Origin of the sequence: Paraburkholderia caffeinilytica (genome assembly GCF_051027425.1) — a bacterium.
Taxonomy (GTDB): domain Bacteria; phylum Pseudomonadota; class Gammaproteobacteria; order Burkholderiales; family Burkholderiaceae; genus Paraburkholderia; species Paraburkholderia caffeinilytica_A.
Window position 1 is genome coordinate 3209762 of the sequence record NZ_CP186552.1, and the last position, 914087, is coordinate 4123848.

Genomic DNA, 914087 nt, shown 5'->3' on the forward strand with positions numbered 1-914087 from the left:
TTATCAGTAGCGATGTTACGTTTCCTCTAAAAATTAAAAAAACGAGCCGGGCTGCCAAGTGGCTCAGTTGAACGACTGCACGTCCTGGCGCAGACGCTCAATGAAGGCGTCGAGGGGCATCACGCCCAGATCGACACCACCACGGGCACGCACGGCTACCGTTTGGGCTTCACGCTCTTTGTCGCCGACCACGAGTAGGTACGGCACCTTTTCTAGCGTGTGCTCCCGTATTTTATAGCTAATCTTCTCGTTGCGCAAATCGGCCTCTACTCTAACCCCTTGTTTTTGCAACGATTGGGCTAGCGACTGTGCATATTCGGCCTGATTTTCCGCAATATTCATCACCACAACCTGCATGGGGGCGAGCCACGACGGCATTGCACCAGCATGGTGCTCGATCAAAATACCGAGAAAGCGCTCCATTGATCCGACGATTGCCCGGTGCAGCATGATCGGGCGGCGACGGCCATTGTCTTCGGCGACGTATTCGGCACCCAGGCGCTCCGGCAGCACCATATCGAGCTGCAAGGTGCCGCACTGCCACGAGCGGCCGAGGGCGTCCTTGATGTGGTATTCGACCTTCGGGCCGTAGAACGCACCCTCGCCCTGTAATTCTTCCCACGTCACGCCGCAGGCCGTCAGCGCGTCGCGCAGACCCTGCTCGGCACGATCCCACGTCTCGTCGGTGCCGGCACGTGAATCCGGGCGCAGCGACAGCTTGATCTCGACATTATCGAAGCCGAAATCCTTGTAGACGCTCATCGCGAGCGTATTGAACGCGATCGATTCGCTGATGAACTGGTCTTCGGTACAGAAAATGTGCGCGTCGTCCTGCACGAAGCCGCGCACGCGCATCAGCCCATGCAGCGCGCCCGACGATTCGTTGCGGTGGCACGAGCCGAACTCCGCGTAACGCAGCGGCAGATCGCGATACGAGCGCAGCCCATGGTTGAACACCTGCACGTGACCGGGGCAGTTCATCGGCTTGATCGCGTAGTCGCGCTTCTCCGATTCCGTCGTGAACATGTTTTCACGATAGTTCTGCCAGTGGCCCGACGCTTCCCAGAGCGAGCGGTCCATGATCATCGGCGTCTTGATCTCGAGGTAGCCGGCGTCGTTCACGCGGCGGCGCATGTACTGCTCGACCTGCTGCCACAACGTCCAGCCACGTGGATGCCAGAACACCATGCCCGGCGACTCGTCCTGCATATGGAACAGGTCGAGTTGCTTGCCGAGCTTGCGGTGGTCGCGCTTTTCCGCTTCCTCGAGCATGTGCAGATAGGCTTCCTGGTCTTCCTTCTTCGTCCAGGCCGTACCGTAGATGCGCTGCAACTGCTCGTTCTTCGAATCGCCGCGCCAATAAGCGCCTGCAAGCTTCATCAGCTTGAAGACCTTCAGCTTGCCGGTGGACGGCACGTGCGGGCCGCGGCACAGATCCGTGAAGCTGCCATGCGAGTAAAGCTTGATCTCGTCGGTCGCCGGAATCGATTCAATGATCTCGGCCTTGTACTTTTCACCGATGCTCTTGAAGTAGTCCACGGCCTCGTCGCGCGACACCACGCGACGCGAAACCGGCTCGTCTTTCTTCGCGAGCTCCTGCATGCGCTTTTCGATCTTCTCGAGGTCTTCGGGCGTGAAAGGACGGCTGTACGCGAAGTCGTAGTAGAAGCCGTTGTCGATCACCGGACCGATCGTGACCTGCGCTTCCGGGAACAGATCCTTTACCGCGTACGCAAGCAAATGCGCCGTGGAGTGACGAATGATGTCGAGACCGTCGGCGTCTTTCTCGGTGACGATGGCAAGCGCCACGTCGTGATCGATCAGCGTGGACGTATCGACGAGTTCACCGTCGATCTTGCCGCCGAGCGCAGCTTTCGCGAGGCCGGGGCCGATCGAGGCGGCCACTTCGGCGACGGTCACCGGATGCTCGTACTGTCGAACAGAACCGTCAGGCAGACGTATCGAAACCATTGCGTTCTCCGTGGTGCCGACCGGCGGCGGCACATACAACCTGGTCAAAAAACCAAAAAAAATGCGGCCCCGCTTTCGAGGGGCCGCATTCACATTTCCTGCTAACTACAGTGGCGAAAGTGGTCCTCGACTAGCGTCGCTCCGAAGTAGTTTCGGTCAACGTTCGCGGTGCCATAACCGTATTTGCCTTTTGCGCCGAAGCGCTTACTGCAGTTTGTGAAACCCCGGCAAAACCGGAATTTCTCTTTCGTTGGTAGGCTCGATTGGACTCGAACCAACGACCCCCACCATGTCAAGGTGGTGCTCTAACCAGCTGAGCTACGAGCCTGAAGAAACGAGATTATATGGAGCCCCACACCGCTTGGCAAGTACTTTTATGCACCGACTTTAAATTCTGACTTCAAATTTCTACTCACACGCGCGGACGCATCTAACCGGCACCTGCCCGGGCACCCGCCATTCCGCCCAAGCTTCAATTCTTGCGTGAGGCGCGCATCACGCCCGTTACTTCACCGAGCAGGGTACACGCGCGCTGAATTTGCGCGGCGCTCGATACCTCGACAGTGAATTGCATGAATGCGGCGTTACGACGCGATTGCGTTTTCACACCGATCACATTCATTTTCTCGCGCGCGAAAACTTCGGAGATATCGCGCAGCAGGCCTTGCCGATCGGTTGCCTCAATGCTGAGGTCGACAGGATAGACCGATTGCCCGCGGCCGCTCATGACATCAGCCGACCATGCGGTTTGCAATACACGCTCCGGCGCACGATCGGCCATGCGCAGGAAGGTTGGGCAATCGCTGCGGTGGATCGACATGCCTTTGCCGCGCGTGACAAATCCGCTGATGTCGTCGGGCGGCGCGGGCCGGCAGCAGCGCGCGAGTTGCGTGAGCAAGGCGTCGACGCCAACCACCAGCACACCCGTGGAAGCCCCGCGTGCGACGCTCGCGCCGCTACTGCGCTTCTCGAACTGTTCCGGCGCTTCGACTACGGGTTCGGGCGGCGGTGCATCGTGCAGCGCCTGCTCGACGAGCCGCAGACTGAATTCTTCCTTGCCGACCACCGAGAACAGGTCGTCGGTGGCCTTGAAGCCGAGCTTGGTGGCGAGCTGATCGAGATTGACCGACGTCTTGCCCTCGCGCTGCAGCGTCTTTTCGACCATCGCACGGCCGCTCGCGATGTGCTCCTGCACTTCGACCGCGTTGAACCACGCGCGCACTTTCTGCCGCGCCCGATGGCTCTGCAGATACCCGAGTTGCGGGTTGAGCCAGTCACGCGACGGACCGCCCTCCTTCACCGCGACGATCTCGACCGTCTGACCGTTCTGCAACTGCGTGTTGAGCGGCACCATCGCGCCGTCGACACGCGCGCCACGGCAGCGATGCCCCAGCTCGCTATGCAGGTGATACGCGAAGTCCACCGGCGTCGCACCGTGCGGCAACGGAATCACGCGCGCTTGCGGTGTGAGCACGTAGATGTGGTCGTCGTCGAGCGTAGCCTGGCGCAGTTGCTCCCACGGCTGCGCCGCGCGCTTCTCACCGTGCTCGCCTTCCGAGACTTCATCTTTCCACGCGAGCAGTTGCCGCAACCACGCGATCTTCTCGTCGTACTTCTCATTGGCGCTGAACTGGCCGCCGTAACCGCGCGTACCCGCTTCCTTGTAACGCCAGTGCGCCGCCACGCCATACTCTGCGAACTGATGCATTTCCTGCGTGCGGATCTGCACTTCGAACGCGCGGCCGTCGTCGCCGATCACGACCGTGTGCAACGATTTATAGCCGTTCGGCTTCGGCCGCGAGATGTAGTCGTCGAACTCTTTCGGCACCGGCTGCCACAAGTTGTGCACGATACCGAGCACGGTGTAGCAATCCTTGATGTCCGGCACGATCACGCGAAACGCGCGCACATCGTACAGTTCGGTGAAATCCAGCTCCTTGCCGCGCATCTTGCGCCAGATGCTGTAGATATGTTTGGGCCGGCCGCTGACTTCAGCCTGCACATTCGCCGCAGCCAGTTCCCGCTGCAGGCGTTCGATGGCCAGCGCAACATAACTCTCGCGCTCCACGCGTTTCTCGTCGAGCAGCTTGGCGATGCGCTTATACGTGACCGGCTCTTCGAAGCGGAGCGCGAGATCTTCGAGCTCCCATTTCAGTTGCCAGATGCCCAGACGGTTGGCGAGCGGCGCGTAAATATCGAGCGTCTCGCGCGCGACATCAGGCGACGGCGTGATCTTCGCCGCCGCGTAATAGCGCAGCGATTGCAAGCGTGATGCGAGCCGTATCAGCACGACGCGAATATCTTGCGCGAACGCGAGCAGCATCTTGCGCAGCGCCTCGACCTGCGCGCGGCGTGCGGCCTGTGCATCTCGCCCCGCTTCAGGCATGGCATTCTGCGCAGCGCGCAAGCTCACTGTGCCGAGACGCAGCAACTTGCGCACGTCGCCCACCAGTTGCGCGACTTCTTCACCGAAGTTGTCGGCGATCACGCGCTCCGGGTCCTGCAGATGCGGCGTCAGTGCAAACAGGGCCGCCGCCAGCACAGCCGGCGGATCGACGTTCAGCGTGCGCATGATCGACGCCGTACCCGCCGCATGATCCGCCAGCAACTCACCCGATGAGAGCCGCACGTCGCCCGCATGTTCGCGCACGAACACCATCGCTTCGTCGAAGGAAGGGATGGGGGTCGGCGTGCTCGTAACGATTTCGGTAGTCATGGTGCGGCGGCCCACCGGGCCAGACGGATCAACGGAATTTCAACAACAACTGCGAGGCCTGACTCAATCGCGCTGCGCGGCGACCACGACGACTTCGACGAGGCACTTCGGGTTCGCAAGCTTCGCTTCCACGGTAGCGCGCGGCGGCGTATTGCCTTGTGCGACCCACTCGTCCCACACCGCGTTCATGCCGGCGAAGTGCACCATGTCCGAGATGTAGATCTGCACGGACAGCAACTGCGACTTGTCACTATTCACTTCACCCAGCAAACGGTCGATATGGCCGAGCACTTCGCGCGTCTGACCCGTAATGTCCTGATCGTCGTCTTCGGCAATCTGACCCGCGAGGTACACGGTGCCGTTGTGCACGGCGATTTCCGAGAGGCGCTTGCCGACGTGATGACGAATGACTGCCATGAAGAATCCTGAGGTTGGTTAAAAGTTGATCGAAGATGCGTTCCGCATTGCGCCCATTCGCTCAAGGCTTAAGAGCGCCGCGCGGAACTTCACATTATGACGCCTCGGCGACCTGCCCGATAAAGAACTGCCGCGCAAGGTCGATCTGATCGGCCGACAGAAACGCCGGCGCATGTCCGACACCCGCGATCTCCGCGCTCGACACAGCACGCCCGGTCTCGACCATCTTCGCGACGGTCTCACGCGAGAGCAGATCCGATTGCTCGCCGCGCACCACCAGCACAGGTCCCTGAAACACAGCCAGCGAATGCCACAGCGCGGCCTCGCCGAGTTTGACCGACTCTTCAGTCGTGGCGGCAAACGGCTGTGCGATGCGCGGATCGTACCGGAGCAACCACGCGCCGTCCTGCTCGTGCAAAAGCGGCGTATTGATCTCGCGCCACTCCTCTGGCGTGAGCGGACCGAAGCTTTGTGCAAGCAACGCGGCGTAATCGATGCCCTGCTGCAGCGTTTCGAAGCGCACAGGCTTACCGAGATAATCGCCGATGCGCTGCACGGCCGCCGGCTCCAGATGCGGACCGACGTCGTTCAACAGCATTTTTCGGATCGGCGTGTCGGGCAAACCGGCAAGTGCGAGCCCGATCAGACCGCCCATCGAGGTACCGAACCAGTCGACCGTTTCGACGTTCAGCCGCGCGATCAGCGTGACCATATCCGCGACGTACTGCGGCACTGCATAGAAGTTGGGGTTCGCGAGCCACGATGACAAGCCCCGCCCCGCCACGTCCGGACACACCACGCGATACGTGCCGGCAAATTCCGCCGCGAGGCGGTCGAAATCGCGCCCCGAGCGCGTCAAGCCGTGCACGCACAGCAGCACACGCGGGTTTGCCGGGTCGCCCCACTCGGTGTAGGCGATCCGATGCAAGCCCCCGGCGCTCGCGCACTGCACATAACGTTGGCGCGGCACGGGCCGCCCGGCGATGGAAGCGGACGTTTCGGTCATCTGGGTTCCTTGCAAAAGCGTCATGGGCTCGGCGCAGACCAAGCGGCGGGGAATGAACGTCGAATCTTCAAACGATTGTAAACCGCTTTGCCGCGCGGCAAGGATCGGCCAGACGGCCTAGGACTGACGAAGCTGGATGCCCAGGGTAAAAGCCGCAGCGCCGGCGCCCCGATGCGGGCAGTGCAAAACGGCACGAAAAGACGGCGCCAAAACAAAACGGGCGAGACTCGCGCCTCGCCCGTTTTACAACCTCACGTCAATTAGCTTCCTAAGCCACCCACGACCCACAAGGCAGCTTGCCTCGCCGCCGCGTGCCGGGTCATACAGACCCAGAGCACCAGACGGCTCACAACACCCTTCAGCTCACCGCGCTCACGTCCAGCGGCGCGCCGGTCTTCGCCTTGATTTCCTCGACGCTGACGCCCGGCGCCAGCTCGGTCACCTTCAGACCGTCTTCCGTGACTTCGATCACGCCGAGGTCGGTGATGATCTGATCGACCACGCCCACGCCGGTCAGCGGCAGCGTGCATTCTTCGAGAATCTTGTGCTGGTCGCCCTTTGCAACGTGTTCCATCAGCACGACCACGCGCTTGACGCCCGCGACCAGATCCATCGCGCCGCCCATGCCCTTGATCATCTTGCCCGGAATCATCCAGTTGGCCAGATCGCCCTTCTTGCTGATCTGCATCGCGCCGAGAATCGCCAGGTTGATGTGACCGCCGCGAATCATCGCGAACGAATCCGCCGACGAGAAAATCGACGAACCCGGCAGCGTGGTCACCGTCTGCTTGCCGGCATTGATCAGGTCGGCGTCCACTTCTTCTTCGGTCGGCGACGGGCCGATGCCGAGCAGGCCGTTTTCCGACTGCAGCCAGACCTCGACGCCCGGCGGCACGTGGTTCGCCACCAGCGTCGGCAGGCCGATGCCGAGATTCACGTAGAAACCGTCCTGCAATTCCTTCGCCGCGCGTGCGGCCATTTCGTCACGATTCCATGCCATGATCAGTCTCCTTTCGCGCGGACGATGCGTTGTTCAATGCGTTTTTCCGGATTCGCATTGAGCACAATGCGCTGCACGAAAATGCCCGGCGTGTGGATCGCATCCGGATCGAGTTCGCCCACTTCAACGATTTCCTCGACTTCCGCGACCGTGATCTTGCCGGCCATCGCGCACATCGGGTTGAAGTTGCGCGCGGTGCGGCGATAGATCAGGTTGCCCGATTTGTCGGCTTTCCATGCCTTGACCAACGCGACGTCGGCCGTCAGCGAATGTTCGAGCACGTAGTGGTTTTCGCCGAACTGGCGGGTTTCCTTGCCCTCGGCAATCAGCGTGCCGTAGCCAGTGTTCGTGAAGAAGGCCGGAATGCCCGAGCCGCCGGCGCGCAGCTTCTCGGCGAGTGTGCCTTGCGGCGTGAATTCGAGCTCGAGTTCGCCGGCCAGATACTGGCGTTCGAACTCCTTGTTTTCGCCCACGTACGACGAAATCATCTTCTTGACCTGGCGCGTTTCGAGCAACAGACCGAGGCCGAAACCGTCGACGCCCGCATTGTTGCTGATGCACGTGATGCCTTGCACCTTCGAATCGCGCAGCGCCGCGATCAGCGCCTCGGGAATGCCGCACAGCCCGAATCCGCCGACGGCAAACGTCTGCCCGTCCTTGACGATGTCTTTCAGCGCCTCGGCGGCGCCTGGATAGACCTTGTTCATCAGTATGTCCCTTCCTTTATGGAAATCCGAAACCGGTACGCCGGATTTTGTGCGACTTCGATATGACGCTTAGCGGGCAAACGCCCGACACGTCATTCTAGTCATCCGCGGCGGGCTTTGCGCTCAGCTTGCCCTGGCTGGCGTCAGTGCCTGCCCCGAACGTTTCGCCGCGTTGTCATGTGCCCGAAAGAGTACGCTGGGCGCCCCATGCGGCACAATACGCAAAAATACATAAGTACTTGCCGCCGACCCATGCCCGCACTGGATTACCAAACCGCGTTTCAACTCGCCCCGATCGGACTCGTACTGTCGCGTGAACGGATCATCGAAGACTGCAACGACGAGTTGGCGTCGATATTCGGCTGCACGCGCGAAGCGCTGCTCGGCCAGTCGTTCCAGGTGCTGTATCCGTCGACGGACGAATTCGAGCGGATCGGCGCGCGGATTCCGCCGATCATGACCGCGCAAGGCAGCTACGCCGACGACCGGATCATGAAGCGGGCCAACGGAGAATTGTTCTGGTGCCACGTCACAGGCCGCGCGCAGCAACGCGCCGACCCGCATGCCGCCGGTGTGTGGACGTTCGAGGATTTGAGCGCGACACGACGCGTGGCGGTCGAATTGACGCCGCGCGAGCGGGAAATCGCCGCGCAACTGGTGACGGGCAAAACCAGCAAGCAGATTGGACGGGCGCTGGATATCAGCCCACGCACGGTCGACGTCTACCGCGCGCGGCTGATGCGCAAATACGATACGGGGAACGCGACCGAGCTTTTGCAGCGTTTGCTCGGGCACTGAGAGACCGCTGAGAGAGCACTGAGGCGCTGAGCGTTGAAAACCGGGCGGCAATCGCTTGCCCTTTGCAGCGTTTGGGCAGTGCACGTTAAGCTCGCGCCGCCGGTTCGGCGCGAAAGCCGCTGCTACACCGCCTTGACCGGCGCCGCACGCTCGATGGTCGCGCGCAACATATCCGGAACCGGTACCGACTTGCCCGCGGCGTAGTCGATCCACACGCAGCGCGCGGCGCCACGCGCATAGACGGTGTCCGGCTCGTCGGTGCGCACGAGTTCGAAGGCGGTGTCAAAGCTGCTGCGGCCAGGCGTGGCCACGGACATCCGGCCGATCACATCGCCGGGATAGTGCAACTGCTTGAGAAACTCCATCGACGCGTTGACGATCACCGGCCCCTGTCCGTCGGCGTTGCTGCCGGCCAACCCCAGTTGCTCGAACCAGGAAATCCGCACCTGCTCCATGTAACGGAAATAAACCGTGTTGTTCACATGGCCGAATGCGTCCATGTCGCCCCAGCGGATCGGCATCGACATCTCAAAAACTGCGTGAAAATCGCTCATCGTACTTCTTTAACGGGTTGAAACGAGGGTGAAGCCGACGCGCGGGCCGGCGCAAACATGACGTACGAGGCGCGGCGCCCTAAAACCGCGTTCAGGCGAGCCCGAACCCGTCGTCGGCGGCGATCACCGAGCCATTGATGAACTGCGACTCGTCGGCCGCCAGCAGCAGCAACAGCCCGTCCAGATCCTCCGGCTTGCCAACCCGATGGCGCGGCAGCAGCGAAACCAGCTTTTGCCCCTGCTCGGTCGACCAGTGATGATGGTTGATCTCAGTATCGATATAGCCCGGGCAGATGGCATTCACGTTGATGCCGTGCTTGCCCCACTCCAGCGCCATGGCTTTCGTCATATGGACGACAGCGGCCTTGCTCATCGAGTACAGACCGATCTGCGGCAGCACCCGCAAGCCCGCCATCGACGCGATATTGATGATCCGGTACGACGGCTTCTGCGCGCTATTGCCACGCATGATCATGCGCTTGGCGACTTCCTGGGCAACGAAGAAAGCGCCACGCGTGTTAGTGTCGAACACGTATTCGAAGTCGGCCGGCGTGACTTCCGAGAGCTTCTGCGTGGTCGATACGCCTGAATTGTTCACCAGAATGTCGATCGTGCCCGCCTCGGTTTCCGCGTGAGCGACGGCCGACTTGATGCTCTGGTAATCCGTGACATCGAGCGAAACGACATGGGCCGCGCCGCCAGAGGCTTCAATCTCGGCGCGCAATTCCTTCAGCCGCTCGGTACGGCGGCTCGCCAGCACAACCTTGGCGCCAGCCTGCGACAATACTTGAGCAAAGCGCTTTCCCAACCCGCTCGAGGCGCCGGTGATCAGCGCGACCTTGCCTTCCAGATTGATCGAACGGCCCATTGTCGTTCCCTTGTTCGGTTGTTGTTACAGACGCGGTTGACAGGTGCGGCAGGACCGCCACTGCGGGTCATACCGTATCATAGAAATAGAACGATCGTGCTAATCTATGCTCATCTGGTTGCAGTGGCGGAGACCATCGCCCACAATACGATCCCGAAAAAAGCATTCTAACGGTAAGAGGAGCATCAATGACCCCCGCAAGTCTCATTGAGCAGTACGGCCCGCGCGAGTCGATGGAATACGACGTCGTGATCGTCGGCGGCGGCCCGGCTGGCCTGTCCGCAGCGATCCGCCTGAAGCAGCTCGCGGCTGAAAAAGGCGTCGAGATTGGCGTGTGCGTACTCGAAAAAGGCTCGGAGATCGGGGCTCATATCCTGTCGGGCGCGGTGATGGATCCGCGCGCGATCACCGAACTGATCCCGGACTGGAAAGAAAAAGGCGCGCCGCTGACGGTGGACGTGACCGAAGACAAGTTCCTGTTCCTGACCGAAACCGGTTCGAGGAGCGTGCCGACCTGGGCGCTGCCGGACAACTTCAAGAATCACGGCAACTACGTGATCAGCCTCGCGAACGTCACGCGCTGGCTGGGTCAGCAGGCCGAGGCGCTGGGCGTCGAGATTTTCCCGGGCTTTCCGGCCGCGGAAATCCTCTATAACGACGACGGGTCGGTCAAAGGCGTGGCCACCGGCAACCTGGGCATCGGCAAGGACGGCGAGCCAACCGAGAATTTCCAGCTCGGCATGGAATTGCACGCGAAGTACACGCTCTTCTGCGAAGGCGCGCGCGGACACCTCGGCCGCCAGTTGAACGACAAATTCAAGCTGCGCGAAGGCGTCGATCCGCAGGTCTACGGTATCGGCATCAAGGAATTGTGGGAAATCGATCCGTCGAAGCACAAGCCGGGGCTGGTGATGCATACGGCCGGCTGGCCGCTGGAGAACGACACGTACGGCGGCTCGTTCCTCTATCACATGGACAACAACCAGGTGGTGGTGGGCTTCGTGGTCGGCCTCGGCTACACCAACCCGTACCTGTCGCCGTTCGAGGAATTCCAGCGCTACAAGACGCATCCGGCGATCCGCGCGATTCTGGAAGGCGGCAAGCGCGTGTCGTACGGCGCGCGGGCGATCACCGCGGGCGGTCTGCTGTCGCTGCCGAAGCTGGTGTTCCCGGGCGGTGCACTGGTGGGCGACGATGCCGGTTTCCTGAACGCATCGCGAATCAAGGGTTCGCATGCGGCGATCAAGACCGGCATGCTGGCGGCTGACGCCGCATTTGAAGCCGTACAGGCCGGCCGCACCAGCGACGAACTGACGGCCTATCCGGAGTCGTTCAAGACCTCGTGGCTGCACACCGAGTTGCATCGTGCGCGCAACTTCAAGCAGTGGATGAGCAAGGGCCTGTACCTCGGCACCTTGATGGTGGGTCTTGAGCAGAAGGTGCTCGGCGGCAACGTGCCCTGGACGCTGCATCACCAGCACTCGGACCACGAGATGCTCAAGCCCGCATCGCAATGCAAGCAGATCGTGTATCCGAAGCCGGACGGCAAGCTGACGTTCGACCGCCTCTCTTCGGTATTCATCTCGAACACCAACCATGAAGAAAATCAGCCGGCGCACCTGACGCTGAAAGACCCCTCAGTGCCGGTGAACGTGAACTGGCAGACGTATGCCGGGCCGGAATCGCGCTATTGCCCGGCAGCGGTGTACGAGTTCGTGAAGAACGACGACGGTAGCGAGCGTCTGGTGATCAATGCGCAGAACTGCGTGCATTGCAAAACCTGCGATATCAAGGACCCGACCCAGAACATCGTGTGGGTCACGCCTGAGGGCGGTGGCGGGCCTAACTATCCGAATATGTGATTCGGTGTCTGATTGCCGTGCGCGGAGCTTGTATGTCTGCCCGCGCGCGGCACGCAATCAAATCGTTCCGTGCAGGTGTAAGAGACAACAAGGCATCGGGTGCAACCGTATTGCCAACAGCACCGCACAGCGAAACCTCAACTGCCCCGCATCATTTCAATCCGCTCCCGCACTTGAGCCAGCACAGGCGCCCACGTGCCGATCTCAGGCTGTCGATAGAGCTCAATAGAATCGTACCAGGCCGTGGTGCCCGATTCATCGCCCCAAAACCACGCCGACACATGGTCGATCATTAAACACGTCCGCACGCCGAGCGCCCCGGCCAGATGCGCCGGCCCGCTATCGATCGTGACGACCAGATCCAGATTCGCCAGCAACGCAGCGACGTCGTCGAATCCGGACTGAAAATGGTGGGTCAGATCGACAACGTCGAGCCCCCTCGCCCGCCACTGCGCGACCGTCTCGCCGCGCCCCGGCGACAACGCAAACCAGGTCACGCCCGGCACGCTCAATAGCGTCTCGAACTGCTCGACAGGTACCGAGCGCCGCATGTCGCGGATATGTTCCGGGTTGCCGTTCCACACCAAGCCGACTTTTCGATTACCGGGCTGGCCGGCCGTGTGCGCATCGACCCGCTCGCGCCATGTCTGCGCCAGCGCGGGCTCGGCGCTCAGATACGGCGCGCCCCACCCTGTTGCGTCGAAAACGCCGAGCCGCAACGGCAAGCTCATCAAGCCGCAATGAAAATCAGGCCGCGTCTCAAGGCTGGTTTCGAGCGGCAGGTCGGCAGGCAGCAGCCGTTCGAACAGATGCCGCAACGGCCCGTCGTGACCGAAAATCACACGGCCGCCCTCGCGTCGCGCCCGCTCGGCCAGCACCGGCAGAAAGCGCACTGCCCACAGGCAGTCGCCGTTGCCTTGCTCGCCGTACACAACCAGCGTTTTGCCTTGCAGCGATTCACCCTGCCAATGCGCGCTGATCGCCGCGAGTGCATGTTGCGCGTTATTCAATTCGTCGCCGAACGCGATGCGGGACTCGTAGTGCGCCCAGCCGTCAGCGAAACGCCCTGTACGGATTTCGAGTTCCGACAGATCGAACAATGCATGCATGTTATCCGGCGACAGGTCCAGCACTTGCCTGAGCAAGGCTTCCGCTTCGACAAACCGCGCCTGCTCCTTGACGCACAACGCAAGCTTGTGAAGCGCTACCGGATTGCCGGGCACGACGCGCACCGCTTCGCGTAGTAGCCGCTCGGCCGTGTCGAAGTCGTTGCGCTGTTGCACAGCGGCGGCGCGCCAGATCAGCGCATTGGCGTCTTCGCTGTTTCGTTCGAGGAGCAGCGCCGTGGCGGAGTCGACCAGCGCCCAGTCGCGCACGATGAACCCCGTCTGCGCAATCGTGTGAAGCAGTGTGGGTTCGCAAGAGGGATCGAGCTGCCAGGCGCGCACCAGCGCTGCAAGCGCTTCGCGCCGGCGGGCTTTGTCACGGCCGGCGTGTTGCAGCAGCGCTTGCCCGAACGCAAGGCAGTCTGCCGCGCCGGCCTGCGGCGCGGCAGCACGTGCACGCAGGTCCGCGAGATGCCTGTCTGCCGGTTCGGTGTTCGTATCGGTCATTGAGACGACGCGGTGCGCAGTGCGAAGACGCTCAGAGCGTACCTTTTACGGCGCGCTCGCGGCAATCTTCGGCGTGTTCACGGCGACGTCGCCACACTGCGCACGGTGGCGCAGCGCGTGGTCGACCAGCACCAGCGCGAGCATGGATTCGGCGATCGGCGTGGCACGAATGCCGACGCACGGGTCATGCCGCCCGAACGTTTCGACGATAGCCGGTTGCCCCGACTTGTCGATCGAGCGGCGCGGCGTGCGGATGCTCGAGGTCGGCTTGATCGCGATGGACACCGTGATGTCCTGCCCGGTCGAAATGCCGCCGAGCACGCCGCCAGCGTGATTGCCGACGAAGCCTTCCGGCGTCAATTCGTCGCCGTGCACCGAACCGCGTTGCGCGACGCTGGCGAAGCCCGCGCCGATCTCGACGCCCTTCACCGCATTGATGCCCATCATGGCATGCGCGATGTCCGCATCGAGACGGTCGAACAGCGGCTCGCCGAGCCCGACCGGCACGCCGGAAGCCACGACGTTGATACGTGCGCCGATCGAGTCGCCGTCTTTGCGCAGTGCGTCCATGTACTCTTCGAGCTGCGGCACGATGTCTGCATTGGGCACAAAGAACGGGTTCTCACGCACATGCGCCCAGTCGACGAACGGCACGTCGATCTCGCCGAGCGCCGCCATATAGCCGCGGATCTCGGTACCGAACTTTTCGCGCAACCATTTCTTCGCCACGGCGCCGGCCGCGACCGTAGGTGCAGTCAGACGAGCCGACGAACGGCCGCCACCGCGATAGTCGCGAATGCCGTATTTCTGCCAGTAGGTGTAGTCGGCGTGGCCCGGGCGGAAAGTGTCCGCGATGTTGCCGTAGTCTTTGCTGCGCTGGTCCGTATTGCGAATCAGGAGCGCAATCGGCGCGCCGGTGGTCTGGCCTTCGAATACGCCCGACAGGATTTCGACCTTGTCTTCTTCCTGACGCTGCGTAACGTGGCGCGACGTGCCTGGCTTGCGGCGGTCGAGTTCGAGCTGGATATCGGCTTCGCCAAGCGCCATGCCCGGCGGGCAACCGTCGATCACGCAGCCGATAGCGGGACCATGCGATTCGCCGAAGGTCGTGACAGTGAAAAGCGTACCGAGCGTGTTGCCGGACATGGGCGTCGTCCAAAGAAATGCGGGGAAGGCACTATTATGCCAGCCCTCAAGGCGCCAGGGCCGCGGTGCGCAACGGTCTATGCCTTTCGGACAAGTCTCCGAGGGGCGTAGGCGCCAGTGGGAATGCAGAAAGCCCCTCCGCAGCGGGACCCCACCGCGAACTCCATAACGCCGCGGCGCGCGCCACGAATCCGATCCGCAGGCCGTTATCCGGCCACATTACTTCCGCGCGCCCCGCAACTCCGTGACGATCTGCTGCAGCACCTCCGGCGTCGCCTCTGCCGGATCGATCGGTTCGCCCACCGCCAGCGTCAGCCGGCTCATCACGCCCTTCTGGATCGGCCGCGGCCAGCGCGTGTCGCTGGCGCGAGAAAACACGCTGCCCCACAGCCCGCGCAGCGCCATCGGTATCACCGGGGCCGGCATACGGCGAACGATCTCGGTCACGCCGTGGCGGAAAGGATTCATTTCGCCGGTCTTCGTCAGCTTGCCTTCCGGGAAGATGCAGACCAGTTCGCCCTCGGCAAGCGCCTCTGCGCAGCGCTCGTAGGCACGCGTCAGCAACTCCGGATCCTGATGCGCGGGTGCGATCGGAATCGCCTTCGCCTGCCGGAACACCCAGCCGGCGAACGGCGTCTTGAATATCTGATGATCCATCACGAAACGGATCGGCCGCGGACTCTCGGCCATGATGACAATCGCATCGACGAAGCTCACGTGGTTGCACACCAGCACGGCCGCGCCCTCTTCCGGAATCCGTTCGGCATGCACGAGACGAATCCGGTAGAACGTGTGCACCAGCACCCAGGCGATAAAACGCAGCAAAAACTCAGGCACGAGCGAGTAAATGTACGTCGCGACGACAATGTTCAGCAGCGCGGTCACGAGGAAAATCGCCGGAATGCTGAAACCCGCCGCGGTCAGTCCCATCGCCATCAACGCCGAGACGATCATGAACAGCGAATTCAGAATATTGTTCGCGGCAATGATGCGTGCGCGGTGAGTCGGCTGGCTGCGGCTCTGGATCAGCGCATAGAGCGGCACGCTATAAAAGCCGCCGAACATCGCCAGCAGAAACAGATCGGCCAGCACGCGCCAATGTGCCGGCCGCACGAGGAATTCGCCGACGCTCAGCAGATGCCCCGCTGCCGGCAACGCATGGCTGGCGAAGAACAGATCGATCGCGAACACGCTCATGCCGATCGAGCCAAGCGGCACGAGGCCGATTTCGATGCGCCGCTTCGAGAGCTTTTCGCACAGCAGCGAGCCCAAACCGATACCGATCGAGAACGTACCGAGCAGCACGGTCACGACGTCCGGATCGGCGGACAGCACATTTTTCGCGAAGCTGAAAAACGACGACAGAAAGGTCGCACCGACAAACCACAACCAGGAAATCCCCAGCAGGCTCAGAAACACCGTGCGGTTTTCGCGCGCGAGCTTCAGGTTGCGCCACGTCTCGCTGATCGGATTCCAGTTGATGCGCAAATCGGGCTGCGGCGCCGCCGTGGCCGGCACGAAGCTCGACACGAGCCGCCCCACCAGCGCAATCGCGACACAGGCGCACGCCAGCACCACGGCGCCATGCTCGACGAAACCCGCGCCCACGCCGCCGACGATCGTGCCGATCAGAATCGCGACGAAGGTGCCCATCTCGACCATCCCGTTACCGCCGACGAGTTCCGATTTCGACAGATGCTGCGGCAGGTACGAGTACTTGACCGGTCCGAACACGGTCGAATGGACACCCATCAGAAACGTGCACAGATACAGCAACGGCGCGCTATGCAGCCAGAAACCCGCGCCGCCGATCAGCATCACGACGATTTCGAAGCTCTTGACGAAACGCGTGAGCATCGCCTTGTCGTACTTGTCCGCGATCTGGCCCGAGGTGGCCGACAGCAGCACGAACGGCAGAATGAAAATCGCCGAAATCAGGAACGCGGCCGTTTTGGGATCGACGCCGGAAAAACGCGCCGCCTGATACGTCACCAGCGACGTGAAGCCAATCTTGAAAACGTTATCGTTCATCGCGCCGAGGAACTGGGTCCAGAAAAACGGCGCAAAGCGGCGCTGCCCTAGCAGGCGGAACTGGGACTCGTGTCCCTCGTGAGCACGGGCGGCACGGCGGGCGGCAGGTAACGGACGATCGCTCATGGAGTTCGAAGACGGCCTGAAAGCGCAACAAACGCGCGCAACAAAAGGGAATGGACCGGGCACAAAAAAAGCGCACGCTTTCGCGCGCGCCTTGACCGCATCTTCATACTCACGGCAACGGCGCTCACACCGCGGTGAGCCAACGCGCGTGGGTTACGCCGGTGAGTTAGCGCGGCGCCGGTTGCTGTTCCTGCTGCTCTTCCGGCCAGTCGCGAATGTAGGCCTTGAGCATACGGTTTTCGAAGCCCTGCTCCTCGACCACCGCCTTTGCGACGTCGTAAAACGAGATCACGCCCATCAGCGTGCGGCTTTCCAGCACCGGCAAATAGCGCACATGATGCTCGAGCATCATGCGACGAACCTCGTTGACGTCCGTTTCGGGCGTGCAGGTGAGCGGATGGTCGTCCATCAGCTTGCGGATCGTGGAGGTGCCGAGGCTGCCGCCGTGCTTGCTCAAGGTCAGAATAATTTCGCGAAACGTCAGCATGCCGACGAGGTCGCCGTATTCCATCACGACTAACGAGCCGATATCGTGCTCGGCCATGGTATTGACCGCGTCGTGCAGCGTGGTATCCGGCGTGACCGTAAAAAGGGTGTTGCCTTTGACTTTAAGAATGTCGCTGACTCGCATGTTCTGTCTCCGTGATACCCGCTAAGCTGATATTGCCTGAATGACTTTCGATCCTAGCGGAAAGGTTCGTAAAAGGAAAGCGGCCCGCCCACCAAGGCGCAGCGGGTGTTTGCAAGATCGGCCCGGCGCCGGTCAAACCGCCTCCACCGGGAAAACCGCGCTTGAAGCGAACCATGCCGGTGATAGGATGGCCGCCACTTTCACCTTTCGCGAGGCCGTCCGTGGCTTCGCCGCCCAGGATGTCCGCCAACCGTTTCGACACGCTTGCGCTGCACGCCGGCGCAGCCCCCGACCCGACCACCGGCGCGCGCGCCACGCCTATTTACCAGACTACCTCTTTTTCGTTCCGCGACTCGGACCACGCCGCGGCGCTCTTCAACATGGAACGCGCCGGCCATGTCTATTCGCGCATCTCGAATCCGACCGTAGCCGTGTTCGAGGAGCGCGTGGCCGCGCTGGAAAACGGCGCGGGCGCGATCGGCACAGCCAGCGGCCAGGCCGCGCTGCATCTGGCGATTGCCACGCTGATGGGCGCCGGCTCCCATATCGTCGCCTCCAGCGCGCTGTACGGCGGCTCGCATAACCTGCTGCACTACACGTTGCGGCGTTTCGGCATCGAGACGACCTTCGTCAAACCGGGCGACCTCGACGGGTGGCGCGCCGCGCTGCGCCCGAACACGCGCCTGCTGTTCGGCGAGACGCTCGGCAATCCGGGCCTCGACGTGCTCGATATCGCCGCGGTGGCACAGCTCGCACACGAGCACCGCGTGCCGCTGCTGGTCGATTCGACCTTCACCACGCCCTACCTGCTCAAGCCGTTCGAGCACGGCGCCGACTTCGTCTATCACTCGGCGACCAAATTCCTCGGCGGCCACGGCACCACGATCGGCGGCGTACTCGTGGACGGCGGCACGTTCGACTTCAACGCGTCCGGCCGCTTCCCCGAATTTACCGAACCGTACGAGGGCTTTCACGGCATGGTGTTCGCCGAGGAAAGCACAGTCGCACCGTTCCTCCTGCGCGCGCGCCGCGAGGGCTTGCGTGACTTCGGCGCGTGCCTGCATCCGCAAGCCGCGTGGCAACTTCTGCAGGGCATCGAGACGCTGCCGCTGCGCATGGAACGGCACGTCGCGAATACGCGCAAGGTGGTCGAATTCCTGAGCGCACACCCTGCCGTCGAAGCCGTCGCCTACCCGGAACTGCCGTCGCATCCAGATCATGCGCTGGCGAAGCGTCTGCTGCCGCGCGGCGCGGGCGCGGTGTTCAGCTTCAATCTGCGCGGCGACCGCGCCGCCGGGCGCAGTTTTATCGAAGCGCTTTCGCTGTTCTCACATCTCGCGAACGTCGGCGACGCACGCTCGCTGGTCATTCATCCTGCATCGACGACGCATTTCCGCATGGACTCTGCCGCGCTCGCCGCAGCCGGCATCGCGGAGGGCACGATCCGTTTGTCTATTGGCCTTGAAGACCCCGACGATCTGATCGACGACCTCAAACGCGCGCTGAAAGCCGCGCAGAAAGCGAGCGGGACAAGTGCGTCTGGAAGTGGGTCACCGGGCACTTCGGGCACTTCGGGCACTTCGGGCACTTCGGGCACTTCAAAAAATAGCGCTTCGGGCTCATCCGCAGCTTCGGCGCAAGGTACTTCCTCCAGCGCATCCGCCCCTTCTGCCGAACGCAACCCATCCGACCCATCCGCTGACGCGGCCAATCCCCGCCCGGAGTCCGCATGATTCTCACCGTTCAAGGCAAGCCCGCCTACGCGTACACCGGCGGCAAACCCTTCGACCCCAGCTTGCCAACCGCGGTGTTCATCCACGGCGCCGAGCATGACCATAGCGTGTGGGCATTGCAAACGCGTTACTTCGCGCATCACGGCTTCGGCGTGCTCGCGGTCGATCTGCCCGGACACTGCCGCAGCGGCGGCCCCGCGCTCACGACCGTCGCCGCCATGGCCGACTGGCTGGCCGCCCTGCTCGACGCCGCCGGCGTACAGCGCGCCTTCGTGGCCGGTCACAGCATGGGCTCGCTGATTGCACTCGATTTCGCCGGGCGCTATCCGGAGCGCGTCACGCACCTCGCATTGCTCGCCACCGCCGTGCCGATGGCCGTCTCCGACGCCTTGCTCGACGCCGCCCTGCACCGCGAGCCCGATGCAATCGACATGGTCAATCAATGGTCGCATTCGACGCTCGCCGCCAAGCCGTCGTGCCCCGGCCCTGGCTCCTGGCTGCACGGCATGAACCAGCGGCTGATGGAGCGCGTCTCGGCGAGCGGCGAGCCGCACCTGTTCCACACCGACTTCACCGCCTGCAATAGCTACGCGGACGGCCTGACGCGCGCAGCCGAGGTGCGTTGCCCGACGCGGTTGATCGTGGGCCGGCGCGATGCGATGACGCCGCCACGCGCAGCCAAAGCGCTCGCCGCCGCGCTCTCCCAAGCCGGCGTACCGGTCGACACGGACACGCTCGAAGCCGGCCACGCCCTGATGACCGAGCAGCCAGACGCCACGCTCGACGCGCTGTTCAGCTTCGCTTCGAAAGCCGCAAGTGCCGTTCCACAAGGCGTTCGATAGCCGCTGCGAATCCTCACGATAACCGCGCCGACGCAGGCGCGCCATCGTCCGAATGGCCAGGTTGCACGCATGGCCCGATAGCCGCACAATGGGTCAAGCCTGTCCTGTTTCGAGCGCGTTCCGGGCATGTCGGCGCGCGGCGAAGCAACCTGGGAGCGACGGGCACAGCGTCGAGCAGCGTCGACATTCGGAGGCCATGATGGCTCAAACCGCGCACACCGATCACTTCGCGAGTTTCGCGGAGTTCTACCCGTATTACCTGAGCGAGCATCGCAACACGGTATCGCGACGGCTGCATTTCGTGGGGTCGCTCGGCGTAATCGGCTGCCTCGCCATGGCGCTCGCCACCGGTGACTGGCTATGGCTGCCGGCTGCCGTAATCTGCGGATACGGCTTTGCCTGGGTCGGGCATTTCTTCTTCGAGAAGAACCGGCCGGCTACCTTCCGGCATCCGCTCTATAGCCTGATGGGCGACTGGGTGATGTTCAAGGACATCTGCGTCGGGAAGATTTCGCTGTAGCTTTTGCTGCCGCTTCAGGCGGCCTACTCAGGCAGCCTGCTCATGCAGTCTGATGAGGCATGGAAGAAGTGCCCAACTCGCTTTCCTGTGCGCGCGCCGCCCGCGCGGCAGCACGCGCCGCCAGCAGCACAGCGAGCGTCACCTTCAGCTTGTCGTTTTCCAGCGCCGCCAGAAGGGTCTGGCCATCCACCCGCGTGGAGTTCAATTCAAGCTGATATTCGAGCTCCGCGCGATCGATCACAAACAGATCGAACAGGCGCTCGACCGTAATCTGCGCCGGATTCGCCAACAGCAGGAAATACGGACGCGTGCCGTCCTCCTGCAAGCGCGCGATCCACTCGATCTCCTCGAGCTTCTGCAGCAGGTTGATGGTGGTGTCCATCTCGCGGCGAAGCATTCGCGAAAGCTCCGGTACCGTGTAGCCGCGCTTGCCGGCATCGCGCGCTTCCGAGAGCCGCGCGAGGAGTTCAAGCGAATCGAACAGATCGCTGCCTTCGAAAGTCGGCCGGTGAAACTGGCCAATGCGGATCGCCGGCAAAGCCGACGCGATCATCGCGCCGGCCAGCGCAATGAACCAGCACAGGTACATCCACAGCAGGAATAGCGGCACAGCGGCAAACGCACCGTACACGGCGGTGTAGGTGGGAATGCGGCGCACGTAATAGCCAAAGCCGCGCTTGGCGAGTTCGAAGGCAATCGCGGCAGTAATCCCGCCGATCACCGCGTCGCGCCACTCCACCCGGCAGTTCGGCAGAAATACGTAAAGCATCGTGAACGCGAGTGCCGTCAAGGGCAGCGCGGCGCCGGTCAGCGCCCAGTCGACTACCGAAGGAATATGCTGGACGGCCGTGACCGCCACGGAGCGCGTGAACAGATAGGAAGAAATCGACAGGCTCACGCCGATCAGAATCGGGCCGAGCGTGATGATCGCCCAGTAGACCAGAATGCGCTGCGCGATCGGCCGCGCCTTGCGCACCCGCCAGATCACGTTGAAAGCGGATTCCACGGTCATCATCGTCATCACGGCGGTGACGAACAGAAAAATCATGCCGATGGTCGTGAGGCCTTTGGCCTTCGACGCGAACTGATTCAGATAATCGAAAATCTGACTGTTGAGCTGCGCGGGCATCAGATGGTCGGCAAGGAAAATCTGCAGCGACATCTGGAACGAGCTGAAAATCGGGAACGCCGTGAACAGCGCGAACGCGACCGTGGCGAGCGGCACGAGCGCGAGCATGGTGGTGAACGTGAGGCTGCCGGCCACCTGCGGAATACGGTCTTCGCTACTGCGCTTCGCGGCAAACTGCGCGAGACGTTTGAGCTTGTCGAGATCGAAACGCACCCTGGACAACAAACCCACCTTCTTACCCCCTGCTATATCAAACAGTGTTTCAGGACCGTGCGCGAGGCCTGGCCGAATGGCTAGGGACGGCCTGTACAGCGGACCCAGCCCCTATAATACCCGTTCACCGATGAGGCCTATGAAAGACATTCTCGTGCTCTATTACAGCCGTCATGGCGCCACGCGCGAGCTTGCGCTGGCGATCGCCCACGGCGTCGACAGCGTCCCCGGCATGCAGGCGCGTGTGCGCACCGTGCCGGCGGTTTCCACCGTCTGCGAAGCGACCCAGCCGGATATTCCCGCTGAAGGGCCGCCCTACGTCGAACTGCGCGACCTCGAAGAATGCGCCGGTCTCGCGCTCGGTTCGCCCACCCGCTTCGGCAACATGGCGGCGTCGTTGAAATATTTTCTCGACGGCACCACGCCGCAGTGGCTTTCCGGCGCGCTGTCCGGCAAACCGGCCTGTGTGTTCACCTCCACCGGCAGTTTGCACGGCGGCCAGGAGTCCACGCTGCTATCCATGATGCTGCCGCTTCTGCATCACGGCATGCTGATCGTCGGCATTCCGTACACCGAGAGCGCGCTCTCCACCACGCAAACCGGCGGCACACCCTATGGTGCATCGCATTTCGCGCGCGCGGGCACGGCCGAACAGGGCATCTCCGCCGACGAAAAGACGCTGGCGATCGCCCTCGGGGCACGCGTTGCCCGCACGGCGGCGTCCATGAGCGAACGGCCGTGAGCGAGCCGAATGCCCCACAGACGGCGAACGATGCGAATGTCCCGTTGCCCGTGAGCAATCGCAACGCGCAACATGCCGGCTCGTTCCCGGCGGATTCCGCAACGAACGCCCCCATACGTGCAACCGTCGTGCCCGTGCAGCAAAAACGCGCCGCCGCTTTCGGCGCCACGGCCGCCCTGCTCGCGTTGATCGTCTTGTCCGTCGCGTGGGAATGGTGGCTCGCGCCGCTGCGCCCAGGCGGCTCGGCGCTGGTGCTCAAAGCCGTGCCGCTGCTGCTCGCGCTGCCCGGCGTGTGGCGCCGCCGGCTTTACACGCTGCAATGGGCATCGATGCTGATCCTGCTGTATTTTGCCGAGGGCATCGTTCGCGGCTGGAGCGACCACGGCCTGAGCGCCCGGCTCGGCTGGCTCGAAACCGCTCTTGCCGTGGTTTTCTTCGTCTGCACGCTCGCGTATGTCGCGCCGTTCAAGCGCGCCGCAAAACGAGCAGCCAAGCAGGCAGCGAACCAGGCAGCACAAGAGAACGCCCAGCAGAACGCCGGGCAGACCGAAGGAAGCACACGATGAGAACAACGCTGTTCAAGTCGTTTCCCGCGTAAACCTGTCCGCCGACCATCCTGACCGACCCAACATGACCCAAGCCGCTTTCCTCTCCGCTTGCCGCGACGCCATCGGCGCCACCCAGGTACTGACCGACCCGCACGACACCGCCCCCTACCTCACCGACTGGCGCCGGCGCTACACCGGCGCGGCCTGTGCGGTGCTCTGCCCGGCCACGCCTGAGGAAGTCGCCGCGCTCGTCAAACTCGCCGTCGAGCATCGCATCGCGCTGGTGCCGCAAGGCGGCAACACCGGTCTGGCCGGCGGCGCCACGCCGGACGCCAGCGGTGCGCAGGCGGTCATCAGTCTGCGGCGCCTGAACCGGGTACGCGACATCGATCCGCACAACAACACGATCACGGTCGAAGCCGGTGTCATTCTCGCCGAAGTACAGAAGCACGCCGAGGAAGCCGGCCGCCTGTTCCCCTTGAGCCTCGCCGCCGAAGGCAGTTGCACGATCGGCGGCAATCTCGCCACCAACGCGGGCGGCACCGGCGTACTGCGCTACGGCAACACGCGCGAGCTGTGCCTGGGCCTCGAAGTGGTCACCCCGCAAGGCGAACTGTGGGACGGCCTGCGCGGACTGCGCAAGGACAACACCGGCTACGATCTGCGCGATCTGTTCATCGGCGCGGAAGGCACGCTCGGCATCATCACCGCCGCTGTGCTCAAGCTGCATCCGCAACCGGCCGCCCGCGTCACGGCGCTCGCCGCGCTCGCGTCGCCGCATGCGGCGCTCGATTTCCTGTCGCTCACGCAACGCGTCGCCGGGCCGCTTCTGACCGGCTTCGAATTGATGTCGGATTTCTGTCTGCGGCTGGTGGGGCGGCATTTCGAGCAGATGCGCTATCCGTTCGCCGAATCGCACGCGCAAGTCGTGCTATTGGAACTGTCGGACAGCGAGAATGAGCAGCATGCGCGCGAATTGTTCGAGCGCCTGATGGAAACCGCGCTCGAAGAAGGTCTGGTCGAAGACGCGGTGGTCGCGGAGAACCTGACACAGTCGCGGGCATTCTGGAATCTGCGCGAACACATCCCGCTCGCGCAGGCGGAGGAAGGCCTGAATATCAAACACGATATCGCGGTGCCGATCTCGCGCATCGGCCATTTCATCGAGGAAACCGATGCGGCCATCGCGCAAGCCGTGCCGGGCGTACGCATGGTCACGTTCGGCCATCTCGGCGACGGCAATCTGCACTACAACGTGCAGGCGCCCGAGGGCGTCGACGCGAAAGCATTCCTGGATAGCTGGCAAAGCCCGATCAACCAGATCGTCTACGACAGCGTGCACCGGCATCGCGGCAGCATCAGCGCGGAACACGGCCTCGGCCAGTTGAAGATCGACGAGGCCATGCATTACAAGCAGGACGTGGAGGTGCAGTTGATGCGCGCCGTGAAACGCGCGCTTGACCCGCTGAACCTGATGAATCCGGGCAAGGTGCTACGCTAAGGTTTATAGAAAGCCTTCGCCATCGGGTGCGAGGTCCATTGCAGGAGTCGTTGCCGTGAAGATTCGAGTGCTGTCCGATCTGCATCTGGAGAACGACGAGCCCGAGCTGATCCCGCATGCGCACGCGGATCTGATTGTGCTGGCCGGCGACATCCACAATCACGCGGCCGGCCCACGCTGGGCCGCGCAAACTTTCGACGGCGCCGTGCCGGTGGTCTATGTGCCCGGCAATCACGAGTACTACGACGGTGAATTCGGCGCGCTCGAAACCGCGCTCTACGACGCAGCCGCGCAAGTCGACAACGTACATGTGCTGAACAATGCCACGCTGGTCGACCCGCAAGGCCGCTGGCGCGTACTCGGCACCACCTTGTGGACCGACTTCGCGTTATACGGCGCGGATACAGACACGCTCGCCGGGTCCATCGACGCATCGCGCCGGGTGATGCTCGACTTTCGCGGCCTGATCCAGATGAACTGGCCGCACGGCACGCAGGACTCGCCGCGCGACTTCACTCCCGACGATTCCCTCGCGCTGCACCGGCGGGCGCGCGCCTGGCTCGAAAGCGAGCTGGCAAAACCGTTCGACGGCAAGACGATTGTCGTCACGCATCACGCGCCGCATCGGCTGAGTCTGGCTGAGCGCTACGCGGAAGACCGCGTGTCGGCCGGTTTCGTCAATCATTTGCCGGAACTGGTGCGCTCGCCCGTCGCACTGTGGATTCACGGCCATACGCATACGCCGTTCGACTACACCGTGAACGGCACGCGCGTGGTCTGCAATCCACGCGGCTATCTCGACCGGCGCACCCGTCAGCTGGAAAATCCGCAATTCACGTGGGATAAGGTCGTAGAGATATAGCGGCGGCTTGGGGCCGATCTGGGTAGCGCGGCCAGGTGCCACGCACTACGCTGTTGCTGTCGGCGGGTTCGGGTGTCTTACTGGCGTGTGGGCATATCGGCTTGTCGGCATATCGGCTTGTCGGCTTGTCGGCTTGTCGGCTTGTCGGCTTGTCGGCTTGTCGGCTTGTCGGCTTGTCGGCTTGTCGGCTTGTCGGCTTGTCGGCTTGTCGGCTTGTCGGCTTGTCGGCTTGTCGGCTTGTCGGCTTGTCGGCTTGTCGGCTTGTCGGCTTGTCGGCTTGTCGGCTTGTCGGCTTGTCGGCTTGTCGGCTTGTCGGCTTGTCGGCTTGTCGGCTTGTCGGCTTGTCGGCTTGTCGGCTTGTCGGCTTGTCGGCTTGTCGGCTTGTCGGCTTGTCGGCTTGTCGGCTTGTCGGCTTGTCGGCTTGTCGGCTTGTCGGCTTGTCGGCTTGTCGGCGTTTCGGCGTTTCGGCGTTTCGGCGTTTCGGCGTTTCGGCGTTTCGGCGTTTCGGCGTTTCGGCGTTTCGGCGTTTCGGCGTTTCGGCGTTTCGGCGTTTCGGCGTTTCGGCGTTTCGGCGTTTCGGCGTTTCGGCGTTTCGGCGTTTCGGCGTTTCGGCGTTTCGGCGTTTCGGCGTTTCGGCGTTTCGGCGTTTCGGCGTTTCGGCGTTTCGGCGTTTCGGCGTTTCGGCGTTTCGGCGTTTCGGCGTTTCGGCGTTTCGGCGTTTCGGCGTTTCGGCGTTTCGGCGTTTCGGCGTTTCGGCGTTTCGGCGTTTCGGCGTTTCGGCGTTTCGGCGTTTCGGCGTTTCGGCGTTTCGGCGTTTCGGCGTTTCGGCGTTTCGGCGTTTCGGCACATCAGCATCACGCCAGATCGCCCCGGACAACTCGAATCGATAAAACCCGCCATCCCGGTCATCTCCGGAGGTCGCTCATGTGTGGTCGAATCAGCCAGTACCGCGATCCGCATCTGTACGCGCAGCAGCTTGGCCTCGCCGATCCGCTCATGCTATTCGACGCCGCCGACCGCCGCCCCGGCTATAACCTCGCGCCGGGCACTCATCCGCTCGCGATCTACCCGGACCAGACGCTGCACGCGATCCACTGGGGTTATTGCCCGGATTGGGCACGCGAGCAACATCTGCCGCAGACGATCAATGCACGAGCCGAAACCGCGCCACATACACGCTACTTCAAAGACCTATGGAAAACCGGACGGGTATTGGTGCCGGCGGACGGCTGGTTCGAATGGCGCATGGAAGCCGCGCCCGGAACATCAGGAACCTCAGGAACATCAAGCGGGGATAGCGCGGAAGAAACCGACACAACAGTCCGCCAGCCTTACTTCGTGCATCTGAAAAGCGGCGTGCCGATGTACCTCGCGGCCCTGTCGAGCGTACGCGGCACGGAACCGCAAACGGCAGGAATGGGATTGGTGATCGTAACGGCGATCGCCGACGCGGGCCTGATCGACGTACATGGCCGGCGTCCGCTGGTATTCGCGCCGGAGGCGGCGCGCCGCTGGCTGGATCCGGCCCTGCAGTCCGACGAACTCGAACAGCTCGCTCGTAGCGCCTGCCTGCCCGCCGCGCGGTTTCGCTGGCACCGGGTGAGCCCGGAGGTAGACCGCACGCTCACCGACGAGCCGGGTCTGATCGAAGCGCTGCACTGAAGCTGAAAGTGCCAAGCAGCGCGGATCGAAACGGATCGGAAACCTGACTACACGTGCGCGGTAAGACGCGGCAATGCGAAAGGCACCCCGAAAAACGCAACAGCAAGCTCAATTGCCACGCGCCCGGCAACCCGGCGCGCCGGCGTGGCTCAGCGATCGCGCCGTTGTTCCTGCAAATCAGGACGCTCGACCTTGACCGGCACCAGTTGCGGCTGCTGCTCGCGCAGACGGCGCAGCAGATCGCGCGATGCGGCGATTCCGATCAGTCCCAACATGACGGCCACGCCGATCATCAGATGCGTATCCATGAATTCCTCGTCCTTCGGTTGTTGCGATTATTGCGATTTGCCGAACGGCGGCTAATTGAACGTGAGCGTTTGCGGCAGAATGCGGCAGCGCATGAACCACACGTTAGCAAATCGACCGCGACGCAGAAGTAAGGAAATGTTGCGACGCGGCACTTATGTAACAGGCTGTCACGCCGCACCGGCCTGGAACCGTCAACAATGGTCAACCGCCCACGTGACGCTGCTTCAGCCGCGCGCGAACTGGCGCAGCTCTTCCTGATCGGCGGCCAGCGTGCCGGGCAACTCGTCACGCAGGAATTCGACCCAGGTACGGATTTTCGCGTCCAGATACTGCCGGGACGGATACAACGCATACAGATTCATTTCCTGCGACGTGTATTCTGGTAATAACCACACGAGTTCGCCGCTACGCAAACCGCTGATCGCCGAGTAGATCGGAATCAGTCCGATGCCCATGCCCTTGCAGGCCGCGACCGCCATGGCTTCGGCAACATTCACCTGGAAGGTGGCCGGACCGAGGGCAATCGTTTCCTCGCCGTTTGGGCCGTCGAACGTCCATTTGTCGGTTGGAAACACCGGCGTGACCATTTGCAGGCATGTGTGGCGCGTGAGGTCAGAAGGTGTTTGAGGCACGCCGTGCCGCTCCAGATAAGCCGGCGACGCACACGCGATGCTGAACGCACTGCCCAGCCGCTGCGACACCAGCCCCGAATCCGGCAACCCGGTTGCCAGTGTCAGCGAGACGTCGAAACCTTCGTCGAGCAGGTCAGGCATGCGCTGCGCAAGCGTCAGTTCGATATGCACGTCCGGATAGCGCTCCTGATAGCGCCCCACCGCCGGCACAACATAGTGCTGGCCGAAGCTCGTCATCGCATGGACCTTGAGCTTGCCGGACGGCCGCGCATGGGCGTCGCCCGCCTCCGCTTCCGCCTGATCCACGTACGCGAGGATCTGTTCGCAGCGTTGCAGATAACGCTCACCCGCCTCGGTCAGCGCGATCCGGCGCGTGGTGCGGTTCAACAGACGCGTGCGCAGGTGCGCTTCCAGGTCGGAAACCGCGCGCGACGCGTACGCCGTGGTCGTGTTCAGGTGCTGCGCGGCACCCGTAAAGCTGCCCGCTTCGACGACCCGGACAAATACGCGCATGTTTTGAAGCGTATCCATACTTTTCCCTGTTGATCCGCAGCGATTGTTACACAATTCGCAAAGGCGATTGTCTCATATTCCGTAAAAATGCCTTGCATCTTTACCGGTTATTCCCCAATCAATCAAAAAATATAATGGCGCACATGCTTCTATAGCCAATTTTGGAGGAAATCGTGCAGTCTCCGGTACAGAAAGGGGTCGCCGCAACAGCGGTTCTTACGATCCTATTAACAATCGCCGGCTGTGCCAGTACCGGAGGCATCGCGCCGCAGGACCGCGGAATCGAGCCCTCCTCGCTCGACGCAGGCAACGCCATCCGGGCCGCCAATGCGGACGCCCAATGGCCGGCCGCCGACTGGTGGCGCGCCTATAACGATCCGCAGCTCAATGAGTGGATCGAAGCCGCGCAGGCGGGCAATCCGAATCTCGCCGTCGCCCAGGCGCGCGTGCGCGAAGCCGTGTCGATGGCGGGCGTCGCCCATTCGGCGCTGTCGCCGCAAGTGAACGGCAGCCTGTCGATCCAGCGTCAGAAATGGGCCGACAACCTTTATTACGGCCCCGGCTCGCTCGCGGGCCAGCAGTCGTGGAACAACACCGGCACGCTGGGCCTCTCGTACAACCTCGATCTCTGGGGCAAGGACAAGAACGCTGCCGAGCGCGCGCTCGACGCCGCCCATGCCAGCGCAGCGGACTTCCGCGCCGCCCAGCTCGAACTGGAAGGCAACGTGGTGCGCACGTACATCGAGATGTCGATGAACTACGCGCTGCTCGATATCGCCAAATCCACGCTGCAGCAACAGCAGCAGATTGTCGACCTGGCGAACCGGCGCCTGAAAGGCGGCATCGGCACCCAGCTCGAAGTGAGCCAGGCCGAAACGCCAATGCCGGAATACGAGCGCCAGATTGATGAGATCGAGGAAAAGATCGCACTCGGCCGCAATCAACTGGCCGCACTGGCCGGCAAAGGTCCGGGTGCGGGCGACGCAATCCAGCGTCCGACACTGTCGCTCGACAACGCACCCACCGGTCTGCCGAGCGCACTGCCCGCGGATCTGATCGGCCATCGGCCGGACGTGGTCGCGGCACGCTGGACGGTCGCCGCGCAAGCGCGCGGCATCGACGTCGCCAAGGCCAGCTTCTATCCGGACATCAACCTGCTGGCGTCGATCGGCGGCTATGCGGCAATGGGCCCGCTGTTCCAGTTCCTGAAGGACCCGTCGCATAGCTGGAGCGCGGGTCCGGCGCTGTCGCTGCCGATCCTCGACGGCGGGCGTCTGCGCTCGCAACTCGGCGCGGCGTCGGCCGGGTACGACGAGGCGGTCGATCGCTATAACCAGTCGATCGTCGGCGCACTGAAGGACATCTCCGATCAGGTGATCCGCATCCGTTCGCTCACAACCCAGGCAGCAGACGCCGATCGTTCGGTCGCAGCGGCTCGCAAGAACTATGAATTGTCACGCGAAGGCTATCGGCGCGGTTTGACCGACTATCTGAACGTGCTGGTCGCGCAAAGCCAGTTGCTGCGCGCGCAGGAAGGCGTCGCGAAGATTCAGGCCGAACGGTTGGGCGCGCATGCCTCGCTGGTCACGGCTTTGGGTGGTGGACTCGACGAACCGGCCAACGGACCGCAGGCGAACGAGACGCTGCCGGCGCATGGCAAGGGTAAAGGCAACGCCGCAGCGGCTGGTTCGAACGCCGCGACAAGCTCGAACCACGCTTCCGCCAGCGTCAGCACGGCTGAGTGAGGAAGCGAACCATGTCAGCTTCCCCATCCCCCGCCTCGCGCCCGTCATCGCTCACCGCGCTCTACTCAGCCGCCGCCGACTGGGCGCGCACCGACGGCCTCACGTGGGTCTATCTGTTCAAAGCGCTCGCCGCCTGCTTTCTGGCGCTCGGCATCGCGATGAAACTCGACCTGCCGCAGCCGCGCACCGCGATGACCACCGTGTTCATCGTGATGCAGCCGCAAAGCGGGATGGTGTTCGCCAAGAGCTTCTACCGGATCTGCGGCACGCTGGTCGGCCTCGTCGTGATGCTGGCGTTGATCGGCCTGTTCGCGCAGCAGCCGGAACTGTTCATCGTCACGACCGCGATCTGGGTCGGCATCTGCACCGCGGGCGCCGCGCGCAATCGCAACTTCAGGTCGTACGGTTTCGTGCTGGCCGGCTATACCGCCGCGCTGATCGGCATCCCCGCTTCGCAGCATCCGGATGGCGCCTTTCTGAGCGCGCTCACGCGGGTGGCTGAAGTGGTAGTCGGGATCGTCTGCGCGGGCGCGGTCAGTGGCCTCGTGTTTCCGCAGTTCGCCGGTTTGCAGATGCGCAGCACCGTGCGCGCGCGTTTCTCGGCGTTCGTCGAGTATGTGTCGGCCTCGCTGGCCGGCCGCAACGACCGCGCGCAGATCGAAGCGACCAATGCGGGTTTTGTTGCCGATATCGTCGGTTTCGAGGCCGCGCGCAGCGTCGCCGTGTTCGAAGGTCCCGATTCGCGGATGCGCGGCGGCCGTCTGGCGCGTCTGAACAGCGAATTCATGACCGCCTCGACGCGCTTTCACGCGCTGCATCAGTTGATGAACCGGCTGCGCGACGCGAACACGAACGGCGCGACCGTCGCTGTCGAAGCGCTGGAACCGTACTTCAAGGAAATCGCCCCGTTGCTCGCGAAATCCGGCGAACCGGTATTGAGCGCCACGGACGCCGCCCACGCCGCGTCGCAACTAAACGAATACAAAGCGGAGCTGCCCAGGCGGGTGCGCGAAACACGCGCTTCGCTGGAAACGCAGCCGGACGCACCGCTGCTCGACTTCGACACCGGTGCCGAACTGCTGTATCGCTTCATCGACGATCTGCATGCGTACGCGGCCACTTATGCGTCGCTGGCCGTCGACACGCACGAACGCGAGCGCTGGATCGAGCGCTACGAACCGAAGACGAACGCCATCGCCGCGAGCGTGGCCGGCTTGCGCGCGACCATTGTCATGATCGTGCTCGGCGCTTTCTGGATCGCGACCGCATGGCCGAGCGGCTCGACCTTGACGCTGGACGCAGCGGCGGTCTGCGCGCTGGCGTCCTCGTCGCCGAATCCGAAACGCACGGCCTTCCAGATGGCGGGCGGCACGCTGGTCGCCTCGGTGATGGGCATGATCGCGGTGTACGGCGTGTATCCGCACATCGACGGTTTTCCGCTGCTGTGCGCCGCGCTCACGCCGTTCCTGCTGCTCGGCGTGTTCATGACGACGCGCCCGGCACTGGCGGGCTACGGCGTCGGCTACTGCATCTTCTTCTGTTTCCTGGCCGGTCCGGACAACCTGATTCATTACGACCCGAGCGGCACCATCAACGACGCGATCGCGCTGGTGCTGTCGATGCTGGTGTGCGCGGTTGCCTTTGCCGTGCTGCTGCCGCCTTCGACACCGTGGCTGCGCAACCGCCTGCTGGTGGACCTGCGCCGTCAGGTAGTGCTGGCGAGCCGCGCGGGCATGCGCCGGGTGCGTTCGCGTTTCGAGAGCGGCGCACGCGATCTGATGTCCCAGATCAACGCACTCGCGCAGAACGAACCCGAACTCAAACGCGACACCTTGCGCTGGCTCTTCTCGGTGCTCGAAGTGGGCAACGCGATGATCGACCTGCGTCGCGAAGTGGCGGCCCTGCCCCGCGACGCACGCTACGCGCAGACGATGCCGTGGCGCGTCTCATTGCGTGCGATGCGCGACGCGGTGAGCACGCTATTCGAACGTCCGCGCGCGGACCGCTTCGACCGCGCGCTTGCCGCCACCACCGATGCCATTGCCGCCGTTCAACAGGTACTGGCCACTTTCACGCCACCGCGTGAAGAGCGGCACCAGTTGCAACGCATTCTGAGTCAACTGCATTTCATTCGTACCGCGCTGCTCGATCCGCAATCGCCGCTTGAACCGTTGATGAGCGGACGGGCCGACGCGTCAGAAGGAGTTCCTCATGCCACGTGATATCGCCGTTTTCGACGCTTACGTGCCGGCCATCGTGCTGCTGTTTATCGCGGGCGCCGCGCTTACCTGGGTGCTGGACCGCGTGATTGCCTATACGGGCCTGTATCGCGTGGTGTGGCATCCGTCCTTGTTCCGGGCCAGCTTGCTCGTGTGTGTGTGCGGCGTGCTGGGTCTCGCCGTTTATCGTTGATCAGAGTCGAAACATGACCATCCGAAATATTGTTGGCTTCGTCGCGACAGCCATTATCTTTATCGTCGCGATTTTGATTGGGCGCGTGTTGTGGGTTCATTACATGGATGAACCTTGGACACGCGATGGGCGCGTGCGCGCTGAGATCGTCAATGTGGCGCCTGATGTTTCCGGCGCGGTTGTGGATTTGCCTGTTAAGGACAATCAACTGGTGAAGAAGGGTGATCTGTTGATGCAGATCGATCCTTCGCATTATCAGATTGCTGTTGAGCAGGCGCAGGCTGCTGTTGCTGCGCGTAAGGCTGAACTGCAGATGAAGCGGGATGATGCGCAGCGGCGGGCGGATATGGATGCTTTAGTCGTGTCTAAAGAGAGTCGTGAGAATGCGACTCACACTGCGTCTGCTGCCGAGGCTTCGTATCAACAGGCTTTGGCCGCGCTTGATGCTGCGAAGTTGAATCTTGAACGCACTCGCGTGGTGTCGCCGGTTGATGGGTATGTCACTAATCTGAATGTGTTTCGTGGGGATTATGCGACTGCTGGGGCTGCCAAGCTGGCGATTGTCGATAGTCACTCTTTCTGGGTTTATGGGTATTTTGAGGAGACCAAGCTGCCTCGTGTTCGTATCGGGGATAAGGCTGAAGTTCGGTTGATGAGTGGGGGTACCCTGCGGGGGCATGTCGAGAGTATCTCTCGTGGGATCTATGATCGGGATAATCCCGAGAGCCGTGAATTGCTTGCTGATGTGAATCCGACTTTTAACTGGGTGAGGTTGGCGCAGCGCGTGCCTGTGAGGGTTGGGATTGATTTTGTTCCTGATGGGGTGGTGCTTGCTGCTGGGATTACTTGTACTGTTGTTGTTAGGCCGGGTTGAGGGGGGTTTTGCGGTGTTTGTTTTTTTTGTTTGTTGGTTGGTTGATTGCCTGGGGCGTTGGAGTTTTCTTGGTCCGGATTCTTTGGCCTTTCCTTGAATTCTTCGTGGTCTATTAGCGTTCGCCCCTGTGCGGGGCAGGCACTTACTTTCTTTGCCGCCGCAAAGAAAGTAAGCAAAGAAAGCGGCTCACACCGCTAACTCTTAAGCGGGTCCCCCGCACAGTCGCAGTAGTGGTGCATCTGGAATCCGTGCTCTCGCACATTCCGCGTGAGTGACAAAGGTGTCATCAGCTCCCACTCCGCACCGCGTGCGTCGCGGATGGGACTGCAACGGAAACCAAGGGTTTCAGTTGTGGGTAGTAGGGGTTTCTGCTTCTTCTGCTTCTTCTGCTTCTTCTGCTTCTTCTGCTTCTTCTGCTTCTTCTGCTTCTTCTGCTTCTTCTGCTTCTTCTGCTTCTTCTCCTGCTGCTCCTGGTTCGGCTTCGGCTTCGGCTTCGGCTTCGGCTTCTGTTTCCGTTTCCGTTTCCGCTCCGCCCCGGCGACGCTGGGCGCGCCGAGGTGGTGCTTCGTTCCGACCTAATTTCCGTGGCTTTGGGTGCGGTGGTCTGCCTTTTTTATAGCCTGAATTTTCCGACCATCTGCTTCAGGCCGCGGGCCTGGTCGTCTAGTGAGCGGGCGGCCGCCGTTGCCTGCTCTACCAGTGCGGCGTTCTGCTGTGTGCCGGAATCCATCTGCGTCACCGCAAGGTTGATCTCTTCAATCCCCGCGCTTTGCTCGGATGATGCCGCCGATATCTCGCCCATGATGTCGGTCACACGCTTCACAGCCTTCACCACTTCGTCCATGGTCTGGCCGGCATTTTGTGCCAGGGTCGATCCGTTACTTACGCGCTCCACCGACGTGCTGATCAAGCCCTTGATCTCCTTGGCCGCGGCTGCGCTGCGCTGGGCGAGATTGCGGACTTCGGCGGCGACCACCGAAAAGCCGCGGCCTTCTTCGCCGGCTCGGGCGGCTTCCACCGCGGCGTTCAAGGCCAGAATGTTGGTCTGGAATGCAATCCCCTCGATCACGCCGATGATGTCGCCAATGCTCCGCGCACTATCGTTGATCTCGTTCATCGTCGCCACCACGCGGCTTACTACGTCGCCGCCCTTCTCCGCAATCTCCGAGGCGTTGTTGGCTAGCGTGCTCGCCTGCTTGGCGTTGTCGGCGTTCTGACGAACCGTGGAGGTCAGTTGCTCCATGCTGCTCGCGGTTCGCTCGAGCGCCATCGCCTGTTGTTCGGTGCGCTGTGACAAGTCCAGATTGCCCATCGAAATTTCGCCCGACGCCGTCGCAATCGCGTCCGCACTGGATGCAATGTCGGAGACCGTCGTCGCGAGGCCGCTTTGCATGTCGTGCAGCGCGTACAGCATGCTCGACTTGTCCTTGCGGCCCAACGCGATCTGATTCGACAGGTCGCCCGCCGCGATCCGGCTCGCAATTTCCTTCGCGTACGCCGGTTCGCCGCCAAGCTGGCCGGCAAGGCGGCGGACCACCCACTCGCCAATGCCGAACGCCAATGCAATCAGCCCGACTGTCATCACCGCGATCATCACGAACGACGAATGGAAAATGAAACCCGATGCCTTGATGGTCGCCTTCGCGGCTGTGCCGCGCTGCGCAACGAGTTCGTCGACGAGTTTTTCGAGCTTGCCGGTCTCGACCAGCAACGAGACATCCTGCGTGCCGACCTGCCAGTTCATCTGCGAAAGATCGAGCGGCTGCGCTTTCACCAGCTTCACGAAGTCGCGCAAATGGCCGCTCCACACCGTGACGGCTGCGGCAAATTTCTTCTGCTGGTCGACCGCCTTCGCGTCGGATGTGTCGACGTACTGTTGCAGCGTGCCGAGTTCCGTACCGAGACCGTTCAGACCCTTGTCGATGTCGGCGCCGAGATCGTCGCGCTCCTTGGCGGTGGTCGCGGTCAGCAGCATTTTTTGCGCGCGGCTCGCGCGCAGCATGTGGCCGCGCGCCTCTTCGGCAGCGCGGCTGGCCACGTGGCCCTGGTCGTAGATCGATTGCGAGGAGGCGTTCAGGCGGCTGATCTGGGTCAGCGAAAATACGCCGATCAGGAGCGTGCCAATCAGCAGCACGGCAAACGCAAGCCGCAGCATCGCCTTCACCGACAAGCCCTTGAGCCGCACGGCACGCGAGCGGCTGCCCTGTCCACGCGATGGCGACGGCTTGCCCGCCGCTTCCCCTTCCGGTACGAACCCCGCGCCCGTCTGGCCACCCAGCGATACTGCTTTCATATTTCTCGTCCCCGCGTAATCGAACTGCCGGAAAGGTCGGTTCCGGCATTGATGCTTATCTCTCCGGGTCTACGGCATAAACGTCCGCGATCTTTAACGCCGCTCACGTGATGCCAACTGCTGCGCCCGGTCCTCGACGCGTCGCTTTGTAAGCTCCACGCCCGCGACCGTTTTATACATGGCCAAAAATCCCCGAACCGCATTTATCAGACGACTTGCCAGCCACGCGTGGTAATGGCAGCACACCCGTTGCAAGCACCGCAACGGTGCGCCGAACTCCCCATTTCAACGCACCGATGACGCTCAGCCGAACCATAAATGTCCGATAAGTGTCCGATTCGCGACAAAACTTGTCCTTACAATTCATCGAAGCCACATTAAACTGCGACAAATAGCTGACACCGCCGGATGCCGCGTCGAAATGCCGCAGCAGTCGAACAGGCAAGCGAAGCCGAAGAACGACGACGCCGCGCCGGCAGCCTGAAATCGTTACCTTTCACTCTCTTCTCTCTCATCTAGCGTATGGAAACGAGCCTCGATAAAAGCGCCCTCGCCGGCGCCTCAGCCGGAACCGCGGGTTCTGCCAATCCGGCCACCCCGGCTTCCTCGGCCGCCTCGCAGCCGGCCGCGAAAGTCCAGCGTACGGTTTACTCCGTGCTCGGCGCGATCAGCTTTTCGCATCTGCTCAACGACATGATCCAGTCGTTGATTCTGGCCATTTACCCGATGCTGAAAGACAACTTTTCATTGTCGTTCGGGCAGATCGGCCTGATTACACTGACCTACCAGATCACCGCGTCGCTGCTGCAACCGCTGGTCGGCAGCTATACCGACAAGCATCCGAAGCCGTATTCGCTGCCCGTCGGCATGGGCTTCACGCTCACCGGCCTGCTGCTGATGTCGGTCGCGCCGAACTTCGGCGTACTGCTGGTCGCGGCGGCGCTGGTCGGCTGCGGCTCGTCGGTGTTCCATCCGGAATCGTCGCGGGTCGCGCGCATGGCCTCGGGCGGGCGTCATGGGCTCGCGCAGTCGCTGTTTCAGGTGGGCGGCAATGCGGGTTCGTCGCTCGGACCGTTGCTCGCCGCGTTGATCGTGATTCCGCACGGCCAGCGCAGCATCGCGTGGTTCTCGGTGGCGGCGCTGGTCGCGATGGTCGTGCTGACGCAGATCGGCCGTTGGTACAAGCAGCACCCCGCCGTGAAGAAGGCCCGCACCCAGGCCGGTCACGCGACGCTGTCGCGCAACCAGGTCATGTTCGCGATGGGCGTCCTGATGCTGCTGGTGTTCTCGAAATACTTCTACCTTGCGAGCATCAACAGCTATTTCACGTTCTATCTGATCGACAAGTTCCATCTGCCGGTGCAGGCCGCGCAGATCCACCTGTTCGTGTTCCTCGCGGCGGTCGCGGCGGGTACGGTGATCGGTGGTCCGATCGGCGACAGGATCGGCCGCAAGTATGTGATCTGGGTGTCGATCCTCGGCGTCGCGCCGTTCACGTTGCTGCTGCCGTATGCCAACCTGTTCTGGACCGGCGTGCTGACGGTGATCATCGGTATCGTGCTGGCTTCGGCGTTCTCGGCGATCCTCGTCTATGCGCAGGAGTTGATCCCCGGCAAGGTGGGGATGGTCGCGGGGCTGTTCTTCGGCTTCGCGTTCGGAATGGGCGGGATCGGCGCGGCCGTGCTCGGGCAGTTGGCCGACGCCACCAGCATCACGTACGTCTATAAGGTGTGTTCGTTCCTGCCGCTGATCGGCGTGCTCACGGTGTTTCTGCCGAATGTCGAAAGCAAGCGCGCGAAAGCGTGATGGGCTGGTCTGGAAGTGGATGAAGAAAAAGGCGCTGCGGCGCCTTTTTCTTTGGCCGTATGGGTTTGCTGCCGGGTGGGCTTCGTGGGTTGCACAGGGCGGCTATCGCCGCAGCTTCGGCTGAGCCAGTTCGGCGTCGCGCCACGTTGGGTGCGTTGGGTGCGTTGGGTGCGTTGGGTGCGTTGGGTGCGTTGGGTGCGTTGGGTGCGTTGGGCACGTTGGGTGCGTTGGGCACGTTGAGCGCGTTGGGCTCGTTGGGCTCGTTGGGCTCGTTGGGCTCGTTGGGCTCGTTGGGCTCGTTGGGCTCGTTGGGCTCGTTGGGCTCGTTGGGCTCGTTGGGCGCGGCTGTCACGCTGGTCACGCTGGTCACTGCGGGCACCGCGACCGCAGCGGCCACAGCGGCCACAGCGGCGCTCATGGTGAACCCGCGTTGTCCACACAGCCACGCGTGCACTATGCTTGTGCGAACGTACGCCCTGCTCTCGCGCCGCGCCCAACAGCCCGTACGATTCGCCATCCGTTCACTCACGCTGCAGAAGGATCGCCGCCGATGACCACCTATCGCGACTTCCACCGCCGCTCGATCGAGCAACCCGAGGAATTCTGGCGTGACGAGGCGCAGCGGATTCATTGGCAAACGCCGTTCGACACGGTGCTCGACCGCTCGAATCCCCCCTTCGCGCGCTGGTTCGTCGGCGGTCGCACGAACCTGTGCCATAACGCGGTGGATCGCCATATGGCCGAGCGCCCGCAGCAAAACGCTCTGGTCTACGTGTCGACGGAAACCGGTATCGAGCGACACTACACGTACGCGGAGCTCTACGCGGAAATCAACCGCATGGCCGCGGTGATGCGCTCGCTGGGCGTCAAGCGCGGCGACGTGGTGCTGATCTATATGCCGATGATCCCCGAAGCGCTGTTCGCCATGCTCGCGTGCGCGCGGCTCGGCGCGATCCACTCGGTGGTGTTCGGCGGCTTCGCGGCCCTCAACCTGGCGGCCCGCATCGACGATGCGAAACCGGTGCTGATTGTCACCGCCGACGCCGGCGCGCGCGGCGGCAAAGTGATCGACTACACGCCGCTGGTGGACGAAGCGCTCGCGCGCGCGACCCACAAAACGCCGCACGTGTTGCTGATCGACCGCCAGCTCGCACCCGAGCGCCTGAGCGCGAGCTACCTCGTCGCCTACGAGCCGTTGCGCGAACAGTTTTTCGATGCGCACGTGCCCTGCGAATGGCTCGAATCGAACGAGCCTTCGTATGTGCTGTACACGTCGGGCACGACCGGCAAACCGAAGGGCGTGCAGCGCGACGTCGGCGGCTATGCGGTGGCGCTGGCGGCATCGATGGAACACATCTTTCAGGGCAAAGCCGGCGACACGATGTTCACCGCGTCGGACGTGGGCTGGGTGGTCGGCCACAGCTACATCGTCTATGCGCCGCTGATCGCGGGGCTCACTACCGTGATGTATGAAGGCACGCCGATCCGTCCGGACGGCGGCATCTGGTGGCGCCTCGTCGAACAGCACAGGATCAATCTGATGTTCACCGCGCCGACCGCGTTGCGCGTGCTGAAAAAACAGGACCCGGCCCTGTTGAAAAAATCCGATCTGTCGAGCCTGCGCACCCTGTTCCTTGCCGGCGAGCCGCTCGACGAACCGACCGCCGCGTGGATCACCGACGCGCTCGGCAAGCCTGTGATCGACAACTACTGGCAGACCGAAACCGGTTGGCCGATGCTGGCGATTCCGCGCGGCATCGAAGCCCTGCCCAGCAAGCTCGGTTCGCCTGGCGTGCCGTCGGCCGGCTTCAACCTGACCTTGCGTAACGAACTGACCGGCGAGCCCTGCCCGCCCGGTGAAAAAGGCGTGCTCACGTTGGGATATCCGTTGCCGCCGGGCTGCATGTCGACGGTATGGGGCGATGACAGGCGCTTTGTCAGCACGTACTGGTCGAGCATTCCGAACCAGCAGGCCTACTCGACCTTCGACTGGGGTATTCAGGACGAAGATGGCTACGTGACGATCCTCGGCCGCACCGACGACGTGATTAACGTCGCCGGCCATCGACTCGGCACGCGCGAGATAGAGGAAGCCTTGTCGAGCCACACGGCGGTCGCGGAAGTCGCGGTGGTCGGCGTGGCGGATGCGCTGAAGGGTCAGGCGGCCATGGCCTTCGTCGTGCTGCGCGACGCGCAGGCCTTTGCGGACGACAAATCGCGAGCCAAGCTGGAAGCCGATCTCGCCGCGACCGTCGACCGCCAGCTCGGCGCGATTGCGCGGCCGGCACGAGTAATCGTCGTATCGATGCTGCCGAAGACGCGCTCGGGCAAGCTGCTGCGCCGCGCGATTGCGGCGCTGGCCGAGGGACGCGAGCCGGGCGATCTGCCGACGATCGAAGATCCGGCGGCGTTGCAGCAGGTGCGCGAGGCGCTGGACGGTTCGGGGAAAGGCTAGCTGGCGATATACGTGCAAAGGGCACTCGTGTTGCACGCATCGTCGCACTGCTGGGTCGTGCCTGATGTTGCGATCGCGACATTTCGCCGGCGCGCCGCCCCCGCGCCAAGTCAACCGCAGACACCAGGCGCGCAATCAGCGCTTCGTGAGGCGGTTGTTCAGGCCGGTGATTATGTGCCGCCGAAGCTCCCCGCCACCCTGCCCGCCACTGCCCAGTTGCGCGGCCGATTCACAGTTCAGCGCAATTCAAGCCGCGCTACGCCCCTCTAAAAACCGCTTCAGAATCGCGTTCGAATACGTTCCGGCAATTTCCGTGAGAAACGACACGAACGACTGCGGCGCGTGATCGTCGGCGGTGTCGGAGATGGTACGCACCACCGCGCACGGCACGCCATACTCGTAACAGACCTGCGCGATCGCAGCGCCTTCCATCTCGACCGCGAGCGCATCCGGCAGTGCATCGCGCAAGGCCTTGACGCCCGTCGCACTCGCAACGAACTGATCGCCGCTGATAATCAAACCGCGATGCACGCGCGGCTCGCGCGTGCCGAAGCGCGCTGCCGCAGCAACACCCTCTTCCGCGACAAAACGCTCGCACGCGGCGGCGAGTTGCCCGGCAAGCGCCGCATCGGCCGAGAAACGCGACACGCCGAGCAGCGGCACCTCGAAGCGCGGAAACAACGGCGACGCATCGAGATCGTGCTGCATCAGCGCGTTGGCGACGACGATATCGCCGACCCGCACTTCAGTCCCCACGCCGCCCGCAACGCCGGTAAACACGACCGCTTCGACATCGAACGCGTGGATCAACGCGCTGACGGTGGCCGCCGCCGCGACCTTGCCGACGCGCGCCAGCGTCACGACACAAGGCGCGCCGTGCACGGTGCCAAGATGATAGTCACGCTGGCCGTGGGTGATGGTGCGCACACCGGATTCGGCACGCATCGCTGCGATCAGATCGCCGAGTTCCTGCGGCAGGGCCGCCAGAATGCCGAGCGGACGATGTGAGACTGCCGCGCCGCTGCGGTCTGGATCCATGCCAGCCCTGCTGGCAGCCACCGCGCCTGAACCTGCTGCGCCGACGGCAGCCGAACCTGACGCTGTCGCGCCCGCGCCGTCCGCCCCTGCCTCTACTCCTACTCCTTGCATCCCGCCCGTGCTCATTCGACCGCCTGCAATTTGGCGACCGCAAGCGCCAACCACTTCTCGCCGTGCCGCTTGAATTTGACCTGGGCTTTAGCATCCGTGCCGCCGCCTTCCAGCGCCGTGATCGTGCCTTCCCCGAATTTGGTGTGGAACACCTGCTGGCCGACGCGAAAACCCGTTTCAGCCGCGCGCTGTTCGTTCGCAAAGGCCGGCAACGGCGCCTGCGTCGACGACGCAGGGCCCGTGTAACCCGGCCGCGCGAACCAGTCGCGACCATAACCGGCGTTATCCGAACGCCCGCCCCACCGGGCACCCGCCTCGACCTTCGGCGTGAGCCACTTGAGCGTTTCCTGCGGCAGTTCGTCGAAGAAGCGCGAGCGGATGTTGTAGCGTGTCTGGCCGTGCAGCATCCGGCTCTGCGCAAACGACAGATACAAACGCTCCTTGGCCCGCGTGATCGCCACGTACATCAGCCGGCGCTCCTCTTCCAGACCGTCCGATTCCATCGCGCTGTTTTCATGCGGGAACAGCCCTTCTTCGAGCCCGGTGATGAACACCGCCGTGAACTCGAGACCCTTGGCCGCGTGCACCGTCATCAACTGCACGGCTTCCTGACCGGCTTGCGCCTGGTTGTCGCCCGCTTCCAGCGATGCATGCGACAGGAAACCGGCGAGCGGCGTCATCGTGTCCGGGTTTTGCGCCGGATCGGCGATGCCGGGTGCGTCCAGCACGACGGTATTCGGGTCATCCGTGGCGACAGCCAGTTCGGGCGCTGTGGTCGCGCCCGGGCGCAGCGGAATCGAGCGTGCCGGCGTATCCATGCCGTAGCCTTCTTCGCTGACGAAAGCAGCGGCCGCGTTGACCAGTTCCTGCAAGTTCTCCAGCCGGTCCTGACCTTCGCGTTCGTTCTGATAGAACTCCGTGAGACCGCTCGTGCGGACCACGTATTCGACCGTTTCCGGCAGGCTCATCTGCTGCGTTTCCGCGCGCATTTTGCCGATCAGGTTCGCAAAACTCGCGAGGCTCGACCCCGCCTTACCCGCGACATACGGAATCGCCGCGGCCATCGAACAGTTGTACAGCCGCGCCGCGTCGGCAAGTTGCTCGATCGAGCGCGCGCCGATGCCGCGCGTGGGAAAATTGACGACGCGGGCGAACGCGGTGTCGTCGTTCGGATTGTCGATCAGGCGCAGATAGGCGAGCGCGTGCTTGACTTCCTGACGCTCGAAAAAGCGCAGGCCGCCGTACACCCGATACGCGATGCCCGCATTGACCAGCGTGTGTTCGATCGTGCGCGACTGCGCGTTGCTGCGATACAGGATCGCGACTTCGCTGCGCGACGTGCCGGTACTGATCAGCGCCTTGATTTCCTCGACGATCCAGCCGGCTTCCTGCGTATCGGTGGCGGACTCGTAGACGCGCACCGGTTCGCCGTGCCCCGCGTCGGTCCGCAGATTCTTGCCCAGACGCCGCGAGTTATTGGCGATCAGTTGATTGGCCGCGTCGAGAATATGGCCGTGCGAGCGGTAGTTCTGCTCCAGCTTGATCATGTGCCGGACGTTGAACTCGTGTTCGAAGTCGCGCATGTTGCCGACGTTCGCGCCGCGGAAGGCGTAGATCGACTGATCGTCGTCGCCGACCGCGAAGATCGAGTTGGTCTGCCCGGCCAGCATCTTCAACCAGGCATATTGCAGCTTGTTGGTGTCCTGAAACTCGTCGACGAGAATGTGCCTGAAGCGTGCCTGATAGTGGGCGCGCAGCGGCGGATTGTGCGCGAGCAGTTCGAAGCAGCGCAGCAGCAGTTCCGGAAAATCGACGACGCCTTCGCGCTGGCACTGCTGGTCGTAGGCCTCGTAGAGCTCGACGAATTTGCGGTTGAAATTATCCGTGGCGTCGACGTCTTTCGGGCGCAGGCCTTGTTCTTTGGAGTTGTTGATGAAGTACTGGAGATTTTTCGCCGGGTACTTTTCATCGTCGATGTTGAGGCCCTTCATCAGACGCTTGATCGCGGAGAGCTGGTCCGCGGTATCGAGGATCTGGAAAGTGGCGGGCAGACCGGCGTCGCGATGATGCGCGCGGAGCATGCGGTTGCACAGGCCGTGGAAGGTGCCGATCCACATGCCACGCGTGTCGATCGGCAGGAGAGCCGAAAGACGCGACATCATTTCGCGGGCGGCTTTATTGGTGAAGGTCACCGCCAGGATGGTGGCGGGCGACGCCAGACCGTGCTGGATGAGCCACGCGATGCGCGTAATGAGGACGCGGGTTTTGCCGCTGCCCGCGCCGGCGAGGATGAGCGCGGGCTCGTTGGGGAGCGTGACGGCGGCGTGTTGTTCGGGGTTTAGATTGGCTAGCAGATCGGGCATTTTTCGGGAGGACGGCGAGGGCGTTCGACATTATATGCCCCTCCGGGGTTAGGGTTTTGGGGTTGTTTTTTTGCCTGCGCGGCGCTTTTTTCTGTACGCCTGCGGCGGGGGGCTTTTCTTGTGTTGTTTGCCTGCTCGGCGTTTATTGTCGGGTCGCCTGCGGTGTTGGCTTTTCCTTGATCTGGGTTTTTTGGGTTTTGGTTTTTGGCCTTCTCGGCGGTTTTTTCTTTATGCCTGTGGCGGGGAGCTTTTCTTGTGTTGTTTGTCTGCGCGACGCTTATTGTCTGGTCGCCTGTGGCGGTGGTCTTTCCTTGTCTGGTTGCCTACGGCGTTGGCTTTTCGTTGATCTGGATTCTTTGCGCTTTGGTTTTTGGTTCTTGGCCTTTCCTTGAATTGATATTGGTTTATTAGCGTCGCCCCTGTGCGGGGCAGGCACCTACTTTTCTTTGCCTGCTGCAAAGAAAAGTAGGCAAAAGAAAGCAGCTCACACCGCTAACTCTTAAGCGTGTCCCCCGCACAGTCACGGTAGTGGTGCATCTGGAATCCGTGCCCTCGCACACTCCGCGTTCGTGACAAGGCCGTCATGCTTCCGGCGGCGCTGCGCGCGCCGTGGCGGTCGTTCATCGAACCAGCCAGCGTTTTTACGCCCAGTGGTAATTCACGAAGTACCCTCTATCCAGAGCTCGCGGCACCTCAAAAGCAGTTTGCCGCGCCCGATGCCTGCGGCGCTTTACAAAACCACCACCGAAGCTCGTTGCCCGTGGTACATCACCGGGGTACCTCACCGCGGTACTTCATGCAGCCTGCTGTTTTTAGCGTCCAGGCTTTAGCGTCCAGGCGCGCTTCGCATGCTGCTGGCCATACCCGGCGTCGGTGGCCTTCCCAAAGCACCCAGGCGTCCTTGACGCTAATCGCCTGAGCGCCGGCGGCGGTTGCGGCCGAGGCAAAACCGATGGCCCCCACCACGCTCAACCGAAGTCCCGGGTTCCCGATGGACCCTTCCGGCGAGCACGTAGTGCGAGGCGGGAAGCATGACGGCCTTGTCACGAACGTTGAATGCGCGAGGGCACGGATTCCAGATGGACCACTACCGTGGCTGCGCGGGGGACCCGCTTATAAGCTGGCGGGGTGAGCTGCTTTCTTTTGCCTACTTTTCTTTGCAGCAGGCAAAGAAAAGTAGGTGCCTGCCCCGCACAGGGGCGACGCTAATAAACCAATAACAAAACAAGGAAAGGCCAAAGACCAGAGACCAGAGACCAAAAACCAAACAAGCCAGATCAAGGAAAGGCCAAAAAACCCAGATCCACCACAGGTGGCGAACACTAACAAACCAGTAAGAATTCAAAGAAAGACCACCGCCGCAGGCAAACAACAATAAGCCTCACGCAGACAACCAGATCAAGCAAAACCCACCCCCAAAGCCCCCCGCGCGCAGCGCCGCTTATAATCGAACATTCTTTGCATCCACCAGCAGACGGACAGAAATGAGCGAGACCCCGAGCGACCCAACCTCCACGCTTGCCAAAAGCTTCGAGCCCCATACCATCGAAGCCCATTGGGGCCCCGAATGGGAAAAGCGCGCCTACGCGGCGCCCTCCTTCGACGAGAACAGGAAAGACTTCTCGATCCAGTTGCCGCCGCCGAACGTCACGGGCACCCTGCACATGGGCCATGCCTTCAACCAGACGATCATGGACGGCCTCGCCCGCTATCACCGTATGCTCGGTGAAAACACCCTCTGGGTGCCGGGCACGGACCACGCGGGCATCGCCACGCAAATCGTCGTCGAACGGCAACTGGACGCCCAAGGCGTTTCGCGCCACGACCTCGGTCGCGAAAAATTCACCAAACGCGTCTGGGAATGGAAGCAGGAATCCGGCTCGACCATCACGAATCAGGTGCGCCGTCTGGGCGCGTCGATCGACTGGTCGCGCGAATATTTCACGATGGACGACAAAATGTCGACCGCCGTGCGCGACGTGTTCGTACGCCTGTATGAACAGGGTCTGATCTACCGCGGCAAACGCCTCGTGAACTGGGATCCGGTGCTGCTCACCGCCGTCTCCGATCTCGAAGTGGTCAGCGAAGAAGAAAACGGCCACCTCTGGCACATCCAGTATCCGCTCACGGACGGCTCGGGCCATCTGACGGTCGCCACCACGCGCCCGGAAACCATGCTCGGCGACACCGCCGTGATGGTCCATCCGGAAGACGAGCGCTATGCAAACCTGATCGGCAAAACGGTCACGCTGCCGCTCTCCGGCCGCGAAGTGCCGATCATCGCCGACGATTACGTCGACCGCGAATTCGGCACCGGCGTGGTCAAGGTCACGCCCGCGCACGATTTCAACGACTATCAGGTCGGCCTGCGCCACAAGCTGCCGATGATCGAGATCCTCACGCTCGACGCGAAGATCAACGACAACGCGCCGGAAAAATACCGCGGCCTCGACCGTTTCGAAGCCCGCAAGCACGTCGTGGCCGACCTCGAAGCGCTCGGCGCGCTCGAATCGGTCAAGCCGCACAAGCTGATGGTGCCGCGCGGCGACCGCACGGGCGTCGTGATCGAGCCGATGCTGACGGACCAATGGTTCGTCGCCATGAGCAAGCCGGCGCCGGAAGGCACCTTCAATCCGGGCAAATCGATCGCGGAAACGGCGTTGGACGTGGTCCGCAGCGGCGAAATCAAATTCGTGCCGGAAAACTGGTCCACCACGTATTACCAGTGGCTCGAGAACATCCAGGACTGGTGTATCTCGCGCCAACTCTGGTGGGGCCATCAGATCCCGGCGTGGTACGGCGAAAACGGCGAGATCTTCGTCGCTAAAACCGAAGAAGGCGCGCGCGAAAAGGCCGCAGAAGCCGGTTACACGGGCCCGCTCAAGCGCGATGAAGACGTGCTCGACACGTGGTTCTCGTCGGCGCTGGTGCCGTTCTCGTCGCTCGGCTGGCCTGCCGAGACGCCGGAGCTGAAGCACTTCATGCCCTCGTCGGTGCTGGTCACCGGTTTCGACATCATCTTCTTCTGGGTTGCGCGCATGGTCATGATGACCACGCACTTCACCGGCAAGGTGCCGTTCGACACCGTCTATGTGCACGGTCTCGTGCGCGACGCCGAAGGCCAGAAGATGTCGAAGAGCAAGGGCAATACGCTCGACCCGATCGATATCGTCGACGGCATCGAACTCGATGCGCTGGTGGCCAAGCGCACCACCGGCCTGATGAATCCGAAGCAGGCTGCGTCGATCGAAAAGAAAACCCGCAAGGAATTCCCGGACGGCATTCCGGCCTTCGGCACGGATGCGCTGCGCTTCACGATGGCGTCGATGGCCACGCTCGGCCGCAACGTCAACTTCGACCTGGCGCGCTGCGAAGGCTATCGCAACTTCTGCAACAAGCTGTGGAATGCCACCCGTTTCGTGCTGATGAACTGCGAAGGCCACGATTGCGGGTTCGGCAAGCCGGAGCAATGCGGCGAATGCGGCCCGGACGGCCACCTGAATTTCTCGGCGGCCGACCGCTGGATCGTCTCGCTCCTGCAGCGCGTGGAAGCGGAAGTCGCCAAGGGTTTCGCCGACTATCGTTTTGACAATGTGGCCAACGCCCTATACAAGTTCGTGTGGGACGAATACTGTGACTGGTATCTCGAACTCGCCAAGGTTCAGATCCAGACGGGTCAGCCGAACCAGCAGCGCGCAACGCGCCGCACGCTGCTGCGCGTGCTCGAGACGGTGTTGCGCCTCGCGCATCCGGTGATTCCGTTCATTACCGAAGCGCTGTGGCAAAAAGTAGCGCCATTGGCTGGACGTTACCCCGAAGGCAAAGCCGAGGGCGAAGCGTCCATCATGGTGCAGCCGTACCCGCTTGCGGAGCCGTCGAAGATCGACGAAGACGCGGAGCAATGGGCGGCCGACCTGAAAGCAGTGATCGATGCGTGCCGGAATCTGCGCGGCGAAATGAATCTGTCGCCGGCGGTGAAGGTGCCGTTGCTCGCTACCGGCAACGCGGAGCGCCTCGCCACGTTCGCTCCGTACGCTCAGGCATTGGCCCGTTTGTCGGAAGTGCAGATCATTGCCGACGAGGCAACCCTGGATGCGCAAGCGGATGGCGCGCCAATTGCTATCGTAGGGAATGACAAGCTCGTGCTGAAGGTGGAAATCGACGTTGCTGTGGAACGCGAGCGTCTGTCGAAGGAGATTGCGCGGCTTGCCAATGAAGTCATCAAATGCAATGCCAAATTGCAAAATGAAAGCTTTGTTGCAAAGGCGCCGCCGGCAGTCGTTGAGCAGGAGCAGAAAAGGCTGGCAGAATTCGAAACCACGATTGGCAAGCTGAACGCCCAGTTGGCTCGTTTGCCGGCCTGATCGATGTTCCGTGCCTACCCCGTCGTGGGCGGGCACGGATCAAAAGCTAAACCAGAGGATTCAGGGTAATCACATGCTAAAAGTTACAAAAGCGGTATTTCCGGTAGCAGGTCTTGGCACCCGGTTCCTCCCTGCCACGAAGGCCAGCCCGAAGGAAATGTTGCCGATCGTCGACAAGCCGTTGATTCAATACGCGGTGGAAGAGGCAATGGCGGCCGGCATCACCGAAATGATCTTCGTCACGGGCCGCAGCAAGCGCGCGATCGAGGACCATTTCGATAAGTCATACGAAATCGAGGCGGAACTCGAGGCGCGCGGCAAGGACAAGCTGCTGGAACTGGTGCGCAGCATCAAACCGAGCCATGTCGACTGCTTCTACGTGCGTCAACCGGAAGCGCTCGGTTTGGGCCACGCGGTGATGTGCGCGGAAAAACTGGTGGGCGACAACCCGTTCGCCGTCATCCTCGCAGACGACTTGCTGTACGGCACGCCGCCCGTCATGACGCAGATGATCGAAGTGTTCGACCACTATCACAGCTCGGTGATCGGCGTCGAAGAGATCCCGGCTCAGGAAACCAAGTCGTACGGTATTGTCGACGGCAAGGAGTGGGAAGACTCGATCATCAAGATGTCGGGCATCGTCGAAAAGCCGGAGCCGAGCGTGGCGCCGTCGAATCTCGGCGTGGTGGGCCGCTATGTGCTGAAGCCGCGGATCTTCGAACATCTGCGCGCGCTGAAGCCGGGCGCAGGCGGTGAGTTGCAGCTGACGGACGCAATTCAATCGTTGCTGGCCGATGAACAGGTGCTGGCGTACAAGTACCACGGCACGCGTTTCGACTGCGGCAGCAAGCTCGGTTACCTGAAGGCGACGGTTGAGTTCGCGCTGCGTCACCCGGAAGTGGCAGCCGATTTCGAAGAATATTTGCGTACCCGTTCGCCGGTGCTGGAAGGCTGAGCAACGGGACAGCCGCGCAGAAACCATTTGCGCTGTTAGCCTCTCGCAATAAGCATCAGAGTCAGATGTAAAAAAGGCGCTGTGCCCCGCAATCGCGGGCACAGCGCCTTTTGTTCTGGAACGCCCGAAGTGAGCTCGGGGGACCGCCGAGGCGGCGTACAAGCTCAGTGCGCGGTGTTCGTTCCGTGCGAGAGCTTCAGCGCACGTATTTCAGCGGCGCTTCATCAAAAACGTGAAAACCTTGTCGTGCGCCGAGCTTTCGACGATTTCGTTGCCGGTTTGCTTGGCGAATGCGGCGAAATCGCGCTGGGAGCCTGGATCGGTGGCGAGCACCTTGAGAATCTGGCCGCTTTCCATGTCGGCGAGCGCCTTCTTGGCGCGCAAAATGGGGAGCGGGCACATCAGGCCGCGCGCATCGACTTCCTTGTGAACCTGAATTTGCATCGACGATGACCTTCGGGATGGGGCGTCGTACGCGACGCCGGGGAGAAGTCAAATTCTACAGCAGGCGGGCGTTGGCCGCCGGGCCGGGGGCGGTTTTGGGGTTTTCTTCGTTTTTGGTTTTTTTCATTTTGGTTTTTTCTTGATCTGGATTCTTTGGGTTTTGGGTTTTGGCCTTCTCGGCGGTTTTTTCTTTATGCCTGTGGGTGGGGGCTTTTCTTGTGTTGTTTGTCTGCGCGACGCTTATTGTCTGGTCGCCTGTGGCGGTGGTCTTTCCTTGTCTGGTTGCCTACGGCGTTGGCCTTTCCTTGTCTGGTTGCCTACGGCGTTGGCCTTTCCTTGATCTGGATTCTTTACGCTTTGGTTTTTTGGTTCTTGGCCTTTCCTTGAATTCTTATTGGTTTATTAGCGTCGCCCCTGTGCGGGGCAGGCACCTACTTTTCTTTGCCTGCTGCAAAGAAAAGTAGGCAAAAGAAAGCAGCTCACACCGCTAATTCTTAAGCGGGTCCCCCGCGCAGTCACGGTAGTGGTCCATCTGGAATCCGTGCCCTCGCGCATTCGACGTTCGTGACAAGGCCGTCATACTTCCGGCGGCGCTGCGCGCGCCGTGGCGGCAGTTCCTCGAACCAGCCAGCGTTTTTGCGCCCAGTGGTAATTCACGAAGTGCCCCCTATCCGGAACCCGCGGCACCTCAAATTGCCGTTTGCCGCGCCCGATGCCTGCGGCACTTTACAAAACCACCACAGGAGCTCGTTGCCCGTGGTACCTCACCGTGGTACCTCACCGTGGTACCTCACCGCGGTACTTCACCGCGGTACTTCAAAATGCAGCTTGCTGTTTTTAGCGTCCAGGCGCGCTTCGCACGCTGCTGGCTATGCTCGACGTCGGTGGCCTTCCCAAAGCACCCAGGCGTCCTTGGCGCTAATCGCCTGAGCGCCAGCGGCGTTTGCGGCCGAGGCAAAACCAATGGCTCTCACCACGTTCAAACGAAGTCCCGGGTTCCCGATGGACCCTTCCGGCGAGCACGTAGTGCGAGGCGGGAAGCATGATGGCCTTGTCACCAGGGCTGAATGTGCGAGGGCACAGATTCCAGATGGACCACTACCGTGACTGTGCGGGGGACCCGCTTAAGAATTAGCGGTGTGAGCTGCTTTCTTTTGCCTACTTTTCTTTGCAGCAGGCAAAGAAAAGTAGGTGCCTGCCCCGCACAGGGGCGACGCTAATAAACCAATAAGAAAACAAGGAAAGGCCAAGAACCAAAAACCAAAGCCCAAAGAATCCAGATCAAGGAAAGGCCAACGCCGTAGGCAACCAGACAAGGAAAGACCAACACCGTAGGCGCACAACAATAAGCGTCGCGCAGACAAACAACACAAAAAAAGCCCCCCGCCACAGGCATAAAGAAAAAACCACCGCACAGGCAAACAACAAAAAGAAAAGCCACTGCCGCAGGCAACTAACATCCTCTGACTACAAAACAACAGCCTCCCCGCTCTGAAGCGACTCCCGCAGCGCCATGCCAATCCGCGTGGCTTCAAGCGCATCAGCCAACGTGGCCCCAGCCTGCGCGCCAGAGCCAGAGCCGACACCCGCCCCTACCCCACCCTGCACCGCCGCAACAAACGCCCGCGCTTCATACAAAAACGCCTCCTCAAACCGATCAAAAAAAGTCGGCGTACATTCATTGCGAATGCCATCCGCGTCATAAATCTCGACACGATTCGCACGAGGATTGTGCCCAATGGCAAGCGCACCCGCCGTGCCAATCACCTCGCTATGCGTGTCATTACCATGCGCCTGCGTGCGCGACGCATAGAACATCGCGAGCTTGCCGTCCTCGAATTCACAGATCGCCACACCGTTATCGACGTCGCCGAACTCCCGCAAACCCTCATGCAATGCAACCGCGCCCGCGGCAAAGACACGTTTAGCGCGCGGCTTACCGAGCAGCCACCGCGCGACGTCGATATCGTGCACGGTGCAATCCAGAAAAATGCCACCCGATGTTTCAGAGAAACGCACGAAGAAACCATCAACGTCATTCTTGTCAGTGGTTTGCGAGCGCACAAGGAAAGGCCTGCCGATCTTGCCTGCCTCGATCTTGTCAAACGCATCCTTGTAGCTCGGATCGAAACGCCTCATGAACCCGATGGTCGCCTGCAAATGCGGATAGCGCGCGGCCTCAGCCAATACGCGCTCACACTCTGCCAGATCCAGCGACAGCGGCTTCTCGCAGAACACGTGCTTACCGGCACGCAACGCGTCGATAATCTGCTGCGCGTGCAACGACGACGGCGTGACGAGCCACACCGCGTCCACGTCGCGATCGGCGAGCAGGTCTGCATAATCGGCGTAGAGACGCGGTTCGGGCAACGCCTCGCGCGCCCACGCCCGCTCCTCTTCCAGCGGACTGCAAGCGGCCACGAGCGATGCCCCCGGCACGCGATACGCCAGATTTTCCGCGTGCCGCTTGCCCAACCGCCCCAACCCGACCACACCCAAACGAAGCCGCCCAGTCGTCGCCTGCATCACAATGCCTCCCCGAGTTTCACGGCACGACCCTCGCGCCACGAGCGTGTCGCGGCGTCAGCGAGTTCGAGCGCTTTCAACCCATCTGCGACAGTGGTTCGCACCGGTTTGCCGTGCGTGACCGCATCGAAGAAATGCGCGATTTCCAATGCGTACGCCGCGCGATACCGTTCGAGGAAAAACGCCTCGGGCACGTCGCTCGACACTTCGGTTTTCGAATACGCAGTGACTTCGGTGGGCCGCACATTGCCCGCCTGCAGCATGCCGGTGCTGCCGAGCACTTCGAAACGCTGATCGTAACCATAGGCTGCACGCCGCGCGGTATTGATCTGGCACAGGCGGCCCTGTTTCGTGCGAATCGTCACCGCAGTCGAATCGATATCGCCGGCCTCGGCAATCGCCGGATCGGACAGGCAGCTGCCGGTGGCATGCAGCGTGTCGGCTTCGTCGTCGAGAATCCAGCGGAAGATGTCGAAGTCGTGAATCAGCATGTCTTTGAAAATACCGCCCGAGTGCTTGATGTACTCGACCGGCGGCGCGCCCGGATCGCGGCTTGTCACCACCAGCATTTCCGGCGTGCCGATTTCGCCCGCATCGATGCGCGCCTTCAACGCGGAAAAGGTCGGGTCGAAGCGGCGCTGAAAGCCGATCATGCAAACCACGCCCGCGCGCTCCACCGCTTCGGCACAGGCACGCGCACGTTCCAACGTCAGATCGACGGGCTTCTCGCAAAACACATGCTTCTTCTGCGCGGCCGATTTCATGATCAGATCCGCGTGCGTGTCCGTGCTCGAACAGATCACCGTCGCACCGATCGACGCATCACCCATCGCGCCATCGATATCCGCAACCTGCGCGCCGTGTTCTGCCGCGAGCGCCGCAGCCGCCTCGCGATTCACATCGACCACGTACTTGAGCCGCACGCCCGGTTGCCGTGCGAGATTCGCCGCGTGAATCTTGCCGATGCGTCCCGCGCCGAATACCGCTACGTCGATCGTCTTTACCGCCTCAGTCATCGTATCCTCCAGTCTCTTTGGATTCTTCTACGTTCAATTCGAGCTTGTACGCGAGCGCGATGAACAACGCCTGGCACAAACAGATCGTGCTGGTCAGCGAGCGGAACGCAAACGCGCTGCCCTCTTTCACATACAGTTGGGTGGTGGCGTAACGCGACAGCGGGGATAGTTGGCTATCCGTAATAACCAGCGTCTTCGCCTGATGGTGATGCGCCACGCGCAGGCAATACTGCGTTTCCTTGCCATACGGCGCGAAGCTGATCGCGATCACCACGTCGCTCTTCTTCACGCTGCGAATCTGTTCGCGGTACATGCCGCCGAAACCGGACACCAGATGCACACGCTTCGGCGTGTGCTGCAACGCGTAGACGATATAGCTCGCCACCGGAAACGAACGCCGCACGCCGATCACGTAGATGTTGTCGGCCTGCTGCAGCATCTTCACGGCGGCGTCGAACTGCTTGTCGTCGAGGCCGGCTTCGAGTTCTTCGAGACCGCCGCGCGAGGCCGCGATGAACTCGCGCGCCACGGAGCCGCCGGACAACGCGCCGGGCTTCTCGTCGATCAGCTTGCGAATCCGCTGCTGATAACTCGGCGAGGACGTGCCCTGCCCCGTATACGCCTGACGAAACACCGCCTGCAGATCGGAAAAGCCGGAAAAACCGAAACGCTGCGCAAAGCGCACCACGGCGGACGGATGCACGCCGCAACTCGCGGCGATATCGCTGGTGCGATCCACCATCACGCTCGAGCGATGCTGCTCGATATACGTCGCGACATTCTTCAATTGCCGCGGCAGCGCCTCGTAGTTTTCCGCGATGCGCTGCATCAATTCTTCGACGCTCGGCAATTCTTCTGTGCTCTCTTCCGCCATGGCTCTCTCTTCGTTGCTTTATTGCAGTGCAGAAGGCACTTCCAACGCCCGCTGCACAGCGTCCTGACGCTGCCGATTATAGGCAGGCACCTCGTCAAATGGAACGTATTTTCTATTTTTATTTGTCATGAAATTTTCATTGCAACGCTTCCGAAGATGGCCTAATCTTGGTCGTGAGCGATGGTGCATCGGCTGACGTCTGCCGCAACGCACGCAATCGGAAAGCCGCCCGCCAGACGCTCCCTTCAATAACGACAGACCGAGAAAGGTGGAGACAATGAGACTTTGCAAGGGCAAGGCTACGCTCAGAATTCTGGTGGCGGCATTGACGTTGGCGACGGGATTCGGTGCGGCGTCGGCCGCCCGCGCGGCTGACGCTCACTTCGTGCTGATCAGCCACGCGCCGGATTCGGATTCGTGGTGGAACACCATCAAGAACGCCATCAAACAGGCCGACGAAGATTTCAACGTCGAGACAGACTACCGTAACCCGCCGAACGGCGACATCGCCGATATGGCACGTCTGGTCGAACAGGCGGCCGCGCGCAACTACGACGGCGTGATCGTCTCGATCGCCGACTTCGACGTACTCAAGAGTTCGATCGCCAAGGTCACCGAGAAACACATCCCGCTCGTCACGATCAATTCCGGCACTGAGGAGCAAAGCGCGCAGCTCGGCGCGATCATGCACGTCGGCCAGCCTGAATATGCCGCCGGCAAGGCGGCGGGCCAAAAGGCGAAGGCAGCGGGCGTCAAGTCGTTCCTGTGCGTCAATCATTACGCGACCAACCCGGCTTCGTTCGAACGCTGCCGCGGCTTTGCCGAGGCAATCGGGGTCGACTTCAAGTCCTCCACGCTCGACGCCGGCCAGGACCCGACCGGTGTGCAATCGAAAGTGAGCGCGTATCTGCGCAATCACCCGAACACCCAGGCGGTGCTCACCCTCGGTCCGCTGTCGGCAGCGCCGACGATCAAGGCGCTGCAGCAGATGGGCCTCGCCGGCAAGATATGGTTCGCGACGTTCGACTTCGACAATGACATTGCGAAGGGCATCCAGGACGGCACGATCCAGTTCGCGATCGACCAGCAACCCTACCTGCAGGGCTATATCCCGGTCGCCGTACTGGCCATCGTGAAGAAGGAACACACCACAGATCCGGCGAAGATCCGCCAGATCCTGCAGGCCAATCCGAAGTTCCAGCAACGTCTCACCGCTTACGGCCTGCAGCCCGCCTATGGGCCGCGCAATATCGGTTCCGGTCCGGGCTTCATCACCAAGGCCAATATCGACAAGGTGGTCAAGTACGCCGGGCAGTATCGCTAACGCATTTCGCTGGAAGTACGGACACGGGAGAACCGTTCCGGCAGGTATGAAGTCAGTGGACGCGGCCGGCCGCAACCGGCCAGGCCGCCCCACGCCTGCGTTCACCACGTTTTACGTGCACTACGCGCCGTGTGGTCCGATGGCAGTCCTTTGATGACTGCGATCGCCGGGCGCATCAAGGAGAGCTTCAATGGGCGTAGCCAACCCCTTCCACCCTCATCCCCGCAAGCAGCCCCCTTCGAACACCGCGACGACGTCAACGCCCGGTGGTGCGCCCGCGGCGGCCGATGAACGCGTGCGCCAGGAATCGTGGTTCCGGCATCTGCTGAACCGTCCGGAATTCGCCGCCCTCGCCGGCACCGTGATGGTGTTCCTCGTGTTTGGGATTGCGGCCGGCAACTCCGGCATGTTCAACCTCGACGGCGTGATGAACTGGTCGCAAGTGGCCGCGTATCTCGGCCTGATCGCGGTCGGTGCGTGCCTGTTGATGATCGCCGGTGAATTCGATCTGTCGATCGGTTCGATGATCGGCTTCTCGGGCATGATGGTCGCGCTGCCCACCATGTACTTCCACTGGCCGATTGCGTTGTCGATCGTGTTCGCGTTCGCCGGATCGATGCTGCTCGGCGCACTCAACGGCTATCTGGTGATGCGCACACGGTTGCCGTCATTCATCGTGACGCTGGCGTTTCTGTTCATTCTGCGTGGGCTCACGCTGGCCCTGTCGGTCATGTTCGCCGACCGCACGATCATCTCCGGCGTGGGCGACGTCGCCGCGCATGACTGGTTCGCCCATACCTTGTTCCAAGGGGTCGCGTTCAAGGGCCTGTTCATCTGGCTCGGTCAGATTGGCGTCGTGAAGATGCTCGATAACGGCAACCCGCTCGTGCCGGGCATTCCGAAAGTCCTGCTCTGGTGGTTCGCGCTTGCCGCGGTCTGCGCGTTCACCCTTGCCAAGACCCGCTTCGGCAACTGGATTTTCGCGGTCGGCGGCGACGCCAACGCGGCGAAGAACGTCGGCGTGCCGGTGCGGCGCGTGAAGATCTCGCTGTTCGTCCTCACCGCGTTCTGCGCCTGCCTGTTCGCCGTGCTGCAAGTGTGCGACATCGGCTCGGCCGCGGCCGACCGCGGATTGCAGGCGGAATTCGAAGCCATCATCGCGGCGGTGATCGGCGGCACGCTGTTGACTGGCGGCTACGGCTCGGTGATCGGCGCCTGCTTCGGCGCACTGATCTTCGGCGTCGTGCAGATCGGCATCACCTACACCAATGTCGACTCCGACTGGTTCCGCGTGTTCCTCGGCGTGATGCTGCTGATCGCCGTGCTGTTCAATCACTACGTGCGCCGCCGCGTCGCGCAGTCGTAACGAGGAGACGACCATGTCCGATACAAATACCGTCAAAACCCCGGCTGAGCCGCAGGACGACGTGATCCTCGCGCTCGAAGACGTCAGCAAGTTTTTCGGCCAGGTCATCGCGCTGAGCGGCGTGACCTTGCGCCTGAAGCGCGGCGAAGTGCATTGCCTGCTCGGCGACAACGGCGCCGGCAAATCGACGCTGATCAAGACGTTGGCCGGTGTGCATCAACCCTCGTCCGGCCAGTATCTGGTCGACGGCAAGCCCGTGGTGTTCGAGTCGCCGAAAGACGCGCTCGATCTCGGCATCGCCACCGTTTATCAGGATCTGGCGCTGGTGCCCTTGCTCTCGGTCGCGCGCAATTTCTTCATGGGCCGCGAGCCGCAAAAGAAACTGTTCGGCTTTCTGAACGTGATGGACCTCGAAACCAGCGCCACCACCGCACGCGACAAACTCGCGGAAATGGGCATCAACGTGCGCGATCCGCATCAACCGATCGGCACGATGTCAGGCGGCGAGAAGCAATGCCTCGCGATTGCGCGGGCGATTCATTTCGGCGCGCGCGTGCTGATCCTCGACGAGCCGACCGCCGCGCTCGGCGTCAAGCAAAGCTTCAACGTGCTGAAGCTGATTCACACGGCGCGCGCGAAAGGCATCTCGGTGATCTTCATCACGCACAACGTGCATCACGCGTATCCGATCGGCGATTCGTTCACGCTGCTCAATCGCGGCAAATCGCTCGGCACGTTTACGAAGGACACCATCAGCAAGGACGAAGTACTCGACATGATGGCCGGCGGCGCCGAAATGCAGAAGATGATCGGCGAACTCGACGGCGCGACGATCTGATTCATTCGCGCGGGGTTCCGGCACGTGCCGTGCCGGTCGCCGCGTTCAGTTATTCAGGGATATTCATGAATCATTCCAGCACATCCAGCGCGGTCGCGAACGGCAACGGGCCCGCGTCCGCTTCAGCGGTGAGCGCCAGCCGTTTTTCACCGGAGCGCAGCCGCGACATCGTCTGCCTTGGCCGGCTTGCCGTCGATCTGTACGCGCAGCAGGTCGGCGCGCGACTCGAAGACGTGTCGAGCTTCGCGAAGTATCTCGGCGGTTCGTCGGCGAATATCGCGTTCGGTTGCGCCCGGCTTGGGCTTGCATCGGCAATGCTCGCGCGCGTCGGCAACGATCATATGGGCCGCTTTCTCACCGAGACCCTGACGAAGGAAGGTTGCGACGTCAGTCACGTACGCATCGATCAGGAACGTCTGACCGCCCTCGTTCTGCTTGGGTTGAAAGACCGCGATACGTTTCCGCTGATCTTCTATCGTGAGAACTGCGCGGATATGGCGGTGGACGAAGCGGATTTCGACGAGGCGTACATCGCATCGTCGAAAGCGCTGCTGATTACCGGCACGCACTTTTCGACCGAACAGGTGAACCGTACGAGCCGCCGCGCGCTCGATTACGCGCGTCGCAATAACGTGCGCACCGTGCTCGATATCGACTATCGCCCGGTGTTGTGGGGTCTCACGGGCAAGGCGGATGGCGAGACTCGCTTCGTTGCGAGCGAAGGCGTGACCGCGCATTTGCAGCGCATTCTGCCTCTGTTCGATCTGGTGATCGGCACCGAGGAAGAGTTTCGTATCGCCGGCGGCAAGACCGAACTCGTCGATGCACTCGCGATGGTGCGCGCCGTGACGCCGGCCACGCTGGTTCTGAAGCGCGGGCCGATGGGCTGTCAGATCATCGACGGCAAAGTGCCCGCAACGCTCGACGATGTGCCGATTCACGGCGGAGTCGAAGTGGAAGTGCTCAACGTGCTCGGCGCGGGCGATGCCTTCGCCTCGGGCTTTCTCTCCGGATGGCTGCGCGATCAACCGCTCGAAGCGTGCGCGCGCGCGGCGAATGCCAGCGGCGCGCTGGTCGTCTCGCGCCACGGCTGTGCGCCCGCGATGCCGACACCGACCGAACTCGACTACTTCCTGCGCGAAGCCAAGGCGGATCCGCAACGTATGCGCCGCCCCGACCGCGACGCGACGCTCGCGCGGCTGCATCGCGTCTCCCCTGCCCGCAAACAATGGGACGAAGTACTCGGCTTCGCCTTCGACCATCGCAACCAGTTCTTCGAACTCGCCCAGCAGACCGGCGCCGACGAAGCGCGCATCGCTCAACTGAAGGGTTTGTTCGTCGAAGCTGTCGCGCAGACGGAAACCGCCTTGGGGCTGCAAGGCCGCATCGGCATATTGAGCGACGACCGCTACGGTCAGGACGCCTTGAACGCCGCCACCGGCCGCGGCTGGTGGATCGGCCGGCCGGTTGAATTACCCGGGTCCGTCCCGCTCGTGTTCGACCACGGCCGCTCGATCGGCACCACGCTGATCGCATGGCCACAGGAACATATCGCCAAGTGCCTGGTGCAATTCCATCCCGACGAACCGGTCGAACAACGCCTCGAACAGGAAGCACAGTTGCGCGCGCTTTACGATGCGACGCAAGCGAGCGGCCACGAGTTGCTGCTTGAAGTGATTCCGCCGAAGCACGCGCATCTGCCGCAAGCGCCGGACACCGTCTATCGCGCGTTGAAGCGGCTGTACAACATCGGCATCTATCCGGAATGGTGGAAGCTCGAGCCGATGGACGCCGCTCAATGGCAAGCCGTCGACGCGCTGATTGCCGAGCGCGATCCGTATTGCAGGGGTGTGGTGCTGCTCGGGTTGTCGGCGGGTGTCGATCAATTGAACGAGGGATTTCGCGCGGCGGCGCAATCGGCGACATGCCGTGGCTTTACCGTGGGCCGCACGATCTTTCACGAACCGAGCCATGCATGGCTCGCCGGTGAGATCGACGACACCGAACTGATCGCACGGGTGCGCCGTACGTTCGAAACGTTGATCGCGTCGTGGCGTGCCACACGCGGCGCAACGAGCGCGCAGTCCGCCACGGCGCGTCATGCACATCAGGAGCAGGCGGCATGAACCAGCGCGTACTGCATCAATATGCGGCGTCCGCCAACGACGCCACCCAGGCACACGCGCCCTCCGGTGGCACCGTGCGCCTGACGACCGCCCAGGCGCTGGTTCGCTACCTCGCCGCACAGCGCGTGACGACCGAAGACGGCACCGGCACCGAGCCGCTTTTTGGCGGCGTGTTCGCAATCTTCGGGCACGGCAATGTGGCCGGAATGGGCGAAGCCTTGTATCAGCATCGTGAAACGTTGCCCACACTGCGCGCCCATAACGAACAGGCCATGGCGCACAGCGCGATCGCCTTTGCGAAGGCGCATTTCCGCCGCCGCATGATGGCCGTCACGACGTCGATCGGACCCGGTGCGACCAACCTGGTCACCGCGGCCGCGCTCGCGCATGTGAATCGCTTGCCGGTGCTGCTGTTACCCGGCGACGTGTTCGTCTCGCGCGCACCCGATCCGGTACTGCAGCAGGTTGAAGATTTCCATGACGGCGGCGTCTCCGCCAACGATGCGTTCAAGCCGGTGTCGCGCTATTTCGACCGCATCGTGCATCCGGCGCAGTTGCTCAATGCGTTGCCGCGCGCCTTGCGCGTGCTCACCGATGCCGCGTTGTGCGGCCCCGTCACGCTCGCATTGCCTCAGGACGTGCAAGCGCAAGCCTGGGATTACCCAGTCGACTTCTTTACGCCGCGCGTCGTCACGATTCATTCTCCGGCGCCGCGCGCCGAGGATATCGCCGCGGCGGTTGCCCATCTGCGCCGCGCAAAGCGTCCGTTGATTGTCGCGGGCGGCGGCGTGCTCTATGGGCGTGCAACCGATGCGTTGCACCGCTTCGCCACCACGCACGGTATTCCGGTTGCGGAAACGCAGGCAGGCAAAGGATCGATCGCATGGAACGATCCGCTGAACGCCGGCGCGTTGGGTGTAACCGGCTCGCCTGCCGCGAATGCGCTCGCACACGATGCAGACTGCGTGCTGGCAATCGGCACACGCTTGCAGGACTTCACCACCGGCTCGAACACGCTGTTCACGCAGGCCGACGTTATCGGCATCAACGCGAATCCCTTCGACGGTCTCAAGCATCGCGCGCTGGTGGTCGAAGCCGACGCGCGTCTTGCCCTGGATGCGCTCGCCGAACCGCTGCAAGGCTGGCACGCGGACCGCGCATGGACCACGCTCACGCACAAGCTTGCGGCGAGTTGGCGCGATAGCGTGAGCACGCTCACCCATGCGCCGCAACGCGACACGGTGCTGCCGTATGAAGGCGACGTGATCGGCGCCGTGCAGCGCTCGAGCGCGCGTTCCGCGACGGACGACATCGTCGTTTGCGCAGCGGGAACCTTGCCGGCCGAATTGCACAAGCTCTGGCGCGCGGGAAAACCCGGCGCGTATCACGTCGAATACGGCTACTCGTGCATGGGTTACGAAATCGCCGGCGGCCTCGGCGTCAAGCTCGCGCGGCCCGCGCGTGAAGTGATCGTGATGCTCGGCGACGGCAGCTATCTGATGATGAACAGCGAGATCGCGACATCGGTCATGATCGGCGCGAAGCTGATCGTGGTGGTGCTCGACAATCGCGGTTACGGCTGCATCAACCGCTTGCAGCAGGCTTGCGGCGGCGCACCGTTCAACAATCTGCTTGAAGACTGCGTGCAGGGTCCGCTCGGCGCACCCAAAATCGATTTCGCCGCTCATGCACGCTCGCTTGGCGCGCTGGCCGAGCATGTCGCGAACGTCGCTGAACTCGAGGACGCGCTGCATCGTGCGCGCGCGGCCGATCGCACTTACGTGATCAGTATCGACACCGACCCCGCCCGCACCACCGACGACGGTGGCTGGTGGTGGGAAGTCGCTGTGCCCGAAGTGTCGGCGCGCGACACCGTGCGTGCCGCTCGCGCGCAGTACGACGCACAACTCGCTGCACGCGCGGCACCCACCGACCCCAGCGATCGCTCCGGCCACATCGACAACGAATGAGGACGCCCGCATGACTGCTTTCGACGTACGTATCGGCATCAACCCCTTATCGTGGATGAACGACGACTTGCCTTCGCTGGGCGGCGAAACGCCGCTTGAAGTTGCGCTAACCGAAGGACGCCAGATCGGCTACCAGGGGTTCGAGCTCGGCAACAAATTTCCGCGCGAACCGCAGGCATTGAAAACGCTGCTCGCCCAATACGACCTGGCCTTGGTATCCGGCTGGTACTCCGGCCGACTCGCGCGGCGCAGCGTGGAAGAGGAAATCGCCTCGGTCGGCCCGCATCTCGAACTGCTCGCGCAGAACGGCGCGACTGCGATGGTCTATGGCGAAGTCGCCGATTCGATTCAGGGCGCGCCGCAACCGCTGTACCAACGCCCGCGTTTTTTCAGCGAGGCGCAGTGGGCCGCGTACGCGGCGCGTGTCGATGAATTCGCGCGCTATACGCTAAGCCGCGGCGTGCGGCTGGCGTACCATCATCACATGGGCGCGTATGTCGAAACGCCGGCTGATGTCGATCAACTCATGTCACGCACGAGCGACGCCGTCGGCCTGCTATTCGACGCCGGGCACATCACGTTTGCCGGTGGCGATCCACTCGCGGTGCTGGACAAACATATCGATCGCGTATGTCACGTCCACTGCAAGGACGTTCGACCCGCGGTCATGAAATTGGCGCGCAATCGCAACTGGAGTTTCCTCGACGCCGTGATCGCCGGTGCCTTCACGGTCCCGGGCGATGGCGCGGTAAACTTCCCGGCGATCATCGATCGATTAAAGCGGCATGACTATCGCGGTTGGCTGGTGGTTGAAGCGGAACAGGACCCGGTGGTGGCGCCATCATATGAGTATGCGCAGAAAGGATTCCGGACGTTGCGAGCGCTGGTCGATGCGCCACTCGACGCCGGTGGCGGAACTGAGCAGGAGGCAGCATGAGTCTGTTGGTGAAGGCGCAGCGCGAGGGCCAGACAATCGCGCGGGTGACGCCTGAGTCGGCGTGCTGGCGGTATGTGGGATTTGCTGCGTACCGGCTAAGCGCGAGCGAAGTCGTCCATGTGTTCGAGCCGGCTCGCGAGGTGTGTATCGTCGTACTCACGGGCGCGGTGGATATTGAAACTGCCGATGCAAAATGGAGTTCGCTGGGTTCGCGCGATAGCGTGTTCGAGGATTCCGCGCCCTATGCGGTGTATTTGCCGCCGGGCGTTCGCGTGACGGTTCGCGCGTGCCGCGATGCGGAGATTGGCGTGGCGAGTGCGCCTGCCAAGGGTGCCTATCCGGCGAGGCTGATCGAGCCTTCCACGATGAAGCGCTCCACGCGTGGCAAAGGTCTGAATACGCGATACGTATGCGATATTCTTCCGCAGACTGAGCTTGCGGAGTCTTTGCTGGTGGTTGAGGTTCGCACGCCTGGCGGGCATGCTTCGAGCTATCCGCCGCATAAGCACGATACCGATAATGTGCCACATGAGAGTTCGCTCGAAGAGACTTACTATCATCGGCTCGATCCGCCGCAAGGGTTTGCTTTTCAGCGCGTGTATACCGATATGCGCGATATCGATGAGTCGATGGCGGTTGAGAATCACGACGTCGTGATGGTGCCGCGTGGGTATCATCCTGTTGTTGTTCCCTATGGGTATGATTCTTATTATTTGAATGTGATGGCGGGAGGGCAGCGCCTTTGGCATTTTCGCAATGATCCTGCGCATGAGTGGATTATTGATAAGGATAGTTGAGGTTTTTTTTCCTGCGGAGCGGGGGGTGGGTGGTTGGTTGCCTGCGGCAGTGGCTTTTTCTTTTTGTTGTTTGCCTGTGCGGCGCTTATTGTCTGGTCGCCTGCGGCGGTGGCCTTTCCTTGTCTGGTTGCCTACGGCGTTGGCCTTTCCTTGCATTCTTATTGGTTTATTAGCGTCGCCCCTGTGCGGGGCAGGCACCTACTTTTCTTTGCCTGCTGCAAAGAAAAGTAGGCAAAAGAAAGCAGCTCACCCCGCTAACTCTTAAGCGGGTCCCCCGCACAGTCACGGTAGTGGTCCATCTGGAATCCGTGCCCGCGCACATTCAACGTTCGTGACAAGGCCGTCATGCTTCCCGCCTCGCACTACGTGCTCGCCGGAAGGGTCCATCGGGAACCCGGGACTTCGGTTGAGCGTGGTGAGGGCCATCGGTTTTGCCTCGGCCGCAAACGTCGCTGGCGCTCAGGCGATTAGCGCCAAGGACGCCTGGGTGCTTTGGGAAGACCACCGACGTCGAGCATGGCCAGCAGCATGCGAAGCGCGCCCGGACGCTAAAGCCTGGACGCTAAAAACAGCAGGCTGCATTTTGAAGTACCGCGGTGAAGTACCCCGGTGAGGTACCACGGGCAACGAGCTTCGGTGGTGGTTTTGTAAAGCGCCGCAGGCATCGGGCGCGGCAAACTGCTTTTGAGGTGCCGCGAGCTCTGGATAGAGGGCACTTCGTGAATTACCACTGGGCGTAAAAACGCTGGCTGGTTCGATGAACGACCGCCACGGCGCGCGCAGCGCCGCCGGAAGTATGACGGCCTTGTCACGAACGTCGAATGTGCGAGGGCACGGATTCCAGATGCACCACTACTGTGGCTGTGCGGGGGACCCGCTTATAAGCTGGCGGGGTAAGCTGCTTTCTTTTGCCTACTTTTCTTTGCAGCAGGCAAAGAAAAGTAGGTGCCTGCCCCGCACAGGGGCGACGCTAATAAACCAATAACAATTCAAGGAAAGGCCAAGAACCAAAAACCAAAGCCCAAAGAATCCAGATCAACGAAAAGCCAACGCCGTAGGCAACCAGACAAGGAAAGGCCACCGCCACAGGCAACCAGACAACAAACACCGAACAGGCAAACAACAAAAGAAAAAACCACTGCCACAGGCATACAAAAAAAAGCGCCGCACAGGCAAAACCCACCCGCTATTTCCTAGCGGCCAAATCAACCTCTAATCCCCCATCCTCCCCCATCCTCACAGTCCCTCGCGCAACATCCCTCCGATACCCATAAAGGTCAAACCTCATCACCCCAGGATTAGAACTATCCTTAATAAAAGTCCTGGCATTCGTGACCAACGAATTAAACATCTTCACATCCCCAGACTCGATCCAGACAAAACTCTTCCCAGCGCCGGCAGGCGGCCTCGCAGCAGCAACAGAACTATCGCGTTTGAACTTCAACACCAAGCCTTCATCAGTCACCGTGGCGCTCGCCAGCCGCCCCTGCAAAACCGGCGGCGGAAACACCGTGTATTGATCGAACACCAACTCGTTACCCTTCAATGCAACGCCCTTGCGCGTAAAAGGTGTCAACGACGCCAACGGAACATCCAGCGCCCGCAACAACCCCGCCTGCGGCACGCCCAGCACCTTCACCGAAGTCGGTTCATACACAAGGTGCCGCTCGTCCCGGGCCACGATCGTGCCGTTCATCGTCGTGGGCAACCATACGCCAGGAAAGTGATTCCATAACTTGATCCCGCCCGTCACCTCCAACTTTCCATCCACCGGCTTCAACTGCAAATCGTTCAATGAACGCGGCTCGTAGTCGAGCAGATAATCGTTGAACAACGCCGCCATCGCAGGCCACGGCTCCACCACCTCGCCGCCGATGATGCGAATGTCGTACTGGTCCGGATCGTCGAGATCGACAGGTTGACCCGGTGTCTTCGGCACCATCTGCGCATCCAGCGAACGCACATGAAAACCAATTCGACCCGATACGTAGAAGTCGACATTCTCGACGTGAATCAACGGTGCGGGCCCCGACGAGTGCCGCTCGTCGCTGATTGCGGAGCCCGGCGTCGCCATGCGACGAGCGGAAAACGCCGCGCGCGTGCCGACCGGAATCGCGCGTGCAACCGATGCGGTCCGCAAAGTCGGCGGCACGTGCTGCCACACAAGACGCGCCTGCGCGAGCGACGCCTGCTGCGCGCGAATGAAGCTGTCGTTAAAGCGTGCGCTCGCGCTGCCCATCTGCATCGGCGTGTCTTTCGCAGCGCTGGCTAGCGTCGGATATGACGGTAAGTGCACGTCGAGCGCACCGGCTTCGTCGAAGGTGAAATAGCCGGCCGCCATCTGGTCGCGGTAGTGATAAAGATCGAGCACGAACGGTGCGTTCGTATCGAGCGGGGTTAGCGCCATGTCGATGTTCATCGGCATCGAACGCATGAATTTCACGTCGCCGCCCTGCACCAGCATGCCGCGCGGCGGCATCGTCGCGGGCCAGTCGATTTTCGGCACCGTGTGATCGTCGAGCGTGAAGCGCACACCTGCCGCACTGGTGTCGATCTGCGTGATGGTCATGTGCAACGCGGGCGGCGGCGTCAGTTTGGCCACCTGCATCACGACGTCGTCGCCGTCGAGACGCGCAATCGGCGTGTCCACCTTCAACAGGTCGGCCATCTTTACGTGCGCGGCCTGCATCAACTTGTCCGCGCCGACGCCGGCCACTTCGACGTGATCGGAATGGAACACGAGATCGTCGGCGTTGCGCATCGACAGCGAACCGGTCAGCACGATCGGCACCCACGTGTCGCGATGCATCTCGCCCGTAATACGCAAGGTGCCGCCGTCTTGCGGCACGACACGCATATTGCGCAACGGCGAGCCCTGGTACTGGAACAGATAGCGATTGAAAATCGCGGTGAGTTTGGCGCTGTCGAGCGTGACGTCGCCGCGGTGAACGTTGATCGTCACGCTGGTCGGATCGTCGAACACGATCGGCTGACCGGCGCGCGCCGGGGTCAGCGTGGCCGCCATGTCGTGAATCATGAAGCCGATGTCGCCGGTCACACGAAAGTCGACGTCGCGCGCGAACATCAACGACCCGTCGATGCCGGAATCGCGCAGCGTCAACGGACGGCTGCGTTTCTCGGTCATCCCGCTCGCAGACGGTACACGTCCGGCGACGCGCTGCTCGGCAGCAAGCTGTTTGGCCTTGGCGAGCTCGAGCGCGGGACGCGATTCGGAGGCGGGCTGCGCGGCGTTCGCAACGGCAGCGCCGGTGGACGCGGTAACGACGCTGTTCGCGGCGTTGGCGTTGGCGTTGGCGTTGAGTCCCGCATCCGTTTGAGATTTTGCCGTCAACGGGCTGTCGTTGTTGCTCACCGTGTTCGCTACCGCGCTCGTTTGCGTCGGCGGTGAGGATGCGGCATCGGCGGTCGTGGAACTTGCGTCGGCGCACGCGGACATCAGCAGCGCCGCCGTCACCAGAGCGGCACCGGCGCCGGCGCGTGTGCGCCACGTTTCGCCGAGTTGCGCTCGCACGGTCCGGCGCGACAACATCCTTTGAAGCGGTCGCTGCGTGGGTTCCGCCTGCACGCGATCGGCCGATTTTTCGCGCAATGCGCCTGTCTGTTTCATGATGTCTCCTCCTGAAGCCGCGGCGCATCTTTCGTACGTCCGGCACGGCATGGTCTGTCGCACATACGTCGGCTTTAAACACCGTGCCGCCGTTGCGCGCCTTTGACCTGATTGTCTGTATTTGTCGGCGCGCTGCCGACAAGATTTCTGGAGGACGCTCACCAAACGATCAAGCGTTTGAATCGCTACTGCAAGTTACGGGAAAGCCCCACGCACCGGGCTTAAGCGGTCTATGCACAAACGGAATTCAAACAGCATCCTGAACGTGATTTCGACGCGGAGCGAGGGATGCGTACATCACGCAGTACCTGCCGCACCCCGGCTAACCCACACCGAGCCATTCCTGCACCACGTCCGGGCGCTTCGAAAACGACGCCAGCGCGCCGTCGAAGACAATTTCGCCATGGCCCATCACCGCGACCCTGCTGGCAATGTCTCGCGCAATCACGAGCCGCTGTTCGATCAGCAGCATCGCCACGCCACGATCACGCAGCATCTCCAGACATTGCGTGACGTGCCGCATCACCTGGCTGGCCAGGCCCTCGCCGGGTTCATCGATAACCAGCAGGTCGGGGTCGCCGAGCAACGCACGGGCAAGCGTCAGCATCTGCTGCTCGCCGCCCGATAACGCGCCGGCGCGTGTGCGCTTTCTTTCGCGCAGGATGGGGAACAGTTCGTAGGCGTCGTCGAAGGCAAAGCGCGGTGTGCGCTCGCGAGCGCGCGGCGCCACACCGAGTTGAAGGTTCTCGTGGACGCTCAGGGTCGGAAAGACATCGCGATGTTCAGGCACGTAACCGAGCCCCAGGCGAGCGATCTCGAACGGGCGAAGGCTGTCGATTGCACGACCGGCAAAACGCAACTCACCCTCGCGGCGCACGAGGCCCATGATCGCGCGTGCCAGCGTCGAGCGTCCTGAGCCGTTGCGTCCGACCAGCGCGACAACTTCACCTGCTTCGATCTGCAACGTGACGCCGTGCAGCGCCTGGCTTGCGCCGTACCAGGCGTTCAGTTGTCGAATGTCGAGCAAGGCCGTCATGGTCATGTGCCGAAGCTGTCGCCAAGATAAGCGGCGCGCACTGCCGCATCCGCACGAATCGCCGCCGGCGTGCCGGTCGCGATGATGCGGCCTTGCACCAGCACTGAGATACGGTCGGCGATCGCGAACACGGCGTCCATGTCGTGCTCGACCATCAGCAACGTGCGGCCCGCGGTGGCCACGCGAATCAGTTCGATAGCGCGCGCGGCTTCGGCGCGGTTCATGCCGGCTGTGGGCTCATCGAGCAGCAAGGTGTGCGCGCCGCCCGCGAGCGCGAGGCCGAGATCGAGCGCACGCTGTTCGGCATAGCTCAGTGCGCCGGCCTGGCTATGCCGGCGCGCATTCAGCCCGACCGCTTCGAGCACCTGCTCGGCGCGCGCATCGACCGTGCGTGAACCGCTGAAACGCTGCCACCAACGCGTACGGTCGCGCTCGCCCAGCATGGCCGCACAGCGCAGGTTGTCGAACACGCTGAGGCGAGCAAACACACTGGTGGTCTGGAAGCTGCGCGCAAGGCCACGGCGTGTAATCGCGGCTGGCGCCAGACGCGTAATCTCCGCGCCGAACAGGTCGATGCGCCCGGCGTTCGGCCGCGCGCCGCCGGCGATCAGATTGAAGAGCGTCGACTTGCCGGCGCCGTTCGGCCCGATCAATGCATGACGCTCGCCTGGCTCGACGGCAAGATCGACGCCGCGCAGAATCTGCGTGGCGCCAAAGCGTTTTTCGATACCGTAGACCGCGAGGGCCGGGATCATCGCGCGTCTCCGGTGACCGGTTGCATGGCGCTTGTCCGCATGGCAAGACGTGCTTGCGCGCGAACCGCGTAGTGTGCTGCGAGTGCCCCAGGCGCCGCCAGCAAAAACACTGCAACGCCAAGCCAAAGATGCGGCGAGGTGGCCCCCAACGGTACGCCGACAAGGTTGAACGCGGCGCCATCGTCCGCGCCGAATTGCACGGCGTAAGCCCACTGCACTGCGAGCACGACGGCCAGCGTCCACAGCACCGCCGAGGCCGCGCCCCACAGATAAGCCTTGCCGCACACGCGCCAGCCGTAGGCGGCAATGCGTGCCGTGTGCCGCTGCACGAAACCCGCCAGTCCGTCCGGCGAGGCCACCACAACCACGATGAAGAACAGCCCGAGATAGAACAGCCACGCCCGCGTAACGCTCGCCACCGCGACGCTGAAAAACGTCAGGACAATCGCACCCGCGACCGGTCCGAAAAACGTCGCCGTGCCGCCGATCACCGTCGCAATCAACACGGCGCCCGAGCGCATCATGCCGACGCTTTCCGTCGATACCAGTTCGACATTGATCAGCCCCAGCGTGCCGGCAATGCCCGCAAAAAACGCCGACATCACCACCACGCCATAGCGGATACGGCGCGGGTAGCAGCCGATCGCCGCGGCGCGCGCCGGGTTGTCGCGCACGGCGTTGGCGAGCCGCATGAAGGGTGTGCGCGACAACACGAACATCGCCACGCTCGCCAGCAGGCACCACAGCGCGATCAGCACATAGGCTTCGCGCGCCGGACCGAAGCTCCAGCTTCCGAATACCGGCCCGCTCGCGCGGTCGATCGGCACGCCGGCCTCACCGCCGAACCAGTCGGGCAGTGTCCACGCGGCCGCCGCGACAAGTTCGCCGATGCCGAGCGTGATCATCGCGAAAGCCGTCCCCGCGCGCCGCGTCGACACGAAACCGAACAGCGCCCCGCACAGCGCGCCGCCGATGCCGCCAATCAACGGCAGCAGCACCAATGGCACACCGATACGGTTGAACACTTGCGCCGCGATGAGCGCGCCGAGCCCGGAATAAGCCGCATGACCGAAGGACAGCAAGCCTGTTTCGCCGAGCAGCAGGTTGTACGAGAGCGCGAACACAATCATCGTCGCGGTCTGCGCGAGATAAGCGAGCAGCCAGCTTTGCGGCCAGATAAAGGGCGGTACGGCGAGAAACAGAACGAGCGCGAGCCATGGCGCGAATCTGCGCAACATCGAGCGCGGCTTGACTGCCGGCACGGCAAACTTTTCGGGCAGCTCACGCATGATCGTCACGCCGGCCGAACAGTCCGCGCGGACGCAGCGCCAGCATCGCGACGAGCAGCAGATAGGGAATCAGCGGCGCGAGTTGCGCCAGCGTCAGCGCGTCCCACTCGGCCGGCAGCGCGCCGCCGAATACCGATGTGATATCGCCCAAGGACACGTCGCTCGCCACCGCGAAGGTCTGCACGCAGCCGACAATCAACGACGCCGCCAGCGCCCCGCTCAACGAACCCAGGCCGCCGATCACGACCACCACGAACACGATCGAGCCGAGCGACTCAGCCATTGCCGGTTCGATCACGAAGAGCGGCGCGCCGATCACGCCGGCCAACGCGGCGAGCGCCGTGCCCGCCGCGAACACGCCAGTGAATACGCGCGGCACGTTGTGGCCGAGCGCCTCGACCGCGCTCGCATGCGTCAGCGCGGCGCGTACGATCAAGCCCGCCTTCGACACGCGCAGCACGGCGTAGAGCACCGCCAGCATCGCCAACGACACGGCCATCATGAAAGCCCGATAGCGGGCAAAGGCGGCGCCGTAGATCGTGAACAGCGGGCCGTCGAGTACGGCGGGAACCGTCGCGCTGAGCGGATTCAAGCCCCAGCCGAGCTTGACCAGTTCGCCAAGCAGATACGCCGCGCCGAAGGTCAGCAGTAACTCCGGGAGATGGCCGTGCACACGCACACGGCGCAGCAGCCAGCGCTCCAACGCTGCGCCAATCAGGCCGACGGCAAGTGGCGCGATCACCAGCGCACTCCAGAAACCCGCATGCGCGGCCACCGAAAAACCGACGTACGCGCCGAGCATGTAGAAGCTCGCATGCGCGAAATTCAGCACGCCGAGCATGCTGAAAATCAGCGTCAAACCTGCCGACAGCATGAACAGCAGCAGGCCATAACTGACACCGTTAAGCAGATTGATGACGAACGACTGCACGCGCCTAATCCGCCTGCACAGCGACGGTGAGCGGTTCGAGCGCCGCGCGCAAATCGGCGGGCAGCGTCACCGGACGACGCGTGACGCGATCCACATACACGTGCACAAAATGACCCTGGGCGGCGGGTTGATCTTCACCTTCCCTGAAGAGACCGACTTCATAACGCACGCTCGAGGTCCCGAGCCGCACCACCCGCAAGCCCGCATCGACCCGATCGGGAAACACCAGCGGTGCGAAGTAATTGCAATGCGTCTCGACCACGAGGCCAATCGTCGCGCCGTGCTCGAAGTCGAGCACACCCGCGCGGATCAGGTACTCGTTCACCACGGTGTCGAAGTAGCTGTAATAGACAACGTTGTTGACGTGGCCGTAGACGTCGTTATCCATCCAGCGTGTGGTGATCGGCAGAAAATGCGGGTAGGCGCTGCGCGTGACGGGTGCGGGCTTGTTCATCGCTTACTGCCCCGGCTTTTCGACGAACTCGAACGGCAAGCCGCGCCGCCGCATCCATTCGCCAAGCGCCTGGCCGGTGCCCGCACGCCAAGGACGCAATTTGGCCGGTTCGATCAGCCGGTATTCGAGCAACTCCGGCGACAGCGCGACCGTTCCATACGCCTTCACGTGATACGCGATGATCAGTTCGTTTTTGCGGATGAATTCGTACACGCCGATCAACTCGACCGTCTCGGTGTGCAGCGAGGTTTCTTCCAGCACTTCGCGGGCAATGCCCTCTTCCGGGGTCTCACCGTTTTCCAGAAAACCGGTGATCAGCGCGAACATGCCTTCCGGCCATGCGGCGTTGCGCGCGAGCAGTATCTTGCCCTCGTACTCGACGATCGCGGCGACCACCGGCAGCGGATTGTTCCAATGGACATAGCCGCATTCCGTATCGGGACAGGTCTGGCGGATCCTGCCGCCTTCGTGTTCGGCATCCGCGCGCTCGACCAAAGGCGTGGCGCAGCGCGGGCAAAATTGGTATTCGGTCATGGCGAGTGGGTCGTCTCTTCTGTTCTGTGTGCAGCTTTGTTCAGCGTTGAATGTCGTGCTGCGGCTGGCGCGGGTTCAGGCCATGCACAAGTCGCGTACTTCCGCGGCGAAACGCTCGACGGTTTCCGGTTGCGTGTCCCAGGCGCACATCAGCCGGCAACCGCCCGCGCCGATGAACTCGTAGAACTTCCAGCCGCGCGCACGCATGGCCTTGGCGGCCTGCGCGGGCAATTGCGCGAAGACCGCGTTCGATTCTCTCGGAAACATGATGCTCACGCCCGGAATTTCCTGCAACCGCGTTTGCAGCAATTCCGCCATCGCGTTCGCATGACACGCGTTGCGCAGCCAGACGTCGTTATCCAGCAGGCCTAGCCACGGTGCGGAGATGAAGCGCATTTTCGAGGCGAGCTGGCCGGCCTGCTTCAGACGGTAAGCGAAATCGTCGGCAAGCGCGCGATCGAAGAACACCACGGCCTCGCCGACCGGCAAGCCGTTCTTGGTGCCGCCAAAGCACAGCACGTCGACGCCCGCACGCCACGTGATCTCGGACGGATGCACGTCGAGCGCCGCGACCGCGTTTGCAAAGCGCGCCCCGTCCATGTGCACTTTCAGATGACGCCGCTTGGCGATCGCCGCGATCGCGCGCACTTCCTCGACCGTGTAGACGGTGCCGACTTCTGTCGATTGGGTCAGCGTGACGACCTTCGGCTTCGGGTAGTGAATATCGGCGCGGCGCGTGACAATCGCTTCGATCGCATCCGGCGTGAGCTTGCCGCCGACGCCCGGCGCCGTCAGCAGCTTCGAGCCGCCGGAAAAGAATTCAGGTCCGCCGCATTCATCCGTTTCGATGTGCGCGAGTTCGTGGCAGATCACCGAGTGGTACGACTGGCACAGCGACGCCAGCGCCAGCGAATTGGCGGCTGTACCGTTGAACACGAAAAACACTTCGCAATCGGTCTGGAACAGATCCCGCAGGCGGTCGCAGACCTGATTGGTCCAGGAGTCGTCGCCGTAAGCGGGTTCGTGGCCGCTGCTGTTGGCGGTAATCAGCGCCTCGAGGGCTTCGGGACAGATGCCGGCGTAGTTGTCGGACGCGAAATGTTGCATGGATGGCGGCGCGCCCGGCGACAGGCGCGCTGAGATGACGGGAAAGCGGTCATTTTAGTGTGCCGGGGAGTTATTTGTTTTTCGGTTCGTTATGGGAGGTTTGCGTGGGCCGACGAGGCTTGCCGTTCGGCTAGGCGCGAAGATCGCCAAGGCTGCGGCTTTCCCGACGCATTGGCGGAGAGGCGCTCCAGATAGGACTCAGCCTGGGTCGAATGGAAAGCCATCCAGCGGCTTTCCCGATGCAGCGCCGGAGAGGCGCTGCGGATAGGACTCAGTCTGCGTCAAATGAAAAGCCGTCAACTGCAGCCGCAATCGGGCATGCGGCCGCGACCTCGCGGCATGTGTGCCACGATGATCAATCCAGCCGCGCCTAGCAGCAGCGCCCCAGCCGCCAGCCACAACGCCGGCGAAAAGGACCCGGTGTGTTCTGCGATCGGCGCCGCCACCAGCGGGCCGACGATCTGGCCGACGCCGTACGCTGCGGTCGCATAGCCCATCAAGCCAGCCGCCTTTTCGCCGCGCAGAAGCCGGGCTTCGCGCATCGCGAACAGGGTAATCGCGGTAAATGGCAGACCGATCAGGATGCTGCCGAGCGAAAAGCCGCCCGCCGTCGGCCAGACGATACCGAGCGCGATACCGGCAGCTTGCAGCACGTAGCAACCGGCGAGCAGCGTGCGGTTGTCCCAATGCACCGGCAGGCGGGCCGCGAGCAACGCTCCGACGATCAAGGCCGCGCCGAACATCGGCCAGAACAGATCGGGCCAGGACGAACCCGGCAGCGCGTGACGCGCGATCACCGGCAGGAACGTCGCGGTGATGATGTAGCCGAAGCCGGGCACGCCGTAGAGCAGGATCAGCCAGAAGGCGTCGGCCCGGTGCGAGGGGCGGGTTTGGCTGGTGGTGGGAGTTTGGCTGGCGACGGGAGTTGGACTTGCGGCGGAATGGCCGGCGGAGGAGCGTTGGTTCGCGTGAGCGGCGGTAGTTGATCCACCCGCCGCGTGCGCCGCACCTCCCGAGGCGGGATCGGTCACGGTCCCGAATACAGACCAAACCATGATCGAAAGTACCGCCGCAATGAGCCCGAAGCCGATCCAACCCGCCGTCGCGCCATAGCCACCCGCAGCACTGACCAGCAAACCCGTCCCGACAATGCCCATACCCGGGCCCGTATAGATCACCCCGCTCCACCCGTGCGCGCCGAGTTCGGCAAGCCGCCGCAAGCCCCACTGCGAGGCGAACACGAAGGTCCATGCGCTAACCGCCCCGGCGACAAAGCGCACGACGGCCCACACCCAGAACTGGCTCGTTACACCCATCGCAAGCGTCAGCAGGACTGTTGCAACCAGCCCCGCGCGCACCATGCGCGCCGGTTCGACCCGCAGCGCAGCGCAGGTGACCGCACCGACGAAATAGCCCGCGTAGTTGAACGACGCAAGCCAGCCGCCGTGCTGGATATCGATCTGAGGCTGACCGAAGGTGCTGCCGTGAAGCATCAGCGGCAACAGCGGCGTGAATGCAAAACGTCCGATACCCAGCACCACGGCCAGGGTGGCCATGCAGGCAAGCGCCGCCTGGCGGGCGGCGTGACGTTCGGTTGGGGTTTCGTGCGTGCTGGAGGCGAGATCGTTCATGAGCAAACCGGAAATGGAATCGCGCCGGCGGTCACCGGCTTCTTCAACCCATATTAGCTTGACCTTTTGATCACGAAAAATGAATAATTAGAATACCAACCATCGCCAGGAGAGATTTATGGATCTGGCCGCCTTGACCATTTTTCGGGCTGTCGTGCGGGAAAACGGTGTGACGCGTGCCGCCGCCAAGCTTAATCGCGTGCAATCGAACGTCACGACCCGCATCAAGCAACTCGAGGAGCAACTCGGCACCGACCTGTTCATCCGCGACGGCCGGCGCCTCGTTTTGACGCCGGCCGGCGAGACGCTGCTGCCCTACGCGGAGCGTCTGCTCGCACTCGCCGACGAGGCGCGTCACGCGGTGCGCGAGGATCGTCCGAGTGGGCGCCTGCGTTTAGGCACGATGGAAAGCGTCGCGGCGACGCGTCTGCCAGGATTGCTCGCGAGCTATCACCAGCGGTGGCCGGATGTCGCACTGGAACTCGAAACCGGCACGACCGGCAAGCTGATCGAGCGGGTCCGCGAATTCGAAGTGGATGCGGCGCTGGTGGCAACGCCGCAGGATCCTGCCGCGCTCGGCGAATTGTTCGAAACGGTGCCGGTTTTTCGCGAAGAACTGGTGATGTTGTCGCCGCGAGGCCATCGGCCGATTCACGAAGTGCGGGATATTGCTTTATCGACGCTGATCGCGTTCGAGCGTGGCTGTGCCTACCGGGCGTACATCGAGAAGTGGTATCTGGAGCATGGCGTGAGGCCGGCTCGCGTTCTGGAACTCGGCTCGTATCATGCGATCGTGGCTTGTGTCGCCGCCGGCGCGGGGGTCGCCGTCGCACCGCGATCCGTGCTCGATCTGCAAACCGATACGCGCAATATCGCCGTTCATGAGCTTCCCGATATTGGCGTAATCGAGACGCTTCTCGTCTGGCGACGCGGGCATTTTTCTTCCGCGCTCAATGCGCTGCGGCAGACGCTTGTGTCGAGGGAAGATGCGGTGGAACTACCTGCCGCTGTGGCGGTGGGCGCTGCTTGAGGCTTGGGGTTTGGGGCGCCAGGTTAGTGCACAGCCGGCACGAGACGGCCAAAAAACAACTTGGGCCATACGGGGCGCCAAAACCACCAGCGCCCCGTATGGCCCAATCAAACCCAAATCAGAGCTGGGCTTCGACCCAACCCTTCACGCCCGCCAACGCTGCCGGCAGATTCGCCGGTTCGGTACCGCCGGCTTGCGCCATGTCCGGCCGCCCACCACCCTTGCCGCCGACTTGCTGGGCAACGAAGTTGACCAGTTCACCGGCCTTGACCTTCTTGCTGGCGTCCGCCGTCACACCGGCGATCAGGCTCACCTTGCCACCCTCGACCGAGGCCAGCACGATCGCCGCGCTCTTCAGCTTGTCCTTCAGCTTGTCGACCGTCTCGCGCAACGTTTTCACGTCAGCGCCCTCGAGCGTTGCAGCCAGCACGTGCACGCCGGCCACTTCGATTGCCTGACCGGCAAGCTCGTCGCCCTGACTCGAAGCCATCTTCGACTTCAGTGCGCTCAGTTCCTTCTCCAGCGACTTGACCTGATCCTGCACCTGCACGATCCGCTGCGTCAGTTCCGACGGCTGCGCCTTCAACACGGCCGCTGCCGCATTGATCCGCGCATCGAGATCCTGCACGAAGCGCACGGCGTTATCACCCGTGATCGCTTCCACGCGGCGGATGCCGGCAGCCACGCCGCCTTCCATCACGATCTTGAAGAGGCCGATGTCGCCCGTGCGATGCACGTGCGTGCCGCCGCACAACTCGCGCGAGAAACCGAGGTCGAGCACGCGCACTTCGTCGCCGTACTTTTCGCCGAACAGCGCCATCGCGCCGCCCTTCACCGCTTCGTCGAACGGCATGACGCGTACGATGCCCGGCGCGTTCGCCAGCACTTCCGCGTTGACGATCGCTTCGACCTGACGGATCTGCTCGTCAGTCATCGGCGCGTTGTGCGCGAAATCGAAACGGGTCTTGTCCGCATCGACCAGCGAACCCTTCTGCTGCACGTGCGAGCCGAGCACTTCGCGCAACGCCTTGTGCATCAGGTGGGTGGCCGAGTGATTGCGCTCGGTGCGGGCACGGCGCACCGCGTCGATTTCCGCCTTCACGACGTCGCCGACCTTCAGCGTGCCCTGCTCCAGCGCGCCGTGATGGCCGACCACGTCCGCCTGTACTTTCAGCGTGTCGGTCACCGCGAAGCGCACGCTCGCGTTCGCCAGCACGCCCTGGTCGCCGACCTGACCGCCCGACTCCGCATAGAACGGCGTGTGATCGAGCACGACGACAGCCTGCTGCCCCTGATTCACTTCCTTCACCGACGCGCCGTCGACATACAGCGCGATCACTTTCGCGTCGTCGAAGATGATTTCTTCGTAGCCGTGGAACGTGGTCTTCGCGCCCGAGTATTCAAGGCCTTGCGCCATCTTGAACTTGCCCGCCGCACGCGCCTGTTCGCGCTGACGCGCCATGGCTTCGTCGAACGCGGCTTCGTCTACCGTTACTTCGCGCTCGCGGCAGACGTCCGCCGTCAGATCGAGCGGGAAACCGTAGGTATCGTGCAGCTTGAACGCGAGTTCGCCGTCGAGCGTCTTGCCGCCCTTCGCTTCCAGATCGGCCAGCGCGCTTTCGAGAATCGACATGCCGTGCTCGATGGTCTCGAAGAAGCGCTCTTCTTCCTGACGCAGCACGTCGGTCACACGTTGTTCCGCGTCCTTCAGTTCCGGATAGGCGCCGCCCATTTGCGCGACGAGGTCCGGCACCATGCGGTGGAAGAACGAACCCTTCTTGCCCAGCTTGTAACCGTGGCGGATCGCGCGGCGCACGATACGGCGCAGCACATAGCCGCGACCTTCATTGCCCGGAATCACACCGTCGACGATCAGGAACGAGCAGGCGCGAATGTGATCGGCGATCACCTTCAGCGAGTTGTTCGTCAGATCGGTCACACCGGTTTCGCGGCCCGCAGCCTTGATGAGCGCCTGGAACAGGTCGATCTCATAGTTGCTGTGCACGTGCTGCAAAACCGCGGCGATACGCTCGAGACCCATACCCGTGTCCACGCACTGCTTGGGCAGCGGCGTCATGTTGCCTTGCGCGTCGCGGCTGAACTGCATGAACACGAGATTCCAGATCTCGATGTAGCGGTCGCCGTCTTCCTCAGGGGACCCCGGCGGGCCGCCCCAGATCTCCGGGCCGTGGTCGTAGAAAATTTCCGAGCACGGGCCGCACGGACCCACGTCGGCCATCTGCCAGAAGTTGTCCGACGCGTAGCGTGCGCCCTTGTTGTCGCCGATGCGGATAATCCGCTCGACCGGCACGCCCACTTCCTTCGCCCAGATGTCGTGCGCTTCGTCGTCTTCCTGATAGACGGTGACCCAGAGCTTGTCTTTAGGCAGCTGGTACACGCCCGTCAGCAACTCCCACGCGTAGTGGATCGCGTCGCGCTTGAAGTAGTCGCCGAACGAGAAATTGCCCAGCATTTCGAAGAACGTGTGGTGACGCGCGGTGTAGCCGACGTTTTCCAGATCGTTGTGCTTGCCGCCGGCGCGCACGCTGCGCTGCGCGGTCGTGGCGCGCGCATACGGACGCGATTCCGCGCCGAGGAACACATCTTTGAACTGCACCATTCCCGAATTGGTAAAGAGCAGTGTCGGGTCGTTGCCGGGTACAAGGCTCGACGAGCGAACGATCGTATGGCCCTTCGATTCGAAGAACTTGAGGAATTTCTCGCGGATTTCGGCGGCTTTCATAGCGTGCGGGGGACGGGTTTGCCAGTTCCCTGGCTGTTACCGGCGGCATCATGGAGATGCGCCAACTGTTTGTTTCTTAAACGACTGATTATACGGGATCGGCGACCCTGCGCGGTGGCGGCCCTGCCCCGCCCTGGTCCCAGTAGCCATTCGGCCAGGTTTGGCCGGGTTTGGCCTCGTTTGACCCGGTGGCGCGCGACACGGCAAGACGCGCCACACGTCCTATGCCGTTCGGCTGACTGCGCGGGCGCGCGGGAATCGCTTAAGATTGCCCACATTCGCGGCGACATGCGCGCCGCGTCACCACCCACAAATCTTGTATGGGACCGGGGTAACACGCCGCCGCGCGAACGCTGGCCGACCGCTTTGCATGGGGCTCAAGTAAGCGCTAAAGCGCTAACTCGGGCCGACCGCTTTGCATGGGACCGGAGTAAGCGCTAAAGCGCTAACTCCGGTCGACAAAGGAGACATTGAAGAATATGGGCGCTCTCAGTCATATCCGCGTGCTGGATCTCACACGCGTGCTCGCTGGACCCTGGTGCGCGCAGACGCTCGCCGATTTCGGCGCCGACGTCATCAAGATCGAACGGCCTGAAGTGGGCGACGACACGCGCCACTGGGGGCCGCCGTACCTGAAAACGCCGGAAGGCGCCGACACACGCGAGGCCGCCTATTACCTTGCCGCGAATCGGAACAAGCGCTCGGTCACCGTCGATATCGCTTCGCCCGAAGGTCAGCGGATCATCCGCGAACTGGCGGCGCAAAGCGACGTGGTGCTGGAGAACTACAAGGTCGGGCAGTTGAAGAAGTACGGCCTCGACTATGCGTCGCTCAAGGAAGTGAAGCCCGATCTGATCTACTGCTCGGTGACCGGCTTCGGGCAAACCGGGCCGTATGCGCAGCGCGCCGGCTACGACTTCATCGTGCAAGGCATCGGCGGCTTCATGAGCATTACCGGCGAGCGTGACGGCCAGCCGGGCGGCGGTCCGCAAAAGGCCGGCGTGGCGATTGCCGACCTGATGACCGGCATGTATTCGACCATCGCCGTGCTCACGGCGCTCACGCACCGCGACCGAACGGGCGAAGGTCAATACATCGACATGGCGCTGCTCGATGTGCAGGTGGCCATGCTGGCCAACATGAATTCGAATTATCTGGCGAGCGGCCAGCCGCCCGTGCGTTGGGGCAATGCGCATCCGAACATCGTGCCCTATCAGACCTTCCAGACCAGCGACGGCTGGATCATCGTCGCCGTCGGCAACGACGGGCAGTTCCGCAAGTTCGTCGAGGCAGGCGGCCGCTCCGAACTCGCCAACGACGAGCGATTCGCCACCAATCCGGCGCGTGTGCGCCATCGCGATATTCTCGTGCCGATCCTTGCCGACATGGTGCGTCTGCAGGGCAAGCAGCAATGGATTGCCGCCCTGGAAGCGGCCGGTGTGCCGTGCGGGCCGATCAACGACCTGGGCGAAGTGTTCGAGAACGAGCAGGTGGTGGCGCGCGGCATGCGGGTCGATCTGCCGCATCCGTCGGGCGGCATCGTCAAACTGGTGCGCAATCCGATCAATATGACCGGCACGCCGCCTGAGGCGCTGTCCCATCCGCCGACGCTCGGCGAGCACACCGACAGCATCCTGCGCGATGTGCTGGGTTATGACGAGGCCAGGATTGCGGCGTTGCGGGACCAATCGGTGATTTGAGGCCGGCTGCATTGCGGCCGGGTGATTTGAGGCCGGCTAAGCTGGCGGCGTGGTGGCGGTTTTCAGCGAAGCTGGCGACGGTGCCAGCTCACTCGCCGCCCGGCTGTGCCGGCGAACCGGCCGCCCTCGCCTCGAGGATCCGCCGGCAAATCGGCCCCTACAATCGGCCCCTGCATCGAAAACGAGACATAGCGCGGTGTCGGCGCCGAACACCGGCCGAATCAGCGCCGATGAAGCCATCACCGCCGCTCGCCTAACGACGCCAGCCAGCGCCGTCCCTCCGCCCAATCGCCGAGGCCGCTGTCGGCATTGATATGGCCGCGCGGCCCGATATCGATCCAGCGGCTGCCCCACGCGCCCGCACACGTCTGCGAAAACGGCACGCCGCCGTATGGATCGTCGCTACTCGACACGACGATGCTCGCGAACGGCAGGCGTGCCAGTGGCACCGGCGCAAAGCCGCTGGCGTCCCGCGGAAAATGCGCCTCGGCGGGATCGGGTACGGCCACCAGTAATGCACCGGCCACTTTGGCCAACTGCCCGGCGCTCGCGTACTGCGACGCCCAGAAGGCGGTCGTCAGGCAGCCAAGGCTGTGCGCGGCGAATATCACGGGCGAGTCGGCTGCGGCCACGGCGGCGTCGAGCGTACGGCACCACGCGTCGCGCGTCACATGATCCCAGTCCGGCATCTGCACGCGTGTGAAGGCGGGATCGAGCGCTTCCCAGCGCGTCTGCCAGTGCCCCGCGCCGGAATTCTGGTATCCCGGCAGCACGAGTACGTTTAGTTTTTGTTCGTTCATTGCCTTCCCCGTCGCAGTTCGTTTTTCAGATACGTTTTCGCGATATGTTTCCACGGTTCGCGTCCGCAATTGTCGCTTCGATTCGCTTCCGCAGTGCGCTTCTGCAGTGCGCTTCTTCAATGCGCTTCTTCAATGCGCTTCTTCAATGCGCTTCTGCGGTCCGCTTCCGCAGCCCGCCTCCGCAATCATTCACTTCGCCCGGCCGAAGCCGCGCTTGCTTCACTGCATCACGCGCCCCACACCCACGCCGCGCGGATCGGCAGCCGGCTCGGGCGTCGTGCCTTCGACGCGGATCATCTGCACGTCGCCATTGAACGACTGCCCTTCCAGCGTGTAACCCCTGGCTTTCAGCTGATCGGCCAGCTCGCCCGTGACCGGATGATACGGCTCAAAATAAATCGTCTTCGGCGGCAGCAACTGATGGTGGAATCGCATCGCGGCCAACGCGTCGGTGGGCGTCATGTTGAAATCGTACAGGTCGGTCATCACCTGGAAAATCGACGTCAGGATACGCGAGCCGCCGGGCGTGCCGATCACGAGCGACACCTTGTTGTCCTTCAACAGGATGGTCGGCGTCATCGACGAAAGCGGCCGGCGTCCCGGCGCGACCGTGTTCAGGTCATCGGTCGCTGCACCCGGCGCGCCAACGGCTACCGGCTTGGTGACGAAATCGTCCATGGCATCGTTGAGCATGAAGCCACCGCCGTCCACCACCACACCGGAACCGAACGAGCCGTTCAGCGTGTAGGTATTCGACACGGCATTGCCCCACTTGTCGACCACCGAAAAATGCGTGGTCTGCGCTTTTTCCGGCGGCGCGTCGCCAAGGCCGCCTTTGACAGGCACGGCGCCCGGCACTTCGTCGGGTTTCACTTCGTCGGCGCGTTGCGCGAGGTAGGCGTCGTCGGTCAGTTTGTCGGCCGGCACCTTGTACGAATCGGGGTCGCCGATATATTGCTGGCGATCGGCGAACACGCGGTCCTCGATCTGCGCGATCAGATGGATATACGGCACGGAATTCAGCTCGATACCGTCGAACGCCTGCTTCAGATCGGCTTTCATCTTCAGCATCTGGATCAGCCCGATACCGCCCGAGCTCGGCGGCGGCGCGGTCACGATCTGGTAGCCGTTCCAATCGGCGGTGAGCGGCTGGCGCCACACGGCCTTGTATTGAATCAGGTCCTGCTTCGTGACCAGACCGTGGCCATACATTTGCTGAGCAATCAGATCCGCGGTGCGGCCTTCGTAGAACTCACGGCCGCCATCGCTGGCAATGCGCGAGAGGGTTTGCGCGAGTTCAGGCTGACGGTACATCGCGCCGGCCTTCAAGGTCGAGAAGTAGGCATTGAAATTGGTCTTGCCGGCGAAATTCTTCGCCGCCGCGTCGCGGCGCTGCTGCAACCATGGCTCGACCTGGAAGCCGTCCGTGGCATATCGGATGGCGGGCGCCAGCACCTGTTTCCACTTCAGCTTGCCGAAGCGCTGCTGCGCTTCCCACATGCCTTCGACCGTGCCCGGCACACCCACCGCGCGATGACCGACGAGGCTCATACCCGGCACGAGGTTGCCTTTATCGTCGAGGTACATGTCGCGGGTCGCCTGTTGCGGCGCGCGCTCGCGGTAGTCGAGAAAATACGGCTTGCCGTCCATGAACACCGTCATGAACCCTCCGCCGCCGATGTTCCCCGCATCCGGACAGGTCACGGCCAGCGTGAAGGCGATCGCCACCGCGGCGTCCACCGCGTTGCCGCCGGCGGCGAAGATCTGCTGTGCGGTGTCGGCGCTGTAGCGATCCGGCACGGCCACCGCCGACGCGTCCAGCACGGCCTTTGGCGGCGGCGTTTTCGCGAGCGCGGAGGCCGGCGCGATGAAACTGCCGGCGAGCGCGCCGAACATGGCCGCGGCCATCACGATCCGGGTGAGAGACAAGGAGGCGAAAGAGGCAAAAGACGCGCGAGGCGCGTCATGCGAGGGGATGGACATCCGAGAAACTCCGGGAACTAAGGACGTCATGTTGCATGAACGGAAAGCGTCGATGCAAGACGATGCGATGGGCGAGACGGCCTGCTGGGCCCACTGGGCCAGTTGCGCTGCAGGCGGGTTGCACGGCCGGGCGCGAGCGGCGCAATCCGGCAGATTGAGCACGGCACGGGTGGGTAGCGTGGCCGGTTCGTCCGCGCCACACGGGCGCAAAGCGGCGCCAGGAAAACAAAGGGCACATTGCTGCCAGTACGCAAAGGTGGAGAGTGCGCCGCCCGCATCCTAAGTCGCCGGCGTACCCACCAACAAACCGTTTTACCTCCTGTTACAGCACCTTAAACGCAGCTTGCAGGAGTCCTTCCCGGCCCCAAAAAGCAGCCGAAACCGCTCAAACGTTGGCTGCGCGCCGCACTCGCCTGCCGCGAGCGGACTCGTCAGGTAGAATTGACACATAAGTGGGCGCATTGCGCGCCCCGACCGACTTTCACCTTCTCGCATGAATACCGAACGCAACGACGCGCCAGCGGCATCCAATTTCATCCGCAATACCATTGACGAAGACAACCGCACCGGCAAGTGGGGCCAGCGCGTCGAAACGCGCTTTCCGCCTGAGCCGAATGGCTACCTGCACATTGGTCACGCCAAGAGCATCTGTCTGAATTTCGGCGTGGCGCGCAGCTACGGCGGCGTGTGCCATCTGCGCTTCGACGATACGAATCCGGAAAAGGAAAGCGTCGAGTACGTCGACTCGATCGTCGACTCCGTGCGTTGGCTCGGTTTCGAATGGGAAAAAGGCGGCAAGGAGCAGCTCTACTTCGCGAGCGACTACTACGACAAGCTGTACGAGTTCGCCGAACTGCTGATCGAGCGCGGCAAAGCATATGTGGACAGCCAGTCGGCTGAAGAAATGCGCGCGAACCGCGGCTCGGCCTCCGAGGTCGGCACGCCGTCGCGCTTCCGCGACCGCTCGGTGCAGGAGAACCTCGACCTGTTCCGCCGCATGAAAGCCGGCGAGTTCAAGGAAGGCGAGCATGTGCTGCGCGCGAAGATCGACATGTCGTCGCCGAACTTCAACATGCGCGACCCGGTCATTTACCGCATCCGCTTTGCGCACCATTACCGCACCGGCGACACATGGTGCGTGTACCCGATGTACGACTACACGCACTGCATCTCGGACGCGTTGGAAAACATCACGCATTCGCTGTGCACGCTCGAGTTCGAAGACCACCGTCCGCTGTACGACTGGATTCTGAACGAGCTGGCCGAGGCCGGAATCTTCACGCGCCCGCTGCCGCAACAAATCGAGTTTTCGCGCCTGAACCTGACCTATGCGATCACCAGCAAGCGCAAACTGCTGCAACTGGTGACCGAAGGCCACGTCGATGGTTGGGACGATCCGCGTATGCCGACCATTGTCGGTGTGCGCCGCCGCGGCTTCACGCCGGAATCGATCCAGCTGTTCTGCGAGCGTATTGGCGTCACCAAGGTCGATTCGTGGATCGACATGAGCGTGTTCGAAGGCGCGCTGCGCGACGATCTGGACGAAAAGGCGCCGCGCACCGCGGCCGTGCTCGATCCGGTCAAGCTGATCATCGACAACTTCCCTGAAGGCGTGACCGAGCCGTGCAGCGCGCCGGTTCACCCGCATCATCCGGAACAGGGCGTGCGCGAGTTTCCGATCTCGCGCGAACTGTGGATCGAACGCGACGACTTCACCGAGACACCGCCGAAAGGCTACTTCCGCCTGTTCCCGGGCAACAAGGTGCGCCTGCGCTACGGCTATGTGATCGAATGCACCGGCGCGGACAAGGACGAGAACGGCAACATCGTCGCGGTCCACTGCAACTACTTCCCGGACAGCAAATCGGGCACGGAAGGCGCGAACACCTATAAGGTCAAGGGCAACATTCACTGGGTCAGCGCGGCAGGCGCGGTGCCGGCTGAAGTGCGCATCTACGACCGTCTGTTCAAGGAACCGCAACCGGACGCCGGTGGCCGCGACTTCCTCGAAGCGCTGAATCCGGATTCGAAGCGCGTGGTCAACGCCTACCTGGAACCGGGCGCGCGCGACGCGTTGCCGGAACAGCGCTATCAGTTCGAGCGCCATGGCTATTTTGTCGCCGACCGCGTCGATTCGAAACCGGGTAAGCCCGTGTTCAATCGCATCGTCAGTTTGCGCGACAGTTGGGGCAAGCCGGCGTAAACTGGAGCGACTACAGCGCGAAGCGCATCTGAAGTTGAATACGGCGTGCATTTCGTGAGCGGGATGCACGCCGTTTTTATTGCATCATGTTCCATCGACAAGTGACGGCGCGGCATACATGCACGCGCCAGTTCAGGAGACCCGATGAAAGTTGCAGCCCGCCGCGGGGCCAGTGCATGGGGCTCGGCACGAGGTGCGCGCCACACGTGTACTGTTCGTGCTCCGTACATCACCCACGCCCTGCGCGTCGCACAAAGCGTGCGTAACGCACTCATGGCGCTGGTCGCATTCGGCGCGGCAGTGTTCGCCTGCCCCGCCCATGCGGAAGAGCTCACCGGCACGCTGAAGAAAATCCACGACGACGGCGTGGTCGTACTTGGTGTGCGTGAAGCGTCGATTCCCTTTTCATACTTCGACGGCACACACACGGTCGGCTATTCGCAGACCATCGCGCTGCAGATCGTCGACGAAATCAAGAAAACGCTCGGTCTGCCGCAACTGAAAATACACGAAATCACCGTGACCTCGTCGAATCGCACGCCCATGCTGCTGAACAATCAGATCGATCTGGAATGCGGCTCGACCACCCATACGGTGGAACGCGAAAACGTGGCCGCCTTCTCGGACAGCTTCTTTCAGTACGCAGTGCGCATGCTTGCCCGCAAGAACAGCGGCATCACGGATTTTCCGGACCTGGCCGGCAAGACGGTCGTGACAACCGCGGGTACCTCCGACGAACGCCTGCTGCGCCGCCTTAACACAGAAAAACATCTGAACATGCGTATCACGAGCGCACGCGACCATCCGGAAGCATTCGCCGCGCTCAAGGAAGACCGGGCAGTGGCCTTCGTGATGGACGAGCCGATCGTGTACGGTTTCAGGTCGACCGACCCGCATCCTGAAGACTTCGTGGTGACCGGCACGCCGCTCGGCTACGAGGTTTACGCCTGCATGTTTCGCAAGGGCGACGAGCCGTTCCGCATGCTCGTGAACAGCGTGATCGCACGCGGCCAGACTGCCGGCGACGCGGAACGTCTGTACAACCAGTGGTTCACGCAGCCGATTCCGCCGCACGGCATTAATCTGAATTTTCCGCTGTCGGAACAGAACCGCACGCTATTCGCGCATCCGAACGATCACGCACTCGACTGAATGCGTGATGTCGCCGCGCGGATGCCCATGCTTTTGCCGCGGGCGCTTAACAGCAAAAAACAAAAAGCCGCAAGTCCGCCACTATAACGTTCGATGCAGTTCCGCGAGCGAAAGCGTGGTCTGAAAGAGCCGGGTGAGACTGCGGCTCGCGTATCGCTCCACTTCGTCCGGCGCGGCCCAGCGGTAGGCGTCCATTTCGGGAATCAGCGTGCCGTCGGAGCGGCGCGGAAAGAGCGACGTGCAGGTGCACCCCGTCAGGTCGAGTTCGTCGGCCGTTGCACGTGCCGCGAACAGATGCAGATCTTTGTCGCGCCGGTAGACGAATAGTCCGAGATCCTTCAAACGCTCGGGTTCGATCACGATGCCGGTCTCCTCGACCATCTCGCGCAACGCCGTGACGTGAGGCGCCTCGCCCTCTTCGCCGTGCCCTTTTGGAACGTCCCAGTGAGAGGTTTCGGTGGCGTGCGCGAGCAATACCCGACCGTCCGGGTCGAGCAGTACGACACCGCACGAGACGACCCGCGCGCTCATCGCCACATCGCGCCGCAAGGGCGCACGGCTTCAGGCCGCACCGACCGCAAGCCGGTGCCCGTCGTCATACTGGCCCGCATGCTCAGTGCTTTTTCTGCAGTTGCCAGTTGCCGCTGCCCTGTTTGCAGAACTGCGGACGCAGGTTCATCGACTGCCCTTTCGCATTCAGCACGACACCGACGTCGCGGCAGGTGCGCTCGCCGTCCTTCGCGGTACTGGCGACGGTGATCGTTGCGTCGATCTTGACGCTGTTGCCGGTGCCTTCGTTGACCCAGCTCGCGCTTTCGCCGTCCTGCTTGTCATTCAAGGCGGTGACGACGGCATTCCTGATCGAATCGACATCGCGCTGCTTCATGTAGCTGATCGGCGTGTCGCTCAGAAAACCGAGGTTGGCCGCTTGCGCGCCGACGGCGCCGCCAAGCAGCAGACCACTGACGGTCAGATGAAACAGGGCACGGGTTCGCATCGACATGAAGGGTTCTCCTCGAAGAGTAGTTCGGCGGTCTCGAGTGCGCTCGCAGCGGCTCGTGATCTGGACCCCAAAAGCATAGCATGTCGCCCCCAAAGTGACCGCCTCGATACGGTCCCGCAGCGGCTCGCAGCATCGTGCAGCGTTCGCATCTCGCCTCGCGGGAACGAATTGCCACGACGGCTGCGCGTCATTTTAAGACGCGTCTCATATCGACTGATGAAACGTCTTCTTAATATAGGTCTATTGCGCTGCGGCGCTGAACAAGTTTTCAACGTCTCCTTATGGACATCTCGTTTGCCCTCGAAACCTTTGCCGTCACGCTCGCGCTGTTTTGCGTCGCGCTCGTGCCGTTCGCCGTCAGTTGCGATCCCGGTTTCGCGCGGCGCATCGTGCAAATGGATAGCCTCCCGCGCGCACGCTGGCCGAATCTGCTGACACGCGCCGGCTTTGGGTGTCTCCTGATGTCGTTTGCACTGCTGCTGGCCGGCTGCTATTGCATCCTTGCCGGCGCAGGCATCTGACTACGTTCGTAGCACCACCTGCCGCCTAAGCCGACCGTCGCAACCGTGGTCCGGTGATCAATTCGCGGCCACGGTCTTTGCCGCGCTTTTCCCCGCTTCATCTCCCGCTTTATACCCATCCGTGAGCGTATTCAAAAACGCCACCACGTCCTTGATTTCGGCCTCGTCGAGCGCCGGCTTGTCGCCCGGTTTGCGATCGAACGGCGGCTCGGTATTCAGATTGACCCAGTAACGCTGCGGCAGATCGTCGAACTTCTGCACTTTGCCCTTCGAGACCGGATAGAACTTTTCCGGATTCGTGTCGCGCTGCGCATAAAAACGCACCGCCTGATCCAGCGAATGGTAAATGCCGTTGTGGAAAAAACTTTTCTTCAACGCGACATTGCGCAGCGTCGGCGTGCGGAAGATGCCGCAAAACTCGGCGCGGCCCTTCAGGTCGGTACGCTCCGGTCCGCATGCGCCAAGGTCGTAGAAATGCGGATCGCGATTCACCGCCAGCGCGCGGTTACGCGGCACGCCGATCGCAATCAGACCGAAGTCGCTGAACTGCGGCGGCGCGCCGTCCATGGTGCGCTGGCTGATGTGGCAGCTCGCGCAATTGCCCTTCTTTTCGTCGTTAAAGAGTTGCAGACCGTGGAGTTCGGCCTTGGTCAGTTGTGCTTTGCCCGCCAGATACGCGTCGTACTTGCTGGTGTACGGGTAGAAAAGCTCGGGCGTCTGCTCGAAAGTTTCCAGCGCTTGCAGCACGGCTTTGAAGGTGGCGTCGTCGTTATCGAAAATATGCTCGCCGAATGCCACACGGAAAGCGTCGGCATACGGCGCGGCCTTCACCGCCGCCGTGACCTTCGCCGGCGAGCTGCCCATTTCGAACGACGACAGCAACGGAATACGCGCCTGGTCCGAACCGCGGTCGACGCGGCCGTCCCACGTCAAGCCGCCGGTCGGCCCGGCATCCACGCTTTCATCGCCTTCGTCGTCCGACTCGTGATAGTGCTCGGCGAATGCCGGCACCGATTGCAAATATTTGAGCGTCGGCGCGGCGCGCATGCCGGTACGGTGCATGTCGTTGCCGCCCAGTTGGACCGACAGCGCATTCGCCGGCGCAAAGCCGTGATCGGGACTATGGCACGACGCGCACGCCAGCTTGCCCGAGCCGGACAGCGACGCGTCGAAAAACAACTGCTTGCCCAGCGCCGTCATCTGCCGCACGGATTCGTAGACTTGCGCGCGGGTCTGGCCGGCTTCATGGGCGGCCGCTTTAACGGTCGACTCCGCCATGGGTCCTGACGCAGACGACGCATTCGCTTGAGACTCGGCTCCCGCGTTGCCGCTGGCGCTCATATCCTTCCTGGCATTCACTTGCGCCTGGCCGTTTGCCTCTGCCTTGCCGCCCGCTGCCGGCGAGCCTGCATCGCACGCCGAGAGGCCGATGGTCATCGCCGCGAGTGCCAGCACCGCGCTAATACCTGCCGGCCCCGCGCGCCGCCACGCCGGCAGCCGAACCGCCATTTTCAGAATCCCCGTGAGACCAGGCCGCATATGAATGATGTGAGTTTGCGATATTGAAGTCCGCGAGCGTATTTCATCGACATGTCGATTAAATGACATACAGCCGACAGAAATATCCAAACCAAGGCAATTTGTAATTAATTACATCTTTCTGTCAAATTCATTCCCCAAACTTTCGCTTGCGGCCATCCGTGTAATCAAGGCACGCGGCCCGTCCCCAACGCGAGAGAGAGAACACATACCAAATGAACAAAAAACTGATCTGCGCGACGCCTATCGCGATCGCAGCAGCGTTGAGTCTGTATGCGTGCGGCGGCGACAATGTCACTGCACCACCGGACATCACGTCAATCAAGACGGTCGTGGTGATCTATGCGGAGAATCGCAGCTTCGACAATCTCTACGGCAATTTCCCGGGCGCTAACGGTCTGCAGAACGTGACGGCGGCAAGCGCCACGCAGGTCGACCGCGATGGCACCGCGCTCGCGACGTTGCCGCAAGTGTGGAACGGCCTGACGCAAACCGGTGTGACGCCGGTGGTCACGCAGGCGATGACGGCGAACCTGCCGAACAGCCCGTTCGCCATCGACGACCCGAAGGGTTTCAACACGCCGATCACGGCCACGACGCGCGATCTGTATCACCGCTTCTATGAAAACCAGATGCAGATCAATGGCGGCAAGAACGACAAGTTCGCCGCATGGGCGGATTCGGGCGGCCTCGTCATGGGCCACTACACGCTCGACGCCGACAAGCTGCCCTTGTGGAAGATCGCCCAGCAATACACGCTGGCCGACAACTTCTTCATGGGCGCATTCGGCGGCTCGTTCCTGAATCACCAGTGGCTGGTTTGCGCGTGCACGCCGACTTATCCGAACGCGGACAAGAGCCCGGCAGCGGGCTCGATCTCATCGGTTGAAAGCGACGGCGTCACGCTGAAGCTTGCGACCAACTCGCCGGCGTCGGCGCTGAGCGGGCCGCCGAAATTCGTGCTCTCGGGCAACCTCACGCCTGACTTCTACGCGATCAACACGATGCAGCCGCCGTATCAGCCGAGCGGCAACAAGGCGGCTTCGGGCGGCGACGCGAATCTCGCCGATCCGACCCAGGCCACCACGCTGCCGGCGCAAACGCAGCAGCACATCGGCGATCTGCTGAACAACGCGAAGGTGTCGTGGGCGTGGTACGGCGGCGCGTGGGGCGCGGCGGTGTCGGCGGCGCAAAATGGCACGTCGAACGTGATCTACGGCGCGAATCTGACGGCGCCGAACTTCCAGCCGCATCACCAGCCGCTCAACTACTTCGCCGATCTCGCACCGGGCTCCGCGAACCGGTCGCAGCATCTGCTCGACGGCGGTCTGGCAGGCTCCGAGTTCATCAAGGCAATCGATGCCGGCACGTTGCCGCAAGTATCGTTCTACAAGCCGCAGGGCAACCTGAACGAGCACGCGGGTTACACCGACGTCGCCTCAGGCGATCAGCACATTGCCGACGTGATCTCGCATCTGCAAAAAAGCCCGCAGTGGAACAACATGCTGGTGGTCGTGACGTACGACGAAAACGGCGGCTTCTGGGATCACGTGGCGCCGCCGAAGGCCGACCGCTGGGGTCCGGGCACGCGGATTCCGGCGTTGATCATCTCGCCGTACGCGAAGAAGGGTTTCGTCGATCACACGCAGTACGACACGACGTCGATTCTGCGTTTCATCACGCACCGCTTCTCGCTGCCGACGCTGCCGGGCATCGCCGCGCGTGATGCCGCGCTGGTCAGCAACGGCAGCAAGCCGATGGGCGACCTGACGGCCGCGTTGAATATCAGGCAGTAAGCGGCAGGGAATGCGTTCAGCGATGAGCGGACGTTAACCAACGCTCAGCAAGTGACGCGCGAGGTTAACCAGACCGCGGACTAACCGGACCACGGTCTGCGGTCTGCGGTCTGCGGTCTGCGGTCTGCGGTCTGCGGTCTGCGGTCTGCGGTCTGCGGTCTGCGGTCTGCGGTCCGGGAATATCAGTAAGCAACAGTCCGCCGGATGATGCGGACTTTAACGGGGCAGCTTCGGCTGCCCTTTTTTGTGTTCGCTCCATGCGCCCACCGGCGACGCACGGAACCCGCGAATGACGCGAGCAGCGACACACGTCGTTTTCACGACCGGCGTATGCTTCGACGCAGGGCGCAATCATTCCCGCCGATGGCGGCTCGAAACCCTTAGCGACGTGTTGCAGGCTTGCCCACTCATCCAGGAGTTCGACAGCATGACTGAAAAAACCATCAAGGTTCCCGGCCCCGATCATCCGATCACGGTCGAGCCGGACACGGCCCGTGTGGTGGTCACGGTAGCCGGCCGCGTGATCGCGGATACACGTAATGCGCTGGTGCTGCGCGAGGCATCGTATCCGCCGGTGTATTACATTCCGCGCAATGACGTCGAGATGACGCTGCTGGAGCGCACCGATCATGCGACCTACTGTCCGTACAAGGGCGATTGCGCGTACTACAGCATTCCGATCGGCGGCGAGCGTACCGTGAATGCGGTCTGGACTTACGAGTCGCCGTATGCGGCAGTGAAAGAGATCGCGCAGCATCTGGCCTTCTATCCGAACCGGGTCGATTCCATCGACGTACAACCAGCGGAATAAACGGCCAGACGCGCGGCCAGACGCGAGACGCGCATCGCAGCGTTGATGCTTCGATGCGCGACGCCAGGCATTTGAAGTACGGCAGGAGGGACTCGAACCCCCCACCCTCGGCTTAGAAGGCCGATGCTCTATCCAGCTGAGCTACTGCCGTATTGACGTGAGGCGATGCTACACGAACGTGTACAACGTGCATCGCCCGCAATGAGAACCCGTATCGGGCATTGGAACCTGTGCAATATCACGGCCACAGGGTTCGTGGGATACCGAAATTCTAACTGACCGGGCCGGAGCTGGGAAATCCGATCCACTGAGCTGATCTACCGCGCCGATCCACCACGCGACAAACCGATCGGTCATCAAACCGTCCCGCCACAAACAAAACGGGCCCGACAGCTTGAGTCGGGCCCGGATTATAACCGATCACTTCTTGCCCGCCAGTCGCCCGTCAGCATCTGGCGGGCAGTAGCGGGCCTGTCGAATGCAATCAGACCGGCTGCGGATGCAACATGAACCAGCCGAGGAACACGATGCCCGCGATCACGCAGTACACGCCGAACGAAGCCAGCCGTCCGCGGCCTTCGAAATAGCGCATCAGAAAACGCACGCTGAGATAGGCGGCGATTGCGGTCAGCACGCCGCCGAGCAATGCGTCGGCGAGTTGGCCCGGCGCATGGAACAGCTTCGGCAATTCGAGCACGCCCGCCGCGAAGATGATCGGCGTACCGAGCAGGAACGAAAACTCCGCGGCCTTCTCCGTCGTGAGGCCGGCCGCATTGCCGGCGATCATCGTCAGACCGCTGCGCGAAAAGCCCGGAATCAATGCGCCGATCTGCGCGAGGCCGACGAAAAATGCCTGACGGAAGGTCAGCTTCTCCGGCGGCTGATGCGCACGCGCGCGCTGCAGACGATCGCCGAACCACAGCAGCACGCCGTTCACGATCAACGCGATCGCGACAATGCGCAGATCATGAAAAATTCGCTCGAGCCGTTTCTCAAGGATCAGCCCGACCAGACCCGCCGGGATCGTCCCGATAATGAGCGCCCACATCATGTGCGCATCGTCATTGCGGCGGCCGCCGAACGAAGCGAAGAAGCCGCGCACCAGCGCACACCAGCGCTTACGGAAGTACCACAGCAGAGCGAACGCCGTACCGAGGTGCAATGCGACGAGGAACGGCAGCAACTGCGGCGCATGTTTGTCGATATGCATGCCGAACAATGCGGGCACGAGCAGCGTATGGCCAAGGCTGCTAACCGGGAACAATTCGGTGACGCCTTGCAGCACGCTCAGGAAAATCAGAAACGACAGGTTCACGCGGCGGTCCTTGTAAGGAAAATGTCGGGGAACAGCGCGCCGCGATAGAAAACACACGACGCGTCAAAAGCGCACCGATTATGCCTGGCTGCAATGACAGCGCCAAGCGTTTGGACCGCATTCGGGGAAATATTGACGCGCTGCGTCACAACTGGAAACCGTTGTTACGCCGCAGAAAAAGAAACAGAGCGCCGGAGGCTGCCCTGTCATCCTGATCGAGGAATTCGATGCGCTGAAAGCGCGAGGCTCATGCGAGGTCCGCGTCGACGGCCCGGCAGAGAATGAAGCAGATGACGGGATTAACGCTCGAGCTTGTAGAAAAAGTAGACGGTGCTGACCGCGAACATGCCGAACAGCGCCACACCCATTGCCATTGCGAGATCCATAGAGCCTCCTGAGCCGATCTCGCCCGGTCGTTGAAGTAACCGGGCAGTGCGTGGATTATCGTTAAGGATCGGCCTTCTCCGACACCCGCAATTTCCCCAGAAGGGTTTCCCCGTAGCACAAAGCAGCGCAAAATCGTTCTCTCGCGAGTTGCCGTGCGGTGCGTTCAAGCGTTCTCAACCCGCGTGCGAGCTACGTTCGACTCGCGCGTGGCTCGCATCTGGATCACACGCTCACGCTCGAACTCACATTCAAACTTTTACCAACCAGCCCATCGACCATGCCCCTCTCCCCGCAACAGGACATTCTCGAAATCGCCCAGGACGCCTCCGTGCTCCGTTTCGCGCCGCAAGCCGGTGGCCGTCTTCTGTCGTGGATCATCGACGGCGAAGAGGTGATTCATTGGCCCGAAAACGCCGACTGGAGCCAGCCCGCCAGGATTCGCGGCGGCAACCCGCTGCTGTTTCCGTTTCTCGGCCGGCATCGCGTCGACGGCAAAATCGGCTACTGGCGTGACGCACAGGGCACGGTGCGCGAATTGCCGATGCACGGTTTTGCGCGCGACCTGCCCTTCGATGCTCACGCCGACGTGGACGGCGCCGGTCTGCGCATGACCCTCACGGACAGCGACGCAACGCGCGCCGGCTATCCGTTCGGCTTCCGTTTCGAAGCGGTGTATCGCCTCGTCGATACGCATACGCTGGAAGTCACGCTGCGCACCGCCAATACGGGCGACACACGGCTGCCTTACTACGCCGGCCATCACTTCTATTTCACGCTGCCGCACACGCAGCGCGCTGAAACCTCGCTGGAACTGCCGCGCACCGAACGGTGCTATCAGCAGGACGATGGCTCGATCAGCGCGGCCGAGCCAGGCGCTGCGCGCTACACGCTCGACGAGGCGCGCATTCACGATCGCTTCCATCGTCTCGTCGGTGCGCCGGACCAACCCGTGCGCCTCGTCGCGCCCGGTCTTAACCGGCTCATCACGATCGATCTGCAACGGCCGGACTCGGTACCCTGGTACGCGGTAACAACATGGACCGAGGCCGCGAACTCGGACTTCTACTGCGTCGAGCCATGGCTGGGTCTGCCGGACGCGATTCATAACGGCATGGGACTGCGCTGGCTCGAACCGGGACAAACCGAGACGGCGACACTGCGTATCGGTGTCAGCAAGCTGCGCTAATTGCAGGTTTTCCCCTCATCTCGACGTGGTGGGCGTGGTGGGTTAAGCGGCGTTTCGCCGCGTTCCCGCCGCGCGCGTCCCCCTCTGCGTCCGTTTTTCGGATGCTGCAGCGCAAAACCGTTAGAATCGGACGCTTTGCATCTACCTGCCGCGTGATCGGGATCGGCGCGCGGCAGCGCTTTGCGAGGTCCAATGCTGACAACAAGAATGATGAAACGGTTCGCCTGCGCGTCTTTACTGGCGGTGCTCGCCGCCTGCGGGTCCGCTCCGGTGGGGCCTGGCTTTTACCGTGTCGAACGGGGCGATACGCTGTCGAAGATCGCGCGCAGCAACCGGGCGTCGCTGCAAAACATCGTACGCTGGAACAATCTGGCCAACCCTGACAGCATCGAGGTCGGGCAGGTACTGCGCGTCACGCCGCCGGGTAATGGCACGGCGGGTGGCGCCTCAGGTGGTGCCGGTGGTGCCGGTGGTGCAATACGCAGCAGCGGCGCAGGAAGCGCGAGCGCTTCGGCCGCGCCACGTTCGGCTCCGGCCGATAGCGCGCCGGCGTCCGCGCCGGCTTCGACAATCTCGCTGGTGTGGCCGGCAGACGGCACGGTGATCCGGCGCTTCGACGGCTCGAACTCAAAGGGTATCGATATTTCGGCAGCGGCGGGCACGCCGGTGATCGCCGCGGCGCCCGGCACAGTGGTCTACGCGGGCAACGGCTTGCGCGGTTACGGCAACCTGTTGATCATCAAGCACAATGCCGATTACCTGACTGCCTACGCGCACAACCGCGCGCTGCTCGTGAAAGAAGGCCAGTCGGTCGCCCGCGGCGAAAAAATCGCCGAAATGGGCGACACCGACACCGATCGCGTGATGCTGCACTTCGAACTGCGCTATCAGGGCCGCTCAATCGACCCGTCACGCGCGCTGCCGCCGCGCTAGCCGGTCTTGTCGACCGCGAGTCAGGGCGCGGCTTCTGCGTTCACTTTCTGCGGTCAGGCACGCGCCCTGCATGCGCAGTCGAGGGAACCGGGCGTGCTATAAAACGCTCAATCTTATGCATGACGTGGCCTCACGCCACGTCTTCCCCCGTTATCTGTAAGGAATCTGCAATGAAGAGCGCAATTGCGTCCGTCGCGACAGCCGCGGCGATCGGCTTAGGCCTGCTTACGCTCGGCAGCCTCAGCGGCTGTTCGAGCACCACCACGATGACCTATCTGCCGAGCGGCGACACCGGCTTTGCGATCAATTGCAGCGGCAGTGACGCCAGCTCCAGTTGGGCCGAGTGCTACAAGCGCGCCGGCGAAGTCTGCGGCAACTATGGCTACGACGTCGTTTCGAAAGACGTCGACAACGGCGCCACCGCGGGTGGCTCGGTCGGTGGAATTTTTGGTGCGAATGTCAAGAACCGGTCGATGGTGATTCGCTGCAAGCAGTAAAGGCAACACAGCCGGCAACACAGCCGCGCAGGGCGCAGCGCCACTCGAACTAACGGCGGCGCCAGCGTCCGGAGCGCGGATCGACACGCGCGGCGAAGGCGAACAGCACGCCGAGCGCAATCGGCCAGAGGCCGAGAAAGATGATCAACCAGGTCATGACCGGCGGTAAGAAAAAGTAACTTTTCATGATCCACGCCACGTGTGAAACCGCCATGACTCGGAATTGAACCGGCAATAACCGGGCAGAAAAAAAGCCCGGCACGAGGCCGGGCTAACGGGGGTTCGGCGCATATCGGCAAAGGACCGGTTCACCATGCGCCAGAACTGAATCTAACAACCCGCTTTTACAAGTGCAATCTATTAATTTCGCAGATAATGTGATGCGGCGCACGGAATCCGCATTACGTGAAGGAAAATACCAGCAATATATGGAGTAAATGCCCTTATCTGCTCCGCACGCAACACCACGGGAACGACAGGTCCAGAATCCGGTGAGTCGCCCACAAGCCCTTATGAATCAAATGCCTACCGCCCGCCACTGAAAAAGACTGACGAAAGCTTTGTGGCCAATTTCTGTCAACCGCGCCCAGCATAAGGCAGGCGCTTTACGCATTGCGAACCTTTGGTGCGCCAACGCACCATACCGAGGTATTATCGGATAATGCGCGGCGCGAATAGACAATTGCATTTCTTCACAACAAATTCGCGAATAGCGAATATATTAAAAATCTTCAGATCAACCGACAAATTGCGAAGTATAAAATCGACTGTCTTTTAATTAATCAATAAGTCGGATGATAAGCCGGTGCATCTATTCGTTCAAGCTGGCCGAATAGTTAAAATCGGCCAGCTAAAAGCCGCGGTCACATGACTCGCAACCCCAGCTCGGTCACGAGCACCGCCGCCTGCTGATGCGAAATCGTCGCGCCTTTGAAAAGCGCCGCGTCGACAAGCCGCACGCCGCTCAGATCAGCCTCGCGCAAGTCTGCGCCGTCGAAGCGCGCGCCCTTCAGATTGGCGTCCCTCAGGCTGCCGCCATCGAAAATCGCCTCACGGAAATCGACCCCGGCCAGATCGGCGTCGGAGAAATCGAGTTGCTGGAGCGTGGCTTTGCGAAACGACAGGCCGCGCAAATGCGCGCCCACCAGCAAGGTTTCGACGAAGCTCAAACCGAGCGACGTGCATGCTTCAAAATTGGCGCCGGTCAGCTTGCAGCTATGAAACGACGCCGAGGCAAGCTTGGCGCGCCGCCAGCTGGTGTTGTTCAGATCGCTCGACTGAAACGCCGCGTCGACCAGATCAGCCGACGCAAAATCCGCCTGGCGGCCGCGACAACGCACCCAGCGGGTATGCGACAGCGCTGCGCCGAAAAACGACGTCTCGACGATCGTGCAACGATGAAATTCGGCGCCGCGCAGATCGAGTCGCGACAGATCGGCGCCTTCGAAATCGCAGTCGGTGAAATGGAGCGGCTCTTTATAGCCCGCCTTGTTTGCCACTCCAGCCGCCCCATTCGCCGCGAGGAGGCGCTCCACATCAGCGCGTGTGAGCGTGGCTTCGGTTACCACGTGAGCTTGCGCGCCCGTAGCCGGCGCCGTTGAATCCAGTGACATGAAGGTTCAGAATGAATTTCGAAAGACCCTAAGCGTACCGGAACGCGCCCCGCCCTGGCGGTCCGCGCCAATGGTTTATAGTAACGGCCCCCGTTAGACCCCGCTTACGATGACTTCCAACAACGCCACTCACAGCCCGCTGTACGCCAAGCTGCTCGCCGAAACCGCCAAAATCGGCTGGGGCGAACTCGAACGCTTTTTCGCCCGCGGTATTTTGCTGCGCGTCGCGCGCGACATCGATCTGGTGAGCGTCGCCGAAGCCATCGCCAATGACGACACCGCGCAGGTCACGCAATGGCTGTCTTCGGGCCTCGTCGAACGCGTGCAGGCGGAAACCGCCGCCGATTTCGCCGAGCGCGATCCGGATCTGTGGGCGGTGGTCGTCTCGCCATGGGTGTGCGTGCAGGAACGCAATTGAGCGGCAGCGCGGACGCGCCAAAGGAAATCCCCCACCCCGAAGGAAATCCTCTTGAGGGCCTGGAGGACAGCGCGGCCGCGACGGCTCCCGCCGTTCCTGTGCATTGGCACCGCCGGGTGCTCACGCTGGCGTTTCCGATCGTCCTCGCCAATCTCACGCAGCCGATTCTCGGCGCGGTCGACACCGCCGTCGCCGGCCATCTGAACGGCGCTTCCTATCTCGGCGGCGTGGCGCTCGGCGGCCTGTTCTTCAGTTTCGTGTTCTGGGGCTTCGGCTTCCTGCGCATGGGCACCACGGGCCTCGTCGCGCAAGCACACGGCGGGGAGGATCACGCGGAACTGCGCAACAACGTGGTACGCGCGCTGTTGCTCGCCGCGGCGATCGGCGCAGCCGTGCTTCTGCTGCAAGTGCCGCTGATCGGCTACGCGTTGCACGTGATCGGCGGCAGCGACGCGGTGCAGCGCAACGCGCAACTCTACTGTCACGCGCGCATCTGGGCCGCGCCGCTCGCGCTCGGCAACTACGTGGTGCTCGGCTGGCTGCTCGGTACGCAGAAGGTGCGGCTTGCGCTGCTCTCGCAGGTGTTCATCAACAGCGTGAACATCGCGGCGGTGCTGCTGTATGTGTATGTATTCGATTGGGGCGTGGCCGGCATCGGCGCAGCCACGGCCACGGCCGACGCGCTCGGCTTCGTGCTCGGCGTCGCGTTGTTGTGGCATGGCATGCCGCGTGGTTTGCCTGCGCTGAACCGTGCCGCCCTCTTCGACGCAGCCGCGCTCAAACGTCTGGTGATACTGAATCGCGATATCTTCGTACGCACGCTTTGTCTGCTGTCGTCGTTCGGCTGGTTCGCGCATCTCGGCGCAAGGCAAGGTGACGCCACGCTTGCCGCCAACGCGCTGCTGCTCAATTTTCAGACCTTCATGGCCTACGGACTCGATGGCTTCGCGCACGCTGCCGAAGCGCTGGTAGGCGCGGCGATCGGCGCGCGCGACCGGCACGCTTTCGCGCAGGCCATCAAGGTGACGTCGCTGTGGTCCGCGCTCGGCGCGCTGGGCTTCTCGCTGGTGTACTGGGGTGCGGGCTCATGGATCATCGAAGGTCTGACCAATCAGCCCGCGGTGCGCGCCACGGCCGAGGCCTACTTGCCGTGGGCCGCGCTCCTGCCGGTGGTTTCCGTGTGGGGATTTCTGCTCGACGGCGTGTTTATCGGCGCCACTCGCACACATGAGTTGATGACGTCGATGGTGGTGTCGCTGGCGGTATTCGTCGCGGCGTCGTGGGCCTTGCTGGCGCTGTACGGCAATCACGGTTTGTGGGCCGCGATGCTGATCTTCATGGCCGCTCGCGGTGTCACGCTCGCGCGCTTTTTGCCGGGCATTGTGCGCGGCATGGCAGGCGCGGCCGCCTAGCCTTTCTTTGTTTCGACACGCGGTATGCAGGGGCCGTGTGTTTTGTCTGATAGACGTGCGCGGGTTGCTCCGCCATACACGGACCGGACCCGGACCGCACACGAACCGCGCACGAACCGCGTATGGACAACACGCTATGTGCCCAGCTCCGCAAAGCAGCACACAGTTACGGCTTGAAACAAGCGCACACATATTACGCGTGCACCTCGCCCTAGAATGACTGCAGCCCGCGTTTTCCGCGCAAACAGTCTGCGCGGGTCAGAAGCACCTGCGTGCCCGCGCCGGTGCTTCGCTTTCATTTCCAGCAGGCATTCAAAGCGTGGGCGCGATCACCGGCGGCCGGTCGTCGGTAGGTACGCCGTGGTAGTCGGCGGGATCTTTCGGCGGTGGGCCGCCATGATGCCCGGAGGGATCGTTGGCACAGCCGGTGAGTCCGGCGGACAGCATCAACGCAATCAACAAAACGCGGTTCATAGATTCTCGAGACAGAATGACAATAACGGCAATGAAGCGCCGAGAGTCTACCTGCAATTCGTATTCGACGACGTCACGCCGGGCAGTCCCCCTCCTCCCATTTTGTTACGCGTGACCTACTATAAAGGCATGGCTGCGTGTCATAGGAGGACTGCCATGGACGCTGAATCGATCGCAGGTCTGATCGGACTTGCCATAGGTCTACTCGTGCTGCTCGCCCTGTCGATTTTCGAATCGAGAACCTATAAGCGGGAACACGACGGCGAAGGCATGCTGCATCACTGGTTCACGCATCAACACATGCCGCACCTGAACATGCCGCACTGGATGCGCCGCCGGCATTGAGGAGATAAACCGGCGCGTCACCCTGCATGAAGGCGGCGCGCCTGAACATTGACGGTGCGAATCTCGCGCCTGCCGCAAGCGCGTACGGGTGCGCGGTGCGCCGCTTTACCTTGCCCGCTGCCGATGTCCGAGACCTTTTTTCATTCCGGCGCAATTCGTGATTGACTCTGGCACCCAATGCCACGTAGAATCTCGGATTCGTCGGAGCGTAGCGCAGCCTGGTAGCGCATCTGATTTGGGATCAGAGGGTCGAAGGTTCGAATCCTTTCGCTCCGACCACGAAAAAGCAATACGAAACCCGCGTCGCCCTCGGCTTCGCGGGTTTTTGCTTTTTGGGGCCAGTCGCTCGTGGGCTCGTGCGAATTGGCACAGGCTCGGACTTATGTCCCGATGAATTTCATACAGATCACATGCCGGCTCGATGACAATGCGCGAGCATCCCATACGCAATACGCGCAATAAGCGCAATACGCCTCGCCTCAACCTATACATCAGCCTGCATGCCAACATGCGCCGGCATACGCCAGAACTTATACGTGCCGCCCGCGCCACTGTCTTGCGCCCTAACGAGCCCGCATGCGACAGTGATTGAAAACCCGGCGCTGCTGTCTACGCCGCAACCAGAGTCAAGGAGACATGCATGAATCTGATCCTCTGGCGTCACGCCGAAGCCGAAGATTTCGCCGCCAGCGATCTGGCCCGCGCGCTCACCACGCGAGGCCGCAAACAGGCGCAAACCGTCGCCAAGTGGCTGCGCATCCGCTTGCCCGACGACGCAGTGATCCTCGCGAGTCCCGCCGTGCGCACCATTCAAACCGCTGAAACATTGAGCGACCAATATCGCGTGGTGCGCGAACTCGCGCCCAACGCCAGCGCGGACGACGTGCTCAAGGCCGCCGGCTGGTCCGCAGGCATCGCACAGACCGTTGTGATCGTCGGCCATCAACCGACGCTGGGCCACGTTGCGGCGCGTCTGCTCGGCAACAGCGAGGCAAGTTGGCCGCTCAAGAAAGCCGGCCTATGGTGGATCGAAAGCCGCGAACGCCACGGCGACGACCAGGCGGTGCTGCGCGCGGCAATGAGTCCCGATCTGATCTGAACCGCTTGCGCAGCCTGGCGAACAAAGCGGCCGCAGGGTTCGCAAGTCGCAACGGTCGCGCAGAAACAACACATGGGCCGCCCGGCCCACGACATTACAAGCCGCGCGCACGCAGCTTACGGGCCGTCATCCAATCGTCATGGCATTGCCATGCGAGCGTCACCAGGCGTTACTACATTGGCGAAAAAAGAAATCTCCCTTTTTTCGACCAGGACGCCACATGCGAGAACTGCCGACGCCCACCCTGCCCCTGGCTTCGATCTTCGAAACGCGTCGCCTGCCGCGCGCTGAAGAGACCGTCACTGCCCAGCATCGCCTGCAAGTCACGTGGGCACGTACCGACGAGGAACTGCGCGAGGCCCAGCGTCTGCGCTACCGTGTATTCGCCGACGAAATGGGCGCACGTCTGACGGGGCCGGCCGGCCTCGACGTCGATGCATTCGATTCATACTGCGATCACGTGCTGGTGCGCGATCTCGACACGCTGAAGGTGGTCGGTACCTATCGCGCGCTGCCGCCGCACCAGGCCGCCCGTATCGGACGCCTGTATGCCGAAAGCGAATTCGACGTGTCGCGTCTCACGCATCTGCGCGCGAAGATGGTCGAAGTGGGCCGTTCGTGCGTGCACCCGGACTATCGCAGCGGCTCGGTGATCATGTCGCTGTGGGCAGGTCTCGCCGCGTACATGAAGCACAACGGCTACGAGACGATGCTGGGCTGCGCGAGCGTCGCGATGGTCGACGGCGGCCACTACGCAGCGAATCTTTACTGCGCGCTGCGCGACAATGCGCTGACGACGCCGGAATATCGCGCGTTCCCGCACACACCGCTGCCGGTCGAAGAATTGCAGACCGGCGCCGACGTCGCACCGCCGCCGCTGGTCAAGGGCTACCTGCGCCTCGGCGCGAAAATTTGCGGCGCACCGGCTTGGGATCCTGACTTCAACACGGCGGACTTTCTGACGCTGTTGCGCCTGTCGGATATCAACGCGCGTTACGCACGGCACTTCCTCGGCGACGCGTCGCCGCGCTAAGCGGATCGATGCGGCGCGACGCGCAAATCAGCCGGCCAATTCAACCGGCAACTGATGCGCATAAAAAAAGCCCGGCAATGCGCCGGGCTTTTTCATTTACGACGCCGGCATGGCGCTCAATCGTCGGTATAGACCACGCGATAAGGGATGCCAACCTTCTCCCACTCCGCAGCCTCCTGGATCAAGCTGTAATCGGTCAACGGATTGTTCGTCACCCACTCGTTCGGCAAACGCACTTCATAACCGCCGTTGACCTGCGCGACCGCGATACCCGGCAGGCCGACATCCGCACGCCGGCGGCACAGCAGCGCCGCGAGCCGCAGGCAGAACAGCAGCGGCCATTCCACTTCGCGCGTTTGCGACAGCTTGCCGAGCTTCCCCGCGTGGCCGAGCACCAGCGCGGCGAGCCGCGCCTGGTCGGTGCGCGAAAAACCCGGCATGTCGGCGTTGCTGGCGATATAGGCCGAATGCTTGTGATAAGCGCTGTGCGAAATCGACAGCCCGATCTCATGCAAGGCCGCAGCCCAGCCGAGGAACATGCGGTTCTCGACGCGGCGCTCCTCATCCGGCTCGTCAAACTGGTCGTAAAAACGCACCGCGAGTTCGCCGATACGCCCCGCCTGCGCGCGATCCACGCCATAGCGGCGCATGAAGCCTTCCACCGTCACCGTGCGCATGTCCTCGTGCTGCGAACGGCCCAGCAAGTCGTACAGCACGCCGAGGCGCAGCGCGCCGTCTGTTGTATCGACGTAATCGACACCGAGTTCGTCGAACACCGCAATCATGATCGACAGCCCACCGGCCAGCACCGGAATGCGATCGGCCTTCAACGCCACCAGCTTCAGACGATTGACGTTCTCCGCCTTGATCAGCGCGCGCTTGAGACGCTCCAGCCCGCCGCGCGAGATGCCGTGCGTCACGCCCGGATCGTTGAAGCCGTTTGCCTCGACCAGTTCGGCGAGTGCCCGCGCCGTGCCGGACGAGCCGATGGCCTGCTCCCAACCGGTCTTCTTGTATTCGGCGGAAATGATCTGAATTTCACGGCCGGCGGCGAGTTCAGCCTGCCGCATCGTGTATTCATCGACATTGCCCGCGGGGAAGAAGGCACGGCTATGACTCACACAGCCGATGTACAGACTCTCCATCTTGATCGGCGTGTAATGCGAACCGATGATGAACTCCGTCGAGCCACCGCCGATATCCACCACGAGGCGCTTGCCCGCGCTCGCGGGCACCGAGTGAGCTGCTCCGGCATAAATCAGGCGCGCTTCTTCACGCCCGGCAATCACTTCGATCGGGAAGCCAAGCGCGGCTTGCGCCTCCCCAAGGAACTCGCTCGCGTTCTTGGCAATACGCAGCGTATTGGTGGCAACGGCGCGAACGTGGTCGGGATGAAAGTCGCGCAGCCGTTCGCCGAAGCGCTTGAGCGCATCCCAGCCGCGCACTTGCGAGGCGCGGTCCAGCATCTTGTCGCGCGACAGGCCGGCGGCAAGGCGCACCGACTCGCGCAATGCGTCGACCTGGTAAATCTGGCTGCCCGCGTCGGTTTCCTCGACCCGGCCGACGATCAGCCGGAAGCTGTTCGAGCCGAGGTCGACGGCAGCGAGGAGTTGTGGCGTATTGACCATCGGGTAAGCGGACTCCATGCGCGCGTGCGCGGCGGCGTTGGATGCGGAAGGTGCCGGATGCCCACCGGATGCCTTGGCTGCCTTATGACCGGCCGCGCTGTTCAAAGACGCCATTCTAAGCGTACCGGGCCTCACGATGTCGCCTTACAGTGATGGGGTTGCCCTATGGTCCCATACGCACTGCGTCATAATTACGACACGCAACGATTCCGGGCGTAGAATTTATAACATCGCAATTGTCATAACAACGTCATCATACTGTGAGAATTTCCGAGCGTCTTTTCGTCTCCCTTCCTGAAATTCCATTCTCGCTGCCGATGTCCATCCGCTACCCCTTATTGAATCGCGAGCTGGGCATTCTGGGTTTCAACGAGCGTGTGTTGGCACAAGCAGCCGACCCAGCCGTCCCTTTGCTCGAACGCCTGCGTTTCATCTGCATTACCAGTAGCAATCTCGACGAATTCTTCGAAGTCCGCATGGCCGGACTGCAGGAGCAGATGCGCGACAACCCGGGCGCGCTGTCCCCGGACGGCATGTCGCTGCAGCACGTGTACGACCTCGTGGTCGAGCGCGCGCAGAGGCTCGTGCATCGCCAGTACACCATGCTGCACGATACGGTGTTCACCGCGCTCGAAGCAGAAGGCATCTATTTTCACGGCACTGAAGCGTGGAACGAAGCGCAGACCGAATGGGCGCGCAGCTACTTCTTCGACGAGCTGCTGCCCGTGCTTACGCCGATCGGTCTCGATCCGGCTCACCCGTTTCCGCGGGTGCTCAACAAGAGCCTGAACTTCGTCGTCGAACTGGAAGGCAAAGATGCGTTCGGCCGTCAGGCGATGATGGGCATCGTGCAGGCGCCCCGTGCCTTGCCCCGGCTCGTGCGCATGCCGCAGGAGCTGTCGGGCTATCCGCATGGTTTCGTGTTGCTGAGCTCGTTGTTGCAGCGCTTTGTCGGCGAGCTGTTCCCGAACCTGGTGGTGCGCACCTGCAATCAGTTTCGCATCACGCGCAATAGCGAACTGTTCGTCGACGAAGACGAAATCACCAATCTGCGTGTCGCGTTGCAGGGCGAATTGCCGGCACGGCATCTGGGCAATGCGGTGCGGCTCGAAGTGTCGGCGGAAACACCCACGCATGTCGTGCGCCGCCTGCTCGACGAAAGCGGCCTGACCACCAAGGACTGCTATTTCGCCGACGGCCCGGTCAATCTGGTGCGCCTGATGCAATTGCCGGAGATGGTGGACCGGCCCGATCTGAAATTCGTGCCGCATATTCCGGCGATTCCGCCGCAGATCGCCAACAGCGCCAGCATGTTCGACGTGATCGATCAGGGCGATGTGTTGCTGCATCACCCTTATGAGAGCTTTCAACCCGTGCTGGAGCTGCTGCTGCAGGCGGCCAAAGACCCGAACGTGATGGCCATCAAGCAGACCATCTATCGCACCGGCACCGACTCCCCGCTGATGGACGCGTTGATGCAGGCGGCGCGCAACGGCAAGGAAGTGACGGTGGTGGTCGAACTGCTCGCGCGCTTCGACGAAGAAACCAACATTAACTGGGCGTCGCAGCTTGAAGCGGTGGGCGCGCACGTCGTGTACGGCGTGGTGGGCCACAAGTGCCACGCGAAGATGATGTTGATCGTGCGGCGCGTGTCGTCGGGCGGCAAGACCACGCTCAAGCGTTACGTGCACCTGGGCACCGGCAACTATCACCCGCGCACCGCGCGTCTTTACACCGACTTCGCCCTGATGACGGCGGATCAGAAGATCTGCGAAGACGTGCACCACGTGTTCCAGCAACTGACCGGCATTGGCGGTGAACTGTCGCTGCACGAGTTGTGGCAGTCGCCGTTCACGCTGCATCCGAAACTGGTTGAATCGATTCGTGCGGAAGCCGAGCATGCCCGGGCCGGCAAGAAGGCGCGTATCGTCGCCAAGATGAACGCACTGCTCGAACCGACCGTGATTGCCGAGTTGTACGAGGCGTCGCAGGCCGGCGTGAAGATCGATCTGATCGTGCGTGGCGTATGTTCGTTGCAGCCCGGTGTGCCGGGTTTGTCGGAGAACATCACGGTACGTTCGATTGTTGGGCGCTTCCTCGAGCATCATCGCATCTTCTACTTCTACGACGGCGGCAAGGAACAGGTCTATCTGTCGAGCGCCGACTGGATGGACCGTAACTTCTTCCGGCGTGTGGAAGTGGCGTTTCCGATCAACAACCGTCGCCTGAAGCGGCGCGTGATTGCTGAAGGTCTGTCGGCGTTTCTCGGCGACAACCAGTCCGCGTGGCTGATGCAAAGCGACGGTCACTATCGGCGCCGGCGGCCCGGAAAATCCTCGCGCAATGCACAGTTGAATCTGCTGGGGAAATTCTGTTCCTGAGTTCCTGATTGTGTTTGCGCGCCGCTGAAGCAAGCGGCGCCGCGCATAAAAAAACCCGCCTTTCTTACAGGCGGGTTTTTTATTCAGACCACGATTCCTAGACCGGCGCCGGTTGCCGACGCGCCGTGCGATACACCGGGAAGCGCACGGTGAACGTGCTGCCGCGCCCCTCTTCGCTCTTCACCTCGAGCTGTGCATCATGCCGTTGCAGCACATGTTTGACGATGGCGAGACCGAGGCCCGTGCCGCCCGTATCGCGCGAACGGCTGCGGTCGACGCGATAGAAGCGCTCGGTCAGGCGTGGAATGTCCGCCGCCGGAATCCCCAGGCCGCTATCCGTGACCGAGAAAACCGCACTGCCGCCGCTGGCCTGCCAGCTCACCGCGATCGTGCCGCCGTCCGGCGTGTAGCGGATCGCATTGGTCACGAGGTTGCCGAGTGCGCTGAGCAGTTCCGTTTCCACGCCGGTGACAGTAAGCCCTTCGTCAGCGTCGAACACGATCTTGTGATGATCGCTCGACAGGCTTTGCGCGTCGTCCCTCAGATGCCGGAGCACCGCGCGCATGTCGATCATCTGATCGCTTGGCGGCTTGTTGTCGCCCTCGAGCTTTGCGAGCACCAGCAAGTCGTTGACGATATGGCGCATCCGCGAGGCCTGCTGCTCCATCAGTTCGAGGTAGCGCGCACGCTCGGCTTCGCCTAGCGGCAGTTCCCGCATCGTCTCCAGGAAACCGGAGAGCACGGTGAGCGGCGTTTTCAGTTCATGCGACACGTTGGCGACGAAGTCGCGCCGCATCGCGTCGGTGCGCTCCAGCTCGGTGATGTCTTGCGACAGCACCAGCTTGCGATTTTCGCCGTACGGAAACACCTGCACCGACAGCACGTTCTGGCGCTTGTCGCCCATGCCGCGCATGATCAGCATCTCTTCGTAGCGATGCGAATTCAGATAGCGCACAAAATCCGGCTGACGCACCAGATGCGTGATGTGCTGGCGCAGATCGCGTTTCGCATCGAGCCCGAAATGGAGTTCGGAGATCGCGTTGCACCACTCGATCTGATCGTGATCGTCGAGCATCGCCACGCCGTTCGGCGAGGCCTGAATGGCCTGAATGAAACGCGAATGCTGCTGCTCGACCTGGCGCACCTGCGCATGCCAGCGCTTTGCAAGCTTATGCAGACGGTAGTAGATTTCGCCCCAGATGCCGGGGGCGCTCGGCACTTCGCCGTAGACCGGCGCGTCGAGCAGGCGCCACAAACGCTGCTTGTGAAAGGTGCTGAAGAAGCTCTGTGCGAGCAGCATGACGATCGCGAGGGCCAGCCCTGCCTTGACGTTCAGGAGTGCGCCGACCACCACGCACAGAACAGCCAGCAGCACGACCGACACGATGGAGCGCGCCCAGATGATGTTCATGTTCTAGCGAATCTAGCGATCGAAGAGGAAAGTGCTACCGCAAAGTCACGCGCTCTTCGCGAGACGGTAGCCGCTGCCGCGTACCGTCTCAATCATAGCATCGCATCCTGCCGGCTTGAGCGCCGCGCGCAGACGCTTGATGTGCACGTCCACCGTGCGTTCTTCGACGAACACGTGGTCGCCCCACACCTGATCGAGCAGTTGCGTGCGGCTGTGTACGCGCTCCGGGTGCGTCATGAAGAAGTGCAGCAGACGGAATTCGGTCGGACCGAGATCGAGCTTGATCTCGCTGCCTTCGGCATGAGCCGCGACGCGGTGCGTTGCCGGGTCGAGTTTCAGACCGTTGATCGCCACCAGGTCTTCCGTCAACTGCGGCGCGCGGCGGCGCAACACCGCCTTGATACGCGCCATCAGTTCTTTCGGCGAGAACGGTTTGGTGACGTAGTCGTCGGCACCGATTTCGAGGCCGAGCACCTTGTCCTGTTCGTCGCCGCGCGCGGTCAGCATGATGATCGGGATGTGCTTGGTGCGCTCGTTGTTGCGCAGATCACGGGCGAACGCGATGCCTGATTTGCCCGGCAACATCCAGTCGAGCAGCACGAGGTCGGGCAGTACGTCGCTGATCAGGTTCTGCGCCTGCTCCGCGTTGTACGCACGAATCGGGCAGTGTCCGGCGTGTTGAAGATTCACCGAAATCAGTTCGGAAATGGCGGGCTCATCTTCAATGACGAGAATGCTGCTGGGCATCGGCACCTCTGGTCCTTATATCTGGATTAACTGAGTGCTTCGCGTTCGAGCGCGTCGCGCGACTTGTGCCGCACGTCGGTGCCCTTGACGATATAGATGATGAATTCAGCGATGTTCTTCGCGTGGTCGCCGATCCGCTCGATCGCCTTGGCGATGAACAGAAAATCGAGGCCCACCGAAATCGAACGCGGATCTTCGGTCATGTACGAAATCAGCTTGCGCACGAAAGCACGGAATTCCTCGTCGATCGCCTTGTCGTCGCGCATGATCTGCGCGGCGGCGACCGTGTCCAGACGTGCAAAGGCGTCCAGCGCGCGGCGCAGGATCGACACCGCCATTTCGCCCGACAACTTGATCTCGGCGATATTGATGCTGCGCGAGGCCCCGTCTTCCATCAGACGCTTGGTGCGCTTGGCGATTTTTTCGGCTTCGTCGCCGGCGCGCTCGAGATTCGTGATGGTCTTCGAAATCGCGATCAGGAGACGCAAGTCGCGCGCGGCCGGTTGACGGCGCGCGATGATGTTGCTGCACTCTTCGTCGATCTCGACTTCCATCGTGTTCAGGCGCTCTTCGGCCGCGATCACCTGTTCGCATACATCGAGGTCGAAGTTGTTGAGCGCGATCATCGCATTGACGATCTGCGACTCGACCAGACCGCCCATTTCGAGAACCTTCGAAGAAACGAGGTTCAGATCGGCGTCGAACTGACTGGACAGATGTTTATCGGACATGTCGTACTCCGTTGTTTTGCGCGGCGGCTTAGCCGAAACGGCCAGTGATGTAATCCTCGGTTTCCTTGCGGACCGGCTTGATGAAGATCTTTTCGGTGTCGCCGAACTCGATCAATTCACCGAGGTACATATAAGCAGTGTAGTCCGAACAGCGCGCGGCCTGTTGCATGTTGTGCGTGACGATCACTACCGTGTAATCGCTCTTCAATTCAGCGATCAGTTCTTCGATGCGGCCCGTGGAAATCGGGTCGAGCGCGGAACACGGCTCGTCGAGCAACAGCACTTCGGGACGGATCGCGATACCACGTGCGATACACAGACGCTGCTGCTGGCCGCCGGACAAACCGTAGCCGCTCTGGCCCAATTTGTCCTTCACTTCATTCCACAGCGCGGCTTTAGTCAGCGCCCATTCCACGCGGTCGTCCATTTCCGAGCGCTGCAGCGTCTCGAACATCTTCACGCCGAACGCGATGTTGTCGTAGATCGACATCGGAAACGGCGTCGGCTTCTGGAACACCATGCCGATCCGTGCGCGCAGCAGCGAAATATCGCGCTTGGAGGTCAGCAGGTTTTCGCCGTCCATCAGGATCTCGCCTTCGGCGCGTTGCTCCGGATAGAGCGCGTACATCTTGTTGAGCGTGCGCAACAAGGTGGACTTGCCGCAGCCCGACGGGCCGATGAACGCGGTCACCTTGCCTTCGGGAATCTGCAGATTGATGTTCTTCAGCGCGTGATACTTGCCGTAGAAGAAGTTCAGGTCGTTGACCTCGATCTTCGGACGCGACGGCGCTTGCGCTGCCTGGCCGCTCTGGGCGGGATCGAAACCGGCGGGCGCCGTCGGACGCGAGGTCGGATTGAGTTGAGTTTCTGCCATATTCATCGGATTACACTCCGCCCTTACTTATTCGAAAAGATCGTGCGCGCGAGGATGTTCAATCCCAGAACCGCGAGCGTGATCAGGAAGACGCCAGCCCACGCGAGCGATTGCCACTGCGCAAACGGGCTCATCGCGAACTTGTAGATCGTGACCGGCAGGTTCGCAACCGGCTGGTCCATGTTCAGCGAGAAGAACTGGTTCGACAACGCCGTGAACAGGAGCGGCGCGGTTTCACCCGCAATCCGCGCGACGCCGAGCAGGACGCCGGTGATAATGCCCGCGATCGACGCCTTCAGCGTAATCGAGATCACCATCTTCCACTTCGGCGTACCGAGCGCGAACGCGGCTTCACGCAGCGCATTCGGCACCAGCTTCAGCATGTTCTCAGTGGTGCGGATCACGATCGGAATCTGCAGCAGCGCAAGCGCGAACACGCCAGCCCAACCGCTGAAGTGCCCCATCTTCGCGACAACCAGCGCGTAGACGAACAGACCCACCACGATCGACGGCGCCGACAACAGGATGTCGTTGATGAAACGCGTGATGCTGGCAAGCCAGCCCTTCTGACCGTATTCGGCGAGATAGACACCCGCCAGAATGCCGATCGGCGTGCCGACGAACGTTGCGAGCGCAACCAGCATCAAGCTGCCGACAATCGCGTTGGCGAGACCACCGCCGTCGGTGTTCGGCGGCGGCGTGGATTGCGTGAACAATTCGACCGACAAGCCACCGATACCGAGGCGCAGCGTCGTATAAAGAATCCACACCAGCCACAGCAGGCCGAACGCCATGGCCCCGAGCGACAACGTCAGCGCAAGTGCATTTTTCGCGCGGCGGCGGCCTTGCAGACGCACGCGCATGGCTTCGAGCGCATCGGCGTCGTTCGAACCCGGCATATTCAAGGTGGGCTGGCTCATTTCGCGCCCTCCCCTTTTTCGAGGCGCAGCAGCATGATTTTCGAAATCGCCAGCACGATGAAAGTAATCACAAACAGGATCAAGCCGAGTTCCATCAGCGCCGACGTATGCAGGCCCGGATCCGCTTCCGCGAATTCGTTGGCGAGCGCAGACGTAATACTGTTGCCCGGCGAAAACAGCGAGACGTTATCGAGCAGATTGGTGTTGCCGATCACGAACGTGACCGCCATCGTCTCGCCGAGCGCGCGGCCGAGGCCGAGCATCACGCCGCCGATCACGCCGCTCCGGGTGAAGGGCAGCACGATCTTCCACATCACTTCCCACGTGGTGCAGCCAATGCCATACGCCGATTCCTTCAGCAGGACCGGCGTGACTTCGAACACGTCGCGCATCACCGAGGCGATGTACGGAATGATCATGATCGCGAGAATGACGCCTGCGCACAGGATGCCGATACCGATCGGCGCCCCCTGGAACAGCGCGCCGACGAACGGAATACCGCCCAGAACCGCGCCGAGGGGCTTTTCGAACCACGTCGCGAAAATCGGTGCGAACACCAGCAAACCCCACATGCCGTAGACGATCGACGGGATCGCGGCAAGCAGTTCGATGGCGATGCCGAGCGGACGGCGCAGCCATGCGGGCGCGAGTTCGGTCAGGAAGAGCGCGATGCCGAAACTGACGGGCACCGCGATGATGAGTGCAATGAGCGAGGTCGCGATCGTGCCGTAAATGGGCACCAGTGCGCCGAATTGCTTGCTGGGTGGATCCCAGTCGGCGGTCCACAGAAACGCGAGACCGAACTGTTTGATCGACGGCAAGGAAGCGACGATCAGTGAAACGATAATGCCGCCGAGCAACAGCAACGTGACGATGGCGGCGATGCGGGCGAGGCCGCCGAAAATGACGTCGCCGGCGCGGCTGGGCGCTTTCTGCTGCGACGCGCTGCCGGGCGGTGTCGACCTCGACGCGCCAGACGCTAATTGGATATCGGACATGAGAGCCTGATGGACCTGTTTCCAGTTGCCGTATGACACTTGTCATGCAGCGAATAATTCTGGCGTAGCGCCGGGGTAATGCCATTGGCCGTCCTCGAATGAGGACGGCCAATGTATTGCTGGATGCCTTACTGCAACGCTTAGTCAGCGATCGGCTTGCCTGCAGCGTCCTTCACTTGCGCCTTCCACTTCGTACGGATTTCAGCCGTAACCGAATCCGGCAACGAGATGTAGTCCAGATCGTTTGCGGCCTGGGTGCCGTTCTTGAACGCCCAGTCGAAGAACTTCAGCGTTTCCGTGCCTTGCGCCGGCTTGTCCTGTGCCGTGTGCAGCAGCACGAAGGTTGCGCCGACGATCGGCCATGCGTCCTTGCCCGGCTCGTTCGTCAGGATCTGGTAGAACGACTTCGACCAGTCAGCACCAGCAGCCGCTGCCTTGAACGTTTCCGTCTTCGGCTCGACCACAGCGCCCGTCGAGTTCTTCATGGAGACGTACGTCATGTGGTTCTGCTTCGCGTACGCCCATTCCACGTAACCGATCGCGCCCGGCAGACGTTGCACGAAAGCAGCGACGCCGTCGTTACCCTTGCCGCCCGTACCCGTCGGCCAGTTGACCGTTGCGCCTTCACCGACCTTCGACTTCCAGTCTGCGTTGACCTTCGACAGATAGTTCGTCCAGATGAAGCTCGTGCCCGAACCGTCAGCGCGGCGAACCACGGCGATGTCGGTGTCCGGCAGCTTGACCTTCGAGTTCAGTGCAGCGATCGCCGGATCGTTCCACTTCTTGATCTTGCCCAGATAGATGTCGCCGAGCACTTCGCCCGACAGCGTCACTTCACCGGCCTTCACACCCGGCACGTTGACAACCGGAACCACGCCGCCGACAACCGTCGGGAACTGGAACAGACCGGCCTTCGCGAGTTCGTCGTCCTTCAGCGGAGCGTCCGAACCGGCGAAATCGACAGTCTTCGCTTCGATCTGCTTGATACCGCCCGACGAACCGATACCTTGATAGTTAACCTTGCCGCCGCCCGACTTCTGGTAGGCGTCAGCCCACTTCGTGTAGATCGGTGCTGCGAAGGTGCTGCCCGCGCCGGTGATGTCTGCGGCTTGCGCTGCGATCGCGAAAAGCGCGCCAGCGACGCCAGCGAACACGGTTTGCATCAATTTCATGAGACCTCCAAGGGTGTGAGCGGTGTGAGCGAATAACACGAACACCGCGAAGCTTAGGGTCTCTTTGTGACAGTAACGTGACTAACCGTGAAACGGGTGTGACAGTATGATTACTAAGGTGAAAGGCGCTTACACGTTCAAATTGCCGGTTTAGCGGAGATTGCGGGCATCGCTCTACAGATTAGGCGAAAAAGATGGGGCGCGAACGTTTGCGTGTGTGGAGAGGGGGGCGGCGGGATGTTTTGACGGCTGGCTGGGAGTTTTGCCGGTTGGTGGGTTGGCCTGGTGGGGTGGCCTGGTGGGGTGGCCGAGCGGGAATAGGTGACTGATCCCTCATTTGCGGCCGGTGGCGGGACAATCCCCGCCGCCGGCCGTTGTCTCCGGGCCTGTGGCAAGACGCGTTGCTTGCCGCCCGCCGCTGTCTGTCGTTCGTATTAGCGGCGGGACGGCGTTTTGACACTGTCGTTTCCAGCCCTCCCGGCCAGATGCGTGGTTTAGGCCGTAGCTTGCTTCACCGCGTTGGCAATCGCGTCGGAATGACGAACCGCGTCGTCGACATTTTCCGCCTCGACCATCACGCGCAGCACGGGCTCGGTGCCCGACGCGCGAATGAGCACACGGCCGCGGCCGTTCAGCGCTTCCTCGGCCTTGCTGATGGCGCTGCGGATCGCGTCGCTGCCCTTCCAGTCGGCGCCGGGCTGCATCCGCACGTTGATCAGTTTCTGCGGGAACAACGTCACGCCGTGGAGCAGCTCGGCAAGCGTTTTGTCGCTGCGCTTCATCGCGGCCAGCACCAGCAGGGCCGACACGATGCCGTCACCGGTCGAATGGCGGTCAAGGGAGAGAATATGGCCGGAGCCTTCTGCACCTAGTTGCCAGCCGTGTTCGCGCAACTGCTCGAGCACGTAGCGATCGCCCACCGCCGCGCGGACAAACTTCACGCCGGCTCGCTGCAGTGCGACTTCGACTGCCATGTTGGTCATCAGGGTGCCGACCGCGCCTTCCACTTTGCCGTCGGTCGCCATCCGGTCCTTGACCAGCACGTACAGCAGCTCGTCGCCGTTATACAGGCGACCTGCCGCGTCCACGACCTGCAGCCGGTCGGCGTCGCCGTCGAGCGCGATACCGAGATCCGCGTGGTTCGCGCGCACCGCGCGCACCAGCGCGTCCGGCGCGGTCGCGCCCACACCGTCATTGATGTTGAAACCGTTCGGCGCGACGCCGATAGGGATCACGTCGGCGCCAAGCTCGTGGAATACATGCGGCGCGACGTCGTACGCGGCACCGTGTGCACAGTCGACCACCAGCTTCAGGCCGCGCAAATCGAACGCTGCCGGGAAGGTGCTCTTGCAAAACTCGATGTAGCGGCCGGCTGCGTCATCGAGGCGCCGCGCCTTGCCGAGTTGCTCGGAGGCCGCGCAGGCGAGCGGCAAGTCGAGTTGTTCTTCGATCTGCAATTCCACTTCATCGGGCAGCTTGTTGCCGTCGGCGGAGAAGAATTTGATGCCGTTGTCGTAGTACGGGTTGTGGGACGCGCTGATCACCACGCCCGCGGCCAGCCGCAGTGCGCGCGTCAAATAGGCGATGCCAGGGGTCGGCATCGGGCCGGCCAGCATGACGTCGACACCTGCCGCCGAAAAACCCGCTTCGAGCGCGGCTTCGAGCATATAGCCCGACACTCGTGTGTCCTTGCCGATCAGTACGGTGGGCCGTGCGCCCGTTCTCGCCCAGCGGTCCGCGCCCGCGAGCACCTTGCCGGCGGCGTAGCCGAGCCGCAATACAAATTCCGGCGTAATCGGACCTTCGCCGACTTTGCCCCGAATCCCGTCCGTTCCGAAATAACGACGTGCCATGTTTTATGTGCCTCCTTGGCTTGCGGGTTCAGCCGCGCGCGCGGCTATGCTTCGCCGCGTCGCGCATGGCCGCCCATACTTTCAATGCATCCACTGTTTGCGCGACGTCGTGCACGCGCAGAATCGCCGCGCCGCGTTCGGCGGCGCACACCGCTGCGGCGATGCTGCCCGCGACGCGCTCCGGCGCCGGGCGTCCGACTACCGCGCCGACCATCGACTTGCGCGACATGCCGGCGAGAATGGGGTACGGCGGATCGGCCTGCGGCGCCGTGTCCGGCAGATGCGCGAGTAACGCGTAATTATGTTCGACCACTGCCTTGCCAAAGCCAAAGCCCGGATCCACGCTAATGCGCGCACGGGCGATGCCCGCCTGCCGCAGGGTGGCCACCCTTTCTTCGAGAAACTGCCGGATCTCGCTCACCACGTCGCCATAGGCGGGCTCACCGAGCTGCATGGTCTGCGGCTCGCCGAGCATGTGCATCACGCACAGACCGCACTCGCTGTCGCGAACGGCCTCGACCGCACCAGGCATCCGGAAGCCCCAGATATCGTTGATCAGGTCGGCACCCGCGGCCAGTGCATGACGCATCACTTCCGGCTTGTACGTATCGACCGAGAGCGGCACATTCGCGCCGCGCAGTTGCTCGACCAGCGGGATCACCCGCTCCAGTTCTTCGTCGAGCGGCACGGGCGGCGCACCCGGGCGGGTCGATTCGCCGCCGATGTCGATAATATCCGCGCCGTCGAGCAGCATGCGCTCGGCCTGGCGCAGCGCATCGCCGCGCATTGCGTATTGGCCGCCGTCGGAAAACGAATCGGGCGTGACGTTCAGGATGCCCATGATCAACGGGCGTTCAAAGGTCAGCTTGAAGCGGCCGCATTGCAGCGGTTCGGGGATGGGGAAAAAAGGGAATTCGACTTTCGACACGTAGCGGTCAATCACGTAAAACGGATAAATGCAAAACGGGCCGGTGTGAAACACACCGGCCCGCACTTTCTACTGGTCGCCTATCAGGCCGGCGCGGTCGCGCTGCCTGGCTTGACCTCAGTGCCCGGGCTGCCGCCCGAGGAGGCGTCGCTTGCCGAAGGCGGCGAGCTCTTCGGCGAACGCGGCGGACGGCCTGCCATGATGTCGTTGATCTGATCGGCGTCGATCGTTTCCCACTCCATCAGTGCGGCGGTCATTGCTTCGACCTTGTCGCGGTTTTCGTCCAGCAGGCGCTTGGCGAGGGTGTACTGCTCGTCCAGCACGCGGCGGATTTCCGCGTCGACCTTCTGCTGCGTCGCTTCCGAAATGGTGCGCGTGAAACCGCGGCCAAACGGCGTTGCGTCGTTTTCGTCGTCGACGTAGACCATCGGTCCGAGTGCGTCCGTCATACCGAAGCGGGCCACCATGGCGCGGGCCGTAGCCGTTGCCTTGTTGAAGTCGTCCGATGCGCCCGTGCTGATCAGGTTCAGGAACAGCTCTTCCGCGACACGGCCACCGAACAGGATCGCGAGGCGATCCAGCAGGTAGTCCTTCGAATACGTTTCGTTGTCATGCTCCGGCAACTGCCACGTGACGCCCAGCGCACGGCCGCGCGGGATGATCGTGACCTTGTGCACCGGATCGGCCTTCGGCAACAGCTTGGCGATGACCGCGTGACCCGACTCGTGATACGCCGTAGCACGCTTCGATTCTTCGCGAATCACGGCCGACTTGCGCTCCGGACCCATGAAAATCTTGTCTTTCGCGTCTTCGAAGTCCGTCATTTCGACGATGCGCTTGCCGCGGCGAGCCGCGAACAAGGCTGCCTCGTTGACCAGGTTCGCCAGATCGGCGCCCGAGAAGCCCGGCGTGCCGCGTGCGATCACCGCTGCGTCGACGTCGTTCGAAATCGGCACCTTGCGCAGATGAACCTTCATGATGTGCTCGCGGCCGCGGATGTCCGGCAGACCGACATACACCTGACGGTCGAAACGGCCCGGACGCAGCAGCGCCTTGTCCAGCACGTCCGAACGGTTCGTTGCAGCGATCACGATCACGCCCGAGTTCGCCTCGAAACCGTCCATCTCGACCAGCATCTGATTCAAGGTCTGTTCGCGTTCGTCGTTACCGCCGCCCATGCCGGCGCCACGATGACGGCCGACCGCGTCGATTTCGTCGATGAACACGATACACGGTGCATGCTTCTTGGCCTGCTCGAACATATCGCGCACACGCGCCGCGCCGACACCCACAAACATTTCCACGAAGTCCGAACCCGAGATGCTGAAGAACGGCACCTTCGCCTCACCGGCGATAGCGCGCGCCAGCAACGTCTTACCGGTTCCCGGCGGGCCGACCAGCAGCACGCCGCGCGGAATGCGTCCGCCCAGCTTCTGGAATTTCTGCGGATCGCGCAGGAAGTCGACCAGTTCGGAGACTTCTTCCTTGGCTTCGTCGCAACCGGCGACGTCGGTGAAATTGATTGCGTTGTTATTTTCGTCGATCAGACGTGCACGGGATTTACCGAACGAGAACGCACCGCCTTTCCCGCCTCCCTGCATCTGTCGCATCATGTAGAACCAGAAGCCGATGATCAGGATCGTCGGTCCGAGGTAGTACAGCGCGGACACCAGCGCATTCGGTTCGTCATCAGCCTTGCCGCTCACCTGAACGCCATACTTCATCAGATCGCCGACCATCCAGATGTCGCCCGGCGACACGATCTGGTACTTCTGGCCGTCTGCTGGAGTGACCGTGAGGTTCCGCCCCTGGACAATGACGTTCTTGACTTTGCCGTTCTTCGCGTCGTCCATGAACTGCGAATAGGAAACGCCTTCCTGGACACGGGGCTTGTCGAACTGCTTGAACACCGTAAACAGCACCAGTGCGATAACCAGCCACACTGCTGCCTTCGAAAACATATTGTTGTTCAAAGCACCACTCCTTCACTTAGACGGGCGCCTACATTTGCCTTGCGGCACCACGAAAGCATTCTAATCCAGTCCGCAGACCCCTGCCATAACGTTTCACTACCACATAAATAGCGTGGCAGGCCGTCAGCGCGCCGATTTCCGGCGCCTTGGGCACATTAACGGCAGATGCGGAACCGTCCCGCAGCGAACCTACGCGGGCCGCTTGAGATGCTTACCCAAAATAAACGTTTCTGACGATTTGTCCCGCGAGGCTTTCGGCTTGCGGGCCGCCACCACCTTGAACTGGCGCTTAAACTTTTCGACAATCTGGCTATAACCGCTGCCATGAAAACATTTGACTAAAAGGGCGCCATCCGGCTTCAGGTGGTTTTGCGAAAATTCCATCGCGATATCGCACAAATGCTCGATTCGCGCGGCATCCGCCACCGCCACTCCCGACAGGTTGGGCGCCATATCCGAAATTACAAGGTCCACCTGGCGTTCCCCGACTAATTCTTCGAGTTGTTCGAGAACCGAGTCTTCGCGGAAGTCGCCCTGGATGAAGTGAACGTCGGCGATCGGCTCCATGGGCAGCATGTCCAGCGCGATGATCGTACCGTCAATCCCGCCCTCGCGCTCGGCGTCGCGCTGCGAACCCCTGGCGAGCTTGTTACGGGCGTACTGGCTCCAGCTGCCCGGCGTGGAGCCGAGGTCGACGATCACCTGGCCCGGCCGGATCAGCTTGTCCTGCTCGTCGATTTCCTTCAGCTTATAGGCCGCACGGGCACGGTAACCCTCCCGCTGCGCCATTTTTACGTACGGGTCGTTGATGTGATCGTGCAGCCACGCGGTATTGAACTTGTTTTTTGCCATTAAAGGTAGAACTCTTGCTGCGTGATGTCGCGCTTTAGGGGATAATACGCGGTTAATTCGCGCGGCCACCGCCAAAACTGGCAGTCATCCGCGATTCTGTTGTTCTGACGCGCCGCCCTGCGCCATGGCCCGGATCTGTCCGGACTGCAGGTGCCGCCATTTTAGTCGAGTCTCCCACTTTCCATGCCAGCCCTTAAAGTCTCTTCCGACCAACGCGCCGAGTTGCGCTCCCAGGCACATGCGCTCAAACCGGTCGTGCTCGTCGGCGCCGAAGGCTTGACCGACGCTGTGCTGTCGGAAATCAAGGTCCACCTTGGCGCGCATCAACTGATCAAAATCCGCGTATTCGGCGACGAACGCGAAGAACGCATCGCCATTTACGAACAGATCTGCGACAAGCTGAACGCCGCGCCAATCCAGCATATCGGCAAGCTGCTCGTGATCTGGAAGCCGGAAGCAGCGCAACCGGCCGTGAAGGCCAAGCGCGGCGCCCTGCCGAGCGCCCGCGAAGCGGCTGTCGAAGCCAAACCGGGTAAAGGCCGCGCCCCGCGCGTGGTCACGGTGGTGAAGCCCAGCGAAATCCCGATGCGTAAGCCGAAGGCAAAAGCAGTCGTGGTGCGCGGCAATGAACGCGTCACGCAAGGCGGCAATATCAAGCGCGCCAAGAAGCGCCAGACCAGCGCGAAGCGCGCGCACCAGTCGTCGAAGTAAGCGAATGATGAAGGGTGCGGGCGGTGTCCGCACCTTGGCGTGAACTGCTCAGGCCGCCTGGGTCACGCCGCTCGGGTAACGCCACTTGCGCCACTTTGCAGGCAAACCCGCTTTAAGCACGCCGGAGCGGCACCACTTAACCTGCCGCCTTCCCCGCAGCGTTGCGAGCGGCCTGCCCCGCTGCCTCCACGCCGACGCTCGCCGGCAGCTTCCACACCAGCGCCACGCCCAGCAGGCTTTCGATCAGGTAAAACAGGCTCGACACGCCGTGCAGAATGCCGAAACGCGTCGCATAAGCCGAATGCCCGACATCACTGCCCGCTTCCAGCGCGGCAATGCGCATCGCATTCATGAACGGCTGCAGCGCAAAGTAACCCACCAGCACGCACACCAGCATGCCGACGATCAACCAGCGCAAACGACGATAAGCGTCGCTGCCCCGGCGAACCAGTACGTTTGCCAGACCCAGCAGCAAAATACCGCACACCGCGCCCAGCACGCCTTCAATACGAAACAGCTGCGCCGCCACCGCGCCCGCCGTCATCCGGTCGAGCGACGTGAACAACACCGGCGCGACGGCATAGCCGATAGTCAACAGACTACCGACCCACGCCACCGTCAGCAGACGGAACAGTCGATGCGGCATCAAGGACACCGGCGCCGCCTTCAAATGTAGCTAACTGCGATGATTTCGTACTCGCGCACGCCGCCCGGCGCCTGCACCGATGCAACGTCGCCTTCCGACTTGCCGATCAATGCGCGCGCGATCGGCGAGCTGATCGAGATCAGACCGTGGTCGATGTCCGCTTCGTCGTCGCCGACGATCTGGTATTTGACCTTCGCACCCGAATCGAGGTCCTCCAGTTCCAGCGTTGCACCGAACACCACGCGGCCGTCCGCCTCCACCTTGGACGGGTCGATCACCTGCGCGCCGGCCAGCTTCGATTCGATTTCGGCAATACGGCCTTCGACAAAGCCCTGCTTTTCCTTCGCCGCGTCATATTCCGCGTTTTCAGACAGATCGCCCTGGGCACGCGCTTCCGCGATCGAATTGATCACCGAGGGACGCTCAACCGATTTCAGGCGCTGCAATTCATCGCGCAACATTTCCGCGCCGCGCTTAGTCAATGGAACAGTGCTCATAAACAACTCTATGCAAAAAACAGCCGTAAAAAAAATCACCGCGGTTAAGTGCATTCCGGGGGTGCCAGAGCGCCGGACAAAGCCCGGGACCCAAGCACCTGCGGAACGCCGCTTAACCGCGGCACTTACATCTTGGACAGGTATTCGAAGCCTTAGTTTAGGCGAGCGTGAAGACCTTGTAAATCATAGACTTCCAGGTCCTTCAAATAGCGCAAACCTTCAACCGCGGCCCGCGCACCGGACATTGTGGTGTAGTACGTGACCTTGTTCGCCTGCGCGCTCATGCGGATCGAACGCGAGTCGGCGATCGCCGCACGGGTTTCGTCGACGGTCGTGAAGACCAGCGCGATTTCACCGTTCTTGATCATGTCGACGATGTGCGGACGGCCGTCCTTCACCTTGTTGACGACCTTGACCGGCACACCGGCCGCTTCGATCGCGGCCGCCGTGCCCTTGGTCGCGACGATCGGATAGCCGAGTTCGTGCAGCATGCGCGCGACTTCGACGGCCTTCGGCTTGTCGGCGTCCATCACGGTCAGCAGCACCGTACCCGACTCCGGCAGACGCGAACCTGCCGCGAGCTGCGACTTGAACAGCGCTTCGCCGAACGTCTGACCCACGCCCATCACTTCACCGGTCGAACGCATTTCCGGTCCGAGCACCGGATCGACTGCCGGGAACTTGACGAACGGGAACACGGCTTCCTTCACGCTGAAATACGGCGGATCGATTTCCTTCGTCACGCCCTGTTGCGCGAGCTTCTGGCCGACCATCGCGCGTGCGGCGATCTTGGCGAGCGGCAGGCTGGTCGCCTTCGAGACGTACGGCACAGTACGCGATGCACGCGGATTCACTTCGAGCACGTAGATCACGTCCTCTTTCGAACCGTCCGCCTGCGGCACCTGCTGGATCGCGAACTGCACGTTCATCAGGCCGATCACGTTCAGCGCCTTCGCCATTGCGCCGGTCTGGCGCTTCAACTCAGCAATGGTTTCCTTCGACAGCGAGTACGGCGGCAGCGAGCAAGCCGAGTCGCCCGAGTGGACGCCCGCCTGTTCGATGTGCTCCATCACGCCGCCGATGAACACGGCTTCGCCATCCGAAATGCAATCCACGTCGCATTCGATCGCGTCGTTCAGGAAGCGGTCGAGCAGCACCGGCGAATCGTTCGACACCTTCACGGCCTCGCGCATGTAGCGCTCGAGGTCACGCGGCTCGTGGACGATTTCCATCGCGCGGCCACCCAGCACGTACGACGGACGCACCACCAGCGGATAGCCGATTTCTTCGGCGAGCTTGAGCGCTTCGTCTTCAGCACGCGCGGTGCGGTTCGGCGGCTGACGCAGGCCGAGATCCTGCAGCAGCTTCTGGAAACGCTCGCGGTCTTCCGCGGCGTCGATCATGTCCGGCGACGTGCCGACGATCGGCACACCGTTCGCCTCGAGATCGAGCGCGAGCTTCAGCGGCGTTTGACCGCCGTACTGAACGATCACGCCAACCGGCTTTTCCTTGTCGACGATTTCGAGCACGTCTTCGAGCGTCAGCGATTCGAAGTACAGACGATCGGAGGTGTCGTAGTCGGTCGAAACGGTTTCAGGGTTGCAGTTGACCATGATCGTTTCGTAGCCGTCTTCGCGCATGGCGAGCGCGGCGTGCACGCAGCAGTAGTCGAACTCGATACCCTGGCCGATCCGGTTCGGGCCGCCGCCCAGCACCATGATCTTCTTGTTGTTCGTGGGGTTCGCTTCGCACTCTTCCTCATAGGTCGAGTACATGTAGGCGGTTTTCGTGGCGAACTCGGCCGCGCACGTATCGACGCGCTTGTAGACCGGGCGCACGTTCAACTCGATACGGCGTTGACGCACTTCAGCCGGCTTCGCGCCGAGCAGTTTGGCAAGGCGACGGTCCGAGAAGCCGCTTTGCTTCAGATACTTGAGTTCCTCCTTCGACAGGCTTGCCAGCGTGCGGCCGGCCAGCGCCTTTTCCTTCAGGATGATCTGTTCGATCTGCGCGAGGAACCACGGGTCGATCGAGGTCTCTTCGAAGATCTCTTCGGCCGTCATGCCGATGCGGAACGCGTCGCCGACATACCAGATGCGATCCGGGCCGGCTTCGCCGATCTCGCGGATGATCTCGTCGCGGTTGTCGGTCTTTTCGTCCAGACCGTCCACGCCCACTTCGAGGCCGCGCAGCGCCTTCTGGAACGATTCCTGGAAGGTGCGGCCGATGGCCATCACTTCGCCGACCGACTTCATCTGCGTGGTCAGGCGCGAATCGGCCTCGCGGAATTTTTCGAACGCGAAACGCGGAATCTTGGTGACGACGTAGTCGATCGTCGGTTCGAACGAAGCCGGCGTCTGGCCGCCGGTGATTTCGTTCTTCAACTCGTCCAGCGTGTAGCCGACGGCCAGCTTCGCCGCGACCTTCGCGATCGGGAAGCCGGTCGCCTTCGAGGCCAGTGCCGACGAACGCGACACGCGCGGATTCATTTCGATCACGATCATCCGGCCGTCTTTCGGATTGATCGAGAACTGCACGTTCGAACCGCCCGTGTCCACACCGATCTCGCGGAGCACGGCGAGCGATGCGTTACGCAGGATCTGGTATTCCTTGTCCGTGAGCGTTTGCGCCGGCGCGACGGTGATCGAGTCGCCGGTGTGGATGCCCATCGGGTCCAGGTTTTCGATCGAGCAAACGATGATGCAGTTGTCCTTCTTATCGCGGACCACTTCCATCTCGTACTCTTTCCAGCCGAGCAGCGATTCTTCAATCAGCAGTTCGCGCGTGGGCGACAGGTCGAGACCGCGCTTGCAGATCTCCTCGAATTCGTCGCGGTTGTACGCGATGCCGCCGCCCGAACCGCCCAGCGTGAACGACGGACGGATCACCACCGGGTAGCCGCCGCTGCCGGTTTGCGACGCGATGTCCGCTTGCACTGCCAGCGCTTCTTCCATGGAATGCGCGGTGCCCGACTTGGCCGAACCGAGGCCGATCTTGGTCATCGCGTCTTTGAACTTCTGACGGTCTTCCGCCTTGTCGATCGCTTCCGGCGAAGCGCCGATCAGCTCGACCTTGTACTTGTCCAGCACGCCGTGCGCATGCAGATCCAGCGCGCAGTTCAGCGCGGTCTGGCCGCCCATTGTCGGCAGGATCGCGTCCGGGCGCTCCTTGGCAATGATGCGCTCTACCACTTCCCACGTGATCGGCTCGATGTAGGTCACGTCGGCCGTGTTCGGGTCGGTCATGATCGTCGCCGGATTGCTGTTGACGAGAATGACCTTGTAGCCTTCCTCACGCAGCGCCTTGCATGCCTGCGCGCCCGAGTAGTCGAACTCGCACGCCTGGCCGATGATGATCGGACCCGCGCCGATGATGAGGATGCTTTTAATGTCTGTCCGCTTGGGCATAACGCTCTCGCTAATGTATTCCTGAATTCTTTCCGTCGGCGCGCGTCGTTTCACCGCTGCGCGCGCTCTGTTGTGTGCGGCTCGCCTTGCTTCGCGCCGAGGGCGCCAATCGCGTTGCGAGCCGCGCGCCGCCGGGGCGCTTCACATGCTTCTGCTTATGCCGCTGCGACCGCTGCAGACTTGCCCGCCTTCTTCGTGTCCATCAACGCCGTGAAGCGATCGAACAGATAGGCGATGTCGTGCGGACCGGGCGATGCTTCCGGGTGACCCTGGAAGCAGAACGCCGGCTTGTCGGTCAGCGCGAAGCCTTGCAACGTGCCGTCGAACAGCGAGATGTGCGTGACCTTGGCATTGGCCGGCAGCGTGTCGGCGTCGACCGCGAAGCCGTGGTTCTGCGACGTGATGACCACGCGGCCATCGCCAAGATCCTTCACCGGATGGTTCGCGCCGTGGTGGCCCGTCTTCATCTTCATGGTTTTCGCGCCGACGGCGAGGCCCATGATCTGGTGGCCGAGGCAGATGCCGAAGGTCGGAATGCCGCGCTCGATCAGCTCTTTGGTGGCGCGAATCGCGTAATCGCACGGCTCCGGGTCGCCCGGGCCGTTCGACAGGAAGATGCCGTCCGGGTTGAGCGCGAGCGCGTCAGCCGCGGAAGCTTCTGCCGGCAGCACCGTGACGTGGCAGCCGCGCTCGGCCAGCATGCGCAGGATGTTGTACTTCACGCCGTAATCGAACGCGACCACGCGGTACTTCGGCGCGTTCTGCGTGCCGTAGCCGGAACCCAGACGCCATTCGGTCTGGCTCCATTCGTAGGTTTCCTTCGTCGACACGACTTTCGCGAGATCCATGCCCGACAAACCCGGGAACGAACGCGCGAGTTCGATTGCCTTCGCTTCGTCATCCGAACCGGCGAGAATCGCGCCGTTCTGCGCACCCTTGTCGCGCAGCACGCGCGTCAGCATACGGGTGTCGAGACCGGCGATGGCGACCACGCCTTCGTCCGTGAGGTATTGCGGGAGCGTGCGCTCCATGCGGAAGTTCGACGCGAGAACCGGCAGATCACGGATGATCAGGCCGGCGGCATGGACTTTCGTAGCTTCGACGTCTTCGGCATTCACGCCGACGTTACCAATGTGCGGATACGTGAGGGTCACGATCTGGCGCGCGTAGCTCGGGTCAGTCAGGATTTCCTGATAGCCGGTGATAGCGGTGTTGAACACGACTTCGCCGATCGTATGCCCGGGGGCGCCGATCGAGTAACCACGAAAGACCGTGCCGTCGGCGAGTGCGAGCAAAGCGGGAGAAAATGACGGCAACACGGGAGACTCCTTGGGGAACACCCTGTTGCCGACCTGTCTATCCGACTGCGAGCCGCAGCGAAACGCATCGACAGGATGCGCGCGCAGACTCGCTCGCGTACTGCTCGTGACGTCGCAAGGGGCGCGATGGGTCCATTGTGTGGACAGATCGGCTGGGTGCGGGGCGTCAAAAGCGCGCGGCGGATGAACGGTATGGGAGAGGTAGGCGCTAGGGTGCGGGTTGATAAGCTCAAACCTTGGAATTATAGCGCGAAACTACCCTTCCCTCCAAATCCGAGATGGCGAGCCGGCGTAGGCCGGTACGGCCCGAAATGGGTTAAAGCCTTGCTGCGCTTGAGCTGGAAGCCGCCAGACAAAATTTACATGGGTCGGAATCGGGATAAGACCGGCAAATATGACACCACCCTTCGAACCAGCCGCAAGAGCCTTAAACCTGCTGTTCCGCTGGCACGTACGCCGGCTGAAGCCGTGCGCGGCCGGGCAATACGTACCAGATCGCGCTCAACACCTGCAGCGTCACCAGAATGCCCCAGGCAGTCAGATGCGCGGCCGCCGGATAATGACCGTCATGGGCCGGCCAGTGCGACAGCACCGCCCCGACGCCGATCTGGAAGCCGAAAATCAGCAGAAAGATGATCAGCGTTAGTGTGGTATTCACCCGGCCGATCATCTGCGCCGGAAAGTGCCGCGCCATGACCGCGTAGCTGAGAATGCCGGTCCCGCCGAAAACCCCGTATGCCGCCCACAGCAGACTCGCGGGCAGCGGCGCATTGAACATGATCAGCAGTTGGGTCAGCAGGTAGAGCGCCATGCCAATGCCGCAAAACGCATATAACGAAATTCCGCGCCGCTCCAGTCCGCGCGCGGCTGCGCCAAAACCGACGCAACCGGCCATCATCGCAAAACCGAGAATCGATACCAGCGACGCGGCCTCACGCGGCGCGAAACCCTGCACGTCGCGCAACCAGGCGCCGACCCACAGCGACTGCATCGCGTAGAACACGCCTTGCGTGACGATGGAAAACGACCCGATCTTCCAGAACGCCGCGCTTCTCAAGATATGGAGGGTGCCTTTGAACTGAGCGCCGATGCTGGCCTGGTGGCGAGTTTCCTTCGTGTCAGGTGCAAGCGTCCATTGCGCCAGCGCCACCACCACCGTCAGCAGGCCAAGACCGATGCAGACCGTACGCCAACTGGCGACACCCAGCACCCACGTGAGCGGCGAGCCGACCATCACACCGCCGAAGCCGCCGATCGCCATCACCAGCCCGTTCATCAACGGCAGACGCCCCGGCTCGAAATGCTGCGCCAACGCCTTGAAGGCCGCGCCAAGACATACCGAGACGCCGACGCCGATCAGCAGGCGTCCAAACATCATCATGCCGACGCTGTGCGCCTCGCCGAACACCCCTATTCCGAGGGCAGCAAACAGCATGGTGACCGCCGTCACGCGGCGCGCGCCGTAGTGGTCGAGCAGCACGCCGGCCGGAATCTGCGCACCCGCGAAACCGAGGAAATACAGACTGGTCAGCAAGCCAAGATCCGTGGCCGACAAGCCGAGATCGTGCGTGATGAAGGGAGCAAAACCGAGATTGACGCCGCGAAACACGTACGAAACGAAGTAACCGGCGGAAAACAGAAGAAAAACGCGCAGCTGGGTCGACGACATAAACTTTGGAATAAGCGGCGAACAAGGCCTGAGCACGAACGATAAATGAATTGCGCGAACTTCGCCTGAATTGCTCTGCACAATGAAAAACGCCGTCACCCTAAGGTGACGGCGTCGGAATAACACGGTGCGTGATCGGAGCGCAATCCACGCGCTGCCCCCGCAACGCATGTGGTCACTACCGTGGAAGCCGCTTTTGGTCTACTTACCCTTCTTCGCGTTGGCCACGGTCTTCTGGCGGCTATCTGCCGCGGCCTTCGACGCCTTGCTGGACGTGGAAGCCGACACTTTCGCCACTTTGCCCTTGCTGGCGCCGGACGCTGTCGGCTTACTGGCTTTGCTCACCGGCTCAGACACCTTCACCACGGCGGCGCGGCCACGACCCTTCTTCTTATCGTAGCGCGAATCGCTCCTCGTGTCTGCGACGCGGGTACCGATCTTCTCGACACCGCCGCCTTGCACGTCGGTCGCGATGCGCTCCGGTCCGGGTTCGCTCGGCATTGCCTTGCCGACCGGCACGTGCAGCACGATCACCTGGCCACGTGAAACCTGATCGCGACGCGTGCGATTCCACGCCTTCAATTGACCGATCGAAACACCGTAACGCACTGCGATGGCGGCCATCGATTGATTGCGACGCACGCGGATCAGCATCTTGCGGGTGTCGGGAACGTCCGGCTCCATGGCGAGCACGGCGCTTTCCGCGACGTCGGCACTGATGTCTTCGTCGTCGTCCGAACCACGCGGCACCACGATCGTGGAACCCGGTTTCAAACGCATGCCGGCCGGGATCTTGTTCACTTCCATCAGCGTGTCGGCGTCGACACCGATCTTTTGCGCGATCGCCGCCGGCGCCGAACGCTCCGTGACCGTGTACGTGGTCCAGGACGACAGCGAGCCGGAATAGGTCTTCAGATTACGTTCGAAGGCGCTGGCGTTATCGAACGGCAGCAGGATTTGCGGCTGCGTGGCGCCGAGAATCACCGGCTTCCTGAACGACGGATTCAGCGAGCGGAATTCGTCCGGCGACAGATTGGCAAGTTTCGCCGCCATGTCCACATCGATGTCGTGCGAGGTCGTAACCGTGACGAAATACGGGTGATTCGGAATAGACGGCAGCGTGAGCCCGTACATCTGCGGATTCATCACGATGTTCTTCACCGCCTGCAGCTTGGGCACGTAGTTGCGCGTCTCGTTCGGCATGCGCAGGCTGAGGTAGTCGGTGGGCAGCCCCGCCGCTTCGTTGCGCGCGATCGCGCGCTGCACGTTGCCCTCGCCCCAGTTGTAGGCAGCGAGCGCCAGTTGCCAGTCGCCGAACATGTCATGCAGACGCGACAGGTAGTCGAGCGCGGCGCTGGTCGAGGCCAGCACGTCGCGGCGCTCGTCCTGCCACATGTTCTGCTTGAGGTTGTAGGTGCGGCCCGTACCCGGCATGAACTGCCACATGCCGGCAGCCTTCGCCACCGACAACGCCTGCGGGCTGTACGCGGATTCGATGAACGGCAGCAACGCGAGCTCGGTCGGCATATGGCGCGCTTCGAGCTCTTCGACGATGTGGTACAGGTATTTCTGCGAGCGCTCGGTCATGCGCTGCACGTAGTCCGGGCGCTGCGCATACCAGTTGACCTGCATGTCGACCAGGTCGGTTTGCAGATCCGGCATTTGAAAACCACGGCGAATACGGCCCCACAAATCGGCGTCTGCGCTCGTCAGTTGACTGACCGAACCCTGGTCGACGTTGATCGTCTCTTTGGCGGTGGCTGTCTTGCGAAGGGCGTCGGCTACGGCTTGCTGGCTGGCGGGGTTTGTTGCGGTGGTCGGGCTATTCGTCGCCGGTCCCTGACTCGCGCAAGCGGCGAGTGTCAGGACCAACAACGCACTAAAGATAAATCGCATGAACGTCTCGGCTTCCATAAGGGCTGGAATTTGCAGCCGATAGTACGAAACGGCAACGTTTACGTCAATCGGAAAATTACTAAAAATATCAAGGAAATCTTGGGCTTGGCGAATTTTTGCGAGTCTTCGCGTGAGGAATACCCTGATGCCGATCAGGTCAACGGAAGCGGTTTTTCCATTCGCGCATCAGCGTAAATGCCGTCAGGCGATCGGACACTTTTTCGTGCAACTGCTCTTGCAGGGTGGTGCGAATCGCCGGACTGTCCGCGCGTAAAAACGGGTTCACGGCGCGCTCATGGGCGATGGTAGTGGGCAACGTCGGCACATGGCGCGCGCGCAATTCGCTCGCCGTGTCGCGCCAGGCTTGCAGTTCGGCGTTACCCGGCTCGCAGGCGAGCGCGAAGCGGATGTTCGACAAGGTGTACTCGTGGGCGCAGTGAACCTCGGTCGCGCCGGGGAGCGCGGCCAGCGAATCCAGCGACGCCAGCATCTGCGTGGGCGTGCCTTCGAACAGGCGGCCGCAGCCACACGCGAACAGCGTATCGCCACAAAACACGTGCGGCGTACCGCGCGGGTCGGCCGCCTGAAAATAGGCAATGTGGCCGCTCGTGTGACCGGGCACGTCGAGCACGCTGAATTCGAGTGCGGGGGCCGCAATCGTCACGTGATCGCCGTTTTTGAGACGGTGCGTGAGATGCTGGATCGCCTCACCGGCGGGGCCGTACACTGGAACGGCCTGGCCGTTCAGCAGATCGGCCACCCCACCGACATGGTCTTGATGATGGTGCGTGAGTAAAATAGCGCTCAGCCGCCAACCCCGCTTCGCCAGATAGGCGCGCACGGGAGCGGCCTCACCCGGATCGACGACCACCGCGTGATGCCCGTCGGAAACGACCCAGATGTAATTGTCTTCAAACGCCGGGACCGGTACGTACTCGAGCGCATTCATAGGCGACGCATTCTCTGATATGACTGACCGAGCGATTATAGACTGGCCTGCCTGGACCGATTCGCCACCCGGCCGCTACGTGCTCGAGTGGGAACAGACCCAGCTCGACCGCGTGGTGTCGGACGTGTTCGGTTACCATGCGCTGCAACTCGGCCTGCCGCAGCTCGACGCCTTGCGTGAAAACCGCATGCCGTGCCGCGGACTCGTGCTCGACGCAGCGAGCGGTGCGAGTGCGCCCTACACTTTCCCGCGCGGCCCCGGGCGTGCCGGGAATGGCTCGGGTAACGGCATGGGCAACAGCGCAGCCCAGGGCCGGCCCGCGGGTTTGCCGGCGCCGGCCGGACGCAGCGCGGTCTGGTGCGACCTGCTCGACTTGCCGTTCGAAGCACAGAGCGTCGACCTGATCGTCATGCCGCACACGCTGGAATTCACGAGCGACCCGCACCGGCTGCTGCGCGAAGCCGAGCGCGTGCTGATGCCCGAAGGCCAACTGATCATTCTCGGCTTCAATTCGCTGTCGCTGTGGGGCGCGCGCCAATCGGTCGGCAAGATGACCGGCCGGCCGTTCGTGCCGGCGGCAGTCGACCTGATCGCCTTCACGCGCTTAAAAGACTGGATCAAATTGCTGGGTTTCGACCTTGAACGCGGGCGCTTCGGCTGCTATCGTCCGCCGCTCGGCAGCGAACAATGGCTGTCCCGCTATGGTTTTATGGAAGCCGCCGGCGACCGCTGGTGGCCGATTTTCGGCGCCACCTACATGATCAAGGCGATCAAGCGCGTGCGCGGCATGCGCCTCGTCGGTCCGCTGAAAGTGAAGAAACCTGTCCTCGCCGCGGGCCTCGCGCCCGCCGCCACTCCGAACACACGCAACCATACTCAATGACTTCCGACATCATCGATATTTACACCGACGGCGCCTGCAAGGGCAACCCTGGCCCTGGCGGCTGGGGCGCGCTGCTGCGCTTCGGCGACCAGGAAAAAGAACTGTTCGGCGGCGAGCCCAACACCACCAACAACCGCATGGAACTGATGGGCGTGATTGCCGCGCTCGAGGCGCTCAAGCGCCCTTGCAAGGCCGTCGTGCACACCGACTCGCAGTACGTGCAGAAAGGCATCAGCGAGTGGATTCACGGCTGGAAGAAAAAAGGCTGGATCACCGCCGCGAAGCAACCGGTGAAGAACGCCGATCTCTGGAAGCGGCTCGATGCGCTCGTCGCGCAGCACGAAATCGAATGGCGCTGGGTACGTGGTCACAATGGCCACCCGGAAAACGAACGCGCGGATCAACTGGCCAATCGCGGCGTCGCGTCACTCGCAGAAATGTGACCCGCGGCACGCTGCCCATGCCGGCGTCCAGGCGTCCGGCTTTTTTCGCTGATTTTTTTAGAGCAGGCTAATCCGACATGCGTCAACTCATCCTCGATACCGAAACCACCGGCCTGAATGCACGAACCGGCGACCGGATCCTTGAACTCGGTTGCGTCGAAATGGTGAACCGCCGGCTCACGGGCAACAACCTGCACTTCTACATCAACCCGGAACGCGAGAGCGATCCGGGCGCACTGGCGGTTCACGGGCTGACCACCGAGTTCCTGAGCGACAAGCCGAAGTTCGCCGAGATCGCCGATCAGATTCGCGACTTCATTCAGGACGCGGACCTGATCATTCACAACGCGCCGTTCGACATCGGCTTTCTCGATGCCGAATTTGCGCTGCTCGGCTTGCCGCCGGTGAAAACCTACTGCGGCGAGATCATCGACACACTCGCGCGCGCCAAGCAGATGTTCCCGGGCAAGCGCAATTCACTCGATGCGTTGTGCGACCGTTTCGGTATCAGCAACGCGCACCGCACCCTGCACGGCGCGCTGCTCGACTCCGAATTGCTCGCCGAGGTTTATCTGGCGATGACGCGCGGCCAGGAAAGCCTCGTCATCGACATGCTCGGCGATTCGCACGGTGGCGGCGATGCGCACGCGCCGCGCATCGCGATCGATTCGCTGAATCTGGTCGTGGTCGCCGCGAGCGATGACGAAGTCGCAGAACATCAGGCCGTGCTCGACGGTCTAGACAAAGCGGTCAAAGGCACGAGCGTGTGGCGTCTCGAACCCGCACCGGCTGCGGATGAGCAAACCGCTTAAAAAGTACTTTACGGGCGTAAAAAACCCTGACATAATTCGGCTCTCTTCGGGTGGTTAGCTCAGCGGTAGAGCACTGCCTTCACACGGCAGGGGTCACAGGTTCAATCCCTGTACCACCCACCAGAATTCACTGGGTTCCGAAGAACCGCAAAAGAAAGCCCTCGAACTTGAGTCGAGGGCTTTTTTGTTTTTGCATGCATGCGCGTTCCGCGCTGCGCGACGGCGGATTAATCACGTACGTGCCCATTGATGCGCACCTGCGCCTGCGCCGAGTCGAAGTCAACACCGAACTTCCGTACGATTGCAGTCGCCAAATACTGCTGATATAGTCAGTTCTCGGGCACTCGCCCGCCCACTTTCACCACCTCATTCGACTACAGGGAGGCGTCACATGTTCGCAGTGCATATCGTCGTCCCTGGGATGGTTTCTCGACCGTTCTCGCGACTGTAAGTTCGTCGCGTCGTCGCTCACGCGGCTCAGCCTGAACAGGCCGTCCGCGCAAATTCCAGACAGTCCGTAGTTTCGTTGCCGGCATCGTTGTCGATATATTTCGGCTCGCTTGACTGTCTCTTCCTTTCGCTTTCTGACTGGAACCTCGGTGCGTTCGCGCGCCACCGGGTCGTGGCAAATGACTAGAAAAAAACTCGACTTTCGTGGACAAGCCTTCAGGGATGTCCTCGGGTTCACCTTCCGTCACTGGGCCAAGCAGCCTTGGCGCATCGTCGCCATTGCCGCGCTGGCACTGCTCTCGGCGTTGGCAGACATCTTCACGCCGATGTTCGCAGGACGGCTCGTCGACGCGATCGCATCCGGCTCGGCCGGCGACGCTGTCGCGTGGCACGCGGCGCTTAGCGCCTTCTGCGTGCTGGGCGCGCTTGGACTCGGCGCGACGCTGCTTCTCCAGGGCGTGTTCTTCAACCTCATCAGACTGACGCTCAAGATGATGAGCGACATCGCGGCGAATGCGTTTCATCGCGTGCAGCGCTTTTCGACGGACTGGCATGCCAACAGCTTCGCCGGATCCACGGTGCGCAAGATCACGCGCGGCATGTGGGCGCTCGATCTGCTCAACGACACGCTGCTGGTCGCGCTGTTGCCGTCGCTGACCATGCTGGTCGGCGCAACGGTGCTGCTCGGCTGGCACTGGCCGATGATGGGCGCGGTCGTCGGTATTGGCTCGGTGCTGTATATCGCGGTGACCGTGGCCATGTCGCTCGGCGTCGTGGCGCCCGCCGCACGCCTCGCTAACGCATGGGACACGCGCATGGGCGGCGCCCTCGCCGACGCCGTCAGTTGCAATGGCGTGGTGAAAGCGTTCGGCGCCGAAGAGCGCGAAGAAGTCCTGCTCGAGCGCGTGATCGGCAAGTGGCGCCATCGCACGCGCCGCACGTGGACGCGCGGCACGATCAACGGCGGCTTGCAGGGCGGCATGCTGGTGGCAATCCAGGCCTCCATTCTCAGCGTCGCGTTGCTGTTGTGGGTGCGCGGCGAAGCGAGCGTCGGCGACATCACGTTCGCGCTGACGATGTTCTTCATGCTGCAAGGCTATCTGCGCGATGTGGGCATGCACATCCGCAATCTGCAGCGTTCGGTCAACGACATGGAGGAACTGGTATCGCTGGAGAAGCAGCCGTTAGGTATCGAGGACCGCCCCGGCGCGGGCCCGATCGCGATCGGCAAAGGCGAGATTCGCTTCGAGCACGTGACCTTCCACTACGGTACGAAGGCTACGCCGCTCTACGACAACTTCTCCGTGCGCATCGCGCCGGGAGAACGCGTTGGGCTGGTCGGGCACTCGGGTTCCGGGAAGACGACCTTCATCAAGCTGATCCAGCGGCTGTACGACATTTCGGAAGGCCGGATCACGATCGACGGTCAGGACATTGCCCGGGTTCGGCAGGCTTCGTTGCGCAGTCAGATCGCGATCGTTCAGCAGGAGCCGGTGCTGTTTCACCGCTCGCTGGCGGAGAACATCGCCTATGCACGGCCCGGCGCGAGCCGCGCCGAGATCGAACGCGCCGCGCGGCTCGCCAGTGCGCACGACTTCATCGCGACGTTGCCGCAAGGTTACGACACGCTGGTGGGCGAACGCGGCGTCAAGCTCTCGGGTGGCGAGCGTCAGCGGGTCGCTATCGCGCGGGCGTTTCTCGCGGACGCACCGATCCTGATTCTGGACGAAGCGACCTCGAGCCTCGACAGCGAAAGCGAAGTGCTGATCCAGCATGCCATGGAGCGGCTGATGGTCGGCCGCACGACACTGGTGGTGGCGCATCGTCTTTCCACCGTGCGGTCGCTGGACAGACTGCTGGTGCTGGACAAGGGCAAGGTCATCGAGGAAGGGAGTCACGAGTCGTTGATCAGACTCGAGAACGGCCTGTACAGGCGGCTGTTCGAACGTCAGGCGCTGGAGTTGATCAAAGGTTTGAGCGATTCGGAGGTCATGCGCAAGACCGACGGCACGAAGGCGAATCGGCTCGACGATTCAAGCCTGGTAGTAGAGCAGTAAATTGCTGCAAGCGTGCGGAGCGTCATGCAGAAGCCACCGGTAAGAGGCAACTTCTGCGGGCGTTACGCACGCCCTCTTTCGCTCACCCGCGACGCGTTCTTCGCGTAACCCAATTGACGGTATTGCATGGGTTCGGCGCATCGCGATCCCATACGACGAACCGGCCTGCACTTCAGCACGTGGCTACACCACGCCCGCAGGCAACCCGATACCGCGCGCCATGCCGGTAGCCGCGAACACCATCAGCACCAGCAGAACAGTCTGGATCACGCTGAGATGCGCATATAAACGCGCTTTTCGCAAATCAGGCGGAGCGCCTTTTCTGATAGAGGCGCGCCAACGCATCAGCGCGAGCATTGACGGGACTTCGAGGATAAGTATCAGGATGAGCAGCGTCATCTTGACGTGAAAGAGCGGCTCATGCAGATAGTAGTCGGCGCCCTTTTCGAAACCGCCGAAGGCGCGCATCAGACCGGTGACGATCAGCACCAACGCGGAAAGACCCCATCTCGTATCGGCTCGGAATACGGATCGCAACGCTGCGGGCACGCTGGCTCGCCGCAGCGACCAGGTACGCCGGAGAATCGACGCGAGGGCGAAGCCATAAGCGAGCAGATGAAGGGCGGCAAGCAACCAGCGAACCAGCATAGCGACTCCTGCAAACGACGCAATACGATCGATGTATGTCCCACGAGCCCACTGGAAACGCGGGGCGGCACTTGTTCTTATTATTACCGACTACTGCTCACTTCGACGCCGGCATCAGCCGCGGCGGTATCCAGCTGAATGCAACGCGGCAGATTCAGACTTGCTGCAACGATGTGTCGAGCGCACGTGCGGCAACCCGATCGCCCTCGGTAGTCAGTGCGGTGCGGAACACGGTTTGCCGATTGTGGCCTGCCGCAGCCGGCGAATCCCACAGCAATTCGATTTTCGGACGCCGACCGAAACCACTGCGAGCCAACGCCGGAGCACTGGCCGAGCCCAGCGGCGCAGATCCGCCCGCTTCGCCGGCAACACCGAAGGCCACCGCGGGGGCAGGCGTCGGCCGCGCGTTCCCGTCTTGACCCGTCGCCCATCGCACGGACAACTCGCGGGCGTCGTACTGACCCACCTTGCGACGCTCGGCCCAGACGACCACCGTGCGCGTGGCCGGATCGAGCGCGACCGCATAGCGGCCGATCGCAAAGCGTCGCGCGGCGATATTGGTTCGCCACAGTGCACGCGGCCGGCAAATCCACATGACCGCCGCGTACAACGCCGGCGCCGCCAGCAGCCAGCCGTTGGTGGCCGCCACCGCCTGCGCGGCACGGCGCCAACCGGCGCTCGCGGCAAACGCGCCGACCGACCAGACCGCAAACAGGAATCCGAGGAAAGCAAACAGACGCAGCGCCTGCCGCAGCCATTGCGGCAGCGGATGCAACGGACGCTCGGCCACGGCGCGCGCACCCGGCAGGAAGATCAGCAGGAACAGGAACACGAGGTTGATGCACGCCCACGGCGAGGACACCATCGCCGACAGCGACGCGCCCAGGTCCATCTGCGCCATCGAAAAAAGCCAGCGAGCGAGGAGCACGAGACCGATGGCCCGCAGCGCGAAAATCGTTCCGGCGCCGGGCGCCGCGTTCGCACGCGTCTCTTTCGTTCTCGCCAAGGCATCCTCCTGTCGTCGGCGGCGCCGCAGCCAAATTTGCGGCACGGCCATTATAGGGATATTACGGAGACTGGCTCATTCTTGCCGGTCCCAAAACCGTACTTTCTGCCGCTCGCGCACCAAAACGCGGCGCTCATGCAACAACGCCCCGTGGGCAAGATGCACGCGGGGCGTTGCTGGGGCGCAGCCGGACCCTCTGAGCGCTGGGGGCGCCGCGCCTTGCTGGAGGAGTCAAAAACGCTCCAGCAAGGTGGCCTGGCTGTGTTTACTTACCGCACATTAGCCGGCGTTGACTTCGCGCAGCACCGTGCGATGCTTCTGGCGCAGCAGCTCTTCGTAGGTGGCGACGTAGTTTTTCGCCATCACCTTCGACGAGAAGCGCGCTTCGAACGCCGCACGCACCTTGGCGCGCGGCAGCGTGTGCAGACGCTTCACAGCGGCAACCGCGCTGATTTCGTCTTCGACGACAAAACCCGACACGCCGTTTTCGATCACTTCCGGCACCGAACCGCGATTGAACGCGACGACCGGCGTACCGCACGCCATGGCTTCGATCATCACCAGGCCGAACGGCTCCGGCCAGTCGATCGGGAACACCAGCGCATGCGCGTTGCCGAGAAACTCACGCTTTTCGGCTTCGCCGATTTCACCGATGTATTCGACGTGCGGGAGCGCCATCAGCGGCTTGATCACTTCTTCGTAATAGGCACGGTCGGCCTTGTCGATCTTGGCGGCGACCTTGAGCTTCATGCCTGCCTGGCCGGCGATGCGGATCGCGCGGTCGAGACCCTTCTCCGGCGAGACGCGGCCGAGGAACGCGAGATAGCCCGGCTCGACGTCCTTGATCGGCGTGAGCACGTCTTCCGGCAGACCGTGATAAACGGTTTGCAGCCAGTTCGCCTGTTGCAGCGGGATGCGCTGGTTGTCCGAAATCGACACCACCGGCACGTCGCTGAACGTATTGAAGATCGGTTGCAGTTCCGGCAGATCGAGACGGCCGTGCAACGTGGTCAGGAACGGCACCGGCTGGCGCGCGAACAGCGAGAACGGGTAGTAATCGATGTGGAAATGCAGCACGTCGAATTCGTCCGCGCGGCGGCGCACTTCTTCGAGCAGCAGCATGTGCGGCGCCATCACGTCGCGAATGGTCGGATCGAGGCGCAGCGCCTGCGGCCAGAAAGCTTCGAGCTTTGCCGAGGTTTGCGAATCGCCGCTTGCGAAAAGCGTGACGTCATGGCCCTGCTCAACCAGCGCTTCGGTCAGGTAGGACACCACGCGTTCCGTCCCGCCGTAAAGCTTGGGAGGAACCGCCTCGTGCAAGGGAGCGATTTGAGCGATTCGCATAATGAAGAACTCCTCGTAAAAAATCAGGCAAAAAAACTGCGTTTGGTAAAAGCGACTCGCTTGCTCGCCAGGGCAGTCTGGCCGGATATGCCGGCGCGGGCCTGATTCTTTCGAGAAATCCTGCGATGGATCGCTTGGGTAGTGAGCCCAGTTCAGCTGTTCGCTGTCTGCGCATGTGCCGGTAAACGCACACACGGCACCTACGTTGACAAACTGTCAGAAATTTCGGTGGGCCAACAGAGCATGCATTATCGATGCCGGGCCTCTCGCTGCACCACAACATTTCAAAGTCTTTACGTTGTTACAAAGGGGAAACACTTTACAAACCCTTGTTTTATAAGACAGTTCTACAGTAGCAACTGACTTGCAACGCTGACCCGAAGGCGGCGGCTGTAAGCTCTTGCGTCAACTTTGCCGGCAGACGTTGAAAAATTGCCGCACCGCGCTTGAATGCAATTTGTAATTATATCCTGAAATATTCCGCAGCCTGCATGAACCACCGCGCCATCGGCGGGTCGAGCAACAGTAGGTCGCGGTCGTCTATCGCGAAATCAGTCGCGTCATTGCCCGGATACACAGGGCGCAATCGCTTTTGCATGTTTACAATGCGAAGCATCGGCTTCGCGGCGAACGCTTTTGCTCTGGCCCATGCCTTGCGTGCACAACCTGAATACACCAACCTCACGATCAATTGGAACACTTAACCATCGCCCAGCGTAACGCCGAGAACGCAAAGCTTGCGAGCTATGCGCACAGGCCGCTTGCGTTTCTTTTCCGCTTTATCCGCCGCCATCCGCTCGCGCATGCGATCGTCCTGTGCAGCGTGTTCGCGGCCGTGGGCTGTGCGCTCGCTTCGCAATACGCGATCAAGCATCTGATCGACGTGCTCGGCGAAGGCCGGCATCACCCCGGTCCGCTGTGGGGCGCGTTCGCCATCCTGGTCGGCCTGATCGCCGCCGACAACCTGCTGTGGCGGGTCGGCGGCTGGGTTGCCGCGCATACGTTCGTCGCCGTCACCGGCGACTTGCGGCGCGACCTGTTCCAGTATCTGAGCGGCCATTCGCCGACTTACTACTCGGAGAAACAGCCGGGCATGCTGGCGAGCCGCATCACGGCAACCTCGAACGCGGTCTACACAGCGGAAAACACCACCGCCTGGAACGTGCTGCCGCCGTGTATCGCGGTGCTCGGCGCCATTGTCATGATCATCGCCGTGAATCCGCTGATGGCGGGCGGCCTGATGCTGTGCTCGGCCATTCTGTCGGTCGTCCTTTACAAGCTCGCCGGGCGTGGCTCGGCGCGGCATCACCATTTCGCCACGAAAGCCGCCTCGGTGGACGGCGAGCTGGTCGACGTGATCAGCAACATGGGCCTCGTGCGCGCCTTCGGCATGACTTTTCGCGAGCAGCAGCGTTTCGGCGCGACCGTCAAAGCGGAAATGGAAGCGCGTCAGCAAAGCCTGCTGTATCTGGAAAAGCTGCGCCTGCTGCACGCGGTGATTACCGCGCTGCTGTCGGCGGGCTTGCTGGGCTGGGCGCTGTGGCTGTGGGATCAAGGCAAGGCGACCTCCGGCGATATCGTGCTGGTCAGCTCGCTCGGCTTCACGATTCTGCACGGCACGCGCGATCTGGCCGTGGCGCTGGTCGACGTCACGCAGCACGTCGCGCGGCTCGCGGAGGCCGTTCGCACCCTGCTCGAGCCGCACGGCATGCCGGACCGCGACGGCGCCACCGAGCTTGTTCCGCAAGGCGGCCGGGTCGATTTTGAAGCGGTGACGTTTGCCTACCCGCGCCGCCGGCCGATTCTCGACCACTTCGACCTGCATATCCAGCCGGGCCAGCGGGTCGGCCTGATCGGCAAGTCGGGCGCGGGCAAATCCACAGTGCTGGCGCTGCTGCAGCGTTTCTACGAGACGCAGGGCGGCGCGATCAAGATCGACGGCCAGGACATCGCCACGATCACCCAGGACAGCCTGCGCCATAGCATTGCGCTGGTGCCCCAGGATATCTCGCTGTTCCATCGCACGGTGTACGAGAACATCGCTTACGGCCGCCCTGAGGCGACTCGTGAAGAAGTGCTCACCGCCGCGCGTGAAGCCCGCTGCGCCGACTTCATCGAAGCCATGCCGGAAGGCTACGACACCATCGTCGGCGATCGCGGGGTGAAGCTCTCCGGCGGACAGCGCCAGCGCATCGCGATTGCGCGCGCGATCCTGAAGGACGCGCCGATCCTGCTGCTCGACGAAGCCACCTCGGCGCTCGACAGCGCCTCGGAAGAAGCGATCCAGAAGGCGCTCGACCGGCTGATGGTGGGCCGCACGGTGATCGCGATCGCGCACCGGTTGTCGACGCTGAACAACTTCGACCGGATCATCGTGATGAGCGCCGGCAAGGTCATCGACGACGGCACGCCGGAAGAATTGCGCCAGCGGCCGGGCCTGTATCGCGATTTGCTCTCGAAGCAATACGGCAAGGGCACCACGCTGCATGTCGGCGGTAAGAAAGTCGACGAACAGCACGTCATCTAGGCAACGCGCCGCCCTCTGCTACTTCAGCAACACACTCAGTAATAAAAAGAAAAGCCGCTTTTGAGCGGCTTTTCTTTTTTCCTGTGCAGTCGCGTGTCGTCGTAATCGGCCTAAACCCGGGCCTGAGCCTGAATAACCGCCTACCCGGCCAGGGTTTCGCGCGCGGCTTTCTTGCTCGACCCGGCACGCACCTTCACCGTTCGGGGGCTCCTGGCCTCAGCGGCGCTCTGCAGATCGCGCATGAAGTTATCGCGCCACACCGACACATTGTTCTCGCGCAACTGCACCATCATGTCGCGATAACGCGCCTGACGCTCCGCCAGCGGCATCTCCAGCGCATTGGCCAGCGCCTCGGCCATGCCGTCGATGTCGACCGGATTCACGATCAACGCGCCGTCCAGTTCCTGCGCGGCGCCGGCAAAGCGTGACAACACGAGCACGCCGGGGTTGTCCGGATCCTGCGCCGACACATACTCCTTGGCGACGAGGTTCATGCCGTCGCGCAACGGCGTGACGTAGCCGACATGCGCCGTACGAAACAGCGCGGCGAGCACCGAGCGCTCGTACTGCTTGTGGATATAGAGAATCGGCGTCCAGTCCAGCTCGGCGAAGCGGCCGTTGATACGCCCCGACTCTCCTTCGAGCTGCAAACGGATGTCCTGATAGGCGTGCATGTCGGCACGCGTCGGCGGCGCGATTTGCAGGAACGACACCTTGTTGCGTTGCGCGGTGAAATGTTCCAGCAAGCGCTCGAACGCACGAAAACGCTCGACCAGCCCCTTCGAATAATCGAGGCGGTCCACGCTCATGATCAGCTTGCGCGAATGCAGCGCCGTCTTCATGGTGCGCACCGGCTTGCCGCGCTCGCCCGCTTTCGCCAGCTCGGCGATTTCGTCCGGATAGACGCCGATCGGATAAGCCGCCGCGCGCAAGGTGCGGCCGAAAGCATGGACGGTCAACGGGCCGCTGACCGACGCGTCGACCGTGCCGTTCGCCTCGTTGACGACGTAGTCGCAGAACGCCCGCAAATCCGGCGCGGTCTGAAAACCGAGCAGATCGAACGAGCACAGTGCCTCAACCAGTTCGCGATGAGGCGGCACGGCCAGCAACACCTGCGAAGCCGGAAACGGAATATGCAGAAAGAAGCCAATGCGATTTTTCACGCCGGCCGCCCGTAGCGCCTGAGCGAACGGAATCAGGTGATAGTCGTGGACCCAGATCACGTCGTCTTCGCGCAATAGCGGCACGAGTTGCTGCGCGAGCCACGCATTGACGCGGCAATAGCCTTCGAAGTCGTGCCGGTCGTACTGCAGCAGATCGGCGCGATAGTGGAACGCGGGCCACAGCGTGGCGTTCGAGAAACCGCGGTAATACTGGTCGTAGTCGCGGCGCATCAGCGCGATGGTCGCGAAGGTCACCGGCCCGCGCTCTTCGACCTTGATCTGCGGTTGGCCCGAGCTGAGCACGTCGCCGCTCCAGCCGAACCACATGCCGCCGGTTTCCTTCAGCGCGTCGTACACGCCGACCGCGAGGCCGCCCGCCGCCGGGCCGCCTTCCGAAATAGGTGCGACCCGGTTCGATACGATGATCAGTCGGCTCATGAAGCGCGGTTCCCGATGCAGTAAGTCATGTACGTTGAACGATACGGCTCGGCCATCACGCTCCGCGCGCCGCCGCGACAATCGATTCCAGCCAGTCGAGCAGCGCCGTTACCGAGTCGACGCGCGTATGCGCCATCGTATCGCCCGCGCCCACCTTGATCGACAGGCCGCCACGCTCGTTGACGACGGCAAAGCCTTTCTCGTCGGTCAGATCGTCGCCCGCAAACACCGGCTTGCGGCCGACGAACGGCGGCTCGTCCAGGAACGCGCGCATCGCGCGGCCCTTGTCGACATCCTTCGGCTTGATTTCGTAGACCATCTTGCCCGGCTGCAACACATACGAGCCGGGATAATCGGCCACCAGCCGCTCGGTCGCTTCGCGCGCCACCGGCTCGCGGTCGGGCGCGTTGCGGTAATGCAGCGCCAGCGCCGCGCCCTTGATTTCGAGCAGCATGCCGGGATGTTCGTTGACAACCTGCGCGAGCACCTGCTCCATGCGCAGCAGGCGCTCGTCGTGAAAACCGATACGCTGCGTGTCGCCATTCGCATCGCGCCGCTCGGCTCCATGCAGACCGGCGATCGGCAGATCGGGCATGCCGAGAAAACCGTCGATGCTGTCGATGCCGCGGCCCGACACGATCGCGACCGCACCGTTCGTGAGTATGCGCAACTCGCTCAGCAACTCGCTCACGCGCGGATGCACCAGCACGCCGTCCGGCGTGGGCGCGAGTTCGACGAGCGTACCGTCGAAGTCGAAGAAAAATGCCGTCTCACCTGGAGACAGAACAGCCGGAAGTGCTTGCATCGGTTAATTTCGCCTTTCAGCCTTCTGCGGCCGGAAAAGTGTGCGCATCTTACCGCGCATCCGTCAATTTTTCGAGAAAGTAAGCCAGGACACAAGCCTGGCCGGGCGGCCCGGCCGATGCCACTCGCGATTGCGTTCAAAAAGAGAACAATCCGGCTTCAGCCAGCTTTCAGTCGCCTGCGTCAAATTGACTCGCAAACCGTGCGCCCGCGGGCGCTGCACGACGTCATCGAACATTTTGCGATACAGTCGCAGCCACGCAGACCATTGCAGCGGCGTCCCTATTTGAACACTATGACGGGCTGCGCGCTTTGCACGAACCACGCCTCGTCCATTCAGCGCAGCCACACGCGCCGCTATTCAATCGAGTCATTGAACCCTGCTTTGTTCCCCATCCTCTCGTCCCGCCACCCGCCGCCGAACCTCGTAACGCCACGCCGCGCGTGGCCCGGACGCCTGTTCGCGCTGACCGTCGTGGCGGGCGCGCTCGGGGCCCTAACCGGCTGCACGCATCGCGCCGAGCCGTTTCAACTGACCGACGTGACCGGCCACTTGCCGGATCTCGAATTCACACTGACCGGCGACGACGGCCGCGCCGTAAGCGGCGATTCGTTTAAAGGCCGCACCTCGCTCGTCTACTTTGGCTACACGCATTGTCCGGACGTCTGCCCTGAAACGATGGGCCGCCTGATGCAGGTAATCGGCAAACTCGGCCCGGATGCGCAAAAAGTGCGCATTCTGTTCATCACGGTCGACCCCGCACGCGACACGCCCAAAGCCTTGCACGACTACGTCGGCGCCTTCGACTCGCAACACGCCGAAGGCCTGACCGGCACCGACTGGCAGATCGAGTCGCTCGCCAAACGTTATCGGGTTGCCTATCAGATGGAAAAGCGCGACCCCAACGGCAACTACGAAGTCACCCATAGCTCGGCCGTCTACGTGTTCGACCAGCAAGGCCATGCGCGCCTGCTCGCCACCGACCACGACACCCCCGATGCGATCGCACAAGACCTGCGCCGTATCGTTGACGACCGTTCCTGACCTTTCCTGAGTTCATCCATGTCGATCAAGATCAAAACTCTCGCTGCACTGAGCTGCACCCTCGCCCTCTCGCTCGGTTTTGCCTCGGCCGCGAACGCCGCCGGCGCTCAGGCGATTAGCGTCAAGGACGCGTGGGTACGCTGGTTGCCGAACAACCTGCCCGCCGCCGGCTACGTGACGCTGGTGAACGCGAGCGACAAACCGGTCGACCTCGTGGATATTTCCAGCAACGATTACGGCGACGCCATGCTGCATCAAACCGTGTCGAACGGCTCCACGCAAAAGATGGTGATGGTCGACAAACTGACGGTGCCGGCGCACGGCCAGGTGGCGATTGCGCCAGGCGGCTATCACGTGATGCTCGAAGACGCGAAGCACAAGATCGCGCCGGGCGATACCGTGCATCTCACGTTGAAGTTCTCCGACGGGGAAACGCTCGATACGCCGTTCGCCGTCAAGTCGCCCGCCCAGACCAAGTAACGTCCTGCGATGAACCTGCTCTACTGGCTCGACCCCTGGGAGTTTTCGCCGACCGTCGTGATCGCCTTGCTCGTGCCGGCGATCCTTTTCGTGCGCGGCGCGCACAAGGCGAAGGTGTCGATTCTCCGGCGCATTTCCTTCTGGTTCGGGCTGGTCGCGTTGTATGTCGCGCTGCATACGCGGCTCGATTATTTCTTCGAGCATGAGTTTTTCATGCATCGCTTGCAGCATCTGGTGCTGCATCACCTCGGGCCGTTCTTTATCGCGCTTTCCTATCCGGGTGCCGCGTTGCGCGCGGGCATTCCCTTTAGCTGGCGGCAGCGCTTCGTGCGGCCTGCGCTGGAAACCCCGGTGATACGCAAGCTGCTCGACGTGGTGATGCATCCGGTGGTTGCCGTCACGCTGTTCGTCGGACTGATCTACTTCTGGTTGATGTCGCCGATCCATTTCGTGGCGATGCTTGACTGGCGGCTTTATCGCGTGATGAACTGGAGCATGGTGATCGACGGCCTGCTCTTCTGGTGGCTCGTGCTCGATCCGCGGCCCGCGCCGCCGGCGCGTTTGTCGCCCGGCAAGCGCGTGCTGGTGGTGATCGCCGCGATTCCGCCGCAGATCATGCTCGGCGCGTTTATCTTCTTTACGCCGCATGAGCTGTATCCGATCTACTCGATCTGTGGCCGCGCCTTCACATGGCTGAGCCCGATGCGCGATCAGCAGATCGGCGGCTTGCTGCTGTGGATTCCGGGCTCGATGATGAGCGTGATCGGCGCGCTAGTGGCGTTGCGTCACTGGATGCGGCTGTCGGCACGCGGACGTCTGCGCAACGAGCGGCGCGCAAAAACGACGCCAGGCTTGGCGCATACCGCGTCAGCGCCTGCGAGCGGCCACCGCTGAAAATTTCGAATCGATTGAAGATCGAAGATTGAAGTTGCGGCGTTTGAAGCCGGTCGGCGCGCACGCGCCGAGCCCGGTTGCCACGTGGCTTAAGCCGAACGCATCCACACGTGCGGGATGCCGTCCTCTTCGTGAATCTCCGACACCGGCGTAAAGCCGAACGCGCCGTAGAAGCCTTGCAGATGCGCCTGCGCATGCAAACGAATCGGCGTGCCGGGCCACTGCGTGCGGATATGCGTAAGCGAGCGCTCGAGCATCGCGTTGCCGAGGCCGATGCCGCGGAATTCCGCCGTTGTCAGTACGCGGCCGATGCGGATATCGGTGTCGTCAGCGTCGGGTAGCAGCACGCGCAGATAACCTGCGAGCGGCGCACGCTTGTTGCTGGAGACGTCGCCGGAACCAAAGGCGAACAGGTGCCAGGCATCTGAATCCAGTCCGTCGATATCGCCATACACACAGTTCTGCTCGACGACGAACACCGCGCTGCGCGCGGCCAGCATCGCATAGACTTCGGCGGTCGTGAGGTCGTCGAACGCTTTCCAGCGCCATTCGAGTTGCGCCAGTCGCGTGGTTGCGGTTTGCTGCGATTCAGTCATGGAAAGTCTTCACAAGAGGCGCGCCTTAATGGGCGGCGGCAATGCGGAATTATGCCGCGCGTGGCGGCCTTAGGCTATGCCGGGCCAAATACCGGCTCGACCGGCTGTGCGAGACATTCGATCAGGTTGCCGGGCCCGCACAAATGCAGCGCGCCCACCACTACCAGCGTCCGTTCCGGTCGCCCGAGCAATTCCGTCACGCGCGCTGCCCACGCACGATTGCGGGCGTCGAGAACGGCGTGGCGGATGCCGGGCAGGTTGAACATCGGCGACTCGACGGCGATCTGGTGCACGGCCGGCAGATCGCCATTCAGCCAGGCAGCGTGCATCCGCTCCAGCGTACGCTGCGGCTCGTCGAGATCGGACATCAGCATGGCGAGCGCGGTGCTAACCGCGTCGAGCGGAATCGATTCGAGCAACGCCGCCACGTCCTGCGCGGTCTCGAGATACTGGTACGGTTTGGCTTGCGTCAACGCCGAACGCAGCATGCGCGGCTCGACACCTTCGACGACCTGCTGAAACAGCGTCGGCGCGACGATCAGCGCGGCCCACGGACGCAGATCGACGAGTGGCGCCAACGGGCCCTCCGCGGGCCACACCGCCTGCAGCCGGTTCCAGACATCGGCGGAAAGCAAGGTTTGCAACGGGTTGGCGCCGCCCAGCGGGTGGGTCTTCAGAAACGGCAGGATTGTCGGCGGATCAGATTCGAAGACCAGCGATTCGGCCCAGTCGTACGCGTCGGCGATCCACGGCGGCGTTCTACGGCTCGTCGCGGGAAACAGATGCATCGAGCCAAGCAGACGAACGTTGGTGCCGGTGAGTTGTAGGTACATGCAGCCTCGTGTGGACAGGCAATTGCGCAAAGAGGCAATCGGGCAAATTCAATCGACGGCGCGCAGCGCGGCAGACCGTCTCGTGGCGCCACGCCAGGCGGTCCGCACCGTGAACGCGACAAACAGCAGAAAGACGATCTGCGAAAGATACAGGTCGAGGCGGATCGGATGATGCAGCGCGAACCACGAATTGTGCCCTACGTCTGTCGCGATGACGGCGACGCAGAGAATCAGTCCTACGCCGGGCGCAACGAGCAGCAACAGCGCGGTCAACGGATCGATGAAGAGCAGTGACGTCCAGTAGATTCGCGTCAGCGGCGCCGCACCGCCGTAGTCCCACGAGAGCCCGTGAACGAGAGCCACTTGCAGATGTGTCCAGGTGGCGCCACAAAGGCATAGCGCGTAAATCAGGCGCAAGTAGAAGGAGCGGCGTTCCAGGTTCGGGATGCGCATGCCTGATCAGTTTCGCAATAAACAAGGATTAGAAAAAAGCCCCGGTGTTCGGGGCTTTTTTTCGCGCAGCAAAGCTGACAGTTTAATCGAGCGCAGTCCAATTACTCCGTGCTTCTTTTGAACGACTCCAGCTCGCCCGTATAACGCTCGTTTCGCACACCATTACTGCCGTAATATTCCTCCACTGACTTCACCCAGCGGCCAATCTCAGGCACATACCAGAACGCTTTATAAGTGCGACCGGTCAACTGGACGGGGCCTATTTTCTGTACGTGAGTGCTCATGGCAGTATCGCCCTGCTGCGTCTGCACAGCTTGAGTGACGGTCTGGGTCGGCTCGATCTGCGCAACCCATTGGCCTTCCGCCTCGACTTTAATTGCCTGGAATTTTCCCGCCGGGACCTCGACGGCTTCAATGCCCACCACCCGATACTGGCTGCTCCACTTCTGCGAAGCGAAGGCCTTGTTCGGATGCAGTTCCGTATAGTCCAGATTCCAGGTTTTCCCCGGCGATAGCGGGAAAAGGAACGGCCGATTGACGACCACTTCCGTGCCATTTACGTTCCGTTCGCGGCTCCAGTCGGCGCCCACAACCACCTCGTTCGGCGCCTGGGTCGATCCCGACTGCTTCGATGTGTAGTAAATGTGGGAAGGCGTTACGCGCAAGACCGTCACTTCGTCGTGCGACTGACGCCACGTTGAAGGCGCTTTCTCAAAGGTATTGACGTAGGTCCACGAATCTCCGCCTTTAATAGCGGGCGGCGGTGCCGATTGCGCGATCGCCAGCAGTGGCAACCCAACAGTAAACAGCACAGCAGCAGTTATGATTTTTTTCATTGGTCGAATGTTGTATTAACAGCGGGTTTGCCCTGCCCCGTGCTTTCGCACCCTGGAAAAATCGAAAACCATGTATCGTATATCTAACGATGTTTCCGAATATGCGAAGCAACGTGAGATACTTTACATGATCGGCATCGAACTGCCAGCGATCAATGCTTCATTCGGGGCTTTTAAAAAATCATTAGAATAAAATTGAAAGATAAAAAATCAAAAATGAAAGTATATAAAAGACGATTAGTAAATAAACAAACCATTCTGGCCACGGGCGCGGCGCTTCTTTTATCCGCATGCGGGGAAGGCTCGTCGGGTAGTTCGGGATCGACAGCAAACAGTTCGAGTCTGAGCGACGCGCAAAAGAGCTACGAAAGTTTCGCACTCGCGTCAAACGGCGGCATGCATTATCTGAGCGGCAGCCTGTCGATTAACGCATCGTCGACCGGCGCGCTGTCGGTCAGCCCGAACAGCGTCTTCTATACCGACGACTCGAGCATCGCGCAAAGCGCCGCGGCCGGGACACAGCCGCTGACTGTAACGTACACGTCTGTGTCGTCCACGCTGAAGGTTCCGGCATTCACGGTATCGCGCTTGCTCGTCAATGGCGCGGTCTATAGCACCGCGTTTCCGCCGCAAGTTCGGATCAGCTACTCGGGAGCGAATGTCCAGGAAGACTATCTGGCCTCGGACGGTAAAACAGTGGTCCGCACGTTACTTGGCACCAGTTACAGCGTCGTGCCGTTATCGGGTCTGATTTCTGCCTCACCCGCCGAGCTCTTTGCAAATAATGCCATTGGCCTTCTCACGAACACGCTCAACGGGCAATCGCTGTACAACCTGCAGGCCAGTTGGCAAACGGGCGCAGCCTACGTCAAGGTCGTGCGGCACACAGTCGGCGACGAAGCATTCACATACGACTGCGCCGCACCCGCCACAACGGGGACCAATCCGACACCTTGCTCCGCCACGATTTCGACGCTTGAAAATTTCTTTCCATACGCAAGCACGACAGACGGCAAGACCTATCAGCTCAGCGATGGCCAGATCGTAACGTTGGCCGGCATGCGTGCATGGGTGGCCAACGCGGCACTCGGCGGGGTGACGACCGATTACCGGGTCTACTACCAGAACAACGGCGGAATCTACGCAGGCTATGTGATCAAGGACGGTACGACGTTGCAGCTAGCGCCGCTTGGCGGCGGAACGCCGCAAGACAACTACTACTTTCTGAACAGCGCGGCACTTCAATCGATCAAGTCAGCGATTGCTTTTTGAGTCGAGGGCGGTGGCGGTGGCGATGGCGGGAGCGGGAGCGGGTAGGCGCGATCGTCTGCCCGCCGCGTCAGATGCCTGGATGACTCCGAAGGCCTACGCGCTGGAATGCGTCACGTCGGGCTGAAACCCGCCCAGTCGATATCAGCGATCATGCCGCCGAAAAAAGAAAAGCCCCGACAAGTCGGGGCTTTTCTTTACATCAACTACTGGAGGCGCGAGCCGGAGTCGAACCGGCCTAAACGGCTTTGCAGGCCGCTGCATAACCGCTTTGCTATCGCGCCGCAAGCGGACTGGAACCTAGCTGCAGATTCTCAGATTTGTCTGGTGGGCTACCGTAAGGACCGGCCCACCAAACAAAAAGGGAAGCGTTGCTTCCCCTTATGTATGGAGCGGGAGACGAGGCTCGAACTCGCGACCTCAACCTTGGCAAGGTTGCGCTCTACCAACTGAGCTACTCCCGCATTGCCCTACTTCACAACGCCTTGCACTTTTACTTCGCCAAACAACGCGTTGCTTCAAAATTTGGAGCGGGAGACGAGGCTCGAACTCGCGACCTCAACCTTGGCAAGGTTGCGCTCTACCAACTGAGCTACTCCCGCATTGTGCTGCTTTTGCCCTGCTAACTGCTGCCTTGTTACTGCAACTACACTCTTACTGCCACCGGCGCTTCAAACTGCGTGCATCGGAGAAACGAGATTATGGAGAAACGACTGAAACGTGTCAACCCCTTTTGCGAATGTCTTTAACTGAAAAGATTTCACTCATGCGTCGCAGACGTTCAGACACGCTTCGATCGCCCGGCGTTGCGCTTCAATCGTTTTCCAATCAGGCAACGCCGCCCCGCTCGCGGATCTGTGGCCACGCGAGTTTCATGTAATAGAGCATCGACCAGATCGTGAGGAACGCAGCCAGATAGATCAGCCACAGGCCCCAGACACGCGTATCGACATAAACGCCGCCGCCGAACGGCAACGGCCCGTAGAACAGCAGCATCGGAATCGCGACCATCTGGCACACGGTCTTGAACTTGCCGAGCGAATTCACCGCGACGCTCTTCGATGCGCCGATCTGCGCCATCCATTCGCGCAGCGCCGAGATTGCAATCTCGCGGCCGACGATCACCAGCGCAATCGCCGAATCGATTCGCGCGAGCTGCACGAGCACCAGCAACGCTGCGGTCACCATCAGCTTGTCGGCGACCGGATCGAGAAACGCGCCGAACGCCGAGGTCTGATCCCATTTTCGGGCCAGAAAGCCGTCGAACCAGTCGGTGAGCGCGGCCAGAATGAAAATCGTCGCGGCCGCCAGATTGCGGTGCGCCGGGCTCATCATCATGTCGGGCAAATAAAACACGCCGACGACGAGCGGAATCAGGACGATCCGCAGCCAGGTCAGGAAAATCGGGAAATTAAACGGCATGGGCAGGCGCAGCGTCTGGCAAGGGAGATGCAATTGTGCCGTGTCACAGGGCCTGCCACAAGCAAAGCGGCGCGCGGGGGTCTGACACGGGTACCGCGATCAATGCAACTGCCGGTAGATCTGCTCGGCAAGTGCCTGCGAAATCCCTTCGACACTTGCCAGATCCTCGACGCTTGCCGCGACCACCCCACGCAGCCCGCCGAAGCGCGCCAATAACCGCTGACGCCGCTTCGCGCCCACCCCTTCGAGTTCTTCGAGCCGCGAGGTCTGACGCGTCTTGCCGCGCTTCGCGCGCATGCCGGTGATGGCGAAACGGTGCGCCTCATCGCGGATCTGCGCGACCAGCATCAGCGCCGCGCTTTCCTTGCCGAGTTCGAGCGCCGCGCGGCCGTCGGCGAAAATCAAGGTTTCGAGGCCGACCTTGCGTCCCTCGCCCTTCGCGACGCCGACCAGCATGCCGGTATCGAGACCCAGTTCGGTGAACACCTGGCGCGCGATTTCAACCTGGCCCTTGCCGCCGTCGATCAACACGATGGTCGGCAGAATGCCGCCGGCCGCCGCCGGTTCCGCGGAATCCGGCGCGAGCGAGGAGTCCGCGACCGCGTCGGTTTGCAATTCCGCGGCTTCGTCCGCGGCGTTCGCAGCCGCTTGCGCGACCATCTTCTCGTAGCGCCGCGTGAGCACCTGGCGCATGGCCGCGTAGTCGTCGCCCGGGGTGATGCCGGTGATGTTGTACCGACGATATTCGGACGACTGCATCTTGTGATGGTGATACACGACGCACGACGCCTGCGTCGCCTCGCCCATCGTATGACTGATGTCGAAGCACTCGATACGCAGATGCGCGAGGTCGTCGCACTCCATGCCGAGCGTGTCGGTGAGCGCGCGTGTGCGGGCCTGCTGCGAGCCCTGTTCCGAGAGCAGACGCGCGAGTGCGAGCCGCGCGTTCTGCTCGGCCATCGCGAGCCATGCGCGCCGTTGACCTTGCGGCTGGCGCAGCACGGTCACCTTGTGGCCGGCCTGCTCGATCAGCACATCGACCAGCTCGCGTGTGGACGGCGCGTGGCTGACCACGAGCACCGGCGGGACGCGATTGCCGATGTAGTGCTGCGCGATAAACGCTTCCAGTACTTCGGATTCAATGCCGCCGACGGTTGCACGGCCTTTGCGTGGCGCCAAAGGCTCGACGTCGGACTCGGACTCGGACTCGGACTCGGACTCGGACTCGGACTCGGACTCGGACTCGGACTCGGCAACATCATCCGCTTCGGCCTCGACGGCAGCGTCTGCCTCGTCATCTTCCTCTTCGAACGGCATCTCCTCAGCGATGGCGAGCGCATCAGCCGCATCGGACGATGCGTTGGTTGCAGCCTCGTCAGATATCAGGCCCGCACCTGTCGCTGCATCGGCCAGCAGCTCATCGTCTCCACCGTCTTCGAGCCCACCCTCGCCGACCGTCAACGCGCTTTCCACATGCGTCGGGAAATAAGCCTTGTCGCCCAGATGCCGGCCACCGCGCACCATCGCGAGATTCACGCACACACGCCCGCCGAGTGCGACGACCGCGAGAATATCCACATCGCTATCGCCGCCGACTTCGATCGCCTGCTGATGCAGCACCGTCGACAGCGAACTCATCTGATTGCGCACCGCCGCAGCCTGCTCGAACTTCAACTCGCTCGCAAACGCGTGCATTTTCTGCTCGAGCTCCTTCATCACCTCGCCCTGCCGGCCGAGCAGAAAGCGCGACGCGTTCGCGACATCGCGCGCGTAATCCTCCTCGCTAATCGCCGCGACACACGGCGCCGTGCAGCGGCCGATCTGATGCAGCAGACACGGCCGCGTGCGGTTGTTGAACACGGAGTCTTCGCAGGTGCGCAACTGGAACACGCGCTGCAGGATCTGGATGCTCTCGCGCACCGCCCACGCACTCGGGAACGGGCCGAAGTACTGATTCTTGCGATCCACCGAGCCGCGGTAATACGCCATGCGCGGAAACTTGTGGCCGGTCAGCTTGAGATAGGGATACGACTTGTCGTCGCGAAACAGAATGTTGTAACGCGGCGCCAGTGCCTTGATCAGATTGTTTTCGAGCAGCAGCGCTTCAGCCTCGGAACGCGTGACGGTCGTCTCGACGCGCGCAATGCGCGTCACCATCATCGCGATGCGCGGCGAGAGTTGCGTCTTCGTGAAGTAGCTCGAGACACGCTTCTTGAGATCGCGCGCCTTGCCCACGTAAAGCACCGTGCCCTGCGTATCGTAATAGCGATAGACGCCGGGCAGATGCGGCAATTGGGCGAGCACTTTTTTCGGCTCGAAAACGTCGGTTGCTTCGGGTTCGGTCATGCAGAATCGGTTGGCTGGAACAGTGTCGCGAAGCCTCTGCCTGCGTGCCGCGCGCTGAATGGCCACTTAAGCGCGAAACCGCGGATGAGTGCTTTAGAATCGCCAGTTTAGAGCATTCCGCGTGGGTTCGAACCCTGCTGCATCGAATGGCGTGATGCATCGATGCAAGCTGGCGGCAGAACCTGATGGCCTCGCCCGCCGGCAAGGCTCTGCAGAATCCAGTCACGCCACCCGTCCTACTCTGCGACTCACGCCACCATGTCCTCCGCTACGCCTCCTGCCGAACAAGCTGCCGCCGCGCCAACGGCCATCGCCTGCGATATCTTTTGCGCGGTAATCGACAATTTCGGCGACATCGGCGTGTGCTGGCGTCTCGCGCGGCAACTGGCGAGCGAGCACGGCTGGCAGGTGCGTGTGTTCGTCGACGATCTGCATGCGTTCCAGAAGCTGTGCCCGTCGCTGGCGCTGGATCGCGCGCGTCAGACGGTTGGCGGCATCGTCATCGAGCACTGGCACGAGCCGGCCCACGCGGGCGACACACTCGAAGTGGCCGACGTCGTGATCGAGGCATTCGCCTGCGAGTTGCCGCCGGTCTACGTCGCGGCGATGGCGCGGCGCGAGCGCACGCCGGTCTGGCTCAACCTCGAATATCTGAGCGCCGAAGACTGGGTCGCGGATTTCCATCTGCGACCGTCGCCGCATCCCCGCTATCCGCTCACCAAGACCTTCTTTTTCCCCGGACTCGGCCCCGGCACGGGCGGTGTGCTGAAGGAACGGAATCTCGACGCCGCGCGCGCGGCTTTCGAGGCGTCGCAAGCCGCGCGTGAAGCGTGGTGGCAGGAAGCCACTGGCCACGCTCCGCCGCCCGCCACGGCCACGGTCATCTCGCTGTTCGCCTACGAAAACCCCGCCGTCGAAAGCCTGCTCGAACAATGGCGCGACAGCGCCGAGCCGGTCGTTCTGCTGGTGCCGGAAGGCCGTATTTCGGGCGCGGTGGCGCGCTTTTTCGGCCTGCCTTCGTTCGCCGCCGGTTCGCACGCCGAGCTCGGCGGCCTCCGCGTTCACGCGCTCGCCTTTACGGAGCAACCCGGCTACGACGCGCTGCTGTGGGCCAGCGACATCAATTTCGTGCGCGGCGAAGATTCGTTCGTGCGCGCCCAATGGGCCGCCAAACCCTTCGTCTGGCACATCTACCCCCAAGCCGACGACGCCCATCTGCCCAAGCTCGACGCCGCGCTCGCTCACTACGGCCGCACCCTGCCCGCCGACGCGCGAGACGCCCTCGCGCGCTTCTGGCACGCATGGAACGGTGCGGGCCGGCCGGACTGGGCGGAATTCCAGCGCCACCGCGCAGCGCTGAAGCAACGCGCGGCCGAATGGGCCGGCGAACTGGCCAAGGTGGGCGACCTCGCCGGAAATCTGGCCTTGTTCGCAAAAAGTCAGTTAAAATAAGCGGTTATCCAACGGCCGACGACGCAAGCGCGGCCCGATCGCAGCGAGTTGCCCCTGGGAAGTTCATCCGACAAATGTCAAAAAAGGGGCGCACCTTGTCGATCGGTGCCACTCGTGTACACGCCCGCACCGGGTAAAAAGCAGGTAACGGATTGCAGGAGTTGCAGGTTTGCAACTTCGCCGCGAATCACCGCGGCCAGCCGGCCACGCGCCACGCACTGCTCCCGGCACAGGTGCCGCCTCCAAGGCGCGCCGTGCCGCACGTAATGCGAGGCGTAGCGAAGCCGCTTGCGCCGTATGCCGTTGAGCAAAAGTTGAAGCTACTTATTTCGTACAGGATAGTTTTATGAAGACCGCACAGGAACTCCGCACCGGCAACGTAGTAATGATCGGCGCAGACGCGATGGTCGTGCAAAAGGCCGAATACAACAAATCGGGCCGCAACTCCGCCGTCGTCAAGATGAAGTTCAAGAACCTGCTGACCGGCGCAGGCATGGAAAGCGTGTACAAGGCAGACGACAAGTTCGACGTCGTCGTGCTGGAACGCAAGGAAGTCACGTACTCGTACTTCGCTGACCCGATGTACGTGTTCATGGACGCCGACTACAACCAGTTCGAAGTCGAAGGCGAAATGATGGGCGACGCCCTTCATTACCTCGAAGACGGCATGGCTTGCGAAGTCGTGTTCTACAACGAGAAAGCCATCTCGGTCGAACTGCCGACCACGCTGGTCCGTGAAATCATCTACACGGAACCGGCAGTCAAGGGCGATACGTCGTCGGGCAAGGTGCTGAAGAACGCCAAGCTGACCACCGGTTTCGAACTGCAAGTGCCGCTCTTTTGCAACATCGGCGACAAGATCGAAATCGACACGCGTACCCACGAGTACCGCAGCCGCGCCTAAGCGCCTGCAGCCTGCGCGGGAGCAAATCCAGCGCAGTGAAAAAAATGGCAAAAAAAAAGCGCCCACTTTGGGCGCTTTTTCTTTTTTGCGACGCCGTGTATGGTTGAGGAAAACTTTACCGGTAGTTTTCTCAAAAATGCCTGTCAGCGACCCGTCTCTCCCCGCCTTGCATCGAACAAACCATTGATAAGCTTAAGTAATTAACTTTGGCACAGTCCATGCTTCTCATGGATAAGGGCCGGTAAGGCTTTTATTTCCTCAACTCCGGAGATGCGGCATGAATAACGACATCGCTGAAGGCAAGTGGAAACAAATAATCGGTAAGGCCAGGACGGCGCCGGGTGGATTGACGGACGACCAGCGGGCTAAAGCAGAAGGCCGCGTCAGCAAACTGACTGGGCTGATCCAGGAACGATACGGTAAGACCCGCGAGCAAGCGGAACTCGAGGTAAGACATTTCTTCGACGGCAACCGGGATTTCTGACCGGTCGAATGAAGGAAATACAGGTGTTCCGTCCACACGTCGCATCGCGTCAGGGCGGGCATTCACTGAAAACAAAGGACCAGAACTACGTGAGTCGAATCGCCCTCTGCGCCGCGCCCATGCCAATTGGCCCGCGGCTGTCCCGCCGCCGTGGCAAACGCAGCCCGCGCGGCATGGCATTCGACCGGCAGTACCGGCCAGCCATTGCGCCCGTGTCGCGCGCCAGCGTATCGGCGCGGCGTACCAGGCATTCCATCCATCCAAAAAATAGCGCTCGCCATGCCACACGCCCTGATTGTTGAAGACGATCCCAATAGCCTGTCAGGCCTGTCCGCCATCCTTGCTGCCGACGGCTTCTCCGTCGACACCGCGACCACCATCGCCGAGGCCCGGGCGGCATTGACGCGCTTCATCCCCGATGTCGTGCTGGTCGACCTGAATCTGCCGGACGGCAGCGGGCTCGATGTGTTGCAGCACCTGCCTGCGCATCCGCCCGGCGGCGCTTTGCCCGTGATCGTGATGACCGGCAACGCGACGGTGGAGAGCGCGATCGAGGGTCTGCGGCACGGCATCTGGGACTACCTGCTCAAACCGGTCAATATCCCGCGTTTGCGCAGCCTGCTCGCCCGGATTCCGCGCCCGTACGAGCTGACCGAAGAAGTCCAGACGTTGCGCGCGTCGCTGCGTCAACTCGGTCGCTTCGGCTCCTTGCTGGGCCGCAGCGGTGCGATCCAGCATGTGTACGACACGATCGAACATATCGCGCCGACCGAAGCCGCCGTGCTGATTTCCGGCGAAGCCGGCACCGGCAAGCAGCTCGCCGCGCGCACGCTGCACGACATGAGCCGGCGCCGCAAAGGACCGTTCGTTACATTCGACTGCCGGATGGCCGGCAGCGCCGCGGCACATCGCTCGCTCGACAGCCTGCTGTTCGGCCACGAGCGCGGCGCGTTCGGCGGTGCCGAGCAACGCGAGCCGGGCCTGTTCGAGCAGGTCAGCGGCGGCACACTGTTCATCGACGAAATCGCCGAACTGCCGCGCGCCCAACAGGAAGCGCTGCTGCGCGCGCTCGACTCGCAGACCTTCATGCGGGTCGGCGGCACGAATCAGGTGGTGACCGACTTCCGGTTGATTGCCTCGACACGCAAAAACCCCCGTGCAGCGGTAGCCGACGGCAGCCTGCACGAGGACCTCGCGCTGCGTCTCGAAGCGGCCGCCATCACGTTGCCGCCATTGCGCGAGCGCGGCGAGGATCCGGCGCTGATCGCGCAGGCGGTTGTCGACGAGTTGAATCACGAAGCGATTGGACGCGGCACCGCGGAAGTCACCAAGCAGGTCGGGCCGAATTTCCTGCGCGAGTGTCTTTCGTACGAGTGGCCGGGCAATGTGCGCGAATTGCAGGACCGCGTGCGCCGGGCATATCACGCGTCGGGCGACGTGCTGGAATCGCTGCGCGCCGACGAAGCGGGCTCGGTGAACGGGCGCGATCTGAACGGCAGCCGCGTGCAGGTCACCGTCGGCACGCCACTCGCGGACGTCGAGGAAATGCTGATCCGCGCGACGCTGGATGCGGTCGGCGGCACGCGTCATCGCGCGGCGTCGCTGCTGGGTATCAGTCCGAAGACGCTGTACAACAAGCTGCAACGGATGCGGTTGAACTGACCGCGCGAGGCCGGCTTCGCGGCTGGCCGGGCTTGAATGGAAAAACGGCGCCTTCTGAAAAAGGCGCCGTTTTCTTTGATCGATGCAAACGCTTGAGTTTTAGCTCCGCTCTCTGCCGGTTGCTATCGTCCGCAAGCGGTTGCTACCGGTAGCTCACGCAAACGCACTGCGCAACAAAGTTTGCGCTTGCAGATACTGCGGCTCGGCGACCAGCTTGCTCCATTTGAGCGCCTTGCCGCGCGGCCGCATGCGCTTAAGCCGTTGCTGCGATTCTTTCGACGGCGTGAAGCGCAGCGCGTCCAGCACTTTCTCCGCTTCGTCCGGCTGATTGCAGATCAGCACCATGTCGCAGCCGGCCTGCAGCGCGGCGGTCGCGCCTTCCGTCAGCGTGCCGCCCTGGCGCGCGGCTTCCATCGAAAGATCGTCGCTGAAAACCGCGCCTTCGAAACGCAATTTCTTGCGCAGGATGTCCTGCAGCCAGACACGCGAGAAACCCGCCGGCTTCGAATCGACCTGCGGATAAACCACATGGGCGGGCAGCACGGCTCCGAGCGACACATCGAGCCAGTCATACGGCGCCGCGTCCTCGCGCAGGATCTCGTCGAGCGAACGGTCGTCCACCGGCATCGCAACGTGGGAGTCTGCTTGCGCGAAGCCGTGTCCGGGAAAATGTTTGCCGCAATTGCTCATGCCGGCCAACGCGAGGCCGTGATTGAGGCTCTTCGCCAGCAAGGTCACGACGCGCGGATCGCGATGGAACGAGCGATCGCCGATCACCTGCGACTGACCGTAATTCAGATCGAGCACCGGCGTAAAACTCATATCGATGCCGCACGCGCGCAATTCGGTCGCGAGAATATAGCCGACCGCAGTGGTCACCTTGGTGGCGTGCAACACGTCGCTATCCCACAGCGTGCCGAGCTTGCCCATTGCCGGCAGCACCGTGAAGCCGTCGGTGCGAAACCGCTGCACGCGGCCGCCTTCGTGGTCGACCGCAATCAGCAGATCGTCGCGGATCGCGCGGATCGAATCGGTCAGCGCGATCAATTGATCGCGGCTTTCGTAATGGCGCGTGAACAGAATCACGCCGCCAGTCATCGGATGGGCAAGGCGGCGTTTATCGTCGTCGTTCAGCGTTTTGCCGACGACGTCGAGCATGACCGGTCCGGGAGTGAGTTTCATCGAATTCCGCTAGAAAAAAGCTTGAGGCAAAGAGAGACACGACCGACGTGCGCCGCGTTCAAGATATTTTTTATTCGTTGCTGGCAGGCGCGTGGGGAACGTCCGGTTCTCGCGCCCCCACCCCTGTTTCGGCGATCACGAACGACACGGCGTAATCGTGTTCGTCGCTGATCGTCACGCGCGCCGTGATGCCGCGCGCCGTGAGCCATTCGGCCAGTTCGCCCGACGCAACCACCATCGGCTCGCCGCTCGGTTTGTTGAGCGTTTGCAGCGCGCGCCAGGTCATCGGCCAGCGCATGCCGAGGCCGATCGCTTTCGAGAAGGCTTCTTTAGCCGAGAACCGCGTGGCAAGAAATGCGAGTCCACGCACCGCCGAACGCGCGTGGCGCGCGTGATAAATGCGCAGTTCGTCCGGACCGAGCACTTTCTCGGCGAAACGGCCGTTGGTGCGCGTCATGACCGCAGCCACGCGGCTGACCTGAACGATGTCCGTGCCGATGCCGTAGATCGTCATGTTCGGCGCCGCGGCGTTACGCGCTTGCGCCGAGACGGGCAGCGACCATGATCGCCTTCATCTCGCGCACCGCGTTGTCCCAGCCGGCGAAGATCGCATGCGCGACGATCGCGTGGCCGATATTCAATTCGACAATGCCTTCGATCGCGGCGATCTGCTGAACGTTGGTGTAGTGCAGGCCGTGACCTGCATTGACCTTGATGCCGAGCGTTGTGCCGAATTCGACGGCACGCACCACGCGCTCATATTCGCGCTGTTGTTCGGCGGGATCATGCGCTTCGGCATAGCGGCCCGTGTGCAGTTCGATCACCGGTGCGCCCGCTTCGTGCGCGGCGCGGATTTGCGTTTCGTCCGGATCGATGAAGAGCGACACACGCGAGTTCGCGTCGGCGAGTTGCTTGCATGCGGCGCGCACGGCTTCGAACTGGCCGGCGACGTCGAGACCGCCTTCAGTCGTCAGTTCCTGGCGCTTTTCCGGCACGAGACAAACGTCGTGCGGCTGCACTTCACACGCGATATCGAGCATCTCCTGCGTAACCGCGCATTCCAGATTCATGCGCGTTTTCAACAGCGGCCGCAGCTTGCGCACGTCGGCATCGACGATATGGCGGCGGTCCTCACGCAGATGCAGCGTGATCACGTCGGCGCCGGCCTCTTCGGCCATCAACGCGGCGCGGATCGGATCGGGGTAAGACGTGCCGCGCGCGTTGCGCAGCGTGGCGACGTGATCGATATTCACGCCCAGGTCAATCACATTCGGCGACGTAAGAAAGAAGCTCATAAGTTCTGCAAGTCGATCAGTATCTGGCGCGTCGCGAGCGGCGTGCCGCCAAGGTAGGTATTGAGCAGAAAGCGCATCAGCGTTTTGCTTTGCGCCACCGTCTGCGCTCGATGGTAATCGTCCTTTTCCATATCGAGCAAGGTCTGTCCGGCAATCACCGGCCATTGTGCGGGCAGATCGTCGGAGGCTTCGCGCACGCCGCGCTCCGGGTCGAACACGTAGCGGCCTTCGGCCTGCACCGCTTTGCGCGCGACGGTGCGATCGAGCGCCATCGCATAACCGGTTTCGCGCAGCAGCACGCGTTCGAACGAACGCAGCACCTGCACCGGCGGCTCGTCATGCGCGAGGCGCGTCATCGTGACGACGTAGTGATGGAACAGTTGCGGATGCGGGTCTTCGCGCGCGCAGAATTTGACCAGCAATTCGTTGACGTAGAAACCGCAGAGCAGCGAGTCGCCCGCCAAAGGCAGCATGCCGCCGACCCACTCTGCGCCGGTCAGTGTGCGCACTTCGGATTTGCCGGACCACGACAACGCGAGCGGCTGGAAGGTCTGCAGCACGCCGCGCAAGGCGGAGTGCGGACGTTTCGCGCCCTTCGCGACGAGCGCGAGACGGCCGTGATCGCGCGACAGCACGTCGATGATCAGACTGGTCTCACGATACGGATAGCTGTGCAGGACAAAAGCGGGCTGCTCCGCGATCCGGTAATCGGACGCGGAGGTACGCGGCGCGCGGCGCGCCGGCGCTTTGCGCGGCTCGCCTTCGGCGCCTTGAGCACCACCTTGAGCAGCCTGAGCGCTTTTGGCACTCGATGAGGATTTTTTGGTACTGCGAGCGGGTTTGGATGGCTCGCGTGCCGGCGCTGCCGGCTCCGAGTTGTCCGGGTCAGCGTCGGAATTCAGCGTCATCCACGCGTCATTCGTACCCATACGCACGGAGTCCGGCTTCGTTGTCGGCCCAACCGCTCTTCACCTTGATGAAGGTTTCCAGATACACCGGACCGTCGAACAGCTTTTCCATGTCGAGGCGCGCTTCGGTGCTGATCTGCTTCAGCTTGGCGCCCTTCTGACCGATGATCATGGCTTTCTGCGTATCGCGCTCCACCAGGATGGTCGCGAAAATGCGGCGCAGACGCCCTTCTGTCTCGAACTTGTCAATCAGAACGGTGCTCGTGTACGGCAGTTCGTCGCCCGTCCAGCGGAACACTTTTTCGCGCAGGATTTCGGCGGCGAGAAAACGCTCGCTGCGATCGGTCAGGTCGTCTTCGCCGTAGATCGGTGCGCCTTCCGGCAGGAACGGCTTGATGGTCGCCAGCAAACGCTTGATGTCGTCCTCATTTTTCGCCGACAGCGGCACGATCTCGTTGAACTGGCGCAGTGCACTCACCTGCTGCATGAACGGATACAGCGAGTCCTTATCCGTCACGCGATCCAGCTTGTTCGCGATCAGCAGCGTGGGCACCGACGGCGGGATCAGGTCGAGCACCTTCTGGTCGTCCGGGCCGAAGCGGCCGGCTTCGATCACGAACAGAATCGCGTCGACCGAACTCAGCGTGGACGTGACCGCGCGGTTGAGCGAACGGTTCAGCGCGCCGCTGTGTTTGGTCTGGAAACCCGGCGTGTCGACGAAAATGTACTGCGCGTCTTCAAACGTGTGAATGCCGGTGATGCGATGGCGTGTGGTCTGCGCCTTGCGCGACGTGATACTGACTTTCTGGCCGACCAGCGCATTCATCAGCGTGGACTTGCCGACGTTCGGGCGGCCGACGATCGCGACCATGCCGCAGCGAAAACCAGTGGGAGTGGGAGCGTTCATATTCGGGCTACAGCAAGTTCAGATCGACGCGCGAAGAACGGCGCGCCGGTGGCAATCAATGGCCCGCATCGGCGACGCGGGTTTGCACCGCGTCGACTACGCCGGGTTCGTGTTCGATAGGTGCCGGCACGCCAGGCGTGGGCACGGCTGCGCCGGGTGTGGCTTCACGGCTGCGGAATTTGTCGGCGCTGCGGACGGCGGCGGCTTCCGGTTTGGCTTCGGCGGCCTTGGCATCCGCAGGCTTCGCGCCTTCGGATCGGACTTCGGCTGATCTGGTGTCCAGCTTTTCGGCTGGCTTGTCCGTCGCGGCTTTGTCGGCAGACTTGTCGCTCGTATGGGAAGCGGCCTTATCGGCTCTTTCCGCCCGCTCCGCGCGCTCTGACTTGTCCTGGCCGCTGTATTCCACGTGCGCGGCGCGAATCACGGCCAGCGGCGCGGACGGTGCAGTCAGGGTCGGCCGTTCGGCGGCGGACTCCGCCACTGGCGCCGTGCGGGCTTCACCGCGCCCGGCTCCGCGCTCACTCTTTCGATCCGGGCTGCGCAAATCGAGTGCCGCCTGTACACCGGTCACACCAGGCACGATCTCCTGCTCGGCATTTTTCGCCGCGCGGGCGCCTTTCGAACGTTTGGGCTTGGCGACCACGGCGGGCGCGGCGGCCATCACTTCGTCCAGCGCCTTCTTGGCCGCGGCCTGCTCGGCCGCACGACGGCTCGCGCCGGAACCGGACACTTTGACGTCCAGCTTCGGCACCGTGCATTCGACTTCAAATTGCTGATTGTGCGCCGCACCATGCGTTGCAACGACCGTGTACGTCGGCAATGCGATCTTGTGACCCTGCAGATATTCCTGCAGCAGCGTCTTGGCGTCTTTGCCGAGCGTGCGCGGGTCGATGTGATCGAGAATCGGCACGTAAAGGCGCTTGATCACCGTTTGGGCGGCATCGAAGCCACCGTCGAGGAAGACCGCGCCCAGCACCGCTTCGAGCGTGTCAGCCAGGATCGACGGACGGCGGAAGCCACCGCTGCGCAGTTCGCCCTCACCGAGACGCAGCCCTTCGGAAATATTCAGGGCCTGAGCGATTTCGTAAAGCGACTGCTGTTTGACCAGATTGGCGCGGACGCGCGACAGGTCGCCTTCGTCCAGTTTGCCGAAACGTTGGAACAAAAGCGCAGCCACCGCGCAATTTAGAACGGAGTCGCCGAGGAACTCGAGCCGTTCGTTATGCGTGGAGCTATGACTGCGGTGCGTTAAAGCCTGGCGCAACAATTCCGCATTGCGAAATTCGTAGCGCAAACGGCTTTCCAACGGAGATAGGGGCATGGGCAGAGTATAACGCGGGCGCCTGCCCCGGCGAAAACGCGGGACGGCCAGCGGAAAAAGCGTAGTGAAGCGACGTTACCGCAGATTCTTAAAGTAGCGTGGTAACACGCAGCGACAGAAGTGACCCAGGTGTAGGCCACTGCCGCCGCGTGCCGTGCAATCAATGCATGCGAGCTCAGTGGAATGAGCCGATGCGTTTCAGATTGCTGAAGTTCATCCAGATGAAAAACGCGCGACCGACGATATTCTTGTCCGGCGCAAAACCCCAGTAGCGGCTATCCGCGCTGTTATCGCGGTTGTCACCCATCATGAAGTAATTGCCCGGCGGCACTTTACAAATCACGCCGCGTGCGTTGTACGTGCAGTTGTCGCGATACGGATAATCTTCCGCGCCGACGATGAACGGCGGCACGGCCGGGTTGTTCAGAATCGCGTTCTTGCGGCCATCGAGATCTTCTTCGAATTGCTTGGCGTAGCCGAGGCGCTCTTCGTCGAGATAATCAGGCAGCGCCGTTTCCGGCACCGGCTTGCCGTTGATTGTCAGTTGCTTGTCCTGATAAGCAACGGTGTCGCCCGGCAGGCCGATCACGCGCTTGATGTAGTCGACGGATTCGTCTTTCGGGTAGCGGAACACCACCACGTCGCCGCGTTCGAGCGGACGGCCTTCGGTGATCTTCGTGTTGGTGATCGGCAGACGGATGCCGTAGTCGAATTTATTGACGAGGATGAAGTCGCCCACCAGCAGCGTCGGCACCATCGAGCCCGAAGGAATCTTGAACGGCTCGACGACAAACGAGCGCACCACGAATACCACCAGAATCACCGGGAAAAAGCTCGCCGAATACTCGAGCCACCACGGTTGACGCAGCTTGTCGTCACGCAGACGGGCGCGTGTTTGCGCCGCGTTTTCGTCGGCGAAACGCTCGCCGACGCGTGCCTGCTGGCGGTCGAACTCGGCAACCACCGCATCCGCCGCGCGCCGCCGTTGCGGCACGAAAATCAGTTTGTCTGCGACCCATGCGACGCCCGTCAAAATGACGAGCACAAAAAGAATCAGCGCAAAATTCATAGGGTTCCGTTGTTCGTCTTATTTGTCTTCGACACGCAGGATCGCGAGGAAAGCCTCTTGCGGAATCTCGACGGACCCGACCTGCTTCATTCGCTTCTTGCCTGCCTTTTGTTTCTCGAGCAGTTTCTTCTTACGGCTAATATCGCCGCCGTAGCATTTTGCCAGCACGTTCTTACGCAACGCTTTAATGTTCTCGCGCGCAATAATATTCGCACCGATGGTGGCCTGAATCGCGACGTCGTACATCTGGCGCGGAATCAGCTCACGCATTTTCGACGCCACTTCGCGGCCGCGGTACTGGCTCTGCGAACGGTGTACGATCACCGACAACGCATCCACCTTGTCGCCGTTAATCAGCATGTCGACCTTCACGACGTCTGCCGCACGATATTCCTTGAACTCGTAATCCATCGACGCGTAGCCGCGCGAGATCGACTTCAGACGATCGAAGAAATCGAGCACGACTTCGCCCATCGGAATTTCGTACGTCAACTGGACCTGGCGGCCGTGGTACTGCATGTTGATCTGGGTGCCGCGCTTTTGCGTACAGAGCGTGATCACCGAGCCGACGTAGTCTTGCGGCATATACAGATTCACCGTGACGATCGGCTCGCGCACTTCTTCGATCTTCGAGGGCTCCGGCATCTTGGCCGGATTTTCGACCATGAGGATCGTGCCGTCGCGCTGCAGAACTTCGTACACCACGGTCGGCGCCGTGGTGATCAGGTCCATGTCGAACTCGCGCTCAAGACGTTCCTGCACGATTTCCATGTGCAGCAGACCCAGAAAGCCGCAACGGAAACCGAAGCCGAGCGCCTGCGACACTTCCGGCTCGTACATCAGCGAGGCGTCGTTCAGCTTCAGCTTTTCCAGCGAGTCGCGCAGCGCGTCGTACTGGTTCGCTTCGACCGGATAGAGACCGGCGAACACCTGCGGCTTCACTTCCTTGAAGCCCGGCAACGGCTCGGCAGCGGGACGATTCACCAGCGTGACGGTGTCGCCCACCTTCGCAGCAGCCAGTTCCTTGATGCCGGCAATGATGAAGCCCACCTGCCCGGCGGACAGCGATTCGAGGTTCTTCGACTTCGGCGTGAATACGCCGATATGCTCGACCGGATACTGCGCGCCGGTCGCCATCATGCGGATCCTGTCTTTCGGACGCAGCGTGCCGTTGACGATACGCACCAGCATCACGACGCCGACGTAGTTGTCGAACCACGAGTCGATGATCAGCGCCTGCAGCGGCGCTTCCGGATCGCCCTTGGGCGGCGGCACCTTGGCGATCAGCGCCTCGAGCACGTCTTCCACGCCCAGCCCGGTCTTCGCGCTGCAATGCGTGGCGTCGGTTGCGTCGATGCCGATCACGTCTTCGATTTCTTCGATTGCGTTCTCGGGATTCGCGGCCGGCAGGTCGATCTTGTTCAGCACCGGAATCACGTCGACGCCGAGTTCGATCGCCGTATAGCAGTTGGCGACGGTTTGCGCTTCCACGCCCTGGCTTGCGTCGACGACCAGCAACGCGCCTTCGCATGCGGACAGCGAGCGGCTGACTTCGTACGAGAAGTCGACGTGGCCCGGCGTGTCGATCATGTTCAGGTTGTAGATCTGCCCGTCACGGGCCTTGTACGTCAATGCGGCGGTTTGTGCCTTGATGGTGATGCCGCGCTCACGCTCGAGATCCATCGAGTCGAGCACTTGAGCTTCCATCTCGCGGTCGGACAAGCCACCGCAGATCTGGATGATGCGATCCGCGAGCGTCGACTTGCCATGGTCGATGTGCGCAATGATCGAGAAGTTACGAATATGATCCATTCAGTACCGATCAAGCGAAAAAGGCGCGCCCGGACAATAGCGGAGCACGCCTTGTAAGTAGGTGAAAAACCTATCTATTTTAGCCGAAAAGGCTATCGCCCGGCGCATCTTGCGAGGCTCGGGCGGAAAAGACGGTTCAGCAACCACGGGGCATAGGACCGGAATAAGCGCCGAAGCGCCAACTCCGACCGACAGGAGAGACGTGAAACGGGGCGTGAACGGCGCACGTTCGCGCCTGCTTTGGCGCCCTAATTGGACCCCGGTTGTGTGGATCCCGAATGCGCCGCCGCAAAGCGTGCGGCAAGCGCGGCACGAACCCGCACCGCATCGAGATGATAGTGACACAGTTCGACACCATCGCAGAGCAGAACGGGCACTAGCTCGTTATAACGGGCTTCCAGCAATGGATCGGCATCAATGTCGATCACGACGACCTGCGCGCCGAATTCAGCCAGCAAAGGCTCGAGCGCGGCACGCATGTCGTCGCACAAGTGGCACCACGCGCGCCCGTAGAGCGTGAGCGGCGCCACCGTCTTCATTTCTGCGTGCTGCGCGGACGAATCGGCACAAACTGGGTGTTCTCGCCGCGACGAACCAGCAGCGCAACCATCTTCTGCGGGTCGAGGTGCGAGGTCAGATCGTCGAACTGTTTCGCGCTTGTGATATCGGTATCGCCCACACGTAGGACGATGTCGCCTTTTTGCAGCCCGACGCGCACTGCCGGGCCATCTACCGCGTCGATCTGCACACCGTTTTGCAGCTTCAGCGCCTTCAGTTGGTCAGAAGGAATATCGCTAACGGCGAGACCCAGCGCGTTCGTGGCGCGCTGCTTCGGCACCGGCGGCTTCTTCTGATCCGCCTTGGTGGTCTTGTCCGGCTGCATCTCGGCAATCGTGACCGGCAGATCGCGCGTCTGGCCCTTGCGCCAGATCGTAATGGTCGACTTGGTGCCCGGCTTCGTATCGCCGACCATGCGCGGCAAATCCGTTGCCGTGTCGACCGAATGACCGTTGAACTTCAGGATGATGTCGCCCGGTTGCACGCCGGCTTTATCCGCCGGACCGCCCGGTTCGACGCTGCTGACCAGCGCGCCCTGCGCCTTCGGCAGACCGAGCGAATCGGCCACATCTTTCGTCACTTCGCCGATCGCCACCGCGATCCGGCCGCGCACGACCTTACCCGAGGTTTTCAACTGATCGGCCACGCGCATCGCTTCGTCGATCGGAATCGCGAACGAGATGCCCATGAAACCGCCGGTACGGCTGTAGATCTGCGAGTTGATGCCGATCACCTCGCCCTGCATGTTGATCAGCGGACCGCCTGAATTACCCGGATTGACGGCCACGTCAGTCTGGATAAACGGCAGATAATCGCCCGTGTCGCGCCCCTTGGCGCTGACGATGCCGGCCGTTACCGTGTTCTCGAGACCGAACGGCGAACCGATCGCGACCACCCACTCGCCCACGCGCACCTTGTTCGAGTCGCCGATCGTAATGGTCGGCAAATTGGCCGCGCTGATCTTCACGACGGCAACATCGGTCCGATCGTCCACGCCGATCAGTTTGGCCTTGAACTCGCGCTTGTCGGTAAGGGTGACGTAAATGGTGTCCGCATCGTCCACGACGTGCGCGTTGGTCATCACGTAGCCATCCGCCGACAGAATGAAGCCTGAGCCGACGCCGCTGTTCTGTTCGGGATCGCTGTTATCCGGCGTGTCCTGGCTGCCGCCGCTCCCACCGTTATCGCCGCCGCGCGGCGTACCGGGCGAGCCCGGCGACTGCGGCAGCGGGATGCCGAAGAAGCGGCGGAAAAACTCCGACATGTCGCCGTCGTCCATACCTGGCGGCAATCCGCCGCGAGCACTGCTGCTCGACACGCGCGTAGTCGTGCGAATGTTGACGACTGCCGGACCGACCTTGTCGACGAGGTCGGTAAAGTCAGGCAGATTGGCTGCGGGAGCCGCCGACGCCGTGTGCGGTACGAGCGGCAAACACACCGCTACCACCGCGGCCGCGAGGAATTTGCGCACCGAGAAAGTCGTCATATCGTAGCAAGCCGAGGGATTCGAGTGATTCGGAGGATTACTTCGGAGCTTTATATTCTATGGCAGACGCAAATTGCTGCAATGTGGTCTGGGGCACTTCACCAAGCAGAGTAATCCAGAAGTCGCCGCGCCGCTTGACCAGCACGTGGGTGGCGCCGCTACTGCCCGCGCCTTCCTTGCGCGTGTTGTTCTCGACCGGCTCGACGAACACCGAAATGGCCGCGAGGCCATCGGAGAATACAGCCTGATCGACCGGAATGGTCGGCTGGCTCGCCTCACGCGCCGCCATCGGGCGACGCAGTTCGCGAATTTTGCGGAATCCCGGCACCGTCGGCGTGATTTGCCAGCCTTGCGCGGCCATATCGACCGGTTCGACCGGCGGACGCACCACCGTCCAGCCCGTCAGATTACGAATGCCGTTGACGATGGCGGTCTTGTCGACCGGCACGCCGATGCGAATCTGCGAAAACGACAACTGCTCGAGCACCTGGCCGTTCGGGTCGAGTGTCTGCGCGCGCAGCAGCAGACCGGTCTTCTTGTCGGCCCACAGCTTGTAAGCAAAACGGTATGCGTCTTTCGGGTCGAGCTCGATCACCTGACTGTCGACACCCGCGACGCGGTCGTCACCGAGCAGCTTCGGCTCGTACACGGACAGCACCTGCTCGCCGCTTACGGCCAGCAGGGCAGGAAACGAATCTTTGTTCTGGCGCTTCTCGACCACGCACAGATGCCGCTCAGGCACGAACGTGTAGAGATCTTCGTTATGACGAAGCATTTTGCGCGGCTTGCCGTCGAGGCTTTCGAGCCGCTCGAATTCGCCGTCCGTGCGGGTCGCATAATGCGCGATCTGCGACGTCTGAACGAAATTACCGCGCTGATAGACGAACGCGCCCTCGTAGTTCTGCTGCTGGGCGGCCTGATGGATTCGATCGAGCAGCTCCGCGGCCGTGCGACGGGCGACGAGTGGATCGTCGGTTTGTGCAAAGACCCGCGGTGTAGCGGACAACAACACGGCTGCGCAGAACAGAAATGCCGGCAGCCGCCCCCAGATAGTCGTTTTATTCAACCGCGGAGTCTGCATCAAACTATTGGCCTTGCGTAGAAACTGCGGCAGCGCGAATCAGCGGCATCGAGCCCGGCATGACCGGTTGCTGCGCGAATTGCTGGTGAGCTTCCAGATACTGATCGAGACTGGCGTCACGGATGATGTTGGCGTCTTGCGCGACCGGCTGGACCGTAGCGGCCGGCACCGATGCCATGGCCACACGTTGCAGCGAATCGCCGTGCGACTGGATCGACGCGACTTGCGCAACGCCCGGGCCACCCGGCACGCCTTGCAGTTGCGGCACGACGATCCACGTCAGCGTGGCAGCGGCGGCAGCGACGGCAAAGGCCGGCACAACGCGGCGGCGCAACGCCAGCAAGCGGCGCGCGACCGGCATTGCGGCAGGCGCGAGCACGTGCGGCTCATTGTCGAAACGTGCGGCAAAACCGCTCAGGAACGCGTTGCTCGCCGCAGGGCTGACCGCCAGATCGTCGGAACGCAGCGCGTCGCCGATCAGGTGATAGCACGACCAGGCGGCACGATCTTCGCCGTCCAGTCCGGAAACAAACGTGTTCAGATGCTCTTCGCCGAACAGCTCACCGTCGACAAAAGCGGACAGACGCTCGCCGCGCGAGCTGGCTTGCGATTGCATCGAGACCGACCCCATGATGCTCCCCATCTTACAAATACCCCGTAGTGACACCACTAATCCAGATATTGCACCCGCGCCCTGTCCGGCGGGCCGGTATTTACCAGCGCTTGCCTTCAGGTGTGTCAAGCAACGGACGCAATTTTGCCGCAATGGCTTCGCGAGCGCGGAAAATTCGTGATCTGACTGTGCCAATTGGGCAACCCATCATCTCAGCGATTTCCTCGTAGCTCAAACCTTCAATTTCACGAAGAGTAATGGCGGTGCGCAACTCTTCCGGTAAAACCGCCATCGCAGCATTGACCGTCTCAGCGATCTGCTTGCTCATCAACATCGACTCAGGCGTGTTGATATCCCTTAGTTGGTCGGCGTCCGAGAAAGTTTCAGCTTCTTCAGCATCTGCTTCGGTCGAAGTCGGTGCGCGCCGCCCTTGGGTCGCAAGGTAGTTCTTTGCCGTATTGACCGCAATCCGGTACAACCACGTATAAAAGGCCGAATCGCCGCGAAACTGCGGCAACGCCCGGTACGCCTTGATAAAGGCGTCCTGGGCGACGTCTTCCACTTCGGCGGGGTCCCGCACGAGGCGCGAGATCAGCCGGAGAATCTTGCGGTGGTATTTGGAGACCAGAAGCTCGAACGCGGCCTTGTCGCCCTTCTGGACGCGCTCGACCAGCAACTGATCAATTTCTTTTTCGCTCACCTGATAAATCCGTTAACTATAGGGCGCATGGCGGGGGACCATTGTAGCGTCCCCATCATCGCGGCACGTTACTCCGGTAACAGCGGTTACAGTCGTTACAGTCACGCACCCGCGCCACGCCGGCCCAGCACGGCCAGCTCCCGGAAGACGGGCGCCGGCAGCGCGTCAGCGGCAAGAAGTAGCGTGCGGGAGCGCCCATGGTCCGGCACCAGCGCGAGAACCAGCAGGCGACCGCTCCACTGCGAGCAGCCGGCAATACGGCCCTGCATGAGCAAACTGCCGGCCCGATTCCAGACAGACAATCCGTCCGGGCCGATTTTCAGCGCAACTGGCCGCGCATGCTCATGCTTTACCGCACAGAGCATCAGCAGCGCCCACACGGAAAGCGTTAACGGAACTGCCTGCCAGGCGCCCAGATGTGACGCGAAGCAGGTATAGACGGCCAACGTCGCGATCAGGACGAACACCCCTAAAGCGGCGCGCATAGAGACGGAGCGCCGCAACGTAATCCGTTGCGGCGCTCTGCCGGACATTGCCGATTCAGGGGGAACCGCCGGACAAGCCGGCGTTTTCGACTGGCGTATCACCAAACGATCAGGCGATCAGGCGCGCTTGAAGACCAGCGTGCCGTTCGTGCCGCCGAACCCGAACGAGTTCTTCAGCGCGACGTCGATCTTCATCTCCCGCGCGGTATTGGCGCAGTAATCGAGATCGCAGTCCGGATCCTGATTGAAGATGTTGATCGTGGGCGGCGACACCTGATGATGCACGGCCAGCACGGTGAACACCGACTCCAGACCGCCGGCGCCGCCCAACAGATGGCCCGTCATCGACTTGGTCGAATTCACGACCATGTTTTTGGCGTGATCGCCGAACGCGCGCTTGATGCCGGTGGTTTCCGCCAGATCGCCGAGCGGCGTGGACGTGCCATGCGCGTTCAGGTAATTCACCTGGTCCGCGTTGATGCCCGCGTTCTTCAAGGCAGCCAGCATGCAGCGGCGTGCACCGTCGCCGTCTTCCAGCGGTGCAGTCATGTGATAGGCGTCGCCGCTCATCCCATAGCCGCTGATTTCGGCGTAAATCTTCGCGCCGCGCGCCTTCGCGTGTTCGTACTCTTCGAGCACCATCACGCCGGCGCCCTCGCCCAGCACAAAACCGTCGCGATCCTTGTCCCACGGACGGCTCGCCGTTGCCGGATCGTCATTCCGTTGCGACAGCGCTTTCGCTGCTGCAAAACCGCCGATCCCGAGCGGCGACACCGTCGCTTCCGCGCCGCCGGCGACCATCACATCCGCGTCGCCGTACTCGATCAGGCGCGAAGCCTCGCCGATGCAATGCAAGCCGGTGGTACATGCGGTAACGATCGCGAGGTTCGGGCCCTTGAGGCCGAACTTGATCGACAGATGGCCGGAGATCATGTTGATGATCGACGCCGGCACAAAGAACGGCGAAATCCGGCGAGGACCACGATTCAGCAATTCGGTCTGCGTTTCTTCGATCATCGGCAAACCGCCAATGCCCGAACCGACCACCACGCCGATGCGCTCGGCGTTCTCATCGGTCACTTCGAGACCGCTGTCCTGCATCGCCTGAATACCGGCCGCAACGCCGTAATGGATGAACGTATCCATCTTGCGAGCATCTTTACCGGAGATGTAGTCCTCGATATTGAAGCCCTTCACCTCGCCGGCGAAACGAGTCGAAAAGTTCGACGCATCGAACTTCGTGATATTGGCAATACCCGACTTGCCGGCGACCAGATTGGCCCAGCCGTCGGCAACATTATTGCCAACAGGCGAAATCAGCCCCAGGCCTGTAACAACAACACGACGGCGGCTCACGGTAACCCCTTTTTCATAGATGACAAAAGCAAAAGCCACAGCGGCCACAGGAATTTTGCCCTGTGTGCCCTGTGGCTGTTAGGCGCCCTCACACCTGGTGCTTCACACCAGGCTCCCCCGAGGACTTCCTGCGGGGAGGAAAACGCGGGGCGGCCCGGCGTTTTCTTGAAAGTCGGCAATCGCGCGGAAACTTGCGCTGTCAACATCGCTGGCTCCTGCACGGCAAAAAGCGCCAGCCCTGCTGGCGCCGGAAACCGGCACGGCAGGGCGTCATACGCCGCCAACGCAGAAACGCAGGCGCGAATGACTTTAGGCCTTGACGTTCGCGCGAGCGTAGTCGATCGCTTGCTGAACGGTGGTGATCTTCTCGGCTTCTTCATCCGGAATTTCCATGCCGAATTCGTCTTCGAGGGCCATCACGAGTTCAACGGTGTCGAGCGAGTCGGCGCCGAGGTCGTTCACGAACGAAGCTTCGTTCTTGATTTCAGCTTCTGCAACGCCCAGTTGTTCTGCGACGATCTTCTTGACGCGCTGTTCGATATTGTCCATTACCCCTCCAAGGGAAAAGAAGTTCAAAAATACAGGTGCGCGCATTTTATCAGGTTTGACCCGGCAAAAAAGAGGCGCATCGGGTTCCTGTCAAGGCATGCGCCTTACGCTTTTGCAAACGCATCAAGGCGCGGATAGTAACCGAATTTTGTTACGACATGTACATTCCGCCGTTCACATGCAGTGTCGTGCCGGTGATATACCCCGCTTGCGGCGACGCGAGGAACGCCACGGCGTGCGCGATATCGTCCGGGCTGCCAAGGCGGCCGAGCGGAATCTGCGTCTTCAGCGCGGTTTGCTGCTCTTCCGGCAACGTCTTGGTCATATCGGTATCGATGAAGCCCGGCGCGACGCAATTGACGGTGATGCCGCGGCTGCCGATCTCGCGCGCGAGCGCCCGGGTCATGCCCGCGACACCCGCTTTAGCGGCTGCATAGTTGACCTGCCCCGGGTTGCCGGCCGAGCCGACCACCGACGTGATGTTGATGATACGGCCGCCCTTCGCCTTCATCATCGGACGCAGCACCGCGCGCGACAGACGGAAGACCGACTTGAGATTGGTGTCGATCACCGCGTCCCAGTCGTCGTCTTTCATGCGCATCGCGAGTTGGTCCTGCGTGATGCCGGCGTTGTTCACCAGCACGTGCAGCGCGCCGAATTCCTTCACCGTGCCGTCGATCAGCGCTTCGGCTGCTGCAGCGTCGTTGACGTTGAGCACCGCGCCGCGGCCGCTCACACCTGCCTCGTTAAAGGCTTCGCTGATCGCGGCTGCGCCGCTTTCGCTGGTCGCCGTGCCGATCACCGTCGCGCCCCGGCGCGCCAGTTCCAGCGCGATTGCACGGCCAATGCCGCGCGACGCGCCCGTCACGATTGCGATTTGCTTGTCGAGAGTCTTTTCCATCTTCAGTCCGGATGCCCTTTCGGAGGGCTGATTGATTCTTGATGTCGGTCTTGCGGCCTGCTTGTGTCCCGCTTGCGTCCTGCCTGTGTCTTATGAAGCGGCGTTCAGCCCGCCGTCACAAGCTTGAGCGTTTCTTCGAGCGAAGCCGGGTCGAACACCGAAGCGCCAACCAGATTGCCGTCGATACGCTTCGTCAATCCTGCGAGGACCTTGCCGGGACCGCATTCGATCACATGCGTGACGCCTTGCGCCGCCATCGCCTGCACGCTTTCGACCCAGCGCACCGGACCGGCTGCCTGACGCACCAGCGCGTCCTTGATCTTTGCCGGCTCGTTGACCACCTCGACGTCGACATTGTTGATCACCGGAATCGACGGCACCTGCACGTCGATGCTGGCCAGATACTCGCGCAACTGATCCGACGCAGGCTTGAGCAGCGACGAGTGGAACGGCGCCGATACCGGCAGCGGCAACGCCCGCTTTGCACCCTTCGCCTTCGCAACTTCGCAGGCCTTTTCGACGGCGGCCTTGTGACCGGCGATCACGACTTGCGCCGGCGCGTTGAAATTCACCGCTTCGACTACGCCGGCGATCGACGCTTCGGCGCAAACTGCGCGCACGGTATCGTCGTCGAGGCCGAGAATCGCGGCCATGCCGCCGACACCGACCGGCACCGCCGTTTGCATGGCTTGCGCGCGAAAACGCACGAGCGGCACAGCATCGCGAAACGCGATCGCGCCCGCCGCGACCAGCGCGGTGTATTCGCCGAGGCTATGACCGGCGACGATGGCCGGCTTCGGGCCGCCCGCCTGCTGCCACGCGCGATAAATCGCGTACGCGGCGGTCAGCATGACCGGCTGGGTATTGGTGGTGAGATTCAGATCTTCGACGGGGCCTTCGGCGATCAGCTTGCCGAGGTCCTGATTGAGCGCATCGGACGCTTCCTGAACCGTTTCACGCACGACCGCGTGATCGGCGAATGCGTTAAGCATGCCGACCGACTGCGAGCCTTGCCCAGGAAAAACGAATGCAAATTTCATATCGTCCCCAAAATCGATGTTGTCAGATGTGGGTGGCACGCCCGGTTGATGGCGAGCGCGCTCAAGCGTATTCGAGCGCCGCGAAGAGCGCTCGCCATAACGTCGCCGCTATTAGTAGCGGATAACCGACGCACCCCAGGTGAAGCCGCCGCCGACGCCTTCGATCAGCACGTTCTGGCCGCGCTTGATGCGGCCGTCGCGCACAGCGACGTCAAATGCGAGCGGAATGGACGCAGCCGACGTATTGCCGTGCTCGCCCACCGTGACGACCATGCGTTCCTGCGGCAAGCCGAGCTTGCGGCAGGTGCTTTGCATGATGCGGATATTGGCTTGATGCGGAATCAGCCAGTCGATCTGATCAGCCGACAGATTCGCTTTTGCAAGCGCCTCGACCGCGACCTTTTCGAGCACGTTGACCGCGAGCTTGAACACAGCCTGCCCGTCCATATGCAGGAACGCGCTGCCCTCGATCACGCCGCCGTTCACGTTGCCCGGCGTGCAGAGAATGTTCGAATGGCTGCCGTCGGCGTGCAAAGCGCTCGCCAGCACGCCCGGTTCTTCGGACGCCTGGAGGATCACCGCACCCGCACCGTCGCCGAACAGCACGCAGGTGGTGCGGTCCTTGAAATCGAGAATGCGCGAGAAGGTTTCTGCGCCGATCACGAGCGCCGTACGATGCTGGCCGCCGCGAATCAGACTGTCCGCCATCGCAACCGCGTAGGCAAAGCCGGAACAGACGGCCTGCACGTCGAATGCCGCGCCGTGGTTCTTGATGCCGAGCTTGTTCTGCAACAGGCACGCGGTACTCGGGAACACAAAGTCAGGCGTGGAGGTTGCAACGATGATCAGATCGATGGCTTGCGGATCGATATCGGCCGCTTCGATCGCGCGCTGCGAGGCGATCAGCGCCAGATCGCTGGTGGTGACATCGGGTTCGGCGAAGTGGCGCGCATGGATGCCCGTGCGGGCAACGATCCATTCGTCGCTCGTCTCGACGCCCTGCCTGGCGAGACGTTCGGCCAGATCCTGATTGGTGACGCGCCCGGGCGGCAGGTAGCTGCCGGTGCCCAGCACGCGAGAATAAATTGTCGATTGAGCCATTATGCCTTCGAGGATTGCGCAGCGTAGGGCTCGGCCGGCTGGCCTGCGATCGGGCTTGCCTGACCCGCACCGCTTGCGTCGCGCGCCGCCTGTTCCAGAGAACTCGCGTTCTCTTCCATTGCTCGCGCAAGGCGTTCCAGCACGCCGTTTTTGACGGCATCATACCCGCGTTTGATAGCCCACTCAAACCCATAGGCATCCGCCGAGCCGTGGCTTTTGATCACCAACCCGCGCAGGCCCAGCAATGCGGCCCCATTGTATTGCCGATGATCGACGCGTTTCTTGAAGCGCATCAATACCGGCAATGCGAGCACCGCCATCACCTTGGTGAGCCACGAACGACCGAACTCTTCCTTGATGATGTTGGAGAGCATCTGCGCGAGGCCTTCCGACGTTTTCAGCGCGACATTGCCGACAAAACCGTCGCAGACGATTACGTCGACCGTGCCCTTGAAGATGTCGTTGCCTTCAACGTTGCCATGAAAATTAAGTGTACTCGCGCGCAGCAGTTCGCCGGCACGCTTGATGGTGTCGTTGCCCTTGATGACTTCTTCGCCGATGTTGAGCAGGCCGATGGTGGGCCGCTCGCGACCTTCGAGCGCGGACACGAGCGCATGCCCCATCTCCGCGAACTGCAGCAGATGCTGCGGCTCGCAATCGACGTTGGCGCCCAGGTCGAGCATCATCGTGTAGCCATTGGGATTGGGCAGTGCGGACGCAATGGCCGGGCGTTCGATACCCGACAGCGTTTTCAGCACATAACGCGAGACCGCCATCAGCGCACCGGTGTTGCCGGCGGAAATGCAGGCTTGCGCCTCGCTTTCCTTGACGCGATTCAGCGCCACGCGCATGGATGAGTCTTTTTTCTTGCGCAGCGCGACTTCGACCGAATCGTCCATGGCGACGATCTCGGAAGCAGGTACGACGGTCAGCGCCGGCAGGTCTTGAGCCTTCAACTTCTTCATCTGCGCACGAATCGCACTTTCAATGCCGACGAGCAGCAGCTCAGCATCAGGATGCGAACGAACGAAGTTGACGGCAGCGGGAACGGTCACGGACGGGCCGTGGTCGCCTCCCATGCAATCTATCGTGAGCTTTACTGTCATGGAGTGCGACGAATTTCAGGCGCCCTGCATGGAACCGCAGCAAGCGCTAAAACGCCAAGTGCGATCGACACAAAAAAGCGGCAGTTGAATGCCGCCTTTTTGCCGAGCCGGGAAAATGTCAAGCGAGCTGATCGCCACGCGAAACGCCGAGGGGCGCAACGCAGTGGAACGATTAGTCGTTCTTCGTCTTGACGACTTTCTTGCCGCGATAGTAGCCGTTCGGGCTAACGTGGTGACGCAGATGCACTTCGCCCGTGCTCGGTTCCACGGCCAGCGGCGCTGCCGTCAGGAAATCGTGCGAACGGTGCATGCCGCGCTTCGACGGCGACTTCTTATTTTGTTGAACTGCCATGACTAACTCCTAAAAATTTTCCGAATTCTAACACAGCCCGACCCGGTGTCCGCCATCGACCGAATGGCCAATGCGCCCGCTTCGCGCTCCCATGCAACTGTTCAGTGCTTCTTGTCGCCCGGCTCACCGCGCTTGAGACTTTCGAGCGCCGCAAACGGATTGGGCCGCTCGGACTCACCGCCCTCACCAGCTTCGTCCGGCGCAGCCTCGTCGCCCTCGCCTTCTGTACCGGCCACACCAGAGACGAGGCTCTCGTGCACTTCGGGACACACCTCGTGCTTGGGCACGAGCGGCAAGGAAAGCAGCAACTCTTCTTCGATCAAGTCGATGAGATCGAACTGGCGCGAGCCCACGATCACTTCGACTTCATCCTCGTCGAGCGGAAACTCTTCGGCTTCCGCCTCAGTGTTGACGATCCGGTAAGTTGCGTCGACATTGAACGCCTGCAGATACGGCGTCATGCACCGCTGACATTCGAGCCATGCGGCGCCGTGAATCGCCAGCCTCAAATAAGGCTGCGGACCCTCGGTGCCGTCGTCCTGCAATTCCGGTTGCGTCGCCCCTTCGGCTTGCCAGGTGAACGCGGTATCGCGGTCTGGCGCTTCTGCCGGGACTTCGTTTAACATGCGCGGCAGTTGCGAGACGCGCACGACACCCGCGGCCTGCCGCCCACTCCGCGCAAATTCGAACAGATCGAGATCATGCGGGTCGGGCAGACCAGCAGGGTTGCCAGGATGATGAGTCATGTGCGCTCCTGCGTCGGCAAGGATTTCGCCGAGGGTAAATCGGTTTGCACGGTTTGCAAATCAGGTCCGCGAACTTCAGAAAAAGGTCCGCTCGCTCAATAGCATACCGATGAAAAGCCCGAAATCATATCCGTTTTGTCTTTTCGAGTCAAACACTTAAGCCCGTACATGCGCGAATTCCGCGCAACCCCGTACGCCCCGCCTCCCTAGCTGTTGGTTGACCATGCCAGATTCCCTCAATCGCCCGCCACGCCTGATTCTGGCGTCGAGTTCGCCGTATCGCCGCGAGCTGCTCGAGCGCCTGCGCATCCCGTTCGAAGTCGTCGTGCCGGCGATCGACGAGACGCCGTTCGCCGGCGAAACGCCCGAAGTGACCGCCCTGCGCCTCGCCGAGGCGAAAGCCCGCGCGGCAGCAGACAAACTGGGCACCGGCGAAGCCACGCTCGTCATCGGCTCGGATCAGGTTGCCACCTACGACGGCCTGCAGATCGGCAAGCCCGGCACGCATGACAAGGCGCTCGCCCAGTTGCAGGCGATGCGCGGCCGCGAAGTACTGTTCCATAGTGCACTGTGCCTGTTCGACAGTCGCTCCGGGACTGTGCAGGCCGCCGACGTGATCACCCGCGTGCAATTCCGCGACCTGCCGGACGCCGCACTGGACGCCTATCTGCGCGCCGAAACGCCTTACGACGTCGCCGGCAGCGCCAAATCCGAAGGTCTCGGCATCGCCTTGCTTGATGCCATTCACTCGGACGACCCGACCGCGCTGGTCGGCCTGCCATTAATCGCACTGTCGCGCATGCTGCTCGCAGTGGGTTACCCACTTCTGGGGGCGTGATGAGCGGCACCTTGTATCTGATCCCTAACACGCTCGGCGAAGGCGATGCCGACGCCCTCGACGCCGTCCTGCCCGCGCCGGTGCGCGCCCGCGCGGCGTCGCTCAACTATTACATCGGCGAAAACGCGAAAACCACCCGCGCTTTCCTGAAGAAAGTCGGCACTGAAAAACCGATCCAGGAAATCGAGATTCGTGAACTGAACGTCAACACGCCGGCTGGCGAGATCGACAAGCTGCTCGCGCCTTTGTTGGCGGGAACGGATGCTGGCCTGGTGTCCGAAGCCGGCTGCCCGGCGGTCGCCGATCCGGGCGCCCTGCTGGTGCGCCGCGCGCACGAGCGCGGCGTGAAAGTCGTGCCGTTTGTCGGACCGAGCTCGATTCTGCTGGCATTGATGGCTTCCGGCCTGAATGGCCAGAGTTTTGCGTTCCACGGCTACCTGCCGGTCGACGCCACTGAACGGGCCAAGCGTCTGCGCGACCTTGAACAGCAGTCGCGCAAAGCCAAACAAACCCAGATTTTTATCGAAACGCCCTATCGGAATAAGCCGCTGCTCGACACCTTGCTGGCGACGTGCGCGCCGTCCACGCTAGTGTGCGTCGCCGTCGATCTGACGCTGGAAACGGAAACCATCGCCAGCCGCACCGTGGCCGACTGGAAAAAGAAACCGGCTATCGATCTCCACAAGCGGCCGGCAATTTTCCTGATCCTCGCCGTCTGACCGCCGCTGCGGTGCGGCTCAAACCGATCGGCTCGCAGGATCGGTCGCGGTAGAACCAACAGCAAAAAAAGCCCCGCGCGATCAACATTCGATCGCGCGGGGCTTTTTCCGTATTGAATCACCGCAAACTCATCTTCCCGCCAAGCGCCATCGCGTGAACCGCGCCACTGCCGACGGCCGCACCGAACTTACGCGCCACGCGGTCCGTAATGCTTTCCTTGACCGTGTAATCGACGATATCCGGCGCCTTGAAGAGGTCGCGCGCGACGTAATCCGCGTCGCCGAAACCGTCTGCAAGCCCCAGTTCGACGCTCTTCTGCCCCGTCCAGAAGAGGCCCGAGAACATGTCCGGCGTTTCGTGCAGGCGCTTACCGCGGCCTTCACGCACGGCGTCGATGAACTGGGTGTGGATCTGGTCGAGCATCTCCTGCGCATGTTCGTCCATCTTCGGCGTTTCCGGCGAGAACGGGTCGAAAAAGCCCTTGTTCTCACCCGAAGTGTGCAAGCGACGCTGGATTCCCAGCTTATCCATCAAGCCAGTAAAGCCGAAGCTGTCCATCAGCACGCCAATCGAACCGACGATGCTCGCCTTGTCCACGTAAATCTTGTCCGCCGCCGCAGCCGCGTAATAGCCGCCCGACGCGCACATGTCGCCGACCACGACATACAGGGGGATCGACGGATACTTGGCGCGCAACCGGCGAATCTCGCTATAGATGATGCCCGCCTGCACCGGACTGCCGCCCGGGCTGTTACAGCGCAGAATCACACCGGCGGTGCCCGCATCGTCGAATGCACTTTCCAATGCGGTGTTGACATCTTCGGCGTTCGCATTCGTATCGGCAGCGATTTCGCCGTCAAGCGTCACCATTGCCGTATGCCGGCCGCTGGTCGACACCTTGTCGCCGGAGAAGTCGAGGACGCCCCAGATAGCCACCAGCACAACGACCAGGAACACAAAGCGGAAGAAGATCTTCCAGCGCCGTGCCGCGCGTTGCTCGGTGATTGCCGCAAGCGCAATGCGCTCGAGCGCGGCGCGCTCCCAGCCCGGCTCATCGGCAGGCGTGCGGGGGCGGCCTGTCAGGGACGGTTCCTTCGGTTCGGGAGTCAAATTGTCGGACATGCAGTGGAAAAGTCGCAGAAGAGAAAAATCAGGGCGCGGCCGGGCGCAGTTCGCCATCGGGCAGCCAGAACACGGCGCGGCCTTCAGGCGTATCCCGCTCGTCAACCTGAACGGGACGCAACCGGCCGCCACGGCACGGGCCACCGACGCATTTACCCGTATCAGGCGCGTAAATCGCGCCATGTGTAGCGCACATCAAGTATAAACCGGACGATTCGAAGAACTGCCCTTCCGCCCAGTCGAGCTCCATCGGCACGTGGGCGCAGCGATTCAAATAGCCGTATGCATGGCCATCATAGCGAACAAAAAATACCACCACGTCTGCGCCGCCGAGCGTGGCCGCGCGCCGCACACCCGCACCGCCGTCGAGCAGTTCTTCGGAGCCGCAAATGCGGACGGCCTGCGCCACCGCTTCGGTCGTCCCCGTACTCATGCGTTCTCTCGCAGCCAGCCGGACAGATCGCTGATGCTCGACGCGACGAATTTCGGCGACAACGCCGTCAACGAACCGGCAGGATGCGCGCCGTATGTGACACCGATGCCGGCAACACCCGCATTGATCGCCATCTGCAGATCGTGAGTCGTATCGCCGACCATCACTGTGCGCGCCGGATCCTGCCCCAGTTCACGCGTCAGTTCGTGCAGCATCGCGGGATGCGGCTTCGAGAAGGTTTCGTCCGCACAACGGGTGCCGTCGAACAGGCTCGTCAGCCGCGATTGATCGAGCGCGCGGTTCAGCCCGACGCGGCTCTTGCCGGTCGCCACGGCCAGCAAATACCCCTGATCGCGCAATTCCTGCAACATCTCGCGCACGCCGACGAACAGTTCGGTGGTCTGGTCCTTCACTAAATAATGGAAGCGGTAGCGCTCCGCCAGACGCGGGTAATCGGCCGGATCGAGCGTGGGGGCGGCGATTTGCAGCGCGTCGCGCAAGCCGAGGCCGATCACATAACTGGCGGCCTCGTCGGCGGGAACCGGCAGACCGAGATCGCGGCAGGCCGACTGGATGCTGCGCGTGATGTGCGCGGTCGAATCCATCAGCGTTCCGTCCCAGTCGAAGACGATCAGATCAAATTGCTCTCTAGCCATGCGGTGTCGTCTCCGGGTTTGACCCATTTTGTGATTCACGTAATTCATTGAGCTGCGCCACGAAACTGCGGCATTCGGCCGGCAGCGGTGCCTCGAACTGCACGGGCGCGCCGGTTGCCGGATGCGTCAGCTTGAGACGGTAGGCGTGCAGGAACATGCGCTTCAGGCCAGGCTTGGCGTTGGCGCGGGCCAGCGCCTTGTTCAGCGCAAAGTCGCCATATTTGGCATCGCCGACAATCGGCAGTTCCAGATGCTGCAGATGGACGCGAATCTGATGCGTGCGGCCGGTCTTCAGTTCCGCCTCGAGCAGCGCATATTCCGGCCAGCGGTCGATCAGATTGAAGACCGTGTGCGAGGCGAGGCCGTCGGCCTGGACGCGCACACGCCGTTCGCCGTCCGCGGTCAAATACTTGTGCAGCGGCTCCTTGACCGCGCGGCGGCGGCCCCAGTCGCTCGCCCATTCGCCATGAACGCACGCATAGTAGCGCTTATCCATCTTGTTCTCGCGAATCTGCTCATGCAGATTGACCAGCGCGGTGCGCTTCTTGGCAAGCATCAGAATACCGGAGGTCTCGCGATCCAGCCGATGCACCAATTCGAGGAATTTCGCCTGCGGGCGCGCCTCACGCATCTGCTCGATCACACCGAACGCGACACCGCTGCCACCGTGGACCGCCACGCCGGCCGGTTTGTCGATCACGAGCATGTGCTCGTCTTCAAAAATAATTTTGAAATCGGCGCCCGGCACCGGCGCCTGAGCAATCGCCTCGTTCGGTTGAGCGACGCGAATGGGCGGCACACGCACCAGGTCGCCCAGCTCGAGACGGTACTGCGCGTCTATCCGCCCCTTATTTACACGCACCTCTCCGCTGCGCAGGATGCGGTAAATATGGCTTTTTGGGACGCCCTTGCAGACGCGCAGGAGGAAGTTGTCAATGCGCTGTCCGGCCGCACTGTCGTCGATCTCGATCATCGAGACCTGGTCGCTTGCGACCGATTTCTGGGATATTTTGCCTAACTCTTTCATTATGAATATAATTTGCCCAGCAGTCTGCGGCGGCCGGCGCAGTGTCCGGAATTCGGGCGGATTGCACAGGCGCAAGCGATAAACCGTTATTTTACTTGCGCCGGGGTCTGGTTGCTCACCCTGAAAATGAGATGCAACATGTTGCACGCACGAAGTCAGTGCCCGGCAGGGACGGCGCCCACAGGCGCGTTCGGTCAAGGTCAGCTTCGACGGTAACGGAATTTTGGTAAAAAAGAATTTAACTTTCAGCTTCAGTATCGCGCGGTCAGACACCCTGTTATACGAAGCTGCGAGTTGCGAAAATACGGCGTGCGCCCGAGGCGTCTTGTAGAAAATACAAGACATGGCGACGTCAAAATGAGGCGAGACACCCCCAGCGAGAAAAGACGCGCCGACTGCGCGAACTTCCCGTTGCGGCATGACCGCAGCCTTCGACCCTCCGGTCACGCGCCCAGTTGGCGCACCGGCGCGAGTGGACGAATGGCTTATGAAGGTCTGCTGGCAGAACCCGCGGCGTGTCGGGTCGTTATTTGAAGCCGTGTTCGCATGTGCCCTGCGGCACCGTGCCCATTTTTCAATGGGACGGGGCCCTCTCAGGCAATTCTCCCGCCATTTTTCCCGCTCCAGCGTGCTTGTGAAAACACAATAAGGCGCGGCATGCCGCTGCCCTCCTGGCTCTCGCGACTGACAACCGCGCAGCCGAGGGTTAGCTAAGCCGCCTGGAGCCGTTCAATGAAACGAATGTTGTTCAACGCGACGCAGCAGGAAGAACTGCGCGTCGCCATCGTCGATGGGCAAAAACTCATCGATATCGACATCGAAACCGCCGGGCGCGAACAGCGCAAAGGCAATATTTACAAGGGCATCATTACCCGCATCGAGCCCTCGCTCGAAGCCTGCTTCGTCAACTACGGCGAAGACCGCCACGGCTTTTTGCCGTTCAAGGAAGTCGCCCGCCAGTATTTCCGCGACGGCGTCGACATGCGCTCCGCGCGCATCCAGGACGCGCTCCGTGAAGGCCAGGAACTGATCGTTCAGGTCGAAAAGGAAGAGCGCGGCAACAAGGGCGCAGCCCTCACCACCTTCATTTCGCTCGCCGGCCGGTATCTCGTTCTGATGCCGAACAACCCGCGCGGCGGCGGCGTATCGCGCCGGATCGAAGGCGACGACCGCCAGGAACTGCGCGAAACCATGGCGCAACTGCAATTGCCGGAAGGCATGAGCATCATCGCGCGCACAGCCGGTATTGGCCGCAGCGCCGAAGAGCTGCAGTGGGACCTGAACTACCTGATGCAACTGTGGCGCGCCATCGAAGCCGCGTCGCAAAGCGGTTCGAGCGGCCAGCCGATGCTGATTTATCTCGAATCGAGCCTCGTTATTCGCGCGATTCGTGACTATTTCCAGCCGGATATCGGCGAAATCCTGATCGACACCACAGAAATCCATGACCAGGCTCGCGCCTTCATGGATATCGTGATGCCGGACAATGTCAGCAAGGTGAAGCGGTATCACGACGACGTGCCGCTCTTCTCGCGCTTCCAGATTGAACACCAGATCGAAACCGCGTATTCGCGCACGGTACCGTTGCCTTCGGGCGGCGCCATCGTGATCGACCACACGGAAGCTCTCGTCGCGATCGACGTGAACTCGGCGCGCGCCACCAAGGGCGCGGACATTGAGGAAACGGCTGCACGCACCAACCTCGAAGCCGCCGACGAAGTAGCCCGCCAGTTGCGCCTGCGCGACCTGGGCGGTCTGATCGTGATCGACTTCATCGACATGGAATCGGCCAAGAGCCAGCGTGAAGTCGAGCAACGCCTGAAAGACGCGTTGAAGCACGACCGTGCGCGCGTCCAGATGGGCAAGATCTCGCGCTTCGGCCTGATGGAACTGTCGCGTCAACGTCTGCGCCCGGCTTTGTCGGAAGGCAGCCACGTGACCTGCCCGCGCTGTAACGGCACGGGCCACATCCGCGATACCGAATCGTCCGCGCTGCAAGTGCTGCGGATCATTCAGGAAGAAGCGATGAAGGAAAACACCGCGGCGATCCATTGCCAGGTGCCGGTCGAAGTGACCGCCTTCCTGTTGAACGAAAAGCGAGCCGAAATCAACAAGATCGAATCGCGCTTCAAGGTCAACGTCGTTCTGATCCCGAACAAGCACCTCGACACGCCGCATTACAAGCTCGAACGCCTGCGTCACGACGATGCGCGCCTCGACGAGCCGCGTGCTTCGTGGAAGATGGCCGAAGAAGCAGCCCGCGAACTGGAATCGGAAACCGGTTACAGCAAGCGCGCTGAAGAAGTGAAGCCGAAGCAGGAAGCCGCGGTCAAGGGCATCACGCCTGAGAAGCCGGCCCCGAGCGCGCCGGTCCGTCCGGCGGCAACCCCGGCTCCGGTAGCGGTCACACCGGCCGGCGGCGGCTTTATCGGCTGGTTGAAGAATCTGTTCGGCGTGCAGCCGGCCGCACCGGCGCCTGTCGCGCCGGCTGCGACCGACAAGCAGACGCGTCCGCAACGCGGCGAACGCACTGAGCGCGGTGAGCGCACCGGCGAACGCGGCGGCGATCGCAACCGCAATCGCCGTGGCGGTGCTGGCGGCCGTGATGCAGCGGGCCGTGGCGAAGGCACGACCGGCGGCCGTCAGGCTCAAGGTCAGCAACCGTCGCGTCGCGAGGAGCGCGAACCGCGTGAGGGCCGTGAAGCACGCGAAGGTCGTGAGCCGCGTGAAGCACGTGAATCGCGCGAGCCGCGTGCTAACCGTGAGCAGCGTGAACCGCGTGAGGCACGCGAAGGCCGTGAACCGCGCGAGGCTCGTGAGCCGCGTGAAGGTCGCGAGGGTCGCGAAAACCGTGACCGCGACAATCGTGGCAACGACCGTGCGGAAACCGTCGAGGGCGCACCGCGCGGCGAACGTGGCGAACGCCGTGAGCGTGGCGAGCGTGCTGAACGCGGCGAACGCCGCAAGCAGCAGCCCGAAGCAGCAGAGGCACTGACGCAGAACGACGCACAAACCGCGGAAGAACTGGCGCAAAACCAGACCGCCTTGGGCGAAAACGGTGCGCCGGTGGATCAGGAAGCAGTTGCGCGTGATGGTGAAGAGCGTCGCCGTCGCCGTCGCGGCCGTCGTGGTGGCCGTCGTGAGCGTGAAGAAGACGTGAACGGCAACCTGGCTGCGGACGTCGCGGAAGCTGAAGGCGACAACGCCAATGTGACCGACGAAGCACCGGTGCGCGTTGCGCATCAACCGGTCGAGCACAAGGCTGAAGTCAACGAAGCGCCTGCTGTTAAGCCGGTGGAAGTGGTGGTCGCTGCTGTTGCGACGCAAACCGCTGTCGTCAGCGAACTGCATGCTGTCGCCGAAACGCCGGCTCTGGCCGTCGAGAAGGCTGTGAAGACTGAAACGGTTGTGCCGGTCGCAGAAGCGCCGGCGGCACCGGTTGCGGTCGAACAGGCAGTGGAAGCGCCGGTGGCGCAAGCCGCTGCCGCGCCGGTCGAAGCCGCGCAAGCTGCGCCGGCCGCCAGCGAGACGGTTTCGCTCGTCGAACCGGTCGCTCGCTTTGAAACCCCGGTTGAAGCCCGGGTTGAAACCCCTGTGGAAGCACGGGTCGAAACGCCAGCAGTTGCTCCGGTGGTTGAAGCGCAAGCCGCACCGGCTCCGGTGGAAACCGTGGCCCCGGCAGCAGTGGTCGAAGCACCGGCCGCCCAGCCGGCGCGACAAGCCGATATCTTCGAAGCGCAACCCGTCGTTGCATCGGTCGCACCGGCAGTTGAAGCGGTCGTTGAACCGGCGGCAGTCGAGTCGGCGCCCGTTGCAGTTGCTGCGCCGCAAGCGCCGCGTAGTGCCGGTGTATCGGCGGAAGCCCTGAAGCCGGTGCTGGAACAAGCCGGTCTCGTCTGGGTGAACACCGACGCCGACAAGCTGCGAGCCGCGCAGGAAGCTGCTGCGCAAGCGGCCAAGCCGGTTCGCGTCGGTCGCGAGCGGAAGGCGTTGCCGCCGCTCGAAACGGCACCGATGCAAATGGTGGAAACCGGTAAGCACCCGCAATAAGCAAACCGCCGCCACGCAAAAAGCCCGCCCTCACCGGCGGGCTTTTTGTTTTATGGACGCCACCGCGCTCGCCCGATCGCGGGCTGTATGCCACTCCCCGTATACCCGGACGGCGTCCGGTGGCGGTCAGCCGCCGGATGCATTTCCGCTAGAATGAAGATCCAGGTTCCAGTCGCAGCGCGAGGCGCAGCAGCGATCGCAACACTGAAGCAGCCTCCAGGCGGCACCTAAGCAGCCCGAAACGAAGCATCAAGCGAAGCAATTCATGTCCCGACGCATCATCCCTGTTGCCGATCTCAGCGCGGTACCGGTCATTACCGGCCCCGTGCAGGCGCCCAGTGGCGCGCTGCACGACACGCTGGCGCGTCCGCTACGCGACCTGCGCATCTCGGTGACGGATCGCTGCAATTTCCGCTGCGTCTACTGCATGCCGCGTGCGGTGTTCGACAAGGATTACGCGTTCCTGCCGCATAGCGCACTGCTCAGTTTCGAAGAAATCGAACGGCTCGCGCGGCTGTTCGTCGCCCACGGCGTCGAAAAAATCCGTCTTACGGGTGGCGAGCCGCTGCTGCGCAAAAATCTGGAATTCCTGATCGAACGGCTTGCGCAACTCAGCACACCGGAGGGCCGCCCGCTCGATCTGACGCTGACCACCAACGGCTCGCTGCTGGAGCGCAAAGCGCGCAGTCTGAAAGACGCCGGCCTGACTCGCGTGACGGTCAGTCTCGACGCGCTCGACGACAGCCTGTTTCGTCGCATGAACGACGCCGACTTCGCAGTCGCCGACGTGCTGGACGGAATCGCCGCGGCCCACGCGGTGGGGCTTGCGCCGGTGAAGGTCAACATGGTCGTCAAGCGCGGCACCAACGACAGCGAAATCGTGCCGATGGCGCGTCATTTCAAAGGCACCGGCACGGTGCTGCGCTTTATCGAGTACATGGATGTGGGCACCTCGAACGGCTGGAACATGACCGAAGTGCTGCCTTCCGCCGACGTCGTGACGCGCATCGCCGAGCATTTCCCGCTCGCGCCGCTCGAAGCGCACAGCGCAGCCGAAACCGCCCAGCGCTGGGGTTACGTGGACGGCGGCGGCGAGATCGGTGTGATTTCGAGCGTGACACGCGCGTTTTGCGGCAGTTGCACGCGTGCACGGCTGTCGACCGAGGGCAAGCTGTACCTGTGCCTGTTCGCGTCGTCCGGTCATGATCTGCGCGCCTTGCTGCGTAACGGCGCGAGCGACGCCGATATCGCCACCGCCGTCGCCGAAATCTGGCAAGACCGCAGCGACCGCTATTCGCAATTGCGCGGCAGCAGCGCCGCCGCGCCGCGCGAGCACGATGGCCGCCGCGTGGAAATGTCGTATATCGGCGGCTAGGCGGCCGAGCGAGCCCATGAACCCCGCACGCGAACACATCACCGGTCTGGTCCTCGCGGGCGGACGCGGCATGCGCATGGGCGGTGTCGACAAGGGACTGCAAACGCTGCACGGCGAGCCGCTCGCCGCCCATGTGCTGAAGCGGCTCGCACCGCAAACCGGCGCTCTGCTGATCAGCGCCAATCGCCACCCTGAGGTCTACACGGCACTGGGTGCGCCGTTCGGCGCCAAGGTGCTTGCCGATACCCTGCCCGGCTTTCCCGGACCGCTGGCAGGCCTGCTCACCGGGTTGCGCGCGGCCGGCACCGCGTACGTGCTAAGCGCGCCATGCGACACCCCCGGACTGCCGGTCGAACTCGCCGCCCTGCTCGCGCAGGCACTCGATTCGAATCAGGCCGACATCGCCACCGTCACGACCACCGACGCCGCGGGCCATGTTTCGCTCCACCCCGTCTTCGCGTTGCTGCGCACGCGTCTCGCGGACGACCTGGCGGCCTTTCTGGAAGCCGGCGAGCGCAAGGTCCGCGCGTGGTACGCGCGCCACAAGACGGTCGAAGTCGCCTTTACCGACGAGCGCGCGTTTTACAATATCAATTCGTTACAAGAACTCGCCGACCTCGAGCGTTACTGAGGCCCCGGTTGAAATCCCGCTCCGGCCGCACGGCAGCAGCCGCGCCCGCCACCGGTCGCGACGCCCAGCCCTTCATGACCACGCTTAACGAATTTTCCCGCTGCGTCGCGCAGTACGATCCTCACGCGCTACCCGTTTCGGCTGCCCAGGCGATCGTTCGCCAATGGGCAACGCCCGTCACGGCGGTCGAACGCGTGCCCTTGCGCGACGCGCTCGATCGCGTGCTGGCAGCCGACATCGTCTCGCCGATCGACGTCCCGTCGCACGACAATTCGGCCATGGACGGCTACGCGTTCAACGGCGCGGCATTGGCAACGCATGAGCCTGCGATCGATTTGGCGATCGTCGGCAAAGCACTGGCCGGTCACCCGTTCGCGGGCCGCGTGAACACGACGCAATGTGTACGCGTCATGACGGGCGCCTGCATGCCGGCTGACTGCGATACCGTCGTGCCGCAGGAGCTTGTCGAGCGCAGCGCCGATTCCGCCTCGATCCGTTTTGCGGCCAACGCCTTGCGGGGCGGCGCCAACCGGCGCCTCGCCGGCGAAGACCTTGCCCGCGGCCATGCCGCGCTCCGTGCCGGCCGCATCATGCGCGCGTCGGACCTCGGTTTGCTGGCTTCGCTCGGCATTGGCGAAGTCAACGTACGGCGGCGCTTGCGCGTCGCGTTTTTCTCAACCGGCGACGAATTGCGCTCGCTCGGCGAGCCGCTCGACCCAGGTTCGGTGTACGACAGCAATCGCTACACGCTGTTTGCGATGCTCCGGCGCCTGAACATGGATACGCTCGATCTCGGTGTGGTGCGCGACGAACCCGCCGCGCTCGAGGCGGCATTGCGCAGCGCCGCAGCCAGCGCCGACGTGGTGTTGACCTCCGGCGGGGTCTCGGTCGGCGAGGCGGATTTCACCAAGCAATTGCTGCAGACATTCGGCGATGTCGCCTTCTGGAGTCTCGCAATGCGCCCAGGGCGGCCGCTCGCTTTTGGGCGCGTCTGGTCCGGCAATCATCCGGGCCTCGGGCTGCCCGCGCTATTCTTCGGCTTGCCGGGCAATCCCGTGGCCGTAATGGTGACGTTCTACCAGATCGTGCGCGAGGCGCTGCTGCTGATGTCGGGCGCAACGCCGCAGGCTCTGCCGGTCTTTCGCGCCGCCAGCCGCCAGATCATCCGTAAACGCGCCGGGCGTACCGAGTACCAGCGCGGCGTCGCCGAGCAGGATGCACATGGCCAATGGCATGTCACGCCAACCGGCTCGCAAAGCTCCGGCGTGCTGAGCTCGATGAGCGAAGCCAATTGTTTCATCGTTCTCGGGCACGATGAAGCCGATATTGCCGAGGGCGAGCACGTCGATATCATGCTGTTCGACGGTCTCATCTGACGCCTGACTGAACGCTTCCGTTGCAGCTTTACCCATTACCACTACGACACACGGGTTTGACTTACATGAAAAAACAGATCTCGTTCATTGCACCGGGACAGACGGCCAAAGCGCTTATCCTCGTGTACCTGACATTCTCGGTGCCGATCGTGCTGCTCGGCGTACTGGTGGCGTTCATTCGCTACGGTTCGGTCGAACTGAGCACGGTGTTCAGCGCGCTGCTGCTGAACGCGATTCTCGGCTTCATCCTGCTGTGGATTGCATGCCACGCGTACAACTGGGTCGCGTCGCGCTTTGGCGGTATCGAAATCCACCTGACCGACGCGCCGGAAGAAGCGTAATGACCGCGACGATCCGCGCCGCGACGCCGGCGGATACGGGCGCAATCTTCGCGTTGACGTACGAGCTGGCCGAATTCGAAAGCCTCACGCACGTATTCGTCGCGACCGAAGAAGGTTTGCATGACGCCCTGTTCGGTGCGCGGCCTTCGATCGAAGCGCTGGTGGCGGAAAGCGAAGGACGCCTCGTCGGGTATGCGCTGTTCTTCCACAATTACTCGAGCTTCGTCGGCAAGCGCGGGTTGTATCTCGAAGATGTCTACGTGCAGCCGAGCCAACGCGGCAGCGGCCTGGGCTCAGCATTGATCGCCCGGCTGGCGGCGCTGGCGGTGGAGCGGCAATGCGGACGATTCGAATGGACCGTGCTCGACTGGAACAAACAGGCCATTAACTTCTACGAAAAGATGGGCGCGACGGTGATGCCGGACTGGCGTGTCGTGCGCCTGACGGGCGAAGCGCTGGAACGGGTGGCTGCAGGAGCCGTTTCCTGAGTTTGAGCCGCGGCCCGGTATCCGGGCTCGTGCTTCGGTGCTTCAGTTCACCAGACCCGGCGCGCCCTTGCGCCCGATCGGCAGCATCGCGCAAAATCAGTCCAGACAACCTCGTCCAGCACTACTGCTCGTCGGGATCCACGCCAGTCAGGGCATCGCCGAGCAACCCGCTCGCCTCTTCACCCGGCAATGCCTCGACGTCACGCAGCTTGCGATTCATGACGCGAGTGCGCGTTTCCGCGGCTTCGATCGAACGCGTGACGGTTTCAAGCTGTGCCTTGGTCTTGGCCAGCACGTCGCCGAATTTGCCGAACTCCGTTTTCACCGCGCCGAGCACTTGCCAGACTTCGCTCGACCGCTTCTCGATCGCCAGTGTGCGGAATCCCATCTGCAAACTATTGAGCAAGGCGGTGAGCGTGGTCGGACCGGCAATCGTCACGCGATAGTCGCGTTGCAGCAGATCTGTCAGGCCTGGTCGACGCAGAACTTCCGCGTACAGGCCTTCGGTCGGCAGGAATAACAGCGCGAAATCGGTCGTGTGCGGCGGTGACACATACTTCTCGGCTATCGTGCGCGCTTCGGCGCGTATCCGCGCTTCGAGCGCACGCGACGCCTCCTCCACCGCAACCGGATCGGCGCGCTCCTGAGCCTCGATCAGCCGCTCGTAGTCTTCGCGCGGGAACTTGGCGTCGATCGGCAACCAGACCGGCGTGGCAGGACCACTCACGTCAGCACGGCCCGGCAGTTTGATTGCGAATTCGACGCGATCGGCGCTCTTTGGCACCGTCGCGACGTTCTTCGCGTATTGATCCGCGGTGAGCAGTTGTTCGAGCAACGCTTCGAGCTGCACTTCGCCCCATGTGCCGCGCGTCTTGACATTAGTCAGGACCTTCTTCAGATCGCCGACGCCCGCAGCCAGCGTCTGCATCTCACCGAGACCACGATGCACCTGCTCCAGCCGGTCGGACACCAGCTTGAACGATTCGCCCAGACGTTGTTCGAGCGTGGCGTGCAATTTTTCGTCGACGGTGCGGCGCATTTCTTCGAGCTTGACCGAGTTATTCGCCTCGATGTCTTTCAGCCGCTGCTCGATGGTCGCACGCACTTCGGCGAAGCGGCGATCGTTCGCCTCGGTAAGCTGGCCCAGTTGCAAGGTCAGCGTTTCGCCGAACTGCTTGAGCGTGCGTCCCTGCTCATCGCGTGCCTGCTGCGCCTGCTGCTGCAGGCTGTGACGCACCGCGTCGAGTTGCTGCGCGAAGCCGTCGATCTTGCCGCCCTGCACCGTCGTCATACTGCTGAATTGCGATGCCAGCGTTTGCTGAAAGTGCGCAAACCCACTGCTCTGCTCGGTACGCGACACGCGCGCCGTTTCGGTGATGTCATTGCGCAGTTGCCGCTCGAGCCGCTCATAAGCGTGCGACTGCGCGTCCGCCGCTGCGTCGATACGCTCGCTCAGCATCTCGAACTGCGCGCTTTCGTCAGCGCGGCTATGGCCGCGCATCAGCAACGCCAACGCGATGACCAAGGCGACCGCCAGCACTGCAACGGCCGCCACCAGAATCATTGTCATGAACGCGCCTTGCCGATGACCTCGGGGTTGATCGGATTCGGCGGCCGGCCGGCGCACGGACCTTCACCCAGCGCTGCGATCAGATTGTCCGCAGCAAGGTTCGCCATGGCGCGGCGCGTGGCTTCAGTCGCACTGGCAATGTGCGGCGTCAGCACGACATTCGGCACGGTCAGCAGCGCCGGGTTCAGATTCGGCTCGCCTTCGTACACATCCAGCCCGGCTGCTGCGATCTGCTTCGTGCGCAGCGCTTCGACCAGCGCCGCATCGTCGACGATGCCGCCGCGTGCGATGTTGGTAAGCGTCGCGGTCGGCTTCATCTGCGCGAGTTCGGCCGCGCCGATCGTGTGATGGTTTTCCTTCGTGTACGGCAAGACGAGCACCACATGATCGGCGCGTTGCAGCAGCTCCTGCTTCGACACGTATTGCGCGTCCAACTCCGCCTCAATCTCCGGCGCAACACGCGAACGGTTGTGATAGATCACCTGCATGTTGAAACCCTTCGCGCGACGCGCGAGCGCCTGCCCGATCCGGCCCATGCCGATCACGCCGAGTGTCGAGCCGTACAGGTCGGTGCCGAGAAAGCCGTCATAGGTCCACTTCTGCCATTTGCCCGCGCGCAGCCAGTGCTCCGATTCGGCGATACGGCGCGCCGCGGCCATCATCAGCGCCCAGCCGAAATCGGCGGTCGATTCGTTCAGCACGTCCGGCGTGTTGGTGCCGAGTACGTTCGCCGCGTTGAATGCGGCCATGTCGAAATTGTTGTAGCCCACCGCCATGTTCGACACCACGCGCAAACGCGGCGCCGCTGCGAGCGCCGCCGCGCCGACCGGGTCGCCCGCGGTCAGCGCGCCGTCTTTATCCGCGAGACGCCGCGTCAGCTCGTCGGCGGGCAACACGTCGCCCTGGTGCCAATCGACGTCGAAATACTGTTTAAGCCGCTCGATCACATCGGGAAAGATCGGACGGGCGACGAGGATCTTCTGCATTGCAATTCTCCGGATAGCGCGTCGAGTTCAATTGCCTCGGCGTCAAAGAAACATCAAGTCAGGCGTCAGAAAAACAACCAGCCGGTGACGAGAAACAGCGGAATCAGCACCACGACCGACCAGCCGAGATACGCGAAAAAGCTCGGCATCCGAACGCCACGCGACTCCGCAATCGCTTTCACCATGAAGTTCGGCGCATTGCCGATATAGGTATTGGCGCCCATGAACACCGCCCCGGCCGAGATCGCCGCGAGCGTGGTGGCGCCGGCGGTCATCAGCGTCTGCGCGTCGCCGCCGGCCAGGTTGAAGAACACCAGGTAGGTCGGCGCATTGTCGAGAAACGACGATAGCAGGCCGGTCGCCCAGAAGTACATCAGATCGTGCGGCTGGCCGGCCGGATTGACCAGATGGACGATGCCCGCGAACGCGCCCGCCTCGCCGGCACGCAGGATCGTGATGACCGGCGCGATCGTCACGAAGATGCCGGCGAACAGTTTGGCGACCTCTTCGATCGGCGCCCAGTTGAAGTCATTGCCCGCGCGTGCCGCACGCGGCGTCAAGGCCAGCGAGAGCAAGGTGACGCCGATCAGCGCAATATCGCGCACCGCATTTTGCAACGCAACGTGCGTACCGAAAACGTCGACTACGACGTCCGACTTCCAGAACCCGCTCATCAGAACCAGCGCGATCACAGCAGCGAGAAGCACGAAGTTGATCTTGCCGTCGATACCCAGCGGTGGCGTATCCGGCGTCGGATCGAGAAAGCGCGAGCGCTCTTCTTCACGCCGATGAAAATAGTACGAGTCCAGTGCATAGAACGCGGCCAGCAGCACGACGCAAACGAACAGCATCGGCAACGCCAGATGCGTGGTGGTCCAGAAAAAACTGACGCCCTGCAGAAAACCGAGAAAGAGCGGCGGGTCGCCGAGCGGCGACAGCGAGCCGCCCGCGTTTGCCACCAGAAAGATGAAGAACACCACCACGTGAACGACGTGCTTGCGGTTGTCGTTGGCGCGCAGCAATGGACGGATCAGCAGCATCGCCGCACCGGTCGTGCCCATGATGCTGGCCAGTAAGGTACCCAGCGCGAGAATCGCGGTGTTCAGGCGCGGCGTGCCGTGCAGATTGCCGCGCACGCAGATGCCGCCCGCGACCGTATAAAGCGCCGTCAGCAGCACGATGAACGGAATGTATTCTTCGAGCACCGCGTGCACCAACGTTCCGAATGCGACGCCGGTGCCGAAAGTAAGCGCAAACGGCAGCAGGAAGAGCAGCGCCCACGCTGCTGCGATCTTGCCGAAATGGTGATGCCAGAATGCCGGCGCGACCAGCGGAAACACCGCGATCGACAACAACACGCCCGCAAACGGCAAGCCCCACAATGCCGACAATGTCGCGCCATCGAGCGTGGCCGCCGAGGCCAGTTGGGGCCATCCCGCCAGCATCAGTGCAGCGGCGAACACCATGCTCGACCCTACGGCATGTCGTTTCATATTCTTGAAGTCCTTGTTAGCGCAGGCGACCGAGCGCCCCGCGGGGAGGCACCGGCGCGCGCCGCGCTCAGGCACCACGTACGACGATCACATGCACCCGATAAGGCCCATGTGCGCCAAGCACGATAGTCTGCTCGATATCCCCGGTGCGCGACGGCCCGGAGACGAAATTGACCGCGCGTGGCAGTTCGCCGCGTTCGCTGCGGATCAGCCCGAACGCCTCTTCATGTCCTGAGACGATGCGCGAAGCCGGCACGATCGCAATATGCGTCTCCGGCAACAATCCTGCCGATGCATAGGTTTCCGGCCCGGACAGCAGAACGAGTGTGCCGGTCTCAGCGGTCGCGCAGAAGCAGCCGGTGAGACCGACTACGTCGCCGTCTTCGGGCTTGCGGAATTCGACATTGAGGCCGGCTTCGGCCCATGGCAGATCTTGCAGGGTTTGCCACGCGATAGCCTGCAGCGGCAAAGCGTGTTCGGTGAGATAGCGATGTGCGGCGGAAGGCACCTCGCTCAGTGCTCCGACCGTATCGACCGTGGTTGCCATTTTCTGCGCTTCTTCGATGAAGCGCGTGGTCAGATCGGCCGGCATCTCCGGACGCGGCCCTTGAGGATGGCGCGCCACATAATCCGCAGCGGCCTCGCGCTCGGAAGCGGACGGTTCAGGCTCGCGCCCTTGCGCCGCGCGGATGCGCGCCAGGATGTTACGGCGGGCAATCGATGTGTCCATATGCAAAATCCTCGTGTCGACAGCCGTGCGATGTGACGAGGATTATACCGGCCACCCTGGGCGCGAACACCCTGGCCGAACGGCCTAAGACAGCGCATCGGCCACGCGGCGAGCATGGCCTCATGCGAGATCCCAGCAAAATATCGGTGCAAGACAGTGACACATGAGCGGCGCATGAGTCGCACACGCGCCACGCAGACGCCGCATTACTTCGCAGCGTCTTCCTCGGGCTGCGCAATGCCGAACACCTGGCGCAGATACGCGAGATAGGCCTTGTCGTCGCACATGTTCTTGCCCGGCGAATCCGACAGCTTCGCCACCGGCTGACCGTTGCAGCGAACCATCTTGATGACGATCTGCAAGGGGTTGTAGCCCAGATCGTTTGTCAGATTGGTTCCTACGCCGAACGCCAGCTTGCAGCGGCCGCGGAAACGCTCGTACAGTTGCAGCACCTTCGGAATGTCGAGCGCGTCGGAGAACACGAGGATCTTGGTACGCGGGTCGCAGCGGTTCGCCTCGTAGTGCTTGAGCAGGCGCTCGCCCCAGTCGAACGGGTCGCCGGAATCGTGGCGCGCACCGTCGAACAGCTTGCAGAAGTACATGTCGAAGTCGCGCAGGAAAGCCTCCATGCCATACACGTCCGACAGCGCAATACCCAGGTCGCCGCGATACTCCTTCGCCCACATTTCGAAGCCGAAGATCTGCGAATCGCGCAGCCGCGGACCGAGCGCCTGACACGCCTGCAGGTATTCATGCGCCATCGTGCCGAGCGGCGTGAGGCTGTGCTTCATCGCGTAGAAGACATTGCTGGTGCCGGCGAATTGCTCGCCCAGGCCGTCTTTCAACGTGAGGATCACTTCTTCGTGCCATTGCTTCGAGAAGCGGCGGCGCGTGCCGTAGTCGGCGATCTTGCAGTCGGCGAATTCCGGGCGGGCGCCCAGCAACTGGATCTTTTCGACGAGACGGCCGCGCCCTTCGCTGTAATCCGGCTTTTTCTGGGTGTTACGGAAGTAGACCTCGTTGACGATCGCGAGCATCGGGATCTCGAACAGGATCGTATGCAGCCACGGCCCCTTGATCTCGATGTCGATTTCGCCATTGCCCTTCGGCGACGCTTCGATCGAAATGTATTTCTCGTTCAGATGGAACAGCGCGAGAAACTCGATGAAGTCGCCCTTGATGAAGCGCATGCGCCGCAGGTAGTCGAGCTCGTCGTCGGTGAAGCGCAGATCGCAGAGCTTGCGCACTTCGTCGCGAATCTCGCCGATATACGGCACGAGGTCGACATTCGGCGTGCGGCAGCGAAACCGGTACTCGACATTCGCCGCGGGAAAGTGATGCAACACCACTTGCATCATCGTGAACTTGTACAGATCGGTGTCGAGCAGCGAAGTAATAATCATGATGGTGCGAACTGGACTGCAGGAAAAACGGAAGGCTTGGCTCGACCAACCGCGTCAACCCATGCGCGTGCGGCGCGCCCCGTGCGCGCCAACCTGACGCATGTTACCCGAATGCATGCGAATTCAGCACGCCGGCGGGCGGCGCTTGCCGGATGCCATAAACTAATCACAAAAACGTATAAAAGGCATTGCCCGCTGGTGTATGCGCCTCTTGACGTTACGCTACAATACCGCTTTTGGCGTTTCGCCTCCCCTGATTCCGCATGCAGGAGCTGCCTGAATGACTCACGTTGTGACCGAAAGCTGCATCAAGTGCCGCTATACCGACTGCGTCGATGTGTGCCCGGTGGACTGCTTTCGCGAAGGTCCCAACTTCCTCGCGATCGACCCCGATGAATGCATCGACTGCGCCGTGTGCGTGGCCGAGTGCCCGGTGAATGCCATTTATGCCGAAGAAGACGTGCCGGGCGACCAGCAGCACTTCACCGAGCTGAATGCCGAGCTGGCAAAGAGCTGGCCGAGCATCACCAAGACCAAGGCCCCGCTGCCGGAAGCCGACGAATTCAAGGACGTGAAGGAAAAGCTGGCGCTGCTCGCGCGCTGAGCGGCGCGGCCTGCCGGCCACCTTGCGAGATCCGGTATAAATCGAGATGATCGCAAGGTATTGACAGGTGCTTAGGCTAGACCTACAATTTCGTTTCTCTGCTGTTTGTTGTTCTGTTCCTCGATAGCTCAGTCGGTAGAGCGCCGGACTGTTAATCCGTAGGTCCCTGGTTCGAGCCCAGGTCGAGGAGCCAAGAATTTCAAAAGCCCGTTAACCAATACGGGCTTTTTTATGTAGATCAAGTTGTACTGCTGTTCCTCGATAGCTCAGTCGGTAGAGCGCCGGACTGTTAATCCGTAGGTCCCTGGTTCGAGCCCAGGTCGAGGAGCCAAAAATTTTAGAAGGCCCGCATTCGTGCGGGCCTTTTTGTTTTGGTTTGGCTTTTTGGCCTGGCGTTCTGACTTGCCTCAACGCAAGATCAAGTGGCCTGAGTTGGGGCAAGCATTTGTTCCCGCCGAAAGATAGCGCATAGCCGAGGGCATTCGCACTGGCCCGCTTGCGAACACGCCGTTATACGATGGTGTTTTATCGGCGCAACGCCTTTGCGCGCCCAGCCCAAACACTTATTTATTCCCGGCCATCTCATGAAATCGACCTTGTTGCGCATTACGCTCGCAGTCACCACCGCCCTGCTGTTGCCTTCGGCACATAGCGAAGAAGTCGGCAGCGTCAATACCAACTTCCGTATCACGGGCTCTGATCGCGTAGTCGTCGAAGCCTATGACGATCCACTCGTCCAGGGTGTGACCTGCTACGTGTCGCGGGCACGCACCGGCGGCGTCAAGGGCACGCTCGGCATCGCCGAAGATCCGACCGAGGCGTCGATCGCCTGCCGCCAGGTCGGCGCGATTCATTTCACGGGACCAGTGAAACAGCAAGCCGACGTGTTCTCCGTGAGCATGTCGCTGATCTTCAAATCGCTGCATGTGGTGCGGGTGGTCGACGCGAAACGCAGCACGCTGGTCTACCTGACCTACAGCGACCGGGTTGTCAGCGGCAGTGCGAAAAACAGTGTAAGCGCCGTGCCGATGCCGGCCGGCACAACGATCCCGGTCAAGTGATCGCCACCCGATGGCAAACCGCAGCAAGAAGCCCGCGTATGAGTAGCGGCACCCGTAGCCGCCGCGGCGCGCTACACTGACCAGTCACGCCGGATCGCAGAAACGCCCGACTTCCACCATGACCGCCCATCGCTTCCAGGATTCCGCCCGCTACTGGCGCACGCCGCTTTTGCCCGGTGCGGACCTGCTCACGGCCGAATATCACGATCACGAGTTCACGCCGCATTGGCACGATGCGTACACGATTCCGGTGATCGTCGCGGGCGCTGAGGGCTATCGGTATCGCGGCTCGGACTATGTCGCCGAAGCGGGCAGCGTGCCGATCATCAACCCCGGGGAGTTACACACGGGGTCCAAGGCTGTCGAAGCAGGCTGGCGGTATCGCGTGATGTATGCGCCTGTGGCGTTCATCCACGAGCTCGCCAACGAGGTCGCGGGCAAGCCGCAAGCCTTGCCGTGGTTCGCACCGGGCGTGATCCGCGATCCCGATCTGGCGCAGCGGCTGGCGCGCGCGCACCGTCTGCTGGAGGCCGGCGGCGATCCGCTCGCCGCCGAAGCCGCGATGCTCGACGCGTTGTCCACCTTGCTGGTCCGCTACTCGCAAACGCAGCCGGAAGCGGTGCGCCTCGGCGTCGACGACGCCCGCGTCGCAACCATGCAGGAGCGTCTGACCGGCGACCTCGCCGAACCCGTCACGCTGGCCGAAGTCGCGCGGGCAGCGGGCCTGTCGCCCTTTCACGCCGCCCGCCTTTTCAACCAGGCCACCGGCCTGCCGCCGCACGCGTGGCGCAACCAGGTGCGCCTGCAGCGCTCGCTCGCACCGTTGCGTGCGGGTGTCTCGGTGACGGATGTCGCCGCAGCCAGCGGTTTCACGGACCAAAGTCACTTCACGCGCCATTTCCGGCGCATGTTCGGCGTGCCGCCGGGACGCTGGCAAGGCTAGCTGAGGCCACCCCTCGCAACCTGCCGCGGAGCGCTCGCCCCGTCTATTCACCATCCGCACCAATGGCGCGCGGTCGACTGCGCACCCGGGCCACTCAGAAGCCGCCGCCCCTATCTGCGCGATGCAACCAGGCTGGTTCAACCTGCGCCTACCCGTCCCCGTCCGCGCGACCACCGCAAGAACGTACAAGCCCCACCCACCGCCACTCGCTATGCTTCCCGAATCAAGGAGGCAAGATTGACCCATTCCAACCCCGGCCAGCCCTCGAGCCCAGGCCACTTAAAAGAATTCACCGCCGGCGCGCGCGACATCATCCCGATGATGGTCGGCGCCGCGCCCTTCGGCGTGATCTTCGGCACGCTGGTCGCATCCGGCCCGCTGCATCTATGGCACGGACAACTGATGTCGCTCGTCGTGTTCGCCGGCTCCGCGCAATTCATCGCGCTCGGCCTGATCGCGGGCCATGCAAGCTTCGCGGTGATCTGGGCGACCACGCTCGTTGTCAACCTGCGGCACGTGTTGTACAGCGCGACGCTCGCGCCGCACGTCGCCCATCTGCCGGCTCGCTGGCGCTGGGCGCTCGGCGCGCTGCTCACCGACGAAGTCTTCGCGGTCGCGTGGGAACATTACCGGCATCGGGAGCCCGGCACGGTCGGCCCGTACTACTTCTTCGGCGCGGGTCTGGCCATGTATCTGAACTGGCAGATCTGGACTGTCGCCGGCCTGCTGTTCGGCGCGGCCTTTCCGGGCCTGCAGTCGCTCGGCCTCGATTTCGCGATGGTCGCGACCTTCATTGCGATCGTCGTCCCGCAGCTCGTGGCGCTGCGCTATATCGCGGCGGCCGTCACCGCGGGCACGCTGGCCTTCTTCTGGCAGGCGTGGCCGTACAAGCTCGGCCTGCTCGGCGCCGTGTTCGCGGGCGTCGCAATCGGCGTATTGCTGTCGGTGCCGCGATTTGGGCGAGGCACGCGGGAGAATCGGGAAACACCTCGCGAAACGCCGCGCGCCGCCGCGCAGGAGCCTCCACGGGAAGCCCCGCGGAAAATCTCGCAGGACACTGTGCAGGAAACCGCAGGAGCGTCGCGATGAACTACGTCGTTCTGATCCTCGGCATGGCCGCCATTACGTGGGTGATCCGCGCCGCCGTCTTCGTGCTCGGCGACCGGCTGGTGTTTCCCCCGCTCGTGCGCACCGCGCTCGGCTTCGTGCCTGTGACCGTACTGACCGCGATCATCGTGCCGATGGCGGTTTCGCCGCACGGCACCAGCGCCGAATTGACCTGGCGCAATCCGCAACTGGTCGGGGCGCTGGCGGCTATCGTGGTCAGTGCGCTGACGCGCCGGCCGCTTCTGACCATCGCAGTCGGCCTGACGGTCTTTTTTGTCTGGCAAGGCGTCGTGCTTAAATAAGCGAAACAGCCAGTATCCACACAACGGGTTAGCCACATTCGTGGCGCCCGTCGCGCCAGTGCCGCGACGCCCTGCGCACCGGCCGCACCTCGCGCTGCGGCGCCGAACACGGGTTGCTTGCGCAGCACGCTCAACCGCCCGACGCCGACGTCCGTCTCTAAACCGGTCGTCAATCGGTCACCGCCCCTTAAGTTTCCCTTAATTCCGCCGATATGAAGTCGAGGTCCGCGAATCGGGATACGTCCCGCTGATTACGCGGCAACAGGCAGGTATCAACCGCGCCGGCATCTGGCCTTGCGTCGCACAGAGGGTCCGGATGCGTCCGGACGACAGACGAGGGCGCGCGGCAGGATCAAACGGGATAACAGATGGGTCAAATCACCCTAACGCTCAAAGACGAAACCATTGCGACGCTGCGCAAGGACTTCGACGCTTTCCTGCGGGTTTCGCAGAAGCTCGATCCGCAGTTCGCGACGCCGTCGTTTGAGGATTTTCTGCGCGCCAAGCTGCTCGACAGCATGGTGCCGCTGACTGAACATGCGGTTCGGCGGATGTTGCAAGGCGGCCAGTACGCCTGGGCGAAACGCACGCTGGACAAGGAGTTCCCGGACGTCGTCGCGATTCTGATGCGGCAGGCGGGAGAATTCGGTTTCGGCTTTGCGGCCCGCTCGGAATGGACGCCGGAAGAGCTCGCCAAGCACTGCCACGACTGGGCGGCGGCCATCGTCAAGGAAGCGGAAGGTGACGCGGTGCTGATCGATCCGCTCGCGGCGCAGATCAAGAGCGCGGCGCAGGACATTCAGGCGCTCGAAGAAATCATGCAGACGCCGGCCTGGCGGCTGGTGGAATCGCTGCGTCAACGCGTCTACGAAGCCAAAGTGGCGTGCGAAACGAACGTGGGCAGCACCGCGCGTGAAAAGCTCGGCGAACTGCGTGGCCTGTTGCGCCTGGGTATTTCGCACGGCTCGTTCCAGAAGCAGGAAGCGCAGCAGATCATGGAGTATCTGCGCCTGCTGAAGCCGGAGATTTTCATCGAAGAACCCTACGATGTGTTCTCACGTTTCGCCGCCTGGTTGCGCAATTTCTTTGTGCCGCCGCGTCCGGCACCGCAACCGCCGCAACCGCAACGGCGGCCGCGCTAACACCAGACGCTGCGGGGCCGCTCGGCACCGTTAACGCGCGACGTGGCGGCTAGAGGCGCCGCCACGTCGTGTACCGCGGGACTCAGGCTTAATGCTTGACGTCAGCGCCGTTGTCCTGGTCGGCCGCCTGGCCTTGCATGTTCATCTTCATTTCGTTGTTGGCAGTCTGCTTGTCAGCCTTCTGGTTGATCTTGGCGTCCCGCACCTGCTCCTTGTAATGCGACTTGGCGGTCTTTTGCTGTTGCTTCAATTCCGCCCTGGATGCGTTCTTCGAGGCCTTGTATTCGGCATTGGCCTGCGCGTTGGCTTCGCGCTTCTGGACCAGCGGATCGGTCGAGCCCGGTGCCGTCAGACGCGTCGGTGCCGGCGTGACCGGCTGCACACCTTGCGCGGCCGGTGCGGCAGGCGCGACATCGGCGCCCTGGGTCTGGACCTGAGCCTGGCCGCTCATACCGGCGGCGGTCTGGGCGGTCTGCGCGAGCGCAGCGGTAGCGGCAAAAGCCGTCAGGGCGGTACCGATCAGAAGTGTACGAATCTGGGTCATGGCTAAATCCTCTCTAAAGTTGTTGTGACGCGGGCGTGGTATCCGGCGCGGCACGTGGATGTGTGCGTCATGCGCGCCTCGCCCGGTCTATTCACCGCCGAGAAATTCAGCAGGCTTTCCTACAGACCCGAACTTTACGAGTGAAGTTCGTCATGTACGAGCGGTGTTACGGAACGTTTCACTTTCTGACAACTACATAACATCTGCTTGCAGTCCCCTGAGTACAGCCCAGCACCACAGCGACCTTCATTCAGGGCAAGCTTCTGGCTTATGATGCGAACCCTTTGCTTCAACGCGCAAACGCCATGCCCAATCTCGATTTCACACTGACCGGCGACTACGTCGAACTGCACAATCTCCTGAAGATAACCGGGCTCGCGGACAGCGGCGGGTCGGCAAAAATGATGGTCGCGGACGGCGCGGTGACCGTCGACGGCCGGGTCGAAACGCGTAAAACCTGCAAAATTCGCGCGGGCCAGGTCGTGCTGCTCGGCGATACGCGGATCGCGGTGCACGAGGCTTGAGGCGCTGCCTTGCCCGATTCGGCGAAACCCGCGGCTTAAGACGTTGAGCCGGAAACCGGGGGCAGCCATGAACGCGAAGTCGAAGGCCGGCCCCCAACGGCCCGCACTCCGCGACGTCGAGTCCGGAAACTCGGAGGACCGCGCGCACCAAAATCGTGCTTCCTCCATCGACATCCCAACGCCTAAGCAATAAGCTGTCAGTTTCGACAGACAAACGACAGACAAACAATCGGCTGACAGCCGCCCTACGCTTTCAGCGCGCCCCGCATTCCGCTACTGGCCGCGCGCAAGCCTCGCGAGTCGTCCGGCTTGCGCCCGCCGCCACGCTGTCGCCCCTTCCGCCTTCAAGCGCTCCATGACTCAATCCGGCTTCACCCGGGTGGCCGCCCGGCCGCCGACCCTCTCCCGCCACGCTGCCGACACCGCCAGGCTCGCCGCGCCGCTCGCCATCGCGCAACTTTCGCAAATGGCGATGGGCGTCACCGATACGATCCTGCTCGGCTCGCTCGGTCCCGACGCGCTCGCCGCCGGTGGACTCGGCGCCAATCTGTTCTTCGTCGTGGTCACGTTGCTGCAAGGCGTGCTCACTTCCGTCAGCGTGAGCGTGTCGCACGCGCGCGGCGCGCAGGACGAAGGACGGGTGCCGCATATCTACTGGACCGGCTTCGTATTGTCGGTACTGCTGTCGGTGCCGGCGTTCTTTCTGCTGTCGTTCGCCACGCCGATCCTGCTGGCGTTCGGCGAACCCGCGCTGCTCGCGCACAACGTCGGCGAATACGCGGCGGTGCTGCGCTGGGGCTCGCTCGGCAGCCTGATCGGCGTCGGCCTGATGCGCTCGTTCCTGCCGGCCATCGGCGCGGCCAGGCGGCTGCTGTGGGTGTCGCTCGTCAGCGTGTTCGTCAATGGGTTTCTCAACTACGGGCTGATTCACGGCGTCTACGGGCTGCCTCGCCTGGGCTTTCTCGGCTCGGCGGCGGCCACCTCGATCACGGTCTGGTTGAGCGCGCTGGTCCTGATGGCCTTGTTGCATCTGCGGCCACGCTATAAACATTTCGTCGTCGCGACGCGGCCGAACGTGCCGTTGATGGGCGAGCTGTTCGGCATCGGCTGGCCGGTCGCGATCACCTACGGCGTCGAATCGACCCTGTTCCTCGCCACCGGCCTGATGGTCGGCCTGCTCGGCGAATCGCAACTGGCCGCGCATCAGATCGCGTTGAACGTCGCCTCGGTGGCCTTTATGGTGCCGCTCGCGATCGGCCAGGCGGCAAATGTACGGGTCGGCTACTGGTCCGGCGCGGGCCAGCCGCTCGCCGCGCGCCACGCGGGTTTCGTCGCGCTGGCCCTCGGCGTCGGCTTCATGACGTTGTCGGGCATCGTGCTGATCGCGGCGCCGCACTGGATCGTCGGCCTGTACCTGCATCTCGACGACCCGGCCAACGCAGCCACGGTGACGTTGGCGAGTTCATTGCTCGGCGTGGCCGCGATCTTCCAGATCGTCGACGGCATGCAGACGGTCGGCTCAGGCTGCCTGCGCGGCCTGAAAGACACACGCGTGCCGATGATTGCCGCGACGTTCGGATACTGGGTCATCGGCTTTCCGACCGGTTACGTGCTGGCGTTTCATTTCGGGCTGGGCGCCCGCGGCCTGTGGTGGGGGCTCGCCGCCGGCCTCGCGAGCGTCGCGCTGCTGATGACGCTGCGCTTTCACAAACTGAGCTTGCGGCGCGTGCCGGTCGCGCCTAGTGCGCCGCCTGCCCCGTCGGCATGAGTCAGGCAAAGCGCAGGTGCCGCTTGCGCGTGCGGTCGACAGGTCGATAGATTGATAGATCGATAGATCAATACGCAGGCCAGGCTCAACGCGCCCAGGCCGCCTGGTTGCACGCGCAACCAACGTTCCCCGGCAAACACGCCATGAACGGTAAAATGCGCGCTTTGGCAAAAATCGCGCGCACCCGCGTGAGCCGATTCGCGCACCTCACAAAGGCCTGCGCCGCCCAACGGCCCGATACCCACCGCCAGGGCCCGCCGCTCCTCGCGAGCGGCGCCCCGGGCATGCACCGCTCATCGCGGCATGCGGCTCGACCGACCTTCAATTCTCGCGATAAAACATAAACAAGGACCACCCGTCATGCTTGCCCGCGTCACCCGTTTATTCCCGCTCTGGGCCGTGCTCATTTCGATTGCCGCGTATTTCTCGCCTGCTTCGTTCGCCGGTATCGCGCCGCACGTCACCACGCTCCTGACGATCATCATGCTGGCGATGGGCGTCACGCTTTCAGTAGCCGATTTCCAGCGCGTCTTCACGCGGCCCGCGCCGGTGATCGCCGGCATCGTGCTGCATTACCTCGTGATGCCGCTCGCCGCGTGGGTCATCGCCAAGGCACTGCGCATGCCGCCGGATCTGACGGCCGGCATGGTGCTGGTAGGTAGCGTGGCAAGCGGCACGGCGTCGAACGTCATGATCTATCTGGCGCGCGGCGACGTGGCGCTGTCGGTGACGATCAGCGCATTGTCGACGCTCGTCGGCGTATTCGCGACGCCGCTGCTGACGCGCCTTTACGTGGATGCATCCATCGCTGTCGACGTGCACGGCATGCTGATGAGCATCCTGCAGATCGTGGCGCTGCCGATCGTGGTCGGTCTTGTCGTCAACCAGTTGTTCAACAAGACGGTCCGCAAGATCGAGCCGATTTTGCCGCTGATCTCGATGGTTGCGATTCTGCTGATCATCGGCGCGGTGGTGGGCGGCACGCAGAAGAGCATCGCGTCAGTGGGTCTCGTGGTGATGCTCGGTGTGGTGCTGCACAACGGCATCGGTTTGCTCGGCGGCTACTGGGGCGGCCGTCTGCTCGGCTTCGACGAAGCCGTCTGCCGCACGCTCGCTATCGAAGTGGGCATGCAAAACTCGGGGCTCGCGGCAACGCTCGGCAAACTGTATTTCACGCCGATCGCGGCGTTGCCGGGCGCGTTGTTTTCGGTGTGGCATAACCTGTCCGGCTCGCTGCTCGCGGGTTATTGGGCGGGACGGCCCGCGAAAGGGTCTACGCATCCGGATGGCGAGCGCGTATTGAACGCCGAACGCGGGTAATCGTCATCGAGCAAGCATCAAGCGCTGCGGGTCGAAGGCTTCCTGCCTTGACTCGCGGCATCTGTCCGCACGCTTGAGGCGTGCGGACAGAAAGCGTCGCGCAGGCAAACAGATCACGCTCAAAGTCCCCCGGCCTGGTCATACGCGAGAGCGAAAGCTCAGCCCTGATTCCCCTTAGAATGGATTTCTCGACAGCGTGGGCACGCCACATGCGCTGCCGCCATGAGAAGCCTGCAAACAGGGAGAAACAGCGTGTCGTGGCATCAAAACCAAAATCAAGATCCGACCGCACTGCACCGCAAATCCGCGTTCAGCACGCTTCGGAGGAAGTCACTCGCCCGCACTAAAGTCGGCTGCCCTGAAGGAATTCCTCCGCGCCCACGTAAGTCTCCCGCCTCGAAGGAAGCTCCTCGCTCCGCGGGAAGTCCCCTTCAGGGATTGATGAATTGGAGAATGGCAGGATTGCGGAATTGGCGGACCACGAGACATATCTTCCTGCTGTGCTGCGCAACGGCACTTTTGACCGCTTGCGCGAACCGTCCTCCCGCCACCGCATTCGACCGTCCGGTCACCCACGCACTGCCCGCCACTGAAATAACGCCGCTTCGCACGGCCCTCGCGGCGCCCGAAGCGGCCCATCCCAACGAGTCCGGCTTCCGGGTCCTGTCGAACGGCACCGACGCCTTGCAGATGCGCATTGCGCTCGCGCGTGCCGCGACGAAAACCCTCGACATGCAGTACTACATCGCCAACGAGGACACCACCGGCAAGCTGCTGCTCGGCGCCGCGCTCTACGCGGCCGACCACGGCGTGCGCGTGCGCATGCTGGTCGACGATCTGAACTTCAAGGACATCGATCAGGTGATGGCGGGTCTGAACTCGCACGACAACATCGAGATCCGTGTTTTCAATCCGTTCGGCAGCGCACAGGAAGGCGTATTCGAACGCACGACGAACGTGTTCACGCAGATCAGCCATTTCACGCGCCGCATGCACAACAAGTCGATGATTGCGGACAACCAGTTGGCGATCGTCGGCGGCCGCAACCTCGGCGACGAATATTTCAGCGCGAGCGAAACGCTGCAGTTCCGCGATCTCGACGTGCTCGCCGCCGGTCCGGTAGTCGCCGACGTCTCCGCCAGTTTCGACGACTACTGGAACAGCAGCATCGCCTATCCGCTGCGGGTGCTGAACAAACAGAAGTTCGATGCGAAAGTGCTCGACCAGACGCGCGACGATTTGCGCCAGCACTGGCGCACCAACGCCGATCCCTACAACGCGAAGCCGCTGAACGCGACACCGCTCGCCGTGCAGATTGCCGGAGATCAACTTGGCCTGACGTGGGCGCCGGCCGAATTCAAAGCGGACCTGCCGGAGAAAATCATCCATCCGTCGCCGGATTACGTCAGCCCGCCAATGCAGCGACTGGTGGAGCTGATGCGCGACGCGCAGAAAGACTTTCTGGTTATTTCGCCCTACTTCGTACCGCACGAGTCCGGTGTCAAGGCGGCGGGCGAACTGACGCATCGTGGGGTACGCATCGCCGTGCTGACCAACTCGCTCGCCGCGACCGACGCAGTGGCCGTGCAAGCCGGCTACAGTCCGTTCCGCGTCCCGCTGCTGCAACAGGGTGTGGAGTTGTATGAATTCAAGCCGCAGCAGAACACGTCGCGCGTCAGTTTCACCGGATCTCGCTCGCGAGCCAGCCTGCACGCAAAAACCTATGTCGTCGACCACAAGATTCTGGTGATCGGCTCGATGAATCTCGATCCGCGCTCGGCCAATCTGAACACCGAGCAGACACTGGTCATTCATAGCCCGCCGCTCGCCGAACAGGTCGCGCAGATCTTCGAGCGCGCGATCGCCCCCGAGGCGAGCTACCACGTCACGCTCGCCGATCCGGCGCAACTCGCGTATCTGCGCTCGATCGGCGCGCCCCTCTCGCCGCTCGTCTGGACCGACGTGGAAAACGGCACGCGCCGCACCTATATCTTCGATCCGCAAGCGGGTTTTTACCGGAACGCGCTAACGGGTCTATTCTCCCTATTGCCTGTCAACGCAGAACTTTGAAAAGCGGAGTTGAACCATGACCGAAGACGTACGAATGGAGCGCGACACGTTCGGCGAGATCGCCGTGCCGAACGCCCGTTTATGGGGTGCGCAGACCCAGCGCTCGCTGCAGAATTTCCGTATTTCGTCTGAAAAACAATCGCCCGAACTGATCACCGCGCTGGCCGTCATCAAGCGCGCTGCCGCCGAGGTCAACCTGGGTCTGGGCGTGCTCGACGAGAACAAGGCAAAGGCGATCATGCAAGCGGCCGACGAAATTATCGACGGCAAGCATCCGGAAGAATTCCCGCTCGCGGTCTGGCAAACCGGCTCCGGCACGCAGACCAACATGAACCTCAACGAGGTGATCGCGAATCGCGCGAGCGAGCTGCTCGGCGGCGAGCGCGGCGAGGCGCGCAAGGTGCATCCGAACGACGACGTGAATCGCGGCCAGTCGTCGAACGACGTGTTTCCGACAGCGATGCACGTGGCCGCCGCCTATGGGATCGTCAAGCATCTGCTGCCCGCGCTGAAGACGCTGCGCGATACGCTCGAGCGCAAGGCAAAGGCCTTCGCCGACATCGTCAAGATCGGCCGTACGCACCTGCAGGACGCCACGCCGCTGACGCTTGGCCAGGAGTTTTCAGGCTACGTCGCGCAACTCGATCACGGCATCCGTCATGTGGAATCGGCGCTGCCGCATCTGTATGAACTCGCACAGGGCGGGACCGCGGTCGGCACCGGCTTGAATGCGCATCCGCAGTTCGCCGACAAGGTGGCCGCGGCAATCGGCAAACTGACCGGCTTGCCGTTCGTTTCGGCGCCCAACAAATTCGAAGTGATGGCCGCAGCCGATGCGCTGGTGTTCGCGCACGGCGCATTGAAGACGGTGGCCGTGAGCCTGAACAAGATCGCCAACGACATCCGCTGGCTCGCGAGCGGCCCGCGTTGCGGGCTCGGCGAGCTGTCGATTCCGGAGAACGAACCGGGCAGCTCGATCATGCCGGGCAAGGTCAATCCGACGCAATCCGAAGCCCTGACGATGCTGTGTTCACAGGTGTTCGGCAACGACGTCGCGGTGAATATCGGCGGCGCGAGCGGCAACTTCGAACTGAACGTGTTCCGGCCGATGATCGCGCACAACGTGCTGCAATCCATCCGCCTGCTCGCCGACGGCGCGCACAGTTTCAACGACAACTGCGCGGTAGGCATCGAGCCGAATAGCGAGCGCATCGATACTTTGCTTAACGAATCGCTGATGTTGGTGACGGCGCTCAATCCGCACATCGGCTACGACAAGGCCGCGCAGATTGCGAAAAAAGCGCACAAGGAAGGCACCACGCTGAAGGCGTCGGCGCTGGCGCTCGGCTATGTCACCGAGCAACAGTTCGACGAATGGGTACGGCCGAAGGATATGGTCGGGCATTCGGCGGGGTGATCGCCGATGGGATCGGCCGGAGGTAGGCCGGTCGCGCAGATTGGTTGATGCGATTGCAAATAGCAGGCCGGGCGGATGCAATGATCGCGCGGCCTGCGCATGCTGCTTGCACGCGGGAGCGTGCCTCTGGCAAACGGCGGTGAATGGCGGTGAACGACGGCAAGCGGCGGCACGCCACCACAACGCGTGCCGATGCCGCCCGAAGCGCCGCTTAAACCTTGCCCTGCGCCACTTCTTCCGGCTTCAGTTCGACGATCGCGTCGAGCGCGTCCTTCACGTCCATCGCGTACTTGGCGAGGCGCTTCTGCTCATCCGTTTCCGGCACGAACGCGGGCACCGGCACCGGGTGACCGTTCTCGTTGACGGCGACCATCACGACGAGGCAGTCGGTGGTTTGCAGCAGTTCGCCGCCCTTCGGATCGCCCGCCTGCACCGACACGTGAATGTGCATGCTGGTGCGGCCCGTCGCCACGACCCGCGCGCGCAGTTCGACCAGGTTGCCGACCAGGATCGGCCGGCGAAAGCGGATATTGCCCACGCTGACCGTCACGCAATAGCGCCCCGACCACACCGCCGAGCACGCGTACGCGGTCTCGTCGATCCACTTCATCAACGCGCCGCCATGCACCTTGCCGCCGAAATTGACCGAGCTGGGCTCAGCGAGAAAGCGGAAGGTGGTTTCGGAACGGTCCAACGGCGCTAAGGCAGGGGTGCTCATCTTGACTCCGGTCAATCGGATGCATTTAAAGGAGGCGATTATACGAGCGCAATATTGACTCCGTCGCGGGTCGGGTGGGGTTATCTTGCCGGATGTCGGCCTGGACGGCCGCTATGCTTTCGTCGAGCTTTCGCCCGTCAATTCGCCTCCGCAGCCGCGGGAGCCGCCGCGTGCCGGGGGACGACCGCTGACTCAAAACGCTCCCGATACTCGAGCGGCAACACGCCGAAGCGCCGCACAAAAGCGCGTCGCAAGTTCTGCTCGCTGCCGAAGCCGCAATCGAGCGCAATCCGCTTGAGCGACCGGCGCGACTCCGCCAGCACCCGCGCGGCCGCCTCCAGACGCAATGCCGACACGGTTTTGGCGGGCGTGCGCCCAACCTCGTCGACGTAGCGCCGCGCGAAAGTCCGCGGACTCATCTGCGCGCGATCGGCCAGCCGTTCGACCGACAGATCGTCGCGCAAATGGGCCGCCATCCAGCTATGCAGCGCCTCGAACGGTCCACCCGCCGAAGCCTGTGCTGCCAGCGCCGCACTGAATTGCGATTGCCCGCCGGGCCGCTTCATGAAAACGACCAGCCGCCGCGCCGCCTGCATCGCGACCGCGTGGCCGACATCCTCTTCGATCAAGGCCAACGCGAGATCGATGCCCGCCGTCACGCCCGCCGACGTCCAGACAACGCTGTCCCCTGCACCTTGGCCCACGTCGCGGATGAAGATCGGATCGGCGTCGACCCGCACGTTGGGGAAACGGCGCGCGAGATGCGGCGCTTCCCGCCAATGAGTGGTCGCGCGGCGGCCGTCGAGCAGGCCCGCTGCTGCCAGATAGAACGCGCCCGTGCAGACCGAGCACACGCGCCGCGCCTGTGGCGCACGCCGCCTGATCCACGCGACGAGTTCCGGCTGCAACGTGCACCGTTCGTCGATCGGGATACCCGGGACGATCAGTGTGTCGATCGGCTGATCGTCGAGCGAGTCGAGCCGTTCGGTCACGACCGGCAGACCCGGGAAGGTTTGCAATACGCCACCGTCGATGGATGCGACGGTGGTGCGGTAGGCGATCGGCTCTGGGGCGTTTCTGTTTGGGCCAGTTGGTCCGTTTGGTGTACTCGGTGTACTCGGTGTACTCGGTGTACTCGGTGTACTCGGTGTACTCGGTGTGCTCGGTGTGCTCGGTGTGCTCGGTGTGCTCGGTGTGCTTGGCGTGCTTGGCGTGCTCGGTCCGCTCGACCCAGTCGGTGCGCCAGACCCGCCCACGCTCTCAACCCGGCCGGAGCCGATCGGTCCACCGGCACAGTCAGAAACAACAGAACGCCCCGCCGCGCCCACCTCCGCCGCCATGGTCAATTCAGCGCGCCAGAACGCCTCGAGCGGCCCGCATGCATCGAGCAGCACGAGGTCAGGCGCCACCGCGAAAACGATATGACGTGCAGCCATCAGGACATCACCTCCACAGATTGCCGCTTGCGCGACCACGCATAGGCAAGCGTCGCCAACGCCGCCATCCCGAGCGGCGGAAAGATTGCGGCATTAATCGTCGCCCAACCGAAGCGCGCCAGCAATTGCCCGGCGAACAGCGAGCCCAGCGCGGAAAACGCAAAGGTCGTGAATTCGCTGGTCGCCTGCGTCTTGGCCCGCTCAGATGGCCGGTACGATTGCGCAAGCAACGTCGATCCACCGACGAACATGAAATTCCAGCCGACACCCAGGCATGCGAGCGCGGCGTAGAAGTGCGGCAGATCGGTCGAGCGCAACGCCAGCACACCGCACAGCGCCGACAGCGCGATCCCCGCGCCGATCACCTGCAGCACGCCGAAGCGCTTGATCAGTCGCGCGGAAAACAGCGACGGCGCGAACATGCCGACCAGGTGCCATTGAATGATCGCCGCGCCGTCGCCAATCGTATGGCCGCACGCGACCGCGGCGATGGGCGTCGCGGTCATCACGAACATCATCACGGCGTAGCCGAGCGCGTTGTTCGCGAGCGCCGCGGCAAAGATCGGCTGCCGAACGATTTCGCCAAGCGGCCGGGCCGGGCTGTGAGTCACGGCCGAGTGCGCGGATGGCGCGGCGTCGCGATACAACAGCGCCAGCATGGCAATCGATACAAGTCCGAGCCCGGTGACAAGCGCGTAGGAACCGGCGAACGCGACCGGCGCGAGCCAGTCCTTGCTCCATGCGGCGAGAAGCGGCCCGCACACGGCTGCCACGACGCCGCCGGTGAGTACAGTCGAAATCGCGCGGCTTTTGCCCTCGATTCCGACGGCATCGGCGGCCGCCAGCCGGTAATACTGCGCGAACGCCTGAAACACCCCGACCGTCGCCGTGCCGGCGCAAAACGCCCAGAAGCTGTGATGAAAAATCGCCCACACCGAGATGGCCCCGCCCACCGCACCGACGCCCGCGCCGAGCACGAAACCCGCGCGCCGCCCGATGCGCGCCATCAGGAACGACGCAAAGATCGTTGTCAACGCGGCAGCGACGGTAATCAGCGAGAACGGTAGCGTCGCGAGCGCTTTGTCGTCGGCGAGCGTATAGCCGACCAGACCGGTCAGCGTGAGATCGATCGAGACCGACGAGGTGTAGAGCGCCTGGCAAACCGCCAGTACGCGCGCGGCACGGCGGCCGTGCGGATCGGAATGATCGGAGCCGGTTTGACTCGCGGCCGAAGACGGCACCGCGGCGGGCGTAGCGGAAGACTCGGCGGAGGGGGCAGCAGAGGAAGCCGCGAAGGCGGTTGTCGAGGCAACGGCGGAAGTTGCAGATGTGATGTCAGAGGAGGCAGCGGAAGCGGTGGACGGCGGCATCGGTGAGCCTCGGGCGGCGAAAGTGGCGATGCATTGATCGTCACACGGCCGGTGATGGCAGGAATGACAATGATGCATCAATTCCAGCCACCCGCCACGCTTACGCGTCCGAAAAAGCGACCGCGCCCGCTTCGGACTTACTTGCGAACCGAAATGCCCTCGTCGATCGTGCCGTACATCGTGATGCTGCCGGTACCTGCACCCGAACTCGGAGCGGAACCGCTTTGCGCGCACGCACTGAACAGTAGAACCGCGGCAACTGCGGCGAAAAAGAATTTCATGAGAGCGTGTTCCGGCAAAGACAGGATTCGATTCTAGCCTGGCGGCCTGGCGCGACGCCAAAGCGGCACGAAGCGCCGCCTGAGGCGCGTCCGAAGCCCCTGAGGCACTCCTTTGCGCAACTCGCATTGGCATTGGCATTGGCATTGGCATTGGCATTGGCATTGGCATTGGCATTGGCATTGGCATTGGCATTGGCATTGGCATTGGCATGGGCATGGGCATGGGCACTGGCACTGGCACTGGGCATGGGCACTGGGGCTGCGGCTGCGGCTGCGGCTGCGGCTGCGGCTGGGGCTGCGGTTGCGGTTGCGGTTGCGGTTGCGGTTGCGGTTGCGGTTGCGGTTGCGGCATAGGGTAACGGCGCACAGAAGCACTGAGGCATTGAGGCACTGAGGCACTAGAGCACGCACCAGCCCGCCCTCGCCGCCTGGTTTTCGTAGCCGCTGCATTCGACAATTCACGCTAAGCTGAAACATCGAATGCAGCAGCCAGATAGAGTGGACTGCATGGCGCCCTGCCCGCGCCACCAACCGGAGACGCCCGATGCCCGCCAATCTCGCAGACGAACACAATCACTTTCCAGGCCTGAGCCGCATCGGTGCGCTGCTCGCCGACCCCGGCCGCGCCGCGATGCTGTGGGCACTGATGGATGGCAGCGCCCGCCCGGCCGGCGAGCTGACGATGATCGCCGGGCTCTCGCCGTCGGCGGCCAGCGCTCATCTGGCGCGTCTGACCGACGGCGGCCTGCTCGCCCTCGAAGTGCGCGGCCGGCATCGCTATTTCCGGATCGCCTCGCCGGATATCGCCGCGTCCATCGAAGCGCTCGCCAACGTCGCGCAGGTCAGCGCGCCGCAACGGGCCGTGCCGCGTCCGGTGCGCACCGTGCCGGTCGACATGCGCTACGCCCGCACCTGCTACGACCATATGGCGGGTGAATTGTCGGTGCGGGTGTTCGAGCGGCTGATCGAGCGCGGCCTGCTGACACTGCACGGCTCATCGCTCGAAGCAACCGCCGAAGGCGCCGCCCGCTTCGCCGATTGGGGCATCGACATGTCCGCCCAGAAGAGCCGTCGGCGCCGCTTCGCCTGCACCTGTCCCGACTGGAGCGAACGACGCCCACATCTGGGTGGCGCGCTCGGCGCCGCACTGCTCGATTCGTGGTCGGCTCATGGTTGGGTCGAGCGCACCGAGCGCCCGCGAATCTTACGCATCACACCGGCAGGCCAACGTCATTTCGATGCGCTTCTCGCCGCCTGAACCACGCTTAACCGCTTGATGCGATTACATAATTTTCGCAATCAGCTTACGAAAGGCCTTATCGAGACCTTTTGTTACACGCTCGTCAGAGAGCCTTACAAAAGTGGGGGCCTTGAAACAAACCGTGAGGGTAGAGTGACTCTCACGGGCACGGCACAATGCCGCGTCCGTCGGAGATAAATCATGAGAACAGTGACCACAGCCCAACATTCGAAGCGCCGGCTCACCGGCTACACGCTCATCGCCGCCGCGGCGTTCCTGTTCGCGGCGCAAGCCACTTTTGCGCAGGAAGCCGAACAGGCGCCCCCGGGCGCTGCTTCTTCTCAGATTAGCGATCCGCCGGGACGTGTTGCGCGTCTGAACTACACGGCCGGCGCCGTGACCACCGAACCGGCCGGCGCAACCGACTGGTCGTACGCCCAGATCAATCGCCCGCTCACCACCGGCGACCAGTTGTGGAACGATCAGAACGCGCGCTCCGAACTGCATATCGGCTCGACCGCGGTGCGCCTCGATCAGTCCACCAGCCTCGACATCCTCAATCTCGACGACAACAGCGCGCAGTTGAAAGTCGCGCAAGGTACGTTGTCGGCACGCGTGCGTGACCTGGCGCCCGGCTCCTCCTATGAAATCGACACGCCGAATCTGGCGCTCGGCCTGAATGGCCCTGGCGACTACCGCGTCGACGTCGCGCCGGACGGCAGTAGCACCACCGTCACCGTGCGCAGCGGCAGCGCGACCGTGTACGGTGACAGCGGCCAGGTGCCGGTCGCGGCCGGCCAGCAGATCCGCTTTGCCGGCACCAACCTGCAACAGGTCGCCGACAACGGCGCGCCCGGCCTCGACGGCTTCGATCAATGGGCGGCAAGCCGCGACGCGGCGGAGGATCGCTCGCTGTCGGCGCGCTACGTGTCGCGCGACATCCCCGGTTATCAGGATCTCGACGCCAATGGCACGTGGCGCAGCAGCCCGCAGTACGGTGAAGTGTGGGTGCCGCGTGCCACGCCGGCCGGCTGGGCGCCGTATCACGACGGTCACTGGGTGTGGCAAGCGCCGTGGGGCTGGACCTGGATCGACGACGAGCCATGGGGTTTCGCGCCCTACCACTATGGCCGCTGGGCCCAGGTCGACGACGATTGGGCGTGGGTACCTGGACCGGTCGTGGTCAGCGAACCGCCCGTCTACGCACCGGCGCTGGTCGCCTTCGTGGGTGGCGGTGGTGGCGGAGTCAACTGGGGCGTGAGTCTCGCGATTGGCGGCGCGGTCGCGGCCGGCGTCGCGTGGTTCCCGCTGGGCCCGGGCGAACCGTGGCACCCGCACTGGGGCGATCACGATCACTGGAGCCCGGGTTACTACAATCGCGTCAACAACACGACGGTCGTCAACAACTACAACCGCAACATCAACGTGACGAATGTGACCAACATTCACAACACGTACATCAACTATCGTGTGCCGGGCGGTGTGACCGCGGTGCCGGCGACAGCCTTCGTGCACGGTCAGTCAGTCGGCCGCTTCGCGCAGAAGGTCGATCCGCAGCAGTGGCGCAACGCGCAGATCAATCCGGGCGGCCCAGGAATCGCGCCGGTGAAGGAAAGCTTCGGACCGGGCCTGCGTAACGCGAACTACCGTCCGCCGGCCGGCGTGATGACGCGTCCGGTTGTCGCCACGCGGACTCCGGCCGTGCCGGCCGCGTACCACGACACGCTCGCGCAAAACTTCGCGCAGAGCGGCGGACGGGTGCCGGGCGCGGGCGCGCCGATCGTGCGAACCTCGGTGCCGGCCCATATGGCAGGGGGTCCGGGAACCATGCCGGTGCAGAACGTACGGGTCGTGCAATCGCACCTGGCTGGGCGGACGCCGGGCGCTGCACCCGGTGCCCCCGGTGCCGGTGCGCTAGCGGGTATGCAACAGGCCGGTCAACGGCCGGGCGAAGCGCCGCAGAACGGTCAGCCGCAGCGTGGTGGCGAGCCGCAAGCGCGGCCCGGCATGCCGCCGCAAATGGCCAACGCACACCAGCCACCCGTCGACACAGCTCATCCGTCCAATGGCGTGCCGCGTCCGCCGCAAGCGAACGGCGCCAACCCGAACGCCTTCGCACAGCAGCACGGCGCGCCGGGGCAAGCGGGTCAGCAAGCTGGCGCGGAAGGACGGCACGAGCCTGCGTGGACGCAGCCGCATACGCCGATGGCCCAGCAGGCGCAGCAACGTGGCGCCCCGCAGGAACAGGCTCGCCAGCCGGCGGGGGTTCGTCCGGAGCAGCAGCAACAGGCTCAGCGTCAACCGGAAGCGCAACCGCAGCGTGCGCCTGAAACACGCGCCCAGCCGCAGGCGCCCCGCCCGCAGCCGATGCAGGAGGCGCAGCAGCAACCGCGTCAGGAAAATCGTCCGCAGCCGCAGCCGCAACAGGTACAGCAGCCACGTCCTGAAGCGCAGCCGCAACAGGTACAGCAGCCACGTCCTGAACCGCGTCCGCAGCAGGTGCAGCAGCCACGCCCCGAGCCGCGTCCGCAACAGGTGCAGCAACCGCGCCCTGAGCCGCGTCCGCAACAGGTGCAGCAACCGCGTCCTGAGCCGCGTCCGCAGCAGGTGCAGCAGCCGCGTCCTCAACCGCAACCGCAGCGTGCGGAACAGCCGCGCCCCCAGCCGCAGCACGCCGAGCAGCATTCGAGCGGCGGCAATCGTGACGAGCATCACAAAGGCTAGCAGCTATACGCTGGCACCCCGACGGCTGGAAGTCGGCAAGAAAAAACCCCCGCGACTCACGTCGCGGGGGTTTTTCTTTGAGCAGGCTACGAGCAGGCGCTCACATCACAGCGCACGTTCAGACCGCCATAGGCGCCGTCAGCGGCTCGTGATGCCGGTAGCCGACCAGCGAGAAGTCCGACGGCTCGATTTTCTCGAGCCATTCCGGCTCATACACACCGGTTTTCGCATAGTCCGGCACACGGTCCGAGATCGCGAAGGCGGGGCTTTCGTACGGCTCGCGCGTGAGCTGTTGCTGCAGCATATCGAGCTGATTCTCGTAGATGTGCGCGTCGCCGATAAAGTAGGTAAACCAGCGCGGCGTATAACCCGTCAGGCGGCCGACCAGATGCAATAACGCCGCGCCTTCCGTCAGATTGAACGGCGTGCCGAGGCCGACATCGTTGCTGCGAATGTACAAGCACAGCGAAATTTCACGGCGCGTGACGTTCGGCAGGAACTGATAAAGCAGGTGGCAAGCCGGCAGCGCGATCTGGTCCAGCACAGCGGGGTTCCAGGCATGAAACAAAATTCGCCGGTCGGCGGGGTTCTGCATGATCGTGTCGAGACACTGCCGCAGCTGGTCGATCGCCTTGTACAGCAACACTTTGGGGCTGCCGTCTTCCGCGAATTCCGTTACCACCTGGAAGCCACGCGCGGTCGCGTCGGCGAGTTGCGCGCGTGCGCCGGCGTCCAGCACCTTGTAGGCCGGCCACTGGCGCCACTGCACGCCATAGACGTCGCCGAGATCGTCGGCGCCCTGGCGATACGGATTGGCAAGCCATTGCGGATTCTGGTTGGCGTTCGCATCCCACACCTTGCAGCCCAGATCCCGGAAATCCGCGGCGCTGCGCGACGCGCGCAGAAACCCGACCAGTTCACCCACCGCCGATTTGAACGCCAGTTTTTTCGTGGTGACCGCCGGAAAGCCCTGCTGGAGGTCGAAGCGCAACATGGCGCCAGGCATGCTGATGGTACGGATGCCGGTGCGGTTCTCCTGCCACGTGCCGGTGTCGAGAATCGTGCGGACGAGGTCGAGATATTGTTTCATGCGGGTTCCTTCGACGTGGCGCGCCCCTGGTCAGGGGCCGGCGCCACGGAGATTGAGCGGAAAACCCGATTTTAACAAGCGCAGCCGGACGGCGTCCGGTCGAGGCGCGCGACGGAGAAAATATCGGCAGGAAAACGCGTCAGAGATGCGGCACGGAAGCCGGCAAGTCGCCGTGCGGTGTGCTCAGCGGCTCGCCTTCCATATGGCGCATGCCGTGCGAGCACAACAGGCGGTACAGCGTCACGCGCGAAATACCGAGTTCCTGCGCGGCGTCGCCGAGACGGCCGCGGTGGCGCAGCAGCGCGAGCTCGATGGCCTGACGCTCGGCCGCTTCGCGCGCCTGCGCGAGCGACACCGGCACGATCTCGACATACTCGGCCAGTTCGAGGTCGCGCGCCGTGATCGCCCGCCCTTCCGACATCACGATGGCGCGCCGCACCCGATTGATCAACTCGCGCACGTTGCCCGGCCAGCCGTAGTTATGCAGCGCCGCAATAGCGTCGGGCGCGAAGCCGCGCAAGCGCCGGCTTGCGTCTTTCTTGAAACGTTCCAGCATATGCCGCGCAAGCAGTTCGATATCCTTACCACGTGCGCGCAACGGCGGTTCGTCGATTTGCAACACGCAAAGGCGGTGATACAGGTCGGAGCGGAACCGCCCTTCGATCATCGCAGACGTCATATCCACGTGAGTGGCCGAGATGATACGCACGTCGACGTCGATCGAACCGTGGCCCCCCAGCCGCTCCACCTTACGTTCCTGCAGGAAGCGCAGCAGGCTCGCCTGGCTTTCGAGCGGCAGATCGCCGATTTCGTCGAGAAACAGCGTGCCGCCGTTGGCCGCTTCGACGCGGCCGATCTTGCGCTGATTGGCGCCGGTAAACGCGCCGCGCTCATAGCCGAATAGTTCGGATTGCAACAGATGCGGCGGAATCGCGCCGCAGTTGATCGGTACAAAAGGCGCATTGCGGCGCGCCGAGCGTTCGTGGATCGCGACCGCGGTCAACTCCTTGCCGGTGCCCGATTCGCCGGAAATAAACACCGGCGCGTCGGTCATTGCCACTTTACGGATCGAACGGAACAGCGCGAGCATCGCGTCGCACGAACCGACCATTTCGCCTTCGGCGCCTTGCGATGCATCGTTCGATGCCGGCTCGCCGAGCGAGATCATGCCGTATGCATGACCGACCGAATCGACGATCCTGTCGCCCGAGTAAGGCACCGTTACATAGTCGAAACAATAGTCCCGCACGAGCCGGCGCAAAGCCGCGTCCTGCAATTGTCCGGGCGTGGTGGCCGCGACCCAGCCGACGTTCGGCATGGTCAGGCAGGACTCGAAGGCGGCAATTTCGTGTGGCTGAAAATCGCTAGACAAATCAAGCAGGCCGCCCGCCGCCATTCCGGCGCGAACAGCACGGCGCACATCGCGCGCTGACCCCACGACTTCGACATGCCAGCCGCGCTGATGGAAACGCGTATTCAGTTCCGCGCTCGGATCGCGTGAAACGTAAATCAGTTGCCGCGTTGCGGGTTCCATTATTCAGATCCTCTCGTCAACGAACGTTAAGGATGACGCACGCACCTGAACCGGAGTTCAGACACGCTGACTCGTTCGGGATTCGCGAAATAAGCAAAACCCGAACGGCCATTCCATTCCGTGCGGACAGCTGATCCCCAAGAAAGCGGCGTGTGTGTTTGAGACGGCCCGTTAGCGGGCTTTTTTAAATCTGAAGCTGTTTTCGAGAGCTTACTATACACGCGCCGCTTGGAAAACAATTATGCGAATTTAATCGGGGACCCCTTTGCCAGTAAGGCCTAGCGGGCGATCAATACTTATTCAACCTATGAATAAAACCATTGTGGAAGCGCTTTTCCTGGCGTTCACCCCAAGGTAGTTCATACCTTCAGATTTAACGAATTACAGGTATTTTCTGCCTCCCGTTTCAGCGCTGAAACGTTTTTGAGCGATTTCCCAGTCGTTACTCCGAGGCATACGGGTCACATCCAGGCGCACCAATGGATTGCGACTCATGGCACACGTTTCGCTAAATGCTGTGCACCAAGGAGACACATCATGCGAATCGCTTTCCGCATCGACCTGAACAGCATTGCACCTTGCGCCGCACTATGCGCCACCGCGATGGCCTTGATCGTGCTGCCCGCCGGCGTCAATGCACAGGAATCCGCACTGTCTCAATCAGCCCCGATGGCCGAAACCGCCGATACCGGTTCCGCCACCCTCGCGAGCACGCCGCTCGCAGCGGTGGCCTCGCCGGACACGACGGCCATCGATACGGCGAGCGCCCCTGCGGCGGACAACACCGTGGCCGACACGAACGACAGCGCCGCGTCCCGCAGCGATCTGGCCGGCAGCGCACTGCGCATTCCCGTCGAGGCGGCGTCTGTAAACGATCTCGTGCTGGACGACCAGGCGCTGTCCAACCAGCGCGGCGGCTTCGGCGGCATGTTGATGGTCGCGTCTACGCCGCAACTGATGCGCGGCTTCAACAACGGCGGCAACGGCGTGACGCTGTGGGACGAAATCGCCCCGCCGTCGCAGTTGCCGATCCCGGTCGACGTGGCCCGCTCCGCACAAAGCAACGTCACGAGCTACCAGAGAAATTAGCGCAACGGCCCGCTCGCTGCCCAACACCGCACCGACCGATCGTCTGCCCGCAAGGAACTGACATGAACGCCTCAACCCAGAAGCCGAGTAGCCGCCCCTGCGCAGCCGTGCTGTCCGCGCTGCTCGGCGTGCTCGCTGCGGGCGCCGTGACGGGTGTAGCCGCCCAGCAGGCGACCCAGCCGGGCAACCTGATCATCGAGCGTGACATCACACCGCGCGATGCATTCGTGCCGGTGCCGAAGAGTCAGGATCCGATCGCCGTCCAGGTCCAGACCTTCCCGAAGGCGACCTTCGATGCCTCGCTCGGCGCGATGGCGAGCGATCTCGACCTGAACAGCGCACACGGCACCACGGGCATCACGGGCAACGGCTTCATGCCGGCGCTGGTCGGCACAAACGGCATCCAGCACATGCTCGCGGGCGCCGGCAACACCGTTCCGGTTGGCGCAGGCGCGAGCTTCGGCGGCGCCGGCGGAATCGGCAGCTCGATTGCCCAGTCGGTCAACGGCGCCCTCGCCCCCCTCGGCGCTGCTTTGGGAGCCATGAAATGAAAACGACACGCGCACCGGCAGCGAAACGCCTTCCGTCACGCAAGCATCTGCGCTGGCCCCTGATGGCCTGGGCGTTTCTCGGCCTCGCGAGCGTCGCCGCACACGCTCAAACGCCAGCCGCGCTCGTCGACGCGCAGTCGCTGATCGGTAACGGTGCAGCCGCCGGCGCGACGGGTGTCGTCGCCATCAACGAGGCAGCGGGCCTCGACAACGTACAGGCAAATCAGGGTGTGCTCGCCAATGGGCAAGTCCCTCTCGGTCTGACTGGAAACTCGCAGGACGCCGCCACTAACGCGAAGACGACGGCCGCGAAAAGCACGATCAGCAGCAATGCATTTTCAAACACCTCTGGCCTTATCGAAGTGAATCAGTCGGCGGGTGTAGGGAATCTCCAGCGGAACAGCGCCGTAATAGGTTCTGGACCGAATGGAGCGGAGATCGTAGCGGATGGGGTGCTATCCGCTACGACCGCCAAAGGCGGCGGTCTGGGAAGGTCCAGCGAAAACCACGACGCACGCGAAGTATCTATCGGTGCGGACGCGCTAAAAAACGTCAGTGGGATCGTTCAGATCAACCAGACCGCTGGCTCGGGTAACGTCAGTTCAAACAGTTTTGTGCTCCGTCCCCCGGCGGGCACCTTTTTCTAACGAGCCACACTCTTTATCGGAGCGTCATCATGAAGCGCACTATCATTGCAGCGGCTGTCCTGTCGACGATGGCAGCAGGTTCGGCTTACGCCGAATGCACCGCCGGTTGCGACCCGGCTGAGCTCTTTACGGCAACGAACATCTATACCGACATCGGCGAATTCGGCTTCATCACGCTGCGTGGCCACGTCAATGTGTCGAGCAGCTCCGGCGCCACGGTCAACAACACGCAGAATGTGAACATCAACGGTGTCGACATGAAGACGCCGCCGCAAAGCTATGTCTCCGGCAACGTGAAGACCACGATCAACACGACGGATAGCTGGGACCATGCAAGCGGCAACGGCAGCCACTGGGGCGTAAGCCAGTCGTACAGCAACAACGCCTGGGCCTATAACAAGAGCAACACGCAAACCAGCTCGGCTTCGTCGAGCGCGGCATTTATTGCAGGCGGCGGCTTTGCGACGGGTATCGAATCGTCGTATCGGGGCTACAACTATCTGAACACCCATGCCTCCGCGAACGGCTTCGCCGCAGCAGGCTTCATTGCCGGTCTCGGCGTCGGTCCAGGCGTGATCTTCGGCGGTGTCGCAGCAGGCTTCGCCGCAGCGCTGAACACCCATGCGTCGGACAACTTCGGCGGCGGCTTCGCAGCCCAGGCAGCCGGCTACGGCGTGGCATACGGCGGCTACGCCGCAGCCAGCCAGAGCACCGCGACGCAAACCCGCAGCGGCTATGGCGACGAAGTGCACGCCAGCTATTCGGAAGGCAGCAGCGCCTACGGATGGACCCATAACTATAACGACAACCGGGGCTCCGTCACGGTTACCGGCAGCGTGACCCAGCACATCAACACCGAAACACCGACGGTAATGTCCGCCGGCATCGGCGACGGCGCGCTGCAAACCGCAAACGGCAACATTGGCGTCAACATGGCCACCGGCGTCGACAACGCGCAATCCAATGACGCCGCCCTGTCCAACATGGACGTCGGCCCCGTGTTCGGCTCTGCGCAGATCTACTCGACACAAGCGTCGAGCGGCAAGGCGAAGATCGGCGATTTCGACTTTACCGCCAGCGTCGGCGCCGACGTGCTGAAGGGCGCGACCGGCAACATCGGGGTGAACGTGGCGTCGGGTGTCGGCAACGTGCAAAACAACAGCCTGGCAGCATCGGCGACGACTGACAGCAGCAGCGGCGGCATGGGCTGGGGTCATAACAAAGGCGGGAAGGACGGCGGCGAAGTCATCGCCACCGACCAGAACTGCCAGACCGCAGACGCAATGGTCAATGGGCAGTTCACCGGCTCGTCGATGCTCGGTGCAGGCGCCCTGTCCAATGCTAGCGGCAACATCGGTGTGAACATCGCATCGGGTGTAGGCAACCTGCAACACAACGGCCTTGCAGTCGCCAGCGTGTCGCATCAGTAACTAAAGCTGTATCGCTGGAAAACACCGGTCAGCCTTCGTGCTGGCCGGCTGTTTCCGCGGGGGGAGACATACCATGTTCGGGGTGAGCAGGGTAACGCGCGGCTTTTTCCTGACACTCTTCGCTGGGCTCGTGCTATCGCAGACGGGTCACGCGCAGAGTGCCCTTTCCATGAATGCCGCAGCGGGTGTGCCGTTCGACCTGAACGTGCGCTCGATCCGCGAGCTCCGCTACAACCATATCGTTTCGCAGCGTTACGACTACAGCTGCGGCTCAGCCGCTCTCGCCACGTTGCTGAAGTACGGCTACGGCATCGACATTCCCGAAACCGAAATGATCCAACGCATGATGGTGTTCTCGACACCTGAGGTGGTGGTGAAGAACGGCTTCTCGATGCTGGACATGAAGAAGTTCGTCGAAACGATCGGCCTGCGCGGCCGCGGGTATCGCGTCACCGCCGAAGCGCTCTATCACCTGATGATTCCCGTGCTCGTGCTGATGAACAGCGACGGCTACGAGCACTTCGTCATCGTCAAGCACGCGGAAGACGGCCGCATCTTCATTGCCGACCCCGCGCTCGGCAACCGCATCGTCATGGAAGACGACTTCGTCAAGAAATGGAACGGCCTCGTGTTCGCGGTCGTCGGCAAGCCATTTATGGAGGATTCTCCGCTCTTGCAAGGCAACGAGTCGCTCGCGCTCAAGCTGCGCGAACGTGCGCTGGAAAGCGGCACGGCTGCGACTCCCTTTGTGGAATACGGTTTGATCAAGGCAGAGATGTTCTGACTCATCATGGACCGAAACTTACTCACCATTGGCTGTGCGTTATGCTTCACGACGTGCGGCCTCGCATCAGCCGCACACGCTGCCGAGCAGCCATCGGCAGCGTTCGAAGATGTCAGTGCCCTCAAGCTGCAACCCGTCGATGACGCCGTCCTCGCCAACCAGACCGGCAAAGGCATTGTTGGGGACATCATTTCGGGTGTCGTCGTCACCCTGCTGTCGCAATGGCAGTTGCCGAACGGCGCCACCGCCGCCGCCTCGGGTTCGCTCGCCATCGGCATGAACACACCCAACCAGCCGAGCGTCCAGTTCAATTCATCAGCCTCCGTGACCGGACCGAACGGGACCTCGGGCAGCGGCTCCAACCGCAACGCCAGCGCAAGCGGCGGACAGAACGTCAGCGTCAACGGCGTCTCGCAGATTGCCCAGATTGCAGGCAACGGCAACCTCGGCACCAACCAGGCGCTGATCGATTTCGACGCCTCGCCAGGCAGCATGACGCAAGGGTCCTATAACAACGCAACGTTGGCAGCCGCAAGCAATGCGAACGGCTCGGTGACAGCCTCCGTCAATCTTGCCAACGGCGGCATTTCGATTGCGCTGCGAACGCCGGCCGGTATGGCCACCCAAACCATCGCGCCGAGCAGCGCGCAACAAGCCGGGGCGATCGCCCAACTCTTGCAGATTGCAGGCAATAACCAGCAAGTCGCCAACCAGTTGCAACTGCATTTGCAGACGCAGCAGATGTCGGCCTCGATGCTGCGCCAGATCGGCGTCCTGCAAGCGCTGCAAAACAGTGTAAGGAGATAACACGGGCCGCCACCCGACCATGAAGGAGACCGAAGTACCAAAACGACCGCGCGATGCATAAGGAGACACGCGACGCGCAGTCAGAATACCGGGGGAACAAAAATGATCAGATTCTCAAAGACCGGTGCGCCACGCATGGCGCTGGCGGCCATTCCGGCCGCCGTCATGCTGTTTGCGCTGTCGCAGGGGGCCAGCGCGCAGGCGCTCGCCGATCAATCGGTTGAAGAACGGCTGAACACGCTCATGCGCGTCGTCAGCGAGCAGCAACAGCAGATCATCTCACTCGAACGGCAGGTCACGAACCTCGAGATGGCGCAGCGTGGCCGCGGCGCGCCGGGCTACGGCGAACCGACCGGCAATGCCGCGGTTGCCGAGCAACCCGGTGCGGACGGGCTGCCTGTGCCGCTGCCGCCGCTTGCTCAGGTGAATCCGGGCACACCCGCGCCGGGCGGCGCCACGGGCACCGCGACCGGTGTGCCGGTCACTCCGCCGGTGCCTGAAAATAGCGGTGGTGGCGGCGGCCTGCCTGCGGCGACCGACGGCAGCGGCGCGGTCGGCCAGACGCAGAAGGCCGCGCAACCGGTGCGCACGCAATCGGAAGACGCCGTGGTGCAGAACCAGCAGCACACGCCGCTGTTCGAGCACAAGCTGACCATGGATTGGGGCATCAGCGATACCTACTACGACCGCCGCCAGTTGCAACTGTCCGGCTTCCTCGCGCTCGATGCGATTTTCCTCGGCAACATCAACCTCGGCGAAACCAAGTCGCACCAGGTGATGGCCGATCTCGACACGCGCTACGGTCTGACCGACCGCATCAGTGTCGACGTCGACGTGCCCTATATCTACCGGCACAGCAACTTCATCGTCGGCGGGGCCGGCGGGGCCGCGAATACGGTCTCGGACGCCTCGGCAAATTCGAGCGACATCGGCGACGTCAATTTCGGGATCTACTACCAGATCCTGAAGGAAACCAACAACCTGCCGGACCTGGTCGGCAGCCTGCGCGTCAAGGCGCCGACCGGTTCGTCCCCGTTCGGCATCAAGCTGGCGCAGGTCGATGCCAACAACACCAACCTCGTCGCCCCCACCAAGCTGCCCACCGGCACCGGCTTCTGGAACATCACGGCGGGCCTGTCGGTGTTGAAGACCTACGATCCGGTCGTGCTGTTCGGCAGCGTTTCGTACACCTACAACATTGCCCGCTCGTTCTCGGACATCTCGTCGGTCATCGGACAGACCGAACCGGCGACGGTCAAGATCGGCGACGTCGTGCAATTCGGCGGCGGCGTAGCGCTGGCGTTCTCGGACAAAGACTCGGCAAGCATTTCGTACACCATGGCGCTCGAACCCGAGTCGCAGACCAAGGCGCCAGGCGGAACCTATTCGAAGGTGCCGGGCAGCGAGACCACCGCCGCCGCACTGACCTTCGGCTTGAATCACGTAGTGAACAAGCACTTGACGATCAACGGTTCGGTGTCTGTCGGCCTCACGCCCGACACGCCGAATTTCGTGATCGGCGTGCGCTTTCCCTACACTTTTTGACGTGCCAACGATACGAGGTTGATCGTGCGCGAATCACCCCATCTGAGCAGCGTTACACCGCCCTCCGGCACTCATCTGTCGGTCGCCCGGACCCAGGACGCGCCTGCGACACGAGCAGCGAAAGACTTCGTGGGGCGCCCGTCGGAAGTCTCTTTGATACGCCCGCAGGAGGCTGCGGCGGGAAACCGGCGCGAACCCTCCGCCGCCGCGAAGGAGACCGGTCTGCCGCACGCGCAGACCGAACGGACGCTGCTGTACGTTACGCGCACGCCGGACGAGACGCTGACCGCCCATCTGAAGAGCCGCGGCTGGCACGTGATGGCGGCCCGCTCGGCGCACGAACTCGCGCGCCTGGTCAAGCCTGACGTGATATGCGCCGGCATTGTCGATCTGGCCGGCTTTGCGTTGCGCGACCTTGGCGGCCTCGAAGCGAGCCTGCGTCAGCAGCAGATCGGCTGGATCGCGCTCGCCACCCCGGAACGCCTCGCCGACGCCGACGTGCGGCGCCTGATCCGCCACTACTGCTTCGACTACGTCAAGACGCCGGTCGCCAACGTCACGATCGACTACCTCGTCAGTCACGCATTCGGCATGGTGACGTTGTGCGACGCCGATGAGATCCCGCCAGTCACCCCCGCTACCGACGACGACGAAATGGTCGGTACCTGCGAGGCGATGCAGCAGCTCTTCCGCACCATCCGCAAAGTCGCCAATACCGACGCCAGCGTGTTCATCTCGGGCGAATCCGGCACTGGCAAGGAACTCACCGCGCTGGCGATCCACGAACGCTCGCCGCGCCGCAAAGCGCCGTTCATCGCTATCAACTGTGGCGCCATTCCGCACCATCTGTTGCAATCCGAACTATTCGGCTACGAACGCGGCGCGTTCACCGGCGCGAGCCAGCGCAAGATCGGCCGGGTCGAGGCCGCGGACGGCGGCACGTTGCTGCTCGATGAAATCGGCGACCTGCCGATGGAAAGCCAGGCGAGCCTGCTGCGTTTTTTGCAGGAAGGCAAGATCGATCGACTCGGCGGCCACGAATCGATCCCGGTGGATGTGCGAATCATCTCGGCGACCCACGTGGATCTCGAGATCGCGATGCGTGACGGACGGTTCCGCGCCGATCTGTTCCACCGCCTGTGCGTGCTGCGTGTCGACGAGCCACCGCTGCGCGCCCGCGGCAAGGACATCGAAATTCTTGCACATCACATCATGCACAAGTTCAAGACCGACAGCGCCCGCAATATCCGCGGCTTCGCGCCGTCGGCGATCGAAGCGCTCTACAACTACAACTGGCCCGGCAATGTGCGCGAGCTGATCAACCGGGTGCGCCGCGCAATCGTAATGGCCGAGAACAAACTGATTTCCGCCGCCGATCTCGACCTCGCGCAGTTCACCGAGCAGCAGACCATGAGCCTCTCGCAGGCGCGCGAAGCCGCCGAGAAGCGCGCGATCGAAGCGGCGCTGCTGCGGCATCGCCACCGCTTGAACGAGGCGGCGGTGGATCTGAATATCTCGCGCGTGACGCTGTACCGGCTCATGGGTCAGCACGGGCTGCGGGAACTGAGCGCGGCCGACGAGAAGGCGTCGCTCGAATCGTGCGCCGCCGACGAGGCTTCGCACGAATGACGGGGCGCGAGGCGCAGCGCCGGCCTGGATAACGGCGCCGTTCTGCGCCTCAGGTAGAATCAGGCTGGTTACGTTCCCCTTTCCATTCGATGACGACGCTCACCCTGATCGTCGCTCGCGCCAACAACGGCGTGATCGGCCGCGACAACCAGTTGCCCTGGCGACTTCCCGAAGATCTCGTGTTCTTCAAGCGCACCACGATGGGCGCGCCCATCATCATGGGCCGCAAGACGCATGAATCGATCGGCCGGCCGTTGCCGGGACGCCGCAACATTGTCGTGACACGGGATGCCGCACGGCGCTTTCAGGGCTGCGACGCGGCGACCACCCTCGAGGACGCGCTGAAGCTCGCTGCGCAGGACCAGGCGCCCGAAGCGTTTCTGATCGGCGGCGCGCAGCTGTATGCGGAAGGTCTGCAGCAGGCGGACAAGCTGATCGTCACGGAGATTTCCGCCGACTTCGAAGGCGACGCCACGTTTCCTGAACTCGATGAAAACGAGTGGGAAGAAGTCGCGCACGAAACGCATCGCGCAGATGCGCCGAATGATTTCGATTATGCGTTTGTGACTTATAAGCGTAAGGGCACTTGAGATTGCAGCACCGCGCCTGACTGACGGGCTGGGCTTCGCGCATTCGTCATTCGCCGCCGCTCGACATTCACGCATAAAAAACGCCACGCAGTTGCCTGCGTGGCGTTTCTGTTTGCGGCGCCGTGGTGCAACCCTGAGGCGGCGCCGGCCGGCGACTGATCCGCGGCCGGCGGTTGAGGCCCGGCTTGATCGACCCGCTTACTGCCCCGCGATCGTCATCCGCTCGATCAGCACCGAACCCGTTTCCTTCGTGCCGCGCGTGATCGTATCCGCGCCGATCGCGACGATATGGCGGAACATCTCCTGCAAGGTGCTCGCCACGGTGATTTCCTCGACCGGGTACTGGATCTTGCCGTTCTCGACCCAGAAACCCGACGCGCCGCGCGAATAATCGCCGGTCACGTAGTTCACGCCCTGCCCCATCAGTTCGGTCAGCAGCAGGCCCGTGCCGAGCTTCCTCAGCATTTCCTCGAAATCGTCTTCCGGACGCGTCTTCGAGCTGCGCAGCGACAGGTTGTGCGAGCCGCCCGCGTTGCCGGTGGTCTGCATGCCGAGCTTGCGCGCCGAGTAGGTGGACAGGAAGTAGCCCTCCACCACGCCGTCCTTCACCACCGAGCGCTGTTTGGTGCGCACGCCTTCTTCGTCGAACGGCGCGCTGCCCATCGCACGCGCGACGTGCGGATCTTCGACCACCTGGACGTGCGGCGCGAACACCGGCTTGCCGAGGCTATCGACGAGGAACGAGGTCTTGCGGTACAGCGCGCCGCCGCTCGTGGCCTGAACGAACGCGCCGAGAATGCCGGCGGCGAGCGGCGCTTCGAACAGCACCGGCACCTTGCGCGTGTCGAGCCCGCGCGCGCCGATGCGCGACAGCGCCCGTTGCGCGGCGTAGCGGCCCACCGCTTCCGGATCGGCGAGGTCGGCTGCACTACGGGTCGACGTGTACCAGTCGTCGCGCTGCATGTTGCGCGCGCTGCCGGCAATCGGCGCGCACGCGATGTAGTGGCGCGAGTACGGATAGCCGGCGAGGAACCCGCGCGAGGTGGCCAGCACGAATTGCGAGTGCTGTGCCGAGACGCTCGCGCCTTCCGAGTTCTTGATTTGCGGATCGGTGGCGAACGCGGCGTCTTCCGAGCGGCGGGCGATTTCCACGGCTTCGTCGGCCGACAGATTCCACGGGTGATACAGATCGAGATCGCGCGGCGCGGTTTCGAGCAACTCTGCTTCGGCGAGGCCCGCGCAATCGTCTTCAGCGGTGAAGCGAGCGATGTTGTACGCCGCCGCGACCGTATCCTTCAAAGCCTGCGACGAAAAGTCCGAGGTGCTCGCGTTGCCGCGCTTGTTGCCGATGAACACCGTCACGCCGACCATCTTGTCGCGGTTGTGTTCGATCGTCTCGACTTCGCCGCGCCGCACGGAAACGGACAGGCCGTCGCCTTCGGAAATCTCGGTCGCCGCGTCGGTGCCGCCGAGCGACTTCGCGTGACGAAGGATGTCCGAGGCGATTTCCTTCAGTTCATCCTGGGTATGCGGAAAAAAGCGCTGCTTGACGTCCATGTCTGCTGCCATTGTCGTTGCCGTCCTGTTCGGGGCCGAGCGGCCCTATGTGTTCGCCCATGCCACGCACGTGCGCTTGCAATTTACGCGCGCCTTTTGCGTGCTCGCGTGCTCGATTGCATGCTCATTTGCGTAGTCACGCATCCCGCGATCATAGCAAGGTACGCGAAGCTGCACCTGGCATTCGCCGCGCTCGCCCGATGAGCCTGTTGCCGAGCGTATTGCCGCCCCGGCGACGCTTACCTCCGGTGCCAGCCCAGCCCGCATCGCCGCGACCGTTCGATGAGCGCACGGGCCGAATGCATCAAGCCGCCTCGACATCACGGCCCGCCCGATCGGCTTCGCCGCGTCCGCCCAAGCCGGCGAGCGCACTTGTGCGCAGCAGCACGGCGGGTTATGCGTGCGCGGCACGCTACAATATCGGCATGACACGCAAAACCCGCATTCAACCCATCGAATCCGCCGAGCCGGAAGTCGACGAGAACGGCTACGACCGTCCCAGCAAGTCCCAGCTCAAGCGCGAAATGCATGAGCTGCAGGAACTGGGCGCGGCGCTGATCGCCCTGCCGAAAGACGCGCTCAAACGCATGCCGATGCCCGAAAAGCTCGACGACGCCGTACGCGAAGCACGCCGCATCACCGATCACGAAGGCAAGCGCCGCCAGGTGCAGTACGTCGGGCGCGTGATGCGCTCGCTGCTGGACGAGGAAACCGCCGCCCTGCGCACCGCGCTCGACACCTATAACGGCGTCAACAAGGCAGAAACGGCCAAGCTGCACTGGATCGAGCGCACCCGCGAGAAACTGCTCGCAGACGACGCCGCGCTGACCGAATTCATCCGCCAGCACCCGAACGCCGACCCGCAGCAAGGCCGCACGCTGATCCGCAACGCCCGCAAGGAAGCGCAGCAAAGCAAGCCGCCGCGCTACTTCCGCGAACTGTTCCAGTGGATCAAGAACGCCGACGGCCCGTCCGCCGAGACCGATTCCGATGCAGAAGACGCTCAGGAAGACGACGATGACGACCGCGACGCGTAAGCAGACAAATAAGGCAACGCGTCAGCATCCCGACGAAATCGTGATCGGCCTCGTGTCGATCAGCGATCGCGCGTCCAGCGGCGTGTATGAGGACAAGGGCATCCCGGCGCTGCAGGAATGGCTCGGGCTCGCCCTGACCTCGCCGTTTCAGGTGGTCACGCGGCTGATTCAGGACGAAGCGCCCATTATTTCCGCCACGCTGATCGAACTGGTCGACGAAGTCGGCTGCGATCTGGTGCTGACCACCGGCGGCACCGGCCCGTCGCGCCGCGACGTGACGCCAGAAGCGACGCTGGCGGTGGCCACGAAGGAAATGCCGGGTTTTGGCGAGCAGATGCGGCAGATCAGCCTGAATTTCGTGCCGACCGCGATTCTGTCGCGCCAGGTGGCGGTGATCCGCGAAACCGCGGATCACGCGGCGCTGATCGTCAATCTGCCGGGTCAGCCGAAGTCGATCAGGGAAACGCTGGAAGGCTTGCGTGACGCCGAAGCAGGCGGCGCGGTCAAGGTGCCGGGGATTTTCGCCGCCGTGCCCTATTGCATCGATCTGATCGGCGGCCCATATATGGAAACCAACGCCGACGTGGTGAAGGCGTTCCGGCCGAAGAACGCAGTGCGCGCACCTCGGCAGGATTGAGGTCGGCGCTGCTGCGGCGCCGTGTTATGGCACCGCCAGTCAGCGCCGCCGAAGCTGCGGCAGCGTGATCTTCATCGCCACAGCCCCCGGAGACGCAGCGGTTTTATTCCGCAGCCGCCCCTTCCGGCGCCGCCGGAATCAGGAAGTGCTCGCGGTAATACTTCAACTCGTCGATCGATTCATGAATGTCCGCCAGCGCCGTGTGCATCGCGCGTTTCTGGAAACCCTTGTAAATCGCCGGCTGCCAGCGGCGGCACAGTTCCTTCAACGTGCTGACGTCGAGATTGCGGTAATGGAAGAAGCGCTCCAGATCCGGCATCCAGCGCGCCATGAAACGGCGGTCCTGGCAGATCGAGTTGCCGCACATCGGCGATTTGCCGGGCGGCACATAAACGCTGAGAAAATCGCGAATCTGTTCGGTGGCGTCGGCTTCGCTCACCGTCGACGCCTTCACGCGGTCGATCAGGCCCGAGCGGCCATGCGTGTTCTGGTTCCACTGATCCATTTTGGCGAGCGTCTCGTCGCTCTGATGGATCGCCAGCACCGGGCCTTCCACCAACCTGTCGAGCGTCGAATTCGTCACCACCACCGCGATTTCGATGATGCGGTCGGTGTCCGGCTCGAGCCCGGTCATTTCCATGTCCAGCCAGACGAGATTCATGTCGCTGCGTACGAGCGGCGGCTGTTCGGTGGATGAGAGGATGTCAGTCATGAAGGCAACCCTGAGGGCCCGGCAAACGACTTCGCAAGAAGCGCGCTTGCCGCGGCAATTGTTCGTATGAGATCGGTTTGAGCCGGTTTGGACCGCGGTTTGGACCGCGGTCTGGATCGGTTCGGGCCCGGTTGAACTTATGGCCCCCGCCGCCAGGCGGGAAGAAACATATAATTCTCGCATAGATACCACGGAATCCCCGGATGCCTACCCTGTACTTCACCGTTCTGTTCGTCATCGCCGTCGTGGCGATGGTCGGCACCAAGCTGTGGCTCGCGTCGCGGCAGATCCGCTTCGTCGCCGGCCATCGCGAGCAGGTGCCGAGCCAGTTTGCCGGCACGATCGCGCTCACCGCGCATCAGCGCGCCGCGGACTACACCGTCGAACGCACCCGGCTGACCATGATCGAAATCGTCGTCGGCGCCGCCGTGCTGATCGGGCTGACGCTGCTGGGCGGCGTCCAGTCACTCGACCTGGCCATCTCCGACTGGCTGGGCCGTGGCTATGCCGGCCAGATCGCGCTGGTCGCCGCGGTGATCGCGATCACCGGCGTGATCGACCTGCCGTTCGAGTACTACCGGCAATTCGTGGTCGAACAACGCTTCGGCTTCAACCGGATGAGCAAAGGCATTTTCTTCCTCGACCGCCTCAAAGGCGTGCTGCTAGGCGCCGCGTTCGGCCTGCCGCTGCTGTTCGTCGTACTGTGGCTGATGAACCAGGCGGGCAGCCTGTGGTGGCTGTGGACATGGATCGTCTGGGTGGCGTTTCAGATGCTCGTGCTGGTGCTGTATCCGTCGTTTATCGCGCCGCTCTTCAACAAGTTCGAGCCACTCAAGGACGACGCGCTGAAAAGCCGCATCGAAGCGCTGATGCAACGCTGCGGCTTCGCCGCGAAGGGCCTGTTCGTGATGGACGGCAGCCGCCGTTCGGCGCACGGCAACGCGTATTTCACCGGCTTCGGCGCCGCCAAGCGGATCGTGTTCTTCGATACGCTGCTCGCGCGCCTGTCGGGAAGCGAGATCGAAGCGGTGCTCGCGCACGAACTCGGCCACTTCAAGCGCCGTCACGTGATCAAGCGGATGATCGTCACGTTCGCAATCAGTCTCGTGATGCTCGCCCTGCTCGGCTGGCTCACGCAATGCGTGTGGTTCTATGAAGGACTCGGCGTGCGGCCGTCGCTGATCGGCGGCAATAGCGGCCTCGCGCTGGTGCTGTTCTTCCTCGCGCTGCCGGTGTTCCTGTTCTTCGTCACGCCGCTCGGCAGCCTGAGCTCGCGCAAGCACGAGTTCGAAGCCGACGCGTTCGCCGCGACGCAAACCGATGCGCAAGATCTCGTCAACGCGCTCGTCAAGCTGTATGAGGACAACGCGTCGACGCTGACGCCCGATCCGCTCTACACCGCGTTCTATTATTCGCATCCGCCGGCGTCGCAGCGGATCGACCGCCTGCTGCGGCACGCATGAGCGGCCGCTCCCCGAAAGCGCCGCGCGCACCGTCCAGCACGCGCGTAGGCGGCGTGGTGATTGCCGCTCATGGGCGGCATTACCTGGTCGCGCCGGAAGACGGCAGCCCGATGCTCCAGTGCTTCCCGCGCGGCAAGCGCAGCGAAGTGGCGGTCGGCGATCGCGTGATTTACGAACCGACTTCGGCGGATCAGGGTGTGATCGTCGAGATCGGCGAGCGGCGCAATCTGCTGTATCGCTCGGATCAGTACAAATCGAAGCTCTTCGCCGCGAACCTCGACCAGTTGCTGATCGTGCTCGCCACCGAGCCGCATTTCAGCGAAGACCTGCTCGGCCGTGCGCTGGTTGCCGCTGAAGCGAACGAGCTGAAGCCGTTGATCGTGCTGAACAAGATCGACGTTGTGGGCGAACTTGCGGGCGCGCGCGCGCGCCTGGAACGCTATACCGCGTTGGGTTACACAGTCGTGGAAGTGTCGATCAAGACGCAGCCTGACGCTGCGCGCGCCGCTTTGATCGAGCATCTGCACGGTCACTCGACGTTGCTGCTCGGCCAGTCGGGCATGGGCAAATCGACGTTGGTGAATCTGCTGATTCCAGATGCCGAAGTCGCCACGCGCGAAATTTCGACCGCGTTGAACAGCGGGCGGCATACCACCACGTTCACGCGGCTCTACCCTCTGCCCGGCGACGGCGGCGGCGCGTTGATCGACTCGCCGGGCTTCCAGGAATTCGGCTTGCATCATCTGACCGAAGGCCGGCTCGAACGCGCGTTTCCCGAGTTCCGGCCGTTGCTGCCGAACTGCCGCTTCTACAACTGCCATCACTTGCAGGAGCCGGGCTGCGCGATTCTCGAAGCGGTCGCCGATGGCCGCATCCGGCGCGAACGGCACGCCCTGTACGCGCAGCTGGTGCACGAAGCCAGCCAGATCGTGCGCTGAGGCGCGTCGCTGTCAACCCATGGATTCACGATGAAATTGATGCGCGCGCCGAATCTGATCATCGGACAGCATTGGGTCAATGTGCTGGAGACGGCGGGCATCGCTTGCGAGTTGCATAACCGTTATCTGAACGGTGCGCTCGGCGATATTCCGGCGGATCAGTGTGCGCCGGAGCTGTGGCTGGTGGATGAGCGCGACGAGGCGATGGCTCGGCGGTTGATCGATGCGGCTTCGCATGGACCGGCTGCGGGATCGCCTTCGTGGCGATGCCGTCAGTGTGGGGAGACGCTTGAGGCGCAGTTCACGGTGTGCTGGCAGTGTGGGACGGCGCGTGATCCGCGGGATGGGTGAAGTGGCTGGCCGCCCCGGCGGGTAGACCTTGGGGCGGCACGGACTCAGGTTCCAAACGGTAAAGCCGCCGCAGCGTGATCAATAAAAAAGCCGGGTTCAATACCCGGCTTTTTTATGTCGCGTTAGTCGCGCGCTGACTCAAGTGAGCTGCATCAGGCAAGCCACACCGCGATCGTCAGCATTAACAGCAGAATCATCCACAGCACTACCGCGCGCCACACGAGTCCCACCGCCGATTGCAACGTGCGCGGCGTGCAGTCGTCGCCGACTTGCATCGGACCGCCGTCGCCGGTAGTCAGCGCGTCGAGACTCGACTGTTCCGCAAGCGGGCCACTCAGACGCGCACCCAGCGCCCCGCTGCCCGCGGCCAGCAACACACCGTCGTTCGCATCCGGCCACTGACGCGCGTGGTTACGCCACGCATAAATCGCATCTTCGAAATTACCGACGATCGCAAAGCCGAGCGACGTCAGCCGCGCCGGCACCCAGTCGATCACGAAGAAGGCACGCTGCGCGAAACTCGAAAACGCGGCGGTACGATCGTCGACCGGCCGCGCCCACGTCCGCGCCAGATACTCGGCGATCCGATACAGCACCGCGCCGGCAGGCCCGACCGGAATCAGGAACCAGAAAAACACGCCGAATACATGCCGGTGCGAGGCGACCACCGCGTGAATCAGCGTATGCCGCACGATCTCGCTGACGGGCATGTCGACCGTGTCGAGCCCGGTCCATTCATTCAGGATTTCACGCGCGCGCGGCACGTCGTCATTGTTCAACGCGAGGTGGATGTCGGTGAAGTAATGGCTGAACTGCCGGAAGCCAAGCGTGAAATACAGCACCGCGACGTTCCACAGGAAGGCCAGCGCGAAGTGAATGTGATACAGCACGTAGTAGACAAGCGCGACGGCCAGCGTCCAGGGCACCACCACCACGAGCCACGCGAGCACGCCGTGCTTGGGCTTGCCGGCATCGAATCCGTGCGCCGCCGACTCCGCATGGTATTGAAGCAATGCCGCCACCGGATTGTTCAGCGACAGCGCGCGCACCTGTTCAATAATCAGAGCCAGCAATACGGAGAAAAAAGTCATGCGATGCGCCGTGCTTTTCGAGTTTTTACGATTGTTTTATAACGATAGCACAGGGTCGGATGCGACTGAGCGCCGACATTGACAAACACTCGACAACTGCACAAACCGGCATCGCTCACGCTGCGAGAAAGCGATAGAAGTTGCGCAGCATCGCCGCCGTCGCCCCCCAGATGAAATAATGGCCGCCCACCTGGCGCTCGCGGTCCTCCGCTTCCGCCGACGCTGCCCGCGGATAGGGCATGGCAAAGAAACGGCGCTCGCCGCCTTCGTAGCGAAACACCCGCTCTTCGTGGTGCGCCGGGTTCATTAAAAAAGCGAGCGGCACTTCGAATACATCGGCTACTTCGAATGCATCGGCTTTCAACGTGAATGGCGGATGCACGAGACCGATCACGGGTGTCACACGAAACCCGGTGCCTGTCAGATAGTCGGGCAATGCACCGAGAATCTCAACGCGCGACGGATCGAGACCGACTTCCTCCTGCGCCTCGCGCAGGGCCGTGGCGGTCGCATCGGCATCGAACGGTTCGTGACGGCCGCCGGGAAAGCTCACCTGGCCGGCGTGGTCGTTCAGATGATCGGCTCGTTGGGTCAGCAGCACGGTGAGGCCGTTATCGCGCACGACCAATGGCACCAGCACGGCGGCAACGCGCGGATCGACGTGCTGATCGCGCCAGGGGGCTTCGATAATCGGCTCGGGTGTCCAGCTCAGACGCTGCTCGAAACGCGCACGCAAGCCATCGGGCGTCAGGCGCCCGGCAAACACCGGCGGCAGATCGGCGCCCGTCGCTTCGACAGGTAGAGTTTCAGGCTCGAAGGCGGGGCGGATCAACGGGTCTCTCGGAATAAGCGGATAGGGGATATTCCGCTATTTTGACCTGGCAAACAAAAAAGCACCCGCGAGGGGTGCTTTTTCTTACAGCTTTTACGCTTCCGGAGCAGCGCGGTCTTTCTTGGCGACCAGCTTTTCCTTGATTCGAGCCGACTTGCCCGAACGGTCGCGCAGGTAGTACAGCTTCGCACGACGCACATCGCCACGACGCTTCACGACGATGCTTGCCAGCAGCGGCGAGTACGTCTGGAACGTACGCTCAACGCCTTCGCCCGACGAAATCTTGCGGACGATGAACGACGAATTCAGACCACGGTTACGCTTGGCGATCACAACGCCTTCGTAAGCCTGAACACGCTTACGCGTACCTTCAACCACGTTCACGCTGACGATCACCGTATCGCCGGGAGCGAATTCGGGGATGGTCTTCTCGCCGAGGGCACGGCCGATTTCTTCCTGCTCGAGTATTGCAATCAGATTCATCACTGACTCCTAAGTCCATCTTGTCGGCGTTCGTACCTGCCTCACAGAAAACTGCTTGGCTACGGCCCCGATAGAGGATGGGTTCACATCTGGCGCCGTACACGCATGTGCGGCACCGCCTATGTCCGCTCGAAAGACCAAGGCTTTACGCCTTCGACGCTTCCTTCGCGAGACTCGTAAGCCATGCCTCGTCGGCACGGCTCAACATCTTGTTCTTCCTGGCCTTCACGATCAGATCGGGCCGTTTGTTCAACGTATTGCGCAAAGCCTCACGCCGGCGCCACGCTTCGATTTCCGCATGATGGCCGCCAAGCAGCACATCGGGCACGCGCACGCCGTTGTATTCCTCCGGACGCGTGTAGTGCGGACAATCCAGCAGCACGTCGACAAAACTGTCTTGCACCGCCGATTGCGAGTCGTTCAGCACGCCCGGCAACTGACGCACCACGGCATCCATCAACGCCATGGCCGGCAATTCACCGCCGGACAGCACGAAGTCGCCAAGACTGACTTCTTCGTCGACGACACGGTCGAGCAAACGCTGATCGATCGCTTCATAGCGCCCGCACAACAGGATCAGACCGGGCTCGGCCGCGAACTGCATGACGCGGTCGTGATTCAGCGTAGCCCCTTGAGGCGACATCATCACGACGCGCGACGCGCCGATGCCCTGCTCCGCCTGCGCCGCTTTCGCCGCGCCGATCGCGTCTTCCAGAGGCTTGGCCAGCATCACCATGCCGGGGCCGCCGCCGTACGGGCGATCGTCGATAGTGCGGTAGTTGTCGGTCGTGAAATCGCGTGGATTCCACGTGCGCAACCCGTAGCGCTCCTGCTTCGCCGCACGGCTGGTAATACCCCAGTCGGTCAGCGCACGAAACATGTCAGGAAAGAGCGTCACGACATCGAACTGCATCGCTCTCTCCATTCAGCGAGTTATTTAGTAATCGGCTTCCCAGTCGACGATGATCTGCTTCGCCGCCTGATCCACCGTTTTGACAAAGACACCGACGAACGGGATCAAACGCTCGCCGGTGACCGGCTTACCGTTTTTGTCGGTATCCGGGTATTCGATGCGCAACACCGAGTGCGCACCGTTGTCGATCATGTCTGCAACCTTGCCGAGATTGACGCCGGCAACGTTCACCACATCCAGGCCGAGCAGGTCGACCCAGTAGAATTCATCGGCCTCGAGGACCGGAAACTCGCTGCGGCTGATATAAACGCGCGTGCCGCGCAGTGCCAGCGCCACATCGCGGTCAGTTACGCCGCCCAGATGGGCAACGACACTGTCGCTATGCGTTTTTGCGTGTAATGACGGCGCTGACTTGCGCTCCTGGCCTTTCAGCAACCACCAGCGCTTCGCGCTTAGCAACGCGTCTCCGCCGTGCCCGGCGTCCGCATGCGGGGCCACCTTGACCCAGCCTTTGAGGCCGTAAGCGTCGACGATTGCACCGACCTCGACCGCATCGGCCGGCCAGCTTTCCACCGTTTCCGCTCGCATTTCTGCTGCGCTGGAAGCGGTGCTTGCAACTTTGGCTTTCGCCTTGCCTTCGGCTCCTTCGACCGGCTTGCGGACGAATGCACCGAACGGCGCCTGACCAGACGTCTTCGCGCGCGGGGCTGCCGCTTTTGCCTTCACGCGACCTGAACTGCTGGAATCACGCTCAGACATAAGAGAACCTCGCTGCCAACTTCGACGTCTGCTTCAGCAAAACTCGCGCATCGGACTGCTCACGCAAGCTGCGCGAGCCGCCGGCCGAACCGACGACGATACGCATGCGAGCTACCATTAAGCAGCCGGCTGCGCCTTTTGCGCTTCTTTCACGAGACGCTCGACGGTCGGCGACAGTTGTGCGCCAACGCCTTGCCAATACGTCAGGCGATCTTGAGCGATACGCAGCGACTCACCCTTCGTAGCGACCGGGTTGTAGAAGCCAACGCGTTCGATGAAGCGGCCGTCACGACGGTTACGCGAATCGGTTGCGACGATGTTGTAGAACGGGCGCTTCTTGGAGCCGCCACGAGCCAAGCGGATGATGACCATACTAGAATCCTTGAAAACCGGGGTTCGGAACGACTGAAACACGCGATTATAGCGGGAAACCGACGCCATAACAAACACTTACCGGGATAAACTGAGCGACCGGGTTGCGCCGGCCATACAGGCTGGGCCTCCGGATCACGCCGAAACGCCCGAATTACCTGATGGAACGCCCGTGAAACTCCTGCTGCCGCCTGCGTTTTTTTTCGCTTCGTTCGCCGTCTTCCGGCGAGTTGTCGGCTTTTCGCTGCTTGCCGGCTTTTCGCGCACCGCCCGCGTTCAGGCGCTGCGAGCCGGCACAGCGCTGTTGCTCGCGGCCACGGCCCTGCCGGCGCTAGCCGCGTTGCCGGTCGAACGCATCAAACTGCCGCCTGGCTTCCATATTGAAGTGCTGTCGGACGCGGTGCCAAGCGCGCGGGCCATGGCGCTCTCGCCGAAGGGCATTCTTTATATAGGCAGCCTCGACGGCCACGTCTACGCGCTCGAACTGCAGAATGGACGTGTGACAGCCCGCCATGTGATCGCCTCCGGGTTGCAAATGCCAGCGGGCGTGGCATGGCGAGATGGCGCGCTGTATGTGTCCGCGGTGTCGAGAATTCTACGCTTCGACGCGATCGACGCCCATCTGAACGATCCGCCCAAGCCGGTCGTTATCACCGACAATCTGCCGACAGAAACGCACCATGGCTGGAAATTCATCGCTTTCGGCCCGGACGGCAAGCTGTACGTGCCGCAAGGCGCGCCCTGCAACGTCTGCCTGAAAGACCGTGACCGCTTCGGGCTGATCGGGCGCATGGACCCGGACGGCAGCCACTATGAAGTCGTGGCGCGCGGCATTCGCAACACGGTCGGCTTTGCATGGCATCCGGTGACGCACGAGTTGTGGTTCACCGACAACGGCCGCGACCTGATGGGCGACGACGTCCCGGACGACAAACTCAACCGTGCGCCACGCGCAGGCATGGACTTCGGATTTCCGTACTGCCATGGCGGCGACACGTCCGACCCCGAATTCGGCAAAGACCATCCGTGCAGCGCTTTCACACCGCCGGTTGTCAAACTCGGCGCGCATGTCGCCTCGCTCGGCATGCGCTTTTACAGTGGCTCGATGTTCCCGGCCGGTTATCGAGACAATATTTTTATCGCCGGACATGGCTCCTGGAATCGCAGCAAGAAGGTCGGCTACCGGGTCGTGCGGGTGATCACCAACCCGAACGGCAGCAACGCGCGTCAGGAAGTCTTTGCCGAAGGCTGGCTCCAGCCGGGCGAAGCCGTGTGGGGCCGCCCTGCCGACGTGCAGCCGCTGCCCGACGGCTCGCTGCTAATCAGCGACGACTACGCCGGCGCCGTCTATCGCGTGACCTATTCCGCGCCTTAGCCGTACCAACTGCGCAGTGGCGCGCGCAGGCCACCGGCGATGCCAAACCTGCGGCGACCACGGCCACCCGCACGACCGGCGCGGTCACAAACGTCGCACCCGGCGACGCAAACAAATCGTTCAGGCCGCCGACGCAACCCGCTCGTGCCCAACCCAATAACGAACACAAGCAGCCGTGGCCTCTCCATGCGCTTGTACGTCACCTGACCGCCACCACACCGCGTGGCGTAGAATGCGCGTCGGTCCACGCCCACCGGCGCCCCGCTCCTTACGACCGCCTGTCACTCAGATCCCGCCTACATGTCCACTCTTGCTTCGACTTCCTCGCATTTCAGATCCAAGACGATTACCGCCGCCCTGGCGTTCTTCTTCGGCAGCCTTGGCGCTCATCGCTTCTATCTGTACGGCATGCGCGACATTTACGGCTGGGCTCATCTGCTCGGCACGCTGATCGGAATTCCGGGCGCCATGCTGGTGGTGGCAAGCGAGCGGGCTTCGATGCTCGGCTGGGTGCTCGCTTTTTTCGGCGCCGTTTCGCTGCTCTCCGCCTTTCTGGCCGCTATCGTCTACGGCCTGCGTCCCGATGAAAAATGGGATGCGCAGTTCAACGCACAAACCCAGCGCAAAAGCCGCTCCGGCTGGACCGTCATTTTCATCGTGATCTTTTCGTTGCTGATCGGTGCGTTCCTGTTGATGACGGGTCTCGCGATCTCGTTCCAGACTTACTTCGAAGGCCAGGTGCAAGCCGCCAAAGCGCTGTCGCAATAACAGCCTGCGCTTTACGCTAAAAAAGGTTCAGTTGAGGATTGTCGCGCGCCGGTATTTCAGCGCGCGACGGCTCGCCCCGGCGAAAGTGCGACATATCCAGAATCCCGCGATCGCGCCGGTTCAGTCCCAGACGGCGCGTGGCTTTCTGGAATCGCTGCTTTAACAGATCCGCCCACAAGCCTTCTCCCTTCATTCGAGTGGAGAAATTCGAGTCGTAGTCTTTACCGCCTCGCATATCGCGTACGCGGCTCATCACCCGGTCGGCACGATCGGGAAAATGCGCCGCGAGCCAATCCTTGAATAGCGGCGCAACTTCCCACGGCAAGCGCAGCACGATGTAGCTCGCATTGCTTGCGCCGGCTTCTGCGCAGGCTTCCAGCACGCGCTCCATGTCTGGCTCGGTGACAAATGGAATCACCGGCGCAATGCTGACGCCGACGGGAATGCCTGCCTCACTCAACGTACGGATTGTGCGCAGCCGACGCGACGGCGTGGCCGCACGAGGCTCGAGCGTGCGCGCGATATCGGCGTCTAGCGTGGTGATGGTGATGGCCGCCATGAACTGCCCGCGCGCCGCCATGGGCGCAAGCAGATCGATATCCCGCTCAATCAACGACGATTTGGTGATCGCCGCAAATGGATGGCCCCGTTCGCTGAGCACTTCGATTACCCGCCGCGTAAGCCGCAAATCGCGCTCGACAGGTTGCCAGGCATCCGTATTGACGCCCAGCGCGATCGGCTCCGGCACATAGGACTTCTTCGACAACTCGCGCTCGAGCAATTCCGGCGCATTAATTTTCGCGTAGATGCGGCTTTCGAAGTCGAGTCCCGGCGACAACCCCAGATAACTATGCGTAGGCCGCGCGAAGCAGTAGATACAGCCGTGTTCGCAGCCCCGATACGGGTTCAGCGACACGCCAAACGGGATATCCGGCGACGCATTGCGCGTGAGAATGGTCTTGGCCCGCTCTTCGAAAATCTGTGTGCGCAAAACCTTCGGCTCGCTGTCTTCCTCCGGCGACGAAATCCAGCCGTCGTCCACCACTTCACGCTGGTCGACTTCGTAACGGCCCTGCAGGTTCGTCACCGCGCCGCGCCCCTTGCGGGGTGCCGGCAGAGCGATCGGAAATTCGTGGGCGGAGTGGAGGTCGGAATCGGTCACGGCTGGAACACACAAAAACAAAACGGCGCAAAACACCTGTATAAATATACAGTGTTTACGCCGTTTGTCGAGTCCAGCTACGCCGCTACCGCACGCGCTAATCGCCCACTGCAATCGTCAGCGTTTCCTTAATCTCTTCCATTACGACATAGCTCTTCGACTGCACCGCGCCGGGCAGTTGCAGCAGGATGTCGCCCAGCAGTTTCCGGTAGTCGGCCATTTCGCCGATTCGCGCCTTGATCAGATAGTCGAAGTCGCCCGAGACGAGGTGGCACTCCAGCACCTCAGGGATCTTCTGCACCTCGCGGCGGAACTGATCGAACATGTTGCCGCTTTTATGATCGAGCGTGATCTCGACGAACACCAGCAGCGCCGCGCCGAGTTCAGCCGGATTCACGCGTGCGTGATAGCCGGTGATCACGCCGTCGCGCTCCATCCGCTTGACGCGTTCGATGCACGGCGTAACGGACAGTCCGACCTGTTCGGCGAGGTCTTTCATCGCCATGCGGCCGTCCTGTTGCAGGAGCCGCAGGATCTTGTGATCGAGTTTGTCGAGGGACCGGACCGGTTGGCGCTGTGTACGCATAGTGTTTTTGCTGAAAATCCTGAAAATACAATAACAAAACCTGCCCGACTGTTAATAGTATAGCGGTTAACACTGGGCGATCCTTGTTACACCTCGTTAATCGAACGAATTCAAACGAATCGACACGAAGGCGCCCTCAGAACCCTTACTGGATATCCTGGAGCAGCTATGCGAGTCGTCGTCTTGGGCAGTGGCGTTGTCGGCGTGACGAGTGCTTATTACCTGGCGCGCGCCGGTCATGAAGTGACCGTGATCGATCGCGAGGCCGGCCCGGCGCTCGAAACCAGCTTTGCCAATGCCGGCCAGATCTCGCCGGGCTACGCGTCGCCGTGGGCGGCGCCGGGCGTGCCGCTGAAGGCCGTCAAGTGGATGTTCCAGAAGCATGCGCCGCTGGCGATCCGTCTCGACGGCACGCAATTCCAGCTGCAATGGATGTGGCAGATGCTGCAAAACTGCACGTCGTCGCGTTACGCGGTGAACAAGGGCCGCATGGTGCGCCTTGCCGAATACAGCCGCGATTGCCTGCAAGCGCTGCGCGCCGAAACCGGCATCCAGTACGAAGGCCGCACTGGCGGCACGCTGCAGGTATTCCGCACGCAACAGCAATTCGACGGCGCCGCGAAAGACATCGCCGTGCTGCAGGAAGCCAACGTGCCGTATGAACTGCTCTCGCCGGCCGAACTCGCGCAAGCCGAACCGGCGCTCGCCGCCGTCTCGCACAAGCTGACGGGCGGTCTGCGCCTGCCGGGCGACGAAACCGGCGACTGCCAGATGTTCACCACGCGCCTCGCCGCGATGGCCGAGCAACTGGGTGTCAAGTTCCGCTACAACACGCCGATCGACGCACTCGCCATGGCTGGCGACCGCATCGCCGGCGTGCAATGCGGCGATGAACTCGTGCGCGCGGATTCATTCGTCGTCGCGCTCGGTTCGTACTCGACGAAATTCCTGTCCGGTCTGGTGAAGATCCCGGTCTACCCGCTCAAGGGATATTCGATCACCGCGCCGATCGTCAATGAAGCAGCCGCGCCAATTTCGACCGTGCTCGACGAGACGTACAAGATCGCGATCACGCGTTTCGACGACCGGATTCGCGTCGGCGGCATGGCCGAGATCGTCGGCTTCGACAAGTCGCTGCGCCAGGCGCGCCGCGAAACGCTGGAACTGTGCGTGAACGATCTGTTCCCGGGCGGCGGCGATACGTCGAAGGCAACGTTCTGGACCGGTCTGCGCCCGATGACGCCGGACGGCACACCGATCGTCGGCCGCACTCCCGTGCCGAACCTGTTCCTGAACACGGGTCACGGCACGCTGGGCTGGACGATGTCGTGCGGCTCGGGGCAACTGCTGGCCGACGTGATGTCGGGCAAGCAGCCGGTGATCAAGGCGGACGATCTGTCGGTGCATCGCTATCTCGGCGAGACAGGCGGCGCGCATCGTCCGGCTTATGCCTGAGGCTTCAGGGTTTAACGATTAACGCTTCGCGAGCAGTTAAGCCGGTTCTGTTATCGCTGATAAATCGGACTGGTAAATCGGCCTCACAAACCGGCCTGACAAAAACAAACGGCGCCCCAACAACAGGGCGCCGTTTGTTTTTACCCACGAGCTTTCGCTACATAGCTCGCGAGAAGTGCGGCATCAGAACTGATCGTCCGACAACGCCAGCACACTCTCCCCACCCTTCGCGCTGACAATCGACGCCTCCAGTGCCGACGCCAACGGCAGCACATGCTCCGCGTAAAACTGCGCGGTGGCGATCTTCGCGCCGTAGAACGATGGATCTTCGTCGCGCTTTTCGGCCGCCACGAGCAACGCACGCGCCATTTGCCAGCCGCCCAAGACAATGCCTGCCAGCTTCAGATACGGCACGCTGCCGGCAAACACTGCGTTCGGATCGCTCCGCGTGTTGGCGACAACGAAATCGACCGCCGCGCTCAGCGAGCGATGACCTTGCGCCAGATACTTCTTCATCGAATCGAACGCAGCGCCCTGTTGCGCGCCGAGCGCGTCGATCGTTTCGGTCACGTCCGCCAGCAGCGACTTCGCCACTTTGCCGCCATCACGCACCGTCTTGCGGCCGATCAGGTCGTTGGCCTGGATCGCGGTCGTTCCTTCGTAGATCGGCAAAATGCGCGCGTCGCGGTAGTACTGCGCGGCGCCGGTTTCTTCGATGAAACCCATCCCGCCGTGCACCTGCACGCCGAGGCTCGTCACGTCGATCGACAACTCCGTGCTCCAGCCCTTCACGATCGGCACGAGATATTCGTAGATCGCCTGATGCTCGGCGCGCTTCGCTTCATCGGGATGACGATGCGCGATATCGCAGTGACTCGCGGCGACATACGCCAATGCGCGCGACGCTTCAGTCAGGCCGCGCATCGTCGCGAGCATACGGCGCACGTCCGGGTGCTGAATGATCGCCACCGACTGCTTCGCGGAACCATCCACCGGCCGGCTTTGCACGCGATCCTTCGCATACGCCACAGCCTTCTGATACGCGCGATCCGACACGCCGACGCCCTGCATCCCCACCGCGAAACGCGCCGCGTTCATCATGATGAACATGTACTCGAGGCCGCGATTTTCTTCGCCGATCAGGTGGCCGATCGCGCCGCCGTGGTCGCCGAATTGCAGCACCGCGGTCGGGCTCGCCTTGATGCCGAGCTTGTGCTCGATCGACACGCAATGCACGTCGTTACGTTCGCCGAGCGAGCCGTCTTCGTTGATGAGAAACTTCGGCACGATGAAAAGCGAAATGCCCTTCACGCCTTCCGGTGCATTCGGCGTGCGCGCCAGCACGAGATGCGCGATGTTCTTCGCCATGTCGTGCTCGCCCCACGTGATGAAAATCTTGGTGCCGAACAGCTTGAAGGAGCCATCGCCCTGCGGCTCGGCGCGCGTACGCACCAGCGCGAGGTCGGAGCCGGCTTGCGGCTCGGTCAGGTTCATCGTGCCGGTCCACTCGCCGGAAATCAGCCTGGGCACGTAGGTTTGCTTCTGCTCTTCGCTGCCTGCCGTAAGCAGCGCCTCGATGGCGCCATCCGTAAGCAGCGGGCACAGCGCGAACGACAGGTTCGAGGCGTTCAGCATCTCGATACAGGCTGTGGCGATCAGCTTGGGCAGGCCCTGGCCTTCATAGTCGACCGGATGTTGCACGCCTTGCCAGCCGCCTTCGCCGAACTGGCGGAATGCGTCCTTGAAACCGGGCGTTGCCGTGACCACGCCATCCTTCCAGCTGCTCGGATTGCGATCGCCTTCCACATTCAGCGGCGCCAGCACTTCGCCGCATAGTTTCGCCGACTCTTCGAGCACCGCCTGCGCGGTCTCGAGGTTCGCGTCTTCGAAGCCCGGCAGCGTCGCGATGTCGTCAATACCGGCCAGTTCTTTCATCACGAACAGCATGTCCTTGATGGGCGCCGTATAGCTCATTTCAGTTCTCCTCCTGCCTGTCGATATAAAAAGGGCGCCGGACTTGATCGGTCCCGCGCCCTTTCGTGTGCTGCCAGACGCCTTTTAACCGGCGCTGCGGCGCTTAGCCGAGCTCGCTAACAAGTTCGGGCACAACCGTGAACAGATCGCCCACCAGACCGTAATCGGCGACGCTGAAAATCGGCGCTTCCGGGTCCTTGTTGATCGCCACAATCACCTTCGAGTCCTTCATGCCGGCCAGATGCTGGATCGCACCCGAGATGCCGACCGCCACGTACAGTTGCGGCGCAACGATCTTGCCGGTCTGGCCGACCTGATAGTCGTTCGGCACGAAGCCCGCATCGACCGCTGCGCGCGAGGCGCCCAGCGCTGCGTTCAGCTTGTCGGCCAGCGGTTCGAGCACCTTGGTGTAGTTTTCGCCATTGCCCAGACCGCGGCCACCCGAGACGATGATCTTCGCCGAGGTCAGTTCCGGACGGTCCAGCTTCGTCACTTCACGGTTCACGAACTGCGACAGGCCGGTATCAGCTGCGGCTTCGATCTTCTCGACCGTTGCGCCGCCGCCTTCGGCCGCGACTGCGTCGAAACCGGTCGTACGGACCGTAATGACCTTGATCGGGTCTTGAGATTGAACGGTAGCGATTGCGTTACCCGCGTAGATCGGACGCTCAAAGGTGTCTGCGCTGTCCACTGCCGTGATATCGCTGATCTGCGCGACGTCCAGCTTCGCGGCGATACGCGGCGCGATGTTCTTACCGTAAGCGGTTGCCGGCGTGAGGATGTGCGAATAGTCCTTCGCGATATTCAGCACCGTCGCTTCGACGTTTTCTGCGAGACCTGCCTCGAGTTGCGGCGCGTCGGCCAGCAGGACCTTCGAAACACCTGCAATCTTCGCTGCCGCATCCGCCGCAGCTTGCGCGTTGTGACCTGCCACCAGCACATGAATATCGCCACCAATCTTCTGCGCGGCGGCAATCGTGTTCAGCGTCGCGGCCTTGATCGATGCGTTATCGTGTTCTGCAATTACCAGATTCGTCATTTCGTCCGTCTCCTCACAGCACCTTGGCTTCGGTCTTCAGCTTCTCGACCAGCGTCTTCACATCCGCCACCTTCACACCGGCGGAGCGCTTGGGCGGCTCGACAACCTTCAGCGTCTTCAGGCGCGGCGTCACGTCGACACCCAAGTCTTCCGGCTTGACGACTTCCAGCGGCTTTTTCTTCGCCTTCATGATGTTCGGCAGCGTCACGTAGCGCGGTTCGTTCAGGCGCAGATCGGTCGTGATCACAGCAGGCAGGCTCAGCGACAGCGTTTCAGCGCCGCCGTCCACCTCGCGCGACACCGTAGCCTTGCCGTCAGCGACAACAACCTTCGAAGCGAACGTGGCTTGCGGCAGATTCGCCAGCGCAGCCAGCATCTGGCCGGTCTGATTCGAATCGTCGTCGATGGCCTGCTTGCCGAGAATGATCAACGAAGGCTGTTCCTTGTCGACCAGCGCCTTCAGCAGCTTGGCCACTGCCAGCGGCTGCAGTTCTTCGCCCGACTCGATCAGGATCGCGCGGTCCGCGCCGATCGCGAGCGCCGTGCGCAGCGTTTCCTGCGCCTGCGTCACGCCTGCCGACACGGCGATCACTTCGGTCGCCACGCCCGCTTCGCGCAGACGCACGGCTTCTTCCACCGCGATTTCATCGAACGGATTCATCGACATCTTCACGTTCGCGATGTCGACGCCCGTGCCGTCCGACTTCACCCGGACTTTCACGTTGTAATCGACCACTCTCTTCACTGGCACCAGGATTTTCATGCACACGCTCCAAAGTTACGAATACGTCAACCCAACGAACATTATAGCGACTGCCTTTTCGCGGCAGCCGTGTCGTGGGCGCTTTAGCAGGAGGATATCGCTCCTCAGCGGCGTGACGGCAATATCGAACGATCGTTCTATTTTAATCTCGAAAAAACCCGGGCGACAACCCCGGGTTCAGACGGACGACTCTAATTTTGCATTGCCGTCGTATCTTGCCAGGCCGACAGCCGGGACAACCGGTCAAAAAACCGGCCGTCAGATCACCAGGCGGTGATCACCGCGCCGCCGAACTTGCTCTCGACGAACTGCTTCACTTCCGGCGAATGATAGGCCGCGACCAGCTTGGCGACCCACGGCTTGTTCCGATCAGCTTCGCGGATTGCGATGATATTCACGTACGGACCTTTCGGGTCTTCGATGGCGATCGCGTCCTGTTTCGGCTTCAGACCGGCTTCCATCGCGAAGTTCGTATTGATCGCGGCGGCGTCCACGTCATTCAGCGAGCGCGGGATTTGCGCGGCGTCGAGTTCGACGATCTTCAGCTTCCTCGGGTTGTCGACGATATCGAGCGGCGTTGCCTTGAGGCCCGCGTCCGCGCGCAGCTTCAGCAGACCCTGCTTCTGCAGCAACAGGAGTGCCCGGCCGCCATTGGTCGGATCGTTCGGCACCGCGATCTTCGCACCCGGCTGCAATTCAGCCAGCGTCTTCACTTTCTTCGAGTAGATGCCCATCGGGTACGTGACCGTATCGGCGACGCGGATCAGCTTGTAGCCGCGATCCTTGACCTGCGCCTGCAAGTACGGGTCATGCTGGTAGCTGTTCGCGTCCAGGTCGCCGCCGGCGAGCGCCGCGTTCGGCTGCACGTAGTCGGAGAACTCGACGACCTTGATGTTCAGACCGTTCTTTGCCGCGACCGTCTTCACGACTTCCATGATCTGCGCGTGCGGGCCGCCGGTGACGCCGACCTTGATCGTGTCTTCAGCGTGAGCCGCCGTGGCGGCAGCGAACAGCGACGCGGCGCCGAGCGTGGCGGCCAGCTTGAGAATAAAACGACGTTGCATGATGGACCTTTTTTGATTCTGCCTGGCGGGTTCCGATGACCCTTGTTTATTTATGGCTCAAACGACGCACGAGCCAATCCCCGAACGACTGCACCAGTTGCACGAAGACGATCAGGATCACCACGACCGTCACCATGACTTCCGGCAAGAAACGCTGATACCCATAACGAATGCCCAGATCGCCGAGCCCGCCGCCACCGATCGCACCGGCCATCGCCGAATAGCCGACCAGCGACACGAACGTAATCGTCAACCCGGCGGCCACGCCCGGCAGCGATTCCGGCAACAGCACCTTGAAGACGATCTGACTGGTGGTCGCGCCCATCGCCTGCGCGGCTTCGATCAGACCGCGATCGACCTCCCGCAACGCGGTTTCGACCAGACGCGCGATAAACGGCGCCGCGGCGATCGTCAGCGGCACCACGGCCGCAGCCGTACCGATCGACGAACCCACTACGAGACGCGTGAACGGAATCACAGCGACCAGCAAGATGATGAACGGCGTGGAACGCACGGCATTGACGATCACGCCCATCACGCGATTCACGGCGATGTTCTGCAACACGCCCTGACGGTCCGTCAGATACAGCAGCACACCGAGCGGCAGACCGACCGCCGCGCCGACCAGTCCGGAGATGCCCACCATCACGAGCGTTTCCCAGAACGACTGGACGAACATATCGAACATTTCACTCAACATACGACAGCTCCTCTACCACCACACCCTGTTCGCGCAGATACGTCAGCGCCTGTGCGACCTTGCCCGGTTCACCGCCCGCGAGCACCGCGAGCGAGCCGAACGCCTGCCCCTGGATCTCGTCGATCTGGCCGTGCAGGATGTTGAAGTCGAGTTCGTAGCGGCGAATCGTTTCCGACAGGATCGGCTGATCGACACCCGAGCCGGTGAACGCCAGCCGCAGCAGATGGCCGCTGCCGATCTTCAGGCGTTCGGCCACGCGCGCTTTCATCGCGGGCGGCAGTTCCTGGGCGATCACGTCGCCGATCAATGCGCGGGTGACTTCGTGATGCGGTTGCAGGAAGACGTCGATGACCTTGCCCTCTTCGACCACACGGCCGGCATCCAGCACCGCGACGCGGTCGCAGACCTGCTTGATCACGTCCATCTGGTGCGTGATCAGCACGATCGTCAGGTTGAGTTCGCGATTGATGCGCTTGAGGAGATCGAGAATCGAGCGCGTGGTTTCGGGATCGAGCGCCGACGTCGCTTCATCGGAGAGCAGCACTTTGGGCTTGCTCGCCAGCGCGCGCGCAATGCCCACACGCTGCTTCTGCCCGCCGCTGATCTGCGCCGGATAGCGATCCTTCTGCGCCGACAGGCCGACCAGTTCGAGCAGCGGCAGCACGTTCGCCTCGATCTCATCGCGCTTCATGCCGGCGAGTTCGAGCGGCAACGCCACGTTCTCGTACACCGTGCGCGACGACAGCAGGTTGAAGTGCTGGAAGATCATGCCGATTTCGCGACGCGCCTCGCGCAATTGCGCGGCGGGCAGCGTCGTCAGATCGCGGCCGTTGACGACGATGTTGCCTTCGCTCGGACGCGTCAGCAGATTGATGGTGCGCACGAGCGTACTTTTGCCCGCGCCGCTGCGGCCGATGATGCCGAACACCTCACCCGCCGGAATCGACAGATTGACGTTGTGCAGCGCTTCGACCCAGCCCCGAGGTCCGGCGAACCGCTGAGAGATATTGCGTATTTCGATCATGGAAAAACGAAACGGCGGAGTTTGCCAACGAGCGTTGTGCGCTCCCGACAAGCGGCCGCCGTTGCTTTTATTGGGATTTGAGCCGGCAATTCTACCGCAGCGTCGTCATTCCCTTTAATAATCAATTACGATCTTTTCATAACCATAAGGAATTAGAGGTGCACCCGGCACGAGAGGCGCACGCTTGCACGCCCGCTGCGACTATGATCTGGCGAACCAGAATCAGGACACGCTCAGGATAAACGGCCGCTATGGAAACAACTCGACCCGGCAATGTACGCCCCGCTGCGGGAACCCCGAAAGGCGGCACCGCGCTGCGCTCCACGGTCACGACGAGCGACGGCGTCGAACTGCCGTTGTATCGCTGGCCCGCCACGGCGCCTTTGCGCGGCACGGTCGCGCTGGTGCACGGGCTCGCGGAGCACGCCGGGCGTTACGCGGCGCTGGCGGATCGGCTGAACCCGGCCGGCATCGAACTCGTCGCGATCGATTTACGCGGACACGGGCACGCGCCGGGCAAACGCGTGTGGGTCGACCGGTTCGACGACTATCTGCTCGACGCCCAGGCTTTGCTCGATGAAGCGGCAACCAGCTGCGCGCCGCTATTTCTGATGGGCCACAGCATGGGCGGCGCAGTCGCGGCGCTCTATGCAATCGAACGGCTGGCGGCGAGCGGACGCCGGCTGAGCGGTCTGATCCTGTCGAGCCCCGCGCTCGCGCCAGGCCGCGACGTGCCGCGCTGGATGCTCAAGATGAGCCAGGTGATCAGCCGCATCTGGCCGACCTTTCCGGCGATGAAAATCGACGCGGCTCTGTTGTCGCGGCTTCAACCGGTGGTGAACGCCAATCGCAACGATCCGCTGGTCCATCACGGGGCGATTCCGGCGCGTACGGGCGCGGAGTTGTTGCTGGCGATGGCGCGCATCGAACGCGGCCGTGCGGGTTTGCGTGTGCCGCTGCTGGTGTATCACGGCACGGCCGACAAGCTCACCGAACCCGACGGCAGCCGCGATTTCGGCGCGCACGCGGGCTCGCCGGACAAGACACTCACGATGCACGAAGACAGCTATCACGAGACGATGAACGACCTCGACCGCGATCGGGTAATCGGGGCGCTGATCGACTGGATCGAGAAGCGCTTGCCCAAAGCCTGAGTGCCGCAAGGCGTTTCGACGACGCAAGCAGGGAATGGCATGAGTCGATGCGCGGACGCTTCAAGTTTCGGCGTCGAAGCGCATTCTGAAGCTCAAGCGTCCGGATAAGTCAGTGCGAGGACCGGCTCCGGCAAGAACGCTTCAGTCCGGCTAGCGCTTCCAGTCGGGCGGGCGTTTTTCGATGAAGGCCTGCACGCCTTCGAGCGCGGAGTCGTCCATCATGTTGCAGGCCATGGTCTGGCCGGCGAGCTGATACGCCGCCTCGATGCCCATTTCGAGCTGGCGATAGAAAAGGCCTTTGCCGACGCTCACGGCTTCGACGGGTTTCGCGCAGATGCTTTTCGCGAGCCGCGCGACCTCTGCGTCGAGCGCGTCTGCCGGAGCGATGCGATTCACGAGGCCCTGCTGCTTCGCCTGGATAGCGTCGATGAAATCGCCGGTCAGCAGCATTTCGAGCGCAGCCTTACGCGACAGATTGCGCGACAGCGGTACCGAAGGCGTCGCGCAGAAGAGCCCCAGGTTGACGCCCGAAACGGCAAAGCGCGCGGTGTCGGCGGCGACCGCCAGATCGCACATCGCGACCAGCTGACAGCCGGCCGCCGTGGCGATGCCATGCACGCGCGCGATGACCGGTTGCGGCAAGCGCTGGATCGTCAACATCAGTTTCGTGCAGCGCGCGAACAACGCCTGGTAGTAAGCCAGCGACGGCGCCGCGCGCATTTCCTTCAGATCGTGTCCCGCGCAGAACGCACGGCCGGCGCCGGCGATCACCACCACCCGCGCTTTGGACTCCGCCAGCGCCGTCAGAGCCGACTGCAACGCATCGAGCAGGGCTTCGGAGAGCGCGTTGAAGGCATCGGGCCGGTTCATCGTCAACCGGACGACGCCCGGGACGCCATAAGCGTCGTGTTCGATCTCGACCAGTGACGCGCTGCGCACATCGGCATTCATGGCTCGGTCCTCGTTGATTTCATGCGGTTCGCGGCGTTCGCGCATGCGACGTCCGCGCAGTTCTCGCGGCGTGGCAACTCAGATCCCGGCCAGCGCGCGCACGTGCGCGACCACGCTGCGCGCCAGCGCCGACAGGTTGTACCCGCCTTCGAGACAGCTGACGATCCGCCCACGTGCATAGCGCTTCGCGATCTCGCCGACCTGGTCGGTGATCCATGCATAGTCTTCCTCGACGAGACCCATGTTGCCGAGATCGTCCTCGCGATGCGCGTCGAAGCCGGCCGAGATGAAGATCATCTCCGGCTTGAATTCATGCAGCCGCGGCAGCCACAGCATATCGACCACTTCGCGCACCGCCATGCCTTTCGAGCGCGCCGGCATCGGCACGTTGCACATGTTGGGCGCCTGATTGTCGGCGCCGGTAAACGGATAGAACGGATGCTGGAAGATGCTGCACATCAGCACACGCGAATCGCCCGAAAAGGCCGCTTCGGTGCCGTTACCGTGATGGACGTCGAAATCGATGATCGCCACGCGCTGCATGCCGTGCACTTCAAGCGCATGGCGCGCGGCGATCGCGACGTTATTGAAGAAGCAGAAGCCCATCGCACGCGCCGGCTCCGCATGGTGGCCGGGCGGGCGCACGCTGCAGAACGCGTTATCGTAACGGCCTTCGATCACGGCGTCGGTCGCGGCCACCGCGGCGCCGGCCGCGCGCAACGCGGCCTGCAAAGTGTGCGGATTCATCGACGTGTCGGGGTCGATTTCGGCGAAACCCTCCGCGGGCGAACGGCTGCGGATGTAATCGACGTGGGCCTGCGTATGCACGCGCAACAGCGCGGCGTCATCGGCGAGCGGCGGCGACTCGCGCTCGATCAGCGAGTCGATGCGGCTTGCGATCAATTGATCTTCGATTGCCTGCAGGCGCGCCGGGCATTCGGGATGCCATTGCCCCATATCGTGCAGCAAACAATCGGCGTGGGAATAAAAGCCTGTTGCCATGATTCTCGTCTGCGGCGCGGCGCTTTCAACGCACGCGCGGCGTGTCTCCGTCCATGGGCGCGCACACTGGGCGCGCCAACATTTGCCAAGTTACCACACGATGCGGCTGTGACGCCGCAGGCACAGTTTTGCAGAAAGCGTCGGGTATACTGCCCCGATCGGTTTTCCCCCTGTCTCTTTCGCACTGCGCCCCTAGCTCACTATGACCGTCAAGCTTGCTCTGTCTGCACGAAACCGGCTACGCATGAAGACCGCGGCCACCGCACTATCCGTCACATCGTGCATGTTCATGGCAACCAGTCCGGCAATGGCGCAAAGCGCCGGGAAGCAGCCCCCGCTGCTGCTCACGCAAAGCCAACCGCAACCGGCGGTGCCGCAAGGGCAAACCTTCGAAGAAGAAATCATCCCGCAGCGCTACGCCAATAACCCGAATGTCGACGCGTTCATCAACGACATGTCGGCGCGCTACGACTTCGACGAAGCCGCCTTGCATGCGTTGTTCGCCCGCGTGAGCTATTCGGCCACCGCGGTCAAGCTCGTCACGCCGTCACCCTCGCCGTCGGTCAAGAACTGGCGCGTGTATCAGTCGCGCTTTCTCGACCAGGTGCGCATCAATGCCGGCGTGCGCTTCTGGCGCGCCAACCAGGCCACGCTGCAACGCGCCTACGAAGAGTTCGGCGTACCGCCTGAAGTGGTCGTCGGCATCATTGGCGTGGAGACGATTTACGGGCGCTTCATGGGTAACTTCCGCGTGCTCGACGCGCTGACCACGCTCAGCTTCGACTATCCGAATACCGCCAATCGCGCGGATCGCCAGGCGACTTTCCGCAAGAATCTCGAAGACTACCTGGTCTGGACGCGCGATTCGCAAATCGATCCGACCACGGTGCTCGGCTCCTATACCGGCGCAATCGGGATTCCGCAGTTCCTGCCGAGCAGCATCGTGCAGTACGCGGTGAGCTATGACGGCAACAAGCAGATCGATCTGCGCACGAGCCAGGCGGATGCGATCGGCAGCGTGGCGAATTATCTGCGCCAGAACGGCTGGGAAAACGGCCGGCCGGTGGTGTGGAAGATCGGCACGGACGCCGGCAGCCTGGGCGTAGCGCAAGCAGCCGCTGACGGCAAGCCGGAGCCGCATTGGCCGCTGGACCAATTGCTCCGCGCCGGGTTGCTGCTGAACGAGCCGGAAATCGATATCGCGTCGGAAGCCGGCACGCCGGTGACGGTGGTCGATCTGCCGTCGCCGGGGCGTGGTACCGAGTACATGCTGGGCCTGAAGAACTTCTATGTGCTCACGCGCTATAACCGCAGTTTCTTCTATGCGCTCGCGGTTTATCAATTGGGCGAGCGGGTCAAGGCTCAGATGGAAGCCAGCGACGCGGCGAACGCCAGTAGCAATGCGGCGGCGCCGGGTGCGGCTTCGCAATGAGCTGAGCGGTGGCGGTGGCGGTGACGGTGACGGTGACGGTGACGGTGACGGTGGCGGTGGCGGTGGCGGCGATTGTCAGGCCAGGCACCGGGTTGCCAGACACTCGCCGCATCGCGAACGGCTAGCAAGCGACACAAAAAAAGCGCCGGTTAAACCGGCGCTTTTTTATTGGCTGACTCAGATCGAGCGCCACTCAATGCACCGCGGCACCATCAAGCAGGGAACACACCCGTCGACAGATACCGGTCACCCCGATCGCAGACGATAAACACGATCGTCGCATTCTCGACCTGGCGCGCGACGCGCAGCGCCACCTCACAGGCCCCGCCCGACGAGATGCCGGCGAAGATCCCTTCGACCGAGGCCATGCGCCGCGCCATTGCTTCGGCTGCGGCCTGGCTCACATTCTCGACGCGGTCCACGCGGCTACGATCGAAAATCTTCGGCAGATAGGCTTCCGGCCATTTGCGGATGCCCGGAATGCGCGAGCCCTCTTCCGGCTGCGCGCCGATGATCTCGATCGCCTGATTCTGCTCCTTCAGATAGGTGGACACGCCCATGATCGTGCCGGTCGTACCCATCGACGAAACGAAATGCGTGATACGCCCTTCCGTATCGCGCCAGATTTCCGGGCCGGTGCCTTCGACGTGCGCAGCCGGATTGTCCGGGTTCGCGAACTGATCGAGGATGATGCCCTTGCCTTCGCGCTGCATCTGCTCGGCCAGATCGCGCGCGTATTCCATGCCGCCCGTTACCGGCGTCAGCACGATCTGCGCGCCATAGGCAGCCATGCTCTGACGGCGCTCCACCGACAGGTCTTCCGGCATGATCAGCACCATCTTGTAGCCACGGATCGCTGCCGCCATGGCCAGCGCGATGCCGGTGTTGCCGCTGGTCGATTCGATCAGTGTGTCGCCCGGCTTGATGCGCCCGCGAGCTTCGGCTTTCTTGATCATCGACAGCGCCGGGCGGTCCTTCACCGAACCCGCAGGATTGTTGCCCTCGAGCTTCGCAAGGATCACGTTATTGCGGCTGCGGATCTCGTCGTCAGGGAGACGGACGAGTTGCACGAGCGGCGTATTGCCGATCGTATCTTCAATCGTTTTGTAAGCCATATCGGTTCAGGAGCTGTCGATGCGCGGAGTCTTCAATCCATCGATTCTAAACCACCGTGCGCGCGACTGCCGTGCGGCCCTTCTGCCCGCATGGATGCAGGCGCCGACAGGCGTACGCATAGGGTGCCCGCTCGCAGCGCAAAAGGCAGTGCCAGAAGCAGCGTACAAGCCACGCACAAACCACATCGAAGCAACGCAAAAAGCCCGCGGCTGAGAACCGCGGGAGCCAGTCATCTGCATGACAGCTGAAGGAGCGTTCTTACCACTCCGACCATGAAGGGGAACGACGGTAACGGATCGTGCGCGCGAAGCGACCCGCCTCGCGCGCACGATCCGCGTCAGGCTATTTCTTCACCGCCACAGTGGCGTTGCTCTTTTGGGTAGCAGCCGCATTGGCGCCATTGCCCGCAGCGGGCGCGCCCTTGCTCTGTGCAGACGCCGCAGCCTGCGTGTTAGCAGCCGCGCCAGCCGGACCGACAGCGAGACCCTCCGCCTGCAGGCGCTCGACGGTATGCCCGCCCATGCCTTTGACACGCTTGCCGAGATCGGACGGGTCCTTGAATGGACCATGCGCTGCACGCTCTTCGAGAATGGCCTTCGCTTTGGCAGGACCGATGCCCTTGACGCCGCGCAGCGCGTCTTCGTTAGCCGTGTTGACGTCGACCGCCGCATACGCGTGGCCGAAAGCGGCCAGCATCGCCGCGGTAACCAGAATTTTTCGAAACATATGGAATCTCCCTCGTACAACCGGTTGGCGATCATCACCAACCGGGAGATTCCAGTTTAAAGAGGTATCCGAAAGATTTACACCTGGCCGAATAGCCAACGTACGTAGCGATCGACGCCTTCCTGCACGCTCAGAAACGGCGCATCGTAGCCGGCCGCGCGCAGTTTCGACTGATCCGCTTGCGTGAAGCATTGGTACTTGCCGCGCAATGCATCGGGGAACGGAATGTATTCGATCAGCCCGCGCTGCACCTGCTCCGCGAGCGAGAGCGGGGCTTCGTTGTTCAACGTACGCAGCGTGTTGACCACCGTGCTCGCGATGTCGTTGAACGGTTGCGCGCGGCCGCTGCCCAGGTTGAAGATGCCCGACTTGTCCGGATTGTCGAAGAAGAACAGGTTCACCTTGACCACGTCTTCGACGGAGACGAAATCGCGCGTCTGCTCGCCGGCGGCATAGCCGTTGTATTCGCCAAACAGCTTGACCTTGCCTTCAGCCCGGAACTGGTTGAAGTTGTGAAACGCCACCGACGCCATGCGCGCCTTGTGCGTTTCGCGCGGCCCATACACGTTGAAATAACGGAAGCCGGCAATCTGGCTTTTCGCGCTAGGCAGCACGCGGCGAATCACCTGGTCGAACAGGAATTTCGAGTAACCGTACACGTTCAGCGGCTGCTCGACTTCGCGCTCTTCGACGAAGCGGCTCGAACCGCCATACGTTGCCGCCGAAGACGCGTACAGAAACTGGATGTTCTGCGCGAGGCAGACATCGAGCACGTCGCGGCTATAACGGAAGTTGTTATCCATCATGTAGCGGCCGTCGGTTTCCATCGTGTCCGAGCAGGCGCCTTCGTGGAAAATCGCGCGCACTTTGCCGAAGTCGCCGCGCTTGAAGCGCTCGACGAATTCGGTCTTGTCGAGATAATCGTCGATCTCGCAGTCGACCAGGTTCTTGAACTTGTCCGCGCGCGTGAGATTGTCGACGGCGATGATGCGTTGTTCACCGCGCTCGTTGAGCGCCTTCACGAGATTGCTGCCGATAAAGCCGGCCGCGCCGGTGACGATGAGGGTCATGATGATCCTGCGGTAATGAGCTTGGCATGGGACCCAACGGCCCGCATCAATGAAAAAGTTCGTCGTAGTCGACGGTGGCGGTCCCGAGTTTGCCGACCACGATACCCGCCGCGCGATTCGCAAGCCCGACCGCCTCGACCAGCGTCAAACCCGCGCCGAGCATGGCGGCGAGCGTGGCGATCACGGTGTCGCCCGCGCCCGATACATCATACACTTCGCGCGCAACGGCCGAGGCGTACAGGATGCCGTCGTCGGAGAAGAGCGTCATGCCCTCTTCCGAGCGCGTCAACAGCAACGCCTTGAACTCGAGATCGGCGCGAAGTTTAGTCACGCGCGCAACGAGATCTTCTTCGGATTTCCACTGGCCGACCACCTCGCGCAACTCGGCGCGATTCGGCGTGATCAGCGTAGCGCCACGATAGCGCTCCCAGTCGTCGCCCTTCGGATCGACCAGCACCGGTTTGCCAGCTGCATGCGCCTTGGCGATCATCTGCGTGACGTGCGTGAGACCACCCTTCGCGTAATCCGACATCAGGATCACGTCGTGCGACGGCAACAGGTCGTCGAAACGCGCGAGGCCCGCAAGCAACACCTCGTGGGCCGGCGAGTTTTCGAAGTCGACACGCAGCAACTGCTGCTGACGCGACAGCACACGCAGTTTGATGGTGGTAAGCAAATCCGGATCGCGTTCCAGATGCGGCACGACGCCGCTTTCACCGAGCAGTTGCACGATGCGCTCACCAGGCTCGTCATGGCCGACCACGCACAGCAAACCCGCTTGCGCGCCGAGCGCAACCGCATTGCGCGCGACGTTCGCGGCACCGCCGAGGCGGTCTTCCTGGCGCTGCACATGTACGACCGGCACCGGCGCTTCCGGCGAAATGCGATTCACGTCGCCGAACCAGTAGCGATCGAGCATCACGTCGCCGACCACCAGCACGCGCGCCGCGCCGAGGCGTTCGCGCGGCACCACGGTAAGAGCCGCCATGGGCGTGGACTGAGCAGCCTCAGGCATGACTGGCGCCACCGGCCGAAAATTCAGAGGACTGGGCATAAGGTCTTCCGATCGAGTGATAGTCGATGCCGAGCTCGGTCATCGCGTCCGGCTCGTACAGATTGCGGCCGTCGAAAATCAGCGGTGACTTCAGCACCGATTTCAGGTGCAGGAAATCCGGGCTCTTGAATTCCTTCCATTCGGTGACGACCACCAGCGCGTCGGCATCGGTCAGCGTTTCTTCCTGGGTGCTCGTGAACGTGAGACGCGCGTGCTGCTCCGGCGCATCGTGCAGATCCAGGGCGAACACGCGGCGCGCTTCGGCCACCGCGACCGGATCGTACGCGCGAACCTGAGCGCCACGCGCCAGCAATTCGGCGATCACGCGACGGCTCGGCGCCTCACGCATGTCGTCGGTATTCGGCTTGAATGCGAGGCCCCACACGGCGAACGTGCGGCCGCTCAGATCTTCGCCGAGTTTGCCCGTGATCTTTTGCACCAGCACGTCTTTCTGCTTGTAGTTCACTTCCTCGACCGCTTCGAGGATGCGCAGATTGTGGCCGGTTTCGGCGGCGGTGCGGATCAGCGCCTGCACGTCCTTCGGGAAGCACGAGCCGCCGTAGCCGCAGCCGGCATACAGGAAGTGATAGCCGATGCGCGGGTCCGAGCCGATGCCGCGGCGCACCGCTTCGATATCCGCGCCGACCCGATCCGCCAGGTTCGACATCTCGTTCATGAACGAAATGCGCGTGGCGAGCATCGCATTGGCCGCATATTTCGTGAATTCAGCCGAGCGCACATCCATGTACAGCGTGCGGTCGTGATTGCGGTTGAACGGCGCGTACAAACGCTTCATCAGTTCGCGCGCGCGCATGCCGGCTTCGTCTTCGTCGCTGCCGATCACGATGCGATCGGGGCGCATGAAGTCGTCGACCGCCGCGCCTTCCTTCAGAAACTCAGGGTTGGACACCACCGAGAAACGGTGCTGCTCGCTATTGGCGAGGCCGCGTTTGGCCAGTTCTTCTTCGACCACCGCGCGCACACGTTGCGCCGTGCCGACGGGCACCGTCGATTTGTCGACGATCACCTTGAAGCCATTCATCGTGCGGCCGATGTTGCGCGCCGCCTCGAGCACATATTGCAGATCGGCCGAGCCGTCTTCGTCCGGCGGCGTGCCGACGGCGATGAACTGCACTTCGCCGTGCGCTACGCTCGCTTCGATATCCGTCGAAAACGTGATGCGGCGCGCCTTGCGCGTGCGGGCGATGATTTCCAGCAACCCCGGCTCGTGGATCGGCACGCCACCGTTGTTGAGGATTTCGATCTTGCGCGGATCGACGTCGAGACAGAACACGTCATGGCCGATTTCGGCGAGGCACGCGCCGGTGACGAGGCCAACATAACCCGTGCCGATAATGGTGATTTTCATACGCTTTCCGGTAGAAGGTTCCGGTGAGGGTTTCTCGTAGTGAACAAGGCCGTCATGATCCCGTCCGGTCTAATCGGCCTGACGGGCCGCCGTCGTTGCGGCGCGGCTACACGATTGCTTCGCTATCAGTTCGACGCCGTAATCGGTTCGACGCGACGCGGCGCATAGGTTTCCCAGCCGCTGCAACCCGGGCACTGCCAGTAAAACAGCCGCGCCCTGAAGCCACAATTCTGGCACGTATACCGTGGCAAATTTTTGGTGCGCTGGCGAATCAGCGTACGCATCAGTTCAAGCTCGCTGCGCCGCGGCTCCTCCGCGACGGCTTCCTGGGCTTCCAGAAGACGCGTCATGCCCGCCAGGTTCGGCGACTTCTGCATCTGCGAGCGGGCCAGCGCATGCGCGGCGTCGGGGCCGCGCACTGCAGCAATGTGCTGATAAGTCACGTCGAGCAGATCGTTTGACGGATAGCGATCCACCCACGTGGTGAGCAGATCGGCGCCATCCTGCGGACGGCCGAGCGCTTCATAGGCCTTCATCAGCTTTTCCGCGACGAGCGGCAGATACGCGGGATTCTGTTCCTCGACGCGCCGCCATTGGGTAATCGCCGCCTCTTGCGCACCGGCTGTCGCGTCAACGTCGCCGAACAGGATCGTGGCGCGCACGTTGGTCGGGTTCGCCTTCAACGCGAACCCTAGCTGACGGCGCGCCTCATCCGCATTTTTCTGCTGGAGCGCTTCCTGCGCGAGTTCGCAATGGAACTGCGCGATTTCCTTGTCGAGCGACTCGGCGCCCATTGTTTCCAGATGGCGCGCGGTGTCGATCGATTTAACCCAGTCTTTCTCGATCTGGTAGATGGTCAGCAGCGCACGCTGTGCGCCCAGCGCGTAATTGCCGGTTTCGAGCGCGCGGAAGGTCTCTTCGGCACGATCCAGCAAACCGGCCTTCAGGAAGTCCTGGCCCAGTTCGTACAGCGCGTGATCGCGCTCGGTGACGGGCAGATCGGTGCGGCTCAGCAGGTTCTGATGCACACGAATCGCGCGATCGGTCTCACCGCGGCGGCGGAACAGATTCCCGAGCGCAAAATGCAGCTCGATCGTTTCCGGGTCGAGTTTGACGACTTCGATAAACGCATCGATCGCCTGGTCAGGCTGCTCGTTGAGCAGGAAATTCAGGCCGCGAAAGTACGAACGCGGCAGATTGGCGCTTTCAGACAGCAGCGTCTTGAGATCGTAGCGTGCGGCCATCCAGCCGAACGCAAAAGCGACGGGTATGACAAGCAGCCACCAGAAGTCTAGATCCATGCGATTAATGCAAATGTACGGAACAACGGAAACGGAAAGCCGCGCTTCAGAAGCACGGCAGAAGACAACTTAGATCAGCGGCGGCATGGGCGGTTGCTCGACCACCACCGGGGTTTCGCGCGCCACACGCAACTCGCGCTTGAGCCGGCCATTCTCCATACGCAGGCGCACCATGGCCGGCATCGACGACACCAGTCCGGCCAGCAGCCCCACCACGAAGAACGCGAGGCCGATCAGAATCAAAGGCGCCGACCATGCGTAGCCGGCGAGGAAATTCAGCGTAGCGGGTTGTGTATTGGACAGTGCGAGCACCAGCAGGAGCACGAACACCAGCACACGGATCAGCCAGACGATAAATTTCATGAATAGGTCTCTTGACGGCAGTTGCGGGGTGACGCCGGCTTGATGACGCGTCGCGCCACGGTGTTGCCCGCGCCGAAGTGACCCGTATTGTAATTGAAGCCCTCGCGGCTGGGCAGGAACTGGCTGATAGAGGACTTACGTGAGGTTTATCTTGCCGCAAGAGGATGTGTGGGCAGGCATGTTGAATTTTTGGGACCCGCTGCTTGCATGGCCAGGCTGCCGCGTCGTGCCAACAGGTGAAAAGCACAGGCCACAACGACTATAAACGAAGATTACGGACGAAAAAAAAGCGCCCGAAGGCGCTTTTTCTGGTCTTTTGCCGTCTGGCTTTGGCCGCTGACGCTACCAATGCCATGCCGCGAACAGCACAGCGAAGCATTTACAGGTCGTCGTCATCCGGCTCATCGGCCTTCAACGGCTCGCCCGAGCGTCGATCTACCCGCTCGCGCAACTCCTTGCCCGGCTTGAAATGCGGCACGTACTTCTCAGGTACCAGCACCTTCTCGCCTGACTTCGGATTACGCCCTACGCGGGACGGACGACGATTAAGGCCAAAGCTGCCGAAGCCGCGAATTTCAATGCGATGGCCGTTGGCAAGCGCCTCCGACATCGCATCAAGCATCGTCTTCACCGCAAAATCCGCGTCTTTAAGTACAAGCTGCGGGAATCGCGTAGCCAGCTGGGCGACCAATTCCGATTTGGTCATACTGCAGCAGACCTCTCAAGAAAACGCCGGGCCGCCCCCATATTTTGTCCCCCTTTGCGGGAGGCCTGACGCGAAGCGCCAGGTTTGGGGGCGTTCCTCAATTACTGGTTCTGGCCGTCGAGCTTGGCCTTCAGCAGCGCGCCGAGGTTCGTCGTGCCGGTAGCAGCCGAGTTCGAATCCGACGAAGCCAGGCCGCGGATCGCTTCCTGTTGCTCAGCCGAATCCTTGGCCTTGACCGACAGGTTGATACCACGCGATTTGCGATCGATGTTGATGATCATCGCGTTGACCTTGTCGCCTTCCTTCAGCACGTTGCGAGCATCTTCCACGCGGTCTTGTGCGATTTCCGAAGCGCGCAGGTAGCCTTCGACTTCCGCCGACAGCGTGACCACTGCACCCTTCGCATCTACCGTCTTGACCACGCCGTCGACGATCGAACCCTTGTCGTTCATTGCAACGAAGTTGCTGAACGGGTCGCCTTCGAGCTGCTTGATACCCAGCGAAATGCGTTCCTTCTCGACGTCGATGCCGAGAACGATCGCTTCCACTTCGTCGCCCTTCTTGTACTTGCGAACTGCTTCTTCGCCCGTTTCGCTCCACGACAGGTCCGACAGGTGAACCAGACCGTCGATGCCGCCCGGCAGACCGATGAAGACGCCGAAGTCGGTGATCGACTTGATTGCGCCTTGCAGCTTGTCGCCCTTCTTGAAGTTGCGGCTGAAGTCGTCCCACGGGTTCGGCTTGCATTGCTTCATGCCGAGGCTGATACGGCGGCGGTCTTCGTCGATTTCGAGAACCATGACTTCGACTTCGTCGCCCAGCTGAACAACCTTCGACGGTGCAACGTTCTTGTTCGTCCAGTCCATTTCCGACACGTGAACCAGGCCTTCGATGCCCGATTCGACTTCGACGAATGCGCCGTAGTCGGTGATGTTGGTGACCTTACCGAACAGGCGCGTGCCCGACGGGTAACGGCGCGAAATGCCTTCCCACGGATCGTCGCCCAGTTGCTTGATACCCAGCGAAACGCGGTTCTTCTCTTGATCGAACTTGAGGATCTTCGCGGTAACTTCCTGGCCAACCGACAGAACTTCGCTCGGGTGACGCACACGACGCCATGCGATGTCGGTGATGTGCAGCAGGCCGTCGATACCGCCGAGGTCCACGAACGCGCCGTAATCGGTGATGTTCTTCACCACGCCTTCCACGATCGCGCCTTCCTTCAGCGTTTCGAGCAGCTTTGCGCGCTCTTCGCCCTGGGTCGCTTCGATCACGGCACGGCGCGACAGCACGACGTTGTTACGCTTGCGGTCGAGCTTGATGACGCGGAATTCCAGCGTCTTGCCTTCGTACGGGGTCGTGTCCTTGACCGGACGCGTGTCAACCAGCGAACCCGGCAGGAACGCGCGGATGCCGTTGACCATGACGGTCATGCCGCCCTTGACCTTACCCGTGATCGTGCCGGTCACGAGTTCGTTGTTGTCGAGAGCCTTTTCCAGCGACAGCCACGAAGCCAGGCGCTTCGCCTTGTCGCGCGACAGGATCGTGTCGCCATAGCCGTTTTCCAGCGCGTCGATCGCGACGGAAACGAAGTCGCCCGCCTGCACTTCTACCTCGCCCGCGTCGTTCAGGAACTCTTCGAGCGGAATGTAGGCTTCGGACTTGAGACCAGCGTTGACGACCACGAAGTTGTGGTCAACACGCACGACTTCGGCGGAGATCACTTCGCCGGCGCGCATGTCTTGCTTGGTCAGCGACTCTTCGAACAGAGCCGCAAAAGATTCGGTATTCGGGTTGGAAGTTTGCAGGTCGGACATAAAAATCAAAATTTGCATGGTTCTCGCGGCGCCCGGCTGGCCGGACGGTCAGCAACTTCGGCGAATGCGAATGCCACGCGGGGTTAAGGGGTTAAAACACGCTCCACGACACACGCGGAGCACCTACTGACAACGGTACTGCTCTCTACTGCGCCCGCTACTCAAACACTGCCCGGACATCAGGCATGCGGGACCCATGCTTCATACCATTGCACCACCTGTTCGACCGCCTGGTCGATGGACAATGCGGAGGTATCAAGCAGCTTTGCATCCGCTGCGGGCTTGAGCGGCGCGGCCGCGCGCTGACTGTCACGCTCGTCGCGCTCACGCAAATCCCGGAGCAAGTCATCTATATTAGCAGAAAATCCTTTTTGGATCAATTGCTTATGCCGGCGCGCCGCGCGAGCCTCGACGCTGGCGGTCATGAACACCTTCAACACGGCGTCCTGGAAGATCACCGTGCCCATGTCGCGGCCATCGGCGACCAGCCCCGGTTCCTTGCGGAAAGCCCGCTGACGGGCCACCAGCGCGGTTCGCACGGGCACGTGCACGGCGATTGCCGAGGCGCGACTGCCCACTTCCTCTGCGCGGATGTCGGCGGATACGTCGGCGCCGTCGAGTTGCGCCAGCCCCTCGCGAAAAGTGATGTGCAGATCGTCGATCAGTTTTACAAGCGCGTCCGCGTCATCCGCGGCGACCTTGTAGCGAATGCTGGCCAGCGCGGCGAGCCGGTACAGCGCGCCACTATCCAGCAGGTGGAAACCGAGGCTTGCGGCAACCAGCGCGGCCACGGTGCCTTTGCCGGAGGCACTCGGGCCGTCGATCGTAATGACGGGCGTCTGGTGAAAGGGACGGGTCGGTTTCATCGAAAAAGTCGCACGTCAGTCGATTCGGGGGCGAATCAGGGTTGAGCGAGCGCAATGAAGCGCTCGAAATAATCGGGGAACGTCTTGCCGACGCACTTCGGGTCGTTGATCCGGACCGGCACGCCGCCCAGACTCACGAGCGAGAAGCACATAGCCATACGGTGATCGTCATAAGTGTCGATCGAGGCGTTCGGAATCAGTTTTTCAGGCGGCGTGACGACGAGGAAATCCTCGCCCTCCTGCACCTTCGCGCCGACCTTGCGCAGCTCGGTCGCCATCGCGGCGATCCGGTCGGTTTCCTTCACGCGCCAGCTAGCGATGTTGCGCAGCGTGGTCGTGCCGTCCGCGAACAGCGCGGCGACGGCAATCGTCATCGCGGCGTCCGGAATCAGATTGAAGTCCATGTCGATCGGGTCGAGCTTGCCGTTGTCGTTGCCCACCCCGCGCACTTCGATCCAGTCGTCGCCCATCTGCAGGTTCGCGCCCATCTTGATGAGCGCATCGGCAAAACCGACGTCGCCCTGGATGCTGGAACGGCCGACGCCTTCCACCCGCACGGGTCCGCCACCGAGCGCGCCGGCCGCCAGCAGATACGACGCCGACGACGCGTCGCCTTCCACCATGATGGTGCCCGGCGATTGATAGCGCTGCCCCGCCGGCACGATGAACCGGTGCCATTCATGACGTTCGACCTTGATGCCGAAGCGCTCCATCAGCTTGATCGTGATTTCGATGTAGGGCTTCGAGATCAGCTCGCCGTCCACCTGCACGGTCGTCACGCCGCTTTCGGTGCGCAACAGCGGCAGCGTCATCAGCAGTGAAGTCAGGAATTGGCTCGACACGTCGCCGCGCACGCGAATCGGTGCGTCGGCCGTGATTTGCGCCGGGCGAATCCGCAAGGGCGGATAGCCGTCATTCTCTTCGTAGTCGATCTTCGCGCCGATCTGCCGCAAGCCGTCGACCAGATCGCCGATCGGCCGCTCGTGCATGCGGGGCACGCCGTGAATGCGATAGTCGCCGCCATTCACCGCCAGCGCCGCCGTCAGCGGACGCACCGCCGTGCCGGCGTTGCCGAGGAACAGATCGGCTTTGCGCGCCGTAAACGCACCGCGCGTACCGCTCACGACACAGGTGTCACCCTCGCGCTTCAGGCGCACGCCGAGCTTTTCGAGCGCGTCGAGCATCACGCGGGTGTCGTCGGAGTCGAGCAGGTTCGTGATCGTCGTTTCGCCTTCGGCGAGCGCTGCGAGCAGCAGCACGCGATTCGAAATGCTTTTCGAGCCGGGCAAACGAACCGTGCCGGACGCACGAGAGAATGGTCCGAGATCGAGGAATTCCATGATTGAGTCCAGTTCCGGTTATTTCGAGGCGTCGCCAAGCGCCGCCCCGGTAGTGCGCTGTTCCTGCCATTCGCTGCGCGCGACGCGCGAACGCGCGAATACGGCTTCGAGCGCGGCACCGTCAGCCGCTTCGATTGCCGCCCGCAGGCGCGCGAGCACCGCCGTGTACGCGTCGATTTCATCGAGCAGCGCAGCGCGATTCGCCACGCACACGTCGCGCCACATCTCCGGGCTCGACGCAGCGATGCGCGTGAAGTCGCGGAATCCGCCGGCGGCGAACGAGAATTTCAGTGCGGCGTCGGGCGAATTGAGAATCTGCTCGACCAGCGCGAAAGACAAAACGTGCGGCAAATGGCTGACCGATGCAAGCACGCGATCATGCTGTTCGGGCGTCATCTCCCGCACACAAGCGCCGGTTGCACGCCACATCGCGGCAACGCGCTCGACCGCTTCCGGCGCGTTCTCCGGCAGCGGACACAGCACGACGTTGCGATTCACGTACAGGTCGGGCAACGCCGCATCGGGGCCGCTCGCCTCACGGCCGGCAATCGGATGCCCCGGCACGAACTGGGCGATGCGCGCGCCGAGCGCCGCGCGTGCCGCTGCAACCACGTCGGACTTGGTGCTGCCGGCATCGGTGACGATCGTGCCTGGGTCGAGAAACGGTGCAATGCGTTCGAGCAGCGGTTGCGTCTGCGCGACGGGTGCCGCGAGCAGCACGAAATCGGCGCCGGACAACGCGTCACGCAAGGCGACGTCGTCGTTCAACGCGGCGGCTGCGTCGATCACGCCCAATTCCAGCGCGCGCGCCGTCGACGCGGACGAACGCCCGACACCGACCACCGTGCGCGTGCCTGCCGCCTCACCCCGCTCGCCCCGCTCACGCAGCGCGCGCGCAAGCGATCCGCCGATCAGGCCGACACCGAAAATCACCAGCTTGTTAAAAGAGAACGCAGCCACGTCGGTCACAGAAAAAGCGCGCCATCCATAAAGTGAGACGCGCGGGTCAAAATCAACCGCTTAAGCGGCAGCAAGCGTCTTTTCGAGCGCTGCAAGGAATGCTTCATTTTCTTCCGGCAAACCGATCGTGATGCGCAGCCATTGCGGCAAACCGTAGTTGCCGACCGGGCGAACAATCACGCCCCGCTTGAGCAACTCGAGGTTGACGCGGTTGCCGGCTGCGTCGTCGTTGCCGACGCGCACCAGTACGAAGTTGCCGTCCGAAGGCACATACTCGAGCCCGAGTTTGTCGAACGCTTCGGTCAGGCGGCGATATCCTTGCGCATTCAAGGCCGCGCTCTTTTGCAGAAACGCGGTGTCGTTCAGCGCGGCGATCGCGGCGGCTTGCGCCAGCGTGTTCACGTTGAACGGCTGACGCAGACGGTTCAGCAGATCAGTGAGTTCAGGCTGCGCAATCGCGAAGCCGACACGCAAACCGGCGAGGCCGAACGCCTTCGAGAACGTGCGCGACACCAGCAGATTCGGATAACGGCGCACCCACGCGATCGAGTCGTAACGCTTTTCTTCCGGCAGATATTCCGTGTACGCCTCGTCGAGCACGACGACCACGTTGCGCGGCACCTTGTCGAGAAACGCCTCGATCTTCGCACCTTCGATAAAAGTACCGGTCGGGTTGTTCGGGTTCGCGACGAAGATCAGCCGCGTATCGTCCGTGATCGCCGCGAGCATCGCGTCGAGATCGTGGCCGTACTTGACGGCGGGCACGACGATCGCACGCGCACCCACGCCTTGCGTGGCAAGCGCGTAGACCGCGAATGAATACTGCGCGTAGACGATCGACTGGCCCTTCTCGACTAACGCATGCGCGGCGATTTCGAGAATGTCGTTGCTGCCGTTGCCAAGCGTCACCCAATCTGCCGGCACGCCGTAACGTTCGCTCAACGCTGTCTTCAGTTCAAATGCGTTCGCGTCCGGATAGCGGCCGAGTTCACTGGCCGCTTGCGCCATGGCGCGTTGCGCCGATTCCGGCATGCCGAGCGGATTTTCGTTCGAGGCGAGCTTCACGATCGTCGCTTCGTCGAGGCCGAATTCGCGGGCCACTTCCGAAATCGGTTTGCCGGCGATGTAAGGCGCAATCGCGCGCACATAGGAAGGACCGAAGGACGTTGTCATGAAAATCTCCGAACGACTAATTAGTAGTAGGTGAACATGTAGCAGACGCGCGCGAGCGATGCGTGCGCGCCTCGACCGGTATCAACGGGCGCGCGGATACGAGCCGAGTATCTTCAGGAACGCCGCTTTCTGGCCAAGTTCGGTGAGCGCGGCGGCAACCGCCGGCTCGTCGCGATGGCCTTCGACGTCGATGTAGAAGTAGTACTCCCACGTGCCGACGCGTGCCGGGCGCGATTCGAAACGGGTCATCGATACGCTGTGGCGCGCCAACGGCTCCAGCAGTTTGAACACGGCGCCCGGCTCGTTCGCCACCGAAACGATCAACGACGTCTGGTCGTGCCCGCTGGCGCCGGTGCGCTCCTTGCCGATCATCACGAAGCGCGTGCGGTTGTGCGGATCGTCCTGGATCAGAGCGTAGGCGACTTGCAGACCGTAGTGGGTCGCGGCACGATCGCCGGCAATCGCTGCAACAGTCGGATCTTCCGCCGCCATGCGCGCGGCTTCGGCATTGCTCGACACCGCCTGACGCTCGAGATGCGGCGCGTTGGTCGCGAGCCAGCGCTGGCACTGGGCGAGCGCCTGCGCGTGCGCGCACACCCGCGTCACGCCGGTGAGACCGCCGTTCAGCGTCAGGAGATTGTGGTGAATCGGCAAAGCGAGTTCGCCGCCGATCGTGAGCTGGGTTTGCAGCAGCAGATCGAGCGTGCGCGACACCGCGCCTTCCGTCGAATTCTCGACGGGCACGACGCCGAATTCGGCAGCGCCTGCTTCGACGGAGCGAAATACTTCGTCGATCGACGGGCACGGCAGACCTTCGATCGACTGACCGAAGTACTCGTGCATGGCCTGTTCGCTATACGTGCCGACCGGGCCGAGATACGCGGCCTTGATGCTCTTTTCGAGCGCGCGGCTCGCTGCCATGATCTCGCGCCAGATCGCGCTGATATGCTCGCCGGCCAGCGGACCGTCGCTCATATCCTGCAAGCGCGCGATCACCTGCTGCTCGCGCTCCGGGCGGAACACCGGCGCGTTGAAATGCTTCTTGACCTCGCCCACTTCGAGCGCCACCGCGGCACGCTGATTGAGGAGCGCGATGATCTGCGCATCGAGCGCGTCGATGCGTTCGCGAAGGGGTTTGAGTCGGGTATTGAGTTCGTCGTCCATGCGTGAAAACGGCCCTGCCGGTAGCTGCTGCACAAATGCGTGCTGGAAAGGATGCGCGTGCCTGAATGTCTAAGACGATCAGGCGCTGCGCTGTTCGAATTCCTTCATGTATTCGACAAGCGCTTTGACGCCTTCGAGCGGGACAGCGTTATAAATCGACGCCCGCATGCCGCCGACGGACTTGTGGCCCTTTAGCTGCACCATTCCCCGCGCTTTCGCGCCGGCCAGGAAATCTTCGTTGCGCGACTCGTCGGCGAGGAAAAACGGTACGTTCATCCGCGAGCGCGAGCCACGCTCGACCTTGTTCAGATAGAAGCTGCTCGAATCGATCGCGTCGTACAACAGCTTCGATTTTTCGAGGTTACGCGCTTCCATCGCGGTAAGGCCGCCCTGCTTCTTCAACCACTTGAATACCAGCCCCGCGACGTAAATCGCGTACGTGGGCGGAGTGTTGTACATCGAATTGTTCTCGGCGACGGTTTTCCATTCGAACGCCGATGGGCAGATCAACTGCGCGCGATCCAGCATGTCTTCGCGCACGATCACCACCGTGACGCCCGCCATGCCGATGTTCTTCTGCGCGCCGCCGAACAGCACGCCGTATTTGGCGATGTCCATCGGGCGCGACAGGATGTGCGACGAAGCGTCCGCCACCAGCGGAATATCGCCGAGGTCGGGAATCTCGAACGTCTCGACGCCGTGGATGGTCTCGTTGGTGCACAGATGCACGTAAGCCGGATCGTCCGACAACTGCCATTCCGAGCGAGCCGGCGCACGGGTGAAGCCCTCGGCCGTCTGGCCGCTCGCCGCCAGATGCACGGCGCCGTACTTTTGCGCTTCCTTGAACGACTTCTGCGACCACGAACCGGTCACCACGAAATCCGCGCGCGGTTTCGCGCCCATCAGATTCATCGGCACGATTGCGTTTTCGCCCAGGCCGCCGCCTTGCAGAAACAGAATGCGGTGGCTGGCAGGCACCTCGAGCAGTTCGCGCAGATCGACGAGCGCTTCCTCGTGGATCGACATGAACTCTTTGCCGCGATGACTCATTTCCATCACGCTCATGCCGCTGCCCTGCCAATCGAGCATCTCGTCGGCTGCCTGACGCAGCACTTCTTCGGGCATGGCCGCTGGGCCGGCGGAGAAATTAAAAACGCGCATCGTGAGATCCTGGAAGCTGGCGCGAAAAACAAACAGATCGCGCAAAAATCGGCGAAATTGGCGGTCGCGAGGCAACCACCGCAACGGCAGCCGCTACGACAGCAGTCGTTGCAAAGTTAACAACGTGCACTCGGCAACACGAGTCCAACGACGCGTGTTTGACAACAATTTCGCGCCCAAAATGAAAATGGCCGTCTGCGCGCGTGCGCAAACGGCCATTATCGCATTGTCGCTGCCAACCCGCCAAACCCGGCACGCCATATAGCTTACCGGGCGGCGGCCAGCGCGATGTCAGCGCAGCCTTTCGACCTTTTGGCTCAACTCGCTGGCTTATTCAGCCAACTTATTTACCCAATTTACTTAGCCGGCTTGACCGAAGCGACTTCCTTGTCAGCCTGGTCACGCGTTGCCTTGATCGATTGCGGCATGTACTTTTGCATCAAGCCGTTCACAACGTCGCGGCCAACCTGGTCCTGAACCTGGATGAACTTGCGGCCGGTCGGGCTCTTGTAGAACGCGGTCAGATCCTTGATTTCCGACGTGCTGTAGTACTTCGCGTAAGCGTCGTACTGAGCTTGCATGGCGTCTTGACGGAACGAGTCCGTTGCAAACACCTGGCCTGCGCCGTCAACCAGCTTCGGCACTGCGTTCTTTTGCAGCGTCGGGACGGAAGCCTGCTTCTGCTTGTCCGTCATCGTCTTGTTTTCGCTCAGGGCGTCCGACAGGATAGCCGGGACCAGTTGCTTGGCTTGCATCTGGGCGCTGTTGCCAATTGCGCCAACGAGCTTCTGTGCGTCGATTGCGTCCAGCAGGTCCTTGATTGCAGCCTGCTTGGCCGGATCAACCGGTGCAGCGGCAGCAGCCGGAGCCGCCGGGGCCGGGCTCTGAAGCGCTTGAGCCATAGCGAAGGTCGGCACGAGAGCAGCCAGCAACATCAGTTGTTTGAATCGTTTTTGCATCATTACTCCCTAAGAGAAATTAACTTGAACTGCAAGCTGCGTGGGATGCGTATCGGCCCGACACGCCATTGTTCCCTGCGCAGCTTTCAACCAATAGCTAAGACTGAAAGCTGCCGACGCAGATCAGGCCGCACCACCGTCTTCACCGCCGTTGTCGCCTTCGGCAGGACCTTCGGTGTCGCCTTCCACATCGATCTCCGCTTCCGCCTCAGCAACCTGTTGCAGACCTGAAAGCTTGGTCCCTTCGTCAAGGCTGATGAGTGTAACACCTTGGGTTGCGCGTCCCATTTCTCGAATTTCCGATACGCGCGTACGAATCAGCACGCCTGTATTGGTGATCAGCATGATCTGCGCTTCCTGATCCACCAGCGTGGCGGCGACGACCTTGCCGTTCCGCTCCGACGTCTGGATCGCGATCATCCCCTTCGTACCGCGCCCGTGACGCGTGTACTCGGTGATCGGCGTGCGCTTGCCATAGCCGTTTTCGGTTGCGGTCAGCACCGACTGCTGTTCGTCGCCAGCCACCAGCAAGGCAATCACACTCTGACCGTCTTCAAGCTGCATGCCGCGCACACCACGCGCCTCACGGCCCATCGGGCGGACGTCGTTTTCGTCGAAACGCACCGCCTTGCCGGAATCCGAGAACAGCATCACGTCATGCTGGCCGTCCGTAATGGCGGCGCCGATCAGGTAATCGCCGTCGTCCAGACCGACCGCAATAATACCCTTGCGCAACACACGGCCGAAGGCTTCCAGCGGCGTCTTTTTTACAGTTCCTAACGCGGTGCCCATAAAGACGAATTTGTCAGCCGAGAATTCCTTAACCGGCAAGACAACCGTAATCTTTTCGCCTTCCTGAAGCGGGAAGATATTGATGATCGGACGGCCGCGCGAGTTCCGCGAGCCTTGCGGCACTTCGTAGACCTTCACGCTGTAGACACGACCACGATTCGAGAAGCACAAAATGTGATCGTGCGTGTTCGCGATGAACAGCGTGTCGATCCAGTCGTCTTCTTTCATCGCCGTGGCCTGCTTGCCGCGGCCACCCCGCTTCTGCGCGCTGTATTCGGACAGCGGCTGCGATTTCACATAGCCGGCGTGCGACATGGTCACGACCATCTCTTGTGGCGTGATCAGATCTTCGGTGTTCAGCTCGGTTGCGTTCAGCTCGATCTTCGAGCGGCGCGCGTCGCCGAATTCGGCTTTGATCGACGTCAGTTCGTCGACGATGATCGCCGTAATGCGTTCCGGGCGAGCCAGGATGTCCAGCAGGTCGGCGATTTGCGCCATCACTTCGCGGTACTCGCCGATGATCTTGTCCTGCTCCAGCCCCGTCAGGCGTTGCAGACGCATCTGCAATATTTCCTGAGCCTGGGTGTCGGACAAGCGGTAGAGGCCGTCGGACTGCATGCCGAAGGACGGATTCAAACCTTCCGGACGATAAGCCTCACGGCCGCCGGCCGACGCGTTTTCCGTCTCGGCGCGCGACAACATTTCGCGCACCAGCGACGAATCCCACGGACGCGCCATCAATTCCTGCTTGGCGATCGGCGGCGTAGGCGCGGCCTTGATGATCGCGATGAACTCGTCGATGTTGGCGAGCGCAACGGCCAGACCTTCGAGCACGTGACCGCGTTCGCGGGCCTTGCGCAGTTCGTATACAGTGCGCCGCGTCAGCACTTCCCGGCGATGCGACAGGAAGCACGCCAGCATTTCCTTCAGGTTCAGCAGCTTCGGCTGGCCGTCGACCAGCGCGACCATGTTCATGCCGAAGGTGTCCTGAAGCTGGGTCGCCTTATACAGATTGTTGAGCACCACTTCCGGCACTTCGCCGCGCTTCAGCTCGATCACGACACGCATGCCGCTCTTGTCGGACTCGTCGCGGATGTCGGAGATGCCTTCGAGCTTCTTCTCGTTGACCAGTTCGGCGATGCGTTCCAGAAGTGAGCGCTTGTTCACCTGGTACGGCAACTCGTCGACGATGATCGACATGCGCTGACCGCGGTCGATTTCCTCGAAGTGCGTGAGCGCGCGCATCACCACGCGGCCGCGGCCGGTGCGATAGCCGTCGCGCACGCCGGCCACGCCGTAGATGATGCCGGCGGTCGGGAAATCAGGTGCCGGGATGATCTCGATCAGTTCGTCGATCGTGGCTTCCGGGTTTTTCAGCAGGTGCTGACATGCGTCGACAACCTCATTGAGGTTGTGCGGCGGGATGTTGGTCGCCATGCCGACCGCAATACCGGACGAGCCATTGATCAGCAGATTGGGAATACGCGCGGGCAGGATGGCCGGCTCGTTTTCGCTGCCGTCGTAGTTCGGCGTGAAGTCGACCGTTTCCTTGTCGATGTCGGCCAGCAGCTCGTGGCCGATCTTCGCCATGCGGATTTCGGTGTACCGCATGGCCGCGGCATTGTCGCCGTCGACCGAACCGAAGTTGCCCTGACCGTCCACCAGCATGTAGCGCAGCGAGAAGTACTGCGCCATCCGGACAATGGTGTCGTAAACAGCCGTGTCGCCGTGCGGGTGATATTTACCGATGACGTCGCCGACAATACGCGCCGACTTCTTGTAAGCCCGGTTCCAGTCGTTGTTCAGTTCGTGCATCGCGTACAGCACGCGCCGGTGCACCGGCTTCAGGCCATCGCGAACATCGGGAAGCGCACGCCCCACGATCACGCTCATCGCGTAATCGAGATACGAACGGCGCATTTCCTCCTCTAGGGAGATTGGCAGAGTCTCTTTGGCGAATTGATCCATTTATCCGTATCTTTTACGTGCCAAGGCGACGGCCCAACTTCAGTTCACTTCGCCGCGCCTTCGCGTAAGCATTGCAGGCGCAACGCATCACGCGATTCTAACATGCCGCGCATCCGCCCCCGACTGGGGTACGTATACCTATTAGCAGGCGAGCGGAAACGGCGCCTGAATGCCCCACGACCGAACCGGAGCGGGCTCGATTTGTGCGTGAGGCAATCCGCCGCTCAGCCATGACTGGCGGTGCCTTCAGCGGATTGCTTCTGTTGCGCATGCACCACAATTGGAGGGCGATTTGATTGGGGGCAGATTTTTTTATCGTTGGAAGGGAACGATATGGCAAAATGCCAACGCACAAAGAGTTAGACACTGCTCGAAGTCTACACAGCACGTTTTTTGTTCTACACCGATGTTATACTTCGAGCAATGTATGACTTGTCTTCGTCAACAGGCTCGCAGTAAACCTGCGGTAATCTCAATTTCGAGAGGAGAAATATGAATAAACTTTCAAAGCTCGCGTTCATTGCAGCTACCGCAGTTATGGCTGCATCCGCCATGGCGCAATCGGTGCCGGCGTCGCGACAAGCCACGAACGACAACTGGGTGAATGGTACCGGCGAATACGTGTGGATGAACGGCACGAACGAGCTTTGCTGGCGCGATGCATTCTGGACGCCGGCAACGGCCAACGCTAAGTGCGATGGCGCCCTGGTTGCCCAGGCTCCGACCCCGCCGGCTCCGGTCGCACCTGCACCGGCTATCACGAGCCAAAAGATTACGTATCAAGCTGACGCTCTGTTCGACTTCGACAAGGCTATCCTGAAGCCGGCTGGCAAGGAAAAGCTGGACGATCTGGCATCGAAGGTTGGCTCGCTTAACCTGGAAGTCATCGTTGCAACGGGTTACACGGACCGCATTGGTTCGGACAAGTACAACGACCGTCTGTCGCTGCGCCGTGCTCAAGCTGTGAAGTCGTACCTCGTCAGCAAGGGCATCGAATCCAACCGTATCTATACGGAAGGCAAGGGCAAGCGCAACCCGGTCACGACCGGTTGCAACCAGAAGAACCACAAGCAACTCGTCGCTTGCCTCGCACCGGATCGTCGCGTGGAAGTCGAAGTTGTCGGTACTTCGAAGCAGTAAGCTACAAATTACCGCAGTATCAAAGCCCCGCTTCGGCGGGGCTTTTTTTATGCCGCAGCGGATACCGCTCGCCCTCTCCTCCAGGCATCCATCCGTCCGCCTGGCAGAACAGCATGAGCCGGCCGCCGCGCGGCATTTTGCTGCCCTGTCTCCCGGCCTATATACTCAGGGTTTATCCTCGAGCGCCCGCTCAACGCTCTCATCGAGGCAGCTTCCGCTATGACCAACGCCGATCCCCACGAACTACAGAAATTTAGCGACCTCGCGCATCGTTGGTGGGACCCGAACGCCGAATTCAAACCGCTGCATGAACTCAACCCGATTCGCCTGAGCTGGATCGACACGCACGCGCATCTCGCCGGTAAAACCGTACTGGATATCGGCTGCGGCGGCGGCATTCTGTCGGAGTCGATGGCGGGATTGGGCGCACACGTGAAGGGAATCGACCTGTCGAGTCAGGCGCTCGGCGTGGCGGATCTTCACAGCCTTGAAAGCGGTGTAACCGTTAGTTACGAAGAAATCGCTGCTGAAGCGCTTGCCGCCCGCGAACCGGGCACTTACGACGTCGTCACCTGCATGGAAATGCTCGAGCACGTGCCCGAGCCGGCCGCTATCGTCGAGGCGTGCAAGACACTGGTGAAACCGGGCGGCTGGGTGTTTTTCTCCACGCTGAACCGTAACGTGAAGTCGTATCTGTTCGCGGTAATCGGCGCGGAATATATCGCGCGGATGCTGCCCAAAGGTACGCACGACTACGCGCGCTTCATCCGCCCATCGGAATTGGCGAGCTTCGTGCGCGCCGCCGGGCTGCGCACGGTCGACATCAAAGGCATCGTTTATAACCCGCTCAGCAAGCATTTCACGCTGTCCGCCGACACAAGCGTGAACTACATGCTCGCCTGCCGCCGCGACGCCTGATCCGTCCTGACCTGCCCAGACCCAAATCAATGAGCGATCCCACGCCCCTGCCGCAGCGCGAAGACAACGACGACGCACTCGGTCTTTGCCAGGCCGTCCTGTTCGACCTTGACGGCACGCTGGCCGACACCGCGCCCGACCTCGCGGCCGCCGTCAACAAGATGCGTCATGACCGCGGCCTCGATATGGTGCCGCTCGAAGACCTGCGGCCGCTCGCGTCCGCTGGCGCGCGCGGGCTGATCGGCGGGGCCTTCGGCATCGGCCCTGAGCACCACGAATTCGCGTCGATGCGCGAGGAGTTTCTCGCCAACTACGAAGCCGACTTGTGCATCGAGACCACGCTGTTTCCCGGCATCGCCGAATTGCTCGACGATCTCGACGCACGGGGCGTGCGCTGGGGCATCGTGACGAACAAGGTGGCACGGCTCACCGAGCCGCTGATCGCACAACTCGGCCTCGAAGAGCGCGCGGGCTGCGTGGTGAGCGGCGACACGACCCCGCATTCGAAGCCCCACCCCGCGCCCTTGCTGCATGCCGCGCGCGAGCTGGACATATTGCCGGAGCGTATCGTCTACGTCGGCGACGACCTGCGCGACGTGCAGGCGGGTTTCGCGGCCGGCATGAAGACCGTCGCGGCCGCCTACGGCTACTGCGGCAACGACATTCCTCCGACGCAATGGCACGCGCAGCATGTCGTGCAATCGCCCGCTGAACTGCAGAAGCTGCTGCGCGATATCGGCTGAACGCATCCAGCGAACGCGGCAAACACGGCGCAGGCAACACGTGCGACGCCCGGCGCTCCACCGCGACCGCGCAGCAGGACGACAAGACAACAAAGGCAATCAGCCGGGACGTGGCCGTCAAACTATTGTAAAATCTCCGTCTGGCCCAGACATTTTGGGCAACGAACCGCGGGGGCGACCTGGTTTCGACAGGGGTTGCGAAGCGGCTAGGGCATACCGAGGACCCGTCACCTCGTTAATCAATGGGAAAAACGTAACTGCAAACGACGAAACGTTCGCACTGGCAGCCTAAGGGCCGCCGTCCTCTGCCTAGTTCACTGACGGGCTAGAGTCGCAAGACCGGTAGCAATACCGACAGAGGTCATATACGTCAGTTAAGCCTTGGCGGCGTCACGACGCCCGGGTCGAAAACCTAGTGAATCGCCGTCATGCAGCGTGTTCGTCCGCGTCGTGGTGGTTAAATCAAATGACAGAACTAAGTATGTAGAACTAGTCGTAGAGTGCTTCTGGACGCGGGTTCGATTCCCGCCGCCTCCACCAGAACATTGTTTCAGGCTGCATCATCAAGACTCACTCAAAACCCGTAAGCGGCCTGCTGCTTGCGGGTTTTTTGTTGGCTGCCGACAAAACAGAAGGCCCGCTCATCGATCGGGCCTTTTTGCTGGCGGGCCTCAAAGCCGTGAAGGCAAGCGGAATAAACGTATTCGTTCAACCGTTCACTCCCTACGTGCGCCCGCATGCCGCGTCCCGCGCGAGACCAACACCAGAATCAGGAGCCGACATCATGCGCAAGACTCTCTTCTGCCTCTCCACGCTGACTCTCCTCGCACTACAACAGACTGCCTTTGCCGAAGCCCCAAAGATCGTCGACGGTCGCTTCGTCGCCGCGGACGGTATGACGCTCTACACCTTCGACAAAGACACCACGCCCGGCGTGAGCGCCTGCACCGGCGGCTGCATGAGCAACTGGCCGGCCGCCATGGCGAGTCCATCGGACAAGCCCTCAGGCGACTGGACGCTGATCCCCTCCGCCGACGGCAAACAGCAATGGGCATACAAAGGCCATCCGCTGTATCGCTACGCAGCAGACAAACAGGCGGGAGAAATGAAGGGGGACGGCTTCAAGGACATGTGGCACACGGCGAAGCCCTAACCGATAGCCGTTGAACGACGGGCCAGAACCCGGAGACTTTATAAATACCGCTCAAACGAAAAACGCCGGCAGCAAGCCGGCGTCTCGAACGAATACAAAAGCGGAACATGAAAGCGCTGATTCGCGCACTTCGCTTATTCGTCTTTAGGGCACTGCAGGTTGCAACCGTTCGGATCGCCGTTGTCGCCGCGCTTGCGCATGGCCGACTTTTTGTCGGACTGGTATTTGCCCGAGGGCGTCGACGCCGCGAACGGCATCTGCGGATGCTCGGCAAGACGGAACTGATCTTGCAGGATACCGCCCGGCACACCCGGCGAATTCTGGGCGAAGGCAACTGAAGCAGTGGCGAGAAGCACACCGGCCGTCGCTGCCGCAGCACATGCGTGAAGAAGAACTTTCATATCGATTCAGCGCGGCACAGCGCGCGGTTAAGGCGTAAGCGGAAGGTTAGAGATTATCCCAAACGAACGGTCCACGCAGCGGCGACCGCACCATTTTGTTTACAGTCGCTTACGCCGTTGCGGAGCCGAGCCCCACGTCGAGATCGAGCAGCTTGCCGCAATCGCGCGGATCGTAACCTTCGAGCAGATCGACGTTATGCCGGAACGCCGCGCCGCGCAGCAAGCCAACCACCATTGCGAGCGGCGCGCGCTCGAGCCGGGCGCGGTCGCAGGCGAAGTAATAGTCTTCTTCGACGATCGGGATGAAGTCGAGCCCGAAATGATGCGCCGCCGGCTCCACGCCGAAGCCCACATCCGCCATGCCGCTCGCCACGAACGCCGCAATCGCCGAATGCGTGAGTTCCGTCGACGCGTAGCCGTTGACCCGGTCCGGATCGACCCCGACTTTTCGTAGCGCGAGATCCAGCAGCATTCGCGTGCCGGAACCGGGCTGACGATTGACGAAACGAATGTCGTCGCGCGCGAGGTCGCTCAAGCCGTCGATTCCTTTTGGATTGCCCTTGCCGAGAAAGAGGCCTTGCTTGCGCCGCGTCAGGTGCACGAGCACGTGGCGCTGCGGATCGAGCCAGCGCCGGTACGTATCGGCACACGCCGCGCGAAACTCGCCTAGCGGCAAGTGGAAACCGGCCAGATCGCATTCGCCACGGGCGAGCGCGCTAACCGCGTCCGCGCTGTCGCGGTATTTGATGTCGACCGGCTGATCGTTCGCGACCAGCGCCGTCACCAATGCCGCCACGGCATATCCGTGCGACGCATAGATCCGCACGTCGTCGGCGGGTGGCGCGAGCCAGCGGTTCAGGTCGCTTGCGACTTCGCTCGCGAGCGCCTGCATATTGCCGTCGAGCCGCTCGCCGCACAGACGCTGCGCGCGCAACACGGCCTGACCGAGTTCGGACAGCACCGAACCGCGCCCACGCTCCTTCGCGATCAGCGCACCCCCCAAACGCTCCTCGATGCTGCGCAACAAACCCCACGCATGACGGTAGGACAAACCCTTAAGCGTCGCCGCCTGCGCGATGCTGCCGGATTCGTCCACCAGCGCGAGCAGCGGCACCACGTCCGACAGGCTTGCCTCGCGGCCGCCCGGGCCCTTCACAACCAGCTGCGCCTGGCACTCGATCCTGATCATATATGCTCAACTCTTTCCTATTGCACGAGGCGTATCACCCGCCTATTGTTCGGCTATCCCATATCGAATATACGAAGCATAAGTGCACACATTATGAATGACAAGTGCATATATGACTTTGGAGGAGCCCCCACTTGGACGATTCCATCGCCGTCGCGCCGGAGCAGTTGGTGCAGCGTCACGCGCAGCCGGGCATGTCGCTGCTAGCGGTACTCCACGCTATTCAGGACGAACTCGGCTACGTGCCGCCCGACACGGTTGCGCCTCTCGCGCGTGCCATGAACCTGTCGCGCGCGGAAGTGCACGGCGTCATCACCTACTACCACCACTTTCGCACGCAGCCCGCGGCGCCCGTCACGGTGCAACTGTGCCGCGCCGAAGCATGCCGCAGCATGGGCACCGAGGCGCTCGCGCAGCATATCGAGGTGCACACCGGCTGCCGTTTCGATGCGGAGCATCGGCATGGTGCGGCGGTCGAACTGGAATCGGTGTATTGCCTCGGCCAATGCGCGCTGTCACCGGCAATGATGGTCAACGGCACCTTGCACGCCAAGGTCACACCGCAAAAATTCGATGCGTTGTTCGCAGCCGCCAGCAAATGTGTGGAGGTCACGGCATGACGCGCATCTACGTTCCCCGTGATTCGTCAGCGTTGGCACTTGGTGCCGATGCGCTGGCTCAAACGATCGAAGCGGAAGCCGCCCGCCGCGGCATAGAAATCGAACTGGTTCGCAACGGTTCGCGCGGTTTGCTGTGGCTCGAACCGCTGGTCGAAGTGGCGACGGCCGAAGGCCGCGTCGGCTATGCGAATGTCGAAGCGACCGACGTTGCAGCGCTGTTCGACGCCGGCTTCATCGAAGGCGGCGAACACGCGAGCCGTGTCGGCGTGGTCGATGACATACCGTATCTGAAGAAGCAGCAACGCCTGACCTTCGCGCGCATCGGCATCACCGACCCGCTTTCCGTCGACGATTACATTGCCCACGGCGGCCTCGAAGGTCTCAAGCAGGCGTTGCAAACCGATGGCGACGCCGCCTGCGAAGCGCTGATCGAATCCGGCCTGCGCGGCCGCGGCGGCGCGGCCTTCCCCGCCGGCATCAAATGGCGCACGGTGCGCGGCGCCAAAGCGGCGCAGAAGTACATCGTCTGCAATGCGGACGAAGGCGACTCCGGCACCTTCTCCGACCGCCTCGTGATGGAAAGCGACCCATACGTGCTGATCGAAGGAATGATCATTGCAGGCGTCGTGACGGGCGCGACGGTCGGCTATATCTACGTGCGCAGCGAATATCCGCATTCGATTGCGATGCTCGAAGCCGCGATCGCCAAAGCGCGCGCCGCCGGCTGGCTCGGCGACAGCGTGCTCGGCTCGACGGCGCATCGCTTCGAGCTGTTCGTGGCGAAAGGCGCCGGCGCTTATGTCTGCGGCGAGGAAACCGCGCTGCTCGAATCGCTCGAAGGCAAACGCGGCATCGTGCGCGCGAAACCGCCCGTGCCTGCGCTAGTCGGCCTGTTCGGCCAACCGACCGTGATCAACAACGTGATCACGCTCGCGACGGTGCCGATCATCTTCGCGCGCGGCGCGGCTTTCTATAAAGACTTCGGCATGGGCCGTTCGCGCGGCACGCTGCCGTTCCAGCTCGCCGGCAACGTGAAGCAAGGCGGTCTGGTCGAGCTGGCGTTCGGCGTCACGCTGCGTGAACTGCTGTACGACTATGGCGGCGGCACGGCAAGCGGACGCCCGGCGCGCGCCGTGCAGGTCGGCGGCCCGCTCGGCACTTATCTGCCGGAAAGCCAGTGGGACATCCCCATGGACTACGAGGCGTACGCAGCCGTCGGCGCAGTGGTGGGCCACGGCGGTATCGTCGTGCATGACGACACGTCGAATCTCGCCGAACTCGCGCAGTACGCCATGCACTTCTGCGCGCTCGAATCGTGCGGCAAATGCACACCGTGCCGTATCGGCTCGACGCGCGGCGTCGAAGTGATCGGCCGGATCCGCAACGGCGATACGTCCACGCGGCAAGTGCAGTTGTTGCGCGATCTGTGCGACACGATGGTGTCCGGCTCGCTGTGCGCGATGGGCGGCATGACGCCGTTCCCGGTACTGTCCGCGCTCGACCATTTCCCCGAAGACTTCGGTCTCGCTAACGTGCACGACCACGCGCCCAAAGCGGCAGCGGCCTGACCCAGGAGCCTCACATGTCCGACGTGCTCAACTCCCCTGCCGGCGTCCCGAAGGAAATCTCCTCGGGCTGCTGCGGCTCCGGCAACTGCGCGTGCAAATCGCAGGCGCAACAACGCGCAACACGCTCACCCTTTGACGATACGGATTACGGCACGCCGCTGCGTCATGCCGACGTCGACGTCACGCTCGAAATCGACGGCCAGGCGGTAACGGTTCCGGCCGGCACATCAGTAATGCGCGCCGCCGTCGAAGCCGGCGTCAATGTGCCGAAGCTCTGTGCGACCGATTCGCTCGAGCCGTTCGGCTCATGCCGTTTGTGTCTGGTCGAGATCGAAGGCAAGCGCGGCTACCCCGCTTCGTGCACGACGCCGGTCGAAGCCGGCATGAAGGTCCGCACGCAAACCGACCGTCTGCAATCGCTGCGCCGTAACGTGATGGAGCTGTACATCTCCGATCACCCGCTCGACTGCCTGACCTGTCCCGCCAACGGCGACTGCGAATTGCAGGACATGGCGGGCGTCACCGGCTTGCGCGAAGTGCGCTACGGATTCGACGGCGCGAACCATCTGAAGGACAAGAAAGACGAATCGAATCCGTACTTCACGTACGACCCGTCGAAGTGCATCGTCTGCAATCGCTGCGTGCGCGCGTGTGAAGAAACCCAGGGCACATTTGCGCTGACGATCACCGGACGCGGCTTCGAATCACGCGTCGCCGCGAGCGAAAACCAGCCGTTCATGGAATCGGAATGCGTGTCGTGCGGTGCGTGTGTCGCCGCTTGCCCGACCGCGACCTTGCAGGAAAAGACCGTCGTCATGCTCGGCCAGCCCGAGCATTCGATCGTGACCACGTGTGCTTATTGCGGCGTGGGCTGCTCGTTCAAGGCCGAGATGAAGGGCAACCAGGTCGTGCGGATGGTGCCGCACAAGAACGGCCAGGCCAACGAAGGCCACGCATGCGTGAAGGGCCGCTTCGCCTGGGGTTACGCGACGCACAAGGACCGCATCACCAAGCCGATGATCCGCGCAAAAATCACCGATCCGTGGCGCGAAGTCAGCTGGGACGAAGCGCTCACCTACGCGGCGTCGGAATTCCGCCGCATTCAGGCGAAGCACGGCCGCGATTCGATCGGCGGCATTACGTCGTCGCGCTGCACGAACGAGGAAACGTATCTCGCACAGAAGCTCGTGCGCGCCGCGTTCGGCAACAACAATGTCGACACCTGCGCGCGCGTGTGCCACTCGCCGACCGGCTACGGCCTGAAGACCACGCTCGGCGAATCGGCCGGCACGCAGACCTTCGCTTCGGTCGATAAGGCCGACGTCATCATGGTGATCGGCGCGAATCCGACCGACGGCCATCCGGTGTTCGGCTCACGCATGAAACGCCGCATCCGCGAAGGCGCGAAGCTGATCGTCGTCGATCCGCGCCGCATCGATATCGTCGATACGCCGCACGTGAAGGCGTCGCATCATTTGCAGTTGCGCCCGGGCACCAATGTCGCCGTGGTCAATGCGCTCGCGCACGTGATCGTGACCGAAGGGTTGCTGAACGAAACGTTCGTCGCCGAGCGCTGCGACACCCGCGCATTCGAGCAATGGCGCGATTTCGTCGCGCTGCCCGAGAACGCACCGGAAGCCACCGCGGAACTGACCGGCGTGCCGGCCGAAGCCGTTCGCGAAGCCGCGCGCATTTATGCGACCGGCGGCAACGCAGCGATCTACTACGGCCTCGGCGTCACCGAACACGCGCAAGGTTCGACGATGGTGATGGGCATCGCCAACCTGGCGATGGCGACTGGCAACATCGGCCGCGAAGGGGTCGGCGTGAATCCGCTGCGCGGTCAGAACAACGTGCAGGGCTCGTGCGACATGGGCTCGTTCCCGCACGAGCTGCCGGGCTATCGCCATATCAGCGATTCGATCACGCGCGCATTGTTCGAAGAAGCATGGAACGTCACGCTGCAGCCTGAACCTGGGTTGCGCATTCCGAACATGTTCGACGCCGCGGTGCACGGCACCTTCATGGGCCTGTACTGCCAGGGCGAAGACATCGTGCAGTCCGATCCCAACACGCACCATGTGGCGGCGGCGCTGTCGGCGATGGAATGTATCGTCGTACAGGACATTTTCCTGAACGAGACGGCAAAGTACGCGCACGTGTTGTTGCCGGGCTCGACGTTCCTCGAAAAGGACGGCACCTTCACGAACGCCGAGCGCCGCATCTCGCGCGTGCGCAAAGTGATGCCTCCGCTCGCCGGCTATGCCGACTGGGAAGCGACGATCCTGCTCTCCCGCGCGCTTGGCTACGAGATGGATTACACGCATCCGTCGCAGATCATGGACGAGATCGCGCGCCTCACGCCGACTTTCCACGGCGTGTCGTACAAGAAGCTCGACGAGCTCGGCAGCATCCAGTGGCCGTGCAACGAGAACGCGCCCGACGGTACGCCGACCATGCACATCGACACCTTCGTGCGCGGCAAGGGCAAGTTCGTGATTACGAAGTTCATCGCGACGCCAGAAAAAGTCACACGCAAGTTCCCGCTGCTGCTCACCACGGGCCGCATCCTGTCGCAATACAACGTCGGCGCACAAACGCGCCGCACCGAGAATTCGCGCTGGCATGATGAAGACCGGCTGGAGCTGCATCCGCACGATGCGGAAGAACGCGGCATCAAGACCGGTGACTGGGTCGGCATCGAATCGCGTGCGGGACAAACCGTGTTGCGCGCGAAAGTGACTGAGCGGATGCAACCGGGCGTCGTCTATACGACATTCCACTTCCCCGAATCGGGCGCGAACGTGATCACCACCGATAGCTCGGACTGGGCCACCAATTGTCCGGAGTACAAGGTGACCGCGGTGCAGGTGATGCCGGTCGAACAGCCGTCGCAATGGCAGAAGGACTACTCGCGCTTCAACACCGAGCAACTCGATCTGCTGAAGCAGCGCGAGGTGGCCAACGCAACGTCGGGTAAGTGAGGCGCACCATGGACAATCAGAATCTGATCGACATGGCGAACCGGATCGGCGACTTTTTCGATTCGATGCCGGACCGCGAAGAAGCGCTCGCCGGCATCGCCGATCATATCCGCCGCTTCTGGGAGCCGCGTATGCGGCGCGCTTTGCTAGCGACGCTCGATGAGCCGGATGCGGACGGGGTCGAGATGTCGGCCATTGTCAGGGAGGCGCTCGTCAAGCATCGTGACGGGCTGACGCCGGCGGCACTTTCTACGGTATAGGCGGCTCTGTTCATCCTGCGCCTGACACACGAGGCGGCTCAGATCACGAGCCGCCTCGCACACGGATCGCCTCGCGGATTCACCAGGCTGCTATTTCCATCAGCAAACTCACGAACGCTCGAACAGGCACGCTACAGGCAATCTCTCAGACTCGCCTCACAGCGCCGTCTGCTCCGGTATCACCCCACCCACGGCGAACCACGCTTCGCAATGCCGCAGCAAGCCGTGCAGATCGGACCCGGTGCGGCCGCGTGCGCTGATATAGCCGTCCGGCCGCACCAGATAGAACGACGGCCGTGTGCGTCCATAGGATTCGGACAGCGCCGGAGCGCCCTCGCCGCTCGTATCGGTCACGCGCCAGATGCGCACCGCGCCCGGCAACAATCGCTCGACTTCCGCCGTCAGGCGCTCCAGTTCCGGATCCGGCGGCAACGCGTGCTTCGCGGCCGGATCGAGCGGCGTTCCGTCGACGGGCAACGGCTGGACTAGCAGGAACAACGAAAAGAACGCCGGATCGTGCAGATCGAAAATGCAACCGACGCCCGGCGCACGGCCCAGCGGCCCGTCCACCACATGCACCAGCGCATCCGGCGCCCGCTCGCCGGCACGCGGGCCGCCGTCGAGAACACGCTCGAGCGTCAGCGGACTGCGTCGATACTGGATCGACAACTCGCTGATGGTCATACGCGCCGCATCGCGCAGCGGACCGAGCGCCGCCAGCACCGGCATCACACGCTCGCGCAACAACTTCAGCGGTCCATGATCGGCCTCGGCCATATGCGTGATGAAGCCGGTTTGCCGGAGCACGTCGCGCTCGATCGGATGCCGTTCCTGATGGTACGTATCGAGCAGCCGGTCAGGCGCCGCGCCGTGCAGAACGCGAGCCAGTTTCCAGCCGAGATTGAACGCTTCCTGAATACCCGTGTTCATGCCTTGCGCGCCCGCCGGGCTGTGTACGTGAGCGGCGTCGCCCGCGAGGAAGATGCGGCCGACGCGCAGTCTCTCCACCATTCTGCTGTTCAGATGAAAATACGACGACCATGCCATGTCCGACACGTCGACGCGTTCCCGCACGCGCTGGGCAATCAGGGTCTTGCACGCCTCCAGCGACGGCGGCGAAACCTGGTTGAGCGACGGCTCCCCGAGCACGGCCGGCGTGACCGGCTCCGGAACCGCGGTCGGCGCACCGGGATGATCCGCGATCAGACGATGGCGGCCATGGCCCATCGGAAACAATGCGACGAGACCCTCGCCTGAGGCGAAGATATGGAATTCGTCTTCGGGCCAATCGGTTTCCGCATGCAGATCGGCAAGCAGAAACGTCTGCTCGAAAGTGTTGCCCTCAAAACTCAAGCCGAGCCGGTGACGGATCGTGCTATGCGCACCGTCGGCGGCAATCACGTAGGACGGGCGCAGAGTCTCGGTGTGGCCGTCGGCACGGCGCAGTGTCGCCTGAATGCTGGCGGAGCCCTGCGAGAACATCGCCAGCTCGACGCCGCGTTCGACCGTCACGCCGAGCGTCGCGAGATGTTCCGTCAGCAAACGTTCGGTCACGGATTGATCGAGAAACAGCAGATACGGATAACGCGTGTGCAGCGGATCGAAATCGAGGCGTGCGAGACGCATGCCATTGGAAAAAAGATTGGCGATGCGCGCACGATGACCGAGTTCGAGAAACGGCTCGATCAGCCGGTGCTGTTCAAACAGTTCGAGTGTGCGCGCCTGAATGCCGATGGCCCGCGAATACGGGCTCGGTTGCAGCGCTTTGTCGATCAGACGCACGGGGATGTGGGCACGCGCCAGACTCATTGCCGCGGCGAGTCCGGTCGGACCCGCCCCAACGATCAGCACCGGCGACGCATCGTGTGCGGCAGCGTCCATGCGGAACTCCGGAGACCACGGTACGTTCTAGTGTACGCCGCCGATAGTCCGTTCAACGGTGCGCCGCATCAATCGTGCGGATGATCCATCGCGCATTGATGCACGGTGGTGCCGAGGTCGACTTGCAGCGTGGCGTGCTGCATCGAAAAACGTTCGCGCAATGCGACGACGATGCCGTCGATCGACTCGTCGCCGGGATGGCCTGCCGGCATCACCAGATGCGCGCTGAGCGCATTGCCGGTGGTCGACAGCGCCCAGACGTGCAGGTCGTGCACGTCGGTGACGCCGGGCTGTCCGGCGAGATAGTCGCGGATATGCTGCAGGTCGACGCCGGGCGGCACGGCATCGAGCGCCATGCGTACCGAATCGCGCAGCAGACCCCATGTGCCATATACCACCACCGCGACCACGAGCAGGCTCATTACCGGATCGAGCCACGTCCAGTCGGTATAGAGAATCACGAGGCCGCTGATCGCGACCGCGGCCGAGATGCCGGCGTCCGCGGCCATATGCAGGAACGCGCCGCGTATGTTCAGGTCGTCCTTCTGGCCGCGCATGAAGAGCCACGCCGAGAAGCCGTTCACAACCACGCCGACCGTCGCGACGACGAACACCACGAGTCCCGCGACCGGCGCCGGGTTCATCAGGCGTCCGATTGCCTCGGCAACGATCACGCCGCACGCGAAGAGCAACAGCGCCGCGTTGGCGAGCGACGCCAGGATCGACGAACTGCCGTAGCCGAATGTATAGCGTGCCGACGGACGGCGCGTGGTGAGCCAGGTTGCGCCCCAGGCGAGCAGCAAGCCGAGCACGTCGGAGAGATTGTGGCCCGCGTCGGCGAGCAGCGCGGTGGAATGCGCGATCACGCCGTAGACGGCTTGAACCAGCACGATCGTTACGTTCAGTGCGACGGCGAGTGCGAAGGCGCGGCCGTGGCCTGCAACGGGTGCATGGGCATGGTGGTGGCCCGCGTGGCTGTGGGCGCTGTGGGCGCTGTGGGTGTGGGCGTGGCCGGCGTGGCTACCGGGGTTGGGGCTATCGTGATCGTGGCCGCTGTGATCGTGATCGTTGTCATCCCGGCCACTGTGATCGTGGTCCCCATGGTCATGATCTTTGTGGCTACCGACACCGTGGCTGTGATCCAGGTCGCGATCATGCTCGTGGGCATGGTCCGCACCGCCGCCGTGTGAACCGCGCCCGCCCGCTGCATGGTCCTGTGCACCGCTCTCATGCGTCTCGCCGGCATCGGGACGAGCCACACCATGGCGGTGCCCCTCTTGTCCGCCGGCACCGCGCGCTTTCCCCTCGGCCCGCGTGTCTTCGCCATCGATTCCGTCGAATTCCTCATCGAGCCAGACTGGCGCGTGGTCGTCCTCGCGTTCTTCGGCGGGCCGGTTCGGCGTAGTGGGTTTCTTCATGACGGGTCCAGAGGAAATTCGCCGGCCGGCTCGGCCACATGCTCGAGCATGCCGGCCAGCATCGCGCTGATGTGGCGGTCAGCGGCAAGATAGAAGACCTGCTTGCCCTGCCGCTCCGCGCGCACGATCCGCGCCGCGCGCAACAACCTCAGATGGTGGCTCACCAATGATGACGACAAGCCCAGCCGCTCCGCAATCGCGCCGACCGCGCGCCGCTCGTCGACACACGCGAGCACGATGCGCAACCGCGTCGGATCGCCAAGCAGGCGAAACAGATCGGCCAGCGGCACGATCGTCTCTCCCACGCGGTCCTCGAAACTGACAGGCAACGTTGTGGAATCCATGGCAAGCAGCATTATCGGCATACATATGAACAAGTATTCACATGTTATAGATATCGAGACAACAGGTCAAATCGGAGAACGGTCCGGCGAGTGTGGGAAAATGCGGCCTCTGCCTCACCCGAATGCCATCCTCCGTCATGCAACAAGTATTTGACCGCGCTTTCGCGGCGCATCGTGACGGCCGCCTCGACGACGCCGAACGCGGCTACCGCGCGACGCTCGAGGGCAACCCCGCGCACGTCGATGCGTTGCACCTGCTGGGCGTCCTGCGCCACCAGCAGGGTCAGCACGCCGAAGCCGCCGAGCTCGTGCGGCGCGCGGTGAACCTGCGCCCGGAAGACGCCGCCCTGCAGTTGAACCTCGGCAACGCGCTGAAGGCGCTGGGCAAGATCGACGACGCCATCGAACAATTCCGCAATGCATTGACGCTGGCGCCGTCTTTCCCGATGGCCCACTACAACCTGGGCAATGCATACGCGTCGGTGGGGCGCCACGAAGACGCCGCCGACGCCTTCGAGAAATCGCTGCGCCTGCAGCCGAACGACGCCTCGTCGCACAACAATCTGGGCAACGCATTGCACGCGCTCGGCCGTCATACGGATGCGATCGCGTCGTTCCAGCGCGCGCTCGAATTGCGTCCCGGGCATGCGGGCGCGCTCAACAACATGGGTATGTCGCTGAACGCGCTTGACCGCGCGGACGAGGCGATCCCGTGCTTTCAGGCAGCACTGGCCGCCGAACCGCGGTTCGTCGCCGCGCACTTCAACCTCGCCAATACGCTCGACGCCACCGGCCGCCACGAAGAAGCCGTCGCCTCTTTCCAGGCGGCGTTCGCCTTGCAACCGAACCTGCCGCCAACCATATTCGGACTCGGCAACGCGCTCTCGGCGTTGGGACGTCATGAGCAAGCGCTGCCGTATCTCGAGCGCGCGGTCGGCCTCGATCCGCAATTCGCGCTCGCCTGGCTGAGTCTCGGCACGGCACACCAGGCACTGAACGCGCACGCCGCCGCTGTGCGGGCGTTCGATCAGGCGCTGCGCCTGCGCCCCGATCTCGCGTCCGCGCACCTGAACCGCGCGCTTGCATGGCTCGCGTTGCGCGATTTCGCGCGCGGGTTGCCGGAATACGAATGGCGGCTGCAGATCGCCGCGCAGCCGGTCATCCAGACCTTGCCGCGCTGGCACGGCGAACCGATCGAACAACGCACGCTCCTCGTTTATGCCGAGCAGGGTTTCGGCGACACGTTGCAATTCGTGCGCTTCGTACCGCTGGCCGCGCAGCGTGCGGCGCGCGTGGTGCTCGAGGTGCAGCCACAACTGCTGCCGCTGCTCGCACCGGCCGCGCAAGCCTGGCGCGTGACACTGATCGCACAGGGCGCAGCGCGTCCGGCGGCGGATCTGCAATGCCCGCTGCTGAGCTTGCCGCTCGCGCTCGGCACCACCTACGACACGATTCCCGCCCGCACGCCGTACCTCAGCGCGCCGCCGGCTTATGGCCGCAAATGGCGCGGTTCGCTCGGCGGTCACGCGAAACGCAAGATCGGCATTGCGTGGTCAGGACGCATCCAGCAGAACGAAACCCGTTCGATGCCGCTTGCGGCACTTGCTCCGTTATTTGCGCTTGAAGGGATCGACTGGATCGTGCTGCAACCCGAGCTGAGCGCCGGGGAGCAGGCGGCGCTCGACGCGCATCCGCACGCGGCGTCGATTCATCGCATGGGTACGCGGATCGGCGATTTTGCGGATACCGCGGCGATCATCGAGCGGCTCGACGCGGTCGTGTCGGTCGATACGTCGATCGCTCACCTCGCCGGCGCGCTGAAAAAGCCGCTGTGGCTGATGCTGCCGTTCGCCGCGGATTGGCGCTGGTTCGTCGACGAGACGCGCAGTTCGTGGTATCCGGGCGTAACGCTGTTGCGCCAGCCGCAACCTGGCGCGTGGGGTGATGTGGTGGAGGCGGTAGCGAACGAATTGCGCCGCGGCTAACCGGGCCAGACCCGGCGAAATCCGTTGCCGATTTTGCTGGCGTTGCTGACGTTTCCGACGCGGCGCCTAACAAAAAACCCCGCGCTCGTGAGAACGCGGGGTTTTTGTTTGTCCGGGCGGTTTGTCCGGATGAACGGTGAACCTTAACCCTGCCCTTAAGCCGTTCGATACTGATCGCGCGACTCCGGCGTGCGATACAGCACCAGCGTCGCGATCAGCCCGCAGATCGCCGCCACGCCCAGGAACAGGCCAGGCGCGGCCTTGTTGCCCGTGGTGTGAATCAGCAGCGTCGAGATGGCCGGCGTGAAGCCGCCGATCGTCGTAGCAAGGCTGTAGGCCAGCGAGAAACCCGCGGTCCGCACTTCGACCGGCATCACTTCGGTCAGCGCCACCACCATTGCACCGTTGTAGCTGCCGTACAGGAACGACAGCCACAACTCGACCGCCAGCAGGCGAACGAACGACGGTTCGGCGACCAGCCATTGCAGCGCCGGGTACGCGGTGATGATCGTGAGGACCGTGAAGGCAATCAGCACCGGACGGCGGCCGATGCGATCCGACAATGCGCCCGCGAGCGGCAGCCAGACCAGGTTCGACAAACCGATACAGACGGTGACGACGAGCGTATCGATCGACGACAGCTTAAGCACTTCCTTGCCGAAGGTCGGCGTGTAGGCCGTGATCATGTAGAACGACACAGTGGTCATGATGACCATGCCCATCCCGCCCAGCACGATGCCCCAGTTCGCGGCCATCGTCTTCATGATCTCGCCCATGCTCGGACGATGCTTGCGCGCCTTGAACTCCTCGGTTTCCTGCAACGAACGGCGGATCAGGAACAGGAACGGGACGATCAGGCAGCCGATCAGGAACGGTACGCGCCAGCCCCAGGACGTCATCTGGTCAGCCGGCAACATCTTGTTCAGGAACACGCCGATCAGCGCGGCGAACACCACGGCGACCTGCTGGCTGCCCGACTGCCACGCACAATAGAAGCCCTTGTTGCCCTTGGTGGCGATCTCCGACAGATAGACCGACACGCCGCCAAGTTCGACCCCGGCGGAGAAGCCTTGCAGCAGCCGGCCGAACAGCACAAGCATCGGGGCAAGTACACCGATGGTCGCGTAGCCTGGGATCGCGGCGACCGTCAGGGTGCCGAGCGCCATCAGGCCGAGGGTGAGGATCAGGCCTTTGCGCCGGCCGTGATGGTCGATGTAGGCACCCAGCACGATTGCGCCAAGTGGCCGCATCAGGAAACCCGCGCCGAATACCGACAGCGACAGCATCAGCGAGGCAAATTCGTTGCCGCTTGGGAAATAGGTCTTGGCAATCGCGGACGCGTAGTAGCCGTAGACCATGAAGTCGTACATCTCAAGAAAGTTGCCGCTGACGACGCGGAAAACTGTCTTGAACTTGGATTCTTCGGATGAGGAAGTGGCGTGTGACGCAGTAGACATGACATTCTCTGATAAGCCTGTCGCCACACCGACCGGCGGCGCTCAGGCAGTTAAACGATCCACTACGTTCGGCAAGCGGATGCCGCAGACGGCTCGATTAGAACGCGCCGGGGGCGCTGCATTTTCATGCCGAACGCATTCACACGGTATCAGGGTAAACGTTGTGAAACACCCGGAACCCGCAACACGTAATGTTACCGTTCATGGCACTGTCGCGCATTCCATACAGCTTCATTACAGGCAACGCCGGCTCAGCCTTGCGGTAAACTTTTTTCAGACAGGCAATTCCCGTTGAACACCATCCCGATGCAAACCTCCCGCGCACTTTCGCTGCGCCCTGCAACCCTCGCGGACGCAGCGCTGATCGCCTCGATCCATAGCACCAGCTGGCAGGCTACCTATCGCGGCCTGTTACCCGATGCATTCCTCGACGGCGAAGTCACGCGGGAGCGCGCCGCCTATTGGGAAGCGCGCCTGCGCGCGCCGGGCGGCGAGCGCCGCATGATCCTGATCGCCGAGCTCGCGGGTGAGCCGGTCGGTTTCGTCTGCGTCGAACAGCAACCGGAATCCGCGTGGGGTGTCCTGCTCGACAACCTGCATGCGCTCCCGGCGCACCAGGGCATTGGCGCCGGCAAGCTGTTGATGCGCGCAGCCGAAGACTGGGCGCGCGCGCAAGGAGAAACGCAGCTGTATCTTTACGTGCTCGAAGGCAACACGCCGGCGATCGGCTTTTATGAAAAGCAGGGCTGGGAGTTCGTCGGCGCCGAACCGGATCATATGGGCGGCGTGGATATTACCGCATTGCGTTATGTGTACCGGCTGGACCGTCAGCGGGATCGATGAAACAGACGTGCCGGGTTTAATCGCCACCCAAGGCCGGCCCGGCTCAGGCCGGAACAGCGCTTCTTTTTCGGAACAATCCGATCGTTAGTTCAGCCACTTCCAGGCATCATCTTCCTTACCCGATGGCTTCACAGTGACCGCTCATGCGGCGGCGTGCTCGACCTGAGCACGGCGATTTCATATGGCGTTGTGTATCGCGTTTTCGTACGCATCGCCCAGAAGCCAGAGCCCCCGAGCCGCCATTCCGCGGCCCCTTTACGAGGCGCTGCGAAGAAACCGATGTCGACCACTATTCCCCTCACCCTGATCGAAGGCTCCATGGCACTGCCGAGCCTGTCGCCGCTCTCTCGTCTGCTGCCCGCGCCATTCGGCCGCGGCTGGGCATTGCTGCCGCCGGGGCATAGTTTGCGGGCGGAACTCAAGGCGCTCTATGCAGCCGTGTTACGTACCTTTTGTCTGGATGCGCAAGCCATCCGCGGGCTATGCCAGTGGGAATCGTTGCGCAAGCCGCCGCCCGCATCCTCAGGTTTCATCCCACCTGCTATCTCGACAACCGCGTTCCACGCACCGGTCGACGAATCTTTGCAAGCGTCCGCCGAAACCACATCTTTCTCGCCGGCTTACGCACCAGCCATGCCGGCCTCGCCGCGTGGCGGCTCAATGCATTGGAGTGCGCTGGCAGGCGGCGCCTGCGCACTCGGCGGCGCCGCGATGCTTGCCTGGATTGCCTTTGGTCAATTCGCTCAACGTCACGCGCCTGGCGATGTCGAACCAGCGGGTCCGTTTCCGCTCCGCCAGGAGGCACAGTTGGCAAATCGCCACTCGCCTGATGCCGCTATCAATCCGCACTCAACCGCTAACAACCGTGCAGCGGAGCTTGCGCCGAGCGCCGCATCATCGCCCGTGCACGTGGTTGGCGTATCTGGACCCGTATTGCCTGAGATTTTGCCGAACGCTCCTGCTGCGGCTCCGTCACGCGATTTAACGGCAAATCCCGCCACGGAAATAACCACGCCAGTCAAGGCAACGCCAGCGCTCGCTACAGCCCGCAAGAACGTATCGCGCCCCCCGGATAAGCAACTCAAAGGCACCGCGAGTCCGCACGAAAGAAGCAGCTATCGTCCGCAGACCAGGATCGCGGCGCAATCGCCACACATGTTGCCGATGACCTCTGAAGCGCCACCGATTGCGGTGCCGGTAATCGCACAACAAACGTCGCCGAAACCGTCGGCGGCGGGCGCTTACTCGCCACGCGCGCCGTTGCAACTCGGTGCCGACGAATACGCGTCGGCGACCACGTCAGCCGGCACACACCTGCGCAATATTGCGCCGCCTTCGCGCCCTGCTGGGTCGATGAATCAGCCTGGAAGTGGCGACACAGAATGGGTCGATCATATGTCGCAACGTCGCGTGACCGACATTCCCAATCAGTTCGTGAAGTAAGCGCCTCGTTGTCACGACATCGGGTCGCAAAAAAAACCCGGCCATGAATGGCCGGGTTTTTTTACGCTCATGCCTCTACTTCTGTGTTGGCAGTCCGAACTCGGTTTGCCGCTGCAACTGCATGACTTCGCCCTGCACCTGGCGCAACTGCGCCTGCGCCTTTTCCTTTTCCGCGTGCAGCGCTACGGCCTCGCCTTGTGTCTGCCGCTGGTAATCGTTGACCTTGGCCTGCTGGGTGCGCGCAACGTCGAGATCGGCCTGCAACCGCTTCGCACGATCTTCCGACAACGCGATAATGTCTTCGATATACGCCTTCTGCGCCTGCAACTGCGTGCGGCGAATCTCGACGTCCGCCAGTTGCGCCGTCTGCTGGACGAAGCCGGCATAGACCGCCTCAGCGCGGCCTGCGTCCTCCGACTTGATCACGCGCCAGAAATGCTTGTCCTGAAAAAGCGCGACGTAGTACGTCATCTCCTGCGGATAGAAGAACAGACTCGCGCCATAACTGCCGTTATACGTGGTGCGCAATTCGCTCAGCCTGGCGTCGTGAATCATCTGCATCAATTCGGCGACGTTGCCTTGCGCGTCGCCGGCGGTGACTGGCGTGCCTGATGCCGCACTGCTCAGCGCGGCGGCGACCGGCTGCGGCGTTAGCGTGTTCATGGCCGGCCGCGTGCCGACCAGCGGTGCGGCCTCGTCGCCTTGTGCTGCCAGCACGAAACCACCATGCTGCAACAGCGCACACGAGGCCGCGAGCAGCATGGCGCGCCGTACTATTAAGGGGTACTTCATACGTGCATGCTCCATGCAAATCCAGATCAGCCGTGGATTATCGCGCGGATTAACCGTTAAGCGAAGCATTCAGGTGTCGCACTAACAGACTTTAAATCGAGATAAATCGATAAAGAATGATTTGGCCGAATGGACGCACTCGTTGCGGAATAAAAGATTTTAGATAGGACAAAAACGTCACAATTTGACTCATGCAGACGTTTCCCAATCTGCACGGCGTTCACCTGAATCCAACAGGTAGCAGAGCAAATACGAAGGAAAACCCGGCGCGAGAAAGCAGCCGCATAAAACGCGGCAGCGAGTATGGCGGCACACATCCGCACATATCGAACTTGAAAGGCCGGACTCGAAAGTCCGGCTTAAAGGCGTGACCTTAAAACCGCGTTTCGCGCGCCACCCGCAGGAAGGTATCGAGCAAGGGCGTGCAATCGAGCAGCTCCGGACCACCCGCGCGATGAAACTCCGGATGCCACTGCACACCCATCACGAACGGCGCACGCCGGTAGCGGACGGCTTCGATGATGCCGTCCGACCCCGACACCGCCTCGATATTCAGATCGCGGCCGAGCGTTTTGACCGCCTGATGGTGAATCGAGTTGACGATCGCCTCGCGTCGGCCCGGAAACATATTGACCAGCGTCGAGCCGTCCGGGAAATGAATGCTGTGCCGATGCTGATCGTAGTTCTCGTTGACGTGCGCACCGGCGGTGGGCACATCAGTGGCGATGTCCTGGTACAGGGTGCCGCCGAACGCCACGTTGATCAACTGGCAACCGCGGCACACGCCGAGCACCGGCTTGCCCGACTCGATGAACTCATGCAGCAGTTCGAGTTCGTACATGTCGCGCACACGGTCGCCCGGCCACTCGGGACTCGTCGCCTGTTCCGCGTACGACTGCGGCGAGACATCCGCGCCGCCTTGCAACAGCAGACCGTCGAGATGCTTCGCATAATCGCGCAAACGGATATTGCTCGGATGCAGCATGCCTTGATGGCCGACTGTCGGAATCATGAATACCAGCACGTCGCGCGACATCACCCAGTGCGCAATCGATTCCTCGAGGTATTGCAGCGTCTTGCCCCGCAGCCCCTTCGCGCCCGGCTCCGGGTGGAAGATGCGCGCCGAGACGCCGATGCGCAGCGTACGCTGCGTAATCCGTTGGCCGGCGCGATCGAACAGCTGACGCGCGCGCGCCGCGACGATGCGGCCGAACACGGTCCACGCCGAATCGCTTTGCTTCAGGTAGCGCGGCGGCGAAGGCGGCAACGCGTTCGGCGGCGGCGGGTTGGTTGCGGTGAAGTCAGGCGCAGCACCGAAACCCGGCGGCGGCGAGCCGGCCCGACGGGCGGCAGCGGCCGCTTCTTGTGCTTTTTCCTCGTTTCCGGTGACGGCAACGTCATCGGCAGGCGCGCTCAATTCGCCGACGAGCGGTGCGCTGCTCCCGAGCGTGCTCGGACTCGAAGCTGGACTCCTGTAGACCTGCCCCGCCTTGCGTGCCGCGCGCTCGTGAACCTCGGCCTCCTGCTGCGCGGTCGACGCAGCCGCTGAACTGCGTGCTTCGGCCGCGTCGCGTTGCCGCGCCGTTTGCGGATCGGTGGGGGTGACAGCGGACGCGCTGTCAGGATCGTCGGTCGACGACCTCGCCGCAGCCTCTTCGGCAGCCGGCGATGCAGCCGACGGCGTGACCGTGTCCTTGATCGGGGACTGGATGGAATCTTCGTGGGAGAGCGGCAACGAGGTCACCGGCTCAGGCGGCAAGATATCGTGCTTCGACGCGCCGGGCGCTGTGCCTGGCGCTGTGCCTGGCGTTGTACCGGACGACGTTGAGGGCGTTTGGGGCGTTGAGGATGTCGGCGTCGCCGAAGACGACGATGGGCTGCCGGGCTGGCCGGCATTTTCAGGTTTGTTTTCGCTCATGACAGTCAGACAGGCGCCTTCCACGCGAACGAATGAATATGCCCTGATTATCCGCTAGCACGGCAAGCCCGGCAAACCCACACACAATTGCTCACATTGTTGCGGTTCTCAACGCAAATCGTCTAACTTAGGGATCCGGCTGTTCCTCGAACGTCTCGCGCAGCGCGATCTGCATCGCTGCATGGATTTTCACGCACCAGCGCCACACCAGCGCCAGCAGTAAAGCGGCGCAGACCAGCACCACGGCCAGGAGGCCAGTAGGCGGCAAGATGCCGCCGGAGAGCGCCGCGACCAGCAAAAACACGCCGACCATCGAGACCACCGGCACCAGGTCAGAGATCGCGTAACGGATCGCGCTGGTGAAGCGCCCCGCCGTCGCCGGTTGCACGCTCACCTCGGCGAGCAGCAGCGCGAGCGACTTGGTCTTGCGATAGACCGCCACCAGGAACGGCATCGACAGCACCAGCGCGATGCTCCACAGCACCACGCGCTGCATCGGTTCGGAATTCATCCAGTGTGCGAGCAAGGTGCTGGTGTAAGGCGCGCTATACGACACGATCAGGAAAATCGCAGCCACCAACGCGAGATTGACGGCGATCTGCAAAATGATCCGCCGTGTCATGCTGAACAGCGTCGGCTCGCCAGTTCCGGTGCTCAAACTACGCAGCCACTGCCCGTACATGTTGAACCCGTTGGCCAGCGTACGCGGCATCGCCTGGCCGAGGCGCTGCGTCAGCGGATCGGCAGCGCGAATCAGGTAAGGCGTGAAAAGCGTGGTCAAGGCGGAAACGGCCACCGCGATCGGATACAGAAACGCGCTCGTGACCTTCAAGGTCAGACCGAGCGACGCGATGATGAACGAGAATTCGCCGATCTGCGAGACGGTCATGCCGACCCGCATCGCCGTACGCCCGTCCTTGCCGGCGAGAAAAGTACCCAGCCCGCACGAAACGATCTTGCCGACGATCACGGCCACCGTAATCACCGCGATCGGCCACGCATAGTCGACCAGCACGGCCGGGTTCAGCATCAGGCCGATTGTCACGAAGAAGATCGCGGAGAAGGCATCGCGTAACGGCGCGATCAGGTGCTCGATCCGATGCAGATGGCGCGACTCGGCCATGATCGCGCCGATCAGGAACGCGCCGAGCGCAATGCTGTAATCGAGCTTCACCACCAGCAGACAGAAGCCGAAGCAGAACCCAAGCACCGACACCAGCAGCATTTCATCGCTCTTGGCGCGCGCCACGTAGTTCAACGCGCGCGGCACCAGCAGAATGCCCACCACCAGCGACACCGTCATGAAGAGCAGCAGCTTGCCGAGCGTCACAACGGCGACACCCGCGCTCAACTGCCCCGTCTGCGCAATGCCGGAGAGCAGCACCAGCATCGCGATTGCAAGAATGTCCTCGACGATCAGAATCCCGAACACCAGTTGCGCGAAGCTCTCACGCTTCAGACCCAACTCGGAGAGCGCCTTGACGATGATGGTGGTCGACGAGATCGCCAGAATCGCGCCGAGGAACAGCGAGTCCATCGAACTCCAGCCGAACGCGCTGCCGATCTCATAACCGATCCACAGCATCAGCACGATTTCGGAGAGTGCAGCGACGATCGCCGTCGCGCCGACCTTGAATAGCTTGCGCAGGCTGAATTCGAGCCCGAGCGAAAACATCAGGAACACCACGCCGAGTTCGCCGAGCGTCTGGATGGTCTGCTCGTCGTGAATCAGCTGGAACGGCGGCGTGTACGGCCCGATGATCACGCCCGCGGCGATGTAGCCCAGCACCACCGGCTGTTTCAGGCGATGGAACAGCACGGTGACGACGCCGGCGAGCGCCATCACGACCGCCAGATCCTGAATAAAGCCGATGCCATGATGCATGGATGCGTCCCTTACAAAAAGTAATGTCCCAAAAACGCAGTGTAACGCACCCGCGCGACGCGCTGAATCGCGCAAACGTCGAAAGGGCTTGGGATTGGCCGGGCCACAAGGCGTCGTGCAGGCCGCTCCGGCCGAAACTTTTTTGACACGCTGGACGCCAGTGAAATATCACAATAATATTTGTCGCATATTTTCATGGGAGTCGAGTAATGCAGGTGTCCTTCAATGTTGTAGATCGTTCCGGCGACAGTCGCGCCGATATCGCCGAAGTGAATCGTCTGACGATCGCCGGCTGGGCCGGACGCGATCAGGCGGCGATCGAGCATCACATCGCCGAACTGGCCGAACTCGGCGTGAAGCGGCCGTCCACCACGCCCTGCTTCTACCGCTTGGGCGCCGAGCTGCTGACGCAGGCCGAACAGATCGACGTGGTCGGCGCGAAGTCCAGTGGTGAAGCCGAATGCGTGCTGGTGCGCGCGAAGACGGGGTTGCTCGTTACCGTCGGCTCGGATCACACCGACCGCGAAGTCGAGGCCTACGGCGTCACCGTTTCCAAGCAGGTCTGCCCGAAACCGGTCGCACGCGACGCCTGGCGTTTCGACGACGTGGCCGGTCATTGGGATCAACTCGAACTGTGTGCTTTCGCTGTGACGAACAACGGCGAGCGGCGCGTCTATCAGCAAGGCAGCGTCGCGTCACTGCTGCCGGCCGCCGATCTGCTGGAACGCGCTCCCGTGGCAGAAGGCGCCGCGATGTTCTGCGGCACGCTGGCGGTCCAAGGCGGCATCGTCGGGATGGCCGACGGCGACGCGCTCGAACTCGAACTGCACGACCCCATCCTGAACCGCACGCTGCGCCACGCCTATCGCGTGCACGCGTTACCTATCGTCGAATGAGGCATTCATGAATCCCCCTTCGCTATCCGCCAACGCCGACGTGTCTTCCGACGCGTGGCTCGAAGCCGCCGCCCTGCGCAAGATCACGTGGCGCATCATGCCGTTCCTGTTTCTCGTCTACGTGTTGTCGTACCTGGACCGCGTCAACATCGGTTACGCGAAGCTGCAGTTCACCGGCGACCTCGGCCTTTCGAACGCGGCGTACGGACTCGGCGCGGGGATATTTTTCTTCGGCTATTTCGTGTTCGAAGTGCCAAGCAATCTGCTGCTGAAGAAGTTCGGCGCGCGCGCCACCATCGCCCGCATCACGATGCTGTGGGGCCTGCTGTCGTGTCTGATGATGTTCGTGCGCTCGGAAACGATGTTCTACGTGCTGCGCTTTTTTCTCGGCGTTGCCGAGGCCGGTCTGGTGCCGGGCGTGGTGTTGTATCTGACCTTCTGGTTTCCGTCCGACCGGCGCGCGCGGATGGTCGCCGTGTTCATGGCGGCGATTCCTGTGGCAGGGATCATCGGCGCACCGTTGTCGGGCTTTCTGATGTCCGCGCTGCATGAAGCGCACGGTTTGCGCGGCTGGCAGTGGATGTTTCTTATCGAAGGCATTCCGTCGATCCTCGCCGGCTTCTGGGCGCTTGCCGTATTGCGCAACACACCCGCCGAAGCCGCCTGGCTCACCGACGACGAAAAGCGCGTGATCCTCGCCCGCCTCTCGCGCGAAAACACCGCCGCTGCGGCGGCCGGCGCCGAGCATAGTCTGGCGGTTGCGTTACGCTCGGGCCGCTTCTGGCTGCTGACGCTGATCTACTTCTGCCTCGTCACCGGCAATGCGGGTTTCTCATTCTGGCTGCCGCAGATCGTCAAGGACCTCGGCGTCACCAATCTCGTCACGAATGGCTTCGTCACCGCGATTCCGTATCTCGCGGCGGGCATCGGCATGATCCTGATCGGCCGCTCGTCGGATATCACGGGCGAGAGGCGCTGGCACTACGCCGTGTGCTGCTTCATCGGCGCGGCGGGCCTGCTCGGCAGCGCTTCGGTGACCAATTCGATTCCGCTCGCCGTCACCGGTCTGTCGATCGCGTATATCGGCATTCTGGCGGGCTTCGGTATCTTCTGGTCGATGTCTACTACGTTCCTGCAAGGCACCGCGGCCGTGGCCGGCATCGCCGTGATCAACTCGATTGCGAATCTGGCCGGCTACGTGAGCCCGTATGTGCTCGGCATCGTCAAGGATGCGACGCATAGCGTGACCTTCGGGCTGGTGCTGATCGCGGGAGCGTTGATTGTCGGCGGCCTGGTCACGTTGATGATGCCGCGCGTCAAGGTGCAGCACGCCGCGGCGGCTACACCGAGCAGCGCCTGATTTTGCCGTTGTTGCATAAATGACGTGACGCGCGAAGCGCGCGTCACGCGCGGACCGCACCGGTGAGCCGCCGCCCACCAGGCGCCGTCCTCGCAAAACCTTGCTCTACAATGCGGACGACATTGCCCGCTTCCTTCTTCACATGACGCTTTTGCAGACTGCCCGCCGTTCCAGTGCCCCCCGCGAGACCGCCACGGCCAGCCTCGCCGAGCAGGCTTATGCCTTCGTCAAGCGCGAAATCATCACCATGCGTTTGCGGCCGAGCGAGGTGCTCAACGAAGCGGAATTGATGGTGCTGACCGGCATCGGCAGAACGCCGGTACATCAGGCGCTGCACCGGCTGGTGCACGAAGGCATGCTCACCATCATGCCGCGCAAGGGCATCATGGTCCGCCCGGTTTCGCTCGACGACGTGCTGGCGATCATCGACGTGCGGCTCGTCAACGAAAGCTACTGCGTCGAGCTGGCCGCGCGTCACGCGCAGCAACACGATTTCGACGCGATGCAGGCCCTGCTCGACCGCTCGTCGGTATGCGTCGCCGCGCACGATATCGAAGGCATGATGGATATCGACCGCGAGTTTCATCTGGCGATTTCGGCAGCGTCGCGCAACCCCGTGCTGGCCGACATTCTGCGTGGCCTGCATGAACGCTCGCTACGCTTCTGGTTCATTTCGCTGTCCGAGCCGCATCATCTCGAAGACGTCCATGAAGAACATCTGGAACTGTTTCGCCTGCTGCGCGAACGCGATGCCGAAGGCGCCCGGCAATCGGTGCAAAAGCATATCGAAGCGTTCCGCGCAACGCTCTTCAACCGCATCTGATCGAAGCCGACCGGATGCCGCGAATTAACCGCATTATTGAACGCACAAGTTAACCTCGCTGATCGACCCCAACCGCGACCTCAACCGGCTTCACTCGGTTCAACCGGATGCTTCCCGACACCATGGCCACTGAATTCACCCCCTTCCCGCCGCTAGCCCAGCTTGCCGCCGACCTCGCCGCCGGCCGCACCACCAGCCGCGCACTCGTTGAAACCGCACTCGAACGGATCGCCGATCCGGCCGGCCAGGGCGCCGCCGTCTTCATGCACGTCGACGCCGACAGCGCCCGCGCCGCCGCCGACGCGCACGACCGCCTGCGCGCCGCCGGCACCGTGCTTTCGCCGCTCGCCGGGATTCCGGTGTCGGTCAAAGATCTGTTCGATATCGAAGGCCAGCCGACGCGCGCCGGTTCCGTGGTGCTGGCCGATGCGCCCGCCGCCAAGGCGGACGCGGTCGCGGTCGCGCGCCTGAAACGGGCGGGTGCGGTGATCGTCGGGCGCACCAACATGAGCGAGTTCGCGTTTTCCGGCCTTGGCTTGAACCCGCACTACGGGCATCCGCTGTCGCCGTATCAACGCGGTGTAAAGGGCGACGAGCGCATCTCGGGCGGGTCGTCGTCGGGTGCCGCTGCATCGGTCGCGGACGGCATGGCGGCCGTCGCACTCGGCACCGACACCGGCGGCTCGATCCGCATTCCGGCAGCGCTGTGCGGCCTGACCGGCTTCAAGCCGACCGCCGACCGCATCCCGAAGCAAGGCGGCGTGCCGCTCTCGTCGACGCTCGATTCGTTCGGGCCGATCGGCGTCTCGGTGGCGTGCTGCGCGCTGGTCGACCGCATGCTGGCCGGGCTCGAACCGCGCATCCCGGCGTCCCGGCCGCTCGAAGGCGTGCGCCTTGGCGTATTGACCAATTTCGTGACGGACGGCGTCGAACCGGCGGTCGCCGCCGCGATCGACACGGCGCTCAAGCATCTGGAAGCCGCCGGCGCGATCGTCAGTGAAGTGCGCTTTGCGCCGCTCGACCGTCTGCCTGAAATCAACCGATTCGGCTTTTCTCCGATCGAAGCGTATGCATGGCATCGTCCGCTGCTGGAGAAACACCGTGACCAATACGATCCGCGCGTGCTGGTGCGAATCCTGAAGGGTCAACCCGCCAGCGCCGTCGATTATCTGGACCTGCTCGCCGAACGCCAGGCCATGCTCGACGAAGCCGCGCGCACGCTGTGGCAGCGTTTCGACGCGGTGGTCGCGCCCACCGTGCCAGTGCTGCCGCCGCGCGTGGCCGACCTGATCCACGACGACGACGCCTTTGGCCGCACCAATGCGCTGATCCTGCGCAATCCGAGCACGTTCAACTTCCTCGACGCCTGCGCGCTGTCGCTGCCCTGCCATTTGCGCGGCGACGCGCCGGTCGGCCTGATGCTGGCGTCCGCGCCGCACGCCGACGATGCCTTGCTGGCAATCGGCCGCGGCGCCGAGGCGGTGCTCAATGCGATTCGCTGATCGGAGCCTGAGCGGACACCGAGAGGACGCTGAGCGGACGTCAAGCGGGATGGCGGCTTAAAAGCGCGATAAGCGCCAGGGCGGGGGTTCGCGCTAGAATCGCGAGCACCCGCCCTTTCCGTTTCCAGACAGCCACACGATCCATGAATAACGACAATGCGATGCTGCGCCGTGAGCGCTCCCTGCTGGTTCTGCTTGGCCTGATCTGCGTCGGCCTCGTCGCCGGCGCGCTGTATCTGCAGTACGGGCTGCACGAAGACCCGTGCCCGCTGTGCATCATCCAACGCTATTTCTTCCTGCTGATCGCGATTTTTGCGTTCCTCGGCGCGCGCTTCAACAGCTGGCGCGGCGTGCGTCTGCTGGAAGTGCTGGCGGCCCTGTCGGCGTTGGGCGGCATCGTTACCGCCGCGCGGCACGTGTATGTCCAGGCGAATCCGGGCTTCAGCTGCGGTTTCGACGCGCTGCAGCCGGTGGTCGACAGCTTGCCGCCCGCGCACTGGCTGCCGGGCGTCTTCAAGGTCGCCGGCCTCTGCGAAACGGCCTATCCGCCGATTCTGGGCCTGTCGCTGCCCACCTGGTCGCTGGTTGCTTTCGTGGTGGCTTTCATCCCACTGGCGCTGAGCCTGGCCAGGAATCGCCGCCGGTTCGCCTGATCGGCGCTTCCGGTCGATCTGACTGAACCGGCGCCGGCCTTTGCCCCGTCTTCCACGACGGGGCGAAGGCCGGCGTTTTCACGTCCGTGCCGGTCCGGCGAATCCACCGACCGCAACCGGCAAATTGCCCATCCGCCTGTGGTTTGCGGCATTTTTGCGATAAAAAACGCTTCTTGCGAGCGTGAACCCTCGGTCCCGCCCCAACCCCGACAAGCCCCGCCGAACCGTCCAGGCGACGCTCCGCGGATAGCCAGCCGCGCTCCCTCACTTTCTCGCCACGCCCGCCCCTCAAGGCTTTGCGTCACTCACCCCGCGTCACGCAACTTCCTGCCCTGGCGCGAATCGTACTTATCTCATGACCGCTTCCGAATAAGCTTCATGCGAGTTGGGAAATATTTTCGAGACGGGGTAGTGCTAACCTCGAACCTGGATGGCGATCTACGTGCGCGAGGCCGGCTTTGGCGCGACCCCATGCGTAACGCGCGCCCGGTCCGCACTGTCTTTCGAATTCGCCATGACAACGCAAACCATCCGCTTTTATCACCAGGGGTCCGTCCGTGAGGTCGCGGGCGTCCCGGCGTCGCGCACCGTGCTTCAGCACCTGCGCGAGGATTTGCATTGCACGGGGACCAAGGAAGGCTGCGCGGAAGGCGACTGCGGCGCCTGCACCGTGGTCATCGGCGAACTGGATGCGCAAGGCGGGCTCGCGCTGAAAGCGGTCAACGCCTGTATCCAGTTCCTGCCGACGCTGGACGGCAAAGCCCTCTTCACCGTCGAAGACCTGCGCGCCGCCGGCGGCACCCTGCACCCCGTCCAACAGGCCATGGTCGATTGCCACGGCTCGCAGTGCGGTTTCTGCACCCCCGGCTTCGTGATGTCGATGTGGGCGCTGTACGAAAACCAGCCGGCAGCCGCCGGTCTGCCCACCCGCGACGAAATCAACGCCGCGCTGTCCGGCAATCTGTGCCGCTGCACCGGCTACCGGCCGATCGTCGACGCCTCGCAGAAGATGTTCGACTACCCCCACTACCCGCGCGTGACGCTGGATCGCAAGGCGGTCGCCGGCAAACTGCGCGAGATCCAGCGCCGCGATACCTTCGAATACAGCGCGCCCGATACCCGCGGCGGCGCATTCGGCTCGCCCACCTTCCATGCCCCGGTCACGCTCGCTGCATTCGCCAAACTGCGCGCCGCGCATCCGCAAGCGCGCCTGCTGGCAGGCAGCACCGACGTCGGCCTATGGGTCACCAAGCAGTTCCGCGACCTCGGCGACATCCTGTACATCGGCAACGTCGCCGAATTGAAGACGATCGAGCGCGACGCGCAGACGCTGACGATCGGCGCCGCCGTCACGCTCGAAGATGCCTACGCGGCACTCGCCGCCGACTACCCCGAACTGGCCGAATTGTGGACGCGTTTCGCGTCGCTGCCGATCCGCAATGCCGGCACGCTCGGCGGCAACGTCGCGAACGGCTCGCCGATTGGCGATTCGATGCCGGCGCTGCTCGCGCTCGACGCCGAAGTCGTGCTGCGCCACGGCGCCAAAACCCGCACCCTGGCGCTCGACGCCTTCTACCTCGGCTACCAGAAGACCGCGCTCGCGCCCGGCGAATTCGTCGCGGCGCTGCGCGTGCCGCGTCCGGCACGCGATCTCCGTTTTCGCACGTATAAGGTATCGAAGCGCTACGATCAGGACATCTCCGCGGTGTGCGCCGCGTTCGCGCTGCACATCGACGAGAACGGCGCGATCAGGGAAGCTCGCATCGCGTTCGGCGGCATGGCCGCGACGCCTAAACGCGCCGCGCAAACCGAAGCCGCGCTAAATGGCGCAATATGGGACGAAAACACTGCGCGGCAAGCCATGAACGCACTCGTTGCCGATTACCAGCCGCTCACCGACATGCGCGCCTCGAGCGCCTATCGACTGAAGGTGGCGCGCAATCTGCTGTGGCGCTTCCACCTCGAAACGCGCAATGACGCGCCGCTCGCCCTTTTCGACGTGAATGCGTTCGCGTACGAAGCCGACGCGCCGGACGCGGCCGTTGCGAAGGAGTCGTCGTGATGAACCGGACCGATGCTTTCGTCGAACATGCTGCAAAGCACGCCGCCGTTCGGGAGAGCGAGACGGCGATCGGCGTGTCCTTGCCGCACGAATCGGCCGCGCTACACGTGAGCGGTGAAGCCACCTACACCGACGACGTCCCCGAATTGCACGGCACGCTGCACGCAGCGCTTGGACTGTCGCGGCACGCGCACGCGCGGATCGTGTCGCTCGACCTGGACGCCGTGAGAAAAGCGCCGGGTGTGATCGCCGTATTGACCGCCGAAGACATCCCTGGCGAGAACAATTGCGGCCCGGTGCTGCACGACGATCCGATTCTCGCCGTCGACGAAGTGCTGTATCTCGGCCAACCGGTGTTCGCCGTCGTCGCCGAAAATCACGAGCTCGCGCGCCGCGCCGCAGCGCTGGCGAAAAGCGACGACGTCGTACGCTATGAACCGCTCGAAGTCGTCCTCACGCCCGCCGAAGCGAAAGCCAACAAGCAGTTCGTCCTGCCGCCGCTGCATCTGAAGCGCGGCGAGCCGGACGCGAAGATCGCCGCCGCGCCGCATAAAATCCGCGGCACGTTCGAAGTGGGCGGCCAGGAACAGTTTTATCTCGAAGGCCAGATCGCGTACGCCGTGCCGAAGGAAATGGACGGCATGCTCGTCTACAGTTCGACGCAGCATCCGAGCGAAATGCAGCAGGTCGTCGCGCATATGCTCGGCTGGCCGGCGCACAACGTCGTGTGCGAATGCCGGCGCATGGGCGGCGGCTTCGGCGGCAAGGAATCGCAATCGGCGGTGTTCGCGTGCGTGGCGTCGCTGGCGGCGAAACTGCTGCGCCGTCCGGTCAAACTGCGCGCCGATCGTGACGACGATTTCATGATCACCGGCAAGCGCCACGACGCAGTCTACGAATACGAAGCGGGCTTCGACGATAGCGGCCGCATTCTCGGCGCGCGCGTGGAAATTGCCTTGCGAGCGGGCTATTCCGCGGACCTTTCTGGCGCGGTCGCGACGCGTGCAGTCTGTCACTTCGACAACGCGTACTACCTGTCCGACGTCGACATCGTCGCGCTGTGCTGCAAGACGAATACGCAGTCGAACACTGCGTTTCGCGGCTTCGGCGGTCCGCAAGGCGCGCTCGTGATGGAAGTGATGCTCGACAGCATCGCACGTCAATTGAAGTGCGACCCGCTCGATGTGCGGCTCGCCAACTACTACGGTATCGGCGAGCGCGACACGACGCCGTACGGTCAACGCGTCGAAGACAACATCATCGCGCCGCTAACGGATGAGTTGCTTGAAACCAGCGACTACCGCGCGCGCCGCGAAGCGATCGCCGCGTTCAATGCGAAAAGTCCAGTGCTCAAACGCGGCCTCGCATTCTCGCCCGTGAAGTTCGGTATCTCGTTCAACGTGCCGTTTCTGAATCAGGCCGGCGCGCTGGTGCACGTGTACAAAGACGGTTCGGTGCTCGTCAATCACGGCGGCACCGAAATGGGCCAGGGGCTGAATACGAAGGTCGCGCAAGTCGTCGCGAACCAGTTCGGCTTGCCGCTTTCGCGCGTGCGCGTCACGGCAACCGATACGTCGAAGATCGCCAACACCTCGGCGACCGCCGCCTCCACCGGCAGCGACCTGAACGGCAAAGCCGCCGAAGCCGCCGCGCGAACCATTCGCGACAGGCTGGCCAAACTCGCCGCGAAGCAGCTCGGCGGTACTGCCGACGCGGTGGAATTCGCCAACGGCGAGGTGTCGGCAAACGGCGGCGCAATGCCGTTCGAACAACTGGTCGGCGCAGCGTATCTGGCGCGCGTGCAGTTGTGGTCGGACGGTTTCTATACGACGCCGAAAGTGCACTGGGACGCAAAAACGCTGACCGGTCACCCGTTTTATTACTTTGCGTACGGCGCGGCGGTGTCGGAAGTCGTGATCGACACGCTGACCGGCGAATGGAAACTGGTGCGCGCGGACGTGTTGCACGACGCCGGCCAGTCGATCAATCCGGCAATCGATATCGGCCAGGTGGAAGGCGGCTTTATCCAGGGCATGGGCTGGCTCACTACCGAAGAATTGTGGTGGAACCGCGATGGCCGTCTGATGACGCACGCGCCGTCGACGTACAAGATTCCGGCCGTCAGTGATACGCCCGTGGCATTCAATGTGCAGCTCTATCAGAATCAGAACGCCGAGCCGACCGTGTTCCATTCGAAAGCCGTTGGCGAGCCACCGCTGCTGCTGCCGTTCTCGGTATTCCTCGCGATTCGCGACGCGATCGCGGCTGCCGTGCCGGGTGCGGACGATGCGCCACCGTTGCGCGCACCGGCGACGCCCGAAGCGATTCTCGACGCGCTGGACGCGTTGCAATCGCCAGAGATGACGGCGCAGCGTGCGACAGGACAACCGGCGGAACAGCCAGTGGAAGCGGCCGTCACGGCCATAACCGCCATGCCGCCCGTTTAGCAATCTGACGAAACGTTGAAGAACTTCGAGCAACACCAAGCAAAGGCCCCGCGCGACACGAACGCGTCCCGCCACGCTCAACCGGCCGCACGGACACCCCGCTCGGCCACGTATGGAGAACCGCCGGATGCAAGCCTGGCTACCTGACCTGCAACAACTGCTCGCGCACGGCGACGCCGCCGTGCTGGTGACGGTCGCCCGCGTCGAAGGTTCGGCGCCTCGCGAAGCCGGCACCAAGATGATCGTCACGCGCGATTCGGCCAAGCACACGATCGGCGGCGGACATCTCGAATGGAAGGCCATCGAGACCGCTCGTCAGGTGCTGCGCGACGGCATGCGCTCGCCGCATATGCGCCGCCTCGAACGTTTCGCGCTTGGCCCGAGTCTCGGCCAATGCTGCGGCGGCGCCGTGATTCTCGCCTTTGAGCGCCTCGACATCGGCGACCTCGGCTGGATCACGTCGCTTGCAAAACGCGTCGCCGCGGGCCTTTCAACGGTGCGTAGCGTATCATTCGGCCCCGCACCGGATGCAGTGATGCTGTCCGACCCCGAACCGGGTGTGGATGCCTCCGACTGCCTGCTGTGGGACGGCGCCGGTTTCGACGACAGCGGCGCGCTGCTCACCGAAACCATTGCGCCAGGCGACTTCCAGGTCGTGCTGTTCGGCGCCGGTCACGTGGGCGCCGCGCTGGTTCGCGTGCTGGCCACGCTGCCTTGCACCGTGCGCTGGGTCGACGAACGCGACGCGCAGTTTCCGCCCGTGGAAACGCTGCATGCGCCGAACGTGAAGATCGATCCGAACGACGCGCCCGACGAAGCGATCGATCAGGCCGCGCCGCACACGTACTTCATCGTGATGACGCACAACCATGCGCTCGATCTCGAGTTGGCCGAGCGCATTCTGCGACGCGGCGATTTCGCGTTCTTCGGCATGATCGGCTCGCATAGCAAGCGCAAGCAGTTCGAACACCGGCTGGCCGCGCGCGGCATCGATCCGTCGCAGATTGCACGGATGAAGTGCCCGCTCGGCGTCGACGGTATCGTCGACAAGTCGCCGGAGATCATTGCGATCTCCGCGGCCGCCCAGGTGTTGCAGGCAGTGGAGGCGAATGCCGGCGCGCATGCGGCGCAGACAGTCTGATTTGTCGCACAATCGACCTGTCGCCCCATCGCGATTGCATGCTGCCCCGCATCCCGCATCCGGCGCGAACCGACTCCAATGAACTCCTGACCGACCATGAATACAACGACTGTGACCTCACTGCCAGAAAAAACCGCCCGTGCGCCGAAGGCCGAACTGCACATTCATATTGAAGGCTCGCTCGAACCCGAACTGATTTTTGCGCTCGCCGAACGCAACGGCGTGAAGCTCTCGTACGACTCGATCGAAGCCTTGCGTGCCGCGTACGCGTTCACCGATCTGCAATCGTTCCTCGACATCTATTACGCCGGTGCGAGCGTGCTGCTGCACGAGCAGGATTTCTACGACATGACGACCGCGTATGTCGAACGCTGCCTCGCCGATAACGTGATTCACAGCGAAATCTTCTTCGATCCGCAGACGCACACGGAGCGTGGCGTGCCGATCGCCACCGTCGTCGCCGGTATTGATCGTGCGTTGGCCGATGCGGAAAAACGCGGCATGTCGAGCAAACTGATTCTGTGTTTCCTGCGCCATCTGTCGGAAGAAGATGCACTCGCCACATTTGAAGAAGCCCGGCCGCTGTTCGAGCAGTACAAGCATCGCCTGATCGGCGTGGGGCTCGATTCGTCCGAGCGCGGTCATCCGCCGTCGAAGTTCGAACGCGTCTTCGCCAAGGCACGCGCGCTCGGTCTGAAGCTGGTCGCGCATGCGGGCGAAGAAGGCCCGCCGTCGTATATCTACGAAGCGCTCGATCTGCTCAAAGTGGACCGCGTCGACCATGGTGTGCGCAGCATCGAAGATCCGGCGCTCGTCACGCGTCTGGCCGATACACGCGTCGCGCTAACCGTGTGCCCGCTGTCGAATCTCAAGCTCTGCGTGTTCGACGACATGACCAAGCACACGCTGAAGGACCTGCTCGATCGCGGCGTCGCCGTCACGGTGAATTCCGACGATCCGGCTTATTTCGGCGGCTACGTGAACGCCAACTATTTCGCCACCATCGACGCGTTGAAGCTCAGCGATGCCGAGGTCTACACGATCATCCGCAACAGCTTCGAAGCGTCGTTCGTCACGCCCGAGCAACGCAGCGAACTGATCGCGAAGCTCGACGCGTACTGGCGCCCAAGCGGCCCGCATTGACGGGCCAACGAATGACAGCCGACGGCGGCACGGGTTCATTGAGGCACTCGAACCAGAATCAGGCCGCCGTCCGCGCTGTTTAGCTCCTCACAAGTAACGGAGACGGTTTTTCCATGACTCAATCGGCACAAGCGACCCAATCAGCGTTCCGCGCACAACTGCTGACCTTCAACGGCGATCCTGCGCAGTCGCCCAACGCGGCTGTCTTCCATGAGGACGGCTTGCTGATCGTCGAAGACGGCCATGTCGTCGCAGCGGGCGCGTACGCCGCGCTCGCGTCGCAACTCGCGCCGGGCACCCAGGTGCAGGAGATGCGCGACAAGCTGATCGTGCCGGGTTTCATCGATACACACATCCACTATCCGCAGACCGACATGATCGCGTCGCCGGCGCCTGGGCTCTTGCCGTGGCTCGACACGTACACGTTCCCGACCGAGCGCCGCTTCGCCGACCCGGCGTATGCGCGCGACACGGCGAGCTTCTTCGTCGATGAATTGCTGGCTTGCGGCACGACCACCGCGCTCGTGTATTGCACAGTCCATAAGGACTCGGCCGACGCGCTCTTCACCGAAAGCGAAGCGCGCAATCTGCGCATGGTGGCCGGCAAGGTGCTGATGGACCGCAACTGCCCCGAATTCCTGCGCGACACCGCGCAATCGGGCTACGACGACAGCGCCGAACTGATCGGCCGCTGGCACAACCGTGGCCGCCAGATGTACGCGCTCACGCCGCGTTTCGCGCCGACTTCGACCGAAGCACAACTCGAGGCGTGCGGCGTGCTGGCGGGCAAACATCCGGACATCTTCATCCAGAGCCACGTCGCCGAGAACACCGACGAATGTAAATGGGTCGCCGATCTGTTCCCGGGTCACCGCAGCTATCTGGACATCTACGATCACTACGGCCTGCTGCGCCGCCGCGCGGTGTACGGCCACTGCATCTACCTCGACGACGAAGACCGCAAGCGCATGGCGCAAACCGGCACGGTCGCCTCGCACTGCCCGACCTCGAACCTGTTCCTCGGCAGCGGCCTGTTCGACTTCGACAAGGCCGACGAAGCCGGCACGCCGATCGCGCTGGCAACCGACGTCGGCGGCGGCACCTCGTTCTCGATGCTACAAACCATGAACGAAGCGCACAAGGTTGCACGTCTGACGGACCATCATCTGACGGCCACGCGGATGTTCTATCTCGCCACCGCGGGCGCGGCCGAAGCACTCGATCTGGCCGACAAGGTCGGCACGTTGAAGCCGAAGTCGGAAGCCGACTTCGTCGTGCTCGATCCGCAAGCCACGCCGTTGCTCGCGCGCCGTACCGCACGCACCGAATCGCTCGAAGAACTGCTGTTCGCGTTCGCGCTGCTCGGCGACGACCGCGCGATCTACGAAACGTATGCTGCAGGCAAGCGCGTGCATCGCCGCGACGACGTGCGCCAGCATGCGCCGCGCGCGGCAAAGATCGCGGCTTAACTAGATTTCTGAGCTGAGTCCTGATCTGTAATTCAGGCGATCGAATAAAAAACGGCGCTTCTTTCAAGAAGCGCCGTTTTCATTGGCCCGTATCGTTATCGTGCAATCCGATCAAGGCTGCGTGCACACATTGTGCAACGCATTCAATCGCCGCACCGGATCCGCGACATAGGGGTTCGACTCATCCCACGCATAACCCGCCAGCACCGCGCTGATCATGCGGCGAATCGACGGCGTCTGGTCCGGATAGAAAATGATGTCCTGCAGTTCGCCCGTGTACCAGCGCTCGACGAAAGCCCGGAACGTATCGATCCCCTTGCGCAGCGGCACGTCATAAACGGCCGACCAGTCGACCTGCTCGCCATTCAGTTGCCGGTTCAACGTCTGCACGGCGAGATGTGCCGAGCGCATCGCAATCGTCACGCCGGACGAGAACACCGGATCGAGAAATTCACCCGCATTGCCGAGCAGCGCATAGCCCGGTCCATGCAATCGCTCGACATTCGCCGCATAACCGCCAATGTGACGCACCGGCATCAGGAACGGCGCGTTGCCGATCAACGGCCCAAGTGTCGGTTCCTGCTGGATCAGCGCACGCAGTTTCGCGTCGCGCTCCGTCTCCGGCACATCGAGGAAACTCGCCTCGGCGACGCAACCCACCGACGAGCGGCCGCCTGCCAGCGGAATCATCCAGAACCACACGTCGCGGCGCTCCGGGTGCGTCGCCACGCAAATCTTGTTGCGATCGGTCGTGCCGGCAGGAATGCCGTCCCGCACATGCGTGAAGATCGCGGCACGGGTTGGCATGCGCGTGGGCGCTTCCAGATTCAGCAAGCGCGGCAGCACGCGGCCGAAGCCGCTTGCGTCGAACACGAAGCGCGTTTCGACTTCATACGCGTTGTCCGTTTCGTCGATCACGTCGAGCAGCGGCCTGTTGCCGTTTTCACCCGTCTGCATGGCGCGGACCGTGTGGCCGAAACGCACGTCGGCGCCCTGCTCTGCCGCGCGGCGAATCAGAATATCGTCGAACACCGCGCGCTCGACCTGATACGTGGTGCCCCAGCCCGGCGAATGTTTATCGCGGAAGTCGAACGCCGACGTCTTGTCGCGGTAAACGAAATGCGCGCCGTTCTTGTACTGGAAACCGGCTTCGACCACCGCCTGCAGCATGCCGGCCTCTTCGAGGTACGCCATGCTTTGCGGCAGCAGACTTTCACCGATCGAGAAGCGCGGAAAATGCTGGCGCTCCAGCACCAGCACCGAACGGCCCGCCCGGCGCAGGAGCGCCGCCGCGACCGCGCCCGCCGGCCCCGCGCCGATGATCGCTACGTCGACATTGATGCGCTTTGACGAATGTGTACTCAAGGTTGCCTCGATCGTTTGCTTGCACTAAACAGCTTTACGCTGCATCCTTACTTTTCGTTACAATTACGCGTCACGGCTAGAACAATATTTCGCCTGGGAGCCCAGCGTGTCGCCATCCGAAACATCCAGCGTGCCTTTCGTGCCGGAAACGGCCTTCGGGATCTGGTTCCTGCGTACCTATACGTGGGAACATCACGTTCTACGGGTCGCGATTAACGACCTCAAACGCCTGATCGACGCACCCTTGCCTGCCGCACCGGTAATCGTCGACGTCGGCTGCGGCCAAGGCATTTCGTTCCGCCTGCTCGCCGAGGCGTTCAGGCCGCGCCGCCTTGTCGGCATCGATTTTCACGAGCCGTCGCTGGCGCTCGCCGCCAATGCAGCCAACGCCTGCCGCGACAAGCTCGCCGATATCGAACTGCTGCACGGCGACTGCGCGACATTGCCCTTGCCCGATGCCAGCGCCGACATCGTGTTCTGCCATCAAACCTTTCACCATCTCGTCGAGCAGGACCGCGCGCTCGCCGAATTCCGCCGCGTGCTCAAACCGGGCGGCATTCTGCTATTCGCCGAATCCACCGACGCGTACATCAAATCGTGGGTGATCCGGTTGCTGTTCCGCCATCCCATGCACGTGCAGAAAAGCGCCGACGGCTACCTCGACATGATTCGCCGCGGCGGCTTCCGCTTCGAGCAGCGCAACGTCTCGCTGCCGTATCTCTGGTGGAGCCGCGCAAAAGACTTCGGCCTGCTCGAACGTCTCGGCCTGTCCCATCCGCAACCTGGCAAGCGTCGTGAAACGCTGGTCAATGTCGCGGCGGTCAAGACAGATTGAATCTTGCCGGGGCAGTGGCGTGCCACTGCCCCGGCAGTCATCACGGCACGCTTACTCGCGTGACGATTGGCGTGCTCACTTGCCGCGCAGCGTTACCACGTCACCCGTCAGCGCCACACCCGCAATTACCGCACCCGCGCCGCACGTGAACTCCGTCGCGCTTTCACGCACTTCGTTCTTGTAGTTGCTCTTGATGTTGATCACCGCGTTGCCGCCTTCCTTACGCGCGCGCTCCTGCAACTCGATCACGGCGGAAAGGAACACGTGCTGGCACGCTGCGAGGTCGCTCTTGCCGAAGGCGTTGGTCTTTTTGTTGGTCGCGAATTCACCCATCGTCTTAACGACAGACGGATGCGGCTGACCCGCGAAATACAGCGCGATGTCGTCACTCACCTTGCCCGGCTCGCTCTGCAGCGCAGGCGCGACCGGATAGTTGGCGACCGTGTCGCGGGCAAAAGCCTGCGTAGCGCTCAGCGTGGCGAGCGAAGCGAACAGCGCGGCAAACAGTACATTGCGTTTCATTGAGACTCCTTGGTGGTTTTTGTTGCTCTAGTGAGTTCTAAATTCGATTCGACCTAATTCGCTTCCAGCACAACCAGCTGGCCGCTCACCGCAATGGCGGCCGCGCTGGGGCTCACGCCGCACGTGAAGTCGGTCGACGAGTGCGTCTCGGTGCTATGAAAACGCGTCGACACATCGATCACGGCGTTGGCGTTGCGTTCGCGGGCTGCCGCACGCAGCTTCTCCACGGCTTCGGCAAGGGCTGCGTGACATGCGTCATCGGGACTCGACACCTTGCGCGCGATCCGCACGGAATAGGACACGCCGCCCAACTGGCTCTTCACCGCAGGGTGGTCCTGCTGGCCGAAATAGACCGGCACCCCGCCACGCGACTGACCGCCCGCGGCGGCGAGCGGCAGCGATTTCACGTCCGTGGCACAGCCGGCCTGCGTCAGCACGACTATTGCCAGCGCGCTCAGTACAAAACGTTTTTTCATTTTTATCGCTCTCGTTTCATTCGTTTCATTCGTTTCATTCGTTTCATTCGTTTCATTCGTTTCATTCGTTTCATTCGTTTCATTCGTTTCATTCGTTTCATTCGTTTCATTCGTTTCATTAGCCATCGCGGCCGGTTCAGCCGCCCCGCCACCCCTCAAACATCAGGCTTGCGCAACTGCCGCCGAACCCGAATGAAATCGACATCGCCGTGCGAATGCCTGCGTCGCGTGTCGTACGCACGAGCGGCATGTCGTCGAGATCCGGTTCCGGCGTCTCGATGCCCGTCGTCCCCGCGATGAAACCGTCGCGCATCATCAGCAGCATGTAGATCGCCTCGTGCGCGCCGCACGCCCCGAGCGGATGTCCGGTCATGCCTTTAGTCGACGAGAACGCGGGTACGTCCCCGCCGAATACTTCGCTCAATGCGCGCAATTCCTCGACATCGCCAAGCGGCGTCGACGGCGCGTGCGTGTTGATATAGTCCGGACGCTTGCCCGCATCGGCCAGCGCGCTACGCATCGCTCGCGCGATGCCTGCCGCGCGCGGGGTAACCATACCCGCGCCGTCCGTGCAGTCGCCGAAACCCGTCAGCTCGGCGTAAATGCGGGCGCCGCGCGCCAACGCATGATCGAGCGCTTCGAGCACCAGCACGCCGCCGCCCGACGCGATCACGAAGCCGTCGCGTGCCGTATCGTAGGGACGCGAAGCGCGCTGCGGCGTGCCGTTAAAGTTGCGCGACAACGCCCCCATCGCGTCGAACATCAGCGTCGTGTTGTCGTGCAGCGACTCGCTGCCGCCGGCCAGCACGATCTGCTGGCGGCCGGTCTGGATCAGCTGCATCGCCTGACCGATGGCGAGCGCCGACGTCGTGCACGCCGACGACGGCGAATAGCTCACGCCTTCAAGTCCGAACACCTGCGCGACATTGGCCGACGCGGTACTGCTCATTGCATGCGGCACCGTATAGGGCGGCACTTTATCGACCCCACGGGTATTGGCAATCGCTACGGCCGCGTCGTAACTCGACATCGTGCCGACGCCCGAGCCGATCACCGTGCCGGCACGTGGCGAACGCAACGCGGCGGGGTCGAGCCCGGCATCGTCGATCGCTTTACGCGCGGCGTGGCACGCAAAACGCGCGGTATCGCCCATGAAGCGCTCGAACTTGCGCTCGAACGGCGGCTCCTGCGCAACCGACGCGACACCGGCCACCTGCGAGCCGAAACCACGCTCACGCCACGCGTCGATCCGTTCGATGCGCGAGCGGCCCGCGCGCAGCGCGGCGGACACTTCGTCGAGCGTATTGCCGAGGCACGACACGATCCCCATGCCGGTGACGACCACGCGTTGCATCGCGACGCTCATCGAACGCGCCTGAAAATCAGCGACGTGTTGATGCCGCCGAATGCAAAGTTGTTGCTCATCACATGTTCGGCGTCGATCTCACGGCCCGCGCCGACGATGTAATCGAGCGGCGCGCAGGCCGGATCGACGTTCTCCAGATTCAAGGTCGGCGCATACCAGTTGCGCTTCATCATCTCGATGGTCCACCACGCTTCCAGCGCACCGCACGCGCCGAGCGTATGGCCGACATAGCTCTTGAGCGAACTGATCGGCATGCGCGCGCCGAAGGTCTGCGCGGTCGCATGACTCTCGGCGATGTCGCCACGGTCCGTGGACGTGCCGTGTGCATTCACATAGGCGATCGCTTCGGGCGGCAGTTGCGCATCCTGCAGCGCGAGCTGCATGGCAAACGCCATCGTTTCGGCGGTCGGCTGCGTCATGTGCGCGCCATCCGAATTACAGCCGAAGCCGACGATCTCCGCATGAATCCGCGCGCCGCGCGCCACCGCATGTTCGTACTCTTCGAGCACCAGCGTGGCCGCGCCTTCGCCAACCACCAGACCGTCGCGCGCGGCGTCGAACGGACGCGGCGTGAGATGCGGTTCGTCGTTGCGCGTGCTGGTCGCGTACAGCGTGTCGAACACGGCGACCGCCGGGCCCGACATTTCTTCCGCGCCGCCCGCCAGCATCAGCGTCTGCTTGCCGCTCTGGATCGCTTCGTACGCGTAGCCGATCGCCTGACTGCCCGATGCGCACGCGCACGAGGTCGGGATGATCCGGCCTTTCAGATCCCAGAACAGGCTGACGTTGACGGCCGTGGTATGCGGCATCATCTGCACGTAGCTGTTCGACGTAACGTCGCTCATCGAGCCGGTTTCGAGCATCGAGCCGAACGCGCGAATCGGTTGCACCGAGCCCGACGACGAGCCGTAGGCGACGCCCATGCGGCCGTCCTTGATGGATGCGTCGTCGGCGAGACCCGCGTCGGCGAGCGCCAGTTCGCTTGCTCGCACCGAATACATCGACACCGGTCCCATCGAACGGGTCTTCTTGCGCGGATAGTGCGCAGGCGCCGTGAAGCCCGGCAACGGACAGGCAAGCCGCGTATGCAGCGACTCGAAGTAATCCCACTCGGGCATCCGGCGCACCGCGTTCACGCCGCTCTTCAGGCGCGTTTCGATCACGTCCCAGCTATCGCCGAACGCCGTGACGCCCCCCATGCCGGTAATGACGACGCGTTTCATCACACCATCCCACCATTGACGCCGATCACCTGACGCGTGACGTACGAGGCCGCATCCGACATCAGGAAGCTGACCACGGACGCCACTTCGGCAGGCTGGCCGACGCGGTTCATCGGCACCGTCTTCAGGACCTGCTCGAGCGGCAGGTCGTCGAGCATGCCGGTTTCGATCAAACCCGGCGCCACGCAATTGACGGTGATGTTGCGCGTCGCCAGTTCGACGGCGAGCGCCTTGGTCGCGCCGATCAGCCCGGCCTTCGCCGCGCTGTAATTGACCTGGCCGCGATTGCCGATCACGCCGGAGACCGACGCGATCGTGACGATACGCCCGCCCTTGCGCGCACGCACCATCGGCATGGTCAACGGATGGACAACGTTGTAGAACGAGTCGAGACCGGTTTCGATCACGATGTCCCAGTCTTCTTCGGTGAGTGCGGGAAACGCGGCGTCGCGGGTCACACCCGCGCTGCATACGATGCCGTAGTACGGGCCGTTCGCCACGACATCCACTTCGAGCACTTCCCGGCACGCGGCGCGATCGCGCACATCGAATTGCAGCACGCGCGCCGTGCCGCCTTGCGCGGCAATGCCCGTCGCGACGGCTTCGGCTTCGGTGCGGCCCGTGCGGCAATGCACCGACACCGCGAAGCCGTCGGCGGCCAACTTGTACGCAATCGCACGGCCGATGCCGCGGCTTGCGCCGGTAACGAGAACACGCCGGCTCATGAACTGAAACTCCCTTCGATGAATGACTGGAAATCGGGCGGTTGAAAGACCTTGATGACCGCCTCGGCGCAACACACATCGCCGTGGTGGATCGTGCATTCGTAGGCGCCGTGGCCTTCTTCGCTGCGCAGTAATTCTGTTGCGTGGATCAGCAGCTGGGCGCCGCTTGCGAACGACGGCTGCAACGCTTTGTAGCTGCGCGAGCCGAGCAGCACGCCGGGCCGCGCCCGGCCGCCGCCGCGCATGGCCAGCAGCGCGACATGCGCGGCGATGGCCTGCGCCATCAACTCGATGCCGATCCATGCCGGCATCGCGCCGTCGGCGTCGGCATACCATGCGTCGGCGCGTACGCTTGCTCGCGCGCTCAATGCATCTTCGCTAAACGTGTTCACGGCATCGATCAGCAGCATCGTGCCGCGATGCGGGATGATCGATTCGATCGGTTGCAGGACAAGGTCCTGGATGGAGGACGTCTGGGTCATCACGCGCGTCACCGTCCGAGGATCAGGCTGACATTGCTGCCGCCGAACGCAAACGAGTTGCTCATCACATACTGGGGCCCGGCGCCGCGTGACAGAAAGCGTTCGCGTTCGACCAGGTCCAGCACCGGCAAAGCGGGATCGGCCTCGCCGTCCCACAGATGACGCGGCAGCGGCACGGGTTGCGACCCGTTCGCGTGCGCCAGCGTCAACCAGGCAAAGGCGAGTTCGGTGGCGCCCGCGGCGCCGAGCAGGTGCCCGGTCAACGGCTTGGTGCCGCTCGTTGCCACGCCTTCGGGAAATACGCGCGCCATCAGCTTTGCTTCCATGTCGTCGTTCTTGCGCGTGGCGGTGGCGTGCAGATTCACGTAGCCGATCGCCTTGGATGCGATGCCCGCATCGGCCAACGCTGCGTCCAGAGCGAGTTCGCCGCCCACACCGAGCGGGTCGGGCGAGGAAATATGATGCGCGTCGCTCGATTCGCCGACACCCGCGAGTCTCACCTCCGCTTCGTCGCGGCTCATCAGGAATACGGCGGCGCCTTCGCCGACGTTGATCCCGCAACGATTGCGGCTCATTGGATTGGATCGCACACCGCTGGTCGATTCGAGCGATGCAAAACCCTGCACCGTCAACTCGCACAGCGAATCGACGCCACCCACCACCACGGCATCGCACAGTCGCAATTGCAGCAGCCGGCGTGCCGATGCAAAAGCCTTGGCGCTCGAGGTGCAAGCAGTCGAGATCGTGAACGCCGGGCCTTGCACGCCGAGCGCGGCGGCGGCAAACGGCGCGACGGTGCCGATCTCCATCTGCCGGTAATTGAAGTTGGCGGGCAGGTCACCCGCTTGCGCCTGATAGACGAACGCGGCCTCGGCCGCTTCGATGCCCGACGTGCTGGTGCCGAGCACCACGCCGATCCGATGCGCGCCGTAACGCTCGCGCGCTGCTTCGATAGCGGGCGAAATCTGCGCCAGTGCGGCCAGCAGCAAACGGTTATTGCGGCAGTCATAACGCGCAAGCGCGGCGGTGGGCGCCAGATCCAGCGGCGTAAGCACACTGCCCACAAACGCTTCGCCAATGCCCGTGTGCGCGTTCGCCATACCGGGTGCGTGAGCGGCGGCGAGCGCCGGAACGATTGCATCGAGGTTGCCGCCGAGCGCGTTGATCATGCCGAGCGCGTGCAAATAAACTGATGGCGCCTTCATGCGGCCCTCCTTGATTCCGATGGCATGCCGATCGGCGCCAGCAGCACCGATACGGCAATGCCGAGCGCGAGCGTGGCGCCGAAACTCTTCAGCGCAGGCATCGCACTCATGCCGAGCATGCCGAACGACAGCAGCGTGGTGGCCGCCGACAGCAGCACGCCGGTCCACACCGCGCCGAGATCGGCGTCCGCGCGCAAACAGCCTTCGCGCAGAAATACTGCATAGTTTGCGCCAACGCCGAGCACCAGCATCAGCGCGAGCCAGTTGAAAAGATTGAGCGGCACGCCGACGTAGCCGAACACTGCCAGCGTGACGCCGACCGCGAGCAACACCGGCAGCGTCACGGCGATGCCGCCGCGCACGCGGTAGCGCAATCCTTCAAGAGCATTTTCTCCGGGACCGGAGACTTCCTTGCGTCCATAGCGCAACATCAGCAGGACGAGCACGAGCGCCAGCGCACCGCCGAGCCACCAGCCGCTATCCACGCGATACGCACCGAACAGCTTCGACACGCTCGCCGCCTTGTCGACAAACACAACACCGGGCAGCGATTGCGCGGTGGCAATCAGCGTGGGTTCGTTCTGCGGCGTCACGCCTTGTGGAATCACGACGGCCGCATACGCTTTGGCAGCCGGATCGACTTCGCCCAGCCACAAGTGCCGGTACGGCTGCGACCACGGCGCGGCGAGCCATGTATCGACCGTGAGCGGCAGCTGCGGTTTCGCATACGCGGTGAGCCACGCATCGGCGACTTCGTCCTTAAAACCCGCCTGCAACAGCGTGGCGCGCAAAGCCGTGGGATCGTTGAACACGTGCTGTGCAAGCAACGCACGGTCTTCGCTCTGCTGTTTCACGGACGGCACGAATTGCGCCGCCGATTGATAACTGCCGACCTGGTTCGCCGTGCCGTTCAATCCATCCAGTTTCGCGCCCAATGCTTCGGCGCGTTGCAGCACGATCTCCGGCGTCTCGCCTCGCACCACAAAAAACTGCGCGCTGTTATCCACACCGACGGCCGCGCGCACCTTGTCTTCCTGCGCGACCAGTGAAGGATCGCGCTGAATCAACAGATGGATATCGTCGTCGCTCGTCAGGCGCAGCCAGCCGGGAATCGCGACGATCAGCAACAGCCCCGCGACGAACCATGCGCGCTTGCCGCCGATCGTGCGATGCCAGACCGTCAGCACGCGCGCCGCTCCGGCGAACAGGCGCTGTGGGCTGCGCTTCGGCGCGCGCGTGAGCAGCGCGGGCAACAACCACAGCACGGAGGCAAACGCCGTCGTAATGCCCGCAATCGCGAAGCACGCAATCTGCTTGAGCGCGGGGAACGGCACCCATGTGAGGATCGCGTAACCGAGCAGGCTGGTGGCAAGCGCAACCGTCAAGGCCGGCCGTACCGCGCTCGCACCACGGCGCGAGTCCCAATCGCGACCCGCGCCGAGATACACCACGAAATACTGGATCGAATAGTCGACCGCTTCGCCGATCAGGCTCGCGCCGAACACCAATGTCAGCAGATGCAGTTGGCCGAACACCAGCAGGGTCGCCGCGAGCGCGCAGACAATACCGAGCGCCGTCGAAACGAATCCGAGCAGCAAAAGGCGTGGCGAGCGAAACACCCACATCATCAGCAACGCAATGCCGCACAGCGACGCGACGCCGATTAGATGCACCTCACGCTCCGACGCGCTACGCGCCGATTCCGCGTAGAACACTGCGCCGGTTCTCGCCACCGAGACGTCGGGGAACGTTTGCTTCAACGCGCTCTCGCCTCGTGCGAGTGCGGCGAGCACGGCATGCTGCGTCTTCGATTCGTAGGCCGAGCCCGGCAGCGTGGCGACGATCAGCACACTCGTCGTTGCGCCGCGATGCGACACCAGCATGTTGTCTTCGAGTTCGAGATTCGTCGTGGCAAGCGGCAAACCACTCAGCCAATGTTCGAGCCAGCCGAACGGATCGTCGGCGAGTGGCGTGGTCAGGCCGGCGCGTAATGGACTGTAGATGCGCTGCGCGAGCGCATCGTGCAATATCGCACTTGAAGCATTGCTCTGCGCAAGTGTCGCGCGGTCAGCCGGCGCCAGCAAACCGAAGCGATATGGCATGTAGAGCGCCGCGATCTGCGACAGATCGAACGGCGGCAATTCCGCCGTCACTGTGCCGAATGCCCCGCTCTTCTGCAATGACGCGCCGAGTTGTTTCGCAGCCGCTTTCGCATGCGCATCATCGTTGCCGGTCACGAGAAAAACGGTACGGTCGCCAAGCGCGCTCGCCAGCGTATCGACCGCTTTTTCGGCGACCGGATCCGCTTCGGTAGCAGGGAGCAAAGCGAGCAGATTGGTTTGCAGCGGCGACGGTCCCGCGAAACGCCAGCCGCAATACAGCGCCGCGGCGAGCGCGAGCAGCAGCCACGCGGCGCGCATGCCCCACGCCTGTTTCGCGGACCGCTGTTGCAGCACCTGCATTACGGCGCTCCGAGCAAGCCGCGCTCGGCCGGCGTCGGTTCGGTCACAGTCGCGCTTTTCGCAAAGTCGAGATTGGTGACGTCGCCGTTCGCGAGCGTGATGCGCAAGCTTTGCAGATAGTCGCCGCCATTCATCTGCAAGGCTTTGATCGACTGCGCGATCTGCGGCTGGTTCGGCGTGAGTTGCATGCGCCACTGTGCGGCGCTGCCTTCGGCCGCTACGTCGAATTGCGAGTACAGCGCCGACAGATCGCCACCGAGCATCGCGCGCATCATCTTCGAAACCTGTGCGACGCCGCGTGTGCCCTGGGCACTGTGAGCCGTCACGCGCTGGCCGTTGGCGTTGACTTCGGCGACGCCCGCGTCGGTGATGACGTAGGTGGCTTTATAAGGTGTGTCGATCTGCCAGATCACGCCACGATCGCGGAAGAACAGCAGCGAGCCCGTGCTGACGAGCGACTGCTTCATCGCGGCGAGCGTTTGCGTCTGCGTGAATTGCGCGCGGACGCCTTTGGCTTGTGCGAGATGGGAGGCGATCTGCGAGACGAGTGCCGGGTTGCCGGCGCTCTGTGCGGTTTCTGCCGCAGACGCCGCTATCGGCCACGCTGCCACGCCTGATACGCCCAATGCGCTTATTACGCTTAGGGTACCTAGCGCGCCCAACGCGCGCGCCACCACACCGCGCAAGTTCATTGCCCCCATACGCGCTCCAGCTTTTCAAATACGACCGGCGGCGACACGAACTGCAATTCCTGGGTTGCGGCGTCGACCGCGACCTGAATCGTGTAGCCCTTCGTCAGCCGCGTGCCAGTTGCGCAATCGACAATTTCATAGCCTATTTTCAGGCGATTTTCGTGTTCGAGCAGTTGCGCGCGCACTTCGAGCAGTTGGCCGTAAGTGGCCGGACGCACATACTTCAGGTGCGCCTCGACGATCGGCCACAGGTAACCCGAGGCCTGCATCTCGCGATAGTCGTAATCGAAGATGCGCAGGAGCGCCGCGCGGCCGATCTCGAAGTACTTCAGATAGTTGCCGTGCCAGCACACATTCATCGCGTCGACGTCGTGAAACGGTACTTCGACCGTCGCGCTGGCTGTCAGTACTTTAGGGGAGTCGATCATGCGTGCGAGCCTCCGCGATAATCGGCCAGCAAATCGCACGCGGCGATGCGCGCGGTCAGCGCACGCAGATCGCTTTCGAGTGCGCGGTCTTCGTCGACGAACGGCGATTGTGCGCTCACGCTATCCATGAAGGTTTGCAGCGGCGCGGGAACCGGCGTGGCGCTATCGATCTTCAGGCGCAAATGCGCGGCTTGCACCGTCGCCAGCGTGTGCGCGGCGGCGACCTGCTCGGTCAACTCCAGCACGCGCAAACAATCGCGCGCGGCGATCGTGCCCATGCTGACCTTGTCCTGATTGTGCGCCTCGGTCGAACGCGAGAAGACGCTCGCCGGCATCGTGTTTTTCAATGCTTCGGCCGTCCATGCGGACGACGAAATCTGCACCGCCTTGAAACCGTGATTGATCGCGGCACGCGCGGGCGCGGCGCCCGACAGATTGCGCGGCAAGCCGTTGTTGAAATTCACGTCGACCAGAAGTGCAAGCTGCCGGTCCATCAGATCGGCAAGATTGGCGACCGCGACCTTCAGCGAATCCATCGCGAAGGCGATATGGCCGCCATAGAAGTTGCCGCCGTGCAGCACGCGTCCGTTGTCGGGATCGATCAGTGGGTTGTCGTTCGCGCTGTTCAGTTCGTTCTCGATGTCGCGGCGCACCCACGACAAGGCATCGCGCGCAACGCCGATTACGTGCGGCGCACAACGAATCGAATAACGGTCCTGCAGACGATGCCCCGGCGTATCTTCACGTCCGGTCAGATCGTCGCGAATCCACGCTGCCGCTTCTGCCTGGCCTGCGTGCGGCTTCACTTCGAATAGCATCGCGTCGAAGTGCGCGGCACGACCGTCGAGCGCCACGGTGGAGAGCGCCGTGAGACGTGCGGTGAGGCGCGTCAGATGATCGGCACGCGCGAACGCGAGACAGGCGAGGCCGGTCATTACCGCAGTGCCGTTCATCAGCGCGAGGCCTTCTTTCGGCGCGAGCGTCAATGGCTCGAGACCGAGTTCGGTCCAGACTTCACGCACGTTGCGCAGGGCGCCGCCGAACATCACGTCGCGTTCGCCGGCAAGCGCGGCGGCCACATACGAGAGCGGCGTCAGATCGCCGCTGGCGCCAACCGAGCCTTCCGACGGAATACGCGGCAACACGCGATGATTGATCAGATCGGCAAGACGTTCGAGCAACACAGGGCGCACGCCGGAAAAACCATAGGCCAGCGAGTTGAGCCGCGCGGCGATCACCGCGAGTGTTTGCGCGTCGTCGAGATGCTGGCCCATGCCGCAGCCGTGATAACGCGTCAGTTGCAAAGGCAACGCTTCGACGAGTTCCATCGGCACGTCGACTACGCACGCGTCGCCATAGCCGGTGTTGACGCCGTACACCGTTGCGCCCGACGCCAGATGCCGGCGCAGAAAATCCGCGCCGCGCTGAATACGCGCGCGCCACGCCGGATCGGCGCTCAACGCAACCGGCGCGCGGTGCTGCGCGATCGCGACGACTTCTTCGATCGTCAGCTTCCGGCCGCCGATCGTGACCGCAGCCGCGCTTTCGCGAATGTTCTCACTTGCACTGACGTACTGCGTTTCGATCAGATCATGTTCGGCCATTTGCGCCTCGCTTGGGGCTGGCCCAGAAATCGAAGAAATTGAACCATTGGTAAGGGGCCTTGCGGCAATAGTGTTCGAGGCGCGCCGCGTACCGTTGCGCCCACGCAGCCAGATGCTGCGCGCGCTCGCGGCGCGGCAACTCGATGCGCTCGGCAAAGGGCTCGAAATACAGACGATAACCGTCGTGTTCTTTCAGGCAGAAAAACAGATAGACCGGGCAACCCAGTGCATGAGCGAGCACGTAAGGGCCTTGTGCGAACGGCGCAGTCGAACCGAGAAATTGAGCCTCGGTCGTGCGGCCCGCTTCGTGTGCCGGCACGCGATCGCCGACGATCACCAGCAGCTCGCCCGCATCGACCCGCTCCTGCATCATCATCGCGGTCTCGGGTCCGAAGTCGCTGACTTCGAGCAGATGCCGCGCGAACTGGCTATTCGCTGACGCCAGCACGCTATTGAAGCGCCGCGCGTGTTCGGTGTAGACCACGGCAGTGACTTTCGCGTAAGCGCCTTGCGCGGCGAGCGCGCGGGTCATTTCCAGATTGCCGAGATGGGCGCCGATCACGAGCGCACCTTTGCCGCTCGCCACCAATGCTTCGAATGCCGAAGGATCTTCGAATTTGACGTCGGCGTTATTGACGCGGCCGGACCATGCCGCGAGCTTGTCGAAGCCCGATTGCGCGAACGCCAGCATATGACGATAGGCCGACATCCAGCCCGGACGCGGCGTATCGCCGTGCGGTGCGGCTTTACCGAGATGCGTGAAGTAGTTGCCCGACGCCTCGCGTGCGGCGCGGCCCGTCAGCAGAAAATACGCGACGATCGGATGCAACCAGAGCGCGGTGAAACGGCGGCCGAACAGCTTGCAACTGAGCGCGAGCAACGACATGCCCAGATGGCTGCCGCGTTCGGCGATCCGCCACCAGTCCTGCGGGCTCTGTGCGCTTTGTTCCGCCTGTTTGTCAGGTTCGCCAGGTTCGCGCGGCCTGGCCGGTTCGCTTGCGATCGCCGAGCGGCGTGGCATCACCTTATGCGCGAGCAGCATCGGCAAACGCCACAGCATGCCGAACACGAGCCGCGTATGGCTGCGGCTGATGCGCACGTTGTCCCACAGTACGTCGAAATGCGACACGCCATCCGTTGCATAGGTGACGCGCGTCGGAATCGAACGGAACACCGCGCGCCGCCAATGCAGACGCACGAGAATTTCGATGTCGAAGTCCATGCGCGTCGGCAGTTGCACGCTGTCGATCAGTTCACAAGCCAGCGCGAGCGGATAGAGGCGGAAGCCGCACATCGAATCGCGAATCGTCAGCGAAAGCGTTTCGATCCATACCCACACATGCGTCAGATAACGGCCGTAGAGGCGCGATTTCGGCACGCTCTCGTCGTAGACCGGACGGCCGAGAATCACCGCGCCCGGTTCGGCCCGGGCCGCTTCGATGAAACGCGGCACGTCGCTCGCGTCGTGCTGGCCGTCGGCATCGATCTGCAGAGCATGCGTGTAGCCCGCAGCGCGTGCGGCGCGCAGTCCCGCCATCACAGCCGCGCCCTTCCCGCCGTTGATGGGCAAACGCAGCAGCGTGAGCTGCCCCGCGTATTGTTGCGCCAGCGCGGCGAGCACCTGCTGGGTCGGCTCATCGCTGCCGTCGTCGACGACAAAGATCGGCAAGCCGTGCACCGCGAGATGGGCGACGGTCGCGCCGATCGCGTCCTTGTGGTTGTAAATCGGAATGACGATGCACGGGGCGAAGCTCATCATGCAGGCTCCCGATACACGATCACGCCGGATGCGCATTCACGTCCGCTCAGCCGGTATGCGAACTGCACTCGCCTACGCGCGGCGTCGTGCGCGAGCGTGAGATTCAGCACCGCGCCCGGCGACACCGGCGCCATGAACTTGAGACGGTCGATGGATGCCAGCGCGCTCACGGCCGGCACGTGTTCGGCGGCCAGACGCATCGCCCAGTGCACCTGAACGACGCCCGGCAGAATCGGCAGACCGGGAAAGTGGCCGGCGAAATGCACAAGTGTCGGTGGCACGCGCAGTTCGAAATGCAGCGTGTCGGCGCTGCGCGCTTCGGCGAGCACTTCCACACCGTCCGCGCGCGGCTCGAAAGCCGCCGCGACGGCCGACGCCGGCAGCTTGCCGCGTGCGTCGAACGGCAACGTGAGGCGAAAACGCCAATGACGCGGCAGCACCACTGCGTCGAAATACGCAGCGAGATGGCGACGCAGCGTTTGCGCGAGAGACACGCGGCCTTCTTCGCGCAGTGCTTCGCTGCCCGCTTCAGTCAGCGCCACCACGGCGCCGACACGCTCGCGCGACGCGCCTTCCAGCGGCACGATCGCCGCTTGCGCGACATACGGATGCAGCGCGAGACGCGCTTCGAGTTCCGGCAGCGACACACGCTTGCCGTCCAGTTTGAGCACGCGATCGAGGCGGCCTTGCAGACGGAAACGGCCGTCGGCATCGAAAGCAATTTTGTCGTCGGTGCGATGCCAGCCGGTGTGGTCGAGATGCGGCGAGCGAACGTTCAGCGCGCCCTCTTCGTCGCGGCGTACGTCAACGCCGCCCACCGGTTGCCATGCATCGGTCTGGTCCTGGCGACGCCACGCGATGCCGCCGGTTTCCGTGCTGCCGTAGATTTCGAGCGGCGCGGCGCCATAAGCGGCGGCGTATTCGCGCGCGGCTTCCGCAGCCAGCGGGCCACCTGAAGAAAAGAATGCGCGCGGCACCGGCGTCAACGCGGCGAAACCCGGCAATGCGGGCCAACGCGACAATTGCGCGGGCGTCGAGACGACCACCGCCGCGCCGCATTGCTCGATCTGCGTTTGTAAATGCAAAGGCTCGATACTGATCGCGCGATCGAACGCGCGGCCCGCGGCGAGCGGCCACAACACGCGGAATAGCAGACCGTAGATGTGATGATGCGGCACGCTCGCGAGCATGGTCGCATCGCCGATCAGCGCGCCCCACTGCTTTTCTAGCGTATGTACTTCAGCGTTGAATTGCGCGAGGGTTTTGCGGATCGGCTTTGGCGTGCCGCTGCTGCCCGAGGTGTAGAGCGTCAACGGGGCTTGCGGATCGATCGCGTGCGCAGCGCCTCGCGTGTGTGCGGCATCGGCATCGGCACCTCGCGCAACAGGCGGCAGGTCGGCGTCGGTCAGCACGGCGTCGTACGCGTTCGCAAGATCGGCGAGATAGCCCGGTGTCGCATTGGCCGGAATCACCGGCTCCTTGCCGCACGCGAACAATGCGAACAGCGCACAGGCGAAGTCGAACGGATCGTCGATACACAACGCGTAGCGTCGTGCGGCTTGCGGTTGCACCAACGAGACCAGCGTCGAGACACGCGCGCGAAACGCGGCGCGATCGAGCACCGTCGCGCCGTCGCGGCATACCGGCGCATTCACGACGGAAGCCTCATGGCCCGCCGACAGCAGATCATGCAACGCGATCATGCCGCCTCCGAACGCGCGGCTCGCGGCAGCACCACCAGATAACGCCAGATGACCTCGGCCACCAGCAGCACGCCGATCAATCCGTAAGCGATCGCGCCGTTATAGAGCGACCAGCTTGCACGGCTCCAGTACAGCGCCGTATAAGCGGAAAACGCGCCGTTCAGCGCGAAGAATACGCACCACACCTGGGTCACGCGCCGCGTATGGCGCACGGCGCCCGGCGGCAGATTCGGATTGCCCAGTCGTGCGAATTTTTCGATCATCGACGGCCCGCGCACGAGCGTCGCGCCGAACGCGATCAACAGGCCCAGATTGACGAGCGACGGATAGAGGCGCAACAGCAGCTCGCTGTTGGTGAAGACGATCGCAGCCGAGGCGCAGCTCAACAGGCCGACCACGGTCCAATCGATCGAGGAGAGCCGGCGCAGCGAGGTCGCGACCGGACCACTGCCGGCCCAGCGCTGCAGCCACAAGATCGCAAACAGCATGCAACCGACGTAGCGCGGCGTGTCCCAGCGCCAGGCACACAAAATCAACGCGGGATACGCGAGTTTCAGCAGGACCTGCAGCACTGTTTTGGCCCAATGGCGCTCAACGCCGGACGATGCCCCGGCGGGCTGGCTCGCCGCCGCTTGCATTCGCGAGCGCACGGATGGCATCAGCCTTGTGCCGCCAGCAGGGATTCGACTGCACCGATCACATCGCCGACCGTGCGCACCGACTTGAATTCCTCCGGCTTGATGCGGCGGCCGGTCATTTCCTGCAGTTTGATCGCGAGGTCGACGGCGTCGATGCTGTCGAGATCGAGTTCTTCGAAGAGATGCGCAGCGGGCGTCACGCGCTCCGGCTCGATCGCGAAGTTCTCTTTGAAGATGGCGCGGATGCGTTCAAGAATCTCTGCCTCGGACACGATTAATCCCCTTTTTTTGTGGTTTCGTTCACAGCATGCGCCGTTTCGCGTTGACTCGCGACCAGTGCGGCCAGCGTGCTGATCGAGCGGAAATGTTCACGGGTGCGTTCGTCGTTCGCCGCGATGGTCAGTTGGTATTGTTTGCGCAGCACGATACCGATCTCGAGCGCGTCGATCGAGTCGAGGCCAATGCCGTCGGTATCGAACAATGGTGCGTCGTCGTCGATATCGGCCGGACTCAGGTCTTCCAGATCGAGGGCCTCGATCAGAAGCTGTTTAATTTCCAGTTTTAAAGAATCCATAATCGAACAGGTGCTGAGTAATGTGTGCTTCGATGGCGCTGGTCACGCTGCGCGCCGCGAGAGACGGAGTAGTGTCGTGAGCCGCGAGTTGCTCGACGCCAAGCGGCTCGAGCACGTTCACGCGGATCCGGAAAGCACGCGCCGGCACGTCGTACCAGCGCATCTGCTTGGTGAACGCCGGCGGATCGCAATCCATCAACACCGGCACGATCGGCGCACCGACCTTCAACGCCATGTGCGCGAAACCGCGCGAGAACGCGTGCAATCGGTTCGGCGCGGGGCTGCGCGTGCCTTCCGGGAAAATAATCATCGTGTAGCCTGCAGCGAGCTGCCGCGCGCCGGCTTCGACGAGCTCCGAGGGGTCCGCATTACTCACATATTCCGCCGAGCGCACGATTCCCCAGAAACACGGGTTGCCCCAGTGCGCGTTTTTCACCACGCAACAGGCACGCGGCGTGAGCGAAAGCAGCACCATCACGTCCAGGTACGTCGGGTGATTGGCGACCACGATCGCCGGGCCGCCGGCTCGCAATGCCTGCGTGCCCGACACCTCGAGTTCCATCACGCCGATACGCCGCAACACCGCGACCAGCGCGCGGAAAAACCAGTGAATCACGGTCGTCACCATGCGCTGACGCGACGCCGGATGCGGCCACAACCAGGCGAACGGGAACACCAGCACGGAAAACAGCACGCCGCAGACGCCGAACACCACGAAGGCCATGCCTGTCGCACAGAACCGCCAGAGGTAATTAAATCGCGCGATCATGCAGCCTCCAATGCCAGGCGGCGCCGGCACTTTGCCAGACGGCGGGCTGGCCCGTTTCCAGGCAGTGCTGCAGCGCCTGGCTCTGGCTCGCGAAACTTTCCTCCGTGCCTGACTCGCTTTCCTCATCTGTGTGGCTGGCTCCCTGCGCGGCCTCTGCTGTCTCCGGCTCACCTGCGCCGGACAAGGTGCAAACCAGTTGCCCCGCGGTCGCGTCACCGTTCAGCAGGATCGCAATCGCGCCGCCCTGCACTTCGTCTTCAATCGTGCCGTACGCCGGATCGGCGGGTTCATCAGCGTACACCAGCAAAACCGGTGCGCCAGGCTCTGTTGCGTATTGCGCGTACGCTTCCAGCAGCGCGTAGCCGAGCGTCTCGGCGCCGGCCGAGATCGCGCTGGCAGCGGAACGGTCGCCGCGCGCGATGCCGAACACGCCGGTCATTGCGTTCAGTACCGACAGGCTGAAAGAGGTGGGCGAGACCGGTTCGCCTGCGCTGATGGTGCGCAAGATGTCCGTAGTGCGCCGCAATTCGCCGTGACGCGAAGCGAACACGACCCGGACCTCGTCTTGCGCCACGCAATCGTGCGCGACCTTCAGGGCAACTCTGGACAAAGTGCTCAGGCGACGCCGTACGATCGGCTCGATGAAGCCGATGTCGGGTGCGGCAGTTGCGGCAGCAGGCCAGCTAGACCAGCGAGCGACCGGAATGGTCCAGTGCAGATCGGGCATATCGGTGTTCGCGCGTAGAAGCGAGGAGAGGCTGAGAGCGCCTGACGGAATACGTTGCCGTCACAAGCATACGCGCCGCGCGGAACGGCAATCTCCAGCCGGGGGGTCAATCCAATCTTCTTATAGGGTTCAGCGATTTAACGGCACTTGGCCCCGATTATTTAGGTGCCTTTGCCAATTAATCTGATGGATTGGCTCAGGCTCCCTATGGTCGCCGGAATCATACTGAATATTGTGGATTAAATCAGCCACAAAAGACGTATCCATCTGTATCCGTATCGCTTGTGCGACGGATTCCTGGACAACGTCAAGTTGCAGGCCCGGCGGCGCTTGCGGAGCGCTTGATCGGCCCGCAAAGCCACTCGCAGCGAGCTTCGCCGCGCAACTGGACGCTAATGGCGTCCGCCAATGTCCGCGCATTCTTTCATTTAACTTTCGAAATAGGTGTTTCGTTTCGGAACACTTCAACGCTTTGAACGCTATGCGCGGCGTGATTTGCCGCGTGTCGTTCAAACCCCACGCGCGACTTACGGGTACTTACCGCCACGCGATTTCCGGCAGGCGGCGGTCACGCTCTGCTCGCAAAAAAAACGGCCCGGCAGGAATAACCTGCCGGGCCGTTTTTTGTTGCGCCGCAGCGGACGCCATTGCTTGCGCCGCCCGCTTACTGCACGGCCTTCGCGCTCGACGCTGCCGCCGGCGCTGCCGCGGAGCCCGTTGTAGCGACCTCGTTCGACACGCCGCCGTTCTTGTCGACGGGAATCTTCACCGTATGGACCACGCCGTTGCCGAGCGGGAAATCGGCCAACGCGCTGCGCGCCAGATACGGCATGGCTCTCACCAGCGACGACTCGCCACCCGAGTTGCGCGCCGTCACGTTGTAGACCTCCTTGCCGCCAACACGCTCGGTGATCCGCACGCCGAGCAGGTGCGTGAAAATCGGGTAGCTCTGATTCACGTATGCGGTCGGATACGGACCCCATGGGCCCCACGGCCCCCACGGATCGAACGGCCGGCCCCAGTACGGCGCCGGCCAGGGGTTGTAATACACCGGCTGCGCGACCGTCACCATGTCCGAGCGAATCCCGTACGACAGTCCGACCAGATAGCGCGCCTGGGACGTGTCGACCTGACGGAACGCATGCGTGGCAAGTTCGTTGGCGACCAGGCGCTCGTAGGTGGTGAGTTCGAGATTGTTCTGCTGATCCGCCGCCCGCGTAAAGGCATAGGTACGGCTAGCGTCATTGCCGCTCCAGTCGGAGAATGCCGTGACCTGGGTGGTCACGTAGGTCGTGCAGCCGGACAGCAGCACCGTCAGCGTGGCCAGCAGCAGCGTAGCGCGGCGGGTCCATCGATCGAGTTTCATGGTCTACCTCGTGTTGCCTGTTATCGCCAGTCTTGACCGGGTTGGTTTGCGCGCATGCTTTGCTGCGCGCGGCGCGCCCGATAATACGCTGACCTGGCGATTCGGTAAAAAGTTCGCTCCGCACGATCCGCCGAGCCTTTGTACAATGGCTCGACAAGCCCGGCTCGCGCGCCATAAGCACGCGTGACGGCTCGAGTCCCATCACTACAGAACGCCATGGCCGATACCGCAACGCCCAATGTGATCCGCCGCGCCGATTACGCGCCGCCCGCCTTCCTGATCGACACCGTCGTACTGGAGTTCGATCTGATCCCCGAACGCACCGTCGTCAGGAACACGATGCGGGTGCGCCGCAACCCGGACGCATCCCGAGCGTCGAATTTCGAACTGATGGGCGAACAACTCGAGTTCGTCAGCGCCACGATCGACGGCGCCCCGTTCGCCCACGCGCATGCGCACGAACACGGCCTCACGCTCGACAACGTGCCGGATAACTTCGAGCTCACGCTGACCAGCATCTGCAATCCTGCGGAAAACACCACGCTGTCGGGCCTGTATGTGTCGGGCGGCAACTTCTTCACCCAGTGCGAGGCCGAGGGCTTTCGCCGCATCACCTATTTCCTCGACCGCCCCGATGTGATGGCGACCTTCACGGTCACGCTGCGCGCCAGCAAGACGGATTACCCGGTGCTGCTGTCGAACGGCAATCTGCTCGAAGAAGGCGATCTGCCGGACGGCCGCCACTTCGCCCGCTGGGAAGATCCGTTCAGGAAGCCGAGCTATCTGTTCGCGCTGGTCGCGGGCAAGCTGGTCGCGCTCGAAGAACGCGTGAAAAGCGGCTCGGGCAAGGAGAAGCTGCTGCAGGTGTGGGTCGAACCGCACGATCTCGACAAGACGCAGCATGCGATGGATTCGCTGAAGCATTCGATCCGCTGGGACGAAGAACGCTTCGGGCTGGAACTGGATCTGGACCGCTTCATGATCGTCGCCGTGAGCGACTTCAACATGGGCGCGATGGAGAACAAGGGGCTCAACATCTTCAACACGAAATACGTGCTGGCGAACCCCGAAACGGCAACGGACACCGACTTCGCGAACATCGAGGCGGTGGTCGGCCACGAGTACTTCCATAACTGGACCGGCAACCGCGTGACGTGCCGCGACTGGTTCCAGCTGAGCCTGAAAGAAGGCCTGACGGTGTTCCGCGATCAGGAGTTCTCGGCCGACATGGCCGGCGGTGCGACAGACGAAGCCGCGCGCGCCACCAAACGCATCGAAGACGTGCGCGTGCTGCGCCAGATGCAGTTTGCCGAAGACGCGGGGCCGATGGCGCATCCGGTGCGCCCGGAAAGCTACGTCGAAATCAACAACTTCTACACGATGACGGTCTACGAGAAAGGCTCCGAAGTCGTGCGGATGTATCAGACGCTGTTCGGCCGCGACGGCTTCCGCAAGGGCATGGACCTGTACTTCAAGCGTCACGACGGCCAGGCCGTGACCTGCGACGACTTCCGTCACGCGCTCGCCGATGCGAACGGGCGCGACCTCGCGCAATTCGAGCGCTGGTACAGCCAGGCCGGCACGCCGCGCGTCTCGGTGCATACGAAGTACGACGCCACGCAGCAACGCTACAGCGTGACGCTCACGCAAGGCTATGGCGAAGCTGCGCCGGCCGCGCGCGAAACGCAAAAAGGCCCACTGCTGATTCCGTTCGCGATCGGTCTGATCGGCAAGGACGGCCGTGATCTGCCACTGCAACTGGAAGGCGAAACCAGGCCTTCGGACTCCACGACCCGTGTGCTGGAATTTACGCAGGCCGAACAAACCTTCACGTTTGTCAACGTCGCGCAGGAACCGTTGCCCTCGCTGCTACGCAATTTCTCCGCGCCGGTGATCGTCGAATACGACTATTCGGTCGACGAGCTTGCGTTCCTGCTTGCGCACGACAGCGACCCGTTCAACCGCTGGGAAGCCGGCCAGCGGCTCGCCACGCGCGAGCTGTTGACGCTCGCAGGACGCGCTGCCACGGGCGTGCCGCTGCAGTTCGACGACTCGGTGGTCGCCGCGTTCGCCCGCGTGCTGACCGACGAAACGCTCTCGCCCGCTTTCCGCGAACTGGCGCTGATGCTGCCGTCGGAAGCGTATCTGGCTGAACAGATGGCCGAATCGAACCCGGCTGCCGTCCATGCCGCACGGCAATTCGTGCGCAAGCGCCTCGCGAACGCGCTCAGGAAAGACTGGCTCGCCGTGTACGAAAAGCACCGCACGCCGGGCACCTATGAGGCGACGCCGGAGGCTTCCGGTCATCGCGCGTTGAAGAACCTCGCGTTGTCGTATCTCGCGGAACTGGACGATCCGGCTGAAGCCGTGCGTCTTGCATCCGCGCAATACGACTCCGCCAACAACATGACCGACCGCTCGGCGGCGCTCTCGGCTTTGCTCAATGCGTCCGCGGCGAATGGCGGCAGCGTGGAGGCGCAGCAGGCACTGGACGACTTCTATCGGCGCTTCGAAAAGGAACCGCTCGTCATCGACAAGTGGTTTGCCTTGCAGGCCACGCAACGCGGCAGCGCGCAGCGTCCGGTGATCGAGATCGTGCGCAAGCTGATGACGCATCCGGCATTCAACCTGAAGAACCCGAACCGCGCACGCTCGCTGATTTTCAGTTTCTGTGCGGCGAACCCCGCGCAGTTCCACGCCGAAGACGGCTCGGGCTACGCGTTCTGGGCCGAGCAGGTGATCGCGCTCGACGCCATCAATCCGCAAGTGGCCGCCCGCCTCGCCCGCTCGCTGGAACTGTGGCGCCGCTTTACGCCGACGCTGCGCGACGGCATGCGCGCGGCGCTGGAGAAAGTGGCGGCGCAGGTGAAATCGCGCGACGTACGCGAGATCGTGGAGAAAGCGTTGGCGTGATGCTCATCTGAAAGCGCTTCGTATATCGAAAAGCCAGCACGTGTTGCCGGCTTTTTTTCGTCCTGAATTTCACCGTCCGTTTCGCCATGGAGCGACATGCGGATGTCAAGGTTAGCCATCCGGACGACTGTTCGTACCGGTCCGGCAGGGTGAAAGTAAACGTACTCATTTAACGGTTTACGTTTAACGCTACGCGTTATATCATCCCATGATCACGACATTCGGCGACAAGGCTACGGCGGCAATCTTTCAGGGCAAGTTCGTGCATTCACTGCCGCTTCACATGCAGGCGCTCGCACGCCGCAAGCTGCTCATGATCGATGCCGCCGGATCCATCCGCAACCTGCATGCGCCGCCTGGCAACCGGCTCGAATCCTTGCAAGGGCAGCGCAGCGGGCAGTGGAGCATTCGAATCAATGCGCAGTGGCGCATCTGTTTTCATTTTGTCGACGGAGAGGCACTGAATGTCGAAATTGTCGACTATCACTGATTATTGGGAGACCGGCATGGTCATCAAACGCTCAGATCTGGGCAGCACCAATTTCTCCGGTATCGAGACTGGCGAAAACATCCCGGAGATTCATCCGGGGGAAATTCTGCGGTGCGAGTTCCTCGAGCCGCTCGGCATGTCCGTCAATGCGCTCGCGCTTGCGCTGCGCGTACCGGCGCCGCGCATCAACGACATCGTGCGTGGCAAGCGCGCCATTTCGGCCGACACCGCGCTGCGGCTCGAACGCTACTTTGGCGCCAGTGCGCCGTTCTGGCTGAATCTGCAGATCGCCTACGACCTGCGCGTCGCCACGGCGGCAGCCGGCGAACAGATCGAACGCGAGATCGAGCCGATGCCCAAGGCGAACCGGCCGAAAATGCCGAAAATTCCAGCGGAACACGCCCGTGCCGCGGCGCTTGCCGCCCGTCTGGCCGGCAAGTCACGGTGATCGAGGCTCGCCGCAAAGCCTGAATTTCATGGGCCTTTACAGCACTCAGCATGCCGAACGCACACCCTTCCGTCTCAAAAGCACGGAACCGACACAGCGAGCGGTTAAAATCGAGACATTCCTCAAGCCCCCGGAGTACAGCAATGGCTTTGCAACGTCGTACCACTCTCACGAAGTACCTGATCGAGCAGCAGCGCGAGACCAACAACCTGCCGGCCGACCTGCGCCTTTTGATCGAAGTCGTCGCGCGCGCGTGCAAGGCGATCAGCTACCACGTCAGCAAGGGCGCGCTGGGCGACGCGCTCGGCACGGCGGGCAGCGAGAATGTCCAGGGTGAAGTGCAGAAGAAACTCGACATCCTGTCGAACGAAATCCTGCTCGAAGCAAATGAATGGGGCGGCAACCTGGCGGGCATGGCCTCCGAGGAAATGGAGCAGTTCTTCCCGATCCCGGCCAACTACCCGAAGGGCGAATACCTGCTGGTGTTCGATCCGCTCGACGGCTCCTCGAACATCGACGTCAATGTGTCGATCGGCACGATCTTCTCGGTGCTGCGCTGCCCGGACGGCAAGCAACCCACCGAACAGTCGTTCCTGCAACCCGGCACGCAGCAGGTTGCCGCAGGTTATGCGGTGTACGGCCCGCAAACCGTGCTGGTGCTGACCACCGGCAACGGCGTGAACTGCTTCACGCTCGACCGCGAACTGGGTTCGTGGGTGCTCACGCAAAGCGATATGCGCATTCCGGTGGAAACGCGTGAATACGCGATCAACGCTTCCAACGAACGCCACTGGTACCCGCCGGTCGAGAAATACATCGGCGAATTGAAGGCCGGCAAAGACGGTTCGCGCCAGAGCGACTTCAACATGCGCTGGATCGCGTCGATGGTGGCCGACGTGCACCGCATTCTGAACCGCGGCGGCGTCTTCATGTATCCGGCTGACAAGCGCACGCCGGACAAGCCGGGCAAGCTTCGCCTGATGTACGAAGCGAACCCGATGGCGTTCATCGTCGAGCAGGCAGGCGGCGCCGCGACCAACGGCGAGAAGCGTATTCTGGACATCCAGCCGAAGAGCCTGCACGAGCGTGTGGCGGTGTTCCTCGGTTCGAAGAACGAAGTGGACCGCGTTACCCGCTACCATCTCGAAACAAAAAAGTAATTCCAGGGGCTTGCCAAGTTCCTGAAGAAGTCCCTATAATCTCGTTTCTCCTGATGCCGGAATAGCTCAGACGGTAGAGCAGCGCATTCGTAATGCGAAGGTCGGGGGTTCGATTCCTCTTTCCGGCACCACAAGATTCAAGCAAAAAGCCCAGTCTTCGGACTGGGCTTTTTGCTTTCTATTGCTCTTTCTGTTGCTACCTGCTTTTGCTATTCGCTGCGCCTGTTTTCTGAAACCCGCGGAGGCACAATTTACCCCCGGTCGCGGTCAACGCCGACTGACGTGGCTTCAATACCGTCCGCCGGCACTAAGCAACCAGGACGGCCTCGTCTCAATCGCCGAAATCCAATCGATCGAATCGTGCGGTCACGCCGAGATTGCGAACCACCACAGCATCTTCAGCGATCACGTTCCCAGCCGGCTTCTTGCCATATGCCAACATCGCTTCCTGAGGCGCTGACGCAAACCACAGGATCCTGCCGGCACACTCGATTCCGACCTGACGTCCTTTCCAATAGACAGCGTTTTCCATGACGAACTCTCAGAAGGGCTAACGCAGCCATCTTCCGCGGCACACCTGGCGCTTCCGTTATCCACCGCACCGTGCGTCGCAGATAGCTTCTTCAATGATATGCGGCGGCTCGCGCATTGACCGGCCTGGCATCAAATGACGATGTTTTGGCGTGATATCTACCGGACTCCGCGCTTCTCCTTCAGAAAATCGATCAGCGCGCGCAACTTGAACGGCATCTGCGCACGACTTGTCGTGTACAGATAAAAACCCGGAAAGCTCGGGCACCACGCGTCGAGCACACGCACCAACCGGCCGTCTTCGAGTTGTTCGCGCACGTAATCGTCGATCACGTGCAGGAGACCCACGCCCTGCTCCGCCGCCCGCACCATCGTGCGCAGATCGTTGGTGACGAGACTTCCGCGGGTCTCGACTTCGAAAACGCGTTGCGGATCGTCGGGCGGTGCGAACTCCCATCGATAAATGCCGCCGCTGGTCGAGAAGCGGTAGCGCAGGCAATCGTGAGCAGCGAGATCGGCGGGCGTCGCCGGTGCCGGATAGCGTTCGAAGTATGCCGGCGAGCCGGCTACGACAATGCGGATGTCTCCGCCCAGCGGCACCGCGACCATGTCTTGCGCCACCCGTTCGCCAAGCCGGATGCCCGCGTCGAAACCTTCGCCGACCACATCGGCGAAACCATCGTCGAGTGTCAGGTCAAGACGGATCTGCGGATAGCGGCGCGTGAACTCGGCCAGATGCGGCAGCACCAGCAACTCGCTCGCGACCCTCGGCAAATTAATACGCAGCGTACCGGAAGGCTGGTCGCGGGTTTCATCGAGCGCCTCGAAGGCCGCCTCCAGATCCCCCAGTGCAGGCAGCACGCGCGCGAGAAACTGCGCGCCGGCTTCCGTCAGGGCAACCCGCCGCGTGGTCCGGTTGAACAAGCGCACGTTCAGTTGCGCCTCGAGCGAGCGAATACTTTGCGAGAGCGCCGACGCCGTCACACCGTTTTCAGCGGCCGCGTGTGTGAAGCTGCCGTGGCGCGCCACGCACGCGAACGCCATCAACGCCGGCAACTGGGCTGGGTCCATCGCGATCTCCATTATTAAGCCAGACTTCATAATCCTTGCAGACAGACGGCATTTTTCCAAGGAAAAAATCGGCGCACGATAACTCCATCGCTTCAATTCTTCCCGCCTGACATTCAAGGAGACTGATATGACGATGGACCGCTACAACCTGCTCGGCCGCTCGGGCCTTCGCGTGAGCCCGATCGCACTCGGCACGATGACCTTCGGCACCGAATGGGGCTGGGGCGCCGATGAACAATCGGCGCAACGCCTGTTCGATCTCTACGTGGATGCCGGCGGCAACTTTATCGATACCGCCGATCTGTACACCGAAGGCACCAGCGAAAAATGGCTCGGCAAATTCGTTGCGGCGCGCGGGTTGCGCGACCGGGTCGTGATCGCCACCAAGTACGGCTACAACGCCGAGACCGGCAATCCGAACGCGGGCGGCAACCATCGCAAGAATTTGCTGCGTGCGCTCGATAGCTCGCTCAAACGTCTGGGCACCGACTACATCGACCTGTACTACCTGCACACGTGGGATCGCGTCACGCCGGTCGACGAAGTGATGCGCGCGATGGACGACGCGGTGCGCGCGGGCAAGATCCGCTATGTCGGCCTGTCGGATACGCCCGCGTGGTTCGCCGGGCGCGCGCAGACGCTTGCCGACTGGCGCGGCTTCGAACCGGTTGCGGCGATGCAGCTCGAATACTCGATGATCGAGCGCAACGCCGAAAACGAGTTCGCCGATCTCGCCGCCAATCTGGGCATGGGCCTTGTGCCCTGGAGTCCGCTGGGTATGGGGATGCTGTCGGGCAAATACCGTCCTTCGCAGGGCGCGGCGGCGAATCCAATTTCCGGCGACGGGCGCCTCGCGAGCGTGGCCAGTGCGCCACCGCCGGGATTCGACAAGCTGACCGAGCGCAATTTCCGGATTGTCGCGGAACTCGAGGCCGTTGCGGATCTTGCCGGGCGGCCGATGGCGCAAGTCGCACTGAACTGGCTGCACCAGAAGCGCGGCGTGTCGAGCATCATTGTCGGCGCAACCCGTCCGGAACAGCTGCAGGAGTCGCTCGGCTCGCTCGATTTCACGCTCGCGCCGGAGTTGATCGCACGGCTCGACGCCGTCTCCGAACCTGCCCGTCCGTTCCCGTACTACATGTTTGCCGACGGTCATCAAGCGCGGATTCACGGACAAGTCGAAGTCGCCGACAAACCCGCGGCCTACTCCACTCCCGTGAAAATTCCGGCGCCTAACGCGTAAAAATCGCCTGCTGCAAGCGCCGCGCTTCGTCCAGAGCGCGGCGCTTTTTTATCTGCGAAAAATATTTCGAAAAGTATTCTCGGTCGTCAACGAAGTCGCGCAATCGTTCGTTTACAAATAATTGAGGGGCTGAATGAACGCACTGAATCAATCGGTAATTAACGAACGTTCGGCCTAACGCAGGAGAAAATCCTGCTGATGCGGCAGTGCACAAAAAATCACTGTGATGGGTTCATATCGACACCAATGAACAGGCAGCGCTGTGATGCAACGGAGATAATCCGCAGAGGTAAGCGGGGCAAGGCTGGGAAGGGAACGGCGGGGATATCGGACTGTTTTTGATTGGCTGCGGCGCATTCAATTGCGCACAGTCAATCGATAAATTCTATTCAAACATTCTGCTCCCATGTCGGCCTGTACCGTTAAAGCAACAAACAACATGTGAGCCGCATCAGACACTGGTGTAAAACGGGGACCGAGGCAGATAATCGGTTTGTAAAGGAGAGAGATCATGGATGCCAAACCACCGAAGATTCCGACCCCGGATAAAGTTTTCAGTCCGGATCCGGAACCCGCTGGCGTCGAGTTTTTGGGTGCCGAACTGCCTGAGCATGTTCGCGCATTTTTCGACGAACAACGCAAGTCGTGCGACTCAAAGTAATTGTGCAGTGGCGCGATGCAACATCAGCGTCCGCGCGTCCGGCGCGCGGCGCATGTTCTTACGCGCCCCTACGATTGTCTTTTGCCGATTTCGCGGCGCGGATTACATCTGCCTGACGCGGTGTCTGGGTCATATGGCCCCGCGCATTGACTGCGCACGTCTCTGACTGACATCCTTAAATATCCCCAGTAGTTTGTTTTCCGGTCGGTCAACGCGCCCGCTTGATCCGCGCATCGTCTATTCTTCTGGTTTTTCTTCCGCGGCCAACCGGCCACGTCCGCCTTCCATGAATCGCTCGTATCGCTTTGGGGCGTCATGCGCGCTCGCGTTATTCACCGCACTTGCGCTCGCGCCCGCCCCTGCCGTTGCGGATGGCGACGACACCGCGCTAACCAATCTGATAGCACTGGCTTCGCAGCGCCTCGCCCTCGCGGAGCCCGTTGCGCGCTGGAAATGGGCAAACCACCAGGCGATTACGGATACGCCGCGCGAGAACGCATTGCTCGCGGATGTCGAAAAGCGTGCTGCCGCCGCGAACGTCGATCCGGCGTTTGCGCACGCCTTCTTCCAGGATCAGATCGACGCCAGCAAGGACGTGCAAAACGCGCTGTTTGCCACCTGGCGCAGCACGCGGCCGCCCGAAGGTCCTGCGCCCGACCTGGCCACCAGCACGAGGCCGCAGTTGGATCGGCTGACGCAGTCGCTTGTGGCCGGACTCGCGCGTGTGCAGCCTCTGCGCGCCGCGCAGGATTGTCCGTCGCGCGTGGCGCAATCGCTTGCTAACTGGAAATCGCTGACGCGCTACGACTCGACCCGGTCGAATGCGTTGACACGCGCTCTCGGCCACGTGTGCGAGGCCGGCGGAGTCGGTGCGACGGGTTGATCGGTTTGGGAGGTCTGGGGCGGCCTAATTGACGGGCTTGGAAGGTTCAGTAGTCTCGCCCGCCCTGCTCAGGGGCGGATTAAACCCACCTGAGCAGCCACCGCTGACCGCGGAATAAACCCGCGTTAAAAACCCGCATTAAGCCAGGCTCGCCACAGGCGTACCGCTCGAGACGCTTAATGGCATCACACGCAGGCCGCGTGCAAGATGGCTCTGCAGAAGACGATACGTCGACAGCTCAAACGGCCCGGCCACGCTCGAAGCATGCAGCGCCGCCGCCTGCGTGAGCGAAGGTGCGTGCCCGAGGTAACGCCACCGGTCGACGACATGAAAAGCGCGTGCGTGCGACGCTTCTTCGCGCTCCTCGAATACGATCGGACCGTCGAACGGCCAGGGCGCATCCACGGGATCGCTTTTCGTCACGCGCGGCACCCGGTTATGGCCGGGGCGCAGCGTCGCGATCCACTGCGCCTCCGCGAGCATGGCGCCCAGCTCACCGCCGGTCGCGCGCCATTCGACACGCCGTACTTGCTGCGCGAGCCGCATATCCTTCGACGAACGCCGCTCGCCAGTCAAATGGGAACGCAAACGCTGACGCACACGGACGCTTCGCCCGACATACAGCGGCAGATCGTCTTCTCCATAGAACGCATAGACGCCGCATCCGGCCGGCGCGGTATCGAGCAGATCTTCGGTGATGTCGCCGGCAAGCCGGTAACGCCGGGTGGTGCGCTCAATCTGCGTCTGCAAAACGTCCAGCGGCACGAGACCGCCATGCAGACGTTGCCAGAACTGCCAGATCAGATCAGCATCGGCGAGCGCGCGGTGACGATCGGACGGGACCAGACCATGCCGTTCGACCAACGCGTCGAGCCCGTGGCGCTTTTCCGCCGGAAACAACGCGCGCGACAGGCGCACGGTGCACAACACGTCCGGATCGAACGCAAAGCCGGCCCGGCGAAATTCCCCGCGCAAAAAACCGCGATCGAAACTGGCGTTATGCGCCACGAACAGCTTGCCGTTCAAGCGCTCGAACAATGCCGGCGCGATGGCATCGAACGTCGGCGCGCCTCGCACCATCGCGTTCGTAATGCCGGTGAGCTGCTGAATAAATGAAGGAATGGATTGCTGAGGGTCGACCAGACTGCTCCAACGCGACACGCCGGCCGGTCCTATTTCAACCACCCCGACTTCTGTAATGCGATGCTCGCTGGTCGAGCCGCCGGTGGTTTCAAGGTCGACGAAGACGATCGGCACATCTAGGGCCGATTCCGGCAGAAACTGTTCAGACATGGAAAGGGATACTTTGGACGCGTGGCTTTGCGGCAAGTATGCACTACTTAGCCGCCGCACACCCAGCCAGCATTGTTTTGCCTTTGTCGCGAGGCGGCGCAAGGAGTGCATTCCCATGCGACCTCCGAACCGCTCATAAAACCATGATTTATTATATTTTTATGACGTCGATTTGAAATTCCAGCAATATCGCCGTGTCTTTCATCCCTTCTTCGGATTCATCCGAACCAGATAGTTAATAACGTCAGACACAGCGTTAATAGCGAACGGCAATAAAAAAGCCTTCGCATCTGGCGAAGGCTCTGCGGCGATTACGCTGCCCAGCAGCTTGCGCTGAACAGCGCCGTGCGGCTTACAACGGCTGGATGTTCGCCGCCTGCTTGCCCTTCGGGCCGGCCTTGACCTCGAAGGAGACGCGCTGGCTTTCCTTCAGCGACTTGAACCCTTCGGTGCGGATCTCCGAAAAGTGCGCGAACAGGTCTTCGCCACCCGAATCGGATGTGATGAAGCCAAAGCCCTTAGCATCGTTGAACCATTTGACGATACCAGTTTCCATATTCCAGTTTCCTCGATGATTTATCAAAATCGGGCATTGCCCTCATGCGGCATTTCAAGGCCGTTTCATCTGCGATCGGGGATTTTTTAAATGCCCTGTGCATCAGATCCTGCGTTTGAAATTCAGCATTGCCGTTATACGGGGAACGAAGAATCAACGTCAAGCGAATTTTTCATATTCACTTAGTATGCTGCACGATAAGTCGATGCCAGATGAGTCGAAACCATGACGCTCTATTCAGCGAAAACCGAATAAGTTTTTCACGTCAATATTACTCATTCGAAATATGAAATTTGGCTGGCATCGGGAAAATTTTCAGCATGCTGCAAAAATGTGTAACAAGAGATGTTTTTAGTAAGTGTTTGTCCGAGTTGTTGCGCCGCACCCATCGCCGCATGATGGAAATCAGTAGCGAGAAGTAATACGCGTCAGGAGATTGCCATGCTGTTCAATGAATTTCGCCGCCTTGTCATCTGGCTCACCCAGTCCCACGCGAAAAAGACAGTTTCCGCTCAATCCGTGCCGGTCGACGTATCACCCTCGGCCTTCGAATTCGATCCTATGTGGCACGGAGACCACTGGCAAAATCTGCTCTCGTCCCCCATGGACGCGCGCCGCTATGTGATGGAAGACTGGAGTGTCTCGATGGCGACCGACTGGAGCGAAGTGGACGGCGTTGCGCCGGCGCACTAACTGACGTTCGCGAATCCGCAATCGTCAGGCAAAAAAAAAGCGCGACTGGGAAGTCGCGCCGACAAAGGTTTGGAGATCTTTTTCGTCAACGAAAAAGCCTGCTTCGGAAAGCAGAACTTTCAGTATAACTGCTGAGACGATATCGATTATTCACACAATCAACAATCGTCTATTTCCATTGCAACAACAATCTTTTTTTACGATTTATCGCGTTGTTTTTTTGCGTCGATTACTGTAGCAAATGAGCAACGCGATTCAGTTGACTCGCCTCCCCCACTCCCCCGCAATAACGCCGTAAGCCTTTATCAGCAAGGCTTAAACGGCGTTCGCCTATCGTTTCTCATCCCGTAATACTTTATTGCGCAATTCGGAACATCCGCTTGGCGAGCGCCTCTCTACACTCTGCGTAATCGGAAACCGGCGCGCTTGGAGTACAGCGCGCTTCTCATGCGGAGTTCGCCTCTCGCAGCGCCCGCGTGAAGGTCTCCTTAAGCCTGGGTTCAATACCCACTCTCGCTCTCGGAGTTACAAGATGAAGAAGACTCTCATGGTCGCGGCCCTTACGGGCGTTTTTGCAACGGCAGCACATGCCCAGAGCAGCGTCACGCTGTATGGCTTGATCGACGCCGGCATCACTTATACGAATAACCAGCACGGCCACAGCAACTGGCAAGAAACGAGCGGTTCGGTGAACGGTAGCCGTTGGGGCTTGCGTGGTTCGGAAGACCTCGGTGGCGGCCTCAAGGCTATCTTCACGTTGGAAAACGGCTTCGGCATCAATGACGGCACGCTGAAGCAAGGTGGCCGTGAGTTCGGCCGTCAAGCGTTCGTCGGCCTGACGAGCGACCAGTTCGGCGCCGTGACCCTCGGCCGTCAATACGACAGCGTGGTCGACTACGTGGGTCCGCTGGCGCTCACCGGCACGCAATACGGCGGCACGCAGTTCGCGCATCCGTTCGATAACGACAACCTGAACAACTCGTTCCGCGTCAACAACTCGGTCAAGTACCAGAGCGTGAACTACGGCGGCTTCAAGTTCGGCGGCATGTACGGCTTCTCGAACCAGGCAGGCGGTTTCGCCAACAACCGTGCTTACAGCGCGGGCGCGTCGTACAACTGGGGCGGCCTGAACGTCGGTGCCGGCTACCTGCAACTGAACAGCAACGGCGCAACCGGCGCGGCTGCGGCGTTCAATTCGGGTGGCGCCGTGTCGAGCGACAACACGTTCTTTGCTGTCCGTCAGCAAACGTGGGGCGCAGGTGCTAACTATGCCTTCGGCCCGGCTACTGTCGGCCTCGTGTACACGCAAACCAATCTGTCGGGTCTGGCTGGTATCGGCGCGGGCGCGTCGGGTCAAACGGGCGGTATCGCATTCGGCGGCAGCAGCGCTCACTTCCAGAACATCGAAGCCAACGCTCGCTACGCTCTGACGCCGGCAGTGAGCATCGCCGGTTCGTACACGTACACGCGCGCCAGCCTGGCCGGTACGCGTCCGCACTGGAATCAGTTCAACCTGCAAACCGCATACGCGCTGTCCAAGCGTACTGATGTGTACCTGCAAGGCGAATATCAGCAAGTCAACGAAAACGCCATCGTCGATGCCGACATCAACGGTCTGGGCGCTTCGAACAACAACAAGCAAATCGCTGTGACCGCAGGTCTGCGTCACCGCTTCTAAAGCAGTTGGCAATACCTGCAGCATCGAAGGCGCCGTTCGCGGCGCCTTTTTTATGCCGCACCGAAAACACGCTTTGCAAGGGAGAGCGAGATGGACCGATTGTCGGACGCCGAATGGGAGCGAATCGGACACCTGTTCTCGAACACAGGCATCAAGAAAATGACGGGCCGCCCGGCCGCCGACTCACGCGCTGTGATGGATGCAATCCTGTGGATCGAACGTACCGGTGAACGCTGGCTGTACCTGCCCGCACACTTTCCGCCGCAGCAGACCTGCTACACCCGATATCTGCAATGGAAGCGCAACGGCACGCTGGATCAGGTTCACGCACTGCTGGCCGACACCGCCTGGCGCGCCGGTTTCGATCCAGGCGCCGGCGGTTGCGTCGGGACGATCTGAACGAGCGCCCTCGCCCGCCTCATCCGACACGCCCATGTATCGGGCCTAGCCACCGCTATCAGGCAGCGGATATTTGACATCCAGTATATCGATCGACTGCGGGCCGGCCGGTGTGTACAACGTCACCGTATCGCCGATTTTCGCTTTGAGCAGCGCGCGCGCGATTGGCGAGATCCAACTGACGTGGCCGACATCCAGATCGACCTCATCGATGCCGACAATCGTCACGATATGCACCTCGCCGTCTTCCGTTGCGTATTCGACGGTCGCGCCGAAGAAAACCTGGTCGACGTTTTCCTGTTTGCTGCTGTCGACCACTTCGGCGATGTCGAGACGCTTGGTCAGAAAGCGGATCCGCCGGTCGATTTCTCGCAGACGGCGTTTGCCATAGATGTAATCGCCGTTTTCCGAGCGGTCGCCGTTCGAGGCTGCCCACGACACTAGTCGGACAACCTCCGGCCGCTCGACATCGATCAGATGCAGCAGTTCATCGCGCATACGCCGGTGGCCGGCGGGCGTGATGTAGTTTTTCGTACCCGGGGGGATTTCGGGCTGGGCGACGTCGAGATCGTCGTCATTCTCTTCACTCGACTCTTTGACAAAGGCCTTGTTCATGATGGTCCGGTAACCGCAGCAAACGACTGCCTATCAAGGGTACACGATCGGGGCAATGAGACAAATCGCAGTTACACGCTTCCCTTTTTTGAAACCTTTGCTATAATCTCGTTTCTGCGTGCGGCTGTAGCTCAGTTGGATAGAGTACTTGGCTACGAACCAAGGGGTCGTGGGTTCGAATCCTGCCAGCCGCACCACTTATTCAAGTGGCCTCCCTCCGGGGAGGCCTTATGTTTTACCCGGTTTCATTGAATTTAGCGTCACCCGTTTAGCGTGCGGCTGTAGCTCAGTTGGATAGAGTACTTGGCTACGAACCAAGGGGTCGTGGGTTCGAATCCTGCCAGCCGCACCATCTATAGAGGGCCTTCCGATCGGAAGGCCCTTTGTTTTTGCGCCGCCGTTTTGCCTGAGCGCAACCGCCCTTCGAAGCCAGGCCCTCAGCCCGGCGGACGTCACCGCATCTATCGCGGTGACGACTGAATATCACCGATTTGCCCGTCGGGACTCGGGATATCCCCGAATGAGCCTTCCACCGAATCTTCGCCGATCGGCTCAGCACGCTCGCCAGTCACCGCCTGTGCCTGACGCAATACATCGCCCACGCTATCGCCAAAACGACTTTCGACGAACGCTCGCAGCAAGGCGATCCGCAACGAGTCCCCTCGCCCTTCCACGGTTCGATGGCCACCTTCGAACTCCGCGATGCAATGTGCCGCGCCACACTCGGTCCGCTCACGCACTTCGAGCCGTTGCGCGCGCTCCAGCACCGCGGCTGCCGCTTCCCATGACGTTGACGGCGTAAAACGGCCGTCCCACGGGCGGCCACGGTCGCTGCCGCGGATCGAGACGGTTTCGCCGCTGTCGGTAAAGTGGATTTCGCGCACGAAGTCGTGCAGGCTGCGGGCCACCCAATAGTCGAGCGCCACGCCGGTGAGATCAGCTACGTTCATAAGCGCTCTCCCTGAAGTTCAGGTGGGACTCGCTGGCGGCGGATGCGTTCAGATTCCAGCGAGAATCACCTGAAAACTGCCCACAGCGACAGAAGTCCGAGTCGGGCACGAACGAACAGACTCGGCCGGTGATCGGATCAGTAGTCCGCTCGCTCACGGTCGATCCGCATCCCGCCGTCGTGACGATGATGCCCTTCCTCGCTCGGCCGCTCGCGCGCAATGCGCATCACATCCGGATTCGTACGCACGCGGCGCATGACATTGGCGAGATGGACACGATCGCTCACCTGGATCACGAAGCGCAGCACCGTGGATTCTTGCGACAGGTCTTCGTCCATCGCAATGTGGACGATGTTCGCATCCGCCGACGTGATGTCGGCAGCCACGCGAGCGAATACGCCCTTGGTGTTCTTGACCAGCACCTTCACCGCGACGTCGAACAGACGTCCTGGCTGCGGCGCCCAGGCAACATCGATCCAGCGGCCCGGATCGCGCCGGTGGATACGCTGTGCGACGCGGCAATCCGTGGTGTGGATTGCCATGCCGAGACCAATGCCGATGTAGCCCATGATGTCGTCGCCCGGAATCGGACGGCAGCAGGCGGACAACTGAACCGACATCCCTTCGGTGCCGGTGATGACCACCGGCGGCGCATGCGACGTTGTGCCGTCACGCGAGCCGTCGTCGTCGGCATCGCGCCCGCTCATCAACACTTCGATACGCTTGGCCATGACTGCGGCGACGCGCCGGCCGAGGCCGATATCCGCGAAAATTTCCTGACGGTTCTTGTTGCCCGTCCATTGCACGAGCTTTTCCCACGCTTCCGGCGTCACGTCCGACAGCGCCAGCCCATAACCCTTCAGCGCCTGGTCGACAAGACGCTCGCCGAGCTGAACCGACTCGTTCAACCGCATGGTCTTCAGATAATGGCGGATCGCCGAACGTGCCTTGCCGGTACGCACGAAACCGAGCCAGGCCGGATTCGGCTTCGAATAAGGCGCCGTGATCACTTCGACGATATCGCCGCTCTTCAGCTCGGTGCGCAACGGCAGCAGTTCGTTATTGATCTTCACCGCGACGCACTGGTTGCCCAGGTCGCTGTGGATCGAATACGCGAAGTCGAGCGCGGTGGCGCCGCGCGGCAGCGCCATGATCTTCGACTTCGGTGTAAACACGTAGACCGCATCCGGGAACAGATCGATCTTGACGTGCTCCAGGAATTCGCTCGAATCGCCCGCTTCGCTCTGAATGTCGAGCAGCGATTTCAGCCACTGATGCGCGCGCTTCTGCACGTCGTTCAGATCCGCGCCGCCGTTCTTGTACAGCCAGTGCGCGGCCACGCCCGCTTCAGCGATCTCGTGCATCTTGCGCGTCCGCACCTGAAACTCGATCGGCGCGCCGAACGGGCCGACCAGCGTGGTGTGCAGCGACTGATATCCGTTCACCTTCGGGATCGCGATGTAATCCTTGAACTTGCCCGGCACCGGCTTGTAGAGCGCATGCAGCGCGCCGATGCAGGTGTAGCACTCCAGCGCGCTCTCGACCACCACGCGGAACCCGTACACGTCGAGCACCTGCGAGAACGACAACTGCTTGTCACGCATCTTCTTATAGATACTGAAGATGGTTTTCTCACGGCCGGTGACTTCGGCGTCGAGCTTCGCGTCGACAATCGCGCGCTGCACCGACTCCAGAATCTTGCCGACCACTTCACGCCGATTGCCGCGCGCGGCCTTGACGGCTTTTTCGAGCGTGGCGTAACGATGCGGGTTGAAGTTCGCGAAGCTCAGGTCCTGCAGTTCGCGATAGGTATTGTTCAGGCCGAGCCGGTGCGCGATCGGTGCGTAGATGTCCAGCGTTTCGCGCGCCACGCGGCGGCGCTTTTCATGCGGCACCGCACCCAGCGTGCGCATGTTGTGCAGCCGGTCGGCGAGCTTCACCAGAATCACGCGGACGTCGCGCGCCATGGCGAGCAGCATCTTGCGGAAGTTTTCCGCTTGCGCCTCTTCGCGATTGCGAAACTCCATCTTGTCCAGCTTCGACAACCCGTCCACCAGTTCCGCGACCTTCGCACCGAATCGCTCGGCGAGTTCGGCCTTGGTCACACCCTGGTCTTCCATCACGTCATGCAACAACGCCGCCATCATCGCCTGGGCGTCGAGATTCCAGCCGGCGCAGATTTCCGCGACGGCGACAGGATGGGTGATGTAGGGCTCGCCGCTCTGGCGATACTGGCCGAGGTGGGCTTCGTCGCTGAAATGGAACGCCGCCTTGACTTCCTTGATCTCTTCCGGCTGCAAATAGCCGGACAGAACGGATGTCAGCTTGGCGATCGAAACGACGTCATGCCGGCGCGGTTGCTCCGGCGTGGCGGTCGGCCCGAACAGATGGCGAAACGACTGTTCGAGGACCGCGTCGATGTACTTCCGTGCAGACGAGGGCGAGTCGGCGTCGTGTTCCACTTCCGTGGCGGTGGGCGGGGTAGTACTCAATTTCGCCTCCGTAGCGGTTAGGGTTGAACACCGGTCTGCACGTTGATGCAATTACATTCGGCAAATGCAGGCAATCGAAAACGGAGCAGTGTGCCTTAAACAGGCACCTTCTTCAGCATTTCGACGCCAACCATGCCCGCTGCGATTTCACGCAATGCGACGACCGTGGGCTTGTCGCGGCTTTCGATCTTCGGCGTGTGGCCTTGCGCGAGTTGACGCGCGCGATAGGTTGCGGCAAGCGCGAGTTCGAAACGGTTCGGAATCTGTTTAAGGCAGTCTTCGACGGTAATGCGGGCCATGTTGGGTTCCTTCTTTCCAGAAAACGCTGGGCCGCCCCAAGTCTTCTTGTTGCCCTCGGGGGGTCTGGCGCGAAGCGGCAGGTCTGGGGGCGTTAATTGATGTTGCTTATTCTACCTTATGTGCTCGACACATCGCCGCGCTCACGCGTGCGGCAGGTGAATGCCGAGCTGCACGAAAAGCTGCGTGTGGCGCGCGTATTGCGAGGCGAAGCGCGAACGTGTCGCGGCCACGAGGCACCGCAATTCACTGAGGGCGCGTTCGAAGTTGTCGTTGATCACGACATACTCCGCTTCCGCCGCGTGCGCCATCTCGCTACCGGCTGCCAGCAGACGGCGCGTGATCACGTTCGGCTCGTCCTGGCCGCGCTTTTTCAAACGCTCTTCGAGCGCATCCAGCGACGGCGGCAAGATGAAGATTTCAACTGCGTTGTGAAACTGTTTCTTCACCTGTTGCGCGCCTTGCCAGTCGATTTCGAGCAGCACGTCATGCCCGCTTTTCATCTGCTCTTCGATCCACACACGCGAGGTCGCGTAGTAGTTGCCGTGCACTTCCGCGCTTTCCAGAAACTCGCCGGCCGCGTGACGCGTCAGGAAATCGTCGACCGTCGTGAAGTGATAGTGCTCGCCGTCCTGCTCCTTCGGACGCGGCGGGCGCGTGGTGTATGAAATCGACAGACGGATCGCGTCGTCGCCGGCGAGCAGCGCGTTCACGAGCGTCGACTTGCCCGCGCCAGAAGGCGCGACCACCATGAACAGGTTGCCGGGATAAGCCCCGGCGTAAGGGTTGCGCGGTGCGCTGGTTTCGCGTGTGTGGTCGGTCATGTTTTTGAGGCTCCTGCCTTACTCCAGATTCTGTACTTGCTCGCGCATCTGTTCGATGAGCAGCTTCAGGGTCATCGACGAATCGGCCAGTTCTTTCGCGGCCGCTTTCGAGCCGAGCGTGTTCGCTTCGCGATTCAGCTCCTGCATCATGAAGTCGAGCCGCTTGCCGACCTTGCCGCCCTTCTCGATCACGTGACGCGTTTCGTTCAGGTGAGCCGTGAGGCGCGACAGTTCTTCGGCGATGTCGATACGGATGCCGTACATCGTGACTTCCTGGCGAATCCGTTCGTTGATTTCTTCGCGCGAGACGATCGTCGCCGCCGTATCCGGCGCGGCGATACCGAGCGCTTCCTGCAGACGCTCGACGATCTTCTGCTGATGCCGCGCGATCAGTTCCGGCACGAGCGGCGTGATCTTCGTGACGATCGATTCCATCTCGGTGACGTTGGCGAGCAGCACCGTCGCCAGTTGCGCGCCTTCGCGGGCACGCACGTCGATCAGATCGACAATCGCCTGCTTGCCGCACGCGAGCACGGCGTCGCGCAGCACGTCCGGCGCCACGCCGGTTTCGGCCAACACGCCCGGCCAACGCAGAATTTCACCGGTACGCAGGCGCCCTGCTTCCGGGAACGTCGAGAGTACCGTGCGTTCGAGCAGCGCGAGTTGCGCGAGCGCATCGCGATTGACCGAGCCCGCGTTAGCCGACTGCTCACTGCGCTGCAGATTGATACGAATATCGACCTTGCCGCGCGAGAGCTTGTTCATCAGCATTTCGCGCAGGGTCGGCTCGCAAACGCGCACGTCTTCCGGCATCCGGAAATTCAGATCGAGAAAGCGCGAGTTCACGGTGCGCAGTTCGACCGACACGCTCACGCCGCCTGTGCCCGAGGCCGCGACGAGTTCGCGCGTGGCGCTCGCATAGCCAGTCATGCTGTAGATCATCGTATTTCTCGCGATTGCGGCCATGCGTTCGACGATGGCCAGAGAGTCGAATCGCCCGGCGTGTACGAGACGCGGGGCGGGGAATCCGCATTATCCCATTTTTACCGGCCAGACCGCTTTGTACGACAGCCGCCACCCGCGAAGTGTCATCCCGCGCAGAGCCCCGGCACATGCGGGCAGCAGTCCGACGGACAGCCTGCCCCGCGCCTGGCGCGATCGGCGGTAAAATTGCGGTTTCCCTTCCGCTTTTCTTCCAGACCGATCCCAACATGACCAACGACACCCAACGCCCCAGCGGCCGCCAGGCCAATCAGCTGCGCGACGTGCGCATCACGCGTCACTACACGAAGCATGCGGAGGGCTCGGTGCTGGTCGAATTCGGCGACACCAAGGTCATCTGCACGGCGAGCATCGCCGAGAGCGTGCCGTCGTTCCTGCGCGACCGCGGCCAGGGCTGGCTGACCGCCGAATACGGCATGCTGCCGCGCGCCACGCATACCCGCAGCGACCGCGAAGCCGCGCGCGGCAAGCAAACCGGCCGCACTCAGGAGATCCAGCGTCTGATCGGCCGGGCACTGCGCTCGGTGTTCGATCTCGAGAAGCTGGGCGCGCGCACCCTGCATATCGATTGCGACGTGATCCAGGCCGACGGCGGTACGCGCACGGCCAGCATTACCGGCGCGTTCGTGGCCGCCCATGACGCGGTGGCCAAACTGCTGGCCACCGGCCGTATCGAAAGCTCGCCGATCAGCGATTACGTGGCGGCGATTTCGGTCGGCGTGTACAACGGCCTTCCGGTGCTGGATCTCGACTACGACGAAGATTCGCAATGCGACACCGACATGAACGTGGTGATGACGGGCGCGGGCGGCTTCGTCGAGATTCAGGGCACGGCCGAAGGCGTGCCTTTCTCGCGCGACGAAATGAATGCGCTGCTCGACCTCGCGAGCGACGGCATCAACACGCTGATCGCGAAGCAGAAGGCAGCGTTGGAGCAAAAGAGTGAGTGAGATTCGCCAGGGCAACGGCGTGGCGACGTCCGGTTCGCCGTTGAAGAAAGTCGTGCTGGCGTCGAACAACGCGGGCAAGCTGCGCGAGTTTGCAGCGCTGCTCGGCGCGGCCGGCATCGAGCTGATTCCGCAAGGCGAGTTCAACGTGCCGGAGGCGGACGAACCCTATCCGACTTTCGTCGAAAACGCGTTGACCAAGGCACGTCACGCGGCGAAGCTCACGGGCCTGCCCGCGCTCGCCGACGATTCCGGCTTGTGCGTACGCGCGCTGCGCGGCGCGCCTGGCGTTTATTCGGCGCGCTACGCGCAGCTTGCGGGCGGCGAAAAGAGCGACGCGGCGAACAATGCACAGCTCGTTTCGGTCTTGCAAGGTGAAACCGATCGCCGCGCGTATTACTACTGCGTGCTGGCGCTCGTGCGCCATGCGGACGACCCCGAACCGCTGATCGCCGAAGGCCGCTGGCACGGCGAAATGCTGGATGCGCCGCGCGGCGCGCATGGCTTCGGCTATGACCCGTACTTCTTCCTGCCGTCGCTGAATGCCAGCGCCGCGGAACTCGAACCGGCGGTGAAGAACGCCAGCAGCCATCGCGCGATTGCATTGCGCCACCTGCTCGCGCGGTTGACGGAGGAAGCGTGATTCCGATCAAACCGGCGCCTGCCGATATCGGCAACGGCGTCATCAAGGCATTCACGTCGCCGGGCAGCATTCGCCTGACGTCGTTGCCGCCCCTGGCGCTGTACGTGCACTTTCCGTGGTGCGTGCGCAAATGCCCGTACTGCGATTTCAACTCGCATGAATGGAAAGGCGACACGTTCCCGGAAACCGAGTATCTCGACGCGCTGCGCGCCGACCTCGAATTGGCGCTGCCGCTCGTGTGGGGACGCCAGGTGCACACGGTGTTCATCGGCGGTGGCACGCCCAGCTTGCTGTCGGCGGCCGGGCTCGACCGCATGCTGTCCGACATCCGCGCGTTGCTGCCGCTCGACGCCGACGCGGAAATCACGCTCGAAGCCAACCCCGGCACCTTCGAAGCCGACAAATTCGCGCAGTTTCGCGCGAGCGGCGTGAATCGCCTGTCGGTGGGCATCCAGAGTTTCAATGAGGCTCATCTGAAGGCGCTCGGCCGGATTCACGACTCGGCGCAGGCACGTCACGCAGTCGAAGTGGCCGCCACCACCTTCGACAACTTCAACCTCGATCTGATGTTCGCGCTGCCGCAGCAGACGCTCGCGGAATGCCAGGCCGATGTGGAGACGGCGTTGTCGTTCGCGCCGCCGCATTTGTCGCTGTATCACCTCACGCTCGAACCGAACACGCTGTTTGCAAAATTCCCGCCCGCGCTCCCCGACGACGATGCGTCCGCCGACATGCAGGACTGGATCCACGAACGCACCACGGCCGCCGGTTACGAACGCTACGAGGTGTCCGCGTATGCGCAGCCGCATCGGCAGAGCAAGCACAATCTGAACTACTGGCGCTTCGGCGACTATCTCGGCATCGGCGCCGGCGCGCATACCAAGCTGTCGTTTCCGAACCGCGTGCTGCGTCAGGTGCGCTACAAGCATCCCACCACCTTCATCGAGCAGGCATTGGCCGGTACGGCAGTGCAGGAAGAGAATGAGGTCGGGACGCGCGATCTGCCGTTCGAGTTCATGCTGAACGCGCTGCGGCTGGTGGAAGGGTTTCCGGTGCATCGCTTTATCGAGCGCACGGGCATATCCATGACTTCGATCGAACCGGCTTTGCAGGAGGCGGAACGGCGCAAGCTGATTACCCGCGACCACGAAAAGATCGCGCCGACGCCGCTTGGCCAGGCCTTCCTGAACGATCTGCAGGCGCTGTTTCTGAAAGATCCGCAGTGATTGCAGCACCGCCGAGCGCCGCAGCGAGGATTTTTCAGGTTACAATTTAAGGCTTGGAGGTGTGGCCGAGTGGTTTAAGGCACCGGTCTTGAAAACCGGCGAAGGAGTGATCCTTCCGTGAGTTCGAATCTCACCGCCTCCGCCAGACGATCAATGAAAAACGGGCCGAAAGGCCCGTTTTTTGTTTCTGGCCATCAAAGAACCGCCAATTCGCGAATGCAAAACACGTCGAACGGGTAAGCAACTGTAAATAAAGCCCGATCAAACCGAGTCTGCGTAATTTGCTGTCACAAGGCAGCCCGAACGAATGCGGTTCCTGGCTCCTCCAAGTCGTAAAGAGGGAGGAACCATGCTCAAATTACTGTTTGCGATCGGTTTCGGATTGGCCCTTTCCGGATGTGTCGTCGCGCCGCCCTATGGCTACGCACCGGCATACGGATATGGATATGCCCCCGGCTACTACGCCCCGAGCGTCAGCGTGGGTGTTGGCGTCGGCGGTTATTACGGCGGCCGCGGCAGGTGGTAATTTCCGGCCAGGCTCGCGCCTGGCCAAGTTCGTATCAGTCAATATCCCGGCACCACCCGCATTAAGGGGAACCCCTCCCTTAACATCTCGCTCCCATGGTCGATATCAAGACTATCTGTGCCGTCAGCACGCCAGGGAGTCGCTCATGAAAGTCAGTACTTTAGCCTGTGCACTAATTTGGGTTGCCGCGAACACGGGCGCATCGTCCGCGCTCGCAGGCACGTCGACGGCGCCGTCCGACGACGATAGCGCAGCGGTATTCGGCTCAGCCAGGCTGTCGAATCTGCAGGACATTGGCGGCAGCGCGAAGGCAGGCGCGTCCGCCGCTATCGTAGGAGCAAACGCGCTGAGAGGCGCAAGCGGCAACATTGGCGTGAATGTCTCAGCCGGTGCGCTGAATGCTCAGTCTAACCAGATTATCCTCATCACCACGCCGCAAGCCACGATCGCCTCACAACAGAATGTGCATACCGTCGCGCAAATGACGGGCGGCGCCTCCGCCCAACTCGGCGCCGGTTCGCTGGCGGCGGTGAGCGGCAATGTCGGTGTGAATATCGCGTCCGGCGTGGGCAATGCCCAGTTCAACGGGCTCATCATCCACTGAGTCGCAGCGCCTCGACACCGCCACGGCTTAAATCAGCGCGGTCGCCTCGACTTCGACCTTCAACCCATAGTGCAGATGTGGAACCGGCACGACGGCGCGTGCCGGTCGCGCTTCACCTGCCCAACGCGCGTAGATCTGATTGAAGCTCGCCCAGTGTTCGACATCGGCGATATAGACGCGCACCTGCACCAGTTGCGCAATGCTGCTGCCGACGCCTTCGAGCGCAGCCTGCACGTTGGCCAGCACCTGTTCTGCCTGGACCTCGAACGACGCTTCAGCGAGCTTCTCGCCCTGCGCGTTGATCGGCAACTGTCCCGAGACGAAAACAAAACCGTTCGCCACCACGACGTGGCTGTAGTGGCCTCCCGGCTTTGCCAAAGCAGCGGGATTGTCCATATGCGGCAGATGCGAATCGTGCTGGCTGACAGCCATGAGTGAAACTCCAAAGGGGATGATGCCTTCGCGGCAAGTGATGACGCACAGGCCGATGCACATGACACCGCCTGCAACTCACGCGCACACATTCTTTCGCGAAAGCAATGAAGAAATCACGCACAGGATAACCGCTGCACACGAACCCTTGCAGCGACTCGCCCGATTCAGGATCTTCACGCACGCCACGCGATTGTGCGAACGATCATTCGACCGACTCGCCGCTCGCCACACGCGTGAGACACGTCACACGCTAAGCACGTCCAGCTTCTCGCGCGCGTCGGCGCAACGGCGATTCAGGTCGCGATGCATCAACTGGCTGTCGAGCAGCGCCGATACATCAGACAAACCGTAATCAAAGCGCAAGACGTATTCGATGTCTGTGTAATCGTGATAGGCGCCGCTGTCTGCCAGCTTCTGCGCTTCGGCGAAAGCTGCATGTTGCCGCTCGCCGTTCATCAAATCTCTGATCGCCATGATTGCCGCTCCGAGGAACAGTGACTCCATCATAGCAACGCAAATCAAAACGCACGGTCGCGCGCACGCAACACCTGGTGTTTTCCGTAGTCGCGTAAATTAGTTAGCCCGAAGCGCGCTGGTACGCGGGCCATACGCTTCACGCGAGGCAATACCAGGCATGCACCATTCGGCGGCGAATACCCGCCTCACGTATCTTCAGGCGGCAGCGACGGGTACTTTCATGCCGTGCCATTTGACGACCAGAATCCGGCCGACGTAACACAGCACGCCCGCTACGCCCACGACGATGCCCATGCCCGTTGGCGAGCCATCCTGCCAGAGCCCCACCGCGAGACTCGACAGCGCGCCGAGCGCAAGCTGCACTGCGCCGAACACGGCGGCCGCGGCGCCGGCATTCACCGGATACCGATGCATAAGATCGGTCGTGCAGTTAGCGGACAGCAGCCCCACTACCCCGACCACGAAGAACAACCCGAACACGATCGACCACAACCCGCCCCAGCCCGTCAGCGAGACGAGACAGACGAACAGGGATGCGATGCAACTCACGGTCGCGGCAAACGAAATGATCGGCAGCGAACCGAGCCGTCCGACGAGCCGCGTATTCATGAAGTTACCGAACATGATGCCGACGATATTCAAAGCGAACAGAAAGCCATAGTGCTGCGCCGATACATGAAAATATTCGATGTACACGAACGGCGTCGCGGTGATGTATGCGAACATCGACGCGAACGCCATGCCGCCGCACAGCATGTGCCCCCACGCGACCGGATCGCGCAACAACTTGCCGTAGGCACCGAACGACTTCAGCAGCGCCGAGTGCGCGCGCTTTTCGGGCGGCCACGTTTCCGGCACCTTGAGAAACGCGGTCACCGCGCACACCGTACCGAATAGCGTCAGCACGATAAAGACGACGCGCCAGCCGCCCAGCAACAGCAACTGCCCGCCAATCAGCGGCGCGAGCAACGGCCCGATCGACGTGACGATGGCGAGCATCGACAGCACGCGCGCGGCGTCGGTCGGCCCGTGCGCGTCGCGGGCAATCGCGCGCGCCAGCACCGAGGCCGCGCCCGCGCCGAGCGCCTGCACGAAGCGGAACGTCACCAGCGACCCGATCGAAAACGACAGCGCGCAGGCCACGCTCGCCAGCGCATACATGATGATGCCGCCGAGCAGCACAGGCCGGCGACCATACGTATCCGACAGCGGACCATAGAGCAGCATGCCGATCGAGAAACCAAACATGAAGCTCGTGAGCGTGGTTTGCGCGGCGCCGGTACTGATGGCGAATGCCTGCGCGATCGTCGGCAGGCTCGGCAAATACATATCAATGGAAATCGGCCCGCATGCGGCAAGCGCACCGAGCAACAGAATCAGCCGGCCATCGGGCCGGCTTCTGGTGACGTGAGACATGGAAATCCAGATGAAGCGCCGCGCCGATATCGGCAGCGAAACGCGGTGAAACGGGGAAAACAGCAACGTGACGGCCCAATTGTACGCGACACCCAACCCATCCACCGCGCCCGGGCACGGCCCGGCGGGCTCCCCATACGCCGCGACAACCGCGCCACCGATCGGTTAAGCTGCCGCGAGAACGCTGCCTGGCGCCAAACAAACCAGTCCGCTGCACCATCCACACTGCCCTATCCCAACGCTGACATGACTGCTTTCCTGTTGATCTGGAGCCCCAAGAAATGGCCATGGCCCGAACTACCCGACGTAGCGAAGCGAGTCGCCACGGGCATAGCGGTCGCTGACGTGTGGGGTTGCGGATTTGCCCGCGGCATCCTGCCGGGCGACCGAGTGTTTCTGCACCGCGTGGCACAGGAACCAAAAGGAATTTTCGGCTCGGGCTACGTGACCCGCGCACCGTACGAGGTCCCCGACCCTGCGACGAAGCGTGGTTACCGCTTATGCATCGACTTCGTGTACGACTGGGTAGTCGACGCCCACGAGGGCGTCGTGATTCCGCGCGAGGCGTTGCGCGCGCATCCATTTTCCGTACAGACATGGGACGCCCAAAGCTCCGGCACGGTCATCAAACCAATCGCCGAAGGCGCATTGGAAAAGCGCTGGGCGGAGCTCACCGGCAAGCGCAAGCCCCCGAAGCTCGACGCCCCAGGCGGCCTCATTCGCTCCAGCAAGGTAACGGCCCACAAAGCAGCAGCGGAGAAAACCGCGACAGAAGGCCACGCGAGGACAAAGCCTGAACCTCCAGCGAAGAGACCGGCGGCAAAACGCGCAGACAAGGTCTAAGCACCGGCCCGAGGTTGAAGAATTACGCGTCGGCGCGCGCAGCGCCGCCGGAAGAATGACTGCCTTGTCACCAAGGCCGAATGTGCGAGAACACAGATTCCAGATGCACCACTACCGTCGCTGCGCGAGGGCCCCGCTTATAAGCTAGCGGTGTGAGCCGCTTTCTTTGCTTATCTTTCTTTGCGGCGGCAAAGAAAGTAAGTGCCGCCCCGCACAGGGGCAAACGCTAATAAACCAATAAGTGATCAAGGAAAGGCCAAAAAAAACACCCCCCCCTGCTTGCCCACACAGCAAGCCCCAAAACCTCTTCCCCCCGACTCCGGTACAATTTCCCCACCACCCAACAGCGCCGCGCGAAGCGCACCACCCCCAGCCCCCGCGCCGCTGCGCAACCCAAATTCCACCCATCACCATGTCCAAAAACGAAACCCTCTTCGAGCGCGCGCAGCGCACCATCCCCGGCGGCGTGAACTCGCCGGTCCGCGCATTCCGTTCGGTAGGCGGCACCCCGCGCTTCATCGAGCGCGCGCAGGGCCCCTACTTCTGGGACGCGGACGGCCAACGCTATACCGACTACATCGGCTCGTGGGGCCCGATGATCCTCGGCCACGTCCATCCGGAAGTACTGGAAGCGGTCCAGCGCGTACTGGCCAACGGCTTCTCCTTCGGCGCGCCGACCGAATCGGAAGTGGAAATCGCTGAAGAAATCTGCAAGCTGGTGCCGTCGATCGAACAGGTCCGCATGGTATCGAGCGGCACCGAAGCGACCATGAGCGCGCTGCGTCTCGCGCGCGGCTTCACCAACCGCAGCCGCATCGTCAAGTTCGAAGGCTGCTATCACGGCCACGCGGACAGCCTGCTGGTCAAGGCCGGCTCGGGCCTCCTCACGTTCGGCAATCCGACGTCGGCGGGCGTGCCGGTCGATATCGCCAAGCACACCACGGTGCTCGAGTACAACAACGTCGCTGAACTCGAAGAAGCGTTCAAGGCGTTCGGCAATGAAATCGCCTCGGTGATCGTCGAGCCGGTGGCCGGCAACATGAACCTCGTGCGCGCCACGCCGGAATTCCTGCAAGCCTTGCGGCGCCTGTGCACCGAGTACGGCTCGGTACTGATTTTCGACGAAGTGATGTGCGGCTTCCGCGTCGCGTTGGGTGGTGCGCAAGAGGTCTACGGCATCACGCCGGATCTGACGTGCCTGGGCAAGGTGATCGGCGGCGGCATGCCGGCGGCCGCTTTCGGTGGCCGGCGCGACATCATGGCTCACCTCGCGCCGCTCGGCGGCGTCTATCAGGCCGGCACGCTGTCGGGCAATCCGATCGCGGTCGCCGCGGGCCTGAAGACGCTGCAACTGATCCAGGCGCCGGGCTTCTACGACACGCTCGCCACCCGCACCACGCGTCTCGCGCAAGGTCTCGCGAAGGTCGCGCGCGAAGCGAAGGTGCCGTTCGCGGCCGATTCGCTCGGCGGCATGTTCGGCCTCTACTTCACCGAGTCGGTCCCGACCAGTTTCGCCGAAGTCACGAAGAGCGACGTGCCGCGCTTCAACGCGTTCTTCCACAAGATGCTCGACGCAGGCGTGTATTTCGCGCCGTCGGCGTATGAAGCGGGCTTCGTTTCGATCGTGCACGACGACGCGATCATCGACGCAACGATCGACGCGGCGCGCGGCGCGTTTGCCTCGCTCGCGGCCTGAAACCGGCGCGACATACCACCCGCCCAAACCAGCCTAGCCACCGAACCCGACCGGATCCCGATGTTTTCGCAAACCGACTTCATCCATATGGAGCGTGCGCTCGCGCTGGCCAGGCGCGGCATGTACACGACCGACCCGAATCCGCGCGTCGGTTGCGTGCTCGTCAAGAACGGCGAGGTAATCGGCGAAGGTTTCACGCAACCGGCCGGCCAGGATCATGCCGAAGTCCGCGCGTTGAAGGACGCACGTTCACGCGGCCATGATCTGCGCGGCGCCACGGCCTACGTGACGCTCGAGCCGTGCAGCCATTTCGGCCGCACGCCACCGTGCGCGAATGCACTGATCGAAGCACAGGTGGAGCGCGTGGTCGCGGCGATGGAAGACCCGAATCCGCAAGTCTCCGGGCGTGGCCTCAAGATGTTGCGCGACGCCGGGATCGAAGTGCGTTGCGGGCTGCTCGCCAACGAAGCGCACGAACTGAACATCGGCTTCGTGTCGCGCATGACACGCGGCCGCCCGTGGGTCCGCATGAAAGTGGCCGCTTCGCTGGACGGCCGCACCGGTTTGCCATCGGGCGTCAGTCAATGGATTACCGGCGAAGCGGCGCGCGCCGATGGTCACACCTGGCGCGCCCGCGCGTCGGCGATCCTGACGGGCATCGGCACCGTCAGGGAAGACGATCCGCGCATGACCGTGCGCGCCGTCGACACACCGCGCCAGCCGCAACGCGTGCTGATCGACAGCCAGCTCGACGTGCCACCCGAAGCGCAGATTCTGGCCGGCGCACCCACGCTGATTTTCTGCGGCAATCTCGACGAACGGCATGCCGAGCGAGCCGCCGCGCTGCGCGATCGCGGCGCGGAAATCGTGCAACTGGCGAACGCGGCGGGCAAGGTCGACCTGCCCGCCATGCTGAAAGTGCTCGGCCAGCGTAACGTCAATGAACTGCACGTCGAGGCAGGCTACAAGCTGAACGGCTCGCTGCTGCGCGAAGGCTGTGTCGACGAATTGCTGGTTTATCTCGCGCCTAGCCTGCTCGGCATCGACTCGATGAGCATGTTCAATCTGAATGCGCCGGAAACGCTCGCCGGCCGCACGCAACTGACTTTCCACGCAGTCGACCGGATCGGCGACGATCTGCGGATTCTCGCGCGCTTTGTGCCCCGCCCGGTGCCGCATCCGGTACCCGAAGAAGGCGGAATCGAGCCCGCGCCCCAACCCACTTCGAATTGATCAAGGATTAGCACGATGTTTACAGGAATCGTCGCGGCAGTGGGCCGCATCGAATCAGTCAAACCCCTCGGCACGGATGGCGACGCGGGTGTGCGTCTGAACGTCGAAGCCGGCGGCCTCGATCTCGAAGACGTCCAGCTCGGCGACAGCATCACGATCCAGGGCGCCTGCATGACGGTGGTGGAAAAAACCGCGCATTCGTTCGAAGTGGATGTGTCGCGCGAAAGTCTGAACTGCACGGTCGGTCTCGGCGAGCCGGGCGAGGTCAATCTGGAGAAAGCGCTGCGCGCGCATGACCGGCTCGGCGGCCATATCGTTTCCGGTCACGTGGACGGACTCGGCACGGTCACGCATTTCGCGCCGGTCGGCGAATCGCACGAACTGCGCGTGCTGGCGCCGCGCGAAATCGGCCGCTATCTGGCTTACAAAGGCTCGATCACGGTCAACGGTGTAAGCCTGACCGTCAACTCGGTTAAAGATCGCGACGACGGCTGTGAGTTTTCGATCAACCTGATTCCGCACACAGTGCAGGTGACGTCGCTCAAGAATTTGCACGAAGGTTCGCAGGTGAATCTGGAGATCGATCTGATTGCGCGATATGTGGAGCGGATGCTCTCGACATCGCAGGACGGCCAGCCGCCGTTGAAGTAATGGGATTGACGGGCCCTTGCCCGTCATCGCAGTCCAGCGGGGTTCGCCGGAAGCGCTTTGTTTGCTCGTCAGCCGTAGCTGGACGCAGCAGTTCATTCTTCGCCGTCGCGCAGCTTGCGCTCCGAACCCGATCCGCTGGCGCGCATCCCGACTGATTGGATGAAATACGGGCGGCGTCCATTGCGAACGCCGCCCGCCTCCTCACCAAGGCTCCTGTATCAACGAGCCCGTTGGTTGTGCTTCAACACCATCTCACTTGCGCTTCAGTTGCGAGAGATCCCGCACAGCACCACGGTCAGCCGAGGTTGCCAGCGCCGCGTAGGCCTGCAACGCTTGCGACACCACGCGTTCACGATTCACCGGCATCCATGCCTTGTCGCCGCGCGCTTCCATGGCTTCGCGACGGCGTGCCAGTTCCTCATCCGACACCGCCAGGTGCATCTTGCGCGTAGGAATGTCGATCTCGATCACATCGCCTTCTTCCACCAGACCAATCGTGCCGCCTTCGGCCGCTTCCGGCGACGCGTGCCCGATCACCAGCCCTGACGAACCGCCGGAGAAACGGCCGTCGGTAAACAGCGCGCAGCTCTTACCCAGACCCTTGGATTTCAGATACGACGTGGGGTAAAGCATTTCCTGCATGCCGGGGCCGCCCTTCGGACCTTCATAACGGATCACGACCACGTCGCCCGCCACGACCTTGTCGCCCAGAATGGCTTCAACGGCGTCGTCCTGGCTTTCGAAGACGCGCGCGCGTCCGGAGAAGACCCATTGCGATTCGTCGACACCCGCGGTCTTGACGATGCAGCCCTTCTCCGCGAGGTTGCCGTAAAGCACGGCGAGGCCGCCGTCTTTCGAATACGCGTTCTGCTTGCTGCGGATACAGCCGCTCTTGCGGTCGGTATCCAGCGACGCAAACGTGGCGTCCTGGCTGAAAGCGACCGTGGTCGGAATGCCGCCCGGCGCTGCCCGGAAGAGTTTCTGCGCGTCTTCGCCCGCGCCACCGGCGACGTCCCACTGCGCAATCGCCTTGCCCAGCGTGCCGCTATGCACGTTGCCGCACGACAGGTCCAGCAGCTCCGCACGCGCCAGTTCACCCAGAATGCCGAGGATGCCGCCGGCGCGGTGCACGTCTTCAATGTGGAATTTATCGGTTGCGGGCGCCACTTTGCACAGGCACGGCACTTTGCGCGAGATGCGATCGATGTCGGACATCGTGAAATCGACGCCGCCTTCCTGCGCGGCTGCCAGCAGGTGCAGCACGGTATTGGTCGAACCGCCCATGGCCACGTCGAGCGCCATGGCGTTCTCGAATGCCTGCTTGGTGGCGATATTGCGCGGCAGAACCGACGTGTCTTCTTCCTGATAGTAGCGGCGGCACAGGTCCACCACCAGACGCCCGGCCTGTTCGAACAGACCCTTGCGCGATGCGTGCGTGGCGACAATCGTGCCGTTGCCCGGCAACGCCAGACCGATTGCCTCGGTGAGGCAATTCATCGAATTCGCGGTGAACATGCCCGAGCAGGAGCCGCACGTCGGGCAGGCGCTGCGCTCGATTTCCGCCACTTCCGCGTCGCTGACACGGGAATCGCCCGCCTTGATCATCGCGTCGATCAGGTCGATCTTGGCAATCACCTGGCCGTCTGCCGGCGATTTGACCTTGCCCGCTTCCATCGGCCCGCCGGACACGAACACGACGGGAATGTTCAGGCGCATGGCGGCCATCAGCATGCCCGGGGTGATCTTGTCGCAATTGGAGATGCAGACCATGGCGTCGGCGCAGTGCGCGTTGACCATGTATTCCACCGAGTCGGCGATCAGCTCGCGCGAGGGCAGCGAATACAGCATGCCGCCGTGGCCCATGGCAATGCCGTCGTCCACCGCGATCGTGTTGAATTCCTTGGCCACACCGCCCGCTGCTTCGATTTCCTTCGCGACCAGCGCGCCCAGGTCGCGCAAATGCACATGGCCCGGCACGAACTGGGTGAACGAGTTCACCACGGCGATAATCGGCTTGCCGAAATCGTCGTCTTTCATTCCGGTGGCGCGCCACAAGGCGCGGGCGCCGGCCATGTTGCGGCCATGAGTCGATGTGCGTGAGCGATAGTGCGGCATGATCTTTCTCGAACGGGTTAGCGGGGATCTGTTTTCTGGATTCTGGAGGCGGCCTTCGCGGGCGCGACGAATTATAGCAACGTCGCCCCTTCAAACCGCCGCCAGACAGCCCACGGCCTGGCCAAACGGCCAATGCCACCCGCGCCAGGCGACTTGGGGCCGCGCGTGGCGTAAAATACGCGCTTTCTTCGAAAAAACTCCCGCCAACATGACGCTCGCCTCCACTCAAGAGATCATTGCCGAACTGAAAGCAGGCCGGATGGTGATCCTCGTCGACGAAGAAGACCGCGAAAACGAGGGCGACCTCGTGATCGCCGCCGAATTCGTCACGCCGGAAGCGATCAACTTCATGGCGCGCTACGGCCGCGGCCTGATCTGTCTGACACTGACCCAGGAACGCTGCAAGCAACTGAACCTGCCGCTGATGACCTATCGCAACGGCACGCAGTACGGCACGGCGTTCACAGTCAGTATCGAAGCAGCCGAAGGCGTGACCACCGGCATCTCGGCGGCCGACCGCGCCCGCACGATCGCCGTGGCGGTCGCGCCGGACGCAAAGGCCGAGCACATCGTGCAGCCGGGCCACGTGTTCCCGATCATGGCCCAGCCCGGTGGCGTACTGGTGCGCGCCGGCCACACCGAGGCCGGCTGCGACTTCACCGCGCTGGCAGGCCTCACGCCGGCCGCTGTGATCTGCGAAGTCATTAAAGACGACGGCACGATGGCGCGCCTGCCGGACCTGATGGAGTTCGCCAAAGAGCACGATCTGAAAATCGGAACGATCGCGGATCTGATTCACTACCGCAGCCGTACCGAATCGATCGTCGAACGGATTTGCGAGCGCACCATGCAAACCGCGCACGGCGCGTTTCGCGCGGTGATGTATCTCGACCAGCCGAGCGGCCAGCCGCATATCGCGCTGGTGCGCGGCACACCGACCCCGGGGCACGAGACGCCGGTGCGCGTGCACGAACCGCTGTCGATGCTGGATCTGCTCGAAGTCGGCAAATCGACTCACTCATGGACGCTGGACGCAGCCATGAAAGAGATCGCCCAGCGCGACGTCGGCGTGATCGTGCTGCTGAACTGCGGCGATTCGAAGGATCATCTGGTCGACGTGTTCAAGGCGTTCGACTCGAAAGAAAAGGCCGAGGCGCTCAAACGCCGGCCGGTCGACTTCAAGACGTACGGTATCGGCGCGCAGATTCTTCGCGAGCTCGGTGTCGGGAAGATGCAGGTGCTGTCGAATCCGCGCAAGCTGGGCAGCATGTCGGGCTATGGCCTCGAAGTCACTGGCTTCGTACCCATGCCGGGCAGCACCGCACAGGCTCCGCAACAAGGCTGACCCGACCATTCACGCGCTAAAGCGCCAACTCAAAACACTACGGAATTCACATGGAAATCGGACAATACCAACCGAATCTCGACGGCGACGGACTGCGTATCGGCATCGTCCAGGCGCGTTTTAACGAACCCGTCTGCAACGGTCTCGCGGATTCGTGCATCGAAGAACTCGAACGCCTCGGCGTGACCGGCGAAGACGTGCTGCTGGTCACCGTGCCGGGCGCGCTGGAAATCCCGCTGGCGCTGCAAAAGCTCGCCGAAAGCGCGCAATTCGACGCACTGATCGCGCTGGGCGCGGTGATTCGCGGCGAGACGTACCACTTCGAACTGGTATCGAACGAAAGCGGCGCGGGCATCACGCGTATCGGCCTCGACTTCGGCATTCCGGTTGCGAACGCCGTGCTGACCACCGAAAACGACGAACAAGCCGTCGCACGCATGACCGAGAAGGGTCGTGACGCAGCGCGCGTGGCCGTCGAAATGGCCAATCTCGCCGTCGCGCTCGAACAACTCGGCGGTGACGACGAAGAAGAAGACGAAGAAGAGGAAGAAGCATGAAGAGCGCACGCCGACGCTCCCGCGAACTGGCCACGCAGGGGCTTTACCAGTGGCTGCTGTCGGGCTCGCCCGGCGGTGAAATCGACGCGCAACTGCGCGGCGCGCAGGGCTTCGACAAAGCCGACCACGAACACCTGGACGCCATTCTGCACGGCGTGATCCGCGATTCGGAAGCACTCTCCGCGGATATCGCACCGTGCCTCGACCGCCCGATCGACCAGCTTTCGCCGGTCGAACGCGCTGTTCTGCTGGTCGCTGCGTTCGAACTGAAGAATCACGTCGATATCCCCTATCGCGTGGTCATCAACGAAGCAGTGGAACTCGCCAAGACCTTTGGCGGCGCGGACGGCTACAAGTACGTGAATGGCGTGCTGGACAAGCTGTCGGCGCAACTGCGCGCCGCTGAAACGCAGGCAGCCCGCAAGCATTGAGGACGAGGCGCGTGGCGTGGTCACGCGCCTGCCCGATGCCGCAAACCCATATCGTTGGGCGCTTGCAAGGACGCCGCAGAGCACATGAACCCATGTGCCGCGCGTCGTCCCGCTTTTGCTTCTGAACTGGATTTGATCGTATGAACTCCGTGACCGAACCCTTGGTGCGGCTTGCTGCCCGCGTCGACGCCATCCAGCCTTTCTATGTGATGGAACTGGCCAAGGAAGCCGCGCTGCTCGAGCGCGACGGGCGCGACATCATCCACATGGGCATCGGCGAACCCGATTTCACCGCCCCCGAACCGGTCATCGAAGCGGCCGCGAGCGCCCTGCGCCGCGGCGTCACGCAATACACCAACGCGCTCGGCCTGCACGCGCTGCGCGAGGCGATCTCGGCGCATTACTCGGCGTTCTACGGCGTCAGCGTCGATCCGGCGCGGATCGTCGTCACTGCCGGTGCTTCCGCTGCGTTGCTGCTGGCTTGCGCCGCGCTGGTCGATCGCGACGATGAAGTGCTGATGCCCGACCCGTGCTACCCGTGCAACCGCCACTTCGTGATCGCGGCGGAAGGCAAGCCGGTGCTGGTGCCAAGCGGGCCGGCCGAACGCTTCCAGCTGACCGCCGCCGATGTCGAGCGCCTGTGGAACGAGCACACGCGCGGCGTGCTGCTGGCGTCGCCGTCGAATCCGACCGGCACGTCGATCGAACCGGCTGAACTCGAACGCATCGTCAAAGCTGTACGGTCGCGTGGCGGCTTTACGATCGTCGACGAGATTTACCAGGGGCTCAGCTACGACGCCAAGCCTGTCTCAGCACTTTCATTCGGCGACGACGTCATCACCGTCAATAGCTTCTCGAAGTACTTCAACATGACCGGCTGGCGTTTGGGCTGGCTGGTGGTGCCGCCCGGCATGGTCAACGCGTTCGAAAAGCTTGCGCAGAACCTGTTCATCTGCGCGTCGGCGCTCGCGCAGCATGCGGCGCTGGCCTGTTTCGAACCGGAAACGATTGCAATCTATGAAGCGCGCCGCCTCGAATTCAAGCGCCGCCGCGACTTCATTGCGCCGGTGCTCGAGTCGCTGGGCTTCTCGGTGCCGGTGATGCCTGACGGTGCATTCTATGTGTACGCCGATTGCCGCACGGTCGCGCATCGGGCGGCTGGAGACAGCGCGGCGCTCACCAAGGCGATGCTGCACGACGCGGGCGTGGTGCTGGTGCCGGGTATGGACTTCGGCACGCACGCGCCGAAGGATTACATCAGGCTCTCGTATGCAACCGCCCTGCCGAAGCTGGAAGAAGCGGTCGAGCGGCTGGCGAAGCTCTTCGGACGGCACTGACCGAACAGCGGCTTGTGGGGGCTTGGGCGCTTGCGGCTTGAGTTGGCTCCAAAGGGGCCTGCGATGGCCTGGCGGGGTGCAATGCCCAGACACACGCCCCGCAGCCTCGCGCGTCGCCATCGCGAGCGCCAGCCATAAAAAAAGGACACCCTCCCGGGTGTCCTTTTTCGTTGCAGCCGCTCTCGCGTCACGCCAACGGGGTTACGCGATCAACCTTAAGCGCCCAACTCCGAAGCCGATGCCACATGCTTGGGCGCGTTGGAACTGGCGTCGTCCTGCTCGGACACCGGCGTTTTCACCGATGTTGCCGCGCTCAGCGGATGACCGGCATCGAGCGTCATCTGCACGCGCTTGCCGTTAGTCGATGCCGCAGTTGCCGGAGCCGTGTTCGACGCCGTCAGAACCGGAGCCTGCGGTGCATTGATCGGTACCTTGCGGCCACGCGCCACATCGCGCAGACGGCCACGCTCGGCCATCACCTTGGCGCCGTAGCCGCCGTCGTCCTGCGAGGTCGAGCCGACGTACAGACGCAAACCGCCCGGCAGCGAACCGCCGCGTGCGATGCAATCCTTCAGCACCAGCGCGCCCACCTTGATGTTCGCAACCGGTTCGAGCGCTGCGCTCTGACCGCCGAAATACTGGAATTTGTCCGAGTGGACCTTGGACATCACCTGCATCAGGCCTTGCGCGCCCACGCCGCTCTCGGCGTACGGGTTGAAGCCCGATTCGATTGCCATCACGGACAACAGAAGAAGCGGATCGAGGCCGACTTCGCGGCCAGTGTCGAACGCGGCCTTCACGAGCTCGCTAACGGGCTCCTGAGCGACGCGATAGCGGCGCGCCAGGTACGACGCGACCAGATCCTGCTCGCGGGTCGAAACCAGCACGCGATCGTCGCGTGCGTCGGCCGAGACGCGCTGCGCCGGGATCAGCCGCGCCAGCGCGGAAACGCTCTGCATGGTGCGCGGGTCGAGGCCGTTCAGCGCAGCCACGCCCATACCGGACGTGCCGGTGCCGTCGAAGGCGCCGTCGTAGCTGGTATTGCTGACAGTAACGTCATTGTTGCCGTTGTTCGCGCCGCTAGCGGCATCGCTGCTGGTCGAGTTCGCGGACAGCGAGTCGTCGGAGGACGCGCCGGGCGGTCCGAAAGCCGGCAGCGGGTTGCCCTGCAGCAGACGGGCGGGACCAGCTTGCACGGCGGCGGAAATGACCGGCATCAGCTTGGCGGCAAGGGTGCCGCGCCAGGCCGGCATCAGCCACAGTGCGAGTGCCAGCACGACAGCGATTCCGCCGACGATGCTGAACAGGTGATGACTCATTCGCGTCCCGCGACGCAACGCACCACGCACTACTTGCGCGATACGCTCATCGGGACGCCACGATAACCAGGCGTTCATTCAGATCTCCCATGTTGCATGATCCGCGAACTCCGCCAGTTGAATAGGCGGTAACACACGCTCGCAGAGTCAAGACATCGCGTGCTCTGTCTGGTAAGGGCAACAGCGACGTCGGGAAAACGGCAAATACCGTTTGTGGGGAGCCATCTCGAAAGCGGCCCGCGGCATGCCAAAAACATGCGGGCGGAGGCTCCCACGCGAAAAACCAGCGTCAGTTGGCGCTGGCGAGGACTTCAGTAAGACCGTCAAATACCGTGCAGGGGGTCGGTAAACGGTGACGCGTTGCGTCTGATGGGACCGGGGGCAGTGGTAAAAAGGTTCACGCCCTGCAACCAATGTGGACGGATTCTATGCAGGGTTTTATAGATCGTCAACACTATAGATAGGCAAATGTATAACTAATTGTAATAATGAACGGTGTTCAGTCCGTCTAGAACCGCGCCGTGCGCGCCTCTTGAGCTATCTCAATTACTCCTTCCGATCTAGGCCATTTGGCCAATCTACGCCCGCCTGCCAACACAGGTAAAATCGACAATCGTTTTGGCGCCGCGAAACCTGCGGCGCCCTCCTTTTTGCCGCTTGCGCGGCTCTCTACCGCACCAGATGAAATACAAAGACCTGCGCGATTTCGTCGGCCGTCTCGAAACGATCGGTGAACTGCGCCGCATCTCGCAAAACGTCTCGCCCGTCCTGGAAATGACCGAACTGTGCGACCGCGTGCTGCGCGCCGGCGGTCCGGCGTTGTTGTTTGAGAGCCGGCAGCAGCACGCGTTCCCTGTTCTCGGCAACCTGTTCGGCACGCCGCGCCGCGTTGCGCTCGGCATGGGCATCGACGCGCAGGCAGGTGAAGGCGATGGCGCGGCGCTGGAGTCGCTGCGCGACGTCGGCCGCCTGCTCTCCGCATTGAAGGAACCGGAGCCCCCGAAGGGGCTCAAGGATGCCGGCAAACTGTTCTCGCTCGCGAAGGCGGTGTGGGACATGGCGCCCAAAACAGTGAGCGCGCCGCCCTGCCAGGAAATCGTCTGGGAAGGCAACGACGTCGACCTTGGAAAGCTGCCGATTCAGACCTGCTGGCCGGGCGATGCCGGGCCGCTGATCACATGGGGCCTGACCGTCACAAAAGGCCCGAATAAGAGCCGACAAAATTTAGGCATCTATCGCCAGCAACTGATCGGGCGTAACAAATTGATCATGCGCTGGCTCGCGCATCGCGGCGGCGCACTCGATTTCCGCGAGTTCGCGCTGCAGAATCCGGGCAAACCGTATCCCGTGGCTGTCGTGTTGGGCGCCGATCCGGCGACCATCCTCGGCGCGGTCACGCCGGTGCCCGACACGCTCTCCGAATACCAGTTCGCCGGGCTGCTGCGCGGCGGCCGCACCGAACTTGCGAAGTGCATCACACCGGGTGTCGACGGCTTGCAGGTGCCTGCGCGCGCGGAAATCGTTCTGGAAGGCTTCATCTATCCGCAGGAAGGCACGCCCTCGCCTGCTCCCGCAGGCGCGCCGCCGCGTCCGGCCAAGGGTGCATCCGCCGCTTACGAACACGCGCTGGAAGGCCCCTATGGCGACCACACCGGCTACTACAACGAGCAGGAGTGGTTTCCCGTCTTCACGGTCGAGCGCATCACCATGCGGCGCGACGCGATCTATCATTCCACCTACACCGGCAAACCGCCCGACGAGCCCGCCGTGCTCGGCGTCGCACTCAATGAAGTGTTCGTGCCGCTGTTGCAGAAGCAGTTCACCGAGATCACCGACTTCTATCTGCCGCCCGAAGGATGCAGCTACCGGATGGCGATCGTGCAGATGAAGAAGAGCTACCCGGGTCACGCCAAGCGCGTGATGTTCGGTGTGTGGAGTTTCCTGCGGCAATTCATGTATACGAAGTTCATCGTCGTGGTCGACGAGGACGTGAATATCCGCGACTGGAAGGAAGTGATCTGGGCCATCACCACGCGCATCGATCCGGCGCGCGACACCGTGCTGGTCGATCGCACACCGATCGACTATCTGGATTTCGCTTCACCGGTGGCGGGTCTCGGATCGAAGATGGGGCTCGACGCGACCAACAAATGGCCGGGCGAAACCGATCGCGAATGGGGTCGCCCGATCGAGATGGACAAGGCGGTCAAACAACGGATCGATACCTTGTGGAGTGAGTTGGGACTGTAAAAACAGCCCCCGAATCACATTGTTGAATTTTTAGGATTCTGTCGGCATCGAAGCGATCCAGCCACCCGCCGGATCGTGCGCGCTCGAACAAGTCTGAATAACAAAACTGATGGAGCAGTTGCGCGGATGCATGCCTTTTCAATGATGTCGGATGGTTTTTTCCTGTCATTGTCGTTGTGCCTCGACATCGGCCTTGTCAACGTCGCGATAATTTCGCTGACGCTGTCGCATGGCTTCAAACCGGGCTTCTGGTTGGGCCTGGGTTCCTGTTTCGGCGATCTGGTTTACGCGGCGCTCGCGCTCGCGGGAATGGCGGCGCTGCTGCAGTTCGAATCGGTGCGCTGGGTGGTATGGATCGGCGGCGCGGCGGTCCTGCTGTTCCTCACATGGAAGATGGCGCGCGAAGCGCTGTTCCCGGCGTCGGCGCCTGCCGTTGCCGGAGAAGCCGATGCCAAAGCGCCGCATCTTTCCCCGTGGCGCGGTTTCCTGCGTGGCGTGTTACTGGCGATGTCGTCGCCTTCGGCGATTCTGTGGTTCGCCGCAGTTGGCGGTGCGTTAATCGCGAAGGCCGGTGCGACCAGTGTGACGACTGCGCCGGTGTTCCTCGGCGGCTTCTTCCTGGGTGGCCTGTGCTGGACAATCTTTATCTGCGGGCTCGGCAGCCACGGACGCAAACGCGCCGGCACCGGTTTGCTGCGCGCATGCCATGTATTGTCGGCGCTGCTGTTCGCCTACTTCTCGTATAGCGTGATCGTGAACGGGTATCGCGATCTGATCGTGCAGACCGCACAACGGGTTGCAAGCTAAAAAAGAAACGGCTCGCCTTGACGCGAGCCGTCTTCCCTCAATTTCAACGTGCGCAGCACGGCGCAAAAGCGATCAGGCAGCGTATCAGGCCAGATACTGCGCCAGCTTCGCCAGATCGACGTTGCCACCGCTCACCACCACGCCCACGCGCTTGCCCTTCACCGGCACGATGCCGTTGAGCACGGCAGCCGCAGCGAGGCAACCGGTCGGCTCCACCACGATCTTCATGCGCTGTGCGAAGAAACGCATGGTCTCGATCAACTGCTCGTCGCTAACCGTTTCGATCCGCGCAACCAGCTTCTGAATGATCGCGAACGTGTAGTCGCCGAGATGCGTGGATGCAGCGCCGTCGGCAATCGTTCGCGGCGTGTCGATATGCACGATCTCGCCGCGTGCGAGCGATTGCTGGCCGTCGTTGCCCGCTTCGGGTTCGATACCGATCACGGTGCACGCCGGACTCAAAGCCGCCGCCGACAGCGCACTTCCGCCTATCAGTCCACCGCCGCCGAGGCAAACGAACAGCATGTCGAGCGGGCCGGTTTCCTCGATCAATTCCTTCACCGCCGTGCCCTGCCCCGCGATTACATGCGGATGGTCGTACGGCGGAATCAGCGTCATGCCGCGCTCTTCGGCGAGCCGCCGGCCGATCTCCTCGCGATTCTCGGTGTAGCGGTCATAGCTGATCACTTCGCCGCCATAACCCCTCGTCGCCGCAACTTTGGCGGCGGGCGCGTCGTGCGGCATGATGATCGTCGCGTGAATGCCTGCAAGGCGCGCCGATAGCGCGATCGCTTGCGCATGGTTACCCGACGAGTACGTCAGCACGCCCGCTTTGCATTGCTCCGCGTCGAAGTGCGAAATCGCGTTGTAGGCGCCGCGAAACTTGAACGCGCCCATGCGCTGAAAATTTTCGCACTTGAAGAACACCGACGCGCCCGTGCGCTCGTTGAACGTGCTCGAGGTCAGAACGGGGGTACGGTGGGCGACGCCTTCGAGACGCGCGGCGGCGTCGAGTACGTCGTCGAAGGTGGGAGCGGGAAGCGCTTGCATTGACGAAACTCTCCAGAGCGGTGGCGAAACAGCCATTCTCCCAGCTTCGCCAGTGCTTTGGTATGCCGCAAACACAAACGGCGTAACCCGGCGATCAAGCCGGCGTTACGCCGTCAACACATCTCGACGCGCTTCCTGCGATTAGCGGCGATAGTAGCCGTGGCCGTAATAACCGCGGCCGTAGTAGCCGTGATGATAATAAGGACGGCCGTAGCCACCGTAATACCCGCCCACCACCACTGCCGGCGGCGCGTAATAACCCGGCGCATACACCACAGGCGGAGGCGGCGGTGCGTAATAGACTGGCGGCGGCGCGGCATAAACCGGATATGCCGGCGCGATCGGAATGCCAATACCGATACCGACGGAAACGTGCGCCTCAGCAGCAGTAGCGAACCCCACGCCGAGTGCAGCGGCAACGACAAACGGAACGATCTTTTTCACTTTTATTCTCCTGGCGCGGCCCACTAAGGTCGCCGACTTCGCATGCCTTGCATGCTATGAAATCAATGTATCGAAAAAGCCCGCGCATAGATGTTCGCATTTGTTGCAAATTGCAATTGGCGGCAATGGGTCGGAATGGGCGTCCACGCGGCGCCGGCCGGATACGCGGCGTAATGGACTGAGAACCAAGGGTTTGCCAGCGGTTGAGCGCTTGCAAATCCGCTGCTTTGCGGGTCCTGCGGGTTCAGGCACTCACTTGCCGGTAATCTTTGATTACAAATTAGCTTCAATCCTGACGCCCCAAATGAAAAATGCCCGGCGCAATCACGCCGGGCATCTCTTACTCGCGAGCAGACGGTGTTTTCAGCCTACCTTCACGTAGGCGAATTCTCTGGAGACGTTGGGCGGAACATACGCGCCGCTGATGCGCACGCGTGGCTTCAAACGCTTCTTCTGATCCCACCAGCGACGGCGCTGCGAATGCGTCAAGAACCGCAAGTGCTTTCGGTAAGAAAAAATGTTCATTGTTACCTCCCGAATCTGACTGCGAGACGAAAAACCCGGAACAGCAACTGCAAAACTGACCCACGGAGAAATTGTGAGCAGTTTTCGGACCTGCGGGGCGCGCGCGGCCGGATGACCGACCGAACGCGCCATATCGCACGCGAACTGATCAGAGGAATGCCGCTACCGACACGCGCCACTGCCCGGACGGATGCGATACTTCTGCTTCCCGTTCAAATGTTCCGTCTGGAGCACGCAACCATGTCCCAGCCCTCTCTGCCGCGCCTCGGCTTCATCGGTGCGGGACGGCTCGCGCGCTGTCTCGCGCTGAGCTTTTCACGCGCCGGCTATCCCGTCACGGCGGTGGCGAGCCGCACAGTGGCCTCGGCCAGCCGGCTCGCCAGTCAAATCGAACATTGCACGGCATTCGACGACCCACAACAGGCCGTCGACGCCGCCGACATCGTCTTTTTAGCCGTTCCCGACGACAGCATCGGTACGACAGCGCACACACTGCGGTTCGCGGCGGACGCCTCACCAGGCAAAGCGCTTGTGCATTGCAGCGGCGCCTCGCCGGTCGATCTGCTCACTCCGGCACGCGATCAGGGCGCCTCGATCGGCGGCTTTCATCCACTCTACCTCTTTAGCGGCGATCTCGCCGACGTCGAGCGGATCGCCGGCTGCTCGGTGACGATCGAGGCTGATGGAGCGCTCAAGGACGTCCTGACGGCGCTGGCCGTTGCGTTGCGCTGCCATCCGCTGTCGATTCCGGCGGGCGGCCGCATGCTGTATCACGCCGCCGCGCATTACGCCGCCAGCTTCGCGCTGTGCAGCCTCGCCGAATGCGTCGCGTTGTGGCGCACGCTGGGTTTTGCCGAAGACGACGCGCTGCGCGCGCTGCTGCCGATGCTCTCCGGCACTATCGAAACCGCCCGCGACAAGGGCCTGCCCAACGCGCTCGCCGGCCCGGTGTCGCGCGGCGATACGGGCGTCGTGGAGAAGCAGTTGGCATTGCTGGAAGGCCTCGGCGGCGATCATGCCGCGCTGTACGGTTTGCTGACGCGGCGCGCGGTCGGACTGGCCGAACGCCGCGCCAAACCGCCCGCCGCGATCGAGGCAATTGCCGAGGCGGTGGAAGAATCGCTCAACCGGTCGCTGAATCAGGCCGCAGCAGGTGCAAGCGTCAAGTAAGCCGTGATAATGTGACGTCCGGCGCCGCGCGCAATCCGCCAGCGCCGCGCTTAGGGACCAACAGACGAGAACGCACAATGATCAAGGTCAGCATCCTCTATCCGTACCGGGAAAACGGCCACTTCGACGTGGACTATTACTGCGTCACGCACATGCCGCTTGCGGCGAAGCTGTTCGGGCCGTCGCTGAAAGGCTGGTCGGTGGACGTCGGCATCAACGCCGGGCCGCCGGGAACGCCGCCGCCGTACGTCGCCGCAGGACATTTCCTGTTCGATAGCGCGGACGACTTCTATAAAGTCTTCAAGCCGGCCTCCGAACGCCTGCTCGCCGACATCCCGAATTACACCGACGGCGGCAACGGTGCGATTCTGATCAGCGAAATCAAGATTTCTGTGTGATATCCCGCGGCCGGATTCGGCTTGGCGGCATACAGTTCGCCAATCAACCTGGCTTGAACATCTGGAAATTGATCCACTGCGTCCCCATTTGTGACGCGTAACGCGCCTCCTGCGGGAATGGCGCAGGCAATCCAAATGAACCCGCCGGTGCACCGATCGGTCAGCGCCGGCACCCCGCGGCCGATCGACGGCCGTCATCCGAAGGATAAGGACACGAGATGTTTGGCGATATCGCCCGTTTTCTGCTCAATACCGTCTTTACGCTGTTCGGCGCCGCGTTGCTGCTGCGCGCATGGCTGCAGGTCGTGCGCATGCCGCCGTACAACCCCGTCACGAATGCCGTGCTGCAAGCAACCAACTGGATCGTGCTGCCGCTGCGGCGCATCCTGCACAGCACGCGCAACATCGACTGGGCGAGTCTGGTCGCGGCGCTGCTTGCGGCAATCATTTATGTGGTGCTGATGGTGGTGCTCACGGGCGCCGATCCGCTCACCCTCGCGCCGACCCTGCTGATTGTCGCGGTGCTCACGCTCATCAAGTGGGCGCTGAATCTGATCATCTGGATGACGATTTTGATGGCGCTGCTGTCGTGGCTCAATCCGCGCTCGCCGGCCATGCCGATTCTGTATCAACTGACCGCGCCGTTCCTGAATCCGTTGCGACGCGTTGTGCCGCAGCTTGGGGGCATCGACCTCTCGCCGATTCTGCTGTTCGTGATCGTGCAGGTGCTGCTGATGGTGGTGACGCGTGCGGCCGTTCAGTTGACTTACTTCGTGATCTGAACGACGCTTGGCGTGTCGTGTGGATAAGGGTGGCGGCAGCGCGATTTGCGCTAACCGCCCCTTCCCGAGTAGAATCGTGCGCGCTGCGGGCGTCGTATAATGGTAATACCCTAGCTTCCCAAGCTAGAGCCGTGGGTTCGATTCCCATCGCCCGCTCCAGATTTTTTCAGCTCACCTGGCAATTGGTCAGGCGGCTTCGCGAAAAGATCTGAATCTGCAGCATTTCCCACCCGCTACACCGTCCCCGTCTGTCATTCGAGAAGTCGCGCACAAACGCAAGATGAACCCGCGTGGTGTCAACGCGTCATTACGCGCACTACCATTAATTCTTCGCAGCCTTCTCGACCGCTTTGACCAGCTTGAATTTATCTTTATCTAACGCGTAGTAGTACGTCCCGCTACCCTTTTCATTTCTGCTACCGTGAACCACTAGCAGGCGGCTGTCGCGCCGGAATTCGATCGGCTCCTGCACGTCCACGTCCCAGCAGCACACCGTGAAAGGCAACCACGTGACGCGACCGGTCTTTGCGTTGATCGCCACACTGGACACGCACGACGCACCACAGCCCCAGCTCGCCAACACATAGTGCCCGGCGAAATTCGGCTTCTGCCGGCTGGCTTCGCGGATACGTGTCGCGTACGCCTTGTCGTCCGCGGATACGAGGCGCACTTTCGCCGCTTTACCCACAAATTTTCCGCTCACCGCGAAATCTTCAAAGCGCGGCGCGCCGGCATCTGCGGCTTGCGCTGCGCTTATCCAGCAAACGGCCGAAACAAGACCTATCAATAGAAACTTGTTCAATTCTCAACACCAGTGGTTTGCTTCCCACACCAGTCGCGCCGATGCAGCGGTGTGATATCGCCCGAGAATATAGCGAATCCCTCCCTGACATTCTTCGACGGCATTACCGAACGACTTTTCGCCATTCGGATTCAATTCATATTGAGCTGGCAGCAGTTGGTACATCCCGCGTGCGGACAACTTCTCGTTGCGCGCGTCCACCATGCCACCGGATTCCTGCGCCATTAACCACAGTAAATCGTTGAATTGCGTGAGCGCCACGCCTTCAGCGGCCATGGCTTTGCGAAGCGCATTCTGAGAGGTAGTCGGAACGGCAGTTGGATCGACGGCGACCCAGGCAGGTTTGGCGGGTTTAGCCTGACGATGATTGTGTGCGTGTTTGCCCATAGTGGATTTTCGCTTTGATAATCGCTGCAACTGGTTGGCTTACAACGCGATTAAATCATACGAATGGCTGTCATTGTTATTAAAATGTAATATTTATCCCGGTTTCAGGCCATCTTCACACCGAGCACCGTCTGGACGCACCCTTTTCGGGTGTGCTACCTTACGCGCACTTGCAATGTCCGCTCCACCTTCCTGCTGAACCGTCAGCAGAATCCAGCACGAGCCGCCTCCCATGAAGGCGGCTTTTTTGTAGTGGCAGCGGCCAGACATGGCGATCCGAGCGAACCGCGCCTGCGAACTGCGGCCCATGCCGCGCAAGCGCAAACGGCGCCTCGCAACACGCCATGCACGCCGCCAGGCTCTCACCCTTGTAGCAGTATCGACAATGATCCACGATCCAAACGACGCCGGCCTGCCGGACGAACTCCCGCCGGCTTCTATCGAAACCGAAGGCCAACCGGTCGACGCCGACACAGACACCGGCTCCGACGCCCCGCAAGAAGAAGCCCTGCACCGACGCCGCATCCGCAGCTTTGTCACGCGCGCGGGTCGCGTATCGACCGGCCAGCGCCGCGCGATGGACGAACTCGGCCCGCGTTTCGTCGTGCCGTTCACACCGCAGCAACCCGACTGGAATAGCGTGTTCGGCCGTACAGCGCCGCGTGTGCTGGAAATCGGCTTCGGCATGGGCGCGACCACCGCTGAGATTGCCTCGCACCGTCCCGAGGACGACTTCCTCGGCGTCGAAGTGCACGAGCCCGGCGTCGGCGCGCTGCTGAAGCTGATGGGCGAGCAGGAACTGTCGAACATCCGCATCATTCAGCACGACGCAGTCGAAGTACTCGAACAGATGATCGCGCCGGACAGCCTCGACGGCGTGCATATCTTCTTTCCCGACCCGTGGCACAAGGCGCGCCATCACAAGCGCCGGCTGATCCAGCCGAAGTTCGTCGCGCTGCTGGTTTCGCGCCTGAAGCCGGGCGCCTATCTGCATTGCGCAACCGACTGGCAGAACTACGCCGAGCAGATGCTCGAGGTGCTCGGCGCCGATCCCGCGCTGGAAAATACCGCCGACGGTTACGCGCCGCGCCCTGAATATCGTCCGGTGACGAAATTCGAACGCCGCGGGTTAAGGCTTGGGCATGGCGTGTGGGATCTGGTGTTCAAGAAGCGCGTCGCGGCGTAAAACCGCCCGCTACCTCCCGCTCGCCGTAAAGACGCCATAAAGAAAAAGGTCCGCAAACGCGGACCTTTTTTCATGACTCGACCGATAAGCGGGGACTCAGTCCGTCCAGCTCAATGCACCGCTATAGCCGACCAGCAGGATCAACAGGCCGAAGCCGATCCGGTACCACGCGAACACGGTGAAATCGTGCGCTGCGATATAGCGCAGCAGCCAGCGCACGCAGGCGAAGGCGCTGATGAAGGCCGCCACGAAACCGAGCGCGAAGCTGCCGAGCGCGTCGGCCGACAGCAGATGCCAGTCTTTATAGAGCTCGTAAGCCGTCGCGCCGAAGATGATCGGAATCGCGAGGAAGAAAGAAAACTCCGTAGCGACGCGCCGGTCGAGGCCAAACAGCATCCCGCCGATGATCGTCGAACCCGAGCGCGACATACCCGGGATCAACGCAAAACATTGGGCGAGACCGACTTTCAACGCATCCAGCGGGCTCAGATCGTCGACGTTCTGAACCCGCGCCGCCATGCCGCCTCGCGCGCGCTGACGCGCCTCTGCCCACAGGATCACAACGCCGCCCGCCACCAGCGCGAACGCGACCGGCACGGGCGAAAACAGCGCCGCCTTGATGGCCTTCTCGAACAGCAGGCCCAGCACGATCGCCGGAATCGTCGCGATGATCACGTTCAGCGTAAAGCGCCGTGCGTCGGGCCGGCTGGGCAGGCCGACCACCACGCTGCCGATGCGGCGGCGAAACTCCCAGCACACAGCCAGAATCGCGCCGAGCTGGATCACGACATCGAAGGTTTTCGCGTGTTCATCCGTGAAATTGAGCAGACTTCCCGCGACGATCAAATGGCCGGTGCTCGACACCGGCAAAAATTCCGTCAACCCTTCGACGACGCCCAGAATCAGCGCCTTGCAAGCCAATAGCCAGTCCATCCGTGACCCTCATCGCTGTAGATAGTCGAAACGAACAGGGTCAGCACGATACGCGCGGCCCCGCCGGCCGCGCGTATCGTCATTTCTCGACGATTTGCACGCGTATGCCGTTTGTAAGGATAGTGATTGTACCGGGTTCGTAATTCACCCCGGCAAATTGCAGTTGTTCGGGCTTGAAGGTGTAGATCGGATAGTTGGTCAGCAACTGCGTGGCGAGCACGGCCGCCGCGGCATTGATCTGCTGTGTGTAGGCCTGGGCCTGCCCGCTCACGCTGACGTTGTCGACGTTCGGCGACTTCAGCACGACCGATTTGCTGGCGGCGTCGTAAGCCAGTTCGCTCGACAGCGTAAATACGCCGTCGACCGGTTGTGGCATGAATGGGCTCGCCAGCCGGGCGTTGAGCTTCACCGAGACGCGGTTCGCGTCCGGCAGGAAGCCGACCACCGGATTGGTCAGCGCGACGTCGAACACTTGCGAAACCGTGCGCTGATAGGGGAATTTGCGCTGCACCGCGTCCTGCACCTGCTGCTGCGAGAACGTGTAATGCGAGGGGATGAACGGGAAAATCGAGGTCGCGCAGGCCGCCAGCGACACGGTGATGCCAAGCGCGGTGCAGCCTGTCAGCGCGGCAAGCAGGAAGCGGCGCCGGGTCGGCGCAGCGGGTCGAGTCATGCGAAATCTCCTGTGGAAGCCTTCTCGAACATGCGGTTACGTTGGGTCGTGCTGATTCAGATCAATGAACGACGTGGCGGTTCGTTCACGCGCGCTATCGGCGCACCGCCGGCTGCGGTTGAGTCTGCGTTTCAAGCTGCATGAGCCACGCGAGCGCTTCGCCGCGGCTCGTGCCGCACATTTCCATCTGCGGTTGCAGTCCGGAACAGCACGCCGGCCGCTCCGGCTGACCGAAGATCGCGCAACGCAAATCGTCGCCGAGTTGCACGCAGCGCACGCCCGCCGGCTTGCCATTCGGCATGCCGGGGATCGGACTCGAAATCGACGGCGCGATACAGCACGCACCGCAATCGGGGCGGCACGCGTGACCGGCCACATTGAACGGGGACTCGCGCTTCACAACGCTGTTCGGCACATCACTCACGACATTTTTCCTGAACTCGAAAACACACAACGCAACGCCAGACCCGCATTGTGCCACCGCATTCCGTGCGACCTTTTTACACAATCCGGCAGGGAGCCACTCACGTAAACTCGACGGCTACGAAAGGCCACGCTCAAGAGGCGTCCGCGCTGTTCGATCCGGTGGCGCGAACCGCCGCCGGTTCTTGCCTCTTCCACGGTGGCCGTCAAACCTGAGCCCCTCATGACCACCGCCAACACGCTATTCCGCCCTGACCTGCTCGCGAAATACAACGCGAACGGTCCACGGTATACGTCCTATCCGACCGCCTTGCAGTTCCGCGACGAGTTCGATCCCGCCGACTATTTACGCGCCGCCGCGGACCCAGGTGCATCCGCCACCGATCTCTCGCTGTACGTCCACATCCCCTTTTGCGACACCGTGTGCTTCTACTGCGGTTGCAACAAGGTCGCGACGAAAAACCGCGCGCACGCGCGTCCCTATGTCGAGCATCTGAAGCACGAAATGGCGTTGCAGGCAGCGTGTTTCGACACGCGGCGCCCCGTGTCGCAATTGCATTGGGGCGGCGGCACGCCCACGTTCCTGTCGCACGATGAAATGGCGGAACTGATGGCCGCGGCGCGCGAGCACTTCGCGTTGCTGCCCGATACCGAAGGCGAATACTCGATCGAGGTCGATCCGCGCGAAGCGTCACCCGAAACCATCGCGTATTTGCGCGCGCTCGGCTTCAACCGGCTCAGTCTCGGCGTGCAGGATTTCGATCCGGTGGTGCAGCAAGCAATCAATCGCATTCAGCCGCTCGAGATGACCGCGTCGGTGATGCAGGCCGCGCGTGATACAGGGTTCCACTCGATCGGCGTCGATCTGATTTACGGGCTGCCGCATCAAACAGTCGACAGCTTCAGCCGCACGCTCGACACGATGATCGAACTTGCGCCCGATCGCCTTTCGGTATTTGCGTACGCGCACATGCCGCAGCTCTTCAAGATGCAGCGGCAGATGGACGCCGCCACGCTGCCCTCGCCCGCCGTGCGCCTCGCAATCCTGCAACGGGTGGTCGAGCGGCTAACGGGCGCGGGCTATGTCTACATCGGCATGGACCACTTCGCGCTGCCCACCGACGAACTCGCGCGCGCGCAAGCGCAACGTACCCTGCATCGGAATTTCCAGGGATACAGCACGCGCGCGGAATGCGATCTGATCGGCTTCGGCGCGTCGTCGATCGGCAAGGTCGGCGATGTGTACGCGCAGAACATCAAGGACCTGCCCGGCTATGCCGCGGCAATCGGCGCGAACAGGCTCGCGATCACGCGCGGCGTGCGCCTCACCGCGGACGACCGTCTGCGCCGCGATGTGATCACGCAGCTGATGTGCAATCTGGAACTGCGCTTCGATGAATTCGAAGCTGCGTACGGCATTCGCTTCGCCGATACGTTCGAGCCGGAACTGGAGCGTTTGCGCGGCTTCGAGCAGGACGGGCTAGTGTCCGTGAGCGGCGGCAAGCTCGAAGTACAGATGGCCGGACGCATGCTCGTGCGTAACATCGCGATGGTGTTCGATCGCTATCTCGCCCAGCAGATGCGCGAACGGTTTTCACGCACAGTTTGATGGCTGAGCATAAGAAGAAGGCAACCGGCTTGCCCGTCGCCGAATTTTCCGCCATAATCTGCGTCTTCGCCGCGCGGCCTACTCTGGCGCGTGCGCTTGAAGACCTGCCCAGGTGGTGAAATTGGTAGACGCAGGGGACTCAAAATCCCCCGCCGCAAGGCGTGCCGGTTCGATTCCGGCCCTGGGCACCAAAGAATTCGTTTGATCGAAGTTCAGCTTTATCCTCGAACCCCGCCAGCGCCTGCTGCCTGCGGGGTTTTTCGTTTCTGGCGTTCAGATTGCGCGTCAGAAACGGCAAGCCGGCCTGGGTACGCCCTAAATGCACCGCGAAATCTGAATTGATTCTGCTGACCACGCGCAGCAAAGAAAGCGCGAACGGCGTGAGCGCACAAAGTGCGCCTCGCACGCCGCCCACATGTCTTACTGCCCTGCCACCCGTGCGCCGCCATGCATCGCCGCACGCCGGCGCTTGAACACATAGCCGGCCCACATCACGACCAGCCACGCCGGCACGAGCCACACCGAAACCGACAGGCCCGGCGTCATCGCCAGAATCACGAGAATCAGCGCCATGAAGGCGAGGCAGATCCAGTTGCTGACCGGGAACCAGAACGACTTGAACACGAGCGTCTCGCCTGCCGCCACCATCGCCTTGCGCGACTTCAGATGCGTGAGGCTGATCAGTGCCCAGTTCAACACCAGCGCGGCCACCACCAGCGCCATCAGCAGGCCGAGCGCCTCGGCCGGAATCAGATAGTTGATGATCACGCAGGTGAACGTGGCGAGCGCCGACAAACCGATAGCCATATACGGCACGCCGCGCCGGTCGACCTTCATCAGCGCGCGCGGCGCATTGCCCTGTTCCGCGAGGCCATAAAGCATGCGGCTATTCGCATACACGCCGCTGTTGTACACCGACAGCGCCGCGGTCAGCACCACCACGTTGAGAATGTTCGCGGTCAGCGTCGAACCGATCTGCGAGAAGATCATCACGAACGGGCTGCCGCCCGCCGCGACCTGATTCCACGGATACAACGAGAGCAGCACTGCCAGCGAGCAGATGTAGAAAATCAGAATCCGGTAGATCACCTGATTCACGGCCTTCGGAATGCTCTTCTGCGGATCGGCCGCTTCAGCAGCCGTAATGCCGATCAACTCGAGGCCACCGAACGAAAACATGATGACCGCGAGCATCATGAACAGGCCATGAAAACCGTGCGGGAAAAAGCCGCCGTCTGCCCAGAGATTGGTGATCGAGGCTTGCGGCCCGCCATGCCCGCTGATCAGCAGATAACCGCCAAACAGGATCATGCCGATCACCGCCACCACTTTGATGATCGCAAACCAGAATTCGGTTTCGCCGTACGCCTTGACGTTGGCGAGATTGATCGCGTTGATGACGGCGAAGCACACCAGCGCCGACACCCATGTGGGCACGCCGGGCCACCAGTAATGCACGTAGGTGCCGACCGCCGTCAGTTCGGCCATGCTCACGAGCACGTACAACACCCAGTAGTTCCAGCCAGACAGAAAGCCGGGAAAGTCGCCCCAATATTTGTACGCGAAGTGGCTGAACGAACCCGCGACCGGTTCCTGCGCGACCATTTCGCCAAGCTGGCGCATGATCATGAAGGCGATGATGCCGCCGATCGCGTAGCCGAGGATCATCGACGGGCCGGCGGCCTTCAATACGCTGGCGGAGCCGAGAAACAAGCCGGTGCCGATCGCCCCGCCCAGCGCGATCAGCTGGATGTGGCGATTCTTAAGCCCGCGCTTCAGGCCGTCTTGCTGCTGTGCACTATTCAAAATTGCGCCCCAGTGTATGGATATCGATCGCCTGATCGGGCTTATGGCCCGGTCCGGCAGAACCTGAAATTTTACCGCGCCCGAAATTACCTCAATACTGGGACCAACCCGTGCTTGGTTCTGCGCCGCACTTAACGGCGAGGATAGTGATTGTCACTGGCGTGGGGCTTCTGTATGTTGCCCTAGTCGGGGTTTCTGCCTTCGGAGATTCAACATGTTGCTCAAACGTCTGCTTTGCGCCGCTGCTTTGTGTCTCTCCTTCGCCGGCGCGAGTGCCCTCGCGCAAACCGCGGCGCCCACGACAGAACCCGCGGCCGAACCGGCCGACATGCCCGGCACGGAATCGAGCGCGCCGGAAGCACCCGCGCCCGTGGAGCCGGCCACCGCGCCTGCGACGCCTGCCGCCGCCTCCATGCCTGAAGCCGCACCCGCCCCCCCGAAAGTGACTGCCGCCAAACCGCCCGCAGCGCCGATGACCGGCCCCGTGCGTAACGTCGTACTGGTTCATGGCGCTTTCGTCGACGGGTCGAGCTGGAACGGCGTCGTCGCAAAGTTGCAGCAGAAGGGTTATCACGTGAGTTCAGTGCAGAACCCGCTTACGTCGCTGGCCGACGATGTCGCCGCCACCCGCCGCGTTCTCGCGCGTCAGGATGGCCCGACCCTCCTCGTTGGACATTCATGGGGCGGTGTCGTGATCACCGAGGCCGGCGCGAACGCGCCGAACGTCGCGGGTCTCGTCTATGTAGCGGCGATTGCACCGGACCTGCACGAATCGACAATGGACCTGATGAAGCGCGCGGCGCCGGCGCCCGCGGGTCAAGGCATCACTGCGGATTCCACAGGTTTTCTTTGGCTCGACCGCGGCAAATATCACGCCGACTTCGCCGCCGACGTGCCCGAGAATCTGACGCGCGTGCTCTCCGCCGCACAACAGCCGGTCGCCGCCAGGGCCTTCAGCGAAACGGTCGATCAGGTCGCGTGGCGCGAAAAGCCTTCGTGGTACATCGTAACGACGAGGGACCGTGCAATACCGCCTGAACTCGAGCAGTTCATGGCCAACCGCATGGGCGCGAAGATCGTGCCGATCTCATCGAGCCATCTTGTGCCGGTATCGCATGCGGGAGCGGTTGCGGATGTGATCGATCGGGCAGCGCGGGAGTTGAGCCGGCAACAGTAGGACGTAGCCAGTCACGCCCTCCGTCACACGGCTCAGCGCAGCATGAACGACATCGCCGACAGGCAGTTCAGCATGCGCACGGCATGTTCCGCCGACTCCGCACTAAAACGCAACGTGACGGCATCGACACGTATGAGCGTCGGCCATTGGCAGAACAGATCGGCAAGCGCGCTGGTTTGCACACGCAACTCGCATTCGACGGGCTTCATGACAGCGCGCGTAGCTTGCGACGCATGACCCTTGTCGATGTAATGCCGCACCACTTCGCGTGCGGCACTTTCGATCGCATCACGAGCGCTTGCCGGTGTTTGCGTAACGCCGCTCGCATGCCCCGTCGCGCTCTTGGTGACCACGAAACGCGCGCCCGGAAAACGCGGCGCGGTTTCCTCGGCGAACACATCGTCGCCGGATAAAAGCGCTACCTGTGCGCCATATTCTTCCGCTAGCGCGCCGTACAGTCCCGCCTCGCCGACTTCGACGCCGTTCAGCGAGACACGTGCGAACGCAAAGCTGTTGATCGTATGCGAGAGAATGCCGCGCGTTTGCGACCTGGCGTGATAGCCGATCATAAATACCAGCGCCGCGCCGTATTCAAGGCCAGCCATCATGCCAAGCGTGCGTGGTTTGCCGAGCACGATCTGCGCGCGTGCATCGAGCAGATCGGGCAGCAGATTACGGAAGCCGCCGTGCGAATCGTTGACCCACACGTGCGTCGCGCCACCTGCGAATGCACCTTCGATCGCGGCGTTGGCTTCGAGCGTCATCCAGCGGCGCGCGGCTTCGTATTCGCCGTTGCCCGCGCGCGTCTGCTCGGGATGAAACACACCGGCTACGCCTTCGATGTCGACGGAAATCAGGACTTTCATCAGGAAGATTATTTGAGAAGTTGAGCGAGGTCGGGTGCGGTGTCGTGCAGCGACAGGCGACGATGGCCGTCGCGCCCTGTCACCGACGTAGCACTCCATAGCGCATCGACGATCGCTTGCTCGACGCTGTCCGCGCAGGCACGGAATAGCGGATCGAGGCGTGCGTCGGCGAGCATGGGCGGCAGGGCGACGAAGTCGGATTCGTGCGGCACGGTGTAGGCCGTCGAAAACGCCAACGCGATGTCGCCGCTGCCGTGGCCGTACACCGAACCGGTTCGTGCGAGACCGGCCGCGGCGCGCAATGACAGACGCTTGAGCTGACGAGCGTCGAGCGGTGCATCGGTGGCGACGATCATGATGATCGAGCCTTGCTCGGGTTTCGAGGTGGGCGCTGATGTCGCCGAGGCCGATGAACCCACCGGGATCTCTGTATTCGCCGAAGTCTCCGAGGTCTCCAAGGTCGCCGTGCTAGCGGCGACAGCTTTAGCTGCGCGTTCAGCCAACACACGACCGAGCGGTGTGCCATCGATCGTCAGCATCGGCAGGCGGCCAAAGTTCGCCAGCACAAGCGCGCCAACCGTATAGCCCCGCCCCGCTACCTCAACGACACGCGACGCATTGCCAATTCCGCCTTTCAGATCGAAGCACGACATGCCACGGCCTGCGCCAACCGAACCGCTCGCGACATCAACGCTTGCCGCTTCATATGCCTCAGTGAAATGCCGTTCGCTTACCGCCAAAGCCTGAATATCGTTCAGATATCCATCGTTACATTCGAACACCAGTGGATTGACCGTCGACCATTCGCGTCCGATCTGCGGATTGCCTTGAATAGCCGCGCGAATCTGGGCTTGTGCGACGGCGGCGACGCCAAAGGTATTGGTCAACGCAATGGGCGTTTCCAGCACGCCGAGCTCCTCAACCTGCACGAGCCCGATGCTTTTCCCAAACCCGTTGATCACCGAAGCCGCAGCGGGCACCTTGCTCGCAAAGGGATCGCCGGGATGCGGACGAATCACGGTCACGCCGGTTTGCACCACGCCTTCATCCAGCGTGCAATGTCCGACCGTCACGCCTTCTACGTCGGCAATCGTCCCACGCGGGCCGCTCGGCAACACACCGATATGCGGCGCGCCTTCACCTGCAGTTTCAGCAAAACTCATGGCCGGTCGAGCTTCGGATCGAGCGCATCGCGCAAACCGTCGCCGAGCAGATTGAATGCCAGCACGGTGAGGAAAATTGCCAGACTCGGAAACAGCGCAATATGCGGCGCGGTGACCATATCGGCACGCGCTTCGTTGAGCATCGCGCCCCACTCCGGCATCGGCGGCTGCGCGCCGAGTCCGAGAAACGACAGGCTCGCCGCCGTGATGATCGACGTGCCGATGCGCATCGTGAAGTACACGACGATCGACGAAATCGTCCCCGGCAGAATATGCCGCACGATGATGGTCCAGTCCGATGCACCGATACTACGCGCCGCTTCGATATACGTAAGTTGCTTGAGCATCAGCGTATTGCCGCGCACGAGCCGCGCAAACGCCGGGATACTGAAAATCGCCACCGCGCAGATCACATTGATCATGCCGTTGCCGAGAATCGCGACCACACCGATCGCCAGCAGAATGCCGGGGAAGGCGAACAGCACATCGGCAACACGCATCGTGATGCGATCCCACCAGCCCTCGTAATATCCGGCCAGCAAACCGAAGAACGTCCCGATCACCGCGCCGATCGCCACCGACAGAAAACCGGCCTCGAGCGAAATACGCGAACCCGCCAGAATGCGGCTGAAAATATCGCGCCCCAATGAATCGACGCCGAACCAGTGCGCGGCCGAGGGCCCCGCGTTCAACGCGTCATAGTCGAAAAAATTCTCCGGATCGTACGGCACGATATGCGGCGCGAGAATCGCAACCGCAACCAGCAGCAGCACGAAAATGCCGGCGCCGAGCGCCACATGTTGCTTACGGAATTTGCGCCAGAATTCACTCCAGGGCGTGCGAATCGCGTTTTCTACGAGGGCGGCCTTGGCCGCATTCGCCTCGGTGGCTGAGATGCTCATGCGGGCCTCACTTGAAACGGATGGTCGGATTGATCACGGCGTACAACACGTCCACAACCAGGTTGATGATGATGAATTCGAGCGAGAACAGCAGCACTTCGGCCTGAATCACCGGATAGTCGCGCATCGCCACAGCATCCACCAGCAGGCGTCCAAGCCCCGGCCAGTTGAATACCACTTCGACCACGATCGAACCGCCCAGCAGAAAGCCGAATTGCAGCCCCATCATCGTGATGACGGGAATCATCGCGTTGCGCAGGCAGTGTTTGATGATGACGAGCCGCTCGGGCACGCCCTTGGCGCGTGCAGTGCGCACGAAATCTTCATTCATCACTTCGACGAACGAAGCACGCGTGAAGCGCGCCATCACCGCCGCCACTGCCGCGCCGAGCGTGAGCGACGGCAGCACGTAGCTCTTCCACGACCCGTCGCCGACAATCGGCAGCCAGCCGAGCTTCACTGAAAAGATTTCCATCAGCAGCATGCCGAGTGCGAAGGCGGGAAACGAAATACCCGACACCGCGAGCGTCATGCCGAGCCGGTCCGGCCAACGATTGCGCCACACCGCCGAGACAATGCCGATGCCCATGCCGAGCACCACCGCCCACACCATGCTCGCGAGCGTAAGCAGCAGCGTCGGCATGAAGCGCTCGCCGATTTCCTGGCTGACCGGCCGCTTGCTGCGCGTGGACGTGCCGAAGTCGCCATGCGCGATCTTCAGGAAGAAGTTGGCGAATTGCTGCGGCATCGGCTTATCGAGGCCGAGATCGGCACGCACCAACGCAACGGTCGCCTCATCCGCTTCGGGACCGGCCGCGAGGCGCGCCGGATCGCCGGGCAACAGATGCACGAACAGGAACACCAGCACGGCGACGATGAAGAGCGTCGGCAGCAGGCCAAAGATACGTTTGACGAGGAAGTTCAGCATGAAACCCAATCCGGCAATGATGCGGGCAACGAAAGATCTTTCAGAGCGGTACGCGACCGTCCGGCCCGTGCGTTAGTGAAGAACACACGGCGCCGAACGGTCAGCTCATCACTTGATCGCGATCTCGTCGAAATTGAACGAGCCGTCCGGCGCGACATAAGCGCCCGACAAACGCTTGCTGCGCGCATACACGACCTTCTCCTTGACGAGGAAAATCCACGGCGCGTCGGCCCAGATGCGTTTTTGCGCGTCGGTGTAGAGCGCGGCCTTCTGCGTGCGGTCGGTGGTTTCGAGCGCCTGCTTCAGATCGCTGTCGACGGTGTCGTTCTTGTAGTACGCGGTGTTGACCATCTTCGGCGGGAACGAGACCGAGCCGAGCAGCGGCGTGATCGCCCAGTCCGCTTCACCCGTCGACGACGACCAGCCCGCGTAGTACATCCGCACCGGCGCGGTCGCCGGGTCCTGCGCGCTTTCCACCTTGGCGACGCGCTGACCCGCTTCGAGTGCCTCGACCTGCGCCTTGATGCCGACTTGCGCGAGTTGCTGCTGCACGAACTGAATCACCTTCTGCGCGGTCGAGTAGTTATACGCGGACCACAGCGTCGTTTCGAAACCGTTCGGATAGCCCGCTTCCTTCAGCAACTCACGCGCCTTCGCCGGATCGTACGGCCACGGGCCGAGTTTCACCGCGTAATCCACACCTTGCGGTACCACGCCATCGGCAGGTGTCGCGTAACCGGCGAACGCGACCTTCGTCAGCGCGTCCTTGTTGACCGCGTAGTTCAGCGCTTCACGCACCTTCGGATTGTCGAACGGCTTCTGGTTGATGTTCAGGCTGATATAGCGCTGGATGATCGACGGCGATGCGATCAGATCGACCTTCGGGCTCGACTGCAATTGCGCCGCCTGTTCGAACGGCACCTGGAACGCGAAGTCCGCTTCGCCGGTGCGCATCAACGCAGCACGCGTGTTGTTGTCGACCACCGGTTTCCAGTCGATCGCATCGACCTTCGGGTAACCCTTCTTCCAGTAGCCCGCGAACTTCTTCACGGTCAGATCGCCGGCCGGGTCCCACTTCACCAGTTCGAACGGACCGGTGCCGACCGGATGGAACGCGATGTCCTTGCCGTACTTCTTCAGCGCATCGGGCGAAATCATCACCGCCGACGGATGCGCCAGCACGTTGACGAACGCCGAGAACGGCGCCTTCAGGGTGATCTTCACCGTGTACGGATCGACCACTTCGGTCTTCTCGATACGGTTGAACATGTTGTAGCGCTTGAGCTTGTTCGCCGGATCGGTCACGCGGTCGAAGTTCGCTTTCACTGCCGCGGCGTTGAAGTCGGTGCCGTCCTGGAACTTCACGCCGTGGCGCAGCTTGAACGTGTAGACCTTGGCATCCGGACTCGCTTCGTAGCTGTCGGCCAGCACATTGACCAGCTTCATGTCCTTGTCGAAACCGAACAGGCCTTGATAGAACGACTTGGCGACGGCTTGCGAGAGCGTGTCGTTGGCATCGTACGGATCGAGTGTCGTAAAGGTCGACGCAACGGCCATCACGGCCGTGGTATCGGCGTGCGCCACACTGCCCGCGAGCATCGCGAACACCACCGCGCCGCCGCTGACCAGCGCGCGCAAACGAAACGGAGAAGACGGGACCAGCAGGTTCATGAGGTTGGCTCCAGGCTGCGAATTGAAACAGGGTTATGTGCTGCGAGAGAAAATGGTTTTGCTTCAGGTTTGGTGCTTCTTTCAGGTCTGTTGTGTTCGGGCTTGTGTTCGCCTCTCGTTCTAGTAAGCGCCGCCGACCCGATGCTGAGCCACGAAATGATCCGGTCCGACCGCGATCAGTGGCGCTACGCTCGGCTCGTCGTCCAGCGCGCGGATCGGGCTCGGAATCTCATCGGCGGCGAGCATGCGTTTCGCGTGACGGCGCGCCGGATCCGCAACCGGCACCGCGCCCATCAGCTTCTTCGTGTAAGGATGCTGCGGCGCTTCGAACACCGCGCGGCGCGGACCGATCTCGACGATCTGGCCGAGGTACATCACCGCCACGCGATGGCTAACGCGCTCCACCACCGCCATGTCATGCGAAATGAACAGATACGCAACGCCCAGTTCGCGTTGCAGATCGAGCATCAGGTTGACGATCTGCGCCTGCACGGAGACGTCCAGCGCGGAGACAGATTCATCGGCAATGACAACTTTCGGATTCAATGCCAGAGCGCGTGCAATCGCGATGCGCTGCCGTTGTCCGCCTGAAAATTCGTGCGGATAGCGGCCTGCGGCCTCGCGCGGCAAGCCGACCTTTTCGAGCAGCCACGCAACGCGTGCCTGTGCTTCCGCGCCTTGAGCCACGCCGTGCACGAGCAGCGGTTCCATGATCGAGAAGCCGACCGTCAAGCGCGGATTCAGTGAAGCAAACGGGTCCTGGAAAATAAACTGGATATTGCGGCGAAGCGCTTGCAACGCAGGGCCCGTGAGCGAGCTGATTTCCTTGCCGTCGAATTCGATCGAACCGCTCTGGCTTTCGACGAGACGCAGCAATGAACGGCCCGTTGTCGATTTACCGCAGCCCGACTCGCCGACCAACGCGAGCGTTTCACCCGGCCGCAGATCGAAGCTGACTTTCTCGACCGCATGCACGCGGCCCGTCAAGCGACCGAACAGACCGCTCTTGACCGGAAAGCGCGTGACCAGATCGCGCACGCGCAGAATCGGCGGCGTGCTGTCCTGGACCAACGGTTGGGTTTCTTGTGCGACGGCCGCAGCGGGACGCACGGCCTCATCGGTGCCATTCAAGGCCGCCTGCTCGACGGTCAGAATCGGAAACTTGGCGGGCTGATCAGTGCCCTGCATCGCGCCAAGGCGTGGGACCGCCGCAAGCAAGGCCTTCGTATAAGGATGCGAAGGCGCGGCAAACAGCGTATCCGACGCCCCCTCTTCCACTTTCTCGCCGCGATACATCACCAGCACGCGATCGGCCACCTCGGCCACTACACCCATGTCGTGCGTGATGAAAATCACGCCCATGTTCATCTCGTCCTGCAGGCCGCGAATCAATTGCAGGATCTGCGCCTGGATCGTGACGTCGAGCGCGGTGGTCGGTTCGTCGGCGATTAACAGTGCGGGCTTGCACGACAGCGCCATTGCGATCATCACGCGTTGGCGCATACCGCCGGACAGCTGATGCGGAAAACGTGCGGCCACCCGGCGCGCTTCCGGAATGCGCACGAGTTCGAGCAGACGCAGCGTTTCGGCATGCGCGGCGGAACGGCTCTTCCCTTGATGCAAGGCAATCGCTTCGCTGATCTGATCACCCACCGTAAAGACCGGATTGAGCGACGTCATCGGCTCCTGGAAGATCATCGCGATGTCGGCGCCGCGAATCGAACGCATCGTGCCGGACGACGCTTTCGCGAGGTCGAGCACGCTGCCGTCGCGGCGCCGGAAGGCGATGCTGCCGCCGGCAAGGCGCCCACCGCCATGCTCGATCAGCCGCATCAACGCGAGCGATGTCACCGATTTGCCGGAACCCGATTCGCCGACAATCGCCAGCGTCTCACCACGTTCGACCGTCAGCGAGAGATTGCGCACCGCGTTGACGGTCTTGTCGCCGCTGCGAAATGCGACCGACAGATCGTCGACTGCCAGCACGCGTTGCGGTGGCAAGGTTTCGATAAGCGGACGGGCGGTGTGCGATGAAGTCGGCACGATGGTTCCTTTGGATTCGGACGCGGCTAACGGTGGTTCAAACGAAAACTTATGCGGCAACTCAAGCGGCAAGTTCAGGCGACGGCGCAGCAAGACCGCATCAGCGATAGATCGCCGTCACCGGCGACTCGCCGATTCGCGCGAAACCGCGATACATGCCCTCGGTGTTGAACGGCAACGTGACGTTGCCGCGTGCATCGACGGCGATCAGTCCGCCGCGCCCGTCGATCTTCGGCAAACGGTTCATCACCACGTCGTGCGCCGCTTCTTCGAGCGAGACGTTGCGGTAGGCCATCTGCGCCGCGACGTCGTAGGCAGCCACCATGCGCATGAACATCTCGCCGGAGCCGGTGGTCGAGACCGCGCAGGTTGCGTCGTCTGCATAGCAGCCCGCACCGATCAGCGGCGTGTCGCCGACGCGGCCGACCTGCTTGTTGGTGACGCCGCCCGTCGAAGTCGCAGCGGCCACGTGGCCATGCTGATCGAGCGCAACCGCGCCGACGGTGCCGAACTTGCGATTCGGATCGATCGGCTCGTGCGGTGTGGGATCGTCGTCTTTTGATGCGAGCGTCGCGCCGTCGTGATCGAGCATCGCCCGGTCCTGACCGCGTGCGAGTTGCCATTGGCGATGACGCGCTTCGGTATGGAAATATTCGGGCTCGACGAATTCGAGTCCTTGCGCAGCCGCGAAAGCTTCCGCGCCTTCGCCCGTAAACAGCACGTGTTCACTTCGCTCAAGTACGCGGCGCGCCGCCAGAATCGGATTGCGTACGCGCTTCACGCAGCAGATCGCGCCGGCGTCGAGCGTGCTGCCGTCCATGATGGCCGCGTCGAGTTCATGCGTGCCGGCCGCCGTGTAGACCGCGCCGCGGCCCGCGTTGAAGAGCGGACAGTCTTCGAGCAGACGCACGGCTTCGCTGACGGCGTCGAGCGCGCTGCCGCCATCGGCGAGCACGCGTTGACCCGCGCTCAGCACGGCGTGCAAGGCTGCGTGATAGTCGGTTTCGGCGCTGGCCGACATCGACGCGCGCAGGATCGTGCCTGCCCCGCCGTGAATGGCAATGACTGCGTTGGTGTTCATCTTTTGGCTTTGGTCGTGCGGGTGGTACGGGTAGAAGCGCGCGCGGGTTGCTCAGCAATGCTGGACGGCGCAGCTTGTGGGTCGGCTTGTGGATCGGCTTGTGGGTCGGTCAGCCAGGGCAATACGAATTCGCTGACGCCGGCGGCGGCCTTGACCGAGCGTTGGGCGCGATACGCAACCGCATCGCAAAGTGCCTCGATCACGGCCAGCACAGCGGAATCGGCATTGGCCGCAAGCCGTCGCTCCGAGCGGATATAAAGCGCGATATCCGCGAATTGTGCGAGCGGCGAGCGCGGACCGTCGGTTAGCGCAAGCACACGTGCGCCGCGTCCTGCCGCACGCCGGGAGAGTTCGATGGTGTCTTCGACATAGCGCGGAAACGCAATGCCGATCACCAGATCGCCGTCATCCGCGGTGAACAGGCGACGCGCGGCATGCGAAGGTCCGCCGATCAGCGCGAGCGACTGCACGTTGTCGTGATACGGCATCAGGCCATGCTCCATCAAGCCGGCGAGAAACGCGCTGGCCCCGTAGCCGAGCACGAACACGCGACGCGCAGCGATGATTGCTTCAACCGCGGCTTCGGCTGCAGCGCTATCGATCGCGGTGCGCGTGGAATGGAGATTGGCCGCCGCCTGTTCAAGCAGCGCACCGAGCAGCGCGTCGCCGGAAGCGAGCGACTCCTGCGCGCTACGCAGCCGCTCGACTGGCGCAAGCGTCGCTTCGAAGCCGCGCACGAGCGCTTCGCGAAACTGCGGATAACCGTCGAAGCCGAGCGCGCGGGCGAAGCGATTCGCCGTCGCCACCGACGCACCGACCACGCTCGCCAGTTCGTCGATCCGCATGGTCGCCGCGCGGAACAGATTCGCCAGCACGTATTCGCCCATGCGTCGATGGATCGGCGTGAGGGTTGGCATCGCCGCGGCGATGCGCGCGGCGATGGCCTGCTCGGCAGGGGTCGAAACAACGGACGAGTGATGAATCATGCGAGCAAGGCGGCCTGGTAACTGTCCTCAAAGAAAACATCCTTCGGGATGTCTTTCTTTCAGGGTGTAAGCAAAATGCATGAAAGTATATTTACATAGAAATCTCGTCGAAAAAAATTCATTTTCATTTTTGAGGGTTTTCACGGATGACCCGAGGCGTATCGGCACGCAACGTGGCCGTCCGATGAAAACCAGTTTTCATTGCGCGATCGCGGCGCCCTCCGGAATGTGCGCAAGCCGAGCCGCCGGCGACATGACAATGATCAGCGCCTGCACGAGAAAAGCCGCGGCGGCCGTGACCAGACACGCATCCATCCCCCAACGCGCACTGATCGCCGCACCGAGCAAGGCGCCCAGCGGGCGCGCGCCGTAGGTCGCGGTGCTGTTGAGCGCCGAGACGCGGCCCATCATCCGTTCAGGCGTGATCGCCTGACGCAGCGTGGTGGAGCCGACCACCCACAGAATCGGGCCGGCGCCGAGCAGGAAGAAGCTCAGCATCGCGAGCCAGAACGATGGCGTGACGATCGTCGCCACCATCACGAGCGAGGCAAGCAAACCGCACGACGGTCCGATGATCAGCACGCGGCCAAACGCGAGACGTCGCGCGATGGCGGGTGCCGCGAGTGCGCCGCACACCATGCCGACGCCGTACGCACCGAGCGTCACCCCGACCATCGAGGCGCTCAGCCCCAATCGATGCACGGCGTACGGCACATACACCGCTTGCAGCACGAAGAAACCGAGGTTGAAGAAGATCGCGGTAGCGAGCATCGGACGCAGCAGCGTGTCGCACAGCACGAAGCGCGTACCGTCGCGCAATTCCAGCAGGAAGTGACGCTGGGAAGCGGCTGCTCGCGGCGGTTCGCGCAGCCCCGCGAGCAAGGCGACGGCCAGCGCCGATAACCCGGCCGCGCAGCCATACGCCCATCCCGCGCCGATCCATCCGACCAGCACGCCGCCGAGCGCAGGCCCCGCCGAATACGCGACGCTGCGCGCCAGTTCGAGCCGGCCGTTGGCCTGGGCGTATGCCTCGCGCGGCACGATCGACGGCACCAGTGAAGGCGCGGCGACGTTGTACGCCACTGTGCCGGTGGCCGCAATGAAGCCGAGCGCGGCCAGCAGCGGCAAGCTCAGCGCATGCGTCATCACAAGCAGCAGCACGCACAGCATCGCAACCACGCGCACGCTTTCGGCGAGCGCCATCAACGTGCGGCGTGAGCGGCGATCGGCCCATACGCCGAGCGGAATCGACAACAACAGGAACGGCAGCGTCTGCGCGGTTTGCAGCAGGCCGGTCTCGCGCGCGCCGGCGCCCAACGTGAACACCGCGACGAGCGGCGCGGCGGCGAGGCTGATCTGCTCAGCGGATTGCGCGACCAGGTTCGACCACGCGAGCCGCTGGAATGCGGCCGGCAGACGGATCGCGGATGAAGGCGACGAAGAGGAAGCGGCGTGCATCGATGAACTCCTGCGACGGGATGTGGAAAGACCATCGTCGGCGCTATGACGCTGCGCGGCGCTCCGCTTCTTGCGGTGTTATTCTTCGCTCGCCATGAATCTCGAAAGCATCCTCTTTACTCAAGGTTTCGGCTCGCGCCGCCAATGCCGGTCGCTGATCCGCGACGGCCGCGTGAGCATCGGCGGCTCGGTCTGCGCCGACGCCGACGCCGATTTCCCAACCGGTGACAGCACGTTCTGCTTCAGCGTGGACGGGGCCGTCTGGCCGTATCGCGAGCACGCCTATCTGCTCCTGAACAAGCCCGCCGGCTACGAATGTTCGCGCGATCCGCAACACCATCTGAGCGTGTTCAGCTTGCTGCCGCCGCAATTCGCCGAACGTGGCGTGCAATGCGTGGGCCGCCTCGATCAGGACACGACCGGCCTCCTGCTACTTTCCGACGACGGCAAGTTCGTTCACACGTTCACGTCGCCGAAACGCAAAGTGCCGAAGCTTTACGTCGCGACCACGCGCCATCCGATCGACGACGTTCAATTGCGTGCCTTGCGCGACGGTGTCTTGCTGCACGGCGAGCCGAAACCGATCGTCGCTGTCGACGCCGAGGCGCGCGGCGAGCACACGCTGGCCCTCACCGTGATGGAGGGCAAGTATCACCAGGTCAAGCGGATGATCGCGGCAGCCGGCAACCGTTGCGAAGCGCTGCATCGCGAGCGGATCGGCGGGCTCGCATTGCCCGCGACGCTTGCAGAAGGTGCGTGGCAATGGCTCGACGAAACCGACCTCGGATCTTTACTGAGCGGGTAAACAGGTAGGTCGCCTTTAGAGCCTTGATGCGTCAGAAGAATCGTGTGCGCCCCCGCACAGAGGCCCTGGCGGACACCCGATTACTCGCTGCATCGCAGCATGATCTTCCTTACAACTCCCTCTATACTCGTTTAAACAAAGACTACAAAGGTCTCAGGGAGGGGCGCCATGGTCATCCACGACACGATTCAAATTTCGTCCGCGATGATTGCTTTCACATGTCTCGGGCTGGTTCTGGTCGGCGGACTGCTGGTCACGATGCGGCTGCGGCACAAATATCATCCGAACCTGATCGGCGCACTGATTGGCGCAATGCTGTGCTTCCTGTTGCTGGAGGCGTTACCGGCGCTAACCTAACGTAAGCTGGCGATGCTGGGCGTCGCCCACGCGAGTGACATCTGACCGGGCTATGCTTGGCGAGGCGAGCATTTGCGCTCGGCCGAATACCTTGAAAACGCGCCGCCTGCCGGCGCGTTTTTTAATTTTCACGTTGCGCGAAAAAATCCTCGACACTCGGATACCGCAAGCGCACGCGCAACTCGTCTTTGAGGCGCCGGTTGACGAGACGCCTCGATTCACGCATGAACGACAGCAGCGTCGGTTCGATCTGCTGCTCCGCCTCCGCGCGCGTGATGCGCGGCGCGCGCTCAAGGCCGAACGCATCGGCCACCACATCGAAGTACTCGCCCATTTTCAGCGACGTATCGTCGGACGCGTGAATCGCGCGCCCCGGCCGCCCATGCGTGGCAAGACGCACCAGGATCGCGGCGAGGTCGTCGGCGTGGATATGGTTGGTGTAGACGTCGTCGGCGTCGATCAAGGCCGGCGTGCGTTTTTCCAGCCGCGCGAGCGGCAGACGGTTGCGCGCGTAGATGCCAGGAATCCGCGCGATGCTCGCGGCGATCGCGCCTCGCGCGGTGGCGCGCCGCAATTGCCGCTCGGCCGACACGCGGCGTTTGGCACGCGCATTGGCCGGCTGCGACGCGCGCGTCTCGTCGATCCACGCGCCGCCGCAATCGCCGTAGACACCCGTCGTGCTCGCGTACACCAACTTCACAGGCGCCTGCAGAGCGGCGGTCCAGCGCACCCTGTCGGGTACAATATTGGCTGCTTCAGATTCCGCCCACGAGGCATTGAGGTTGCGCAACCCGCGACGCAGCCGCCCGACCGGCGCCACCGCGCCGCGCGCGGCACGCAGCGCCCGATCGCGGCGCGCGCTCAGCGTGGCGAGCAAGGCACGGGTACGGCGGTCGTCGTCGCCGGTCTTTTGCGGCGGCGCGAGATGCAGCACTGTCGGCGCGAGGCCGGCAAGCCGTTTCAGGCTGCGGCGCACGTCGAGGTCACCGACCAGCGGCGTCACGCCAGCAGCGCGCAATTCGGCGCTGCGCCCGGCGTGGCTGGTGAGCGCGAAGACATGCGCGCGTGGCCGCAACAAGGGCACGCAGCGCATGCCGACGTCACCGCAGCCAACAATCAACACGCGCGGCCGGCGTAAATTTCGTATCGCTTTCATGGTGGACGCATTGTAGCCGTCAAGCGCGGCAGGTACCGCATAGCTGAACCAGCGGGTCCGATAACGATTACCGACTTTTCGATTTCGAACACTCTATATGGCATTTAACGTCACGCTCCGGCAAAGCGGCCGGCAGTTTCAGGTAGAACAGGACGAACCCGTCCTCATCGCCGCGCTGCGGCAAGGCATCGGCCTGCCGTACGGCTGCAAGAACGGCGCCTGCGGCTCCTGCAAAGGCACCGTGGTCAGCGGTCAGATCGAACAGCGCCAGCATTCGTCGTCGGCCTTGTCGAACGACGAAAAGACGCGCGGCATGGCGCTCTTCTGCTGCGCGACGGCCTGCTCCGATCTCGAAGTGGATATTCGCGAAGTGGCCGGCGTGGGCGACGTGCAGGTCAAGAAACTACCGTGCCGTGTGAGCGCAGTCGAACGCAAAGCCGACGACATTGTCGTGCTGAAGCTGCAATTGCCCGCTAACGAACGTCTGCAATATCTGGCCGGCCAGTACCTCGAATTCATCCTGAAGGACGGCAAGCGCCGCAGCTATTCGATGGCGAGCGCACCGCACACGGAAGGCCCGATCGAATTGCACATCCGTCATATGCCCGGCGGCGCGTTCACCGATCACGTCTTCAATACCATGAAGGAGCGCGACATCCTGCGCTTCGAAGCACCGCTCGGCACCTTCTTCCTGCGTGAAGATTCGGACAAGCCGATCGTGCTGCTAGCCTCGGGCACCGGCTTCGCGCCGCTGAAGGCGATCGTCGAACATGCGGTGTTCAAGAATCTGAACCGGCCCATGACGCTTTACTGGGGCGCGCGCCGCAAGAAGGACCTGTACCTGCTCGAGCTCGCCGAGCAATGGGCTCGCGAGATTCCGAACTTCAAGTTCGTGCCGGTGCTGTCTGAACCGGACGCGAGCGATGCGTGGACGGGCCGCGTCGGCTTCGTGCATCGCGCGGTGATCGAGGATTTGCCGGATCTGTCGCCGTACCAGGTGTACGCGTGCGGCGCGCCGGTGATGGTCGAGTCGGCACAGCGCGATTTCACCCAGCATCATGGGCTGCCGGAAGATGAGTTCTACGCGGACTCCTTCACGAGCGCAGCGGATCTGGCGAACGCGGTTTGAGAGAGTGCGTAGCATCGGCGCATGCGCGTCGATGCTCACGAAGCGGAGTTCTGGAAGCGCGGCTATGCAAATGGTCGCGCTTTTCGCATGTAGGGTGCGCGCCTATGAAGGCGTCGATTCTGAACTGCAACGCGTGCGCCTGATTTTCTAGCGCCGTATGCTCCGGCCGGAGCATTTTGTGCAAAGGCGTGCATCCATCGCTGCCGGCTGCACCCAGATGCGAAACGACAAAACCGACCGCGGTCAGCGTATCGAACAGCCTGCGGCCATACACCGGCTCATGGTGCGCGACGCGATTACGCGTTTGATAGATGTGCTCCAATTGAGTGGCGACCACCGATCGATCGACTCGCTTGTCCGGGAAAATGCGCTTGAGCGACGATTTCCACAACGTCTGTTCGTAGTCGTTGGAAAACAGTCTCTTCCAGAAGTACATCGTGAGTTGGGTGATAACTTGCCCGCTTCGAACTGGGATTGTCTTTTGCCGCGCGTCGAGTCTGAACTCCTGACGCAACCCCGGCGGCACGCCACGACGGAACGCCACTTCATCGAGAGCGCGTTTGTCGAACGCGTTCAATTTGGTGTAGACGGCGCGCTGCGCACTGCGAACTGCCGCCTCGATCTTGCCGCGCTCCTCGTCCTTCCATGCAAAAGGCGCCGGTGGCCGACGCAGCCAACTTTCAACGCCGAAATACTCGGTCAGTTTGTCGCACACGGCGTTGCGCAGTGCGATTTCGACCACTGCGGTAACGCTCATCAGTGCGCCGGCAAGTTGCAACATCTCCTGATGAAGAGCGACGGCTGCGCGAGTGTTGCCTGCCATTGCCTGAAACGTGCCGAGGCGTTCGCCCGAAAGCAGCGTGGCAACTGCAGTAATTTCCTCATCTGTCAGGTGCTTCATTGACCTATGGCTCCTGTGCTTTTAGAATTGCTGGCGATAAGTCGGGATCAGTGTCGGCAGCTATCTTCGGGTGGGCGGACCCCCGGCTTCCTGATTAAAAAATGGGCGCGCTCTGGAGCGCCCATTTGCATTTCTGGCGGCCGTTTGTATCGGTTTATACCGGCTTGCTCCGCCCTGCCGGACAGCCGCTTGACAGTCGATGTCACATTTTAGTCAGCCACACATCTCATAATCGGCGTACAACCTGAACTTCCGCTGCGGACAAAAAATATCCGTCCAATGCAAATTCATGGTTTACACCAGCGCTTTCCTTGTCGTATTCTTTCGCGCATGAACCGCATCCAGTCCGAACTCCGACGTCGCCGCTCGCCGCTCCCTTAGGGGCGCCGCTGGCTTCGTCACGGATTCGCGCCGCACACGGGCGCAAGCAGTTCGAATCATGAAAGCCACGGCATGCCGTGGCTTTTTTGTTTGCTTTTTGCTGTCACCGGCCGCTGCTTCATTTGAGGCCAACCGTTCATTAACCCTTCACCCCGCTGTCTGGAGCCTGCCGTTATGAATTTCAATGAGTACCCGATCGAGTCGCTGATGTACATCACGAACCGGCCCGAAATCGTTTTCACGCACGGCAAGGGCTCGTGGCTCTACGACAATAACGGCAAGCGATATCTGGACTTCATCCAGGGCTGGGCGGTCAACAGCCTCGGCCATTGCAACGACGGCATGATCGAAGCGCTGAACACGCAATCGAAGCTGCTGCTGAATCCGTCGCCGGCCTTCTACAACGAGCCGATGGCGAGGCTCGCCGGCTTGCTCACCCAGCACAGCTGCTTCGACAAGGTGTTCTTCGCGAACAGCGGCGCCGAAGCGAACGAAGGCGCAATCAAGCTCGCGCGCAAGTGGGGCAAGAAGTTCAAGGACGGCGCGTTCGAAATCATCACGTTCGATCACAGTTTCCACGGCCGCACGCTCGCCACCATGTCGGCAAGCGGCAAGCCGGGTTGGGACACGATCTACGCACCGCAAGTGCCGGGCTTTCCGAAGGCGGATCTGAACGACATCGCATCGGTCGAAAAGCTGATCAATGCGAAGACCGTCGCGGTGATGCTGGAGCCGATTCAGGGCGAAGGCGGCGTGATTCCCGCCACGCGCGAGTTCATGCAACAACTGCGCGCGTTGACCAGGCAGCACAATCTGCTGCTGATCGTCGACGAAGTGCAAAGCGGTTGCGGCCGCGCCGGCACCTTGTTCGCGTATGAACTGTCGGACATCGAACCGGACATCATGACGCTCGGCAAGGGCATCGGCGGCGGCGTGCCGCTCGCAGCGCTACTCGCCAAAGCCGAAATCGCCGTGTTCGAAGCGGGCGACCAGGGCGGTACGTACAACGGCAATCCGCTGATGACCGCGGTCGGCTACTCGGTGATCTCGCAACTGATCGCGCCCGGCTTCCTCGAAGGCGTGCGTGCGCGTGGCGAATATCTGCGCGCCAAGTTGCTCGAACTGTCGGAAGAACGTGGCTTCGAAGGCGAACGCGGTGAAGGTCTGCTGCGCGCCCTGCTGCTCGGCAAGGACATCGGCAACGAGATTGTCGAGAAGGCGCGCTTGATGCAACCCGACGGCGTGCTGTTGAACGCAGCGCGTCCGAACCTGCTGCGCTTCATGCCGGCGCTGAACGTCACGAACGAAGAAATCGACCAGATGATGGCGATGCTGCGTTCAGTTCTCGACACGCTGTAATCACCCAGGAAAGCGCGTATGACGACGACCGAAACGTTATCGATCCGCCGCTTCGAAGCGAGCGACACCGATGCCGTGGTCGCGCTATGGCAGCAAGCGTTCCCGGAGTACCGGGACGTAACACGGCCGCAGCGCAACCCGCATCTGTCGATCGCGAACAAGCTGGCGACGCAACCGGAACTGTTCTTTGTCGCGATGTTCGGCGAGCGTATCGTCGGCACGGTGATGGGGGGCTACGACGGGCACCGAGGCTGGTTGTATTCGCTCGCGGTGGATGAATCGCTGCGTCGTCACGGTATCGGCACACGTCTGGTCGCGCATGTCGAAAACGCGTTGACCGAACGCGGCTGCCCGAAACTGAATTTGCAGGTGCTGTCCGCGAAGGCCGACGTACGCGCATTCTACGAAGCGCTCGGTTATCGCGCGGATGCGGTGATCAGTCTCGGTAAACGTCTGGGCGAACTGGCGGATGCGCCGGCGGCTTAGGCGCGGGCAAACGCTCGAATAGAAAAAGGCCGCATGCGCGATTGAAGCGCATGCGGCCTTTTTTGCGGCTCGGGCAAACCTGGTCCAGGTTATTCACCCGGCTCATTTGCCCAGCTTAGTCACCTGGCTTATTTACACACCTTATTCACCCAGATACGCAGCCCGCACCTTCGGATCATCCAGCATCTGCTTTGCGTCGCCGGACATGGTCACCAGACCCGAGTCCATCACGTAGCCACGGTTCGCCGCCTGCAACGCGAGACGTGCGTTCTGCTCCACCAGCAGCACGGTCATGCCTTCAGCCGAAATCGCCCGCACCACTTCGAAGATCTTCTCGACCATGATCGGCGAGAGACCCATCGACGGCTCATCCAGCAACAACAGTTTCGGCTTGCTGATGATCGCGCGCGCCATGGCCAGCATTTGCTGTTCGCCACCCGAAAGCGTGCCCGCGTATTGCGTGGCCCGTTCCTTCAGGCGCGGGAAGAAGCCGAACATACGATCGACGTCCGCCTTGATGGCATCCGTGTCGGTACGCAGATAAGCACCCATCTGCATGTTCTCGACAATCGACATGCGCGAGAAGATGCCACGGCCTTCCGGCACCATCGCGAGACCGCGCTTGAGCAGTTCGTGCGCCGGGATGCCTTTGATCGACTGACCCATGTACTCGATGTCGCCCGCCGAGTACGGCTTCAGACCCGTGATCGCCTTCATCGTCGTGGTCTTGCCCGCGCCGTTCGCGCCGATCAGCGTGACCAGTTCGCCCTGCGCAACTTCGAGGTCGATACCCTTGACTGCCTGGATGCCGCCGTAATTGACCTGCAGGCCCTTGATTTTCAACATTGCTTGCGTTGTGGACATCAGTGGACTCCCGCACCCAGATAAGCTTCGATCACCTTCGGATCCTTCTGCACGTCTGACGGCAGACCTTGCGCAATCACCTTGCCGTAGTCGAGCACCGTCATCTGGTTGCACAGACCCATCACGAGCTTCACGTCGTGCTCGATCAGCAGGATCGTCTTGCCGTCGCTGCGGATCTTGTCGAGCAGCTTGGTCAGCTCGACTTTTTCCGTTGCGTTCATGCCGGCAGCCGGCTCATCGAGTGCGAGCAGCTTCGGATCCGTTGCCAGTGCACGCGCGATTTCCAGACGGCGCTGGTGGCCGTACGACAGGTTGCGCGACGTGTAGTCCGCGTACTGCGCAATGCCGACGTACTCCAGCAGTTCGATCGCACGCTCCTTGATCTCGCGCTCTTCCTTGCGCTCGGACGGCGTCTGGAACACCGCGCCCAGCAGGCCATGCTTGGTGCGCACGTGACGTCCGACCATCACGTTTTCCAGCGCGGTCATGCCGCCGAACAGACGGATGTTCTGGAACGTGCGTGCAATGCCCGCCTTCGCCACCTGGTACACCGCAGTCGGCGTGTATTCCGAGCCGTCGAGCTTGAACTCGCCCGAATCCGGCGTGTACAGGCCCGTGATCACGTTGAAGAAGGTCGTCTTGCCGGCGCCGTTCGGGCCGATCAGGCCATAAATCTGGCCCGACTTGATCTGCAGGCCGACGTCGGACAATGCCTGCAGGCCGCCGAAGCGTTTGTTCACGCCTTTCACCGACAGACGGATCTGGTCGCTACCCACGCTGTTGTTTACGTTATCGCTCATATGATTTCTCCAACGGGCCTCAGGCGCGCACCGGCTTCTTGCCGCTGCGCTTCGCCAGTTTCGCAATCTTGTCTTCGTGCTTCGGCGACGGCCACAGGCCTTCCGAGCGGTACAGCATGATCACGACCATCGCGAGGCCGTACAGCAACTGACGGATCACTTCGGTATCGACGATTTCATGGCCGAAGATCGCGTTCTGCAGCGGGCCCATCGTCGAGCGCAGGAATTCAGGGAACACGGCGAGCAGCACGGCACCGAGAATCACACCCGGGATGTGGCCCATACCGCCCAGCACCACGCACGCCAGCACCACGACCGATTCCCAGAAGGTGAACGATTCCGGCGACACGAAGCCCTGGAACGAACCGAACATCGCGCCCGACAAACCGCCGAACGACGCGCCCATTGCGAATGCCAGCAGCTTCACGTTACGGGTGTTGATGCCCATCGCCTTGGCGGCGATTTCGTCTTCGCGAATGGCAGCCCATGCACGGCCGATACGCGAGTGCTGCAAACGCGTACAGGTCCAGATCACGAACAACGCGCAGAGCACGAACAGGTAGTAGTACGAGTACACCGATGGGAACTGCAAGCCGAACAGCGAGTGAGTCTGCGCGAGACTGAAGCCGCCCACCGACACCGGGTCGATCCCCGTGATCCCCTTCGGGCCGTTGGTGATGTTCACCGGACGGTCGAGGTTGTTCATAAAGATCCGCACGATTTCCCCGAAGCCCAACGTCACGATAGCGAGGTAGTCGCCACGCAGACGCAAGGTCGGTGCACCGAGCAGCACGCCGAAGGTCGCGGCGAGCGCCATGGCGATCGGCACGATGATCCAGATCGGCACATGCAGCCCGTTCGGCGCCAGATGTGCGATCCACTCGAACTGCGTGGTCAGATGCGGTGAGCTCAGCAAAGCGGCAACGTAGGCGCCGATTGCGTAGAACGCGATATAGCCCAAGTCCAGCAGGCCGGCGAAGCCGACCACCACATTGAGGCCCAGCGCGAGCATCACGTACAGCATCGCGAAGTCGAGCACGCGAACCCAGTAGTTGCCGCCGGCCGCGCCGATGATCATCGGTGCCGCGATCACGAAGATCGCGGTGATGATGCCGACGGTCAGCGTCTTCGTCAGGTTCTTTTCAGGGATGAGCGTCGTGGACGGCTCGATCGGTTGAATTGAGGTCATGTCTGTTTACTCCTTATGGCCCGGGATCAAGCGCGATCCGCAACACGTTCGCCGAGCAGGCCCGACGGACGGAACACCAGCACGATGATCAGCACGATGAACGCGAACACGTCCTGATAGTTACTGCCGAACACACCGCCCGTGAGGTTGCCGATATAGCCCGCCCCCAACTGTTCGATCAGGCCGAGCAGCACGCCGCCCACCATCGCCCCGCCGAGATTGCCGATCCCGCCCAGCACCGCCGCGGTAAAGGCCTTCAGACCTGGGATGAAGCCCATATAGAAGTGTGCGTTACCGTATTCGGACGCAATCATCACACCGGCCAGAGCGGCAAGCGCCGAGCCGATCATGAAGGTCGCCGAAATCACGAAGTTCGGGTTCACGCCCATCAGGCTGGCGACGCCCGGGTTCTCGGCGATCGCACGCATCGCGCGGCCCAGCTTGGTCTTGTGGACCAGCAGCAGCAGGCCGCCCATCACGAGGAACGCCACCACGATGATCACGATTTCGGTCATCGAGATCACGGCGCCAGGCGTCGTGTCGGTGGCCTTGATCACGTTGATCGGGTCAGTGGGCAACAGCTGCGGGAACGGCAGCGGGTTGCGCGACCAGATCATCATCGCGAGAGTTTGCAGCAGGATCGACACGCCGATCGCGGTGATCAGCGGAGCGAGACGCGGCGCTTTACGCAACGGCCGGTAGGCCACCCGCTCGATCGTGTAGCCGACCAGCGAGCAAACCACTGCCGCGATGATCAACGCGATGATGAGCGTCGGCACATTGCCGAGGCCGGGGAAGTGGTTCTGAAGCACGCCTATGGCTGAGAGCGCAACCATCGCGCCCACCATCAACACATCGCCGTGCGCGAAGTTGATGATGCCCAAGATGCCGTAAACCATCGTATAGCCCAGTGCGATGATGGCGTAAACGCTGCCAAGCACCAGCCCGTTGAGGACCTGCTGGATGAAGATATCCATTTAATGCTCCTTAGCCCGTGCGACTGGATTCGCGTTCTTCATCAGCCGGTGGGCGGTGATGCGGTACGCCAATCTCAACGGCACTGCGGGTACTGATGTAAAAGACCGGTAAGGGTTATCCGCTACCCGGTTCGTCTTACGACTGTGATGCAGCCGCTGACTTACCGGTGGCGGATGCAAAAACGGCACCGTTGGGTGGTTTCGGTGCCGTCAGGCTGAACATCCCGTCATCACATCTTCACGACGTCGAGGACCGCTTTCTTGCCGTCCTTGAAGTCGTAAAGCGTAATGGCGCCCTCTTTCAAATCACCCTTGTCGTCGAACGCGATGTGGCCGATTACCCCGTTGTAATCGGTGGACGGCATCGCAGCCAGCACCTTGGGCGCCTCGATCGAATTAGCGCGCTTCATTGCATCGACAATCACGTACACAGCGTCATACGTGAACGGCGCGTAAATCTGCACCGGTGTGTGGAAGCGGTCGACGTACTTCTTCTCGAAGTCCGCTCCCTTGTCCATTTTCGAAAGCGCGAGTCCCGCCTCCGAACAGACCAGGTTTTGCACGGCGGTTCCCGCCAGCTCACCCACCTTGTCGGTACACACACCGTCGCCGCCAAGGATTTTTGCCCTGATACCGAGCGCCGCCGCCTGTTTGGTAAACGGCCCGCCCGTCGCATCCATTCCGCCGAACATGATCACGTCCGGCTGAACACTCCTGATCTTTCTAAGGACGGCCTGAAACTCCGTGGCCCTGTCATTCGTGGCTTCGCGCGCGACGATCTTCGCCCCGCCCGCCTGTGCTGCTTTCGCGAACTCGTCGGCGAGTCCCTTGCCGTAGACAGTCGAGTCGTCGACGATCGCGATGCGTTTCGCGCCGAGCACTTTCGTCGCGTAATTGGCAAGCGCCGGACCCTGCTCGGCATCGGTCGCGACCACCCGATAAGTCGTCTTGAAACCTTGCTGTGTGTACCCCGGATTCGTCGACGATGGCGAGATCTGCACGATCCCGGCATCGCTATAGATCTTCGAGGCCGGAATCGAGACACCCGAATTCAGGTGACCGATCACGGCGACGACGTGATCGTCGACGAATTTCTCCGCGACCGCCGTTCCCGTTTTCGGGTCCGCGGCATCATCCTGCGCATCAAGCTCCAACTGGATCTTGTGGCCGTCGATCGTCAAACCCTGCGTGTTGATTTCGTCGACCGCCAGCTGCGCGCCGTTTTCGTTGTCCTTGCCGAGATGCGCGATGCTGCCCGTTAATGGGGCCGCATGACCGATTTTCACGACAGTCGCTTCGCTCGCCGGGGCCGCCGCTGCCGTGGCAGCCGATGCACTTGCTCCCGCCTCGCTTTCCTGCTTCTTGCCGCACGCGGTCAACATCGCAACCGCAGCCACGATGGACACGGCGTAAGCAAACTTGACTCGCATTAAGTAGGTCTCCTGCGCCTTGCAAAATCTATTGTTCGGGACCCGGAGGCCTTGAGAACGCGCGCATTGTAACTCCAATTATGCGACGGGCAATATTGTTGAAACGGTGGGGTTTTCCTGCATTGCAACCTTATTTTGAGAGAGAAATTCCACGAAAGGCGCAACCCGGTTGCGACTGTTTTTCGTGCATCAGTTGCACCAGCGTTGCACCCAATGGCATCAAGTGTTGCGGCGATATGGCCCGATCCCTGATTGCACCGTGCTTCGCGTTAAGTATTACGTTTCTATTCATATCAAGGAGCGCGCACTATTTTAGTGCGTCAAAAATCGGCGCGGCACGTTTGTCACGTTTTAAACGGGGCCGCATCACTGGGAAACTGATTAAAAGCCAAATCACAATTCAAAGGAATTTGTATGGGAGAGCACAAAAAACCTCTCCTTCCGATGATCTGGCACTTTATTAAGGAGACGCTTATAGTTTGGCGGGCGTAAAAAAAGCGCGCCCTTGGGCGCGCCTTCCTTTCAAAAACGTCGGCTGATTGTCAGGTGGGCAGGCCCAATCCGCGCGGCAACGGAAACGCGATGTTTTCCTCGATGCCTTCAAGCGCACGCACGTTGCGCACGCCGAGCTCACGCAACCGGCCGATTACCGCTTGCGCCAGCGCTTCCGGCGCCGAAGCGCCCGCCGTCACACCGATCCGGCGCTTGCCTTCGACCCAGACCGGGTCGATCTGATCCGGCGAGTCCACCATATAGGAAGGCACGCCGAGCTTTTCGGCCAGTTCGCGCAGCCGGTTCGAGTTCGAACTATTCGGGCTGCCGACCACGATCACGACGTCGCATTGCGGCGTCATGAATTTGACCGCGTCCTGGCGGTTTTGCGTGGCGTAGCAGATGTCCTGCTTTTTCGGCTCGCGGATCGCCGGATATTTTGCCTTCAGGGCGCCGATGATCTCGGCTGCGTCGTCGACCGACAGGGTGGTTTGCGTCACGAACGCGATCCGTTCGGGATCGGCCAGTTGCAGGGCCTGCACGTCCTTGATGTCTTCCACCAGATGCATGCCTTCGCCCGCCTGCCCCATCGTGCCCTCGACTTCAGGGTGGCCCTTGTGGCCGATCATCACGATGTCGAAGCCGTCCTGGCGCATCTTTGCGACTTCGATATGGACCTTGGTGACGAGCGGACAGGTCGCGTCGTACACCCGCAGACCACGCGACTCAGCTTCCGAGCGCACCGCTTTCGACACGCCATGCGCGCTGAAAATGACCGTATTGCCGGCCGGCACTTCTTCCAGCTGCTCGATGAAAATCGCGCCTTTTTTGCGCAAATCCTCGACGACATAGGCGTTATGGACGATTTCGTGGCGCACGTAGATCGGCGAGCCGTGCAGCTTGATGGCCCGTTCGACGATTTCGATGGCTCGATCGACGCCGGCACAGAACCCGCGTGGCTGCGCCAGCAGGATCTCGGCTTCGGCAAGAGTCGTATCCGTGATGCTCATGTTTACAGAATCCCGATGATTTTCACTTCAAACGCCAGCGCCTGGCCGGCAAGCGGATGGTTGAAATCGAACAATGCAGACGTTTCGCCGACTTCCTTCAGGACGCCGGCGTAACGGCCGCCACCCGGTGCGTTGAATTCGATCAGATCACCCGGCGAAAAATCCTCGCCGATCATGCTGTTTTCGCGCAGCGTGGCCAGCGAGACCCGCTGGATCAACTCCGGATTGCGCGGACCGAACGCCTGACCCGGCGTTAGCTGAAAGGTCGAATGGTGGCCCACCTTCAAACCCAGCAGAATATCTTCCAGCGGCGGCGCCAGTTGGCCCGCGCCGAGCAGCAGCGTGGCAGGCCTGTCGGTAAACGTATTGATGACTTCAGCGCCATCGGCAAGAGAAAGCCGGTAGTGAAGCGTGACGTGTGAACCGGGCTTCACTTCGGAAATGTCGATGATGCTCATGCAATGCTCGCTCAGTCGAAGCGCGCTGCACGCGTGCGCCGCAGGCGCAGTTGACGCCGCAGTTGACGCGTGTGGCAAACCTTCGGTATGCCGTGCGCAAAGTGACTATTGTAAGCCACATAGCGGGCGGCGGCTTGGGTCCGTCGCGCGCATCGCGGCACAGCCAGGCACCGCGCGCCGCCCCAAACCCGAACTGGAGGACCCGTATCTATATGGCCGACTATGCCTGCACGAAAGACGAAGCGACACTCGAAGCGCCCTTGCCCGAGTCTGCAGCGCCCGCCGCCACGGCACCCGCCCGGGCGTTGCCGCGCACTTGCGTCGCAGTTGGCAATGCCGTCGCCGGCAATAGCGTTAGCACCGCCGGCGCCACCGCAAGCGCCTGCGCGCCCCCAGCCCGACAGCTCATACGAGGCAAATGGCATAAGAACGACATGCCGCGCGAACGCCTGATCGAGGACGGACCCGGCGTGCTCTCGGATACCGAAATGATCGTGCTGGTACTCGGCTCCGGCCTGCCCGGCCACGATGTGTTCGACGTCGCGCGCACCCTGCTCGACCGGTTCGGCTCGATGCGGGCAATGCTTGACGCAACCTATTCGGATTTCGACGGCCTGCGCGGCATCGGCCCGGCAAAAAAGGCGCAGCTGCTCGCCATCATGGAGATGGCGCGGCGCTCGCTGGTCGATAAAATGCGCGGCCGTTCGCTGATGAATTCGCCCGAAGCCGTGCAGGACTATCTGCGTCTGCGCATAGGCGGCAGGACGCAAGAGGTCTTCGTGTCGCTCTTTCTCGACGCCCGGCATCGGTTGATCCGCTGCGAGGAAAGCGCGCGCGGCACACTGACACGCATGGCGGTGTATCCTCGCGAGATCGTGCGGCGGGCGCTGAGTCTGAATGCCGCCAGCCTGATCGTCGCGCATAATCACCCTTCCGGCGCCGTCCAGCCGAGCGCAAGCGACTGCCGGCTGACGCATACGCTGCGCGACGCCCTTGCGCTGATCGACGTGCAACTGATCGATCATCTGGTGATTGGCGCAGATCGCACGTACTCGTTTGCCCGCGCCGGCTGGCCGTGACACAGCGCGAACCAGGGTCGCCGCAACGCTGCGCCGTCTTCGGCATCGCAAATAAGGTTTGATTTTGCGGCTTTTTTTCCGCTATAATTCCGGTTTGCCTATTTCCAACCCCCTGTTCCGAAGCCACCAAGGCGTTCCGGAAAGGAAAAGCGTCTGAAGTTCCAGAAACTTTAAGCGCAGCTCTTTTCGGGAAACTTTCACGGCGTTCGAACTCAGAATTAGCGTATTAGGAGTGCTCTCATGGCACGCGTATGCCAAGTAACTGGGAAAGCGCCGATGAGCGGCAACAACGTTTCCCACGCGAACAACAAAACCAAGCGCCGGTTCCTGCCGAACCTGCAAAACCGCCGTATTTGGGTGGAAAGCGAAAACCGTTGGGTGCGTCTGCGCGTTTCGAACGCCGGCCTGCGCCTGATCGACAAGAACGGTATCGACGCTGTGCTCGCAGATCTGCGCGCACGCGGTGAAGCCTAAGGAGTAAATCATGGCGAAAGGCGCACGCGACAAGATCAAGTTGGAATCGACCGCAGGCACGGGTCACTTCTACACGACGACGAAGAACAAACGCAACATGCCGGAAAAGATGCTGATCAAGAAGTTTGATCCGGTCGTCCGTAAGCACGTTGACTACAAGGAAACCAAGATTAAGTAAATCTTGGCTCCTGCCTGACGAAGGCAAAAGCATTTGCAAAAAAGCCTCGCATTCATGCGAGGCTTTTTTGTTTTCCGCGCCCCAAGATCGCTCTGGTTGGTCTGCCGTTTAGCCTGCCGTTTGCCCATCAGAACAGTCTTATCCCATTCGGCCAGCTTTCCCTCATTCGTCGCGACGCGTATCCTTTCTCGTTTTAGCGGCATGCACACAGCATGCCGCCACGGCAAAAACGAAAGACGGAGATGCAGGCGATGGAATTCGATGTAGCGATTGTCGGTAGCGGTCTGGCTGGTTTGAGCGTCGCGCTCAATCTCGCGGAGACCCGGCGGGTTGCGGTGGTCGCCAAGCGATCGATGACCGAAGGTGCGAGCGATTGGGCGCAAGGCGGGATCGCCGCCGTACTGGATTCGGCGGACAGCATCGAAAACCATGTGCGTGACACACTGATCGCTGGCGGCGGGCTGTGCGACGAGGCGGCAACGCGCTTTATCGTCGAACACGGGCGTGCCGCGATCGAATGGCTGATTGACCAAGGCGTGCCGTTCACCAAAGACGACGCCGCGGAACTCGGTTTTCATCTGACACGCGAAGGCGGCCATAGCCATCGCCGGATCATTCATGCTGCGGATGCAACGGGCCATGCCGTGGTCGCTACGCTCAGCGAGCGTGTACGCCATCATCCGAACATCACCCTGCTCGAAGACCACTACGCGATCGATCTGATCACGTCCGACCGCCTCGGCCTGCCTGGCCGTCGCTGCCACGGCCTGTATGCACTCGATCTGCAAAGCGGCCGCACCGTCACAATCGAGGCGCCGCATACCGTGCTCGCCACCGGCGGCGCCGGCAAGGTCTATCTGTACACCACCAATCCCGACACCGCGACCGGTGACGGTATTGCGATGGCCTGGCGCGCGGGCTGCCGCGTGTCGAACATGGAATTCATCCAGTTCCATCCGACCTGCCTGTTCCATCCGTATGCGAAGTCGTTCCTGATCTCGGAAGCGGTGCGCGGTGAAGGCGGCCTTCTGAAGCTGCCGGACGGCACACGCTTCATGCCGAATCACGACGAACGCGCCGAACTCGCGCCACGCGACATCGTCGCGCGTGCAATCGACTTCGAGATCAAGAAACGCGGTATCGATTGCGTGTATCTCGACATCAGCCATCAGTCGCCTGAATTTCTGCGCGAACACTTCCCGACAATCCTGGCCCGCTGCCTCGAATTCGGCATCGACATCACCAAAGAGCCGATCCCGGTTGTGCCTGCCGCGCACTACACATGCGGCGGCGTCGTAACCGATCTGGCAGGCCGGACCGACCTCGCGGGCCTCTATGCGGTGGGTGAAACGTCATGCACAGGCCTGCACGGTGCGAACCGGCTTGCCAGCAACTCCTTGCTCGAATGCCTTGTGATCGGACGCTCCGCTGCGCAGGCCATCGAAGATGAAGGTTTCAGCGCCGTTGTCCACGCACCGCTGCCGGACTGGGACGAGAGCCGTGTGTCCGATCCGGACGAAGAAGTCGTGGTCGCGCACAATTGGGATGAGCTGCGCCGCTTGATGTGGAACTACGTCGGCATTGTGCGTACGGACAAGCGACTCGCGCGAGCCAAGCATCGGCTTGCCCTGCTCCGTGACGAGATTCACGAGTATTACGCGAATTTCAAGGTGAGCCGCGATTTGCTCGAACTGCGCAATCTGGTCGACGTGGCGTCGCTGATCGTCGAAGGCGCGCGCTCACGGCGTGAAAGCCGCGGCCTGCACTTCAGCCGCGATTGGCCGACTACCTTGCCTAAGGCACTGCCGACAGTGTTGTCGCCGGAGCATGTGCGTAACCGCAACGTGTGATCCCCTGAAACTGAAATGAAAAGGCCATCGCCGGTTTCCCGGCGATGGCCTTTTCACTGATTGCCCAACCTTAAGCTTGAGCGCACGCGGCTCAGACGATCCGCATCGAGTAATCCGTCGCCCGAACATCTTTGGTCAGCGCACCGATCGACACGCGATCGACGCCCGTTTCCGCGATGGTCCGCACCGTCTCGAAGTTCACGCCACCGGACACTTCCAGCACCGCCCGCCCTGCCGTGATACGAACTGCGTCGCGCATCGCATCGAACGAAAAGTTGTCCAGCAGAATGGATTGCGCGCGATGCGCCAGCGCGGTTTCCAATTGCTCCAGCGTTTCGACTTCGATCTGGATCGACACGCCCGCATTCAGCGCGAGTGCCGCATCCATTGCCGCGCCGACGCCGCCCGCTGCCGCGATATGGTTTTCCTTGATCAGAATGCCGTCGTACAAAGCGAGCCGCTGATTCGCCCCGCCGCCCACGCGCACTGCGTATTTTTGCGCGAGCCGCAAACCCGGCAAGGTCTTGCGCGTATCGAGGATGCGCGTTTGGGTGTGAGCAATAGCGTCGACATAGCGGCGCGTTGCGCTCGCCACGCCCGACAGCAGCTGCAGGAAATTCAGCGCATTGCGTTCAGCGGTCAACAACGCACGGACCGGCCCGCGCAGCTCGCAAACCGGCGTATCCATGGTCATCCGGTCGCCCTCGCGATAACGCCACTGCACGTCGATACGAGGATCGACCTGGCGCATCACCGCGTTGAACCACGGCACGCCGCACAGCACGGCATCTTCGCGCACGATGATGCGTGCATCGCGCACGTCGTCTGCGGGGACAAGGCGGCCAGTCTGATCGCCTGCGCCAATATCTTCGGCCAGCGCATCGGCAACGTTGCGCGCCAACGCGGCATCGAACGCGGCGCCGTACTGCGCATGAATCTCCGCGAACAGCGGCGAGACCGCCTCGACCCGATTGCGTTCCACCGCTCCCATTACGCTGCTCCCACGTTCGAATACAGTTGCGTGTCGCGCGCAAGATCGCCGCTGGCTTGCACGCGCGTCTTGTGACGCGCCGCGAAGTCGAGCATCCGGTCGATCGGCAGACGCGCCCGCTCGCCGATCGCTCGATCGACGAAAATTTCGTTGTGGCCGCGCTCGAGCACTTCGGCCAGATTGGCGAGGCCGTTCATCGCCATCCACGGGCAATGCGCGCAGCTCTTGCAGGTCGCGCTGTTGCCGGCCGTGGGCGCGGCGATCAGGGTCTTGCCGGGCGCGGCGAGTTGCATCTTGTGCAGAATGCCGAGATCGGTCGCCACGATGAAATGCGTCGCGTCGAGTTTTTGCGCTGCGTCGATCAACTGGGTGGTCGAACCCACCACGTCCGCTTGCGCGACAACGTTAGCCGGCGACTCCGGATGCACCAGCACTTTCGCGCCCGGATATTCAGCGCGCAGCAGATCGAGTTCAATGCCTTTGAATTCGTCGTGCACGAGACACGAGCCCTGCCACAGCAGCATGTCAGCGCCGGTCTTGCTCTGGATATAGCTGCCGAGGTGCCGATCCGGCGCCCAGATAATCTTTTCGCCGCGTGCGTGCAGATCGGCAACGATTTCCAGCCCGATCGACGACGTCACCATCCAGTCCGCACGCGCCTTGACGGCCGCGCTGGTGTTCGCGTACACAACCACCGTGCGATCCGGGTGAGCGTCACAGAAAGCCGAGAATTCATCGACAGGACAACCCAGATCGAGCGAACAGGTTGCATCGAGATCGGGCATCAGAATGCGCTTGTCCGGGCTGAGTATTTTCGCGGTCTCGCCCATGAAGCGCACGCCCGCCACCACCAGCGTTTGTGCCTCGTGATCGCGGCCAAAGCGCGCCATCTCCAGCGAGTCAGCCACGCAGCCGCCGGTTTCGTCGGCGAGCTCCTGCAATTCCGCGTCGACGTAGTAATGCGCGACGAGCACCGCTTTCTCGCGCTTAAGCAATGCGCGGATGCGCTCCTTCAGCGCCACCTTCTGTTCCGCCGACGGCATGTCGGGCACCTTCGCCCACGCCTGCCCGATCCCGCAGGCCGTGCCCTGCGCCTGTGGCCGGTCGTATTCGACGGTCCTGATCGCCTGCTGATCCATGATCTCCTCTGCCCTCGCTCTGCCGCTGCGGACTGTCAATCGTGTGCCGTTGACATATCCGCCGCCCAAAAAGCAAAACCCCGCCAACGCGGGGTTTTGTGACGTAACGAAATTTTAAAGGATTTCGCGTTCAGGCATGCGATCAAGCATAACGGCGCAGACGCATCGCGAATTCTTGCAGCGCTTTAATACCGCTCTGCTCAGCGCGATGACACCAGTCTTGCAACTGAATCAGCAATTGATCGCGCGACGCATTCGAGCGCTCCCACATCGCTGCCAGTTCGTTGCGCATGTCGATATAGGTCTTGAGCTTCTGGCTGTTCGCGAAGATCTGCGGCAACTGGCGCTTCTGCGGCTCGTCGAGACCTGCTTCTTCCTTGTGGAACCAGCTACGCGCACCGCGCATCACCTGGTACTTCTCGCGCGCGCCGACTTCCTTCAGATGAGCCAGCTCCTGGCGGTAAGCGCGCTTGAGCGCCTTACCGTAACGCGCCATCACTTCGTAGCGATTCGCCAGCACGGCTTGCAGCGTATCCTGATCGAGAACCAGCTTGCCCGAGGTCAGACGCGGCGTAGGCGCGACCTTCTTCACCTTGGCCAGACGAAACGCCGACATGATGCGGATGTACATCCAGCCGATATCGAACTCGTACCACTTGTTCGACAGCTTGGCCGACGTCGCATACGTGTGGTGATTGTTATGCAACTCTTCACCGCCGATGATGATGCCCCACGGGAAGATGTTGGTGCTGGCATCCGACGAGTTGAAATTGCGGTAGCCCCACCAGTGCGCAAGGCCGTTGACCACGCCGGCTGCCCAGAACGGAATCCACACCATCTGCACAGCCCAGATGGTCAAACCGACGACGCCGAACAGCGCGACGTTCAGCACCATCATCAGGCTCACGCCGAGGATCGGGTACCTGGTGTAGACGTTGTGTTCCATCCAGTCGTTCGGCGTGCCGTGACTGAATTTGCGCATCGTTTCTTCATTCTTGGCTTCGGAACGGTACAGTTCCGCGCCTTCGAGCAACACCTTCCAGATGCCGCGCGTTTGCGGGCTGTGCGGATCTTCTTCGGTCTCGCACTTGGCGTGGTGCTTACGATGGATCGCGGCCCATTGGCCGGTCAGCATGCCGGTGGTCATCCACAGCCAGAAGCGGAAAAAATGACTGACGATCGGATGCAGCTCCAGTGCGCGGTGCGCCTGGCAGCGATGCAGATAAACCGTCACGCCGATGATCGTGATGTGCGTCGCGATCAGGGTGTACAGCACAAGTTGCCACCACGAGAAGTGGAGCAAGCCGTGGGCAAGGAAATCAAGCAAGGAATTCAACAAGGCAATTTACCTGTGGAACAAGAGACGCCAGACACACGCGAAATGCGTGTGTCAAGAAAGTGAAAGCATACAGCGGGATTGGACGATATTCTACTTGAAGCGTTCCAAGTGTTTGTAACAAATAGGGATTTTTTGTGTGACATCAACAAGATGGAACACGCCGGAGGTCATTCTGAGACCAGCCGGCGGGTTCGAAGCACCGTCAGCGGGCGCTGTCGGCCTGATTGGCCGCGGGAGCGGTCATTGTTACCGCCTGCGGCATCGCGTCGCTCACGTTGCCGACGATTCGCACTTCGCGTTGCGCGAAAGGAATCGAGATGCCGTGCTCGGAGAACAAGCGCCAGATATTGCGATTGACGGCCGAGCGCACGCCGGAGGTGCCCATCGCCGCGTCTTCGATCCAGAAGCCCAGTTCGAGATTGATGCCGTCCGTGCCGAAGCTCGCAAGATAGGGCGTGGGCGCCGGTTCCTGCAGTACTCGCGCGACATCCTGCGTGGCCTGGACCAGCAGCGCCATCGCCTGCTCGACGTCGGAGGTATAGGCGACCTGCACGGCCAACTTGGCGTGGCCACGCGTCAGATAGGAGGACTGGTTCTGCACCACGTCCGTAATCAGCTTTTCGTTCGGAATCAGCGTTTCGATGCCGTCCAGTCCACGCACCACCGTATAGCGCGTGCGGATCTGCGTGACCATGCCCTGCAGGCCGCTGACGTTGATCGTGTCGCCAATACGCAGCGAGCGGTCGATCAGAATGATGAAACCCGAAACATAGTTGCTGGCGATCTTCTGCAAGCCGAACCCGAGCCCCACACCCAGCGCGCCACCGAACACGCCCAGCACCGTGATGTCGATGCCGACCAGCGACAGGCTGATCAGCACCGCCGCCAGCACGAACGCAGCACGCCCCACTCGCGCCACCACCACCTTGAGGTTGGCATCGAGCGTGGTTGAACGCATCAGGCGGTCTTCGAATGTGGCGCCGAGCCACATCGCGACGATCATCGTCACGCACACCCACAGGAGGCCCGTAGTGAGCGAAAGCAGCGTCATGTGCGCGTTCGCGACCCTGAAGCGCACGCTGCCCATCCAGTCGATCACGTCGTCCTGAATGCCCATCACGGTGAGCACCATGCCGATCCAGACGACCAGCGAGACGAGTTTCTCGACCAGAAACAGCCATGGATGATTCGCGCCGTCTTGGCTGAAGACCCGCCGCGCGAGGAAAAACACGATGTAAATCAAGCCAATACCGAACAGCGGCACCAGCGCCAGATCGAGCAGCGCGGTGTGCATGAACTGGCCGGTGATCGCCTGCGCGAGCCACACGAGCACCGCTCCGATCAGCGGAAAAAACGCGCGGTTCAGGCTTTCCGCGCCGAAACGCAGGGTCTGGTAACGCGTCTGGCGCCGCAGATCGAGCGTGCGGCGCAGCAGACGCGCGAGCAGCCATGCGACAAGGAGCGTGCCGAGCAGCACGCCGACCTGCCACAGCATGACTGGCTGGCCGAAGTCGCGCGCGAGGTCGCCGAACATGTGAGGAAAAATGCGGTTTTGCATGATGTCGCCGAAATCGCCGGCGCGCCGGGTTCAGGAATAGAACCCGGACGAGCCGGCAGATAGCCCGTTGCGTTTAGCTCTGGCGTTCCAGCACGGCTGCGAAGAAGCCGTCAGTGGCGTGAAGGTGCGGCCACAGCGACAGGTAATCGCCCATTTCCAGATCGATGCGCTGCTCGGCGAGCACGTCGCGCGCCGGCACCAAAGCGAAGTCCGGATGGTCGGCCAGGAACTGCTGCACGACGGCTTCGTTTTCGGCTTCCAGAATCGAGCAGGTTGCGTAGACGAGGCGGCCGCCCTTCTTCACCAGACGCGAGGCGCTGGCGAGAATCGAGGCCTGCTTCGGCGCCAGTTCGGCGACCGATTCCGGCGACTGGCGCCACTTCAGGTCCGGATTACGGCGCAGCGTACCCAGGCCACTGCACGGCGCATCGACCAGCACGCGATCGATTTTGCCGGCCAGACGCTTGATCTTCGCATCGTGTTCGCTGTCGATCAGCACCGGATTCACGTTCGACAGGCCGCTGCGCGCAAGGCGCGGCTTGAGCTTGGCCAGACGACGCTCGGAGATGTCGAAGGCGTACAGACGGCCGGTCGAGCGCATCGCCGCGCCCAACGCCAGCGTCTTGCCACCGGCGCCCGCGCAGAAGTCCACAATCATTTCGCCGCGCTTGGGCGCAACCAGCGAGCACAGCAACTGGCTGCCCTCGTCCTGGACTTCGACCCAGCCGTGCTGGAACGCGTCCAGCTTGGTAAGCGGCGGCTTGCCGACCACCCGCACGCCGAACGGTGCGAAAGGCGTCGCGCCACCTTCGATGCCGGCCTTCGCGAGCGCGTTCAGCACGTCGTCGCGGCTTGCCTTGATCGGGTTCGCGCGCAGGTCCAGCGGCGCCGGATAGTTCAGCGCGGCGGCCAGTTGCGCCAGTTCCGCGGGTTCGAAGCGTTTGGAAAGCGCCTGATAGATCCAGTCGGGCAGATTCAGGCGAATCCGCAGCGGCAGGCTTTCCGGGTCGATCTTCGCGACGTGTTCGAGCCAGTGCGACTCGGTGTCCGACAAGAACGGCTTGAGGGCCGTGCGGCCGGCCGTTTGCATCAGTCCCAGCAAGGCCATCCGGCGCGCCGGGCTGCCCGCGCCGCCTTCGGCCAGATGGGCGAATTCCATCCGGCGGCGCAGCACCGCGAAGACCGCCTCGGCGATCACGCCGCGCTCGCCGTGACCGAGCTTCGGATGCGCGCGGAAAAAGCGGCTCGTGGTGGCGTCGGCCGGGCCGTTCAGCTTCAGGACGTCAGCCAGCAGCGTCTCGGTTTGTCCAATCAAAAAACCATGTAATCTCATGCGCCCTCTCCGGCGGTGTGACCGGCAAAGAGCCATTGCGGCTCCGGCGGCGTAAGCGTGACACGCAAGCCGTCGAGAGCAAGACGCCCTTCGACGAACCAGCGCACCGCGCGTGGATAAATAATGTGTTCGGTTGCCAGCACGCGTTCGGCGAGCGTGGCAGGGGTGTCGCCAGCCTCAACGGGGACGGCCGCCTGCGCGACGATCGGCCCGTGATCCAGCTGCGACGTGACAAAATGCACCGACGCGCCGTGCAGCCGCACGCCGGCGTCAAGTGCCTGTTGATGGGTTTTCAGACCCGGAAAGCTCGGCAGCAGCGACGGGTGCACATTCAGCATGCGCCCCGCGTAATGGTCGACGAAACCGGCCGTGAGCACCCGCATGAAGCCGGCGAGCACGACCAGATCAGGCGCGAAACTGTCGATTTCTTGCGCCAGCGCGGCGTCGAAACTGTCGCGATCGGAAAACTGGCGGTGGTCGACCACCGCCGTGGCAATGCCGTGCGACGCAGCGAACGCAAGGCCCGCGGCGTCAGGACGGTTGGCAATCACAGCGGCGACTTGCGCCGCCCAGCCTTCGTCCGCGCAGGCGCGAATGATAGCTTCCATGTTGCTTCCCCGTCCGGAAATCAGGATGACGAGTTTTTTCATCCGCGGATTTTATCATTCGGGGGGCACTGAAACGGCGACGCGCCGCCGTCTCGTGCGCTGAGCGTTTATAATCGTTTGTTTTGCGGCACCTCGCCCGCCCTACCTCAAACCCGTTATCGTGAGAGTCTTCCGCGGTCTTCCCAATGCTGAAAGCCGTGCGCCCTGCGCACTGACCATCGGCAACTTCGACGGTGTCCACCGCGGCCATCAGGCTTTGCTCGCCCACGTCCGGGCCGCAGCCGATGCACGCGGCCTGCCCGTCTGCGTGATGACCTTCGAGCCGCACCCGCGCGAATTCTTCAATCCCGCTGGCGCGCCGCCGCGAATCGCCATGCTGCGCGACAAGCTCGAGGCGCTGCGCACCAACGGTGTCGACCGGGTCGTGGTCGAGCATTTCAATCACACCTTCGCGAGCCAGTCGCCGGATGCGTTTGTCGAACGGATCATCGTCAACGGACTGCACGCGCGCTGGGTGATGATCGGCGACGACTTCCGCTACGGCGCCAAGCGCGCGGGCGATTTCGCGTCGCTCAAGGCCGCGGGCCAGCAGTACGGTTTCGAAGTGGAACAGATGGCAACCGTGGCCGATCCGTCCGGCGCGCGCATTTCCAGCTCGGGCGTACGCGCGGCGCTGGTGGCGGGCGATCTCGACTCGGCGCGCGCCGCGCTGGGCCGCGACTACCTGATCAGCGGCCACGTCGTGCACGGCATGAAGCTCGGCCGCGACCTCGGTTTCCCCACGCTCAATCTGGCAATCGCGCACAAACGTCCGGCGCTGGCCGGTATTTTCGTGGTGCGCGTGCATGGCGTGGCGGATGAACCGTTGCCCGGCGTCGCCAGCCTCGGTCTGCGCCCCACCGTCGACGATTCCGGCCGTGTGCTGCTCGAAGTGCATCTGCTCGACTGGCACGGCGATGCGTACGGCAAGCTCGTGCGCGTCGAATTCCTGAAAAAGCTGCGCGACGAGGAAAAATACGTCGACCTCGAAACGCTGACCGCCGCCATCGCGCGCGACGTCGCCAATGCCCGCGCATGGTTCGCGGCTGTCGGCGCCGGCACGCCGGGCAGCCGCTCCACCGGTTTCGCCACGTCGGCCACCGACCGAATTAGATAGCCGCCGCGGTACATGCAAGCGCGCCAAGTGCTGCATGTACCCACCGCTGCGCGCATCGAAAGGCGTCCGTGGATTACGCCACATGCCTGCCGGGCGCGCCCAACGCCCTGCGCTTCATGCGCATACCGCAGCTTCGCTGCGCTTAGAAAGAATTCACCGCGACCTCATCATGAGCAATAAGAAAGCCGATTCGAAACCGCAGTCACGCTACCCGGTCAACCTGCTCGACACGCCGTTCCCGATGCGTGGCGACCTGCCCAAGCGCGAGCCGCAATGGGTCAAGGAATGGCAGGAACGCAAGGTCTACGAGACGATCCGCGCGGCCAGCAAAGGCCGCAAGAAGTTCATCCTGCACGACGGCCCGCCGTATGCGAACGGCGACATCCACCTCGGCCACGCGGTGAACAAGATCCTCAAGGACATGGTCGTCAAGGCGCGCAACCTGGCGGGCTTCGACGCGGCCTACGTGCCGGGCTGGGACTGCCACGGCATGCCGATCGAAATCCAGATCGAAAAGCAGTTCGGCAAGTCGTTGCCGGCCGCTGAAGTCATGCAGAAGGCGCGTGCTTACGCGACCGAACAGATCGAGAAGCAGAAGGTCGGCTTCCGCCGTCTGGGCGTGCTCGGCGACTGGGACAACCCGTACAAGACGATGAACTTCACGAACGAGGCCGGCGAAATCCGCGCGCTCGCGAAGATCCTCGAAAAGGGCTACGTGTTCCGCGGCCTGAAGCCGGTCAACTGGTGTTTCGACTGCGGCTCGGCATTGGCCGAAGCGGAAGTCGAGTACAAGGACAAGACCGATCCGACCATCGACGTGCTGTTCAGCTTCGCGGAACCGGAAAAGACCGCGCAGGCCTTCGGCCTGAACGCGCTGCCGCGCAACGAAGGCGGCATCGTGATCTGGACCACCACGCCGTGGACCATCCCCGCCAACCAGGCGCTGAACCTGCATCCGGAAATCGTCTACGCGCTGGTCGATACGCCGCGCGGTTTGCTGATCCTCGCGGAAGAACGCGTTGAAGCCTGCCTGAAGCAGTACGGCCTTGAAGGCACGATTGTCGCCACCACGCCGGGCGCGAAACTCGTCAACCTGCGCTTCAACCATCCGCTCGCGTCCGCCCATCCGAGCTATAAGCGCACGGCGCCGGTCTACCTCGGCGACTACGTGACAACTGAATCCGGTACGGGTGTGGTGCACTCGTCGCCGGCATACGGCGTGGAAGACTTCGTGTCGTGCAAGGCGCACGGCATGGCGGATTCGGACATCATCAACCCGGTGATGGGCGACGGCCGTTATATCGAATCGCTCGCGCTGTTCGGCGGCCTGTCGATCTGGGCGGCCAATCCGCAGATCGTCGAAGCCCTGCAGGCTGCCGGCTCGCTGCTGCGCACCGAGAAGTACACGCACAGCTACATGCACTGCTGGCGCCACAAGACGCCGATCATCTACCGCGCAACCTCGCAATGGTTCGCCGGCATGGACGTGAAGCCGAACGACACCGACAAGACGCTGCGCGAAACCGCGCTCGAAGGCATCGAGAACACCGCCTTCTACCCGTCGTGGGGCAAGCAGCGCCTGTTCAGCATGATCGCGAATCGCCCGGACTGGACGCTGTCGCGTCAGCGTCAATGGGGCGTGCCAATGGCGTTCTTCGTCCACAAGGAAACCGGCGAGCTGCATCCGCGCACGCTGGAATTGCTCGAAGAAGTCGCGCAACGCGTCGAAAAGGCCGGCATTGAAGCATGGCAAACGCTCGACCCGCGCGAACTGCTCGGCGACGACGCCAACATGTACGAAAAGAACCGCGACACGCTCGACGTCTGGTTCGACTCGGGCACCACGCACTGGCACGTGCTGCGCGGCTCGCATAAAGACGAGCTGCAGTTTCCGGCCGACCTGTATCTGGAAGGCTCGGACCAGCACCGCGGCTGGTTCCACTCGTCGCTGCTGACCGCTTCGATGCTCGACGGCCGCCCGCCCTACAACGCGCTGCTCACGCACGGCTTCACCGTGGACGGCGAAGGCCGCAAGATGAGCAAGTCGCTCGGCAACGGGATCGACCCGCATGAAGTGGCGAACCGGCTCGGCGCGGAAATCATCCGTTTGTGGATCGCTTCGACCGACTATTCGGGCGAACTGGCGATCTCCGAAGAAATCCTGAAACGTGTAACGGAAAGCTATCGCCGCATCCGCAACACGCTGCGCTTCCTGCTCGCGAACCTGTCGGACTTCGACTTCGCGCAACACGCGCGTCCGGTCGAAGACTGGCTCGAGATCGATCGTTACGCGGTGGCGCTGTCGGCGAATCTGCAGAACGACATCCTCACGCACTACGACAGGTACGAGTTCCACCCGGTGGTCGCGAAGCTGCAGACGTTCTGCTCGGAAGACCTGGGCGGCTTCTACCTGGACGTGCTGAAGGACCGTCTGTACACCACGGCGCCTGACTCCGTCGCACGCCGTTCGGCCCAGACCGCGCTGTATCACATCGCCCACGGTCTGCTGCGCCTGATGGCGCCGTTCCTGTCGTTCACGGCTGAAGAAGCATGGAAGATCTTTTCGCCGAACAGCGAAACGATCTTCACCGAGACCTATCACGCGTTCCCGGCGGTGCCGCAAGCCGGCGACCTGCTCGACAAATGGACGCTGCTGCGCGCCGCGCGTAGCGACGTGACCAAGGCGCTGGAAGAAGCCCGTGTGGCGAACCTGATCGGTTCGTCGCTGCAGGCGGAAGTTGAAATCCGCGCGAGCGGCGCGCGTTACGACGCGCTCACGAGCCTCGCCGACGACCTGAAGTTCGTGCTGATCACGTCGGCGGCGAACGTCGTGAAGGTCGACAGCGAAGCGGAAGAAGGCGTCGAAGTGGTCGCCTCGAAGTATCTGAAGTGCGAACGCTGCTGGCACTATCGCGCGGACGTCGGCGACAACGCCGAGCACCCCACCCTGTGCGGCCGCTGCTTCAGCAATCTGTTCGGCAACGGCGAAACGAGGAGCGCGGCATAATGGCAAGAAGCGTGTCGAAAACGTCAGCCGCCGGTGGTTCGCTGGCGCCGTGGCTCGGTGTCGCGCTGATCGTGATCCTGTTCGATCAGCTCACCAAGATCGCGGTCCAGAAGGTGTTCGCCTACGGTGTTCCGCATGAGGTCGCGCCGTTTTTCAACCTGATCCTCGTGTACAACCGTGGCGCCGCCTTCAGCTTCCTCGCGATGGCGGGCGGCTGGCAGCGCTGGGCGTTCACCGCGCTCGGCGTGGTCGCGGCGCTCGTGATCTGCTATCTGCTCAAGCGTCACGGCGGACAGAAGATGTTCTGCACGGCGCTCTCGCTGATTCTGGGCGGCGCGCTCGGCAATGTGATCGACCGGCTCGCGTACGGCCATGTGATCGATTTTCTCGATTTTCACGTGCGCGCGTGGCACTGGCCGGCGTTCAATCTCGCCGACAGCGCAATCACGATCGGCGCGATCCTGCTCGTGCTCGACGAGTTGCGGCGCGTGCGCGGCTCGCGGTAGTTAGAAGGCCGGTGGCGGTGGACAGTGCCACCACCGGCCACCACGCTTTGTCGGAGGCTTTCGTTGGCAACCGCAGAACTCGCAGGAAAACACCTCGTCCTCGGCATGACAGGCGGCATTGCCTGCTACAAGATCGCCGAACTCACGCGCCTGTTGATCAAGGCAGGCGCGACCGTGCAGATCGTGATGACCGAAGCGGCCACGCAGTTCATCACCCCCGTCACGATGCAGGCGCTCTCCGGCCGCCCCGTCTACACGAGCCAGTGGGACGCTCGCGTGGCGAACAACATGGCGCACATCGATCTGTCGCGTGAAGCCGACGCGATCGTCATTGCCCCCGCCTCGACCGACTTCCTCGCCAAACTCGCGCACGGCATGGCCGACGATCTGCTCTCGACCCTATGTGTCGCACGCGATTGTCCGCTGCTCGTGGTGCCGGCGATGAACCGGCAGATGTGGCAAAACCCGGCCACTCAACGCAACGTCACGCAGCTGCGCGCGGACGGCATCGAAGTGCTCGGCCCCGATTCGGGACCGCAAGCATGCGGCGAAGTCGGCGACGGGCGCATGCTCGAAGCGGCCGCGACTTACGAAGCGATCGCGTCATTCTTCTCACCAAAGATCCTGTCCGGCCGTCGCGTGCTGCTGACCGCCGGCCCGACCTTCGAACCGCTCGATCCGGTGCGCGGCATCACCAATCGTTCGAGCGGCAAGATGGGCTTTGCGCTGGCGCGCGCCGCGCAGCAAGCCGGCGCCGAGGTGCATCTGGTTGCCGGTCCGGTCGCGTTGGAAACGCCGTGGGGCGTGTTCCGCGAAAACGTGCAAACCGCCCAGCAGATGCACGACGCGGTGATGCGCTCGGTCGCCAACGCCGACATCTTCATCGGCGTGGCTGCGGTGGCCGACTGGCGCGTCGATCACGCGAGCGATCACAAGATCAAGAAAACCGCCGACCGCGCACTGCCCACTTTCACGTTTGTCGAGAATCCCGACATCCTCGCAGCGGTCGCCAGGCTGCCGCATCCGCCGTTTGCAGTCGGCTTTGCAGCGGAAAGCGGCGACCTCGAAGTGCATGGCGAAGAAAAGCGCGTGCGCAAGAACGTGCCGCTGCTGATCGGCAATCTCGGGCCGCTCACTTTTGGGCTCGACGACAACGAGGTCATCCTGTTCGAAGCAGGTGGTGCAACGAAGCTGCCGCGCGCAGACAAGCAGACGCTCGCGCGCGCCCTGATTGTTGAGATTGCGAAGCGTCTGCCCGACACAAGTCTGATCCGCTAAAGCCGCTCGCGGCGACGCAAGCTGCGTTCGCCGCAAGCGCCTCCAGCGCACCGAATTATCTGTATCTGGAGCAGTACTGACATGACGCTACTTTCCGTGCTCGATCAAACGCCCGTGATCGGCGGGCACTCAGTGGCGGACGCGATTGCGGCCACCGTCGAACTCGCGCAGCTTGCCGACGATCTCGGCTACACGCGCTACTGGTGCGCCGAGCATCACGGCTTGCGCGGCGTATCGAATCCCTGTCCCGAAGTGATGCTGGCGCGCCTCGGCAGCGTGACCAAACGCATTCGCCTCGGCTCCGGCGGCGTGATGCTGCCGTACTACAGCCCATTTAAAGTCGCCGAGCAATTCATGATGCTCGAGGCGCTGTTCCCGAATCGCATCGATCTCGGCGTAGGCCGTGCGCCAGGCGGCGACATGCAAACAGCGCAGGCGGTCGCAGCCGGCGCCTACAATCGCGGCGACATTTTCCCGCAACAGGTTGCCGACCTGGTCGGTCTGATGCACGGCACGTTGCCTGACGATCACATCGCTCACGGTGTGCTGCTGCAGCCGCAGATCGCCACCCGCCCGCAACTGTGGATGCTCGGTTCGAGCGAATTTGGCGGACTGCTGGCGGCACAACTCGGCATCCGCTTTGCGTTCGCGCATTTCATCAACGCGCATTTCGGGCACCAGGTGGCGCTTGCCTATCGCGAGCGCTTCAAAGCCAGCCTGGAAACGCAACAGCCGTATCTCGCCGCCGCCGTCTTCGTGATTTGCGCGGACACCGAGCAGGAAGCCGCCGATCTGGAAAAGGCGGTCGACCTTCGTCGTGTGCAAATGGCTTATGGTCTGAACGAACCGATTCCGACAATCGAACAAGGCATCGCGCAGGAGTACGGTGAACGCGAGCGGCTCGTGATCGACCGCGAGAAGCCGCGCAGCATCATCGGCACGCCGGAAACGGTCACTGAACGGCTGCATGCCTTGCAGGAGCAGTTCCAGGCCGACGAACTGATCGTGCTCACCGTAGCGGGCAGTTACCGCGCCCGGCTGCGCTCCTATGAACTTCTCGCCGAAGCGTTCCAGCTCGGACGCCCAACCTCCACTCCCTAACCCTTCGAACCTGCATGAAACTTGACCTGAAGATTCTCGATGCGCGCATGCGCGACCAACTCCCGGCCTACGCAACCACGGGCAGCGCGGGCCTCGACCTGCGCGCCTGCCTCGACGAACCATTGACGCTGAAACCCGGCGAGACCGCACTGGTGCCGACGGGCCTCGCGATTCACGTCGGCGATCCGGGTTATGCGGCGTTGATCCTGCCGCGTTCGGGCCTGGGTCATAAGCACGGCATCGTGCTGGGCAACCTGGTCGGTCTGATCGATTCGGATTACCAAGGGCAACTGATGATTTCTACGTGGAACCGCGGCGAGACCACGTTCGTGCTGAATCCGATGGAACGCCTTGCGCAACTGGTGATCGTGCCGGTGGTGCAGGCCGAGTTCAATATCGTGGATGATTTTGCGGAAAGCGAGCGTGGTGCGGGTGGGTTCGGCAGCACGGGCAAGCACTAAGTATCCCGTATCACTTTGCGGCATAGACCGCAAAGTGACGCAATCCAAAGCACAAAAAGCAGAACGGCGCGGGGTTCAACCCGCGCCGTTCTGCTTTCAGATGACACTGAAACGCTTACTCGACCGACTTATTCAACCTCAACCGCTTCCGGATTCGGATTGCGCGGCGCCGGATGCTCGTCGAAGGTCAACTGCACCTTGTCTTCCGAATCCACGTCGACCGTCACGCGGCCGCCGTTCATCAGCTTGCCGAACAGCAACTCGTCGGCCAGTGCGCGACGGATCGTGTCCTGGATCAGGCGCTGCATCGGCCGCGCGCCCATCAACGGATCGAAACCGTGCTTGGCGAGATGCGCCCGCAATGCGTCGGTGAAGAGCGCGTCGACCTTCTTCTCGTGCAACTGATCTTCCAGTTGCATCAGGAACTTGTCGACCACACGCATGATGATTTCTTCATCGAGCGAGCGGAAGCTGATCGTTGCGTCCAGACGGTTACGGAACTCCGGCGTGAACATGCGCTTGATGTCGACCATTTCGTCGCCGGTTTCCCGGCGATTCGTGAAGCCGATCACCGACTTGCCCATGGCCTCTGCGCCCGCGTTCGTCGTCATGATGATGATGACGTTGCGGAAATCCGCCTTGCGGCCATTGTTGTCCGTCAGCGTGCCGTGGTCCATCACCTGCAGCAGCACGTTGTAAATGTCCGGATGCGCCTTCTCGATTTCGTCGAGCAGCAGCACGCAATGCGGCTTCTTCGTGACGGCTTCGGTCAGCAGACCGCCCTGGTCGAAACCGACATAGCCCGGCGGCGCGCCGATCAAGCGGCTCACCGCATGACGCTCCATGTATTCCGACATGTCGAAGCGGATCAGCTCGATCCCCAGCGTGAACGCCAGTTGCTTCGCCACTTCCGTCTTGCCGACGCCCGTGGGGCCGGAGAACAGGAACGCGCCGATCGGCTTGTCCAGCTTGCCGAGCCCCGCACGCGCCATCTTGATCGCGGCCGATAGCGCGTCGATAGCCGGGTCTTGCCCGAACACCACGCTCTTCAGATCGCGATCCAGCGTTTGCAGTTTGCTGCGATCGTCTTGCGACACGCTTTGCGGCGGGACACGGGCAATCTTCGAGATGATTTCTTCGATCTCGTTCTTGCCGATGGTCTTCTTCTGCTTCGACTTCGGCAGGATGCGTTGCGCCGCGCCGGCTTCGTCGATCACGTCGATCGCCTTGTCCGGCAAGTGACGGTCCGTAATGAAGCGTGCCGACAATTCAGCCGCCGCCGACAGCGCACCCGACGAATACTTCACGCCGTGGTGCTCTTCGAAGCGCGACTTCAGGCCGCGCAGAATCGCCACCGTCTGTTCGACGGTCGGCTCGGTCACGTCGACCTTCTGGAAACGGCGCGACAACGCCGCGTCTTTTTCGAAGATGCCACGATATTCCGTAAAGGTAGTCGCGCCGATGCACTTCAACGTGCCCGACGACAACGCCGGCTTCAGCAGATTCGATGCATCCAGCGTGCCGCCCGACGCGGCACCCGCGCCGATCAGCGTATGAATTTCGTCGATGAACAGGATTGCGTGCGGACGTTCCTTCAATTCCTTGAGAACCGTCTTCAGGCGCTGTTCGAAGTCGCCGCGATATTTGGTGCCGGCAAGCAGCGCGCCCATATCGAGCGAATACACCTGCGCATCGGCCAGAATATCCGGTACCTCGCCGCGCGTAATGCGCCAGGCGAGTCCTTCGGCGATCGCGGTCTTACCCACACCGGCCTCACCGACCAGCAGCGGATTGTTCTTGCGGCGACGGCATAGCACCTGCACCACGCGCTCGACTTCCGACTCGCGCCCGATCAGCGGGTCGATGCGGCCGTCTTTCGCCATCTGGTTCAGGTTCTGCGTGAACTGGGCGAGCGGCGTTTCTTTCTGCGCGGCGGCTTCGTCGGACTCGGCATTCGCGTCGCTCGCTTTCGCGGCGTCCGTGCTGCTGGTCTTGGCGATGCCGTGCGAGATGAAATTCACCACGTCCAGACGCGTCACGCCCTGCTGTTGCAGGTAGTACACCGCGTGCGAATCCTTCTCGCCGAAGATCGCCACCAGCACATTCGCGCCGGTCACTTCCTTCTTGCCATTCGAGGTGGATTGCACATGCATGATCGCGCGCTGGATCACACGCTGGAAACCCAGCGTGGGCTGCGTGTCGACGTCGTCCGTGCCGGGCACGGTCGGCGTGTTGTCATGAATGAAGTTGCGCAGGTTCTGGCGCAGATCCTCGATATTGGCCGCGCATGCACGCAACACCTCCGCCGCTGTTGGATTGTCCAACAGTGCCAGCAAAAGATGTTCGACCGTTATGAACTCGTGCCGCGCCTGGCGTGCTTCCATGAACGCCATGTGCAGGCTGACTTCCAGTTCCTGGGCAATCATGCTTCCTCCATCACACACTGCAGCGGATGCCCGGCCTGCCGTGCGTGGGTAACGACTTGCTCGACTTTGGTCGACGCGATGTCCCGCGTATAGACCCCACAAACTCCCCTGCCCTCGCGATGCACCTTCAACATTACCTGTGTTGCGGTTTCACGATCTTTATTGAAATATTCCTGCACGATCATCACGACAAATTCCATTGGCGTGAAGTCGTCATTCAGCAGCACCACCTTATACATGGAAGGCGGCTTCAGCTTCTTTTCCTGCCGCTCCAGTACGGTGCCGTCCTGCTTGTCCGGGATAATCGCCATACACCCATTCTAAACAACTAGGACAGGCCCGCAATCCTGTCAAAACCCGGCCAACCGGCCGGTGAGCCCGTTCGCTATCGCCCGATGGGAAATTGCCCCACGGCGTTGCGTCATTCGACGAGCCGATTGCGGAGCCGGCCCCTATCCTGTGATGCGCCGCAGCCGTGCTGCGCCGCAGTCGGATCGAGTATCGCACAACCTGCCAGTACTGGCTGAAGGCACTCGCCCGGCCAGCGGCCGGTGCGCGACCCGCAGAACAGCATGTGAGTCGATTATGCGACTTTTCAAGACGGCACGCTTGGGCAACCGCACATAACAAAATAAAAGCGGTAAAAACCCTGGAAAACGCCTGTTTGCAACGCGACAACGACGTCTCAAAATTTTCTTGACACTCGAATAAAGAGCCTCAACAATCAAGCTGGCACTTTTTTCACTGCGCCATAAATCGAAAAAATGCCGATGGTGAGCTTGTGAGGAGGGAGCGGCTGCATCACGCGGTCGTCGAGCTTTTCGAGGGCTCGTGGTAGTGACATGAGTTACAGGGGAAGTTGGAATGGCAACTGGTACGGTCAAATGGTTCAATGACGCAAAAGGTTTCGGATTCATCACGCCTGACGAAGGTGGTGAGGATCTGTTTGCACACTTCTCGGCCATCCAGATGAATGGGTTCAAGACCCTCAAGGAAGGTCAAAAAGTAACCTTCGAGGTCGTGCAAGGCCCGAAAGGCAAACAGGCATCGAACATCCAGGCACCTGCCTGATATTGTTCGTTACCCGTCCTTTGAAACCCGGCTTCGTGCCGGGTTTCTTTTTTGGGCGTCGCCCTCCAGTCTCGCGCGCCCGCGGACGCGGCCGGCGCGACGAGTGCCGTCCCAACTATCGGAAATCCGACACCTTTCCGTAAGCTTTCGTTTTACCCCTGGCCGGCGTGCTTCGAGCCTCGCGCGCTTCGCCGTGCCTGCCTCGCCGTGCCCGCTATCCGGCGGTGAGATCCGCCGTCGAGCGCTGGATGCCAAGACTGCGGGCGAGGTCACCCTCATACACCGCAATGCCCTGGTGGCGCAGATTCGACCGCGCATCCACTGCGGGCGTAATGCCGATGCTTTCGATGAGCCGGCAAAACGCATAATCCTCCGAGAGATACAGGTGTGACTCGGGGTCGATCATGGTGTCGAAGAACGCGTAGAGGAATTCCGCCGGCTCACCCATATCCAACTCCGGACGGCCCGCGAACTTCGTCCGGCAATGCAACTCCGGAAAACGTTGCATCAGCGTCAGAAATACTTCGCGCCTGATCAGCATGAATCCGGTGGGCGCATAGAGGACATCGAGAAAGCCCTCGGCGTCGACCTCCAGCGCATCGGCGCGCGCCACCGCGGGATACATTGCGTGGCGCGCGCGGAAATCGGCCTTGGTCGAACCGGCCGGGATGGCCTGCTCCAGACCGGCGGCCGGCCAACCGTCGTTTTTAAGCGGATAAACGCCCGCCACCACCAGCCGGTCAGCCTGCAGCAGGCGAACAACGTCGGCGCCCTGGAAACCGATGTCGCCGTCGATCCACATGAGATGCGTGAATCGATCGTCGGCGAGAAATTCCGCGACCATGGTGTTGCGCGCGCGAGTGATCAAACTGTCGAAGCTGTTGAAATTGATCTGGACGCCGAAGCCATGCTGGGCCGCCGTGTCGTAAAGGTCGAGAAGTCCGAGCACATAGTCGGTCGTCACCACGGCGCCATAGCTCGGTGTGGCGACATACACATTGGCAACGGGGTCTTTGTGGGTCATTGTTTTGTCACTCGCATGCAGGGGACTGGGATTGAATAGTCAGGCAGGGTGCCGCGCCTCGTCAGGAAGTGGGCGCGATTTTCGACGGGCGTAAAGTACCCGACTCCGCACGGCAAACATCTCAATAACGGTCCGAAGCGACGCCGCGAAATTTCCGCAACGATCGCCAGATATTTGGCAAGGCTCGACGGAAATTCGTAAGTCGAGCGCAGGCGGTTGGGATGCTGCAAAAAAAACCCCGGCCGCCTCACGGCGCCGGGGTTTTGAATTCGGGCTGGAGAACCCAGCGCGAATCGCTTACATATTCTCGATCAACACCTGGCCAAAGCCCGAACACGACACTTGCGTCGCGCCTTCCATCAAGCGCGCGAAGTCATACGTAACCCGCTTTTGCAGAATCGACTTTTCCATCGACTTGATAATCAGATCGGCCGCTTCAGTCCAACCCATGTGGCGCAGCATCATCTCAGCCGAGAGAATTTCCGAACCCGGGTTCACGTAGTCTTTGCCGGCGTACTTCGGCGCGGTGCCGTGCGTGGCTTCGAACATGGCAACCGAATCCGACATATTCGCGCCCGGCGCGATCCCGATACCGCCGACTTGTGCGGCCAGCGCGTCCGATACATAGTCGCCGTTCAGATTCAGCGTGGCGATCACGTCGTATTCCGCCGGACGCAGCAGGATCTGCTGGAGGAACGCATCGGCAATCACGTCTTTCACGACGATGTCGCCACCCGTTTTCGGGTTCTTGATCTTCATCCACGGACCGCCGTCGATCAGCTCCGCGGCGAATTCCTTTTGCGCCAACGCATAACCGTAGTCACGGAATGCGCCTTCCGTGAACTTCATGATGTTGCCCTTGTGCACCAGCGTGACCGAGCGGCGATCGTTATCGAGCGCATACTGGATCGCCTTGCGCACCAGCCGCTCCGTGCCTTCGCGCGACACCGGCTTGATGCCGATCCCCGAGGTTTCCGGGAAGCGGATCTTCTTCACACCCATTTCTTCGCGCAGGAACTTGATGACCTTCTTCGCCTGTTCCGACTCGGCAGGCCATTCGATGCCGGCATAGATATCTTCCGAGTTCTCGCGGAAGATCACCATGTTGGTCTTTTCAGGTTCGCGCACCGGCGAAGGCACGCCCTTGAAGTACTGCACCGGGCGCAGGCACACATACAGATCGAGCTCCTGACGCAGCGCGACGTTCAGCGAACGGATGCCGCCGCCGACCGGCGTGGTGAGCGGACCCTTGATCGAGACGACGTATTCCTTCAGCACCTGCAGTGTTTCTTCCGGCAGCCACACGTCCGGGCCGTACACCTTGGTCGACTTCTCGCCGGCGTAGATTTCCATCCAGTGGATTTTCTTCTTGCCCGCATAGGCTTTTTCTACTGCGGCATCCACCACTTTCAACATCACCGGCGTGATGTCGAGGCCCGTTCCGTCGCCTTCGATATACGGAATGATCGGCTGGTCGGAAATATTGAGCGAGAAGTCTGCGTTGACAGTGATCTTGTCACCGCCGGTCGGGACCTTGATGTGCTGATACGGCATGATCGGACTCCAGTGAAGGCTGTGCTGAAAGCTGATGGGAGACTGCGGAAACTGGGTGCTCCTCGCTACGCGCAATGCCGGACGCCCGCGAGCGGCCTGGACGCCTATTCTAGCCCACGCCGACGCGGCAACGAGGCCATCGTGGCTCGGGGTTTTCCAACATTGTCGAAAATCAAAGTCGCAAGATATTTATTCTTATGTCTTATATAAGACATAAGACTTGATCCGGCTCATTATGCATTATTATTCCGCCATTTACTATCGAGCCAGCGCCGCTCCCGGCCCGCGCGGCACGTTCCCGCCGCAGCCGGCGCTACCCGACCTTCATCGATTCCCCTATGCGACTTCTCGCCCTGAACAAACCGTTCGGCACTATCTGCCAGTTTTCGCCGCACGAGACGCGGGCATCGCTGGCCGACTGGGTAAAAGTGCCCGGCGTCTATCCGGCGGGCCGGCTCGATTCCGATAGCGAAGGGCTGCTGCTCCTCACCGACGACGGCGCGCTGCAAGCGCGCATCGCCGAGCCGCGTCACAAACTGGTCAAACGCTATTGGGCGCAAGTAGAAGGCGCGGTCGACGATGCCACGTTGAAGAAGCTCGCGCGCGGCGTCGATCTCGGCGATTACGTGACGCGGCCCTGCCGCGCCGACTACGTGGAGCCGACCGACTCGCTATGGGCCCGCACGCCGCCGATCCGCTATCGCGCCGCGATTCCGACCACATGGATCGAGTTGTCGATTACCGAAGGCAAGAACCGTCAGGTGCGGCGCATGACCGCTGCGGTAGGTTTTCCGACGTTGCGCCTCGTGCGCGCCGGCGTCGGCGCCCTCGATATTTTTTCCCTCGGACTTCAGCCGGGAGAAAGTGTCGAATTGCCGCTGAAGGCGCCATGGGAAGGTATCGCCTGAACTCGTTTACACGCGCACCATGTTCGTATCGAACCCGTATTGAAGCCGTATCGAACCCGCTATTTTGATCCGCGATAAAAAAGCTAACTCGTTGTATCCGCAAACAAAATCACGCGTGAAACAAGCATGAAAAACGCGTGAAACAATTACCCCGGTATTCACCGCGCGGTCATTCATTTGCTTCAGTACATCGGCATATAAATTTTCCACAAAAAACACGTCAACCGGTGCGCAAGCTCACGCGTTATTCGACGCAGATGCCGCCCGAAGCTATCCGGCATTCAGCCTTAAGGGCCTTGGCACAAGCCGCTCACGCGGCGAGTACGGGGAGTCTGAGCGCTAAGCAGACGTGTCGAAAATTTGTTCGACGCGGCTGTCAACCGAAAGGTGGATGGCACGTTTACCGACATGACTCTACATATAACCGGGTCATTTGGTTAATCAACTCAAGCTGAGGATTTCAAAATGAACAAACTGATCGCCGCTCTGGTCGCTGGCCTCTTCGCAACGGCAGCATTCGCACAAGCTTCGGCACCGGCAGCAGCTTCGGCAGCTCCGGCAGCAGCTGCTTCGTCGGCAAAGAAGACCACGAAGCACGCTCACAAGAAGTCGCACAAGAAGGCAGCAGCTGCTGCTGCAGCTTCGGCAGCTTCGGAGTAAGTTCGTTGTAAAAACGCAGTCAAGAACTCGCTTCATTGCCGTTCTTACGGCGTTGAAAGGCAGATCACCGCAAGGCGATCTGCCTTTTTGTTTTTGACGCGCTCGCGTAACATTCGCGGGTTAATTTCCAGCAAGGAGTCATGCCGTGCGATTTCCCATGCGCTCGTTGATTGCGCGTTTCGCTGTTGCCGTTGCACTGCCGCTCGCCGCGCTGTCGTTCGTCGCGAGTACCGTTGCCCCCGCTCATGCGCAAAACATGCCGGCCGGCGCGAAGCAGCCCGGCGACTTTCCGCGCGCGAAACTGACCGCGGGGATGTTCGTGATCGACGCGGCCGTCGCCGCCAACGACCCGGACCGCGAACAAGGCCTGATGTATCGCACGACCCTCGCGCCGAATGAAGGCATGTTGTTCGTCTTCAATGAAACCGCGGTGCATTGCTTCTGGATGAAGAACACGTTGATCCCGCTGTCGATCGCTTTCATGCGCGCCGACGGCACGGTCACCGACATCGACGAAATGCAGGCCGAGACCACCAACAATCACTGCCCGAAGAACAACGGCGTGTATGCGTTGGAAATGAGCAAGGGCTGGTTCTCGTCGAAAGGCATCAAACCGGGGATGAAAATCCAGGGCTTGCCGGCCGCGCAATAACAGCGCGCCGATCACGGCGACACCCTGCCGCTTCGTCAGCGGCCGCTTTTCGAAAAAAAGCCGGTGCCTTTCTTAAGCACCGGCTTTTTTGCGTTTGAAGCCAGCCCGGCACGGCCGGCGGAGGCCCGCGCCGGCCCGTAGGCCCAGAGCAGCAGGCGCTCACACGCGGCTGGCAAGATTCCTGCAAAAGCCGGGCCGACGCGCTATCCTAGTATTCTTAGCAAAGCAGCAAAAAAGGCTCCCCGGGCAGCACAGACTGCCGCCCGGCAAGCGTTTCAGGCGCGCCATTCCAAGGAGGTTCACGTGCCCCGCAAGACTCCCATCGAGCGCTACCGGAATATCGGCATTAGCGCTCACATCGACGCCGGCAAAACCACCACCACTGAACGCATCCTGTTCTACACAGGCGTGACCCACAAGATCGGCGAGGTTCACGACGGTGCTGCGACGATGGACTGGATGGAACAGGAGCAGGAGCGCGGCATCACGATCACATCGGCTGCCACGACTGCTTTCTGGAAGGGTATGGCCGGCAACTATCCGGAACACCGGATCAACATCATCGACACCCCGGGTCACGTCGATTTCACGATTGAAGTGGAGCGCTCGATGCGCGTGCTCGACGGCGCCTGCATGGTGTACGACTCGGTCGGCGGCGTGCAGCCGCAGTCCGAAACCGTGTGGCGTCAGGCGAACAAGTACAAGGTGCCGCGCATTGCGTTCGTCAACAAGATGGACCGTGTGGGCGCGGACTTCTTCCGCGTGCAGCGGCAGATCGGCGATCGCCTGAAGGGCGTCGCCGTGCCGATCCAGATTCCGGTCGGTGCGGAAGATCATTTCCAGGGCGTGGTCGATCTCGTCAAGATGAAGGCGATCTATTGGGACGAAGAGAACCAGGGGATCAAATTCGAGTACAAGGACATCCCGGCCGAACTCGCTGCTACCGCGAAGGAATGGCACGACAAGATGGTCGAATCCGCCGCTGAAGCGAGCGAGGAACTGCTCGACAAATATCTGCACGGCGGGACGCTGACCGAAGAAGAAATCAAGCACGGCCTGCGTGTGCGTACGATCGCCAACGAGATCGTGCCGATGCTGTGCGGCAGCGCGTTCAAGAACAAGGGCGTGCAGGCCATGCTCGACGCGGTGATCGACTATCTGCCCTCGCCGCTCGACATCCCCGCGATTACCGGCCACGACGAGCACGACAACGAAATCGAGCGGCATCCGAAAGACGACGATCCGTTCTCCGCGCTCGCCTTCAAGATCATGACCGACCCGTTCGTGGGCCAGCTGATTTTCTTCCGCGTGTATTCGGGCGTGGTGAATTCGGGCGATACCGTCTACAACGCCACCAAGGAAAAGAAGGAACGCCTTGGCCGGATCCTGCAGATGCATGCGAACGAGCGCAAGGAAATCAAGGAAGTCTACTGCGGCGACATTGCCGCGGCAGTCGGCCTGAAAGAAGCGACCACGGGCGACACGCTGTGCGATCCGCAACATGTGATCATCCTTGAAAAGATGATCTTCCCGGAACCGGTGATTTCGCAGGCCGTCGAGCCGAAGACCAAGGTCGACCAGGAAAAGATGGGCATCGCGCTCAATCGCCTGGCGCAGGAAGACCCGTCGTTCCGCGTGCAGACGGATGAAGAATCCGGCCAGACCATCATCTCCGGGATGGGCGAGTTGCACCTGGAAATTCTGGTCGACCGGATGAAGCGCGAATTCGGCGTCGAGGCCACCGTCGGCAAGCCGCAGGTGGCTTACCGCGAAACGGTGCGCAACAAGGTCGAAGATGTCGAAGGCAAGTTCGTCAAGCAGTCGGGCGGTCGCGGCCAGTACGGCCACGCGGTGATCACGCTCGAACCGTCGGCGCAAGGCAAAGGCTACGAATTCGTCGACGCGATCAAGGGCGGCGTGATTCCGCGCGAATACATTCCGGCAGTCGACAAGGGCATTCAGGAAACCCTGAAGGCCGGCGTGCTGGCGGGCTATCCGGTGGTCGACGTGAAAGTGACGCTGACCTTCGGTTCGTACCACGACGTCGACTCGAACGAAAACGCGTTCCGTATGGCCGGTTCGATGGCGTTCAAGGACGCAATGCGCAAGGCAAGGCCGGTATTGCTCGAACCGATGATGGCCGTCGAAGTGGAAACGCCGGAAGACTTCATGGGCAACGTGATGGGCGATCTGTCGAGCCGTCGCGGCATGGTGCAAGGCATGGAAGACATTGCCGGCGGCGGTGGCAAGCTGGTGCGCGCCGAAGTGCCGCTCGCGGAAATGTTCGGCTATTCGACGTCGCTGCGCTCGGCCACGCAAGGCCGCGCGACTTACACCATGGAGTTCAAGCACTACGCAGAAACGCCGAGCAACGTCGCGGAAGCCGTGATCAACGCGAAGCAGAAGTAAGCGCCGCGGGTTGCAACGCACCATGTGCTGCGCCGCAACTCAAGTTGCAATGAAGGCGAACAGCAGCAAGCCCGTCCCTCTGTGGACGGGCTTTTTTTTCGTCCGCGCCGCGGCCAACGCCCGCAGGCAACACGCACGTTTTTGACCGTGCAAAAATGGCAGGCGGCGCTGCGCCCGGCATCCGGACAGTCGCTCCCGAGGAGACACACCATGAGCCAGGATCACGAACACCCGCACTACAAGGATGAGCAACCGTCGGCGCCGATCGACTGGCGCGAGCACGGCGTCAAGGTCATCAAGGGCGACCAGCTCGACAGCAATACCGCGCAAACGCCGGGCATGAATCGCGCGGCGGCGATCAACGCGGCGCGCGTCGGCGCACAGAAAATCTGGGCCGGCACCGTAACGATCCATCCGAATGCAAAGACCGGCGCGCATCATCACGGCGCGCTCGAGAGCGTGATCTACGTGGTGCGCGGCCAGGCGCGCATGCGTTGGGGCGAGCATCTCGAGTTCACCGCAGAAGCCGGTCCGGGCGACTTCATCTTCGTGCCGCCCTATGTGCCGCATCAGGAAATCAACGCGAGTACCGACGATCCGCTCGAATGCGTACTGGTGCGCAGCGACAATGAAGCGGTGGTGGTGAATCTGAACATCGACGCGGTGGAAGCACCGGAAACGGTTTTCTGGGTCGACCCGATTCACAAGCATCCGCACGACCACTAACTCATCCTCACCCGACTCATGACGCCGACCGCCACGCTCCGCCCTCGCCTCATCGCACTGTATGCCGTACTGATCGCCGCGAATCTCGGCACGTGGGCGTGGGCGCTGATCGCGTTCCGCCACTATCCGCTGCTGCTCGGCACCGCGCTGCTCGCGTACGGGTTCGGCCTGCGCCATGCGGTGGATGCGGACCACATCGCCGCGATCGACGCCGTCACGCGCAAGCTGATGCAGACCGGCAAGCAACCGCTCGGCGTGGGTCTGTCGTTTTCGCTGGGCCATTCGACGATCGTGATCCTGGCGACCCTCGGCATTGCGTGGACTGCGCATTCGCTGCACGGCCGCTTCGAAACCTTCAAGGCGGTGGGCGGCACGATCGGCACGGTCGTGTCGGCGGTGTTTCTGCTCGTGCTGGCGTGCGTGAATCTCGTGATTCTGCGCGATGTCTGGCGCCGCTATCGCCACGTCCAACGTGGCGGCGAACTCGCTGCCGAAGCGACGGCGAACATCGCGCCCGCCGGTCTGCTGTCGCGCGCACTGCGGCCGATGTTCCGGCTCGTGACGAAAAGCTGGCACATGTACCCGGTCGGCGTGCTGTTCGGCCTCGGCTTCGACACCGCGACCGAGATCGGCCTGCTGGCGATTGCCGCGTCCGAAGCCGGCAAAGGTCTGCCGCTGTATTCGATCCTCGTGTTCCCGGCGCTCTTCACCGCCGGCATGACGCTGGTCGATTCCACCGACAACGTGCTGATGGTTCACGCCTACGGCTGGGCCATGGACGACCCCAAGCGCAAGCTCTACTACAACGCGAGTATCACGTTCGTTTCGGCGGTGGTGGCGATCGTCATCGGCGGCATCGAAGCGTTGGGACTGCTATCGGACAAACTCGGTCTGAACGGCGGCGTATGGGACGCAGTGGCGAGCCTCAACGAGCGCTTCGGCGTGCTGGGCTATGGCATCGTCGCACTGTTCATGGCGTGCTGGATCGGCTCGGTGCTGTTCCATCGCTGGCGCCGTCCGGCCACCGTCGCGCGGTAAATCCAACGCGCCTTCGTAGCGGATCGGTAAGGTTTCCACGAAGGCGGCGGCGCAACGGCGATTTCCGCGCTGCGGCATCCTGCGCTTTCACGCAGGCCGTGCGAGACAGCCCGCCGAGCGTTGTCGTGACGACACACGCCGGCCCTTTTATGCGCCAAACGGCAACCGTACCGCGCTGCAAGCGCGCCGAACCGGCGAGCAATCGCTTACACTGAAACCGCTTTTCAGTACTGCAGCGCACGGCTGCTTTTCGTCATTGCAATAAGTCGCCTTGTCGCGCGCATCCGGCGCGGCCCATCAGAACCGACAGCAGAACGGACTGGACACTCCATCGATGAAGACTCCCGCGGACCGCTTTCCCGAACTCGAGCTGGCCTTAGCCCGCCGCACCGCCGACGCCTACGGCAACCACGCCATCGACGAATTCATCGCCGGCCGCATTACGCGCCGCGATCTGCTGCGCTATGCGAGCGTGATCGGTTTGTCGCTGGCTGGCGGCGGCGTGCTGAATGCGCCGCGGGCCCGTGCGCAAGGCACGCCGGGCACGCCGGGCACGCCGGGCACATCTAACCAGACGATTCGCGTGGCCCATCTGACGCCGGCCGGCGCGGTCGATCCGCTCACCGTAAACGATGCCGCGAGTCTCGCGCTGCTGAACCAGACCGGCGAATTCCTGATCGACGACGACGGCGAAAAGCTCATGCTGAAGCCGGCACTGGCCTTGTCGTGGAAGCCGAACGACAAGGGCGACGTGTGGACCTTCACGCTGCGCCCGAACGTCAAATTCCACGACGGCCAGGCGTTCACCGCCAAAGACGTGGTCGCCACGTTCGACCGTCTCGCCGATCCCGCAAGCGGTTCGGCGGCGCTCTCGGTGCTCAAGGGCGTCCTGTCGAAAGGCGGCGCGAAGGCGGTCGACGAGCACACGGTCGCCTTCCATCTCGATGCACCGAACGGCAACTTCCCGTACTACGTTTCCTCGGACAATTTCAACGCCGTGATCCTGCCCGCGAACTATGCGGGCGGCTATGAAAAGAGCTTCATCGGCACCGGTCCGTTCAAGCTCGAAAAGTATCAGGCGAAGGTCGGCGCATCGTTCGTGCGCAATCCGGATTACTGGGGCGACAAGGCATTGCCGCAACGCGTACAGTTCTCGTTCTACGCCGACGAACAGGCGCAAGTGCTTGCGCTGCAAGGCCATCAGGCCGACGTAATGGGCACCTTCACGGTACAGGGCGGCGCCGGCATTCTGAACAATCCGGATTACAAGGCAGTCGGCGTGAAGTCGAGCGCGCATCGCCAGATTCATATGCGCAACGACAACCCGCTGTTCAAAGATAAGCGCGTGCGTCAGGCGCTGGCGTTGTCGCTCGATCGCGACATACTCGTGCGTGGTCTGTTCAAGGGGCGCGCGCAGCTCGGTAACGACAGCCCGTTCGCCCCGGTGTTTCCATCTTCCGATGCAGGCGTTGCACAACGCAAAATCGACGTCGCGAAAGCGAAGCAACTGCTTGCGCAAGCGGGCGTGCCGAACGGTTTCGATGTCACGCTGACCACCGAAAAGTACATGGAGATTCCCGATCTCGCGGTGGTCGTGCAGAACGCGGCGAAGGCGATCGGCGTGCGCATCAATCTGAAAGTGGAGAGCCAGTCGCTGTACTACGGTGCGGGCACGCCGGGAAAATCGGATTGGCTCGACTCACCGCTCGGCATCACCGATTACGGCCATCGCGGCGTACCGAACGTGTTTCTGAACGCGCCGCTCACCAGCACCGGCACGTGGAATGCCGCGCACTTCAAGAACCCGCAATACGATCAACTCGTCGCACAGTTCGTCGCGGCGGTCGATCTGGGCACGCAGCGGAAAATCTCCGGTCAGATCCAAACGCTGCTGCTCGACGAAACGCCCGTGATCATTCCGTTCTTTTACGATCAGCTGATTGCGATGCGTAAGGGCGTGAATGGCGTGCGCTTCACCGCGCTCGCGCAACTCTATTTCGACCGCGCGGTGTTGAGCGCGTGATGTGAGCGCAAAGGCCGTGAACGCAACCGCTGTGAATACACACGCCGTCGAACGCATGAGCGTGGCGCGCTTCTTCAGCAGGAGATCACCATGTCGACCACGGTGACCCCTTCCGCTTCGCCGGTCCCGAGCGGCAACGCGGGCCGCATCGTGCGTTTTCTGGCGACGCGGGTCGGTTTGTCGTTGATTACGCTGTGGCTGCTCTCGGTGATCGTGTTCGCGGGCGGCCAGTTGCTGCCTGGCGATATTGGCCGTGCGGTGCTCGGGCCGCTCGCCGACGCGCGCGCGGTCGCCGCGCTCAATCATCAACTCGGCACGGACCGGCCGCTCATGACGCAATACGTCGAGTGGATTTCGCATTTCGTGCGCGGCGATATGGGGCTTTCCTATGCGTACCGCGAACCGGTCGGGCCATTTATCGCGGACGCCCTGGCGCATTCGGCCAAGCTCGGTCTGCTCGCATTTATCGTCGTCGTGCCGCTCGGCATTGCGGGCGGTGTGTGGTCGGCCATGCACGCGGGACGCTGGCTCGATCGCACCATCAGCATCGCCGGTTTGTCGGCCACCGTGGTGCCGGAATTCGTCTCGTCGATCGTGCTGATTCTGGTGTTCGGCATTTGGCTGAGGTGGCTGCCGATCGAGGCGTCGTATCCGCCCGAAGCGAGCGCACTCGAACAATTGCGCTATCTGATTCTGCCGGTGCTGCCGCTGGTGCTGGTGTTCTTCGGCTACATCGCGCGAATGGCGCGTGCGGGCACCGTCGAAGCGCTCGATGCGGACTACACCCGCACGGCGATCCTCAAAGGCTTGCCGCGCCACACCGTGATCTGGCGGCACGTATTGCGCAATGCGCTGCTGCCGACCATCACCGTCGCCGCCACGCAGCTCGGCTACATGATCGGCGGTCTCGTGGTGGTCGAGACGCTGTTCCACTATCAGGGCATCGGCTCGCTGATCTACAACGCCGCCAAGGCCAAGGATTTTCCGATGCTCGAAGCAGGCGTGCTGACAATCGGCGTGGTCTACACCGTCGCCAATCTCGTCGCCGATGCGTTGCACGTGCTGCTCAATCCACGGCTGCGAGTGAGGAGCGCTGAATGAGCACCATCGTTCCGCCGGCCGCACCGCCCGCACCACGCCCGGCTACCGAACCGCGCTTCGACCAGCTGTTTATACTGCTGCGCTCGCCTACGTTCGTGTTTGGCGTGTTGATCGTCGGATGGTGGATCGTCTGTGCGATTGCGGGGCCATGGATCGTGCGGATCGACCCGTATGCCTCCGATCCACTCAACTCGCTCACGCCGCCCGATGGCACGCATTGGTTCGGCACCGATCAGCTCGGCCGCGACGTGTTCTCTCGCGTCATTGTCGGCGCACGCGACATTCTGACCATCGCGCCGTTGGCAACCCTGCTCGGCACGCTCGCGGGCACGGCGCTGGGATTGATCGTCGGCTACTTCGAGGGCTGGGTCGACAACATAGTAGGCCGTGCGATCGACGCCGTGCTCGCGCTGCCGCTCGTGATCGTCGCGTTGCTCGCGCTGGCCGCGGTCGGCGCATCGAACTTCACGGTGATTCTCGTGATCGGCATCACCTTCACGCCGATCACCGCGCGCACGGTACGCGCCGCCGTATTTGCCGAACGGCATCTCGACTACGTCGCTGCTGCGCAACTGCGTGGCGAACGCGCGCCATACATCATGTTCGCGGAGATCCTGCCGAACGTGCTGCCGCCGATCATCGTCGAAGCAACCGTGCGGCTCGGGTATGCGATTTTCGCGGTCGCCACGCTGTCGTTTCTCGGCTTCGGCATTCAACCGCCATCCGCCGACTGGGGGCTCGCGCTATCCGAGTCTTACACGCTGATGGCGGGCGGTGCGTGGTGGACGGTGGTGTTCGCGGCCGGCGCCATCGCCTCGCTCGTGGTCGGTGTGAATCTGATCGCCGATAGCGTGCAAGGAGTGCTCGACCGATGAACGGCCCGCCGCCCGCCTCGTTCCCCGCCTTCGACGTCTCGAAGAGCGATCGCACGGATGCGCTGACCGTCGTCGGCCTGACGGTCACGTACCGGATGCGCGGACGCGATCGTGAAGTGTTGCAGGACGTCTCGTTTCGCGTACGACGTGGCGAAGCGTATGGCCTCGTCGGCGAATCGGGGTGCGGTAAATCGACGGTCGCGATGGCGGCGCTGCGCTATCTGCCGCGCAACGGCAAGATGAAGGCCGGCAAGATCATCATCGCCGGTCAGGACGTGCAGAAGCTCGACGCCGACGCGTTGCGCACGATGCGCGCGAACGCGATTTCGATGGTCTACCAGGATCCTGGGCGGGCGCTGAATCCGTCGCTGACGATCGCACGGCAAGTCACGGAAGCATTCGAAGCCGCCGGTGTCTCGCGTGACGAAGCGGTGCAGCGCACGGTCGAGATATTGCAGCGTGTGCGCATCGCGTCGCCCGAACGCGTGATGGACAGCTATCCGCATCAATTGTCGGGCGGCATGCAGCAGCGCGTGGTGATCGCGATGGCGCTCGCCTCGAATCCGGCCTTGCTGATTCTCGACGAACCGACCACCGGGCTCGATGCCACCGTCGAAGCCGAAGTGCTCGATCTCGTGGCGCAACTGCGCGAAGAACTCGGCACGGCCGTACTGTTCATCAGCCACAACCTCGCGGTGATCGGGCGCATGTGCGAGCGCGTCGGCGTGTTGTATGCCGGCAAGCTGGTCGAGGAAGGCGCTACCCAGGACGTGTTCGCGCGGCCGCGTCATCCCTATACGGTTGGACTGCTGCGCTGCCTGCCGGGCGCGGGGCGCAGCAAGGACACCGAGCGGCTCGATACCATTGCGGGCCATCTGCCCTTGCCTGGCTCGGTCACACAAGGCTGCATTTACGCGGACCGTTGCCGCCTCGCCGACGATCGCTGCCACCGTGAAGCGCCGCCGCCGTATCGCGTGAGCGCCGCGCATGGCGATCAGATGTCGCGTTGCCACTACCACGAACGCGCCATCGAACTGCCGCGTGCGGCCGCGGAACTCTTGCCGCAGTATGACGACACGTTGCGTGACGGCGAGCGCCCTGCTCTCGTGCTGCGCGCCGAAAGACTCTCGAAGACATTTCACGTATCCGGCGCCCCGCTGCGCGCAGTCGACGACGTCTCGATCGATCTCGCCAGTGGCGAAACGCTGGGCCTTGTCGGCGAATCAGGCAGCGGCAAGACGACGCTCGCGAAACTGATGCTCGGTCTCCTCACACCGGACGCGGGCAGCGTGCTTGAACTCGACGGCACGCCGCTCGCCGCACGCGTCACGCGACGCAACGACGAACAGGTCAAGTCGCTGCAGATCGTGTTCCAGAATCCGGACTCGGCGCTCAATCGCGCGCATTCGGTGAAGCGGCTGATCGGGCGTGCGTTATCGCGTCTTACCGCACTACGTGGCGCCGCGATCGACGAACGGCTCGCCACCTTGACGGCCGCGGTGCGTTTACCCGAACGCTATCTCAGCTCGCGCACGCGCCAATTGTCCGGTGGACTCAAGCAGCGCGTGGCGATCGCGCGCGCGTTTGCCGGTGAGCCACGCGTGGTGGTCTGCGACGAACCGACATCCGCGCTCGACGTCTCCGTGCAGGCGGCGATTCTCAACCTGCTTGCCGATCTGCAACGCGAACGCGGCGTGAGCTATGTGTTTATCTCGCACGATCTGCACGTCGTGCGCTATCTGTCCGACCGCATCGCGGTGCTGTACCTCGGCCGACTGCTGGAGATCGGGCCGGCAGCCGCTGTCTTCGGCGGACCGCACCATCCCTACACCGAAGCGCTACTGTCTTCGGTGCCGACACTCGATGCCCACGACAGCAAGGCCCGCATACGACTGTCCGGCGATCTGCCGAGCGCGGCATCGCCACCGTCCGGCTGCGTGTTCCATACGCGCTGCCCGCGCAAGCTCGGCGCAATCTGCGAGCAGCAGGATCCGCCCTTCCTCGAAGCCGGCGGCGGCGATCCTGCCCGCCCGTCCGCGCATCGCATCCGCTGCCACATTCCCGCCGACGAACTGCGCGTGCTGCAAACGGGTTCGCTCGACAACGCCGGCAAGGTCTCCGGCAACGGCTCGGAAAACGCGCCGGAAAACGCCACGCGTAACGAATAACACGCAATAACGCGGCTTTCCGGTCACGCGTTTCATCGCCGAAACGTTTTTGCGCGTTTTTCCCTCGCGCGCATCGCACACCCCTATTCGATACCCTGCACTGCAAGGCTTTGCGGGCAATGGCATGGATATCGCTAAGTACGGTCCATACATTCGAAGCCAGACAGATTGGGAGAAAGCCAGAAGCGCCGCTTGTGCGAATCGCCGTGGCAAACAGCGATCCGTGACGAAGCGCGCCTGGACGGTATCGGCTGATGCGCATGCAAGCGCTTGTCAGCGCACCGGCTACGGAGCCGGGAAGACAGTAGTGGTGTTTGACTTGCATTCGCAAACCAGACTCGGGGGGACGACGAGGCTCACATTCAGACGGGCCCGTCGTCGGTGAATCAGCGTGGGAAATGGCGGCAACGAGGTGCCGGCACTCCCTCGGGAGAGACGTGATGAAAACCAGAAAATTCAATCAGTACTACTTCGGGGTAATACGAAGTGCGGCAATCGTGGCAGGCGTGACCTTGCTGGTTACCCAGGTCGCGTACTCGGCGTCGACAGATGCGATCCCCAAGTGGATCTTTCATGCCGACGCGGCATTGCCCGCGAGCAGCGCGCACAACGTGACGCAACTCGCGCAGGACGACAGTTCGGCGGCAGGCGCAGTGGCCACCGGCACCGCACCCGACGAACCGACCGCTGCCGATGACGCGGCCCTGGTGTTCAGTCCGCGCGACTGCACAACGACTAGCGTGGGGGGCTGCGCGCGGCACAGCGGCGGTAACGGCAACGGCGCGGCGAGCGCGGGCAGCAGTAGCGGCGGTTCGAGCGGCAACGGTGTCGGCGGCGCAGGTGGTGCAGCAAGCTCGGGTGGCGGCGGCAGGGGTAGTGGTAGCAGCGGCGGTGGTAGCAGCGGTGGCGGTAGCAGCGGCGGCGGTAGCAGCGGCGGTGGCAGCAGCGGCGGTGGTAGCAGCGGTGGTGGTAGCAGCGGTGGTGGTAGTAGCGGTGGTGGAAGCAGCGGTGGTGGAAGCAGCGGTGGCGGTAGCAGCGGTGGCGGTAGCAGCGGTGGCGGTAGCAGCGGTGGCGGTAGCAGCGGTGGCGGAAGCAGCGGCGGTGGTAGCAGCGGCGGTGGTAGCAGCGGTGGCGGAAGCAGCGGTGGTGGTAGCAGCGGCGGTGGTAGCAGCAGCGGTGGCGGAAGCAGCGGCGGAGGCAGCAGCGGGAGCGGCGGTTGCGGTTGCGGTGGCGGCCCCGGCGGCGGGTTCGGCGGTGGAAAAGGCGGCCCCGGTGGTGGTTTTGGCGGAGGCTTCGGTGGCGGGTTCGGCGGCGGCTTTGGCGGAGGCCCCGGCGGCGGTCACGGAGGCAAGGGTGGCGGCGGCAATGGTGGTGGCAATGGCGGAGGAAACGGGCACTAGCAGTCGCCTGCTTCCCGGGTAGGGGGCCCCCGCGCCCTACCCGTCGCTAACGACATACTTCTGTATCCCGTTCGCAGTCCCCCGGCAACGGCGGTGATGTCTCGATCCCCCGGTCGAGCGTCACCGCCCGAGGCCGGTCAGTGCAGTCAGCACCTGCAGGCGCTCCGGCAAAACAACACGCGCCGCCACGAACAGCTCACAGGCAACGCTTGCACACGTTTAAAACCAGAACGATTGATTACGTCGTGCATAACCGGAACCAAACCGAAGCGATTGCCTCATATCAGATATCAACGTTCGATATGAGGGCATCACAACATGCAACGAAACGTCCCCCACGCCATGGCGCGCACGGCCGCTGCTCTGCTGACGGTCACCGCTCTGGGCCTCGCATCGCTCGCTCATGCGCAAACACCGGCGCAAACACCGGCTACATCGGCCCAGCAGGAGCAACCGACATTGTCGCAAGCCGCCCCGCCGGTCGACCCCACCTTCTCTGCCTATTCACTCGCGCAGACCTGCAAACAGAAAAACAACAACGTCGCGCAAGGTCAATGCGTCGGCGCGATCCGCGGCATCATCCACGGCTATCAGTACGGTGTGTTGTTCCTCGGCCAGCGCGCGTCGCTGCCGCCTAATGAAACACAGCGGGTCTCGCTGTGTTTGCGTAATACGCAGGTGTCGTCGATCGTCGACGAATTCGTCGCCGACGCTGCCCAGGTCGACGAAGATTCGCTCAAGCACACGCCCGCTGAAGTCGCCGTTCTGGGTTCCGTGCACATGCATCACGGTTGCAGTTAACAACGTCGGCGCGGCGCGCCGCAACGGCGTAAATGCGTCGACTGCAGGGCCCGCTGCAATTCGCTAACGGCCGCCGCTGCGCTTACAACATTTCGAGTGGCCGCTTGCCGCGTGGCGGTTTGAAATAAGTATCGATGGCAGCAAGTTCATGCGCGCCGAGTTCCAGTTGCGACGCCCGGTGGTTGTCGCGCACATGCTCGACGCGGCCCGCTTTCGGAATCGCGAACACGCCGGGCTTTTGCAACACCCACGCCAGCGCCACCTGAAACACCGAAATGCCGCGTGCATCGGCAATGTCGTCGAGCGGCGAGCGCTTCGGCAAGCGCGCGTGGTCGACCGGACTGTATGCCATCGCCGGCATATTGCGCGCGGCAAGCCACGGCAGCAGATCGAATTCCGGCCCACGGCGCGCGACGTTGTAGAGAATCTGATTGGTCACGCATGCCTCGCCACCCGGCGTGGCGACGAGCTCTTCCATATCGTCGGTATCGAAGTTGCTGACGCCCCAGTGGCGAATCTTGCCCGCGCTGCGTAATGCCTCGAATGCCTGCACGGTTTCCGCGAGCGGCACCGAACCACGCCAGTGCAGCAGATACAGATCGAGCCGATCCGTTTTCAGGCGCTTGAGGCTGTGCTCGCAGGCCGCGATCACGCCGCGCCGGCTGGCGTTATGCGGATAGACCTTGCTGACGAGAAAAACCTCATCGCGCAGCCCGGCCAGCGCTTCGCCCACAAGCGATTCCGTCGCGCCGTCGCCGTACATTTCCGCCGTGTCGATCAGCGTCATGCCCAGTTCGATGCCGCAGCGCAGCGCGGCGATTTCCGAGGCGCGGCGCGCCGGTTGTTCGCCCATTTCCCAGGTGCCCTGCCCCAGTTTCGGAATGCGCTCGCCGTCGGGCAGGCTCACGCTCGCGATATCGGTCGTCATGCTTTGTCCTCGAAGTGGCTAAACGGATTGAAATGCGCGTCTGAGCATGCGCTTACGTCGATGTGACGGCGCAGGCGATGGAAATCATGGGACGAGTTTAGCGGTTGCGCGGGCGCCGGATCGGCCATCCGGCAAAAGCCCGCTATAACAGAGCGCGCCGATGTCTTAGAATTGCCGCTTGCCCTTCTTGCGTGAGCCCCATGACCTCTGCCTCGGAAGACCGCTGGCGCGATCTGCGCCCGGACCCGGAAAACGACACGCCGCTATACCTGCAACTCGCTCGCAAGCTCGGCACTGCGATTCACGAAAACCGTTGGAACGCGGGCGAGGCGCTGCCTTCTGAGCGCGTGCTGTCCGAAGCGCTCGGCGTATCGCGGATCACCTCGCGCAAAGCCATTGCCCTGCTGGTCGAACAGGGATTGATCCGCCGCACCCAGGGCGCGGGCAGCTTCATCACGCCGCGCTATGAAGATCCGCTGTCGCGTCTGTCGAGCTTCAGCGAAATGCTGCGGCGACGCGGTTTTACGCCGAGTTCGAAGTGGTTGTCGCGGGAAATTTCGCCGGCTAATCGCGATGAGGTGATTCAACTGGGTTTGTCGCCGGCGGCGGCGGTGACCCGGCTGCGCCGTCTGCGCCTCGCCGACGGCATCGTGATGGCCGTGGAGAATTCCACCTTCCCTGCCGCGGTGATTCCCGATCCTCAGGCAATTGGCGATTCCTTGTACACGTACCTGGAACATCGCGGACTGACGATTGTGCGCGCGCTGCAGCATTTTCGCGCGGTGAACGCGAGCGACGAGATCGCGCAGCAGATGAGCATTGCCCCGAACGACGCGCTGCTGCTGATCACTCGCGTCGGATATACGGCGGATCAGCGGGCGATCGAGCTGACCGACACCTACTGCCGGAACGATTACTATGATTTTGTGGCGGAGTTGAGGAAGTAGTTTTCTGCTCGCGCAGGTTTCTTGTTCTGCGCGACGCTTCAGGGGCGTGTCTGCGGCAAATCCTGGGCAGACAAGACCTGTGGCAGAGGCTCATACGGTGCGGTGAGCCTACTGCTGGCACCACCGCCGCGGCCATCAATACCTTCACAGCCATTTCGCCTCGTGCGCCCCGATCCGGGTCGGCGGCAACTCAAAATAAGCAGGTGTCTCATCCAGACGCTCGGCCGGCAGAACTCCGAGAACACGCCCGAACTCGGATTGAACCGTCGCAAGACAATCCCGCACGTCGTCGATGGAAACGTCGGGTGCCTTCCAGCCGTCGGCAAGCAATCCAAACGACTGCAACCACCGCCCGGTCTGCGCGAGCGACACCCTCACGTGCCAACTCCCACCTTCGGTAGCTCGCCGCGCCAATGCGGCCATCGCGCCGAAAGCGGCCAGATACCCTGTAGCATGATCCAAAGCCTGACACGGTAAATGCTTCGGCTCATCCCATCCCGCTGCCTCGCGCTCAGTAAAAGCAATTCCACTTGCCGACTGCACGAGGCTATCGAAGCCGCGCCGCCCGGCCCAAGGTCCCGTGTGCCCATAAGCGCAAACCGAGACATAGACGATCCCCGGGCGCACCTGTGCCAGTTCCGCGGGACCAAATCCGCGTGCCGTCAGCGCTCCCGGCCGATATGCCTGCAAAAATACATCGGCGCCACTGGCCAGGCCGCGTAAGGTTTCCCGCCCGGCGGCGTCGCGCAAATCGACAACCGCCGAGCGCTTGCCGCGCCCGTTGTCGATCACCAGCGGCGCGATGTTCGGCAAATGCGGGCCGTTGACCATCAACACCTCGGCGCCATGCTGCGCGAGCGCTCGCCCGGCCACCGGCCCGGCAATGATGCGCGACAAATCCAGCACCCGCACGCCCGCGAGCGGCCGCTCCGCGCCGCCGCGCTGTGGTGGTTCGGCGGGTGCGTCGCCAATGCGCTCGATCTCGAACAGAGGCAGCCGCGCAATCGCTTTCGCCTGATCGAGCGCAGCCCACTCGTCGGGCGTACGAATCAAGGCGGCGCACAAACCGGCGTCGGCAAGCGTCTGGTCGAGCGCGCTGCCATCCCAGCCGCGAATCGCCTCGGCCACCGCCGCGCGATCGTTGGCGCAATCGAGCACCTTCAACACCCCGGCGAGATGATGCGGAAAGTTGGTGTGCAGTTGAATCCAGCGGTTGTCGCGCGTCGCGTAGAAACCCATCACCGGATCGCGCAAGGCGGGCGGCGGACCCTCGTCGATGCGCAGGTAGCGCTCGCTGCGAAACGAGGCCAGCGCGCGCCGCATCTCCACCGTGACATGTTGCCGATGCCCTGTGCGCAAGCGATGGTATTCGGCAGCCGCAAGGCCGGTCGCGGCGATGGTCGCCGAGGCCAACGCGCCGACCCGGTAGACCGACGGCAAGCCCGGATCGGTACCCGCGAGCGAAACCGACCTCAGCGCAGTCGGGTCGCATTCCGCGGGGGTCCAGATATGTTTGAGAGCGAGTTCAGGCGTCATGGGGTTCATGTCGTTCATCTCGGAACGGAAGGAAAGTGAACCGAGTCTAGAATTCCGCCTTGCAGCAATCAATCTTGATTATGATAATCAATATATATTGATTTTTTCGGTTTCTACGAATTTCCATGCCGTCCTCCTCGCCTGCCCTGACCGCTGCCGAAGCCGCTGCCGCACTCGGCATCAGCCTGTCCACCCTGTATGCGTATGTTAGCCGCGGCATGCTGAGTTCGTCGCCGGATGCGCAGGGCAAGCATCGCCTCTACGACGCCGGCGAAGTGCGGCGACTCGCGCGGCGCAAGGAAGACGGCAAGCGCGCCGGCAAGGTTGCGCAGAAGGTGCTGGACTGGGGCGTGCCGGTGCTCGAATCGTCGATCACGCTGGTATCCGATGGCCGCTTGCTCTATCGCGGGCATGACGCCACGGAACTGGCCCGCACAGCATCACTGGAAGATGTCGCGGCGTTGTTGTGGGAATGCAGCGCGCGGCGTATCGCCGAGGCCCCGGCAGTGCCGTTCGCCGCCGCTCAGTGGGCGGCCTGGCTCAAGCTCTGGAGCGACAGCACGCCGCTCGACCGCGCGCTCGTGCTGCTGCCGGCCGCCGCGGCGCAAATGCCGCGGGTCTGGGCGCTCGGCCGCGACGCGCAACTCGATACCGCCTGCGCGGTCATGCGCTTGCTGGCTGCCGCCATGATCTCGGCGGCGCCGTCGAACGAACCGTTGCACAAACAGTTGGCTTCAGCGTGGAACGTGCGCAACCGTCAGCAGGCCGGGCTGCTGCGCGCGGCGCTGGTGGCGTGCGCAGATCATGAACTGAATGCATCGACCTTCACGGTTCGCTGTATCACGTCGACGGGAACGCATCTGTTCGGCGCCGTGGCGGGTGGTCTGGCCGCGCTGGCCGGGCCGCGGCACGGTGGCGAGACGGTGCGGATCACCGCGCTTCTTGACGAAGCATCGCGCGCTCCCGATCTCGATCGCTATTTGGCGAATCGGCTCGCGCGCCATGAGCACGGCACGCATGGGCCGGTGCTGTCGGGCTTCGGCCATCAGCTCTATCCGCAAGGCGACCCGCGCGCGCGTCTGTTGCTGGAAATGCTCGACGATTGCGCGCCCGCCCGCTCGCCGCTAGGCGAAGTGCAGGCGCTCGCGCGCGCGGTGCGCGACACGACCGGCGCGGAGCCGAACGTCGATTTTGCCCTCGCGGGCATCGAACGGGTACTCGGCCTGCCGGCCGGCGCGGCATTCACGCTGTTCGCGGTCGGCCGGGTGGTCGGCTGGATCGCCCATGCAATGGAACAGACGCGCGACGGCCGGTTGATCCGGCCACGCGCGCGCTATATTGGGGACTACGAGGCGGCCGGCTGAGGCGCGGCGTTGCCCGGCCTCAAAGCAGGTACGATCGCACTCGTGCCTGCGCCGGTTGCTGCGGGGTTGCCACGGTTGCTGCGGTTGCTGCGGTCGACAGCGACTGCCGCAGCTTCCCCGTCACGCCACGCCCAACCAGCGCGGCAGCCAGTTCAACCCCGGCATGCGCGGCGGCCGGGTAACCGCACGCTCCGATCCGCTAGCCAGCGCGAAACGCGCACCAGTCTTCCCGGCACTGACCCACGCCACGGTACCGCGCGGCAATTCGGTTGATTGCCCCGTTGCCAGCCAGTGATCCGCGTTGTCGCCTTCGACGGTCAGCCAGATCTCACCCGAGATCACCTTGAAGACCGACGGACGCGCGACACGCCAGGCCGCCGCGGGCTCGTCACGTTCCATTTCGAAAATACGGACTTCACGCATCGCTTTTCTCCTTCAAAGAACTTTCCTGTTGTAGAGATTATTGACGTGCGATCATCCAATACCCATGCACAGTTCCGAACACTTTTATCGGAACTGTTCAGTCGAAAAACCGGACAGTTGGGGTAAACACGCGTCAGGAGAGCGTGCGGCGCGCGCCGTCGAGGCGGTCCGGCGCGCCGGGTTTCCGTTGGAGGAAAGAACCGCATGAAACTCGACATTCAACTCGATCGCGATAGCGGCGTGCCGCTTACCGAGCAGATCGTCACAAGCGTCACCGCCTGGATCCGGTCGCGCACGGTTCACCCGGGCGCCAAGCTGCCGTCGATCCGTCAGTTCGCCGCCGACTATGACGTAAGCCGTTTCCCCGTGATCGAGGCTTATGACCGGCTGGTGTCGCTCGGCTATGTCGACTCGCGCCACGGCTCGGGCTTCTATGTCTCGGACCGTCAGCCGGCCAGCGCGCAGTGCCAGGGCACCTCGGACCCGCGCCGCGCCGAGGACGAATCAGGACACCTTCTGCAGCAGTTCAACCACCCGGGCGAAACGCTCAAGCTCTGCAGCGGCTTCATTCCCGACGCATGGCGCGACATGGACAGCCTCGCGCAAGCAATCCGCCACGTGTCGCGCACCGACACCGCCAGCATGGTCGACTATGCGACCCCGCTCGGCAATCTGACCTTGCGCGAACATCTGCAAAGCCGCATCGGCCAGTTGGGGATTCAGGCGGACGCCTCGCAGATTCTGATCACCAACGGCGCAAGCCAGGCGCTCGATCTGCTGATGCGCTACATGCTCAAAGCCGGCGACACGGTGTTCGTCGAAGACCCCGGCTACTACAACCTGTACGGTCTGCTGAAGCTGCACGGCGTGAAACTGATCGGCATTCCGCGCACCCGCAGCGGTCCCGATCTCGAGGTGTTGCAGGCGCAGTTGCAACTGCACCGGCCGAAACTGATGTTCATCAACACGGTGTTCCACAATCCGACCGGCACCACGGTCGCGCCGCCGGTCGCGTTCCGGCTGCTGCAACTGGCGCGCGAACACGGCTTCAAGATCATCGAAGACGATATCTACGCCGACTTCCAGAGCGACCTCACGGATCGTCTCGCGACCCTCGACCAGCTCGAACACGTGATCTACGTGGGCGGTCTGTCGAAGACGCTGTCGTCGTCGCTGCGTATTGGCTGCGTGGTGGCGAGCCACGCGATCATCAAGGATCTGGTCGACATCAAGATGCTGACGAGCATCGGCGGTTCGCGGTTTGCCGAGGCGGTCGCCGTGTCGCTGCTGGAGCGCGGCGCGTACCGCAAGTATCTGGAACGGCTGCGCCGCCGCATGCGCGACGCGCTCGGCTCGACCATCCAGACACTCGAAGACGCCGGCTGGGAGGTGTTCGAAAAACCCGTCGGCGGCAAGTTCGTCTGGGGACGCGTACCGCACGTCGACAACTCCGAACGGTTCGTGGCATGCGCCGCACCGCTCGGCGTGACGGTCATTCCCGGCAGCTATTTCCGGCCGAACACGGCAGCGAGCCCGTGGATCAGGATTCACGCGGCATTCGGCAACGAACCGCGCGCGCAGGCATTTTTTCACGCTGCCGCGGCGTTGCCGGCTTCGGCCAAAGCGGCTTGATTCGGCGTCGCGCCTCGTGCTTATCCACTGCGCCGGGCGGCGCTTTTCCCTAGAATAGCGAGTCCCCGTCCGTCCCTGCGCGCCCAATCGCCCTTCCATGTCCACGCCGCCGACCCTGCCCGCCTCCGCCCCTGCCCGTGCTGCGCCGGCCCCCTCGCCCCGTTCGCTCACGGTGATGCTGTGGCTCGTCGCCACCGGCTTCTTCATGCAGACGCTCGACTCGACCATCGTCAACACCGCGCTCCCCGCGATGGCGACGAGCCTCGGCGAGTTGCCGTTGCGCATGCAATCGGTGGTGATCGCGTACTCGCTGACGATGGCGGTGATGATCCCGGTGTCAGGCTGGCTCGCCGACAAACTCGGCACGCGGCGCGTGTTTTTCAGCGCGATCCTCGTATTCGCGGTCGGCTCGCTGTTGTGCGCCAACGCGCACACCCTGAATCAGCTCGTGATCTACCGCGTCGTGCAAGGTGTGGGCGGGGCGATGCTGCTGCCGGTCGGGCGGCTCGCGGTGCTGCGCACCTTCCCGGCGGAACGCTATTTGCCGGCCTTGTCGTTCGTGGCGATCCCGGGGCTGATCGGGCCGCTGATCGGCCCGACGCTCGGCGGCTGGCTCGTGAAAATCGCTTCGTGGCACTGGATCTTTCTGATCAATGTGCCGGTGGGGATCGTGGGTTGCATCGCCACGTTTATCTTTATGCCGGACAGCCGCAACGAGCACACCGGCAGCTTCGATCTGAAGGGCTATCTGCTGCTGATTTTCGGCATGGTGGCGATTTCCTTCGCGCTCGACGGCCGCACCGAGTTCGGCATCCAGCACGCCACCGTGCTGGTGCTGCTGATTCTGAGCCTCGCCTGCTTCGTCGCCTATGGGTTGCATGCCGTGCGCGAGCCTGCGCCGATCTTCCCGCTCGATCTGTTCAAGATCCACACGTTCAGCGTCGGTCTGCTCGGCAATCTGTTCGCGCGGATCGGCAGCGGCGCGATGCCGTATCTGATCCCTCTGCTATTGCAGGTGAGTCTCGGCTATAGCGCCTTCGAAGCCGGCATGATGATGCTGCCGGTAGCGGCCGCGGGCATGGCCGCCAAGCGGCTCGTCACGACGCTGATCGTCAAGTACAGCTACCGGCGCGTGCTGATCGTCAACACGGTGCTGGTGGGCCTGACCATGGCGAGTTTCTCGCTCACGTCTGCCGGCCAGCCGCTGTGGCTGCGGCTCGTGCAACTGGCGTTCTTCGGCGCGGTCAACTCGATGCAGTTCACCGCGATGAACACGCTGACGCTCAAGGACCTCGGCACCGGCGGCGCAAGCAGCGGCAACAGCCTGTTCTCGCTGGTGCAGATGCTGTCGATGAGTCTCGGCGTGACGGTGGCCGGTGCCTTGCTCGCGACCTTCACCGGTCTCCTGCCGCGCGTGACGGCTGCCAACTCGCTGCCCGCATTCCACGCGACGTTCCTGTGCGTGGGCATCATCACCGCGGGCTCGTCGTGGATTTTCGCGCAGCTGTCGCCGGACATCCGCACGCCCGCGAAAAAGACCGATCCTTCGGAGCGGACCTGAGTTTTGGGCCGGGAGCGGTCGTGACTCGCGGTGATGTCGCCGTGGTTCAGGCGGTGACTCGCTGTAATGTCGCCACGGCTCAGGTGCTGGCTCGCTGTGACGTCGCCGCGGCTCAGACGCTAGCTCGCCGTGATACCGCCACAGCTCGGGCGGCGGCTCGCTTTGACGTCGCCGCAGTCCCAGCCGCGGCTCGCCGCCATTTCGCGATAACCGCCGCGTCCTGTCGCCGACCCGCAACGGGGCGCGGGCCGCACCACAGAAGTGCGAACCATCGCTTTCGCGACCGCACTGGCGCACAATCGCCGTACTGACCGTGGCAACCGTGCGCTTACCGTGTGTTTCCGCTCGCGCATAGTTCTTGCTCAACTATCCTGTAAACTCACGATTTGTGCGTGCGAACTCGTGCTGAGCATGCAGGCGCGCCGCCACTTCCACACGACTGACATGATGAGCATGATCGAACTCGATCCTCCCGGCTTCCAGCCGCCACGCCCAATGGCCGGCGACGAAGGCTCCCGGCGCACCGTTCTGTACGGCGGCTACACGGTTTTCAGCGTGTTCCAGCCGGTTTTCTCGGTGTCGCACCGGCGCGCGATCGGTTATCACGCTTCACTGCGCGCACACGACGAACATGCGCTGCAAGTGCCGTCGCACGAGGTTTTCACGCAAGCGGCGCGGCGCGGCGACCTGCTGGAGCTCGGGCGGCTAGCCGAATCGCTGCATCTGGGCAATTTCAACGCGTTCGACAGCCACGACGAATGGCTCTTTCTAAGCCTGCACCCGGCTGCGCTGATGGACACCAGTTACGGCGACGCCCTGCTCGCCGGCCTCAAGGCGCTGGGTCTGCCGCCGCAACGAGTGGTGCTGGAAGTGTCCGAACAGGCAGGCGGTGAAACCACGCGCTTCGCCGATATCATCGACGCGTTGCGCAAATCCGGATTCCTGATCGCGCTGGACGGTTTTGGCGCCAAGCATTCGAACATCGACCGCGTGTGGAATCTGCGTCCGGACATCGTCACGCTCGACCGCTGCATTCTCGCGCAAGCGAGCGAGCACTCGCATATCGAACGCGTGCTGCCGGGCCTCGTCTCGCTGCTCCACGAATCCGGCCAACTGGTGCTGATGGGCGGCCTGAGCACCGAACGCGATGCGCTGATCGCGCTTGAATGCAACGTCGACTTCGTGCAAGGCGCATTCTTCGCAGGCCCGAGCGTCGAGCCGGTAAAACCGCAAGCCGCGGCCGGCCTGATGGACTCGCTCTCCGCGGCACTACGCGAACGGGTCGCGACGCGCGAACGTGCCCAGTCCGCACGGCTCGCTCCGTATGTCACGGCGCTGGAAACGGCCGCGGCCCAACTCGTGGCCGGGGAATCCGTGACCCAGGCAACTGCGTCGCTGCTCATGCTCGGCGAAACGGCACGCTGCTTCGTGCTCGACGGTTCGGGGCGGCAGATCGGCGACAACGTACTGCCGCCGGGACGCGCTTCGCAACGCGCCAAACGCTTCCGGCCCCTGCTGCATTCGGAAGGCGCGAGCTGGGAACGCCGGCCGTACTTCATTCAGGCAATGCGTGTGCCCGGCCAGGTGCACCTCACGCCGCCCTACCTGTCGATCAACGAAGCGCACCTGTGCGTGACCGCCTCGATCGCCGCGCATACGCCGCACGGCACGCAGGTGCTATGCGTAGACATCAACTGGGAAGTCGCTGCGCATCGTAATTGAAGCAATGGTGTTCCGCTGGATTCGCGCGAGCAGCTTCATGACGGCCGCGCGGCCCAGCAGGCGATTGGCTGCCTGCAAACGCGCCGCGCTGGTGACGGCGCGCAACGCGACGATCTTCACCGAACCATCCGCAAGACTTTGCGTGGACACGTCGATTACCCCGACAACCTCGCCTTCGAAGAGCAATGCAATGCACCTCGCGCCTTCGACCGACACCACCTCTGCATGGCTCGCCTGATGCGCGAGCGCGGTCACCGTCTCCATCCAGGCCACAGGCGCCAGTTCTTGTGTGCACACCGGTGCGTCGCTGACGACGTCGCTGACCACTTCGGGCGCGTCGCTAAAGAGACGCAGCAAACCAACCCGGTCCTGTGCCTCCAGCGCTGTGCGCAAGCGCTCCACAATCCGCGCATGTGCGGCGGGATCGGGCCGTTCCAGCGGCGCACCCGCACGCTGCAAACGCGCCTTGGCCCGGTGGACGATCTGACGGCAACTGGCCGGCGTACGGTCGAGGATCTTCGCAATTTCCGCGTAGTCGCAATCGAAAGCTTCGTGCAGCACGAAAGCCGCCCGCTCATCCGGTTTCAGACGCTCGAGCAGCAGCATCACGCCGTACGACATCTCCGCCGCGCGCAAGGCCAGTTCCTCCGCCGATGGCGCCACCTCGTCGAGCCAGGGCTCCGGTAACCAGCCGGCGGCCTGCGACGCGCGTTCGCGCTGCACATGACGCAGCCGGTCGATCGCCGCGCGCGTGGTGATCGTGGTGAGCCAGGCGGCCGGCGTCTGCACCTCATGCGTATCGGCGAGATGCCATTTGAGCCAGACGTCCTGCACCACGTCTTCCGCTTCGGCACGGCTGCCGAGCATGCGGTACGCCAGCGCGAGCAGGCGGGCGCGCACGGCCGCGAAGCTGGATGCCTTGTCGATTCCTTGTTCCGTCATGCCTGGACCTCCAGATCGTGCTTGGTGAAATGCGCGGCGCCTTGCGAGCCGAATGCCTGATTGGCTGCCTGCTGCCTGCTGCCTGCTGCCTGCTGCCTGCTGCCTGCTGCCTGCTGCCTGCTGCCTGCTGCCTGCTGCCTGCTGCCTGCTGCCTGCTGCCTGCGACATTGTCCGGGCGCGCGCTGCTATCTGCATCCTTTTCAGCTTGACGCCCGGCTCCCCGCCGATGTGACAGCCTGACGAAAAAATATTCCTGTCACATCGCCATCCGCCCCCTCGTCATACGGACAACAAGCCGCGCAATGGGTGCGTGGTCGTTCAAACCGGTCACCGCCACCGGCTAACCGGGCTATCCCCAACACAGAACACAGCCTAAAACGAGGCAACCATGCATTCCAGCTATCCCTCTGTCGTCGGCCTGGGCCTTGTGCCCACCGTCATCGAACAGTCAGGCCGCGGCGAGCGCGCTTATGACATTTATTCGCGCCTGCTACGCGAGCGGATCATTTTTCTGGTCGGTCCGGTGAATGAACAGTCGGCCAGTCTGATCGTCGCCCAATTGCTGTTCCTGGAATCCGAGAATCCCGACAAGGATATTTCTTTTTACATCAATTCGCCGGGCGGCTCAGTGTATGACGGCCTCGCCATTTACGACACGATGCAGTTCATCAAGCCCGAAGTGTCGACCTTGTGCACCGGCTTTGCCGCCAGCATGGGGACATTCCTGCTGACGGCCGGCCAGCGCGGCAAACGGTACGCGCTGCCCAACGCGCGCATCATGATTCACCAGCCGTCGGGCGGCAGCCAGGGCACCGCTGCCGACGTCGAAATCCAGGCGAGAGAGGTGCTCTACCAGCGCCAACGCCTCAACGCGATGATGGCCGAGTGCACCGGGCGCAGCATCGAAGAGATCGTCCGCGACACCGACCGCGACAACTTCATGTCGGCGCACGACGCCAAGACGTATGGCCTCGTCGACGAGGTGCTGGAAACACGCGCGGCGTTAGGCGACCCGGCTCGTCACCATGACATGTAGTGTGGCAAGAGCACCGGCCGCCCTGCTCACACAAACCAGATGTAAAGATATACCTCGTCCTCGGCCCGTATCCCCGGCGGCAACTAGCGCTCGCGGCTCGGAAATACAGAATGCTTGAGCCGCCACCTTGCTGAGGCCGCTGAGCTTGCACGCCCAAGCGCGCCCATTTATTCCCTCTGACAGGAGCAAACCGCCCGCCCCAAGCGCCACCCGAAAAGTCCCCACCCCAGACGGCTTATTACCCGCCCTATCGCCGTGCCAGGAACACAAAAGCTGATCCCCTCCGTAGGAATCGCTATCATGGTCGCGATTCGTCGAATTCGACGATCGCTTCAATGGAGATATTCATGGCGTCATCCAACGAAACCGTCAGCATGGCGCTATTCTGCGACTTCGAAAACGTTGCGCTCGGTGTGCGCGACGCGAAGTACGACAAGTTCGACATCAAGCTGGTGCTCGAACGTCTGCTGCTCAAGGGCAGCATTGTCGTGAAGAAGGCGTATTGCGACTGGGACCGCTACAAGAGTTTCAAAGGCCCGATGCACGAGGCCAATTTCGAGTTGATCGAAATTCCGCACGTGCGCCAATCAGGCAAGAATTCGGCCGACATCCGGCTCGTGGTCGACGCGCTCGACCTCTGCTACACGAAATCGCACGTCAATACCTTCGTCATCATCAGCGGCGATTCGGACTTCTCGCCGCTGGTGTCGAAGCTGCGCGAGAACAACAAGCAGGTGATCGGCGTCGGCGTGCAGCAATCCACCTCCGATCTGCTGATCGCAAACTGCGACGAATTCTTCTTTTACGACGACCTCGTGCGCGAAAGTCAGCGCACGGTAGCCAAACGCGAGTCGTCGCGCCCGCAACAGGCCGCGCAGCAGACGGCCAAACGCGCGCCTGACGAAGATAAGTCGCGCAACAAGGAAGACCTCGAAAAACGCCGCACCAAAGCGGTCGAAATCGCGGTGCAAACGTTCGACGCGCTCGCGTCCGAACGTGGCGACAGCGGCAAGATCTGGGCGTCGGTGCTGAAGAACGCAATCAAGCGCCGCAAGCCGGATTTCAACGAGACGTACTACGGTTTTCGCGCATTCGGCAATCTGCTGGAAGAAGCCCAGGCACGCGGGCTGCTCGAATTCGGCCGCGACGAGAAGTCAGGCGCATACGTTTATCGGGGGACAACCGCGAATGTGAGCGCCGAAAACGTGAATGAGCCTGCCGAATCTGGCGAGCAGGCAGAACAGATAGTTGAGGCACAGGTTACCGAAACCGTGGTTACCGGGTCGGGTGGCAAACAGGAGTCGCGACGCAGAGGCCGTAACAATCGCAAGTCCGGTCGTGGCCAGCAGGAAGCCGCACACGAAGAGCGCGCGGCAGTCGAACATGGCGGCCACACGCAGGCTAAAGCGGAAGCCGTGCACACGCACGCGCCATCAGCCAGCGAACCCGTTTTCGAACAGCCGGAAGCGGCTTGGGCAGAACCGGCGGCCTTTGCGGATGAACCCGTCGCGGTAGCCGTCGAAGAAACACCGGAGGCGAGCGGTACGCAACCTAAGCGCCGCAAGGAACGCGCACCGCGCAAGACAGCCGCGAAGAAAGCGAAGAAGACAACGCCGCGAAAGATCGACGAGGTACCGGAAATCGCGGCACCTGCTGAAGCACCGGTAGCATCTGTCGCCGAAGAAAAAGCGCCCGTGCCCGCCAAAAAGGCAGCGCGCAAAACGGCCCCACGCAATCGCCGTCCGCGAAAGACAGCCGCCACGAGCGACGCGGAGTAAGCGTCTCATATCGCGTACCGCGTGCTAAAACAAGGCGAGCGCCGCAGTACAAGCTCCGCTGCAAACAAAAAGCCCCTGCTCGTGATGAACAGGGGCTTTTTCCAATTCCGCGTCACGGAGCTTCAATCGAGCTGAAACTGAAACCGCAATAGCATCAGCGCACCCCACCGTTCAACAACGCCTGCTCCGCGATCAGCGATATCAGCTCACGTCATCCCGTGACCGCTGTATATGTACGCCCGCGCCAGAAACTGCAACAGCACAGCACTCACAACAAGCCAAACACCGCCACCCCATTCGTCGCACCTACATACACCTTGCCGCGCGCGATCATCGGCGTGATGAACTTGTTGCCCGCGCCCCATTGATCGCGCGTGCCGGCCTGGTTGCTGTTGTACAGCTCGTTCGCAAGATTGCTCGCGTCGTATGCATGCAGGGCGCCCGTGGTGCCGTTTTCCGCGACCCAGACGATGCCGTTGCCCGAGCCGTTCGCCGACACGGCCGGTGTCGCGCCGGGATAGGCAAAGGTGATTGAACTCTTCGACGAAGCGGTAGCCGCGAGAAATGCGCCCGAGACCGGCAGCGCCTTCAGGTTATCGTTCCAGCCGCCGTAATACACCACGCCGTTGTAGTAAGCCGGCGAACCCCAGATGCCACCCGCGAGCGTGCCGCTCAGCTCCTGCCAGATGTTGTTTGCTGTCGAACTGAATTTGCCCATCGAGTCACGATCGACGACATAGATGTTGTTGTCCTTGCCCGCCGCCACGGCCAGGTGTTTGACGACGCCGCTCGTGGTCGTCTGGTCCGGCAACAGCATCACGCCGCCCGAGCCGAAATCGTTGTCGGCATTTGCCTCGGCCACGACGTTATCCATGGCAAAGTAATCGGTGACCTGCAGATTTCCTGACGACAGCTTCATCAACGAATTACCGAAGTCACCGTCGACGGGAAAGCCCTGTGCATTCAACGTGGTGCCGAACGTACCATTGCCGTCCACGACATAAATCGACGTGCCGTCCGACGCCATTCCCGAACCCGCCATCCAGATCGAACCCTGGCTGCCGTTCGGCGTGATGTTGAGCACGCTGGTCTGCTGCAGCGTGTCGGCGCTGTAGGCCATCAGCCAGCCCGTGTACGAGCCCGCCATGCAGTGTGAGGTCCAGCCCATGTATATGTTGCCGCCGACCAGCGTGAGCGCTGCGCGCTCTGTATGCGACGAAGGATTAAAGGTAATCACACCATTAACGCTGCCCGCCCCGCTGCCCGGGTAAGTCGCGGCGATTTCGGTCGGGCCGCCCAGCACTTCCGCGCCGGTGGTCAGGTCGAGCGCATGCAGGCGGTGATGATAGGCGCCGCTGCTGTCTTTGGTCATTGCTACGGCGTACAGAACGCCGTTCGTGCCACGATTGCGGTCGATGACCGGCGTCGACGTAATACCGATTTCCGGCGTGAAGTCCTGGCAACTAAAGTTGTCGCTGGATGTTTCGCCGCTGCCTGTCAACGAGACCTTCCACAATTGCGCGAAGGTCGTGGCGTCGTAGGCGTACACGCTGTCATGTTCGGTCGCGACGTAGACCACATCATGCGACGTTCCGCCGATCGGCAGACTGGTCACGAACAGCGGCTGTGCATCGACCTTGCCGTCCGCGGCGAGAAACGCAACTTTGCCGAAGCTGGTTGAATTGACGTTCGCGAGCGTCAGCGTCGTCTCGGCAAGCATCTGACCAGTGCGGGCGAGATCGTTGTGATGCATCAGGACGTCGGTAGCGTAAGCCGTTGTGCCCGTCGACGTGCTGCCCGAACCCATCGAGCCGCCGGTCGAGCCGGTGCCACTCGTGCCGCCACTGCTGGTGGAGCCACCGCCGGCCGCCGAACCGGAGCCGGTAGTCGAGCCGGTAGTCGAGCCACCACCCGAGCCGCCGCCGCAAGAAAGAAAACCGGCGACGACGAATGCAATCGCCAGCCACGCGCACACATGGGACCACACGCTCGGCTTGAACGTACCGGTTTGCGGTCGCTGCATAGTCGCCTCGTTCGCACGATGTCGGACCCAACTCCGTACGTCGGGCTACGTCGCACCGCGGCGTCAGAAACCGCGCGTGCCGGCAGGAGCGGAGTGGATTTTGCGGGCAGTGCTGAACCGCCAGACAAGCGGCGTCTCTGACCCTCGATCCAAACGTACGCCCTTTGCCGGGCGGCATGCCGCCATCGTTTCGTGCCTTTCCGCCAGTTACGACAAAAGCTTTACTGCAATAAGCCTGCCTGCTACCTGGCACAAACGCTTCGTCCCGGCAAAGCGAGGCTGCCGGTCAGGCTCAGTAATAAGGGTACGGCGCGTAGATCACCGGGGGCGGCGCGACATACCGCGGCGGCGGCGCATAGTAGTACGGCTGCGGCGCGTAATAAGCCGGCTGCGGCGGCTGCGAAATCGTATTGCCTTTCGAGGTCATGCACTGCGCGTAAGCGGCGTCGTAACGCGCTTGCAGACCTGCGGCGGAATACTGCGCGCCATTCGCGCCGTTTGCGCCGCCGATCAACAGCCCGCTGCCCGCACCGATCGCCGCACCCGCGCCGGCGTTACCCGCCGCCGCACCGATCAGTGCGCCGACAGCGGCGCCGCCGAGCGTGCCGATCGCCGCGCTGTTCACACTATTTGTGGTCGCAGCCTGCGCGGCCGCGTTCGGGTCCGTCGAGCGGTTAGCGTAGTCGCGGCATGCGTAGTCGTCCTGCTGGAACTGCCCAAGCGGTTCGCCGCTGCGCGGCAGCGCGACCACACTCGGACCGCTCGGCGGCATCACCGCACAACCGCCAAGCGCGAGCGCGAGCGCGACAACGGCGGCCGGTATGGCGATGCTTATCGACTTGGTGCTGGAGATCATGTTGGTACGTTTTAGAGACATTGGAATTTAAACGTTAGGCCAAACCGCACCGCTCCTGGTTACAGGATCGTTACAGAAAGTTTTTCGCTTACATCTGCGCAGCGGCTCACGCGCTGCCCCGCGCGGGACAAAAATGGCACCCGGATTGCCCGCCCCACGCGTTATATGGGGTAACGCTTGTAAGCGGCACGGCAATCTGATTTCACGCTTCGCGGCCTAGACTGGTTGCCTTCAGGGCCACGCGATCGGATTGCCTGCCGAAGTGCTCCCCCGCGTCATACCGAGACCCTGCTGCACGCCCGCTCACCCCTGCATCAGACGGCACCCGTCAATGCAACAGAGGATCACTCGATGAATCGATTTGTTTTCGCCGTGGCAGCTTCTGTCGGCTGCATATCGCCCGTTTTCGCGCAGTCGAATACGACGCTTCCGAGCACCGTGCTCGAGCCCTCGGCGACGACATTTCCGAGCGCTTCGATTGCGCAAAATTTCCAATACATCAATCACCCGCCGCCGCCCACGCAGGCCAGTTCGGTTGCACCCACGAGCGGTGGGCGCGGTCATCGGCATCGGCAGATGTCGGCGGATTCCGATACGACGGGGGCCGCTTCAACGCAACCTTGATCGCCCGCGCGCAAGGTCCGAACCGGCGCGATGCAACGCTCCACCAACTGCGCCGCAGTTACCAACTGTGACAAAGCTTGCACCCGCAACCGGCCCCGCGGTCGCCGACCTGACAATTGTTTCCCCTCCATTACCGCGTAACTGCCCGAAAAACGCAGGTAACCCGGCCACCGAACGCATTACCTAGCATCGTCATACTCCCCCGCCTGTTGTAGCGCTGACGATCGCTAATGAATCTTTCGCGTCCCTTTATCGACCGCCCCGTCGCCACCACCCTGCTTTCGCTCGGCCTCGCGCTCGCCGGCGTGTTCGCTTTCGTCCGCTTGCCGGTCGCGCCCTTGCCTCAGGTGGACTTTCCCACCATCTCCGTGCAGGCGAGCCTGCCGGGCGCCAGCCCGGAGACCGTCGCCAACAGCGTGGCGAGTCCATTGGAACGGCATCTCGGGCAGATTGCCGACGTGACCGAAATGACCTCGCAAAGCTCGGTCGGCGCAGCGCGCGTCACCTTGCAGTTCGGCCTCGACCGCGACATCAACGGCGCGGCGCGCGACGTCCAGGCCGCCATCAATGCGGCACGCGCCGACTTGCCGTCCAGTCTGAAAAGCAATCCTACGTATCACAAGGTCAATCCCGCCGACGCCCCGATCCTGATCCTGGCGCTGACCTCACACACTTTGCCGCGCGCGAAGCTCTACGATCTCGCTTCGACCATCCTTTCCCAGGCGCTCTCGCAGTTGCCCGGAATCGGTGAAGTCGACGTCAACGGGTCCGCCAATCCGGCCGTGCGGGTCGAACTCAATCCCAACGCGCTCTATCACTACGGCATCGGCCTCGAAGACGTGCGTGCCGCGCTGGCCTCCGCCAATGCCAACAGCCCGAAAGGCACCATCGAAAGCGAAGGCGCGCGCTACCAGCTCTACGCCAACGATCAGGCGCGCGCCGCCGATCAGTACAAGGATCTGATCATCGCGTACCGTAACGGCGCGGGCGTCAAACTGTCCGACGTCGCCGAGATCGACGACTCCGTCGAAGATCTGCGCAATCTCGGCCTCTCGCGAGACAATCAGCCGTCCGTGCTGGTCATGCTGTACCGGCAACCGGGCGCCAATATTCTTCGCACCGTCGATAGCGTGCGCGCGCTGATCAGGCAACTGAAGCCCGCGTTACCTGCCGATGTCGACGTGCTCGAAGCCTCCGATCGCTCGACCACCATCCGGACCTCGCTGCACGACACCGAAGCCACCCTGCTGATCGCGGTCGGCCTGGTGATTCTGGTGGTCTTCGTGTTTCTCGGCAGCGGCCGCGCGGCGCTGATCCCGACCGCTGCAGTGCCGGTCTCGATCATCGGCACGTTCAGCTTCATGTACCTGCTCGGTTATTCGATCGATAACCTGTCGCTGATGGCCCTCACCATCGCCACGGGATTCGTGGTCGACGATGCGATCGTCGTACTGGAAAATATCTCGCGTCACATGGAAAACGGTGTGCCGCGCATGCAGGCAGCCCTGGTCGGCGCACGCGAAGTCGGTTTCACCGTGCTGTCGATTTCGATCTCGCTGATCGCCGTGTTCATTCCGATTCTGCTGATGAGCGGCATTGTCGGACGGCTGTTTCGCGAGTTTGCAATCACGTTGTCGCTGGCGATCGCCGTGTCGCTGGTGGTGTCGCTGACTACCACGCCGGTCATGTGCTCGCGGCTGCTGCGCTCGCGTGCAGATGCATCCGCCAATCATGCCAACCATAGCGCTCGCGGCGATCAAACCCATCGCAACGAGCGCAAGGGCCGGCTCCACTTTCTGACCCGACCGCTACAAGCGCTGCACGATGGCTACGCACGCTCGCTCGAGTGGTCGCTGCGCCATCCGCAGTTGTTGCTCGTCATCCTCGTCGCCACGATCGGCCTGAACGTCTACCTGTACATCGCGATCCCGAAAGGCTTTTTTCCGCAGGAGGACACCGGTCGCCTGATCGGCGGCATTCAGGCCGATCAGAGCATCTCGTTTCAGGCGATGGAGCCGAAGCTCAGGCAGATCATGAAGATCATCGGCGGCGACCCGGCGGTGGACAGCGTGGTCGGCTTTACCGGCGGACGGCAGACCAATACCGGTTCCGTGTATGTCGCGCTCAAGCCATTGTCCGAGCGCCACAAAACGGCGGACGAAGTGATTGCACGTCTGCGTCCGCAACTCAATGCCGTGCCCGGCGGGCGGCTCTATCTTCAATCGGTGCAGGATATTCGCGTCGGCGGACGGCAAAGCAATGCGCAGTATCAGTTCACCTTGCTCGGCGATTCGAGTCAGGAACTCTACGCATGGGCGCCGCGGCTGACGCAGGCGCTGCAAGGCCTTCCCGAACTGGAAGACGTCAACTCCGATCAGCAACAGGGCGGACTCGAAGCCGACATCGACATCGACCGGGCTACTGCCGCGCGGCTCGGCGTCACGCCGGCTCAACTCGACAACACGCTCTATGACGCTTACGGCCAGCGGCTGGTCTCGACCATCTACAACCCGCTCAATCAGTACTACGTCGTCATGGAAGTCGCACCACGTTACTGGCAACAGCCGCAGACGCTGAACGACCTGTACGTGAGCACCTCCGCCGGCAGTCCGAGCGGCACGCAATCCACCAACGCGGTGGCGGGCACCGTGACACTGGCGAGTACGGCGAACGCGGGCACAGGGGGTTCGTCGAACCCCGCCATACCGCCGACCGGCGCGGGACCGGTGGTGAGCGCCGGGGGTACGGCAATTCCCACTCAACCGCCTGTGTCGACCGTTACACCCGCCAGCAGCACAGCAAGCGTGCTCGATGCGTCAGCAGCCAGCAGCGCAGGCGCCAACACGAACGCCACGACGGTAACGACAACATCTGTCAACGCGACGCCGTTTGCGACGATCGGATCGTCCGCAGGTGGCACCAGCACCACATCCAGCATGGCGAGCATCGCGAGCACGAGCGCGGCAACGGTCGCGGCCGATTCCGCACGCAACCTCGCGATCAACTCGATCGCGGCAAGCGGTCATTCGAGCGCCTCCGCGGGCGCGTCGGTCAGCACCTCACTGGAGACGATGATCCCGTTCAGCGCATTTGCGCGCTTCAGCCCGGGACATACGCCGCTCGGCGTCAACCACCAGGGCAACTTCGTCGCCACCACGATCTCATTCAATCTGCCGCCCGGCGAGCCGCTCTCGACCGCAGTCGCGGCCATCGACCGGGCCATGGCCGAACTGGGTATGCCGGCCTCGATTCACGGCAGTTTCGAGGGCACGGCGCGGACTTATCAGCAATCGCTGCGGGACGAACCGTTGCTGATCCTCGCGGCATTGGCTGCGGTGTATATCGTCCTCGGCATGCTTTATGAGAGCTATGCGCATCCGTTGACGATTCTGTCGACACTGCCCTCGGCCGGCGTCGGCGCCTTGCTCGCGCTGATGCTTTTCCACGTCGAGTTCACGGTGATGGCATTGATCGGCGTGATTCTGCTGATCGGCATCGTGAAGAAGAACGCCATCATGATGGTGGACTTTGCCATCGCGGCATCGCGTGAAGGCATGTCCTCGCGCGACGCCATTTACAGCGCGAGCCTGATGCGCTTCCGGCCGATCATGATGACGACCTGCGCAGCGCTGCTCGGCGCGCTGCCGCTGGCGCTCGGCAGCGGCGAAGGCGCGGATCTGCGCCGGCCGCTGGGCATTTCGATTGTGGGTGGTTTGATCGTGAGCCAGTTGCTGACGCTTTACACGACGCCGGTGATCTATCTCTACGTAGACCGCTTGCGCTTGAAACTGGGTGCCGCTGGCGGCCGTTCGCGCGTCAACGCAAACGGCTAATGTCGACGCGCAGACGAAGCCGCACGCGCGCAGGCGGCGGCAAAGCAAACGACGTTTAGCGCTTGATCAATGACGGAAAGTCGGCGCCACGGTTGGCGGCATCGACCGCGGCTCATAGACGGAACCCGTGGCCGCCACGCTGTCATATCCGCCAAACGCGTCATGTTGCGCGTGCTCGCACCACTGCAGCCAGACGTTACGATAAGCGGCTTCGACGTGACGCGCGAAGCGCGCGCCGTCCATCAACGGTGAAGCCGTGAGGCGCGCGCGCAGGCTCCCACGCATCTCACTCAGGCGCGGCAGATCGCGTACCAGTTGAACAGCGGTCTCGACAAACCGCGCGTCGTTATCGGCCACCAGTTCACGCAGGCCCAGGTTCGCCGACTGGCTCAGTCCCGCTCGCCCCACCACCGTGTCGCCAACGCGCGTGACGACCGGCACCCCCATCCAGTACGAATCGAGACTCGTCGTATGGCCGTTGTACGGAAACGTATCGAGCCCAACGTCAATCTGGTGATACGTGCGCAAATATTCCGCGCGTGGCCGGAACGGCGCAAACGACACCCGCCCGGCATCGATACCCTGTTGTCCGAGCCGTTCGAGCAGACGCACGCGGGCCGGGCCCTCCGGCGCCATCAGCAGCAGGCGGGCGTCCTTCACCTCGCGCATCACGCCGCCCCACATTCTGAACGTCGCATCGCTCAGCTTGCATGGGTTGTTCAGACAGCCGAAGGTCGGATAGCCGTTCGATAACGCAGGCAATGCATTGACCGCCGGCGTATCGGTCAACGGGTCATAGCACCAGAAAGAGTCAGGCAGACGGACAGAACCTTCGCTATACCAGGCATCGCTGCCGGCCGGGTCGAGCCATGGATCGGTCAGCCGGTAGTCGATCGCATCGATGCCGGTCGTCCCCGGATAGGCCAGCCACGCAATCTGCACCGGCGCGGGTTTGCGCGCAAACAGCAGCGGCCGGCCATCCGCCATGTGCATGGTCAGGTCGATCAGAATGTCGATCCGGTCGTCACGGATCATCTGTGCGAGCCGCTCGTCGGTGAATTCGCGCACGTCGCGCCATACGTCGGCATGCGCGGCCACGCGCTGTGTCAGATCGTCCGGCCGGACGACGCTCGCATAGCAGAAGATTTCGAACTGTTCATGATCATGGTGCGACAACAGCGGAAGCGTGAACAGCGTCTGACAGTGCTCGCGAAAGTCCGGCGACACGTAGCCGATACGCAAACGGCGCGACGGTGTCGAATCGTTCGAATGCACATGATGCGTGTCGCGATAGGGCGCCTCGTGCCGCACCGACCATCGACGGCATTCGTCCAGCAGCGGCTGCGGATGCTCCGACTGGAAACTCAATGCATACGCCAGGTTGCTGTGCGCGACGACGTTGTAGGGATCGCACATGAGCGCCCGGCGATAGCAATCGATGCCGTCTTCCAGGCAGCCTTGGTCCTTCAGCACGTTGCCGAGATTGTTGTGCGTAACCGAGTGACGTGGATCGGCGGCAAGCGCCTCACGCAAACGGGATTCGGCGTCAGCCAGGCGGCCGAGCGTGCGCAACAGCGTGGCGGCATTGTTGAGTGCGGCAACGAAACCGGGGCGCAGGCGGATCGCCACGCTGAACGCCTGCGCGGCGTCCTCGCGCAATCCCGATTCCTGACAGACGATACCCAGATTGTTGTAGGCGTCGGCGTGGGTCGGCGCCTGCTCGATCGCCTGCAGATAGCAGTTCACCGCTTCGCTCCGCCTGCCGAGCGCATGCAGCGCATTGGCGAGGTTATAGGCTGCCTCGGGGAAGACCGGATCGAGCTCAAGGACACGCGCCAGCAACGCGGCGGCTTGCACGAACTCGCCGCGCTGGTTTAGCGCCACGCCGAGATTCACCAGGCCACAAGGCGAGTCGGGCGCTACGCGCACCGCCGCCTCGAGCAGCACCACGGCTTCGTCCAGACGGCCGACTGCATCGAGGAGCGTGCCGAGGTTCGTGAGTGCGTTGGCGTCGTCGGGCCGCACGGCGATCGCGCGGCGGTAAGCGGCTTCCGCAGCATCCGCAGCGCCCTGCTGACGATGGCAGTTGCCCAGGTTGTTGAGCGCGTCGGCGTGGGCCGGTTCGAGCGCAAGCACCGCGGTATAGGCATCGATGGCCGCAGGGTAGTCGGCGAGTGATTGCAACGCGGACGCCAGCGCGAACAGCACGTCGGCGGACCCGGCTTCGAGGGCCAGGGCGCGCCGGTAGGCGTCGATTGCATCGGTAAAACGCTGGGCGGCGGCAAGCACCTGTCCGCGAACGAAGTGATAGCGCGCGAAATCGGGAGCATGGGTTAGCGCCCGATCGAGCCAGCCGAGCGCGGCGTCGTAGGCACCGCTTTGCATGTCGAGCACACCGAGACGGAACATCACGTTGGCGTCGTCGGGGACGATCGCGAGCGCACGTTCGTACAGCTCGCGCGCATGTTCGAACTCGCCCGCGAGGTGATGTGCCGTCGCGCGCTCCAGAATCTGGGTGGTTTCCATCGTGCCCCGCCGGTGGCCTGCTATTTCATCGATGTCGCCCCTACCCGGACCGCCGTCCGCGTCACGTCAATGCGATGTCATCCGCAAGACGTGCCGTCGACTGCGCGAAAGGGAACGGACGCCGTTGAACAATAGCGAGCCAGTCCTTACCGGTGTTTACCGATTATCACACAATGAAATTTGTGGCGGTGCGGCTACGCCGCTTCCTGTCAGGCAGCGAACATCGCGCAGGTTTTGCAGGTGGAAAGATGTAAACGAGCATGGCGAACGCCCTGCACATAACCAGCAGGGTGTGCGTCACGCTCAGCGGATGCGGGTAAGGATGATGAGTCTTTCGATGACCAACCAGGTAGCTTTCGGCAAGGCCGTGTCCATAATGCGGAATACTGACGAAGCTTTTCAATTGAAAGAAATATTCAGTAACCCATAGGTAATAATAGGTGTGAACTGTGGAAGATTTGACGTGCAAATACGACGCCGCTCCCCCTGGCAGGAGCGGAACGCATTACCTCATCGGGATCCGGGCGCGCCTGCGGCTCAAGCCACATCGAGCAGGATCTTCGATCGCCATGTTCATGTAGTCGATACGCGTAGCGGATCTCGCGACAGCCGGAATAACGCCATACTGCGCGGCCAGTCGCGCTAAGCCGTGTGACGCCGGTATAGGGCGAGAGACCCCGCGAGCGCGACCAGCACAGCGCCACAGGACCGTTCGAGCCACAGCGCCCCCGACTTCTTCAGCAGGCGAATTGCTCGTGCGCCGAGCAGCGAATAGCCGAACATGATCGTGCAATCCAGCATCGCGAACGTTATGGCCAGTGCCACGTACTGCGGCACAAGAGGGGCGGACGGCGCTATGAACTGGGGCAAAAATGCCGAGAAGAACAGATATCCTTTCGGGTTCGTGACCGCGGTGAGGAAACTCTTGAGGAAAATTGCCGAGTTGCTGTCGCGGCTTACTTCGCCTTGCGAGCCCTCAACACTCAACGAACCCTTCGACATCAACAACCTGATGCCGATGTACGCGAGGTAGATCACGCCCACCCATTTGACGACGGCAAACCAGAATGCCGACGCTGCCAGCAGCGCACCAAGGCCAAGCGCCACGGCGAAAATCAGCACGAGATCGGATGCGACCGCGCCGGCGAACCCATAAGCGGCACGGCGAAGACCATAGCGGGAGCCGTTGGTCAACGCGAGGAGCACCGTCGGTCCCGGCGTCACGATACCGACAAAGGCTACAGCGGCAAAGATGAGCAACGTACTTTCACGCATGATGGTCTTCTCCTTGGTGAGAGGTCGATTTCGACGACCTCATTTACTTCGGCGGAAAACCGTTACTTTGATACAAAAAACGGGCGTAAAAAAGCCCTCTCACGGAGGGCTTTTTATCGGCTACGGTTTCCGAAGTCTATTGCGTGGCATCTTGCCCGCACTTAGAACTCTTTTGCCGTTTCCAGATTTCATTGTCACGCTACAGCAATCTCACGCGAAATTCTTCGACGCGAATTCCCAGTTGACGATGTTCCAGTACGCTTCAACGAACTTCGGACGCGCATTGCGGTAGTCGATGTAGTACGCGTGTTCCCACACGTCGATCGTCAGCAGTGCTTTCGCGTCCGTGGTCAGCGGCGTAGCGGCGTTGCTCGTCGACACCAGGTCGAGCGAACCGTCGGCCTTCTTCACCAGCCATGCCCAACCCGAACCGAACGTGCCGATTGCGGTCTTGGCGAATTCTTCCTTGAACTTGTCGAACGAACCCCACTTGGCGTTGATCGCGTCAGCCAGTGCGCCGGTCGGTGCACCGCCACCTTGCGGCGACAGGCTGTTCCAGAAGAACGTGTGGTTCCACACTTGAGCAGCGTTGTTGAACAGGCCGCCCGATGCCTTCTTGACGATCTCTTCAAGCGACAGATTCTCGAACTCCGTGCCCTTGATCAGATTGTTCAGGTTGGTCACATAGGTCTGATGGTGCTTGCCGTAGTGATACTCAAGCGTCTCTTCCGACATGTTCGGCGCGAGTGCGTTTTTCGCGAACGGCAGCGGCGGGAGCGTATGTTCCATGGTGCTTTCCTTGTGTCTGTATCTGTTGTGGGGGAGTCTACGGATAACGCTTTTGAGCACTCGATTGTAGGCGAGTTGGAATAACCCCGCAAACCAACGGACTTTATGTCCGGCATCGGCGAACATGCCGTACACATGGCGTATTTAGTGCCTCCGCATGCGCTGTGCCTGCCCCGTGCGGAGGTCAAAAATACGCCTTTGCGTGCGGCCGGCGAAGCGTCAGAAACCGTCGGTAAGGCGCGGTTGCACGTCGGCGAGCGCAATGTCCGCCGCTCCTTCGGCAAGATGCACCGTAAGGCGCCGCCCCGGTTTCAGCGACGACGGCGCGCGCACCGCGCGGCCGCTCTGTGCATCGAGCACGGCAGCATAGCCACGCTCCAGCGTGCGCTGAGGACTCAGCACCTCGAGCCGGGCGGCGAGCGTGTCGATACGCGCGGACTGACGTTCATGCTGGCGTAACAATGCGGCGTCCAGACGTTGCGAAAGCGTGCCGAGCTTCGTCTGATGCGCGGCGAGATCAGGACGCCAGCGCTGCCAGCGCATCTCCAGCAGAGAAAACCGCGCTCGGGCGTCACGTACGGGGCGCCCGCCCGCCGATGCCAGCCGCACGCTCAATTGCTGCAGATGCGTGCGCTGCCGCGCGAGCCGCTCGGCCGGCGACACCAGCCGGCGCGCGAGCCAGTCGAGTTGTTGGGCACGCCGCTCCATCATGCGGCCGAAACCGCGTGCGAGCGTCGCATGCCGATGATCGAGCTCGCGCAGCAACAGCGCGCGCTGCGGACTGACGAGTTCGGCGGCGCCGGTGGGCGTCGGTGCGCGCACGTCGGCGGCGAAGTCGGCAATTGTGAAATCGGTTTCGTGACCCACGCCGCTCACCACCGGTATGGCGCTTTCGGCAATGGCGCGCGCCAGTACTTCTTCGTTGAACGCCCACAGGTCCTCGATCGAACCGCCGCCGCGGCACACGATCAGCACATCGACTTCGCGCCGCGCGTTGGCTGCATCGACCATCGCGGCCAGCTTCGCGCTGGCGCCCACGCCCTGCACCGGCGCCGGATAGACGATCACCGGAATATGCGGCGCGCGACGCGACAAGGTAGTCAGAACGTCACGCAAAGCAGCGGCCTGGAGCGATGTCACGATACCGATCGCACGCGGGTGAGCCGGTAAAGCACGTTTGCGCTCGGCGGCAAAGAGACCTTCGGCTTCGAGCTGCGCCTTCAGCTTGAGAAAGGCTTCGTAAAGACGCCCCTGCCCCGTGCGGCGCACCGCCTCCACATTCAGTTGCAGCTCGCCGCGCGGCTCGTACATCGTCACCAGCGCGCGCACTTCGATGCGATCGCCTTCACGCGGCGTGAATTCGGCGTACTGCGCGCGACCGCGGAACATCACGCAGCGCATCTGCGCCTGGGCGTCCTTGATCGAAAAATACCAATGGCCGCTCGCGGCACGGGTGAAGTTCGAGACCTCTCCGGCCACCCAGACGAGCGGAAACGAGCGTTCGAGCATCGTGCCAATCGCACGATTGAGCGCGGAAACAGGGACGACAACTTCACCACCGGGCGGAGCCGACGAGGAAAAAGGGCTTTCGGGATTCATGCGAGGAATATCGGTGACTGGCCGGACAGACGATAGACCGAGTGGCCATCCACGTCCAGCGCGTCGGATGAATTGTTAAAAGTGTCCACATGTCGGGAGCCATTAGACGAATCCCGCCAGATCGCCCGCCGGGCCGCTTGAATTGGAAGCATGTCATTGATTTATATGGTGTTTGCATCTCATTAAAGAGAACGATTACCGATACCGATGGCTCGGCGCGGCCCTTCCAGCCCGTCGACAGGCAGGTTCTCCACAAAGTTATCCACAGGCTGGGCGTCTCGCTGGAAGCGCTGCCGCGCCGTACCGTGCGTGGCGCGCGACTTGCCGGGCAGGACGCCCGCGCGCTAGAGTGGCGGGTTCGACGGCATGCCGAATGTCCCGCAGCGCTCGCCCTTACGGCACACTGAGGGCACCCTGCGCGAGCGCAGCGGATGCAGCCGCCGCACCACCTTTTAGCTTCATTTTTTTCGATTGTCCGGAGAACCGCGTTGATGCCTGCCCCGCGTATTGCACCTGGCGCTTCCACGCCGCCGTCCAGTCTCCTTCGGCCGCGCAGCGTATCGCTCGTCCTTACGGCCGGCCGATGAGCGAGCTGAATAACCGTCTCGAAGCACGCCTTGCGCGTGAGTGGCAGCAGCGTGGCCCGCTTGCCTGGGCGCTGACGCCCTTCGCGTGTGTGTTCGGCGCGATCGCCGCCGCGCGGCGCGCCGCTTTTTCGTTCGGCTGGCTGAAATCCGTACGGATTGGCGTGCCGGTGGTAGTGGTCGGTAATGTGACCGTCGGCGGCACCGGCAAGACACCGACCGTCATCGCGCTGGTCGAAGCCTTGCGCGCTGCGGGCTTCAAGCCCGGCGTGGTGTCGCGTGGCTATGGCGCGCGCGTCAAAGGCCCGACGCCGGTTCTCGCGACGTCGGCGGCCAGCGTCGGCGGCGACGAACCGCTGCTGATCGCGCGCCGCACCGGCGCGCCGGTATGGGTCTGCCCGGATCGCGTCGCGGCCGCGCAGGCGCTGTGCGCCGCGCATCGCGAAGTCGACGTGATCGTCAGCGACGACGGCTTGCAGCACTACCGCCTCGAGCGCGACGCCGAACTGGTGGTGTTCGATCACCGGCTTGGCGGCAACGGTTTTCTGCTGCCGGCCGGTCCACTGCGCGAACCGCTGTCGCGCCATCGCGACGCAACGCTGATCAACGATCCGTATTCCCGCAGCCTGCCCGCGTGGCCGAACACGTTCGCGCTGCAGCTCGCGCCCGCCGACGCCTGGCATCTCGGCAACCCCGCTCTGCGCCGCCCGCTCGCGCAATTCAGCGGCGACCGCGTGCTGGCCGCGGCCGGCATCGGCGCGCCGGAGCGTTTTTTCGCGACGCTGCGCGCGGCCGGCCTCACGCCCGCCACCCGCGCCCTGCCGGATCACTACGCGTTCGAGCGCAATCCTTTTACGGACGTCGACGCGGACGCCATCCTGATAACCGAAAAGGATGCGGTAAAATTGGGGTCCTGGCGCGACGCGCGCATCTGGGTTGTCCCCGTCGAAGCCGCGCTCGATCATCGCCTCATTGCATTAGTTGTGGAGAAAGTCCGTGGACGCTCGCCTGCTTGAAATTCTCGTCTGCCCGATCTGCAAGGGCCCGCTCAGCTACGACCGTTCTGCGCAGGAACTGATCTGCAACGCGGACAAGCTTGCCTATCCGATCCGCGACGGCATTCCCGTGATGCTGGTCGACGAAGCACGGCAGACCGTGGAAGGCACGCCGGTCGATCTGAATCCGGGCTCCGTGGCCTAAGTCGGCTTTGGCCGTAGCGGAGGTAGGCAGCGAGATCTGACGCGCCCTCTCTCTCCGATCCGCCCTTGCCCGTCTTGTTTGCCGTCTCATTGGCCATCACCGTGGCTATTTTCCCCATCAGCGCCCGCCGTGCACGTGCGAGCGCTTTCTTCCGGTTTCATCGCCGCTCGTCCTTCCGATGACCAACGCTAACGCCACCCCTCTTCCGTTTATCGCCGTTGTGCCGGCCCGACTCGCATCGACGCGTCTGCCCAACAAGCCGCTCGCCGACATCGGCGGCAAGCCGATGGTGGTGCGGGTCGCCGAACGCGCACGCGAATCGGGCGCGCAGCAGGTGCTGATCGCCTCCGACGCGCAAGCGGTGCTGGATGTGGCCCGCGAGCATGGCTTCGAGGCCATGCTGACGCGCGCCGATCATCCGTCGGGCACCGATCGTCTGGCGGAAGTGGCGGCGCAGTTCGGTTGGAGCGACGAGACGATCGTGGTGAACGTTCAGGGCGACGAGCCGTTGATCGACCCGGCGCTCGTGTGCGGCGTTGCGTCGCACCTGGCGGCGAGCAGCGGCTGCGCGATCGCCACCGCCGCCCATCCGATTACCGATCCCGCGGAAATTTTCAATCCGAACGTCGTCAAGGTCGTGCTCGACGCGCGCGGCGTCGCGCTGTACTTCTCACGCGCGCCGATTCCGTGGGCGCGCGACGCCTATCAGCCGCATTGGCCCGATGTCGCGTCGATGCCTACGCCGCCGGCGCCCGCCGTCGTCCACCGGCACATTGGCCTGTACGCGTATCGCGCCGGATTCCTGCGCTCGTACCCGGGTCTCGCAATCTCCCCGATCGAGCAGGTCGAAGCGCTCGAACAGTTGCGCGCAATGTGGCATGGCGAGCGGATTGCGGTGCTCGTCACCCAGAATGCGCCGCTGCCGGGCGTCGACACGCCCGCCGATCTCTCGCGCGTACAGGCTTTATTCGGGGCTTGAGCGCAAAAACCCATGGCATAATCGGACGGTTGTGCGCGCCTCCCGTTAAACGCGAGAGCCAGGGATTGCCCGGTCGCACCGTTGTCGCCTTGCAGCGCCGTCGTTTTCGACGTGCAGCGCGAGACCCGAAACGGCAGCCAACACGGGGCCCCGGCGAATCGTGGGATGGCTGCAGCGTCACCAAAGAATTCACATAGATCTGGAGATATCACATGCGTTTGATCCTTTTGGGTGCGCCCGGCGCGGGTAAGGGCACTCAGGCAAACTTCATCAAGGAAAAGTTCGGCATTCCGCAAATTTCCACGGGTGACATGCTGCGCGCGGCCGTTAAGGCAGGCACGCCGCTCGGCCTCGAAGCCAAGCGCTTCATGGACGCCGGCGAACTGGTCACGGACGAGCTGATCATCAATCTGGTGAAGGAGCGTCTGCAGCAGCCGGATTGCGCGAACGGCTATCTGTTCGACGGTTTTCCGCGCACTATTCCGCAAGCCGAAGCCATGAAGCAGGCGGGTGTCGCGATCGACTACGTGCTGGAAATCGACGTGCCGTTCGACGAGATCATCGTGCGTATGAGCGGCCGTCGCTCGCACGCCGCGTCAGGCCGCACGTATCACGTCAAGTTCAACCCGCCGAAGGTTGAAGGTGTGGATGACGTAACAGGCGAACCGCTGATCCAGCGCGACGACGACAAGGAAGAAACGGTCAAGAAGCGCCTCGACGTATACGTTGCGCAAACCAAGCCGCTGATCGAGTACTACAATAGCTGGGCGCAAAACGGCGACACGTCGACTTCGCTGAATGCGCCGCAGTATCGCCGCATTTCGGGCCTCGGCTCGGTGGACGAAATTCGCAACCGCGCGTTCGATGCGTTGAAGTAATCGCGCGTCGGCTGTTGTTGCTCAAGAAAACCCGCCCATTCCGGCGGGTTTTTTTATTGCGTGCCGACTGGGCGTGGCATGCGCTGTTTCGCGGTCTCCATGGCACGTTATGCCTCGAATTGGTTAGCGATCCGTAGCAGTTTGGTGACGCTATGGGTCGACGGCGAGGACCACGGGAAGCCGGTGTCCCACTTCGCTTTCCGCATTGCAGCATAGCCGTTACAATCGATCATCGAAAAGATATTCGATCGAGACATTACTGAACTGAAGCAAAGGAGATGACATGGAGATTCGCGACAACGTATTCCTGATCACCGGCGGTGCATCGGGCCTCGGCGCGGCCACGGCGCGCCTTTTCGTCGAAAACGGCGGCAAGGTGGTGCTGGCCGATCTGAATCAGGACGCCGGTGAAGCGCTCGCGAAGGAACTCGGCGGCGTGTTCGTCAAATGCGACGTGAGCCGCGAAGACGACGCCACCCAAGCCGTCGAAGCCGCCACGAAGCTCGGCACGCTGCGCGGCCTCGTCAATTGCGCGGGCGTGGCGCCCGCCATCAAGACGGTCGGCAAAGACGGGCCGCATCCGCTCGAGTCGTTCGCGCGCACCATCTCCATCAATCTGATCGGCACCTTCAACATGATCCGGCTCGCCGCCGCGGCCATGTCGAAGAACGAACCGAATGCGAATGGCGAACGCGGCGTGATCATCAACACGGCGTCGGTGGCGGCGTATGACGGCCAGATCGGCCAGGCCGCTTATGCTGCGTCCAAAAGCGGCGTGGTCGGCATGACGCTGCCGATCGCACGCGACCTGTCACGCAACGCGATCCGCGTGATGACGATTGCACCGGGCATCTTCGAAACGCCCATGCTGCTCGGCATGCCGCAGGAAGTGCAGGACGCACTCGGCGCGATGGTGCCGTTCCCGCCGCGTCTCGGCAAACCATCGGAATACGCGATGCTGGCCAAGCAGATCTTCGACAATCCGATGCTCAACGGCGAAGTGATTCGTCTGGACGGCGCGATCCGGATGCAGCCGAAGTAACGATGTATCCGGCGTGCCGCTTTATGCGGCTGCGCCGATGATCAATGGCCAATGAAAAACGCCTGCACATGTGTCATGTGCAGGCGTTTTGTTTTTGACCGGTAGGCCCGGCGGCGGCTTAGTCGCGGTCGTCGTACTGGGTACGTTGCCGCAGCTCATGCAACTGCGATTCCACCACCGTCGCGTCTTCCGCGTCCGGCCGGTCGCCGAGATAGCGCTCGAGATCCTCGAGCGCCGGGCGCAAATAGTCGAGCCGCGCGTAGGCGAACCCTCGATCGCGCACTTCCTCGATACTTTCCGGCAACAGGATCACGAGACGCTGCTGCACCGCCAGCAGACGCTGCCAGCGTTCCGTCTGAAGATAAGTCGACTTCAGATTGCGCAGCATCCGCGCGATGATCTCGCGGCGCGTGGCCGGCTGCAGCAACATGCGCAGCGCCCTGCTCACCGACTCGCCCGCCGACGCCACATACGGCTCCAGCATATCGACCATCTGCGATTCGGACAGCGAATGCCCGCTGGTCGGATCGAGCATCACGTCGCCATCCGGGGTCGTGACGCGCAACAGGAAGTGACCCGGAAACGACACGCCGCGCACCGGAATGCCGATCTGCTCGGCCATCTCCAGATACAGCACGGCCAGCGAAATCGGAATACCGCGGCGCCGCTTGAGCACCGCATTCAGATGGCTGTTGTCGGGATCGTAATAATCGTTGAGGTTGCTGGCGAAACCCAGCTCGCGGAAGAAGAACCGGTTCAGAATGCCGACCTTTTGCCTGATGTCGGCGTCGTCCGGCATGCGGCGCTGCAAACGCAAGACCAACTCGTCGATCTCGGCCAGCGTGCCTTGCAAATCGAGATCGGGATAAGCGTCCTGCGCGAGCGAGAGCGCCGCCTCGGTCAGCGGCAGGCTGTCATCTTCGGCAACCAGCGTACTGAAATAATCGAGAACTCGCGTCATCGTGATCACTTCACTCGCCTTTTGAAATACGCGTACTTGAAGCCCATCAGCCAAAGCATACCGAAATATAGCGCGGCGAACAGAACCAGGCACGCCCCCAGCAACACGATCCGGTCGACCGGACGGTTATGCATGCCGATCCAGTCGAAACTGATCGCGAGCCAATGCATCATGCCGGCCAGCACCAGACAGGCGCCGAGCAACTGCACGAAGAATTTGAGCCAACCGTTCGACGGCGTATAGATGCCGCGCTTGCGCAAGCCGAGGAACAGGAACAGTGCGTTGACGCAGGCACCAAGCCCGACGCTCAGCGTCAGGCCCGCGTGCGCAAAAATCGGCACGAACAGATAGTTGCTCAGCTGTGTGACGATCAGCACGCCGATGCCGATCTTCACCGGCGTCTTGATGTCCTGCTTGGCGTAAAACCCGGGCGCGAGAATCTTGATGAGAATCAAGCCGATCAGGCCGACGCCGTAAGCCGACAGCGCGCGGGCAACCATGACCACCGAGTTGCCGTCGAACTTGCCGTAGTGAAACAGCGTCGCCGTGAGCGGCTGGGCGAAGAAAAACAGCGCGATGGCGCTCGGCGCGGCGAGCAGGAAGGTGACACGCAGCCCCCAGTCGAGCAGCGACGAGTACTCGTGCGAATCGGCGTCCACGTGCGCCTTCGACAGGCTCGGCAGCAGGATCGTACCGAGCGCGACGCCGAGCAGCGCGGTTGGAAACTCCATCAACCGGTCGGCGTAGTTGATCCAGGAAACGGCGCCCGGACCGATGCGCGACGCAATATTGGTGTTGATGATCAGGCTGATCTGCGCGACCGACACGGCGAACATGGCCGGCACCATCTTCGACAGCACCCGCTTCACGCCGCGGTGCGCGAGCGCTTTCAGCGGATTCAGGCCGATGCGCGGCAGCATGTCGATCTTCTTCAGACCGGGCAATTGCACGACGAATTGCAGCACACCGCCGGCAATTACCGCCCACGCGAGCGCATAAACCGGCGTTTGCAGACGCGGTGCGACAAACACCGCCGCGACGATGAAAGCGACGTTCAGCAGGACCGGGGCGAAGGCGGGCAGCGAAAAGTTCTTGTACGTATTCAGCACGCCGGACGCCAGCGACGTCAGCGAGATGAAAATGATGTACGGGAACATGATGCGCGTCATGGTGACCGCGAGCGCATAGGCCTGGCCTTCATGCGCCAGCCCCGACGCGACGATGAACACCACGCCCGACGCCCCCACCACGCCGATCAGCGAGAGGATCGCGAGCGCCCAGGCAAGCACGGTCGAGGTCGCGTCGACGAGCGCTTTGGTGGCGTCGTGCCCTTGCTGGTTCTTGAACTCGGCGAGAATCGGCACGAAGGCTTGCGAAAACGCACCCTCGGCGGAAATGCGACGCAGCAGGTTCGGAATGCGGAAGGCGACGTAAAACGCGTCAGTAAATTGACTGGCGCCGAACGCGCGGGCGATCAGCGTTTCGCGGGCCAGTCCGGTCACGCGCGACAGCAGCGTGAAGCCGCTGACCGTCAGCAGGGCTCGGAATAGATTCATGGGGCGCTTATTATACGGGTGCCGCAGGTGCGGACGAGGAGCCGGAACGCGAATCGGACCGATTTGCGCCGCAGACGTTCGTTCGGATGAGTGAATCGGGCCGGTTTTGTCGCTTGCCGCATGTGTTGCGCGCCGAACTCGCCGCCCGCTAGCCGCCCGCTCGCTCGCCCACTCGTCCGCTGGCCGCCCAATGCCCGTGCGCAGTGCCCCTACCGCAGTACCCCTGCCGCAGTACCCCTGCATTAAGGCTTACAGAATCCAGGACCGGGCGCGGCAGCCTGGCGTACCAGGATTGGCGATTCCCCGTTGCCACGTGCCTGATTTTGTTGCTATAATCGCCGGTTTCGAAGCTCGCTCAATTTTCGGACGGGGTTCAGGCACGCAATCTCATCCGGCACTCAAAGCCGTATTGAGGTGCCAGCCAACCTCGAAATACACCGGAACGCAGCCCGCCTTCATGTAGTTCGATCGATTATTTCGACACACTTTTTGCGCTCTTGGGCAATCGCTTCCAGGAGTTCGATCTAAAAGCAGCACCTACCACTTGAAGGTCAGGTACTGGAAACAGGAACAGGATAAGGAACCGTCATGGCTAACACCGCACAAGCACGCAAGCGCGCCCGCCAGGCCGCCAAGGCAAACTCGCATAACTCGGCACTGCGCTCGAAGTTCCGCACGGCTATCAAGGCTGTTCGCAAGGCAATCGAAGCCGGCGACAAGGCTAAGGCCGCTGAAATCTTCCAGGCATCGTCGAAGACCATCGACATCATCGCCGACAAGAAAATCGTTCACAAGAACAAGGCAGCTCGCAACAAGAGCCGTCTCGCTGCAGCCCTCAAGGGTCTGCAAGCGCCTGCAGCGCAGTAAATTCGGTCAGCTCGCTTCGGCGGGCTACCTCCTGTTTCCGCTGCAACAGAAAGGCTCGCTTCGGCGGGCTTTTTTGCTTGGTGCAGACCGAACCGGATACTGATTCACGCCTGTTCGCGAGTCAGTTGGCTGCACATCGAAGCCACGCACTGGAACCACCCGCCTTGAAGTCACTGCTTCAGGCACAAAAAAACCCGCTATCAGCGGGTTTTTGTTTTTTTGCCTATCAGGCTGGCTCTCGCGCTAGATCACATGCCTTTTCTCTTGCGGCGCGGCGTGCTCGAGTTGCAACTCGCACGCCTCTGTCACGACGAGGTCATTGTCTTTCGCGAAGTTCAGAACGAAATCGAAGGCCATCGGCTCGACGTCGCGCAGGCGCGAATCGAGAATCACGCATTTGAGGTCGCCGATCATGGTGGGCCGGACGTACAACGAATATTGCAGGTAAGCATTCGGGCCCCTGCCACCCGGGCTGGGGCCGAAGCATGCCATGACGCCTGCGAGCCGCTCCGACCAATCGCTCGGCCGAAACTTTTTCCCGGTCGACGTGATGCCCTGAATGAAATATTCGGTTGGAGCTGCTTCGGCCATGTAGGAATACCTGTGTGACTGCCCAGCGGGATAACGGCATAGCTGACCGCAAAGCGGCTTTGGGATGCCTGAACACGTTGTACACCACCGAGTGGCGAACTGCGCTGCCAAGAAACCACGAAGGGCCGGACAAGCCGCCTCGGCGGTCGTCATGACGGCGCACCGCGAGGAAATTTTCCGAACCGCGCGAGCCGTGTCCCGCAAGCTCAATACCAGCCTGCTGGGCTTAGGGATAACCGGTAGATTATAGCGCAGCGGGCCTTTTTCCGCAGTGCACACAAACGCCATTCAGAGGCTGCGCAAGCCTTGCAGACAGCTTTCCCAACCTTTTGGCTGACTCGTCAAACGGGGCGAAATCCTTTATGCTGCATAGAGTTACCACAAACGACGGCGGCGCCGTCCGGCAATCCTGCCGGGTGAGACCGCCGTATTTGTTTCATGACCGCCAAGAAAATTCGCCACTACCTGCAGTTCAAGGATTTCTCGCTGGAAGACTACGAGTACGTACTGGAACGCGCGCGCATTCTGAAGCGCAAATTCAAGAACTACGAGACCTACCATCCGCTGCACGATCGTACGCTGGCAATGATCTTCGAGAAAAATTCGACGCGCACACGCCTGTCGTTCGAAGCCGGCATCTTCCAGCTGGGCGGCCACGCCGTCTTCATGAGCACGCGCGACACGCAGCTCGGCCGCGGCGAACCGATCGAAGACGCCGCGCAAGTGATCTCGCGCATGGTCGACATCATCATGATCCGCACGTTCGGCCAGGACATCCTTGAGCGCTTCGCCGAAAATTCGCGCGTGCCGGTGATCAACGGTCTGACCAACGAATATCACCCGTGCCAGGTGCTGGCGGACATCTTCACGTACTTCGAGCATCGCGGTCCGATTCGCGGCAAGACGGTCGCATGGGTGGGTGACGCGAACAACATGCTGTACACGTGGATCGAAGCCGCCCAGATTCTCGGCTTCAAGCTGCGCCTGTCCACCCCGCCGGGCTACAAGCTCGACCCCGCCATGGTCGCGGCGGAAAGCGCACCGTTCTACCAGGAATTCGACGATCCGAACGAAGCCTGCGCAGGCGCCGATCTGGTTACTACAGACGTGTGGACCAGCATGGGCTTCGAAGCCGAAAACGAAGCACGCAAGAAAGCCTTTGCAGACTGGTGCGTCGACGCCGACATGATGGCCTGCGCCAATGCCGATGCCCTGTTCATGCACTGCCTGCCCGCCCACCGCGGCGAGGAAGTCAGCGCGGAAGTGATCGACGGCCCGCAAAGCGTCGTGTGGGACGAAGCGGAAAATCGTCTGCACGTGCAAAAAGCGTTGATGGAATATCTGCTGCTCGGCAAGCTGAATCACTAGGCGAGCCGCACGCAGCATCTGCGTGAAGCGCGACGGGGCCTTGAATACGAGGCAAGGCATCCACGTTTAGCGCCACGCTATCGAGCCGGCGTCCACAGTTGCAAGCGGCCCGGCTCACCCACCGCACTGCCCCAAAAACGCGGGCAAGCGGCAGTTTAGTGTCAAAATAGTGGTTTTCCGCGCTCCGGAACCGCCGGTGCGCCTTGTTTTCCAGCTTTTTCCAGCTACGAGTTCACCATGAGCGATATCAAGAAAGTCGTGCTCGCCTATTCGGGCGGCCTCGACACCTCCGTCATCCTGAAGTGGTTGCAGGACAATTACGACGCCGAAGTCGTCACGTTTACGGCCGACATCGGCCAGGGCGAAGAGCTGGAACCGGCGCGCAAGAAGGCCCTGCAACTCGGCATCAAGCAGGACAACATCTTCATCGAAGATCTGCGCGAAGAATTTGTGCGCGACTACGTGTTCCCGATGTTCCGCGCCAACACGATCTATGAAGGCGAGTACCTGCTGGGCACGTCGATCGCGCGTCCGCTGATCGCCAAGCGTCAGATCGAAATCGCCCGCGCCACTGGCGCGCAAGCGGTCTCGCACGGCGCAACCGGCAAGGGCAACGACCAGGTTCGCTTCGAACTCGGTTACTACGCGCTGGAACCGGGCATCAAGGTGATCGCACCGTGGCGCGAATGGGACCTGCTGTCGCGCGAAAAGCTGCTCGCGTACGCCGAAAAGGCCGGCATTCCGATCGAAATGAAGCACAAGCAAGGCGGCGCGCCGTATTCGATGGACGCGAACCTGCTGCACATCTCGTTCGAAGGCCGTCACCTGGAAGATCCGAAGGCCGAAGCCGAAGCCGATATGTGGCGTTGGACGGTGTCGCCGGAACAAGCGCCGGACCAGGCTGAATACCTCGACATCGAGTACGAGCACGGCGACCCGGTCGCGATCAACGGCAAGCGTCTGTCGCCGGCTGAAATGCTGACCGAGTTGAACCGTTTGGGCGGCAAGCACGGCATCGGCCGTCTGGATCTGGTCGAAAACCGTTACGTCGGCATGAAGTCGCGCGGCTGCTATGAAACGCCGGGCGGCACGATCATGCTGAAGGCGCACCGCGGCATCGAGTCGATTACGCTCGACCGCGAAGTGGCCCACCTGAAAGACGACCTGATGGCGCGTTACGCTTCGCTGATTTATAACGGCTACTGGTGGAGCCCGGAGCGTCGCGCAATTCAGGTGCTGATCGACCACACGCAAGAAAAGGTCAACGGCTGGGTGCGCGTGAAGCTGTACAAGGGCAGCGTGTCGGTTGTTGCGCGCGATTCGAAGGAAACGCTGTTCGACAAGACGATCGCAACGTTCGACGACGACGGCGGCGCGTACAACCAGGCCGACGCTGGCGGTTTCATCAAGCTGAATGCGCTGCGTATGCGGATTGCTGAGAACGCACGTCGTCAGCGCGGCTGAAAACGCGCGTTTCGGTGAAAGCTGACTTCGCGCAAGCGAAGTTAAGCTAAGCGCCGGAAGGCGCAGCCGAAACTGAAGTGCAGATGCAAAAAGGCGCCGGGAGTTTCCTCCCGGCGCCTTTTTGCATTAGGGCGTGCTGTGCATCAGATCGAACGACTTCAAACCGGCTTCAAGCCGCGTCCACCTTCTCGTGCTCAATCGCTACGACGACAGCCAACCACCTAAGCACGGCTTGCTCCGCGCGCTCACGTAATCACAAGCAAACCGGCTCCGCTTCCAGCTCAACGCCAAATCGCGCCAGCACATCCCGCTGAACCGCCTTCGCGAGCGCCAGCACCTCGGCGCCGCTCGCCCCACCGCGATTGACCAGCACCAGCGCCTGCCGTTCATGCACGGCCGCTGCGCCCATCGCGCGGCCTTTCCAGCCACATCGATCGATCAGCCAGCCCGCCGCGAGCTTCACCCGGCCGTCCGTTTGAAGATAAGACACGAGCTCCGGTTCCTGAGCCTTCAGCGCCTCGAACTGCGTCGCCTCGACAACCGGATTTTTGAAGAAACTCCCGGCGTTACCAAGCTGAAGCGGATCAGGCAGCTTGGCGCGCCGCACCGCTACGACCGCGTCGAAAATCGCCTGCGCACTCGGCGCAGCATCTGCATGGCCGCCCGCCGCCAGTTCACGCGCGAGATCCGCATACCCCGCCCGCGGCTGCCAGACCTTCGGCAAACGGAACGTAACCGAAGTAATCACAAAACGGTCACGCCCTTCCCGCTTGAAAAAACTGTCGCGATAGCCGAATCGGCAAGCGTCGGCATCGAGCTCGACTACGGCTCCCGTTTCCAGCTCAACCGCCCGCAACGACGCAAACCGCTCGCACATTTCCAGCCCGTACGCGCCGATGTTCTGAATCGGCGCCGCGCCCACGGTGCCCGGAATCAGCGCGAGGTTTTCCAGGCCAGGCAAACCTTGCGACAAGGTCCATGCGACAAAGTCATGCCATGGCTCGCCGGCTGCCGCCTCGACGTACCATGCGCCGTCGTCCTCGCGCACGACGCGGCGGCCTTGCAGCGCCACCAGCAGCACCAGTCCGGCGAAATCCTTCGTCAGCACGACATTGCTGCCGCCGCCCAGCATCAGCCGCGGCAAGCCGGCGGCACGCGGGTCGCGCACAGCAGCCATTAATTGCGCTTCGCGCTCGATCCGGCACGCAAACTGCGCGCGAACATCGAAACCGAAGGTGTTATGCGCTTTGAGCGGATAGCCGGCAATGAACGCGGCGGAGTCGGATTGGGACATCAGAATGAGAAGAATGGAACGACGCACGAAACGACATCTGGCCTCCGGCCGCGTGACAATGCGCGACGGCCTTAGGCAAAAGGGAGTGGCGTCGGTAAAATGACGCCAGGTTCGTGATTATAGCGAGTGCCCCGTGAGCAGCCGACCGGCCGTGCCACGCACCGCAGCACTATTGGGAGAAAACAATGCCATCGTTTGACGTCGTCTGCGAAGCGGACATGATCGAAGTCAAGAACGCGATCGAGCAGTCCAACAAGGAAATTTCAACCCGCTTCGACTTCAAAGGGTCGGACGCGCGCGTCGAGCACAAGGAAAGCGAAATCACGGCTTACGCCGACGACGATTTCAAGCTCGGCCAGGTAAAAGACGTCCTGCTGTCGAAAATGGCTAAGCGCAATGTGGACGTGCGCTTTCTCGACTACGGCAAGATAGAGAAAATCGGCGGCGACAAGGTCAAGCAGATCATCAAGATCAAGAAAGGCGTGTCCGGCGATCTGTCGAAGAAAATCGTGCGCCTCGTGAAGGACAGCAAGATCAAGGTCCAGGCGAGCATCCAGGGCGACGCGGTACGCATCACCGGCGGCAAGCGCGACGATCTGCAAAGCGTGATCGCCATGCTGCGCAAGGACGTGACCGATACCCCGCTCGACTTCAACAACTTCCGCGACTAAACGCGCGCCACCGTCGGCAACGGGCTGGCATTGTGGCTGGCTCGGCGCCGGGCGCGCATGGTGAGGGGCTCACTCACCGCAAATCGCCAAGCTGCATCGGGCTTCAGCAACAACGTATGCTGAACGCTCGGCAACGGATCATGTAAAGACTCGCCCCCGGCGATTCGCAGCTCAGAGACGCAGCACCCGGCGCATGTCCAACAACACTGTCTGGGCAGCGCGCCTCTCGCACGCACTCCGCGAACGACCTGGAGCACGCCGACTACTACCCGAGCCCCCGCCCGCGCTCAAGATTCGTTACCGCCCGCCGCACTAGCCGCTGCGTCGCTTTTCTTCTTGTCGCCGATACGGCTTTCCTGGCCACGCATCAGCTTCGCGATGTTGGCGCGGTGGCGCCACACCAGCAGCGAACTCATCACGACAATTGCCAGCGCGATGATATGCGGCCCGAAAAGAAAGCCGTCGAAGATCGGTGCGAACACTGCCGCAGCCAACGCCGCCAGCGACGAATAACGCGTGAAGAACGCCACGATCAGCCACGTCAGCAAGGTGGCCGCGCCGAGGATCGGGTTGATCGCGAGCAGCACGCCCGCCGCGGTCGCCACGCCCTTGCCGCCCTTGAAGCGGAAGAAGACCGGATACAGATGGCCGAGAAACACGGCGACGGACGCAATGGCCACCGACGTATCGTCGAGGCCGTAGTGCGCGCCGAAGTGCACCACGAACCACACCGGCAGCCATCCTTTGAAAGCGTCGCCGATCAGGGTAAGGATCGCGGCCTTCTTGCTGCCGCTGCGCAGCACGTTGGTCGCGCCCGGGTTGCCCGAGCCGTACGAGCGCGGGTCGTCCAACCCCATCGCGGCGCTCACGATCACGGCAAACGACACCGAGCCGATCAGGTAGGCAACGACAGCAACGATCAGGTTTTGCATCTGGGACTCTTATAAGGATCGGCGGTCTGAAACTCGATACCCCAACCGCAACAGGGAACGCAACACGCAACAAGGCGGCGCACATTCTACCGAACCCGCCGGCCCGAAAAACATTCAGGCAAACGTCAATCGACGCTCGCACACTGAACCGGCTTCGCCGCCAGCAAACCGGTCAATACCGTGGGTTCGATGCTGACCAGAAAACCGCGCCGCCCGCCGTTCAGCCAGATCTTGTCCATTTCGAGGATGCTCGACTCGACGTACACCGGCATCTGCTTCTTCGTACCGAACGGCGACGTGCCGCCGATCAGGTAGCCCGAATGCCGGTTCGCCACCTCAGGCTTGCAGGGCTCGACGCGTTTCACGCCGATCTGCCGCGCCAGATTTTTGGTGCTGACGGTGCGGTCGCCGTGCATCAGCACGATCAGCGGCTTGGCGTGCTCGTCTTCCATCACCAGGGTCTTCACGACATGATGTTCGTCCACACCGAGCTGGCGCGCCGATTCTTCCGTGCCGCCGTGCTCGACATAGTCATAGGGATGCTCGCCGAAAGCGACGCCGTGACGGCGCAGGAACTGCGTCGCGGGTGTTTCGGAGACGTGTCTGGATTTGCTCATCGGCGCATTGTAATGGCGAGTTTGCACAACGGCTATTTGCCGAATGGCCAATTGTGCAGGTCCGGTGATTGTGGCACGATCGTTCGCAAATCTTCCGGCGCATAGTACGTCGGATACTGAATACGTTTAGCAACCATGTTGCATGAGGCCAGAGTAGGCCGCTAAAGCGCGAACTCTGGTCGACCGCTTTGCATGGGACCAGAGTAAGACGCTAAAGCGTCAACTCTGGTCGACATAGGAGACAGCATTGAGCCTCGATTCATCCACCCGTTCGTCGATCGACATTCCCGCGCTGCTGGCCGCCCTGCCCGCGCGTATTGCCGACATTCCGGCGCTCGCGGCCGCGCGCGATCCGCAGCACGTCGCCTTGATCGAGGACGCGCGCCGCCTCACCAATGCGCAACTTCTGGAAGCCGTCGATGCCGCCGCCGCCCTCCTGCGCGAATGGGGCGTGCGGGGCGGCGATCGCGTGATGATCGTGGCCGAGAACAGCATCGTGCAGATCGTGCTGCTGTTCGCCACCGCGAAACTCGACGCCTGGGCGCTGGTGTCGAACGCACGCCTGTCCGCCGCCGAACTCGACGCGATCCGGGCACACGCGCAGCCTCGCGTGGTCGCGTATGCGGCGGAAAGCTCCGTGGATGCCCAACAGCATGCACAACGGCATCAAGCCGCCACAGCGCCTGCCATCACGCCGGACATCGGCGCCTGGTCGTACACGATCGACGCAAACGCAAAGGCAGAGCCAGTCGAAGCCGCGAATGACCGCCAATGCGCCGCGCTGATCTACACCACGGGAACCACGGGCGCGCCGAAAGGCGTGATGCTGTCGCACCGGAATCTGCTTTTCATCGCGGCCGTGTCGAGCCGCTTGCGCAAAGTCGGCCCGGACGATGTCGTGTACGCCGTGCTGCCGATCTCGCACGTGTACGGTTTTGCGTCGGTCTGTCTCGGCAGCCTGCACGCCGGTGCGACCTTGCGGCTCGCGCCGCGCTTCGCGCCCGAAGCCGTGCGGCGCGCGCTCGCCGACGAGCGCGTGTCGATCTTCCAGGGCGTTCCGGCCATGCACGCCAAACTGCTCGAACATGTGCAGACGCACGGCCATACGTGGTCCGCGCCGCATCTGCGCTTTGCCTATTCCGGCGGCTCACCGCTCGACGCCGCGCTGAAGGCGCGCGTCGAAAGCGTCTACGGCCTCCCGCTGCACAACGGCTACGGCATGACCGAGAGCAGCCCGACCGTCTCCCACACCATGCTCGATGCGCCGCGCAGCGATTGCTCGGTTGGCGAGGTCATCCCCGGCGTCGAGGTGCGGTTCGTCGGACTCGACGGCGTAGACGCCGCTCCGGGCGAAATCGGCGAACTCTGGGTACGCGGACCCAACGTGATGCTCGGTTACTACCGCAGCCCGGAACAGACCCGCACTGTCGTTACCGAAGACGGCTGGCTCAAGACCGGCGATCTCGCGCGGCAGGACGCGGAGGGCATGTTGCATATCGTCGGGCGCAGCAAGGAGTTGATCATCCGCTCGGGCTTCAACGTGTATCCGGCGGAAGTCGAGCATGTACTGAACGCGCATCCGCAGGTGGTGCAATCGGCGGTCATTGGGCGCCCAGTGGAAGGTAACGAGGAAGTGGTCGCGTTCGTCGAATTGATCGCGGGCGCGAAGGTGTCGCCGGCTGAGTTGATCGCATGGTGCGGCGAGCGTCTCGCGCCATACAAGCGCCCCGCCGAAGTGAAGGTGCTCGCCGCGCTGCCGGCTGCGTCGACGGGCAAGATTCTCAAGCACCGGCTACGCGAGTTCGTCTAATGCCACGGCGATGGCCGTGGTAACGATGGCGACCACAGCAGCAACAACCGCACCGCGTAGCCGCTAACGCGCGCCTCACCCCCGCGGATGATGCTGCGCATGCAGCGACTTCAACCGTTCGCGGGCCACGTGCGTATAGATCTGCGTGGTCGAGATATCCGTATGACCGAGCAGCAATTGCACGACGCGCAAATCGGCGCCATGGTTCAGCAGGTGCGTCGCGAACGCGTGCCGCAGCGTATGCGGCGAGAGCGGCGCATGCACGTCGGCCGCTGCTGCGTGACGCTTGATGATGTTCCAGAACTGCTGGCGGGTCATGCCCTCCGCGCGGTTCGTGACGAACAGCGCATCCGTCGCGCGCGCACCGAGCAAAGCCGGGCGCGCTTCGCGCAGATAGCGTTCGATCCAGCCGTGCGCCTCTTCGCCGAACGGAATCAGGCGCTCTTTCGAACCCTTGCCCATCACCCGCACCACGCCTTCGTTCAGACCCACTTCCACCGTCTTCAGCGTGACGAGTTCAGTGACACGCAAACCGCTCGCGTACATCAGTTCCAGCATGGTGCGGTCGCGCAGGCCCAAGGGCGTGTCGATATCCGGTGCACCGAGCAGTGCTTCGACTTGCGCTTCGGTGAGTGTCGACGGAAAACGCGGCGGTTGCTTGGCCGAACGGATACGTACCGTCGGATCGACCTTCGCGCGATGTTCGCGCACCGCCCAACCGTAGTAGCGGCGAAACACCGAGAGCCGCCGGTTCGCCGAGGTGGATTTGTCTTTCTGACGCGCCGCGCTATACGCGTTGAGATCGGCCTCGCTGGCGGTGTCGAGCGACGTGTTGCGAGTTTGCGCGAGCCATTCGCAGAACAGCCGCAAATCGCGCCGGTACGCATCGAGCGTGTTGCGCGACAAACCGTGCTCGAGCCACAACGCGTCGCAGAACGCATCGATCGAGGCCGAGCTCGCCACAAACAAAGGTGACGCGCTCGGCACGTCTTCAGTCACGGTGTCGCTCATGCGTAGGGAATGCCTTCATGCGCCAGCAGCCAGCGTTTAACGTTGCGAAAGAAACCATCTCCGGCGTGATGCGCGAATCCGCCGATGCCGCTCGCACTGACCACCCGATGACACGGGATCACGATCGGAAAGTAATTGGAACCGCACGCCTGGCCGACCGCGCGCGGAACACTGCCTAGCTGCCTTGCCAATTGCCCGTAGGTCAGTACGACACCCGGCGGAATGTCGCTGATTGCCTGCCAGACACGTCGCTGAAACGGGGTGCCGACGGCGGCCAGCGGCAACTCGAACTTCGCGGACGCACGCTCGAAATAACGCTCGATCTGCTCCACAGCCTGCTTTGCGAGAGGCGTGTCCGGCGCGACGTTCTTCACCGACTCCGGCAAATAGACGATCTCGCGCACGGCCTCGCCTTCGAGACGGATGCCGACCTTGCCAAACGGCGCATCGATCACTGCGTTGAACATGGTTGCCTGCTCCGTGATTGGCGGCGCGTCTTTCAGATTGAACGACGGCGCATCTGAATAAGCGTGTGGGTAGCGCGCAACACGCGACTCATCGCTACCCATCGCTACCCATCGCCGGCTCCTCGCAAGACGCCCCCACCGGAATGCCGCTACTTTACGCCGCTTCCAACGCCCATTCCACATGCTCGCGCACCACCGCCGAAGGGTCGTCGACGCGTAACTTCAGCGCGTGAACAATCGCCTCGCGCGCATCCGCACTCAAGCTTCCGGACGACGCACGCAGCGCATTGCCCATTCCCACCGCCAGATTGCGCAGCCAGCTCTCATAGCCGATGCGGCGAATCGCACTGCCTTGCATGCGCGTATCGAACTCCTCCGCGCTCCACGCAAACAGTTCGACCAGCGTCGCGCGATCGAGCCCGTGCCGTACATCGAAATCGGCGACCGGCGCGGCCTGTGCAAACTTGTTCCACGGACAGACGAGCTGGCAATCGTCGCAGCCGTACACACGATTACCGATCAGCGGCCGCATTTCCAGGGGAATATTGCCCTTCAATTCGATCGTCAGATAGGAGATGCAGAGGCGTGCATCGACCTTATAGGGCGCCACGATCGCCCCCGTCGGGCAAGCGCCGATGCAGCGCGTGCAACTGCCGCAATGCGAGCCCGGCGTTTCGGGTGCGTCGTCGGGCGACGTCTCGGCGTCGGTCGGCAACGGCACGTCGACATAGATTTCGCCGAGGAAAAACAGCGAACCGGCATCGCGTTGCAGCAGCAGCGTGTGCTTGCCGCGCCAGCCGATCCCGGCCTTCTGGGCCAGCTCCACTTCGAGCACCGGCGCCGAATCGGTAAATACGCGGTAGCCAAATGCACCGATCTCCGCCTCGATTTTCTCGGCAAGTTGTTGCAAACGGTTACGCATCACCTTGTGATAATCGCGGCCCCGCGCATAGATCGACACCACCGCTGCCGACGGGTCCGCCAGCCGCGCATGCTCGGCCACGCGCCAGTCTTGCAAGGCGAGCGGCGAGTCCTGCAAAGCGCTTTCGTGCGCCTTTCCGCTCAATGTCTGAGCGGGCAAATAGGCGATGCGCGCGGTAATCACACGTCGCGTGCCGGCCACAAGCTCAGCGGGGCGCGCGCGTTTCATGCCGTGTTTCGCCATATAATCCATCTCGCCGTGGCAACCCGCGTCCAGCCATGCTGCAAGCGGCGCTTCGGCAGCGGAGAGATCGGTGTCGCTGATTCCGATCGCCCCGAAACCCAGTTCACAGCCCCACGTTTTGATGTTGAGCGCGAGCGCATTCAGCGCCGCTTCATCGAAATGACGCTCGGCACGCACATCGTCGTTAGACGCAGGCGTGCAGGAAACAGGGGACTCCGGACTTCGGTTCATCACGCCATTTTACGAGAATGCCTGTCAACCCCGATCTCGCGATCCAACCGCCCGCCGATATCCTGCTCGAACGCTCCTTTGCGCTCGCGGACGAGGCCGCCACCCATGCGTTCGGCGAACGCTTCGCACAGGCGATCGAAAGCGTACGCGAGTTGCACCGGAACCCGCTGCAAAAAGCGCAGCAAGCAACGCAGCAACACGCACCGGGCGCCACGGATAGTCAGGTATTCCACGGGCTGCAAGTCCAACTCGTCGGCGACCTCGGCGCCGGCAAAACCACGCTCGTGCGCGCAACGTTGCGCGGCCTCGGCCACACCGGCCGCGTGCGCAGTCCCACCTACACACTCGTCGAACCCTACGTGCTCGAACGGCCCGCTGGGGAACTCGCGCTCTATCACTTCGATCTGTATAGATTCACCGACCCGGCCGAATGGGCCGACGCGGGCTTTCGCGAGTACTTCGACAGCGGCGCCATCTGCCTCGTCGAATGGCCGCAGCGCACAGGGCGTCTCCTTGGCGTGCCGGATCTCGTCTTCTCGCTCGATCTGGACAGCACGGGCGACGGCCGGGTACTCGTCGCACGGGCATACAGCGAATCAGGAAAGGCATGTCTCGAAAGATGTTGATCAAACCGTTCCGCTCGATCGAATCGGCGGCTACCGCAACGCATAACTGGCGGCGCCGGCAGATTCTGCGCGCGGGCGCGTCCACGCTGGTGCTCGGCCTGGTCGCTCCGCGTCTCGCGTGGGCGAGCTCGGTGCTGGGCGTGCGGGTCTGGCCGGCGCGCGATTACACGCGGGTGACGATCGAGTCGGATCAGCCTTTGCAGAACACGCAGCAGTTGTTGCAGGGTCCGGACCGGCTGGTGGTCGATCTGAACGGCCTCGATCTGGATCAGGCGCTGAAGGATCTGGTGTCGAAGATTACGCCGAACGATCCGCAGATTCAGTCCGTGCGCGTCGGGCAATATCAGCCGCACGTCGTGCGCATGGTGTTCGATCTGAAGGGCTCGGTGAAGCCGCAAGTGTTCACGCTGCCGCCGGTCGGCGCATACAAGTACCGGCTGGTGTTCGATCTGTACCCCGCCGTCGCGCCCGATCCGCTGATGGATCTGCTCGCACAGACCGAGCGCAAGCAGCAAACGCTGGAGGAAAACAACGCGCCGCCGGCCACGCTAAGCGGCCCTGGCACCACGCCGCCCACCGCCGACAATAGCGAAGCCTTCTTCGAACGCTATGCGCAGAATGGCAGCAGCGGGACGGCGCCGAGCGTGCAGCGTCCGCCGGTGCATTCCGCGCCGACACCGGTTCCGCCCATCCTCGGCAAGCCTTCTACCCCGACGGCGCCGCTTGCGCCGACCACGCCGCCCACCGCAATCGCCCGCAACAAGGGCAGCAGCAACAGCAACCTCGGTAGCGATGACGGCGACGATAGCTACGCATTCACCAACCCGAAAACCGGCAAAAGCAACACGGTCCGCCTGTTGACCGTCGCGATCGATCCGGGTCACGGCGGCGAGGACCCAGGCGCGATCGGCGGCGGAGGCACGTATGAGAAGCATGTTGCACTCGACATCGCGAAGAAGCTGCGCGCGAAGATCGACGCGCAGCCGAACATGCGCTCCATGATGACGCGCGACGCCGACTTCTTCGTGCCGCTTAACGTGCGCGTGCAGAAAGCGCGGCGCGTGGGCGCGGATCTGTTCGTCTCGATCCACGCGGATGCGTTCACCACGCCCGAGGCGAAAGGATCGTCCGTGTTCGCCTTGTCGGAGCATGGCGCATCGAGCGCCGCGGCGCGCTGGATGGCGAACAAGGAGAACTCGTCGGATCAGATCGGCGGGATCAACATCAAGTCCGCCGACGCTACCGTCAACCGCGCGCTGTTCGATATGTCGACCACCGCGCAGATTCGCGATTCGATGCGCTACGGCAATTTCGTGCTGAAGGAAATCGGCGGCATCAACAAGCTGCACAAGGGCTCGGTCGAACAGGCGGGGTTTGCTGTGCTGAAGGCACCGGACATTCCGTCGATCCTCGTGGAGACCGCCTTCATCAGTAACCCGGATGAAGAGCGCCAACTGAACGACGACGCGTATCGGGACAAGATGGCCGACGCGATCATGAGCGGCATCAAGCGCTATTTCGCGGCGAATCCACCGTTGGCGAAGAATCGCATGACCTGACGCCGCCCCGCATGACGCCGCTTCACGCGCTGTCATGCAAGCGATAAAAAACGGCCGCTCGATGCGGCCGTTTTTTCTGCGTTTCTCTGCTTCGCGCCTGGGCGGCGAGCATTCAACGCGCCAGTGAAAACCGCTGCATGACCCAACCGCCGAACACATTCACCGCCAGCCCCGCCATCACCAGCAAGGCACCCACGATCTGCGCCTCCGACAGCTGCTCGTCGAGAAACAGGGACGCCGACGCCAGCCCGACAATCGGCACCAGCAGCGAAAACGGCGCGACCTGGCTCGCCGGATAGCGCGACAGGAGCCGGCTCCACAGACCATAGCCGATCAGCGTCGCGATAAACGCGAGGTAGACGATAGCGAAAATCGACATCGCGCTGATCCCGGACAGCGCCGCGACGATCCGCTGCGGCCCCTCGAACGCGTACGACAGCGCGAAAAACGGCAACGGCGGAATCAGGCTGCCCCACACCACCAACCCGACCAGATCGACCTTGCCGACCTTCTTCGTGACGATGTTGCCGAGCGCCCACGAACACGCGGCGCACAGCGTGAGGACGAAACCGGCGAGCGTCATCGCATGGCCGCCTTGCATGCCGATTACCGCGAGACCGCCCGCTGCGATCAGCAAACCGACAACGTTCGGCACGCGAAAACGCTCATGCAGAAACAGCGCCGCGAAAATCAGCGTGAAGAATGCCTGCGCCTGCAATACGAGCGAAGCGAGCCCCGCCGGCATGCCCACATACATCGCCGAGAACAGGAAAGCGAACTGCCCGAACGAAATCGTCGCGCCGTAAGCGAACAGCCAGCGCCACGGTATCTGCGGCCGTTTGACGAAAAACACCGCCGGCACCGCGGCGAGCGTGAAACGCAGCGCGCCGAGCAGCATGGGCGGCACGCCATGCAGGCCCACCTTGATCACGACGAAATTGACGCCCCACGCAACCACGACGACCAGCGCGAGCAGTAAATCCCTGGGCGACATCCCAGTCTCCATTTGATGGTTCGATCCGGCAGTGTAGCGGACGTCGCCTCACTCGGCAGTGCGTTAAAACGTAGTTAGCCGTTCAGCCAGTTTTCCACGCGCAACCCCGGATACGCGGCGAAGTCGCGTTCGTTGTTGGTCACCAGCACCACGTCGAGCGCCACGGCATGTGCCGCAATCAGCTTGTCGAGTTGATCCTTCTTACGCTCGCGCGTCGCCTCGCGAATCGGACCGTACGCGCCTGCTGCAGCGCTGTCGAACGGCATGACCAGAATGTCTTCGGCGAGCGCCGCCAGGTTGCGGCGCTCGCGCGCGCGGTTTGCCGATACAGCCACGCCATATTCGAGTTCCGCAAAGGTGATGGCCGACATCACCACGTCACCAACGAGACATTCGGCAAAACGCGCCGCAACCTGTTCCGGCTGGTTCTTCATCAGGTAAATGCAGATATTGGTGTCGAGCATGTAGCGCGGCATTACAAATCCTCGCGCTCGGCCTGTTCATGGTCGCCACGCCCTTCCGCCATGAAGTCGGGTCCAAATTTCGCAAATTTCTTGAGCACGCCGGTCAGCGGACGCCGGGTTGGGCGGATCCGCAATTCCTCGCCGACCCGTTCGATTTCAACCTCGACGTCGGCGCGGTCGAATGCCAATTCGGCCGGAATGCGCACGGCTTGCGAATTGCCGTTGCGAAAGACTTTGGTAAGCATACTGAACCCCCGCTGCGGATGTACGTTGTGTGTACGAACCAATACTATAACGCTCCAGGCCGACAATGTAAATACATGTGTGTACATCGAGTGCGGAATGCGAGCTCGACCTCAACCGCAGTAGAATCGTCAATTAAGCAAAATCCAACTCACCCTTCCAGCCGAGCCTGCCCATGTCTTCCTCGATCAAAGCAGTCCTCAAACCGCATCTGCGCGACGTCGGCAGCCTCACCGTGCGGCGTGTGCTGCCGGCCATGGCGGCACGCCTGATCGGCCCGTTCATCTTCTTCGACCACATGGGTCCCGCCACGCTCGCACCGGGCGTCGGGCTCGACGTGCGCCCGCATCCGCATATCGGCCTCGCCACCGTCACGTATCTGTTCGAAGGCTCGATCATGCATCGCGACAGCCTCGGCTCCGAGCAGAAGATCGTTCCGGGCGACGTCAACTGGATGACGGCCGGCCGCGGCATCGTCCATTCCGAGCGCACGCCGGCCGAAGATCGGGCGAGCGGCCTGACCATGCACGGCATTCAGACCTGGGTCGCGCTGCCGCTCGACGACGAAGACACCGAACCGTCCTTCTCGCATCACGCGGCCGCCACGCTGCCGGTGGTCGAGCGCAACGGCGTCACGCTGCGCGTGATCGCGGGCACCGCGTTCGGCGAAACCTCGCCGGTCGTCACCTTTTCCGGCACGCTGTACGTGGCCGCGGAGTTCGCGCCGGGCGGCGCGTTCGCGCTCGAACCGGAGCACGAGGAACGCGGCGTCTATCTGGTGGACGGCGATCTGGAGATCGACGGCGCACCGCTCGAAGTGGGTCAGATGGCCGTGCTCGCGCTCGACGAAACCGTCACGCTCGCCAGCACCCACGGCGCACGCGTGATGCTGCTCGGTGGCGAAAAGCTGGATGGCGAGCGCTTTATCGAATGGAACTTCGTCGCCAGCTCGCGCGAGAAGATCGAAGCCGCGAAGCAGGCGTGGACCCGCCAGGAAATGGGCACGGTGCCGGGCGAAACCGAATGGATTCCGCTGCCGGAAAGAAAATAAGCGCGAATCGGCGCAAGTAAAAGTAAGCGGGTGGCGCATTGAATTCGCCACGCGCGGCCCCACCTAGCGAACAACCCGATTTATCGAAGAGGATGCAATGGACACCACACTGGCCACTTTCGAACAGGACGTCATCGCGGCGTCGACACTGGCCCCTGTGCTGGTCGATTTCTGGGCGCCGTGGTGCGGTCCCTGCAAGACGCTCGGCCCGATGCTGGAGAAGCTCGAAGCCGAGGCCGCCGGCAAATGGAAGCTGGTGAAGGTGAACGTCGACGAAAATCAGGAACTCGCCGCGCACTTCCAGGTGCGCAGCATTCCGCACGTCATGGCGTTTGCCGATGGCCAGCCGGTCGATCAATTCGTCGGCGTGCTGCCGGAAGGCCAGTTGCGCGAGTTTATCGAGCGCCTCGTGCCGCAAGGCGCGGACGCGGCACGTTTTGAAGCGCAGACCGCGTTGGCCGAAGGCCGTCGTGAAGATGCCTACGATGCGCTGCAAGCCGCGCTCGCCCACGATCCGGGCTTCGACGAAGCGCGCATGGACCTCATCGAGATGCTGCTCGAAGATAACCGCATCGACGAAGCGCGCAATGAAGTCGACCTGCTGTCGCCGAAAACCACGCAAGGAATCGACGCCCGCTTCAATGCGCTCAAGACGCGGCTCGACGCTGTGGACGCGGCTGCGGATCTGCCGCCTACGGACGCACTTGAAACCAAAGTCGCCGCTCACCCGGACGATCTCGAAGCGCGCTTCGATCTGGCTAGCGCACTGATCGCCCGCCGCAAATACGAGGGTGCGCTCGAGCACCTGCTGGCTATCGTGCAACGCGACCGTGCGTTCCGCGAAGACATCGGCCGTAAGACGATGCTGTCGGTGTTCGATCTCGCGGCGCATCAGCCGGAGCTGGTGTCGAAATGGCGGCGCAAGCTGAGCGCGTTGTTGTTCTAATCTGCTCGGTGTTCAGGTGCGGCGAGAGAGCCGCGCCTGAATGCACCGCTGAATACACCGCGACATAAACTGCGTCGACCCACTTACGATCGCAGCGCTCTCCTCTTCAACCCGCTGCCTGCTTCGCCAACGCCCGCAATACATGCGCGGCCGCCGCAAAGCCAAAACTTGCGGTCACACACACGCTCGATCCAAATCCCGCACAGTTCAAACCCACTGGTCCCGTATGACCCGGCGACGTCGTGACATGCTCGGCTTCCTCGTCGATATCGCACACGGCGGCTTCCGGATAAATCAGCGGCTCGTCTGAATACACCGCGCTCACCTTGAACTTCGCCTTTGGGCCACGCGGAAAACCATGCTGTTTGCGCAACTGCCCGCGCACTTTCGACAGCAACGGGTCCTGAATCGTCAACGCGAGATCGTCGATCCGAATCCGCGTCGGGTCCAGTTGGCCGCCCGCGCCACCCACCGTAATCAGCGGCTGCTTCTTCTCGACGCACCACGCGATCAGCGCGGTCTTGGTGCGCACACTGTCGATCGCATCGATCACGTAGTCGAAACCGCCGCCGAGCGTCGCCGCGAAATTGTCCGGCTCGACGAAGTCTTCAACCAGCCGCACGTCGCAGAAAGGATTGATGGCCGCGATGCGTTCGGCCATGGCCTCGACCTTCGGTTTCCCGTAGTTGCCGTCCAGCGCGTGGATCTGGCGGTTAGTGTTGCTCTCGGCGACATTGTCCAGATCGATCAAGGTCAGCGTGCCGACCGCGCTGCGCGCCAACGCCTCCGCCACCCATGAGCCGACCCCGCCGATGCCGATCACGGCCACATGGGCCCCTTCGAACGCAGCAAGCGCCGGCGCACCGTACAGGCGGGCAACGCCGCCGAAGCGCCGCGCGCGGTCGGCGGTTTCCTGCCCGTCGAGGCTGGTAGTAAGATCGGAAGGCGTGGTGGTGCTGGACATGGTGGACGGCTCGTTCAAAGCAGGCAAAACAGAAAGTGACGGAAACGCTCAAGCGTGCTGAGGCGTTCGCAGCCCGTATTTTGCCTGATCGCGACGATCCGCATGGCCGCACCCACGGAGATACGAATGGCCGTCAACATGGCCGCAAACGGGGTGGCGTGGATGTCCACACTGCGCGACGGGCCTTGACCTGGTCGCGCGCAAAAAATTCATGCCCTGGCTATACTGGTTGTACTGTAGCGTTCGCATAAGAATATGACCTCCACACTCGCCGAACTTCGAAAAAACTATTCGCTGGGTTCTTTGGACGTTGCCGATGTCAACCGCAACCCGTTTCGTCAATTCGATTCGTGGTTCCAGCAAGCGGTAGACGCCCAACTGCCCGAGCCGAATACGATGACGCTGGCCACGGTCGACTCGCGCGGCCGGCCGTCGGCGCGCATCGTGCTGATCAAAGGGGTCGACGAGCGCGGCTTTGTGTTCTTCACCAACTACGAAAGCCGCAAGGGCCGCGAACTGGCCGCCAATCCTTACGCAAGCCTGCTGTTCTACTGGATCGAACTCGAACGCCAGGTGCGTATTGAAGGCCGCATCGTCAAAACCAGTGCGGAAGAAAGCGATACGTATTTCGCGTCGCGCCCGCTCGGTTCACGCATCGGCGCGTGGGCATCCAATCAGAGTCAGGTAATTGAAAGCCGTTCGCAACTCGAAACACGCGAGCGCGAAATCAGCCTGCAATACGGCGACCAACCGCCGCGCCCGCCGCACTGGGGTGGATATCGTTTGGTACCCGAAACAATCGAATTCTGGCAGGGCCGGCCGTCGCGCTTGCACGACCGTCTGCTCTACACGCGTTCAAGCGAAAGTAGCGATTGGCAAATCTCCCGCCTATCGCCTTGAATTGGAATACAACACGTACGCGCGTTGCCAACGCAGCAGCGCGCGGCGGCCGGATTGCGCTCCATGGCATGGGAGTCGCGCCACACTGAGCAGCGATCCGCACAGGCTTTGCTTTAATTCAACGGACACGGAGAAATCACATGTTCTGGGAGAAGAAGCTGGCGCAGTGGGTGGAAGAAGTAAAAACCAAGGCTAACCTGCCAGCACGCCTTGTGCTGTGGGACGGCCAGCAACATGACTTCGGGCAGTTCGCCGCGCCCCGGGTCACGCTACATGTCAAAAGCGCCACGGCGCTGCCTTACCTGCTCGAACCGAGCCTCGACAATCTGGGCGAGGCGTACGTGAAGGGCAAGATCGATATCGAAGGCAAGCTGTCGGACATCATCAACATCGGCTATCAGCTGGCGCGCAACACGGTCACGAGCGCGAGCAAGCTGGCGCGCGTCCGCCGCTACTTCCATCACTCGAAGTCGTCGGACAAGAAGGCCATTCAGTATCACTACGACGTCTCGAACGAGTTCTACAAGCTGTGGCTCGACGAGAACATGGTGTACTCGTGTGCGTACTTCGAGAATGGCGACGAAGATCTCGCCACCGCGCAGATCAAGAAGATCGACCACATCCTGACCAAGATCCAGTTGCAACCGGGGCAGCGCCTGCTCGATATCGGCTGTGGCTGGGGTGCGCTCGTGCTGCGCGCGGCGCAGAAGTTCGGCGCGAAGTGCGTGGGCGTGACGCTGTCGCAGAACCAGTTCGATCTCGCTACCGCACGCGTGAAAGCCGTGGGCCTGGAAAGCCAGATCGAGATTCGTCTGCAGGATTATCGCGACATCGACGGGCAGTTCGACCGCATCACCAGCGTCGGCATGTTCGAGCACGTCGGCCGCAAGAATCTGCCGGGCTACTTCCAGAAGATCCACGATCTGCTCGTCGACGACGGCGTCGCCATGAATCACGGCATCACCTCGAGCGATTCGGACAGCGGCGAAACCGCGCTGGGCGGCGGCGAATTCATCGACCGCTATGTCTTTCCGGACGGCGAGCTGCCGCACATCAGCCTCGCGCTCGAAGCGATGCAGCGCGGCGGACTCGAAGCGGTTGACGTCGAAAGCCTGCGCCGTCACTATGCGCACACGCTGGACATCTGGGCGGAAAACTTCGAGGCGCACGCGGACGAAGCCCGTAAGCTGGTCGACGACGAAAAATTCCGCATATGGCGCGTGTATCTCGCCGGTTGCGCGTACGCGTTCGAAACCGACGACGTCTCGATCTTCCAGGTGGTCTGCCGCAAAGCCGGCCGCAGCGCGAAGACCTTGCCGTGGTCGCGCCGCTATATGTACGACAAAACGTTGTGATACGGTTGCGCCGCGGCGATGTGCCGTCACCGCGTTCCGGGGCCGCGTGCATGGCACGCGCGGCCGACGCGGCGCAAACCTTAAACAGCAGGTCGAACATCGATGGACCAGAGCGGGACAAGTGAAGTTGAACAGCCGGTGAGCGGCGAGCAGGACGCACAGGCCGACGCCGTACAGTTCGACCTGTTCGGGATGCCGGTGGAGCAAGCGGCGGCTTCGAAGCCCGATGCGGGCACGAAACCACAGCGCGCAACCACCGGAGCGAAAGCCGACGCAACCGCCGATACGCCGAAGAAACGCCGTACCCGCGACGTTCTCGCCGCACCGCCCTCCCCTGAACTCCTCGCGCTCGCCGCCGAACTGCCATCGCAGATCCATCTCGGTACGTCGACATGGTCGTTTCCAGGCTGGAACGGCATCGTCTACGGCGACGACTACAGCAACAGCAAACTCTCGCGCGAAGGCCTGACGGCTTATGGCGCGCATCCGCTGTTAAAGACCGTCAGCATCGACCGGTCGTTTTATCAGGCGCTCAGCGTCACCGAGTACTTGCGCTATGCACAGCAGGTGCCGGAGCATTTTCGCTTCATCGTCAAAGCGCCGATGACGATCACCGACGCCACCGTGCGCGCCGAACGCGGCGAGCCGGTCTCGCTGAATCCGTGCTTTCTGAACGCGCAAATGGCGATCGACGAGTTTGTCACGCCATGTCTCGAAGGCCTCGGCACGAAAGCCGGCGCGCTGGTGTTTCAGCTCTCGCCGCTGCCCGACCAGATGCTCGCGCAACCCGCGGCATTCATCGAGCGCCTCGCCGAATTCCTTACCGCGTTGCCGAAGCTGCCTGAAGGCACGTGCTACGCGATCGAAATCCGCGACGCGAGTTTGCTTACGCCGCGTTTCATCCGCACGCTCAAAGCAGCGGGGGTGCGGTATTGCGTGGGGATTCATGCGCGAATGCCGGACCCGCTGCGTCAGGCGGCGGCGCTCGCGCTGCTGGACGGCGAGCCGGCCGGCCCGCTGATCGTGCGCTGGAGTTTGCACGGCGGCTTCAAATACGAGCAGGCGAAGGCCAAGTACGAACCGTTCAACCGGCTGGTCGATCAGGATCCGGCGACTCGCGCCTCGCTCGCCGAGCTGGCCGCGCGCTATGCGCTGGCCGGCCAGCCGGTGGTGATCGCGGTCAACAACAAGGCTGAAGGTTCGGCGCCGTTAAGCTGCGTGGCGCTGGCGCGGGAGATCGTCGAAGCGTATGCGCGTCTTGCTCACGAGCATGAGCAGGACCATGAGCAAACGCGCCCGGAGTCGGAGTCGAATCCGGGCGAGAATGGGCAGCACGAAGGCGACGAACAAGGCTAAGCAGCGCAGCGTCCGCGCATGGCGAGCGGTCCGCGGGCGCGGGTTTGCTGAACCGCCGCCCGTCCCGCCCATCACGCTGCAGTCAAACCGCCATCACCGCGCCGACTCAGCTCGCCTTGATCCGATGCGCGAACTTCTGACGAAACTTCGCGACCTTCGGCGCCACCACGAACGAGCAGTACCCCTGATTCGGATGCTGCGCGAAATAGTTCTGGTGATACGCTTCGGCCGGCCAGTAGTTGCCGTCGAGCGGCAGCACCTGGGTGACGATCTGGCCGTCGTAAATACCCTGTTCGCCGATCTCGCGAATCGCCTGCAACGCCGTTTCCCGCTGCGCCTCGGAGTGAGTGAAGATCACCGAGCGGTATTGCGTGCCGACGTCGTTGCCCTGCCGGTTCAACTGGGTTGGATCGTGGATCGCGAAGAAAATATCGAGAATCTCGCGATAGCTGATCTTCGCCGGATCGAAGTCGACGTTCACGACTTCCGCGTGGCCCGTCACCCCATCGCACACCTGTTCATAGGTCGGCCGCTGGGTCTGGCCGCCCGCATAGCCCGACTCCACCGCGTTCACGCCTTCGACGCCCAGATACACCGCTTCGAGGCACCAGAAACACCCGCCACCCAGAGTGGCGACTTCGCCTGTCTGACTCATGCTGCTTGCTCCTTGATTCCCATAGTCGGCTGATGCCTGCTCCGCTTGATCGCAACGCTCATGCCTGCGTCGAGACTTTCCAGCTTAGCGGTTTTTCCACTTACCGGCAGGCGTCGCGGCCAGTCCACCGCGATTGCAGTTAAAATTGGGGCAAATCGACGATTTTCACTATGACTTTTGAATCATTTGTTTCCGGCCGCACGCGCGATGGGTTCAGCCCGGGCTTCACCCGGTGCGGCACCAGGGCTACCGCCCAATGAAGCACGCCAGCCCGCCCAATTTCGACCAGCCCGCCTTTAAGCAGGCGCTCAGCCAATTCGCCACCGGCGTCACTGTCATTACCACGCGCGCAGCGTCCGGCCAATTGATCGGCATCACGGCCAGCTCGTTCAATTCGGTTTCGCTCAATCCGCCGCTGGTGCTGTGGAGCCTCGCGACGCGCTCGGCGTCGATGCCGGTGTTCCGGGCGAACAGTCACTACGTGGTCAATGTGCTGGCTGCGTCGCAACTCGATCTGTGCAAACGCTTCGCCACGGTGAAGGGTGATCGTTTCGAGGGCGTGTCGCATGCCGAGGGTGACACCGGCATGCCGGTGCTCGACGGCGCGCTCGCCTGGTTCGAATGCCATAACCGCAGCCGCTACGAAGAAGGCGACCACGTGATTTTCGTCGGCGAAGTGGAGCGCTGCGGCGTCCACGAAAATGCTGCGGAGATTGCGCCGCTGGTCTTCCAGAACGGCCTGTTTCACGGACTCAAGCCACTCTGAAGGCGGCGCCGCTGAGTACGTGGTTTAACCGCGGCCGCAAGCAGCGGTAGATGCCGGCGCAAACCAACCGGCCGCTGTCACTCAGCTATGCGACGCGCTGTGTCCACTGGTTTTCGGTACGAGCGACACCGGCACGCCCGAATCTTCCTTCAACGTTTGCAGCACGATATTCGAACGAATATCCATCACGCCCGGCGCCTTATAGAGGCGTTGCAGCACGAAATCCGAATAGTGTTTGAGATTGTGGGCGAGCACCCGCAGCAGATAATGGGTTTCGCCGGTCACGACAAACGCGCCGACCACTTCCGGCCAATCCCGCACCGCCTCCGCAAAACGCTCGTGCCAGTTCTCCTGGTCGTTGCGCATCGACACCTGCACGAACGCTTCCAGTTCGAAACCCAGCACTTCGCGGTTCAGACACGCGCGGTAATGTTCGATGACGCCCTGCTCTTCGAGCAGGCGCAGGCGTCGTAGACAGGCCGACGGCGAGAGCGAAATGCGCTCTGCCAGGTCAAGATTGCTGATCCGTCCTTCTTGCTGAAGCACCGTCAAGATACGGCAATCGGTGGCGTCGAGCGAGATCGCGTTCATATTCGGTCTCCCTTTCCCATTTGACTCAAATTATGTTCCAAGACACGGCTCAGAAGGAGATTTTTTCGCAATCACATTTCGTGGCAAGCCACCTATCATTCCCAGATAGACACAATCCGCCGATGGAGACATGGACACACTCTGGGACATCACCCCCGCCGTCGATACCGCAACGCCCGTCTGGCCCGGCGATACGCCGGTCGGTATCGAACGCGTATGGCGCATGGAGGCGGGCTCGCCCGTCAACGTCGCGCGTCTGACGCTGTCGCCGCACACCGGCGCACACACCGACGCCCCGCTTCACTACGACGCCGAGGGCGCAGCGATCGGACAAGTGCCGCTCGACGCGTACCTTGGACGCTGCCGTGTGATTCATTGCATCGGCGCTTCGCCTGTTGTGACGCCACAACACCTGAGCGGATCGCTCGACGACCTGCCGCCGCGAGTCTTACTACGCACTTACAAAAGCACGCCTACCACGACCTGGGACAGCGCGTTCTGTGCGGTCGCGCCGGAAACAATCGATCTGCTGGCGGCGAAAGGGGTGAAGCTGATTGGCATCGATACGCCCTCGCTCGATCCGCAGGAGTCGAAGACGATGGACGCGCACCACCGGATTCGCGCGCACCGCATGGCGATCCTCGAAGGCATCGTGCTGGATGCCGTCGCACCCGGCGACTATGAACTGATCGCGCTGCCGCTCAAGTTGACCACACTCGATGCGAGCCCTGTGCGCGCGGTGTTGCGTGCGCTGCCCGAAGCTCGCTGATTGTCGACGCTCCGCAAACTGAATAATCGCATTCATCGCATCCACCGAACTCCCTGATCTGACTGACTGGACCATCATGAATCACCGTGACGAAGCACTGGCGCTCGATAGCGCCGACCCGCTCGCAACGCTGCGCGACCAGTTCGCGCTGTCGCCGAGAACCATCTATCTCGACGGCAATTCGCTCGGCGTGCCGCCGGCCGCCGCCGCACAACGCGCGCAAACCGTGATCGGCGCCGAATGGGGCGAGGGCCTGATCCGTAGCTGGAACACCGCCGGCTGGTTCGAATTGCCGCGCCGTCTTGGCAACAAGCTCGCGCCGCTGATCGGTGCAGGCGAAAACGAAGTGGTCGTCACCGATACGATTTCGATCAACCTGTTCAAGCTTTTGTCGGCAGCCGTGCGTCTCGCGAATGCGCGCGATCCCAAACGTCGCGTGATCGTTTCTGAGCGTTCGAATTTCCCGACCGATCTGTACATCGCGCAAGGGCTGATCGAGCAACTCGACCGTGGCTATGAATTGCGTCTCGTCGACGACCCGTCCGAGTTGCCCGCCGCAATCGGCGACGACACCGCGATCGCGATGATCACGCACGTGAATTACCGCACCGGCTACATGCACGACATGGCGGCGCTGACCAAACTGATCCACGACAAGGGCGCGCTCGCGCTGTGGGATCTCGCGCATTCGGCAGGCGCGGTGCCGGTCGACCTGAATGGCGTCGGCGCGGATTACGCGGTGGGCTGCACGTATAAGTATCTGAATGGCGGCCCGGGTTCGCCGGCGTTCGTGTGGGTACCGAAACGTCATCAAAACGATTTCGCGCAACCGCTGTCCGGTTGGTGGGGGCATCGCGCGCCGTTCAAGATGGACCCGGCGTATCAGCCCGACGACGGCATCGGCCGGTTTTTGTGTGGTACGCAGCCGATGGTTTCGATGTCGCTCGTCGAATGCGGACTCGATGTGTTCCTGCAAACGGATATGCAGGCAATCCGCGCAAAGTCGCTCGCACTGACCGATCTGTTTATCAAACTGGTCGAAGCGCGTTGCGGCGAGTTTCCTTTAAAGCTCGTGACGCCGCGTGAGCATGCGCAGCGCGGCTCGCATGCGAGCTTCGAACATCCGCATGGTTATGAAGTGATGCAGGCGTTGATCGCGCGTGGCGTGATCGGCGACTATCGCGAGCCTTATGTGCTGCGGTTCGGTTTTACGCCGCTGTACACGCGGTTTGTCGATGTATGGGATGCGGTGGAGACGCTGCGCGATGTGCTTGCGCAAGAGACCTGGCGAGCACCTGAATTTGCCGCCCGCGGCGCTGTGACCTGAGGAGCGCGCGATGACCACCGATCACATGCAAACGCCGGGATTGCCGGAAGAGAAACCGGTGCAAGGCTGCCCGTTTGGACATGGCAGCGGGGTTGCTCATTCTGCCTCTGCTACGGCCCCTGCTGCTTCTGATTCCGCTTCCGGCGATGGCTGGCATGACGCGCAACTCGATTTTTCGGAGTCGATGAGTTACGGCGACTATCTGTCGCTGGGGACGGTGCTGGATGCGCAGCATCCGCTGTCGCCGGATCACAACGAGATGCTGTTCATCATTCAGCATCAGACGAGCGAGTTGTGGATGAAACTCGCACTGTACGAGTTGCGCGCAGCGTTGAAGGCGGTGCATCGCGACGAGTTGCCGCCGGCGTTCAAGATGCTCGCTCGCGTGTCGCGGATCATGGAGCAGCTCGTGCAGGCATGGAGTGTTCTCGCGACGATGACGCCATCCGAGTACACGGCGATGCGGCCTTATCTTGGCAGCTCTTCCGGGTTTCAGTCCTATCAGTATCGGCAGATCGAGTTTTTGCTCGGCAATAAGAACGAGCAGATGCTGAAGCCGCATGCGCATCGGCCGGATGTGCTTGCTGAGGTAACGGCTTCGCTGAAAGCGCCTTCCTTTTACGATGAAGTTGTTCGACTGCTGGCGCGGCGTGGGTTTCAGATTTCACCGTCAAGGTTGGATCGGGACTGGACACAGCCCACTACGCACGATGCTTCTGTCGAAGCTGCGTGGCTGGAGGTCTATCGGAATCCTTCGCAGCATTGGGAGTTGTACGAGATGGCGGAGGAACTTGTCGATCTCGAGGATGCGTTTCGACAGTGGCGATTCCGGCATGTGACGACGGTTGAACGGATTATTGGGTTCAAGCAAGGTACGGGCGGTACGAGCGGTGCGCCTTATTTGCGGAAGATGCTCGATGTGGTTTTGTTTCCTGAGCTTTGGCATGTGAGGACGATGCTTTAAAGCGTCTTTATGTCGTTGCTAATGCGCGCTGCATTGGCAACGCTCACGCAACGCATGGTGCCCCGTAGGTATATCGGTTCGAATGTAAAGATTGGTCATAACTCGCGCGTTTAGCCTGTGTGGTTGATCGTCTTAAAAAAAGGTTGGGTTAGATTTCTATGTGCCGTTGGAAAGACGGCCGGGTGTGAGAGCCTGAACGGTAGTTCGCATAACCTACATTCGTAGGTCGTGCACTTGCTTCAGCACGTCTATTCAATGGGCGGGTCGTAGTGAGGGGGTCGAAAGACCCGCCGGTTTGAACTACCGCCGGTCTCTCAAACTCGCTACGTGCCCGCTCACCCATCTGTTAGAGAGTGTCGGGCGTTTCAGGAACACATCGGAAATCGCACCATGACCAAAACCACGAAAAAGACTCAAACGGCAACACGCCAGCCCGTTGATGCGCTCCAGTACGAAAAACTTGCGCTGTCGGCTTTTGGCGCGTGCGACCGACAAATCCAACAACTTCGAACACTGATCGATCTCGCGGCAAGCATCACGCGATGCCCGGCTACGACGGTCGATGAAAGACGCCGTGAGCGCAACCTGCTGGAACACCTGCTCCATACCGTCGAGCAATACCAGCAGGAAGTTGAATGCGACCGCGAGCTTTATCAGGTAATCGCGCTCGATGCGAAAGGGGTGCCGCACAGTCGCATCACCGCCAAACTTGCGGCGAAACTTCTTTCAGATGCTGCGGAGGCAGGACGAGAAGCAGGGGAAGCTGCGGCCGAAGCCGAAGCTGCGTCGGACAATGCCGTGACGCGCAAGCAGGAGCGCGTAAAGACTGCTGTGTGTGCGCGGGCGGATGCAAAGCAGGCGACGGTGAAGCATTAAGATGAGGTAACGGTCATCGGGTCGCCGCAAAACAAAAGGCGCGAATTGTTCGCGCCTTTTTACGTGTCACTTCTCGCGCTTTCTTTTCCTAGGCGGTTTCACCACCACGCCTTCGGGTGCAAGGTCTGGATAGTCTTCCCAGAGCGGCATTAGGAGAAAAGTCAAACCTCCAGCGACCCTTCCCGCCTCAGCGCGAAGAAAGTCAAATTCCTCCACCGGGCACTGCTCCTGGACCAGCCTCGTCGCATCTTCAACTGATCGAAATGCCTCACGCAGCAGCCTGTCAAGTTCCGTAGCAATTTCTTTATTCATTATTGGCACACGTTGTTTATCAAGAAGTGCATACGTCATTTGCACCTTGAGACATCGAGTCTGTTCATCGATTTCATGGGCACTGCGCCTGGAATGTTCTCCCTCGGAACAAGAGAAAATGCGGACCAGTCGGCTGCATTCACATAGACCACACCTGTCTTGCATCGCATATGCACCTGCTTCGGGTTCGCATCGCACCATGCACCATCAATTGCGCATCGTTGCCACTGGGGTATGACGGTCAGCGGCTTCGTCAATCCGTTTTCCGCCTTCGTATAAGTCTGCACGTCACGCGTCGTTATCGACATGTACATGAAGTCAAAATCTGCCCTCACAGAGCGATCGGCCTCGGCATCCACATAGTGTCTGTGAAGGTCCAGGACATAGAAACATCCTGCCCCAAGCAATACCGCCGTCACCAACCCTGCGGCGACAATGGATCCTCGTTTGAGAGTCAATCGCGTTCCGCGTGTGAACACGTGGCCTAGCAAGGGGAAGCCAATAAGACATGCGGACGTTATGAAGAACCAGACCCCGGTCGCGTGATTCTCACAGTCGTATCCACATACGGGCGCGAGGGCAAGCACTATGCAAGCAGCAGTGGTGCCGGTAACTGCCCCGATAACAGCGAACGTCACCAGCGCTGCCGGCCTTTTCATTTTGTTGCTCAAAATAATACTTGGTTTGATTGGCGAAAAAATACTCGTGGCCGCTACACGCCTTATTTCAGGGTACCCGCCTGATAAGCATGTGCTATCCAGGTCATGAGAAAAATTAGCGTCAAAGATGCAGCTAACGCCAAAGCCATCTTTCCGAAGCCGGTTCCTCCGATTGATCGTCGAAAAAGCAAAACCGACATCACGCCCCACGCAAGTGGCATTGCGCCATATATCAACATTGAGCCCAATCGAAACCATGAAGGACAAGACTCTCTGCATAGATCGATACGCATCGTGACCTGGATGGCATGCGGAATCAGGTCTATCAAAAGACCCCATGCACAACCCAGTAGGAAGGTGCCCAACGACGCAATCACTTAATCTCCCAGAACAGAATTGCCTTGGATCTTCTGAGGTCGGAATAGACCGGAATCCACGGTTCGTTAATGCGAAGCGTAAAACGCATAAACGTTTCTGTGGTCCCCACCACGCCGTTGTTGGTCAGCCGCTTGCCATTCCAAAGGTCGATGTGTCCGCCGCTTGCTTCCGCTGCACTTTCTCCTGCGCGGGACCAATATCGCGAGAACTGGACGATACCGGTACGTCCTTTAACCTTTGCTTCCCAGTCTTCCCCAGTAATATTCTCTGCCTTAGGCAGACCGGCAAACGGGCGCAGATTCAGCCATTCGCCTAGTTCATCGGCTCGCGTGGCGGTGGCCTTGCCATCAAGCAGTATTCGCCCAATCGTCGGCGCACCGGAAAGCGGCCTCACGAGTTTTTCCGAAAATGACTTCATTTCAATACCAACCCGGTGGAGCATCACGCTCATACGGATCGCACACTGATCTTTATATGCAGGATTGTCGTAGGGATTGCCCGTCGGATAGTTGTCCCACAATTCCTGAAACGTTAGCATCTTCAGTTCCACCTTCTTGATGGAACCAGGAGTTGAGTTCGTTCTTACTATCGTTTTCTTGTTCGGCATTGCCTACGCTCCAGTCCGTCTCATACAGAGTTGAACAAACTTATCCGTAGAGAGTGGAGCTTTTTTGCGGCAGGAGAAATCAGCTGCGTTCGGAAAATGCGTGAGGCAATTCTGAAAATTCGTAGGACCTTGATAACCCAACATCAGAAATCTTTGATGTCATCAGGTGTAACCCAATCACCTCGCCGTATACCCCCCATCAATCGGCAAACAAACCCCACTAATCATCGAAGCCGCATCGCTCAACAAAAACATGATCGGCGCAGCGACCTCGGCGGACTCCGCGAAGCGCCGCAGAGGAATCGCCTTCAAAGCCGGATCGCGTTTCGCAGGATCACTCCACGCTTGCACGGCCATCGGTGTCAAAGTCACCGTCGGATTGACACTATTCACCCGAATGCCGTAGGGCCCCAACTCGATACACAACGCACGCGTCACAGCATCGAGCGCCGCTTTGGAAGCTGAATAGCTCAAGTGATCATCCAGCGCCACAAGCGCCGCCTGACTGGAAACATTCACAATGCTGCCGGCGCGTTTAGCATCGATCATCCCGCGCGCCACGTGTTTGGCGACCAACACCGCGCCACGCGCATTGACTCCCATCACGTGATCGAAACTGGCACCCGTCGTATCCACCGCTCGCTCAAGCAAAGCGATCCCCGCGCAATTCACGAGCCCATCGAATGTCTCGATTGAACCCAATGCTTCATCGATAGCGGCTTCATCGCTCACATCAAGCATCAACGGTTCGCATCCCGTCTCTTCAGCCAATCGCGCGAGCTCATTCACATTCCGCGCCGCGGCCACCACACTCGCACCCGATGCGCACAACGCCTCAACCGTAGCCCGTCCAATGCCGCTCGACGCCCCCGTAACCAGAACCGACTTGCCAGAAAAATCAAAAGTAGCATTCATGATGTCTGCAACCGATGCATGACCGGCTTCAACGCCGGATACAAATCCGTATAAACGCCAAATCGCTGTTCGTACAACGCCATCCGTTGCGCGTTCGGCTCAGCGCGTTCAATCAACGTCACCCATCCGCCCTGCGCTTCTTCGCGCGATACGAGACCGATGCCGACACCGGCCAATAGCGCCGCCCCCATCGCGGCCTCCACTTCCTGCTCGATCGTATAGACCGGATAGCCGGTGATGTCGGCGATGATCTGCATCCAGAGATCAGAATGCGCCGCACCGCCCACCACGATCAACTTGTCGTCCAACGATTGCGCGCCTTTGCGTCCCGCTTCGATGTTGTGCTTCAACGCGAACGACACACCCTCCAACACCGCGCGATACAGATGCGCCCGCGTGTGAAACAGGCTCAGGCCGACAAACGCCCCACTCGCCTTGGCATCCCACACAGGACTGCGTTCACCCATCAAATACGGCAAGAACATCACCCCATCCGAACCGGCCGGGATCAGAGAAGCACTCTCTTCCAGCAAGCGATGTGGATCCCCATTCGGCATCGCGCGCGCCGCCTCAGTCTCTGCGTGACAAAACTGCTCGCGATACCACGTCACCGATGCACCCGCCGTAATCGCGCCGCCAAATACGTAAATATCGCGCTGACCGTTGAACACATGTGGCATGCTGATCAACCCATGCCGTGCATCAACGGTCTGGTTGATATACCCCCAGCACATGCTCGTGCCGATCATCGCTACATGCTGCCCGGCGCGCGTGACGCCCGCGGCGAACGTCGCCACCGCCGCATCCACGCCACCCGCAACGATCGCCGTGCCCGCCTCCAATCCAAGCTGCTCGGTCCACTGCGATAACAGGCCACCCACCACTTCGGACGACTCCACCAGCCGCTCCGGCATCATCGTCGCGGGAATGCCCAACATGTCGAGTGCTTCATCCGACCAGTCGCGCTTGCCGATGTCGTAGATACCGCCGATATTGCCCGCCGAACTGTGATCGACGGCGACCTCACCCGTCAGCATATAAATCACATAAGCATTGGGCGGCAGAAAGTAACGCGTATGCGCCCACACATCCGGCTCGTGATCGCGCAGCCACAGCATCTTCGTGTAGCCGTAGTAGCTATCCACGCCGTTGCCCGTGATCGCATACAGTCGCTCCAGGTCGATGTTGTCACGCACCCACTCAACCTGAGCGGTGGCGCGCCGGTCCATCCAGATCAGACACGGATAAAGCGGCCGCATCTCGCTATCGACGGGAATTCCCGAGCCGCCATACAAGCTGCTCACGCACAACGCCTTGATCGACTTCGCCGAGACGCCCGCCTCCTTCGCCTTGCCGACGCACGCCGCGATGCACTCCACCACCGCCTTCAACCACACCGCGGGCCATTGTTCTGCCCATAGCGGCTTGGGCGTATCCGGCTGATAGCTCGACGCATGCTGCGCGACAATCGCGCCGTGCTGATCGACCAGCAGCGCCTTGGTGCTCTGCGTGCCGATATCGACGCCGATGACGTAATCCATACAGTCTCCGTTTATGTGCCGCTCGTCCTTGACCCGCGTTGCGCCAGGCGCTCAGGCACGCGGTTTCATCAGTACCTTGATCGAGTCGAGCGAGTTGGCGACCTTGATCGCCTCGTCCCATTCTTCTAACGAAAAGCCGTGCGTGACGATGCCCTTCGACGTAACCAGTCCGCGCGCCAGCAGATCGATTGCAATCGGATAACAGTATGGTCCGAGATGCGCGCCGCGTACATCGAGCTCCTTGCGGTCGCCGATCACCGACCAGTCCAGCGTCGTATCCGCACCAAATACTGAGAACTCGACGAAGCGCCCCAGCTTGCGAATCAGGTCCATGCCCTGATTAACGCCGATCGGCGCGCCGGTCGTTTCGATGTAAACGTCGCAACCGTAGCCGTCGGTCAGCGAATGAATGATCGCTAGCGCATCTTCCTGCTTCGGGTTGATCGTTACGTCCGCACCATATTCACGCGCGAGTGCCAGACGCTCTTCAACCAGATCGATCACCACCAGCTTCTTCGGCGTTTTCAGATGCGCGATTTGTGTCATCATCAAACCAAGCGGCCCCGCGCCTGCAATCACCACTACATCATCGAGTTGCAACTCGCCGCGATTCACCGTGTGAATCGCGCACGCCAGCGGTTCAATGATAGCGGCATCTTCGAGTGAGATGCCGTCGGGAATCTTGTGGACGATTGCCGTCGGCGGAATACGCATGTACTCGGCCATACCGCCGTCCGCGACTTCGCGCTGGAAGCCAAAGATGTTGTGCACTTCGCACATCCAGTACTGCCCGGATTTACAGTAACGGCACTTGCCGCACGGCACAATCTGTTCGGCGATCACGCGGTCGCCCATCTTTACGCCGAAGTGATCGGCCGCGCCCTCACCGATTTCTTCGACGAAACCGAAGAACTCGTGCCCCGGAATCACCGGCGCTTTGACCCATGGGCTCGGGCCGCCCCAAAACATTTTCGCGCCCGAATGACACTTGCAGTCGCTTGCGCAGATGCCGCACGCGGCGATGCGAATCACCAGTTCATGTGCACGCGCCTTGGGTTTCGACACTTGTTCGACGCGATAGTCTTTCGGTGCATGGCAGACAATCGCCGTCATTTCCTGCCGGTTGGATTGAGTCGATTCAGTGGACTGGGTCATTGCATGGTCCTGCTAAAAAAAGGAAGTCAGTGGAAAGTTACTTTCTGCGGTCGCGGCTGATGTAGATCGCCAGCAAAATAATTCCGCCCTTGATCACGTTCTGCACATACGGATTCACGCCGACCATGTTCAGGCCGTTGTTCAATACGCCCAGCAGCAACGCGCCAATCAAGGTGCCGATGATCGAGCCGCGTCCGCCGGAGATCGAGGTGCCGCCCATCACCACTGCGGCAATGGCATCGAGTTCGAAACCGACGCCCGCGTTCGGCTGGCCGCTCATCAAACGTGCGGTCAACACAATGGCGGCGAACGCGGAGGTCAAACCGGCAATCGAGTAGACGATCAGCTTCACGCGAGCCACACGTACGCCGGATAGACGCGTCGCCTGTTCGTTGCCGCCAATCGCATACACGTAGCGGCCGAACGGCATGCGTTCGAGCAACACCCAGGCAATCGCATAGATCACCACCATGATCACAACCGGCGCCTGGATGCCGAGGATCTTGCCGCTGCCGAAGAAGCTGACCCAATCAGGTAGGCCGTCAATCGGATAACCACCCGTGTAGATCAGCGCGAGGCCGCGCGCGATACCCATGGTTGCGAGCGTGACGATGATCGGCGGCATGCCGGCGAACGCCACGAAGAAGCCATTTGCGGCGCCAAAGCCCAACCCGACCGCGATGCCGACCGCCAACGCAGCCACCGCATTCATGCCGGCGACCATCAAGCCCGCCGCGAGCGTGCCCGCCAACGCCATCACCGAGCCCACGGACAGATCGATACCGCCGGTCAGAATCACGCACGTCATCCCAACAGCGATGATTGCGTTGATCGACACCTGGCGCAGCACGTTTTCGATGTTCGCCGCAGAGAGAAAACTGTCGCTCGCGAACACCATCACGATGCAGACCACCAGCAAGCCGATGAATGGATAGAAGAGCGTCGAGCGTTTCAGCGCCGCCCACGTAAAGCGCATCGGCGCGCCCGGCGTGTCACTGCTGACGGTCGACGTTTTCGGCGATGAAGAAGGATTAGGCGTGTTCATGGCTTGCTCCACGGGTGCCGGCTGTTGCATAGGTCATCACGGCGTTCGAGTCGATCCCGTCGCCTTCGAGCATCGCTTCGATGCGGCCCTGCCGGAACACGGCGACGCGGTCGCACATGCCGACGATCTCCGGCAGTTCGGACGAGATCATGATGATCGAGTAGCCGCGCGCGGTGAGTTCGCGCATCAGCAGATAGATTTCGGCTTTGGCGCCGACGTCGATGCCACGCGTCGGTTCGTCGAAGATAAGAATGTTGGTGTGGTGATTCAGCCAGCGGGCAATCACCACCTTTTGCTGATTGCCGCCTGAAAGGGTCGCGACTTCGGTGTGCATCGTCGGCGCCTTGACGCCTACGCGTTTCATGATGTCGGCCGTGGCGCGCGCTTCGCTGCGCTGATCGATAAAGAAGCGCAACGAGCGGTACTTGCCGAGGTTGTTGATCGAGATGTTCTGCTTGATCGAGAAATCGGTGATCAGGCCTTCGGTCTTGCGGCTTTCCGGCAGGATGCCGACACCGGCGCGCAAGGCATCGGCAGGATCGGATAGTTTTTCAGCCGTGCCGTTGATGCGGATTTCCTTCACGTAAGCCGGGTCCGCGCCGATCACGGCTAAAGCAGTTTCCGTACGGCCCGAACCGACCAGTCCCGCAAAGCCGAGAATCTCGCCTTCACGCAAATTGAAGCTCAGCATCGGGCTGTCTTTCAGCAACTGCAGCTTCTCGACGTCGAGCACGATCTTCGCATCGGCGCGCAAAGGCGGCTTCGGCGGAAAGCTGTTTTCAATGCGGCGCCCCACCATCATTTCCACAAGGTGGCTCACATCGGATTTCGCAACTTCGGTCATACCGACGTACTGACCGTCGCGCAGCACCGTAATGCGATCGCACACTTCGAAAATCTCTTCGAGGTGATGCGAGATGAAGATCATCGCCACGCCCTGCGCCTTCAGATCACGCATGATCGCGAACAGATGCTCGGCTTCGGCAGGCGTCAGCGTCGCAGTCGGTTCATCCAGAATCAGAATGCGCGCCTCCAACGACAACGCCTTGCCAATTTCAACAAACTGCTGCTGCGCAACCGACAGTTCACGAATCGGCACCGACAAGTCGATCGCCACGCCGAGGCGCTGAAAAATCGCGGCTGCCGCGCGCCGCATCTTGCCGCGCTCGAGCAAACCGAAACCGTTCTTCAACTCACGGCCAAGAAACATGTTCTCCACCGCGTTCAGATACGGAATCAGGCTGAACTCCTGAAACACAATGCCGACGCCCGCGGCAACCGCATCGTGATAATTCGTGAAGTGCCGCACTTCACCCGCAATCGTGATCGTGCCGTCATCCGGCTGATAAATGCCGCACAGGATCTTCATCAACGTCGATTTGCCGGCGCCGTTTTCGCCGAGCAAGGCATGAATCTCACCGCGCGCAATTTCCAGGTGTATGCCCTGCAGCGCCTTCACGCCTGGAAAGCTTTTGGTGATGTTGTCGAGCTTGAGTATTGCGTCCATCGGGTCCTCCTCTACTGCTCGCCGCCGCGCTCGTTGACCGCGGCGGCGAGCATTCGACTTACCAGCTGAAGCCCTTGGCATTGCTCTTGTCGATCATCTTCACGTCGACTGGAATGGCTTTCGGTACATTGGCGCCCCACTTCTTCGCAAGCGCAATGCCGAGCGCGATACGCACCTGGTCGGCCGGGAATTGCGCCGACGTTTCAATGAACTTCGAGTTCGGTTTCTGGATCGCGGCAATCGCTTCCGGTGCGCCGTCGACGCTGGTCAGCTTGATGTCCTTGCCCGACGATTCGATCGCCGAGAGCGCGCCCATCGAACCGCCGTCGTTCACACTGAACACGCCTTTGAGATTAGGATGCGCCTGAATCATGTTCTCGGTGACTGACAATGCGGTCGCGCGTTCCTGCTTACCGTTCTGCGTATCCACGAGTTTGATGCCCGGCACTTTAGCCAGCGCCGCCTTGCAGCCGCGCACACGTTCGAGAATCGGCACGACCGGAATGCCGTCGAGAATCGCCACTTCGCCACTGCCGCCAAGCGACTTCGCCAGATACTCGCAGGCCATCTGTCCCGCGTCGAAGTTCTTCGAACCGACAAATGAATCGACCGGACCGTTTGCATTCGCATCGACTGCGACCACCACCACGCCCGCCTTCTTCGCCGACGTCACCGCCGATTGAATGCCGGTCGAATCGGTCGGATTCACAAGCAGGATGTCGATCTTCTTTTGCAACATGTCTTCGACGTCGCTGACCTGCTTGCTGACGTCATGATGTGCATCAGTAACGACCACGGTAGCGCCGATCGATGCAGCCGCATCGTTCAACGCTTTTTGCATCGTCACAAAGTACGGGTTGTTCAGTTCCTGAAACGTCATGCCGATCTTCAGCGGTGCAGCCTGTGCAGCCGGCGCCGTGATGAACGACAGACCGAATGCAAGCGTCGCGAGCGCTGCCGTGCTGCGCGCAAAGGTCTTCAACGATGTCTGCTTTGAAATAGATTGCGTCATGGTTGTCTCCGTTATTTAAAACTATTCGATGAGATGAACACGTCCCTCACGCTGTTCGGGAACAGCGCGATAGGTGTTGAAACGCGGGTGAAGTGAAACGCTTCGGCTTAAAGCTTGATGCGGACTACGTCGGTGGATAGGCAGCGCCAGCGGTGCGTGGCAAACCCGGCGCAAGCACGATAGCGGGTGCATCGTCGATACCCGCGCCGCGCGCGGCCGCTTCTTCGGAGGCGTCGCGGCTCGCGTCGTTCAACTGCTGGTAGCGGCGAAACTTCGAAGGCGCCATGCCCTTCACCGCGAGGAACTGCCGGTTGAAATTCGACAGGTTGTTAAAGCCTGCCTTGAAGCAGATGTCGGTGACGCTCAGCTCCCCGTCCGTGAGCAACTGGCACGCGAGGTTGATGCGCATACGGTTCACGTACTGCACGAACGGCAGGCCCGTATGACGGCGGAAGTAGCGCGAGAACGCACTCACGCTTTGTCCTGCGAGTTGCGCGAGATCCGATTCGCGCAGATCGTTGGACAGGTTCTTGCCGATATACGAGAGCGCATGGTTGATACGCGTCGACGCAAACCCCGTCGGGTCCGCCTGATAAGCGGGACTCGCGAGTGTCTCGCGATCCTCGGCGTTCATCAGGATGTCGAGCATCGACATGAACAAAACAAGCCGGCGCAGTCCGCGCGCGGCCAGCAATTCGAGAAACAGCGGCTGGATCGCCGCGCTCGTCTGCGCGCCGAAGGAAACGCCGCGGCGCGAGTCGGCGAGCAGCGCCTCAACCTGACGCCATTCCGGGAAACTGCCGAGGCAACTCGACACGAACTCCTGCCCGAACTGCACGACCAGATTGCGCTGCGCAATCGTCTCGCCTTCCGGCACGTCGCTGACCCAGTTGTGCGGCAGGTTCGGCCCCATCAACACAAGGTTGCCAGGCGCAAAGCTGCTGATATGGTCGCCGACGAACATCTTGCCGGTCGTCGCCACGATCAGATGGATTTCGTATTCCGGGTGAAAGTGCCAGCGCACCGTGCGGTACGGATAGCCGTGCGACCACACTTTGAAGGATTCGTCGCGCCGTACGGCGACGACTTCCAGATCGGGTTGCATTCGCGTCTTCCTCCATGGAGCGGCGTGTTGCGGGTGCCGCTGAACTTCGTCTTGTATAGCGAAAAGTAACGCCCAAAAGCCTGATCCACCACTAAAAATCAAACCGCGGACCGATACTTTTTTGCATTCGGGTTAGTCCTGGCGCAGTGCAAGTCAAATTTGATGCAATGCAATACGCACGGCGAGACACGTCCCGTAACGCGCGGACGCCTCGCGAGTCGCGCCGAAAGTCCCGCCACGCCGCGCTGCGCCACGAAAAGCCGCGGACGTCGCCTTGACATTCGTTTCGCCGGGTACGATCATTCGCTCACAGACAGAGCAAATGCTCCAAACCGAGAAAAAACGCACGCTCCGAGCCGTGCGATCGAAGACATTCAGGAGACGCACATGAACAGCGGGCAAAGCAGCGGCGCGGCCGCACACGTGATCCTGCACATCGGCGCGGGATCGTTTCATCGCGCGCATCAGGCCTGGTATCTCCATCGGTTGAACGAGGCGAAGGTGGCGGGCGAGCCGCACTGGTCGCTGACGGTCGGCAATATCCGCAGCGACATGAACGCGGTGCTCGACGCGCTCGCCGCGCAAAACGGCGTCTATACACTCGAGACCGTCACGCCACAGGGCGAGCGCAAGTACGAGACGATTCGTTCGATCGAGCGCGTAGTGCCGTGGACCGAGAGTCTCGATGCGCTGATCGAGGCAGGCGCCGATCCGGCCTGCAAGATCATTGCGTTTACCGTCACCGAGGGCGGTTATTACCTCGACGAACAGGACGAACTCGACACCGAAAATGCCGATCTCGCGGTTGATCTGAAAGGCGGCCACACGACGATTTACGGCGCGCTCGCGGCGATTCTCGACGCGCGCATGAAGCGCGGCGCCGGCCCGGTCACCTTGCAGACCTGCGATAACCTGCGCAGCAATGGCGAGCGTTTTCATGCGGGCATGAGCGAATTTCTCGAACGGCGCGGCGCGGACGATCTCGCGCAATGGTTCGACGACAACACCGCATGCCCGAGTTCGATGGTCGACCGCATCACGCCGCGCCCCACGCCCGACGTGCGCGAACGCGTGAAGGCCGCCACCGGTGTCGACGATGCGTGCCCGGTGATGGGCGAGGCCTTCATCCAATGGGTGATCGAAGACCGTTTCATCGCGGGACGCCCCGCATGGGAAAAGGTCGGCGCGGAACTGGTCGATTCGGTGCTGCCGTACGAGGAAGCGAAGATCCGCATTCTCAACGCAACGCATAGCTGTATTGCGTGGGCAGGCACGCTGGTCGGACTGAACTACATCCACGAAGGCACGCTCGACCCGGACATCAACAAATTCGCCTTCGATTACGTGACCGAAGACGTGATCCCCGGCCTTACGCCGAGCCCGCTCGATCTCGAACGCTATCGCGATGTCGTGCTCGACCGCTTCGGCAATCCTTATATCCAGGACACCAACCAGCGCGTCGCAGCCGATGGCTTTTCGAAACTGCCCGGCTTTATCGCGCCGACGCTTGCCGAATGCTTCGAGCGCGGCGTCACACCGGCGGCGACCGCGATGTTGCCGGCGCTGTTCTTCAGCTTCCTCGACCGCTGGAACGCCGGCAAGTTGCCGTATGCGTATCAGGATGGCGTGATGGATGAAAAAGTTGCGCGCGGTTTCTTCAGCGCGCCGGATCCGTTGCAGGCGTTCGCTGCCGACCGGCTGCTATGGGGCAGCATGGCGCAGACACCGGAACTGGAAGCGGCGTTGGCGGGCGCGTTGGCGCGCGTCGACGTGTGGCTGGCTAAACGCGGCGCGGCTTGACCCGCGCGCCGGCGGCCCATCTCTCTGCTGCAATGTGGCGCATCGGCTCCGGCGGCAACGGGCATCGCCCCACGCCGGTGCCAGGCTTAATGCGCATGGCACCGCTTGCCCTATGCGGCTAAAGTAGCGCATCCCTAACGACGAAGGTTTCGCGCCCATGTATCTCGGCATCGACCTCGGCACGTCCGAAGTGAAAGTCCTGCTGCTCGCCTCCAATGGACGCGTGATCGGCACCGCAGGCTCGCCCTTTACCGTTTCGCGCCCGCATCAGCGCTGGGCCGAACAGAATCCCGAAGACTGGTGGGCCGGCACGCGCGCCGCGCTGGCCGCGCTGCGCGCCAAACATCCCGACGAGTTCGCGCAGATTCGCGGCATCGGCCTCTCGGGGCAAATGCACGGGGCCGTGCTGCTGGATGCGGAAAATCGCGTACTGCGGCCCGCGATCCTGTGGAACGACATGCGCAGCGACAAGGAATGCGCGGAACTCACCGAGCGCGCACCGGAGTTGCACACTGTGGCCGGCAATCTCGCGATGCCCGGTTTCACCGCGCCGAAGCTGCTGTGGGTTGCGCGTCACGAACCGGACATCTTCGCGCGGACTGCCTGCGTGCTGCTGCCGAAGGACTACCTGCGCCTGCAACTGACCGGCGGCAAGGTATCCGATCCATCGGATGCAGCGGGCACACTGTGGCTCGACGTCGCCAAACGCGACTGGTCCGATTCGCTGCTCGCCGCCTGCAATATGACGCGCGCGCAGATGCCAGGCTTGTGCGAAGGCAGCGAACCGTCCGGCACTCTGCTGCCCGACGTGGCGCGCGAGTTCGGTTTGAGCGACGGCGTGATCGTCGCGGCCGGCGGCGGCGACAACGCCACGAGCGCGATCGGCATCGGCGCGACACAACCGGGCGACGGCTTCGTTTCGCTCGGCACGTCGGGCGTATTGTGCGTGGTCGGCGACAGCTTCCGGCCGAATCCGGCTTCCGCGGTGCACGCGTTCTGTCACGCGATTCCGGATCGCTGGCATCAGATGAGCGTAGTGCTCTCGGCGGCCAGTTGCTTGCGCTGGGTCTGCAAACTCACCTCCACCGACGAGCCGACCCTGCTCGCCGAAATCGAAGCGCTGCCTGCTGAAGCGTTGACCACGGCCCCGCTCTTTCTGCCTTATCTCTCCGGTGAACGCACGCCGCACAACGACCCGTATGCGCAGGGCGTGTTCTTCGGCATGACTCACGCAACCGATCGCGCGTTGCTCGGCTACGCGGTGCTTGAAGGCGTGACGCTCGCGCTCACCGACGGCCTCGACGCGTTGCGCGCGGCCGGCACCGAAGCGAAGGCGCTGTCCCTGCTCGGCGGCGGCGCTCGCAGCGACTACTGGGCACAACTGCTCGCCGACGCGCTCGACACCGCCACCCGCAAACACGGCGGCGGCGAAACCGGCGCGGCGCTCGGCGCGGCACGCCTCGGCTGGCTGGCCGCAGGCGGCGATCCGGCCAAGGTATTGACCAAGCCACCGATCGAAAAAGAGTTCACGCCGAACCCGCAACGACACGCCGAACTGCGCAACCGGCTCGAAGCGTATCGCGCGCTCTACCGCCACGTGCGGCCGCTGTTCGACCCCGCGCGACAACCGCTCGCCTGACCGGCAAGCCGCAGCCGGTTCCCGCTGAGAGGTGGAAACCGGCTGCTATCATCGGCGCACTTCAAGCGAACCGTCACCGTGCCCAAGTCCACAGAAAAATTAGATCTTGCTACCCGCGCCGCGTGGCTTTACTACGTCGCCGGCAATACCCAGAACGAGATCGCCGAAAAATTGCAGGTGTCGCGCCCGGTCGCGCAGCGGCTGGTCGCCTTCGCGGTCGAGAAGAATCTGATTCGCGTGCGCGTCGATCACAAACTGGCCGATTGCCTGGCGCTCGCCGATCAACTCTCGAAGCGCTACGGCCTGAGCATGTGCGAAGTCGTACCGATCGACAGCGATACCTCGGAGGAAGTCGATCGCAAGCTGGCCGTGGCTGGCGCGCAGATCATGGAACGCTATCTCAGCGAAGAAAAGCCGATGGTGGTCGCCGTGGGCAGCGGCCGTACGCTGAAGGCCGCGGTCGATCAGATCGCGCAACTGGAGCGTCCGCAGCACCGGTTGGTATCGATGGTCGGGGCGATCGCCCAGGATGGCTCCTCGAACCGCTACGACGTCGCGCTGCACATTTCGGAGAAGACAGGCGGCAAGCATTTTCTGCTGCCCGCGCCGTTGCTTGCCGATAGCGAGGCCGAACGCGCGCAGTGGTGCAATCACCGGCTCTACCGGATCGTCGAATCGCTCCTGGCCAAGGCGGATGTCGCGTTCGTCGGCGTCGGCAATATCGGGCCGAAATGTCCGTTGCACGAAGACGGCTTCATCACCTCCGCGGAGGTGAAGGAGTTGATGCAGAACAGTGCAGTGGCCGAAATGCTCGGCCTGCCGATCGACGCGGCCGGCGCGCACGTCGAATCGCCAACCGGCCGGCGTGTCACCAGCATCGCGCTCGATTCGCCGCCGCGGCGGCCCACCATCGGCTTTGCCGGCGGCGAGCGTAAGCGCGAAGCGCTGATCGCGGTGCTTAAAGGCGGCTGGCTGTCGGGACTGGTAACCGACGAGTTGTGTGCACGGGCTGCGCTGGAAGCCTGAAGGTAGCGACGCACGAAGGCGTGCTTGCCCGCCAGGAGGACGTGTAGCAACGCGTTGCATTACTACCCGCGCCGGCATCGCTCAAAACCCGCACCACGCAGGCTTATCCCGAGCGTGATTTCAGGAAAGCGGCGGACCCGCCGCGTTCCCATTCACTGACTCACGCCGCCAGCACTTCGACGATCTTCCGCTGGAAGGCTTTCCCTTCGCTATCGAACAAATGGCAGTGATCGGGCGTGGCGCCGAGCTTCTGCGTGTCGCCCTTGGTGTGCCGTTCGAGCGGCGGAATCCGCGCGATCAGACCATCCGGTGAAACGCTCGACTCCGCATACAGATACGCCGCGTCGCCGAGCGATTCGAGCGCCATGGTGCGCGCCGAGACGCCGTCTTCCGTCGTGCCGACATGCAGATGCTCCGGACGAATGCCGACCGTGACCTTGTCGCCCTGCTTCACCGCGCCCGGCTCCACCGCGACACGCTGCGTCTCGCCGGTTTCGTAGCGCACCGTGACGCCGTCGTGCGTCACCGACTGCACGACCCCTTCCATGAAGTTCATCTTCGGCGAGCCGATGAAACCGGCGACAAAGCGATTGGCTGGCGCGTGATACAGCATGGTCGGGCTGCCGACCTGCTCCACATTGCCCGCCGACAGCACGACGATCTTGTCGGCCAGCGTCATGGCTTCGACCTGATCGTGCGTCACGTAGATCATCGTGGTCTTCAACTCGTCGTGCAGACGTGCGAATTCGAGGCGCATTTTCACGCGCAGCGCGGCGTCGAGATTCGACAACGGTTCGTCGAACAGGAACACTTTCGGTTTGCGCGTAATTGCGCGGCCGATTGCAACCCGCTGGCGCTGACCGCCCGAGAGCTGCTTCGGCTTGCGATCGAGCAGATGGTCGATGTGCAGAATCTTCGCCGCATTGCGCACGGCGGCGTCGATCTCCGGCTTCTTGGTGCCGGCAAGTTTCAGGCCGAACGCCATGTTGTCGTATAGCGTCATGTGCGGATACAGCGCGTACGACTGGAACACCATCGCGATGCCGCGCTTGGCGGGCGGCACGTCGTTCACGCGCGTGCCGTCGATGGTCAGATCGCCGCCGCTGATGTCCTCGAGGCCGGCGATCATCCGCATCAGCGTCGATTTACCGCAACCGCTCGGGCCCACGAACACGACGAATTCGCCGTCCAGGATGTCGAGGTTGATGTCGCGCATCACTTCGTTGTCGTCGTAGGCTTTTCTGATGTTGCGCAGAGTTACGCTTGCCATGATGTGTCTCCGTGTATTGCTGTGCGTTACTAACGATGCTTCAGCTGCGTCGGTTGCTCAGGTTGGGGCCGTTGCTTCCGTGTCTTCAGCAGCTGCGTTGATTCGCTTCTCTGTGTGCGATTCAGATCCTGCTCGTCGCTGTCTATTTGCTGTTCATTCGGTTTGACCTGCCGCGATTACGGCGCCGCGGCCGTCGCGCTCAGCGTCCATTGCGCGACCAGTTCCGGCAACTGCAGCATGTCGTCGAAAACGTGACGCGCGCCGGCAGCATGCAATGCGTCGATCTGGGCATCGCTCGCATGACCGCCGCCGATAAAGCCCAGCACCGTCATGCCCGCCGCGGTCGCCGCCGTCACGCCCGTCACGCTGTCCTCAACCACGAGGCAGGCGGACGGCGCGAGGCCGACACCTTGCGCGGCAGCGAGATAGACATCGGGCGCGGGCTTCGGATTCGGCACCGCATCGGCACAAAAGAGCCGGTCGCCGAAGAACTTCACGAGGCCCGTGCGCGCCAGCACGTTCTCCACATACGGCCGGAAACTGTTGCTCGCGCAGGCTTTGGTGAGCGGCACCTGGGCGAGCGCGGCCTCGATTCCGACGACCGCCGGCGCCTGCATCGCCGCCGCTTCCACCGCTTGCCGGATCGCCTCGATATCCGCGACGCCGAGACTCCTGCCGAGTTTCGCCGCCGTGCCTTGCAACACCTTCTCGATGCGCAAGCCGAGCAGCGGCAGCACCACCGGTTCGACGTCGGTATCGGGCCAGCGCGCTTCGAGTTCGTGCACCAGCATGCGCGCCGCCACGGCTTCGCTGTCGATCAGCACGCCGTCGCAATCGCAGATCAATGCGAAGCTGCTTACCGCCGTGCCTGCCGTCATTTGACCGCCCCAAACGTAAGGCCGCGCACCAGTTGCTTCTGCGACAGCCAGCCGACGATCAGGATCGGTGCGACCGCAAGCAGCGACGCAGCGGAGAGCTTCGCCCAGAACAACCCTTCAGGACTCGAATACGAGGCGATGAACACGGTCAACGGCGCAGCGTTCGAACTCGACAGGTTGATGCTCCAGAATGCTTCGTTCCACGACAGAATCACCAGCAGCAACGCCGTGGATGCAAGCCCCGGTAACGACATCGGCATCAACAGGTAGACGATTTCCTGCCACGTGACCGCGCCGTCGATCCGGCCGGCTTCGAGAATGTCGCGCGGAATTTCTGCGAAGTACGTGAACGACATCCACACTGCAATCGGCAAGTTGATCAGCGTGTAGACGATCACCAGACCGGACACCGTGTCGAGCAGACCGCTGTTCTTCCACAGCAGATAGATCGGCACCAGTACGCCGACCGACGGCATCATCTTGGTCGACAGCATCCACAGCAGCACTTTCTGCGTGCGGCGTGTCGGGAAGAAAGCCATCGCGTACGCAGCCGGCACGGCGAGAATCAAACACAGCACCGTGACACCCACCGAGATCAGGATCGAATTCCACGCGAACGCAAAGTAGTTGCTGCGCGCGAACACCTCGCGGAAGCTATCGAGCGTCGGGACAAAAAACAGCGAGGACGAATACGCCTGCTGCTCCGTCTTGAACGCGGTGATCGTCATCCAGAAGATCGGGAAGAACAGCAGGAGCGCGACCAGCCATGCAATGACGCCGGGAATGCCGCGGCGAATCGCGGCGAACGGCGATTTGGCCGGCACGTGAACGGATACTGCGTCCGTCGCAGTGGACGCCGATGTAGAGGCAACGTGGCTCATTTTTCGTACTCCCCTTTCAGGTTCTTCGCGAGCATCCGCACAAGGAAGAACGACACGATGTTAGCCAGCACGACAGCCAGAATGCCGCCCGCCGAAGCGAGACCGACGTCGAACTGTTGCAGACCCAGCGAATAGATCAGGTACGACAGATTGGTGGTCGCGGTACCCGGGCCACCGCCCGTAGTCGTATAGATTTCGGCGAAGATCGACAGCAGGAAAATCGTCTCCATCATCACCACCACCGCGATCGCCCGTTTCAGGTGAGGCAGCGTGATGTAGAAGAACATTGAGAACGGACCCGCCCCGTCGATACGCGCCGCTTCCTTCTGTTCCTGATCGAGCGACTGGATCGCGGTGAACAGAATCAGGAACGCGAACGGTAGCCACTGCCACGCGACGATCATGATCACGGCCGTCAATGGATAATCGGCGAACCAGTCGATCGGTTGCATGCCGATTGCGCGCATGCCCTGCGCGATCAGGCCATACACCGGGTGCAGGATCATGTTCTTCCAGATCAGCGCGCTGACCGTCGGCATCACGAAGAACGGTGCGATGGCCAGCAGCCGCGCGATGCCCTGACCGTAAAACTTGCGATCGAACAGAATCGCCATCAGCACGCCGCCGACCACCGTGATCACCAGCACCGAGACGATCAGCTCGAGCGTGTGTCCGATCGACGGTCCGAACGACGGATCAGTGGCGAGATATTTATAGTTGTCGAATCCGGCGAAGCCTTTGAGGTCGGGATTCAGCAGGTTGTAGCGCGAGAACGAAAACCAGATCGTCATCGCCAGCGGAATGGCCATCCACAGGACGAGTACCGCGACCGAGGGCGATACCAGCCAGCGGGCGGAATTGGCTTTGCGGGTTTCGCGTTCTTTTTCTGTCTGGGGTTGGGCATGCATGAGAGGTAGGCGCAGAGGACGCATGATTGACCACCTGTTCGGTAATGCGCGGGCTGTCCGGCAAAGACACCGCCTTAGCCGTATCACTCACCTCAACGCCTGCGATGTCGCAGCGCGTAAATGGCAAATGAGCAGCCAATGAGCGGCGAATGCGTGACGAGGACGGTCCGCTGTGCTGCGTGAGCCGGCTGACGGGCGTCAGCCGGCGCGGTTCACGTTACGTTACAGTGCCTGCAAGCCGGCTTACTTCTGATAACCGGCCTGTTGCACGGCGCGGTTCGCCGTTGCCTGGCCGGCTGCCAGCGCCTGATCGACCGTCATCTGACCGGCAACCGCGCCGGAGATGCTCTGACCGACCACCGTGCCGAACGACTGGAACTCAGGGATGCCGACGAACTGCACACCGGTGTACGGCACCGGCTTGAGCGTCGGATGATCCGGATCCGCCGTTTCGATTGCCTTCAGCACGAAGTCGCCGAACGGTGCGGCCTGCTTGTACTCAGGACGCGCGTAGGTCGACTGACGTGTACCGGGCGGCACTGAAGCCCAGCCCTCGTCCTTCGCGACCAGTTCGATGTACTGCTTCGACGTGGCCCACGCGATGAACTTCTTCGCCGCGTCAGCCTGCTTCGACGACTTCGGAATGGCGAGCGCCCACGCCCACAGCCAATGCGAACCCTTCGGCGTGACGGCGATCGGCGCCGCCGCAAAACCCACCTTGTCGGCGATCTGCGACTGCTGCTTGTTGTAGAGCATGCCGGCGGCCACCGTGGCGTCGATCCACATCGCGCACTTGCCCGAGGACATCAGCGTCAGGTTTTCGTTGAAGCCGTTCGAGCTCGCTCCCGGAGGGCCGTCTTTCTTCAGCAGATCGACGTAGAAACCGATCGCCTTCTTCCATTCCGGCGAGGTCAGTTGCGCTTGCCACTTTTCGTCGAACCAGCGGCCGCCGAAGGTGTTCACCACCGTCGTCGCGTACGCCATGTTTTCGCCCCAACCGGCCTTGCCGCGCAGGCAGATGCCGTACATGCCGTTGGCTTTGTCCGTGAGCTTGTCGGCGAATTGCGCGATCTGCTCATAGGTCGGCTGATCGGGCATCTTCAGGCCCTTGGCCGCGAACAGATCCTTGCGGTAATACGTCATGGAGCTTTCGACGTAGAACGGCAACGCGTACAACTGGCCGCCGCTCGAGAGACCGTCGCGGGCCGTCTTCACGACGTCGTTCAGATCGTAATCGGCAGGCAGGTTGGTGAGCGGCGTGAGCCAGCCGCGCTTGCCCCATTGCGGCGTTTCGTACGCGCCGATCGTCATCACGTCGAACTGGCCGCTGCCGGTCGTGATGTCGGTGGTGGCACGCTGACGCAACACGTTTTCTTCGAGAATCACCCAGTTGAGCTTGATGTCCGGATTCGCCTGCTCGAAAGCGGGCGAGAGTTTCTTCAACTCGATCATGTCCGGATTGTTCAACGTTGCGATGGTCACCGTGCCTGCCTGAGCGTGCAACGCGAAGCATGCGACAGCGCCGGCACTGACCGCCTTCAGCGCGGATTTGATAGCTGGTTTCATGTGTTGTCTCCTTTCTCGTACGTTATGTGATGCAGCGTTTGTTCTACGAAAATGACGAAGGGTGAAGCGGGTCCGACTCATCCACTCTGCAATTCGCTCAGCTCATCCAGTTGCCGCCGTCGACGTTCAGGGTTTGCGCGGTGATGTAGTCGGCATCCGCCGACGCGAGAAACAGGGCGGCGCCGGTCAGATCGTCCGGCACACCCATACGGCCGAGCGGCACCGCTTCACCGACCAGGCGTTTCTTCTCGCCGAGCGGCCGGTTTTCATAGCGGGCGAAGAGCGCGTCGACCTCGTTCCACATCGGCGTATCGACGACACCCGGCGCAATGCCGTTCACATTGATCTTGTGCGGCGCGAGCGCGAGCGCTGCGGATTGTGTGTAGCTGAGTACGGCGGCTTTGGTCGCGCAATAGTGCGACACCAGCGCCTCGCCGCGCCGTCCGGCTTGCGACGACATATTGATGATCTTGCCCCCGCGGCCCTGCTCGACCATTTTCCGGGCGACGGTTTGCATCAGGAAGAACATGCCCTTCACATTGACCGCGAAGAGGCGGTCGTACACGTCCCAGGATTCGTCGAGGATCGGGCGCATATCGAAGAGCGCCGCGTTGTTGAACAGGATATCGACCTGACCGAAGCGCCCCAGCGTGCTCGCGAGAATGCGTTCGATGTCCTCGCGGCGCGTTACGTCGGCACTGACGGTCAGCACTCGGTCGCCGTACGCGGCGCGCAACGCGTCGCCGAAACTGTCCGCCGGTTTCACATCGACCAGCACGCAACGCGCGCCTTCGTCCAGGTAGCGCCGGGCCACGGCTTCGCCGATTCCGCTTGCCGCACCCGTCAGAATGGCCACCTTGTCTTGCAAACGTGCCGCCACTGCCTGTCTCCGGTTCGTTTCGCTTCTTGAGGCGCGGTGAGCGAACGCTCGTTGCGCGAACAATTGCTCTGTTGGTGATCGAATGATCGGATACGGACCGAGTCATGTCAAGGCGCTCGAGCAGATTTCGATGGTGCAGCGCGGCAGGACCAGGGCGCATCCGGCGCGCCCCTTTCTCCTCCCCGATCGACGCTATTCCGGGAAATCAGAACCCGCCAAGCGGCTTTCTGCTCAAGCCGCTGACAAAAATTCAAGATACGTTATATCATTGCGGCCTCGCTTCGCCTTGAAGCTTTGCAGGTTCTTGGGCGGAGTCCGCGGATGGCTATATCGGTTGCAGAACCCCATGCCGTGCGTATCCCCGCCAAAACCGGGCATGCCTGACGTTTGTGTTTCTTTCAACTCTCACGCAGCAGGAAACAACGATGAAGAACTTCGGCTCGATGTTGAACGGAGCGCGCCATGCGCTGAAGCTGTCGAAATATGTGGCCATGGGCGCAGCGGCGGCGGCTCTCACGCTCAGCCATAGCGCCTTCGCCGCGGATGCGAAAATCCCGGTGGTGGCAGCGGAAAACTTTTACGGCGACGTCGTGCAGCAACTGGGCGGCGACCGCGTCGACGTAGCGAGCATTCTCAGCAATCCGGATCAGGACCCGCATCTGTTCGAAGCCAGCCCGAAAACGGCGCGCGCCTTGCAGCATGCGAGCCTTGTGGTCTACAACGGTGCCGACTACGATCCGTGGATGGCAAAATTGCTGGCCGCCTCGAAGAACGCGAAACGCACCACGATCGTCGCCGCGGACCTCGTCGGCAAGAAAGGCGGCGATAATCCGCACCTCTGGTACGACCCGGCGACCATGCCGAAAGTGGCGCGTGCGGTGAGCGAGGCGCTCGTCGCGGCTGACCCGGCGCACAAGTCGGCGTACGATGCGAACCTCGCGAAGTTTCTCGATTCGCTGAAACCCATCGACGCCAAGGTCGCCGATCTGCATGGCCGCTACGCCGGCGTGCCGGTGACGGCAACCGAGCCGGTGTTCGGCTATATGTCGGACGCGATCGGCCTCTCGATGCGCAATCTGCGCTTCCAGTTGGCGACGATGAACGACACTGAAGCAAGCGCGGCCGATATCGCCGCGTTCGAACGCGACCTGCGCGACAAGCGCGTCCGCGTTCTGATCTATAACAGCCAGGCAACCGAGGCCCTGACCAAACGCATGTTGAAGCTCGCGCAGCAATCGAAGGTGCCGACCATGAGCGTCACCGAAACCGAACCGGCCGCCAAGACCTATCAGACGTGGATGCTGACGCAGCTCGACGCGCTGGGCACGGCGCTGGCCGCGGGCGATGCGGGCGCAGCGAACGCGGCGGCCTCCACCGCCAAAGGAAAAACTCCATGACCGAGACTGGCCGCAACACGCCAGCTAATGCACCAACCAGCGCCTTGACCAGCGCGCGCGTCAACGCGCCCGTGCTCGAACTCGAGCACGTGACGCTCGAACTCGGCGGCCGCTCGATTCTGCGCGACACCGGTTTCGTGGTGAACCAGGGCGAATTCATCGGCGTGCTCGGGCCGAACGGCGCGGGCAAGACCACACTGATGCGCGCCGTGCTCGGCCTCGTGCCGGCGGCGAGCGGCGCGATCCGCGTGCTGGGGCAGCCGGTCGAGCGCGGCAACGCGTCGATCGGCTATATGCCGCAGACGCGCAGTGCGCTGGCAGGACGCCGCGTGCGCGGCCGCGATTTCGTCGCGATGGCCGCCGACGGCCATCGCTGGGGCCTGCCCCATGCGGACAGCAAGACCCGCGCGGATGTCGAGCGGGTGCTGGATCTGGTGGGCGGCCGCAAGCTGGCCGAGCGGCCGTTATCGGAACTGTCGGGCGGCGAGCGTCAGCGCCTGCTGCTCGCGCAGTGCCTGCTCGGCAATCCCAAACTGCTGCTACTCGATGAACCGCTGATCAGCCTCGATCCGCATCATCAGAAGAGCGTCGTCGAACTGGTGCGGCGCGTGCAGCAGGAACTCGGCATTGCCGTGCTGTTCTCCGCGCATGAACTGAATCCGCTTCTGCACGCGCTCGATCGCGTGCTGTATCTCGGCAGCGGCGTCGCCGCGCTCGGCACCGTCGATGAAGTCATTACAAGGCCGGTGCTCTCGCGTCTCTATGGTTCGCCGATCGACGTGATGCGCGTGAACGGCCGCATCTTTGTGATGTCGGGCGACGTCGAAGTCGAAAAACACGATCACGAGCACGAACACGACGAGAACGGCGGCCATAGCCATTCACACGCTCACGGGCATCCGCACGGCCACTCACACGAGCACGACTCACGCGACGGACACACGCACGATGTTTGAATACGATTTCATGGTGAACGCGTTCGCGGCGTCGGGGATCGTCGCGGTGCTGGCAGGGATAGTGGGCTATTTTCTGGTGATGCGCGGGCAGACCTTCGCGGGCCACGCGCTCTCGCACGTCGGCTTTACCGGCGCGACCGGCGCGGTCCTGATCGGCATCTCGCCGATCTGGGGGATGATCGGCTTCACGCTCGCGGCCGGCGTCGGCATGGGCGCGCTCGGCGAGCGGCTCGCCGGACGCGATGTCGCGATCGGCGTGATTCTGTCGCTGTCGCTCGGTTTCGGCTTGCTGTTCCTGCACTTCTTCACCGCATACGCAACCCAGGTCACCGCGCTGCTGTTCGGCAACGTGCTCGGCGTGAATGCGCCGACGCTCGGCGTGCTGGCGGGGTTGGGCGTCGTCAGTTTGCTGGCGCTCGCGGCGATCATGCGGCCGTTGCTGTTTGCTTCGCTACAGCCGGAATTGGCCGAAGCCAAGGGCGTGTCGTTGCGTCTGGTGTCGGTGCTGTTTCTGGCGATTGCCGCACTGGCCGTGGCGGCGTGCACGCAGATCGTCGGCGTGCTGCTGGTGTTCACACTGATGGTCGGTCCGGCGGCCGCCGCGCAGAACATGACGACGCGGCTGTCCACCGGTCTCGTTCTCGCCGCCGTGTTCGCGCTGGTGCAGGCGTGGCTGGGTTTGACGCTGGCGTTCTATACCGATTGGCCGACGAGCTTCTGGATCACCGTGCTGTCGGCCGTTGTGTATGGCGGGAGTTTGTTGCGGCGGCGTTGAAGCGGGATTGGTGCGTTGAATGGCTAACTGAGCGCACCGGCTGCATGGTCACATTGCCGCATTCGCCGTTGGCAACGATCCGGCAATGGCGGCAATACATCAGCATACCGCCGCCATCGCCCTGCGAATTTCAACCCAGCAGCACCTTCGCGTGATGCGCGATGTGATCCTCGATGAACGTCGAGATGAAGTAATACCCGTGGTCGTAGCCTGCATGACGACGCAGCGTCAGCGGCTGCCCCGCGGCCTTGCAGGCCGCTTCGAACACATCCGGGTTCAACTGCTCGGCAAGAAACTGATCCGCCAGCCCCTGATCGACCAGAATCCCTTGCGTGAACTTGCGCGACGCGTGGGCAACCAGTTCGCTCGCGTCATATTGCTTCCACGCTTCGCGGTCCTCGCCCAGATATCCGCTGAACGCCTTCACGCCCCACGGGCACTGTGAAGGCGCGGCGATCGGCGCGAACGCCGACACCGACCGATAGATCTCCGGGTTGCGCAGCGCCAGCATCAACGCGCCATGACCGCCCATCGAATGTCCGAAGATGCCCAGACGCGCGCCGTCCACCGGCAGGTTCGCGAGCACCGTTTCGCGCAGTTCGTCGCGCACGTACGAGTACATGCGATAGTGCTTCGCCCACGGCTGCTGTGTCGCGTTGACGTAAAAACCCGCGCCCACGCCGAAGTCCCACGCCGCGCTCTCGCCCGGCACACCTGCGCCGCGCGGACTGGTGTCCGGCGCGACGAGCGCGATGCCGTGCTGTGCCGCAAAGCGCTGCGCGCCCGCCTTGATCGGGAACGTTTCCTCGGTGCAAGTCAGCCCGGCGAGGTAAAACAGCGCGGGTACATTCGCGCTGGCCTGCAAGGCCTGCGGCGGCAGATATACCGAGAAGCGCATCGGCAGACCGACCGTCTGCGAGTCGTGCCGGTAGATCCGCTGCTCGCCGCCATGGCAGGCATGCGACGACAATAGTTCAAGCATTCGCGATGCTCCTTTCTGTGCCGGGTCAGTGACGCGTTTGTGAGGCGTTGATGCCGCGCTGGTGCCGCATTGACGCCGCATTGACGCCGCATTGACGCCGCGCTAGTGAAGTATTACCGCCGCATTAGTACAGCACGACCGAGCGGATCGACTCGCCCTTCTTCATCAGATCGAAGCCCTCGTTGATTCGTTCGAGCGGCAGACGGTGCGTGATCAGGTCGTCGATATTGATCTTGCCTTCCATGTACCAGTCGACGATCTTCGGCACGTCCGTACGACCGCGCGCACCGCCGAATGCCGAACCCTTCCACTCACGGCCCGTCACCAGCTGGAACGGACGCGTGCTGATCTCTTCGCCCGCCGCCGCCACACCGATGATGAACGACTGCCCCCAGCCCTTGTGCGTGCATTCCAGCGCCTGACGCATCACCTTGGTGTTGCCGATGCATTCGAATGAGTAGTCCGCGCCGCCGTCGGTGAGTTGCACGATATGGTCGACCACGTTCTCGACCTCGTTCGGGTTGATGAAGTGCGTCATGCCGAACTTCTTCGCCAGTTCCACGCGGCCCGGGTTGATATCGACGCCGATAATCTTGTCCGCGCCGACCATCTTCGCGCCCTGAATCACGTTCAGACCGATGCCGCCGAGACCGAACACCACCACGTTCGCACCCGCCTCGACCTTCGCCGAATAAACGACCGCGCCCACACCTGTCGTCACGCCGCAGCCGATGTAGCAGATCTTGTCGAACGGCGCATCTTCACGCACCTTCGCGACCGCGATTTCCGGCACGACGATGTAGTTCGAAAACGTGGACGTGCCCATGTAGTGAAACAGCGGCTTGCCATCGAGCGAAAAGCGCGACGTGGCGTCGGGCATCAGTCCCTTGCCTTGCGTCGAACGGATCGCCTGGCAAAGATTGGTCTTGCGCGACAGACAGAACTTGCACTGGCGGCATTCCGGCGTGTAAAGCGGAATGACGTGGTCGCCCTTCTTCAACGTGCCCACACCCGGGCCGACGTCGACGATCACGCCCGCGCCTTCGTGGCCGAGAATCGCCGGGAAGATCCCTTCCGGATCGGCGCCCGAGAGCGTGTAGTAATCGGTGTGGCAGATGCCCGTGGCCTTCACTTCGATCAGGACTTCACCGGCGCGCGGGCCTTCCAGATCCACTTCTTCGATCGTCAACGGGGCGCCGGCTTTCCATGCGATTGCTGCTTTGGTTTTCATCGTGAATGCTCCTGTGAGTCTGTGAATGCTCTGGCGCGGCGCGGTGGGATATCGCGCGACGTGCCGATGTCGTGATTCGCTTATGCGGTTATTCGGTCAAGCAGCTATTAGGCTATGCAATTATTTCGTGTGCCGGATCAGGGACGGACAGTGTCGTTGCCACCGGCTTCGTTCGCCGGCCTCTACCTTAGCGCGCGAAAGTCGTCATGGTATTGCAAAGTGCGTCGCGGCATTGTCTGTAGCTGACATCGTGTGGTTATCGAAGCGGGGTTTCACCGAACCATGGTTCGACGCGGCCATACAGATCGAGAAAGCGTGCATAACGTTCGGCGAGCGCCGCATCGCCTTGCGGCCCGGCAACACGCGTCGCGCCCGGCGCAAGTGCGGCGAGGTCGCTCGCGTGCCAATGCCCGCTCGCCAATCCACCGAGGATGGCCGCGCCACGCGGCGCCGCGTTCGGACAATCCACCGCATAAAGCTCGACGTTCAACGCATCGGCAAGCAACTGCCGCCAGCGTGCATCGACTGAACCGCCGCCCGCGAGTTTCAATGTGGTCACCGTGGCGCCGCTCGCGCGGATCGCGTCGAGCCCCGCGCGCAGCGAGAACGCGACGCCTTCGAATGCGGCGCGCATCATCGTACCGCGTGTGTGGTCGAGTGCAAGGCCGAGCCAGCCGCCACGCGCGGATGGATTAAGCCACGGGGTGCGCTCGCCGGTGAGGTACGGCAGGAAGGTGAGTCCTGCTGCTGCGCTGGAGATAGCCGCTGTTGTCTCGCCAAGGGCGTCATTCGATACGTTGCCGGCGAGACTGCCTGATGCATTGCCGATCGCCGTGTTCGAAGTATCGCCGAACGCGCTACCCGACACGCTGCCTGAGACGCTGCCGGGCACATTGCCGATCGCAGCACTCGTCGCATCGCCAAACGCATCACGATAAGCATCGGCCCATTCATACGACAGCCAGCCGCGCACGCGTTCGAGCGCGACGCCGACGTTTTGCATCGCTGCCATCCGATACCAGTGATCGCTCGCCGCTCGATAGCGATGCAGGCCTCTCACGGCTTGCGGCGCGTGCTCGGCGAGCACGACGATTTGTCCACCGGTGCCCGTGGTAAGCAACGCGTCGCCGTCACTCGCGAGACCGCTGCCGAGCGCGGCACAAGGCGTATCGGCGGCGCCGATCGCGAGCACGATGCCGGCTCGCAGACCCAGTTCCCGCGCAGCGTTCTGCGACAAAACACCACCCGCCGCATAGGAAGGTGCAAGCGGTGCAAACCATTCCTGGGGCAATTCGAGCCGTTCGAGCAACGCCCGATCCCATACCCCCGCGGGATCGGCGAGCGCGGTCGCGCAGGCGTCGGAAGGATCGGTTGCAATCGCGCCACCCAGCGCGACGCGCAGCCAATCCTTCGGCTGCAGGGCCCAACGCGTCTTGTGCGCGGAGTGCGATTCGCTCTGCACGATCCAACGCAGCAAGGGACCCGCCATGCCAGGCGCAACAGGATTCGGCTGCGGCTCGGGCCACTGGTCGAGCAGGCCCAACGCACGCGTGTCGGGCCAGAGCATCGCGGGGCGCACGGCTTCGCCATCGGCATCGATCAGCACGACGCCGTGCATCTGTCCGGAGAAGCCGATTGCCCGCACCTCGCGACGCAAGTCCCGAGGCAAACGCGCCGCTGCTTCGCATAGCGCGCGCCACCAGGTTTGCACCGAAATTTCCGCCCATCCCGGATGCGGCGTTTCGAGTGCATACGCGACATTCGCCGCGGCCTGCTCGCGACCGTTTTCGTCGACGATTGCTACTTTGAGGGAACCGGTGCCGAGGTCGATGCCAAGAAAACTCATGGGCGATAGAACGTCAATTTGAGCTTGGGGATAAGCACGCGAAAAGTGCCTGGAACGACGTATTTTCCATCACCGCCACGCGGTTTCGGAACGCTGCCCGAATGTACGAGGAAAATCCGGAATCGCGGGTTAACCCCGCCACGCCGCGAGCCACGTCAAAACAGGACTATGCGTCGAGCGAGATACACCTCATTGATTCTCACACATATCTCGTTCAGACGGGCGCGCGCGGCGCCTGAGCGTCCATCGCTGCTGCAAGGGGCTGACAGCCGATTTGTGCAGTGCGCGCATTTCTTTTGGCTTTCAAATGGGCCTCATGCATATCGTCACCGGGAATGCCGGAATAGGCCCCAGTGGTCTTGTTGCACTTTTTCGTTCCGCATACCTTGGAGTCATCCCAAAACGAGATGGTGGAGAGAGACAAAATGCAATCGAACACGGTTCACCCGTGCGACGAGCGACTGCCCGCGGGCCAGTTGCTGACGCTCGGCATTCAGCACGTTTTGGTGATGTACGCAGGCGCAGTTGCGGTGCCGCTGATCATCGGCGCGGCGCTGAAATTGCCGAAAGACCAGATCGCGTTCCTGATCAGCGCCGATCTGTTTTCCTGCGGCATCGCCACGCTGATTCAGACACTCGGTCTGTGGATCTTCGGCATCCGTCTGCCGGTCATCATGGGCTGCACGTTCGCGGCGGTCGGTCCGATGGTCGCGATCGGTACCAACCCTTCGCTCGGCATTCTCGACATCTTCGGCTCGACGATCGCAGCCGGTGTTATCGGCATCCTGCTCGCGCCGATGGTCGGCAAGCTGCTGCGCTTTTTCCCACCGGTGGTGATCGGCGTGGTGATCTCGGTGATCGGTTTGTCACTGATGGAAGTGGGCATCAACTGGGCCGCCGGCGGCGTGGGCAATCCTGATTACGGCAACCCGGTCTACCTTGGTTTGTCGCTGATGGTCCTGATGCTGATTCTGTTGATCAACAAATTCGCCAAGGGCTTCCTCGCCAATATTTCGGTGCTGCTCGGCATCGTTGCGGGTTTCATCATCGCGCTGGCGCTCGGCCGCGTGAACATGGACGGCGTCACGCATGCACCGTGGGTCGGGATCGTGATGCCGTTCCACTTCGGCCTGCCGCATTTCGATCCGCTCGCGATCGCGACGATGGTCACCGTGATGTTCGTCACCTTCATCGAATCGACCGGCATGTTCCTCGCGGTCGGCGATATGGTGGATCGTCCGGTGGATCAGAAGACGCTGGTGCGCGGTTTGCGTGTCGACGGTCTGGGTACGTTGATCGGCGGCATCTTCAATTCGTTTCCGCATACCTCGTTCTCGCAGAACGTCGGCCTGATCGGCGTGACGGGTGTGAAGAGCCGTTTTGTCTGCGCGATGGGCGGCGTGATCCTGGTGCTGCTGGGCCTGTTCCCGAAGATGGCGCAGGTGGTGGCTTCGGTGCCGGCCTTCGTGCTCGGCGGTGCGGGCATCGTGATGTTCGGCATGGTCGCGGCGAACGGCATCAAGGTGCTGGCCAAGGTCGACTTCGTGAAGAATCACCACAACCTGTTCATCGTCGCGGTGAGTATCGGCATGGGTCTGGTGCCGGTGGTGTCGCCGCAATTTTTCTCGAAGCTGCCGCCGGCGCTCTCGCCGCTGTTGCATAGCGGGATCTTGCTGGCGTCGGTGTCGGCGGTCGTGCTGAACCTGATCTTCAACGGTGTGAAGAGCGAGAAGAAGGCGCAGTGCGAAATTCGCAAAGCCGGACATGATTTCGACGGACGCGGCGGGAATGAGCCGACGGGCGGCGATGAGATGCTGCGTGCGGTGGATCTGCACTGAGCGTCTGATTGTGGAACTAGGGCCACGGGACTGGGGTCGCCGCGGGGCTTGAGGGGCTTGAGGGGCTTGAGGGGCTTGAGGGGCTTGAGGGGCTTGAGGGACCTGAGGGGCCTGAGGGGCCTGAGGGGCCTGAGGGGCCTGAGGGGCTTAAAGGGCGTACTCAGATGCTCAAGGTGCCTGAAGCGTGAAGCACCTCAAGTCACGCACACTCTGCGCAAAAAAAAACGCCACGGCTTGCCGTGGCGTTTTTTATTCCCGGTCAACCCATTCAGACAGTCAACCCAGTCAACCCGCGCGGCGGGCCCAGAACCGAGCCCCACCGCGCGCCTGCTGACTTAACCCGCTGTCGCTGCCGAAGCCGCCGCCGGCGCACTTGCCGCGCCGTAGTCGACCGGCGCATCCGCCGGACGCGGCTGCTCGCCGGCCCGCTGGATCCAGCCGCCGCCCAGTGCCTGGTACAAATCGACCAGATTCTGGAGACGCTGCATACGCGCGGTAATCAACGACTGCTGCGACGAGTACAGATCCGTCTGCGCGGTCAACACCGACAGATAACTGTCGACGCCGTTCGTATAACGCAGGTTCGACAGATCCAGTCGACGCTGTTCAGCAAAGGTATTGCGCTCCAGCGCCTGGATCTGCTGATCGTATGTGCCGCGTGCCGCCAGTCCGTCCGCCACTTCGCGGAAGGCCGTCTGGATCGCCTTTTCATACGTCGCGATCTGGACTTTCTTCTGGATATTGGCGAGATCGAGGTTGGCAAGGTTCTGCCCGCCTTCGAAGATCGGCAGCGTGATCGACGGCGCAAAGCTCCACGCCGCCGAACCCGGCTTGAACAGACCGCCGAGCGTCGGGCTCAACGTGCCGAAGCTGCCGGTCAGCGAGACCTTCGGGAAGAACGCCGCACGTGCCGCGCCGATGTTCGCGTTGGCCGCCAGCAGGTTCTCTTCGGCCTCCATGATGTCCGGACGACGCGTCAGCAGATCGGACGGCAACCCGGCCGGAATATCCGTGAGGAGATTCTGGTCGTTCAATGTCAGACCCGGCGGCAAATCGGCCGGCAAGGGCTCGCCAATCAACAGCACCAGCGCGTTCTCACCCTGCGCGCGCAGACGTGCCTGCGCCTGCAGGTTCGCGTTGGCCTGCTCGACCACGGTTTGCGATTGCCGCAAATCGAGTTCCGAACCCGTGCCGTTATCGAATTGCAGCTTGGCGATCCGATACGACTCCTGCGACGTCTTCAGCGTGTTCTGCGTCACCGTCAGCAGATCGTCGAGCTCGAGCACCGTCAGGTACTGATCCGCGACTTGCGAAACCAGCGAGATTTCCGCCGCCTTGCGCGCCTGAGCGGTGGCCAGGTACTGCGCCAACGCCTGATCCTTCAGGCTTTGAATCCGCCCAAAGAAGTCGATTTCCCAGGAAGCGTTCAGACCCACCGAATACGTGTTACTGATCGTCAGACCAGTGGACGACAGATCTTTCGGCGTGCGCTGCTTGGTTTGCGACGCTGCCGCATCGAGCGTCGGGAGCAGCCCCGCACGAACGATGCGGTACTGCGCCGCCGACGCCTGCATGTTCAGCACCGACACGCGCAGATCGCGGTTGTTCTTCAGCGCGATCTCGATCAACCGCTGCATACGCGGATCGACAAAGAAGTCACGCCAGCCGATATCGGCCGCGGCCTGGCCGCCGGCGCTGCGCCCCGCAACCGACGTGCCCGTTTGCCCCGCGCCCGGCTGGGTCGCGCCCGGCTGCGTGTCGTACACGCCGCCAGTCGGGAAGGTGCCCGTCACGGGTTCAGCGGGGCGCTGGTACTTCGGCGCCATCGTGCAACCCGCGGCGAACAGCGCAACCGCCACTGCAATCAAAGAGTGTTTTTGCATCTCAATGTCCGTCCTTGCCCGAGCCTTGATCAGTCGACCCGCCAGCGGACCCGCCACCTTGCGGATCATGCGGATGGTGCTGGTTGTAATGTGCGAGCGCCTCATCCGGATCTTCCTTCTCGCCGCCGAACTTCGCGCGAATCACGACGAAGAACATCGGGATCATGAAAATCGCGAGGAAGGTTGCCGTCAACATCCCGCCGATCACGCCGGTACCGATTGCGTGCTGGCTGGCCGAGCCGGCGCCGTTACTGATCGCGAGCGGCATCACGCCGAGAATGAACGCGAGCGAGGTCATCAGAATCGGACGCAACCGCAGACGCGCCGCTTCGAGCGCGGCCTCGATCGGCCCCATTCCTTCACCCTGCTGCAGCTCGCGGGCGAATTCCACGATCAGAATCGCGTTCTTCGCCGACAGCCCCACCGTGGTCAACAGACCCACCTGGAAGAACACGTCGTTCTCGAGCCCGCGCAGCGTAGCGGCCAGCAGTGCGCCGATCACGCCGAGCGGCACCACCATGATCACCGAGAACGGGATCGACCAGCTTTCATACAGCGCCGCGAGACAGAGGAACACGACGAGGATCGAGATGCCGTACAGAATCGGCGCCTGCGAACCGGACTGGCGTTCCTGCAACGACAAGCCCGTCCATTCGTAGCCGATACCCGCCGGCAGCTTCGCCACGAGTGCTTCCATGGCCGTCATGGCCTGACCGGTCGACTTGCCCGGTGCAGCCGCGCCCTGGATTTCCACCGCCGAGATACCGTTGTAGCGCTCGAGCTTCGGCGAACCGTAGGACCACGTACCGCTGGCGAACGACGAGAACGGCACCATGCTGCCGGCCGTATTGCGCACGTACCAGGCGTTCAGGTCTTCCGGGTTCATCCGGAACGGTGCGTCGCCCTGCAGATACACCTTCTTGATCCGGCCATCGGTATCGAGGAAGTTGTTCACGTACTGCGACGCCCACGCGATCGAGAACGTCTGGTCGATCGCCGATAGCGACACGCCGAGCGCGGAAGCCTTCTCGTGGTCGATGTTCACGGTGAACTGCGGCGTATCGTTCAGGCCGTTCGGACGCACCTGAGCCAGCGTCGGATCTTTCGCAGCCATGCCCAACAGCATGTTACGAGCCTGCATCAGCTTCTCGTGGCCGATACCGGCGCGATCCTGCAGTTCGAAGTCGAAGCCGGCAGCCGTGCCGAGTTCAGGAATCGACGGCGGATTCACCGGATACACCAGCGCATTCTTGTAGCTCGAGAAATGCATGAAGAGGCGGCCAACCAGCGCCTGCACCTTCTGATCCGCATGCTGACGCTCGGCGTAGTCCTTCATCCGCACGAACACGAGACCCGCGTTCTGACCACGGCCGGCGAAGCTGAAGCCGTTCACCGTGAAGGTCGATTCGACAATGCTCTTCTCGCCGTTGAGCAGGTAGTCGGAGACGTCCTTCAGCGCGCGCGCCGTGGTTTCCTGCGTCGAACCGGACGGCGTTTGCACCAGCACGAACATCGTGCCCTGGTCTTCGTCAGGCAGGAACGACTTCGGCAGCTTCACGAACAGCAGACCGACCGCGAAGATCACCACCATGTAGATGATCAGCCAACGGCCCGAGCGCTTGATCACGTGGTGAACGCCCGAGTGATACTTGTCGCGGCTCTTGTTGAACGTGCGGTTGAACCAGCCGAAGAAGCCGGTGGTTTTTTCCTCGTGGCCCTTTTCGACCGGCTTGAGAATCGTCGCGCACAGCGCCGGCGTCAGAATCAACGCGACCAGCACGGACAGCACCATGGCCGCCACGATCGTCAGCGAGAACTGCCGGTAAATGGCCCCGACCGAACCGCCCGAGAACGCCACCGGCACGAACACCGCCGACAGCACGAGCGCCACGCCGACCAGCGCGCCGGTAATCTGGTCCATCGCCTTGCGAGTGGCATCTCGAGGCGACAAGCCCTCCTCCTGCATCACCCGCTCGACGTTTTCCACCACCACGATCGCATCGTCCACCAGCAGGCCGATGGCCAGCACGAGCCCGAACATGGACAGCGTGTTGATCGAGAAGCCCACCAGACCCATGATCGCGAACGTGCCCAACAGCACCACCGGCACGGCGATCGTCGGGATCAGCGTGGCGCGCAGGTTCTGCAGGAACAGGTACATGACCAGGAACACCAGCACGATACCTTCGAGCAGCGTCTTGACCACTTCTTCGATCGACAGGCGCACGAACGGCGTAGTGTCGTACGGATATTGCACGACCAGACCGTGCGGGAAGTACTTCGACAGTTCGGCGACCTTCGCGCGCACTGCCTTGGCCGTAGCCAGCGCGTTCGCGCCGGTAGCGAGCTGAATACCGAAGCCTGCTGTCGGCTGACCGTTGTACTTGGTGTCGAAGTTGTAGTTTTCGCCGCCGAGCTCGATGCGCGCCACGTCCTTGATACGGACTTGCGAGCCGTCCGTGTTCACCTTCAGCAGCACGTTGCCGAACTGTTCAGGCGTGTTCAGCAGCGTGGCTTCCGTGATGGTTGCCTGCAGCACCTGCCCCGGCACCGACGGCGTGCCGCCGAGCGAGCCGCCCGCAACCTGCACGTTCTGCGCCGTCAACGCCGTCTGCACATCCACCGGCGTGAGGCCGAAGTTGGTCAGCTTGTTGGCGTCGAGCCAGATCCGCATTGCGTACTGCGAGCCGAACAGCGTCACCGTACCCACACCATCGATCCGGCTGACCGGATCTTCAATGTTCGACGCAACGTAGTTCGCCAGGTCGTACTTGTTCATGCTGCCGTCTTCGGACACGAACGCCATCACCAGCAAGAAGCTGCTGCTCGACTTCGTGACCTTGGTGCCCAACTGCTGCACGGCTTGCGGCAACAGCGGCGTGGCGAGCTGCAGCTTGTTCTGCACCTGCACCTGCGCGATGTCAGGATTGGTGCCGGCTGCGAACGTCAGCGTGATGGTTGCCGTACCCGAGTCGTCCGACGTGGACGACAGGTACAGCAAGTGGTCGAGACCACTCATCTGCTGCTCGATCACCTGCGTGACGGTGTTTTCCACCGTCTTCGCCGATGCGCCCGGGTACGTTGCGCTGATCTGCACGGCCGGCGGCGCGATGGTCGGGTATTGCGCGATCGGCAACGTAAAGACCGACGCGATACCCGCGAGCATCAGAATAATGGCGATCACCCATGCAAAAATCGGGCGATCAATAAAGAACTTTGCCATGTGGCGGGCTCCCTGTTATTACGCGCCCGATGCAGCAGAAGCGGGTTGAGCCGTCTGCGTAGCACCGCTGGCGGCCGGCGCACCCTGAGCGGCTGCGCCGGAAGCGGGTGTGGCGGGAAGTTGCGCGGCAACGGCCTTGACGTCCTGGCCCGGATGCGCCTTGTCGGTACCCTGGACAATTACACGGTCGCCGGCGTTCAGGCCGCTTTCCACCACCCAGTTCGAACCGTACGTGCCCGAGGTGACGAGCTGACGCAACTCGACCTTGTTCGCTGCGTTGACGACGAGCGCGGTCGGCTGACCCTTCTGGTCATGCGTGACGCCGACTTGTGGCACGACAATCGCATTGTCGTTGACGCCTTCCTCGATCCTGGCGCGCACGAACATGCCCGGCAGCAACACCTTGTCCGCGTTCTTGAAGATCGCGCGAACCGTGACCGAACCGGTGCTCTGGTCAACCGTGACGTCGGTGAACTGCAGCTTGCCCTTTTCCGAATAGGTGCGGCCGTCTTCGAGAATCAGCGAGACCTTGGCAGCGTCCGGGCCGGTCGTCTTCAGACGCCCGTCCTGCACTTCGCGGCGCAGCTTCAGACCGTCGAGGCTGGATTGCGTCAGATCCACGTAGACCGGATCGAGTTGCTGGACCGTTGCCAGCAGCGTGGCCGCGCTCGCCTGCACATACGCGCCCGGCGTGACTTGCGACACGCCGACCTGGCCGGTCACCGGCGAGGTCACGTCGGTGTAGCCGAGGTTGATCTGCGCCGTGTCGACCGCTGCCTTGCCGGCGGCCACGTCAGCCGCGGCCTGGCCTTCTGCGGCCACCGCGTTGTCGTAGTCCTGCTTGCTGACCGCATTGGCGGCAACCAGCACCTTGTAACGGTTGGCTTGCGCGGTGGTCGACACGAGGTTGGCCTGGGCCTTCGCCAGCGTTGCCTTCGCGTTGTTCAACGTCGCGATGTAGGGCGCCGGATCGATCTTGTACAGACGCTGACCGGCCTTGACCTCTCCACCTTCCGTGAATTCGCGGCGCAGTACGATGCCGTCGACCCGCGCACGCACTTGTGCGACGAGGAAGGCACTGGTGCGGCCCGGCAATTCGGTGACGACCGGCACCGCCGTCGGCTGGACGGTGACGACGCCAACTTCGGGCGTTTGTTGCGGCGGGGCAGATTGTTTTGGTCCGCACGCTGCCAGCAATACGGCAGCCGTCGCGGCACTGATTAAGCGGAATGGAACCCGTTCGACGCGCATGGAGCGACCTCTGTCAAAGACTGAGAATGAAAAAGTGCGCGCATCCCTACCCCGGGGACGACAGCGCACACATGCGTCTTGCGACGCTCGACCGGAAGCCCGTGGATGCAAACCGCACCTGCAGGGGCATCCTGAGCGAAATGCGCCATACCGGGGAAATGCCGCACGGCGTCGCCCATCCAGGCACGGCGCAAGAGCGTTTTGAAAGGCAACAGTGACGGATATTAACCGGTCGTCACGGCTTGGGCTATCCGATCGTGGGATGCTATTATATATACATCCACGAATGCATGTATAAGTGCGTTTACTTCTTTGCAGGCGGGGGGCCTGCAAAATCGCTTCGTAAATTGCTTAACAGCAGACAGATTGTCATCGAGCGTACTTAAAAGCGCCCGGGAAAACCCCACAATCAGGGCAAGTCAACACCGATATGGTCAGAAGAACCAAAGAAGAGGCGCTGGAGACGCGCAATAGCATTCTCGACGCGGCCGAACGGGTTTTCTTCGAGAAAGGCGTATCGCGCACATCGCTCGCCGACATCGCGCAGGCAGCCGGCGTCACGCGTGGCGCGATCTATTGGCACTTTGCGCACAAAAGCGATCTGTTTACCGAAATGTTCGACCGCGTGCTGTTGCCGCTGGACGAGCTCAAGGCCGCCTCGCAAGACCCCAATGAACCCGACCCGCTCGGGCGTCTGATGGAAATCTGCATGGTCTGCCTGCGCGACACCGCCAACGACCCGCGCCGCCGGCGGGTGTTCGACATCCTTTTTCTGAAGTGCGAGCTGGTCCAGGAAATGGGTCCGGTGATGATCCGCTATCAGACGAATATGCGCGAAGGGTTGCAGAAAATCGAAGGCGGCCTGCGCAATGCGATCTCGAAAGGGCAATTGCCGGCCGATCTCGACACCCGGATCGCGGCCGCGATGGTGCACTCGTTCATCAGCGGCTCGCTGCGCGATATGCTGTTTCTGCCGGATGCGACCGATTTCGGCAAGCATGCGGAGCAGATGGTCGCCGGGATGTTCGATGCGCTGCGGCTGAGCCCGGCGTTGCGCACGGGGAAGACGGCGGAGCTATCCGGCGGGGCAGCGACCTGAATTGTTAGCGCGGCCACGAAACGGCGGGCGGGTGTGCAGTCGCACAACCCGCCCGCTTTTGTTTACGCGTGCCGGCCTTTAGAAAAGACGCTTACAGGAGGCCTCTGCAGCCGGTCTTTGCAGCGGCTTCACGCAGCCACCTGACTAGCCCGCGCCTTCTGGTTCGACGCATAAATGTTGCTGCGCTCGAGGGGGGCCCCATCCTTCACTGCGGCAATCCACTGTTCCGTACTCGCCACCGCCGCGAAGTTCGACTGTAAAACCACGCTGAAGACCCGGTGAATCTCCTGCGCGCTCGCGAGGCCCGCGCTGTTCTCATAGGGCAGCGAGCCGGTTGCATCGTGCAGAAACTCGACGGTAAACCCCGCATGGTAGGCATGGTTAATCGTCGACGCGTCACAATTGTGCGTCATGTAACCGACAACCGTCAGCGTGTCGACCTGCTGCGCGGCCAGCCAGTCGGCGAGATCGGTGCCGGTAAAGGCGCTCGCCACCGACTTCTCAATATAGTGATCGTGGGCTCGCGCCCCCACTACCGGATGCAGCTCGGCGCCTTCGCTGCCGCGCGCGAACACCGGCGCGCCGGCCGGCGAAAAATGTTGCACAACCACCACCGGCACGCCGCCGGCACGGGCCGCGTCCATCGCCCGGCCGACGTTGGCGAGCGAGGTTTGCACGTCCGGATATTCGATCGGCAGATCGCCGGTGACGTATTCGTTCTGCACGTCGATGACGATCAGCGCGCGGCGGGGTGCGGTCATGGCAAGACTCCTGTCGGTTAAGCGGTTTAGGGCTCGCGCTGCGCGGCCCCTGATGGGCCTTGAGCAGTCAGCAGCGATGACTGCATTGTTCGCTCGCCGCCGTTTTCCCGACAGTGACCCGAATGACAAGATTCGCTAGAATCGGGCCATCGTTGGATTGCTGCTGGATTTCATATAGCAACTGCGACCCATGGCTACACCCACCTCCCCCACCGCGGCGCGCGACGGCGCGCCCCGTCATGTCGTCGCGGTAGTCGCGTTCGACCGAATCAGCCCGTTCCATCTCTCCGTGCCGTGCGTGGTGTTCGGCGAGAATCGCAGTGGCGACGGCTTGCCCGACTTCGACTTTCGCGTCTGTGCGGCCGAAACCGGCACGCTGACCACCACGGCCGGTTTCTCGATCGCCGTGACGCATGGGCTCGAAGCGCTCGCCGACGCAGATACGATCATCGTGCCGAGCTGGCGCGATCCGGACGAACCACCGCCCGCCGCCCTCCTCGACGCATTGCGCGCCGCCCATGCGCGCGGCGCGCAACTGGTCGGGCTGTGCCTCGGCGCGTTCGTGCTGGCGGCGGCCGGCATCCTCGACGACCGGCCCGCGTCGACCCATTGGGCGTGGGCGGACGACTTCGCGCGCCGCTATCCGTGCGTGCGACTCGATCCCGACGTGCTCTATGTCGACGACGGCAACGTGGTGACCTCGGCCGGCACCGCAGCCGGCCTCGACTGCTGTCTGCACGTGCTGCGCAAAATATGTGGCGCGCAGGCGGCGAACTATGTCGCGCGCCGGCTGGTCGTGCCGCCGCATCGGCAAGGCGGCCAGGCGCAATTCATCCAGCAGCCGGTGGCGCCGAACGTACGCGGCGACCGCCTGTCCTGTCTGCTCGACTGGGTGAGGGAGAATCTGGATGCGCCGCATACACTCGACACGCTCGCTGAGCGCGCATTGATGAGCCGCCGTACTTTTACGCGGCGCTTCCGGCTGGCTACGGGCGCAACCGTCGGAGCATGGCTGCTGGCACAGCGGCTCGCCCGCGCGCAGCAGTTGCTGGAAAGCACGGACGAGTCTGTGGAAGCGATCGCGGGGATTGCCGGCTTCGGCTCGACCGCCTCGCTACGGCAGCATTTCGCGGAAGCGTTCCGCACCTCGCCGTCTGCATGGAGACGGGAGTTTCGCGGTGTATGAGCGCGAGCGGCGGATAGGACAGGCAAAAGCGGATAAAGCATTCAGGGGGTACAAACACCGTCGGGCTAATAACGGCGTTTCGTAGCCATCCACCGGGATTTCGTAGTCGCGCCGGCACGACAGCGGCGCGGCGCGCCAGGAAGTCACTGTTCGCTGATCCAGCGCGCCACATACAACAGCAGCGCCACCAGAAAAATCATCACCGCCCACGCCCAGTTCGGCACCGCATGCGGACCGGAATCGTGATGCGAGACCCCATGCGACACACCGGGGGAGACTCCATGCGACGCGCTCGCCGCGCGCCCGGTCAGCGCATTGCCATGTTCCGTACGCGTGCGTCGAGCGATGCCGCCGAGCGTGATCGGCCGCAGAAACACATGCTGCCGACGCGCCCCCGATCCGCGTGCGCGGTTCGGCCCTTGCCCATGCTTGGCGCGAACGACTGCGCCGAACTCGTCGAAAAAATCGTCGGCCAGTTGATGCAGCGCGTTTTCGAGCTGGCGCGTGGGCAGTTCGGCGAGCGGTCCGGACGAGGTCGCCCAGATCGTGTAATCGATTCGCGTACCCCGCTCCCTGCCGATACCATGCGCGCCGTCGTCCGCGCGCAACCGTACTTCGATCTGTCCGCGCAACGCGCCGATACCCTCGGCTCGCGCCTTGAAGTTGATGGTGCGGCGCTGCGCGTCCGCCGGCCCGGAATCCTGGCCGGCGACGTGGGCCCGTGCTTCGTAACGCGCGCGCAACGGCCCGAGCGGCACGGTCATGGTGAGCGCATATTCGCCGTGGCCAAGCCGCGTGAACGATTCGCAATTGTCGAGGCTGGCACGCAACAAGGCGAGGTCCTGCAACGCGTCCCACACGATGGACGGCGTAAGCGGGATCCGTAACGCGTCGTTCACTTCCATGGCAGCCTCCCCCGATGAACGCGCGACAGCCGGTCAGGAAGTCTGATCGATACGGTCGACGCGCGATGCGTAAAACGCGAGATACCCTTTTATTCTTAGCGCGGGCTCAAGCGGCGTCTCGTAGCTCCACACGGCGTTTTCGATCAGGCCGTCTTCGGTGCGGAGATGGTAGTACGAGGCATCGCCCTTGAACGGGCAGTGCGAAGTATGCGGTGAGCGTTCCAGGCGCGCCATGTTCACGTCGCCACGCGGAAAATAGAACACGTCCGGCAGGCCCGTTTCGGTGAGCGTCAAGCCGGCCTGGGTGTCGGCCATTGTCACGCCGCCGTGGATCACCCGCACCCGGTGGTTGTTGCCGCTGATGACGATGGTGTGCCCGCCCGAGCTAGCGCCGGCGCCGGGGCTTCCGTGGGGTGTCAAGGCATCGCTCATGTCTCGGCTCCGTAATGGGATGCAACTCGGGATGCAACTCGATGTGAGGTCGGCAAACAAAAAAGCCACGGGGGGCGCCCGTGGCTTCATTATCGGCCAAACTTCAGCCGATTGTGCAATTCCGCGACCTTCCCGAAAGCCGTCCGGGCGTCTCGCCCGGCGCCGCTCAGTCAGGCGCGCCGCTTATTGCGTATTCCAGTAGAACGCCGCCTTGGCGGTGCCCTTGGCCGGAACCGTCACCGATCTGGTCTGGTCGTGATCCTTGTATTGCGCGTGCACGGTGTAGCGGCCCGGGCGCAGCTTGACCAGCATGTAGGGTCCGCGCGACGTGGCGCTCAGCACATCGCCGTTGTGCGCGTCGACCACCCGCACGTGAACGTCGGCGAGAAAATCCGAGCCGGGACCGGTGAAACGCATCGACAACGGCCACTGGCTTTGTGCGTGCTGCAGTGCTTTCGATTCGTCGAGACCGACGCCGCCCGATACGAACGAGACGTCGCCCTGGTGCTGAATTTGCGGCAAACCGCCGCCGTTGGCATTGCCCGCGCTGCTTTCGTCGGTGGTCGTGCCACCCGTTACGTCGCTCGCCTGCGCATAAGCGCCGCCCGCCAGACCGAGCGTGAGCGCTGCACATACGGCGGCGGCTACGATCCTTCGCTGCTTGCGTTGGGTTTTCATCGGTTCGCTCCTTCTTAAGGCCCTTGTCGTCCGGCGTCCCTCCGTGGGTCCGGATCAAGGCAGACGCAACCTGCGTGCCAGACATCAGTTTGCGTCCTCTGGAAACCGCTGCTGCGCCACGCCATGCGGCGCAGAGCGCCCTGTTTCACGAGTTCGATGCGGGTGACGGATGCCGGTCCGTCGGCAGTATCTGCACGGACCGGCAAGCGTTACTTTAATTTCCCGGCGGATCGGCAAGGCGTCAGACAAATGCCGGCCAAACGATCACCGTGGTCATCAACCAGGCGGCTCGCCAAACAAGCCGCCTAAGCTCAGCCGAGATCGACCGGCACGAAGATTTGCGCGTTGTCGCGCTGGATCAGCAGCGCGATGCTGTTGCCCGCTCCGGCGATCATCTGTTTCAACTGGTCGACGCTCGTGACCGGCCGGCCGTTGACCGCGAGAATCACGTCGCCCGGCTGGATACCGGCGCTTTCAGCCGCACCGCCCGATTGCTGCACCAGCAGACCGTGCGACACCGAGGCGCCGCTCTTTTCTTCCGGCGTGAGCGGCCGCACCGCCACACCGAGACGGCCTTGCAACTGGGTCGGCTGATCGGCCTTGTCCGACGCCACCTTCGCATCCGACAACGAACCGATCGTCACCTTCAGGTCTTTCGTGGCCTTGTCGCGCCACACCTGCACGGTGGCCGAGCTGCCCGGCGCCAGACCCGCGACTTGTGAAGGCAGATCCGACGAATCGCCGACCGGATCGCCATTCACCGACAGAATCACGTCGCCCGGTTGCAGACCGCCCTTGGCAGCCGGGCCGCCCGGATCGACCGAGCTGACGAGCGCGCCTTGCGGCTTCTGCATACCGAACGAATTGGCCAGCGTCTGGTTCATGCCCTGCACCGCGACGCCGAGACGGCCGCGGCTCACATGGCCGGTCTTGACGATGTCGTCCTTGACCTTGATCGCTTCATTGATCGGGATAGCGAACGAAAGACCCTGGAAGCCGCCGGTCTGCGAATAGATCATCGAGTTGATGCCGATCACTTCGCCTTGCAGATTGAACAGCGGACCGCCCGAGTTACCCGGGTTCACCGGCACGTCGGTCTGGATGAACGGTGTGTAGTTTTCGTTCGGCAGCGAGCGCGACTTTGCGCTGATGATGCCCGAGGTCACCGTGTTGTCGAAGCCGTAAGGCGAGCCGATCGCGACCACCCACTGGCCGACCTTGCTCTGACGCGGATCGCCGATCTTCACGGTCGGCAGATCGCTCGCGTCGATCTTCAGCACGGCGACGTCGGACTGCTTGTCGGCGCCGATCACTTTCGCCTTGAATTCGCGTTTGTCGGTGAGCTTCACGGTGACGACGTTGGCGCCGTCCACCACGTGGGCATTCGTCAGGATATAACCGTCACTGCTGACGATGAATCCCGAACCCAGGCTCGCGCTCGGCTGGTCGGGCGCATCGCCGCCGTCGCCGCCTTGCATGCCAGGCATGCCGCCGAAGAAGTGCTTGTAGAACTGATAGAAGGGATCGCTCGGATCGATCGGCAACTGATTGCCGCCATTACCACCGTTTCCGCCGTTGCTACGCAAAGCGGTCTGCTTGACCACATGCTTCGCGCTGATGTTGACGACAGCCGGGCCGTAGGTTTCGACCAGGCCCGAGAAATCGGGGATGCCGGTTTTCGCCGCGGCTTCAGCAGGCATCATCGCGGCCTGCGCCGGCGTGATCACCTGCGGCGCGGGCACGTCGCGATGCCCCGCCACATAGCCGGCGGAGAGCGCCACGGCGACAGCCACTGCAACAGCGCTGCGGGACAAGGTTTTCGCGTTCATCGTGTACTCCTGACTGGGAGAAAGAGGCTTTGGAATGAGATGAAGCGTACGTGGCATCGCTTAAAAGAGTCTTAAGCAGCGCCAGACCGCTGCGAGCCGGCTTTTAAGGCCTGTTTCAGCCTCGCTTCAGCCACATTCGCCCCACATTCGAGCCACTTTACGAACAGAAAGCCTTACATCCTCAGAAGCGCACTTCGACCTGCAAACCACCCGCCGGCGATTCGTCGAGCTTCACGGCCGCATGGTGTTGCGTGGCGATACGGCGCACGATCGCGAGCCCGAGACCGCTGCCCGCCACGTCGGTGCGTACGCGGTTCGCGCCGGCGCCAGCGCGGTAGAAGCGATCGAACACGCGGTCACGTTCGGCCGGCTCGATGCCCGGCCCGCTGTCGGCAATCCGCACCACCGGATGCCCTTCTTCGACATGCAGGCTGACGTCGACGCGGCCGCCTCGCGGCGTGTATTTGGTTGCGTTATCAACGAGGTTGTTGAACATGACGCGCAGCGCGTCGGCGTCGCCGGTCACCGTAGCAGGTTCGCTCGCATCGATGCCGAGATCGACGCCGCGATTCTGCGCAAGCGGCGCGTACGCCACGACACAGTCCTGCAGCAGCGCATGCAGATCGATCGCGTTGGTGGCAGCGAGGCCGTCAGGCTCCGATCGCGCGAGCGCCAGCAATTGCTCGGCCAGACGCGTGGCGCGCGTGACGCCCGCTTGCAGATCGGCAAGCGCTTCGCCGCGCGTCGCGTCGTCTTTCGCCCGGGCCACCAGCTGCGATTGAATCTGCACGGCGGCGAGCGGCGTGCGCAATTCGTGCGCGGCATCGGCGACAAATGCTTTCTGAATGTCCAGCGCGGTGGCGAGCCGTTCGAGCAGGCCGTTCAACGCGCGCACGAGCGGCTGCACTTCGAGCGGCAGACGCTGATCAGGCAAGGGATCGAGTGCCTCGGGATGACGCGCGTCGAGCGCGCTGGTCACACGCCGCAACGGCCGCAGTCCACGCCCGACGACCACCCACACCGCCAGGCCCAACAACGGCAGGAGCACGATCAACGGCCACAGGGTTCGCAACGCGACATTTGCCGCGAGCCGGTTGCGCACCGAAACCGGCTGCGCCAGTTGCACCACGTTATCGCCGACGATCGCGCCGTACACACGCCAGTCGCCGCGCTCGGTACGCTCGGTCGAAAACCCAAGTTCGGCGCGCGGCGCGAGCGGCGCACGCGGTCGCGAGTAGTACATCAACACGCCGTTGCGATTCCAGATCTGCAGCACGATGCCTTCCTCACCGGTATCGTGCGAACCGAGCACTTGCGAGAACGGTTCCGCGGGCAACGCTGCGGCGATCTGCTCCAGCTGGTAGTCGAACAGTTCGTTGGCTTCGGCAAGCGCCTGCCGGTAGATCAGCCAACCCGCAATGCCGACGCCGAGCAACACCAGCGCCAGCAGCCAGAACAACAATTGACGTCGAATCGAACGCATCGGCTCAGGCGTCCTTGGCGATCATGTAGCCGAGACCGCGCACGTTGCGGATCAGGTCCGCGCCGAGCTTCTTGCGCAGGGCGTGAATGTAGACCTCGACGGTATTGCTGCCGATCTCCTCGCCCCAGCCGTACATTTTTTCTTCGAGCTGGCTCTTCGAAAGCACCGCGCCGGGCCGTGCGATCAACGCTTCGAGCAGCGCAAATTCACGCGCCGACAAGGCGACCGGCGCGCCGTCGAGCGTGACCTGGTGCGAGGCGGGATCGAGCGTCAGATTGCCGTGGCGAATCGTCGAATCGCTGCGGCCGGATTGACGGCGAATCAGCGCGCGCATGCGAGCGCCGAGTTCGTCGAGATCGAAAGGTTTGACGAGGTAATCGTCAGCGCCGGCGTCGAGACCTTTCACGCGGTCGGCGACCGCATCGCGCGCGGTGAGGATCAGCACCGGCGTGGCCTGGCCTTTGGCGCGCAGCGTGCGCAACACCTCGAGCCCGTCGCGTTTGGGCAGGCCGAGATCGAGCAACACCAGATCGTAAGGTTGGCCGGTCGCCGCGCTGAGCGCCGCTTCGCCGTCTTCCACCCAGTCGACCGCGAAGCCTTCGCCGCGCAGCGCCTTGCGCACGCCTTCGGCGATCATCCGGTCGTCTTCGACTAGCAATATGCGCATAGTTGGTACGGTCCTGAAACATTTGATGATGCCGCATTCTAGCGCCCGACCCGGCATGCGCGCCGCGCGACGCTTTTTCCCCGCAGCCCGGCAGCATGTCTCTACAATGAGCGCTTTGCGTCGCGCAGCGGTTTTCCGCGCATGACGCGATGCTCCGATGCACTTTGGATTGCCGCGCGTTGCCGCACGTCACCGCGCCCCGAAATCTTGCTTCTTCGCCTCTCCATGACGCCCGCATTTTTGCCTGCTTTTTTATCTTCTCTCGCACGCCGTGTCGCGTTGCGTCCACACTCCTCTGCTTCCGTCGATTCCATGCCGCGCCGGTTCGCGCCGCGCGCGGCGGCATTGCTGCTCGCCTGCGCCACACTCGGCTGCGGCGTATCGCTGCCGCTCACCGCGCAGGCCCGCGTCAAGGCCAAACATCCGGGCATCAGCGTCACCACGGTGTTGCCGCAACCGGTGATGGCCGGCCTGCAGCGCGCGCACGTACCCTTGTCGTCGATCAGCGTGGTGGTCGAAAAAGTCGGTGACCGCACGCCGATCCTCGCGCTGAACGCCGGCAAGCCGATGATGCCCGCCTCGACGATGAAACTCGTCACCACCTACTCCGGCCTCTCGATCCTCGGCCCGGACTATCGCTGGCGGACGAGCGCCTACGCGGACGGCACGCTCGACGCCAACGGCGTGCTGCACGGCAATCTCTACATTCAGGGCACCGGCGATCCGAAACTCGTGCCCGAGGAACTGATCGACCTCGTACAGAAGATCCACAAGGCGGGCGTCAACGGCGTCGACGGCGCACTGGTGCTCGACAAGCGCTACTTCGACGCCTCCACCCGCGATCTGCCGCCGTTCGACGACGACACCACCGCGCCGTACAACGTCGGACCCGATCCGTTGCTGTACGCCTTCAAATCGCTGTCGTTCACGCTGACGCCTTCACCGGACGGCAGCGTCGCCATCGACGTGCTGCCCGCACTCTCGCAGTTGCAGATCGACAATCAGATGCACGCGGTCAATGGCCCGTGCCGCGGCGACGCCGCCTCCGTCTCGCCCACCGTGACGCCGCAGCCCAACGGCACCGTGGTGGCGTCGTTCGACGGCGATTACTCGGTGCGCTGCGGCCCGCGCACGATCAACGTCGCGGTGCTCGATCACTCCGCCTTCTTCGCGGGCGGGTTCCTCGCGCTGTGGCAGCAAACCGGCGGCACCTTCAGCGGCGCAACCCGCGAAGGCGCGGTACCGGTCGGCGCGCGCCTCGTCGCCACGCACCAGGGGCCGGTGCTGTCCGACATCGTTCGCGACATCAACAAGTTCAGCAACAACACGATGGCGCGCAACCTGTTCCTGACAATCGGCGCGACGGAAGAAAGGCCGCCCGCCACACCCGAGAAATCGGCACGCGCCATCGAGGCGTTTCTGCGCCGCGACAGCGTCGACATGGAATATCTGACGCTCGACAACGGCTCGGGTCTCTCGCGCGACGAGCACGTCACCGCGCTCTCGCTCGCCGATCTGTTGCAGCGGGCCAACGCGAGCCCGGTCGCTCAGGTGTTCGTGGAGTCGCTGCCGATCGCGGGTGTCGACGGCACGATGCGCAACCGCTTGACCAACCAGGGTGCGGGCGGCAATGCGCACATCAAAACCGGCACCTTGCGCGACGTGCGCGCCATCGCCGGTTACGTGGCCTCGGCGGACGGCAACAGCTATGTGGTGGTGAGCCTGATCAACGACCCGCATTCGGAAGCCGCGCGCGCCGCGCACGACGCCTTGCTCGAATGGGTGTACCAAGGGCCGTCCCAGGGATTCACGAAGGTCTCCGACCCCGTCGCCGAACCGCGCGCCAGCAAGCCCAGGAAAAACCCGCACAAGCGCGCCGCCCATTGAGTATTCCTTCTATAGAAGCCGCGCGCCGCAATGCGTCCAAGCGTGTACGCTGTCGGGCAGTGTTTGAGGCACGCGTAAAACGCAACGCGTAGTGCGCGAGCCGCGCATCCGTTACGGTCGCGTGGCCTGATCAAACAATAACGACAACGTCCGTTGCGGCAAGCGCAACGGCCAGGGACCACGGAGGAAGACACAATGCAATTCGATGCCGAATTGCTGCTGCTCGCCATGGCGCCAGTCTTTCTCGCATGCATTGGCTGGGAAGCCTGGCACCTGCGGCGCACGCGCCCAGGCGCGCGGCTCTATAGCTGGCGCGACACGTTCTGCAACGCCGCGCTCGCGCTGATGCAGCAAGCCGCCGACAAGCTCGCGTGGCTCGCGATCATCCCTGTCTATGCTTTTTTCTACGATCACTATCGCGTCACCACGTGGCAGGCGAACTGGGTGTCTTTCGTCGTGCTGTTCGTCGCTCAGGATCTGCTCTATTACTGGTTTCACCGCTGCAGCCATCGCGTGCGCTGGCTGTGGGCCGCGCATGTCGTGCATCACTCGTCGGAGCGGATGAATTTTTCGACCGCGTTCCGGCAGAGCCTGATGTATCCGATTGCCGGCATGTGGCTGTTCTGGATTCCGCTTGCCGTGTTCGGCTTTCCACCGAAACAGATCGTCGCCATCGTGCTGATCAACCTCGGCTTCCAGTTTTTCGTGCACACCCAGGCGATCGGCAAACTCGGCTGGCTCGAATACGTGTTCAACACGCCGTCGATTCACCGCGTGCATCACGCGCGCAACGACCGCTATATCGATCGCAATTACGCGGGTGTGCTGGTGATATGGGATCGCCTGTTCGGCACCTATGTCGAGGAAGATCCGCACGACGCGCCGGTGTATGGCATCGTCGAGCCGCTTCACACGTATAACCCGTTGAAGGCGACGTTTCACGAATGGACGTCGATGGCCGCCGATTTCGTGAGCGTGCGAGGCTGGCGCAACAAGTTGCGCGCGCTGTTCGCGCCGCCCGCCTGGGCCGCGGCTTATCACGCGCGCCGCGCCGCCGGCGCGAGTGCCGGTGCTGCGGTATCCGGGAGCAATACGAGCATTGAGGAAAACCATACGGCCGCGTTTCAAACACCGCGCAGACCGTAGAAGATTCTGTAAGCTGTCGTCATGCCGCTGAAGCGGTGGGCGCTGCCTGCAATACATGGCATAAGGGCCACACATACGAGGAGATGTAGTCAAAATGAATCAAACAACTTCGAAGAAGCGCAGTTTCGTACGCCTCACGCAGATCGCCGTCGCCAGCGCTGCGTTTGTGCTGCTTGCGGCTTGCGGCGGCGGGGGCAGCGATAACAACAGCTCGTCGAGTAGCACGCCGGCAGGCGGCGTGAAACTGCAGGTCGTGTCGTTCGGCGACAGCTTGTCGGATGTCGGCACGTATGCGCCGGTGATTCAGGCGAGCTTCGGCGGCGGCCGCTTCACGACCAACCCCGGCGAAGTGTGGACCCAGAAGGTCGCGGAGTACTACGGCGGCACGTTGACCGCTGCGTATGTGGGCGGCTTCGGTCAACCGCTGGTTGCGGCCGGCGGCTATGGCTACGCGCAAGGCGGCTCAGACGTCGTGAACGCCCAGGGCGAAGGTTGGGCGCCGAACAACGCGGCGGCAACGACCGTGCCGGTGGTGACCCAGGTGGCGAACTACCTGGGCGCGCATACGAGCTTCAACTCGAACCAGCTCGTGCTGGTGAACGGCGGCGCGAACGACATCTTCCAGTTCGCGGGGACCACCGCCAATCTGACGGCGCTCGCCACCGCGCTGCAGACGCAATACCCGCTGCTCGTGCAGGCCGGCAAACTGCCGAACACGCAGGCGGGGCAGGTACAGTTCATCGCCGGCTACCTGCAGCAGCTGGCCAACCCGCAGGTCGCGACGGCCGCCACGCAGCTCGCCGCGCAAATCCAGACCATCGTCAACTCGGGTGCGACCCACGTGGTGGTGTCGACGGTGCCTGATATCGGCAATACGCCGCAAGGCGTTCAGGCCAACGCAGCCTCGCCGGGCGCGGCTGCGCTCCTGTCGGGGATTACTGCGGCGTATAACGGCATCCTGGTCCAGAGCCTGACGGCCCTCGGCCTGCTGGGCACGGGCAAGGTCATCGTGGCCGATGCGTTCACGTGGATTGATCAGCAGTTGCCGAACTACCAGGCGCTGGGCTTCACGGTGTCCAACACCGGCACGGCGTGTAACCTGACGTCGATGGTGGCCAATGCAACCGCCTACGCCACCGCTAATCCGAGCGCAACGAACGGGTTGACCGCAGCCCAGTATGGCGCCCAGTTCGGCTCGTCGCTGTTCTGTTCGCCGCAGACTTACACGGTGGCTGGCGCTGACCAGACTTACATGTTTGCGGATCTGGTTCATCCGAGTACGCATCTGCATGCGTTGTTTGCACAGTATGTGCAGCAGCAGATTGCTGCGACGGGTTTAGGGAAGTAAGGGGGAGGCCGCGTAGCGGCTTGAGGGTTGAGGTTGTGTGAACGCTCGGCTTGCTGGTTAGGTCGGGCGTTTTTTTCAGCGACTTTTTTTGCCTACGACTTTTTTGCCAGCGGGGGTTTTTTGCCTGCGGGGGTTTTTTGCCTGCGGGGGTTTTTTGCCTGCGGCGCTTGTCTGTCTGTGGGATTGTGGTGTTGGGCTTTTGCTTGATTTGTTGGCCTGCTCGGCGCGGGTTTCTGTTCGCCTGCGGCGGTGGGATTTCTCTGATTTGCTTTGCCTGCGCGGCGCGGTTTTCTGTGTGCCTACGGTGTTGGGCTTTCCTTGATTTGGTTGCCTGCTCGGCGCTTATTGTTGTGTGCTTACGGTGTTGGCTTCTCCTTGGCTGGTTGCCTACGGCGTTGGCCTTTCCTTGTTTTCTTATCGGTTTATTAGCGTCGCCCCTGTGCGGGGCAGGCACCTACTTTTCTTTGCCTGCTGCAAAGAAAAGTAGGCAAAAGAAAGCAGCTCACACCGCTAGCTTATAAGCGGGGCCCTCGCACAGTTGCGGTAGTGGTGCATCTGGAATCGGTGCCCTCGCACATTCGGCCCTGGTGACAAGGCTGTCATGCTTCCCGCCTTGCACTGCGTGCTCGCCGGAAGGGGGCATCGGGAACGAGGGGCTTCGTTTGAGTATGGCGGGGGCCTTCGGCTTCGCCTCGGCGAGGGCTGGAAATGCCGTGATTTTTGTTGCGGAGGACGGCTGAGTGTCGGCAGCGGCAAGCAGTTTGATGAACTACCGCCCTGCACACGACTAGAAGACAGCAATGAACCAGTTCGCGATCCTCTACGAGGATCGCCTCACCAGATACCACGTGTAGGATGATGCAATCGCCTTGCACACAAAAAACCAGACACTCCCTACCACCACGGCGCGCGCAGCGCCGCCGGAAGTATGACTGCCTTGTCACGAACGTCGAATGTGCGAGAGCACAGATTCCAGATGCACCACTACCGCGACTGTGCGGGGGACCCGCTTATAAGCTGGCGGTGTGAGCTGCTTTCTTTTGCCTACTTTTCTTTGCAGCAGGCAAAGAAAAGTAGGTGCCTGCCCCGCACAGGGGCGACGCTAATAAACCAATAACAATTCAAGGAAAGGCCAAAGACCAAAGAACCCAGATCAGGGGAAAGGCCAACGCCATAAGCAACCAGCCAAGAAGAAGCCAACACCGTACGCACACAGAAACCCGCGCCAAGCAGGCAAACAACCAAATCAAGGAAAGCCCAACACCACGGACCAACAGACAAACAAGCGCCGCGCAGGCAAAACAACCCAGGAAAATCCCAAAACCACAGGCCCACTAACAAGCGCCGCAGGCAAAAAACCTCACTAACTTTGCGCTTCAAAAGCAGCCGCGGCCCGGCCGAGTCGATCGTTCACAGCAATCCACTCAATCGTATCCGGCAACTTCTCGATGAGAATCCGGCTCACATCCGCGCGATCCAGCGCCCTCAACAACCCATACAACTCACGCGCATAAACATGCGGATCTTCAGGCGCGGCAATGAAATGCACGCCCTCAGCATGAGCCCACTCCCCTGCGCGGGAAGCACGCGCCACCAACGCCACGCGCTCGTCACCTTGCCGCGCCGCAAGCAAAGTCTGCAATGCATCAAACGGCAATAAAGCCAACGGCGTACGCGGCGCATAGTGCGCCTTCAACGTCCCCGAAGCCCGCGGCGCAGTCGCGTCCGACCCGTCCGGCAAACGTGGCGCCTCGCCAAGCACATCGGCGATATCCTGCGGCGTTACGCGACCAGGCCTCAACAGCGCCGGAAACCCACGCGACAAATCCAGAATCGTCGACTCGATCCCGACGTCAGATGCCCCGCCGTCCAGCACGTGAATCGCGCTACCAAACTCGTCGCGCACATGCTGCGCGGTCGTCGGGCTCACATGACCAAAACGATTCGCCGACGGCGCAGCAACCCCACCATGTCCGCCACGCAGCGCGCTGAATGCTTCCAGCAAAGCCTGAGCAACCGGATGCGACGGACAACGCAAACCCACCGAATCCTGCCCACCGCTCACCGCGGCATTAATTCGCGCCGCGCGCTTCAGAATCAACGTGAGCGGTCCTGGCCAGAACGCATCGATCAAACGCTGCGCTTCCGCCGGCAAATGCTCGACCCAGTAGCTTGGATCGCCCTGCGGCGCCAGATGCACGATCACCGGATGATTCGCCGGCCGGCCCTTCGCCGCGTAAATACGCGCGACCGCGTCCGGACTCTCGGCGTCGCCGCCGAGTCCATAGACCGTCTCCGTCGGGAACGCGACGAGGCCGCCCGCGTCGAGCAGCGCGGCAGCGTGTTCGATCTGCTCGGCGCTCACAGGCAAGGCGCTTGCAGCGCTCCCTTCGGCAGGTTTGCTTTGATCCGGCATGGCGCTCGTGTCAGCTCGTGATGATATGCAGAAGCCGCGCGCAATCGCGTGCCGCCGTGCGGGCTTCTTCGAGCGTCGCGGCCGTGAAGTTCACGTGGCCCATCTTGCGGCCGCAACGTGCTTCTTCCTTGCCGTACAGGTGCAGACGCGCCGCCGGCATCGCGGCGACTTCGTGCCACGGCGGCGTAACCGCCGCCTGCTTCGGACCGCCCGGAAACCAGACGTCGCCGAGAATATTCAGCATCACCGCCGGCGAATGCTGGCGCGTGTCGCCGAGCGGCATGCCGGTCATCGCACGGACCTGTTGCTCGAACTGGCTGGTCGCACAAGCGTCGACGGTGTAATGGCCAGAGTTGTGAGGACGCGGCGCCATTTCATTGGCGACCAGCGACCCGTCTTCGAGAATGAAGAACTCGACGCACAGCACGCCGACATAGCCGAGCTTGTCCGCGATTTGCAGCGCGGCCTGCTGCGCTTGCCCGACCAGCGTGGGGTTCGCATCCGGCGCGGGGACGATGGTGTGCGACAGCACGCCGTCGCGATGCGTGTTCTGCGCCAGCGGATACACCACCGACGCGCCATTCGCCGCGCGCGCAATCAGCGCGGAGACCTCGAACTTCAACGGTAAGCGCTTTTCCAGTACGCACGGAACGCCCGCGAGCGATGCATGCGCTTCACGCACTTCCTCGGCGTTGCGCACGCGAATCTGGCCTTTGCCGTCGTAGCCCATGCGCGCGGTCTTGAGAATGCCCGGCAGCACGGCGCCGAGCGTCGCATCGTCGAGCGCGGCCAGCGCATCCGACGATTCGATCACGACATGCGGCGCCACCGTCACGCCCGACGACGCGATAAAACGCTTCTCCGCGATCCGGTCCTGGGCCACGGCGACACAACGTCCCGCCGGGCTGACAAACGTGGTTCTAGCGAGGAAGTCGAGGCTCGTAGCCGGCACGTTCTCGAATTCGGTCGACACCGCCGCGCACAGCCGCGCGAGTTCGGTGAGCGAAGCTTCGTCGTCGTAGGCCGCGCGGATATGGCGATCGGCGACCGCGCCCGCGGGACTGTTTTCGTCCGGGTCGAGCACGGCGACGCGATAGCCCATCGCCTGAGCGGCAAAGCAGAACATGCGGCCGAGCTGGCCGCCACCGACCATGCCAAGCCATGCGCCGGGCAGAATCGGTGAAACCGGTGTGTTGTCTGGGTTCATCTTAGTGGTCGGTCACAACCGGATGCGCATGCAAAACGTGCAGTAAAAGCATCCGGCCGGGGGTCAGACTTGGGGGACGTCTAAATGCAATCAGCCTTGGCGCTTACAGCGCCGGCAGCACCATTGCGTGGGCGGCTTCGTTCTGGCGCACGCGGAACGCAGCCAGTTTCTCCGCATATTCGGCACTCGTGCCGCTCAAAATCGATACGGCGAACAGCGCCGCATTCGCCGCGCCCGCCTCGCCGATTGCAAACGTGGCGACCGGCACGCCCTTGGGCATCTGCACGATCGAATGCAAGGAATCGACGCCCTTCAGATACTTGCTCGCCACCGGCACGCCGAGCACCGGCACCGTGGTCTTGGCGGCCAGCATGCCCGGTAGATGCGCCGCGCCGCCCGCACCCGCGATGATCGCGCGAATACCGCGCTCGCGCGCGCTCTCGGCGTATGCGAACATCTCGTCGGGCATCCGGTGCGCGGATACGACCTTGGCTTCATACGGCACGCCGAATTCCTGCAGAATCGCGACGGCGTTCTTCATCACTTCCCAGTCGGAACTGGAACCCATCAGCACACCGACAACGGGCGCGCCATGCGTATGGGCAGTCTGGACTTCACTCATCTTACGGCTTCCTTGTTTCTTGAGAGCGCCCCCAAAACTGCCGCTTCGCGCCAGCCCCCGAGGGGGTGAGCAAAGTTGGGGGCGGCCCGGCGCTTTCTCACGCGGGGCGGACCTGACAGGCGCGCGTAATCAGGCGAGCTTGTGTCCGGTCAGGCGTTCGAGCGCTTCCTGGTACTTCTCGCCCGTTTTCGTGACCACGTCGTCCGGCAGCTTCGGTGCGGGCGGCTCTTTCTTCCACGGCTGGGTTTCGAGCCAGTCGCGCACGAACTGCTTGTCGAACGACGGCGGGTTGGTGCCGACCTGGTACTGGTCAGCCGGCCAGAAACGCGACGAGTCGGCAGTCAGCGCCTCGTCCATCAGATACAGCTGGCCATGGTTGTCCAGACCGAATTCGAACTTCGTATCCGCGATGATGATGCCGCGCGTTGCAGCATAGTCAGCGGCTTCCTTGTACAGCTTGATCGAGATGTCGTGGATCGTGGCCGACAGTTCGGTGCCGATGCGGCGCTCCATCTCGTTGTACGTGATGTTCTCGTCGTGGTGGCCCATTTCGGCCTTGGCTGCCGGCGTGAAAATCGGTTCAGGCAGCTTTTGCGCGTTTTGCAGGCCTGGCGGCAGTTCCACGCCGCAGACCGAACCGGTTGCCTGGTAGTCTTTCCAGCCGCTGCCGGCCAGATAACCACGCACCACCGCTTCGACGAGGATCGGCTCGAGGCGTTTCACCACCACCGCACGGCCCTTGACCTGCTCGACTTCGTCAGCCGCCACCACGGATTCGGGCGCCACGCCCGTGAGGTGATTCGGCACCACATGCTTCAGCTTCTCGAACCAGAAGTTCGCCATTTCGTTGAGCACGCGGCCCTTATTCGGAATCGGCTCGCCCATGATGACGTCGAACGCCGACAGACGGTCGGTCGTGACGATCAGCAACTGGTCGTTGCCCACCGCATAGTTGTCGCGGACTTTACCGCGGCCGAGTAGCGGCAGCGAGTGGAGCGTGGATTCGTAAAGGGTAGACATCGTCGTGGTTCGCTAAAAGTGGGGCAAAAAGTGTGACCGGAACAAAAGGGAAACGCCGTTCCCCGGATGATGCGGGAACGGCGATCGAACGACAACCTGGCCAATCAGCCAGGTGTAGAGCCTGCTTATAGCTTAGCGGACGACTTGCGCGAGCTCGCCCGATTTGTACTTCTCCGCGATTTTATCAAGCGAAACCGGCTTGATCTTGCCAGCCTGGCCTTCGCAGCCGAATTGCATGAAGCGCTCGAGACAGATCTTCATCGCGGCTTCGCGCGCCGGCTTCAGGTAATCGCGCGGGTCGAACTTGCCCGGATTGGTCGCCATGTAGCGGCGGATCGCACCGGTGATCGCCAGACGCAGGTCGGTGTCGATATTGACCTTGCGCACGCCGTTCTTGATGCCTTCCTGAATTTCCTCGACCGGCACGCCGTAGGTTTCCTTCATGTCGCCACCGAATTCGCGGATTTCCGCGAGCAGTTCTTGCGGCACCGAGGAAGAACCGTGCATCACCAGGTGCGTATTCGGAATGCGCTGGTGAATTTCCTTGATGCGCTGGATCGACAGGATGTCGCCCGTGGGCTTCTTGCTGAACTTGTACGCGCCGTGCGACGTGCCGATCGCGATCGCGAGCGCATCGCATTGCGTCTGCTTGACGAAGTCGGCAGCCTGCTCCGGGTCGGTCAGCAGCTGTTCGCGGGTCATCGTGCCTTCCGCGCCGTGGCCGTCTTCCTTGTCGCCCTTCATGGTTTCCAGCGAACCGAGCACGCCCAGCTCCGCTTCCACCGTGATGCCGATCGAATGCGCCGCTTCAACCACCTTGCGCGAGACTTCGACATTGTATTCGTACGAAGCGACCGTCTTGCCGTCGGCTTCGAGCGAACCGTCCATCATCACGCTGGTGAAACCGCTGCGGATCGCCGCCATACAGACCGCCGGCGACTGGCCGTGGTCCTGGTGCATCACGACCGGAATATGCGGGTACGACTCGACCGCAGCTTCGATCAGGTGACGCAGGAACGGCTCGCCCGCGTACTTCCGCGCGCCGGCCGACGCCTGCATGATGACCGGGGCGTTGACCTTGTCCGCTGCGAACATGATCGCCTGCACCTGCTCCAGGTTGTTCACGTTGAATGCCGGAATGCCATAACCGTTTTCGGCAGCATGGTCCAGCAGTTGACGCATTGATACGAGAGGCATGCTTAACTCCTTAGATTGAAACGAATTCTGTGCCGCCGGCATCTTTTGGGGCGATTTTATCGCGAAGCAAGCCGCATACCCGTTCACACCTTCCCTAAAGCGCGTCACCTGCGGACCTTCACCGCACGCGCAATTGGAGTCTGTGCGCCGCCTCTCGCGGGGCATGACAGCCTGCTTCGCTCAATCAAGCCTGCGCCGATCAAGCAGTTTCCTGTCTACACCAAATCAATACGGCTCGCCGACGCGCACGATCTTCAGCGTATTCGTGCCGCCAGCCTGGCCCATCGGCTCACCGACGGTCAGCACCACCATATCGCCGCGTGACGCGTAGCCCTTGCTGACCACGGTTTCCAGCGCCTGCTGCAACGCCGTGTCGCGGTCGGTGCTCGTGTCCAGATGCAGCGACGTGACATTGCGGTAGATCGCCATGGCCCGTTCGCTGCCGACGCGCGGTGTGAGCGCGAAAATCGGCACATGCGTCCAGTGGCGCGACATCCACAGCGCGGTCGAACCCGATTCGGTCAACGCAACGATCGCCTTCGCGCCCAGGTGGAACGCCGTGAACAGCGCGCCCATGGCGATGGACTGATCGATTCGCGTGAACGTGCGGTCGAGGAAATCCTTGTCCAGCTCGGATTGCTCCGACTTCTCGGCTTCCACGCAGATCGCCGCCATCGTCTCGATGGTCTGCACCGGATACTTACCCGCCGCGGATTCGGCCGACAGCATCACCGCGTCCGTGCCGTCGAGCACCGCGTTGGCGACGTCCGACACTTCGGCGCGGGTCGGCACCGGTGCGTAGATCATCGACTCCATCATCTGGGTCGCGGTGATCACGAACTTGTTCGATTCGCGCGCCATACGAATCATGCGCTTCTGCAGCGCGGGAACTGCGGCATTGCCCACTTCCACGGCCAGGTCGCCGCGCGCGACCATGATGCCATCCGATGCGTCGAGGATGCCTTGCAGTGCCGGAATTGCTTCCGCGCGCTCGATCTTCGCGATCATCTTCGGCTTGATGCCGTAAGGCGCGCCCGCGATGTTCGCGAGTTGGCGGGCCATTTCCATGTCGGTGGCGTTCTTGGGAAACGATACCGCGACATAATCCACGCCGAGCGACATCGCCGTGCGGATGTCTTCCATGTCTTTGGCCGTAAGGGCCGGCGCCGTCAGGCCGCCGCCCTGGCGGTTGATGCCCTTGTTGTTCGACAGATCGCCACCGACTTTCACGGTGGTGTGGATCTCGCTGCCGAGCACGCGCACGACGTCGAGCACGATCAGGCCGTCGTTGAGCAACAGCACGTCGCCCGGTTTCAGATCGCGCGGCAGATCCTTGTAGTCGAGACCGACGCGGTCGTCGTTGCCGAGTTCGCACTCGGAGTCAAGCACGAACGGGTTGCCGGGAACGAGCGTGGTCTTGCCGTTCTCGAATTTGCCGACCCGGATCTTCGGGCCTTGCAGGTCGGCCATGATGGCAACTTCACGGCCGGCCTGGCGGGCCGCTTCGCGCACGAATTCGGCGCGCTGGCGGTGGTCGTCGGCGGTGCCGTGCGAGAAATTGAGCCGCACCACGTCGGCTCCTGCCCGAATCATTTGCAGCAGGATTTCCGGCGTGCTGGAAGCCGGTCCGATGGTAGCGACAATCTTGGTGGCGCGATGCATGAGTCTCCTCGTCTGGGTGAGATCGCTGGAATGAGCGCTGCGAGTCGGATGCGGAGGCTGCGCACCGAAGGGTGCTGCTGGGGGCTGCGCGCCGGTTGAAACCAGCGTCGCTTTATGGGGTGAAGCGGTGTTCGACACCAGCACGGGACGTGCCGGTGGGGGGGCGAGCGCGACCTCTTCGTCCTGGAGTTCTGCCTGCGCGTGGGCGGCTTGTCCGGTGGACAACTCCGCTGCCTCGCCGGCAGTGGTCAACTCCGCGAGCGCGAGGGGCAACCCGGATTCCTGCTGTTGCGGGGCCGCGGCTTCAGCCACGGCCGTTGTGGCGGCGGAGCGCGCTTCGCGCTCCCCTGCCTTTGCTGCTGCGGTGTTGCGCGGCTTGCCGCCGCGCGCTTTTGCAGACTTCGCCGAGGGGGAGCGCGTCACCACGTTAAGCCCGCGATTCCAGAACTTCGACGGCGGGCAGCTTCTTGCCTTCGAGGAACTCGAGGAAGGCGCCGCCGCCCGTCGAGATGTAGCTGACCTTGTCGTGGATGCCGTACTTGGCAATCGCGGCCAGCGTATCGCCGCCGCCCGCAATCGAGAACGCCGACGATTTGGCGATCGCGTCGGCCAGCGTCTTCGTCCCGTTGCCGAACTGGTCGAATTCGAACACGCCAACCGGGCCGTTCCACACGATCGTGCCGGCCTTTTCCAGTTGCGCGGCGAGCACCTTGGCGGTTTCCGGTCCGATGTCGAGGATCATGTCGTCGTCTTCTACATCGGCGACGGCCTTGACTTCGGCCTTGGCGGTCGGCGAAAACTCTTTCGCCGTGACCACGTCGGTCGGGATCGGCACCGAGGCGCCGCGGGCTTTCGCTGCGTCGATGATGGTTTTAGCCTCGGCGACCAGATCGGCTTCGGCGAGCGACTTGCCGATCTTCAGGCCGGCAGCCAGCATGAACGTATTGGCAATACCGCCGCCCACAATCAGTTGATCGACCTTGTCGGCCAGCGACTTCAGAATGGTCAGCTTGGTGGACACCTTCGAGCCGGCGACGATCGCCACCAGCGGACGCTTCGGCGCGCCCAGCGCCTTGCCGAGCGCTTCGAGTTCAGCGGCCAGCAGCGGGCCCGCGCAAGCGACCGGCGCGTATTTGGCAATGCCGTGCGTGGTGGCTTCGGCGCGGTGCGCGGTGCCGAATGCGTCGTTCACGTAGACATCGCAGAGCTTCGCCATTTTCTGCGCGAGCTCGTCGGAGTCTTTCTTTTCGCCCTTGTTGACGCGGCAGTTTTCCAGCAGCACGAGCTGGCCCGGCGCGACGTTCACGCCGTTTTCGACCCAGTTGGCGACCAGCGGCACGTCACGGCCGAGCAACTCGGCCAGACGCTTCGCGACCGGCGCCAGCGAGTCTTCCGGCTTGAATTCGCCTTCGGTCGGGCGGCCCAGATGCGACGTGACCATCACGGCGGCGCCCGCGTCCAGCGCGGCCCTGATCGCCGGCACGGAGGCGCGGATACGGGTGTCTTCGGTGATGTTGCCTTGATCGTCCTGCGGCACGTTCAGATCGGCGCGGATGAACACGCGTTTGCCGGATAGCTTGCCTTCGGCGATCAGATCGGAGAGACGCAATACCTTGTTCATGGGCGTGTATGTGCGAGTTGATGGGAAGGCGGTGGCGGACGACGCGCTCGGGTCCAAGCGCGGCAAACTCCAGCGCTTCGGCACGGCAGCGGCTCCACTGAATCGGGCGCCGGCGGCAAAGCCGCGGCTGTCGCGCCATGCAGCGGCGCGCTTATCCCGGGAACAGCCATTTTAACTGATCCACACTCCCTTCTGACCCGCAACCAGGCGAATGTCCCGTATTTGGAGGATGCACGGCGCATGTCGCGGCGCAGCATTTTCAGCTCGATCAATTACATGAAGAGGCGCAAGAGCGTGAACACGACCATTCCCACCACAATCGTGCCGAGCATGGTGCGCCGCCACAAAAACCATGCGAGACCGGACAGCGTTGCGTAAAACTCGTGGTTCGACGGGGAGAACGACAGCCCGTCCGGCGTTGCCAGCACATCGGGCAGCACGACGGCGGCAAGCGCCGCGGCCGGCGCGTAGCGCAGCATCCGCTGGACGCGCGCCGGCAAAACCGTACGCTCGCCGCCGATTAGAAACATGGCGCGTGTCACCGCGGTGACGAAGGTCATGCCAATAATGGCCAGCCAGATTTGCGTGGATGTCATCGGGAATCTCCGGCGCTGTTGCGGATGCGACGCAAATCGGCGCGCTCCACCATCAGATCGGCCGCGCTGCCGGCGACAATCGCCGCGATGACCGCGAGCGGCAGCGCGAGCCGGTACGGCAAGTCGAAAGCGAGCAGCGACACCACGCCGGCGACGCTGACCGCGACCAGCGTGGAGCGCGTGGCGATCGCCGACACCATGATGGGCAGCAGCGCCAGCGTGCCTGCCAGCGCGAGGCCCCAGTTGTCGGGAATCAGGCTCGCCAGCAGAATGCCGGCGATCGACGACACCTGCCACGACAGCCAGCTGCATATCGCCATGCCCCAGAAGTACGCCTCTTTACCCGGCACGTAACCGGTCTGGAAGCTTTTCTTCTGGAACAGCAGATAGATCACGTCGCCGTTGAAATAACCGAGCACGACGCGCCGCCACATGGGCAAATAGGAGAAATGCGGCGCAAGGCCGACGCTGAAGATCACGAAACGCGTATTGACCATCGCCGCGGTAAGCAGCACGGTCCAGATCGGCAACTTGGCGGCGAGCAGCGGCAGCACGGCCAGTTGCGACGATCCGGCGTAGCACAGCAGCGACATGGTGAGCGCCTGCGGCAGCGTGAGCACGGACTTGCTCATCGCAATGCCGGTGACGAGGCCCCAGGAGAAAATCGCCATCAGCGTGGGCGAATAGTCGCGCGCACCCTGACGAAAGGCACGACGATCGGTATCTGACAGACGAGCGAGCATGAGGCGAAACGCGTTGGCACCAAGGGGCGCCGCAACGAAGGGAGGTCGGCGCCAGGTCGTCAAGCACCCGCTGGCGCATCCGGATATGAATTATGCGTGCGCCGAATTATAGCGCCCACCGTGCGGCCAAATGCCCGTTTCGTGTGCAAAAGACGCTAAAATAACGCCCTCACACCCAACACCGCACCCGCTGGAGAATCGTATGTCAATGGCCGACCGCGACGGCAAGATCTGGATGGATGGCAAGCTCATCGACTGGCGCGACGCCAAGATCCACGTGCTTACCCACACGCTGCATTACGGCATGGGCGTTTTCGAAGGCGTACGCGCCTACAAGACGGCGGACGGCGGCACGGCGATTTTCCGCCTCCAGGAACACACCAAGCGCCTCCTGAATTCGGCCAAGATCTTCCAGATGGACGTGCCGTTCGACCACGAAACGCTGGCCGCCGCGCAGTGCGAAGTGGTCCGCGAAAACAAGCTGGAATCCTGCTACCTGCGCCCGATCATCTGGGTCGGCTCGGAAAAGCTCGGCGTGTCGGCCAAGGGCAACACGATCCACGTGGCGATCGCCGCCTGGCCGTGGGGCGCTTACCTCGGCGAAGACGGTATCGCCAAGGGCATCCGCGTGAAGACCTCGTCGTTCACGCGCCATCACGTAAACGTGTCCATGGTCCGCGCCAAGGCGTCGGGCTGGTACGTGAACTCGATCCTCGCCAACCAGGAAGCGATTGCCGACGGTTACGACGAAGCGCTGCTGCTCGACGTGGACGGCTACGTGTCGGAAGGCTCGGGCGAGAACTTCTTCCTCGTGAACAACGGCAAGCTGTACACGCCGGACCTGTCGTCGTGCCTTGACGGCATCACGCGCGACACGGTCATCACGCTGGCGCGCGACGCGGGCATCCAGGTGATCGAAAAGCGCATCACGCGCGACGAGGTCTACACCTGCGACGAAGCGTTCTTCACCGGCACCGCCGCGGAAGTCACGCCGATCCGCGAACTCGACAACCGCACGATCGGCTCGGGCGCACGCGGCCCGATCACCGAGAAGCTGCAGTCGGGCTTCTTCGATATCGTGAACGGCAAGAGCGACAAGTACGCGCACTGGCTCACCAAGATCTAACGCGCGCTGCGCCGCCCCTGGGCCCTCAGCCTTCCGGCGGCGCAACGCACGCACCCTGCATACAACGAGAACGTCCCCATGAGCGAAATCAAGGAAATGCCGCTGGTCGAATTGTCGGCAAAGGATTTGCCGGCGTACTGCCCGAATCCGGCCATGCCGCGCTGGAGCGCGCATCCGCGCGTCTTTATCGACGTCACGCACGGCGAAGCGAAATGCCCGTATTGCAGCACGCGTTACAAGCTGCGCGACGGCGAAGTGGTCAAGGGTCACTGATCTTGAGCACCGCGCACTGAGCGCCGATCGTTTGCGGCGCTCTTTGCTGGCGCGCCTGCTGCCCGGTTCGTCAGGTGACGGGCCGGCTGAGCTTTTGCCGCAGGTGGCGACAACGCAAGCGCTTCGCAGCAACGCCGCAGCCGCGGCGGGACCGGCCATGCCGGACTCGCGCCGCAAGGCTCGCGGCTTTCCCCTTTTGACACAATCGAACGCCACGCATATGGCTTGCGCGGCGCTTCGTTTCGACACCGGACACCCACTCTGATGCGTCGCGCGTTGGTTATCGCACCGAACTGGATCGGTGACGCATTGATGGCGCAGCCGCTGTTTGCGCGCCTCGTGAAATTGCATCCGCGCATGGTGATCGACGCGGTCGCGCCCTCGTGGGTCGCGCCCGTGCTCGAACGCATGCCCGAAATCCGCGACGTCTACGCCACGGACCTCGCGCACGGCAAGCTGCAGATGCTGCGCCGCTGGCAACTGGCGAGCGATTTGCGCGACGTCGGCTACGACGCGGCCTATGTCCTGCCGAATTCGCTCAAGTCGGCGCTGATTCCGTGGATGGCGAGCATTCCGCTGCGCATCGGCTACACCGGCGAGAGCCGCTACGGCTTGCTGAACGTGCGCCACGCGAATCCGCGCAAGGACGAGCGCCCGCCAATGGTCGGCCACTACGCCGCCCTCGCCTACGCGCCTGGCGCCAAAATCCCCGACGACCTGCCGATGCCTCGGCTCGACGCGGACCTGAACGAAGCCTCGCGCGTCTCCGCGCGCTTCAATCTGGATACGCGCGTGCCACTGCTGGTGTTTTGCCCGGGCGCCGAATACGGCCCGGCCAAGCGCTGGCCGCCCGAGCATTTCGCAGCGCTCGCGCAGATGGTCGGCCAGTCGTTCCCGTACACGCAAATCATCGCGCTCGGCTCGCCGAAAGACGCGCCGCTTGCCCAGGCCATCGCCGAAAAATCGCCGAACGTGCGTAACCTGTGCGGCCAGACCGCGCTTGGCGAGGCTTGTGCGCTGATCTCGCGGGCCAATGCCGTCGTCACCAACGATTCCGGCCTGATGCACGTGGCCGCCGCGCTGCGCCGGCCGCTGGTGGCGGTGTACGGGTCGACCGATCCGCGCCACACGCCGCCCTTGTCCGAGCTTGCGAAGGTACAATGGCTTCATCTTGAATGCAGCCCCTGTTTTCAGCGCGAGTGTCCGCTCGGGCATCTGAACTGTCTGAAGCAGTTGAGCGCCGAGCAGGTATTCGGCGATTTGCGCGGCATGTTGCTTGCGCAACGTTGAACCCGGTTGATTCGACTGATACTTGCACGCAACACCGCACGCCCCTGAGCGCGTCGCGTCATGTTCGCGCCTTGCGGCGCGGGCATTCTCGCGCTTAGGTGCGATTGTCCGGTGCTCCGGACTGTCCCGCTGACCGCTGCCCCGCAACCGCGCGCCGCGCACAAGAGACTGACGAGCCATGCCACGTTTTGCCCATATCTTCGAAGCCGCCGCCGATACGCTAAACGCCTATTACCAGGCCGTCGCCGAGGTGAATATCGACAGCTTGATGGGCCTGTGGATCGATGAGGAGTTCGTTAGCTGCATCTGTGCCGACGGCTCGCATCTGCATGGCCTCGACAGCATTCGCGCCGGCTTGCAGATCCAGCTTGAAGCCGCGCCGGTTTCGATTGAACCGCTCGATATTCGTGTCTACGACAGCCTTGGCACCGTGGTCTACGCGATTGCCGAAGCACACCGCCCGGCCGATCCCAAGGCGACGCCCACGATGGTGTTCACCACTTACGTCATGGTTCACGAGCGCGGCGAATGGCGGATTGCGCATATCCATGCGAGTCCGATGCCGAATGAGGCCGCTACCCAGTTCGCTACCAAGATGCGGCATGGCCAAGGGTCGCTGCACTGACACCTGATGGGTGTCCCGGTGTTTCACAGGTTTTACCTTTTTGCTTCGACGCTGGTATGAGTACGCCTCGCAGGAAGTCGCTCGCTCCAAAGGAAGTCCCGCCAGGGAATTGGGAGACGACGCACAATACATCCGCCTCTACCGGCGCAGCACGCGCCGCGGCCGCTGTCGATCTGCTCTACCGCGCGCCGCTCTGGCTGCCGAACCGGCATGCGCAGACCATTGTCCCGTCGCTGTTTGCGCGCCGTCCGTCCATCACATTCCGCCGCGAACGCTGGGATACGCCTGATGGCGATTTCATCGATCTCGATTGGGTGGTACATGACAGCGCGACTGGCGCCGCGCTTACCTCTCCGCCTCAGGTGCCCGCAGACGACGCGCCGTTGTTCGTCCTGTTTCATGGCCTCGAAGGCGGCTCCACGTCGCACTATGCCGCCACCTTGATGGCAGCCGCGCGCGAGTACGGCTGGCACGGCGTCGTGCCGCACTTTCGCAGTTGCAGCGGAACGCTGAATCGGTTGCCGCGTTTCTACCATCTTGCCGACAGCAACGAAGTCGACTGGATCCTGCGCCGTTTGCGCGCCACGCATCGCGGGTCAATCGTGGCAGCGGGCGTGTCGCTCGGCGGTAATGTGCTGCTGCGCTGGCTCGGTGAACGGCGTGAAGACGCGTCGCTCGTAATCTCGGCGGCTGCGGCGATTTCCACGCCGATCGACGTGCATGCCGGCGGCCGTGCGTTGTCGCAGGGCTTCGGCATGGTCTACACGCGGAGCTTTCTGAAGACGCTGAAGCAGAAGGCGGAGCAGAAACTCACGCAGTTTCCGGGGCTGTTCGACCGCGACGCCATGCTGGCGAGCCGAACGATGTACGACTTCGACAACGTGGTGACGGCGCCGCTGCACGGCTTTCGCGACACCAACGATTATTGGAGCCGCGCGACCACGCGGCCGCTACTGCCTGGGATCACCGTGCCGACACTGGTGCTGAACGCGCGCAACGATCCGTTCCTGCCGGCCGAAGCATTACCGGCGCAGCATGAAGTGTCGGCTTCGGTAGAACTCGATCAACCTGAACACGGCGGCCACGCGGGCTTTATGACCGGGCCGTTTCCGGGCCGCATCGACTGGTTGTCGCGGCGCGTGCTCGGTTATCTGGAGCGGTACGTCGATCATGGATGACATCGTCAAACAGGCTCTGGCCAAATGGCCCAATGTGCCGAGTTGCACCGGATGGCTGATGCTGGACCGGCGCGGCAACTGGCGCATGCGGGATGAAGCCGCTCAGGCCAGTGGCACGCCAGGCACACCGATCCGGCATGAGGCGTTGCTCGGGTTTATCAACCGGAATTACGACGCCGATGAACGCGGTCAGTGGTTTTTCCAGAATGGACCGCAACGGGTGTATATCGAGCTGGGTTATACGCCGTGGGTGGTGAGGTTGTCCGCCGACGCCGCTGGCGTGCTTTCCTTGACGGACCAGGCCGGCGGGGCTTTCGAGCCTTCTGCTGTGTTTGTCGACGATGAAGGCGGGATTCTGTTCGTCGATAGCTCAACGCCACCGAGAGTCGCGGTTTTACACGATCACGATCTCGAGGTTTTTTCCGATCACGCAACGTTGGGCGATGACTCGTTGAGCGGGGCGTTTCGCTGGAACAATGGCGTTGTGCTGCCCTTGCAGGGTGTGCAGCGCAATGAGGTTGCTACGCGGTTCGGGTTTGTGGAAAGTCCGGCGGCGAATGCCTAGGTTGTTTTGCCTGCTTATTTATCGCCAGGGCTCTTTTGCAGAGCTCGCGTTCCGGTCAGATGACGCAAGCTCGCAACCCTGGAGCCTAGCTCTTCTCGTCAAGCCGCTCCTCTTTATAGCGGCTCTCCATGTCATGTAACCGGGCGTCGACGGTAGCAAGGTCGTAGTAGCCGATCGTCTTCATATCCCGCGCTTCCTTCAGTTGCCGGATGGCTGACGGCCAAGCTCCCTCGAGCGCGAATTTTTCGGCCAACGCCCGATGCTGCGTCAACGTATCGCCACTGCCGGCGCTTGCCTGTGCGAGATACATCCACCAGGCAGGCTGATCGGGTTGTGCACGCGTTTCCTTCTGCGCCAGAGCCTGCGCGTCAGCAAATCGCTTCAAGGTGAGCAAGGTCTGGATATGCATGTCGATCGCAGCGTTCGACTGCGGCCAACGCTTCTGCGCAAACTCGGCAAGACGCGCCGCCTCGTCATCACGTCCGGCGCGGCGCGCGATGTCGGCCGCCAGCACGTCGAGGCTCGGCGAACTGCGCATGGGCTCACCTTCACCGCGTTCGCCCGCTGCAAACGCGGCACGCGACGCAGCCAGCGACGCCACCGCGTCGTCGTAACGCTCGAGCAGCATCTGCCCATATGCAATCCCGTACCAGTTCGCGGCGACGTTCAGCGCGGTACGGTCCTCGATTTCGGAGCGCAGGCGCGAGACCTCGTCCGCGTATTCACCGCGCGAGCGATCCTGCAGCAAACGCGCCCGAGCTCGCACAAAACCATATTCGGACGTCTGATGCGGTTGCCGGTATGGCGCACGGCGCGCACGGTCTTCCATATCGGCGATCCGTTCGCCAGTCAGCGGATGGGTACGCGCATACGCCGGTATGCCCGTGTCGCTCATCGCCGCACGATCGAGGCGGCCGAAAAACGTCGTCATTGCATAAGGGTCGTAGCCGGCGCCGGCCAGCAGCAGAAAGCCGACGCGGTCCGCTTCATGCTCGGCGGAGCGCGAGAAACGCAACTGGTTGTCGACCGCGTAGGCCTGGCCGCCGATCGCAATCGCGCTGCCAAGGTCGCCGCTGTGCGCCAGCACGCCCGCCAGGATGCCGAACAACAGACCGGCGAGCGCGGCATAGCCGCTGCGCTCGCCGGTGGTGATCATCCGCGAAATGTGCCGCTGCAAGACGTGTCCCATCTCGTGGCCGAGCACGGAGGCGAGTTCGGACTCGGTTTGCGTCGTCACGATCAAGCCGGTGTTCACGCCGATAAAGCCGCCCGGCAGCGAGAAGGCGTTGATCTGCGCGTCGCGGACAGCGAACAACTCGAAGTCCGGACGATAGCCGCCGAGGTAGAGCGCATTCGCCGCCGCAGAGAGCTTCGCGGCGACCGAGTTCAGGTAATCGCGCACGAGCCAGTCGTCGAGATAGTCGGGGTCGCGGCGCAATTCACGCATCACGCGCTCGCCGAGCTTGCGCTCGGCTTGTGGCGTCAACGAGCCGGAGCCGCCGTTGCCGAGGTCGGGCAGTTGTTGCGTGACGATCGGCGTACGCCAGTTGGTGGTCACGCCCGAGTTACCGGAGAAACGGCTTTGTGCGCCACCATAGACACCGAAGACGCCTTTGGCGATGTCGGGCGGCACGATGGGATCGGCAAAGGTTTCGACCGGCCCGCTTTCCAACGGCGGTTCCGCGGACTGCATGTTGAGCGCGAGGCTCGCGTTCGAATTCGTACTCGACGTGGCGTGCGCTTGCGCGAACACGCCCGGCGGCGCGGCGAGCGCGACGGACAACAACGCAGCGAGAAACCGTTTCGAACGCATCGCGAGGTCGGTAGGACGAAGTCGAAAAGCAACGCCCGCCGCTCGGATTAAGATAGCGGGCATAGGGCAATTGTAATCATCCCGGCCCGCTCAATCACGCTGCTATGATAGGCGCCCTCTGAAGGAGCCCAACCATGCCTGAACTCACTCATTTCGACGCGGCCGGCCAGGCGCATATGGTGGACGTCGGCGGCAAGCAGGAGACCAAACGCATCGCCATCGCGCGCGGTTCGATTCGCATGCTGCCGGAGACGTTCGCGCTGATCCGCGACGGCAACGCCAAGAAGGGCGACGTGATCGGAATCGCGCGCATCGCTGCGATTCAGGGCTCGAAGCGCACTGCCGATCTGATCCCGCTATGTCATCCGCTCGCGCTGACGCGCGTGAAAGTGGACTTCGAGCTCGATGAAGTATTGCCCGGCGTGCATTGCACGGTGCAGGTGGAAACGCTGGGACGCACGGGCGTGGAGATGGAAGCGCTAACCGCCGTGCAGGTTGGACTGCTGACGGTGTACGACATGTGCAAGGCGGTGGATCGTGGGATGACGATCACCGACGTGAAAGTGCTGGAGAAGCACGGCGGGAAGTCGGGGGATTGGGTGGCGGGTTGACGACGACTGACGTCGCCGCCCCGCTCCATCTCCACAGCTACAGCTACAGCTACAGCACAGAATAAGGCTGCAAACGACAGCGCGGCTCAATCCTCGTCGCTGTCGTCGTCCTGGTTGACGTCGCCCGGCGGCATGCCGTAGCGCTTGACCAGTTCCGCCTTGAAACCGGCCAGCGTCTTCTGCTCGTCGCACAGTGCGTACACGTAGGCCAACTGCGACGGCCAGTCCTTCAACTCCTGAGCAAAGATCTTCAGGCGCTCGACGGTGTCGAACGCCCCTGCCGTATCGCCGCTCAGTGCCTGCAGCACCGCATACCGGCGCAGCACGGTTTCACCCGGCAGCAGCGCAATCGCCTGTTTGTGCATGGCGAGCTTGTGCTGCAGATCCATCGAATTCATCGGCAGCAGCGTCGCGAGACCGTACTCGCCCCACGCCTGGAACAGGAACGACGGGTCCGCACGATACTGTTCGGCAGGACGCGAACCGTAATACAGCACCTCGGCGCGCGCGTAGTCTCGATACACCGGATACAGCGAGGCCAGACCACCGAACACAATCACAGCAAATACGCCGAACGACAGGCGGCCAGGCACGAGGCGCAACGGCCGTGTCTCGAGCAGGCCGAACACGAACATCGCCGGCAGCAGGAAGAACATGTACTGCTGCGGGTACTCGACCAGCGCGTGCATGACCAGCACGCCGATCAGCGCGACGCCGAACACACGCGCGGCGCTCTGCGGCGCGCGAACCACGCGCATCAGCCACGTAATCAGGCCGAACAGCACGATCGCGAGGCCGATCAGGCCCGTCTTCGCAAGCAGGTCGATGAAGATGTCATGCGAATTGTTGGCAATCTCGACGCCGCCCAGCGACCTCACATACTCGAACTGATAACTCGGAAACTCGCCCCAGCCGACACCCAGCAGCGGATGCGCCTTGAACATCGTCCAACCGTATTTCCATAGCGCAAGGCGCGGCGCGATCTGGCCGGCGTCCTTGAAACGCTCAGCCGCCGACTGCCCAAGTTCCAGGTGATAGTGCACATTGGCCCAGCGGATCAACGCGTTGACGACGAAGAACAGCACGGCCAACACGATCGGAATCAGCCATTCGCGATTGCTGCGGCGAAGAAGCGGCTCGCTTCGCGTCTGCGCGAACGCCATCCAGAAACCCGCCACCACGATCACGCCCATCTGCAGCCACGGGCCGCGCGACACGGTCAGCGCAAGCCCAACGGCGAAAATCGTCGACGCAAGCAACCAGATGCTGACGGCAAGACGACGTGTCTGCACCAGGAACAGCGCACCCGCCATTGCGAATGCGATATAGGTGGCGAGGTGGTTCGCCTGCGCCATATTGCCGAACGGCCGACGCTCGACAGTCACGTTATACGCAACCACCAGCGGCGACACGCGCGCCTCGAGGTGAAACAACTGGATCACCTGACAGAACACCGCAAACAGGCCACCGACAATCAGTGCCCCGGCCACCCAGCGCAGCGCCGTTTCGTTCAGCTTGACGCGTGTGAAGCCGTAGCCGGCGTGCGTTGCCATAAAGGCAGCGAGCAGGTAACCGCCGCCGAGCCAGTTCATCGACGGCTGCGAGACCGGCAGCAGCACCGATTGCGCCACCAACACCAGTCCGAACAGCAGCGGCACCAGCGCGACAACCGGCGACGCAAACGTCACGCGCGGCCTGGCGGTCGACACCAGCAGCACGACACCCGCGCCCATCAGCAGATACAACGCGAGCGCGGTGAATTCAGCGTAGAAGGTCGGTATCGGATACGTGTGGTTGACGACTGCATACGGCAGCACCAACGCGAGAGCCAACAGAATGAGAGACAGGTAACGTGCAAATGGGGTGGGCATCGAGTAACCGGTGGGCGTCAGCAACCGGCGCACTATACAAAAAAATCCTCCTGCTGTGCGCCGGCCGGGCTGAAATATCCTGAAAATCAGCTCTTTACGTTCGAATAACAACTCACCCGATCTTTCACACCATCGCTTATTCCATCACTTACGAACGGCACTCCGGTGGTGCAAGGTTCGACGGTAAGGACGGCGCATCGGCAGGTGCGGGTCCGGCGCCGGGTGCAGGCAACGAGGAGGCCGTTTTGCCGCCGGCGAAACACTCCCAGGTGACTGCGCCCGCCTGCACAACGCCCTTGCTCAAGGCGATTCGCGCAGTCGGCGCGTCGGCATTGTCCGGCACCGAGGGCACCAGAGTCAGCGTATTCGACCCGGCCGGCGCGACGCGCGCGGTGAAGGCGACGGTGATCTGGCCGGTGTCGTCGTCGACGTGAACGGATTCGACATTGCGGGTGCCGGGCGGCGACGCATAACCGCCCCCAAACGCAGTGCCGCTAGCGGCGTTTTCGGACACCGCGAGCCGTGCGGATGCGGCCAGCGAGAGACCCTCGCCCACGCGGCTGCGGGCCAGATAATCCTGGTACGCCGGGATTGCGTAGGCTGCGATTACGCCGACAATCGCCAGCACGATCATCAGTTCGATCAACGTAAAGCCAAAACCGAAACGGCGGCGGACACGCGCGAGCGGCGCGGTCCAGCGCGTCCGTTCGCACACACTCCGTGGGGCAAGCGTGGTGTGTGAATAAGGGGAGTACGGCAAAGTAACGATCATCGGCAGGCTCCTGAAACGAAAAACGCCTGGCCCTCGAATCGGGGACAGGCGTTTCAATCGTAGCCAGCGGTGCTCGTTTCACACAGTCAGCCGAATGGCTAACGTTGTGGCGTTCGGGGCAGGTCAAACCGCCGCGCGATTCGCGTTGCGCCGCTTGAGCAGATAACCGAGGATCACGACGAACAGCGCACCGGCAATGCTCATGCCGTACTCGGCCACCGGCGAATCCAGAATCGGCCAGCGGTCACCGGCCGGATCGTTGATGATCAAACCGCCCGCAATCCAGCCGAGCAATGCCGCGCCGAGCGTGATGACGATCGGGAAACGATCGAGCAACTTCAGCACCAACTGGCTGCCCCACACGATCAGCGGAATGCTCACCACCAGCCCGAAAATCACCAGCGCAAGGCGGTGCGCCGGATCGGCCGCCTCGGCCGCGCCCGCAATCGCGATCACATTGTCGAGGCTCATCACGGCATCCGCGATGATGATGGTCTTGATCGCTGAGATCAGCTTGTCGGCCGGCTTGATGTTCTCGTGGACATCATGCGCCGGCGCCATCAGACGCACGCCGATCCACAGCAGCAACAGGCCACCGGCGAATTTCAGCAACGGCACGTCGAGCAACGCCACAGCGAAAGCAATCAGCGCCACGCGCAGCACAATCGCGCCGGCCGTGCCCCACAGCACGCCCCTGGTACGCTGCTCAGCCGGCAGGTTGCGGCAGGCAAGCGCAATCACGACCGCGTTATCGCCACCCAACAGAATGTCGATGACAATGATCTGAATGACTGCGCCCCAATGAAGCGTGGCGAAGAACTCGAGCATGAGTAAAAGAATAAGGAGGGATCGGACGCGCGGGCAATAAAAAAGCGGAGGAGTCTACACTCCCCCGCTTTTTAGGACTGCCTGCTCACGAAAGGGTTTCGTAAGCGTATCAAAAACGCGCCGCCACTGCGCGCGAATTTTGTTCTTACAGCATCGCCTTCAGAAGACGCGCCATTTCCGACGGGTTCTTCGTGACCTTGATACCGCATGCGTCCATGATTTCCAGCTTGGCTTCAGCCGTATCCGCACCGCCCGAGATCAGCGCGCCGGCGTGGCCCATGCGCTTGCCCGGAGGCGCCGTAACACCGGCGATAAAGCCAACCACCGGCTTCTTCATGTTGTCCTTGATCCACTCAGCGGCATTCGCTTCGTCCGGACCGCCGATCTCGCCGATCATGATGACGGCGTCCGTTTCCGGATCGTCGTTGAACATCTTCATCACGTCGATGTGCTTCAGACCGTTGATCGGGTCGCCGCCGATACCGACTGCCGACGATTGGCCGAGGCCGATTGCCGTCAATTGACCGACTGCTTCATACGTCAGCGTGCCCGAACGCGACACGACGCCGATGCGGCCCTTGCGGTGGATGTGACCCGGCATGATGCCGATCTTCAGTTCGTCCGGCGTGATCGTGCCCGGGCAGTTCGGTCCGAGCAGCAGCGTCTTGCTGTTCTTTGCGCGCATGCGTGCCTTCAGCTCGATCATGTCACGGACAGGAATGCCTTCCGTGATACAGATGGCGAGATCCAGGTCGGCTTCGACGGCTTCCCAGATGGCGGCAGCAGCGCCTGCCGGCGGAACGTAAATCACCGACACGGTCGCGCCCGTTTCAGCCTTGGCTTCAGCGACGCTAGCGTAGATAGGAATGCCTTCGAAATCTTCGCCGGCCTTCTTCGGGTTCACGCCTGCAACGTACGCTTCGCGGCCGTTTGCATATTCACGGCAAGCACGCGTGTGGAACTGACCGGTCTTGCCGGTAATGCCCTGCGTGATGACCTTGGTGTCTTTGTTAATCAGAATCGACATGTATTGACCTCTGTTCGTTTGGCGTCATGCGGTGGCGCCGCGACGCGGAATGTTCTCGCCCGCGTCGCTGTTGCGCCACTCACGCGCCGCCATTCGTAATCCTGGTTAATCCTGGCAAAAGCCCTGGCAAAAGCCGCTCGGGGTTTGGCTTACGCCTTGCCCGCAGCGGCCGCGACGACCTTCTGAGCCGCTTCTTCCATGCTGTCTGCCGCAATGATCGGCAGGCCGGATTCAGCGAGCATCTTCTTGCCCAGGTCTTCGTTCGTGCCCTTCATGCGGACGACGAGCGGCACCTTCAGCGACACGGCCTTCGACGCCGCGATCACGCCTTCCGCGATCACGTCGCAACGCATGATGCCGCCGAAAATGTTGACCAGAATCGCGGTCAGGTTCGGGTTCTTCAGCATGATCTTGAACGCTTCCGTGACCTTCTCGGTCGTGGCGCCACCGCCCACGTCCAGGAAGTTCGCCGGTTCGCCGCCGAACAGCTTGATGGTGTCCATCGTTGCCATTGCGAGGCCAGCGCCGTTCACGAGGCAGCCGATGTTGCCGTCGAGCGAGATGTAGGCGAGGTCGAACTTCGACGCTTCGACTTCAGCCGGATCTTCTTCGTCCAGATCGCGATACGCGACGATTTCCGGGTGACGGAACAGTGCGTTCGAATCGAAGTTGAATTTCGCGTCCAACGCGATGACCTTGCCGTCGCCGGTCAGGATCAGCGGGTTGATTTCGGCCAGCGATGCGTCGGTTTCCCAGAATGCCTTATACAGGCCTTGCAGGATCGCGCGTGCTTGCGGCAGCGAAGCGGCGGGCACGCCGATCTTCGTTGCGAGCTCGTCGGCTTCGGCGTCTTTCAGACCGGTCGACGGGTCGACGGCGATCTTGTGGATCAGCTCAGGCGTCTTTTCCGCGACTTCTTCGACGTCCATGCCGCCTTCGCTCGATGCCATCACGACGATCTTCTGCGAAACGCGATCGATCACGAGGCCGACATACAGTTCCTTCTTGATGTCAGCGCCTTCTTCGATCAGCAGACGATTCACCTTCTGGCCTTCCGGACCGGTCTGGTGCGTGACGAGCTGCATGCCGAGGATCTGGTTCGAGAATTCACGAACCTGTTCCAGCGACTTGGCGACCTTCACGCCGCCGCCCTTGCCACGGCCACCCGCGTGGATCTGAGCCTTCACGACCCATACCGGGCCGCCGAGCTCTTCCGCGGCCTTGACCGCATCATCCACCGAGAAGACCGGCTTGCCGCGCGGTACCGCGACGCCGAATTTCCGCAGGATTTCCTTACCCTGGTACTCGTGAATCTTCATGCGTGATTCCCTTCAGTCTGAGAGTTGGATTGAACATCGTTTCCGCTGCCGTCGTTCATGCCGGACGTGTTGCCGCCCTCACCTGTCTGGCGGGCTGCGCCGTCGCCTGACGATGCCGCGCGATCCGCTGTATACGGAGCGCGGCCATACCAGCGCGGATAAAACTGTTGCACCGCCTCGCCGTCGAAACGCAGCGCGTGGCAGCGTCCCAGATGGAATGGCGGTTTGTCGTTGGAATGCTCGTCTGTGCTGTGTGACGAGTCGCTCCCTGAACTCGTCTCCGCGCCCGGCGTGCCGCCATTGGTGTTCCACACGTCGCCGGCGAACGCCTGGATTGCAGCGGTCGGCAGAAGCGCACACAACTCGGTGAGATGCGTGCAGCCAGCCGTGCCGGCCAGCAAACGGGCAGCATCGCGACGGAAGTTGTTGAACAGATTGAGCCCGATGAGGGCACGATAGGCGGGATTGCTGGCTTGGCACAAACCTGGATAGGGCACCCAGTCGGACGACGCTTCGGCGTCGACGACGTTGAGCTTGCGATCGATGGTGATGCGAAGCCAGAGTTCATGGATCGGCTGACCATTGGGCCGGATGCCCGACGCAAGCACCACATCGCGCGGTTTTTCGTCGGTCAAACATGCTTCCACATCCCACAGGCCATCGGCTCGCTCATAGGCTTCCGCTCTGATTGCGCGACGATGGCGCAACTGACGGGATACTGGCGGGGAGAGCGGCATGCGGAAAGGAAAGGCCGGATTGGAAAACCCCCGGATTTTAGCATACTGGGTATTTGAGACAGTCCGGAATGCGCAGGGCCGCCCGGTGGGCCGGGAAGTGCGGTAGACGCTATCTCAAAGCTGGCGCGCGGCGGCGAAGCGCGGAGGTTTTCGCGCGAGGAGCAGTGCGGTATCTAGCTACTCACCGTTCCACTCCTCGTCGAACCCTTTGAGGATTTTGCCGATCGTGGCACCGGAGAAACCGCGCGAGGCCAGAAAGCGCGCCTGCTTTGCGCGCTCGGCCGCGGTTTCGGGAAGCCGGCCGAATTTCTTTTTCCAGACGGCTTGGGCACGTGCCAGTTCGGTTTCGCGCAGTTGCGCACTGGCCTCTTCGACCAGCGTTTGGTCGACCGCATGTTGCTTCAATTCGCCGACGATCCGGCTCGCGCCCAACCGTGACGAACGCCGATGAATCAGGCTTTCGGCAAACCGCGAATCGGACAGCCAGTTTTCGGCTTCCAGCGAATCGAGCAAGGTGTCGAGCGAATCGGTTTCTTCGACGAACGGCTTTAGCTTGCGCGCCAGTTCGGAGCGGCTGTATTCACGCCGGGACAAATAGCCGAGTGCACGTCCTTTTAACGAACGGGCCGGGCGTTGGGATTTTTTTTCGTCGTCCTGCCCTGACTTTGCCTCGCCAGGTGTGCGACGCGAGCGTGTATAGGTGGATTCAGACGGGTCCGCCGCGGCTGACGCAGAAGAATCAGACTGCGGCTGGCGACCTGTAGCGCGACCTGCGGCGCGATCGTGCGCATCGAACGATTCGAAGGGATCGAACGAATCGTCGCCACCGTCACCGCCCCTACCGTCACGCGGGCCGTCCGCATTACGTCCAGCATTGGACAACGGCCGGCCCTTGCGTATCACGTGATGGTTACTCTTCTTCGCCCGCGACTTCGGCGGCTGCACCGGTTACCGCTTCCGCCATGGCATTCACGCCCAGCGATTCGCGGATACGGTTTTCGATCTCACGGGCGATTTCCGGATTTTCACGCAGGAATTCCCGCGCGTTGTCCTTGCCCTGACCGATACGTTCGCCGTTGTAGCTGTACCAGGCGCCGGCCTTGTCGACGATCTTCGCCTGCACACCCAGGTCGATGACTTCGCCCTGACGGGAAATGCCCTCGCCGTACAGAATGTCGAAAATCGCTTCGCGGAACGGCGGCGCAACCTTGTTCTTCACCACCTTCACGCGCGTTTCGTTACCGATCACTTCGTCGTTCTTCTTGATCGAACCGATCCGGCGAATGTCCAGACGCACCGACGCGTAAAACTTCAGCGCGTTACCGCCCGTGGTGGTTTCCGGGTTGCCGAACATCACACCGATCTTCATACGGATCTGGTTGATGAAGATCACGAGGCAGTTGGTACGCTTGATCGTGCCGGTGAGCTTGCGCAGCGCTTGCGACATCAGACGCGCCTGGAGACCCGGCAGCGAGTCGCCCATTTCGCCTTCGATTTCGGCCTTCGGCACGAGTGCCGCGACCGAGTCGATCACGATCATGTCGATCGAACCCGAGCGCACCAGTGCGTCGGCAATTTCAAGCGCCTGTTCGCCGGTGTCCGGCTGCGAAACCAGCAGGTCGTTGACGTTCACGCCGAGCTTGCCCGCGTACTGGATATCCAGCGCGTGTTCCGCGTCGATAAACGCTGCCGTGCCGCCGAGCTTTTGCATTTCGGCGACGACTTGCAGCGTCAGCGTGGTTTTACCGGACGATTCCGGACCGTAAATTTCGACCACCCGGCCACGCGGCAAACCGCCGACGCCCAGTGCGATGTCGAGGCCAAGTGATCCCGTTGAGACCACCTGGATATCTTCGACCGCCTCACCTGCGCCGAGCCGCATGACCGACCCTTTGCCGAACTGCTTTTCAATCTGCGCAAGCGCGGCAGCGAGTGCCTTGCTCTTTTCAGCAGTCAGTCCAGCCGAGCCTTTCTTGCTTTCTTCCATGAATCGTCCTTTGCTATGATGAACGGCGTCTGAGGCAGATGTGCGGCCCGTTCTTAGAGGACAGCACACGAAACCCAGACACTGTATAAAAAAACAGTAGTTTTGGCAAGCGCGATTCTCATGCGAACGCGCATTTTTACCGTCGCGCTGCCCAACTACCCACAATAATTTTCGGAGACCGCTGTGCGCCGGGAGGTCACCCCTCGGTGCCGGCAAGGCCAGGTTGGCGCACCATGCGAATTCTGATTGCCGAAGACGACAGCATACTCGCGGACGGTCTGGTTCGATCACTCCGCCAATCGGCCTATGCCGTCGATCATGTGAAGAGCGGAGTCGAGGCCGACACCGCGCTTTCGATGCAAACTTTCGACCTGCTGATCCTCGATCTGGGCCTGCCGCGCATGTCGGGGCTTGAGGTCCTGCGCCGCCTGCGCGCCCGCAACTCGACCGTGCCGGTGCTGATTCTCACGGCGGCGGACAGCGTCGACGAACGCGTCAAAGGCCTCGATCTCGGCGCCGACGATTACATGGCCAAGCCCTTCGCGCTGAATGAACTCGAGGCGCGCGTGCGCGCCCTGACCCGGCGCGGCGCGGGCGGCGGCCCGACCGTGGTGCGGCATGGCTCGCTCTCGTTCGACCAGGTCGGCCGGATCGCCTACGTCAACGAGCAGGTCATCGACCTGTCGGCGCGCGAACTCGGCTTGCTCGAAGTACTGTTGCAGCGGATCGGCCGGCTGGTGTCGAAGGAACAGCTCGTCGACCATCTATGCGAATGGGGCGAGGAAGTCAGCAATAACGCGATCGAAGTCTATGTGCACCGGCTGCGCAAGAAGATCGAGCCGAGCGGCGTGCGCATCATCACCGTGCGGGGCCTCGGGTACTGCCTCGAGAAGGCCGCCGTGCCCGCGAACGCAAACCTGAACACGAGCGCCGACGCGCTCGCGCCACACGCCCCCGCCGAGCCCGAGCCGCCCTCCTCGCCTGCGTCGGCCGCGATGCCGGCGAGCCATCACTACAAATAGAGGACTGCCATGTCCGCACGCGCAGACCGCGCTACGGCGCACGCGGCGGACCTCGACGAGGCGCGCGACGCGCGCTACGCCAATCCGTTCGCCCCGCCCGACGAGACCGAGGCCGCCGCCGAGGCGCGCCCGCGCTCGCTGTTCGGCGAGATTCTCGACTGGATGCTGGCGCCGCTTCTGCTGCTGTGGCCAATGAGTCTCGCGGTCACTTACCTGGTCGCCAAGTCGATTGCCAATGGGCCGTTCGACCGCGCGCTCGAAACCGACGCCTACGTGCTCGCCCGTCAGATCCATCCGGTCAACGGCGTGGCGGAACTGTCGCTGCCCGACTCCACCCGCGATTTCCTGCGCGCCGACAACGTCGACACCGTGTTCTATCAGGTGCTCGGCACGCGCGGCGAACTGGTGGGCGGCGAGCGCGACATGCCGCTGCCGCACGAGGAAGACAGGCCACCGCCGGGCCTCGTCGAATTCCGTGACGACGTGCTGCGCGGCAACGACATCCGCGTCGCCTATACGACGGTCGAGTTTCCGCAGACGCCCCGCGCACAGCCGGTACTGGTGCAGGTCGCCGAGACGCTCGACAAACGCAGCCAGCTTGCCAACGACATCATCAAAGGCGTGATCCTGCCGCAGTTCGTGATCCTGCCGCTGGCGATCCTGCTGGTGTGGTTCGGCCTGTCGCGCGGACTCGCGCCGCTGCACGCCTTGCAGGCCCACATCCGCGCGCGCCGCCCGGACGATCTGTCGCCGCTCGAAGCCCGCCTCGCGCCGCCGGAAATCGAGCCCCTGGTGACGTCGTTCAACGATCTGCTGACGCGCCTCGAACAGAACATGGAATTGCAGAAGCGCTTTATCGCCGACGCCGCGCATCAGATGAAAACGCCGCTTGCCGGTCTGCGCACCCAGGCTGAGCTGGCGCTGCGCCAGGACGCCTCCGCGGAAGTCCATCGCTCGCTCGAACAGATCGCCACCAGTTCGGAGCACGCGGCGCGTCTCGTCACCCAGTTGCTGGCGCTGGCACGCGCGGAAAATCGCATGTCCGGGCAGATTTTCGCGCCGGTCGAAGTAACGGAGCTGGCGCGCAACGCCGTGCGCGACTGGGTTCAGGCCGCGCTCGCCAAGCAGATGGACCTCGGCTACGAAGCGCCCGAAGAGCCGCTCGAAGTCGACGGCAATCCGGTCATGCTGCGGGAAATGCTCTCGAATCTGATCGACAACGCGATCCGCTACACGCCGGCCGGCGGGCGGATCACCGTGCGGGTGCGGCACGACGTGACGGCGCGGCTCGTGCACCTGGAAGTGGAAGACACAGGGCTCGGCATTCCGGTGGCCGAGCGCGCGCGGGTGGTCGAGCGTTTTTACCGGATTCTCGGCCGCGAAGGCGACGGCAGCGGCCTCGGGCTGGCAATCGTCCGCGAGATCTCCACGATGCATGGCGGCGAGATGACGATCGACGACAACGTCTACCAAACGTCGCCACGGCTTGCCGGAACGCTCGTGCGCGTCAGCTTGCAGGTACTCAAACGGCCACGGGACTTACCCTAAGGGCGCAAGGATCCGCGCATCACCCTTAGCCATAATGAGATACGTTAGCGCTACGTTGCAATCATTTATCGTAAATTTACCGATTTTTAATGCAAATTACCCGTTGCATCCGAAACTGCCATTTCACCCCGCCACGTCAGTGCGCCGTAAGTTTCCACTCCAATAATCGGTTTCACGGGAACGCCTTTGCCGGCGGACCGCGTGCACATATCAATATTGGAGACGACATATGGCTACTGTTGGCGGGCAAATCTCGCACGTGCCGATGACGCACGATGAGAAGCGGGTGATCTTCGCATCGTCGCTAGGTACGGTTTTCGAGTGGTACGACTTCTATCTGGCCGGCTCACTTGCGATCTTCATCAGCAAGAGCTTCTTCTCCGGCGTCAACCCGACTGCCGCTTTCATCTTTACACTGCTCAGCTTCGCCGCGGGCTTCGCGGTGCGGCCGTTCGGCGCGATCGTGTTCGGTCGTCTCGGCGACCTGGTCGGACGCAAATACACATTCCTCATCACGATCGTGATCATGGGTTTGTCGACTTTCCTGGTCGGTTTTCTACCCGGCTATGCGTCGATCGGCATTGCGTCGCCGGTGATCTTCATCGCGATGCGCATGCTGCAAGGTCTTGCACTCGGCGGCGAATACGGCGGTGCGGCAACCTACGTCGCGGAACATGCGCCGGCGGGACGCCGCGGTTTCTACACCGCGTGGATCCAGACTACCGCCACACTCGGCCTGTTCCTCTCGCTGCTGGTGATTCTCGGCGTGCGTACGGCCATGGGCGAAGACGCGTTCGGCGTCTGGGGCTGGCGCATTCCGTTCCTCGCGTCGATCGTGCTGCTCGGCGTGTCGGTGTGGATTCGCCTGCAACTGAATGAATCGCCGGTGTTCGCGCGCATCAAGGCCGAAGGCAAAACCTCGAAGGCGCCGTTGACCGAAGCATTCGGTCAGTGGAAGAACCTGAAAATCGTGATCCTCGCGCTGATCGGCCTGACCGCCGGCCAGGCCGTGGTCTGGTACACAGGTCAGTTCTACACGCTGTTCTTCCTGACGCAGACGCTGAAGGTCGATGGCGCGACGGCCAACATCCTGATCGCGATCGCGCTCCTGATCGGCACGCCGTTCTTCCTGTTCTTCGGCTCGCTGTCGGACCGCATCGGCCGCAAGCCGATCATCATGGCCGGCCTGCTGATTGCTGCCTGCACGTACTTCCCGCTGTTCAAGGCGCTGACTCACTACACGAACCCGGCGCTGGAAGCGGCTACGGCGAAAGCACCGATCGTCGTGATCGCGAACCCGGACGAGTGCTCGTTCCAGTTCAACCCGGTCGGCACGGCGAAGTTCACGAGTTCCTGCGACATCGCCAAGAGCGCGCTCTCGAAAGCCGGCCTGAACTACGAGAACGTTGCAGCGCCGGCAGGCTCGCTGGCGGAGATCAAGGTCGGCGATACGGTGATCAACACGTATGACGGCAAGGCCGCCGACGCCAAGGACCAGGGCAAAGCGTTCGACAAGACTCTCGCGACCACGTTGAAGACCGCCGGCTATCCGCCGAAGGCCGATCCGTCGCAGATCAACTGGCCGATGAGCGTGGTGATCCTGACGATCATGATGATCTACGTGACAATGGTCTACGGGCCGATTGCGGCCATGCTGGTGGAGATGTTCCCGACACGCATCCGCTATACCTCGATGTCGCTGCCGTATCACATCGGCAATGGCTGGTTCGGCGGCTTCCTGCCGGCCACCGCATTCGCGATCGTCGCAGCGAAAGGCGACATCTACTCGGGGCTGTGGTATCCGATTGTGATCGCGCTCGTCACGCTCGTGATCGGCATGTTGTTCGTCAGGGAAACCAAGAACTCGGATATCTACGCGCAGGACTGAAGCGCCGGACAACCGAAGGGATTTAAAAAAGTTGCGGGCCGGGGGTTGACAGCCTCCGGCCCTATCCTCATAATCTCGCTTCTTTCGGCGAATTAGCTCAGTTGGTTAGAGCGACGGAATCATAATCCGCAGGTCCGGGGTTCGAGTCCCTGATTCGCCACCAGTTGCAAGAAAAAGCCGCTGATCCACAAGGTCAGCGGCTTTTTTGTTTTGGGCTTTCCAAACAGCAACTTCAAGGAGGTTTCTTGATGACGTTCCGCACCGCCGCGCTTGCCGTGGCTACCACATCCCTCACGCTTCTCGCCGCCGCCTCTGCGCTCACCGTCAACGCCCAAACGTCGCCCGATAGTCAGTGGCGCGCCAGTTCGCTCATGCTTTCGACGCTGCTGCAGGACGGCTACAAAATCGTCGCGGTGGTGAACGACGCGCACGGCAATGCCGGCCCTGCCAATACGATTTTCGTCCAGCGCGATCAGAGCGCGTTCAAATGTATCGACCCGTCGCCGGCCGATACGAAAACCAGGGCAGCCTGTTTCGAACTGGTCCAGCCGTCCGGTGCGGTTGCGGCGTCTGAGGCCAAATAAGCGAGTGCTCGCAAGCGGCGGCGGCAACGAAGTAGTCACGCCCTTGCGGCGTTCGAGATCAACTAGGCGAGCGCGCGCGATGCCCGAAATGGAATAGCCGGGCCGCACGCTCGCGGTAATCGATCGCGCCTGCTCAATCGCGAACGCAGCCGTGCTTTCAACGATCCACCAGCCGGCTCAAATTCCCGCGCACCCGTTGCAGCAGCGCGATGAGCTGCTTCGCTTCCTTGTCAGTAAAACCGTTCAGCGCTTCGAGCGCGACTTCATCGCCCACTTTGCGGGCCTTGCCGAGCGTGCGCTCGGCCTTCGGCGTCATGCGCACCTGGCGCTCGCGGCGATCCTCCGGATTAGCCGTGCGCTCGATCCAGCCGCCCTCTTCCATCCGGTCCAGCAGACGCCCCGCCGAAATCGGCGCGACTTCGAGCAGGTCCGCGAGCCGCGCCTGATTGATGTCGCCGTAATGGGCGAGGTAGGCCAGTGCGCGACACTGCGCGCGCGTCAGATCGACCGATGACTTCGCGAGATCGTCGTAACGCTTGCCCGTCAGGCGGCCGACGTCGGAAATCAGAAAGCCGAAGCGCTCTTCGAGTTGGGTAGTCATGCGCGAATTATACGAAAGGGTTTCGTTTGTCATCGTCGGAATGGCGCAAACGGGCGCAATTCAGGCTCCGCATAATTCCTGGTGGGCGCATGCGCCTGCAGCCGATATACTAAGCATGCTTACTATATCGAAGATCCCGCTCCCCCATGCCCTCCGACTCCCCGCCGACGAGCGCCGCCCCGCTCAACCGGCCGATGATCACCGTCTCGATCATGCTCGCGACGTTGATCCAGACGCTCGACAGCACCATCGCCAACGTCGCACTGCCGCACATGCAGGGCACGTTGTCGGCGTCGCAGGATGAGATCACGTGGGTGCTGACCTCGTATATCGTCGCGGCCGCGATCGCCACGCCGTTGACCGGCTGGCTGTCCGACCGGCTGAGCGTCAAGCGGCTGCTGATCTTCGCGATCGGCGGCTTCACGGTGGCCTCGGCGCTATGCGGATTGTCGGAAACGCTGACGCAGATCGTCGCGTCGCGTTTGCTGCAAGGGATTTTCGGGGCCTCGCTAGTGCCGCTGTCGCAGTCGATCCTGCTCGACATCAATCCGCGCGAAAAGCAGGGCCAGGCGATGGCGGTATGGGGCATGGGCGTGATGGTCGGACCGATTCTCGGACCGACGCTCGGCGGCTGGCTCACCGATAGCTACAACTGGCGCTGGGTGTTTTTCATCAACGTGCCGATTGGCGCATTCGCTTTGTTCGGCGTAGCAACCTTCCTGCCCGCGCGCGAACCGAAGCACGACGCGAAGTTCGACGCCTTCGGTTTTGCCACATTGGGCCTCGCCATCGGCGCGCTGCAGGCCATGCTCGATCGCGGCGAGCAGCTCGACTGGTTCGGCTCGCATGAAATCGTGATCGAGGCGCTGGTCGCGGCGATCAGCTTTGCGTTCTTCCTCGCGCATACGGCGACGGTCGGCAAGAAATCGTTCTTCAAATACGAGTTGCTGAAGGACCCGAACTTCGCCACCGGTACATTCTTCATCTTCGTGATCGGCGCGGTGATGTACGCGACGCGCGCGTTGCTGCCGCCCATGCTGCAAAACCTGATGAACTATCCCGTCGCGACCACCGGTCTCGTCACGGCGCCGAGCGGCGCGGGAACCATGGTCGCCATGCTGTTCGCCGGACGGCTATTGAAGCGTATCGATGCGCGGCTGTTGCTGCTCGCCGGCTTCCTGATCTCAGCGTTCGCGCTGTGGCAAATGATGCATTACACGATCGTGCTGTCAGAGTCGGACATCGTCTGGCCTGGCGTGATCCAGGGCTTCGGCCTGGGTCTCGTGTTCGTGCCGTTGAGCGCACTCACTTTCTCCACGCTGACACCCGAGCTGCGCGCGGACGGCACCGCGACGTACAGCCTGATGCGCAATATCGGCAGCAGTATCGGCATTTCAATCGTGCAGACGCTGATGACACGCAACACGCAGGTCTCGCATGCCGACCTCGTAGCGAATATCACGCCGTTCAATCCGGCAATCCAGCCGATGCTCAATAGCGGCTCGAATTACGACCTGGCGGCGCTGAACGCATCGATTACGCAGCAGGCGTCGATGATCGCGTATCTGAACGACTTCAAGCTGATGTTCGTAGCGACGCTGCTGGTCATTCCGCTGCTGCTGTTGATCCGTCCGGCGCACCATGCGCCGGATGCTTCAGTGGCGCATGCTGCGATGGACTAGCGAAGAAGGTTGGGAAGCAAGGTGCCGGGCGAAACACGCGGTGCGTTCGCGCCACGCTCATCCTTCGATTCTGCCGCGCGTCACTCCGAGCAACCCCGCCATCGCCTCTCGCGCCGCCGTCGCATCACGATCGCGGATCGCTTCGAACACCGCCGTGTGCTCCGCGAGCGACGCGTTGAACACGTCCGCGCGTTTCGCATTCAGCCGCAGTTGCGCTTCCAGCGTGCGCTCGATCAGCGTGCCGAGCGGGATCAGCAATTCGTTGCTGCAGGCGGTCAACACACTCAGATGAAACTGCAGATCGGCGCGCACCCATTCGTCGACATTGCGTGCTCCAACCATCGCAGCATGCGCTGCCGCCAATGCATTGAAGGTGTCGGCCGTGTGGGACGCTGCCGCCAGACCCGCCGCGTATGGCTCGATCATCTCGCGCATTTCCTGCAACTTGAGCGCGAAGGCCATCGGCTCGGCGACGCGTGAATACCAGTCAAGCACATCGGCATCGAGCAGATTCCACGCGTGTTTCGGCCGCACTCGCGTGCCCACCCGCGGACGCGATTCGATCAACCCTTTCGATGTCAGCGTACGCAGCGCCTCGCGCAACACCGTCCGGCTCACGCCGAAGGTGTCCATCAACTCCGCCTCGCGCGGCAGGATCGAATCGGGCGCGTAGTCGCCGCGCAGAATCGCGGTCGCCAGCAGATGGGCGACGCGCCCATGCAGATCGTGCTGAATAGTTTTCTCCCGGCGGCCTCTCGGCGCTATTGATATCGGGCTTGGGCCCGGAATGGATCGCGATTATCCGGCATCTCAATCTGTCGACCGCTGGCTTCGGCGCCGTTCCGGCGTCGACCACGCTGGCTAACGCCCGACTGCGACTTTATCGTCGCCCGGCAAGTAGCCAGCCGTCCCGGTCGCCGACACCGTAGCCACCGACACCGACACCGACACCCAGCCAATATTTGACCAATAATACTATTAATAGTACTTAAACGCGCTTTTGTTGTAGCATGTGAATCCTCGAAATTACCCGCACACGCAGGCACCCAGGCCGCAAGGAGACGCACACCATGAAAATCACCAAGCTCGAAACCTTCATCGTTCCGCCGCGCTGGTGCTTCCTGAAGATCGAGACGGACGAAGGCATCGTCGGCTGGGGCGAACCGGTGGTCGAAGGGCGCGCGCATACGGTGGCGGCCGCCGTCGAGGAGCTGTCCGACTATCTGATCGGCAAAGACCCTCTGCTGATCGAAGACCACTGGCAGGTGATGTATCGCGCGGGCTTCTACCGCGGCGGCCCGATCACCATGAGCGCGATTGCCGGCGTCGATCAGGCGCTGTGGGACATCAAGGGCAAGCATCATGGCGTGCCGATTCATGCGCTGCTGGGCGGCCAGGTGCGCGACAAGATCAAGGTGTATTCGTGGATCGGCGGCGACCGTCCGAGCGATGTCGCGAACAATGCGCGCGCCGTGGTCGAACGCGGCTTCAAGGCGGTGAAGATGAACGGCTCGGAAGAGCTGCAGATCATCGACACCTTCGACAAGGTGCAAGGCGTCATCAACAACGTGGCCGCCGTGCGCGAAGCGGTTGGGCCGAACATCGGCATCGGCGTGGACTTCCACGGCCGCGTGCATAAGCCGATGGCGAAGGTGCTGGCCAAAGAACTCGATCCGTACAAGCTGCTCTTCATCGAAGAGCCGGTGCTGTCGGAAAACGCGGAAGCCTTGCGCGACATCGTCAATCAGACCAACACGCCGATCGCTTTGGGCGAACGTCTGTATTCGCGCTGGGACTTCAAGCACATCCTGTCGGGCGGCTACGTCGACATCATCCAGCCGGACGCGTCGCACGCGGGCGGGATTACCGAGTGCCGCAAGATCGCCTCGATGGCTGAGGCGTACGACGTCGCGCTCGCGCTGCACTGCCCGCTCGGCCCGATCGCGCTGGCCACCTGCCTGCAGATCGACGCGGTGAGCTACAACGCATTCATCCAGGAGCAGAGCCTGGGCATTCACTACAACCAGGGCAACGACCTGCTCGATTACATCAAGAATCCCGAAGTCTTCAAATACGAAGACGGCTTCGTGTCGATTCCCCAAGGCCCGGGCCTCGGTATCGAAGTGAACGAGGAGAAGGTGCGCGAGATGGCGAAGGTCGGCCACCGCTGGCGCAATCCGGTGTGGCGTCACGAGGATGGCAGCGTCGCGGAATGGTAAGCGTGTGAGCGGTTTGCCTGAATGAATGACTAAGTGACTGAACGCCGCCTGCGGGCGGCGTTGTCTTTTCCGGCGCTGGCCGGCCCTCAGGGTACGAATCCGGCGACATATCGAGCAGGGCGTGCCTCGAGCAAACGGCAGCCACGCGTTACGGTCACGTCACGTCCGCGGCTTCGCAGTTACGTAACATCCCGGTCCGACAGGGCCGAGAATCGCGGTTTCCGCCCCCTTCCGGGCACCTCCACACATCGCTAAAAACCTTACTGGAAAAGGCTTTTACGCCATTTGTCCGGTATCAGACATACGCATGGCCCACTCCTTGCTCAAATGCATTCAAACGACAAATGCATTGGGGAACATCATGGGCGAATTCCTTCCTGACTATCTGATCCGCGAACAGGCTGCCGTCGGCGCGCTGGTGGTGTTCGGCGTGCTTCGCATCCTCGGCGCGATGCTCGCCTATGAACGCGGCTGGCGCATCTCGGTCGTCGAAAAATGCTTTATCGCCGCCGCGGTGCTGTACTGCCTGCCGCAACTCTTCGATCTGTTGACGCATATGTACGGCTCGCGCGCCGCCGGCGCGGCACTGGAAGGCAAGGCAGCGGGCTGCGCGATCGCCCTCTTCTGCGCGCCGATTCTCGGCCACCGGCTCGGCCTCGAATAATCGGTTTCATCGAACGGAAACCCATCATGCGACTGGGAAAGAGACCCGCAAGGCCCGCAAAACCCGCCTACCACGCCGGCGACGTCCTGACGCTCAAGTCCGGCGGACGCCCGATGACGGCCACCTGGACCGGACCGGTGCTGTTCGCGCCGGGCAACTGGCTGATCTGCCAGTGGTTCGGCGATGACGGAGCGCTGCAGCAGGAGATGTTTCCGGAAGAAACGCTGGAACGGGCGCGCAACGCGCTCACCGCCTAGAGAGCAGTAACGGATCAGCCGGCCACCGCCGGGCGACCGTGTGTATTGCGCCGCACGCCTTTGCAGTGCGGCGCCTTTTTTTGACCTCAGCCCAACGCGGCGAATGCCGGCACGCTGTGCGACAGCACAGCCGCTGCGACGAACACACCGATCATCGCCAGCGCTTCCAGATACAGCACGTTGACGAAGGTATGCGCGTCCATGGTCGACGCCGTGCGGCGCAGGCGCGGCAGTGCCAGGAAGCGGTTGAGTCCGCCGAGCACCAGGGCGAGCGCAACCAGCGCAAGTTTCAGCGTCAGCACATGGCCCCACGTGCTCATCTCGATCGCTTCGAACGAGCCGCCCGAACCGCGCACGGCATTGAAGATGCCGGTGAGCAATACCAGCCCGACCGCCACCACCGATACGTGCGACACCTGGGTCGCGGTGCGGATCAGCATTCCCCGGGCGGTCGACGTACCGAGCGCAGGCAATACCGAAAGCCCCGCCGCCATGGCCAGCCCGCCCCAGACGCTCGTGACCAGCACATGCAGCGTCTGCATGCCGATCGCCGCGGAGGCCGGACCGGCATCGGCCGCATGTCCGAGCGACGCCTTGCCCGCCGCAATCGCAATCACCGCGAGCCACAGCAGCGCATTGCGCAACATACCCGTATGACCGGCCATGGCCGTGCCCAGCAACACCAGCGCACCGGCAAAAGCCACGCTCCAGCCGTAGCCGACATGGGTTTGCGTCAACACGGTCGGCACCACGCCGATGGCGGACGGCAAAGCGACGCCGCTCATCGACGCCGCCTGGTACAACAGCCAGCCGAGATCCGCGAGCACCAGCACGACGGTAGCGGTCAGCATCGACCGTTGCGCGCGCAACCAGGCGGGCCGCGCGGGGTTGATCTTGGTTTGCGCGTCTTTGGCAAGCCATGCGCCGAGCAACGCCGAGCCAACGGCAAACGCAAACGCGACATTCATGAGCGCGGCCATGGCGACCTGCCCGATCCAGAGTCCATCGATGCTCATTTGACGATAAACGCGAAGTCGCCTTGGGTGCGGTGGCCGTCCGTGGCAACCGCGATCCAGTGCACCGCGTAGCGGCCGGCCGTCAATTGCGGCAGCGGCAGGTGCATCGCCTTTGCGTCACGCTGGTCGACTTGCGACGCAGCCGGCGCGGCGGGCTTGCCGCTCGCATCGCTCAGATCGATTCTGCTGAACGCCGGCTCGAGCGGCTCGGTGAAATGGATCGTCACTTCAGTGGGCGCGGCCACTTCGGCGTTCGCCGCCGGCTCGCTCGACACCAGATGCGCATGCGCAAATGCCGTGGACGTCATCACCAGCGCCGCAGCGCCGAACGTCAACGCACGCAGCGCCGGACGGGGAAAATTGAATAGCTTCATGTAAGGCCGATAGCGTGTGAAAAGTAAAACGGTAGACATTGAGCCGGGGAGCATGAGCGCCGGACAGACGCCGGCGCGCCCGGAAGTGTACGCTTCGATGGCCGATGCGCGCGTGGGTTCAACCTGCTTTGTTATAGGAGTCGGCAGGAACGGCACTTGCACCCGCGATCCCGCAGACAACATCGAGACGCCCGAGCCGCGGGCAAAGCCGCAATGCGCGTCAAACTGTCGCATGCCTGTCACACCCGGAACCTTCTCTTCTGTGGCAAATAGTCACCATCACCCTTCGATGATAGAATGCTGCGTCGCCGCAGCGCCGGCTGCCCTTCACACCGAGCCGTTCGAAGTTCGGTCAGGTCCCCGATTTTGATGGAGTTACGCGTGTCTTCAAGACGCATTTTCCGCCCGCTGCTTGCCCTTCTGCTGATCGGCTCCGCGGGTGTCTATAGCGCTGCGAAAGCGCAGACTCAACCGAAGGCCCCCGACACGATGGAAGCGCGCGTGCAAGGTTGCACGGCGTGCCACGGCTCGCATGGCCAAGGTACCGACAACGACTACTTCCCCCGTCTGGCGGGCAAGCCGGCCGACTATCTGTACAACCAGTTGCAGAACTTCCGCGAAGGTCGTCGCAAGTACCCGCCCATGAACTACCTCGTCACGTATCTTTCTGACGACTACCTTCATCAGATCGCCACGTACTTCTCGCAACAACGTCCGCCCTACCCCACGCCGGCCAAGCCGACCGTGTCGGCGGCGATCGTTGCGCGCGGCCAGCAGATCGTCCTGAACGGCGACGCATCCAGACAGATTCCTGCGTGCGCGGCTTGCCACGGCAAGGCGCTGACCGGCATGGAACCCGCTATCCCGGGTCTGGTCGGCCTGCATGCTGACTACATCAGCGCGCAATTGGGCGCATGGCGTTCGGGCTCGCGCCATGCCATCGCACCGGATTGCATGCACACCATCGCCACCCGCCTGACTGACGAAGACGTGAACGCCGTCGCTGCGTGGCTTTCCACGCAAAAGGCTCCACAAAACCCCGTGCCGGCTCCGGCCCGCTCGTTGAAGACTCCGCTTGCCTGCGGCAGCGAACCGCAATAAGGCACCGGGAGAGACACTCAAATGAAACGCAAGTCTTTGTTCGCCCTCTCGGCAGTCGTCGTCGTTGCGGCTGCCGCACTCGTTCCCGTCCTGTGGTCGGGCGGCGACAACCTGCATAACGGCACGGCCATGGCGGCAACGCCCGCCGACCAGGCCGCGCTGATCAAGAAGGGCGAGTACCTCGCCCGCGCCGGCGACTGTATCGCCTGCCACACGGTGCGCGGCGGCAAGCAGTTCGCCGGCGGCCTGCCCATGCTGACGCCGTTCGGCACGATGTTCACGCCGAACATCACGCCTGACGATCAGTACGGTATCGGCAAGTGGACGCAGGACGACTTCTATCGCGCCATGCACACGGGCCGTTCGAAAGACGGCAGCCTGCTGTACCCGGGCTTCCCGTTCACGAGCTACACGAAGGTCACGCGCGCCGACTCGGACGCGATCTACGCGTACCTGCGCTCGGTCACGCCGGTCAATGTGCCGAGCCGTCCGCACGAACTGAAATTCCCGTTCAACCAGCGCAACATGCTGATCGGCTGGCGCACGCTGTTCTTCCGTGAAGGCGAGTACAAGGCTGATCCGACCAAGTCGGTCGAATGGAACCGTGGTGCGTACCTGATCGAAGGCCTCGGCCACTGCGGCATGTGCCACACGTCGATCAACGCCATGGGCGGCCCGGTCAGCTCGGCGGCGTTCGCCGGCGGTTTGATCCCGCTGCAGAACTGGTATGCGCCGTCGTTGACGTCGAACAAGGAAGCCGGCCTCGGCGACTGGGAAACCAAAGACATCGCCGATCTGCTGAAGACCGGTGTGTCGAACCGCGGCGCGGTGTTCGGTCCGATGGCTGAAGTGGTTCACAACAGCCTGCAGTACATGTCGGACGAAGACATCAACGCGATGGCCACGTACCTGAAGACAATTCCGCAGAAGAGCGAAGCACCGGAACCGCTGCAGCTCGAGACCTCGGAAAAGTTCGGTGGCGAACTGTTGAAGCAAGGTCAGAAGATCTACGCTGACAACTGCGCGAAGTGCCACGCGGAAAACGGCCTCGGCATGCCGCCGTCCTTCCCGCCGCTCGCGAACAACCAGTCGATCCAGATGCCGTCGGCGGTCAACCCGATCCGCATGGTGCTGAACGGCGGTTATCCGCCGAGCACGGCAGCCAACCCGCATCCGTACGGCATGCCGCCGTTCGCGCAGGCGCTGTCGAACACGGAAGTGGCAGCGGTCGTGACGTACATTCGTATGTCGTGGGGCAACCACGGTACGGCTGTGTCGCCGCAGCAAGTGTCCGATCTGCGTTCGGCGCCGCTCGACTAAGCAGCGTTCGATGCACCGGGGGCGCGGCCAGCGAAACTCGCGGCCGCGCCCTTCGTTTTTTCAGGACCGGTATCATGTGGGGATAAACCCTTATGAAACCGCGCAGGAGGTAAGAGCCGTGCATGTCGGTGAGCGTTTCAACAGCATTACCCATCTCGTCGGCGCCGTACTGTCGGTGGCGGGTCTTGCTACGCTCGTGACCATGGGCGCGCTCGACGGCGACGCGTACAAAGTGGTGAGTTTCAGTGTGTACGGGGCAATGCTGTTCGTGCTGTATGCTATCTCGACGCTTTACCACAGCGTGCGCAACCCGCGCGTGAAGGCCGTTCTGCAAAAATGCGATCATTCGGCGATCTACCTGCTGATCGCCGGCAGTTACACCCCGTTCACACTTGTTACGTTGCGCGGACCGTGGGGCTGGTCGCTTTTCGGCGTAAGCTGGGGGCTTGCCGCCCTCGGCATCGTGCAGGAACTGACGCTCGGGCGACGCACCCGCAGCGTTTCGATGGTGCTGTATGTCCTGATGGGATGGCTCGCGCTCGTTGCCGTCCGCCCGCTGGTTCAAGCCTTACCGGCAGCGGGTACCGCCTGGCTCGTGGCCGGCGGGGTCATCTACAGCGCCGGCATCTACTTCTTCATCAACGACGAGCGCATCCGGCACGGACATGGTATCTGGCACCTGTTCGTACTGGCGGGCAGTCTGTGTCAATTCGTCAGTGTCGCGCGCTACGTCGCGTGACACCCACGGCGGCGAAATGCAACTTAAGGCCAGTCAACGTGTCTGCATAGCGCGTTGAAGCATTCGGCACGCGTTTCCCGCGTGCCGCCGATTTCTCTGCGACCGGAACCGGGCTTTGGCCTCGAACGCGCCATGCGGGCGTGTTCATGCCGCGCTTGTATCCACCTGGACTCATTTGGTGCCCTCTGGTGCCGTTCGCGAAACTGCATTGCAAAGAACATTTATGTCTTTTGATTCCCTCGGCTTGTCCGAACCGCTGGTCCGCGCTGTACTCGAACTCGGCTACACCACTCCGACTCCGATCCAGACACAAGCGATCCCTGCCGTGCTTAACGGCGGCGACCTGCTGGCCGGCGCGCAGACCGGCACCGGCAAGACCGCCGGCTTCACGCTGCCGATCCTGCAGCGACTGAACACCATGCCCGCCGTCACCACGGCCTCGGGCAAGCGCGCTGTGCGCGCGCTGATCCTTACGCCGACGCGTGAGCTCGCCGCACAGGTCGAAGAAAGCGTGCGCGCTTACGGCAAATACCTGAAGCTGAAGTCGACCGTGATGTTCGGCGGTGTCGGCATCAATCCGCAGATCGGCGCGCTGCGCAGCGGCGTGGACATCGTCGTCGCCACGCCGGGCCGGTTGCTCGACCACATGCAGCAGAAGACCATCGATCTGTCGCATCTCGAGATTCTCGTGCTCGACGAAGCGGACCGCATGCTCGACATGGGCTTCATTCACGACATCAAGCGCGTGCTCGCGAAGTTGCCGCCGAAGCGTCAGAACCTGCTGTTCTCGGCCACCTTCTCCGACGAGATCAAGACGCTCGCCGACAACCTGCTCGACTCGCCGGCGCTGATCGAAGTTGCCCGTCGCAACACGACGGCGGAACTCGTCGCGCAAAAGATTCACCCGGTCGACCGCGACAAGAAGCGCGAGCTGCTCACGCACCTCATCAAGCAACACAACTGGTTCCAGGTGCTGGTGTTCACGCGCACGAAGCACGGCGCGAACCGCCTCGCCGAACAGCTGACGAAAGACGGCATCAGCGCACTGGCGATTCACGGCAACAAGAGCCAATCGGCCCGCACGCGCGCGCTCGCCGAGTTCAAGGACGCCACGCTGCAAGTGCTGGTCGCGACCGACATCGCGGCACGCGGCATCGATATCGATCAGCTGCCGCACGTGGTCAACTACGATCTGCCGAACGTGCCGGAAGATTACGTGCACCGCATCGGCCGCACGGGTCGTGCAGGCGCTTCGGGCGAAGCGATTTCGCTGGTGTGCGTCGACGAATTGCAACTGCTGAAGGACATCGAGAAGCTGATCAAGCGTCAGGTGCCGCAGGAAGTGATCGCCGGTTTCGAGCCGGATCCGACTGCGAAGCCGGAACCGATCCTGCGCCGCGGTCAAGGTGGCGGCGGTGGCGGTGGACGTTCGCCGCGCCAGGGTCAAGGCGCACCGAAGCGCGAAGGTGGTCAGCGTGAAGGTGGCCGCCGCGATGGCGCAGCAACGGCCAAACCGGCGCAACGCTCGGGTCAGCGTCCGGCGAATGGTCAGCAGCAGCCAAAGCCGCAAGGTGCGAAGCCGGCCGGCAACGGCGGGCAACCTCGCCGTGACGGCCAGCGTCATGACGGCCAGCCGCGCGCAGCGGCACACGAAGGCAGCGCTGCACAACATGCACCGCGCAAGCCACAGGGTGCAAAGCCGCAAGGCGGCAATCCGGGTGCGTTGCTGGGTGGCGCAAAGCCGCGCAACGACGCGCCGCGTGGCGGCCAGCCGACACGCAGCGGTCAGCGCGGCCGTTAAGTTACGTTCCAGGCACTGCCTGCTCGCTAGCCGTAGTCTCGGATTAACGGCTAGCCGCAGCGGCAGCTTGCTTCAGGTGCTCGATCTGCTGTTCCCATCGATCGAGCACCGCCTCTCCCTCCCCTGCCAGTTCAAACGTGATGCCGCTCGTCAGGCGCGCATAACGCACGCTCTGCGCCTCTCCTGTGTCGATCGAGCCGATGAAGTACACAAGGCCGCTGTCGTCGCCGGGCACGCTCGCTAGCGGTGTCAAACGCAACTGCACCTGATAGAACGCCTCGTCGCAGACGAAGGCCAGCGCGGCCCGGCCGCTTTGCGCGATCACGCGCGCCGTCCGAGCCTGCGGCCACAATGCGATGCACAGCGAGCGCGAATCGGGCGCATACAACTCGCCGACGCCAAGCAGCGACGTGCGCACATGCGCGTTCGCATCCACAGTGAGCAGCGATGCGGTGAAGCCCGTCTTACTCGCTAGCGACGACCCGTCGAACAACGTGCGGACAGCGTCGGGCCATTCGTCGAACACGCTCTGTTCGAGTGGACGTTCGGGTGCGGGGGAATCACTCATCGCGTCGATCCGGTTTGAAACAGGTGGGCAAGCTTGCCAGGATCAATCATGCCTCGAAAAGCGAATGGCCCGCACAAGCGGGCCATTCATCCTCATCTCAGTACGCCGTTTACGTCGCTCACTCAGCGGAAAACATCAGCGGAAAAACACGTGCTGCGTGATCTTGGCGAGCGGGTAATGCACGCCCGGCTGAATCTTGGCCGGCAGATCAAGCGGCTTGAGCAGCATCTTCACGCACATATCCGCCGACAGATTGCGCCGCACCAGGGCATTGATACGGGCCGCGCGTTCGCGGTTATAGGCTGAATCGTGCACGCGCTCCGGATAACGAATCGCGAAAACGTGCCGCAACGCGATCTCCGAGTCTTCGTTCTTGATTTCCATCACGCGGCGCATCAACGCGCCAAGAACCGCAAGACGGCCATTGCCTTCGATCTTGTTGTACTTCTTGAAGAACTTGAAAAAGTGCTTGTAGTGACGGACTTCGTCAGTGCGGATGTTGTCGGTGATCTGCTTGAGCACCGGTTCGTCCGAGCATTCGCCGATCGCGCGGTACAACGTTGCCGTGCCCGTCTCCACCACACAGCGGGCGACCATCTCAAGCGCGCGAGTCTTTTCGAAGTCTTCGACCGAGCAGGTCAGCGAATACTCCTCCATGAAATGGTGGAACGCGGTGTCCCAATCGAACTCAGGCCAGACGTAGGCGATATACGTCTTCAGCGCCCGGCCGTGCTGCATCTCCTCGGGCTCCCATTCCTGGTTGAGCCAGGCCGAGACTTCCGGGTCGCCGTCGAAGAAAGTGCTCAGATTGCTGGTGTAAAGATCAGTGCCGCTTTCGATAAACGAAGCAGCGCACAACAGAAGCAGCAGGTCTTCATTAGCCACTGCCTTCTGGCGATCTATGCGGGTGAGGTCGATATCCTCGATCCGCCAGGGCATCACATGGTTCAGCTCAGTGTGCATTGTGTTTTTGCTCCGAAAGCTGTATCGATTCGTGGAGCGCGCTCGAAACCGCCCACTATCGCAAGGGCGGTCCGCCGTGTCAGATACAGCGCCTTGATTAGAGTTAACCCCTTGTATCTTGCATCTTAGCCGGTGTTTCACAATTCTGCAGATAACCCAGCACAGACCATGCCGGTCCACCGCAGTTCCAATTTCACGGTAGTCGAATACTTCAGTTGGTTACAGGCGGCACACGCAAGGCACAAAAAAGCCAGCCCGAAGAGCTGGCTTTTTGCCTGAACAGACCGCGCACGTTAAGCGCGGCAAGGTTCGCTGCGAAGCACCACGACCGCCTGCAACACGGTCACGCGGGCTGTACGCCTTCGAGACGCCGGACGCGCCGCATACGCCAGGCGACCACAACGAGCGATAACCCTGAGAGCACTGCGGCAATCAGGACGTAGTAACTTGGCGCAAGTTTGTCGCCGGTCAAATGAATGAAGGTCTCCACAATCGTCGGCGCAAAGCCGCCAAAGATCGTCACGCCGATGCTGTAGCCGATTGAAAGACCTGTCGAGCGCACCTGCGTCGGGAAGATCTCGGACATCAGCGCGGGCATCGGTCCGGAGTAGGCCGCCTTGAAAATGCCGGCGGTGCCTTGCAACATCAGCAGCCAGCCGATCGTCGGGTGAGCCTGCAGCCACGCGAACATCGGGTAGATCAGCGTGCCCATCAGAATCGACGTCGTCAGCATGATGCGAATCCGGCCGATACGGTCCGACAACGCGCCCATCACCGGCGACAAAATAAACTGCAAGCCGCCGTTGAGCACCACCACGCCAAAAGATGCGGCCGCCGGCATGTGCAACTGCTTGACCGCATACATCGGCATGTAGAGTTGCAACACGTACACGCCGACCGTCGACTGCGCAACGATACCCACGGCCAGCAGCAGATTCACCCACTGATTGCTGAACGACGCGTCCTTTTCAGGCGCCTGCTGACGCTCGCCCGCGGTCTCCCGCGCTTCACGCAACGCGAGAAACTCCGGCGTTTCGTCGAGATGCGAACGGATGTAATAGCCCACCGGCCCAACCAGCAGACCGAACATGAACGGCAGGCGCCAGCCCCAGCTATTGAGTTGCTCGGGCGGCATCCACGCGGTCAGGAGCGAGCCGAAAGCCGCCGCCGTAATCGCGGCCATCCCCTGGCTCGCGAACTGCCAGCTCGCGTAGTAGCCACGCCGCGACGTGCTGTGCTCGACCATGAAGGCTGTTGCGCTGCCGAACTCGCCACCCACCGCAAAACCTTGCACAAGCCGCGCAAGCAGGATCAACACGGGCGCGGCGATACCGATCGACGCATACGGCGGCATCACCGCCATCGTGAAGGTGCCGACCATCATCAGCGCGATGGCAAGGGTGAGCGCCGCCTTACGGCCCTTGCGATCGCCGTAGATGCCCAGCACGATGGCACCAAGCGGCCGCATCAAAAAGGAGATGCCGAAGGTGGCGATGGCGAGCAGCGTCGAGAGCCATTCATCGTGCATCGGGAAGAACTGTTTCGCAATGATGCTCGCGAAGTAGCCGTAGGCCAGAAAGTCGAACCACTCGAGCGCATTGCCGACCGACGACGAAAACACGATACGCCGCACCATCGCTTTGGAAAGCGGCGCGGACGTGGAATGGCGAGATGCTGCCGCCGATTGCGACGCGGAGGTATTCATTCAGAACCCTGCCGCCAGCCCGTCGCGACGGCTGTCGCTTGCCGCCACATAGCCGCGGTCCGGATCGTTGCGATCGAGCTTCCAGATGTACTGACCCGAGCCGAAGTCCATGTACGGATCGTCGACCGACTTGATCGTGTGGCCCAGCTTCTGCAGCGCCGCCGCGGTCTTCGGATCGAGCGTCGATTCGATGTCGATCGTGAAGTCGCGGTTGACCTTCCAGCGCGGCGCGTCGCAGGCGGCCTGAGGTTGCTGACCGTAATCGAGCATCCGCACGATGGATTGCAGGTGGCCTTGCGGCTGCATATCGCCGCCCATCACGCCGAAACTCATCACCGCTTCCTGCTTGCCGTCCACCTGTTGCGTCAGGAACGACGGGATGATGGTGTGGAACGGCCGCTTGCCGCCTTCCACCACGTTCGGCGACTTCGGGTCCATCGAGAAGCCGCAGCCGCGGTTCTGCATCGCGATGCCGCTGTCCGGCACGACGATGCCCGAGCCGAAGCCCATGTAGTTCGACTGGATGAAGCTGACCATCATGCCGCGCTCGTCCGCCACCGACATGTAGATCGTGCCGCCGGCCTTCGGCATGCCGAAGTCGAACTGCGTGGCGCGCTTGTGATCGATCAGCTTCGCGCGCGACGTGAGGTACGCGTCGTCGAGCATCTGCTCGGGCGCCACGTCCATCGAACGCGGATCGGCGACGTAGCGGTAGACGTCGGCGAATGCCAGCTTCATCGCCTCGATCTGCAAGTGCTGCGACTCGACGTTGTCGACGGCGAGTTCTTTCACGTCGAACTTTTCGAGAATGCCCAACGCGATCAGCGCCGCGATGCCCTGCCCGTTCGGCGGAATTTCATGCACGGTGTAGCCGCGATAATCCTTGCCGATCGGCTCGACCCAATCCGCTTTGTAATTACGCAGATCGTCGCGCGTCAACGCGCCGCCGCCTTCGCGCGCAAACGCCGCGATCTGTTCGGCGATCTCGCCTTCGTAGTAGGCACGCGGACCTTGTTCAGCGAGCTTGCGCAGGGTCTTCGCGTGGCCGGGGAAGCGCACCAGCTCGCTGACTTCCGGTGCGCGGCCGCGCGGCATGAAGGTTTGTGCGAAGCCCGGCAGGTCCTTCAATTCCGGTACGGCGGCGGCCCATTTGTAAGCGACGATGCTCGCCACCGCGTGCCCACGCTCGGCGATTTCGATTGCCGGCTCCATCAGATCGGCGAACGGCAGCGAGCCGAATTTCTGATGCAGCGCCTCCCAGCCGGCGATCACGCCGGGCACGGTCACCGCGTCCCAACCGCGCTTGGGCTGCCTCGCGAGACCGTTTTCCTCACCGTATTTGCGCTTGAAGTAGTCGACATTCCACGCCGCCGGCGACACGCCGGAAGCATTCAGGCCATGCAGCTTCTTGCCGTCCCACACCAACGCGAAGGCGTCGCCGCCAAGACCGCACGACACCGGTTCGACCACCGTAATGGCAGCGGCCGCCGCGATCGCCGCGTCGACGGCATTGCCGCCTTTCCAGAGCATCCGCAGGCCGGCTTGCGCGGCGAGCGGGTGCGAAGTCGAAACGATGTTGCGCGCGAATACGGGCAGACGCGGTGTCGGGTAGGGGTTTTGCCAGTTGAAGCCAGTCATGTCGAATACTCTCGAGAGCACGGCCCGGCGCGTTCTCCAACGCCGGAAACCATGGGAAACAGATAAAGACGGGGTAAAACGCGAAGCCTTGGATTGCAGCGCGATCCGGCACAAAAAACAAATTCATTTATCAAATGAATAAATGCGGAAATTATCTGAATGAGTCGCCGCACGGTCGCCCTTGATCCGGTACATGACGCACAAGCTAGCGGACAGGACGTGCGATGGTCTTACAATACGCTCACCCCCCATTCGCGCATCACCCGTTTTCCGGCTCAGCCTATCGGGCCGTTGGCGGGCGGCGCCGATAAAAACCCACGACCCGAGACCCATGACCCGAGACCCCCGCCTGACTCTCAATGCCCGGCAACAGGAACTGCTGGAGTGGGTGCAACGCGACGGCTTCGTGACCGTGGACGACCTCGCGGCCCACTTCGACGTGACGCCGCAGACGATTCGCCGCGACGTCAACTGGCTCGCCGACATGAATCTGCTGCGCCGCTATCACGGCGGCGCCAGCTTGCCGACCAGTTCCGAGAACGTCTCGTACACGGCGCGCCAGCGGATGTTCCATGACGAGAAACGGCGCATCGCGACGCTAGTGGCCACTCACATTCCCGATCAGGCTTCCCTCTTCATCAACCTCGGCACGACCACCGAAGAAGTCGCGCGCGCGCTCAACCGGCATCGCGGCCTGCGCGTGATCACCAACAATCTGAATGTCGCCAGCATGATGAGCGGCTATCCGGATTGCGAAGTGCTGGTGACGGGCGGCATCGTGCGGCCGTGGGACAAGGGCATCGTCGGCGAACTGGCGATCGACTTCATCCGCCAGTTCAAGGTGGACTTCGCGATCATCGGAACCTCGAGCATTGAAACGGATGGCACGCTGCGCGATTTCGACACTCGCGAAGTGCGCGTAGCCGAGGCGATCATCCAGCATGCGCGTACGGTATTTCTCGCCGCCGACAACTCCAAATTCGGCCGGCCGGCGCTCGTCCGTCAAGGTCATCTCGACCAGATCGACGCGCTTTTCACCGACGCCGCGCCGCCCGCCGAGATGGACGAAATGCTCGCCGCCGCCAACTGCCAAGTGTATATCGCCGGGTAATCCCAGGCGTCTTCGGCCATGTTGCAGCGCACGCTAAACTTCGAGTGAAATCAAGGATCTGGCCGCTCCTCCCAACCGCCTCTGCGGGTCCCAATTGTCAAAGGGAAAATTTACTGGGGCCCATTTGGTGTTTAACCGACGGTTGACTACACTCCAGTTCCCCGGCGTCCGTTCCGCGTTACACGGAGTGCCGGCAGCGTGAACCTGTCGTGATAGCCGCACCTCCCGCCTGATCCTCTAGCGGACTTCACTGGCGTCTGGCCAGTCGCCGGCAAGGCCGTCCGCATTAGCTTGACATGGAGAGAACGATGCTGAGTCCGCATGAATTCGCCACGTTGTTGCTCGTCAAGGACGCTCCCAATCAAGTCGACATGGAGCGAGAAGAACTCGACGCCTTGCTGGAACGCCAGCTTGTGCAACTCGAACGGCTCGCGTCGGGCAACGAACAATGGCGCGTGACCGAAACCGGCGACAGTGCAATCCGGGCCATCAAGCGTTTCTCTTAGTACGTCGGGTTTTGAAGCCGACGACCGGCAGCATGACGGCAGGCTGCGCTGGCGTGATTTCGCGCGCATCCTCAGTCTGTCCATGGCGCCGCGCATTTTTTGTCTCAAACCAGGCGGCCGCATAAACGGCCGCTTTGTTGTGCCCAATTCATTTACACAGTAAATTGACGCGACGGACCTTCTGTCTTCGCGCATGCCCAAAACACTCTCCTCCGACGACATCCAGCACTTCCGCGAAACCATGCGGCGCGTGGCCGAAAACGCGTTCGCCACGCGCGGCGCGCAAGGCGTGACGATGCGCGAACTGGCGAAGGAGCTGGGTTGCAGCGCGATGACACCCTATCGCTACTTCCGCGACAAGGAGGAGATCCTTGCAATGGTTCGCGCTGCGGCGTTCAACCGCTTCGCGGCGCGGCTCGAAGCGGTGGCGAGAGAAACATCCGCGACCGACCGCTCCGCCGTCATCGATGCCTACGTGGCATTCGCCCTCGACGAACCGCACGCCTATCGTCTGATGTTCGATCTGAATCAGCAGGACGGTGCGTACCCGGAGCTCGCCGCCGCATCGCAACGCGCCTGGCGCATGCTCGGGACGCATTTCGAGCAGTTCGTTGCCGCGGGCATTCTGGAGGGCGATCCACAATTGATCGGCTATGCCTACTGGGCAAGCCTGCACGGCTTCACCATGCTGGCGCTCGCCAACCAGTTGCCGCTGCCGGAAGCGCAACAAACGCAACAAGCCGCCGCGAGCGGCGCGCCGACGCGCGAGGCCGTGCTCGCGCAGATTCGCCGGATGTTGTGGCGCGGGGCTCAGCCGCAACGCGGTTAGCCCTCAGCCTTTCAACCGTTCAACCCGTCAACTCGCCCAGCGCGAAACCCGTGGGAAACCTCGGGCGGAAAGACCCGAGCGCGAAGCTCAGCCCGCGCGCAAGGTCGGATCGGCCGCCGCGCGCCAGCTCAACGCCTTGGCTCGCTGGTCGGTGAAAAACGTCACCCATTGATTACGCACCTGCGGGTCGGAGCTCACCGCCAGGCTCGTGTAATGCTGCGCAAGCGACGCCTGGAACGCGCAGAAATCGTCCTTCGACAACTTGCCGCGCCGATTCGCCACGTACGCATCGAACAGCGTCGCGTAGACGCCTTGCGCGTCGTTGCCGTAGTCGACCGTCTGGGCACTGCACATTTGCTGAAGCGATGCGAACGAGGGCGCGCCCATCGTTCCGTTCAAGCTCGGCGAGCCGACGCATCCCGTCAGGAGCGCAGCGGCGCCGATCATCCAAAGTCCACGCATGAATTCACCTCGAAATGGCTGCTGCCGTGAGTATCGTCCGTGGCCGCGCGTTACGCCACCACCTTAGCCATCCGCTAGAGGAGCCCGCAAGAAAACCGAACTTTACTTTTTCGAATATGTTCATTAAAGTTCGAAAACGAACACTATCGGTTCGATAGTTTTTTCAAACAGCTTCTGGAACAGACGCAGGGGACACAGCAGGTGACGCAAGGCTCGAGATACGATTTGCTCGTCGTGGGCGGCGGGATCAACGGCGCAGGCATCGCACGCGATGCGGCGGGCCGCGGCCTGTCGGTGCTGCTCTGCGAGCAGGACGATCTGGCGGCCCATACGTCGTCGGCCAGCACCAAGCTGATTCACGGCGGCCTGCGCTACCTCGAATACCGCGAGTTCGGGCTGGTCCGCAAAGCGCTGCAGGAACGCGAAACGCTGCTGCGCGCGGCGCCGCACATCATGTGGCCGTTGCGCTTCGTCATGCCGCACATGCCCGATCTGCGACCGGCCTGGCTGATCCGCGCCGGCCTGTTCCTTTACGATCACCTCGCCAAACGTGAGTTGCTGCCCGGCTCGCGCGGCATCGTGATGCGCAACCACCCTGCCGGCGCACCGCTGGTCGATTCGATCAAACGCGGTTTCGTGTATTCGGACGGCTGGGTGAACGACGCGCGTCTGGTGGTGCTGAACGCGCTGGACGCGCAGGAGCACGGCGCAAAAATTCTCACGCGCACCAAGCTGCTAAGCGCCGTGCGTGCCGGCGGTGAATGGCGCGCGCAACTCAAGCGTGCGGACGGCACGATCCTCGACGTGCGCGCGGCCTCGATCGCGAATGCGGCCGGTCCGTGGGTCGGTGAATTGCTGCAAGGCGCGCTGGGCCGCGAGGCGACGCACAGCGTGCGCCTCGTGAAAGGCAGCCATATCGTCACGCGCCGTCTGTTCGAACACGATCACGCGTACATCTTCCAGAATCCCGACAAGCGGATCATCTTTGCGATTCCGTACGAACACGATTACACGCTGATCGGCACGACCGACCTCGAATATCGCGGCGACCCATCGAAAGTGGCGATCGACGCCGACGAAACACAGTACCTGTGCGATTCGATCAACCGCTACTTCAAGCAGAAAATTTCGCCGCAGGACGTGCGCTGGACCTATTCGGGCGTGCGTCCGCTGCTCGAGGAAGAAGGCGCGGACAACCCGTCGGCGGTCACGCGCGACTACTCGCTGGAACTCGATGCGCCCACAGGCGAAGCGCCGCTGCTGTCGGTGTTCGGCGGCAAGATCACGACGTTCCGCAAGCTGGCGGAAGAAGCCGTCGACAAACTCGCGCACGCGCTGCGTAACAGCACGCCTTCATGGACGGCCGGTGCGCCGTTGCCCGGCGGCGATATTCCGCAAGCCAACTTCGAGCGCTTCCTTGCCGGCTTCAAGCAGCAGAATCCCTGGCTGCCCGCCGACCTGGCCCACCGCCTCGCCCGTGCGTACGGTACGCGCGTAAAGCACGTTATTGGTAGCGCGCGCTCGGTAGCCGACCTCGGCCGCGCTTTCGCGCCGGGTCTCCACGAAGCCGAACTCACTTATCTGCGCGACACCGAATGGGCACGTAGCGCACAGGACGTCTTGTGGCGCCGCTCGAAACTCGGTCTGCACGTCGAACCGGGCACGCTCGATTCGATTACACACGACATTGACGCATGGTTCGCCCGCGAGCCGTTCCGACAGAGTGCCTAGCTAACAAATAGTTAGATCGTTTGGTTGAGCCAGGCTATTGCACCACGGCCTGGCTACATGGATGAACCCGAACGACCCGAATCGATTTTCACCCCTCGGCTACTGACAAAGCCGGGACGCACACGCTCAAACTGTTGCAGCCCGCTTCAAACAACACGCCGTTCCCGTCGCCGGTCAGCAATCCGGCGATTCATAAAACACATGGAGAAGAGACAATGCAGGATCAGTACATCCTCGCGCTTGACCAAGGCACCACCAGCTCCCGCGCGATGCTGTTCGACCGGCTCGGTAACGTCGTGTCGACCGCTCAGAAAGAATTTCAGCAAATCTATCCGCGTCCGGGTTGGGTCGAGCACGACCCGCAGGAAATCTGGTCGACGCAGGCCGGTGTCGCCGCAGAAGCGGTCACGCGGGCCGGCATGAACGGCACGTCGATCGCCGCGATCGGCATTACCAATCAGCGCGAGACCACCATCGTGTGGGACCGCGAGACCGGCCATCCGATCTATAACGCGATCGTCTGGCAGGACCGCCGCACGGCCGACTTCTGCGATCAGCTGAAAGAGCAAGGTCTCGACGAGAAAGTCCGCGCGAAAACCGGTCTGCCGATCGATTCGTACTTCTCGGCAACCAAGATCCGCTGGATTCTCGACAACGTCGAAGGCGCACGCGAAAAAGCGAAGCAAGGCCGCCTTGCCTTCGGCACGGTGGATAGCTGGCTCGTGTGGAATTTCACCAAGGGCGGCCTGCACGTCACCGATGTCACCAACGCGTCGCGCACGATGCTGTTCAACATCCACACGCTGAAGTGGGACGACGAACTGCTCGAAGCGCTCGACATTCCGCGCAATATGCTGCCGGAAGTGCGTGCATCGTCGGAAGTGTACGGGCCGACCAAGACCACCGTGTTCGCCTCCAAGATTCCGCTCGCGGGCATTGCCGGCGATCAGCACGCGGCCCTGTTCGGCCAGATGTGCACGCAGTCGGGCATGGTGAAAAACACCTACGGCACCGGTTGCTTCCTCGTAATGAACACGGGCGACAAGCCGATCGAATCGAAGAACAATCTCGTCACCACCATCGCGTGGCAGATCGGCGACCAGATCAACTACGCGCTCGAAGGCAGTATTTTCATCGGCGGCGCGGTGGTGCAATGGCTGCGCGACGGCCTCGGCATCATCAAGAACGCCGCTGAAATCGAAACAATGGCGCGCAGCGTGCCGCATAGCGACGGCGTGTATCTGGTGCCCGCGTTTGCAGGTCTCGGTGCGCCGCACTGGAATGCCCGCGCTCGTGGCACGCTGTTCGGCGTGACGCGCGGCACGAGCTCGGCGCATATCGCCCGCGCCGCACTCGACTCGATCGCCTATCAATCGCTCGACGTGCTGAAGGCAATGGAAGCCGACTCCGGCATCCGCATCGGCGAATTGCGTGTGGACGGCGGCGCTTGTGCGAACAATCTGCTGATGCAGTTCCAGGCAGACATTCTCGGTGTCGACGCCGTGCGGCCGAAGGTATCGGAAACGACCGCCCTGGGTGCGGCGTATCTGGCCGGTCTCGCGGTCGGCTACTGGAAAGACGTGGACGAACTGCAAAGCCAGTGGGCGCTCGATCGCCGCTTCACGCCGGCCCTGCCGCACGCCGACGTCAAGGAATGCCTCGACGGCTGGCAGCGCGCGATCCGTGCCGCGAAGGCCTGGGCCGACACGCCCTGATTGCTTTCGATCCGTTCCATAAAACACCTTTCGACATAACGAAGCCGCTTATTTTGCGGCTTCCCTAATAACTATATTTCGGATACCAAATCATGTCTCCTTACATTGCGGAATTCATCGGCACCGCGCTGTTGGTGCTGCTCGGCAACGGCGCAGTCGCCAACGTACTGCTCGCGCGCACCAAAGGCAAAGGCGCCGACCTGATTGTGATCGTGATGGGCTGGGCGATGGCCGTGTTCGTCGCCGTGTACGTCACGGCATCGTACAGCGGTGCGCACCTGAATCCTGTCGTGACGGTCAGTCTTGCGCTGGCAGGGAAATTTGCGTGGGCCAAAGTGCCGGGCTACGTCGCGGCGCAGATGCTCGGCGGGATGGCGGGCGCCCTGCTTGTGTGGCTCGCGTATCGTCAGCACTTCAACAAGGAAGGCGACGCCGACGTGAAGCTCGGCGTGTTCTGCACGTCGCCGGCCATTCGCAGCGTGCCGCATAACCTGCTCACCGAAATGATCGCAACCTTCGTGCTGATTCTCGGCGTGCTGTATCTGGCTTCGCCGCAAGTTGGCCTCGGCGCGCTCGACGCGCTACCGGTCGGCCTGCTGGTGCTCGGCATCGGTATTTCGCTCGGTGGCCCGACCGGTTACGCGATGAGCCCGGCGCGCGATCTGTCGCCGCGTCTGATGCATGCGTTGCTGCCGATTCCGGGCAAGCGCGACAGCGACTGGCGTTATTCGTGGATTCCGGTGTGCGGTCCGCTGATGGGCGGTGCGCTGGCAACGGGTCTGTATCTGTACCTGCACGCGCATTGATCTTGCAGCACACGTAGGGCGCGCATACAGGGGCCAGTTAAGGCCCAACTCAAAGCACGCTCAAGGCGCAAATAAGCGTCGACGGAAAGCGATGGCGCCGCGCACGCGGCGCCAAAGCACGTATCATGATGCTTTCAATCTCCGCGCATGAGCTTGCAACTGTCTTGCTCGCGTGCCTCTCGCTTTCCGTTTTAAAGCATGATCGACCACCTCATCTGTGACTGCGACGGCGTGCTCGTCGACAGCGAAATCATCGCTGACCGCGTGTTGCTCGAAACGCTGTCCGCCGCTTTCCCCGGCCTCGATTTCGAACCAACCGTCAAAACGGCGTTCGGCCAGCAGACCTCGCGCTTTCTCGAAGGCATCGAGAAGTCGTTCGATATCACGCTGCCCGCCGATTTCTTCAACACGATCGAACACAATGTCGAACTCGCGCTCGCGGCATCGCTCAGCCCGATCAACGGCGTGCGCGACGCCCTGCAACGCGTGACACTACCGGCCGCGGTCGTGTCGAACAGCCGGATGGCGCGCGTGCATGCGTCGGTGCGGCGCGCGGGCTTGCAGCAGATTTTCGGCGAGCGGATTTTCAGCGCCGAACAGGTGGCGCGGCCAAAGCCCTATCCGGACGTGTATCTGTTCGCGGCAAAGACGCTAGGCGTGGAACCGGCGCGATGCATCGTCGTGGAAGATAGCGTGGCCGGGTTGAATGCGGCGCGTGCGGCGGGCATGAAGACGATTGCCTTCGTCGGCGCGAGCCATATCCCCGATGGTTACGCAGATGCGCTGCGCAAAATGGGCATGACACGCATCATGATGCACATGGACGAGCTGCCGGGACTGGTTGAAGCCGGTATGCGAGGCGAATTCGGCGACGTGCAGTCTTAACGGACACCGCAATAAGAAAGCCGGCTTCGATGAACTGCACCCCAAATTGCCGGACGGCTGGGGGCAGTTCATCGAAGCCGGCTTTTTTTCAAACGCATGAGAATGCATGAAGTTCGCGCGGGCATACGCTACGGTCGTCTCAAGACAAAACGTCCGCCAACAAATCACCCCGCGCGACACGGCTCAACGCATCACGCCTCGTCGGCCACGCATTCGCGCGCCGTCGCCAGCGCCTGACGGAATTCCACCAGCTCGGCGATCGTCAGAATCGGCAGATTGTGTTGCGCGGCGAAGCGCTCCACATCCGCGCCGCGCGTCATCGTGCCGTCCGCGTTCATTAGCTCGCACAGCACGCCGGCCGGTTTCAGACCCGCGAGAATCGCCAGATCGACCGTGCCTTCGGTGTGGCCGCGGCGCGCGAGCACGCCGCCCGGTTGCGCACGCAGCGGAAACACGTGACCGGGGCGCACGATGTCGGCAGGCTTCGCCGTATCGCTGATGGCCGCGCGAATCGTCGTCACGCGATCGAGTGCGGACACACCGGTCGTCACGCCATCGCGCGCTTCGATCGAGACCGTGAACGCCGTGCCATGACGGCTTTCGTTGTTGACAGCCATCGGCGGCAGCTCGAGCGCGCGGATCTTCTCGTCGGGCAGGCACAGGCAGACGATGCCGCTGCATTCGCGGATCAGCAAGGCCATGGTTTCGACGGAAAGACGCTCGGCGGAAACGATCAGATCGGCTTCGTTCTCACGGTCGTGATCGTCTTGCAGGACGACGGCGCGGCCATCGCGCATGGCTTGCAAGGCGGCGGCGATACGCGGCGGAACGGGCTCGGTGGCGAGCAGGGGGAGGTCAAGTGATGCGCTATCCGCAATCACCGACGGAGCAGGAAAAGTAGCAAAGGACATAGTTGAAACGCTCATCGCAAAAGTTGGGCGAAAAACGTTTCAGGGCATTGCAAACAGGCAAAGACGCGCCGTTGAACGCCGCACAAAGCGGCGCTCGCGCACCGCCCGAACCTCTGGCGGCGTCACGGAAACGAACATGACTATCTGCACATCTTCTTCCATCCGGACTCTAACCGTCGGCTCTGGCTTCTCACCAGATCTGCTGACCCCGTGTGCCGGTCAGAGTTAGCGCAAAGCACTTACTCTGATCCCATGCAACGTAGTTGCGCGAACAACCACATTGACGACACGGGCGCTCGCGGGCTCACCGGCTGACGCTTTCGCGCTGCCGGCATACCGCCGGTGGGGAATTTCGCCCCGCCCTGAAGACGCACTGATTACCGGATCGACCGGCTGGCAAAGGATACAACAGTCGCGCGGGACCTGCAGCGCAACCCCTACTGATTAGACGGACATCCCTGCTTTACAGCCGATCTTCACAACCGGTGCTAGCAGTCCATCCGCCTGAAAACGGTGTTCGTCAGACTGGCGCGGCATGCCTTGTCAAATCGTGCGACGCAGGTACATCCCAGCGCGGCGGCGTTTCCGCCTTCAGCGTCACGCGAAACGCGCGCGCTTCGGTGTCGCCGGGATTGCGCAGACTGTGCGGCTGATCGGCGTCGAACACGATCGCATCGCCCGTGGCCAGCAATTGACGTTGATCGTGCACGCTGACTTCCAGCGTGCCTTCGCTCACCACCAGATTCACCGTGGTGCCCGGCGCGCGGCGCGTGCCGGCCTCGGTATGCAACGGCGCGATACGCAACTCGTGAAACTCGGCGGCGGTCGGCTCGGCATCGGGATAAAGCGGCCGCGCCGAGTAGCGCCCGTTCGAACTGACGAGCCGCGACGAACGCTCCGCCGGCAAATGCTCGAAACCGTTGGTCGCGTGACGCCGCAAGAACGCCGCCACCGATACCTTCAACGCCGCTGCCACCTTGCATAGCACCTTGATGGACGGCACGCTGCGCGCCGACTCGATCTGCGCGAGCATCGCTCGTGAGACGCCGGAAGCACGAGCCAGAGCGTCGAGCGAAAGTTGACGCTCGGCGCGCAAACGGGCGAGGTTCACGCCGACCAGATGTTCAAGAGCATCGAAGGGTTCGGCGGCACGCGGCGACGCATCGGTGTCAGCCGTGGGATCGCGAACCAGCGCAAGCGGGGAATGCATGATTGCCTCCAGTAGCGCCGCCGGACGGCGGGCAAGCGGTTAGTGGAAGCAAGATAGCATCGCGCCCCACCGCGCCCAACGAAGTTATCTTCACACTGTTATCAGTATTGCGGAGGACGATTCTCGCAAAGCTTGTGCGAATTTTTCATATGGGCGGGTTCGGGCCCGGATGTGCCCGAGCGCGTGCAAGCACTCGAGCACATGCATCCGGGGAGATCAGGTGCCCTCGCACCCACGTAGGCACATGCAGGCACATGCAGGCAGGCACGCTCAGGCGCGCTGCGCGACGACCGCCGCAGGCGCATCCATCCTCGACGCGAACCACGTGAGCAGCAACGCCACCACGCTGACCGCCGCCGCAACCCACGGCAGCGTATCGAGCGAATGGCCGTGATTGATCACCAGGCCACCGAGCCACGCGCCGCCTGCATTACCCACATTGAATGCACCGATGTTCAGCGTCGAAGCCAGATTCGGCGCAGCGGCGGCCTTCTCGACCACACGCATCTGCAACGGCGGCACGGTCGCGAACGCCGCAATGCCCCACACGAAAATGGTAATCGCCGCGGCCACCTGCGAATGACTGGTACGCGCGAAGATCGCCATCACCACCGCGAGCGCCACCAGAATGCCCATCAGCGAAGGCATCAGCGCACGATCCGCGAGCTTGCCGCCCACGGTATTGCCGATCGTCAGGCCAATGCCGAACAGCACCAGAATCAGCGTCACGCCACGCGGCGAGAAACCGCTGACCTGCTCGAGAATCGGCGCGATATAGGTGAACACGACGAACACGCCGCCGAAGCCGAGCACCGTCATCGCGAGCGCGGTCCAGACTTGCGGGTCCTTCAACACGCGTACTTCGTGGCCCAGCCCGACCGGGCCGGAATCGTGACGATTCGGCACCAGCAGCGACACGCCCGCCAGCGACAGCACACCGAACGCACTGACAATCCAGAATGCCGCACGCCAGCCGAATTCCTGGCCGACGAAAGTCCCGAACGGCACGCCGAGCACATTCGCCAGCGTCAAGCCGGTGAACATCAGCGCAATCGCGCTGGCGCGCTTTTCAGCCGGCACGAGCGAAGCCGCCACCACCGCGCCGATGCCGAAGAAGGACCCGTGCGCGAACGACGTCACCACGCGCGCGATCATCAGCACCGAGTAGTCCGATGCGATCGCGCACAGCGTATTGCCGACGATGAACACGCCCATCAGCAGTTGCAACGCGAGCTTGCGCGGCATCTTGCTGGTGACCACCGCGAGCAGCGGCGCGCCGACGGCGACGCCGAGCGCATAACCGCTCACCAGCAAACCGGCCGACGGAATCGACACCGACAGATCGCGCGCGACCTCGGGCAGCAAACCCATGATCACGAACTCGGTCGTACCGATCGCGAAAGCGCTGATCGCCAGCGCCAGTAATGGAATGGGCATTTTTCTACTCCAGGTTCTAAAGTTGAGCGTGTTAGCTACGGTGGGCGTGACGCCGCGCCGTCACGAATTCGATGACCACGCCAGGTGCGAGCGCGACGAACAGCTGTAATTCGGCCGGCTGCGGTCCCATCTGCGGCACATCGGCGAGCTGATAAGGCATGTCCGCCGCCTGCAGGCGCTGCAAGAGCGCCTGCCATTCGTCGGCGCTCTCCAGCCGGAAGGCGATATGGTCGATGCGTGGCGTCGCCCTGCCCGCTGCGGCGGGCATCGTTGCATCGATCAGATGAATGACCGGGCGGCCGTTGGCATACAGCCAGTAGCCGTCGATCGAAAACGGCGGTCGCGCGCCGTCCATCAGCCCGACGATATCGACGAAGAAACGCCGGGCGGCGTCGAGGTCGGCGGTGACGATCGTTGCGTGATCGAGTTGCATGGCCTGGCTCACAGAGCACAAAGGGTTTACGAGGAGTGCATTGTGAGCGGAACACGTCAATTTGATAATTGGCGTAGCATTTGAATCATTTTCAAATTCTTTTGAAAGATCGCGATGGACAACCTCGGTGATATCCGCCTGTTCGTTGAAGCGGCGCAGCAGGGCAGTCTTTCGGCGGCAGGCCGCAAGATGGGCCTGACGCCGGCCGCCGCCAGCGCGCGGCTGGCCAAGCTCGAAGCCGGCCTGAAAGCACGCCTGTTCGAGCGCACCACCCGCCAGCTCAGGCTTACGGACGAAGGCCGCCTCTACCTGAACTGCTGCCGCCAGGCGCTGCAGTCGCTCGACGACGCCGAAGCGGCGCTGCAGGCCGGCCAGGGCGTGGTGCGCGGCAAGGTGCGCATCTCCGCGACCTCGGACTTCGGCCGCAATCTGCTGATGCATTGGCTCGACGAGTTCAACGCGCTTTACCCGGAAGTCACGTTCGCGCTGACGCTGTCGGACTCGCTATCGAATCTGGTGCAGGAAGACATCGATCTGGCGATCCGCTTCGGCGTGCCGCAGGACAGTTCGCTGGTGGCCCGCAAGCTCGCGCCGAACCGGCGTGTGCTGTGCGCGTCGCCGGACTACATCGCGCGCAAGGGCGAGCCGAAAGACCCGCGCGATCTGGCGAATTTCGATTGCATCGTGCTCGGCACCGCGTCGGGCCCGGCCAACGAGTGGCGCTTTACACGCGGCGATGAAGTGCAGCACTACACCGTGCCGCTCGACACCGCTCGCGAGACGAACGACGGCGCCGTGGCCCGCGAATGGGCGCGGCGCGGCTACGGCATCGTCATCAAATCGATGTGGGACGTGGAAGCGGACTTGCGCGGCGACTGCCTGAAAATTCTGCTGCCCGAATGGCGCTACCCGGACGCGCCGCTGCATGCGCTCTACCATCGCAACCGCTTTATGGCGCCGCGCGTGCGGGTGCTGCTGGACTTTCTGAGCGAGCGCTTCGCGCAGGTGTCGGACGAACTGGAAGGCCTGCTGGGCTTGCCGCCGGAGCGTCCTCGCGCAATCGCCGCGGCGGAAACCGCATCCGGTGAAGGGCTATAATATTGAGCTACGCTGCAAGCGTGCGTTGAAAGCGGATCCCAATGGACCTGAACGGGACACGAGCAGGGACAAGCAGGGCACAAGCGGGAGCCCAAACCGTCCCCAAGCGCCGCCCGGCGGCCCTTCCGCACGTTTTCACCCTCTTCACCTTTTAAATGACGCCCCCAGGTTAACCACTGCGACCGGCGAAAATCGATGACCAAGAAAGTTTATGTAAAGACCTACGGCTGCCAGATGAACGAGTACGACTCCGACAAAATGGTCGACGTACTCGGCGCGGCTGAAGGGCTCGTCAAGACCGACACGCCGGATGATGCGGACGTCATTCTCTTCAATACCTGCTCGGTGCGCGAAAAAGCGCAGGAGAAAGTCTTCTCCGAACTCGGCCGTGTGCGCGAATTGAAAGAAGCGAACCCGAATCTGATCATCGGCGTGGGCGGTTGCGTGGCGAGCCAGGAAGGCGCATCCATCGTGGCGCGCGCACCGTATGTCGATCTGGTATTCGGTCCGCAAACGCTGCACCGTCTGCCGCAAATGATCGACAAGCGCCGCGAAAGCGGCCGCGCTCAGGTCGACATCTCGTTCCCGGAAATCGAAAAGTTCGATCACCTGCCGCCGGCGCGCGTCGATGGCGCAAGCGCGTTCGTGTCGATCATGGAAGGGTGCAGCAAATACTGCAGCTACTGCGTCGTGCCGTACACGCGCGGTGAGGAAGTGTCGCGTCCGCTGGACGACGTGCTGACCGAAATCGCTGGCCTCGCCGACCAGGGCGTGCGCGAAGTTACGCTGCTCGGCCAGAACGTGAATGCTTACCGCGCCGGCATCACGCTTGGCTCGTCGGAAATCGCCGACTTCGCCCAGTTGATCGAATACGTCGCGGATATTCCCGGCATCGAACGGATTCGCTACACCACGTCGCATCCGAAGGAATTCACGCAGCGCCTGATCGACACCTACGCCAAGGTGCCGAAGCTCGTCAGCCACCTGCATCTGCCGGTGCAGCACGGCTCCGACCGCATCCTGATGGCGATGAAGCGCGGCTACACCGTGCTCGAATACAAGTCGGTGATCCGCAAGCTGCGTGCGATCCGTCCTGATCTGTCTTTGTCGACCGACATGATCGTCGGCTTCCCCGGCGAAACGGAAGAAGACTTCGACAAGATGATGGCGCTGGTCCACGAGATGAAGTACGACACCAGTTTCTCGTTCGTCTACAGCCCGCGTCCCGGCACGCCGGCCGCGAATCTGCACGACGACACGCCGCACGAAGTGAAACTCAAGCGTCTGTACCATCTGCAGGCTACGATCGAAGAAAACGTGCAGCGCATCAGCGATTCGATGGTCGGCAAAGTCGAGCGGATTCTGGTCGAGCGCCCGGCGCGCAAAGACCCGAACGAACTCGCGGGCCGTACCGAGAACAACCGCGTGGTGAATTTCCCGGCGCCGATCGCGTCGCACGCGCGGCTGATCGGTCAGATGGTGGACGTGAAAATCGTCCATGCGTACCCACATTCGTTACGTGGCGAGCTCGTGCTGGTGCACGACGACGCGCCCGCAACCACCCACTGAGCGACGCCAGCCAGCGTCACGAACCCGACAGGATCGATCCTCCGCCTTGAAGACCACTCAGCAGCATCTGGAATTCACCGCACCGCGCGACGACAACGCGCGGCTCGCCAACCTCTGCGGACCGCTCGACGAAAATCTGCGGCAGATCGAGCAGGCGCTCGACGTGACGCTGCAACGCCGTGGCCACCGCATCACGATTCGCGGGCGCGGCGCGAAACTCGCGCTCACCGCGCTCGAAAGGTTCTACGACAACTCGCAGAAGCCACTGTCGGTCGACGATATCCAGCTCGCGCTCGTTGAAGTGCGCCAGCCGGCGCGCCGTCGCACGAACGGCAACGGCCATGGCACGGAAGCGCTGGACCCGCGCTTTCCGGGCAATCCCGATCATCCGTTCGACCAGCCCGCCGACAGCAACGACGAGGACCTCGAAGAACTCGGCCCGAAGCTGTACACACGCCGCGCCGATCTGCGCGGCCGCACGCCGATGCAACGCGAATATCTGAAGCAGATCATTTCGCACGACGTGACGTTCGGCATTGGCCCGGCGGGGACAGGCAAGACCTATCTCGCCGTGGCTTGCGCGGTGGACGCCCTGGAGCGCGATCAGGTCAAACGCATCGTGCTGACACGTCCGGCCGTCGAAGCGGGCGAGCGGCTCGGCTTTTTGCCAGGCGATCTGGCACAGAAGGTGGACCCGTATCTGCGTCCGTTGTATGACGCGCTGTACGACCTGCTCGGCTTCGACAAAACCGCCAAGATGTTCGAGCGGCAGATGATCGAAATCGCGCCGCTCGCGTACATGCGCGGCCGTACGCTGAATCACGCGTTCATCATCCTCGACGAGGCGCAGAACACCACGCCCGAACAGATGAAGATGTTCCTCACGCGGATCGGCTTCGGCTCGAAGGCGGTGGTCACCGGCGATACGACCCAGGTCGACTTGCCGCGTGGTCACAAGAGCGGGCTGATCGAAGCGCAGCAGGTGCTCGCGGATGTGCGAGGCATTGCGCTCACACGCTTCACCAGCGCGGACGTGGTGCGGCATCCGCTGGTCGCGCGAATTGTGGAGGCGTACGATGCGCATTCGCAGAAAGCCGCCAGTCCGGCGGATTCCCGCTGATTTGCGACGCTGATTCGCGACGCTGATTCGCGACGCTGATTTGCGTCGCAAATTGGCGTTGAATTCCGCTGGATTTGCCGCAACAACCCAAGCAACACATCGACACCGCATGAGCCGCGCACCGAAACTGACGTTGAATCTGCAATTCCCCGCCGCCAAGGCCTGGCCCGAACACAAGGCGCTGCTGCCGCGCGCTACCGTAGCCGGCTGGATCAAGGCGGCGCTCTTCGCAGACGGTGAGCTGACCGTGCGTTTCGTCGACGCCGAAGAAGGCCGCACGCTGAACCGCACCTATCGCGGCAAGGATTATTCGACCAACGTACTGACGTTTTCCTACGCCGAATCGGAAGACGATCCGGTAACGGGCGACCTGATCCTGTGCTGTCCGGTGGTGGAAAAGGAAGCCGCCGAGCAGGGCAAGCCGCTCCTCGCGCACTACGCGCATCTGCTGGTGCACGGCACCCTCCACGCACAAGGCTACGACCACGAGGTCGAGGAAGAAGCCGAGGAAATGGAAGCGATCGAAACGGAAATCCTCGGCAAGCTCGGTTTCCCGGATCCTTATCAATAGTCTTTGCCATCACCGTCAGAAACCATCGTGAGCACCTCGTCCCCTGAAGCCGATACCCAAAGCACGCCGTGTCCGGGCTATCCACCCTCGCTCGGTGAGCCGCGGCTGCTGACGGAAGATGAGTTGCGCGCGTCGCTTGAACGCACGTTGCGCGACTGGGACCGCACGAGCGATCTGTGGCTGTTCGGCTATGGTTCGCTGATCTGGAATCCCGGCCTGCCCACCGTCGAAGCGGCGCGGTCGAAAGTGCATGGCTATCATCGCGGTCTATATCTGTGGTCGCGTGTGAACCGCGGCACCCCTGAGCAACCCGGGCTCGTCCTTGCGCTCGATCGCGGCGGTTCGTGCTCCGGCATCGCCTTCCGCCTCGCTGCCGAGGGTGCGATGCCGCATCTGGAAGCGCTGTGGCGCCGTGAAATGCCGATGGGTTCGTACCGCCCGGCGTGGCTGCCCTGCGTGCTCGCCGACGGCCGTCGCGTCGACGCGCTCGCATTCGTGATGCGGCGCGATGTGCCGACCTACACCGGCAAGTTGCGCGACGAGGTCGTCAAAACCGTGTTCGGCTGCGCGAGCGGCCGCTACGGTACGACGCTCGATTACGTCAGCCGCACCGTTCATGCCCTGCGCGAAAGCGGCATGCCGGATCGCGCGCTGGAAGCGCTGCTCGAGCGTTGCCGCGAGGCCGGTCGTGAAGCTGACCAGCAAACGAGCCAGGGGGCGGTGTGATAAGCCGCGAACCGCGCTGACGCGCCAGTTGCCGTTTACGCGAGCCTCCCGGGGCTAAACGCCATCGAACCGCCACCGAACGGACGCCCCGAAAGAAAGTCAGCCACGCCCGCATCGGCACCGCAATCCGTACTTTTTTGCTCGAAAACGCTTTTCCCCGCGTAATCAGTTAGGATTGACCCATGCCCACCGCACGCGGCCGGGCGGGTTCATCACTGCTTCACTCACCGCCCAGCCAGGCGGGACACGGTCCTGCCATGTGCCTGGTGTATCCTTAATGCTCTGCAACAGCGCGCCCAGTCTCGCCGGGCGCACTACCATGAACGACACGTATCCCAGTCGACACCGAACTAGCGACAAACCACAGGAAAAACGCTCACTCCTCGAGCGTTTGACCGACTTCATCTCGCCCGAGCCCGACTCGCGCGCAGAGCTCCTGGAAATCCTGCAGGACGCGCACGAGCGCAACCTGATCGACGCCGACTCGCTGTCGATGATCGAGGGCGTGTTCCAGGTGTCCGAACTCTGCGCACGCGACATCATGGTGCCGCGCGCGCAAATGGACGCGATCAACATCGCGGACAATCCCGCCGAATTCATCCCCTACGTGCTGGAAAAAGCGCACTCGCGCTATCCGGTCTTCGAAGGGAACCGCGACAACATCATCGGCGTGCTGCTCGCGAAAGACCTGCTGCGCTACTACGCTGAAGACGAATTCGACGTGCGCGGCATGCTGCGCCCGGCCGTCTTCATTCCGGAGTCCAAGCGCCTGAACGTGCTGCTGCACGACTTCCGCGTGAATCGCAATCACCTCGCGGTGGTGGTCGACGAATACGGCGGCGTGGCCGGCCTGATCACGATCGAAGACGTGCTGGAACAGATCGTCGGCGATATCGAGGACGAATACGATTTCGACGAGGAAAGCGGCAACATCATTGCCTCGCCGGACGGCCGTTTCCGCGTGCGCGCGCTCACCGAAATCGAGCAGTTCAACGAGGCCTTCGGCACGCATTATTCGGACGACGAAGTCGATACGATCGGCGGTCTCGTCACGCATCATTTCGGCCGCGTGCCGCATCGTGGCGAAAAAGTCCGTCTCGACGATCTGATCTTCGAGATTCTGCGCGGCGACGCCCGCCAGATTCATATGCTGCTGGTGCGCCGCGACCCGCTCGCCGGCCAGCGCGAGCGCGAAGCACAGCACGTGCAGACCTGATCCGCTTCTTTTCTTCGCTTCTTCAACTTCTCACGCCGACCGCGCAACAATGGCCGACCCGATTACATCCCGTTCGCGCCGCGGCGTGAGTGTTACTGCCGCCCGAGAAACACGCGGCCGTGCCCTGCCCCGCTGGCACTACCTCGTCGCGCTGGCCGCCGGTGCGGCCAACACGCTGTCGTTCGCGCCGACGCCGCACGGCGGCTGGCTCGAACTCGTGATCTTCGTGTTCTTCTTTGCGTGGCTCACGCGTACGACGGGCTGGAAAAGCGCCGCGTTGACCGGTGGCGCGTTCGGCTTCGGCAACTACGTCACCGGCGTGTGGTGGCTGTACGTCAGCATGCATGACTACGGCGGCATGGCCGCGCCGCTCGCGGGCGCGGCGGTCGTGCTGTTTTCGCTATATCTGGCGGTATATCCGGCGCTCGCTGCGGGCATCTGGTCGTTCTGTGCCGGTCACGCACGCAATGCCGCGTCAGACACCGACAAACCTTTCTCGCCGACCTGGCACGGCGCGCTGGCTTTTGCGAGCGCGTGGGCAGTCGGTGAATGGTTGCGCGGCACCGTGTTCACCGGCTTCCCGTGGCTCGCAAGCGGCTATGCGCAGGTGGACGGACCGTTCGCCGGATTTGCGCCGGTAGCGGGCGTGTATGGCGTCGGCTGGATGCTTGCCCTGGTGGCGGCGTTGATCGTACAAGCGCTGGTGCCGTTGCTGCCGTCACGCGGGCAGCCCGATACCGCTGACGGCGGCAATGCTGGCACTGAAACTCAGCGCGGCTCCGCGCGCATCGCCATGCCGGGCGGAATCGCGCTTGCGTTGATCGCAGCCGGCCTGCTGCTGCCGCTCGTGCAATGGACCCTGCCCGCCAACGCGCCGCTGACGGTGCGCCTCCTGCAAGGCAACGTCAAACAGGAAATGAAGTTCGAAGTAGCGGGCATGCGCGCGGCGATCGACCAGTATCAGCAGATGATCACGTCGAAGCCGGCTGACCTGATCGTCACGCCGGAAACCGCCATTCCCGTGCTCGCGCAGCAATTGCCGCCGCAGTTCGCGTCGGCGGTGCGCAGCTTCTCGGATACGACCGGCACCGCCATCCTGTTCGGCGCGATTGGCGGCACGATCACGCCGGAAGGCCAGGTGGTCGACTATACGAACAGCCTGTTTGGCGTGACGCCGGGCACGCGTGACGTGTTCCGCTACGACAAACACCATCTCGTCCCGTTCGGCGAATTCGTGCCGTGGGGCTTCCGCTGGTTCGTGAATCTGATGAGCATTCCGCTCGGCGATTTCGCGCGCGGCGCGCCGGTGCAAAAGCCGTTTATCGTGCATAACCAGCCGGTCTCGGTCGACATTTGCTACGAGGATATTTTCGGCGAGGAGATCGCGCGGAACATCCGCGAGAGCGATACGCCGGCAGGCGTGCTGGTCAACTCGACCAATCTGGCGTGGTTCGGCGACACGATCGCGCTGGATCAGCATCTGCAGATCGCACGCATGCGTTCGCTGGAAACCGGCCGGCCGATGCTGCGCGCCACCAACACCGGCATGACCGCCGCGATCGATGCGAACGGCAAGGTAATCGGCCGATTGACGCCGTACACGATCGGCTCGCTCGATGTGACGGTGCAAGGCACCTCGGGCAGCACGCCGTATGTGACGAGCGGCAATAACACGGTGCTGGCGGTTTCGTTATTGCTGCTGGCATTCGGGTTTGCATTTGGGCCGGGGATTACGCGGCGGCAAAACGGTAAGAAATAACTCGCGATAAACGGCGTGACTGCGCGCATGCCGTTTATACGTGAAAGCGCTACGACGAATCGCAGCGCAAAACCCGCCCAATAGAAAAACGCGCGCTCCGGAACACCGCGAGCGCGCGCTTATAAAAAATCAGGCTTTACTGATTCGATGCGATCCGCTGTTGAATATGCTGTGCGCGCGCCGGTGAAGCCGGATGCGAACTCAACATACTCGACTTGCCGCCATCGAGTTGTGCGAGCTTGTTGAACGCCGTCACCAATCCCGACGGATCGAGATTCTTCTTTTTCTGCAAATCGAACGAATAATCGTCGGCCGCGCTTTCCTGGGTTTGCGAGAACTGCGCGTTAATCAGCTTCTCGGAGAAATCGCCGAGTTGTGAACCCGACAACGCCCCCGCCACGCCACCCGCCGACGATGCCACCGAACGCGCCGCCGAAGTCGCATACGCGACCTGCATCGCCTTCTTCGTATGGCCGAGTGCAACGTGGCCCATTTCATGACCGACCACGCCGCGCACTTCGTTGTCGTTCATCATGTCCATCAGGCCGCTGTAGACGCGCACGCAGCCGTTGGCCATCGCCCATGCATTGACGTCCTTGGTGATGTACACCTTGTAGTTCACCGGCACGCCGTTGATGTTGTTGCCCAGTTGCGCGGCGATCTTGTTCAGACGTTTCTGATACTTGCTGTTCGCGGCAGCAATCTGATTTTCACTATCCAGTTGCGCGCACGACTTGTCGGTCAGCGCACGCACGTCAGCATCGCTGAGTGTGGCGGCCTGAGCGGCCTGCTGGCCGGACTGGATCAACGCGGTCGGATTGACGTTGCTGACGTTCGCGCACGCAGCAAACAGCGCACAGGCAGAAGCTGCAATGACAAAGCGGTACGATTTCATGGTGGAAGTCTCTTTTGCGGACGTTATTAATATCGACGGCGCGTTTTAATGCACCGCCCATTCGCAATGGCCGCAAATCACGGGAGAAAAACTCCGCGTATGTCGATTGCATAAACCATTACGCCACGCGGCAGACAAAAAAATGCGCCTGACGGGTAGGCGCATTTTTACCACAACGTAAGCTTAAGTTTATGCTTATGAAAGCATTAGTGACATCATTTTGCAATTTAGTGAAAATTGCTGACGGTGCGATTCCAGACAACCGCACCGTTGACCGGCAACGAGCACTTCGCTTAATTCGCCGGCACCGTGTCAATAAACGACTGACGCAGCGACAGCTTCTGGAAATGCTTATCCAGATTCGGATACCCTTCGCGCCAGTTCAATTCCGGCATGCGGAAATCGAGGTAGCCCAGCGCGCAACCCACGGCGATGTCCGCGAGCGTGTAGTGATTGCCCGTGCACCACGGCTTGCTGCCCAATCCTTGCGACATGGCGATCAGGCCTTCGTCGATCTTGCGTTGCTGCCGCGCGACCCACGCGTCCACGCGCTGCTCGGGCGTGCGCTGGGTGCTTTCGAGGCGAATCAGCACCGCGGCATCAAGGATGCCGTCGGCGAGCGCCTCCCAGCAGCGCACTTCCACGCGCTCGCGGCCCGACGGCGGAATCAGCTTGCCGACCGGTGAAAGCGTATCCACGTATTCGCAGATCACCCGCGAGTCGAACACCGCTTCGCCGTCTTCCATCACGAGGCACGGCACCTTGCCGATCGGATTGAAGGTGTGAATCGTGGTCTCCGGCGCCCAGACGTTCTCGAGCACGAGTTCGTAGTCGATCTTCTTGTCGGCCAGAACGATTCGCGCTTTGCGCACGAACGGACTGCCGAGCGAACCGATGAGTTTCATCATTACCATCTGCCTTTTCTTGAATTCGGCGAAAGTATAAGTGGTCGGCGGCATTCCCGAGCACAGCGCAGTCGCTTCGCAAGCCGCATGGATGCTTGCTGTGGATGGATTGCAACATTGCCGCGACACTAGCATGCCGTCTACCCGGCCGAATGGCTAACGCGGTCGAGGCGACCACCTTTCCCCGCCAGTATCCGTGCAAAATAAGTCTCCGCATTGGGCGCTACAATCGCAAGATGAACCAGCCGACCGAACCTACCATCGCCATCGACGTCTACCGCACGCGCCGCGAGCGCGTACTCGCCGCGCTGCGCGCAGCGGGCGGGGGCGTCGCCATCGTCCCCACCGCTCCGGAAAAGCTGCGCAACCGGGACGCCGACTACCCCTACCGGCACGATAGCTACTTCTACTATCTGACGGGCTTCAGCGAGCCCGAGGCGTTGCTGGTGCTCGACGCAAGCGCAGCGCCTGGCGGGCCGGCTTCGACCCTGTTCTGCCGCGAGAAGAATGTCGAGCGCGAAACGTGGGAAGGTTTCCGGTTCGGGCCGGATGGCGCGCGCGAGGCGTTCGGCTTCGACGCCGCCTTCGCCGTGAGCGAAGTCGATACGCAACTGCCGCGCATACTGGCGGACAAACCGTCGCTGCACTATGCGCTCGGCACGTCGGCGGAACTGGACGAACAGGTGCGCGGCTGGCTCGACGCCGTGCGCGCACAAAGCCGCGGCGGTATCGCCGCCCCCACCGTCGCGCATGACCTGATCCCCTTGCTCGACGACATGCGGCTCGTCAAGGATGCGCACGAACTCGCCATCATGCGCCGCGCCGGACAGATTTCCGCGCAAGCGCATCGCCGCGCCATGGCAGCCTGCCACCCCGGCGTGCGCGAGTACGAACTCGAAGCCGAACTGCTCTACACGTTCCGCAAATTTGGCGCGCAGGCGCCGGCTTACACCTCGATCGTCGCGGCGGGCGCCAACGCCTGCGTGCTGCACTATCCGGCCGGCAACGCGATTGCCCAGGACGGCGACCTGATCCTGATCGACGCTGCCTGCGAACTCGACGGCTATGCGTCCGACATCACCCGCACTTTCCCGGCGAACGGCCGCTTCACGCCGGCGCAGCGCGAGCTGTACGACATCGTGCTGGCCGCGCAGCAGGCTGCCGTCGACGCGACTCGCGCCGGCGCCACCTTCGACGATCCGCATCAAGCCGCCTTGCGCGTGCTGTCGCAAGGGCTGCTCGACACCGGCATCATCGACCGCACGAAATTCGCCTCGGTCGACGCCGTGATCGCCGAGCGCGCCTATGCGCCGTTCTACATGCACCGTACCGGCCACTGGATCGGCATGGACGTGCACGACGTCGGCGACTACCGCGAACGCGGCGCCCCGCGCGACGAAGCGGGCGCGCTGCCGTGGCGCACGCTAGAAGTGGGGATGGCGCTGACCATCGAGCCCGGGCTGTATATCCGGCCGGCCGAGGGCGTGCCCGAGCGCTACTGGAACATCGGGATCCGCATCGAGGACGACGCGATCGTCACGCCGGACGGTTGCGAACTGATCACACGCGAGGTCCCGGTGGCGGCCGACGAGATCGAAGCGCTGATGCAGCAAACCCGTGCAGCCCAGGCAGTTGGCAAGTGACCCGGACGGTCACCCCAGAAACAACTCAAGCAGTAACCCAAGGAAGTAACCCGCAATGAACGACGTTTCCCAGTCGACGGTGATTCTGAAACCCGCCGCGTCCGACCATCCGTTCGATTTCGACGTGACGATCGTCGGCGCCGGGCCGGTCGGGCTGGCGCTTGCCGGCTGGCTGGCGCGACGCAGCGCGACGCAGGCGCTGAAGATCGCGCTGATCGACGCGCGCGAGCCGGAAGATTCGATTGCCGATCCGCGCGCGATCGCCGTGTCGCACGGCAGCCGGATGATCCTCGAACCGTTGAGCTGGCCTGCCGAGGCCACCGCGATCCAGCGCATCCACGTGTCGCAGCGCGGCCATTTCGGCCGCACGCTGATCGATCACAGCGAGCACGGCTTGCCGGCGCTCGGCTATGTCCTGCGCTATGGCGCGATCGTGCACGGCCTCGCCGAGGCGGTTCATGCGACGTCCGTGCACTGGTTCCGCTCCACTTCCGCGTCGGCGCCGACTCAGGACCTCGACGGCGTCACGCTGCCGATCGAAACCGCCGGTGTCACACGCAATCTGCGCACGCGAATTCTGGTGAGTGCCGAAGGCGGCCTGTTCGGCGACCAGAAAACCGGCAAGCTCGGCGATGACAAGGATAAGGGCGCGAGCGGCAAAGCCGGCAGCCGCACTGGCGAGGTCGGCACCCGCGATTACGGGCAAACCGCGCTGGTCGGTACGGTCACGGTGTCCGCGCCGCAACCGCATGTGGCCTGGGAGCGCTTCACGTCGCAAGGACCCATTGCGCTGCTGCCGATGGGCGGCGTGCGCGGCGCGAATTACGCGCTGGTCTGGTGCTGCTCACCCGAAGAAGCCACGCGACGCGCGCAGCTCCCGGACGACGAGTTCCTGCGCGAACTTGGCGCCGCATTTGGCAGCCGCATGGGCAGCTTTACGCAAATCAAGGGGCGTGCGTCGTTCCCGCTGGGACTCAACGCGATCGATACGCTCGTGAAGGGCCATGTCGTCGCAATCGGTAACGCGGCGCAAACGCTGCATCCCGTGGCGGGCCAAGGTCTGAATCTGGGCTTGCGCGACGCGCACGCGCTCGTCGATGCCCTGTCGGCGGAAGGCCCCACCCCGCTCGCACTGGCGACGTTCGCGCAACGCCGTGCGCTCGACCGGCGCCTGACAATCGGCGCGACCGACACGCTCGCCCGCCTTTTCACGGTCGACTTCCCGCCGCTCGCCACCTTGCGCGGCCTCGCCCTCACCGCGCTCGAATTCGTGCCGCCGGTGAAAACTGCGCTGGCGCGGCAAATGATGTTCGGCCAACGCCGCTGAGCGCGCCGCCCGCTCGCGTTCCACAGCCTCTGCAAGCTTTTTAGGCACCGTCGTCAGGCACGTAAACAAAGCCGCGCGAGCGGTGCCGACTCTATGAACCGGACCACTTTCATAGAAGATTTAATGAGTTACGACAGACGCAAGTCAGGTCCCGGCTATCTGTTAACGCTAAAATAGCGGTTTTCCCTCGCATTTCGCGAATGCGCCGATTGACAGAATTTGAACAATCGGTCGCAGGCGCGTCCTAGTCATGCCTACTCTCGGCTCCCACAATCTGCGTAATAACCTGTTCGTCGCCCCCATGGCCGGCGTGACCGACCGGCCGTTCCGGCAGTTGTGCAAACGGCTGGGCGCGGGCTATGCGGTGTCGGAAATGGTCGCCTCGAACGCGCAGTTGTGGAAAAGCGAAAAAACCATGCGCCGTGCCAACCACACGGGCGAGGTCGAACCGATCGCCGTCCAGATCGCCGGCGCCGATCCGGCCATGATGGCCGAAGCCGCTCGCTACAACGTGGCGAACGGCGCGCAGATCATCGACATCAACATGGGCTGCCCGGCCAAGAAGGTGTGCAACGTGGCTGCGGGTTCCGCCTTGCTGCAGAACGAACCGCTGGTGCAGCGCATTGTCGAGGCCGTGGTGGGCGCGGTGGGCGCTGGGCCGGATGCGGTGCCCGTCACGCTGAAGATCCGCACCGGCTGGGATCGCGACAACAAGAACGCTTTGACGGTCGCGCGTCTGGCCGAAGCCGCCGGCATTGCCATGCTGACCGTGCACGGCCGCACGCGCGCCGACCTGTATCACGGCGACGCCGAATACGAGACCATCGCGGCCGTCAAAGCGGCGGTGCGCATTCCGGTGGTCGCCAATGGCGACATCGCCTCGCCGCAAAAAGCCCGTGAAGTGCTCGCCGCCACCGGCGCCGACGCCATCATGATCGGCCGCGCCGCCCAGGGGCGTCCGTGGCTGTTCCGCGAGATCGAGCATTTCCTGCAAACGGGCGAGTTGCTGCCGCCGCCGCGCATCGACGAAATCCAGCAGGTGATGAACGAGCATCTCGAAGATCACTACGCGTTCTATGGCGAATTTACGGGCGTACGCACTGCGCGCAAGCATATCGGCTGGTACACTCGCGGCCTTTCTGGCGCCAACGTGTTCCGGCACCGCATGAATACGCTGGACACCACGCGCGAACAACTCCTCGCCGTCAACGAGTTCTTCGACGCCCAAAAGGCGATCTCCGACCGTCTCGTCTACGTCGACGAGACGCTCAGCAAGAACGACGGCGAGCCGGACCATACCGACCGACTAGCAGCATGAGCAAGAACAATATCGAACAATCTGTCCGCGACAGCCTGGGAATGTATTTCCAGGACCTCGACGGCTCCAATCCGCATGACGTCTACGACATGGTTATTTCATGCGTGGAAAAACCCTTGCTCGAAGTGGTGCTCGAGCAGGCCGGCGGCAACCAGTCGCTGGCCGCCGAGTATCTCGGCATCAACCGCAATACGCTGCGCAAGAAACTGCAACAGCACGGTTTGTTGTAGTTCGTTGTAGTTTCAGGCGCCCTGCCACGTTTCCCTTCGGCTTTTCGTCTTCATCATGATCAAGCAAGCGCTCATCTCCGTTTCCGACAAGTCCGGCATTGTCGACTTCGCCAAGTCGCTGTCGGACCTCGGCGTCAAGATCCTGTCGACCGGCGGCACCGCGAAACTCCTCGCGGACGCGGGTCTGTCCGTCACCGAAGTCGCCGACTACACGGGCTTCCCGGAAATGCTGGACGGGCGCGTGAAAACGCTGCATCCCAAGGTGCACGGCGGCATTCTCGCGCGCCGCGACCTGCCGGAGCACATGGCAGCGCTTGAAAAGCACGACATCCCGACGATCGACCTGCTGGTCGTGAATCTGTATCCGTTCGTGCAGACCGTGTCGAAAGAAGAGTGCTCGCTGGAAGACGCGATCGAGAATATCGACATTGGCGGCCCGACCATGCTGCGCTCCGCCGCGAAGAATCATCGCGACGTGACGGTCGTGGTCGATCCGGCGGATTACGCCGTCGTGCTCGACGAAATGCGCGCGAACAGCAACGCGGTTTCGTACAAGACGAACTTCCGCCTGGCCACCAAGGTATTCGCGCACACCGCGCAGTACGACGGCGCGATCACGAACTACCTGACGAGCCTGACCGACGAACTGCAACACTCGTCGCGCAATACTTACCCGGCTACGTTCAACCTGGCTTTCGACAAGGTGCAAGACCTGCGCTACGGCGAAAACCCGCATCAGAGCGCGGCGTTTTACCGCGACCTGGCGGTGCAGCCGGGCGCACTGGCGAACTACAACCAGTTGCAAGGCAAGGAACTGTCGTACAACAACATCGCCGATTCCGATGCAGCGTGGGAATGCGTGAAGACGTTCGACGTGCCGGCCTGCGTGATCGTCAAGCATGCGAATCCGTGCGGCGTGGCAGTGGGCGCGGACGCGAACGAAGCGTATGCGAAGGCGTTCCAGACCGATCCGACCTCGGCGTTCGGCGGCATCATCGCGTTCAACCGTGAAGTCGACGAAGCGGCGGCGCAAGCCGTGGCCAAGCAGTTCGTCGAAGTGCTGATCGCCCCGTCGTTCAGCGCGGCAGCTCGCCAGGTGTTCGCGGCCAAGCAGAACGTGCGTCTGCTGGAAATCGCCTTGGGCGAAGGCCACAACGCGTTCGATCTGAAGCGCGTCGGCGGCGGCCTGCTGGTGCAATCGCTCGATTCGAAGAACGTGCAGCCGCATGAATTGCGCGTGGTCACGAAGCGCCACCCGACGCCGAAGGAAATGGACGACCTGCTGTTCGCATGGCGCGTCGCGAAGTACGTGAAGTCGAATGCGATCGTGTTCTGCGGCAACGGCATGACGCTCGGCGTCGGCGCGGGCCAGATGAGCCGCGTGGACTCGGCGCGTATCGCGAGCATCAAGGCGCAGAACGCCGGTTTGACGCTGGCCGGTTCGGCCGTGGCGTCGGATGCGTTCTTCCCGTTCCGCGACGGCCTGGACGTGGTGGTCGCGGCAGGTGCGACCTGCGTGATTCAACCGGGCGGCTCGATGCGCGACGACGAAGTAGTCGGTGCGGCAGATGAGCACAACATCGCGATGGTGTTGACCGGGGTGCGTCACTTCCGGCATTGAATTCGGCTTCGCAGACACCGCGTGGCTCCTTGTGATGCGGTAGTCGCTAACGTAGTTTGAGCGAAACGGCCCGGTGGAGATTTCCACCGGGCCGTTTTCTTTTGGATCTGCGATTTTGGCGCGGCCGATTTCATACACCCCGACACCTGAGTCAACGCTGAGCCTCCGATAGCGCTCCGTGTGCGCCCCCTCTTTCAACGCATGCAGAAGCGGCTTTTATTCCGCCGTCAGCGCCACACACCGACCGCTATGCGGCGCGTTCGTTGTAGTATCGCAAGCACCTGGTTTTCACCGCATGTGCGGCACCTCATGAGAATTCTCGGCATCGACCCCGGCTTGCGCGTAACCGGCTTTGGCGTAATCGATCAAACCGGACACACGCTCAGCTACGTCGCAAGCGGCGTGATCAAAACCGCCGACGCCGATCTGCCATCGCGTCTCGGCACGATTTTCGAAGGCATTTCGACACTGATCCGCCAGCATTCCCCGGACCAGTCCGCGATCGAAAAGGTATTCGTCAACGTCAACCCGCAATCCACCCTGCTGCTCGGCCAGGCGCGCGGCGCGGCAATCTGTGGACTGGTGGCGGGCGGCGTGCCGGTCGCCGAATATACGGCCTTGCAGTTGAAGCAGGCCGTGGTCGGCTACGGCCGCGCAACCAAGGAGCAGATGCAGCAGATGGTGGTGCGGCTCCTCAACCTCTCCGGCGTACCCAGCACCGACGCCGCCGACGCCCTCGGCATGGCGATCTGCCACGCGCACGGCGGCTCGACGCTTAGTACGCTGGGCGGAATTGCGCCTTCGCTGGCGAAGAAAGGTTTGCGAGTGCGGCGCGGACGGCTGGTGGGCTAGGCCCTCCGTTCCGGCTTGCCAGCACGATGATCCGCACCGCGACCGAGCCGGCTTCCGGCCGCACGAATTGTGGAAACAGCGCGAATCGCGACTACGCATCATGCAGCGCATCCACTGCGCTACACTCGCCCTTTCTCTCAAGATTGAATCCGCCATGATCGGTCGCATTGCCGGCGTTCTGCTGGAAAAAAACCCGCCACACCTGCTCGTCGACTGCAACGGCGTCGGTTATGAAGTCGACGTGCCGATGAGCACGTTCTACAACCTGCCGTCGACCGGCGAACGCGTCGTGTTGCTCACGCAAATGATCGTGCGCGAAGACGCGCATCTGCTTTACGGCTTCGGCTCCGCCGAGGAACGCTCGACCTTCCGCGAACTGCTGAAGATCACCGGCATCGGCGCACGTATGGCGCTCGCCGTGCTCTCCGGGATGAGCGTGCATGAACTGGCGCAGACCGTCACGATGCAGGACGCAGCGCGCCTGACTCGCGTGCCTGGCATCGGCAAGAAGACGGCTGAGCGGCTGCTCCTCGAACTGAAGGGCAAGATCGGCGCCGACCTGGGCGCGCTGGCGGGCGCGGCGTCGGCATCCGACCACGCCTCCGATATCCTGAACGCACTGATCGCATTGGGTTACTCCGAAAAAGAAGCGTTGGCCGCCATCAAGAACGTGCCGGCGGGCACCGGCGTTTCCGAAGGCATCAAGCTCGCGCTGAAGGCGTTGTCCAAGGGTTAAAAGCTCACGCCGTGACGGTGGTGCCGTGTGCGACAAGTAAAGCTTCGCACACGGCGGCACAGCGCGCACCCTGGCCATTCGGCCGAGTTTCGCAACGGGCGGCTCGCGGTACAATGACCGCATGATCGAAACCGACAAACTCGCCGCCGAGCGCATCATTGCGGCCACGCCCGTCTCGCCGAACGAAGAAGCGTTCGAGCGCGCGTTGCGTCCGCGCCAGCTCGAAGAATATGTCGGGCAAGAGAAAGTGCGCGGCCAGCTGGAAATCTTTATCGAGGCGGCCAAGCGCCGGTCGGAATCGCTCGACCACGTGCTGCTGTTCGGGCCGCCGGGTCTCGGCAAGACCACGCTCGCTCACATCATCGCGCGGGAAATGGGGGTCAATCTGCGGCAAACCTCTGGTCCGGTGCTCGAACGCGCGGGCGACCTCGCCGCGCTGCTCACCAATCTCGAAGCCAACGACGTGCTGTTCATCGACGAAATCCACCGGCTCTCGCCGGTCGTCGAAGAAATTCTGTATCCGGCGTTGGAGGACTATCAGATCGACATCATGATCGGCGAAGGACCGGCCGCGCGCAGCGTGAAGCTGGATCTGCAGCCGTTCACGCTGGTCGGCGCGACCACGCGCGCGGGCATGCTGACCAATCCGCTGCGCGACCGCTTCGGGATCGTCGCGCGGCTCGAGTTTTATAACGCCGAGGAATTGGCGCGCATCGTCACGCGCTCGGCGTCATTGCTGCATGCGCAGATCCACCCGGATGGCGCCTTCGAAATCGCCAAGCGCGCACGCGGCACGCCACGGATCGCGAACCGGCTGTTACGCCGCGTGCGCGATTTCGCCGAGGTAAAGGCAGACGGCAACATCACCGCGGAAGTAGCCGACGCGGCGCTCAAAATGCTCGACGTGGACGCGGTCGGTTTCGACCTGATGGACCGCAAACTGCTCGAAGCGATTCTGCATAAGTTCGACGGCGGCCCGGTCGGCGTCGACAATCTGGCAGCGGCAATCGGCGAAGAGCGCGACACGATCGAAGACGTGCTCGAACCGTATCTGATCCAGCAAGGCTTCCTGCAGCGCACACCGCGCGGCCGCGTCGCCACGCTGCTCACGTACCGGCATTTCGGTCTCGCCGCGCCGGACGCTTCGAGTCCGATAGCCGGCATATGGGATTCAGCCGCAACCTGAGCCGGATGCGCGAGTTGAAGCAAGTCGCGCCGCTTAACGCCCCGGTTCCGGCGCGCTCTTTTTGAAGCTATCGTCGTCGCTCGGTGCGTCGAGATGCAACACGTCCGCCCATGAGACGATCGTTGCCTTGCTGGCGTCGTCGGCATAATCGACCACATTGACGCTCGTGTTCAGCAACGCGTAGTCGCGCGGTGCATCGAGCGGCAAGCCGCTCGCAAACCGCCGCACGCAATCCAGCACGCCACCATGGGCGACAACGGCGACCCGTCCACCCGGATGCGCGGCGACGATCGGCTCGATCGCATGCAGCACGCGATGGTAAAGCGTGCGCTGCGACTCACCCTCAGGGGGCGCGAAGCCCGCGTCGCGGGTTTGCCAGTGCGCGTATTCATCGGGAAAACGCATTGCGATCTCGTCGCTGTCATGCCCCTGGAACGCGCCATATGAGCGCTCGCGCAAACCTTCACGCAGTTGCAACGAGAGGCCGAGCGCGTCGGCGATCGGCTGCGCGGTTTGCTGTGCGCGAAGCAGATCGCTCGAATAAATGGCGTCGAGCCGCGCCCCCTCTTTCACCTCACTCGCGATGCGGCGTGCAAGGCGTTGCGCCTGCGCGAGGCCGGTGGTCGCGAGTGGAATGTCGATGTGACCTTGAATGCGTTTGATGCGGTTCCAGTCGGTCTCGCCGTGGCGGATGAACAGAATCTGCGTGGTCATGGGATGAGCGTGGGCGCCAGTAGCCGGTTATGCCGAGCCGCTATTGTCGCAAAAAGCGGCTGGAGGGGTGGAAGCGCGCCGCCGCCTGCGCCATGCAGCGGCGGTTGAATCTCAAGCGGTCGTTTGCAGCCAGAACGTGACGGGCCCGTCATTGACGAGCGACACCTGCATATCGGCGCCGAACTCGCCCGTCTCGACGATGGGGTGCTTTGCGCGGGCTGCCGAGACGAAGTAGTCGAAAAGCCGCTTGCCTTCATCGGGCGGTGCGGCGGGCGTGAAGCTGGGACGCAGGCCGCTGTTGGTGTCGGCGGCCAACGTGAACTGCGAAACGAGCAACAAGCCACCTGCTCGTCCGACGCCGTCGAGATTCTGTACAGAGAGATTCATCTTGCCGGCCGCATCGCTGAAGACGCGGTAGCCGAGTACTTTGGCAAGCAGCCGATCGGCTGCGGCCTCCGTATCGCCACGTTCGGCGCACACGAGCGCGAGCAGGCCCGCCTCGATCGCGCCGGTCACCCGGTCGCCCACGCGCACTTCCGCGCGCCGCACGCGCTGGATCAGCGCGATCATCGGCCCGCCTCCTGATGCAACAACGCTCGAATCACCATCGTGTTATCGCCGAGCCATCAAGCCGTCAGCGTGACGCGCGCAAACCGGCGCTTGCCGACCTGCACGACGTACTCGCCGGCTTCGACTTTCAGGCCTTTGTCGGACACGGTCGTGCCGTCGATCTTCACACCGCCTTGCTCGATATTGCGCAGCGCCTCGCTGGTCGACGGCACGAGGTTGGCCTGCTTGAGCAACTGGCCGATGGCGAGCGGTGCGCCCGCGAGCGTCACGGCCGGGATATCGTCCGGCACGCCGCCCTTCGCGCGATGATTGAAGTCTTCGAGCGCGCGCTCGGCATCGGCTTGCGAGTGGAAGCGCGCGACGATTTCCTGACCGAGCATCACCTTGAAATCGCGCGGATTGCGGCCCGCTTCGATTTCTTTTTTGAAGCCAGCGATCTCGTCCATGGGACGGAACGACAGCAGTTCGAAGTAACGCCACATCAGCACATCGGAAATGCTCATCAGCTTGCCGAACATGTCCGTCGGCTTTTCGCTGATGCCGATGTAGTTGTTCTTCGACTTCGACATCTTCTCGACGCCGTCCAGGCCTTCGAGCAAGGGCATGGTCAAGATGCACTGCTGTTCCTGACCGTATTGTTTCTGCAGCTCGCGGCCCACCAGCAGGTTGAACTTCTGGTCCGTGCCGCCGAGTTCGAGGTCGGCATTGAGCGCGACCGAGTCGTAGCCCTGCATCAGCGGGTACAGGAATTCGTGGATCGAGATCGGCACGCCACCCTGGAAACGCTTGGTGAAATCTTCGCGCTCGAGAATCCGCGCCACCGTGTAGCGCGAGGCGAGCTTGATCATGCCGTCGGCGCCGAGCGGCATCGACCATTCGCTGTTGTAGCGGATTTCGGTCTTGTCACGATCGAGCACGAGTGCGGCTTGTTCGAAGTACGTCTTCGCGTTCGATTCGATCTGTTCGCGCGTGAGCGGCGGGCGCGTGGCGTTGCGGCCCGACGGGTCGCCAATCAGCGACGTGAAGTCGCCGATCAGGAAAATCACCGTGTGACCGAGGTCCTGCAACTGGCGCATCTTGTTCAGCACGACCGTGTGGCCGATATGGATGTCAGGCGCGGTCGGATCGAGGCCGAGCTTGATGCGCAGGGGCACGCCGGTGGCCGCGCTCTTCGCGAGCTTCTGTGCGAATTCTTCTTCGATCAGCAGTTCGTCGACGCCGCGTTTAGTGACGGCGAGTGCGTGACGGACTTCGTCGGTAATCGGGAAGGCGGGGCTGGGCTTGGTGGACTCGGTGCTCATGCTGGAAACTTGAAGTCGCGAAAAAGAGAGATTGTCCCATAGATGCGCGCCGCCGCGCCCACTGACTCCGCCACAAACGCCCCGCCGGCATGCGATTTAGGGCCACCGGAGTGCGCCACCGGCGCCGTAGCGCTTTATATTCGCGCCGCGCGTGGGTCGATATTGAGTCGATAATCTGCTAAAACAGACCGCAACGAATCATCGAGAGGAGCAGCAACGTGGCGCAAGACCCCGCAGACGGCGTCTACTTTGGATTGATGTCCGGCACGAGCATGGATGGCGTGGACGGTGTCGCCGTCAAATTTGCCCGAGGGAAGCCGCCAGTGGTGCTGGCCGAGGCATTTGTCGGCTTCGCGGCGGGCTTGCGCGAGGCGTTGTTCGCGCTCCAGCAGCCGGGAGACAACGAGATCGAGCGTGAAGCGATGGCCGCCAATGCGCTCGCCACGCGCTACACCGTGTGCTGCCACGAATTGTTGAACGCCAGCCGGGTGCCGGCCTCAGAAGTGCGTGCAATCGGCGTGCATGGCCAGACGGTGCGGCATCGGCCGGAAAAGGGGTACACGCGGCAGATCAACAATCCGGCGCTGCTCGCGGAAATGATGCACATCGACGTGGTCGCCGACTTCCGCAGCCGCGACGTCGCTGCCGGCGGCCAGGGCGCGCCGCTCGTGCCGGCGTTTCACGCCACGATATTCGGCGCGAAAGACGAAACGCGGGTGGTCTGCAATCTTGGCGGCATCAGCAATATCACAGTCCTGAACGCGACCGGCGGCGTGCGCGGTTTCGACTGCGGGCCGGCAAACGCGCTGCTCGACGAATGGGCGCAGCGCCATCTCGGTAAGCCTTTCGATGAAAACGGCCATTTCGCCGCGGGCGGACAGGTTGACCGCACGCTGCTGAACGCACTGCTCGATGAGCCCTTTTTCTCGGCCCAACCGCCGAAAAGCACCGGCCGCGACCTGTTCAATCCGCAATGGCTGGATGCCAAGCTCCAACCGTTCGCCGCCCTCGATCCCGCCGACGTGCAAGCCACACTGGTCGCGCTGACCGCGGTAACGGTTGCTCGCGAAATCGAGCGGCATGCGTCGGACGCCAAGGCGGTCTATGTGTGTGGCGGCGGTGCGCGCAATCCGGAGATTCTGAAAGCGCTGCAACAGGCGCTGGAGGACAGCGGCGTAAGCGGCGTGCCTGTGATGACAACCGACGCGCTCGGCGTCCCGCCAAGCCAGGTCGAGCCGCTGGCGTTTGCATGGCTGGCGATGCGCTGCGTGGCCCGGCTGCCGGGTAATTTGCCGGCGGTCACTGGCGCGGCCGCCGAACGCGTGCTGGGGGCAATCTACCCGCGCTGATTGCGGGCGTTGAGTTCAGATCAGCTCAGTCCAGTCCAGACAATAAAAAACGGGGCCGAAGCCCCGTTTTCTTTTACAACCTTCCGCCTGACCGGCCCAGCCGTCAAACCGAGAACGACGAGCCGCAACCACAGGTGGTCGTAGCATTCGGGTTCTTGATGACGAACTGCGCACCGTTGATGTCGTCTTTATAGTCGATCTCAGCGCCGACCAGATACTGGTAGCTCATCGAATCGATCAGCAGCTGGACGCCGCTCTTGTTCATGACGGTGTCGTCTTCGTTGACGGCTTCGTCGAACGTAAAACCGTACTGAAAGCCCGAGCAGCCGCCGCCCTGCACGAAAACGCGCAGTTTGAGGTCCGCATTGCCTTCTTCTTCGATCAGTTGCTTGACCTTGTCAGCCGCTGCGTCGGTAAAAACGAAGGGGGCGGGCATCTCGGTCACGGGTGTATCGGTGACTGCGTTCATTCGAACTCTCCAAAAAGCTTCTAACCGCTATTGTAGGGCTGATCTCGATATCGTGCCGAAGCCCACAAAATCAATGGGTTCTTACAGCAAATTCAATGGACGGCCCTGATGCCGCCACCAGCCTGCCTGAGCAGACCGCGTCGGCACCTTCGGCAACAAAGTCCTTACCGCGAAGCCTGGCTGCGAACCAATAAAAAAAGCCGCCTTCGCGAAAGCGTTGGCGGCTTTTGCAGCATTCCGGCCCGAAAGCCGGATTGCACACGAAGCGATTAACGCTTCGAGAATTGCTTCCGGCGACGTGCCTTGTGGAAGCCGACCTTCTTACGTTCGACTTCACGAGCGTCACGCGTAACGAAGCCAGCCTTCGACAGTTCCGGCTTCAGCGTTGCGTCGTAGTCCATCAGCGCGCGGGTGATGCCGTGGCGAACCGCACCGGCTTGACCCGTTTCACCGCCACCGTTCACGTTGACTTTGATGTCGAACGTAACGCCGTGGTTCGTGAGTTCCAGCGGCTGACGCACGATCATCAGCGACGTTTCGCGCGAGAAGTAATCGGCGATAGGCTTGCCGTTTACAATGATCTCGCCCTTGCCAGCCTTGATGAAGACGCGTGCGACGGCGCTCTTGCGGCGGCCCGTGCCGTAATTCCAGTTACCGATCATGTGGGCTCCCCTTAGATCTCGAGCGCTTTCGGCTGTTGTGCCGAATGCGGATGCGTTGCTTCAGCGTAGACCTTCAGCTTCTTGATCATCGCGTAGCCGAGCGGGCCCTTCGGCAGCATGCCCTTGACCGCTTTCTCGAGCGCACGGCCCGGGAAGCGTTCTTGCATCTTGCCGAACGTCGTTTCATAAATACCGCCCGGGTAACCCGAGTGACGGTAGTACTTCTTGTCCGTAGTCTTGTTGCCCGTGACACGGAGCTTGCCAGCGTTGATAACGATGATGAAATCACCGGTGTCGACGTGCGGAGTGAATTCAGGCTTGTGCTTGCCGCGAAGACGGTGTGCCACTTCGCTGGCGACACGCCCGAGAACCTTATCCGTCGCGTCAATCACGTACCATTCACGCGTAACCTCATGGGCTTTTGCGGAAAACGTCTTCATGATCGATCCAAAAAAATTGCTGCGCCCAATGTATTTTTTCCTGCTTGTAGTGTGCGCATCGAGGCGCGTGCAGGCTCTCCCTGGTTCTTCCTCCGCGGGCGCGGATGCGGAAAAGCTCTGAATTATAAAGGAATTTGTCACGTAGAGTCAAAGCCTGCGGGGTTTCGGGCGAGAAGTTATGCGTCGTGACGGCGGAACAGCGCCGTTCGACCTTCCTCGTGGCCCACCGAACGGCATCGGCAAAAGGAAAATACGGGCGAAAAAAAACCCGAACGAGCGGTTCGGGTTTAATCCACCAAAGGAGGAGGTGGAGGAGACAGCGGAGGTTGCAGAACTGCTGCAACCGATGGGATCGATTATATGAGGCACCCTTGTGCAACGCAAGAACATTTGCATTGTGAAATGTGATTTTACATTATGACAATTCATTCTACAGACTAAAAACCCGATGAATTTCTTTTAAAATCAAAGCCCGCCCTCATTTTAAACGTCTGCCTAAACAGGTATCGGCTAGAGTAAAACCCCTAAACCCGCCAGGACATTCCCGAACCGGCGAAACATGCCGCACCGCAACACGCAAGCCGTCATTGCGCATAAATTTCGACGAAAGTCCCTTCGGGCGGACACGCAAACACCGGGCTACAATGCCGTTTCGATATAAGCGCAGCGCGGTGGAGCACAGCATGGAATGCAAAGTGAGCTGGATGGGCGAAGACGGGATGGCATTTGCGGCCGAGACGGGCAGCGGTCATCTGGTCACGATGGACGGCGCGCCGGAAGGCGGCGGCCGCAATCTTTCGCCGCGTCCGATGGAAATGGTTCTGCTCGGCACGGGCGGCTGCACGGCGTACGACGTCGTGATGATCCTGAAGAAAAGCCGCCAGGAAATCGTCGGCTGCTCGGTGACCCTGAAAGCCGAACGCGCCAGCGAAGACCCGAAAGTGTTCACCAAAGTCCACTTCCACTTCACCGTGACGGGCAAGAATCTGAACCCGGCTACGGTAGAACGCGCGATCAATCTGTCGCACGACAAGTACTGCTCGGCGTCGATCATGATCGCGAAGACCGCCGAACTCACGCACTCGTTCGACATCGTCGCAGGTTAAGCGAGATAAGCGCGGCGCTTCGGCCTCGGCGCGGATAGCCGCGCATTTAGCCAAACCGGCGCGTCAAAGTAAAAATGCCGGCGTCCACACGGACGCCGGCATTTTTTGTTGAGTGGCAAAGCAAGCCGATAAGCCGGATTCTGTGCACGCGTCACGTCCGAAAACGCGACGCGCGTAGCAGTCATTCCTCTAGGCGCGCCATTACTGACGTGCTCAAGCTTCCTACCCGCTGACGTGACGGGGGCCCCGTCCTGCATCTCGAAGATGCTAGCCAGCCTACTTGGAATTGCTCCGGGTGGAGGTTACCGTGCCGGTCTGCCTTGCAGCAGCCGCGGTGCGCTCTTACCGCACCGTTTCACCCTTACCTGATCCCGGCTTGCGCCGGGCCATCGGCGGTTTGCTTTCTGTTGCCCTGTTCCGCGTGTCACCACGGATGGCCGTTAGCCATCACCCTGCCCTATGGAGTCCGGACTTTCCTCGCCCTCTTTGGCCGAAGCCGCAGAGGCCGCGACTGCCTAGCCTGCTTTGCTGGGGCGCATTTTAACATCTGCAGGGATGGGAAGCCGCGTCGGCGGGAGAAATAGCCGGATCGCCCGGCGCGAACAATCCGGATCTCATCGCGATGCCGCGACGCCATGCCCGTGCGGTCAGCGTGTGTGCGGCTATCCGCCAACGCCGCTTGAACAACCCCTTGAAAAACTTCAAGTGGACTGAGAAAGCTTGTCGCGTACAGGGCTCCAATGAAGCCACTTTCAAGCAATTCCACGTGGACCTACAGGGCCCTACCGCACGCGACGTCCAGCTCGAAATACCGAGGCATCCTCGTAAAACGCCGGCGCTTCGTTCTCGGGCCACCATCCCGGAATGCCCAATACGGGCAGCGGCGCGAACATGCGGCTCGTCAATGCGTCGGTGCCCAATAGCGCCGTGCTTACAGACTCGTCGAGCCATGCGTCGCGCGCCGCGGCGCCCCATTCGAAGTACTCGGACGGCACGTCGACGATCCACGCGTGGCCCGTGCAGGCCTTGAACGGCGCGATCAGCTTTTCCAGCAACGCGTGACCGAAGCAGCGCACTTCGCAGCGTGCGCCCCAGGCATCACGATGAGCAACCATCAGCGTCTGCCAGTCGAATCCGCGCAATGCCTCGCTCAACACCGGGTCGGCACAGGCGAACAGCAACGCGTTTTCGTCGAACAGGGTCAATGTATCGCGCACGCCGCCGCGGGTCGGACCGACGCCTAACACGTCGATCGCCGCCGACTGCCGCGCGTTCAGCGCCGCCTTGATCCGCGGAAACGCAAACCACATCGACCCGTTGAAGAAGTCATGCAGGTTGTGACGCGTCGGCACGCAGCCCGTCGACGCGATGTGCGCCTCGTAAGCCGCTCCCGGCGGCAGATCGTCCTGCGCAATGAACGCGAGACGCTGACCGCGCCCTGTGACCTGCCGCATCTCGGCGGCATCGGCATTCATTTCTGCCAGCAAGGCCGCGTAGCTCGTCAGCGCGCCCTGCTGCCAGCGCTCGCCGCGCGCCGCGAATTGCGCGAACCACGGCTTCGACCAGTCGATATCGGCAAAACCGGAATCCACGCGCGCCGCCTCTTGCCCCTGCATCTAATGCAAGCTCAGACGAGGCGCCAACCAATCGACTCGCCGCCACGCAGCGGCACAACAGGCGTGTCGCCAACCGGCAATTCAGCAGGCAGCGTCCATTCTTCGCGACGCAGCGTGACCTTCTCCTCGCTTCTCGGCAGACCATAGAAGTCCGCGCCGAAGAAGCTGGCGAAGCCTTCGAGCTTGTCCAGCGCGCCGGCTTTATCGAACGCTTCCGTGTACAGCTCGAGCGCATGCAACGCCGTGTAGCAGCCCGCGCAGCCGCATGCGTGCTCCTTCAAACCCTTCGGATGCGGCGCGCTATCGGTGCCGAGGAAGAAACGCGGATTGCCCGAAGTCGCCGCCTCGACCAGCGCCACGCGATGCGTCTCGCGCTTCAACACCGGCAGGCAGTAGTAATGCGGGCGAATGCCGCCCTGGAAGATCGCGTTGCGGTTGTACAGCAGATGATGCGCGGTGATCGTCGCGCCCAGCAGCCCCGGCGCCACGCCGGCTTCACGAATGTAGTCGACTGCATCTTTCGTGGTGATGTGCTCGAACACCACCTTCAGCGCCGGAAATGCGCGGCGCAGCGGCGTCATCACGCGGTCGATGAACACTTTCTCGCGGTCGAACAGGTCGATCGACGAATCCGTCACTTCGCCGTGCACCAGCAGCGGCATACCGGTTTCCTGCATCATTTCGAGCGTTCTGGCGCACTTCATGATGTCGGTCACGCCCGCGTCCGAGTTGGTCGTGGCGCCCGCCGGGTACAGCTTCACGCCATGCACGAAGCCGCTTTCGCGCGCGCGGCGGATTTCGTCGGGCGGCGTGTTGTCGGTCAGGTATAGCGTCATCAGCGGTTCGAACTTCGCCCCGGCCGGAATCGCGGCGACGATGCGCTCGCGGTACGCCGCTGCCATCGCGGTCGTGGTAACCGGCGGCTTCAGGTTAGGCATGATGATCGCGCGGCCGAACTGACGCGCGGTATCCGGCAACACGGCAGCGAGCATCTCGCCGTCGCGAACGTGCAGGTGCCAGTCGTCCGGGCGGGCGAGCGTAACTGAGTCGATGGAGTCGATCGAATCGAGGGAGGCGTTGGATGCGGTCATGGCGAGAGGGGAACGAGATTCGGCGATAAAAGTGCGATCGACGTGGGCACACCGTGGCAATTCGTGCCGTTGCGGCCTGAACACACGTCAATTTTGCTATTTGGCGCTTCTGGCTCAGTGATATGCTTGGAAAATCATCATTGTAACGGCTTGCCCCGTTCACAGGCTTACCCGCAACATGTGCCAACTTCTCGGAATGAACTGCGCCGCGCCGACGGACGTCACGTTCTCGTTCACCGGCTTTGCGGCGCGCGGCGGCGTCACCGATCACCACGCGGACGGCTGGGGCATCGCCTTCTTCGAAGACAAAGCCTGCCGCCTGTTCATCGACCATCAATCGTCGGCCACGTCGCCGATCGCCGAGATGGTCAAGCGCTACCCGATCAAATCGAAGAACACGATCGCGCATATTCGCAAGGCGACGCAAGGACACATCCTGCTCGAAAACTGCCATCCGTTCATGCGCGAACTGTGGGGGCGCCACTGGATCTTCGCGCACAACGGGGATCTGAAAGATTATTCGCCGGCGCTAAATGGCGTCTATCAACCGGTCGGCACAACCGATAGCGAGCTCGCCTTCTGCGCGCTGCTGCAAGGCTTGCGCAAGGCGTTCCCGGGCTGCCAGCCGCCGCTGGAAGAACTTTTCGAAGCGCTCGAAACGCTCACGCGCGAGATCACGCAGTTCGGCGTGTTCAATTTCCTGATGTCGAATGGCCAGGCGCTGTTCGCGCACTGCTCGACGCATCTGCATTACATCGTGCGGCGCTGGCCGTTCTCGACCGCACATCTGGTCGATGCGGACGTGTCGATCGACTTCGCCAAATACACGACGCCGGAAGACCGTGTCGCCGTGATCGCGACCAAGCCGCTGACCGATAACGAAGTCTGGACCGCCTTCCAGCCAGGCGATCTGATGATGTTCCAGCATGGCGAAGTCATCGGACGGGTCAACGTGCCCGTGCCGGCGTCGGTGCTGGAAAAGCTGCGCAATCCGGAATTGGATGCCTCGGCTTCAGCGACTACGATTGCGGCCTCGGTTGAGGCAGTGGTCACGACCGAAGTCGACCTCGAAGCCGCGGACGACACCGCCGCTTTCGAGTCCTGATCTGCGACTGCGCTCGCTAACATCGGAAAAAGTGTCGACGCGATTCAGGACGCGTTGTCAGAAACAAAAAAGCCGCTTCTCCCGAAGCGGCTTTTTTTCTGCGCCGGCCACGCCATATAAGCAGCGTGGCCGATAAAACCCTCAGTGCAGGATCTTCGCCAGAAAATCCTTCGCGCGATCCGACTTCGGATTGGCGAAGAAGTCTTCCTTGCGATCGTCTTCCACGATCAAGCCCTTGTCCATGAAGATCACGCGGTGCGCGACCTTCTTGGCAAAGCCCATTTCGTGAGTGACGCACATCATCGTCATGCCTTCCTGCGCGAGTTCGACCATCACGTCGAGCACTTCGTTGATCATTTCCGGATCGAGCGCGGAAGTCGGCTCATCGAACAGCATCGCGATCGGGTCCATCGACAACGCGCGCGCAATTGCCACACGTTGCTGCTGACCGCCCGACAACTGCCCGGGAAACTTATCCGCATGCGCGCGCAGACCGACGCGATCGAGCAGCTTGTAGCCCTTGGCCGTGGCTTCGTCTTTCGAGCGGCCGAGCACCTTGATCTGCGCGAGCGTCAGGTTCTGCACGATCGACAGATGCGGGAACAGCTCGAAATGCTGGAACACCATGCCGACCTTGGCACGCAGCTTCGACAGGTTGGTTTTCTTGTCGGTCAGCGATTGGCCGTTGATGACGATCTCGCCCTTCTGGAACGGCTCGAGGCCGTTGACGGTCTTGATCAGCGTGGACTTGCCCGAACCCGACGGGCCGCACACCACCACCACTTCACCTTTTTTGACTTCCGTCGTGCAGTCGGTCAGCACTTGAAACTGACCGTACCACTTCGAAACATTCTTGATAGAGATCATCTTGCGACCTTTTTCTGAAGACCTTTGACGAGGCTCGACGCGATCACGCAGATCACGAAATAACACGCCCCCGCGAACAGTACCATCTCGACATTCGTGCCGTCACGGTCGCCAATATTCGTGGCGGTGCGGAAGAAGTCGGCGAGGCTGATCACGTAGACGAGCGACGTATCCTGAAACAGCACGATGCCTTGCGTAAGCAGCAACGGCACCATCGCGCGGAACGCCTGCGGCAGCACGATGAGGCGCATCGCCTGCGGGTAGCTCATGCCGAGCGCGAACGCGGCATTGACCTGCCCGCGCGGCACTGCCTGAATACCGGCGCGGATGATTTCCGAATAGTACGCAGCCTCGAACAGCGAGAAAGCGACCATCGCCGACGCCAGCCGAATGTCGATATCCGGCGACAAACCCAGTACGTTCTGCAGCACCTGCGGCACGATCAGGAAAAACCACAGCAGCACCATCACCAGCGGGATCGAACGGAAAATCGTGACATAACCCTTCGCGAACCATTCGAACGGCTTGAACGGCGAGAGCCGCATGATCGCGAGAAGGGTGCCCCAGATAATGCCGATCACGATGGCAATCAGCGTGATCTTGATAGTGACGATGGCGCCGGTCCACAGCGTAGGCAGTGCGCCCGGAATACCGCTCCAGTCGAAATGATGCATCACTTACCTCCGATATAGCCGGGCAACCGGGTCTTGTGTTCGACCCAGCGCATCAGTTGCATCACGACCAGATTGATCAGCACATACGCCAGCGTGACCGCGATGAACGACTCATACGTCTGCGACGTGTAGTCGACCAGTTGGCGCGCCTGGGCGGACAGATCCAGCAGACCGATGGTCGACGCGACCGCCGAGTTCTTGAAAATATTCAGAAACTCGGACGTAAGCGGCGGCACGATGATCCGGTACGCAACCGGCAGCAGCACATAGCGGTACGTCTGCCATTGCGTGAAACCCATGGCCAGGCCCGCGGCGCGCTGGCCCTTCGGCAACGCGTTGATGCCCGAGCGCACCTGCTCGCATACGCGCGCGGCGGTGAAGAGCCCGAGACAGATAATCGACGACGAGAAGAACTGCGCACCCGGCGGCAGTTGCTTGTACCAGGTACCGATCGACACCGGCAGCAACTCCGGTATCACCAGATACCAGATGAAAAACTGCACGATCAGCGGAATGTTGCGGAAAATCGCGACGTAGAGCGTGCCGATGCCCGACGCCCACTTGTTCGGCACCGTGCGCAGCACGCCGAACAACGAACCGACGATCAGCGCGATCACCCATGCCGACAGCGACACGGTAATCGTCACCCAGAAGCCGGACAGCAGCCAGCCCAGATAGGTGGTCGGCTCGCCGGTGGAGACCGGACTCAGCAGAATGCCCCAGTTCCAGTGATATGACATGACCAAGACTCCAGCAAAAAGAAACGGAAGAAGCGCGCGGCCCCTTCCGTTTCGTTCAGCGTTTCAAAAAAACAGCTAAGGTTTAATCGATAGCCTTGTCATTCGGGCTCTTGTAGAGCGCCTTGATGTCGTCGCTTTCCGGGAAGTTCAGGTTCAGGCCCTTCGGCGGAATCGGCGATTCGAACCACTTCTTGTAGATCTGATCGGCTTCGCCCGAGGTTTCGACCTTCGCGATCGCGTCGTCCACCACCTTCTTGAATTCCGGATCGTTCTTGCGAATCATGCAGCCGTACGCTTCATGCGATTGCGGCGTGCCGACGATCACGAAATCGCCCGGGTTGTTCGACTTGGCGCGCTCGCCTGCCAGCAGCGCATCGTCCATCATGAACGCAGCGGCACGGCCGGTGGAGAGCGTCAGGAACGACTCGCCGTGGTCCTTCGCGCTGATGATGTTCATGCCCATGCTCTTGTCCTGGTTCATCTTGCGAAGCAGGCGCTCGGAGGTGGTGCCGGCCGTCGTGACGACGGTCTTGCCCTTCAGGTCCGCGAAATCCTTGATGCCGGAGTCTTTCTTGGTCATCAAACGCGTGCCGATCACGAAGATCGTGTTCGAGAACGAAGCCTGTTGCTGGCGCTCGGCGTTATTGGTGGTCGAGCCGCATTCCATGTCGACGGTGCCGTTCTGCACCAGCGGAATACGGTTTTGCGACGTGACAGGCGTCAGCTTGACCTTCAGGTTAGGCATGTTCAGCTTCGCCTTGACCGCCTCAACCACCTTCAGCGCGAATTCCTGCGAGTAGCCGATGACATTCTGCTTGTCGTCGTAATACGAAAACGGGATCGACGATTCGCGGTGTCCCAGCGAAATGACGCCCGTATCTTTGATCTTTTTCAGCGTACCAGCGTCTTGCGCATGCGCGCCAACCGTAAACAGTCCGAGAGTCGCGAGCAGCAGCGCAGCTTTTTTAACCTTCATGTGTGATCTCCTTGGCAAGAACCGGCGCCAGTTTAGCAAAGTAATTATTCTGAAAGTATTGCTATAAACCATGTTTGTTGCGTGCCTGCCGCTACGGGCTTACGGTACCTTATTCCAGCAATCCCGTAGCGGCAGACACGCAAAGGCGGGCGGCATCGATACGATGCCGCCCGCCGGGTAAGACACGCGGTCTTTTGAACCACGTCAAAGCAAGGATTGACAGCGGGTCCGAGATGGCGGGCCCACCGTTTCATGCAAAACGATCAGAAGTAAATCAGGGGTACAGGCCGCGCAATTCGCGCGCTTCGAGAATCCGCTTACACGCAACGATAAACGCCGCGGTCCGCACGGACACCTTCTGTTCGCTCGACACTTGCCAGACTGCGGCAAAGGCTTCGCGCATCACGCGTTCGAGACGCTGGTTGATTTCGTCTTCGGTCCAGAAGAAGCTCGAGAAGTCTTGCACCCACTCGAAGTACGACACCGTCACGCCACCGGCGTTGGCCACCACGTCCGGAATCACGAGAATGCCGCGGTCGTGCAGAATGTCGTCCGCGGCCGTGGTGGTCGGGCCGTTGGCGCCTTCCACGACGATCTTCGTCTTGATCTTGCCGGCGTTCTTTTCGGTAATCTGGTTTTCCAGCGCGGCCGGAATCAGGATGTCGGATTCGACGTTCCAGAATTCTTCGTTCGTGACTGCATCGGCTTCAGGGAAACCGCCCACGCCGCCGGTCTTCGCCACGTGAGCCAGCAGCGCAACAGCGTCGATACCCGTCGACTTATACAGCGAGCCGGTGTGATCCTGCACCGCGACCAGCTTCGAGCCCGCTTCCTGGAACAGACGTGCGGCGATACCGCCCACGTTACCGAAGCCTTGAACGGCAATCCGTGCGCCTTCGATTTCGACACCAATGCGGCGCGCGGCTTCGGAGGCCACCACGAACACGCCGCGGCCCGTCGCTTCACGACGGCCCAGCGAACCGCCGAGCGTGATCGGCTTGCCGGTCACGACGCCCGTAGCCGTTTGGCCCTGGTTCATCGAGTACGTGTCCATCATCCACGCCATGATCTGCTCGTTCGTGTTCACGTCCGGCGCGGGAATGTCGGTATTCGGTCCGATGATGATGCCGATTTCGCTCGTGTAGCGGCGCGTCACGCGCTCCAGCTCACCGCGCGACAGCGTACGCGGATCGACACGGATACCGCCCTTTGCGCCGCCGTACGGCACGTTCACGGCCGCATTTTTCACCGACATCCATGCCGACAGCGCCATCACTTCCGACAACGTCACGTCCTGGTGATAACGCACACCGCCCTTACCCGGACCGCGCGACACGTTGTGCTGCACGCGATAGCCTTCGAAGTGCGCAACCGTGCCGTTATCGAGTTCGATAGGCACATCGACGATCAGAATGCGCTTCGGGCGCTTCAGGGTTTCGAGCCAGCGGGACAGCGAGCCGAGATACGGCGCGACGCGGTCGACCTGACGCAGGTAGTTGCCCCACGGGCCGAGGTCGTCTTTATTCAGGTAGGAGGGAACCGACTGCAACGTTGATGCGGATTGTGCGACTTGCTGCTGGGATGACATGAACGCTCCGGCGTTGATCGAGTGACAGCATTGTCGAAAAACGCCGTTTTGAAATCCAATGCCGTTTCCTTATCCGATTATGTTTTTTTTGCATAACCATCGAAAAGCCGCAAATTCGCGTCGTAGGGAAGCAGGTTCTCAGGCTGCGCCTTCGCGTTGGGCGAGTTCCTCCGACACCACGTCCCACAGTTGCCGCACGAGTATTTGCCGCGCATCGTCGCTCTTTGCCGCGAGCTTGTCGCGATAGAGCCGGATCTCCATGCTTAGCGTGAGCTGGCCTTCAGGTGTGCCGCGAGTCGCCCGATCGAGGCGGATCAGCTTGCCGTCGGCGGTCGCGTCTTCCACCGCGCTGTGCGGCAGAAAGGCGATCCCGTGGCCGGCCAGCGCCATGGCCTTGAGTCCTTCGGCCATGTCGGTTTCGTAGAGACGGTCGAGATACAGGCGTTCCGGCGCGTTGGCGAGGATCACCTCGGTCATGCGGCCCAGGTACGCGTTCGGCGTGTAGGTCAGATAGGGCGTGGGCGCTTCGGCCGTGCCCGGCAGCGTGTGCCGGGGCCGCCCGGCGCGGCCCGGCGCCGAGAACGGGCTGATCGGCTCGGTGCCGAGCGTGAGCATGTCGTAGCGTGCCGGATCGAGCGCGACCGGATGACTCGGATGGTGATAGCCCATCATCAGATCGCAGCCGCCTTCCACCAGCGACAAAGCCGCGTCGTGCACATTCAACGCCCGCAACCGCGTGTGGATCGGGCCCATCTGCGCCTCGATACGCTGCAGCCAGCGCGGGAAGTACGTGAGCGACAGCGTGTGCGGCACCGCGAACTCGATGGTCGCCTGCGGCGTCGCGGTATGGCCGCGCAGCAGCGCGCGTGCCTCGTGGAACTGCGACAGCATCGCGAGCGCCTGTTCGTTGAATACCTGGCCGGCCGCGGTCAGCCGCGTCGGATAAACCGAACGGTCGATCAGTTCGGTGCCGAGCCACGCTTCCAGCGCCTGGATACGCCGCGAAAAGGCCGGCTGCGTGACGTGACGCAATTCGGCCGAGCGGCTGAAACTACGCGTTTCCGCGAGCGAAACGAAGTCTTCGAGCCATTTCAGTTCCATGCGTAGCCTGCTGCCGGCGGAAGGGAAGAAGTCAGCATTCTAGCGGCGCGGGGTGGTGCCGCCGGGTTGAGTGGTAAAATTCGCGGTTCCCTCCGTTCCCGATCCGCCTTCTGAGCGCTCACGCCCCATCATGTCCGACACCCGCCCCGACACCCTGTTCGCGCTGAACGCGCTCTCCCCGCTCGACGGCCGCTACGCCTCGAAAACCGAAGCCCTGCGCGACTGGCTCTCGGAAGCCGCTTTCATGCGCAATCGCGTGACGGTTGAAATCCATTGGCTGATCGCCCTGTCGCAAGCCGGTTTCGCCGAAGTGCCGCGTTTTTCCGAAGCCGCCGAACAATTCCTGCTGCAACTGGCCGAGCGCTTCACCGCGCACGACGCCGCTCGCATCAAGGAAATCGAACGCGTGACGAATCACGACGTGAAAGCGGTCGAGTACTGGCTGAAGGAGTCGGTCAAGGGTCAGGAAGAACTGGAACGCGCGAGCGAGTTCATTCACTTTGCCTGCACCTCGGAAGACATCAACAACACGTCGCACGGGCTGATGCTCGCCGGCGCACGTGAACACGTGATCCTGCCGGCACTGCGTTCGGTGCATCAGCGCCTCGTCGCGCTGGCTCACGCGCAAGCCGACCAGCCGATGCTGTCGCGCACGCACGGTCAACCGGCCAGCCCCACCACGCTCGGCAAGGAAATCGCCAACGTCGCCGCGCGTCTGGAACGCGCGATCGAGCGCATCGCGAAGGTCGAGCTGCTCGGCAAGATGAACGGCGCGGTCGGCAACTTCAATGCGCACCTGTCCGCGTATCCGGAATTCGACTGGGAAGCGTTTTCGCGCCAGGTGGTCGAGCAACGTCTGAAGCTCACGTTCAATCCGTACACGATCCAGATCGAACCGCACGACTACATGGCCGAACTGTTCGACGCCGTGTCGCGCGCGAACATCATCCTGCTGGATCTGGATCGCGATGTGTGGGGCTACATCTCGGTCGGTTACTTCAAGCAGCGCACGAAGGCCGGCGAAATCGGTTCGTCGACGATGCCGCACAAGGTCAACCCGATCGACTTCGAAAATTCGGAAGGCAATCTCGGTCTGGCCAACGCCACGCTGCGCCATCTGGCCGACAAGCTGCCGGTTTCGCGCTGGCAGCGCGATCTGACCGACTCGACGGTGCTGCGCAATATCGGTGTCGCGTTCGGCTACTCGCTGCTCGCCTACGACTCGCTGATCCGCGGCCTCGACAAGCTCGAAGTCAACGCGCAGCGTCTGAACGAAGACCTCGACAACTGCTGGGAAGTGCTGGCCGAGCCGGTGCAAACGGTGATGCGCCGTTACGGCATCGAGAACCCGTACGAGCAGTTGAAAGAACTGACGCGCGGCAAGGGCATCACGCGTGAAGCGTTGCAAACGTTCGTGACCGGTCTGGCGATTCCGCAAGATGCAAAGGATCGTTTGCTCGCCATGACGCCGGGTTCGTATATCGGCAAGGCCGTGGAACTGGCCAAGCGCATCGCTTAAGCTTCAGTCATTGCCTCGTTGCTCGGGGCACAAAAAAGCCGCTTCGAAAATTCCGAAGCGGCTTTTTTTATCCTGCAACCTGCGTGACTGAGCAAGCTTGAACCTCAGCGCAGCGCCATCTGCTTCAACACCTCGTCGACGATTTCTTCCGGCGACAATGCGATGCTGACCGTGATCGCTTCGTCCGGACCCGGCTCTTCGAGCGTATCGAGCTGGCTTTGCAACAGCGACGGATCGAAGAAGTGACCGGTACGCGTGGTCAACCGCTCGCGCAGCATCTCAAACGACCCGTGCAGATAGACGAAGCACACGCCCTTGTCACCGTTGCTGCCGCTGCGCAGCACATCGCGGTACGAACGCTTCAGCGACGAACACGTGAACACCGCTGTCTCGCCTGCCCGCTGCTTCTCTTCGATCGCGGCACGGATGGTTTGCAACCACGGCCAACGGTCTTCGTCGGTTAGCGGAATGCCGTGGTGCATTTTCTCTTTGTTGGCGGCGCTGTGAAACGCGTCGCCGTCGGTAAATGGGCAGTGCAGGCGTTCCGCCAGCATTTCGCCAATCCTCGTTTTGCCGGCGCCCGACACGCCCATTGCGATCAAAATCATCAAAAACTCCTTACACGACCGTCGCGAGCGCGAAAGTCAAACCCAAGCCCATCAGCGAAATGATGGTTTCGAGGAGCGACCATGTCTTGAAGGTCTGCCCCACCGTCATACCGAAGTATTCCTTGACCAGCCAGAAACCGCCGTCGTTCACATGCGAAAAAATCAGTGAACCCGAACCGGTGGCGAGCACCAGCAATTCCGGCGTGACCTGCACGCCGCTAGCCGAGGCAATCGGCGCGACGATACCGCAGGCGGTGGTCATCGCAACGGTCGCCGAACCCGTGGCGAGACGGATCAGCGCGGCCACCAGCCAGCCGAACAGCAGCGGCGACAGATGCATGGCCGTTGCCACGCCGACGATTTCCTTCGAGATGCCGCTATCCATCAGCACGCGCCCGAACCCGCCGCCCGCACCCACGATCAGCGTGATGCCCGCGATCGGCGCCAGACAGTCGCCGCAGAACTTCTGGATCTGCTCACGATTGAAGCCACGGCTCGCGCCAAAGGTCCAGAAACTGACCAGCACGGCGATCAACAGCGCGACGTCCGAGTTGCCGACGAAACGCAGCAGATCGTTCGGCAGGGTCTTCGGCGTAAAGACGAGGTCGGCCCAACTGCCGATCAGCATCAGAATCACCGGCAGCAGAATCGTGAACAGCGTAATGCCGAAGCCCGGCAGTTCGCGCTTTTCCTTTTTCTCGTCAGCGGCACCGAGAAACTGCGCCGCGAGCGGATTGTTCTGCGGCAGCTTGATGAAGCGGCTGATCAACAGCGCGAACAGCGGACCGGCAACGATCGCCGTCGGCACGCCCACGATCAGCCCATAAGCAATCGTCTTGCCGATGTCGGCGTGATAAGCCTGCACCGCGAGCATCGCGGCCGGGTGCGGCGGAATCAAACCGTGCACGACGGACAGACCCGCGATCATCGGCAAGCCGATCAGCAGCAGCGACTTGTTGGTGCGTTTGGCAACGTTGAACGCGATCGGAATCAGCAGCACGAAGCCGACTTCAAAAAACACCGGCAAGCCGACGATGATCGCCACGACCATCATCGCCCAGTGAATGTGCTTCTCGCCGAACTTGTCGATCAGCGTGGTGGCGATGCGCTCCGCCCCGCCCGACTCGGCCATCATCTTGCCAAGCATGGTGCCGAGGCCGACCACGATCGCAATGTGGCCGAGCGTATTGCCGTTGCCGGTTTCGAACGATTTGACGATCGTGCCGATCGGCATGCCGGATACGAGACCCAGCAGCAGCGAAACGATGATCAGGACGAGGAACGGATAAACCTTGTAGCGGGTGATCAGCAGGATCAGAAGTGCGATGGCGATCACCGCGAAAACCAGCAGCATGCTGCCGTGGACAGCTTCCATGAAGCTCCTCCTTTGCGTTATTGATATCGGTGCGGAACACGGCTGGCACCTTGTCTCACGGCGACCTGTAGCGGTGCCAGAAACCCGGCAAGCCGCGCGGACGCTGAATTTTACTGTTTGTTGTCGCTAAAAGCGCGCGAATCCGGCACGCATATCGCCAAGAAGCCTCGCCGCGGCAGCCGGACAGGCTGCATCGACGAGGCTCCTTGGCGTTGGACCTTGCTAACGGACTAGAACGCGGGCCGCTTCAACTCAATGGGCCGGCGCGGCCAACTGGCTGGCCGCACGCGCCAGACGCGTGACTTCGTCCCAGTTTTGCGCGGCGAGCGCGGCTTTCGGCGTCAACCACGAGCCGCCCACGCACACCACATTCGGCAACGAGAGGAAATGCGTTGCCGTTTCGGCGGTGATGCCACCGGTCGGGCAGAACTTCAGATTCGGGAAGGGGCCGTGAAAAGCTTGCAGCATCGGCACACCGCCGGCCTGTTGCGCCGGGAAAAACTTTACGATCTCGTAGCCGAGTTCGAGCGCCGCGATGATGTCCGAAGGCGTCATGACGCCCGGCAGCAGCGGCAAGCCCGCATCTTGCGCGGCCTTGTGCATGTCTCGGGTGAGGCCCGGCGACACGCCGAACTGGGCGCCCGCCTTCTTCGCCTGAGCGCAATGCTCGGGCTTCGTAATCGTGCCGACGCCCACCACGATGTCTTCGGCCAACTGGCTCGCGCGTTCGATCGCTTCCAGACCGGCTGCGGTGCGCAGCGTGATTTCCAGTACCTTCACACCACCCGCGTGCAATGCGCGCGACACGTGCTCACCCTGTTCGACCGAGTCGAACGCGAGCACCGGAATCACCGGGCCGAGGCGCACGATATCGCTTACTGTTTTCGCTGTCATAGTCAGACTCCTTGTTTCTGCAGCGTTTAGCTGGCTTGAGTGGTGCTTGAGTGTTCTTCTGCGTGTACTTTGGCCCGCTTACCGTGTTGCGCCGCGTGCTCGCCCACCATCGGACCGAAGACCGAAGCGCCCTGCTCCGCCGGCGCTGCCGCCGCACGGAACACGCCGAACAGTTCGCGGCCAAAGCCGACTTCGTTTTCCGCCTGATGCTGCGGCAACGCTTCCGGCCGGGACGCCCATTCGGCCGCATCGATTTCGATGTCGAGCACGCCCGCGTCCGCGTCGATCACCAGCATGTCACCGGTGCGGACCTTGCCGATCGGGCCTTGCAGCAAGGCTTCCGGCGACAGGTGAATCACTGCCGGCACCTTGCCCGACGCGCCCGACATGCGGCCGTCGGTCACCAGTGCAACGTGGAAACCTTGATCCTGCAACACACCGAGCAACGGCGTCAAACGATGCAGCTCAGGCATGCCGTTTGCGCGAGCGCCCTGGAAGCGCACGACGGCAATGAAATCGCGCTTCAGCTCGCCGTTGTCGAACGCGGCCTGCACTGCTTCCTGCGAATCGAACACGATGGCCGGCGCCTTCACCTTGCGATGCTGCGCCGCCACCGCGGAAATCTTGATCACGCCGCGGCCGAGCTTGCCTTGCATCAAACGCAGGCCGCCGTCCGGCTGGAACGGCTCCTTGATGCCGCGCAGCACTGCGGTGTCTTCGCTCTTTTCCGCGCCCGGCACCCATTGCAGCTTGCCGTCGATCAGCTTCGGCTCTTCCGTGTAGTGCTTGAGGCCCTTCCCGGCGACGGTATTCACGTCTTCATGGAGCAAACCGCCTTCCAGCAGATTGCGGACCAGAAACGCGACACCGCCCGCAGCATGGAAGTGGTTCACGTCGGCTTTTCCGTTCGGATAGATTTTCGCGAGCAGCGGCACCGCTTGCGACAGCGTGTCGAAGTCGTCCCAATCGATCACGATGCCGGCCGCGCGTGCGATCGCGACGAGGTGCAGTGTGTGATTGGTCGAGCCGCCCGTTGCCAGCAGCGCGACGATGCCGTTGACGATCGCCTTCTCGTCGACCACATGACCGATCGGCGTGTAATTACCGCGCTCCACCGTCAGATCGAGCACGCGGCGTGCGGCCTGGGCGGTCAGCGCGTCGCGCAGCGGCGTATGCGGATGTACGAACGCGGAACTCGGCAGATGCAGGCCCATGACTTCCATCAGCATCTGGTTGCTGTTCGCGGTGCCGTAGAACGTGCAGGTGCCATGGCTGTGATACGCGGCGGCCTCTGCTTCGAGCAGCGCGTCGCGACCGCACTGGCCGGTGGCGAACAGTTGACGCGTCTTGGCTTTGTCGTCGTTCGAGAGACCGCTGCCCATCGGGCCGGCCGGTACGAAGATCGTCGGCAGATGGCCGAATTGCAGCGCGCCGATCAACAGGCCCGGCACGATCTTGTCGCAAATGCCGAGGCACAGCGCGGCGTCGAACATATTGTGCGTCAGTGCGACCGCCGTGCTCATCGCGATCACTTCGCGCGAGAACAGCGACAGTTCCATGCCCGCGTTGCCTTGCGTGACGCCGTCGCACATGGCCGGCACGCCGCCCGCGAATTGCGCGACGCCGCCGTTTTCACGCGCGGCTTCCTTGATGATGTCCGGGTAGTTTTTGTACGGCGCGTGCGCGGACAGCATTTCGTTGTACGAGGACACGATACCGATATTCGGCTGACGAATCTGCTTGATGGCGAACTTGTCGCTGCCCTCGAGCCCGGCAAAACCGTGAGCCAGATTGGCGCAGGAGAGTGCGCCGCGCGCCGGAAATTTGCCTTGAGCGTGATGGATGCGGGCCAGATACGCCTCGCGCGTGGGTTTGCTGCGCTCGACCACGCGTTGCGTGACCTTCAACAATTGCGAATGCGGGGAAACCATCGGAGCTCCTTCGTCGCTGGCCGCGTGCGTTTGAGTCGGGCGTGCGCGCACTATGCCAGGTAGGTATCGCGGGGATGTCGGATCAGTCGACGACGCAATATTAGTAGAAAAACTACATGATCGCAATGGTGATTCCTGTTGCACCGCCGCATCGCCAAAACAGCCTCATCGCCTTACTGGCTTTGTGTTAGCGACTTACACAGCAAAACATAGGGATTACACCTAGGGCACGTTATGTAGTTTTTGTACCTTCTTTAGCAATCGGATATAGTCCACGCATTCTTCAGCATAGTGCGAGTTTTCCGATGATGCTGTCTCAGGTGGAAGAGATGCGCGACCAGTTGCGCCCGTCCGAGCGCAAGCTGGCCGATTACGTGATCGAGGCACCGCGCGAGGTGCTCGATCTGTCGATGACCGAAGTGGCCGCGCGCGCCGGCGTCAGCCAGCCGACCATCGCGCGGTTTTGTCATGCGCTCGGCTTTTCGGGTTTTCGCGAGTTCAAGATCCGGCTGGCACAAGGGATCGCGTCGGGCGTGCCCACTGTCTATCGCGACGTGCGGCCCGACGAAGACGCGCCGGGACTCATCGCGAAAGTATTCGACCGAACCATCGGCACCTTGATCGAGGTGCGCAACAGCCTCTCGTCGGATAGCGTCGATGCCGCCGTAGCGTTGCTGGCGAACGCCGCGCGCATCGAGTTCTATGGAGCGGGCGGGTCGGGCATTGCCGCTCAGGATATCCAGCACAAGTTTTTCCGGCTCGGCATGCCAAGCGTCGCGTACTCCGATCCGCATACGTATTCGATGTCGGCGGCGCTGCTCGGACCCGGCGATGTGGTGGTGACGGTATCCAATACCGGTCGAACCCGCGACATCATCGAGGCGGCGCGTTCTGCGCTCGCTCGCGGCGCGAAGGTAATCGCCATTACGCACGGCAGTTCGCCGCTTGCGCGGGTCGCGTCCATCTGCCTTTTTTCGAACGTGGTCGAGGAAAACGACGTGTTTTCCCCGATGACATCACGCATGTCGCATCTGGCGATCGGCGACATTCTTGCGGTCGGCGTCGCCCTGAAGCGCGGGCCCGAGTTGGTGGAGCGGTTGGGACAGGCGAAAGGGGTGATCGGCCGGTTGAGGATCGACGGCGAGGCCTGAAGGGTCTGAAACAAAAAAGGCCTGCTCGATGGCAGGCCTTCGTGGTCAAACAATGCGTGTTGCTGCTTACTCCGTGAACACGCGCACATCGACGCGGCGGTTCTGCAAGCGGCCTTCGGCCGTCGCATTCGACGCGACAGGATCGGCGCTGCCCAGACCTTGCGCAACAAACTGGTCAGCGTGGAGGCCGCCGTCGCGCAGATATTTCACGACAGCCAAGGCACGAGCCTGGGACAGTTTCAGGTTATGGGCTTCCGAACCGGTGTTGTCGGTATAACCCATCACCGTCACGCGATGCAGGTTGACACCCTGGTTCACGCTCATGAAGTGATTGAGGCTTTCTTTTGCAACCGGGTTAAGCACTGCGCTATCGGTGGCGAAGTTCGCGTTACCTTGCAGCAGCAACCGAACCTGCGGCGGCACCTGTTTGGCTTGCGGCTGCGAGGCCGGTTGCTGAACCGGCTGTTGCGGAGCCGGCTGTGCCACCGGCTGCTGTACAACAGGCTTACCGCACATGAAGGTCATTTCGCGCGGGTCCTTCACCGGAACGGTGTTGTCTACGCCGTCAATCGCTTCAAGCCACGTCACAGGCTGAGCCTTACAGGTTTCCTCAGCCACACGCACACAGCTTTTCGAGCTTTCGAAAAGTCCCAGGCAGCTAACGCGGTAAACCGGGGCCTGCTGGTTCGGCACGCTAACTGCGTGAAGCGTATATGTTGGTCCCGACTGCGTGGTACACGCTGCAAGGAAAGTCACAAAGGCGCCGAGCAGCGGCGCGCGGAGATATTTAAAAAGAGTTGCGTTCATTTTTTTGGAATTCAGTCGATTGAAGCGACGCTCTTGCCACGTGTTCCATGTACGAGAGCGCGCTTGCGGTTAAGTCAAGGTGAGTCCGGCTGACGGACGGGACTGACGCCCCGTCCGTCGCGGCACTTACCACTGATACGAAGCACCGATGTTGCTCAGGTTGTTCACGTTGTTGTTGATCGTGTTCACCTTTGCGTCTTCCGACTGCAACTGGCTCACGTTCACCGCGTCCGTGGCAGCCGAACCAGCGGCCACGTTCGTCACACGACGTTCCTTACCTGACGCACCCATCGACACTTCACCGTTAGCGGTCGAAGCCGTGCCCGACAGTGCTGCCGTACCCGGGTTGTAACCCGCTGCCGACAGGTTCGCCGTCGTCGTCGAGCCCGAACCCAGTGCTACCGAGTTCTTCGCCGAGGCCGATGCATTGCCGCCGATCGCCACTGCGTCCGTACCGGTTGCCGACGAATCCGCCAGCGTCGAGTTCGTGTGGAAGTACTTGATGCCGCCACCGTTGGTGATGTTGTTCACCGTGTTGTTGATGTTCGTCACATCACCAGCGATGTTGCTGACGTTGTTGCTCAGGTTGTTCACCGTGTTGTTGATGTTGGTGACGTTGCCCGCGATGTTGCTGACGTTGTTGCTCAGGTTGTTCACGTTGTTGTTGATCGTGTTCACCTTTGCATCTTCCGACTGCAACTGGCTCACGTTCACCGCATCCGTTGCGGCCGAACCGGCTGCCACGTTCGTCACGCGACGTTCCTTGCCTGTCGCTCCCACCGACACTTCACCGTTAGCCGCCGATGCCGTGCCCGACAGCGCCAGGCTGCCCGGGTTGTAGCCCGCTGCCGACAGGTTCGCCGTCGTCGTCGAACCCGAACCCAGTGCTACCGAGTTCTTCGCCGAGGCCGAGGCATTGCCGCCGATCGCCACTGCGTCCGTACCGGTCGCCGACGAGTCAGCCAGCGTTGAATTCGTGTGGAAGTACTTGATGCCGCCACCGTTCATAATATTGGTGACAGTGTTCGTCACGGAGGTGACGCCCGTATCGAGGCCCGTGAGTGCATCGCCGACGTTGCTATACGTACCGCCTTGCACTTTGTAGGACGGCGCTTTAATGGACCCGTCCGAATTGATTGTCGCGCCCCCGCCCAGTGCGTCTGTCACGCCTGAGAGCTGTGAGACATTGACGGCGTCAGTAGCCTGCACGCCCGCAGCCATGTTAATTACCTGACGAGTGACGGGTACCGCACCTTGAGTAGGCTTCGATCCCGACCCGGTGGGGTTCGGCTGAACAGCGCTGCCGCCAAGGCCGACCGAGACAACATTGCTGCGACCATTGTCGTTAGCGCCCGCACCCAACGCAACGCTACTGCGTCCAGTCGAGCCGCTGGCTGGCCCAATAGCAATGCTATCGATTCCGGCACCGTTGGCACCGTAACCGAGTGCCAGCCCGCCCCCACTAGCCACAGCATGAGTTCCCATGGCGATGGCTGCCCATCCTGCATACACGCCGTTAGAGGCACCACAGGTACCCGCACTAGCTCCGCTACCAAATGCAATGCCCTCATCAACAGCGCTTGCGTTCGCGGCCGCGCTCCCTCCGCCCGTCGCAGTTAAAGTCCCCGCGCTACCATTACTGACGCCATAAGCACAAGGCTCGGTGTTCCCGATCCACTGCGCAGCGTGGCTCACGGACGGAGTAACCGCAGCAAGACCTGTACCGACGACGGCCATGAACGCCACCACGCGGCCGGCCGACGACTTCTTGCCGCGGCCCTTGGCCCCTTCCGGTGCAGCAACATAAGTGCCTGAAGTTTCATTCCAAACGGTTTTATACGACTTATTCACAATTTCGTCCTTTAAGGCGTGATAACTGGATCCGCAGTGGAAATCCGGCTTAATGGCCGTTTCACCGTTGCAGAGTTACCGGAAGGACAGAAAACGGTTTTCGTCAATTTATCTTGAAGCCGTTGCAACAATCCTTCTGGCGATAGCCCTTAATATATTTTTCATGGACCTAGGACTCCATAAGAGCATTCCCAAAAGACAGTTACTCCGCCGTAACGGGGTAAATCAAGCCCCTTGCATGCCTATCAACACAAGGCCCAAGACAGATATCAAGATAATCGCCACCTGGACATTTCCCAGCAATTCACCCGCCGCAAAAACCCTAACTTTTAGGACTATTCCTATATCAATATTTGAACAACCAAATCAATCACAAGGTGAAAAATTAAAAATAAAAATTTATTATAAAATCAAATAAAATATCAATAAAACTGCTACCAATATAGGCACGCATGCGTGGTACGTCTGGAACTGCATGGATGCGACGCACGCGAGTGCAGATCTAATTGCACCGGCGAAAGTCGGTGGAAAAAATCTCATACCAGCCACCGTAGCCGGGCTACGGCGCGAGCATCTTGGGTACGGTAATTGACGCTTTGCAACCGCAGTATCTTTTCGCGGTCGTGTCACTATCAGCCCGGCAGAACTCGAGCCGAGTTGGTGATGAGCAAGGAAGCGGGAAGCAAACGCACGGACCTAACGATGGAGCGCGGCGAGAACCATATGATTGCCGTTCCAGATTGTGAGACTTGCAGCGACGGCGGCACGTAAAACATAGACCACGACTTCGCTGGCGTGACTGGGAGGGAACGCATTGAAGCTACCTCTCACGGTTACGGCTCCGCAATACCGAGAGAGTTGATGCGCTATCAATTCGGCTGCCCAAATGTCCCGGTTAGACATACTTTAAGGTATAGCCCTTCTTTACAAAATTCTTTCACCCCGTTCTGAATCTCCGCTGGCTGGCGTTGTGCGGCCCATACTGTTTGAGCTTCGGATGTAAGAATTGTGCATCCGGATTTGTCTGTGTGAGGACGTGACGCCGCCAGAAAAGCTGCGCACGCGACCAGACGCGGCCGACTTTCCGCATGAGATTATTGCGCTCGATAGGCAACTACAGTAGGAACTGCTACTTTGCCGACGTCATGACAGACTGCTGCTTGCGCCACGCGCACGCGCACGAGAACGAGAACGAGAACGAGAACGATAGGTACCGCTATGAACGCCGCGATTCAAGATGACCAAACCCGCGCGCAAACGACAACTTTCAGTCGCGCATAGCGTCCGAATCAAATTCGCGTTTCCAGTCGAAGTGGCAGCATGGAGCTAGCAGGCAGACGTGTGACGGAACAGTCGCGACTAGCTACTTAGATATGCAAAGGAATACAACGATATCCGGCCTACATCTGCTCAACGGCGCGAGCCCGCTTTGGGCACCGCCAATGCCAAGGATGTCGGTCCTCCGTTCACCTATGGTTGCGCGGTCCGAACTACGAACGCACTGATAAAGCGCTTAATGGATGTAAGCTCGTGCCCGCTACGGCAGGATCGTGCTGATTTGCCTTTCCCGCCGCAAGCGTCGCAACTTCGTAAAATTCGGCAAACGTCAACCTAGTTTGGAGTTGTGCGGTGCTCTCACTACGACGGCCGGGGATTCCCCCGACGACTAACGCGGCTTTATGTTGTTGCTCGAGAGCGACGCGACGCTAGCCACGTGCGTAGGCATATAAAAAGCGCTTACCGCTGAGCGAGACTGTTCACAACTGCGGCGAAAGACAAGAACTTACTCATCTTGCGTTGCGAAAATTAAAACGGCTTAATCACCACCAACGCCACCGCCGCCAACATCCCCAGCACCGGCAGCTCGTTAAACATCCGATACCACTTATCCGTGCGCCGATTCTCACCACGCTCGAAAGTCCGCAGCAGCACGCCACAATAAGCGTGATAAATAACCAGCAACACCACCACGCCCACCTTCGCGTGAATCCAACCCTGTCCGCGCCCGATCCCCACCACCAGCCACAGCCACAGCCCACACGCCAGCGCCGGCACCGCAATAAACGTCATGAAGCGGAACAGCTTGCGCGCCATGGTCAAAAGACGCGCCGTCGCGGCGGGCTCCGTTTCCATCGCCAGATTGACGAAGATGCGCGGCAGGTAGAACAGGCCGGCAAACCAGGAAGCAATCAGCACGATGTGAAACGTCTTGACCCAAAGCATTAGCATGTCCCTGTACGGCTTACAGCGTGGAGATCGGCGCGCCCGTCGCCGGCGCCTGAGAAGGAAAGCACGTTAGCGCTTTCCTGTGCAGCGATTGCCCCTCGAAGAACACCGCTTTACTGCCGCCCTTCGCCATGCCCGAGCACGATGTATTTGAGCGACGTCAGCCCTTCCAGCCCCACCGGGCCGCGCGCGTGCAGCTTGTCGTTCGAGATGCCAATCTCCGCGCCCAAGCCAAATTCGAAGCCATCCGCAAAACGCGTCGATGCGTTCACCATCACGCTCGCCGAATCCACTTCGCGCAGAAAACGCATCGCTCGATCGTGGTCTTCCGTCACGATCGCGTCAGTGTGCTGCGAGCTGTATTCGTTGATGTGCTCGATCGCCGCATCGAGACCGTCGACCACCTTGATCGCCAGCACCGGCGCAAGATACTCAGTGCGCCAGTCTTCTTCGGTGGCATCGACGAGCGGACCGATGCCCGCATCCGCCAGCACCGCGCGCGCAGCAGCATCCACCCGCAGTTCGACTTCCTTGTCGCGATACAGCTTGCCCAACGGCGGCAGCACTTCAGCCGCAATGCCGCGCGCGACCAGCAGCGTTTCCATCGTGTTGCAGGTGCCGTAGCGGTGCGTCTTCGCGTTATCGCAAACGGTCAGCGCCTTGGCCAGATCCGCGCGATCGTCGACATACACGTGGCAAATGCCGTCGAGATGCTTGATCATCGGCACACGCGCTTCATTCATCAGGCGCTCGATCAGACTTTTGCCGCCGCGCGGCACGATCACGTCGACGTATTCGGTCATCGTGATCAGCTTGCCGACCGCGGCGCGATCCGACGTGGCCACCACTTGCACCGCGTCCTGCGGCAAGCCGGCCGCTTCCAACCCTTCGCCGATCAGCTTCGCCAAGGCAGTGTTGCATTCGAGCGCTTCCGAACCGCCACGCAGAATCGTCGCGTTGCCGGACTTCAGGCACAGCGCCGCAGCGTCGATCGTCACGTTCGGACGCGATTCGTAGATGATGCCGATCACACCGAGCGGCACGCGCATCTGGCCCACCTGAATACCGCTCGGACGGTACTTGAGATTGCTGATCTCGCCAATCGGATCGGCCAGCGCGGCAACCTGGCGCAAACCTTCGACCATCGTCTTCAGCGCCTTGTCCGACAGCGTCAGGCGATCGATGAAAGCGGCGTCGAGACCTTTGTCGCGTGCACGCGCCACGTCGCGCGCGTTGGCTTCTTTCAGCAGCGCGGCATCGCGTTCGATCGCTTGCGCAACAGCGGCAAGCGCGGCGTTCTTCGACGCCGTCGACGCACGCGCCATCGCACGCGAAGCGTGGCGGGCGCGGCGACCGAGGTCGGTCATGTACTGGTCGATATCCATGTTGATTCTCGTGATGCCGCTCACGTTCACGTGCAGCGGATAAGCAGAATTAGCGAAAGATCAAACGATTGTAAAACGGGTGGCAGCGCTTTGCTTGGCCCGAGGCCCTCGGCAAGCCTAGGGTTTTCCGGCTTTGTCCGGTGGCGTCGCTCGAAAATGTGGCCGTGGAATGGTCTATCGGATCGGCACCGGATTCGCAGATTCGACACAGTACGCGTTGATACGCAAAGTGCCCGTCGCGCCGACGCAAAACCTGCAGGAGAGACGGATAAGGAGCCTTACGTCCAGGCGTCCCCATCCATTCCGCCGCGCGAAGCCACCACAAGCTATGCGCCTCAGCCCGGCCTTCGAATCGGCGCGCCTGACCCCACTCGAGGTCGCGATGGCGGCACAGGCGCCGTTTTTGCCGGCGAAGCTACCGTCATGGCCAATTCGAACAATCCGTCCCACGGATCGGGCGGCGGATCGTTGCGATGATTGCCCGGCGTACCGCCGGACAATCCCTTCACCTGCCGATCCAGCCGCGCCGCCAACGCAAGCGCCTTCTCCAGCGCGCCCTCGGTGACGCGCGACAGCGCCGGTCCGATCAGCCGTTCGCGCGGACCCCACACACGGTTCTCGCGCACCAGCATGGCAAGCGGTTTGCCCGCCGTAACACCGCGCTTGATCCGCAACAATGTCCGCACTTCTTCGACGACCGCCCACAGCACCAGCACTGCAGCCTCGCCTTCGCCGCGCAGCCCATCGAGCATGCGCGCGAGGCGGCCGACGTCGCCTGCCAGCATGGCCTCGTTCAGCTTGAAAACGTCGTAACGGGCGACATTGAGCACGGCATCCTGAATCTGTTCGAAGCTCAACGAACCAGCCGGATACAGCAGCCCGAGCTTCTGGATTTCCTGATGTGCGGCAAGCAGATTGCCTTCAACGCGCTCGGCGATGAACGCCAACGCGCGTCGCCCTTCTTCGCCGGCCGCAACCCGCTGGCCCTGAGCCGCGAGCCGTTGACCAACCCAGTTCGGCAACTGCGCGCGCTCAACCGGATCGATTTTCAAGGCGACGCCTGCCTCGGACAGCGCCGTGAACCACGCCGACTTTTGCGTCGCTGCATCGAGCCGCGGCAACGTGATCATCGTCAGCACGTCGTCATTCACGGCGGCGGCGAGCGCCTTCAGCGCATCCGCGCCTTCCTTGCCGGGCTTGCCCGACGGAATGCGCAACTCGACCAGTTGACGGTCGCCGAACAGCGACATCGATTGACTCGCACCCAGCAGCGAACTCCAGTCGAAACCACGCTCGACGGTGAACACCGAGCGATCGGTAAAGCCGGCTGCGCGCGCCGTCGCCCGAATCCGGTCGCACGCTTCCTGCGCGAGCAGGTGCTCGTCGCCGTACACGACGTACAGTCCGGCGAGTCCTTTCGCGAGATGCGCTTCGAGCGCGTCAAGTCGCAGTTGCATGGCTACCGATCGACGAGGTTAAACGAGTACATGCGCGAGTCCATGCGCGCATGCACAGGCACGCGCAGCAAGCAGAACAAGGATTCAGCACGACGCTCACAGCGGCGGCGGCGGCAACGGCGCGCGCGGCGCAACCGACGGCACCTGCTGACCCGGCGCCGGATGCAGCGAACGCACCAGCGACAGACGGCGCGTAAGCTGGTCGATCGCGTCGTTCTCCATGTCCGCGAACAGGATGTCAGACTCGGCAGCCTTGGCCTGCGAGTACTGGTCGCTATAGGTCATGGCGCGGTTCAGCGAGATCACGCTCGGCGGAATCAGCACCGTGCCGTCCTTGCCGACCAGCGAGTAGGTCATCGACAACGCCATGGCATATTCTTCGACAACACCGAGCGAGTTCAACGTGAGCGTATTGACGCTGCGGTTCTCGCTGATCTGCAGCGTCGCGTCGGCATTCGCGACGGAGGTGACCACCACCGTGTCGCTGCCGCCCTGCACGAGGCGCGTCAGCCGCGCGTCGGCCGCGGCCGATCCGCCGGAGATAAAGAGTCGTTTGAATGCATAGTCCTGCTGGCCGCGCAGCTGGAAGCCGCAGGCGGACAACATCAGCACGCTGCATATCAGCGTCAATAACGATCTGCGAGTCACATTGGCTCCTGGTTCGCAGTAGATTCCGCAGCAAGAGACAAGCGCCGCCGCGCGCAGTGGCGCTTGTCTGCTGTCATGTTTCGGTGGGCTGTCAAACGACCACGTTCACGAGGCGGCCCGGCACCACGACGATCTTCTTCGGTGCCTTGCCTTCGCTGAACTTCTCGACCGCCTCATGAGCGGCGGCGAGCTTTTCGATCGTGTCACGGGATGCATCTTTCGCCACCGTGAGCGCGCCGCGCACCTTGCCGTTCACCTGCAGCACGAGTTCGATCTCGGCTTGCTCCAGCGCCTGTTCGTCGACCTTCGGCCATGCCGCGTCGAGCAGCGAACCGAATTCGTCGGCGTAACCGAGTTCCTGCCACAACTGGAACGTCTGATGCGGCACGACCGGATACAGCACACGCAGCATCACGCTGTACGTCTCGCGCAGCACCGCCGGTTGCGCGCCCTTCGCGCTGTCGAGCGCGTTAAGCATCTTCATCGCCGCCGACACCACCGTGTTGTACTGCAAACGCTGGTAATCGAAGTCGGCCTGCTTCAGCACGCTATAGATTTCGCGGCGCAGCACCTTGTCGACTTCGCCGAGTTTCGCGGCGTCGAACTTGCCGCCCGCGCGCAGCGCAGCTTCGTTCGCGTGACCGAAGCTCCACACGCGACGCAGGAAGCGGCTCGCGCCTTCCACGCCCGAACCCGACCATTCGAGCTGCTGCTCGGGCGGTGCGGCGAACATCACGAACAGACGCGCGGTGTCCGCGCCGTGCTGATCGATCAGCAATTGCGGATCGACGCCGTTGTTCTTCGACTTCGACATTTTCTCGACGCCGCCGAGCACCACCGGCTGGCCGTCCGCGTTCAGCACGGCGCCGACCGGGCGGCCTTTGTCGTCGAACGAGACGGTGACGTCGGCCGGGTTGTACCAGGTCTTCTTACCCGCTTCGTTTTCGCGGTAGTAAGTTTCGTTGAGCACCATGCCCTGCGTGAGCAGGTTTTTGGCCGGCTCGCCGAACTCGATCAGGCCCATGTCGCGCATCACCTTCGCCCAGAAGCGCGAATACAACAGGTGAAGAATCGCGTGCTCGATGCCGCCGATGTACTGGTCCATCGGCGCCCAGTAATCGGTGCGCTTGTCGACCATGGTCTTCGCGTCCGGCGCCGCATAACGATAGAAGTACCAAGACGAATCGACGAAGGTGTCCATCGTATCGGTTTCGCGCTTGGCCGCGCCGCCGCAGGTCGGGCAGGTGCAGTTCACGAACGCTTCAGACTTGGCGAGCGGATTGCCCGTGCCGTCCGGCACGAGGTCTTCCGGCAGCACCACCGGCAGATCTTTTTCCGGCACCGGCACATCGCCGCAGGTCGGGCAATGGATGATCGGAATCGGCGTGCCCCAGTAACGCTGGCGCGACACGCCCCAGTCACGCAAGCGCCACGTGATCTGCTTGTCGCCGAGGCCGAGTTCTTTCAGATCGGCGGCGATCTGGTCGACCGCATCCGTGTAGTTGAGACCGTCGTACTTGCCGCTGTTGATCAGTGTGCCGGTTTTCTCGCCGTACCATTCCTGCCAGGCTTCGGCGGAGTATTCCTTGCCTTCAACGGCAACCACCTGCTTGATCGGCAAACCGTATTTCTTCACGAACGCGAAGTCGCGCTCGTCGTGCGCGGGCACGCCCATCACCGCACCTTCGCCGTAGCTCATCAGCACGTAATTGCCGATCCACACTTCGACCTGTTCCTGCGTCAGCGGATGCGTGACGGTGAAGCCGGTGGCCATGCCCTTCTTTTCCATCGTCGCAACGTCGGCTTCAGCCACGCCGCCGCGCTTGCATTCTTCGATGAAGGCCTGCAGTTCCGGCTTGTCTTGCGCGAGACGCGTGGCGAGCGGATGCTCGGCGGCGACCGCGCAGAAAGTCACGCCCATGATCGTGTCGGCGCGCGTGGTGAACACGCGCAACAGCTTCTGTTCGCCGTCGATTTCATACGGAAAACCAAAGTTCACGCCGAAGCTCTTGCCGATCCAGTTCTGCTGCATGATCTTGACGCGCTCCGGCCAGCCGAGGCCTTCGAGGTCGTCCAGCAGTTCATCCGCGTACTGCGTGATGCGCATGTAGTACATCGGGATTTCGCGCTTTTCGATCAGCGCGCCCGAACGCCAGCCGCGGCCGTCGATCACCTGCTCGTTGGCGAGCACGGTCTGATCGACCGGGTCCCAGTTGACGGTACCGGTTTTCTTGTACGCGATGCCCTTTTCCAGCATCTTCAGGAACAGCCACTGGTTCCATTTGTAGTAATCGGGGCTGCAGGTGGCGACTTCACGTGACCAGTCGATCGCGAGGCCCATCGACTGCATCTGCTTCTTCATGTAAGCGATGTTGTCGTAGGTCCACTTCGCGGGCGGCACGTTGTTGGCCATTGCCGCGTTTTCCGCCGGCATGCCGAACGCGTCCCAACCCATCGGCATCAGCACGTTGTAGCCGTTCATCCGCAGATAGCGGTACATCACGTCGTTGATCGTGTAGTTGCGCACGTGCCCCATGTGCAGCTTGCCCGACGGGTACGGCAGCATCGAGACGCAGTAGAACTTGGGCTTATCAGTGGTTTCTGACGTCTTGTACGCGTCGATGGCGCGCCATTGCCCTTGCGCGGCGGCTTCGACGTCGGAGGGAACGTATTTTTCGTGCATGGTGTGATGGAATCGCTGGGTTCGGTGCTTTCGCACCGGGCCTGGTGCTCTGCTGGATGAAATGGCGTCGTTTCCCCTTCTGCGGGGAAAGGGCTGATTATACCGTTCGCGGACGGGTGCGCCGCGTGGCGTGGCGCGCCGGGGCGACGGGGTTCGGCCGGATTGAGGCCGACGCGGTCTTACGTAGCTGGCTACGCTGCCGCTCTTTCCCGACGACGGCGTGACTAACGCGCGTACTGGCTCACACCCAGCACAACGCCAACGATGCTACTGGCTCGCGCCCGGCGGCGGCGGATCGGTCACGAAGCCGATCCGCTCGAGCCCCGCCTGCTGCGCCGCGCCCATGACCTGCGCGATCACCTCATAGCGCGTGGAGCGCTCGGCGCGCAACTGGATCTCCGGCTGGTCGGCCTGTTTGCCCGCCTCCACGAATTGCGCGCGCATCTGCTGCAGCGTGATGACGGTGCCGTTCCAGTACAGCTTGCCGGCGGCATCGATTGAAAGAGAAATGGTTTGGGGTGTTTGCCGCGCGGGCGCTGCCGCGACTTTGGGTAAATCGAGCCGGATCGCGTGCGTGAATAAAGGCGCGGTAATGATAAAAATCACTAGCAACACAAGCATCACGTCGATCAACGGTGTCATGTTGATCTCGGCCATCGGCGCGGCCGTCTGCTTTTTCTCGAGTCCGCCGAATGCCATGTCGCCTCCTTCTCTCGTCTCGACGCAGTGCAGCGCCTAGTAAGTCCGTGCCTGTGCTTGCTGAGGCTGGGGCTTGGGCTGATCCGCCGGCGCGCAGACATAGGCGTGCAGATCGTGCGCGAAGCCGTCGAGGTCTTCGGTCAATTGCCGCACCAGGCGCCCGAACACGTTATAGGCGAGCACCGCCGGAATCGCGACCACGAGGCCGAAGGCCGTCATGATCAGCGCCTCGCCGACCGGGCCCGCCACGTTTTCGATCTGCGCCTGACCGCTCGCAGCAATGCTGCCGAGCGCGTGATAGATGCCCCAAACCGTGCCGAGCAGGCCGACGAACGGCGCCGTGCTGCCCACCGAGGCCAGCAGCACCTGACCGAACTCGAGCCGCCGCTGCGACGCGTTGAGCGCCTGACGCAGCGCTCTCAGCACTCGCTCGCCACGCTCGACGCGCGCGAGCAGCGCGCCGGGAATGTCCACTTCGGCCGCATGCAGCGCGGCCTCGGCGAGCGGCGTGAAGACGCGTTCGCGGTCCACACGCCGCAATGCCGCGACGCCCTCCGACAACGTCGGCGCCTGCCAGAACTGCGCAATCGCCGACGTGGCCTGACGTTTGGCGCGCGTGAGAATCCAGCTTTTGACGATCAGAAAGCACCAGCTCGCAATCGACATAGCCAGCAACACATACGCGACGCCATGCGTGATCGCGTCGCTGGTTTCCAGGTAATGGATGATGCCGCTGCTGCCTGCCATCTGACCTCGCCGTTGGAAAGTTGATTACAGGGGACTACAAAAGAGCAAAGCGGGGGCGCAACCGGCCCCGTGCCACGCTCACACACTCAACGCAGGCCGAGCACGTCCTGCATGTCGAAGAAGCCGTTCTTGTGGCCTTCGAGGAAACGAACAGCACGAAGCGCGCCTTGCGCATACGACAAACGGCTCGCCGATTTGTGCGTGATCTCGATGCGCTCGCCGATGCCCGCGAACAACACCGTATGGTCGCCAACGATGTCACCGCCGCGAATCGCCGAAAAGCCGATCGTGGACGGATCGCGTTCGCCGGTCACGCCTTCGCGGCTGTAGACGGCGCAGTCGTCGAGATTGCGGCCGAGCGCGTTGGCGATCACTTCGCCCATGGTCAGCGCGGTGCCTGAGGGCGCGTCGACCTTGTGACGGTGATGCGCCTCGATGATTTCAATGTCGTAGCCGGTCGCGAAATGCTTCGCGGCGTATTCGAGCAGCTTCAGCGTGACATTGACACCCACGCTCATGTTCGACGAAAACATGATGGCGACCTTGTCTGCCGCGGCGCGCAGTTGCGCTTTCTGCTCATTGTCGAAACCGGTTGTGCCGATCACCATTTTGACGTTGTGGCGCTGCGCGGCTTCCAGATGCATCAGCGTGCCCTCGGGGCGCGTGAAGTCGATCAGGTAGTCGGAATCGGCGAACACGCGCTCAACGTCGTCCGTCAGCAGCACGCCCGTCTGTTTGCCGAGAAACGCGCCGGCGTCCTGGCCGAGTTGCGGGGAGCCCGCACGGTCGAGCGCGCCGGACAGCGTGGCGCCGGAATCGTTGAGAACGGTTTCGATGAGCATCCGGCCCATACGGCCCGATGCGCCAGCAATGGCAATTTTCATGGCTACGAGGGTTCGAAAGGGGTAAAACGCGGCAAAACCCGTCAAACGCGGGCAAAAGCAGCGGCGGGTAGCACACCCGGCATCACGTCTACAGAAACAAATAACCCGCAAAGGTACAGCAGAAACGCTGACGGGCGCTGCACACGGCGCGTTGCCCGTATGCAGCGCCCGTCTTAAGACAGGGACAGCGCGATTAGTCGCCTGTTCCCGGAGCCGAAGCCGGCGAAGCGGTCAGCGGCGCATTCAACGTCGGGCCGCCACTGCTGCTTTGCGAGCCCGTCGGGCCCACCGGATTGTCCTGCGTGCCCGGCACTTGCGGCGGCGGAGGACGCTGGAACTGGAACTGCGGCTGCCCGGCAGCGGTTGGGCCCTGCGGCGGAATACCGCCACCGTTCGCGGTCGGCGCCGTAGCGCGTACCGACGACTGCGTCTTGCCCGACGGCGACTGCACCGCGTTGGTCGCCCGGTTGGCGGCCTGCGCGGCTTCCGCGTTGGGGTCGGTTGAAGGCACGGCCGCTGCTGCGGCATCGGCGGACGGTGAGCGCGTGGTGTCCACGGCGACCGGCGCCGCAGCCACCGGCGCGCTGGCGCCCGTTGCCGCGCTTGCCGCATTCGGCACGGCAGCCTTCTTCTTGCCGAGCTTGTCACCGTCGATTTCCGCCAGCAACTCGAGGTTGGACGGCAGATCGTCGCCACCTGTCCAGCTGGCGACGCGGTCACCCGCGAACAGGACCACGAAGTCGCGCTGCTGCACGACGTTGGTCGAACCGCGCTTGAAATAGAACACGTAGTCCCAGCGGTCCGCATGGAACATGTCGGTCAGCAAAGGCGTGCCGAGCAACTGCTTCACCTGGGCCCGCGACATGCCGACCTGCATCTGCGCAGCCGCTTCTTTCGAGACGAAATTGCCTTGCACCACCGTAATACGATACGGCGTAATACTTTGGGCAACGCGCTGCGTCAGGCTGTCGTAAGTGGAACACCCGGCAAGAACCGCGACAGTCGCAACAGCGATCAAGGTACCCCGCATGCGGCTCCCCCGGTAGATCAATTGAGATTTTGAAATCATTTCACTCACCGTGCGGGCCCGTTGACGAGCCGCGCGAGTTTCATTCCATCGAAGATGACCAGAACGGCAAAAACACATTACTATGAGAGCCCAGCATTGTACTCTAGGGATCCCTTGCCATGACCAATCCAACCGATCTCAAGAATATCGGGCTCAAGGCGACCCTTCCGCGCCTCAAAATCCTTGAGATTTTCCAGCATAGCCCAGTGCGTCACCTGACTGCAGAAGACGTCTACCGCAACCTGTTGCACGAAGAACTCGATATCGGCCTGGCAACCGTGTATCGCGTGCTGACGCAGTTCGAGCAGGCCGGCCTGCTCTCGCGCAGCAATTTCGAGTCGGGCAAAGCGGTGTTCGAATTGAACGAGGGGTCGCATCACGACCACCTCGTCTGCCTCGATTGCGGGCTCGTCGAAGAATTTTTCGACTCCGAAATCGAGAGCCGTCAGCAATCCATCGCGAAGGAACGCGGCTTCAAGCTTCAGGAACACGCGTTAGCGCTGTACGGCGCGTGTACCAAGGAGAATTGCCCGCATCGCAAGCACTAGCGCGATGCCGGCCGCGTCGGGGTACGCGGTTCGGTGAGCAACAAAAAAACCCGGCCGATGAAAATCGGCCGGGTTTTTTTTATGGGTGCGATGCGGCGCAGCAGGCCTATTCCGCCAGCTCGACGCTCGTCTCAAACAGCAACCGCCACGTCTCGGCCAACGGCAATTCGTCACAGTTGGGCTGCTCGCCGCCACGATCCACCACCACAAAATCGCTCACCCGATCGAGCGCGAGCAGCGGATGGTGCCACACCCCTTTCGCGTAGTTCACGCCCTGCCAGCCATCGCTCCAGAACGCCCGCATGCTCGCCGGATCGAACTCGCCCGCCGGCGCAACGACCACCAGATAGCGGCAACCCGTTAAGGGAATGAAAGATTGGCTGCCCAGCGGATGCCGCTCCATCATCGTAATTTCGATCGGCAGCGGGCGCGGTTGCGCCCGAAACAGGCTGATCAGCGGCCGGCCGCCGTGTTCCATCACGTCCACGTTCGCAAGGTCGTGATAGCGCTCGGTCGTGCCGCCATTGATCGGAAAATGACGCGCGCCGTCCAGTTGGATGACGTCGCCGAATGGCGCGAAAGCCGCGCGCGTCAGGCGTTCCAGGTGCAAGGTCTTCATTGACGCGACTCCCTCTCTTACGCGATTTCGCCCCACAAGCGCAGGCGCGACACACCGCCGTCCGGAAAGATATTGAAACGCACATGCGTTACCGGCCCGAGCGCGGCGACGTCGTCTGCGAACGTGTGCACGTGGTCCATCTGCAGCTTTTGCTCGCCCAGCAGCACCGGCCAGAACATCGCCTGCGTGACGAGTGAATCGTCCGTGCCGCCCGTCACCGAGGCCGCCTGCAGCGAACAGCGATCCGGGTAATTGCCCTTGAAGTGCGCCGTATCCACTTCGATCTTGCGAATCACGCCCGGCCGCGCAAGTGCGACGATCGCCCAGTCGTTGCCCGGCTCGCGACGGCGTCGCGTTTCCCAGCCGTCGCCCATATTGACGCCGCGGCCCGGCATCAGCATCTGCGAGGCCGGCCCGAAATGCTGGTTGTTCGCGGCAACGAGGTACGCGCCGTTTTCGATCGCCGCGAGGTCCAGCAGCGTGCCGCGCTCGACGCGCTCCCAGTCGCGCTTCGGCTGGCCGTACACGCGCAGGCGCGCGAGACCGCCGTCCGGATACAGATTCACGCGCAAATGGGTGAACGCGCGGGCGTCGTTCACTTCGACGTAGTGGTGATGGTTGCCCTGCAGCGTGGTGGCCGGCACCAGCGTTTGCCAGTCGGCGTTATCCGGCGGAACGTCGCCGTCCACGTAGCACGCGTCGATCGACGCAGCCGGCGGGAAGTTGCCGGTGAAGTGGCTCGTGTCCAGATCGACGCCGTGCACCACGCCCGGCCGCGCCAGCCGGATCACGCAGTAGTCGTGGCCGGTGGTTCGCTTACGGCGCGTTTCCCAACCGTCCATCCATTTGCCGTGGTCGTCGTACTTGCCGGGAATGAACACGGCCGGCTGCGGCTCGAGCATGCGTTCTTTCGGCGCGAAGAATTCATCGCTCGCGTGGAGCGCCTGTGCGCCCAGACGCGGGTCGGCGAGGTTCATGTAGCGACGGGTGAAAGCGGGAGCGTTGGGGTCGAGAATCGGATTAGCCATAGTCTCAGTCAGGCGACGAAAAGTAAGGAAGAGCCGGCGAAGTCAACGCATCCGCCGGGGCAGAACGCGCGCTGCATTGGCGCGCTGATGAATGACGATGAATCCGGCCACCGTGCAACTGTGGCCGTGCTTTTTCAAACAGCCGGTGCGTGTTCGCCGGCGGTCGGCTCTGCGCCTGCGTCTTCGCCGGCGGGCACGTAGCGCATCGCTTCGTCACGGTTCAGCACGCGATGGGCGCGCACCCGGTCGATATCGTTTTCCCACACGGCGACCACCACCGTTGCGACGCAGTTACCGATCAGGTTGGTCAGCGCACGGGCAATACCGACGAACCAGTCGACCGGCAGAATCAGCACGAGGCCGAGCACGGGAATCGCCGGAATCGCGGACAGCGTCGCCGCCAGAATCACGATCGCCGAGCCGGGAATGCCGTGGGCGCCCTTCGACGTCACCAGCGATACCAGCACCACCACGATCAGATCGTGGATCGACAGCGGCGTATTGGTGGCCTGTGCGATGAAAATCACCGCAAGCGTCAGATAGATGGAGAAGCCGTCGAGATTGAAGGAGTAGCCGGTCGGAATCACCAGACCGACGGTCGAATCCTTGACACCCATCCATTCGAGTTTGCGCATGATCTGCGGCAGGACGGCATCGGACGAAGCGGTGCCAAGCACGATCGACAATTCTTCGCGCAGATAGCGGATCAGCTTGAAGATGCTGAATCCGGCCAGCCGCATCACCACACCCAGCACGACCACCACGAACACGATACAGCTCGCGTAGAACACCAGCACCAGCATGCCGAGTTGCTTGAGCGACTCGACGCCGTAGGTACCGGTCGTGAATGCGATCGCACCGAGCACGCCGAGCGGCGCGAGCTTGATGATGAAACCCATCACGCGGAAAAACACTTGCGAAAGCTCGTCGATCAGGCTGCTCACACGTTGCGCCTTATTGCCCAGCAGCGACAGCGCCGAGCCAAACAGCACCGAAAACACGAGGATTTGCAGAATGTCGCCGGTCGCGAATGCGTTGATCGCCGTGTCGGGAATGATCTTCAGCAGAAAGCCGGCCGTGTCCTTGAGGCTCTTCGCGTTCTCGGTATAAGTCGAAAGCGAAGCGGGGTCGAGCGAATGCAGATTGATGTTCATGCCGACGCCGGGCCGCGTTGCATAGGCCAGCACCGCGCCGATCACGAGCGCAATCGTCGTCATCACCTCGAAGTAGATCACCGCTTTCAACCCGACGCGGCCAACTTTGCGCAGATCGCCGGCATGCGCCATGCCGCTCACCACCACGCAGAAGACGATCGGGCCGATCACCATCTTGATCAGCTTGAGAAAGCCGTCGCCGAGCGGGCGCAACGATTGGGCGAAGTGCGGGAACACGGCGCCGATCACAATGCCTGCCACCAGCGCTATGACGACCCGGCCAAACAGTGAATTGAAGAACTTCAACACGGCTTTCTCCTGGTTACGATTCGCATCTGTTCAGACTGGTCCGACCAGTACTGTTATGGCGAATAGTAGGAAGCCGATATACTGACGTCAAGGATTCAAAACACAGTGTTTACCCGTCTTTTTTCCCGTGCTTCGGGGCCGGATTGTGCATGTATAGCTACGTCCGCACGAACGTTCAGAACGCGTACTACAATGCTGGTCAGACCGCGCACCCGAGTGAGCCACAATGAAAAACGTTCCGCATACCGTCACTGATGCCGCCATCGCGACCATCCGCGAACGGATCGAAGCGGGCGTCTATCCGGTGGGCAGTTTGTTGCCGGCGCAGCGTCAGCTTTCCGAAGAACTGGCGATCAGCCGCGCGTCGCTGCGCGAGGCGCTCTCGACGCTCGAAGCACTCGGTCTGCTGATGATCCGTCCCGGCAAGGGCGTGTATGTGGAAAGCGCGCAGGCCGCGGCCGCGCAATCGTGGCGCTTCGCGGAGCAATCGTCGCTGCCGGATACGTACCAGATGCGCTTCGCGCTGGAAGGCTTCATCGCGCGCATGGCGGCACTGGCTGTCAGCGATTCCGACCTCGCCTGGTTCGAAGACAACATCGCGGCCATGCAAACGGCGCTCGCCTGCGATGAACTCGACGAAGCCGCACGCCTCGACTACGACTTCCACATGCGCATTGTGAGCATCGCGGGCAACGCGGCGATCGAGTCGATCCTGAGCAGCAGCGCGGACATCATGAAGGAAAGCCAGCGGATGCCGTTCTATCGGCGCGAGCTGGTGCTGTCTACGTACACCGAGCATCGGGCAATTCTCGACGCGCTCAGGGCGCGTGATTCCGCCGCCGCCGGCAAAGCAATCGAAACCCATATCTCGAACGCCGCGCAACGCGCCGGCGTCTACTTTCCAACACCGCAGGCGTAAAAGCACAGAAACACAGGCGTAAAAAAAGCCGCTCCGAAGAGCGGCTTTTGCCGTTGCCCAGCCGGCCCCAAGAAAGCCGCGGGGTCGCGCGAAACGAAACAGCTTACTTCGCGTTGGCCAGCGCCACAGCCGTGTCCAGCATGCGGTTCGAGAAGCCCCACTCGTTGTCGTACCAGCTCGACACCTTCACCAGACGGCCCGACACCTTGGTCAGCGTGGAGTCGAACGTCGACGAAGCCGGGTTGTGGTTGAAGTCGATCGAGACCAGCGGTGCGTCGTTGTAACCGAGGATGCCCTTCAGCGAGCCTTCCGACGCTTCCTTCATGATCGCGTTGACTTCCTCGACCGTCGTGTCGCGTGCGGCGATGAACGACAGGTCGACGACCGACACGTTGATCGTCGGGACACGAATCGCGTAACCGTCCAGCTTGCCGTTCAGTTCCGGCAGCACGAGACCCACCGCCGATGCAGCACCGGTCTTGGTCGGGATCTGGCTGTGCGTGGCCGAGCGCGCGCGGCGCAGGTCTTCGTGATACACGTCCGTCAGAACCTGGTCGTTCGTGTACGCGTGGATCGTGGTCATCAGACCGTTCACGAGGCCGATCTTGTCGTTCAGCGGCTTGACGAGCGGTGCCAGGCAGTTGGTCGTGCACGATGCGTTCGAGATCACCGTGTCCGATGCCTTCAGCACGTTGTGATTCACGCCGTAGACGATCGTTGCGTCGACGTCTTTACCGCCCGGCGCCGAGATGATGACCTTCTTTGCGCCGCCCTTGATGTGCGCGCTCGCCTTTTCCTTGGTCGTGAAAAAGCCCGTGCATTCCATCACAACGTCGACGTTCAGCTCGCCCCACGGCAGTTCTGCCGGGTTGCGGTTAGCCAGCACGCGGATCTTGTCGCCGTTGACAACCAGGTAGTCGCCGTCCACCGACACTTCGCCCGGGAACTTGCCGTGTGCCGTGTCGTATTGCGTCAGGTGAGCGTTGGTCTTGGCATCGCCAAGATCGTTGATGGCGACGATTTCGATATCGTGCTTCTTGCCGTTTTCATAGAAGGCGCGCAGGGTGTTGCGGCCGATCCGGCCGTAGCCGTTGATTGCGACGCGAATCGTCATGGTCTATCTCCTGATGGCTGAAAAAAAATCTTCCATGTTGGTCTGTCCTTCCGGCGCAACCGCGCGTGGGGCACACGCGGCGGCGCTTACCGAAGGTCAGCCGAGTGCGGCTTTAGCCGTCTCTACCACGTGTTCGACGGTGAAGCCGAAATGCTTGAACAGCACGCCAGCCGGGGCCGATTCGCCGAACGTGTCGATGCCGACCACGCCGCCTTCCAGACCCACATACTTGCGCCAGAAATCCGACACGCCCGCTTCGATCGCGACGCGGCGCACGCCGTGCGGCAGCACGCGTTCGCGGTATTCGGCGTCCTGCTTGTCGAACACGGTGGTCGACGGCATCGACACGACACGTGCCGCGATGCCTTCGCGAGCCAGCGGCTCGACCGCGTTCAACGCCAGTTCGATTTCCGAACCGGTGGCGATCAGGATGACCTTGCGCGCGACGATCTCGTCATTCCAGTCGCGCAGCACGTAACCGCCCTTTTCGATGTTGGCGATCTGCGCGTCCGTGCGCTCCGAGAACGGCAGGTTTTGACGGCTGAAGATCAGGCACGACGGGCCATGATGTTCGACCGCGTGGGTCCAGGCCACCGCCGTTTCGACCGTATCGGCCGGGCGCCACACTTGCAGATTCGGAATCAGACGCAGGCTCGCGACGTGTTCGATCGACTGGTGGGTCGGACCGTCTTCGCCCAGACCGATCGAGTCGTGCGTGAACACGAAGATCGACGGCGCTTTCATCAGCGCGGCGACACGCAATGCATTGCGGCTGTAGTCCGAGAACGTCAGGAACGTGCCGCCGAAGGCCTTGAAGCCGCCATGCAGCGCGATGCCGTTGATCGCGGCGCTCATGCCGAATTCGCGCACGCCGTAGTTCACGTAGTTGCCGGCAGCCTTGCCTTCGGCGTTCACACGCACCGGCTTGGCGGCCTTCCAGTTGGTCAGGTTCGAACCGGTCAGATCGGCGGAACCGCCGAGCAGTTCCGGCAACGCAGCCGACAAACCTTCGATAGCCTGTTGCGATGCCTTGCGCGTCGCAACGGTTTCCTTGCGCTCGTTCGCACCGGCGATGATCGCCTTCGCCTTTTCCTTCCAGTCGGCGGGCAATTGCTTCGCGTCGCGGCGCGTGAATTCAGCGGCTTCCTGCGGATACTTCGCTGCGTACGCAGCAAACGCCTTGTTCCACTCGGATTCGTTACGTGCGCCAGCTTCCTTCGCGTCCCACGCTGCATAGACTTCTTGCGGGATCACGAACGGCTCCCACTTCCAGCCGATCTTTTCACGCGTGGCCGCGATTTCCTTGTCGCCGAGCGGCGAGCCGTGCGAATCATGGCTGCCGGCCTTGGTCGGCGCGCCTTCGCCGATCACGGTCTTGCAGCAGATCAGCGTCGGCTTGTCCGACAGCTTGGCTTGCTTGATTGCCGCGTCGACCGCTTCGACGTCATGGCCGACCACGTTCGGGATCACGTTCCAGCCGTACGCTTCGAAGCGCTTCGGGGTGTCGTCGTGGAACCAGTGGACCACTTCGCCGTCGATCGAGATGCCGTTATCGTCGTAGAACGCGATCAGCTTGTTCAGCTTCAGCACGCCCGCGAGCGAGCAGGCTTCGTGCGAGATGCCTTCCATCAGGCAGCCGTCGCCGACGAACACGTACGTGTGGTGGTCGACGATCTTCGCGTCAGGCTTGTTGAATTCGGTGGCGAGCAGCGACTCGGCGAGCGCCATGCCGACCGCGTTGGCCAGACCCTGGCCGAGCGGGCCCGTGGTCGTTTCGACGCCCGGCGTAATGCCGTATTCCGGGTGACCCGGCGTCTTCGAATGCATCTGGCGGAAGTTCTTCAGCTCTTCCATCGGCAGGTCGTAGCCGGTCAGGTGCAGCAGCGAGTACAGCAGCATCGAGCCGTGGCCGTTCGACAGCACGAAACGGTCGCGATCGGCCCATTGCGGGTTCTTCGGATTGTGGCGCAGATGACGCGACCACAAAGCCACGCCGATTTCCGCCATGCCCATCGGCATGCCGGGGTGGCCGGAGTTCGCTTTTTGAACGGCGTCCATGGACAACGCGCGGATTGCGTTAGCCATCAGGGAGGTGGGTGCGGGAGACGGGGTCGTCATGTCGAGTCCGGAGACAGAGTCAGAAAGCGGTGTGCGCTTGAGGCCCGGATGCTCGAATGCCAGTCCACTTCGGCGCACGGTGCGGCGCCAGGAGACGCGAAACGGGCAGAGCAAACGGACAAGGCTGAAAGCGTGACATTCTAACAGAACGTTGACCGGGCCCCCGCGCGCAAACCCGCCTGGCGACCTGGTTTCAGACGGGTTCCGCGCCAGTCTTTGGCTGGCTGCGTGCTGTTTCCTGGCTAGCCGTGTGCTGGTTTTCGGGCGACTGTGCGCTGATTGCCGGCTGACTGGTGCGCTGGTTTTTGGCCGGCTGCGCGGCTATTGCTGGCTGGCAATACACCGGTTTCCAGCCGCCGCCGCGCGCGGACTGGGCCCGCGCCACGTCTGCGTCTGCGTCTGCGTCTGCGTCTGTGCCTGTGCCTGCGCCTGCGCCTACGCCTACGCCTACGCCTACGCCTACGCCTACGCCTACGCCTTTACAATTGAACGACATCAACCCACCGCGCTCCCAATGGAGCCCGTCATCCGTGAGCGCTTCCCTGCTGTTCCACCCCACCGCCGACGCAGTCTACGGATTTCCGGACGCGCGGCGGCTTGCACGCGTCGATTCGCCCTACCAGCGGATCGAGGTATGGGACACGCCGCAACTCGGCCGGCTGTTTACGCTCGACGGCCGCCCGATGACCTCCACCGGCGACGAATTCATCTATCACGAATGCATGGTGCACCCGGCCGCTCTGGCGCATCCTTCGCCGAAAGCTGCGCTGGTGCTGGGCGGCGGCGATGGCGGCGCCGCGCGGCAGTTGCTGAAGCATCCAGGCATCGAGCGGATCGTGGTGGCGGAGCTCGATGCCGAAGTCGTGCGCCTGACCCACGAATATCTGCCCGAGGTGCACGGCGGCGCTTTCGACGACCCGCGCGTCGAACTGGTAATTGGCGACGCCGCGGACTATGTCGCGAGCGTTGTACAGGCGAAGAGTGATGCCAAAGCGCAGTTCGACCTCGTCGTCTTCGACCTGACGCCGCCTGATTCCTCTGCCGCGGGTCTATACACGCCGGACTTCTACATGCAGCTCAAACGCATCATGAGTCCGACCGCCGCGCTCTCGCTTCACCTCGGCTCCCCCTATTTTCACCCGGAGCGCATTGTCCGCCTGCTCGACGATCTGCGCGATACATTCAGCATCGTGCGCACAATGAGCACCTTCATCCCGCTCTACGGCTCGCTCTGGATGATGGCGACCGCCAGCGACACGCTCGACCCCGCCGCCCTCACCACCGAAGCACTCGCAGGACACCTTGCCGCGCGTCGAATCGACTCGCTGAGGCACTACGACCCGTCCCTGCATGGCGGACTGTTTTCCGCATCCCGGTCAGTGCGCGATAAACTAAGTCAATTCTTAAAGCCATCCAGCTAATGCGTGGGCAAAATGCACGGTTCGGTCGGCGCGCGCTATCGGTGTATCGATGCAAGCGCCCACTTGGCCTCGCAGCATGCATCCCGCAAACCCATAGATCCGGAGAACCCCATGACCGCCTCCCGCCCAGCCGGTGTGCCCTGGTTGACCCCCTATCTGACGGTGCGCGACGCACGTGCCGCGACTGCGTTCTTCGAAGCGGCATTCGGCTTCGAGGTACGTGACAGCGTTCAGGACGACGGTGTCGTCATGCATGTCGAGATGACCTATCAAGGCCAGCTGATCGTGATGTTCGCACCGGAAGGCGCGTTCGGCTCGGCGGCGAAAACACCCAAAAGCGCGGGCGCGATTGCGCCGCAATCGTTCTATGTCTATGTCGACGATGTCGACGCGGTTTACACGCGGGCGCTAGCCGCCGGCGCAAAATCGTTGAGCGAGCCACAGGATCAGTTCTGGGGCGACCGGTTTGCCCAGGTCGAAGATCTGGACGGCTACCGTTGGGCGCTCGCTCGCCACCTTTCCTGAACCAATGAGTATTTTTTTGATGCCTCGCTTCTTCGTCGGTACGCCTCTCAAGCCCGACGACATCATGCAGTTACCCGATGACGTCACGCGCCACATCCTCGTGCTGCGTTTGCAGCCCGGTGATTCGATCGTGCTTTTCAACGGCGAAGGCGGCGAATACAGCGCCGAACTCGTCGAGGTCGAACGCCGTTCGGCCAAAGTGAGAATTCATGAACTCCGCAATATCGAAGTGGAAGCGCCGTATCACCTTACCCTCGCGCAAGGCATTGCCGGCGGCGACAAGATGGACTGGCTCATCGAGAAGGCGGTCGAACTTGGAGCATCGTGTTTTGTACCATTGACCACCACGCGCAGCGTCGTGCGTCTTGCCGGTGAACGCGCGCAACGGCGGCATGCGCACTGGCAGGGCATCGTGCGCGCGTCGTGCGAACAGTGCGGACGCAATCGCCTGCCGGAAGTGATGCCTGTGCGCGAGATCGCCACGTGGCTCGGCGCGTTGCCTCGCACGCCTGAAGAAGGTGAAATGCGCATTCTGCTGTCGCCGCGGGCCAGCATCAGTTTTTCGGCGCTGCCCGCGAATCCGCCGTTTGGGCGAGTCACCGTGCTGGTCGGCCCGGAAGGCGGTTTTTCGGCTGCGGAAGAAGCTGCTGCGACCGACCACGGATTTACTGCAGTCGGTCTTGGTCCGCGCGTGTTGCGCACGGAAACCGCGGGTATCGCTGTGCTTTCGGCGCTGGCGGCCCGCTGGGGCGCCTGGTAAGCTGGTAAGCCAAAAGAAAAGGCCCGCCAATTGGCGGGCCTTTTTCTTTCTTCTGCAGCGGTCGATACGCAGTGCTCAGGTAGCCCAGTCAGGCAAACCGCTCAGGCATACCTTACGCAAACGAGTAAAACACCCGGAACGCGACCTTGCGCTCGGCCCAGAACTCGGACGCTTCGCGGAACACGTCGAGGAGCGTCTCGCGCCCTTCCTTGTCGAACTTTTGTGCGACCGGCAGTTGCTCGAGCACGATCACGAACCCGGGCTGCGTGCCGGCTTTATGGACCAGATCGGTCAGGCAATCGTAGAGCGCGTCGTAATTCTTGCCGAAATGCTTCGGAAACAGAAACGACGTAGCAATGGTCTCCAGCACTTCCTGTTTGGACTGAGCGTTCGCGCAGTACGCGTACAGAAAATGCTGGCCGAGTTGACTGGCTTCATCAGCTAGATCCTGCACGCGAAACGCGCGGATCGACTGTACGATGTTCGGTCGTACGGTCTTGAAAAGACTCATGGGCTCCTCGTTCGATGAAAGCACAGTGCTGGCTTCGCTCTGGTTATCCCGGCCCTGGTCGCCGGCGCGCATCCGCATGACGCGCTGGAACAAATTGCCGTCGCCGGCCGCGAAAAGATCCGTCGCGACTCCGGTGTCGTGCGCGTAGACGTTGTCGCTCATGCCGTTCATCCCGATGTCATTCAACAATACGATTAAAACTGGTGTAGTGGTCGTCCGAGTAGTAACAGTTGTCGATCCGCTGTAGCGGACCTCCGCAGACGATGCGACGCGCCCCGCGGTTTCGTGCGCGAGGCGTGGGAACGGTGTATTCGTGGTAATAGCCGCGCCGATGCGGCGGTAGCAACCGTTCGCGATTGCCGAATACGATGCCGTCCTTCTCATACGGGTAAGGCCCACCCGCGGCAATCAAGTTCAATGTATTGACCGCTTCGCGCGGCAACTGCGCCGCCGCGACAGTGCCCTGTGCTTGCGTATCGGCAGGTGCCGCGTAGTCGCGCGCAAACGCGCCAGACACGGAGCCGGATAAAGCGCAGAGCGTCAAAGCACCGGTCAGCACGCCTTTAATGCGCTGCCACTTGCGTGCCATGAATCAAGGTTCCCCGCTGTTAGATCACGAGTTTGACGACCATGAAAGTCGTAAGGGTATCGCTAAAACCCCACAGAATCAACGTGCGCCGGACAGGCAAAAGCCTCCAACCGCGCGGGAAAGAGCCACGGAACGGGCTTTGACGACTTTTGACAGAATATTTAGCCTGTACAAGCTAAAATTAACTTATTGAAGCAAATAAGGCGAACCCAAACCAACCCAAACCCGCAGGCAACTCATCGCACAGCCTCTTCCCGGAAGTGAAAGTCTCGCGATCCTGCAGTCTCTCGGAGGCGGAATGGTCTTATTCGGCCTCTTTTAGGGTGGCTATCCCCTGTTCACCCACAGGCGTGCCCATTGCGGGCACGCCTTTTTTTTGCATGGCGCCTGATCACGGCGCCGTACTTCGGTTTCAGATCAAGGATCAGCGGGCTGCGATCACGTCGGCAACCAGCAGCGCCGTCATGTTGACGATGCGGCGAACCGTGGCCGAAGCCGTCAGCACGTGCACCGGCTTGGCCGCGCCGAGCAACATCGGGCCAATCGCGATGTTGTTGCCCGCAGCGGTCTTCAGCAGGTTGTACGAGATGTTGGCCGCGTCGATGTTCGGCAGCACCAGCAGGTTCGCATCGCCTTCGAGCGTCGAGTCGGGCAGCACTTCGCGGCGCAGATTCGCGTCGAGCGCGAGGTCGCCGTGCATTTCACCGTCCACTTGCAGGTCGGGCGCGCGCTCGCGCAAGATCGCCAGCGTGTCGCGCATTTTCTGCGCGGTCGGCGCATTGCTCGAACCGAAGTTCGAATGCGACACCAGGGCGACCTTCGGTTCGATACCGAAACGGCGCACTTCTTCGGCCGCCATGATGGTGATCTCGGCCAGCTGCTCCGGCGTCGGATCGACGTTCACGTGCGTATCGACCAGGAAAATCTGACGGTTCGGCAACACCAGCGCGTTCATGGCCGCGTAGACCTTCGCGCCCGCCTTCTTGCCGATCACCTGATCGATGAAGTGCAGGTGGCGATGCGTGGTAGACACCGTGCCGCAGATCATGCCGTCCGCCTCGCCCTTTTCCACCATCATCGCGCCGATCAGCGTGGTGCGGCGGCGCATTTCGAGCTTCGCCATCTGCTCGGTGATGCCCTTGCGGGACATCATCTTGTGATATTCCTGCCAGAAGTCGCGGTAACGTTCGTCATGGTCGGTGTTCACGACCGTGTAGTCCTGACCCGGAACCAGACGCAGACCATAACGCGCGATACGCTGCTCGATCACCGCCGGACGGCCGATCAGGATCGGCTTCGCGAGCTTTTCGTCGACAACGATCTGCATGGCGCGCAGCACGCGCTCTTCTTCGCCTTCCGCGAACACAATGCGCTTCTTCTCCGGCTCGACGCCACGCGCCAGTTGGAAAATCGGCTTCATGGTGGTGCCGCTGTGATACACGAACTGCTGCAGATGCTGTTCGTACGCTTCCATGTCCTCGATCGGACGCTCGGCGACGCCCGAATCCATCGCGGCCTTCGCCACCGCCGGCGCGACCTTGACGATCAGGCGCGGGTCGAACGGCTTCGGAATCAGATATTCCGGACCAAACGACAGATCCTGGATGCCGTACGCAGTCGCGACGATATCGCTCTGCTCCTGGCGCGCCAGTTCGGCGATCGCATTGACCGCCGCGATTTCCATTTCACGCGTCACCGTCGTCGCGCCCGCATCCAGCGCGCCGCGGAACAGGAACGGGAACACCAGCACGTTGTTCACCTGGTTCGGGTAGTCCGTGCGGCCCGTGCAGAGCACGGCGTCCGGACGCACTTCGAGCGCCAGTTCCGGCAGGATTTCCGGAGTCGGGTTGGCCAACGCCAGAATCAGCGGCTTGTCGGCCATCTGCTTGACCATGTCCTGCTTCAGCACGCCGCCGGCCGAGAGGCCGAGGAAAACATCCGCGCCGCCGATCGCCTCAGCGAGCGTGCGAGCATCGGTTTCGCGTGCAAAGCGTTCCTTGTCCGGGTCCATCAACTCGACGCGGCCCTTGTAGACCACGCCGGCCAGGTCGGTGACGGTGATGTTTTCGAGCGGCAGGCCGATGTCGACCAGCAGATCCAGACAGGCCAGCGCCGCCGCGCCCGCACCGGACGACACCAGCTTGACGTTCTTGATGTCTTTGCCGACCACCTTCAGACCGTTGGTGATGGCCGCCGCGACGACGATGGCCGTGCCATGCTGGTCGTCGTGGAAAACCGGAATCTTCATGCGCTTACGGCATTCGCGTTCGACGATGAAGCAATCCGGCGCCTTGATGTCTTCAAGGTTGATACCGCCGAAGGTCGGTTCCAGCGCGGCGATCACTTCGACCAGCTTGTGCGGATCGGACTCGTTCAACTCGATATCGAACACGTCGATGCCGGCGAACTTCTTGAACAGGACGGCCTTGCCTTCCATGACCGGCTTCGAGGCGAGCGGCCCGATGTTGCCGAGACCCAGCACCGCGGTGCCGTTCGTGACGACGCCGACCAGGTTGCTGCGCGCGGTGAAACGTGCGGCGTTCAGCGGGTTTTCGACGATTTCCTCACACGCGAACGCGACGCCCGGGGAGTACGCCAGCGCGAGGTCGCGCTGGTTAATCATCTGCTTGGTCGGGGCGATCGCGATCTTGCCTGGCGTCGGGAACTCGTGATAATCGAGAGCGGCTTCGCGGAGTTTGCTATTGGCGGGAGTCGTCATAAGGCGGGCTTCGAAGTGCGGATTAGAATAGATGTTCGACGGCATTGTAGCCCCAATTGCCGGCTCAATTCCTTCAATACGGGTACAACTGCCGCGACTGAAACATAGCGAAAGGGAGACGCCGCGTGCTTCTGGTTGACCATGAATCGAATCGACGTTGAGCGCCAATCGCGTGTTTACCCGCGTGCACATCGACACAATGCATGCCGTTAGCGGCTTTTCGTTGCACTTACCCGTTCACCCACTGCCACCATGCTCTCCGAGTTTTCGCTGATCGATCGCTTCTTCGCCCGCCGCGCAACTGCTGCGGCGTCCCGTGCCGCCGAGGGCACGCTCGGCATTGGCGACGACTGCGCCCTGCTCGCGCCGCGTCCGGGCGAAATGCTGGCGATATCGACGGACATGCTGGTAGAAGGCCGCCACTTCTTTCCCGATGTCGATCCCGAGGCACTCGGTCACAAGGCACTCGCGGTCAACCTGTCGGATCTCGCCGCAATGGGCGCAGAGCCGCAGGCGTTCACGCTGGCGTTTTCCCTGCCGAAGGCCGATGAAGCATGGCTCACCGCCTTCAGCGAAGGCCTTTTCGCGCTGGCCGAACGCTACGGCTGCGATCTGATCGGCGGCGATACGACGGGCGGCCCGTTGAATCTGTGCATCACCGTATTCGGCAGCGTGCAGCCGCAACTTGCGCTGCGCCGGGACGCGGCGCAGCCGGGCGACGACATCTGGATCTCCGGCACGCTCGGCGATGCGCGCGCCGGTCTCGGCGTGCAGCGCGGCGAATGGTCCGTGGATGCCAGCGACGCTGCGACATTTCGTCGCGCTCTCGAGCGCCCGGAGCCGCGCATCTTCCTCGGTCTCGCGTTGCGGGGCATCGCACATGCCGCGCTCGATCTATCGGACGGGCTCGCCGGCGACCTGTTGCACATCCTGGAACGCTCGAACATGCATGCCACGGTCGACGTCGACGCCGTTCCGCGTTCGGCCGCACTGCGCCGCCTGCCGCCCGAGATCCAGCAGCGCTGCACGCTAGCCGGCGGCGACGACTACGAACTGTGTTTCACCGCGCCGGTCGCAGCGCGCGCCAAGGTCGAAGCAGCCGGCCGCGAGACAGCGATTTCGGTCACCCGCATCGGTACAATAAGCGCTCTTCAAACGGCGGCCGACCGCCCGGCGATCGGCTGGCGCGATGCCGCCGGCGCGCCCCTCACTCTGACGTTGCAAGGTTTCGACCATTTCCATGCAGACTGATCCCCCGCTGGTTCCCGCCGACGATCTCATCGGCAACCCACAGCCCAACGCGTCCGGTCCGCGCCCGCCGCGCCCTCAGCCGCGCCGCGCTACCGCGCGTTTCATGCTGTCGCATCCGCTGCACATTCTGTCGCTGGGTTTTGGCAGCGGCTTGTCGCCGATTGCGCCGGGCACGATCGGCACGCTGTTCGCATGGGCATCGTTCGCCGTCTTGAGCCGTTATCTGACCGTGATCGAGTGGGGCGTGCTGATCGTCGCCGGTTTTTTCGGCGGCATTGCGATTTGCGGCTTTACCGCGAAGAAGCTGGGCACCGACGATCCGTCGCCGGTCGTCTGGGACGAAATCGTCGCGTTCTGGCTGGTGCTGCTGATGGTCACGCCGGTCACGCTCACCGGGCAACTCTGGGCGTTCATCGTGTTCCGCTTCTTCGACATGGTGAAGCCGCCGCCGATCGGCTATTTCGACCGCCGGCTGAAAGGTGGCTTTGGCATCATGTTCGATGACCTGGTCGCCGCGTTTTTCACGCTGCTCGTGATTGCGCTCTGGCGCATGTCGGTTTAACCGTTGACCGGTGCCGGTCGGCCGCTGCCAGCCGGTACTTCCCGCAGCAGTTCCCCGTTTTCCGGATTGACGCCATGCCTACCGATTCCGTGGTTCACCAGCTCGCGATTCGCGTGAGCAACCGTCTGCGCGACGAGCGCCTGCTGCTCGTCACGGCCGAATCCTGCACAGGCGGCATGGTGGCAACCGCGATCACGGATATTTCCGGCAGCAGCGGCTGGTTCGAGCGTGGCTTCGTCACGTATTCGAATCAGGCGAAGTCCGAAATGATCGGCGTGCCGGCCGACCTGATCGAAAAGCACGGCGCGGTCAGCGAACAGGTGGCGCGCGCCATGGCCGAGGGCGCGCTGCGCAACAGCCGCGCGCAGGTGTCGCTGTCGATTACCGGCGTCGCCGGCCCGGGTGGCGGCACCGAAACGAAGCCGGTCGGCATGGTGTCGTTCGGGTGGAGCAATCGGCTGCATACGTCGGTGGAAACTAAGATCTTCAAGGGCGACCGCGAGAAGATCCGCGTACAGGCCGCCGCCCACGCGCTGCGCGGAATGCTGGCCCTGCTCGACGAACGCGAACATTAACTTCCGGTTCAGAACACGAGGCGCCACCTACGATGCCCAACATGTCGACTTCGCACCTGGCCAAAGACGAGTTGATCCGCCGCTTCGATTTGAAGCCGCATCCGGAAGGTGGATTTTTCAGCGAGACGTATCGGTCCGCAGAGTCCGTACGTCGCGATGACGGTTCGACGCAGACGCGCTCTGCGTCCACCGCGATTTACTACCTGCTCTGCGACGGCGCACATTCGGCATGGCATCGGATCAAGTCCGACGAGGTCTGGCATTTTTATGCCGGCGAGCCGTTGAACGTTCACGTACTCGACGAAGCAGGCGCGCTGATTACGCACAAGCTGGGCGATGCGCTGGCGCATTCGGATGCCGTGTTTCAGGCGGTGGTGCCCGCGGGTCTGTGGTTTGCCGCGGAATGCGCGGACCCGGCGACCTTTGCGCTGGTGGGCTGCACGGTGGCGCCGGGCTTTGAATTCAGCGAGTTCGAGCTGGCGGATGTCGAGGCGTTGAAGGCGCAGCATCCGCAGCATGCGGCGTTGATTGCGCGGCTGGGACCGGTTACCTGACCGGCCTCACCCACCGTTACCCGCCATCACCGGAAAGCATTGATCCGGTCACGCGTTTCCATCGCCGCTTTCGCCGCAGCTTCGGCGAAATCGTCGTCCTTGCCGGCGTAGATAATTGCCCGTGACGAGTTGATCAGCATGCCCGTGCCGTTCGCCGTACGGCCGGCGTTCACCGTCGCCTGAACATCGCCGCCTTGCGCGCCGATGCCCGGAATCAGCAGCGGCATATCGCCGACGATTCCACGCACCACTTCAATTTCCTTCGGGAAAGTCGCACCGACCACGAGGCCCAGTTGGCCGCTTGCGTTCCACTTCTCCGCCGCCAGTTGCGCGACGACCTGATACAGCGGACGCCCGCCCGTCTCCAGAAACTGCAGGTCCGAGCCGCCCGCGTTCGAGGTCCGGCACAACACGATCACGCCCTTGCCCTTGTGCTCCAGATACGGCTCGATCGAATCGAAACCCATATACGGATTCACCGTCACCGCATCGGCCTGATAACGCTCGAACGCCTCGCGCGCGTACTGTTCGGCGGTGCTGCCGATATCGCCGCGCTTCGCATCCAGAATCACCGGCAGGCCCGGGTGATTCGCATGAATGTGCGCGATCAGTTGCTCAAGCTGGTCTTCCGCGCGATGGGCGGCGAAGTACGCGATCTGCGGCTTGAACGACGACGCATACGGCGCGGCCGCATCGACGATGGTGCGACAGAAGTCGAAAATCGCCTCGGGACGGCCCGCGAGCGCGCCCGGGAATTTGCTGGGCTCGGGATCGAGGCCGACGCACAGCAGCGAGTTCGTGCGCTGCCAGGCAGCGTTGAGTGTCTGGGTGAAATTGGACATGGTGAGTCTCGCGGCGAGCCGATAGCGGAAGAGGCGCGTATTTTACCTGTCCTGCGCGGCAAGCCGCGGCCACGCGTCATGCCGGTTCGGGCTGGGGCGTGACAGGTAACGTCGTACCGCTCCGTCCTGCTCGCCCGTTACTGCCGCCGGCGCGCACCACGTGCACCTGGCATCGAGCGCAATCCCGTGCGCTCGATGGTGAAGCGGAACGTGCGCGTCAGACGCTCACCTCGACCCAGCATCGTCATGCCGTTCTCGCACGCGCCGCCGGCCAGATTCATCGCGTTGATCGGATGATCGACCGGCTCGAAGCAAAAGAAGTCTTCGCCCGGCGGCGTGTACAACACGTAATAGTCGGTGTCGGCGGCAATATTCAGCGACAGGCGCCGCTTCGGCCACACCACCGCCGCCTGCCCGCTCCAGCCCGTGAACGCGTGATTGACGATGGCCTCCGGCAACGGATACGCCACGCCGAATTGCCACGCGGGCGGCGCCGGCACGTGACGCACCGGCAGCCAGTTATCGCCGGAGAGCCACAAACCGCCGGCCGCTGCCGACAGTTCGGTATCCGCGTCACGCACGAAAAACGGATGGACGCCCAGCCCGAAAGGCAGCGCCTCGCGGCCGGCGTTCTCGATTTCCAGCGTGATGCTGAGCGTGGGGCCGTCTAGCGTATAGGTTTGCGACGCACGGAATGCATACGGTTTTCCGTCGTGGCGATCGAGCGTCAAACGGACATTTTCGCGGTCCGATTCGGCGACCTGCCAGGCGGAGAGCCAACCGTCGCCATGAATCGGAAACGGTTCGTCGGCGCGATTTTGCGGCACGTCGACCCGCCGTCCCGCCACATTGAAATGGCCGCCGCCGATCCGGTTCGAATACGGCAGCAACGGATAGCAGGCGAGCTGGTTCGGCTCGGTATCCGTCGAGACATGACGGCAACGCCGGAAGATCGGCGTGAGCGCGCCGTCGTTACGCCAGTCGAAACGGGTAACGCCGCCGCCGAGCGTCGGCGCGACGTCGAGACGCAAATGCGCGTTGGCAAGCGTGATGCACGCAAGCTCGCCGCCGCTCGTCTCACCGACCGCAACCGCCGACGTACTGGGACCCGGAAGCACCGGATTGGCCGCTGCGTTGAGTCGCGCGCGGCGAGTCTGAGAAGAAGCAGAAACAAGATTCGCAACAGTCATATCTAGCTCCATCGAGAGGCGTGGGACGTTGCCGTCATTGCTGACGGATGCTATTGGGCGATTTTTTGCACCGGTCGCCTCTGGGTCCGAACTGCATGCTGCCGATTTGCTGCCAGTTTTACTGGCATTGGGTTTGCGATATCAACTGCTGATTCACCTTCAAAGTCACTGCTCGACTGCACTTCGCTGCTGCCTCGAAACCGGGGCGAGGTCATTCTGCGCTATGCGGGCGAACCTTGGAACACCGGCTCCGGCAACCCTCGTCGCCCGGGCGTTGCGATGAACACGCCGCCGGCACGGGAATCGTCCGCGAGCGCAGCGGCATCGAGATCGACGCGCGCACTCGTGATGTACAGCGTGCCGAGTTGTGCTTGAGCCGAAGGAAGTCCCTGTGTGGAACCACCAAACGCGACGCAACTCGGCTGCGCGGTTGGCACGTCGACGCGCTCGGTTTCCACGCCGTCGGGGCCATATCGCACCACTCGCCGGCCACCCCATTGCGCGTTCCACAAACCGCCGTCGCGGTCGACGGTCGAGCCGTCGGGCTCGCCTGTCGCATCCGTCAATGTCGTGAAGACGCGGTCGTTGGCGATACCGCCGTTCGCGAGATAGTCGCAGACGCGAATTTCACGCGTCGGCGAATCGCAGTAATACATCGTCGCGCCATCAGGGCTGAACGCGATGCTGTTCGAAATCGCCGGCGCGGGTAACGGCAAACGCTCCAGCGACAAATCATGGTTCAACCGATAAAACCCGCCAACCGCCTGCAACGGCGAGCCTTCATCTTTCGTACCGAATACAAAACGTCCCTGACGATCGCAACGTCCGTCGTTCACCCGCGTGTTCAAGCCGGGTTCGACGTCAACAATGCGTTGCATTTCGCCGGTTGCCAGATCGAAAAACGCCAGATGCGTCGCCAATCCGAGCAGCAGGTAATGTGGATCGGCGCACAACGCGAACGTGGCGAGACGCTCCGGCATGCGCCAGAACGTGCTGCGGCCGTCGCTCGGGTCATAGCGCCACAGGCGCGCGCCTTCGATGTCGGTCCAGTAGAAGCGGCCGGTTTTCGCGCACCACGTCGCTCCTTCGCCGAGCGTGCATTTCGTGTCGAGCAGCAGCGCCGCACGCGTTGCAGGCAAGCCCGCGCGAGCACCCGCACTCACGCCCAGCCTCCGTCCACGACGATATCTTGCGCGGTGATCATTCTGCTGTCGTCGGCGGCGAGGAACAGCGCCATGCGGGCGAGATCGGCGGGTTGCAGTTCAGCGTCGATGCACTGCCCTTCCTTGATCGAACGACGGCCCGCGTCGTCGAGCCACAAACGCTTCTGCTTTTCCGTCATCACCCAGCCCGGCACCAGCGTATTGACGCGGATATTGAAATGACCGAGGTCGCGCGCGAGGCCACGCGTCAAACCCTGCACCGCCGATTTCGACATCACGTACACCGGGTAGCCGCCGTTCTTCAACATCCAGCTGATCGAGCCGAGGTTGATGATCGAACCCGCGTTGGCGGCCTTCATGTCTTCCATCACCGCCTGGGCCGCGAAGAACTGGTGACGGATATTCACCGCGATGCCCGCGTCGAAAAACTCACGCGTTACGTCGCCGATTGCGTGGCGTTTGTCGTTTGCCGCATTGTTGACCAGCACCTGAATCGGACCGAGCGCAGCCTTCACGTCGGCGATCGCTTTCTGCAGGGCGTCGATGTTAGTCAGATCGCAGGGCAGGAACAGCGGCTTGTGTTTCGAGTCGCCGAGTTCGTCGGCGAGCGCGTCACCCGCGGTCGCATCGATATCGAAGAACGCGACGCGTGCGCCCTGCGCCGCGAAATGCTCGACGAACGATGCGCCGATTCCGGTCGCGCCACCCGTGATCAACACGGTTCGGTCGACGAGGCTCGGATAGCGGGCAAACGCGTTGTCCGCGAGACGGTCGTTTGCATTGGCCGGAGACGACATCGTTCGATTCCTTTTAGAGCAAAGTGAGTGAGTCGCGAGATGAATCGCGGGTTTCGTCCCGGATTTAGTCGCGCGAGCCGCGGTTCTTCAACTGGTCGAGCAGCACGGCGGCGAGCAGAATCGCGCCGCGCACGAGGTACTGATAGAACGCGTCGATGTTCATCAGGTTCATCACGTTCTCGACCGTACCCATGATCAGCACGCCGATCACGACGCCGGAAATCGTCGCGCGACCGCCGAGCAGCGACACGCCGCCCAGCACGCAAGCCGAAATCACGTTCAGCTCGAACCCTTCCGCCGCATTCGGCTGACCCGACGTAATCCGCGAAGCCAGAATCACACCGGCCAGCGCGGTGACTGCGCCCTGGATCAGGAAGATATAAACGCGCGTGCGTTCGACATTGATACCCGCAAGACGCGAGGCTTCCGGATTGCCGCCGATTGCCAGCGTATTACGGCCATACACAGTCTGATTGAGCATCACGCCGAACACGATGAAGCACAGCAGCGTGACCCAGATCGGCAGCGACACGCCGAAGAAGCTCAAACCGCCCAACGCGATAAACGTATCCGACGACACGCCCACAGCCTGCCCGTGCGACACGATAAAGCCGAGACCGCGGACGATTTCCATCGTCGCGAGCGTCGTAATCAGTGCGTTGATGCGCAGATAGGCAATCACCGCGCCGTTGACGAAACCGATCACCGCGCCTGCCGCCACCGCCGCGATGATCGCGATAAACGTGTTGCCGGTCGCGTTCAGCACCATCGCGCACAGCACGCCGGCGAACGCGACCGTCGACCCCACCGACAAGTCGAAATCGCGCGAGGCCAGACAGAACATCATCGTGCACGCGACCATGCCGATCTGCGAGATCGACAGCGCGAGACCGAGCATGTTCTCGATCGAGAAGAAGTGGTCGACCGTCAGCGACATCGTGATGAACATCACGACGAAGATCAGGATCAGGCTGTACTCGGTGATCTGCTGCCACCACTTCGCCTTGTCGTTGCCTTGTGGAATCAGCGCTTCGGCCGCACTTTTTGCGGCTTGTTGCGCGAGGTTTTCTCTGGCTTGCATTTTGAAGACTCCTCCCGTTCCCCACGGGTTGCCGGACTTTCGTCCAAATAATGTTCAGGCCGCTTGCTCGGTGGCTGCGGTTCCGGTTCCGGGCAGTGCGGTCGAGCTTTGCGGCAACGCGAGGCTCAACACTGTTTGTTCCGATGCTTCCTTGCGTGACAGTTCGCCGGAAATCCGGCCCTGACGCATCACGACGATCCGGTCGGACACGCCGAGCACTTCCGGCAATTCCGACGAAATCATCACGATCGCGCAACCACGTTCGGCGAGCTGATAAATCACGTTATAGATCTCATGCTTCGCGCCGACGTCGATTCCGCGCGTCGGCTCGTCGAGAATCACCACTTTCAGATCGGGCTCGGCCAGCCAGCGCGACAGAATCGCCTTCTGCTGGTTGCCGCCCGACAGGAAACGGATCTTCTGGCGGCGGCTCGGCGTCTTGATCTTCAGCAGCTTGATAAAACGGTCGGCGGTTTCCGCTTCTTTCTTGCGGTCGAGGAACATCCCCGCGCGCAGATAGTGACGGCGGCAACTGATATTGATGTTCTCCGACACGGTCGCCATCGCGACAATGCCCTCTTCTTTGCGGTCTTCCGGGCACAGCACGATGCCGTGTTTAATCGCCTCGCCCGCGCTGCGCACCTTGATCGGCTTGCCGTCGAGCACGATTTCGCCGCCCTTCTTGTGATCGGCGCCGTACACCAGATGCATCAGTTCGCTGCGTCCCGCGCCCACCAGACCGAAGAAGCCGACGATCTCGCCACGCCGCACTTCGAAGCTGGCCGGCTGCGCGAGCGCATGGCCTTCGATCCCTTTCGCCGCGAAGCGCACGTCGCCGAGCGGGCGCGCCGAATAGTTGTAGATGTCGGAGATTTCACGTCCGACCATTTCGCTCACGATGGTGTCGCGCGACACGCCCTCAAGCGTCGGATGCGAGGCGATCTTGCGGCCGTCGCGGAAAATCGTGCAGGCATCGCACAGCTCGTAAATCTCGTCCATACGGTGCGAGATGTAGATCATCGCGCGATTGTCGGCACGCAGATCGCGCACCAGCTTGAACAGCACTTCGGTCTCGCGATGCGACAGCGAGCTGGTCGGTTCATCCAGTGCGATCACGCGCGCGTTACGCAGCAGCGCCTTGCAGATTTCGACCATCTGCCGTTGCGCGATCGAGAGCTTTCTGAGCTTTGCGTTCGGATCGAGCGCCACGCCCATCGCTTCGAGGCGTTCCCGCACGAAGCGTTTGGCTTCGCGCTTGTTGACCCAGCCGAGCGAGTTCGGCAACTGGCCGAGCAGCAGGTTTTCCGCGACCGTCAGATCGGGCACGTATTGCAGTTCCTGGTGAATCACCGCAATCCCCGCCGCGATCGACGACGCCGCGCTCGTAAAGCGCACCTCATTGCCGTCGATCATCACGCGGCCCGAATCGGGCTGGTATTCACCGCCGAGAATCTTCAGCAGGGTCGATTTCCCTGCGCCGTTTTCGCCCATCAGGCCGTGCACCTGGCCGACGTTGACGTCGAAGGACACACCGTCGAGCGCGCGCACGCCTGGAAAAACTTTGCCGATATTGTCAAAACGTAGCGTCGCTGACACTTCGCCTCCTGTGTCGACCGGGAGTTAGTGCTTTAGCTGTCGACCAGAGTTCGCGCTTTAGAGCGTTACTCTGGTCCCATGCAAAGCTCTTACTCCGGTCCCATGCAACTTAATTGCTGCTTCGTGTGAACCGTGCTTCTTCAGGTGCCTCATGGGCACAAAGCCTGGTCTGTCTCAACTGCTCATCTTGTATTGCTGCTGCCGGCGCGCCCAATCCTTGGAGAAACGACGCACCGGCAGTCCACTTCACTCAACTACGCTACAGCCGCTCAATTTGCCGCGAGGCCCATCTTCTGGCGCACTTCACCCACGTTGTCACGCGTAGCCAGCATGCCGGTCGTCAGCGTGAGCATCGGCGGTTCCTTGCCTTGCGTGATCCAGTCGTACATCAGCGTCGAGGTTTCTTCGCCGTGACGCTTCGGGCTGATGATGACCGTGCCGTAGAAGCCGGTCGGCGTCGGCTTCTTGAACTCGTTCAATGCCGAGTCCGAACCGCCGATGCCGATACCGATCATGTTGTCCGCCTTGAAGCCGCGGCCTTCCGCTGCGCGCACCGCGCCGAGCACGCCTTCGTCGTTCAGCGCGTAAGCCACCCAGTGCTTGAACTGCGGGTTCTTCGTCAGCGCGATGTTGGCGGCGTTGAACGCGTTTTCCGTGTCCGTCTTCGCTTGCGGCGCGGCAATGATGTTCGCCTTCGGGAAGCCGGCGGCGACCAGTGCGTCGGTCGCGCCGCTGGTGCGGTCATGCGCGGTCGGCAGCTGTTCGTAGGTCACGTCGATCGCGCCGACGTCCTTCATGTCCCAGCCGCGCTTCTTGATTTCCGCGGCCAGCCCATCGCCCACCTGCTTACCGATGTTGTACGCCGAGATGCCCATATGCGGCACCGACGCAATCGGCTTGCCAGCGCCGTCGACGAGGCGGTCGTCAACCGTCATCATCTTCAGGCCGTCGGCCTTCGCCTTGGCAACAATGCCCGGTCCGAGCTTGACGTCAGGCGTGCAGATCACAAAGCCTTGCGCTTTCTGAGCCGACAGGTTGTCGATTGCGCTCATGACCTTCTCGCCCGACGGCGCGCCGATCTTCACCAGCGTAAAGCCCTTCTCCTTGGCGGCCATTTCCGCGAACTTCCATTCGTCCTGGAACCACGGTTCTTCCGGCTGCTTCACGAGGAAGCCGATCTTGACCGGATCCGCAGCCTGCGCGACCGGTGCGTTGAAGAGCACACCCGCCGCCGCTGCTGCCAGCGTGAGGAAAATTCTTCGTTTCATAATGCGTGTCTCCTGACTAATTGATAACGAGAAGGTATCGGCCGCGTCTTCTTGTACCGGGTGTGACACACGCGGCCAGCGCGTCGTCCGGTGAAACTTTGCTGCTTTGTTTTTGCCCGTTTGCTTCCTGCTGCCTGCTTCTTGCTGCCTGTTTGCTTCTTTTCCTGCGGCCTGCTCTTGTGCTGAAGTTGCTGGCTCCGCTTCCTTCTGCGTACTGCTCCGCTACGTTCAGTCGTGATACAGCACGGAGCGGCCGCCATCCACGGTGATGCAGGTGGCGTTGATGAACGGCGCCTCATCCGAAGCGAGAAACACCGCCGTCATTGCCACTTCTTCCGGACGGCCGATGCGCTTCATCGGTTGCAGATCGAGCGTCGCCTGTTTCGCGGCCGCCGGATCGGCTTGTTCGTTCCACCAGTCATGCGTCAACTGCGTTTCGATATACCCCGGCGCGATCGCATTGACCCGCACGTTGCGCGGCGCGTATTCGATGCCAAGCGCACGCGTCAGACCAATCACGCCATGCTTCGCGACCGGGTACGGGAAACACCCCGGAATGATCTTGAACGCATGCGTCGACGCGATATTCACGATGCTGCCCGCGCCGCGTTCCACCATGCCCGGCAACACCGCGCGACACCCGTTCCAGACGCCGTCGAGATCCACCGCGAAGCAACGGCGCCAGTCGTCGTCGCTCATCGTCAGCGGATCGCAGAACACGTTGATCCCCGCGTTGTTGACCAGCACGTCGAGCGCGCCGAACGCGTGTTCGGCCTCGCTCACCGCGTGCTGGACCGACGCCGATTGCGTTACGTCCGTCTGCACCGCCAGCGCCCGCCCACCGGTTTGCGCCTTGATCTGCTCCGCCGTCTGCTGTGCCGTTTCGATATCGAGTTCAGCCAGCACGACCGCCGCGCCCTCGCGCGCAAACGCGAGCGCGATCGCCGCGCCGATGCCGCGCCCGGCGCCGGTGATCAACGCAACTTTGCCGGCGAGCCGCTTCATTTCTTCGCACCTGCGCGGGCGATACGCAACCCGTTGATGAACGCCTTCGCGTGCGAAGCCGTCACCGCGACGCTCTGCCCCGGCTTGTACAGCGCCGAACCGAGGCCGAATCCATTTGCACCGGCGCTGAGGAATGGCCCCATGTTGTCCGGCGTGATCCCGCCAACCGGCACCAGCGGGACTTCTGCCGCGATCACCGCGCGCCACGCCTTCACGACCTGGCAGCCGAGTTGCTCCGCGGGGAACATCTTCAGCACGTCAGCGCCGTTTTTCAGCGCGATGAAGGCTTCGTTCGGCGTTGCCACGCCCGGTGCGCAGGCCATGCCTTGTGCTTTCGCGGCACCGACGACCTCCGGGTCGCTATGCGGCATGACGATCAGCTCGCCGCCGGCCGATTTCACATCGCCGACGAAACTCGAATGCAGCACCGTGCCCGCACCGACAATCGCGTCGGCCGGCAACACCTTGCGGATCGCCGCGATGCTGTCGAACGGCCGCGGCGAATTCAACGGCACTTCGACGATGCGAAAACCCGCTTCATAAAGCGCCTGGCCGTGCTCGGCGGCATCCGCGGGTGTCACACCGCGCATGATCGCGATCAGCGGACAGACCTCGAACGCCGCGATCAAACCCGCGTGCGGCATGTACGGGGCGGGTAGATTGATGTGAGGTTGCATCTCGGTTCCTTGTTTCGTGAGCGGCGGCGCTGCCGGTTAGCCGGCGTGCGCCGCTTGAGGCGCGGGATTGACGAGCCCCGCCTGGGTGGCGACGCGCCACAACCCGCGCTCGGTAGCGTGTTTCACCTGTTCCGCATGCGTGCAGCCAAATTGCGCGAGCGCCACGCGATAGCGTTCGCACAACGCTTCATTGCCGATCAGACGCAAGTGCTGCCGGGCGAGCGAGTTTTGCTGTTGCGCGAGCACGGCCTCGAGACCGGCCAGTTCGTGTCCGATCAGCAAGCCCGACAGATAGTCCGGCTGCTGTTCGCGCGAAAGTTGTCCGGTAAGGCCGAGCGTGCGTGAACTGAATACGGTGGCCAGCATGCCCGCCTGACCTTTGTCACGGGCGATGTCCACGCCGCGCAGGAATGCTTCGTTATCGGGACGATCGGGCGTAACCATCGTGCGGCCGAGGATGGTGTGCTCGCGCAATGCCGCGAACACCTCACCGGTCATGAAGGTATGAAAACGTTCGATGCGCCCCGCTTCCACGACAGCCCATTTCGCGTGGGTGCCAGGCAAGCCGATCAGCGTGCGCGTGCTGCTGTCCACGGCGCCCGTCTCCTGACCGAGTGCGCCGAAGATCTGGGTTTCCTCGCCGCGCATCACGTTCGGCAGTTCGCCACGTTGCAGGACGCCCGGCACGATGTGCAGCGTCGCGCCGCACGCGGCTTTTACCCGGACGATGCCGGCCACCAGCGCATCGGCACTCGCCGGTGCGTCGACATAGGGCGCTTCGACCCAGCCTTGCGCGCTGCCGACCATACCGGCTGCGATCACCGGCATGGCGGGCGTCTGCTCCAGCCAGGCGCCGCACGCGTCGTCGAAGGCGGCGTCGAAGCCGCCGTGTTCGGCGCTACGCGGCAAGTTCATGATGCCGGCCGTCGATGCCCGCGTCGCCAGCACCTTGCCGGCCGCGTCGTACAGATAGGCGCGCAGCGAGGTCGTGCCCCAGTCGAGCGCAATGAGCGCTGCGTGCTGGAGGTTGGCGTCGGCGGTCGCGACGGCGTCATTCACCGGATTGACCGCGTGCGTGTGAGAACCCGCTTGCGTCATCGCTTGATCCTGCGGGTTGTGGGTTGCGGGGCACGCCAGCCGAGTTCTTCCGAGATCGCGCGCGCTTCGCGCTGCACGACCGGAATCAGTTCATCCATGCGTTCGAGCGACATATACGGAATCGTGCTCGCCACCGACAGCGCGGCCACCACCGCACCCGACGCATCGCGCACCGGCGCCGCGACGCAACGGATCGACGCCTCGTTCTCTTCGAGATCGAAGGTGTAGCCGCCGGCAGCGTAGTTGGTCATACGCTGCATGAAGGTCACCGCGTCCGGGCGGTTATCCGGCTTGAAACTGACACCGGCGAGCGCGCGCCGCGATGCTTCGAAGAGCGATTGCCACATGTCCGGCGTGAGGTCGAGCATCATGGCTTTGCCGATACCCGTCGACGCCAGCGGCATCCGGTGACCGACGCGCGAACGCATTTCGAGGCCACGGGTGCCGGGGATTTTGTCGATGTACAGCACGTCGTCGCCATCGCGCACGCCGAGGTGAATCGTGTCGAGTGTCTGCTCGGCGAGCGATTCGAGATGCTGACGCGCGACTGCGGTGAGCGGCATCTGTTCGAGCGCGATGGTGCCGAGTTCGATCAGCTTCGGACCGAGCAGATAGCCGCCTTGCACTTGCCGCAGGTAGCGCGCCTGCACGAGGCTGCTCACCAGCCGATGCGTGGTGCTGCGGGTCGTGCCGAGCGCGGCGCCGAAGGTACGCAGATCGCGCACGCCGGCGGCGGCGGCTTCCAGAATCGCGAGGCCGCGCAGCAGCGTTTGCGTGCCGGCTTGTTGCGGCGTGACGTCGAGCAGCGTGCTCGGCAACGCGATTTCGTCGATCACGGGCGGATGCTGGACGCTGGCGCGTGAAACCTTCGCAGCATTGGCAGCCTGCCGCGGCGCGGCGCTGGAAGCGTGATCGGCTTGTGATGCGAGATCGGCTTCGGACGCGCGGACGGCGTGAGTGGGCATCGCTTTGTTCATGGCGATTGGCTTTTCGGTGGTTTTTTGCGCTTACAGCGCGGGGCCGGAGAGGACGCCGGTTCTGCTCGCGGCACGGTACGTGTTGCCGGTGGCGCGGGCATACGGGTGCTGCCTTTGGGTGTTAGGCATGGTTTGGCTTGTCTCCGGTTTTTTCTTGCTGCCGCAGGGTGGTGCCGGGGGTTCCGGCTCACGGTGCGTGTTGGGTTGGATTGTAGGGCGGTTTTTGAGAAAGCTCCAATATGTGAGTTTTTGATTCATATAATGGGATTTTTTTGTTGCCGTGGGCTTGGAGGTGGGGTTGGGGCCGGGGCTGCCGCACGGCTTTTGCTTTTGATTGCCGCAAGGGGCGGTTTCTGGTTGGGTCTTCTTCTCTTCTGTTGTGGTGTCTTTGCTTGGGTTGTTTGCCTACGGCGGTGGCCTTTCCTTGATTTGTTTGCCCGCTTGGCGCTTGTTTATCTGTTCGCCTACGGCGGTGGCCTTTCTCTGATCTGTTTGCCTAGTCGGGGCTTTCTTGTTTGCCTGCGGCGTTGGAATTTGCCTGGTTTGGTTGTCTGCGCGACGCTTTCTTGTCTGGCTGCCTGCGACGTTGGCCTTTCCTTGTTTTGTTATTGGTTTATTAGCGTCGCCCCTGTGCGGGGCAGGCACCTACTTTTCTTTGCCTGCTGCAAAGAAAAGTAGGCAAAAGAAAGCAGCTCACACCGCGAGCTTATAAGCGGGTCCCCCGCACAGCCACGGTAGTGGTGCATCTGGAATCTGTGTCCTAGCGCATTCAGCGCTAGTGACAAAGGGCTCATCCGCTCCCACTTCGCACTGCGTGCGTCGCGGATGGGTCCGCATGGGAAATCAGGGGACTTCGTTTGAGTCCGGTGGGACCGTCGGCTCTGCCTCGGCTATGACGGAGTCGCGCGGGAAACCAATGGGGTTTGTTCGGGTGTGATGGGAAATATCGGCTCGCGTCGGCGGAGCGCCGGACGGAGCATGAAAGCCAAAACGCGGAGATTAGTTCTATGAACTGCGCATCGGCGCGCGCAGCGCCGCCGGAAGTATGACGGCCTTGTCACGAACGTCGAATGTGCGAGGGCACAGATTCCAGATGCACCACTACCGTGGCTGTGCGGGGGACCCGCTTAAGAATTAGCGGTGTGAGCTGCTTTCTTTTGCCTACTTTTCTTTGCAGCAGGCAAAGAAAAGTAGGTGCCTGCCCCGCACAGGGGCGACGCTAATAAACCAATAACAATTCAAGGAAAGGCCAACGCCGCAGGCAACCAGACAAGAAAGCGTCGCGCAGACAACCAAACCAGGCAAAACCAAACCCTTAATCCGGCAATTCCGCCGCCCCCATCCGCCGCGCAATCACCCGCGACCGCTGCGCCAGATACCCCGAGCCCCTGTGCTCATCAAAATACTTAGGCTGCGGCAGCATCACCGCCAACCGGGCCGACTGCCCAGCAGTCAATTTGGCAGCCGACGTCTTGTAGTAATAATGCGCGGCCGCTTCCGCGCCATAAACTCCATTCCCCCACTCAACGGAGTTGAGATAAATCTCAAAGATCCGCTGCTTGTCCATCAGCGTCTCAAGCATCCACGTAATGATCAATTCCTGACCCTTGCGGATATAACTCTTCTCCCGCGACAAAAACAGATTCCGCGCCAACTGCTGGGTAATCGTCGAACCGCCGCGAACAATCTTGCCCTTGCTCTTGTTCCGCTCCCACGCCTGCAAAATGGCATCGGTCTCGTAGCCATTGTTATTCACGAAGTTCGCGTCTTCGGAAGCGATAATCGCCCGCTTCAGATTGTGTGAAATCTGCTCATACGGTACCCACGTGTGTTGCACCGACAAATCAGGTCGATCCTGCGACAACCGCCACGCGTCCGACCGCATGAAAGCGGTCGACTGGGGATTCACGTAATTCCACACTGCGATCTGCGCGAAGTAAAACGCCTGCGTCGCAAGCCATGCAATCGCCACCACGGCGCCGAGATAAACGATCCATCGCGCCGGACCCGGCCGGCTCGCGCGCCGTGTTGTTTTCATCGTGCCTGGAGTCCTCGAGTCGGTGAACCTGTGTGTTGGTGAGTCGGGTATTCCGGAAATTAAAGCGGTGATCTAGCCGTGCGACGGCGCCGTCAACAGCGCGCGCAATTCGGCCAGCACCGGCGCGCCATCGGGCCGCACCCCTCGCCACACGAAAAACGATTCGGCCGCCTGCTCGACCAGCATGCCGAGACCGTCGGCGCCACGTGCACCCAGCTTCTGCGCGTGCTCCATGAACACCGTCGGATGCGCGCCGTACATCATGTCGTAAGCAAGCGTGCCGGTGCCGAACGCGCGGTCGTCGCACTCGGGCAACGACGCATCCAGACTGCCCGCCGTCGCGTTGACAATCACGTCGTACTCGCCCGCCTCGATCGCTCGCGCGCTGCCGCCGGTCAGACGGCAAGCGGCATCGCCCGCGGCTTGCGCAAACTGGCCGACGAGCGCTTCGGCCTTCGCCGCCGTACGATTGACGATCGTCAACGTATGCGGCGCGCGATCCAGCATCGGCAGCACAACGCCACGTGCGGCGCCGCCCGCGCCGAGCAGCAAAATCCGCGCCCCCTTCAACGAAACGCCAAGATTCACTTCGATGTCTCGCACGAGGCCGAAGCCGTCGGTGTTGTCGCCGTAAACACCGCTCGCGTCGAACCGCAGTGTGTTCACCGCGCCGGCCGCCGCGGCGCGCGGCGACAAGGTGTCGGCGAACGCGTGTGCGTCGAGCTTGAACGGCACCGTCACGTTCATCCCGCGGCCGCCCGCGTCGATAAAAGCGCGCACATGCGGCACAAATGCATCCACAGGCGCGAGCAGGTGGCCGTACTCGATCGGCTCGCCGGTCTGCGCGGCAAAGCGGCCATGAATGAACGGCGATTTGCTATGACCGACCGGGTTGCCGATCACCGCGTAGCGGTCGCGTGAATCGCTCGCGTTCATCGTCCCGGCTCCGCGACATGCTGCTGATCGGCTGCCGCATCGCTGGCGCCATCGCCGTTTTCGGCGTCACCCGGTTCGGTCGCACCGCCGTCGAGATCCACTTCGGCTTGCGCCTCGGCTTCGCCTTCGGCGCTTTCATCCGCGACGTCGATGATTTCCTCTTCACCTTCGTCGGCTTCTTCAGCTTCGCTGCCGGTCGTCACCGTCGGCGCGTCGAGCACGTGCAACAGGCGCACGGACGCTTCGACAGTCAGTTCGTCGATCGACATCACTTCCATCTGCAGGCGGGTACCGCGTGCATGCACGCCGAGACCCGGCACATGCAGCAGCAGCGGAATCTCTTCGAGACGCACCAGATCGCCCTTCACCACCGACGCCACCACCTGCTTACGGTTCTCCTGCTTCAGCCACCGCAGGCACCAGAAGTACTCCATGCGGCGCTGGTGATCGGCATACGCGCTGTAGGTGTCGTCGAAGCCTTGCACGACGGCGAACAGATCGGCGTCCTTAGGCTTGAACGGCGCGGCCAGTTTTGCGGTGACGCCATGCTGCACGCAGGCGAGCAACTGCCACTGGTTGACCAGGTCGACATAGCGGCGCAGCGGCGATGTGCTCCACGCGTATTGCGTGACACCGAGGCCTTCGTGCGGCGCGGCGTTGGTCTGCATGCGGGTGCGTTTCGGGCCCGTCGGTGCGCCGAACGCGCGTTGTGTACGGTAGATGCCCGGCACGCCGTGGTCGTGCAGGAACGCGCCCCACGACGAGTTGGCGAGAATCGCGAGCTCCGCGACGATCGTGTCGAGCGGCGACCCGCGCCGGCGCGGCGTAATCGTGATGTGCTCGCCTTCGACGTAGAAGTTGAAATCGGTGTTGCGCTGCACTTCGCGGCGCAGACCGTAACCGGCGCGCGCGGTCTGACGCTTTTCGAACAACGCCTGCGCGAACGGCCACAGCACGGCGATGTCTTCCTTGTGCGGATAATCGCCGGTGCCGGCGGCGAGCGCCTCTTCGGTGACCAGTTCGTCGAGCGTGTTGTGGCGCAGATTGTTCTTCACGAACACGCGCTCGGCGCGCGTTTCGCTCGCCACGATTTCCTGCGTCTCGCGATTGATGATCACATACAGCGACAGTGCCGGCCGCAAGCCGCCCTCAGCCAGCGTGAACGCTTCCACCACGCTATCGGGCAGCATCGTGATCTTGTCGCCCGGCATGTAGACGGTCGACAAACGCGTGCGCGCGATCGCATCGACGTCGTCGCCACGCGCAATGCCGAGCGCCGGCGCGGCGATGTGTACGCCGATCCGCACACGGCCATCGGCCAGATGCTCGACGGAGAAGGCGTCGTCGATTTCAGTGGTGGTGATGTCGTCGATCGAGAATGCCTGTACATCGGCTTCCGGCAGATCTTCCGGCAATGTGCCGACCGTGACCGGCGGAAAACCGGTGCCGTGCGGGAAAAACTCGGAGAGGAACTTCGCCTCGTGCAACGCGCGCGCCGACGGAATTCCGCCGCATTCGAGCATCAGCCGCGCCTGCGAGATGCCGCGCGCCGCTGCCGCGCCTTCGAGCGCCTTGTATTCGATCGTGTTCTTGTCCGGCCTCGTGAGCAGAGCCAGTGCCTTGCTGCCGCTGAAGCCTTCCGGCAGACGGCCCGCCTTCAGTTCGTCTTCGTAACCGGCCTGCACCAGCGCCTGCTGACGCTTGCGCTCCAGTCCGGCGAGCGCCATCTTGAGTTGCTCCTGCGGCGCGCGCTGATACATGCCGCGGCCCTTGCGGCGAAAGTACACCGGCGAACCGTGCATGCGCAGCACCAGCGCCGCGCGCTCGATCGAACCAAACGATTCGCCGAAGTACTCTGCGCCCAGCGTGGCAAACGGAAATTCGTCCTCCGGCGCGCATTCCCACAGGAAGTCCAGATCGATGTCCTGCGCCGCGGCGTCCGCCTGCTGCATCAACTCACCGGCGCTCGGCTTTTCGAATTCGATCAACACATCTTTCGCGCGCACCTTGGCGCGGCGGCCGCCTGGCAACTCGACCTGAAACGCATCGCCCTGACGCGACAGCACGCTGCCCGCCTTGAAACTGCCCGATTCCTCGAAGAAAACGTTCACTCAATACTCTCGTTCTGACTTGCATCTGCCGGCGCGCCCGATTGGGTTCAGCTATCGGTCACTGCGTGCGCGGCAACGTGTTCGTGGTAGTGGATCCGCGGCGCGATGCGCGCGCCGGCGGCATGATTCTGGTGATCCGCAACGGCCTCGCTGCGGGATCGTCGGGGCTGTCAGGCCGCTTCGCGCGGCGCCGGCGGCTCGACGTCTTCGGCATCGCAAAAGGCCAGCACATCGTCGACGTATTGTGCGAATTCGCTGATCGCGTGGTCACTCCCTTCGATCAGCGTAGTGCGCGCGCCCGGATAGTGCGCAAGCATTTCACGGTAATCGAGCACTTCGTCGCCGGTGGCCGCTATCAAATAATAGCGTTCGGGCCGCGTGATCGACGCGACGCCGAGCGCGCGCAGTTCGTCCAGATGATGCGGCTCGACCGTGATGCTGCCGCCACCGTGCCATAACGGCTGCTCACCGAGATAGGCGCTCAGGTCGCGCTGCGGCACGACTGCCGGGTTCAGCAGCACGGCCGGCCAGCCGTGCTTTTCGGCCAGATGCGTAGCGAAATAGCCGCCAAGCGAGCTGCCGATCACCGTGATGTTGTCCGGTTTCGCGGCCTTCACCAGCGATTCGGCGAGCGCCACGGTCTCGAACGGCGAAACCGGCAGCATCGGACAGCACCATTCATCGCTGCGGCCGAGTTCGGCGAGACGTGCGGCCAGCACGCGCGCCTTGAACGAATTGGGTGACGAACGGAAACCGTGCAGATAAAGGATCACGAGGTGCCTCGCGCGGAATGTGCGGTGGACAATGCATCAAGCAGCTTCTGATGCACGCCGCCGAAGCCGCCGTTGCTCATCACCAGAATCTGGTCGCCGGGGCGCGCCGCGTGAACCACCGCTTTGACGAGTGCGTCGAGATTGTCGAACGCCTGTGCTTTGCCGCCGAGCGGCGCGAGCGCTTCGCCGAGATTCCAGCCGAGTGCGTCGCGGCCGGCCGGTGCGCCGTAGCCGAACACCAGGTCGGCGCCGGCCAGACTCGCCGGCAGTTGCGCCTTCATCACGCCGAGCTTCATGGTGTTCGAACGCGGCTCCAGCACGGCCAGGATTCGCGTATTTTCATGGCCGACGCGGGCGCGCAGCCCGGCCACCGTGGTTTCGATCGCCGTGGGATGGTGGGCGAAATCGTCGTAGACGGTCACGCCGTCGACGCTGCCGCGCACTTCCATGCGGCGCTTCACATTCCGGAAACTCGCGAGCGACTTCGCCGCCTGCGCCGGTGGCACGCCGACATGGCGCGCGGCGGCGATCGCGGCAAGCGCGTTCATGCGATTGTGCTCACCCTGCACCTGCCACTCGACCACGCCGACGCGCTCGCTGTTGTGATAGACGGCGAAACGCTCGTCGACCGGCACGCCGTCTTCCGCCGGCAGGATTTCCCAGCCGCCTTGCACGCCGAACCGCTCCACTTCGCTCCAGCAACCGCGCGTCAGCACGCGCTCCAGCGCGTCTTCACGACCGTTCGTGACGATCCGGCCGATGCCCGGCACCGTGCGGATCAGATGATGGAACTGTGTTTCGATTGCCGCCAGATCCGGGAAAATGTCGGCGTGATCGAACTCGAGGTTGTTCAGGATCGCGGTTTTCGGCCGGTAGTGAACGAACTTGGAACGCTTGTCGAAGAAGGCCGTGTCGTACTCGTCGGCTTCGATCACGAAGAAGCTCGAATCGGTCAGCCGCGCCGACACGCCGAAGTTCAGCGGCACGCCGCCGATCAGAAAGCCCGGATTGAGACCCGCGTCTTCGAGCAGCCAGGTCAGCATCGAACTGGTGGTGGTCTTGCCGTGCGTGCCGGCCACGGCTAGCACCCATTTGCCGTTCAGCACGTGCTCGCCGAGCCATTGCGGACCGGAGACGTACGGCAGGCCACGATCGAGGATCGCTTCCATCAGCGGGTTGCCGCGTGTTACCACATTGCCGATCACGAACAGGTCGGCATTGAGGCCGTTCAACTGCCCGGCGTCGTAACCTTCGATCAGACGAATGCCCTGCGCCTCGAGCTGCGTGCTCATTGGCGGATAGACGCCGGCGTCGCAGCCCGTCACGGTGTGACCCGCGCCGCGCGCGAGGACCGCGAGTCCGCCCATGAACGTGCCGCAGATACCGAGGATGTGGATGTGCATAAGCCTGTCGTGCCGCGCGGGCGTATTTTGCGAGGGATGGGAGTGCAAGGAAGCGGTCGAAACGACCGTCTGCAAAGGACGCTATTGTAACCGACGCCTCTGAATCGCCCTATGAACGGGGCAGGCAAGGCAGCGGCCCGCCCCACCCACGCAAAGCACCCGGCGCGAACCGCCCAGAAAGGGCTGACATCAATCTCTAGTATGATTGAGAGATGGTTCACAAATCACATTTCGATCCGCAGCGCGTGCGCGAGGAAATCGCCATTGCGGCTGCCCGGATGATCGCTGAAGACGGTCTGGACTACGCAACGGCCAAGCGTAAAGCGGCACGGCAGGTAGTCGGCGAGAGCCGTGTTGCCGGCGAATGGCTGCCGGATAACGACCAGATCGAAGAGGAAATCCGTGAATATCAGTCGCTCTTCCAGGGCGACAGCCAGCCGGCGCTGTTGCGGCGATTGCGCCGCATCGCCATCGACTGGATGGAGCGGCTCGCGCCGTTCAATCCTTATCTGACCGGCGCGGTGCTCGGCGGCACAGCCGGCGAACATTCGGATATTCACCTTCAGGTGTTCTGCGACAACCCGAAAGAAGTCGCCATCTATTTTCTGAACGCCAACATTCAGTACGACGTTTCGGAGACGCGGCATTTTGCCGGCCGCGGCTACGTCGAAACGCTGAGCTTCCTCTGGCGCCCCGCGAACGAAGGGCGCGATGGGGAACCGGCCGGCATCCACGTCGCCCTGTACGAAACGGACGACTTACGTGGCGCGGTCCGGGCCGACGCGCGCGGCCGCACTGCCCGCGCGAATCAGCAGGCGGTTCAGGCGCTGCTCGACAGTAGCGGCGTCACCCCTTCAACTAATTAGACAGAGCTGGAATGAATACGAGACGGATTCTGGCGGGCGCGCTTGTCGCGGTCGCCGCGACGGGCGGCGGGGTGCTGGCCAATCATTGGCTGAACGGCGACCCCAATGTCGCCCACGCAGCGCAGCCCGGCTCCACGCAAAGTGCCGTTGAGCAACTCTGGGCCGCGCCCGTCACGAATGTCGACGGCAAGCCGCAATCGCTAAGTTTGCTTAAAGGCCATCCAATCGTCGTCAACTTCTGGGCGTCGTGGTGCGGACCGTGCGTCGAAGAGATGCCTGCTCTTTCGCAACTTCAGCGCGAATATGCAAAGAAAGGAATCCAGTTCGTAGGACTTGGCGTCGATTCGGATAAAAACGTTCAGTCGTTCCTGCAGAAGGTGAAAGTGGCTTACCCGGTCTACGTGACCGGATTCGGCGGCGCCGATCTCGCGCGAGCGTTCGGCAATACTGCCGGCGGCCTGCCCTTTACCGTCGTTATTGACGCAAAAGGCAACATTCGCTCGACAAAATTAGGGCAAATCGACCCGCAAGCGCTGAAACAGACGCTCGACACGCTCTAAATTTCACATTCTTTTGACGATCAGATAAGGGCAAAAGGCGCGAAATTACGCGCAAATCGCTCAAGTTTGAGAGAAGATGGGCGCCCGGAGAGGCGACGAAAGGTCGCTGGGTCCGCTCCGAACGCGCAGGAAACTAGACAAGTTTCTCTAATCAGCGCTAAAGTGCGCCCAATTCCACGGAAAAAGAAGCGACCATGACGCGACTGCTGGTACTGCACGGCCCCAACCTCAATCTTCTCGGCACCCGGGAACCTGAGGTCTATGGCCGCGTGACGTTGCCGCAGATCGATCAGGCACTGGCGGACCGCGCAGCGGACGCCGGCGTCGAACTCGCGTCGTTCCAGAGCAATCATGAAGGCGCCCTGGTCGATCGCATCCAATCCGCCCGGACTGAAAAAACCGATTTCATACTAATCAATCCCGCCGCGTACACGCACACCAGCGTGGCTATTCGGGACGCACTGGCGGGGGTCGGCATCCCGTTCGTCGAGATTCATCTGTCGAACGTACATCGCCGCGAACCGTTCCGGCATCACTCGTATTTCTCCGACCAGGCAGAGGGCGTGATTTGCGGCCTTGGCTGGAAGGGGTACATGTACGCGCTCGAATTCGCGCTCGACCGGCTGTCCGCCGGTTCGTCGCGCGGCTGATTCCAAACACGTCTAATTTGCGCCGGGTACTGCGATTGCACGCGCCGGCACTTTACGCATTGAAAGGGGCCTCCTGATGGATCTACGTAAACTGAAAACTCTGATCGACCTCGTCTCGGAGTCCGGTATTTCCGAACTCGAAGTGACTGAAGGCGAAGGCAAGGTCCGCATCGTCAAGAATGCGCCGCCGGTTTACGTGCAACCGTCCGCTTCGTACGCGCCGCAATATGCGCAGCCGGCACCGATCGCAGGCGGCGAAGCGCCCGCTGCCGCAAGCGCCCCCGCGGCGCCGGCCCCCGTCGTGCCGCAAGGCCACGTGGTGACCTCGCCGATGGTCGGCACCTTCTACCGCGCGCCGTCTCCGGGCGCCGAGCCGTTCGTCCAGGTCGGCGACACGGTCAAGGAAGGCCAGACGATCTGCATCATCGAAGCAATGAAGCTGCTCAACGAAATCGAGTCGGACAAGTCCGGCGTGGTGAAGGAAATCCTCGTCGAAAACGGCCAGGCGGTCGAGTACGGCCAACCGTTGTTCCTGGTCGGCTAACGCGGCACGCTTTGCGCTTTTTTGCGCCTGCCGCCCGCGCGCCTGCTATCCGGGGCGCGCGACCGATCCGCTGAGGCAGCCCGTGTTGTGATCAGCCGGGCGCCTATTGATGAGTCGAAAATCCGCTATGTTTGAAAAAATCCTCATTGCCAATCGTGGCGAGATCGCGCTTCGTATCCAGCGCGCCTGCCGCGAACTCGGCGTCAAGACGGTCGTCGTCTATTCGGAAGCCGACAAGGAAGCCAAGTACGTGAAGCTCGCCGACGAGGCGGTCTGTATCGGCCCGGCGCCTTCGAATCTGAGCTACCTGAACATGCCGGCGCTGATCAGCGCGGCGGAAGTGACGGATGCCGAAGCAATCCACCCCGGCTACGGCTTCCTGTCGGAAAACGCCGACTTCGCCGAGCGCGTCGAACAGTCCGGCTTCACCTTCATCGGCCCGCGCCCGGAAACCATCCGGATGATGGGCGACAAGGTGACCGCCAAGCAGACCATGATCAAGACCGGCGTGCCTTGCGTGCCGGGTTCTGAAGGCGCGTTGCCGGACGATCCGAAAGAGATCGTGAAAATTGCCCGCCAGGTCGGCTATCCGGTGATCATCAAGGCCGCCGGCGGCGGCGGTGGCCGCGGCATGCGCGTGGTCCACACCGAAGCGGCGCTGGTCAACGCGGTCAACATGACGCGCGAAGAAGCCGGCCGTGCCTTCGGCAACCCGCAGGTCTACATGGAGAAATTCCTGGAGAACCCGCGGCACATTGAAATTCAGGTGTTGTCGGATTCGTTCAAGAACGCGGTCTGGCTGGGCGAGCGCGATTGCTCGATGCAGCGCCGTCACCAGAAAGTGATCGAAGAAGCGCCGGCGCCGGGCATCGCGCGCCGCCTGATCGACCGCATCGGCGATCGCTGCGCGGACGCCTGCAAGAAGATGGGCTATCTTGGCGCGGGTACGTTCGAATTCCTGTACGAAAACGGCGAGTTCTATTTCATCGAAATGAACACGCGCGTGCAGGTCGAGCATCCGGTGACCGAGCTGATCACGGGCGTCGATATCGTGCAGGAACAGATCCGCATCGCGGCCGGCGAGAAGCTCGCGTTCCGTCAGCGCGACATCGTGTTCAAGGGTCATGCGATCGAATGCCGGATCAACGCGGAAGATCCGTTCAAGTTCATTCCGTCGCCCGGTCGTTTGACGTCGTGGCATATGCCGGGCGGCCCCGGCATCCGCGTCGATTCGCACGCCTACAATGGCTATTTCGTCCCGCCGAACTATGATTCGATGATCGGCAAGCTGATCGCTTACGGCGCGACGCGCGAGCAGGCGATCAAGCGGATGCGTATCGCGCTGTCGGAAATGGTGGTCGAGGGCATTCAGACCAACATCCCGCTGCATCGCGAATTGATGCTGGACGCGAAGTTCGTCGAAGGCGGCACCAGCATTCATTACCTCGAAAACCGGTTGGCCGCGAAGCAGCAGGCCGCGCCGGAAGAAGCGTAAGTCATGAGCTACCGGGAACTGATCGCCGAGCTGCCACGCGAGCACGCGGAGGAGTTCTCCGACGCGCTGCTCGAGTTGGGCGCGCTGTCCGTATCGGTTGAAGATGCGGACGCCGACACCCCCGACGAGCAGCCGCTGTTCGGCGAGCCCGGTCTCACGCCGGATCGCACGGCGTGGCAGCGTTCGCGCGTGATCGCGCTGCTCGCGCCGGAACATGAGCCGGCCGTGCTGCTCACCGCGGCAGCCAATGAGCTGGGCCTCGATCCCGCACCTTCGTTCACCGTGCGTGAAGTCGAAGAGCAGGATTGGGTGCGTCTCACGCAATCGCAATTCGATCCGATTTCGATCGGCGAGCGCATCTGGGTTGTGCCCTCGTGGCACGATGCGCCGGACCCGAACGCCCTCGTGCTGGAGCTCGATCCTGGCCTCGCGTTCGGAACCGGCAGCCATCCCACGACACGACTGTGCATGGAATGGCTGGAGCAATCGGTGAAGGCGGAGCAATCCGTGCTCGATTACGGCTGCGGCTCGGGCATCCTCGCGATCCTCGCGAAGAAGTGCGGCGCCAACCCGGTGTACGGTATCGATATCGACCCGCAGGCGGTCGAATCGGCGCGCTACAACAGCGAGCGCAACCGCGTAGAAGTCACGTACGGTTTGCCCGACGCATGCCCGGCCGGCGAGTTCGATATCGTGGTCGCCAATATCCTGTCCAATCCGCTCAAGCTGATGGCGTCGATGCTGTCGTCGAAGGTCAAGCCAGGCGGACGGATCGCGTTGTCAGGCATCCTGGCGCGGCAGGCGGACGAGGTGGCGCAGATCTACGCACGATGGATCGACATCGGCGTATGGCGCGAACACGAAGGTTGGGTATGTCTCACGGGAACGCGCCGCGAAAGCCATTAGAATAAGGCGTATTGTCAAACCAACGGCCTCCCGGCTTACCGGCTCAATATGCTCCTGGCAACGCGTTGCCCCTTCTGCGAAACCGTCTTCCGCCTGCAACCGGCGCAGCTCGCGCTGCGCCGCGGGCTCGTGCGCTGCGGGCATTGCCATGAAGTATTCGACGCGTCGAGCAGCCTGTTCGAACTGAACGAGGGCGGCGACTTCGCCTCCGCCAAGCCGGTTGCCGCGGCTGCGGCGATCGAGGCTTTGTCAGGTGTACGCGCCAAGGACCCCGATTTCAGCGCAGAAGCCTGGAATCCGTGGGCACCCGCGGCCGACGCCGTGATCGACAACCGCCTGCTCCACAACGCCGGCAGTCTGCCCTTCAAGCCGGTTTCCACCGGCTTGGGCGTCGCGCTCACGCCGCGCCAGGCCACCGAGCCGGAACTGCCGGCGAGCGCCTTTACCACGCCGATTCCTCACGACCACGAGCCCGTCCTCGCGGACGCACCGCTCGCACCCTTTGCCTACGAGCCCGACGCGCCGGTGGACGTCCCGCGTGAGCCTTCCGCTCAGCCGGCCAATCCGCAGGCCGAAGCCGCGCCACGGGTCTGGCACAAGACCGAGCGCTCCGCCGAACAATTTGCTCATGCAGATGAACCGGTTCTGAACGAGCCGGCGGCCTTGCATGGGATTCCTGACAATGAACCGCATTTCGGTGCGGCCGGCTTAGGTGGGGCCGGCTTAGGTGGGGCCACCTCAGGTGCGGCCGTCTCAGGTGGCGCCGGCTTTGGCGCCGCCGCAGGCGCGGCCAACATAGGCGCAGCGGCCGGCCAGAGCGCAGATGGCACCAGCGGCAGCTCACGTGCAGCCACCCCAGATGGCCCGGGCGCAGCCTCATTTGGATCGAGCGGCGAACCTTTCACAGTCCAGCCCGTGCATGACGACGTCGATCCTTTCCCGGTAGTACGCGAGACGCGCCCGGCCGAACCGCGCCGCCTCGGCTGGATCATCGCGGGCTCGGTCGTCGCAGCGCTGCTGGTTGTCGCCCTGCTCGCGCAGCTCGCCTGGTGGCAACGCGAAACCGTGCAGGTCTACTTCCCGCGTTCACAGACGCTCTACGCGAAGGCCTGCGCGCAGCTCGGCTGCCAGATCACGCCGCCGCACGACATCGACGGCTTGCAGGTCGAGCCCTCCGATCTGCGGCAGATCGACGGCCCGCACAAGCTCGAACTGAAGATGCCGCTGCGCAACCGCTTCAATGTTGCGCTGGCCTACCCTGCCATCGAACTCACGCTGCTCGACGACCAGAACAATGTCGCCGTGCGCCGCGTGCTGTGGCCGCAAGACTATGTCCCACCCGGCACGCCAATCGCGGCCGGCCTGCCGGCGCATACGACCCAGACCATGATCGTCCATCTCGACACGGGCAATGCGGTCGCGTCCAATTTCCGCGTACAGATTTTTTATCCGTAACGCATCCTTGCACGCCCGGCACCGACCGGGCGTGTTCACCGTCATTACTGACGAATTTTCGGAGCACGACAACATGAGTCAAGTCACGCTGGGTGGCAACCCGATCGAAGTAGCCGGCACGTTCCCGACCGTGGGACAGAATGCCCCTGCCTTCTCGCTGGTGGGCAAGGATCTGAAGCCGGTGTCGCTGGCTGATTTCGCCGGCAAGCGCAAGGTGCTGAACATCGTCCCGAGCCTCGACACGCCGACGTGCGCCACCTCGACCCGCAAGTTCAACGAAGCCGCAGCCAGGCTGAGCAACACGGCAGTGATCGTCGTGTCGGGCGACCTGCCGTTCGCCGCATCGCGCTTCTGCACGACGGAAGGCATCGAGAACGTCGTGACGGCGTCCACGTTCCGCGGCCATGAGTTCGCGCAAGCCTACGGCGTCGACGTGACGAGCGGCCCGCTGACGGGTCTGACGGCACGCGCCGTGGTGGTCGTCGACGAAAACGACAAGGTCGTGCACGCTGAGCTGGTCGGCGAAATCAAGAACGAGCCGAACTACGACGCAGCCCTCGCCGCACTGAAGTAAAACCTTCGCGCACGAACCCCGGCGCCGCGCTTCATGCGCGGCGCTGTCACATCGTCGCGCCTATTCTCTTTATAGATTTTTACAGGAACGCTCGCCTTGGCTACGCTGATTTGCGGTTCGCTCGCCTACGACAACATCATGACCTTCGAAGGCCGCTTTCGGGAGCACATCCTGCCGGAGCAGGTCCACATCCTGAACGTGAGCTTTCTCGTGCCGACGATGCGCCGGGAATTCGGCGGCTGCGCGGGCAACATCGCCTACTCGCTGCATCTGCTCGGTGGCGACGCGCGCATCATGGGCGCGCTCGGCGCGATTGACGCGCAACGCTACATGGACCGCTTCGCGCAACTCGGCCTGTCGACGGAGAACGTGCTCGTGGTGCCGGATACCTCCTCGGCCCAGGCGATGATCACCACCGATCTGGAAAACAATCAGATCGCCGCGTTCCATCCTGGCGCGATGATGCAGGCGCATCTGAACCGCGCCGACGAAGCGAAGGGCATCACGCTCGGCATCGTCGGGCCGGACGGTTACGACGCCATGATCCAGCACTCCGAGCATCTGGCCGCGGCCGGCGTGCCGTTTATCTTTGATCCGGGCCAAGGTTTGCCGCTGTTCGACGGCGAGTCGCTACGTCGTATGATTGAACTTGCTACTTATGTAGCTGTCAACGATTACGAAGCCAAACTGGTGAGCAACAAAACGGGTTGGTCGATCGAAGAGATCGCCGGCAAGGTCGAGGCGCTGGTTATCACGCTCGGCGAGCACGGTGCGCAGATCCATCACGCCGGAGGCATCGAAGATATTCCGGCGGTCAAGGCACAGCAGGTGCTCGATCCTACAGGTTGCGGCGACGCGTTCCGCGGCGGCTTGCTGTACGGCATCGAGAACAAGCTTGGCTGGGCGACCACGGGGCGTCTGGCAAGCCTGATGGGTGCGCTGAAGATCGAACACCTGGGCCCGCAAAACTACGCGCCCAGCCGGGCGGAGATCAACGAACGGTTCAAGCAGGCGTTCGGATACGACCTGCAGTAATACCGCAAGCTATTGGAGTTAGGGAATGAGAACAACGAGTCGCCTGATAGTGGCCGCCTTGATTGCCGGGTCACTGGCCATGTCCGGGTGTGCGTACAACAGCAGTTCTGCGGATGTCTACACGGCGTCGCAGGCACAGCGCGAAGAGACGGTCCGCATGGGCACGGTCGACAGCGTTCGGGCCGTGAAGATCAGCTCGAACAACGGCCAGCCGAGCGGCCTGGGTGCGATCGGCGGCGGCGCGTTGGGTGCGGTGGCCGGCAGCGCGATCGGCGGCGGCCGCGGTTCGATCGTGACGGGCATCATCGGCGGTTTGGCCGGCGCGGTGGCAGGCAATGCGGTTGAGAACGGCGTCGCGGTACACGACGGTCTCGAGATCACCGTGCGACTCGATAACGGCGACATGCGGGCGATCACGCAGAGCGCCACCGGCGAAATCTTCCGCGCCGGCGACCGCGTCCGCCTGCTCTCGAGCGGCGGCGTCACGCGCGTCACGCACTAACCAGGTTTCCCCTCTCGCGCGGCAACGCTTAAGCGCGCCGCCGCGGCGACTTCAAACGCATGCCCTTCCCGGTGCATGCGTTTTTTTTCGCCTGTCGATTTTGCAGCACTTCGTCTAGCCGGTGCGTTCGTCCAGGCAAAAAAATCCCGTCGCCAGAAACCCGGCAACGGGACCCTGACCGAGTAGCGCTCGGTCATGCTGCTACGTAAGCGCTACTCGATCATCGACACACAGTACGACGTGTCGAAGTACTTCTACCGCTCATCCGCCAGTTACGGACGGCTGCCCGTCGGGAACGGCCATGCCGCTGCCGGGTTCAGCGCGGTTTTCACCGTCGCCGCCGGTGCGCTCGAGACAGAAGCCGCAGCGGGTGCAGGAGCCGCCTTCTTGGCGACAGCCTTCTTCGCAGGGGCAGCCTTCTTGGCAGGAGCAGCGGCCTTCTTCGCGGCAGCCTTCTTGGCAGGCGCAGCCTTTTTAGCGGCAGCCTTCTTCGCAGGCGCAGCTTTCTTGGCAGCAGCCTTTTTCGCAGGCGCAGCCTTCTTGGCAGCAGCCTTCTTAGCCGGCGCCTTCTTTGCTGCGGCCTTCTTCGCCGGTGCCTTCTTTGCTGCAACCTTCTTCACTGCGGCTTTCTTAGCCGGTGCTGCCTTCTTCGCCGGCGCCTTCTTCGCTGCAACCTTCTTCACTGCAACTTTCTTGGCTGCAACCTTCTTCACCGCGGCTTTCTTAGCCGGTGCTGCCTTCTTCGCCGGTGCCTTCTTCGCTGCAACCTTCTTCACTGCGACTTTCTTTGCAGCGACTTTCTTCGCCGGAGCGGCCTTCTTAGCCGGTGCAGCCTTCTTGGCTACAGCCTTCTTCGCTGCGGGTTTTTTAGCTGCGGCTTTCTTGAGAGTTGCCATCATTTTCTCCTTCAGGTTTTCAGATGAGAGTCAGTTCAAACTACACCCTTCGTCAAAACCCGCTTCCCGCGGACGCTTCTCAGGGCGCGCGCTACGAAGCGGGCTATTCATCGGCGTACGCAGGTGCTGCGCGCTTACGCTAATGAATGCGGTAAGGCGCGCCGTGCCCTTGGGCACCGCGCGCCAGATCTGGTCAGCGTTGTATCTCAACGCCGGCAATTGCTTGATCGGGCCACCGACGCTCACGCCAGCGGCTTTTTCCGGGGGGAAGTTTGCCCATCCCACTGAAGGGTTCGCAAAGTGCCAGCCATGTTTGTGGGCCGCGAAGGCACGCGGCGCACCGGGCACAATTTGCATCAGGCGGTTCTGCTCCTAACTAAATTGCCGCGGCCGAAGCCTGCCGGCATCCCCAAAATGAATGCATCTGCGACACGAACCCGGATCACTCCCAGGTCAGCGCGCCGCCAGTCTGATATTCGATCACTCGCGTCTCGAAGAAGTTGCGTTCCTTCTTCAGGTCGATCATCTCGCTCATCCACGGGAACGGGTTTTCCTCGTTCGGGTACAGCGGATCGAGACCGATCTGCTGGCAACGACGGTTGCAGATGAAGCGCAGATAGCTCTTGAACATCGACGCATTGAGGCCGAGCACCCCGCGCGGCATCGTATCTTCTGCGTAACGATATTCAAGTTCGACCGCTTGCTGGAAGATTTCGCGGATTTCCGCGCGGAACTCAGCCGTCCAGAGTTGCGGGTTTTCGAGTTTGATCTGGTTGATCAGGTCGATGCCGAAATTGCAGTGCATCGACTCGTCGCGCAGGATGTATTGGTACTGTTCCGCCGCGCCGGTCATCTTGTTCTGACGGCCCAGCGCCAGGATTTGCGTAAAGCCGACGTAGAAGAACAGGCCTTCCATCACACAGGCGAACACGATCAGCGAGCGCAGCAGGGTCTGGTCTGCCTCGAGCGTGCCGGTCTTGAAGGCCGGGTCGGTCAGCACGTGGATGTACGGAATCAGGAATTCGTCTTTCGCGCGAATCGAGGAAACCTCGTGATACGCGTTGAAGATTTCGCCTTCGTCGAGACCCAGGGACTCGACGATGTACTGGTAAGCGTGCGTGTGGATTGCCTCTTCGAACGCCTGGCGCAGCAGGAACTGGCGGCATTCGGGCGCCGTGATGTGGCGGTAGGTACCCAGCACGATGTTGTTGGCGGCCAGCGAGTCGGCCGTCACGAAGAAGCCCAGGTTGCGCTTGACGATGCGGCGCTCGTCTTCGGTCAGCCCGTTCGGGTCTTTCCAGAGAGCGATGTCGCGCGACATGTTCACTTCTTGCGGCATCCAGTGGTTGGCGCAACCAGCCAGATACTTTTCCCAGGCCCACTTGTATTTGAACGGCACCAACTGATTGACGTCGGTCTGGCCATTGATGATGCGCTTGTCGGCGACGTTGACCCGCGCTTCCGAAACGGCAGCCGTTTCAGCAGCCGCATTGGTCACATGAGCGACGGGAGCGACAGCGATGTCGTTCGCGAAGACGTCTTGAGCCGAGGGAGCGTGAGGAGCGGAACGCGTTCCGACTTGCGAACCGACAGCCGATCCCGCCGCGTTGCGCAACACATTCTGTTGCGTAGCGCTCGAGGGAGTTACGGCAGTGATCTCGTCATCCCAGTTGAGCATAAATGTCACCATCAATTTAGAACGGTTTGTACCATCTTTTCACGAGCGATAAAAGAGTTCGCTGATGAAAAATCCTGTTTTCGATTCGCGTTGCTACGTTCATACAACACTTTGTTCAACAGACTGTGTGTGTCGCCTCATGTGAAGCGTGTTGAACGCGTGTCGTCGAGGTGCTTCGCGAGCTCGAAGAGCAACGTGTCGAAGCGACGTTTCGCTGCTCTATCTATCTGTATTGCGGAGCGTGCTTGCAGCGTCTTGCGATTGCTTCCTGCTGTCTCGCTTCTGCGGGTTCGTCAGTGCCGGCGAGGCGAAGTTCAATGCAATGCCGGGCGATGCATCTGGGCCTGCTGTGTCGATCGACCCTCGGCCGGAGCGTTTGCTGAGCGCTTCATGTCGAGCGCTTCGTCTGTGTTGCCGACTGCTGACCGCTTCATCTACCGCTCGCAGCTGCTTGTTGCCGCTTGTTACCGCTTCACGACTTCAGCCGCGTGCCGTGCTTCGCTGTTTGTCGACGAGCGGCGCAACGTCGATTCCGTTTCGCCGCGCCGCTCATCTACTTCACTTCTGCATCACTTCTATCTGGCTTGCTGATCGCTGCATGCGGGTCTTTACCTACAACCCTTTCAGCAAACAACGATCCTGCCGTCTGCTTCGTACTCGCCTCGCGCCTGAATCACGGTCGCGCGAGGTTCTTACTGGCAAGCCTCGCACTCGTCGAAACCCGGATCGCCCGGACGCATCATGCACACCGGACCATCCGCTTCCGGCGCTGCTTCGACTGCAACCGCCGGCGCTGCCGCCGCTGCCTGGATGCCGCCCGACGCTGCGCCGCCGTTCGCGCCAAAGCCGCCGGCCGCGCCACCGCCGATACCGCCGGCGCCACCCGAACCCTCGCCGCCGCCCGAGCTCACCGCGTTCAGCGCGCCGTGAGCAACCGTCGATTTCTCGACGTGCGTCGCCGCCATCGTGCGGAGGTAGTAGGTCGTCTTCAGACCGCGCACCCATGCGAGCTTGTAAATTTCATCGAGCTTCTTACCCGATGCGCCGCCCATGTAGATGTTCAGCGACTGCGCCTGGTCGATCCACTTCTGACGACGCGAAGCCGCCTCGACCAGCCACTTCGGATCGACTTCGAACGCGGTCGCGTAGATCGCGCGCAGGTCGGCCGGGATGCGGTCGATGCGCGAGAGCGTGCCGTCGAAATACTTCAGGTCGGCGACCATCACTTCGTCCCACAGACCGCGGTCCTTCAGGTCGCGCACCAGGTAGTCGTTGACCACCGTGAATTCGCCCGACAGATTCGACTTCACATACAGGTTCTGGAACGTCGGTTCGATACAGGCCGACACGCCGATGATGTTCGAGATGGTCGCCGTCGGTGCGATCGCGATGCAGTTCGAGTTGCGCATGCCGTAGGTGGCAATGCGCGAACGCAGTTCGGTCCAGTCCATCGATTCGCTGGAGTCGACTTCGACATAGCCGCCGCGCGCTTCGGCCAGCAGCTTCACCGAGTCTTGCGGGAGAATGCCGCGGTCCCACAGCGAGCCGCGGTAGCTGGAGTAACGGCCGCGCTCTTGCGCCAGTTCCGTCGACGCGTAGTAAGCGTAGTAGCAAACCGCTTCCATCGACGTATCGGCGAACGCGACAGCCTCTTGCGACGCGTACGGCGTGCGCAGCAGGTGCAGGCAGTCCTGGAAGCCCATGATGCCCATGCCGACCGGACGGTGCTTCAGGTTCGAGTTACGCGCCTTGGCAACCGCGTAGTAATTGATGTCGATCACGTTGTCGAGCATGCGCATGGCCACGCTGACGGTGCGCTTCAGCTTGTCGTGGTCGAGCGCCAGGGTGCCGTCGGCCTGTTCCTTCAGGTGAGCGACGAGGTTCACCGAGCCCAGGTTGCAGACGGCGATTTCGGAGTCGCTGGTGTTCAGCGTGATTTCCGTGCACAGGTTCGACGAGTGGACGACGCCGACGTGCTGTTGCGGCGAACGCACATTGCACGGGTCCTTGAACGTGATCCACGGGTGGCCGGTTTCGAACAGCATGCCCAGCATCTTGCGCCACAGTTGCGCCGCCGGGATCTTCTTGAACAGCTTGATCTCGCCGCGCGCGACCTTGTCTTCGTAAGCCGTGTAAGCCGTTTCGAATTCCGCGCCGAACTTGTCGTGCAGATCCGGGCAGGTGGACGGCGAGAACAGCGTCCAGTCGCCGCCTTCGTGCACGCGCTTCATGAACAGGTCGGGAATCCAGTTCGCCGTGTTCATGTCGTGGGTGCGGCGACGGTCGTCGCCGGTGTTCTTACGCAGCTCGAGGAATTCTTCGATGTCCAGGTGCCACGTTTCCAGGTACGCGCAGACCGCGCCCTTGCGCTTGCCGCCCTGGTTCACAGCAACAGCCGTGTCGTTGACCACCTTCAGGAACGGCACGACGCCTTGCGACTTGCCGTTGGTGCCCTTGATGTGCGAGCCCAGAGCACGCACGCGCGTCCAGTCGTTGCCCAGACCGCCGGCGAATTTCGACAGCAGCGCGTTTTCCTTCAGCGCTTCGTAGATGCCGTCGAGGTCGTCGTCGACCGTCGTCAGGTAGCAGGACGACAGTTGCGAACGGCGGGTGCCCGAGTTGAACAGCGTCGGCGTGGACGACATGAAGTCGAAGCTCGACAGCACGTTGTAAAACTCGATCGCGCGCGCTTCGCGGTCGATCTCGTTCAGCGACAGACCCATCGCCACACGCATAAAGAATGCCTGGGGCATTTCGATACGCACGCCGTCGTGATGCAGGAAGTAGCGGTCGTACAGCGTCTGCAGGCCGAGGTAGCCGAATTGCAGGTCGCGGTTGTTGTCGAGAGCGGCGCCGAGGCGCTTCAGGTCGAACTGCAGCAGCTTGTCGTCGAGCAGTTCGGCTTGCACGCCGCGCTTGATGAATTGCGGGAAGTACTCGGCGTAGCGCTCGCCCATTTCCGTTTGCGTGACTTCCTCTTCGAGGATCTCGCGGCGGATCGTGTGCAGCAGGATGCGGGCGGTGACCTGGCTGTATGCCGGGTCTTTTTCGATCATTGTGCGAGCAGCCAGAATCGCCGAGTCGTAGACCTGGGTCATCGGCACGCCGTCGTACAGATTCTTGACCGTTTCCGCGATGATCGGATCGGCGCTCACGGCGTCGCCCAGGTTCGAGCAGGCCAGTTCGATGATGCCGCGCAGTGCCGCCATGTCGAGCGGACGCGTCACGCCGTTGTCGGTGACGTTCAGGCCCGGCGTGTTAGCGACGATCTGGTCGTCATGACCGCGCGCCTGGGTGCGCTTCTCGCGATACAGCACGTACGCACGCGCGACGTTGTGTTCGCCGCCGCGCATCAGCGCGAGTTCGACCTGATCCTGGATGTCTTCAATATGGAACGTGCCGCCGTTCGGACGGCTGCGCACGAGCGCGCGCACGACGTTCTGCGTCAGTTGCTCGACCAGTTCGCGCACGCGAGCCGACGCCGCGCCTTGACCACCGTTGACGGCCAGAAATGCCTTCGTCACGGCGATCGCGATTTTCGACGGCTCGAACGACACCACGCTGCCGTTACGACGGATCACCTTGTAGTCGGCATAGGTCACCTGCGGCGCGAGCGCCGGTGTGCCTTGTGCCTGGCCGAAGGTCTGGCCAGTCGGTGAGCCCTCATACCGGGTCGTCACGTTGTCGGTGGTTTGCATGTGCAAAGCTCCTGGTCTTGGAAATGGTGCGGAGAAAGCCGCGGATTAAAACGAACGCTGCGCCGCCGCGTGCGCAAGCGATGGTGTGCAGGAAAAAGGCCGGCTGAGCCGGGTGGCGGGATGCGACAGCGGTGAAGCCTGATTCGAATTTGCAACGGTCTTCAACGTGTGTGTCGCGATCACTTGCTGTGCCCTTTTCCTGAAAGCTTCTGGACGTTGCCGGTTCTCGTTACCGGCCGCGCCGCAGGAATTTTTTTCACTGCCTGGAATGCTTGCGGCGCCGTGCTCGGGAAGCGTGGCGCCGCTGACTTATGCACTCTTATGCACCCAGTTATGCACAGACTTATACACACCAGACACAAGATATAGTGCAAAGCTGAATTTCTGGCACCAAGTATAGTGTAGTTTCAAGACAGGTCAAATCGTTTTATTTGCTTTTCTGGGCTTGACTTCTGGATAGCGCGACGCACAGCCGTCTCCCCGGAGAACGAGGCTGCGCCTGGCTCTGCCCGTATCACGCGATGTTGCGCGAAGGGTCGTTACGGCGTTCTGGAAAACTTGAGATAGGGGAAGTACTGATCCGCTAACGCGGTGTCGCGCTGCAGACGCCGCCACTCGAAATGGGGCCCCGGGTCGGTCTTGCGACCGGGCGCAATGTCCGAGTGACCGGCCAGGCTTTCGACCGGATAGCGAGCCTTGAGCGCCGTCACAAGTGCGCCGAGCGTGCGGTATTGCGCCGCGTCGAAAGCAGTCGTGTCACTGCCCTCCAGCTCGATGCCAATAGAGAAATCGTTGCAGCGCTCGCGGCCGAAAAAATTCGACGGGCCGGCGTGCCACGCCCGCTCGTTGCAGGACACGAATTGCTCGAGCGCGCCGTCGCGATGGATCACGAAATGCGCGGACACCCGCACGCCGCGCAAATGCGTGTCGTAGTACGGGTGGGCGTCGCAGTCGAGTGTGTTCAGGAACAGTTCGGCGATCGCGGTGCCGCCGAACTCATTGGGCGGCAGGCTGATGTTGTGGACGACGATCAGCGTCGGCACGGCGCCGTCGGGCCGCGCTTCGAAATTCGGCGATGGCAGTTTGCGTGCGGCGGCGACCCAACCGTCGGCATCGACGGTGAACGCGACGCTCATCGAGCGTCGCGGCCGGCGGGACGCGCGCCGTGACGCTGTGCATGTGCGGCGCTGCAGAACGGCAGGCCGGCCACCACCACGGAGTCGCTTTTCGGCGCGTGCACGCCGCACTCGGCACAGCGGATCATCGGCTCGGCGAGCTGCGGCCGCGCTTGCGCGGAGGCGGGCCCACGCGCGCCATTCGGGCTGCTCTGGCCGCCCTGGCCTTTTGCACCCGCGGCGCCGTTCGCGCCGGCGCCGCCGGTGCGTTGCGACGCTTGCGCGTCATGACGACGCAGCGCCTTGACCAGCCACTGGCCGACGATGAACAACAGGATCAGCAGAAAAATTTGTCGCATAGCAGGACACTCACACTACAGCTCGGTGCAACAGCACCTCGAATACGAAACGGCTGCCGACGTACGCCAGCAACAGCGCGACGAACGACGCCAGCACCCAGCGCAATGCCGCACGGCCGCGCCAGCCGGAAACCTTGCGCGCGGTCAGCAGCGCGCCGAACATCACCCACGACAGAATCGCGAAAACGGTCTTGTGATCGAGCCGCAAGGCGCGGTCGACCAGTTGCTCGCTGAATATGATGCCCGAGAGCAGCGTCAGCGTGAGCAGCACGAAGCCGGCGCCGATCAGACGGAACAGCAGCTTTTCCAACGTCAGCAGCGGCGGCAGCGTGTCGAGCCAGCTCGACAGCCAGCCGTTGCTCGCCGCAGCCGCATTGCGTTGCGAGATGCCGCGGCGCATTGCGTGCAGACGGCGCTCGACCAGCAGCATCAGAATCGCGTGCAGCGCCGCGATCGCGAACAAACCATACGCGATATTGGCGATCAGGAAGTGCAGCTTGAACATCGGCGCGGCCGAATACGGCAGCACGCGCACGCCGTTGAACGCTAACGGTAATAGAGAAGCGACGCAGGCGAGCGGCAACACCAGCAAGCGAAGGCCGTCGAGCGGAAAGAAAAAACTCTCGATCCAGTAGATGCCGGCGCCGAGCCAGAACATGGCCGACAGCGCGAACGCGAAACCGAACACCATCGCGTTCTGGGGAAAGATGGTGGTATGCAGCAGCACGCCGTGCGCGAGCAGCGCGACAAACAGCAGCACGCGGCCCGACGTGCTCATACCCGAGGCGGCCGAAATGCTCGCGGCGACGGGCACCGCCGGCACGCTCTCGAGCATGGGGCGCAAGGCGGCGTGCCGGTGCGAGCGCCAGCCGGCCACGGCAAGACCGCCGTAGAGGAGCGCAGTGAGGGCATACAGTACAATATCCATATTCGAAGTTTACACTAGGCCCCTGCTCCGCGACGTCTTCCACTTCGCGCCCCGCTCCGGCCGCACTGTTCATCGCTCCCCATGCTCGACAATCTGACTCAACGGATGGCGCGCGTCGTCAAGACGCTGCGCGGCGAAGCCCGGCTCACCGAGGCGAACACCCAGGAAATGCTGCGCGAAGTGCGCCTCGCGCTTCTCGAGGCGGACGTGGCGCTGCCCGTCGTGCGCGAATTCATCGCCAAGGTGAAGGAAAAAGCGCTCGGCGAAGAGGTCATCAGCAGCCTGTCGCCGGGTCAGGCGCTGGTCGGCGTGGTGCAGCGCGAGCTGACCGCGATCATCGGCGGCGACTATGAAGGCAAGGCGGTCGAGCTGAATCTCGCCGTCACGCCGCCGGCCATCATCCTGATGGCGGGTCTGCAAGGCGCCGGTAAGACGACCACGGTCGGCAAGCTCGCCAAGCTCCTGCGCGAAAAGTACAAAAAGAAGGTCCTGACCGTTTCCTGCGACGTCTACCGTCCGGCTGCTATTGCGCAGTTGAAGATGGTGACCGAGCAGGTCGGCGCGGACTTCTTCCCGTCTGAGCCGGATCAGAAACCGGTGGATATCGCGCGCGCCGCGGTGGATTGGGCGAAGCGCCACTACCACGACGTGCTGCTGGTCGATACGGCCGGCCGTCTGGGTATCGACGAAGCGATGATGCAGGAAATCGCCGCGTTGCACAGCGAACTGAAACCGGCGGAAACGCTGTTCGTCGTCGACGCGATGCTGGGTCAGGACGCGGTCAACACCGCGAAGGCCTTTAGCGACGCGCTGCCGCTCACCGGCGTGGTCCTCACCAAGCTCGACGGCGATTCGCGTGGCGGTGCTGCGCTCTCCGTGCGTCACGTGACGGGCAAGCCGATCAAGTTCGTCGGCGTCGCCGAAAAACTCGACGGCCTCGAAATTTTCTACCCGGATCGCATGGCGAACCGGATTCTCGGCATGGGCGACATTCTCGCCCTCGTCGAAGAAGCGCAGAAAGGTGTCGATGTTCAAGCCGCGCAGAAGCTCGCCGACAAGGTCAAGAAAGGCGGCGACTTCGACCTCAACGATTTCCGAGCGCAACTCACGCAGATGAAGAGCATGGGCGGCCTGTCGTCGCTGATGGACAAACTGCCCGCGCAGTTCCAGCAGGCCGCGGCCGGCGCCAATATGGGCATGGCCGAATCGCAGATGCGCCGCATGGAAGGCATCATCAATTCGATGACGCCGCTGGAGCGCGCCAAGCCCGAGCTGATCAAGGCCACCCGCAAGCGCCGTATTGCCGCCGGCGCGGGCGTGCAGGTGCAGGAAGTCAACCGCATGCTGAATCAGTACGACCAGATGCGCACGATGATGAAAAAGCTGAAGGGCGGCAATCTGCAGAAGATGATGCGCGGTATGAAGGGCATGATGCCCGGCATGCGCTAAGCTTTAGCAAAAGACGGCGGCGCGCGTGCTTCCGTGCACAAACAACGGCATGCGCGGCTGACTCGGAATTTGTGCGGGTTTATTCTGTACCGCACGCCGTCGTTCTCACCCACACTATGTATACAGTTACCGCCCGTCAGACGTCATGAACCGCGAAGAAGCTCTCCATATTTTTAGCCACTCCGAAGAAATCGTTTCGGCCGACGACGTCAACGCGTCGATCAGCGGCATGGCTGCCGCCATCCGCGATGAGATGAGCGAGGACTTCCCGCTCGTGCTGTCGGTAATGGGTGGCGCGGCGGTGTTCACCGGCATGCTGCTGCCGCATCTCGATTTCCCGCTCGAGTTCGACTACATCCACCTGACCCGCTATCGCAACACCACCAAAGGTGGCAACGAGATGCAGTGGCGCGTGGCGCCGGCCGAGTCGGTGAAGGATCGCGTCGTGCTGGTGCTCGACGACATCCTCGACGAAGGCGAGACGATGGCCGCGATCCGCGATCGCATTCTTGCAATGGGCGCGAAGCGCTTCCTGAGCGCCGTGCTGTGCGAGAAGATCATTCCGAAGGCGAAGCCGCTGCATCCGGATTACTGTGGTTTCGAAGTGCCGGACCGCTATGTGTTCGGTTGCGGTATGGACGCTAAAGGCTACTGGCGCAACCTGCCGACCATTCGGGCGTTGACCGAAGGCGCTTGAAGCCAGGTTGTTTTGGCGGCGCCATTTGCGGCGCGCATAGACGAAAAAAAGCGGCCCGCGGGCCGCTTTTTGTTTTTCAGACTGGTGATGGATAGCACTGCTGCGCCGTCGTGGCCGTGTTGAACCGCGCACCGGATCTCACTCAAAGTTGATGCACAAAAGAGCGGATACCGCCCAGCATCATCTCGACTGAGATCGCCACCAGCACCAACCCCATCAGCCGTTCGAAGGCCATCATGGCGCGCTCGCCGAGCCACGCCTGAATGCGCTCCGCCAGCATCAGCACGATCGCGCAGACGACCATCGTAACGGTCAGCGCGCCGATCCATTCGAACATCTTGCCGGGCGCCTGCGAGGTCAGCAGCATCACGGTCGCGAGCGCCGACGGACCCGCCAGCGCCGGAATGGCCAATGGCACGATGAGCGGCTCGCCGCCGCGCGTATCGCCACCGAACGGCCCGTCCGGATGCGGAAACACCATTCTCAGCGCGATCAGAAACAGCACGATTCCACCGCCGATGCGCAAAGACTGGTCGGTCAGACTCATCATGCGCAAGAAGCGGTCGCCGACCACCATGAACACCAGCAGGATCGCGAAGGCGATCGCCACCTCACGGAGAATGACGACAGTGCGCCGCCTGGGCGATACGCTCCGCAGACAACTGACAAAGAGCGGAATGTTGCCGAGCGGATCGGTGATCAGAATCAGCAGGACGGTCGCGGATACGAAGGTGTACTCCACCGTCCGCTCCGCTTACTGCGCCAATGCCGCGCGAACCTTGCCGATCACCGTTTGAGCGGCGTCTTCGACCGGCAGCAGCGTCGCTTCAGCGTCGCGGCGGCCTTGATACTCGAGCTTGCCGTCCTTGAGACCCCGATCGCCGATCACCAGACGATGCGGCACACCGATCAGTTCCCAGTCGGCGAACATCACGCCCGGACGCTCGCCACGGTCGTCGAGGATCACGTCGACACCGGCTTCGACCAGTTCCGCGTACAGCTTGTCGGCCTGCTCACGCACGGCATCGCTGCGGTCATAACCCATCGGGCACAGCACGACTTCGAACGGTGCAATCGACTCCGGCCAGATGATGCCCTTGTCGTCGAAATTCTGTTCGATCGCCGCGCCCAGAATACGCGTGATGCCGATGCCGTAGCAGCCCATTTCCATCGGCTGCGGCTTGCCGTTCTCGTCGAGACAGGTCGCGTTCATCGCTTCCGAGTATTTCGTGCCGAGCTGGAACACGTGGCCGACTTCGATACCACGGCAGATGTCGATCACGCCCTTGCCGTCCGGCGACGGATCGCCCTTCTTCACATTGCGGATATCGGCGACGACCGGCTCCGGCAGATCGCGGCCCCAGTTCACGCCGGTGGTGTGGTAGTCCACTTCGTTCGTACCCACCACGAAGTCGCTCATGTTGGCGACCGTGCGGTCAGCGATGACCTTGATCGGCTTCTTCGTGTTGATCGGGCCGAGATAACCCGGCGGCGTGCCGAAGGTCTCGATGATCTCGGCTTCGGTCGCCATGCGGAAGTCCGCCAGCCCCGGCAGCTTGCTTGCCTTGATCTCGTTCAGCTCGTGATCGCCGCGCAGCATCAGCAACCAGATGGTCGGTTCGGCGCCTTCGTTTTCCGTGGCGAGGATGATCGACTTGATCGTGCGCTCGAGCGGGATGTTCAGCAGTTCGGCCACGGCCTCGCACTTGGCTTTGCCCGGCGTTGCGGTCTTCTTCATCTCTTCGGTCGGCGCCGCGCGTTCCGCGTACAGCGGCAACGCTTCGGCTGCTTCAACGTTCGCAGCGAAGTCCGAGGTCGGGCAATACGCAATCGCGTCTTCACCGGTGTCGGCGATCACGTGGAACTCATGCGAACCGCTGCCGCCAATCGAACCGTTGTCCGCTGCCACTGCGCGGAAATCCAGACCGAGGCGCGTGAAGATACGCACGTACGCGTCGTACATCTTGCGATACGACTCGCGCAGGCCTTCCGCGTCTTTGTCGAACGAGTACGCGTCTTTCATGATGAACTCGCGGCCACGCATCACGCCGAAACGCGGACGGATCTCGTCGCGAAACTTCGTCTGGACCTGATAGAAGTTCACCGGCAACTGGCGGTAGCTCTTGATCTGGCCGCGCGCGATATCCGTGACCACTTCTTCATGGGTCGGTCCGAGCACAAAATCGGATTGCTTGCGATCCTTGAAGCGCAGCAGCTCGGGGCCGTATTTTTCCCAACGGCCCGATTCCTGCCACAGTTCTGCCGGCTGCACCGACGGCATCAACAGTTCAATCGCGCCTGCCCGGTTCATTTCTTCGCGCACAATGGCTTCCACCTTGCGGATCGAACGCAGGCCGACCGGCAGGTAGTTATAGATACCGCCGGCGACGCGGCGGATCATGCCGGCGCGCACCATAAGCTTGTGGCTGACGATCTCGGCGTCGGCGGGCGCTTCTTTCAGCGTGCCGATAAAGAAACGGGAAGCTTTCATTCAGATTTTCCAAAAGCGGCGGCTCCGGAGGGACCGCCCGAAAGGTGAAAACGGTGGGGAAACCGACACAGACCCGGCTTGGAGCCGGCACGGACTCGCCGGACATCGGGCCAAAATCTGGCCAGGTCCGGTAAATGCCCTGCAATCGCCCTGTACATACCAGGCAAAACCCCAGCAAAACCGGCCCGGCCGGGGCGCCGACGCCACCGCGCAAAGCCTTTGCAGCAAGGGATAAGGCACGGAAAGACTGACAGGCTACCGCAAACGCAGGCCTTTTGCGGCGAATCGTTCCAATCTGGTGCGATTCGGTGCGTCGGGTCCGTTATCTGTTTATAATCAAAGCAATTTTAAAGGATTCGAAGGTGGTTGTATGCTGGATCGTGAAGGCTTTCGCCCGAACGTCGGCATCATCCTCTTGAACGCGCACAACGAGGTGTTTTGGGGCAAACGGCTCCGTGAACATTCCTGGCAGTTTCCGCAAGGGGGCATCAAGTACGGAGAGACCCCCGTGCAAGCGATGTATCGGGAGTTACACGAAGAAACCGGGCTGCTTCCTGAGCACGTCAAGGTGATTGGTCGCACGCGCGACTGGTTGCGTTACGAGGTGCCTGACAAGTTCATCAAGCGCGAAGTACGCGGTCATTACCGCGGCCAGAAACAAATCTGGTTTTTACTCCGGATGGTTGGACGCGATTGCGACATCTGCTTGCGCGCCACCGACCACCCTGAGTTCGATGCGTGGCGCTGGAACGAGTATTGGGTGCCGCTCGACTGTGTGATCGAGTTCAAGCGGGATGTGTATCAGTTGGCGCTGACGGAGCTATCCCGTTTCATGCGCCGGGCTGCGCCGCGTGCGGAAAAACCTGGCGGGCACCATGGGCCGCGTTATCCCCGGATAGCGTCGTCGGTGGAAAGTCCGCCGGATTCGACCATGATGACGGTCACCACTTCGGTGACCACTCTCAGCATCGAAACGTCGATTCACACGACGATCGTGTCTGATTGCGGTCCGGGCTCCGGGTCGGTAGCCGAAGTCGGCTCCGCGCCGGAACACGAAGACGAATCGGATCGCGAAACCGCCGGCTCGTTGTTCCGTCCTGGCGTACGCAATTAACAACTCTGTGCGGCTGTCCACGCCGCCTTCCTCTGGCGCGGCTCAATGAGCTGCGCCAGTGTTTCGAGGAAACCATATTGAAAGCACTTGCTCTCGTCGTGGCGTGCGTCGCCACCGGCGCCCTGCTGGCTGGTTGTGCCAGCAAACCCACCAATAAAGACGACAGCGCGTTTGCCTACCTGCTGGACCGGCCGACCAACTGGGTGGAAAACAAGGTGGACACGTTGCCGCCGCTGCCGCAAGCCTCGAATCTTCTTCCGTTCGAGGTCTCCGGCAACACGCCGTTGCAGTTCGCGATCGATAGCAATTCGCTGAGCGTCGGCACCGATGGCGTGGTGCGCTACACCGTTGTCGTAACGAGCCCAGGCGGCGCACGCAACGTGAACTACGAAGGAATTCGCTGCGACACCTATGAATGGCGCCAGTACGCGGGGCTGAACGCCGATCACGACGGCTGGGACCAAACCGTCGCCAACGACTTCAGGCGCATCGAGAATGGCGCGCTGAACGCCTATCAGGCGACGCTGTATCAGGATTACATGTGTGCGAACAAGATGCCCACGGGCACCGCAAAGCAGATGGTTGAGAACATCCGCTACAAGCGCACGCAGACCTCGTTGGTTCACTGAGGCAGTGTTCGCGAGCGGATTTCTTCGAATGCAGAAGCCGCCGCGAACGTGAAAAAGCCGTTCCAGCTCACGCTGGAACGGCTTTTTTGTTTGTCGTACGCGAATCTCGCCTGGAAATCAGACCAGCACGAGATTGTCGCGGTGGATCACCTCCGGCTCCAGCATATAGCCGAGCACCGATTCAATCTCGCCGCTCGGACGCCGCTGGATCAGCTTGGTTTCCGCACTGCTGTAGTTCGTCAGTCCGCGCGCCACTTCACGCCCTGCCGCGCTCAGGCAAGCGATCACTTCGCCGCGCGCAAACGCGCCCTGCACCCCGACAATGCCGATCGGCAGCAAGCTCTTGCCGCCTTCGGTCAGCTTTTCAACTGCGCCGTCGTCGATCACCACGTGGCCCCGCACCTGCAGGTGATCGGCCATCCATTGCTTACGCGCCGCCATGCGTGCGGTGCGCGCGATCAATTGCGTACCGATCGCCTCGCCCGAGGCCAGCCGCGACAACACGTCCGCCTCGCGCCCGCTTGCGATCACCGTATTGGCGCCGCTGTGCGCCGCACGTTTGGCCGCGAGAATCTTGGTCAGCATGCCGCCGCGACCCAGGCTCGAACCCGCGCCGCCCGCCATTGCTTCGAGCTCCGGCGCACCGGCATCGGCCTGCTGGACGAGCGTTGCGTTCGGGTCCTTGCGCGGGTCGGCGGTAAAAAGCCCTTGCTGATCGGTGAGGATAATCAGCGCGTCGCCTTCGATCAGATTCGCGACCAAGGCTCCCAGCGTGTCGTTGTCGCCGAATTTGATTTCGTCGGTAACGACCGTGTCGTTCTCGTTGATGATCGGCACGACACCCAAGCGCAGTAGGGTCAGCAACGTGGAGCGAGCGTTCAGGTAACGTTCGCGATCGGCCAGATCGGCATGGGTCAGCAGAATCTGCGCGGTCTGGATCGAATGCTCGGCAAAGCGGCTTTCGTAGACCTGCGCGAGGCCCATTTGACCGACAGCCGCGGCCGCCTGCAACTCGTCGATTTCACGTGGACGTTTCGTCCAGCCAAGCCGCTGCATTCCTTCGGCAATGGCGCCCGAACTGACCAGCACCACTTCCTTGCCTTGCGCGCGAAGTGCGGCAATCTGCGCGGCCCAACGGCCGATTGCCGCATGATCGAGGCCGCGCCCGTCGTTCGTGACGAGGCTCGAGCCGACTTTCACTACCAATCGCCGTGAGTCTGCGATGACGGAACGCATTGTGCGCGGTCTCCCAAGATGACGCGTGATGCATGCCGGCAGCCCTCGCGGACGCCGGCGCTCAGGCTTGTTTTTACTGCGGGTCGACGCCGGAATCGTCAGCAGCAGCCGGCGTTTCCGGTTTCTCGCGGAAACGCACGTCAGCGGCGAGATCTTCGGCTTCGGCCGCGCGCTGCGCATCCGAATGCGCGGCGATGTGGTCATACACCGCGTAGCACAGGCTCTCGCAACCCTGGCCGGTCAGCGCCGAGATTTCGAACACCGGGCCGTCCCAGCCATAGCCTTCGAGGAATGCCGACACGCGCGCTTCGCGCTCGTCTTCGGGCACCATATCGAGCTTGTTGAGCACCAGCCAGCGCGGCTTCTCATAGAGCAGCTCGTCGTACTTGCGCAGCTCGTTGACGATCGCCTTGGCTTCCGCGACCGGATCGACGGCTTCGTCGAACGGCGCCAGATCAACGATATGCAGCAGCAGACCGGTACGCTGCAGGTGACGCAGGAACTGGTGACCGAGGCCGGCGCCTTCTGCCGCGCCTTCGATCAAACCGGGGATGTCGGCAATCACAAAGCTGCGGCTCGGCCCGACGCGCACCACGCCGAGATTCGGCGCGAGCGTCGTGAACGGGTAATCGGCGATCTTCGGCCGCGCGTTCGACACCGACGAGATGAAGGTCGACTTGCCGGCGTTCGGCATGCCGAGCAGGCCGACGTCGGCCAGCACCTTCAATTCGAGGCGCACCATGCGGCGCTCACCGGGCTTGCCGTCGGTTTTCTGACGCGGCGCGCGGTTCGTGCTGGATTTGAAATGCAGGTTACCGAGACCGCCCGCGCCGCCTTGTGCGATCTGCACACTCTGGTTGTGCTCGGTCAAATCGGCGATCAGCTCGCCGGTTTCCATGTCGCTGATGGTCGTGCCGACGGGCATGCGCAGCGTGATATCGTCGCCGCCCTTGCCGTAGCAGTCCGCGCCACGGCCATTTTCGCCGTTGCGCGCCAAATGTTTCTTCGCGTAGCGGTAGTCGATCAGCGTGTTGATGTTGCGGTCCGCGACCGCGATCACGCTGCCGCCCCGCCCGCCGTCGCCGCCATCTGGGCCGCCGAACGGAACGAATTTCTCGCGGCGCATCGACGCGCTGCCATCCCCTCCGTCGCCGGCGATGACTTCAATCCTCGCTTCGTCAATGAACTTCATGCGTAACTCCGTCCCGTGGTGTGCTGCTAGATGGTGCTGCTGGGTTGATGCTTTCAGATGCTGCTATTTTGCCGCGCCCGCCGTGCGGTGAGCAATCGGCCAAACGGCTAGTACTGGCCAGTGCATGGCAATCCGATCCACAGAATCGCTCATTTCACCCAGCAAAAAGATGCTGCAATAAAAAAAGCCCCGCGAACTTCGCGGGGCCTTTTTCCGGTCCTGAAGCCCGTGCCTGATTAAACTCAGACTGCTGCCGGGACGACGTTGACCATGTGCTTCTTCGCTGCGCCCTTCGTCGAAAAATTGACGTGGCCGTCCGTCAGCGCGAACAAGGTGTGATCCTTGCCGATACCGACGTTTTCGCCCGGGTGCATGCGCGTGCCACGTTGGCGAACGATGATGCCGCCAGCGTTGATGGCCTGACCGCCGTAGACCTTGACGCCGAGACGCTTCGATTCAGAGTCGCGGCCGTTGCGGGATGATCCGCCTGCCTTTTTGTGTGCCATTTGATTTGCTCCTTAACCGTTGCGCTTACGCGTTGATCGCGTCGATGCGCAGTTCGGTATAGTTCTGGCGGTGGCCGCCATGCTTCTGGTAGTGCTTCCGGCGACGCATCTTGAAGATGGTCACTTTTGCGTGACGACCTTGCGACACGACGGTAGCCTTGACGGAAGCCCCACTGACCAGCGGCGTACCGAACTTAATCGATTCGCCTTCGCCCACTGCGAGAACCTGGTCGAGCGTGATTTCAGCGTCAATGTCTGCCGGTATCTGTTCTACTTTAAGTTTTTCGCCGACGGCAACTTTATACTGCTTGCCACCGGTTTTTATGACCGCGTACATTGAGAACCTCACTCTGTGTTCATTTTTCCCACGCACCGCGCGCGGAAACCCGTGATTATACATAGAGTTAGCTGCTCGGTCAAAACTCATTGAGAGTCGCCGCGCGCACGGCCCGGCGCCTTGCCGTCCGGCCCCGGCAGAGGCCCGGCCGCTGCCTCCGTCGCGCCGTGCCACAGCCTGCGACCCGGAACTGTCGCGATTCGCCTTATAATTCGCGGCACTACCCAATTCAGCCATCATGTCGTCGACTGCCACCCCCTCCTCCAACGCCGCCAGCCTGCTTGCTCCGATCGCCGAAGACATGCAGCAGGTCAATCGCGTCATACGGCACCGTCTGGCGTCCGACGTGATGCTGATCAACCAGATCTCCGAGTACATCATCAGCGCCGGGGGCAAACGGCTGCGGCCGGCGCTGCTGCTGCTGGTGGCGGGCGCGCTGGGCGAAACCACCGGGCACCGGCACGAACTGGCCGCAGTGGTGGAATTCATCCACACGGCCACGCTGCTGCACGACGACGTGGTCGACGAATCCGACCTGCGGCGCGGCCGCCAGACCGCCAACGCGCTGTTCGGCAACGCCGCGAGCGTGCTGGTCGGCGACTTCCTGTACTCGCGCTCCTTCCAGATGATGGTCGGCGTGGGCAAGATGCGCGTGATGGAAATCCTGTCGGAGGCGACCAACATCATCTCCGAGGGCGAAGTGCTGCAGTTGCTGAACATGCACGACGCCGACGTGGACGAAGCGCGCTACATGCAGGTAATCCGCTACAAAACCGCCAAATTGTTCGAAGCCGCCGCCCAGCTCGGCGCCGTGCTGGCCGGTTCGGACGCAAAAACCGAAGCCGCCGCGGCGGAATTCGGCCGCCGTATCGGCACCGCGTTCCAGATCATGGACGATTGGCTCGACTACACGGGTACGGCTGAATCGATGGGCAAGAACGCCGGCGACGACCTCCGCGAAGGCAAACCCACACTCCCGCTGATCTATCTGATCGAACGCGGCACGCCGGAGCAGTCGGCGCTCGCGCGGGAAGCCATCGAGCAGGGCGGCACGGATCGTTTCGACACCATTTTCGAAGCAATCACACGTTCCGGCGCGCTCGATCACACACTCGAGTGTGCGAAACAGGAAGCGCTGGCCGCAGCTGCAGCAATTTCTTCGTTTCCGGATTCCATTTTCAAAGATAGCCTGCTAGAATTATGTTCTTACTCGACGGCAAGACAGTCTTGAACGAGACTGAAACACCGTAAGAGTCCAGCAGTATGAATCGGGGTGTAGCTTAGCCTGGTAGAGCGCTACGTTCGGGACGTAGAGGCCGGAGGTTCGAATCCTCTCACCCCGACCAGATTTGCCTTGTTCGCTCAAGGCCCAAAAAACCGCCCAGCTTGCTTGGCGGTTTTTTGTTTTGGGTCGCGAATTTTTTGCGCCTGGCCAGCAGCTTGCCGTTGCGTGCGATGTGTCTCAGACGCCTTAGCGCTGTCGCGCAACCGGTTCGCGTGGCCCCCTCTGCTATATTCTCTCCATCCTGTCCCCTATCCTTCGCTACGCGTGGAACAACTTCCCTTATGGGCGCAGATCGGCGCCGTCTTTCTGCTGCTTATCTGCTCCAGCTTCTTTTCGATTTCCGAAACGGCGATGATGGCGATCAACCGCCATCGCCTGAAACATCTTGCCAATCAGAATGCGCTCGGCGCGAAGACCACTCAGGGTCTCCTCGCGCACACCGACCAGCTGTTGAGCGTGGTCCTGATCGGCAACAATCTCTTCAACACGATCATTCCGGTGCTCACCACCTCGATCGCGCTGCATACGTTCGGCCGCAATAACGTCGTGCTGTCGATCGCGACCGGCATCGTCGCGTTTCTGATTATCGTGTTCGCGGAAATCACGCCGAAGATCGTCGGCGCAACGTTCCCGGAAAAGATCGCGCTGCCGGCCAGCCTGCTGATCGCCCCGATGATGCGCGTCGGCAAGCCGCTCGTCTGGTTCGTCAATCTGTTCGCGAACACCATCTTGCGCGTGCTGCATATCAATACCAAAGGCGCGCACGATCAGCGGCTTTCCACCGAAGAGTTGCGCACCATCGTGCTCGAATCGGGCAGCTTCATGCCGACCAAGCACCGCAGCATTCTGTTGAACCTGTTCGACCTCGAGAACATCTCTGTCGACGACGTGATGATCCCGCGCCGCCGTATCGAAGCGCTCGACTTCGACGCACCGTTCGAGCAGATCCTGCATCAGCTGGAAACCTGTTACCACAACAAACTGATCGTCTATCAGGGTGACATCGACCGCGTGCTCGGCGTGTTGCACGTACGCAAGACGCTGGCTGCCCTGCACAACCAGGAACTGGAGCGCGAAACGCTGCGCGAGTTGCTGGCCGAGCCGTATTTCGTGCCGACCGGCACGCCCGTATTCCAGCAACTTCAGTACTTCCAGGAGAGCCGTCACCGCACGGCGCTGGTTGTGAACGAATACGGCGAGTTGCAAGGACTGGTCACGCCGGAAGACATCATCGAAGAGCTGATCGGCGAATTCACCACGTCGATTCCGCGTAGCGCCAATTCGCGCGGCGGCTGGAACGAGAGCGGCGAATGTATCGTTGCGGGCAGCATGCCGCTACGCGAACTGAACCGCTGGCTGCATCTCACGCTGCCGACCGACGGACCGAAAACGCTCAACGGACTGATTCTCGAAATACTCGAAGAGATTCCCGACGGCGACGTGTGCGTGCAGATCGGCGAGATGAAACTCGAAGTGATGCGCAGCGACGACCAGGCGATTCGCACCGTCAAGCTGTTCAAACCGCCCACTCGCACGGGCGCAAAAGCCGCCAAGGCCGCACGCGGCTAAGACCTGCGCGTTGCAGCATCGCACATGGACGCGGCGCGCGCCATTAGCCGATTGGCCGAGTGGTGGCGCCGGCGGCCTTACCGGATGATGGAGTCGTCGTGTTCTACAGGCGGCTCATCACCGGTCTCCCATGCAAGATTCTTTTCAACGCACGGCGTTGTTGCGGCCGGTCGCCGTCGATAGCGAAAACGCAACCAAACCCAGGCGCCACGCTTTTGCGACCGACGTCAGCGTCAGCCCTCATCTCAACCCAAGTCTCTCCGATTCCGATAACGCGCCCGCCGTACGCCTGCTGACCGACACGTTGCAGGAAGCCACTCGCCGCAATGCCTCGGACCTGCACATCGAACCGGCGGAGCACGGCTGGCGTGTGCGTTTGCGCATCGACGGCGTACTGCATGAAATCCCTCAGCCACCCGCGCATCTGCGCGACGCGTTCATCACCCGCGTGAAGGTGCTGGCGCGCATGGATATCGCCGAGCGGCGCGTGCCGCAGGACGGCCGGCTGCGTATTGCCACGTCGCCCGGCCGCGTCGAAGACTATCGTGTCAACTCGCTGCCTACCCTGTTCGGCGAAAAGCTGGTGTTGCGCAGGCTCGACGCACTACCCACCGATCTTTCACTCGACTCACTCGGCCTCGATCCTCGACAACGTGAAGCAGTCGATGCCGCGATTCGCGCGCCGCACGGCCTCGTGCTCGTCACCGGCCCCACCGGTAGCGGCAAGACGCTGTCGCTGTACTGCTTCCTCCACATGCTCAACGATGAGGCGCGCAATCTGTGCTCGGTGGAAGATCCGGCGGAAATTCAACTGGCGGGTATCAATCAGGTGAGCGTGCGCGAAAAAGCCGGCCTGACATTCGCCGTAGCGCTGCGTGCGTTTCTCCGCCAGGACCCCGATGTGATCATGGTTGGCGAAATCCGCGACGACGAAACCGCCGATGTTGCCGTAAAGGCCGCGCAGACCGGCCACCTCGTCCTGTCGACCTTGCACACGAATGACGCGCCTGCCGCCGTCGCACGCCTGATCGACATCGGCGTCGAGCCATACAATCTGGCCGCTGCGTTAAGGATGGTGACGGCGCAACGGCTGGTGCGGCGGCTTTGCATAGCGTGTCGCGCCCCTGAGTCAGAATCTGAGGCAGCGCTGCGAGCAGCGGGCTTTGTCGCCGATCAGCTCGACGGCTGGCAGCCATTCGGCGCGGCCGGTTGTGCGGCATGCCACGGCATCGGCTACCGCGGCCGGGTCGGGGTTCACCAGGTGATGCCGGTCTCGGATGCGATGCGTGAGTTGATCGTGGCACGCGCAGGCACTCATGAACTGGCCCGGCTCGCGCAAACTGAACAGGTCGCCACCTTGCGCGACGCAGCCTTGGCACGTGTGCGCGACGGCACGACAAGCCTCGCTGAAGCACTAGCCGCCACCGAGGTCGCATGAGCACCGCGACAACTCATTCGCCGCCAGCACCTGAGACGCGTTTCAAATGGCGCGGCGTCGATAGTGACGGCGTACAAAAAGCCGGTGCCCTCATTGCGCCGGACGCAAGCTCCGCGCGAGCCATACTCAAGCGCGACAAGCTGTTCATCGTCGAACTTACGGCACGCGGGCCGGCGCCGCGTCCCCAGGCCCGCACCACCGACGTCACGGTGTTCACCCGCCAGCTTGCCAGTCTGCTGCGCGCCGGTTTGCCGCTCGCACCTTCGCTGGAGCTGCTGGCACAGGCGCAGAGTTCGCGCCGGCAAGGCATGCCACGGATCGTCGGCGCGCTGGCACGCGATATCACGGGCGGCCTGCGCTTCTCCGCTGCGTTGCAGCGGCATCCGGCGCAGTTCAACGCACTCTATTGCCAGCTTGTCGAAGTAGGCGAGGCGGCCGGTGCGTTGCCGGCCATCCTCGCCCGTATCGCCGACGACCGCGAACGCGCCGCCGCGCAGCGCGCCAAGGTCCGCGCGGCGCTGACCTATCCTGTCGCGATCCTATTGCTTGCAATCGCCATCACCGCGGCCCTGCTGGTGTGGGTCGTGCCGACCTTCAAGCAGATCTTCGACGGGTTCGGCGCAAAATTGCCCGCGCCCACGCAGTTCGTGCTGGCTTTGTCGGCGGGTGCCGCGCGCTGGAGCGTTCCTCTGGTCGTCATGATTTTCGCAGCGGGCTCGGCTGTGACGTTTCTGCAACGACGTTCCGAAGCGGTGCGCATCCGGTTCGCACGCTTATCGCTGACAATGCCGGTCGCCGGTCCGTTGCTGCGCACCTTGTGCGCGGCGCGCTGGAGCCGCGCGCTCGGTACTTTGCTGTCGGCCGGCACGCCGCTCGCGGACGCGTTCGATTCACTCACACACGCCACCGGCAACGCTTTCTTCGATCGCGCCACCGTGGAGATTGCCGCCCGGCTGCGGCGCGGCGAACGACTCGCCGCCGCCATGCGCGCAGCGCGCTGTTTTCCGCCTGAGGTCGTGCAGCCGGTTGCGGTTGCCGAGGAGTCCGGAGCACTCGACACGATGCTGATCGATGTGGCCTCGCTCGCCGATCGTCAGGTAGACGAAAAGATCGGCACGCTCTCGAGCCTGTGCGAACCGCTTGTGATTATCGTGCTGGGTACGCTGGTCGGCGGATTGGTGATCGCGATGTATCTTCCCATTATTCAACTTGGCAACGTGGTGTAGCATCGCAGCCGAATCCCACCCTTTATATATGCAGGCCACCATTCCGCCCGTGTCAGATACTTCTTCCAGCCTGCTTTCGGGTCTGCTGCCCGGCCACTTCGCGACCAGTCTCGGCCTCGCGTTTGGCAGCTTGCCCAGCGGCGTGCAGATCGCATTCGCGATCGTATTCGGTCTGGTGATCGGCAGTTTCCTGAACGTGGTCGTGCACCGGGTGCCGATCATGCTGGAGCGCGCGTGGCGTGAAGAGGTCAGCGAAGCCATCGAAGAAACGCTCGAAAACGACGGTTTGCCCGCTCGCTACAACCTGTGGGCGCCGCGTAGCGCGTGTCCCCACTGCGGCCACGTGCTCAGCCCATGGGAGAACCTGCCGGTGCTGAGCTATCTGCTGCTGCGCGGGCGCTGCTCGGCATGCAAAGCGCGCATCAGCCCGCGCTATCCGCTGCTCGAAATCGCCAGTGCCGGCATTGCGGCCGCGGCGCTCGCGCTGTACGGACCAACCGGCATGGCACTCGCCGCCTTCGGACTATGCGCCGCACTGCTCGCGATGAGCGCGATCGACATCGACACCCATCTGCTCCCTGATTCAATGACGCTGCCGCTTTTGTGGGCCGGCCTCATCGTCAACTTCAACGGCATGTTCGCGAGCCTCCACGATGCCGTGCTGGGCGCGATCTTCGGCTATCTGGTGCTGTGGGCCGTGCATTGGCTGTTCCGGCTGGTGCGTGGCGTCGAGGGTATGGGTTATGGTGACTTCAAACTGCTGGCTGCGCTCGGCGCCTGGCTCGGCTGGGCCGCGCTGCCGCAGATCGTGCTGATCGCGGCGGTGGCTGGCGCAGTGGTCGGTCTCGCGGCAACGTGGCGCGGCCGCATGCGCTTCGAAGAGCCGCTGCCGTTCGGGCCGTTTCTCGCCGCGGGCGGTGCTGTTACGCTATTTCTCGGCACACCGCTTTATCTGGCGTTGGGAGGCTGAAGCATGTTTGCTGTGGGATTGACCGGTGGCATCGGCAGCGGCAAATCGACCGTGGCCGACCTGTTCGCCGCGCACGGCGTGCCGCTTGTCGACACGGACCTGATCGCGCACCGCATCACGGCGCCGCATGGCATTGCGATGCCGCAAATCGCCGCGGAGTTCGGCAATGCGTTCGTTGCAGCAGATGGTTCGCTCGACCGCGCCCGCATGCGCACGCTGGTGTTCAGCGACGACGGCGCGCGCAAACGCCTTGAAGGCATCACGCATCCGTTGATTCGTGCGGAGACCGAACGTGAACAGCGTGAGGCGCAAGGGCCGTACGTCATCGTCGTGGTACCGCTGCTCGTGGAGTCGGGGAGCTGGAAGACTCGCGTGAATCGTGTGCTGACAGTCGATTGCAGCGTCGAGACGCAAATCTCGCGCGTGATGAGTCGCAACGGGTTCAGTCGTGAACAGGTGCTGGCAATCATCGCTCGCCAGGCGACGCGCGAAGCACGCCTCGCCGCGGCCGACGACGTCATCGACAACGACAACGCACCGCTTGACGTCCTCAAGACACACGTCGACGCGCAACATCGCGTCTATCTGTCGCTGGCGGGCGCATAAGAATATGCGGGCCGTCGCTTGCCAGGCAGTATTGTCGACGAGCGTTCGATACGTCCGCCGCAACGGAACACGGGCGTCACATAAGTCCCGTATAAGCACCACACGAACGGCACACGCAGTCGGCACACCAGGTCTCGCCCCCATTCGTTGAACTTTGTCGCGGCACGCGAGCCGAAGCATGCAGAAAACCGCCCTGAACACGTGAAAAAAGTTGCGGAAGCACGCCGAAAAAGTGCGTGATTGCTAGGGTAGTCTCACGGCATTAGAATGTTCTGCATTCCCGTCACCGACCACGCCCGAGGCGAGCCCGCTTGATCCTTTACGAGTATCCCTTCAACGAGCGAATCCGGACGCTATTGCGCCTCGAAGATCTGTTCGAGCGCTTCACGTTCTTTCTGACCCAGGAAGACGCCAGGGAACATCACGTCGCACTGACAACGTTGTTCGAAATCTCAGACGTTGCCGGTCGCGCGGATCTGAAGTCCGATCTGATGAAGGAGCTCGAACGCCAACGGCAAACCCTGGCGCCGTTCCGGGGCAATCCAGGCATCGAGCAGAATGCGCTGGAGGCGGTGCTGGGAGAAATCGAGCAGACCTTGTCGGGGCTTTCGCAAATGCAGGGCAAGACCGGCCAGCATCTGGCGGACAACGAGTGGCTTGCCAGCATCCGCAGCCGCGCGATCATCCCGGGCGGCACCTGCAAGTTCGATCTGCCTTCGTACTACGCGTGGCAGCAGATTCATCCCGATCAGCGCCGGCAAGATATCGCCAAATGGGTCACTCCACTGCTGCCCTTGCGCGATGCGGCAACGATCGTGCTGCGCCTCGCACGCGAATCCGGTCAGGCGTCCAAGGTCATGGCGATGCAGGGCAGCTATCAGCAAATGCTGTCAGGCCGCTCATACCAGCTGATGCAGGTACGGGTAACACCTGAATTGCGGGTGATTCCAGAGGCCAGCGCCAACAAATACATGCTCTGGGTGCGGTTCACGGTGCAGGACGGCGATTTGCGTCCGCGCGCAGTGGATGTCGACGTGCCGTTCCAGCTCACGCTTTGCAGCCTGTAAGCCAGCGCTTAACGGCCGCCTCGTAGAGCCAGGGCCGAATCATCGCGGGGCCACGCCTTTAAAGCGGCGAAAAATGCCCCTATATTCATTACTTGTTCCGTTTCCGATTGACTGCCTGACCGTATGCCTACCGTCGTCAAATGCCCTACTTGCGGGAAGGATGTCCGCTGGACCCCCGAAAGCCGCTTCCGCCCGTTCTGCTCAGACCGCTGCAAGCAGATTGACCTCGGCGCCTGGGCCGCTGAGAAGTACAAGATTGGCGGCACGGAAGAAGAAACGCCGCCGGATGAGTCGCCCGGTGGGGATTACAACCCACACTGAGCGCCGTGCAAAGGTTGCAGAGACACGCAGAAGTGTGCTGGCAGTCGCGCTATAGGCGACGCTGCTCACGCAGCGCCGCTTAAAACCACCGATTATTTTTCTAGTTTTGCTCAGCCGCGAGCCATTCCAGCACGGGAATCGTCGCCGGCAATAGCGGTGAGACGTCAGCCGGCAGCATCTGCCAGACAAATGCCTGGCCTTCACGGCCGTGCGGCTCGCCGGTCCACTCCGTCACCTTGCAGAAAAACAGTCGCACGTAGGCGTGCGGGTAATCGTGTTCGAGCGTGTGCCAAAGATGACTCGCCTTGACGTCGATACCCAGTTCCTCGTGCAGCTCGCGGGCTAGCGCGGCCTCGACCGACTCGCCCGCTTCCAGCTTGCCGCCCGGAAACTCCCAGTACCCCTCGTACGGCTTGCCTGCCGGGCGCTGCGCCAGCAGATAACGTCCGTCCGGCTGAATCAGCACGCCAACCGCGACTTCAGTCACCGGGCGGCCGGCCGTGTTCTTCTGTGCGTCACTCATACCGGAGCCTTCCGGCCGGACCAGTCGCGAGCGAATTGCCATGCGACACGCCCGGAGCGCGAACCGCGCTCCAGCGCCCACACCAGCGCGTCGCCGCGCGCCGCTTCGACTTCCGCGTCGTCGCAGCCGAAATGGCGCAGCCAGTGGCCGATGATCGACAGATAGTCGTCCTGCTTGAACGGATAGAAGCTGACCCACAGCCCGAAGCGCTCGGACAGTGAAATTTTTTCTTCAACCAGTTCACCCGGGTGAATCTCGCCGTCGGACGTGTGCTTGTACGTCTCGTTGTCGCTCATGTACTCCGGCAACAGGTGGCGGCGATTGGACGTTGCGTAGATCAGCACATTGTCCGACTGAGCCGCGATCGAGCCGTCCAGCGCAACCTTCAGCGCCTTGTAGCCCGACTCGCCGTCTTCAAACGACAGATCGTCGCAGAACACCACGAAACGCTCCGGCCGCTGCGCGATCAGATCGACGATGTCGCCGAGATCGTGCAAATCGTCTTTATCGACTTCGATCAGGCGCAGACCGTCTTTCGCATAGGCGTTCAGGCAGGCCTTGATCAGCGACGACTTGCCGGTGCCGCGCGCGCCCGTCAGCAGCACATTATTGGCCGGCTGCTTGTGCACAAATTGGCGAGTGTTCTGCTCAATCAGGCCTTTCTGGCGATCGATGTTTTGCAGGTCGTCGAGCGTAATCGACGAGATGGCCGGAACCGGTTGCAAATAACCGCGCCCCTGGCGTTTGCGCCAGCGAAAAGCAACCGCAGCCGACCAGTCGATCTGCGGCGCGGCAGGCGGAAGCATGGCTTCGAGGCGGACGAGCACGGCTTCGGCCCGGGTCAAAAACTGTTCGAGTTTATCCATGGCTGTGAGGTACGCGGCCCGAAAGCCGCGTCAAAACCCTAGTGAGAAACCTGGTTACGAACGATAGTCGGCGTTGATGCTCACGTAGTCGTGCGACAGATCGCAAGTCCAGATCGTGGCTTGCGCATTGCCGCGGCCGAGTACGACACGAATGCCGATCTCGCTCTTTTTCATGACGCGCTGGCCGTCTTCCTCACGGTAGGCCGGATTGCGGCCGCCGGCAGTGGCGACCAGCACGTCGTCCAGATACAGATCGATCTTGCCGACGTCGAGATCGTCCACGCCGGCATAGCCGATGGCCGCGAGAATGCGGCCGAGATTCGGATCCGACGCATAGAAGGCCGTCTTCACGAGCGGCGAGTGGCCGATCGCGTACGCGATCTGGCGGCATTCGCCGACGCTCGAGCCGCCTTCGACATGCACGGTCATGAATTTGGTCGCGCCTTCGCCGTCGCGCACGATCAGTTGTGCGAGGGCTTGGGCGACCTCGGTCACCGCGTCGCGCAGCGCTGCATAAGCGGGCGAGTCAGTGGACGTGATCGCCGGCAGGCTCGATTTGCCCGAGGCGATCAGGATGAAAGAATCGTTGGTCGACGTGTCGCCGTCGATCGTGATGCAGTTGAACGAGCGGTCCGCCACATGCTTGACCAGTTCGTCGAGCACCGGTTGCGCGACGGCGGCGTCGAACGCGAGGAAGCCGAGCATGGTCGCCATGTTCGGCTTGATCATGCCGGCGCCCTTGCTGATGCCGGTGAGCGTAACCGTGTGTCCTTCGACCGTGACCTGGCGCGAGACGGCCTTCGGCAGTGTGTCCGTGGTCATGATCGCCTGGGCGGCGTCATACCAGTTGGCTTCCTTGCGATTCGCCAACGCGGCCGGCAAACCTGCCTTCAAACGATCGACCGGCAGCGGCTCCAGGATCACGCCCGTCGAGAACGGCAACACCTGTTCCGGCGTGATGTCCGCGAGACGCGCGAGTTCGGCGCAGGTTTCGCGCGCAGCCACGAGGCCCGGTTCGCCCGTGCCCGCGTTCGCATTACCGGTATTGATCACCAGCGCGCGAATCGGCTTGCCGCCGGCACGCACGCGCGCCAGATTCTCGCGGCACACCGTCACGGGCGCGGCGCAGAAACGGTTCTGCGTAAATACGCCACCTACCGTCGCGCCTTCGCCGACGGAAATGACCAGCACGTCCTTGCGGTTCGGCTTGCGGATATTCGCCTCCGCCCAGCCCAGCGTGACGCCGGCGATGGGATGGAGTTGAGCGGGATCGATCGAGGGGAAATTGACAGCCATGGTCGCGACCTGTCGAAGAAAATGCCGGCAGGCGCCGGCATCGAGGGATCGGAAACTGATGGCTCGGGCGTGTAGCCGAACCACCGCGAAATCAACAGCAAAGCACTAGGTAAAACGAAGCGGCGCGCTTAAAGCGCGCCGCTTTCGGCATTATGCGATCTTACCGTGACACTGCTTGTACTTCTTGCCACTACCGCATGGGCACGGGTCGTTGCGGCCGACCTTCGGCACGTTGTCCACGCTCACGTCCGATCCGATGGCGTGCGAGGAACCGTGGCTCATCGCGTCGCCAATCATGGCTGCGGTCGCCGCTTCCGCGGCGGCAGGCGCCGCTGCTGCCGCTTCGGCGAATTCGGCGTGACGGAACTCGACGTTCTCGAGGTGACTGCCCTGCTCTTCGTACTGTTCGGCAGCCTGCTCCAGCTGTTCAGGCGACTGGATCTGCACGTTCATCACCACACGGGTGACTTCGAGCTTCACGGCGTCGAGCATCGCAGCGAACAGTTCGAACGCCTCGCGCTTGTATTCCTGCTTCGGATTCTTCTGCGCGTAACCGCGCAGATGGATACCTTGGCGCAGATGATCGAGCGCGGCAAGATGTTCGCGCCAGCTACGATCCAGCGTTTGCAGCATGATCGAGCGTTCGAACGCGCTGAACGATTCGCGGCCAACCTGTTCGACCTTCGATTCGTACGCTTCGTCCGCAGCGGCTTCAACGGCTTCGAGGATCTCGTCCACGCTGATCGAGTTCGACTCGTTGATCATTTCCTGGATCGCGAGGTCGAGCTGCCATTCGTTGCGCAGCACTTCTTCCAGTTCGGGCACGTCCCACTGCTCTTCAATGCTGCCGGCCGGCACGAACTGATGAACGATATCGGCGATCACGCCATGACGCATGGCGCCGATGGTTTCGGTGATGTCGTTCGCTTCGAGCAATTCATTGCGCTGCTGGTAGATCACCTTGCGCTGATCGTTCGACACATCGTCGTATTCGAGCAATTGCTTGCGAACGTCGAAGTTGCGCGCTTCAACCTTGCGTTGCGCCGATTCGATCGAACGCGACACGATGCCCGCCTCGATCGCCTCGCCTTCCGGCATCTTCAGACGGTCCATGATCGCGCGCACGCGATCGCCCGCGAAAATGCGCAGCAGTGGATCTTCCAGCGACAGATAGAAGCGTGACGAACCCGGGTCGCCCTGACGGCCGGCACGGCCGCGCAACTGGTTATCGATCCGGCGCGATTCGTGACGTTCGGTGCCGATGATGTGCAGACCGCCCGCGGCCTTCACCTGATCGTGCAGTGCCTGCCATTCGTCGTGCAGCTTCTGGATTCGGGTTTGCTTCTCTGCGTCAGAAAGCGTTTCATCCTGTTCGAGGAAGGACGCCTGCTTTTCGGCATTGCCGCCGAGCACGATGTCGGTACCGCGACCGGCCATGTTCGTGGCGATCGTGACACGCTTCGGACGGCCTGCTTCGGCGACGATCTCGGCTTCACGCGCGTGCTGCTTGGCGTTCAGCACTTCGTGCGGCAAGCCAGCCTGCTTCAGCAGATGCGACAGCAGTTCCGAGTTTTCGATCGACGTTGTACCGACCAGCACCGGCTGACCACGCTCGTAGCAATCGCGGATGTCGCGGATCACCGCGTCGTAACGTTCCTTCGCGGTCTTGTAGATCTGATCCTGCTTGTCGATCCGCTTCGGCGGACGATTGGTCGGGATCACAACCGTTTCGAGACCGTAGATCTCGTTGAATTCGTACGCTTCGGTATCGGCCGTGCCGGTCATGCCGGACAGCTTCGCGTACATACGGAAGTAGTTCTGGAACGTGATCGACGCGAGCGTCTGGTTCTCGCTCTGGATCTTGACGTGTTCTTTCGCCTCGACAGCCTGGTGCAAACCATCCGACCAGCGGCGGCCCGACATCAGACGGCCGGTGAATTCGTCGACGATCACGACTTCGCCGTTCTGCACAACGTAGTGCTGATCCTTGAAGAACAGCGTGTGCGCACGCAGCGCGGCGTACACGTGGTGCATCAGCGTGATGTTCTGCGGCGCGTACAGGCTTTCGCCCTCGCCGATCAGGCCCCACTCGGCGAGCAGGCGCTCGGCCTTTTCGTGGCCCGATTCGGTCAGGAAAACCTGGCGGCCTTTCTCGTCCAGCGTGTAGTCGCCCGGCTTTTCGACGCCGGTGCCGTCCGCCTTCTCTTCGCCGATCTGGCGTTCGAGCAGCGGCGGCAGCGCGTTCATGCGCACGTAGAGTTCGGTGTGATCTTCGGCCTGCCCGGAGATGATCAGCGGCGTACGGGCTTCGTCGATCAGGATCGAGTCGACCTCGTCGACCACCGCGAAATTCAGGGCTCGCTGCACGCGCGCGTCGGTCTCGTAGACCATGTTGTCGCGCAGGTAGTCAAAGCCGAATTCGTTGTTGGTGCCGTAGGTGATGTCGGCGGCGTACGCTTCCTGCTTCGCGCCATGATCCATCTGCGACAGGTTGATGCCGACCGACAGACCGAGGAAGTTGTACAGACGCGCCATCCATTCGGCGTCGCGCTGGGCCAGGTAGTCGTTGACCGTGACGACGTGCACGCCGCGACCGGACAGCGCATTCAGGTACACCGGCAGCGTGGCGACGAGCGTCTTGCCTTCGCCGGTGCGCATTTCGCCGATCTTGCCGTAATGCAGGACCATGCCGCCGATCAGCTGCACGTCGAAGTGGCGCATTTTCAGCACCCGCTTGCTGGCCTCGCGGCACACCGCGAAGGCCTCCGGCAGGAGCTTGTCGAGCGACTCGCCACTCGCGACGCGCTGGCGGAATTCACCCGTTTTGGCGCGCAGTTGGTCGTCCGTCAATTGCTCGATCTGCGGCTCGAGCGCATTGATCGCCGTGACGGTCTTTTGATATTGCTTGACTAGCCGCTGGTTGCGGCTGCCAAAAATCTTCTGTAGAAAACCGGTGGTCATCGGATCGGTGTCTGCGTCGCGGCTTCGGCTGGTTCGCGGCGTGCGGTTCATGCACGTGCGCTCCTGGGTCGGAAGGGCCTCGGCGGCTTAGTCCAAGAGTGAATTCGAATCGGGCATTTTAGCACGCGCCCCCGGCCGCGCCTGTGTCAGCCGTGCGACGCTGGCGAGGCACAGAAACCCCGCCGCAGCGACTTCCGACGGTACACATTGAGGCGGGGCCGCGTGCATCCCGCGCGGTACAATCGCGGCGTGAACGCACATAGGGTGCGAACACGCCGTTACCCTAGAACATGAGCCGTATTCCGTCCTTTTCAAGGCCGCCGCCCAAGCAGTTCAAAGCGCGCCGCCCGCAGCCCGTCGCAGAAGTGCTGAATCGCACCGACGCGTTCGTGGCCCTGCGCGCGGGCGTCGAGCAGATTGCGGCGCTGGAAAAGGATCTTCGTGAGCTGCTGCCGGACTATCTGGCCACGAGCGTGGAGCCGAGCTTCATCAAGGAAGGCGTGCTGGCCCTGTTTGCCGCGCACAATGCGCTGGCGGCCCGGTTGCGCCAGATCGAACCGCGCCTGCTGTCGGATCTGCAGCAGCGCGGCTGGCCGGTCAATGCGCTGCGAATTCGCGTACGGCCGCAGCCCCTGAAGGAGCCGCCGCCGGTCAAGCAGGCACGCATGACGCCGGCCGGCGCGGATGCGCTGCAAGCCCTTTCCGAATCGCTCGCGCCTTCGCCGCTGCAGGAGGCATTGGCCAAAATGGCAGCGCGGCATCGGAGAAATCGCTGAACAAAAAATAAGCGGCCCATCTGGGCCGCTTATTTTTCATCCATACACTTCGGACATTTCATCCGAAGACGCTATTCAGATCACGCAAACGCCGTCTGCGTTTCGTACGCGAAGCCGCGCGGGGCCTTCTGCGTATCGTCGAACGTGACGATTTCGTACGAATCCTCATGCGCCAACAGCTCGCGCAGCAGCGCGTTGTTCAGACCGTGGCCCGACTTGTACGCCGTGTACGAAGCCAGCAACGGATGACCGACCACGTACAGGTCGCCGATCGCGTCGAGCATCTTGTGCTTCACGAATTCGTCGTCGTAACGCAGGCCGTCGTTGTTCAGAATGCGGTATTCGTCCAGCACGATGGCGTTATCCATGCTGCCGCCGCGCGCCAAACCGAGTTCGCGCATCATTTCCACTTCATGCGCAAAGCCGAACGTGCGCGCACGGGCGATTTCCCGCACATACGACGTATTGGCAAAATCCACTTCCAGCGCCTGGCCGGTTTTATCCACAGCCGGGTGACGGAAATCGATGGTGAATTTGAGCTTGAAACCGAAATACGGGTCGAGACGCGCGAATTTATCGCCGTCGCGAATTTCCACAGGCTTGGTGACCTTGATGAATTTCTTCGGCGCGTTCTGTTCTTCAATACCGGCCGACTGAATCAGAAACACGAACGAACCTGCACTGCCGTCCATGATCGGAATTTCTTCAGCGGTCACGTCGATATAAAGATTGTCGATACCGAGGCCTGCGCATGCGGACATCAAATGCTCGATGGTCGACACGCGCGCGCCGTCTTTCTGCAACACGGAAGCCAGACGCGTATCGCCAATCGCCAACGCCGACGCAGGAATGTCCACCGGCGTGGCCAAATCCACGCGCGAAAACACGATGCCCGTGTCCGGCGCCGCCGGACGGAGCGTCAAGTCGACTTTGCGGCCGGAGTGCAGGCCGATGCCGACTGTCTTGACGATTGATTTGATAGTGCGCTGCTTCAACATGGTGATCTTCTATTCGATTGAAAATCCCAATCGGGACTTTTTATTCCATAGCGCGAAGTATACTCCATTACCCTAAGGAGCGTCGTTACGCGGAACGTATCAATCTGTTTCGCTGCATTACCTAAAGGGCGCCCGTCAGGAAAGCGTGACGGGCCGATGTCCGAAACGGAGGCGTTTCCGGTCATCGGCCCGAGTAACTGCCTGTCACAAAAGCGTCTTATACGCCGTTGCCCTGATACAACGCGGTCACCGCGCAACCTCGGGGCAAACGGCCTGACGCCGTCGCAACTAGCTCAACGTAGCGAGAATACTCCCTGCATCGCTCACTTCGAATTTGCCGGCAGCCTCGACGTTCAACGTCTTGACCACGCCGTCGTCGACAACCATCGCGTAGCGCTGGGAACGGATTCCCATGCCGCGCGCCGACAAATCCTGCTCAAGACCGAGCGCCCGCGTGAAAGCCGCACTGCCGTCCGCCATCATGCGCACCTTGCCCGAGGCGTGCTGATCGCGTCCCCACGCGCCCATTACGAACGCGTCGTTGACGGACACGCACCAGATCTCGTCGACGCCAAGAGCGCGCAACTGCTCGGCGTGCTCGACGTAACCCGGTACATGTTTGGCCGAACAGGTCGGCGTGAACGCGCCCGGCAACCCGAAGATCACCACGCGTTTGCCCGCCGTCTGCTCGTGCACGTTGAAGCTGTTAGGCCCCAGCGTACAGCCCGCTCGCGCGTCTTCGACGAATTCGAAGAGTGTCGCGTCGGGCAGCTTGTCACCTGTCTGAATCATGCTCAGTCCTTTGCATCGATGCGAAGCACGCTCGCACGTTGTCGTGTCGCAGTGAATTCAGCGTCCGCCTGACTACAGGCTCCGCCATCCGGCGACAGTCGCCCCATCCGCTTCGCGAATCCGAAGAGGGCACCTGTCCTTGCCGCGAATCGACGATACGCGGCTTGTTCGCCGTTCACCCGCCACGCTCGTGCATTCGTCCGCCGGCGCTGCGCTGTTGTACAACCCGCAACGCGGCAACGAAAGCCTGCCCGTGCGCTCAGTCCGCCTGCTTGCGCAGGAACGCCGGAATGTCGTACGTGTCGACGCCCTTTTCCTGCAGCGCCTGCACGTGCGAAGCCGCCGTATCGCGCGACGTGCGCCACACAGCCGGCGTGTCCAGCGCGCCGTAATCGGCCGTGCTGGCGTGCGACGACTGCGGTGTGTAGGCAGCGTGCGCGCTGATCGGCTGATTGTCCGTACCGGTGCGCAGCAGCGTCATCGGTGCCGATTGCTGCTTCTTCGCCGCACGGCCCAGACCCGTTGCCACGACCGTCACGCGCAGCGCGTCGCCCATTGCATCGTCGTACACCGCGCCGAAGATCACGGTTGCGTCTTCTGCAGCATAGCTCTTGATGGTGTTCATCACTTCGCGCGTTTCCGACAGACGCAGCGAACGGCTCGACGTGATGTTGACCAGCACGCCACGCGCACCCGACAGATCCACCCCTTCCAGCAGCGGGCTGGCCACAGCCTGCTCGGCAGCCAGACGCGCGCGATCGACGCCGGCAACCGTCGCCGTGCCCATCATCGCCTTGCCCTGCTCGCCCATCACCGTCTTCACGTCTTCGAAGTCGACGTTCACCAGACCGTCGACATTGATGATTTCCGCGATGCCGGCAACTGCGTTGTTGAGAACGTCGTCTGCGCACTGGAAGCACTTGTCCATCTCGGCGTCATCGCCCATCACCTCGAACAGCTTGTCGTTCAGAACGACGATCAGCGAGTCGACGTGATCCTCCAGTTGCTGCGAACCAGCTTCTGCCACACGCATGCGCTTGCCGCCTTCGAATTCGAACGGCTTGCTGACCACGCCAACAGTCAAGATACCCATTTCCTTGGCGATCTGCGCGACCACCGGTGCTGCACCCGTACCCGTGCCGCCACCCATGCCTGCGGTGATGAACACCATGTGCGCGCCGCGCAGTGCGTCGGCGATGCGCTCACGTGCTTCTTCTGCTGCTGCGCGACCCATTTCCGGCTTGGCGCCGGCGCCCAGACCCGTGTTGCCGAGCTGGATCACCGCGGAAGCGCGCGAACGCGACAGAGCCTGCGCGTCCGTGTTCATCACGATGAAGTCGACGCCTTGCACGCCTTTGTTGATCATGTGCTGAACGGCATTGCCGCCAGCGCCACCTACTCCGATCACCTTGATAATGGTGCCGTTCGTTTCGGTTTCCAGCATCTGGAATTCCATGTTGCCTCCGTCAAGATAAAAAATTGCAGCCACTTCGGCCGTTATTCGGCAGGAGATCGGGCAACCTCCTGTCGCGCGCCAGCCGCCGGCACCAGCGCGTATTTACGTAAAACCGTTCAAAACCAGAATTCGTCAGAAGTTGCCGAGGAACCAGTCTTTCATTCGCGTGAAGACCTGGCCCATCGACCCCGACTGCACCGCGACCTTGCGGCCGCGCATTCTTTGCGAGCGTCCTTCGACGAGCAGCCCCATCGCCGTCGAATAACGCGGGTTACGCACGACGTCTGCAAGACCGCCCGCGTATTCCGGCACGCCGATGCGCACCGGCTTCAGGAAAATGTCCTCACCGAGTTCGACCATGCCGAGCATCATCGACGCGCCGCCGGTCAGCACCACACCGGAGCTCAGCAGTTCCTCGTAACCCGACTCGCGCACCACCTGCTGCACGAGCGAAAACAGTTCTTCGACACGCGGCTCGACCACCGCCGCCAGCGCCTGGCGCGACAGCGTGCGCGGACCGCGCTCGCCGAGACCCGGCACTTCGATCATTTCGTCCGGATCGGCCAAGGCCTGCTTTGCAATGCCGTAGTCGACCTTGATGTCTTCCGCGTCCGGCGTCGGCGTACGCAAGGCCATCGCGATGTCGCTCGTGATCTGGTCGCCGGCGATCGGAATCACCGCCGTATGACGAATCGCGCCTTCGCTGAAAATCGCAATGTCCGTCGTGCCGCCGCCGATATCGACCAGCACCACGCCGAGTTCTTTTTCGTCTTCCGTCAGCACCGCCAGCGACGAAGCCAGCGGCTGCAGGATCAGATCGTTCACTTCGAGTCCGCAGCGGCGCACGCATTTCACGATGTTCTGCGCCGCGCTCACCGCGCCGGTGACGATATGCACCTTCACTTCCAGGCGGATGCCGCTCATGCCGATCGGCTCGCGCACATCTTCCTGACCGTCGATGATGAATTCCTGCGTCAGAATGTGCAGCACCTGCTGATCGGTCGGGATGTTGATCGCCTTGGCCGTCTCGATCACGCGTGCGACGTCCGTCTGCGTGACTTCCTTCTCCTTGATCGCCACCATGCCGCTCGAATTGAAGCTGCGGATATGGCTGCCGGCGATCCCGGTGAATACGTTCGTGATCTTGCAGTCGGCCATCAGCTCGGCTTCCTCGAGCGCGCGCTGAATGGACTGCACGGTGGCTTCGATGTTCACCACCACGCCCTTCTTGAGCCCCTTCGATTCGCTCTGGCCGAGGCCGATCACCTCGTAATGGCCCTCGCCCTTCAACTCGGCGACGATAGCCACTACCTTCGACGTCCCAATGTCGAGGGCGACCAGCAGATCTTTATAGTCTTTACTCATAGCGTGCTCATTGCGTGTGATGTCCGTTTACTTCTTGCCCTTGTCGGGTTCGCTGATGAAGCGCATGCCAGCGGCACGAATCGCGAAACCGTTCGGATAGCGCAAGTCCGCATACTCAATATCCTTTCCCCAACGTTGCGTCACCGCGTTCCACGCCGCGGTCAGGCGCTTGCTGCGATCCAGCAGCGTGTCCTGATTGCGTTCGCGCCCAAGTTCCACCTGCATGCCGTTCGACAGCTTCACCGTCCACGCGTAACGCGGCGACAGCGTGACTTCATCCGGCGTCGCGCCCAGCGGCGCAAACCACTTCTTGAAGTCGCCATAACGCGCGACGACTTCTTTGGCCGTACCGTCCGGGCCGTCGAACGCGGGCAGCTCCTCTTCGAGCTCGCCCTGGTTCGCGGTGAACAGTTCGCCGTCCACGCTCACCAACTGATCGCTGCCCCACGTTCCTAGCGGTTTGTACTCTTCAAGCGTGACAGCCAATGCGTTCGGCCAAACCCGCCGCACACTCGCGTGACGCACCCATGGCATCTGCTCGAACGCCTGCCGCGCGACGTCGAGATCCACCGTAAAAAAGTTGCCTTTCAAGCGCCCTACTACACCCGCGCGCACCGTCGGCGAATTGATGTGCTCCGTGTCGCCGTCGATCTGAATTTCGCGCAGCGCGAAGCTCGGACGCTGGATCAACCAGTAACCGCCTGCCGCCAGCAGCACGAGCACCAGCAACACATGCAATGCGTTGGCGGCGAGATTGAGCTGGCGAACGTTGTTCCACATGGTGTTGCTTTCGGGTTGCCCCGCTTAGTCCTTTGTTAGTCCTTGAGGGTCAGCGCCAACACGCCGACAACCAGTTCCTGGTAGCTGATGCCCACCGCACGCGCCGCTTTCGGCGGCAACGAGTGATCGGTCATCCCAGGCGCCGTGTTCACTTCCAGGAAGTACGGGTTGCCGTCCGCGTCCAGCATGAAATCGGCGCGGCCCCAATCGGTGCAGCCAAGTACGTCGAACGAGCGGCGCGCCAGCACTTTCAGGCGTGCCTCTTCGTCAGCCGCCAGACCGCACGGAATCAGGTACTGCGTGTCGTTGGCGATGTACTTCGCGTGGTAATCGTAAAACTCGCCGGCCGGCACGATGCGAATCACCGGCAGATCGAGATCGCCGGCGATACACGCGGTGTACTCGCCGCCGCCTTCAATGCTCTTTTCGACCACGACGATCTTGTCGTACTTGACCGCTTCGAGCAGCGCTGCCGGCAATGCGTCAGCGCTCTTCACCTTGATCACCGCGACGCTCGATCCTTCGCTCGCCGGCTTCACGAACAGCGGCAAGCCAAGTTTCGCGACGATGTCTTTCGCACGTGCTTCGTAGTCGTCGCCGCGCAGAACAGCCTCGAACGGCGGCGTCGGGATGCCGAGTTGCTGCCACACGAGCTTGGTGCGGAACTTGTCCAGACCGAGCGCCGAGCCGAGCACGCCGCTACCCGTGTAACGGATGCCGTAGAAGTCGAGCGCGCCCTGAATCTGGCCGTTCTCGCCATAACCGCCGTGCAGCGCGTTGAACGCGCGCACGAAGCCTTCGTCCTTCAATGCGGCGAGCGGACGCTCGGCCGGATCGAACGGATGTGCGTCGATACCGGCGTCACGCAGACCTTGCAGGACGAGGCGGCCGGAATTGAGCGACACCTCGCGCTCGGCGGAATCCCCACCGAGCAGCACTGCTACTTTGCCGAATTGTTTGGGATCGATGCTGCTCATTTCACTCACACCTTCGTCTCTTGCGCGAGGCGACCCGGCACACCGCCGATCGAACCCGCGCCCATCGTGATCACCACATCGCCGTCGCGCACCACTGCTGAGAGCGCGTCCGGCACTTCGTCCACCGTATCGACAAACACCGGTTCGACCTTGCCCGCCACGCGCAGTGCGCGCGCGAGAGCGCGGCCGTCCGCGGCGACGATCGGCGCTTCGCCGGCCGAATAGACTTCGGTCAGCACGAGCGCGTCGACGGTCGACAGCACCTTCACAAAATCTTCGAAGCAATCGCGCGTGCGCGTGAAGCGGTGCGGCTGGAAGGCCAGCACGAGGCGCCGCCCAGGAAACGCACCGCGCGCCGCCGCCACCGTAGCTGCCATTTCAACCGGGTGATGACCGTAATCGTCGACCAGCGTGTATGCACCGGCAGGTTGGCCTTCCGACACGACCGGCACTTCGCCGTAGCGCTGAAAGCGTCGGCCCACGCCGTTGAAATCCGCCAGCGCTCGCTGGATATCGGCATCTTTCACTTCAAGTTCAGTCGCGATTGCGATTGCGGCCAACGCGTTCTGCACGTTGTGCTCGCCCGGCAGGTTCAGGACGATGTCGATCGGCGCCGCGTCTTCACGCATGGCCGTGAAATGCATCTTGCCGCCGCGCGCTTCGACGTTGACCGCGCGCACTTGCGCGTCCGGCGCAAAACCGTAACGGATGATCGGCTTCGACACGAACGGCAGAATTTCCTTCACGTTCGGATCGTCGACACACAGCACCGCGATCCCATAGAACGGCAGACGGTGCGTGAATTCGATAAACGCCTGCTTGAGCCGCGCAAAGTCGTGGCCGTAGGTGTCCATGTGATCGGCGTCGATGTTCGTGATGACTTCGATCACCGGGAACAGATTCAGGAACGACGCATCCGACTCATCCGCTTCAGCGACGATGAAATCACCCGTACCGAGACGCGCATTCGCGCCCGCGCTGATCAGGCGGCCGCCGATCACGAAGGTCGGATCGAGCCCGCCCGCCGCCAGCACGCTCGCCACCAGCGAGGTGGTGGTGGTCTTGCCGTGCGTACCGGCAATCGCGATGCCCTGCTTCAGGCGCATCAATTCCGCGAGCATCACCGCGCGCGGCACGATCGGAATGCGGCGATGACGCGCGGCCAGCACTTCCGGGTTGTCGCTGCGCACCGCTGTGGAAACGACCACGGCGTTCGCGCCTTCGATGTTCTCCGCCGCGTGACCGATCGCGATCCGCGCGCCGAGTGCCGCGAGGCGATCGGTAATCGGGTTGCTCGTGAGATCCGAGCCGCTCACCTGATAGCCGAGGTTGACCAGCACCTCCGCGATGCCGCTCATGCCGACACCGCCGATGCCGACAAAGTGAATGTGTTTGACGATGTGTTTCATTGCTTTCCTTCTGGGCTCGCGCCCGAAATCGAACCCGCCACAGTCGCGCAAATCTGTGCGACCTGTTCCGTGGCGTCGGGTTTCGCGAGCGAGCGCGAACGCTCCGCCATTTCCGCGAGGGTCTCTCGCGTCTGGCTGCGCAACCAGTCGGCGAGCTTTTCCGCCGACAGATCGCGTTGCTGCACGACCAGCGCCCCGCCGTTATCGGCAAGGAACGCTGCATTAGTGGTTTGGTGATCGTCTACTGCAAATGGGAACGGCACAAAAAACGCCGCCACCCCGACTGCTGAAATCTCCGACACGGTCATCGCGCCCGACCGGCAGATCACCAGATCCGCGTTCGCGTACGCGCTCGTCATGTCGTCGATGAAAGGCACGAGTTCTACGTCGGGTTGGTCACCATCATCGGCTTGCAGGCCGGCTGCCGCGTAGTTCTCGCGCAGCGCTTCAATATGCTTCGCGCCCGCCTGATGCACGATACGCGGACGTTCATTCGGCGCCAGCAGCGCAACCGCGCGCGGCACCACTTCATTCAACGCCGCCGCGCCCAGACTGCCGCCCACCACCAGCACATTCAGTGGACCGCTGCGCGCTGCGTAGCGTGCTTTGGGTGCAATTGCGCGCGCAAGTTCCGCACGAATCGGGTTTCCGGTCCATTCGCCGTGCGGCAGCGCATTCGGAAACGCAACCAGCACGCGTTTTGCGACTTTCGCAAGCACCTTGTTTGCAAGACCCGCGATCGAATTCTGCTCATGCAACACCAGCGGGCGACCGCTCAACGCGGTCATCAATCCCGCCGGGAACGTGATGTAACCGCCCATGCCGAGTACGACGTCCGGCTTCACGCGGCGCAGCACGCTCAAACTCTGCGAGCAGGCGCGCAGCAGATTCAGCGGCAACATCAGCTTGGTTTTCAGACCCTTGCCGCGCAATCCGCCGAAGCGCACGTATTCCATCGGGATGCCGTGTTTCGGCACCAGCGTGGCTTCCATGCCCGCGGGATTGCCGAGCCATACGACCTTCCAGCCCCACGCCTGCATCAGGTGCGCGACCGCGAGCCCCGGGAACACATGTCCCCCGGTGCCACCGGCCATCACCATCAGCGTGCGTTGTGGGAGAACGGTCATACTTTGCCCCCACGCATCAACACCCTGTTCTCATAATCGACACGCATCAGCACGGCTATCGCGACGCAGTTCAGCAAGATGCCCGAACCACCGTAGCTGACGAGCGGCAGCGTGAGGCCCTTGGTCGGCAACAGGCCAAGGTTCACACCCATATTGATAAAGGTCTGCGCGCCGAACCAGATGCCAATGCCCTTCGCCACCAGCCCCGCGAACGTGCGGTCGAGCGCGAGCGCCTGACGGCCGATCTCGAACGAGCGGCGCACGATCCAGTAGAACATCAGGATCACCACAAGCACGCCGACAAAACCGAGTTCCTCGCCGATCACCGCGAGGATGAAGTCGGTATGCGCTTCCGGCAGATAGTTGAGTTTCTCGACGCTGCCGCCCAGACCCACGCCAAACCATTCGCCGCGCCCGAAAGCGATCAGCGAGTGCGTCAATTGATAAGCCTTGCCCTGCGCGTAACGGTCGTCCCATGGATCGAGGTAAGCGAAGATCCGCTCACGACGCCACGGTGATGCCCACACCAGCAAGCTGAACGTGCCGACCGCAGTGGCCACGAGGCCGCCGAACAGCTTGCCGTTCACGCCGCCGAGGAACAGCACGCCCATCGCGATCGCCGCGATCACCATGAACGCGCCCATGTCCGGCTCGAGCAGCAGCAACGCGCCGACGAGACCCACGGCAACCGCCATCGGCAGAAAGCCCTTGGCGAAGCTGTGCATGTATTCCTGTTTGCGCACCGTGTAGTTGGCCGCGTAAATCGTCACGGCGAGCTTCATGATTTCCGACGGCTGCATGTTCGTGATGCCGAGCGGAATCCAGCGACGCGCACCGTTCACGCCCTTACCGACGTGCGGGATCAGCACGATCACCAGCGCGGCCAGCGAAATCAGGAAGAGCTTTGGCGCGTACTTATCCCACGTCGAAATCGGGATGCGGAACGACACGACGCCGATCACCGATCCCATCGTCACGAAAATGATCTGGCGCACGAGGAATGCGTAGTCGCGGTACGACGCGTATTTCGGCGAATCGGGCATCGCGATCGACGCCGAATACACCATCACGACGCCAAGGCCGAGCAGCGCCACGACCACCCACAGCAGCGAGTGATCGTAGTCGAGCATCCGCGAGCGTAGCGGACGCACGCCGTTCACGGCGCTCGCGAGACCACTGCCGCCGGTGCGGCTGGAGGCGCGGCCCGCGCTACCTGTATCGCCATTGCCGGCACGGGAGCCGGCAAGGCGCGAACCGAAGCGTTCCGACCAGCTCATATCATCGTCCCCCGTTCGGCCGCGATGTCTTCCACCGTGCTGCGAAATACCGCCGCGCGATGGGCATAACCCTTGAACATGTCGAAGCTCGCGCACGCCGGCGACAGCAGCACGACGTCCCCGGGTTGCGCCAAAGCGGTAGCGGCCCGCGTCGCGTCTTCCAGCGTCGCGTGGTCGGTCATGGCGATACCGGTGTCTTCCAGCGCGGCGCGAATCTGCGGTGCGTCACGGCCGATCAGCATCACGGCGCGGCACCAGCGCATCACGGGCGTGGCGAGCGGTTCGAAATCCTGCCCCTTGCCGTCGCCGCCGACGATCAGCACCGCGCGTTGCGCGAGGCCGTCGAGCGCGGCAACCGTCGCACCGACGTTGGTGCCCTTGCTGTCGTCGACGTAATCGATGCCTTCGATCGACGCGATCAATTCCACCCGATGCGGCTCGCCATGGTATTCACGCAAGCCGTGCAGGAGCGGCGCGCCAGGCAGACCGATCGCACGCGCCAATGCATACGCTGCCAGCGCGTTTGCAGCGTTGTGCAGGCCGCGGATACGCAATGCATCCGCCGGCATCAGGCGTTTGAGCGCGATGTTCTTCGGTGCCGTCACTTCGTTCTTGCGACGACGCGTCGGGGCAGGTTCGTCGCTGGCGTCGCGGTCGTGTGCTTCCACCAGCCAGACCATGCCGTTGTCGCGCAGCAGACCGTAGTCGCCATCGTTCTTCGGCTCGGTCACGCCGAACGTAATCATCGCCGCTTCGCTGCCCTCGGAAGGAGCAAGCGCCATCACGCGCGAGTCGTCGCGGTTCAGTACGCGCACAGTCTGTGTACCGAAGATACGACCCTTCGCGGCGGCGTACGCATCGAGGCCGCCGTGCCAGTCCAGGTGATCTTGCGTGATGTTCAGAATAACGGCTGCATCCGGCGCAAACGTATGGGCGGTTTCCAGCTGAAAGCTGGACAGCTCCAGCACCCACACATCAGGCAACGCGGTGTTGTCGATCGCTTCGCTGAGCTTGTCCAGCGCGGCCGGGCTGATGTTGCCCGCCACCGCGACCTTCTTGCCCGCGCGCTCACACAACAGACCGGTCAGGCTCGTTGTCGTGGTCTTGCCGTTGGTACCGGTAATCGCGATCACCTTCGGCGCATAGCCGCTTTCGCCGAGCGTCTTCAATGCTTGCGCGAAGAATTCGAGTTCGCCCCAGACAGGGATGTCCTGTTCACGCGCCGCAGTAATGAGCGGCAGCAAGTCGGCGGCGAGCGGCGACAAACCCGGGCTGATTGCCACGAGCTCAACGCCTTCGAGCAACGAGAGCGAAAACGGGCCGCCGACGAACTCGGCATCGACACCGTGCGCTTCCATAGCGGACAGGTTCGGCGGCACCTCGCGCGTATCGGCCACTCGCAGCCGACAGCCGTGCCGCGCGCACCAGCGCGCCATCGCGAGACCGGATTCACCGAGTCCCAGCACGAGCACCATCGGCTTTTGCCGATCCCGAAACTTCTCGCCAAACATCGCCTGCTTCCCCTAAATACGACTTAACGCAACTTGAGCGTGGACAAACCGAACAGACACAGCATCAACGTGATGATCCAGAAGCGCACCACCACCTGCGTTTCCTTCCAGCCCGACAATTCAAAATGGTGATGCAGCGGCGCCATCTTGAAGAGACGCCGGCCTTCGCCGTAACGGCGCTTGGTAAACTTGAACCACGTCACCTGCAACATCACAGAAAGCGTCTCCGCGACGAAAATGCCACCCATGATGAAGAGCACGATTTCCTGACGCACGATCACCGCGACCGTGCCGAGCGCGCCACCCAGCGCCAACGCGCCGACGTCGCCCATGAACATCTGCGCCGGGTGCGTGTTGAACCAGAGGAACGCGAGCCCCGCCCCGCCCATCGCCGAACAGAAAATCAGCAACTCGCCGGCGCCGGCGATATGCGGGAACAACAGGTACTTCGAATAGACCGAACTGCCCATCACATAGGCGAACACGCCGAGCGATGCGCCGACCAGCACGACCGGCATGATCACGAGGCCGTCGAGACCGTCAGTGAGATTCACCGCGTTGCTCGCCCCGACGATCACCAGATACGTCAGCACGATGAAGCCCCACACGCCGAGCGGGTAGCTGATCGATTTGACGAACGGCAGCATCAGGTCGGCGCGCGCCGGCAAGCCCATCGACAAACCGCTGCGCACCCACGCCATAAACAGATCGAACACGCGTACGTTGCTCGCTTCGGACACGCTGAACGCGAGATACACCGCGGCGAACAGGCCGATCACCGACTGCCAGAAATACTTTTCACGCGACGACATCCCGCGCGGGTCCTTGTAGACCACCTTGCGGTAATCGTCGACCCAGCCGATCACGCCGAAACCGAACGTGACGAGCATGACGATCCAGATGAAACGGTTGGTCAGATCGGCCCACAACAATGTCGACACGGCAATGCCGAGCAGAATCAGCACACCGCCCATGGTCGGTGTACCGGATTTGACGAGGTGCGTTTGCGGACCGTCTTTACGAACGGCCTGGCCGACCTTCATCGCGGTCAGCTTGCGGATCACCGCCGGGCCACAGACGAGCCCGATCAGCAGCGCGGTAATGGTGGCCATCACCGCACGGAAAGTCAGATAACTGAACACGCGCAAGAAGCTTGCGTCATTCTGCAGCCATTGCGCCAGCGCCAGTAGCATGCTTCGGTCCTTCTATTTCAATGTGCAGCGGGCGTATTGCCCGCTGCGTTGGGTTGTGGACTCGTTACGGCGTCCACCACGCGCTCCATTTGCATGAAGCGCGAGCCTTTCACGAGAAGCGTTGCAGCAGCGCCGAAATCGGCCTGCTGCAATTGCGCGACCAGCGTGCCGACATCGGCGACGTGATGCGCGCCCGCGCCATACGCGGTACAGGCGTCGCGCGAGGCGTCGCCCATGGCGTACAACGCGTCGATGCCGCGTTCTTTGGCGTAGGCACCGATTTCGCGGTGAAACGCCGGGCCGTTGTCGCCGACTTCACCCATGTCGCCCATCACCAGCACGCGCGGTGAAGCGCGCGACGCGAGCACGTCGATTGCCGCGCGCATCGAATCGGGATTCGCGTTATAGGTGTCGTCGATCACGGTTGCGCCGGCGAGTGTGCCGAGCACGGCGTGCTTCACCTGCAAGCGGCCTTTCACTGCACCGAACAATTCGAGACCGCGCTTGATCGCTTCGAGCGAAACGCCTGCGGCGAGCGCAGCCGAAGTCGCGGCCAACGCGTTGTGCGCGTTATGGTCGCCGAGCACTTGCAGTGTGACGTCGACGTGGCCTTCCGGCGTGTCGATACTCAATACATTGCTCGCGAACGTGCCGGTTACCGCGGCTTCGGTCACTCGCTCGGCGGTGTTCAAGGCGAAGTCGACGATGCGGTTGCCCGTTGCCGCCACGCGCCAGATGCTTGCGTAAGCATCGTCGGCCGGAAACACGGCGACGCCTTCCGGCGTAAGCGCGTGAATCACGCTCGCGTGTTCAAGCGCGACGGCTTCGACCGTTGCCATGAATTCCTGGTGCTCGCGCTGGGCGTTGTTCACCACCGCGACCGTCGGCTCGGCGATCTTCGCGAGCAGTGCAGTTTCGCCGGGATGGTTCATGCCGAGTTCGACCACCGCCAGCCGATGCACGGTGTGCAGACGGAACAGCGTGAGCGGCAAGCCGATATCGTTGTTGAAGTTGCCGGCCGTCGCGAGGCGTGCGTCCGCACCGACCGCAGCGGCGAAGATCGACGCGATCATTTCCTTGACCGTCGTCTTGCCGTTGCTGCCCGTCACGGCGACAAGCGGCATGCTGAACTTGCGGCGCCAGCCGCGCGCGAGGGCGCCGAGCGCGACACGCGTATCGGCCACACGCAACGCGGGCACGTGCCAGTCGCCTGGCGTGCGTGTCGCCAGCACTGCCGTGACGTTGCGCGACGCGACTTCCGGCAGGAAGTCGTGCGCGTCGAAACGCTCACCTTTGATCGCGACGAACAGATCGCCCGGACCGGCGCTCCGGCTATCGGTCGACACACGTTCGAACGTAACGCTGTCATCACCCAGCACGGTTGCACCGGGGATCAGCGCGGCAGCTTCACGCAGCGAGAACATTGCGACACCTTGCTGAGTCATTCGCCACCTCCGCGTGCCTGCGTCGCCCGTGCGGCGAGCGCAAGACGAGCGTGGTCCTGATCGGAGAAAGCGCGTTTCTTACCCATGATTTCCTGTGTTGCCTCATGTCCCTTGCCGGCCAGCACGATGACGTCTTCGCGTGCGGCGTTGCGGATCGCTTGCAGGATCGCGCTCGCGCGGTCCTCGATGCAACGCGCCTTCGACGCGTCTTTCATGCCTGCGGCGATCTGCTCGATGATCGAGCGCGGATCTTCGCTACGCGGGTTGTCGCTCGTGACGACCACGCCGTCGGCGAGCCTCTCGGCGATCGCGCCCATCAGCGGACGCTTGGTCGCGTCGCGATCGCCGCCGCAGCCGAACATGCAGATCAGTTCGCCGCCTCGTGCGGCCGCCATCGGGCGTAATGCTTCGAGCGTCTTTTCCAGCGCGTCCGGCGTATGCGCGTAGTCGATCACGACGAGCGGCTCATCGTTCTGCAGGCGGCCGCCGAGACGTTGCATGCGGCCGTTCACCGGCTCGAGCTTCGCGAGTTCGGCGAGCGCTGCGTCGAACGGCACGTCGGCGGCGAGCAATGCGCCGAGTACGCCGAGCAGATTGCTGACGTTGAATGCGCCGAGCGTTTGCACTTCGACTTCGGCGTTGCCCCAGTCGGACGTGGTCAGATGAAACGCGGTGCCGGTGGCGGTTGCACGTACGTTTGACGCGAGCAGCAACGCGTCGGCTTGCGGCGCGTCTTTGAGCGCTTCGTCGAGACCGTAGGCGATCGTGCGCGTGTGACCCTTCGTGCTCGCAAGCAGACGGCGGCCAGCGGCATCGTCGCGATTGATCACCGCGGCACGCAATTCCGGCCATGCGAACAGGCGCGCTTTGGCGGTTTCGTAGGCTTCGAACGTGCCGTGATAGTCGAGGTGGTCCTGCGTGAGATTCGTGAACACGGCGATGTCGAACGCCGTGCCGTTCACGCGGCCCTGATGCAACGCGTGGGACGACACTTCCATCGCCACCGCCTGAGCACCCGCGTCGCGCAACTGCGCGAGGCTGCGTTGCAGTTGGGGCGCGTCTGGCGTCGTGAACCCGGTATGGACGAGTTGACCCGGCAGACCTGTGCCGAGCGTGCCGATGATCGCGCAACGTTTGCCGAGCGCGGTCAGCGCGGCGGAAATCCACTGGCTGCACGACGTCTTGCCGTTGGTGCCGGTGATGCCGACCGTCAGCATGCCGTCGCTCGGATCGTTATACCAGGCGCTCGCAATCGAACCGGCGAGTTCGTTCAACGCCGGTACGGCCAGCGTCGTGGACGGATCGATCGCGTCGCCAAAACCTTCGGGCTGGACGAGCACGGCTGCTGCGCCACGCTCGAGCGCGCTGTCAATGAACGGGCGGTTGTCCGCACCGTCGACCGCATAGGCGAAGAACGCGTCACCGGCCGCGATCGAACGCGTGTCGGCGTGCAGATGCGCGCCTGGCTGCACATGAGTGTGCAGCCAGTTGAGTGCGGCGGCGATCTGCCGATGCGCTGGATGCTTCTTACGCAGCGCGCTCATCGCACAACTCCGGGATGGCTTCTCGCATTGGCGGAGATCGTCATCTTCTTCGCGCCACTGCTGGTGGACAGTTTCTTGACCGCCACGGGCGAGGGTGGTGCGCTCGGCGCGACAGGCGCCGAGTCGTCCGACACGACCATCTGTTTGACCGGCATGTCCGGCGGCACATTCAGCGAGCGCAGCGTATCGCCGACGATCGCCGAGAACACCGGACCCGACACCTGACCGCCGAAGTGGCTGCCTGCCGTCGGTTCGTCGACCGACACGGCGACGACGATGCGCGGATTCGGCATCGGCGCCATGCCGACGAACGAGGCGCGGTATTTGGAGTGGTCGTAGCCGTGCGCGCCGTGCTTGTACGCGGTACCGCTCTTGCCGCCGACGCGGTAGCCCGGCACCGCCGCATCCGGCGAGGTGCCGCCCGGCGCCGTGACGGTTTCGAGCATTGCGCGCACTTCGCGAGCGGTGGTGGGCGCGAAAATCTGCGGCCCCGTGGCCGGCTGATCGCCAGGCGTGCGGAAAATCGACACCGGCATGATCTCGCCGTCATGCGCGATCGCGGTGTACGCGCGGCCCAGCTGGAACAGCGACACCGACAGGCCATAGCCATACGACATGGTCGCCTGTTCGATGCGGCGCCAGCTCTTCCACGGACGCAGACGGCCCGCCGCCGCGCCTGGGAAGCCGACCTTCGGCGCCTGGCCGAGACCGATGCTGGTGTACATGTTCCACATCTCTTCGGGCTTGAGCTGCATGGCGATCTTCGTCGCGCCGATGTTGCTCGACTTCTGGATCACGCCGCCCACCGTCAGCACGCCGAACGCGCTGTCGTCGGTAATCGGCGCACCGTCGAGCACAAAGCGGCCCGGCCCCGTATCTACCAGTGTAGTCGGCGTCACGCGGTGCAGGTCGAGCGCGAGCGACACCGTGAACGGCTTCATGATCGAACCCGGCTCGAAGGTGTCCGTGAGAATGCGGTTGCGCAACTGATCGCCCGTGAGGTGCGAACGGTCGTTCGGGTTGTACGTCGGGTAGTTAACCAGCGCCAGCACCTCGCCGGTCCGCACGTCGATCACCATCGCCGCGCCGGCCTTCGCCTTGAACTTCTCGACAGCCGCTTTCAGGTTCGTATAAGCGATGTACTGGATCTTGCTGTCGATCGAGAGATCGACGTCCTGCCCGTTGTGCGGCACGACCTGCTCATCCACATCTTCGATGATGTGGCCCATGCGGTCTTTAATGACGCGGCGGCTGCCCGACACGCCGGCCAGCAATTTCTGGTCGCCGAGTTCGACGCCCTCCTGACCTTCGTCTTCCACATTGGTGAAGCCGATCAGGTGGGCCGTGATTTCGCCTTCCGGATAGAAACGCTTGTACTCGTCGCGCGCATAAATGCCGGGGATGTCCAGCGCGGTGACTTTCTCGGCGACGTCAACCGGCACCTGGCGCTTCACGTAGACGAAGTTCTTGTCCTCCGACAGCTTGGCGCGCAGCTCCTTGTTGGTCATGCCGAGCAGTTTGCCGAGCTGGTTCAGCTTGTCGGCGCCGAGGTCGTCCGGCACCGAGTCGGGAATCGCCCAAATGGCGCGCACCGGCAGACTCGTGGCGAGCACGAGGCCGTTGCGGTCGAGAATCTTGCCGCGCGTGGCCGGCAGTTCGAGGCGGCGCTGATACCGGATTTCACCCTGCTTCTGATAGAAGGCGTTGCCGGGCCCCTGAATCCAGAAGGCGCGCGCGGTCAGCGCGACAAACGCCATGAACAGCATGAACACGACGAGTTTCGAGCGCCACATGGGCAGTCGCACCGACAGGATCGGGTTCGCCGAAAAGGCAACGCTTTTGCGAGTCGACGATTTTTTCATCGCACGCCTCCGCGACCGTTCGCAACCGGCGACGAGGCCGGGCCGGAAGTCGGGATCGGCGCGTCCTCAGCCTTGGCGGCGCCCGGGTCGAGCGTCAGGTACTGGGTGCGGCCGGTCGTGACCGCCTGCATCTTCAGGGAATCGGTAGCGATCTGCTCGATACGCGAAGTCTTCGACAACGCGCTCTGCTGATATTGAAGCTGCGAATAATCCTGCTGCAGCTGGCGCTCCTGGGACTGGGCGCGCTGCAACTGGATAAAGATCTGACGCTGCTGATTGGTTGCGTTGACGACAGACAAAGCGCAGCCCATTACGATCATCAGCAGGAAGATATTGAGGCGATTCATGGTGCAATCCGCTCCGCCACACGCATCACGGCAGAACGGGCGCGCGGGTTCGCGGCGACTTCAGCGTCGCTGGCGAACACGCGCCCGATGATTTTGAGCGGAGGGCTCGGCAGGTCGACTGCGCGAATCGGCAGACGGCGATCCACCGCAGGCGTACTGGCGTGCGCCTGCATGAATCGCTTGACGATCCGGTCCTCGAGCGAATGAAAGCTGATGACCACCAGCCGCCCCCCTTGCTCCAACAGCGACAACGCTGCTTCTAAAACGACTTGCAGCTCCGCAAGCTCTTGATTGATGTGAATCCGTATAGCTTGAAAGGTGCGGGTTGCCGGATCCTTGCCCTTCTCACGGGTCTTGACGACGTTAGCCACGATTTGGGCAAGCTCGCCCGTGCTGACGAGAGGCCCAAGACGGTCGGACTCTGCCCGGCGAGCAACAAGCGCCTTTGCAATCTGAAAAGCAAACCGTTCTTCCCCATAATCTCGTATCACCTCCGTCAGTTCCTGCACCGTGGCCCGCGCCAGCCAGTCAGCGGCAGACTCGCCGCGCGTCGGGTCCATCCGCATGTCGAGCGGGCCGTCGGCGCGGAAACTGAAACCCCGCTCCGGATCGTCGACTTGCGGCGACGACACGCCCAGATCCAATAAAACGCCCGACACCCGTCCTACTCCGCGTTCCGCAATCGCGTCGCGCAGTGAAGCAAAACTCTCGTGCACGATGCCAAAGCGCGGATCGGCAATCTGCTGCGCCGTGGCGATGGCGAGCGGGTCTTTGTCGAACGCAATCAGGCGCCCCGCTTCACCCAGCTTCTCCAGCACCAGGCGGCTATGACCGCCGCGCCCAAACGTACCGTCCACATAAACGCCGTCCGCGCGCGTGACCAGCGCTTCGACCGCTTCTTCCAGCAGCACCGTGCGATGCTGCAATTCGTTTCTCATCGCAGGTGCCATATATGTAATCCGCGATCAGAACGTGAAATTCTTTAACGCTTCGGGCATGCCCTCGGCGATCGCTGCCTGTTCCTTTGCTGCGTAAATTTGTGCGTCCCACAACTCGAAGTGACGACCCATGCCGAGCAGGTTCACTTCTTTTTCCAGCGAGCCGGCTGCGCGCAATTCCGGCGACACGAGCACACGGCCCGCGCCGTCCATATCGACGTCCATGGCATTGCCGAGAAAAATGCGCTTCCACCAGGCCGCGTTCATGGGCAGCTTGTCGACCTTGTCACGGAAGATCTCCCACTCCGGGCGCGGAAAGAGCAACAGGCAGCCGTCCGGGTGCTTGGTGATCGTCACCCGGCCCTCTGCCTGTGTTTGCAGCGCATCCCGATAACGAGAGGGAATCGACATCCGCCCTTTCGCATCGAGCGTCAGCGCCGACGCCCCTTGGAACACTTCGCTCTCCCCTGTCGACCCGAGTTAGCGCTTTGGCGCTTACTCGGGTCCCATGCAACCTGGTTGCTAACGGCGCTTTTGCGCCGGCTGCCCGATTCGTGAAAATCTACCCGAAACCGCTCGTGAGATCACACAAAAATACACTTTCTCACACTGTCTCCCACTTTAGAGTAACGCTAAACAGGGGTCAAGGGAGATACGCGCTTTTCGAGCGAATTTTGTTTGTTAGAACAAGGACTTAGCGCGACTCCTTCACGTCAGACATAAAACGGAAAACCGTTATAAATGAATGAGCTAGTGAAACTTGTGAAGGTGATACGTGAAAAGTGCGAGGGAAAGGCGCGGAATGTAAGAGATCGTGAAGCGGGATTGGAAGGTGTTTGCTGGCGTTCCGGGGTATTGCGGGCAGACGGCGCGCGAAGCGCCGCCCCACTCTCAGACAATGCGTGAGGAGACGTCGAACTTATATGTAATAGGCAGTGCGTGTCATGACTTTCGATACTGCCCGCATGAGTGCGCGCGCAGGAAACGGCAACTCGACACCGCCTGCGTCCATGGCGGACTTACCGTGCTCCGCTTCGTCCACGCGCATCTGTTCGACGATCGCACGCGACTCGCGGTCGGCCTCGGGCAACTGATCCAGATGGCTGTCCAGATGCTGCTCGACCTGACGTTCGGTTTCGGCCATGAAGCCCAGACTCACCCGATCGCCCAGGCGGCCTGCCGCGAGGCCGATTGCCAGCGCCCCTGTATACCAAAGCGGGTTCAACAGACTTGGACGCGAATCGAGTGCCTCGAGGCGTTTGGCGGTCCACGCCAGATGGTCCTCTTCTTCTATGGCCGCGTGATTGAACACAGCCCGCAAAGACGGCGACCTGGTAGCGAGTTTCTGAGCCTGATACAGCGCCTGGGCGCACACCTCGCCGACATGATTCACACGCATCAAGCCGGCCGCATGCGCGCGTTCCGCCTGGGAGAGCTCGGCAGGTTCCATTACCGATTCTTGCGGAACCGGCAACGGACGACTCATCCGCGACACGCCGGTCATTGAGCGTAAACCCCGATCAAACTCGCTAATTAACTCGTCCAGAAACATTCAGCACTCCCTGATTCGACAACCGCCGCGCCACGTCAGCAGGTCCGCATGACAAGGCTTTGCAGGACAAACCCGGCGGTTCGCGAACCGCGAATTCGGGCGAATCCTGTGGCCAATTCTGGATTTTAGACCATGTTGCGTAAACGAAACAGGAACCGTCCTGACCGTCTCCTTTTTCTTTGTGCCATGTATGCCTTTTGTTACATTACGTGCAACTTCTCGCGAAGTTGGACATGCAAGGCCTCAACGCTACATAAATATTCGCCTTGTACAAAAGATTCGTAATCCTTGGAGATCATTCGATGAAAAAGTCGCTTCTCGCTCTCGCAGCACTGGGCGCATTCGCAGGCGTCGCACATGCTCAGAGCAGCGTGACCCTGTACGGTATCATTGACGAAGGCTTCAACATCAACACCAATTCGGGTGGCAAGCACCTGTACAACCTGTCCAGCGGCGTTCTGCAAGGTTCGCGTTTCGGCCTGCGTGGCACGGAAGATCTGGGCGGCGGTCTGAAGGCAATCTTCGTGTTGGAAAACGGTTTTGACGTGAACACCGGCAAGCTGGGTCAAGGCGGCCTGATGTTCGGTCGTCAAGCTTACGTCGGTCTGTCGAGCCAGTTCGGCACGGTCACGATGGGTCGTCAGTACGACTCCGTCGTCGACTACGTCGGTCCGCTGGAAGCCGGTGACCAGTGGGGCGGCTACATCGCTGCTCACCCGGGTGACATCGACAACTTCAACAACGCGTACCGCACCAACAACACGGTCAAGTACACGAGCGCAAACTACGGCGGCCTGACGTTCGGCGGCACGTACAGCTTCGGCGGCGTTGCTGGCAACGTCACGTCGAACCAGATCTGGTCGTTGGGCGCTGGCTACAACAACGGTCCGTTGGTCTTGGGCGTCGGCTACTTGAACGCGCGCACCCCGTCGGCATCGGGTGGCCTGTTCAACAATGGCGGCACGACGACGGCAGCGAACGCAGCTGTGACGTCGCCGGTCTACGCTGGCTTCGCATCGGCTAACACGTACCAGGTGATCGGTGCAGGCGGCGCATACACGTTCGGCGCAGCAACGATCGGTGCAACGTACTCGAACATCCGCTTCGGCAACCTGGGCGCTTCGTTCACGTCGCCGTACAAGGGTCAGTCGGCTACGTTCAACAATGCGGAACTCAACTTCAAGTATCAGTTGACCCCGGCATTGCTGGTCGGCGCAGCGTATGACTACACGCGCGGCGCGGAAATCAACGGCGCATCGCGTGCTCAGTACCACCAAGGCTCGCTCGGCGTGGACTACTTCCTGTCCAAGCGTACCGACGTGTACGTGATCGGTGTGTACCAACACGCTCTGGGCGAAACGCTGAATGCATCGGGCGCTACGGTCGACGCAACGGCTGGCATCAACGGCCTGACGGGTTCGTCGAACCAGAACCAACTCGCAGCTCGCGTCGGTATTCGCCACAAGTTCTAATAAGTCGTAATAAAGCAGTCTGCCTCAAAGGCGCCTTCGGGCGCCTTTTTTTATGGCCGCGCGGCGCGCCACGGATCGACTGGCTGGCGTGGAAACGACGGGCCAAAGAGAAAGGCCTGGCAGATTTCCATCTGCCAGGCCTTTCTCTTTCTTTCCTGCCATGCGTTACTTCTAGTTGGCGCTGCCCCGGACAACGAGCCTGATACGCGTGATGCGCCTATGCCCGGCCGTCGCGCAACTCGCGACGCAGAATCTTGCCGACATTGCTCTTGGGCAACTCAGTCCGGAATTCGACGATCTTCGGCCGCTTGTAACCGGTCAACTGCTGCTTGCAATACGCAAAGATGTCCGCGTCGGTAAGCGCCGGGTCTTTCTTCACCACGAACAGTTTCACCGCTTCGCCCGAATGCTGATCCGGCACGCCAACCGCCGCGACTTCGAACACGCCCGGCAGCTTGGCGACCACGTCCTCGATTTCGTTCGGATAGACGTTGAAGCCGGAGACCAGAATCATGTCCTTCTTCCGATCGACGATCTTGACGAAGCCATTTTCGTTCATCAATCCGACATCGCCCGATTTGAAGAAGCCATCCGGCGTCATGACCTGGGCCGTTTCATCCGGACGGTTCCAGTAGCCAGCCATCACCTGCGGACCGCGAATACAGATTTCTCCCGGCTGGCCGAGCGGCACCTCGTTGCCTTCGTCGTCACGAATCGAGATTTCCGTGGACGGCAGCGGCAAGCCAATCGTGCCGCTATATTCCGTGACGGTGACCGGATTGCAGGTGACGCACGGCGACGTCTCCGACAGACCGTAGCCTTCGATGATCGGCGTATGCGTGTGCTCGAACCAGCGTTTGGCGACGGCTTCCTGCACCGCCATACCGCCGCCATTTGCTGCGATCAGCTTCGAAAAATCGAGTTTGTGGAAGTCAGGGCTGTTCAACATCGCGTTGTACAGCGTGTTGACAGCGGGAATCGTCGTGATCGGGTAGCCTTCCAGCGCCTTGATCATGCCGCGGATGTCGCGCGGATTTGGAATCAGCACACCGAGGCCGCCCGTGCGGATCGTCAGAAGCCCGCACACCGTCAACGCAAAGACGTGATAGAGCGGCAGCGCGACAACCGTGATGAACTGATCGATGTCCGTGCGGTTAGCGCGAACCGGATCCAGCCAGATTTCCGACTGCAGCACATTCGCGATCAGGTTCCGATGCAGGAGCGTCGCGCCCTTGGCCACGCCGGTCGTGCCACCCGTGTACTGGAGAAAGGCGACGTCGTCCGGACCTTGCTGGACCGGCTTGAAACTCTGGCGCCCGCCCTCGGCGATTGCGGTATTGAACTTGACGTGGCCCGGCAGACTCCACGCCGGCACCATCTTCTTCACGCGACGCACGACGAAGTTCACCAACGCGCCCTTCACGCCCATCAGATCGCCCATTGCGGCGACAACGACGTGTTTGACCGACGTGTTGCGTACGATTGCCTGCAGCGTGACAGCGAAGTTTTCGAGCAGGATGATCGCTTCCGCGCCGCTGTCCTTGAGCTGATGCTCGAGCTCGCGCGGCGTGTAAAGCGGGTTCACATTCACTACGACGTAGCCCGCGCGCAGGATCGCCGCGATGGCCACCGGATATTGCAGCACGTTCGGCATCATGATCGCGATGCGGGCGCCGCGGGCAAGGCCCTTCGACTGAAACCACGCGGCCAGCTTGCGCGAAAGCACATCAAGCTCGCCGTAGCTGATTTCCTTGCCCATGCACACGAAGGCCGGTTTGGCGCGGTAGTCGCGGAAGGCTTCTTCGAGCAGTTCGGCGACGGACGAATAGCGAGTCGGGTCAATCTCTGCGGGAACGCCGGGTGGATAAGATTTCAGCCAGATTTTGTCCATGCAGCGTCTCCTCCTTTATTTTCGAATGGTCGTGCTAAAAACGCATCGTAGCATGGGCACCCCTGTGCTATTCGCGAAAAGCGGGCGGGTTAGACTGCAGCCTCGAACCCGCTGAGGGCCGTGGCCGCGAGATTTTTGAGCAGGTTTTCAGGCGCGTTCGACTTCGACAAGGCAGTCATAAAACGTGGCCGATCCGCCCAGGTCGGTGAGCGCCTGACTGGTGACCTGGTTGGCATTGCGGCCGTCCGGCGCGAGTTTTTTCCACCAGATCGACAGGCCGACCACAAGCCCTTGCCGTGCCTTGTCGGTGACACGGGCGCGTGCGTGCATCGCGCCGCGATCGTTGAATATGCGCACCTGGTCGCCGTCGGCGATGTTTCGCTGCTGCGCGTCGGCTGGGTGAATGTCCAGGTGCGGCTCGCCTTCCGTCGAGCGCAAGCTTTCAACGTTGACGAAAGTGCTGTTCAGGAAGTTGCGGGCAGGCGGCGAGATCATCGCAAGCGGGTAACGGGCGGCGAGCTCGGGCGCGCCGTCTGCGGATTCGTAAGGCGGCAGATAATCCGGCAGCGGATCGAGCCCTTGCTGCGCAAGGCGCTCGCTGAAGAACTCGCATTTTCCGGACGGCGTGCGAAAACCACCCTCGGCGAACGGCGCGTCAGGCAGGTTCAGCTTTGCCCAGCCTGTTTTCTTCAACGAGTCCCAGCTGACGCCTTGCAGCGTGTTGTCGTCCCAGCGGAATGCCGACTGTGCGATAGCGTCGTCGCTTTCGTAAAGCGCCGGCTCCTGAAGGCCCATGTGACGTGCGAAGCCACGAAATATCTCGGTGTTCGGGCGTGCATCGCCAACCGGCGCGATCGCCGGCAAGTTGACCATCACATGCGTGTGTCCGTACGACTTATGCACGTCGAGGTGTTCGAGTTGTGTCGTGGCAGGCAAAAGCAGATCGGCGTAGTCCGCGGTGTCGGTCTGAAAGTGCTCGAGCACGATCGTGAACAGGTCCTCGCGTGCAAAACCTGCGGCAACCCGTTCCGAATCCGGCGCGACCGCCACCGGATTCGAGTTATAAACGATGATCGCTTCGACTTTCGGGCCGAACGTAGCGTCGCCCGGGTGCAGCAACGCGTCGCCGATTGCGTTCATATTGATCACGCGCGATGCCTTTGCAGGCCAGCCCGGCATCAGGTCCGGGCGCTGCAACGCGTGCGAATCCACCGGCGCCCATCCGCCCGACGACAGCAACACACCGCCCGCTCGCTCGCGCCATGCGCCGGTCAGCGAAGGCAGACACGCAATTGCGCGCACGGCGTTACCGCCGCCACGCACCCGCTGCAGGCCATAGTTCATCCGGATCGCGGCTTTTTTCGTGCTGCCGTAAAGGCGTGCAAGCTCGACGATCACCTGCTCGTCGATACCGCAAATCTGGGCGGCACGCGACGGCGGATAGCTGAGCGCGCGGTCTTTCAGTTCAGCAAAGCCCAGCGTATGGGCCGCGATGTAGGCGTGGTCGAGCAGATTTTCCGTGATCAGCACGTTGATCATGCCAAGCGCTAAAGCGCCGTCGGTTCCCGGTTTCAGTGCAATGTGCTGGTGGCATTTTTCCGCTGTCAGTGACCGGTACGGATCGATGGCGATCAACCGTGCGCCGCGACGCTTGGCTTCCTGAACGCGTGTCCAGAAGTGCAGGTTCGATGCGATGGGATTCGAGCCCCAGATCAGAATGACCTCGCTCTCGGCAAAAAACTCGGTATGCATACCGAGGCTCGCGCCGTAGGTGTATTTCAGCCCCGCCGCGCCGGCGGCTGCACAAATCGTGCGGTCTAACTGCGATGCGCCGAGTTTGTGAAAGAATCGCTGCGCAATGCTTTCGCCTTGAACCAGGCCCATCGTGCCCGCGTAGCTGTACGGCATGATGGCTTCAGGTGCCCGGTTCGCAATCTCCGACAGGCGTGCTGCCGCCAACTCGTACGCCTCATCCCAGCTGATCGGTTCAAAACGGCCTTCGCCTTTGGGGCCGACGCGCTTCATCGGTGTGGTCAGTCGATGCGGATGGTGCACCCGCTCGGCATAGCGACTGACTTTGGTACATAGCGCACCTTGAGTCGGAGGATGGTCGGGATCGCCGACGACCTTGATCGCCCGTCCGTCTTCGACGATCACGCGCATCGCGCAGGTATCAGGGCAATCGTGCGGGCACACCGCGCGGGCGAATTCAGTCGGAGCATTCATCGGCGATCCGTCCAGGAGAGCGGTAAGCGGTGAGACGATCCCGGATTTTATTACGTCCGTTGCCCGTTGACTCGGGTGCTGCCGCCAAAAACGCCTTCGGCGTAGAATCGGTTATCAACGTGCCCCGGGCGATATGGCCCCGAGCGATTCCACGCAAAGCAAAGCACAAGCGCACCATCATGAAACTGATCCCAGAAATCCAGGCCGCCCACGGTGAAATTCAGACCCTCCGCCGAACGATTCATGCACATCCCGAGTTGCGCTACGAAGAGACAGCCACAGCGGATCTGGTTGCCAGAACACTTGAGTCCTGGGGCATCGAAATTCATCGCGGATTGGGCAAAACAGGTGTAGTCGGCATACTGAAGCGCGGCAACGGATCGCGTTCGATCGGACTGCGCGCCGACATGGATGCGTTGCCGATTCAGGAGCTAAACAGCTTCGATCATCGCTCGCGGAACGACGGCAAAATGCACGCGTGCGGTCATGACGGACATACCGCGATGCTGCTCGGCGCGGCGCGACATCTGGTCAAGCACGGCGAATTTGACGGCACGATCGTGTTCATCTTTCAGCCTGCAGAAGAAGGCGGTGCCGGCGCGCAGGCGATGATCGACGATGGCCTGTTCACGAAGTTTCCGGTCGATGCCGTTTTCGGAATTCACAACTGGCCGGGTATGCCGGCAGGCCACTTCGGCGTGACCGAAGGCCCGATCATGGCATCCAGCAACGAATTCCGCATTGAAATCAAAGGCGTGGGTTCGCACGCGGCATTGCCGCACAATGGCCGCGACCCCGTGTTCACGGCGGTACAGATCGCGAACGGGTTGCAAAGCATCATCACGCGAAACAAGAAACCGCTCGATACTGCGGTTCTGTCGATCACCCAGATCCACGCCGGCGACGCCGTCAATGTCGTCCCGGACGATGCGTGGATTGCAGGCACCGTGCGGACTTTTACCACCGAAACGCTTGATCTGATTGAAGCGCGCATGCGCAAGATCGCCGAAAGTACGGCCGAGGCTTACGATTGCTCGGTGGATATCCACTTCCACCGCAACTATCCGCCGACCATCAACAGTAGCGAAGAGGCGCGCTTTGCTGCGGCAGTCATGAAAGAAATTGTCGGCGCGGAAAATGTCGACGACGCGGTCGAACCGACGATGGGCGCCGAGGATTTTTCGTTCATGCTGCTGGCCAAGCCGGGCTGTTATGCATTTCTCGGCAATGGTGACGGTGGACACCGGGACTCAGGACATGGCGCCGGGCCTTGCATGCTGCATAACGCGAGCTATGACTTCAACGATGAGCTATTGCCGATCGGCTCAACGTACTGGGTGCGGCTGGCGCAGCGATTTCTGGCACAGGGGAAATAAGGCGGCTGAATGGATCTGGTCGACGGCCTGTACGTCGCGCGTGTCTTTGTCTGTGTGACACGCTACTGGGATCAGGCACGTTTATCTGGACTGACGGGTTACGCGAACGCGCTGCGGATCGGAAAGGAGTGAGCGCCGGAGGAACCGGCGCGTACCGGGCGAAGTTGCGTGGCGCCGGAGTTTTCCGGTCCGGCGATGGCTGGCGAACGGGCCGCCGGTCTGCGCACGGCCCTGAAGGCAGATTTGAAGAGGAAGGGTAGATCTTGCCTGCGCACGGCAGTGAGCAGACTGTCGCAGCCGTGATGGCATGGCAAGGCGCAGCCGCGTAGCGGGTCCGGGTCTTCTTTTCCGGGTCTGCTTTTCCGGGTCTGCTTTTCCGGGTCTGCTTTTCCGGGTCTGCTTTTCCGGGTCTGCTTTTCCGGGTCTGCTTTTCCGGGTCTGCTGTTCCGGGCCGGTTGCTGCCGCCGTAAACGCAGAAACCCCACCTTTTGGGGTGGGGTTTCTGTTGCTGCAGGGGAGCCTGACGATTACCTACTTTCACACGGGAATCCGCACTATCATCGGCGTGGAGTCGTTTCACGGTCCTGTTCGGGATGGGAAGGGGTGGGACCGACTCGCTATGGTCATCAGGCATGACTTGTTGCTGTAGTGCCTTGGGGCAAGACAGCCAATCTGGAAGAAGTAGTTTCTGGTGATGCTCACCAGAGGGAGATTCGGGGGTTGTGTTGTTTCCGGCACAACACTGATCTCAACCTGTGTGCTGCCCCCTGCGGGGGTTGTTTCGGCTAAGCGCTAAAGCGCAACCCGAAACGAAACACACCTGTTATAGGATCAAGCCTTACGGGCAATTAGTATCAGTTAGCTTAACGCATTACTGCGCTTCCACACCTGACCTATCAACGTCCTGGTCTTGAACGACCCTTCAAGGGGCTCGAAGCCCCGGGGATATCTCATCTTAAGGCGAGTTTCCCGCTTAGATGCTTTCAGCGGTTATCTCTTCCGAACATAGCTACCCGGCGATGCCACTGGCGTGACAACCGGTACACCAGAGGTTCGTCCACTCCGGTCCTCTCGTACTAGGAGCAGCCCCCTTCAAATATCCAGCGCCCACGGCAGATAGGGACCAAACTGTCTCACGACGTTTTAAACCCAGCTCACGTACCTCTTTAAATGGCGAACAGCCATACCCTTGGGACCGGCTACAGCCCCAGGATGAGATGAGCCGACATCGAGGTGCCAAACACCGCCGTCGATATGAACTCTTGGGCGGTATCAGCCTGTTATCCCCAGAGTACCTTTTATCCGTTGAGCGATGGCCCTTCCATACAGAACCACCGGATCACTATGACCTGCTTTCGCACCTGCTCGACTTGTCGGTCTCGCAGTTAAGCACGCTTATGCCATTGCACTATCAGCACGATTTCCGACCGTACCTAGCGTACCTTCGTACTCCTCCGTTACACTTTGGGAGGAGACCGCCCCAGTCAAACTGCCTACCATGCACTGTCCCCAGTCCGGATAACGGACCAAGGTTAGAACCTCAAACAAACCAGGGTGGTATTTCAAGGACGGCTCCACGCAGACTGGCGTCCACGCTTCATAGCCTCCCACCTATCCTACACAGATCGGTTCAAAGTCCAATGCAAAGCTACAGTAAAGGTTCATGGGGTCTTTCCGTCTAGCCGCGGGGAGATTGCATCATCACAAACACTTCAACTTCGCTGAGTCTCGGGAGGAGACAGTGTGGCCATCGTTACGCCATTCGTGCAGGTCGGAACTTACCCGACAAGGAATTTCGCTACCTTAGGACCGTTATAGTTACGGCCGCCGTTTACCGGGACTTCAATCAAGAGCTTGCACCCCATCATTTAATCTTCCGGCACCGGGCAGGCGTCACACCCTATACGTCCACTTTCGTGTTTGCAGAGTGCTGTGTTTTTATTAAACAGTCGCAGCCACCAGTTTATTGCAACCCCTTCACCCTTCTGGCGCAGGCCAGTCAAGCTACAGGGGCGTACCTTATCCCGAAGTTACGGTACCAATTTGCCGAGTTCCTTCTCCCGAGTTCTCTCAAGCGCCTTAGAATACTCATCTCGCCCACCTGTGTCGGTTTGCGGTACGGTCCTGTTAAACTGAAGCTTAGAGGCTTTTCTTGGAACCACTTCCAGTTGCTTCTTCACCTAAGTGAATGGCCTCGCACCCTTGAATTCCGCGCCCGGATTTGCCAAAGCGCCTTCTCCAATGCAAGGACCGGGACTTCCAACACCCGGACAACCTTCCGCGATCCGTCCCCCCATCGCATTTAACAATGGTGCAGGAATATTAACCTGCTTCCCATCAGCTACGCATTTCTGCCTCGCCTTAGGGGCCGACTCACCCTACGCCGATGAACGTTGCGTAGGAAACCTTGGGCTTACGGCGAGGGGGCCTTTCACCCCCTTTATCGCTACTCATGTCAGCATTCGCACTTCCGATACCTCCAGCACACTTTCCAGTGCACCTTCGCAGGCTTACGGAACGCTCTCCTACCATGCACATAAATGTGCATCCGCAGCTTCGGTATATTGCTTAGCCCCGTTACATCTTCCGCGCAGGACGACTCGATCAGTGAGCTATTACGCTTTCTTTAAAGGATGGCTGCTTCTAAGCCAACCTCCTGACTGTTTTAGCCTTCCCACTTCGTTTCCCACTTAGCAATATTTGGGGACCTTAGCTGGCGGTCTGGGTTGTTTCCCTCTTGACACCGGACGTTAGCACCCGATGTCTGTCTCCCGTGATTGCACTCTTCGGTATTCGGAGTTTGCTATGGCGTAGTAATCCGCAATGGACCCCACAACCATGACAGTGCTCTACCCCCGAAGGTGATACACGAGGCACTACCTAAATAGTTTTCGGAGAGAACCAGCTATTTCCAGGTTTGTTTAGCCTTTCACCCCTATCCACAGCTCATCCCCTAACTTTTCAACGTTAGTGGGTTCGGACCTCCAGTACGTGTTACCGCACCTTCATCCTGGCCATGGATAGATCACCTGGTTTCGGGTCTACACCCAGCGACTGAACGCCCTGTTCGGACTCGCTTTCGCTACGCCTGCCCTAATCGGTTAAGCTTGCCACTGAATGTAAGTCGCTGACCCATTATACAAAAGGTACGCCGTCACCCCTTGCGAGGCTCCGACTGTTTGTATGCATGCGGTTTCAGGATCTGTTTCACTCCCCTCCCGGGGTTCTTTTCGCCTTTCCCTCACGGTACTGGTTCACTATCGGTCGATCACGAGTATTTAGCCTTGGAGGATGGTCCCCCCATCTTCAGACAGGATTTCACGTGTCCCGCCCTACTTGTCGTACACCTAGTTCTTTCAAACTGTTTTCGTCTACAGGGCTATCACCTGCTATGGCGGCACTTTCCAGAGCCTTCGACTAACAATAAGAATAAAGAGTACAGGCTGATCCCATTTCGCTCGCCACTACTCTGGGAATCTCGGTTGATTTCTTTTCCTGCGGTTACTTAGATGTTTCAGTTCACCGCGTTCGCTTCACGTAACCTATGTATTCAGTTACGGATACCTCAAAAGAGGTGGGTTTCCCCATTCGGACATCGACGGATCAAAGCTCGTTTGCCAGCTCCCCGTCGCTTTTCGCAGGCTACCGCGTCCTTCATCGCCTGTGATCGCCAAGGCATCCACCACATGCACTTGTTCGCTTGACCCTATAACGGGTGTGTCTCATGTGTCATTCACTGGGAATGCCACCTTCGCCACAATCGCTACAGGTTGAGTATTCGTGTTGCGCCGTATTCCAAAGCAATCTTTCGATCACTTAAAAATACATTGATACAATCACAACCCTGATTCACCTACTCACACACCCATCTCTAAGTATGCTTTCGTGAATCTCTTTACTACTTCTTCCTGATTGTTAAAGAACGACAGCCGATATCACGATTGCTATAACCGCGTATCACTCTGACTGGCTCAATCGCCAATGCCTGTTTCACTACACCGCAAACCCCTTTCAGGGCTTGCCGCAGTAAAACCGGCATTGAAGATTGGTGGAGGATGACGGGATCGAACCGACGACCCCCTGCTTGCAAAGCAGGTGCTCTCCCAGCTGAGCTAATCCCCCAGTCATGCACAGATAGCATCATCACACTTCAGGGTTCATCGACTAGCGCAGCCATCGCAGACAAGACAATGGTGGGTCTGGATGGATTCGAACCATCGACCCCCGCCTTATCAAGACGGTGCTCTAACCGACTGAGCTACAGACCCCTCAGTCTGTCTGACTTACTGTCCTAATTCACAGCCGATAAGCGTGAGCGCTCAACGCATTGACACGTTAGCTCGAGAAAGGAGGTGATCCAGCCGCACCTTCCGATACGGCTACCTTGTTACGACTTCACCCCAGTCATGAATCCTACCGTGGTGACCGTCCTCCTTGCGGTTAGACTAGCCACTTCTGGTAAAACCCACTCCCATGGTGTGACGGGCGGTGTGTACAAGACCCGGGAACGTATTCACCGCGGCATGCTGATCCGCGATTACTAGCGATTCCAGCTTCACGCACTCGAGTTGCAGAGTGCGATCCGGACTACGATCGGTTTTCTGGGATTGGCTCCACCTCGCGGCTTGGCAACCCTCTGTTCCGACCATTGTATGACGTGTGAAGCCCTACCCATAAGGGCCATGAGGACTTGACGTCATCCCCACCTTCCTCCGGTTTGTCACCGGCAGTCTCCCTAGAGTGCTCTTGCGTAGCAACTAGGGACAAGGGTTGCGCTCGTTGCGGGACTTAACCCAACATCTCACGACACGAGCTGACGACAGCCATGCAGCACCTGTGTTATGGCTCCCTTTCGGGCACCCCCACCTCTCAGCAGGGTTCCATACATGTCAAGGGTAGGTAAGGTTTTTCGCGTTGCATCGAATTAATCCACATCATCCACCGCTTGTGCGGGTCCCCGTCAATTCCTTTGAGTTTTAATCTTGCGACCGTACTCCCCAGGCGGTCAACTTCACGCGTTAGCTACGTTACCAAGTCAATGAAGACCCGACAACTAGTTGACATCGTTTAGGGCGTGGACTACCAGGGTATCTAATCCTGTTTGCTCCCCACGCTTTCGTGCATGAGCGTCAGTATTGGCCCAGGGGGCTGCCTTCGCCATCGGTATTCCTCCACATCTCTACGCATTTCACTGCTACACGTGGAATTCTACCCCCCTCTGCCATACTCTAGCCCGCCAGTCACAAATGCAGTTCCCAGGTTAAGCCCGGGGATTTCACATCTGTCTTAGCGAACCGCCTGCGCACGCTTTACGCCCAGTAATTCCGATTAACGCTTGCACCCTACGTATTACCGCGGCTGCTGGCACGTAGTTAGCCGGTGCTTATTCTTCCGGTACCGTCATCCCCCCACCATATTAGGGCGGAGGTTTTCTTTCCGGACAAAAGTGCTTTACAACCCGAAGGCCTTCTTCACACACGCGGCATTGCTGGATCAGGCTTGCGCCCATTGTCCAAAATTCCCCACTGCTGCCTCCCGTAGGAGTCTGGGCCGTGTCTCAGTCCCAGTGTGGCTGGTCGTCCTCTCAGACCAGCTACAGATCGTCGCCTTGGTAGGCCTTTACCCCACCAACTAGCTAATCTGCCATCGGCCGCCCCTGTAGCGAGAGGTCCTAAGATCCCCCCCTTTCCTCCGTAGAGCGTATGCGGTATTAATCCGGCTTTCGCCGGGCTATCCCCCACTACAGGACACGTTCCGATGTATTACTCACCCGTTCGCCACTCGCCACCAGACCGAAGTCCGTGCTGCCGTTCGACTTGCATGTGTAAGGCATGCCGCCAGCGTTCAATCTGAGCCAGGATCAAACTCTTCAGTTCAAACCTGTTACTGTTTTTCGGGCTCTTTCGAACCCGGTCGCTCACTCAACGTACTGACGAATGATCATCCCATCGGCGTGAATCCACCCCGACAGGAAAACCTTCCTTTAATACTAGTGTGAGACTTGATACTTTCGCTTATGCCGGACCCCGAAGGCTCCGGCGCGCGTCGCGCATCAAGCGCCCACACTTATCGGCTGTTAATTTTTAAAGATCGATCCGCATTCACTACCGAAACCGCACCGTGCCGCATACCTCGCAACCACCGGCACCGCTTCGTTCTGCGTCGCTGCATCTGCAGCAGAGAAACGAGATTATGAAGAACTTCCGCTACGCCGTCAACAGGTTTTTATAACTTCCTGAACCCGTTCACTTCGCGCAAAGCCTTGCCACTGCTGGCTCTCCCGCCTCCCGTGCCTCGCTGTCCGAAGCACGAAAGAGCGAGATTCTAGCGAGCCGCACCGCGCCTTGCAAGCGTTATTTTGACAAGCGTATTAACGATGCTTGAAAACTGGTTTGCGCTTCTCAACGAACGCGGCCATTCCCTCCTTCTGATCTTCCGTAGCGAAGAGCGAGTGGAAGAGGCGGCGCTCGAAATGCACACCTTCTGCAAGCGTCGTTTCGTACGCACGGTTCACCGATTCCTTGACCATCATCACCGCTGGCAACGGGAATTCAGCGATGGTCGCGGCAGCAGCCACCGCTTCGTCAAGAAGGGAAGCCGCGGGAATTACGCGCGAGACCAATCCGGCCCGCTCGGCTTCGGCGGCATCCATGAAACGGGCGGTCAGGCAGAGGTCCATCGCCTTCGCCTTTGAGACGGCGCGCGGCAGTCGCTGCGTACCGCCAGCACCCGGCATGATGCCGAGCTTGATTTCCGGCTGGCCGAACTTCGCAGTGTCGGCGGCAAAAATCATGTCGCACATCATCGCCAGCTCACAACCACCGCCGAGCGCGAAACCCGCTACCGCGGCGATGATCGGCTTGCGGATGGAGCGCACCGTTTCCCAGTTGCGGGTGATGTAGTCACCTTTGTAGACATCCATATAGGTGTAGGTCGCCATCATGCCGATGTCAGCGCCGGCGGCAAACGCTTTCTCGCTGCCGGTCACCACGATCGCACCGATCGCGTCGTCGGCATCGAACTCGCGCAGCGCTGCACCCAGTTCGTCCATCAAGGCATCGTTCAGCGCATTCAGTGCCTTCGGGCGATTCAACGTGACTAAACCGACTCGCCCTCGCGTCTCAACCAGAATGTTTTCGTAAGCCATGCAGCCTCCTAATGGTTAGTGGCGCGCGAAAACGAAAACGCTTCGCGCAGCCATCTTAATAATGCTACCATTCACCAACCAACCGGTCGGTCAATTATTAGACAGGCTTTTCCCAACGTACAGCAAAGCCCCATTGCCATGACACATCCGCTATTCATCAAGCACGAAGACACGCTGCAAAAGGCACTCACCGCGGTCGAAACGCGCGGCTACTGGAGTCCGTTCGTCGAGATGCCCAGTCCGAAAGTGTACGGGGAAACGGCTAGTGCAGACGGCGAAGCCGCATTCAAAGCGCACCTGAACAAGACGTTCGAATTGGACCAGCCGTCGACCGGGGAAACCGTCGGCGCTGAAGTCTCGCCGTTCGGGTTCCCGCTTGGCGTGCGCTATCCGAAAGCCGATCCCGACGTGCTGATCTCCGCGGCAGCCGCCGCACAGCGTGACTGGCGCGCAGCCGGCCCACGGGCGTGGATCGGCGTATGCCTTGAAATCCTCGCGCGCGTGAATCGCGCAAGCTTCGAAATCGGCTACAGCGTGATGCACACTACCGGTCAAGCATTCATGATGGCCTTCCAGGCCGGCGGCCCGCATGCGCAAGACCGTGCACTCGAAGCGGTCGTGTACGCCTGGGATCAATTGCGCCGTATTCCCGCCGATGCCCACTGGGAAAAGCCGCAGGGAAAAAATCCGCCACTCGCGATGCACAAACGCTACACCGTCGTGCCGCGCGGCACCGGCCTCGTGCTCGGCTGCTGCACCTTCCCGACGTGGAACGGCTATCCGGGCCTCTTCGCTGACCTTGCAACAGGCAACACGGTCATCGTCAAGCCGCATCCTGGCGCGATTCTGCCGCTCGCGTTGACCGTACGCATCGCACGCGACGTGTTGCGCGAAGCCGGATTCGACCCGAACGTCGTTACGCTGCTAGCCACGGAGCCGAATGACGGCGCACTCGTCCAGGATCTGGCGCTGCGCCCTGAAATCAAGCTCATCGACTTCACGGGCAGTACCCAAAACGGCACCTGGCTGGAGCGCAATGCGCATCAGGCTCAGGTCTACACCGAAAAGGCCGGCGTCAATCAGATCGTGATCGACTCCGTGGACGACATCAAAGCCGCCGCTCGCAATATCGCCTTCTCGCTCGCGCTGTACTCGGGTCAGATGTGCACCGCGCCGCAAAACATCTACGTACCGCGCACCGGCATCCGCACCGCTGAAGGCACGCTCGGATTCGACGACGTGGCTCAAGCTATCGCCGGCGCCGTGCAAAAACTGGTCGCCGACCCGGCTCGAGCCGTCGAACTGCTCGGCGCGATCCAGAACGAAAGCGTAACCCAGCGCATCGAGGAAGCAAGCAAGCTCGGCCGCGTTCTCGTGGAAAGCCAATCGCTCGAACATCCAGCGTTTGCCGGCGCCCGCGTGCGCACACCGCTCGTGCTCCAACTGGACGCCGCCACCGACCACGCGCAGTTCACCAAAGAATGGTTCGGCCCGATCTCCTTCGTGATCGCGACGGACTCGACCGCGCAATCGCTCGACCTTGCCGGCGCCATCGCCGCCGAGCACGGCGCGTTGACGCTGTCGGTCTACAGCACGGACGAAGCCGTGCTCGAAGAGGCGCATGAAGCATCGATCCGCGGCGGCGTAGCACTCTCGATCAATTTGACGGGCGGCGTTTTCGTCAATCAGTCTGCAGCCTTCTCCGACTTCCACGGCACGGGCGCAAACCCGGCAGCAAATGCCGCGCTGGCCGACGCAGCCTTTGTCGCGAACCGCTTCCGCGTCGTTCAAAGTCGCGTTCATGTTGAACCGAAAGCGGCACCGGCGGTAGCTGGCTGAGTGGCATAAGACAAAAGCACGGCTTTCGCCCTATGCCGTTTGGCCGAATGGACCGAGCCGTGCACCCCAACTAACATGAGACATCGGATTGGCAAGTCCCGCCGATCCGTCCCAGTAGGAACCCACATGAACGACGCCTTCATCTGCGACGCGATTCGCACTCCAATCGGCCGTTACGGCGGCGCCCTGAAGGATGTCCGCGCCGACGACCTCGGCGCGGTACCGATCAGGGCGTTGATCGAACGCAATGCCAGTGTCGACTGGCAGGCCCTCGACGACGTGATCTATGGCTGTGCCAATCAGGCCGGTGACGACAACCGTAACGTGGCTCGTATGGCGGCTTTGCTGGCCGGCTTGCCCACTGCCGCATCCGGCACGACCATCAACCGTCTGTGCGGCTCGGGTATGGACGCGGTCGGCACCGCGGCGCGCGCCATCAAGGCCGGCGAAGCGCGATTGATGATTGCAGGCGGCGTCGAAAGCATGACGCGCGCGCCGTTCGTGATGGGTAAGGCCACCAGTGCATTTTCACGGCAGGCAGATATTTACGACACGACCATCGGCTGGCGCTTTATCAATCCACTGATGAAGCGCCAATACGGCGTCGATTCGATGCCGGAGACCGCGGAAAACGTGGCCGTCGAGTTCGGCGTAAGCCGTGCGGATCAGGACGCCTTTGCTCTGGCGAGCCAGCAAAAAGCAGCTCGCGCACAGCGCGACGGCACGCTCGCTCAGGAAATCGTCGGCGTTGAAATCGCGCAGAAGAAAGGCGACCCCGTACGCGTGACGCTCGACGAGCATCCGCGCGAAACGTCGCTCGAAAGCCTGGGCAAGCTCAAGGGCGTGGTCCGTCCCGACGGCAGCGTGACCGCCGGCAATGCATCGGGTGTGAACGACGGCGCGTGCGCACTGCTGCTCGCGAACCAGGATGCTGCAGATCAATATGGATTGCGCCGCCGCGCGCGCGTGGTGGGCATGGCAACGGCGGGCGTGGAACCGCGCATCATGGGTATCGGCCCGGCGCCTGCCACGCAAAAGCTGTTGAAGCAGTTGAACATGACACTCGAGCAATTCGACGTGATCGAGTTGAACGAAGCCTTTGCGTCACAGGGACTGGCCGTCTTGCGTACGCTCGGTCTGCGCGACGACGATCCGCGCGTCAATCCGAATGGCGGAGCGATTGCGCTCGGCCACCCGCTCGGCGCTTCCGGCGCGCGTTTGATCACCACCGCGCTTTATCAGTTGGAACGAATCAACGGCCGCTTTGCGCTTTGCACGATGTGTATCGGCGTAGGCCAAGGCATTGCATTGGTCATCGAGCGGCTCTGACGCTAACGCCGCCGCCCATTGCGCCGCTGATCAAAGAGACTTTGAGGAGACACCCAATGTCATATGAAGCGATTCGCCTCGACATCGATACATCGAGCCGCGTAGCGACTATCACGCTGAACCGCCCGGACAAGCTCAACAGCTTTACCCGCGCGATGCACCAGGAATTGCGCGACGCACTCGACCAGGTCGAAGCGTCCGGCGCGCGTGCGCTCGTGCTGACCGGCGCGGGCCGCGGCTTCTGCGCAGGACAGGATCTCGCGGATCTCGACTTCACGCCAGGCGCGATGACCGATCTGGGCGAACTGATCGACGTGCATTTCAACCCGTTGATTCGCCGCCTGCAAGCACTGCCGCTGCCCGTGATTGCTGCGGTCAACGGTACGGCCGCCGGCGCCGGCGCCAATCTCGCCCTGGCTTGCGATCTCGTGCTTGCCGCCCGTTCGGCGAGCTTCATCCAGGCATTCGTGAAGATCGGTCTCGTACCGGACTCGGGCGGCACCTGGTTCCTGCCGCAACGCGTCGGCATGGCGCGCGCCTTGGGTCTTGCCATCACCGGCGACAAACTCAGCGCGGAGAAAGCCGAGAGCTGGGGGCTGATCTGGCAAACGGTTGATGACACCGAGCTAGCTACCACAGCAAGCAAACTCGCAACACAACTGGCGCAGCAACCCACACGCGCCATCGCCGCGATCAAGCAGGCAATGCGCGCCGGCGCGACGCAGACACTGGATCAGCAGCTCGATCTTGAACGCGATATGCAACGCGAACTCGGCGCTTCGCACGATTACGCAGAAGGTGTGCAGGCGTTCGTGGAAAAACGCGCACCGCGCTTCGAGGGTCGCTGATATGTCCGCGCAACCGAACCACCCCACCCAAATGACACCCGACGAACTCGCTCGCGCAACCGCGGCCGCCATGTACGAAAACGATGCGTGCAGCCGGGCGCTCGGGCTCGAAATCGTAGAAGTGCGCCCAGGGTATGCGCGTCTGCGCATGGCCGTGCGCGACGATTTCCTCAACGGCCATCAGATTTGCCACGGCGGCCTGATTTTCACGCTCGCTGATTCGACGTTCGCTTTCGCCTGCAACACGTACAACATCAACACCGTCGCAGCCGGCTGCTCGATTGAGTTCCTGCGGCCCGTACAAGGCGGCGACGTGCTGACAGCTGAAGCGGTCGAGCAAACGCTGAGCGGCCGCACCGGCATTTACGACATTCGCGTCACGAATCGCGCAGAGGAGACCGTGGCGATGTTTCGCGGCAAATCTGCGCAGATCAAAGGCAACCTGATTCCTACGGGCGATTGAACAACAGCTTGAACAGCTAGATCGCGGCGCGTCCGCGACAGATCGGCAGCACCTACATAGATAGCAGCAAGTCCACCGTTTTTTGCGCGCAAGCGCACGACACACCAGACCCAAGCATTGAGGCAGCAAGGAGACATTCGATGACCACCGCCCTCCCGCTCGATCCCATCGAGACAGCCAGCCGCGACGAACTTGCCGCGCTCCAACTCGAGCGGCTCAAATGGTCGCTGAACCACGCTTATGAAAATTCGCCGGTGTACCGGCAAAAATTCGATGAAGCAGGCGTTCACCCGAGCGAAGTGAAAACTCTTTCGGACCTGGCGCGCTTCCCCTTCACCACCAAGAAGGATTTGCGCGACAGTTACCCGTTCGGCATGTTCGCAGTGCCGCAGGAACAGATCTCGCGGATCCACGCATCGTCCGGGACGACGGGCAAGCCGACGGTTGTCGGCTACACGGCGCGCGATATCGATACCTGGGCGAATCTCGTCGCACGTTCGATCCGCGCCGCGGGTGCGAAGCGCGGCGACAAGGTTCACGTGAGCTACGGCTACGGCCTGTTCACGGGCGGCCTGGGCGCACACTATGGCGCCGAACGCGCGGGGCTGACGGTGATTCCGTTCGGCGGCGGCCAGACTGAAAAGCAGGTGCAACTGATTCAGGACTTCCGGCCTGACATCATCATGGTGACGCCGAGCTATATGTTGTCGATCGCCGACGAGCTCGAACGGCAAGGCATCGATCCGGCGAACTGTTCGCTACGCCTAGGCATCTTCGGCGCGGAACCGTGGACCAACGACATGCGCCAGGCAATCGAAAAGCGCATGGGCATCGACGCTGTCGATATCTACGGTTTGTCTGAAGTGATGGGACCTGGCGTTGCGTCGGAATGCGTGGAGACGAAAGACGGCCCGACCATCTGGGAAGATCATTTCTATCCGGAGATCATCGATCCTGAAACCGGCGAGGTGCTGCCGGACGGCGAACTCGGCGAACTGGTCTTCACGTCGTTGACCAAGGAAGCGCTGCCGATCATCCGATACCGAACGCGCGATCTGACCCGCCTCCTGCCGGGCAGCGCACGCACCATGCGCCGGATGGAAAAGATCACGGGCCGTTCGGACGACATGATGATCGTGCGCGGCGTCAACGTGTTCCCAACGCAGATCGAAGAGTTGCTGCTTAAACAGCACGCCCTCGCGCCCCACTATCAGATCGTGCTGACCAAGGAAGGCCCGCTCGACGTTCTGACGTTGAACGTCGAGCCTTGCCCGGAATCGGCGCCGGATACGGCTGCACTGAGTACGGCGAAGCAGGCGTTAGCCTATGACATCAAGGCGCTGATCGGCGTGAGCGCAGTTGTGAACGTGCTGGGTGTGAACGGCATCGAGCGTTCGGTAGGCAAAGCACGGCGGGTAGTGGACAAGCGGAAGTCGGGGCTTTAAGCGAAGCGCCAAAACCCCGAAGGTCGAAGGTTGATAACGGAGCTGATCGGCGTCAGCGCCGTTATCAAACCAGAAACCAGCGATCAGAAAGCCCTCGCCGCTTACCGCCAAATTCTCACGAATTCGGCAACAACAACCACATCCGTCCGCCCTGCTTCATCTTGCCGGCCAGATCACCGGCATCGTCGCCGAGACCCCAGAAATAGTCCGCGCGCACGCCGCCCTTGATCGCGGACCCCGTGTCCTGCGCGAAGACCAGGCGATTCATCGGTGAGTTCGTCAACGGTCTCGTGGTCTGCAGGAACACCGGCGTCCCCAGCGGAATCGAAGTCGGATCCACCGCGATCGAACGCTCCGGCGTCAACGGCACACCCAGTGCGCCGATCGGACCATCCGCCCCGCCGCTCGGCACACTCTCGCCGGAGGGCATCTCGCGGAAGAACACGAAGCGCGGATTGATATCGAGCAACGCGTCGACCCGCGTCGGATTCGCGCGCGCCCATGCCTTGATGCCCTGCATGGTCGCCTGCGCCGGCGTCAGCTCGCCTCGATCGAGCAACCACCGTCCAATCGACTTGTACGGCTGATTGTTCGTGCCGCCAAAGCCAACCCGCATCACGCTGCCGTCTTCCATCACGACACGTCCGGACCCCTGCACTTGCAGGAAGAAGGCTTCGATCGGATCGTCGACCCACACGAGTTCGTTGCCGTTGAGCACGCCCGCACGCTCGAGCTGCGCACGCGACGGCAACTGAGCGCCCGCGCGATAACCGGATGGCCAGCGGTACAGCGCTGTCTGATACACGCCATGCCGCGTGCGCGAACCGCGTAGCAAAGGCTCGTAGTAGCCGGTGACGAGGCCATCGAGCGTGCCGTCATTATTGGCCAACTGGAACGGTGTGAAATACGCCTCGAAAAATGCCCGCGCACTGGTGACGTCCAGATCGTCGATCTGCGAGGCCGCCGCGCACGCGCGAGCCCAATTCGGCTGACGCGCAAGTCTCACGCAGTTTTGCCGCAACGCAGCCGTTGCGCCGATCAGCGAATCGTCCTGCCAGCCGGGCACCTGTTGCCACGCTACCGCCGTGAGCCGCGTCGCGGCGATCTGCCCGGGTATGATCGCGGCACCCGTGGGTGGCGAAACCGAAGGCCGGACCGCACCGCCGCCACCGCAGGAAGCCAGCATTACCGCCACCGAAAGCGCGCCGAGCCATGCTCCGGCCGTGCGGACAAAACGCATACAATGTTCGTTCTTGATGGAAACCGCCATGTCTGATCTGTTCGACGAATACCCGATGCTCATCTTCGCGCTGGAATCGCTCCTCGCGCTCTTCCTGCTCGTCTTTATCGTTGTCTGGACGTCGTCCGGCAAGAAGAAGGCCGCCCGCGCCGCCGCCAATGAGCAGCAAAAGCAGCAAAAATCTCAGTAAAGCTGCGCCGTAACGCTTTTTAAAGACCGCCGGCCGCGCCTGCGGTTCAATGCAAAGTACGCGGCATACGCAGAATGAACTCGGGCACAGGTGCGTCAAAGCGCTCGCCGTCCTCTGCCACGCAGAAATAGTCGCCGCGCATGGTGCCGACAGGCGTGGCGATCACAGCCCAACTCGTATACTCGAAGTGCTCGCCCGGTTTGAGCAGCGGCTGATGCCCGACCACACCCAAGCCTTTCACTTCCTGCACATTGTTTTCGCTGTCGGTGATCACCCAGTGACGCGCAATCAACTGTGCCGGTACCTGGCCACTGTTACGGATAGTCAGCGTGTATGCAAATGCATACTGGCGGCGCTCCGGGTCCGACTCTTCGGGCAGGTACTGCACCTGCGCCGAGACGCTGAATTCGTACTGGCTCATCCTGATTCCGGTCTGGTGAAACGGGCTAAAAAAATCGTGGGAAGCCCCGAGCGCCAATGGTTTGCGGGCGCATTGGCGAAGCAGCGCTTATGGTTTGGCATTCTGCTTGATGCGCGGCACGCCCGCAACCGGACAAATCCCTCTGGCCAAGGGCCGTTAAGGCGTTTTGTCGCCTTTGCAGCACACAGCCCAGCACCGGCCTCAACCTTCCGTGAGACGATTCAGCAGCGCACAAAACGGTAAAATGGCGTTTTCCCGCTTGCATCCGCCCCCGCCATGACGCAATTCCGCATCGCTCCCAGCATTCTGTCCGCCGATTTCGCCCGCCTTGGCGAAGAAGTCCGCAACGTTGTCGCCGCCGGCGCCGACTGGATTCACTTCGACGTAATGGACAACCATTACGTGCCGAACCTGACAATCGGCCCACTCGTCTGCGAGGCGATCCGCCCGCACGTGGACGTGCCGATCGACGTGCACCTGATGGTGCGCCCGGTCGACCGCATCGTGCCGGACTTCGCCAAGGCTGGCGCGAACCTGATCAGCTTTCATCCGGAAGGCTCGGACCATATCGACCGCACGCTGTCGCTGATTCGCGACCACGGCTGCAAGGCCGGCCTCGTGTTCAACCCGGCCACCTCGCTCAACCATCTTGACTACGTGATGGACAAGGTCGATCTGGTGCTGATCATGTCGGTGAATCCGGGCTTCGGCGGTCAGTCGTTCATTCCTGAGGCGCTCGTCAAACTGCGCGAAGCGCGCAAGCGGATCGACGCCTATAAGGAAAAGACCGGCCGCGAAATTCATCTCGAAGTGGACGGCGGCGTGAAGGTCGACAACATCGCCGAAATCGCGGCAGCTGGCGCGGACACGTTCGTGGCAGGCTCGGCGATCTTCGGTGCGCCGGATCACAAGGTGGTGATCGACAAGATGCGCGCCGCGCTCGCCAACATCCAGCACTGAAGCCCCACGCCCACCCAGCACGCAATATGACGACTCCGTTCCCTGCCCCGACCTTCACCGGCCCGCGCCTGCAAGCCGCGATCATCGACCTCGACGGCACGATGATCGATACCGCAGACGATTTCACCGCCGGCCTGAACGGCATGCTTGCACAACTCGACGCGGCGGAAACCTCGCGCGAGGAAGTGGTCGGCTACATCGGCAAGGGCTCGGAGAATCTGATTCGCCGTGTGCTGGCCGAGCGCTTCGAAACCGACCACGCACAGGACCGCTTCGACGAAGCGCTCGCGATCTATCAAGAGGAGTACGCCAAGATCAACGGCGTGCACACGCGGCTGTATCCCGAGGTCGAAGCCGGCCTCAGCGCCATGCGCGATGCCGGCCTCAAACTCGCGTGCGTCACCAACAAACCGCACCGTTTCGCGGTCGACTTGCTGAAACAATACGGGCTCAGCCAGTATTTCAGCGTCGTGCTCGGCGGCGACAGCTTGCCGAAAAAGAAGCCCGATCCGCTTCCCATGCTCACCGCCGCCGAACAGCTAGGCGTCGCACCGCAAGCCACGGTCGCCATCGGCGATTCGGAAAACGATGCGCTGGCAGGCCGCGCGGCGGGCATGGCCACGCTGACGCTGCCATACGGCTACAACCACGGCCGATCTGTACAAGAAATAAAATCCGATGGTATAGTTGCCTCGCTGCTCGATGCCGCCAAGGCTATCGCAGCGCACCATTCCACGACTTGAAAAGTCCTTCATCCTCATGTTTCTGAATAAAAAACGGAGTCTGATTAGCATCGACCGGGGAGCCTGGCCCTGGCGTCGCTGGTCGCGCTAACCTCGCCTGAGGTACGCTGAAGCTCGTCTTCGGCAACCGTTTTTTACTTCGCTGCGCTCACGCGTTTTTTCCATCACCTTGTTTCGCTGCATCGGTTGATTCGGCCTTCGTGTACCCGCAAAGTACATCTTGTGCGCTGAAATCCCTTGCATGCGTCGATGGGAAACTCGCGCCGGTCGGTATCATCGTGTCGAAACGTCGAACGAACGCCTGACCGGGCGCGCCGCGCCCCGCTTTGTCCGACGCATAGTGCCGTCTGACGTACGTACAGGATCGGAACATGACCGAACTCGAATTCCAGTCCCTCGCCAACGAGGGTTTCAACCGCATTCCGTTGATCGCCGAAGCGCTCGCCGACCTCGAAACGCCGCTCTCGCTGTATCTCAAGCTTGCGCAGAGCGAACGCAACGGCGCCAACTCGTTCCTGCTGGAATCGGTGGTGGGCGGTGAGCGTTTTGGCCGCTATTCGTTCATCGGCCTGCCGGCGCGCACGCTGCTGCGCACCCGCAACGGCGTGTCGGAAGTGGTGCGGGACGGCAAAGTCGTCGAAACGCACGAGGGCGATCCGCTCGAATTCATCCAGCAATTCCAGGGCCGCTTCAAAGTGGCGCAGCGCCCCGGTCTGCCGCGTTTCGCGGGTGGCCTGGCCGGCTACTTCGGCTATGACGCGGTGCGCTACATCGAGAAAAAGCTCGCGCACACTGCGCCGAAAGACGATCTGAACCTGCCGGACATTCAGTTGCTGCTCACCGAAGAAGTCGCGGTGATCGACAACCTCGCGGGCAAGCTGTACCTCGTGGTGTACTCGGACCCGACGCAGCCCGAGGCGTACACGAAAGCCAGACAGCGTCTGCGTGAGTTGCGTCAGCGTTTGCGCACGACCGTGCAACCGCCGGTCACGTCAGCCAGCGTGCGCACCGAGACTTACCGCGAGTTCGCCAAAGACGATTACCTCGCGGCCGTGCGCAAGGCGAAGGAATACATCGCCGCAGGCGAACTGATGCAGGTGCAGGTCGGCCAGCGTCTGACCAAGCCGTATCGCGACAATCCGCTGTCGTTGTACCGCGCGCTGCGCTCGCTGAATCCGTCGCCGTATATGTACTTCTACAACTTCGGCGACTTCCACGTGGTCGGCGCGTCGCCGGAAATTCTGGTGCGTCAGGAAAAGCGTGGCGAAGATCGCATCGTGACGATCCGGCCGCTAGCCGGCACGCGTCCGCGCGGCAACACGCCGGAACGCGACGCCGAGCTCGCCACCGAACTGCTGAACGATCCGAAGGAAATCGCCGAACACGTGATGCTGATCGACCTCGCGCGTAACGACGTGGGCCGCATTGCGCAGATCGGTTCGGTGGTCGTTACCGACCAGATGGTGATCGAGAAGTACTCGCACGTGCAGCACATCGTGAGTTCGGTCGAAGGCAAACTGAAACCCGGCACCACCAATTTCGACGTGCTGCGCGCCACCTTCCCGGCCGGCACGCTGTCCGGCGCGCCGAAGGTTCGCGCGATGGAACTGATCGACGAACTGGAACCGGTGAAACGTGGCCTGTACGGCGGCGCCGTCGGCTATCTGTCGTTCACGGGCGAAATGGATCTGGCGATCACGATCCGCACCGGCGTGATCGCAAACGGCAATCTGTATGTGCAGGCGGCAGCGGGCGTAGTTGCGGATTCGGTGCCGGAATCCGAATGGCAAGAGACCGAGAACAAGGCGCGCGCGGTGCTGCGCGCCGCCGAGCAGGTTCAAGACGGCCTCGATAGCGACTTCTGACCGGAGACACACCATGCTGCTAATGATCGACAACTACGACTCGTTCACCTACAACCTGGTGCAGTACTTCGGCGAACTCGGCGAAGACGTGCGCACCTATCGGAACGACGAAATCACGCTAGACGAAATTGCGAAGCTCAACCCGGAGCGCATTTGCCTGTCTCCCGGCCCGAGCAATCCGCAACACGCCGGCATCACCCTTGACGTGCTGCGCGAATTCGCCGGCAAGACGCCGATTCTGGGCGTCTGCCTCGGCCATCAGGCAATCGGCGAAGCATTCGGCGGCCGCGTGGTGCGCGCGCAAACCATCATGCACGGCAAGGTGAGCACGATCGAAACCGACTGCAAAGGCGTATTCGCCGACCTGCCGAAGCATTTCGTCGTGACCCGCTACCACTCGCTCGCGATCGAACGCGAATCGCTGCCGGATTGCCTCGAAGTGTCCGCATGGACCGAAGACGGCGAAATCATGGGCGTGCGTCACAAGGAACTGGCCGTTGAAGGCGTGCAGTTCCATCCGGAATCGATTCTGTCCGAACACGGCCACGCGCTGCTCGAAAACTTCGTCAAGCAGTCGAAGACAGCTCACCGCACCGCTTGATAAAGAGAGACGAAATCATGTCGATTACGCCCCAGGAAGCGCTGCAACGCACGATCGAGCATCGCGAGATTTTCCACGACGAAATGCTGCATCTGATGCGCCTCATCATGCGCGGCGAACTCTCGCCCGTGATGTCGGCGGCGATCATCACCGGCTTGCGCGTCAAAAAAGAGACCATCGGCGAAATCACCGCTGCCGCCACGGTGATGCGTGAATTTGCCCGGCACGTCGAGGTGCAGGACAACTCGAACTTCGTCGATATCGTCGGCACCGGCGGCGACGGCTCGCACACCTTCAATATTTCCACGGCGACGATGTTCGTCTCGGCCGCGGCCGGCGCCAAGGTCGCGAAGCACGGCAATCGCGGCGTGTCGAGCAAATCTGGCAGCGCCGACGTGCTCGAGGCACTCGGCGTGAATATCGATTTGCAGCCGGAACAGGTGGCGGCCTCGATCGCGGAAACCGGCATGGGCTTCATGTTCGCGCCGAACCATCATCCGGCGATGAAGAACATCGCGCCGGTGCGCCGCGAACTGGGTGTGCGGACGATCTTCAATATTCTCGGACCGCTGACCAATCCGGCCGGCGCGCCGAATCAGCTGATGGGCGTGTTCCACGCCGACCTCGTCGGCATTCAGGTGCGCGTGATGCAGCGCCTCGGTGCGAAGCACGTGCTGGTGGTGTACGGTATGGACGGCATGGACGAAGTCTCGCTCGGCGCGGCCACGCAAGTCGGCGAGTTGCGCGACGGCCAGATCCACGAGTACGAAATTCATCCGGAAGACTTCGGCATGCAGATGGTGTCGAACCGCACGCTGAAAGTGGCCGACGCTGCCGAATCCAAACTGATGCTGCTCGAAGCGCTCGACAACAAGCCGGGCGTCGCGCGCGAAATCGTCACACTGAACGCGGGCACGGCGCTGTATTCGGCGAACGTGGCGGCATCGATTGCGGACGGGATCCAGTTGGCGCGCGAAGCGATCGCGAGCGGCAAGGCACGGGCGAAGGTCGACGAGCTGATCCGCTTCACCCAGCAATTCAAGCAGTAACTACGTAGCGAGATACTCATGAGCGACATTCTCGACCGCATCATCGCGGTCAAACGCGAAGAAGTCCGCGCGGCTGAACAGAGCGCGCCGCTCGAAGCGCTGCGCCTCGAAGCATCGTCGCGCGACATCCGCGATTTTGTCGGCGCGTTGCGCGCGAAACACACGGCCGGTCTGGCCGCGGTGATCTCCGAAGTGAAGAAAGCGAGCCCGTCGAAAGGCGTGCTGCGCGAAAACTTCGTCCCTGCCGAGATCGCGCGTTCGTACGAAAAGCACGGTGCGGCCTGCTTGTCCGTGCTCACTGACGTGCAATTCTTCCAGGGCAGCGTGGCGTATCTCGAAGAGGCGCGCGCGGCCTGCAATCTGCCGGTGCTGCGCAAAGACTTCATCGTCGATCCGTATCAGATCGTCGAAGCCCGCGCGATGGGCGCCGACGCGATCCTGCTGATCGCCGCCGCGCTGGAAACCTCGGAGATGCAGGACCTCGAAGCGCTCGCGCATTCACTAGGTCTCGCGGTGCTGGTCGAAGTGCATGACCACAATGAACTGATGGAATCGCTGAAGTTGAAGACGCCGCTGATCGGCATCAACAACCGCAATCTGCGCACTTTCGAAACGTCGATCGAGACGACCATCGGCATGCTCGAATCGATTCCGGACGACCGTATCGTGGTCACGGAGTCGGGCATTCTGTCGCGTCAGGATGTCGAGCGTCTGCGCGCGATGGACGTGCATACGTTCCTCGTCGGCGAGGCGTTCATGCGCGCGGAAGAGCCGGGTGTGGAACTTGCGCGTATGTTTTTCTAAGCACAGTTTCAACATTCGGCGCACGCAGCGGAGCACACGATGGCCATGGAACGCGAAATCAAGCTGGCACTGCCGGTGAGCCAGGTGAAAGCGGCGACGCAGTGGTTCGTCGCGCGCACCGGTGGCGAGGGCCGCCCGATCAAGCTGGCGAATATTTACTTCGACACGCCCAGGCTGGCGCTGGCCACGTCGAAAAGTGCGTTGCGGCTGCGGCACACGCCGGACGGCTGGCTGCAAACGTTCAAGACGGTGGGCAATGCCAAAGATGGGTTGCACAGCCGGCACGAATGGGAAATGCCCGTGACGGGCGAAAAACTCGAAATCGACGCGCTGTTGCGTGAGTGTGACGAACCGGCCGCCGCCGAAGCCCTGCGCGAGGCAGCACCCGAACTGATCGAACTGTTCCGCACGAATTTCACACGCACGCTGTGGAATGTCTCGCTGGACGGCTCGACAGTCGAAGCCGCGATCGACCAGGGTGACGTCATCGCCGAGGTAAACGGCGAAACACGCCGCGCGCCGATCTGCGAAGTCGAACTGGAACTGAAGTCCGGCGACGAAGCGGCGCTCAACACGCTCGCGGCAGAACTCGGCAAACAGGTGACCGGTCTTGTACCGGACAACATCAGCAAGGCGCAGCGCGGGTATCAGTTGCGAGCAGCTTAGGCCTTGAGCCGGTCCGCATTTGCTGCGACACTTCCCCGCCATGACATCAGCTTCCCGCACCCGCCCCAATTCGCCGCAAGCCTCGTTATTCGGCGACGCCTCAGTCACGCCGGCCGGCACCAGCGCACAGCCGCAAACGCCGCCCGCCGCCGACCAGCCGCCGCCCACGCTCGAAGCCCAATTCGCCGCCCTGCCCCCGGCCTGGCGCGCACACCTCAAGCCATTCATCGAAAGCGACGCCTACGCGCCCTTGTGCCGTTTCGTCGACGGTGAACGCGCCGCCGGCAAAACCGTCTACCCCGCCGACGTCTTCCGGGCCCTGCGCCTCACCAGCCCCGACGAAGTCAAAGTCGTGATCCTCGGGCAAGACCCCTATCACGGCGAAGACCGCGGCACGCCGCAAGCGCATGGACTGGCGTTTTCAGTCGCGCCGAACGTGCGCACGCCGCCGTCGCTGCGCAACATTTTCAAGGAAATCGCCGCGAGCCTCGGCCACGAGCCGCCGCGCCATGGCTGCCTCGATACGTGGGCCAAACAGGGTGTGCTGTTGCTGAACACGGTGCTGACGGTCGAGCGCGATTCGGCCGCGAGTCACGCGAAACGCGGCTGGGAGAAATGCACCGATACGCTGATCCACGAACTGGCCATGCGTCATGACGGTCTCGTGTTCATGCTGTGGGGCGCGCATGCGCAGGCCAAACGCGCGCTGCTCGGCGGCAAGTCGCATTACGTGCTGGAGGCGCCGCACCCGTCGCCGCTGTCGGCGCATCGCGGGTTTCTCGGCTGCGGGCACTTTGCGTCGGCCAACGACTATCTCGTGAAGCACGGCCGCGAACCGATCGACTGGCGCTTGCCCGACGAAGCGCAAATGCTGGCGTAGCGCTCAGTCGCAGCAGTCAAAACAAAAACGCCACGGAATCACACCCCGTGGCGTTTTTTCATTCCACCGCGCCGCGATCACCTAGCAGCGCGGGACAAACCTCACACCTTACGCAGCAGCAATCGCTTCACGCGCGCCAGCCAGCGCTGCGCTCGCAGCATCCGGGCCCATGTTCAGGCCTTCGGCGTAGATGAAGTTCACATCGGTCATGCCGAGGAAGCCCAGGAAGGCCTTCAGGTACGGCGTTTGGCTATCGTTCGGGGTGCCCAGATACTTGCCGCCGCGTGCCGAAACCACAAACACCTTCTTACCCTTCACGAGACCTTCCGGACCGTTCGCCGTGTACTGGAACGTGATGCCGGCGCGTGCGATGAAGTCAAAGTACGTCTTCAGTTGCGACGAGATGCCGAAGTTGTACATCGGTGCGCCGATCACGACGATGTCGGCGGCTTGCAGTTCGGCGATCAGCGCTTCGCTGCGTGCCGAGATCGCGGCTTGTTCCGGCGTGCGCTGGTCTGCCGGCGTGAAGAACGCGCCGAGGACGGCGTCGTCCAGATGCGGCAGCGGTTCAGCTTGCAGGTTACGGACGACGACTTGCGCGCCCGGATTCGATTGTTGCAGCTTTGCGGTCAGCTCGTTGAGGAGCAGAGTTGAGTTCGCGCCTTGCGAGCGGGCTGCCGAGTTGATTTGCAGGATCGTGGTCATGGTTGACTCCAGTAGGGGCGCGCAGTTTTGCGCGAGTGGAGCCATTGTGATTTTTTACCAACCCGGGAAAAAGCCGTGCGGCAGCGAAGGATTGTTGCACTGATAGAACAATCCCACGCTTTGAAACGGCGATTGACGCCGTCCCGGATTACGATCAGCTTGTCAGCCAGCGCTCCCGCGCCTTGCGCGCCGCCGGCCGTTTATCGCTCACGGCAAGCTTGTAGCGCGACACCTCAGGCCCGTCCAGCTTGACTTGCACGGTATGCAGCTCGTCACGGCGGAATGCGTGGACTTCGACCTTTGCGCCCGGCAGATAGCGTGACAGCAGGGAATCAAGATTCGAGCCTGTTACACGCAGGCCGTCGAGCGCGATCAGCACGTCGCCCGCCGACAGCCCCGCTTTTTGCGCCGCGCTGCCATCGTGAACCGCCGCCAAGGTGCAATCCGCACCGCCGCGCAGGCGCGCGCCAAGTGACGGCTTGCCGTTCTTGTCCAGATCCGGCGCGAGCGTGACACCGAACGGCGCGAGCAGCGTCTCGAGAGGCAGGTCGCGCGTACCGTGCACGGCTTCGGCGAGCAATTCGCCAAGTTGCACACCGGTCGCTTCGGCAAAAATCGCCTCGATCTCGTTTTCTTCGACGCCGACGGGCTTGCCGCGATAGAAGTCACGCCCAAACCGCTGCCACAGCAGCCGCATGACGTCGTCGAGCGATTTGCGGTTATTGGTCTGCGCGCGAATTGTCAGATCGAATGCGAGCGCGACGAGCGAGCCCTTGGTGTAATAGCTGACGATCGCGTTCGGCGCGTTTTCATCCTGCCGATAGTATTTGACCCACGCGTCGAACGAGCTTTCGGCCACTGTCTGCTTCAGACGCCCACTGCCGCGCTGCACACCGCCAACGACCTTGCCGAGCAGGCCGAAATAATCGTCTTGCGAGATCAGGCCGCTGCGCACGAGGATCAGGTCGTCGTAGTAGGAGGTGAAACCTTCGAACAGCCACAGCAGCGACGTGTAGTTTTCTACGCTCAGATCGTACGGCGCGAACACGGCCGGCTTGATGCGCTTCACGTTCCAGGTGTGGAAGTACTCGTGGCTGCACAAGCCGAGGTAGGTCCGGTAGCCTTCGGTGGAGGCAACGTGGCCTTCCGCCGGCAGATCGCCGCGATTGCAGATCAGCGCCGTCGAAGCGCGATGTTCCAGTCCGCCATAACCGTCGGTGACGGCCTGCGTCATGAACACATAGCGATCCATGGGCGCCTTCTTCGACTTCGGCTCGAACAACGCGATCTGCGCTTCGCAGATACGCTTCAGATCGGCGGACAGACGCGCCATATCGAGCCCGATCACGCGCCCCGCGATCACGATGTCGTGCGGTACGCCGTGCGCCTTGAACGTCGCCAGCGCGAACTCTCCCAACGTGACCGGATGATCGATCAGCTCGTCATAGTTCTGCGCGCGATACTCGCCGAAGCCGTAGCGCTTCGTGCCACGCGCTTCCGGCAAGGCAGTCGCGACGCGCCAGTCGCGGTACGCCGAGCCCTCCGGCTTCTGGATATCGACCACACACTGCGCTTCCTCGTGACCGAGCGGCGACAGGAACACGCTCGTGCCATTGAAAAATCCCGTCGTATCGTCGAGATGCGCGGCGCGCACCGACAGATCCCATGCATACACTTCGTAGCGCAACGTCAACGCGCCTTTGACCGGCGCGGCCTGCCACGTGTGCTTGTCGGTCTTTTCGACGCGCACCTTCCGCCCCGCGTCATTGGTGGCCCGCAACGTGACGATGTTGCGCGCGAATTCACGCACCATATAGCTGCCCGGAATCCATACCGGCAGCATGAAACGCTGGCCGGCCGGATCGGGATCGGCAACGGTCACGGTGACTTCGAACAGATGGGCGGCGGGTTGCTTCGGAACGATGGTGTAGCGGATCGGCTTCATCGGCGGCGATTAGAAGTTTTCTGGCGGGGATGTTCGGGGCTTGATGTGAAAGGAGGCGCACTGCGCGCCTCCTTTCCTCGACTGACGTTGCGTGCTCAGTGCACGGCGGACATTTCCTTGTCCAGCCGGTCTGCCGGCACGGCGCCGGGCAGGCGGCGGCCATCGGCGAGGAACACGGTCGGCGTGCCGTCGACGTTCATCGCGTGGCCGAGCGCCAGGTTCTTGTCGATCGCGGCGGTGTCGCAGGTGACGGCCGCGGTAGGCGCCTGATGATCCTGCATCCACGATTCCCACGCCTTCGCGCGGTCGGTCGAGCACCAGATCGACTTCGACTTGGCGGTCGAATCCGGCGAGAGCACCGGGTACAGGAAGGTGTAGACCGTGACGTTATCGATCGACTTGAGCGAGGTCTCGAGCTGCTTGCAGTACGGGCAGTTCGGATCGGAGAACACCGCGATCTTGCGCGCGCCGTTGCCCTTCACCACCTTCACCGCGTTCGCAAACGGCAGGCTCGCGAAGTCGATGCGGTTGGTTTCCGACAGACGCGCTTCAGTCAGATTCTTGCGGGTCTTCGCGTCGACCATATCGCCGAGCATGAGGTAGTCGCCGTTCGCGTCGCTATAGATGATCTGCGTGCCGAGATTGACTTCGTAGAGGCCGGCAATCGGCGACTTCGTCACGCTCTTGATCGTCACGTCGGCCAGACGCGTTTGCAACGTGGCCTTGAGCTTGTCGGTGGCTTGATCGGCCTGCGCCGAGCAGCCCATTGTCACGGCGGCGATCGCGAGCGCGGCGGCCACGATGCGGAAGGATTTTTTCATGCTGAATTCCTGGAGTTCATTCGCGCGCGATGCGCGTTTTTGGGACGTTTCCGGTCTGCCCGGAACGGCGTCCATCTGTTCATGATACCCGTCTCGCCGGCTGGACAGGCGGGCCCAGGGCTTTACCCCAGCGCGGCCGACACCAGCCAGCGTTTGATGAACGGCTGCGCGCCGACAAACGCCATACCGGTGTTGCGCAATACCTTGGCGAACGGACCGGGCGCCGAGAAGAGCTTTTGCAGGCCGTCGGTGGCGATCATCAGCGCGCGGATGTCTTCGCGGCGGGCGCGTTCGTAGCGGCGCAGCAGCACCATGTCGCCGAGATCGCGGAACGCTTCCTTGCCGGCGACCGTCTCGGCGAGCGCCGCGACATCGCGCAAACCGAGGTTCATCCCCTGGCCCGCCAACGGATGAATCAGATGCGCGGCATCGCCAACCAGCGCGACGCGCGGCGCCACGAGCTTATCGACGGTTTGCAGTGCGAGCGGGAAGCCCTGCGCGGGCGTCACGCATTCCAGCGCGCCGAACTGCTCGCCTGTAACACGTTCGACTTCGGCCGCGAGTTGCGCCGGATCGAGCGCGAGCAGTTGTTCCGCGTGCTCGGTGCGTGCCGACCAGACCAACGACACGTAGCCGTCCGGCATGGGCAGCAGCGCGATGATCTCGCCGTCCCTGAACCATTGATAAGCGGTTTCGCCGTGCGGCTTTTCGGCCTTGAAATTCGCGACCACGCCGGTTTGTTTATAGTCGCGCCGGTTCATCTTCGAGCCGATCTGCGCCCGCACCCACGAATGCGCTCCGTCCGCACCGACCACCAGATCGGCCTCGAGCACATTGCCATTGGCAAGACCGACACTGGCGCTGTCGGCGGTAAAGTCGAGCGCCTGCGCACGCGTGTCGATCCAGGTCAGATTCGGCTGGAAACGCAGCGCGGCATCCAGCGCGCGCTCAATCACCGACGACTCGACAATCCATGCCAATTGCGGCACGGAAGCCTGAAACGCGGAGAAATGAAGTTCGGCGTGCGCGTCACCATAGACGCGCATGTCGTAGACGGGCCCGAGCTTTGACAGATCGAGCGCCTGCCAGACTCGCAACCGCTCCAGCAGCGCCTGTGAACTCGACGACAACGCGTAGACCCGCGAGTCGAAGGTCGCGCCCGGCGGGAGCGCCGCGCAGGGTTGCGCGAGCAGCGCCACGCGCAGCCCGCCTTGCGTCAGCGCCAACGCCGCGGTCTTGCCGACGAGCCCGCCGCCGATCACGGCGGCATCAAAGGTCTGATGGTGTGCGTTCATCCGCGCATTATAGCTGCGGGGGTTGCGGGGGCCGGATCGAGGCGTGCGGCATTTCGGCCTGAAACCTAGTGTCCCTGCGCGGCGTGCGCCGCATTGGCTTCGCGAAGACGCATGAATTCACGGTTTGTCGAGAGGACGTTCCACGCACTCATCGTCAGCTCGCGCTGACGGTCCCGCTGGTCCCCGCGTACCGTGCAGTCCGGGAAAACCCGGTCGTACACGCGCCACAGCGAGTCGAAATCATTGGTATCGGCGAACTGCGCAATGCTGCGTTTATCGTCCTGAGTGAGCTGCTTGACCATACAGTCGACCGTCTGGCGATCGGTCGCCACCTGGGCGTCTTCGTAGTTCGGCGATAGCCAGGCAACCACGCCGGCGCCAAACAACGCGGCCCACACTATCCATCTCGCCCATGTTTTTATTGTCATCGTGCTTCCCCGGAAAGGGCTCTGGCGGCCCCAGACCCGAATACTACAACGTTATGACAAAATATTTCCGTGTAAGCACAGTTTCCCGCCCCCTTCCGAAGAACCCTATCCGAACGGGTTACAATTGCGCTTTCCGTGACAAAGCTCGCCCAGAATCGTCGAGGCAACGCCCCGATCTGGTGTCTTGTCCCGCTCCGCTGCGCATCCTCCGCCACGCCACGCGCGAAGGCTTTTCGAATCCTGCACACAGCGTCGAGCGCATCACGCAACTTACTGATTCACTGAAGGATTTCCATGAGCCTCAAATGCGGCATCGTCGGCCTGCCTAACGTCGGCAAGTCCACCCTGTTCAATGCGCTGACCAAGGCGGGCATCGCTGCCGAAAACTATCCGTTCTGCACGATCGAGCCGAACGTCGGCATTGTCGAAGTGCCGGACACACGTCTGAAGGCGCTCGCCGAAATCGTCAAGCCGGAGCGCATCCTGCCGGCCGTGGTGGAATTCGTCGACATCGCCGGCCTCGTGGCCGGTGCAAGCAAGGGCGAAGGTCTGGGCAACCAGTTTCTCGCGAACATCCGCGAAACCGACGCGATCACGCACGTCGTGCGCTGCTTCGAAGACGAAAACGTGATCCACGTCGCGAACAAGGTGGATCCGCTGTCGGATATCGAAGTGATCAACACCGAATTGGCGCTGGCCGACCTCGCGACCGTCGAAAAGGCGCTGTCGCGCTATTCGAAAGCTGCCAAGTCGGGCAACGACAAGGAAGCGATCAAGAACGCCGCGGTGCTGGAAAAAGTGCGCGCTCAGCTCGACCAGGCCAAGCCGGTCCGCGCGCTCGACCTGTCGGATGAAGAAAAGGCTACGCTCAAGCCGTTCTGCCTGATCACCGCCAAGCCGACCATGTACGTCGCCAACGTGAAGGACGACGGTTTCGAAAACAACCCGCACCTCGACGCAGTCACGAAGTTCGCGGCAGCCGAAGGCGCGCCGGTCGTCGCCGTGTGCGCGGCGATCGAGGCGGAAATCGCCGACCTCGACGAAGCGGACATGGAAGTGTTCCTCGCCGACATGGGCATGGAAGAGCCGGGCCTGAACCGCGTGATTCGCGCGGGTTTCAAGCTGCTGGGCCTGCAAACCTACTTCACGGCCGGCGTGAAGGAAGTGCGCGCATGGACGATCCATATCGGCGACACCGCACCGCAGGCAGCGGGCGCAATCCACACCGACTTCGAGCGCGGCTTCATTCGCGCGCAGACCATCGCCTTCAACGACTTCATCACTTATAAGGGTGAACAAGGCGCGAAGGAAGCCGGCAAGATGCGCGCGGAAGGCAAGGAATACGTCGTGCACGACGGCGACGTGATGAACTTCCTGTTCAACGTCTGAGGCCCGGCCTCGGCCTTAGCGCGTAAGGCGCCGCGATTGGCAGAATGCCGGACGAACGTTAAGCGCTGCCACACGCTGCATCTCCCCCCGAAAAGCCCGCTCAAAAGCGGGCTTTTTGTTTTACTGCGCGGCCGCTCCGTTACCTGCGACGCACCGGAATGGCATCGGGATGCCGTCCCTGACGGCCGCCATGTGCGACGGCGAATCCGCGAGCACGGCATCGATCCCCAGACACGCTGCCGTCCGATAATCGTCCGCATCATTCACTGCAATCGCCACGATCCGGACATCAGGCTTTTGCCGGAAGCAGGCCACGGTTGAAGGCGTCCATAGCGTTGCCTTCACGTCCGAGCGGCCTTCGCCCAAGGTGAACTTCTCCGTCACCGTCATCGCCCGATGCAGCTCGAACGCGGTCATTGCGTGTTCGGCAGGCGCATCCACGCAGCCCTGATTCAGCAATACGCGCACGAGCCGCCCACGAGTCGCATCGCGCGATTCGAACAACTTCGCCTGCGGATAAGCGGCGAAACTCTGCTGATAATCCGCCTCGGTCGAATAGATCGACACGCGCGGCCATGCGTTTTCTTCGTCCAGAATGCGCGCCACCGCCTGCGCCTGCGGTGCGGCGGGCAATGCTTTCATATCGAGGATCACCGGCATGGCCGGCGGGATGGCGCGCAACGCTTCGCGCAGGGTGGGAATGCCGGCCGGGTGGTCACGATAGGGATACGCGTCGCCTCGGCGAAAACTCCAGCCGGCGTTCACACGCGCGAGTTCCGCCGCCGTAAATGCGGACACCGGCCCCTTCGCGTCGGTCAACGCCGACAGATCGGCCGGACGGTACAGGACCGGCACGCCGTCCTTGCTCAACTGAACCGTGAGCCACATTGCGTCGGCATGATGCGCGATCGACAGACGAATCGCTTCGAGCGTGTTTTCGGGCGCGTCGCCCGTGCCGCCGCGATGGGCGATGATCCTGGGCAACGAGGTCGGCGCCGCCGGCCCATCGTTCGTCGTGGTGGGCGTCAGCGTACATCCGGCGAGCATGAGACCCGCTATCGAACCGCAAACCGCCCATCGTACTGAATTCAGCATCTGGAATCCTGATTAAAAAGCGCGTTGATCAAACGTGTGCGATCTCGCAAAGCGCCTGGCTCCATCATGCCTGTGGTCTGGCAGCCTGCGTCGAGTCGCGACGTCGCACGTACTTGCCTTTCCAGACGCCCACTGTTTCCGTTCCGTGACAGCCGATGTTAAATTGCGGCAGTCGGCGCCTGTCCAAAGCGGGCGTCCGCCGGGCAACTGACGCCGGACTGTCATTGAACACAAATAGAATCGCGCGATTCCCATCAGCGCCCGTTCCAATCAGGAGATCAATCGATGCGTTGCAAGCCGCTATTCCGTTCGCTTTCCGTTGCCGCCGTGTTGAGCCTCGGCATTAGCCAGGCAGCCCATGCCGCCACTGAAATCCAGTTCTGGCACGCCATGGAAGCCGCTCTCGGCGAGCGTCTGAACGACATTGCCAACGCGTTCAACGCGTCGCAAAGCGACTACAAGATCGTACCGGTGTTCAAGGGCAGCTACGACCAGACCCTCGCTGCTGGCATCGCGGCTTATCGCAGCGGCAACGCGCCGGCCATTCTGCAGGTCTACGAAGTCGGCACCGCGACAATGATGCAGGCGAAGAAGGCCGTGATCCCGGTCTCGGAAGTGTTCAAGCAAGCCGGCGTACCGCTCGATGAAAAGGCCTTCGTGCCGACCATCGCCAGCTATTACAGCGACGCCAAAACCGGCGAACTGGTCTCGATGCCGTTCAATAGCTCGACGCCGGTGTTGTACTACAACAAGGACGCGTTCAAGAAGGCCGGGCTCGATCCGAATCAGCCGCCGAAAACATGGGCCGAATTGCAGGTCGACGCGCAGAAGCTGAAGGCGTCGGGCATGACATGCGGCTATTCGTCGGGCTGGCAGAGCTGGATTCAGCTCGAAAACTACAGCGCCTGGCATGGCGCGCCGTTCGCGTCGAAGAACAACGGGTTCGACGGCGCCGACGCGCAGCTCGAATTCAACAAGCCGCTGCAGGTCGCGCACATCCAGTTCCTGCAGAACATGCAGAAGGAAGGCACCTTCACGTACGTTGGCCGCAAGGACGAACCGGTGTCGAAGTTCTATAGCGGCGACTGCGGGATCATCACGAACTCGTCGGGCTCGCTTGCCACGATCAAGAAGTACGCGAAGTTCAACTTCGGCACCGGCATGATGCCGTACGACGCGAACGTTAAGGGCGCGCCGCAGAACGCGATCATCGGCGGGGCAAGTCTGTGGGTGCTGTCGGGTAAAGATCCGGCGGTGTACAAGGGCGTGGCGAAATTCATGTCTTATCTGTCGTCGGCGCCGGTTGCCGCGAAGTGGCATCAGGACACCGGCTATCTGCCGGTCACGACCGCCGCCTATCAGTTGACCCAGCAGCAAGGCTTCTACGAGAAGAATCCGGGCAGCGATACCGCGATCAAGCAGATGCTTAATAAGCCGCCCCTGCCGTACACGAAGGGCTTGCGTCTGGGCAACATGCCGCAGATCCGCACGGTGATCGACGAAGAACTCGAACAGGTCTGGGCGGACAAGAAGACGCCGCAACAGGCACTCGATTCGTCGGTGTCGCGTGGCGACGAGTTGCTGCGCCGCTTCGAGAAAGCCGGTAACTAACCAGGCACCAGCCGGCAAGGTTTCGGTGCGCCCGCACCGAAACCTGTTGTTGTAGAAGAACCTCGGGAATTCTCCATGGAAAAGCGCTCCAGCTTCGGCACCAGCGTGCTGCCCTACCTGCTCGTCGCGCCGCAACTCCTGATCACGCTGCTCTTCTTTCTGTGGCCGGCAGGCGAAGCGCTGTGGCAATCCACGCAAAGTCAGGACGCGTTCGGCACGTCGAGCGAGTTTGTCGGGCTCGCCAATTTCAAGCAGTTGTTCGCCGATCCGCTTTACCTGTCGTCGTTCAATACGACGCTGATTTTCTGTGCGCTCGTCACCGTGTCCGGATTGGTGATTTCGCTTCTGCTGGCGGTCTGCGCGGATCGCGTGACACGCGGCGCCAAGGCTTATCAGACACTGCTGATCTGGCCGTATGCGGTCGCGCCCGCGATCGCCGCCGTGTTGTGGTCGTTCCTGTTCAATCCGAGCATCGGCCTCGTCACCTATGCGCTCGCGAAGTACGGCATCGTATGGAATCACGCGTTAAACGCGGGCCAGGCGATGTTTCTCGTGGTGCTGGCCTCCGTATGGAAACAGGTCAGCTATAACTTTCTGTTCTTCTATGCCGGCTTGCAGGCGATTCCGCGCTCGCTGATCGAAGCGGCGGCCATCGACGGCGCCGGTCCGGTCAGGCGCTTCTTCGGCATCGCCCTGCCGTTGCTCTCGCCAACCAGCTTCTTCCTGCTGGTGATCAATATTACCTACGCGTTCTTCGACACCTTCCCGGTGATCGACGCCGCCACCGGCGGCGGTCCGGCGCAGTCCACCCGCACGCTGATCTACAAGATTTTCGCCGAAGGCTTCCAGGGGCTGGACATCGGCAGTTCGGGCGCGCAGTCCGTCATCCTGATGGTGATCGTCGTCGCGCTGACGGTCGCGCAATTCCGCTTCATCGAACGCAGGGTTCAATACTCATGATCGAGAACCGCCGCGGTTTCGACCTCTTCTGCCATGCGGTGCTGATTTTCGGCGTCGTGCTGGTGGTGTTTCCCGTGTACGTCGCGTTTTGCGCGGCCACGATGAGCGAGCATGAGGTGTTCAGCGTGCCGCTGTCTTTGGTGCCGAGTACACATCTGTTCGAGAACATCGCCACCGTCTGGACGCAGGGCAGCGGCAATGCGGCCGCGCCGTTCGGCCGCATGATATTCAACAGCCTCGTGATGGCGCTGGTGATTTCGATCGGCAAAATCGCCATTTCGATGATCTCCGCGTATGCGATCGTGTTTTTCCGCTTTCCGTTTCGCAATCTGTCGTTCTGGCTGATCTTCATCACGCTGATGCTGCCGGTCGAAGTGCGGATCTTTCCGACCGTGCAAGTCGTGTCGTCGATGCATTTGAGCAATACGTATAGCGGTTTGACCTTGCCGCTGATCGCGTCGGCCACCGCCACGTTCCTGTTCCGCCAGTTCTTCATGACGCTGCCGGATGAACTGATGGAAGCGGCGCGCATCGACGGTGCAGGGGCGATGCGGTTCTTCTGGGACGTGGTGCTGCCGCTGTCGAAAACGAACATGGCGGCGCTCTTTGTCATCACGTTCATTTACGGCTGGAATCAGTATCTGTGGCCGATCCTGATTACGAGCCAGCAATCGCTGACCACGGCCGTGGTCGGCATCAAAAGCATGATCGCGTCCGGCGATACCGCAACCGAATGGCATCTCGTCATGACCGCAACACTGCTCGCCATGCTGCCACCGCTCGTCGTCGTGCTGACGATGCAGCGCTGGTTCGTGCGCGGGCTGGTGGACTCGGAGAAGTAACTCGCGCAGCGTGGGCGAGCTTCGGCGTTGGACATGGAATAAAGAGCACCGCGTAAAGCGTGGCACGCGCGGCAAGCAACGAAAAGGCTAAAAACAGCATGGCTGCACTGACTCTGCAAGGCGTTAAAAAGACCTACGACGGCAAACAGTTCGTGTTGCACGGCATCGACGTGGACGTCGCGGACGGCGAGTTCGTCGTGATGGTCGGCCCGTCCGGTTGCGGCAAATCGACCTTGCTGCGGATGGTGGCCGGGCTCGAAGGCATTTCAGACGGCACCGTCTCGATCGCCGGCAAGGTGGTCAATCGGCTTGAACCGAAAGATCGCAACATCGCGATGGTGTTCCAGAACTACGCGCTGTATCCGCATATGAGCGTCGCCGAGAACATGGGTTATGCGCTGAAGATCGCGGGCGTCGAGCGCGCGCAGATTGCGAAGCGTGTGGACGCTGCGGCGCAGATTCTCGAGCTTGGACCGCTGCTCGCACGCAAGCCGCGCGAGTTGTCCGGTGGGCAACGGCAACGCGTCGCGATGGGCCGCGCGATCGTCCGCGAGCCGGCGGTGTTTTTGTTCGACGAACCACTGTCGAATCTCGATGCGCGCCTGCGCGTGCAGATGCGCCTCGAAATCCAGCGCCTGCATGCGCGGCTCGCCACCACCAGCCTGTACGTCACGCACGATCAGATCGAAGCAATGACGCTGGCGCAACGCGTGATCGTGATGAACAAAGGCCACGCCGAGCAGATCGGCGCGCCGACCGAGGTCTACGAGCGGCCGGCGACGGTGTTCGTCGCGAGCTTCATCGGCTCGCCGGGGATGAACCTGATGGAAGGCAAGGTGTCGGATGACGGCTTGACGTTTGAAGTGGCCGGCAACGGTCCGAAGCTGCCGCTTACAGGCGTGGCGTCGATCGGCCGGGAAGTCGCCAAGGGCCGCGAATGGACGCTCGGCATTCGCCCGGAGCATATGACGCCGGGTCAAGCGGACGCGTCCAATGCCACGTTGACCGTCGATTCCTGCGAACTGCTCGGCGCGGACAACCTCGCGCACGGCCGCTGGGGCAAGCACGACGTGACGGTTCGCTTGCCGCATACGCATCGGCCCGCAGCGGGCGAGACGCTGCAAGTCGCGTTGCCCGCTCACCATCTGCATTTCTTCGATCCGGCAAGCGGACGGCGCGCGAACTGACGTCCCGCTTTGGCCAAACCCGACGTACCCAAAACAATAAAGACTTTAGAACCATGCAAGGTATTGCCCTCCACTGCTTGCGCCGAACAGCAGCGCTCACCGCTGTGCTGCTGTTCACCGCGACTTCGGCGTTCGCCTACGTCGCACCCGGAACGTCGCCCGACGAAGCGAACCTCAGCAATCACAACACCTATACCAATCGCGACGGCAACACGGTGCATGCGCCAGCGCGCTCTCTATCAGGCAAGGCACCCGAAGGCGCGACCGCGCGCTGCCGCGACGGCACCTACAGTTTCAGCCGGCATCGCAGCGGCACCTGTTCACGGCACGGCGGCGTAGCGGATTGGCTTTAAACCTCGCGGGGAGATGCGCGCACCAGCGTCCCCACGAACGCCCTCTGCCGCCCCACCCCCGCCCCGAAGTACAATGCCATCTGCACAACCCGCCCGCGCGCGGGGCGTCGCGGGGTTCGAAGCCGCGCTCGACGCCGCGCCGGCCGGCGCCGGGCGCACTGCCCGGCCAACACACCGATTACCCATCCACCCACGACCGCCCGCCCCCACGCGGCCGGCGTCGTCAACGTCTATTGCGAGCAAATGGCCCAATACGTCTTCACCATGAACCGGGTCGGCAAAATCGTGCCGCCCAAGCGTCAAATCCTGAAAGACATTTCGCTGTCGTTCTTCCCCGGCGCGAAGATCGGCCTGCTCGGCCTGAACGGCTCGGGCAAGTCGACGCTGATCCGCATCATGGCCGGTGTGGACAAAGATATCGAAGGCGAAGCCACGCCGATGCCGAACCTGAACATCGGCTATCTGCCGCAGGAACCGCAGCTCGATCCGAACAAGACCGTGCGTGAAGCGGTCGAGGAAGGCCTCGGCGACGTCTTCGGCGCGCAAAAGAAGCTCGACGAAATCTACGCCGCCTACGCTGAACCGGACGCCGACTTCGACGCGCTCGCCGCCGAGCAGGCGAAGTACGAAGCGATTCTGGCCACCACCGACGGCAGCGCCGAGCAGCAGATCGAAATCGCCGCCGACGCACTGCGTCTGCCGGCGTGGGACGCGAAGATCGAACACCTGTCGGGCGGCGAAAAGCGCCGCGTGGCACTGTGCAAGCTGCTGCTCGAAAAACCGGACATGCTGCTGCTCGACGAACCGACCAACCACCTGGACGCGGAATCGGTCGACTGGCTCGAACAGTTCCTGACGCGCTTCCCGGGCACGGTCGTCGCCGTGACCCACGATCGCTACTTCCTCGATAACGCCGCCGAGTGGATTCTCGAACTCGACCGCGGCCACGGCATTCCCTGGAAGGGCAACTACAGCAGCTGGCTCGACCAGAAGGAAGAGCGCCTGAAGCAGGAAGAATCGTCGGAATCGGCGCGTCAGAAGGCGATCAAGAAGGAACTGGAGTGGGTGCGCCAGAACCCGAAGGGCCGTCAGGCGAAGTCGAAGGCGCGGATCGCCCGCTTCGAGGAACTGAACAGCCAGGACTACCAGAAGCGCAACGAGACTTCGGAAATCTTCATCCCGGTCGGCGATCGCCTGGGTAATGAAGTGATCGAATTCAAGAACGTCAGCAAGTCGTATGGCGACCGTCTGCTGCTCGACGACGTCAGCTTCAAGATTCCGGCGGGCGCGATCGTCGGCATCATCGGACCGAACGGCGCCGGTAAGTCGACGCTGTTCCGCATGCTCACCGGCCGCGAACAGCCGGATTCGGGCGAAATCGTGCAAGGCCCGACGGTCAAGCTCGCGTACGTGGATCAAAGCCGCGACGCGCTCGACGGCTCGAAGACCGTGTTCGAAGAAATCTCCGGCGGTGCGGACGTGCTGACGGTCGGCAAGTACGAAACGCCGTCGCGTGCGTATATCGGCCGCTTCAACTTCAAGGGTGGCGACCAGCAGAAGACCGTCGGCAATCTGTCGGGCGGTGAGCGCGGCCGGCTGCATCTGGCGAAGACGCTGATCGCGGGCGGCAACGTGCTGCTGCTGGACGAACCGTCGAACGACCTGGACGTCGAAACGCTGCGCGCACTCGAAGACGCATTGCTCGAATTCGCCGGCTCCGTGATGGTGATCTCGCACGATCGCTGGTTCCTCGACCGGATCGCGACGCACATCCTGGCATTCGAAGGCGATTCGCAAATCACGTTCTTCGACGGCAACTACCAGGAATACGAAGCGGACAAACGCGCCCGCCTCGGTGAAGAAGCGGCTCGTCCGAAGCGTCTGCGTTACAAGCCGATCGCGCGATAAATCGCAGGCTTTGCAGCCCGCTCGTCGGTCGACGAGCGGGCTGTTGTGCAGGTCGTTTTCTTGCTGACAGGATTGCTGAACGCTTTACTGACCGCCTGATCGGCCTGCTTTGCAGGTCGATCAGGCGGTCATTTTGTTTTTCATGGCACACGCGGAAACGCCCTGCGTTCGCCGGATGGTCGGTAGGGCACGCGCATTGCGTGCCACGGCGTGATACAGGTCGTCCCGGCAGGAGCGGCAACGCCGCCATATCAAACAGATGTGCGCTCAAGCGGCGCATGCTCAGGCCAATCACATCCACACCGCGCATAGCGCGGCGACGAGGAGGCAAGCATGGCGATGTCGAAGGGCAAGCGCTGGGCCATCGCGATCGGCGGTGTGCTGCTGGTGCTAATCGTCGTCGCGCTCGCTGCGCTGCAGTTCGCGCAGCGCGAAATCAAAGAGCGAGTGATTGCCGCGCTCGGGCCATTGTGCAGCGCGGAAAGCATCCAGGTCGGCCTCACCTCCGTCCATCTCACCAACGTTCTGCTCAAAGCGCCACCCGGCTGGCCCGCCGGTGATCCGCTACGCGCCGACGAAATCACGCTCACGCCCGATATCCGCGATCTGCTCACGCGGCGGATACATATTCGAAGCGTGGTAGTACGCGGTTTCGACCTCGCAGCACTGCGCACCAAGGACGGCGCGATCCGCCTGTTGCCGAATCTGCGGCAATCGGTGAACAAGTCCGACGGGGAAGCCAGCGGCGCAGTGGCGACCGCTCCCCGCGAAAAGCTGATCGATCACATCAGCTTCGAGCAAGGCAACTTCCATTTCTACGACATGACGGTCGGTCCGCCGGCATTCAACGTGACGGTCAGCAACGCCAACGCGACCGTCGATCATCTGCAACTACCCGCGCTCAGCGAACCGACCACACTCGCGCTCACCGGCTCGATCAAAGGTCCGGCGCATACGGGCACCGTTTCGTTCGACGGCTGGATCAAGATCGCCAGCAAGGATTCGCAGACCACCACCAGATTGCGCGGCATCGATGTCGTGATGCTCGATCCGTACCTGCTGAAAAAAACCGGCGCAAAGGCGCAGGTGACGGGCGGCACGGTCGATCTGACAGTCGATTCGACGGTCAGCAACTATCAGTTGCACGCGCCCGGTACGGTCACAATCCACCAGTTGCAACTCGCCGACAGCGACAACCCGCTCGACACCTTCATGTCGATTCCGACCAAGGCCGCCATCGCCGCGCTTAAGACACACAGCGGCGACATCACGCTGCATTTCGTGCTGGATGGGAATTTACGCGATCCGAAGTTCTCGGTGCAAGAGAGTCTGATGACGCGCCTCGGAACCGGGTTTGCGAAAGCGATGGGCGTGAGCGTCGAAGGCGTGGCGAAGGGCGCCGGGGAGACAGTGAAAGGATTGGGTAACGCGTTGAAAAATCTGCTTGGTCAGTAGCCGATGCGCGCTTAAACCGGCAACCCCAGCTCGCGCAATTTCGCTTCGGTTCGCGCGGCGGCGGTGTGATGCACACCGTGCCAGCCGAGCGCCATCGCAGCCTCGGCATTTTTCAGATTGTCGTCGATGAAGACGAGTTCGTCCGGCTGGATGCCCGGCAGTTGCGCCTCGATCCGCTGACGCATTTCCGCGAAGATCGCCGGATCGGGCTTGACCAGCCTCACCCTGCCCGATACGACGATGTCGCGGAACCGCCGCAGCACGGGGTAATGCTCCCACGCATACGGAAACGTCTCCGCCGACCAGTTCGTCAGCCCGAAAAGCGGCACATGGGCGGCTTCGAGCTTTTCCATGATCGCCACGCCCTCTTCCAGCACGCCGGCTACCATCTCGTGCCAGCGCTCGTAGAACGCGCGGATCAGCGGTGCGTGATCGGGAAACTTCGCGATCAATTCGTCTGTTGCCTCGACGATCGGCTGGCCGCCGTCCTGACGGACCACCCAGTCCATTGAACAGACGTGAGTCAGAAACCAGCGGCGCTCCGTTTCGTCTGGAATCAACTGACGATATAGATACTCGGGATTCCAGTCGATCAGCACGCCGCCGAAATCGAACACGACTGCCTTGATGGCCATGCACTCTCCGTCAGTAAGGTCGCGGCGACGCGATCAGATAGGCTGTGTGCGCAATTCCAGCCACGCTTTGGCCTCACCCGACACATGCGGCGACAGGCGCGTGCGCACCATCTCGTGATATGCGTTGAGCCATGCGCGCTCGTCGTCACGCAACAGCGACAAGTCGAGGCAGCGCGTGTCGATCGGACACAGCGTCAGCGTCTCGAACTTGAGGAAATCGCCGAACTCGGTTTTCTCCGCGGCCACGTTCAGCACCAGGTTTTCGATCCGCACGCCCCACTTGCCCGGCCGGTAAATGCCCGGCTCGACCGAAGTGATCATGCCTTCTTCCATCGCGGTCCACGGTTCGGCCGGCGCGTAGTGCGAAATCACCTGCGGGCCTTCGTGCACGTTCAGGAAATATCCCACGCCGTGACCGGTGCCGTGACCGTAATCGGCGCCGGCTTCCCAGATCGGCGCGCGGGCGATCGCGTCCAGCATCGGCGAACGGATGCCGCGCGGGAATTTCGCGCGCGACAGCGCCATGGTGCCTTTCAGCACGATCGTGAAATCGCGCCGCTGTGCCTCGCTGATGGTGCCGACCGGCACGACACGGGTGATGTCGGTCGTGCCGCTCAGATACTGTGCGCCCGAATCGATCAGCAACAGGCCATTGCCCTCGATCACCTGATGCGCGTCGTCGGTCGCGCGGTAGTGCGGCATCGCGCCGTTCGCGTTGAAGCCGGCGATCGTCGCAAAACTCAGGGATACGAAGCCCGGACGGCGCGCGCGAGCTGCCGTCAGGCGCTCGTCGATCGTCAGTTCAGTGATCGTTTCACGGCCCAACGCGCCTTCGAACCACGCGAAGAATTCGGCGAGTGCCGCGCCGTCCTGCTCCATCGTCTCGCGCACGTGCTCCGCTTCCGCCTCGGTCTTGCGCGACTTGAAGAACGTGGACGGATTGACCGCCTCGACCACATTCACCGTGGACGGCACCAACTGCAGCGAGCCATACGTAATGCGGCGCGGGTCGATCAGCAGCGTGCTGCCGGCCGGCAACGCGGCCAGCGCATCGGCCGCTTTCGCATACGGCTCGACGCTGATGCCGTCGCGCGAGAGCGCATCGGCCAATGCTTGCGGCACCTTGCCGTCCGAGACGAAGAGCGACGCGCTCTCCTGACCGACCAGCGCGTGCGCCACAAAGACCGGGTTGTAGCTGACGTCGGCGCCGCGCAGATTCAACAGCCATGCAAGGTCGTCGAGCGTGGAGATGAAGTGCCACTGCGCGCCCTTTTCCGCCATCGCCCGGCGAATCTGCGCGAGCTTTTCCGAACGGGCGACGCTCGCGTGCGGCGCCGCATGCTCGAACACGGCGGCGGCGGGCAGCGACGGACGCTGCGGCCAGATCGCGTCGAACAGATCGACGTCGGTGCGCAGCTTCACGCCGTGCGCGGTGAGCGCCTGGCTCAACGCGCGCGCCGCCGACACGCCGAGTACAGCGCCGTCCACACCGACCGTGCCCCCGGCCGGGACGTTCTGCGCGAGCCATTCGAAATGCGGCGCGGTCTGCTGGCCGCCGGTCATCTTCATCAACTGAACGCCGGTGCCGGCCAGTTGCGCGCTGGCTTGTTCCCAATAGCGGCTGTCGGTCCACACGCCGGCGAAATCGGCGGTCACGACCAGCGTGCCGGCCGATCCGGTGAACCCCGATAGCCACTGCCGGCCTTGCCAGCGCCCGGGCAGGTATTCGGATAGATGCGGATCCGCGGACGGCACCAGATAAGCAGCTACGCCTTCGCGCGCCATGGCACTGCGCAATGTCGCGAGTCGTTCAGGGATGGAAGAGGTTTCGGGGAGTCGGGCATTCATCAGAGTCACCTGCAAGTATTCATCGACGGGAAAGCAAGCCGACCGTCACGGCAACTGCGACCAGCGCGATGGCGGTACATACCGGCCATTCGAGCATATCGCCGTCATGAAAGAGGCCGATCACATTGCCGGCCATACGCGCGACAACCGCGCCCAGCACGCCGGCCAATAGCGCGACCCACCATTGGGCGCGGCTCGAACGGCGCAGCGGATGCAGCCACCATCCCGCCAGGCCGATCACCGCACCCAGCACCAGGATTCCAGGCCACCCCATCAGCGGCGGGTCTGGCGCGGTTTCAAATGCGTCACGCGCAGTTTCAGATTTGTCTCATGGGCGCCGGAGGTTTGGGCAGATAGCATTTTTGTCTCATTAACTATAGAGGTTCAGCACGGCGCTTTCCGCATAGCGGTTGAGTTTAGGGGTCGGGGTGATGTTAGGCAAGCTGTAAGCCTTACGGAGAATCCCAGTCCCCGATTATTGCCAGGCTGAAAGCGCGCCATGCGAATCGCCCTTATCGAGCCGGACCTCCGGCACGCCACACTAGTTGGCCGGCTGATCTTTGCCGGCGGCCATATGTGCCAGCACTTCACCGCGGGCGCCCCGTTCCTGCATCACGCCGCCGACGAATTCTTCGATCTTCTCATCACTGAGGGCTGGACCGGCGATCATTCCGCCGAAGACCTGATCCCGCGCGCCCGTTCCATCCTGCCAAGCTTACCGGTGATCGTGCTGTTGTCGGAGCCTCGCGAGAGCCAGATTGTTGCCGCGCTGCACGCCGGCGCCGACGACTGCCTGACCAAACCGGTCCGCGGCCCGGAAATGCTGGCCCGCGTGGACGCACTGCTGCGACGCGCAGGCTTGCGGCGGCCGCCCAACAAGCGGCTCGACACGATCGGCGGCTACACGTTCGACGCGGGGCGCTTCGCCGTCACATTCCGGGATCGTACGGTCGCCCTGACGCCGAAAGAATTCCGCTTTGCGTTGCTGCTATTTACCAATCTGTCGCGGCCGGTGTCGCGCGCGCATATTCTCGAAACCGTCTGGACACGCCGCCGCGACGTAAAGACGCGCACCGTCGACACCCATGCCTCGCGCGTGCGGACCAAATTACAGTTGCGCCCGGAGCACGGCTATTGCCTGACACCGCTTTACGGCTACGGCTATCAGCTCGACGCCATCCCGCCAGAGGCCGTTGTAGAGACCGAATGACTCGCGCACAATGTAAGAATGGTGAAAACGCTATAATATTGGGCTAAACCATAGTCCCTCATATGCAGCTTCTAACGATCGGAATCAATCACCACACTGCGCCTGTCGCCTTGCGCGAACGCGTGGCGTTTCCGCTCGAACAGATCAAGCCTGCATTGGACACCTTCAAGAGCATCTGGCTCGGCCGCACCGCCCGCACGGCGCCGGAAGCGGCGATTCTGTCCACCTGCAATCGCACCGAGCTCTACTGCGCGACCGACGACCAGGCCGCGCGTGAGGCCGCGATCCAGTGGTTCTCGAAGTACCACAACCTGCCCATCGACGAACTCGCGCCGCATGTGTACGCGCTGCCGCAGTCGGAAGCCGTGCGCCACGCGTTCCGCGTCGCCTCGGGCCTCGATTCGATGGTGCTCGGCGAGACGCAAATCGTCGGACAAATGAAGGATGCGGTGCGCACGGCGTCTGAAGCCGGCGCGCTCGGCACCTATCTGAATCAGTTGTTCCAGCGCACCTTCGCCGTGGCGAAAGAAGTGCGCAGCACGACCGAAATCGGCGCGCAGTCGGTTTCCATGGCGGCCGCGGCCGTACGGCTCGCGCAACGGATTTTCGACAAGGTCTCGAACCAGCGCGTGCTGTTCATCGGCGCGGGCGAAATGATCGAGTTGTGCGCTACGCACTTCGCAGCGCAGCAGCCACGTGAACTCGTAGTCGCAAACCGCACCGCCGAGCGCGGCACCCGCCTTGCCGAACGTTTCAACGGCCGGGCCATTCCGCTCTCGGAACTGCCCACGCGCATGCACGAGTTCGACATCATCGTGTCGTGCACCGCTTCCACCTTGCCGATCATCGGTCTGGGCGCGGTCGAGCGGGCCGTAAAGGCGCGCCGCCACCGGCCGATTTTCATGGTCGATCTGGCCGTGCCGCGCGATATCGAACCCGAAGTCGGCCAGTTGGAAGACGTGTTTCTCTACACTGTCGACGACCTCGGCGCGATCGTGCGCGAAGGCAATGCGTCGCGCCAGGCCGCGGTCGCCCAGGCCGAGGCGATCATTGAAACGCGTGTGCAGAATTTCATGCAATGGCTCGACGCGCGCAGCATCGTGCCGGTGATCCGGCACATGCATACGCAGGCCGACGTGCTGCGTCGCGCCGAAGTGGAACGCGCGCAGAAAATGCTCGCGCGCGGCGACGACCCGGCAGCCGTGCTCGAAGCGCTGTCGCAATCGCTCACCAACAAATTGATCCACGGCCCCACGCACGCGCTCAATCGCGCGAGCAGCGAGAACCGTGACACGCTCATCGAGTTGATGAGCGGCTTCTACAAACACTCCGGTTCTACGGAGCGTTAGCGGCGCAGCCACTGCCGCATCGTCCGCGCTGCCACGAGTGGCCCGCGACGTGCTTCTGATCAGGGCATCTGCCCACCTCCCTAGTCGTCGTCTTTGCCGGAGTCCGCTCCGATACCCGTCCGATGAAAACGAGCATGCAACGCAAGCTCGACCAGCTCACCACCCGGCTGGCCGAACTGAACGACCTGTTGAGCCGCGAGGACATCACCTCGAATCTCGACCAATACCGCAAGCTCACGCGTGAGCACGCCGAGCTCGGACCGGTCGTCGAGCATTACGCGCTGTGGCGCCACGCCATGAACGACGCAGCCACCGCGCAGGAACTGCTGGCGGACGCGTCGATGCGCGACTTCGCGGAAGAGGAAATTCGCGCGGCGCGCGAGCGGATGGAAAAACTCGGCGCCGAATTGCAAAAAATGCTGCTGCCGAAAGACCCGAACGACGACCGCAACATCTTCCTCGAAATCCGTGCCGGAACAGGCGGCGACGAATCGGCGCTGTTCGCGGGCGATTTGCTGCGCATGTACTTGCGCTTTGCCGAGCGCAACCGCTGGCAGGTGGAAATGATGTCGGCGAGCGAATCGGATCTGGGCGGCTACAAGGAAGTGATCGTGCGGATCGCCGGCGAAGCGGCGTATTCCAAGCTCAAGTTCGAATCAGGCGGCCATCGCGTGCAACGCGTGCCGGCCACCGAAACGCAGGGCCGCATTCACACGTCGGCGTGCACGGTCGCGGTGATGCCGGAAGCGGACGAAATCGGCGAGGTCGAGATCAATCCAGCCGATCTGCGCATCGACACGTTCCGCGCGTCCGGTGCGGGCGGGCAGCACATCAACAAAACCGATTCGGCCGTGCGCGTCACGCACTTGCCGACGGGCATCGTCGTCGAATGTCAGGACGACCGGTCGCAGCACAAGAACAAGGATCGTGCGCTGAAGGTTCTGGCCGCGCGCATCAAGGACAAGCAATCGCACGAGCAGCAGCAGAAGGAAGCCGCCACGCGCAAGAGCCTGATCGGCTCGGGTGACCGGTCGGAGCGGATTCGCACCTACAACTTCCCGCAAGGTCGTCTGACGGATCACCGGATCAATCTGACGCTGTATCGCCTCGACGCAATCATGGACGGCGATCTCGACGAACTGATTGCGGCGCTCGTCAGCGAGCATCAGGCCGAGTTGCTGGCTTCGCTGGGCGACGCGGACTAAGCGCGGATGGATCCGGTCACGCCCGCCGCGCTGTTGCGCGCCTCGCCGCTGCCGCCGCTCGAAGCGCGGATTCTGCTCACGCACGTGCTCGGCTGGCGGCATACGCAATTGATTACGCGCAGCGATGAAACGCTCGACGACGCACTCGTTGAACGATACCGGTTGCTGGAAGCGCGGCGTGCCGGCGGTGAGCCGGTGGCGCAACTGGTCGGCGCGCGAGAATTTTTTGGGCTTGATTTCGAAGTGACGCCGGACGTGCTGATTCCGCGTCCGGAAACCGAATTGCTGGTCGAAACGGCGTTGGCGGCGATGGAAAACATCGCGCGGCCGTGCGTGCTCGATCTGGGCACCGGCACCGGCGCAATCGCCGTGGCCATCGCGTCGATGCGGCCCGATGCGCAGGTCCGGGCGCTGGACCGTTCCGCGCAAGCGTTGGCGGTAGCCACGCGCAACGCCGCACGTCTGCTGGATGCCAAACGCCCCGGCGGTGCCATGGACCTGCAGCAAAGCGACTGGTACAGCTCGCTCGACGCAGCATTGCGCTTCAACGTGATCGTCAGCAACCCGCCGTATATCGCGAGCGGCGATCCGCATCTGTCGGAAGGCGATCTGCGCTTCGAACCGCGCGGCGCGCTCACCGACGAAGCCGATGGACTCAGCGCGATCCGCGCGATCATCACTGGCGCGCCCGCACATTTGGCCGCCAACGGCGTATTGTGGATCGAACACGGGTACGATCAGGCGGAAGCCGTGCGCGGCCTGCTGACGGCGCAAGGTTTTGAGCAAGTCCGCTCGGAGCAGGATCTGGCCGGCATCGAGCGAATCAGTGGCGGCCTGTTGCCCGGCTGACCGCGATGAATGGCCTCAATCGTCGAGGGTGACGAAGCGGCCCTCGGCCGGCTGTACCGAAATCCGCTATCATTTCAGCCTATTCCCTACACATAACGGAACCGCAAGGTCAGTCATGGATACGCAACAACGCATCAAGCAAATCGTCGACGAAAACAACGTCGTGCTCTTCATGAAGGGTACCGCCCAGTTCCCGATGTGCGGCTTTTCCGGCCGCGCCATCCAGATTCTGAAGGCATGCGGCGTCGGTGAAATCAAAACCGTCAACGTGCTCGAAGACGACGAAGTCCGCCAGGGCATCAAGCAGTTCTCGAACTGGCCGACCATTCCGCAGCTCTACGTGAAGGGCGAATTCGTCGGCGGCTCGGACATCATGATGGAAATGTACGAATCGGGCGAACTGCAGCAACTGTTCGCCGCGGCTTAAGCGGCCGCTGTCCGAACCTTTGTTGTCCTCCGATAAGGCGCCGCGAGCCATGGAAACACGCGCTGCGGCGCCACGCCGGCTGATCGTCGCGATCACCGGCGCGACCGGCGCCATCTACGGCATCCGGTTGCTCGAGACGTTGCGCAGGCTGGGCGGCGTCGAGAGCCATCTGCTGATTTCGAGCGCAGGCTGGCTCAATATCCAGCACGAACTCCAGTTGAGCAAAGAAGACGTGCATCCGCTCGCGGATGTCGTTCATTCGGTGCGCGATGTCGGCGCGAGCATCGCGTCCGGCTCGTTTGCAACCGACGGCATGGTGATCGCTCCCTGCTCGATGAAGACGCTCGCCAGCGTCGCGCATGGCTTTTCCGACAACCTGATCACCCGCGCCGCCGACGTCACGCTCAAGGAGCGCCGCCGGCTTGTGCTTCTCGTGCGCGAAACGCCGTTCAATCTCGCGCATCTGCGCAATATGACGGCCGTCACAGAAATGGGCGGCGTGATCTTCCCGCCCTTGCCGGCCTTCTACAACCACCCCGCCTCGATCGACGAAATGGTCGATCACACGGTAGCGCGTGTGTTGGACCTGTTCGCGCTGGGACCCGCCATGTCGCCCGCGTGGCAAGGTTTGCGCGGCACGCAGGAATAATTCGCAGGACGACGTACCGCTCACCGCGCGTGGCGCGAAGGCTGGCGCTATCTTGCCGCGGCCTCGCGAGCGGCGCGCCGCCATCGCTCTGTCAGCATTAATAACACCTGCGACACAATCAATTCCGTTTTCACCCGTTTATCAAACACCGGTACGGACCTATATTGATAGCAACCCCACTTCCGCGCCGCGTCCCTGCGGCGACGTTGCTGCCATGAATCGCTTACCGTCGCTTTTCCTTTCCCACGGCGCGCCTACGCTGCCCATCGACCCTTCCCTGCCGTCCGCCGAGTTCGGTGCACTGTCCGCGCAATTGCCGCGTCCCGAGGCCGTGCTGATGCTGTCGGCGCACTGGGGCACGGCGCAGCCGGAGGTGAGCACCTCCACCGCACCGGAAACCATTCACGATTTCTACGGCTTCCCGCGTCAGTTGTACGAGATTCAGTATCCGGCGCCGGGTGCACCCGATGTGGCGCGCCGTGCCGCCGTGCTGCTCGGCGAACACGGCATCCTTGCCAAAGCTCAGCCACATGGGCTCGACCACGGCGCGTGGGTACCGATGCTGCTGATGTTCCCGGAAGCCGACGTGCCGGTCGCGCAGTTGTCAATCCAGCCGCACATGGACGCCGCGCATCACTTCCGCGTGGGTCGCGCGCTGCGCTCGCTGAAAGACGACGGCGTGATGGTGATCGGCTCGGGTCAGATCACGCACAACCTGCGCGCGGCCGACTTTTCCGCGCGCCCGGAAGACGCCGATCCGCGTGTGGCCGAATTCACCGACTGGTTCGAGGCCAAACTCGCCGCGCACGACATCGACGCGTTGCTCGACTACCGCCGTCAGGCGCCGCACGCGGTGCTGATGCATCCGACCGACGAGCACTTGCTGCCCGTATTCGCAGCGCTGGGCGCGGCGGACGACGATTATTCGCTGGCGATCCAGTCGCTCGGAACCTATCAGCGCTCGCTTGCGATGACGAATTACGTGTTCGGCACGGCCTGATTCAACGCCAACCCAGCGCTATCGGAAACGCCCGAACAAGATCGGCGCGTCACCGCAAACAAAGAAGGCCGCCTGAGCAACCAGGCGGCCTTTTTTTTACCGTGCCGGACCGAGATGGTCCGACGGAAGACTCAGCGCGGCAACTTAATGTACGCCCATGCCTTCGAGCACTTCGTCGTGCGTTTGACGCTCTTCGAGGTATTCCGAGCGATAGCCGCTATGCACGCCCCAGTAGTAAAACACCAGCGAGAACACGGCCACCACCAGCATGTCCCAGCCGTACGGCAGGAGGCCGTGGCCGCCAAATTCCTTGCTGCCGATCAGCGACAGGATCGCCATCATCGGCAGGTAAGCCACAAGCCACCATGCGGCCTTCAGATCACGGCCCCAGCCGCCGAAACCCGACTTCGCCTGGAAGTAGAAGTAGACCGGCAGCGCGACAACCATCAGCAGAATGATTTCGCCAGTCAGCGGCCACTTCGCCCAGTACAGAATCAGCGACGCGCAAACGAAAGCGAACGGCGCAATGAACTTCATGCCCGGAATGTGCAGCGGGCGCTCCAGATCCGTCGCCGCACGGCGCAGCGCCATCAGGCTGATCGGGCCAGTCAGGTACGAGATCACGGTCGCAACCGAAATCACCGCCGCCAACGAACTCCAGCCGCGGAAGAAGAACAGGAAAATGAACGACACCAGCAGGTTGAACCACATCGCCTGACGCGGTACGCCGTAGAACGGGTGTACGTTGCCGAACATCTTCGGCATCGTGTTGTTGCGCTCCATTGCGTAGATCATGCGGGTCGTGGTGGCCATGTAGGTCGTACCAGTGCCGCTCGGGCTGACGAACGCGTCGACGTACAGCAGGATAGCCAGCCAGTTCAGGTTCAGCGCGATCGCCAGTTCGGCAAACGGCGAAGCGAAGTTGAAGTGGCTCCAGCCCTTCATCACGTCGCCAGGACTCACCGCGCCGATATACGCGACCTGCAGCAGCACGTAGATCACCAGCGCCAGCAGGATCGAGCCGATCACCGCGAACGGCACGCTCCTGGCCGGATTGCGCGCTTCACCCGCGAGGTTGATCGGGCTCTGGAAACCGTTGAAGGCGAACACGATACCGCTCGTCGACACTGCCGTCAGCACAGCCGACCAGCCATACGGCGCAAAGGTACTCACTTCGCCGAAGTTTTCCTTGTGGAAGCCCGACAGCATCAGACCAGCGATCGTCGCGCCCGGAATCAGGAACTTGAAGACCGTGATCGCCGAATTGGCGCGCGCGAACAGTTTCACGCCCCAGTAGTTCAGCAGGAAGTAAATGATCACGAGGGCCGCGGACAACAACAGCCCATTAGTCGTTAATGACCCATCCACGAATAGCGCATGCGCCCATGGATACGGCCAGGTACTCATATATTGAATGGATGCTTCTGCCTCGATTGGAATCACCGAGACAATGGCGATCCAGTTGGCCCATGCACTGATGAACCCAACCAGCGCGCCGTGCGAATAGCGCGCGTAACGCACCATCCCGCCGGACTCCGGGAACATCGCGCCGAGTTCTGCGTAGGTCAAGGCAATCGCGAGAATCACCACCGCACCGATGATCCATGCACAAATGGCAGCCGGCCCGGCAATTTTTGCAGCCTTCCACGCACCGAACAGCCAGCCCGATCCAATGATCGAACCCAAGCCGGTCAGCAACAGCGCGACCGGTCCGATGTTCCGTTGTATAGAACTTTTCACATCTTCTCCTGTGTCGACCCGAGTTAGCGTTGTAACGCTTACTCGGGTCCCATACACCGTATGTCGGCCGGAGCCAGTGGCTTAGCACACTGGCTCCGGTCCCATGCAGATTGAATCAGAATCATGCCGGCACCGCGTGACATCGCTTGTGGCGCTGGAGACGGGGTGACGCGCATGCGTGCGTGACGGTCCAGAATGAGGTGCAACCGACGCGCGGCGCGTAGTTTAACGGTTGCACCCGCACGTTGCAGCGAAACTAAGGGTTCTCCCTAGCAAAATTCTCAGGCGAATAGCAAGCTTTGTAAGCAACTTTTACGCCAATCCATCAAAATATTGTAAAGTTGGGATCCGAGTGTTGACCTTCGCCCCAAATCGCCGTATAACGTTCGGGCAGGATTTCAAGCGGCGAGTGAATTGGTCTTTCGTAGTTCGCCCATCAACGGTACTCCGGTTGGTCCCATTACCCCCTTCCTTGATTTTCATGCGCACCCATTGGGCTTCGGCCTTATTTACCATCTTTAGGAACAAGTAATATGGAAACCGGTACCGTCAAGTGGTTCAATGACGCAAAGGGCTTTGGCTTCATCACGCCGGACGGCGGTGGCGAAGATCTGTTCGCGCATTTCTCGGAAATCCGCACGGAAGGCTTCAAGACGCTGCAAGAAAACCAAAAGGTTACGTTTGAAGTGAAGACGGGCCCGAAGGGCAAGCAAGCCGCTAACATCAAGCCGGCGTAAGCGAGCACGCTTCCTTCTGGACGCAAAAAACCCCGCCTCGGCGGGGTTTTTTTATATCTATCGCCATTACTTGCGGCGATTATCTCCGCAGTATGCGATTGGTTAGTCCGGTTATCCGAACACGCGCCGCGCGTGAATACCGAGACCCGTCGCCACGCTGGCAAGACGGTCGCCGAATACCGCTTTGGCGTCCGGAAATGCCGCCGACAATGCACCGGATAGAAACGCCAATCCGGTCGAACCGCCCGTGAAGTAAATCGCGTTGACGTCACGCGGAGCCACGCCGGCCGCCTGCACCGTGTCGCGCGCCGCCTGCACGATGCGCTGCGTCTCGTCCTGACCGGCCTTGATGAGTTGTGCTTCGTCGAATGCGAGGCGCAAGTCGTCTTCCACCTCGTCGAGATCGATCACGGTCTCACCACCCGCCGCCACGCCGATCTTCGCCTCTTCCGCATGAGCCGCCAATGCATGGCCCAGGCGGCGCTCCACGACGCGCATCAGGCGGTCGTGATGCCTGACCTCGGTGAACAGATGCCGCATGAGCGCGAGCTCGCTGACGCGCTTCGGTGCGTAGACGGTGTTGATCAGATGCCAGGTGGCTAGATCGAAATAGATGCGGCTCGGAATCTCGCGGCCTTCTGGGTCGAGCGTCTGGTAGCCGAGTTCGCGCAGGATCGTCACCAGTTCGACACGGCGGTCGAAATCGGTGCCTGCGACGTGCACGCCGTGGTGAGCCAGCACATCGTCTTTGCGCTCCACGCGCGTCATCCGCTCCGGCCCCACCCGCACCAGCGAAAAGTCCGACGTACCGCCGCCGATGTCGGCCACCAGTACGAGTCCCTCTTCCGTCAGATGCGATTCGTAGTCGAACGCGGCCGCGATCGGCTCATACTGAAAGTGGATCTCCCGCAAACCGACTGAACGCGCCGCGGCTTCGAGCTGCTGCTGCGCCATCTGGTCCGCGCGCGGATCGTCGTCGACGAAGAACACCGGGCGGCCCAGCACGGCGCGGCTGATCGGCTCGCCCACGCTCTTTTCGGCCGAGCGCTTCAGATAGTCGACGAAAATCGCGATGATGTCCGTGTACTTGATCGCCGAGCCGTCGCCGAGATCGGTCGAATTCTCGGCGAGCGGCGAGCCGAGAATACTTTTCATCGAGCGCATCAGACGGCCGTCGAAACCGTCGATGTACGCCGCCAGCGCCGAGCGCCCGAACTCGCGGGTGTTCTCGTCGGTGTTGAAAAAGACGGCGGTCGGCAGCGTCGTATAGGCGCCTTCGACCGGCGCAAGCCTAAGCGCAGCGCCGTCAGGGACGGCTACGGCCGAATTGGAAGTACCGAAATCAATCGCGCAATAGTTCATGGCAGGAATCGCCGCTCACGGCTGGCGCGGACAGAAAGGGGAGCGGCTTTGTATCACGAAAGCCCAATCAGCATCAACTGACGCTTTCCGGGATGCCCGCAACAAAGTCGAAAGCCCGCTCGACGGAACAAAAATTGCTGAATTCGACAGGATACGCCGCCAATTTTCGACAATCAGGAGACTTGCAGCAATGAGCGCGCCGCCCACCGCCGTTGTCCACGAGAAAAACGCCGCCGTCATTGAAACGGACCTGCCCTCGCGGCTCGACCGGTTGCCGTGGGGGCGCTTTCACTCTCTGATCGTTGTCGCGCTGGGCGTGACGTGGCTGCTGGACGGTCTTGAGGTCACGCTGGCGGGCGCGGTGGCCAGTGCGTTGAAGTCCAGCCAGGCGTTGCACTTTACCAACGCCGACGTAGGCCTCGCCGGCAGCGCCTACATTGCCGGCGCCGTGCTCGGCGCGCTCGGCTTCGGCTGGCTGACCGACCGGCTCGGCCGTCGCAAGCTGTTCTTCCTCACGCTCGCACTGTATCTGGCCGCGACCGCGGCGACCGCCTTTTCGTGGAATCTCGCCAGTTTTCTGCTGTTTCGCTTTCTCACCGGCGCGGGCATCGGCGGTGAATATACGGCGATTAACTCGACGATCCAGGAATTCACGCCAGCGCGAGTACGCGGCTGGACCGATCTCGGCATCAACGGCACTTTCTGGGTCGGCGCGGGCCTCGGCGCGGCGGGCTCGCTGATCCTGCTCGATCCCAATTTACTGCCGGGCGACTGGGGCTGGCGCGCCTGCTTCTTCATCGGCGCGGTGCTGGCGCTGGGGATTCTGCCGATGCGCATCTGGGTGCCTGAAAGTCCTCGCTGGCTGCTCACACACGGCGGCGAACGCGATGCGCGCTCGATCGTCGATGGCATTGAAACGCGCTTTCGCAACGAAGGCCACGCCCTCTCCGACGACGACCTCATGCGGCTAAAACTGCGCGCGCGCGGACATACGCCGCTGCGCGAGGTGTTCCACACGCTGTTCAATGTGCACCGACGGCGCGCGCTGGTCGGTCTGTCGTTGATGACTGCTCAGGCGTTTTTCTACAACGCGATCTTTTTCACCTACGCGCTGGTGCTGACCGACTTCTACCACGTGCCGGGCGACCACATTGGCTGGTATCTGCTGCCGTTCGCGCTCGGCAATTTCCTTGGGCCGCTCGTGCTCGGCCGGCTCTTCGACGTCATCGGGCGACGCAAGATGATCGCTACGACTTACGCGCTGTCCGGCATCCTGCTGACACTGAGCGGCTACCTGTTCGAGCAGCACATGCTCACCGTCGTGACACAGACGATCGCGTGGATGGTGGTCTTCTTCTTCGCCTCGGCCGCCGCGAGCTCGGCGTATCTGACGGTCAGCGAATCGTTTCCACTCGAAATCCGCGCGCTGGCGATCGCGGTGTTCTACGCATTCGGCACGGCGCTGGGCGGCATCATCGGTCCGGCGTTCTTTGGCCGGCTGATCGATACGCATCAGCGCAGCGAAGTGTTTGTGGGCTACCTGGTCGGTTCGGGGCTCATGCTCGCAGCCGCGGTGATCGCCGCGATATGGGGCGTGGATGCGGAGCGCAAGTCGCTCGAGCATGTCGCCGCGCCGCTTTCGATTGTCGCGGACGACGCGGAATGAACCGCGCATTGCGAGCACCGTGAAGGGCGTTGATTAAATCACGCGCCTCAAGCGACGCGCACGGCTGGAAATGAACCACGCACCTTGAAACGTGGTGAACAGTGCGGAGTAAAGTGCGGAATAAAAAAACGCGCGGCCAGCGCCGCGCGTTTTTCATCACCGCCAAGGCTGCAAGACGCTCAGAACGCCTTCTTCCAGCCGCCGCCATACGCAATGTCGGCCAGCGGCAAACGCTGACGCACCGACTTCTCGCGCTCACGCAAAACCGGATCGAGCTTATCGACGTCACCGTAATGGCCGAGCGAAATGATGGCGATCACGTCGACATCAGTCGGCAGCTTGAACGCCGTGCGGAACGCAGCCGGATCGAAGCCGCTCATCTGATGCGCGGCGAGTCCGAGTGCATGCGCCTGCAGCACCAGCGCCATCGCCGCAGCACCCGCGTCGTACGGCGCGCAACGGTTCACTTCGCCCTTGTTGGTGAGCGTGTGCGTGGTCACCGCGATCAGCACCGGCGCCGGCGCATTCCAGCCTTGATTGAACGGCACCAGCGTGGCGAAAGCCTGCTTGAACGAGACTTCATCGACGCTGCGGTCGAATACGAGGAAACGCCAGGGTTGCGCGTTATACGAAGACGGCGCCCAGCGTGCCGCTTCGAGCACCGAATGCAGATCTTCGCGGCTCACCGGCTCGCTCGAATACGCGCGCGGGCTCCAGCGACCTGCAATCAGTTCGTGAATGGCAACTGCGGTAGGGGCGGGTTTGTTGGTCATGCGCTTCTCTCGGTCGAAATTCATGATCGACGGGCGACTGCCCGGGGTCTCATAGCATAACCGGGCTGAGCCGCTCGCGCTCCATCTAGTGCGCTTTAGTTTTCACGTCGGCTCAGCAACGGCAAACGGCCCCGTACGAGGCCGTTTGCGCTGATTCGCCCTGTTCGCCGTGCTCTGGAGCGCGGCGTTATACCGCTTGCGGCTCCGGCACCTTGGCCGGCCGGTTGATTCGCAGCACGATCACGGCGGCAACCAGGCACAGCCCGCCGGAAATCATCGACGCCACCGTGTATGTGCCGAGGCTCGCGCGCAGCATACCCGCGCCGAGCGCCGCGAAGGCCGCGCCGAGTTGATGGCCGGCGACCACCCAGCCGAACACGACCGGCGCCGCTTCCTTGCCGTAGACATCGGTTGCGAGACGCACGGTGGGCGGCACGGTGGCGATCCAGTCGAGACCGTAGAACACCGCGAACAGCGGCAGACCGAAGAAATCGATGCCGAACGCGTGCGGCAGATACATCAGCGACAAGCCCCGCAAACCGTAGTACCAGAACAGCAGTACGCGGCTATTGAAGCGGTCCGACAGCCAGCCCGACAACGTCGTGCCGAACAGATCGAAAATGCCCATTGCGGCAAGCAAGGATGCGCCCTGCACTTCGGTCATGCCGTAATCGCCGCACATCGCGATCAGGTGCGTGCCGACGTAACCGTTGGTACTCGCGCCGCAGATAAAGAAGCTGAAGAACAGCAGCCAGAAATCACGCGTCTTGCTCGCCATCGCGAGGGTGCCGAAGGCGATAGCCAACGGATTCTGCTTCGTCACCGAGGTGGAAATCGGCGTGTCAGCCGGTTCGCCGAACGGACGCAACTTCATATCCGCGGGCCGCTCCGGCAACAGAAACGCGACCAGCGGCAAAACAATCGCCGCTGCGCCCGCGACGGTCCACACCACCTGACGCCAGCCGTAATGCTCGGCGATGGCCGCGAGCATCGGCAGGAACACCAGTTGGCCGGTGGCCGAACTAGCGGTGAGAATCCCCATCACGAGACCACGATGCGTGGTGAACCAGCGCGTCACGACTGTGGCGGACAACGACAGCGCCGCCACCCCCGTCGAGCCGCCGACCATCACGCCCCAGATCAGAACCATCTGCCACGGATGCGTCATCAGCGACGACAGCGCCACGCCCGCCGCCATCGTGCCGAGCGCGATCAGCAAGGTGGGACGCACGCCAAAGCGTTGCATCGCCGCGGCCGCGAACGGCCCCATCAGACCGTACAGCGCGATGTTCACGGAGATCGCGAGCGAAATCGTCGCGCGGCTCCAGCCGAATTGATGCTCCAGCGGCACCATCATCACGCTCGGCGTGGCGCGCGTGCCGGCCGCCGCCAGCAGCACCAGAAACACCACCGCGACCGTCAACCAGCCGTAGTGAAAACGTCCGCCAATCAGTCTCGCTGCCCAGTTCATCGGTTCTCCAATCGACGCCTGCCTGCCGGCCGCGCCGCTCGCATTGTTACGACTTCGGTAAAGGACTTGTGACAGATCAGTCACAATGAGTGTTGCGATCTTAGTGACTGGTCGGTAACATGTCAAGGCGTCAATTCAATTCAGGTGGTGTTCCATGTCCGACAGTGAAACCCTCAAGCCGGCCGGTGCACGGCGAGTACGCGCCACGCAGACGGCCGGCCCGCAGGCGCAGCAGCATCTGTTGCGCGCCGCGGCCGAACTGTTTTATCGCGAAGGTGTGCGGACGGTCGGCGTCGATGCAGTAGTGGAACGCGCGGGCGTGAACAAGATGAGTTTGTACCGCCAGTTTTCGTCGAAGGACGAATTGGTGATGGCGTATCTGGAACAAAAGGACGAGCAGTTCTTCGGCTACGTGGAGAAGAGTTTTGCGAAGCATCCGGGCGAGCCCGCGAAGCAGCTTCAGCAATATTTCGACGACCTGGCGGTCCGTGCCTCGATCGACGACTACCGCGGCTGTCCTTTCGTGAATATATCGGTGGAGTTTTCCGACACGACGCATCCGGCCCGCCAATTCGTGTTTCGCAACAAGGAACGGCTGATGGCGCGGCTTCTGGAACTGACGACCGCAGCAGGCGCCGATGATCCGGTGGCGTTGGCCAACGGCCTGGGTTTGATGATCGAAGGCGTGTACGCGGCCAGCCAGACCTACGGCCCGGGCTGCGGGCCGATTCTTGCCGCGCCGAAGGTGGCGGCGCAGTTGATTGCCGCGGCATGCGGCGGGTCGCCGGCTCGCTGAGGTTCTTGCCGTGTTGCGGCGGCAAAGCGCGGATCGGTGCCGTTCCGCGCCGTTAGAATGACACTTTACCCTTTCGCTGCCTGCCATGTCGTCGCCTGTCGAATCTCATGATGCTGTTATCGCCGCCACTCGTCATTGGCTGACAGAGGCCGTGATTGGGCTCAATTTGTGTCCTTTTGCCAAGGCCGTGCATGTGAAGGGCCAGATTCGCTACGCAGTGAGCGACGCCGTGGATATGGAAGGGGTTTTAACCGATCTCGAAACCGAACTTCAGGCGCTGGTCGCGGCGAATCCAGAAGCGATAGATACCACGCTTCTGGTTTTACCGCGGGCATTTGATGATTTTCTCGACTACAACGATTGCCTGTTCTTTGCCGAAAGAATGATCAGGCAACTTCGGCTGGAAGGCATTATTCAGATTGCCAGCTTTCACCCTCATTATCAGTTTGAAGGCAGTGAGCCCGACGATATCGAGAATTATACGAATCGGGCGCCTTATCCTATTTTGCATCTGCTGCGCGAGAATAGTATTGAACGGGCAGTTCAGGCTTTTCCCGATGCGGAAGATATTTATGAGCGGAATCAGGAGACTCTTCGGCGGATCGGTCTTAAAGGCTGGAACGAATTGATGAAAATGTAGTTCGCGCGGTGGCTGCGCAAAAGCCACCGCGGCAGGGCCGATCAGGCTGAAACAAAGAACCGGTCTTTCAGTTCCTCGATTCCGAGTGTCTCCATCACTTCATTAAGCCTCTCGGTAGGACGCCGTCTCGGCAGATCCTTGAACTGCGCAATAATCAGCTCATTCTTCATGGAATGTTCCCAGCCGACCAGCTCGGTCACACTCACCTGATATCCGTGCGCTTCCAGTTGCAGGCAGCGCAGCACATTGGTTATCTGGCTTCCAAATTCCCGGGTATGCAGCGGATGCCGCCAAATCTCGGTCAAAGCATTTCCCAGCGATTTACCTTTGTTCTGCCGTAAAACCCCGGCTACCTCAGCCTGGCAACACGGCACGACTACGATGTATTTTGCGTGCTTTTCCAGAGCAAACCGGAGCGCGTCGTCAGTTGCGGTATTGCACGCGTGCAACGCCGTCACGATATCGATCTGCGCCGGCAAACGCTCCGAAGTAATCGACTCCGCCACCGACAGATTCAGGAACGACATTCCCTTGAAACCCAGCCGGCCGGCCAGCTCCTCGGATTTCGTCACGAGATCCTCGCGCGTTTCGATGCCGTAAATGTGCGAAGCACCACCAGCGGCGTCCTGAAACTCCTTGAAGAAAAGGTCATACAGGATAAAACCTAGATATGACTTGCCCGCGCCATGGTCGACAAGCGTCACCGCGCCCTGCTGCGCCTTGAGGTCTTTCAGCAGCGGCTCGATGAACTGGAACAGGTGATAGACCTGCTTCAGCTTGCGGCGGCTGTCCTGGTTCATCTTGCCGTCGCGCGTCAGGATATGAAGCTCCTTCAACAGTTCGACGGATTGGTTCGGACGGATTTCGTGGGTTTTGCTGGACATCGTGGGGACCGCCATCGATTGCAACGCGAACGTGCGACAGATGACGGAAAAAAGGAAAAGTTGCTGCCAGTTTACCCAAAGCGCAGGCCGCTCACCTAAGGAGCCGCGTCGACCATGCGAGAAACACCGCAAACCTGGAACACTTCCTGCTCAAAAGGCGGTATGCGGGACGTTCTCGACGTGGCTTGAAAGCATCTTGCGGGCCGGCTCACACGATAGCGTAAGCCGTGTCGCGCATAACAACAGGCTCCGGCCGTGGCTTCTGTCACGCGAACCGAATGCATGTGGGGAGGACGGTCCCGGAACACGGACCGAACGTTACGTAACCAGCAGCGCGCCGCGATCTCAAACGGACGCGCGCCTGGATAATAGAAGAGGCAGCAATGGACATCGTACCCAACGGAAACGTCGAGCAGAAGTTTCAGGAAATGCTGGCGAAGCTCACCGCCGCCCCCGCGTGGTCGGAAAAGCAGCAGCTCGAACTGGAAATGGCGCGCGACATCTCCACCGAAATGCTGCGACTAGCCGAAGTCATGCGCGATGGCAGCGTCGACATGGAAACATGCCTGACGATGCTGAAGTACGCGAAAGTGCTCGACTTCGTCATGACGACGCTCGCTTCGCGCCGCGACATCAAACCGCAAACGCTGCGGGTCATCTTCAAACTGGCTGGCCTGAAAGTGGATGAGGCTTATCCCGGCTAGCACGTCTACACAACGCCGCGACCAGCGCGAACGGCGCGCCGCCGTTCGCGCTGGTTAGCCGGCCTTCTCCTCAAGGACAAGAACAACGAATCACGCACGCGGCGCCTCGACCGGCGGCGTGCCTTCATGAAACAGCGTCTTGAGTTGCGAGCGCAGTTCCGGCGAGTCCGTATGTTTGTGCACCGTGACGGCATGCTGCACGGCCGCGTCGAGCAATTCGCTCTCGCTGTCGGCGGATAGGGCAACGGTGCAATTCATTTCGCTCGGGAACTCGCGACAGTCGATGTATTTGCGAGTCATGACAGTCTCCTTGATCAAACGTCGAAATATCCAGACAAACAGCGGGCGCGCAGACCACGTCGCCGGCCGCGGCGCGGCTGCATTGGCCGTGTCGGGCGAAATGAGAGCGGTGGGGTAATGTGACGCGGGGAAGAAGCGGACTGCGTCCGGTGGAAGGTGTTTGAAAAGTATAGTTCGCGCATGGGGATTGCAAAGGAGCGAACGCGACCACAAGGGATTGCGACACGCCCGAACCCAGCTCTTTTCGGCCGCCAGCTCGCGCCGGCCCGTTGGCTCGTCAGCCGTTCGCTGCACGCCGTTTGCCCTGCGCTGCTCACGGTGTGAAAATAGCCCCCTTCGCCCCGCCCGATTGCCAGATCTGTTAGATCGGGCCAACGCGCCGCCCCTCCGCTCATCCGCAGGACCGCATGTCACCCTCCTTCCATACCGCCCGCATCGCCGTGATCGGCGGCGGCCCCGCCGGCTTGATGGCCGCCGAAGCGCTCGCACAGTCCGGCTTGCAGGTCGATGTCTACGACGCGATGCCGTCGGTTGGCCGCAAATTCCTGATGGCGGGCAAAGGCGGCATGAACATCACGCATTCGGAACCGCTGGAGCCGTTTCTTAACCGCTATGGCGCGCGTCGCGAACAGATCGCGCCGCTGCTCGAGACGTTCGGTCCCGACGCCTTGCGGGCATGGTTACACGGGCTTGGCGTCGAAACATTCGTCGGCAGTTCGGGGCGCGTGTTTCCAACCGACATGAAAGCGGCGCCGATGTTGCGTGCGTGGTTGCATCGGCTGCGAGAAGCCGGCGTGCGCTTTCACATGCGCCACAAGTGGACCGGCTGGGACAATGACAGCGATGACGGCAACACCGCGACGCACACGTTGCGCTTCGAAACACCCGACGGCAAGCAAAGCGTGGCCTGCGACGCCGTGGTGTTCGCACTCGGTGGCGCAAGCTGGCCGCGGCTCGGGTCGGACGCCGCCTGGGTGCCGCTGCTGAGCGCACGCGAGGTACCGGTGACACCGCTGCGGCCCGCGAACTGCGGCTTCGATGCGGACTGGAGTCCCTATCTACGCGAGCGTTTCGCCGGTCAGCCGGTGAAATCGGTAGCCATCACGCTCAGCGATGTAGACAAAAAAGTCCACAATCGACAAGGTGAAATACTTCTGACCGAAACCGGCCTCGAAGGGAGCCTGATTTATGCATTATCGGCAGTCATCCGCGAGCGGATTCTGGCGGACGGGGATGTCACGATCACGCTGGACCTGGCGCCAGGCTTGACGCTGGAGCGTGTCGTCGCCGAAGTCACGCGACCGCGCGGCTCGCGCTCCATGTCGACTCACCTGCACGGCAGAATCGGGATTAGTGGGGTAAAACTGGCCCTGCTGCACGAGATTCTGTCGAAGGAAGCCTTCGCCGACGCGAATGGTCTGGCGCATGCAATCAAAGCACTGCCGGTGCGGCTCACGCGCGCCCGGCCTATCGCGGAAGCGATCAGCACCGCCGGCGGCATCCCCTTCGAAGCGCTCGATCAACATTTGATGATCGAGCGTCTGCCCGGCGCGTTCTGCGCGGGCGAAATGCTCGACTGGGAAGCGCCGACCGGCGGTTATCTGCTTACTGCCTGCTTCGCCAGCGGACTGGTGGCAGGACGCGGCGTATTAGCGTATCTCAAGGCGCGCGGCGTGCAGGTCTGACACGCCGCGTTTCAGCGGCGGCCTTACTGCGTGTCATCTGTCATCGCGCGCCCTTGCGCGTCATCATTTAGCGCGCCTTCAAACGCCAGAGCGACGTTATTTCAGCCATACGCGCCGTGTGCAGCGCATCGGTCTCATCGGTCGACTTCGGATGCCGCGGACGAATGTCCTCGCGACCCACCACGGTCAATCCTGCCTTTTCAATGGCGGCAAGCAACCACTCGCGAGTGCGCAATCCGAGATGCTCGGCGAAATCCGACATGATCAGCCAGCCCTCCCCACCCGGCGACACATGCTCCGCGAGACCGTTCAGAAAGCCGAGCAACATACGGCTTTCCGAATCGTAGATCGCATATTCAATCGGCGAGGCAGGCCGCGCCGGCACCCACGGCGGATTGCAGACCACCAGCGGCGCACGGCCTTCCGGAAACAGATCGGCTTGCACAACCTCGACCTGCTGATCGTAGCCAAGACGCGTGAGATTCTCGCGTGCACAGGCAAGCGCTCGCGGGTCCTGGTCGGTTGCGACGATTTTCTTCACGCCGCGTTTGGCGAGCAACACAGCCAGCACGCCGGTGCCGGTGCCGATATCGAACGCCTTGTTCAGTGACGGCAACGGCGTGCGCGCGACCAGATCCACATACTCACCGCGCACCGGTGAAAACACGCCGTAGTGCGGATGAATGCGCTCGCCCAGCGCGGGAATTTCCACGCCCTTCTTGCGCCACTCGTGCGCGCCGATCAAGCCGAGCAATTCGCGCAGCGACACGACCGAGGGTTCGTCGGTAGACGGCCCATAAGTTTCGATACAGGCCTGCTGCACTTCAGGCGCGCGGCGCAGCGGAATTGCGTAAGCGGCGTCGAGCGGGATCAGGATCATGCCGAGCGTGCGGGCACGTTGCGACTGTGCCTGACGATGCAGGTTGAACGCGTCGAGCGGGGTTTCGCCCTGCTTGCGCGGTTTGCGCTCCAGCCGGCGCGTAACTGCCTGCAGCAACTGACGGGCGTTCTGGAAATCGCCGTTCCACAGTAGCGCGGTGCCTTCGCAGGCGAGGCGGTAGGCGGAGTCGGCAGTGGTGCGGTCATCCGCGACGACCACGCGTTTGGGCGGCGGCACGGCGGCCTCGGAGCGCCAACGCGCGGAGCGGGGGCCGTCGGCTTCGGGCCAGGTGATGGTTGCGGGGCTGGTCATGATGAAGGTGGTGAAGGTGGGATGGGTTGCGCGGGAGTGACGCGGTGAAATATCGCGTCTCGGGGGCGTTGCCCGCCGAACTGGACGGATAGTGATGCCGACTGACGCCCGAATAGTACCTCTCCCGGTCGGGTTCGCGGGACGGTATCTGTCGATGATCACCGGGAAGAAGCTGACACCACGCCCTTCCGGCGCGGCCTAAGAGCAAATCGGAGGCCTAATGTAGACTGAAATGTCCACAATCGACAAGGTGAATGAGATATGGTGAAAATGAGCCCTTTTCCGGTCTCACCCAACCTCCTGAACCGGCACACCTTCACCTCTCCTGCCCCGTGCAGCAAGGGCCGCCGGACGCAAACCCAGCCGGTTCGTCCGATTCCCGTTCCAAATAAAAAACGGGTTTCTGAAATGATTCAGAAACCCGTTTTCGTACAACTGGTGCCGGCTGCAGGACTCGAACCCGCCACCTCATGATTACAAGTCAAGCGCTCTACCTGATGAGCTAAGCCGGCATGAGGCCGTGATTCTACTTCATTTCACGATCTTGAGGCGAGCCCTTCCGCCACCTTTTGATCCGTCATCGTCAGGTTGCGGGCCATCTGTCGCGCTATCCGCTTTGGCGGCAGCGTCGTCGGCTGCTGACGGCGCTTCGACCGCGCGCGGCGCCGTAGCGCGGGGTGCGGCTTGCGCCTCGGTCTCGTCCGCCAGTTCCGCATCGGCGCCCGAATCCTGCGCTTCACCGCCTGCCGATTCGACCGGGAACGCCATGCCCTGTCCGTTTTCGCGCGCATAGATCGCGAGAATATTGGCGATCGGCACTTCGATCTTGTGCGACTTGCCGGAGAAACGCGCGCTGAACTCGATCCATTCATTGCCCATCTGCAACTGGCTGGTCGCCTCGAAGCTGATGTTCAACACGATCTCGTTGTCGCGCACGAACTGACGTGGCACACGCGTCTGATTGTCGACCCGGACCGCAATATGGGGCGTGTAGCCGTTATCCGTGCACCATTCGTACAGCGCGCGCAGCAGATACGGCTTGGTGGAAATCTCTTGCATCAACAGTCCTCTTACCGGGTTGGGGCGCACACGGAAAACAATCGAGACGTGGCGCCCTCACCCTAAAGCCAAACTCAACGACGCATCACTTTTTCCGAAGGCGTCAGCGCTTCGATATAAGCCGGGCGGCTGAAAATGCGCTCGGCGTACTTCATCAGCGGTGCAGCATTCTTCGACAGCTCGATGCCATAGTGATCCAGACGCCACAGCAACGGCGCGATCGCGACGTCCAGCATCGAGAACTCTTCGCCGAGCATGTACTTGTTCTTCAGGAAGATCGGTGCGAGCTGGGTCAGACGATCGCGGATCGCGAGACGTGCCTTCTCGTGATTCTTCTCGGCGGCTTTGCCCTTTTCGTTTTCGAGCGTGCCGACGTGAACGAACAGTTCCTTTTCGAAGTTGAGCAGGAACAGGCGGGCGCGGGCGCGCTGAACCGGATCGGCCGGCATCAGTTGCGGATGCGGGAAGCGCTCGTCGATATACTCGTTGATGATGTTCGATTCGTACAGAATCAGGTCCCGTTCGACGAGAATCGGCACCTGACCATACGGATTCATCACAGCGATGTCTTCCGGCTTGTTAAACAGATCGACGTCGCGGATCTCGAAGTCCATGCCCTTTTCGAACAACACCAGCCGGCAGCGCTGGGAGAACGGGCAAGTTGTGCCGGAATACAGAACCATCATGTTTACGTTTCCTCAAAAAGCTGAAAGGCCAGCGCGCGGAAAAACCGTACCGCAGGTTTTTCCTGGCGCCGGCCCCACGCCGGTGACGGCGTGATTATTTGATATCTTTCCAGTACGCGGCGTTCAATCGCCAGGCGAAAAAGCTCAGGATGCCGAGGAACAGCAGCACCCACACGCCAAGCTGTTTGCGGGTTTTCTGCGTTGGTTCGGACATCCATGACAGGTACGACACGAGGTCGGCCACAGCAGAATCATAATCTACCGGCGACATTGTCCCCGGCGTGACCTGTTGGAAGCCAACAAACTTGTGCACCGTTTCGCCTGTTTTCTCGTCGACTTCGTCACCGAACTTCGCGGTACGTTGCCCCTGAAGCTGCCACAGCACGTGAGGCATGCTCACGTTCTCATACACCAGATTGTTCCAGCCGGTCGGCCGCGTATTGTCGCGATAGAAGCTGCGCAGATACGTGTACAGCCAGTCCTTGCCGCGGGCCCGCGCTTCCACCGACAAATCCGGCGGACTCGCGCCGAACCACGCTTTCGCGTCGTCCGGGCGCATCGCCACGGTCATGGTGTTGCCGACTTTGTCCGTGGTGAACAGCAGGTTCGACTGGATTTCGCCCGGCGTAAGGCCGAGGTCGGTCAGCCGGCTGTAGCGCATCAGATTCGCGCTGTGGCAATTCAGGCAATAGTTTACAAACAATTGGGCGCCGTGCTGCAACGAAGCAAAATTCTCCGCGTTATCGGGCGCGCGGTCGAGAGGGAAATTCTCGTCCGCGTGCGCCGGTCCTGCCAGCACCGCGAGCAGTGTCGCGCCGATCAGCGCACACGTCGAAAGCAGTTTTTTCATTTCGTGTTCTCCGGGCTCGCGATTAGTGGGGCTTGAACCGCACCCGCTCGGGCGGCTGCTTGAACGTACCAAGCTTCGTCCAGACGGGCATACCGAGGAAAAACGCGAAGTAGATCAGCGCGCACACCTGTGCAATCAACGTGGAGGCAGGCGACGGCGGTTTGGTGCCGAGGAAGCCCAACGTCAGGAAAGCGAGCACGAAGATCCCGTAGAACACCTTGTGAAAAAACGGCCGGTAACGGATCGACTTCACCGGCGAGCGGTCGAGCCACGGCAGGAAAAACAGCGAGATCACCGCGCCGCCCATCACCACTACGCCCCAGAACTTCGATTCGGTGAACGCCATGGCCAGAACCACCAGCACCGCGAGCACCGGCAAACCGAGCTTCCACTTGCCGCGAGCACGCACCAGCGCGAACAGACCGAGCAACGCGACGATGATCATCAACACGATCTTGAACGGATCGGTGGTGGCGCGCAGCATCGCATAGAAGGCGGTGAAGTACCACACCGGCGCAATTTCCTGCGGCGTTTGCAGCGGATTAGCGGGGATGAAGTTGTTCGCTTCGAGGAAGTACCCGCCCATCTCCGGCGCGAAGAAAATGATCGCCGCGAAGATCACCAGGAACACCGACACGCCCATGAAATCGTGCACGGAGTAGTACGGATGGAACGGAATGCCGTCGAGCGGAATACCGTCCGGGCCCTTCTTCGCCTTGATCTCGATGCCGTCGGGATTGTTCGAACCGACTTCGTGCAGCGCCACCAGGTGAGCCACCACCAGCCCGATCAGCACCAGCGGAATCGCGATCACGTGGAACGCGAAGAAGCGGTTCAGCGTGACGTCCGAGACGACGTAGTCGCCGCGAATCCACAGCGACAGGTCTGGTCCGATGAACGGAATCGCCGAGAACAGGTTCACGATCACCTGCGCGCCCCAGAACGACATCTGGCCCCACGGCAGCAGGTAGCCGAAGAACGCCTCGGCCATCAGGCACAGAAAGATCGCGCAGCCGAACACCCACACCAGTTCGCGCGGCTTGCGGTACGAGCCGTACAGCAGCCCGCGGAACATATGCAGATACACGACGACGAAAAACATCGACGCGCCCGTGGAGTGCATATAGCGGATCAGCCAGCCCCACGGCACCTCGCGCATGATGTACTCGACCGACGAGAACGCGAGCGTCGCGTCGGGCTTGTAGTTCATCGTGAGGAAGATGCCGGTGACGATCTGATTGACCAGCACCAGCAGCGCAAGCGAACCGAAGAAGTACCAGAAGTTGAAGTTCTTCGGCGCGTAGTACTCGGAAACGTGCTTTTTCCAGGTGGACGTCAGCGGAAAGCGCCGGTCGATCCAGCCGACCAGCCCGGTCGTCTCTACTTCGTGTTCGATCGCCATTACGCTTCTCCTTTCTCGTCCTTGCCGATCACGAGGCCGGTGGCCGACGTAAACATGTAAGGCGGGATGTCGAGGTTCTGCGGCGCAGGTTTGTTCTTGAAGACGCGGCCGGCCATGTCATAGGTCGAGCCATGGCAAGGGCAGAGGAAGCCGCCTGGCCAGTCGTCGGGAAGATTGGGCTGCGCGCCCTCCTGGAAGCGCGGTGTCGGCGTACAGCCCAGATGGGTGCACACGGCGACGGCGACGAAAAGATTCTTGTGATCGGTGCGCGAACGGAATTCGTTGTTGCAGTACTCCGGCAACGGCATCGAAAAAGGATTCTTGGTGTGGGGATCCGCTACTTCGTTATCGGCTTTCTGGACATCGGCGAGCATCCTGTCGGTGCGGTTGATGATCCAGACGGGCTTACCGCGCCAGGCGACAGTCTTCATATCGCCAGGCTTGAGATCACTGATATCGACTTCGACCGGGGCGCCTGCCGCCTTGGCCTTTTCAGATGGTGCAAACGAACTAACAAAGGGTACGACAGTGGCAACGCCTCCTATGCCACCTGCTACGGTCGTCGCTATCAGCCAGGTACGGCGGCCGCCGTCGACGCGTTCATCTTCCTTGTCTCGCATTACACGCCCCACTTCTGAGTTGGATTTTTCCTTCACGTCGCTTCTACCGCCGCTAGTTTGCGCGAATGGAGTCGGCATTTACAAGGCCCCATTGCCAAAAACCGTGCGAAGCCCTTGATAACTCAGGGTTTCTCCGTACGGATCGCAAACTTTTTTGCACCTCCTTTTAAGCGCCCTCTGCGTTATTCGTGCCTTTTTCTTATCTAATGCCGAATTTCAATTCAAACGGGATTAGGGATATCGATAAACAGGTGTTCGATATCGAACTGCTCGGAGAGATGCTTGCCTACCGCCTGCACACCGAAACGCTCGGTGGCGTGATGACCGGCCGCGAGGAATGCGACGCCGCTTTCCGCCGAGGTATGCATCACCGATTCCGACACTTCGCCGGTCAGGTAGACGTCGGCGCCGGCATTGATCGCTGCGTCGAACATGCCTTGCGCGGCGCCCGTGCACCAGCCCACGCGGCGCAGTTCGCGATCGGGGTCGCCGAACACGAGCGGCGTGCGGCCGAGCGTCTGTTCGACTTGCGCGGTGAAGTGCGCGAGCGTGATCGGCATCGGAAACGTGGCGAGCCAGCCGAGATCGTTCTCGCCGAAGCGCGCGTCGCTGATCCAGCCCATCTTCTCGCCGATCTGCGCGTTGTTGCCGAACTCGGGATGGTCGTCGAGCGGCAGGTGATAGGCGAACAGGTTCAGGTCGTTGGCGATCAGCAGCTTCAGCCGCGCGTGTTTGCGCCCGGTGATCTGCGGCGCCTCGTTGCGCCAGAAGTAGCCGTGATGGACCAGCACCGCATCCGCCCCCCAGTCGAGCGCGGCTTCGAGGAAGGCCACCGAAGCCGTCACGCCGGTCGCAAGCTTGTTGATCTTGCGGCGCCCTTCCACCTGCAATCCATTGGGGCAATAGTCCTTGAAGCGCGCGGTTTCAAGGAGATTGTTCAAGTACAATTCAAGTTCGATCCGATCCATATAAACCTCTAGTCTTCAGATGCTTAGACGCTTTTGGCTGTTCTTTGCCCAAGCGGTGACTGTGCTGTTGGCGCTGATGTTCATCATTGCGACCCTCAAACCGCAGTGGCTCCAGCGTCAAGGGCAATTCGGCAAGCAACTCGCCGAACCGATCGTCGCCCTCCGGGAAGTGGCGCCAGGCATCGGCACCGGCCCTGCACAGGCGTCCTATGCAGACGCGGCGCAAAAAGCCATGCCCGCGGTCGTCAATGTGTTTTCCAGCAAGGATGGCTCACTGCCACCCGATCCGCGCGCGAAAGACCCGTTGTTCCGCTATTTCTTTGGCGACAAGAACAAAGGCAAGCAGCAGGAACAACCGGCTTCGAATCTCGGCTCAGGCGTAATCGTGAGTTCGGAAGGTTACATTCTAACGAACCAGCACGTCGTGGACGGCGCCGATCAGATCGAAATCGCGCTCGCCGACGGCCGCACCACCAATGCGAAGGTGATCGGCGTCGATCCTGAGACCGATCTGGCCGTGCTGAAGGTCAACATGACCAACCTGCCCACCATCACGCTCGGCCGCATGGACCAGACGCGCGTGGGCGACGTGGTGCTGGCGATCGGCAACCCGTTCGGCGTGGGCCAGACGGTGACCATGGGTATCGTCAGCGCGCTCGGGCGCAATCACCTCGGCATCAACACCTTCGAAAATTTCATTCAGACCGACGCGCCCATCAACCCGGGTAACTCGGGTGGCGCTCTGGTCGACGTGAACGGCAATCTGCTCGGCATCAATACCGCCATCTATTCACGCTCGGGCGGCTCGCTCGGCATTGGCTTTGCGATTCCTGTCTCCACCGCGCGCAGCGTGCTGGAGAGCATCATCACGACGGGCTCGGTCACGCGCGGCTGGATCGGCGTGGAGCCACAGGACGTGACGCCGGAAATCGCCGAATCGTTCGGGCTCCAGCAGAAGTCGGGCGCGATCGTCGCGGGCGTGCTGAAGAATGGTCCGGCCGACCGTGCGGGCATCAAACCGGGCGACATTCTGGTGAGCGTGGACGGCCAGGCGATCACCGACACCACGCGTCTGTTGAACGTCATCGCTCAGATCAAGCCGGGCACGGCGGCGAAGGTGCACCTGGTGCGCAAGAGCCGCGAGATGGATCTGGACGTGACCATCGGCAAGCGCCCGCCCCCGCCGAAGCAACCGGCGGTAGACGACAACGGCGGCGATCAGCAGGACGACGACGGCGGTTGAGAAGCGATAGATAGCGGCCAGTGGTTGAAAGGCACCGCAAAACAAAAAGGGCAGTCCGTGATTGGACTGCCCTTTTTGTTTGTCTTCTCTGTGCTGCCGCTCAACCCGGCGGACTGTCTTCCGCAATCACAGGTTTCTGCTTGCCGACAATCAACCGCGCCGCGATGATCCCCGCCTCGTACAGCACGATCAGCGGAATCGCCAGAATCAGCTGCGAGAACACGTCCGGAGGCGTCACCACCGCTGAAATCACGAACGCGCCCACGATCACATACGGACGGATTTCCTTGAGCTTCTTGATGGTCAGCACATTCATGCGGACCAGCAGCACCACGACAATCGGCACTTCGAACGTCACGCCGAACGCGAGGAACATGGTGAGCACGAAGCTCAGGTAATTGTCGATGTCAGTGGTCATTTCCGCGCCGAGCGGCGCGTTATAGTGCGCCATCACGCGGAAAATGGTCGGAAACACCACGAAGTACGCGAACGCCATGCCGCACAGGAACAGCGTGTAGCTGCTGCCCACCAGCGGCCCGACCAGCTTCTTCTCATGCTGATACAAACCCGGCGCGACGAACGCCCAGATCTGGTACAGCACGATCGGCAGCGCGATCACGAAGGCGACCAGCATGGTCACCTTCATCGGCACGAAGAACGAGCCGGTCACGTCCGTGACGATCATCTTGCCGTCCTTCGGCAGATTCTGCATCAAGGGCCGCGCCAGCAGCCGGAAGATATCCGGCGCCCAATACACGAGTCCGACAAACACCACGATGACGGCCAGGCCGGCGCGGATGATACGGTCGCGCAATTCAACGAGGTGGGAAATGAAGGTCTCTTCAGTGCCTTCGTCCTGGGTTTGCTGGGGGTCGCTCACACCGGCCCTCGGTTAGAGATTGTCGTTCTGATCATCAGAAGAACCGCGTCGGACGACGCATGCTGACCGGTGTATGCCGCGCCACGCGCGCCGCACCCGACTGCACGCGCGTGCGGCGCGTCGTGGCGCGCTTGTACCAGGTGGGCATGGCGGTCTGTTTGACGCGCCAGTTCTTGCGTTTGGGGCCTGACGGTGGCGTGCTGGTCTGCCACGGCGAATTGCCGGCATCTTCGAACGCGCCGCCGGCAATACTCGGCGACACCGACGTGCCGCTATTCCACGCGTCGTTCAGTTCGGTTTCGTGCTTGCGCAGATTGTCCTGAACACTGGTTTCGACGTTGCTGGCCGCCGCTTCGAACTCGGTTTTCATGCGACGCAACTCGTCGAGTTCGATTTCGCGGGTAACTTCAGCCTTCACGTCGTTGATATACCGCTGCGCGCGGCCGAACAACGCGCCGGCCGTGCGGGCGACGCGAGGCAGGCGCTCAGGCCCGAGTACGACCAGCGCGACGACGCCGATCAGCGCCATCTTGGTTAGACCGAGGTCCAGCATGAAGTGGAGTGTCCGTCAGTAACGCGGTTGGGCCGCGGCTTAGCGGTAATCGCCGGAACGCGGCGTCTTTTCCTTCGCATCCACATCCACGGTGCCGTTGCGCGGCAGTTCGCGCTGTTGCGCGTCACCTGCGGGCGTTTCGGCTTCCTTCATGCCTTCCTTGAAGCCCTTTACCGCGCCGCCCAGATCGGTGCCGATATTGCGCAGCTTCTTCGTGCCGAACACGAGCGCCACGATCAGCAACACGATCAGCCAATGCCAAATGCTCAACGAACCCATGACTACTCTCCTTAACCCCGACACCGCATCTCGATGCGGCAAAACTCGTGCGCCTTGCGGCGTGATTCGAAGCGCGTACGCTCCATCTATACGTTGCCGCGAGCTTTTTCGATTCAACCCGCGACACGGCGTGTCATTGTGACCTGACGATCGCGTCGGCGTCGTTACAGTGCAGCAAAAAACAACGGCCGCGCTATTCTCGACCGCCAAAACTCGCCGCGCGCCTCACGATCCGCAATTATCCGTCAGCCCATTCGCTGCCACGGGCGCGGCCCTGCGAGGATGTGCGCGTGCAGGTGATACACCTCCTGCCCGCCGCCCGGACCGGTATTGATTACCGTGCGAAAACCGGTTTCACCGCCGGTGTACGCCACGCCCAGCTGATCGGCCAGACGCGCCACCAACACAAGCATTCTACCAAGCAGCGATGCATCGCTTTCGGTGCAATTCGACAGCGTGGCGATGTGTTTACGGGGAATCACCAGCACATGCGTTTCCGCTGCCGGGCGGATGTCGCGGAAGGCAACAAACTCTTCGTCTTCGTGGACTTTGGTCGACGGAATCTCGCCGGCGGCGATCTTGCAGAAAAGGCAGTTCGGATCGTGACTCATCGTATTCCTGACACAGTATGGCTAGAGAGCGAAATGCGGCGCGGCTTGGCCCATGCCCCGCCCGGCCGCAACCGGACTCGACTCAGAACCAGCCACGCGGATTCGCGAGCGGCTTGTTATCGTACAGATACAGCCAGCCTTTGATAATACGGTACAGCATCCAGATGCTGACGGCCCACAGAACCGGAATACCGATCACCACGAACAGCAGCACGCCACCGATCGCATAACCCAGCAAGGCCATCCAGAACGACCGGATCTGCCACTCGAAATGCGCTTCGTAGGGCGTTCCCGCCACATCGGGCCGCTTCACGTAGTTGATGATGATCGCGATCAGAATCGTCAGACCACCCGTTAGCCAATGAACCGCATACAGCGCGTACAGCACGTGCGTGAGCGTGCGCAGACTGCGTTCGCGCTCAGGCTCCATCGCGTTGCGGTAGACCGGCGGCGGATAATTTCCTTGCGACTGTTCCATGCTTGCGTCCTCCCGAGGATACGATCCTATGCGTTCAGTGCAATGTGGGTGCCGACGTTCGCCACTTCAAGACAGCGCGGACAAATCCGGCCAATCAGTCGCCGTTCTGCTCGCGTTCGCGGCTCTTGCGCAGCGCCTTTTCCTCGATGCCCGACAGGCCTTCACGGCGCTCGAGTTCGGCAAGCACGTCCGCCGGGCTCAGGTCGAAATGCGACAGCATCACGAGGCAGTGAAACCACAGGTCCGCCACTTCGCCGACCAGCGCGTTCGGCGCGCCGCCCTGACGCACGTCTTTGGCGGCCAGCACGACTTCGGTGGCTTCTTCGCCGATCTTCTTGAGAACCGCGTCATCGCCCTTGCTGAACAGGCGCGACACGTACGAGACGTCCGGATCGCCGCCCTTACGGCTGTCGATAATGGCCGCGAGGCGCAGCAGCGTGTCGCCCGTGGACGAAGAGGGTTGCGTGGATTGAGTGGATTGCGTCATTTGTAGATGTGTTCGGGGTCTTTCAACACGGGATCGACGGCGACCCAGCCGCCATCGTCAACCGTGCCTTCGAATTTCTGGAAAAAACACGAGTGACGGCCGGTGTGGCACGCAATGCCCGACACCTGCTCGACCTTCAGCAGCACGACATCTTCGTCGCAATCGAGCCGTACTTCATGCACATGCTGCACGTGGCCGGATTCTTCGCCCTTGAACCACAAGCGCTGGCGCGAGCGCGAGAAGTACACCGCGCGGCCCAATTCAATGGTTTTCGCCAGGGCTTCGCGGTTCATCCACGCGAACATCAGCACGTCATTGGTCGACGCTTCCTGCGCGATCACCGGCACGAGGCCGTTCGCGTCCCACCTGACCTTGTCGAGCCACTCTACCGCCGAAGGATTCACCACGTCACAACCTCACCGAAATGCCTTGATCGGCCATGAAGCGCTTGGCCTCGCCCACGGTGTGTTCGCCGTAGTGGAAGATGCTGGCGGCCAGCACGGCGTCCGCGTGGCCACTCTTGATGCCGTCGGCCAGATGCTGCAGCGAGCCGACGCCGCCCGAGGCGATCACCGGAATCGACACCGCGTCGGACACCGCACGCGTAAGCGCCAGATCGAAGCCGCTCTTGGTGCCGTCGCGGTCCATGCTGGTCAGCAGGATTTCGCCGGCGCCCAGTTCGGCCATCTTGCGCGCCCATTCGACAGCTTCGAGGCCGGTGGCCTTACGGCCGCCATGCGTGAAAACTTCCCAGCGCGGCGCTTCGCCGTCCGCGGACACGCGCTTCGCGTCGATAGCGACCACGATGCATTGCGAGCCGTATTTGTCCGTCGCGTCACGCACGAGTTGCGGATTCGCGACCGCCGACGAGTTCATGCTGATCTTGTCCGCGCCCGCGTTGAGCAGCCGCCGTACGTCTTCGACCGCGCGCACGCCGCCGCCGACCGTCAGCGGAATGAACACCTGGGAGGCGACCGCTTCGATGATCGGCAGGATCAGATCGCGCTGGTCGGAGGTGGCGGTGATGTCGAGGAAAGTCAGTTCGTCCGCGCCCTGATCGTCGTAGCGGCGCGCGATTTCGACCGGGTCGCCCGCATCGCGGAGTTCGACGAAGTTGACGCCCTTGACCACGCGGCCAGCCGTGACGTCGAGACAGGGGATGATGCGTTTAGCTAGAGCCATGATCTTGCAATTCTGCCAATACCGCTGATGAGGCCGCTCGCTTTGAACCGTCAACGAGCGGCACAGTGCCGGCGCGGCGAGCCGCGTCAGGCCGCAACTTTGCAAACGCAGCAATGCGGCTTGACGCGCTTTCGGGACGCGCCGTTGCGTCCGCTTTCAAGTCCGCTGCCGCGTCGATTACGAGTCGACCGCGACGCTTTGAACTTGAGCCTTACGCGTCGTCCGATTCGCGCAGCCGGTCCGCGAGGGTTTGCGCCGCCGCGAAGTCCAGATCGCCCGAGTAGATCGCCCGGCCGCAGATCACGCCTTCGATGCCTTCGTCCTCGACTTCGCAGAGCGACTCGATGTCCGTAAGGTTCGACAAACCGCCGCTCGCGATTACCGGAATCTTCACCGCGCGCGCGAGACGCACCGTCGCTTCGATGTTAATCCCTTGCAGCATGCCGTCGCGGCCAATGTCGGTGTAGATGATCGACTCGCAGCCGTAATCCTCGAACTTGCGCGCCAGATCGGCCACTTCATGGCCGGTCAGCTTGCTCCAGCCGTCGGTGGCGACCTTGCCGTCTTTCGCGTCCAGGCCGACGATGATATGGCCGCCGAAAGCCGTGCACGCATCCTGCAGGAAACCCGGATTCTTCACTGCGGCCGTGCCGATGATGACGTACGACAAACCGTCGTCCAGATAACGCTCGATCGTGTTCAGATCGCGGATACCGCCGCCCAGCTGGACGGGAATCTGACCACCGACCTCATCGATGATCGCGCGGATCGCGTCTTCGTTTTTCGGCTTGCCGGCAAACGCGCCATTCAGATCGACGAGATGCAGACGACGGGCGCCGCGGTCGACCCAATGTCGGGCCATCGCCGCCGGTTCCTCGGAAAATATCGTCGCCTGGTCCATATCGCCCTGTTTGAGGCGTACACAGTGACCATCTTTCAGGTCGATGGCGGGAATCAGCAGCATAGCAATCGGGTGTTGTCTGGGAGGTGGTTGAAGGTCGACGGCAGCGGCTGACAAACCAGTCCGCCACAACGCCGTTTCGCTAGTTTAGTACAACTCTTTCGACGCCCTTGCGGAGCGCCGTTCTGGAACGCATGGAGCGAAATCGTCTTGCTGCGGTTGCGGCGCACCGCCAACGCCCCGCTTGTGGCGGAACGGCGCGCGGCAACAGGATGAAGAAAGGCGCTCACGGGTTCCAGTGCACGAAGTTGCGATACACGCGCAGCCCCGCTTCGGCGCTCTTTTCCGGGTGGAATTGGGTCGCGAAGATGTTATCCCGCGCCACCGCCGAGGTAAAGGGCACACCGTACACCGTTTCGCCCGAGGTATGGGCGGCGTTGTCCGGCGCGACGTAATAGCTGTGCACGAAGTAGAAGAACGCGTTATCGGCGACGCCGTCCCACAACGGATGCGGCTGCGCCTGGCGCACGCGGTTCCAGCCCATTTGCGGGACCTTGAAGCGCGAGCCGTCGTCCTGCACCTGGCCTTCCAGGTCGAAACGCAGCACCTTGCCGGGCAACAGGCCGAGGCCGGGTGTATCGCCCTCGGCGCTCCAGTCGAACAGCATCTGCTCGCCCACGCACACGCCCATCAGCGGCTTGTTGCGCGAAGCTTCAATGACCGCTTCCTGCAGGCCGGATTCGGCCAGACTGCGCATGCAGTCGGGCATCGCGCCCTGGCCGGGCAGCACCACGCGGTCGGCCGAGCGGATCGCTTCGGGCCGATCGACGATCGCCACGTCCGCTTCCGGCGCGGCTTTGCGCAATGCCTGAGCAACCGAGCGCAGGTTGCCCATTCCGTAATCCACAATCGCTATCGAAGTTTTCATTTCAAGTTAGGCAGCAATGCCTTCAATCCGTCGACGATGAATTCCACCGCCAGCGCCGACAACATCAAACCCATGAGCCGCGTGCCGATATTGATACCCGTGCGACCGACCCAGCGAGCGATCGGTTCAGCGAGCCGCAGCGAAAAAAAGCAGATTGCCGCCAGCACCGCGCCGATTGCGACGAGACTCAGCCGGTCGTACCAGTGCGTCGAGCCGGCTGCGTAGATGATCGTGGTGCTGATCGCGCCCGGGCCCGTCAACAGCGGAATCGCGAGCGGCACGACCGCGATATTGTCCTTCTGCTCGGCTTCATGGCGCTCTTCCGGCGTCGAACGGCTGTTGCCGATCTGCGCGTTCAGCATGTTGATCGCCATCAGCAGCATGATGATCCCGCCGCCGACTTCGAGCGATCCCACCGAAATGCCAAAGAAACTGATGATCTGCTGGCCGAGCAGCGTGGTTACCGCAATCACGCAGAACACCGAAATCGCCGCGATCCGGATGGTTCTGCGCCGCTCCACGTCGCTCTGATTTGCCGTCAGGCTCATGAAAAACGGGATAGCGCCGACCGGGTTGATCAGCGCCAGCAGCGAAATAAACGACTTCAGAATGTCCATCGCACACCGGACACGCGCAAGCGGCCGGTCCAGGTTCTAAATCCGCTCCACGAGGCGCCCAATGAGCCAGTCAAGCCAGCCAAAGCGCCGCTCAGCGAGCGGATAAATGAGCGCTTAAAGGCTGCCCTTGGTCGACGGAATCTGCCCCGCCGCGCGTTCGTCCATCTCGACGGCCATGCGCAATGCGCGCCCGAACGCCTTGAACACCGTTTCCATCTGATGATGGGCGTTCAGGCCGCGCAGGTTGTCGATATGCAGTGTGACGCCGGCGTGATTCACGAAGCCGCGGAAAAATTCGATGGAGAGATCGACGTCGAACGTGCCGATGCGCGCGCGCGTGAACGGCACGTGGAACTCGAGGCCCGGACGACCGGAAAAATCGATCACGACGCGCGACAGCGCTTCGTCGAGCGGCACGTAAGAATGACCGTAGCGACGGATGCCCTTGCGGTCGCCGATTGCCTTCGCAACGGCCTGGCCGAGCGTGATGCCGACGTCTTCGACCGTGTGGTGGTCGTCGATTTCGAGGTCGCCATGCGCTTCGATGTCGAGATCGAACAACCCGTGTCGTGCGATCTGGTCGAGCATGTGATCAAGAAACGGCACACCGGTGGCCAGCTTCTGCTGACCGGTGCCGTCCAGATTGATCTTCACACGGATCTGCGTTTCGCTGGTGTTGCGAACGACTTCCGCAAGGCGCATGGTAATTCCTCGAATCTAGCTAGAAAGCATTAGTAGTGTGGGATGGGAACACGGCGGGCCGCGCGCGCTTTTCGCAGTAGGGAAACGCGTTCACACGGCCATTCGGCACGCCGTTCAGTGCAGCACGAGTTTCAGTCCGGCGACCAATTGGGCGTTTTCTTCGGGCGAGCCGACCGTCAAACGCACGCAATTGACCAGCAATGGGTGCATTTTACTCACGTTTTTGATCAAAACCCGTGCTGCCAGCAGCGTTTCGAACATAACGGATGCATCCGGCACCCTCACCAGCAGGAAGTTGCCGGCGCTCGGGAACACTTCGGCGCCCGGCAACTGAGCCACGGCCTGCGCGAGTTTCGTGCGTTCCTCGCGCAATTGCGCGGCCTGGGCGTCGAGCACGTCGACATGGTCGAGCAGGAAATCGGCGGCGGCTTGCGTCAGCACGTTGGTGTTGTAGGGCGGCCTCACCTTGTCGAATTCCGTGAGCCAGGCGGGCTTGCCGACCAGATAACCCAGACGGATGCCGGCCAGGCCGAGCTTGGACACGGTTCGCATCACGACGACGTTGTCGAACGCATCGGCGCGCGGCAACCAGCTTTGCTGCGCGAACGGCTGGTACGCCTCGTCGATCACTACCAGGCTTTTGCTCGCCGCGGCGATGATGCGCTCCATGTCCGCGTCGTCGTAGAGCGTGCCGGTCGGGTTGTTCGGATAGGCCAGATAGACGATCGCCGGTTCATGCTCGGCGATCGCCGCCAGCATCGCTTCGGCGTCGAGCGTGAAATCGGGCTTCAGCGGCACGCCGATGAATTCCAGATTCGCCAGCTTCGCCGACATCTGATACATGACGAAACCCGGCATCGGCGCGAGCACCTTGGCGCCCGGCTTCGCGCACGCCACCGACACCATGCTGATGATTTCATCCGAGCCGTTGCCGAGCAGCACGTCGCACCCGGCGGGCACCCCCATCACACGCTTGATCTTTTCGATCAACGCTTCCGGGCGCGGCGCGGGGTAACGGTTTAGCGCGACGCCGGCCAGATGCTCGCCCAGGTGCGCGGCAAGCACCGGCGGCAACGGAAACGGATTTTCCATCGCGTCGAGCTTGATATAACCCGTAGCGTCCGGAACCGGATAGCTCGTCATCGCGAGCACGTCGCGGCGGATGATGTCTTGAGGTGTCGTCATAAGTCAGCGGACCGGGCCGCAAGGGAGAATCCGGCCTGGCATCGGCGGCACGCCGGCCGCTCCAGGTTGGTCTGTATTGTCGTTATTTAACGGGGAAACGCGTGAAATCCGTCGGTGAGGTTCGCGGGCATCGGTTTGCGCCCGCTTGCTCCGTCAGCGGGTTCGCCGCATTCAGGCACTTGCACCCCACCTTCAGCCGTTCTGCCGCATCCGGTATTCGGCGCTGCGGGCATGCGCCTGCAGGCCTTCGCCGTAAGCGAGTTCGGCGGCGATCTCGCCAAGCGTCTGCGCGCCTTCCGCACTGACCTCGATCACGCTCGAACGCTTGAAGAAATCATAGACGCCCAAAGGTGACGAGAACCGTGCGGTACGCGACGTAGGCAGCACGTGGTTCGGCCCCGCGCAGTAGTCGCCGAGGCTTTCGCTGGTGTAGCGGCCGAGGAAGATCGCGCCGGCATGGCGGATCAACTGGCCCCATTGATGCGGCTCCAGTGCGGAGATTTCGAGGTGTTCCGGCGCGATGTCGTTGGCGATCGCGCAGGCTTCGGCCATATCGCGCACCTTGATCAGCGCACCACGTCCTTCGAGCGACGCGCGGATCACGTCCTGACGCGGCATGGTCGGCAGCAGTTCGTTGATCGCGTCGCGCACGCGGGCGATGAATGCATCGTCCGGGCACAGCAGGATGGATTGCGCGAGCTCGTCATGCTCGGCCTGCGAGAACAGGTCCATCGCGATCCAGCGCGGGTCCGTCGTGCCGTCGCACAGCACGAGAATTTCCGACGGCCCGGCGATCATGTCGATACCGACCGTGCCGAACACGCGGCGCTTGGCCGACGCGACATAAGCGTTGCCCGGGCCGCAGATCTTGTCGACCGCCGGCACAGTTTCCGTGCCGTACGCCAATGCGCCCACCGCCTGCGCGCCGCCGATCGTAAACACGCGATCCACGCCGCCCAGAAGCGCAGCCGCCAGCACCAGCGGATTCTTCACGCCGTCCGGCGTAGGCACGACCATGACGATTTCGCGCACGCCGGCCACGCGCGCCGGAATCGCGTTCATCAGCACCGACGACGGATACGCCGCCTTACCGCCCGGCACATAAATACCCGCGCGATCGAGCGGCGTGACCTTCTGGCCGAGCACGGTGCCGTCGGCTTCCGTGTACTGCCAGCTATGACTGCCGCATTCGATCTTCTGCTTCTCGTGGTAACCGCGCACGCGCGCCGCCGCCGCTTCGAGTGCCGCACGGCGCTTCGGCTCCAGGCCTTCGAGCGCCGCTTCGAGTTCGGACATCGGCAACTCGAGCGCCGCGACGCTCTTCGCCTCGACACGGTCGAAGCGGTTCGTGTACTCGAGCACCGCGGCGTCGCCGCGCGCCTTCACGTCATTCAGAATCTGCGCGACCGAGCGCTCGATTGCTTCGTCTTCGCTCGCCTCGAACGCGAGCACCGCGTGCAGCGACTTTTGAAAGTCGGGTGCGCTGGAATCGAGTTTGCGAATCTTGATAGACATACGGGTATCCGTTTCGGTAAGGCGCGCTAGAGCGTGATCAAACGAGCATGGTCAAACTATTCAGGCTGCTGCGGTGCCGGCCTTCGACGCGCGTTCGAACGCATCGAGGATCGGCCGCAGCGCGGCGCGCTTGAGCTTCAGCGCCGCCTGGTTCACAACGAGGCGCGACGAAATCTGCATGATCTCCTCCACCTCGACAAGATTGTTGGCGCGCAGGGTATTGCCCGAGCTCACCAGATCGACGATCGCGTCGGCGAGGCCGACCAGCGGCGCCAGTTCCATCGAGCCGTACAACTTGATCAGGTCGACGTGCACGCCCTTGGCGGCAAAATGCTCACGTGCCGTTTCAACGTACTTGGTCGCCACGCGCAGACGTGCGCCCTGGCGCACCGCGTTCGCGTAGTCGAAACCGGCCGCCACCGCGACCGACATCCGGCAACGCGCGATATCCAGGTCGACCGGTTGATACAGCCCGCTGCCGCCGTGCTCGAGCAGCACGTCCTTGCCGGCCACGCCGAAGTCGGCTGCGCCGTATTCGACGTAAGTCGGCACGTCGGTCGCGCGCACGATGATCACGCGCAGGTTCGCGTCGGTAGTGGGCAGGATCAGCTTGCGCGAGGTTTCCGGATCTTCGGCGACTTCAATGCCGGCCGCGGCGAGCAGCGGCAACGTCTCTTCGAAGATACGCCCTTTCGACAATGCCAGCGTAAGCGGTGCGCTCACGGCCGGCGAAGACGACGTTTGCGGCATCGAACTCATGCCTGGCTCCCCGAGATACGGCGCACCCTGGCGCCGATGGCGTTGAGCTTGGTTTCCATCCGGTCGTAACCACGATCCAGGTGATAGATGCGGTCGATCAGCGTTTCGCCTTCGGCACGCAGCGCGGCGATCACGAGGCTCGCCGAGGCGCGCAGATCGGTTGCCATCACCTTCGCGCCGGACAGCTTCTCGACGCCGGTCACGAGCGCGGTGTTGCCGTCGATCGTGATGTTCGCGCCGAGGCGGTTCAATTCCTGCACGTGCATGTAGCGGTTCTCGAAGATCGTCTCGACGACTTGCGAGGTGCCGTCCGCGAGCGTGTTGAGCGCCATGAACTGCGCTTGCATGTCGGTCGGGAACGCCGGATATTCGGATGTGCGGAAGCTGACCGCGCTCGGACGCTTGTCCATGCGAACGCGCATCCAGTCGTCGCCCTCTTCGACCGTGACACCGGCTTCGCGCAGCTTTTCGGTGACGGCTTCGAGAATCAGCGGACGGACCTTACGCAACGTCACGTCGCCGCCGGCAGCCGCGACCGCGCACAGGAACGTGCCGGCTTCGATACGATCCGGAATCACGGTGTGCTTCGCGCCGTGCAGCTTGTCGACGCCCTGTATCACCAGGCGGTCCGTGCCGATACCTTCGATCTTGGCGCCCATCTCGACCAGCAGATGCGCGAGGTCACCCACTTCCGGTTCACGCGCCGCGTTCTCGATAACCGTTTCGCCCTCGGCCAGCACCGCTGCCATCAGCAGGTTTTCGGTACCCGTCACGGTGATCATGTCGGTCACGATGCGCGCGCCCTTCAGACGCTTCGCGCGCGCTTCGATGAAGCCGTGCTCGATCGTGATCTCCGCGCCCATGGCCTGCAGACCCTTGATGTGCTGATCCACCGGACGCGCGCCGATTGCGCAGCCGCCCGGCAGCGACACGCGAGCGTGACCGAAGCGCGCCACCAGCGGGCCGAGCACCAGGATCGACGCACGCATGGTCTTCACCATTTCGTACGGCGCGACGAGGTTATCGACCTTCGACGCATCCAGCGACACACGCCCTGCACCGCTCTCGATCTGCACGCCCATCTGGCCGAGCAGCTTGAGCATCGTACGCACGTCCTGCAAGTCCGGCACGTTCTCCAGATGCACCGGCTCCGCGCTCAGCAGACTCGCGCACAGAATCGGCAACGCCGCGTTCTTGGCACCTGAGACGACGACCTCACCCGACAGCGGGTAGCCACCTTCAATGACGAGTTTATCCATGCCTGTCAGTTCCTGATCGACCCGGACTTCAGCCGGGCCCGCTTTGACTGTGTTCGACGCGCCGCTACCGGCGTCGCGTCCTTCTTGAGTAATTCGCACTAAATTTCCAGATTACGCGTTCTGCCATTCGGCGGGCGTCAGCGTCTTCATGCTGAGCGCGTGGATTTCTTCGCGCATGCGGTCGCCGAGCGCCGCATACACGAGTTGATGGCGTGCGATCAAACGCTTGCCTTCGAAGCTCGGCGAAACGATGGTCGCGAAGAAATGCTGACCGTCGCCCTCGACTTCGAGATGCTGGCAAGCGAGCCCAGCCGCGATGTATTGCTTGACCTGTTCGGGAGTCGGCAACATGAGAGATGCTCCTGATCAGTGGCGCAGTTTGTAGCCGGAGGCGAGCATGCGCATCGCCACCACGGCCAGCACCACAAAGAAACCGGCAACTATCGCAAGGCTCACGAGCGGATTGATATCCGACATCCCGAAGAAACCGTAGCGAAAGCCGTCGATCATGTAGAAAAAGGGATTGAGCCGCGACACTTCGCGCCACACCGGTGGCAGCGTATGCGTCGAGTAGAACACGCCCGAGAGGAACGTGAGCGGCATAATCAGAAAGTTTTGAAATGCGGCAAGCTGATCGAACTTTTCGGCCCAGATGCCGGCGATCAAACCGAGCGTGCCCAGGATCGCCGCGCCGAAAATCGCGAACCCGATGATGTAAAGCGGCGCACTGAAGCTAACCGGCACGAACCAGATCGTCACGATGAACACGCCGAAGCCGACTGCAAGACCCCGCGCCACGGCAGCGAGCACATACGCGCCGAACATCTCGTAGTGCGACAGCGGCGGCAGCAGCACGAACACCAGATTGCCCGTGATCTTCGACTGGATCAGCGAAGACGAGCTATTCGCAAAGGCGTTCTGCAGCACGCTCATCATCACGAGCCCGGGAATCAGAAAGCTCGTGTACTCGACACCCGGATAGACCTGAACGTGACCGCGCAGCGCGTGGCCGAAAATCGTCAGATACAGCAGCGCGGTGATGACCGGCGCCAGCACGGTCTGGAACGACACCTTCCAGAAACGCAGGATTTCCTTGTAAAACAGCGTGCTGAAACCACCATAACCGCTCATGCCAGCCCCTCGATCACTTCCGGACCGTTCATCACCTGAACGAACACATCTTCGAGGTCGGCTTTGCGGACCTCGATTTCTTCGAACGTACAGCCCGCCGCGCGGCACTGCGCGAGGATGCGCTCGACGTCGTCGTAGCTCGCGAGCCGCAGCAGATGCTGACGGCCATTGCCGTTGCCCGGGCCGCTTTCCACTTCGAGCGGACGCAACTCGGCCGGCAACGCGCCTTGCGTAAAGCGCAGGAACAGCTGCATGCCGGCGAAGCGCTGCAGCAGCGTGCTGGTGCGTTCGAGCGCGACGACCTCGCCGCGCCGCAGCATCGCGATGCGGTCGCACAGCGATTCGGCTTCTTCCAGATAGTGCGTGGTTAGCACGATCGTGTGCCCTTCGCGATTCAGGCGCGAAATGAATTTCCACAAGGTTTGGCGCAACTCGACGTCGACGCCCGCGGTCGGCTCATCCAGCACGATCACCGGCGGCCGGTGCACCAGCGCCTGCGCCACGAGCACGCGGCGCTTCATGCCGCCCGACAGCGCGCGCATGTTGGCGTCGGCTTTCTCGGTGAGATCGAGATTGGCCATGATCTCGTCGATCCACGCGTCGTTGTTGCGCAGCCCGTAATAGCCGGACTGGATGCGCAAGGTTTCGCGCACCGTGAAAAACGGATCGAACACGAGCTCCTGCGGCACCACGCCGAGCGCCCGGCGCGCGTCGCGGAAATCGCTGACTACGTCATGGCCACGTACCGCGATGCTGCCTTCATCGGCACGCGCAAGACCGGCGAGGATGCTGATGAGCGTCGTCTTGCCCGCGCCGTTCGGACCGAGCAGTCCGAAGAACTCGCCTTCTTCCACCGTGAGGCTGACGCCCTTGAGCGCTTGCAAATCTTTGTAGCGCTTCTTGACGTTACGAATTTCTATGGCTGACATGACTGTGGGCCGCGTGCGTCGCGGCGCCTAAAGGAGCCCCGAGGGGGCGCAAAAGTACTGGAAGGGACGAAATTGGGGCCGGTTATATGCCCCAAAAAACGTTTGATTATAGGGCAAAAATCGGCAGCCCCGGCTGAGCCGGGGTGATTGGAAGTGACGCTATGGGAAGCGTCAATGTCGCGTCGATATGAGGGTGTCGACGCCGTAGGCTTGTGCAAGGCTGGCGAGACCAGCCGGCAGGTTGACGATCTCGAACGCGACGCCGCGTGCCTGGGCGGCACGCTCCCACGCGAGCAGGACGGCGAGCGCCGACGAGTCGAATTGCGCGAGCGGCGCGCAGTCCACGCCGTTCGCGCCCGCAGCGATGCGCTGCAAGCCCGCCTCGAGCGCGGCTTTCGCGCTCTCGTGGGTCAGCGTCGCGCCGCTTTCGAAGCGGCTCACGACGGCGTTCAGCACTTCGCTCACGACTGCTTGCCCGCGGCGAGTTGCTGGTTACGCTGCGTAAGGAACTGGATCAGTCCGTCCACGCCCTTCTGCTGGATCTGCTCGTTGAACTGTTGCTGATACGCCTGGATCAGCCACGCGCCGAGCACGTTGATGTCATACACGCGCCAGCCTTGCGGCGTTTTGTACAGGCGGTAGTCGAGCTCGATCGGCGAGCCGTTGTTCATCACGACCGAGCGCACCACCGTGTCGGTGTCGTCCGGATTCATGCGGAACGGCTTGTATTGGATCTGCTGGTCGCGCACTTGCGCCAACGCGCCCGAGTACGTGCGGATCAGCAACATCTTGAACTGCTCGACCACGGCGTTTTGCTGCTCCGGCGTCGCGGTGCGCCAGTTGCGGCCCATTGCCAGTTGCGTGGTGCGGCGGAAATCGGTGTACGGCAGGATCTTTTCGTTGACGAGCTGGGTGATGTGCGAAATGTCGCCTTGCTGGATCGACTTGTCGGCACGCACCGCGTCGACCACCTGCTGCGTGACGGTCTTGATCAGGGCGTCCGGCGCGTTGGAATCGACGGTTTGTGCCGATGCACCGGCACTGGCGAAAGAAAACAACGCAGCAAACAGCGGAATCAGGAATAGTTTTTTCATATCGAGCCTTGCCTTAAAAATAGTGCAACCGTTGGAGCCGACATTAACACGCGAGTTCAGCAGCAATCCATGCGCAAACTGCGAGAGTCGTATCGATCTGTTACGGCCACCCAATTAATGCAATTTGAATGAGGGGAAGTTAAACCGCGTCGGCGGCACCAGTTGGCCGGCCGGGATCTGCGTAGTTTCAGGACCGCCGTTCAGATCGAGCGGCGGCGATTCGGAGCTGCCGGAAGCCGCTTCCGGTGCCGCCGCCGAGGCAGCTTGAGGCGGCGTTGCGGCGGCCGTACCGGACGCGGCCGTGGCTTTCGCAGCAGCACCCTGCGTGCCCGCGGGCGCAGCAGCCGCGCCGCTATCGACGTCGTCGTACTTGGGCAGCGGCGCTTCGTCGCCATAGTTCGGCAGCGACTGCGACTGCTTACCGTCCGACAGCAGATACTGGCGGCGTTGCAGATAGGCGTTACGCACGAACGAGTATTTGTCGAGCGCGGCGCCTTCCAGCACATCGCTTGCATTCAGCAGATTCGCGCGCGTGTTGATCACGTTCAGACCATACAACGCCCAGCTCAGACCATCCGGATGAATGTAACTGAGCGGATTCACATAGTAATTGCCGATCGAGCCGACCGCGTCGCGCACCGTGCTCGGCCCGAACAGCGGCAGCACGAGGTACGGACCCGCCGGCACGCCGTAGTGGCCGAGCGTCAGGCCGAGGTCGTTGTCGTGCTTGGGCAGCTTGGCGAGCGTCGCCACGTCGAACAGACCGCCTACGCCGAACACCGTGTTGATCACGATCCGCATGATGTCTTCGACGCCATCGGTGATCTTCAACTGCAGCAGGTTGTTCGCCGCGATGTAGACGTCGCCGATGTTCGAGAAGAAGTTGGTGACGCTGTCGCGCACCGGTTGCGGCGTCGCCCAGACATAGCCCTTCGCAACCGGCTTCAGCGCGTACTGATCGAGCTTGTCGTTCACGGTGAAGATCGTGCGGTTCAAGCCCTCGAGCGGGTCGCCCTTGGTCGGCGTCTGCACGGTCGAGCAGCCGGCGAGCGTAGCGGCCGCAAGCACGAAGGTCGCTATCTGGACGGTGCGCACGCATCTTAAGCGTAGGGTCTGCATTTTTATTCTCCTTATTGACCGGCCGCGCCAGAAGCGGGCTGAGTCGGCGCGGGCGTCGTGGCGGGGGCAGCCGCCGGTGCGGACGAACCCGCACCCGGCTTGGCTGCGCCCGAGTCCGCGGCCTTGCTATAGAGGAATTGTCCGATCAGGTTTTCCAGCACAATCGCCGATTGTGTCATCGAGATTGTGTCACCCGCTTTAAGCATCTCGCTGTCGCCACCGGGTTCGAGCCCGATGTATTGCTCGCCGAGCAGACCCGAGGTCAGAATCTTCGCCGACGTATCTTTCGGAAACGGGTATTGCTTGTCGATATCGATCGTGACGACAGCCTGATACGCATTGCTGTCAAAACCGATCGAGGCAACCCGGCCGACCGTCACGCCGGCGCTCTTCACCGGTGCGCGCGCCTTCAGTCCGCCGATATTGTCGAACTTGAGCTTGACCGGGTACGTTGCCTGAAACGACAACGAGCTCATGTTGCCGGCCTTCAGCGCGAGAAACAGCAACGCCACGAAACCCAACACCACGAACAGGCCGACCCAGAAGTCGAGAGCAGTCTTTTTCATCGTCATCCCAAAGTGAATCCGCCACGCTGCTCCCGTTTCCGTCACGCGCAATCCGAGATGCGCCCGCCGAGCGGAAACGTGCAACGCAGTTTTAGCTGAACATCAGTGCAGTCAGCAGAAAATCGAGACCGAGCACCGCAAGCGACGCGTACACGACCGTCTTGGTCGTGGCACGCGACACGCCTTCCGGCGTCGGCTTGGCTTCATAGCCCTGAAACAGCGCCACGAAGGTCACCGCGAGGCCGAACACCACGCTCTTGATGACCCCGGCGCCGACATCGCGCCAGACATCGACGCCGCCTTGCATCTGCGACCAGAACGCGCCGGCATCGACGCCGATCAGCAGCACACCCACTACATAACCGCCGAACACGCCGACCGCGCTAAAGATCGCGGCCAGAATCGGCATCGAAATGATGCCCGCCCACAGACGCGGCGCGACCACCACCTTGACCGGATCCACCGCCATCATTTCCATGGCGGTGAGCTGCTCACCCGCCTTCATCAGCCCGATCTCGGCCGTGAGCGACGTGCCGGCGCGCCCCGCGAACAGCAATGCGGTCACCACCGGCCCAAGTTCGCGCACCAGAGAAAGCGCGACGAGCAGCCCCAACGCCTGCTCGGAACCGTAGCGGTTCAGCGTGTAATAGCCCTGCAAGCCGAGCACGAAGCCGACGAACAGCCCCGACACGGCGATGATCACCAGCGAATAATTACCCACGAAGTGGATCTGCTTCGTGACAAGGCGCGGCCGGCGCAGCAACGGGAAAAACTCGAACAGCAGCCGGAAGAAGAACCGCGTGGCGTAGCCGGCCGTGCCCAGCCCGTCGAGTACCGAGCGGCCGATCGAACTGATCATGACTGACCTCCGCCGATGCCGAAGTCCGCCGCGAGCGGCGTCTGGCTGGGGTAGTGGAATTTGAACGGGCCATCCGGCGCACCGTCGATGAACTGGCGCACCGTAGGATCGGTCGACGCGCGCAACTCAGCTGGCGTGCCTTCCGCATGCACGCCGCCGTTCGCGAGGAAATAGACGTAGTCGGCAATCGCGAACGATTCCGGCACATCATGCGTGACCAGGATCGACGTTGCGCCAAGTGCCTGATTCAGCGCGCGAATCAGGTTCGCGGTGATGCCGAGCGAGATCGGATCGAGGCCGGCGAACGGCTCGTCGTACATCATCAGCTCGGGGTCGAGCGCAATCGCCCGGGCGAGCGCCACGCGCCGCGCCATACCGCCCGAAATCTCCGACGGCGCGAGATCGCGCGCGCCGCGCAAGCCGACCGCGTTGAGCTTCATCAGCACGAGGTCGCGGATCAGTTCTTCGGGGAGATCGGTGTGCTCGCGCAGGGCAAAAGCCACGTTTTCGAACACCGACATGTCGGTGAACAACGCGCCGAACTGGAACAGCATGCCCATCTTGCGGCGCAGCGCGTACAGCCCCTCGCGGGTTTGTGCGCCGATGTCCTGGCCGTGGAACAGGATCTGGCCGCGCTGGGCGCGCACCAGACCGCCGATCAGGCGCAGCACCGTGGTCTTGCCGCAACCCGAGCCGCCCATAACCGCGACGACCTGGCCGCGCTTGAAGCGCAGATTCAGGTTCGACAGGACGAGCCGGTCGCCATAACCGAAGTCGACGTCGCGCAGCTCGAGTAAGGTCTCGGGGGAGGAAGACACGAAACTGACAGTCCTTTTACACGGAAGGCCGAATTATAGGGCCATCATGGAAATGCTGCCGTGAGGTGCCCTGTCCCTTTGCTTAACTTGACGATTATTGCGTAAACGCATGTTGCAGCGCAGAAACCGCGGCAGCCGGGTCGGCGGCTTCGGTCACAGCGCGCACCACGGCCGCGCAGCCCACGCCGGTCGCCAGCACGTCCGGCAGCACCTGCAGGTCGATTCCGCCGATCGCCACCAGCGGCACGACGCCGTCGAGCAGGCGCACATACCGCGCCAGACGCTTGAGGCCCTGCGGCGCGGTCGGCATGACCTTGGTGGTAGTCGGGAACACCGCGCCCAACGCAATGTAGCTTGGCCGGAAGTGCAGTGCCTTCAGAATCTCGTAGAAACCATGCGTTGACAGACCGAGGCGGATGCCGGCGGCGGCGAGAGCCGGCAGATCGGCCGTATGCACGTCTTCCTGACCCAAGTGGACGCCATAAGCGCCCGCTTCCAGCGCGGCTTGCCAATGATCGTTGATGAAAACCTGAGCATCGTGCGCACGGCCCGCAGCGACACAGCGCGCGATTTCGCGCTTCAGTTCGTCGGCGGGTTCGGCCGATTTGCGGCGCAACTGGACTGTTTTTACGCCGAAGCCCACCACCCGTTCAACCCACTCCGCAGTCGGCAGCACCGGATACAGGCCAAGGCGGTCGGGGCAACGCGCGAACGCTTGCGCCGGTGCGGCCGGCAGACCGGCGAGGCGCGGGAAGTGCGCGATATCGGCCGGAAAGGCGTCGTCCGCTCTGGTTTCGTCGCCGTCGCGCCACGCCAGCGCCAACACCAGCGCGTCGTGCGGATCGAAACCGCAGTCCAGAAACGCCGCCAGCGCGGGAATCCAGTCTTCCGCCAGATGACCTTCCAGACTGTATTTCTCGCCCCCCAGATGCAGCGTCGCGGCGTTCTCGGCCGCGACGATCACGCCGGCGCCCTGCACCTGCCAGCGCGCCACCTGCTCGCCATGCTGCTGCGCATCGGCGACGACGATCAAGTCGCCGCCGTTCGGCTCGTCCGGCGCGGTCAGGCAGATGCGCCACGGCGCATGCGTCGGCGGCCACTCACCCAGGCGGGCGCGGATCCGCTCGGCGGCTTCGGTGAGTTCGTCAGCGGGCGGCCAGAAGAGGTCGCGGCCAGTCAAAGGCAAAGTTTGCGTCATGCGGCGCTCCCGTCTTGATGCCAGAACGGCATGCCGACCACCGGCGTGCTCGCGTGCGCGCTTTCTCGCTCGGCCATCGGCCCCGCCAGAAAAGCCTGGCGGCCCGCTTCAACGCCCAGCGCGAAGGCGCGCGCCATCGCGTCGGGGTGCGTCGCCTGCGAAACGGCGGTGTTCAACAGCACGCCGTCGAAGCCCCACTCCATCACTTGCGCCGCGTGAGACGGCACGCCGAGGCCCGCGTCGACGATCAGCGGCACGTCGGGCAAGCGCTCACGCAACACGCGCAGGCCGTACGGATTGATCACGCCCTTGCCGGTGCCGATCGGCGCGCCCCACGGCATCAGCGCCTCGCAGCCCGCATCGAGCAGACGGCGGCCGATCACCAGATCTTCGGTGCAATACGGCAGGACCTTGAAGCCGTCCTTGATCAACTGCGTGGCCGCTTCGATCAGGCCGACCGGGTCAGGCTGCAACGTGTAGTCGTCGCCGATCAGTTCGAGCTTGATCCACTCGGTTTCGAAAATCTCGCGCGCCATATGCGCGGTCGTCACCGCCTCGCCGACGGTCAGGCAGCCGGCCGTATTGGGCAACAGGGGCACGCCGTGGCGTTTGAGCAGATCGAAGAAACCGGCTTCGGCGCCGCCTTCGTTCATCTGCCGGCGCAGCGCGACGGTCACCATGCCGGGCCGCGCTGCGTCGATCGAATCGGACAGCGATTGCAGCGATGGATAGCGCGAGGTGCCGAGCAGCACGCGGCTCGCGAAAGTCTGGCCGTAGAGCGTGAGCGCGTCGGCGGTTTGGGGGGCAGTCATTTGCATAATCCTGGTCTCCGGCAAGGCGTAGCGCGGGGCTTAACCGCCGGCCACGGGTTGCACGACATCGAGCTTGTCGCCCGGCTGCAGCGCGCGCGCCGCATGCTGGGTACGCGCGACGAAATCGCCGTTCAGTGCGACCGCGAACGGCGGACGCGCGCCGAACGCGGCAAGCGCATCGGCGACAGTCGCGCCTTCGGGCAACGACAACGGCTTCTGATTGATATGAATGTCCATGGTGTTCGAATACGGTTCAATCGATGGCGGTAACGGCGCGGCGCCCTTGTTTGCCTGCGGCTATTTCACCCGCGGGCGCGCAACGCTCATGCCGGTTCCCGCGTGGAATCCAGTTGAAACAGCTCACTCCAGCGCGCTGAGCTTTGCCAGTCGGCGAAGGCATCGGCGTCGCCGATGCGGCCGTCGAGCAGCGCCGCGGCGAAGCGCACGGCTTCGTCGGCGACTTCGGGCACGATCATGTAGCCGTGCCGGTACAGGCCGTTCACGCGCAATGTCTGCGCGCCATCCCACAGCAAGGCCGGACGGTGGTCCGGCAAAGTCGGTCGGCACTGCGAATTCAGTTCGAGGATGCGTGCTTCGCCAAAGCCGGGATGCACGGAAAATGCCGCGCTCAACAGCTCGAGCGCCGAACGCACGCTAACCGGCGACATGTCCTCGCCTTCCACCTCGGTCGCGCCGATCACGTAGAGATCGTCCTGCTTCGGCGCGATATACAGCGGGTAACGCGGATGCAGCAGCCGCACCGGCCGCGTCAGCTTGATACCCGGCGCATGCACCCGGGCGACTTCGCCGCGGATACCACGCAGCGTAGGCAGCACGGGCTTCGCGCCCAAACCCCGGCAGTCGATCGTGACGCGCGCGGGCGGCAGCGCATGATCGTCGACCGGCGTGTTCCAGTGCGTTTCGACACCGCGCTGAGCAAGGCCAGCGGCGAGCGCGGACAGTACCTGACGGTTATCCAATTGACCTTCGCGCGGCAGCAGCCAGCCCTGATTGAAGCGACCCGCCAAGGCAGGCTCGGCGGCGCCGAGTTGCGCACCCGCCAGCGTCACAAAGCCGCCGTCGAGCAATTCCGCAGGCGCGTTCGAGCGTACACGGCGTTCGAACAACGGCGCTTCGGTGCGATCGGCGTGATGCCAGACGACCAGCGTGCCATTGCGCTGAAAGAACACCGGCTCCGGCAATTCAGCGAGTACTTGCGGCCAGGTGTCGAGCGAACTCGCACCGAGACGCGTGATCAGCAGTTCAGCACTGGCGGCTTCGGCAAGCGGCGCCAGCATTGCCGCGGCAACCCAGGCGGCCGCTTGCGAACCGGCTGCGTCGCCACGTTCATACAGCGCGACGCGATGCCCCTGGCCGGCGAGACGCCATGCGACCAGCCGCCCGCAAAGGCCGCCGCCAAGCACCGCGAAATCGGGTTGCGCAGGACGATTCATCGCGCGCACTCCGCTACACAGCAATGGCTAGCAAGGCTAAAACGGCACCGCACGCCGCCATAACCGGCGAACGCGTGGCGAAAAGCAAAACACATGTCTGAAGAATAGGCGGTCATCGAGTCCTTTCCGTACGGCAAAAAAAACGCACGTACCCAGGACGAAACCGGCGGGTGAGGCCGGCCGGGCAATACGCGCGTCCAATGACGGACGCCGCCCGGCGGGGAATGGAAGACTGACTGCTTCCGGAAACTTCCCGCGCCGGTATTACCCGGATCGGGTGCAAAGGGTCTCTCTCAGCCTCGCCGCCGCTGCGTGAAAATCACGCAGCCTGTGGGCAAAGCACCCCTGTTTCGTCGAAGGTCATTAGACCATAAAAGGCGCGGCGCCCGCAAACCAGTGACCTGTGCCGCCGCGCGCGGTTGATCCGGCACCATCTTTCGATTCATCAATACGGCTGAAAGCAACGCTCTGGCACAATGCCAGCACCGGATACCGCAGAAGCCATGCGCGGGCGACACGCCAGTTGCCCGCGCGACATGTGGTATCGAGGCGAGGGCCCCGCGCGGAAATTAATTTTCACTTAAGGGCTTCGCGCCAGAATCGGACGCTCACCCGGGCGTGCGTTCGTCGAGCACGACGCCCGGGGGCACGCACCGCAAACCCGCCGCGAGGCCGGCCCGAATGAGGCCGGCCTGGCATGGGCCAGCACTTCACCAGGATGCTCATGACAACGAATACCGCTTCCAGCCCCGCGCTGCCGTCGGACGAAAAAGTCTCCGCCTGGAGCCTGATCAAACCCTACTGGGTTTCCGAAGAACGAAAAACGGCGTGGGCGTTGCTCATCGCGATCATCGTGATGAATCTGCTCGTCGTGTGGATCAACGTGCGCCTGAACCGCTGGAGCGCCGACTTCTACAACGCGCTGCAGACCAAGAACATCCACGACTTCCCGCATCTGCTGATGGTGTTTTCCGGCCTCGCGTTCGGCTACATCATCCTTGCGGTGTACGGCCGCTATCTGCGCCAGATGCTCGGCTTCCGCTGGCGCCAGTGGCTGACCACGCGTTATCTCAACGAATGGCTGCACGACAGCGCCTTCTACCGGATCGAACGCGACCGGCTCGCCGACAACCCCGACCAGCGGATCAGCGACGATCTGCAATCGTTCGCCACCACCACGCTCTCGCTGACGCTCGATCTGCTGTCCACGGTCGTCACGCTGGTCTCGTTCATCACGATCCTGTGGTCGCTGGCCGGCGCCCTGACCGTTTCGCTCGGCGGCATGCCGGTGCAGATTCCGGGCTACATGGTGTGGGCCGCGGCGCTATACGCGGTGATCGGCTCGCTGATCATCCAGAAGGTCGGTCATCCGCTCGTGTCGATCAATTACCAGGCGCAGAAAGTCGAGGCGGATTTCCGTTTCGGCCTGATCCGTCTGCGTGAAAACGCTGAGCAGATCGCCTTTTACGACGGCATGGAGACCGAGAAGAAGAACACGCACTCGCTGTTCGGCCGCATCCGCGACAACTGGTGGCAGGTGATGAAGTACACCAAGCGGCTCACCTTCGTGCTGAGCTTCTATGGTCAGATCGCGATCATCTTTCCGCTGGTGGTGGCGGCGCCCCGTTACTTCGCGGGCGCGTTCACGTTCGGCGTGCTGATGCAGATTTCGAGCGCGTTCGGTACCGTCAGCGATTCGTTTTCGTGGTTCATCAACAGTTACGGCACCTTGGTCGAATGGCGTGCCACCGTGAACCGCTTGCGTGAATTCAAGCGCATCGTGCATGCGCCGCGCCTGAAGGAATCGGTGTCGCCCGCTACCGCGCACGGCGGCATCAATCTGCATTTTGTCGACGAAGACAAGCTCTCCACCGAAGGCCTCCGGCTCGCGCTGCCGAACGGCAGCCCGCTGTCGCGCATCCGCGATATCGCGATCACGCCGGGCTCGCGCTGGCTGGTGCGGGGTCCGTCCGGCTCGGGCAAGAGCACGCTGATGCGCGCGCTCGCAGGCCTATGGCCGTTCGGCGACGGCTCGATCGACGCCCCGGTCAACGCGCGCATGATGTTCATTCCGCAGGTCAGCTACATGCCGATCGGCACACTGAAAGCCGCGCTCGCCTATCCGTCCTCCGCGGACACCTACACCGACGACGAATGCCGCGAAGCGCTCATCACCTGCCACCTGTCGGAGTACGCCGACCGTCTGCAGGAATCGGGACACTGGACGCGCATCCTCTCGCCGGGCGAACAGCAACGTCTCGCCGGCGCCCGCGTGCTGCTGCACAAGCCGGACTATCTGTTCCTCGATGAAGCAACCAGCGCGCTCGATGCGGAAAACGAAGCACGTCTCTATCACCTGTTCACCGAGCGTCTGCCGAAGGCGGCGATCGTCAGCGTCGCGCATCGCGAGTCGCTGGCGGCGTTCCATGGCGACACGCTCGACGTCGAGCGCTCGGGCGAACCGATCGCCGCATGATCAGGACGAGGTCACGCTCATCTTCCCGTGCGGCGCGTTAACTCATCGCAAGATCTGGAAACACCCGAGAAGAGTTAGAAAGCATCTACGAAGCGGGTAAGCTGTTCCCCGCTTTGAAAAGTCCTTGTAGCAGCGACGATAGTCGTGCGGGCGGTACCACGTCCGCCCCGCTCCGCCACTCACTGATACTGGACTCTCGCACATGTCATTCGATCGCCGCTCCTATCTTTTGGCCCAGCGCGCCGCGCTTGCCCTCGGCGCAGCCCTGCTGCTCACGAGCGCCGCATACGCTGCGCAAGCCACCCAACCCAACGAGCCGGCGGACGTTTGCCCCGCGCTCAAACACATCGTCAACGCGCCCGACTTCAAACAGCTGCACACGCAATCCGCTGCGCAGCTGCCGGGCGTATCTGCCGCGGACGACTGCCGCGCCAACGCGCACGCCTACGATTGCCACTGGCGCGCGCACTGGCAGGCTGACGGTGTCGTCAACGATCCGCTCGAAGAAATCGGCGCCGATATCGCCGCCTGCTTCCCGAACGTCGTACACGACGTCAACACGCCGACGCGTCAGCATTTCATCGTGACTACCGATGATCGGCGTGTGAGCGTGACGGCTAGCGTGCAAGGACAAAACGAATTGCGCCTGCGCGTCACGCGCTGAGCGTGGCTCGTTTTTGCCGCTATCCACTGCGACATACTTTTATTCGCCGCACTTCTTCACCGCCACCAGGCACCGCATCATGACCTCTATGCCGAGCTTGCGCGCTTACGCTTTCACGCGGGCCTCCTTGGCCGCGTGGGTCATGTTGCGGCGGCCGTGTGCGTGGCTCGCGGCCTCGGCTGCCCTCGCATTCGGTCTGAACGGCTGCGCGTGGACATTGATCTCGGCAGCCGACGCCACCGGTTCCGTGATCCAGGCAGGCTACGCGATCGCGGCGAACTATTCATCGCCGACCTTCGTCAACGGCCGTCCGGCTGACGTGCATAACGTCTGCATCGAAGTGAATCAGATGGTGTCGGTCGGCGATTTCGTGCCGGCACTGCAACTCGCGCTCGACCGGCACGGCATTCGTTCGGAGGTCTACAATCCGGGCACCTCTCCCGCCGGATGCGAGGCGCGCCTCGTCTACAACGCCGCGACCGACTACGGCCGCCGCTCGTTTAGCGACGAAACGATCCAGTATCTGTCGATCATCGATCTGACGCTGATCCAGAACGGACGTATTCTCGTCACCGCGCGCTACCAGACCGGCGGCCTCAACACCGACCGCTTCTCTACCGCTGCAACCAAGCTCAATGGTTTGATCGACAAAATGGTGATCGATCAAACCGATCTGGCCCGGCAACCGATGCAGACCATGCAGACCTCACTGGCCAATTAAGCGCGTCGACAGCCTGCTTGCTTTCTCTTACACGAGAAAGGATTCGAAAGTGTTATGTGCTTTGCGGCGCGCGCTCGGATCACTAAGATGACCTGGATGAACCAATCCATTCTGGTCGTCGACGACGACCCCGTCGTACGCGAGCTCGTCAGCGAATATCTGGTAGGGCGTGGCTTCAAAGTGTCCACGCTCGAACACGGTATAGCGCTGCAACGTGCATTGCAAAACGAGCGTCCCGCGCTGATCGTGCTCGACATCATGATGCCCGAGCTCGACGGCATCAGTGCGCTGCGCGCCTTACGCGTTGCCGGCGACGATATTCCCGTGATCCTGCTAACCGCGCGCGCCGATCCGATCGACCGCGTGATCGGCCTCGAACTCGGCGCCGACGACTATCTCGGCAAGCCGTTCGAACCGAGCGAGCTGGTCGCGCGAATTCGCACGGTCCTGCGCCGCCGCGGCTCGATTGCGCCAAGTGCGCCGGAGCAACGCGCGCCCTATCGCTTCGGCCGTTTCGAGGTGAATTTTCCGGCGCGCGAATTGCGTCGCGATAACGAGCGCATTCCGCTGCGTTCGAGCGAATTCGCGATGCTCAAGGTATTCGTCACGCATTCGATGACCGTCCTCACGCGCGCGCAGTTGCTGGAGAAACTGCACGGCAATAGCGAAGCGCATCGCAATCGCAGCCTTGACGTATCGATCTGGCGTTTGCGGCGGCTGATCGAAGTGGATCCGTCCGAGCCTCGCTATGTGCAAACCGTCTGGGGACGCGGCTATGTGTTCGTGCCGGACGGTGAGATCGGCGCAGCGGAACGCGGTGTGCAGCCGCTTGCATAGGTCTGAGGAAAGGTGCGCGGCGGGCCCCGCATCTGGCGTGCCGCCTGCGCTCACACTGCGTCGGCTTTAAAAGGTCAGCACGCTCAGAAACATTCTCTGCAGCCAGCCCATCGTGGTGGCGTCGGACACCATCCCCACGCCGGCCTGCTCGATGCGCGCATTCGCGACCTTGCTTGATGCAACATAATTGCCTGCTTCGATATCCTTCGGATTGATGACGCCCGACAGGCGCAGGCGGTCGCGGTTGCCGCTCATCGAGATCACCTTCTCGCCCGACACCACCAGATTGCCGGTCGACATGGTCCCGATCACGGTCACGGCCAGCGTGCCGGTCATGCCGCTCGTATCGGTGAGGCTGCCCTGCCCTTTGTAATCGGTACTGGCCGAGCCGATGTTGAACAGCTTCGCGAGGCGCGCGGCGGCATTGGTCGACTGATCGGCGGCGGTCGCGGTAATGCTGCTCGAGCGGCTCGCGGCAGCGGTCGCGCTATTGTTGCCGGTGTACGACTCCGACAAGCGGATCGTCAGCACGTCGCCAATATGCTGCGCACGCGGTGTTTCATAAAGCAGCAACGCCGTACCGACCTGATAGATCGCACCTTGCGTATTAACGTTCAGCGGCACCGACGTGAGCGGCGGCGACATCGGCGTTTCGACGATTGACGGCTGCTGGCCGCTCCCGCAAGCCGCGAGGCAGGCCGCCGCGCCTAGCGCAACAGTGAGACGTAGCGCAGTCATACATGCTCCTTGGCCCGATCGGCCGGATTGAAAACGGACTTTGCGATTGCTGCGCCGACGCTTCGCTCAACGATGCAATCGAAGCCACGTACGAGCCCGCAAACCGGGCGGTGGATGCGGCACATCACCCCGCCTCGGCACCACTCGCCTGCCATTGCCGGACGACCGATTTCACCCACGCATCCGAGCCCTTCAGCAGATAGGTGAGCGTGCCGTTGCGGGTCCCGGGCAGAAAGCACAACGTGATCGAACTCACCGCGTTTTCCCACACATAGACCGGCATCGAGCCCGACGACACGCTTTGCGTCGCCAGACGCGGGGCGCCATAACGGTCCGCGAGCGCGTCGCGCAAGTCTTCGGCGGTGACCTCGTCGATCACAAATGAAATCTCGTACAGACGCAGCGCGCTCTGCCCGTCGACACGTGCAAAGCGCAGCACATGCTCCTGTGCCGGAACACCGTCGACGACCGCTTGCGACACCGCCCAGCCGTCGTCCGCGCGATGCGCCCAGCGGCACGCGACCGTCAGACTCTCCTGCGATTTCAGCCGCATGCCGAGCGCGCCCGCCTGCACATCCGTCTCGCAGACAGGCACACTGCCGAGCGGCGTAGCCCGCACGCTCGAGCCGGCACGAAACTCGTCGAGCGTGATGCCGAGCGCGATGCCGCGAAACGCAAACGGCTTGTCCGGCGAGCGCCGGCGTGCTTCAGCGGCCGCGCTCTTCGACGCGGCGCTGGCCGCACTCGTTTCGCGCGCGACCGGCTGCGCCTGGGCGGCCATCGAAACGATGCCGCCTAGCAGCGCCAACACGCAGGCAATCCGTTTGAGTGTCATGATTCGGTCGATTTCAGTCGATGGCGGATGAACACATGTCGAACGGTGTGGCCGCGGCATGGCCGACGACCGGGATGATTTTCAGCGTGGCCGACGTCAGTCGGCACGGCAGCGCGGCGACGGCGCAGCCGCCGAGAGGCAGCAGCACCGCGCCGAGCGTCAACCACGCAGCGACTCGGATGAAACGTTCAGGAATGCTCGGGGTCGACACACGGGCCTCGGTACGTCAGGCAGTCGTGTTGACGTTATGCCCGACAAGCCCGGACGGCAGCGAAGGCAGCGCCTCGGTGGCGGACTCCCGCTCCTGCGGCGCGGCTGACGGCGTATTTGAGGGGGCAGGCTTCTCCACTGGCCGCATCGGTGCGAGCGAAGAAAAGCGGGTCGAACTGAGATTGCTGTGAACGGTCATAATGAGCCTCGCGTGGCGCTAGGTTTCGATTTCACGCCGCCTGCCGTGGGCCCAAGGCGTTAGGCTGTTTTCGGCATGCGACGCAACGTACTGCATGACGAATCATCTCGCCGCACACGCACTGGCGATGCACGAAGGAACGCGCGCTTTCCAGCGGTTCTTACGACACGTTGCTATGCATTTCTACCCATTGCCATCAGTAGCAATTTCGAGCAGATTCTTTCATCGGCGGAATTTAGGCGATGCAAAATGACTACCGTAGCCGTGCTGAACGTCGACAACACATTGCCAAATATGGCGACCGTGAAATATGGCGTGAGCCTTTGGTAGCGGGCCTGACGCCCGAATCGGCCGGGCCGGTGCGGCTTTGGGTAAGTATTGGTAAGAAAACACCAGGTCGCGCGTCGCGCGAGGCAGTCTAAAATTTCGCCATGAATCCACAGGTCCTAATCGTCGACGACGATCCGGTCGTACGCGATCTGCTTTGCAAGTTTCTGCAGACGAACGGCTTCGACGCGTCGGTGCTGCATGACGGCACCCATTTGCAACGCCGGCTCGAACGTGAACGGCCATCGGTCGTCGTGCTCGACATCATGATGCCGAACACCGACGGCTTGCGCGCGCTCACCGCGTTGCGCGCCGCCGGTGACGACATTCCGGTGATCTTCGTGACGGCGCGCGGTACGGTGGCCGACCGGATTGTCGGGCTTTCGCTCGGCGCGGACGACTATCTGACCAAACCGTTCGATCCGCGCGAGCTGCTCGCGCGGATCCAGACGGTGCTGCGCCGCCGCGGGCCCTCCACAACGAGCGCGCCGGAATCCCGCAAGCCGTATCACTTCGGCCCGTTCGAGCTCGATTTCGCCACGCGTTCGTTGTCGCGCGACGATTCGAAGCTGCCGCTGCGCGACAGCGAGTTCGCTCTGCTGAAGATTTTCGTCAACAATCCGTACAAAGTGCTGTCACGCGTACTGATTCACGACCTCGTGCACCGCGACAATCTCGCCTTCCGCGACCGCAGCCTCGACGTGCCGATCTGGCGCCTGCGCCGCGTGATCGAAGACGACCCGTCCAATCCCTGTTACGTGCAGACAGTGCGCGGCAAAGGCTACGTGTTCGTGCCCGACGCCGACGGCACGCCGTTCGCCGACGAGGCTGCCTCAAGCGCATGAGAAACCCGCTGAACACGCTATTCGGCAGAATGGCGTTGCTGTCTACGGCGGTGTTGTTCGCGATTCAGGCTGGATGGTTCGTACTGGTTGTGATGCAGCCGCCGCGCCACGAAATCGACGGCTTCGCGCGCGGCATTCTGCTGGTGTTGCAGGCAATCAACGGCGAACCGATTAAAGGCGCCGCGCTCGCGCCCGCCATGCGGGTGCACCTCGTGCCCACCTGGAACATGCCGTCGAGCGTTCATCTGCATACGCCGAACGCTCATCCGCTGATCGAACTGAGCCGGCATTTGCGCGAGAACCTGCCGCCCGGCACGCAGATCGCCGTGGACGACCTGCGCCCGCCGCAGTTATGGGTCCTGTTCCCCGGCAAATCGAACTGGGTCGTCGTGCCGGTAGATGTGCCGCCGCGCCCGCATTTCCTGGTCGAATCCATTTCGATGCTGCTGGCCGCGCTGATCCTGTCGCTGTTCGCGGTCTGGCAGATGCAGCGGCCGCTGTCGCGCGTAGCCGACGCCGCCCGCGCGTTCGGTTCCGGCGGCCGGCCGGAGCCCGTGACCGTGCAAGGCCCGCGTGAACTGCGCGATCTGGTCGGTTCCTTTAACGACATGATGCGGCGTCTGAACGAGGCGGGCGACGACCAGGCGGTCATGCTGGCCGGCGTCGCGCACGATCTGAAAGCGCCGCTCACGCGGCTCAAATTGCGGGCGAGCGTGCTGGTCGCGGAAAACGAACGGGCCGGACTGATTCGCGACGTCGACTCGCTGACCAACATCGTCCAGCAGTTTCTGGAGTTTGCCGGCCAGTCCGTCGACGCGGGGCCGCCGGTCGAAGTCGACGAATTCCTGCAGGAACAGTTTTCCGCCAGCGACAGCGCCGAGACCCCGCTGTTCACGCTCGCGCTGCACGCCGGCTCGTCATTCAAGCTGCCGCGCACCTTGCTCGACCGGCTGGTCACGAACCTCGTCGACAACGCGCTCGAACACGGCTCGGCGCCGGTGGATATCGGCACGGCGCGCACCGATCAGCATTGGGTGATCAGCGTGCGCGACCACGGCCCGGGCATTCCCGACGACCGCATCGCCGCGGCGATGAAACCATTCGTACGGCTTGACGCCGCGCGTGGCGGCGAAGGTCATTGCGGCCTGGGTCTCGCGATTGTCGCGCGGCTCGCGCACGATCGCGGCGGACGCTGTCACGTGCGCAATCACGCGCAAGGCGGGCTGGAAGTACGGATCGAATTGCCGGTTTGACCGGCCTGCACGGTAAGGATGATCGAGAAGGGGAAGCACATTGGGCGCAGGCACTTACGCGCCCTTACTGAAGGGGCTTTCGCAGTGACTATGGCCTTATAGTCGCCCCCGGCAACCTCGATGCCGCCCTTCTCTGTCCGCCTTGATATTTGGGGCGGACTTTTTTTCGTCTGTACCTGCCGATGCGTTCCGCACAACGCCAGGCGCGGCGAGCTGGCCGAGCTACAGATGAAAAACCGGTCAGACGACCAGACGGTCGCGCAAAGCGTCGACCGTCGTCTGAGACATGCCAAGGCCCTGCGTCAGATAGCTCGCCATCGTGCCGTAGCTCGCCTGCACCTGATCGAACCCCGCTTGCAGATAATTTTCCTGGACGTTGAGCAACGGCGACTCGATCGTTGCGACCGCGTCGCCATTCTGCTCGCGCAGCGTCTCGGTCCGCGCCGCAATCGATTGGGCCAGGTAGACGTTGCTGAGCAGATAGTCCTGCATGATGACGTCGAGCGGCACATTGGCAATGCTCAGCAGGAGTGCCGAGACCCAACCGGCGCGATCCTTACCCGCGTCGGAATGGAACAACTGCACGCCGCCGCCATTGGCAAGCCGCGTAAGGAGCTCGCCATAGCCGACACGCTGGGCGGCGCCGGTGACATAGGCACGTGCCTGGGCTTCCATGAACGCCACGGCGGCGCCTGTCGTATCGAACGTTGGCGCGACGAAATCGCTGATACCCAGGACGTCGAGTGCCTGCGAGGTCGAACCGGCGGGCAGGATATCCGCGGTACGCGCGATTTCGCCCGGCGTGCGCAGATCGTAGACCGAAGTGACGCCGAGTTTCTGGAGGGCGATTGCGTCGGCGGCGCTGAGCGTCAGCGCGTTCGAGCGATAGAAGACGCCACGGCGCATCTGTTTGCCGTCGACCGTAGGGTAGCCGGCAGCCGCGCCCGCCACATCGCGGAAATTAGCGACCGACGCCAGACGTGGCGTTTCCGGCACTTCGGCGTCCAGATTTCCGCCTCCACACGCCGACAGCAGCGAACTGCTCATGCCGGAGAGCAACAAAACGCTTGCAGAAGATTTCAGAAACGTACGGCGCGATTGATAGGCCCGCAACGGCGTACTCGCGGAGCGACGGGATGGCGAGCAGTTTTTTGCGGTTGCGAGCATTAAGGATGACGAGCGCGGGCGTAAAGAGGAATCTCGCAGCTTGAGTGCTGCGGGCGCAGTTTAACCTTGGTCAATAATTTTTTGGTTACTTCGTAGCAGTTAGTAAGAAAACGGAACGAAACTCCTTACTTTCTGCCGTTTTTAACCACAACTGGCCGCACAACTCCTCGCCCCTCAGACTCGATCCGCGGATCGGGGCAAGGCTTCTGCTACGACCTGGGTTGCGGTCCCGGCTCGTTCTTTCCGATCCCGGTCGGTACACTGTCGCAAACCATGACGCTTGTTAAGGCGATGGGCATTGTCGCCGGCTCGGGCTATCTGCTGGTGATCGCCGCTGCAATGTGTCTGCCGGAAACCAAGGGCAAAGTGCTCGGCGCGACCCGCTCTGACGCCTGAAATCGCTGTACACACACATGAAAACGATTGTTCTGGGCGGTGGTGTGATCGGTGTCGCCACCGCTTTTTACCTGCGTCAGCAAGGCTGCGACGTTATCGTGATCGAGCGCGAGCCAGACGTCGCGCTCTCCACCAGTTTCGGCAACGCCGGCGTGATTGCGCCGGGCTATGTAACGCCGTGGGCCGCGCCCGGCATGCCGGCGAAAATCCTCAAGTATCTGTTCAAGCCGGCCTCGCCGCTAATCTTCCGCCCCACCTTCGATCCGGCCCAATGGCGCTGGATCGCGCGCTGGCTGCGTGAATGCGACCTCGAACGCTTTCGCATCAACAAGCAGCGCATGCAGCGCATCGCTTATTACAGCCGTGACTGTCTGCACGAATTCCGTGCCCGTCACCCATTCGACTATGGCCGCAGCCAGGGCTATCTGCAGTTGTTCCGCAGCGAATACGACGTCGAACTGGCGCAACCGGCGCTGGCTATCCTGCGCGACGCGGGCATCGTGCATCGGGAAGTCAGCGCGGCACAGTGCGTCGAGATCGAACCTGGCTTGCGCTGGGCGCGTCAGACGCCGCTCTCGGGCCTTTATCTCCCCGATGACGAAGCCGGCGATTGCGCCCGCTTCACCCGCGAACTCCGTGCGATCTGCGAGCGCAGCGGCGTGCAGTTTCGCTTCGACACACGCGTCGCGGCGCTCGATGTGCAAGGCCGTGCCGTGCGCGGTGTGCGTATAGAAAGCGAACGCGGCAATGAGACGCTGCAAGCGGATGCAGTGGTCGTGGCGCTGGGCGTGGACAGTGCGGCGCTGCTCGCGCCGCTCGGCGTGAAAGTGCCCCTCTACCCGGTCAAAGGCTATTCGGCGACCTTACCCGTCACCGACGACGAAAAAGCCCCCCATGCGGCACTGATGGACGAGTCGCTGAAAACGGCCATCACGCGCTTCGGCACTAACCTGCGCGTGGCCGGCACGGCGGAGCTCGGCAATCGCCAGACAACCTTGCGCGAACAGGCTCTGCAGACGCTGATGAAAGTGCTCGGCGACTGGTTTCCGCACGCGGCCAATCCGACGTCCGCGCACTTCTGGGTAGGCCGCCGTCCTATGACGCCCGATGGCGCGCCGTTGCTCGGTCCGTGTGGCGTGGACAATCTCTGGCTGAACGTCGGACATGGTTCGACGGGCTGGGCAATGTCGATGGGTTCGGGCCGCGTGGTCGCGGATCTGATTACACAGCGCAAGCCGGAAATCGATCTCGACGGGCTGACGGTGAACCGGTATCGGAAATGACCGCGCGACCCGGCGCGCAGGCAAGACGCTTCAAGACGCTTTAGCGAACGCCACGGAACGCGCCGGAACGTCGTAAAAACAGAAAAGCCGGGTCACCCTTACAGGTGCCCGGCTTTGTTTTTTACCGCTTTGGGGTACGGCTTATGTACCGCTTTGTCGTCTCCACCTGGTCCTGCAAGCATTCGCCGGTTTCCGCGCCATCAGGCTAAAACCGGCTGGAGACGTTACGTTAGCGCGGCAGCTCCGAATGACCCATCAGGAAAGCGTCGACCGAACGTGCGCACTGACGGCCTTCGCGAATCGCCCACACCACCAGCGACTGGCCACGACGCATATCGCCCGCGGTGAAGACCTTGTCCACCGACGTGTAATACGCCTTGTCGCCTTCGGTCGACGCACGCACGTTGCCGCGCGCATCCTTGTCGACGCCGAACGCTTCGAGCACCGGCGACACCGGCTGCGTGAAGCCCATGGCCAGCAGCACCAGATCGGCCTTCATTTCGAATTCCGAGTTCGGCACTTCCTGCATCTTGCCGTCCTTCCATTCGACACGCGCGGCGATCAGCTTCTCGACCTTGCCGTTCTTGCCTTCGAGGCGCTTGGTCGCCACCGCCCAATCGCGCGAGCAGCCTTCGTCGTGCGACGACGAGGTGCGCAGCTTGATCGGCCAGTACGGCCACACGAGCGGCTTGTTCTCTTCTTCCGGCGGTTGCGGCAGCAGTTCGAATTGCGTGACGCTCTTCGCGCCATGACGGTTCGAGGTACCGACGCAGTCCGAACCCGTATCGCCGCCACCGATCACGACCACGTGCTTGCCCTTGGCGAGCAACTGGTTCGCGACCTTGTCGCCGGCGTTGACCTTGTTCTGCTGCGGCAGGAATTCCATCGCGTAGTGGATGCCTTCCAGCTCGCGGCCTGGCACCGGCAGATCGCGCGGCGTTTCTGAACCGCCTGCGATCACCACCGCGTCGAACTGTTCTTTCAGCTCGGCCGGCGTGATCGTTTCTTTCGCCGTATTGCCGATGTATGCCGGCAGCGAATCCGCCTTACCGACGAACACGTTGGCGCGGAACGTCACGCCTTCGGCTTCCATCTGGCGCATGCGGCGATCGATCAGCCACTTTTCCAGTTTGAAGTCAGGAATGCCGTAACGCAGCAAGCCGCCGATACGGTCATTCTTTTCGAACACGGTGACATCGTGCCCCGCGCGCGCGAGTTGCTGCGCGACGGCCAAACCGGCGGGGCCGGAACCGACCACCGCGACCTTCTTGCCGGTCTTGTGCTTCGGCGGCAGCGGCGCGACCCAACCTTCGGCCCACGCTTTGTCGATGATCGCGTGTTCGATCGACTTGATGCCGACCGGGTCGTTGTTGATGCCGAGCGTGCACGCCGCTTCGCACGGCGCCGGGCAGATGCGGCCCGTGAACTCGGGGAAGTTGTTCGTGGAATGCAGCACTTCGATCGCGTTCTTCCAGTCCTGGTGGAACACCAGGTCGTTGAAGTCCGGGATGATGTTGTTCACCGGGCAGCCGTTGTTGCAGAACGGAATGCCGCAGTCCATGCAACGCGCGCCTTGAATCTTGGCTTCGTCGTCGGTCAATGCCGCAACGAATTCCTTGTAGTGCTTCACACGCGTGAGCGGAGCTTCGTACGCCTCGTGGCGGCGCTCGAACTCGAGAAAACCGGTTGCCTTGCCCATGTGGTTCTCTTCTCTATCTGTATCAGGTGAGGTGATCTACACCCGCCGCGCGTCGAATGATCGAGCGGCGGCGGGTACGGCTAAATGTGACGTCTTCGGTGCTGAGATCGGCGAAGGAGTTAAGCGGCGAGTACTTCCTTGTTCGCCTTCTTCGCTGCCATCTCGCCCAGTGCGCGCTTGTATTCGGTCGGGAACACCTTCACGAACTGACGGCGCGACGCATCCCAGTTTTCGAGCAGCGCCTTTGCACGCGGCGAACCCGTGAACTGGAAGTGACGTTCGATGAGACCCTTGAGCAGGGCTTCATCGGTCGCGCCGCTGTGCCACAAGCCCTTGTCGACCGTGCGTTCCTGTTCGGCCTGTTGCAGAACCGGATCGAGCGCGACCATCGACTTGTTGCACTTGCCGGCAAACGTGCTGTCCGGGTCGTACACATAAGCGATACCGCCCGACATCCCGGCCGCGAAGTTACGGCCCGTTTCGCCGAGCACGACAACCGTGCCGCCCGTCATGTATTCGCAACCATGGTCGCCCGTGCCTTCGACAACCGCCGTCGCGCCCGAGTTACGCACGCAGAAGCGCTCGCCCGCAACGCCGCGGAAGAACGATTCGCCTTCGATCGCGCCGTACATCACCGTGTTGCCGCAGATGATGTTTTCTTCCGACTTGCCGCGGAAATCATTCGTAGGACGGATGATGATGCGGCCGCCCGAGAGACCCTTGCCGACGTAGTCGTTGCCGTCGCCGACCAGATCCAGCGTGACGCCGCGCGCGAGGAACGCGCCGAAGCTCTGACCCGCGGTACCCTTCAACTGGATGTGAATCGAGTCGTCAGGCAGGCCGTCGTGGCCGTACTTCTTCGCGATCGTGCCGGACAGCATCGCGCCGACCGTACGGTTGACGTTGCGCACCGGCTGGATGAACGAGACGTGTTCGCCCGTCTCGATCGCGGCCTTCGCCTTCTCGATCAGCACGTGATCCAGCGCGCGGTCCAGACCGTGGTCCTGCACGTCGACGTGCTTGCGTGCCACGTCTGCCGAAACCTGCGGCTGATAGAACACGCGCGAGAAGTCGAGACCCTTCGCCTTCCAGTGTTCGACGCCCTTCTTCATGTCGAGCAGTTCGGCGTGGCCGATCAGGTCCTCGAACTTGCGGATGCCCAGTTGCGCCATGATTTCGCGCGCTTCTTCCGCAACGAAGAAGAAGAAGTTGACGACGTGTTCCGGCTGGCCCTGGAACTTCGCACGCAGCACCGGATCTTGCGTCGCGACGCCGACCGGGCAGGTGTTCAGGTGGCACTTGCGCATCATGATGCAGCCTTCCACGACGAGCGGCGCCGTCGCGAAGCCGAATTCGTCCGCGCCGAGCAGCGCGCCGATCACGACGTCGCGGCCGGTCTTCATCTGACCGTCGGCCTGCACGCGGATACGGCCGCGCAACTGGTTCAGCACCAGCGTCTGCTGCGTTTCAGCCAGACCCAGTTCCCACGGCGTGCCGGCATGCTTCACCGACGACAGCGGCGATGCACCCGTGCCGCCATCATGGCCGGCGATCACGACGTGATCGGCCTTCGCCTTGGCAACACCGGCAGCCACCGTACCGACGCCCGACTCCGACACCAGCTTCACCGAAATGCTGGCCGCCGAATTGGCGTTCTTCAGGTCGTGAATCAGTTGCGCCAGATCTTCGATCGAGTAAATGTCATGGTGCGGCGGCGGCGAAATCAGGCCGACGCCCGGCACCGAATAACGCAGCTTGCCGATGTATTCCGACACCTTGTGGCCCGGCAACTGACCGCCTTCGCCCGGCTTTGCGCCTTGCGCCATCTTGATCTGGATCTGATCGGCCGACGCGAGATATTCCGCCGTCACGCCGAAACGGCCCGACGCCACCTGCTTGATCCGCGAGCGCAGCGAATCGCCTTCCTTTAGCGGAATGTCGACGATCACTTCGTCGCCGATCACCGACTTCATGGTGTCGCCGTTCTTGATCGGAATACCGCGCAGTTCGTTGCGGTAACGATTCACGTCCTCGCCGCCTTCGCCCGTGTTCGACTTGCCGCCGATGCGGTTCATCGCGACCGCCAGCGTGGCGTGAGCTTCGGTCGAGATCGAGCCCAGCGACATGGCGCCAGTGGCGAAACGCTTGACGATCTCTTTCGCCGATTCGACTTCGTCGAGCGGGATCGCCTTGGTCGGATCGAACTTGAATTCGAACAGGCCGCGGAACGTCATGTGACGCTTGGTCTGATCGTTGATCAGATGCGCGTATTCCTTGTACGTCTGGTACGAGTTGCTGCGCGCCGAGTGCTGCAGCTTGGCGATCGCATCCGGCGTCCACATGTGTTCTTCACCGCGCACGCGGTACGCGTACTCGCCGCCCGCGTCGAGCATGTTCGCGAGCACTGGATTGTCGCCGAACGCGTCGCGATGCAGACGGATCGCTTCTTCCGCGACGTCGAACAGGCCGATCCCGCCGACCTTCGACGACGTGCCCTTGAAGTACTTCACCACCAGGTCTTCAGCCAGACCGACTGCTTCGAAAATTTGCGCGCCGGTGTACGACATGTACGTCGAAATGCCCATCTTCGACATGACCTTCATCAGGCCCTTGCCGACTGCCTTGGTGAAGTTGTAGACCGCCTTTTCCGCCGACAGGTCGCCCTTCAGGCCGGCTGCGAGCTGGCTGAGCGTTTCCATCGCGAGGTACGGGTGCACGGCTTCCGCGCCGTAGCCCGCGAGCAACGCGAAGTGGTGCGTTTCACGCGCCGAGCCGGTTTCCACGACCAGCCCCGCGCTCGTGCGCAGACCGTGCTGGACGAGGTGCGTGTGGATCGCGGCGGTAGCCAGCAATGCCGGAATCGCGACGTTGTCGCGGTCGGTCTTGCGGTCCGACACGATCAGCATGTTGTAGCCGGACTTGACCGCATCCACGGCTTCCGCGCACAGCGAAGCCAGACGCGCTTCGATGCCTTCCTTGCCCCAGGCCACCGGATAGCAGATGTTCAGTTCGTACGAGCTGAACTTGCCGCCCGTGTACTGATCGATCGCGCGGATCTTGGCGATGTCCTTGAAGTCGAGCACCGGCTGCGACACTTCGAGACGCATCGGCGGGTTGATGTTGTTCGTGTCCAGCAGGTTCGGCTTCGGACCGACGAACGACACCAGCGACATCACCATGTTTTCACGGATCGGGTCGATCGGCGGGTTCGTGACTTGCGCGAACAGCTGCTTGAAGTAGTGGTAAAGCGTTTTGTTCTTGTTGGACATGACCGCCAGCGGCGAGTCGTTGCCCATCGAACCGACCGCTTCTTCACCGGCTTGCGCCATCGGCGCCATCAGGAACTTGAGGTCTTCCTGCGTGTAGCCGAACGCCTGCTGGCGATCCAGCAAGGCAGCGGCTTCGCGGCGTTCCGTCGCGACGTCTTCGGCCTTCGCCTCGATTTCGTCGAGCTTGATGCGGACCGCGTCGATCCAGCTCTTGTATGGCTTGGCGTTGGCGAGGTTGTCCTTCAGTTCCTTGTCGTCGATGATGCGGCCGTGCTCCATGTCGATCAGGAACATCTTGCCCGGCTGCAGACGCCACTTCTTGACGATCTTCGACTCGGGAATCAGCAACGTGCCCGCTTCCGACGCCATGATGACGAGGTCGTCGTCAGTGACGATGTAGCGCGCCGGACGCAGACCGTTACGGTCGAGCGTGGCGCCGATCTGACGGCCGTCGGTGAAAGCAATGGCGGCGGGGCCGTCCCACGGCTCCATCATCGCTGCATGGTATTCGTAGAACGCGCGGCGGTTGTCGTCCATCAGCGTGTGCTGTTCCCAGGCTTCCGGGATCATCATCATCATGGCGTGGACGAGCGGGTACCCGGCCATCACCAGCAGTTCGAGACAGTTGTCGAACGAGGCGGTGTCCGATTGGCCCGGATAGATCAGCGGCCACAGCTTCGGCAGATCGTCGCCGAGCACGTGCGACGCGATCGCGCCGGTACGGGCGTTCAGCCAGTTGACGTTGCCCTTCACCGTGTTGATTTCGCCGTTGTGGGCGATCATGCGGTACGGGTGAGCCAGTTCCCACGCCGGGAACGTGTTGGTCGAGAAGCGCTGGTGCACCAGCGCCAGTGCCGACACCGTGCGCTCGTCCTGCAGGTCGCGGTAATACACGCCAACCTGGCCCGCCAGCAGCAGCCCCTTATAGACGACCGTGCGCGCCGAGCACGACGGCACGAAGTATTCCTTGCCGTGCTGGAGCTTGAGCGCCTGGATGCGGTGGCTCGCGGTCTTGCGAATCACGTACAGCTTCCGTTCGAGCGCGTCGGTCACCATGATGTCCTTGCCGCGGCCGATGAAGATCTGGCGGATCAGCGGCTCGCTCGCCTTGACGGTGGGCGAAATCGGCATGGAGTGGTCGACCGGCACGTCGCGCCAGCCCAGCACGACCTGGCCTTCGGCCTTCACGGTGCGTTCCAGTTCCTGTTCGCAGGCGAGACGCGATGCATGTTCCTTCGGCAGGAAAATCATACCGACGCCGTACTCGCCGCTCGGCGGCAGGACCACGCCCTGCTTGGCCATTTCCTCACGATAGAAACCGTCCGGGATCTGGATCAGGATGCCCGCGCCGTCGCCCATCAGCGGATCGGCGCCGACGGCGCCCCGGTGGTCGAGGTTTTCAAGAATCTTCAAGCCTTGCTCGATGATCTCGTGGCTTTTCTTGCCCTTGATATGAGCAACGAAACCGACGCCGCAGGCGTCATGTTCGTTTTGCGGGTCGTATAGACCCTGCGCGGCGGGAACCGGGTGAATCGGTTGCTGGTGGTCGTTCATGGGGACACCGTCTGTGAGGGGCCGGACAGGCCGTTAAACCGTTTTTCTTTTGCCGCAGCGCGCAGCGCAACCGCGTCGGCGACTCCGCACGCTTGATGCTACGCGTATCAAAAACCGCCGGAATTCGGAATATACGCGACGAATCAACGGAATAGCAAATAAAACGTGATGGTCGATCCCCAATTATCAAGTTGGTGCATTGCGGCTATTTTTTATTGGTGCCATATCATAAAAGTGCAAAAGAAAACGGCATCCTAAGATGCCGTTCCAGGCACAGCTCTTTGATATGAAACGCTTTATTGCGTCTGCGGCGTTTCGCGCACCTTGCGCGGCCGCCCACGCGGCAGCGGCGAGACGCGCCGGTTTGCGGCGCGCGCCGCCCATTCCCGGTACGTATCGCTGCCCAGAACCCAGCCTTTCAGGGTGGCCTGCTGAAGCTGACTGGTTTCGCGTTCGTCGAGCGGCTGCTCGCACAGTTCGCGGTAAGCGCGCTGCCGCTCGAAGGGCGTATTGCCGAGCGACCAGTACAACGGGTGGTCGGTAATGAGGCTGTCGAGCGTCAGGCCGATATGGTGACGATAGCTCGACCAGCGGTAATCCTCGGGCGCACTCACGAGCCCGGCTCGCACCGGACACATCTCGACGACCCGGCTCGCGAGCAGGAAGTAGCGCTCGCCTTCGATCACCGTGGCCCGGTAGCGTCCCTCCCATAAGGTGCCGCGGCGGGCATATCGCCGGTTGAAATGCGCAACGTAGCGCCGCCCCACTGCCTGCATCGCCTTCGGCAGGCTCGACTCTTCAGTCGGCGTGACGAGCAGTTGCACAGCGCCGGGCATCAACGCGTACGCGTGGATGGATAAGTGATGGTCGCGCGAAGCCGCTTTCAAGCAGTCGATGAAAAGCTCGTAGTCCTGGTCGTCGACGAATGCGGGCTGCTGATCGAGTCCACGGAGGATGACGTGCTGCGGCTGGTCAGGGACATAGAGACGTGCAAGCCGTGCCATGCTGGAGTATCCAATAGTCGCGTTGGTACATACCCGAAGGTCCGAAGAACCGCGCCCGCCCGGGGTTCGGCGCAGCGCGGCTAAGCCAGAAACCGTGCGGGGCCTAGGGAGAAAGCTCTAACCGCCGCGTATGGTTTGTTTCAAACGTTGTAGTCATAATGAGCGGGCCTTTTCTGGAGGAGCACATATGAAATTAAAACAGGCCGTAACGGGGATCGCGGCGTTAGCCTGCATGACAACGGCAGCGCACGCGCAATCGGCCGGAAGCTTTTACGTCACGACAGGCTGGTTCCATCTTGCACCTCAATCGAGCAGCGACCCGTTGAGAGTGACAAGCATAGGCGGCAGCCCGACCAACATCACCGAACCCAACACCGGCGCATCACTGAGTTCGGCCGATACTATCGGCCTGACCGCCGGCTACTTCATCACCGATCACATCGCCACCGAATTCGTAATCGGCTATCCGCCTTCGTTCGACCTGAACGGCACGGGTAGCCTCGAACAATTCGGCAAGCTCGGTCAGGCGAAACAGTGGAGCCCGACTCTGCTGTTCAAGTACTACTTCAACGCCCCGACCGCGACCTTCCGCCCGTATCTCGGCGTTGGTGTGAGCCGCATCTGGTTCACCGACGAAAAAATCACCAATGGCGCATTTGAAGCAAACGTCCTGCATGGTCCGACCAGCGTCACTACGGATAGTTCGTGGGAGCCGGTGTTTAATGCAGGTTTCACCTATGCGTTCAACCAGCACTGGTTCGCGGGCGTCTCGATCTCGTACCTGCCGCTCAGCACGACCGCCAAGCTGAACACCGCTGCAAGCACGCCGGTCGGAACGCTGAATGTGCAGTCGCAAACCAAGATCAAGCTGAACCCGATCGTTACCTACGTCAACATCGGTTACCGTTTCTAACGGGTCACGAAATTGGGGCCGCTAAGTTAGGGTAGTCGAATTTTCGTGGCTTAGACAACGCTGTCATATATCCAATGGCAGCGTTTTTTATTTTCGGCGCGATTTGAGGGACCGTTCACGGCATACGGATGTCCGTCACGCAACGGGCAGGCGGGCGTGTTTGTAAATTTGACCCGCTATCGGGTCGGGGCGTGCAATATCTGCTGATGAATGCGCGTCGGCGTTACGGTGCACAAGGGCTGGGGGTTTGGCACCGAAGTTGCGTCCCCAAAAGGTTTCCCGCGTGGCAACGTGTGTCTGCGTGACAGCGTGGGATCTTTCCACCCTCATCGACGGAGCGACCATGACAGCACTTCCGAACACACGAGACGCCCTCGGCGAATCCTGGACCACCACCAGCCGCCGTGCGCGGCGAATCGCCCGCCACAGCCGCCATGCGGCCGAAGACATTGCCGGCGAGCTGCGCCACCTGATGTCGGAACTGGAGTCCACCCTGGCAGACGGAACCCAGGCCGACGCCGTGGCGCTGCGCGGCAAGTTGCGCAAACAGCTCGACATCGCCCGTGCCCGTTTGAACGATACCCGCGAGGCCATGCGGGAACGCGCCGAAGTGGCCATCTCCGACGCCGACGACTATGTGCACGAAAACCCGTGGCAGACGATAGCGATCGTCGGCGGTGTTGCGCTGATCGCGGGCGCGCTGTTAGCGTCGCGGCTGCGCTGAGACGGTAAGACGAGCAGCCACGCCGGCTAGCGCCGGTTCGATCAGTTGTCGTCGATCACGAACAGCCGCTGATACTCCTTCACCGCATACCGATCCGTCATACCCGCGATGTAGTGGGCAATCAGGCGCGGTTGCAGCGACGCGTCCGTCGATTGATAACCGGGTGGCAACAGCCGCGAATCTTCCGTGAACGCATCGAACAGGCCGGCCACCACGCGGCGCGCCTTGTTGGCCATCCGCATCACACGATAGTGGCGGTACAGGTTCTTGAACAGGAAGCGCTTGAGCGCCGCCGCCTGCGCGGCGATGGCTTCGCTATGCGCGACGAGCGGCGGTGCGGCGCGCACCGCGTCCAGCGAGACCGGCGCGTGCCTGGCAAGGTTGAGCGAGGTCGTATCGATCAGATCGACGATCAACGTATTGATGATGCGGCGCACCGTCTCGTGAATCAGCCGGCGCCCTTCGATCTGCGGAAAGTCGCCGCGCGCCGCCACGTAGTGCGTCTGCCATAACTCGACTTCGGCAAGCTGCTCCACGGTGAGTAGGCCGGAGCGCAAGCCGTCGTCGACGTCGTGGTTGTTGTACGCAATCTCATCGGCGACATTGGCGATCTGCGCTTCGATGGAAGGCTGCCGCCCGTCCAGAAAACGCTCGCCGAGCGCGCCGAGCCGCCGCGCATTCTCACGCGAGCAGTGCTTGAGGATGCCTTCCCGCGTTTCGAAACAGAGGTTCAGGCCGTTGAACGCGCCGTAGTGCTCCTCCAGATCGTCGACCACCGCGAGGCTTTGCAGGTTGTGCTCGAAGCCGCCATGCTCGCGCATACATTCGTTCAGCGCATCCTGGCCCGCGTGGCCGAACGGCGTATGACCAAGATCGTGCGCAAGCGAAATAGCTTCAACGAGGTCTTCGTTGACCCGCAGATTGCGAGCAACAGAGCGGGCGATCTGCGCGACTTCCAGGCTATGGGTGAGCCGCGTGCGAAATAGATCGCCCTCGTGATTCACGAATACCTGCGTTTTGTATTCAAGCCGGCGGAACGCCGTCGAGTGGACGATGCGATCGCGATCGCGCTGAAACTCCGTGCGCGCGCTGGGCGCAGCTTCGGGATAGCGACGGCCGCGCGATTGGGAGGAATGTGCTGCATACGGCGCGAGATGCGCTTCGAGTGCATCCTGCGACGGCACACCGCTCACGGGCGTGCCTGCCGGGTCATGCTTTACATCGTCGCTGCGCCTGTCAGTCACCGGATTCTCCGAAACATGGGCGGCGCCTCGTGACGCTCGTGCGTGCTGCCTTGCTGCGAAGCCCCTGCCGAGTCGGTTTAGACGGCGGCGGCCAGCGTGGCGTGCACCTCGGCGTCAGGCGCCTGGGTGATCAGCGTCTCACCGAAACGCTTCAGCAGAATGAATTTGATCGCACCGGCTTCCGCCTTCTTGTCGACCCGCATGAGGTCGACATAGCGCGACTCGCCGAGCGCAGGCGCCCGGGTGGGCAGATGCGCGGCAACGATCACGTCGACCAGACGCTTGCGCACCGCTTCGTCGAGATAACCCATGCGCACGGACAGGTCCGCCGCCATCACCATCCCGCAGCCGACCGCCTCACCGTGCAGCCACTCGCCGTAGCCGAGTCCGGCCTCGATCGCGTGGCCGAAGGTGTGGCCGAAATTGAGGATCGCGCGCAATCCGCCTTCGCGCTCGTCCTGCGCCACGACCGACGCCTTGATCTCGCACGAGCGCTTGACCGCCTCGGCCAGCGCTTCGGGTTCGCAGCGATTGAGCGCCTCGACATTCGCCTCGATCCAGCGGAAGAAACCGGCGTCGGCAATCGCGCCGGTCTTGATCACTTCAGCGACGCCCGCCGCCAGTTCGCGCCCCGGCAACGTGCGCAACGCGCCGATGTCGGCGATCACGGCCTGTGGCTGGTAGAACGCGCCGATCATATTCTTGCCGAGCGGGTGGTTGATGCCCGTCTTGCCGCCCACCGACGAATCGACTTGCGACAGCAAGGTGGTCGGCACCTGGATGAACGGCACGCCACGCATGTAGCAAGCCGCGGCAAACCCCGTCATGTCGCCGATCACGCCACCGCCGAGAGCGATCAGTGTGGTCTTGCGATCGGCGCGCGAGCCCAGCAGCGCGTCGAAAATCAGGTTCAGCGTTTCGAGGTTCTTGTACGCTTCGCCGTCCGGCAAAACGACCGTGGAAACCTGCTTGCCGAGCGGCGCCAACGCAGCGCGCAGCTTGTCGCCGTAAAGCGGGTCGACCGTAGTGTTCGTGACGATCGTGACCGAGCTGCCGGCGATATGCGGCGCGAACAACGCGGTCTGGCCGATCAGATCGGCACCGATATGGATGGGATAGGCGCGCTCGCCCAGTTCGACATTGACGGTAATCATACGGTCCATTATGAAGCAGGATGTTTGGCGACGCCGGCCATCTCGAGCTGCATCAGAACCATGTTGACGAGTCCGTTGACCGAAGGCCGGCCAGTTTCGATCACGAAGTGCGCGCATTCCCGGTATAGCGGATCGCGTACTTCGTAGAGCGCCTCGAGGCGCGCTTTGGGGTCTTCGGTCTGCAACAGCGGGCGATTTTTGTCGCGCCGGGTGCGCAGCCACAGATCATGCGGATTGGCGCGCAAATAGATCACCACGCCCCGATTTTGCAGCGCTTCGCGGTTTTCCGGCCGCAGCACCGCGCCGCCGCCCGTGGCCAGCACGATATTGTCGCGCCCGGTCAGGTCGGAAATCACGTGCGCTTCACGATCGCGAAAGCCCGCTTCGCCTTCCAGCTCGAAGATCACCGGAATGCGCGCGCCCGTACGCGCCTCGATTTCATGGTCGGAATCGAAGAACGGGCGATCGAGACGGCGCGCAATGGCCCGGCCCACGGTGGTTTTGCCTGCCCCCATGAGCCCTACAAAAAATACATTGGCGTGTGCGTCCCGCGCTTGCAACGGTGTCCCTCTGGCTAATCCGGTATGGTTCGTGCCGCAGCTTACTGGCAAAGCGGCTGCCTTGTCGAGCCTGCAGGCCGCCGCTGGATGGCGGCGGCAGCGTGCCCCTAATTTGTCTGAACGACGCGCGGCGTGATGAAAACAGCCAGTTCACTGCGCTGGTCCCGATGGGCCCGATGGCGGAAAAGCGCCCCTAAAACCGGTATTTTGCCCAGGACCGGCACCCGCGTCACATCGTCCCGGTTGTCGGTCGCGTAAATTCCGCCGATCGACACCGTACCACCATCTTCGACTTCGACGCGCGTTTGCACGTGTTTGGTGTTGATCGCCGGCCCGGCGTCGGTCTGCTCGCCGACGCTGTCTTTGGCGACATCGAGGTCCAGCACCACTCTGCCGTCCGGCATGATTTGCGGCTCGACCTCCAGTTTGAGTGTGGCGCGGCGAAACTGCACGCCCGACACGCCCTGCCCGACTTTCGCCTGATAGGGCAGCTCGGTGCCCTGCTCGACGACCGCTTTCATCCGGTCTGCCGTCACGACCCGGGGGCTCGAGACGATCTCACCGCGCCCTTCGGCCTCCAGCGCACTCAGCTCGATGTTCAGGAGCCGCGTCGCGCCGGCTGCGAACAAGGTCAGCCCGGCGGTGGCGGCGTCGAAACCGGCAATCGGCCGTGCCGACAGATCGTACACCGCGCCGTCCTTGCCGCCCGTCAAGCCTCGGGCGGTGCCGTCGGCGTTGGCGGCCGCCATGGAAAGCCGCACACCGAGATTGCGCGAAAACCCATGCTCGCCCTCGACGATACGCGCTTCGATCAATACCTGACGGGTCGGCCGGTCGACGGAGGCAAGCAACGCCGTGATTTGCGCGAGGCGCCCGTCGAGATCGGTGACGAACAGCAGATTGGTGCGCGGATCGGCGGTCGCGGCGCCGCGTTTGGACAGCACGCGCTGGTTTCCGGCACCGGTCAGCAAACGCCGCACGTCCTCGGCGCGCGCGTAGTGCAACTCGAACGTGCGGCTCGCGAGCGGCTCAAGGTCAGCGGCTCTCGCATGCGCTTCGAAACGCTGCCGCTCACGTGTGGCCAGATCCGCGATTGGCGCGACCCAGATCACGTTGCCGTGACGCTCCATTGCCAACCCGTTGACGTCGAGCAAGGTATCGAATGCCGTGCGCCACGGCACCTTGTCGAGCCGCAGTGACACGGCGCCCCGCACTCTCTCGCTGGCGACGATGTTCAGTCCGGTGAACTGGGCAAACGCGTTGAGCACGGCGCCGAGTTCCGCGCGCTGGAAGTTAAGCGAGATCGGTTTGTCGTCGGCGGCGAGTTTGGCATCTAGCGGCGTTTTCGGCGCATCGCTCAGGCGCGCGAGCGGAGGCAGCGGTACCGGCGGCCCTTCGAGCGCCGAGGTTCCGGCGAGGTCGTCGCGTGCGGAGGCCGCCGATTGCCTCCGTAGCGGCACTGAGCCGTCTGCATCGTCTGTCAGGTCGCCGGTGCGTCCGATCTCGTCGGTTGCCGCCGCTCGTGATATGCCGGACTCGGGCTGGTCGGCGGAATCGTCGCGGAACGGGTTGGGCAATTCGGCAACGATGCCGCGCGGCAGCGGCGGCACATCGTGTCGGGCATCGAGCGGTGCAATGGCGTTGTCGATCGGCATGTACGCGGGCAGTGGCGGCAGCGGCGAGATCGACGCATGCGCGACGCCGGCGCTTATCGTAATGCCAGCGACCAGGCCGCGGACCGGGCTGTGACATCTCCTGTGATGCGTGCGTTGGACCGGACTGCGAGGCCGGCTTCTACGCACGCGTCCAAACAGACCACGGCACACACCCAGGCCCAAACACACACGAACACCAACGCGCGACACCGAGGGACCGAACGGCTTCATCAGCCTCATCAAGATGCCTCCGTCAGCGTCAGCGTGCGAGTCGCTGAGCCGTTGGCCAGCGTGATGCCGAACGCGTCGAGCCGCGTGACACGCTCGGTGCCAAGTTGCTGCCCCGATGCGACGGTGGTCGCGCCATCCGGCGTATCGAGCAAAGCCAGTCCGTGTATGCGATCGCGCAGTAAACCGACCAGCCGCCATTGCGAAGCATCAGGCTGCGGCTCGCCGGCCGCGAGCATCTGCGGAAGCGAGAACGGGTCGAAAAACACGATGTCTTCTTCGTCATCCGAATCGAGACTATCGTCGGCAAACGCATCCGCCGTAGCAGTTAAAGGCACGGGCCTCAGCGCGCTGAATACATGCAGCGTTGCCTTCACTGCTAGCGAAGCGGCATCGCGGTTCACTGTCACGTCGACTGGAACGATCAGTACCGGCAGATCAGACAGACCGCGCAGGAATGCCATCAGGTGTACGAAATCGGTGTGCGCGGTGAGCTGTATAGGACGCATGCTTTCGGCATCCGAGCCGCTTGCGGAACCCGGTTCTACCGAGAGCAAAGAGACGCTATTCTGTGCCGCGAGTTCGGACACGATGCGCACATCGTCCGCGGAGGTCCATGACGCTGACAACCGCGCACCCGGCGTGGCGGCAACTTGCCGGCGCAGCGCGGGCAATTGCGCCAGCGCGCGGTGCGCGTCCGCGAGATGCCGCGTGGCAACCTCCAATGCCGTACGGCTCGCCTCGACCCCACCGAGATCGGCGACAACCCAACCGTGTGCGCCAAGTCCGAACACAACCACAGCGATCGTCACCGCGACCACCCAACGGCGCCGACGACTCCAGGCCGCAAGTGGCAAACGCACACGCTTCATCCACTGGGAAAAAGCGGGCCGCGTGCTTGCCGCGCCGCCGAACTCGACAAAAATCGTACTCATTTCGCACCTCCTGATTTTTCAGACTTCATGGGACGTGGCGCCGCCAAACCCGACGCACGGGCCGTTTTCGGGAACGGCGAGTCCCAGCGCAGATGCGCTCCAAATTCGACCGGGCCGGTAACGCCGGCCGCTGCAACTGCATTGCTGCGCGGCGCCGAGCGATGCAGGTCGCTCACCTCCGCGCCCGTCACGCCGCGGATCGCGCTCAAGCGCTTGAGCCACTCGGCCGACGCGATATGTCCGCGCGAGGTCGCGAGCAACTCTGTCTCGTACTCGCGTTGGCGCAACTGCTGCAGCACCACGCCGTCACCGGGTTCGAAACTCAACGCATCCAGCAGATCGCGCAAATGCGTAAGCGGCCCGGACAAGGTCATCGCACGCGCCGCGCCTTTGCGTTGTTCGTCTTGCGCCTGCAGTAACCTGGCGTGCTCCGCGAGCGGTATGGCCAGTTGCGTGAGCGATTGCTCGATCGACGCACGCTGCGCATCGGTCCGTGCCCGTTCGAATGCCTGCCACCCGACTAACGCGAGCACAGCGACAAGTCCGGCGAGCACGGCGGCAACCCATTCGAACAGACGCCGCCCACGTGCAAGCCGCGCATTGCGTTGCCGGTACGGCAGCAGATTGAAGCCTCCAAGCCATGGCCGTGCGAGGCGCGCACCGCGTATAGACGCTCGCGTGGTGGGGGCCGCCGGATTCAAAACGGAACGCAGGCCGCGCATCACTCCAGCACCCCGCGAAGCGCAAGTCCGAATGCAACCGAGGCGGAAGGTTCGTGCAACAACGGATCGTGCAGTTGACGGGCAAGCCCGCCAAGCGCCGCACATTCGAACGGCAGCACGGTGCAGCCCAGCACGTCGGCTATATCCGCAATCGAGAAACCCACGCCGTCGAGCAGATCGATCTCGCCGCTCACCAACGCGCAGTCGAGTACAGGGCCGTGGACGAGATCGCGCAACGCGTCGGCAAGATCGGTGTGCTCGGGCGCCGGGTAGCGCATTTCACCGACCAGGCAGTCGTCGACGATGCGCCAGCCGTATACGCCGTCCGCACCGATCCACAGCGCGACATAGGGCTCGTGTGGATCGAGCTCGAGGCTCGCCGCATAACGCATTGCACGCAAAGCCGCGTGCGGCTCGCCATCGATCGCGGTAAGCGAGATACCGGCAGTCGCCGCGCATTCGATCCGCGCTTCGAGATGCTGGCGTGCGGTGGCGGCAATCGTCACCGAACGAATCGGCGAACGCGTTTCGTCGACGAACCAGTCGACTGCCAATGCATGTCGCTCGAGACCCGCTATGCGCTCGACTTCGCTCATCACCGCCGGTTCGAGTTCGGCAAGTTCATGGCCGCCGTCGTCCGCACAGCCGCTCAGCGCGGCGAGCTGTGTCAGCGGCACGGTGGTCGTCAACGTGGCCGAGGCGGGCAATGCCATTGCGCATCGCAATGCCTGCGTCGTACAGGCGTGCGGCAGACCGGCAAATGCGTCGCGCAACGCACGCGCCACCGCATGCCGGTCGGCGATCTCCGTGCCGGCCATCGCACCGGCGCCAAGCGGCACGGTGCACACGTATTCGATATGCAACGCGGCACGTGTGCGCGAATGCTGACTCACCACAACGAGACGCACTGCCTGCGAACCCACATCGATCCCCGCAGCAAAACGCTGCGCTCCGAGTTGCACACCTTGAAGCCACGAATTTTTAAACGTCATCACGCCCTCCCTCAAACTCACGCGGCGAACCATTCGAACGCGAGTAACGAAGAAGAATTGTGCGCAGCCGCGCCGCCGCGCGACACTCAGCCGAATGGCTAACGTTGCGCAAGGTGCGCCCGGCTTGCCATCAAAGCGTCTACAGTGAAGTCATTCCTGCGCGGCACGCCGACTTGTCAAGAACTGTCAGTAAGCATGCCGAAAGCTGAAAAGCGAGACGGCTATAATCGCGGGACTGTTTTTTGGTGCCCATATGCAATCAACGTCTCCTACGTCCCCGCCGCCCGCGCCCCAGAAGCGCAAACGCCCCCTGTGGCTCAAGCTCATCATTGGCTTTGTGGGTCTGATCGTCGCAGGCGTCCTGTGCGTGCTGTTGGTGCTCGGTTATGCGCTGGTGGTAGCAACGCCGAACCTGCCGTCGCTCGATGCATTGACCGACTACCGGCCGAAGGTGCCATTGCGCATCTATACGGCCGACCACGTGCTGATCGGCGAATTCGGCGAAGAGCGGCGCGACATCGTCCATATCCAGGACGTGCCCGACAGCCTGAAGAAAGCCGTGCTGGCCATCGAAGACGCGCGCTTCTACGATCACGGCGGCGTCGACCTGACAGGCATTGCGCGCGCCGGTTTCGTCGCGCTGACCAATGGTCACGCTACACAAGGCGCCAGCACGATCACCATGCAGGTGGCGCGCAACTTCTTCCTGTCGAGTGAGAAGACCTACACGCGCAAAATTTACGAGATGCTGCTCGCATACAAGATCGAGTCGAAGCTGACGAAAGATCAGATTCTCGAGGTGTACATGAATCAGATCTATCTCGGTCAGCGCGCATACGGCTTCGCGAGCGCGGCGCGGGTGTACTTCGGGAAAGACCTGAAGGATTTGACGCTGGCGGAATCGGCCATGCTGGCGGGTCTGCCGAAGGCGCCGTCCGCGTATAACCCGGTGGTCAATCCAAAGCGCGCGAAGATCCGTCAGGAGTACATCCTGCAGCGCATGTACGAATTGCATTACATCACTCAAGACCAATACGAGGCGGCAAGCAAGCAGCCGCTGGTTGTCAAGGGCGCGGGCAAGGAGTTCAGCGTGCACGCGGAATACGTCGCGGAAATGGTGCGGCAGATGATGTACGCGCAGTATCGCGAAGAGGCGTACACGCGCGGCCTGAACGTCGTGACCACCATCGACTCGGCCGATCAGGACGTCGCCTACCGGGCGCTGCGCAAGGGCCTGATGGACTACGAACGGCGCCACGGCTATCGCGGCCCGGAAGCATTCATCGATTTGCCGTCCGATGCGGACGACCGCGAACAGGCTATCGACGACGCGCTGCTCGAGCATCCCGACAACGGCGAACTCATCGCCGCGGTGGTAACGGCGGCGAGCCCGAAGCAGGTGCAAGCCACCTTCATCGACGGCAACGTCGCAACCATTCAGGGCGACGGCCTGCGCTTCGCGCAGTTCGCGCTCGGCACGCGTGCACAGCCGAATCAACGCGTGCGGCCCGGCGCGATCGTTCGCCTCGTGAAGGATGACGACGGCAACTGGTCGATCACCCAGTTGCCGCAAGTAGAAGGTGCGTTCGTTTCGGTAGTGCCGCAAGATGGCGCGATTCGCGCGCTGGTCGGCGGTTTCGACTTCAACAAGAACAAGTTCAACCACGTGACCCAGGCGTGGCGTCAGCCGGGTTCGAGTTTCAAACCGTTCATCTATTCGGCTTCGCTCGAAAAGGGGCTCGGACCGGCCACGGTGATCAACGACGCGCCGCTCTTTTTCAGCGCGGCGGAGACGGGCGGTCAGGCATGGGAGCCGAAAAACTACGGTGGCGGTTTCGACGGCCCGATGACCATGCGTACCGCACTGCAGAAGTCAAAGAACCTGGTGTCGATTCGCATCCTGAACCACATCGGCCCGAAGTACGCGCAGCAATACATCACGCGCTTCGGCTTCGACGCGGATCGTCACCCGGCTTATCTGCCGATGGCGCTCGGCGCGGGTCTCGTCACGCCCTTGCAGATGGCAGGCGCGTTCTCGGTATTTGCCAACGGCGGTTATCGCATCAACCCGTATCTGATCGCTGAAGTCACCGATCAGCGCGGTATCGTCGTGGCGCACGCGCAGCCGCTGGTCGCCGAGCAGAGTGCGCCGCACGCGATCGAACCGCGCAACGCGTATGTGATGAACAGCCTGCTGCAAAGCGTCGCCCAACGCGGCACGGGCGCGAAGTCCAACGTGCTGAAGCGTACCGATCTCGGCGGCAAAACCGGCACGACGAACGACTCGCGCGATGCGTGGTTCGCCGGCTACCAGCACACGCTCACGGCCATCGCGTGGATCGGCTACGACAACCCGCGCAGTCTCGGCGACAAGGAAACCGGCGGCGGCCTCGCGTTGCCGGTGTGGATCGAATACATGGCGCGCGCGCTCAAAGGCGTGCCGGACTACAAGATGCCGATGCCGGACGGCGTGACCGAACTCGGCTCGGAACTGTATTTCGACGACTTCACGCCTGGACACGGTTTCATCGCGACCGTCGGTATCAGTCAGGCAACGCTGGATGCCGAGGCGAGCGGTGCGGCCGCCGCGGCGGCGCCCCAGCAAGTCGGCGAACAGGAAAAACAGGACATCATGAATCTGTTCCGCGGGCACTAAAGACGCGCTCAAAAGAGGCGGCAACGTCCACCAGAAAAAAACCGCCGCGCTCGATGCGCGGCGGTTTTTTTTTGGGGCAATGCTACGGCAGTCGGTCGTTTGAGCAGTCGAATAAGCTGCCCGTCCGGCGACCGCGTCATAGGCCACCTCAGCGATACCCCCGAGCGGCTCTTCCCAGATTCCGTTCAGAAGCGAGCGCTTTACGCCTCGAAGTGAACCGGCTCACCCGCCTGCTGCGTCGCATACTCCGACAGCGCGGCAAAAAATTCCGTGCCGCTGCGTGTATCGCGCCACTCGCCGTCGATGAAACGGAAGTGGAAACCACCCGCTTTCGCGGCGATCCAGATCTCGCTCATGGGCGGTTGCAGGTTGACGATAATCTTCGTGCGATTCTCGAATTCGAGGGTCAGGACATTGCCGCTGCGCTCGAGTTCGATGTCGGCTTCCGTGTCGTCGAGCGCGCGTTCGATGGCGGCTAGCGCGGCTTCCGCGCGGGTCAGGTAATCACTATCGGACATGCTAAACTCCATCGATTATTTATTCAGGGACAGTCATGCGAGTCGTATCTCGGATGCGCGCGGCGGCGCCCGGCCGCGCGATTGTAGCGGGTTTA

General features: G+C 62.3%; 824 protein-coding genes, 20 tRNA genes, 3 rRNA genes, 2 other RNA genes, 4 pseudogenes and 2 riboswitches (2 of these 855 running past the window's edge). Of the genes and pseudogenes, 363 read left to right on the forward strand and 490 right to left on the reverse strand.

Features of this window, described 5'->3' with window-relative positions; all coding sequences use genetic code 11:
- The 8 genes from infC to ACOSV0_RS14130 all read right to left on the reverse strand — a co-directional run.
- A protein-coding gene (gene infC, locus ACOSV0_RS14095) for a translation initiation factor IF-3 (RefSeq protein ID WP_434110285.1) crosses the window boundary here: on the reverse strand, positions 1 to 14 show its start. It extends 511 nt beyond the left edge of the window; the window shows 14 of its 525 coding nt (coding positions 1-14); its start codon is at positions 12 to 14; its stop codon lies beyond the left edge, outside the window.
- Between the two features lie 49 nt (positions 15 to 63).
- On the reverse strand, positions 64 to 1971 hold the full coding sequence (gene thrS, locus ACOSV0_RS14100; RefSeq protein ID WP_434106771.1) for a threonine--tRNA ligase: 1908 nt from the start codon (positions 1969 to 1971) through the stop codon (positions 64 to 66).
- Positions 1972 to 2222: 251 nt separating this feature from the next.
- A tRNA-Val gene (locus ACOSV0_RS14105) sits at positions 2223 to 2299 on the reverse strand.
- Between the two features lie 144 nt (positions 2300 to 2443).
- On the reverse strand, positions 2444 to 4687 hold the full coding sequence (locus tag ACOSV0_RS14110) for a RelA/SpoT family protein (protein ID WP_434106772.1): 2244 nt from the start codon (positions 4685 to 4687) through the stop codon (positions 2444 to 2446).
- A 63-nt stretch (positions 4688 to 4750) separates the two neighbouring features.
- The gene (locus tag ACOSV0_RS14115; RefSeq protein WP_434106773.1) at positions 4751 to 5104 is read right to left on the reverse strand and encodes a RidA family protein; all 354 of its coding nucleotides are present in this window, start codon (positions 5102 to 5104) and stop codon (positions 4751 to 4753) included.
- A gap of 94 nt (positions 5105 to 5198) precedes the next feature.
- Positions 5199 to 6110 (reverse strand): alpha/beta fold hydrolase, encoded by a 912-nt coding sequence (locus ACOSV0_RS14120; RefSeq protein WP_434106774.1) that lies wholly within the window; start codon positions 6108 to 6110, stop codon positions 5199 to 5201.
- Between the two features lie 358 nt (positions 6111 to 6468).
- The gene (locus ACOSV0_RS14125) at positions 6469 to 7110 is read right to left on the reverse strand and encodes a CoA transferase subunit B (RefSeq protein WP_434106775.1); all 642 of its coding nucleotides are present in this window, start codon (positions 7108 to 7110) and stop codon (positions 6469 to 6471) included.
- Between the two features lie 2 nt (positions 7111 to 7112).
- Positions 7113 to 7817, reverse strand: coding sequence for a CoA transferase subunit A (locus ACOSV0_RS14130; protein ID WP_054040428.1), 705 nt, complete (start codon positions 7815 to 7817; stop codon positions 7113 to 7115).
- A 252-nt stretch (positions 7818 to 8069) separates the two neighbouring features.
- Between ACOSV0_RS14130 and ACOSV0_RS14135 the strand changes: the two genes are divergently transcribed.
- Positions 8070 to 8615 carry a LuxR C-terminal-related transcriptional regulator gene (locus ACOSV0_RS14135; RefSeq protein ID WP_434106776.1) on the forward strand — a complete coding sequence of 182 codons (546 nt, stop codon included), beginning with the start codon at positions 8070 to 8072 and terminating at the stop codon, positions 8613 to 8615.
- Positions 8616 to 8737: 122 nt separating this feature from the next.
- Here ACOSV0_RS14135 and ACOSV0_RS14140 read toward each other — a convergent pair whose 3' ends face one another.
- Both ACOSV0_RS14140 and ACOSV0_RS14145 read right to left on the reverse strand, forming a co-directional pair.
- A complete protein-coding gene (locus tag ACOSV0_RS14140; protein WP_434106777.1) occupies positions 8738 to 9169 on the reverse strand; it encodes an acyl-CoA thioesterase in 432 nt (143 codons plus the stop codon).
- A 91-nt stretch (positions 9170 to 9260) separates the two neighbouring features.
- Positions 9261 to 10037, reverse strand: coding sequence for an SDR family oxidoreductase (locus tag ACOSV0_RS14145; RefSeq protein ID WP_093643305.1), 777 nt, complete (start codon positions 10035 to 10037; stop codon positions 9261 to 9263).
- A gap of 188 nt (positions 10038 to 10225) precedes the next feature.
- Between ACOSV0_RS14145 and ACOSV0_RS14150 the strand changes: the two genes are divergently transcribed.
- Complete coding sequence (locus tag ACOSV0_RS14150) at positions 10226 to 11899, forward strand: electron transfer flavoprotein-ubiquinone oxidoreductase (RefSeq protein WP_434106778.1); 1674 nt, start codon at positions 10226 to 10228, stop codon at positions 11897 to 11899.
- Positions 11900 to 12036: 137 nt separating this feature from the next.
- Here the strand turns inward: ACOSV0_RS14150 and ACOSV0_RS14155 are convergent, their stop codons facing one another.
- From ACOSV0_RS14155 to ACOSV0_RS14170, 4 genes are all read right to left on the reverse strand, one after another.
- The gene (locus ACOSV0_RS14155) at positions 12037 to 13512 is read right to left on the reverse strand and encodes a glycosyltransferase family 9 protein (RefSeq protein WP_434106779.1); all 1476 of its coding nucleotides are present in this window, start codon (positions 13510 to 13512) and stop codon (positions 12037 to 12039) included.
- A 45-nt stretch (positions 13513 to 13557) separates the two neighbouring features.
- Positions 13558 to 14658 (reverse strand): chorismate synthase, encoded by a 1101-nt coding sequence (gene aroC, locus ACOSV0_RS14160; protein ID WP_434106780.1) that lies wholly within the window; start codon positions 14656 to 14658, stop codon positions 13558 to 13560.
- Between the two features lie 219 nt (positions 14659 to 14877).
- On the reverse strand, positions 14878 to 16815 hold the full coding sequence (locus tag ACOSV0_RS14165) for an MFS transporter (RefSeq protein ID WP_434106782.1): 1938 nt from the start codon (positions 16813 to 16815) through the stop codon (positions 14878 to 14880).
- 166 nt (positions 16816 to 16981) lie between these two features.
- Positions 16982 to 17446 (reverse strand): CBS domain-containing protein, encoded by a 465-nt coding sequence (locus tag ACOSV0_RS14170; RefSeq protein WP_434106783.1) that lies wholly within the window; start codon positions 17444 to 17446, stop codon positions 16982 to 16984.
- A gap of 239 nt (positions 17447 to 17685) precedes the next feature.
- Here ACOSV0_RS14170 and ACOSV0_RS14175 point away from each other — a divergent pair, with 239 nt between their 5' ends.
- The 3 genes from ACOSV0_RS14175 (at position 17686) to ACOSV0_RS14185 (ending at position 20541) form a co-directional block, all read left to right on the forward strand.
- Positions 17686 to 19179 (forward strand): O-acetylhomoserine aminocarboxypropyltransferase, encoded by a 1494-nt coding sequence (locus tag ACOSV0_RS14175; protein WP_434106784.1) that lies wholly within the window; start codon positions 17686 to 17688, stop codon positions 19177 to 19179.
- Positions 19176 to 20021: an alpha/beta fold hydrolase gene (locus ACOSV0_RS14180; protein ID WP_434106786.1), complete on the forward strand. Its 846-nt coding sequence runs from the start codon at positions 19176 to 19178 to the stop codon at positions 20019 to 20021. Before ACOSV0_RS14175 ends, ACOSV0_RS14180 begins: the two co-directional genes overlap by 4 nt.
- 199 nt (positions 20022 to 20220) lie before the next feature.
- The gene (locus ACOSV0_RS14185) at positions 20221 to 20541 is read left to right on the forward strand and encodes an Mpo1-like protein (protein ID WP_012433756.1); all 321 of its coding nucleotides are present in this window, start codon (positions 20221 to 20223) and stop codon (positions 20539 to 20541) included.
- A gap of 40 nt (positions 20542 to 20581) precedes the next feature.
- Here ACOSV0_RS14185 and ACOSV0_RS14190 read toward each other — a convergent pair whose 3' ends face one another.
- The gene (locus ACOSV0_RS14190; protein ID WP_434106788.1) at positions 20582 to 21895 is read right to left on the reverse strand and encodes a YihY family inner membrane protein; all 1314 of its coding nucleotides are present in this window, start codon (positions 21893 to 21895) and stop codon (positions 20582 to 20584) included.
- A gap of 127 nt (positions 21896 to 22022) precedes the next feature.
- On the opposite strand from ACOSV0_RS14190, the gene wrbA reads away from it, so the two are divergent.
- From wrbA to ACOSV0_RS14210, 4 genes are all read left to right on the forward strand, one after another.
- The gene (wrbA, locus tag ACOSV0_RS14195; RefSeq protein WP_115780521.1) at positions 22023 to 22625 is read left to right on the forward strand and encodes an NAD(P)H:quinone oxidoreductase; all 603 of its coding nucleotides are present in this window, start codon (positions 22023 to 22025) and stop codon (positions 22623 to 22625) included.
- Between the two features lie 50 nt (positions 22626 to 22675).
- The gene (locus tag ACOSV0_RS14200) at positions 22676 to 23191 is read left to right on the forward strand and encodes a DUF2069 domain-containing protein (protein ID WP_434110286.1); all 516 of its coding nucleotides are present in this window, start codon (positions 22676 to 22678) and stop codon (positions 23189 to 23191) included.
- A 64-nt stretch (positions 23192 to 23255) separates the two neighbouring features.
- Complete coding sequence (locus ACOSV0_RS14205) at positions 23256 to 24674, forward strand: FAD-binding oxidoreductase (RefSeq protein WP_434106790.1); 1419 nt, start codon at positions 23256 to 23258, stop codon at positions 24672 to 24674.
- Between the two features lie 55 nt (positions 24675 to 24729).
- Complete coding sequence (locus tag ACOSV0_RS14210) at positions 24730 to 25536, forward strand: metallophosphoesterase (protein WP_434106791.1); 807 nt, start codon at positions 24730 to 24732, stop codon at positions 25534 to 25536.
- A gap of 45 nt (positions 25537 to 25581) precedes the next feature.
- On the opposite strand, the gene ACOSV0_RS14215 is transcribed toward ACOSV0_RS14210, so the two are convergent.
- Positions 25582 to 26436 carry a hypothetical protein gene (locus tag ACOSV0_RS14215; RefSeq protein WP_434106793.1) on the reverse strand — a complete coding sequence of 285 codons (855 nt, stop codon included), beginning with the start codon at positions 26434 to 26436 and terminating at the stop codon, positions 25582 to 25584.
- 24 nt (positions 26437 to 26460) lie between these two features.
- Here ACOSV0_RS14215 and ACOSV0_RS14220 point away from each other — a divergent pair, with 24 nt between their 5' ends.
- Positions 26461 to 27198: an SOS response-associated peptidase gene (locus tag ACOSV0_RS14220; protein WP_434106794.1), complete on the forward strand. Its 738-nt coding sequence runs from the start codon at positions 26461 to 26463 to the stop codon at positions 27196 to 27198.
- A gap of 149 nt (positions 27199 to 27347) precedes the next feature.
- Here the strand turns inward: ACOSV0_RS14220 and ACOSV0_RS14225 are convergent, their stop codons facing one another.
- Together ACOSV0_RS14225 and ACOSV0_RS14230 are read right to left on the reverse strand one after the other, a co-directional pair.
- Positions 27348 to 27506 carry a hypothetical protein gene (locus ACOSV0_RS14225; protein ID WP_434106796.1) on the reverse strand — a complete coding sequence of 53 codons (159 nt, stop codon included), beginning with the start codon at positions 27504 to 27506 and terminating at the stop codon, positions 27348 to 27350.
- A 225-nt stretch (positions 27507 to 27731) separates the two neighbouring features.
- The gene (locus ACOSV0_RS14230; RefSeq protein WP_434106798.1) at positions 27732 to 28670 is read right to left on the reverse strand and encodes a LysR family transcriptional regulator; all 939 of its coding nucleotides are present in this window, start codon (positions 28668 to 28670) and stop codon (positions 27732 to 27734) included.
- Between the two features lie 155 nt (positions 28671 to 28825).
- On the opposite strand from ACOSV0_RS14230, the gene ACOSV0_RS14235 reads away from it, so the two are divergent.
- The 5 genes from ACOSV0_RS14235 (at position 28826) to ACOSV0_RS14255 (ending at position 34262) form a co-directional block, all read left to right on the forward strand.
- Positions 28826 to 30397, forward strand: a complete 1572-nt coding sequence (locus ACOSV0_RS14235; RefSeq protein ID WP_434106800.1) for an efflux transporter outer membrane subunit — start codon at positions 28826 to 28828, stop codon at positions 30395 to 30397.
- An 11-nt stretch (positions 30398 to 30408) separates the two neighbouring features.
- On the forward strand, positions 30409 to 32619 hold the full coding sequence (locus ACOSV0_RS14240; RefSeq protein WP_434106801.1) for an FUSC family protein: 2211 nt from the start codon (positions 30409 to 30411) through the stop codon (positions 32617 to 32619).
- The gene (locus ACOSV0_RS14245) at positions 32609 to 32809 is read left to right on the forward strand and encodes a DUF1656 domain-containing protein (RefSeq protein ID WP_063496755.1); all 201 of its coding nucleotides are present in this window, start codon (positions 32609 to 32611) and stop codon (positions 32807 to 32809) included. The genes ACOSV0_RS14240 and ACOSV0_RS14245 overlap by 11 nt, the downstream gene beginning before the upstream one ends.
- Positions 32810 to 32822: 13 nt before the next feature.
- Positions 32823 to 33683, forward strand: coding sequence for an efflux RND transporter periplasmic adaptor subunit (locus ACOSV0_RS14250; RefSeq protein WP_434106803.1), 861 nt, complete (start codon positions 32823 to 32825; stop codon positions 33681 to 33683).
- A 267-nt stretch (positions 33684 to 33950) separates the two neighbouring features.
- Complete coding sequence (locus ACOSV0_RS14255; RefSeq protein WP_434106805.1) at positions 33951 to 34262, forward strand: hypothetical protein; 312 nt, start codon at positions 33951 to 33953, stop codon at positions 34260 to 34262.
- Positions 34263 to 34296: 34 nt separating this feature from the next.
- Here ACOSV0_RS14255 and ACOSV0_RS14260 read toward each other — a convergent pair whose 3' ends face one another.
- Positions 34297 to 35976, reverse strand: coding sequence for a methyl-accepting chemotaxis protein (locus ACOSV0_RS14260; RefSeq protein WP_434106807.1), 1680 nt, complete (start codon positions 35974 to 35976; stop codon positions 34297 to 34299).
- 522 nt (positions 35977 to 36498) lie between these two features.
- Here ACOSV0_RS14260 and ACOSV0_RS14265 point away from each other — a divergent pair.
- Together ACOSV0_RS14265 and ACOSV0_RS14270 are read left to right on the forward strand one after the other, a co-directional pair.
- A complete protein-coding gene (locus ACOSV0_RS14265; RefSeq protein ID WP_434106809.1) occupies positions 36499 to 37782 on the forward strand; it encodes an MFS transporter in 1284 nt (427 codons plus the stop codon).
- Between the two features lie 550 nt (positions 37783 to 38332).
- Entirely contained in the window at positions 38333 to 40237 is a 1905-nt protein-coding gene (locus ACOSV0_RS14270; protein WP_434106811.1) for a propionate--CoA ligase, read from the forward strand.
- 246 nt (positions 40238 to 40483) lie between these two features.
- Here the strand turns inward: ACOSV0_RS14270 and ACOSV0_RS14275 are convergent, their stop codons facing one another.
- Together ACOSV0_RS14275 and ACOSV0_RS14280 are read right to left on the reverse strand one after the other, a co-directional pair.
- Entirely contained in the window at positions 40484 to 41275 is a 792-nt protein-coding gene (locus ACOSV0_RS14275) for a 5'-methylthioadenosine/adenosylhomocysteine nucleosidase (RefSeq protein WP_434106813.1), read from the reverse strand.
- Positions 41276 to 41397: 122 nt separating this feature from the next.
- Positions 41398 to 43749 carry a UvrD-helicase domain-containing protein gene (locus ACOSV0_RS14280; protein ID WP_434106814.1) on the reverse strand — a complete coding sequence of 784 codons (2352 nt, stop codon included), beginning with the start codon at positions 43747 to 43749 and terminating at the stop codon, positions 41398 to 41400.
- 1484 nt (positions 43750 to 45233) lie between these two features.
- Here ACOSV0_RS14280 and ACOSV0_RS14285 point away from each other — a divergent pair.
- Entirely contained in the window at positions 45234 to 48113 is a 2880-nt protein-coding gene (locus ACOSV0_RS14285; RefSeq protein ID WP_434106815.1) for a valine--tRNA ligase, read from the forward strand.
- A 73-nt stretch (positions 48114 to 48186) separates the two neighbouring features.
- Positions 48187 to 49068: a UTP--glucose-1-phosphate uridylyltransferase GalU gene (gene galU / locus ACOSV0_RS14290; RefSeq protein ID WP_012433783.1), complete on the forward strand. Its 882-nt coding sequence runs from the start codon at positions 48187 to 48189 to the stop codon at positions 49066 to 49068.
- 210 nt (positions 49069 to 49278) lie between these two features.
- Here galU and ACOSV0_RS14295 read toward each other — a convergent pair whose 3' ends face one another.
- From ACOSV0_RS14295 to ACOSV0_RS14310, 4 genes are all read right to left on the reverse strand, one after another.
- Positions 49279 to 49506, reverse strand: coding sequence for a sulfurtransferase TusA family protein (locus ACOSV0_RS14295; RefSeq protein ID WP_025600552.1), 228 nt, complete (start codon positions 49504 to 49506; stop codon positions 49279 to 49281).
- Between the two features lie 1473 nt (positions 49507 to 50979).
- A complete protein-coding gene (locus ACOSV0_RS14300) occupies positions 50980 to 52038 on the reverse strand; it encodes a Gfo/Idh/MocA family oxidoreductase (protein ID WP_434106816.1) in 1059 nt (352 codons plus the stop codon).
- The gene (gene iolG / locus ACOSV0_RS14305; RefSeq protein ID WP_434106817.1) at positions 52038 to 53054 is read right to left on the reverse strand and encodes an inositol 2-dehydrogenase; all 1017 of its coding nucleotides are present in this window, start codon (positions 53052 to 53054) and stop codon (positions 52038 to 52040) included. Before iolG ends, ACOSV0_RS14300 begins: the two co-directional genes overlap by 1 nt.
- On the reverse strand, positions 53047 to 53928 hold the full coding sequence (locus ACOSV0_RS14310) for a MurR/RpiR family transcriptional regulator (protein WP_434106818.1): 882 nt from the start codon (positions 53926 to 53928) through the stop codon (positions 53047 to 53049). Before ACOSV0_RS14310 ends, iolG begins: the two co-directional genes overlap by 8 nt.
- A 277-nt stretch (positions 53929 to 54205) precedes the next feature.
- On the opposite strand from ACOSV0_RS14310, the gene ACOSV0_RS14315 reads away from it, so the two are divergent.
- The 7 genes from ACOSV0_RS14315 (at position 54206) to iolB (ending at position 63286) form a co-directional block, all read left to right on the forward strand.
- Positions 54206 to 55252, forward strand: coding sequence for a sugar ABC transporter substrate-binding protein (locus tag ACOSV0_RS14315; protein WP_434106819.1), 1047 nt, complete (start codon positions 54206 to 54208; stop codon positions 55250 to 55252).
- A 190-nt stretch (positions 55253 to 55442) separates the two neighbouring features.
- Entirely contained in the window at positions 55443 to 56618 is a 1176-nt protein-coding gene (locus ACOSV0_RS14320; protein WP_434106820.1) for an ABC transporter permease, read from the forward strand.
- Between the two features lie 13 nt (positions 56619 to 56631).
- Positions 56632 to 57456, forward strand: coding sequence for an ATP-binding cassette domain-containing protein (locus ACOSV0_RS14325; RefSeq protein ID WP_434106821.1), 825 nt, complete (start codon positions 56632 to 56634; stop codon positions 57454 to 57456).
- Positions 57457 to 57521: 65 nt separating this feature from the next.
- Entirely contained in the window at positions 57522 to 59582 is a 2061-nt protein-coding gene (locus ACOSV0_RS14330) for a bifunctional 5-dehydro-2-deoxygluconokinase/5-dehydro-2-deoxyphosphogluconate aldolase (RefSeq protein WP_434106822.1), read from the forward strand.
- Complete coding sequence (iolD, locus tag ACOSV0_RS14335) at positions 59579 to 61552, forward strand: 3D-(3,5/4)-trihydroxycyclohexane-1,2-dione acylhydrolase (decyclizing) (protein WP_434106823.1); 1974 nt, start codon at positions 59579 to 59581, stop codon at positions 61550 to 61552. The genes ACOSV0_RS14330 and iolD overlap by 4 nt, the downstream gene beginning before the upstream one ends.
- Positions 61553 to 61562: 10 nt before the next feature.
- Positions 61563 to 62489 carry a myo-inosose-2 dehydratase gene (gene iolE / locus ACOSV0_RS14340; protein WP_434106824.1) on the forward strand — a complete coding sequence of 309 codons (927 nt, stop codon included), beginning with the start codon at positions 61563 to 61565 and terminating at the stop codon, positions 62487 to 62489.
- Entirely contained in the window at positions 62486 to 63286 is an 801-nt protein-coding gene (gene iolB / locus ACOSV0_RS14345) for a 5-deoxy-glucuronate isomerase (protein WP_434106825.1), read from the forward strand. Before iolE ends, iolB begins: the two co-directional genes overlap by 4 nt.
- Before the next feature lie 970 nt (positions 63287 to 64256).
- On the opposite strand, the gene ACOSV0_RS14350 is transcribed toward iolB, so the two are convergent.
- The 10 genes from ACOSV0_RS14350 to ACOSV0_RS14395 all read right to left on the reverse strand — a co-directional run bounded on the left by ACOSV0_RS14350 (position 64257) and on the right by ACOSV0_RS14395 (position 74651).
- On the reverse strand, positions 64257 to 64469 hold the full coding sequence (locus ACOSV0_RS14350) for a hypothetical protein (RefSeq protein WP_434106826.1): 213 nt from the start codon (positions 64467 to 64469) through the stop codon (positions 64257 to 64259).
- A 3-nt stretch (positions 64470 to 64472) separates the two neighbouring features.
- Positions 64473 to 66836: a hypothetical protein gene (locus tag ACOSV0_RS14355; protein WP_434110288.1), complete on the reverse strand. Its 2364-nt coding sequence runs from the start codon at positions 66834 to 66836 to the stop codon at positions 64473 to 64475.
- Positions 66837 to 67236: 400 nt separating this feature from the next.
- Positions 67237 to 67950 carry an ABC transporter ATP-binding protein gene (locus ACOSV0_RS14360; protein ID WP_434106827.1) on the reverse strand — a complete coding sequence of 238 codons (714 nt, stop codon included), beginning with the start codon at positions 67948 to 67950 and terminating at the stop codon, positions 67237 to 67239.
- 2 nt (positions 67951 to 67952) lie between these two features.
- A complete protein-coding gene (locus ACOSV0_RS14365; protein ID WP_434106828.1) occupies positions 67953 to 68705 on the reverse strand; it encodes an ABC transporter ATP-binding protein in 753 nt (250 codons plus the stop codon).
- Entirely contained in the window at positions 68702 to 69994 is a 1293-nt protein-coding gene (locus ACOSV0_RS14370) for a branched-chain amino acid ABC transporter permease (RefSeq protein WP_434106829.1), read from the reverse strand. The genes ACOSV0_RS14365 and ACOSV0_RS14370 overlap by 4 nt, the downstream gene beginning before the upstream one ends.
- Positions 69987 to 70925, reverse strand: coding sequence for a branched-chain amino acid ABC transporter permease (locus ACOSV0_RS14375; protein ID WP_434106831.1), 939 nt, complete (start codon positions 70923 to 70925; stop codon positions 69987 to 69989). The genes ACOSV0_RS14370 and ACOSV0_RS14375 overlap by 8 nt, the downstream gene beginning before the upstream one ends.
- 4 nt (positions 70926 to 70929) lie before the next feature.
- Positions 70930 to 71379 (reverse strand): acyl-CoA thioesterase, encoded by a 450-nt coding sequence (locus ACOSV0_RS14380; RefSeq protein WP_434106832.1) that lies wholly within the window; start codon positions 71377 to 71379, stop codon positions 70930 to 70932.
- 3 nt (positions 71380 to 71382) lie between these two features.
- Positions 71383 to 71913 (reverse strand): NUDIX domain-containing protein, encoded by a 531-nt coding sequence (locus ACOSV0_RS14385; RefSeq protein ID WP_434106833.1) that lies wholly within the window; start codon positions 71911 to 71913, stop codon positions 71383 to 71385.
- 75 nt (positions 71914 to 71988) lie between these two features.
- Complete coding sequence (locus ACOSV0_RS14390; RefSeq protein WP_434106834.1) at positions 71989 to 73020, reverse strand: threonine aldolase family protein; 1032 nt, start codon at positions 73018 to 73020, stop codon at positions 71989 to 71991.
- Between the two features lie 296 nt (positions 73021 to 73316).
- Positions 73317 to 74651 (reverse strand): YbfB/YjiJ family MFS transporter, encoded by a 1335-nt coding sequence (locus ACOSV0_RS14395; protein WP_434106835.1) that lies wholly within the window; start codon positions 74649 to 74651, stop codon positions 73317 to 73319.
- A 118-nt stretch (positions 74652 to 74769) separates the two neighbouring features.
- On the opposite strand from ACOSV0_RS14395, the gene ACOSV0_RS14400 reads away from it, so the two are divergent.
- Positions 74770 to 75681, forward strand: coding sequence for a LysR family transcriptional regulator (locus tag ACOSV0_RS14400; protein WP_434106836.1), 912 nt, complete (start codon positions 74770 to 74772; stop codon positions 75679 to 75681).
- Positions 75682 to 75799: 118 nt separating this feature from the next.
- Here the strand turns inward: ACOSV0_RS14400 and alaS are convergent, their stop codons facing one another.
- The gene (gene alaS, locus ACOSV0_RS14405; RefSeq protein WP_434106837.1) at positions 75800 to 78424 is read right to left on the reverse strand and encodes an alanine--tRNA ligase; all 2625 of its coding nucleotides are present in this window, start codon (positions 78422 to 78424) and stop codon (positions 75800 to 75802) included.
- A 479-nt stretch (positions 78425 to 78903) separates the two neighbouring features.
- On the opposite strand from alaS, the gene ACOSV0_RS14410 reads away from it, so the two are divergent.
- Positions 78904 to 80124: a CaiB/BaiF CoA transferase family protein gene (locus ACOSV0_RS14410; protein WP_434106838.1), complete on the forward strand. Its 1221-nt coding sequence runs from the start codon at positions 78904 to 78906 to the stop codon at positions 80122 to 80124.
- A 239-nt stretch (positions 80125 to 80363) separates the two neighbouring features.
- Here ACOSV0_RS14410 and ACOSV0_RS14415 read toward each other — a convergent pair whose 3' ends face one another.
- Together ACOSV0_RS14415 and ggt (ACOSV0_RS14420) are read right to left on the reverse strand one after the other, a co-directional pair.
- Positions 80364 to 80924 (reverse strand): RBBP9/YdeN family alpha/beta hydrolase, encoded by a 561-nt coding sequence (locus tag ACOSV0_RS14415; protein WP_434106839.1) that lies wholly within the window; start codon positions 80922 to 80924, stop codon positions 80364 to 80366.
- Between the two features lie 219 nt (positions 80925 to 81143).
- Positions 81144 to 82907 (reverse strand): gamma-glutamyltransferase, encoded by a 1764-nt coding sequence (gene ggt, locus ACOSV0_RS14420; protein ID WP_434106840.1) that lies wholly within the window; start codon positions 82905 to 82907, stop codon positions 81144 to 81146.
- 493 nt (positions 82908 to 83400) lie between these two features.
- Between ggt (ACOSV0_RS14420) and ACOSV0_RS14425 the strand changes: the two genes are divergently transcribed.
- Complete coding sequence (locus ACOSV0_RS14425; RefSeq protein WP_434106841.1) at positions 83401 to 85110, forward strand: glutamine--tRNA ligase/YqeY domain fusion protein; 1710 nt, start codon at positions 83401 to 83403, stop codon at positions 85108 to 85110.
- Positions 85111 to 85383: 273 nt separating this feature from the next.
- Positions 85384 to 86262 carry a transporter substrate-binding domain-containing protein gene (locus ACOSV0_RS14430; protein ID WP_434110290.1) on the forward strand — a complete coding sequence of 293 codons (879 nt, stop codon included), beginning with the start codon at positions 85384 to 85386 and terminating at the stop codon, positions 86260 to 86262.
- A gap of 81 nt (positions 86263 to 86343) precedes the next feature.
- On the opposite strand, the gene ACOSV0_RS14435 is transcribed toward ACOSV0_RS14430, so the two are convergent.
- Both ACOSV0_RS14435 and ACOSV0_RS14440 read right to left on the reverse strand, forming a co-directional pair.
- Entirely contained in the window at positions 86344 to 86793 is a 450-nt protein-coding gene (locus ACOSV0_RS14435; protein ID WP_434106842.1) for an NUDIX hydrolase, read from the reverse strand.
- Positions 86794 to 86875: 82 nt separating this feature from the next.
- Positions 86876 to 87265, reverse strand: a complete 390-nt coding sequence (locus tag ACOSV0_RS14440; RefSeq protein WP_434106843.1) for an RT0821/Lpp0805 family surface protein — start codon at positions 87263 to 87265, stop codon at positions 86876 to 86878.
- A gap of 281 nt (positions 87266 to 87546) precedes the next feature.
- Between ACOSV0_RS14440 and ACOSV0_RS14445 the strand changes: the two genes are divergently transcribed.
- On the forward strand, positions 87547 to 87786 hold the full coding sequence (locus ACOSV0_RS14445) for a hypothetical protein (protein WP_434106844.1): 240 nt from the start codon (positions 87547 to 87549) through the stop codon (positions 87784 to 87786).
- A 57-nt stretch (positions 87787 to 87843) separates the two neighbouring features.
- On the opposite strand, the gene ACOSV0_RS14450 is transcribed toward ACOSV0_RS14445, so the two are convergent.
- Positions 87844 to 89295 carry a cytochrome-c peroxidase gene (locus ACOSV0_RS14450; RefSeq protein WP_434106845.1) on the reverse strand — a complete coding sequence of 484 codons (1452 nt, stop codon included), beginning with the start codon at positions 89293 to 89295 and terminating at the stop codon, positions 87844 to 87846.
- A 245-nt stretch (positions 89296 to 89540) separates the two neighbouring features.
- Between ACOSV0_RS14450 and ACOSV0_RS14455 the strand changes: the two genes are divergently transcribed.
- Positions 89541 to 91121, forward strand: coding sequence for an acid phosphatase (locus ACOSV0_RS14455; RefSeq protein WP_434106846.1), 1581 nt, complete (start codon positions 89541 to 89543; stop codon positions 91119 to 91121).
- 427 nt (positions 91122 to 91548) lie between these two features.
- A complete protein-coding gene (locus tag ACOSV0_RS14460) occupies positions 91549 to 91932 on the forward strand; it encodes a DUF427 domain-containing protein (RefSeq protein ID WP_434106847.1) in 384 nt (127 codons plus the stop codon).
- Between the two features lie 77 nt (positions 91933 to 92009).
- On the opposite strand, the gene ACOSV0_RS14465 is transcribed toward ACOSV0_RS14460, so the two are convergent.
- Positions 92010 to 92083: transfer RNA gene (locus ACOSV0_RS14465), tRNA-Arg, on the reverse strand.
- A 333-nt stretch (positions 92084 to 92416) separates the two neighbouring features.
- Positions 92417 to 93247: an undecaprenyl-diphosphate phosphatase gene (locus tag ACOSV0_RS14470; RefSeq protein WP_434106848.1), complete on the reverse strand. Its 831-nt coding sequence runs from the start codon at positions 93245 to 93247 to the stop codon at positions 92417 to 92419.
- 664 nt (positions 93248 to 93911) lie between these two features.
- Here ACOSV0_RS14470 and ACOSV0_RS14475 point away from each other — a divergent pair.
- From ACOSV0_RS14475 to ACOSV0_RS14485, 3 genes are all read left to right on the forward strand, one after another.
- The gene (locus ACOSV0_RS14475; protein ID WP_434110292.1) at positions 93912 to 94820 is read left to right on the forward strand and encodes an aldose epimerase; all 909 of its coding nucleotides are present in this window, start codon (positions 93912 to 93914) and stop codon (positions 94818 to 94820) included.
- A gap of 192 nt (positions 94821 to 95012) precedes the next feature.
- Complete coding sequence (locus ACOSV0_RS14480) at positions 95013 to 95753, forward strand: peptidoglycan DD-metalloendopeptidase family protein (RefSeq protein ID WP_434106849.1); 741 nt, start codon at positions 95013 to 95015, stop codon at positions 95751 to 95753.
- Between the two features lie 170 nt (positions 95754 to 95923).
- Positions 95924 to 96250, forward strand: a complete 327-nt coding sequence (locus ACOSV0_RS14485; RefSeq protein WP_434106850.1) for a hypothetical protein — start codon at positions 95924 to 95926, stop codon at positions 96248 to 96250.
- A gap of 49 nt (positions 96251 to 96299) precedes the next feature.
- Here the strand turns inward: ACOSV0_RS14485 and ACOSV0_RS14490 are convergent, their stop codons facing one another.
- Both ACOSV0_RS14490 and ACOSV0_RS14495 read right to left on the reverse strand, forming a co-directional pair.
- Entirely contained in the window at positions 96300 to 96437 is a 138-nt protein-coding gene (locus tag ACOSV0_RS14490; RefSeq protein ID WP_434106851.1) for a hypothetical protein, read from the reverse strand.
- 676 nt (positions 96438 to 97113) lie between these two features.
- Positions 97114 to 97863 (reverse strand): pentapeptide repeat-containing protein, encoded by a 750-nt coding sequence (locus tag ACOSV0_RS14495; RefSeq protein ID WP_434106852.1) that lies wholly within the window; start codon positions 97861 to 97863, stop codon positions 97114 to 97116.
- Between the two features lie 109 nt (positions 97864 to 97972).
- On the opposite strand from ACOSV0_RS14495, the gene ACOSV0_RS14500 reads away from it, so the two are divergent.
- Both ACOSV0_RS14500 and ACOSV0_RS14505 read left to right on the forward strand, forming a co-directional pair.
- On the forward strand, positions 97973 to 98281 hold the full coding sequence (locus ACOSV0_RS14500; RefSeq protein ID WP_434106853.1) for a DUF2288 domain-containing protein: 309 nt from the start codon (positions 97973 to 97975) through the stop codon (positions 98279 to 98281).
- Positions 98282 to 98340: 59 nt separating this feature from the next.
- Positions 98341 to 99693, forward strand: coding sequence for an MATE family efflux transporter (locus ACOSV0_RS14505; protein ID WP_434110294.1), 1353 nt, complete (start codon positions 98341 to 98343; stop codon positions 99691 to 99693).
- Between the two features lie 312 nt (positions 99694 to 100005).
- Here ACOSV0_RS14505 and ACOSV0_RS14510 read toward each other — a convergent pair whose 3' ends face one another.
- Positions 100006 to 100167, reverse strand: a complete 162-nt coding sequence (locus tag ACOSV0_RS14510; protein ID WP_434106854.1) for a hypothetical protein — start codon at positions 100165 to 100167, stop codon at positions 100006 to 100008.
- Between the two features lie 156 nt (positions 100168 to 100323).
- Between ACOSV0_RS14510 and ACOSV0_RS14515 the strand changes: the two genes are divergently transcribed.
- The 4 genes from ACOSV0_RS14515 to ACOSV0_RS14530 all read left to right on the forward strand — a co-directional run bounded on the left by ACOSV0_RS14515 (position 100324) and on the right by ACOSV0_RS14530 (position 102644).
- Positions 100324 to 100512: a hypothetical protein gene (locus tag ACOSV0_RS14515; protein ID WP_434106855.1), complete on the forward strand. Its 189-nt coding sequence runs from the start codon at positions 100324 to 100326 to the stop codon at positions 100510 to 100512.
- A 202-nt stretch (positions 100513 to 100714) separates the two neighbouring features.
- Positions 100715 to 100791 (forward strand) — tRNA-Pro (locus ACOSV0_RS14520).
- Between the two features lie 361 nt (positions 100792 to 101152).
- Positions 101153 to 101611 carry a SixA phosphatase family protein gene (locus ACOSV0_RS14525; RefSeq protein ID WP_434106856.1) on the forward strand — a complete coding sequence of 153 codons (459 nt, stop codon included), beginning with the start codon at positions 101153 to 101155 and terminating at the stop codon, positions 101609 to 101611.
- Between the two features lie 220 nt (positions 101612 to 101831).
- Entirely contained in the window at positions 101832 to 102644 is an 813-nt protein-coding gene (locus ACOSV0_RS14530) for a GNAT family N-acetyltransferase (protein WP_434106857.1), read from the forward strand.
- A gap of 116 nt (positions 102645 to 102760) precedes the next feature.
- On the opposite strand, the gene ppx is transcribed toward ACOSV0_RS14530, so the two are convergent.
- Positions 102761 to 104386 (reverse strand): exopolyphosphatase, encoded by a 1626-nt coding sequence (gene ppx, locus ACOSV0_RS14535; RefSeq protein WP_434106858.1) that lies wholly within the window; start codon positions 104384 to 104386, stop codon positions 102761 to 102763.
- Between the two features lie 203 nt (positions 104387 to 104589).
- On the opposite strand from ppx, the gene ppk1 reads away from it, so the two are divergent.
- Positions 104590 to 106653, forward strand: coding sequence for a polyphosphate kinase 1 (gene ppk1 / locus ACOSV0_RS14540; protein WP_434106859.1), 2064 nt, complete (start codon positions 104590 to 104592; stop codon positions 106651 to 106653).
- A gap of 97 nt (positions 106654 to 106750) precedes the next feature.
- Here ppk1 and phoR read toward each other — a convergent pair whose 3' ends face one another.
- From phoR to ACOSV0_RS14595, 11 genes are all read right to left on the reverse strand, one after another.
- Complete coding sequence (gene phoR, locus ACOSV0_RS14545; protein WP_434106860.1) at positions 106751 to 108064, reverse strand: phosphate regulon sensor histidine kinase PhoR; 1314 nt, start codon at positions 108062 to 108064, stop codon at positions 106751 to 106753.
- A gap of 45 nt (positions 108065 to 108109) precedes the next feature.
- The gene (phoB, locus tag ACOSV0_RS14550; protein WP_028199153.1) at positions 108110 to 108811 is read right to left on the reverse strand and encodes a phosphate regulon transcriptional regulator PhoB; all 702 of its coding nucleotides are present in this window, start codon (positions 108809 to 108811) and stop codon (positions 108110 to 108112) included.
- 26 nt (positions 108812 to 108837) lie between these two features.
- Entirely contained in the window at positions 108838 to 109542 is a 705-nt protein-coding gene (gene phoU, locus ACOSV0_RS14555) for a phosphate signaling complex protein PhoU (protein WP_408222118.1), read from the reverse strand.
- A 28-nt stretch (positions 109543 to 109570) separates the two neighbouring features.
- Positions 109571 to 110422 carry a phosphate ABC transporter ATP-binding protein PstB gene (pstB, locus tag ACOSV0_RS14560; RefSeq protein ID WP_434106861.1) on the reverse strand — a complete coding sequence of 284 codons (852 nt, stop codon included), beginning with the start codon at positions 110420 to 110422 and terminating at the stop codon, positions 109571 to 109573.
- Between the two features lie 17 nt (positions 110423 to 110439).
- On the reverse strand, positions 110440 to 111336 hold the full coding sequence (gene pstA / locus ACOSV0_RS14565; RefSeq protein ID WP_434106862.1) for a phosphate ABC transporter permease PstA: 897 nt from the start codon (positions 111334 to 111336) through the stop codon (positions 110440 to 110442).
- Positions 111333 to 112334, reverse strand: a complete 1002-nt coding sequence (gene pstC / locus ACOSV0_RS14570) for a phosphate ABC transporter permease PstC (RefSeq protein WP_434106863.1) — start codon at positions 112332 to 112334, stop codon at positions 111333 to 111335. The genes pstA and pstC overlap by 4 nt, the downstream gene beginning before the upstream one ends.
- Before the next feature lie 140 nt (positions 112335 to 112474).
- A complete protein-coding gene (pstS, locus tag ACOSV0_RS14575) occupies positions 112475 to 113506 on the reverse strand; it encodes a phosphate ABC transporter substrate-binding protein PstS (protein ID WP_434106864.1) in 1032 nt (343 codons plus the stop codon).
- 494 nt (positions 113507 to 114000) lie between these two features.
- The gene (gene glmM / locus ACOSV0_RS14580; protein WP_434106865.1) at positions 114001 to 115359 is read right to left on the reverse strand and encodes a phosphoglucosamine mutase; all 1359 of its coding nucleotides are present in this window, start codon (positions 115357 to 115359) and stop codon (positions 114001 to 114003) included.
- A 28-nt stretch (positions 115360 to 115387) separates the two neighbouring features.
- Entirely contained in the window at positions 115388 to 116287 is a 900-nt protein-coding gene (gene folP, locus ACOSV0_RS14585; RefSeq protein ID WP_434106866.1) for a dihydropteroate synthase, read from the reverse strand.
- 83 nt (positions 116288 to 116370) lie between these two features.
- On the reverse strand, positions 116371 to 118260 hold the full coding sequence (gene ftsH, locus ACOSV0_RS14590; RefSeq protein WP_115780595.1) for an ATP-dependent zinc metalloprotease FtsH: 1890 nt from the start codon (positions 118258 to 118260) through the stop codon (positions 116371 to 116373).
- Positions 118261 to 118449: 189 nt separating this feature from the next.
- The gene (locus ACOSV0_RS14595) at positions 118450 to 119112 is read right to left on the reverse strand and encodes an RlmE family RNA methyltransferase (protein ID WP_434106867.1); all 663 of its coding nucleotides are present in this window, start codon (positions 119110 to 119112) and stop codon (positions 118450 to 118452) included.
- 183 nt (positions 119113 to 119295) lie between these two features.
- Between ACOSV0_RS14595 and ACOSV0_RS14600 the strand changes: the two genes are divergently transcribed.
- Positions 119296 to 119823 (forward strand): YhbY family RNA-binding protein, encoded by a 528-nt coding sequence (locus tag ACOSV0_RS14600; RefSeq protein WP_434106868.1) that lies wholly within the window; start codon positions 119296 to 119298, stop codon positions 119821 to 119823.
- A gap of 136 nt (positions 119824 to 119959) precedes the next feature.
- Here the strand turns inward: ACOSV0_RS14600 and ACOSV0_RS14605 are convergent, their stop codons facing one another.
- The 7 genes from ACOSV0_RS14605 to gloB all read right to left on the reverse strand — a co-directional run bounded on the left by ACOSV0_RS14605 (position 119960) and on the right by gloB (position 130206).
- A complete protein-coding gene (locus ACOSV0_RS14605) occupies positions 119960 to 120469 on the reverse strand; it encodes a DUF4149 domain-containing protein (RefSeq protein WP_434106869.1) in 510 nt (169 codons plus the stop codon).
- 20 nt (positions 120470 to 120489) lie between these two features.
- Complete coding sequence (gene greA / locus ACOSV0_RS14610; RefSeq protein WP_408443618.1) at positions 120490 to 120966, reverse strand: transcription elongation factor GreA; 477 nt, start codon at positions 120964 to 120966, stop codon at positions 120490 to 120492.
- A 152-nt stretch (positions 120967 to 121118) separates the two neighbouring features.
- A complete protein-coding gene (gene carB / locus ACOSV0_RS14615; RefSeq protein ID WP_434106870.1) occupies positions 121119 to 124373 on the reverse strand; it encodes a carbamoyl-phosphate synthase large subunit in 3255 nt (1084 codons plus the stop codon).
- A 155-nt stretch (positions 124374 to 124528) separates the two neighbouring features.
- Complete coding sequence (carA, locus tag ACOSV0_RS14620) at positions 124529 to 125692, reverse strand: glutamine-hydrolyzing carbamoyl-phosphate synthase small subunit (RefSeq protein ID WP_434106871.1); 1164 nt, start codon at positions 125690 to 125692, stop codon at positions 124529 to 124531.
- 427 nt (positions 125693 to 126119) lie between these two features.
- A complete protein-coding gene (locus tag ACOSV0_RS14625; protein WP_434106872.1) occupies positions 126120 to 127361 on the reverse strand; it encodes an MFS transporter in 1242 nt (413 codons plus the stop codon).
- Between the two features lie 201 nt (positions 127362 to 127562).
- On the reverse strand, positions 127563 to 129257 hold the full coding sequence (locus tag ACOSV0_RS14630; RefSeq protein ID WP_434106873.1) for a transglycosylase SLT domain-containing protein: 1695 nt from the start codon (positions 129255 to 129257) through the stop codon (positions 127563 to 127565).
- 157 nt (positions 129258 to 129414) lie between these two features.
- A complete protein-coding gene (gene gloB / locus ACOSV0_RS14635; protein WP_434106874.1) occupies positions 129415 to 130206 on the reverse strand; it encodes a hydroxyacylglutathione hydrolase in 792 nt (263 codons plus the stop codon).
- A gap of 19 nt (positions 130207 to 130225) precedes the next feature.
- Here gloB and ACOSV0_RS14640 point away from each other — a divergent pair, with 19 nt between their 5' ends.
- The 5 genes from ACOSV0_RS14640 to ACOSV0_RS14660 all read left to right on the forward strand — a co-directional run bounded on the left by ACOSV0_RS14640 (position 130226) and on the right by ACOSV0_RS14660 (position 134851).
- The gene (locus tag ACOSV0_RS14640) at positions 130226 to 131089 is read left to right on the forward strand and encodes a class I SAM-dependent methyltransferase (RefSeq protein WP_434106875.1); all 864 of its coding nucleotides are present in this window, start codon (positions 130226 to 130228) and stop codon (positions 131087 to 131089) included.
- A complete protein-coding gene (gene rnhA / locus ACOSV0_RS14645) occupies positions 131086 to 131532 on the forward strand; it encodes a ribonuclease HI (RefSeq protein WP_172172995.1) in 447 nt (148 codons plus the stop codon). Before ACOSV0_RS14640 ends, rnhA begins: the two co-directional genes overlap by 4 nt.
- A 77-nt stretch (positions 131533 to 131609) precedes the next feature.
- Positions 131610 to 132344 carry a DNA polymerase III subunit epsilon gene (gene dnaQ, locus ACOSV0_RS14650; RefSeq protein ID WP_434106876.1) on the forward strand — a complete coding sequence of 245 codons (735 nt, stop codon included), beginning with the start codon at positions 131610 to 131612 and terminating at the stop codon, positions 132342 to 132344.
- Between the two features lie 48 nt (positions 132345 to 132392).
- A tRNA-Val gene (locus ACOSV0_RS14655) sits at positions 132393 to 132467 on the forward strand.
- Positions 132468 to 132973: 506 nt separating this feature from the next.
- Positions 132974 to 134851: an ABC transporter ATP-binding protein gene (locus ACOSV0_RS14660; RefSeq protein WP_434106877.1), complete on the forward strand. Its 1878-nt coding sequence runs from the start codon at positions 132974 to 132976 to the stop codon at positions 134849 to 134851.
- A gap of 183 nt (positions 134852 to 135034) precedes the next feature.
- Here the strand turns inward: ACOSV0_RS14660 and ACOSV0_RS14665 are convergent, their stop codons facing one another.
- The 4 genes from ACOSV0_RS14665 to ACOSV0_RS14680 all read right to left on the reverse strand — a co-directional run bounded on the left by ACOSV0_RS14665 (position 135035) and on the right by ACOSV0_RS14680 (position 138549).
- On the reverse strand, positions 135035 to 135499 hold the full coding sequence (locus ACOSV0_RS14665) for a DUF2214 family protein (protein ID WP_434106878.1): 465 nt from the start codon (positions 135497 to 135499) through the stop codon (positions 135035 to 135037).
- A gap of 154 nt (positions 135500 to 135653) precedes the next feature.
- Positions 135654 to 136505, reverse strand: coding sequence for a hypothetical protein (locus tag ACOSV0_RS14670; protein ID WP_434106879.1), 852 nt, complete (start codon positions 136503 to 136505; stop codon positions 135654 to 135656).
- 279 nt (positions 136506 to 136784) lie between these two features.
- The gene (locus ACOSV0_RS14675; RefSeq protein ID WP_434106881.1) at positions 136785 to 137849 is read right to left on the reverse strand and encodes a glycosyltransferase family 4 protein; all 1065 of its coding nucleotides are present in this window, start codon (positions 137847 to 137849) and stop codon (positions 136785 to 136787) included.
- A 463-nt stretch (positions 137850 to 138312) separates the two neighbouring features.
- A complete protein-coding gene (locus ACOSV0_RS14680; RefSeq protein WP_434106882.1) occupies positions 138313 to 138549 on the reverse strand; it encodes a hypothetical protein in 237 nt (78 codons plus the stop codon).
- Between ACOSV0_RS14680 and ACOSV0_RS14685 the strand changes: the two genes are divergently transcribed.
- The gene (locus ACOSV0_RS14685; protein ID WP_434106883.1) at positions 138541 to 140376 is read left to right on the forward strand and encodes an ABC transporter ATP-binding protein; all 1836 of its coding nucleotides are present in this window, start codon (positions 138541 to 138543) and stop codon (positions 140374 to 140376) included. The genes ACOSV0_RS14680 and ACOSV0_RS14685 overlap by 9 nt on opposite strands.
- 140 nt (positions 140377 to 140516) lie before the next feature.
- On the opposite strand, the gene otsA is transcribed toward ACOSV0_RS14685, so the two are convergent.
- Both otsA and otsB read right to left on the reverse strand, forming a co-directional pair.
- On the reverse strand, positions 140517 to 141977 hold the full coding sequence (gene otsA / locus ACOSV0_RS14690; protein WP_434106884.1) for an alpha,alpha-trehalose-phosphate synthase (UDP-forming): 1461 nt from the start codon (positions 141975 to 141977) through the stop codon (positions 140517 to 140519).
- Between the two features lie 55 nt (positions 141978 to 142032).
- A complete protein-coding gene (gene otsB, locus ACOSV0_RS14695; protein ID WP_434106885.1) occupies positions 142033 to 142782 on the reverse strand; it encodes a trehalose-phosphatase in 750 nt (249 codons plus the stop codon).
- A gap of 384 nt (positions 142783 to 143166) precedes the next feature.
- On the opposite strand from otsB, the gene ACOSV0_RS14700 reads away from it, so the two are divergent.
- Genes ACOSV0_RS14700 through ACOSV0_RS14710 form a run of 3 tightly spaced genes read left to right on the forward strand, consistent with a single transcriptional unit; the run spans position 143167 to position 145200 of the window.
- Complete coding sequence (locus ACOSV0_RS14700; protein WP_434106886.1) at positions 143167 to 143826, forward strand: SCO family protein; 660 nt, start codon at positions 143167 to 143169, stop codon at positions 143824 to 143826.
- Between the two features lie 18 nt (positions 143827 to 143844).
- The gene (locus tag ACOSV0_RS14705; RefSeq protein ID WP_434106887.1) at positions 143845 to 144306 is read left to right on the forward strand and encodes a copper chaperone PCu(A)C; all 462 of its coding nucleotides are present in this window, start codon (positions 143845 to 143847) and stop codon (positions 144304 to 144306) included.
- 9 nt (positions 144307 to 144315) lie between these two features.
- Entirely contained in the window at positions 144316 to 145200 is an 885-nt protein-coding gene (locus tag ACOSV0_RS14710) for a cytochrome c oxidase assembly protein (protein ID WP_434106888.1), read from the forward strand.
- 89 nt (positions 145201 to 145289) lie between these two features.
- Here the strand turns inward: ACOSV0_RS14710 and ACOSV0_RS14715 are convergent, their stop codons facing one another.
- The 4 genes from ACOSV0_RS14715 to ACOSV0_RS14730 all read right to left on the reverse strand — a co-directional run bounded on the left by ACOSV0_RS14715 (position 145290) and on the right by ACOSV0_RS14730 (position 147918).
- Positions 145290 to 145796: a GNAT family N-acetyltransferase gene (locus ACOSV0_RS14715; RefSeq protein WP_434106889.1), complete on the reverse strand. Its 507-nt coding sequence runs from the start codon at positions 145794 to 145796 to the stop codon at positions 145290 to 145292.
- Between the two features lie 74 nt (positions 145797 to 145870).
- Positions 145871 to 146629: a TraB/GumN family protein gene (locus ACOSV0_RS14720; RefSeq protein ID WP_434106890.1), complete on the reverse strand. Its 759-nt coding sequence runs from the start codon at positions 146627 to 146629 to the stop codon at positions 145871 to 145873.
- A gap of 48 nt (positions 146630 to 146677) precedes the next feature.
- Complete coding sequence (locus tag ACOSV0_RS14725; RefSeq protein WP_434106892.1) at positions 146678 to 146992, reverse strand: hypothetical protein; 315 nt, start codon at positions 146990 to 146992, stop codon at positions 146678 to 146680.
- A gap of 191 nt (positions 146993 to 147183) precedes the next feature.
- Positions 147184 to 147918 (reverse strand): hypothetical protein, encoded by a 735-nt coding sequence (locus tag ACOSV0_RS14730; protein ID WP_434106893.1) that lies wholly within the window; start codon positions 147916 to 147918, stop codon positions 147184 to 147186.
- Between the two features lie 396 nt (positions 147919 to 148314).
- On the opposite strand from ACOSV0_RS14730, the gene ACOSV0_RS14735 reads away from it, so the two are divergent.
- The gene (locus tag ACOSV0_RS14735) at positions 148315 to 149190 is read left to right on the forward strand and encodes a hypothetical protein (RefSeq protein WP_434106895.1); all 876 of its coding nucleotides are present in this window, start codon (positions 148315 to 148317) and stop codon (positions 149188 to 149190) included.
- A gap of 207 nt (positions 149191 to 149397) precedes the next feature.
- Here ACOSV0_RS14735 and ACOSV0_RS14740 read toward each other — a convergent pair.
- The 5 genes from ACOSV0_RS14740 to uvrC form a co-directional block, all read right to left on the reverse strand.
- Positions 149398 to 149471 (reverse strand) — tRNA-Cys (locus ACOSV0_RS14740).
- Positions 149472 to 149575: 104 nt separating this feature from the next.
- A tRNA-Gly gene (locus ACOSV0_RS14745) sits at positions 149576 to 149651 on the reverse strand.
- A 62-nt stretch (positions 149652 to 149713) separates the two neighbouring features.
- Positions 149714 to 149789, reverse strand: a tRNA-Gly gene (locus ACOSV0_RS14750).
- Between the two features lie 226 nt (positions 149790 to 150015).
- Positions 150016 to 150609, reverse strand: a complete 594-nt coding sequence (gene pgsA / locus ACOSV0_RS14755) for a CDP-diacylglycerol--glycerol-3-phosphate 3-phosphatidyltransferase (protein WP_434106897.1) — start codon at positions 150607 to 150609, stop codon at positions 150016 to 150018.
- 99 nt (positions 150610 to 150708) lie between these two features.
- Positions 150709 to 152955, reverse strand: a complete 2247-nt coding sequence (gene uvrC, locus ACOSV0_RS14760) for an excinuclease ABC subunit UvrC (RefSeq protein ID WP_434106899.1) — start codon at positions 152953 to 152955, stop codon at positions 150709 to 150711.
- Between the two features lie 258 nt (positions 152956 to 153213).
- Here uvrC and earP point away from each other — a divergent pair, with 258 nt between their 5' ends.
- From earP to ACOSV0_RS14780, 4 genes are all read left to right on the forward strand, one after another.
- Positions 153214 to 154407, forward strand: a complete 1194-nt coding sequence (earP, locus tag ACOSV0_RS14765; protein ID WP_434106900.1) for an elongation factor P maturation arginine rhamnosyltransferase EarP — start codon at positions 153214 to 153216, stop codon at positions 154405 to 154407.
- Between the two features lie 346 nt (positions 154408 to 154753).
- Positions 154754 to 155311: an elongation factor P gene (gene efp / locus ACOSV0_RS14770; RefSeq protein ID WP_074764902.1), complete on the forward strand. Its 558-nt coding sequence runs from the start codon at positions 154754 to 154756 to the stop codon at positions 155309 to 155311.
- Between the two features lie 277 nt (positions 155312 to 155588).
- Entirely contained in the window at positions 155589 to 155795 is a 207-nt protein-coding gene (locus tag ACOSV0_RS14775; protein WP_434106901.1) for a CsbD family protein, read from the forward strand.
- 279 nt (positions 155796 to 156074) lie between these two features.
- Complete coding sequence (locus ACOSV0_RS14780) at positions 156075 to 157457, forward strand: sigma-54-dependent transcriptional regulator (RefSeq protein WP_434106903.1); 1383 nt, start codon at positions 156075 to 156077, stop codon at positions 157455 to 157457.
- Between the two features lie 153 nt (positions 157458 to 157610).
- On the opposite strand, the gene nagZ is transcribed toward ACOSV0_RS14780, so the two are convergent.
- The 22 genes from nagZ to ACOSV0_RS14890 form a co-directional block, all read right to left on the reverse strand.
- A complete protein-coding gene (nagZ, locus tag ACOSV0_RS14785) occupies positions 157611 to 158639 on the reverse strand; it encodes a beta-N-acetylhexosaminidase (protein WP_434106904.1) in 1029 nt (342 codons plus the stop codon).
- A 70-nt stretch (positions 158640 to 158709) separates the two neighbouring features.
- A complete protein-coding gene (gene acpS / locus ACOSV0_RS14790; protein WP_434106905.1) occupies positions 158710 to 159153 on the reverse strand; it encodes a holo-ACP synthase in 444 nt (147 codons plus the stop codon).
- A gap of 16 nt (positions 159154 to 159169) precedes the next feature.
- On the reverse strand, positions 159170 to 159934 hold the full coding sequence (gene pdxJ / locus ACOSV0_RS14795) for a pyridoxine 5'-phosphate synthase (protein WP_434106906.1): 765 nt from the start codon (positions 159932 to 159934) through the stop codon (positions 159170 to 159172).
- Positions 159931 to 160863, reverse strand: coding sequence for a DNA repair protein RecO (recO, locus tag ACOSV0_RS14800; protein WP_434106907.1), 933 nt, complete (start codon positions 160861 to 160863; stop codon positions 159931 to 159933). The genes pdxJ and recO overlap by 4 nt, the downstream gene beginning before the upstream one ends.
- The gene (gene era, locus ACOSV0_RS14805) at positions 160850 to 161749 is read right to left on the reverse strand and encodes a GTPase Era (RefSeq protein WP_434106908.1); all 900 of its coding nucleotides are present in this window, start codon (positions 161747 to 161749) and stop codon (positions 160850 to 160852) included. Before era ends, recO begins: the two co-directional genes overlap by 14 nt.
- Before the next feature lie 55 nt (positions 161750 to 161804).
- Positions 161805 to 163070 carry a ribonuclease III gene (rnc, locus tag ACOSV0_RS14810; RefSeq protein WP_434106909.1) on the reverse strand — a complete coding sequence of 422 codons (1266 nt, stop codon included), beginning with the start codon at positions 163068 to 163070 and terminating at the stop codon, positions 161805 to 161807.
- 175 nt (positions 163071 to 163245) lie between these two features.
- Positions 163246 to 164139, reverse strand: coding sequence for a signal peptidase I (gene lepB / locus ACOSV0_RS14815; protein ID WP_434106910.1), 894 nt, complete (start codon positions 164137 to 164139; stop codon positions 163246 to 163248).
- A gap of 18 nt (positions 164140 to 164157) precedes the next feature.
- Positions 164158 to 165951 (reverse strand): translation elongation factor 4, encoded by a 1794-nt coding sequence (lepA, locus tag ACOSV0_RS14820; protein WP_434106911.1) that lies wholly within the window; start codon positions 165949 to 165951, stop codon positions 164158 to 164160.
- A gap of 248 nt (positions 165952 to 166199) precedes the next feature.
- The gene (locus ACOSV0_RS14825; protein ID WP_434106912.1) at positions 166200 to 166490 is read right to left on the reverse strand and encodes a glutaredoxin family protein; all 291 of its coding nucleotides are present in this window, start codon (positions 166488 to 166490) and stop codon (positions 166200 to 166202) included.
- Complete coding sequence (locus ACOSV0_RS14830) at positions 166487 to 167995, reverse strand: DegQ family serine endoprotease (RefSeq protein WP_434106913.1); 1509 nt, start codon at positions 167993 to 167995, stop codon at positions 166487 to 166489. Before ACOSV0_RS14830 ends, ACOSV0_RS14825 begins: the two co-directional genes overlap by 4 nt.
- Before the next feature lie 37 nt (positions 167996 to 168032).
- Positions 168033 to 169076, reverse strand: coding sequence for a MucB/RseB C-terminal domain-containing protein (locus ACOSV0_RS14835; protein WP_434106915.1), 1044 nt, complete (start codon positions 169074 to 169076; stop codon positions 168033 to 168035).
- Positions 169077 to 169080: 4 nt separating this feature from the next.
- The gene (locus ACOSV0_RS14840; RefSeq protein ID WP_434106917.1) at positions 169081 to 169707 is read right to left on the reverse strand and encodes a sigma-E factor negative regulatory protein; all 627 of its coding nucleotides are present in this window, start codon (positions 169705 to 169707) and stop codon (positions 169081 to 169083) included.
- Positions 169708 to 169789: 82 nt separating this feature from the next.
- A complete protein-coding gene (gene rpoE, locus ACOSV0_RS14845; RefSeq protein ID WP_408205998.1) occupies positions 169790 to 170389 on the reverse strand; it encodes an RNA polymerase sigma factor RpoE in 600 nt (199 codons plus the stop codon).
- A 101-nt stretch (positions 170390 to 170490) separates the two neighbouring features.
- Positions 170491 to 170874 (reverse strand): hypothetical protein, encoded by a 384-nt coding sequence (locus tag ACOSV0_RS14850; protein ID WP_434106918.1) that lies wholly within the window; start codon positions 170872 to 170874, stop codon positions 170491 to 170493.
- Positions 170875 to 170991: 117 nt separating this feature from the next.
- Entirely contained in the window at positions 170992 to 172230 is a 1239-nt protein-coding gene (gene fabF / locus ACOSV0_RS14855) for a beta-ketoacyl-ACP synthase II (RefSeq protein ID WP_434106919.1), read from the reverse strand.
- Positions 172231 to 172539: 309 nt separating this feature from the next.
- The gene (acpP, locus tag ACOSV0_RS14860) at positions 172540 to 172779 is read right to left on the reverse strand and encodes an acyl carrier protein (protein ID WP_004197638.1); all 240 of its coding nucleotides are present in this window, start codon (positions 172777 to 172779) and stop codon (positions 172540 to 172542) included.
- Positions 172780 to 172930: 151 nt separating this feature from the next.
- On the reverse strand, positions 172931 to 173680 hold the full coding sequence (fabG, locus tag ACOSV0_RS14865; RefSeq protein WP_434106921.1) for a 3-oxoacyl-ACP reductase FabG: 750 nt from the start codon (positions 173678 to 173680) through the stop codon (positions 172931 to 172933).
- Between the two features lie 104 nt (positions 173681 to 173784).
- Positions 173785 to 174720 carry an ACP S-malonyltransferase gene (gene fabD, locus ACOSV0_RS14870; RefSeq protein WP_434106922.1) on the reverse strand — a complete coding sequence of 312 codons (936 nt, stop codon included), beginning with the start codon at positions 174718 to 174720 and terminating at the stop codon, positions 173785 to 173787.
- 111 nt (positions 174721 to 174831) lie between these two features.
- Positions 174832 to 175821 carry a beta-ketoacyl-ACP synthase III gene (locus ACOSV0_RS14875; protein ID WP_434106923.1) on the reverse strand — a complete coding sequence of 330 codons (990 nt, stop codon included), beginning with the start codon at positions 175819 to 175821 and terminating at the stop codon, positions 174832 to 174834.
- Positions 175821 to 176927: a phosphate acyltransferase PlsX gene (plsX, locus tag ACOSV0_RS14880; protein WP_434106925.1), complete on the reverse strand. Its 1107-nt coding sequence runs from the start codon at positions 176925 to 176927 to the stop codon at positions 175821 to 175823. The genes ACOSV0_RS14875 and plsX overlap by 1 nt, the downstream gene beginning before the upstream one ends.
- A gap of 172 nt (positions 176928 to 177099) precedes the next feature.
- Positions 177100 to 177279, reverse strand: a complete 180-nt coding sequence (gene rpmF, locus ACOSV0_RS14885; protein WP_006051932.1) for a 50S ribosomal protein L32 — start codon at positions 177277 to 177279, stop codon at positions 177100 to 177102.
- A gap of 101 nt (positions 177280 to 177380) precedes the next feature.
- The gene (locus tag ACOSV0_RS14890) at positions 177381 to 178025 is read right to left on the reverse strand and encodes a DUF177 domain-containing protein (protein WP_434106926.1); all 645 of its coding nucleotides are present in this window, start codon (positions 178023 to 178025) and stop codon (positions 177381 to 177383) included.
- A 223-nt stretch (positions 178026 to 178248) separates the two neighbouring features.
- On the opposite strand from ACOSV0_RS14890, the gene ACOSV0_RS14895 reads away from it, so the two are divergent.
- On the forward strand, positions 178249 to 178863 hold the full coding sequence (locus tag ACOSV0_RS14895; RefSeq protein WP_434106927.1) for a Maf-like protein: 615 nt from the start codon (positions 178249 to 178251) through the stop codon (positions 178861 to 178863).
- On the forward strand, positions 178863 to 179582 hold the full coding sequence (locus ACOSV0_RS14900; protein ID WP_434106928.1) for an SAM-dependent methyltransferase: 720 nt from the start codon (positions 178863 to 178865) through the stop codon (positions 179580 to 179582). The genes ACOSV0_RS14895 and ACOSV0_RS14900 overlap by 1 nt, the downstream gene beginning before the upstream one ends.
- Before the next feature lie 118 nt (positions 179583 to 179700).
- On the opposite strand, the gene ACOSV0_RS14905 is transcribed toward ACOSV0_RS14900, so the two are convergent.
- Genes ACOSV0_RS14905 through ACOSV0_RS14920 form a run of 4 tightly spaced genes read right to left on the reverse strand, consistent with a single transcriptional unit; the run spans position 179701 to position 182821 of the window.
- Complete coding sequence (locus ACOSV0_RS14905) at positions 179701 to 180705, reverse strand: S49 family peptidase (protein ID WP_434106929.1); 1005 nt, start codon at positions 180703 to 180705, stop codon at positions 179701 to 179703.
- Positions 180706 to 180733: 28 nt separating this feature from the next.
- Entirely contained in the window at positions 180734 to 181138 is a 405-nt protein-coding gene (locus tag ACOSV0_RS14910) for a Rieske (2Fe-2S) protein (protein WP_434106930.1), read from the reverse strand.
- On the reverse strand, positions 181135 to 181794 hold the full coding sequence (locus ACOSV0_RS14915) for an HAD-IIIA family hydrolase (RefSeq protein ID WP_434106931.1): 660 nt from the start codon (positions 181792 to 181794) through the stop codon (positions 181135 to 181137). Before ACOSV0_RS14915 ends, ACOSV0_RS14910 begins: the two co-directional genes overlap by 4 nt.
- A complete protein-coding gene (locus ACOSV0_RS14920; RefSeq protein WP_434110296.1) occupies positions 181787 to 182821 on the reverse strand; it encodes an RluA family pseudouridine synthase in 1035 nt (344 codons plus the stop codon). Before ACOSV0_RS14920 ends, ACOSV0_RS14915 begins: the two co-directional genes overlap by 8 nt.
- A 732-nt stretch (positions 182822 to 183553) precedes the next feature.
- Here ACOSV0_RS14920 and ACOSV0_RS14925 point away from each other — a divergent pair.
- From ACOSV0_RS14925 to ACOSV0_RS14950, 6 genes are all read left to right on the forward strand, one after another.
- A complete protein-coding gene (locus ACOSV0_RS14925) occupies positions 183554 to 186871 on the forward strand; it encodes an Rne/Rng family ribonuclease (RefSeq protein ID WP_434106933.1) in 3318 nt (1105 codons plus the stop codon).
- A gap of 265 nt (positions 186872 to 187136) precedes the next feature.
- Complete coding sequence (moaA, locus tag ACOSV0_RS14930; RefSeq protein WP_434106934.1) at positions 187137 to 188246, forward strand: GTP 3',8-cyclase MoaA; 1110 nt, start codon at positions 187137 to 187139, stop codon at positions 188244 to 188246.
- Positions 188247 to 188262: 16 nt separating this feature from the next.
- Entirely contained in the window at positions 188263 to 188877 is a 615-nt protein-coding gene (gene mobA, locus ACOSV0_RS14935) for a molybdenum cofactor guanylyltransferase MobA (RefSeq protein WP_434106935.1), read from the forward strand.
- 74 nt (positions 188878 to 188951) lie between these two features.
- Positions 188952 to 190253, forward strand: a complete 1302-nt coding sequence (gene moeA, locus ACOSV0_RS14940) for a molybdopterin molybdotransferase MoeA (protein WP_434110298.1) — start codon at positions 188952 to 188954, stop codon at positions 190251 to 190253.
- Between the two features lie 65 nt (positions 190254 to 190318).
- Positions 190319 to 190594, forward strand: a complete 276-nt coding sequence (locus ACOSV0_RS14945; protein ID WP_064268466.1) for a hypothetical protein — start codon at positions 190319 to 190321, stop codon at positions 190592 to 190594.
- Positions 190594 to 191082: a GNAT family N-acetyltransferase gene (locus ACOSV0_RS14950; RefSeq protein WP_434106936.1), complete on the forward strand. Its 489-nt coding sequence runs from the start codon at positions 190594 to 190596 to the stop codon at positions 191080 to 191082. The genes ACOSV0_RS14945 and ACOSV0_RS14950 overlap by 1 nt, the downstream gene beginning before the upstream one ends.
- A 121-nt stretch (positions 191083 to 191203) precedes the next feature.
- Here the strand turns inward: ACOSV0_RS14950 and ACOSV0_RS14955 are convergent, their stop codons facing one another.
- The 5 genes from ACOSV0_RS14955 to pncB form a co-directional block, all read right to left on the reverse strand.
- Positions 191204 to 192652 carry a DNA recombination protein RmuC gene (locus ACOSV0_RS14955; protein ID WP_434106938.1) on the reverse strand — a complete coding sequence of 483 codons (1449 nt, stop codon included), beginning with the start codon at positions 192650 to 192652 and terminating at the stop codon, positions 191204 to 191206.
- Positions 192649 to 193638 (reverse strand): 2-hydroxyacid dehydrogenase, encoded by a 990-nt coding sequence (locus tag ACOSV0_RS14960; protein WP_434106939.1) that lies wholly within the window; start codon positions 193636 to 193638, stop codon positions 192649 to 192651. The genes ACOSV0_RS14955 and ACOSV0_RS14960 overlap by 4 nt, the downstream gene beginning before the upstream one ends.
- 65 nt (positions 193639 to 193703) lie before the next feature.
- A complete protein-coding gene (locus tag ACOSV0_RS14965) occupies positions 193704 to 195131 on the reverse strand; it encodes a sodium:proton antiporter (RefSeq protein ID WP_434106940.1) in 1428 nt (475 codons plus the stop codon).
- 67 nt (positions 195132 to 195198) lie between these two features.
- Positions 195199 to 195861, reverse strand: a complete 663-nt coding sequence (locus ACOSV0_RS14970; RefSeq protein WP_434106941.1) for a LutC/YkgG family protein — start codon at positions 195859 to 195861, stop codon at positions 195199 to 195201.
- A gap of 206 nt (positions 195862 to 196067) precedes the next feature.
- Entirely contained in the window at positions 196068 to 197264 is a 1197-nt protein-coding gene (gene pncB, locus ACOSV0_RS14975; protein ID WP_434106942.1) for a nicotinate phosphoribosyltransferase, read from the reverse strand.
- A gap of 280 nt (positions 197265 to 197544) precedes the next feature.
- Here pncB and fdxA point away from each other — a divergent pair, with 280 nt between their 5' ends.
- The 8 genes from fdxA (at position 197545) to ACOSV0_RS15015 (ending at position 202423) form a co-directional block, all read left to right on the forward strand.
- A complete protein-coding gene (gene fdxA, locus ACOSV0_RS14980) occupies positions 197545 to 197868 on the forward strand; it encodes a ferredoxin FdxA (RefSeq protein WP_434106943.1) in 324 nt (107 codons plus the stop codon).
- A gap of 117 nt (positions 197869 to 197985) precedes the next feature.
- Positions 197986 to 198061: transfer RNA gene (locus ACOSV0_RS14985), tRNA-Asn, on the forward strand.
- Positions 198062 to 198123: 62 nt separating this feature from the next.
- Positions 198124 to 198199, forward strand: a tRNA-Asn gene (locus ACOSV0_RS14990).
- 253 nt (positions 198200 to 198452) lie between these two features.
- A complete protein-coding gene (locus ACOSV0_RS14995; RefSeq protein ID WP_434106944.1) occupies positions 198453 to 198929 on the forward strand; it encodes a CreA family protein in 477 nt (158 codons plus the stop codon).
- A gap of 118 nt (positions 198930 to 199047) precedes the next feature.
- Complete coding sequence (locus tag ACOSV0_RS15000; protein WP_434106945.1) at positions 199048 to 199872, forward strand: AraC family transcriptional regulator; 825 nt, start codon at positions 199048 to 199050, stop codon at positions 199870 to 199872.
- Positions 199873 to 200109: 237 nt separating this feature from the next.
- Positions 200110 to 200961 (forward strand): AzlC family ABC transporter permease, encoded by an 852-nt coding sequence (locus ACOSV0_RS15005; RefSeq protein ID WP_434106946.1) that lies wholly within the window; start codon positions 200110 to 200112, stop codon positions 200959 to 200961.
- Positions 200958 to 201281 (forward strand): AzlD domain-containing protein, encoded by a 324-nt coding sequence (locus tag ACOSV0_RS15010; protein WP_115780653.1) that lies wholly within the window; start codon positions 200958 to 200960, stop codon positions 201279 to 201281. Before ACOSV0_RS15005 ends, ACOSV0_RS15010 begins: the two co-directional genes overlap by 4 nt.
- A 368-nt stretch (positions 201282 to 201649) precedes the next feature.
- Positions 201650 to 202423 carry a DUF4088 family protein gene (locus ACOSV0_RS15015; protein ID WP_434106947.1) on the forward strand — a complete coding sequence of 258 codons (774 nt, stop codon included), beginning with the start codon at positions 201650 to 201652 and terminating at the stop codon, positions 202421 to 202423.
- 88 nt (positions 202424 to 202511) lie between these two features.
- Here ACOSV0_RS15015 and ACOSV0_RS15020 read toward each other — a convergent pair whose 3' ends face one another.
- The gene (locus ACOSV0_RS15020) at positions 202512 to 202967 is read right to left on the reverse strand and encodes a hypothetical protein (RefSeq protein ID WP_434106948.1); all 456 of its coding nucleotides are present in this window, start codon (positions 202965 to 202967) and stop codon (positions 202512 to 202514) included.
- Positions 202968 to 203272: 305 nt separating this feature from the next.
- On the opposite strand from ACOSV0_RS15020, the gene ACOSV0_RS15025 reads away from it, so the two are divergent.
- The 5 genes from ACOSV0_RS15025 (at position 203273) to fumC (ending at position 210066) form a co-directional block, all read left to right on the forward strand.
- Positions 203273 to 203491 carry an RNA-binding S4 domain-containing protein gene (locus tag ACOSV0_RS15025; RefSeq protein WP_011489423.1) on the forward strand — a complete coding sequence of 73 codons (219 nt, stop codon included), beginning with the start codon at positions 203273 to 203275 and terminating at the stop codon, positions 203489 to 203491.
- 355 nt (positions 203492 to 203846) lie between these two features.
- Positions 203847 to 205259, forward strand: a complete 1413-nt coding sequence (locus tag ACOSV0_RS15030; protein ID WP_434106949.1) for an MATE family efflux transporter — start codon at positions 203847 to 203849, stop codon at positions 205257 to 205259.
- Positions 205260 to 205619: 360 nt separating this feature from the next.
- Positions 205620 to 206579, forward strand: coding sequence for a ketopantoate/pantoate/pantothenate transporter PanS (gene panS, locus ACOSV0_RS15035; RefSeq protein ID WP_434106950.1), 960 nt, complete (start codon positions 205620 to 205622; stop codon positions 206577 to 206579).
- Between the two features lie 441 nt (positions 206580 to 207020).
- Entirely contained in the window at positions 207021 to 208649 is a 1629-nt protein-coding gene (locus ACOSV0_RS15040; RefSeq protein WP_434106951.1) for a phospholipase D family protein, read from the forward strand.
- Positions 208650 to 208665: 16 nt separating this feature from the next.
- Entirely contained in the window at positions 208666 to 210066 is a 1401-nt protein-coding gene (gene fumC / locus ACOSV0_RS15045) for a class II fumarate hydratase (protein ID WP_434106952.1), read from the forward strand.
- Between the two features lie 211 nt (positions 210067 to 210277).
- On the opposite strand, the gene ACOSV0_RS15050 is transcribed toward fumC, so the two are convergent.
- The 5 genes and pseudogenes from ACOSV0_RS15050 to ACOSV0_RS15070 all read right to left on the reverse strand — a co-directional run bounded on the left by ACOSV0_RS15050 (position 210278) and on the right by ACOSV0_RS15070 (position 214119).
- Entirely contained in the window at positions 210278 to 210784 is a 507-nt protein-coding gene (locus tag ACOSV0_RS15050) for an acyl-CoA thioesterase (RefSeq protein WP_097390047.1), read from the reverse strand.
- 137 nt (positions 210785 to 210921) lie between these two features.
- Positions 210922 to 211851 (reverse strand): annotated as a pseudogene (locus ACOSV0_RS15055) (GlxA family transcriptional regulator); the annotation flags it as partial.
- 368 nt (positions 211852 to 212219) lie between these two features.
- Complete coding sequence (locus tag ACOSV0_RS15060) at positions 212220 to 213590, reverse strand: MFS transporter (protein WP_434106953.1); 1371 nt, start codon at positions 213588 to 213590, stop codon at positions 212220 to 212222.
- A 137-nt stretch (positions 213591 to 213727) separates the two neighbouring features.
- Positions 213728 to 213871, reverse strand: coding sequence for a hypothetical protein (locus ACOSV0_RS15065; protein WP_434106954.1), 144 nt, complete (start codon positions 213869 to 213871; stop codon positions 213728 to 213730).
- Complete coding sequence (locus ACOSV0_RS15070; protein ID WP_434106955.1) at positions 213868 to 214119, reverse strand: hypothetical protein; 252 nt, start codon at positions 214117 to 214119, stop codon at positions 213868 to 213870. Before ACOSV0_RS15070 ends, ACOSV0_RS15065 begins: the two co-directional genes overlap by 4 nt.
- A 296-nt stretch (positions 214120 to 214415) precedes the next feature.
- Here ACOSV0_RS15070 and ACOSV0_RS15075 point away from each other — a divergent pair, with 296 nt between their 5' ends.
- Together ACOSV0_RS15075 and ACOSV0_RS15080 are read left to right on the forward strand one after the other, a co-directional pair.
- A complete protein-coding gene (locus tag ACOSV0_RS15075) occupies positions 214416 to 215129 on the forward strand; it encodes an ArsR/SmtB family transcription factor (protein WP_434106956.1) in 714 nt (237 codons plus the stop codon).
- A 183-nt stretch (positions 215130 to 215312) separates the two neighbouring features.
- Entirely contained in the window at positions 215313 to 217835 is a 2523-nt protein-coding gene (locus ACOSV0_RS15080; RefSeq protein ID WP_434106957.1) for a DUF6600 domain-containing protein, read from the forward strand.
- A 118-nt stretch (positions 217836 to 217953) separates the two neighbouring features.
- Here the strand turns inward: ACOSV0_RS15080 and ACOSV0_RS15085 are convergent, their stop codons facing one another.
- Positions 217954 to 218925 carry a thymidylate synthase gene (locus ACOSV0_RS15085; RefSeq protein ID WP_434106958.1) on the reverse strand — a complete coding sequence of 324 codons (972 nt, stop codon included), beginning with the start codon at positions 218923 to 218925 and terminating at the stop codon, positions 217954 to 217956.
- Positions 218926 to 219064: 139 nt separating this feature from the next.
- The gene (locus ACOSV0_RS15090; protein WP_434106959.1) at positions 219065 to 220459 is read right to left on the reverse strand and encodes a sigma 54-interacting transcriptional regulator; all 1395 of its coding nucleotides are present in this window, start codon (positions 220457 to 220459) and stop codon (positions 219065 to 219067) included.
- A 537-nt stretch (positions 220460 to 220996) separates the two neighbouring features.
- On the opposite strand from ACOSV0_RS15090, the gene ACOSV0_RS15095 reads away from it, so the two are divergent.
- From ACOSV0_RS15095 to ACOSV0_RS15135, 9 genes are all read left to right on the forward strand, one after another.
- Positions 220997 to 221548: a hypothetical protein gene (locus ACOSV0_RS15095; protein WP_434106960.1), complete on the forward strand. Its 552-nt coding sequence runs from the start codon at positions 220997 to 220999 to the stop codon at positions 221546 to 221548.
- A gap of 62 nt (positions 221549 to 221610) precedes the next feature.
- The gene (locus tag ACOSV0_RS15100) at positions 221611 to 222099 is read left to right on the forward strand and encodes a hypothetical protein (RefSeq protein ID WP_434106961.1); all 489 of its coding nucleotides are present in this window, start codon (positions 221611 to 221613) and stop codon (positions 222097 to 222099) included.
- Complete coding sequence (locus tag ACOSV0_RS15105; RefSeq protein ID WP_434106962.1) at positions 222096 to 222746, forward strand: hypothetical protein; 651 nt, start codon at positions 222096 to 222098, stop codon at positions 222744 to 222746. Before ACOSV0_RS15100 ends, ACOSV0_RS15105 begins: the two co-directional genes overlap by 4 nt.
- Before the next feature lie 29 nt (positions 222747 to 222775).
- On the forward strand, positions 222776 to 224176 hold the full coding sequence (locus ACOSV0_RS15110) for a hypothetical protein (RefSeq protein WP_434106963.1): 1401 nt from the start codon (positions 222776 to 222778) through the stop codon (positions 224174 to 224176).
- Between the two features lie 73 nt (positions 224177 to 224249).
- A complete protein-coding gene (locus tag ACOSV0_RS15115; RefSeq protein ID WP_434106964.1) occupies positions 224250 to 224960 on the forward strand; it encodes a C39 family peptidase in 711 nt (236 codons plus the stop codon).
- 6 nt (positions 224961 to 224966) lie between these two features.
- A complete protein-coding gene (locus tag ACOSV0_RS15120; protein WP_434106965.1) occupies positions 224967 to 225767 on the forward strand; it encodes a peptidase C39 in 801 nt (266 codons plus the stop codon).
- A 102-nt stretch (positions 225768 to 225869) separates the two neighbouring features.
- The gene (locus ACOSV0_RS15125) at positions 225870 to 227312 is read left to right on the forward strand and encodes a hypothetical protein (RefSeq protein ID WP_434106966.1); all 1443 of its coding nucleotides are present in this window, start codon (positions 225870 to 225872) and stop codon (positions 227310 to 227312) included.
- Between the two features lie 24 nt (positions 227313 to 227336).
- Positions 227337 to 228941: a sigma 54-interacting transcriptional regulator gene (locus ACOSV0_RS15130; protein WP_434106967.1), complete on the forward strand. Its 1605-nt coding sequence runs from the start codon at positions 227337 to 227339 to the stop codon at positions 228939 to 228941.
- An 89-nt stretch (positions 228942 to 229030) separates the two neighbouring features.
- Positions 229031 to 229531, forward strand: coding sequence for a dihydrofolate reductase (locus tag ACOSV0_RS15135; RefSeq protein ID WP_434106968.1), 501 nt, complete (start codon positions 229031 to 229033; stop codon positions 229529 to 229531).
- Positions 229532 to 229729: 198 nt separating this feature from the next.
- Here the strand turns inward: ACOSV0_RS15135 and pmbA are convergent, their stop codons facing one another.
- On the reverse strand, positions 229730 to 231100 hold the full coding sequence (pmbA, locus tag ACOSV0_RS15140; RefSeq protein WP_201070270.1) for a metalloprotease PmbA: 1371 nt from the start codon (positions 231098 to 231100) through the stop codon (positions 229730 to 229732).
- Positions 231101 to 231513: 413 nt separating this feature from the next.
- Between pmbA and yjgA the strand changes: the two genes are divergently transcribed.
- Together yjgA and mog are read left to right on the forward strand one after the other, a co-directional pair.
- Entirely contained in the window at positions 231514 to 232125 is a 612-nt protein-coding gene (gene yjgA, locus ACOSV0_RS15145) for a ribosome biogenesis factor YjgA (protein ID WP_434110300.1), read from the forward strand.
- Positions 232106 to 232762, forward strand: coding sequence for a molybdopterin adenylyltransferase (mog, locus tag ACOSV0_RS15150; protein WP_434106969.1), 657 nt, complete (start codon positions 232106 to 232108; stop codon positions 232760 to 232762). The genes yjgA and mog overlap by 20 nt, the downstream gene beginning before the upstream one ends.
- 103 nt (positions 232763 to 232865) lie before the next feature.
- Here the strand turns inward: mog and orn are convergent, their stop codons facing one another.
- Complete coding sequence (gene orn, locus ACOSV0_RS15155; RefSeq protein WP_434106970.1) at positions 232866 to 233474, reverse strand: oligoribonuclease; 609 nt, start codon at positions 233472 to 233474, stop codon at positions 232866 to 232868.
- Positions 233475 to 233677: 203 nt separating this feature from the next.
- On the opposite strand from orn, the gene ACOSV0_RS15160 reads away from it, so the two are divergent.
- The 3 genes from ACOSV0_RS15160 to ACOSV0_RS15170 are packed head-to-tail and all read left to right on the forward strand — an operon-like array spanning position 233678 to position 236226.
- Positions 233678 to 234937, forward strand: coding sequence for a M48 family metallopeptidase (locus ACOSV0_RS15160; protein ID WP_434106971.1), 1260 nt, complete (start codon positions 233678 to 233680; stop codon positions 234935 to 234937).
- Complete coding sequence (gene rsgA / locus ACOSV0_RS15165; RefSeq protein ID WP_434106972.1) at positions 234934 to 235875, forward strand: ribosome small subunit-dependent GTPase A; 942 nt, start codon at positions 234934 to 234936, stop codon at positions 235873 to 235875. The genes ACOSV0_RS15160 and rsgA overlap by 4 nt, the downstream gene beginning before the upstream one ends.
- 30 nt (positions 235876 to 235905) lie before the next feature.
- Positions 235906 to 236226 carry a DUF2007 domain-containing protein gene (locus tag ACOSV0_RS15170; RefSeq protein ID WP_434106973.1) on the forward strand — a complete coding sequence of 107 codons (321 nt, stop codon included), beginning with the start codon at positions 235906 to 235908 and terminating at the stop codon, positions 236224 to 236226.
- A gap of 152 nt (positions 236227 to 236378) precedes the next feature.
- On the opposite strand, the gene ACOSV0_RS15175 is transcribed toward ACOSV0_RS15170, so the two are convergent.
- The 6 genes from ACOSV0_RS15175 to rpsP form a co-directional block, all read right to left on the reverse strand.
- Positions 236379 to 237317 (reverse strand): CobD/CbiB family protein, encoded by a 939-nt coding sequence (locus ACOSV0_RS15175; RefSeq protein ID WP_434106974.1) that lies wholly within the window; start codon positions 237315 to 237317, stop codon positions 236379 to 236381.
- Between the two features lie 115 nt (positions 237318 to 237432).
- On the reverse strand, positions 237433 to 238149 hold the full coding sequence (locus tag ACOSV0_RS15180) for a CoA pyrophosphatase (protein ID WP_434106975.1): 717 nt from the start codon (positions 238147 to 238149) through the stop codon (positions 237433 to 237435).
- A gap of 93 nt (positions 238150 to 238242) precedes the next feature.
- Complete coding sequence (rplS, locus tag ACOSV0_RS15185) at positions 238243 to 238632, reverse strand: 50S ribosomal protein L19 (protein WP_012433948.1); 390 nt, start codon at positions 238630 to 238632, stop codon at positions 238243 to 238245.
- Positions 238633 to 238777: 145 nt separating this feature from the next.
- Positions 238778 to 239545: a tRNA (guanosine(37)-N1)-methyltransferase TrmD gene (gene trmD, locus ACOSV0_RS15190; protein WP_169485657.1), complete on the reverse strand. Its 768-nt coding sequence runs from the start codon at positions 239543 to 239545 to the stop codon at positions 238778 to 238780.
- Positions 239546 to 239569: 24 nt separating this feature from the next.
- Positions 239570 to 240304: a ribosome maturation factor RimM gene (gene rimM / locus ACOSV0_RS15195; RefSeq protein WP_434106977.1), complete on the reverse strand. Its 735-nt coding sequence runs from the start codon at positions 240302 to 240304 to the stop codon at positions 239570 to 239572.
- Between the two features lie 117 nt (positions 240305 to 240421).
- On the reverse strand, positions 240422 to 240676 hold the full coding sequence (gene rpsP, locus ACOSV0_RS15200; RefSeq protein WP_006050280.1) for a 30S ribosomal protein S16: 255 nt from the start codon (positions 240674 to 240676) through the stop codon (positions 240422 to 240424).
- Positions 240677 to 240848: 172 nt separating this feature from the next.
- On the opposite strand from rpsP, the gene ACOSV0_RS15205 reads away from it, so the two are divergent.
- Positions 240849 to 242051, forward strand: a complete 1203-nt coding sequence (locus ACOSV0_RS15205; RefSeq protein ID WP_434106978.1) for a PQQ-dependent sugar dehydrogenase — start codon at positions 240849 to 240851, stop codon at positions 242049 to 242051.
- Between the two features lie 300 nt (positions 242052 to 242351).
- A complete protein-coding gene (locus ACOSV0_RS15210; RefSeq protein WP_408195319.1) occupies positions 242352 to 242819 on the forward strand; it encodes an NINE protein in 468 nt (155 codons plus the stop codon).
- Between the two features lie 16 nt (positions 242820 to 242835).
- Here the strand turns inward: ACOSV0_RS15210 and ACOSV0_RS15215 are convergent, their stop codons facing one another.
- Positions 242836 to 243981, reverse strand: a complete 1146-nt coding sequence (locus ACOSV0_RS15215) for a PA0069 family radical SAM protein (RefSeq protein WP_434106979.1) — start codon at positions 243979 to 243981, stop codon at positions 242836 to 242838.
- A gap of 97 nt (positions 243982 to 244078) precedes the next feature.
- On the reverse strand, positions 244079 to 244567 hold the full coding sequence (locus ACOSV0_RS15220) for an Lrp/AsnC ligand binding domain-containing protein (protein WP_035547518.1): 489 nt from the start codon (positions 244565 to 244567) through the stop codon (positions 244079 to 244081).
- 168 nt (positions 244568 to 244735) lie between these two features.
- Here ACOSV0_RS15220 and ACOSV0_RS15225 point away from each other — a divergent pair, with 168 nt between their 5' ends.
- Entirely contained in the window at positions 244736 to 246022 is a 1287-nt protein-coding gene (locus ACOSV0_RS15225) for a D-amino acid dehydrogenase (protein WP_434106980.1), read from the forward strand.
- A gap of 183 nt (positions 246023 to 246205) precedes the next feature.
- On the opposite strand, the gene ACOSV0_RS15230 is transcribed toward ACOSV0_RS15225, so the two are convergent.
- The 6 genes from ACOSV0_RS15230 to ACOSV0_RS15255 form a co-directional block, all read right to left on the reverse strand.
- On the reverse strand, positions 246206 to 247996 hold the full coding sequence (locus tag ACOSV0_RS15230) for an acyl-CoA dehydrogenase (protein WP_434106982.1): 1791 nt from the start codon (positions 247994 to 247996) through the stop codon (positions 246206 to 246208).
- Between the two features lie 103 nt (positions 247997 to 248099).
- Positions 248100 to 249035, reverse strand: coding sequence for an electron transfer flavoprotein subunit alpha/FixB family protein (locus ACOSV0_RS15235; protein WP_434106983.1), 936 nt, complete (start codon positions 249033 to 249035; stop codon positions 248100 to 248102).
- A 13-nt stretch (positions 249036 to 249048) separates the two neighbouring features.
- Positions 249049 to 249798 (reverse strand): electron transfer flavoprotein subunit beta/FixA family protein, encoded by a 750-nt coding sequence (locus ACOSV0_RS15240; protein WP_434106984.1) that lies wholly within the window; start codon positions 249796 to 249798, stop codon positions 249049 to 249051.
- A gap of 263 nt (positions 249799 to 250061) precedes the next feature.
- Entirely contained in the window at positions 250062 to 250862 is an 801-nt protein-coding gene (locus ACOSV0_RS15245) for a MetQ/NlpA family ABC transporter substrate-binding protein (protein WP_434106985.1), read from the reverse strand.
- 46 nt (positions 250863 to 250908) lie between these two features.
- Positions 250909 to 251562, reverse strand: a complete 654-nt coding sequence (locus ACOSV0_RS15250) for a methionine ABC transporter permease (RefSeq protein WP_434106986.1) — start codon at positions 251560 to 251562, stop codon at positions 250909 to 250911.
- Positions 251552 to 252586, reverse strand: coding sequence for a methionine ABC transporter ATP-binding protein (locus tag ACOSV0_RS15255; protein ID WP_434106987.1), 1035 nt, complete (start codon positions 252584 to 252586; stop codon positions 251552 to 251554). Before ACOSV0_RS15255 ends, ACOSV0_RS15250 begins: the two co-directional genes overlap by 11 nt.
- Positions 252587 to 252837: 251 nt before the next feature.
- Here ACOSV0_RS15255 and ACOSV0_RS15260 point away from each other — a divergent pair, with 251 nt between their 5' ends.
- Positions 252838 to 253740, forward strand: coding sequence for a lysophospholipase (locus tag ACOSV0_RS15260; RefSeq protein WP_434106988.1), 903 nt, complete (start codon positions 252838 to 252840; stop codon positions 253738 to 253740).
- A 150-nt stretch (positions 253741 to 253890) separates the two neighbouring features.
- On the opposite strand, the gene ACOSV0_RS15265 is transcribed toward ACOSV0_RS15260, so the two are convergent.
- Together ACOSV0_RS15265 and ACOSV0_RS15270 are read right to left on the reverse strand one after the other, a co-directional pair.
- Complete coding sequence (locus ACOSV0_RS15265) at positions 253891 to 254691, reverse strand: enoyl-CoA hydratase (protein WP_434106990.1); 801 nt, start codon at positions 254689 to 254691, stop codon at positions 253891 to 253893.
- 78 nt (positions 254692 to 254769) lie between these two features.
- Complete coding sequence (locus tag ACOSV0_RS15270) at positions 254770 to 255693, reverse strand: histone deacetylase family protein (protein WP_434106991.1); 924 nt, start codon at positions 255691 to 255693, stop codon at positions 254770 to 254772.
- A 283-nt stretch (positions 255694 to 255976) separates the two neighbouring features.
- On the opposite strand from ACOSV0_RS15270, the gene mltB reads away from it, so the two are divergent.
- A complete protein-coding gene (gene mltB, locus ACOSV0_RS15275) occupies positions 255977 to 257125 on the forward strand; it encodes a lytic murein transglycosylase B (protein WP_434110302.1) in 1149 nt (382 codons plus the stop codon).
- 212 nt (positions 257126 to 257337) lie between these two features.
- Here mltB and cysM read toward each other — a convergent pair whose 3' ends face one another.
- From cysM to gyrA, 17 genes are all read right to left on the reverse strand, one after another.
- The gene (gene cysM / locus ACOSV0_RS15280) at positions 257338 to 258240 is read right to left on the reverse strand and encodes a cysteine synthase CysM (protein WP_007180896.1); all 903 of its coding nucleotides are present in this window, start codon (positions 258238 to 258240) and stop codon (positions 257338 to 257340) included.
- A gap of 343 nt (positions 258241 to 258583) precedes the next feature.
- Positions 258584 to 258967 (reverse strand): ComEA family DNA-binding protein, encoded by a 384-nt coding sequence (locus ACOSV0_RS15285; protein WP_434106992.1) that lies wholly within the window; start codon positions 258965 to 258967, stop codon positions 258584 to 258586.
- 77 nt (positions 258968 to 259044) lie between these two features.
- Positions 259045 to 260037: an ADP-glyceromanno-heptose 6-epimerase gene (rfaD, locus tag ACOSV0_RS15290; RefSeq protein ID WP_434106993.1), complete on the reverse strand. Its 993-nt coding sequence runs from the start codon at positions 260035 to 260037 to the stop codon at positions 259045 to 259047.
- Between the two features lie 46 nt (positions 260038 to 260083).
- Positions 260084 to 261091 (reverse strand): D-glycero-beta-D-manno-heptose-7-phosphate kinase, encoded by a 1008-nt coding sequence (rfaE1, locus tag ACOSV0_RS15295; RefSeq protein ID WP_434106995.1) that lies wholly within the window; start codon positions 261089 to 261091, stop codon positions 260084 to 260086.
- Positions 261045 to 262460, reverse strand: coding sequence for a UDP-glucose dehydrogenase family protein (locus ACOSV0_RS15300; protein WP_434106996.1), 1416 nt, complete (start codon positions 262458 to 262460; stop codon positions 261045 to 261047). Before ACOSV0_RS15300 ends, rfaE1 begins: the two co-directional genes overlap by 47 nt.
- 125 nt (positions 262461 to 262585) lie before the next feature.
- A complete protein-coding gene (gene lapB / locus ACOSV0_RS15305; RefSeq protein WP_434106997.1) occupies positions 262586 to 263761 on the reverse strand; it encodes a lipopolysaccharide assembly protein LapB in 1176 nt (391 codons plus the stop codon).
- Positions 263762 to 263830: 69 nt separating this feature from the next.
- Positions 263831 to 264124: a LapA family protein gene (locus tag ACOSV0_RS15310; protein WP_091800094.1), complete on the reverse strand. Its 294-nt coding sequence runs from the start codon at positions 264122 to 264124 to the stop codon at positions 263831 to 263833.
- A 379-nt stretch (positions 264125 to 264503) separates the two neighbouring features.
- The gene (locus ACOSV0_RS15315) at positions 264504 to 264830 is read right to left on the reverse strand and encodes an integration host factor subunit beta (RefSeq protein WP_028200079.1); all 327 of its coding nucleotides are present in this window, start codon (positions 264828 to 264830) and stop codon (positions 264504 to 264506) included.
- 101 nt (positions 264831 to 264931) lie between these two features.
- On the reverse strand, positions 264932 to 266665 hold the full coding sequence (rpsA, locus tag ACOSV0_RS15320; protein WP_408438443.1) for a 30S ribosomal protein S1: 1734 nt from the start codon (positions 266663 to 266665) through the stop codon (positions 264932 to 264934).
- 161 nt (positions 266666 to 266826) lie between these two features.
- Positions 266827 to 267513 (reverse strand): (d)CMP kinase, encoded by a 687-nt coding sequence (gene cmk, locus ACOSV0_RS15325; protein WP_434106998.1) that lies wholly within the window; start codon positions 267511 to 267513, stop codon positions 266827 to 266829.
- A 35-nt stretch (positions 267514 to 267548) separates the two neighbouring features.
- Positions 267549 to 268853 (reverse strand): 3-phosphoshikimate 1-carboxyvinyltransferase, encoded by a 1305-nt coding sequence (aroA, locus tag ACOSV0_RS15330; RefSeq protein ID WP_434106999.1) that lies wholly within the window; start codon positions 268851 to 268853, stop codon positions 267549 to 267551.
- Between the two features lie 18 nt (positions 268854 to 268871).
- On the reverse strand, positions 268872 to 269822 hold the full coding sequence (locus ACOSV0_RS15335; RefSeq protein WP_434107001.1) for a prephenate dehydrogenase: 951 nt from the start codon (positions 269820 to 269822) through the stop codon (positions 268872 to 268874).
- 51 nt (positions 269823 to 269873) lie between these two features.
- Positions 269874 to 270986: a histidinol-phosphate transaminase gene (gene hisC, locus ACOSV0_RS15340; protein ID WP_434107002.1), complete on the reverse strand. Its 1113-nt coding sequence runs from the start codon at positions 270984 to 270986 to the stop codon at positions 269874 to 269876.
- Between the two features lie 81 nt (positions 270987 to 271067).
- Positions 271068 to 272150 (reverse strand): prephenate dehydratase, encoded by a 1083-nt coding sequence (gene pheA / locus ACOSV0_RS15345; RefSeq protein ID WP_434107003.1) that lies wholly within the window; start codon positions 272148 to 272150, stop codon positions 271068 to 271070.
- A 78-nt stretch (positions 272151 to 272228) separates the two neighbouring features.
- Positions 272229 to 273311: a 3-phosphoserine/phosphohydroxythreonine transaminase gene (gene serC, locus ACOSV0_RS15350; RefSeq protein WP_434107004.1), complete on the reverse strand. Its 1083-nt coding sequence runs from the start codon at positions 273309 to 273311 to the stop codon at positions 272229 to 272231.
- 356 nt (positions 273312 to 273667) lie between these two features.
- Positions 273668 to 274270, reverse strand: coding sequence for a DUF2059 domain-containing protein (locus tag ACOSV0_RS15355; RefSeq protein WP_054037403.1), 603 nt, complete (start codon positions 274268 to 274270; stop codon positions 273668 to 273670).
- A gap of 123 nt (positions 274271 to 274393) precedes the next feature.
- Positions 274394 to 276982, reverse strand: a complete 2589-nt coding sequence (gene gyrA, locus ACOSV0_RS15360) for a DNA gyrase subunit A (protein ID WP_434107005.1) — start codon at positions 276980 to 276982, stop codon at positions 274394 to 274396.
- A gap of 540 nt (positions 276983 to 277522) precedes the next feature.
- Here gyrA and ompA point away from each other — a divergent pair.
- The 4 genes from ompA to ssrA all read left to right on the forward strand — a co-directional run bounded on the left by ompA (position 277523) and on the right by ssrA (position 280371).
- The gene (ompA, locus tag ACOSV0_RS15365; RefSeq protein ID WP_054037229.1) at positions 277523 to 278170 is read left to right on the forward strand and encodes an outer membrane protein OmpA; all 648 of its coding nucleotides are present in this window, start codon (positions 277523 to 277525) and stop codon (positions 278168 to 278170) included.
- A gap of 219 nt (positions 278171 to 278389) precedes the next feature.
- Positions 278390 to 279088, forward strand: a complete 699-nt coding sequence (gene ubiG / locus ACOSV0_RS15370) for a bifunctional 2-polyprenyl-6-hydroxyphenol methylase/3-demethylubiquinol 3-O-methyltransferase UbiG (RefSeq protein ID WP_434107006.1) — start codon at positions 278390 to 278392, stop codon at positions 279086 to 279088.
- Positions 279089 to 279117: 29 nt separating this feature from the next.
- Entirely contained in the window at positions 279118 to 279831 is a 714-nt protein-coding gene (gene gph, locus ACOSV0_RS15375; RefSeq protein WP_434107007.1) for a phosphoglycolate phosphatase, read from the forward strand.
- Positions 279832 to 280001: 170 nt separating this feature from the next.
- Positions 280002 to 280371, forward strand: a transfer-messenger RNA (tmRNA) gene (ssrA, locus tag ACOSV0_RS15380).
- A 34-nt stretch (positions 280372 to 280405) separates the two neighbouring features.
- Here the strand turns inward: ssrA and ACOSV0_RS15385 are convergent.
- Positions 280406 to 280543 (reverse strand): hypothetical protein, encoded by a 138-nt coding sequence (locus ACOSV0_RS15385; RefSeq protein ID WP_434107008.1) that lies wholly within the window; start codon positions 280541 to 280543, stop codon positions 280406 to 280408.
- A gap of 72 nt (positions 280544 to 280615) precedes the next feature.
- Here ACOSV0_RS15385 and ACOSV0_RS15390 point away from each other — a divergent pair, with 72 nt between their 5' ends.
- Complete coding sequence (locus tag ACOSV0_RS15390; RefSeq protein WP_434107009.1) at positions 280616 to 280984, forward strand: COG4315 family predicted lipoprotein; 369 nt, start codon at positions 280616 to 280618, stop codon at positions 280982 to 280984.
- 134 nt (positions 280985 to 281118) lie between these two features.
- On the opposite strand, the gene ACOSV0_RS15395 is transcribed toward ACOSV0_RS15390, so the two are convergent.
- Both ACOSV0_RS15395 and ACOSV0_RS15400 read right to left on the reverse strand, forming a co-directional pair.
- Positions 281119 to 281385, reverse strand: a complete 267-nt coding sequence (locus ACOSV0_RS15395; RefSeq protein ID WP_434107011.1) for a hypothetical protein — start codon at positions 281383 to 281385, stop codon at positions 281119 to 281121.
- 109 nt (positions 281386 to 281494) lie between these two features.
- On the reverse strand, positions 281495 to 282574 hold the full coding sequence (locus ACOSV0_RS15400; protein ID WP_434107012.1) for a substrate-binding domain-containing protein: 1080 nt from the start codon (positions 282572 to 282574) through the stop codon (positions 281495 to 281497).
- A gap of 134 nt (positions 282575 to 282708) precedes the next feature.
- Here ACOSV0_RS15400 and ACOSV0_RS15405 point away from each other — a divergent pair, with 134 nt between their 5' ends.
- From ACOSV0_RS15405 to ACOSV0_RS15420, 4 genes are read left to right on the forward strand one after another with little or no spacing between them, the layout of a single operon-like run.
- The gene (locus ACOSV0_RS15405) at positions 282709 to 283194 is read left to right on the forward strand and encodes an NAD(P)H-dependent oxidoreductase subunit E (RefSeq protein ID WP_434107013.1); all 486 of its coding nucleotides are present in this window, start codon (positions 282709 to 282711) and stop codon (positions 283192 to 283194) included.
- Entirely contained in the window at positions 283191 to 284762 is a 1572-nt protein-coding gene (locus tag ACOSV0_RS15410; RefSeq protein WP_434107014.1) for a formate dehydrogenase beta subunit, read from the forward strand. Before ACOSV0_RS15405 ends, ACOSV0_RS15410 begins: the two co-directional genes overlap by 4 nt.
- Before the next feature lie 14 nt (positions 284763 to 284776).
- The gene (gene fdhF, locus ACOSV0_RS15415; protein ID WP_434107015.1) at positions 284777 to 287746 is read left to right on the forward strand and encodes a formate dehydrogenase subunit alpha; all 2970 of its coding nucleotides are present in this window, start codon (positions 284777 to 284779) and stop codon (positions 287744 to 287746) included.
- Positions 287747 to 287754: 8 nt separating this feature from the next.
- Positions 287755 to 288006, forward strand: a complete 252-nt coding sequence (locus ACOSV0_RS15420) for a formate dehydrogenase subunit delta (protein ID WP_434107016.1) — start codon at positions 287755 to 287757, stop codon at positions 288004 to 288006.
- 156 nt (positions 288007 to 288162) lie between these two features.
- On the opposite strand, the gene ACOSV0_RS15425 is transcribed toward ACOSV0_RS15420, so the two are convergent.
- From ACOSV0_RS15425 to ACOSV0_RS15435, 3 genes are all read right to left on the reverse strand, one after another.
- The gene (locus ACOSV0_RS15425) at positions 288163 to 289887 is read right to left on the reverse strand and encodes an FAD-dependent monooxygenase (RefSeq protein ID WP_434107017.1); all 1725 of its coding nucleotides are present in this window, start codon (positions 289885 to 289887) and stop codon (positions 288163 to 288165) included.
- Between the two features lie 68 nt (positions 289888 to 289955).
- Entirely contained in the window at positions 289956 to 291305 is a 1350-nt protein-coding gene (locus ACOSV0_RS15430; RefSeq protein ID WP_434107018.1) for a cation diffusion facilitator family transporter, read from the reverse strand.
- Positions 291302 to 291649: an ArsR/SmtB family transcription factor gene (locus tag ACOSV0_RS15435; protein ID WP_434107019.1), complete on the reverse strand. Its 348-nt coding sequence runs from the start codon at positions 291647 to 291649 to the stop codon at positions 291302 to 291304. Before ACOSV0_RS15435 ends, ACOSV0_RS15430 begins: the two co-directional genes overlap by 4 nt.
- Before the next feature lie 137 nt (positions 291650 to 291786).
- Between ACOSV0_RS15435 and ACOSV0_RS15440 the strand changes: the two genes are divergently transcribed.
- The gene (locus ACOSV0_RS15440) at positions 291787 to 293634 is read left to right on the forward strand and encodes a tetratricopeptide repeat protein (RefSeq protein WP_434107020.1); all 1848 of its coding nucleotides are present in this window, start codon (positions 291787 to 291789) and stop codon (positions 293632 to 293634) included.
- Between the two features lie 155 nt (positions 293635 to 293789).
- On the opposite strand, the gene ACOSV0_RS15445 is transcribed toward ACOSV0_RS15440, so the two are convergent.
- Positions 293790 to 295091 (reverse strand): MFS transporter, encoded by a 1302-nt coding sequence (locus ACOSV0_RS15445; protein WP_434107021.1) that lies wholly within the window; start codon positions 295089 to 295091, stop codon positions 293790 to 293792.
- Positions 295092 to 295397: 306 nt separating this feature from the next.
- Here ACOSV0_RS15445 and ACOSV0_RS15450 point away from each other — a divergent pair, with 306 nt between their 5' ends.
- Both ACOSV0_RS15450 and ACOSV0_RS15455 read left to right on the forward strand, forming a co-directional pair.
- The gene (locus tag ACOSV0_RS15450) at positions 295398 to 295934 is read left to right on the forward strand and encodes a GNAT family N-acetyltransferase (RefSeq protein WP_434110304.1); all 537 of its coding nucleotides are present in this window, start codon (positions 295398 to 295400) and stop codon (positions 295932 to 295934) included.
- 279 nt (positions 295935 to 296213) lie between these two features.
- The gene (locus ACOSV0_RS15455; RefSeq protein WP_434107022.1) at positions 296214 to 297377 is read left to right on the forward strand and encodes a hypothetical protein; all 1164 of its coding nucleotides are present in this window, start codon (positions 296214 to 296216) and stop codon (positions 297375 to 297377) included.
- A 75-nt stretch (positions 297378 to 297452) separates the two neighbouring features.
- Here the strand turns inward: ACOSV0_RS15455 and ACOSV0_RS15460 are convergent, their stop codons facing one another.
- The 3 genes from ACOSV0_RS15460 to ACOSV0_RS15470 form a co-directional block, all read right to left on the reverse strand.
- The gene (locus ACOSV0_RS15460) at positions 297453 to 298169 is read right to left on the reverse strand and encodes a DUF2968 domain-containing protein (protein ID WP_434107024.1); all 717 of its coding nucleotides are present in this window, start codon (positions 298167 to 298169) and stop codon (positions 297453 to 297455) included.
- Between the two features lie 373 nt (positions 298170 to 298542).
- Positions 298543 to 300087 carry a gamma-glutamyl-gamma-aminobutyrate hydrolase family protein gene (locus ACOSV0_RS15465; RefSeq protein ID WP_434107025.1) on the reverse strand — a complete coding sequence of 515 codons (1545 nt, stop codon included), beginning with the start codon at positions 300085 to 300087 and terminating at the stop codon, positions 298543 to 298545.
- Positions 300088 to 300214: 127 nt separating this feature from the next.
- Positions 300215 to 301972, reverse strand: coding sequence for a cation:proton antiporter (locus ACOSV0_RS15470; RefSeq protein ID WP_434107026.1), 1758 nt, complete (start codon positions 301970 to 301972; stop codon positions 300215 to 300217).
- Positions 301973 to 302181: 209 nt separating this feature from the next.
- On the opposite strand from ACOSV0_RS15470, the gene ACOSV0_RS15475 reads away from it, so the two are divergent.
- From ACOSV0_RS15475 to guaD, 10 genes are all read left to right on the forward strand, one after another.
- Positions 302182 to 302868, forward strand: coding sequence for a DUF2848 domain-containing protein (locus tag ACOSV0_RS15475; protein ID WP_434107027.1), 687 nt, complete (start codon positions 302182 to 302184; stop codon positions 302866 to 302868).
- A 7-nt stretch (positions 302869 to 302875) separates the two neighbouring features.
- The gene (locus ACOSV0_RS15480) at positions 302876 to 304228 is read left to right on the forward strand and encodes an MFS transporter (RefSeq protein WP_434107028.1); all 1353 of its coding nucleotides are present in this window, start codon (positions 302876 to 302878) and stop codon (positions 304226 to 304228) included.
- 142 nt (positions 304229 to 304370) lie between these two features.
- On the forward strand, positions 304371 to 305051 hold the full coding sequence (locus tag ACOSV0_RS15485) for a GntR family transcriptional regulator (RefSeq protein ID WP_434110305.1): 681 nt from the start codon (positions 304371 to 304373) through the stop codon (positions 305049 to 305051).
- 122 nt (positions 305052 to 305173) lie between these two features.
- Positions 305174 to 306553, forward strand: coding sequence for an amidase (locus ACOSV0_RS15490; RefSeq protein ID WP_434110307.1), 1380 nt, complete (start codon positions 305174 to 305176; stop codon positions 306551 to 306553).
- A gap of 143 nt (positions 306554 to 306696) precedes the next feature.
- On the forward strand, positions 306697 to 307206 hold the full coding sequence (locus ACOSV0_RS15495) for a disulfide bond formation protein B (protein WP_434107029.1): 510 nt from the start codon (positions 306697 to 306699) through the stop codon (positions 307204 to 307206).
- Positions 307207 to 307720: 514 nt separating this feature from the next.
- A complete protein-coding gene (xdhA, locus tag ACOSV0_RS15500) occupies positions 307721 to 309268 on the forward strand; it encodes a xanthine dehydrogenase small subunit (protein WP_434107030.1) in 1548 nt (515 codons plus the stop codon).
- Positions 309268 to 311715 carry a xanthine dehydrogenase molybdopterin binding subunit gene (gene xdhB, locus ACOSV0_RS15505; protein ID WP_434107031.1) on the forward strand — a complete coding sequence of 816 codons (2448 nt, stop codon included), beginning with the start codon at positions 309268 to 309270 and terminating at the stop codon, positions 311713 to 311715. Before xdhA ends, xdhB begins: the two co-directional genes overlap by 1 nt.
- A gap of 127 nt (positions 311716 to 311842) precedes the next feature.
- The gene (gene xdhC / locus ACOSV0_RS15510; protein WP_175050982.1) at positions 311843 to 312856 is read left to right on the forward strand and encodes a xanthine dehydrogenase accessory protein XdhC; all 1014 of its coding nucleotides are present in this window, start codon (positions 311843 to 311845) and stop codon (positions 312854 to 312856) included.
- A 96-nt stretch (positions 312857 to 312952) separates the two neighbouring features.
- A complete protein-coding gene (locus ACOSV0_RS15515) occupies positions 312953 to 313999 on the forward strand; it encodes an adenosine deaminase (protein WP_434107032.1) in 1047 nt (348 codons plus the stop codon).
- A gap of 113 nt (positions 314000 to 314112) precedes the next feature.
- The gene (guaD, locus tag ACOSV0_RS15520) at positions 314113 to 315468 is read left to right on the forward strand and encodes a guanine deaminase (RefSeq protein ID WP_434107033.1); all 1356 of its coding nucleotides are present in this window, start codon (positions 314113 to 314115) and stop codon (positions 315466 to 315468) included.
- A 111-nt stretch (positions 315469 to 315579) separates the two neighbouring features.
- Here the strand turns inward: guaD and ACOSV0_RS15525 are convergent, their stop codons facing one another.
- The gene (locus ACOSV0_RS15525) at positions 315580 to 316833 is read right to left on the reverse strand and encodes an NAD(P)/FAD-dependent oxidoreductase (RefSeq protein WP_434107034.1); all 1254 of its coding nucleotides are present in this window, start codon (positions 316831 to 316833) and stop codon (positions 315580 to 315582) included.
- Between the two features lie 106 nt (positions 316834 to 316939).
- On the opposite strand from ACOSV0_RS15525, the gene ACOSV0_RS15530 reads away from it, so the two are divergent.
- Entirely contained in the window at positions 316940 to 317668 is a 729-nt protein-coding gene (locus tag ACOSV0_RS15530) for a class I SAM-dependent methyltransferase (protein ID WP_434107035.1), read from the forward strand.
- Between the two features lie 75 nt (positions 317669 to 317743).
- Here ACOSV0_RS15530 and ACOSV0_RS15535 read toward each other — a convergent pair whose 3' ends face one another.
- The 19 genes from ACOSV0_RS15535 to ACOSV0_RS15625 all read right to left on the reverse strand — a co-directional run bounded on the left by ACOSV0_RS15535 (position 317744) and on the right by ACOSV0_RS15625 (position 336389).
- Positions 317744 to 318190, reverse strand: a complete 447-nt coding sequence (locus ACOSV0_RS15535; RefSeq protein WP_434107036.1) for an excinuclease ABC subunit A — start codon at positions 318188 to 318190, stop codon at positions 317744 to 317746.
- A 53-nt stretch (positions 318191 to 318243) separates the two neighbouring features.
- Positions 318244 to 318666 carry a signal peptidase gene (locus ACOSV0_RS15540; RefSeq protein ID WP_434107037.1) on the reverse strand — a complete coding sequence of 141 codons (423 nt, stop codon included), beginning with the start codon at positions 318664 to 318666 and terminating at the stop codon, positions 318244 to 318246.
- A 136-nt stretch (positions 318667 to 318802) separates the two neighbouring features.
- Entirely contained in the window at positions 318803 to 320032 is a 1230-nt protein-coding gene (locus tag ACOSV0_RS15545) for a beta-ketoacyl synthase N-terminal-like domain-containing protein (RefSeq protein WP_434107038.1), read from the reverse strand.
- Entirely contained in the window at positions 320029 to 321255 is a 1227-nt protein-coding gene (locus ACOSV0_RS15550) for a beta-ketoacyl-ACP synthase (RefSeq protein ID WP_434107039.1), read from the reverse strand. Before ACOSV0_RS15550 ends, ACOSV0_RS15545 begins: the two co-directional genes overlap by 4 nt.
- A complete protein-coding gene (locus ACOSV0_RS15555) occupies positions 321255 to 321980 on the reverse strand; it encodes a 3-ketoacyl-ACP reductase FabG2 (protein WP_434107040.1) in 726 nt (241 codons plus the stop codon). Before ACOSV0_RS15555 ends, ACOSV0_RS15550 begins: the two co-directional genes overlap by 1 nt.
- The gene (locus tag ACOSV0_RS15560) at positions 321977 to 322462 is read right to left on the reverse strand and encodes a hotdog family protein (protein WP_434107041.1); all 486 of its coding nucleotides are present in this window, start codon (positions 322460 to 322462) and stop codon (positions 321977 to 321979) included. The genes ACOSV0_RS15555 and ACOSV0_RS15560 overlap by 4 nt, the downstream gene beginning before the upstream one ends.
- Positions 322463 to 322470: 8 nt before the next feature.
- Positions 322471 to 323667: a beta-ketoacyl-[acyl-carrier-protein] synthase family protein gene (locus ACOSV0_RS15565; RefSeq protein WP_434107042.1), complete on the reverse strand. Its 1197-nt coding sequence runs from the start codon at positions 323665 to 323667 to the stop codon at positions 322471 to 322473.
- A complete protein-coding gene (locus ACOSV0_RS15570) occupies positions 323664 to 326129 on the reverse strand; it encodes an MMPL family transporter (protein WP_434107043.1) in 2466 nt (821 codons plus the stop codon). Before ACOSV0_RS15570 ends, ACOSV0_RS15565 begins: the two co-directional genes overlap by 4 nt.
- Complete coding sequence (locus ACOSV0_RS15575; RefSeq protein WP_434107044.1) at positions 326129 to 326830, reverse strand: LolA family protein; 702 nt, start codon at positions 326828 to 326830, stop codon at positions 326129 to 326131. The genes ACOSV0_RS15570 and ACOSV0_RS15575 overlap by 1 nt, the downstream gene beginning before the upstream one ends.
- Positions 326818 to 327249, reverse strand: coding sequence for an acyl-CoA thioesterase (locus tag ACOSV0_RS15580; protein ID WP_434107046.1), 432 nt, complete (start codon positions 327247 to 327249; stop codon positions 326818 to 326820). The genes ACOSV0_RS15575 and ACOSV0_RS15580 overlap by 13 nt, the downstream gene beginning before the upstream one ends.
- Positions 327246 to 328853, reverse strand: coding sequence for an HAL/PAL/TAL family ammonia-lyase (locus tag ACOSV0_RS15585; RefSeq protein ID WP_434107047.1), 1608 nt, complete (start codon positions 328851 to 328853; stop codon positions 327246 to 327248). The genes ACOSV0_RS15580 and ACOSV0_RS15585 overlap by 4 nt, the downstream gene beginning before the upstream one ends.
- Positions 328840 to 330609, reverse strand: coding sequence for a glycosyltransferase family 2 protein (locus tag ACOSV0_RS15590; protein ID WP_434110309.1), 1770 nt, complete (start codon positions 330607 to 330609; stop codon positions 328840 to 328842). The genes ACOSV0_RS15585 and ACOSV0_RS15590 overlap by 14 nt, the downstream gene beginning before the upstream one ends.
- Complete coding sequence (locus ACOSV0_RS15595) at positions 330609 to 332315, reverse strand: AMP-binding protein (protein ID WP_434107048.1); 1707 nt, start codon at positions 332313 to 332315, stop codon at positions 330609 to 330611. Before ACOSV0_RS15595 ends, ACOSV0_RS15590 begins: the two co-directional genes overlap by 1 nt.
- Entirely contained in the window at positions 332312 to 332974 is a 663-nt protein-coding gene (locus tag ACOSV0_RS15600) for a hypothetical protein (RefSeq protein ID WP_434107049.1), read from the reverse strand. Before ACOSV0_RS15600 ends, ACOSV0_RS15595 begins: the two co-directional genes overlap by 4 nt.
- A complete protein-coding gene (locus tag ACOSV0_RS15605; protein WP_434107050.1) occupies positions 332974 to 333225 on the reverse strand; it encodes an acyl carrier protein in 252 nt (83 codons plus the stop codon). The genes ACOSV0_RS15600 and ACOSV0_RS15605 overlap by 1 nt, the downstream gene beginning before the upstream one ends.
- Before the next feature lie 2 nt (positions 333226 to 333227).
- Positions 333228 to 333527: a phosphopantetheine-binding protein gene (locus ACOSV0_RS15610; protein ID WP_408222468.1), complete on the reverse strand. Its 300-nt coding sequence runs from the start codon at positions 333525 to 333527 to the stop codon at positions 333228 to 333230.
- Positions 333502 to 334296 (reverse strand): lysophospholipid acyltransferase family protein, encoded by a 795-nt coding sequence (locus ACOSV0_RS15615; RefSeq protein ID WP_434107051.1) that lies wholly within the window; start codon positions 334294 to 334296, stop codon positions 333502 to 333504. The genes ACOSV0_RS15610 and ACOSV0_RS15615 overlap by 26 nt, the downstream gene beginning before the upstream one ends.
- Entirely contained in the window at positions 334280 to 335023 is a 744-nt protein-coding gene (locus ACOSV0_RS15620) for a beta-ketoacyl synthase chain length factor (protein WP_434107052.1), read from the reverse strand. The genes ACOSV0_RS15615 and ACOSV0_RS15620 overlap by 17 nt, the downstream gene beginning before the upstream one ends.
- Positions 335024 to 335687: 664 nt before the next feature.
- Positions 335688 to 336389 (reverse strand): DUF4136 domain-containing protein, encoded by a 702-nt coding sequence (locus tag ACOSV0_RS15625; RefSeq protein WP_434107053.1) that lies wholly within the window; start codon positions 336387 to 336389, stop codon positions 335688 to 335690.
- 216 nt (positions 336390 to 336605) lie between these two features.
- Here ACOSV0_RS15625 and pepN point away from each other — a divergent pair, with 216 nt between their 5' ends.
- The 5 genes from pepN (at position 336606) to ACOSV0_RS15650 (ending at position 341531) form a co-directional block, all read left to right on the forward strand.
- On the forward strand, positions 336606 to 339302 hold the full coding sequence (gene pepN / locus ACOSV0_RS15630) for an aminopeptidase N (protein WP_434107054.1): 2697 nt from the start codon (positions 336606 to 336608) through the stop codon (positions 339300 to 339302).
- A gap of 208 nt (positions 339303 to 339510) precedes the next feature.
- Positions 339511 to 339792: a type II toxin-antitoxin system RelE/ParE family toxin gene (locus ACOSV0_RS15635; RefSeq protein ID WP_434107055.1), complete on the forward strand. Its 282-nt coding sequence runs from the start codon at positions 339511 to 339513 to the stop codon at positions 339790 to 339792.
- A 16-nt stretch (positions 339793 to 339808) separates the two neighbouring features.
- Positions 339809 to 340240 carry a HigA family addiction module antitoxin gene (locus tag ACOSV0_RS15640; protein WP_434107056.1) on the forward strand — a complete coding sequence of 144 codons (432 nt, stop codon included), beginning with the start codon at positions 339809 to 339811 and terminating at the stop codon, positions 340238 to 340240.
- Positions 340241 to 340383: 143 nt separating this feature from the next.
- On the forward strand, positions 340384 to 341400 hold the full coding sequence (locus ACOSV0_RS15645) for a class 1 fructose-bisphosphatase (RefSeq protein ID WP_434107057.1): 1017 nt from the start codon (positions 340384 to 340386) through the stop codon (positions 341398 to 341400).
- Between the two features lie 55 nt (positions 341401 to 341455).
- Positions 341456 to 341531 (forward strand) — tRNA-Thr (locus tag ACOSV0_RS15650).
- Between the two features lie 200 nt (positions 341532 to 341731).
- On the opposite strand, the gene ACOSV0_RS15655 is transcribed toward ACOSV0_RS15650, so the two are convergent.
- Positions 341732 to 341932: a hypothetical protein gene (locus tag ACOSV0_RS15655; protein WP_434107058.1), complete on the reverse strand. Its 201-nt coding sequence runs from the start codon at positions 341930 to 341932 to the stop codon at positions 341732 to 341734.
- A 158-nt stretch (positions 341933 to 342090) separates the two neighbouring features.
- Positions 342091 to 343002: a LysR substrate-binding domain-containing protein gene (locus ACOSV0_RS15660; RefSeq protein ID WP_434107059.1), complete on the reverse strand. Its 912-nt coding sequence runs from the start codon at positions 343000 to 343002 to the stop codon at positions 342091 to 342093.
- A gap of 127 nt (positions 343003 to 343129) precedes the next feature.
- Here ACOSV0_RS15660 and ACOSV0_RS15665 point away from each other — a divergent pair, with 127 nt between their 5' ends.
- The 3 genes from ACOSV0_RS15665 (at position 343130) to ACOSV0_RS15675 (ending at position 345789) form a co-directional block, all read left to right on the forward strand.
- Complete coding sequence (locus tag ACOSV0_RS15665; protein ID WP_434107060.1) at positions 343130 to 344245, forward strand: aldo/keto reductase; 1116 nt, start codon at positions 343130 to 343132, stop codon at positions 344243 to 344245.
- Positions 344246 to 344756: 511 nt separating this feature from the next.
- Positions 344757 to 344906 (forward strand): hypothetical protein, encoded by a 150-nt coding sequence (locus ACOSV0_RS15670; protein ID WP_028200145.1) that lies wholly within the window; start codon positions 344757 to 344759, stop codon positions 344904 to 344906.
- 286 nt (positions 344907 to 345192) lie between these two features.
- The gene (locus ACOSV0_RS15675; protein WP_434107061.1) at positions 345193 to 345789 is read left to right on the forward strand and encodes a chorismate mutase; all 597 of its coding nucleotides are present in this window, start codon (positions 345193 to 345195) and stop codon (positions 345787 to 345789) included.
- 138 nt (positions 345790 to 345927) lie between these two features.
- Here the strand turns inward: ACOSV0_RS15675 and ACOSV0_RS15680 are convergent, their stop codons facing one another.
- A complete protein-coding gene (locus tag ACOSV0_RS15680; protein ID WP_434107062.1) occupies positions 345928 to 347082 on the reverse strand; it encodes an exonuclease domain-containing protein in 1155 nt (384 codons plus the stop codon).
- A gap of 352 nt (positions 347083 to 347434) precedes the next feature.
- Entirely contained in the window at positions 347435 to 347638 is a 204-nt protein-coding gene (locus ACOSV0_RS15685) for a cold-shock protein (protein WP_054037310.1), read from the reverse strand.
- 441 nt (positions 347639 to 348079) lie between these two features.
- Between ACOSV0_RS15685 and ACOSV0_RS15690 the strand changes: the two genes are divergently transcribed.
- From ACOSV0_RS15690 to ACOSV0_RS15700, 3 genes are all read left to right on the forward strand, one after another.
- Positions 348080 to 348331 (forward strand): hypothetical protein, encoded by a 252-nt coding sequence (locus ACOSV0_RS15690; protein WP_434107063.1) that lies wholly within the window; start codon positions 348080 to 348082, stop codon positions 348329 to 348331.
- A 532-nt stretch (positions 348332 to 348863) separates the two neighbouring features.
- Entirely contained in the window at positions 348864 to 350009 is a 1146-nt protein-coding gene (locus tag ACOSV0_RS15695) for a porin (protein WP_434107064.1), read from the forward strand.
- Positions 350010 to 350099: 90 nt separating this feature from the next.
- Positions 350100 to 350408, forward strand: a complete 309-nt coding sequence (locus ACOSV0_RS15700) for a transposase (protein ID WP_434107065.1) — start codon at positions 350100 to 350102, stop codon at positions 350406 to 350408.
- Positions 350409 to 350453: 45 nt separating this feature from the next.
- On the opposite strand, the gene greB is transcribed toward ACOSV0_RS15700, so the two are convergent.
- Entirely contained in the window at positions 350454 to 351023 is a 570-nt protein-coding gene (greB, locus tag ACOSV0_RS15705; RefSeq protein ID WP_434107066.1) for a transcription elongation factor GreB, read from the reverse strand.
- A 120-nt stretch (positions 351024 to 351143) separates the two neighbouring features.
- On the opposite strand from greB, the gene ACOSV0_RS15710 reads away from it, so the two are divergent.
- Together ACOSV0_RS15710 and ACOSV0_RS15715 are read left to right on the forward strand one after the other, a co-directional pair.
- Positions 351144 to 351220, forward strand: a tRNA-Arg gene (locus tag ACOSV0_RS15710).
- Between the two features lie 78 nt (positions 351221 to 351298).
- Positions 351299 to 351375: transfer RNA gene (locus tag ACOSV0_RS15715), tRNA-Arg, on the forward strand.
- Positions 351376 to 351484: 109 nt separating this feature from the next.
- Here the strand turns inward: ACOSV0_RS15715 and ACOSV0_RS15720 are convergent.
- The 5 genes from ACOSV0_RS15720 to ACOSV0_RS15740 all read right to left on the reverse strand — a co-directional run bounded on the left by ACOSV0_RS15720 (position 351485) and on the right by ACOSV0_RS15740 (position 356528).
- Positions 351485 to 351973 (reverse strand): phage protein NinX family protein, encoded by a 489-nt coding sequence (locus tag ACOSV0_RS15720; protein ID WP_434107067.1) that lies wholly within the window; start codon positions 351971 to 351973, stop codon positions 351485 to 351487.
- Between the two features lie 137 nt (positions 351974 to 352110).
- On the reverse strand, positions 352111 to 354465 hold the full coding sequence (locus ACOSV0_RS15725) for a RelA/SpoT family protein (protein ID WP_434107068.1): 2355 nt from the start codon (positions 354463 to 354465) through the stop codon (positions 352111 to 352113).
- Between the two features lie 95 nt (positions 354466 to 354560).
- The gene (rpoZ, locus tag ACOSV0_RS15730; RefSeq protein WP_073427086.1) at positions 354561 to 354764 is read right to left on the reverse strand and encodes a DNA-directed RNA polymerase subunit omega; all 204 of its coding nucleotides are present in this window, start codon (positions 354762 to 354764) and stop codon (positions 354561 to 354563) included.
- Between the two features lie 141 nt (positions 354765 to 354905).
- The gene (gmk, locus tag ACOSV0_RS15735) at positions 354906 to 355586 is read right to left on the reverse strand and encodes a guanylate kinase (protein WP_434107069.1); all 681 of its coding nucleotides are present in this window, start codon (positions 355584 to 355586) and stop codon (positions 354906 to 354908) included.
- An 18-nt stretch (positions 355587 to 355604) separates the two neighbouring features.
- Positions 355605 to 356528 carry a YicC/YloC family endoribonuclease gene (locus ACOSV0_RS15740; RefSeq protein WP_434107070.1) on the reverse strand — a complete coding sequence of 308 codons (924 nt, stop codon included), beginning with the start codon at positions 356526 to 356528 and terminating at the stop codon, positions 355605 to 355607.
- Between the two features lie 269 nt (positions 356529 to 356797).
- Between ACOSV0_RS15740 and rph the strand changes: the two genes are divergently transcribed.
- The 6 genes from rph to ACOSV0_RS15770 all read left to right on the forward strand — a co-directional run bounded on the left by rph (position 356798) and on the right by ACOSV0_RS15770 (position 360534).
- Positions 356798 to 357538, forward strand: coding sequence for a ribonuclease PH (rph, locus tag ACOSV0_RS15745; protein WP_434107071.1), 741 nt, complete (start codon positions 356798 to 356800; stop codon positions 357536 to 357538).
- The gene (gene rdgB / locus ACOSV0_RS15750; RefSeq protein ID WP_434107072.1) at positions 357531 to 358178 is read left to right on the forward strand and encodes an RdgB/HAM1 family non-canonical purine NTP pyrophosphatase; all 648 of its coding nucleotides are present in this window, start codon (positions 357531 to 357533) and stop codon (positions 358176 to 358178) included. The genes rph and rdgB overlap by 8 nt, the downstream gene beginning before the upstream one ends.
- Entirely contained in the window at positions 358175 to 359404 is a 1230-nt protein-coding gene (hemW, locus tag ACOSV0_RS15755) for a radical SAM family heme chaperone HemW (RefSeq protein ID WP_434107073.1), read from the forward strand. The genes rdgB and hemW overlap by 4 nt, the downstream gene beginning before the upstream one ends.
- A gap of 55 nt (positions 359405 to 359459) precedes the next feature.
- Positions 359460 to 359549: transfer RNA gene (locus ACOSV0_RS15760), tRNA-Ser, on the forward strand.
- A 204-nt stretch (positions 359550 to 359753) separates the two neighbouring features.
- The gene (locus ACOSV0_RS15765) at positions 359754 to 359930 is read left to right on the forward strand and encodes a hypothetical protein (protein WP_434107074.1); all 177 of its coding nucleotides are present in this window, start codon (positions 359754 to 359756) and stop codon (positions 359928 to 359930) included.
- A gap of 145 nt (positions 359931 to 360075) precedes the next feature.
- The gene (locus tag ACOSV0_RS15770) at positions 360076 to 360534 is read left to right on the forward strand and encodes a hypothetical protein (RefSeq protein WP_434107075.1); all 459 of its coding nucleotides are present in this window, start codon (positions 360076 to 360078) and stop codon (positions 360532 to 360534) included.
- Positions 360535 to 360561: 27 nt separating this feature from the next.
- On the opposite strand, the gene ACOSV0_RS15775 is transcribed toward ACOSV0_RS15770, so the two are convergent.
- The 3 genes from ACOSV0_RS15775 to ACOSV0_RS15785 all read right to left on the reverse strand — a co-directional run bounded on the left by ACOSV0_RS15775 (position 360562) and on the right by ACOSV0_RS15785 (position 362862).
- On the reverse strand, positions 360562 to 360966 hold the full coding sequence (locus ACOSV0_RS15775; RefSeq protein ID WP_434107077.1) for a RidA family protein: 405 nt from the start codon (positions 360964 to 360966) through the stop codon (positions 360562 to 360564).
- Between the two features lie 246 nt (positions 360967 to 361212).
- Positions 361213 to 361443 carry a hypothetical protein gene (locus tag ACOSV0_RS15780; protein WP_325045684.1) on the reverse strand — a complete coding sequence of 77 codons (231 nt, stop codon included), beginning with the start codon at positions 361441 to 361443 and terminating at the stop codon, positions 361213 to 361215.
- Between the two features lie 198 nt (positions 361444 to 361641).
- Positions 361642 to 362862, reverse strand: coding sequence for a Bcr/CflA family multidrug efflux MFS transporter (locus ACOSV0_RS15785; RefSeq protein WP_434107079.1), 1221 nt, complete (start codon positions 362860 to 362862; stop codon positions 361642 to 361644).
- 246 nt (positions 362863 to 363108) lie between these two features.
- Between ACOSV0_RS15785 and ACOSV0_RS15790 the strand changes: the two genes are divergently transcribed.
- The 4 genes from ACOSV0_RS15790 to ACOSV0_RS15805 all read left to right on the forward strand — a co-directional run bounded on the left by ACOSV0_RS15790 (position 363109) and on the right by ACOSV0_RS15805 (position 367285).
- Complete coding sequence (locus tag ACOSV0_RS15790; protein WP_434107080.1) at positions 363109 to 363705, forward strand: hypothetical protein; 597 nt, start codon at positions 363109 to 363111, stop codon at positions 363703 to 363705.
- Positions 363706 to 364117: 412 nt separating this feature from the next.
- The gene (gene hemL / locus ACOSV0_RS15795; protein WP_434107081.1) at positions 364118 to 365401 is read left to right on the forward strand and encodes a glutamate-1-semialdehyde 2,1-aminomutase; all 1284 of its coding nucleotides are present in this window, start codon (positions 364118 to 364120) and stop codon (positions 365399 to 365401) included.
- A 60-nt stretch (positions 365402 to 365461) separates the two neighbouring features.
- Positions 365462 to 366634 (forward strand): bifunctional diaminohydroxyphosphoribosylaminopyrimidine deaminase/5-amino-6-(5-phosphoribosylamino)uracil reductase RibD, encoded by a 1173-nt coding sequence (gene ribD / locus ACOSV0_RS15800; protein ID WP_434107082.1) that lies wholly within the window; start codon positions 365462 to 365464, stop codon positions 366632 to 366634.
- A gap of 15 nt (positions 366635 to 366649) precedes the next feature.
- Entirely contained in the window at positions 366650 to 367285 is a 636-nt protein-coding gene (locus tag ACOSV0_RS15805) for a riboflavin synthase (protein ID WP_434107083.1), read from the forward strand.
- Positions 367286 to 367537: 252 nt separating this feature from the next.
- Here the strand turns inward: ACOSV0_RS15805 and ilvD are convergent, their stop codons facing one another.
- On the reverse strand, positions 367538 to 369400 hold the full coding sequence (gene ilvD / locus ACOSV0_RS15810; RefSeq protein WP_434107084.1) for a dihydroxy-acid dehydratase: 1863 nt from the start codon (positions 369398 to 369400) through the stop codon (positions 367538 to 367540).
- A gap of 208 nt (positions 369401 to 369608) precedes the next feature.
- Between ilvD and ribBA the strand changes: the two genes are divergently transcribed.
- From ribBA to ACOSV0_RS15830, 4 genes are all read left to right on the forward strand, one after another.
- Positions 369609 to 370745 (forward strand): bifunctional 3,4-dihydroxy-2-butanone-4-phosphate synthase/GTP cyclohydrolase II, encoded by a 1137-nt coding sequence (gene ribBA / locus ACOSV0_RS15815; protein ID WP_434107085.1) that lies wholly within the window; start codon positions 369609 to 369611, stop codon positions 370743 to 370745.
- A gap of 50 nt (positions 370746 to 370795) precedes the next feature.
- Entirely contained in the window at positions 370796 to 371302 is a 507-nt protein-coding gene (gene ribH / locus ACOSV0_RS15820; protein WP_006050161.1) for a 6,7-dimethyl-8-ribityllumazine synthase, read from the forward strand.
- Complete coding sequence (nusB, locus tag ACOSV0_RS15825; RefSeq protein WP_054037337.1) at positions 371299 to 371733, forward strand: transcription antitermination factor NusB; 435 nt, start codon at positions 371299 to 371301, stop codon at positions 371731 to 371733. Before ribH ends, nusB begins: the two co-directional genes overlap by 4 nt.
- 140 nt (positions 371734 to 371873) lie before the next feature.
- Positions 371874 to 373070 carry a pyridoxal phosphate-dependent aminotransferase gene (locus tag ACOSV0_RS15830; RefSeq protein WP_434107087.1) on the forward strand — a complete coding sequence of 399 codons (1197 nt, stop codon included), beginning with the start codon at positions 371874 to 371876 and terminating at the stop codon, positions 373068 to 373070.
- Positions 373071 to 373285: 215 nt separating this feature from the next.
- Here the strand turns inward: ACOSV0_RS15830 and ACOSV0_RS15835 are convergent, their stop codons facing one another.
- Entirely contained in the window at positions 373286 to 374467 is a 1182-nt protein-coding gene (locus tag ACOSV0_RS15835) for a transglycosylase SLT domain-containing protein (RefSeq protein ID WP_434107088.1), read from the reverse strand.
- A 603-nt stretch (positions 374468 to 375070) separates the two neighbouring features.
- On the opposite strand from ACOSV0_RS15835, the gene ACOSV0_RS15840 reads away from it, so the two are divergent.
- Positions 375071 to 376639 carry a UbiD family decarboxylase gene (locus ACOSV0_RS15840; RefSeq protein WP_434107089.1) on the forward strand — a complete coding sequence of 523 codons (1569 nt, stop codon included), beginning with the start codon at positions 375071 to 375073 and terminating at the stop codon, positions 376637 to 376639.
- Between the two features lie 126 nt (positions 376640 to 376765).
- Positions 376766 to 377446 carry a LysE family translocator gene (locus tag ACOSV0_RS15845; protein ID WP_434107091.1) on the forward strand — a complete coding sequence of 227 codons (681 nt, stop codon included), beginning with the start codon at positions 376766 to 376768 and terminating at the stop codon, positions 377444 to 377446.
- 84 nt (positions 377447 to 377530) lie between these two features.
- Here the strand turns inward: ACOSV0_RS15845 and ACOSV0_RS15850 are convergent, their stop codons facing one another.
- Both ACOSV0_RS15850 and ACOSV0_RS15855 read right to left on the reverse strand, forming a co-directional pair.
- A complete protein-coding gene (locus ACOSV0_RS15850) occupies positions 377531 to 378496 on the reverse strand; it encodes a threo-3-hydroxy-L-aspartate ammonia-lyase (RefSeq protein WP_434107092.1) in 966 nt (321 codons plus the stop codon).
- Between the two features lie 141 nt (positions 378497 to 378637).
- Positions 378638 to 378940, reverse strand: coding sequence for a hypothetical protein (locus ACOSV0_RS15855; RefSeq protein WP_120296163.1), 303 nt, complete (start codon positions 378938 to 378940; stop codon positions 378638 to 378640).
- 765 nt (positions 378941 to 379705) lie between these two features.
- Here ACOSV0_RS15855 and ACOSV0_RS15860 point away from each other — a divergent pair.
- From ACOSV0_RS15860 to ACOSV0_RS15875, 4 genes are all read left to right on the forward strand, one after another.
- Positions 379706 to 380635 carry a Rossmann-like and DUF2520 domain-containing protein gene (locus ACOSV0_RS15860; RefSeq protein WP_434107093.1) on the forward strand — a complete coding sequence of 310 codons (930 nt, stop codon included), beginning with the start codon at positions 379706 to 379708 and terminating at the stop codon, positions 380633 to 380635.
- A 77-nt stretch (positions 380636 to 380712) separates the two neighbouring features.
- Positions 380713 to 381033: an EthD family reductase gene (locus tag ACOSV0_RS15865; RefSeq protein WP_434107094.1), complete on the forward strand. Its 321-nt coding sequence runs from the start codon at positions 380713 to 380715 to the stop codon at positions 381031 to 381033.
- 218 nt (positions 381034 to 381251) lie between these two features.
- A complete protein-coding gene (locus ACOSV0_RS15870; RefSeq protein ID WP_434107095.1) occupies positions 381252 to 381815 on the forward strand; it encodes a YggT family protein in 564 nt (187 codons plus the stop codon).
- An 85-nt stretch (positions 381816 to 381900) separates the two neighbouring features.
- Positions 381901 to 381974, forward strand: a tRNA-Gly gene (locus ACOSV0_RS15875).
- 163 nt (positions 381975 to 382137) lie between these two features.
- On the opposite strand, the gene ACOSV0_RS15880 is transcribed toward ACOSV0_RS15875, so the two are convergent.
- Together ACOSV0_RS15880 and ACOSV0_RS15885 are read right to left on the reverse strand one after the other, a co-directional pair.
- A complete protein-coding gene (locus ACOSV0_RS15880) occupies positions 382138 to 382518 on the reverse strand; it encodes a hypothetical protein (protein ID WP_434107096.1) in 381 nt (126 codons plus the stop codon).
- Between the two features lie 102 nt (positions 382519 to 382620).
- Positions 382621 to 383004, reverse strand: a complete 384-nt coding sequence (locus ACOSV0_RS15885) for a hypothetical protein (RefSeq protein WP_434107097.1) — start codon at positions 383002 to 383004, stop codon at positions 382621 to 382623.
- A gap of 385 nt (positions 383005 to 383389) precedes the next feature.
- On the opposite strand from ACOSV0_RS15885, the gene trmB reads away from it, so the two are divergent.
- Positions 383390 to 384190: a tRNA (guanosine(46)-N7)-methyltransferase TrmB gene (gene trmB / locus ACOSV0_RS15890; RefSeq protein ID WP_434107098.1), complete on the forward strand. Its 801-nt coding sequence runs from the start codon at positions 383390 to 383392 to the stop codon at positions 384188 to 384190.
- 96 nt (positions 384191 to 384286) lie between these two features.
- Here trmB and ACOSV0_RS15895 read toward each other — a convergent pair whose 3' ends face one another.
- The 3 genes from ACOSV0_RS15895 to ACOSV0_RS15905 all read right to left on the reverse strand — a co-directional run bounded on the left by ACOSV0_RS15895 (position 384287) and on the right by ACOSV0_RS15905 (position 386220).
- A complete protein-coding gene (locus tag ACOSV0_RS15895) occupies positions 384287 to 385123 on the reverse strand; it encodes an undecaprenyl-diphosphate phosphatase (protein ID WP_434107099.1) in 837 nt (278 codons plus the stop codon).
- Between the two features lie 79 nt (positions 385124 to 385202).
- The gene (locus ACOSV0_RS15900; RefSeq protein ID WP_434107100.1) at positions 385203 to 385796 is read right to left on the reverse strand and encodes a DUF1439 domain-containing protein; all 594 of its coding nucleotides are present in this window, start codon (positions 385794 to 385796) and stop codon (positions 385203 to 385205) included.
- A gap of 94 nt (positions 385797 to 385890) precedes the next feature.
- Positions 385891 to 386220 (reverse strand): YkgJ family cysteine cluster protein, encoded by a 330-nt coding sequence (locus ACOSV0_RS15905; RefSeq protein ID WP_434107101.1) that lies wholly within the window; start codon positions 386218 to 386220, stop codon positions 385891 to 385893.
- Between the two features lie 222 nt (positions 386221 to 386442).
- On the opposite strand from ACOSV0_RS15905, the gene hemN reads away from it, so the two are divergent.
- Together hemN and ACOSV0_RS15915 are read left to right on the forward strand one after the other, a co-directional pair.
- Positions 386443 to 387828 (forward strand): oxygen-independent coproporphyrinogen III oxidase, encoded by a 1386-nt coding sequence (hemN, locus tag ACOSV0_RS15910; protein WP_434107102.1) that lies wholly within the window; start codon positions 386443 to 386445, stop codon positions 387826 to 387828.
- Positions 387829 to 387934: 106 nt separating this feature from the next.
- Positions 387935 to 388019 (forward strand) — tRNA-Leu (locus ACOSV0_RS15915).
- 229 nt (positions 388020 to 388248) lie between these two features.
- On the opposite strand, the gene ACOSV0_RS15920 is transcribed toward ACOSV0_RS15915, so the two are convergent.
- Positions 388249 to 389634: an amino acid permease gene (locus ACOSV0_RS15920; RefSeq protein ID WP_063497102.1), complete on the reverse strand. Its 1386-nt coding sequence runs from the start codon at positions 389632 to 389634 to the stop codon at positions 388249 to 388251.
- A gap of 214 nt (positions 389635 to 389848) precedes the next feature.
- Here ACOSV0_RS15920 and ACOSV0_RS15925 point away from each other — a divergent pair, with 214 nt between their 5' ends.
- Entirely contained in the window at positions 389849 to 390811 is a 963-nt protein-coding gene (locus ACOSV0_RS15925) for an alpha/beta fold hydrolase (protein WP_434107103.1), read from the forward strand.
- Between the two features lie 32 nt (positions 390812 to 390843).
- On the opposite strand, the gene ACOSV0_RS15930 is transcribed toward ACOSV0_RS15925, so the two are convergent.
- From ACOSV0_RS15930 to ACOSV0_RS15970, 9 genes are all read right to left on the reverse strand, one after another.
- The gene (locus ACOSV0_RS15930; RefSeq protein WP_434107104.1) at positions 390844 to 391677 is read right to left on the reverse strand and encodes a M55 family metallopeptidase; all 834 of its coding nucleotides are present in this window, start codon (positions 391675 to 391677) and stop codon (positions 390844 to 390846) included.
- An 8-nt stretch (positions 391678 to 391685) separates the two neighbouring features.
- A complete protein-coding gene (locus ACOSV0_RS15935; RefSeq protein ID WP_434107105.1) occupies positions 391686 to 392840 on the reverse strand; it encodes a P1 family peptidase in 1155 nt (384 codons plus the stop codon).
- The gene (gsiD, locus tag ACOSV0_RS15940; protein ID WP_054037373.1) at positions 392837 to 393742 is read right to left on the reverse strand and encodes a glutathione ABC transporter permease GsiD; all 906 of its coding nucleotides are present in this window, start codon (positions 393740 to 393742) and stop codon (positions 392837 to 392839) included. The genes ACOSV0_RS15935 and gsiD overlap by 4 nt, the downstream gene beginning before the upstream one ends.
- Positions 393743 to 393749: 7 nt before the next feature.
- Positions 393750 to 394670: a glutathione ABC transporter permease GsiC gene (gene gsiC, locus ACOSV0_RS15945; protein ID WP_434107106.1), complete on the reverse strand. Its 921-nt coding sequence runs from the start codon at positions 394668 to 394670 to the stop codon at positions 393750 to 393752.
- A gap of 108 nt (positions 394671 to 394778) precedes the next feature.
- Positions 394779 to 396341 (reverse strand): glutathione ABC transporter substrate-binding protein GsiB, encoded by a 1563-nt coding sequence (gene gsiB, locus ACOSV0_RS15950; protein ID WP_434107107.1) that lies wholly within the window; start codon positions 396339 to 396341, stop codon positions 394779 to 394781.
- Between the two features lie 120 nt (positions 396342 to 396461).
- Positions 396462 to 398384 (reverse strand): dipeptide ABC transporter ATP-binding protein, encoded by a 1923-nt coding sequence (locus ACOSV0_RS15955; protein ID WP_434107108.1) that lies wholly within the window; start codon positions 398382 to 398384, stop codon positions 396462 to 396464.
- 100 nt (positions 398385 to 398484) lie between these two features.
- Positions 398485 to 399465 (reverse strand): isoaspartyl peptidase/L-asparaginase family protein, encoded by a 981-nt coding sequence (locus ACOSV0_RS15960; protein WP_434107109.1) that lies wholly within the window; start codon positions 399463 to 399465, stop codon positions 398485 to 398487.
- Positions 399462 to 400451, reverse strand: a complete 990-nt coding sequence (locus tag ACOSV0_RS15965; protein ID WP_434107110.1) for a MurR/RpiR family transcriptional regulator — start codon at positions 400449 to 400451, stop codon at positions 399462 to 399464. The genes ACOSV0_RS15960 and ACOSV0_RS15965 overlap by 4 nt, the downstream gene beginning before the upstream one ends.
- A gap of 198 nt (positions 400452 to 400649) precedes the next feature.
- The gene (locus ACOSV0_RS15970; RefSeq protein WP_434107111.1) at positions 400650 to 401909 is read right to left on the reverse strand and encodes an MFS transporter; all 1260 of its coding nucleotides are present in this window, start codon (positions 401907 to 401909) and stop codon (positions 400650 to 400652) included.
- Positions 401910 to 402003: 94 nt separating this feature from the next.
- Between ACOSV0_RS15970 and ACOSV0_RS15975 the strand changes: the two genes are divergently transcribed.
- Together ACOSV0_RS15975 and ACOSV0_RS15980 are read left to right on the forward strand one after the other, a co-directional pair.
- The gene (locus ACOSV0_RS15975) at positions 402004 to 402714 is read left to right on the forward strand and encodes a pseudouridine synthase (RefSeq protein WP_434107112.1); all 711 of its coding nucleotides are present in this window, start codon (positions 402004 to 402006) and stop codon (positions 402712 to 402714) included.
- Between the two features lie 168 nt (positions 402715 to 402882).
- On the forward strand, positions 402883 to 403071 hold the full coding sequence (locus tag ACOSV0_RS15980; protein ID WP_434107113.1) for a hypothetical protein: 189 nt from the start codon (positions 402883 to 402885) through the stop codon (positions 403069 to 403071).
- A 121-nt stretch (positions 403072 to 403192) separates the two neighbouring features.
- Here ACOSV0_RS15980 and ACOSV0_RS15985 read toward each other — a convergent pair whose 3' ends face one another.
- Positions 403193 to 404227, reverse strand: a complete 1035-nt coding sequence (locus ACOSV0_RS15985; protein WP_434107114.1) for an NAD-dependent epimerase/dehydratase family protein — start codon at positions 404225 to 404227, stop codon at positions 403193 to 403195.
- Between the two features lie 97 nt (positions 404228 to 404324).
- On the opposite strand from ACOSV0_RS15985, the gene ACOSV0_RS15990 reads away from it, so the two are divergent.
- Positions 404325 to 405356 carry a CDP-6-deoxy-delta-3,4-glucoseen reductase gene (locus ACOSV0_RS15990; RefSeq protein WP_434107115.1) on the forward strand — a complete coding sequence of 344 codons (1032 nt, stop codon included), beginning with the start codon at positions 404325 to 404327 and terminating at the stop codon, positions 405354 to 405356.
- Here the strand turns inward: ACOSV0_RS15990 and ACOSV0_RS15995 are convergent.
- Complete coding sequence (locus ACOSV0_RS15995) at positions 405322 to 406257, reverse strand: hypothetical protein (RefSeq protein ID WP_434107116.1); 936 nt, start codon at positions 406255 to 406257, stop codon at positions 405322 to 405324. The two genes, ACOSV0_RS15990 and ACOSV0_RS15995, sit on opposite strands and share 35 nt — an antisense overlap.
- Positions 406258 to 406812: 555 nt before the next feature.
- On the opposite strand from ACOSV0_RS15995, the gene ACOSV0_RS16000 reads away from it, so the two are divergent.
- Together ACOSV0_RS16000 and ACOSV0_RS16005 are read left to right on the forward strand one after the other, a co-directional pair.
- Positions 406813 to 407997: an acetylornithine transaminase gene (locus ACOSV0_RS16000; RefSeq protein ID WP_434107117.1), complete on the forward strand. Its 1185-nt coding sequence runs from the start codon at positions 406813 to 406815 to the stop codon at positions 407995 to 407997.
- An 18-nt stretch (positions 407998 to 408015) separates the two neighbouring features.
- Positions 408016 to 408483, forward strand: coding sequence for a GNAT family acetyltransferase (locus ACOSV0_RS16005; RefSeq protein ID WP_434107118.1), 468 nt, complete (start codon positions 408016 to 408018; stop codon positions 408481 to 408483).
- 141 nt (positions 408484 to 408624) lie between these two features.
- On the opposite strand, the gene ACOSV0_RS16010 is transcribed toward ACOSV0_RS16005, so the two are convergent.
- From ACOSV0_RS16010 to ACOSV0_RS16040, 7 genes are all read right to left on the reverse strand, one after another.
- Positions 408625 to 409329 (reverse strand): ABC transporter ATP-binding protein, encoded by a 705-nt coding sequence (locus ACOSV0_RS16010; RefSeq protein ID WP_434110311.1) that lies wholly within the window; start codon positions 409327 to 409329, stop codon positions 408625 to 408627.
- A gap of 17 nt (positions 409330 to 409346) precedes the next feature.
- Complete coding sequence (locus tag ACOSV0_RS16015; protein WP_434107119.1) at positions 409347 to 410147, reverse strand: ABC transporter ATP-binding protein; 801 nt, start codon at positions 410145 to 410147, stop codon at positions 409347 to 409349.
- Between the two features lie 19 nt (positions 410148 to 410166).
- Positions 410167 to 411336: an ABC transporter permease subunit gene (locus ACOSV0_RS16020; RefSeq protein WP_434107120.1), complete on the reverse strand. Its 1170-nt coding sequence runs from the start codon at positions 411334 to 411336 to the stop codon at positions 410167 to 410169.
- A gap of 26 nt (positions 411337 to 411362) precedes the next feature.
- The gene (locus tag ACOSV0_RS16025) at positions 411363 to 412313 is read right to left on the reverse strand and encodes a branched-chain amino acid ABC transporter permease (RefSeq protein WP_074282431.1); all 951 of its coding nucleotides are present in this window, start codon (positions 412311 to 412313) and stop codon (positions 411363 to 411365) included.
- Between the two features lie 230 nt (positions 412314 to 412543).
- Complete coding sequence (locus ACOSV0_RS16030) at positions 412544 to 413743, reverse strand: branched-chain amino acid ABC transporter substrate-binding protein (RefSeq protein ID WP_434107121.1); 1200 nt, start codon at positions 413741 to 413743, stop codon at positions 412544 to 412546.
- Positions 413744 to 414285: 542 nt separating this feature from the next.
- Entirely contained in the window at positions 414286 to 415245 is a 960-nt protein-coding gene (ispH, locus tag ACOSV0_RS16035) for a 4-hydroxy-3-methylbut-2-enyl diphosphate reductase (RefSeq protein ID WP_434107122.1), read from the reverse strand.
- 2 nt (positions 415246 to 415247) lie between these two features.
- A complete protein-coding gene (locus ACOSV0_RS16040) occupies positions 415248 to 415703 on the reverse strand; it encodes an FKBP-type peptidyl-prolyl cis-trans isomerase (RefSeq protein ID WP_434107123.1) in 456 nt (151 codons plus the stop codon).
- Positions 415704 to 415915: 212 nt separating this feature from the next.
- Between ACOSV0_RS16040 and radC the strand changes: the two genes are divergently transcribed.
- The 4 genes from radC to nadB all read left to right on the forward strand — a co-directional run bounded on the left by radC (position 415916) and on the right by nadB (position 419284).
- Positions 415916 to 416782: a RadC family protein gene (radC, locus tag ACOSV0_RS16045; protein WP_434107124.1), complete on the forward strand. Its 867-nt coding sequence runs from the start codon at positions 415916 to 415918 to the stop codon at positions 416780 to 416782.
- Positions 416783 to 417022: 240 nt separating this feature from the next.
- A complete protein-coding gene (rpmB, locus tag ACOSV0_RS16050) occupies positions 417023 to 417256 on the forward strand; it encodes a 50S ribosomal protein L28 (RefSeq protein WP_007180631.1) in 234 nt (77 codons plus the stop codon).
- Positions 417257 to 417266: 10 nt separating this feature from the next.
- On the forward strand, positions 417267 to 417434 hold the full coding sequence (gene rpmG / locus ACOSV0_RS16055; protein WP_006050116.1) for a 50S ribosomal protein L33: 168 nt from the start codon (positions 417267 to 417269) through the stop codon (positions 417432 to 417434).
- Between the two features lie 251 nt (positions 417435 to 417685).
- Positions 417686 to 419284 carry an L-aspartate oxidase gene (gene nadB / locus ACOSV0_RS16060; RefSeq protein WP_434107125.1) on the forward strand — a complete coding sequence of 533 codons (1599 nt, stop codon included), beginning with the start codon at positions 417686 to 417688 and terminating at the stop codon, positions 419282 to 419284.
- Positions 419285 to 419375: 91 nt separating this feature from the next.
- On the opposite strand, the gene nadC is transcribed toward nadB, so the two are convergent.
- The 6 genes from nadC to purN all read right to left on the reverse strand — a co-directional run bounded on the left by nadC (position 419376) and on the right by purN (position 426294).
- Positions 419376 to 420275 carry a carboxylating nicotinate-nucleotide diphosphorylase gene (nadC, locus tag ACOSV0_RS16065; protein ID WP_434107126.1) on the reverse strand — a complete coding sequence of 300 codons (900 nt, stop codon included), beginning with the start codon at positions 420273 to 420275 and terminating at the stop codon, positions 419376 to 419378.
- A complete protein-coding gene (gene nadA / locus ACOSV0_RS16070) occupies positions 420275 to 421414 on the reverse strand; it encodes a quinolinate synthase NadA (RefSeq protein ID WP_434107127.1) in 1140 nt (379 codons plus the stop codon). Before nadA ends, nadC begins: the two co-directional genes overlap by 1 nt.
- Before the next feature lie 142 nt (positions 421415 to 421556).
- Positions 421557 to 422753, reverse strand: a complete 1197-nt coding sequence (locus ACOSV0_RS16075) for a DesA family fatty acid desaturase (RefSeq protein WP_434107128.1) — start codon at positions 422751 to 422753, stop codon at positions 421557 to 421559.
- A gap of 202 nt (positions 422754 to 422955) precedes the next feature.
- Positions 422956 to 424311, reverse strand: a complete 1356-nt coding sequence (locus ACOSV0_RS16080; protein WP_434107129.1) for a mechanosensitive ion channel family protein — start codon at positions 424309 to 424311, stop codon at positions 422956 to 422958.
- Between the two features lie 73 nt (positions 424312 to 424384).
- Complete coding sequence (locus tag ACOSV0_RS16085; protein ID WP_434107130.1) at positions 424385 to 425644, reverse strand: RsmB/NOP family class I SAM-dependent RNA methyltransferase; 1260 nt, start codon at positions 425642 to 425644, stop codon at positions 424385 to 424387.
- Complete coding sequence (gene purN / locus ACOSV0_RS16090) at positions 425641 to 426294, reverse strand: phosphoribosylglycinamide formyltransferase (protein WP_434107131.1); 654 nt, start codon at positions 426292 to 426294, stop codon at positions 425641 to 425643. The genes ACOSV0_RS16085 and purN overlap by 4 nt, the downstream gene beginning before the upstream one ends.
- A gap of 118 nt (positions 426295 to 426412) precedes the next feature.
- On the opposite strand from purN, the gene ACOSV0_RS16095 reads away from it, so the two are divergent.
- From ACOSV0_RS16095 to dut, 6 genes are all read left to right on the forward strand, one after another.
- Positions 426413 to 427408, forward strand: coding sequence for a bifunctional riboflavin kinase/FAD synthetase (locus ACOSV0_RS16095; protein ID WP_434107132.1), 996 nt, complete (start codon positions 426413 to 426415; stop codon positions 427406 to 427408).
- A 169-nt stretch (positions 427409 to 427577) separates the two neighbouring features.
- Positions 427578 to 430415, forward strand: a complete 2838-nt coding sequence (gene ileS, locus ACOSV0_RS16100) for an isoleucine--tRNA ligase (protein ID WP_434107133.1) — start codon at positions 427578 to 427580, stop codon at positions 430413 to 430415.
- Positions 430415 to 430921 (forward strand): signal peptidase II, encoded by a 507-nt coding sequence (gene lspA / locus ACOSV0_RS16105; RefSeq protein WP_434107134.1) that lies wholly within the window; start codon positions 430415 to 430417, stop codon positions 430919 to 430921. Before ileS ends, lspA begins: the two co-directional genes overlap by 1 nt.
- 63 nt (positions 430922 to 430984) lie before the next feature.
- Entirely contained in the window at positions 430985 to 432199 is a 1215-nt protein-coding gene (coaBC, locus tag ACOSV0_RS16110; RefSeq protein ID WP_434107135.1) for a bifunctional phosphopantothenoylcysteine decarboxylase/phosphopantothenate--cysteine ligase CoaBC, read from the forward strand.
- Between the two features lie 81 nt (positions 432200 to 432280).
- Complete coding sequence (locus tag ACOSV0_RS16115) at positions 432281 to 433300, forward strand: LLM class flavin-dependent oxidoreductase (protein ID WP_434107136.1); 1020 nt, start codon at positions 432281 to 432283, stop codon at positions 433298 to 433300.
- Between the two features lie 14 nt (positions 433301 to 433314).
- Entirely contained in the window at positions 433315 to 433761 is a 447-nt protein-coding gene (gene dut, locus ACOSV0_RS16120; RefSeq protein ID WP_408235164.1) for a dUTP diphosphatase, read from the forward strand.
- Between the two features lie 128 nt (positions 433762 to 433889).
- Here the strand turns inward: dut and clpA are convergent, their stop codons facing one another.
- Together clpA and clpS are read right to left on the reverse strand one after the other, a co-directional pair.
- Positions 433890 to 436187 carry an ATP-dependent Clp protease ATP-binding subunit ClpA gene (gene clpA / locus ACOSV0_RS16125; protein WP_434107137.1) on the reverse strand — a complete coding sequence of 766 codons (2298 nt, stop codon included), beginning with the start codon at positions 436185 to 436187 and terminating at the stop codon, positions 433890 to 433892.
- The gene (clpS, locus tag ACOSV0_RS16130) at positions 436184 to 436498 is read right to left on the reverse strand and encodes an ATP-dependent Clp protease adapter ClpS (RefSeq protein WP_006050100.1); all 315 of its coding nucleotides are present in this window, start codon (positions 436496 to 436498) and stop codon (positions 436184 to 436186) included. The genes clpA and clpS overlap by 4 nt, the downstream gene beginning before the upstream one ends.
- 553 nt (positions 436499 to 437051) lie before the next feature.
- Here clpS and ACOSV0_RS16135 point away from each other — a divergent pair.
- Positions 437052 to 437258: a cold-shock protein gene (locus ACOSV0_RS16135; protein WP_007180614.1), complete on the forward strand. Its 207-nt coding sequence runs from the start codon at positions 437052 to 437054 to the stop codon at positions 437256 to 437258.
- Between the two features lie 214 nt (positions 437259 to 437472).
- Here the strand turns inward: ACOSV0_RS16135 and ACOSV0_RS16140 are convergent, their stop codons facing one another.
- Together ACOSV0_RS16140 and icd are read right to left on the reverse strand one after the other, a co-directional pair.
- Positions 437473 to 438282, reverse strand: a complete 810-nt coding sequence (locus ACOSV0_RS16140) for a hypothetical protein (protein ID WP_434107138.1) — start codon at positions 438280 to 438282, stop codon at positions 437473 to 437475.
- A gap of 297 nt (positions 438283 to 438579) precedes the next feature.
- Complete coding sequence (gene icd, locus ACOSV0_RS16145; RefSeq protein ID WP_325044688.1) at positions 438580 to 439836, reverse strand: NADP-dependent isocitrate dehydrogenase; 1257 nt, start codon at positions 439834 to 439836, stop codon at positions 438580 to 438582.
- A gap of 338 nt (positions 439837 to 440174) precedes the next feature.
- Here icd and ACOSV0_RS16150 point away from each other — a divergent pair, with 338 nt between their 5' ends.
- The 10 genes from ACOSV0_RS16150 (at position 440175) to ACOSV0_RS16195 (ending at position 452396) form a co-directional block, all read left to right on the forward strand.
- A complete protein-coding gene (locus ACOSV0_RS16150; RefSeq protein ID WP_434107139.1) occupies positions 440175 to 440744 on the forward strand; it encodes a pseudouridine synthase in 570 nt (189 codons plus the stop codon).
- Positions 440745 to 441209: 465 nt separating this feature from the next.
- Positions 441210 to 441404, forward strand: coding sequence for a hypothetical protein (locus tag ACOSV0_RS16155; protein ID WP_027212290.1), 195 nt, complete (start codon positions 441210 to 441212; stop codon positions 441402 to 441404).
- Positions 441405 to 441549: 145 nt separating this feature from the next.
- A complete protein-coding gene (locus tag ACOSV0_RS16160) occupies positions 441550 to 442056 on the forward strand; it encodes a DUF192 domain-containing protein (protein WP_434107140.1) in 507 nt (168 codons plus the stop codon).
- 303 nt (positions 442057 to 442359) lie between these two features.
- Positions 442360 to 444465 carry an elongation factor G gene (gene fusA, locus ACOSV0_RS16165; protein ID WP_434107141.1) on the forward strand — a complete coding sequence of 702 codons (2106 nt, stop codon included), beginning with the start codon at positions 442360 to 442362 and terminating at the stop codon, positions 444463 to 444465.
- 210 nt (positions 444466 to 444675) lie between these two features.
- Entirely contained in the window at positions 444676 to 445191 is a 516-nt protein-coding gene (locus ACOSV0_RS16170) for a cupin domain-containing protein (protein ID WP_097390236.1), read from the forward strand.
- Between the two features lie 18 nt (positions 445192 to 445209).
- Positions 445210 to 446229, forward strand: a complete 1020-nt coding sequence (locus ACOSV0_RS16175; protein ID WP_434107142.1) for a HoxN/HupN/NixA family nickel/cobalt transporter — start codon at positions 445210 to 445212, stop codon at positions 446227 to 446229.
- A 334-nt stretch (positions 446230 to 446563) separates the two neighbouring features.
- Positions 446564 to 448252: an ABC transporter substrate-binding protein gene (locus tag ACOSV0_RS16180; RefSeq protein WP_434107143.1), complete on the forward strand. Its 1689-nt coding sequence runs from the start codon at positions 446564 to 446566 to the stop codon at positions 448250 to 448252.
- A gap of 90 nt (positions 448253 to 448342) precedes the next feature.
- The gene (locus ACOSV0_RS16185) at positions 448343 to 449353 is read left to right on the forward strand and encodes an ABC transporter permease (RefSeq protein WP_434107144.1); all 1011 of its coding nucleotides are present in this window, start codon (positions 448343 to 448345) and stop codon (positions 449351 to 449353) included.
- Complete coding sequence (locus tag ACOSV0_RS16190; protein ID WP_434107145.1) at positions 449350 to 450228, forward strand: ABC transporter permease; 879 nt, start codon at positions 449350 to 449352, stop codon at positions 450226 to 450228. The genes ACOSV0_RS16185 and ACOSV0_RS16190 overlap by 4 nt, the downstream gene beginning before the upstream one ends.
- Entirely contained in the window at positions 450225 to 452396 is a 2172-nt protein-coding gene (locus ACOSV0_RS16195; protein WP_434107146.1) for an ABC transporter ATP-binding protein, read from the forward strand. The genes ACOSV0_RS16190 and ACOSV0_RS16195 overlap by 4 nt, the downstream gene beginning before the upstream one ends.
- A gap of 571 nt (positions 452397 to 452967) precedes the next feature.
- Here ACOSV0_RS16195 and ACOSV0_RS16200 read toward each other — a convergent pair.
- Positions 452968 to 453219, reverse strand: a complete 252-nt coding sequence (locus ACOSV0_RS16200) for a hypothetical protein (RefSeq protein ID WP_434107147.1) — start codon at positions 453217 to 453219, stop codon at positions 452968 to 452970.
- A gap of 2 nt (positions 453220 to 453221) precedes the next feature.
- Here ACOSV0_RS16200 and ACOSV0_RS16205 point away from each other — a divergent pair, with 2 nt between their 5' ends.
- Together ACOSV0_RS16205 and ACOSV0_RS16210 are read left to right on the forward strand one after the other, a co-directional pair.
- Positions 453222 to 453818: a hypothetical protein gene (locus tag ACOSV0_RS16205; protein ID WP_434107148.1), complete on the forward strand. Its 597-nt coding sequence runs from the start codon at positions 453222 to 453224 to the stop codon at positions 453816 to 453818.
- Positions 453819 to 454114: 296 nt separating this feature from the next.
- Complete coding sequence (locus ACOSV0_RS16210) at positions 454115 to 454597, forward strand: hypothetical protein (protein ID WP_434107149.1); 483 nt, start codon at positions 454115 to 454117, stop codon at positions 454595 to 454597.
- Positions 454598 to 454679: 82 nt separating this feature from the next.
- Here ACOSV0_RS16210 and ACOSV0_RS16215 read toward each other — a convergent pair whose 3' ends face one another.
- Positions 454680 to 455525 (reverse strand): aldo/keto reductase, encoded by an 846-nt coding sequence (locus tag ACOSV0_RS16215; protein WP_434107150.1) that lies wholly within the window; start codon positions 455523 to 455525, stop codon positions 454680 to 454682.
- A gap of 200 nt (positions 455526 to 455725) precedes the next feature.
- Between ACOSV0_RS16215 and ACOSV0_RS16220 the strand changes: the two genes are divergently transcribed.
- Entirely contained in the window at positions 455726 to 456472 is a 747-nt protein-coding gene (locus tag ACOSV0_RS16220) for a GntR family transcriptional regulator (RefSeq protein WP_434107151.1), read from the forward strand.
- Between the two features lie 144 nt (positions 456473 to 456616).
- On the opposite strand, the gene ACOSV0_RS16225 is transcribed toward ACOSV0_RS16220, so the two are convergent.
- Entirely contained in the window at positions 456617 to 458008 is a 1392-nt protein-coding gene (locus ACOSV0_RS16225; protein ID WP_434110313.1) for a CoA transferase, read from the reverse strand.
- A gap of 125 nt (positions 458009 to 458133) precedes the next feature.
- Here ACOSV0_RS16225 and ACOSV0_RS16230 point away from each other — a divergent pair, with 125 nt between their 5' ends.
- Positions 458134 to 459372, forward strand: a complete 1239-nt coding sequence (locus ACOSV0_RS16230; protein WP_434107152.1) for a citrate/2-methylcitrate synthase — start codon at positions 458134 to 458136, stop codon at positions 459370 to 459372.
- Between the two features lie 120 nt (positions 459373 to 459492).
- Here the strand turns inward: ACOSV0_RS16230 and ACOSV0_RS16235 are convergent, their stop codons facing one another.
- Entirely contained in the window at positions 459493 to 459795 is a 303-nt protein-coding gene (locus ACOSV0_RS16235) for a DUF2917 domain-containing protein (protein WP_434107153.1), read from the reverse strand.
- 204 nt (positions 459796 to 459999) lie between these two features.
- Between ACOSV0_RS16235 and ACOSV0_RS16240 the strand changes: the two genes are divergently transcribed.
- From ACOSV0_RS16240 to ACOSV0_RS16250, 3 genes are all read left to right on the forward strand, one after another.
- Positions 460000 to 461427 carry a PLP-dependent aminotransferase family protein gene (locus ACOSV0_RS16240; RefSeq protein WP_434107154.1) on the forward strand — a complete coding sequence of 476 codons (1428 nt, stop codon included), beginning with the start codon at positions 460000 to 460002 and terminating at the stop codon, positions 461425 to 461427.
- 97 nt (positions 461428 to 461524) lie between these two features.
- Positions 461525 to 462988, forward strand: coding sequence for a multidrug transporter subunit MdtD (gene mdtD, locus ACOSV0_RS16245; RefSeq protein WP_434107155.1), 1464 nt, complete (start codon positions 461525 to 461527; stop codon positions 462986 to 462988).
- 447 nt (positions 462989 to 463435) lie between these two features.
- Entirely contained in the window at positions 463436 to 464710 is a 1275-nt protein-coding gene (locus tag ACOSV0_RS16250) for an EAL domain-containing protein (protein ID WP_434110315.1), read from the forward strand.
- On the opposite strand, the gene ACOSV0_RS16255 is transcribed toward ACOSV0_RS16250, so the two are convergent.
- On the reverse strand, positions 464666 to 465652 hold the full coding sequence (locus ACOSV0_RS16255) for a sigma-70 family RNA polymerase sigma factor (protein ID WP_434107156.1): 987 nt from the start codon (positions 465650 to 465652) through the stop codon (positions 464666 to 464668). The two genes, ACOSV0_RS16250 and ACOSV0_RS16255, sit on opposite strands and share 45 nt — an antisense overlap.
- Positions 465653 to 466040: 388 nt before the next feature.
- Between ACOSV0_RS16255 and clpP the strand changes: the two genes are divergently transcribed.
- Entirely contained in the window at positions 466041 to 466688 is a 648-nt protein-coding gene (gene clpP, locus ACOSV0_RS16260; RefSeq protein ID WP_434107157.1) for an ATP-dependent Clp endopeptidase proteolytic subunit ClpP, read from the forward strand.
- 347 nt (positions 466689 to 467035) lie between these two features.
- Positions 467036 to 468466 (forward strand): NYN domain-containing protein, encoded by a 1431-nt coding sequence (locus ACOSV0_RS16265; RefSeq protein WP_434107158.1) that lies wholly within the window; start codon positions 467036 to 467038, stop codon positions 468464 to 468466.
- A 268-nt stretch (positions 468467 to 468734) separates the two neighbouring features.
- Here the strand turns inward: ACOSV0_RS16265 and ACOSV0_RS16270 are convergent, their stop codons facing one another.
- Together ACOSV0_RS16270 and ACOSV0_RS16275 are read right to left on the reverse strand one after the other, a co-directional pair.
- A complete protein-coding gene (locus tag ACOSV0_RS16270; protein ID WP_434107159.1) occupies positions 468735 to 470489 on the reverse strand; it encodes a PQQ-binding-like beta-propeller repeat protein in 1755 nt (584 codons plus the stop codon).
- A gap of 292 nt (positions 470490 to 470781) precedes the next feature.
- Positions 470782 to 471345: a glycine zipper family protein gene (locus ACOSV0_RS16275; protein ID WP_434107160.1), complete on the reverse strand. Its 564-nt coding sequence runs from the start codon at positions 471343 to 471345 to the stop codon at positions 470782 to 470784.
- A gap of 854 nt (positions 471346 to 472199) precedes the next feature.
- Here ACOSV0_RS16275 and ACOSV0_RS16280 point away from each other — a divergent pair.
- Complete coding sequence (locus tag ACOSV0_RS16280) at positions 472200 to 475802, forward strand: efflux RND transporter permease subunit (RefSeq protein WP_434107161.1); 3603 nt, start codon at positions 472200 to 472202, stop codon at positions 475800 to 475802.
- Positions 475803 to 475868: 66 nt separating this feature from the next.
- Here the strand turns inward: ACOSV0_RS16280 and ACOSV0_RS16285 are convergent, their stop codons facing one another.
- The 4 genes from ACOSV0_RS16285 to xseA form a co-directional block, all read right to left on the reverse strand.
- Entirely contained in the window at positions 475869 to 478328 is a 2460-nt protein-coding gene (locus ACOSV0_RS16285) for a tetratricopeptide repeat protein (protein WP_434107162.1), read from the reverse strand.
- Positions 478329 to 478970: 642 nt separating this feature from the next.
- Positions 478971 to 479603, reverse strand: a complete 633-nt coding sequence (locus tag ACOSV0_RS16290) for a LysE family translocator (RefSeq protein ID WP_434107163.1) — start codon at positions 479601 to 479603, stop codon at positions 478971 to 478973.
- Between the two features lie 210 nt (positions 479604 to 479813).
- Positions 479814 to 480392 carry a superoxide dismutase [Fe] gene (sodB, locus tag ACOSV0_RS16295; RefSeq protein WP_434107164.1) on the reverse strand — a complete coding sequence of 193 codons (579 nt, stop codon included), beginning with the start codon at positions 480390 to 480392 and terminating at the stop codon, positions 479814 to 479816.
- A gap of 219 nt (positions 480393 to 480611) precedes the next feature.
- Positions 480612 to 481991, reverse strand: coding sequence for an exodeoxyribonuclease VII large subunit (gene xseA / locus ACOSV0_RS16300; protein WP_434107165.1), 1380 nt, complete (start codon positions 481989 to 481991; stop codon positions 480612 to 480614).
- Between the two features lie 583 nt (positions 481992 to 482574).
- Between xseA and lpxK the strand changes: the two genes are divergently transcribed.
- From lpxK to ACOSV0_RS16325, 5 genes are all read left to right on the forward strand, one after another.
- Positions 482575 to 483591 (forward strand): tetraacyldisaccharide 4'-kinase, encoded by a 1017-nt coding sequence (lpxK, locus tag ACOSV0_RS16305; RefSeq protein WP_434107166.1) that lies wholly within the window; start codon positions 482575 to 482577, stop codon positions 483589 to 483591.
- Positions 483572 to 483775, forward strand: a complete 204-nt coding sequence (locus ACOSV0_RS16310; protein WP_006050060.1) for a Trm112 family protein — start codon at positions 483572 to 483574, stop codon at positions 483773 to 483775. The genes lpxK and ACOSV0_RS16310 overlap by 20 nt, the downstream gene beginning before the upstream one ends.
- Before the next feature lie 178 nt (positions 483776 to 483953).
- Positions 483954 to 484754, forward strand: a complete 801-nt coding sequence (gene kdsB / locus ACOSV0_RS16315) for a 3-deoxy-manno-octulosonate cytidylyltransferase (protein ID WP_434107167.1) — start codon at positions 483954 to 483956, stop codon at positions 484752 to 484754.
- A gap of 212 nt (positions 484755 to 484966) precedes the next feature.
- Positions 484967 to 485632 (forward strand): adenylate kinase, encoded by a 666-nt coding sequence (adk, locus tag ACOSV0_RS16320; protein WP_434107168.1) that lies wholly within the window; start codon positions 484967 to 484969, stop codon positions 485630 to 485632.
- Between the two features lie 283 nt (positions 485633 to 485915).
- The gene (locus ACOSV0_RS16325; RefSeq protein ID WP_434107169.1) at positions 485916 to 486674 is read left to right on the forward strand and encodes a 3-hydroxyacyl-CoA dehydrogenase; all 759 of its coding nucleotides are present in this window, start codon (positions 485916 to 485918) and stop codon (positions 486672 to 486674) included.
- 118 nt (positions 486675 to 486792) lie between these two features.
- Here ACOSV0_RS16325 and ACOSV0_RS16330 read toward each other — a convergent pair whose 3' ends face one another.
- Together ACOSV0_RS16330 and murJ are read right to left on the reverse strand one after the other, a co-directional pair.
- Positions 486793 to 487635, reverse strand: a complete 843-nt coding sequence (locus ACOSV0_RS16330; protein ID WP_434107170.1) for a SirB1 family protein — start codon at positions 487633 to 487635, stop codon at positions 486793 to 486795.
- A 5-nt stretch (positions 487636 to 487640) separates the two neighbouring features.
- Entirely contained in the window at positions 487641 to 489191 is a 1551-nt protein-coding gene (gene murJ, locus ACOSV0_RS16335) for a murein biosynthesis integral membrane protein MurJ (protein ID WP_434107171.1), read from the reverse strand.
- A gap of 588 nt (positions 489192 to 489779) precedes the next feature.
- On the opposite strand from murJ, the gene rpsT reads away from it, so the two are divergent.
- Positions 489780 to 490058: a 30S ribosomal protein S20 gene (rpsT, locus tag ACOSV0_RS16340; RefSeq protein ID WP_179734007.1), complete on the forward strand. Its 279-nt coding sequence runs from the start codon at positions 489780 to 489782 to the stop codon at positions 490056 to 490058.
- 243 nt (positions 490059 to 490301) lie between these two features.
- On the opposite strand, the gene ACOSV0_RS16345 is transcribed toward rpsT, so the two are convergent.
- Positions 490302 to 490649, reverse strand: a complete 348-nt coding sequence (locus tag ACOSV0_RS16345; RefSeq protein ID WP_434107172.1) for a DUF3579 domain-containing protein — start codon at positions 490647 to 490649, stop codon at positions 490302 to 490304.
- Positions 490650 to 491087: 438 nt separating this feature from the next.
- Here ACOSV0_RS16345 and argF point away from each other — a divergent pair, with 438 nt between their 5' ends.
- Both argF and ACOSV0_RS16355 read left to right on the forward strand, forming a co-directional pair.
- Complete coding sequence (argF, locus tag ACOSV0_RS16350; protein ID WP_434107173.1) at positions 491088 to 492017, forward strand: ornithine carbamoyltransferase; 930 nt, start codon at positions 491088 to 491090, stop codon at positions 492015 to 492017.
- A gap of 237 nt (positions 492018 to 492254) precedes the next feature.
- Positions 492255 to 493481: an argininosuccinate synthase gene (locus ACOSV0_RS16355; protein WP_153134606.1), complete on the forward strand. Its 1227-nt coding sequence runs from the start codon at positions 492255 to 492257 to the stop codon at positions 493479 to 493481.
- Between the two features lie 253 nt (positions 493482 to 493734).
- Here the strand turns inward: ACOSV0_RS16355 and murB are convergent, their stop codons facing one another.
- Positions 493735 to 494775, reverse strand: a complete 1041-nt coding sequence (gene murB / locus ACOSV0_RS16360; protein WP_434107174.1) for a UDP-N-acetylmuramate dehydrogenase — start codon at positions 494773 to 494775, stop codon at positions 493735 to 493737.
- A 185-nt stretch (positions 494776 to 494960) separates the two neighbouring features.
- Between murB and ACOSV0_RS16365 the strand changes: the two genes are divergently transcribed.
- The gene (locus tag ACOSV0_RS16365; RefSeq protein WP_054034313.1) at positions 494961 to 495446 is read left to right on the forward strand and encodes a YajQ family cyclic di-GMP-binding protein; all 486 of its coding nucleotides are present in this window, start codon (positions 494961 to 494963) and stop codon (positions 495444 to 495446) included.
- Between the two features lie 287 nt (positions 495447 to 495733).
- Here the strand turns inward: ACOSV0_RS16365 and plsY are convergent, their stop codons facing one another.
- Together plsY and ybaK are read right to left on the reverse strand one after the other, a co-directional pair.
- The gene (gene plsY, locus ACOSV0_RS16370) at positions 495734 to 496378 is read right to left on the reverse strand and encodes a glycerol-3-phosphate 1-O-acyltransferase PlsY (protein WP_434107175.1); all 645 of its coding nucleotides are present in this window, start codon (positions 496376 to 496378) and stop codon (positions 495734 to 495736) included.
- A gap of 125 nt (positions 496379 to 496503) precedes the next feature.
- Entirely contained in the window at positions 496504 to 496995 is a 492-nt protein-coding gene (gene ybaK, locus ACOSV0_RS16375; protein WP_434107176.1) for a Cys-tRNA(Pro) deacylase, read from the reverse strand.
- 247 nt (positions 496996 to 497242) lie between these two features.
- Between ybaK and ACOSV0_RS16380 the strand changes: the two genes are divergently transcribed.
- Complete coding sequence (locus ACOSV0_RS16380; RefSeq protein ID WP_434107177.1) at positions 497243 to 498805, forward strand: class I adenylate-forming enzyme family protein; 1563 nt, start codon at positions 497243 to 497245, stop codon at positions 498803 to 498805.
- A gap of 75 nt (positions 498806 to 498880) precedes the next feature.
- Here ACOSV0_RS16380 and xerD read toward each other — a convergent pair whose 3' ends face one another.
- The 3 genes from xerD to queG all read right to left on the reverse strand — a co-directional run bounded on the left by xerD (position 498881) and on the right by queG (position 501679).
- Positions 498881 to 499816, reverse strand: coding sequence for a site-specific tyrosine recombinase XerD (gene xerD / locus ACOSV0_RS16385; protein WP_434107178.1), 936 nt, complete (start codon positions 499814 to 499816; stop codon positions 498881 to 498883).
- The gene (locus ACOSV0_RS16390) at positions 499813 to 500283 is read right to left on the reverse strand and encodes a methylated-DNA--[protein]-cysteine S-methyltransferase (protein ID WP_434110316.1); all 471 of its coding nucleotides are present in this window, start codon (positions 500281 to 500283) and stop codon (positions 499813 to 499815) included. The genes xerD and ACOSV0_RS16390 overlap by 4 nt, the downstream gene beginning before the upstream one ends.
- A 154-nt stretch (positions 500284 to 500437) precedes the next feature.
- Complete coding sequence (queG, locus tag ACOSV0_RS16395; RefSeq protein WP_434107179.1) at positions 500438 to 501679, reverse strand: tRNA epoxyqueuosine(34) reductase QueG; 1242 nt, start codon at positions 501677 to 501679, stop codon at positions 500438 to 500440.
- A gap of 17 nt (positions 501680 to 501696) precedes the next feature.
- Between queG and tsaE the strand changes: the two genes are divergently transcribed.
- Entirely contained in the window at positions 501697 to 502305 is a 609-nt protein-coding gene (gene tsaE / locus ACOSV0_RS16400; protein ID WP_434107180.1) for a tRNA (adenosine(37)-N6)-threonylcarbamoyltransferase complex ATPase subunit type 1 TsaE, read from the forward strand.
- Entirely contained in the window at positions 502287 to 503864 is a 1578-nt protein-coding gene (locus tag ACOSV0_RS16405) for an N-acetylmuramoyl-L-alanine amidase (protein WP_434107181.1), read from the forward strand. Before tsaE ends, ACOSV0_RS16405 begins: the two co-directional genes overlap by 19 nt.
- 112 nt (positions 503865 to 503976) lie before the next feature.
- Here ACOSV0_RS16405 and ACOSV0_RS16410 read toward each other — a convergent pair whose 3' ends face one another.
- The 3 genes from ACOSV0_RS16410 to vapB all read right to left on the reverse strand — a co-directional run bounded on the left by ACOSV0_RS16410 (position 503977) and on the right by vapB (position 505567).
- Entirely contained in the window at positions 503977 to 504858 is an 882-nt protein-coding gene (locus tag ACOSV0_RS16410; protein ID WP_434107182.1) for an EamA family transporter, read from the reverse strand.
- A 74-nt stretch (positions 504859 to 504932) separates the two neighbouring features.
- Positions 504933 to 505334 (reverse strand): type II toxin-antitoxin system VapC family toxin, encoded by a 402-nt coding sequence (locus ACOSV0_RS16415; RefSeq protein ID WP_434107183.1) that lies wholly within the window; start codon positions 505332 to 505334, stop codon positions 504933 to 504935.
- A complete protein-coding gene (gene vapB / locus ACOSV0_RS16420) occupies positions 505334 to 505567 on the reverse strand; it encodes a type II toxin-antitoxin system VapB family antitoxin (RefSeq protein WP_054034329.1) in 234 nt (77 codons plus the stop codon). Before vapB ends, ACOSV0_RS16415 begins: the two co-directional genes overlap by 1 nt.
- Positions 505568 to 505740: 173 nt before the next feature.
- On the opposite strand from vapB, the gene ACOSV0_RS16425 reads away from it, so the two are divergent.
- Both ACOSV0_RS16425 and trxA read left to right on the forward strand, forming a co-directional pair.
- A complete protein-coding gene (locus ACOSV0_RS16425; RefSeq protein ID WP_434107184.1) occupies positions 505741 to 506616 on the forward strand; it encodes a pirin family protein in 876 nt (291 codons plus the stop codon).
- 97 nt (positions 506617 to 506713) lie between these two features.
- A complete protein-coding gene (trxA, locus tag ACOSV0_RS16430; RefSeq protein WP_434107185.1) occupies positions 506714 to 507562 on the forward strand; it encodes a thioredoxin in 849 nt (282 codons plus the stop codon).
- 106 nt (positions 507563 to 507668) lie between these two features.
- On the opposite strand, the gene tcdA is transcribed toward trxA, so the two are convergent.
- The gene (tcdA, locus tag ACOSV0_RS16435; protein WP_434107186.1) at positions 507669 to 508526 is read right to left on the reverse strand and encodes a tRNA cyclic N6-threonylcarbamoyladenosine(37) synthase TcdA; all 858 of its coding nucleotides are present in this window, start codon (positions 508524 to 508526) and stop codon (positions 507669 to 507671) included.
- Positions 508527 to 508781: 255 nt separating this feature from the next.
- On the opposite strand from tcdA, the gene pdxH reads away from it, so the two are divergent.
- The 3 genes from pdxH to ACOSV0_RS16450 all read left to right on the forward strand — a co-directional run bounded on the left by pdxH (position 508782) and on the right by ACOSV0_RS16450 (position 512137).
- Positions 508782 to 509426, forward strand: coding sequence for a pyridoxamine 5'-phosphate oxidase (gene pdxH / locus ACOSV0_RS16440; RefSeq protein ID WP_434107187.1), 645 nt, complete (start codon positions 508782 to 508784; stop codon positions 509424 to 509426).
- Between the two features lie 140 nt (positions 509427 to 509566).
- Positions 509567 to 510781, forward strand: coding sequence for a class I SAM-dependent methyltransferase (locus tag ACOSV0_RS16445; protein ID WP_434107188.1), 1215 nt, complete (start codon positions 509567 to 509569; stop codon positions 510779 to 510781).
- Between the two features lie 102 nt (positions 510782 to 510883).
- Complete coding sequence (locus tag ACOSV0_RS16450; RefSeq protein ID WP_434107189.1) at positions 510884 to 512137, forward strand: DUF72 domain-containing protein; 1254 nt, start codon at positions 510884 to 510886, stop codon at positions 512135 to 512137.
- Between the two features lie 106 nt (positions 512138 to 512243).
- Here ACOSV0_RS16450 and msrA read toward each other — a convergent pair whose 3' ends face one another.
- Complete coding sequence (gene msrA / locus ACOSV0_RS16455; RefSeq protein WP_434107190.1) at positions 512244 to 512792, reverse strand: peptide-methionine (S)-S-oxide reductase MsrA; 549 nt, start codon at positions 512790 to 512792, stop codon at positions 512244 to 512246.
- Positions 512793 to 513048: 256 nt separating this feature from the next.
- On the opposite strand from msrA, the gene ACOSV0_RS16460 reads away from it, so the two are divergent.
- Complete coding sequence (locus ACOSV0_RS16460) at positions 513049 to 513558, forward strand: flavin reductase family protein (RefSeq protein WP_434107191.1); 510 nt, start codon at positions 513049 to 513051, stop codon at positions 513556 to 513558.
- An 81-nt stretch (positions 513559 to 513639) separates the two neighbouring features.
- Here ACOSV0_RS16460 and ACOSV0_RS16465 read toward each other — a convergent pair whose 3' ends face one another.
- Positions 513640 to 514149, reverse strand: a complete 510-nt coding sequence (locus ACOSV0_RS16465; RefSeq protein ID WP_408206662.1) for an Lrp/AsnC family transcriptional regulator — start codon at positions 514147 to 514149, stop codon at positions 513640 to 513642.
- A gap of 130 nt (positions 514150 to 514279) precedes the next feature.
- Between ACOSV0_RS16465 and kynB the strand changes: the two genes are divergently transcribed.
- From kynB to ACOSV0_RS16485, 4 genes are all read left to right on the forward strand, one after another.
- Entirely contained in the window at positions 514280 to 514918 is a 639-nt protein-coding gene (gene kynB, locus ACOSV0_RS16470; protein ID WP_434107192.1) for an arylformamidase, read from the forward strand.
- A 76-nt stretch (positions 514919 to 514994) separates the two neighbouring features.
- Positions 514995 to 516245: a kynureninase gene (gene kynU / locus ACOSV0_RS16475; RefSeq protein ID WP_434107193.1), complete on the forward strand. Its 1251-nt coding sequence runs from the start codon at positions 514995 to 514997 to the stop codon at positions 516243 to 516245.
- A 10-nt stretch (positions 516246 to 516255) separates the two neighbouring features.
- The gene (gene kynA / locus ACOSV0_RS16480; RefSeq protein ID WP_434107194.1) at positions 516256 to 517209 is read left to right on the forward strand and encodes a tryptophan 2,3-dioxygenase; all 954 of its coding nucleotides are present in this window, start codon (positions 516256 to 516258) and stop codon (positions 517207 to 517209) included.
- A gap of 390 nt (positions 517210 to 517599) precedes the next feature.
- On the forward strand, positions 517600 to 518085 hold the full coding sequence (locus ACOSV0_RS16485) for a hypothetical protein (RefSeq protein ID WP_434107195.1): 486 nt from the start codon (positions 517600 to 517602) through the stop codon (positions 518083 to 518085).
- Between the two features lie 66 nt (positions 518086 to 518151).
- Here ACOSV0_RS16485 and ACOSV0_RS16490 read toward each other — a convergent pair whose 3' ends face one another.
- The 10 genes from ACOSV0_RS16490 to ACOSV0_RS16535 form a co-directional block, all read right to left on the reverse strand.
- A complete protein-coding gene (locus ACOSV0_RS16490) occupies positions 518152 to 518397 on the reverse strand; it encodes a hypothetical protein (RefSeq protein WP_434107196.1) in 246 nt (81 codons plus the stop codon).
- 35 nt (positions 518398 to 518432) lie between these two features.
- On the reverse strand, positions 518433 to 519323 hold the full coding sequence (locus ACOSV0_RS16495) for a hypothetical protein (protein WP_434107197.1): 891 nt from the start codon (positions 519321 to 519323) through the stop codon (positions 518433 to 518435).
- Between the two features lie 106 nt (positions 519324 to 519429).
- Complete coding sequence (locus ACOSV0_RS16500; RefSeq protein ID WP_434107198.1) at positions 519430 to 520041, reverse strand: type VI secretion system amidase effector protein Tae4; 612 nt, start codon at positions 520039 to 520041, stop codon at positions 519430 to 519432.
- A 177-nt stretch (positions 520042 to 520218) separates the two neighbouring features.
- Entirely contained in the window at positions 520219 to 520956 is a 738-nt protein-coding gene (locus tag ACOSV0_RS16505; RefSeq protein ID WP_434107199.1) for an SDR family oxidoreductase, read from the reverse strand.
- Complete coding sequence (locus ACOSV0_RS16510) at positions 520953 to 522497, reverse strand: FGGY-family carbohydrate kinase (protein WP_434107200.1); 1545 nt, start codon at positions 522495 to 522497, stop codon at positions 520953 to 520955. Before ACOSV0_RS16510 ends, ACOSV0_RS16505 begins: the two co-directional genes overlap by 4 nt.
- 51 nt (positions 522498 to 522548) lie before the next feature.
- Positions 522549 to 523652, reverse strand: a complete 1104-nt coding sequence (locus tag ACOSV0_RS16515; protein ID WP_434107201.1) for an alcohol dehydrogenase catalytic domain-containing protein — start codon at positions 523650 to 523652, stop codon at positions 522549 to 522551.
- 37 nt (positions 523653 to 523689) lie between these two features.
- The gene (locus tag ACOSV0_RS16520; protein WP_434107202.1) at positions 523690 to 524697 is read right to left on the reverse strand and encodes an ABC transporter permease; all 1008 of its coding nucleotides are present in this window, start codon (positions 524695 to 524697) and stop codon (positions 523690 to 523692) included.
- The gene (locus ACOSV0_RS16525; RefSeq protein WP_434107203.1) at positions 524684 to 526204 is read right to left on the reverse strand and encodes a sugar ABC transporter ATP-binding protein; all 1521 of its coding nucleotides are present in this window, start codon (positions 526202 to 526204) and stop codon (positions 524684 to 524686) included. Before ACOSV0_RS16525 ends, ACOSV0_RS16520 begins: the two co-directional genes overlap by 14 nt.
- A 58-nt stretch (positions 526205 to 526262) precedes the next feature.
- Positions 526263 to 527216, reverse strand: coding sequence for an ABC transporter substrate-binding protein (locus ACOSV0_RS16530; protein ID WP_434107204.1), 954 nt, complete (start codon positions 527214 to 527216; stop codon positions 526263 to 526265).
- 124 nt (positions 527217 to 527340) lie between these two features.
- On the reverse strand, positions 527341 to 528321 hold the full coding sequence (locus ACOSV0_RS16535; protein ID WP_434107205.1) for an AraC family transcriptional regulator: 981 nt from the start codon (positions 528319 to 528321) through the stop codon (positions 527341 to 527343).
- A 387-nt stretch (positions 528322 to 528708) separates the two neighbouring features.
- Between ACOSV0_RS16535 and dalD the strand changes: the two genes are divergently transcribed.
- The 3 genes from dalD to ACOSV0_RS16550 all read left to right on the forward strand — a co-directional run bounded on the left by dalD (position 528709) and on the right by ACOSV0_RS16550 (position 532786).
- Positions 528709 to 530121, forward strand: a complete 1413-nt coding sequence (gene dalD, locus ACOSV0_RS16540; protein ID WP_434107206.1) for a D-arabinitol 4-dehydrogenase — start codon at positions 528709 to 528711, stop codon at positions 530119 to 530121.
- 157 nt (positions 530122 to 530278) lie between these two features.
- On the forward strand, positions 530279 to 531760 hold the full coding sequence (xylB, locus tag ACOSV0_RS16545; protein ID WP_434107207.1) for a xylulokinase: 1482 nt from the start codon (positions 530279 to 530281) through the stop codon (positions 531758 to 531760).
- 78 nt (positions 531761 to 531838) lie between these two features.
- Entirely contained in the window at positions 531839 to 532786 is a 948-nt protein-coding gene (locus ACOSV0_RS16550) for a sugar-binding transcriptional regulator (protein ID WP_434107208.1), read from the forward strand.
- A gap of 160 nt (positions 532787 to 532946) precedes the next feature.
- On the opposite strand, the gene ACOSV0_RS16555 is transcribed toward ACOSV0_RS16550, so the two are convergent.
- The 6 genes from ACOSV0_RS16555 to ACOSV0_RS16580 form a co-directional block, all read right to left on the reverse strand.
- Positions 532947 to 534056 (reverse strand): ABC transporter ATP-binding protein, encoded by a 1110-nt coding sequence (locus ACOSV0_RS16555; RefSeq protein WP_434107209.1) that lies wholly within the window; start codon positions 534054 to 534056, stop codon positions 532947 to 532949.
- Positions 534057 to 534232: 176 nt separating this feature from the next.
- Complete coding sequence (locus tag ACOSV0_RS16560; protein WP_434107210.1) at positions 534233 to 534934, reverse strand: HAD family hydrolase; 702 nt, start codon at positions 534932 to 534934, stop codon at positions 534233 to 534235.
- Positions 534931 to 535815 carry a carbohydrate ABC transporter permease gene (locus ACOSV0_RS16565; RefSeq protein WP_434107211.1) on the reverse strand — a complete coding sequence of 295 codons (885 nt, stop codon included), beginning with the start codon at positions 535813 to 535815 and terminating at the stop codon, positions 534931 to 534933. Before ACOSV0_RS16565 ends, ACOSV0_RS16560 begins: the two co-directional genes overlap by 4 nt.
- Entirely contained in the window at positions 535812 to 536747 is a 936-nt protein-coding gene (locus ACOSV0_RS16570; RefSeq protein WP_434107212.1) for a carbohydrate ABC transporter permease, read from the reverse strand. The genes ACOSV0_RS16565 and ACOSV0_RS16570 overlap by 4 nt, the downstream gene beginning before the upstream one ends.
- 219 nt (positions 536748 to 536966) lie before the next feature.
- Positions 536967 to 538289 (reverse strand): ABC transporter substrate-binding protein, encoded by a 1323-nt coding sequence (locus ACOSV0_RS16575; RefSeq protein WP_434107213.1) that lies wholly within the window; start codon positions 538287 to 538289, stop codon positions 536967 to 536969.
- A 97-nt stretch (positions 538290 to 538386) separates the two neighbouring features.
- Positions 538387 to 539169, reverse strand: coding sequence for an L-iditol 2-dehydrogenase (locus ACOSV0_RS16580; RefSeq protein ID WP_434107214.1), 783 nt, complete (start codon positions 539167 to 539169; stop codon positions 538387 to 538389).
- A 425-nt stretch (positions 539170 to 539594) separates the two neighbouring features.
- Here ACOSV0_RS16580 and ACOSV0_RS16585 point away from each other — a divergent pair, with 425 nt between their 5' ends.
- Genes ACOSV0_RS16585 through ACOSV0_RS16595 form a run of 3 tightly spaced genes read left to right on the forward strand, consistent with a single transcriptional unit; the run spans position 539595 to position 542297 of the window.
- Positions 539595 to 540566, forward strand: a complete 972-nt coding sequence (locus ACOSV0_RS16585) for a metal ABC transporter solute-binding protein (protein WP_434107215.1) — start codon at positions 539595 to 539597, stop codon at positions 540564 to 540566.
- Positions 540563 to 541522 (forward strand): ABC transporter ATP-binding protein, encoded by a 960-nt coding sequence (locus ACOSV0_RS16590; protein WP_434107216.1) that lies wholly within the window; start codon positions 540563 to 540565, stop codon positions 541520 to 541522. The genes ACOSV0_RS16585 and ACOSV0_RS16590 overlap by 4 nt, the downstream gene beginning before the upstream one ends.
- On the forward strand, positions 541515 to 542297 hold the full coding sequence (locus ACOSV0_RS16595; RefSeq protein ID WP_434107217.1) for a metal ABC transporter permease: 783 nt from the start codon (positions 541515 to 541517) through the stop codon (positions 542295 to 542297). The genes ACOSV0_RS16590 and ACOSV0_RS16595 overlap by 8 nt, the downstream gene beginning before the upstream one ends.
- A 130-nt stretch (positions 542298 to 542427) precedes the next feature.
- Here ACOSV0_RS16595 and fghA read toward each other — a convergent pair whose 3' ends face one another.
- The 3 genes from fghA to ACOSV0_RS16610 all read right to left on the reverse strand — a co-directional run bounded on the left by fghA (position 542428) and on the right by ACOSV0_RS16610 (position 546356).
- A complete protein-coding gene (gene fghA / locus ACOSV0_RS16600) occupies positions 542428 to 543279 on the reverse strand; it encodes an S-formylglutathione hydrolase (RefSeq protein WP_434107218.1) in 852 nt (283 codons plus the stop codon).
- Positions 543280 to 543403: 124 nt separating this feature from the next.
- A complete protein-coding gene (locus ACOSV0_RS16605) occupies positions 543404 to 544510 on the reverse strand; it encodes an S-(hydroxymethyl)glutathione dehydrogenase/class III alcohol dehydrogenase (protein WP_074282323.1) in 1107 nt (368 codons plus the stop codon).
- Between the two features lie 256 nt (positions 544511 to 544766).
- Complete coding sequence (locus tag ACOSV0_RS16610) at positions 544767 to 546356, reverse strand: xylulokinase (protein WP_434107219.1); 1590 nt, start codon at positions 546354 to 546356, stop codon at positions 544767 to 544769.
- 425 nt (positions 546357 to 546781) lie between these two features.
- On the opposite strand from ACOSV0_RS16610, the gene ACOSV0_RS16615 reads away from it, so the two are divergent.
- Positions 546782 to 548194 carry a nucleobase:cation symporter-2 family protein gene (locus ACOSV0_RS16615; protein ID WP_434107220.1) on the forward strand — a complete coding sequence of 471 codons (1413 nt, stop codon included), beginning with the start codon at positions 546782 to 546784 and terminating at the stop codon, positions 548192 to 548194.
- Between the two features lie 335 nt (positions 548195 to 548529).
- On the opposite strand, the gene ACOSV0_RS16620 is transcribed toward ACOSV0_RS16615, so the two are convergent.
- Genes ACOSV0_RS16620 through ACOSV0_RS16630 form a run of 3 tightly spaced genes read right to left on the reverse strand, consistent with a single transcriptional unit; the run spans position 548530 to position 554551 of the window.
- The gene (locus ACOSV0_RS16620) at positions 548530 to 550077 is read right to left on the reverse strand and encodes an efflux transporter outer membrane subunit (protein ID WP_434107221.1); all 1548 of its coding nucleotides are present in this window, start codon (positions 550075 to 550077) and stop codon (positions 548530 to 548532) included.
- 1 nt (position 550078) lies between these two features.
- Positions 550079 to 553300: an efflux RND transporter permease subunit gene (locus tag ACOSV0_RS16625; RefSeq protein ID WP_434107222.1), complete on the reverse strand. Its 3222-nt coding sequence runs from the start codon at positions 553298 to 553300 to the stop codon at positions 550079 to 550081.
- A gap of 18 nt (positions 553301 to 553318) precedes the next feature.
- Positions 553319 to 554551 (reverse strand): efflux RND transporter periplasmic adaptor subunit, encoded by a 1233-nt coding sequence (locus ACOSV0_RS16630; protein ID WP_434107223.1) that lies wholly within the window; start codon positions 554549 to 554551, stop codon positions 553319 to 553321.
- Positions 554552 to 554981: 430 nt separating this feature from the next.
- Between ACOSV0_RS16630 and ACOSV0_RS16635 the strand changes: the two genes are divergently transcribed.
- Complete coding sequence (locus tag ACOSV0_RS16635; RefSeq protein WP_434107224.1) at positions 554982 to 555650, forward strand: TetR family transcriptional regulator; 669 nt, start codon at positions 554982 to 554984, stop codon at positions 555648 to 555650.
- Positions 555651 to 555778: 128 nt separating this feature from the next.
- Here ACOSV0_RS16635 and ACOSV0_RS16640 read toward each other — a convergent pair whose 3' ends face one another.
- Positions 555779 to 556411, reverse strand: a complete 633-nt coding sequence (locus ACOSV0_RS16640) for a cysteine hydrolase family protein (RefSeq protein WP_434107225.1) — start codon at positions 556409 to 556411, stop codon at positions 555779 to 555781.
- A gap of 190 nt (positions 556412 to 556601) precedes the next feature.
- On the opposite strand from ACOSV0_RS16640, the gene ACOSV0_RS16645 reads away from it, so the two are divergent.
- Positions 556602 to 557597 (forward strand): helix-turn-helix domain-containing protein, encoded by a 996-nt coding sequence (locus ACOSV0_RS16645; RefSeq protein WP_434107226.1) that lies wholly within the window; start codon positions 556602 to 556604, stop codon positions 557595 to 557597.
- A 143-nt stretch (positions 557598 to 557740) separates the two neighbouring features.
- Here ACOSV0_RS16645 and ACOSV0_RS16650 read toward each other — a convergent pair whose 3' ends face one another.
- The 6 genes from ACOSV0_RS16650 to ACOSV0_RS16675 all read right to left on the reverse strand — a co-directional run bounded on the left by ACOSV0_RS16650 (position 557741) and on the right by ACOSV0_RS16675 (position 563591).
- Positions 557741 to 558502: a CoxG family protein gene (locus tag ACOSV0_RS16650; RefSeq protein WP_434107227.1), complete on the reverse strand. Its 762-nt coding sequence runs from the start codon at positions 558500 to 558502 to the stop codon at positions 557741 to 557743.
- Positions 558503 to 558535: 33 nt separating this feature from the next.
- Positions 558536 to 558934 carry a DUF427 domain-containing protein gene (locus ACOSV0_RS16655; RefSeq protein ID WP_434107228.1) on the reverse strand — a complete coding sequence of 133 codons (399 nt, stop codon included), beginning with the start codon at positions 558932 to 558934 and terminating at the stop codon, positions 558536 to 558538.
- 183 nt (positions 558935 to 559117) lie between these two features.
- Entirely contained in the window at positions 559118 to 559612 is a 495-nt protein-coding gene (locus ACOSV0_RS16660) for a carboxypeptidase regulatory-like domain-containing protein (RefSeq protein ID WP_434107229.1), read from the reverse strand.
- 311 nt (positions 559613 to 559923) lie between these two features.
- Positions 559924 to 561441, reverse strand: a complete 1518-nt coding sequence (locus tag ACOSV0_RS16665) for a DegQ family serine endoprotease (RefSeq protein ID WP_434107230.1) — start codon at positions 561439 to 561441, stop codon at positions 559924 to 559926.
- A gap of 181 nt (positions 561442 to 561622) precedes the next feature.
- Positions 561623 to 562924 carry an ATP-binding protein gene (locus tag ACOSV0_RS16670; RefSeq protein ID WP_434107231.1) on the reverse strand — a complete coding sequence of 434 codons (1302 nt, stop codon included), beginning with the start codon at positions 562922 to 562924 and terminating at the stop codon, positions 561623 to 561625.
- 4 nt (positions 562925 to 562928) lie between these two features.
- On the reverse strand, positions 562929 to 563591 hold the full coding sequence (locus tag ACOSV0_RS16675; RefSeq protein WP_325044752.1) for a response regulator: 663 nt from the start codon (positions 563589 to 563591) through the stop codon (positions 562929 to 562931).
- Positions 563592 to 563903: 312 nt separating this feature from the next.
- Between ACOSV0_RS16675 and dacB the strand changes: the two genes are divergently transcribed.
- The 3 genes from dacB to ACOSV0_RS16690 all read left to right on the forward strand — a co-directional run bounded on the left by dacB (position 563904) and on the right by ACOSV0_RS16690 (position 567972).
- Positions 563904 to 565478, forward strand: coding sequence for a D-alanyl-D-alanine carboxypeptidase/D-alanyl-D-alanine endopeptidase (gene dacB / locus ACOSV0_RS16680; protein ID WP_434107232.1), 1575 nt, complete (start codon positions 563904 to 563906; stop codon positions 565476 to 565478).
- Positions 565479 to 565673: 195 nt separating this feature from the next.
- Entirely contained in the window at positions 565674 to 566624 is a 951-nt protein-coding gene (locus ACOSV0_RS16685) for a sterol desaturase family protein (protein WP_434107233.1), read from the forward strand.
- A 94-nt stretch (positions 566625 to 566718) separates the two neighbouring features.
- Complete coding sequence (locus tag ACOSV0_RS16690) at positions 566719 to 567972, forward strand: SGNH/GDSL hydrolase family protein (RefSeq protein WP_434107234.1); 1254 nt, start codon at positions 566719 to 566721, stop codon at positions 567970 to 567972.
- 1363 nt (positions 567973 to 569335) lie between these two features.
- Here ACOSV0_RS16690 and ACOSV0_RS16695 read toward each other — a convergent pair.
- The 9 genes from ACOSV0_RS16695 to ACOSV0_RS16735 form a co-directional block, all read right to left on the reverse strand.
- Positions 569336 to 570388: an L-threonylcarbamoyladenylate synthase gene (locus tag ACOSV0_RS16695; RefSeq protein WP_434107235.1), complete on the reverse strand. Its 1053-nt coding sequence runs from the start codon at positions 570386 to 570388 to the stop codon at positions 569336 to 569338.
- A 10-nt stretch (positions 570389 to 570398) separates the two neighbouring features.
- The gene (locus tag ACOSV0_RS16700; protein WP_434107236.1) at positions 570399 to 571595 is read right to left on the reverse strand and encodes a 5-(carboxyamino)imidazole ribonucleotide synthase; all 1197 of its coding nucleotides are present in this window, start codon (positions 571593 to 571595) and stop codon (positions 570399 to 570401) included.
- A 103-nt stretch (positions 571596 to 571698) separates the two neighbouring features.
- Positions 571699 to 572217, reverse strand: coding sequence for a 5-(carboxyamino)imidazole ribonucleotide mutase (gene purE / locus ACOSV0_RS16705; RefSeq protein WP_120289708.1), 519 nt, complete (start codon positions 572215 to 572217; stop codon positions 571699 to 571701).
- 129 nt (positions 572218 to 572346) lie between these two features.
- Positions 572347 to 573237: a phosphoribosylaminoimidazolesuccinocarboxamide synthase gene (locus ACOSV0_RS16710; protein ID WP_434107237.1), complete on the reverse strand. Its 891-nt coding sequence runs from the start codon at positions 573235 to 573237 to the stop codon at positions 572347 to 572349.
- 132 nt (positions 573238 to 573369) lie between these two features.
- A complete protein-coding gene (fba, locus tag ACOSV0_RS16715; RefSeq protein ID WP_434107238.1) occupies positions 573370 to 574434 on the reverse strand; it encodes a class II fructose-bisphosphate aldolase in 1065 nt (354 codons plus the stop codon).
- A gap of 225 nt (positions 574435 to 574659) precedes the next feature.
- Complete coding sequence (gene pyk, locus ACOSV0_RS16720) at positions 574660 to 576096, reverse strand: pyruvate kinase (RefSeq protein WP_434110318.1); 1437 nt, start codon at positions 576094 to 576096, stop codon at positions 574660 to 574662.
- Positions 576097 to 576523: 427 nt separating this feature from the next.
- Complete coding sequence (locus tag ACOSV0_RS16725; RefSeq protein ID WP_434107239.1) at positions 576524 to 577717, reverse strand: phosphoglycerate kinase; 1194 nt, start codon at positions 577715 to 577717, stop codon at positions 576524 to 576526.
- A gap of 272 nt (positions 577718 to 577989) precedes the next feature.
- Complete coding sequence (locus ACOSV0_RS16730; protein ID WP_434107240.1) at positions 577990 to 578313, reverse strand: AzlD domain-containing protein; 324 nt, start codon at positions 578311 to 578313, stop codon at positions 577990 to 577992.
- The gene (locus ACOSV0_RS16735) at positions 578310 to 579056 is read right to left on the reverse strand and encodes an AzlC family ABC transporter permease (protein WP_434107241.1); all 747 of its coding nucleotides are present in this window, start codon (positions 579054 to 579056) and stop codon (positions 578310 to 578312) included. The genes ACOSV0_RS16730 and ACOSV0_RS16735 overlap by 4 nt, the downstream gene beginning before the upstream one ends.
- A gap of 202 nt (positions 579057 to 579258) precedes the next feature.
- Between ACOSV0_RS16735 and ACOSV0_RS16740 the strand changes: the two genes are divergently transcribed.
- The 6 genes from ACOSV0_RS16740 to ACOSV0_RS16765 all read left to right on the forward strand — a co-directional run bounded on the left by ACOSV0_RS16740 (position 579259) and on the right by ACOSV0_RS16765 (position 584113).
- Positions 579259 to 580182 (forward strand): branched-chain amino acid transaminase, encoded by a 924-nt coding sequence (locus ACOSV0_RS16740; protein ID WP_175050802.1) that lies wholly within the window; start codon positions 579259 to 579261, stop codon positions 580180 to 580182.
- 78 nt (positions 580183 to 580260) lie between these two features.
- Complete coding sequence (locus ACOSV0_RS16745) at positions 580261 to 580455, forward strand: zinc-finger domain-containing protein (RefSeq protein WP_007180502.1); 195 nt, start codon at positions 580261 to 580263, stop codon at positions 580453 to 580455.
- A gap of 264 nt (positions 580456 to 580719) precedes the next feature.
- Positions 580720 to 581745: a lipopolysaccharide heptosyltransferase II gene (gene waaF, locus ACOSV0_RS16750; protein WP_434107242.1), complete on the forward strand. Its 1026-nt coding sequence runs from the start codon at positions 580720 to 580722 to the stop codon at positions 581743 to 581745.
- A 178-nt stretch (positions 581746 to 581923) separates the two neighbouring features.
- Positions 581924 to 582370: a nuclear transport factor 2 family protein gene (locus ACOSV0_RS16755; RefSeq protein ID WP_434107243.1), complete on the forward strand. Its 447-nt coding sequence runs from the start codon at positions 581924 to 581926 to the stop codon at positions 582368 to 582370.
- 56 nt (positions 582371 to 582426) lie between these two features.
- Positions 582427 to 583548 carry a hydrolase gene (locus ACOSV0_RS16760; RefSeq protein ID WP_434107244.1) on the forward strand — a complete coding sequence of 374 codons (1122 nt, stop codon included), beginning with the start codon at positions 582427 to 582429 and terminating at the stop codon, positions 583546 to 583548.
- Complete coding sequence (locus ACOSV0_RS16765) at positions 583541 to 584113, forward strand: DUF2946 family protein (protein WP_434107245.1); 573 nt, start codon at positions 583541 to 583543, stop codon at positions 584111 to 584113. Before ACOSV0_RS16760 ends, ACOSV0_RS16765 begins: the two co-directional genes overlap by 8 nt.
- Before the next feature lie 85 nt (positions 584114 to 584198).
- Here the strand turns inward: ACOSV0_RS16765 and ACOSV0_RS16770 are convergent, their stop codons facing one another.
- A complete protein-coding gene (locus tag ACOSV0_RS16770; RefSeq protein ID WP_434107246.1) occupies positions 584199 to 585926 on the reverse strand; it encodes a M48 family metalloprotease in 1728 nt (575 codons plus the stop codon).
- A 134-nt stretch (positions 585927 to 586060) separates the two neighbouring features.
- Between ACOSV0_RS16770 and moaC the strand changes: the two genes are divergently transcribed.
- Positions 586061 to 586537, forward strand: coding sequence for a cyclic pyranopterin monophosphate synthase MoaC (gene moaC, locus ACOSV0_RS16775; RefSeq protein WP_434107247.1), 477 nt, complete (start codon positions 586061 to 586063; stop codon positions 586535 to 586537).
- 86 nt (positions 586538 to 586623) lie between these two features.
- Here the strand turns inward: moaC and ACOSV0_RS16780 are convergent, their stop codons facing one another.
- The 8 genes from ACOSV0_RS16780 to recA all read right to left on the reverse strand — a co-directional run bounded on the left by ACOSV0_RS16780 (position 586624) and on the right by recA (position 595078).
- On the reverse strand, positions 586624 to 588408 hold the full coding sequence (locus ACOSV0_RS16780) for a PglL family O-oligosaccharyltransferase (RefSeq protein WP_434107248.1): 1785 nt from the start codon (positions 588406 to 588408) through the stop codon (positions 586624 to 586626).
- Positions 588409 to 588556: 148 nt separating this feature from the next.
- On the reverse strand, positions 588557 to 589180 hold the full coding sequence (locus tag ACOSV0_RS16785; protein ID WP_434107249.1) for a pilin: 624 nt from the start codon (positions 589178 to 589180) through the stop codon (positions 588557 to 588559).
- Positions 589181 to 589303: 123 nt separating this feature from the next.
- Positions 589304 to 590008 (reverse strand): TerC family protein, encoded by a 705-nt coding sequence (locus tag ACOSV0_RS16790; RefSeq protein ID WP_434107250.1) that lies wholly within the window; start codon positions 590006 to 590008, stop codon positions 589304 to 589306.
- A 145-nt stretch (positions 590009 to 590153) separates the two neighbouring features.
- Positions 590154 to 591035 (reverse strand): succinate--CoA ligase subunit alpha, encoded by an 882-nt coding sequence (gene sucD / locus ACOSV0_RS16795; RefSeq protein ID WP_030101039.1) that lies wholly within the window; start codon positions 591033 to 591035, stop codon positions 590154 to 590156.
- 149 nt (positions 591036 to 591184) lie between these two features.
- Entirely contained in the window at positions 591185 to 592354 is a 1170-nt protein-coding gene (gene sucC / locus ACOSV0_RS16800) for an ADP-forming succinate--CoA ligase subunit beta (RefSeq protein ID WP_120303042.1), read from the reverse strand.
- The gene (locus ACOSV0_RS16805; protein ID WP_434107251.1) at positions 592351 to 593091 is read right to left on the reverse strand and encodes a DUF2889 domain-containing protein; all 741 of its coding nucleotides are present in this window, start codon (positions 593089 to 593091) and stop codon (positions 592351 to 592353) included. The genes sucC and ACOSV0_RS16805 overlap by 4 nt, the downstream gene beginning before the upstream one ends.
- A 177-nt stretch (positions 593092 to 593268) precedes the next feature.
- Positions 593269 to 593994 carry a recombination regulator RecX gene (gene recX, locus ACOSV0_RS16810; RefSeq protein ID WP_434107252.1) on the reverse strand — a complete coding sequence of 242 codons (726 nt, stop codon included), beginning with the start codon at positions 593992 to 593994 and terminating at the stop codon, positions 593269 to 593271.
- A gap of 7 nt (positions 593995 to 594001) precedes the next feature.
- A complete protein-coding gene (recA, locus tag ACOSV0_RS16815; protein ID WP_434107253.1) occupies positions 594002 to 595078 on the reverse strand; it encodes a recombinase RecA in 1077 nt (358 codons plus the stop codon).
- A 233-nt stretch (positions 595079 to 595311) separates the two neighbouring features.
- Here recA and ACOSV0_RS16820 point away from each other — a divergent pair, with 233 nt between their 5' ends.
- From ACOSV0_RS16820 to ACOSV0_RS16840, 5 genes are all read left to right on the forward strand, one after another.
- Positions 595312 to 596100 carry a response regulator gene (locus ACOSV0_RS16820; protein ID WP_434107254.1) on the forward strand — a complete coding sequence of 263 codons (789 nt, stop codon included), beginning with the start codon at positions 595312 to 595314 and terminating at the stop codon, positions 596098 to 596100.
- A 9-nt stretch (positions 596101 to 596109) separates the two neighbouring features.
- The gene (locus ACOSV0_RS16825; RefSeq protein WP_434107255.1) at positions 596110 to 597648 is read left to right on the forward strand and encodes a sensor histidine kinase N-terminal domain-containing protein; all 1539 of its coding nucleotides are present in this window, start codon (positions 596110 to 596112) and stop codon (positions 597646 to 597648) included.
- A 229-nt stretch (positions 597649 to 597877) separates the two neighbouring features.
- Positions 597878 to 599536: an MFS transporter gene (locus tag ACOSV0_RS16830; protein WP_434107256.1), complete on the forward strand. Its 1659-nt coding sequence runs from the start codon at positions 597878 to 597880 to the stop codon at positions 599534 to 599536.
- 86 nt (positions 599537 to 599622) lie between these two features.
- Positions 599623 to 599699: transfer RNA gene (locus tag ACOSV0_RS16835), tRNA-Met, on the forward strand.
- A gap of 85 nt (positions 599700 to 599784) precedes the next feature.
- Positions 599785 to 600120, forward strand: a complete 336-nt coding sequence (locus tag ACOSV0_RS16840; protein WP_434110319.1) for a hypothetical protein — start codon at positions 599785 to 599787, stop codon at positions 600118 to 600120.
- A 157-nt stretch (positions 600121 to 600277) separates the two neighbouring features.
- Here the strand turns inward: ACOSV0_RS16840 and ACOSV0_RS16845 are convergent, their stop codons facing one another.
- Positions 600278 to 600721 carry a MarR family winged helix-turn-helix transcriptional regulator gene (locus tag ACOSV0_RS16845; RefSeq protein WP_434107257.1) on the reverse strand — a complete coding sequence of 148 codons (444 nt, stop codon included), beginning with the start codon at positions 600719 to 600721 and terminating at the stop codon, positions 600278 to 600280.
- Positions 600722 to 600867: 146 nt separating this feature from the next.
- Between ACOSV0_RS16845 and ACOSV0_RS16850 the strand changes: the two genes are divergently transcribed.
- Positions 600868 to 602403 carry a DHA2 family efflux MFS transporter permease subunit gene (locus ACOSV0_RS16850; RefSeq protein WP_434107258.1) on the forward strand — a complete coding sequence of 512 codons (1536 nt, stop codon included), beginning with the start codon at positions 600868 to 600870 and terminating at the stop codon, positions 602401 to 602403.
- Positions 602404 to 602460: 57 nt separating this feature from the next.
- On the opposite strand, the gene ACOSV0_RS16855 is transcribed toward ACOSV0_RS16850, so the two are convergent.
- Positions 602461 to 603174, reverse strand: a complete 714-nt coding sequence (locus tag ACOSV0_RS16855; RefSeq protein WP_434110320.1) for a FadR/GntR family transcriptional regulator — start codon at positions 603172 to 603174, stop codon at positions 602461 to 602463.
- Positions 603175 to 603473: 299 nt separating this feature from the next.
- On the opposite strand from ACOSV0_RS16855, the gene dgoD reads away from it, so the two are divergent.
- The 3 genes from dgoD to ACOSV0_RS16870 all read left to right on the forward strand — a co-directional run bounded on the left by dgoD (position 603474) and on the right by ACOSV0_RS16870 (position 605543).
- Positions 603474 to 604622 carry a galactonate dehydratase gene (gene dgoD, locus ACOSV0_RS16860; RefSeq protein ID WP_074765636.1) on the forward strand — a complete coding sequence of 383 codons (1149 nt, stop codon included), beginning with the start codon at positions 603474 to 603476 and terminating at the stop codon, positions 604620 to 604622.
- A 361-nt stretch (positions 604623 to 604983) separates the two neighbouring features.
- Positions 604984 to 605286 (forward strand): hypothetical protein, encoded by a 303-nt coding sequence (locus ACOSV0_RS16865; protein ID WP_408218326.1) that lies wholly within the window; start codon positions 604984 to 604986, stop codon positions 605284 to 605286.
- 26 nt (positions 605287 to 605312) lie between these two features.
- A complete protein-coding gene (locus ACOSV0_RS16870; RefSeq protein ID WP_434107259.1) occupies positions 605313 to 605543 on the forward strand; it encodes a YodC family protein in 231 nt (76 codons plus the stop codon).
- A gap of 86 nt (positions 605544 to 605629) precedes the next feature.
- On the opposite strand, the gene ACOSV0_RS16875 is transcribed toward ACOSV0_RS16870, so the two are convergent.
- Together ACOSV0_RS16875 and copC are read right to left on the reverse strand one after the other, a co-directional pair.
- Positions 605630 to 606559, reverse strand: coding sequence for a CopD family protein (locus ACOSV0_RS16875; protein WP_434107260.1), 930 nt, complete (start codon positions 606557 to 606559; stop codon positions 605630 to 605632).
- Positions 606556 to 606933 carry a copper homeostasis periplasmic binding protein CopC gene (gene copC, locus ACOSV0_RS16880; RefSeq protein WP_434107261.1) on the reverse strand — a complete coding sequence of 126 codons (378 nt, stop codon included), beginning with the start codon at positions 606931 to 606933 and terminating at the stop codon, positions 606556 to 606558. Before copC ends, ACOSV0_RS16875 begins: the two co-directional genes overlap by 4 nt.
- A 369-nt stretch (positions 606934 to 607302) precedes the next feature.
- Between copC and ACOSV0_RS16885 the strand changes: the two genes are divergently transcribed.
- The 4 genes from ACOSV0_RS16885 (at position 607303) to ACOSV0_RS16900 (ending at position 611894) form a co-directional block, all read left to right on the forward strand.
- Positions 607303 to 608034 (forward strand): c-type cytochrome, encoded by a 732-nt coding sequence (locus ACOSV0_RS16885; protein WP_434107262.1) that lies wholly within the window; start codon positions 607303 to 607305, stop codon positions 608032 to 608034.
- A gap of 21 nt (positions 608035 to 608055) precedes the next feature.
- The gene (locus ACOSV0_RS16890) at positions 608056 to 609354 is read left to right on the forward strand and encodes a c-type cytochrome (RefSeq protein ID WP_434107263.1); all 1299 of its coding nucleotides are present in this window, start codon (positions 608056 to 608058) and stop codon (positions 609352 to 609354) included.
- 118 nt (positions 609355 to 609472) lie between these two features.
- On the forward strand, positions 609473 to 610093 hold the full coding sequence (gene trhA, locus ACOSV0_RS16895) for a PAQR family membrane homeostasis protein TrhA (RefSeq protein ID WP_093635539.1): 621 nt from the start codon (positions 609473 to 609475) through the stop codon (positions 610091 to 610093).
- 223 nt (positions 610094 to 610316) lie between these two features.
- Positions 610317 to 611894: a DEAD/DEAH box helicase gene (locus ACOSV0_RS16900; protein WP_434107264.1), complete on the forward strand. Its 1578-nt coding sequence runs from the start codon at positions 610317 to 610319 to the stop codon at positions 611892 to 611894.
- A 43-nt stretch (positions 611895 to 611937) separates the two neighbouring features.
- On the opposite strand, the gene ACOSV0_RS16905 is transcribed toward ACOSV0_RS16900, so the two are convergent.
- From ACOSV0_RS16905 to ggt (ACOSV0_RS16920), 4 genes are all read right to left on the reverse strand, one after another.
- On the reverse strand, positions 611938 to 612462 hold the full coding sequence (locus ACOSV0_RS16905; protein ID WP_434107265.1) for a hypothetical protein: 525 nt from the start codon (positions 612460 to 612462) through the stop codon (positions 611938 to 611940).
- 135 nt (positions 612463 to 612597) lie between these two features.
- Positions 612598 to 613425 (reverse strand): ferritin-like domain-containing protein, encoded by an 828-nt coding sequence (locus ACOSV0_RS16910; protein ID WP_434107266.1) that lies wholly within the window; start codon positions 613423 to 613425, stop codon positions 612598 to 612600.
- Between the two features lie 343 nt (positions 613426 to 613768).
- On the reverse strand, positions 613769 to 615130 hold the full coding sequence (locus tag ACOSV0_RS16915) for an MFS transporter (RefSeq protein WP_434107267.1): 1362 nt from the start codon (positions 615128 to 615130) through the stop codon (positions 613769 to 613771).
- Positions 615131 to 616768, reverse strand: coding sequence for a gamma-glutamyltransferase (gene ggt / locus ACOSV0_RS16920; RefSeq protein ID WP_434107268.1), 1638 nt, complete (start codon positions 616766 to 616768; stop codon positions 615131 to 615133).
- Between the two features lie 331 nt (positions 616769 to 617099).
- On the opposite strand from ggt (ACOSV0_RS16920), the gene ACOSV0_RS16925 reads away from it, so the two are divergent.
- The 3 genes from ACOSV0_RS16925 (at position 617100) to ACOSV0_RS16935 (ending at position 619214) form a co-directional block, all read left to right on the forward strand.
- Positions 617100 to 617879, forward strand: a complete 780-nt coding sequence (locus tag ACOSV0_RS16925; RefSeq protein WP_434107269.1) for a DeoR/GlpR family DNA-binding transcription regulator — start codon at positions 617100 to 617102, stop codon at positions 617877 to 617879.
- 308 nt (positions 617880 to 618187) lie between these two features.
- Entirely contained in the window at positions 618188 to 618385 is a 198-nt protein-coding gene (locus ACOSV0_RS16930) for a hypothetical protein (RefSeq protein WP_165847895.1), read from the forward strand.
- Between the two features lie 193 nt (positions 618386 to 618578).
- On the forward strand, positions 618579 to 619214 hold the full coding sequence (locus ACOSV0_RS16935; protein WP_434107270.1) for a TetR/AcrR family transcriptional regulator: 636 nt from the start codon (positions 618579 to 618581) through the stop codon (positions 619212 to 619214).
- A gap of 87 nt (positions 619215 to 619301) precedes the next feature.
- Here the strand turns inward: ACOSV0_RS16935 and ACOSV0_RS16940 are convergent, their stop codons facing one another.
- Entirely contained in the window at positions 619302 to 619676 is a 375-nt protein-coding gene (locus tag ACOSV0_RS16940; protein ID WP_434107271.1) for a hypothetical protein, read from the reverse strand.
- 201 nt (positions 619677 to 619877) lie between these two features.
- On the opposite strand from ACOSV0_RS16940, the gene glpD reads away from it, so the two are divergent.
- The 4 genes from glpD (at position 619878) to ACOSV0_RS16960 (ending at position 624813) form a co-directional block, all read left to right on the forward strand.
- A complete protein-coding gene (gene glpD, locus ACOSV0_RS16945; protein ID WP_434107272.1) occupies positions 619878 to 621407 on the forward strand; it encodes a glycerol-3-phosphate dehydrogenase in 1530 nt (509 codons plus the stop codon).
- A 215-nt stretch (positions 621408 to 621622) separates the two neighbouring features.
- On the forward strand, positions 621623 to 623122 hold the full coding sequence (gene glpK / locus ACOSV0_RS16950) for a glycerol kinase GlpK (protein WP_434107273.1): 1500 nt from the start codon (positions 621623 to 621625) through the stop codon (positions 623120 to 623122).
- 92 nt (positions 623123 to 623214) lie between these two features.
- Positions 623215 to 623928 (forward strand): MIP/aquaporin family protein, encoded by a 714-nt coding sequence (locus ACOSV0_RS16955; protein WP_434107274.1) that lies wholly within the window; start codon positions 623215 to 623217, stop codon positions 623926 to 623928.
- Positions 623929 to 624126: 198 nt separating this feature from the next.
- A complete protein-coding gene (locus tag ACOSV0_RS16960) occupies positions 624127 to 624813 on the forward strand; it encodes an HAD family hydrolase (protein WP_434107275.1) in 687 nt (228 codons plus the stop codon).
- 191 nt (positions 624814 to 625004) lie between these two features.
- On the opposite strand, the gene ribB is transcribed toward ACOSV0_RS16960, so the two are convergent.
- The 4 genes from ribB to ACOSV0_RS16980 form a co-directional block, all read right to left on the reverse strand.
- Positions 625005 to 625724, reverse strand: a complete 720-nt coding sequence (ribB, locus tag ACOSV0_RS16965; protein ID WP_434107277.1) for a 3,4-dihydroxy-2-butanone-4-phosphate synthase — start codon at positions 625722 to 625724, stop codon at positions 625005 to 625007.
- 146 nt (positions 625725 to 625870) lie between these two features.
- Positions 625871 to 626098, reverse strand: a riboswitch (FMN riboswitch).
- A gap of 146 nt (positions 626099 to 626244) precedes the next feature.
- Positions 626245 to 626934, reverse strand: a complete 690-nt coding sequence (locus ACOSV0_RS16970; protein WP_434107278.1) for a helix-turn-helix domain-containing protein — start codon at positions 626932 to 626934, stop codon at positions 626245 to 626247.
- A gap of 270 nt (positions 626935 to 627204) precedes the next feature.
- Positions 627205 to 628371, reverse strand: a complete 1167-nt coding sequence (locus tag ACOSV0_RS16975; RefSeq protein WP_434107280.1) for an MFS transporter — start codon at positions 628369 to 628371, stop codon at positions 627205 to 627207.
- Between the two features lie 31 nt (positions 628372 to 628402).
- The gene (locus ACOSV0_RS16980; protein ID WP_434107281.1) at positions 628403 to 628804 is read right to left on the reverse strand and encodes a VOC family protein; all 402 of its coding nucleotides are present in this window, start codon (positions 628802 to 628804) and stop codon (positions 628403 to 628405) included.
- 114 nt (positions 628805 to 628918) lie between these two features.
- Between ACOSV0_RS16980 and ACOSV0_RS16985 the strand changes: the two genes are divergently transcribed.
- The 7 genes from ACOSV0_RS16985 to lnt all read left to right on the forward strand — a co-directional run bounded on the left by ACOSV0_RS16985 (position 628919) and on the right by lnt (position 636863).
- Positions 628919 to 629902, forward strand: a complete 984-nt coding sequence (locus ACOSV0_RS16985; RefSeq protein WP_434107282.1) for a LysR family transcriptional regulator — start codon at positions 628919 to 628921, stop codon at positions 629900 to 629902.
- A 195-nt stretch (positions 629903 to 630097) separates the two neighbouring features.
- Positions 630098 to 631471, forward strand: a complete 1374-nt coding sequence (miaB, locus tag ACOSV0_RS16990) for a tRNA (N6-isopentenyl adenosine(37)-C2)-methylthiotransferase MiaB (protein ID WP_434107284.1) — start codon at positions 630098 to 630100, stop codon at positions 631469 to 631471.
- Between the two features lie 46 nt (positions 631472 to 631517).
- Positions 631518 to 632591: a PhoH family protein gene (locus ACOSV0_RS16995; RefSeq protein WP_434107285.1), complete on the forward strand. Its 1074-nt coding sequence runs from the start codon at positions 631518 to 631520 to the stop codon at positions 632589 to 632591.
- A gap of 109 nt (positions 632592 to 632700) precedes the next feature.
- Complete coding sequence (gene ybeY / locus ACOSV0_RS17000; RefSeq protein ID WP_434107286.1) at positions 632701 to 633162, forward strand: rRNA maturation RNase YbeY; 462 nt, start codon at positions 632701 to 632703, stop codon at positions 633160 to 633162.
- A gap of 27 nt (positions 633163 to 633189) precedes the next feature.
- Positions 633190 to 633888 (forward strand): gamma-glutamylcyclotransferase, encoded by a 699-nt coding sequence (locus ACOSV0_RS17005; protein ID WP_434107287.1) that lies wholly within the window; start codon positions 633190 to 633192, stop codon positions 633886 to 633888.
- A gap of 319 nt (positions 633889 to 634207) precedes the next feature.
- Positions 634208 to 635104, forward strand: a complete 897-nt coding sequence (locus ACOSV0_RS17010) for an HlyC/CorC family transporter (protein ID WP_434107289.1) — start codon at positions 634208 to 634210, stop codon at positions 635102 to 635104.
- Positions 635105 to 635153: 49 nt separating this feature from the next.
- Positions 635154 to 636863: an apolipoprotein N-acyltransferase gene (gene lnt / locus ACOSV0_RS17015; protein ID WP_434107290.1), complete on the forward strand. Its 1710-nt coding sequence runs from the start codon at positions 635154 to 635156 to the stop codon at positions 636861 to 636863.
- A gap of 136 nt (positions 636864 to 636999) precedes the next feature.
- Here lnt and ACOSV0_RS17020 read toward each other — a convergent pair whose 3' ends face one another.
- Together ACOSV0_RS17020 and ACOSV0_RS17025 are read right to left on the reverse strand one after the other, a co-directional pair.
- Positions 637000 to 637758 (reverse strand): M48 family metallopeptidase, encoded by a 759-nt coding sequence (locus tag ACOSV0_RS17020; RefSeq protein WP_434107291.1) that lies wholly within the window; start codon positions 637756 to 637758, stop codon positions 637000 to 637002.
- A 293-nt stretch (positions 637759 to 638051) separates the two neighbouring features.
- Positions 638052 to 638666, reverse strand: coding sequence for a glutathione S-transferase C-terminal domain-containing protein (locus tag ACOSV0_RS17025; RefSeq protein ID WP_434107292.1), 615 nt, complete (start codon positions 638664 to 638666; stop codon positions 638052 to 638054).
- A gap of 233 nt (positions 638667 to 638899) precedes the next feature.
- Here ACOSV0_RS17025 and ACOSV0_RS17030 point away from each other — a divergent pair, with 233 nt between their 5' ends.
- The 8 genes from ACOSV0_RS17030 to ruvB all read left to right on the forward strand — a co-directional run bounded on the left by ACOSV0_RS17030 (position 638900) and on the right by ruvB (position 647576).
- A complete protein-coding gene (locus ACOSV0_RS17030; RefSeq protein ID WP_434107293.1) occupies positions 638900 to 640306 on the forward strand; it encodes an aminopeptidase P N-terminal domain-containing protein in 1407 nt (468 codons plus the stop codon).
- A 55-nt stretch (positions 640307 to 640361) separates the two neighbouring features.
- A complete protein-coding gene (locus ACOSV0_RS17035) occupies positions 640362 to 641633 on the forward strand; it encodes a UbiH/UbiF/VisC/COQ6 family ubiquinone biosynthesis hydroxylase (protein WP_434107294.1) in 1272 nt (423 codons plus the stop codon).
- A 250-nt stretch (positions 641634 to 641883) separates the two neighbouring features.
- Positions 641884 to 642951, forward strand: a complete 1068-nt coding sequence (gene dusB / locus ACOSV0_RS17040; RefSeq protein WP_434107295.1) for a tRNA dihydrouridine synthase DusB — start codon at positions 641884 to 641886, stop codon at positions 642949 to 642951.
- Positions 642948 to 643181, forward strand: a complete 234-nt coding sequence (locus tag ACOSV0_RS17045) for a Fis family transcriptional regulator (RefSeq protein WP_007180440.1) — start codon at positions 642948 to 642950, stop codon at positions 643179 to 643181. Before dusB ends, ACOSV0_RS17045 begins: the two co-directional genes overlap by 4 nt.
- 55 nt (positions 643182 to 643236) lie before the next feature.
- A complete protein-coding gene (purH, locus tag ACOSV0_RS17050) occupies positions 643237 to 644802 on the forward strand; it encodes a bifunctional phosphoribosylaminoimidazolecarboxamide formyltransferase/IMP cyclohydrolase (protein ID WP_434107297.1) in 1566 nt (521 codons plus the stop codon).
- 309 nt (positions 644803 to 645111) lie between these two features.
- A complete protein-coding gene (ruvC, locus tag ACOSV0_RS17055; protein WP_120349422.1) occupies positions 645112 to 645654 on the forward strand; it encodes a crossover junction endodeoxyribonuclease RuvC in 543 nt (180 codons plus the stop codon).
- Positions 645655 to 645808: 154 nt separating this feature from the next.
- A complete protein-coding gene (ruvA, locus tag ACOSV0_RS17060) occupies positions 645809 to 646390 on the forward strand; it encodes a Holliday junction branch migration protein RuvA (protein ID WP_434107298.1) in 582 nt (193 codons plus the stop codon).
- 121 nt (positions 646391 to 646511) lie between these two features.
- Positions 646512 to 647576, forward strand: coding sequence for a Holliday junction branch migration DNA helicase RuvB (ruvB, locus tag ACOSV0_RS17065; protein ID WP_434107299.1), 1065 nt, complete (start codon positions 646512 to 646514; stop codon positions 647574 to 647576).
- Positions 647577 to 647609: 33 nt separating this feature from the next.
- On the opposite strand, the gene ACOSV0_RS17070 is transcribed toward ruvB, so the two are convergent.
- The 3 genes from ACOSV0_RS17070 to tyrS all read right to left on the reverse strand — a co-directional run bounded on the left by ACOSV0_RS17070 (position 647610) and on the right by tyrS (position 650161).
- Entirely contained in the window at positions 647610 to 648290 is a 681-nt protein-coding gene (locus tag ACOSV0_RS17070; RefSeq protein WP_434107300.1) for a histidine phosphatase family protein, read from the reverse strand.
- Between the two features lie 111 nt (positions 648291 to 648401).
- Positions 648402 to 648860 (reverse strand): D-aminoacyl-tRNA deacylase, encoded by a 459-nt coding sequence (gene dtd / locus ACOSV0_RS17075; RefSeq protein WP_434107302.1) that lies wholly within the window; start codon positions 648858 to 648860, stop codon positions 648402 to 648404.
- Positions 648861 to 648916: 56 nt separating this feature from the next.
- Positions 648917 to 650161, reverse strand: coding sequence for a tyrosine--tRNA ligase (gene tyrS, locus ACOSV0_RS17080; protein WP_408517132.1), 1245 nt, complete (start codon positions 650159 to 650161; stop codon positions 648917 to 648919).
- 218 nt (positions 650162 to 650379) lie between these two features.
- On the opposite strand from tyrS, the gene ACOSV0_RS17085 reads away from it, so the two are divergent.
- Complete coding sequence (locus ACOSV0_RS17085; RefSeq protein WP_434107303.1) at positions 650380 to 651510, forward strand: anhydro-N-acetylmuramic acid kinase; 1131 nt, start codon at positions 650380 to 650382, stop codon at positions 651508 to 651510.
- Positions 651511 to 651613: 103 nt separating this feature from the next.
- On the opposite strand, the gene erpA is transcribed toward ACOSV0_RS17085, so the two are convergent.
- The 3 genes from erpA to rplM form a co-directional block, all read right to left on the reverse strand.
- A complete protein-coding gene (erpA, locus tag ACOSV0_RS17090) occupies positions 651614 to 651979 on the reverse strand; it encodes an iron-sulfur cluster insertion protein ErpA (protein WP_007180424.1) in 366 nt (121 codons plus the stop codon).
- Positions 651980 to 652248: 269 nt separating this feature from the next.
- Positions 652249 to 652641, reverse strand: a complete 393-nt coding sequence (gene rpsI / locus ACOSV0_RS17095; protein WP_007180423.1) for a 30S ribosomal protein S9 — start codon at positions 652639 to 652641, stop codon at positions 652249 to 652251.
- Positions 652642 to 652652: 11 nt separating this feature from the next.
- Positions 652653 to 653081, reverse strand: a complete 429-nt coding sequence (gene rplM, locus ACOSV0_RS17100) for a 50S ribosomal protein L13 (RefSeq protein ID WP_090686673.1) — start codon at positions 653079 to 653081, stop codon at positions 652653 to 652655.
- A gap of 683 nt (positions 653082 to 653764) precedes the next feature.
- Between rplM and ACOSV0_RS17105 the strand changes: the two genes are divergently transcribed.
- On the forward strand, positions 653765 to 654187 hold the full coding sequence (locus ACOSV0_RS17105; protein WP_434107304.1) for an OsmC family protein: 423 nt from the start codon (positions 653765 to 653767) through the stop codon (positions 654185 to 654187).
- A gap of 113 nt (positions 654188 to 654300) precedes the next feature.
- Here the strand turns inward: ACOSV0_RS17105 and rnpB are convergent.
- The 3 genes from rnpB to pyrC form a co-directional block, all read right to left on the reverse strand.
- Positions 654301 to 654714, reverse strand: an RNA gene (gene rnpB / locus ACOSV0_RS17110) — RNase P RNA component class A.
- 255 nt (positions 654715 to 654969) lie between these two features.
- Positions 654970 to 655803: a DUF3025 domain-containing protein gene (locus ACOSV0_RS17115; protein ID WP_434107305.1), complete on the reverse strand. Its 834-nt coding sequence runs from the start codon at positions 655801 to 655803 to the stop codon at positions 654970 to 654972.
- Between the two features lie 11 nt (positions 655804 to 655814).
- Positions 655815 to 656894, reverse strand: a complete 1080-nt coding sequence (pyrC, locus tag ACOSV0_RS17120) for a dihydroorotase (protein ID WP_434107306.1) — start codon at positions 656892 to 656894, stop codon at positions 655815 to 655817.
- Positions 656895 to 657072: 178 nt separating this feature from the next.
- Between pyrC and ACOSV0_RS17125 the strand changes: the two genes are divergently transcribed.
- Positions 657073 to 657999 (forward strand): class II glutamine amidotransferase, encoded by a 927-nt coding sequence (locus tag ACOSV0_RS17125; RefSeq protein WP_434107307.1) that lies wholly within the window; start codon positions 657073 to 657075, stop codon positions 657997 to 657999.
- Positions 658000 to 658140: 141 nt separating this feature from the next.
- Here ACOSV0_RS17125 and ACOSV0_RS17130 read toward each other — a convergent pair whose 3' ends face one another.
- The 6 genes from ACOSV0_RS17130 to ACOSV0_RS17155 all read right to left on the reverse strand — a co-directional run bounded on the left by ACOSV0_RS17130 (position 658141) and on the right by ACOSV0_RS17155 (position 663945).
- Positions 658141 to 658866, reverse strand: a complete 726-nt coding sequence (locus tag ACOSV0_RS17130) for an amino acid ABC transporter ATP-binding protein (protein WP_408453026.1) — start codon at positions 658864 to 658866, stop codon at positions 658141 to 658143.
- Entirely contained in the window at positions 658863 to 659540 is a 678-nt protein-coding gene (gene gltK, locus ACOSV0_RS17135) for a glutamate/aspartate ABC transporter permease GltK (RefSeq protein WP_434107309.1), read from the reverse strand. Before gltK ends, ACOSV0_RS17130 begins: the two co-directional genes overlap by 4 nt.
- On the reverse strand, positions 659540 to 660280 hold the full coding sequence (locus ACOSV0_RS17140; protein ID WP_434107310.1) for an amino acid ABC transporter permease: 741 nt from the start codon (positions 660278 to 660280) through the stop codon (positions 659540 to 659542). Before ACOSV0_RS17140 ends, gltK begins: the two co-directional genes overlap by 1 nt.
- A gap of 82 nt (positions 660281 to 660362) precedes the next feature.
- Entirely contained in the window at positions 660363 to 661256 is an 894-nt protein-coding gene (locus ACOSV0_RS17145; protein WP_169485276.1) for a glutamate/aspartate ABC transporter substrate-binding protein, read from the reverse strand.
- A gap of 274 nt (positions 661257 to 661530) precedes the next feature.
- A complete protein-coding gene (locus ACOSV0_RS17150; protein WP_434107311.1) occupies positions 661531 to 662844 on the reverse strand; it encodes a Glu/Leu/Phe/Val family dehydrogenase in 1314 nt (437 codons plus the stop codon).
- A 138-nt stretch (positions 662845 to 662982) separates the two neighbouring features.
- Positions 662983 to 663945, reverse strand: a complete 963-nt coding sequence (locus tag ACOSV0_RS17155) for a LysR family transcriptional regulator (protein WP_434107312.1) — start codon at positions 663943 to 663945, stop codon at positions 662983 to 662985.
- A gap of 130 nt (positions 663946 to 664075) precedes the next feature.
- On the opposite strand from ACOSV0_RS17155, the gene purB reads away from it, so the two are divergent.
- Positions 664076 to 665464, forward strand: coding sequence for an adenylosuccinate lyase (gene purB, locus ACOSV0_RS17160; protein ID WP_434107313.1), 1389 nt, complete (start codon positions 664076 to 664078; stop codon positions 665462 to 665464).
- A 104-nt stretch (positions 665465 to 665568) separates the two neighbouring features.
- Here the strand turns inward: purB and ACOSV0_RS17165 are convergent, their stop codons facing one another.
- From ACOSV0_RS17165 to edd, 4 genes are all read right to left on the reverse strand, one after another.
- The gene (locus ACOSV0_RS17165; RefSeq protein ID WP_434107315.1) at positions 665569 to 666072 is read right to left on the reverse strand and encodes a gluconokinase; all 504 of its coding nucleotides are present in this window, start codon (positions 666070 to 666072) and stop codon (positions 665569 to 665571) included.
- A 10-nt stretch (positions 666073 to 666082) separates the two neighbouring features.
- Positions 666083 to 667447: a GntP family permease gene (locus tag ACOSV0_RS17170; RefSeq protein WP_434107316.1), complete on the reverse strand. Its 1365-nt coding sequence runs from the start codon at positions 667445 to 667447 to the stop codon at positions 666083 to 666085.
- A gap of 252 nt (positions 667448 to 667699) precedes the next feature.
- Positions 667700 to 668341: a bifunctional 4-hydroxy-2-oxoglutarate aldolase/2-dehydro-3-deoxy-phosphogluconate aldolase gene (gene eda, locus ACOSV0_RS17175; protein WP_408437591.1), complete on the reverse strand. Its 642-nt coding sequence runs from the start codon at positions 668339 to 668341 to the stop codon at positions 667700 to 667702.
- Positions 668342 to 668367: 26 nt separating this feature from the next.
- Positions 668368 to 670272, reverse strand: coding sequence for a phosphogluconate dehydratase (gene edd, locus ACOSV0_RS17180; RefSeq protein ID WP_434107318.1), 1905 nt, complete (start codon positions 670270 to 670272; stop codon positions 668368 to 668370).
- 305 nt (positions 670273 to 670577) lie between these two features.
- On the opposite strand from edd, the gene ACOSV0_RS17185 reads away from it, so the two are divergent.
- A complete protein-coding gene (locus tag ACOSV0_RS17185) occupies positions 670578 to 671423 on the forward strand; it encodes a MurR/RpiR family transcriptional regulator (RefSeq protein WP_434107319.1) in 846 nt (281 codons plus the stop codon).
- Positions 671424 to 671489: 66 nt separating this feature from the next.
- Here ACOSV0_RS17185 and ACOSV0_RS17190 read toward each other — a convergent pair whose 3' ends face one another.
- The 12 genes and pseudogenes from ACOSV0_RS17190 to bamE all read right to left on the reverse strand — a co-directional run bounded on the left by ACOSV0_RS17190 (position 671490) and on the right by bamE (position 685840).
- The gene (locus ACOSV0_RS17190) at positions 671490 to 672011 is read right to left on the reverse strand and encodes an OmpA family protein (RefSeq protein WP_434107320.1); all 522 of its coding nucleotides are present in this window, start codon (positions 672009 to 672011) and stop codon (positions 671490 to 671492) included.
- A 402-nt stretch (positions 672012 to 672413) separates the two neighbouring features.
- A pseudogene (locus ACOSV0_RS17195) lies at positions 672414 to 673904 on the reverse strand (YadA family autotransporter adhesin); the annotation flags it as partial.
- Between the two features lie 96 nt (positions 673905 to 674000).
- Positions 674001 to 674081, reverse strand: a pseudogene (locus ACOSV0_RS17200) (ESPR domain-containing protein); the annotation flags it as partial.
- 1806 nt (positions 674082 to 675887) lie between these two features.
- A complete protein-coding gene (locus tag ACOSV0_RS17205) occupies positions 675888 to 676310 on the reverse strand; it encodes a CopD family protein (RefSeq protein WP_434107322.1) in 423 nt (140 codons plus the stop codon).
- Positions 676311 to 676420: 110 nt separating this feature from the next.
- Entirely contained in the window at positions 676421 to 677692 is a 1272-nt protein-coding gene (locus tag ACOSV0_RS17210) for a glutamate-5-semialdehyde dehydrogenase (RefSeq protein ID WP_434107323.1), read from the reverse strand.
- A 335-nt stretch (positions 677693 to 678027) separates the two neighbouring features.
- Positions 678028 to 679149 (reverse strand): DNA polymerase III subunit delta, encoded by a 1122-nt coding sequence (holA, locus tag ACOSV0_RS17215; protein ID WP_434107324.1) that lies wholly within the window; start codon positions 679147 to 679149, stop codon positions 678028 to 678030.
- A gap of 96 nt (positions 679150 to 679245) precedes the next feature.
- The gene (lptE, locus tag ACOSV0_RS17220) at positions 679246 to 679797 is read right to left on the reverse strand and encodes an LPS assembly lipoprotein LptE (protein WP_434107325.1); all 552 of its coding nucleotides are present in this window, start codon (positions 679795 to 679797) and stop codon (positions 679246 to 679248) included.
- A gap of 91 nt (positions 679798 to 679888) precedes the next feature.
- Positions 679889 to 682480 carry a leucine--tRNA ligase gene (gene leuS, locus ACOSV0_RS17225; RefSeq protein WP_434107326.1) on the reverse strand — a complete coding sequence of 864 codons (2592 nt, stop codon included), beginning with the start codon at positions 682478 to 682480 and terminating at the stop codon, positions 679889 to 679891.
- Between the two features lie 267 nt (positions 682481 to 682747).
- Complete coding sequence (locus tag ACOSV0_RS17230) at positions 682748 to 683179, reverse strand: ExbD/TolR family protein (protein WP_434107327.1); 432 nt, start codon at positions 683177 to 683179, stop codon at positions 682748 to 682750.
- A gap of 36 nt (positions 683180 to 683215) precedes the next feature.
- A complete protein-coding gene (locus tag ACOSV0_RS17235) occupies positions 683216 to 683926 on the reverse strand; it encodes a MotA/TolQ/ExbB proton channel family protein (RefSeq protein ID WP_434107328.1) in 711 nt (236 codons plus the stop codon).
- An 86-nt stretch (positions 683927 to 684012) separates the two neighbouring features.
- Positions 684013 to 684810, reverse strand: coding sequence for a 4-hydroxy-tetrahydrodipicolinate reductase (gene dapB / locus ACOSV0_RS17240; protein WP_434107330.1), 798 nt, complete (start codon positions 684808 to 684810; stop codon positions 684013 to 684015).
- Positions 684811 to 685003: 193 nt separating this feature from the next.
- Positions 685004 to 685840 (reverse strand): outer membrane protein assembly factor BamE domain-containing protein, encoded by an 837-nt coding sequence (bamE, locus tag ACOSV0_RS17245; protein WP_434110322.1) that lies wholly within the window; start codon positions 685838 to 685840, stop codon positions 685004 to 685006.
- 158 nt (positions 685841 to 685998) lie between these two features.
- Here bamE and fur point away from each other — a divergent pair, with 158 nt between their 5' ends.
- Positions 685999 to 686427 (forward strand): ferric iron uptake transcriptional regulator, encoded by a 429-nt coding sequence (fur, locus tag ACOSV0_RS17250; RefSeq protein ID WP_012434340.1) that lies wholly within the window; start codon positions 685999 to 686001, stop codon positions 686425 to 686427.
- A 106-nt stretch (positions 686428 to 686533) separates the two neighbouring features.
- Here the strand turns inward: fur and ACOSV0_RS17255 are convergent, their stop codons facing one another.
- From ACOSV0_RS17255 to ACOSV0_RS17265, 3 genes are all read right to left on the reverse strand, one after another.
- Positions 686534 to 687046 carry an ureidoglycolate lyase gene (locus tag ACOSV0_RS17255; RefSeq protein WP_434107331.1) on the reverse strand — a complete coding sequence of 171 codons (513 nt, stop codon included), beginning with the start codon at positions 687044 to 687046 and terminating at the stop codon, positions 686534 to 686536.
- A gap of 17 nt (positions 687047 to 687063) precedes the next feature.
- On the reverse strand, positions 687064 to 688074 hold the full coding sequence (gene alc / locus ACOSV0_RS17260) for an allantoicase (protein ID WP_434107332.1): 1011 nt from the start codon (positions 688072 to 688074) through the stop codon (positions 687064 to 687066).
- Positions 688075 to 688208: 134 nt separating this feature from the next.
- Positions 688209 to 689537 carry a C4-dicarboxylate transporter DctA gene (locus ACOSV0_RS17265; RefSeq protein ID WP_434107333.1) on the reverse strand — a complete coding sequence of 443 codons (1329 nt, stop codon included), beginning with the start codon at positions 689535 to 689537 and terminating at the stop codon, positions 688209 to 688211.
- 226 nt (positions 689538 to 689763) lie between these two features.
- Here ACOSV0_RS17265 and ACOSV0_RS17270 point away from each other — a divergent pair, with 226 nt between their 5' ends.
- Positions 689764 to 690456, forward strand: a complete 693-nt coding sequence (locus ACOSV0_RS17270) for a FadR/GntR family transcriptional regulator (protein ID WP_434107334.1) — start codon at positions 689764 to 689766, stop codon at positions 690454 to 690456.
- Positions 690457 to 690559: 103 nt separating this feature from the next.
- Here ACOSV0_RS17270 and gap read toward each other — a convergent pair whose 3' ends face one another.
- Positions 690560 to 691570, reverse strand: coding sequence for a type I glyceraldehyde-3-phosphate dehydrogenase (gap, locus tag ACOSV0_RS17275; RefSeq protein WP_434107335.1), 1011 nt, complete (start codon positions 691568 to 691570; stop codon positions 690560 to 690562).
- A 96-nt stretch (positions 691571 to 691666) separates the two neighbouring features.
- Positions 691667 to 693688, reverse strand: a complete 2022-nt coding sequence (gene tkt, locus ACOSV0_RS17280) for a transketolase (RefSeq protein WP_434107336.1) — start codon at positions 693686 to 693688, stop codon at positions 691667 to 691669.
- A 530-nt stretch (positions 693689 to 694218) separates the two neighbouring features.
- Between tkt and speE the strand changes: the two genes are divergently transcribed.
- The 3 genes from speE (at position 694219) to ACOSV0_RS17295 (ending at position 696394) form a co-directional block, all read left to right on the forward strand.
- Positions 694219 to 695109 carry a polyamine aminopropyltransferase gene (gene speE, locus ACOSV0_RS17285; RefSeq protein ID WP_434107337.1) on the forward strand — a complete coding sequence of 297 codons (891 nt, stop codon included), beginning with the start codon at positions 694219 to 694221 and terminating at the stop codon, positions 695107 to 695109.
- A gap of 111 nt (positions 695110 to 695220) precedes the next feature.
- Entirely contained in the window at positions 695221 to 695634 is a 414-nt protein-coding gene (locus tag ACOSV0_RS17290; RefSeq protein WP_054034519.1) for a VOC family protein, read from the forward strand.
- A 19-nt stretch (positions 695635 to 695653) separates the two neighbouring features.
- Positions 695654 to 696394 carry a 16S rRNA (uracil(1498)-N(3))-methyltransferase gene (locus ACOSV0_RS17295; RefSeq protein ID WP_434107338.1) on the forward strand — a complete coding sequence of 247 codons (741 nt, stop codon included), beginning with the start codon at positions 695654 to 695656 and terminating at the stop codon, positions 696392 to 696394.
- 112 nt (positions 696395 to 696506) lie between these two features.
- Here the strand turns inward: ACOSV0_RS17295 and ACOSV0_RS17300 are convergent, their stop codons facing one another.
- The 3 genes from ACOSV0_RS17300 to ACOSV0_RS17310 all read right to left on the reverse strand — a co-directional run bounded on the left by ACOSV0_RS17300 (position 696507) and on the right by ACOSV0_RS17310 (position 700258).
- The gene (locus ACOSV0_RS17300) at positions 696507 to 697067 is read right to left on the reverse strand and encodes a barstar family protein (RefSeq protein WP_434107339.1); all 561 of its coding nucleotides are present in this window, start codon (positions 697065 to 697067) and stop codon (positions 696507 to 696509) included.
- A 16-nt stretch (positions 697068 to 697083) separates the two neighbouring features.
- On the reverse strand, positions 697084 to 697494 hold the full coding sequence (locus ACOSV0_RS17305; RefSeq protein WP_434107341.1) for a ribonuclease: 411 nt from the start codon (positions 697492 to 697494) through the stop codon (positions 697084 to 697086).
- Positions 697495 to 697918: 424 nt separating this feature from the next.
- Positions 697919 to 700258, reverse strand: a complete 2340-nt coding sequence (locus tag ACOSV0_RS17310; protein ID WP_434107342.1) for an NADP-dependent malic enzyme — start codon at positions 700256 to 700258, stop codon at positions 697919 to 697921.
- Positions 700259 to 700465: 207 nt separating this feature from the next.
- Here ACOSV0_RS17310 and thiL point away from each other — a divergent pair, with 207 nt between their 5' ends.
- The 4 genes from thiL (at position 700466) to ACOSV0_RS17330 (ending at position 703155) form a co-directional block, all read left to right on the forward strand.
- Positions 700466 to 701464, forward strand: a complete 999-nt coding sequence (thiL, locus tag ACOSV0_RS17315) for a thiamine-phosphate kinase (RefSeq protein WP_434107343.1) — start codon at positions 700466 to 700468, stop codon at positions 701462 to 701464.
- Complete coding sequence (locus ACOSV0_RS17320; RefSeq protein ID WP_434107344.1) at positions 701454 to 702026, forward strand: phosphatidylglycerophosphatase A family protein; 573 nt, start codon at positions 701454 to 701456, stop codon at positions 702024 to 702026. Before thiL ends, ACOSV0_RS17320 begins: the two co-directional genes overlap by 11 nt.
- 74 nt (positions 702027 to 702100) lie before the next feature.
- The gene (locus ACOSV0_RS17325) at positions 702101 to 702601 is read left to right on the forward strand and encodes a CinA family protein (protein ID WP_434107345.1); all 501 of its coding nucleotides are present in this window, start codon (positions 702101 to 702103) and stop codon (positions 702599 to 702601) included.
- Positions 702602 to 702642: 41 nt separating this feature from the next.
- A complete protein-coding gene (locus ACOSV0_RS17330) occupies positions 702643 to 703155 on the forward strand; it encodes a cupin domain-containing protein (protein ID WP_434107346.1) in 513 nt (170 codons plus the stop codon).
- Positions 703156 to 703181: 26 nt separating this feature from the next.
- Here the strand turns inward: ACOSV0_RS17330 and pyrF are convergent, their stop codons facing one another.
- The 16 genes from pyrF to mpl all read right to left on the reverse strand — a co-directional run bounded on the left by pyrF (position 703182) and on the right by mpl (position 722110).
- A complete protein-coding gene (gene pyrF / locus ACOSV0_RS17335) occupies positions 703182 to 703997 on the reverse strand; it encodes an orotidine-5'-phosphate decarboxylase (RefSeq protein WP_434107347.1) in 816 nt (271 codons plus the stop codon).
- A gap of 137 nt (positions 703998 to 704134) precedes the next feature.
- Positions 704135 to 705187 carry an aldose 1-epimerase gene (locus tag ACOSV0_RS17340; RefSeq protein WP_434107348.1) on the reverse strand — a complete coding sequence of 351 codons (1053 nt, stop codon included), beginning with the start codon at positions 705185 to 705187 and terminating at the stop codon, positions 704135 to 704137.
- Positions 705188 to 705408: 221 nt separating this feature from the next.
- A complete protein-coding gene (locus ACOSV0_RS17345) occupies positions 705409 to 706350 on the reverse strand; it encodes an SMP-30/gluconolactonase/LRE family protein (RefSeq protein ID WP_434107349.1) in 942 nt (313 codons plus the stop codon).
- Positions 706347 to 707147: an SDR family NAD(P)-dependent oxidoreductase gene (locus ACOSV0_RS17350; protein WP_434107350.1), complete on the reverse strand. Its 801-nt coding sequence runs from the start codon at positions 707145 to 707147 to the stop codon at positions 706347 to 706349. The genes ACOSV0_RS17345 and ACOSV0_RS17350 overlap by 4 nt, the downstream gene beginning before the upstream one ends.
- Positions 707148 to 707211: 64 nt before the next feature.
- On the reverse strand, positions 707212 to 708228 hold the full coding sequence (gene araH, locus ACOSV0_RS17355) for an L-arabinose ABC transporter permease AraH (protein WP_115781047.1): 1017 nt from the start codon (positions 708226 to 708228) through the stop codon (positions 707212 to 707214).
- Between the two features lie 54 nt (positions 708229 to 708282).
- Positions 708283 to 709824: an L-arabinose ABC transporter ATP-binding protein AraG gene (gene araG, locus ACOSV0_RS17360; RefSeq protein ID WP_434107351.1), complete on the reverse strand. Its 1542-nt coding sequence runs from the start codon at positions 709822 to 709824 to the stop codon at positions 708283 to 708285.
- Between the two features lie 269 nt (positions 709825 to 710093).
- On the reverse strand, positions 710094 to 711092 hold the full coding sequence (locus tag ACOSV0_RS17365; RefSeq protein ID WP_434107352.1) for an arabinose ABC transporter substrate-binding protein: 999 nt from the start codon (positions 711090 to 711092) through the stop codon (positions 710094 to 710096).
- Positions 711093 to 711320: 228 nt separating this feature from the next.
- Positions 711321 to 712097 carry an SDR family oxidoreductase gene (locus ACOSV0_RS17370; RefSeq protein WP_434107354.1) on the reverse strand — a complete coding sequence of 259 codons (777 nt, stop codon included), beginning with the start codon at positions 712095 to 712097 and terminating at the stop codon, positions 711321 to 711323.
- A complete protein-coding gene (locus ACOSV0_RS17375; protein ID WP_434107355.1) occupies positions 712094 to 712774 on the reverse strand; it encodes a 2-dehydro-3-deoxy-6-phosphogalactonate aldolase in 681 nt (226 codons plus the stop codon). Before ACOSV0_RS17375 ends, ACOSV0_RS17370 begins: the two co-directional genes overlap by 4 nt.
- Before the next feature lie 36 nt (positions 712775 to 712810).
- Positions 712811 to 713872, reverse strand: a complete 1062-nt coding sequence (locus tag ACOSV0_RS17380; protein WP_434107357.1) for a 2-dehydro-3-deoxygalactonokinase — start codon at positions 713870 to 713872, stop codon at positions 712811 to 712813.
- Positions 713869 to 714849, reverse strand: coding sequence for an IclR family transcriptional regulator (locus ACOSV0_RS17385; RefSeq protein ID WP_434107358.1), 981 nt, complete (start codon positions 714847 to 714849; stop codon positions 713869 to 713871). The genes ACOSV0_RS17380 and ACOSV0_RS17385 overlap by 4 nt, the downstream gene beginning before the upstream one ends.
- Positions 714850 to 716164: 1315 nt before the next feature.
- Complete coding sequence (mtgA, locus tag ACOSV0_RS17390) at positions 716165 to 716887, reverse strand: monofunctional biosynthetic peptidoglycan transglycosylase (protein WP_434107359.1); 723 nt, start codon at positions 716885 to 716887, stop codon at positions 716165 to 716167.
- A gap of 72 nt (positions 716888 to 716959) precedes the next feature.
- Positions 716960 to 717823: a shikimate dehydrogenase gene (gene aroE, locus ACOSV0_RS17395; RefSeq protein WP_434107360.1), complete on the reverse strand. Its 864-nt coding sequence runs from the start codon at positions 717821 to 717823 to the stop codon at positions 716960 to 716962.
- A complete protein-coding gene (locus ACOSV0_RS17400) occupies positions 717820 to 719934 on the reverse strand; it encodes a ribonuclease catalytic domain-containing protein (protein WP_434107361.1) in 2115 nt (704 codons plus the stop codon). Before ACOSV0_RS17400 ends, aroE begins: the two co-directional genes overlap by 4 nt.
- Before the next feature lie 170 nt (positions 719935 to 720104).
- Positions 720105 to 720707, reverse strand: coding sequence for a YqiA/YcfP family alpha/beta fold hydrolase (locus tag ACOSV0_RS17405; RefSeq protein WP_434107363.1), 603 nt, complete (start codon positions 720705 to 720707; stop codon positions 720105 to 720107).
- Positions 720704 to 722110 (reverse strand): UDP-N-acetylmuramate:L-alanyl-gamma-D-glutamyl-meso-diaminopimelate ligase, encoded by a 1407-nt coding sequence (gene mpl / locus ACOSV0_RS17410; protein WP_434107364.1) that lies wholly within the window; start codon positions 722108 to 722110, stop codon positions 720704 to 720706. Before mpl ends, ACOSV0_RS17405 begins: the two co-directional genes overlap by 4 nt.
- A 212-nt stretch (positions 722111 to 722322) precedes the next feature.
- On the opposite strand from mpl, the gene ACOSV0_RS17415 reads away from it, so the two are divergent.
- From ACOSV0_RS17415 to ACOSV0_RS17460, 10 genes are all read left to right on the forward strand, one after another.
- Positions 722323 to 722976: a UDP-N-acetylmuramate--alanine ligase gene (locus ACOSV0_RS17415; protein ID WP_434107365.1), complete on the forward strand. Its 654-nt coding sequence runs from the start codon at positions 722323 to 722325 to the stop codon at positions 722974 to 722976.
- A gap of 11 nt (positions 722977 to 722987) precedes the next feature.
- Positions 722988 to 723536, forward strand: coding sequence for a TlpA family protein disulfide reductase (locus ACOSV0_RS17420; protein WP_434107366.1), 549 nt, complete (start codon positions 722988 to 722990; stop codon positions 723534 to 723536).
- Positions 723537 to 723730: 194 nt separating this feature from the next.
- Entirely contained in the window at positions 723731 to 724186 is a 456-nt protein-coding gene (gene aroQ / locus ACOSV0_RS17425; protein ID WP_030100935.1) for a type II 3-dehydroquinate dehydratase, read from the forward strand.
- A gap of 76 nt (positions 724187 to 724262) precedes the next feature.
- Positions 724263 to 724730: an acetyl-CoA carboxylase biotin carboxyl carrier protein gene (gene accB / locus ACOSV0_RS17430; RefSeq protein ID WP_434107367.1), complete on the forward strand. Its 468-nt coding sequence runs from the start codon at positions 724263 to 724265 to the stop codon at positions 724728 to 724730.
- Positions 724731 to 724857: 127 nt separating this feature from the next.
- Positions 724858 to 726225, forward strand: a complete 1368-nt coding sequence (accC, locus tag ACOSV0_RS17435; protein WP_172160160.1) for an acetyl-CoA carboxylase biotin carboxylase subunit — start codon at positions 724858 to 724860, stop codon at positions 726223 to 726225.
- Between the two features lie 3 nt (positions 726226 to 726228).
- Positions 726229 to 727131 (forward strand): 50S ribosomal protein L11 methyltransferase, encoded by a 903-nt coding sequence (gene prmA / locus ACOSV0_RS17440; RefSeq protein WP_434107368.1) that lies wholly within the window; start codon positions 726229 to 726231, stop codon positions 727129 to 727131.
- Positions 727132 to 727179: 48 nt separating this feature from the next.
- Entirely contained in the window at positions 727180 to 728586 is a 1407-nt protein-coding gene (locus ACOSV0_RS17445) for a zinc-ribbon and DUF3426 domain-containing protein (RefSeq protein WP_434107369.1), read from the forward strand.
- Between the two features lie 73 nt (positions 728587 to 728659).
- Positions 728660 to 729160: a thiol peroxidase gene (gene tpx, locus ACOSV0_RS17450; protein WP_434107370.1), complete on the forward strand. Its 501-nt coding sequence runs from the start codon at positions 728660 to 728662 to the stop codon at positions 729158 to 729160.
- A 96-nt stretch (positions 729161 to 729256) separates the two neighbouring features.
- A complete protein-coding gene (locus ACOSV0_RS17455; protein WP_434107372.1) occupies positions 729257 to 730195 on the forward strand; it encodes a carbohydrate kinase family protein in 939 nt (312 codons plus the stop codon).
- 25 nt (positions 730196 to 730220) lie between these two features.
- A complete protein-coding gene (locus tag ACOSV0_RS17460) occupies positions 730221 to 730697 on the forward strand; it encodes a glycine zipper 2TM domain-containing protein (protein ID WP_434107373.1) in 477 nt (158 codons plus the stop codon).
- A gap of 272 nt (positions 730698 to 730969) precedes the next feature.
- On the opposite strand, the gene ACOSV0_RS17465 is transcribed toward ACOSV0_RS17460, so the two are convergent.
- The 3 genes from ACOSV0_RS17465 to ACOSV0_RS17475 form a co-directional block, all read right to left on the reverse strand.
- Positions 730970 to 731596, reverse strand: coding sequence for a histone H1-like repetitive region-containing protein (locus ACOSV0_RS17465; RefSeq protein ID WP_434107375.1), 627 nt, complete (start codon positions 731594 to 731596; stop codon positions 730970 to 730972).
- A 27-nt stretch (positions 731597 to 731623) separates the two neighbouring features.
- Complete coding sequence (locus ACOSV0_RS17470) at positions 731624 to 731950, reverse strand: hypothetical protein (RefSeq protein ID WP_434107376.1); 327 nt, start codon at positions 731948 to 731950, stop codon at positions 731624 to 731626.
- An 85-nt stretch (positions 731951 to 732035) separates the two neighbouring features.
- Positions 732036 to 733271, reverse strand: a complete 1236-nt coding sequence (locus ACOSV0_RS17475) for a ribonucleotide-diphosphate reductase subunit beta (protein WP_310813870.1) — start codon at positions 733269 to 733271, stop codon at positions 732036 to 732038.
- Between the two features lie 390 nt (positions 733272 to 733661).
- On the opposite strand from ACOSV0_RS17475, the gene ACOSV0_RS17480 reads away from it, so the two are divergent.
- Positions 733662 to 733862, forward strand: a complete 201-nt coding sequence (locus ACOSV0_RS17480; protein WP_434107377.1) for a hypothetical protein — start codon at positions 733662 to 733664, stop codon at positions 733860 to 733862.
- A 101-nt stretch (positions 733863 to 733963) separates the two neighbouring features.
- Here the strand turns inward: ACOSV0_RS17480 and ACOSV0_RS17485 are convergent, their stop codons facing one another.
- The 4 genes from ACOSV0_RS17485 to ACOSV0_RS17500 all read right to left on the reverse strand — a co-directional run bounded on the left by ACOSV0_RS17485 (position 733964) and on the right by ACOSV0_RS17500 (position 739371).
- Complete coding sequence (locus tag ACOSV0_RS17485; RefSeq protein WP_434107378.1) at positions 733964 to 736969, reverse strand: ribonucleoside-diphosphate reductase subunit alpha; 3006 nt, start codon at positions 736967 to 736969, stop codon at positions 733964 to 733966.
- A gap of 539 nt (positions 736970 to 737508) precedes the next feature.
- Complete coding sequence (gene ampD / locus ACOSV0_RS17490) at positions 737509 to 738105, reverse strand: 1,6-anhydro-N-acetylmuramyl-L-alanine amidase AmpD (protein ID WP_434107379.1); 597 nt, start codon at positions 738103 to 738105, stop codon at positions 737509 to 737511.
- Positions 738102 to 738443 (reverse strand): PP0621 family protein, encoded by a 342-nt coding sequence (locus tag ACOSV0_RS17495; protein ID WP_434107381.1) that lies wholly within the window; start codon positions 738441 to 738443, stop codon positions 738102 to 738104. The genes ampD and ACOSV0_RS17495 overlap by 4 nt, the downstream gene beginning before the upstream one ends.
- A 10-nt stretch (positions 738444 to 738453) precedes the next feature.
- Positions 738454 to 739371: a cytochrome C assembly family protein gene (locus ACOSV0_RS17500; protein ID WP_434107382.1), complete on the reverse strand. Its 918-nt coding sequence runs from the start codon at positions 739369 to 739371 to the stop codon at positions 738454 to 738456.
- A gap of 81 nt (positions 739372 to 739452) precedes the next feature.
- On the opposite strand from ACOSV0_RS17500, the gene ffh reads away from it, so the two are divergent.
- Together ffh and ACOSV0_RS17510 are read left to right on the forward strand one after the other, a co-directional pair.
- The gene (ffh, locus tag ACOSV0_RS17505) at positions 739453 to 740820 is read left to right on the forward strand and encodes a signal recognition particle protein (RefSeq protein WP_434107383.1); all 1368 of its coding nucleotides are present in this window, start codon (positions 739453 to 739455) and stop codon (positions 740818 to 740820) included.
- Positions 740821 to 740965: 145 nt separating this feature from the next.
- On the forward strand, positions 740966 to 741517 hold the full coding sequence (locus ACOSV0_RS17510) for a hypoxanthine-guanine phosphoribosyltransferase (protein ID WP_179734482.1): 552 nt from the start codon (positions 740966 to 740968) through the stop codon (positions 741515 to 741517).
- 142 nt (positions 741518 to 741659) lie between these two features.
- On the opposite strand, the gene ACOSV0_RS17515 is transcribed toward ACOSV0_RS17510, so the two are convergent.
- Entirely contained in the window at positions 741660 to 742259 is a 600-nt protein-coding gene (locus ACOSV0_RS17515) for a MarC family protein (protein WP_434107384.1), read from the reverse strand.
- A 12-nt stretch (positions 742260 to 742271) separates the two neighbouring features.
- On the reverse strand, positions 742272 to 744008 hold the full coding sequence (locus tag ACOSV0_RS17520; protein WP_434107385.1) for a proline--tRNA ligase: 1737 nt from the start codon (positions 744006 to 744008) through the stop codon (positions 742272 to 742274).
- Positions 744009 to 744378: 370 nt separating this feature from the next.
- Here ACOSV0_RS17520 and ACOSV0_RS17525 point away from each other — a divergent pair, with 370 nt between their 5' ends.
- Positions 744379 to 745122: an RNA pyrophosphohydrolase gene (locus ACOSV0_RS17525; RefSeq protein ID WP_434110323.1), complete on the forward strand. Its 744-nt coding sequence runs from the start codon at positions 744379 to 744381 to the stop codon at positions 745120 to 745122.
- A gap of 77 nt (positions 745123 to 745199) precedes the next feature.
- A complete protein-coding gene (locus ACOSV0_RS17530; RefSeq protein ID WP_434107386.1) occupies positions 745200 to 745751 on the forward strand; it encodes a CNP1-like family protein in 552 nt (183 codons plus the stop codon).
- Between the two features lie 117 nt (positions 745752 to 745868).
- Here the strand turns inward: ACOSV0_RS17530 and proB are convergent, their stop codons facing one another.
- The 4 genes from proB to rplU all read right to left on the reverse strand — a co-directional run bounded on the left by proB (position 745869) and on the right by rplU (position 749022).
- On the reverse strand, positions 745869 to 746987 hold the full coding sequence (gene proB, locus ACOSV0_RS17535) for a glutamate 5-kinase (RefSeq protein WP_434107387.1): 1119 nt from the start codon (positions 746985 to 746987) through the stop codon (positions 745869 to 745871).
- A 73-nt stretch (positions 746988 to 747060) separates the two neighbouring features.
- On the reverse strand, positions 747061 to 748179 hold the full coding sequence (cgtA, locus tag ACOSV0_RS17540; protein WP_434107388.1) for an Obg family GTPase CgtA: 1119 nt from the start codon (positions 748177 to 748179) through the stop codon (positions 747061 to 747063).
- A gap of 242 nt (positions 748180 to 748421) precedes the next feature.
- Positions 748422 to 748685 (reverse strand): 50S ribosomal protein L27, encoded by a 264-nt coding sequence (gene rpmA / locus ACOSV0_RS17545; RefSeq protein WP_007180330.1) that lies wholly within the window; start codon positions 748683 to 748685, stop codon positions 748422 to 748424.
- Between the two features lie 25 nt (positions 748686 to 748710).
- Positions 748711 to 749022, reverse strand: a complete 312-nt coding sequence (gene rplU, locus ACOSV0_RS17550) for a 50S ribosomal protein L21 (RefSeq protein WP_007180329.1) — start codon at positions 749020 to 749022, stop codon at positions 748711 to 748713.
- Positions 749023 to 749260: 238 nt separating this feature from the next.
- On the opposite strand from rplU, the gene ACOSV0_RS17555 reads away from it, so the two are divergent.
- From ACOSV0_RS17555 to yacG, 9 genes are all read left to right on the forward strand, one after another.
- Positions 749261 to 750253, forward strand: coding sequence for a polyprenyl synthetase family protein (locus ACOSV0_RS17555; protein ID WP_120289437.1), 993 nt, complete (start codon positions 749261 to 749263; stop codon positions 750251 to 750253).
- A gap of 38 nt (positions 750254 to 750291) precedes the next feature.
- Positions 750292 to 750368 (forward strand) — tRNA-Pro (locus ACOSV0_RS17560).
- A gap of 203 nt (positions 750369 to 750571) precedes the next feature.
- Complete coding sequence (locus ACOSV0_RS17565; protein ID WP_434107389.1) at positions 750572 to 751876, forward strand: HlyC/CorC family transporter; 1305 nt, start codon at positions 750572 to 750574, stop codon at positions 751874 to 751876.
- Positions 751877 to 752006: 130 nt separating this feature from the next.
- Positions 752007 to 753314 (forward strand): GspE/PulE family protein, encoded by a 1308-nt coding sequence (locus ACOSV0_RS17570; protein ID WP_434107391.1) that lies wholly within the window; start codon positions 752007 to 752009, stop codon positions 753312 to 753314.
- Positions 753311 to 754540 carry a type II secretion system F family protein gene (locus ACOSV0_RS17575; RefSeq protein WP_434107392.1) on the forward strand — a complete coding sequence of 410 codons (1230 nt, stop codon included), beginning with the start codon at positions 753311 to 753313 and terminating at the stop codon, positions 754538 to 754540. The genes ACOSV0_RS17570 and ACOSV0_RS17575 overlap by 4 nt, the downstream gene beginning before the upstream one ends.
- A gap of 28 nt (positions 754541 to 754568) precedes the next feature.
- Positions 754569 to 755510 (forward strand): prepilin peptidase, encoded by a 942-nt coding sequence (locus ACOSV0_RS17580; protein ID WP_434107393.1) that lies wholly within the window; start codon positions 754569 to 754571, stop codon positions 755508 to 755510.
- Between the two features lie 3 nt (positions 755511 to 755513).
- A complete protein-coding gene (coaE, locus tag ACOSV0_RS17585; protein WP_434107395.1) occupies positions 755514 to 756116 on the forward strand; it encodes a dephospho-CoA kinase in 603 nt (200 codons plus the stop codon).
- Between the two features lie 311 nt (positions 756117 to 756427).
- A complete protein-coding gene (gene zapD / locus ACOSV0_RS17590) occupies positions 756428 to 757183 on the forward strand; it encodes a cell division protein ZapD (RefSeq protein WP_325046545.1) in 756 nt (251 codons plus the stop codon).
- 123 nt (positions 757184 to 757306) lie between these two features.
- Positions 757307 to 757504, forward strand: a complete 198-nt coding sequence (gene yacG, locus ACOSV0_RS17595) for a DNA gyrase inhibitor YacG (RefSeq protein WP_434107396.1) — start codon at positions 757307 to 757309, stop codon at positions 757502 to 757504.
- A gap of 100 nt (positions 757505 to 757604) precedes the next feature.
- Here the strand turns inward: yacG and ACOSV0_RS17600 are convergent, their stop codons facing one another.
- The 4 genes from ACOSV0_RS17600 to secA all read right to left on the reverse strand — a co-directional run bounded on the left by ACOSV0_RS17600 (position 757605) and on the right by secA (position 763150).
- The gene (locus ACOSV0_RS17600; RefSeq protein ID WP_434107398.1) at positions 757605 to 758027 is read right to left on the reverse strand and encodes an NUDIX domain-containing protein; all 423 of its coding nucleotides are present in this window, start codon (positions 758025 to 758027) and stop codon (positions 757605 to 757607) included.
- A complete protein-coding gene (locus ACOSV0_RS17605; protein WP_434107400.1) occupies positions 758024 to 758893 on the reverse strand; it encodes an ATP-binding protein in 870 nt (289 codons plus the stop codon). The genes ACOSV0_RS17600 and ACOSV0_RS17605 overlap by 4 nt, the downstream gene beginning before the upstream one ends.
- A 54-nt stretch (positions 758894 to 758947) precedes the next feature.
- Positions 758948 to 760189, reverse strand: coding sequence for a bifunctional glutamate N-acetyltransferase/amino-acid acetyltransferase ArgJ (gene argJ / locus ACOSV0_RS17610; RefSeq protein ID WP_434107402.1), 1242 nt, complete (start codon positions 760187 to 760189; stop codon positions 758948 to 758950).
- A gap of 150 nt (positions 760190 to 760339) precedes the next feature.
- Positions 760340 to 763150 (reverse strand): preprotein translocase subunit SecA, encoded by a 2811-nt coding sequence (gene secA, locus ACOSV0_RS17615; protein WP_434110324.1) that lies wholly within the window; start codon positions 763148 to 763150, stop codon positions 760340 to 760342.
- A 290-nt stretch (positions 763151 to 763440) separates the two neighbouring features.
- On the opposite strand from secA, the gene ACOSV0_RS17620 reads away from it, so the two are divergent.
- Positions 763441 to 763926 (forward strand): DciA family protein, encoded by a 486-nt coding sequence (locus ACOSV0_RS17620; protein ID WP_434107403.1) that lies wholly within the window; start codon positions 763441 to 763443, stop codon positions 763924 to 763926.
- Positions 763927 to 764006: 80 nt separating this feature from the next.
- Here ACOSV0_RS17620 and lpxC read toward each other — a convergent pair whose 3' ends face one another.
- From lpxC to coq7, 18 genes are all read right to left on the reverse strand, one after another.
- Entirely contained in the window at positions 764007 to 764924 is a 918-nt protein-coding gene (gene lpxC, locus ACOSV0_RS17625; protein ID WP_434107404.1) for a UDP-3-O-acyl-N-acetylglucosamine deacetylase, read from the reverse strand.
- 288 nt (positions 764925 to 765212) lie between these two features.
- Entirely contained in the window at positions 765213 to 765716 is a 504-nt protein-coding gene (locus ACOSV0_RS17630) for a peroxiredoxin (RefSeq protein WP_434107405.1), read from the reverse strand.
- A gap of 259 nt (positions 765717 to 765975) precedes the next feature.
- Positions 765976 to 767172 carry a cell division protein FtsZ gene (gene ftsZ / locus ACOSV0_RS17635; protein ID WP_434107406.1) on the reverse strand — a complete coding sequence of 399 codons (1197 nt, stop codon included), beginning with the start codon at positions 767170 to 767172 and terminating at the stop codon, positions 765976 to 765978.
- 132 nt (positions 767173 to 767304) lie between these two features.
- Positions 767305 to 768537, reverse strand: coding sequence for a cell division protein FtsA (gene ftsA / locus ACOSV0_RS17640; protein WP_007180311.1), 1233 nt, complete (start codon positions 768535 to 768537; stop codon positions 767305 to 767307).
- Between the two features lie 27 nt (positions 768538 to 768564).
- Positions 768565 to 769317, reverse strand: coding sequence for a cell division protein FtsQ/DivIB (locus ACOSV0_RS17645; RefSeq protein ID WP_434107407.1), 753 nt, complete (start codon positions 769315 to 769317; stop codon positions 768565 to 768567).
- Positions 769318 to 769352: 35 nt separating this feature from the next.
- Complete coding sequence (locus tag ACOSV0_RS17650; protein ID WP_434107408.1) at positions 769353 to 770294, reverse strand: D-alanine--D-alanine ligase; 942 nt, start codon at positions 770292 to 770294, stop codon at positions 769353 to 769355.
- A 5-nt stretch (positions 770295 to 770299) separates the two neighbouring features.
- Positions 770300 to 771703 carry a UDP-N-acetylmuramate--L-alanine ligase gene (murC, locus tag ACOSV0_RS17655; protein WP_434107409.1) on the reverse strand — a complete coding sequence of 468 codons (1404 nt, stop codon included), beginning with the start codon at positions 771701 to 771703 and terminating at the stop codon, positions 770300 to 770302.
- On the reverse strand, positions 771700 to 772830 hold the full coding sequence (murG, locus tag ACOSV0_RS17660; RefSeq protein WP_434107410.1) for an undecaprenyldiphospho-muramoylpentapeptide beta-N-acetylglucosaminyltransferase: 1131 nt from the start codon (positions 772828 to 772830) through the stop codon (positions 771700 to 771702). The genes murC and murG overlap by 4 nt, the downstream gene beginning before the upstream one ends.
- Positions 772827 to 774107, reverse strand: a complete 1281-nt coding sequence (ftsW, locus tag ACOSV0_RS17665; protein WP_434107412.1) for a putative lipid II flippase FtsW — start codon at positions 774105 to 774107, stop codon at positions 772827 to 772829. The genes murG and ftsW overlap by 4 nt, the downstream gene beginning before the upstream one ends.
- Positions 774104 to 775618, reverse strand: coding sequence for a UDP-N-acetylmuramoyl-L-alanine--D-glutamate ligase (murD, locus tag ACOSV0_RS17670; RefSeq protein WP_434107413.1), 1515 nt, complete (start codon positions 775616 to 775618; stop codon positions 774104 to 774106). Before murD ends, ftsW begins: the two co-directional genes overlap by 4 nt.
- A 23-nt stretch (positions 775619 to 775641) precedes the next feature.
- Complete coding sequence (gene mraY / locus ACOSV0_RS17675) at positions 775642 to 776811, reverse strand: phospho-N-acetylmuramoyl-pentapeptide-transferase (protein ID WP_434107414.1); 1170 nt, start codon at positions 776809 to 776811, stop codon at positions 775642 to 775644.
- Between the two features lie 17 nt (positions 776812 to 776828).
- Positions 776829 to 778256, reverse strand: coding sequence for a UDP-N-acetylmuramoyl-tripeptide--D-alanyl-D-alanine ligase (locus ACOSV0_RS17680; protein WP_434107415.1), 1428 nt, complete (start codon positions 778254 to 778256; stop codon positions 776829 to 776831).
- Positions 778253 to 779800, reverse strand: coding sequence for a UDP-N-acetylmuramoyl-L-alanyl-D-glutamate--2,6-diaminopimelate ligase (locus ACOSV0_RS17685; protein ID WP_434107416.1), 1548 nt, complete (start codon positions 779798 to 779800; stop codon positions 778253 to 778255). The genes ACOSV0_RS17680 and ACOSV0_RS17685 overlap by 4 nt, the downstream gene beginning before the upstream one ends.
- Positions 779797 to 781662, reverse strand: coding sequence for a peptidoglycan D,D-transpeptidase FtsI family protein (locus tag ACOSV0_RS17690; RefSeq protein ID WP_434107417.1), 1866 nt, complete (start codon positions 781660 to 781662; stop codon positions 779797 to 779799). The genes ACOSV0_RS17685 and ACOSV0_RS17690 overlap by 4 nt, the downstream gene beginning before the upstream one ends.
- Positions 781659 to 782009: a cell division protein FtsL gene (ftsL, locus tag ACOSV0_RS17695; protein WP_434107418.1), complete on the reverse strand. Its 351-nt coding sequence runs from the start codon at positions 782007 to 782009 to the stop codon at positions 781659 to 781661. Before ftsL ends, ACOSV0_RS17690 begins: the two co-directional genes overlap by 4 nt.
- On the reverse strand, positions 782006 to 782959 hold the full coding sequence (rsmH, locus tag ACOSV0_RS17700) for a 16S rRNA (cytosine(1402)-N(4))-methyltransferase RsmH (protein ID WP_434107419.1): 954 nt from the start codon (positions 782957 to 782959) through the stop codon (positions 782006 to 782008). The genes ftsL and rsmH overlap by 4 nt, the downstream gene beginning before the upstream one ends.
- A 15-nt stretch (positions 782960 to 782974) precedes the next feature.
- Positions 782975 to 783403 (reverse strand): division/cell wall cluster transcriptional repressor MraZ, encoded by a 429-nt coding sequence (gene mraZ, locus ACOSV0_RS17705; protein ID WP_025647927.1) that lies wholly within the window; start codon positions 783401 to 783403, stop codon positions 782975 to 782977.
- Positions 783404 to 783866: 463 nt separating this feature from the next.
- A complete protein-coding gene (gene coq7, locus ACOSV0_RS17710; protein WP_434107420.1) occupies positions 783867 to 784499 on the reverse strand; it encodes a 2-polyprenyl-3-methyl-6-methoxy-1,4-benzoquinone monooxygenase in 633 nt (210 codons plus the stop codon).
- Between the two features lie 302 nt (positions 784500 to 784801).
- On the opposite strand from coq7, the gene ACOSV0_RS17715 reads away from it, so the two are divergent.
- Positions 784802 to 785971, forward strand: a complete 1170-nt coding sequence (locus tag ACOSV0_RS17715) for a porin (protein ID WP_434107421.1) — start codon at positions 784802 to 784804, stop codon at positions 785969 to 785971.
- A 217-nt stretch (positions 785972 to 786188) separates the two neighbouring features.
- Here ACOSV0_RS17715 and ACOSV0_RS17720 read toward each other — a convergent pair whose 3' ends face one another.
- A complete protein-coding gene (locus ACOSV0_RS17720; protein ID WP_434107422.1) occupies positions 786189 to 787862 on the reverse strand; it encodes a long-chain fatty acid--CoA ligase in 1674 nt (557 codons plus the stop codon).
- Between the two features lie 147 nt (positions 787863 to 788009).
- A complete protein-coding gene (locus tag ACOSV0_RS17725) occupies positions 788010 to 790088 on the reverse strand; it encodes a molybdopterin-containing oxidoreductase family protein (protein ID WP_434107424.1) in 2079 nt (692 codons plus the stop codon).
- A 179-nt stretch (positions 790089 to 790267) separates the two neighbouring features.
- Here ACOSV0_RS17725 and ACOSV0_RS17730 point away from each other — a divergent pair, with 179 nt between their 5' ends.
- Both ACOSV0_RS17730 and ACOSV0_RS17735 read left to right on the forward strand, forming a co-directional pair.
- The gene (locus ACOSV0_RS17730) at positions 790268 to 791464 is read left to right on the forward strand and encodes a M20 aminoacylase family protein (protein ID WP_434107426.1); all 1197 of its coding nucleotides are present in this window, start codon (positions 790268 to 790270) and stop codon (positions 791462 to 791464) included.
- A 9-nt stretch (positions 791465 to 791473) separates the two neighbouring features.
- Positions 791474 to 791596: a hypothetical protein gene (locus ACOSV0_RS17735; protein WP_434107428.1), complete on the forward strand. Its 123-nt coding sequence runs from the start codon at positions 791474 to 791476 to the stop codon at positions 791594 to 791596.
- A 386-nt stretch (positions 791597 to 791982) separates the two neighbouring features.
- Here the strand turns inward: ACOSV0_RS17735 and rrf are convergent.
- The 6 genes from rrf to ACOSV0_RS17765 form a co-directional block, all read right to left on the reverse strand.
- Positions 791983 to 792095 (reverse strand): 5S ribosomal RNA (gene rrf / locus ACOSV0_RS17740).
- A 196-nt stretch (positions 792096 to 792291) separates the two neighbouring features.
- Positions 792292 to 795170, reverse strand: a 23S ribosomal RNA gene (locus tag ACOSV0_RS17745).
- A gap of 340 nt (positions 795171 to 795510) precedes the next feature.
- A tRNA-Ala gene (locus ACOSV0_RS17750) sits at positions 795511 to 795586 on the reverse strand.
- A 69-nt stretch (positions 795587 to 795655) separates the two neighbouring features.
- Positions 795656 to 795732: transfer RNA gene (locus ACOSV0_RS17755), tRNA-Ile, on the reverse strand.
- 77 nt (positions 795733 to 795809) lie between these two features.
- Positions 795810 to 797340: ribosomal RNA gene (locus tag ACOSV0_RS17760) — 16S ribosomal RNA — on the reverse strand.
- The 16S, 23S and 5S rRNA genes sit together here with 2 tRNA genes alongside, the layout of an rRNA operon.
- 494 nt (positions 797341 to 797834) lie before the next feature.
- Complete coding sequence (locus ACOSV0_RS17765) at positions 797835 to 798611, reverse strand: enoyl-CoA hydratase (protein ID WP_434107429.1); 777 nt, start codon at positions 798609 to 798611, stop codon at positions 797835 to 797837.
- Positions 798612 to 798749: 138 nt separating this feature from the next.
- Here ACOSV0_RS17765 and paaN point away from each other — a divergent pair, with 138 nt between their 5' ends.
- The 5 genes from paaN to paaK all read left to right on the forward strand — a co-directional run bounded on the left by paaN (position 798750) and on the right by paaK (position 804535).
- Complete coding sequence (gene paaN / locus ACOSV0_RS17770) at positions 798750 to 800450, forward strand: phenylacetic acid degradation protein PaaN (RefSeq protein WP_434107430.1); 1701 nt, start codon at positions 798750 to 798752, stop codon at positions 800448 to 800450.
- Positions 800451 to 800576: 126 nt separating this feature from the next.
- A complete protein-coding gene (pcaF, locus tag ACOSV0_RS17775) occupies positions 800577 to 801779 on the forward strand; it encodes a 3-oxoadipyl-CoA thiolase (protein ID WP_434107431.1) in 1203 nt (400 codons plus the stop codon).
- Between the two features lie 56 nt (positions 801780 to 801835).
- Complete coding sequence (gene paaG, locus ACOSV0_RS17780) at positions 801836 to 802627, forward strand: 2-(1,2-epoxy-1,2-dihydrophenyl)acetyl-CoA isomerase PaaG (RefSeq protein ID WP_434107432.1); 792 nt, start codon at positions 801836 to 801838, stop codon at positions 802625 to 802627.
- A 1-nt stretch (position 802628) separates the two neighbouring features.
- Complete coding sequence (paaI, locus tag ACOSV0_RS17785) at positions 802629 to 803090, forward strand: hydroxyphenylacetyl-CoA thioesterase PaaI (RefSeq protein WP_434107433.1); 462 nt, start codon at positions 802629 to 802631, stop codon at positions 803088 to 803090.
- A 140-nt stretch (positions 803091 to 803230) separates the two neighbouring features.
- Positions 803231 to 804535 (forward strand): phenylacetate--CoA ligase PaaK, encoded by a 1305-nt coding sequence (gene paaK, locus ACOSV0_RS17790; protein WP_434107434.1) that lies wholly within the window; start codon positions 803231 to 803233, stop codon positions 804533 to 804535.
- A 115-nt stretch (positions 804536 to 804650) separates the two neighbouring features.
- On the opposite strand, the gene mltA is transcribed toward paaK, so the two are convergent.
- Positions 804651 to 805775 carry a murein transglycosylase A gene (gene mltA / locus ACOSV0_RS17795; protein ID WP_434107435.1) on the reverse strand — a complete coding sequence of 375 codons (1125 nt, stop codon included), beginning with the start codon at positions 805773 to 805775 and terminating at the stop codon, positions 804651 to 804653.
- Between the two features lie 28 nt (positions 805776 to 805803).
- On the opposite strand from mltA, the gene ACOSV0_RS17800 reads away from it, so the two are divergent.
- Entirely contained in the window at positions 805804 to 805965 is a 162-nt protein-coding gene (locus ACOSV0_RS17800; RefSeq protein WP_434107436.1) for a hypothetical protein, read from the forward strand.
- Between the two features lie 46 nt (positions 805966 to 806011).
- Here the strand turns inward: ACOSV0_RS17800 and apaG are convergent, their stop codons facing one another.
- Positions 806012 to 806386: a Co2+/Mg2+ efflux protein ApaG gene (gene apaG / locus ACOSV0_RS17805; RefSeq protein ID WP_175054164.1), complete on the reverse strand. Its 375-nt coding sequence runs from the start codon at positions 806384 to 806386 to the stop codon at positions 806012 to 806014.
- A gap of 276 nt (positions 806387 to 806662) precedes the next feature.
- Here apaG and rpe point away from each other — a divergent pair, with 276 nt between their 5' ends.
- The 8 genes from rpe to ACOSV0_RS17845 all read left to right on the forward strand — a co-directional run bounded on the left by rpe (position 806663) and on the right by ACOSV0_RS17845 (position 813954).
- Complete coding sequence (rpe, locus tag ACOSV0_RS17810; protein ID WP_434107437.1) at positions 806663 to 807346, forward strand: ribulose-phosphate 3-epimerase; 684 nt, start codon at positions 806663 to 806665, stop codon at positions 807344 to 807346.
- A 26-nt stretch (positions 807347 to 807372) separates the two neighbouring features.
- Complete coding sequence (locus tag ACOSV0_RS17815; protein ID WP_434107438.1) at positions 807373 to 808089, forward strand: phosphoglycolate phosphatase; 717 nt, start codon at positions 807373 to 807375, stop codon at positions 808087 to 808089.
- A gap of 371 nt (positions 808090 to 808460) precedes the next feature.
- On the forward strand, positions 808461 to 809954 hold the full coding sequence (gene trpE, locus ACOSV0_RS17820) for an anthranilate synthase component I (protein WP_434107439.1): 1494 nt from the start codon (positions 808461 to 808463) through the stop codon (positions 809952 to 809954).
- Between the two features lie 13 nt (positions 809955 to 809967).
- On the forward strand, positions 809968 to 810555 hold the full coding sequence (locus ACOSV0_RS17825) for an aminodeoxychorismate/anthranilate synthase component II (protein ID WP_054036698.1): 588 nt from the start codon (positions 809968 to 809970) through the stop codon (positions 810553 to 810555).
- Between the two features lie 17 nt (positions 810556 to 810572).
- Positions 810573 to 811604 carry an anthranilate phosphoribosyltransferase gene (trpD, locus tag ACOSV0_RS17830; RefSeq protein ID WP_434107441.1) on the forward strand — a complete coding sequence of 344 codons (1032 nt, stop codon included), beginning with the start codon at positions 810573 to 810575 and terminating at the stop codon, positions 811602 to 811604.
- A gap of 18 nt (positions 811605 to 811622) precedes the next feature.
- The gene (trpC, locus tag ACOSV0_RS17835; RefSeq protein ID WP_434107442.1) at positions 811623 to 812408 is read left to right on the forward strand and encodes an indole-3-glycerol phosphate synthase TrpC; all 786 of its coding nucleotides are present in this window, start codon (positions 811623 to 811625) and stop codon (positions 812406 to 812408) included.
- Positions 812409 to 812447: 39 nt separating this feature from the next.
- Positions 812448 to 813074, forward strand: a complete 627-nt coding sequence (locus ACOSV0_RS17840) for a CYTH domain-containing protein (protein WP_434107444.1) — start codon at positions 812448 to 812450, stop codon at positions 813072 to 813074.
- A 40-nt stretch (positions 813075 to 813114) separates the two neighbouring features.
- Positions 813115 to 813954: a uracil-DNA glycosylase gene (locus ACOSV0_RS17845; RefSeq protein ID WP_434107445.1), complete on the forward strand. Its 840-nt coding sequence runs from the start codon at positions 813115 to 813117 to the stop codon at positions 813952 to 813954.
- A 108-nt stretch (positions 813955 to 814062) separates the two neighbouring features.
- Here the strand turns inward: ACOSV0_RS17845 and ACOSV0_RS17850 are convergent, their stop codons facing one another.
- The 5 genes from ACOSV0_RS17850 to ACOSV0_RS17870 form a co-directional block, all read right to left on the reverse strand.
- Positions 814063 to 814659 (reverse strand): FMN-dependent NADH-azoreductase, encoded by a 597-nt coding sequence (locus tag ACOSV0_RS17850; RefSeq protein ID WP_434107446.1) that lies wholly within the window; start codon positions 814657 to 814659, stop codon positions 814063 to 814065.
- 154 nt (positions 814660 to 814813) lie between these two features.
- Complete coding sequence (locus tag ACOSV0_RS17855; RefSeq protein WP_434107447.1) at positions 814814 to 816604, reverse strand: M61 family metallopeptidase; 1791 nt, start codon at positions 816602 to 816604, stop codon at positions 814814 to 814816.
- A 95-nt stretch (positions 816605 to 816699) separates the two neighbouring features.
- Positions 816700 to 817425, reverse strand: a complete 726-nt coding sequence (locus ACOSV0_RS17860; protein ID WP_434107448.1) for a DsbC family protein — start codon at positions 817423 to 817425, stop codon at positions 816700 to 816702.
- Between the two features lie 122 nt (positions 817426 to 817547).
- Positions 817548 to 818720 (reverse strand): UbiH/UbiF family hydroxylase, encoded by a 1173-nt coding sequence (locus ACOSV0_RS17865; RefSeq protein WP_434107449.1) that lies wholly within the window; start codon positions 818718 to 818720, stop codon positions 817548 to 817550.
- A gap of 65 nt (positions 818721 to 818785) precedes the next feature.
- Positions 818786 to 819148 (reverse strand): hypothetical protein, encoded by a 363-nt coding sequence (locus ACOSV0_RS17870; protein WP_434107450.1) that lies wholly within the window; start codon positions 819146 to 819148, stop codon positions 818786 to 818788.
- A 294-nt stretch (positions 819149 to 819442) separates the two neighbouring features.
- On the opposite strand from ACOSV0_RS17870, the gene ychF reads away from it, so the two are divergent.
- Complete coding sequence (gene ychF, locus ACOSV0_RS17875) at positions 819443 to 820537, forward strand: redox-regulated ATPase YchF (RefSeq protein ID WP_434107451.1); 1095 nt, start codon at positions 819443 to 819445, stop codon at positions 820535 to 820537.
- A gap of 120 nt (positions 820538 to 820657) precedes the next feature.
- On the opposite strand, the gene ACOSV0_RS17880 is transcribed toward ychF, so the two are convergent.
- On the reverse strand, positions 820658 to 821584 hold the full coding sequence (locus ACOSV0_RS17880; RefSeq protein WP_434110326.1) for a glycerophosphodiester phosphodiesterase family protein: 927 nt from the start codon (positions 821582 to 821584) through the stop codon (positions 820658 to 820660).
- Positions 821585 to 821917: 333 nt separating this feature from the next.
- On the opposite strand from ACOSV0_RS17880, the gene ugpB reads away from it, so the two are divergent.
- From ugpB to ACOSV0_RS17915, 7 genes are all read left to right on the forward strand, one after another.
- Complete coding sequence (gene ugpB, locus ACOSV0_RS17885; RefSeq protein WP_434107452.1) at positions 821918 to 823243, forward strand: sn-glycerol-3-phosphate ABC transporter substrate-binding protein UgpB; 1326 nt, start codon at positions 821918 to 821920, stop codon at positions 823241 to 823243.
- Between the two features lie 75 nt (positions 823244 to 823318).
- Positions 823319 to 824203: a sn-glycerol-3-phosphate ABC transporter permease UgpA gene (gene ugpA, locus ACOSV0_RS17890; RefSeq protein ID WP_434107453.1), complete on the forward strand. Its 885-nt coding sequence runs from the start codon at positions 823319 to 823321 to the stop codon at positions 824201 to 824203.
- Complete coding sequence (ugpE, locus tag ACOSV0_RS17895) at positions 824200 to 825045, forward strand: sn-glycerol-3-phosphate ABC transporter permease UgpE (protein ID WP_434107454.1); 846 nt, start codon at positions 824200 to 824202, stop codon at positions 825043 to 825045. Before ugpA ends, ugpE begins: the two co-directional genes overlap by 4 nt.
- Before the next feature lie 98 nt (positions 825046 to 825143).
- On the forward strand, positions 825144 to 826232 hold the full coding sequence (locus ACOSV0_RS17900; protein ID WP_434107455.1) for a sn-glycerol-3-phosphate import ATP-binding protein UgpC: 1089 nt from the start codon (positions 825144 to 825146) through the stop codon (positions 826230 to 826232).
- A gap of 53 nt (positions 826233 to 826285) precedes the next feature.
- Positions 826286 to 826585: a DUF3761 domain-containing protein gene (locus ACOSV0_RS17905; protein WP_434107456.1), complete on the forward strand. Its 300-nt coding sequence runs from the start codon at positions 826286 to 826288 to the stop codon at positions 826583 to 826585.
- Positions 826586 to 826828: 243 nt separating this feature from the next.
- Complete coding sequence (gene ettA / locus ACOSV0_RS17910; RefSeq protein ID WP_093643520.1) at positions 826829 to 828493, forward strand: energy-dependent translational throttle protein EttA; 1665 nt, start codon at positions 826829 to 826831, stop codon at positions 828491 to 828493.
- Positions 828494 to 828826: 333 nt separating this feature from the next.
- Entirely contained in the window at positions 828827 to 829948 is a 1122-nt protein-coding gene (locus tag ACOSV0_RS17915) for a DUF748 domain-containing protein (protein ID WP_434107457.1), read from the forward strand.
- A gap of 11 nt (positions 829949 to 829959) precedes the next feature.
- Here ACOSV0_RS17915 and ACOSV0_RS17920 read toward each other — a convergent pair whose 3' ends face one another.
- The 3 genes from ACOSV0_RS17920 to ACOSV0_RS17930 are packed head-to-tail and all read right to left on the reverse strand — an operon-like array spanning position 829960 to position 832705.
- Positions 829960 to 830583, reverse strand: coding sequence for an HAD family hydrolase (locus ACOSV0_RS17920; protein ID WP_434107459.1), 624 nt, complete (start codon positions 830581 to 830583; stop codon positions 829960 to 829962).
- Positions 830584 to 830616: 33 nt separating this feature from the next.
- Positions 830617 to 832431, reverse strand: coding sequence for an aminopeptidase P family protein (locus ACOSV0_RS17925; RefSeq protein ID WP_434107460.1), 1815 nt, complete (start codon positions 832429 to 832431; stop codon positions 830617 to 830619).
- A 19-nt stretch (positions 832432 to 832450) separates the two neighbouring features.
- Complete coding sequence (locus ACOSV0_RS17930) at positions 832451 to 832705, reverse strand: hypothetical protein (protein ID WP_434107461.1); 255 nt, start codon at positions 832703 to 832705, stop codon at positions 832451 to 832453.
- A 225-nt stretch (positions 832706 to 832930) separates the two neighbouring features.
- Between ACOSV0_RS17930 and ACOSV0_RS17935 the strand changes: the two genes are divergently transcribed.
- From ACOSV0_RS17935 to ACOSV0_RS17965, 7 genes are all read left to right on the forward strand, one after another.
- A complete protein-coding gene (locus tag ACOSV0_RS17935) occupies positions 832931 to 833641 on the forward strand; it encodes a response regulator transcription factor (RefSeq protein ID WP_434107462.1) in 711 nt (236 codons plus the stop codon).
- 62 nt (positions 833642 to 833703) lie between these two features.
- Entirely contained in the window at positions 833704 to 834990 is a 1287-nt protein-coding gene (gene hemA / locus ACOSV0_RS17940) for a glutamyl-tRNA reductase (RefSeq protein ID WP_408235934.1), read from the forward strand.
- A gap of 122 nt (positions 834991 to 835112) precedes the next feature.
- A complete protein-coding gene (prfA, locus tag ACOSV0_RS17945) occupies positions 835113 to 836195 on the forward strand; it encodes a peptide chain release factor 1 (protein ID WP_434107464.1) in 1083 nt (360 codons plus the stop codon).
- A 6-nt stretch (positions 836196 to 836201) separates the two neighbouring features.
- On the forward strand, positions 836202 to 837044 hold the full coding sequence (prmC, locus tag ACOSV0_RS17950) for a peptide chain release factor N(5)-glutamine methyltransferase (protein WP_434107465.1): 843 nt from the start codon (positions 836202 to 836204) through the stop codon (positions 837042 to 837044).
- A gap of 115 nt (positions 837045 to 837159) precedes the next feature.
- Entirely contained in the window at positions 837160 to 837471 is a 312-nt protein-coding gene (gene grxD / locus ACOSV0_RS17955; RefSeq protein ID WP_012434475.1) for a Grx4 family monothiol glutaredoxin, read from the forward strand.
- A 49-nt stretch (positions 837472 to 837520) separates the two neighbouring features.
- Complete coding sequence (locus ACOSV0_RS17960; protein ID WP_434107466.1) at positions 837521 to 838120, forward strand: UbiX family flavin prenyltransferase; 600 nt, start codon at positions 837521 to 837523, stop codon at positions 838118 to 838120.
- Positions 838121 to 838334: 214 nt separating this feature from the next.
- The gene (locus ACOSV0_RS17965) at positions 838335 to 839120 is read left to right on the forward strand and encodes a DODA-type extradiol aromatic ring-opening family dioxygenase (RefSeq protein ID WP_434107467.1); all 786 of its coding nucleotides are present in this window, start codon (positions 838335 to 838337) and stop codon (positions 839118 to 839120) included.
- 144 nt (positions 839121 to 839264) lie between these two features.
- Here the strand turns inward: ACOSV0_RS17965 and ACOSV0_RS17970 are convergent, their stop codons facing one another.
- Positions 839265 to 840860: an APC family permease gene (locus ACOSV0_RS17970; protein WP_434107468.1), complete on the reverse strand. Its 1596-nt coding sequence runs from the start codon at positions 840858 to 840860 to the stop codon at positions 839265 to 839267.
- Between the two features lie 533 nt (positions 840861 to 841393).
- On the opposite strand from ACOSV0_RS17970, the gene ACOSV0_RS17975 reads away from it, so the two are divergent.
- Entirely contained in the window at positions 841394 to 841597 is a 204-nt protein-coding gene (locus tag ACOSV0_RS17975; protein WP_060858913.1) for a cold-shock protein, read from the forward strand.
- 111 nt (positions 841598 to 841708) lie between these two features.
- Here ACOSV0_RS17975 and ACOSV0_RS17980 read toward each other — a convergent pair whose 3' ends face one another.
- Complete coding sequence (locus ACOSV0_RS17980) at positions 841709 to 842959, reverse strand: Hsp70 family protein (protein ID WP_434107469.1); 1251 nt, start codon at positions 842957 to 842959, stop codon at positions 841709 to 841711.
- 190 nt (positions 842960 to 843149) lie between these two features.
- Here ACOSV0_RS17980 and ACOSV0_RS17985 point away from each other — a divergent pair, with 190 nt between their 5' ends.
- Positions 843150 to 844625, forward strand: a complete 1476-nt coding sequence (locus ACOSV0_RS17985) for an MFS transporter (RefSeq protein ID WP_434107471.1) — start codon at positions 843150 to 843152, stop codon at positions 844623 to 844625.
- A 179-nt stretch (positions 844626 to 844804) separates the two neighbouring features.
- Here ACOSV0_RS17985 and ACOSV0_RS17990 read toward each other — a convergent pair whose 3' ends face one another.
- Together ACOSV0_RS17990 and ACOSV0_RS17995 are read right to left on the reverse strand one after the other, a co-directional pair.
- Positions 844805 to 845398 (reverse strand): nitroreductase family protein, encoded by a 594-nt coding sequence (locus ACOSV0_RS17990; RefSeq protein ID WP_434107472.1) that lies wholly within the window; start codon positions 845396 to 845398, stop codon positions 844805 to 844807.
- A gap of 187 nt (positions 845399 to 845585) precedes the next feature.
- Positions 845586 to 846869: an MFS transporter gene (locus tag ACOSV0_RS17995; RefSeq protein ID WP_434107473.1), complete on the reverse strand. Its 1284-nt coding sequence runs from the start codon at positions 846867 to 846869 to the stop codon at positions 845586 to 845588.
- 154 nt (positions 846870 to 847023) lie between these two features.
- On the opposite strand from ACOSV0_RS17995, the gene ACOSV0_RS18000 reads away from it, so the two are divergent.
- Complete coding sequence (locus ACOSV0_RS18000) at positions 847024 to 847665, forward strand: TetR/AcrR family transcriptional regulator (protein WP_434107474.1); 642 nt, start codon at positions 847024 to 847026, stop codon at positions 847663 to 847665.
- A gap of 85 nt (positions 847666 to 847750) precedes the next feature.
- Positions 847751 to 848305: a DUF1415 domain-containing protein gene (locus ACOSV0_RS18005; protein ID WP_434107475.1), complete on the forward strand. Its 555-nt coding sequence runs from the start codon at positions 847751 to 847753 to the stop codon at positions 848303 to 848305.
- A 41-nt stretch (positions 848306 to 848346) separates the two neighbouring features.
- Here the strand turns inward: ACOSV0_RS18005 and ACOSV0_RS18010 are convergent, their stop codons facing one another.
- Positions 848347 to 849189, reverse strand: a complete 843-nt coding sequence (locus tag ACOSV0_RS18010; RefSeq protein ID WP_434107476.1) for a class I SAM-dependent methyltransferase — start codon at positions 849187 to 849189, stop codon at positions 848347 to 848349.
- 383 nt (positions 849190 to 849572) lie between these two features.
- Between ACOSV0_RS18010 and ACOSV0_RS18015 the strand changes: the two genes are divergently transcribed.
- A complete protein-coding gene (locus ACOSV0_RS18015; RefSeq protein ID WP_179734681.1) occupies positions 849573 to 849893 on the forward strand; it encodes a DNA-binding protein in 321 nt (106 codons plus the stop codon).
- Positions 849894 to 849983: 90 nt separating this feature from the next.
- On the opposite strand, the gene ACOSV0_RS18020 is transcribed toward ACOSV0_RS18015, so the two are convergent.
- A complete protein-coding gene (locus ACOSV0_RS18020; protein WP_201079526.1) occupies positions 849984 to 850193 on the reverse strand; it encodes a DUF1059 domain-containing protein in 210 nt (69 codons plus the stop codon).
- Between the two features lie 407 nt (positions 850194 to 850600).
- Between ACOSV0_RS18020 and ACOSV0_RS18025 the strand changes: the two genes are divergently transcribed.
- On the forward strand, positions 850601 to 851878 hold the full coding sequence (locus tag ACOSV0_RS18025; RefSeq protein WP_434107477.1) for a TIGR03862 family flavoprotein: 1278 nt from the start codon (positions 850601 to 850603) through the stop codon (positions 851876 to 851878).
- Positions 851879 to 851945: 67 nt separating this feature from the next.
- Here the strand turns inward: ACOSV0_RS18025 and ACOSV0_RS18030 are convergent, their stop codons facing one another.
- The 8 genes from ACOSV0_RS18030 to ACOSV0_RS18065 form a co-directional block, all read right to left on the reverse strand.
- The gene (locus ACOSV0_RS18030; protein ID WP_434107478.1) at positions 851946 to 853070 is read right to left on the reverse strand and encodes a methyltransferase; all 1125 of its coding nucleotides are present in this window, start codon (positions 853068 to 853070) and stop codon (positions 851946 to 851948) included.
- Positions 853071 to 853506: 436 nt separating this feature from the next.
- Positions 853507 to 853582 (reverse strand) — tRNA-Thr (locus tag ACOSV0_RS18035).
- Positions 853583 to 853601: 19 nt separating this feature from the next.
- Positions 853602 to 854129: a ClpXP protease specificity-enhancing factor gene (locus ACOSV0_RS18040; RefSeq protein WP_434107480.1), complete on the reverse strand. Its 528-nt coding sequence runs from the start codon at positions 854127 to 854129 to the stop codon at positions 853602 to 853604.
- 74 nt (positions 854130 to 854203) lie between these two features.
- The gene (locus tag ACOSV0_RS18045) at positions 854204 to 854815 is read right to left on the reverse strand and encodes a glutathione S-transferase N-terminal domain-containing protein (protein ID WP_006052302.1); all 612 of its coding nucleotides are present in this window, start codon (positions 854813 to 854815) and stop codon (positions 854204 to 854206) included.
- A 94-nt stretch (positions 854816 to 854909) separates the two neighbouring features.
- Positions 854910 to 855665 (reverse strand): cytochrome c1, encoded by a 756-nt coding sequence (locus tag ACOSV0_RS18050; protein ID WP_434107482.1) that lies wholly within the window; start codon positions 855663 to 855665, stop codon positions 854910 to 854912.
- A gap of 22 nt (positions 855666 to 855687) precedes the next feature.
- Positions 855688 to 857067: a cytochrome b gene (locus tag ACOSV0_RS18055; protein ID WP_434107483.1), complete on the reverse strand. Its 1380-nt coding sequence runs from the start codon at positions 857065 to 857067 to the stop codon at positions 855688 to 855690.
- Positions 857067 to 857687 (reverse strand): ubiquinol-cytochrome c reductase iron-sulfur subunit, encoded by a 621-nt coding sequence (gene petA, locus ACOSV0_RS18060; protein WP_120289276.1) that lies wholly within the window; start codon positions 857685 to 857687, stop codon positions 857067 to 857069. Before petA ends, ACOSV0_RS18055 begins: the two co-directional genes overlap by 1 nt.
- 221 nt (positions 857688 to 857908) lie before the next feature.
- A complete protein-coding gene (locus ACOSV0_RS18065) occupies positions 857909 to 858655 on the reverse strand; it encodes a Nif3-like dinuclear metal center hexameric protein (protein WP_434107484.1) in 747 nt (248 codons plus the stop codon).
- A 19-nt stretch (positions 858656 to 858674) separates the two neighbouring features.
- Between ACOSV0_RS18065 and ACOSV0_RS18070 the strand changes: the two genes are divergently transcribed.
- Positions 858675 to 859898 (forward strand): Do family serine endopeptidase, encoded by a 1224-nt coding sequence (locus ACOSV0_RS18070; protein WP_434107486.1) that lies wholly within the window; start codon positions 858675 to 858677, stop codon positions 859896 to 859898.
- A 100-nt stretch (positions 859899 to 859998) separates the two neighbouring features.
- Here the strand turns inward: ACOSV0_RS18070 and tatC are convergent, their stop codons facing one another.
- The 29 genes from tatC to ACOSV0_RS18215 form a co-directional block, all read right to left on the reverse strand.
- Positions 859999 to 860778 (reverse strand): twin-arginine translocase subunit TatC, encoded by a 780-nt coding sequence (tatC, locus tag ACOSV0_RS18075; protein WP_054036635.1) that lies wholly within the window; start codon positions 860776 to 860778, stop codon positions 859999 to 860001.
- Positions 860779 to 860812: 34 nt separating this feature from the next.
- Positions 860813 to 861331, reverse strand: coding sequence for a Sec-independent protein translocase protein TatB (gene tatB, locus ACOSV0_RS18080; RefSeq protein WP_434107487.1), 519 nt, complete (start codon positions 861329 to 861331; stop codon positions 860813 to 860815).
- A 39-nt stretch (positions 861332 to 861370) separates the two neighbouring features.
- Positions 861371 to 861610, reverse strand: coding sequence for a Sec-independent protein translocase subunit TatA (tatA, locus tag ACOSV0_RS18085; protein ID WP_434107488.1), 240 nt, complete (start codon positions 861608 to 861610; stop codon positions 861371 to 861373).
- A gap of 245 nt (positions 861611 to 861855) precedes the next feature.
- Positions 861856 to 862221 (reverse strand): histidine triad nucleotide-binding protein, encoded by a 366-nt coding sequence (locus ACOSV0_RS18090; RefSeq protein ID WP_434107489.1) that lies wholly within the window; start codon positions 862219 to 862221, stop codon positions 861856 to 861858.
- A gap of 82 nt (positions 862222 to 862303) precedes the next feature.
- Complete coding sequence (locus ACOSV0_RS18095) at positions 862304 to 862699, reverse strand: DUF4870 family protein (protein ID WP_434107490.1); 396 nt, start codon at positions 862697 to 862699, stop codon at positions 862304 to 862306.
- Positions 862700 to 862793: 94 nt separating this feature from the next.
- Positions 862794 to 863186, reverse strand: a complete 393-nt coding sequence (locus ACOSV0_RS18100; protein ID WP_434107491.1) for a phosphoribosyl-ATP diphosphatase — start codon at positions 863184 to 863186, stop codon at positions 862794 to 862796.
- Complete coding sequence (gene hisI, locus ACOSV0_RS18105; protein ID WP_434107492.1) at positions 863183 to 863593, reverse strand: phosphoribosyl-AMP cyclohydrolase; 411 nt, start codon at positions 863591 to 863593, stop codon at positions 863183 to 863185. The genes ACOSV0_RS18100 and hisI overlap by 4 nt, the downstream gene beginning before the upstream one ends.
- A 1-nt stretch (position 863594) precedes the next feature.
- Positions 863595 to 864368, reverse strand: coding sequence for an imidazole glycerol phosphate synthase subunit HisF (hisF, locus tag ACOSV0_RS18110; protein WP_063497498.1), 774 nt, complete (start codon positions 864366 to 864368; stop codon positions 863595 to 863597).
- Between the two features lie 211 nt (positions 864369 to 864579).
- Positions 864580 to 865332, reverse strand: coding sequence for a 1-(5-phosphoribosyl)-5-[(5-phosphoribosylamino)methylideneamino]imidazole-4-carboxamide isomerase (hisA, locus tag ACOSV0_RS18115; RefSeq protein WP_434107493.1), 753 nt, complete (start codon positions 865330 to 865332; stop codon positions 864580 to 864582).
- Positions 865333 to 865555: 223 nt separating this feature from the next.
- Positions 865556 to 866197 (reverse strand): imidazole glycerol phosphate synthase subunit HisH, encoded by a 642-nt coding sequence (gene hisH, locus ACOSV0_RS18120; RefSeq protein WP_434107494.1) that lies wholly within the window; start codon positions 866195 to 866197, stop codon positions 865556 to 865558.
- Complete coding sequence (locus ACOSV0_RS18125; RefSeq protein WP_434107496.1) at positions 866194 to 866814, reverse strand: MarC family protein; 621 nt, start codon at positions 866812 to 866814, stop codon at positions 866194 to 866196. The genes hisH and ACOSV0_RS18125 overlap by 4 nt, the downstream gene beginning before the upstream one ends.
- A 114-nt stretch (positions 866815 to 866928) precedes the next feature.
- The gene (hisB, locus tag ACOSV0_RS18130; RefSeq protein WP_054036619.1) at positions 866929 to 867516 is read right to left on the reverse strand and encodes an imidazoleglycerol-phosphate dehydratase HisB; all 588 of its coding nucleotides are present in this window, start codon (positions 867514 to 867516) and stop codon (positions 866929 to 866931) included.
- Between the two features lie 114 nt (positions 867517 to 867630).
- Complete coding sequence (gene hisC, locus ACOSV0_RS18135; RefSeq protein ID WP_434107497.1) at positions 867631 to 868701, reverse strand: histidinol-phosphate transaminase; 1071 nt, start codon at positions 868699 to 868701, stop codon at positions 867631 to 867633.
- A 192-nt stretch (positions 868702 to 868893) separates the two neighbouring features.
- Complete coding sequence (gene hisD / locus ACOSV0_RS18140) at positions 868894 to 870216, reverse strand: histidinol dehydrogenase (RefSeq protein WP_200619824.1); 1323 nt, start codon at positions 870214 to 870216, stop codon at positions 868894 to 868896.
- 60 nt (positions 870217 to 870276) lie between these two features.
- Entirely contained in the window at positions 870277 to 870975 is a 699-nt protein-coding gene (hisG, locus tag ACOSV0_RS18145; RefSeq protein ID WP_115781172.1) for an ATP phosphoribosyltransferase, read from the reverse strand.
- Positions 870972 to 872327: a UDP-N-acetylglucosamine 1-carboxyvinyltransferase gene (murA, locus tag ACOSV0_RS18150; RefSeq protein WP_434110328.1), complete on the reverse strand. Its 1356-nt coding sequence runs from the start codon at positions 872325 to 872327 to the stop codon at positions 870972 to 870974. Before murA ends, hisG begins: the two co-directional genes overlap by 4 nt.
- A gap of 18 nt (positions 872328 to 872345) precedes the next feature.
- The gene (locus ACOSV0_RS18155; protein ID WP_028199637.1) at positions 872346 to 872585 is read right to left on the reverse strand and encodes a BolA family protein; all 240 of its coding nucleotides are present in this window, start codon (positions 872583 to 872585) and stop codon (positions 872346 to 872348) included.
- 15 nt (positions 872586 to 872600) lie between these two features.
- Positions 872601 to 873365 (reverse strand): ABC transporter permease, encoded by a 765-nt coding sequence (locus tag ACOSV0_RS18160; protein WP_434107499.1) that lies wholly within the window; start codon positions 873363 to 873365, stop codon positions 872601 to 872603.
- Complete coding sequence (locus ACOSV0_RS18165) at positions 873362 to 874294, reverse strand: ABC transporter ATP-binding protein (protein ID WP_434107500.1); 933 nt, start codon at positions 874292 to 874294, stop codon at positions 873362 to 873364. The genes ACOSV0_RS18160 and ACOSV0_RS18165 overlap by 4 nt, the downstream gene beginning before the upstream one ends.
- Before the next feature lie 171 nt (positions 874295 to 874465).
- Positions 874466 to 874735, reverse strand: a complete 270-nt coding sequence (locus ACOSV0_RS18170; protein ID WP_434110330.1) for an STAS domain-containing protein — start codon at positions 874733 to 874735, stop codon at positions 874466 to 874468.
- A 20-nt stretch (positions 874736 to 874755) separates the two neighbouring features.
- Positions 874756 to 875388: an MlaC/ttg2D family ABC transporter substrate-binding protein gene (locus ACOSV0_RS18175; protein ID WP_434107501.1), complete on the reverse strand. Its 633-nt coding sequence runs from the start codon at positions 875386 to 875388 to the stop codon at positions 874756 to 874758.
- 114 nt (positions 875389 to 875502) lie between these two features.
- Positions 875503 to 876507: an MlaA family lipoprotein gene (locus ACOSV0_RS18180; RefSeq protein WP_434107502.1), complete on the reverse strand. Its 1005-nt coding sequence runs from the start codon at positions 876505 to 876507 to the stop codon at positions 875503 to 875505.
- A gap of 11 nt (positions 876508 to 876518) precedes the next feature.
- A complete protein-coding gene (gene mlaD, locus ACOSV0_RS18185; protein ID WP_434107503.1) occupies positions 876519 to 877073 on the reverse strand; it encodes an outer membrane lipid asymmetry maintenance protein MlaD in 555 nt (184 codons plus the stop codon).
- A 91-nt stretch (positions 877074 to 877164) separates the two neighbouring features.
- Positions 877165 to 877932 (reverse strand): lipid asymmetry maintenance ABC transporter permease subunit MlaE, encoded by a 768-nt coding sequence (gene mlaE, locus ACOSV0_RS18190; RefSeq protein WP_434107504.1) that lies wholly within the window; start codon positions 877930 to 877932, stop codon positions 877165 to 877167.
- Entirely contained in the window at positions 877929 to 878750 is an 822-nt protein-coding gene (locus ACOSV0_RS18195; protein ID WP_434107505.1) for an ABC transporter ATP-binding protein, read from the reverse strand. Before ACOSV0_RS18195 ends, mlaE begins: the two co-directional genes overlap by 4 nt.
- A 94-nt stretch (positions 878751 to 878844) precedes the next feature.
- Positions 878845 to 879948 (reverse strand): thiamine phosphate synthase, encoded by a 1104-nt coding sequence (gene thiE, locus ACOSV0_RS18200; protein ID WP_434107506.1) that lies wholly within the window; start codon positions 879946 to 879948, stop codon positions 878845 to 878847.
- Positions 879945 to 880760: a thiazole synthase gene (locus ACOSV0_RS18205; RefSeq protein ID WP_434107507.1), complete on the reverse strand. Its 816-nt coding sequence runs from the start codon at positions 880758 to 880760 to the stop codon at positions 879945 to 879947. Before ACOSV0_RS18205 ends, thiE begins: the two co-directional genes overlap by 4 nt.
- 39 nt (positions 880761 to 880799) lie before the next feature.
- Positions 880800 to 880997 carry a sulfur carrier protein ThiS gene (gene thiS / locus ACOSV0_RS18210; protein ID WP_028199627.1) on the reverse strand — a complete coding sequence of 66 codons (198 nt, stop codon included), beginning with the start codon at positions 880995 to 880997 and terminating at the stop codon, positions 880800 to 880802.
- Between the two features lie 86 nt (positions 880998 to 881083).
- Positions 881084 to 882214, reverse strand: a complete 1131-nt coding sequence (locus ACOSV0_RS18215) for an FAD-dependent oxidoreductase (RefSeq protein ID WP_434107508.1) — start codon at positions 882212 to 882214, stop codon at positions 881084 to 881086.
- 233 nt (positions 882215 to 882447) lie between these two features.
- A riboswitch (TPP riboswitch) is annotated at positions 882448 to 882571 on the reverse strand.
- Between the two features lie 367 nt (positions 882572 to 882938).
- Between ACOSV0_RS18215 and ACOSV0_RS18220 the strand changes: the two genes are divergently transcribed.
- From ACOSV0_RS18220 to ACOSV0_RS18235, 4 genes are all read left to right on the forward strand, one after another.
- On the forward strand, positions 882939 to 884690 hold the full coding sequence (locus ACOSV0_RS18220; RefSeq protein WP_434107509.1) for an ABC transporter ATP-binding protein/permease: 1752 nt from the start codon (positions 882939 to 882941) through the stop codon (positions 884688 to 884690).
- A gap of 202 nt (positions 884691 to 884892) precedes the next feature.
- Positions 884893 to 885354, forward strand: coding sequence for a hypothetical protein (locus tag ACOSV0_RS18225; protein WP_434107511.1), 462 nt, complete (start codon positions 884893 to 884895; stop codon positions 885352 to 885354).
- 79 nt (positions 885355 to 885433) lie between these two features.
- Entirely contained in the window at positions 885434 to 886075 is a 642-nt protein-coding gene (locus ACOSV0_RS18230; RefSeq protein WP_434107512.1) for a hypothetical protein, read from the forward strand.
- 96 nt (positions 886076 to 886171) lie between these two features.
- Positions 886172 to 886912 carry a response regulator gene (locus tag ACOSV0_RS18235; RefSeq protein WP_434110332.1) on the forward strand — a complete coding sequence of 247 codons (741 nt, stop codon included), beginning with the start codon at positions 886172 to 886174 and terminating at the stop codon, positions 886910 to 886912.
- Positions 886913 to 886978: 66 nt separating this feature from the next.
- Here the strand turns inward: ACOSV0_RS18235 and ACOSV0_RS18240 are convergent, their stop codons facing one another.
- The 3 genes from ACOSV0_RS18240 to ACOSV0_RS18250 all read right to left on the reverse strand — a co-directional run bounded on the left by ACOSV0_RS18240 (position 886979) and on the right by ACOSV0_RS18250 (position 888666).
- Positions 886979 to 887650, reverse strand: coding sequence for a flagellar basal body L-ring protein FlgH (locus ACOSV0_RS18240; protein WP_434107513.1), 672 nt, complete (start codon positions 887648 to 887650; stop codon positions 886979 to 886981).
- A gap of 124 nt (positions 887651 to 887774) precedes the next feature.
- Positions 887775 to 888485, reverse strand: a complete 711-nt coding sequence (locus tag ACOSV0_RS18245) for a hypothetical protein (RefSeq protein ID WP_434107514.1) — start codon at positions 888483 to 888485, stop codon at positions 887775 to 887777.
- Positions 888486 to 888498: 13 nt separating this feature from the next.
- Complete coding sequence (locus ACOSV0_RS18250) at positions 888499 to 888666, reverse strand: DUF6726 family protein (protein WP_434110333.1); 168 nt, start codon at positions 888664 to 888666, stop codon at positions 888499 to 888501.
- Between ACOSV0_RS18250 and ACOSV0_RS18255 the strand changes: the two genes are divergently transcribed.
- The 3 genes from ACOSV0_RS18255 to ACOSV0_RS18265 all read left to right on the forward strand — a co-directional run bounded on the left by ACOSV0_RS18255 (position 888665) and on the right by ACOSV0_RS18265 (position 891319).
- Complete coding sequence (locus ACOSV0_RS18255; RefSeq protein ID WP_434110378.1) at positions 888665 to 888886, forward strand: hypothetical protein; 222 nt, start codon at positions 888665 to 888667, stop codon at positions 888884 to 888886. The two genes, ACOSV0_RS18250 and ACOSV0_RS18255, sit on opposite strands and share 2 nt — an antisense overlap.
- A 439-nt stretch (positions 888887 to 889325) precedes the next feature.
- Positions 889326 to 890066, forward strand: a complete 741-nt coding sequence (locus tag ACOSV0_RS18260) for a response regulator (RefSeq protein ID WP_434107515.1) — start codon at positions 889326 to 889328, stop codon at positions 890064 to 890066.
- Positions 890063 to 891319, forward strand: a complete 1257-nt coding sequence (locus tag ACOSV0_RS18265; RefSeq protein WP_434107516.1) for an ATP-binding protein — start codon at positions 890063 to 890065, stop codon at positions 891317 to 891319. Before ACOSV0_RS18260 ends, ACOSV0_RS18265 begins: the two co-directional genes overlap by 4 nt.
- Positions 891320 to 891559: 240 nt before the next feature.
- Here the strand turns inward: ACOSV0_RS18265 and ACOSV0_RS18270 are convergent, their stop codons facing one another.
- Complete coding sequence (locus tag ACOSV0_RS18270; RefSeq protein WP_434107517.1) at positions 891560 to 892486, reverse strand: tyrosine-protein phosphatase; 927 nt, start codon at positions 892484 to 892486, stop codon at positions 891560 to 891562.
- A gap of 180 nt (positions 892487 to 892666) precedes the next feature.
- On the opposite strand from ACOSV0_RS18270, the pseudogene ACOSV0_RS18275 reads away from it, so the two are divergent.
- Both ACOSV0_RS18275 and ACOSV0_RS18280 read left to right on the forward strand, forming a co-directional pair.
- A pseudogene (locus ACOSV0_RS18275) lies at positions 892667 to 892882 on the forward strand (MFS transporter); the annotation flags it as partial.
- Between the two features lie 17 nt (positions 892883 to 892899).
- Positions 892900 to 894165, forward strand: a complete 1266-nt coding sequence (locus ACOSV0_RS18280; protein ID WP_434107518.1) for a D-amino acid dehydrogenase — start codon at positions 892900 to 892902, stop codon at positions 894163 to 894165.
- 229 nt (positions 894166 to 894394) lie between these two features.
- Here the strand turns inward: ACOSV0_RS18280 and ACOSV0_RS18285 are convergent, their stop codons facing one another.
- The 3 genes from ACOSV0_RS18285 to ACOSV0_RS18295 all read right to left on the reverse strand — a co-directional run bounded on the left by ACOSV0_RS18285 (position 894395) and on the right by ACOSV0_RS18295 (position 901691).
- A complete protein-coding gene (locus ACOSV0_RS18285; RefSeq protein ID WP_434107519.1) occupies positions 894395 to 895864 on the reverse strand; it encodes a glutamate synthase subunit beta in 1470 nt (489 codons plus the stop codon).
- Positions 895865 to 895983: 119 nt separating this feature from the next.
- Positions 895984 to 900687 (reverse strand): glutamate synthase-related protein, encoded by a 4704-nt coding sequence (locus ACOSV0_RS18290; RefSeq protein WP_434107520.1) that lies wholly within the window; start codon positions 900685 to 900687, stop codon positions 895984 to 895986.
- Between the two features lie 296 nt (positions 900688 to 900983).
- Complete coding sequence (locus ACOSV0_RS18295) at positions 900984 to 901691, reverse strand: transposase (RefSeq protein ID WP_325043540.1); 708 nt, start codon at positions 901689 to 901691, stop codon at positions 900984 to 900986.
- A 187-nt stretch (positions 901692 to 901878) separates the two neighbouring features.
- On the opposite strand from ACOSV0_RS18295, the gene ACOSV0_RS18300 reads away from it, so the two are divergent.
- Positions 901879 to 902604 (forward strand): OmpW/AlkL family protein, encoded by a 726-nt coding sequence (locus tag ACOSV0_RS18300; protein ID WP_434107521.1) that lies wholly within the window; start codon positions 901879 to 901881, stop codon positions 902602 to 902604.
- A 343-nt stretch (positions 902605 to 902947) separates the two neighbouring features.
- Complete coding sequence (locus ACOSV0_RS18305; RefSeq protein WP_434107522.1) at positions 902948 to 903328, forward strand: DUF883 family protein; 381 nt, start codon at positions 902948 to 902950, stop codon at positions 903326 to 903328.
- 41 nt (positions 903329 to 903369) lie between these two features.
- On the opposite strand, the gene ACOSV0_RS18310 is transcribed toward ACOSV0_RS18305, so the two are convergent.
- From ACOSV0_RS18310 to pilM, 7 genes are all read right to left on the reverse strand, one after another.
- Positions 903370 to 904572, reverse strand: a complete 1203-nt coding sequence (locus ACOSV0_RS18310; protein WP_434107523.1) for a deoxyguanosinetriphosphate triphosphohydrolase — start codon at positions 904570 to 904572, stop codon at positions 903370 to 903372.
- 77 nt (positions 904573 to 904649) lie between these two features.
- A complete protein-coding gene (gene aroB / locus ACOSV0_RS18315) occupies positions 904650 to 905726 on the reverse strand; it encodes a 3-dehydroquinate synthase (RefSeq protein ID WP_434107525.1) in 1077 nt (358 codons plus the stop codon).
- 8 nt (positions 905727 to 905734) lie between these two features.
- Positions 905735 to 906286, reverse strand: a complete 552-nt coding sequence (locus tag ACOSV0_RS18320) for a shikimate kinase (RefSeq protein ID WP_093643398.1) — start codon at positions 906284 to 906286, stop codon at positions 905735 to 905737.
- Positions 906287 to 906393: 107 nt separating this feature from the next.
- Entirely contained in the window at positions 906394 to 907941 is a 1548-nt protein-coding gene (locus ACOSV0_RS18325) for a type IV pilus secretin PilQ (protein WP_434107526.1), read from the reverse strand.
- A 239-nt stretch (positions 907942 to 908180) separates the two neighbouring features.
- Positions 908181 to 909104 (reverse strand): hypothetical protein, encoded by a 924-nt coding sequence (locus ACOSV0_RS18330; protein ID WP_434107527.1) that lies wholly within the window; start codon positions 909102 to 909104, stop codon positions 908181 to 908183.
- The gene (locus ACOSV0_RS18335; protein ID WP_434107528.1) at positions 909101 to 909826 is read right to left on the reverse strand and encodes a fimbrial assembly protein; all 726 of its coding nucleotides are present in this window, start codon (positions 909824 to 909826) and stop codon (positions 909101 to 909103) included. Before ACOSV0_RS18335 ends, ACOSV0_RS18330 begins: the two co-directional genes overlap by 4 nt.
- Positions 909826 to 910818, reverse strand: coding sequence for a type IV pilus biogenesis protein PilM (gene pilM / locus ACOSV0_RS18340; protein ID WP_434107530.1), 993 nt, complete (start codon positions 910816 to 910818; stop codon positions 909826 to 909828). Before pilM ends, ACOSV0_RS18335 begins: the two co-directional genes overlap by 1 nt.
- A 253-nt stretch (positions 910819 to 911071) precedes the next feature.
- On the opposite strand from pilM, the gene ACOSV0_RS18345 reads away from it, so the two are divergent.
- Positions 911072 to 913474 carry a penicillin-binding protein 1A gene (locus tag ACOSV0_RS18345; RefSeq protein ID WP_434107531.1) on the forward strand — a complete coding sequence of 801 codons (2403 nt, stop codon included), beginning with the start codon at positions 911072 to 911074 and terminating at the stop codon, positions 913472 to 913474.
- A gap of 200 nt (positions 913475 to 913674) precedes the next feature.
- On the opposite strand, the gene cyaY is transcribed toward ACOSV0_RS18345, so the two are convergent.
- Positions 913675 to 913992, reverse strand: a complete 318-nt coding sequence (cyaY, locus tag ACOSV0_RS18350) for an iron donor protein CyaY (protein ID WP_054036574.1) — start codon at positions 913990 to 913992, stop codon at positions 913675 to 913677.
- Between the two features lie 35 nt (positions 913993 to 914027).
- Between cyaY and lptM the strand changes: the two genes are divergently transcribed.
- Positions 914028 to 914087: the start of an LPS translocon maturation chaperone LptM gene (gene lptM / locus ACOSV0_RS18355; protein WP_434107532.1), read on the forward strand. The gene runs 291 nt beyond the window's last position; the window shows 60 of its 351 coding nt (coding positions 1-60); the start codon lies at positions 914028 to 914030; the stop codon falls past the right edge of the window.

What these genes read in the sequence shown, in the direction of transcription:
- thrS (WP_434106771.1), bottom strand. Translation starts at nt 1,971, where the DNA reads ATGGTTTCGATACGTCTGCCTGACGGTTCTGTTCGACAGTACGAGCAT.
- ACOSV0_RS14110 (WP_434106772.1), bottom strand. Translation starts at nt 4,687, where the DNA reads ATGACTACCGAAATCGTTACGAGCACGCCGACCCCCATCCCTTCCTTC.
- ACOSV0_RS14115 (WP_434106773.1), bottom strand. Translation starts at nt 5,104, where the DNA reads ATGGCAGTCATTCGTCATCACGTCGGCAAGCGCCTCTCGGAAATCGCC.
- ACOSV0_RS14120 (WP_434106774.1), bottom strand. Translation starts at nt 6,110, where the DNA reads ATGACCGAAACGTCCGCTTCCATCGCCGGGCGGCCCGTGCCGCGCCAA.
- ACOSV0_RS14125 (WP_434106775.1), bottom strand. Translation starts at nt 7,110, where the DNA reads ATGGCATGGAATCGTGACGAAATGGCCGCACGCGCGGCGAAGGAATTG.
- ACOSV0_RS14130 (WP_054040428.1), bottom strand. Translation starts at nt 7,817, where the DNA reads ATGAACAAGGTCTATCCAGGCGCCGCCGAGGCGCTGAAAGACATCGTC.
- ACOSV0_RS14135 (WP_434106776.1), top strand. Translation starts at nt 8,070, where the DNA reads ATGCCCGCACTGGATTACCAAACCGCGTTTCAACTCGCCCCGATCGGA.
- ACOSV0_RS14140 (WP_434106777.1), bottom strand. Translation starts at nt 9,169, where the DNA reads ATGAGCGATTTTCACGCAGTTTTTGAGATGTCGATGCCGATCCGCTGG.
- ACOSV0_RS14145 (WP_093643305.1), bottom strand. Translation starts at nt 10,037, where the DNA reads ATGGGCCGTTCGATCAATCTGGAAGGCAAGGTCGCGCTGATCACCGGC.
- ACOSV0_RS14150 (WP_434106778.1), top strand. Translation starts at nt 10,226, where the DNA reads ATGACCCCCGCAAGTCTCATTGAGCAGTACGGCCCGCGCGAGTCGATG.
- ACOSV0_RS14155 (WP_434106779.1), bottom strand. Translation starts at nt 13,512, where the DNA reads ATGACCGATACGAACACCGAACCGGCAGACAGGCATCTCGCGGACCTG.
- aroC (WP_434106780.1), bottom strand. Translation starts at nt 14,658, where the DNA reads ATGTCCGGCAACACGCTCGGTACGCTTTTCACTGTCACGACCTTCGGC.
- ACOSV0_RS14165 (WP_434106782.1), bottom strand. Translation starts at nt 16,815, where the DNA reads ATGAGCGATCGTCCGTTACCTGCCGCCCGCCGTGCCGCCCGTGCTCAC.
- ACOSV0_RS14170 (WP_434106783.1), bottom strand. Translation starts at nt 17,446, where the DNA reads ATGCGAGTCAGCGACATTCTTAAAGTCAAAGGCAACACCCTTTTTACG.
- ACOSV0_RS14175 (WP_434106784.1), top strand. Translation starts at nt 17,686, where the DNA reads ATGTCCGCCAACCGTTTCGACACGCTTGCGCTGCACGCCGGCGCAGCC.
- ACOSV0_RS14180 (WP_434106786.1), top strand. Translation starts at nt 19,176, where the DNA reads ATGATTCTCACCGTTCAAGGCAAGCCCGCCTACGCGTACACCGGCGGC.
- ACOSV0_RS14185 (WP_012433756.1), top strand. Translation starts at nt 20,221, where the DNA reads ATGGCTCAAACCGCGCACACCGATCACTTCGCGAGTTTCGCGGAGTTC.
- wrbA (WP_115780521.1), top strand. Translation starts at nt 22,023, where the DNA reads ATGAAAGACATTCTCGTGCTCTATTACAGCCGTCATGGCGCCACGCGC.
- ACOSV0_RS14205 (WP_434106790.1), top strand. Translation starts at nt 23,256, where the DNA reads ATGACCCAAGCCGCTTTCCTCTCCGCTTGCCGCGACGCCATCGGCGCC.
- ACOSV0_RS14215 (WP_434106793.1), bottom strand. Translation starts at nt 26,436, where the DNA reads ATGGCGGGTTTTATCGATTCGAGTTGTCCGGGGCGATCTGGCGTGATG.
- ACOSV0_RS14220 (WP_434106794.1), top strand. Translation starts at nt 26,461, where the DNA reads ATGTGTGGTCGAATCAGCCAGTACCGCGATCCGCATCTGTACGCGCAG.
- ACOSV0_RS14225 (WP_434106796.1), bottom strand. Translation starts at nt 27,506, where the DNA reads ATGGATACGCATCTGATGATCGGCGTGGCCGTCATGTTGGGACTGATC.
- ACOSV0_RS14230 (WP_434106798.1), bottom strand. Translation starts at nt 28,670, where the DNA reads ATGGATACGCTTCAAAACATGCGCGTATTTGTCCGGGTCGTCGAAGCG.
- ACOSV0_RS14240 (WP_434106801.1), top strand. Translation starts at nt 30,409, where the DNA reads ATGTCAGCTTCCCCATCCCCCGCCTCGCGCCCGTCATCGCTCACCGCG.
- ACOSV0_RS14245 (WP_063496755.1), top strand. Translation starts at nt 32,609, where the DNA reads ATGCCACGTGATATCGCCGTTTTCGACGCTTACGTGCCGGCCATCGTG.
- ACOSV0_RS14250 (WP_434106803.1), top strand. Translation starts at nt 32,823, where the DNA reads ATGACCATCCGAAATATTGTTGGCTTCGTCGCGACAGCCATTATCTTT.
- ACOSV0_RS14260 (WP_434106807.1), bottom strand. Translation starts at nt 35,976, where the DNA reads ATGAAAGCAGTATCGCTGGGTGGCCAGACGGGCGCGGGGTTCGTACCG.
- ACOSV0_RS14265 (WP_434106809.1), top strand. Translation starts at nt 36,499, where the DNA reads ATGGAAACGAGCCTCGATAAAAGCGCCCTCGCCGGCGCCTCAGCCGGA.
- ACOSV0_RS14270 (WP_434106811.1), top strand. Translation starts at nt 38,333, where the DNA reads ATGACCACCTATCGCGACTTCCACCGCCGCTCGATCGAGCAACCCGAG.
- ACOSV0_RS14275 (WP_434106813.1), bottom strand. Translation starts at nt 41,275, where the DNA reads ATGGATCCAGACCGCAGCGGCGCGGCAGTCTCACATCGTCCGCTCGGC.
- ACOSV0_RS14280 (WP_434106814.1), bottom strand. Translation starts at nt 43,749, where the DNA reads ATGCCCGATCTGCTAGCCAATCTAAACCCCGAACAACACGCCGCCGTC.
- ACOSV0_RS14285 (WP_434106815.1), top strand. Translation starts at nt 45,234, where the DNA reads ATGAGCGAGACCCCGAGCGACCCAACCTCCACGCTTGCCAAAAGCTTC.
- galU (WP_012433783.1), top strand. Translation starts at nt 48,187, where the DNA reads ATGCTAAAAGTTACAAAAGCGGTATTTCCGGTAGCAGGTCTTGGCACC.
- ACOSV0_RS14300 (WP_434106816.1), bottom strand. Translation starts at nt 52,038, where the DNA reads ATGCAGGCGACGACTGGGCGGCTTCGTTTGGGTGTGGTCGGGTTGGGG.
- iolG (WP_434106817.1), bottom strand. Translation starts at nt 53,054, where the DNA reads ATGACTGAGGCGGTAAAGACGATCGACGTAGCGGTATTCGGCGCGGGA.
- ACOSV0_RS14310 (WP_434106818.1), bottom strand. Translation starts at nt 53,928, where the DNA reads ATGGCGGAAGAGAGCACAGAAGAATTGCCGAGCGTCGAAGAATTGATG.
- ACOSV0_RS14315 (WP_434106819.1), top strand. Translation starts at nt 54,206, where the DNA reads ATGAGACTTTGCAAGGGCAAGGCTACGCTCAGAATTCTGGTGGCGGCA.
- ACOSV0_RS14320 (WP_434106820.1), top strand. Translation starts at nt 55,443, where the DNA reads ATGGGCGTAGCCAACCCCTTCCACCCTCATCCCCGCAAGCAGCCCCCT.
- ACOSV0_RS14325 (WP_434106821.1), top strand. Translation starts at nt 56,632, where the DNA reads ATGTCCGATACAAATACCGTCAAAACCCCGGCTGAGCCGCAGGACGAC.
- ACOSV0_RS14330 (WP_434106822.1), top strand. Translation starts at nt 57,522, where the DNA reads ATGAATCATTCCAGCACATCCAGCGCGGTCGCGAACGGCAACGGGCCC.
- iolD (WP_434106823.1), top strand. Translation starts at nt 59,579, where the DNA reads ATGAACCAGCGCGTACTGCATCAATATGCGGCGTCCGCCAACGACGCC.
- iolE (WP_434106824.1), top strand. Translation starts at nt 61,563, where the DNA reads ATGACTGCTTTCGACGTACGTATCGGCATCAACCCCTTATCGTGGATG.
- iolB (WP_434106825.1), top strand. Translation starts at nt 62,486, where the DNA reads ATGAGTCTGTTGGTGAAGGCGCAGCGCGAGGGCCAGACAATCGCGCGG.
- ACOSV0_RS14355 (WP_434110288.1), bottom strand. Translation starts at nt 66,836, where the DNA reads ATGTTGTCGCGCCGGACCGTGCGAGCGCAACTCGGCGAAACGTGGCGC.
- ACOSV0_RS14360 (WP_434106827.1), bottom strand. Translation starts at nt 67,950, where the DNA reads ATGACGGCCTTGCTCGACATTCGACAACTGAACGCCTGGTACGGCGCA.
- ACOSV0_RS14365 (WP_434106828.1), bottom strand. Translation starts at nt 68,705, where the DNA reads ATGATCCCGGCCCTCGCGGTCTACGGTATCGAAAAACGCTTTGGCGCC.
- ACOSV0_RS14370 (WP_434106829.1), bottom strand. Translation starts at nt 69,994, where the DNA reads ATGCGTGAGCTGCCCGAAAAGTTTGCCGTGCCGGCAGTCAAGCCGCGC.
- ACOSV0_RS14380 (WP_434106832.1), bottom strand. Translation starts at nt 71,379, where the DNA reads ATGAACAAGCCCGCACCCGTCACGCGCAGCGCCTACCCGCATTTTCTG.
- ACOSV0_RS14385 (WP_434106833.1), bottom strand. Translation starts at nt 71,913, where the DNA reads ATGACCGAATACCAATTTTGCCCGCGCTGCGCCACGCCTTTGGTCGAG.
- ACOSV0_RS14390 (WP_434106834.1), bottom strand. Translation starts at nt 73,020, where the DNA reads ATGCAACATTTCGCGTCCGACAACTACGCCGGCATCTGTCCCGAAGCC.
- ACOSV0_RS14395 (WP_434106835.1), bottom strand. Translation starts at nt 74,651, where the DNA reads ATGAACGATCTCGCCTCCAGCACGCACGAAACCCCAACCGAACGTCAC.
- ACOSV0_RS14400 (WP_434106836.1), top strand. Translation starts at nt 74,770, where the DNA reads ATGGATCTGGCCGCCTTGACCATTTTTCGGGCTGTCGTGCGGGAAAAC.
- alaS (WP_434106837.1), bottom strand. Translation starts at nt 78,424, where the DNA reads ATGAAAGCCGCCGAAATCCGCGAGAAATTCCTCAAGTTCTTCGAATCG.
- ACOSV0_RS14410 (WP_434106838.1), top strand. Translation starts at nt 78,904, where the DNA reads ATGGGCGCTCTCAGTCATATCCGCGTGCTGGATCTCACACGCGTGCTC.
- ACOSV0_RS14415 (WP_434106839.1), bottom strand. Translation starts at nt 80,924, where the DNA reads ATGAACGAACAAAAACTAAACGTACTCGTGCTGCCGGGATACCAGAAT.
- ggt (WP_434106840.1), bottom strand. Translation starts at nt 82,907, where the DNA reads ATGTCCATCCCCTCGCATGACGCGCCTCGCGCGTCTTTTGCCTCTTTC.
- ACOSV0_RS14425 (WP_434106841.1), top strand. Translation starts at nt 83,401, where the DNA reads ATGAATACCGAACGCAACGACGCGCCAGCGGCATCCAATTTCATCCGC.
- ACOSV0_RS14430 (WP_434110290.1), top strand. Translation starts at nt 85,384, where the DNA reads ATGGCGCTGGTCGCATTCGGCGCGGCAGTGTTCGCCTGCCCCGCCCAT.
- ACOSV0_RS14435 (WP_434106842.1), bottom strand. Translation starts at nt 86,793, where the DNA reads ATGAGCGCGCGGGTCGTCTCGTGCGGTGTCGTACTGCTCGACCCGGAC.
- ACOSV0_RS14440 (WP_434106843.1), bottom strand. Translation starts at nt 87,265, where the DNA reads ATGTCGATGCGAACCCGTGCCCTGTTTCATCTGACCGTCAGTGGTCTG.
- ACOSV0_RS14445 (WP_434106844.1), top strand. Translation starts at nt 87,547, where the DNA reads ATGGACATCTCGTTTGCCCTCGAAACCTTTGCCGTCACGCTCGCGCTG.
- ACOSV0_RS14450 (WP_434106845.1), bottom strand. Translation starts at nt 89,295, where the DNA reads ATGGCGGTTCGGCTGCCGGCGTGGCGGCGCGCGGGGCCGGCAGGTATT.
- ACOSV0_RS14455 (WP_434106846.1), top strand. Translation starts at nt 89,541, where the DNA reads ATGAACAAAAAACTGATCTGCGCGACGCCTATCGCGATCGCAGCAGCG.
- ACOSV0_RS14460 (WP_434106847.1), top strand. Translation starts at nt 91,549, where the DNA reads ATGACTGAAAAAACCATCAAGGTTCCCGGCCCCGATCATCCGATCACG.
- ACOSV0_RS14475 (WP_434110292.1), top strand. Translation starts at nt 93,912, where the DNA reads ATGCCCCTCTCCCCGCAACAGGACATTCTCGAAATCGCCCAGGACGCC.
- ACOSV0_RS14480 (WP_434106849.1), top strand. Translation starts at nt 95,013, where the DNA reads ATGCTGACAACAAGAATGATGAAACGGTTCGCCTGCGCGTCTTTACTG.
- ACOSV0_RS14485 (WP_434106850.1), top strand. Translation starts at nt 95,924, where the DNA reads ATGAAGAGCGCAATTGCGTCCGTCGCGACAGCCGCGGCGATCGGCTTA.
- ACOSV0_RS14490 (WP_434106851.1), bottom strand. Translation starts at nt 96,437, where the DNA reads ATGAAAAGTTACTTTTTCTTACCGCCGGTCATGACCTGGTTGATCATC.
- ACOSV0_RS14495 (WP_434106852.1), bottom strand. Translation starts at nt 97,863, where the DNA reads ATGTCACTGGATTCAACGGCGCCGGCTACGGGCGCGCAAGCTCACGTG.
- ACOSV0_RS14500 (WP_434106853.1), top strand. Translation starts at nt 97,973, where the DNA reads ATGACTTCCAACAACGCCACTCACAGCCCGCTGTACGCCAAGCTGCTC.
- ACOSV0_RS14510 (WP_434106854.1), bottom strand. Translation starts at nt 100,167, where the DNA reads ATGAACCGCGTTTTGTTGATTGCGTTGATGCTGTCCGCCGGACTCACC.
- ACOSV0_RS14515 (WP_434106855.1), top strand. Translation starts at nt 100,324, where the DNA reads ATGGACGCTGAATCGATCGCAGGTCTGATCGGACTTGCCATAGGTCTA.
- ACOSV0_RS14525 (WP_434106856.1), top strand. Translation starts at nt 101,153, where the DNA reads ATGAATCTGATCCTCTGGCGTCACGCCGAAGCCGAAGATTTCGCCGCC.
- ACOSV0_RS14530 (WP_434106857.1), top strand. Translation starts at nt 101,832, where the DNA reads ATGCGAGAACTGCCGACGCCCACCCTGCCCCTGGCTTCGATCTTCGAA.
- ppx (WP_434106858.1), bottom strand. Translation starts at nt 104,386, where the DNA reads ATGGCGTCTTTGAACAGCGCGGCCGGTCATAAGGCAGCCAAGGCATCC.
- ppk1 (WP_434106859.1), top strand. Translation starts at nt 104,590, where the DNA reads ATGTCCATCCGCTACCCCTTATTGAATCGCGAGCTGGGCATTCTGGGT.
- phoR (WP_434106860.1), bottom strand. Translation starts at nt 108,064, where the DNA reads ATGAACATCATCTGGGCGCGCTCCATCGTGTCGGTCGTGCTGCTGGCT.
- phoB (WP_028199153.1), bottom strand. Translation starts at nt 108,811, where the DNA reads ATGCCCAGCAGCATTCTCGTCATTGAAGATGAGCCCGCCATTTCCGAA.
- phoU (WP_408222118.1), bottom strand. Translation starts at nt 109,542, where the DNA reads ATGTCCGATAAACATCTGTCCAGTCAGTTCGACGCCGATCTGAACCTC.
- pstB (WP_434106861.1), bottom strand. Translation starts at nt 110,422, where the DNA reads ATGAATATGGCAGAAACTCAACTCAATCCGACCTCGCGTCCGACGGCG.
- pstA (WP_434106862.1), bottom strand. Translation starts at nt 111,336, where the DNA reads ATGAGCCAGCCCACCTTGAATATGCCGGGTTCGAACGACGCCGATGCG.
- pstC (WP_434106863.1), bottom strand. Translation starts at nt 112,334, where the DNA reads ATGTCCGATATCCAATTAGCGTCTGGCGCGTCGAGGTCGACACCGCCC.
- pstS (WP_434106864.1), bottom strand. Translation starts at nt 113,506, where the DNA reads ATGAAATTGATGCAAACCGTGTTCGCTGGCGTCGCTGGCGCGCTTTTC.
- glmM (WP_434106865.1), bottom strand. Translation starts at nt 115,359, where the DNA reads ATGGCACGTCGTTATTTCGGAACGGACGGGATTCGGGGCAAAGTCGGC.
- ACOSV0_RS14595 (WP_434106867.1), bottom strand. Translation starts at nt 119,112, where the DNA reads ATGGCAAAAAACAAGTTCAATACCGCGTGGCTGCACGATCACATCAAC.
- ACOSV0_RS14600 (WP_434106868.1), top strand. Translation starts at nt 119,296, where the DNA reads ATGCCAGCCCTTAAAGTCTCTTCCGACCAACGCGCCGAGTTGCGCTCC.
- ACOSV0_RS14605 (WP_434106869.1), bottom strand. Translation starts at nt 120,469, where the DNA reads ATGCCGCATCGACTGTTCCGTCTGCTGACGGTGGCGTGGGTCGGTAGT.
- greA (WP_408443618.1), bottom strand. Translation starts at nt 120,966, where the DNA reads ATGAGCACTGTTCCATTGACTAAGCGCGGCGCGGAAATGTTGCGCGAT.
- carB (WP_434106870.1), bottom strand. Translation starts at nt 124,373, where the DNA reads ATGCCCAAGCGGACAGACATTAAAAGCATCCTCATCATCGGCGCGGGT.
- ACOSV0_RS14625 (WP_434106872.1), bottom strand. Translation starts at nt 127,361, where the DNA reads ATGTCGTCGACCCAGCTGCGCGTTTTTCTTCTGTTTTCCGCCGGTTAC.
- ACOSV0_RS14630 (WP_434106873.1), bottom strand. Translation starts at nt 129,257, where the DNA reads ATGCGATTTATCTTTAGTGCGTTGTTGGTCCTGACACTCGCCGCTTGC.
- gloB (WP_434106874.1), bottom strand. Translation starts at nt 130,206, where the DNA reads ATGAATGCGCTCGAGTACGTACCGGTCCCGGCGTTTGAAGACAATTAC.
- ACOSV0_RS14640 (WP_434106875.1), top strand. Translation starts at nt 130,226, where the DNA reads ATGACTGACCGAGCGATTATAGACTGGCCTGCCTGGACCGATTCGCCA.
- rnhA (WP_172172995.1), top strand. Translation starts at nt 131,086, where the DNA reads ATGACTTCCGACATCATCGATATTTACACCGACGGCGCCTGCAAGGGC.
- dnaQ (WP_434106876.1), top strand. Translation starts at nt 131,610, where the DNA reads ATGCGTCAACTCATCCTCGATACCGAAACCACCGGCCTGAATGCACGA.
- ACOSV0_RS14660 (WP_434106877.1), top strand. Translation starts at nt 132,974, where the DNA reads ATGACTAGAAAAAAACTCGACTTTCGTGGACAAGCCTTCAGGGATGTC.
- ACOSV0_RS14665 (WP_434106878.1), bottom strand. Translation starts at nt 135,499, where the DNA reads ATGCTGGTTCGCTGGTTGCTTGCCGCCCTTCATCTGCTCGCTTATGGC.
- ACOSV0_RS14675 (WP_434106881.1), bottom strand. Translation starts at nt 137,849, where the DNA reads ATGCGAATCGCTCAAATCGCTCCCTTGCACGAGGCGGTTCCTCCCAAG.
- otsA (WP_434106884.1), bottom strand. Translation starts at nt 141,977, where the DNA reads ATGAGCCGACTGATCATCGTATCGAACCGGGTCGCACCTATTTCGGAA.
- otsB (WP_434106885.1), bottom strand. Translation starts at nt 142,782, where the DNA reads ATGCAAGCACTTCCGGCTGTTCTGTCTCCAGGTGAGACGGCATTTTTC.
- ACOSV0_RS14705 (WP_434106887.1), top strand. Translation starts at nt 143,845, where the DNA reads ATGTCGATCAAGATCAAAACTCTCGCTGCACTGAGCTGCACCCTCGCC.
- ACOSV0_RS14710 (WP_434106888.1), top strand. Translation starts at nt 144,316, where the DNA reads ATGAACCTGCTCTACTGGCTCGACCCCTGGGAGTTTTCGCCGACCGTC.
- ACOSV0_RS14715 (WP_434106889.1), bottom strand. Translation starts at nt 145,796, where the DNA reads ATGACTGAATCGCAGCAAACCGCAACCACGCGACTGGCGCAACTCGAA.
- ACOSV0_RS14720 (WP_434106890.1), bottom strand. Translation starts at nt 146,629, where the DNA reads ATGTACCTACAACTCACCGGCACCAACGTTCGTCTGCTTGGCTCGATG.
- ACOSV0_RS14730 (WP_434106893.1), bottom strand. Translation starts at nt 147,918, where the DNA reads ATGAAAAAAATCATAACTGCTGCTGTGCTGTTTACTGTTGGGTTGCCA.
- ACOSV0_RS14735 (WP_434106895.1), top strand. Translation starts at nt 148,315, where the DNA reads ATGCATTATCTGAGCGGCAGCCTGTCGATTAACGCATCGTCGACCGGC.
- pgsA (WP_434106897.1), bottom strand. Translation starts at nt 150,609, where the DNA reads ATGCCGTTTAATTTCCCGATTTTCCTGACCTGGCTGCGGATCGTCCTG.
- uvrC (WP_434106899.1), bottom strand. Translation starts at nt 152,955, where the DNA reads ATGACCGAACCCGAAGCAACCGACGTTTTCGAGCCGAAAAAAGTGCTC.
- earP (WP_434106900.1), top strand. Translation starts at nt 153,214, where the DNA reads ATGTCCTCCGCTACGCCTCCTGCCGAACAAGCTGCCGCCGCGCCAACG.
- efp (WP_074764902.1), top strand. Translation starts at nt 154,754, where the DNA reads ATGAAGACCGCACAGGAACTCCGCACCGGCAACGTAGTAATGATCGGC.
- ACOSV0_RS14775 (WP_434106901.1), top strand. Translation starts at nt 155,589, where the DNA reads ATGAATAACGACATCGCTGAAGGCAAGTGGAAACAAATAATCGGTAAG.
- ACOSV0_RS14780 (WP_434106903.1), top strand. Translation starts at nt 156,075, where the DNA reads ATGCCACACGCCCTGATTGTTGAAGACGATCCCAATAGCCTGTCAGGC.
- nagZ (WP_434106904.1), bottom strand. Translation starts at nt 158,639, where the DNA reads ATGAAACTCACTCCCGGACCGGTCATGCTCGACGTCGTCGGCAAAACG.
- acpS (WP_434106905.1), bottom strand. Translation starts at nt 159,153, where the DNA reads ATGACGATCTACGGCATCGGCACGGACATCGTTCAGGTCAGCCGCGTG.
- pdxJ (WP_434106906.1), bottom strand. Translation starts at nt 159,934, where the DNA reads ATGAGCTTCTTTCTTACGTCGCCGAATGTGATTGACCTGGGCGTGAAT.
- recO (WP_434106907.1), bottom strand. Translation starts at nt 160,863, where the DNA reads ATGGGTACGAATGACGCGTGGATGACGCTGAATTCCGACGCTGACCCG.
- era (WP_434106908.1), bottom strand. Translation starts at nt 161,749, where the DNA reads ATGAACGCTCCCACTCCCACTGGTTTTCGCTGCGGCATGGTCGCGATC.
- rnc (WP_434106909.1), bottom strand. Translation starts at nt 163,070, where the DNA reads ATGCCCCTATCTCCGTTGGAAAGCCGTTTGCGCTACGAATTTCGCAAT.
- lepB (WP_434106910.1), bottom strand. Translation starts at nt 164,139, where the DNA reads ATGAATTTTGCGCTGATTCTTTTTGTGCTCGTCATTTTGACGGGCGTC.
- lepA (WP_434106911.1), bottom strand. Translation starts at nt 165,951, where the DNA reads ATGGATCATATTCGTAACTTCTCGATCATTGCGCACATCGACCATGGC.
- ACOSV0_RS14825 (WP_434106912.1), bottom strand. Translation starts at nt 166,490, where the DNA reads ATGAAGACGGTGGCGCCGCTCACGCTCTACGGGCGCGCGTGGTGCCAC.
- ACOSV0_RS14830 (WP_434106913.1), bottom strand. Translation starts at nt 167,995, where the DNA reads ATGACGACTTTCTCGGTGCGCAAATTCCTCGCGGCCGCGGTGGTAGCG.
- ACOSV0_RS14835 (WP_434106915.1), bottom strand. Translation starts at nt 169,076, where the DNA reads ATGCAGACTCCGCGGTTGAATAAAACGACTATCTGGGGGCGGCTGCCG.
- ACOSV0_RS14840 (WP_434106917.1), bottom strand. Translation starts at nt 169,707, where the DNA reads ATGGGGTCGGTCTCGATGCAATCGCAAGCCAGCTCGCGCGGCGAGCGT.
- ACOSV0_RS14850 (WP_434106918.1), bottom strand. Translation starts at nt 170,874, where the DNA reads ATGCGCGCCGCTTTAGGGGTGTTCGTCCTGATCGCGACGTTGGCCGTC.
- acpP (WP_004197638.1), bottom strand. Translation starts at nt 172,779, where the DNA reads ATGGACAATATCGAACAGCGCGTCAAGAAGATCGTCGCAGAACAACTG.
- fabG (WP_434106921.1), bottom strand. Translation starts at nt 173,680, where the DNA reads ATGGAAAAGACTCTCGACAAGCAAATCGCAATCGTGACGGGCGCGTCG.
- fabD (WP_434106922.1), bottom strand. Translation starts at nt 174,720, where the DNA reads ATGAAATTTGCATTCGTTTTTCCTGGGCAAGGCTCGCAGTCGGTCGGC.
- ACOSV0_RS14875 (WP_434106923.1), bottom strand. Translation starts at nt 175,821, where the DNA reads ATGGCTCAATCGACAATTTATTCTCGCGTGCTGGGCACCGGCAGCTAC.
- plsX (WP_434106925.1), bottom strand. Translation starts at nt 176,927, where the DNA reads ATGACAGTAAAGCTCACGATAGATTGCATGGGAGGCGACCACGGCCCG.
- rpmF (WP_006051932.1), bottom strand. Translation starts at nt 177,279, where the DNA reads ATGGCAGTTCAACAAAATAAGAAGTCGCCGTCGAAGCGCGGCATGCAC.
- ACOSV0_RS14890 (WP_434106926.1), bottom strand. Translation starts at nt 178,025, where the DNA reads ATGACTCATCATCCTGGCAACCCTGCTGGTCTGCCCGACCCGCATGAT.
- ACOSV0_RS14895 (WP_434106927.1), top strand. Translation starts at nt 178,249, where the DNA reads ATGCCAGATTCCCTCAATCGCCCGCCACGCCTGATTCTGGCGTCGAGT.
- ACOSV0_RS14900 (WP_434106928.1), top strand. Translation starts at nt 178,863, where the DNA reads ATGAGCGGCACCTTGTATCTGATCCCTAACACGCTCGGCGAAGGCGAT.
- ACOSV0_RS14905 (WP_434106929.1), bottom strand. Translation starts at nt 180,705, where the DNA reads ATGTCCGACAATTTGACTCCCGAACCGAAGGAACCGTCCCTGACAGGC.
- ACOSV0_RS14910 (WP_434106930.1), bottom strand. Translation starts at nt 181,138, where the DNA reads ATGAGTACGGGGACGACCGAAGCGGTGGCGCAGGCCGTCCGCATTTGC.
- ACOSV0_RS14915 (WP_434106931.1), bottom strand. Translation starts at nt 181,794, where the DNA reads ATGGCTAGAGAGCAATTTGATCTGATCGTCTTCGACTGGGACGGAACG.
- ACOSV0_RS14920 (WP_434110296.1), bottom strand. Translation starts at nt 182,821, where the DNA reads ATGAAAGAGTTAGGCAAAATATCCCAGAAATCGGTCGCAAGCGACCAG.
- ACOSV0_RS14925 (WP_434106933.1), top strand. Translation starts at nt 183,554, where the DNA reads ATGAAACGAATGTTGTTCAACGCGACGCAGCAGGAAGAACTGCGCGTC.
- moaA (WP_434106934.1), top strand. Translation starts at nt 187,137, where the DNA reads ATGTCCCGACGCATCATCCCTGTTGCCGATCTCAGCGCGGTACCGGTC.
- mobA (WP_434106935.1), top strand. Translation starts at nt 188,263, where the DNA reads ATGAACCCCGCACGCGAACACATCACCGGTCTGGTCCTCGCGGGCGGA.
- moeA (WP_434110298.1), top strand. Translation starts at nt 188,952, where the DNA reads ATGACCACGCTTAACGAATTTTCCCGCTGCGTCGCGCAGTACGATCCT.
- ACOSV0_RS14945 (WP_064268466.1), top strand. Translation starts at nt 190,319, where the DNA reads ATGAAAAAACAGATCTCGTTCATTGCACCGGGACAGACGGCCAAAGCG.
- ACOSV0_RS14950 (WP_434106936.1), top strand. Translation starts at nt 190,594, where the DNA reads ATGACCGCGACGATCCGCGCCGCGACGCCGGCGGATACGGGCGCAATC.
- ACOSV0_RS14955 (WP_434106938.1), bottom strand. Translation starts at nt 192,652, where the DNA reads ATGACAATGATTCTGGTGGCGGCCGTTGCAGTGCTGGCGGTCGCCTTG.
- ACOSV0_RS14960 (WP_434106939.1), bottom strand. Translation starts at nt 193,638, where the DNA reads ATGCAGAAGATCCTCGTCGCCCGTCCGATCTTTCCCGATGTGATCGAG.
- ACOSV0_RS14965 (WP_434106940.1), bottom strand. Translation starts at nt 195,131, where the DNA reads ATGAAACGACATGCCGTAGGGTCGAGCATGGTGTTCGCCGCTGCACTG.
- ACOSV0_RS14970 (WP_434106941.1), bottom strand. Translation starts at nt 195,861, where the DNA reads ATGGACACATCGATTGCCCGCCGTAACATCCTGGCGCGCATCCGCGCG.
- pncB (WP_434106942.1), bottom strand. Translation starts at nt 197,264, where the DNA reads ATGATTATTACTTCGCTGCTCGACACCGATCTGTACAAGTTCACGATG.
- fdxA (WP_434106943.1), top strand. Translation starts at nt 197,545, where the DNA reads ATGACTCACGTTGTGACCGAAAGCTGCATCAAGTGCCGCTATACCGAC.
- ACOSV0_RS14995 (WP_434106944.1), top strand. Translation starts at nt 198,453, where the DNA reads ATGAAATCGACCTTGTTGCGCATTACGCTCGCAGTCACCACCGCCCTG.
- ACOSV0_RS15000 (WP_434106945.1), top strand. Translation starts at nt 199,048, where the DNA reads ATGACCGCCCATCGCTTCCAGGATTCCGCCCGCTACTGGCGCACGCCG.
- ACOSV0_RS15010 (WP_115780653.1), top strand. Translation starts at nt 200,958, where the DNA reads ATGAACTACGTCGTTCTGATCCTCGGCATGGCCGCCATTACGTGGGTG.
- ACOSV0_RS15015 (WP_434106947.1), top strand. Translation starts at nt 201,650, where the DNA reads ATGGGTCAAATCACCCTAACGCTCAAAGACGAAACCATTGCGACGCTG.
- ACOSV0_RS15020 (WP_434106948.1), bottom strand. Translation starts at nt 202,967, where the DNA reads ATGACCCAGATTCGTACACTTCTGATCGGTACCGCCCTGACGGCTTTT.
- ACOSV0_RS15025 (WP_011489423.1), top strand. Translation starts at nt 203,273, where the DNA reads ATGCCCAATCTCGATTTCACACTGACCGGCGACTACGTCGAACTGCAC.
- ACOSV0_RS15030 (WP_434106949.1), top strand. Translation starts at nt 203,847, where the DNA reads ATGACTCAATCCGGCTTCACCCGGGTGGCCGCCCGGCCGCCGACCCTC.
- panS (WP_434106950.1), top strand. Translation starts at nt 205,620, where the DNA reads ATGCTTGCCCGCGTCACCCGTTTATTCCCGCTCTGGGCCGTGCTCATT.
- ACOSV0_RS15040 (WP_434106951.1), top strand. Translation starts at nt 207,021, where the DNA reads ATGAATTGGAGAATGGCAGGATTGCGGAATTGGCGGACCACGAGACAT.
- fumC (WP_434106952.1), top strand. Translation starts at nt 208,666, where the DNA reads ATGACCGAAGACGTACGAATGGAGCGCGACACGTTCGGCGAGATCGCC.
- ACOSV0_RS15050 (WP_097390047.1), bottom strand. Translation starts at nt 210,784, where the DNA reads ATGAGCACCCCTGCCTTAGCGCCGTTGGACCGTTCCGAAACCACCTTC.
- ACOSV0_RS15060 (WP_434106953.1), bottom strand. Translation starts at nt 213,590, where the DNA reads ATGCCGCCGTCCACCGCTTCCGCTGCCTCCTCTGACATCACATCTGCA.
- ACOSV0_RS15065 (WP_434106954.1), bottom strand. Translation starts at nt 213,871, where the DNA reads ATGAAATTCTTTTTCGCCGCAGTTGCCGCGGTTCTACTGTTCAGTGCG.
- ACOSV0_RS15070 (WP_434106955.1), bottom strand. Translation starts at nt 214,119, where the DNA reads ATGCCCAGTGCCAGTGCCAGTGCCCATGCCCATGCCCATGCCAATGCC.
- ACOSV0_RS15075 (WP_434106956.1), top strand. Translation starts at nt 214,416, where the DNA reads ATGCCCGCCAATCTCGCAGACGAACACAATCACTTTCCAGGCCTGAGC.
- ACOSV0_RS15080 (WP_434106957.1), top strand. Translation starts at nt 215,313, where the DNA reads ATGAGAACAGTGACCACAGCCCAACATTCGAAGCGCCGGCTCACCGGC.
- ACOSV0_RS15085 (WP_434106958.1), bottom strand. Translation starts at nt 218,925, where the DNA reads ATGAAACAATATCTCGACCTCGTCCGCACGATTCTCGACACCGGCACG.
- ACOSV0_RS15090 (WP_434106959.1), bottom strand. Translation starts at nt 220,459, where the DNA reads ATGGAACCCGCAACGCGGCAACTGATTTACGTTTCACGCGATCCGAGC.
- ACOSV0_RS15095 (WP_434106960.1), top strand. Translation starts at nt 220,997, where the DNA reads ATGCGAATCGCTTTCCGCATCGACCTGAACAGCATTGCACCTTGCGCC.
- ACOSV0_RS15100 (WP_434106961.1), top strand. Translation starts at nt 221,611, where the DNA reads ATGAACGCCTCAACCCAGAAGCCGAGTAGCCGCCCCTGCGCAGCCGTG.
- ACOSV0_RS15105 (WP_434106962.1), top strand. Translation starts at nt 222,096, where the DNA reads ATGAAAACGACACGCGCACCGGCAGCGAAACGCCTTCCGTCACGCAAG.
- ACOSV0_RS15110 (WP_434106963.1), top strand. Translation starts at nt 222,776, where the DNA reads ATGAAGCGCACTATCATTGCAGCGGCTGTCCTGTCGACGATGGCAGCA.
- ACOSV0_RS15115 (WP_434106964.1), top strand. Translation starts at nt 224,250, where the DNA reads ATGTTCGGGGTGAGCAGGGTAACGCGCGGCTTTTTCCTGACACTCTTC.
- ACOSV0_RS15120 (WP_434106965.1), top strand. Translation starts at nt 224,967, where the DNA reads ATGGACCGAAACTTACTCACCATTGGCTGTGCGTTATGCTTCACGACG.
- ACOSV0_RS15125 (WP_434106966.1), top strand. Translation starts at nt 225,870, where the DNA reads ATGATCAGATTCTCAAAGACCGGTGCGCCACGCATGGCGCTGGCGGCC.
- ACOSV0_RS15135 (WP_434106968.1), top strand. Translation starts at nt 229,031, where the DNA reads ATGACGACGCTCACCCTGATCGTCGCTCGCGCCAACAACGGCGTGATC.
- pmbA (WP_201070270.1), bottom strand. Translation starts at nt 231,100, where the DNA reads ATGGCAGCAGACATGGACGTCAAGCAGCGCTTTTTTCCGCATACCCAG.
- yjgA (WP_434110300.1), top strand. Translation starts at nt 231,514, where the DNA reads ATGACACGCAAAACCCGCATTCAACCCATCGAATCCGCCGAGCCGGAA.
- mog (WP_434106969.1), top strand. Translation starts at nt 232,106, where the DNA reads ATGACGACCGCGACGCGTAAGCAGACAAATAAGGCAACGCGTCAGCAT.
- orn (WP_434106970.1), bottom strand. Translation starts at nt 233,474, where the DNA reads ATGACTGACATCCTCTCATCCACCGAACAGCCGCCGCTCGTACGCAGC.
- ACOSV0_RS15160 (WP_434106971.1), top strand. Translation starts at nt 233,678, where the DNA reads ATGCCTACCCTGTACTTCACCGTTCTGTTCGTCATCGCCGTCGTGGCG.
- rsgA (WP_434106972.1), top strand. Translation starts at nt 234,934, where the DNA reads ATGAGCGGCCGCTCCCCGAAAGCGCCGCGCGCACCGTCCAGCACGCGC.
- ACOSV0_RS15170 (WP_434106973.1), top strand. Translation starts at nt 235,906, where the DNA reads ATGAAATTGATGCGCGCGCCGAATCTGATCATCGGACAGCATTGGGTC.
- ACOSV0_RS15175 (WP_434106974.1), bottom strand. Translation starts at nt 237,317, where the DNA reads ATGACTTTTTTCTCCGTATTGCTGGCTCTGATTATTGAACAGGTGCGC.
- rplS (WP_012433948.1), bottom strand. Translation starts at nt 238,632, where the DNA reads ATGAATCTGATTGCAATACTCGAGCAGGAAGAAATCGGCCGTGCCCTC.
- trmD (WP_169485657.1), bottom strand. Translation starts at nt 239,545, where the DNA reads ATGCAGTTCGATGTCGTGACGCTCTTTCCTGACATGTTTCGTGCGCTG.
- rimM (WP_434106977.1), bottom strand. Translation starts at nt 240,304, where the DNA reads ATGTCTGAGCGTGATTCCAGCAGTTCAGGTCGCGTGAAGGCAAAAGCG.
- rpsP (WP_006050280.1), bottom strand. Translation starts at nt 240,676, where the DNA reads ATGGTCATCATCCGCTTGGCTCGTGGCGGCTCCAAGAAGCGCCCGTTC.
- ACOSV0_RS15210 (WP_408195319.1), top strand. Translation starts at nt 242,352, where the DNA reads ATGTCCACTCTTGCTTCGACTTCCTCGCATTTCAGATCCAAGACGATT.
- ACOSV0_RS15220 (WP_035547518.1), bottom strand. Translation starts at nt 244,567, where the DNA reads ATGCGTACACAGCGCCAACCGGTCCGGTCCCTCGACAAACTCGATCAC.
- ACOSV0_RS15225 (WP_434106980.1), top strand. Translation starts at nt 244,736, where the DNA reads ATGCGAGTCGTCGTCTTGGGCAGTGGCGTTGTCGGCGTGACGAGTGCT.
- ACOSV0_RS15230 (WP_434106982.1), bottom strand. Translation starts at nt 247,996, where the DNA reads ATGAGCTATACGGCGCCCATCAAGGACATGCTGTTCGTGATGAAAGAA.
- ACOSV0_RS15235 (WP_434106983.1), bottom strand. Translation starts at nt 249,035, where the DNA reads ATGACGAATCTGGTAATTGCAGAACACGATAACGCATCGATCAAGGCC.
- ACOSV0_RS15240 (WP_434106984.1), bottom strand. Translation starts at nt 249,798, where the DNA reads ATGAAAATCCTGGTGCCAGTGAAGAGAGTGGTCGATTACAACGTGAAA.
- ACOSV0_RS15245 (WP_434106985.1), bottom strand. Translation starts at nt 250,862, where the DNA reads ATGCAACGTCGTTTTATTCTCAAGCTGGCCGCCACGCTCGGCGCCGCG.
- ACOSV0_RS15250 (WP_434106986.1), bottom strand. Translation starts at nt 251,562, where the DNA reads ATGTTGAGTGAAATGTTCGATATGTTCGTCCAGTCGTTCTGGGAAACG.
- ACOSV0_RS15255 (WP_434106987.1), bottom strand. Translation starts at nt 252,586, where the DNA reads ATGATCGAAATACGCAATATCTCTCAGCGGTTCGCCGGACCTCGGGGC.
- ACOSV0_RS15260 (WP_434106988.1), top strand. Translation starts at nt 252,838, where the DNA reads ATGGAAACAACTCGACCCGGCAATGTACGCCCCGCTGCGGGAACCCCG.
- ACOSV0_RS15265 (WP_434106990.1), bottom strand. Translation starts at nt 254,691, where the DNA reads ATGAATGCCGATGTGCGCAGCGCGTCACTGGTCGAGATCGAACACGAC.
- ACOSV0_RS15270 (WP_434106991.1), bottom strand. Translation starts at nt 255,693, where the DNA reads ATGGCAACAGGCTTTTATTCCCACGCCGATTGTTTGCTGCACGATATG.
- mltB (WP_434110302.1), top strand. Translation starts at nt 255,977, where the DNA reads ATGTTCATGGCAACCAGTCCGGCAATGGCGCAAAGCGCCGGGAAGCAG.
- cysM (WP_007180896.1), bottom strand. Translation starts at nt 258,240, where the DNA reads ATGGCTTACAAAACGATTGAAGATACGATCGGCAATACGCCGCTCGTG.
- ACOSV0_RS15285 (WP_434106992.1), bottom strand. Translation starts at nt 258,967, where the DNA reads ATGTTTCGAAAAATTCTGGTTACCGCGGCGATGCTGGCCGCTTTCGGC.
- rfaD (WP_434106993.1), bottom strand. Translation starts at nt 260,037, where the DNA reads ATGACCCTCATCGTCACCGGCGCGGCCGGCTTTATCGGCAGCAATCTC.
- rfaE1 (WP_434106995.1), bottom strand. Translation starts at nt 261,091, where the DNA reads ATGCCCAGTCCTCTGAATTTTCGGCCGGTGGCGCCAGTCATGCCTGAG.
- ACOSV0_RS15300 (WP_434106996.1), bottom strand. Translation starts at nt 262,460, where the DNA reads ATGAAAATCACCATTATCGGCACGGGTTATGTTGGCCTCGTCACCGGC.
- lapB (WP_434106997.1), bottom strand. Translation starts at nt 263,761, where the DNA reads ATGGATCTAGACTTCTGGTGGCTGCTTGTCATACCCGTCGCTTTTGCG.
- ACOSV0_RS15310 (WP_091800094.1), bottom strand. Translation starts at nt 264,124, where the DNA reads ATGAAATTTATCGTCTGGCTGATCCGTGTGCTGGTGTTCGTGCTCCTG.
- ACOSV0_RS15315 (WP_028200079.1), bottom strand. Translation starts at nt 264,830, where the DNA reads ATGACCAAATCGGAATTGGTCGCCCAGCTGGCTACGCGATTCCCGCAG.
- rpsA (WP_408438443.1), bottom strand. Translation starts at nt 266,665, where the DNA reads ATGCAAATTTTGATTTTTATGTCCGACCTGCAAACTTCCAACCCGAAT.
- cmk (WP_434106998.1), bottom strand. Translation starts at nt 267,513, where the DNA reads ATGAAACCGACCCGTCCCTTTCACCAGACGCCCGTCATTACGATCGAC.
- aroA (WP_434106999.1), bottom strand. Translation starts at nt 268,853, where the DNA reads ATGGAATTCCTCGATCTCGGACCATTCTCTCGTGCGTCCGGCACGGTT.
- hisC (WP_434107002.1), bottom strand. Translation starts at nt 270,986, where the DNA reads ATGACAACGTCCTTCGGTCCTTCCTATGTGCGCGCGATTGCGCCTTAC.
- pheA (WP_434107003.1), bottom strand. Translation starts at nt 272,150, where the DNA reads ATGGACGACGAACTCAATACCCGACTCAAACCCCTTCGCGAACGCATC.
- serC (WP_434107004.1), bottom strand. Translation starts at nt 273,311, where the DNA reads ATGCGCGTTTTTAATTTCTCCGCCGGCCCAGCGGCCATGCCCGAAGAA.
- ACOSV0_RS15355 (WP_054037403.1), bottom strand. Translation starts at nt 274,270, where the DNA reads ATGCAAAAACGATTCAAACAACTGATGTTGCTGGCTGCTCTCGTGCCG.
- gyrA (WP_434107005.1), bottom strand. Translation starts at nt 276,982, where the DNA reads ATGCGCCGTTCGTATCTCGATTACGCGATGAGCGTGATCGTGGGGCGT.
- ompA (WP_054037229.1), top strand. Translation starts at nt 277,523, where the DNA reads ATGAATAAACTTTCAAAGCTCGCGTTCATTGCAGCTACCGCAGTTATG.
- ubiG (WP_434107006.1), top strand. Translation starts at nt 278,390, where the DNA reads ATGACCAACGCCGATCCCCACGAACTACAGAAATTTAGCGACCTCGCG.
- gph (WP_434107007.1), top strand. Translation starts at nt 279,118, where the DNA reads ATGAGCGATCCCACGCCCCTGCCGCAGCGCGAAGACAACGACGACGCA.
- ACOSV0_RS15390 (WP_434107009.1), top strand. Translation starts at nt 280,616, where the DNA reads ATGCGCAAGACTCTCTTCTGCCTCTCCACGCTGACTCTCCTCGCACTA.
- ACOSV0_RS15395 (WP_434107011.1), bottom strand. Translation starts at nt 281,385, where the DNA reads ATGAAAGTTCTTCTTCACGCATGTGCTGCGGCAGCGACGGCCGGTGTG.
- ACOSV0_RS15400 (WP_434107012.1), bottom strand. Translation starts at nt 282,574, where the DNA reads ATGATCAGGATCGAGTGCCAGGCGCAGCTGGTTGTGAAGGGCCCGGGC.
- ACOSV0_RS15410 (WP_434107014.1), top strand. Translation starts at nt 283,191, where the DNA reads ATGACGCGCATCTACGTTCCCCGTGATTCGTCAGCGTTGGCACTTGGT.
- fdhF (WP_434107015.1), top strand. Translation starts at nt 284,777, where the DNA reads ATGTCCGACGTGCTCAACTCCCCTGCCGGCGTCCCGAAGGAAATCTCC.
- ACOSV0_RS15420 (WP_434107016.1), top strand. Translation starts at nt 287,755, where the DNA reads ATGGACAATCAGAATCTGATCGACATGGCGAACCGGATCGGCGACTTT.
- ACOSV0_RS15425 (WP_434107017.1), bottom strand. Translation starts at nt 289,887, where the DNA reads ATGGACGCTGCCGCACACGATGCGTCGCCGGTGCTGATCGTTGGGGCG.
- ACOSV0_RS15430 (WP_434107018.1), bottom strand. Translation starts at nt 291,305, where the DNA reads ATGAAGAAACCCACTACGCCGAACCGGCCCGCCGAAGAACGCGAGGAC.
- ACOSV0_RS15435 (WP_434107019.1), bottom strand. Translation starts at nt 291,649, where the DNA reads ATGGATTCCACAACGTTGCCTGTCAGTTTCGAGGACCGCGTGGGAGAG.
- ACOSV0_RS15440 (WP_434107020.1), top strand. Translation starts at nt 291,787, where the DNA reads ATGCAACAAGTATTTGACCGCGCTTTCGCGGCGCATCGTGACGGCCGC.
- ACOSV0_RS15445 (WP_434107021.1), bottom strand. Translation starts at nt 295,091, where the DNA reads ATGTCTACTGCGTCACACGCCACTTCCTCATCCGAAGAATCCAAGTTC.
- ACOSV0_RS15450 (WP_434110304.1), top strand. Translation starts at nt 295,398, where the DNA reads ATGCAAACCTCCCGCGCACTTTCGCTGCGCCCTGCAACCCTCGCGGAC.
- ACOSV0_RS15455 (WP_434107022.1), top strand. Translation starts at nt 296,214, where the DNA reads ATGTCGACCACTATTCCCCTCACCCTGATCGAAGGCTCCATGGCACTG.
- ACOSV0_RS15460 (WP_434107024.1), bottom strand. Translation starts at nt 298,169, where the DNA reads ATGAAGTACCCCTTAATAGTACGGCGCGCCATGCTGCTCGCGGCCTCG.
- ACOSV0_RS15465 (WP_434107025.1), bottom strand. Translation starts at nt 300,087, where the DNA reads ATGAGCGAAAACAAACCTGAAAATGCCGGCCAGCCCGGCAGCCCATCG.
- ACOSV0_RS15470 (WP_434107026.1), bottom strand. Translation starts at nt 301,972, where the DNA reads ATGCATCATGGCATCGGCTTTATTCAGGATCTGGCGGTCGTGATGGCG.
- ACOSV0_RS15475 (WP_434107027.1), top strand. Translation starts at nt 302,182, where the DNA reads ATGCAGGTGTCCTTCAATGTTGTAGATCGTTCCGGCGACAGTCGCGCC.
- ACOSV0_RS15480 (WP_434107028.1), top strand. Translation starts at nt 302,876, where the DNA reads ATGAATCCCCCTTCGCTATCCGCCAACGCCGACGTGTCTTCCGACGCG.
- ACOSV0_RS15485 (WP_434110305.1), top strand. Translation starts at nt 304,371, where the DNA reads ATGACGCTTTTGCAGACTGCCCGCCGTTCCAGTGCCCCCCGCGAGACC.
- ACOSV0_RS15490 (WP_434110307.1), top strand. Translation starts at nt 305,174, where the DNA reads ATGGCCACTGAATTCACCCCCTTCCCGCCGCTAGCCCAGCTTGCCGCC.
- ACOSV0_RS15495 (WP_434107029.1), top strand. Translation starts at nt 306,697, where the DNA reads ATGAATAACGACAATGCGATGCTGCGCCGTGAGCGCTCCCTGCTGGTT.
- xdhA (WP_434107030.1), top strand. Translation starts at nt 307,721, where the DNA reads ATGACAACGCAAACCATCCGCTTTTATCACCAGGGGTCCGTCCGTGAG.
- xdhB (WP_434107031.1), top strand. Translation starts at nt 309,268, where the DNA reads ATGAACCGGACCGATGCTTTCGTCGAACATGCTGCAAAGCACGCCGCC.
- xdhC (WP_175050982.1), top strand. Translation starts at nt 311,843, where the DNA reads ATGCAAGCCTGGCTACCTGACCTGCAACAACTGCTCGCGCACGGCGAC.
- ACOSV0_RS15515 (WP_434107032.1), top strand. Translation starts at nt 312,953, where the DNA reads ATGAATACAACGACTGTGACCTCACTGCCAGAAAAAACCGCCCGTGCG.
- guaD (WP_434107033.1), top strand. Translation starts at nt 314,113, where the DNA reads ATGACTCAATCGGCACAAGCGACCCAATCAGCGTTCCGCGCACAACTG.
- ACOSV0_RS15535 (WP_434107036.1), bottom strand. Translation starts at nt 318,190, where the DNA reads ATGAAACGCAATGTACTGTTTGCCGCGCTGTTCGCTTCGCTCGCCACG.
- ACOSV0_RS15540 (WP_434107037.1), bottom strand. Translation starts at nt 318,666, where the DNA reads ATGAAAAAACGTTTTGTACTGAGCGCGCTGGCAATAGTCGTGCTGACG.
- ACOSV0_RS15545 (WP_434107038.1), bottom strand. Translation starts at nt 320,032, where the DNA reads ATGAGCGTCGCGATGCAACGCGTGGTCGTCACCGGCATGGGGATCGTG.
- ACOSV0_RS15550 (WP_434107039.1), bottom strand. Translation starts at nt 321,255, where the DNA reads ATGAAACGCGTCGTCATTACCGGCATGGGGGGCGTCACGGCGTTCGGC.
- ACOSV0_RS15555 (WP_434107040.1), bottom strand. Translation starts at nt 321,980, where the DNA reads ATGAGCCGGCGTGTTCTCGTTACCGGCGCAAGCCGCGGCATCGGCCGT.
- ACOSV0_RS15560 (WP_434107041.1), bottom strand. Translation starts at nt 322,462, where the DNA reads ATGACCCAGACGTCCTCCATCCAGGACCTTGTCCTGCAACCGATCGAA.
- ACOSV0_RS15565 (WP_434107042.1), bottom strand. Translation starts at nt 323,667, where the DNA reads ATGAAGGCGCCATCAGTTTATTTGCACGCGCTCGGCATGATCAACGCG.
- ACOSV0_RS15570 (WP_434107043.1), bottom strand. Translation starts at nt 326,129, where the DNA reads ATGCAGGTGCTGCAACAGCGGTCCGCGAAACAGGCGTGGGGCATGCGC.
- ACOSV0_RS15575 (WP_434107044.1), bottom strand. Translation starts at nt 326,830, where the DNA reads ATGGGGGCAATGAACTTGCGCGGTGTGGTGGCGCGCGCGTTGGGCGCG.
- ACOSV0_RS15580 (WP_434107046.1), bottom strand. Translation starts at nt 327,249, where the DNA reads ATGATCGACTCCCCTAAAGTACTGACAGCCAGCGCGACGGTCGAAGTA.
- ACOSV0_RS15585 (WP_434107047.1), bottom strand. Translation starts at nt 328,853, where the DNA reads ATGGCCGAACATGATCTGATCGAAACGCAGTACGTCAGTGCAAGTGAG.
- ACOSV0_RS15590 (WP_434110309.1), bottom strand. Translation starts at nt 330,609, where the DNA reads ATGAGCTTCGCCCCGTGCATCGTCATTCCGATTTACAACCACAAGGAC.
- ACOSV0_RS15595 (WP_434107048.1), bottom strand. Translation starts at nt 332,315, where the DNA reads ATGATCGCGTTGCATGATCTGCTGTCGGCGGGCCATGAGGCTTCCGTC.
- ACOSV0_RS15600 (WP_434107049.1), bottom strand. Translation starts at nt 332,974, where the DNA reads ATGCCATCCGTGCGCTCGCGAATGCAAGCGGCGGCGAGCCAGCCCGCC.
- ACOSV0_RS15610 (WP_408222468.1), bottom strand. Translation starts at nt 333,527, where the DNA reads ATGGATTCTTTAAAACTGGAAATTAAACAGCTTCTGATCGAGGCCCTC.
- ACOSV0_RS15615 (WP_434107051.1), bottom strand. Translation starts at nt 334,296, where the DNA reads ATGATCGCGCGATTTAATTACCTCTGGCGGTTCTGTGCGACAGGCATG.
- ACOSV0_RS15620 (WP_434107052.1), bottom strand. Translation starts at nt 335,023, where the DNA reads ATGCCCGATCTGCACTGGACCATTCCGGTCGCTCGCTGGTCTAGCTGG.
- ACOSV0_RS15625 (WP_434107053.1), bottom strand. Translation starts at nt 336,389, where the DNA reads ATGAAACTCGATCGATGGACCCGCCGCGCTACGCTGCTGCTGGCCACG.
- pepN (WP_434107054.1), top strand. Translation starts at nt 336,606, where the DNA reads ATGGCCGATACCGCAACGCCCAATGTGATCCGCCGCGCCGATTACGCG.
- ACOSV0_RS15635 (WP_434107055.1), top strand. Translation starts at nt 339,511, where the DNA reads ATGATCACGACATTCGGCGACAAGGCTACGGCGGCAATCTTTCAGGGC.
- ACOSV0_RS15640 (WP_434107056.1), top strand. Translation starts at nt 339,809, where the DNA reads ATGGTCATCAAACGCTCAGATCTGGGCAGCACCAATTTCTCCGGTATC.
- ACOSV0_RS15645 (WP_434107057.1), top strand. Translation starts at nt 340,384, where the DNA reads ATGGCTTTGCAACGTCGTACCACTCTCACGAAGTACCTGATCGAGCAG.
- ACOSV0_RS15655 (WP_434107058.1), bottom strand. Translation starts at nt 341,932, where the DNA reads ATGGAAAACGCTGTCTATTGGAAAGGACGTCAGGTCGGAATCGAGTGT.
- ACOSV0_RS15660 (WP_434107059.1), bottom strand. Translation starts at nt 343,002, where the DNA reads ATGGACCCAGCCCAGTTGCCGGCGTTGATGGCGTTCGCGTGCGTGGCG.
- ACOSV0_RS15665 (WP_434107060.1), top strand. Translation starts at nt 343,130, where the DNA reads ATGACGATGGACCGCTACAACCTGCTCGGCCGCTCGGGCCTTCGCGTG.
- ACOSV0_RS15670 (WP_028200145.1), top strand. Translation starts at nt 344,757, where the DNA reads ATGGATGCCAAACCACCGAAGATTCCGACCCCGGATAAAGTTTTCAGT.
- ACOSV0_RS15675 (WP_434107061.1), top strand. Translation starts at nt 345,193, where the DNA reads ATGAATCGCTCGTATCGCTTTGGGGCGTCATGCGCGCTCGCGTTATTC.
- ACOSV0_RS15680 (WP_434107062.1), bottom strand. Translation starts at nt 347,082, where the DNA reads ATGTCTGAACAGTTTCTGCCGGAATCGGCCCTAGATGTGCCGATCGTC.
- ACOSV0_RS15685 (WP_054037310.1), bottom strand. Translation starts at nt 347,638, where the DNA reads ATGGAAACTGGTATCGTCAAATGGTTCAACGATGCTAAGGGCTTTGGC.
- ACOSV0_RS15690 (WP_434107063.1), top strand. Translation starts at nt 348,080, where the DNA reads ATGCTGTTCAATGAATTTCGCCGCCTTGTCATCTGGCTCACCCAGTCC.
- ACOSV0_RS15695 (WP_434107064.1), top strand. Translation starts at nt 348,864, where the DNA reads ATGAAGAAGACTCTCATGGTCGCGGCCCTTACGGGCGTTTTTGCAACG.
- ACOSV0_RS15700 (WP_434107065.1), top strand. Translation starts at nt 350,100, where the DNA reads ATGGACCGATTGTCGGACGCCGAATGGGAGCGAATCGGACACCTGTTC.
- greB (WP_434107066.1), bottom strand. Translation starts at nt 351,023, where the DNA reads ATGAACAAGGCCTTTGTCAAAGAGTCGAGTGAAGAGAATGACGACGAT.
- ACOSV0_RS15720 (WP_434107067.1), bottom strand. Translation starts at nt 351,973, where the DNA reads ATGAACGTAGCTGATCTCACCGGCGTGGCGCTCGACTATTGGGTGGCC.
- rpoZ (WP_073427086.1), bottom strand. Translation starts at nt 354,764, where the DNA reads ATGGCCCGCATTACCGTCGAAGACTGCCTTAAACAGATTCCGAACCGT.
- gmk (WP_434107069.1), bottom strand. Translation starts at nt 355,586, where the DNA reads ATGACCGACCACACACGCGAAACCAGCGCACCGCGCAACCCTTACGCC.
- ACOSV0_RS15740 (WP_434107070.1), bottom strand. Translation starts at nt 356,528, where the DNA reads ATGATCTACAGCATGACTGGCTATGCGAGCGCCACGCGCGAACTCGTC.
- rph (WP_434107071.1), top strand. Translation starts at nt 356,798, where the DNA reads ATGACCAACGACACCCAACGCCCCAGCGGCCGCCAGGCCAATCAGCTG.
- ACOSV0_RS15765 (WP_434107074.1), top strand. Translation starts at nt 359,754, where the DNA reads ATGCTCAAATTACTGTTTGCGATCGGTTTCGGATTGGCCCTTTCCGGA.
- ACOSV0_RS15770 (WP_434107075.1), top strand. Translation starts at nt 360,076, where the DNA reads ATGAAAGTCAGTACTTTAGCCTGTGCACTAATTTGGGTTGCCGCGAAC.
- ACOSV0_RS15775 (WP_434107077.1), bottom strand. Translation starts at nt 360,966, where the DNA reads ATGGCTGTCAGCCAGCACGATTCGCATCTGCCGCATATGGACAATCCC.
- ACOSV0_RS15780 (WP_325045684.1), bottom strand. Translation starts at nt 361,443, where the DNA reads ATGGCGATCAGAGATTTGATGAACGGCGAGCGGCAACATGCAGCTTTC.
- ACOSV0_RS15785 (WP_434107079.1), bottom strand. Translation starts at nt 362,862, where the DNA reads ATGTCTCACGTCACCAGAAGCCGGCCCGATGGCCGGCTGATTCTGTTG.
- ACOSV0_RS15790 (WP_434107080.1), top strand. Translation starts at nt 363,109, where the DNA reads ATGACTGCTTTCCTGTTGATCTGGAGCCCCAAGAAATGGCCATGGCCC.
- hemL (WP_434107081.1), top strand. Translation starts at nt 364,118, where the DNA reads ATGTCCAAAAACGAAACCCTCTTCGAGCGCGCGCAGCGCACCATCCCC.
- ribD (WP_434107082.1), top strand. Translation starts at nt 365,462, where the DNA reads ATGTTTTCGCAAACCGACTTCATCCATATGGAGCGTGCGCTCGCGCTG.
- ACOSV0_RS15805 (WP_434107083.1), top strand. Translation starts at nt 366,650, where the DNA reads ATGTTTACAGGAATCGTCGCGGCAGTGGGCCGCATCGAATCAGTCAAA.
- ilvD (WP_434107084.1), bottom strand. Translation starts at nt 369,400, where the DNA reads ATGCCGCACTATCGCTCACGCACATCGACTCATGGCCGCAACATGGCC.
- ribBA (WP_434107085.1), top strand. Translation starts at nt 369,609, where the DNA reads ATGACGCTCGCCTCCACTCAAGAGATCATTGCCGAACTGAAAGCAGGC.
- ribH (WP_006050161.1), top strand. Translation starts at nt 370,796, where the DNA reads ATGGAAATCGGACAATACCAACCGAATCTCGACGGCGACGGACTGCGT.
- nusB (WP_054037337.1), top strand. Translation starts at nt 371,299, where the DNA reads ATGAAGAGCGCACGCCGACGCTCCCGCGAACTGGCCACGCAGGGGCTT.
- ACOSV0_RS15830 (WP_434107087.1), top strand. Translation starts at nt 371,874, where the DNA reads ATGAACTCCGTGACCGAACCCTTGGTGCGGCTTGCTGCCCGCGTCGAC.
- ACOSV0_RS15835 (WP_434107088.1), bottom strand. Translation starts at nt 374,467, where the DNA reads ATGAACGCCTGGTTATCGTGGCGTCCCGATGAGCGTATCGCGCAAGTA.
- ACOSV0_RS15840 (WP_434107089.1), top strand. Translation starts at nt 375,071, where the DNA reads ATGAAATACAAAGACCTGCGCGATTTCGTCGGCCGTCTCGAAACGATC.
- ACOSV0_RS15845 (WP_434107091.1), top strand. Translation starts at nt 376,766, where the DNA reads ATGCATGCCTTTTCAATGATGTCGGATGGTTTTTTCCTGTCATTGTCG.
- ACOSV0_RS15850 (WP_434107092.1), bottom strand. Translation starts at nt 378,496, where the DNA reads ATGCAAGCGCTTCCCGCTCCCACCTTCGACGACGTACTCGACGCCGCC.
- ACOSV0_RS15860 (WP_434107093.1), top strand. Translation starts at nt 379,706, where the DNA reads ATGTCCCAGCCCTCTCTGCCGCGCCTCGGCTTCATCGGTGCGGGACGG.
- ACOSV0_RS15865 (WP_434107094.1), top strand. Translation starts at nt 380,713, where the DNA reads ATGATCAAGGTCAGCATCCTCTATCCGTACCGGGAAAACGGCCACTTC.
- ACOSV0_RS15870 (WP_434107095.1), top strand. Translation starts at nt 381,252, where the DNA reads ATGTTTGGCGATATCGCCCGTTTTCTGCTCAATACCGTCTTTACGCTG.
- ACOSV0_RS15885 (WP_434107097.1), bottom strand. Translation starts at nt 383,004, where the DNA reads ATGGGCAAACACGCACACAATCATCGTCAGGCTAAACCCGCCAAACCT.
- trmB (WP_434107098.1), top strand. Translation starts at nt 383,390, where the DNA reads ATGATCCACGATCCAAACGACGCCGGCCTGCCGGACGAACTCCCGCCG.
- ACOSV0_RS15895 (WP_434107099.1), bottom strand. Translation starts at nt 385,123, where the DNA reads ATGGACTGGCTATTGGCTTGCAAGGCGCTGATTCTGGGCGTCGTCGAA.
- ACOSV0_RS15900 (WP_434107100.1), bottom strand. Translation starts at nt 385,796, where the DNA reads ATGACTCGACCCGCTGCGCCGACCCGGCGCCGCTTCCTGCTTGCCGCG.
- hemN (WP_434107102.1), top strand. Translation starts at nt 386,443, where the DNA reads ATGACCACCGCCAACACGCTATTCCGCCCTGACCTGCTCGCGAAATAC.
- ACOSV0_RS15925 (WP_434107103.1), top strand. Translation starts at nt 389,849, where the DNA reads ATGTTGCTCAAACGTCTGCTTTGCGCCGCTGCTTTGTGTCTCTCCTTC.
- ACOSV0_RS15930 (WP_434107104.1), bottom strand. Translation starts at nt 391,677, where the DNA reads ATGAAAGTCCTGATTTCCGTCGACATCGAAGGCGTAGCCGGTGTGTTT.
- ACOSV0_RS15935 (WP_434107105.1), bottom strand. Translation starts at nt 392,840, where the DNA reads ATGAGTTTTGCTGAAACTGCAGGTGAAGGCGCGCCGCATATCGGTGTG.
- gsiD (WP_054037373.1), bottom strand. Translation starts at nt 393,742, where the DNA reads ATGAGCATCTCAGCCACCGAGGCGAATGCGGCCAAGGCCGCCCTCGTA.
- gsiC (WP_434107106.1), bottom strand. Translation starts at nt 394,670, where the DNA reads ATGCTGAACTTCCTCGTCAAACGTATCTTTGGCCTGCTGCCGACGCTC.
- gsiB (WP_434107107.1), bottom strand. Translation starts at nt 396,341, where the DNA reads ATGAACCTGCTGGTCCCGTCTTCTCCGTTTCGTTTGCGCGCGCTGGTC.
- ACOSV0_RS15960 (WP_434107109.1), bottom strand. Translation starts at nt 399,465, where the DNA reads ATGAACACCAACGCAGTCATTGCCATTCACGGCGGGGCAGGCACGATC.
- ACOSV0_RS15965 (WP_434107110.1), bottom strand. Translation starts at nt 400,451, where the DNA reads ATGATTCATCACTCGTCCGTTGTTTCGACCCCTGCCGAGCAGGCCATC.
- ACOSV0_RS15970 (WP_434107111.1), bottom strand. Translation starts at nt 401,909, where the DNA reads ATGCACGCCGCTTCCTCTTCGTCGCCTTCATCCGCGATCCGTCTGCCG.
- ACOSV0_RS15975 (WP_434107112.1), top strand. Translation starts at nt 402,004, where the DNA reads ATGAATCTCGAAAGCATCCTCTTTACTCAAGGTTTCGGCTCGCGCCGC.
- ACOSV0_RS15980 (WP_434107113.1), top strand. Translation starts at nt 402,883, where the DNA reads ATGGTCATCCACGACACGATTCAAATTTCGTCCGCGATGATTGCTTTC.
- ACOSV0_RS15985 (WP_434107114.1), bottom strand. Translation starts at nt 404,227, where the DNA reads ATGAAAGCGATACGAAATTTACGCCGGCCGCGCGTGTTGATTGTTGGC.
- ACOSV0_RS15990 (WP_434107115.1), top strand. Translation starts at nt 404,325, where the DNA reads ATGGCATTTAACGTCACGCTCCGGCAAAGCGGCCGGCAGTTTCAGGTA.
- ACOSV0_RS15995 (WP_434107116.1), bottom strand. Translation starts at nt 406,257, where the DNA reads ATGAAGCACCTGACAGATGAGGAAATTACTGCAGTTGCCACGCTGCTT.
- ACOSV0_RS16000 (WP_434107117.1), top strand. Translation starts at nt 406,813, where the DNA reads ATGAATTTCAATGAGTACCCGATCGAGTCGCTGATGTACATCACGAAC.
- ACOSV0_RS16005 (WP_434107118.1), top strand. Translation starts at nt 408,016, where the DNA reads ATGACGACGACCGAAACGTTATCGATCCGCCGCTTCGAAGCGAGCGAC.
- ACOSV0_RS16010 (WP_434110311.1), bottom strand. Translation starts at nt 409,329, where the DNA reads ATGTTGAAAATCAAGGGCCTGCAGGTCAATTACGGCGGCATCCAGGCA.
- ACOSV0_RS16015 (WP_434107119.1), bottom strand. Translation starts at nt 410,147, where the DNA reads ATGAGCGATAACGTAAACAACAGCGTGGGTAGCGACCAGATCCGTCTG.
- ACOSV0_RS16020 (WP_434107120.1), bottom strand. Translation starts at nt 411,336, where the DNA reads ATGACCTCAATTCAACCGATCGAGCCGTCCACGACGCTCATCCCTGAA.
- ACOSV0_RS16025 (WP_074282431.1), bottom strand. Translation starts at nt 412,313, where the DNA reads ATGGATATCTTCATCCAGCAGGTCCTCAACGGGCTGGTGCTTGGCAGC.
- ACOSV0_RS16030 (WP_434107121.1), bottom strand. Translation starts at nt 413,743, where the DNA reads ATGCGAGTCAAGTTTGCTTACGCCGTGTCCATCGTGGCTGCGGTTGCG.
- ispH (WP_434107122.1), bottom strand. Translation starts at nt 415,245, where the DNA reads ATGAGCATCACGGATACGACTCTTGCCGAAGCCGAGATCCTGCTGGCG.
- ACOSV0_RS16040 (WP_434107123.1), bottom strand. Translation starts at nt 415,703, where the DNA reads ATGAGCATCATCGACATTTCCGAAGTGAAGCCCGGTTCACACGTCACG.
- radC (WP_434107124.1), top strand. Translation starts at nt 415,916, where the DNA reads ATGGCCGACTATGCCTGCACGAAAGACGAAGCGACACTCGAAGCGCCC.
- rpmB (WP_007180631.1), top strand. Translation starts at nt 417,023, where the DNA reads ATGGCACGCGTATGCCAAGTAACTGGGAAAGCGCCGATGAGCGGCAAC.
- rpmG (WP_006050116.1), top strand. Translation starts at nt 417,267, where the DNA reads ATGGCGAAAGGCGCACGCGACAAGATCAAGTTGGAATCGACCGCAGGC.
- nadB (WP_434107125.1), top strand. Translation starts at nt 417,686, where the DNA reads ATGGAATTCGATGTAGCGATTGTCGGTAGCGGTCTGGCTGGTTTGAGC.
- nadC (WP_434107126.1), bottom strand. Translation starts at nt 420,275, where the DNA reads ATGGGAGCGGTGGAACGCAATCGGGTCGAGGCGGTCTCGCCGCTGTTC.
- nadA (WP_434107127.1), bottom strand. Translation starts at nt 421,414, where the DNA reads ATGGATCAGCAGGCGATCAGGACCGTCGAATACGACCGGCCACAGGCG.
- ACOSV0_RS16080 (WP_434107129.1), bottom strand. Translation starts at nt 424,311, where the DNA reads ATGCAAAACCGCATTTTTCCTCACATGTTCGGCGACCTCGCGCGCGAC.
- ACOSV0_RS16085 (WP_434107130.1), bottom strand. Translation starts at nt 425,644, where the DNA reads ATGAGATTACATGGTTTTTTGATTGGACAAACCGAGACGCTGCTGGCT.
- purN (WP_434107131.1), bottom strand. Translation starts at nt 426,294, where the DNA reads ATGAAAAAACTCGTCATCCTGATTTCCGGACGGGGAAGCAACATGGAA.
- ileS (WP_434107133.1), top strand. Translation starts at nt 427,578, where the DNA reads ATGAGCAATAAGAAAGCCGATTCGAAACCGCAGTCACGCTACCCGGTC.
- lspA (WP_434107134.1), top strand. Translation starts at nt 430,415, where the DNA reads ATGGCAAGAAGCGTGTCGAAAACGTCAGCCGCCGGTGGTTCGCTGGCG.
- ACOSV0_RS16115 (WP_434107136.1), top strand. Translation starts at nt 432,281, where the DNA reads ATGACGCTACTTTCCGTGCTCGATCAAACGCCCGTGATCGGCGGGCAC.
- dut (WP_408235164.1), top strand. Translation starts at nt 433,315, where the DNA reads ATGAAACTTGACCTGAAGATTCTCGATGCGCGCATGCGCGACCAACTC.
- clpA (WP_434107137.1), bottom strand. Translation starts at nt 436,187, where the DNA reads ATGATTGCCCAGGAACTGGAAGTCAGCCTGCACATGGCGTTCATGGAA.
- clpS (WP_006050100.1), bottom strand. Translation starts at nt 436,498, where the DNA reads ATGGCGATTATCCCGGACAAGCAGGACGGCACCGTACTGGAGCGGCAG.
- ACOSV0_RS16135 (WP_007180614.1), top strand. Translation starts at nt 437,052, where the DNA reads ATGGCAACTGGTACGGTCAAATGGTTCAATGACGCAAAAGGTTTCGGA.
- ACOSV0_RS16140 (WP_434107138.1), bottom strand. Translation starts at nt 438,282, where the DNA reads ATGACCCACAAAGACCCCGTTGCCAATGTGTATGTCGCCACACCGAGC.
- icd (WP_325044688.1), bottom strand. Translation starts at nt 439,836, where the DNA reads ATGCCGTATCAGCACATCAAGGTCCCGACCGGCGGTGACAAGATCACT.
- ACOSV0_RS16150 (WP_434107139.1), top strand. Translation starts at nt 440,175, where the DNA reads ATGCGACTTCTCGCCCTGAACAAACCGTTCGGCACTATCTGCCAGTTT.
- ACOSV0_RS16155 (WP_027212290.1), top strand. Translation starts at nt 441,210, where the DNA reads ATGAACAAACTGATCGCCGCTCTGGTCGCTGGCCTCTTCGCAACGGCA.
- ACOSV0_RS16170 (WP_097390236.1), top strand. Translation starts at nt 444,676, where the DNA reads ATGAGCCAGGATCACGAACACCCGCACTACAAGGATGAGCAACCGTCG.
- ACOSV0_RS16175 (WP_434107142.1), top strand. Translation starts at nt 445,210, where the DNA reads ATGACGCCGACCGCCACGCTCCGCCCTCGCCTCATCGCACTGTATGCC.
- ACOSV0_RS16180 (WP_434107143.1), top strand. Translation starts at nt 446,564, where the DNA reads ATGAAGACTCCCGCGGACCGCTTTCCCGAACTCGAGCTGGCCTTAGCC.
- ACOSV0_RS16185 (WP_434107144.1), top strand. Translation starts at nt 448,343, where the DNA reads ATGTCGACCACGGTGACCCCTTCCGCTTCGCCGGTCCCGAGCGGCAAC.
- ACOSV0_RS16190 (WP_434107145.1), top strand. Translation starts at nt 449,350, where the DNA reads ATGAGCACCATCGTTCCGCCGGCCGCACCGCCCGCACCACGCCCGGCT.
- ACOSV0_RS16195 (WP_434107146.1), top strand. Translation starts at nt 450,225, where the DNA reads ATGAACGGCCCGCCGCCCGCCTCGTTCCCCGCCTTCGACGTCTCGAAG.
- ACOSV0_RS16210 (WP_434107149.1), top strand. Translation starts at nt 454,115, where the DNA reads ATGCAACGAAACGTCCCCCACGCCATGGCGCGCACGGCCGCTGCTCTG.
- ACOSV0_RS16215 (WP_434107150.1), bottom strand. Translation starts at nt 455,525, where the DNA reads ATGACGACCGATATCGCGAGCGTGAGCCTGCCCGACGGCGAGCGCATT.
- ACOSV0_RS16220 (WP_434107151.1), top strand. Translation starts at nt 455,726, where the DNA reads ATGACCTCTGCCTCGGAAGACCGCTGGCGCGATCTGCGCCCGGACCCG.
- ACOSV0_RS16225 (WP_434110313.1), bottom strand. Translation starts at nt 458,008, where the DNA reads ATGACGCCTGAACTCGCTCTCAAACATATCTGGACCCCCGCGGAATGC.
- ACOSV0_RS16230 (WP_434107152.1), top strand. Translation starts at nt 458,134, where the DNA reads ATGCCGTCCTCCTCGCCTGCCCTGACCGCTGCCGAAGCCGCTGCCGCA.
- ACOSV0_RS16235 (WP_434107153.1), bottom strand. Translation starts at nt 459,795, where the DNA reads ATGCGTGAAGTCCGTATTTTCGAAATGGAACGTGACGAGCCCGCGGCG.
- ACOSV0_RS16240 (WP_434107154.1), top strand. Translation starts at nt 460,000, where the DNA reads ATGAAACTCGACATTCAACTCGATCGCGATAGCGGCGTGCCGCTTACC.
- mdtD (WP_434107155.1), top strand. Translation starts at nt 461,525, where the DNA reads ATGTCCACGCCGCCGACCCTGCCCGCCTCCGCCCCTGCCCGTGCTGCG.
- ACOSV0_RS16250 (WP_434110315.1), top strand. Translation starts at nt 463,436, where the DNA reads ATGAGCATGATCGAACTCGATCCTCCCGGCTTCCAGCCGCCACGCCCA.
- ACOSV0_RS16255 (WP_434107156.1), bottom strand. Translation starts at nt 465,652, where the DNA reads ATGACGGAACAAGGAATCGACAAGGCATCCAGCTTCGCGGCCGTGCGC.
- clpP (WP_434107157.1), top strand. Translation starts at nt 466,041, where the DNA reads ATGCATTCCAGCTATCCCTCTGTCGTCGGCCTGGGCCTTGTGCCCACC.
- ACOSV0_RS16265 (WP_434107158.1), top strand. Translation starts at nt 467,036, where the DNA reads ATGGCGTCATCCAACGAAACCGTCAGCATGGCGCTATTCTGCGACTTC.
- ACOSV0_RS16270 (WP_434107159.1), bottom strand. Translation starts at nt 470,489, where the DNA reads ATGCAGCGACCGCAAACCGGTACGTTCAAGCCGAGCGTGTGGTCCCAT.
- ACOSV0_RS16275 (WP_434107160.1), bottom strand. Translation starts at nt 471,345, where the DNA reads ATGATCTCCAGCACCAAGTCGATAAGCATCGCCATACCGGCCGCCGTT.
- ACOSV0_RS16280 (WP_434107161.1), top strand. Translation starts at nt 472,200, where the DNA reads ATGAATCTTTCGCGTCCCTTTATCGACCGCCCCGTCGCCACCACCCTG.
- ACOSV0_RS16285 (WP_434107162.1), bottom strand. Translation starts at nt 478,328, where the DNA reads ATGGAAACCACCCAGATTCTGGAGCGCGCGACGGCACATCACCTCGCG.
- ACOSV0_RS16290 (WP_434107163.1), bottom strand. Translation starts at nt 479,603, where the DNA reads ATGCGTGAAAGTACGTTGCTCATCTTTGCCGCTGTAGCCTTTGTCGGT.
- sodB (WP_434107164.1), bottom strand. Translation starts at nt 480,392, where the DNA reads ATGGAACATACGCTCCCGCCGCTGCCGTTCGCGAAAAACGCACTCGCG.
- xseA (WP_434107165.1), bottom strand. Translation starts at nt 481,991, where the DNA reads ATGAATCCCGAAAGCCCTTTTTCCTCGTCGGCTCCGCCCGGTGGTGAA.
- lpxK (WP_434107166.1), top strand. Translation starts at nt 482,575, where the DNA reads ATGAGCGAGCTGAATAACCGTCTCGAAGCACGCCTTGCGCGTGAGTGG.
- kdsB (WP_434107167.1), top strand. Translation starts at nt 483,954, where the DNA reads ATGACCAACGCTAACGCCACCCCTCTTCCGTTTATCGCCGTTGTGCCG.
- adk (WP_434107168.1), top strand. Translation starts at nt 484,967, where the DNA reads ATGCGTTTGATCCTTTTGGGTGCGCCCGGCGCGGGTAAGGGCACTCAG.
- ACOSV0_RS16325 (WP_434107169.1), top strand. Translation starts at nt 485,916, where the DNA reads ATGGAGATTCGCGACAACGTATTCCTGATCACCGGCGGTGCATCGGGC.
- ACOSV0_RS16330 (WP_434107170.1), bottom strand. Translation starts at nt 487,635, where the DNA reads ATGACGCGAGTTCTCGATTATTTCAGTACGCTGGTTGCCGAAGATGAC.
- murJ (WP_434107171.1), bottom strand. Translation starts at nt 489,191, where the DNA reads ATGAATCTATTCCGAGCCCTGCTGACGGTCAGCGGCTTCACGCTGCTG.
- rpsT (WP_179734007.1), top strand. Translation starts at nt 489,780, where the DNA reads ATGGCTAACACCGCACAAGCACGCAAGCGCGCCCGCCAGGCCGCCAAG.
- ACOSV0_RS16345 (WP_434107172.1), bottom strand. Translation starts at nt 490,649, where the DNA reads ATGGCCGAAGCAGCTCCAACCGAATATTTCATTCAGGGCATCACGTCG.
- argF (WP_434107173.1), top strand. Translation starts at nt 491,088, where the DNA reads ATGACCGCCAAGAAAATTCGCCACTACCTGCAGTTCAAGGATTTCTCG.
- ACOSV0_RS16355 (WP_153134606.1), top strand. Translation starts at nt 492,255, where the DNA reads ATGAGCGATATCAAGAAAGTCGTGCTCGCCTATTCGGGCGGCCTCGAC.
- murB (WP_434107174.1), bottom strand. Translation starts at nt 494,775, where the DNA reads ATGTCCCAATCCGACTCCGCCGCGTTCATTGCCGGCTATCCGCTCAAA.
- ACOSV0_RS16365 (WP_054034313.1), top strand. Translation starts at nt 494,961, where the DNA reads ATGCCATCGTTTGACGTCGTCTGCGAAGCGGACATGATCGAAGTCAAG.
- plsY (WP_434107175.1), bottom strand. Translation starts at nt 496,378, where the DNA reads ATGCAAAACCTGATCGTTGCTGTCGTTGCCTACCTGATCGGCTCGGTG.
- ybaK (WP_434107176.1), bottom strand. Translation starts at nt 496,995, where the DNA reads ATGAGCAAATCCAGACACGTCTCCGAAACACCCGCGACGCAGTTCCTG.
- xerD (WP_434107178.1), bottom strand. Translation starts at nt 499,816, where the DNA reads ATGAGCGACACCGTGACTGAAGACGTGCCGAGCGCGTCACCTTTGTTT.
- ACOSV0_RS16390 (WP_434110316.1), bottom strand. Translation starts at nt 500,283, where the DNA reads ATGTTCAACGCAGTGATCGATGCGCCGTTTGGCAAGGTCGGCATCCGT.
- queG (WP_434107179.1), bottom strand. Translation starts at nt 501,679, where the DNA reads ATGAACCGAAGTCCGGAGTCCCCTGTTTCCTGCACGCCTGCGTCTAAC.
- tsaE (WP_434107180.1), top strand. Translation starts at nt 501,697, where the DNA reads ATGCCTGTCAACCCCGATCTCGCGATCCAACCGCCCGCCGATATCCTG.
- ACOSV0_RS16405 (WP_434107181.1), top strand. Translation starts at nt 502,287, where the DNA reads ATGTCTCGAAAGATGTTGATCAAACCGTTCCGCTCGATCGAATCGGCG.
- ACOSV0_RS16410 (WP_434107182.1), bottom strand. Translation starts at nt 504,858, where the DNA reads ATGTCGCCCAGGGATTTACTGCTCGCGCTGGTCGTCGTGGTTGCGTGG.
- ACOSV0_RS16415 (WP_434107183.1), bottom strand. Translation starts at nt 505,334, where the DNA reads ATGCCGCGCTACATGCTCGACACCAATATCTGCATTTACCTGATGAAG.
- vapB (WP_054034329.1), bottom strand. Translation starts at nt 505,567, where the DNA reads ATGCTTACCAAAGTCTTTCGCAACGGCAATTCGCAAGCCGTGCGCATT.
- ACOSV0_RS16425 (WP_434107184.1), top strand. Translation starts at nt 505,741, where the DNA reads ATGTCTTCCTCGATCAAAGCAGTCCTCAAACCGCATCTGCGCGACGTC.
- trxA (WP_434107185.1), top strand. Translation starts at nt 506,714, where the DNA reads ATGGACACCACACTGGCCACTTTCGAACAGGACGTCATCGCGGCGTCG.
- tcdA (WP_434107186.1), bottom strand. Translation starts at nt 508,526, where the DNA reads ATGTCCAGCACCACCACGCCTTCCGATCTTACTACCAGCCTCGACGGG.
- pdxH (WP_434107187.1), top strand. Translation starts at nt 508,782, where the DNA reads ATGACCTCCACACTCGCCGAACTTCGAAAAAACTATTCGCTGGGTTCT.
- ACOSV0_RS16445 (WP_434107188.1), top strand. Translation starts at nt 509,567, where the DNA reads ATGTTCTGGGAGAAGAAGCTGGCGCAGTGGGTGGAAGAAGTAAAAACC.
- ACOSV0_RS16450 (WP_434107189.1), top strand. Translation starts at nt 510,884, where the DNA reads ATGGACCAGAGCGGGACAAGTGAAGTTGAACAGCCGGTGAGCGGCGAG.
- msrA (WP_434107190.1), bottom strand. Translation starts at nt 512,792, where the DNA reads ATGAGTCAGACAGGCGAAGTCGCCACTCTGGGTGGCGGGTGTTTCTGG.
- ACOSV0_RS16460 (WP_434107191.1), top strand. Translation starts at nt 513,049, where the DNA reads ATGAAGCACGCCAGCCCGCCCAATTTCGACCAGCCCGCCTTTAAGCAG.
- ACOSV0_RS16465 (WP_408206662.1), bottom strand. Translation starts at nt 514,149, where the DNA reads ATGAACGCGATCTCGCTCGACGCCACCGATTGCCGTATCTTGACGGTG.
- kynB (WP_434107192.1), top strand. Translation starts at nt 514,280, where the DNA reads ATGGACACACTCTGGGACATCACCCCCGCCGTCGATACCGCAACGCCC.
- kynU (WP_434107193.1), top strand. Translation starts at nt 514,995, where the DNA reads ATGAATCACCGTGACGAAGCACTGGCGCTCGATAGCGCCGACCCGCTC.
- kynA (WP_434107194.1), top strand. Translation starts at nt 516,256, where the DNA reads ATGACCACCGATCACATGCAAACGCCGGGATTGCCGGAAGAGAAACCG.
- ACOSV0_RS16485 (WP_434107195.1), top strand. Translation starts at nt 517,600, where the DNA reads ATGACCAAAACCACGAAAAAGACTCAAACGGCAACACGCCAGCCCGTT.
- ACOSV0_RS16490 (WP_434107196.1), bottom strand. Translation starts at nt 518,397, where the DNA reads ATGAATAAAGAAATTGCTACGGAACTTGACAGGCTGCTGCGTGAGGCA.
- ACOSV0_RS16500 (WP_434107198.1), bottom strand. Translation starts at nt 520,041, where the DNA reads ATGCCGAACAAGAAAACGATAGTAAGAACGAACTCAACTCCTGGTTCC.
- ACOSV0_RS16505 (WP_434107199.1), bottom strand. Translation starts at nt 520,956, where the DNA reads ATGAATGCTACTTTTGATTTTTCTGGCAAGTCGGTTCTGGTTACGGGG.
- ACOSV0_RS16510 (WP_434107200.1), bottom strand. Translation starts at nt 522,497, where the DNA reads ATGGATTACGTCATCGGCGTCGATATCGGCACGCAGAGCACCAAGGCG.
- ACOSV0_RS16515 (WP_434107201.1), bottom strand. Translation starts at nt 523,652, where the DNA reads ATGACCCAGTCCACTGAATCGACTCAATCCAACCGGCAGGAAATGACG.
- ACOSV0_RS16520 (WP_434107202.1), bottom strand. Translation starts at nt 524,697, where the DNA reads ATGAACACGCCTAATCCTTCTTCATCGCCGAAAACGTCGACCGTCAGC.
- ACOSV0_RS16525 (WP_434107203.1), bottom strand. Translation starts at nt 526,204, where the DNA reads ATGGACGCAATACTCAAGCTCGACAACATCACCAAAAGCTTTCCAGGC.
- ACOSV0_RS16530 (WP_434107204.1), bottom strand. Translation starts at nt 527,216, where the DNA reads ATGACGCAATCTATTTCAAAGCAGACATCGTTGAAGACCTTTGCGCGC.
- ACOSV0_RS16535 (WP_434107205.1), bottom strand. Translation starts at nt 528,321, where the DNA reads ATGCAACCCGATCTGGAAGTCGTCGCCGTACGGCGCGACGAATCCTTC.
- dalD (WP_434107206.1), top strand. Translation starts at nt 528,709, where the DNA reads ATGAACAGCGGGCAAAGCAGCGGCGCGGCCGCACACGTGATCCTGCAC.
- xylB (WP_434107207.1), top strand. Translation starts at nt 530,279, where the DNA reads ATGTATCTCGGCATCGACCTCGGCACGTCCGAAGTGAAAGTCCTGCTG.
- ACOSV0_RS16555 (WP_434107209.1), bottom strand. Translation starts at nt 534,056, where the DNA reads ATGGCAAGCGTAACTCTGCGCAACATCAGAAAAGCCTACGACGACAAC.
- ACOSV0_RS16560 (WP_434107210.1), bottom strand. Translation starts at nt 534,934, where the DNA reads ATGACGGCAGGCACGGCGGTAAGCAGCTTCGCATTGATCTGCGATTGC.
- ACOSV0_RS16565 (WP_434107211.1), bottom strand. Translation starts at nt 535,815, where the DNA reads ATGAGCCACGTTGCCTCTACATCGGCGTCCACTGCGACGGACGCAGTA.
- ACOSV0_RS16570 (WP_434107212.1), bottom strand. Translation starts at nt 536,747, where the DNA reads ATGCGTCCTCTGCGCCTACCTCTCATGCATGCCCAACCCCAGACAGAA.
- ACOSV0_RS16575 (WP_434107213.1), bottom strand. Translation starts at nt 538,289, where the DNA reads ATGAAACCAGCTATCAAATCCGCGCTGAAGGCGGTCAGTGCCGGCGCT.
- ACOSV0_RS16585 (WP_434107215.1), top strand. Translation starts at nt 539,595, where the DNA reads ATGAAGAACTTCGGCTCGATGTTGAACGGAGCGCGCCATGCGCTGAAG.
- ACOSV0_RS16590 (WP_434107216.1), top strand. Translation starts at nt 540,563, where the DNA reads ATGACCGAGACTGGCCGCAACACGCCAGCTAATGCACCAACCAGCGCC.
- ACOSV0_RS16595 (WP_434107217.1), top strand. Translation starts at nt 541,515, where the DNA reads ATGTTTGAATACGATTTCATGGTGAACGCGTTCGCGGCGTCGGGGATC.
- fghA (WP_434107218.1), bottom strand. Translation starts at nt 543,279, where the DNA reads ATGCTTGAACTATTGTCGTCGCATGCCTGCCATGGCGGCGAGCAGCGG.
- ACOSV0_RS16605 (WP_074282323.1), bottom strand. Translation starts at nt 544,510, where the DNA reads ATGAAAACCAAAGCAGCAATCGCATGGAAAGCCGGCGCCCCGTTGACG.
- ACOSV0_RS16610 (WP_434107219.1), bottom strand. Translation starts at nt 546,356, where the DNA reads ATGAGTTTTCTTGGCATCGACCTCGGCACCGGTTCCCTCAAAGTAGCA.
- ACOSV0_RS16615 (WP_434107220.1), top strand. Translation starts at nt 546,782, where the DNA reads ATGCAATCGAACACGGTTCACCCGTGCGACGAGCGACTGCCCGCGGGC.
- ACOSV0_RS16620 (WP_434107221.1), bottom strand. Translation starts at nt 550,077, where the DNA reads ATGCAAAAACACTCTTTGATTGCAGTGGCGGTTGCGCTGTTCGCCGCG.
- ACOSV0_RS16625 (WP_434107222.1), bottom strand. Translation starts at nt 553,300, where the DNA reads ATGGCAAAGTTCTTTATTGATCGCCCGATTTTTGCATGGGTGATCGCC.
- ACOSV0_RS16630 (WP_434107223.1), bottom strand. Translation starts at nt 554,551, where the DNA reads ATGCGCGTCGAACGGGTTCCATTCCGCTTAATCAGTGCCGCGACGGCT.
- ACOSV0_RS16635 (WP_434107224.1), top strand. Translation starts at nt 554,982, where the DNA reads ATGGTCAGAAGAACCAAAGAAGAGGCGCTGGAGACGCGCAATAGCATT.
- ACOSV0_RS16640 (WP_434107225.1), bottom strand. Translation starts at nt 556,411, where the DNA reads ATGACCGCACCCCGCCGCGCGCTGATCGTCATCGACGTGCAGAACGAA.
- ACOSV0_RS16645 (WP_434107226.1), top strand. Translation starts at nt 556,602, where the DNA reads ATGGCTACACCCACCTCCCCCACCGCGGCGCGCGACGGCGCGCCCCGT.
- ACOSV0_RS16650 (WP_434107227.1), bottom strand. Translation starts at nt 558,502, where the DNA reads ATGGAAGTGAACGACGCGTTACGGATCCCGCTTACGCCGTCCATCGTG.
- ACOSV0_RS16655 (WP_434107228.1), bottom strand. Translation starts at nt 558,934, where the DNA reads ATGAGCGATGCCTTGACACCCCACGGAAGCCCCGGCGCCGGCGCTAGC.
- ACOSV0_RS16660 (WP_434107229.1), bottom strand. Translation starts at nt 559,612, where the DNA reads ATGAAAACCCAACGCAAGCAGCGAAGGATCGTAGCCGCCGCCGTATGT.
- ACOSV0_RS16665 (WP_434107230.1), bottom strand. Translation starts at nt 561,441, where the DNA reads ATGAACGCGAAAACCTTGTCCCGCAGCGCTGTTGCAGTGGCTGTCGCC.
- ACOSV0_RS16670 (WP_434107231.1), bottom strand. Translation starts at nt 562,924, where the DNA reads ATGCGTTCGATTCGACGTCAATTGTTGTTCTGGCTGCTGGCGCTGGTG.
- ACOSV0_RS16675 (WP_325044752.1), bottom strand. Translation starts at nt 563,591, where the DNA reads ATGCGCATATTGCTAGTCGAAGACGACCGGATGATCGCCGAAGGCGTG.
- dacB (WP_434107232.1), top strand. Translation starts at nt 563,904, where the DNA reads ATGCCGCGCCGGTTCGCGCCGCGCGCGGCGGCATTGCTGCTCGCCTGC.
- ACOSV0_RS16685 (WP_434107233.1), top strand. Translation starts at nt 565,674, where the DNA reads ATGCAATTCGATGCCGAATTGCTGCTGCTCGCCATGGCGCCAGTCTTT.
- ACOSV0_RS16690 (WP_434107234.1), top strand. Translation starts at nt 566,719, where the DNA reads ATGAATCAAACAACTTCGAAGAAGCGCAGTTTCGTACGCCTCACGCAG.
- ACOSV0_RS16695 (WP_434107235.1), bottom strand. Translation starts at nt 570,388, where the DNA reads ATGCCGGATCAAAGCAAACCTGCCGAAGGGAGCGCTGCAAGCGCCTTG.
- ACOSV0_RS16700 (WP_434107236.1), bottom strand. Translation starts at nt 571,595, where the DNA reads ATGAACCCAGACAACACACCGGTTTCACCGATTCTGCCCGGCGCATGG.
- purE (WP_120289708.1), bottom strand. Translation starts at nt 572,217, where the DNA reads ATGAGTGAAGTCCAGACTGCCCATACGCATGGCGCGCCCGTTGTCGGT.
- ACOSV0_RS16710 (WP_434107237.1), bottom strand. Translation starts at nt 573,237, where the DNA reads ATGTCTACCCTTTACGAATCCACGCTCCACTCGCTGCCGCTACTCGGC.
- fba (WP_434107238.1), bottom strand. Translation starts at nt 574,434, where the DNA reads ATGCCTCTCGTATCAATGCGTCAACTGCTGGACCATGCTGCCGAAAAC.
- pyk (WP_434110318.1), bottom strand. Translation starts at nt 576,096, where the DNA reads ATGCATCGCGCCACCAAGATTGTCGCTACCATCGGACCGGCTTCCAGC.
- ACOSV0_RS16725 (WP_434107239.1), bottom strand. Translation starts at nt 577,717, where the DNA reads ATGAACAAGGTATTGCGTCTCTCCGATCTGATCGCCGAAGGCAAGCTA.
- ACOSV0_RS16730 (WP_434107240.1), bottom strand. Translation starts at nt 578,313, where the DNA reads ATGACATCCACGCAAATCTGGCTGGCCATTATTGGCATGACCTTCGTC.
- ACOSV0_RS16735 (WP_434107241.1), bottom strand. Translation starts at nt 579,056, where the DNA reads ATGCTCGCTCGTCTGTCAGATACCGATCGTCGTGCCTTTCGTCAGGGT.
- ACOSV0_RS16740 (WP_175050802.1), top strand. Translation starts at nt 579,259, where the DNA reads ATGTCAATGGCCGACCGCGACGGCAAGATCTGGATGGATGGCAAGCTC.
- ACOSV0_RS16745 (WP_007180502.1), top strand. Translation starts at nt 580,261, where the DNA reads ATGAGCGAAATCAAGGAAATGCCGCTGGTCGAATTGTCGGCAAAGGAT.
- waaF (WP_434107242.1), top strand. Translation starts at nt 580,720, where the DNA reads ATGCGTCGCGCGTTGGTTATCGCACCGAACTGGATCGGTGACGCATTG.
- ACOSV0_RS16755 (WP_434107243.1), top strand. Translation starts at nt 581,924, where the DNA reads ATGCCACGTTTTGCCCATATCTTCGAAGCCGCCGCCGATACGCTAAAC.
- ACOSV0_RS16760 (WP_434107244.1), top strand. Translation starts at nt 582,427, where the DNA reads ATGAGTACGCCTCGCAGGAAGTCGCTCGCTCCAAAGGAAGTCCCGCCA.
- ACOSV0_RS16765 (WP_434107245.1), top strand. Translation starts at nt 583,541, where the DNA reads ATGGATGACATCGTCAAACAGGCTCTGGCCAAATGGCCCAATGTGCCG.
- ACOSV0_RS16770 (WP_434107246.1), bottom strand. Translation starts at nt 585,926, where the DNA reads ATGCGTTCGAAACGGTTTCTCGCTGCGTTGTTGTCCGTCGCGCTCGCC.
- moaC (WP_434107247.1), top strand. Translation starts at nt 586,061, where the DNA reads ATGCCTGAACTCACTCATTTCGACGCGGCCGGCCAGGCGCATATGGTG.
- ACOSV0_RS16780 (WP_434107248.1), bottom strand. Translation starts at nt 588,408, where the DNA reads ATGCCCACCCCATTTGCACGTTACCTGTCTCTCATTCTGTTGGCTCTC.
- ACOSV0_RS16785 (WP_434107249.1), bottom strand. Translation starts at nt 589,180, where the DNA reads ATGATCGTTACTTTGCCGTACTCCCCTTATTCACACACCACGCTTGCC.
- ACOSV0_RS16790 (WP_434107250.1), bottom strand. Translation starts at nt 590,008, where the DNA reads ATGCTCGAGTTCTTCGCCACGCTTCATTGGGGCGCAGTCATTCAGATC.
- sucD (WP_030101039.1), bottom strand. Translation starts at nt 591,035, where the DNA reads ATGTCGATTCTGATTAACAAAGACACCAAGGTCATCACGCAGGGCATT.
- sucC (WP_120303042.1), bottom strand. Translation starts at nt 592,354, where the DNA reads ATGAAGATTCACGAGTACCAGGGTAAGGAAATCCTGCGGAAATTCGGC.
- ACOSV0_RS16805 (WP_434107251.1), bottom strand. Translation starts at nt 593,091, where the DNA reads ATGCCGCTCTCCCCGCCAGTATCCCGTCAGTTGCGCCATCGTCGCGCA.
- recA (WP_434107253.1), bottom strand. Translation starts at nt 595,078, where the DNA reads ATGGAAGAAAGCAAGAAAGGCTCGGCTGGACTGACTGCTGAAAAGAGC.
- ACOSV0_RS16820 (WP_434107254.1), top strand. Translation starts at nt 595,312, where the DNA reads ATGCGAATTCTGATTGCCGAAGACGACAGCATACTCGCGGACGGTCTG.
- ACOSV0_RS16825 (WP_434107255.1), top strand. Translation starts at nt 596,110, where the DNA reads ATGTCCGCACGCGCAGACCGCGCTACGGCGCACGCGGCGGACCTCGAC.
- ACOSV0_RS16830 (WP_434107256.1), top strand. Translation starts at nt 597,878, where the DNA reads ATGGCTACTGTTGGCGGGCAAATCTCGCACGTGCCGATGACGCACGAT.
- ACOSV0_RS16840 (WP_434110319.1), top strand. Translation starts at nt 599,785, where the DNA reads ATGACGTTCCGCACCGCCGCGCTTGCCGTGGCTACCACATCCCTCACG.
- ACOSV0_RS16845 (WP_434107257.1), bottom strand. Translation starts at nt 600,721, where the DNA reads ATGACTACCCAACTCGAAGAGCGCTTCGGCTTTCTGATTTCCGACGTC.
- ACOSV0_RS16850 (WP_434107258.1), top strand. Translation starts at nt 600,868, where the DNA reads ATGCCCTCCGACTCCCCGCCGACGAGCGCCGCCCCGCTCAACCGGCCG.
- dgoD (WP_074765636.1), top strand. Translation starts at nt 603,474, where the DNA reads ATGAAAATCACCAAGCTCGAAACCTTCATCGTTCCGCCGCGCTGGTGC.
- ACOSV0_RS16865 (WP_408218326.1), top strand. Translation starts at nt 604,984, where the DNA reads ATGGGCGAATTCCTTCCTGACTATCTGATCCGCGAACAGGCTGCCGTC.
- ACOSV0_RS16870 (WP_434107259.1), top strand. Translation starts at nt 605,313, where the DNA reads ATGCGACTGGGAAAGAGACCCGCAAGGCCCGCAAAACCCGCCTACCAC.
- ACOSV0_RS16875 (WP_434107260.1), bottom strand. Translation starts at nt 606,559, where the DNA reads ATGAGCATCGATGGACTCTGGATCGGGCAGGTCGCCATGGCCGCGCTC.
- copC (WP_434107261.1), bottom strand. Translation starts at nt 606,933, where the DNA reads ATGAAGCTATTCAATTTTCCCCGTCCGGCGCTGCGTGCGTTGACGTTC.
- ACOSV0_RS16885 (WP_434107262.1), top strand. Translation starts at nt 607,303, where the DNA reads ATGGAGTTACGCGTGTCTTCAAGACGCATTTTCCGCCCGCTGCTTGCC.
- ACOSV0_RS16890 (WP_434107263.1), top strand. Translation starts at nt 608,056, where the DNA reads ATGAAACGCAAGTCTTTGTTCGCCCTCTCGGCAGTCGTCGTCGTTGCG.
- ACOSV0_RS16900 (WP_434107264.1), top strand. Translation starts at nt 610,317, where the DNA reads ATGTCTTTTGATTCCCTCGGCTTGTCCGAACCGCTGGTCCGCGCTGTA.
- ACOSV0_RS16905 (WP_434107265.1), bottom strand. Translation starts at nt 612,462, where the DNA reads ATGAGTGATTCCCCCGCACCCGAACGTCCACTCGAACAGAGCGTGTTC.
- ACOSV0_RS16910 (WP_434107266.1), bottom strand. Translation starts at nt 613,425, where the DNA reads ATGCACACTGAGCTGAACCATGTGATGCCCTGGCGGATCGAGGATATC.
- ACOSV0_RS16915 (WP_434107267.1), bottom strand. Translation starts at nt 615,130, where the DNA reads ATGAATACCTCCGCGTCGCAATCGGCGGCAGCATCTCGCCATTCCACG.
- ggt (WP_434107268.1), bottom strand. Translation starts at nt 616,768, where the DNA reads ATGACTGGCTTCAACTGGCAAAACCCCTACCCGACACCGCGTCTGCCC.
- ACOSV0_RS16925 (WP_434107269.1), top strand. Translation starts at nt 617,100, where the DNA reads ATGACCCGAGACCCCCGCCTGACTCTCAATGCCCGGCAACAGGAACTG.
- ACOSV0_RS16930 (WP_165847895.1), top strand. Translation starts at nt 618,188, where the DNA reads ATGCTGAGTCCGCATGAATTCGCCACGTTGTTGCTCGTCAAGGACGCT.
- ACOSV0_RS16935 (WP_434107270.1), top strand. Translation starts at nt 618,579, where the DNA reads ATGCCCAAAACACTCTCCTCCGACGACATCCAGCACTTCCGCGAAACC.
- ACOSV0_RS16940 (WP_434107271.1), bottom strand. Translation starts at nt 619,676, where the DNA reads ATGCGTGGACTTTGGATGATCGGCGCCGCTGCGCTCCTGACGGGATGC.
- glpK (WP_434107273.1), top strand. Translation starts at nt 621,623, where the DNA reads ATGCAGGATCAGTACATCCTCGCGCTTGACCAAGGCACCACCAGCTCC.
- ACOSV0_RS16955 (WP_434107274.1), top strand. Translation starts at nt 623,215, where the DNA reads ATGTCTCCTTACATTGCGGAATTCATCGGCACCGCGCTGTTGGTGCTG.
- ACOSV0_RS16960 (WP_434107275.1), top strand. Translation starts at nt 624,127, where the DNA reads ATGATCGACCACCTCATCTGTGACTGCGACGGCGTGCTCGTCGACAGC.
- ribB (WP_434107277.1), bottom strand. Translation starts at nt 625,724, where the DNA reads ATGTCCTTTGCTACTTTTCCTGCTCCGTCGGTGATTGCGGATAGCGCA.
- ACOSV0_RS16970 (WP_434107278.1), bottom strand. Translation starts at nt 626,934, where the DNA reads ATGCATTCCCCGCTTGCGCTGGTTCGCGATCCCACGGCTGACACCGAT.
- ACOSV0_RS16975 (WP_434107280.1), bottom strand. Translation starts at nt 628,371, where the DNA reads ATGCCCATTCCATTACTGGCGCTGGCGATCAGCGCTTTCGCGATCGGT.
- ACOSV0_RS16980 (WP_434107281.1), bottom strand. Translation starts at nt 628,804, where the DNA reads ATGCAACTCGATCACGCAACGATCGTCACCGCCGACCTCGACGCCGCC.
- ACOSV0_RS16985 (WP_434107282.1), top strand. Translation starts at nt 628,919, where the DNA reads ATGGACAACCTCGGTGATATCCGCCTGTTCGTTGAAGCGGCGCAGCAG.
- miaB (WP_434107284.1), top strand. Translation starts at nt 630,098, where the DNA reads ATGACCAAGAAAGTTTATGTAAAGACCTACGGCTGCCAGATGAACGAG.
- ybeY (WP_434107286.1), top strand. Translation starts at nt 632,701, where the DNA reads ATGAGCCGCGCACCGAAACTGACGTTGAATCTGCAATTCCCCGCCGCC.
- ACOSV0_RS17010 (WP_434107289.1), top strand. Translation starts at nt 634,208, where the DNA reads ATGAACGACACGTATCCCAGTCGACACCGAACTAGCGACAAACCACAG.
- lnt (WP_434107290.1), top strand. Translation starts at nt 635,154, where the DNA reads ATGGCCGACCCGATTACATCCCGTTCGCGCCGCGGCGTGAGTGTTACT.
- ACOSV0_RS17020 (WP_434107291.1), bottom strand. Translation starts at nt 637,758, where the DNA reads ATGAAATCGTACCGCTTTGTCATTGCAGCTTCTGCCTGTGCGCTGTTT.
- ACOSV0_RS17025 (WP_434107292.1), bottom strand. Translation starts at nt 638,666, where the DNA reads ATGATGAAACTCATCGGTTCGCTCGGCAGTCCGTTCGTGCGCAAAGCG.
- ACOSV0_RS17030 (WP_434107293.1), top strand. Translation starts at nt 638,900, where the DNA reads ATGAACCAGCCGACCGAACCTACCATCGCCATCGACGTCTACCGCACG.
- ACOSV0_RS17035 (WP_434107294.1), top strand. Translation starts at nt 640,362, where the DNA reads ATGAACGACGTTTCCCAGTCGACGGTGATTCTGAAACCCGCCGCGTCC.
- dusB (WP_434107295.1), top strand. Translation starts at nt 641,884, where the DNA reads ATGCCTACTCTCGGCTCCCACAATCTGCGTAATAACCTGTTCGTCGCC.
- ACOSV0_RS17045 (WP_007180440.1), top strand. Translation starts at nt 642,948, where the DNA reads ATGAGCAAGAACAATATCGAACAATCTGTCCGCGACAGCCTGGGAATG.
- purH (WP_434107297.1), top strand. Translation starts at nt 643,237, where the DNA reads ATGATCAAGCAAGCGCTCATCTCCGTTTCCGACAAGTCCGGCATTGTC.
- ruvC (WP_120349422.1), top strand. Translation starts at nt 645,112, where the DNA reads ATGAGAATTCTCGGCATCGACCCCGGCTTGCGCGTAACCGGCTTTGGC.
- ruvA (WP_434107298.1), top strand. Translation starts at nt 645,809, where the DNA reads ATGATCGGTCGCATTGCCGGCGTTCTGCTGGAAAAAAACCCGCCACAC.
- ruvB (WP_434107299.1), top strand. Translation starts at nt 646,512, where the DNA reads ATGATCGAAACCGACAAACTCGCCGCCGAGCGCATCATTGCGGCCACG.
- ACOSV0_RS17070 (WP_434107300.1), bottom strand. Translation starts at nt 648,290, where the DNA reads ATGACCACGCAGATTCTGTTCATCCGCCACGGCGAGACCGACTGGAAC.
- dtd (WP_434107302.1), bottom strand. Translation starts at nt 648,860, where the DNA reads ATGATCGCGCTGATCCAGCGCGTGCGGCGCGCGGAAGTGCGCGTGGGC.
- tyrS (WP_408517132.1), bottom strand. Translation starts at nt 650,161, where the DNA reads ATGAGCACCGAGTCCACCAAGCCCAGCCCCGCCTTCCCGATTACCGAC.
- erpA (WP_007180424.1), bottom strand. Translation starts at nt 651,979, where the DNA reads ATGAACGCAGTCACCGATACACCCGTGACCGAGATGCCCGCCCCCTTC.
- rpsI (WP_007180423.1), bottom strand. Translation starts at nt 652,641, where the DNA reads ATGATCGGTAACTGGAATTACGGCACGGGCCGCCGCAAGAGCGCCGTC.
- rplM (WP_090686673.1), bottom strand. Translation starts at nt 653,081, where the DNA reads ATGAAGACGTTTTCCGCAAAAGCCCATGAGGTTACGCGTGAATGGTAC.
- ACOSV0_RS17105 (WP_434107304.1), top strand. Translation starts at nt 653,765, where the DNA reads ATGGAATGCAAAGTGAGCTGGATGGGCGAAGACGGGATGGCATTTGCG.
- ACOSV0_RS17115 (WP_434107305.1), bottom strand. Translation starts at nt 655,803, where the DNA reads ATGCAGGGGCAAGAGGCGGCGCGCGTGGATTCCGGTTTTGCCGATATC.
- pyrC (WP_434107306.1), bottom strand. Translation starts at nt 656,894, where the DNA reads ATGACCGCATCCAACGCCTCCCTCGATTCGATCGACTCCATCGACTCA.
- ACOSV0_RS17125 (WP_434107307.1), top strand. Translation starts at nt 657,073, where the DNA reads ATGTGCCAACTTCTCGGAATGAACTGCGCCGCGCCGACGGACGTCACG.
- ACOSV0_RS17130 (WP_408453026.1), bottom strand. Translation starts at nt 658,866, where the DNA reads ATGATCTCTATCAAGAATGTTTCGAAGTGGTACGGTCAGTTTCAAGTG.
- gltK (WP_434107309.1), bottom strand. Translation starts at nt 659,540, where the DNA reads ATGCATCATTTCGACTGGAGCGGTATTCCGGGCGCACTGCCTACGCTG.
- ACOSV0_RS17140 (WP_434107310.1), bottom strand. Translation starts at nt 660,280, where the DNA reads ATGTCATATCACTGGAACTGGGGCATTCTGCTGAGTCCGGTCTCCACC.
- ACOSV0_RS17145 (WP_169485276.1), bottom strand. Translation starts at nt 661,256, where the DNA reads ATGAAGGTTAAAAAAGCTGCGCTGCTGCTCGCGACTCTCGGACTGTTT.
- ACOSV0_RS17150 (WP_434107311.1), bottom strand. Translation starts at nt 662,844, where the DNA reads ATGTCATCCCAGCAGCAAGTCGCACAATCCGCATCAACGTTGCAGTCG.
- ACOSV0_RS17155 (WP_434107312.1), bottom strand. Translation starts at nt 663,945, where the DNA reads ATGGAACTGAAATGGCTCGAAGACTTCGTTTCGCTCGCGGAAACGCGT.
- purB (WP_434107313.1), top strand. Translation starts at nt 664,076, where the DNA reads ATGTCCGACACCCGCCCCGACACCCTGTTCGCGCTGAACGCGCTCTCC.
- ACOSV0_RS17165 (WP_434107315.1), bottom strand. Translation starts at nt 666,072, where the DNA reads ATGATTTTGATCGCAATGGGCGTGTCGGGCGCCGGCAAAACGAGGATT.
- ACOSV0_RS17170 (WP_434107316.1), bottom strand. Translation starts at nt 667,447, where the DNA reads ATGGAAGCTGTCCACGGCAGCATGCTGCTGGTTTTCGCGGTGATCGCC.
- eda (WP_408437591.1), bottom strand. Translation starts at nt 668,341, where the DNA reads ATGACAGCGAAAACAGTAAGCGATATCGTGCGCCTCGGCCCGGTGATT.
- edd (WP_434107318.1), bottom strand. Translation starts at nt 670,272, where the DNA reads ATGGTTTCCCCGCATTCGCAATTGTTGAAGGTCACGCAACGCGTGGTC.
- ACOSV0_RS17185 (WP_434107319.1), top strand. Translation starts at nt 670,578, where the DNA reads ATGATGCTGTCTCAGGTGGAAGAGATGCGCGACCAGTTGCGCCCGTCC.
- ACOSV0_RS17205 (WP_434107322.1), bottom strand. Translation starts at nt 676,310, where the DNA reads ATGCTAATGCTTTGGGTCAAGACGTTTCACATCGTGCTGATTGCTTCC.
- ACOSV0_RS17210 (WP_434107323.1), bottom strand. Translation starts at nt 677,692, where the DNA reads ATGGATATCGACCAGTACATGACCGACCTCGGTCGCCGCGCCCGCCAC.
- holA (WP_434107324.1), bottom strand. Translation starts at nt 679,149, where the DNA reads ATGCAACTGCGACTTGACGCGCTCGAAGCGCATCTCGCGAAAGGACTC.
- leuS (WP_434107326.1), bottom strand. Translation starts at nt 682,480, where the DNA reads ATGCACGAAAAATACGTTCCCTCCGACGTCGAAGCCGCCGCGCAAGGG.
- ACOSV0_RS17230 (WP_434107327.1), bottom strand. Translation starts at nt 683,179, where the DNA reads ATGGCATTCGGCGGACTCGAGAAAAAGCAGACGGCCGCGCCGATGGCC.
- ACOSV0_RS17235 (WP_434107328.1), bottom strand. Translation starts at nt 683,926, where the DNA reads ATGGCAGGCAGCAGCGGCATCATCCATTACCTGGAAACCAGCGACGCG.
- dapB (WP_434107330.1), bottom strand. Translation starts at nt 684,810, where the DNA reads ATGAAAATTGCCATTGCTGGCGCATCGGGCCGTATGGGCCGGATGCTC.
- bamE (WP_434110322.1), bottom strand. Translation starts at nt 685,840, where the DNA reads ATGCGGGGTACCTTGATCGCTGTTGCGACTGTCGCGGTTCTTGCCGGG.
- fur (WP_012434340.1), top strand. Translation starts at nt 685,999, where the DNA reads ATGACCAATCCAACCGATCTCAAGAATATCGGGCTCAAGGCGACCCTT.
- ACOSV0_RS17255 (WP_434107331.1), bottom strand. Translation starts at nt 687,046, where the DNA reads ATGAAGACCTTGCACCTGGAACGCCTGACGCGCGCGGCTTTCGCGCCA.
- alc (WP_434107332.1), bottom strand. Translation starts at nt 688,074, where the DNA reads ATGGCTAATCCGATTCTCGACCCCAACGCTCCCGCTTTCACCCGTCGC.
- ACOSV0_RS17270 (WP_434107334.1), top strand. Translation starts at nt 689,764, where the DNA reads ATGAAAAACGTTCCGCATACCGTCACTGATGCCGCCATCGCGACCATC.
- gap (WP_434107335.1), bottom strand. Translation starts at nt 691,570, where the DNA reads ATGACGATTCGCGTCGCAATCAACGGCTACGGCCGGATCGGCCGCAAC.
- tkt (WP_434107336.1), bottom strand. Translation starts at nt 693,688, where the DNA reads ATGACGACCCCGTCTCCCGCACCCACCTCCCTGATGGCTAACGCAATC.
- ACOSV0_RS17290 (WP_054034519.1), top strand. Translation starts at nt 695,221, where the DNA reads ATGACCGCCTCCCGCCCAGCCGGTGTGCCCTGGTTGACCCCCTATCTG.
- ACOSV0_RS17295 (WP_434107338.1), top strand. Translation starts at nt 695,654, where the DNA reads ATGCCTCGCTTCTTCGTCGGTACGCCTCTCAAGCCCGACGACATCATG.
- ACOSV0_RS17300 (WP_434107339.1), bottom strand. Translation starts at nt 697,067, where the DNA reads ATGAGCGACAACGTCTACGCGCACGACACCGGAGTCGCGACGGATCTT.
- ACOSV0_RS17305 (WP_434107341.1), bottom strand. Translation starts at nt 697,494, where the DNA reads ATGGCACGCAAGTGGCAGCGCATTAAAGGCGTGCTGACCGGTGCTTTG.
- ACOSV0_RS17310 (WP_434107342.1), bottom strand. Translation starts at nt 700,258, where the DNA reads ATGCCGTCGAACATCTATTCTAATCCGCACTTCGAAGCCCGCCTTATG.
- thiL (WP_434107343.1), top strand. Translation starts at nt 700,466, where the DNA reads ATGCTCTCCGAGTTTTCGCTGATCGATCGCTTCTTCGCCCGCCGCGCA.
- ACOSV0_RS17320 (WP_434107344.1), top strand. Translation starts at nt 701,454, where the DNA reads ATGCAGACTGATCCCCCGCTGGTTCCCGCCGACGATCTCATCGGCAAC.
- ACOSV0_RS17325 (WP_434107345.1), top strand. Translation starts at nt 702,101, where the DNA reads ATGCCTACCGATTCCGTGGTTCACCAGCTCGCGATTCGCGTGAGCAAC.
- ACOSV0_RS17330 (WP_434107346.1), top strand. Translation starts at nt 702,643, where the DNA reads ATGTCGACTTCGCACCTGGCCAAAGACGAGTTGATCCGCCGCTTCGAT.
- pyrF (WP_434107347.1), bottom strand. Translation starts at nt 703,997, where the DNA reads ATGTCCAATTTCACCCAGACACTCAACGCTGCCTGGCAGCGCACGAAC.
- ACOSV0_RS17340 (WP_434107348.1), bottom strand. Translation starts at nt 705,187, where the DNA reads ATGACTGTTGCGAATCTTGTTTCTGCTTCTTCTCAGACTCGCCGCGCG.
- ACOSV0_RS17350 (WP_434107350.1), bottom strand. Translation starts at nt 707,147, where the DNA reads ATGTCGTCTCCGGCCAATGCAAACGACCGTCTCGCGGACAACGCGTTT.
- araH (WP_115781047.1), bottom strand. Translation starts at nt 708,228, where the DNA reads ATGCAAGCCAGAGAAAACCTCGCGCAACAAGCCGCAAAAAGTGCGGCC.
- ACOSV0_RS17365 (WP_434107352.1), bottom strand. Translation starts at nt 711,092, where the DNA reads ATGAAACGAAGAATTTTCCTCACGCTGGCAGCAGCGGCGGCGGGTGTG.
- ACOSV0_RS17370 (WP_434107354.1), bottom strand. Translation starts at nt 712,097, where the DNA reads ATGAAGCGGCTCGCCGGCAAAGTTGCGTTGATCACCGGCGCCGGGCGC.
- ACOSV0_RS17375 (WP_434107355.1), bottom strand. Translation starts at nt 712,774, where the DNA reads ATGCAACCTCACATCAATCTACCCGCCCCGTACATGCCGCACGCGGGT.
- ACOSV0_RS17380 (WP_434107357.1), bottom strand. Translation starts at nt 713,872, where the DNA reads ATGACGCAAGCGGGTTCTCACACGCACGCGGTCAATCCGGTGAATGAC.
- ACOSV0_RS17385 (WP_434107358.1), bottom strand. Translation starts at nt 714,849, where the DNA reads ATGAACAAAGCGATGCCCACTCACGCCGTCCGCGCGTCCGAAGCCGAT.
- mtgA (WP_434107359.1), bottom strand. Translation starts at nt 716,887, where the DNA reads ATGAAAACAACACGGCGCGCGAGCCGGCCGGGTCCGGCGCGATGGATC.
- aroE (WP_434107360.1), bottom strand. Translation starts at nt 717,823, where the DNA reads ATGAACGCGAGCGATTCACGCGACCGCTACGCGGTGATCGGCAACCCG.
- mpl (WP_434107364.1), bottom strand. Translation starts at nt 722,110, where the DNA reads ATGCACATCCACATCCTCGGTATCTGCGGCACGTTCATGGGCGGACTC.
- ACOSV0_RS17415 (WP_434107365.1), top strand. Translation starts at nt 722,323, where the DNA reads ATGGTTCACAAATCACATTTCGATCCGCAGCGCGTGCGCGAGGAAATC.
- ACOSV0_RS17420 (WP_434107366.1), top strand. Translation starts at nt 722,988, where the DNA reads ATGAATACGAGACGGATTCTGGCGGGCGCGCTTGTCGCGGTCGCCGCG.
- aroQ (WP_030100935.1), top strand. Translation starts at nt 723,731, where the DNA reads ATGACGCGACTGCTGGTACTGCACGGCCCCAACCTCAATCTTCTCGGC.
- accB (WP_434107367.1), top strand. Translation starts at nt 724,263, where the DNA reads ATGGATCTACGTAAACTGAAAACTCTGATCGACCTCGTCTCGGAGTCC.
- accC (WP_172160160.1), top strand. Translation starts at nt 724,858, where the DNA reads ATGTTTGAAAAAATCCTCATTGCCAATCGTGGCGAGATCGCGCTTCGT.
- prmA (WP_434107368.1), top strand. Translation starts at nt 726,229, where the DNA reads ATGAGCTACCGGGAACTGATCGCCGAGCTGCCACGCGAGCACGCGGAG.
- ACOSV0_RS17445 (WP_434107369.1), top strand. Translation starts at nt 727,180, where the DNA reads ATGCTCCTGGCAACGCGTTGCCCCTTCTGCGAAACCGTCTTCCGCCTG.
- tpx (WP_434107370.1), top strand. Translation starts at nt 728,660, where the DNA reads ATGAGTCAAGTCACGCTGGGTGGCAACCCGATCGAAGTAGCCGGCACG.
- ACOSV0_RS17460 (WP_434107373.1), top strand. Translation starts at nt 730,221, where the DNA reads ATGAGAACAACGAGTCGCCTGATAGTGGCCGCCTTGATTGCCGGGTCA.
- ACOSV0_RS17465 (WP_434107375.1), bottom strand. Translation starts at nt 731,596, where the DNA reads ATGATGGCAACTCTCAAGAAAGCCGCAGCTAAAAAACCCGCAGCGAAG.
- ACOSV0_RS17470 (WP_434107376.1), bottom strand. Translation starts at nt 731,950, where the DNA reads ATGCAAATTGTGCCCGGTGCGCCGCGTGCCTTCGCGGCCCACAAACAT.
- ACOSV0_RS17475 (WP_310813870.1), bottom strand. Translation starts at nt 733,271, where the DNA reads ATGCTCAACTGGGATGACGAGATCACTGCCGTAACTCCCTCGAGCGCT.
- ACOSV0_RS17480 (WP_434107377.1), top strand. Translation starts at nt 733,662, where the DNA reads ATGTCGAGCGCTTCGTCTGTGTTGCCGACTGCTGACCGCTTCATCTAC.
- ACOSV0_RS17485 (WP_434107378.1), bottom strand. Translation starts at nt 736,969, where the DNA reads ATGCAAACCACCGACAACGTGACGACCCGGTATGAGGGCTCACCGACT.
- ampD (WP_434107379.1), bottom strand. Translation starts at nt 738,105, where the DNA reads ATGAGCGTCGCGTTCACCGTCGATGCCGACGGTTGGGTCGCCGCCGCA.
- ACOSV0_RS17495 (WP_434107381.1), bottom strand. Translation starts at nt 738,443, where the DNA reads ATGCGACAAATTTTTCTGCTGATCCTGTTGTTCATCGTCGGCCAGTGG.
- ACOSV0_RS17500 (WP_434107382.1), bottom strand. Translation starts at nt 739,371, where the DNA reads ATGGATATTGTACTGTATGCCCTCACTGCGCTCCTCTACGGCGGTCTT.
- ffh (WP_434107383.1), top strand. Translation starts at nt 739,453, where the DNA reads ATGCTCGACAATCTGACTCAACGGATGGCGCGCGTCGTCAAGACGCTG.
- ACOSV0_RS17510 (WP_179734482.1), top strand. Translation starts at nt 740,966, where the DNA reads ATGAACCGCGAAGAAGCTCTCCATATTTTTAGCCACTCCGAAGAAATC.
- ACOSV0_RS17520 (WP_434107385.1), bottom strand. Translation starts at nt 744,008, where the DNA reads ATGAAAGCTTCCCGTTTCTTTATCGGCACGCTGAAAGAAGCGCCCGCC.
- ACOSV0_RS17525 (WP_434110323.1), top strand. Translation starts at nt 744,379, where the DNA reads ATGCTGGATCGTGAAGGCTTTCGCCCGAACGTCGGCATCATCCTCTTG.
- proB (WP_434107387.1), bottom strand. Translation starts at nt 746,987, where the DNA reads ATGCGTTCCGTCATCGCAGACTCACGGCGATTGGTAGTGAAAGTCGGC.
- cgtA (WP_434107388.1), bottom strand. Translation starts at nt 748,179, where the DNA reads ATGAAGTTCATTGACGAAGCGAGGATTGAAGTCATCGCCGGCGACGGA.
- rpmA (WP_007180330.1), bottom strand. Translation starts at nt 748,685, where the DNA reads ATGGCACACAAAAAGGCAGGCGGATCATCCCGCAACGGCCGCGACTCT.
- rplU (WP_007180329.1), bottom strand. Translation starts at nt 749,022, where the DNA reads ATGTACGCGGTCATAAAAACCGGTGGCAAGCAGTATAAAGTTGCCGTC.
- ACOSV0_RS17555 (WP_120289437.1), top strand. Translation starts at nt 749,261, where the DNA reads ATGTCGTCGACTGCCACCCCCTCCTCCAACGCCGCCAGCCTGCTTGCT.
- ACOSV0_RS17570 (WP_434107391.1), top strand. Translation starts at nt 752,007, where the DNA reads ATGCAAGATTCTTTTCAACGCACGGCGTTGTTGCGGCCGGTCGCCGTC.
- ACOSV0_RS17575 (WP_434107392.1), top strand. Translation starts at nt 753,311, where the DNA reads ATGAGCACCGCGACAACTCATTCGCCGCCAGCACCTGAGACGCGTTTC.
- ACOSV0_RS17580 (WP_434107393.1), top strand. Translation starts at nt 754,569, where the DNA reads ATGCAGGCCACCATTCCGCCCGTGTCAGATACTTCTTCCAGCCTGCTT.
- coaE (WP_434107395.1), top strand. Translation starts at nt 755,514, where the DNA reads ATGTTTGCTGTGGGATTGACCGGTGGCATCGGCAGCGGCAAATCGACC.
- yacG (WP_434107396.1), top strand. Translation starts at nt 757,307, where the DNA reads ATGCCTACCGTCGTCAAATGCCCTACTTGCGGGAAGGATGTCCGCTGG.
- ACOSV0_RS17600 (WP_434107398.1), bottom strand. Translation starts at nt 758,027, where the DNA reads ATGAGTGACGCACAGAAGAACACGGCCGGCCGCCCGGTGACTGAAGTC.
- ACOSV0_RS17605 (WP_434107400.1), bottom strand. Translation starts at nt 758,893, where the DNA reads ATGGATAAACTCGAACAGTTTTTGACCCGGGCCGAAGCCGTGCTCGTC.
- argJ (WP_434107402.1), bottom strand. Translation starts at nt 760,189, where the DNA reads ATGGCTGTCAATTTCCCCTCGATCGATCCCGCTCAACTCCATCCCATC.
- secA (WP_434110324.1), bottom strand. Translation starts at nt 763,150, where the DNA reads ATGACCACCGGTTTTCTACAGAAGATTTTTGGCAGCCGCAACCAGCGG.
- ACOSV0_RS17620 (WP_434107403.1), top strand. Translation starts at nt 763,441, where the DNA reads ATGAGCCGTATTCCGTCCTTTTCAAGGCCGCCGCCCAAGCAGTTCAAA.
- lpxC (WP_434107404.1), bottom strand. Translation starts at nt 764,924, where the DNA reads ATGTTGAAGCAGCGCACTATCAAATCAATCGTCAAGACAGTCGGCATC.
- ACOSV0_RS17630 (WP_434107405.1), bottom strand. Translation starts at nt 765,716, where the DNA reads ATGATTCAGACAGGTGACAAGCTGCCCGACGCGACACTCTTCGAATTC.
- ftsZ (WP_434107406.1), bottom strand. Translation starts at nt 767,172, where the DNA reads ATGGAATTCCAGATGCTGGAAACCGAAACGAACGGCACCATTATCAAG.
- ftsA (WP_007180311.1), bottom strand. Translation starts at nt 768,537, where the DNA reads ATGAGTAAAGACTATAAAGATCTGCTGGTCGCCCTCGACATTGGGACG.
- ACOSV0_RS17645 (WP_434107407.1), bottom strand. Translation starts at nt 769,317, where the DNA reads ATGTGGAACAACGTTCGCCAGCTCAATCTCGCCGCCAACGCATTGCAT.
- ACOSV0_RS17650 (WP_434107408.1), bottom strand. Translation starts at nt 770,294, where the DNA reads ATGAGCAGCATCGATCCCAAACAATTCGGCAAAGTAGCAGTGCTGCTC.
- murC (WP_434107409.1), bottom strand. Translation starts at nt 771,703, where the DNA reads ATGAAACACATCGTCAAACACATTCACTTTGTCGGCATCGGCGGTGTC.
- murG (WP_434107410.1), bottom strand. Translation starts at nt 772,830, where the DNA reads ATGACCGTTCTCCCACAACGCACGCTGATGGTGATGGCCGGTGGCACC.
- ftsW (WP_434107412.1), bottom strand. Translation starts at nt 774,107, where the DNA reads ATGAGCTGGTCGGAACGCTTCGGTTCGCGCCTTGCCGGCTCCCGTGCC.
- murD (WP_434107413.1), bottom strand. Translation starts at nt 775,618, where the DNA reads ATGTTTGGCGAGAAGTTTCGGGATCGGCAAAAGCCGATGGTGCTCGTG.
- mraY (WP_434107414.1), bottom strand. Translation starts at nt 776,811, where the DNA reads ATGCTACTGGCGCTGGCGCAATGGCTGCAGAATGACGCAAGCTTCTTG.
- ACOSV0_RS17680 (WP_434107415.1), bottom strand. Translation starts at nt 778,256, where the DNA reads ATGACTCAGCAAGGTGTCGCAATGTTCTCGCTGCGTGAAGCTGCCGCG.
- ACOSV0_RS17685 (WP_434107416.1), bottom strand. Translation starts at nt 779,800, where the DNA reads ATGAGCGCGCTGCGTAAGAAGCATCCAGCGCATCGGCAGATCGCCGCC.
- ACOSV0_RS17690 (WP_434107417.1), bottom strand. Translation starts at nt 781,662, where the DNA reads ATGAAAAAATCGTCGACTCGCAAAAGCGTTGCCTTTTCGGCGAACCCG.
- ftsL (WP_434107418.1), bottom strand. Translation starts at nt 782,009, where the DNA reads ATGAATCGCCTCAATATCTTCCTGCTGATGATCGTAATGGGCTGCGCT.
- rsmH (WP_434107419.1), bottom strand. Translation starts at nt 782,959, where the DNA reads ATGGCACCTGCGATGAGAAACGAATTGCAGCATCGCACGGTGCTGCTG.
- coq7 (WP_434107420.1), bottom strand. Translation starts at nt 784,499, where the DNA reads ATGTTTCTGGACGAGTTAATTAGCGAGTTTGATCGGGGTTTACGCTCA.
- ACOSV0_RS17715 (WP_434107421.1), top strand. Translation starts at nt 784,802, where the DNA reads ATGAAAAAGTCGCTTCTCGCTCTCGCAGCACTGGGCGCATTCGCAGGC.
- ACOSV0_RS17720 (WP_434107422.1), bottom strand. Translation starts at nt 787,862, where the DNA reads ATGGACAAAATCTGGCTGAAATCTTATCCACCCGGCGTTCCCGCAGAG.
- ACOSV0_RS17725 (WP_434107424.1), bottom strand. Translation starts at nt 790,088, where the DNA reads ATGAATGCTCCGACTGAATTCGCCCGCGCGGTGTGCCCGCACGATTGC.
- ACOSV0_RS17730 (WP_434107426.1), top strand. Translation starts at nt 790,268, where the DNA reads ATGAAACTGATCCCAGAAATCCAGGCCGCCCACGGTGAAATTCAGACC.
- ACOSV0_RS17735 (WP_434107428.1), top strand. Translation starts at nt 791,474, where the DNA reads ATGGATCTGGTCGACGGCCTGTACGTCGCGCGTGTCTTTGTCTGTGTG.
- ACOSV0_RS17765 (WP_434107429.1), bottom strand. Translation starts at nt 798,611, where the DNA reads ATGGCTTACGAAAACATTCTGGTTGAGACGCGAGGGCGAGTCGGTTTA.
- paaN (WP_434107430.1), top strand. Translation starts at nt 798,750, where the DNA reads ATGACACATCCGCTATTCATCAAGCACGAAGACACGCTGCAAAAGGCA.
- pcaF (WP_434107431.1), top strand. Translation starts at nt 800,577, where the DNA reads ATGAACGACGCCTTCATCTGCGACGCGATTCGCACTCCAATCGGCCGT.
- paaG (WP_434107432.1), top strand. Translation starts at nt 801,836, where the DNA reads ATGTCATATGAAGCGATTCGCCTCGACATCGATACATCGAGCCGCGTA.
- paaI (WP_434107433.1), top strand. Translation starts at nt 802,629, where the DNA reads ATGTCCGCGCAACCGAACCACCCCACCCAAATGACACCCGACGAACTC.
- paaK (WP_434107434.1), top strand. Translation starts at nt 803,231, where the DNA reads ATGACCACCGCCCTCCCGCTCGATCCCATCGAGACAGCCAGCCGCGAC.
- mltA (WP_434107435.1), bottom strand. Translation starts at nt 805,775, where the DNA reads ATGCGTTTTGTCCGCACGGCCGGAGCATGGCTCGGCGCGCTTTCGGTG.
- ACOSV0_RS17800 (WP_434107436.1), top strand. Translation starts at nt 805,804, where the DNA reads ATGTCTGATCTGTTCGACGAATACCCGATGCTCATCTTCGCGCTGGAA.
- apaG (WP_175054164.1), bottom strand. Translation starts at nt 806,386, where the DNA reads ATGAGCCAGTACGAATTCAGCGTCTCGGCGCAGGTGCAGTACCTGCCC.
- rpe (WP_434107437.1), top strand. Translation starts at nt 806,663, where the DNA reads ATGACGCAATTCCGCATCGCTCCCAGCATTCTGTCCGCCGATTTCGCC.
- ACOSV0_RS17815 (WP_434107438.1), top strand. Translation starts at nt 807,373, where the DNA reads ATGACGACTCCGTTCCCTGCCCCGACCTTCACCGGCCCGCGCCTGCAA.
- trpE (WP_434107439.1), top strand. Translation starts at nt 808,461, where the DNA reads ATGACCGAACTCGAATTCCAGTCCCTCGCCAACGAGGGTTTCAACCGC.
- ACOSV0_RS17825 (WP_054036698.1), top strand. Translation starts at nt 809,968, where the DNA reads ATGCTGCTAATGATCGACAACTACGACTCGTTCACCTACAACCTGGTG.
- trpD (WP_434107441.1), top strand. Translation starts at nt 810,573, where the DNA reads ATGTCGATTACGCCCCAGGAAGCGCTGCAACGCACGATCGAGCATCGC.
- trpC (WP_434107442.1), top strand. Translation starts at nt 811,623, where the DNA reads ATGAGCGACATTCTCGACCGCATCATCGCGGTCAAACGCGAAGAAGTC.
- ACOSV0_RS17840 (WP_434107444.1), top strand. Translation starts at nt 812,448, where the DNA reads ATGGCCATGGAACGCGAAATCAAGCTGGCACTGCCGGTGAGCCAGGTG.
- ACOSV0_RS17845 (WP_434107445.1), top strand. Translation starts at nt 813,115, where the DNA reads ATGACATCAGCTTCCCGCACCCGCCCCAATTCGCCGCAAGCCTCGTTA.
- ACOSV0_RS17850 (WP_434107446.1), bottom strand. Translation starts at nt 814,659, where the DNA reads ATGACCACGATCCTGCAAATCAACTCGGCAGCCCGCTCGCAAGGCGCG.
- ACOSV0_RS17855 (WP_434107447.1), bottom strand. Translation starts at nt 816,604, where the DNA reads ATGAAGCCGATCCGCTACACCATCGTTCCGAAGCAACCCGCCGCCCAT.
- ACOSV0_RS17860 (WP_434107448.1), bottom strand. Translation starts at nt 817,425, where the DNA reads ATGAAAAAATCCTTCCGCATCGTGGCCGCCGCGCTCGCGATCGCCGCC.
- ACOSV0_RS17865 (WP_434107449.1), bottom strand. Translation starts at nt 818,720, where the DNA reads ATGAACGCACACCATCAGACCTTTGATGCCGCCGTGATCGGCGGCGGG.
- ACOSV0_RS17870 (WP_434107450.1), bottom strand. Translation starts at nt 819,148, where the DNA reads ATGACAATAAAAACATGGGCGAGATGGATAGTGTGGGCCGCGTTGTTT.
- ychF (WP_434107451.1), top strand. Translation starts at nt 819,443, where the DNA reads ATGAGCCTCAAATGCGGCATCGTCGGCCTGCCTAACGTCGGCAAGTCC.
- ACOSV0_RS17880 (WP_434110326.1), bottom strand. Translation starts at nt 821,584, where the DNA reads ATGCTCGCCGGATGTACGCTGACGCCCACCACGACGAACGATGGGCCG.
- ugpB (WP_434107452.1), top strand. Translation starts at nt 821,918, where the DNA reads ATGCGTTGCAAGCCGCTATTCCGTTCGCTTTCCGTTGCCGCCGTGTTG.
- ugpA (WP_434107453.1), top strand. Translation starts at nt 823,319, where the DNA reads ATGGAAAAGCGCTCCAGCTTCGGCACCAGCGTGCTGCCCTACCTGCTC.
- ugpE (WP_434107454.1), top strand. Translation starts at nt 824,200, where the DNA reads ATGATCGAGAACCGCCGCGGTTTCGACCTCTTCTGCCATGCGGTGCTG.
- ACOSV0_RS17900 (WP_434107455.1), top strand. Translation starts at nt 825,144, where the DNA reads ATGGCTGCACTGACTCTGCAAGGCGTTAAAAAGACCTACGACGGCAAA.
- ACOSV0_RS17905 (WP_434107456.1), top strand. Translation starts at nt 826,286, where the DNA reads ATGCAAGGTATTGCCCTCCACTGCTTGCGCCGAACAGCAGCGCTCACC.
- ettA (WP_093643520.1), top strand. Translation starts at nt 826,829, where the DNA reads ATGGCCCAATACGTCTTCACCATGAACCGGGTCGGCAAAATCGTGCCG.
- ACOSV0_RS17915 (WP_434107457.1), top strand. Translation starts at nt 828,827, where the DNA reads ATGGCGATGTCGAAGGGCAAGCGCTGGGCCATCGCGATCGGCGGTGTG.
- ACOSV0_RS17920 (WP_434107459.1), bottom strand. Translation starts at nt 830,583, where the DNA reads ATGGCCATCAAGGCAGTCGTGTTCGATTTCGGCGGCGTGCTGATCGAC.
- ACOSV0_RS17925 (WP_434107460.1), bottom strand. Translation starts at nt 832,431, where the DNA reads ATGAATGCCCGACTCCCCGAAACCTCTTCCATCCCTGAACGACTCGCG.
- ACOSV0_RS17930 (WP_434107461.1), bottom strand. Translation starts at nt 832,705, where the DNA reads ATGGGGTGGCCTGGAATCCTGGTGCTGGGTGCGGTGATCGGCCTGGCG.
- ACOSV0_RS17935 (WP_434107462.1), top strand. Translation starts at nt 832,931, where the DNA reads ATGCGAATCGCCCTTATCGAGCCGGACCTCCGGCACGCCACACTAGTT.
- hemA (WP_408235934.1), top strand. Translation starts at nt 833,704, where the DNA reads ATGCAGCTTCTAACGATCGGAATCAATCACCACACTGCGCCTGTCGCC.
- prfA (WP_434107464.1), top strand. Translation starts at nt 835,113, where the DNA reads ATGAAAACGAGCATGCAACGCAAGCTCGACCAGCTCACCACCCGGCTG.
- prmC (WP_434107465.1), top strand. Translation starts at nt 836,202, where the DNA reads ATGGATCCGGTCACGCCCGCCGCGCTGTTGCGCGCCTCGCCGCTGCCG.
- grxD (WP_012434475.1), top strand. Translation starts at nt 837,160, where the DNA reads ATGGATACGCAACAACGCATCAAGCAAATCGTCGACGAAAACAACGTC.
- ACOSV0_RS17960 (WP_434107466.1), top strand. Translation starts at nt 837,521, where the DNA reads ATGGAAACACGCGCTGCGGCGCCACGCCGGCTGATCGTCGCGATCACC.
- ACOSV0_RS17965 (WP_434107467.1), top strand. Translation starts at nt 838,335, where the DNA reads ATGAATCGCTTACCGTCGCTTTTCCTTTCCCACGGCGCGCCTACGCTG.
- ACOSV0_RS17975 (WP_060858913.1), top strand. Translation starts at nt 841,394, where the DNA reads ATGGAAACCGGTACCGTCAAGTGGTTCAATGACGCAAAGGGCTTTGGC.
- ACOSV0_RS17980 (WP_434107469.1), bottom strand. Translation starts at nt 842,959, where the DNA reads ATGAACTATTGCGCGATTGATTTCGGTACTTCCAATTCGGCCGTAGCC.
- ACOSV0_RS17985 (WP_434107471.1), top strand. Translation starts at nt 843,150, where the DNA reads ATGAGCGCGCCGCCCACCGCCGTTGTCCACGAGAAAAACGCCGCCGTC.
- ACOSV0_RS17990 (WP_434107472.1), bottom strand. Translation starts at nt 845,398, where the DNA reads ATGACCAACAAACCCGCCCCTACCGCAGTTGCCATTCACGAACTGATT.
- ACOSV0_RS17995 (WP_434107473.1), bottom strand. Translation starts at nt 846,869, where the DNA reads ATGAACTGGGCAGCGAGACTGATTGGCGGACGTTTTCACTACGGCTGG.
- ACOSV0_RS18000 (WP_434107474.1), top strand. Translation starts at nt 847,024, where the DNA reads ATGTCCGACAGTGAAACCCTCAAGCCGGCCGGTGCACGGCGAGTACGC.
- ACOSV0_RS18005 (WP_434107475.1), top strand. Translation starts at nt 847,751, where the DNA reads ATGTCGTCGCCTGTCGAATCTCATGATGCTGTTATCGCCGCCACTCGT.
- ACOSV0_RS18010 (WP_434107476.1), bottom strand. Translation starts at nt 849,189, where the DNA reads ATGTCCAGCAAAACCCACGAAATCCGTCCGAACCAATCCGTCGAACTG.
- ACOSV0_RS18015 (WP_179734681.1), top strand. Translation starts at nt 849,573, where the DNA reads ATGGACATCGTACCCAACGGAAACGTCGAGCAGAAGTTTCAGGAAATG.
- ACOSV0_RS18020 (WP_201079526.1), bottom strand. Translation starts at nt 850,193, where the DNA reads ATGACTCGCAAATACATCGACTGTCGCGAGTTCCCGAGCGAAATGAAT.
- ACOSV0_RS18025 (WP_434107477.1), top strand. Translation starts at nt 850,601, where the DNA reads ATGTCACCCTCCTTCCATACCGCCCGCATCGCCGTGATCGGCGGCGGC.
- ACOSV0_RS18030 (WP_434107478.1), bottom strand. Translation starts at nt 853,070, where the DNA reads ATGACCAGCCCCGCAACCATCACCTGGCCCGAAGCCGACGGCCCCCGC.
- ACOSV0_RS18040 (WP_434107480.1), bottom strand. Translation starts at nt 854,129, where the DNA reads ATGCAAGAGATTTCCACCAAGCCGTATCTGCTGCGCGCGCTGTACGAA.
- ACOSV0_RS18045 (WP_006052302.1), bottom strand. Translation starts at nt 854,815, where the DNA reads ATGATGGTTCTGTATTCCGGCACAACTTGCCCGTTCTCCCAGCGCTGC.
- ACOSV0_RS18050 (WP_434107482.1), bottom strand. Translation starts at nt 855,665, where the DNA reads ATGAAAAAACTGCTTTCGACGTGTGCGCTGATCGGCGCGACACTGCTC.
- ACOSV0_RS18055 (WP_434107483.1), bottom strand. Translation starts at nt 857,067, where the DNA reads ATGGCGATCGAACACGAAGTAGAGACGACCGGGCTGGTCGGCTGGATC.
- petA (WP_120289276.1), bottom strand. Translation starts at nt 857,687, where the DNA reads ATGCGAGACAAGGAAGATGAACGCGTCGACGGCGGCCGCCGTACCTGG.
- ACOSV0_RS18065 (WP_434107484.1), bottom strand. Translation starts at nt 858,655, where the DNA reads ATGGATCGGATCGAACTTGAATTGTACTTGAACAATCTCCTTGAAACC.
- ACOSV0_RS18070 (WP_434107486.1), top strand. Translation starts at nt 858,675, where the DNA reads ATGCTTAGACGCTTTTGGCTGTTCTTTGCCCAAGCGGTGACTGTGCTG.
- tatB (WP_434107487.1), bottom strand. Translation starts at nt 861,331, where the DNA reads ATGCTGGACCTCGGTCTAACCAAGATGGCGCTGATCGGCGTCGTCGCG.
- tatA (WP_434107488.1), bottom strand. Translation starts at nt 861,610, where the DNA reads ATGGGTTCGTTGAGCATTTGGCATTGGCTGATCGTGTTGCTGATCGTG.
- ACOSV0_RS18090 (WP_434107489.1), bottom strand. Translation starts at nt 862,221, where the DNA reads ATGAGTCACGATCCGAACTGCCTTTTCTGCAAGATCGCCGCCGGCGAG.
- ACOSV0_RS18095 (WP_434107490.1), bottom strand. Translation starts at nt 862,699, where the DNA reads ATGGAACAGTCGCAAGGAAATTATCCGCCGCCGGTCTACCGCAACGCG.
- ACOSV0_RS18100 (WP_434107491.1), bottom strand. Translation starts at nt 863,186, where the DNA reads ATGACGCAATCCACTCAATCCACGCAACCCTCTTCGTCCACGGGCGAC.
- hisF (WP_063497498.1), bottom strand. Translation starts at nt 864,368, where the DNA reads ATGGCTCTAGCTAAACGCATCATCCCCTGTCTCGACGTCACGGCTGGC.
- hisA (WP_434107493.1), bottom strand. Translation starts at nt 865,332, where the DNA reads ATGCTGCTGATTCCCGCCATCGACCTGAAAGATGGTCACTGTGTACGC.
- hisH (WP_434107494.1), bottom strand. Translation starts at nt 866,197, where the DNA reads ATGAAAACTTCGATAGCGATTGTGGATTACGGAATGGGCAACCTGCGC.
- ACOSV0_RS18125 (WP_434107496.1), bottom strand. Translation starts at nt 866,814, where the DNA reads ATGGACATTCTGAAGTCGTTTATTTCGCTGCTGGCGCTGATCAACCCG.
- hisB (WP_054036619.1), bottom strand. Translation starts at nt 867,516, where the DNA reads ATGCGCCTTGCGGAAGTCGTTCGCAACACCAGCGAAACGCAGATCCGT.
- hisC (WP_434107497.1), bottom strand. Translation starts at nt 868,701, where the DNA reads ATGACGACACCTCAAGACATCATCCGCCGCGACGTGCTCGCGATGACG.
- hisD (WP_200619824.1), bottom strand. Translation starts at nt 870,216, where the DNA reads ATGTCTATCAAGATTCGCAAACTCGATTCCAGCGCACCCGACTTTCAA.
- hisG (WP_115781172.1), bottom strand. Translation starts at nt 870,975, where the DNA reads ATGAGTTCGATGCCGCAAACGTCGTCTTCGCCGGCCGTGAGCGCACCG.
- ACOSV0_RS18155 (WP_028199637.1), bottom strand. Translation starts at nt 872,585, where the DNA reads ATGTTGCCGACTCCCGAACAGGTCAAGCAATACATCGCGGCTGGGCTC.
- ACOSV0_RS18160 (WP_434107499.1), bottom strand. Translation starts at nt 873,365, where the DNA reads ATGAGCGGTTATGGTGGTTTCAGCACGCTGTTTTACAAGGAAATCCTG.
- ACOSV0_RS18165 (WP_434107500.1), bottom strand. Translation starts at nt 874,294, where the DNA reads ATGTCAGCCATAGAAATTCGTAACGTCAAGAAGCGCTACAAAGATTTG.
- ACOSV0_RS18175 (WP_434107501.1), bottom strand. Translation starts at nt 875,388, where the DNA reads ATGAAAAAACTATTCCTGATTCCGCTGTTTGCTGCGTTGTTTTCTTTC.
- ACOSV0_RS18180 (WP_434107502.1), bottom strand. Translation starts at nt 876,507, where the DNA reads ATGCAGACCCTACGCTTAAGATGCGTGCGCACCGTCCAGATAGCGACC.
- mlaD (WP_434107503.1), bottom strand. Translation starts at nt 877,073, where the DNA reads ATGAAAAAGACTGCTCTCGACTTCTGGGTCGGCCTGTTCGTGGTGTTG.
- mlaE (WP_434107504.1), bottom strand. Translation starts at nt 877,932, where the DNA reads ATGATCAGTTCGATCGGCCGCTCGGTACTCGACGGGCTGGGCACGGCC.
- thiE (WP_434107506.1), bottom strand. Translation starts at nt 879,948, where the DNA reads ATGACGCAAACTTTGCCTTTGACTGGCCGCGACCTCTTCTGGCCGCCC.
- ACOSV0_RS18205 (WP_434107507.1), bottom strand. Translation starts at nt 880,760, where the DNA reads ATGACTGCCCCCCAAACCGCCGACGCGCTCACGCTCTACGGCCAGACT.
- thiS (WP_028199627.1), bottom strand. Translation starts at nt 880,997, where the DNA reads ATGGACATTCATATCAATCAGAAGCCGTTGTCGTTGCCCGAAGGCGCG.
- ACOSV0_RS18215 (WP_434107508.1), bottom strand. Translation starts at nt 882,214, where the DNA reads ATGAATCGTCCTGCGCAACCCGATTTCGCGGTGCTTGGCGGCGGCCTT.
- ACOSV0_RS18220 (WP_434107509.1), top strand. Translation starts at nt 882,939, where the DNA reads ATGACAACGAATACCGCTTCCAGCCCCGCGCTGCCGTCGGACGAAAAA.
- ACOSV0_RS18225 (WP_434107511.1), top strand. Translation starts at nt 884,893, where the DNA reads ATGTCATTCGATCGCCGCTCCTATCTTTTGGCCCAGCGCGCCGCGCTT.
- ACOSV0_RS18230 (WP_434107512.1), top strand. Translation starts at nt 885,434, where the DNA reads ATGACCTCTATGCCGAGCTTGCGCGCTTACGCTTTCACGCGGGCCTCC.
- ACOSV0_RS18235 (WP_434110332.1), top strand. Translation starts at nt 886,172, where the DNA reads ATGAACCAATCCATTCTGGTCGTCGACGACGACCCCGTCGTACGCGAG.
- ACOSV0_RS18240 (WP_434107513.1), bottom strand. Translation starts at nt 887,650, where the DNA reads ATGACTGCGCTACGTCTCACTGTTGCGCTAGGCGCGGCGGCCTGCCTC.
- ACOSV0_RS18245 (WP_434107514.1), bottom strand. Translation starts at nt 888,485, where the DNA reads ATGACACTCAAACGGATTGCCTGCGTGTTGGCGCTGCTAGGCGGCATC.
- ACOSV0_RS18255 (WP_434110378.1), top strand. Translation starts at nt 888,665, where the DNA reads ATGAAACGTTCAGGAATGCTCGGGGTCGACACACGGGCCTCGGTACGT.
- ACOSV0_RS18260 (WP_434107515.1), top strand. Translation starts at nt 889,326, where the DNA reads ATGAATCCACAGGTCCTAATCGTCGACGACGATCCGGTCGTACGCGAT.
- ACOSV0_RS18265 (WP_434107516.1), top strand. Translation starts at nt 890,063, where the DNA reads ATGAGAAACCCGCTGAACACGCTATTCGGCAGAATGGCGTTGCTGTCT.
- ACOSV0_RS18270 (WP_434107517.1), bottom strand. Translation starts at nt 892,486, where the DNA reads ATGCTCGCAACCGCAAAAAACTGCTCGCCATCCCGTCGCTCCGCGAGT.
- ACOSV0_RS18280 (WP_434107518.1), top strand. Translation starts at nt 892,900, where the DNA reads ATGAAAACGATTGTTCTGGGCGGTGGTGTGATCGGTGTCGCCACCGCT.
- ACOSV0_RS18285 (WP_434107519.1), bottom strand. Translation starts at nt 895,864, where the DNA reads ATGGGCAAGGCAACCGGTTTTCTCGAGTTCGAGCGCCGCCACGAGGCG.
- ACOSV0_RS18290 (WP_434107520.1), bottom strand. Translation starts at nt 900,687, where the DNA reads ATGAACGACCACCAGCAACCGATTCACCCGGTTCCCGCCGCGCAGGGT.
- ACOSV0_RS18295 (WP_325043540.1), bottom strand. Translation starts at nt 901,691, where the DNA reads ATGGCACGGCTTGCACGTCTCTATGTCCCTGACCAGCCGCAGCACGTC.
- ACOSV0_RS18300 (WP_434107521.1), top strand. Translation starts at nt 901,879, where the DNA reads ATGAAATTAAAACAGGCCGTAACGGGGATCGCGGCGTTAGCCTGCATG.
- ACOSV0_RS18305 (WP_434107522.1), top strand. Translation starts at nt 902,948, where the DNA reads ATGACAGCACTTCCGAACACACGAGACGCCCTCGGCGAATCCTGGACC.
- aroB (WP_434107525.1), bottom strand. Translation starts at nt 905,726, where the DNA reads ATGATTACCGTCAATGTCGAACTGGGCGAGCGCGCCTATCCCATCCAT.
- ACOSV0_RS18325 (WP_434107526.1), bottom strand. Translation starts at nt 907,941, where the DNA reads ATGCCGATCGACAACGCCATTGCACCGCTCGATGCCCGACACGATGTG.
- ACOSV0_RS18330 (WP_434107527.1), bottom strand. Translation starts at nt 909,104, where the DNA reads ATGAGTACGATTTTTGTCGAGTTCGGCGGCGCGGCAAGCACGCGGCCC.
- ACOSV0_RS18335 (WP_434107528.1), bottom strand. Translation starts at nt 909,826, where the DNA reads ATGCGCGGCCTGCGTTCCGTTTTGAATCCGGCGGCCCCCACCACGCGA.
- pilM (WP_434107530.1), bottom strand. Translation starts at nt 910,818, where the DNA reads ATGACGTTTAAAAATTCGTGGCTTCAAGGTGTGCAACTCGGAGCGCAG.
- ACOSV0_RS18345 (WP_434107531.1), top strand. Translation starts at nt 911,072, where the DNA reads ATGCAATCAACGTCTCCTACGTCCCCGCCGCCCGCGCCCCAGAAGCGC.
- cyaY (WP_054036574.1), bottom strand. Translation starts at nt 913,992, where the DNA reads ATGTCCGATAGTGATTACCTGACCCGCGCGGAAGCCGCGCTAGCCGCC.